Origin of the sequence: Stenotrophomonas geniculata (genome assembly GCF_034508895.1) — a bacterium.
Lineage (GTDB): Bacteria > Pseudomonadota > Gammaproteobacteria > Xanthomonadales > Xanthomonadaceae > Stenotrophomonas > Stenotrophomonas geniculata.
Genome location: NZ_CP140571.1, coordinates 445,764 through 1,358,931, shown reverse-complemented (window position 1 = coordinate 1,358,931; position 913,168 = coordinate 445,764). Strand labels below are relative to the sequence as shown.

Sequence of the window (913,168 nt, the reverse complement as noted above, 5' to 3'; positions counted from 1 at the left end):
TCGAAGTTCGATGGTCGCGGCGAAGTCTTCACCTTCCGTGGTGACGCGTTCACCGCCGGCGCCTCCAGCCTGTCCGGCGGGGCCCGCAACCAGGCCAAGGCGTTGGCCGAATACCTGAACATCGGCAAGAAGGGCCGCCTGCGCATCGAGGCCTACGACAACGCGAACGGCGTAGGCCAGAAGCGTGCCGAAGCGCTGCGCGATGCGCTGGTCGCGGCCGGTGTCGCCAGCAACCGGATCCAGCTCGCTGGCAAGAAGGCGGCCTCCACCCAGGCGCGTTCGGCCGAGGTCATCATCGCCCCGTAATTGCTTGATATTGTTTGTTTTTCGTTGCGATGAGCATTCAGCCTGAACCCCGCCCCGGCGGGGTTCGGTCTTTTTGCCGCAGGGGTCTTGTTCCCCGCCTTGAGCAGGCGTAGGGTCAATCGTCCGGGACGCAATGCCGCGGACCGGACGATGGGAGGGCCGGGCCGATGCAAACAGGGCGCGAACCGCAGCGAATCGACGTGCGCAGGCCAGTGCCGCAGGTCGTTGCAGGCGTCCAGGTGGCCATCGACCGGCGCTCCTCCATGAACAACGCCCCGTGCCTTGCGGCCGGGGCGTTCGTGTATCTGTCGAAGGAGGTCCATCATGTTTGAAGATCAGCCCCAGAGCGAGATCGACGCCCGTCGCGCGCGTGATCCGGAGTTCAGGGCACTCCATGACCAGCACCGCAAGTTGAACAAGAAGTGCATGGACGCGGAGTTGGGTGTGCTCCCGATCGATGATGTCACCCTGGGTCGCATGAAGCGCGAAAAGCTGCTGGCCAAGCAACGACTTCTGCGAATGTACGAAACACCGCTCCCAACGACGTCCCCCACGCTTTGACGCACCCCGTCACGCCCGGAACGGCGTGACCCGGCCATCGATGGCCCCGCCGGGCGCTTCTGCCCCGGCATCGCGGCACCGCCGATGAGGCGGCCGCGCCAAGGCACCACAAGCGGTGGTGCCTTGGCCTGCAGGCACGACTCACCGATGCGGGCGGTACCGGTCTCCTCGTCGATCCGGGGCCGTCCGCATCTCTTTTTTACGGCGGGCACGCCGCTGCCGCAGCGACCTGACTTTCATCGCCATCCGTCGGATAATCATCGGTCCGGCCCTGCGTGGCGCGAACCGAAAGTCCTCCGAATGCCCATCCATTCTTCCGTCCTCGAACTCATCGGCCAGACCCCGATCGTCAAGGCCCAGCGCCTGGACACCGGCGTCTGCGAGCTCTACCTGAAGCTGGAGAGCGCCAACCCGGGCGGATCGATCAAGGATCGCATCGGCCTGTCGATGATCGAAGCGGCGGAGAAGCGCGGCGACCTGAAGCCTGGCGCGACCCTGGTCGAGGGCACCGCTGGCAACACCGGCCTGGGCCTGGCCCTGGTGGCCCAGCAGAAGGGCTATAAGCTCATTCTGGTCGTTCCCGACAAGATGAGTCGGGAAAAGATCTTCAACCTGAAGGCGATGGGCGCTGAAGTGCGTCTGACCCGCTCGGACGTGGCCAAGGGCCACCCTGAGTACTATCAGGATCTGGCCAAGACCATTGCCGAGCAGACCCCGGGCGCGTACTTCATCAACCAGTTCGGCAACCCGGACAATCCGGCCGCGCATGAATTCGGTACCGGCCCGGAGATCCTCGAGCAGATGGGCGGCGACCTCGATGCCATCGTGTTCGGCTGTGGCAGCTCCGGCACCATGACCGGCCTGTCGCGCGCCTTCGCCAAGCTGTCGCCGAAGACCGAGCTGGTGCTGGCCGACCCGGTTGGCTCGATCCTGGCCGAGTACATCAACGACGGCAATCTGAACGACAAGTCGGGCAGCTGGCTGGTGGAGGGCATCGGCGAGGACTTCCTGCCGTCGATCTCCGACTTCAGCCGCGTCAAGAAGGCCTATGCCATCAGCGACGCCGAGAGCTTCCACACCGCGCGCGAACTGCTGGGCAAGGAAGGCATCCTGGGTGGCTCGTCCACCGGCACCCTGCTGGCCGCCGGCCTGAAGTACTGCAAGGAGCAGACCACGCCGAAGAAGGTGCTGGTGCTGGTGCCGGATACCGGCAACAAGTACCTGTCGAAGATGTACAACGACTACTGGATGCTGGACAACGGCTTCCTGCAGCGCCCGCAGCATGGCGACCTGCGCGACCTGATCCTGCGCCCGTACGGCCAGCGCGACACTGTCGTGATCGGACCGAACGACCTGCTGACCACCGCCTACCAGCGCATGAAGCTGTACGACGTGTCGCAGCTGCCGGTGATGGACGGCGACCAGTTGGTCGGCATCGTCGACGAAAGCGACGTGCTGCTGCATGTGTATGGCGATGAGGCACGTTTCCGTGACACCGTCGCCACCGCCATGGTCAGCAAGCTGGACCGGCTGGACGTGAAGTCGCCGATCGAGGCGCTGTTGCCGGTGTTCGACCGCGGCCAGGTGGCGATCGTGATGGACGGCGACACTTTCCTGGGCCTGATCACCCGTATCGACCTGCTGAACTATCTGCGCCGTCGCGTGCAGTAAGCCGCTGATCGCAGACGTTCGCTGCTGAATCCCGGTTTATCCGCGTCAAAGGTCGTTAAGGCCGCGCTGGTAGACTTCCGCACCTTCGATGGCGCCGCGTGTCGGCGCCCCTCAGGAAAGAACATGTCCAACGCTACTTCCCAGGATCGCGCCCTGGCCCTGGCCACGCTGGCCATCCACGGCGGTCAGTCGCCCGATCCCAGCACCGGCGCGGTGATGCCACCGATCTACGCCACCTCGACCTATGCCCAGTCCAGCCCGGGCGAGCATCAGGGCTTCGAGTACTCGCGTACCCACAACCCGACCCGCTTCGCCTATGAGCGGTGCGTGGCGTCCCTGGAAGGCGGCACCCGTGGTTTCGCCTTCGCTTCGGGCATGGCGGCCAGCTCGACCGTGATCGAACTGCTGGACGCCGGCAGCCACGTGGTGGCGATGGACGACATCTACGGCGGCAGCTTCCGCATGTTCGAGCGTGTGCGTCGCCGAACCGCCGGCCTGGACTTCAGCTTCGTCGACCTGACCGACTTGGCCGCGTTCGAGGCAGCCATCACGCCAAAGACGAAGATGGTCTGGATCGAGACCCCGACCAATCCGATGCTGAAGATCGTGGACATCGCTGCGGTGGCCGCCATCGCCAAGCGCCACGGCCTGATCGTGGTGGTCGACAACACCTTCGCCTCGCCGATGCTGCAGCGCCCGCTGGAGCTGGGCGCGGACCTGGTGCTGCACTCGGCCACCAAGTACCTCAATGGCCACTCGGACATGGTCGGTGGCATGGTCGTGGTCGGCGACAACGCCGAACTGGCCGAGCAGATGGCCTTCCTGCAGAACTCGGTGGGTGGCGTGCAGGGCCCGTTCGACAGCTTCCTGGCCCTGCGTGGCCTGAAGACCCTGCCGCTGCGCATGAAGGCGCACTGCGCCAACGCGCTGGCCCTGGCCCAGTGGCTGGAAAAGCATCCGGCGGTGGAAAAGGTGATCTACCCGGGCCTGCCGTCGCACCCGCAGCATGAGCTGGCGACCCGCCAGATGGGCGGCTACGGCGGCATCGTCTCGATCGTCCTCAAGGGCGGTTTCGAGGCGGCCAAGCGCTTCTGCGAGAAGACCGAGCTGTTCACCCTGGCCGAGTCGCTGGGTGGCGTGGAAAGCCTGGTCAACCACCCGGCGGTGATGACGCACGCCTCGATCCCGGTCGCGCGGCGGGAACAGCTGGGCATCAGCGATGCGCTGGTGCGGCTGAGCGTGGGCGTGGAGGAGCTGGGGGATCTGCAGGTGGATCTGGAACGGGCGCTGGGCGGGAACGTCTGAGAATGGGCATCCTTTCGGTCTTCGGCAAGCACCGATCGCTTGCCTTCGAGCTGACCCAGCGCGAGGTTCTTGGGCGCTACCGCGGGGCCAGCTTCGGTCTGCTGTGGTCGCTGATCAGCCCGTTCCTGATGCTGCTCGTCTATACCATGGCCTTCGGCTACATCATGAAAGGCCGCTGGCCCGGATCGACCGGATCGACCACCGACTTCGCCCTGATCCTGTTTGCCGGCCTGACCGTGCACGGCTTCTTTGCCGAGTGCTTCACCCGTGCACCGCAGCTGATCGTCAGCAACACCAGCTACGTCAAGCGCGTGGTGTTTCCACTGGACCTGCTGGTCTGGAGCATGGCGTTCTCGGCGCTGTTCCACCTGCTGATGAACATGGTCGTACTGCTGATCCTGCACTTGTGCGTGAAGGGCAGCGTCCCACCTACCGCGGTGCTGCTGCCGGTGGTGGTGTTGCCGCTGGTCATCCTCACCGTGGGCGTAGGTTGGATCGTTTCCGCGCTGGGTGTGTACCTGCGCGACATCGGCCAGATCGCCGGCGTCATTGCCACCGCCATGCTGTTCCTGTCCTCGGCCATCGTGCCGCTGGATTCGGTGCCGGCCAGCTACCGCATCGTGTTCGAGCTCAACCCGCTCACCTTCATCATCAACCAGGTGCGTGAAGTAGTGATCTGGGGACGCCTGCCGGACTGGACTGGCCTGGCCATCTACACCGTGATCGCTTGCGTGGTCGCCGTCATCGGCCACCGCCTGTTCAACAAGCTGCGCGTGGGGTTTGCCGATGTCCTCTGAAACTGCCCTGGCCGAGACCGTCATCCAGGTCAACGGTGTCGGCAAGTCGTATCACATGTACGAACGGCCCTCGCATCGCCTGTGGCAGGCCCTGGCTGGCAAGCGCAAATCCTTCTACAAGGATTTCTGGGCGCTGCGCGATGTGAGCTTCTCGGTCCGCCGCGGTCAGACGGTGGGCATCGTTGGCCGCAACGGATCGGGCAAGTCGACGCTGCTGCAGATGATCGCCGGCACCCTCAACCCTACCGAGGGCAGCATCCAGGTCAAGGGGCGCGTGGCGGCGCTGCTGGAACTGGGCAGCGGCTTCAATCCGGAGTTCACCGGCCGCGAGAACGTCTACCTCAATGCTACGATCCTGGGCCTGTCGCGAGCCCAGATCGACCAGCGATTGGAGAGCATCCTCGCCTTCGCCGACATCGGTGAGTTCATCGATCAGCCGGTACGCAGCTATTCCAGCGGCATGTCGGTGCGCTTGGCCTTCGCGGTGATCGCCCATGTCGACGCCGATATCCTGATCATCGATGAAGCGCTGGCCGTGGGTGATGCGTTCTTCTCGCAGAAGTGCATGCGCTTCCTGCGTGAGTTCCAGAAGAACGGCACGCTGCTGTTCGTCAGCCACGATGCCGCCGCCGTCACCAACCTGTGCGAGAACGCGGTGTGGCTGCAGAACGGCCGCATGCGCCTGTCGGGCACCTCGCAGGAGGTGGTCGAGGCGTACATGACCGAGCAGCACGTGGTCGGGCGACGTGAGGTGGGTGGCGAAACCATCGTGGTCGAGAAGAAGCAGCGCCGCAGCACCGCTGAATCTCCGGACTTCCGCCGCGAGCAGTTCCGCGACGAGGGCGTCGTCAACCGCATCGCGCTGTTTGAATTCGATCCGGACAATGTCGGGCAGGAGTTCGGCGCGCAGGGCGCGCGCATCGTTGACGTAGCCATCCGTGGCGATGACGGCAGTGCACTGACGCTGGTCGAGGGTGGCGAACTGGTCACCCTGCAGGTGGCGGTGAAGCTGGAGGAGACGCTGGGCAACCTGATCGTCGGCTTCTATGTGAAGGACCGGCTGGGACAGCGCCTGTTCGGCGACAACAGCTACTTTGCGTGCAAGGATGCCCCGGTTGGCGGAGTAGCTGGGCAGACGGTGCGGGCGACGTTCCAGTTCCGCATGCCCGTGATGCCCTCCGGGTCCTACATGATCGATGCTGCCGTCGCCTCCGGCGACCTGCATGACCACACGCAGCAGCACTGGATCCACGATGCCCTCGAATTCCGCGCGCTGGACGAAACCATGCGCTTTGGACTCATCGGCATCCCGATGCTGAATATCACCTTGCAGAACAACGATGTCTGAGCGGCCCCTGTGCGCGCTCGACCTGAGGGAAGTGGAAGATGGCAGACGAGTTGATCATTGAAGGTGCGGCGGATCCGACCGCAGCCATTTTTCGTCACGGTGCAATGTTCACCCGCCCGGAGTTTCTGGAGACATCGGGCTGGCTGGAGCATGTTCCGTTTGCATTCTGGGTGATCCAGGCGCATCGGCCGTGCTCGCTTGTCGAGCTCGGTTCCCACCGTGGCATCTCGTATTTCGCGTTCTGCCAGGCGGTCAAGGAGATGGGCTTGGACACGCGCTGCCATGCGGTCGACACCTGGGAAGGTGACTCGCAGGCCGGTTACTACGAAAACGATATCCATCGCAGCGTCGTCGAGCGCAACGAACGCAGCTACGCTGCGTTCTCGACCCTGCTGCGGATGACCTTCGACGACGCGCTGGACGAAGTGCCCGATGGCTCGGTCGACCTGCTGCATATCGACGGCCTGCACACCTTCGAGGCGGTCTCGCACGACTTCACTACATGGCTGCCGAAGATGTCCTCGCGCGGCGTGGTGCTGTTCCACGATACCAACGTGCATACTGAAGGCTTTGGCGTCCAGCGCTTCTTCGCGCCGTTGCGCGAGCGCTATCCGAGCTTCGAGTTCCTGCATGGCAATGGCCTGGGCGTCATCGCTGTGGGCGGCGACATTGGCGAGACCATGAGAGCACTGTTCGCCAGTGCTGGCGTGCCGGCCGCCGAGGCCTTGGTCCGTGGTGCGTTCTCACGCCTGGGCGCAGCCTGCACCGATCGCGTTTGTGCCGAGACTGCCGAGGCCGAAGCATCGCGGCTGGGCTCGGAGAAGGAATCGATCTACGCCTGGGCACTGTCGCTGGAGTCGGAGCTGGAAGGCTCCAAGCGCAACTACCAGCGCCTGGAAGGCGAGTTCGACGAGCGCACGCGCTGGGCGCTGGAGCTGGACCAGATCGTCCAGGCCAGCGGTGGCCACAACGCCATTGCTGAATTGCGTGAACGCAACGATGCGCTGGAGGCGCAGCTGGAACAGGTGCGGGGCGAGAAGGCGGACGTCGAAGCTGACCTGCGACGGCACCAGGAGGCATCGCAGCACGAAGCGGCCGAGCTGCGCCGATTGCTGCAGACGGCTCATGAGACCGCTGCCAGCCGTTCGGAAGTCAGCCGTGAGCTGCAGCGGCGCTCTGGTCTTGCCTTCCGGCCCGGTGCGGAAGGCACCTCCGAGCTGGAAGTGCAGCGCGTCATCCGCGAATACGACGAGCAGCTGGAGAGCCTGAACGATGCTTTCACAAAAGTGCTCGCTTCCAAGTCCTGGCGCATCACGCGCCCGATGCGCTTCGCTTCGCGCCTGCTGCGCGGGGATGTGCCCGCCATTATCGCGTCGCTGCGTGCAAGTGGCTTGGCGCGCTACCCGCTGCTGGCACCGCTCGCACGCCCGGTGCGGGGCTGGCTGCTGCGCCATGACAAGGGTCAGGTCGAGCCGCCTGCCGGCCTTGCACTGCCGTCAGTGGTGGAAGACCCGGACGAAGTGCTGAAGACCCTGTCCTTCCCGGAGCATGAATTGCCGGAAGTCAGCATCGTCATTCCCACCTACGGCAACCTGCCGCACACCCTGGCCTGCCTGCGCTCGATCGCTGCGCATCCGCCGGCAGTGAGCTATGAAGTCCTGGTGCTGGAGGATGCCTCTGGCGATCCCGAGATCGAGAAGCTTGTGCCTGTGCCGGGCCTGCGCTTCCATCACAACCCGCAGAACCTCGGCTTCCTGCTGTCCTGCAACCAGGCGCTGGAACTGGCCCGGGGCCGCTACACCTATTTCCTCAACAACGACACCGAAGTACGTCCGGGCTGGATGGACCAGATGCTGGACGTGTTCCAGCGCATGCCCGACTGCGGCATGGTTGGTTCCAAGCTGGTCTACCCCGACGGCCGCCTGCAGGAAGCCGGTGGCATCATCTGGCGGGACGGCTCGGCCTGGAACTACGGCCGCCTGGATAACCCGGCCGACAGCCAGTACAACTACCTGCGGCCGGTGGACTACTGCAGCGGCGCGAGCCTGCTCATTTCCAGCGCGCTGCTGCGTGAGCTGGGCGGCTTCGATCCCGAGTTCGTGCCGGCCTACTGCGAGGACTCGGATCTGGCGTTCCGCGTGCGCAAGGCGGGTTACCAGCTCTACTACTGCCCGACCTCGGAAGTCGTGCATTACGAGGGTATCTCTCATGGCACTGATACCGGCAGCGGCATCAAGGCCTACCAGATTGCCAATCAAAAGAAGCTGCGCGAGCGCTGGCAGGACGAGCTGGCACGGCACGAAGCCAATGGCGAGCACGTGGTGCTGGCCCGCGACCGTGCCTGGCAGAAGGAAACCGTGCTGATCGTCGATCACTACGTGCCGCAGCCCGATCAGGATGCCGGCTCGCGGACCATGATCGCCTTCATCGACGCTCTGCTCGCGCGTGGCTGCGTGGTCAAGTTCTGGGCTGACAACCTGTACTTCGATCCGATCTACACCCCGCCGCTGCAGGCGCGTGGCGTGGAAGTGATGTATGGCGGCCAGTGGGTGGGCGGCTTTGCGCGCTACCTGCAGGAAAACCCGCACGTGCGCACCGTGATGCTGTCGCGTCCGCATATCGCCGAGCATTACATCGATGCCGTTCGAAAGCAGCCGGGTGTGCGCAGCGTCTACTACGGCCACGACCTGCACTTCCGCCGCATGGACATGGAAGCCACCCGCAATGGTGGCAGCGATGGCGAGGCACGGTCGATGGAGCTGCTGGAACGGCGCATCTGGAAGGCCGTTGACCGCGTCCTCTACCCGTCGGCCGAAGAGGCACAGGATGTGCGCTCCCTGGAGCCGTCCGTCGATGTACGCGCGATCCTGCCGTACGCCTTTGACCACTTCAACGATGATGCTGTGCCCGAGCAGCGTGCCGGCATCCTGTTCGTCGCCGGCTTCGCCCACGGCCCCAATGTCGATGCCGCACAGTGGCTGGTCGAGTCGGTGATGCCGCAGGTCTGGGCGCGCCACCCCGGTGTGAAGTTGTCGCTGGTGGGATCCAACCCGACCGACGCCGTGCGCGCCCTGGCAGGCGATCACGTCGAGGTGACCGGTTTCGTCAGCGACGAGGAACTGGCCCAGCGCTACGGCGCCGCGCGCGTGGCCATCGTGCCGCTGCGGTTCGGCGCCGGCGTCAAGGGCAAGGTCGTCGAGGCCATGCAGCAGGGCCTGCCGCTGGTCACCACGGGTATCGGCGCCCAGGGCCTGGTCGGCCTGGAGGCCGTGGTTACTGTGGCCGACGAAGCCGATGGCCTTGCCGCTGGGCTGTTGTCGTTGCTGGAAGATGACGCACTGTGGCTGCAGCGTTCGCGCGCGGCAGCCAGCTACTGCCGCGGCCAGTTCTCGCGCGATTCACTGGGACGCGCGTTGGAATCGGCATTCGCAATGGAGAAGAAGGCATGATCGTTCGTTCGCGCGCGCCGCTGCGCCTGGGCCTGGCCGGCGGTGGTACTGATGTGTCGCCGTTCTGCGACCAGTTCGGTGGCTTTGTCATGAACGTGACCATCGACAAGTTCGCCTACGCGACCCTCGATGGCTCGCCGGATGGAATGGTCGAATTCCACGCACAGGATGCGGGCGCCTGCGAGCGCGTTGACCCGCAGGCCGTGGAGGCCGGCCCCGGCCCGCTGCAGTTGATGAAGGGTGTCTACCTGAGGGTCTGCAACGATTTCCTGCAGGGCGAGCGTCCAGCCATCCGCATCCGCGCGCATTCCGATGCGCCGCCTGGCTCCGGCCTGGGCTCGTCCTCGACGATGGTCGTCGCCCTGGTCACCGCCTTCGCCGAATACTTCGCGCTTCCGCTGGGCGAATACGAGATCGCGCAGTTGGCTTACCGTATCGAACGCGTTGACCTGCAGTTGTCCGGTGGCAAGCAGGACCAATATGCGGCGGCATTTGGCGGCTTCAATTTCATGGAGTTCTACGACGCCGACCGGGTGATCGTGAACCCGCTGCGCATCAAGGACTGGATCTGGTCCGAGCTTGAGGCAGGCCTGGTGCTGTACTTCACCGGCGTGTCGCGTGCATCGGCCAAGATCATCGACGAGCAGTCGCGCAACATCAAGGAAGGCAAGGCCAGTTCACTTGATGCAATGCATCGGCTGAAGGTCGAAGCCAGCCAGATGAAGGAAGCGTTGCTGCGCGGTGATTTCGAGCGGCTGGCGCAGGTGATGCAGTCCGGCTGGGAAGCCAAGAAGCTCAGCGCCAGCAGCATCTCCAACCCAATGATCGATGAGATCGAAGCGCTGGCGATGCACCACGGCGCGCGCGCGACCAAGGTCTCAGGCGCCGGTGGTGGTGGCTTCATGATGTTCCTCTGCGATCCGGCACATCGGGTCGACCTGGTGCGCGCGCTCGCGGGCGCTGGCGGCACCGTTTTTGATACACACTTCACCCACCAAGGTGCAACGGCATGGAAAATCGGATGAACGACTTCATCAAGGCCGAGTTCGGCAAGACGCTTGAAAACTTCCAACGCATGTCGGCGGATGTGGCGCTGGCGTCGCAGATAGAGCAGGCAGTGGCACTGTGCGTGGACGCGCTGAAGGCCGGTCGCAAGATCCTGTTCGCCGGTAACGGTGGCAGTGCTGCCGATGCGCAGCACTGGGCAGGCGAGCTGGTCAGCCGCTTCTACTACGACCGTCCGGGCCTGCCGGCGATCGCGCTGACCACCGACACCTCGATCCTGACCGCCATCGGCAACGACTACGGTTACGACTACACCTTCGCCCGCCAGATCGAAGCGCTTGGCCAGGAAGGCGATGTGTTCGTGGCAATCTCCACTTCGGGGCGTTCGAAGAACATCATGCGCGCACTGGAGGCCTGCGAAGCCAAGGGTGTGCGCGTGATCGGGTTCACTGGCGAGCACGGCGGCGACATGAAGGACCGCTGCGACATCTGTTTCCGCGTGCCTTCCAGCGAGACGCCGCGCATCCAGGAAGGCCATGAGTTCATCGGCCACCTGCTGTGTGCGCTGATCGAAAGCGAGATGTTCCCCCGCTGACATGGCTGCCGACGAGATCCTGATCCTGGCCGGCGGCTTCGGCACCCGGCTGCGCAGTGAAGTGCCCGACCTGCCCAAGCCGCTGGCTCCCGTGGCCGGGCGCCCGTTCCTGGCCTACCTGCTGGACCGCTACGCGGCCGCCGGCATGCGTCGTGCGATCCTGGCGACCGGCTATCTCGGTGATGTGGTGGAGCAGACCATCGGCGCCCGTTGGGCGGGCATGGACGTGGTGTACTCTCGCGAGGAGACCCCGCTTGGCACCGGCGGCGCGATCGCCGCCGCGGCACGGCTGGCGCAAGGTGAAGGGCTGCACGTCTGCAACGGCGACACTTACCTCGAGTACGCGCCGGGTGCGCTGGAAGCGGCTGCACAGGGCTTGCCGATGTCGATCGCGCTTGCGCGGGTGGACGATGTCTCGCGTTATGGCACGGTGGATGTCGAGCAGGGCAGGGTGCTGCGCTTCCATGAGAAACGCCCGGGTGGTGCCGGCCTGATCAATGCCGGCAGCTACTTCCTCAGCGCGCATGCGCTGGCCAGCCTGCCCGGCGAAGCTGCTTTCTCGTTCGAGAAGCAGGTGCTGGAGCCGGCTGTAGCCGCTGGGCAGGTTGGTGCGCTGGTGGAGACTGCCGCGTTCATCGACATCGGCGTGCCGGAGGATTTCCATCGCGCACAGACGTTGTTCGGAGCAGCCTGATGACGGTGCTGCCAAACGTGCCGGGCTTCGTTGCCGGGCCGATCGCGCGGCGGCCTGGCGCGCCAGTGCTGTTCCTCGATCGGGACGGTGTGATCAACGTCAACCACGGCTATGTGCATACCGCGGAGCGTACAGAGTGGGTCGCCGGTATCCTGCCGCTGCTGGCCGATGCTGCGCGCTTGGGCTACCAGGTTGTGGTGGTGACCAACCAAGCCGGCATCGCACGAGGCTTCTACAGCGTCGATGACTTCACCGACTATACGCACTGGCAGCACGAGCAGTTGCTGCAGGCCGGCGCGCCGCTGCTGGGCACGTGGTTCTGCCCGCATCATCCGCAGGCCGGCCAGGGTGAATTCAAGATTGACTGCCTGTGCCGAAAGCCCGAACCGGGCATGCTGCTGAAGGCGATCGAGGGGTTCTCGATTGATCCGGCACAGGCGGTATTCGTTGGCGACAAGATCTCGGATATGCAGGCGGGGGCGGCTGCAGGCATTGGGAAGCTGTTCCTGATCGCAGGCGACATCGGCAAGGGTGCTGCACCGCAGCAGGCCATCATGGTGCCTGACCTCGCCGCGGTGCAGCTTCAGCTGTAGCTGGTTCTCCACAAGGTCCGCCGGATGCCGTAGCCATCCGGTGCTGCTAGGATGCCCTTTCCATCCTTCCTGGAGAGGGTTGTGGCGCGCTTCAGATCTGTGTCGTCGACGGGTAACTGTCTGCTGTGCAATGAGCCGGCCACTGCCTTCAGGGTGGTTGATGGCGTGCAGTATCTTGAATGTGGCATCTGCGATTTCATATTCGCCGACCCGGTGCTGATAGCATCGGTTGATGCTGGCGAATCTGCCCGGGAGTACGACGAGGACTACTGGCGCTCCGAACTGCAGTCGGCACGTGACCGGTCTTTCGGGTCGTCGTTGGCAAGGTTGGGGGAAGCGTTGCTCTACTGCTCCATTCCCGTCCAGCGCTTCATCGATATCGGTACGGGCCCAGGGTTCCTGCTCGATGCGGTGCAGCGCTACCTGCCGAAGAATTCGCATTGCTTCTACGGCGTAGAGAAGTTTCCACCCGAGCCGGCGTATCGCTCCAGCCACGCGAATTACATGTGCGGCGATCTGGCCGACATCGGGATGACGTTCGAATGCGGTATCTGTGTGGAAGTCATTGAACATCTCACCCCGTCGATGGCGAGATCATTGGCGACCTCCCTGCGCAAGGTCGCCTCTCCGGGGGCCCTGTTTCTGTTCAACACCGGCCTGACCGAGTATGTGCGGACCGAGGATCCAGGCTACCTTGATCCATTCCACCGGGGGCACATCACCTGCTGGTCGGAAAGCGCTGCGCGCCGGCTGTTCGAGCCTCTGGGGTTCCGCGTGCTTCCGCTGCAGGGCAAGAGCTGGGCGTTCGTGGTCGAAGTCCTTTCCGACGATCCGCGGCAGCAGGTTCCGCTGGCTGATCGCATCTGGTCGGCGCCGCAGGCCAACGTCGATCTTTTGACCGATGAGGACATGGGAACGGTCATGCACATACTGGCCCGGGAGAGCGCCCGGGCCTACATCTAGTCCGTCCGGCCCTTTCTGCGGCGCTACCTCGAGGTCAGCCCCGGGGTGCGCGACCCACAGTGTGTCGCACTGTTACTATCTAGGTCCGGCTGCTGATGGCATCGCGGCGGAATGGCCATGTGATGGCATCGCGGCGGAATGGCCATGTACGTGCCTCCTGTTGCCCACGGATCCCGCCGGATCATGGGCCGCGTGGTCGCGGCATACAGGAAGCGGGGCCTTGCGGCGGTTTGAATCAATGGAGCAGTGTGTCGATGTTTAACAAGATCCTGGCTGTAAAGCCGGTGGTGCGCCTGGTGGACCTGGCGGCCATCGCAGCGATGACGTTTGCGCTGTCCATCTACTTCTATCATCCCTATTACTTCGGCGATGAGATGTTCTCCTTCAACTTCGGAGAGCACAGCGGCAACACCCTGATGGGGGTTTTTACCGGGCTGAACAGTTACAAGCCACGCATCGTCATGAACTTCATCTGGGCGGTCATCGTCTCCCAGGATCTTCCGCGCTGGATGACCATGCTGGTCAATTGTGCGGCATTGGCAGGATGTGCCGCGCTGGTCTACGGGATCGCGCGGGTGCATTTCAATGCTCGCCGAAGCGCTGCCCTGTTGGCTGCGGCGATGATGGTGGCGTGTCGTTTCAACATCATGCTGTACTTCGACTACGTATCGGGAACGGTCGAGGCGCTCAGTCTCCTGTTCCTGCTGGCCGGTGTTGCCGTGTCCATGCCCGGTCTGGTGTTCCTGCAGCACCAGCGCGCTTCCTGCCTGGCACTGGCGCTGCTGCTCTTCATCCTGGCGGTGTTCACCCATGAGCGCTACGCACTGGCGCTGCTGGGCCTGTCCGGCGTGGCGGTGCTGCGCTGGTGGCCCATGCGCAGGTCAGTCGGCGCCCGGCCCCTGGTATTCGCCCTGGTCACTGCTGTTGTTCCGCTCGGCCTGTACATCGTTGCCGTGAAAGTGCTGTCCAACCAGCCGGTGGCGATGGGTACCTCCGGACAGACTGTCAGCGTATCGCTGGACACAATGAAAGTGTCGACCACCTACCTGGTCAACCTTTTCCTGGGTGGCAATCACGGCCCACAGTATTTCGTTGGCATGTTCAACCATGCGGCGCCCCGCTACATGTATCTCTTTGTGCCGCTGGCCGCAGTCTCCCTGTTGGCCTGGTGCCTGCCGTGGCTGCGCCCGCAGTGGCGTTCGACGACCTACCTCATGCCGATGCTGGCCTTCCTGGCCGCCATTGTCGGCCTGGTTGCGATTGCGAGCCTGCCCGGTTCAGCGCGTCAGGAGGCCCGCTGGATGTACCCGGCCATGGCGTTCCTGCTGCTGTTTGTCTTTGCCGGCTATCGGCACCGGGCGCAGATCATCATCCTGTCGGTACTGGCCGTCACCCAGTTGTTCTACCTGTTCTTCGGCAGTATGTGGTCGATTGCCAGCATCACCGGCGCGCGTCTGGCCGTATCCATCAGCGATTCGCTGAGTACCCTGCGCCAGGCTGGAGACGGTGTGGTCGTAGCTGGGCCCGAGCCGGACATCAGCTGGGTGCTCGGTGAAGATGGCAAAGTCTATTGCCGCCTAAACCTGCCGAAGGGGCATTGCCTCTATCCGCGTGCCGAATTCAGCAAGGGTAATGTCAAGGAATTCAGCTATGGCCTTGTGGTGGGTGAGCCCAATCTGCGGGGCCGTCCGGGATTCAGCGTGATAACCGCTGAACAGGCCAAGCGTTTGATGGATCCTGCGGCGTTGCCAGCTCCGACCCATCAGCTGGGTGAGGGCAAGCAGTGGCCGGAATGGGTGGGCATTCCGGACGAACGGGTAAGCAGCGAGGGACTGGAACTACGCGGATTGTCGGAAATGACCCGTCGGCAGGCTGCTAAGGAACTTGATCGCCACATTGTCCTGTACACCGCCCAGTCTGCCGATGGGCAGCCCGGCAGGATGCGCCTGCAGATCAACTGGCATGGCGCGGACGGCGGGTTCATTTCGACCCAGATCGAAGTGGTGGATGTGGGTCTGGTGCCCCGTTCCTATCCCCTGCTGGCCGTTGCCCCCAGCGGCGCGACCCATGCCTATGTCTATGCGACGCTGCCTGACGACCACTCGGGTAGGGTGCTGCTGCGCAACATCGGCGTGGCCAATCCTTGATCGGCTCCCGAAGGGGGCTATGTTAAGATTACAAAGCCAATGCCCTGCGCCTTGGGGGCGCGACAACCGATCCGAGGCTTGGGAGCACAGGTGGTGTGGAACGTGGAGCGGGAGAAGATTGTTCGCCTCCTCAAATCCGAGAAGCTGCGATTCCTGATCGTGGGCGCGGGCAATACCGTGATCGGCTATGCCTGCTTCCTGCTGACGTTCGCAGTCATGGATCCCTGGGCAGGCCCGGTCGCCATTCTTGTCGCCGCCTATCTGGTTGCACTTCCCATTGCTTTCGTCAATCAGCGGGTGTTCGTGTTCCGTTCACGGGCGCCCTGGGTACGCGAGTTCGGCCGGTTCCTGCTGGCCAACTCCACGATCTTCGCAATCAATGTGGTAGCACTGCCGGTCTGCATAAGGCTCTCTGAAGGTGACCCGCGCGCCGTCCAAGGAGTGTTCGTGATGGTTTCGACTGTCGCGAGCTATTTTGCTCACAAGTATTTCTCTTTTTCCCGGTGACCCGATGCGTCGTATTCCGTTGTTGATTCCGAGGATGCCGTCTGCGGACAAGGTGTATCCGTATCTCCGAAAGATTGACCAGAATCGGATCTACACCAATTACGGCCCTTTGAACGCCGAGTTCGAGCAGCGCCTGGCCACCGAACTCGGCCAGGGGCTTGAGCCGGCCCATCTGACGACGGTCTCCAACTGCACCGTCGGCCTCGAGCTGGCCATCCAGGCGCTTGACTTGCGTGCGGGCGCGCGGGTCCTGTTGCCCTCGCTCACCTTCGTCGCCACGGCCACGGCGATTGTCAGAGTGGGGGCGACCCCGTTGTTCAGCGACATCGACCCTTCCGGCTGGTGCCTGACTCCGGCCATTGCCGAGGAGGCGCTGGCGCGGGGTGAGACCTTTGACCTGGTGATGCCGGTCAGTACATTCGGCAAGCAGCACGATGTCACCGCCTGGGACGATTTCAGCGCAAAGACCGGTATCCCGGTGCTGATCGACGCGGCAGGTGCATTCGGCAACCAGCCGATCGGCCGCACGACGGACGTTGTGTTCAGCTTCCACGCGACGAAGTCCATCGGCAGCGGTGAGGGCGGACTGATCGTGTCGTTCAATGCCGAGCGCATCCGGCGCATCCGCCAGTTGGCCAACTTCGGCATCGACGCCGCCCGCGGCGAGCTGATCGGACTGGGGACCAACGGCAAGCTCAGCGAGTATCACGCTGCAGTCGGGTTGGCGGCACTGGACGAGTGGCCCGACATCGTCGAGCAGCGGCGCGAGCTGCATGCCCGCTACCTGCGCACGCTGCAGCGGGCCTGTCCGAGCGTGGGGCTGCAGGATAAGGATCCCGATGGTATCTATCCGCTGCTTCCGGTGCTCCTGCCTGACGGTGTTGACGCACTGGCAATCGGTGGCGCATTGCGCGAGCAGGGTATCGATACCCGGCGGTGGTACTGCCCGCCGTTGCACGCGCATGGCGTGCTGGCCCATTTCGACCGCTCGGGCTCGCTGGATGTCACCGCTGCCATCGGCGATCGCATCCTCGGTCTGCCGTTCTTCGCCGGTATCACTGACGAGGAGATCGGCACCGTGGTGGATTCGCTCGCACGGGCGATTTCCACCGAGACCGCCGGAGTCGCCCAGTGAGCACGATCAGCTACGTCATTCCGGTTTATCACAATGAAGGTTCAATCGAGCTGACCTGGGCTGCGATCCGTGACCTGTTCGCCACCAGCCTGCCCGAACACGACTACGAGATCGTGTTCGTGAATGATGGCTCCAAGGATGGCTCCCATGCGGAGATGCTGCGTGTCAGTGCGCAGGATCCGCGCGTGCGATCGATCTCCTTCACCCGTAACTTCGGCCAGCTGTCGGCTACGTTGGCCGGCTTCGACGCCGCCAGCGGCGACGCGGTCATCAACATGTCCGCAGACATGCAGGATCCGGTCGAGCTGACCGCCGAGATGATCCGCAAGTGGGAACAGGGCAATGAAGTGGTCATCGCGCATCGTGCAGACCGCGAGGACAACTTCACTTCCTCGATGTTTTCCCGCATTGTCTACGGCATCCTGCGCATGTCCAACCCGAACATGCCGGCGGGCGGGTTCGATTTCACCCTGATGAGCCGCCGTGCACTGACGCTCTTCATGAGCATGAAGGGGCGCCATCGTTTCTTCCAGGGTGACGTGCTCTGGGCCGGCTTCCCGACCGCCTACATTCCGTACGTGCGGCGCAAGCGCGAGATCGGCAAGTCGCAGTACAACTTCAGCAAGAAGCTGAAACTGGCCTTCGATTTCATCATCGACGGTTCCTATCTTCCGATCCGTCTCATGTCCTTGTCCGGCACCGTACTGGCCATGTTGGGGCTTTGCTATGCCGTCGTGATCGCGGTTTCGCGCCTGTTCGACCTGACGCCGTTCTCGGGCTGGGCGCCGATCATGGTGGCGATCCTGGTGGTGGGCGGCATGATCATGTTGATGCTGGGTGTCATCGGCGAATACCTGTGGCGGATTCTCGACGAGATCCGTGCCAAGCCGATGTATATCGTCCGAGAAGATACAGCTGAAAAGGCTGCCATTTCCAAGAATGAGCTGGAGCAATACTGATGAGTAACAACGACGAGCGACTGGTATCGGTCTATTCGGCCGCCCTGAACATCGACGCTTCCCGCGTGGTCGATGGCCTGCTTTACAACAGCATTCCGGAATGGGATTCGATTGCCCACATGCTGCTGGTTTCGCAGCTTGAGAATGAGTTCGATGTCATGTTCGACACTGATGACATCATCGATATGAGCTCGGTCGCCAAGGCCAAGGAAATCCTGGCGAAGCACGGCGTCGAGTTCTGATATGGCCGGTTTGCTGGAAGGAAAGGTTGCCCTTATCACGGGGGCATCCCGCGGCATCGGAGAGGCAACGGTTCGTGCCTACCTTCAGCAGGGCGCACACGTTGTGGCGACTGCCCGGGACACCGCCGCTCTGCAGCCGCTACTCGACAGCGTGCGCACGAGCATGCCTGAGGCACGGCTGGAGGCGGTTCCGCTTGACGTGACCGATCCGGTTTCCGTGCGTGATGCCTTCCAGTCCGTGTTCAAGCAGCACCGCCGGCTGGACGTGCTCGTTTCGAACGCGGGCGTCCTGCAGGATGCCCTTATCGGCATGGTCACGCCTGAGCAGATCCAGCAGGTATTCTCGGTCAACACCTATGGCGTCCTGTACTGTGCCCAGTATGCGAGCCGACTGATGGCACGCAACGGTGGTGGCTCGATCATCAATCTTGCATCCATCATCGGCGTGAACGGCAACGTTGGCCAGGCGGTCTACGGTGGCAGCAAAGCGGCCGTGGTCGGTATCACCCTGTCGCTCTCCAAGGAGCTCGCGTCGAACAACATCCGCGTCAATGCGATCGCGCCAGGATTCATCGACACGGACATGGCGCGCTCCATCGGTTCGGAGAAATATGCCGAACGCGTTGCGTCAATCGCCATGGACCGGGTGGGTGCGCCGGCAGAGGTGGCCAACGTGGCAGTCTTCCTCGGATCGGATCTGGCGTCCTACGTGACCGGTCAGGTGATCGGGGTCGACGGTGGGATGCTGATCTGATGTTCGCCCGCGTACTAGAGCAGCACGGCGACCAGATTGCCGTGATCCTTCCCGGCGGAGAGTCACTGGCATACCGCGAACTGGCCGCGCGCGCGGACGTTGCGTGGGCTGCTGTCGATCCGGCCTGGGGCGTCATCGCCCTCGAATGCGCCAATACGCTGGACAACCTGCTGGCCTATTTGGGCGCCCTGCGTGCAGGGCAGCCCGTACTGCTGCTGGATGCCTCGTTGAACGACACACTGCGCGAGCAGGTGATTGATCATTACAGCATCAGCCACGTGCGCCGTCCTGATGGCCAGTGGCGTGCAACTGGCAGGCGCGCGGCCGCCGCTTCTGCTGAACTGGCAGTCCTGCTACCGACATCGGGTAGCACGGGATCGTCAAAGCTGGTGCGTCTTTCTGCAGGAAACCTGCAGGCCAACGCCCAGTCGATCCAGGATTACCTGGGGATCGACAGCGCACAGCGGGCAATCACCTCGCTGCCCATGCATTACTCCTACGGTCTGTCGGTGATCAACAGTCACCTGCTGGCCGGTGCGACGTTGCTGCTGACCGCCGAGTCCGTGGTTTCCAGGTCCTTCTGGGACTTTTTCCGGCAACACGAAGCGACGAGTCTCTCCGGTGTTCCGACCCATTACGAGATGCTGAAGCAGTTCCGCTTCGAGCGCATGTCGCTGCCTTCACTGCAGACCCTGACGCAGGCCGGAGGCCGCTTGGCCGAGTCGACCATCGAGTGGTTCCGCAATCTGGCCGAGCAGCGCGGCCAGCGCTTCTTCGTGATGTACGGCCAGACCGAGGCCACAGCCCGGATTTCCTATGTCCCCCATGACATGTTGGCCAGCAAGATCGGGTCGGTTGGTGTTGCCATTCCCGGCGGAATGCTATCGTTGGCGGACGAGCAGGGGCAGGCCATCGAGCAGGCCGGTGAGGTGGGCGAGCTGCGCTATCGCGGCGCGAATGTGATGCTGGGGTACGCCGAGGGTCCTGAGGATCTGGCGTTGGGCGACATCCAGCAGGGTGTGCTCAGTACAGGTGACTTGGCGCGTTTTGACGACGACGGGTACTACTACGTGGTTGGCCGCTTGAAGCGGATGATCAAGGTATTCGGCAACCGCTTCGGCCTGGACGAGATGGAGTCCAAGCTGCGAGCCGATGGCTGGGATGTGGTCATGACCGGACGCGACGACCTTGTTGTCGCGATCCTTGTCCGGCCTGAGGATGATGCCTGCGAGCGTCTAAGGCGGGATATCGCGGTGCGCTACAAGCTGAATCCAATCGCGGTGAGGGTGCTGCCGGTCGACGCCATTCCGCTGTCCTCGTCGGGCAAGATTCTGTATGCAGATCTCCTTCAACAGGCTGAGGCAGGCCAAGGGGCAGCCCGTGCAACGTGATTACTTTGACCTGCCTGTCTATGGCGTCGGGGCTGCCGAGAAGGAAGTCCTGCTCAAGCAGCTGCTGAGCAGCTTGACCGTGCATCATGCCGAGCACTGCACGCCCTATGCGCGCGTGCTGCAGGCCCACGGGCATACGCCCGGCTCGGAACAAAGCGTCGACCAGATTCCTTTCCTGCCCGTACGCCTGTTCAAGGAGTTCGAGCTGAGCTCGACACCGGCCGATCAGCGCTTCAAGGTCCTCACCTCATCGGGCACGACGTCTCAGACGGTCTCCAGGATCATCCTTGATCGCGATACGGCAGCTGCGCAAACGCGCGCGCTGGTGCTGATCATGCAGCAGTTCCTCGGCAAGGCGCGCCTGCCGATGCTCATCATCGATCATCCCAGTGTGGTGAAGGATCGCGCCAATTTTTCCGCGCGTGGTGCTGGCATTCTTGGCCTGTCCAACTTTGGGCGTGACCATACCTACGCATTGAACGACGATATGTCGATCAATCTCGAGGCAGTGGATGCGTTCCTGGAGCGACATACCGGCCAGCGCGTGTTCCTGTTCGGCTTCACCTTCATGGTCTGGAAGTACTTTGTCCAGGCGTTGAAGGGGCGCAGTGATCTGCCGCGGTTCAGTGATGCCGTACTCATCCACAGTGGTGGCTGGAAGAAGCTGCAGGATGAGGCGGTAAGCAATGAAGAGTTCAAGCGGTCGCTGGCCGAGTGTTTCAATATCGGCGCTGTGCACAATTTCTACGGCATGGTCGAACAGGTTGGCTCGATCTTCGTCGAGTGCGAGCACGGTCGCCTGCACTGTCCTGCCTTTGCTGATGTGAAGATCCGTGCGCCGAGCACGTGGGAGCCTCTGCCGGCGAACGTGCCAGGCCTTATCCAGGTGCTGTCGGTGTTGCCTACGAGTTACCCGGGCCATAGCCTGCTGACCGAGGACATCGGCGAGTGGACCGGCGTGGACGATTGTCCGTGTGGCCGCCTGGGCCGCACGTTCCGCGTGCATGGCCGGGTGGCGCGCGCGGAACTGCGTGGTTGCAGCGATACCCATGCTGCCGATGCAGCAACCGCCCCCCTTTGATGCACGCCCATGAGTAATTACGAGTCCCTTATCGCGACGGCCCCTGACCTGGAGGTCCTGGCTGAGGCCCCTCCGCTTCCCGCGTTCGCCGAGCCCTCGGTGGCATTCGTCGATGCTCTGTCTGCAGAACTGTTCCGCATGCCGGAGGCACGCAGTTATCCCGAGCTGAGCGCGCTGGCATTCTGGATGCGGCGCTCGAGCATCGTGCGGCTGAAGGAAGCTCATGGTCGCCGTCACGACGGTCATCTGTCAGTGGCACGCGGAACGGTTCTGCATTTCGCGCCTTCCAACGTGGACACGATCTTTGTCTACTCGTGGTTCATTTCGCTCCTGTGTGGTAACCGCAACATCGTCAGGTTGTCGACGAAGGCATCGGTGCAGACCGACCTGTTGGTTGCTGCCATCGGCCGGGTAAGCACGCGTCCCGAGCATGCCGAGATTGCCAGGCGCAGCCTGGTGGTGCGCTACGCGGCTGACGCCCGCACCACTGCATTGTTGTCCGCTCACTGCGATACCCGTGTTATCTGGGGCGGCGATGCGACAGTTGCGACAATCCGTCAGGTGCCGCTGCCAGCGACAGCGACCGAGATTGCATTTGCGAACAAGTTCTCACTTGGTCTCTTCGATGCAGCAGGCTGGGTCTCCGCCTCGCCCGAGCAGAAGACGCGCTGGATCGATGGCTTCTTCAACGATGCCTACTGGTTCGATCAGATGGCCTGTTCGTCGCCGCGGCTGATTCTCTGGATTGGCAGCCCGGCTCAGGTGGAGCAGGCGAGAGACAGCTTCTGGCTCGCACTGGAACAAAAGGTGCGGGAAAAGGGCGTTTCCTTCGGTGACGTCGATTATGTGAACAAGCGTATCGCGCAGGATGCGCTTTCCATCCAGGCCGATGTCAGCATCCCGGCAGCAAACGGCAACGATGTTGCGCGCCTGTGGCTTGAAGTGCCTGCGCTGCATGCCGATGCACACTGCGGCGCCGGACTCTTCTTCGAGTCCCGGATTGCGCATCTGAACGAGCTTCGTCCACTGCTTTCCCGCAAGGTCCAGACCGTTTCCTACCTTGGCATGCAGCCGGATCAGCTGCGTGCATTCGTGCGCGAGGCCCCGCTGGCTGGTGTTGACAGGTTCGTCCCCGTGGGAAGTGCACTTGATTTCAGCAACGTCTGGGATGGCTTCGATCTGATGACTGTGTTCACCCGCGAAATCACGATTGCCTGATCGGAATTGCACTTCCCAAACGGAGAACAGTGATGCCTTTGCTGAATGATCGCGCCATCGATTCGGTGGTGATTGCCGGTGCCGGCGGCTTCGGTATGGAAGTCTTTGACTATCTCATCGCTGAATCCCACAAGGGTGGGCCGAGGGTTGCTGGCTTCATCGACGATGGCGTCGGCAATCCGATTCCCGGTGAATTGGGGACTGAGCACCTCGGCGCAATCGCGGACTACCGCGCCGTGCAGGGGCAGGCCGTCGTGGTCGCCGTGGGTTCGGTAAGGGGGCGTCGGCATATCCTCGGGATGCTCGCGGAAGCCGGTGTCTACAGTCCGCCCTTTGTGGCTGGTAGCACGGTGTTGTCTCCGAACGCGCAGCTGGCCGATGGCGTGCTGGTCTGCCCATTCAGCGTGGTCAACCGGAATGCTGTGCTGGCGCGGGGCGTGGCAGTCAATGTGCACTGCAGCGTCGGACACGGGGCACGGGTGGGTGAGTTCAGCATCCTCTCGCCGTACGCCGCCCTCAATGGTGACGCCTCGATCGGCGATGGCTGCTTTCTCGGGACACGCGCGACGATCTATCCCAGGACCCAGCTGGGCGCCGGCTGTATCGTGGACAGCCACACTGGCGTACGCGCCAGCGCCGGCGATCGCCAGATGATTTCTTCGCGGGGTACCTACCAGGTGGTCGCGCTCCGGACCTGACGAACCGGAGCGCGAACCGGGGCGTTGCTCAGCCCAGCGCTGCTTCCAGCTCCGGCAGGAGCGCAAACAGATCCCCCACCAGGCCGATATCGGCGATCTCGAAGATCGGCGCGTCGCCGTCCTTGTTGATCGCGACAATCGTGCCCGCATCCTTGATGCCGGTCAGGTGCTGGATGGCACCGCTGATACCCACGGCCACGTACAGCTCCGGCGCGATGATCTTGCCGGTCTGGCCGACCTGCAGGTCGCTGGGCACGTAGCCGGCGTCGACCGCGGCACGCGAGGCACCCACGGCGGCACCGAGCTTGTCGGCCAGCTGGAAGATGACCTTGAAGTTCTCTTCCGAACCGACACCACGGCCGCCGGAGACCACGCGCTTGGCGCTCTGGAGGTCCGGGCGGTCGCTGGCACCGGCGGCCAGGCCGACGAAGCGGGTATGGGTCGGCAGGGCAGCGTCAACGCTGGCTGCTTCGATGGCGGCGCTGCCGCCCTGGGCAGCTTCCGGCCAGGACGCGGCGCGCACGGTGGCGACTACGATCTGGTCGGCCGGTGCTTCCACGGTGATGATCGCGTTGCCGGCATAGATCGGGCGCTTGAAGGTGTGGCTGCCTTCGACGCTCATCAGGTCGGAGACCTGGTTGACGCCGAGCAGGGCGGCCACGCACGGCATGAGGTCCTTGCCGAAGGTGGTCGACGGGCCGAACACATGGGTATAGCCCTTGGCCAGCTGCGCGATCTGCGGTGCCAGTACCTGGGCGATGGCCTGCGCGTTGGCGGCATTGGCCACGGTCAGGACCTTGGCGACGCCAGCGATCTTCGCGGCTTCGGCGGCGACGGCGGCCGGGTCGGCGGCCAGCACCAGCACGTCGATGCTGGCACCGCTGATGGCGGCGGCGGCACTGACGGTCTTGGCGGTGGCGGCGTTGAGCTTGCCGTCGTGGTGCTCGGCGATGACGAGAATCTTGCTCATTACAGCAGCCCCTTCTGCTTGAGTGCGGCAACCAGTTCGGCCGCGTCCTTGACCATCACACCCTTGCTGCGCTTGGACGGCGCGGCGTACTGGGTGGTCTTGAAGGTGTCGGCGGCTTCAACGCCGAGGTCGGCCAGCTGCAGGGTTTCCAGCGGCTTGGCCTTGGCCTTCATGATGTCCGGCAGCTTGATGAAGCGCGGCTCGTTCAGGCGCAGGTCGGTGGTGACCACGGCCGGCAGATCCACTTCCAGTGTTTCCAGGCCGGCGTCGACTTCACGGGTCACCGTGGCCTTGCCGTCGGCAATCTCCAGCTTGCTGGCGAAGGTCGCTTGCGGGCGGCCCCACAGCGTGGCCAGCATCTGGCCGGTCTGGTTGGCGTCGTCGTCAATGGCCTGCTTGCCGAGGATCACCAGGTCCGGCTGTTCCTTCTCGATCAGCTTGAGCAGGGTGCGCGACGCGGTCAGCGGCTGGATGGCCTGGTCGGTGACGACATGGATGGCGCGGTTGGCGCCCATGGCCAGGCCGTTGCGCAGGTGCGCCTGGGCGTCGGCCGGGGCGATGGTGGCAACCACGACTTCGCTGGCGATGCCCTTGTCGCGCAGGCGCAAGGCTTCTTCCAGGGCGATTTCATCGAAGGGGTTGGGGGACAGCTTGACGCCGTCAGTGACCACGCCGGAACCGTCCGGCTTGACCTGAATGCGGACGTTGTAGTCCACCACGCGCTTGTACGCGACGAGGATTTTCATCTGGTACGGGGTCCTTCAGTAACAGGGAGAACGTCCGGTCCTGGAACAGCAACCGGTTCGGGGGTGGGACCCCGATTCTAGCTGGCTTGGGGTGACCATGCGAATGCGTATGGTTATGTTGCGGCGCGGCAAAAATGCACTCCGCGAGCGCGTGTTCACGTCACGCAGGCGGTCGTGAAGGCCATCGGGATGTATCCTGTCACGCTGCGCTGGGGCGCCCGTGGGCGCTCCTTGGATGAATTTCGATCAGGAGAACAGGTAGTGCCCACATGGCTTGTCACCGGCGGCGCCGGATTCATTGGCGGTAACTTCGTTCTCGAGGCCGTCGCGCGCGGCGTCAAGGTCATCAACCTCGATGTGCTGACCTACGCCGGCAACCTGAAGACCCTGTCCAGCCTGGACGGCAACCCCAACCACCTGTTCGTGCAGGGCGATATCGGCGACCAGGCCCTGGTCGCGAACCTGCTGGCCGAACACCGGCCGGATGCCGTGGTGAACTTCGCCGCCGAAAGCCACGTTGACCGCTCCATCGACGGTCCCGGTGCCTTCATCCAGACCAATGTGGTGGGCACCCTGGGCCTGCTGGAAGCGGTCCGTGACTATTGGAAGGCGCTGCCGGCCGAGCAGGGAGCGGCCTTCCGCTTCCTGCACGTGTCCACCGACGAGGTGTACGGCACCCTGGGCGAGACCGGCAAGTTCAGCGAAACCACCCCGTACGCCCCGAATTCGCCGTACTCGGCGTCGAAGGCCGCTTCGGACCACCTGGTCCGTGCCTTCCACCACACCTACGGGCTGCCGGTGCTGACCACCAACTGCTCCAACAACTACGGCCCGTACCACTTCCCCGAGAAGCTGATCCCGCTGGTGATCGCCAAGGCGCTGGCCGGCGAGCCGCTGCCGGTGTACGGCGATGGCAAGCAGGTGCGCGACTGGCTGTTCGTGTCCGACCACTGCGAAGCGATCCGCACGGTGCTGGCCAAGGGCCAGGTCGGCGAGACCTACAACGTCGGCGGGAATTCGGAAAAGCAGAACATCGAAGTGGTGCAGGCCATCTGTGCGCTGCTGGACCAGCGCCGCCCGCGCGCGGATGGACAGCCGCGCAGCAGCCAGATCACCTACGTCACCGACCGCCCCGGCCATGACCGCCGCTATGCGATCGATGCCTCCAAGCTGAAGAACGACCTGGGCTGGGAACCGGCCTACACCTTCGAGCAGGGCATCACGTTCACCGTCGACTGGTACCTGGACAACCAGGAATGGGTCAACGGCGTGCTGGATGGCAGCTACCGCCTGCAGCGCATCGGCACTGCCGCCTGAGGCCGGGAGATAACATGACGCAACGCAAGGGCATCATCCTGGCCGGCGGTTCCGGCACCCGGCTGTATCCGATCACCAAGGGCGTCAGCAAGCAGCTGTTGCCGGTGTACGACAAGCCGATGATCTACTACCCGCTCAGCGTGCTGATGCTGGCGGGCATCCGCGAAGTGTTGATCATCAATACTCCGCACGAACAGGCGCTGTTCCAGCAGCTGCTGGGCGACGGTTCGCAATGGGGCATGGACATCCAGTACGCGGTGCAGCCGAGTCCGGATGGCCTGGCCCAGGCCTACCTGATCGGCCGCGACTTCGTCGCCGGCAAGCCGAGCTGCCTGGTGCTGGGCGACAACATCTTCCACGGCCACGGCCTGCGCGAGGTGCTCAAGCGTGCAGACGAACGCGTGCACGGCTCGACCGTGTTCGGCTACTGGGTGAATGATCCGGAGCGCTACGGCGTGGCCGAGTTCGACCAGAGCGGCAAGGTGATCGATCTGGTGGAGAAGCCGGAGAAACCGCGCTCCAACTATGCGGTGACCGGCCTGTACTTCTATGACGGCAAGGCCAGCGATTACGCGGCCGAACTGAAGCCGTCGCCGCGTGGTGAGCTGGAGATCACCGATCTCAACAAGCGCTACCTGGAAGAAGGCAATCTTCACCTGGAAGCGCTCGGCCGTGGCTATGCGTGGCTGGATACCGGCACTCACCAGTCGCTGCTGGAAGCCTCCAACTTCATCGAGACCATCCAGACCCGCCAGGGCCTGCAGGTCTGCTGCCCGGAAGAAATCGCGTTCGGCCGAGGCTGGATCAATGCCGAGCAGCTGGAGGCGCTGGCTGCGCCGTTGATCAAGAATGGCTACGGCCAGTACCTGCACACGCTCGCCCAGCGTGGAGTCGTTCCGTGAAAGTGATTGAAACCAAGTTGCCCGGCTGCGTGGTGATCGAGCCGGCCGTGTTCGGCGATGCCCGCGGTTACTTCTTTGAAACCTGGAATGCCGAGCGTTTCGCCGCGCTGGGCCTGCCGGATCGTTTCGTGCAGAGCAATGTGTCCACCTCGGCGCAGGGCGTGCTGCGTGGCCTGCATTACCAGTGGCCGCGCCCGCAGGGCAAGCTGGTCAGCGTGCTGGAAGGCGAGGTCTATGACGTGGCCGTGGACATCCGCCGCGGCTCGCCGACCTTCGGCCAGTGGGAAGCGGTGGTGCTGAGCGCTGAAAACAGGAAGCAGTTCTGGATTCCGGAAGGCTTCGCGCACGGGTTTGCCGTGCTCTCCGAACGTGCACTGTTCAGCTATCTGTGCACGGACGTCTACGTCAAGGAAGCGGATGCAGGTATCCGCTGGAATGACGCCGATATTGCGGTGGACTGGCCGGTGAGTGCACCGACCCTGTCGGCCAAGGACGAGACCGCGCCCTTCCTGAAGGACATTGCCGAAGACCGCCTGCCGGTCTACGTGCCATGACCGTTCTGGTGTTCGGCGGCAATGGCCAGGTCGGCCAGGAACTGCTGCGCGCGCTGGCGCCACTGGGCAAAGTAATCGCGACCACCCGCAGCGGGCAACTGCCCGACGGAAGTGCCTGCGAGATGGCTGATTTCGGCCAGCCCGACAGCCTGCCGGCGCTGCTGGATCGCCTGCAGCCATCGGTGGTGGTCAACGCGGCCGCCTACACGGCGGTGGACCGTGCCGAGCAGGAGGTCGATGCGGCCTTCGCCGCCAACGCGCAGGCGCCGGGCGTGATCGCGCGCTGGTGCGCGGCCCATGGCGTGCCCTTGGTGCATTACTCCACCGACTACGTGTTCGACGGCCAGGGCCGTGCGCCCTACCGCGAAGACGAGCCGACCGCGCCGTTGGGCGTCTATGGCACCAGCAAGCGCGATGGTGAGGATGCAGTGCGTCTGGCCGGTGGCCGCCACCTGATCTTCCGCACGGCGTGGGTCTATGCCTCACATGGCGCCAATTTCCTGCGCACCATGCTGCGGGTGGGATCAGAACGCGAACAGTTGCGGGTAGTGGCCGACCAGATCGGTACGCCCACTTCGGCTGCGCTGATCGCCGATGTCACCGCGCAGGCGCTGCAGCATCCGGGCCACTTGTCCGGAACCTGGCATCTGACGGCCAGTGGCCAGACCAGCTGGCATGGGTTTGCCGAGGCGATCTTCGCCGAAGCGCTGGCTACCGGGGTGTTGGCGAAGGTGCCGGCCGTCGAGGCGATTCCCAGTTCCGAGTATCCGACGCCGGCCAAGCGCCCGGCCTGGTCGGTGCTGGACAACCGCAAACTGCAGCAGGATTTCAACATCGTCCTGCCGGCATGGCAGGACGGGTTGAAGCGGGTGATGGCTGAAATTGCCTGACCCGGCAGGGACGTGCCGACCAACGGTCGGCACCCACCCCGACCAACGGTCGGCACTCGCTGCAGGGCGTCGGCTCAACTGCGCCCGTACGTGTCCTCGAACCGCACGATGTCATCCTCGCCCAGGTAGCTGCCCGACTGTACTTCGATCAGTTCCAGCGGCAGTTTTCCGGGGTTGCGCAGGCGGTGGGTCACGCCCAGCGGGATGTAGGTGCTCTGGTTCTCGCTGAGCAGGATCACTTCGTCGCCGCGGGTCACTTCTGCGGTGCCGCTGACCACGATCCAGTGTTCGGCGCGATGGTGATGCATCTGCAGGCTGAGCGTGCCGCCGGGCTTGACCGTGATGCGCTTGACCTGGAAACGCTCGCCGTTATCGATTGAATCGTAGGCGCCCCACGGGCGGTAGACCTTGCGATGCCAGGCGGCCTCGCTGCGGCCTTCGGCCTTCAGTTGGGCGACAACGGTCTTGACCTCCTGCATGCGGTCGGCCTTGCCGACCAGCACTGCATCGTCGGTCTCGACCACGATCACATCGTCCAGGCCGACCAGCGCTACCAGACGCTGTGCATAGGCATAGGTGTTGCGGCAGTCGATGGCGATCACATCGCCCTGGTGGGCGTTGCCGTCGCCGTCCTGCTGCGAGACATCGCGCAGCGCCGTCCACGAGCCGACATCGTTCCAGCCGGCGTCCAGCGGAATCACCACGGCGTCTGCGGTTTTTTCCATCACCGCGTAGTCGATGGAGTCGGAAGGAACCGCAGCGAAGGCGTCCTTGTCCAGACGGGTGAAATCCGAATCGCGACGGGCCTGCTGCCAGGCCTGGCGGCTGCCGGCCAGCATGTCGGGCTGGAAGTGCTCAAGTTCCTGCAGGTAGCGCGAGGCCTTGAACAGGAACATGCCGCTGTTCCAGTAATACTGGCCGCTGCTGACGTAATCGGTGGCGGTCTCAAGGTCGGGCTTTTCGACAAAGCGCTCGACCGCACGCAGGCCCTGTCCATCGGCGGCCTTGATATAGCCGTAGCCGGTTTCCGGACCGGTCGGCACGATGCCGAAGGTCACCAGCTTGCCGGCCTCGGCAGCGCCGGCTGCAGCCTGCACGACTGCGCGGAACGCGGCCTCATCGGTGATCACATGGTCCGAGGGCAGCACCAGCAGCAGCGCATCGGCGCCGTCGCGGGTGGCTTCCAGCGCTGCGACCGCGATCGCCGGTGCGGTGTTGCGGCCAACTGGTTCCAGGATAATGGCAGCCGGCTCGGCGCCGACCTGCTGCAGCTGCTCGGCAGCGACGAAGCGGTGCTCTTCGTTGGCGATCACCAACGGGCCGTGCGTGGCGATGGCGGCGACGCGCTGCCAGGTGGCCTGCAGCATCGTCTGTTCGCCTGCCAGCGGCAGGAACTGCTTCGGATACGCCTCGCGCGACAGTGGCCAAAGGCGGGTGCCGGAACCACCGGACAGGATGACGGGCTGGATATTGCTCATGATCTTCCTTGATTACTGCTGGATGAGGCGGGAAATCTCGTCGGTACGCGCCTGCATCAGCGATGCATCGCCGCGCGATTCGACATTCAGGCGCAGCAGCGGCTCGGTGTTGGAGCTGCGCAGGTTGAAGCGCCAGTCGCCGAAGTCGGCACTGATGCCGTCGGTGTGATCCAGTACCGGTGCTTGCGCCGCGAAGTGCGCCATGACGCGGGCCACAGCGGCCTTGGCATCGGCCACCTTGAAGTTGATCTCGCCACTGCACGGATAGGCCGCCATGCGGTCTTCGACCCAGTCGGCCAGCGAGCGGCCGCTTTCGGAAATCAGCTGGGCGATCAGCAGCCACGGGATCATGCCGGAGTCGGCATAGGCGAATTCGCGGAAGTAGTGGTGGGCGCTCATCTCACCGCCATACACCGCATCCTCGGCGCGCATCTTTTCCTTGATGAAGGCATGGCCGCTCTTGCACAGCACCGGTACGCCGCCCGCCTGCTCCACCATCTCCACGGTGTTCCAGACCAGGCGAGGGTCATGCACGACCTTGCCACCGGGATTGCGCGCGAGGATAGCCTTGGCCAGCAGGCCGACCAGGTAATAGCCCTCGATGAAGCGGCCGGTGTGATCGAAGAAGAAGCAGCGATCAAAGTCGCCGTCCCAGGCGATGCCGAAGTCAGCACCATGCTCGCGCACGGCGTCGGCAGTGGCGGCACGGTTTTCCGGCAGCAGCGGGTTGGGAATGCCGTTGGGGAAGTTGCCGTCGGGTTCGTGGCAGATGCGGATGAACTCGAACGGCAGGTGCGGGGCCAGCAGGTCGACGATGGCGCCCGCGCCGCCATTGCCGGCATTCACCACCAGCTTCAGCGGCGTGAGCTTGCTGGCATCGACATAGCTGAGCAGGTGCTGGATGTAGGCGCTCTTGTCATGCTGGGCGGTCTGCCCGGCACGCGGCGGCTGGGCCTCGGACATATCGACGGCGACCGCATCGGAGATCGCGAACAGGCCGGTATCGGAGCTGATCGGACGGGCATTCTCCTTGACCAGCTTCATGCCGTTGTAATCCATCGGGTTGTGGCTGGCGGTCACCATCACGCCGCCGGCCGCGCCGAGGTGATCGGTCTGGAAGTAGACCTCTTCGGTACCGCACAGGCCGATGTCGATCACCTCGCGGCCGGTACCACGCAGGCCTGCGGCCAGCGCATCCTGCAGCGCCGGGCTGGTCAGGCGCACATCGTGGCCGAGGACCACCGGACCGGGAGCGAGCTGTGCGGCCAGGGCGACGCCGATGCGGCGGGCCAGGTCTTCGTTCAGTTCTTCCGGCACACGGCCGCGGATATCGTAGGCCTTGAAGGCGGGCAGGGGCATCGATCAGATCCTTTGTGAGCTCAGCCCCCAATTGTAGTCCCAGTCCCGTATGGGAATCGTTTCCATCGGGGAACGCCACCTGACTGGCGTTCGGGGGTCAGGCTCGCGTCGACCGATTGCCCGCCTTACGGGAACGTTTGCCGGGCAGGCCCGGCAACGGCGCCAGCAGCGCCTGCACGTCTTCCTCGCTGAAGCGTGGCCCCGTAGCACCGCCGCCTTCGAGAATCGAGTCGGCCAGCGTGGCCTTGCGTTCCTGCAGCTCGGCGATCCGTTCTTCAATGCTGCCTGCGGCGATCAGCCGGTAAACGAACACCGGCTGCTGCTGGCCGATGCGATGGGCGCGGTCACTGGCCTGGTTTTCGGCCGCCGGGTTCCACCAGGGGTCGAAGTGGATGACGGTGTCGGCGGCGGTCAGGTTCAACCCGACGCCACCTGCCTTCAGGCTGATCAGGAACACCGGCACCTCGCCCTGCATGAAGCGCTGCACCGGCGTAGCCCGGTCCTGGGTGTCGCCGGTCAGGGTCACATAGGCCAGCCCGAGCTCCTCCAGCGCCTGCGCGATCAGTGCCAGCATGCCGGTGAACTGCGAGAACACCAGGACCCGCCGGCCTTCCTCGACCATCGACGGCAGCATGTCGCGCAGCAGCTCCAGCTTGGCCGAGCCGGCATTGCGTGCCGGGGCGTCGCCCGGCAGCAGGCGCGGATCGCAGCAGACCTGGCGCAGCTTCAGCAGGGCATCCAGCACCACGATATGGCTGCGCGCCAGCCCGCTGCCGCTGATGGCCTCGCGCACCTGCTTTTCCATCGCTGCACGCACGGTTTCATAGAGATCACGCTGGCCGCCCTCCATGTCCACCGCACGGGTAATGAGGGTCTTGGGCGGAAGCTCTGACGCGACCTGGTCCTTGCGCCGGCGCAGGATGAAGGGACGCAGGCGCTGCGCCAGCAACGTGGCGCGACGGTGGTCGCTGCCACGTTCGATCGGATGGCGCCAATGCTGGTTGAACTGCTTCTCGCTGCCGAGCAGGCCGGGCAGCAGGAAGTCGAACTGCGTCCACAGCTCGCCCAGATGGTTCTCCAGTGGCGTGCCGGTCAGGCACAGGCGATGGCGGGCCTGCAGCGTGCGCAGGGTGATGGCCGCGCGTGACTTCGGATTCTTCACCTGCTGGGCTTCATCCAGAATCAGCAGATGGTAGGCATGTGCCTGCAGCGCCTGCTCGTCGCGCCACAGCAGGGGATACGTGGTCAGCACAAGATCATGCTCGGGAATCGCCTCGAACAGTGCTTCGCGCGTCGGTCCGTGCAGGGTCAGCACCCGCAGGCCAGGGGTGAAGCGTGCGGCTTCGCTCTGCCAGTTGTGCAGCAGCGAGGTCGGCACCACCAGCAGCGCCGGCTGGTCCAGGCGGCCACTTTCCTTTTCGACCAGCAGATGCGCCAGCGTCTGCAGGGTCTTGCCCAGCCCCATGTCATCGGCCAGCACGCCGCCCAGACCCTGCTGGCGCAGGTACTGCAGCCACGACAGGCCTTCACGCTGATAGGGACGCAGCGTCGCCACCAGTCCCGCCGGTGGCGGCACTTCACCCAGTGCGGGTGCCTGCATCAGGCGCTGCACCAGCGCCTGGGTGTCCTTGCGCCCCCGGAACTGCAGGCGCGCCGTATCCCGCAGCGCCTGCAGGCGGCCACGGTCAAGCGCTGACAAGCGCAGCGGCGCGCCACGCTGGGCGAACAGGTCCGCCAACAGCGCCATGATCGGTTTCAATCGAGCGGCCCGCAGTGCCAGGCGGGTGCTGTCGCCTGCCATCAACAGGATGTTCTCGTCATCGCCGATGGCGTCCAGCTGGCCACGCATCCAGCGGGGATCGGACTGCAGCACCTGCTGCAGCAGCGGAACCATCGACACGTTGCGGCCTTCCACCTGGATGTCCAGGCCCAGGTTGAACCAGCCCGCATCCGCCGGGTCGGCCTGGATGTCCAGGCCGATCTCATCCACCCGGGTGATGCGATGGCGGAAATCGTCGTCCGTCTCCACCTTCCAGCCCAGGGCTTCCAGGCGCGGCACGTCGTCCAGCAGGAACCGTGTCCAGTCATGGGTGCGCAGCTGGAACTGCGGGCCAGCGCCGTCCAATGGCGCCCGCGGCTCCGTGTCGCGATGCAGTCCCACCGTGCGCAGCTCGGCCTCACGCCGTGATTCCTCAGCCAGGTCGCGGGGCAGCAGGGCAAGCTGGCCCTCCGGATCGTGTGCGAACAGGCTCGAATCATCCAGGAACCGCACGTGCTCGTCGTATTCGAAGGCCACGGTCGCGATATCGGCCCATTGCGAAGGGTCGCGTGGGCCGAGCCACGGCGGACGGAACTCGACCGTGTGCAGGCGCAGGACGGGCGTCATCGAACGGATCAGCAGCGTTGGCAGCGTGCTGCTGTCGTCGGGCATGGGGGGCGTATGGTCGATCTGCTGCAGCATCTGCGCCAGCACGGCCGCCACGTGCATGCAGTCGTGGCCGAGCGGGCAGGAACACCGGTTGCGCAGCAGGCTGCGCGGATGGCGAAGGCTGGCGGCCAGGTCGATCTCCACCCGGTAGGAGTACTTGGCCGGGATCTTTACCTCAGCGACCAGAATGTCACCGAACAGACGCATGCTGTGGACTTCCGACAGGCCATGGTCGCTCATTTCCAGCGTCCGGCCTTCCATCCAGCGGAGCAGGTCTTCTTCGGTGTAGGTATGGGCCATCAACGAGGGTGGGGCGGGCACGGGGCCGGCCATTGGCAGGGGAACCCGGCATTCTACGGAACCCTGTGCGATGCCCGTGCAATGCTGCGGCGCATCCAGGCCCTTCGCCGCCCTCCAGCTAGAATGCGGTCATCCTCAACGTGCAGGGTAGTACAGCAATGCAGCAATCGACTTCCACCGGCAAGCGCAGCAAGCGCTTCGCCAGTGCGGCGGAGGCCCTGCAAGGGGTGGTCGCCGATGGCCAGACGCTGGCCGTGGGCGGCTTCGGCCTGTGTGGCATTCCCGAGGCACTGATCGCCGCGCTGCGCGACAGCGGCGCCAAGGGCCTGACCGTGATCTCCAACAATGCCGGCGTTGATGGTTTCGGCCTGGGCCAGCTGCTGGAAACCCGGCAGATCAGGAAGATGATTTCGTCCTATGTGGGCGAGAACAAGGAATTCGAGCGCCAGTTCCTGGCCGGCGAGCTCGAGCTGGAATTCAACCCGCAGGGCACCCTGGCCGAGCGCCTGCGTGCCGGCGGTGCAGGCATTCCGGCGTTCTTCACCGCCACAGGCTATGGCACCGTGGTGGCTGAAGGAAAGGAAACCCGCGAGTTCGACGGCAAGCACTACGTGATGGAAACCGCGCTGCGCGCCGACGTGGCGCTGGTCAAGGCGTGGAAGGCCGACGAAGCGGGCAACCTGGTGTTCCGCAAGACCGCGCGCAACTTCAATCCGGCTTGCGCGATGGCCGGCAAGGTCTGCATCGTGGAAGTGGAGGAGGTGGTGCCGGTGGGTGCCATCGACCCGGACCAGGTGCACCTGCCGGGCATCTATGTACACCGCATCGTGCACAACGCGCATCCTGAAAAGCGTATCGAACAGCGCACCATCCGCGCGGAGGGCAACTGACATGGCGTGGACCCGCGATGAGATGGCGGCACGTGCCGCCCGCGAACTGACCGATGGTGCGTACGTGAACCTGGGCATCGGCCTGCCGACCCTGGTTGCCAACCACATCCCCGAAGGGGTGGACGTGTGGCTGCAGTCGGAAAACGGCCTGCTCGGCATCGGTCCGTTCCCGACCGACGCCGAAGTGGACGCCGACCTGATCAATGCCGGCAAGCAGACCGTCACCGCGCGTGCCGGTGCCAGCTATTTCGGCAGCCACGACAGCTTCGCGATGATCCGCGGTGGCCATGTGAACCTGGCTATCCTCGGCGCCATGCAGGTCACCGACAAGGGTGACCTGGCCAACTGGATGGTGCCGGGCAAGATGGTCAAGGGCATGGGCGGTGCGATGGACCTGGTGGCCGGCGTGCAGCGCGTGGTGGTGCTGATGGAGCACACCGCCAAGAACGGCGAGCACAAGATCCTGACCGAATGCACGCTGCCGTTGACCGGTGTCGGCGTGGTCGACCGCATCATCACCGACCTGGCCGTGTTCGATGTCACCGACAAGGGGTTGCTGCTGGTGGAAGCCGCACCTGGTGTCAACGATGACGAGTTGAAGGAAAAGACCGGCGTTGCGTTCCAGCGCGCTTGATGTCCCGGGGCGGCTGCAGGCCGCCCCTTTCCGGAAGGCACGCGATGCTGTTCCCCGACGATCTTCCTGATGCTGACGTCCAGCACCTGCCCGGCTGGCTGGCCACGACCGATGCAGACCGGCTCCTGTCCGTGCTGCAGGCCGAAGTCCCCTGGGAAGTCCACCGCATCCGCATGTTCGGCAACTGGGTGGATTCGCCGCGGCTGAGCTGCTGGATCGGCGATCCGCAGGCGCGCTACCGCTATTCCGGGGCTGAATTCGTGCCGCACCCCTGGCCACCCGCGTTGCAGGCCATGCGTGATCGCCTGCAGGCAGAAGGCTTCGGCCACTTCAACAGCGTACTGCTGAACCGCTATCGCGGCGGCGGCGACTACATGGGCTGGCACAGCGATGACGAGCCAGAGCTGGGGCCGACCCCGGTGATTGCTTCGCTGAGCCTGGGCGCGGCGCGCCGCTTCCTGCTGCGCCGGCACGATGACCCGGCGCGGAAGGCCGAGTACCTGCTCGGCCATGGCGATCTGCTGGTGATGGCGGGGCAGACACAAAGGTTCTACCAGCACGCGCTGCCGAAGATGGCACGGGTGCAGGGTGAACGGATCAACCTGACGTTCCGCTGGATTACGCCACGCTGACCGGTCAGCGCGCGACGGTCGGCTGGTCGGCCTGCCCGCTTGTCAGCGTCCAGCCCACCATCTCCTGTGCCAGCTGCTGCAGGCCGCGCTCGAACGCGGCGGCAACCGCCGGCACGTCGGTACTGCCGACCGGCTGCGCCTGGCGGAAGGTACGGTCGGCGACCACGCGCTGGTCGGCCACATGGATCAGCTTGGCGTTGACCTCGATCACCACGGTCGGCGTGGCCTGGCCCAGGTAGTCCGATTCAAAGCGGCGCACGTCGGTGGACAGCTTGTAGTCGGCACGGATGCCGGCACTGCTGCGCGCCACGCCACGGATGCGGCCGGAGTCCTCAAAGCCACGCAGCAAGGTGTCCTCGATCATGTCGGTGGCCGGCTGTGCCCAGCTGGCCCCCTTGTAGATCTCCATCTGCGACGGCGTCGGCCGCACGTTGATACGCGGGCTGTCGACCATGCGCGCGGCGCTGGGCTTGGCCAGCACCAGCTGCCAGCCCACCTGTGGCCACGCCGGGTCTGCCTTCACCTGCACGGACGGCGAGTACAGCGTCACTGCGGTTTTCTCGCTGCTGCCAAGGATGGAGCAGCCGCCCAGCAGGGTGACCATCGAAGCGGCCAGCAGCAGGCGCGGAAGGGCGGTCGGGCTCATTTGGGTTCGAACTCCTTCGGTGCGTCGCGGCCCAGCAGGTAGCGCGCGGGGTTGTTCTCGAGGCGGTCGCTGACCCGGCGCAGATCGCGGATCAGGCCGCGCAGTTCGGTCAGCGTCGGGCCGAGCTGGCCGAGGCCATCGTTGGCGAAGCTGTTGATCGCGGCACGGTTCTCGCCAAGGATCGAGTCGGCGTTGCCAGCGGCCGAATCAAGCTTGGCCAGGGTGGCGTCGAGCTTGTCGATGATGCCCGGCAGCTGCTGCACCAGGTTCTTGTCCAGGCGCTCGATGGTGCCATTGGTGGTCTTCAGCGTGGTGTCCAGGCTGCGGGCGGCATCGCGCGCGCTGAGCAGCAGCGCCCGCGTGCCCTGATCACGGTCGGCCAGGCCGCCGCTGATCGTTTCCAGGTTGGCCAGCGTCGCGTTGATCGAGGCCACGTTGCGGTCGCTGAGGATCTGGTCCATGCGCTCGACGATGCGGTTGGCAACGTCAGTGATGTTCTGCAGCGCCGACGGCGTGGTTGGAATGATCGGCGCCGGATCCTTGTTGACCGTGGTCAGTGCCGGCGACTGCGGCGTACCACCGCTGAGCTGGATGATCGACGGGCCGGTCAGGCTGGTGATCGCCAGCTTTGCACGGGTATCGGTCTTGACCGGGGTGGTCGAGTTCAGGCGGATGCGTGCGACCACCTGGCGCGGGTCGTCCGGAACCAGGTTCAGTTCGATGATCGAACCCACCGCGATGCCGTTGTACTGCACCGGGCTGCCCACCGACAGGCCGGTTACTGCCTCGCGGAACACCACGCGGTATTCCTGCCAGGTACGGTCGGAGGAGTACTTGGCCGCCCACAGGCCGAAGGCCAGCAGGGCCAGGCCGGTGATCAGGGTGAACGCGCCGATCAGCACGTAGTTGGCTTTGGTTTCCATGGCTCAGGCACTCTCGATCTGTTCGCCGCGCGCGGCACGCGCACGCGGTCCGTGGAAGTATTCCTGGATCCACGGATGATCCAGTTTCTCGATGTCCGGCAGTGGCGCGTTGGCCACCACTTTGCGGTCGGCGATCACTGCCACCCGGTCGCAGATCGCATACAGCGTGTCCAGGTCGTGGGTGATCAGGAACACGGTCAACCCCAGTGCTTCCTGCAGGGTCTTGATCAGGCGGTCGAAGGCGGCCGCGCCGATCGGGTCGAGTCCGGCGGTCGGTTCATCCAGGAACAGCAGCGGCGGGTCCAGTGCCAACGCGCGGGCCAGCCCGGCGCGCTTGCGCATCCCGCCGGACAGCTGCGAGGGCAGTTTGTTGATCGCATCGGCGGGTAGGCCGGCCAGCTTCACCTTCAGCAGCGCCAGTTCGTAGTGCCAGCGCTCGGGCAGTTCGCGGTGGTGCTCCTTCAACGGTACCTGCACGTTCTCGCCTACGGTCAGCGACGAGAACAACGCACCGTCCTGGAACAGCACGCCGGTGTTGCGCTCGATGTGCAGGCGGCTCTCGGCATCGTCGGCACGCGCGTCGCGGCCCAGCACCTCGATCCGGCCTTCGTCGGGCGTGCGCAGGCCGAGGATCGAGCGCATCAGCACCGACTTGCCGGTACCGGAGCCGCCCACCACGCCGAGAATTTCGCCGCGGCGCACGTCCAGGTCCAGGTCCTCGTGCACGGTCTGGCTGCCGAAGCGGTTGACCAGCCCGCGCACGCGGATGGCCAGGTCGTGGCCATCGTCGTCCTGCATGGGAATGTCGTCGGGCGTCGGATGCGTGCTCATGTCACCAGTCCATGTGCATGAACCACAACGCCGCGAAGGCGTCGATGATGATCACCAGCGAGATGGTCTGCACCACGCTGGAGGTGGTGCGTTCGCCCACCGACTGCGCCGTGCCTTCCACCTTCAGGCCTTCCAGGCAGCCGATCAGGCCGATCACCAGCGCGAACACCGGCGCCTTCGACAGGCCGACCAGCATGTGCCGCACTTCCATCGTCTCGTGCATGCGCGCGATGTACATCTGCGGCGGGATGTCGAGGTCGAACGCACCGACGGTGATGCCGCCAGCCAGGCCGGCCACCATCGCAATGAAGGTCAGCAGCGGCAGGGTGACCAGCAGCGCCAGCAGCCGTGGCAGCACCAGCAGGTCGATCGGATCCAGGCCCAGGGTGCGCATCGCATCGATTTCCTCGCGCGCTTTCATCGCACCGATCTGTGCGGTGAAGGCGCTGGCGGTGCGGCCGGCCAGCACGATGGCGGTCAGCAGCACCGCGAACTCGCGCAGGAAGGCGATGTTGACCAGCTCGACCACGTAGATCTCGGCGCCGAAGTCGCGAAGGATGGTCGAGCCGAGGAAGGCGATCACCGCGCCCACCAGGTAGGACAGCAGCGCCACCAGCGGTACCGCGTCCAGCCCGACCTGCTCCATCTGGTGCACGGTGGCGGTCAGGCGGAAGCGACGGGGTTCCTTGACCAGGCGAGCTCCCTTGACCAGGTTCTCGCCGAGGAAACTGCACAGCGCCTTGATGTTGTGGCCGGTGGCATGGACGCTGACACCCAGCCGTTCCAGCGCCGCCAGCACGCCGAAGTCGCGCTTGGGCTTGGGCCGGTCGTCGGCCACTTCCTCGATGGTGCACACCAGCGCCTGGTGATCCGGGCGGAACTTCAGTGCGTCCTCGCCGAGGTCGGCGCGATGGGCTACGCGCAGCACCTGCAGCACGCCGGCCGAATCCATTTTCTCGATGGCGGTGGCATCGATGCCGGTCAGCGTGTCGGGAACGCCGCGCAGGACTTCGGCCGCGGCCAGCGCGGTCTTCAAGGTCCAGGTGCCGGACAGGCGGATCACGCCCGGGTCATGGGCATCCTGTTCGAGCTGGGGGGCGTGGTTCGGGGTCACTTGGGCCATTCGGGTCGCAGCATAACCGTTCTGTATTGGGCTTCGCGTCGAACTCGGATGAATTTCTCCGGTAAGGCCCAGCCTAGGTAATACTACGGCGCATGTCCGCAGACGCTCACACGATCCCCACGCCCCAGGCCAGCTACGCACAGCGCGTGGCCTTCGTTTCCGAGATCGCCGGACGCCTGCACAGCTATGGCACAACGGCCCAGCGCCTGGAAACAGCGGTGGTGGCACTGGCCCGCCAGCTCGATCTGGATTGTGAACCGTGGTCGAATCCCACCGGTATCATCCTCAGCTTCAGCGACCCGGCGCAGGCGATCGGCTCCAGTGACATCACCCGCGTGATCCGCTTGGCGCCCGGCGAGAACGACCTGCACAAGCTCAGCGTCGCCGACCATATCGCCGAGGAAGTGGCCAATGGGCGGATGAGCATCGCCCAGGGCCACACCGCATTGCGCCAGCTGGACAAGGATCCGGGCCGGCGCGGCAAGCTGCGCACCATCCTTTCGTTCACCCTCGGCGCGGCCGGCGTGGCCGGCATGTGGAAGCTGCCGTGGCTGGACATCGCCACCGCCGGTGTCATCGGCCTGATGATCGGCCTGCTCGGCATGGTCACCGACCGTCGCCCGGCCACCCGCGAAGCCGCCGAGGCACTGGCCGCGCTGCTGGCCGGCCTGGTCGCCACGCTGGTCGCGTCCTTCATCGGCGCGCTCAACCTCAACACCGTGATCATCGCCTCGCTGGTGGTGCTGCTGCCGGGCATGTCGCTGACCAATGCGGTCAATGAACTGGCCAGCCAGCACTGGGTGTCGGGGACTGCGCGCTTCGCCGGTGCGCTGACCACCATCATGAAACTCAGTGTGGGCGCGATGATCGCGGTGACCCTGGCCGACGTGCTCGGCCTCGACCCGGTGATCCGCGCGGCGCGGCCGCAGGGGCCCTGGGTGGAGTGGGGCTCGCTGCTGACCGCGGCGTTCGCCTTCGCGATGCTGTTCAAGGCCAACCGCCGCGATTACCCGTGGGTGATCGCCGCCTCGGTGGCCGGCTATGCGATCTCCAAGTTCGGTGGCCACGCCTGGGGCGCGCCGGCCGGCATCTTCCTGTCGGCGATGCTGCTGACCGCCGGTGGCAATCTGTTCGGCCGTCTCGTTGGCCGCCCGGGTGCGATCATCCGCCTGCCTGGCATCATCATGATGGTGCCAGGCAGCACCAGCCTGCGCGGCGTGCTGACCCTGGTCCAGCAGCAGGACGTGGGTGCCGGCCAGAGCGTGTTCCTCACCGTGCTCAACGTGGTGATGGCCCTGGTCGCCGGCCTGCTGTTCGGCAACCTGCTGATGCCCGCTCGCAAAACCCTGTAATGATGTCGGTGGGTGTGGACCGTTGGTCCACACGCCGGGAGGGCTGCTTGCTGTGGGTGTGGACCTCGGTCCACACACCGAAGAATAAAAAACGCCGGCTTTCGCCGGCGTTTTTCATCGCATTCCAATCCGGCCTCAGGCCTTCTTGATCAGGAAATCTTCCGGCTTCTTGTTGCCCTTGGCGGTCAGCTCGGCCATCCAGCGCGGCTGCTTGCCACGACCGGTCCAGGTTTCCTTGGGGTTGGCCGGGTTGCGGTACTTCGGAGCAACCTTGCCCAGCTTGCGGCCAGCGGTCTTCGACGGTGCCTTGGCGGCCTTGGCCACCTTGCGCGCGCGCGGGGCCGGGGCGTCGCCGAACAGTTCCTCGATGGTGTAACCCTCGGTCTTGGCCAGCTTGGTCAGCTGTGCCCGGACCTTGGTGATCGGCCGGCGCTTGGCGACGATGGTCTGCTGTTTCTTGGCGGTACGGATCAGGGCGCCCAGCTCGCGTGCCGACAGGCCGGTCAGGTCAATGCTCATTTACGGTTACTCCGGAAACTAATAAGTGGACGGGACGAGCCAGTCCATGGCGTCGCGGGACAGAATAAAGATGAATTAATCCCAGCACAAATGCAGGCGGGTCATGGCCTGGCAGCATCCCGGCTGCATTGCGTCTATTTTGACCGGATTATGTCCGCTGCAATATTGCTCAAATGGGCGTCAGCTAGTAAAAGACCGGGGCATGCCCCGGTCTTTTCCTGATCAGTCCTGCAGACGCTGCAGCAGGGTGGCCTTGTCCAGGCTTTCCGCTTCGCTGGCGCGGCGCGAGCGGTACTCGTAGGTACCGGCGGCCAGGCCACGTTCGCTGACCACCACGCGGTGCGGGATGCCGATCAGTTCCATGTCGGCGAACATCGCGCCCGGGCGCAGGCCACGGTCGTCCAGCGCGGCATCGAGGCCGGCGTCGCGAAGTTCCTGCAGCAGGTTGGACGCTGCATCGGCGACGGCAGCGTCGCCCTTCGGGTTGATCACGCACACCACCACCTGCCACGGCGCCATCGCGTCCGGCCAGATGATGCCGGCATCGTCATGGTTCTGTTCGATCGCGGCAGCCACCACGCGCGAGATGCCGATGCCATAGCAGCCCATCGCCATCACCGCCGCCTTGCCGTTCTCGTCCAGCACCGTGGCATCCAGCGCTTCGGCGTACTTGCGGCCCAGCTGGAACACGTGGCCGACTTCGATGCCACGGGCGATCTTCAGTTCGCCGCCGTCCAGCGCGCGGTCACCGGCACGCACGTTGCGGATGTCGGCCACTTCCGGTTCCGGCAGGTCGCGGCCCCAGTTGACGCCGGCCAGGTGGAAACCGGCTTCGTTGGCGCCGACGACGAAGTCGGACATCGCCGCCACTTCGCGATCAGCCACCACCCGGATGGCCTTGGCCGGGGCGACCGGGCCGAGGAAGCCCGGCACGGCGCCCAGATGGTCGGCGATTTCCGCTTCGCTGGCGAAGCGCTGTTCGTCCAGGCCGGCAACCTTGGCCAGCTTGATCTCGTTGACCTCATGGTCGCCGCGGACCAGCACCAGCACGAACTGCTGTGCCTTGCCTTCGCCAGCGATCAGCGCCACCGACTTCACCGTGCGCTGCAGGGCGATGCCGAGCAGGGCCGCGACGTCCTCGCAGGTCTTCTGGGTGGGGGTGTCGACCTTACGCATGGCTTCGCTGGCGGCGGCACGCGGTGCCGGATCGGCGGCAATCGCCGCTTCCATGTTGGCCGCGTAGTCCGAACCGGTGGAGAACACCAGCGCGTCCTCGCCGGAATCGGCGATCACGTGGAATTCCTGCGACGCATCGCCGCCGATCGCACCGGAGTCGGCCTGCACCATGCGGAAGTCCAGGCCGAGGCGGGTGAAGATGCGGCTATAGGCCGACTTCATGTTCTCGTATTCGCGCACCAGGCACTCATCGTGCAGGTGGAACGAATAGGCGTCCTTCATCAGGAACTCGCGCGAACGCATCACGCCGAAGCGCGGACGGATCTCGTCGCGGAACTTGGTCTGCACCTGGTAGAAATTGACCGGCAGCTGCTTGTAGCTGGACAGCTCGCTGCGCGCGAAGTCGCAGGCGGCTTCTTCGGCGGTCGGGCTGTAGCAGAACACCTGGTCCTTGCGGTCCTTGATCTTCAGCAGCTGCGGGCCGAACTTCTGCCAGCGGCCGGTCTGCTCCCATAGTTCCTTCGGCTGGATGGTCGGGATCTGGAATTCCACGGCACCGGCGCGGTCCATTTCCTCGCGCACGATGCGCTCGACCTTGCGCAGCACGCGCAGGCCCAGCGGCGACCAGGTGTACAGGCCCGATGCCAGCTTGCGGATCATGCCCGCGCGCAGCATCAGCCGGTGGCTGGTGAGCTCGGCGTCGCTGGGGGTTTCCTTGGTGGTGTGCAGGTGGAACTGGGAGAGGCGCATCGTCGGCTTCGGATAACGGCAGAGACGCCTATTCTGCCAGCCCGGCCGGGGGGAGGGGTATCGGCAGGGCTGCGCCCTGCACCCGCCTCAAGCAACGTCAACTGCAACAGCAACAGCAACAGCGGGCTTCCTGTGGGATGGCGGGGTGGATCCGGTGGCAGGGGACGCCGTAAACCCGTCCATGGGGGCTTGGTCGCGGCATCCATGCCGCTCACACCCCTGCCACCGGACCCACCCCGCCTTCGACAGTTTCCTGCGATCTGCCTGCATCTCTGCAGCCGAGCCATGCTCGGCTGCTGTTCGGTCAACTCCCGAAATATTCGATTTCAATGGAGATTCATCCACGCATGGCGTGGATCTACGGACCACCAGGAATCTGTCGGGGGTGGGGCGGTGTCGGATTGCGGGGTGTCAGCCGCATGGATGCGGCTGCCAAGCCTACATGGACGTACTTGCGGCGTCCCCGCAATCCGACACCGCCCCGCCATTCCACGGAATGCCCGCTTTTGACGTTGCCCTTGCTATTGCCTCTGCGGGTGCAGGGCTGCAAGCCCTGCCGATACCCTCACTCTGCCGGGCAGTAAGCCTTGATGGCGGCCTCCGCCAACCCCTTCTGCGCACTGCGTTGTTCCGGAGCCAACGGGGTATCGGCCTTGCCATCGCCATCGGTGTCCTGCATCACCTGGCCGCCACCGTCCAGCAGGGCCAGGTTAGCCCGGGCTGTGCTGCACTGCTCGGGCACCGGTGCGGCCGGGGTCTCGGCGCTGGCCGCAGCCTGTGGGCTGCGCGCCTGCGCACGGGTCTCGAATTTCCTGCCCGCCGGAGGGGTCTCCGAATACTGGGTCACGCCATTGGCGTCCTTCCATTTATAGACCGGGCCGGCCACGACGTTGGCACTGGCCAACAGCAGCAGGCATCCAAGGCAGGACAGGGCACGCATGGCAAACTCCACGGAATGGGCGTAGAACGCCGATTGCAGCATTGGCGCCGAGCACTGGCAAGTCGATTAAACTGGATTCCATGGACCCGATCACACCGCCGCCGCGTTCGCGCACGATTTACCTGCTGCCCAACCTGTTCACCACCGCCGGCCTGTTTGCCGGCTTCTACGCGATCATCGCCGCGGCCAACGGGGACTTCGTCAACGCCAGCATCGCCGTGTTCGTGGCAGCGGTGATGGATGGCCTGGATGGGCGCGTGGCGCGCCTGACCGGTACCAGCAGCGAATTCGGCGTGCAGTACGACTCGCTGGCCGATCTGGTCAGCTTCGGCATGGCCCCGGCACTGGTGATGTACCACTGGTCGCTGTCGTGGCTGAAGTTCGATGATCCGCTGCTCGGCCGCGTCGGCTGGGCCGTGGCCTTCCTGTATGCGGCCTGCGCGGCACTGCGCCTGGCCCGCTTCAACACCCAGGTGGCGGTGGTCGACAAGCGCTGGTTCGTTGGCCTGGCCAGCCCGGCCGCAGCGGGCCTGATGATGTCCTTCGTCTGGGCGTTTGCCGATGGCAACCTGGGCTGGGACGGCAACCAGCTGCGCTACGTGGCGCTGGCGGTGACGATCATCGCTGCGCTGCTGATGGTCAGCCGTATCCGCTTCTGGAGCTTCAAGGGCGGCGCTGCCAAGGGCACCCGTTCGGATCGCGTGCCGTTCCTGGTGCTCGCCCTGGTGCCGGTGGCCATCGCCATCGCGGTGATCGACCTGCCGCGCGTGCTGTTCGCGGTGGGCATCCTGTACGCCTTGTCCGGCCCGGTGATGTGGGCCGTGCAGCGCCTGCGCAAGAAGCCCGAGGCCGCGTGAGCCAGGACCTGCCCGTGCTGTGGTCACCGGCCCAGCAGGCCTGGCTGCAGGCCATGGGCTACACCGTCTATCACGACGGTCAGCTGGCCGCCGAGCTGGATGCCGCGCTGCAGCTGAGCGTGGCCGAAGCCGAGACGGCTGCCGCGCCAGCGGCGGAGCAGGCGCGGGCATCCACCGCACCCGCGCGTGAGCCTCTGGCTGCGGCCACACCCGTTTCCCGCCAGGAGCGTCCGGCACCCCCGCGTCGCGAGACCCCGGTCAGCGCACCGGACACCGCGCCCGCCGCTGCCCGCCCGCTGCCCGGCGGCAATGCCCGGCAGCCGGTGGTGCGGCTGCCGGATCGCCTGCAGATCGCCTTGCTGCGCGCGTCCGGCTGCAACCCCAACGATCCGGCCACGCAGGCGCTGATGGACAGCTGGCCGCTGGACCAGTTGCGCCAGGACCCGGCCGCCAAGCGCGCGCTGTGGCCGCAGCTGCGCACCCTGCGCAAGCGGGGCACGCCATGAGTGCGGTCAGCCAGCCCGGTCCGGTCAGCCTGCGTGCGCTGCGCGAGAGCGACCTCAACGCGGTGATGGCGATTGAAGTACGCGGCTATCCGTTTCCCTGGACCCGCGGCATCTTCGTTGACTGCCTGCGTGCCGGTTATCCCGGCCTGGCGATGGAGCGCGATGGCCAGCTGATCGGCTACGGCGTGCTCAGCATCGCCGCCGACGAGGCCCATGTGCTGAACATCTGCATCGATCCGTTCACGCAGTCGCGTGGCCTCGGGCGGCAACTGCTGCGGGCGCTGGTGCAGCTGGCCGGCGACCGTGGCGCGCAGCGGGTGTTCCTGGAAGTGCGTCCGTCCAACGCGCCGGCGCTGGCGCTGTACCACAGCGAAGGCTTCAACGAGATCGGCCGCCGCCCGCGTTACTACCCGGCCGCACAGGGCCGAGAGGACGCGGTGGTGATGGCGATCGAACTGGTCGACGGCGACCTGCAGGCGATGCCGCCGCTGTAACCGGGAAGGGTTGCCGGCCAGCGGCCGGCACTACCGATGGATCTCCGCTGTCATCGACACATCACCTGCCGTGGTAGGTGCCAACCTTGGTTGGCACGCATTGCTCACGCCAACCGCAGTGCCAATACACCGCCTACGATGAGCGCCGCCGCCAGCCAGCGTGCGCGCGGTATGCGCTCGCGCAGCAGGAACACCGAGATCAGCAGCGCGAACAGGATCGAAGACTCACGCAGCGCGGAGACCATCGCCACCGGCGCCTGGGTCATCGCCCACAACGCCATTGCATAGGACGCCGTGGTGCCGACGCCGCCGGCCAGACCGAGAGGCCAATGCTGCCGCGCATAGTCCAGCACCGCGCCGCGCCGGGTGTACAGCGCCCACAATGGCAGGGGAATGCCCGACAGCAGGAACAACCACAGCGTGTAGCTGAGCGCGCTGCCGGACTGGCGCGCACCCTGCGCGTCGACCAGGGTGTAGGTGGCGATCATCGCTGCGGTCAGCAGTGGCAAGCGCAGTTGGCCGCCACGCGCACCCAGTGCCATGCACAGGATGCCGGTGCTCACCAGCACCACGCCCAGCCAAGCGGCAGCTGGCAATGGTTCGCCCAGCAGGGTGCCGGCCAGCGCAACCAGGATCGGCGCGCTGCCACGCATCAGGGGATAGGCCAGGCTCATGTCGACCTGCTGGTAGCAGCGTGCGACCAGGCTGTAGTACGTCACCTGCAACAGCACCGACGCGCCCAGCCACGGCAAGCAGTGCGCGGCCGGGAACGGCAGGAAGGGCAGGGCGGCCGCCGACAGCAGTGCGGCGCTGCCCGTGACCAGCACGGTGCCGAGGAATTTGTCTGGTCCGCGCTTGACGATCGCATTCCAGCTGGCATGCAGGGCCGCGGCCGCGAGGACCAGCAGGAAAATGGGCAGAGGCATCGGGCGATGATGCCATGTCGGGAAAATGTTCCGGGTTTGGTGGGTGCCAACCCTGGTTGGCACATCGCTCGGTGCGGACCAAGGTCCGCACCCACCAGAGCGAGGCAGGGTAGGTGCCAACCTTGGTTGGCACATCGCTCAGTGCGGACCGAGGTCCGCACCCACCAGCATGGTGCTTACAGCTTCGCGCGCTGCTCGCGCAGGCCGGCCAGCTGGGTGTTCCAGTCGACCAGGCGCACGCGTTCCTGCTCGACCACCGCCGGTGGCACCTTGTCGGTGAACCTGGCCAGCTTGGTCTCGCTCTTTTCCTTTTCGGCTTCGACGCGGGCGATTTCCTTGTCCAGGCGCACGCGCTCGGCGTCGAGATCGACCAGGCCTTCCAGCGGCACCAGCAGCTTCAGCTCGCCCACGATCGCAGCGGCAGCCGGCGGTGCGCTTTCGCCTTCGGCCAGCCACTGGATGCTGTCCAGCTTCAGCAGGAACGACAGCGAGGCGCTGAAGCGTTCGATGCGCACGCGGTCCAGTTCGAGGCCGGCCTGCAGGCGCAGCGGCACCAGCTTGGACGGGGCCACGTTCAGTTCACTGCGCACGCGGCGCACGGCAGTGATCACGGCCTTCAGCCATTCCACGTCGGCCTCGGCCTGGGCAAAATCGCCCTCGAACTCGGCCGCGGTCGGGTACGGGCGCAGCGACAGCGTGGTTTCGGCCAGGCCCAGGCGCGGGGCCAGCTGCTGCCACAGCTGTTCGGTGATGAACGGCGTGAGCGGGTGCAGCAGGCGCAGCAGCGCTTCCAGCACGTACAGCAGGGTGTGGCGGGTGCTTTCGGCATCGGCGCCGTCGGCACCGTTCAGGGCCGGCTTGCTCAGTTCCAGGAACCAGTCGCAGAACGCGTTCCAGGCGAACTCGTACAGGCACTGTGCCAGCAGATCGAAGCGGTAGGCGGCGAAATGGCCCTGCGCTTCGGCAGTGGTGGCGGCCAGGCGCGCGAGGATCCAGCGCTCGGCATCGGTGCGCGGCTTCGGCACGCCGGTGAACGCGGCACCTTCAGTGTTCATCAGCGCGAAGCGGCTGGCGTTCCACAGCTTGTTGCAGAAGTTCTTGTAGCCCTCGGCGCGGTTCATGTCGAACTTGATGTCGCGGCCGTGGGTGGCCAGCGCGGCGATGGTGAAGCGCAGCGCATCGGCACCGTGGGCAGCAATGCCGTCCGGGAATTCCTTGCGGGTGGCCTTTTCGATCTTCTCCACCATCTTCGGCTGCATCAGGCCGCCGGTACGCTTGGCGACCAGGTCGTCGATGGTGATGCCGTCGATGATGTCCAGCGGGTCGAGCACGTTGCCCTTGCTCTTGGACATCTTCTGGCCCTGGCCGTCGCGGATCAGGCCAGTGAAGTAGACGTCCTTGAACGGGATCTTCCCGACCAGGTTGTCGGTGGCCATGATCATGCGCGCCACCCAGAAGAAGATGATGTCGAAGCCGGTGATCAGCACCGACGACGGCAGGTAGCGGTCGAAGCCGCGCTCGGCCATCGCCTGTTCGTTCGGCCAGCCCAGGGTGGAGAATGGCCACAGCTGCGAGGAGAACCAGGTCTCCAGCACGTCGCTTTCCTGGTTCAGCACCACGTCGCTGCCGAGGTTGTTCTTCGCGCGCACTTCGTCTTCGCTGCGACCGACGTAGCAGTTGCCGGTGGCGGCGTCGAACCACGCCGGAATGCGGTGGCCCCACCACAGCTGGCGGCTGATGCACCAGTCCTGGATGTTGTTCATCCAGTGGCGGTAAGTGTTGATCCAGTTCGGCGGAACGAAGGCGATGCTTCCGTCCTCGACCAGTTCCAGGCCACGCTTGGCCAGGTCGTCCATCTTCACGAACCACTGGTCGGTCAGGTACGGCTCGATCACCTGGCCGGTGCGATCACCGCGCGGCACCTGCAGCTTGTGCGCCTTGGTCTCGACCAGGATGCCCAGGTCTTCCAGCTCGGCCAGCACGGCCTTGCGCGCGGCGTAGCGGTCCAGGCCCTGGAAGCGTTCGGGTGCGTTTTCATTCAGCGCCGCCACCGGGGTGAACAGGTTGATCATCGGCAGGCTGTGGCGCACGCCCACTTCATAGTCGTTGAAATCGTGCGCCGGGGTGACCTTGACCACGCCGGTGCCGAACGCACGGTCCACGTAATCGTCGGCGATCACCGGCACGCGGCGGCCGGTCAACGGCAGCACCACCTGCTTGCCGATCAGGTGCGCATAGCGCTCGTCTTCCGGATGCACCATCACCGCCGTATCACCCAGCAGGGTTTCCGGGCGCGTGGTGGCGACCACCAGGTAGTCGCGGGTCTCGCGCAGGGTTTCCACGCCGTCGGCATCGCGCTCGACGTGTTCGTAGCTCAGGCCGTCATCGAGCGTGTAGGCGATCGACCACAGGAAGCCGTCTTCCTCGGCGCTCTCCACTTCCAGGTCGGAAATGGCGGTCTTCAGCACCGGGTCCCAGTTGACCAGGCGCTGGCCACGGTAGATCAGGCCCTGCTCGTACCAGCGCACGAAGGCTTCGTTGACGGCGGCCGACGGCTGCGGGTCCATGGTGAAGGTGCTGCGCGACCAGTCGGCGGAGGTGCCGAGGCGGCGCATCTGGCGCTCGATGGTGTCGCCGGACTGCTGCTTCCACTCCCAGACCTTGCCGATGAAGCCCTCGCGGCCCAGCGAATCGCGGGTCTCGCCCTTGCCTTCCAGCGCCAGGTTGCGGCTGACCACCATTTCGGTGGCAATGCCGGCATGGTCGGTACCGACCTGCCACAGCGTGTCGTAGCCACGCATGCGGTGGTAGCGCACCAGCGCATCCATCAGGGTCTGCTGGAACGCGTGGCCCATGTGCAGGGTGCCGGTTACGTTCGGCGGCGGCAGCAGGATGGTGTACGGCTCGCCCGTGCCGGACGGCTTGAAGTGGCCGGCCTTCTCCCAGGCCTCGTAGAGGTCGGTCTCGAAGGACTTCGGGTCGTAGCTGGAGGCGAGTTGGGTCATGCGGGGGAACCAGGAGGTAATCGTTGAAGGATCAGGGCGCGGCGGCGGCCCATCAAGGGGGCCGGGGCGCGCTTACATGTCGTGCTTGTTCAGGTCGTAACCGGCGGCCTTGTACTGGCGCCAGCGTTCGCGCAGCGGTTCGCGCGCTTCCGGGTCGGCCGGAACCACTTCCAGCACGCGCTCGCACTCGCCCAGCCAGGGTTCATCACGCAGGTTGATCACCAGCGGACGCGCCGGTGCCCCGGTGCCGGGTACGGCGATCAGCACCAGCGCTTCTTCCTCGTCCATGTCCTCGCCGGCGATCTGGTGCGGGATGTAAGCGTCGTTGTCGAACGCCCACAGCAGTTCGTCCAGCTCCTCGGCCTGGGCCTGGTCGCGGGCCAGCACCAGGGTGAACAGCCCGGCGTCGTTGGCCTTGCGTGCCAGCTCGCAGACCAGGCGCAACGGCTCGGTCAGGAAGCGGGGCTTGGCGATCAGGTAGAAGTCGGCGCGGGGCATGGCAGGGTCCGGGTCAGGCAGGGTTCCGGCGGTGCCGGGCGAGGCCCCGGCCGGCGGGCGCCGGCCAGGGTCGGGTACGGCATCAGGCGCGGGCGGCCTGGTCCAGCAGCCACTGGCTCAGCAGGCCGACCGGGCGGCCGGTGGCCATGCCACGCTTGCCTTCATCGCTGGCCACGCCGGCGATGTCCAGGTGGGCCCAGCGCTGGCCTTCGGTGAAGCGCGACAGGAAGCAGCCAGCGGTGATCGCACCGGCCCAGCGGCCGCCGATGTTGTAGACGTCGGCGAAGGTCGAATCCAGCATCGGCTGGTACTCGTCCCACAGCGGCAGGCGCCAGGCGCGGTCGAACACGTGCTCGCCGGCCGCCAGCAGCTCGTTGGCCAGGTCGTCGTGCTTGCTCATCAGGCCGGCGGTCTGGTGGCCCAGGGCGACCATGCAGGCACCGGTCAGGGTGGCGACGTCGACCAGCGCGGCCGGCTCGAAGCGCTGCGCGTAAGTCAGCGCGTCGCACAGGATCAGGCGGCCTTCGGCGTCGGTGTTGCCCACTTCGATGGTCTTGCCCGACATCGAGGTGATCACGTCGGACGGACGGTAGGCGTTGCCGTCGATGGCGTTTTCCACCGCCGGCACCACCACCACCAGGTTCAGCGGCAGCTTGGCCTTGACCGCAGCGACGAAGGTGCCGATGACGTTGGCGCCACCGCACATGTCGTACTTCATTTCTTCGATGCCGCCCTGGGTCTTCAGGTTGACGCCACCGGTATCGAAGGTGATGCCCTTGCCGACCAGTACATAGGGCTTGGCGTCGCCAGCACCGGTCCACTTCAGCACCACCAGGCGCGGGCGGTTGGCCGAACCACGGGCCACGGCCAGCAGCGAACCCATGCCCAGCGCTTCCATCTGGTGCTCGTCGAGGATCTCGGCTTCGGCACCGTCATGCTCGCCGGCGAACTTCACGCCCACCTCGGCCAGATAGGCCGGGGTGCAGTAGTTCGGCGGCAGGTTGCCCAGCTCGCGGGCGAACTCGACACCGGCGGCGATGGCCTGGCCCTGGGCCAGGGCCTGCGCGTCGTCACCGGCGATGGCCAGCTGGGCCAGGCCGGCGTCGTCGGCCTTCTTCTTGCCCAGGGTGGCGGTGTAGCGGTAGGCGGCGTGATCGGCGGCGATCACCGCCTGGCGGATCGCCCAGGCCGCGTCGCGGTCCTTGATGGCTACTTCGGACAGGGTGAACAGTGCGTTGCGGGCAGCACCGGCCTTCAGCGCGCGCACGGCGTCGCCGACGGCCTTCAGGTACTGCGGCACGCCGAAACGGGCGACTTCGCCGAGGCCGACCACCAGCACGCGCGGGGCGGTCACGCCCGGCAGGTCATGCAGCAGGGTGGTGGCGCCGGTCTTGCCGGACAGGTCGCCGCGCTGGGCCAGGGCGGCCAGGCGGCCACCGCTGGCGGCGTCCAGGGCCTGTGCGGCCGGGGTCAGGGTATGGTCGGCATAGGCGCCGACCACCAGGCAATCAACGGCGGCGGCGGCCGGAGCAACGTGGTTCAGGGTGAATTCGAGGGCCATTGAGCAGATTCCATTGGCGAGTCCGTACAATCGCAGGCCGTTTACGCCCAGACAGTAGACTGGGCGGCACCGCGAACGAACCCCAGAGTTTAAACCACCGCCCCATGCTGAAGCTCGACCGATACCTGCTGGGCGATTTCGTCCAGAGTTTCCTGGCTACCCTGATCGTCCTGCTGGTGGTCAGCGTGGGCGGCGTGCTGGTGGACATCCTCGGCAACATCGCCGACGGGCGGCTGCCGGCCAAGCTGCTGTTCTCGCAGCTGGGCCTGCAGTTCATCGCCTACCTGCCGCTGATCCTGCCGCTGGCACTGATGCTGGGCCTGCTGCTGGCCATCGCCCGCCTGTACCGCGATTCGGAAATGGCGGTCATCACCGCCATTGGCGTGGGCCCCAAGCGCCTGCTGCGGCCGCTGTTGATGCTGGTGGTGCCGGTGGTGGTGCTGGTCGGCACCTGCTCGCTGTGGCTGGGCCCCTGGGCCGGCCGGGTGGCCGAGCAGATGATCATCGAGGCCAACCGCAGCGTGCTGATGGCCGGCCTGGAGCCGGGCCGCTTCACCCCGCTGCCCAATGGCGGCGTGGTCTACCTGTCCTCGATCTCGCCCGATGGCACCCAGCTGGGCAACGTGTTTCTGCAGCGCCAGAAGGATGACCGCCTGGAGGTGGTGTCGGCCAATGGCGGTCGCATGTTCTTCGAGGGTACCCGCCAGCGCTTCCTGGAGCTGGATGACGGCCACCAGGTGGAAGGGCCTGTAGCCGGTGCGCTGGACTACCGCCTGGCGACCTTCGCCCGCAATGACGTGGCCCTGCCCGATGGCGCGCAGACCCGCACCGAGGATGACCCGGAACTGATGCCGACCCTGCAGCTGATCGGCGATGAGCGTCCGCAGGCGCAGGCGCAGCTGCACCGCCGCCTGGCCCCGCCGCTGATCGCGCTGGCGTTCGCCCTGATGACCGTGCCGCTGGGCCGCAGCTCGCCGCGCCAGCAGCGCTACGGCCGCATGATGCTGGCGCTGATGGCCTACATGGTCGGCACCAACCTGATGTTCATCGGCAGCGGCTGGATCGCCAACGGCAAGATCCCCGCTGCGCTCGGCCTGTGGTGGTTGACCCTGCCGCTGCTGGCGCTGGCCATCTGGATGTATGCACGTGATGGCCGCCTGGGCCGCCCGAAGGGAGCCCGCGCATGAGGCTGCGCCCGATGCGTTTCGACCTGTACCTGGGCCGGTCGGTGTTCACCACCGTGTTGCTGACGTGGGCCGTACTGGTCGGCCTGGACGTGGTGATGGCGTTCTCCGGCGAGTTCAAGGACATCGGCAAGAACGGCTACACCCTGGGCCATGCCGCCGCCTGGGTGCTGTATACGGTGCCACGCCGCGCTTACACCATGTTCCCCACCGCCGCGGTGATCGGCGCACTGATGGGCCTGGGCCAGCTGGCGGCGACCTCGGAGCTGACCGCGCTGCGTGCACTGGGGCTGTCGCGCAAGCGCCTGAGCGTTTCAGTGGCGATCGCGCTGTCGCTGCTGACCGCGGTGATGGTGCTCAGCGCCGAGACCCTGGGCCCCTGGGGCCAAGACCGTGCCGATGCGTTGAAGTCCAGTGCCAAGTGGGGGCGGGATATCGCCACCAGCCGTTATTCGGGCCTGTGGGCACGCGAGGGCGATACCTTCCTCAATGCGCAGAGTGGCGAGGAGCAGCTGGTTGGCGACAAGGGCACGCGCCTGATCCTGCGCGACGTGCGCCTGTATCACATCGCTGAAGACGGCCGGATCGCCTCGCTGACCCATGCTGCCACCGTCGAGCATGACAAGGATGGCTGGGTATTGACGGGCGTGCGCCGGGACACCTTTGGTGAACGCTCGGCCACGCGTGAGGAAGTGGCGCGCGAAGCGTGGAATTCTTCGCTGGATCCGGCGGCGCTGGCCACCGGCATCGCCAAGCCGCGCAACCTCAGCGTGGCCGAACTGAGCACCAGCATCGCCTATCGCCAGCGCAACGGGCTGGATGCGCGCGACTTCGAGGATGTGTACTGGAGCCGCTGGTTCTACCCGGTGAACGTGCTGGCGCTATGCCTGGCGGCGGTGCCGTTCGCGTTCGGTTCGCTGCGCAGCGGCGGCATGGGCAAGCGCCTGTTCCTGGGCATCCTGTTCGCGCTGGGCTTCTGGCTGCTGCAGCTGTTCTTCGGGCGCATGGCCGGCGCGTTGAAGTTCGATTACCGCATTGCCTATGCGCTGCCGCCGATCGTGATGCTGGCGGTGTCAGGACTGCTGTTCCGGCGCAAGTCGGGCTGATTCTGGTTGTTGTAGAGCCGAGCCTGTGCTCGGCTGTCACGTACAGTGCGGAAAGCAGCCGAGCACGGGCTCGGCTCTACAGACAGCGCCTTACCGTTTCGGCATCCGCACCAGGCGGGTACCGCTGGCGCGGTCATGCCAGGTCAGGCGTTCGCGATCGACCCACGCCCACCAGAATCCCAGTCCACCCAGCAGCAGGGACAGCGTGCCCACGGCGAAGCGCAGCCACAGCTGGCTGCGCCGCAGCGGCGCGCCATCGCTGGCGTGCAGTTTCAGCCGCCACGGCCGCATGCCCAGCGTCTGCCCGCCGCGGCGCCAGCTTGCCGTCGCGTACCACCCCGTGATCGCCCAGCACACCGCCCACAGCAGCCACTGCCAGGCACTGAACGGCGCGATGTTCTCGCGCTGGTCATGGCCGCTGAAGGTGTAGGCAAGGGTGAACAGGGTGCCGGCCAGCATCCACAGCGCCAGCACCGGCAGCGCGTCGTAGACCATCGCCAGCGCGCGCCACAGCAGCAATGCGCGCGGGCGGGGCAGCTCTGTAGCGGCCGCAGGGGCCGTATCAATGACGGGGCGGGACATGCGCCGAGCATACGCAATGCTGGCCGCATCCGCAGTGGCCCTCGTATCCTGCACGCATGGCCTCTGTTTCCACCCCCGCCGAACGCCGCCAGCTGGTGCAGCAACTGCCCGAGCTGCGCGCCGATGACAGCGTGCGCATCCAGCGCTTCCTCGATGCGATCTGGGCCGAGAACGGCCTGGCCCGCGCCACCCTCGACAGCTACCGGCGCGACCTGGAAGGGCTGGCACGCTGGATGGACGGGCGCGATGGTGGCCTGGCCGGCATCGAGCGTCCCGGCCTGTTCGACTATCTGGCTTGGCGTACCCGCCACGGCTGGTCACCGCGCAGCAATGCGCGGTTGCTGTCGGCGCTGCGGGCGTTCTTCGCCGATGGCGTGCGCCGCGGCGAACGCAGCGAGGATCCCAGCGCGCTGCTGGATCCGCCCAAGCTGCCACGATTGCTGCCCAAGGCGCTGGCCGAGAGCCAGATCGACGCGCTGTTGGCAGCACCGGATGTCGACAGCCCGCTGGGCCTGCGCGATCGGGCCATGCTGGAGCTGATGTATGCCGCCGGCCTGCGCGTGAGCGAGCTGGTGCTGCTGCCCGCCACCGCGGTCAACCTGCGCCAGGGCGTGCTGCGGGTGACCGGCAAGGGCAGCAAGGAACGGCTGGTGCCGCTGGGTGAGGAGTCGCAGCACTGGCTGGAGCGTTACCTGCAGCAGTCGCGCCCGCTGCTGGTCGGCAAGGGCAAGGTGCACGCGTTGGCAGACGGGCAGACACCGTTGTTCGTCGAGCCGACGCTGCATGCGCTGACCCGCCAGGCGTTCTGGCATCTGGTCAAGCGCCACGCCCAGGTGGCCGGCATCGATCCGGCGCGGATCAGCCCGCATGGCCTGCGGCACAGCTTTGCCACGCATCTGCTCAACCGCGGTGCCGACCTGCGCGCGCTGCAGATGCTGCTCGGCCACAGCTCGCTGTCGACCACCCAGATCTACACCCTGGTGGCCCGCGAACACCTGCAGAAGCTGCACGCACGCCACCATCCGCGCGGCTGAGCGCAGGCCTGAACCCCGGCCTCAAGCGTCGGGCGGTGTCGCGGCCCGGTCGCGGCAGCTGTGTCAGAATCCGGGGTCTTCTTCTGCCGCGGACCGCTCCATGCTCCGATTTGCCATCGCCGCCGTGTTCGGTGCGCTCAGCCTGACCGCCTGCGCCCAGCCGGCCCCGCCAGCTGCCAAGGCACCCGCCACCGCTGCGGCCAAGGCCAGCCCGGCCGCCAACGCGTCGGCCGATCAGGCCGTGCGCGCCGCGCTGACCGCGCTGAACCCCGGTTTCCAGGTGGACTACATCGGTGCTGCACCGTTCCCCGGCTTCCGTGAGGTCGTCGTGTCCGGCCAGCTGCTGTACGTGTCCGATGATGGCCGCTACCTGTTCCAGTCGCAGCCCTACGACACCCGCGCCAAGGGCCCGGCCAACAGCGAAGGCCTGCTCGGCTACCGCCGCGATCTGCTGGCCAAGGCCAACCATGGCGACCGCATCGTGTTCGCCGCGCCGAATGCCAAGTACACCATCAGCGTGTTCACCGACATCGAGTGTGGCTACTGCCGCAAGCTGCACCAGGACATCGCCGAGCTCAACCGCAACGGCATCACCGTCGAGTACCTGGCGTTCCCGCGCATGGGGCTGGGCAGCAAGGACTACACCGACATGATCTCGGTCTGGTGTGCAGCGGATCGCCGCCAGGCGCTGACCAATGCCAAGCGCGGTGGCAATGTGCCGGCCAAGAACTGCACCAACCCGGTGGCGATGCAGTACGCACTGGGCCAGCAGCTGGGCGTGAACGGGACGCCGGCGATCTTCGCGCCGGACGGTACCCAGCTGGGCGGTTACCTGCCGCCGGCGCAGCTGCGCGCGGCGCTGGAAAAGCTGTCGGCCAAGCGCTGATCGCCGCCGACCTTGTTTCTGTAGAGCCGAGCCCATGCTCGGCTGATGTTTCCGCAGCCGAGCATGGGCTCGGCTCTACAGGTAGGAAGCCGGGGGCGCGCAGCACCCCCGGCTTTTTTCTTACTTCAGGCCATCACTGACCGCCTTGGTCAGCGTGCCCTGTGCATCGTCACCACTGAACTCCCAGACGAACGCGCCGCCCAGGCCCTGGGTCTTCACGTAGCCCATCTTGCGGGTGATGTTGGCCGGGGTATCGAAGCTCCACAGCGTGCTGCCGTTGTAGATCCAGGTGGCACCGGCGGTGTTGTCGGTGTAGCCCGGCCACGCCAGGTTCTTCAGCACCTTCCAGTCTTCGATGCCGGCCTCGTAGGTACCCGGCGCGGCGCCGGTGGCGGTCTGGTACAGGCCGTTGTTGGCGTTGGCCACACCGGTCCAGCCGCGCCCGTAGTAGCCGATGCCCAGGTTGAGCTTGGCGGCGGGCACGCCTCGGCTGATGAAGGCCTCGATGGCGTCGTTGCTGTTGTACAGCTTCTGGTCGCCGGTGGACGGATCATTCGGCGAATCAAACAGCGCCGACTGGTGATTGGTCTTCGCATCCCACGCACCGTGGAAGTCGTAGGTCATCACGTTGATGTAGTCCAGGTACGGGTGGTACGCGGCCGGATCGGTGACGCGGATCTTGTCGATGCCGGCGCCCACCGCCACCGTCAGCAACAGGCCCGGACGCACCGCATCGAGCTGGCGGCGGAACTCGGCCATCAGTGCGGTGAAGTTGGCGTTGTCTTCCGGCTTGCCGCATTCGATGCCGCAGGCCACCGGGTATTCCCAGTCGATGTCGATGCCGTCGAACACGCCCAGCGCGGCACCGGCGCCACCGGCACCGTCGGTCACCGGCAGGTTGCCCTTGATGTAGGCGTCGATGCACGAGGCGACAAAGGCCTGGCGGTTTTCCGGGCGCGCCGCGCTGGAGAAGCCGCGCGACCAGGTCCAGCCACCCAGCGAGATCAGCACCTTCATGCCCGGGTACTTGGCCTTGAGCTGCTTGAGCTGGTTCCAGTTGCCGCGCAGCGGCTGGTCCCAGGTATCGGCGCTGCCGCTGACACTCTCGGCGGCACTGAAGGCCTTGGTGTAGTCGGCGAAGGCGTCGCCACCGGCACCGCTGTTCGGATCCGACGGCTGGGTGATGCCCACTTCGCAGCGGTTGTTGCGCACGTTGCCGAACGCGTAGTTGATGTGGGTCAGGCGTGCGGCCGAGCCGCTGCTGTCGATGTTCTTGACCCGGTAGTTGCGGCCGTAGATGCCCCACTGGGTGAAGTAGCCGATGACCCGCTTGCCGGTGGTGCCACCGTCACCGGCCAGCGTGGTGGCGCTGATCTCGGTGCCCTGTGCCGACGCATTGCCGGCGTTGTCGCGGGCGCGCACGCGGTAGCGGTAGGTGGTGGAGGCAGTCAGCCCGCCGTCGACATAGCTGGCACTGGACGGTGAACCGACCAGGCTGCCGTTGCGGTACACGTCGTAGCCGGCCACGCCGCTGCCGCCGGTGTTGTCGGTGGACGGGTTCCAGCTGAGTGCGATGCTGTTGGCGGTGCGCGTACCGACCGCCAGCCCGCCCGGCACGCTCGGTGCGGTGGTATCGCCACCGGCGGCGTTGACGGTGATGGTGATGGTCGCGGTGCTGCTGGTGGCGTTGTTGTTATCAGTGGCCACCGCGCGCAGGGTGTGGCTGCCGGCGCTGGCATTGGCCCAGCTGGCCGCGTACGGCGCACTGGTGGCCACGCCCAGCGTGCTGCCATCGCGGAAGAACTCGACCTTGGCGACGCTGCCGTCCGGATCACTGGCGTTGGCAGTCACGTTGACCGTGCTGCCGGCACTGAAGGTGGCGCCGTTGGCCGGCGAGGTCAGGCTGACCACCGGCGGCTGGTTGGCGCCGCTGCCATCGCAGGCGCCGAGGTTGGTGTAGTAGGGCGCACCGGCCGGATGGTCCGGCGGCGCGTTCCAGATGTCCTGGTTCGCCCGATAGAGGACGCCTCCTTTCTGCAGGGTATCGCCGGCCCGGTAGATCCTGGCCTGGTCCCATTGGGCCACCCCGGCACAGCTGGCGGCCTGCGCCAGGCCGGGCAGGGCGGCGGCACCGGCGGCCAGGGCAAGCAGCCAGGCCAGGCGGTGGGGACGACAGCTTCGGGTCGAACGTTCGGCACTGCGCACAATCGGGTCGTACATGGGTAAGTCTCCGATCAAAGGGCGCGCGGGCCCCGATGGCGCCGCGCGTGACGCAGGTCCGGGCATCGCCCGGGAAGGCGACGGAGGGGCCGGACGGAGGTACCTGGGAGGCCGGGGAGAGAGTCCGGCGCCAGGTAGGGACAACGTTGTCATCAATCGTGTGGTCAATCCGTGAGCAAGCGCATGGTTCGGGGAATCGGGCGGAGAGCGCGCTGCGCGCGGTCGGCGGCCATCGGCGGAGCCCCTCGTGGCTGGGGCTTTCCGCGAACAGCGGGCTTCTGGAGGTTGGCCGGGTGGGTGGGCTGCGCAGGGGACGCCGTGAATACGTCCCTGTAGGCTCGGGCGCGCCATCCATGGCGCTTACGCCCCTGCGCAGCCCACCCACCCGGCCACGGACAGGTTCCTGCGCGGCCAGCCACGGAAGACAGAACAAAAAATCAAAAGCAAACGCCGGTCGCTTCGCTCTTCAATGCCTGATTTCTGAAATTTTCCTGGTTGCCGGCCAGCGGCCGGCACTACCGGGGAGCATCCACGCATGGCGTGGATCTACCCCAGATCGCGGAAATCTGTCGAAGGCGGGGCGGTGGGGGCCAGCAGGACCGTTGGCGCCATGGATGGCGCCATCGAGCCCCCATGGAGGGGTTTACGGCGTGTCCTGCTGGCCCCCACCGCCCCGCCAGCCCACAGCAACCCAGCTTTTGCTCTGGCCGTTGCCGTTGCCCTGGCCTCGGCGGGTGCCGGGCGCCGCCCGGCAGAGCCCTTCCCCCGCTTCCGGTACAATGTCGGGCCCGTTTCCCAACTACGGTTCCCCGGACATGATGGTCCTCGAGGGCGCGCCCGCCCTGTCGCCGTTCCGCCGCGAACGTCTTGAATCCCGCCTGCAGTCCATCGCTCCCTCCCTGCGCATCAGCGGTGCCTGGCACGTCTACTTCGTGCAGCCCGAAGGCAGCGCCGCCCCCGACCTCGCCACGCTGTGCCGCATCCTCGAAGCTGCGCCGCAGGCCGAGGCCCTGGCCGAAGGCGCGGTCAGCCGCATCGTGGTGCCGCGCCTGGGCACGCTGTCGCCGTGGTCGAGCAAGGCCACCGAGCTGGTCCGCGGTGCCGGGCAGCCGGTGAGCCGGGTCGAGCGTGGCCTGCGCATCGACGTGCAGGGCTGGCCGGCCGATGCCGCCGCCCAGCAGGCGCTGGTCAAGGCACTGCACGACCCGATGACGCAGTCGGTGCTGGAGACCGTGGAGCAGGGCCAGGCGCTGTTCTCGGCGCCGGCCCGTGGCGAACTGGAACGCGTGCCGGTGGACCAGCTGGAGGCCGCCAACCAGCGCCTCGGCCTGGCCATGGCCCAGGACGAGATCGACTACCTGCGCGAACGCTTCACCGCGCTGGGCCGCGCGCCGTCCGATGTCGAACTGATGATGTTCGCGCAGGCCAATTCCGAGCACTGCCGGCACAAGATCTTCAACGCCAGCTGGACCATCGACGGTCAGGAGCAGGACCGCTCGCTGTTCCGGATGATCAAGAACACCCACCAGCAGACCCCGCAGCACACGCTCAGCGCGTACAGCGACAATGCCGCGGTGATCGAAGGCCATCCGGCGTCGCGCTACCGCCCCGATCCGGCCAGCGGCGAGTACCGCCGCGAAGCACAGGTGCCCAGCGCGTTCCAGATCAAGGTGGAAACGCACAACCACCCGACCGCGATCGCGCCGTTCCCGGGCGCATCGACCGGCAACGGTGGCGAGATCCGCGACGAAGGCGCGACCGGCCGTGGTGGCAAGCCGAAGGCGGGCCTGTCCGGTTTCTCGGTCTCGCACCTGCGCATTCCGGAACTGCCGCAGCCGTGGGAAGCGCCGCGCGCGCTGAACCCGCGGATGGCACCGGCACTGGAAATCATGACCGACGGCCCGCTGGGCGGCGCTGCGTTCAACAACGAATTCGGCCGCCCGAACCTGCTCGGCTACTTCCGCAGCTTCGAGCTGTCGGAAGGCGCCGATCTGGTCCGCGCCTACGACAAGCCGATCATGCTGGCCGGTGGCCTCGGCGCGATCGATCGCGTACAGGTTGACAAGATCCCGCTGCAGGCCGGTGATGCGGTCATCGTGCTCGGTGGCCCGGCGATGCTGATCGGCCTGGGCGGCGGCGCCGCCAGTTCGGTGGCCTCCGGTGAAAGCGCCGAGGACCTGGACTTCGCCAGCGTGCAGCGCGACAACCCGGAAATGGAGCGTCGCTGCCAGGAGGTCATCGACCGCTGCGTGGCAATGGGTGCCAACAACCCGATCAAGTTCTTCCATGACGTCGGTGCAGGTGGCCTGTCCAATGCCATCCCCGAACTGCTGCACGACTCGAACGTCGGTGGTGTCATCGACCTGGGCAAGGTGCCCACCGATGACCCGTCGCTGTCGCCGATGCAGCTGTGGTGCAACGAATCGCAGGAACGCTACGTGCTCGGCGTGGCCCAGGAGCGCCTGGCCGAGTTCGCCGCGCTGTGCGCGCGCGAGCGCTGCCCGTTCGCTGCCGTTGGCGTGGCCACCGCTGAAGAGCACCTGGTGGTCGCCTACGGCGCCGTGCCGGGCCACACCCCGGCCGATGCGCCGATCGACCTGCCGATGGACGTGCTGTTCGGCAAGCCGCCGAAGATGCACCGCGACACCGCGCACCCGCCGGCACCGCGCTGGCCGGCGCTGAAGACCGGCGGCCTGGACCTGCAGGACGCCGGCCTGCGCGTGCTCGCGCACCCGACGGTCGCTTCGAAGAACTTCCTGGTCACCATCGGTGACCGCAGCGTCGGTGGCCTGACCGCGCGCGAACAGATGGTCGGCCCGTGGCAGCTGCCGGTGGCCGACGTGGCGATCACCCTGGCCGACTTCGACGGCGTGGCCGGCGAAGCGATGTCGATCGGCGAGCGCACCCCGCTGGCCCTGCTCGATGCGGCTGCTTCGGCACGCATGGCGGTGGGCGAAGCGCTGACCAACCTGTGCGCGGCCCCGGTCGATGCGCTGGATGAGATCAAGCTGTCGGCGAACTGGATGGCCGCGGCCGGCCACCCCGGCGAAGACGCGCTGCTGTACGACGCGGTGAAGGCGGTGGGCATGGAACTGTGCCCGCAACTGGACATCAGCATCCCGGTCGGCAAGGACTCGCTGTCGATGCAGGCGCAGTGGCACGACCAGGGCGAAGCGCACAAGAGCGTGTCGCCGGTGTCGCTGGTGATCTCGGCGTTCGCGCCGGTGGCCGACGTGCGCCAGCAGCTGACCCCGCTGCTCGACCGTGATGTGGACAGCGAGCTGTGGTTGATCGGCCTCGGCGCCGGCAAGCAGCGCCTGGGCGGTTCGATCCTGGCGCAGGTGCATGCCGACCACGGCGACCTGCCGGCCTTCGCCGGCGCCGCACCGGACCTGGATGACCCGCAGCGCCTGCGTGGCTTCTTCGAGCTGATCCGCGATGCGCGCCAGGCCGGCCTGCTGCTGGCTTACCACGACCGCAGCGACGGCGGCGCCTTCGCCGCGCTGTGCGAAATGGCCTTCACCTCGCGGCTGGGCCTGGACATCACCCTCGATGCCTGGGGCGACGATCCGTTCCGCAGCCTGTTCAATGAAGAGCTGGGCGCGGTGGTGCAGATCGCCCGCGAAGACCGCGCCGCCTTTGCCGACCTGGTCGAGCGCCATGCACTGATCGAGTGTGCACAGCGCATCGCCAAGCCGACCACCGCACCGGTGGTGCGCGTGTCGCTGGCCGGCGAGAACCTGGCCGAATGGCGCTGGGAAGCGCTGTTCGACGCCTGGTGGTCGGTCACCCACGCGATGCAGAAGCGCCGCGACAACCCGGCCAATGCCGATGCCGAGCGCGAGATCGCCCGTGCCTTCACTGCGCCGGGCCTGAAGCCCAAGCTCAGCTTCGACCTCAATGAAGATGTGGCCGCCCCGTTCATCAGCACCGGCGCGCGTCCGCGCGTGGCGGTACTGCGCGAGCAGGGCGTCAACGGCCAGATCGAAATGGCCAACGCCTTCGAACGTGCCGGCTTCCGCGCCTTCGACGTGCATATGAGCGACCTGATCGAAGGCCGCGTGGCATTGCAGGACTTCACCGGCCTGGTCGCCTGCGGTGGCTTCAGCTACGGCGACGTGCTGGGTGCCGGCCGCGGCTGGGCCACCTCGATCCTGGAGCGCAGTGCGCTGCGTGATGCCTTTGCCGCGTTCTTCGCGCGCGAGGACAGCTTCGCGCTGGGCGTGTGCAACGGTTGCCAGATGATGAGCCAGCTCAAGGGCATCATTCCGGGGGCCGAACACTGGCCGCAGTTCCGCCGCAACGCCAGTGAGCAGTTCGAAGCCCGTACCGCGCTGCTGGAAGTGGTGGAGTCGCCGTCGATCCTGCTGCGTGGCATGGCTGGTTCGCGCCTGCAGGTGGCGGTGGCGCATGGTGAAGGCCAGGCCGTGTTCGACAATGCCGTCGACCAGGCAGCCGCTCGCGTTTCGCTGCGCTACATCGATGGCAACGGCAACGTGGCCAGCCAGTACCCGCTGAACCCGAACGGTTCGCCGGACGGCATCACCGGGCTGACCAGCAGCGACGGCCGCGTCACCATCATGATGCCGCACCCGGAACGCACGCCGCGCGCGCTCAACATGAGCTGGGCGCCGGCCGAGTGGCAGGGTGACTCGCCGTGGATGCGCATGTTCCGCAACGCGCGGGTATGGTGCGGCTGATCGCAGCGTTCTGCGCAGGCCGCAATGCCGCTGCGTACGGAAAAACCCGCCGTTGATCGGCGGGTTTTTCTATGCGCGCGTGAAACTCCTGTCCCGACCGCTAGTTACATCGATTTTCATGCGGCGGAACTTCGTCACGCTTGCCTAACAAAACACTTTCATAAACAGGTGAAAGGGTGAACTGCTTCACGGCAATAGGATTTGTCGTGTCAAAGTCTTGACGATTTGGAAAGTTGCCGTTAACACTTGAACCCCGTTTCAGAATCATTCATTTCGCAGTAACCGGTTGGCGCACGCGCTCGGTTTTCTGTCGCTGCGCGCCGTTCGGCAATACCCCGCAGTAAATCACGCGAATAAACGCCCCCAGGGGACGTTGGGCCGGAAAGCCCAGCGGTGGCGTTGCTTTGCCCAAAACCAGTCCAATCAGGAGCCGTACCGATGAATCGGATTTATCGCAAGGTCTGGAACAAAGCATTGGGTCAGTTGGTGGTGGCCTCGGAACTGGCTTCCTCCGACAGCAGCAGTGGCGGGGTCGTCGACCAGCGCCGCGATGCGACGCAGGCCACGCCCGCACTGCTGGCGGTGGCACTGGGCCTGGTATTGGGGTTGGGCGTGAGCGGCACCGCCGCAGCACAGTCGGTGCAGATCGGCGGCAGCGCCACCTGCGTGGCATTCAGCGGCAAGCTGCTCGAAAAGTGCCTGATCGAAGGCTCGGCCAGCGCTAAGGGCAGCAACGCGGTGGCGATCGGCAGCAACAGCAGCGCCACTGCCGCCAACAGCGTAGCGCTGGGCGCCGGCTCCAAGGCCACGCGGGCCAACACGGTGTCCGTGGGTGATACCGGCAAGGAACGCCAGATCACCAATGTTGCCGCAGGCACCCAGGCCACCGATGCGGTAAACAAGTCACAGCTGGATGCGCAGGCGCGCGCCACGCAGGCCGCGCTGGCCGATGTCGCCGCAGATGGAAACCGCTATTTCAAGGCCGACGGCGCAGGTGATGACAGCGACGCGGCGAAGATCGACGGACAGGGCGCGGTTGCGGCGGGTGCGGGTGCACAGTCGCTGGCCAACGCCACCACCGCCATCGGTACCCAGGCCATTGCCGCGGGCCTGGGCGCAAGCGCGTTCGGCCAGGGCGCATTGGCGATCGGTGATGCCAGCGTAGTGGTCGGGCAGAGCGCTGCCGCGTTCGGTCTTGGTGACACCGCCGTCGGCGCCAGTGCCTATGCCGCAAGCGAGAATGGCGCGGCCACCGCACTGGGTGCCTTGTCCGAAGCCACCGCCGATGGCGCGACCGCTGTCGGCGGCGGTGCCGTGGCGATGGGCCCGGGCAGCACCGCATTGGGCCGCGGCGCCACCGCCGCCAACGAAGCGTCGATCGCAGTCGGTGCGTTCAGCACTGCTGTCGGTGAATACAGCACCGCGCTGGGTTCGAATTCCGCTGCGGTTGCCACCGGCAGCGTGGCGCTGGGCGCGGGTTCGCTGGCCGACCGCGTCGATACCGTGTCAGTCGGTGCCGCCGAATACGGCCTGACCCGGCAGATCACCAGCGTTGCCGCAGGCACCGAAGACAACGATGCAGTCAATGTCGGCCAGCTGAAGGACGTGGCCGCCGTGGCCGATGCCACCGCCAAGCGCTTCCAGGCCACCGGCAGCAGCAACAGCGATGCCGGTGCACTGGCCGAAGGTGACGATGCACTGGCGGCCGGCGAGGCCGCCAATGCCCTCGGCAACGGCACCACGGCCGTCGGTGCCGGGGCAACGGCGGTCGCGCAGAACGCGACCGCCGTGGGCAACAACGCACTGGCCTCGGGCCAGAACAGTGCCGCGTTCGGCAACAACGCGCAGGCCAACGGTCCAGGCAGCGTTGCCGTGGGTGGTGCTGCGGTGGATGCCGATGGCAACCCGCTGATCACCAGTGGCGGCGTACCGGTGGAAACCGGCGCGACCAGCGCAGGCGTCGGTGGCACCGCGGTGGGCGCCAGTGCCGAAGCCAGCGGATTTGCGGCGTCGTCCTACGGTGTGGGTGCCTATGCGGCCGGCGCGCAGGCATCCGCGTTCGGTGCGGTGGCCAATGCCATCGGCGACTATTCCACCGCACTGGGTACCCAGAGCAATGCGACCGGCACCAGCAGTGTCGCCATCGGTGGCCCGGCCGACCTGATTCCCGGCCTGGGCTTCTTCGTGCAGACCCAGGCCAGCGGCGAAGCCGCGACCGCCGTTGGTGCCGGCGCCATCGCCAGTGGTGATCGTGCGGTGGCCAACGGCAGCCTGAGCGAAGCCTCCGGTGCTGAAGCCTCCGCTGTTGGCTACTTCGCCTATGCACCGGGTGAGAACGCCAGTGCGCTGGGCGCGCAGACCTGGGCCAGCGGTGCGCAGAGCACTGCAGTGGGTTACTACGCCACCGCACGCGGCACCAACAGCGTCGCGCTTGGCGCGAACTCCGAAGCAGTGCGTGCCAACAGCGTGGCCGTTGGCAGTGCAGGCAACGAGCGGCAGATCACCAGCGTTGCTGCGGGCAGCGAAGCCACCGATGCCGTGAACAAGGCGCAGCTCGATGCCGTGGCCAGCACCGCCGACAGCACCGCGCGCTTCTTCCAGGCACAGCCGGAAGCCGACAGCGATGCCGGCGCGCTGGCCGAGGGCAAGGGCGCCGTCGCCGCCGGTTCGTCGAGCAATGCGATCGGCGCCGGCGCAGTAGCCCATGGCGCGGCTGCGTCGGCCATCGGCGATGACAGCGTGGCCGTGGGCCGCAACAGCGCAGCCACCGGCAATGGCGGTGTCGCCATCGGTGGCCTCGGCCAGGCCTACGACGAGTTCAACCAGCCGATCATCGGTGCCGATGGCACGGCACAGCAGGTGGGCACCACTGCCGTCGCCGATGCCACGGCGGTGGGCAGTGGCGCGCAGGCCACCGGGGCTGCCAGCAGCGCCTTCGGCAACGCGGCCAAGGCCAGTGGTGACAACAGCTTCGCCGCCGGCGGCAAGTCGCGCGCTACCGGCAGCTATGCGGTCGCGGTCGGCGACAGCGCCTTCGCCAGCAGCGATGACAGCACCGCAGTAGGCGGCTACAGCTGGGCCACTGCCAGTGGTGCAGCAGCATTCGGTTCGGGTGCATGGGCCACCGCCACCAATGCCTCGGCGTTCGGTAATGCGGCGTGGGCCAGTGGCAGCGGCGCCACGTCCATCGGTTACAACAGCTGGGCCAACGGCGCCAGTTCCACGGCGGTCGGCCGCGGTGCCTTCGGCTATGGCGACAACAGCGTGGCACTGGGCTTCCAGGCGCTGGGCAACAGCATCAACAGCATCGCCATCGGCACCAATACAGTGGCCGGTGGTGAAAGCGCGATCGCGCTTGGCGCCGGCAGTAACGCCAGCGCCAGCAACGCTGTCGCGCTCGGTGCCGGTTCGGTTGCCAGTCGTGCACGTACGGTATCGGTGGGTAGCAGCGGCAACGAACGCCAGGTCACCAACGTCGCCGCGGGCACCCAGGCCACCGACGCAGTGAACAAGGCACAGCTGGATGCGGTTGCGACCACCGCCACCACCACCAGCCGCTTCTTCCAGGCCAGCGGCAACGGCGACGACGTAGCCGGTGCACTGGTGGAGGGTGACAACGCACTGGCGGCCGGTGATGCCGCCAACGCCATCGGCAATGGCGCCACCGCACTGGGCAGCGGCGCCAACGCGCTGGCCAGCAACGCACAGGCGCTGGGTTTCAATGCACTTGCAACCGCGGCCAACGCCAGCGCTGTCGGTGCCAACGCACAGGCCACGGGCGAGTACGCCACCGCGCAGGGTGCGGAAAGCGAAGCCAGCGGCGAGCAGAGCGCGGCGTTCGGTGCGGCCAGCATCGCCAGCGGCGTCGGTAGCACTGCCAATGGCGTGCTGTCCGAAGCGTCCGGCGAAGAAGCCGTGGCCGTGGGCTACTTCAGCAATGCCAGCGGCGACGCGGCCACCGCTGTCGGCAGCGAGAGCGTGGCCAGTGGTACGGCGTCGGCGGCCTTCGGTATCGGTGCCGAAGCCAGCGGCGGTTACAGCACTGCCATCGGTGGTTATGCACAGGCCTCGGCCTTCAATGCCACCGCGTTCGGCAACTTCGCCAATGCCTCCGGTTCCAACAGTGTGGCGATGGGTGGCGATTCGGAAGCCTCCGGCGCCTACAGCACCGCCACCGGCCAGGGCAGCCTGGCGACCGGCACCAACAGCGTCGCCGTCGGTGGTTCGTTGTTCGGCGTGCTGGCCACCGAGGCCTCGGGCAACTACTCCACCGCGGTGGGTGGTGGTGCCTGGTCGGGCGGCATCAACAGCACCGCGCTGGGCAATGCCGCCGAATCGCGCGGTGCCAACAGCGTGGCGCTGGGTGCCGATTCGATCGCCGATCGCGACAACACCGTGTCGGTGGGCGGCGGTGGCAACACCCGCCAGATCACCAATGTGGCCGATGGCACGCAGGGCAATGATGCGGTCAACAAGAACCAGCTCGACGCCGTCGCCGCGGCAGCGGAAAAGACCCGCCGGCAGTTCCAGGCCAGTGGCAACGCCGACGGTGAAACCGGCGCGCTGGTGGAGGGTGACAACGCGCTGGCGGCCGGTGATGCGGCCAACGCGATCGGCAACGGTGCCACCGCGCTCGGCAGCGGTGCCAATGCGCTGGCCGCCAACGCCACCGCGGTGGGCATCGATGCGCTGGCCACCGGCAGCAACGCGGCTGCCCTGGGCAGCACGGCACAGGCCACCGGCGAGGACAGCCTGGCCCTGGGCAGCGATGCCGGCGCCAGCGAGGTTGGTGCAAGCGCGGTGGGTGCGCGTGCACAGGCCAGCGGCGCCTACAGCACAGCCACAGGTACAGAAGCCAATGCCAGCGGCGGGCAGGCGCTCGCCAGCGGTTTCCGCAGCGCGGCTTCGGCTGATGGCACCACCGCGGTGGGTGGCTACGCCGAAGCCAGCGGTCGCCTCGGCACCGCCCTGGGCTATGGCTCGGCGGCCAGCGCTGCCAACACCACTGCAGTCGGCTTCGGTGCCGCGGCGGCCGGTACCGGTGCCGTTGCCGTGGGTCAGTCCAGCGAAGCCAGTGGCGAGGAGAGCGTGGCCATCGGCGGCAGCACCTTCTTCGGCCTGATCCCGTCGCGTGCCAGTGGGACCGGTGCGGCGGCGTTCGGCGCCGGTGCATGGGCCACCGAGGACTACGCGACCGCGATTGGCTGGAACTCGTGGGCGGCAGGCAGCAGCGCCACCGCGCTGGGGGCCAACGCCACCGCCAATGGCAGCAACAGCGTCGCGCTCGGTGCTGGCTCCAAGGCTGACCGTGACAACACCGTAGCCGTCGGCAAGGCCGGCGGTGAGCGCCAGGTGACCCACGTCGCGGCGGGCATCGAAGCCACCGATGCGGTGAACAAGGGCCAGCTGGATGCGGTCGCCAGCGTCGCCGACAAGACCAACCGGCAGTTCCAGGCCAGCGGCAATGCCGATGGCGAAGCCGGTGCACTGGTCGACGGCGACAACGCACTGGCTGCCGGCAATGCGGCCAATGCCATCGGCAACGGCGCCACCGCGCTGGGCAGCGGCGCCAATGCCATGGCCGCCAATGCCACTGCCGTGGGCTTCGATGCGCTGGCCACCGGCAACAATGCGGCGGCGCTCGGCAACGCGGCGCAGGCCGGAGGTGTCGACAGCGTAGCCGTGGGCAGTGGCGCCAGCGCCAGCGAACTCGGCGCCAGTGCTACCGGCGCCGGTGCCCAGGCCAAGGGTGCCTACAGTACCGCCAGCGGTGCGCAGGCCACGGCCAGCGGCACCCAGTCGCAGGCCAGTGGTTTCCGCGCCAATGCCTCGGCCGATGGTGCGTCTGCGCTGGGCAGCTATGCCGAGGCCAGCGGTCGCCTGGGTACCGCGGCCGGCTACGGCAGCAAGGCAACCGGCGCCAATGCCACGGCGGTAGGTGTGAGTGCCACCGCCAGTGCCGCAGGCAGCGTGGCGTTGGGCGCGGGCTCGGTCGCCGACCGTGCCAACACTGTGTCGGTCGGCAGCGCGAGCAGTGATCGTCAGATCACCCGTGTCGCTGCCGGTACCGAGCGCACCGATGCGGTCAATCGTGGCCAGCTCGATGCGGTCGCGGCGACCGCCGATGGCACGGCCCGCTACGTCAAGGCCACCGGCGCAGGTACCGCCAGTGCCAACGGCAGCGATGCCGCCGCGATCGGTTCGGCAGCCACTGCCAGCGGCGCACGCAGCAATGCCCTGGGTGCCAATGCGATGGCCATCGGCAACGGTGCCCTGGCACTGGGCACCAGCGCCGGCGCATCGGGCGCGAACTCGGTGGCGCTGGGTGCCGGTTCGCGTGCACTCGATGCCAACGTGGTGTCGGTCGGCGGTGGCAATGGCACCGATGGTCCGGCCACGCGCCGCATCGTCAATGTGGCCGATGGCCGCATCGCCGCCGGCAGCAGCGATGCCATCACCGGTTCGCAGCTCAACGTCACCAACCAGCGGGTGGGCGCGGTGGAAACCCGCGTCGGTGATTTCGATTCGCGCATCGCCACCGTGGAAACCACGGCGGCCAGCGCAGTCGGCTATGACGACGCCAGCCGTGACCGCCTGACCCTGTCCGGTTTCCAGGGCACCACCATCGACAACGTCGGTGCCGGCAGCATCGCTGCGGGCAGTCGCCAGGCGATCAACGGCGGCCAGCTGTTCCAGTCGCTCAGTGATGCCGCCAGCTTCCTCGGCGGTGGTGCCAGCGTTGGCATGCAGGGTGTGTTCGTGGCGCCGAACTATGTGATCCAGGGCGCCACCTACAGCAATGTCGGCGATGCGCTCGGCGCGCTGGACCGCAAGGTCAGCGAGATCGACCGCCGCACCGCCGGTGGCACGCGTGCCGGGACTGCCAGCCTGCGCGCAATGAGTACCCCGCTGGATGACAGCCCGCTGGCCAGCGCCGCTGATGCACCTGCAACGGCCGACGCGGCACCGGCCGGCACCGCGCGCGTGCAGGGCACGCCGACCGCCGCCGCCGCCGGTGCCGGGATTCCGGTCGGCACCCCGGCGACGGGCTTCAATGCCGTCGCCATGGGCGAGGGCGCCGTTGCCAGTGGCGCTTCGTCCACCGCCATCGGCCAGGGCGCCAATGCCAGCGCGGCAAACGCGGTGGCACTGGGGCAGGGCTCGGTTGCCGATCGTGCCAACACGGTCTCGGTGGGCAGCGAAGGCAACGAGCGCCAGGTCACCAACGTGGCGGCCGGTACCACGGCCACCGATGCGGTCAACAAGGGCCAGCTCGACCGTGGCATGGCCACGGCCAACAGCTACACCGACAGCCGCGTCCAGGCCGTCGCCGACAGCTTCGATGTGTTCAAGGGCGAAATCGACGGACGCCTGCGCCACATGGATCGTCGCATCGACCGCCAGGGGGCGATGAGCGCGGCGATGCTCAACATGGCCACCAGTGCCGCCGGTATCCGCACCCAAAACCGGGTCGGCGTCGGCATTGGCTTCCAGGGCGGCGAGTCGGCGTTGTCGCTGGGCTACCAGCGTGCGATCAGCGATCGCGCCACGGTGACCTTCGGTGGTGCCTTCAGCAGCGACGACAGCTCGGTTGGCGTCGGTGCCGGCTTCGGCTGGTAAGCCACTCCATCGCGCCGACGGCCACCCACGCCGGCGCAGCACCTGCAGTGAGGGCCTGGGGGGAGGTCACGGCAATCCCGGCTGGGCCGGCCGGGAGTCGTCAAGGAATGATGGCCGCAGTGTTGGTTCGATCCATGACCCAGAAGAGGAATTCGACGTGATCAAGAAGCAGAACCTTCGCATCAATGTGCTTGCCGCCGCCGTGCTGTCGATGACGGCTGTCGGTGCCGTCCACGCCGCTGGACTGCCGACCCGTGAACCGGTGCGCCAGGCCAGCACCGCCCAGCCGGGAACCGAGCGCATCATCGTCAAGTACCGGGCCGGTGCTGCTGCCGCCACTGACCGCTCGGCGAAGCTGTCCACCGTGCAGTCCGCACTGACCCGTGCCAGCCTCTCCGGCGGCACATCCCGCGCCAGCACGCTCGGCCCGCAGGTGGTCCGCAAGCTGTCTACCGGGGCGGACCTCATCCGTGTGCAGGGCCGCCTGGCCCCGGCCGAACTGCAGCGCGTACTGAAGGAGCTGAAGGCCGACCCGTCGGTGCAGTACGCCGAAGCCGACGTGAAGCTGCGCCGCACCGAACTGCGTGCCGGCAACGTACAGCCGGCGCTGGTGCCGAACGATCCCTTCTACCAGCAGAACCAGTGGCATCTGCATAATGCGGTCGGCGGCATCAACGCACCGGCGGCATGGGATGTCTCGCAGGGCGAGGGCATCGTGGTGGCGGTGATCGATACCGGCATCCTGCCGCAGCATCCGGACCTGGTCGGCAACCTGCTGGAGGGTTACGACTTCATCAGCGATGCGGAGACCTCGCGGCGCCCGACCAACGATCGCGTGCCGGGTGCGCAGGACTACGGTGATTGGGTCGAGAATGACAACGAGTGCTATGACGGTTCGCTGGCCGAGGACAGTTCCTGGCACGGCACCCACGTCGCCGGCACCGTGGCCGAGCAGACCAACAACGGCGTCGGCATGGCCGGTGTCGCCTACAAGGCCAAGGTACTGCCGGTGCGCGTGCTCGGTAAGTGCGGTGGCTACCTGTCCGACATCGCCGATGCGGTGGTCTGGGCATCGGGTGGCACGGTGGCCGGCATTCCGGCCAACACCAATCCGGCCGAGATCATCAACATGAGCCTGGGGGGCGGTGGCGCCTGCGCCAGCACCTACCAGGACGCGATCAACGGCGCGATCTCGCGCGGTACCACCGTGGTGGTGGCGGCCGGCAATGAAGCCGACAACGCGTCCAAGTACCAGCCGGCCAGCTGCGAAGGCGTGGTGACCGTGGGTGCCACCCGCATCACCGGTGGCATCACCTACTACTCCAACTACGGCACCCGCGTGGACCTGTCCGGTCCGGGTGGCGGTGGCAGTGTGGACGGCAACCCGGGCGGCTACATCTGGCAGACCGGCTCCAATGCGGCCACCACGCCGGAATCGGGCACGCCGGGCTACATGGGCATGGGCGGTACCTCGATGGCCTCGCCGCATGTGGCCGCCGTTGCCGCGCTGGTGCAGAGCGCGCTGATCGCCAAGGGCAAGGATCCGTTGACCCCGGCCGCGATGCGTACCCTGTTGAAGGAAACCGCACGTCCGTTCCCGGTCACCATTCCGGCGGCGACCCCGATCGGTACCGGTATTCTCGATGCCAAGGCCGCGCTGGCCAAGGCACTGGAAGAACCGTGCACCGAGAACTGCGGGCCGGTGGCCACGCCGCTGACCAACAAGGCCGCCGTCGGTGGCCTGAACGGTGCCGCCGCCAGCAGCCGCCTGTACAGCTTCGAAGCCGTCGCCGGCAAGCAGCTCAGCGTGATCACCTACGGTGGCACCGGCAATGTCTCGGTCTACATCGCGCAGGGGCGTGAACCGAGCGCCAGCGACAACGACGCCAAGTCGACCCGTCCGGGCACGTCCGAGACGGTGCGGGTGAACAAGCCGGTGGCCGGTACCTACTACATCAAGGTAGTCGGCGAAGCGGCCTACAACGGCGTGAGCATCCTTGCCACGCAGTAAGCTGGAACTGTCGTAATTGAATGGCCGAAGCCCGTCATCCCGTGTGACGGGCTTCGTCTTTTTACGAAAGGTGGTGGAGGGGCGGCGGAAATCATGGCTTAACTGTTAAAGTCGAGCCGATTGACAGGAGAGTCATGTGAACGCGCTTGCTGCTACCGCCGCTGCCGACAACGCTGAAGGCCGCATCCTGGATGCGCTGCAGGCGCGCGGCCGGCTGAAGGAAGGCGATCTGGCACGTGCGCGGCCGCTGCACGCAGAGGCCGGCGGCAGCCTGCTGGGCCTGCTGGTGCGGCTGGGGCTGGTGTCCGAGCGTGACCAGGCACAGGCCAGCGCCGAAGTGCTGGGCCTGCCGCTGCTGGAAGGCAAGCAGCTGCCGGAAGCACCGCCACAAGGGCTGGCGGAAGGCCTGCCGTTGTCACTGCGCTTCCTCAAGCAGTTCCACGTCTGCCCGCTGGCCCTGGATGAACAGGGCGTACGGCTGTGGCTGGCCGACGCCCATGATCCCTACCCGCAGCAGGCGGTGCAGCTGGCACTGGGCGTGCCGGTGACGCCGGTGCTGGGCATGCGTGCGGAGATCGATGACCTGGTTGAGCGCTGGTTCGGCCAGGGCCGCAGCGCGATGGGCGCGATCGTCGAAACCGCCGATGGCGAGGGCGGTGCGGTCGATGACATCGAGCACCTGCGCGACCTCGCCTCGGAAGCGCCGGTGATCCGCCTGGTCAACCTGGTGATCCAGCGTGCAGTGGAGCTGCGCGCGTCGGACATCCATGTCGAACCATTCGAGAGCCGGCTGAAGGTGCGCTACCGCGTCGACGGTGTACTGGTGGAGGGCGAAAGCCCGCCGGCCAACCTCACCGCGGCGGTGATCAGCCGCATCAAGATCATGGCCCGGCTCAACATCGCAGAGCGCCGCCTGCCGCAGGATGGCCGCATCATGCTGCGCGTGCAGGGCAAGGAGCTGGACCTGCGCGTGAGCACGGTCCCGACCGCGCATGGCGAAAGCGTGGTGATGCGATTGCTGGACCGCGAAACGGTGGTGTTCGATTTCCACCGCCTCGGCTTCACCGATGCGTTCCTGCCGCAGTTCCGCAAGGTGCTGGAGCAGCCGCATGGCATCCTGCTGGTGACCGGCCCCACCGGCTCGGGCAAGACCACCACGCTGTATACCGCGCTGAGCCAGCTCAATACCGCCGACGTCAAGATCATCACGGTCGAAGACCCGGTGGAATACCAGATCGAGGGCATCAACCAGATCCAGGCCAAGCCGCAGATCGGCCTGGACTTCGCCAACGCCCTGCGCAGCATCGTGCGCCAGGATCCGGACATCATCATGATCGGCGAAATGCGCGACCTGGAAACCGCGCGCATTGCGATCCAGTCGGCGTTGACCGGCCACCTGGTGCTGTCCACCCTGCATACCAACAACGCAGCGGGTGGCATCACCCGCCTGCTCGACATGGGCGTGGAAGACTACCTGCTCACGTCCACCATCAACGGCATCCTCGCCCAGCGCCTGGTGCGCCGGCTGGAACCGACCCACGCCGAGCGCTATGAGGCCTCGCCGGAGGAAATCGAACGATTCGAACTGCACCGCCTGCAGCCGGAAGGGCCGATCCACCTGTATCGCCCGAAGCCCTCCGCGCTGGCGCCGACCGGTTATCTCGGCCGCACCACCATCATGGAATTCCTGGTGATGAACGATGCGCTGCGGCGCGCGGTGATGCGCCGCGATGGCATGGGCGAGATCGAACGCATCGCCCGCGAAGCGGGCATGCGCACGATGTACGAAGATGGCCTGTCCAAGGCCCTCAGTGGCCAGACGACCATCGAGGAAGTCCTGCGTGTCACCGAGGAAAGCTGATGCGCGCAGGACGCCGGGGCTGACATGCCGACCTACCGTTACAAGGCACTGAATCCGCACGGCGAGATCTTCGACGGGCAGATGGAAGCGGCCAGCGAGGCCGAACTGGTCGCGCGCCTGCAGGACCAGGGTCATCTGCCGATGGAAACGCAGCTGGCCGATGGCGGTGCGATCGGCGGCAGTACCTGGCGCAACCTGTTCCGCCAACGGCCGCTGCAGGGCGCGGCATTGCTGCAGTTCACCCAGCAGCTGGCGACACTGCTCGGTGCAGGCCAGCCGCTGGATCGCGCGCTGTCAATCCTGCTCGGCCTGCCGGAAGACGAACGCTCGCGCCGTGCGATCACCGACATCCGCGATGTGGTGCGCGGTGGTGCGCCGCTGTCGACCGCACTGGAGCGCCAGCATGGGTTGTTCTCGCGCCTGTACGTGAACATGGTGCGTGCCGGTGAGGCCGGCGGCAGCCTGCACGAAACCCTGCAGCGCCTGGCCGACTACCTCGAACGCAGCCGGGCCCTGCAGGGCAAGGTGATCAACGCGCTGGTGTACCCGGCCATCCTGCTGGTGGTGGTGGGCGGTGCGCTGCTGTTCCTGCTCGGCTACGTGGTGCCGCAGTTCGCGCAGATGTACGAGAGCCTGGATGTTGCGCTGCCGTGGTTCACCAACGCGGTATTGCAGCTGGGCCTGTTCGTGCGTGACTGGTGGGTGTTGCTGCTGGTGGTGCCGGCAGTACTTGCGCTGTTCTTCGAACGCAAGGCACGGCAACCGGCCTTCCGGCTGGCGCTGGATGGCTGGCTGCTGCAGCGTCGCAGCATCGGCCGCCTGCTGGGTGAACTGGAAACCGCGCGGCTGGCCCGCACGCTGGGCACCCTGCTGCGCAATGGGGTGCCGCTGCTGGGTGCCCTGGGCATCGCCCGCAACGTACTGGGCAACCGCGCGCTGGCCGCCGATGTGGAAGCTGCCGCGGATGAAGTGAAGAATGGTATCGGCCTGTCGCTGGCACTGTCGCGCGGCAAGCGTTTCCCGCGCCTGGCACTGCAGATGATCCAGGTCGGCGAGGAATCCGGTGCACTCGATACCATGCTGCTGAAAGCGGCCGATACCTTCGAACAGGACAGCGCCCGGCGCATCGACCGCCTGCTGGCGGCGATGGTGCCGGCGATCACCCTCGTACTGGCCTCGGTGGTCGGCGCGGTGATCGTCGCCGTGCTGGTGCCGCTGTACGACCTGACCAATGCCATCGGTTGACGATGGATCCCTACGCAACCCCGACACTCCGCAACTGAAAGGACCGACCATGATTGCTTCCCGTCGACCGATCCGCCTTTCCTTCACCGCCGCGCGCAACCAGTCGGGCATGAGCCTGCTGGAGATCATCATCGTCATCGTGCTGATCGGCGCAGTGCTGACCCTGGTCGCCAGCCGCGTGCTGGGTGGCGCCGACCGCGGCAAGGCCAACATCGCCAAGGCACAGGTGCAGACCGTCGCATCCAAGGTCGACAACTACCAGATCGATACCGGCAAGCTGCCCGGCTCACTCAATGATCTGGTGACTGCACCGGCTGGCGTCGGTGGCTGGTTGGGCCCGTATGCCAAGCCGGCCGATCTGAACGATCCGTGGGGCCATGCGCTGGAATACCGCACGCCGGGCGAAGGCCAGCCGTATGAGCTGATCAGCCTGGGCAAGGACGGCAAGGCCGGCGGCAGCAGCGTCGACGCTGACATCCGCTACCAGCCGTAACCGGGCATGTCGCATTTCCTGCCGCGCCGGTTGCCACGCCCGCGCCTGCCCGGCAGGCGCGCAGCGGGCCTGTCGCTGCTGGAAATGCTGCTGGTGATCGCGCTGATCGCCGCGATCGGCCTGATCACCGCTGCCGGCCTGTCGCGCGGTTTTGCCGGCATGCAGCTGCGCAGCGCCGGCAAGGACATCGCCAACCAGCTGCGCGTGGTGCGCGCGCAGGCGATCGCCCGGGGCGAACCGCAGCGCTTTGTCATCGAGCCGGCCAAGCGGCGCTGGGAAGGCGCCAACCAGCGCCACGGCGACGTGCCGGCACAGCTGCAGGTCCAGTTCGAAGGCGCCGCGCAGCTGGCCACCGCGCCAGGGCAGGGCGTGATCGAGTTCCATCCCGACGGCGGCTCCAGCGGCGGTCGCATCCGGCTGCAGCGTGAAGATGCCGAATGGCGCATCGACGTGGGTTGGCTGACCGGTGAGGTCCGCTCCGGCCCCTGGCGGGCGCAATGAAGCGGCGCGCCCGCGGCTTCACCCTGCTGGAAGTGATCATCGCCTTTGCCCTGCTCGGGCTGGCGCTGACCCTGCTGCTGGGCAGCCTGTCAGGCGGCGCCAGGCAGGTGCGTGAGGCCGAACTGCGCACGCGCGCAATACTGCATGCGCAGTCGTTGCTGGCCGAAACCGGCGTCGCCACGCCGCTGCAGGTGGGCAGCCAGCAGGGCGACTGGGAGCAGGGACGCTACCACTGGGAACTGCAGGTGCAGCCGTGGGTGGAGCCACGTGCAGGCAGCGTCGTGCAGACACAGTCAGCCGGTGCCCCCTGGCTGGCCGAACTGCAGCTGCAGGTGCGTTGGGGTGACAGCGAACGCGAGCAGCTGCGCTGGCGCAGCCTGCGCCTGCTGCCGCCGGATCTGGAGCGTGCGCGATGACGCGCCGTGCTGCAGGTTTCACGCTGGTTGAAGTGATGCTGGCCACGGTGCTGTTGGCCGGTGGCCTGGCGCTGGCGTTCGCCAGCGTGCGCTCGGCGATGGCGGTCAGCCAGCGTGGCGAGCAGATTGCGGCCGAGAGTGAGCGCATGCGCGCGGTGCAGGCCCTGTTGCGGCGGCAGCTGGCCGGTGCGCTGCGCACGCCGCTGGAAGTCCCCGATCCCACCCGCGAACCGATCTTCTTCCAGGGCGAAGAACAGCGCATGATGTTCGCCGCTGATCTCCCGGGTTACCTCGGCCGTGGCGGAGCCTACCTGCACGCGCTGCAGGTGGACGGCCGCGATGGCCAGCAGCGCCTGCTGCTGGACCTGGTGCTGCTGCAGGAAGGCGAGCGCATCGCCGAAAATCCGCCGCGCCCACCGGAAGTGCTGGTGGAGAACCTGAAGTCGGTGCAGCTGCGCTATCGCGGCATCGATGCCAGTACCGGCCAGATGAGCGACTGGATGCCGCGCTGGGACGATACCCGTCGTCTGCCGATGCTGGTGGAGATCCAGATCGTGCCCGCCAAGGGGGCGCCCTGGCCCACGCTGGTGGTGGCACCGCGCGCTGGCGGCAGCGGAGGCGCGCGATGAACCGGCAACACGGTGCGGCACTGGTCCTGGTGCTGTGGTTGATCGCATTGATGACCGCGCTGGTCGGTGCGTTCGCGCTGAGCGCACGGGTCGAGCATCTGCAGCAGCGGGTGCTGGATGACGACGCACGCGGCCAGGAACGGGCGCGCGCCGGCCTGGAGTACGCGCTGCTGCGGCTGTCCGCCGATCCGCTGCGGGCGCCCTGGCGTGCCGATGGCCGCACCTACCGCTGGCAGTTCGATGACGCCAGCATCGAGATCAAGGTGCTGGACGAGAACGGCAAGATCAACCTGAACCTGGCCGACGTGACCCTGCTGACCGCGTTCCTCAAGGCGCTCGGCGAAGACGAAGGGGCGGCCCGGCAGATGGCCGGCGCCATTGTCGACTGGCGTGATGAAGACAGCCTGCTGCAACCGGGTGGTGGCGCCGAAGCGCCGGACTATGCGGCGGCCGGGTTGCCGTATGGCCCGCGCAACAAGCGTTTCGAGACGCTCGGCGAACTGCAGCGGGTACTGGGGATGCGCGGTCCGCTGTACAAGGCCATGCTGCCGCACCTGACCCTGTACAGCCGCCAGGCGCGCCCGGATCCCCAGTTCGCCAGCGCGCCGGTGCTGACCGCACTGGGCCTGGATGCGGATACCGTGCTGGCGCAGCGCGCGCAGCAGGAGCGTGACGCAGATACCGCTGGCGGTGCGACAACGCTTGCCAGCAGCAGCGGCACCTATAGTATCGAGTCTCGTGCAACCGATGGCAGTGGACGCCGGTCGGTGTTGCAGGCAGTGGTACGCAATGGCTCGGGCGGGGTTCCCGGGCGGTCCTACACAGTGCTTCGCTGGGAGCAGGGAATGACAGCAAGATGACGGCATGGCAGGACAGTGTGCGGCAGGTGCAGGGCCGGATCGGCCCTGGCGCCGGCCGTTTCCTGCGCTGGTGGCGGCAATCGCTGCTGGCCTGGGTGCCGGCGCGTTGGCAGTGGGCACTGGGCTGGGCGCAGGCGCGCCTGCTGCTGCAGCGCCAGGGTGACCAGCTGCAGGTCTGGCGAGAGGCCGGTGAGCGCCGCGAAGCGGTGGCCAGCGTGCCGTGGCCGCTGTCGCCGGCCGAACTGGACCGCGTGCTGGAACCGCGACTGCGCAGCCTGCCGCGGGCGTGGCTGCTGCCGGCCAGCGAAGTACTGCGTCGTCATCTGCGCCTGCCTGCGGCTGCGGCCGACCGCCTGCGCGCCGTGGTCGGTTTCGAGATCGACCGCCAGACGCCGTTCGAATCCAGCCAGGTCAGCTATGACGTGCGTGAACTCGGGAGCGCGGCCGAAGGCCAGCTGCAGGTCGAACTGGTTGCCTGGCCATTGCGCCAGCTTGAAGCGTGGCGCGCCAGCGTGGGCGAGTGGGCCGATGCGCTGGCCGGTGTCGATGCCATCGACGCCCACGGTGACCCCCTGCAGGTGAATCTGTTGCCGCCGGGGCAGCGCCAGCTGCGGGTGGATCCGACGCGGCGCTGGAATGTGCTGCTGGCCGTGGCCGCGCTGGTGATGCTGGTGCTGGCGGCCCTGCAGCTGCTCGACAACCGCCGTGCCGCCGCCGATGAGCTGCGTGCGCAGGTTGAACGCAGTGCGCGCAGTGCGCGTGGTGTCGCCAGCGAACGCGCGCAGCTGCAGGCACTGATCGATGGTGCCGCATTCCTGGAAAAGCAGCGCAGCCAGCGCGCCGGAACGGTGGAAATCTGGAATGAACTGACCCGGCGCCTGCCGGAGGGCACCTACCTGGAAAAGCTGGCCATCGAGAACAACAACCTGCAGCTGATCGGCCTGAGCCGCGAGGCCTCGCAGCTGGTGCAGCTGCTGCAGGATGCGCCGCAGTGGCGCAAGGTCAATCTGACCGGCGTACTGCAGGCCGATGGCGCCGCCAGTGGCCGTGACCGCTTCACCATGACCGCCGAACTGCAGCCGTTGCCGGCTGCGGCCCCGACCCGGGAGGCGGCCGATGCCGATGCCAAGCGCACGCCGTGACCGCTGGCTGGCACTGGCGCTGCTGCTGGCAGTGCTGGGCCTGGCCTACCTGCTGCTGGTGCACCCCTGGTTCACCCAGCCGCTGCGCGAAATCGATGCCGACGTGGCCGCCCTGCGCGAGCGCGAACAGCGCGTGCAGGCGCAGCTGCAGCAGCAGCCGCAGATCGAACAACGCCTGCGCGCCACCCGCGAGGCACTGCAGCAGCGGCCGGGCTTCCTGCGTGAAGCCACCGCCGAAGCTGCAGCCGCTGCGCTCGGCGCGAAGCTGCAGGATGCGGTGGCGATGGCCAGCCCGGGCAACCGCAGCTGCACCATCAGCAACCGCACGCCACTGACCGACAACCGTCGTGACGCCGAGTTCGTGCGCGTTGCCATGCAGGTGCGCCTGCGTTGCGGTGTGGCCGAACTGGCCACGGTGCTGCACAGCCTGGAAACCGGCAGCCCGCGCCTGTTCGTCGACAACCTCAACCTGATCGCGCAGCGCTTCCAGCAGTCGCCGAATGAATCCGGGCTGGGCCTGGACGTGTCGTTCGAACTGGCCGGCTACCTGCTGCCCGGTGCCGCTGCCGATGGCGCTGCGCCGGCACCTGCAGCCGAGCCGGGCGCGGCGCCGCAACCGCCTTCGGCTGCACCGGCACCCTCACCGGCTGTGCCGGAAGAGGGGCAGGAGGTGGCCGATGAAGCTTGAGCAGATCAGCCTGCGCACCGGTTTCCTGCTGGCACTGGCCGGCTGGGCGGCAGCGGTCTGGCTGGCCACCGGCTTCGGCCTGGGCAGCCAGCTGCCAGGTGCGGATGGCGATGCCGATGCAGTGCCTTCGTTGCCGGTGCTGCCGCCGTTGGCCGCAGAACGCATGGCCAGCGCCGACAGCTACAGTGCCATCGGCGAGCGACCGCTGTTCGCCGAGGACCGCAGGCCGAAGCCCTACCTGCTCGGTGGCAGCGAGCCTGCCGCCAGCGCCGCGCTGCGCCTGACCGGCGTGCTGCTGACCGGCGACTTCGGCATGGCCACCTTCACCACCGAACAGAACCGTTCGTTGCGCCTGCGCCTCAACGGTGAAGCCGTCGACGGCTGGCAGCTGGTGGCACTGCAGCCGCGCCAGGCCACCGTGATCGGCCCCGGTGGCAACCAGGTGCTGGAACTGGCGGTCTTCAACGGCCAGGGCGGTGAGCCGCCGACCGTGCTGCGCGGCCCCAACGGTGCGCCGTCGGCAGGTGCGATCGTTGTGCCGCCCCCGGCAGGTGCTCCGCCGACACCGCCGCCGGCTGCGGCAACCCCATCGCCGTCGCCTGCTGCCAGTACGCCCGCGCCCTCGGCTGCGGCGGCCGCCACACCGCCTGCCACCAACAACGGCCCCAGCGAAGCGCAGATGCAGGCCATCCGCGAACGCATCCAGGCCCGTCGCCGCCAGCTGCAGCAACAACAACAGCAGCAACAACCGTCGCCGCCCCCGGGCGATGGCACCAACCGATAGAGTGAATGCATGAGCCTGCGTTTCCTTCCCTGGTCCTTTGCCCTCGCGCTGCTGGTCGGCTGCAGCACCGTGTCCGCGCCGCATGTGCAGCGCAAGGGCAATCTGTCGCCCACTGCCGAGGCCGGCCAGGCGGCCAATGTCGCCGCGGATGCTGCCCGTGACGCGCAGGGCGCTCCGCAGGCAGTGATCCGCCGTGGCACCGGCACCATGATCAACCGCGAAGCAGCACGCGCACCGGCACCGGCACTGCATGGCGCCAGCACCGGTGAAGCAACCTTCAATTTCGAAGGCGAATCGGTGCATGCGGTGGTCAAGGCCATCCTCGGTGACATGCTGGGCCAGAACTACGTGATCGCACCGGGGGTGCAGGGCACGGTCACCCTGGCCACGCCCAAGCCGGTGTCGCCGGCGCAGGCGTTGAACCTGCTGGAGATGGTGCTGGGCTGGAACAACGCACGCATGGTCTACAGCGGTGGCCGCTACAACATCGTCGCCGCCGACCAGGCGCTGGCCGGTACGGTCGCGCCGAGCACGGCGCCCGCTGCCAGTGCGCGAGGCTTCGAGGTACGGGTCATCCCGCTGCAGTTCATCTCCGCCACCGAAATGAAGAAGGTACTGGAGCCGTATGCGCGGCCCAATGCCATCGTCAACGTCGACAGCGGCCGCAACGTGATCACCCTGGGTGGTACCCGCGCCGAGCTGGAAAACTACATGCGCACCGTCGAGATCTTCGACGTCGACTGGCTGTCGGGCATGTCGGTGGGCGTGTTCCCGATCCAGTCGGGCAAGGCCGAACAGGTGGCTGCCGACCTGGAGAAAGTGTTCGGCGAGGAGAGCAAGACGCCCAGCGCCGGCATGTTCCGCTTCCTGCCCCTGGAAAACGCCAACGCGGTGCTGGTGATCACCCCGCAGGTGCGCTACCTGGACCAGATCCAGCAGTGGCTGGACCGCATTGATACGGCCGGTGGCAGTGCCCGCCTGTTCTCCTACGAGTTGCGCTACATCAAGGCGCGTGACCTGGCCGAACGGCTCAGTGAAGCCTTCGCCAGCAGCGGCAACCGTGGCGGTTCCAGCCCGGCCTCGCTGGCCCCGGGTGCGATGCCGTCGCAGCTGGGCAGCGACGGCGACCGTGGCATGGACAGCAACAACAGCAGCAGTTTCGGCTCGACCCCGGGCAGCGGTTCCAGTGGTGCCGGCAACGGCAGCATGAACCTGCCGCAGCGCCAGTCCGGCAACGTCAGCGTCAGCCTGGAAGTGGAGGGCGATCGCGTGGGCGTGTCGGCGGTGGAGGAAACCAATACCCTGCTGGTGCGCTCGACCCCGCAGGCCTGGCGCTCGATCCGCGAGGTGATCGAGAAGCTGGACGTGATGCCGCTGCAGGTGCACATCGAAGCGCAGGTGGCCGAAGTCTCGCTGGACGGTGACCTGAAGTACGGCGTGAACTGGTTCTTCGACAACGCCGTGGCCGGGCGTGCACTGACGGGAGCCTTGGGCGGCGTGACCCTGCCGGCAGCAGCGGGTGGCTCCTGGAGCAGCTTCGCCGGTGCCGCGACCGGTGGCGAAGGCCTGGGCTGGGCGTTCACCGGTCACAATGGTGCGGCGGTGGTGAGTGCGCTGGACAAGGTCACCGATGTACGCCTGCTGCAGACCCCTTCGGTGTTCGTGCGCAACAACGCCGAGGCCACGCTCAACGTGGGCGACAAGGTGCCGATCAACACGACTACGGTGAACACCGGCATCGGCACCAGCAGCTACAGCTCGGTGCAGTACATCGACACCGGCGTGATCCTGAAGGTACGCCCGCGCGTGACCCGCGACGGCACGGTGTTCCTCGACATCGTGCAGGAAGTGAGCAGCGCCTCGAACGTACCGGAGAACTGCAACCCACAGGAGCGCAACTGCAACCCGCGCATTTCCACCAAGAAGCTGTCGACCGAAGCGGCGGTGCAGAGTGGCGACACCATCATGCTGGCCGGCCTGATCACCGATACGGCCACCGATGGCAGCAGCGGCATTCCCGGCCTGAGCCGGATTCCGGTGGTGGGCGCGCTGTTCGGGCAGAAGAGCCGCACCAGCCGTCGTTCGGAGGTGATCGTGCTGCTGACCCCGAGCATCGTGCGCAACAGCCAGGAAGCACGCAATCTGACCGACGAGTACAGCCAGCGCTTCCGCGCGATGGAACCGCTGAACCAGCCGCGCGCAAAGAAGTAAGGGGGTTGCGGCAGGGCTGCGCCCTGCACCCGCAGAGGCTGAAGCTGGAGCAACGGCAACGGCAACAGCAACAGCAACAGCAACAGCAACAGCAACAGCAACAGCGGGTTTACTGAGGGATGGCGGGGCATTGTGGGTTTGCGGGGACGCCGTAAACCCGTCCATGGGGGCTGGGTCGCCGCATCCATGCGGCTCACACCCCGCAAACCCACAGTGCCCCGCCTTCGACAGTTTCCTGCTGCTGTTGGTAGGTGTCGACCTTGGTCGACACGATCCACGCCATGCGTGGATGACTCTCCATCGAAATCGAATATTTCGATATATGTGAGATCTGAGCCGAGCATGGCTCGGCTCTACAGAAGAGCAAGCAGGTCGCGGAAATCTGTCGAAGGCGGGGTGGGTCCGGTTGCGGGGGCGTGAGCCGCATGGATGCGGCGACCGAGCTTACATGGACGTACTTGCAGCGTCCCCCGCAATCGGACCCACCCCGCCAACCCCCAGGAACCCAGCTTTTGCTTCGGCTGTTGCTGTTGCCCTGGCCTGAGGCGGGTGCCGGGTGCAACCCGGCCGATACCCTCCCAGTGCTAGGCTGTGGCTACCGACAACCACGGAGGCGGGATGGGGGCGATCGTGTTGTTGCCGCTGTGCGTGGACGATGCCGCGCTCGACCGCTGCCTGGCCGCACTGGATGCGGGCACCGCGCCGGGGACCGCGGTCTGGCTGGCCGACGACGCGCAGACCGGGCCGCGTGCGCAGGCGGTGGTGGAACACTGGTTGGCGCACACGCCACTGCTGGCTGAGTACACCCGGCGTGCACGGCCACTGGGTGAAGTCGCCCACCTGGACGAGATGCTGCGCGCCTGCGATGGCATGGACGTGGCGGTGCTGGCACCGGACAGCGTGCCCGCACCGGGCTGGCTGCAGCAGCTGCAGGACGCCTTCGCCCGCGATGCCGCCATCGCGACCGCAACCCCATGGTGCAATGCCGGCGAAACCGCTGCGTGGCCCCGGCTGGGCGAGATCAATCCGGAACCCGACGATGCCGCGCTGCTGGCGCAGACCTGTGCCGGCCTGCCAGCGCTGCACCCGGAGCTGCCGTCGGCGGTCACCCACGCGGTGCTGGTGCGGGGCAACGCGCGCCGGCGTGCCGGCGGCCTGGACGTGGACAGCTATGCCGGCTGGAACGCGGCGCTGGTGGACCTGAGCCTGCGCATGGCCGGCCTGGGATGGCGCAACGTGTTGTGCGAGACCGCCTTCGTCAGCCGGGCAGGGGAGGCGGTCAGCCGTGATGGCGATCTCGAGGCCCTGGCCGCGCGCTGGCCGGGCTGGGTGCCTCGGCTGGCTGACTTCCTGATGCATGATCCACTGCACGGGCTGCGTGCCGACCTGCAGCAGCGCATGCGGCAGGCGATAATGCCGAAGGAACAGGGGGACCTGTTCGTCCCGTCTTCCGCGCCGGAGCCTCCTGCTTGAATGTTGCCATTGCCGCCATCGTCGTCACCTACCAGAGTGGCAGCACCATCGATGCCTGCCTCTCGCGCCTGCGCCAGGCGCAGGACGTGGCCGAGATCCGGGTGATCGACAATGGCTCGATGGATGGCACGCTGGATATCGTGCAGCGCCATGCCAGCCACGACCCGCGCGTGCGTTTCGTCGGCAATCCGGACAATCCCGGCTTTGCCGCCGCCAACAACCAGGGCGTGGCCGATTCGCACAGCCCATGGCTGGCCTTCATCAACCCGGACCTGATGGTTGAACCGGAAACACTGGCCGCACTGCGCGCCCGTGCCGAAGCGTTGGGCGACTGCCTGCTCGGCGTCGAACAGGTCGACGAGCAGGGCCATGCCGACGAGGCCGTGCGCCGCCGCGATCCGGACTTCCTGATGATGCTGCGCTCGCCAGGCAAGGGCTCGAAGCTGGCGGTGCCGCGTGACCCGCAGCAGGTGCTGCAGCGGGTGCCGGCGTTGTCTGGCGCGCTGCTGATGATGCCGCGTGCATTGTTCGACTGCATCGGAGGCTGGGACGCGGGCTATCGTCTGCACGCCGAAGACCTGGACCTGTGTCGGCGCGCGCGCGAAGCCGGGGCGGTGGTGGCGATCGCCAATGACCTGCAGGTCACCCACGTTCGTGGCGTCTCCAGCCGCTCGCGGCCGTTCTTCGTTGAATGGCACAAGCACAAGGGCCTGTGGCGCTATTTCCAGAAGTTCGAGGCCAGGCAGCGTTCGCTGCCGGTACGGGTGGCGGTGTGGGGCGCGATCTGGGCGCACGCCCTGATGCTGGTGCCGCGCCTGCTGCGCAGGTCGTTGTAGAGCCGAGCCCACGCGCGGCTCAGGCAACAATCCAACCGGGCGTGGGCCCGGCTCTACGGAAGGCGGGCGCGCCCACGGTTCACTCCGCCGGGCGCATAATCCGCCCCATGCCTATCATCCAGTCCCTGCTCGACACCGATCTGTACAAGTTCACCATGATGCAGGCGGTGCTCCACCAGCACCCCGGTGCCCAGGTGCAGTACCGGTTCAAGTGCCGCACGCCCGGCATCGACCTGGCCCACTACATCGACCAGATCGACGAAGAGATCGACCACCTGTGCAGCCTGCGCTTCAGCGACGCGGAGCTGGACTACATGCGTGGCCTGCGCTTCGTGAAGCCGGATTTCGCCGATTTCCTCGGCCTGTTCCACCTCGACCGCAAGTACATCCAGCTACGCGCGTCGAAGACCGTGCCCGGTGAGATCGAACTGGACATCACCGGCCCGTGGCTGCACACCATCCTGTTCGAAGTGCCGCTGCTGGCGATCATCAACGAAGTCTGGTTCCGCAACACCACCACCGCCGACTTCGCCGAGGGTGAGCGCCGCCTGCAGGCCAAGGCCGCGCTGCTGCGCGATACCCCTGGCTTCGAGCAGTGCCGCATTGCCGACTACGGCAGCCGCCGCCGCTACTCGCGTGACTGGCACGCCCGTCTGCTGCCGCTGCTGCGCGACGCGCTCGGCCCGCAGCTGGTCGGCACCAGCAACGTGCACTTCGCCCGCCTGTACGGCATGACCCCGCACGGCACCATGGCGCATGAGTATCTGCAGGCCTTCCAGGCACTGGGCCCGCGCCTGCGCGACTCGCAGGTGGCGGCACTGGAATCGTGGGCACGCGAGTATCGCGGCGATCTGGGCATCGCGCTGTCCGACGTGGTCGGCCTGGATGCGTTCCTGCGCGACTTCGATATGTACTTCTGCAAGCTGTTCGACGGTGTCCGCCACGATTCGGGCGATCCGTTCGACTGGGGCGACCGCATGCTGGCGCACTTCCAGCAGCGCCGGGTGGATGCACGCAGCAAGGTGCTGGTGTTCAGCGATGGGCTCGACATCGCCAAGGTGATGCGCCTGTACGACTACTTCCGTGGTCGCTGCCAGGTCGCCTTCGGCGTCGGCACCCACCTGACCAATGATCTGGGGCCAACGCCGCTCAACATCGTCATCAAGATGGTCCGCTGCAACGGCCAGCCGGTGGCCAAGCTCAGCGATTCGCCGGGCAAGAGCATGTGCGACGACCCGGGCTACCTGGCCTATCTGCGCCAGGTCTTCGAGCTGCCGCCGGCGTAAACGCGTCGGCTTGCAGCACGCCGGCTTACAGGTAGTCGACCACCACCAGGTAGGCGCCCTGCAGCGGCTGCTGCTTCGAAGCCTGCACGCTGTAACGCTCGGAGAAGGCGATATCGCCGGCGCGCATCGCGCTGGCCGACACCGACAGCTTCTGGCCCTGGCGCTTGCCGTCGCGCAGCGTGGCGGCCTGGCCATCGGCAAGGGCCGTCACGGCAACCGTCGAGCCCTTGGCCGACGGCGGGCAGGCGGCCAGGCTCAGCTCACCCTGGGACAGGGCCGTCGTGCAGCCCGGCTCGGCGATGCGGCCGCTGAAACGGATGCTGCCGCTGCTGGCCTGGGCCAGTGCGCTGACGGACATCAGGGCCACGCACAGCAGAATGGAGTTCCTCATGACACGTTCTCTGGTTCGGTGTGTCCTAGTTAGCGACAGGTTCGATCCGTCTTTAATAGGACAAATCCGAATCTGCTAGGGCCATCACCAAGAAAGAGTGATGCGCATCAAATAAGGCGTTTTTCACTTGAAAAAAGCCTGTTTCCGCGCATGCCAAACGCGTCACCAGGAGCGTCATGCAGGGTCGTTTGTGACCTGATCCGGCCACCGTCACCTTCCCCCCGCCCCCTTAATCTCGATTTTGCCTATCACGTCACATTTAAAGCGTCAATGAATTGGCGTTCAGAAAAATAATGAGACTTTCATCACAGTTGTGCCTATACTTGCGTCACGGATTCAGGGGAAGGTATGTCCGAGTCCGGCCACAGGTGAGACGCAAGGATGGGTCTTGATAGCCCGGCAGTGCTCCTTGCTTCCTCCTCTACTTCTCATCTCTTCAGTAGGGTTAGGTAAAAGCGAATGCACAAGATCAATATCATCGCCGCTCTGATGCTGGCCGCCGCTCCGCTGGCCGCCAACGCCGCCGACGGCACCATCACCTTCAACGGCAAGGTGACCGACAAGACCTGCACCATCTCGACCCCGGGCGGCAAGGACTTCGCCGTCAACCTGCCGACCGTGTCCAAGAACACCCTGGCCACCGCCGGTGCCGTTGCGGGCCGTACCCCGTTCGCCATCAACCTGAGCAAGTGCAGCGCCGGCAACGTCGCCACCTACTTCGAGCCGGGTTCCACCGTTGACTTCAACAGCGGCCGCCTGGTCAACCAGGCTTCGGCCAACGCTGCCACCAACGTGCAGCTGCAGCTGCTGGGCTCGAACAACACGTTCCTGCCGATCAAGGCGGCTGGCACCGGTCTGGCCCAGGACAACTCGCAGTGGGTGACCGTGGCCGGCGACGGCACCGCCAACCTGAACTACTACGCTGAGTACTACGCCACTGCCGCCGCCACCCCGGGCGACGTCACCAGCAGCGTCAAGTACACGATCATCTACAACTGATCGTAGTCGTACCCGCACTGGCCGGCGTACGCGCCGGCCAGTGCATCGCGGCCCCAGGCCACATACCTCGAGCGTAGTACTTCCGATGAAAGCAATCTTTCCCCGGGCGCTGCTGCTGGCAGCGTTCACGCTGCCCTTCTGCCAGAACGCTCTGGCCGGCGTGGTGGTCAATGGCACGCGAGTGATCTATCCGGCGCAGGCGCGCGAAGTCACCGTGCAGGTCGACAACGTGGGCGATTCGCCGGCGCTGGTGCAGGCCTGGATCGACAGCGGCGACGCCAACCAGACCGCCGATACCAGCGATGCCCCGTTCGTGCTGACGCCGCCGATCGCGCGCGTCGAACCGGGCCGCAGCCAGGCGCTTCGCCTGATCTTCTCCGGCGCGCAGCTGCCGACCGACCGTGAGTCGGTGTTCTGGCTCAACGTGCTGGATGTTCCGCCGTCTCCGGACAACGCCGACAGCGGCGAACAGAATTACCTGCAGGTCGCGTTCCGTTCGCGCCTGAAGCTTTTCTACCGGCCGCAGGGCCTGAAGGGCGTCGCCAACGACGCGCCGGCAGCGCTGCGCTGGACCCGCACCGGCGACCGCCTGCGGGTGGAAAACCCGAGCCCCTTCCACGTCACTCTGGCCGAAGTACATGCCGTGACCGGCAGCAGTGAAAAGGCCGTCGAGGACAAGGGCGCGATGGTCGCGCCGAAGCAGAGCCTGGAGTTCGCCGCACCGGCGGGCACCGACCAGGTCCGCTTCATCACCATCAACGACTACGGCGGCCGGGTGGAACACACCATCCGCCTCGGCAGCACCGGGGGCTGAACGCGCCGCGCTGGCCCTTGGCCTGCGCATCCCGCCACCGCCGCTGTGCGGCGAATTGAAGGAATGTCAGTGTGATCGGAAACAGATTGACATTGTCGATCCATCAGGCGCTTTGCCTGCTGGTTGCTGGCGTGGCCTGCCCAGGATGGGCGCTGGCTGCCCCGGCCAATCTCGGCGAACAGGCGCTGATGGCGCAGAGTGGTGCGGCCAATGCGCGTGCACCGGAGTCGGCCCAGTTCAATTCCAGCTTCCTGTCTGGCCAGGCCAAGCAGGTCGACCTGGCGGCCTTCAGCAACGGCAACCCGATGGTGGCCGGCAACTATCGTGTCGACGTCTACGTCAACGGTGCCTGGCAGGGCCGTCGCGATCTGCAGTTCAAGGCCGATGCGCAGGGCCGTGTCGACGCCTGCCTGCCGCTGCCGATGCTGGAAGAAATGGGCGTGGACAGCGAAGCCGTGCTGCTGCAGCAGGATCCGTCCGTGCCGACCGACAAGACCAGCTGCGTGCCGGTCCAGCAGCGCATGGCCAATGCCTATGGTGTCTATGACAGCGGCAACCTGCGCTACGACCTGAGCATCCCGCAGGTGTTCCTGCGCCGTGAGGCACGCGGCTACGTCAACCCGGCGCTGTGGGACCGCGGCATCAATGCCGGCTTCGTCGGCTACAGCTTCAATGCCATCGACAGCGACAGCCGTGTCGAAGGTGGCCAGCGCAACCGCAGTGCCTACCTCGGCCTCAACGCCGGCATGAACCTGGGTGGCTGGCAGTTCCGCCACGATTCGAACCTGACCTGGTCCGAGGGCGATGGCCGCCATTGGCAGAGCATCGCCACCTATGCACAGCGCGGCATTCCGCAGGTGCGCGGCATGCTCACCATCGGTGAGGCCTACACCACCGGTGAACTGTTCGACTCGATCGGTTACCGCGGTGCCAGCCTGGCCAGCGACGACCGCATGCTGCCCGATTCGCTGCGCGGCTACGCGCCGGTCGTGCGCGGCATCGCCGAGACCAATGCACGCATCGAAGTGCGCCAGAACGAGCAGCTGATCTACTCCTCCACCGTGTCGCCGGGCAGCTTCGTCATCGACGACCTGTACCCGACCGGCTACGGCGGCGATCTGGAAGTGAGCGTGATCGAGGCCGATGGCCGCCGCCGCGAATTCAAGGTGCCGTTCGGTTCGGTGCCGCAGATGCTGCGCGAAGGCGTGTCGCGTTACTCGCTGACCGCCGGCCAGGTGCGCAACAAGCTGCTGGCCGATGAGCCGTGGCTGGTGCAGGGCACCTACCAGCGCGGTATCGGCAACCAGCTGACGCTGTACGGCGGCAGCGCACTGAGCGACGGCTACCTGTCGCTGCTGTACGGCGTCGGCCTGTCCACGCCGGTTGGCGCGTTCGCCGCCGACGTCACCCACGCACGTACGACGTTCGACCACTACGGCAACCACACCGGTGCCAGCGTGCGCTTGAGCTACAGCAACATGATCGGCGAGACCGGGACCAACCTGACCCTGGCCGCCTACCGCTATTCGACCGAAGGCTTCTACAGCCTGCAGGATGCGCTGTATGGCCGTGATTCGGACAAGCGCGGCATCGATCCGACCACCCGTGGCCGCCAGCGCAGCCAGTTCCAGGTGACCCTGAACCAGCCGTTGGGCCGTCGGGGCGGCGCGTTGTACGTGACCGGCTCGGTGCGCGACTTCTACGACCGTTCCGGCACCTCCAAGCAGTACCAGGTCGGCTACAACAACGCCTGGCGTTCGGTGAACTACGGCTTCTCGGCGCTGCGCACCGAAGAGGGCGTACTCGGCCGCTCGGATACCCAGTACCTGCTGTCGATGAGCGTGCCGCTGGGCCGTGGTACCCACCCTGTGTCGTTCAGTGCTGATCTTGGCGTGCGCGACCGCGGGGGCTACGACAACAGCCGCGTTGGCATCACCGGTTCGGCCGGTGTCGACAACAACTTCAGCTATGGCGCGGCCCTGTCCGATTCCCGCGAGGGCAGCACCACCGCGATCGGCAACGTCGAATACCGCAGCCGCTATTCCGCATTGAACGCCAGCTACAGCCACTCGCGTGACTTCCGTCAGGCTTCGGTGGGTGCCAATGGCAGCGTGGTCGTGCATCCGGGTGGTTTCACCTTCACCCCGCAGCGTGGCGACACCATGGTGCTGGTGGAAGCACCGGGCGCGCGCGATGCGATCGTCAGCAACGCCCCGGGCCTGCGCGTCGATGGCCGCGGCTACGCCGTGGTGCCGTACGTGTCGCCGTACCGCCTCAACACCGTCACCCTCGACCCGCAGGGCATGGCCCACGACGTCGAGCTGGAAAGCACCAGCCAGTCGATCGCGCCGTTCGCCGGTGCCATCAGCTACCTGCGCTTCGATACCCGCAAGGGCAACGCGCTGCTGATCCAGGTGCGCAACCCGGATGGCCGCACCATGCCGTTCGGTGCGCAGGTCAAGGACGAGCAGGGCCAGCCGGTGGGCATGGTCAGCCAGGGCGGCCGCCTGTACGTGCGCAGTGAAAAGAACCAGGGCCGCCTGCTGGTGGAATGGGGCGCAGGCGCCGACCAGCGCTGCACCGTCGATTACCAGGTTCCGGCGGGCGCCGATGCGTCCAAGACCGGCTTCATCCCGCTGGAGGCAGCATGCCGATGATTTCTTCCCGAGGCCGCAAGGCGCTGGCTGCCGTGGCCGTGCTCGGTGGTGTCGCCTTCGCCAGTCCGGCGTTCGCCAGTTGCTACATCACCCAATCCGGCTTCGTTGCGCAGGATGTTCAGATGGATATGGGGCAGATCGTGATCCTGCCCAATCTCGCTGTGGGTGGAGTGATCAAAGAGTTGATCGTGACCATCAATCAGCGGAACAGTATCGCCCGCTGTGATGGCTGGGGCGGCAATGCCAGTGGCCGCTTCGTCAATGCTGCACAACAGACGCCGGTTCCGGGGTTCAGCAACGTTTATGCCACCGATGTGGCCGGGGTGGGTATTCGCGTCTATCGCGATTCTGGGGATATCCAGACCTACTACCCACATACTCTCAATTTGCGCGGCCCTGCCAATATATCGCTCAGTGGCGGCCGCTTCCGTGTCGAGCTGATCAAGACCGCGGCGCAGACCGGCTCCGGCATCATTGCGCCCAATGGCCGGTTCACCACCTACTACTACGACGGCGATGGTGCTGGCCGCCCGGTATTGACCTCGACCTTCAAGGGCTCGGGCACCACCGTGGTCAGCCCGACCTGTGAAGTGCAGGCCGGCAGCCGCAACATCGCCGTCGATTTCGGCAGCGTGCCCAACACCACCTTTACCGGTGTCGGCTCCAAGGCCGTCGATCGCGATTTCGAGATCCGCCTGAACTGCCAGGGCAGCAATGTTGCCCAGTACCAGAGCAAGATCGGCATCCGCCTGGATGCCGACCAGGACAGCTCGAACATGCCGGGCGTGCTGAAGCTGAGCGCCGCCAGCAACAGCGCCACCCGCATCGGCATCCAGATGGTCCAGCGTGACGGCACCACCGAGCGCGAAGTCCGCTTCGGCCAGACCATCAACGTGGGCACCACCGCACCGGGGACCAGTGTCATGGCGCTGCCGCTGCGCGCCCGCTATGTGCAGACCCAGGCCGGCACGGTGGGTGCGGGTGTCGCGAACGGCCAAGCGACATTCACCATCCAGTACGAGTAAGGCGGCCCCAGGCTGCGGCCACTGCTGCGTTTCACTGCAACGTCGCCCGTTCCGCGGGCGGCGTTGACTGCGTCTTGATCTTCCAACGATGAAGATCAATGCCACGACGCGCGTATCATCATTCGAATGTGATGTACGTCGCGATTTTGGAGTTTCCTCATGAGGTGACCGTCTCCTGCCTGCGGGTGTTGGACGGGAACGCCGAAAGGATCCAGACGTGGCTACAGCTCCTGGCATTCCCTCGCGCCGTCCGTCCGGAGCGCTGCGGTGAAGGTCCTGTCGGTGTTCGGCACGCGACCGGAAGCGATCAAGATGGGGCCGCTGGTGCGTGCCCTGGGCGAGGCTGCGGATATCGAATCGGTGGTCTGCATCACCGGCCAGCACCGGGCAATGCTGGACCAGGTGATGTCGCTGTTCGAGATCACCGCCGACCATGACCTCGATGTCATGGTCCCCAACCAGACCCTCAATGGCTTGTGCGCGAAGCTGTTCGAGCGGCTTGACGCGCTGTACACGCAGGTCCGTCCGGACAGGGTGCTGGTGCACGGCGATACCACCACGGCGATGACCGCCGCGCTGGCCGCGTTCCACCACCGCATTCCGATCGGCCATGTCGAGGCCGGACTGCGCACCGGTGACATCAACCGGCCGTGGCCGGAGGAAATGAACCGGCGGGTGATCGATGTGGTCGGCCACCAGCTGTACGCGCCCACGCCCAGCTCGCGCGCCAACCTGGCCGGTGAACACCTGGGCGGGCAGATCCTGGTCACCGGCAACACCGTCATCGATGCCCTGCAGCAGACCGTGGAGCGCCTGGATGCCGACCCGGCGCTGCGTGCGCGGGCTGACGAACCCTTCCATATGCTTGATCCCGATCGTCGCCTGCTGCTGGTCACTGGCCACCGCCGTGAGAGCTTCGGCCAGGGCTTCGAGGACATCTGCCGCGCGCTGGCCGAGCTGGCCCGGCGACCGGACCTGCAGGTGCTGTACCCGGTGCATCTCAACCCGAACGTGCAGGGCCCGGTCAACGCCCACCTCGGCCATCTCGACAACGTGCATCTGGTGCCGCCGCAGGATTACCTGCGCTTCGTGCGCCTGATGCAGCGCGCCGACGTCATCCTCACCGACTCCGGTGGCGTGCAGGAAGAAGCGCCGGCGCTGGCCAAGCCCGTGCTGGTCATGCGCGACGTCACCGAACGCCCGGAGGCGGTCGAGGCCGGTGTGGTGACGCTGGTCGGCACCACGCCCTCGCGCATTGTCGAAGCGGTCAACGCGGCACTGGCACAACCACCGCACCCGACCCGCTTCGATCCCGACGCCAGCCCCTACGGCGATGGCCGTGCCAGCGCGCGCATCGTCGCCGCCCTGCGTGGCACGCCCCTTCCCGAATTCTCGCCCGGCCTCCGCAGCGGCGGTGCCGCCCACTCCCATCCACGCGAAGTGACGCCATGACCCAGACCGGCCGCTCTCCCCTGTTTGCATCCGCCGCCGCGTTCGTCCTGTCGGGCGTGGTTGGCAGTGCCCATGCCGCCGACAGCGTCGCCGGCCAGTTCGCCGAATGGAGCGGCGACAGCACGGTCAGCCGGCAGATGACCCTGCGCGAACTCGGTTTCCGCCAACCGCTGGTGCTCAGCGGGCAGGAGAGCCAGCGCGAGGTCTATCTGCCGGTGCCGGCTGGCGTTGCCACCCGCGATGCACAGCTGCAGCTCGATGGGCGCTATGTACGCGGGCACGCTGGGCGTACCTCGGGCTTGTGGTCGGTGGATGGCGATCCAATCGCCGCGCGCTCGATCACCGATGCCCAGGGCGATGCCAGCCAGCTGCTGGCCATCGATGGCGAACCCCGCCAGAACGGCTTCGTGCGGGTCGGCGTCGGCTGGTGGTCGATCGTGTCCGACTACCAATGTGCCGACCAGAGCGCGCCGGCCAACGTGCTGCGGCTGTCGCCGGACTCGCGTTTCAGCTACCGCTTCGACGGCCGCTCCGTGGACACCGTGGCCAAGGCGTGGGGCGCGCTGCCCCCGCAGGTGCGCCTGCTGGTGGATGGCAAGGCACTGCAGGCGCCCGCCTACGATGCGGCCTGGCGCATCGGTACCGCATTGCAGGCCGGTGGCAAGCAGGTGCAGGTGGTGGCGCTGCCCAAGGTTGGTGACAGTGTCGACCTGACCGGCATCAGCATCCCGGCCAGCCTGCAGGGCGTGCCGGCCTATGCCGCGCTGGCCGCGGGCGAGCGGGCATACGCGATCAAGGATCTGGCCGAAGTCGGTGCGCTGCTGTCGCTGCGGGACAGCGGGCCGTTGGCCGCCGATGTGATGATCGGCAGCGATGCGCTGCGGGCCGGTGTGCGCGCGGCACTGGATGCGCTGGCCGCACAGGTTGCCACCGCTGGCGCCGACGCGGGCACGGCGTTCGCCGCGTGGCGCGGTACCGACATGGGTGGCCTGGAAAGGCCCGCGACCAGCGCCTCGGTCAGCGTGGTGGCCGTTGCCGGCCGTCCGACGCTGGTGGTCGACCCGGCGGCGGCGGGCAAGGTCGCCGGGTTGTTCGCCGACCAGTGGCGCAGCTATGCGCTGGGCCGCAGCCTGCAGGTCAGCGCGGCGGGCACGCCGAAGCTGGACGGTGACCAGGTGCTGCTGAGCCGGCTCGGCAACATCGCCGGCACGATGGATGTCGTCACCCGCGCGGACCGCAGCGCCACCTTCGACCTCGGTGCGCTGTCGGCCGACGGGCGCCTGCCCGAGGAGGTGGTGATCGACGTCTCGGCGGCCCCCAACGCGGCCGGGCAGGGCGCGGTGGCCACCATCCATTTCAACGATTACCTGCTGGGGGGCAAGGTGTTGTCGGCCAACGGCCAGCCGCAGCGGCTGGTGGCCAAGGTGCCGGCCTATGCGCTGTCGGCGCGCAACGAGATCCGGGTCAGCTTCCTGCGCCAGCCGGCACGCCCCTATTGCCACGATCCGGCCACCGCCTATCCGGTATCGGTCCTGCCCAGCAGTCACCTGACCCTGGCCAAGCGTTCGCTGGGCAGTGATTTCGTCGGTGCCAGCAGCCAGCTGTCACGCGGCAACCAGGTGTTCGTGCCCGCCACGTGGCTGCAGGATGCGCCGGCATCGCTGCGCAAGGTGATCGCGGTGGCCAGTGCAGTGGGCGCCTCGCCGGAGGCGTCGGCGCTGAAGGTGGTCGATGCCGGTGCGGCGGTCAGCCCGGGTACGCCGTGGCTGGCCTTCGGTGTGGCGCCGTCGGGTGTTGATGTGGCCGGCCTGAAGGACGGCCACCTGCTGATCGGCGGGAAGCCGCAGCCGCTGCTGGATGTCGGCGGCCTGGATCGCGCTGCGGTGGTGCAGGTCGGCACCTCCGGCGGCCAGCTCGGGGTGCTGTACAGCGACCTGGGCGCACAGGCACCGTCGTTCGGCGCACCGTTCCGGCTGCTGCGCGGTGATCTTGCGGTGCTCGACGGCAGTGATGCCGTGCGCGAGTTCGATCGCCAGGATCCTTACGGAAGCCGCGTTGCCCAGGATGGCAATCCGCAATCGAAGTGGGAACGGCACATGGTCTGGTTGCTGCTGCTGGTCGGCGTGATCGTGTTCGCGCTGCTGGCCGCCCGCGTCACCCAGGTGCGCCGCCGCAAGTCCGCCAACACAGGGCACTGATCCACCGTGGACGGTCTGTTCTGGAACATCCAGCTGGCCAACTATTACGCCGCCCTGGAAACCACAGCGGCGGCGGTGGCCGTGCTGATCCTGATCTCCAGCCTCGATGACCTGTTCATCGATGTCTGGTACTGGGTTCGCGAGAGCTGGCGCGCGCTCACCATCAAGCGTCGCGAAGCCTACCGGCCGCTGACCCAGGAAGACCTGATGCAGCGGCCGCAACAGCCGCTGGCGATCATGGTGCCGGCGTGGATGGAATACGACGTCATCGCGCAGATGGTGGAGAACATGATCAACGTGCTCGACTACCGCGAGTACGTCGTGTTCGTCGGCACCTATCCCAACGACCAGCAGACCATCGACGAAGTGGAGCGCATGCGCCGCCGCTACAAGCGCCTGCGCCGCGTGGAGGTGCCGCACGACGGGCCGACCAGCAAGGCCGACTGCCTGAACTGGCTGATCCTGGCCATCTTCGATTACGAGAAGCGCCACGACATCGAATTCGCCGGGGTGATCCTGCACGACAGCGAGGACGTGCTGCACCCGATGGAACTGCGCTTCTACAACTACCTGCTGCCACGCAAGGACATGATCCAGTTGCCGGTGACCTCGCTGGACCGCGAGTGGTACGAACTGGTGGCCGGCGTCTACATGGACGAGTTCGCCGAATGGCACGCAAAGGATCTGGTGGTGCGCGAGAGCGTGTCCGGCATGGTGCCCTCCGCGGGCGTGGGTACCTGCTTCTCGCGGCGCGCGCTGCTGGCGCTGAGCGCACAGACCGACAACCAGCCCTTCAATACCGACAGCCTCACCGAGGATTACGACGTCGGTGCGCGGCTGGCGGCGATGGGCATGCAGTCGATCTTCGCCCGCTTCCCGGTGCAGTTCCGCGTGCGCCGTCCGTCATGGTTCGGCTGGGGGCCGGTGCGCGAGCGTACCCAGCAGATGGCGCTGTGCGTGCGCGAGTACTTCCCCGACAACTTCCGTGCCTCGTACCGGCAGAAGGCGCGGTGGGTGCTGGGCATCGGCCTGCAGAGCTGGGAGTCGCTGGGCTGGCGTGGATCACTGGCCACCAAGTACCTGCTGGCGCGCGACCGCAAGGGCATCATCACCTCGTTCGTCAGCATCATCGCCTACATCATCTTCCTGCAGCTGCTGCTGTTCTGGCTGTTGAAGATGACCGGGCTGTGGACGATGCAGTTCCCCAGCGTGTTCCAGGCCGGTACCTGGCAGATGAATGTCGCGCTGCTGACCACCGCAGCGCTGGCGACCCGGGTCGTGCAGCGCTTCTATTTCGTCAACCGGTTGTACGGCTGGGAGCATGCGTTGATGTCGATCCCGCGCATGGTGGTCGGCAACATGATCAATTTCATGGCCACCGCCCGAGCCTGGAAGGTGTTCCTGGCCTACCTGCTGTTCGGCAAGCGCATGGTCTGGGACAAGACCATGCACGACTTCCCCGATGCGGCGCAGCTGGTGCAGACCCGCAAGCAGCTGGGCGAGCTGTTGACCACTTGGCAGGCGGTGGAACCCGAACGCCTGCAGCAGGCGCTGGACCAGCAGCAGGCAGGCCGCCAGCAACCGCTGGGCCGCATCCTGCTCACCCAGGGCTGGCTGGATGACGAGACCCTGGCCGAGGCCATCGCCTTCCAGGGTGACCTGCCACGCGCGGTGATCGACGTGGATTACCTGCGTGCCTGCCAGTTCCCGGTCAGTGCCGATGCCTGCGTGCAATGGCGCATGCTGCCGCTGCCGCCGCGCCAGGAAGGCACCCTGCGGCTGGCCGTGGCCAGTCCGCTGCCCGAGGACGCCGTGGCATTGCTGAAGCAGGAAACGCGCAGCGAGCACATCGAACAGAGCATTGCCCGCGAAAGCGAGATCAACGCGGGCCTGCGCCTGATCGGTGGCGAACGGCAGTGGCACCTGGACAACGTGCCATTGCTGGGCGACCTGCTGGTGGAAATGCGCCTGATCGATCACGCACGCTTCGAGATCGCACTGGACGACTACATGCCGCAGCGCGACGGTCGCATCGGCGACTACCTGGTCAAGCAGGGCATCACCACCGAGGAGGCCGTGGCCCAGGCCATGCAGGAGCAGCGCCGGCGTGCGGCCACGCTGCAGTCGCCGCCGCCCGGAGCCTTGCCGGCATGAAGACCACGCTGCTGTCCACCGTCATTGCCGTGGCACTGGCCACGGCCGCCGCGCCGGTGATGGCGCAGGCCGAGGTGCCACTGCCGCTGTCCGGTGCGGCCTACCGCATCGCCGAGCAGGCGTTTGCTGCCTATGAACGTGGCGATTACCCCACGGCCTACCGGCAGTCCAGCGAAGCGATCCGGCTGCGCCCGGACGTGGTGCGGCTGCGCCTGCTGCAGATCTATGCGCTGCAGAAGCTTGGTCGTGGCGCAGAAGCGCAGCAGCAGGCGCGCCGTGCGCTGGACGCGGGGATGAAGGATCCAGCCTTGCCTGCGCTGGCCGCCGCGCCCAGGACGACCACAGGTGCAGCGCGTAGCACAGCGGTGCCGCGTGCACCCGCAACGGTGGCCGGCCACAACAACCGGCAGGCCTACATGCTGGCAACCGAAGCCTATGCGGCCTACGACGCCGGGCAGATGGGCATCGCCGCCAGCAAGGCCGAACAGGCGTTCCGGCAGCAGCCGGAACAGGGCGCATGGGCCCTGCTGTGGGTGGCGGCGCTGGAGGCACAGCAACAGCCCGAACAGGCCGACGCCGCCATCGGCACCGCGCTGCAGTTGGGTGCACCGAATGTCGAAGCGCTGCGCGCGCGGCGCGTGACACTGGGCCGCCAACGCGCGCTGCTGCAGGCACAGCAGGCCTATCAATTGCTGTCCGCAGGCGAGGATGCCGCCGCCATTGAGCAGGCGCACGCCGCCGTGGAACTGGCACCCGACGTTGCTTCATACCGGTTGCTGCTGATCACCGCGCAGCTGCAGGGCGATCAGCTGGCCGACGCTGAGCACAGTGCTGATCAGGCATTGCAGGTGGACGCCAACGATCTCAATGCCCGGGTGATGCGTGGCTACCTGCGCCAGCGCCAGGGCAGTACGCTGCGGGCCAATGAGGATTTCGATGCCGCGCTCGCCACGCCGGGATCAACCGCGCAGCAGCGCAACGTGCGGCTGCTGGCGGTGGATGCGGCGCTGGCCGCAGGTGATCGGGTACGCGCAGCTGCACTGCTGGCACCGTTGCAGGCGGCGCTACCGGCAGTTGAAGGCGATGCACGGACACGGCAGCTGCTGCAGCAGGGCATCGATCAGCGCAGCCGGGCGACCCGTGCCAGTCGCGAGCCTCCCCGCATCAGCGCCGAGGCCTACCCGGCACCGGTCCAGCACTGCCAGTCCGGTGACAGCGGCAACGTCTGCGAACTGGTGCCGGCCGATCTGCAGGGGGATGGCGGTGCCGCACAGCGTGCCTACGCTGCCTACGCGCGCCAGGATTACGCCGATGCCATCGGTGAGGCGCGGCAGGCCGTGCAACTCGCACCGGACGACGCGAACCTGCAAGGCCTGCTGACCACCACGCTGGCGGCGGGCAACCGTGCCCAGCAGGACGAAGCGCGGCAGCGCCTGGATACGGCACTGGCACAGCGTCCTGATGACGCGGGTGCACTGATGCAGCGCGGCTACCTCAACCAGAGGGCCCACGAACCGGCGCGCGCACTGGCCGACTTCCGTGCCGCCGAGGCCACCGGAAAGGCACCGAAAAGCGTAGTGCTCGACCAGGCCTACGCCAGCGCAGCCAACGGCGACCATGCGCAGGCGGTGACGCTGCTGCGCAGCGCCATTGTTCGCGCCGATGCCGGCGAGCTGTCACTGGATGCGCATCAGCGCTACAACGTGCGAAATGCCATCGCCAACTATTCGCGCGAGTGGGGCGTGATCGCCTCGGCGGGTTTCCGCGGTGCGCGCCAAGCGGCGACCAATGTGGGCGGTGCGGCGATCAGCACGCCCGGCGATTCGGTGTTCAGCACGCTGGAAGCGTTCTGGCGGCCCCCGGCCTTCAACGACCAGCATGGCACGCTGGAACTCTACGCGCGCCTGCTCAACACGCTGTACGACGAGGGTGGCACTTACGAATCGATCCGCGCGGTGGACCCGTGCACCGGCGAATCAACGCCGGATGCGCGTGCACGCGCGGAGCGCCTCAGCCACTCGCGTTCCACTACCGGCTGGCCCTCCACAATCGCGTCCTTCGGCATGCGCTACGCGTTTGGCCAGAGCGGTCTGAGTGCTGGCATCGAGCGCCGACAGTTCCTCGGCAGTGCAACCCGCCAGGGCGAGGTCTACCCCGAGTCGGCAGCGGTGCAGTGCCGCCTGCAGCTGGCCCTGAACCGGCCACTGGAAGCCAGCACGCTGGCGCGCTACCGGCTGGCCAGTGGTTCCGGTGGCTGGATGTCCTACCTGACCTATGGCTACTACCATGGCACCGATCTGCGCACCGATGTGAACCAGTGGTGGATGGTCAGTGGCTACGCGCAGGGGGGATACACCTGGGACGACAACGGTGCCACCTTCACCCTCGACGCGCTTGATGCCAACGGCACGCCGGTGCGGCGCCTGGGTGAGGCCAATGGGCGCCTGCATCGCGAACAGTGGTTCGCTGCCGGTGAACTGCGCGCCGGGCGCAGTTTCCGCTTCGGTGCAGGGCAGACGCATTGGGTGGTCACACCCTATGTCGTGGTGGGTGCCGATTGGCTGGACCAGCGCTCGCGCGTGCGCGACATCCGTTATCCGCCGTTCCCGGCGCAGTCGTTCGCGCTCAACGATACGCAGCGCAGCTGGTCACTTGGCGCAGGGCCGGGCGTGGGCGTGCGTTACGGGTTCCGCGAGGACCACTACAACACGCCGCGTTCCTACCTGGACCTGACCGTGCAGTACCGCTTCGCGATCGGTGGCGGTGATACACAGCGCGCCAAGGGCCTGTTCGCTACCGCCATCCTCTACTATTGACGCAGGCCCCAGCGTCGCCGCAGCGCTGCGGCCTGCGGCGTGTCCTGGGTCAGCCATGGCTCCAGTGCATAGACCAGCACGTGCTGTGCGCCGCTGTCGCGTGCCCATGCCAACTGCCGCTGGATACGTGCGGCATCGGCGGTTTCGCCCTTGAATCCGCTGCCGTCGGCAGGGCCGCCGGGCAGTTCGCGGAACAGTTCGACGATCGCATCGAAACCGATGCCGTGTGCATGGAAATGATCGAGCAACGGCTGGAGCTGCTGCACGTTGCCGGCACCGGCCACCCCCACGCCATCCTGCACCATCGGCCGTAGCGTGGCCTGTGCCAGCACCGCCTGCCACAGCGTGACCAGGTTGCCATCGGTCTGCAGGCGGCTGAAGTAACAGGAGATCGCACAGTCACCGCCGCGCGTGCTGGCGGCCTGCACCAGCCCGTGCAGCCACTGCGCCAGCCATTGCTGGCGGGCCGGATCGGCCCAGTGGTACTGCTCCAGTTCGTAGGGCAGGTACCAGCCCCCGAAGGCCGGCTGCTGCGCCCAGGGTGCCTGTGCCAACCAGCTGCGTGCGTACGCCAGGCTCTCGGCCAGGAAGGCCTTCAGCGTGGCGTCGTCCGCGGCGATGGCCTGCCACCAGCGTTGCTGGAAGGGCAGGCCGACGCGGATGCGGATGCCGTTCTCGCCGGCGGCGGTGAACAGCTGCTGCAGGCTGCCGTCGGGCAGTGACCAGTCGCCGTCGCTGCCACCGACGATGCCGGTCCATTGCAGCACCAGCTGACGGCAGCCCAGCGTATGCGCAAGCTTCAAGGATCGCTGCCAGTCGGCCAGGCCCCATTGCAGGTGGCTGCGCCACGGCTGCAGGAAGGTGCCATCGACCTGCACCGGCAGCGAGCAGCCGGGCAGGGTGGCGAGCGTAGCGGCCAACGGCGCCAGCACTGCCGCGCGCAGCAAGCGACGGCGCAACGGCGAAGAAGGATCCGCGGGAAGGTCGGGCCGAACCATGCCCGCATCATCCCAGAGCGCCGTGCGTGGCGGGTGAACCCTGCGTCCGGTAGTCCCGGTCGCGGGCCGAAGCGTGCTCTGGTAGCGCCGGCCGCTGGCCGGCATCGCCTACCGCTTATTCCAGCGCGTAGCGCAGGGTAAACAGCACCGCCACCAGCCACACAGCCGGATGCACTTCGCGCCAGCGCCCGGTACCGGCCTTCAGCGCGGCATAGGCAATGAAGCCGAACGCCAGGCCGTTGGCGATCGAGTAGGTGAACGGCATCGCCAGCGCACAGAGTGCGGCTGGCACCGATTCGGTCAGGTCGCTCCAGTCCACTTCCACCAGCTCACGCAGCATCAGGCCAGCCACGAACAGCAGTGCCGGCGCGGTGGCATAGCTGGGCACCATTGCCGCAAGCGGCGAGAACAGCAGCGCCGCCAGGAACAGCGCCGACACCACCAGCGCGGTCAGGCCGGTGCGGCCGCCCACCTGCACGCCCGAGGCGCTTTCGGCAAAGGCCGTGGTGCTGCTGGTGCCAAGCATCGAACCGGCCACGATCGCGGTGCTGTCGGCCAGCAGCGCACGGCCGAAACGCTTCTGCGCGCCCGGCAGCTTCAGCAGGCCGGCGCGACCGACCACGCCGTACAGCGTGCCGGTGGCATCGAACACTTCCACCAGCACGAACACCAGCACCACCTGCAGCAGCACTGCGATCGGTGCGCCGCCGTCATGGTGCAGCAGGCCCGGCAGGTCCAGCTGCAGGAAGGTGGGTGCGAGGCTCGGCGGCAGCGAGACCAGGCCCTGGTACTGCACGTCGCCCAACGCCCAGCCCGCGCCGGTCACCGCCAGGATGCCGATCAGGATCGCACCGCGGATGCGGCGTGCTTCCAGCACCGCGATCAGCAGGAAGCCGGCCAGTGCCAGCAGCGGCGGCGCCGTGTTCAACGGGCCCAGCGCCACCAGCGTGTCTTCATTGCCGACGATCACGCCGGACTTCTGCAGCGCGATGATCGCCAGGAACAGGCCGATGCCGGCCACGATGGCCGAGCGCAGCGACGAGGGGATGCCGGACACCAGCCATGCGCGCACGCCGGTCAGCGACAGCACCAGGAACACCAGGCCGGAGATGAACACCGCACCCAGCGCCTGCTGCCACGGCAGGCCAGCGGCACCGACCACGGTGAAGGCGAAGAACGCGTTCAGGCCCATGCCCGGTGCCATGCCCACCGGGAAGTTGGCGGCCAGCGCCATCACCGCCGAACCCAGCGCCGCAGCCAGGCAGGTGGCCACGAACACCGCGCCCGCGTCCATGCCGGTGGTGCCGAGGATCTCGGGGTTCACGAAGACGATGTAGGACATCGTCAGGAAGGTGGTGACACCGGCCAGCAGCTCGGTACGCACGGTGGTGCCGTGCTGCTGCAGCTGGAACAGGCGCTCGAACAGGGACATGGGGAATCTCGACCCGTTGGTGGTGGGTACCGACCGTTGGTCGGTACGCCTTGAAGCGTCACCACCAACGGTGGTGACCTACCGAAAGGAGAAAGGCCGCGCGAGCGCGGCCTTTCCGGTTGCCTTACTTCAGCGCCTTGAAGCGCAGGCGCTTCGGCGCCGCGTCGTCGCCCATGCGGCGGCGCTTGTCTTCTTCGTACTCGCGGTAGTTGCCCTGGAAGAACTCCACGTGCGAGTCGCCTTCGAACGCCAGGATGTGGGTCGCGATGCGATCCAGGAACCAGCGGTCATGCGAGATGACGAAGGTGTTGCCCGGGAACTCCAGCAGCGCATCTTCCAGCGCACGCAGGGTTTCGATGTCCAGGTCGTTGGACGGTTCGTCGAGCAGCAGCACGTTGCCACCCTGCAGCAGGGTCTTGGCCATGTGCAGGCGGCCACGCTCACCACCGGACAGCGAACCGACCATCTTCTGCTGGTCCTGGCCCTTGAAGTTGAAGCGGCCGATGTAGGCGCGCGACTGGATCTCGATGCCGTTGATGTTGAGGATGTCCAGGCCGCCCGCGATTTCCTGGAAGACGTTGTGGTTGCCTTCCAGTGCGTCGCGGCTCTGGTCCACGTAGGACAGCTTCACGGTCGGGCCGACCACGATCTCGCCGGTATCCGGCTTTTCCTGGCCGGTGATCATCTTGAACAGGGTCGACTTACCGGCACCGTTCGGGCCGATGATGCCGACGATGGCGCCGGCAGGCACCAGGAAGCTCAGGTTGTCGAACAGCAGGCGGTCGCCGAACTTCTTGGAGACGTTCTTGAACTCCATCACCGCATTGCCCAGGCGCTCGCCCGGCGGGATGAAGATTTCATTGGTCTCGTTGCGCTTCTGGTAATCGACCGACTGCAGTTCTTCCAGGCGGGCCAGACGGGCCTTGCCCTTGGTGCGGCCACCCTTGGCGTTCTGGCGCGACCACTCCAGTTCCTTCTGGATCGCCTTCTGGCGGGCCTTTTCCTGGTTGTCTTCCTGCTTCAGGCGCTCGTCCTTCTGGGTCAGCCAGTCGGTGTAGTTGCCCTTCCACGGAATGCCGCGGCCGCGGTCCAGTTCCAGGATCCATTCGGCGGCGTTGTCCAGGAAGTAGCGATCGTGGGTGACCGCCACCACGGTGCCGGTGTAGCGCGCCAGGAACTGTTCCAGCCATTCCACCGACTCGGCGTCGAGGTGGTTGGTCGGTTCGTCGAGCAGCAGCATGTCCGGCTTCTGCAGCAGCAGGCGGCACAGGGCCACGCGGCGCTTTTCACCACCGGACAGCTTGCCGACCACGGCATCCCACGGCGGCAGGCGCAGCGCATCGGCGGCCACGTCCAGCTGGTTTTCCAGGGTGTGTGCGTCGCCAGCGGCCAGGATCGCCTCCAGGCGCTCCTGTTCCTTGGCCAGCGCGTCGAAGTCGGCGCCTTCCTCGGCGTAGGCGGCGTACACCGCTTCCAGCGCGGCCTGGGCCTGCAGCACTTCGCCCACGCCTTCCTCCACCGCTTCACGCACGGTCTTGGTCGGGTCCAGCTCCGGTTCCTGCGCCAGGTAGCCGACCTTGATGCCCGGCTGCGGGCGGGCTTCGCCCTCGAAATCGGTGTCCACGCCGGCCATGATCTTCAGCACGGTGGACTTGCCGGCGCCGTTCAGGCCCAGCAGGCCGATCTTCGCGCCCGGGAAGAAGGACAGCGAGATGTCCTTGATGATCTGCCGCTTGGGCGGGACCACCTTGGACACGCGGTTCATGGTGTAGATGTATTGCGAGGACATGCGGTCTCCGTAGGCGCGGCCCTGCGCCCGGTCCGTCACGGGAAGATCCCGTTGCGGCAGCGGGCACAGACTGAAATGGAATACCGCCAATTATAGCCGGAACCGGTTCCGGGCCGCGCCCGGGAAGGGGGCGCCGGGCTGGCCGCCCCCTGAATACTGCGTCACAGTCCTGCAACGGGAAGCGTTTCCAGCCGGAAACGGTTCAGATCGGTTGCGCAATATGGGCTCACCACCCACCCGAGCAGAGGTCTGACATGCGCATCAATCGAGTAATGGCCAGTGCCGTGGCCTCTGTGCTGGCGCTGGGCGCCGTGGCCCCGGCGTTCGCCGACAACGACCATCGCCGCAACCACGACCGCCGCGAATGGCGCGAGGATCGCCGTGAGTGGCGCCACGACCGCCGTGACTGGGAGCGCGACCGCCGCGAGGCCCGGCGCGACTACCGCCAGGATCGCCGCGAGTGGCACCGTGATCATGACCGCTACTACCGCCCGGCACCGCCGCGTGTGGTGTACCGCCCGGCCTATGGCCCGGGCTATGGCTGGAAGGTCGGCCATCGCTACCGCGACTATTACCGCGGCCCGATCTATGTGGTGAACGACTACCCGCGCTATCACCTGCGTCGCCCGCCCTACGGGCACCACTGGATCCGCGATGACCGCGGGAACATGCTGCTGGTTGCCATCGCCACCGGTGTGATCGCCCAGTACGTGCTCAGCAACCGCTGAGGATCGTGGCCGGGGTCGGATCCCTTTCCAACGGAAAGGGCTCTGACCCCACATCAATCGAAACCATACGGGGCCGGATTCCTTCGGGGATGCCGGCCCCGTCCGTTTCGGCCCCAGCAGGCCGGTGCGGGGCTACAATCGGGGGCTGAGCCGTACCCCCTTTTCCCTGCCTGCTGGAGTACCCGATGTTCCCGCGTGACGTCCGCATCGAATCCTACGATCCCGAACTGGCCAAGGCCATCGCCGCTGAAACCCAGCGCCAGGAAGACCACGTCGAGCTGATCGCCAGCGAGAACTACACCAGCCCGGCGGTGATGGAAGCCCAGGGCAGCCAGCTGACCAACAAGTACGCCGAAGGCTACCCGGGCAAGCGCTACTACGGTGGCTGCGAATACGTGGACATCGCCGAGCAGCTGGCGATCGACCGCCTCAAGCAGCTGTTCGGCGCGGACTACGCCAACGTGCAGCCGCACAGCGGTTCGCAGGCCAACCAGGCCGTGTACTTCGCCCTGCTGCAGCCGGGTGACACCATCCTCGGCATGAGCCTGGCCCACGGCGGCCACCTCACCCACGGTGCCAAGGTGAATGCCTCGGGCAAGCTGTTCAACGCCGTGCAGTACGGCGTGAACGATCAGGGCCTGATCGATTACGACGAAGTCGAGCGCCTGGCCCTGGAGCACAAGCCGAAGATGGTCGTGGCCGGCTTCTCGGCCTACTCGCAGGTGATCGACTGGGCACGCTTCCGCGCCATCGCCGACAAGGTCGGTGCCTATCTGTTCGTCGACATGGCCCACGTTGCCGGCCTGGTCGCCGCAGGCGTGTACCCCAGCCCGCTGGAGCACGCCCACGTGGTCACCTCCACCACCCACAAGACCCTGCGCGGCCCGCGCGGCGGCATCATCGTCGCCAAGGGCGCCGACGAAGACCTGGTCAAGAAGCTGCAGTCGATCGTGTTCCCGGGCATCCAGGGTGGTCCGCTGATGCACGTCATCGCCGGCAAGGCCGTCGCCTTCAAGGAAGCGCTGGAACCGGGCTTCAGGGCCTACCAGCAGCAGGTGGTGAAGAACGCCCAGGCGATGGCCAACACGCTCATCGCGCGCGGCTACAAGATCGTCTCCGGTGGCACCCAGAACCACCTGATGCTGGTCGACATGATCGGCAAGGACGTGTCCGGCAAGGACGCGGAAGCGGCGCTGGGCAAGGCGCACATCACCGTCAACAAGAACTCGGTGCCGAACGACCCGCGTTCGCCGTTCGTGACCTCGGGCCTGCGCCTGGGTACCCCGGCGGTGACCACCCGTGGTTACGTTGAACAGGACTGCGTGGACCTGGCCAACTGGATCGCCGACGTGCTCGACGCGCCGAACGATGACGCCGTGATCGCCCGCGTGCGCGACGCCGTCAGCGCGCAGTGCCGCAAGTACCCGGTCTACGGCTGACCGGGGAGTGGGGTCGGATCCCTTCCCGCAGGGAAGGGCTCTGACCCCAGCATTGGAGTGACAGCGCATGGATGAGCGCCACCTCAAGTATCTGTACACCGCCCTGGCGGTGCTGCTTGGCCTGCCCAGCCTGGTGATGGGCGGCGCGGCAGCGACCATGCTGCTGCTGATGGGGCTGGGCCAGTTCGGTCACGGCACGCTGGCCTCGGTGACGGTGATGCCGCTGTGGGGCCTGGCCGGCATTGCCGGCTGCCTGGCCTGGTTGTGGCTCAGTGCGGGTTTTCTGATGCAGGGGCGTGCCGGGCTGCACGTGCACCGTCTCTGGTGGTGGATGCTGCTGGCGGGCGGTCTCGCCGCCTTGCCCCCGCTGGGGCTGGCGCTGTGGTGGGGCGTCACCGTGCACGCCGAAGGCATCACCCTGTTGCTGCTGGGCCCGTCGATGCTGGTGCCGGCTGCGATGCTGGTGTGGATCAAACGCTGCGCATGACGTGGCCCATGGAAGGAAATCGAACGCATGGATGAGCGTCTGCACAAACGCTGGATGGCGATCGCCGGCCTGCTGGCAGGCCTGCCCACCGTGGCGGCAGGCGGCACGGGTGCCGTGCTGGGGCTGATGGTCGTATGGGATGGCAAGTACCTGACAGGCGACGAGCACACACTGTTGCTGCTGTGGTCGACGGCTGGAATCATCGGCCTGCTGTCGTGGTTGTGGTTGAGCGGCCTGTTCCTGGGGCGTGGCCTTGTCGGCCTGCGCGATTCCCCGGTTGTCGCCTGGGTGGGGTTGGCGCTGGGGGGGCTGGCCGCATTGGCCGTGGTTGCCGCCACGCTGTACTTCACCTTCAAGCACGGGGAGATCTCGACATTGGCCTTCCTCGGCTTTGGCCCACCGTTGCTGGTGATGGCCGGGCACCTGGTGTGGCTGCGCTGGGCACGCGCAGCCTCGGTGCCGCCGGCACCCGGTTGAGCGCACAGCGCTGACCGCGCTGGAGGCTCTGTTCGGCCGAAATGCACGCACTTCCGCGCAGACAGCATTTGCTGCGGGACCCTTTCTCAGGTACCTTTGCGACGCTGCCATGACCGTGGCAATAGGTACTTCCCTGAGCCAGGCGTTCCATGCATTGCCCCTTCTGCCAACATGCCGATACCCGGGTCATCGACTCGCGCGTCTCCGAAGACGGCGCGACGATCCGTCGTCGGCGTGAATGCGAAGCCTGTGGCGAGCGCTTCAGCACCCTGGAAACGGTTGAGCTGAAGCTGCCGGCCATCGTCAAGAGCGATGGCACCCGCGAGGCGTTCGACCAGCGCAAGGTCCGCGCTGGCTTCGACCGCGCGCTGCAGAAGCGTGCGGTGGCCGAAGACAAGATCGAAGCGGCCGTGCGTGCGGTGGTTCACCAGCTGCGCATCAGCGGCGAGCGCGAAGTGCCTTCGATCAAGGTCGGCGAGTTCGTCATGAACGAACTGCGCAAGCTCGACCACGTCGGCTATGTGCGCTTCGCATCGGTCTACCGCAGCTTCGAGGACGTGGCCGATTTCCGCGAGGAGATCGAGAAGCTGGAACGCGACCTGCCGTCCAGCACCGAACAGCTGCAGCTGCTGGGCGACGTGATTGCCCTGACCAAGAAGAAGAAGGGCTGACCGCCTTTTCCCTGGTAGATGCCAACCTTGGTTGGCACTGATGGCGTGGATCTCCTTTGCTCTGGTGGGTGCCAACCTTGGTTGGCACTGATGGCATGGATGCACACCGGCGGCGTTACCATGGCCGCATGACCACCCCGTTCTCCGTCCTCGACCACCTGCACATGGCCAACGCACTGCGCCTGGCCGGGCGTGCCGCCTACACCACCCGCCCCAACCCGATGGTCGGCTGCGTGATCGCTCATGGCGAACGCGTGGTCGGGCAGGGCTGGCACCAGCGCGCCGGTGGCCCGCATGCTGAAGTGTTCGCGCTGCGCGAGGCCGGCAGCGACGCCCGTGGCGCCACCGCCTACGTCACCCTGGAACCCTGCGCGCACTACGGGCGCACGCCACCGTGTGCGCTGGCACTGATCGAAGCGGGCGTGTCGCGTGTGGTCGCGGCGATGCGCGATCCGTTCCCCAAGGTCGATGGCGGTGGCTTCGATCTGCTGCGCAATGCAGGCATCGACGTCGCCGAAGGGCTGATGGCGGCACAGGCGCGCGAGCTCAACAAGGGTTACCTGTCGCGCGTGGAGCGCAACCGCCCGTGGCTGCGGGTGAAGCTGGCCGCCAGCCTCGATGGCCGTACCGCGATGGCCGATGGCAGCTCCAAGTGGATTACCGGTCCGGCCGCGCGCGAAGACGTGCAGCACTGGCGCGCACGTGCGGGTGCGATCCTGACCGGCGCCGACACCGTGCTGGCCGACGACCCGATGCTGACCGTGCGCCTGGCCGATACCGAGGTGATGCCACCGCTGCGCGTGGTGCTCGATTCACGCCTGCGCTCGCTGGAATGCAGCCGTGTGCGCGAGGGTGGGGCGCCGACGTTGTACCTGCATGGCACAGCAGTAAGCGCACCGGATGCGGCCGACGCCGAATTTGCCAGCGTGCCCTGTGTTGATGGGCGGTTGGACCTGGGCGCGGTACTGGCGCTGCTGGCCGAACGTGGCATCAACGAAGTGCATACCGAAGCCGGCGCGACGCTGGCCGGTGCCTTGCTGCGCGGCGGCTGGGTGGACGAACTGCTGCTGTATCAGGCGCCCACGCTGCTGGGCGATAACGGTCGTCCGCTGCTGGCCGGCCTCGGCATCGAGGCGATGGACCAGCAGCGCCGATTGCGCGTGGTCGACCAGCGTCAGGTGGGCGAAGACATCAGGTTGCTGCTGCGGGCATAACGGGCCCAGGTAGTGCAAGGTTGAGCCCGACGGACTTCAAACGTCATCACACAGCTCATCCTCCTGCGGCAGCAGCGGTTCACCCAGCCACAACTCGATCGGCAGCAATCGCCACAGGATTGTCTGGTAGAGCTGATGCACACGCTCGGCATGGGCGAACGCATGGCGTGCCTGGTACCACCCGGTGACCCGGCTGCAATGTGGTACATCGGGTCCGTCGCGCAGCATCGCCGCCCAGCGCAGGAAAAGCGCATCGATGCGTGCCTGGCGCCCTGCTTCAGGCGCGGCCCGCAACGCCAGATACTCCTCCCGGAGGGGTTCCACGTCGGGATGCTGGCAGACCAGTGGGTACAGGCCGATCTCCGGCGATCCCGACGGCACGAACTCCCGGGCAGCGCAGCTGACCCTCGGCAGTCGCATTGCCAGTGCCTGTACAAAGGCTCGCGTGGCAGCCGGGGAAGGCGCAGTAGAACCCTGCCGCGCGAGTGCCGCAGGCACATCGTCCACAAGCAACTGCCACTCCAGGGCAACGGCAGGCTCGTATCCCTCTCCCTGCTCGCGCAGTATCTGCCGGGCCGCGGCATCGTCGTGCAGCAGCACCTGCGCCTGCAGGGTGTATTCGGCCTGCGGCGAAAGATCGCCTGGCGCGGAGGCTACCGCCCAGAGCGGTGCTCCCAGCAGCAGGATGAAGACGGGTTTCAGCATGGCGGCACACGGGCAATCCAGGAGGGCCCTGAGGATCAGGGGCGTTCCTTGCACGGATCCATGCAACTTGTCTGAAAATGTGCAGCGTTGCGGGCGTCGCCGGGCATGGCCCGGCGCTACCGCTTACCCCCTCACGCGCATTCGTCGGTCCACATCATCTCGGCGATCGGGCGCAGTGCCTTGCACTCCTGCGTCATCTCCTCGGCCGACAGCACCTGCGCCTTGGCCTTCAGTTCCTCGGCCATCGCATCCACGCCGCTGATCTGCTCCGGCGCGATCTTCGCCACGCAGGCGCGGTGCTGCTGCAGCAGCAGGTCGCAGCCCGGTACGCCGGTTACTTTCGGCGCGCTGGCGGCCTGTGCATCCTGCATCCAGTCCTCGAACGGCGCCAGCGCACCGGCTACGGTGCCCACCAGATCGTCGAAATTACCGCTGTACCAGTAGCGGTTGTCCTTGGCCGGGTACAGGGTGAAGGTGCCGCTGACCGGCACGCGCACGCCACTCTGCAGTGCCTGGGTGTAGGCATCGGTGAACTGCTTGCGCGCGGCCGGGCTGGCGTCAGACGCGAGACTGGCGGCAAACAGCGGGCGGACCTTGCCCAGGTCGGGCAGCTGGCAGCTGTAGGTGATCCGCGCCAGCTTCTGGTCTTCAACGTATTCGTTGTCTTCGACCACGCTCTTGGTCGCGCGGCACTTCGAATCACGCAGCGCCTTGGCATACAGCGCTTCGGTGGCCGCAGCGTCGGACTTGTCACCGGCGCTGGCCAGCACGGTCTGCCACGGCTCGGCCAATGCCTTGGCCAGCGCACCCGGGTTTGGGGTCACGGCGTCCTGGCCTTCGAACGCCGGCTTCAGTGCGTCGTTGAGCGTGCGCGTGGCGGCCGCGTCGTCTTCCAGCAGCACGCGTGCGTACAGGTCGAAGGCCTGCTCGGGCGTCAGCTGGGCCGGTGCAGCGCTGGCAATCAGCGGGGCGCACAGCAGCACGCTGGCCAGAAGGGTACGGGTGGGGGTCTTCATGACGGTGTTTTCCTGTTCCAGAGGCGCGCAAGCCTAGCGCATCCAGCGCTACTTTCGATGGCGGCCAGCGGTCACATGGCGGTGTACCCCGGCCAAAAAAACGGGCCCCTTGCGGGGCCCGTTCGATCGCACGACGAGGGACGATCGTTGGATCAGAAGCTGGCGCGCACGCCGGCCGAGTACTGGGTGACGTCACGGTAGCCGGAGATCTCGCCCACCAGACCCCAGGTCCTGGTGAAGTTGATCTGGCCGCCGACGGTGCCGACCCAGGTGCCCTTGAAGTTGTTGCCGCCGTCCATGTAGCCGGCCTTGGCCCAGGCTTCGGTCATGCGCGACGGCTTGCCGCGGATGCCCAGGGTGGCGCGGCCCAGGTTGGTGTGGTCCTTGTAGCGGTCGCTGTAGCCGTCGTAACGGTCGGTCAGTTCAGCGCTCTGGCGCACCCAGGCGATATCGGCGGTGAAGTCCAGGCGGTCGGTCCACGGCATGTGGTAGCCGATGCCCAGCTCCGGCTGGTTCAGTTCCAGCTTCAGCGAGCCGTCGCTGTAATGGTAGGTCTTGCTGGTGCGCGACCAGCCACCGAACACGTAGACCTGTTCGGCGATGGCCACAGAGCCACGCAGGTAGCCGCCGTCGACCTTCGGGTCGTCCAGTGCGTTGTCGTCAACCTTGACCTGCGTCCAACCGCCTTCGACGTAGGTGTAGCTCAGGGCGTCGGCCGAAGCCGAGAGCGGGGCGGCGGCCAGCAGGGCGGCCACGATCAGCATCTTGCGCATGGGAATTCCTGTGAATTTCAGTCCTTTGGCGGGCCTGCCCCAGCGGGCTGCCCGTGGCGACCTCATGTCGTCCGGGGTGGAATTTTAATGAAAGTTTTACAAATTGCGAGCGACGGCCGTCACAGCTGTGGCATCCGACCCCGTTCAGCCCGGGCTGGTACACTAGCCAGGCCGGTTCGCCGGTACACAAACGTCTTCAGGGCGGGGTGCAATTCCCCACCGGCGGTAGGTGCGCAAGCACGAGCCCGCGAGCGCCCCGGCCCACGGCCGGGGGTCAGCAGATCCGGTCCAATGCCGGAGCCGACGGTCATAGTCCGGATGAAAGAAGACGGTGCCACAGGGCTCATGCCCTGCGCGTGCCTGTTTGCCTTGCGGCGTTTTTCGCTCACTTTTCGCGGAGAACGTTTCTTGTTTACTGGAATCATCGAAGGCGTCGGCCGTCTGGCTGCACGCGAATCCATCGGCGGCGATGTCCGCTTCACCTTCAATGTCGGGAATCTGCCGTTCGACAACGTGCAGATGGGCGAGAGCATTGCCATCAACGGCGTCTGCCTCACCGTCATCGCATTCGACGCCAGCAGCTTCCAGGCCGATGCCTCCACCGAGACCCTGGGCCTGACCACGCTGGGCCAGCTGGGCGAAGGGGCGGTCATCAATCTCGAACGTGCCATGCGCCCGACCGACCGCCTTGGCGGCCATCTGGTCAGCGGACACGTCGACGGCCTCGGCCAGGTACTGTCCATCCACGAAGACGCGCGTGCCCAGCGTTGGCGTTTCGCCGCGCCGGCCTCGCTGCGCCGCTACATCGCCAAGAAGGGCTCGATCTGCGTGGATGGCGTCAGCCTCACGGTCAACGAAGTGGACGATGAAGGGTTTGACGTCGCCCTGATCCCGCACACGGTGGCCAACACTGCCTTCTCCGCCGCGGGCGTAGGCAGCGCGGTCAATCTTGAAATCGATCTGGTCGCCCGTTATGTGGAGCGCCTGATCAGTGTGCCGACCAACGGTCAGCACCCACAGGGAGATGCCGCATGAATTTCGCCCCGATTCCGGACATCCTGGAAGACATCCGTCTGGGCCGCATGGTCGTCATCGTCGATGACGAAGACCGCGAGAACGAAGGCGACCTGATCATGGCCGCCGAGCTGGTCAAGCCGTCGGACATCAACTTCATGGTCACCCACGGCCGTGGCCTGGTGTGCCTGCCACTGACCCGCACTCGCGCCGCCGACCTCGGCCTGGCGCCGATGGTGCAGGCCAATACCGCGCAGTTCCAGACCAACTTCACCGTCAGTATCGAGGCCGCCGAGGGCGTTACCACCGGCATCTCGGCCCACGACCGCGCCCACACCATCCGCACGGCGGTGAAACCCAACGCCAAGCCGTCGGACCTGCACCAGCCGGGCCACATCTTCCCGCTGATCGCCCAGCCGGGCGGCGTGCTGACCCGCGCTGGCCACACCGAAGCCGGCGTCGACCTGGCCATGCTGGCCGGGCTGGAGCCGGCCGGCGTGCTGGTGGAGATCCTGAACCCGGATGGCAGCATGGCGCGCCGCCCGGAGCTGGAAGTGTTCGCCCGCGAGCACGGGCTGAAGATGGGTTCCATCGCCGATCTGATCGCCTACCGCCTGGCCACCGAAAAGACCGTTGAACGCGTGGACGAGCGCGAGATCGAGACCGAATTCGGCCCCTTCAAGCTGGTCACCTACCGCGACCGCATCGCCCACGACCTGCATTTCGCCCTGGTCCGTGGCACGCCGGATGCCGACACCCCCACCCTGGTGCGGGTGCAGGTGGAAAACCCGCTGGCCGACCTGCTGCACTGGCGCCGCGACGATTTCGGCGTGGCCGCCACCGATGCCCTGCGTGCGATCGATGCTGAAGGCAGTGGCGTGATGGTGGTGCTGCAGGCCCCGCGTGATGGCGAGGCCCTGCTGGCCCGCCTGCGCCAGCAGCCGGCGCCGGTGGTGCCGGGCAAGGACAAGGACGTGAGCCAGTGGCGCCGCAACGGTGCCGGCGCGCAGATCCTGTCCGACCTGGGCCTGGGCAAGCTGCGCGTGCTGGGCACCCCGCGCCGCCAGATCGGCCTGGCCGGGTACGGCCTGGAAGTGGTGGAGACGGTGGCCCTGTAACCCCCTTGGTGTGCCGACCATGCCCTACCTGTGGTGGGTGCCGACCATGCCCTGCCCGTGGTGGGTGCCGACCGTTGGTCGGCACACCCTTCAGGCCCCGCCAGCCACGGCCGGGGCCCATCCACGCTAGAATTACCCCCTTATCGAGTCCCCCAAGCCGCATATGAGCCACTACGAAGGCGATCTTCGCACTCCCGAATCGGCGCGCTTCGCCATCCTGGCCAGCCGCTGGAACGCCCGCATCACCGATACGCTGGTCGCTGGCGCCCGCCAGAGCCTGGCCGGCAACGGCATCACCGAAGCCAACATCGACGTGATCCGCGTGCCGGGTGCCTGGGAGCTGCCGCTGGTGGCCGCGCGCCTGGCTGCCGCCCATGAACACGCCGCCATCCTCACCCTGGGCTGCGTGATCCGTGGCGATACGCGCCACTATGAACACGTGGCCGACCGCTGCGCCGAGGGCCTGATGCGCGTGCAGCTGGACTTCGGCGTGCCGGTGCTGAACGGCGTGCTGGCGGTGGAACGCGTTGAAGACGCCGAGGCCCGCGCAGGCGGCAGCCACGGCAACAAGGGCGAGGAAGTCGCACTCGCCGCATTGGAAATGGTCAATCTTCTGGAGCAGCTGCCATGAACAAGAACACCCAGGGCAAGCCCTCCGGTAAACCCGTCCGCCGCGATGGCGTCGATCCGGTGCTGCGCTCGCGCGCCCGCCGTCGTGCCGTGCAGGCCATCTACGCCTGGCAGATCTCCGGCGGCAACGCCCAGTCGCTGATCGCCCAGTTCGCCCACGAGCAGGCCCGCGAAATCGCCGACCTGGCGTACTTCGAGGCGCTGGTGCACGGCGTGCTCGACAACCGTCGCGACATCGACGAAGCGCTCGGCCCGTACCTGGACCGCGGCATCGAAGAAGTGGACGCGATCGAACGCGCGGTGCTGCGCCTGGCCGCCTACGAGCTGCGTTACCGCCTGGACGTGCCATACCGCGTGGTGATCAACGAAGCCATCGAATCGGCCAAGCGTTTCGGTTCCGAACACGGCCACACCTACGTCAACGGCGTGCTGGATCGTGCCGCCGTGGAATGGCGCAAGGTCGAATCGGGTCACTGACCCGGTTCTGCTCGTCCTGGACGGGCCGTGACCTGCTGGGTCGATACCGGCCCTGACTCCGCTTCTGGTGGGTGCCAACCCTGGTTGGCACCGATGCCCGATATCGCCGCCACCCCCACGGGAACGCCCCATGTCCCTGGCTGAATTCGCCCTCATCGACCGCATCCGCGCCCGCACCGTCGAGCGCGACGACATCGTGCTCGGTATTGGTGATGACGCTGCACTGCTGCAGCCGCGCCCGAACGAACAGCTGGTGGTCACTGCCGATACGCTCAACAGCGGCGTGCACTTCCCGGCCGAAACGCCGGCGTTCGATATCGGCTGGAAGACGCTGGCCGTGAATCTCTCCGACCTCGCCGCGATGGGCGCGCGCCCGGCCTGGTGCACGTTGGCGCTGTCATTGCCCGATGCGAGCGAGGATTGGATCGAAGCCTTCGCCGACGGTTTCTTCGCGCTGGCCGACCAGCACGACATCGCCCTGATTGGTGGCGACACCACGCGTGGCCCGCTGTCGCTGTCGGTCACCGCGATGGGTCAGGTCTCACGCGGCCAGGCGTTGCGTCGTGATCGCGCACAGATTGGCGATGACATCTGGGTCAGCGGCACCCTCGGCGACGCCGCCGGTGCACTGCGCCTGTGGCAGCAGGGTGCGCTGAACGTGGCCACCGCCACCCTGCTGGCCGACTACGAAAGCCTGCGCCTGCGCCTGCTGCGGCCGACCCCGCGCGTCACCCTAGGCCTGCGCCTGCGTGCGTTCGCGCACGCGGCGGTGGACGTGTCCGATGGCCTGCTGGCCGACCTGGGCCACATCGCCACGCGCAGTGCGGTGGCCGCGCATGTCGATGCCGATCTGTTGCCGATCTCGAATGCGCTGCGCGAGTTGCTTGGGCGCGAAACCGCCCGCGAATGCGCACTGCGGGGTGGCGACGACTACGAACTGTGCTTCACGGCAGCTGCCGACCAGCGCGACGCGCTGCATTACCTCGCCGAATCGCTGGATGTGCCGCTGACCCGTATCGGCCGCATTGCCGAAGGGCAGGGCGTGCACGTGGATGGCGAAGCCGCCGGCGGCGGCTACCAGCACTTCGCCGGTTGAGGGTGCGGGCTCAAGCCTGCTGCGCGACAACCTGACGTTCGATGCTCGCCGCGATCAACGCGATAGCCTCAATGACGATCGCCTTCGACGCCGCATCTGTCGCGCCGGTGCTGCGCAGGGCCTGTTCGGCCTGTTGGCAGCTGCGCGCTGCCTGGGCTTCTCCCAGAAATACCAGCGCGCCGGCGAAGCTGTGCAGCTGGTCGATCATGGCCGGTGCGTCGGCACTGTCCAGCGCCTGGGTCAACGCCGCGTAGTCGCGATGCGCGGTCTGCAGGAACGCCTCGCGCATCTGCCGCTGAACCGCCTCGCTCACCACCGGAGGTAAGGGTGCCTGTGCCGAGCGATCGAGGTCGAATCCATGCAGCGCGGCCTCCAGCGACGCCAGGTCGAGCGGCTTCAGCAGCAGCGTGGACATGCCGGCCTCGCGTACGCGCTGCGCGTCCTCGGGCATCGCATTGGCGGTGAGTGCGACGATGGGGATGGAGGGGTCATCCGCATGCAGTTTCCGGGCCAGCCCGTATCCGTCCAGGTACGGCATGTTCAGATCAGTCAGCACGATGTCGAACCGGCCCGCGCGCCAGCGTTGCCACGCCTCCTCGCCGTCGGCCGCGAGGGTGACCTGCCAACCCAGCGCATGCAGTTGCCCCAGCGTCACGTCACGGCTGATCACGCTGTCATCCACCAGCAAGGCGTGGCCACGCGGGGAATGCGCGCGCTCTACAGGCGCTGGCCGTGGCGGCGTGCCTGCCACGGCGGTGGTCCGGCGTGCCGGAATGTCCAGGCGGAAAACGCTGCCGGTGCCCGGGGTGCTGCGCACGCCGAGGGTGCCGCCGAGCAGTTCGGCGAAGCGTTGGCACAAGGCCAGCCCCAGGCCGCTGCCGCCGTGCTGCCGTGCCGAGCCGGCACCGACCTGCACGAACGGTTTGAACAACACGGCCTGTGCTTCGGCATCGATGCCCGGGCCGGTATCGCGCACCTCCACGTGCAGCCACTCGCTGCCATCGGGCTGCACCGAGGCATCAACGCTGACCGCCACCGTTCCCGATGCCGTGAACTTCACCGCGTTGCCCACCAGGTTGTTGATCACCTGCGCCACGCGGCCTGCGTCGGCCACGTAGGCCGGCCCCAGCGCATCGCCGGTGTGCAGCGCCAGGCGCAGGCCTTTTGCGCTGGCCTGTGGCTCGAACAGTGTCGCGGTCTGCTGCAGCAACGCACGCGGATCGAAAGGCGCCGGTTCCAGCGTCATCAGCCCGGCTTCGATACGGGAAAGATCCAGGGTGTCGTTCACCAGCCCCTGCAGCACATCGGCGGCGCTGCGCGCGCGCGTGACATGCGCGTGCGCCGCCGCCGGCATGGTCTGACGGGCAAGCAGTTCAAGGTGGCCGAGCACGCCGCTCAAGGGGGTGCGTATTTCATGGCTGATCATTGCCACGAAGGCGGTCTTGGCCTGGTCCGCAGCCTCGGCATCGTGCTGGGCCTGTTCGGCATGACGCCGTGCATCCAGCAGGCGCTGCTGGGTTTCGGTCTGTGCGGTCACATCGGTCACCGCGCAGACCCAGATCGCCCGCCGCTGGTAGCGCGCGGCGGCCACGATGGATTGCAGGTAGCGCGATGGACCGTGCTCATCCGCGGACGGCGCCTCGAACAGCTGCCCGTGTACCTGGCCGTCAACGCGTTGCACCAGGCGGCCGACCAGTGCGTCCAACAGGTTGCCGGTGGTGTCGCCGATCAGCTGCTGCAGTGCCTGGTTGTGCAGGATCAACTGCCCGCTCTGCTGGTCGAGCAGGCACAGGCCGACCGGCGACGTTTCGATCAAGGTGCGGCTCAACGCTTCGCTTTCATGCACCCGTGCGGCTTCTTCCAGCGCCGGCCGCAGCACGCGCCGGTCCACCAGCAGCAACAGCGTCCACAGCGCGGCCAGCAGGGCGGTCAGGGCCAGCCCGCCCCCGAGCAGATAGGTCTGCTGCGCCGTCCAGATGTCGGTCCAGCGGTAGAGCCGCAGCAGCGTCCAGTCGATGCCCTGCAAGGGTGCGGACATCACGAAGGCACGGCCAGCAGGCAGTGCCAACAGCGTAGGCCGGGGCGATGGCGCGGCGCGCAGCGCAGGCCCGGAAATCGCAGCGTCCGCAGCACTGCGCAGAACATCGTTTCCCTGCCGGTCCAGCACCACCCACATTCCCGGGCTGGCCTCCTCCAACCGCTCGCGCAGGCCTTGAAGCGGTTCAAACGTCAGCCGGTTGATGAAGGGGGTGCCATTGCTGCGCAGGCGCATCTGGGTGACCAGTGCATCCTCGCCGGTGAACGGATTGCGGCCGAAGTAGGCGCGCAGCCGGCCACTGTCCAGTTGAAGCTCGGAGTCCGCACCCGCTGACTGCCAGCCGGCATCGGCGGTCTGTGCCAGCGCGGCCAGTGCCTGTTCACGGGTAGGCACCTTCATGAGTTGCAGCAGCTGCGCTTCATCATGCAGCCCGGCGATCGCAAACAGGCGCCCTTCCGGTTCGAAGGCGAAGGAGATCAAGGAAGTGGGCGAATCCTGCGCCGCTACGGTGGCGGCCATGTACGCCGAATAGGTCTGCACCATGCCCAGGTACGCCGCCTCCGCCTGTGGCGGAAGACGGCCCTCGCGCGGGGACAGCGCCAGCCAGGGGACGGACAGGGCGCCGGGTGCCACCACGCCGGCCTGGCCATCCTGTGCTGAAAAGCGGGCAGCAACAGGCAGGCCACCGGCCACCAGTGCGGTTTGCTGGGTAGCCCACAGCATGGCGTTGGTGTTCAAGCTGGCCACGTAGGCCCGCCTGCGCTCGCCAATGTAGCGATCCACCGTCTGCTGGCCGCGCTGCAGCGCCTCGCGCTCGTTGAGGTGCACCGTTTCCAGCCGCAGCCACAGTGCGGCGCAGCCGGCGGCCAGGAGAAGCAGGGTCAAGATGGCACCGCCACCGAACAGCAGCCGGCGCTGCAAGCCTTGCAGGGTGGCAAGCACGGAGCCCAGGGGTGACGCCATGGTGCGAACCTGCGATGTGAGACTGTGGCCTGCAGCGTGACGCGTCTGCCACCCTCGGCGCAAGTCGTTGCCGGTGCACTGCGGAAGCCCGATCTACGCTTACCGATCAACGCGCGCCTCGGCCTCACGGGGCGTGCCGTAATCATCCAGCCATTTGAACGCCACCGTTGCGGGCATCGCTGCACCTTCCGGAAGCGCATAGTGCACCTGTGCCCCCGGCGCGATCATGTCCACCTCCACGCGGCGGCCATCGACCAGCGTCAATGAACTCAACGACACGTGGTACGCGCTCGGGTTGCGTACCTGCAGGGCATCACCATCGGCAGACCATTGCAGCGTGGCCGCCGCATCGCGTGCATTGCCCGGCAGCCCGGCGGGGCGATGGAACAGCTTCACCCGTGTACGCACCGCGAACTGCAGCAGGTTCCTGCCGCTGGCATCGCTGGGCTTGGGCGGAATATCCAGCAGATTGAAATAGAACACCGATTCGCGGTCGGTTGGCAGCGGTGCTTCCGACGGGCGCGGTGCGTAGGTGACGCGATATGCCTGGCCCTGCTTGGGCTGCAGCAGGCGTGGCTCGGCCGGTGTCAGCCGGAACGGCGTGCGTACGTTCTCCGGGCGCGACTGGCTGTCGCCGTCGTCGATCCAGACCTGGGTCATCGCCGGCAGTTCCCCCACGTTGCTCGCCCTGACTGTCACGTCGCGGCCCTTGCTGGCATCGTGCACGATGCGCGTGCCCTGCAGCGTCACCGCGGCCGATGCCGGCAGGGCTGCCGAAACAGACAGCAACGCGCATATCCACGTCATGGCGCGAAGTTTCATGGTCAACCTCGTTGAAAGGGGCAGGCCGTTGCTGCGTGGCGTCGGCCTGCCGGAAGCGCGTTACTTGTAGAGCACCACGAAATCGCCCGAGGCATTGGCGGTGCCAGCGGTCGCGTTGGTGGCCGGCGAGGCGTACCACGCGCTGTAGTCCAGCTGGCCGCTGCCACCGGCGGCGATGGTCACCCACACGGCCGGGTCCTCACCGATCTTCTGCTGATTGCCCGCAGCGTCGTACAGGGCAACGCCCACGTTGGTGGCGGTCGAAGCGGCGGTCAATGCGAGGTTGCCGGTGCTGCCATGGGGCGTGCCGCCGAAGCGCACGCCTACATCCTGTGATGCACCCGAACCCGAGCAGTCCAGGGCGATGGTGAAGTTCTTCTGGCCGGCACGGGTGCTGGCGTTGACCGAGGCCAGATCCACCTTGCCCATCGGCACGGTGATGGTGCCGCCGGTGGAGCCCACCGAGCAGGTGGAGGTCATCAGTTCGCCGGTGATTTCCAGCGTTTCGGCAGACACCGACGGCGCGGCGATGGCGAAGACGGAAAGGGACAGCAGGCGGAGCGTCAGGGACATGACAGTTCTCGGTTGTGGAATGAAGGCACGCAGTGGCCGCCCACGGCAGCCAGCGCGTCCAGTTTCGATGCGCGCGCCAGGCCACGGAATGCAACAAGTTGCAAAAGCGCGTTGACGTTCGCGAACTGCAATTAATCCGATAGGAAGTGGCAGTGCCGCTGCCTAGACTGCGCGGCCTCGATTGGTTGTCGGAGGAATCGCCGTGCGGTTTCCATTGCAGTTCCGCGCTCTTCTGTCTGTCTGCACGCATGTGCCGCGTGGTGTGGCGCGCGCGCGGGTGGGTGCGGTGGTCATCGCTTCCCTGTGCATTCTGGAGGCCGGGGCCAGCTGCGCGCGGCTTAGTCCGGGAGATCAAGATCTGAGCTACACCCTAAGGGGCCACAACCTGGATCGGCCGGATGAAAGACTGGGAACAAGCGCGGCGGGAACAGTCGCCCTGGGGTTCGAGTGCGCTGCCGGGCAAACAGCCTTCGTCGTGGATGCGCCACTGACCGGTGTCACCTACGAGCGCGATGTCACCTACGGTGGCGTCACCTACAAGGCCTATAGCTTCAGTTCGCGCTCACCACTCATCGGCTTTGGCTACAGTGTGAGAGAGGGGGCTCCCTCGAATTATGGTGGTCCCGCCTTGGCTGTAGGAGCGATCAATCGACACCCCGGCATACCGATTGCAACTGCTGGACCGGTTACCGTCGCGGTTTATGTGATTGTCTTCTTCCGTGGGGGAGCCATGGAGCCGGTGCCGATGAGCTACTTGGGTACCATCACATCTTGGCCCGAGGGTGATCCGAGCCAGAGGATGCAGCACCACCTGTCGGTGGAGATCTCCATGCCCCCCGTCACCTGCACGCTCGCCAACGCCTCCCACACCCTCGACGACGTTCTCGCCAACGAACTCGCCGCCAGCGGCAGCAACGCGAAGGAATCCAGCTTCGACGTCGCGATGAACTGCCCGATGGACAACATCGACGTGCAGCTGTCGTTGGCCGATGCCAATGATCCTGGCAGCAGCAACGGCCAGCTTGCGCCCGCGCCGGGTGCCACCGCTGGTGGCGTGCAGGTGCAGCTGCTGCGCGGTGGCCAGCCGGTGCAGTTCGGTCAGGCGTGGTCGCACGGCTGGTCCAGCAAGGGGCAACAGGCCATTCCGTTCAGTGCGCGCTATCTGCGTACGGCCGATCCGCTGGTGCCCGGCGACGTCAAAGGCGAGGCGGTGCTGACCGCCGACTACCGATGAACACCGTTGGTCGCACCCGTGCCACCACGCGCTCGCTCTGCGCCGCCATCGGTGGGGTGCTGTCGGCTGGATTCGCACTGGATGCCACGGCAGCCCCGGTCGAGTTCAGCGAAGGCTTCCTGATCGGCGGCGAAGCCATCGACATGGCGCGCTACGCCAACGGCAATCCGTTGCCGGCCGGCGACTACGCGGTGGACGTGCATGTGAACGGCGAGTTCCTGCGCAGCCAGGACATCCGTTTCGTCATCGAAGACGACCCGCAGATTGCGGTGCCGTGCCTGTCACCGGCGCTGGTACGTGGGCTGCCGTTGAAGCCTGCGTTCCTGGAGGCACTGCCCGCCGAAGACAGCACCTGCGTGAATCTGCCAGCGCTGGTGGAGGGCGCCAACAGCACCTTCGACAGTGGCGAGCTGCAGTTGTCCCTCAGCATTCCGCAGGCGGCACAGGCCATCGCCGCGCGTGGCTTCGTGGCACCGGAACTGCGCGACGACGGCATCACCGCTGCCTTCATCGATTACAGCGCCAACCACTACCGCAGCCAAGGCAGCGACAGCAGTTACCTTGGGTTGCGGGCAGGCGTGAACCTGGGCGCATGGCGGCTTCGCCACCGCGCATCGTTCACCCATGGCAGACAGGGCACCCGGCACGAGGTCATCAGCAGCCATCTGCAACGCGACATTCCACGCTGGAACAGCCAGCTGCTGCTGGGCCAGGGCAACACCGGTGGCGAGCTGTTCGAAAGCGTGCCGTTTACCGGCGTGCGCGTAGCCAGCGACGAGCGCATGCTGCCCGATTCGCTGCGTGGCTATGCGCCGGTGGTGCAGGGCATCGCCGAAGGCAATGCGGTGGTCACCATCCGCCAGAACGGCAGCATCATCCACGAAAGCAATGTGGCGCCGGGCCCCTTCACCATCGAGGATCTGTATCCCACCAACTTCGGCGGCGATCTGGACGTCAGCGTTACCGAAGCCGATGGCCGCGTGCAGCGTTTCAGCGTCAACTTCTCGGCCGTTCCGCAGGCGCTTCGCGCGGGTTCGTCGCGCTTCGCGGTCACTGCCGGTGAACTGCGCGACTCCGGCAACACGCTGCAGACGCTGCCCTTCACCGAAGGAACCTATGCCCGCGGCGTGAACAACCGGTTTACCGTGCTGGGTGGCGCCCAGCTGGGTGAGGGCTATCGCGCGTTGCTGGCCGGTGCTGCGGTCAACACCGCCATCGGTGCATTTGGTGCCGATGTCACCCATTCGCGCGCCTGGCACCGCGGCAGCGAAACCATTGCGGGCAACAGCTTCCGCCTGAACTACCAGCGCTATGTGGCGCGAACCGGTACCAATGTCGGCCTGGCTGCGTACCGCTACAGCACCCGTGGGTTTCTCAGCCTCAACGACGTGGCGCGGGAGCAGAACGACGATTGGGGGCTGGGACAGCGCGCCCGCCAGCGCTACCAGGTGAACCTCTCGCAGAGGGTGGGCCAGCGCAGCAACCTGTATCTCAGCGGCGGCCATGTGTCTTACTGGGACAGCGCCCGACGCCGCAACGATTTCCAGGTGGGTTTCCAGAGCACGCTGGGGCGGGTCAACTACGGTGTGTCCGCGCTGCGCTTCCGCGTGGGCGATGGCCGCCAGGACACGCGCTATGCGTTCACCCTCAGCGTGCCGCTGGGGCGTAGCGCCAATGCACCGCGTGCCAGCACCCAGCTCAGCCAGGCCGATAGTGGCAGGCAGTCGCAGCTGGGCATCACCGGCAGCCTGGGTGAGTCACGTGCGCTGAGCTACAGCCTGTCCAGCGCACAGGGCAATGGACAGAACAGCCATAGTGCTTATGCCGCGTGGCAAGGCAGCCGTGGCAATCTCAATGCCGGCTACAGCCGCAGTGGCGACTACCGCAGCCTGTCGCTTGGCGCATCGGGCAGCGTGGCGCTGCACAGCGGTGGCCTGAACCTGGGTGCTCCCGTGGGCGACGGCTTCGCGCTGGTGCAGGCGCCGGGTGCGCAGGGCGCACGCATCGGCAGCAGCACCGACCTGCGCGTGGCGCGCAACGGCTACGCGCTGCTGCCGCACATCAGCCCCTACCGCTGGAACACCATCGACCTGGATCCCTCCGGCCTGCCGATCGAGGTGGAGCTGCTGCAGACCTCGCAGCGTGTGGCACCCACCGCCGGTGGCATCGTGCGCGTGCCGTTCCAGGTGCGCCGCGAGCGCACGCTGTTCATCGACGCCACTGACGCGCTGGGCCAGCCGCTGCCGTTTGCGGCGGTGGTGCAGGGCGAAGACGGCGCGCCGGCCGGTGCAGTCGGGCAGGGTGGGGTGATCCAGCTGCGCGGTGCGCAGGACAGCGGCGCGTTGATCGTCGATCCCGATGGCAAGCGGCGCTGCCGCATCGATTACCGCATGCCCGATGCGCCGGATGCGTACGGGTTGTCGTGGAGCCAGGCCGTGTGCGTGCCGCAGCCGCTGCCGCCGGAGGGTCTGCAAGTACGTGCACCCGATCCATTGGACATCACTGCACCGTGATCCCTCGTTTCCTCAAATCAACCTGCAGGAGCAACGCCATGTTCCCTACCCGATTTCAACTGATTGCAGTGCCGATGCTGTGCCTGATCGCTTCAGCCGCGCATGCCCAGGCCACCCTCACCATCAGCGGCCGTGTGCTGCCGGGTACCTGCACGCTGGCGGCCCCGGCGATCGCGCTGGACCCGGTGAAGGCCGATGAGATGACGCCAGGTGCCGCCAGCAGCGTGAAGGCCGGTGCACTGAACTTCACTGGCTGCGTGGGCGTCAGCCGCGCGCGCCTGTCCTTCGATGGCACGGCCGCCGATGGCGATCCGGAGCGCTGGAAGAACACTGCCGCCACCACGCCAGCAACGGGTGTGACGGTCGCGCTGCTGGCCGGCGCGACCGGCAACACCTATCTGAAGAAGGGCGACACCGATATTCCGGTGGCTGTCTCTGGCGCGACGGCGTCCTATCCGCTGCGCGCGGGTTACTTCATTCCCAACACCAGTGGTATCAACGCCGGCAATATCTCCACCGAGATCGTGGTCACCGCCGCCTACGATTGAAAGCCGGTACGGCCCTGTAGCGCCGAGCCCACGCTCGGCTGCTCTTCGGTCAGGCTCCAGGCAAGCCGGGCGTGGGCTCGGCTCTACAGAAGCCGCTAAGCTGCGTGCAGCTGCACATCCACATACTCGGCCAACCCCCGGCACGCCAGCAGCAACCCCTCGCGCGCGTCATCGTCCACCTGCTGGCTGATCTCGCCATCCACGCGCACGCGCTCGGTGGCGTGCAGCAGTTCAAGTAGAAATGTCAGCCCGGCATTGGCGCGGTCGATGCGCGCCAGTGCCAGCCGCTGCCCCGGCGTGCGGCCTTTGCCCGGCCACGGCTGTCCATCGGCGGCGTCGCCCTGGCGGATGTGCTGCAGGCAGTGCAGCAGCGTGATGGTGCCGGGCGCTTCGCCCTCCTGCAGTGCGGCGAAGGTGCTTTCCAGCGTGCGCGCCAGATCGTCGGGCAGGCGCGTGGCGGCCTCGCCCAAGGTGGCAAACAGATGGGGATAGTGTGACGTGGTCATGGCGGCGTCCTTGTGTGCGAAGCAAGGGGCCACCCCGCTTAACAGCGAGGGTGGCGGACGGTGCGTGGTTGCAATACCGGAGGTTGATGTAAAAGCGCCAGCGGGCACGAGGCCCCCACGCACCGCCCGCCATGTAAACGCGGACGGAATGCCTGTCGACGTCGCCCGAGGGACGAGCGACGCCGACAGGCAAGCGTAACCAAACACATCAACCTAACGGGATTGCAAGCCCGTGCCACCCGTTGTCGGTGGCGGACACATGATGCGCACGAAGGTGCCGCTGTACCAATCAGAAAAGTTTCAAATTCAAAGTTGTTGCAATCTGCATGCGCGCGTTGCGTGGTCATGCAGAGTGAGGCGATTGCGTCAGAGTTCGCACGGCTTCACTGTAGAGCCGAGCCTATGCTCGGCTCGGCTCACCGCGCGAAGCGCGGCGTTCTTCGTGATCTGATCGGAGATCAGCCGAGCGTGGGCTCGGCTCTACAGAAAGCGCATCGTGCACAGTGGAACGGCGCCGGATTGTTTTGGCGCCGTTCTCTTTCCATTACCAGCTGTACGCCACCGACAGGTTGGCAGTCGCTTCGCGGTACCCGCTGTCACCGCGCATCACCCCGAACCCGCCCCACGCACTGAAACCGGAACGGAATTCCACCCGTGCACCTGCACTCAATTCATAACGGTTGCGCGGAATGCCGGCCTTCAGCACTTCGTCATCGAAGGCAATGCCATTGCCAGCGCCATCGCGGTACCAGTTGGCCGCCAGGTACGGGCTGACCGAGGCCCCCGCGGCCGAGCGCGATTCACCCTGCAGGCGCAGGCCGGCACGGCCGGACAAACCGCTGTTGCCCTGCGCTCGTACCACGGTGCCGTTGGTTTCGGTATGCACGTCGGTCTTCGCGTCGGTGTAGACCAGCTGCAGCTCCGGCTGCAGGCTCAGCGCGGTGCCGCCGATCTGGCCGATGCCGAAGCGGTAGCCGGCTTCCACCGACGACTGCCAGATATCCGAGTCGTAGCGTTCTTCGGCCAGGCCGTCGCCCTGCACGCGGTTGCGGAACTGGCCGCGCTGCACGCTGGCATCCACGTACATGGCGTCGTTGGCCCAGTTGCCGTACACGCCCAGCGCGCCACCTTCCACCTTGCCGCGTGCGCTGAAACCGGTCACGTCCGAACGCGAGGTGGCGGTGCTGCGTGCGGCGGTGCCCATCACGCCCACGCGGCCACGGCCGTCATCGAACACGCCGATGTCCGCACCCAGCTGCAGGCGCGAGCGGTCCACGCGCAGGTCGAGCTGGTCATCCACCGCTCCCAGCTTGCTCTGGGTGGCGTCCACGCGGGCCCAGCCACGGATGCCCTCCGCCGCCGCGGCGCCGCCCTGACGATCGCGGTAGCTGTGGCGCAGCATCTGGTCCAGCGCGAACTGGTTGGCCAGATAGGCGCCGGTCTCCGGGCGCAGGATCGGGATAGGCGTGATCGGGTCGATGGGATCAATCGGATCAATGATCGGCTTGCACTGCGGCAGGGTCGGGTCGGCCAGGCACGGGTCCGGCGTGGTCGCCAGTTCCGAGCGCAGGTACCAGTTGCCGTTGGCGTCCTTCACCAGGAAGTACTCGTACTGGCCGCCCACGGCGCGGCCGACCAGATCGAACTGCGCGTTGGAGGCGCCGCCGATATCGATCAGCTCGATGCCGCGATCGGTCTTGGCACCAGCACCGCCAGCATTGAGCACGCGCACGTTGGCCTGGCCGTTGGCATCGCCAGCGATCACCAGCTTGTCGGTCAGCGAGGTGTCGTCTCCCAGCTGGGTGTTGAACAACAGGGTGCCGCCGTTGCCGGTGAACTCGTCCAGGCTGAGCGTGTTGAAGGTGCTGCCATTGCCCAGCGCCACGGTACCGCCGGCGCCCAAGGTGAGGTGGCCGACGTTGCTGTCGCCGGTCATCAGCCAGGCGCTGTCGGTATCGATGGTGGCGCTGGTGACGTTGATGAAGCGGCCGTCGATCTGCGCCTTGTTGCGCAGGAAGACGTCCAGGCTGCCATCAACCGTTGCGGCATCGAAGCTGACATTGCCGATCAGGCGCGCGTCATCCACGTTGAAGCGCACATGGCTGGCCCCCGGCGTGCTGCTACCGGTAAGCGAGTCCACCTGCAGCAGATTGCCATTGCCCGCGATCAACCGTGCACCGTTTGCCACGGTGATCTCGAAGTCGGCAGCCTCGTCGGCGCCCACGCGGATCGCTGCGCCGCGCCCGGAGCGAATAGTGGAACCGTCAATGCCCAGACGTAGCGTGTCGGGCGTATGGATCGAGCCGTACATCAACACCCCCACGTTGTCGGCGTCGATTTCCGAGCCATTGACGATGTCTACCCGGCCGTTTTCCATGCGCACGCCCAGACCACTGGACATATCGCTACCGCTTGTCGTGTCCTCCACGCGCACATGGGTGGAATCCAGAATGGACCAGGCGCCAGGCAAGGGAATGCCGCCGGGGGTGCTGCCCAGCGTCAGGCCGATGCTGAGTGGATTGCTTGGCAACAGGCCGTCGGCAGCGGTGACAAGAATGCGGCTGCCGATCAGGTGCGCCGACGAGGAGCCCTGGACCAAGATGCCGCCGCCACGCAACGTGCTGCGTTCCGACTGCAGGCTCGCCGCGCCATCCAGCTCGACAGCACGCTGGTAGGAGCCGCTGCGGTTGATGGTGGCATCTGACATGTACACGAGTGAATCAACCGCACGGATGCTGTTGGTCTGCCCACCGACCACTGTCAACACCGCGTTGTTGCGCAGTGTCCACTCTTCAATCGGGTCGCCGTTGTTGACCAACCCAACGGTACCGTCCAGATCACCGGCCCAGGCGCCGGCCAGCGGCAGCATGCAGAGTGCGAGGACGATGCCACGCGCCAGCGGGCGTTGATGAGGATGAGCAGTGCGGGTGCGATGACGGTTCATGGTCCTGTCCTTTCTGGGAAAGAGTCGACACAGGGAGTCGTTCAGGTGCTCGTTCACGGATGTGGCCTTTTCGATCTGTTCGCGTGAAGCGCGCGTGATGAGCCTAACCAGGCAACCTGTGTCTTGATCGGCACGAATTCTGGCCGCGGGCACGGCTCCGGCCCATGCAATTAGTTGCAAAGCGCTGGCCGTCTGGACGATCGGGTCGGCCGATGTTCAGCACAGTGAATCCGGTCCGTACTTGGGCGCGACAGGACGACGCAGCGGCTGCGGTATGCAACCAATTCGATAGGCGCCATTGCGGCCGCTTCCTACGGTATGGGCCCTTCCATTGGAGCGTCCCCCGCATGCGTCGTGTACTTCCCCGCCCCCATCTGCTTGCCGTGGGGTTGTCCGCCGCCCTGGCGTCGTCGGCCGCCATGGCACAGCAGATCATCGCCGATGGCGACGAACAGAACCCGGCTGCGGGCGATTACCACACCACTGACCCGGTGGAGCCGGGCAATCCGGGTGGGCATGCGTTCCTTGCCATCAACGGTGGCAGCCTCATTCCAACGGGACCGGTCAATTTGATTACCGAAGGGCTGCGTGCTGCCGCTGCACGCGCCGAGGGTGCGGGAAGTCGTATCGAACTGCAGGCGGGTAGCGTCTTGACCTCCGGCTATGGTGCTGCCGGCCTTTCCGCCGCCAATAGCGGCCAGGTTCACGCCAGCGGAACGCATATCGAAACGCGCGGCACGGCAGCGTCGGGGGCGGAAGCGCTGTCCGGTGCGCTGTCACTGGACAACGTACGGATCACTACCCGTGGCGGGTTGGCCCATGGCGTCAGCGTGCAGCAGGGGCAGGCAGTAGTGCGCGACAGCGCGATCGAGATTCTTGGCGACCAGTCCAATGGGTTGGACGTGCGTGATGGAACACTGCTGGCCGAACGTCTGCAGATCGCTGTGGCGGGGGCAGGTCATGGGGTGTGGGCGCAGGGTGGCAGCGATGTCACCCTGCGCTCGGCGCGGATAGATGGCAGCGGCGCCGGTGCATCGGGCGTGCTGGTGGGGCTGGGCAGCAAGGTGGTGTTGGAAGATGTCGACATCGATCTGACCCACGAGCGCTCCGGAATGGGATTGTTCGTCGGCGGTGAGCTTGAGATGCGTGGAGGCAGCGTGCATGCACGTGGCGACAACGCCACCGCGGTCAGCTTCGCCACCGGTGGCGGCGGCGTGCTGCGCCTGGATGGGGTGGAGCTGTCCGGTCACTTCGGCATCCATATGACCGAAGGCGCGGACCTCACCCTGCACGGCAGCCGGCTCGACAGCGTGTCGATCGGCATCGACATGAACCAGCGCGATGTGGTTGCGCGTGTGACCGATTCGTTCATCACTACTCGCAATGGCGTTGGCATTCGAGTGACGAATGGCGATCTGGTAGTCGACGGATCGACCATTACGGCCAATGGCACCTATTGGCAGGCGATATCGGTGCTGGGAGGTACCGCGCAGGTTACCGGCAGCCGATTGCGGACCCTTGGCCAGAATGGTCATGGGTTATATGCCGAAGGCGGTGTATCTGCTGCACCACTAGCGAACGGCAACATGATCGATATTCTTACCGAAGGCGACGGCGCCATTGGTGCGATCGCCCGCCTTGGCGGCACCGTACACCTTGCCGACAGCGTGGTGCGCACCACCGGCATCAATTCATACGGTGTGTTGTCGGGGGGCAGGGGCGAAATGACGCTGGCCAACACCCATGTGCGCACTGAAGGCGAAGGTGCCTGGGCGGCGGTGATCAACGACAACGGCCGCATGGGCATCGATGGCGGCTCACTGGTGAGTGCGCAGCACGGTGGCATCTGGTTGCGCAGCAGCCGCGATCCAGTGCTGACGTTGAGTAACGGTGTGGTGGTGTCCGGTGGCAATGGCATCGGCCTGGCACTGGATGCTGCCGTGGCCGGACGCTTCGACGTGGCGCTGGACGGTGGCTCGCAACTGCACGGCGATATCGTCATCACGCCGGAGGACGAAGACGCCGGGCTGGTGCCGCAGTCCGAGGTGCATGTGCGTCTGGCGGATGGTGCGCTGTGGCAGGGGTCTTCCGATCTGGTGCAGACGCTTGCGCTTGAAAGCGGCAGCCAATGGACGTTGACCGGCGATGCGACCGTGGGCGAGTTGCAGGCGCGCGACAGCGTGGTGGCGTTGTCCGATGGCAGCGGCCGCTTCAATACGCTCACGGTGGAGGGTGACCTGCACAGCGAGGGCGCCACCTTCCTGTTCCAGGGCGCGCTGGCTGGCGATGATTCGGCCATCGACCGCCTGCACGTGCGCGGTGATACTTCTGGTGATGCCCTGATTGCGGTGAGGAACATCGGCGGTGTGGGGGCGCCCACTGTGGATGGCATCCAGCTGATCGAAGTGGACGGCGCATCGCTGGCCAGCTATGCGCTGACCGGGCGTGCGGTGGGTAGTTCGTACGAGTACTTCCTGTTCCAAGGCGGTCTGGCCGATCCCACCGATGGCCATTGGTACCTGCGCTCGCAGTGGTTTGATGTCTGCGAGGACGACCCGGCAGCGCCGGGCTGCGTGGTGAACCCAGGCCCGGGTCCGGATCCGGGTGAGGGCGGTGAAGGCGGGGGCGGCGGCGGAATCGTCGATCCGATCCGGCCGCTGCCGGTGCTGCGCCCGGAAGCCGGTGCCTATCTGGCGAACCAGTCCGCCGCAGTGAACATGTTCGCGCACCGGATGCATGATCGCACCGGCACCCTCACGGGTGAGCGCACTGCCTGGGCACGCGTAGGTCGTGGCAATGCGGACTTCACTGCGGTGGGTGGCCAGCTGTCGGTGGATGGCAATACGTCGGTGCTGCAGATCGGCAGTGACCTGCTGCGACATGGCAATGCCACGTTCGGTGTGATGCTGGGCAATGGCCGTGCTGACAATCGTGTCGCCTCGGATCTGACCGGCTACACCGCCACCGGCCGCGTGCGTGGTACCGCCGTGGGTGTGTACGGCACCTGGATGCAGGATGCGGAAGGCTCCGGCGGTGCCTATGTGGATGCGACCATGCAGTTCGGCCGCTTCGACAACCGTGTGCAGGGTATCGGCCTGGAGCCGGAGCACTATGATGCGCGTGTGGCCACTGCGTCACTGGAAGTGGGCCATACCTTCAATGTGTGGCTGGGGGCTGGCAGTGCACTTTACGTGCAGCCGCAGCTGCAGCTGACGTATGCAGGCTATCGCGCGGATCGCCACGTGGAGAGCAATGGCACGGTTGTCGACCATGCGGATGCAGGTGGCCTGAGCGGGCGCCTGGGCGTGCGCGTGTTCGGTCATGGCACTGCGGGTGGCAACACCGTGCAGCCGTACCTGGGCATGAACTGGCTGCGCGGCAGCGGTACCAGCAGGTTGCAGTTCAACGATGACACGCTGGGCGCGGATGTGCCGCGCAATCGTTATGAAGTGCAGGCCGGTGCCGAGTTGAAGCTGGGCCAGCGCTGGGGCGCATGGGGCGGGCTGAGCGTACAGCGCGGTGAGCACGGCTACCGCAACGTGGATGGTCAGGTGGGCGTGCGCATGGCCTGGTAAGCGGCAATGCCGGGGTCGGCACGCGGACCCCTGTAGAGCCGAGCCCACGCTCGGCTCACCGCGCGAAGCGCGGGTGCATCGTGATCTGAACGAAGAGCAGCCGAGCGTGGGCTCGGCTCTACAGGTGCACGCCTTGGTAGCGCCGGTTCATGCCCGGCCAGCATCACACCGGCGGCAGCACCTTGCCCGGGTTGAGAATTCCATCCGGGTCCAGCGCGGTCTTGATCGCGCGCATCGTCGCCAGCGTGGCCGGGCTGAACGCCTGCGCCATGAAATCGCGCTTGGCCAGACCAATGCCATGCTCACCGGACAACGTGCCGCCCAGGGACAGCGTCAGTTCGAAGATCTTCGGCAGCGCGGCATGCGCGCGTGCGTTCTCGTCGGCATCGTCCGGGTGGTAGAGAATGTTGACGTGCAGGTTGCCGTTGCCGGCATGACCGAAGGTGACGATGGTCAGCGTGTACTCGCGTGCCAATGCCTGCACGCCGGCCACCAGTTCCGGAATGCGCGACACCGGTACCACCACGTCTTCATTGATCTTGCCGGGCGCGACGGTCCGCAGTGCGGGTGACAGCGCCTTGCGTGCGGCCCATAACTGGTCGCGTGCGCGGCCTTCCATTGCCACGTCCAGTTCGATCATGCCGTCGCCTTCGGCGGCGCTGGCCAGTGCCTGCAACAGGTAGGGCAGGGTATCGTGGTCACCATCGGCTTCGACCAGCAGCATCGCGCCCGCCTCGGGCACCTCGGCACCATTGAGGCGCAGCAGCTCCAGGCTGCGGGCGTCCATGAATTCCAGGCGCGTGGGCACCATCGGCTGCGACATCAGGCGTGACACCGCAGCGGCCGCCGCATCGGCGTCGCGGTACAGCACGCGCAGGCCGGCCTGGCTGACCGGCAGTGGGGTCAGCTTGAGGGTGGCTTCCACGATCAGCGCCAGCGTGCCTTCGCTGCCCACCAGCAGGTGGGTGAGGTCGTAGCCTGTGGAGTCCTTGGTGTAGGCGCCACCGCAGCGGATCACCTCGCCGGTGCCGGTGACCGCGACCAGGCCCAGCACGTTGTCGCGGCTGGTGCCGTACTTCACCGCGCGCGGGCCACCGGCGTTGCAGGCCAGGTTGCCACCCACGCTGCAGATCTCCGCGCTGGATGGGTCCGGCGCCCAGAACAGGCCATGTGGCGCCAGCGCCTGCTGCAGCGTTCCATTGAGCATGCCGGGCTGCACCACGGCGCAGCGATCACCGGCACGGATCTCCACGATGCGGTCCATGCGGGTGAACGACAGCACGATGCTGCCCGGCAACGGCACGGCTGCACCGGTGGTGCCGGTGCCGGCGCCGCGCGCGACCAGCGCTACGCCATGCACGCGACAGGCACGCACCAGTGCCTGCACCTGTTCTACGCTGGCGGGCAACGCGACGGCAGCGGGGCGCTGGTGGCGCCACGAGTTGTCCTGCGCGTTCGCCTCCAGCGCGTTGTCATCCATGCGCCAGCCCTCCGCTCCCAGCAGGGCAGACAGTTCGGCAATCAATGCGGCGGGCAGGGCAGTACTCATGACAGATCTCGTGGGGCAGCAGGAGCGGGTTGGATCAGTTTCCAGGCAACAACGGCGCCGGCCAGCGGCAGCCAGACCCAGCGCAGTTCAGAGAGCAGGGTGGCGATGCCGCGCGCGCTGAAGAACTGCGGCGCAAACGGTGAAACGCGGATCGGCCGCCACGGGGCGAAGAAGCGCTGTTCGCTCCACGGCCAGGCGAGGGCAACGCCGAGGCCACCGGAGGTCATTGCGTCGAGCAGGGGATGGCTGGCGCAGATGAAGACGAACACCGCCGCCTGTACGGTGGACGCCAACGTTGGCCCTCGCTGGGTAGGTGCCAACCTTGGTTGGCACGAAACCGCCGACCAAGGTCGGCGACTACTGGAGCTGTGTGGTGCCGACCAAGGCCGGCCGCTACCGAAGAACGCCCACACCGCGGCCAACGCGGCCAGCACGCAGGCAAACAACAACGAATGGCTGGCACCGCGATGGCCGAACGCATCGGCATAGGGAATGTGCAGGGCAAAGGCCAGCACGTCGGCATCGGGCAGCATCGCCGCGACCACACCCGCAGCGAGCAACCACGCAGGAATGCGGCCACGATCCGCGGCGCACCACAGCGCCAGCGGTACAGCGGCATGGGTGATGATCGACGGCATCAGTCACGCACCATGGTCGTGCCGGCCAGGCTGCGCGCTGGTAGGTGCCAACCTTGGTTGGCACAGAAGCGCCGACCAAGGTCGGCCTCTACCAGAGCGGACGGTACACATCAGCAATCATCCAGCCGGAACGCATCGCGCAGCCAGTTCAACTGCGGCGGTTCACCCGTGGCTTCCACCACATCGAAACGGCAGGGCGCATCGGCAAGCGCGGGATGGTCCTGCAGGTACAACAACGCGGCATGCGCCAGGCGTCGACACTTGCGCACATCCACTGAGGCCGCGCCGCCACCGAAATCGGATCGCGCGCGGTAACGCACTTCCACGAACACCACGGTGCCGGCGTCGTCCATCACCAGGTCCAGTTCACCGCCGCGATAACGCACGTTGCGCGCACGCGGCTGCAGTCCGGCCTGTTGCAGATGCTGCTCGGCGGCGGCTTCCACCGCCGAGCCCCGTTGGCTGCGCTCAGCGACCACCGACGATCGGCATCGGCCGGCCGCCATTGAAGGTGGACCAGGCCGGCTGGCGCAGGATGTTGCCGTTGCTGTCCAGGAACAGGGTGCCGGTGGCGCCGTCCAGGCCGCCTTCGTTGGACAGCTTGTCCAGGTAGGCGGTGATCTTCCAGGCATCGGCGCCGAAGGCGAACAGGCGGCCGGCGGCACCGCGTGCGCTGGGCATGGTGCTGGCCACCTGGCTGGCCGAGGGCAGGCCGGACACGCTGCGCACGTTCCAGGCTTCGTTCGGGTAGACGATGCCGTCCAGCGCCACGTCTTCTTCCACCTTGCCGCTGCCGACGGTCAGCTGCGAGGTGCCCACGCGGGTGGCGCCACCGGCACCGGCCAGCGCCAGCTGCGGCGCCAGCAGGCGGGCCTGCGGCGCGCGCACGGCGAGAAACACGGCATCGACCTGGCCGGCATTGCGCACCTGCGCGCCGACATCGCCAACCGCGTCGCTGACGCCGACGGTGGCCACCACCTGGCCGCCACGCTGGGCGAAGCGCTGGGCGAAGGCGGCGGCGGCACGGCGGCCGGTATCGTCGGCGCTGTTGATCACCAATGCCTTGCCGCGCTCGCGGCCACGCAGGTATTCGGCAGCGACGATGCCGTCGTCTTCCGGTGCCAGCGAGAAGCCGGCGCTGCCGGCCGGCGGCGCGTCCTTGCCACGGTTCAGGGCCAGCACCGGAACCTGCAGCTGCTGGCGGCCATAGACCGCATCCACTTCGTCGCGGCCCAGCGGGCCGACCACGAAGTCGGCGCCGGAGGCGACGGCCTTGTCATAGGCGGCCAACGCACCGGCCGGGGTACCGGCGGTGTCGATGAAGTTGATGTCCGGGCGGCGGCGGGTCTCGCCGTAGTACGCGGCCAGCAGGCCATCACGCACCGGCTGCGCGGCGGTGGCCAGGCGGCCGCTGAGCGGCAGCAGCACGGCCAGCTTGGCCGGCGGACGGTAGCCGTCGCTCATGGCCGGCGGGCGCTTGCTGGTATCGAACTGGGCGGCGCCATCGCGGTCGAACGGGCGCGGCAGCGGCAGGCCACGCGCGATCAGTGCGCGGCCGGCGAAGTTGTACAGCGGGTCGTTGGCCGGCAGCGCGGCGGCACGGCTGCGCAGGGTGGCATCGTCAAGCGTACCGAGCAGACCGGCGATGGCGGCCTGGTTCTCGCTGCGTGCGCTGCCGGTCAGGCTGGCGTGGGCGCGGGCGCGCTCGGTGGCGGCACCGAAGGCATCGCCGGTGCCCTGCAGCGCGTTGGCGCGGGCTACGTGCCAGCGCGTGCGCAGCGCGGGGAAGACGTTGTCGCCCTGTTCCTTCAGCAGGGCCAAGGCCTGCGCCGGCTGCTTGTCGGCCAGTGCCAGCTCGGCGCCGGTCAGCTGGTAGCGCTGCAGGCTGGTGCCGGACAGCTGGCGGGCGGTGAGCTGGCCAAGCAGGCTGCGCGCGCGGGCACTGTCGCCGGCCAGGTGCCAGGCCCAGGCGGCATCGGCCAAGGCGTTGCTGCGGGCGCCACCTTTCAGGGTTGCGGCCAGCGCTTCCAGCTGCAGGGCGGCGTCGCGCGGTTTGCCTTGTTCGATCAGCGCCAGCGCCTGGCTCTGGGCCGGCGATTCGGGCGCGCTGGTCAGGCTGGTGGTGGCACAGCCGGCCAGCAGCATCAGCGACAGCGACAGGGCGGAGATCCGTGCGGCGGGCTTGTTCATGATCGGGTCCATGCGATGAGGGCAGCGGCCTTGGCCGGGTACACGCTACGATTCTACCCTTGCCCCGTGAGTACCGCTGAAATGAGCGTCCCAACCCTGTACGTCGTCGCCACCCCGATCGGCAACCTGGCCGATCTGAGCCCGCGCGCGCAGGAGGTGCTGCGTTCGGTGGCGGCCATCTGTGCCGAGGACACCCGCCGCAGCGGCCAGTTGCTGTCCCATTTCGGCATCCAGCAGCCGCTGGTGGCCCTGCATGAACACAATGAAGAGGCCCTGGCGCAGCGCTTGGTGTCGCGCCTGCAGGCCGGTGAGTCGCTGGCGCTGGTCAGCGATGCCGGCACCCCGCTGGTCAGTGACCCCGGTTTCCGCCTGGTGCGTGCCGCGCGCGCGGCCGGCATCAAGGTCAGCCCGATCCCGGGGGCCTGTGCCGCCATCGCCGCGCTGAGCGTGGCCGGCCTGCCCAGCGACCGCTTCAGCTTCGAAGGTTTCCTGCCGGCCAAGGCCAGCGGCCGCCGCGACCGGCTGCAGGCGCTGGCGGGTGAAGTGCGCACGATGGTGTTCTACGAATCCTCGCACCGCATCGCCGAGTCGCTGGCCGACATGGCCGCGATCTTCGGCGGCGAGCGCCCGGCGGTGCTGGCGCGCGAGCTGACCAAGCTGTTCGAGACCGTGCTCGATGGCGATCTGGCGGGGCTGCTGGCCAAAGTGGAAGCCGACGAGAACCAGCGCAAGGGCGAGTTCGTGGTGATGGTGCAGGGTGCCGGCGACGATGAGGAAGCGCAGTTGGCGCATGGCCGCCGTGTCTACGCCAAGCTGAGTGAGCATCTGCCGCCGTCGACCGCGGCGAAACTGGCTGCCGAGCTGACCGGCGCGCCGCGCAAGGCGTTGTACGGGAGTTGATGGATCGTGCGGACCAAGGTCCGCACCCATCAGAGCGGAGATGGCAATAGATCCACGCCATGCGTGGATGGATGAACCGGACGCCGCGATCAGCACGGCAGGAAGGATGTGCGTAGGCTAGAATGTGCGCTGGCGGAGCCGGCCAGACAGTCGCGTCATCCCTTCGGGGGTGCCGAGGAAAGTCCGGGCTCCATAGGGCAAGGTGCCAGGTAACGCCTGGGCGGCGCAAGCCGACGGAAAGTGCAACAGAAAGATACCGCCTACGTCTTCTTCGGAAGGCCGGTAAGGGTGAAATGGTGCGGTAAGAGCGCACCGCGAGTCTGGTAACAGACCGGCACGGCAAACCCCACCTGGAGCAAGACCAAATAGGGATCCTTTGGCGCGGCCCGCGTTGGATCCGGGTAGGTTGCTTGAGCGTTGCGGTGACGTAACGCCTAGAGGAATGACTGTCCACGACAGAACCCGGCTTATCGGCCGGCTCCGCCTCTTTCTTACGGTAGGCCGAGCATGGCTCGGCTCTACAGTAGAGCCGAGCCATGCTCGGCTGCTCTCCGCCCAGATGCTTGGGATGTTGTTCAACCCGGCGTGCGGTACTGCCCGGCGGAAATGAACTGCTCGAACCGTTCGCACCACACCACTACGGTGGTGTAATCGTCGACGTTGACGCTTTCAGGCACGTCCACCAGGAAACGGTTGAAGGTCTTCACCTCGCCGATGCGCTGGGACTGTGCCTTGATCTTCAGGAAATCGGCCTTGTTGTCGACGAAGTCGCGCACGAGGTAGACCTTGTAGTCCGGCCCCGGGCCCATCTTGCCGTCGAACGCGACCTGGCGCGGGCTGACGCTGACCTTGCCGTCGGCCCAGTGCACGGCGTCGCTGCCCTTGAGGTCGCGACGGAAGGTGGTGTGGTAACGGGCGTCGCCCATCGCCGCCTGTACCTGCGCGACCGGTGGGTCGTCGGGAGCGATCAGGATCGGCAGCAGGTAGATGCCCAGGCCGAAGCCCAGGCCGAGGGCGAGCAGGTGGGTGACGACAAGTACGAGAACACGGCGCATCGATGACTCCCTGTGGATCGGTGAGGCGCGCGGCAGAACCGCGCCGGGTCATCGTGTGGCGTGCGTGCAGACATTTATAGACACAGAAAACAGGTACAGGGTCAGAAATCGACCTGGCTCTGGCCGAGGGCGACACCCTGCGGGCCGAAGCGACGCTCGTGGATCTGCCCGTGCCCTTCGGCATCGATCAGCAGGACCGTGCTGGCGCGGGTGCCATAGTCGTCGCCGCGGATGAAGGCCGGGCTCAGCCAGCGCTCGCGTTCCAATCCGATGCCGGTGTCGGGCAGGTCGCTGTCGGCGGGGCGATGTTCGTCCGCCAGGGCGGCCCAGAGCGGGGTCAGGTCCTCATCGCCGGCCTCCAACCAGGCTTCAAGCGCAGCCATCAGCCGCCGGGTCTTCGGCCAGGGCGCGTCCAGCGCGCCGTTGGACATGCCATGCACGCCCGGGCCCAGGCGCTGGCGCTCGGCAGGGTGGTTGCCCAGGAACTCCAGGCTGTGGCCGTCGGCCAGCAGCAGGTTGAATGGGGCGTAGGCGCCGGCCACCGTTGCCAGTCGGTCGATATGCACGGCGGCGGGGTCGCGGCCGCGCAGGAAGTCGGCCACCAGCGCACCCCGTGAAGGACCGGTCTGGGCGGCCAGCGGGTCGCGGACATTGGTGACCACGGCCATGCGTCCACCGGCACCGACGCCGGCCCAGCCGCCGCCGGAGCGCAGGTCGCGCCCCCCGATGACGGAGGTCTCATCTTGCCAGGGGGCCAGCGCCGCTGTCGGGCGGGCGTGGAACTCATCACGGTTGCCGGTCATCACCAGCCGCCAGCGCGGGTGGTGCATCCAGCCAAGAGCGAGCAGGCACATGGCCTCATTGTGCACGGTTTGCGCAGTCTGGCGCCGCTTCCTGCCCGTCCCGGATGAATGCGCGAGCGATGTTTCACGCTCTGTCCACACCCCTGAACTTCCGTTCAATCTCAAAAATTGAGACGGATCAGCAACTTGTGGATAAGCCTTGAACAATTCTCTAAAGGTTGTTGCAAGCCATTGATGCGGCTGGCGATTTCCCCGCTGAAAAGTTGTTGACAACCCTTCGGCCGCTGCTAAGGTGGGCATCAGAGGGAAATCCGGGTGTTTTGTGGGTTTTCGTGGTTCAATGTTTCACCGGGCGAAGGATAGGTGCACGCGTCGTGTTCCAGGGCGAGACGGCCATCACAGTTGACGATAAAGGGCGCATGGCGGTTCCCACCGCTTACCGCGACCTCGTCGCGCGCGCCAGCAACAACCGTCTCGTGCTGACCTACAACCCGTTCGAAGCCGGCTGCCTGTGGCTGTATGCAGAGTCGGAATGGGAGCGGGTCCGCGACGACGTCATGTCCAAGCCCAACACCCAGCGCGTCGTGCGCCTGTTGCAGCAGAAGCTGGTCGGCTCGGCCGCCCATCTGGAGCTCGACGGCAACGGTCGCATCAGCATCCCCGCCAGCCACCGCGGTGCGGTGGGCATTGAGAAGAAGGCGGTATTGCTCGGTATGGGCGACAAGTTCGAATTGTGGAGCGAGCAGGCGCATCGGGCCCTGATCCAGCAGACGTTGTCTGACGAGGATCTGGGTGATGGGTTGCTCGACCTGAAGTTGTGAGCCGGGGTGCCCGGATGCGCCCAGAAGCGCAGGCCGGTCACCTTCCGGTGTCGCAGTCGCCGGCGGTGCACCTGCCGGTCCTGTACACCCAGGTCATCGAAGGCCTGAGGGTGATCGAAAACGGACGTTATCTGGATGGCACGTTCGGTCGTGGCGGTCATGCACGTGGCGTGCTCACCCAGCTTGGTCCCGAGGGGCGCCTGCTGGTCATGGACAAGGATCCGGAAGCCATTGCCGTTGCCGAGCGCGATTTCGCGCCGGACCCGCGCGTGTCCATCTTCCGTGGCAGCTTCGCCCAGCTGCTGCAGTGGGATGCGACGGCCGAAGGCCTGGACGGCGTGCTGTTCGACCTGGGCGTGTCGTCGCCGCAGCTGGACGTGGCCGAACGTGGCTTCAGCTTCGGCAAGGACGGCCCGCTGGACATGCGCATGGATCCGGACAGCGGCGAAAGCGCCGCGCAGTGGATCAACCGCGTCGAAGACCGCGAGATTGCCGACGTGCTGTGGACCTACGGCGAAGAGCGGCAGAGCCGCCGCATCGCCCGTGCCATCGTGGCCCGCCGCGAGAAGCAGCCGTTCACCCGCACCGCCGAACTGGCCGAGCTGATCGCCTCGGTGATGCCGCGGGGCAAGGACAAGATCCACCCGGCCACGCGCAGCTTCCAGGCCATCCGCATCCACATCAACCGCGAGCTGGCCGATCTGGAAGCCGGGCTCGATGCGGCGGTGGAACGGCTCAAGCCCGGTGGCCGCCTGGCGGTGATCAGCTTCCATTCGCTGGAAGACCGCATCGTCAAGCAGTACATGAACCGCCTGGCCAAGGCGCCGCCGGCCAACCGCCGCCTGCCCGAGGCGGTCGCGTTCGTGCCGACGCTGGACCTGATCGGCGGTGCCATCAAGGCCACCGACGAAGAGCTGGCCGCCAACCCGCGCGCCCGCAGCGCCGTGCTGCGCGTGGCCCAGAAGCGGGAGGCCGATGCATGAGCCGGCTGCTGCTGATCATCCTGCTGGCTTCCACCGTGGCCTCGGCGATCGGCGTCGTGTTCGTGCGTCACCGTCACCGGCAGACGTTCATCGAGTTGTCGCGCGCCGAGCGCAAGCGCGATGACATCAATCTGGAATTCGGCCGCCTGCAGCTGGAGCAGGCGACCCTGGCCGAAGCCAACCGTGTCGATCGCATCGCCCGCGAGAAGCTCGGCATGAAGTTCCCCGAGGCCGCCGACATCGTGGTGGTGCGGCCATGAGCAAGACCGGCCGCAACCGCCCGCGCAACGCCTTCAACCTGCGCCAGCGCCTGCGCTGGGTCGCGCTGGCGCTCGGCCTGTGCTCGGTGTCGCTGGTCGGTCGTGCCGCCTACGTGCAGATCGTCAACAGCGATTTCTACCAGCGCCAGGGCGAGGCCCGCTACCTGCGCGAACTGCCGATCAAGACCTCGCGCGGCATGATCACCGACCGCAATGGTGAGCCGCTGGCGGTATCCACGCCGGTCGCCTCGATCTGGGTCAACCCGCAGGACCTGCTGCGCTCGCCCGAGCGCATTCCGGAGCTGGCCCAGGCGGTCGGCATGTCGGTGGATGAGCTGAGCAGCCGCCTGTCGCAGAAGTCGGACAAGGAATTCATGTACCTGCGTCGCCGGATCAATCCGGACGAGGCAGAAAAGGTGGTCGCGCTGAAGATTCCGGGCGTGGCCGCGCAGCGCGAGTTCCGCCGCTTCTACCCGCAGGGCGAAGCGATGGCGCACGTGCTGGGCTTCACCAACATTGACGACCGCGGCCAGGAAGGCCTGGAGCTGGCGTTCGACGAATGGCTGCGCGGCAAGGCCGGTGCGAAGCGGGTCATCCGCAACCGCAAGGGCGAAACCGTCGAGAGCGATCTGCTGCGCGCTGCTGAACCGGGCAAGGACCTGACCCTCAGCATCGATCGCCGCATCCAGTACCTGGCGTTCAAGGAACTGCGCAACGCGCTGGTGGCCAACAAGGCGGCCGGCGGTTCGATGGTGATCATGGACGTGACCACCGGCGAGATCCTGGCCATGGTCAACCTGCCGACCTACAACCCGAATTCGCTGACCGGCGCGCTGCCCGATGCGCGCCGCAACCGTGCGGTGACCGATCTGGTCGAGCCGGGTTCGACGATGAAGCCGCTGACCATCGCGACCGCGCTGCAGGCCGGTGCGGTGACCAAGGACACCATCATCGATACCAACCCGGGTTACATGACCCTGGGTCGCTTCACCATCCGCGACGTGCCGCGCAACAACGGCGTGCTGAACGTGACCGGCGTGATCACCCGCAGTTCGAACGTGGGCGCGGCCAAGGTTGCGGCGAAGATGCCGGACCAGGTGTTCTACGACGGCGTGCGCCGCTTCGGCTATGGCTCGGTGCCGCATAGCGGTTTCCCCGGTGAATCCGGTGGCGTGGTGCTGCGCCCGGCGCGCTGGTCGGGCACCACCAAGACCACGATGTCCTACGGCTACGGCCTGAACGTCACCCCGCTGCAGATCGCTACGGCTTATTCGGCACTGGCGAACGGCGGTCGTCTGATCGCGCCGACCTTCGTCAAGGGCCAGCGCAATGAAGGTCAGCAGATCATCGACGAGAATGTCGCCAAGCAGGTGGTGGCGATGATGGAAACGGTGGTCACCCAGGGCGGCGCCAAGCAGGCGGCGGTGCTGGGCTACCGCGTGGCCGGCAAGACCGGTACCGCGCGAAAGGCCGGTCCGGGCGGCTATGAGCGCGGCCACTACAACGCGCTGTTCGCCGGCGTGGTGCCGGCCACCAACCCGCGCTTCGCCACCGTCATCGTCATCAACGACCCGCAGGCCGGCAAGTTCTACGGTGGCCTGGTGTCGGCGCCGGTCTACCACAACGTGATGGAAGGCACTCTGCGCCTGATGGACGTGCCGCTGGACGACCTGCAGTCGTGGCTGGCCGCACAGCAGTCCGGCAAGGTCGGCCACTCGGCCTCGATCCTGCCTGCGCCGCCCGCAGAGGCTGCGCTGCCGGTGGATGCCGCCGCTGAATTCGACGCTGCGCTGCCCAGCGCGCAAGCCCAGACGCCGCCCGCTACGGGAGGCACGCAATGAGTCCTTCGATGTTGCTTTCGCAGTTGCTTCCGGACGTGGCCCTGGCGGGCCATGATCCCGTTCTGACCGGCCTGGTGCTGGACAGCCGCGCCGTGCGCCCCGGCAATGCCTTCGTCGCCATCGCCGGTTTCGGCGCGCATGGCCTGGGCTTTGTCGAGCAGGCCCGCGCGGCGGGCGCCGGCGCCATCCTGTTCGAGCCGCCGGCCCCTGTCGAGTTGCCGGCCCCGGCCGATGCGATCGCGGTGCCGGGCCTGCGTGCGCGCATGGGGGCGATGGCCGACCAGTTCCATGGCGCACCGTCGCGGGCGATGGCGATGGTGGGCGTGACCGGCACCAACGGCAAGACCTCCACCGTGCAGCTGCTGGCCCAGGCCTGGCACCTGCTCGGCACGCCCAGTGGCAGTATCGGCACGCTGGGCGCCGGACTTTATGGTGCGGTTGAACCGACCGGTTTCACTACGCCGCTGGTGCTGCAGATGCACGCGCTGCTGGCGCAGCTGCGCGACGCCGGTGCGCGCGCGGTAGCGATGGAAGTCAGCTCGCACGCGCTGGACCAGGGCCGCGTCGATGCCGTGCATTACGACGTGGCGGTGTTCACCAACCTCACCCGCGATCATCTGGATTACCACGGCGACATGGCCAGCTACGGCGCGGCCAAGGCGCGGCTGTTCCATCGTCCGGGCCTGAAGGCTGCGGTGATCAATCTTGACGACGCCTTCGGCCGCCAGCTGTTTGCCGGCCTGCCGGCGGGCGTGCAGCCGATCGGACTGAGCTCGCGTGGTGCCAGCGATGCCAGCGTGCGCGCTGAAGCGCTGCAGCTGGATGGCCGAGGCATTGCGTTCGAACTGGTCATCGATGGCCAACGTGCTGCGGTGCAGTCGCCGCTGCTGGGCCGCTTCAACGTGGACAACCTGCTGGCCGTGGTCGGTACCCTGCATGCACAGGGCCAGCCGCTGCCGCGCATCGCTGAAGTGCTGTCGGCGCTGCAGCCGATCCGCGGCCGCATGAACCGCCTCGGCGGCGAAGACGGCCTGCCGACCGTGGTGGTCGATTACGCACATACCCCGGACGCGCTGGAACAGGCATTGGACAGCCTGCACGGCCACCTGCACGGCGCGCTGTTCTGCGTTTTTGGCTGCGGTGGCGAGCGCGATACCGGCAAGCGTCCTCAGATGGCCGCGATCGCCGAGCGCCTGGCCAACCAGGTCATCGTCACCGACGACAACCCGCGTGGCGAGGATGGTGACGTGATCGTGGCCGACATCCTGGCGGGCTTCCAGAATGCCGATGCCGTGACCGTGCAGCGCAGCCGCGCGCGTGCGATCGGCCTGGCGGTGAAGCGCGCCGGTGCCGGCGACATCATCCTGATTGCCGGCAAGGGCCACGAGCCATACCAGGAAGTAAATGGCGTACGCCATGACTTCGACGACACCGAAGTGGCCGCCGCTGCGTTGGCTGCCAAGGCCGGTGTTCTGAGCTCGCAGGCCGGGGAGGGCATCGCATGAAGCGCACCCTGCTTTCGCTGATCGCACACTGGGCCGGCGGCGAGATCCACGGCGACGACGTGGCCATCGATGCGGTCAGCCATGACACCCGCAGCCTCGGTCCGGGCAGCCTGTATGTGGCGCTGCGCGGCGAGCGTTTTGACGGCCATGATTTCGCCGCCGACGCACAGGCGCGCGGTGCCAGTGCGCTGCTGGTCGAGCGCCTGCTGCCGATCGAGCTGCCGCAGGTGCTGGTGGCCGACAGTGAACTGGCGCTGGCGAAGATCGCCACCGGCATGCAGCGTGACCGCGGCACCGAGGTGTTCGCGATCACCGGCAGCAACGGCAAGACCAGCGTGAAGAGCCTGCTGCTGTCGATCCTGCAGCAGGTGGCACAGCACGCGCACAAGGTGGTCTACGCCAACCCGGGCAACCGCAACAACGAGATCGGCCTGCCGCTGGCGGTGATCGATGCGCCGGAAGATGCCGACTACGCCGTCTACGAGATGGGCGCTGGCAAGCCGGGTGACATCGCCTACCTGACCGATATCGCCCGCCCGCGCTATGCGCTGGTCAACAACATCGCCCCGGCCCATCTGGAACGCATGGGCAGCCTGCTCGGCGTGGCAGTGACCAAGGGCGCGATCTATGCCGCATTGCCGGCCGATGGTGTGGCGGTGATCAACGCCGACGATGCCTACGGCCGCTGGTTCGAACAGCATTTCGTCGGCACTCCGCCGCGCTGCCGCGTGCTGCGCTATGGCCTGGAACATACCGCCGACGTGACCGCGCGCGACATCCGCGCCGGTGCCCAGGGCAGCCAGTTCACCCTGATTTCGCCGGCCGGCGAAGCGCGTGTGGTGCTCGGCCTGCCGGGTCGCCACAACGTCAGCAATGCGCTGGCCGCAGCCAGCCTGGCGCTGGCTGCCGGTGTCGATCTCGCGCTGATTGCCGCCGGCCTGGCCGAGGCACAGCCGGTGCCGGGTCGGCAGATCGCCCATCAGCTGCGCAACGGCGCGGTGCTGGTGGATGACAGCTACAACGCCAATCCCGGCTCGCTGGCTGCGGCCATCGATGCCCTGGCCGCCGCCCCGGAAGAGGGCTGGCTGGTGCTGGGCGACATGCGCGAGCTGGGGCCGGACGCTGAAGCGCTGCACGCGCAGGCGGGGCTCCGCGCGCGCGCTGCTGGCCTCAAGCGCCTGTATGCGCTGGGCCCGCTCAGCGCCGCTGCCGCCACCGCCTTCGGCGAAGGCGGCCGTCATTTCGCCACCCATGACGCGCTGTCGCAGGCGCTGAAGGACGAGCTGCACGCCGGCGTGCGCTGCCTGGTCAAGGGTTCCCGTGGCAGCGCCATGGACACGATTGTCAAAGCGCTGCTGGCGCAAGGAGAGGAATCCCCGCATGTTGTATGAACTGGCTCGATGGTTGCAGCAGTTGGAGAGCCTGTTCGGGCTATTCAACTACCAGACGTTCCGCGCCATCCTTGCCGCGCTGACGGCCCTGTTCCTGTCGCTGTGGCTCGGCCCGGCGATGATCCGCAAGCTTGCCCAGTTCAAGGGCGGCCAGCCGATCCGCAAGGACGGTCCGCAGACCCATTTCTCCAAGGCCGGCACACCGACCATGGGCGGTTCGCTGATCCTGCTCACCATCACACTGTCGGTGCTGATGTGGGCTGACCTGCGCAACCGCTACGTGTGGCTGGTGCTGGCGGTGATGCTGTGCTTCGGCGCCATCGGCTGGTATGACGACTGGATCAAGATCGTCCGCCGCGACCCGAATGGCCTGAAGTCGCGCTGGAAGTACCTGCTGCAGTCGATCTTCGGCCTGGCCGCGGGCCTGTTCCTGTTCTACACGGCCGACGTGCCGGCGGCGCTGACCTTCTACATCCCGATGTTCAAGTCGATCGCGCTGCCGCTGGCCGGCATCGGCTTCGTGGCCATCGCCTACTTCTGGATCGTCGGTTTCTCCAACGCGGTGAACCTGACCGACGGCCTGGACGGCCTGGCGATCATGCCGACCGTGCTGGTGGCCTGCGCGCTGGGTGTGTTCGCCTACGCCTCGGGCAACGTGGTGTTCGCCAACTACCTGCAGATCCCGCAGATCCCGGGCGCCGGCGAACTGGTCATCATCTGCGCGGCCATCGCCGGTGCGGGCCTCGGCTTCCTGTGGTTCAACACCTATCCGGCCATGGTGTTCATGGGCGACATCGGTGCACTGGCGCTGGGTGCGGTGCTGGGCACGATCGCGGTGATCACCCGCCAGGAACTGGTGCTGGTGATCATGGGCGGCGTGTTCGTCATCGAAACGCTGTCGGTGATGATCCAGGTCGCCTCGTTCAAGCTGACCGGCAAGCGCGTGTTCCGCATGGCGCCGATCCATCACCACTTCGAACTGAAGGGCTGGCCGGAGCCGCGCGTGATCGTGCGCTTCTGGATCATCTCCGTCGTGCTCGTGCTGATCGGCCTGGCCACGTTGAAGGTGCGCTGAGATGAACGACCTGTCCCGCCAGGCAACACGCCTTGAAGCCATCGAAGGCAGCTACGACAAGTGGCTGCTGGGCGCGATCATCGCGCTCACGGGCATTGGCGTGGTGATGGTGGCGTCCAGTTCGATCGCGCTGATGAGCAGCCCGTTCTACTACCTCAACCGCCACCTGATCTTCCTGGCGGTGGGCATCGTGCTGGCGGTCGTTGCCGCCCGCACTGAACTGAAGTCCATCGAGCAGTACAACCAGATGCTGCTGCTGGGCTGCTTCGTGCTGCTGCTGGCGGTGTTCGCACCGGGCCTGGGCAGCACGGTCAACGGCGCACGCCGCTGGATCAACCTGGGCATCTCCAAGTTCCAGACGGTGGAAGCGGTGAAGGTGCTCTACATCGTCTGGCTGTCCAGCTACCTGGTGCGCTTCCGCGACGAGGTCAACGCGACCTGGCCGGCGATGCTCAAGCCGTTGGGCGTGGCCGGTGCGCTGGTGCTGTTGCTGCTGCTGCAGCCGGACTTCGGTTCGTCCACCCTGCTGCTGGCGATCACCGCCGGCATGCTGGTGCTGGGCGGTGTGAACATGCCGCGCATGTCGATGCCGGTGATCATCGGCCTGGTCGGCATGAGCGCGCTGGCGATCATCGAGCCATACCGCATGCGCCGCATCACCTCCTTCCTGGACCCGTGGGCCGACCAGCAGGGCGACGGCTACCAGCTGTCCAACGCGCTGATGGCGGTGGGCCGTGGCGAGTGGACCGGCGTCGGCCTGGGCAACTCGGTGCAGAAGCTGTACTACCTGCCTGAAGCGCACACCGACTTCATCTTCTCGGTCACCGCCGAGGAATTCGGCTTCCTGGGCACCTGCGTGATCGTGGCGCTGTATGCGCTGCTGGTCGGCCGCACCTTCTGGCTGGGCATGCGCTGCGTGGAAATGAAGCGCCACTTCTCCGGCTATATCGCCTTTGGCATCGGCCTGTGGATCAGCATGCAGACCTTCGTCTCGATCGGCGTGAACCTGGGCATCCTGCCGACCAAGGGCCTGACCCTGCCGCTGATCTCCTCCGGCGGTTCGTCGGTGCTGATGACCTGCGTGGCGATGGGCCTGCTGCTGCGCGTGTCCTATGAGCTCAAGCGCGCCGAGCGCCGCCAGGCCGTGCGCATCGGCGGCGCCGAAGACGCCGCTGCCGAGCCGAGCGACGCGCCGGCCGCGCCGGTGGCTGCCAGCGTACCGATGAGCGCCGAGCCGGTGGCTGCCGCTGCGCCGAACGCTGCGCGTGGCACCAGCCGCCTGCAGTCGCGCATCGAACCGACCTTCGGGAGGCTGTCATGAACGCAGCTACCGACAACGTGCGCCCGGTGATGATCCTGGCCGGTGGCACCGGCGGTCACATCTTCCCCGGCCTGGCCGTGGCCCGCGTGCTGCGCCAGCGCGGCGTGCCGGTCACCTGGATGGGTGCCGACGGTGCGATGGAAACGCGCCTGGTGCCGCAGCACGACATTCCGATCGACACGCTGGCCATCACCGGCCTGCGCGGCAAGGGCAAGCTGGCCCTGCTGGGCGCGCCGTGGCGGCTGATGCGCGCGCTGCGCGCGGCCGGCATGATCATCCGCAAGCGCCAGCCGCGAGCGGTGGTCGCCTTCGGTGGCTTTGCCTCTGGCCCTGGTGGCATGGCCACCCGCCTGCACGGCCTGCCGCTGATCGTGCATGAGCAGAACCGCGCACCGGGCCTGACCAACCGCATCCTGTCGCGCTATGCGCGCCGGTTGCTGACCGGCTTCCCCGGTACCTTCGCCGCGCGCGAGGAGTTCGTCGGCAACCCGGTGCGTGCGGAGATCGCCGCCATCGCGCCGCCGGAACAGCGCTTCGCCGACCGTCACGGCCCGCTGCGCGTGCTGGTGGTCGGCGGCAGCCAGGGGGCGCGTGCGCTCAACACCGGCGTGCCGCAGGCGATTGCCGCGCTGGGCGCGGGTGTGCCGGTGCAGGTGCGCCACCAGAGTGGCGAGAAGCTGCATGCCGAAGCGGTCGAGGCGTATGCCAAGGCCGGCGTGCAGGCTGAGATCACGCCGTTCATCGCGGACATGGCCGAAGCCTTCGCCTGGGCCGACCTGGTCGTGTGCCGTGCAGGCGCGTCGACGCTGGCCGAGCTGTGTGCGGTCGGTGTCGGCAGCGTGCTGGTGCCATTCCCTGCCGCCGTCGACGATCACCAGACCCGCAATGCGGAGTACCTGGTCGAGCGTGGCGCGGCGGTGTTGCTGAAGCAGGACGGAACGCTGGCCGACGGCATTGCCGCACTGCTGCGCGATCTGTCCGAAAATCCCGCCCGCCGCATGCAGATGGCGCAAGCCGCGCGTGCCCTGGCCAAGGTCGATGCCGCCGAGCGCATCGCCGATATCATTCTTGAGGAAGCTGTATGAAGAAGGCATGCCACCGCGCCTGCCCTGCGCGAGGCCGCGCATGATCCGTCGCCTGCACGACACCAACGACCTGGTGCGCGCATTCCCGCGCGTGCATTTCGTCGGCATCGGCGGCACCGGCATGAGCGGTATCGCCGAAGTGATGCTGACGCTGGGCTATGAAGTGTCCGGCTCGGACAACGCCGACAACGTGGCGACCCGCCGCCTGGCCAGCCTGGGTGCGCGCATCATGCGCGGCCACTCCGCGGCCAACGTGCTGGGCACCGACTGCGTGGTGGTCTCCAGCGCCATCCGCGAAGACAACCCGGAACTGATGGAAGCACGCAGCCAGCGCATTCCGATCATGCCGCGCGCAGCGATGCTGGCCGAGCTGATGCGCTTCCGCCGCGGCATCGCCGTGGCCGGCACCCATGGCAAGACCACCACCACCAGCCTCACCGCTGCGGTGCTGAGCGAAGGTGGCCTGGACCCGACGTTCGTGATCGGTGGCCAGCTGCTGGCCGCCGGTGCCAACGCCAAGCTGGGCAGTGGGCAGTGGCTGGTGGCCGAGGCCGACGAAAGCGATGGCAGCTTCCTGCGCCTGAACCCTCTGATGTCGATCATCACCAACATCGATGCGGATCATCTGGAGAACTACGGCAACGATTTTGCCCGCGTGCAGGCGGCGTTCGCCGAGTTCCTGCAGCGCCTGCCGTTCTACGGCCTGGCGGTGCTGTGCATCGATGACCCGGAAGTGGCTGCACTGGCCGCCAAGACCCCGCGCCACGTGATGAGCTACGGCATGAGCCCGCAGGCCGACGTGCGCGCCGAGAACGTGGTGCAGGAAGGTTCGCGCATGCGCTTCACCCTGCGCCTGCCGCAGGGCACCAGCCAGGAAGTGGTGCTGGCGCTGCCGGGCAAGCACAACGTGCTGAACGCGCTGGCCGCGGCTGCAGTGGGCTGGCAGCTGGGCGTGGCGCCGGATGCGATCGCACGTGCACTGGAAAGCTTCGCCGGCGTTGGTCGTCGCTTCAACGACCTGGGCGAGGTGACCACCGCCAGCGGTGCCAAGGTCCGCATCATTGACGACTACGGTCATCACCCGAGCGAACTGGAAGCCGTGTTCGCCGCCGCCCGCGGTGGCTGGGCCGACAAGCGCCTGGTGGTGGCCTTCCAGCCGCACCGCTACAGCCGTACCCGCGACCAGTTCGACAAGTTTGCGGCCGTGCTGTCCAGCGTCGATGCGCTGGTGCTGAGCGAGGTCTACCCGGCCGGTGAGGAACCGATTGCCGGTGCCGATTCGCACGCGCTGGCCCGCGCCATCCGCGCGCGCGGCCGCAGCGAGCCGGTGGTGGTGGGCAAGGCTGGCGAACTGGCCAGCGTGCTGCCGGACGTGCTGCAGGACGGTGACCTGCTGCTGATGATGGGGGCCGGCGACATCGGCGCCGTGGCCACCCTCATCGCGGTGGAAGGCTTCAAGGGGGAGGGCGAGGCGTGAGCACGCTGACCTTCCCGCCGCTGCGCGTGACCGACCCGGCCCGCTTCGGCCGCGTCGCCGTGCTGCTCGGTGGCACCTCCAGCGAACGCGAGGTATCGCTGGATTCCGGCCGCAACGTGCTCGAAGCCCTGCAGTCACGCGGCGTCGATGCGTTTGCCGTGGACGGCATCCCGGCGCTGGCCAAGGCGCTGGCCGCGGGTGGCATCGATCGCGTGTTCAACATCCTGCATGGCCACAACGGTGGTGGTGAGGACGGCATCGTGCAGGGCTTGATGGACGCCTTCGGCGTGCCGTACACCGGCTCGGACGTGTTGGGTTCGGCGCTGAGCATGGACAAGATCCGCACCAAGCAGGTGTGGCTGTCGCTGGGCCTGCCGACGCCGCAGTACAGGAAGGTCGACGCGTCGAACGTACATGCGCTGGCGGCCGAACTGGGCCTGCCGGTGGTGGTGAAGCCGGCCAACGAAGGTTCCAGCGTGGGCATCAGCCGGGTGACCGATGATGCGGGCCTGGATGAGGCCGTGGCGCTGGCCGCGCGCTACGACGGCCAGCTGCTGATGGAGCAGATGGTGGTGGGCGACGAACTGACCGTGGCCATCCTGGGGGATGTCGCGCTGCCGTCGATCCGCATCGTGCCCAAGGGCCAGTGGTACGACTACAACGCCAAGTACATCGCCGAAGACACCCAGTATCTGTGCCCGGGCCTGGACGGTGACGACGAAGAAGAAATCCGGCGCATCGCGCTGGCCGCATTCCGTGCCGCCGGTTGCCGTGGCTGGGGCCGCGTGGATGTCATGCGTGATCGCAGCAGCGGCCGCTTCTTCCTGCTGGAAGTGAACACCGCGCCGGGCATGACCAGCCATTCGCTGGTGCCCAAGGCCGCGGGCCAGGCCGGCATCAGCTTCGAAGAGCTGGTGTGGCGCGTGCTGGAACAGACCCTGGAGGCCTCGCACGCATGAACGCGGTGCTGCGCATCTTCGTCTGGCTGTTGGCGCTGTCGGTGGTTGCACTGCCGGTGGTGGCCGTGGTCAATGGCTGGGTCGGCGCCGAGCGCTGGCCGCTGGCGAAGCTGCGCGTGCATGGTGAGTTCAAGCGGGTGCCGGCCGAACAGCTGCAGCAGGTGCTGCTGCCATACGCGCGCGCCGGCTTCTTCGCGGTCAAGCTGCAGGACGCGCAGGACGCGCTGGAACAGCTGCCGTGGGTGGAAAGCGCGCAGGTGCGCAAGCAGTGGCCGGACGTGCTGGAAGTGACCCTGGTCGAGCACAAGCCGTTCGCGCGCTGGGGCAGCGACCGCCTGGTTTCCGAGCAGGGCAAGTTGTTCCCCACGCCGAAGAAGCTGGCCGACCTGGCGCTGCCCGAACTGGATGGCCCGGACAGCCAGACAGAAGAAGTGATGAAGCTGTACAGCGACTCGCGTGCATTGTTCGCACCGGCCGGCGTCGACGTGCGCCGGGTGACGATGGATGCACGCGGCAGCTGGTCGCTGGTGCTGAGCAACGGCACCGAAGTGGTGGTGGGCCGTGACGACGCGCGCTCGCGCATGCAGCGCTTCGTCAAGGTGCTGCCGCAGCTGAACCGTCAGGACGCGCCGATCGAGCGCGCCGACCTCCGTTACACCAATGGTTTCACGCTGAGCTGGGGTACCCCGGCCACGCCGGCGAAAACGCCGGCGACCCCAGCCAGCAGGACGCAGGAAAGGACATGAATCGCAAGGGTGACAAATCGCTGATCGTTGGCCTGGACATCGGCACCTCCAAGGTGGTGGCGCTGGTGGGCGAGTATTCGCCGGGCAACCCGATCGAAGTGATCGGCATCGGCTCGCACGAGTCGCGCGGTTTGAAGCGCGGCGTGGTGGTGGACATCGAATCGACCGTGCAGTCGATCCAGCGCGCGGTGGAAGAAGCCGAGCTGATGGCCGGCTGCGAGATCCGCTCGGTGTACGCCTCGATCTCCGGCAACCACGTGCAGTGCAAGAATTCGCCGGGCATCGTGCCGATCCGTGACGGGGAAGTGACCTGGGGCGACCTGGATCGCGTGCTCGACGCGGCCAAGGCGGTGGCGATTCCGGCCGACCAGAAGATCCTGCACGCGATCCCGCGCGAGTACGTGCTGGACGACTCGCAGGAAGGCATCCGCAACCCGGTCGGCATGACCGGCGTGCGCCTGGAGGTGCACGCGCACCTGGTGGTGTGCGCGCAGTCGGCCGCGGCCAACATCAGCAAGTGCGTGCAGCGCTGCGGCCTGCAGGTGGATGACCTGGTGCTGTCCTCGCTGGCCTCCAGCGTGGCGGTGCTGACTGCTGACGAGCGCGAGCTGGGCGTGGTGCTGGTCGACATGGGCGCCGGCACCACCGACATCGCGGTGTTCGTGCAGGGCGCGATCTGCCACACCGCCTCGCTGCCGATCGCCGGCGACCACGTCACCAACGACATCGCGCACATGCTGCGCACGCCGACCCCGGAAGCCGAGCAGATCAAGGTGCGTTACGCCTGCGCCCTGGCCCAGCTGGCCACCGCCGAGGAGAGCATCCAGGTGCCGTCGGTGGGTGACCGCCCGCCGCGTCGCATGCCGCGCCACTCGCTGGCGCAGGCGGTGCAGGGTCGCTACGAGGAAATCTTCGAGATGGTGCAGGCCGAACTGCGCCGCTCCGGCTTCGAGGAACTGGTACGCGCCGGCATGGTGCTGACCGGTGGTGCGTCGAAGATGGAAGGCGTGGTCGAGCTGGCCGAGGAAATGCTGCAGATGCCGGTGCGCGTGGGCATCCCGCAGCACGTCACCGGGCTGGGCGAAGTGGTGGGCAACCCGGTGCACGCCACCGGCGTGGGCCTGCTGCTGATGGGCAGCCAGATCGAGCATCCGCGCCGGCCTTCGCTGCCGACCGGGCGCGCTGGAAGCATGTTCAAGAAACTCAAGACCTGGTTCCGCGGCGAGTTCTGACGCGGAATCCGCAAACCTGGGCATCGCCCAGGCGCAACACCCGCAGTACCCGCATCACAAGGCAACACCGGCAACACACAACCCACACAGCCGCAACGTCGGCATGCAGCAGGACGGCAGGACGCCCGAATGCCCATGCCAGCCAAAGCGGATACAACGAGGACACGGACATGGCGCATTTTGAACTGATCGAAAAGATGGCACCCAATGCGGTGATCAAGGTGGTTGGCGTGGGCGGCGGCGGCGGCAATGCCGTGGCGCACATGGTCAACTCGGCGGTGGATGGCGTGGAATTCATCACCGCCAACACCGACTCGCAGGCCATCAAGAATTGTGGTGCCAAGCTGCAGCTGCAGCTGGGTACCAACGTGACCAAGGGCCTGGGCGCAGGCGCGAATCCGGAAGTCGGCCGCCAGGCCGCGCTGGAAGACCGTGAGCGCATCATGGACGCGCTGCAGGGTGCGGACATGGTCTTCATCACCGCCGGCATGGGCGGTGGCACCGGCACCGGCGCGGCTCCGGTAGTGGCGCAGCTGGCCAAGGAAATGGGCATCCTGACCGTGGCCGTGGTCACCAAGCCGTTCCCGTTCGAAGGCCGTCGCCGCATGCAGGTGGCGCTGAAGGGCATCGAGGAACTGAGCCAGCACTGCGACTCGCTGATCACCATCCCGAACGAGAAGCTGATCACCGTGCTGGGCCGCAACGCGACCATGATCCAGGCCTTCCGTGCCGCCAACGACGTGCTGCAGGGCGCCGTGCAGGGCATCGCCGACCTGATCGTGCGTCCGGGCCTGATCAACGTCGACTTCGCCGACGTGCGCACCGTCATGTCCGAAATGGGCCTGGCGATGATGGGTACCGGCACCGCGCGTGGTGATGACCGCGCCCAGGCCGCCGCCGAAGCCGCGATCCAGAACCCGCTGCTGGACGATGTGAACCTGGCCGGTGCCAACGGCATCCTGGTCAACATCACCGCCGGTGCGGACTTCACCATGGCCGAGTTCGACGAGATCGGCCGCACCATCGATGGCTTCGCTTCCGAAGACGCCACCGTGGTGGTCGGTACCGTGCTGGATCCGGACATGCAGGACGAAGTGCGCGTGACCGTGGTCGCTACCGGCCTGAACCGCGTGTCGGCCAGCAAGACCCAGCGTCCGGGCGAGCGTGCGCCGATCAAGCTGGTCCGCAATGCCACCACCGGCCAGCCGGAATTCGGTGACTTCGACAACGGCGGCGACGCTGTGTCCAAGGCCGTCGGTGGCATGGGCCTGGGCCTGCGTCGTGCCAGCAGCGATACCGCGGCGGCTTCGGCCCCGTCGGCCCCGGCGGCTTCGGCACCGGCTGCGGCGGAACTGCCGAACGACTACCTGGACATCCCGGCGTTCCTGCGCCGCCAGGCGGACTAAGCGGGGCGGCCCGGGGTTGTCCTCCCCGGGTTGCGCCACCATGTCCTGAAAATGCGGGCGCCGGGCCAGGATGGGCCCGGCCGCCCTGCTTCATGTGCGTCCCATTGGCGCGCCGGTGCGTCCTGCCTGCTTTCAGCCGGGGTAGGGGACCGCGCGTGTTAATCTAATGTGTCACTTCCGGTCCATCCCCCATGATCCAGCAACGCACCCTCAAGAACACGATCCGCGCCACCGGCGTTGGCCTGCACAGCGGTGACAAGGTCTACATGACCCTGCGCCCGGCACCGGTCAATCATGGCATCGTGTTCCGCCGCGTGGACCTGGACCCGGTGGTGGAAGTGCCGGCCAAGGCCGAGCTGGTCACCGAAGTGACCCTGTGCACCGGCCTGACCTGCAACGACGCCAAGATCCAGACCGTCGAACACCTGATGTCGGCGCTGGCCGGCCTGGGTGTGGACAACATCATCGTCGAACTGTCCTCGGCCGAGCTGCCGATCATGGACGGTTCGGCCGGCCCGTTCGTGTTCCTGCTGCAGTCGGCGGGCATCGTGGAACAGGATGCGCCCAAGCGCTTCATCCGCGTGCTGAAGACCGTGGAAGTGACCGAGGGCGACAAGGTGGCCCGCTTCAGCCCGTACGAGGGCTACAAGCTGGGCTTCACCATCCAGTTCGACCACCCGATGATCCCGGCCAAGCAGTCGCGCCAGGAAATCGAGTTCTCGACGCTGGCCTACACCAAGGAAATCTCCCGCGCGCGCACCTTCGGCTTCATGCGCGACCTGGAATACATGCGCGAGCGCAACCTGGGCCTGGGCGGTTCTATGGACAACGCCATCGTGCTGGACGAGTTCCGCGTGCTCAACGAAGACGGCCTGCGCTACGCCGACGAATTCGTGCGCCACAAGATCCTCGACGCGATCGGCGACCTTTATCTGGCCGGTGGCCAGGTGCTGGGTGCCTACGAGGGCTTCAAGTCGGGTCACGCGCTCAACAACAAGCTGGTGCGCGCGCTGATGGCCGATGCCACCGCCTGGGAATGGGTCAGCTTCGACTCGCCGGCCACGCCGGATCCGGTCGAATATGCCACTCCGGCCTACGCCTGATTTCTGCAGGTTGTTGAATTGAAAGACAAAAACGCCGCCTTCCAGGGCGGCGTTGTCGTTTCAGGTATCTTCGTCGCATTCAGCATGCTTGACGCGCATCAAGGCCGGTTCGAGGTCACGGTTTTGTGAACCTGTTGGATCGGAAGCCTGAATTTAACGTAGTTTTAACAACAATCTAACGACAGGCCCCCGGATGGCAGCTAGGATGCGACCCGGCCCCCGAAATGTTTCACGCCGTGGTGACACGTGCGACGGGGAGCGGAGCCGGATGCTCCGTTGTCGTCAGGACCGCTTCTTCGGCTTCGAAGGAACGTCCTGCAGGCAAGCCAAGGCGTCGCGTAGCCCTTTGTGCGTGGCGGCTGAAACTGCGTGGGGTCCATTCCGGTTGTCGAGCGCTGGGGAGCGCGTGGGAGTGGGAGACGCAGTCTTGATGGTCACCTTGGTGGCCTTCAGCCCGATGGAACGGGCCGCGTCGAGCAACTGGGCTTCGGCAAGCCGCAACTTGGCATGCCAGACCGGGGACTCGACGAGAAAAACGAGGTGTTCCCCGTCCACATTGGCCAGCCGGCAACGGCTGCGCAGAGGTGGCGGCAACTGGGGGCGCAACTGACGGTCCAGCGCGTCGAGCCACAAGGCACGCCGCAGCGGGTTCCCGCTTTTGTCCGCCATCACCGCATCCAGCGCCGGCTTCGGCACTGACGCGGGGCGAACGCTGGATTTCGGCTCAGACATGAAAACTCACTGATGGCATTCAAAAAGATCGTAATCAAAACGCGTGAAGGACAGGCCAAATCGTCGCCCATCGCGCGTTTGCGGTTCTATTTCGAGGACCGCCCCCGCGCCCTGCTGGGCAGCGTGCTCGGGGTAGGCTGCATTATCGGCCTTGCCGGTGGCATTGGCGCCAGCGCGCTGAATGACTCCCGCCTGCAGGCCAAGGTCGAGCGCCAGGATGCGGAGCTGGCCAAGGTCAAGCGCGATGCGCAGACCCAGGTCAACGCGCTGGCGGCCCGCCTCGGCGAGCTGCAGGCCCAGGCCACCCGCCTCAACGCCCTCGGCGAACGGCTGACCCAGATGGGCAAGCTGGAAGATGGCGAGTTCGACTTCAACGAGACCCCCGGCCTCGGTGACGGTGACGCCGGCGGCCCGACCAGCGACATCCCGGTCAAGGACGTCAACGCCGACTTACAGGTGCTGGAGCAGCGCTTCGCTGCTTCAGGCCGCCAGTTGTCGGTGATGGAATCGCTGATGTTCGACCACCAGCTGCAGCAGAACGCCGTGCCCTCGCGCATGCCGATCCGCAACAGCTATGTGACCTCCGGTTTCGGCACCCGTGCCGACCCGTTCGGCCGCGGTGCCGCTACCCACAAGGGCATGGACTTCCACGCCAAGGTCGGTGACCCGGTGATGGCCGTGGCCGAAGGCGTGGTCAGCTTCGCCGGCGTCAAGGGCGGCTACGGCAACGTGGTCGACGTCGACCACGGTAACGGCTACGTCACCCGCTACGCGCACAATTCGCGCCTGGTGGTGAAGGTTGGCGACCTGGTCCGTGCCGGGCAGGAAGTAGCCAAGGCCGGTTCCACCGGTCGTTCGACCGGCGCCCACGTGCACTTCGAGGTGTGGGAGAACGGCAACGTGGTCAACCCGCGCAAGTTCCTTGGCGACGGCGGCAATACGCCGGTTGGCCGCATCAGCCGCGGTTGAACCCAACGCCGGGCATGGCCCGGCGCTACCGGCACGCCGTCGGATCCCGGCGGTAGCGCGGGGCCATGCCCCGCGAGCGCGAAGCGCGGCCGCCAGGACCCCGGTCCCGGCCGCCTGGACGACCGCAAAGGGTTGAAACCCCTCACGGCCGTCCCAAGCTACAATGGGTGTTGCCATCGACAGGGCGCCAGGCGCCCTGTTTCGTTTGCGGCGGACGGATCCCAAGGGGGAGGCCGGGCGTCGTGTCCATCCAACCCGGTTCCTTCAATGATCAACAGCCTGCTTACCCGCGTATTTGGCAGTCGTAACGAACGACAGCTGCGCCAGCTCAACCGCATCGTCGCCAAGATCAATGCGCTGGAACCGGAGATCGAGAAGCTTTCCGACGAGCAGCTTCAGGCCAAGACGCCGGAGTTCAAGCAGCGCATCGCCAATGGTGAAGCCCTGGACAAGGTGCTGCCGGAAGCGTTCGCGGTCTGCCGCGAGGCCGGCCGCCGCGTGCTGGGCATGCGCCACTACGACGTGCAGCTGATCGGCGGCATGGTGCTTCACCTGGGCAAGATCGCAGAAATGCGCACCGGTGAAGGCAAGACCCTGGTGGCGACCCTGCCGGTGTACCTCAACGCGCTGGAAGGCAAGGGCGTGCACGTGGTCACCGTGAACGACTACCTGGCGCGCCGTGACGCCGCGCAGATGGGCAAGCTGTACAACTGGCTGGGCCTGAGCGTGGGCGTGGTCTACCCGGGCATGCCGCACAGCGACAAGCGCGAAGCCTACGCCTCGGACATCACCTACGGCACCAACAACGAATTCGGTTTCGACTACCTGCGCGACAACATGGCGCTGTCCAAGGCCGACCGCTACCAGCGCGGCCTGCACTACGCCATCGTCGACGAAGTCGACTCCATCCTGATCGACGAAGCGCGTACCCCGCTGATCATCTCCGGCCCGGCCGATGATTCCCCGGAGCTGTACATCCGCGTCAACCGCGTCGTGCCGAACCTGGTCAAGCAGGAAGTGGAAGACGGCGAAGGCGACTTCTGGGTCGACGAGAAGGGCAAGCAGGTGCACCTGTCCGAAGCGGGCATGGAGCACGCCGAGCAGCTGCTGGTCGAGGCCGGCATCCTCGACGGCGAGACCGAAGGCCTGTACGCGCCGCAGAACCTGACCGTGGTCCACCACCTCAACGCCGCACTGCGCGCGCACGCGATCTACCAGCGTGACGTGGACTACATCGTGCGCGATGGCGAAGTGGTCATCGTCGATGAGTTCACCGGCCGCACCCTGTCCGGCCGTCGCTGGTCCGATGGCCTGCACCAGGCGGTGGAAGCGAAGGAAGGCGTGCCGGTCCAGCGCGAGAACCAGACGCTGGCGAGCATCACCTTCCAGAACCTGTTCCGCATGTACAAGAAGCTGTCCGGCATGACCGGTACGGCCGATACCGAAGCCTTCGAGTTCCAGAGCATCTACGGCCTGGAAGTGGTGGTGATTCCGACCAACCGCCCGACCATCCGCAAGGACAGCCCGGACCAGGTGTTCCTCAACCGCAAGGGCAAGTTCAATGCGGTGCTGGCCGACATCGAAGAGTGCGCCAAGCGCGGCCAGCCGGTGCTGGTGGGTACCACCTCGATCGAAACCTCGGAAATGCTGTCCGAGCACCTGCGCAAGGCGGGCGTGAAGCACGAAGTGCTAAACGCCAAGCAGCATGACCGCGAAGCGACCATCGTCGCCAATGCCGGCCGTCCGGCGGCCGTGACCATTGCCACCAACATGGCCGGCCGTGGTACCGACATCGTGCTGGGCGGTTCGCTGGAAGCGGAAATCCACGAGCTGGGCGAAGGTGCCACCGAGGAGCAGAAGGCCGCGGTCAAGGCCGAATGGCAGAAGCGCCACGAGGCCGTCAAGGCTGCCGGCGGCCTGCACATCGTCGGTACCGAACGCCATGAATCGCGCCGTATCGACAACCAGCTGCGTGGCCGTTCGGGCCGCCAGGGTGACCCGGGTTCGTCCCGCTTCTACCTGTCGCTGGAAGACAACCTGATGCGCATCTTCGCCTCCGACTGGGTGCAGAAGGCCATGCGCATGATGGGCATGAAGGAAGATGACGTCATCGAGGACCGACTGGTCAGCCGCCAGATCGAGAAGGCGCAGCGCAAGGTCGAGGCCCACAACTTCGACATCCGCAAGAACCTGCTGGACTTCGACGACGTCAACAACGACCAGCGCAAGGTGATCTACGCCCAGCGCGACGAGCTGCTGGACGCCGAGTCGGTGAAGGACAACGTCGACGGCATCCGCGACGACGTGATCTTCGACGTGGTGGCCCGCTTCGTGCCGCCGAACTCGATCGACGAGCAGTGGGACCTGCGTGGCCTGGAAGCGACCCTGGAGTCGGACTTCGGCCTGCAGATGTCGCTGACCGACCTGGTCAAGTCGCACGAAGAGCTGGACGCCGAAGCCATCGCTGCCAAGGTGCAGGAACGCGTCAACCAGCACTTCGCCGAGAAGGAAGCCGGCGTGGGCGAAGAGACCATGCGCGCGCTGGAGAAGCACGTGATGCTGACCGTGCTGGACCAGAGCTGGAAGGAGCACCTGGCCCGCATGGATTACCTGCGCCAGGGCATCTACCTGCGTGGTTACGCGCAGAAGCAGCCGAAGCAGGAGTACAAGAAGGAAGCCTTCGAACTGTTCTCGGACATGCTGGAGAACGTCAAGCGCGAAGTGGTGACCCTGCTGTCGCGCGTGCGCATCCGCAGCGACGAGGAAGTGCAGGCGCTGGAAGCGGCCGAACGCCAGCAGGCCGAAGCCCGCCTGAGCCAGTCGCAGTTCCAGCACCAGGACGTGGGCGGCTACAGCGCCGACGAGGAAGCTGCGCAGGTGCAGGCTGCCCAGCAGGGCAACGCACAGGTGCAGCGCGACGAGCCGAAGATCGGCCGCAACGATCCATGCCCGTGCGGCAGTGGCAAGAAGTACAAGCACTGCCACGGCCAGCTGAGCTGACCCCGAAGAGCCCCGCAAAAGCGGGGTTCTTCTTTTAGGGCGGCTGTTTCGCAGGGCTGATCCGGCCGGATCCGAGATTGCACGGGCCGCCCTGTTCTGGGCATGCTTCCTCCATGCCTTCCCCCACCCGATCGATCCACGTTGTGGCCGCCGTCATCACCGACGCCCGTGGCCGCGTGCTGCTCAACCGCCGTACCGAGAACCGCGACATGGCTGGCCTGTGGGAATTCCCCGGCGGCAAGCGCGAATCCGGCGAGACCTCCGAGCAGGCCCTGGTGCGCGAGCTGCGCGAGGAACTGGGCATCGAGGCCGATGTCGGCGAGTGGCTGATGGACGTGCCGCAGCGCTATCCGGACAAGCACCTGACCCTGGAAGTGCGCCACGTGCGCAGCTGGAAGGGAACCCCCCGCGGCCGTGAAGGGCAGGCGATCACCTGGGTGGCGCCGGACAAGCTGGGCCGCTATTCAATGCCGCCGGCAGACCTGCCGGTGGTGGCCGCCCTGCGCCAGCCCGACAGCTACCTGATCACCCCGGCGCCGGCCGATGATGAGGGCGGCATGCAGCATTGGCACGAACAGCTGCAGCGCGCGGTGGCCGCGGGCCAGCAGCGCATCCAGCTGCGCTTGCCGACGGCGCATCCGCAGCGCCAGGCGATGGTCGAGCAGGCCCTGCGCGCGCATCGTCGCAGCGGCGTGCAGTGGCTGCTCAACCGCGATATCGAGCTGGCACGCGCACTGGGCGTGGGCGTGCATCTGGGCAGCGAACAGCTGCTGGGGCTGTCGCAGCGTCCGCTGCCCGAAGGCCAGCTGGTGGCCGCGTCCTGCCATGACCTGCAGCAGCTGCAGGCCGCACAGCAGTTGGGCTGCGACTTCGCCGTGCTGGGTCCGGTGCAGGCCACGGCCAGCCATCCCGATGCCGTGCCGCTGGGCTGGGATGCCTTCGCCGAGCTGCGTGCGCAGGTGTCACTGCCGATCTACGCGCTGGGTGGCATGGGCAGTGGCCACATCAGTGAGGCGCGTCGCCATGGTGGGCAGGGCATCGCCGCCATTCGCGCGCTGTGGCCGGCGTGATGTCAGGGTCGGATCATCGCAACGCGCGGCTCTGACCCTCCCGATCACAACGTGATCCAGAAACACCCGTACTGCCGCCGCAACCCCAGCACCGTCGAAGCGCGCGACACGCTGCCGGGCAAGGTCTGTTCCAGGCGCAGGCCGATCGGATGCCGCGCCACGGAGGCCACAGAGTCGGATCCCTGCGCAGCAGGGCTCTGGCCCTCATCCTGCGATTGCGGCAGCGCCTGCGAGGGATACACCGGCACCACGTCCACCAATGGCCGCCGCGCCAACGATTCCAGCTGGCCGAGGATGCGCTGCGCACCCGCATCAGAGACCGCGCCCCACAGGTACAGCGAGGACAACCGGTTCACATCGTTGCTGAGGATGCCAGTACGCAGCGCATCCACCAGTTCGCTCAGTCGCCGCGGGCAGCGTGCCCCCAGGGTGTCGCGCTGCAGGGTGTTGCCGGCGGGCGCAGGCGGCGGCAGCCGCGACTGCGCACCCAGGCTGTCGCAGGGACGGTCGGTATACACGCTCTGGCCCTGGGCATCGGTACAGCGGTTCAGGCGCGTGGACTGCGCCTGGGCGACGCTCGACAGCACGCACAGCGGCAGCAGCAACAGCAGGAAGGAAAGCCGGATCATTCCTGCAGGGTAGCGCCGATCACGCTTGCGCGTCGTGCTCTCAGCCCTGCAGCAGCTTCAGCACCGAGGTGGTCGGCTTGGCCAGGTTCAGGGTGTAGAAGTGCAGGCCGGGTGCGCCGCCCTCGATCAGGCGCTGGCACAGCCGGGCCACCACTTCAGTGCCGAATGCACGCACTGACTCCGCGTCATCGCCATAGGCCTGCATCTTGCGGCTGATCCAACGCGGAATCTCCGCACCACATTGTTCGGAGAAGCGACGCAGCTGGCTGAAGTTGGCAATCGGCATGATGCCGGGGGTGATCGGTACCTGCACGCCCAGCCGCCGTACTTCGTCGACGAAATGGAAGTACGCGTCCGGGTTGAAGAAGTACTGGGTGATCGCCGCATCGGCACCGGCATCGATCTTGGCCTTGAAGTGCTTCAGGTCGGCCAGTGCGTCGGAGGCCTGCGGATGCGTTTCTGGGTACGCGCCTACTTCGATATGGAACGCATCGCCGTGCTCGGCGCGGATGAAGTCGATCAGTTCGGCGGCATAGCGCATGTCGCCGGGAAAGCCCATGCCCGACGGCAGGTCGCCGCGCAGCGCGACCAGGCGGCGACAGCCGATGGCGCGGTACAGCTTGAGCAGCTCGCGGATTTCCTGGCGGGTGCCACCCACGCACGACAGGTGCGGCGCGGCATCGAAACCGTGGTGCTGGTTGAGATGGCGCACGGTTTCGGAGGTGTAGCTCAGGGTCGAGCCACCAGCGCCGAAGGTACACGACACGTACTCGGGACCGTAGTCCTTCAGCTTGGCCGCGGCGCGGTCCAGCTGGCTGCGCTGTTCGTCGGTCTTGGGCGGATAGAACTCGAAGCTGATGGCAGTCATGGCACGGGCGGTGGCGGCGGGTGCGGGCCAGTATATCGCTTCATCAAGATGGATGTTTGACAGCTGCGTGAGGGCAGGCCATCCGTGGCACGCGACCGTTCGCCCAGGTGTCCGGCCGTTGCTCCGAAATCGTAACCGGGGGCACTGGCCCGGCGGCACGCTGTTCCCATCCCGGCACCACCCACCCGACGAAGGAGCAGACGATGAAGATCTTCCTGGCACTGTGGTACGCAATGAAGGCCTTGGCCCGGCTGGCGATGATCGGCATGGCGATGGCCGTGCTTGGCTCCGGTCCGGCCCATGCGGTGGCCGCCACAGGCACCGGCAAGGTGCAGGTCGAGGTGGTCGGCAAGGGCCGTCCGCTGCTGATGATCCCCGGTCTCAACAGCAGCGCCGAGGTCTGGCGCGAGACCTGCCTGGCGCTGAAGGACGTGCAGTGCCATCTGGTGCAGCTGCCCGGCTTTGCCGGCGCCGCAGCCGCCGATCCGCGCCCGGCCGACTTCCTGCCGGCCATGCGCGGGCAGCTGCTGGCCTACCTGCATGACCGGCACCTGGGCCCGGTGGTGGTGATCGGACACAGCCTGGGTGGCCTGCTGGGCCTGCAGATGGCGCAGGCCCAGCCGGCGGCGGTCAGCGCCCTGGTGGTGGTCGATGCACTGCCGTTCCTGCCAGCCGCGCGTGACCCTAAGGCCACCGCAGACAGCGTGCGGCCGATGGCCGACCAGCTGCGCAAGGGCATGCTCGCTGCCGACGCCGCGCAATGGCAGGCGCAGTTGAAGGCGGGCCTGCCGGGCATGACCCGTGATCCGCAGCGCCAGGCCGAGCTGGGTCGCTGGGGCGAAGGCAGTGACCGCCAGACCACCGCCGATGCCATGCATGCGGTGATGACCATCGACCTGCGCGACAGCATTGCCTCGATCAGCGCACCGACGTTGGTGCTGGGCAGCTGGGCCGGCTACCAGCCGATGGGCGGCACCGAGGACAGCACGCGCGCGGTGTTCCAGGCGCAGTACGCGAAGCTTCAGGGCGTGCAGATTGCGATGAGCGCACAGGGGTTCCACTTCCTGATGTGGGATGATCCGCGCTGGCTGCAGGAGCAGGTGCAGCGTTTCCTCGCCGCGCACCCCTGACCCTTGTCCTCGTCGAGAGCCCGCATGGACGCCACCACCTCATCCCGCCGCTTCTGGACGCTCAATGCACTGGCATGGGCGGGTTATGCGATGTACGGGCTGTGGGCGGGGATGCGGATCGGCGGCGGCGTGGTGTTCAGCGGCATCGTGTTGATCACCGTCAGCGTGGCCGCCTGCCTGTGGCTGTGCAGCGGCATGCTGCGCGCGGTGGCGCTGCGCCAGCGCTGGTGGGAGGGGAGCCTGGGCGGCCTGGTGTTGAAACTGGCCGCCGGTGTGGTGGCCGGTGCCAGCGTCGCACAGGCGATGACGGCGGCGCTGCTGCTGCCGGCGCTGGCACTGGGCTGGGTGCAGCTGCCCGGTGGCCACGCGGATTACCGATGGTCTTCGCTGCTGGTGTACTGGATGAACACCGCGCTGTTCCTGCTGATGTGGACCGGCCTGTGGGCCGGCCTGCACGGTCTGCGCCGGGCGCGCCACAGTGAACTGGCCCGGCTGCGAGCCGAAGCCGAACGCAGCGCACTGGAGCGCGATGCACTGCGCGCACGGCTCAACCCGCACTTCATGTTCAATGCGCTGAACAACCTGCGCGCGCTGATCCTGGAAGACCCCGAGCGCGCCCGCGACATGGTCACGCGCCTGTCGCGCACGCTGCGCCAGGCGCTGGCGCACAACCGCAGTGAGCAGGTCACGCTGGCCGAAGAACTGGCGGTGGTGGACGACTATCTGGCGATCGAGGCCATCCACTTCGAGCAGCGCCTGCAGGTAGCTCGGCGCATCGATGCTGACGCCCTGCAGGCGCAGTTGCCGGCGATGGCGCTGCAGCTGCTGGTGGAGAATGCGATCAAGCACGGCATTGCCAGCCGCCCCGGTGGTGGCGAGGTACAGATCCAGGCCACGCTGGACGGCGATGTATTGCGACTGCAGGTGGACAACCCGCCGGGCAGCGCCGGCGAGCCTGCCCATGGGCATGGCGTCGGCCTTGCCTACCTGCATGCGCAGCTCGGCACGCAGGGGCGTTTCACGCTGCAACCGGTCGGCGACCGCATGCAGGCCCTGCTGGAGATTCCACAATGAGTGCTACGCTGCGTGTGTTGATCGTTGATGATGCGCGGCTGGCGCGGCAGGAGCTGCGTACGCTGTTGTCGGCGCTGCCATGGGTGCAGTGCGTGGGTGAGGCCGACGATGTGCCTGCCGCGCGCGAGGCGATCGCCACGCTGGCGCCGGACCTGGTGCTGCTGGACGTGCAGATGCCTTCCGGCAGTGGTTTCGATGTGCTGGACGGCCTGGAGACGGTGCCTGCAGTGGTGTTCGTCACCGCCTACGACACCTACGCCGTGCGCGCGTTCCAGGCCAATGCGCTGGATTATCTGGTGAAGCCTGTCGAGGCGCCACGCTTGCTGGAGGCGCTGGAGCGGGCGCGCCAGCGCGAGGTGGTGGCGGGCGAAACGCGGGAGCCGCGCAGCACACTGGGCGCGCAGGACCAGGTGTTCGTGCGCGAGGGAGAACGCTGCTGGTTCGTGGCGGTCTCCGAGGTCCGCCGGCTGGTGGTGGATGGCAATTACACGCGGCTGTGGTTCCGCGACCAGAACGCCTTGCTGACCCGCAGCCTGAGCGCGTTGGAAGCACGCCTGCCGCAGGATCTGTTCTTCCGTGCCAACCGCAATACCCTGGTCAACCTGCGCCGCATCCGTGGCGTAACGCCCAGCATTGCCGATGGTTACGAGCTGACGCTGGATGATGGCAGTGAGGTGGACGTGTCGCGGCGGCAGGCACGTGAACTGCGCGAGCGGATGGCGTTGTAGCTGCCGCTACAGCTCGGCACTGACCGGGCTGGTGATGAAGCCCCACAGCAGGCGTGCCATTACGGCGGGTGAGCGTGCCTGCCTACGCGCATAGGCCAGCAGTGAATCCAACCGCGGGCGGTCATAGAGGTGGCCGGCCAGCAGCACCGCATGCACGCGACGGGTGTTTGCGGTGTCCTGCAGCGGGTTGCCATCAAGCAGCACCAGGTCTGCGGCTTTGCCGACTTCGACGCTGCCATGCGATGCCTGCAACTGCAGATGACGCGCGGCCTGCAGCGTGGCTGCGCGCAGCACGTCGGCCTGGCTCAGGCCGGCGTGCCGCAGCCACTGCAGTTCATCGTGGTAGCGGAAGCCGCCCAATCCGGTATCGGTGCCGACCAGCACGGTGACGCCGGCACGATGCGCCGCACCGGTCAGTGCCAACCCATGCTCGAAGTAGGTCTTCAGTGCGTCTTCGCCGCGTCGGCCGGGATAGCGCGCCACGGTGGCCTGCAGGTCATCACGCCACGCCCAGCGTGAGAGCGGGTCCAGATAGGCCAGGCGCGGATCGTTGACGAAGGCGGGGTCGCGTGCACGTGCATCTTCTTCGCGGGTGACATGCGTTGGCACGAATGCTGCAGCACTGGCCTGCATCAAACCGAACGCTTTGCTGCAGAGCGCGGGCTGATGGCTGGCCACCATGCGTTCGGCCAGTCCAGTCGGGTCTTCGCCGTCAAGCGCGCCACCGCGCCATGCCGCCGCGTTGTCGAAGCAGTGGCGCACGAACAGATGGGCGTGTTCGAAGCTTCGCTGGCCTGCCTGCACCGCGTCTTCCAGAGGCACAGCCCTGGGCAGGTGGCCGACCAGTGGACGGTGCAGCTGCCGTGCCTCGGTGGCCAGCCGCTGGTAGGTATCCGCACGCAGCTTGTTGTAGACCTTCAACGCGTCGACGCCACGGGCGCTATACGCGTGCGCCCGCAATGCGGCAGCCTCTGGCGAGAGTGATGGATCCTCGAAATAGAAGCTGGCGATCTGCACGAAGCGGGGTGTGACCTGTTGCCCTGTGATGGCCTGTGCAGTCCAGCGGCGCTTGTCAGCCACGCAGGCGATCAGCGGGTCGGTAGCCTGTGGGCAGTCCATCATGTCGCGGGTGCCGGTGATGCCGTTGGCCAGCATCAACGGGAACTGCAGCTGCGGTGACAGCTGCAGTGCATGGGTGTGCATGTCCCAGAAACCGGGCAGCAGCCACCGGCCATCGGCATCGAGCACAGGAAGCCGCGTGTCCTGCGGATCTTCACCAATGGCGGTGATGGTGCCGTTGCGCACCGTTACCGTGGTGGGTTCGCTGACCTGGCCGCGCGCCACGTCCACCACCCGCGCATTGACGATCACGCGGCTGTTGCCCGGCTCGGGCAACGGCGGTGCCGACAGCGGCCAGAACAGGGCGGCGGCGAACAGCAATGGCGGCGCCAGCAGGAGGGTGGCCAGGACGATCGACCATCGCCGACGGCCGGCGGAACGGGGCAACGCGCGTGCTGCATCCATGAGCCGGCAATCCTTGTAATAGGGCGCCCGCAGGGTGCTGCAATCCGGACACGGGCGCCAGTGACCATCGGCATCCGGCCCGGCCTGCCTCCGGGGCGGTTACCCTGTGCGGTGTAACCCCTGATCACGCCCTGCCATGTCCATCGTCCTCACCGATTTCGCCCGTCCCCGCCTGTTCCCGCGCGTGCCGCGCGGCAACACCATCCAGGACTGCACTGCCGAGCAGTTCGAGGCACACCTCAATGCGCACGCACCGCTGAAGGTGCTCGACGGCTACGCGCCGTTCTGCAAGTTGTTCGTCTACGAGAACTGGACCAGCACGCGCTGCCTGACGGTGCCGGTCACCGAGGCCAACCGCCATCTGCTGCGCAGCGGCTACGAAGCGCGCAACCGTGAGGAACTGCCGGTACTGGTGCGCTGGTTCGAGGGTGTGGAGTCCCCGCGCGCGAACTACCTGGTGGTGATCCTGTACAGCGCCGGGCAGCTGGCGAAGGAAGGTTCACCGATCGAGGCCGACTGGGGCATCGTCGGCTGCATCTACACCGCCGAACCGGAAGAGGTGCCGATGGCGCCGATCACGATGATGCGCAATGCGCTGGGCGTGGAGGAGGGCGGTTCCGGTGTACCGCTGGACCGGGAGGCCTACCGGCGCTCGGTGGCGTTCTGGGAGAACAACGCCAACTGGCGGCCCTGAGCTCACGCTGTGGCTGGACAGCCGGCATGTGAACAGGGTGACGGCAGTGGAGCGCTACCATGGCGGTGAATCAACGCAGGGAGCACAGGGATGGATGTTCGACGTTGGATGCCGTTTGCATGGGTCGCCGCAGGCCTGCTGGCCGCAAGTGAAAGCTCGGCAGCAAAGTACGATGCCGGCGCTGCCTGTGGGGCCCTGTCCGACGTGACGCAGATCCGCGACGCGGGCGTGGGTTCACTGCAGGCGCAGGCAACCTCGGGGCGTTGCACGTTTCATGTGGAAGCGGATGACGCAGCAGCGCTTTTGCGTCAGCAGTCATTGCTCCAGAGCGTGTCGGCGATTGCCTGTGGTGGGCCAGCCACCACCCGGCCTTCGCAAGGGGCTGCGGGCTTCGACCTGCAGATGCCTGCCCGTTGCCCGCTCTCTTCCAGCACGCCGTTGATTGCCCGGGAAGGAGGCTGGCACCAGCGGCGGCTCTCGTCGGTCCCGGCGTATCCTGCGGCCGCCATGCGCGAAGCCCAGCAGGGTGGCGTCGAGCTGATGCTGCTGCTGGATGCACAGGGCAAGACCCAGGCGATCATCCTGTCCCGGTCCAGTGGGTACCCACTGCTCGATGCGGCGGCGCTCAAGCACGCGCGTGACTGGCGTTATGAGCGTGAAGCGGTGGGCAAGGCGCCAGACATGAGCCTGATACGCGGAACGGTCACGTTCAAGCTCAACTAGGGCATCTGCAGGGCGGGCTCGGCCTTCCACTCCCACCAGCGGTAGTGGTACTCGCGCTCGGTCGCGCTCCATTGCCGCGCGCAGCAGGTGCACGTCAGCCGGTAGCATTCGCCCCAGCCGTCCTCTGATTCGCCCCGTGCACGCAGCTGCACGTGACCTTGTTCCAGCAGCGGCTCGGGGCTGAAGAACACATAGGAAGGGTAGAGCGCACACAGGCAGCCTTCGCGCGCCTGCCAGTAGCGCAGCCGTTGCAGGGCCGCCTTGAGGTGAGCCTGGTTGCTGATCAGCATGCCGCCAAGGGCGACGCCCTGGCAGCTGCGTTCAATCGTATCCACATGCGCGCTCAACGCCTCCAGGGATGCGGGAGTGAACAATCGGGCGACGGTGCGTGCGGCATCGGTGATGCGCGTTGCGTCGCGCGACAACAGGTCCTGCAGCAGCACGTCGGCCTGTGCATCGTCGAGCCGGGGAATCGGTGCTGCAGACCACGGCCAGCGCATCAGCGTGACTTGCCGATGGCAGCGTAGTGGCCGGCGGTGAGGCGCAGCAGGTCAGCCGGCGCCAGTTCCACTTCCAGGCCGCGGCGACCGGCGCTGACATGCAGCGCGGGCAATGCCTGCGCGCTGGCGTCCAGGAAGGTGCGCAGGCGCTTCTTCTGCCCGAGCGGGCTGATGCCACCGACCAGGTAACCCGTCGCGCGCTGTGCGGCGTCGGCGGCGGCCATCTCGCACTTCTTGCAGCCGGCCGCTTCGGCCAATGCCTTCAAGTCCAGCTGGCCGGCCACCGGCACGATCGCCACCAGCAGTTCGTGTGCCTCGGTGCTGGCCAGCAGGGTCTTGAACACCTGGGCCGGATCGAGACCGAGCTTGTCGACGGCTTCGCCGCCATAGGATTCGGCGTGGGCGTCGTGCACGTAGCTGCGCACGGTGTGGGCGATCTTCTCGCGCTTGAGCAGGTTGATGGCCGGGGTCATGGGGACATCGTAGCGTGGGGCGGGGGTGTTGCCTTGACCGAGGCTATTGCCTGGCGCTGGCGCTGGCGCTGGCGGATGCGGTGCCGGACAAGCCCGGCATCCACCAGAAGCCAGGATCGGTGGACCAACGCAGAACGGGCGCCCGAAGGCGCCCGTTCCGTGTGCATCCGTTGCTGGAGTCAGAGCCCTTTCCTGCGGAAAGGGATCCGACCCCGGCACGATCAGTAGCGGTAGTGGTCCGGCTTGAACGGGCCTTCCACCGGCACGCCGATGTAGTCAGCCTGTTCCTGGCTCAGGGTGGTCAGCTTCACGCCGATCTTTTCCAGGTGCAGGCGGGCCACTTCTTCGTCCAGCTTCTTCGGCAGCAGGTAGACCTTCTTCTCGTAGCTGTCCTTGTTCGCCCACAGGTCGATCTGTGCCAGGGTCTGGTTGGCGAAGCTGTTGGACATCACGAAGCTCGGGTGGCCGGTGGCGCAGCCCAGGTTCACCAGGCGGCCTTCGGCCAGCAGGAAGATCGCGTTGCCGTTCGGGAAGATGTACTTGTCCACCTGCGGCTTGATGTTGACGTGCTTGATGCCGGCGAACGACACCAGCGCATCGACCTGGATCTCGTTGTCGAAGTGGCCGATGTTGCAGACGATGGCCTGGTCCTTCATCGCGCTCAGGTGCTCGATGCGGATGATGTCCTTGTTGCCGGTGGTGGTGACGTACAGGTCGGCACGGCCCAGGGTCGATTCGATGGTGTTGACCTCATAGCCTTCCATCGCCGCCTGCAGGGCGCAGATCGGGTCGATCTCGGTGACGATCACGCGCGCGCCATAGGCACGCAGCGAGGCGGCGCAGCCCTTGCCCACGTCACCGTAGCCGCAGACCACGGCCACCTTGCCGGCCAGCATCACGTCCATCGCGCGCTTCAGGCCATCGGCCAGCGACTCGCGGCAGCCGTACAGGTTGTCGAACTTGCTCTTGGTGACCGAGTCGTTGACGTTGATCGCCGGAATCAGCAGGGTGCCGGCCTGGGCCAGCTGGTACAGGCGGTGCACGCCGGTAGTGGTCTCCTCGGAGACGCCCTTCCAGTCCTTGACCACGCGGCCCCAGTAACCCGGGCGCTCCTTGGCGACGCGCTTGAGCAGGTTCTTGATGACCTGTTCTTCGTGCGAGGACGAGGCGGTGTTGACCCAGTCGCTGCCGTTTTCCAGCTCGTAGCCCTTGTGGATCAGCAGGGTCACATCACCGCCGTCGTCCACCACCAGCTCCGGGCCGGTCAGGGTGCCGTCGGCCAGGGTGAAGGTCAGCGCGTCCAGGGTGCAGTCCCAGTACTCTTCCAGGGTCTCGCCCTTCCACGCGAACACCGGGGTGCCGGTGGCGGCGATGGCGGCGGCCGCGTGGTCCTGGGTCGAGAAGATGTTGCACGAGGCCCAGCGCACGTCGGCGCCGATGTCCTTCAGGGTCTCGATCAGCACCGCGGTCTGGATGGTCATGTGCAGCGAACCGGTCACGCGCACGCCCTTCAGCGGCAGGCTGGCGGCATGCTTGCGACGGATCGACATCAGGCCCGGCATTTCGTGCTCGGCGATGTCCAGTTCCTTGCGGCCCCAGTCGGCCAGCGTGATATCGCGGATCTTGTAATCACCTTCGGTGGAGAAGGTCTTGGCAACAGCGTTCATTCGTGTGCTCCGGTTGTGGACGAGCGGGTGCTCGCATCTAGCCGGGCGCCGTTGTTACAAAGCCACCTTACCGAGCCTGGCCGGGCCTCGTGGGATCCGGTCGCAGCGCCCCTCGGCAGGGGAGAACCCCCATTATATCGCGGCCCCGCCATGACATCGGAACGACCCAACCATCGGCAGATGGGATCGCGTGCACAGACTGTTAAGGTCGGTGTTTTCACGCATCACACAGGTGGAACGATGAGCATGCACGCGCGCCGCACACGGCGCTGGACCGGCCTGGTCCTGTCGATGGGACTGCTGGCGGTGGCCCCACTGGCCTGGGCGGCAGCGCCGCAGCCTGCGGCCGCACAGGCCCAGGGCGTCAACGGCTATGAACTGCCGTCGGCCGCGCTGCAGGCGGTGGTGGACGCGCCCCGTGCGCCCTCGTTGTACCTGTCGCCACGCCGCGACGTGGCCGCGATGATGCAGATGCCGTCGCTGCCTTCGATCCAGGTGGTGGCGCAGCCGGAACTGAAGCTGGCCGGCCTGCGCATCAACCCGCGTACGTTCTCCGACAGCCGCTTCAGCTTCGGCGAGAAGCTGTGGCTGATGAACGTGGCCGACGGCAAGGAACGGCAGATCAGCGGCCTGCCGGCCAAGCTGTCGATCGCCAGTGTGATGTGGTCGCCGGACCAGAAGTGGCTGGCCTTCAACCAGGTCGATGCCGCCAGTGGCGCCAATGAACTGTGGCTGGTGGACGTGGCCGGTGGCAGTGCCCGCCGTCTGGTTGCCGGCCTGAACACGGTGATCGGCAGCGGCTACCAGTGGCTGCCGGACAGCCGCGGCCTGGTGGTGTTCACCCGCCCTGCCAGCCTCGGTGCGGCCCCGGCCGCCGACGGCATTCCGACCGGCCCGGCCGTGCAGCAGACCCGCCAGGGCGGCGGCGTGGTGTCGATCCGTACCTACCAGGACCTGCTGAAGAACGAGGCCGACGCCCGCCAGTTCGATTACTACGCCACCACCCAGCCGATGGAAGTCAGCCTGGATGGCAGCACCCGCGCGATCGGCGCGGCCGGCATCTTCATGGGCTTTGCAGTGTCGCCGGATGGCCGCTTCGTGCTGCGCCAGCCGGTGCAGCGGCCGTACTCCTACGTGGTGCCGGTGAGCAGTTTCCCGCGCCGCATCGAAGTGATCGACCGTGCCAGCGGCAAGCTGGTGCACACCGTGGCCGTGCGTCCGCTGGTGGAAGGCCTGCCGACCGGCAACGACGCCGAAGTGACCGGCGTGCGCGACATCAGTTGGCGGGGTGATGCCGATGCCACCCTGGTCTGGGCCGAGGCACAGGACGGTGGTGATCCGAACCGGGAGGCCAAGGTGCGCGATGCGGTGCTGATGCAGGCCGCGCCGTTCGACAAGCCGCCGGTGACCCTGGCCCAGCTCGGCAGCCGTCTGGTGGGTATCAACTGGGGCCGTGGCGACCTGGCCCTGCTGACCGAGTCGTGGTGGAAGACGCGCAAGACCAGGACCTGGCTGATTGCCCCGGACAATGCAGGTGCCGAGCCGCGCCTGCTGTGGGATCGTGACGCGCAGGACCGCTATTCCGATCCGGGCCGTCCGCTGTTGTCCAGCGACGACCGCGGGCGCTCGCTGCTGCAGACCACCGCCGATGGCAGCAGCCTGTACCTGGCCGGTGCCGGTGCATCGCCGGAGGGCGACCGCCCGTTCGTGGACCGCTTCGACATCTCCACGGGCAAGGCCACCCGCCTGTTCCACTCGCAGGCGCCCAGCTACGCCGCGCCAGTGGCGCTGCTGGACGACCAGGGCAGCTCGCTGCTGCTGAGCCGTGAAAGCCCGGATGAGCCGGCCAACTTCTATGTGCAGTCGCTGGCCGATGCCGGTGCCGCACCGCGCGCGCTGACCCATTTCGCCCATCCGCTCCCGCAGCTCAAGGGCGTGCAGAAGGAGCAGATCCGCTACAAGCGCAAGGATGGCGTCGACCTGACCGCGACCCTGCTGCTGCCGCCGGGTTACGACCCGAAGCGCGATGGTCCGCGTCCGCTGCTGATGTGGGCCTACCCGGGTGAGTTCAAGAGCGCGGCGGCGGCCAGCCAGGTGACCGATTCGCCGTACCGCTTCAATGCGGTCAGCTACTGGGGCCCGCAGGCGTTCCTGGCCAAGGGCTATGTGGTGCTGGCCAGCCCGTCGATGCCGATCATCGGTGAGGGCGACAAGGAGCCGAACGACACCTACATCGAACAGCTGGTGGCCAACGCGCAGGCCGCGGTGGATGAGGTGGTGCGTCGTGGCGTGACCGATCGCGATCACATCGCCATCGGCGGCCATTCCTACGGCGCGTTCATGACCGCCAACCTGCTGGCGCACACCCGCCTGTTCAAGGCCGGCATCGCGCGCAGCGGTGCCTACAACCGCACGCTCACCCCGTTCGGTTTCCAGGCCGAGGAACGCAACTACTGGCAGGCGCAGGACGTCTACCAGAAGATGGCGCCGTTCAATTATGCCGACAAGATCAAGGATCCGATCCTGTTCATCCATGGCGTGGACGACAACAACTCCGGCACCTTCCCGATCCAGAGCGAGCGCATGTTCGCGGCGGTGAAGGGCCTGGGGGGTACCGCGCGGCTGGTGATGCTGCCGAACGAATCGCATGCCTACCGCGCACGCGAATCGATCATGACCATGCTGGCCGAGAGCGAGCGCTGGCTGGAGCAGACCATCGGCCCGGCCGAGCAGGGCAAGGCGAAGAAGAAGCGCTGACTAGTGTGGCGGCGGCCCCCGCAACGGGGCCGCCTGTGCGGCTGCGCCGCCGCCCGAGCATGGGCTCGGGCGCTACACGGTGTCACGCGCCACGACGCTTGTAGAGCCGAGCCCATGCTCGGCTGCGTCCGTCATGGATGCGTGCAGATGAAACCATTTTTGCATCGCAGCACGACGCCCGTTCTGGTTTAGGCTTGGGGCCTGGATCCGTTGACCGAGGCCTGTGCGTCGCCGATGAACGAGTACCGCAGCAGCATCGAGTTTGCTTCTCCCGATCTTCCGCTTCGCGATGACGTGCGCCGGCTCGGCGCGCTGGTCGGTGACCTGCTGGTTGAACAGGTGTCCGCCGCGTTTCTCGACGACGTCGAAGACGTGCGCACCCGCGCCATCGCCCGCCGCGAGAATCAAGCTCCATTGTCGGAGCTGGCCGATGGCCTGGCCGGGCGCACGCCGCAGCAGGCCGAAACCATGGTGCGTGCGTTCAGCACGTACTTCCAGGTGGTCAACATCGCCGAGCGCGTGCATCGCATCCGCCGTCGCCGTGACTATCAGCGCGCCGGTACCGCAGGTGCACAGCCTGATGGCCTGCAGGACGCGCTGCAGCACCTGAAGGCGCAGGGCGTGGGCCTGGACGAACTCGCGCAGTGGCTCCCGCGCATCGACATCGAACCGGTGTTCACCGCGCACCCGACCGAGGCGGTGCGCCGCGCGCTGCTGGAAAAAGAGCAGCTGATGGTGGCCAGCCTGGTCGACAACCTCGACGGCCAGCGCACGCCAGGTGAGGCCGCGGCCGACGCCGCGCGCTTCCGCATGGCGCTGACGGCCTCGTGGCAGACCACCGACTCCTCGCCGGTGCGGCCCACCGTGGATGACGAGCGCGAACATGTCGGCTTCTATCTGGTGCAGGTGTTGTACCGGGTGATTCCGGTGCTGTACGAATCGCTGCAGCAGGCACTGCGCGATACCTACGGCGAGGAGCTGCCGCTGCCGCGCCTGCTGCGTTTCGGCACGTGGGTAGGCGGCGACATGGATGGCAACCCGAACGTGGATGCGACCACCATCCGCAACACGCTGGATGCGCAGCGGCAGGCGGTGCTCGGGCGCTACCAGAAGGAACTGCTGCAGCTGGCCAGCCTGCTCAGCCAGTCTACCGAGCGGGTGGGTGTGAGTGATTCGCTGCAGGCACGCGTGGCGCAGTACCAGCAGCTGCTGCCGCAGGTGCAGTCGCGCCCGCGTCATGCCGACATGCCGTACCGCCTGCTCAATGACCGCATGCGCGCACGCCTGCAGGCGACGCTGGATGATGGCAGGGGCGCCTACGCCGGCCCCGCCGAACTGATCGACGACCTGCAGCTGATCCTCGACAGCCTGCGCGCCAATCGCGGCGAACATGCAGGCGGCTTCGCCGTGCAGCGCCTGCTGTGGCGGGTGAAGACCTTCGGCTTCCATCTGGCGCGGTTGGATGTGCGCCAGGAATCGAGCGTGCATGCGCGCGCACTGGCTGCGGTGCTGGGCGGCGAAGAAAGCTGGCAGGCGCTGGATGCGCTGGGCCGTGCGCGCCTGCTGGGCCCGCATGCCAGCGGGGAAGACACGCTGCCCAATGGCGATGACGAGGGCAACCAGCGGCTGGATGCGGTGTTCGCTGCACTGGCCGATGCGCGCGCGCGGCATGGCAGCGATGCACTGGGCAGCTACATCATCTCGATGGCACACGACCGCAGCGATGTGCTGGCGGTGCTGGCGCTGGCACGACGTGGCGGTTTGGTAGAGGAGGGCGGTGCGGTGCCGCTCGACATCGCGCCACTGTTCGAGACCGTGGATGACCTCAAGCGCGGCACCGCGACCCTGCGTGACCTGCTGGCCGACCCGGTCTACCGCGCCCATCTGCGTGCGCGCGACGACGTGCAGATGGTGATGCTGGGCTATTCGGACAGCAGCAAGGACGGTGGCATCGCCGCTTCGCGCTGGGGCCTGCAGCGTGCGCAGGTGGAACTGCTGGAGGTGGCGGCCGAGGCCGGCATCCGCCTGACCTTCTTCCATGGCCGTGGCGGTTCGATCAGCCGTGGCGGTGGCAAGACCACGCACGCGGTCGATGCGTCGCCGCGCGGCAGCATCGATGGCCGCCTGCGGGTGACCGAGCAGGGCGAGGTGATCCATCGCAAATACGGCATCCGGGCGCTGGCCCTGCGCTCGCTGGAACAGGCCACCGGTGCAGTGCTGCGCGCCAGCCTGCGCCCGCGTGCCGCCGAGCCGCGCGAGGATGAGTGGCGGCCGGTGATGGACGCGGTGGCCTCGGCCAGCAGCGAGGTGTATCGCGCGTTCGTTGGCCAGGCCGGCTTCATGGACTACTTCCGTACCGCCACACCCATCGACGTGATCGAGCGGATGACGCTGGGGTCGCGTCCTTCGCGTCGGCTCGGCCAGGACGCGGCACTGGGCAACCTGCGCGCGATTCCCTGGGTGTTCGCCTGGAGCCAGGCACGCGCGGTCATCCCCGGCTGGTACGGCGTGGGCAGTGGCCTGCAGGCGGCGGTCGATGCCGGCCACGAACAGACCCTGCGTGATATGGCGCGTGACTGGCCGTTCTTCCGCACCTTCCTGGACGACATCGCGATGGTGCTGTCCAAGGGCGATATCACCATCGCCGAGCAGTTCTCGCTGTTGTCGGGCGACCTGCATGGGCGTTTCTTCCCGCAGGTGCAGCGTGAACTGGAACTCACCCGGCACTGGCTACTGGCGTTGATGGACCAGCAGACGCTGCTGGACCACGATGCGCGGCTGGCGCTGTCGATCCGCCTGCGCAATCCCTACGTCGATCCGATCAGCGTGCTGCAGGTGGATCTGCTGCAGCGTTGGCGCGAAAGCGGGCGCGAGGACGATGACCTGCTGCGCGCGCTGGTGGCCTGCGTGAACGGTGTTTCGCAGGGCGTGCAGAACACCGGGTGATACGCATCCGCCGGGCATGGCCCGGCGCTACCTGCTTCGGTGGGTGCGGGGCGTGCCCCGCACGCCCTCACTCCTCCGGCGACGGCGGATTCGACGCCAGCAGTTCCAGGTGCCGCTGTTCCATTTCCTGGCGCAGCTGGCGGCGGATCTGTGCGGCGGCCTGGCGGCGCTTCTCGTCGGAGGTGGCCGGTTGCAGTGGCGGTACCGGCGTCGGCCGGCCTTCCTCGTCCACCGCCACCATCGTGAAGAAGCAGCTGTTGGCGTGGCGCACGCTGCGCTTGAGGATGTCCTCGGCCACCACCTTGATGCCGATCTCCATCGATGAGGTGCCGGTGTAGTTCACCGAGGCCAGGAAGGTGACCAGCTCGCCCACCGCGATGGGCTGGCGGAACATCACCTGGTCCACCGACAGGGTGACCACGTAGCTGCCGGCGTAGCGGCTGGCACAGGCATAGGCGACCTGGTCGAGCAGCCGCAGGATCGCGCCACCGTGGACCTTGCCGGAGAAATTGGCCATCTCCGGCGACATCAGCACGGTCATGGACAGCTGGTGGGTTTTCAGTTCGGTCGACATGGGGCGATTGTATCGGCGTGGCGTAGCTCTTGTAGAGCCGAGCCCATGCTCGGCTGCTCTTGTCGCAGGAAAAAGAAAGCCGAGCATGGGCTCGGCTCTACAGAAAGCAGAAGGGCCGCGTGAGCGGCCCTTCGTGTTTCTTACTTCAGCTTCGCATCGGCGCGCAGGGCGGCGGCGCGATCGGTCTTCTCCCAGGAGAAGGCCGTGGCGTTGACGGTCTCGCCTTCGCCGTTGAGGTAGCTGAACTCCTTCGGCTTGCGGCCGAAGTGACCATAGGCCGCGGTCTGCTGGTACATCGGGTGCACCAGGTCCAGCATCTTGATGATGCCGTACGGGCGCAGGTCGAAGTGCTTGCGGATCAGCTTCTCGATCTTGTCGTCGCTGATCTTGCCGGTGCCGAAGGTGGTGACCGAGATCGAGGTCGGCTCAGCCACGCCGATGGCGTAGGAGACCTGCACTTCGCAACGGTCGGCCAGGCCGGCGGCAACCACGTTCTTGGCGACGTAGCGGGCCGCGTAGGCTGCCGAACGGTCGACCTTGGACGGGTCCTTGCCGGAGAAGGCGCCACCACCGTGACGGGCCCAGCCGCCGTAGGTGTCGACGATGATCTTGCGGCCGGTCAGGCCGCAGTCGCCCACCGGGCCACCGATCTCGAACTTGCCGGTCGGGTTGATGTGGAACTTGGTGCCCTTGTGCAGCCACTTCGCCGGCAGCACCGGCTTGATGATTTCTTCGCGGACGGCCTCGATGAGGTCCTTCTGCTTGATGCCCGGGGCATGCTGGGTCGACAGGACCACGGCGTCGATGGCCGAGACCACGCCGTTTTCATAGCGCAGGGTGACCTGGCTCTTGGCGTCCGGGCGCAGCCACGACAGCGGCGAGTTCTTCTTCTTGCGGATCTTGGCCTGCTGCTCGACCAGGCGGTGCGACAGGTGGATCGCGGCCGGCATGTAGCTGTCGGTCTCGTTGGTGGCATAGCCGAACATCAGGCCCTGGTCGCCAGCGCCCATTTCTTCCGGCTTCTTGCGATCCACGCCCTGGGCGATGTGCGGCGACTGCTTGCCGATCAGGTTCAGCACGCCGCAGGTGGCGCCGTCGAAGCCGACGTCGGAGCTGTCGTAGCCGATGTCCGTGATGACCTTGCGGGTCAGTGCTTCCAGGTCGATCCAGGCGCTGGTGGTGATTTCACCGGCCACGATGGCAACACCGGTCTTGACCATGGTCTCGCAGGCCACGCGGGCGCGCTGGTCCTGGGTCAGGATCGCGTCCAGCACCGCATCGGAGATCTGGTCGGCAACCTTGTCCGGATGGCCTTCGGAGACCGACTCGGAGGTGAAGAGATAGCTGGACATCAGGCGTAATATCCCTTGATTCGGATGGAAAGATGGGCGCGAATGATACACGGGGTGCGCCGCCTGTGCATTGTGAACCGGTACCGGTTGCCGGTGGTTAAGCCCGCGTAGGCCTGGCAAGGGCCGTCGTGACGGGATTGGGCCCGGCCTCGAGGCCCAGTGTTCCACCAGCGTGACGACGGATGGGGCTGTCCAACCCCGGACCGCGCAGGCCGCGACCCTGCCAGGCCGGCCGTCATCGTTCTGCCCCGAAACCGCCATCTGGCTGCCGCCTGCCGGGCGCAGGCTGTCGGCCAATCCGGCCGCCGGGCATGAGTGGATCCGCCATGCAGGAACTCGAACAGCGTCTCCAGCAACGCTTCCCCGATTGGTTCCACGGCCGCCGGGGCCAACTGGCACGGCCGTTGCTGCGCAGTGTCGGCCGCTGGTCGCGCCTGGACCAGATCGAAGCGTTCCTGCAGCGCAGTGCGGGATTGCGCGGATTCGGCTTCGTCGCCGCCGCCCTGGAATTCATCGATGGCCAGTACCAGGTGGATCCGGCCGCGCTGGCGAAGATTCCCGCCACCGGCCGCTTGCTGATCGTCGCCAACCACCCCTCGGGGGCGCTGGACGCCCTCGCACTGCTGGACGCGGTCGGCCGCATCCGTCGTGACGTGCGGATCGTGGCCAACGATCTGTTGGGGGCCATCGCGCCACTGCAGGACCTGTTGTTGCCGGTGCGCATCCTTGGCGGCAAGGCCCAGCGCGGCAGTCTGCACGCGGTGGAGGAGGCGCTGGCCGCCGAGCAGTGCGTGATTGTGTTCCCGGCGGGTGAGGTCTCGCGCCTGTCGCTGCGCGGCATCCGCGATGGCCGCTGGCAGCGCGGGTTCGTCCGCTTTGCCCGTGCCGCCGGTGCGCCGGTGCTGCCGGTGCGCGTGGAAGCACGCAATTCGGCACTGTTCTACGGCGCCTCGACCCTGTTCAAGCCGGCTGGCACGGCGCTGCTGGCGCGCGAGATGTTTACCCGCCGTGGCCGCCCGCTGCGCCTGAGCATCGGCGAGCCAATGCAGCTGGGCAAAGGCGGCGACCCGGGCGCACAGCTGCTGGCGGTACGCCGCGCGCTCTATGCGCTGGGCCGCAATGGCACAGCCGGTATTGCCGCTGCCTGCGCAGGTCCGGAGCCGCTGGCTGCCCCGGTGCCGCCCTCGCAGGTCGCCGCAGGGATTGCCGCAGCGACCCAGCTGGGCCAGACCGCCGATGGCAAGCAGATCCTGCTGGCCACCTGTAGCGCCGATTCACCGCTGCTGCTTGAACTGGGCCGCCTGCGCGAACTGACGTTCCGCCAGGTGGGCGAGGGCACCGGGCGCAGCCGCGACCTGGACGACTATGACCCGCGGTACGAGCACATCGTGATCTGGGACGCGGCCGCGCAGCGCATCGCCGGCGCGTACCGGATCATGCGCGGCGCCCATGCGCTGGCCCGGCACGGACTGTCCGGGCTCTACAGCGCGTCGCTGTTCCGCTATTCCGACGATGCCATCACCCACATCGCCGAGGGCCTGGAACTGGGCCGCAGCTTCGTGGTGCCCGACTACTGGGGCAGCCGCAGCCTGGACTACCTGTGGCAGGGCATCGGCGCCTACCTGCAGTGCCGGCCGGGTATCCGCTACCTGTTCGGCGCGGTGTCGATCAGCGCGGCGCTGCCACGCGATGCGCGCGAGCAGCTGGTGGCCTACTACCAGCGCTACTACAGCGGTACCGCCGGGCTGGCCGAATCGAACCGGCCGTTCCAGTACTTCGCTGCACCGCCGAGTTTCGGCGAGCTGGATGCCGGTGCCGCGTTCGATGTGCTCAAGGCCAACCTGGCCGCACTCGGCACGGGGGTGCCGACGCTGTACCGCCAGTACACCGATCTGTGCGAACCCGGTGGTGCCCGCTTCCTCGCCTTCGGTGTCGACCCGGACTTCAGTGATTCGATCGACGGCCTGATCGAAGTGGACCTGTGTGCGATCCGGCCGAACAAGCGCAAACGCTACCTGCGCGACGCGGGGACGCCGGCATGAGCGCGCTGGCGAACCTGTCGCCGCACCGGCGCGCAGTGTTCGTCTCCGATGTGCATCTGGGTTCACGTCATTGCCATGCCACCGAGCTGGCACGGTTCCTCTCGCAGCTGCGTTGCGAACGGTTGTACCTGGTCGGCGACATCATCGACCTGTGGTGGATGGCGCATCGCCGCGCCAACTGGCGGCAGTCGCACAGCGAAGTCATCCAGGCCCTGCACGCGTTGCGCCGTGCCGGGACCGAGATCGTCTACATCCCCGGCAACCACGATGCTTCGCTGCGCCAGGTCTGCGGTTTGATGCTGCCGGCGATGCAGGTGCGCCGGCGCGCCATCCACGTGACCGCCGATGGCCGCCGGCTGCTGGTCGCGCATGGGGACGAGTACGACGGCGTGACCCACTTCGGCGGCCTGCAGGAAAAGTTCGGTGACTGGCTGTACTACCGCATCCTGACCGGCAACCAGGCGTTGAACGCGGTGCGGCGGCTGTTGGGAATGCGCTACTGGTCGTTGTCTGAATTCCTGAAGAAGCGCAGCGGTGCGGCCGAACGCTACATCGAGCGCTTCGTGCAGGCCGGCCTGGACGACGTGCGCCGTCGCGGACTGGATGGCATCGTCTGTGGCCACATCCACCGCGCTGCGTTGATTGAACGCGACGGCCTGGTCTATGCCAACGACGGCGACTGGGTGGAAAGCCTGACAGCACTGGCCGAAGACCACGATGGCGCGCTGCGCCTGCTGGACCACAACGGCCAGACGCTGGTGGAGCTGCCGGGCGCGCGCCTGTCGCAGGCGGCGTAACCCGCGATTGTCCCCTTGTAGAGCCGAGCCCATGCTCGGCTGCTCTTCATTGCGTGTAACGGCAGCCGAGCATGGGCTCGGCTCTACATGCACCGCCCGCAAGCCGCTAGCATCGGTCCATGGATTCCCTGACCCAGATCGTGCTCGGCGGCGCCGTCGCCGCTGCCATCGCTCCGCCCGGCCAGCGCCGCGCGGCCCTGTTGGCCGGTGCCGCGCTCGGCACCCTGCCGGACCTCGATGCCCTGTGGCTCGGCTTCACCGCCGCCGACCCGGTGGCGAACATGATCGAGCACCGCAGCTTCAGCCATTCGCTGCTGGTGCTGCCCTGGGTGGCAGCGCTGATCTGGTGGCTGTTCAAGCGCTTCGGCAACGGCCGCGTTGCGCAGTCACCGGTGCGCTGGTTCTGGGCGATCCAGTTGGCGCTGGTCACCCATCCGCTGTTGGATGCATTCACCGTTTACGGCACCCAGTTGTGGTGGCCGTTGCGGCCACACCCGACCATGGGCTCCAGCGTCTTCATCATCGATCCCGGCTACACGGTGTGGCTGCTGCTGGGCTGCGTGCTGGCCTGGTTTGGCCGCGCCCGCCCCTGGGCTGGCAAGGTGCTGGGTGTGGCGTTGCTGGCCAGCAGTGCCTACCTGGGCTGGGGCCTGATCGCCAAGGCCCAGGTCGACCGTGCTGCCCAGCAGAGCCTGGCGGCGATGGGCCTGGGCGATGCCCCGCGCTTCTCGGTGCCGATGCCGTTCAACACCCTGCTGTGGCGGGTGGTGGCGATGACGCCGAACGGCTACGTGGTGGGCGACCGCTCGCTGGTGGCCGACCATGGGCCGATGCAGTTCGAAGGCCACGCGTCCAACGTGCAGGTACTGCGCGAAGCAGGGGGCATCCCGGCGGTGCAGCAGCTGACCTGGTTCAACCGTGGCTTCATGCGTGCGCAGGTGATGGACGGCCGGCTGGTGCTGAGCGACCTGCGCATGGGCCTGGAACCGGACTACACCTTCAACTTCGCCGTGGCCGAGCAGGTCGACGGGCAGTGGCGGCCAATCACGCCCGAGCAGCTGCGGGCGGATTACAGCAGTCCCGCCGCGCGCGCTGATGCCGGGCGCCGGCTGGCGGCGATGTGGCAGCGGATCTGGCATGCGCCCGTAGTCGGCGCTGTCGAGTAGATCCACGCCATGCGTGGATGCGGGAGCATTGGTGCCGCGTCGGCTCAATACACCGTGGCGCGGCCCTGCACGAACGAATAGAAGAACACCGCATTCGGGTCGTTCTGCACCAGGCGGAACTCGCGACGCATGCCTTCCACGGTTTCCTCGTCCACCGAGCCGGCCTGCAGCAGTTGGTCGGCGGCCGACAGCAGCAGCTGCTCCCAGAACGCGATCATCGTCTTGCGCCGCGCCGGTTCGCGGTTGTCCAGGTGGATGGTCTTGATCTCGGTGTGCACGTCGCGGAAGCCGCCGGCCAGCAGCAGGTTGCCCAGCTTGGCGCCAACGAACGGGTCGCCCCCGTGGTCGTACTGGAAATCGTTGAACGCCATCCAGTAACGCCAGATGTGCGGCGAATACGGGTCGAGCAGGAACGAGGCATTCATCACCTCGGTGATGTAGACCGGCGAACCCGGTGCCAGCACCCGGCGCACCTCGCTCAGCACGCGCGCCGGTGACGGCACGTGCTCCAGTACCCAGCACAGGAACGCCGAGTCGAAGCTGCGTGCCTCGAACGGGAGCTCGCCGGCGTCAGCCTGCTGCAGGGTGTAGCGATCGCTGCACCACGGCGTGCGCGCCAGGTTCTCGCGCGCGGTGGCCAGCTGGGTCTCGCTCAGGTCCACACCGGTCACGTGCAGCTCGGGGAAGCGGCGCAGCAGGATCTCGGTCTGCGCACCCACGCCGCTGCCGACTTCCAGCAGGCGCCGCGCGCCGCTGTAGTCGATCTGGCCGAAGATGCTCGATTCCAGCAGGCGCGCCTGGGTCATCAGGCGCTGCTGCTCGGTGCCGGAGAACCCGTGCAGGTAGGTCGGGGAGGAGATCGGCGGGGTCATGGGGCGGGCTCTTGTAGCGTCGAGCAGGCTCGACTGTCCGGAAACGCAGGATTGGCGGCTCAGGCCGCCGAAGATAACGCCGGTTCCCCGGCGATCAGGCGGTCGAAGTACTCGGTGGTCAGCGCGACCTGGCTCTGCGGGTCTTCGGCGCGGTTGACCACGGCGCGGAAGGCCGCATTCTCCGGCCGGTCCTTGGCATACCAGCCCAGGTGCTTGCGCGCGATGCGCACGCCCTGCGGCTCGCCATAGAACGCATGCAGTGCGTGCAGGTGGCCGAGCAGGATGTCGCGCACTTCCGCCAGCGACGGCGGTGGCAGTTCCTCGCCGGTGGCCAGATAGTGCGCCACTTCGCGGAAGATCCACGGCCTGCCCTGTGCCGAGCGGCCGATCATCACCGCGTCTACGCCGGTTTCCTTCAGGACGTAGGCGGCCTTCTGCGGCGAATCGATATCGCCGTTGGCGATCACCGGAATGCGCAGCGCGGCCTTGATCTCGCCGATCGTGGCGTACTCGGCCTGGCCGGTGTAATGCTGGTCGCGGGTACGGCCGTGCACCGCCAGTGCCGCGATGCCGCTGTCCTCGGCGATGCGTGCGATCAACGGGCCGTTGCGGTGGTCGCAGTCCCAACCGGTGCGGATCTTCAGCGTGACCGGCACGTCCACCGCGTTGACCACGGCCTCGAGGATGCGCGCCACCAGCTGCTCGTCGCGCATCAGTGCCGAACCGGCCCAGGCGTTGCACACCTTCTTGGCCGGGCAGCCCATGTTGATGTCGATGATCTGCGCGCCGTGGTCGACGTTGTAGCGTGCGGCCTCGGCCAGCTGCTGCGGCTCGGTGCCGGCGATCTGCACGCTGATCGGGGCCGGCTCGCCATCATGATCCATGCGGTGGATCGACTTGCGCGTGTTCCAGAAACGCGGGTCACTGATGGTCATTTCCGAGGCGGCCAGCCCCGCGCCCAGCCGTTTGCACAGCAGGCGGAAGGGCTTGTCGGTGACGCCGGCCATGGGCGCCAGCACGACGTTGGGGGCAATGGTGTACGGGCCGATCTGCATGCGCCCATTGTAGGGCGCGGGCGGCGGTACGGCCGTGTCGGACGCGGTCCGGTTCAGGCCGATCCGCACCGAGCTCATGCCGTACCGGCATCAGCAGATGCTTGACGGTTGCTTCCGCCGCCCCCTAGGGCGGGCGATGGTAGGCGGCTACCCCAGGCTCTGCCAGGCCTGGCGGGTACCCAGCGCGAAGGCCAGCCCCAAGCTGAGGCACACCAGTGAACTGACCACCCAGAAGCGCCGGTCGTTGTCGCCGGGCCGGAGCAGGGCCAGCCCGAAGCCCATCGCTGCGCGCAGCAGCAACAGCAGGGCGATGCCCGACAGGACCAGACGGCTGGCCGGCAGCGGTGAATGCCAGCCCGCTGCGGCCAGTGCGTACAGGGTCCAGGCCACCAGCACGGCCGTAATGCCGGCGGTCATCAGCGGCGGCCACCAATGCCCGGCCTGTGCCAGCCGGACCATGCGCGGGCCAGCACCGAAGTACCTGTACCACGCGGCGCCGAAGGCAATACAGCCGATATGCAGCAGGGCCGCAATGGCACTACCGGCGGCGGCAACCAGCAACCAAGGGAATCCGTCCATGTCCTGCCCACGCTGAAACGCTGCGCGGATGGTGGGTGAGGGGCGGGATGCGGGCAATGCGACAGGCGGTCGCAGGGGCTGGGCAATGGGCGAAAGAAAGGCCCAGGTGCCTGTGCACCCGGGCCTTGTCATCCACGCATGGCGTGGAATTACTTTGCTTCGGCGTCGGCCGGGGTGAAACGCGGCATTGCCGCAGCGGCACCTTCCTTCTCGGTCGAACGACCGGCGAACTGGTTGGCGAAGCGCACGTGACGGGCGAACGGGGCGTCGGCCACCTGTGCCAGCGATGCGGCCAGCGCACCGTTGAAGGCGTCGCCGGCGCCGGTGGTGTCGATCGCCTGCACCTGTTCGGCACCCACGCGGTAGTACGGCTGGGTATCGCCGCGCAGGTTCTCGTCGGCATGCGACACGAACACGCCCACCGAACCCAGGGTCACCACCACCGTGCCGTTGCCGACCAGCTTGCGGCACAGCGCGTGCAGGCTGGCGCCATCCAGCGCGGCGACGTCGTTGGCATCCACGCGCTCACCGACATGACGGCCGAGCAGGGCGGCGAACTCGGTCTCGTTCGGGGTGATCACATCGGCCAGCTTGAGCAGGCCGATGGTGGAGGGGGCATCGGCCGGTGCGGTGTTGAGCACCGTGGTGACGCCGGCCTCGCGGGCCGTGGCCAGTGCCGCTTCGATGGTCTGCACCGGCGATTCCAGCTGCACCAGCACCACCTTGGCGCCGGTCAGCAGCGCCTGCTGCTGTTGCAGGAAGTCGGTGCTCAGCGCGGCGTTGGCACCCGGGCCGATCACGATGGTGTTGCGGCCGCGCGCGTCCACATAGATGCCGGCGGTGCCGGTCGGTTCGCTGCTGGCCTCGGCGATCAGACCGAAGCCGTCCTGCGCGGCCAGCTCACGGGCGGTGGCGCCACCGGCGTCGTCGCCCAGCGCGCACACGAAGTGGGTGTCGGCACCGGCGCGGCAGGCCGCCACGGCCTGGTTGAAGCCCTTGCCACCGGGGCCGGTGCTGTAACGGCCGGCAATGGTCGCACCCGGTGCCGGCAGCGACTCGCACCGCCACACGTGATCGACATTGAAGGAACCGACGACAACGACACTGCTGCTCATAGGGAATCTTTTCTCAACCAAGGGTTCAACTGAAGTGCGTCAGCACGCCGGCGATGGTCGCCGTCATGAAGGTGGCAATGGTACCGCCCAGCACGGCGCGCAGGCCGAACTTGGCCAGGTCGTGGCGACGTTCCGGGGCCAGCCCGCCGATGCCGCCGATCTGGATCGCGATCGAGCTGAAGTTGGCGAAGCCGCACAGCGCGTAGGTAGCGATCAGGCGACCTTCCTCGGACAGGCTCACGCCGGCGATCTGGCCGTTCACGATCTGCGACAGCTCGGTGTAGGCCACGAACTCGTTGATCACGACCTTCTGGCCGATCAGCGAACCGACGGTGGTGGCATCGGCCCACGGGGTGCCGATCACCCAGGCGATCGGGGCCAGTACGTAACCGAAGATGGTCGACAGGTTGGTCGGCTTGCCGATGGCAGCGGCCAGGCCGGTCACATCGCCAATCCAGGTAAGCGGTGCGTTCAACAGCGCGATCAGAGCGATGAAGGCCAGCAGCATCGCACCGATGTTCAGCGCCAGCTTCAGGCCGTCACCGGCGCCGGCAGCGGCCGCGTCGATGATGTTGCTGGAGGTCTTTTCGACTTCCATCTTCACCGTGCCGCGGGTCAGCGGGGTGCCGGTTTCCGGGATCAGCAGCTTGGCCACGACCAGGGTGGCCGGGGCCGCCATGATGCTGGCCGCCAGCAGGTGCTTGGCATAGAAGGCCTGCTGCGCCGGATCACCGCCGCCGAGCATGCCCACGTAGGCCGCCAGCACGCCACCGGCGATGTGTGCCATGCCGCCGATCATCATGGTCAGCAGCTCGGACTGGGTCATCCTGGCGATGTACGGGCGCACGGTCAGCGGCGCCTCGGTCTGGCCGATGAAGACGCTGGCGCAGACGCTGGTGGTTTCCGCGCCGGACACGCGCATCACCTTGGTGATCGACCACGCCATCACGCGCACAATCGCCTGCATGACGTTGAGGTGGTACATCACCCCCATCAGTGCAGAGAAGAAGATGATGGTCGGCAACACCTGGAAGGCAAAGATGAAGCCGTAATTCTTGGTGTCCATCAACGAGCCGAAGATGAAGCCCGAGCCCTCGTTGACGTAGCTGAGGATCTTGACGAAGCCCTTGCCCAGCGCGTCGAACACGTCGCGCCCGCCCGGCACCAGGATCACCAGCGCCGCAAAGGCGATCTGCAGGGTGATACCGGTGGCAACCAGCTTCCAGTCAACCGCGCGCTTGTTATTGGAAAACAACCAGGTGATGCCGATCAGCACCGCCAACCCGAACAGGCCGAAGCCGATCCTGCCCAAACCTTCGACCATGTGAGTGACTCCCCTGGGGCGTCGCGAAAAACGGGAAGCCTAGTGCAGGGCAGGGGCCGGGGCAAGAAAAAGCAGCGTGTGCGCGGCCATCGGTGCCGATCAGGCCAGCAACGGCAAGGGCTTGCGGCTGGCGGCGGCAGGTAGAATGGGGTTTGATCCCGGCCCGGATGCGGGCCCGCAGCAGGAGATTCGCATGCAATACCGTCGCCTGGGCTCCACCGGCCTGCCGATTTCCGCCTTGTCCTTCGGCGCCTGGGTGACCTTCGGCGATCAGGTTCCGCGCGATGAGGCCCGCAACCTGGTGGCCGCCGCCTGGGATCATGGCGTCAATTTCTTCGACAACGCCGAGGGCTATGCCAACGGCCGTGCCGAACAGGTCATGGGGGACGTGATCACCGACCTGCGCCTGCCGCGCGACGGCTTCTGCGTGTCCAGCAAGGTGTTCTTCGGCAGCGCCAAGGACCCGCGACCGACCCAGCGCGGACTGTCGCGCAAGCACGTGACCGACGCCTGCCACGCTGCACTCAAGCGCCTGCGGGTGGACTACCTGGACCTTTATTACTGCCACCGCCCGGATCCGGACGCGCCGATCGCCGAGACCGTGCACGCCATGGATACCCTGGTACGGCAGGGCAAGATCCTTTACTGGGGCACCTCGGAGTGGTCGGCGGCGCAGATCCAGCAGGCGCTGGACATCGCCGAGGCGCGCAACCTGCAGGGCCCGTCGATGGAGCAGCCGCAGTACAACCTGCTGCACCGCGAGCGGGTCGAGGTCGAGTACGCGCCGCTGTATGCCGGTGCCGGCCTGGGCACCACCATCTTCTCGCCGCTGGCCTCGGGCCTGCTCACCGGCAAGTACGACCAGGGCATCCCGGCCGATGCAAGGCTGGGGCGCGAAGGCATGGAGTGGTTGCAGGACCTGGTGCTGGGGGCCGACGCCGGGGCCCGCCTGGGTCAGGTGCGCCGTTTCAGCGAAGTCGCGCGCGCGCTGGGCCAGGCCCCGGCCACGCTGGCGATTGCCTGGTGCCTGCGCAACCCGAATGTCTCCAGCGTGATCCTCGGCGCCAGCCGGGTCAGCCAGCTGCTGCAGAACCTGCAGGCACTGGACGTGCTGGAGCAGGTCGACGCCGCCGGCTGGGCCCAGGTCGAAGCCGTCTTCGCCTGAGAGCCCTTTGCGGAGTCGAGCCATGCTCGACTCCGCGCGCAGCGCGGGCGTTTCCTGGCGACGGCGCCAAGAGCAGTCGAGCGTGGCTCGACTCTACAAAGGTGTCGCACCCAATCTTATGATTGATGATGTCTATCGAATTTCCGAATTCGATCATTAATCTCATCAATGAAATTGAGAATGGTTGTTGATTGTCAACTGAGAATCATTATCATTTAACTCGTCCCTCGCACGAGTCCAGATGCTCATGAATGCTCAACCTGTACTGCTGCGCCCCGAAACGCTGACGCTCCGCGATCGACCGGTCCGCGTCGTTCCGCCGGAAGAGGTCATCGACAGCGAAGCCCTGCTCAAGGGCCGTCGTGAAATCCTGATCCAGCACGGCGACCGCTTCTATCGCCTGCGGCACACCAGCAACGACAAGCTGATCCTGACCAAGTAATCGCGGCCTGGTCGCCCGCCTCCCTCCCTCCTGCCGGCAGCGCCGACAGGGTGGGCGACCCGTCCGCTCCTGCTCTCTCCCCCTCGGTCTACCGCGTGCACCTTCCGGGTGTGCCGGTAACCGGGGGTTCCCCTGCCTGACCAAACGAACCCGATGACCCGCCATTCCGCCCTTTGCCTTGCTGTCTGGATGGCGCTGCCGCTGTCCGCCCACGCTGCTGCCACTGCCGCACCCGATGCGCGCGAATTCGATCGGGTGCAGGTCACCGCCACCCGCACCGAGCGGGCCGTGAGCGACGTGGCGGCCACCGTGGACGTCATCGACCGTGAGCAGATGGACCGGCACCTGGTGCAGGACATCAAGGATCTGGTGCGCTACGAACCGGGCCTGTCGGTCACCCGCAGCGCGACCCGCTTCGGCCTGGATGGTTTCCGCATCCGTGGCCTGGACGGCAACCGCGTGCGCATCCAGACCGACGGCATCGTCATGCCGACCCGGTTCGACATCGGTTCGTTCGCCAGTTCCAACCGCAACTTCACCGACCTCGATACGCTCAAGCGCGTCGAGATCGTGCGTGGCCCGGCCAGCTCGCTGTACGGCTCCGATGCACTCGGCGGCGTGGTCGCGTTCGTGACCAAGGACCCGGCCGACTACCTCAAGGACGGCAAGAACAGCTACTTCGGCCTGAAGTTCGGCTACGACGGTGAGTGGAAGGGCCTGCTTGGCGGTGCCACGGCGGCCTTTGGTGGTGACCATTGGAGCGGCCTGGTCAACGTCAACCACCACCAGGGTCAGGAAACCGACAACAAGGGCACGGTGCGCAGCGACAACGACACCCGCACGGCGTCCAATCCGCAGGATCGCGACGGCCGCAGCCTGCTCAGCAAGCTGGTCTATGCACCGAGCGAGGACCAGCGCTTCCGCCTGACCGTGGAAGGCAACGAAGACACCACCGATACCAATGTGCTGTCGGCGATTGCCAGTGTTGCGCCGCGTCCCGGCGCGATGGCTGCCGCAACTGGCATGAAGTCCCACGACACCCAGAAGCGCAACCGCGTGTCCTTCGCCCACGAAATGGATGCGCTGGACCAGCCGTTCGCCGACAGCCTGCACTGGCAGGTGTACGCGCAGAACAGCGAAACCCGGCAGCAGACCGACGAAACGCGCACCGACGGCACCCGCCGCCACCGCGTGTTCTCCTTCGACCAGCATGCCTATGGCCTGCAGGCGCAGTTCAACAAGGCGTTCACCACCGGCAGCGTCGAGCACGCAGTGACCTACGGTTTCGAAGGCACCCGTACCGAGATCCGCCAGAAGCGCGACGGCTACCAGGTCAGCAAGGCGGGCGTGGTCAGCAACACGGTGTTGCCGGACACCTTCCCGGTGCGTGACTTCCCGATCAGCAAGACCACCGAGCTGGGCCTGTATGCACAGGATGAGATGCGCTTTGCCGATGGCAGGCTGTCGCTGGTGCCGGGCGTGCGCGTGGACCGCTACGAGCTGAAGCCGGAAGTGGACAGCATCTTCGCCGAAGACAACCCGACCACGGCCGTGGCGCAGCTGAAGAAGACCAGCGTGTCGCCGAAGCTGGGCATGGTCTGGCGCTTTACCGACCAGTGGTCGTTGTTCGCCGGTTATGCGCGTGGCTTCCGATCGCCGCCGTACAACGACGTCAACATCGGCCTGACCAATGTCGCCTTCCGCTATACCGCCATCGCCAATCCGGACCTGAAGCCCGAAACCAGCGACGGCTACGAACTGGGCCTGCGCTTCATCGCGCCGGCGGCGTACGTCAGCGTCAGCGGCTACTACAACGACTACAAGGATTTCATCCAGTCCAACGTCGATACCGGCCGCAACGCACAGGGTTTGACCGTGTTCCAGTCGCAGAACATCGCCGAAGCACGCATCTATGGCGCGGAAATGAAGGCCGGCATCGAGTTCGGCGAGCTCAGCCCGGCGCTGAAGGGCTGGGCGCTGCGCAGTGCGTTGGCATGGTCGCGTGGTGACAACCGGACCGATGACGAACCGCTGGCCTCGGTCGATCCGCTTCGCGGCACGCTGGGCCTGATGTACGACACCGATACCTGGGGCGTCGAACTGGCCGGCACCTTCGTACAGCGCAAGAAGCGCCTGCCGCCGCCTGCCGCGCAGACCAATCCGAACGCACCGGCGCCGTTCGTCTACCAGCCGGCCGGCTACGGCGTGCTCGACCTGATGGCGCACTGGAACTTCGCACCGGGTGCCACCTTCAATGTCGGCGTGTTCAACCTGGCCGACAAGCGCTACATCGAATGGTCGTCGATCACCCCGAGCCTGATCACCAATCGCGCACTGAGCGATCGTTTCAGCAGCCCGGGCCGCACCTTCTCCGCCAGCCTTGCCGTTTCCTGGTGACCTCATGAGCCGAGCACTGTCCGCACGCAGGAATGACTCCATCGCCGCGCCGCACAGCGCGGCCTGGCCGACCCCGGCACAGCTGGCCACGCTCGGCACCGTGTTGTGCCTGTACCACGCTGACGGCAACGAGCTGGGTGGCTGGCGCCAGGCCGTACGCGTGCACGCCTGCCAGGGCGTGGACAGCGAGGGCCTGCGCGAAAGCCTGTGCTTCCTCGATGGCCGCGGCCGCTGCGTGTGGCGTCTGTACCTGCTACCGGACAGCGATTTCCTGGCCTGGGACCGGCTGGTGGCCGCGTTGCCGCCGGGACCGGAACACGACAGCGATGGCAGCGTCGGCGAACGACTGTGGCGGCGCCTGGCCGGCCATCTCGGCGGCCAGCGCTGGCGCCTGTGCGCGCTGCGCCTGCACGCCGCCGACGACGGGCGCACCCTGGCGGCCAGCCTGTCGACCCTGTCCTCGCTGGGCGCGGCCACCGCCCGCCGCATCGCACGCCTGGAAGGTGCTGAAGGCGAACTGGTGATCGACGACTGTTGTTGTGCCGACGCCGCCCGGCGCCCGGCGCCACGGATTCCCGGCGACCTGCCGCTGATCCGCCTGTGACCATCTCCTGATGGAACGCCCGTTGGCCACGGATGGCCCCTCAATGAATCTGCACCCCCGAAGGAAGACCCCGATGAAGCTCCAGACAGCCAGCGCCATGCTGCTGCTCGCCGCCAGCGGCGTGGCCAGCGCGCAGCCCTCCGATATCGCCCGCGACCACGACAGCATCCTTGCCATGCAGGGTGAGTACACCGTGGACTTCGCGTTCGACGAGACCGTGCTGCTGAAGCCGGGCTACGAGCGTGCACCGGCGATGCGCAGCGGTGGCAACGAAGTGGTCATCGTGGTCGAGGACACGCCGAAGCGCATCGTGCTGCAGCACCTGCTGCTGGACGAGAAGAGCGGCCACATCACCAAGCACTGGCGCCAGGACTGGGTGTACGAGGCACCGAACCGTTTCGAGTTCAGTGCCGACCAGACCTGGAAGGTGCGCAGCATTCCGGCGGCGGTGAACCAGGGCGCGTGGACCCAGTGCGTGTACGAAGTGAGCGACGCACCGCGCTACTGCGGCACCGGCACCTGGACCTACACCAACAACGTGCCGAGCTGGACCAGCGACCTGAGCTGGCGCCCGCTGCCGCGCCGTGAGTACACCAAGCGCAGCGACTACAACGCGCTGGCCGTGATCAACCGCCACACGCTGACCCCGAACGGCTGGACCCACGAACAGTTCAACACCAAGGTGCAGCGCAACGCCGACGGCAGCCAGGTGGAGATCGCACGCGAGTTTGGCTTCAACGACTACGTGAAGACCACCGAGATCGACTTCACCCCGGCGCGCAACTACTGGAAGGCCACCGCTGGGTACTGGGCCAAGGTGCGCCAGCGCTGGGACGGCTTCCTCGGCCAGGCCCCGGGCGTGCACCTGAAGACCAGGATCGACGGCATGGCGATGATCATCCCGCTGTTCACCCAGGCCGAAGAGATCCAGGCCGGCAAGAAGGTGAAGGACACGCAGATCGACGACGTGTTCGCCAAGTACGTGGAAAAAGCCCAGTAGATCCACGCCATGCGTGGATGTGCTTGTTCCTCGAACACTGGCAACGCCGTCATGTGCTCTTGGTAGGTGCCGAGCTTGCTCGGCACGCGCCCCGGTCCGGCGCCGCCTCAGGCCTCGCGCAGGGCCAGTGCCGGTGGCGTATGCAGGATCGCCCGCGTACCCCACCAGCCGGCCAGCAGGCTCAACCCGATACCGGCCACGCCGCCGATCAGCAGGCCCGGCCACGGCGGCAGCAACGGCAGCTCGAACACCTTCTGCGAGACCGCCACACCGATGGCGGCCGCCGCCCCCACCGCCAGCAACGCGGCCAGGGTGCCCAGCGCGCCGAATTCCACCAGCACCGCGCCGCGCAGCTGCCGCCGGGTCGCGCCCAGCGTGCGCAGCACCGCGCTGTCGTAGCGACGCTCGCCCGCCGTGGCCTGCAGCGCGGCCAGCAGCACCAGTACGCCGGCCAGCAGGCTGAACACCATCACCAGCTGCACCGCCTGTGCCACCCGTTCCATCACATCGCGCACCTGCGAGATCACCGCATCCACGTCCAGCAGCGACAGGTTGGGCTGCGCGCGTACCAGCTCGCCCAGTCCGGCTGCCTTGCCGGCCGGCAGATGGAACGCCGACAGCAGGTTGTGCGGGGTGTCGCCCACCGCATTCGGGTTCAGCAGCACGAAGAAGTTCGGCCGGAAGGTGTTCCAGTCCGCCTTGCGCACGCTGGTGACGGTGAATTCGCGTTCCTGCTCGCCCACTGCAATGGTGATGCGGTCGCCGGGATACACGCCGTAGCGTTTGGCCCAGCCGATCTCCACCGAGGCTTCCGGCGCGGTGCTGTCGGCCTTCCAGAACGTGCCATTGACCAGCGTATTGGCCGGCGGGAAGGTGCTGCGCCAGCTGAAGTTCAACGGCCGGTTCTCGTCATCGTCATCGCGCTGGCCGCCCTGCGCCGGTTGCCCGTCCTGTCCGGGCTCGCGATCCACGCGCAGCGGCGGCTTGCCGTTGATCGCGATCAGGCGGCCGGTGGCCATCGGTTCGATGCTGGCGTCGTTGGCGCCCAGCCCGCGCAGCGCTGCCAGCACGCTGTCGCGTTGCTCGGGCTGGATGTTGATCAGGAAGTAGTTCGGTGTATCCGCAGGCAACCGCTCGCGCCACTGCTGCAGCAGGCCGGGACCGGTCACTGCCAGCAACAGCAGCGCGCACAGCGACAGTGACAAGCCCACCAGCTGCATCACCGCCAGCATCCGGCGCCGGGTCAGCGCCGCCAGGCCCAACCGCCAGTGGCCGTGCAGGCGATGCTGCAGGCCGCGCATCAACTGCAGCAGCACGAAACCGACCACGCCGGCCGCCACCGCCAGCCCGCCCAGGCCCCCCAGCACCCACAAGGCCAGCTTGAGGTCGCCGGTGACCTGCACCGCCAGCACCAGGCTGGCCCCCAGCGCGGCCACATAGGCCAGCAGCGAGGCCGGTGGCAGCGTGGCGAAGGAACGGTTGAGTACGCGCATTGGCGGCACCCCGCGCAGGCGCAGCAGCGGTGGCAGGCCGAAGCCGAACAGCAGCAACAGACCGATGCCGGCACCGGTCAGCGCCGGCATTGCCTCCGGCAGTGGCAGGCGCTGCGGCACCAGGCTGCCCAGCACCTGTACCAGCCCTTCCTGGGCGGCCATGCCCAGGCCGATGCCAAGCGCACAGGCCGGTACTGCCAGCATCAGCAGCTGCAGTGCCAGGCCGAGCAGGATGTCGCGCTGGCGCGCACCGAGGCAGCGCAGGATCGCCACCTGGTCGATGCGGCGCAGGGCGAAGCGGTTGGCCGCCAATGCGGTGGCCACGCCCGCCAGCAGCACCGCCAGCAGCGCGCTCAGGCCGAGGAAGCGGCCGGCCAGGTCGAAGGCCTGGCGCACGCCGCGCTGGGTGTCATCCACGCTCAGCAGGCGCAGGCCCTTCACCTGTGGCAGCAGCCACTCGCGCAGGGACGCGATCTGCCCCGCCGGTCCCGCAAACATCAGCCGGTAGTTGATGCGGCTGCCGGGGCCGAGCAGGCCGGTGCCTTCCACATCAGCACGGTTGACCAGCAGGGTGGGGGATAGGGTCAACAGGTCGCCACCGGCATCCGGCTCGGCCTCGATGATGCCGGCAATACGCAGCGTGCCGGCGCCGAATTCGAGGTCATCGCCGGTCTTCAGCCCCAGCCCCTGCAGCAGGCGCGGGTCGGCATAGGCCTGGCCCTTGGGGGGCATGCCGGCCTCGGCGATCAGGGCGCCGCCAGGTGTGGCACGCACCCGCAGCGTGCCGCGCAGTGGATAGCCCGCCTGCACCGCCTTGATGCTGGCCATTTGGCTGGCATCACCGTTGAACAGCACGCTGCCGAAGCTGGCGATGCGGGTGAAGGCCAGTCCACGCCGCTGCGCCTCGTCGGCGAACGCCTGCGGCGGGTCATCGCGCCCGGCAATGCCGAGGTCACCGCCGAGCATTTCCGCTGCGCTGCCGGTCAGCGCCAGGTTGACCCGGTTCACCAGCGTGCCGACTGCGGTCATCACTGCCACGCCCAGCACCAGTGCGGCGAACACGGTCAGCAGGTCGCCGGCCAGCGCCTCGCGGCGCAGCGCGCGCCACGCGTGCCGCAGCAGGTTCATGCCTGCGCCCCACGCTCGACCGGCAGCAGGCGGCCGTTGTCGATGCGGTGGATGTACTGGCAACGCTGGGCCAGACGCAGGTCGTGGGTGACCAGCACCAGCGTGGTGCCGCTGCTCGCGTTGAGTTCGAACAGCAGGTCGCTGATGTGCTGGCCGGTGGCGTGGTCCAGCGAGCCGGTCGGTTCGTCGGCGAACAGGATGCGTGGGCGGGTGACGAAGGCGCGCGCCAGTGCCACGCGCTGCTGCTCGCCGCCGGACAGCTGGCGCGGGTAGTGGCGAGCGCGATGGGCCAGGCCGACCTGGGCCAGCACTTCATCGACCCGTACGCGGTCCTCGCGCCCGGCCAGCTCCAGTGGCAGCGCCACGTTCTCGGCGGCGGTCAGCGCCGGCAGCAGGTGGAAGCTCTGGAAGACGAAACCGACCTCGCGTGCGCGCAGCTGGGCACGTGCTTCCTCATCCAGTGCCGCCAGATCCTGCCCGGCGAGGCCTATGCGGCCGCGGCTGGGCAGGTCCAGCCCGGCCAGCAGGCCGAGCAGGGTGGTCTTGCCGGAACCGGAGGCGCCGACGATGGCCGCGCTGGTGCCTTCATGGACGGTCAGGGTGATGTTGTCCAGTATGTGGACTTCACCCTCCGGGCCCTGCACGGATTTGCCGACCTGGTCGACGGCGATGGCAACGGACGCGCTGCGGGGGGACAGGCTGTCGATGAGGAGACTCCAATGCGCAAGACGGGATGGAGCCGGCGAGCCGGCGTGATGATGGTGCTGCTGCTAGGGTTCCTGCTGCTGCCCGGGCTGGCCTGTGCCAAAGGTCCGGCCGGCACCGTGCTGGTCCTGGGCGACAGCCTCAGTGCAGCCCACAATATCCCCGTCGACGCCGGCTGGGTCAGCCTGCTGCAGCAGCGGGTCAGGCAGCAGTCGAAAACCCCGGCACGCATCGTCAACGCCAGCATGAGCGGGGAAACCACCGCCGGCGCGCTGACCCGCCTGCCGGGCCTGCTGGCGAAGGAAAAACCGACCGTGGTGGTGATTGCCCTCGGCGGCAATGACGCGCTGCGCGGACTGACCCCGGCGCAGGTGCAGGGCAACCTGGAAAAGATGGTGCAGGCCAGCCAGAAGGGCGGTGCCAAGGTGCTGCTGCTGGGCATCGACGTGCCGCCCAACTACGGCCCGGCCTACCGCCAGCGCCTGGCCGCGGCCTACAAGGCGCTGGCCACGCAGTACAAGGTGCCGCTGCTGCCGTTCCTGCTGGAGGGCGTGGCCCTGCAGCCGGGCATGATGCAGGCCGATGGCCTGCACCCGACCGCACAGGCGCAGCCGAAGATGCTGGACAACGTCTGGCCGCTGCTGCGCCCTCTGCTCTGAACGATTTACTTCCCTCTTGACGGAACTTCACATCGCGTCCACCGTCGATCCGGCATGTTTCACAAAGCTGAAGTTAGAGGGAATCACATGCGTCAGACGAAGGAGACCTCCGGCTTGGTGCTGGTGGTCGAAGACAACCGCAACATCTCCGAGATGATCGGGGAATACCTGGAAGGTCGCGGCTTTGAAGTCGACTATGCACAGGACGGCCTGGATGGCTACCGCCTTGCGGCGGAAAACAGCTATGACGTCGTGGTGCTCGACTTGATGTTGCCGCGCCTGGATGGCATCGAAGTGTGCCGTCGCCTGCGCAACGATGCGCGCAAGTCCACCCCGGTGCTGATGCTCACGGCACGCGACACGCTGGACGACAAGCTCACCGGCCTCGGTTTCGGCGCCGATGACTACCTGACCAAGCCGTTCGCGATCCAGGAGCTGGAAGCCCGCCTGCGCGCGCTGATCCGCCGCGAACGTCGCCAGGTGGGGTCGGAAGTGCTGAAGGTCGCCGACCTGGTGCTCGATCCGGTCAGCATGCGTGCCACCCGTGCCGGTACCGAGCTGCAGCTGTCGCCGATCGGCCTGCGCCTGCTGACCATCCTGATGCGCGAATCGCCGCGCGTGGTCACCCGCCAGGAGATCGAACGCGAGATCTGGGGCAACGGCCTGCCGGATTCGGACACCCTGCGCAGCCATCTGTACAACCTGCGCAAGATCATCGACAAGCCGTTCGACCGTCCGCTGCTGCATACCGTGCAGAGTGCCGGCTACCGCATTGCCGACATCGCCCAGCCGATGGCCTGAGCAGGCCCGCGCCGGTGCAGCCGCAGGCCGGGCCGGGCTGCGGCCCGGCACAAGGGCAGGGGATGATCGTCCGGCAGTGCCGCCGGTCATCGCCCGTGCATCCCAACGGCGCGGTGCGCTGCCTATAATCGCAGCGCTCTGACCGGGACTCCGCAATGCCGCACGGCCTGCCGCGCAAGATCCGTATCGCTTTCATCCTGCAGGCAGTGCTGGCCAGCCTTGGCATCCTGCTCGGTGCGTGGCTGGTTTCGCTGGTGATCAAGCACAGCCTGGTCGGCGCCGCCCTGCGCGAGGAGGCGGCGTACTTCTGGACGCTGCACGAGGCCTCGCCGGTGCAGCCCCCGCCCAACACCCAGAACATCCGTGGCTACCTGCTGGAAAGCGGGCAGTCGGCCCTGTCGCTGCCGGCCAACCTGCGCAATCTGGAACCCGGCTTCCACGAACTGCCCAAGGACGACCAGCTGGTGCTGGTCGATGTGCGCCCGGCCGGCCGCCTGTACCTGGTGTTCCTGCGTTCGCGCGCGGAGATGCTGGCGTTCTGGTTCGGCATCGTGCCGGTGCTGCTGACCCTGCTGGCGGTGTATGGCGCCAGCTGGGTGACCTATCGGGCCTCCAAGCGCCTGGTGTCGCCGGTGAACTGGCTGGCGCGGCGCGTCTCACGCTGGGACCCGGGCCACCCGGAGGCAGCCGACCTGGAACCGAACAAGCTGCCGGCGGACATGCAGGGCGAGACCCGGCAGCTGGCGGCCGCACTGCATTCGCTGGCCAACCGGGTCAGCGCGCATGTGGCGCGCGAGCGCAATTTCACCCGCGACGCCAGCCATGAACTGCGCACACCGCTGACCGTCATCCGCGTCGCCAGCGACATGGCACTGGGCGATGACAGCCTGGAGCCGCGCCTGCGCCGCAGCCTGCAGCGCATCCAGCGTGCAGGCCGTGACATGGAGGCGGTGATCGATGCCTTCCTGATCCTGGCACGCGAGGCCGACGTCGAGCCCCAGGTCGAGCTGTTCGACGTCAACGACATCGTCCGCTATGAAGTGGACAACGCCAACGAACTGCTGGGTACGCGCCCGGTGTCGGTGCACCTGCACAGCGATGGCCCGGTGCAGCTGCATGCGCCGCCGCGGGTGCTGCAGGTGGTGGTCAGCAACCTGGTGCGCAACGCCTGCAGCTACACCGACGAAGGGCGCATCGACGTGCATGTGCACAACGACCGGGTAGTGGTGCGCGATACCGGCATCGGCATGTCGGCCGACGCGCTGTCGCGGGCCTTCGAGCCGTTCTACCGTGCCGAGCCGAGCCGTCCGCAGGGCACTGGCCTGGGCCTGTCGATCGTGCGCCGGCTGTGCGACCGCTTCGGCTGGAAGGTCAGCCTGGCCAGCGAGCCAGGCCAGGGCACCGAGGCCACGGTGATCTTCCGCTGAGGCGGCACCTGCTGCCTCGGTAGATGCCGACCTTGGTCGGCGCTTTCAACAGGAGTCACGCCGGTGCCCGATGCCAACCAAGGTTGGCATCGACCGGAAGGCGTGCGCGTGGCGCCTCTGCGGCGTCCGCAGTCCCTCAGTTGCAGTTGACCTTCGGCGCCAGTGCCTTGGTCCAGATGTCATAGCCGGCCGGTGTCATGTGCAGCATGTCCTCGCGGAACAGCGACGCATCCGGCTGGCCATCGGTGCCGAGCATGGGTGTGTAGACGTCGGTGAAACCGGTATCGGGCAGCTTGGCCAGGGCGGCCTTGATCAGCGCGTTGGCCTCGTTGATCGCCGGCAGCAGATGCGCACGCGACGGGCTCGGCTTGATCGACAGGTACTCGACCCTGGTCTTCGGCAGGTCGCGATGCACGCGCTGCACGAAGGCAACCACATCGTCACGCACCTGCACGGCGCTGCGGCCGCTGTTGAGGTCGTTGTCACCGGCGTAGAAGAACACCTTGCACGGCGCATACGGCACCACGATGCGGTCGGCATACCAGGTGCTGTCGCGCACTTCCGAACCGCCGAAGCCGCGGTTGAACACCGGCTGGCCGGGGAAGTCGGCTGCCAGGCCTTCCCACATGCGGATCGAGGAGCTGCCGATGAACTCGATGCCGCCCCGTGGCGGCGGGTTGGCCTGGTCGGCGCTGGCGAAGCGGGCCATGTCGTCGGCCCAGGCCACGTTGGAGACCTGCTCGGGCACGCGCGGCGGCTTGGCCGGGCTCAGCGCCTGGGCCAGGGGGGCGACGGTCAGCAGGCCCAGCATCAGCAGGCAGGTACGGCGACGGGACATCAGGCGCTCCAGCAGGGAAGGGGAAAGCCATCATAGAAGCTGGGGCGGGCCGGGGCTTGCCCTAGGCAGTCCATTCACCGGGCCGGTGCCGGGATGCGGCTGGCGGCCTTGTGGCAAAATGGCGGCCATCTGCCTATCCCTGTGCACCCATGATTCCCTGCCGTGCGTCTGAGCGGTCGCTGCGCCGCGCCCCTGTTACTGGATGTTCCACCCGTGGCTGATCAGTTTGGCCATCTGCCCCGCGGCCCGCGCCGCATCGTCCAGGCCGCCCGCTGGTCCTGGCAGGGCCTGCGCGCCGCCTGGCTGCACGAGTCCTCGTTCCGGCTGGAGGTCTACCTGCTGATCCTGCTGACCCCGGTCGCGATCTGGCTGGGCCAGACCCCGGTCGAGCGCGCGCTGCTGATCGGCTCGATGCTGCTGGTGCTGGCGATGGAACTGGCCAACTCGGCCATCGAAGCGGTGATCGAACGTTACGGCAGCGAGATCCATGAACTGGCCGGCCGCGCCAAGGACATGGGCTCGGCGGCGGTCTTCGTGCTGATGATGAACGTGCTTCTGTGCTGGGCGCTGGTCGTGGTCCCGCATGCAATGGCCGGCAATTACGGCTGATCCCCATTCCCCCACTGCCCTGAAGAGTTTCCATGTCCTTTGAGTTCCTCGCCGACCCCAATGCCTGGGTGACCCTGTTCACCCTGAGCGCACTGGAAATCGTGCTCGGCATCGACAACCTGGTGTTCATTTCCATCGCCGTCAGCAAGCTGCCCGAAGAGCGCCGCCCGTTCGCGCGCAAGCTCGGCATCGCGGTGGCCTGCATCACCCGTATTGGCCTGCTGGTGTCGCTGGCGTATCTGGCACATATGGCGGCCAACCTGTTCACGGTGGCCGGCATGGGCATCTCCATCCGTGACCTGGTGCTGATCGTCGGCGGCCTGTTCCTGATCATCAAGGGCTGCATGGAGATCAAGGAACTGATCAGCGGTGGCGAGGACGAAGACCCCAGCACCACCAAGGCCTCGGCCGTGTTCGGCTACGTGATCGCGCAGATCGCGGTGATCGACATCGTGTTCTCGCTGGACTCGGTGATCACCGCCGTCGGCATCGCCGACCACATCCCAGTGATGGTGGCCGCCATCCTGCTGTCGGTGCTGGTGATGCTGCTGGCCGCCAACCCGCTGGGCCGCTTCATCGATGCCAACCCGACCGTGAAGATGCTGGCCCTGGCCTTCATCCTGATGATCGGCGCGGTGCTGATCCTGGACGGCCTGGACGTGCACGTGCCCAAGCCCTACATCTACGCCGCGATGGGCTTCTCGGTGCTGGTCGAGTGGCTGAACCTGCTGATGCGCCGTCGCGCCCGCGAGCACAACGTGCCGGGTGCCGGTAACTGGTAACCGCGCCACTGGCGTGTGTGTCCCTCGGAACCCCCGGCATGCCGGGGGTTCTGCGTTGTGGGGGCTCGGCTTCACTATCGCGCTGCGTTTTTTGTACTTGTAGCGGGTTTCCGGGCCCCACTTGTGAACCTGGATCAACAGTGTTTTCCCGGGGCGAGGCTTAATCCGGCACAGCAAAGCGCGCAGGCTACGCACTCCCGAATCCCGCCCCCAGGACCCCCCATGAATTCCAGAGCCGCCTTGCTGGCGCTTGCCGTCGGCGCCTTCGCCATCGGAACCACCGAGTTTGCGCCGATGGGCCTGCTGCCGGTCATCGCCGACGGCGTGGGCGTCGGCATTCCCACTGCCGGCATGCTGATCACCGCCTATGCCGTCGGCGTGATGCTGGGTGCCCCGGTGATGACCCTGCTGATGGGCCGTTTCGGCAAGCGCACCGCGCTGATGTTGCTGATGTCGATCTTCGTGGTCGGCAATCTGCTCTCGGCACTGGCCCCGAACTACGGCCTGCTGTTGCTGTCGCGTCTGGTCACCAGCCTCAATCACGGTGCCTTCTTCGGCATCGGTGCAGTGGTCGCCGCCAGCCTGGTACCGAAGGAAAAGCAGGCTGCAGCCGTGGCCACCATGTTCATGGGCCTGACCATCGCCAACATTGGTGGTGTGCCGCTGGCAACCTGGGTGGGCCAGCAGCTGGGCTGGCGCCTGTCCTTCGCCGGGACTGCGGTGCTGGGCCTGGTCGCGATCACCGCGCTGGGCTTCGCGCTGCCGGCGTCCGCGCCGGGACCGCGCCCGGACGTGCGCCGTGAACTGAAGGCGATCCTGCAACCGCAGGTGCTGCTGGCGATGGCCACCACCGTGCTTGGCGCCGGTGCGATGTTCACCCTCTATACCTACGTCGCACCGGTACTGACCGAGTTGACCGGCGCCTCCAACGCCTTCATCGCGATGTCGCTGGCCCTGATCGGCATCGGCTTCACCTTCGGCAACGGCATCGGCGGGCGCATGGCTGACTGGTCGCTGGATGGCGCCACGCGCATCCTGCTGGCGGTCCTGGCCGTGCTGATGTTCGTGCTGCCGTTGGCCTTCATGCACCACGCCACCGCGGCGCTGGGTGTACTGCTGTTCGGTGCGGCGACGTTCGCCATCGTGCCGCCGCTGCAGATCCGGGTGATGCAGGCGGCCAGCGAGGCGCCGGGGCTGGCGTCATCGATCAACGTGGGCGCGTTCAACCTGGGCAATGCGCTGGGGGCTGCGCTGGGCGGGGCAGTGATCAGCCTGGGCCTGGGCTATGCGGCCATTCCGGTGGCCGGTGGCCTGCTGGCGGCCACGGGGTTGCTGCTGGCATGGCTGGGGCGTCCGCGCACTGCGGTGGCTGAGGCCTGCTGAGGGGTGTTGGATTCCGGCAGGGCTGCGCCCTGCACCCGCAGAGGCAACGTCAAAAGCTGGGCTACTGAGGGATGGCGGGGCGGGTCCGGTGGCGGGGGACGCCGTAAACCCGTCCCTGGGGGCTTGGCCGCGGCATCCATGCCGCGGACACCCCCGCCACCGGACCCACCCCGCCTTCGACAGTCTTCCGCGATCTGTCGGAATGCGTTCTGCGCTGCTGTTGGTAGGTGTCGATCTTGGTCGACACGGTAGATCCACGCCATGCGTGGATGGCAGACACCAGGAATGTCTGAAGGGTCGGCTTTTGCCTTTGGCTTTTCTTTTGATCTTCCCGCGGTGCGCAGAAAACTGTCCATGGCCGGGAGGGTGGGGCGGCTGGGGGCGTGAGCGCCATGGGCCCGAGGCATGCCACGGGCGGGTTGGGCAGGATGCCCAACCCCGGTCTTGCCGTGTGCGCAGGACAGCGCACACGAGCAAGCGGCGACCGAGCTTACATGGACGTACTTGCAGCGGCCCCCAGCCGACCCACCCTCCCGGCCCATCCCCGAGCTGGCTGGACCACACCGCGGAGGGGGCCGCGCCCGATGGCCGGTCTTTCACCCGAACCATGGCATGCTCGGTGCCCAGTCCACCCGGAACCTCCGCCATGCGCCTGTTCACCCGTGTCCTGCCCCTGATGCTGCTGGCCTCGATGCTCTCCGGCTGTGGCTACAACGCCATCCAGCAGAAGGATGAAGCGGTCAAGGCCAGCTGGTCGGAGGTCATCAACCAGTACAAGCGCCGCGCCGACCTGGTGCCCAACCTGGTGCAGACCGTGAAGGGCTTCGCCAGCCAGGAAGAGCGCGTGCTGACCGAAGTCACCAATGCCCGTTCGCGTGTCGGCCAGATCAACGTCAATGCCGACGACGAAGCCTCGCTCAAGCAGTTCCAACAGGCCCAGGGCGAACTCGGCAGCGCCCTGTCGCGGCTGCTGGTGGTGACCGAGAACTATCCGGAGCTGAAGTCCAACCAGAACTTCCGCGACCTGCAGGCGCAGCTGGAAGGTACCGAGAACCGGGTCACCGTCGCCCGCGGCCGTTACATCCAGCAGGTGCAGGACTACAACACCTACATCCGCTCGTTCCCGCAGGTGATCACCGCCAAGCTCTTCGGCTACAAGACCAAGCCGAACTTCACCGTGGACAACGAAGCGCAGATTTCCAACGCACCGACGGTCGATTTCGGCAACGCGCCGCAGCAGCCGGCGCCGCAGCCGGGCCACTGACCGATGCGCCTGGCCACTGCGCTGCTGGCCCTGCTGCTGTGGCTGCCGCTGGCCTCGCAGGCGCAGCAGCTGGCGCCGGTTCCTGCGCTGGATTCGCCGGTGGTCGATACCACCGGCACGCTGGATGCCGCGCAGAAGCAGGCACTGGTGCAGCAGGCGATGGAACTGCAGCAGCGCAAGGGCAGCCAGCTGCAGGTGCTGGTGGTGCCCACCACCCAGCCGGAAGACATCGCGCAGTACACCACGCGCGTCTTCGACCAGTGGCAGATTGGCCGCAAGGGCGTGGATGACGGCGTGTTGCTGGTAGTGGCCAAGGACGACAGGCGCGTGCGCATCGAGCCGGGCTACGGTCTGGAAGGTGCGATTCCCGATGCCATCGCCAACCGGGTCATCCAGGAATACCTGGTGCCGCGCTTCCGCAGCGGCGACTACGCCGGTGGCATCACCGATGCCACGGCGGTGCTGGTCAAGTTGATCGACGGCGAAACGCTGCCGGCACCGGTCAGCGGCCATCGCGGGCGTGAGCCCAGCGGTGGCGGTGATACCTGGTTCCTGGCGCTGTTCATCGGTGTGTTCGCCGGCAGCATCCTGCGCGGCGTGTTCTCGCGCGTGCCGCGTCCGCTGCGTGGCCTGCTCGGCGGTGCCGGTGCAGCCCTGGCGGCGTTCCTGTTCACGTCCACGCTGCTGGCCAGTGGCCTGGCGGGCATCGTAGGCCTGATCGTGGCCATGCTCTCAGGACACCCGGGCCGCTTTGCCGGTGGTGGTGGCTGGGGCGGTGGCAGCTGGGGCGGGGGCGGCGGCTTCGGTGGCGGTGGAGGATTTGGCGGTGGCGGCGGCTGGGGAGGCGGTGGTGGCCGCTCCGGTGGTGGCGGTGCTTCGGGGGGCTGGTGATGATCCAACGACTGTGTCGTCATGTGTTTTCGCCGTCGGTACGGCGCGCGTTCCCGCCGGCCACCCTGCAGGCGATCACCGAGGCCATCGCGGCCGGTGAGCAGCGCCACGGCGGGCAGGTGATGTTCGCGGTGGAAGCGGACCTGCCGCTGGCCGCGCTGTGGCACAGGGTCACCCCACGCCAGGCCGCCGAGCATGCCTTCGCGCGCCTGCGCACCTGGGATACCACCCACAACAATGGCGTGCTGATCTACCTGCTGCTGGCCGACCACGCCATCGAGATCGTCGCCGACCGTGGCCTGCACGGCCGGGTCAGCCCGGCGCAGTGGCAGCGGGTCTGCACCCATCTGCGCGAGGGCCTGCGTGGTTCCCATCCGGTGGAAGCGCTGCAGGATGCCATCGACGAGGTCTCCAGCCTGATCGAAGGGCACTTTCCGGCCTCGACGCGGTCGAACGATGACGCGTTGCCGAACTCGCCCCAGCTCCTTGGTTGAGCCGGGGCGGCACTGGCCCGAGAATAGGCGTTCAACCGCAAGGCACCTTCCATGATCTATTTCCACGACATCGACCCCATCGCCCTCTCGCTGGGGCCGATCAAGGTGCACTGGTACGGCATCATGTACCTGCTCGGCTTCACCGCGGCCTGGCTGCTGGGCCGCGAGCGCATCGCCGCCGGTCGCCTGCCGGGCGTCGATGCCAACGGCTTCTCCGACCTGCTGTTCTACGCCATGCTCGGCGTGGTGCTGGGCGGGCGCATCGGCTACATGCTGTTCTACGCGCTGGGCGATTTCCTGCACAACCCGCTGCTGCTGTTCAAGGTCTGGGATGGCGGCATGAGCTTCCACGGCGGCCTGCTCGGCGTACTCGGTGCCTGCTGGTGGTGGTCGCGCAAGCACGCGCTGCACTTCTTCGACACCATGGATTTCATGGCGCCGCTGGTGCCGCTGGGCCTGGGCTTCGGCCGCATCGGCAACTTCATCGGCGCCGAGCTGTGGGGCAAGTACACCGACGGCACGTGGGGCGTGGTGTTCCCGTCCGGCCTGCCGGCGCCGCTGAACCAGCTGGACCACGCGACCCTGCAGACGCAGTTCGCGACCGGTGCGCTGAACCAGTTCGCGCGTCATCCGTCGCAGCTGTATGAAGCGTTCCTGGAAGGCCTGGTGATGTTCGTGGTGCTGTGGGCCGTGTCGGCCAAACCGCGCCACCGTTACCTGGTCGGCGGCCTGTTCGCGCTGATGTACGGCCTGTTCCGCTTCGCCGTGGAGTTCGTGCGCATGCCCGACAACGGTGTCTACGTGGCCTTCGACTGGCTGACCCGCGGCCAGATCCTCAGCCTGCCGCTGATCGCCTTCGGCCTGGTGCTGCTGGTGATGTCGCGCCGCGCGCCGGTACTGCAGCCGCAGCTGCCGGTGGCTGCCGAGGGCAAGGCATGAAGGCTTACCTGGACCTGCTCTCGCACGTGCTCGAGCACGGCGCCGAGAAGAGCGACCGCACCGGCACCGGTACCCGCAGCGTGTTCGGCTGGCAGATGCGTTTCAACCTGGCCGACGGCTTCCCGCTGGTCACCACCAAGAAACTGCACCTGCGCTCGATCATCCATGAGCTGCTGTGGTTCCTGAAGGGCGACACCAACATCGGCTACCTGAAGGACAACCAGGTGCGGATCTGGGACGAGTGGGCCGACGAGAACGGCGACCTCGGCCCGGTCTATGGCAAGCAGTGGCGCAGCTGGGCCACCGCCGATGGTCGCGAGATCGACCAGATGCAGTGGCTGGTGGACGAGATCAAGCGCAACCCCGATTCGCGCCGGCTGGTGGTCAGCGCCTGGAACGTAGGCGAGCTATCGCAGATGGCGCTGATGCCGTGCCACAACCTGTTCCAGTTCTATGTGGTGGACGGCAAGCTCAGCTGCCAGCTCTACCAGCGCAGCGGCGACATCTTCCTCGGCGTGCCGTTCAACATCGCCAGCTACGCGCTGCTGACCCACATGGTGGCGCAGGCCACCGGCCTGGGCGTGGGTGATTTCGTGCATACGCTGGGCGATGCGCACCTGTATTCGAACCACTTCGAGCAGGCGCGCGAGCAGCTGTCGCGTGAACCGCGCGCGCTGCCGAAGCTGTGGTTGAACCCGGAGGTGACCGACCTGTTCGGCTTCCAGTTCGACGACATCCGCATCGACGGCTACGATCCGCACCCGGCGATCAAGGCGCCGGTGGCGGTATGAGTTCCCGATTGATTTCCAGCGGCCTGCTGGCGCTGTGCGGCATGTTGCCGCTGGCCATGGTGCAGGCCGGACCGGCCGATGCGCTGTCGTTGGCCCGGCAGGTCAATGAGCAGATCGTGCACAAGCACATGCGCGAGGAAGTGCAGGCGTTCGCTGGGGCGTTCAACGGCAGCACGATGATGCCCCAGGATGTGCCGGAAGGCTGCCGGGCGCAGATGCGTGAGGCGGTAACCGGCATGTACACGGCGATGACCGAGCACCTGAAGGCGGGTGTCGAGGATCCGGCCTATCAGCGCATGCTCGAGCAGCAGCTTGCCACCGTCTATTCCAGTGACCAGTTGCAGGCATTTCTGGCACGTCGTGCCAGCACCGACACTGCTGCGTTGTCGGCAGACATCCTGTCAGGACCGGGCCTGAAGGATATCGAAGAGGCGCAGAAGCAGAAGATCCTCGATGGCCTGGATGAGCAGTCCACATCCAGCCCCGAGCTGGCAGCGGCGCTGCAGGCTGCCAGTGCCGCCAACGCTGCCTGCGAACGCCTGCAGATCGACGCCAGCTGAGGAGGTGGTAGCAATGAAGCTGTCGATGATCGTGGCGCTGGATCGCAACCGTGGTATCGGCCAAGGCAATGCCATGCCCTGGCACCTGCCGGATGATTTCAAGCACTTCAAGGCGCTCACCCTGGGCAAGCCGATCCTGATGGGGCGCAAGACGGCCGAGTCGATCGGCCGCGTGCTGCCGGGGCGGACCAACCTGGTGCTGACCCGCAGCGGCCAGGTGCCGTTCGAGGGCATGCGCGCGGTAGCGTCGCTGGATGAGGCGAAGACGATTGCCGAACGCGAGGGCGCCAGCGAGCTGTGCATCATCGGCGGCGGCGAGATCTTCCACCAGCTGCTGGACCAGGCCAGTGACCTGTACCTGACCTGGGTGGATGCCGAAGTCCCCGCCGATACCCATTTCCCCGAGGTGGATGCGCAGGACTGGCGGGAAGTGAGCAGCGAGCCGCACCCGGCCGACGAACGCCATGCCCACGCGTTCCGCTTCGTGCACTACGTGCGCCGCTGAAGATGGTTTCCTGTAGAGCCGAGCCATGCTCGGCTGCTGTTGCCGGACACATCCCGTAGCCGAGCATGGCTCGGCTCTACAGGATTGCCTACGGCATCCGGTAATGCCCGATGATGGCGTGCTGGAACAGCAGATTCTCTTCGCGCGTGCCGCGCGCGATGTTGTGCAGCACCAGCGGCGTGCCGTTGGCCAGCCTGCGGTCGGAGACGATGCCCACGTGCAGCAGGCCGTTGCCGTTGAGCTTCCAGGCGACGATGTCGCCGGCCGCGTAGTCGGCGGCGAGGGCCGTGATCGGCTGCTGCCAGCCCTGCCGTTCGAACCAGCGCATCAGGTTCGGTACGCGGCGATGATCGATGTTGCGATCCGGTCGTGACAGGCCCCAGATCGCCGGATAGGCACTGAAGTTGCCGCGCATGTCCTCATGCACACGGGCCTGCAGGTCCACGTCCAGGCTGCGCAGCGCGCGCACCACCACGTCGGTGCACACGCCGCGATCAACCGGGACATCTCCACCGGGATAGGCCAGCACCTGATAGGCAGGGTCGTAGCGGGTGGTGACGCCGATCTGCGCGCGCGCTGCAGCCACCAGTGGCGGCGAAGGCGCCTGCGGTTGCGATGGCGTGTGGCCGACGTTTCCGCCGCCGGTGGGGGACGGGGCCGAAGTTGGCTGGCAGCCGCTGGCCAGGGCCAGCGTCAGCAGCACCATCCATGGTGCCCAGCCGCGCCGCGTCATGCCTGCGGCGGAGGACTGCTGTTGCCGGGGCCCGCGGAGCCACCACCACCGCCACCACGGCGACGACGACGGCGCGGGCCGCGATTGCCCGGGGTGGCGGCCGGAGCGTTACCGCCGCCCTGTTCCTTGCCCTGCGCCGACGCAGCCGGGCGCTCGTGCGCCGGGCGCGCGGGCGGGCGGGCGTTGGGCACGGGGGCGGGTACATCGCGGCCTGGCACCTGCACCACGCGCAGTTCATCGGTATCGAGCTGGATAGCGGTGAGCTTGCCGCCCCAGACCGCGCCGGTGTCGATGGCGTGCACGCCCTGGGTGATGGTCAGGCCCAGCGCCGACCAGTGGCCGCAGACCACCTTCAGGTCGCGCTCGACCCGGCCCGGCACTTCGAACCAGGGATACAGCCCCTGTTCCTGCGTGCCCGGCGTGCCCTTGTCCTCGATGCCGATGCGTCCGCGCGGGGTGCAGTAGCGCATGCGGGTGAGCACGTTGATGATCGCGCGCGAGCGGTCGTAGCCGGACAGGTTGGGGGCCCAGCTCGGCTTGTCGCCGTACATGTTGCGGAACAACTTGCGGTAGCCGGCGCCGTGCAACTGTGCCTCGACTTCAGCCGCATGCTTCTCGGCCATCTGCGTGGTCCACTTCGGCGCCAGGCCGGCGTGCACCATCATCCAGCCCAGTTCGCGGTCCACGTGCACCAGCTTCTGCAGGCGCAGCCAGTCCAGCAGTTCGTCGCGGTCCTCGGCCTGCACGATGCGCAGCAGGTCCGGGTTGACCTTGCGCTGTTCCTCTTCGGTGCGGGCACCGACGGCCAGCAGCGAAAGGTCATGGTTGCCCAGCACCACCACGCTGTGCTCGCGCAGCGAATGCACCAGCCGCAGCGTTTCCAGCGACTGGCCCCCCCGGTTCACCAGGTCGCCGCAGAACCACAGGGTGTCCTGCGCCGGGTCGAAACGGATCTTTTCCAGCAGTCGCTGGGTGACGTCATAGCAGCCCTGCAGGTCGCCGATCGCCCACACACTCATCGTTCGGCCTCCGTGTCAGTGCAGGGTACGCGGGATGGCCAGCACGAAAGGTGCGACCGGCGCGGCAAATTCGGTGCCGTCGTCGGCGACCATGTCGTAGTGGCCCTGCATGGTCCCGTGATCGGTCCCCAGCATGACACCGGACGTGTAATGGAAGTCTTCACCGGGACGCAGGCGCGGCTGCTCGCCGATCACCCCGTCGCCGTCGACATGCTCGACGCGGCCGTTGGCATCGGTGATGCGCCAGTGGCGTGCGACCAGGCGCGCGGCAACACGTCCCTGGTTGTGGATGCGGATCGTGTAGGCGAACGCATAGCGCCCGTCTTCCGGCGCGGATTGATCGTCGAGGAAGCGCGGTGCGACTTCGACGGAGATGGCATAAACGTCAGCGTCTTCCATACCGGCAGTGTAATCAGGAGGCATTGGCCAAGGCGATGAATTCGGCCACGTCCAGCTGTTCGGCGCGGGCATCGGGACGCACGCCGGCGGCAACGAACTGTTCGGCGGACACCACGTTGTTCAGGGCGTTGCGCAGGGTCTTGCGGCGCTGCCCGAAGGCGGCCTTGACCACCTCGGCGAAACGCTTGTGGTCGTTGATGTTGATTGTGGCCGGGTCACGCGGCACCAGCCGCACCACGGCCGAATCGACCTTCGGCGGCGGCCGGAACGCGCCCGGCGGCACCACGAACAGCGAGGTCACCTGGCAGTAGGCCTGCAGCATCACGCTGAGCCGGCCGTACACCTTGCTGCCGGGGCCGGCGGCCATGCGGTCGACCACTTCCTTCTGCAGCATGAAGTGCATGTCGCGGATCACCGCGGCATGTTCCAGTGCATGGAACAGGATCGGCGAGGAGATGTTGTAGGGCAGGTTGCCGACCAGGCGGATCGGCTGGCCGGCAGCCAGCTCGGTGAAGTCCACGCGCAGCACGTCGCGGTGGACGATGGTCAGCTCGCCCAGCGGCTCGGCGGCGGCGGTCAGCGGCGCGATCAGGTCGCGGTCGAACTCGATCACCGTCAGTTTCGGATGCACGCGCAGCAGCGGCAGGGTGATCGCGCCCTGGCCGGGACCGATCTCGACCAGGCGGTCACCGTCTTTCGGGTTGACCGCCATCACGATCTTGTCGATGTAGTGGCGGTCGGCCAGGAAATGCTGGCCAAGCTGCTTCTTGGCCGGGGCGGTGAACACCGGGCCGGAGGGGGAATGCGGGGAATTCATGCGCTCAGTGTACGTTGCCGCGCAAGCTGCGCACACAACGTCGTTGCCGCCTGCAGGCTGGAAGGATCGGCAATGCCGCGCCCGGCCATATCCAGTGCTGTGCCATGGTCTACCGCCACGCGCGGGTAGGGCAGGCCCAGGGTCAGGTTCACCGCCTGCTCGAAGCCCGAATACTTCAGCACCGGCAGGCCCTGGTCGTGGTACATCGCCAGCACGGTGTCGACGCCCGCCAGCTTGGCCGGCAGGAAGGCGGTATCGGCCGGCAGCGGCCCGATCAGGTCCATGCCCTCGGCGCGCAGGCGCTGCAGCAGCGGGATGATCAGGTCCAGCTCCTCACGACCCAGATGGCCGTCTTCGCCGGCGTGCGGATTCAGGCCGAGCACGGCGATGCGCGGCGCAGGCAGGCCGAACTCGCGGCGCAGGGCGGCATGCACGGTGCGCAGGATGTGTTCCAGGCGGGGCGCGGTGATCGCGTCGGCCACCTCGCGCAGTGGCAGGTGGGTAGTGGCCAGGGCCACGCGGACGATGTGGTTGGCCAGCATCATCACCACCTTCACCCCGGCCTGGTCGGCCAGCAGTTCGGTGGTCCCACTGTAGGCGATGCCGCCTTCGTTGATGACCGCCTTGTGCACCGGGCCGGTGACCACGCCGTGCAGTTCGCCGGACAGGCAGGCCTGGCCAGCACCGAGCAGGGCACCGATGACGGCGCCGGCATTGGCCGGGTTGGCCTGGCCGAAGTGGCTGGGCACGGTATTGGCCACAACGCGCACACGCAGATCGCCGGGGACGCGTGCTTCGGCGTCCTCGGGCAGCAGCTGCAGCGGCAGGTTCAGCGCGGCGGCGGCCGCGCGCAGGGTATCCGGGTCGGCGAAGGCCAGCAGCCGGCAATCTTCACGCGGCTGCTGGACGAGGCGGACACACAGCTCCGGGCCGATCCCGGCGGGCTCGCCCGGTACCAGAGCGAGCTCGGGACGCATCGGTCAGGACTGCGGCGGCGTGGCGGTGTTTTCCGCGCGGTCGCCGCTGCGGAAGCTGACGTAGGCTTCGCCACGCAGTTCCTGCAGGAAGCGGTTGTACTCGTCTTCCAGCTTGCGGCGGCCGATGGTCTCGCGGATCTGGGCGCGCTGGTTGTCGTTGGTCACGTCGGTCTGGCGGGTGGCCACGCGCTGCACGATGTGCCAACCGGCATCGGTGCGGAACGGCTGGCTGACGCCGCCGTCCTGAATGCCGGCCACCTGCTGGCCGAACGCCGGACCGAACGCGTCGACCGGGAACCAGCCCAGATCGCCGCCCTGGCCCTTGCTGTTGTTGTCCTCGGAGGATTCCTTGGCCACGGTCTCGAAGTCCGCGCCACCGGCGATGCGGGCGCGCAGGGTATCGATCTTGGCCTTGGCGGCAGCGTCGGTCTGGTGGTCATCCACGCGCACCAGGATGTGGCGGCCGTGGTATTCGGTGACCGTGTGCGCGCCACCGCTGGCGGCGCTGGCATCACGCACTTCCACCAGCTTCAGCAGCTGGAAGCCGCTGGGGCCGCGGATCGGGCCGACCACTTCGCCGGGCTTCATCTTTTCCATCATCTGCGCGAAGGCCTGCGGGATTTCATCCAGGCTGCGCCAGCCCAGGTCGCCGCCTTCCAGCGCGTTGGGGCTGTCCGAATAACGCACGGCGGCCGCGTTGAAGTCCAGCTCACCCTTGTCCAGCAGGGCCTTCACGCCCTCGGCCTTCTTCTGGCCGGTGGCGATCTGGTCGGCGTTGGAGCCGTCGGGCAGGGCGATCAGGATGTGTGCCAGGTGGTACTGGTTGCCCACCGTGGCCTGCTGCTTCAGCGCGGCGTCCACTTCACCCTCGCTGACGCTGATGCGGCTCTGCGCGAAGCTCTGGCGCAGGCGCTGCACGGTGATTTCATCGCGCACCGAAGCACGGAAATCGTTGAAATCGATGCCGTCGTGGGCCAGGCGCTGGCGCAGTGCATCCAGGTCCGAGCCGTTCTGCTGGGCGATGGCATTCATCGCCTGGTTCAGCTCCTGGTCGCTGACGCGGATGCCGCTGCCCTGGGCGCGGGCCACCTGCAGCTTGACCAGCACCAGGCGCTCGAGCACCTGGCGGCTGAGCACGTCTTCCGGCGGCAGCTGGTTTTCACGGCCGGCGTACTGCGCCTTGATGTTGGCGATCGCACGCTGGAGCTCGCTCTGCAGGATCACGTCCTCGTCGACGACGGCGGCGATGCGGTCCAACGGCTGCGCCTCCTGCGCGAGCACCTGCAGGGGGGCGGACACGCTGGACACCGCCAGCAGGGAGGCGAGAAGAACGGGGAAGCGCTTGGTCATGGGATCTGATTCGGATCGTAGTCATCCCGGGTCGCCCCGGTGTTGCTGGGCGGCACGAGATAGAGGTCGTCGCGGTTGTAGCCGAGGATAGCACGGCGCAGCGTACGGTCCGTGTCCTGGCCGATGGAGCTGAGGCCCTTGAGCACGAACTCCAGCTGGAAGGAGTTGTTCATGTCGCCTTCGCGGTTGCGCACGTAGCGGCGGGCCACCGCACGGACCGCCAGGCAGCAGCTGTCCCACTGCACGCCGGCGATGATCTCCAGCGGTTCCTTGTCCTGCAGCGAGTAGTAATACCGGCCCACCAGGCTCCAGCGCGCATTCAGCGGGTACAGGAACGACAGGTCGGCCTGCTCCAGCAGGGTCCGGTCATGCTTGTTGGCGGTCGCCGGGGCGCCGGCGTTGATGCGGTAGCGGTAGCTGAGGTTGATCACGCCATCGTTGGGCATCAGATAGCGGGCGCGGACGCTGGCCAGATCCTCGCGCTTGTACTTCGGGTCCCACTGGTAGGTGGCGCCCAGGGTCCAGCGGTCGTTGATCATGTAGTTGCCGTCGGCGATCCAGGCCGACTTGCCCTTCTCCACCGGTGCGCCGCCCGGCGTGGTGCTGACCCGCGATTCGTCGAAGTACTGGATCTGGCCGATCGCGGCCGAGAAGCGTTCCTTGCCGGTGGTCTGGTCGATGAAGCGGGTGCCCAGTGCCAGGGTCAGCTGGTTGGCATCGTTCTGGCGGTCGGCGCCGGTATAGCGCGAGTCGCGGAACAGCTGGCCCCAGCTGAAGGTGAAGTCACGGGTGTCGAAGATCGGCAGCTCGTCCTGGTTGCGATAGGGCGTGCGCAGGTAGAACAGGCGCGGCTCCAGGGTCTGCAGGAATGACTTGCCACCGATCGACGTCTCGCGATCGAAGAACAGGCCGGCATCAAGGCTGCCGATCGGCAGGCTGCGGCTGGGCGAGGTATTGCCGCGCAGTTGTTCCGGGGTGGCCGTGGCCGGGTCGATGCCCTGCGAGCGCAGGATCTGGGCCTGGATGCCGTTGACGCCGTCGACCAGGCCGCGGTCCAGCTGGTAGGCCGTATAGCGGTAGGCCAGGGTCGGGGTGATGTACCAGGCCGCGCCACTGATCGGGAACGACACGTACGGCTTCACGTCCAGGCGCGAGCCACCGCTGATGCCAAGACCGGATGTCTGCTGGATGCCGTTCCGCGTGTACTGCAGATCCGTGCCCCGGTCCGGTCCGTACTTGAAGTTGACGTCGTCGTGGGTGAAGCGCACCGCTTCGGTGTAGATGCCGGTTTCCAGCCACGGCAGCACCGGCTTGTTCCAGTTCAAGAACAGGCGTGGCTCGCGGTTGTAGGGCAGGGCGCGCTCGTCGAGGGTGTAGTCGGTCAGCTGCCAGCGGTCGGCCATGATGCCGGCCGTCCAGTTCTGGCCGGTGCCATACAGGCCGATGGTGCTCTGCAGGTTGGAGGCGGTCACGCCCACCAGGCGGTTGGCGAAGTCCTCGACATAGCGCTCGTCGCTCACCCAGGCCAGGTTGGCGCGGGCCTGCCAGTGGCTGTTCACGTTGTGGTAGCCGTCGAACATCACCCGGCCGCGGTCGCGGTCGCGCAGCTTGTCGCTGGGCATGTAGCTGGTCAGCACCTCGCCACGGCCGCCGTTGTAGAGGTAGCGGAACTCGTTGTCGAGCAGCAGGCCGCGCCGGCTCATGTAGCGCGGGGTCAGGGTGTCATCGTAGTTCGGCGCCAGATTGAAGTAGATCGGCTGCGCGTAGTCGAAACCGTTGCGGCCGGACATGCCCAGCTGCGGGAACAGCAGGCCGGTCTTGCGGCGGTCATCGATCGGGAACTTGAAGTAGGGCGCCCACAGCACCGGCACCTTGCCGATGCGCAGCACCGCGTTGCGGGCCGTGCCGAAGCCTTCGTCGTTGTCCACTTCGATCTGCGGCGCCGACAGCTTCCATACCGGCTGCGACGGGTCGCAGGTGGTGTAGGTGGAGCGGTGCATCTGGCCGACCGCGCCCTGCAGGTCGACCGACTCGGCATCGCCGTTGCCCCGGCGCGACACCAGCTGGTACTTGATGTCGGAGATCTTGTGGGTGTCGCTTTCCTGGTTGCCTTCGGCGCGCTTGGCGACCATCCGGATCGACCCGTCCTGGTAGCGGACATTGCCGTCGGCGATGTAGTTGCCGGTCTCGGTGTCGAAGCTGAGCTTGTCGGTACCGACGAACTGGTCACCGCGGCGCAGCGCCACGTTGCCCTCGTACTGCGGCACGGTGGTGGTGCCCAGCAGCTGGTCGCCTTCGATGTCGGTCGGCTGGTTCTCGCGGGCGGCCGCGGCGGCAGCCTTGTCCTGGGCCGGGACCGGGGTGGGGGCGTCTGTGAACGCGGGAATGACGTCGGTGGCCGGGCACAGGCCCCAGTTGAGCGGCTTATCATCGGCCATCGCCGGCAGGCTGATGGCGATGCTCAGAGGCAGGGGAAGCAGGCGGAGGGCTCGGCGCACGCGGTTCGGATTCGGGCGAAAACGGACGGTAGCTTGCCCCATCCCTTGCATAGGGGCAATGAAGGGCGCCGGAGCCTGCCGGTTTGGGTTCATCCGGCGGAGGCACCCGCAGAGGGGGTGATCAGGGCCTGGACATGGGCCACGCTGCACTCGGCCAGGGCCTGCAGGTCGTAGCCTCCCTCCAGCATCGAGACCACCCGGCCGGCCGCGTGCCGGCGTGCCAGCGCGTGCAGTTCACGGGTGATCCAGGCGAAATCGTCGGTCTCCAGCATCAGGTCCGCCTGCGGATCACGCAGGTGGGCGTCGAAGCCGGCCGAGATCAGCAGCAGCTGCGGGCGGAAGTCGTCGATGGCCGGCAGCATCTCGTCGGCCCAGACGTTGCGGAAGCGGAAGCCGCCGCTGCCCGGCGGCAGCAGGATGTTCATCAGGTTGCCGGCACCGCGGTCGCGGCGCAGGCCGGAATTGGGAAACAGCCCGGCCTGATGGGTGCTGTAGTACGAGACCCGGGCATCGTGCTGGAAGATGTCCTGGGTGCCATTGCCGTGGTGCACGTCGAAATCGACCACCGCGATCCGCTCCAGGCCATGGCGGTCGCGGGCATAGGCGGCGGCGATGGCGATGTTGTTCAACAGGCAGAAGCCCATCGCCGTGCCGCTGGTGGCGTGGTGGCCCGGCGGGCGCACCGCGCAGAAGGCCAGCGGGTCCTCGCCCAGCATCACCGCATCGACTGCGGCCACACCGGCACCGGCGGCGTGCACGGCGGCGCTGGCCGAGCCGGGCGAGGTCCAGGTGTCCATGTCCAGCTGGCGCAACGGCGCGGTCTGCGGCTGCAGCACGAAGTCGAGCAGGGCGCTGTCGTGGACCCGGGTCAGTTCGCCGAACTTGGCCGGCGGCGCTTCGCGCCAGTCCAGCTGGCCGGGGAAGGCCGCGTGCAGCGCGTCCAGCACATGCTGCAGGCGTTGCGGGCATTCGGGATGGCCGGGACCGGGGTCATGCAGCAGGCAGGACGGGTGGGTATAGACCAGCATCGTGCCGACTCAGCGCTGGCGCTGCTGCGGTTGCCACAGCGCTTCGCCCTGGCCATCGGCGCGGGCCAGCACCCGGGCCAGCACGAACAGCAGGTCCGACAGCCGGTTGAGGTACTGCAGCGCCTCGCTGCGCACGGCTTCGTGGCGGGCCAGGGTGACCGTTTCGCGCTCGGCGCGGCGGACGATGGTGCGGGCCAGATGGCAGCGCGCGGCGGCTTCGCCGCCGGCTGGCAGGATGAATTCCTTCAGCATCGGCAGGTCGGCGTTGTAATGGTCCAGCTGCTGTTCCAGGGCCGAAACGTCGGCGGCATGGATCGCAGCGTGGCCGGGGATGCACAGTTCGGCGCCCAGGTCGAACAGCTGGTGCTGCAGATGCACCACCAGCGCACGCACATCCTCGGGCAGGGGAGCGGCCAGCAGCAGGCCGAGCGCGGCGTTGGCCTCGTCGACGGTGCCGAAGGACGCCACGCGGGCGTCATCCTTGGCCACGCGCTGGCCGTCGCCAAGGCCGGTACTGCCGTCGTCGCCGGTGCGGGTGTAGATGCGCGAGAGGCGATGACCCATGGCGCGGCTCAGTGGCGGATGTCGCGGCGGGCCTGCTGGAGCTTCAACACCTGCTCCACGGCCAGCTGCAGGGCGGCGGCCAGCGCCACATAGATCGCGGTGGTGCGCAGGTAGGGCCCGAACCACTGCGCGTAGTTCTGTGCCCAGCCGGCCAGGGTCGGCTCGGCCACGTTGCGGCTGGACCAGTAGAAGCCGCCCTGTGCCAGCAGGTGGCAGACCGCCACCGAGGCGACCAGCAGGAGTGCGCCCTTGGCCAGTACCGGCCAGCGCGCGCTCTGGTAGTTGCGGCCCAGCAGCATGCCGCCGGCCCACAAAGAGAAGTAGGCCGGCAGCAGCAACCAGTAGCCCGGCGACACACAGTAGTGCTGCCAGAAATCCAGTCCGCTGCTGCGGATCACGATCCAGTCGACCAGCACGGCGAACACCATCAGCAGCGGGAACGCCCAGCGCGTCCAGCGGGCCAGGTAGAAGCCACCGATGAAGAACACGGCCCAGGAGGCATCCGGAATGGCCGCGAAGTGGTTGACCCGGGTCGCCGCCAGCAGCAGTACGAGTACGGACAGGACGAAGGCGCGGTTGGCGGTATCGGACATGGCGGGGGCCCGGAGCGGATTCAGGTTTCATTCTAGCCCGCCGCGCAGGTTGGCGCAGGTGCCGCCCGTTCGGCGTACAGTCGGGACGAGCGCGTATCATGAACACATGAGTGAACGACATGACGTGCTGATCGTCGGTGGTGGCCTGGTCGGTGCCAGCCTGGCCATTGCCCTGGACCGCCTGGGCCGCGACGTGGGCCTGCTCGAGGCCAGCCCGGCCGGCGAGCTGCCTGCGGTGTTCGACCAGCGCAATCTCAGTTTCGCCGCTGCCACCGTCAATGCGCTGACCGCGCTGGGGGTGATGCAGAAGCTGGCGATGGCACCGGGCCCGATCCGGCGCATCCATGTCAGTCGTGCCGGCGATTTTGGCCGTGTGCAGCTCGAAGCGGCCGATTACGACCGGCCGTGGTTCGGCCAGGTGGTGGTCGCGCGCGATTTCGGCCAGGCGCTGGAAGCGCGGCTTCAGGAGCTGCCGCGCCTGCGCCGTTATCGGCCGATGCGGTTCCTGGGGCTGGGCGAGGTGGTGGACGGCTACCGCCAGGTGCGGGTGGCTGACGAGGCGGGTGAACGCGTGCTGCTGGCACGTCTGGTGGTGGGGGCCGATGGCACCACCAGCGGCGTGCGTGGCGCGCTGGGCATCGAGGTCGACCGCCATGATTTCCAGCAGACCCTGTTCGTGGCCCGCGTGCGCAGCCAGCGCGCGCCGGACGGCACGGCCTGGGAGCGGTTCACCGATACCGGCCCGACTGCCCTGCTGCCGCGTGGCGATCGTCACTTCGGCACCGTGCATGGCGTAGCGCGCGACCACGCCGATGCGGTGATGGCGCTGGACGATGCGGCGTGGCTGCAACGCCTGCAGAACGCGATCGGCTGGCGTGCCGGCCGCCTGCTCGAATCCGGTCCACGCAGTGCTTATCCGCTCATCCAGGTACTGGCGCGCGCGCTGGCCGGTGAACGCACGGTACTGCTGGGCAATGCCGCGCAGACCATTCATCCGCTGGGTGCACAGGGCTTCAACCTGGGCCTGCGCGATGCGCTGACCCTGGCCGAGCTGCTGGAGGATGCGCATGAGGATGCCGGCAGTGATGCTCTGCTGCAGGCCTACGTCGCGCGCCGCGAGGAAGACCGCCGGCAGACGGTGGCGTTCTCCGGTGGGCTGGCACGCCTGACCAGCAACCCGGCGCCGCTGATGCGGCCACTGCGCAGCCTCGGCCTGGTGGCCGCGCAACGCGCGTCGGTGCAGTCGATGCTGGTCGGTGGCGCGATGGGCTTCCGTGGCGACGTGCCGCGCCTGTGCCGTGGAGAAGCCGCATGAGCCGGCGCACGCGTCTTGATGTGGCCATCGTCGGTGGTGGCGTGGTCGGTGCCGCGTGTGCGCTGGCGCTGGCCGATGCCGGCCTGTCGGTTGCGCTGGTGGAAGGCCGTGAACCCGCGCCGTGGCAGGCCGCACAGCCTGACCTGCGCGTGTTCGCCTTTGCCGCCGACAACGTGCAGCTGTTGAACCGCCTGGGCGTGTGGCCGGCGATCGCGCAGGCCCGCGCCTGGCCCTACCGGCGCATGCAGGTGTGGGACGCGGCCGGTGGCGAGGATCTGCTGTTCGACGCTGATCGTTTCGGCCGGCGCGAACTGGGCTACATCGTCGAGAACGGCCTGCTGCAGGACCGCCTGTGGGCGGCGCTGCCGGCGGCGGGCGTGCAGCTGCACTGCCCGGCACGGGTGGAAGCACTGGAGCAGGACGAGGATGGCGTGCGCCTGCGCCTGGATGACGGTCGCCGCCTGGAGGCGGCGTTGGCGGTGGCCGCCGACGGTGCCGAATCGACCCTGCGCCAGCTGGCCGGGATCGAGGTTGAAAAGCATGACTACCACCAGCGTGGCGTGGTGGCCTACGTGGACAGCGATCTTCCCAACCAGGCCACGGCCTGGCAGCGTTTCCTGCCGAGCGGTCCACTGGCGCTGCTGCCGGTGGCCGAGCGCCGCAGCTCCATCGTCTGGACCCTGCCCGAGGATGAAGCGGCTCGCGTGCTGGCGTTGGACGAGGACAGCTTCAACCGCGAACTGACCCGCGCCTTCGCTGCACGCCTGGGCGAACTGCGTCTGGCCTCGCCGCGTGCGGCGTTCCCGCTGCGCCGCCAGTTGGCCCGTCACTATGTGGCCGGCCGCGTGCTGGCGCTGGGCGATGCCGCACATGTGGTGCATCCGCTGGCCGGGCAGGGCGTGAACCTGGGGCTGCGCGATGTCGCCGCCCTGCAGCAGTGGCTGGCGCCGTCCGCCGAGCGCCGCGGGCAGCCGCGGCTGTCGCCGCAGCGCCTGCAGCGCTGGGCGCGCGAACGGCGCAGCGACAACCACATCGCCGCCTACAGCTTCGATGCGATCAACCGCCTGTTCTCCAATGACGAAATGCACCTGACCCTGGCCCGCGGTCGTGCGCTGGGCTGTGTCGGCAAATGGCCGCCGCTGGTGCAGGCGTTCTGGAAGCGCGCCGCTGGGGTGTAAGCGGAATACATGCCGCACGACGCTTCCGGCATCAGTGAACAAAAAAGGGGACGGAGGGGATCAAGTCGTTTGTGCCACAAACGACTTGATCCCCTCCGTCCCTTTTTTCAGTCGACCAGCCAACCGGCCAGGTCTGCACGATCCAGCTTGCCGCGACGCTTCACGTCCAATGCATTGAACTCATCGGCCAGTGCCGGATTTGCCTGCGCTTCCTCGCGGCTGATGAAACCATCGCCGTTCACATCCAGCGCGGCGAAGTGGATGCGGTACTGGCCAACCACGCTGCTGGGCTCCAGCGAACGCACCGTCACCTGTGCCTCGCCGGCCGGCTGTGCAATCTCGACGCTGCCGCTGACCCGACCGGCATCCAGTGGCTGCTGGCGGATCGCGCCGCCGGTGGGACCCAGCGGCTGGCTCTGCGCCGGGGTGTGCGGCAGGTGCTGGGCCATGGCCGGTGCGGCTGACAGCAAAGTGATCAGCAGGGTGAGCGAGTGGTAGCGCATGGTTCCGTTCCCCGATAGCGCCGGGCCATGCCCGGCGGGCATGTTCCTCAGCGCAGCGGCGAGGCCAATACCGTGATCTCCTCACGGTCGTGATAGAGCTGCTTGGCGCGTACCACCAGTGGCTTGCCGGCCTGGTCCTGGAACAAGTCCAGGCACAGCCGGGTCTCGTCCCAGCGCTTCTTCATCGGCAGCTTCAGGTTGAAGATCGCGTGCCGGCACCAGCCTTCGCGGAACCAGGTGGCCATGCGTTCGGCCACGCGCCGCGGCTGCTCGACCATGTCGCAGACCATCCAGTCCAGCGGCTGCTCCGGATGCCAGTGGAAGCCATCGGCGCGCAGGTGCTCGACCAGGCCGGTGTCCAGCACGTGCTGGCGCAGCGGACCGTTGTCGATGCTCAGTACGTGCATGTGCTGGCGGGTCAGCACCCAGGTCCAGCCGCCCGGTGCGGCGCCCAGGTCGGCCGCACGCATGCCGGGCTTGGCCAGCGCTTCGCGCTCTTCCGGCGTCAGCAGGGTCAGCAGCGCTTCGTCCAGCTTCAGCGCCGAACGCGAAGGCGCTTCGGGCAGCAGCTTCAGGCGCGGGATGCCCAGCGCCCACGGCGCGCTGTCGGCCGGGTCGGCCACGCAGACGAAGGCGTGGGTACCGTCGACGAACACCACGTGCAGGCGCGGCAGGCGCGTATTGGGCTTGTCGGTCAGCTTGCCGGCCTTGCGCAGCGCCGGGCGCAGCGCATTGCCGAAGGCACGGGCCAGACCGGACAGTGGCTTGCCGGCGTCCGAATCGGGGTGCTCCACCCACAGGTCGCCAAAGCGCGGCGCATCGGCCAGCACCTCCAGCATCGGGGTGATCCGGTCAGCCGGGTCCAGCTGCGGCAGCTCGGCCAGTACCACCAGCTTCTGCCGCGCGAAGATCAGCTCGCGCCAGCGCAGGCGCGGTGCCAGCGCAGCCGCCTCGTCGCACATGAACAGCACGTAGCCGTCATTGCGCTGGGTGCGCGCGTAGCCGGCGAAACCGGCTTCACCGGCGCGGAACTGCAGCTCGCCGGCCAGCTCGGGCTCGAAGCCCTGACGGCACAGGCACAGCAGGCCGATGCCGGTTTCAGTAGCGGGCGCCATCGCTTTCCCCATAGGCACGCAGCACGCTGCGCGCAGCGTCGCGGTTCAAGCCCTGCACGACTTCGATGCCGCGCTTGTTGAGTTCGCCCACCCAGTCGGCCGGCAGCGGGCCTTCGTCGAACGGGGTCAGTTCCTCGACGTCGGCCGAGTTGGCGCCGATCAGCAGGCGGTCGATGCCGGCCCATACGGTGGCGCCGTAGCACTGGCAGCACGGCTGCGAGCTGGTGGCCAGGGTGACAGGCGACAGCACCGCGTTCAGGCGCGGGGTCTGCAGGCGCTGCTGGGCCAGCATGTAGGCCATGTTCTCGGCGTGCGCCAGCGAGGTCGCATGCGGCATCACCCGGTTCACGCCGGCGGCGATGACCTTGTCATCCGGGCCGAACACCACGGCACCGAACGGGCCGCCACTGGCGTGTTCGACGTTCAGCCGCGACAGCTCGATCGCCAGCGCGACCTTGGCCTCAGCGCCCGGATATCGACGATCCAGGTCGATCTGGTCGTGGATCCAGGCGGGAAGGGTCAGGTGGACTTGCGCGTACAGCATCGCGGGGGTGCCTCGTAGTGGGATGGAGGAAAGTGCGGTTGCTTGGGAAACCGGCGCGCAGTGTAGCTGCACCGGCCTGTATCGGGTGTGGCGGCGGATCAGCCCGGTGAACCGGTACGGATCACCACGTACTGCTTGCGGAATTCCAGCCCGGCCTGCGGCCAGCTGGCCGCGTAGGCGCGCAGCAGGGGAAGGGCGCCGGCGAAGTCGTGGCCGTTGACCCGGCAATCGGCCTCGCACAGGCCATCGGCGTCGCGCGAGGCGAACAGGCGGATGGCAAGGAACTGGCGCGCCTTCAGCAGGTCGTCGAAGGCGTCCATGCTCTTGGTGAACAGACAGCAGGGGCAGGAACCGTGGTCGTCCTCGCTGCAGGTGGAGGCATCCACCTCCTGCGCGCGGTAGTGCGCCAACGGCCCCAGCACCACGGTGCGTTCGTGTTCCTCGCCGTCGTCGCTGGCCGGATAGGTCAGGCCCAGCATCGGCAGGCCCTGTGCATCTTCGGCGCCGATCGCGGTCTGCAGGGTCGCCAGGTCCACCCGCACCCAGGTCTGGAAGCCGGACAGCAGCGACGCCTGTTCATCGGCACCGTTGGCGTGCTGGTACTCGAACAGGCCATCGGCGAACAGCACGGGGTGCTCGATCTCGATGACCGTGGAGGTCTGCCAGCCGCCGTTGTCGCGCGCGTGTGCCGCCATCGCATGCGGTGTCAGGCGCAGGCCGCTGTCCAGCAGCAGCGCGCCGCCGTCGACGCGACTGGCGATGCCGGCGTCCTGCAGGACCTGCTGCAGCAGCGGGAGGAGGGCGGCGGAGGTCGTGGTCATGTCAGGCCTGTGGGTGGATGGGGTGAAACATCCAGGCAGGGCCTGGGGATCTAGCGGTCGAGCGCGTCGAGTTCGGCGCGATATCGCAGCGCGTCGGGCTGCTGCTGCGGATCGTTGCCGTGGTCGCGCAGCCAGGTTTCCAGCTCGCGGCGATAGTCCGCGCGGAAACCGGCATTGCCCGGGCTGAAGTGCAGCTTGCGTGCCGCCACCTCCACGCGCTCGCGCGCACTGGCACGGGCCTGGGCGATGCCGTGCGGGGATTCGTTGGTGAGGATGACGAAGTTGCGCGGGAAACCCGGCGTGTACTTCACCACGAATGGCTGGTCGGGCGCCGGGATGCGGATCGCGTTCTCCAGCGGCCACAGCGAGGCGGTGTTGGTGTGGAACACCACTTCCACATCGCGGCCTTCGGCAGTGCGCAGTACCGCTTCGTAGCGCCAGATGTACTGCTCGTTCATCGTCGAGCTGGTCCGCTCGGACTTCACGATCACCGCTTCACCGCGCTCGCCCACCACGTTGAGGAAGGCGGCGTTGAGAAAGTGGCCGAGGAAGATGTTGAGCATCGCCAGCGGGAACACCACGATGGCGTAGCCCGGAAAGCGCCGCCACCACGAGACCAGCCCGGCCAGCACCATCGCCGAAAAGAACGTCAGCAGCGGATGCTGCGAGATGAACCAGAGCAGGGCGGAAAGGGCGGTGATCATCGTAGGGTTCGTGCGGGCGCCTTCCCGGCGCCCGCGCAGGTCCTCAGGCCGACCAGGTGTCGCGCAGGGTCACGCTGCGGTTGAACACCGGCTTGGCCTCGGTGTGGTCGCGGCGGTCGGCCACGAAGTAGCCGGTACGCTCGAACTGGAACGACTGCTCCGGCGCGGCGCTGGCCGCGGCCGGCTCGACATAGCCGGTGACGGTGCGGCGCGATTCCGGGTTGAGGTAGTCGCGGTAGGTCTTGCCTTCCGATTCGTCGTCCGGATTGGCCACCGAGAACAGGCGGTCATACAGGCGGATCTCGGCCGGCACACCGTGCACGGCGCTGACCCAATGGATGGTGCCCTTGACCTTGCGGTTGGCGCCTTCCATGCCCGGACGCGATTCCGGATCCAGCCAGCCGCGCAGCTCGGTGATGGTGCCGTCGGCATCCTTGATCACTTCGTCGCAGCGGATGATGCCGGCGCCGCGCAGGCGCACTTCGCCACCCGGCACCAGGCGCTTCCAGCCCTTCGGCGGCACTTCGGCGAAGTCCTCGCGGTCGATCCACACTTCGCGTGCGAACGGTACTTCGCGGCTGCCGAAGCTCTCGTCCTTCGGGTGGTTGCTGAAGGTCAGCTGTTCTTCGTGGCCTTCCGGCAGGTTGGTCAGCACCAGCTTGACCGGATCGATCACCGCCATGCGGCGCGGCGCGGCACTGTCCAGGTCTTCGCGCAGCGCGCCTTCCAGCACGCTGAAGTCGATCAGCGAGTTCTGCTTGCTGATGCCCACGCGTTCGGCGAACAGGCGCATCGCCGCAGGGGTATAGCCACGGCGACGCAGGCCCTGCAGGGTCGGCATGCGCGGGTCTTCCCAGCCGTCCACCAGCTGTTCGGTGACCAGCGCCATCAGCTTGCGCTTGCTCATCACCGTGTAGTTGATGTTCAGGCGCGAGAACTCGATCTGGCGCGGCTTGGCTGCTTCGCGCGGCAGGCCGGCGTCGACCAGCGGTTGGGTCAGTGCATCGTCATGGGCGAAATCGACGTTGTCCACACACCAGTCGTACAGCGGGCGGTGGTCTTCGAATTCCAGCGTGCACAACGAGTGGGTGATGCCCTCGATCGAATCACCCAGCGCATGGGCGAAGTCGTACATCGGGTAGATCGGCCACGCGTTGCCGGTGTTCTGGTGCTCGACGTGCTTGATGCGGTACAGCGCCGGATCGCGCAGGTTGATGTTGCCGCTGGCCATGTCGATCTTGGCGCGCAGGGTACGCGCGCCATCCGGGAATTCACCGGCCCGCATGCGGCGGAACAGGTCGAGGTTTTCCTCGACGCTGCGGTCGCGCCACGGCGACGGGCGGCCCGGCTCGGTCAGGGTGCCGCGGTAAGCGCGCACTTCCTCGGCCGACAGGTCGCAGACATAGGCCTTGCCCTGTTCGATCAGCTTCTCGGCGGCCAGGTAATAAGTCTGGAAGTAGTCCGAGGCGTGGCGCAGCTCGTTCCAGCTGAAGCCCAGCCAGCGCACGTCGTCCTGGATCGCGGCCACGTATTCCGGATCTTCCTTGGCCGGGTTGGTGTCGTCGAAACGCAGGTTGCAGACGCCGCTGAATTCACCGGCGATGCCGAAGTTCAGGCAGATCGACTTGGCGTGGCCGATGTGCAGGTAGCCGTTCGGCTCCGGCGGGAAGCGGGTCTTGATCGCCTGGTGCTTTCCGCTGGCCAGGTCCTCGCGCACGATCTGGCGGATGAAATCGCGCTTTTCGTGGCTGTCGGCGGGGGTCTCGGGGCTGGCGGGGGTGTGCTCGGACATGAGTCGGCGAAAAGAAAGGCAGAAAGACCAACAGTCTAGCGCGTACGGGGCAGGGCTGCCCGGTAGGGCTGGCCGGCGGAATGGTCACGCGCCGTCACCACCACCATTCAGCCCCCGGGCGTATGCTGGACCCCATGTCCCATGGAGCCGCCGCATGCACATCGTGTACAAGGCCGACAACCTGTTCGACGCCCACCTGGTCAAGCACGCGCTGGAAGATGCCGGCATCCCGGCCTTCGTGTTCGGCGAGTCGCTGCTGGGTGGCATGGGCGAGCTGCCGCTGTTCGGCGTGCTGCGGGTGGGCATCCCCGACGCGGCGCGGCCGCAGGCCGAGGACATCGTGGCGGCGCTGGACTTGGGCCACGCACCGGACGCCCCCATCTCAGATGCAGACGACATAGCCGGACTTCCGGCGTAGGAGCGCATCATGTTGGGAATTGGCCAGGGCATCCTCGGCATCGGCGCCTTCAAGCAGCGCCTGCCGCGCCCGGAAGAAGCACTGCCGGGGCGTGACCAACCGCTGCCGCTGCACAGCAACCAGCACTTCGTGAACAGCCATCCGCTGAAGGACCGTTTCGCCGGCCTGCAGCAGATCCGTTTCGCGCTGGGCTGCTTCTGGGGCGCCGAGCGCAAGTTCTGGACCGAACCGGGCGTGTACAGCACCTCGGTCGGCTATGCCGGCGGCATTACCCCGAACCCGACCTATGAAGAGGTCTGCTCGGGCCTGACCGGCCACACCGAAGTGGTGCAGGTGGTGTTCGACCCGGCGGTGGTGAGCCTGGAGCGGCTGCTTCAGCTGTTCTGGGAGAGCCACGACCCGACCCAGGGCATGCGCCAGGGCAACGACACCGGCACCCAGTACCGCTCGGCGATCCACGCCACCGACGAGGCGCAGTACAAGGCAGCGCTGGTCAGCCGCGAGGTCTACCAGGCGCAGCTGGACGCGGCTGGCTACGGCCCGATCACCACCGAGATCGTGTATCCGGCGCCTGAGTATTACTACGCCGAGGATTACCACCAGCAGTACCTGGCGAAGAACCCGAACGGTTACTGCGGGATTGGTGGCACCGGCGTGAGCTGCCCGATCGGGTTGGATGTGGAGGCGCCGCGCTGACGCGCGGTGGTCCGCCTGCGGCGGGCAACGTCAAAATCAACGTCAACAGCCAAAGCGGCTCTGGGTTGCTGATGGTTGGGCGGGACGGGGGCGGCTGGCAGGACACGCCGTAAACCCGTCCATGGGGGCTCGATGGCGCCTTGCTCGTGTGCGCTGTCCTGCGCACACGGCAAGACCGGGGTTGGGCGTCCTGCCCAACCCGCCCGAGGCATGCCTCGGGCCCATGGCGCCAACGGTCCTGCCAGCCGCCCCCGTCCCACCTTCGACAGTTTCTCGGTGACGGTGGACGAGAGCATGGGTTACTGACGAACTTAAGAAAAACAAAAAGGACGCGGCCTTCGCCGCGTCCTTTTTGTTTGGTCCTGCATTGCCCTTGTAGAGCCGAGCCATGCTCGGCTCCGAGCAAGCGAAGCGCGCGACCCGCTTTTGCTCTTCTTTCTTTCTTCCGTGGCGGGCGGCAGCAGGAAATTGTCGAAGGCAGGGTGGGTAGGCCGTGCAGGGGCGTGAGCCGCATGGATGCGGCGACCGAGCTTACAGGGACGTACTTGCAGCGCCCCCTGCACGGCCTACCCACCCTGCCAACCACATGACCCGCTCTTCGCGACCAAGCCCCCCGCCACGAGGGGCTCAGCCGTTGGCCGGAATCCTCACAGTGCCGCGCGGATCCGCTCGCGCAGTGCTTCCAGATCCTTGGCAAACGCCTCGATGCCGGTCGCCAGCTTCTCGGTCGCCATCGGATCGGCCGCCAGATCCGCCGCGAACTTCGCCGCATCGATCGGGGTCACCGCCACGCCATCGGCGGCACCGGCCACCAGCTTGCGCGGCAGCTCGCCGTGGTCGGCGTCCAGCTTCTCCAGCAGGTCCGGCGAAATCGTCAGGCGGTCGCAGCCGGCCAGTGCTTCGATCTGCGCGGTCGAACGGAACGAGGCACCCATCACCACCGTCGACGAACCGCGACGCTTGAATTCGGCATACACGCCACGCACGAACTTCACGCCCGGGTCCTCGTCGATGCTGGCCGGGGTCTGGCCGTTGGCCACGTACCAATCGAGGATGCGGCCGACGAACGGCGAGATCAGGAACGCGCCGGCTTCGCTGCAGGCCAGCGCCTGGGTCGGGTTGAAGATCAGGGTCAGGTTGCAGTCGATACCCTCGGCCTGCAGGATGCGCGCGGCTTCCACGCCTTCCCAGGTCGCGGCGATCTTGATCAGGATCTTCTCGCGCGGCACGCCTGCATCAGCGTACATCTGGATGAACTGGCGGGCCTTGGCCACGGTGGCGGCGGTGTCGTAAGCCTGGTCGGCATCCACTTCGGTGGACACGCGGCCCGGCACCAGCGTGCTCAGCAGCGCGCCGACGCCGATGGTCAGGCGGTCGGCCACGGCATGCACCACGGCTTCGCGGTCGCCACTCTGCTGGCGGCCCCAGGCCAGTTCGCGTTCGATCAGCTCGGCGTAGACCGGCAGGTCCAGCGCCTTCTTCACCAGGGTCGGGTTGGTGGTGCAGTCCACCGGCTGCAGGCGCTTGATGGCGTCGTAGTCACCGGTATCGGCAACGACCACGGACAGTTCGCGCAGCTGGGACAGTTTGGACGGGGTACTCATTACGGCTCCTGGTGCAGGGGGATCGAATCGCGCGCGGTGCGCAGCGGTAATCAGGGGCGGTCGTTGTGGACCGCGGTCACGCGCAGGCGCAGCTTGCGGCCGCCGGGCGCGTTCCAGTCGATGCTCTGGCCGATCGAAAGGCCGAGCAGGGCACTGCCGACCGGGGCCAGCACGGAAACCTTGCCTTCATCGACGTTGGCTTCGCGGGGGAAGACCAGGGTCAGGACGTGCTTCTCGCCCGAGACTTCATCTTCGCACTCCACGCGCGAATGCATCATGACGATGCCTTCGGGAATCTGGTCCGGTGCCAGCACGGTGGCACGGTTGAGTTCTTCAGCAAGCGCGAGCGCGGCAGGCGTCTGGCTCAGCGCAGGGGATTCGAGCATGGCGTCCAGGCGGTCCATGTCGAAGGTGGAAACGGTGATCGACGGCGGCAGGCCGCTGGCGGTACTCATGGTGAAGCTCCTTGGTTGAAAGCCATGCAAAAGGCGGCACCTGCTGGCGCCGCCTGTCTGTATTGTGGGGACAAATGCGGCCGGAATCGACTCCTGCCGATTCCAGGCCGGTACTGCGGGGGCTCAGCCGTTCAGCGCGGGGCCGGGCAGGGCGGCAGTGTCGCCGGCGGTGTTGACCGCCTCCAGGGTGAACAGCGCCTGCGGCAGGCGCTTGAACTGGTCGGCCAGCTCCATCAGGAAGTCGTTCATGGCCGAGCTGCGGCGCCAGATCATGGCGATGCGGCGGCTGGGACGGCCTTCGCCGGTGAAATCGAGCAGGCGGATGTTGTTCGAGCGCGGGACCGGCGGTTGCACCGACAGGCTCGGCAGCAGAGTGATGCCGACGTCGGCGGCAACCATCTGCCGCAGCGTCTCCAGGCTGGTGGCGCGGAACTCGGACTTCTCGTTGGCACCGAACAGGCGGCAGACTTCCAGTGCCTGGTCGCGCAGGCAATGCCCGTCTTCCAGCAGCAGCAGCTTCTGCGTGGCCAGTTCCTGCACATCCAGGTGTTCGCGACGGGCCAGCGGGTGGCGCCCGGAAACAGCCAGCAGGAACGGTTCTTCGAACAGGAACTCGGCGTGCAGCTGGTCGTCGATCACCGGCAGGGCCAGCAGCGCAGCATCGAGTTTGCCTTCGCGCAGGCGGTCGAGCAGCACATCGCTCTTTTCCTCGACCAGCAGCAGTTCCAGCTCCGGGAAGCGATCGCGGATGCGCGGGATCACATGCGGCAGCAGGTACGGGCCCAGGGTCGGGAAGATCCCCAGGCGCACCGTACCGGCTTCCGGGTCGCGGCTGCGTCGCGCCGCTTCCTTCAGCTGTTCCACTTCGGACACGATCACCCGCGCCCGCGCGGCAGCCTCCTGGCCGGCCGGGGTCAGCATCACCTTGCGCGGTGCGCGTTCCACCAGCGGCAGGCCCAGCTCTTCTTCCAGCTTGCGGATCTGCGTGGACAGCGTTGGCTGGCTGACGAAGCAGGAGGCGGCAGCCCGGCCGAAATGCTTGTGGTCGGCCAGGGCTACCAGGTACTTCAGATCACGTAGGTTCATCCTTACACCCCAGGGGTAACGGACCGGCTGACGGCGTGGTTACCCGACAGGCAGACAATGTTCCCGGTGATCTGGGAACGGTGGATCAGGCCGCTTCAGCAACGGCACCGCTGCTGCTGCTCACCGACGAGCGGATCAGGTGGTCGAACGCGCTCAGTGCGGCGGTCGAACCGGCGCCCATGGCGATGATGATCTGCTTGTAGGGTACCGTCGTGCAATCGCCAGCAGCGAACACACCCGGCAGGTTGGTCTGGCCGCGGTCGTCGATGACGACCTCGCCACGCGGCGACAGCGCCACGGTGTCCTTCAGCCACTCGGTGTTGGGCAGCAGGCCGATCTGCACGAAGATGCCTTCCAGCTCGACGCGGTGGGCGTCGCCGCCGACGCGGTCCTTGTAGACCAGGCCGGTGACACGGCTGCCGTCGCCCAGCACCTCGGTGGTCTGCGCGCTGGTCAGCACGGTGACGTTGGCCAGGCTGCGCAGCTTCTTCTGCAGTACTTCATCGGCGCGCAGGCTGGAATCGAATTCCAGCAGGGTCACATGCGACACGATGCCGGCCAGGTCGATGGCCGCTTCCACGCCGGAGTTGCCGCCGCCGATCACCGCCACGCGCTTGCCCTTGAACAGCGGGCCATCGCAATGCGGGCAGTAGGCCACGCCCTTGTTGCGGTACTGGTCCTCGCCCGGCACGTTCATCTGCCGCCAGCGTGCGCCGGTGGACAGGATCACCGAACGCGACTTCAGCACCGCGCCGTTCTCCAGCTGCACCTGCACCAGGCCGTCTTCACCGGCCGGCACCAGCGCGCTGGCGCGCTGCAGGTTCATGATGTCCACCTCGTACTCGCGCACGTGCTGTTCCAGCGCCGTGGCCAGCTTCGGGCCTTCGGTCTCCTTCACCGAAATGAAGTTCTCGATCGCCATGGTGTCCAGCACCTGGCCACCGAAACGCTCGGCGGCGATGCCGGTGCGGATGCCCTTGCGTGCGGCGTAGATCGCTGCTGCCGCACCAGCCGGGCCTCCGCCCACCACCAGCACGTCGAAGGCGTCCTTGGCGGCGATCTTCTCGGCATCGCGCTTGCTGGCATTGGTGTCCAGCTTGGCCACGATCTGCTCGAGGGTCATGCGGCCCTGGTCGAACACTTCACCGTTGAGGTAAACGGTCGGCACCGACATGATCTCGCGCTTCTCGACTTCGTCCTGGAACAGGGCACCGTCGATGGCCACGTGCTGGATGCGCGGGTTGAGCACCGCCGCCAGGTTCAGCGCCTGCACCACGTCCGGGCAGTTCTGGCAGGACAGCGAGAAGTAGGTTTCGAACCGGTACTCGCCTTCCAGGTTCTGCACCTGCTCGATCAGCTCGGCGGTGGCCTTGGACGGGTGGCCGCCCACCTGCAGCAGGGCCAGCACCAGCGAGGTGAACTCGTGGCCCATCGGCAGGCCGGCGAAGGTCAGGTGGATATCCTGGCCCGGCGTGCCCAGGTCGAACGAGGGCACTCGGCCCTGGCCGTCACGCAGCACCTGCAGCGAGATCTTGTCCGACAGGCTTTCCAGGGTCTGCAGCAGTTCCAGCATTTCCTGCGACTTGGCGCCGTCGTCGGCGTGCGCGGTGATCTGGATCGGGCGGGTCACGCGCTCCAGATAGGTCTTCAGCTGCGACTGCAGGTTGGCGTCCAACATCGGGTCATCTCCTGGCTTCAGGCAAACAGGGGGCGTGGCACCGCTGTAGAAGGTAGCGGACCAGCAGGGGGTAGGGGTGAACCCAAGACAGCGACCGTGGAAGGGGCTGGCTGGCCAAGGCTGGCGCGCGTTGGCTGTCTTGGGTTCACCCCCACGCCGGCGGGGGGACCGGCACGGGGATGAAAGGCGCGCCGTGGCGTGGGGCCACGGCAGGCCGGTACTGCGTTAGATCTTGCCGACCAGGTCCAGCGACGGGGTCAGGGTCTTCTCGCCTTCCTTCCACTTGGCCGGGCAGACCTGGTTCGGGTTGGCGGCGGTGAACTGGGCAGCCTTCAGCTTGCGCAGGGTCTCGGACACGTCACGGGCGATCTCGTTGGAGTGGATCTCCAGGGTCTTGATCACGCCTTCCGGGTTGATGATGAAGGTGCCGCGCAGGGCCAGGCCTTCTTCCGGAATGTGCACGCCGAAGGCATTGGTCAGCTGGTGGGTCGGGTCGCCGACCAGCGGGAACTGGGCCTTGCCGACGGCCGGCGAGGTTTCGTGCCACACCTTGTGCGAGAAGTGGGTGTCGGTGGTGACGATGTAGACCTCGGCGCCGGCCTTCTTGAACTCGGCGTAATGGTCAGCCGCGTCCTCGATCTCGGTCGGGCAGTTGAAGGTGAAGGCGGCCGGCATGAAGATCAGGACGGACCACTGGCCCTTCAGGCTGGCGTCGGAAACCTTGATGAACTCGCCATTGTGGTAAGCGTTGGCTTCGAACGGCTGGATCTGGGTGTTGATCAGGGACATCGTTTTTCCTCTGGTGAAGGGGAGTGGGTGAATCGACAGGAGCTAGGTTACCGACTCGCTGGCGATAAGAACAATCCATTGATTGCATCTATTTGATAGATGGAGTCTATCAAAGGGCCATGAGCCAGCACTGAACCATGCCGCTCCCATCCTGCAACTGCCTGTATGACAAGGAAAATCTTTCCCGGCAGGTGAATGCGGCCGATAGCCCGTCCTTATTCCGTTCGCCAGAACCTGAACGGATTCCGCTGTTGTAGAGCCGAGCCTACGCTCGGTTGCGTATCTGTAGAGCCGAGCCCACGCTCGGCTGTCCCAGAAGCAGCCGAGCATGGGCTCGGCTCTACAATTGAGGCATGTCTTCCCAAACCGAACCCACCCTGCGCCAGATCGTGGCCGAGGCCAGCGCCCGCCTGGGCGGCATCGACGCCCGCCACGAGGCCGAACTGCTGCTGCTGCACGTACTGGAGCGCCCGCGCAGCTGGTTGTTCGCGCACGCCACCGACCCGCTGCCGTCCACCGATCAGGCCACCTTCGAAGCACTGCTGGCCCGCCGCGTGGCCGGTGAGCCGGTGGCCTACCTGACCGGCCGCCGCGGTTTCTGGACGCTGGACCTGGAGGTCGACCCGGCCACGCTGATTCCGCGCCCGGAAACCGAGCTGCTGGTGGAACTGGCGCTCGAGCGCCTGCCGGCCAATCGCGACCTGCAGGTGGCCGACCTCGGCACCGGCAGCGGTGCGATCGCCTTGGCGCTGGCCAGCGAGCGGCCGCAGGCGCAGGTGCTGGCCACCGATGCCAGCCCGGGCGCGCTGGCCGTGGCCAAGCGCAACGCCGCGCGCCATGAACTGCGCAACGTGCGCTTCGCCGAGGGCAGGCACGACTGGTATGCGCCGCTGCAGGGCGCGCGTTTCGACCTGATTGCCAGCAACCCACCGTACATCGCCAGCGACGACCCGCACCTGGAACAGGGTGACCTGCGCTTCGAACCGGCCACCGCGCTGGCCTCGGGTCCGGATGGCCTGGATGACATCCGCCGCATCGTCGACGGTGGCCAGGCCCACCTGCTGCCTGATGGTTGGCTGCTGATCGAGCACGGTTGGGACCAGGGCGAGGCGATCCGCGCGCTGTTCGACGCCGCGGGTTTTGTCGAGGTGCAGACCGTGCAGGACCTGGAGCAGCGCGACCGCATCACCCTGGGCCGGCGTCCGGCCTAGAATGGAGGTTCTCCTGCCCCGGCAGGGCATCACCCTGGAGCTGCACGCATGCGTACGCTGTACCCCGCCATCACCCCCTACGACGTCGGCACCCTGAAGGTCGACGATCGCCACACCCTGTACTTCGAACAGTGCGGCAACCCGGATGGCAAGCCGGTGGTGATGCTGCACGGTGGCCCGGGCGGCGGCTGCAGCGACAAGATGCGCCAGTTCCACGACCCGTCCAAGTACCGCATCATCCTGTTTGACCAGCGCGGTGCCGGCCGTTCCACCCCGCACGCGGACCTGGTGGACAACACCACCTGGGACCTCGTTGCCGATATCGAGAAGCTGCGCGAACACCTCAAGGTCGATCGCTGGCAGGTGTTCGGTGGCAGCTGGGGTTCGACCCTGGCCCTGGCCTATGCCGAAACCCACCCGCAGCGCGTGACCGAACTGGTCCTGCGCGGCATCTTCATGCTGCGCCGCTGGGAGCTGGAATGGTTCTACCAGGAAGGCGCCAACCGCCTGTTCCCGGATGCGTGGGAGCACTACCTCAAGCCGATCCCGTCGGTGGAGCGTCATGACCTGATCTCGGCCTTCCACCGCCGCCTGACCAGCGACGACGAAACCACCCGCCTGGAAGCGGCCAAGGCGTGGGCGGTGTGGGAAGGCGCGACCAGCTTCCTGCATGTCGATGACGACTTCATCAACAGCCACGAAGACCCGCATTTCGCCCTGGCGTTTGCCCGCATCGAGAACCACTACTTCGTCAACGGCGGCTTCTTCGAAGTGGAAGACCAGCTGCTGCGCGACGCGCACCGCATCGCCGATATTCCGGGCGTGATCGTGCACGGCCGCTACGACGTGGTCTGCCCGCTGGCCAACGCCTGGGACCTGACCAAGGTGTGGCCGAAGGCGAAGCTGGAAATCACCCCGGCCTCGGGCCACTCGGCGTTCGAGGCCGAGAACGTGGATGCGCTGGTACGCGCCACCGATAGCTTTGCCTGATCGGTAGTGCCGGCCGCTGGCCGGCAACCGGGAAAGGGTTGGATCGCGCAGACGCCGGCCAGCGGCCGGCGCTACCAATCCCCCGCCAGCAACGCGTCGGCCAGCACCTGCAGCTTCGGCGAATGCTGGCGCGACGGCGGGTAGATCAACGACAGTTCGCGGCTGCGGCCCTCGAAGGGCTGCAGCACGCGCTGCAGGCGGCCGTCGGCCAACGCATCGGCCACCGCGAAATCCATCACCTGCACGATGCCGATACCGGCGATGGCCGCTTCCACCAGCGGATCGCCGCTGTCGAACACCATCCGCGTCGGTGGTGTGACCTCACGCAGTTGCCCGTCCTGCAGGAACTGCCAGTCCACCAGCCGGCCACTGCGCAGGTTGCGCACCGCCAGGCAGGCGTGATCCTGCAGCGAGGCTACATCGCCCGGTGCGCCACAGCGGGCCAGATAGGCGGGGCTGGCCACTGTCACCCAGCGCAGCGGCCGCAAGGGCCGCGCGACGATGCGCTGGTCGGCGATGACGCCGGTGCGCAGCGCGGCATCGAAACCTTCTTCAACCAGATCGACCAGGCGGTCGCTGAGCACGGCTTCCACCTGCAGCTGCGGATGCTGTTGCAGCAACGGCGCCAGCATCGGCACCAGCACCTTGCGCCCGAACATCGACGGCGCACTGATCTTCAACGTGCCCGAGGGCGTGCACGGGCGGTCGGCCAGTTGCCGCTCGGCATCGTCCAGGCCGGCCAGCAGAGGGGCCACCTGTTCCACGAACTGGCGGCCATCCGGGGTCAGCGCCACGTTGCGGGTGTTCCGCTGCAGCAGCTTCACCCCCAGCGTGGCCTCCAGCCGGCCGATCGCGCGGGACAGGCCGGACTGGCTCAGGCCGAGCTGGCCGGCGGCCACCGTGAAGCTGCGTGCTTCGGCGACCTGCACCAGCATGCGCACCGCATTGAGGTCCATCGAGGCTGCATTCATGTTGAAAATCATGACAGATATGGGCGGCAGGGGGTTTATTGAGTTGCCCGCATCAATGAGACTGCGCTCCCCCCACCGCTCCAACCCGCCGATGCCTCCCCTCAAATACCCGCGCTGGGCGCTGACCCTGCTGGCCGCCGCGCAGCTGATCATCGCCCTGGACGCCACCATCATCTTCGTCGCCCTGCACGACATGGGCCGCGCGCTGCAGATCAATGCGCAGCAGCTGCAATGGGTGGTCAGTGCCTACACCGTCGCCTTCGGCGGCAGCCTGCTGCTGGGGGGCCGTGCCGCCGACCTGGTCGGCCGCCGCCGTTTCTACCGGCTGGGCATGCTGCTGTTCGCACTGGCCTCGCTGCTTGGTGCGCTGGCGCCGAATGCGACCCTGCTGATCATCGCGCGTGCCGCACAGGGCGTCGGTGCGGCGCTGCTGTTCCCGGCTACGCTGGCATTGATCAACACGCTGTACGCCGAAGGCCCGGTGCGCAACCGCGCGCTGGCGATCTGGAGCATGGCCAGCGCTGTCGGCCTGGCGCTGGGCACGCTTCTGGGGGGCGTATTGACCCAGGCATTCGGCTGGCCGGCGGTGCTGGCGGTGATCGTGCCGTTGGCCACCGCCTGCGCCGTCGCCGCCGGTGCGTGGCTGCCGGCCGATGGTCCACGCGTGCAGGGGCGTTCATTCGACCTGGCCGGCTGCCTCACCGTCACCGCCGGCGGCAGCCTGCTGGTTACCACCCTGGTGCAAGGGCCGGAGTGGGGCTGGACGGCGCCGGCCACGCTCATCTGCCTGCTGCTTTCAGCGGTACTGCTGACCGTGTTCGTGCAGATCGAGAAGCGCAGCCGTGATCCGCTGATGCAGTTTTCGCTGCTGCGCCTGCCCGGCCTGCGCGCGGCACTGGGCCTGACCTTTGCCTTCATGAGCAGCTACGGCGTGCAGTACTACTTCCTGGCGCTGTACTTCCAGGATGGCTATGGCTGGAGCCCGCTGCAGGCTGGCATGGCGTTCCTGCTGCCGACGCTGGTGTGCACCTTCGGCATCCGTATTGCCGAACGCATGCTGCGGCGCCGTTCGCCACGGCAGGTGCTGGCCCGGGGCTTCGCCGCCGGTGCCATCGGCATCGCCGCGGTGGCGCTGGCAATGCCGCATGGCGCCGGCTACTGGCCGCTGCTGCCGGGCATCGTGGTGCTCAGCATCGGCCAGGGCATGAGCTGGACGGCGATGTGGATCGTGGCCGGGCAGGGGGTGCCGGGACCGCAGCAAGGTGTCGCGTCCGGCATGGCGGCCACCGCCCAGCAGATCGGCGGCGCCTTGGGATTGGCGGTACTGGTGATGATCGCCAACGCCGCGCGCGGCACGCAGGCAGCAACCAGTCCCGATGCCCTGCAGGGCATGGTCAATGCACAGTACGGCGCCGCGCTGTTCGCCGCGCTCGGCGTGGTGATCGCGCTGGGCCTGCGCCCGGCGCCGGTAGACTCGGCAGCGACCGCCTGCCTGAGCACCGACGCATGATCGAACTGCTGGACCTGCGACAGACCCTGCATGCCTTCGCCGCCTGCAACGATGATGATGAGGTGTGGAACGCCTTCGGCTGGGTGATGGCCAGCGACGAGGACCTGCTGGCGGCACGGCTGTGGTTGCCGTCATCCAGTGATGAAGCGCTGGATGACGATGGCGAGCGATCGGCCGCTTCGGCAGCGATGGGGCTGTTCCCGTATCTGGAACCGGCGACGTTTGCCGACGTGCTGGATGTGCAGAAGCGGCAACGCCCGCTGTCGTCGCTGCAGGACTACGCACAGGCGCTGGCGTACTACGCCGAGTACGACGCGTTCCAGCAGGTCGAGGGTATCGACGAGGCCCTGGCCGAAGCGGAAGCTGCGGAACAGGTGGCTGCGCGCGCGGCGGGTGTGGGCACAGGCATCTTCGCGTCCTTCGATCTGACGCTGGGAGCGTGCCCGGAGGAGCAGATCAAAGCCGCAGCCCAGCGCGTGGCGCGCCTGCTGGAGATTCCGGTGGGCGAGGCGTTGGCGTGCTGCCGCGCGTTGCCGCTGGTGCTGGGTAAAGCGCTGGATCGTCGCCGCGCGCAGGCGTTCAAGGATGATTTCACCGCCGTCGGCGCAACGCTGCAGGTTCAGGGTTTCAAACCGTTCCCGTGGATGGACGCGCCTACGCTGCGGTAGCGCCGGGCCATGCCCGGCGGCATTCCGTTGCGCCGCCGCGATGCGGCTCGCCGGGCGTGGCCCGGCGCTACCGAGCTTCGGTCGGGTGGATGACGTTCAATCGAACGCCAGCAACTGCGGCTGCAACGCGTTGAAGATCCGCGCCAGCCGCTCCGCCCACGCCTGCTGCCCGGCCACATCGGCAATCAGGTCCTGGCGGATTTCCAGTTCCACGTGTACCAGCCCACGGCCTTCGCCATGCACCGGCACCGCGTAGTCGCTGGTACTGCTGACCGAATACGGTTCGTTGTCACCCACCACCAGGTCGCCTTCGTCGCGTAGTGCCTGCAGCAGGGCATGGGCAAAGCGCGTGTCCTGGTGGTACAGCACGCCAGCATGCCACGGCCGCTGCGCGCCGTTCATCGCCGGGGTGAAGCTGTGCATCATCACCAGCAGCGTGGGGCGGCCGGCATCACGGCGTGCATCAAGCTCGGCGTCGATGCGCGCATGGTAGGGCGCATGGATCGCATCGATACGCTGCTGCCGCTGCGCCGCCGACAACCCGGCATTGCCCGGCACCACGGTGTGGTCGCTCACTTCCGGAATCAGCGTCGGCGAGGCCAGCGGACGGTTGCAGTCGATCAGCAGGCGCGAATAGGTCTGTTCGATCGCCCAGGCGTCCAGCCGTTCGGCCAGTGCGCGGGTGGTGCCGGCAATGCCGATGTCCCAGCCGATATGGCGGTCCAGCTCGGCCTGCGCCAGGCCAAGGCCTTCCAATGCTCGCGGCACCTGCTGGCCGGCGTGGTCGGCCAGCAGCAGGTACGGTGAGGCGCCCTGCGGCCGGTGGAGGGTGTAGATCGCCGGGTCGTCGGCGCCCAGCAGCGCCGGCAGCGCATGCATGTCGGCGTCAGCCACGCGGGCGTCCGTCCAGGTGGTGCTCGATCATCCACAGCCCGGCCCAGAGCTTGGCATCCAGCTCGTAGCCTTCGCCCATCTTCTGTACCAGCCAGGCCGCAGCCTCACTGCGCGGAATCTCGTGCACGGTGATGTCCTCGCTGTCATCGCCACCGCCTTCGCCGATCCGGCGCAGGCCGGTAGCGCGCACGAAGGCGATCTTCTCGCTGCTGGCGCCAGAAGATGTCGGGCCGATCATCAGCACTTCGGCGTGGTCGGCGGTCCAGCCGGTTTCTTCTTCCAGCTCGCGAACGGCCGAAACTTCGATTGATTCGCCCGCGTGGATGTCGCCGACCAGGCCGGCCGGCATCTCGATGGTGGGGGCCTGCAGCGGCACGCGGAACTGCTCGACGAACAGCACGTTGTCCTCGGGGGTGACGGCGATGATGATCGCTGCCAGGCCGCCGGCATGGGTGCGTTCGCTGTACTCCCAGGTGCCTCGCACCAGCATGCGCTGGTACTTGCCTTCATAGACGACACGCGGGGCTTCGGTGTTGCGCTGGCTCATGCGGGCTCGCTGTGGGTGGGAAGAATGTCGGGTACGCCGGCGGCATCGAACAGCCGACGGCGGGTCATCGGGCCGAAGCGCAGGGCCTGGCACAGGCCACCGAGCAGCTCCGGGTCGGCCGCTTGGCGCAGCAGGCCGGGCTGGCTGCCTTCCAGAGGTGCGTCCAGCGCGATGGTGGTCAGCTGGCGCCAGAGCAGGGCGTGCTCGCGCTGCTCGCGCAGGCGCACGGCCATCTGCGCGGCACCGCGCAGGCGCAGGAACGGCACTTCGTCCAGGCGTTCGTACAGCGCATCCATGCTGCCGAAATGGGCCAGCAGCACGGCGGCGGACTTGCTGCCGACACCACTGACGCCGGGAATGTTGTCCACCGCATCGCCGCACAGTGCCAGGTAGTCGGCAATCTGGTGAGCGTGCACGCCGTGCCGTGCCTTCACCCCGGCCACGTCCCAGCGCTGGTTGCGTGCGTAGTCCCACTGCTCGTCGTGATCCAGCAGCAGCTGCGAGAGGTCCTTGTCGGCGGAAATGATCACCCCGCGGTGGCTGCCACGGTGGACGTGCAGCGCGCTGCCGATCAGGTCATCGGCCTCGTATTCGTGGTGGGCCAGCACTGCAAGGCCCAACGCCGCGCACAGCGCCTTGCAGTGCACGAACTGGCGCTTGAGCGCCTCCGGCGCCGGGTCGCGGTTGGCCTTGTAGGCCGGATACAGGCGGTGGCGGAAGCCACTGTCCAGTGCTTCGTCGAAGGCGATGGCGATGTGCCGCGGGCGCTCGCGCTCGAGCAGGTCCAGCAGGAAGCGGGCGAAGCCGTGCACCGCGTTGGTCGGCCAGCCCTGCGCGTCCTGGAACTGGTCCGGCAGCGAGTGCCAGGCGCGGAACACGTAGATGCTGGCGTCGACCAGGTACAGCGAGGGCGGCGCTGCCGGCAGGCTCATGCCGGCGGCGTCCAGTCACGCAGCAGGGCCGCCGGATCGGGGCGCTCGCGTTCGGGGACGGCGGCCTTCGGCGTGCCGATATGGATGAAACCGGCGATGCCTTCGCCCTCGGACAGCCCCAGATAGGCCTGCACGGCCGGATCGAAGGCCATCCATGCGGTCAGCCACTGCGCACCGAAGCCCAGCGCCTGCGCGGCCTGCAGCAGGGCGAAGCAGACGCAGCCGGCGGTCATCAGCTGTTCCTGTTCGGGCACTTTCGGGTCCGGACGCGGACTGGCCACCACCACGATCACCAGCGGCGCATGGCTGAAACGCTGGCGGTCCTTTTCGAATACCGCCTCACCGGCATGCGGGTCGCGCTGGCGGCTGCGCTCGGCCAGGAAGTCGCCCAGAGTGTGACGTGCATCGCCGGCGATTTTCAGGAAGCGGAACGGTACGCGCTTGCCGTGGTCGGGCACGCGCACGGCCGAGGCCAGCATGCGCTGCAGGGTGGCCGGATCCGGTCCGGGCTCGCCCAGTTGCCGCGAGGGCACCGAGCGGCGGGCATCCAGGGCAAGCAGGGCAGCGGGGTCGGGCATGGAATCTGAACCGGTCATCACGGGTGTTTGATTATAGTCGGGGTGGTCAATGACGCCGTCTGTGTCGCGTCTCGCCCCTGAATATCAAACTGTGATGAACATCATGCCACTGGCGGGAATGGGACGACCGCTTCCTCTCGCCTCGTGGGCCTCGCACGGCTTACGATATCTATCTTGCCGGGCCGCCGGTCATGAGGTTTGAAGTGAGGACTGTTTCACTGTCCGTGACGGGCTGGCCGGCCTACCATCGACGTACCGGTACATGGGGTGTACCGGTCGTCGCGATGTCCATGCTGTCTGTCGTATCAGAGAAGGTGGGGAGCCTTCCCGAATGATGAGCGCGCCCACACCGATGGGATCGCCGGGCCGTGACCCGGTCCAGCTTCAGCGTGCCCGGGACATGGTCCTGCCGGCGCTGTGCCAGGCTTTCGGGGCCGCACTGGCGCGTTTCGACGATGCACTGTTCGACCGGGCCGGCAATGCAGGCTCGTCGCAGCTGCTGTTCCTGGATGCGATGCGCGAGCTGCGCCGCCGCCGTGAGGACATCGCCGCCGCCTTTGCCGGCCACCTGCAGCGGGCCTGGGATGCACTGGCCAGTGGCGAGCCGCTGTCGGCCGAAGCCACCCTGTCCGGACCGGGCGAGGATGGCCTGAGCCTGCTGGCTGAACATGTACTGGAATCGCGGCTGGCGGTGCGCAATTTCGCCACCGTGCTGCTGCGCGACTTCAAGCCGGTGCTGGCGCGGCTGGACCGGCGCCTGGGCCGCTTGATCGGCGGCGCCGAGCTGGATGCCGACCACAATCCGGTCAGCCCCGAGCACCTGGGTGTGGCCATCCATGAGGCCTTTGCCGGCTGCGAGCTGGCGCCGGAAGTGCACCTGGTGCTGATCAAGCTGTGCGAACGCGACCTGCGCGCGCCGGTGGGCCGCATCTACGAGAAGCTGGACGAGCAGCTGGCCGCCGCTGGCGTGATGTCGCAGATGGGGGCGCCGCGGCGTCCGCTGTCGGCCGCGCCCGACCCGCGCATGGCGCCGGGGGCGGACGATCTGGTCGAGCCGCGCCTCGCGGCGGGCTTCGAATCCGAATTCAGCGATGATGAACAGGCCGCGCCGGCCTGGGCGCAGCGGTTCGCCGCGCGCTGGTCCGAGCGCCGTGGCCACATGCAGCAGCACCTCGGGGGCGAGGATGCCGGCAGCGGCGAGGCGTATGCCGGCCAGCAGGGGATGTTGCTGGAGGCCCTGCATGAGTTGCTGCAGCAGACCCGCCACGTTCGCGAGGACGCCACCTCGGCCGCGCAGGTCGCGGTTGGCCAGCACCGCCCGTTGAGCCAGCGCGAGATGATGTCGGTGCTGTCGCTGCTGCAGGCCACGCCCAGTGCGACGCTGCGTGCGGCCATCGGCGAGGACGGCGAATCGTTGGCGCAGCGATTGAAGAGTGAAGTGCTGTCCAGCGCCACCCGTCTTGGCGTCGACCCCGGCCAGACCCGGCTGGACCCGCAGGACGAGGATGCGATTGATCTGGTCGGCATGCTGTTCGACGTGATGCTGGACGAACGCGAGCTGGAAGGCCGCTCACGCGAGTTGATCGGCCGCCTGGTGGTGCCCTTCGTCAAGGTGGCGATGCTCGACCGCCGCATGTTCGTGCAGAAGACCCACCCGGCACGCAAGCTGCTCAACTCGCTGGCCGAAGCCTGCGAAGGCAATACCGGCGAAAGCCAGGCCGAGCGCATGCTGATGGCCAAGGTCGAGGAGATCATCGAACGGCTGGTGGCCGAGTTCAACGAGAACCTGGCGATCTTCCTGACCCTGGAAGAAGAATTCCGCGAGTTCCTCGTGCAGCATCGCCGCCGCGTGGAAATCGCCGAGCGTCGCGCCGCCGAAACGCAGCGCGGCCAGGAAAAGCTGGAAATGGCCCGCAGCCGTGCCGGTGCCGAACTGGACCGCCGCATCGGCGATGCCACCCTGCCGCCGGCCATCGCCGAGTTCCTGCGCCAGCCGTGGCAGCACCACCTGACCCTGGCGCTGCTGCGCGAGGGCGAGGAGGGCGCGTCGGTGGCCGAGGCACTGAGCCTGGCTGACGGCCTGCTGGAGGAAGTGGCCGAGGCCCGCCGCCAGATCGTCGGCAAGCCGTGGCTGCAGGCCTGGCAGCCGGTGCTGGCCAAGGTATTTGCCAGTGTCGGCGTGCACGGCGATGCCGCCACCGGTGCCATCGACGCCTTGCATGACACCCTGCAGGGCATTGCTGAATCGCGCCCGGAACTGCAGCGCGCGCTGCCGGAACTGCCGCAGGTTGCCTTGCCGGCGCCGCCGGTGGCTGAATCGCCCGCGGTCGAGCTGGGCGGGCAGATCGACGCCGACGATTTCGACAACGCCGACGCCGACCGCTTCCGCCGCATGGAAATCGGCAACTGGCTGGACTTCGTCGACAAGGACGGCAAGGTGCAGGCCGGCAAGCTGTCCTGGGTCAGCCCGATCTCCTCGCGCCTGCTGTTCGTCAACCGCCGCGGCGTGCGCTTCTGCGTGGCCTCGCCGGAGGAACTGGCGGTGATGGTGCGGCTGGGCCGGCTGCGCGCCCACGTCGACGATGGCGCCTTCGACAGCGCGATGCAGGGTGTGATCGATCGGCTGGACCCGGGCAGCGCCACCCTGCACTGAGCGGTGGCTGCCTGCTAGGATCGGGAAAACTCACCGATCAGCGGGGACCTGCATGGCCGTGGCGTTGCTGGGGATCAAGGAGACCGCGCCGGGCGAACGGCGCGTGGCGTTGACGCCGGAAACCGCGCGCAAGCTCGGTGCCCTCGGCATTACCGTCTGGTACGAGGCCGGCGCCGGCTTGGCCGCAGGCTTCACCGATGCGGCCTATGACGATGCCGGCGCACGTGTGTTCGACGCGGGCCGTTGGGGCGAGATCGATATCCTGCTGTGCGTGCAGGCGCCGCCGGCGTTGGTCCTGGAGCAGCTCAAGCCCGCTGCCAGCGTGGTTGGCCTGCTGGCCCCGGCCAGTGATCCGGCGCTTGCGGCATTGGCCGCTGGCGACCGCCTGCAGCTGTTCCCGCTGCAGCAGCTGCCGCGCACCACCCGCGCGCAGGCGATGGACGTGCTCAGTTCGCAGGCCGGCATGGCCGGCTACAAGGCGGCGCTGATCGCGGCCGAACGCGCGCCCCGTTTCTTCCCGATGCTGACCACTGCTGCCGGCACCGTGCGACCGGCCAAGGTGCTGGTGATCGGTGCGGGCGTGGCGGGCCTGCAGGCCATTGCCACTGCCCGGCGTCTTGGTGCGCAGGTGGAAGGCTTCGACGTGCGCCCGGAAACCCGCGAGCAGATCCAGTCGCTGGGCGCGCGCTTTCTCGACCTCGGGGTGAGCGCGGCGGGCGAGGGCGGTTACGCGCGCGCGTTGACCGATGAAGAGCGTGCCGAGCAGCAGCGCCGCCTGGCCGACCACCTGCGTGGTGTGGATGTGGTGATCTGCACCGCTGCGGTACCGGGGCGACCGGCGCCGACGATCGTGACTGCCGCAATGGTGGAAGGCATGGCCACCGGCAGCGTGATCGTGGACTTGGCGGCGGAGAGCGGCGGCAACTGCGCACTGACCCAGCCGGGGCAGTGCATTGAACACCAGGGCGTGACCGTCGATGGCCCGCTGGGCCTGGCCAGCCGCGGTGCAACACAGGCCAGCGAGATGTATGCGCGCAACCTGCTCAACTTCGTCGCGCTGTTCGTGCGCGAAGGCCAGCTCGGTTTCGACTGGGACGACGAGCTGCTGGCGAAGACGCGCTGGCAGGCGTGAGTCGGTAGCGCCGGGCCATGCCCGGCGAGCGCAGCGGTATGCGGAAATCCGCCGGGCATGGCCCGGCGCTACCGAAGCGGAGGCGTTACCGCGGCTTCGCCGGCGGCGGGTTCTCGCGCACCCAGTCCTTGCGTTGTTCCGGCGTCATCTGCGACCAGCGCTCGCGTAGTGCGTCGCGCTGCGCGGGCGGCAGATCCCGCATCTGGCCGAACAGGGCCCGGGCCTGCTCACGCTGTTCCGGGTTCATGTGCTCGAAGCGGCGCAGGCCACGCCGGGCCTTGTCGCGTTCCTCAGGGCTCATCGACTGCCAGCGCTGGCCATGCGAGAGCATGCGCTGGCGCTGGCCGGCATCGGCGCTGTTCCAGCGGTCGCGCAGCGGTGCCAGCAGGGATTCCCGCTGTGCTTCACTCAACTGTTCCCAAGCCGGCAGCGGCGCGGGGCGTGCGGCAGGGGCGGGCGCGGCGCTCTGCGCCAGTGCCGGGAGGGCCGGCAGCAGCAACAGGGTCATTAGCAGGGGCAGGGCGTGCAGTCGGGACATCATTCACTCCATCGCCAGGTCGGTATCGCCCAGCCACAGGTACAGATCGGGATTTTCGTCGTAGAGCGCGCTGTTGTCTTCCACCGAGGCAAGCACAGGTGCCGGCGCAGGGCCCGTCAGCGTGCCATGGCCAGTGAACTGCAGGCCGATGCCCAGCGCCACCACCAGCGAACAGGCACTGGCCAGCCACCAGCGCCAGCGCCCGCGATGGGTGGCCGTGGCGCCGTGGCGAGCCTGGCGCAGCCGGGCCAGCGTTGCCGGCGACAGCGCGCGCAGCGACTGCGCGTGCAGGCCGCGCAGGGAGTCATCGGAAGGCAGGGAGCGGTTCACGGGTGGATCTCCAGGTAATCCTGCAGCGCCTGGCGGGCGCGTGCCAGATGGGTTTTTACCGCGCCTTCGCTGCAGCCCATGGCGCGGGCGGTGGTGGCCCCGTCCAGATCCTGCAGCACGCGCAGGGTGAACGCCTCGCGCTGGCGGGCGGGCAGGCGGCGCAACGCGTCCACCAGCTGCTGGTACTGCTGGCGCTGTTCATGCGCCTGTGCCGGGTCCGGGCCGGGATCGGCCCAATCGATCTCGCTGCCTTCCGCGTCCTGGTTGTCGCGCCAGAACGGCAGGCGGAAGCGGCGCCGGCGCTGCACGTCGATCACGCGCCGGCGCAGGATGCTCCAGAACAGCGGCGCCCATTCGGCCGCCGGCTTGTCGGCGTAGTCCAGCATGCGCAGCAGCGCGTCCTGCACCGCGTCCATGGCGTCTTCGCGCTGGCGCAGGCCGGCCTCGGCGAAGCGGAACGCACGCGGGCCAACGCTGGCCAGGAACGCTTCCAGCGACGCCGGCAGGGCATCGGTCTCGGCGCTCGGGGGGACGGGGCTGCTCACCAGCACAGGGTACGGTTCCTCGCTCGGGGTCACCATCGACAACGCGTGAGCGCGGCTTCGGTTGACGCCGGGCGCGCACCGGGTTCAGCCCATGGTTATGATGGGACGACGAAGACAGAGCAGGAGCGTTGCCAGTGAGTGACGGGTTCGTAGCGCTGTACATCTTCATGCTGGCAGCCATCGCCGGCCACGTGATCATTTCGCGGGTGCCGGTGATCCTGCATACCCCGCTGATGTCGGGCTCCAACTTCATCCACGGCATCGTGCTGATCGGTGCGATGGTGGTGCTGGGGCATGCGCAGACACCGCTGGAGAAAGCGCTGGGCTTCCTCGCCGTGGTGCTCGGTGCCGGCAACGCCGCCGGTGGCTACGTGGTCACCGCGCGCATGCTGGAAATGTTCAAGCCGAGCGCGCCCAAGGGCGGCAAGGACGAGCCGAAGGAGCCGCAGGCTTGAACATCAGCACCGTCGAACTGCTCGATTGGCTGGTCAAGGCCAGCTACCTCGTCGCCGCCACGCTGTTCCTGCTGGGCCTGCAGCGCATGGCCTCGCCGCTGACTGCGCGCAGCGGCATCCGCTGGGCCGGGCTGGGCATGCTGCTGGCCACGGTGGCGACGTTCTTCCTGCCCGAACTGCACAACGTGCCGCTGATCCTGGTGGCGCTGCTGCTCGGCGCCGGCCTGGCCTGGTGGTCGGCCGGCAAGGTTGCCATCACCGACATGCCGCAGATGGTGGCGCTGTACAACGGCATGGGCGGTGGCTCGGCGGCGGCGATCGGTGCAGTGGAACTGCTGCGCTACGCCTTCCTGGCCAACCGCGATACCCGCCACTGGAGCGCGCAGGCGCTGGCCGACCTGGCCGCACGGCAGCCGTCGGGCATGGTGCTGCTGCTGGCGGTGGTCGGCGCGGCCATCGGTGCGGTGTCGCTGTCCGGCTCGGTGATCGCCTGGGCCAAGCTGGATGGGCGCCTGGACAAGCGCGTGACCTGGCCCGGCCAGCAGGTGATGAACCTGCTGGTGGCACTGGCGGTGGTGGTGCTGGCGATCATCGCCGCGAGCACGCTCCACACCTGGGCGATCGTCGCCTTCTTCGTGCTGGCACTGGCGCTGGGCGTGCTGATGACGCTGCCGATCGGCGGCGCCGACATGCCGGTGGTGATCTCGCTGTACAACGCCTTCACCGGCCTGGCGGTGTCGTTCGAAGGCTACGTGCTGGGCAATGAGGCATTGATCATCGCCGGCATGATGGTCGGCGCGGCGGGCATCCTGCTGACCCGGCTGATGGCCAAGGCGATGAACCGGCCGATCCGCAACGTGTTGTTCTCCAACTTCGGCGGCGGTGCCGCCGGGGAAGCGCAGGCGATCACGGGTGCGCAGAAGCCGATTGAAGCGTCGGATGTCGCGGCGATGATGGCCTACGCCGAGCGCGTGGTGATCGTGCCCGGCTACGGCATGGCGGTAGCGCAGGCGCAGCACAAGATCTGGGAACTGGCGCAGCGGCTTGGCCAGCGTGGGGTCAAGGTGAAGTTCGCGATCCATCCGGTGGCGGGGCGCATGCCCGGGCACATGAACGTACTGCTGGCCGAAGCGGGCGTGCCCTACGACCTGATCGCCGACATGGACGACATCAACCCGGAGTTCGCCAACACCGACGTGGTGCTGGTGATCGGTGCCAACGACGTGGTCAATCCGGTGGCGCGCACCGACCCGGCCAGCCCGATCTACGGCATGCCCGTGCTGGACGTGGTCAACGCGCGCAACGTGGTGGTGATCAAGCGTGGCAAGGGCACCGGCTTTGCCGGCATCGAGAATGCGCTGTTCTACGCCGACAACACCCGCATGCTGTACGGCGACGGTGCGGAAGCGGCAGCCTCGCTGGTGAGCGAACTGAAGGCGCTCGACGGCGGGCATTGAGGCCGTACCGGTAGCGCCGGGCCATGCCCGGCGGCGTTTCGTGCGGACCGCTGCGCTCGCCGGGCATGGCCCGGCGCTACCCTCATCCACGCGTGGCGTGAATCTGCGCGGTCAGCGCGCCAGCCAGGCGCCCACGGCCACGCCCAGGGCCAGCCACAGCCATTCCATTGCGCCATTGGCGAGGGTGATCAGGGTCCAGGCCAGGTGCGGGCCCATCCGCATCGTGGCGTCCCACAGATCCAGCCCGAACGAGCCGCCCATCCAGGCGCTGGCGATGGCCCAGTTGGCCACGGCGGCCACCAGCAGCGTGCCCAGTACGACCAGCGCGATGCGCAACCGGCCCGGGCCCAGCGTACCCATGCGCAGCATGAACACCAGTTCCAGGGCGGTCAGTACCGCCATCCAGCCGACCTGCCGGCCGGTCATCAGCGCCAGCACCATCCAGGCAAGGGGAGCAACAAGCAGGCCCAGCAACAACATGAGGGGCCAGAGCCAGGTGACGGTCCTGGCACGCGCGGCATTGGAGGACATCGAAGCTCCCTGAAGATCACCCACAGGATACTGTGGTTTGCCGCGGTGCACCGGCGGTGCCGGGGCGGCTGGGCTAGAATGCCGTCTTGCGTGGCCCCGGCCACGGCCCCATATCGGTCCCCATGTATTCCCGTAGCAGCGAACCTGTCCACTTCGAACGCGATTGCGAGGCCGTGATGGTCCCGCAGGGCGATACCGTGACCCTGCCCGCCGGCAGCTATGGGTACATCACCCAGGCGCTGGGCGGCAGCTATTCGGTGTTCGTCGAGGGCAACCTGTTCCGCATCGCCGGCAAGGACGGGGACGCCATCGGCAAGGAGGCACCGGCACCGCTGGAGCTGCCGGCCGATGCCACCGACGAACAGGTGGAACAGCTGGTGTGGCAGCAGCTGCGCACCTGCTTCGACCCGGAAATTCCGGTGAACATCGTCGAACTGGGCCTGGTCTACGAGGTCGAGATCAAGCACCTGGACGAAGGCCAGCGCGAGATCGACGTGAAGATGACCCTGACCGCACCGGGCTGCGGCATGGGTGACATCCTGGTCGACGACGTGCGCAGCAAGCTTGAAATGATCCCGACGGTGGCCGAGGCCGACGTCGACCTGGTGTTCGACCCGCCGTGGAACCAGCACATGATGTCCGAGGCGGCCCGGCTCGAGACCGGCATGCTTTGACCCAGGGCCCGCAGTGACGCGGGCCCGGCACTACCCGCAACCAGAACAGGAATCCTCCGGTGTCCCAGTCCATTCCCAGCTTCGCCGTCACCCGTTCGGACCACCCGCGCAGCGCTGAAGAGCGCGCCCAGATCCTGGAGAAGCCGGGCTTCGGCCTGCACTTCACCGACCACATGGTGGAAGTGCGCTGGGACAAGGACACCGGCTGGCACAACGCCAACGTGCGCGCCTACGGCCCGCTGCAGCTGGACCCGGCTGCAGCCGTGCTGCATTACGGCCAGGAAATCTTCGAAGGCATCAAGGCCTATCGTCATGCCGACGGTTCGATCTGGACCTTCCGCCCGGATGCCAACGGCCGTCGCCTGCAGCGTTCGGCGCAGCGCCTGGCGCTGCCGGAATTGCCGGTGGAGATCTTCGTCGAATCGCTGAAGCAGCTGATCGCCGTCGACAGCGCCTGGGTGCCGTCGGCCGATGAGTCGAGCCTGTACTTCCGTCCGTTCATGATCGGCGACGAAGCCTTCCTCGGCGTGCGTGGCGCGCACAAGGCCGGCTACTACGTCATCGCCAGCCCGGCCGGCCCGTACTTCGCCAAGGGCGTCGCCCCGGTGTCGATCTGGCTGTCGACCGAGTACGCACGTGCGGCCAAGGGCGGCACCGGCGCCGCCAAGTGCGGTGGCAACTACGCGGCTTCGCTGCTGCCGCAGCAGAAGGCGCAGGCACAGGGCTGCTCGCAGGTGCTGTTCCTCGATCCGGTGGAGGGCAAGTACCTGGAAGAACTGGGCGGCATGAACGTGTTCCTGGTCTACAAGGACGGCACGCTGGTCACCCCGCAGCTCTCGGGCAGCATCCTTGAGGGCATTACCCGCGAGAGCATCCTGCAGCTGGCCCGCGACCGCGGCATGAAGGTCGAAGAGCGCAAGGTCAGCATCGACGAGTGGAAGGACGGCGTTGCCTCCGGCGAGATCGCCGAAGTGTTCGCCTGCGGCACCGCGGCGGTGGTCACCCCGATCGGCCAGCTGAAGGGCGAGGGCTTCTCGGTGGGGGACATCAACGCCCCGGCCGGCGAAGTGACCATGTCGCTGCGCAAGGAACTGACCGACATCCAGTACGGCCGCCTGCCGGACCGCCACAACTGGCTGGTCAAGCTGGGCTGATCACCCACGCCGAACCGTAGCGTCGAGCCATGCTCGACTGCGCCTCTGGAAAGCCCGTCCCAGTGACGGGCTTTCTGCATTGTGGGCGCGCCCGCCAGACCGCAGCAGGTGATTACTTGACGCAAATATGTTTGCAATGCAAACTAAATTCAAGCGACCCCGATGGAGCGTGTCATGCAGCAGCCGTCCGTCATTGATCCTTCCTCGCGCCTGCAGGCGCTGACCCGTGAATACTCGCGGTATTCGCGAAGTGCCGGGGGCCTGTCGGCGATGGCAGGCGGCATCGCCTGCCTGGCCTCGTTTCTTGCCGGCGCTCTGTTGCCGACCACCCTGGCGCTGCGCATCGTGCTGATTGCCGTGCCGGTGCTGTGGATCGTCGGCAAGCAATGGATGGCACGCCGCTACTACCAGCGGCTGGGCCAGGTCGAAGAGCAGGTCACGCCTGTCGAACGCAATTTCCAGCGCTTCTTCATTGCCTTCACCGCGCTGGTAAGCGTGCTGGTGATCGGCAGCGTGCTGACCCGGCTGGTACCGATGGGCGAACGCGCCTGGGACCTGCGCGCCATTGGCTACCTGGTCGTGGTGGCACTGTTGCCCTGGGTGGTGTGGCGCTGGCTGCGGACACCGCTGGAATTCATCGTGGGCGTGTTCCTGCTGTGCCAAGCCGCGCTGGCCTTCACCGGGCAGGCGTACGGCTTCGGCCCGAGCACCGCGGTGTTCCCCTTGGCATCCATCGCACTGATCGTGGTCGGCTGGCGTGACCACCAGCGCTTCCAGCGGCTGCAGGTGGAGATGCGCGCGTTCATGGCGGCGCGGACGAACGTCGAATGACCCAGCTGCCTGATTCCAGAGCGCTGCTCCAGCTCGACCGCTTGATCCACGAGCCGGCGCGCCTGCTGATCCTGTCGATCCTGGCAGGTGCCGAATCCGCCGAGTTCGGATTTGTCGAGCATCTCAGCGGGTTGAGCAAGGGCAACCTCTCCAGCCATCTGAGCAAGCTTGAGGCGGCAGGTCTGGTCGGCATCGACAAGTCGTTCCGCGGCAAGCGCCCACTGACCACCTTGCAGTTGACGCCGAGGGGCCGCACTGCCCTGGCCGAGTACCGCACGCAGCTGGCGGCCATCGTTGCCGGCCTTCCCGATCCGGATCGAAAGGACCCCTGACATGACATTGCTTCTGCGCCTGTTTGCAGTTCTGGTTGTTTCCTTCTCTGCTCTCCCCAGTGCGGCTGCGGCCACAGATCCGCGCCAACAAGGCGCCACGCTGACCACGCAGTTCTACGAAGGGCACGTCGACGCACTGTGGGAACGGATGACGCCGCAGATGCAGGCGGGGCTGCAGTCCCCGCAGAGCCTGGTGGCGCTGCGCGAGCAGGTGCTGGCGGGCTGGGGCGCAGAAACCGAGCTGGTCAGTGAGAAGGTCGAGAAGGTTGATGGATTCGACACCTATCTGCGGCAGGCGCGCTTCGCCAGGAGCCCGGCCATCATCCAGGTGCTGTGGGCCATCGATGCCGAAGGGCGGATCGGCGGCTTCTACATCCGCCCGCTACAGACCACACCGCCGCAGGCAGCGGCGAGCGGGTTCCTCGACTATCAGACCCGCACACGGCTGCAACTGCCGTTCGACGATGAGTACTTCGTGTTCTGGGGCGGGCGTACTGTCGAACAGAACTACCATGCGGCCCATGCCGGCCAGCGCTTCGCGCTGGATCTGCTGGTGGTCCGCGATGGCCGCTCGCACCGCGGTGATGGGCTGCGCAACGATGACTACTACTGCTTCGGTCGCCCGATCCTCGCGCCAGCCGACGGCACGGTGGTGGAGGTGATCGAGGGTGTGGCCGACAACGTGCCGGGCCAGATGAATGCCGCCCAGCTCACCGGCAACCGCGTCATCCTCGACCACGGCAATGAGGAATACTCGGTGCTGGCGCACCTGCGCCAGGGCAGTGTGCGCGTCGCGCAGGGACAGGTTGTCCGCAGCGGCGCGCACCTCGGTGACTGTGGCAACAGCGGCAACTCCTCCGAGCCGCACCTGCACTACCAGCTGCAGGCCGGGCCCGTGTTCGGTGTCGGCGAAGCGTTGCCGGCACAGTTCTCCGGCTACGTGGCCGATGGCCAGCCGGTTGCACGCGGCGAGCCGGTCAAAGGGCAGCGCATCCGGCCGGCGCGCGTTCCGCAGGCAAAGTAGTCAGCGCGTCCGACGCGGCGGGCAGGCGCTCCGCGGTCGTTGGTGCCAGCAGTGGACGCCGATGTCGGCAAAGTCATCGCAGGACATGTGATGACCCAGTCAGGTGCGTGCAGGGCACGAGAAAGTTCCTTCACCTTCACAAACCCTCGACCCGGGAAGTCTCAGAACGAACATTTCATCTTGCTGAAAAGACGCTGAAAATCTTGTGGTGTCCGGTTTTGGTCTTTAGCGTCATCTGCACGGCGGATCGGAAGGGGGATCCGCTGGCTCGCCGGACTTCGAACCTCGCCAATGCAAGCCAGCCCAGGGTTCGGGCCGGTGCTTCTGCCGATTCCGGCATTCACACCACAAGAAAGGGAAATACGATGTCCCAGGTAACGCAACCGCGTGTGCGTCGAGTGTGGGTGGTCCTTGGTGCGTCCGTCCTGTCATCGCTGCTGCTGGCCACGCCTGCGCTGGCCGGTGATGTCCAGCTCAGCGGCCTGCAGTCCGCGCAGACCCACCAGCGTTTCATCGTGAAGTACCGCGACGGCAGCGCGCCGGTGGCCAACACCACCGCACTGGCCTCTTCACTGAAGAGTGCCGCCGCCGGCCTGGCCAGCAGCCAGGGCCGCGCGCTGGGCCTGCAGCAGGTCCGCAAGCTGGCCGTCGGCCCGACCCTGGTCAAGACCGATCGTCCGCTCGACCAGGCCGAATCCGAGCAGCTGATGCGCAAGCTGGCCGCCGACCCGAACGTGGAATACGTTGAAGTCGACCAGATCATGCGTGCCACGCTGACCCCGAACGACACCCGCTTCAGCGAGCAATGGGGCTTCGGCACCTCCAATGCCGGCATCAACATCCGGCCGGCCTGGGACAAGGCCACCGGCACCGGTGTGGTCGTGGCGGTGATCGACACCGGCATCACCAACCATGCCGACCTCAATGCCAACATCCTGCCGGGCTACGACTTCATCAGCGATGCGGCGATGGCGCGCGACGGCAACGGCCGCGACAACAACCCGAACGATGAGGGCGACTGGTACGGCGACAACGAGTGCCAGGCGGGCTACCCGGGCTCGAACTCCAGCTGGCACGGTACCCACGTGGCCGGTACGGTGGCGGCGGTGACCAACAACAGCACCGGCGTGGCAGGTACCGCATTCAACGCCAAGGTCGTGCCGGTGCGCGTGCTCGGCAAATGCGGCGGTTACACCTCTGACATTGCCGACGCGATTGTGTGGGCCTCCGGCGGCAGCGTCAGCGGCGTGCCGGCCAATGCCAATCCGGCCGAGGTCATCAACCTCTCGCTAGGCGGCGGTGGCAGCTGCTCGACCACCTACCAGAACGCGATCAATGGCGCTGTCGGCCGTGGCACCACCGTGGTGGTCGCCGCTGGCAACAGCAACACCAACGTGTCCTCGTCGGTGCCGGCCAACTGCCCGAACGTGATCGCAGTGGCGGCCACCACCTCGGCCGGTGCGCGTGCCAGCTTCTCCAACTATGGCAACGGCATCGATATCTCGGCACCGGGCCAGGGCATCCTGTCCACCCTCAACAGCGGCACCACTACCCCGGGCAGTGCCAGCTACGCTTCGTACAACGGCACCTCGATGGCGGCACCGCACGTGGCCGGCGTGGTCGCGCTGATGCAATCCGTAGCCCCGAGCCCGCTGAGCCCGGCGCAGGTGGAGAGCATCATCAAGAGCACCGCACGCCCGCTGCCGGGCGCCTGCTCGGGTGGCTGCGGCGCCGGCATCATCGACGCCGACGCGGCGGTCGCTGCAGCGATCAACGGCGGCGGCCCGAACCCGGGTGGCAACGTGCTGCAGAACAACGTTCCGGTGACCGGCCTGGGCGCTGCCAGCGGCGCTTCGCTGAGTTACACCGTGAACGTTCCGGCCGGCAGCACCCAGCTGCGCGTGGCGATCAGTGGCGGCAGCGGTGACGCCGACCTGTATCTGCGCCAGGGCAGTGCCCCGACCGACACGGTGTACACCTGCCGTCCGTACCTGAGCGGCAATGCTGAAACCTGCACCGTCAACAGCCCCGCCGCCGGCACCTGGTATGTGCGGGTGAAGGCGTACAGCACCTTCTCGGGCCTGACCCTCAACGCCCAGTACTGAGCCCAAGCCCCTCTCCATGGGCACGCCCCGGCTTAGGCCGGGGCGTTTTTGCATGGGGCCGCGCGGTGGTGCGTGCCGCCGCGCCGTGGTGGGTGCCGACCTTGGTCGGCACGCCGTTCCTCAAACCGATTCGAAGCGGTTCGCGGCCACGTTCTTGCGCACGTGCTGCGGGTCGAAAATCCGCCCGTTCATCGCGATGTACACGCCGCTCGGCAACGACTGCACCGCACCGATCGCGCAGCCGATGTTGAACTCCGCATCCGAACCGCGGAAACGCGCCGGGCTCAGCGCGCCGGTCATCACGATGGTCTTGTCCGGGATCGTCGCCAGCACCTTGCCGGTCTGCACCATCGAATCGGTGCCGTGGGTCACCAGCACGTGCCGGGTCGGCTGCGCGGCGATGGTGGCGCGGATCAGTTCGCGGTCTTCATCGTTGATGTGCAGCGAATCCTTGCGCAGGATCGGAATCACATTGAAGCGGAACGTCACGCCCAGCTCGCGCAGGATCATGCCGATCTGGGGGTCGCCGATCTGGTAGTCCGACTTGTCGTCGAAGTAGATCTTGTCGATCGTGCCACCGGTGGTGACGACCAGGAGCTCTTCCATCATGTGCATGCGCGAAACCAGGACAGGTACAGCGGCGCGGGGCCAGGAACACAGATGATACGGCCCGGCGGGCGCAGCGTCAGCGTCGCTTGCCGAAGCGGGCGCGCAGCCCTGGCAGGCTGGCGCTGAAGATCACCAGCAGGGCCAGCGCGATCTCGATCAGCGCCAGCCAGCGCGTCTCCGGGTGGCTCCAGGCGCTCATCACGCCGTGGCTGAACCAGCCCAGGGCCAGCACCGAGGCCCAGAAACCGGCCTTGCGCCAGCCCAGGCGCAGTGCGATGGCCAGTGCCAGTGGCGGCGCGGTGAACACCAGCTGGGTGGCCAGCCAGTGCTTGTCATTGATGAACCAGCCGGCGAACAGCGCGGCCAGCCCCATCAGGGCCAGCAGCAGGACCGTGCGCGGCGCGGCGCTCATCGGGCCAGCCGCTGCGCGATGTCGGCCACCCGGTGGCCCAGCGCGCGCGCCAGCACCGCCTCGTCGTCGGTCGGCTGCGGGTCGTCGGCGGCACCGGCGACGTGGCTGGCGCCATAGGGCGTGCCGCCACTGGTGGTGTGGCTCAGCGCCGGCTCGGTGAACGGGATGCCGACGATCACGCAGCCATGGTGCAGCAGCGGCACCTGCATCGACAGCAGGGTCGATTCCTGCCCGCCGTGCATCGAGGCGGTGGAGGTGAACACGCCGGCCGGCTTGCCCGACAGGGTGCCGTTGACCCATTCGGCGCCCAGCCCATCCAGGAAATGCTTCACCGGGGCGGCCATGTTGCCGAAGCGGGTCGGGCTGCCGAGCAGCAGGCCCTGGCATTCGACCAGGTCCTGCACGCTCACGTAGGGGGCGCCATCGTCGGGCACCGGCGGCTGTGCGGTCTGGGTCACCGCGGCCACCGGCGGCACCGTGCGCAGGCGCGCGGTCATGCCCGGCACTTCGCCGATGCCCCGCGCGATCTGGCGCGCCAGCCGTGCCACCGAACCGCCCCGGCTGTAGTACAGCACCAGAATCTCGCCCATCGTGCCCGCTCCTCCTCGTCGTGTGGCCACCAGTATGGCTATCCTGCGAGCATTCCGCATCGGGTACCCTTTCGCCGATGGAACCTTTGGATACGCTCAACCTGTGGATGGAGCGCGCGCGGGATCGCGCACGGGCCATCAGTTTCGGCCGCTTCCTGTGGCATCGCTTCCTCGACGACCGCCTGTTCCAGGCAGCGGCGGCGCTGGCGTACACCACGGTGTTCGCGCTGGTGCCGCTGGCCATCGTGGTGTTCGGCGTGCTCTCGGCCTTCCCTGTCTTCGACCGCTGGAGCGACCAGCTCAGCGATTACGTCTTCTCCAACTTCGTGCCCAACGCCGCGCGTGCGGCGGAGGGCTACCTGCGGCAGTTCTCGGCCAGTGCCGGCCAGCTCACCGCCGCCGGCTTCATCGCGCTGGTGGTCTCGCTGCTGATCACCCTCAACAGCGTTGAAGAGACCTTCAACCAGATCTGGCGGGTCGGTTCGACCCGGCCCAAGCTGACCCGCTTCCTGGTCTACTGGACCGTGCTGACGTTGGGCGCGATGCTCGCTGCCGCTTCGCTGGCGGTGTCGGCGCGTGTGTTCGCGATGCCATTGTTCGGGACCCAGGAAGGTCGTTGGCTGGCCGAGTTCGCGCTGCGGCTGGCGCCGATCCTGATCGAGTTCGTCTGCATCACGCTGATGTTCCGGGTGGTGCCGCACCACACCGTGAAATGGCGGCACGCGGTGCCCGGCGCGATTCTCGCGGCGGTGATCCTGGAACTGGTGAAGTGGGGCATCGGCGCCTATCTGGGCAGTTTCCAGTCCTACCAGAAGCTCTACGGCACGGTGGCGTTCGTGCCGATCCTGCTGCTGTGGATCTACCTGTGCTGGGTGGCGGTGCTGCTGGGCGCGTCGCTGTCCTCGTCGATGGCGGCCTTCCGCTACCAGCCGGTGGAACTGCGCCTGCCGCAGGGCTACGAGTTCTATGGCCTGCTGCGCCTGCTCGGCCGCTTCCACCATGCACGTGCCAAGGGCAAGGGCCTGGCCGACGATGAAATCCTGCGTCTGGAGCCGATGCTGACCGACTCGCTGCTGCAGGACCTGGCCTGCAACCTGCAGGAAATCGGCCTGTTGCGCCGCGATGAACGCGGCGAATGGCTGCTCTCGCGCGACCTGGACCAGGTGAGCCTGGCCGATCTGTACGAATGCACCCAGCTGCGCATCCCGGTAGCCGAGCAGCATCTGCCCTACCGCGACGACAGCCTGGGCCGTGCTGCGCTGGCAGCACTGGACGATCTGCGGCTGCCCCTGCGCGAACGCCTCAAGCGCAAGGTCAGCGATATCTACACCGATTCCGGAGACATGCCATGACCCGCAAGACCCCGTTGCTGCTCCCGCTGGCCCTGCTGCTGGCGCTGTCGGCCTGCAAGCCGGCCCAGGAGCCGACCCCCGCCAGCAGCCAGCCACCGGCACAGGCGCCGACGCCGACCACTCCGGCACCGGTCGATGAAACCCCGGCCGAGCGCACCACTGCCGAATTCCCGACGCTGAAGATGAAGGCAGTGGATGGCAGCGACTACGACCTGGCTGCGCATCGCGGCAAGTGGGTGGTGGTGAATTTCTGGGCGACCTGGTGTGCACCGTGCCGCAAGGAAATGCCGGAGCTGTCGGCGCTGCACGCGATGCGCAGCAACATCGAGGTGGTCGGCCTGGCCTATGAAGACATCGAGGTGCCGGAGATGCAGTCGTTCCTGACCAAGCATCCGGTGACCTATCCGATCGTGATCGTGGACCCGTTCGACCCGCCGGCGGATTTCGCCACGCCGCGTGGTTTGCCGTTGACGCACCTGCTGGACCCGCAGGGCAAGCTGGCGCACAGCTTCCTCGGCCCGGTGACGGCCGCCGACATCGAAAAGCAGATCGCTGCTGCCAAGTAGGTTGGGCATCGGCAGGGCTGCGCCCTGCACCCGCCGAAACTTTCAAGCAACGGCAACGGCAACAGCAACAGCAACTGCCAAAGTGCGATTTCCGTGTTGTGGCGGGGCGGTGTCGGAGTCCGGGGACGCCGCAAGTACGTCCATGTAGGCTTGGCAGCCGCATCCATGCGGCTGACACCCCGCACTCCGACACCGCCCCGCCTCTGACAGATTTCTGCGGCTGTTGGTGGGTGTCGACCTTGGTCGACACGTTAGATCCACGCCGTGCGTGGATGAATCTCCATTGAAATCGAATATTTCGACAATCGAATGAAGAGCATCCACGCATGTCGTCGATCTGCTGCAGGTCGCGAGAATCTGTCGAAGGCGGGGTGGGTCCGGTTGCGGGGGCGTGAGCCGCATGGATGCGGCGACCGAGCTTACATGGACGTACTTGCAGCGTCCCCCGCAACCGGACCCACCCCGCCTACCCACAGGTAACCCGCTTCTGCTTCGGCTGTTGCTTTTGCCTTGGTTCGTAGCAGGTGCAGGGCCGCAGGCCCTGCCGACCCACCCTATTCCTCGACCGGGAAATCCTCGATCGGCTTCAGCACATCGTAGTGCTCGCGATGCAGCTTGCCCTTCAGCTTCGGCAGCTCCGGCAACGGCGCATCCACCCGCGTATCCGGCAGCCGGTCCAGCAGGTTGCGCACCAGGGTCAGCCGGCCCAGCCGCTGGTCGTTGAAATCCACCAGCGTCCACGGCGCCGCCTCACGATGCGTCGCGCGCAGCATCGACTCGCGGGCCTCGGTGTAAGCGCTGTACTTGCTGCGCGATTTCAGGTCGACCGGGGAGAGCTTCCAGCCCTTAAGCGGATCGAGATGGCGTTCGGCGAAGCGCTTTTCCTGCTGCTCCTGGTCCACGCACAGCCAGTACTTGAACAGCAGGATGCCGTCGTCCACCAGCAGCTGTTCGAACACCGGCGCCTGATGCAGGAACTGCTGGTACTCGGTTTCGCTGCAATAGCCCATCACCCGCTCGACGCCTGCGCGGTTGTACCAGCTGCGGTCCATCAGCACGATCTCGCCGGCGGCCGGCAGGTGCGAGGCGTAGCGCTGGAAGTACCACTGCGTGGCTTCGCGGTCGGTGGGCTTGGGCAGCGCCACCACCCGGCATTGGCGCGGGTTGAGATGCTGGCTGATGGCCTGGATCGCGCCGCCTTTGCCTGCGGTATCACGTCCCTCGAACAGCACCAGCAGGCGTTGCCCGCTGTGCTGCACCCAGCGCGCCATCGCGGTCAGTTCCAGCTGCAAAGGCAGCAGCAGTTCGTCGTAGTCCTTGCGCTTGAGCTTGGCCATCGTCACACCACGCGGGGAGGAAGCCCGAGCGTAGCGCAGGGGTCGCTCAGGCGATGTCGAGGCCCTGCCAGCCCTGTTCGCCCGCCAGATGCTGCAGCAGCGCCGAAAGGTCGTGGGCAAATCCGGCCATGTCGAACAGGCCGCTGTCTTCGCGTGCCCGTGCCAGTTCAGCGCGCAACGCCGCCAGTGCTGCCGGATCGTTGCCCAGGGCGCTGGCGGTGGCGATGAACCCGGCATCGTCGGCGACATTCATCCGTGCCAGCCCCAGGTGGTGGTTGAGGCTGCCGGCCACGCGCGCGGCGAAGGTGTCGCCGGGGCAGGTCAGCACCGGGCAGCCGGCCCACAGTGCATCGGAGGCGGTGGTGTGGGCGTTGTACGGATGCGTGTCCAGGAACAGGTCGGCCAGCTGATAACGGGCCAGGTACTGAGGATGCGGCAGCTTGGCCATGAACACCAGGCGCGCCGGGTCCAGGCCTGCGGTCTGTGCGGCGGCACGCAGGCGCGCATCGGCCTGGCCGGGCCCGGACAGCAGCCACAGCACGCTGCCTGGCACCGCCTGCAGCACTGCGAAGGCACGGCCCATGCTGCGCGGGTTGAGCTTGTAGCTGTTGTTGAAGCAGCAGAACACCACGCCGTGTTCGGGCAGGCCGCACTCGGCGCGGGATGGTGCTGGCGCCAGGATGCGGGTGTTGTCCGAGGGCTGGAAGGCACGTGGCAGGCGCTGGACGCGTTCGCTGTAGTGCGGCTCCAGTGCGGGTGTCAGGGCGAAGGCATCGCCGATCACCGCATCCATCCACGGCGCGCCCGAGGTGCCCGGATAAGCCAGCCAGTTCAACTGCAGCGGGGCAGGGCGCATCGCCAGCACTTCCGGCGTGCCGCCGCCGCCCCAGCCGCGCAGGTCGAACAACAGGTCGATGCCCTGTGCGCGGATGCGTGCGGCAGTGTCTGCATGGCGCAGGCCAGCCACATCATGCAGCTGTGTGGCCGTCTGCAGGCGCTGGCGGATGCGGCTGCCGTCGTCGCGGTTCAACGCGAACAGATGCAGCTGCAACGCCGGGTCATGACGCAGCTGCTCGAACAGGGCCACGGTCAGCAGCCCGGTGGGATGGGCGCCGAAACCATTGGAAAGGAAACCGACGCGCAGGGGGCCGTGCGCGCGCACCTTCACGGCAGGAAGGGGACGTACCCCCGAAGCAACCACTGCGGCGCGTGCACGCGCGCAGGCCAGCTGTTCGGCCGCGCTGGCATCCTCGCTGAGGAACGCGAACGGTTCGACCACGCCTTGCCCGGTGGCCAGGGCGCCACGCACCTGTGTGGCCAGCGCATCCACGTCCTGCCAGTCGCAGAGGCGACGCTGCCAGGCCAGGCGCTGCGCGGCGATATAGGGTTCGTCCGGCATCAGCGCATGTGCACGGCGATAGGCCGCCGCCGCACCTTCTGCATCATCGGCATCTTCCAGCGCATGGCCCAGCCACAACGCGATGCCGGGGTGCTGCGGGGCCAGCGCCGAGGCCTGGCCGAGCAGCTTCGCCGCGTCGGCATGCGCGCCGGCCATCCAGGCCACGCGACCCAACCGTGCCAGTGCTTCAGGGTGATTCGGGCGCAGCTGCAGGGCACGTCGCGCGGCCTGTTCGCCGGCAGCGATGTCGCCGGCTTCCAGTTCCACATCGGCCAGCATGACCCAGGCGACGAAGTCGCCGGGCTGGCGTGCAATCGCCTGTTGCAGGTGCTGTCGCTGCTGCCAGGCCGTCATCGTGCTCAGCCCGCCGACAGCTGGGCCAGGGCGTCGACCTGGTGCTCGTGGCTGAGCCGCTGCAGCAGCGGATCGAGGTCGCCGGCCAGTACGTTGGGCAGGTCGTACAGCGTCAGGCCTTCCACACGGTGGTCGGTGATCCGGCCCTGCGGGAAGTTGTAGGTGCGGATGCGCTGGCTGCGGTCGCCGCTGCCGACCTGCAGGCGCCGCGATTCGGCCTGCGCCGCGTCCTGGCGCTGGCGCTCGGCGTCCAGTAGTTGTGCTTTCAGGCGTTTCATCGCCTTGTCGCGGTTGGCGTGCTGGCTGCGCTCGGTCTGGCATTCCACCACCACGCCGGTCGGCACGTGGGTGATGCGGATGGCCGATTCGGTCTTGTTCACGTGCTGGCCGCCGGCACCGGACGAGCGGAACGTATCCACCTTCAGGTCGGCCGGGTTGATGACGATGTCATCGACCTCATCGGCCTCGGGAATGATCGCTACGGTGGCCGCCGAGGTGTGGATGCGGCCCTGAGATTCGGTGGCCGGCACGCGCTGCACGCGATGCGTACCCGATTCGAACTTCAGGCGCGAGAACGCTCCACGGCCGACCACGCGCGCCACCACTTCCTTGTAGCCGCCGTGCTCGCCCGGACTGTCCGATTCGATCTCGACCTTCCAGCCCTGGCGTTCGGCGTAGCGGGCGTACATGCGGAACAGGTCGCCGGCAAAGATCGCTGCCTCGTCGCCGCCGGTACCCGCGCGCACTTCCAGGAACAGGTTGCCTTCGTCGCGCGGGTCGCGCGGCACCAGCAGCAGCGCCAGCTCCTGCTCCAGTTCCTGCAGGCGCGCCTGTGCAGCAGCGATTTCCTCGTCGGCCAGCTCGCGCAGGTCGGGGTCGGCGCGCATGCCTTCGGCGGCTGCCAGATCGGCCTTGGCACGGGCTTCATCAGCCAGGGCGATGGCGATCGGTTCAAGTTGGGCGAATTCGCGCGAAAGGTCGCGGAAACGAGTGTTGTCGGCGACCACATCGGGTTCGGCGAGCAGGCGTTCCAGTTCTTCGCGGCGCTCGGCCAGCGCTTCCAGCTTACGGCGCAGGGTCGGCGTCATCGGGTCTCACGGGTGGGTGGCGGTAACCCGGCGTGGCCGGGAACAGGCGCTCGGCGGCGCGGGTCAGGTCGGCATCGCCACTCAGCGCGGCCGCACGCAGGGCGGCGGTCGGCGGATGCAGCAGGCGGTTGGTCAGGCCGTGGGCAAGCAGCTCCAGCACTTCATCGGCCGGCTTGCCGTTGGCCAGTTGCTGGCGTGCGCGCTCCAGCAGCTCGGCGCGGGTGGCTTCGCCGAACGCGCGCAGCTGCCGCAGCGGCGCCTGGTGGGCGCTGGCCTGCTGGGTCTCGACGAAGCGCGACACCTGCAGGTCGATGATCGCCTCGGCTTCGGCGGCGGCCTCACGGCGGCCACGGCGGTTGTCTTCCACCGCACGCTCGAGATCGTCCACGGTGTAGAGGAAGGCATCGTTGAGCGTGCCGACCTCGGCCTCGATGTCGCGCGGTACGGCTAGGTCGAACAGCAGCATCGGCTTGTGCCGGCGCGCGCGCAGGGCCTTGGCCACCATCTCGCGATGGATCACCGGTTCGCGCGCAGCGGTGGCCGAGAACACCACGTCGGCCTCGCCCAGGTGGCGGTCCAGTTCGGTCAGCGGCAGGGCCACGCCGCCATGGCGGCTGGCAAGTTCCTGCGCGTGGGCGAGGGTGCGGTTGGCGATCAGCAGCCGGCGTACCTTGCCTTCGCTCAGGTGCCGTGCAGCCAGTTCGATGGTCTCGCCGGCACCGACCAGCAGCACGGTGGAATCGTCCAGCCGGGCGAACGCGTTCTGCGCCAGGCGCACTGCGGCCGACGCCACCGATACCGGGTTGGCGCCGACCTGGGTATCGGTGCGCGCACGCTTGGCCACCGAGAAGGTCTGCTGGAACAGGCGGTCCAGGCGCTGGCCGAGCAGGCCGTGGTCGCGCGCGGTCGACCAGGCATCCTTCACCTGGCCGAGGATCTGCGGTTCACCCAGCACCATCGAATCCAGGCCGGTGGCGACCCGGAACAGGTGGCGCACGGCTTCGGCATCGGCGTGCTGGTACAGGTAGCCCTGCAGGTCGCCGGCCTGGGTGTGCAGCCACTGGTCCAGCGCCTGTGCCGAATCGGCCACGGCATACAGCTCGGTGCGGTTGCAGGTGGACAGCAGCACCGCCTCGGCGATCTGCGGGGTATCGCGCAGCGAACCGAGCGCGCGCGGCAACGCCTCACCGGCGAAGGCCGCGCGCTCGCGCAGCTCCACCGGTGCGGTCTGGTGATTCAGTCCGAGCACCCACAGGGTCATTGTTCAGTTGCTTGCGATAAGCTGCTGGCCATTGGACGACATTTTAAGGCCCCGATGCCGACGATGCCCGCATTGATTCGCATCCCCAGTGTTCTGCTGCTGTCCCTGGCCTGCAGCCAGGCCCTGGCGGCGGTACCGGCCAAGGCCCCTGTAAGGGCCCCGGCCACTGAGGAACTGGCGCTGGAGCCGGTGATGGCCGGTGAGTTCGCCCTGCAGGCCGGCAAGCTGGCTGAGGCCGCGCGCTGGTACCTGCAGGCGGCCCAGCAGACCGACGGCGACGCCGGCCTGGCCGAGCGTGCGACCCGCATTTCCATGCTCGCCAACGATGATGCCAGCGCGGCCAAGGGCCTGGCCCTGTGGCAACAGCGGGCCCCGCGCTCATTGACCATGCGCAGTGCGGCCGGTGCGCTGGCCATGCGCCAGGGCGATGTGAAGGCCGCCCGCACCGAACTGCAGGGCCTGCTGGCCGACTCCGATGAGCGCGGTTGGAAGTTTGCCCTGGCCGCCCTGATCGGTGGGGGTCGCGATCCGGCGGTGCCCGCGCAGGTGCTGGGTGAGCTGGTCGACGCCAACGCCATTCCACCGAAGATCGAAGCCTGGCAGGAGTTCGGCCGCCTCGCCCTGCGCATGGACAAGCCCGAACTGGCGCGGCGCATGATCGATGAAGTGGTCAAGCGCTTCCCTGAAGAACCGCGTGTGGCGTTGCTGCGTGCCAGCCAGCTGCAGCAGGCCGGGGAGACCGGCAAGGCGCTGTCGCTGCTGCACGATGTGGAGCCTAGGACCCGCCAGGACCCGGAACTGCGCAATGCGGTGGCCATTGCCTACGACAGCCTCGGCCAGCCGTCCGCGGCCGAGCGCGTGCTGGCCTTTGGCCCGCAGGACGTGCAGACCTGGGGCATGCGCGCTTCGCTGCTGGCCAAGCAGGGCGACAAGGCGGCGCTGTCCAACCTCTACAACGAACTGTCGCGGCAGGCGGCCAAGCCGGACCCGGCGCAGCGCCTGCTGCTGGGCAAGATCGCCGAGTACCTGAAGCGTTATCCCGAGGCGGTGCAGTGGTATCACAGCGTGCCCGGCGGCGATGAGCTGAGCGAAGCGCGCCTGCGTGCGGCCAACGCCCAGGCCCTGGCCGGGCGTCTGCCGCTGGCACTGGATGAGGTGCACGCGATCCAGTCCGATGCGGTGGTTGACGACGACGTGCGCCGCGACGCCTACCTGCTGGAAGCGGAACTGCGCCAGCGCGCCGACGACAGCGCCGGTGAACTGGATGCGCTGGCCCGCGGCCTGGCCGCTTACCCGGATGACAACGGCCTGCTGTACGCCCGTGCGCTCACCTGGGAACGCCGCGATGACATTCCGCGCGCCGAGGCCGATCTGCGCAAGATCCTGGTGACCGACCCGGAGAACGTGCCGGCTTTGAACGCGCTGGGCTACACCCTGGCCGATCGCACCGGCCGCCTGCAGGAAGCACTGGAGCTGATCGACCGCGCCCGTGTGGCCGAACCGGACAACGCCGCCATCGTCGACAGCTATGGCTGGGTGTTGTATCGCCTGGGCCGCAAGGAAGAAGCACTGGTGCAGCTGCGCCGGGCCTGGACCCTGGCCAAGGACCCGGAGATCGCTTCCCACGTTGGCGAAGTGCTGTGGGTGCTGGGCAAGCATGACGAGGCCCGCCACTTCTTCGAAGAAGCGGCCAAGCTCGATCCTGAAAACCGCGCGCTGCTGCGCGCCCGCGAGAAATTCAATCCATGAGTGTTTCCCTGATCCGGCCGATGCTGTTGGTGGCCGTGACCCTGGCGGTGACCGCCTGTACCAGCGTGGGTACGCAGAAGACCGCGCCACCGGCGGTGGTCGAGACGGTTTCGGCCGAAGCGGCGCGGGCCGAGGCGGCGCGCGTGGCCGCGCTGCAGGCACAGTCGGACTGGGCCTTCCAGGGCCGGGTCGCGGTCAGCAAGGGCAAGGACGGCGGCAGCGGTCGCATCGACTGGAAGCAGGAGGGGCGCCGCTATGTGGTCGAGCTGAGCGCGCCGGTGACCCGGCAGAGCTGGAAGCTGACCGGCGATACCCATTCCGAAGCCGGTCGCCTTGAGGGACTGGCCGGCGGGCCGCGTGACGGCGAGGACGCCCAGCAGCTGCTGCTGGAGGCCACTGGCTGGGACATCCCGGTCAACCAGCTGCCGCAGTGGATCCGTGGCCTGGTGGCTGGCGATGCTGCCGGTCCGGAGAAGGTCGAGCGCGACGGTGAAGGCCGGCCGCGTCGTATGCAGCAGATGGGCTGGCAGGTGCAGTACCTGGACTGGTACCCGGCCGAGGCCGGGCGTCCGGCGCTGCCACGCCGGATCGAAGCCAGCCATGGTGACGCCAAGGTGCGCCTGCTGGTGGATCAGTGGGGGCAGGGCGCCCCATGAGTGCCGGGTGCGATGACGCGGGCTGGTCCTGGTGGCCGGCCCCGGCCAAGCTGAACCTGTTCCTGCATATCACCGGTCGCCGCGCCGATGGCTACCACGAGCTGCAGACCGTGTTCCGGCTGCTGGACTGGGGCGACCGCATTGGTCTGCGCCTGCGTGAAGACGGGCAGGTGCGTCGTGAGGGCGAGGGGCTGGTCGGCGTTGCCGAGGCGGATGATCTGGCGGTACGCGCCGCGCGAATTCTGAAAGACGCGGCCAATATCGCGAAAGGTGCCGACATCATCGTCGAAAAGCGCGTTTCTGCCGGCGGTGGCTTTGGCGGCGGTTCCTCCGATGCCGCCACCGTGCTGGTGGTGCTGAACCGGCTCTGGCGGGCCGGTCTGGATGAGGACGCGCTTGCTGCGTTGGGCCTGCGCCTGGGCGCGGACGTGCCGGTGTTCGTGCGCGGGCGCAATGCCTGGGCCGAAGGGGTGGGCGAACGCCTGCAGCCCATCGTGTTGGAGCCGGCCTGGTATGTGGTGGTTGAACCGGGCGTTCATGTTCCCACCCCGGCCCTGTTCGCAGACCCGGATTTGACGCGCGACAGCCCAGTGGCGAAAATAGAGGACTTCGCTTCCGGGACCCTGGTCGGGAACGCGTTCGAACCGGTGCTGCGCCGCCGTGAGCCTGCCGTCGAGGCAGCGTTCGCCGCGTTGAGCGATATCGGCACGGCGCGGCTGACCGGTTCGGGAAGTGGTTGTTTCGTCGAGTTCGCATCGCAGTCTGCCGCAGAGCAGGGACGGTCGAAGTTGCCGAAGGAGTTGCGGGCAAGGGTGGCAGCGGGCGTTGCGCGTTCGCCACTGCTGGATGCACTCGAGCAACACTGATTTATTAATGCAGGGGCGTCGCCAAGAGGCCCAAGGCACCAGGTTTTGATCCTGGCATTCGTAGGTTCGAATCCTACCGCCCCTGCCAATAGCGGCTGTGTCCGCGCCTTCCAGCGCATCGCCCGCGCGGGACGTGGAAACAACCGCGGTGTTGTCAGCAGCAAGGGTCCATCAGGGTCCTTGCCGACTCCGGATCCCCGCCACTCGTCCCCGCCCGAGACAATCATGATGCAAGAGTCCCCGAACCTGCTGGTCTTTTCCGGCAACGCCAACAAACGTCTGGCGCAGAATATCTGCAAGGAACTGGGGGTTCGCCCGGGCAAGGCGCTGGTCTCGCACTTCTCTGATGGCGAAGTGCAGGTGGAGATCGAAGAGAACGTCCGCAAGCAGGACGTGTTCGTGATCCAGCCGACCTGCGCGCCGAGCGCGGAAAACCTGATGGAACTGCTGGTGCTGATCGACGCGCTCAAGCGCGCATCGGTGGCCAGCGTGACCGCCGTGGTGCCGTACTTCGGCTACTCGCGCCAGGATCGCCGCATGCGTTCCTCGCGCGTGCCGATCACCGCCAAGCTGGCGGCGAAGATGTTCAGCACCGCTGGCGCTGATCGCGTGCTGACCGTCGACCTGCATGCTGACCAGATCCAGGGCTTCTTCGATATTCCGGTGGACAACGTGTATGCGTCCCCGCTGCTGCTGGCCGACATCTGGCGCGCCTACGGCACCGAGAACCTGATCGTTGTGTCGCCGGACGTGGGCGGCGTGGTCCGCGCCCGTGCGGTGGCCAAGCGCCTGGATGACGCCGACCTGGCGATCATCGACAAGCGCCGCCCGCGCGCCAACGTCTCCACCGTGATGAACATCATCGGTGACGTCGAAGGCAAGACCTGCGTGATGGTCGATGACATCGTCGACACCGCCGGCACCCTGTGCGCCGCTGCCGCTGCCCTGAAGGCGCGCGGTGCGCTCAAGGTCGCTGCCTACTGCACCCACGCGGTGCTGTCGGGCCCGGCAGTGGACAACATCACCAATTCCCAGCTCGACGAGCTGGTGGTGACCGACACCATCCCGCTGAAGGACGCCGCGCGGGTGTGCAGCAAGATCCGCCAGCTGAGCGTGGCGGAAATGCTGGCCGAAACGATGCGCCGCATCGCCTTCGGTGAGTCGGTCAGCTCGCTGTACGTCGACTGAGTTTTTCGTCCCTGCCGGCAACGGCAGGGACATACCCCGGGTGCTTCTGGTCGCGGAAGCATCTTCAACCGCCACGCCGCAGGGCGCGGCAACAACCTGAGTAGTCGAAAATGTCGAAGACCCATGAAATCAAGGTCACCAAGCGTGAACTGCAGCGTAAGGGTGCGAGCCGCCGCCTGCGTCACGCCGGTGTGATCCCGGCCATCGTGTACGGCGGCAACGCCGAGCCGGTCGCCATCAGCCTGGACCACAACGAAATCTGGCTGGCCCAGCAGAACGAGTGGTTCTATGCCTCGATCCTGGACCTGAACCTGGACGGCCAGGTGCAGAAGGTCCTGCTGCGTGACATGCAGCGCCACCCGTACAAGCAGCTGATCATGCACCTGGACTTCCAGCGCGTGAACGAGAACGAAGCCCTGACCGCTTCGGTCCCGCTGCACTTCGTCAACGAAGACACCTCGCCGGCCGGCAAGGCTGCCGACGTCGTGGTCACCCACGAACTGAAGGAAGTGACCATCACCTGCCTGCCGAAGGACCTGCCGGAGTCGATCGAAGTCGACCTGGGCGAGCTGAAGGCCGGTGACGTGGTGTACCTGTCCAACATCAAGCTGCCGAAGGGCGTGGAAATCCCGGCCCTGGCGCTGGGCAAGGACCACGACGACGCCATCGTCACCGCCAAGGCCGGCAAGGCCGACGAGGCTGACGAAGAAGCGGCTGCCGCCGAGTAATACCGTTACGGTGCCTGCCTCCGGGCAGGCACCGTACTGGAAGGAACCATGGCAGGACTGCGACTGATCGTCGGTCTGGGCAACCCCGGATCGGAACACGCCCGGACCCGGCACAATGCCGGGTTTCATTTCGTTGAGGCCCTGGCGGAAAAAGCCGGTGCGCGATGGAATGTGGACAGCAAGCTGTTCGGTGAGACCGCCAAGGTCGAGATCGCCGGGCAGACGGTGTGGCTGCTCAAGCCCGCCACCTTCATGAACCTCAGTGGCAAGTCGGTCACCGCCGCGCAGCGGTTCTGGAGGATCGAGCCGGAAGAGACCCTGCTGGCCCATGACGAACTGGATCTGGCGCCCGGCGTGGCGCGGCTGAAGTTCGACGGTGGCCACGGTGGCCAGAACGGCCTGCGTGACACCATCCGCCTGCTCGGTCACGGCAAGTTCCATCGCCTGCGCGTGGGCATCGGCCATCCCGGCCACAAGGACCGCGTGGTGGGTTGGGTGCTCGGCCGCCCGTCCAAGGACGACGACGTGCTGATCGCGCGCGCCATCGACGATGCGATCGACGTCATGCCGCTGGCGGTACAGGGCGATTTCAGCGAAGCGATGAAGCGCCTGCACACTCCGAAGTAACCCGCTTTGGGTAGGTGCCAACCTTCCCGATTCCGGTGCGTGCCAACCTTGGTTGGCACACAATGATCGACACCGAGATGGATTGGCCAAGCAGCGCGCGCGCTGTTTCACCAATCACTTTCACCCCAGAGAGCTGTCACCCATGGGTATCAAATGCGGCATCGTCGGCCTGCCCAACGTCGGCAAGTCGACCCTGTTCAATGCGCTGACCAAGGCGGGTATCGCCGCGGCGAACTTCCCGTTCTGCACCATCGAGCCGAACGTCGGCATCGTGCCGGTGCCGGATCCGCGCCTGAACGAGCTGGCAGCGATCATCAACCCGCAGAAGGTCATCCCGACCGCGGTCGAGTTCGTCGACATCGCCGGCCTGGTGGCCGGTGCCGCCAGCGGTGAGGGCCTGGGCAACAAGTTCCTGGCGCACATCCGCGAAGTCGATGCGATCACCCACGTGGTGCGCTGCTTCGAGCACGGCGACATCGTGCACGTGGCCGGCAAGGTCGATCCGATCTCGGACATCGAAACCATCGACACCGAGCTGGCGCTGGCCGACCTGGACAGCGTCGAGAAGGCACTGAACCGTGCCGAGCGTGCGGCCAAGGGCGGCGACAAGGATGCAGCGGCGCGCAAGCCGGTGCTGGCCAAGCTGCAGGCCGCGCTGTCGGACGGCAAGGCCGGTCGCTCGGTCGGCCTGGATGATGAAGAAAAGGCGCTGGTACGCGACCTGTTCCTGCTCACCCTGAAGCCGGTGATGTATATCGCCAACGTGCTGGAAGACGGTTTCGAGAACAACCCGCACCTGGACGCCGTGCGCGCGCATGCCGCCGCCGAAGGCGCGCAGGTGGTGCCGGTGTCGGCCGCGATCGAAGAAGAGCTGTCCCAGCTCGATGACGAGGACCGCGATACGTTCCTGGCCGACCTGGGCCTGAGCGAGCCGGGCCTGAACCGCGTGATCAACGCGGCCTACAGCCTGCTGGGCCTGCAGACCTACTTCACTGCGGGCGTGAAGGAAGTCCGTGCGTGGACCGTGCGCAAGGGAGCTACCGCCCCGCAGGCCGCCGCGGTCATCCACACCGACTTCGAGAAGGGCTTCATCCGCGCCGAGACCATCGCGTATGACGACTTCATCAAGTACAAGGGCGAAGCTGGCGCCAAGGAAGCCGGTCGCCTGCGCCTGGAAGGCAAGGAGTACCGCGTGCAGGAAGGCGACATCCTGCACTTCCGCTTCAACGTCTGATCCAGCGGCATCGGATCGACCCCGGACGCCCCGCCTTGTGCGGGGCGTTCGCGTTTCTGGAACCGCGCCGGTGGCTGGCGAAAAAATGACCGTGCTTTGAAACGCTTGCGCGGCAAGTCTCGCGCTCACTTGTCCACACCAAACCCCCACCACTTTCCACGCGCGGTGTGGAAAACCCGGTGTGCCGCTGTAGAGCCGAGCATGGGCTCGGCTCTGCAGGGCTTGTTCGCGGAGCGTGGACAAATATTCGCCACACGTCCAAACGCCTGCGCGGCAATGCTCGCGCCCACTTGTCCACACCAAGTTCCCATCGCTCTCCACGTCTGGTGTGGAAAACAATCAAAGGGCATGGATAAAAAATCACCACGCCCGGGAATGCCTGTGGGACAAGGATCGCGCCCACTTGTCCACACCAAGTTCCCATCGCTTTCCACGTGCGGTGTGGAAAACCCGCGTGGCCCGCTCTGGTAGTCGCCCACCTTGGTGGGCGCGTGGCATATCAGTGTCCACCAAGGTGGGCATCTACCAGAGCCAGGTTCCCAAACAACAAGGCCCGCCAATGGCGGGCCCCGTCGTCCACGTCCTGCGTAACCGCGCTTACAATGCGCTGCCACCGAACTTGTGGGTGTACTGCAGGTTGATGGTGCGGCCGACGCTGTCGAACCAGGACACGTCGTAATACGGATACGCGGTGTAGGTGGCGTCCTTCGGCGGCATCTTGTTGAAGACGTTCACCACCGACAGCGACAGGCGCGCGTGGTCGTCGAAGCGGTACTGCAGCGACGCGTTGTAGCGGTAGGTCGCCTTGATGTACGGGCTGTCACCGCTGTCCCACTCGAAGATCTGGTCGTAGCTGTCCGAGGTCGGCAGCTTGCCCAGGCGCGAGCCATAGACCGTGGCCGACCACGCCTCCTTCTCCCAGGTCACGCTCAGGCTGGTCTTGGTGCGCGGAATATCGAAACCGCTGTTGACCGCGAACTGATCTTCGACGGGATCACCGGGGTAGCGCTGGAAATCGTGACTCTTCACCCAGGTGTGGGTGCCGTTGAGGATGAAATCACCAATGCCGGTCTGCAGGCGGTAGCGCAGTCCGACGTCGATGCCGGAGGTCGACTCGCGGGCGACGTTGATCGGGGCGACGCGTACGCCGTACAGGCGGCCATCACTGGTGCGGGTGATGCGGTCGAGCGCATCCACGCAGGTCGGCGAGTTGATGTCGGCAGTACCCAGGCGGCAGTTCGCTTCACTGGCCAGTATCGTGCGCACGTCCATGTCCTGCACCTGCTTGCGCATGTCGATGTCGAACCAGTCCACCGACAGGTCCAGGCCGATCGCCGGCGACCAGACGAAGCCGGCGCTCCACGAGGTGCTGGTTTCCGGGTCGAGCTGACGGTTGCCGGTGCGGCTGCGGATCAGGTTGTGCTCGTAGTCGGAACAGTCGGCGGCATCGTCGGCGCGGCAGCTGTACAGGTCCACGGCGCTGGTCTCGTCGTTGCCCGGGCCGGCGAACACGTAGTGCAGGTCCGGCGCGCGGAACGCGGTGCCATACGAACCACGTACCAGCAGGGTGTCGATCGGGCGCCATTCCAGGCCGCCGCTCCAGGTCGCCTTGCCGATGGTGTGGCCGGAATAGCGATACTGGTCGTAGCGGCCGGCCACGCTCAGGTTGACCGTCTCGTGCAGCGGCATGCGCAGCTCGGCCGCCGTGGCCCAGCGGTTGCGCGAACCGTTGCCGTCCGAATCCTTCCAGCTGTAGTAGTAGTACTGGGTCGCCAGCGGATCGGGATTCAGCGAGTACGCCTGCTGGCCCACTTCCACGGTCGCGGCGAAGCCAGCGTCACCGCCTGGCAGGCCGAACAGCGCGGAATTGGTCAGCGTGAACGCAGCGGTCTCGGTGCGCGACTTCGGGGTGTAGGTGGTACGCGCCGCGATCGAGTCGTACTCGGCGCGGGTCAGTGGCCGGTACAGGCGTGACGGATCGGCGTTGTAGATCGGGTAGCCGTCGTCGTCCACGCCCAGTTGCGGACCCAGGAACAGGTCATTGGCCTTGGCGGCGATGATCTTCGCCCAGCTGATCCGTGACTGGTACTGCGAGTGGCTCAGCGCAGCCTCGTAGTCCCAGTTGCCGGTCAGGTTGCCCTTGAAACCGGTGGTCACGCTGAAGGTCTTCTGCGTGCTGCGCACCATGCCGTTGCGCAGGCCGCCCATCTCCTCGGGCGAAAACTGGCGGCTCCAGGATTCGATCTGTTGATCAGGGTCTCCGATGGCCATGTTCCTGAAGTAGCCCGCCTCATTGCCGTCGGCGCCCATGTGGCCCCAGTTGGTGACGTCGCGCATCAGCGACATCGTGTGATAGCCCAGCTGCACATCGGCAAACCACTGCTGGCCGTTGTCGAAGTCGTAGCTGAGCGAAGCGTACCCGTTGGCGCCACGGCGCTTGCTGAGGATGGTGCCGTAGCCGATCGACGTGTCACTGCCGCAGTACCAGCCTGAGCGTGGACGGTAGGCGTGATAGGTGCTGCCCTGGTTCTGCCCGGCCAGCGCTTCACAGGTGGCCGTTCCCGGATCCAGGTAGGCGTCGTCACCGTCCGTACGCAGATAGGCGCGACGAGCGGCACGCGCACGCTCAGTCGGCGCATCCTGGGTCGAATCCTGGATGTCGCGCTCGTACGCCCACAGCGGGCTCTGTGACTGCAGCTCGACGCTGTACACCGCGTTGAAATTGCCGCGGCTGAAACCGCTGGCCAGGCTCATGTCGAACGAGTCGCCACCGCCTTCGCTGGTGGTGCCCATGCGCATGTCGATCGTGGTGCCGTCGGCCTTCTTCTTCAGGATGAAGTTGACCACGCCGGCGATCGCGTCCGAGCCGTAGATGGCCGAGGCGCTGCCGGTCAGCACTTCGATGCGCTCGATCATCCCCAACGGGATGTTGGAGACATCGGTGAAGTTGCTGCGGCCCTTGAACGGCATCGGGAAGTCGGCGATGCGGCGGCCATTGACCAGCACCAGCGTGTGATTCGGGCCCAGGCCGCGCAGGTCCACCTGCTGGGCGCCCGGCGAGAAGTCAGCGCCACTGGAGGACTGCTGGCTCTGGGTCTCCCCCCCGTTCTGGGTCATCGCGCGCAGCACGTCCGGCACGGTGGTAAAGCCGCTGGAGCGGATCTGCTCGGCGCTGATCACCGTGATCGGGGCGGGGCCTTCGACCTGGGCGCGCGGAATGCGCGAACCGGTGACCTGCACCGCGTCCAGTTGTTGAACCGAAGAGGAAGCCGGTGCCTGGGCCGCCGCGGAAGCAGCCACGCCCATCAACGCCAGCTGGATCGACCACGCCATCGCCTTTCTACGCATGAGGAATTCTCGGAAATGAAGCCGGCCCGCAGAGGAGGGGCCCTGTCCCCCATTCAGATTTCCGGAATGGGCGCGCGCATTTAACGCCTTTTTCATGCCCTTGACTACTGGATCCCTATCTGGCAAAGAGTGAAAACGCTTGCAAGTCGATTTTGTTCAGGGAGATCAAGATGCGACGCCTCCATCGGACCCTGCGTGCCCCCTTCGCCTGGCTGGCGCTGCTGGTGTTGGCCGTGCCGTTGGCCGCCCTTGCGCAGGACCTGCAGGGCCCGGGCTTCGCCTACTACGAAGCCGGGGATCTCGACGCCCCCCGGCCCGGTCCGCGCGCGCCGGCCATGATGCTGATGGGCGGTGGCGAATGGGTGCCGGAAGCCTTCCATTGGTGGCTGAAGCAGGCTGGCAATGGCCGCGTGCTGATCCTGCGCGCTTCTGGCAGTGACGAACTGCAGGACCGCCTGTATCGCGAGATCGGCGGGGCCACCGCAGTGCAGACGCTGGTGTTCGACAATCGCCGTGGTGCCGATGATCCCGCGGTGCTGCGCGTGGTGGCTGCAGCCGATGCCATCTTCATCGCCGGCGGCGACCAGTCCCGCTACATCCGCTTCTGGAAGGGCACCGCGCTCAACCGCGCGCTCAACGCCCATGTGCGCGCCGGAAAGCCGATTGCCGGTACCAGCGCTGGGCTCGCCATCCTCGGTGGCTATGCCTACGGCGCGATGGACGGCGGCAGCATCACCTCCGCCGGTGCGCTGGCCGACCCGATGGGCAGTGCGGTGACCATGGACAGTGGCTTCCTGCAGATGCCCTACCTGCAGCGCGTGGTCACCGACACCCACTTCGACAAGCGCGATCGGCTTGGCCGCCTGATCGTGTTCGTGGCGCGCGCTGCCCAGGACAGTGGCAACCCCGACATCGTCGGCATCGGCGTCGACGAAGACACTGCCCTGTGCGTGGAGCCCGATGGCCAGGCACAGGTCTACAGTGCTGACGGCGAGGGCAAGGTCTGGGTGGTCAGCCCCGGCCGCGATGCCGACCGCCTGGTCGAAGGCGAGCCGCTGCGCTTCCACGCGGTGCCGGTAACGGTGGTCGCCAGCGGCAGCCGCATGCGCCTGGATGACTTCCAGGCCGAGGCCGACTACCAGGCCGTGGCCGACGTCAGCGACGGCGAGATCGAAGTCATCCGCCAGTGACCCGGCGATCCTGTGACCACGCATGGGATGCTGTAGAGCCGAGCCCGCGCTCGGCTGCCTTTCAATCGAGGCATCAGCCGAGCATGGGCTCGGCTCTACGATGATGCCTCCCTTGCCCGCCTGCTGGAGACGTACCCGATGAAACTGCGCCTGGCGCTGTCCGCACTGTTGTCCCTGCCCACGCTTGTCCAGGCTGCACCGGCGGCTTCGCCGCTGCTGGTCATCCACGGCGGCGCTGGCGTCGAGCGCAAGGACCTGTCGCCGGCCGAGGAGAAGGCCGCACGTGACGCGCTGCGGGCGGCCCTGTTGAAGGGGCATGCGGAGCTGGCAGCGGGTCGCCCCGCGCTGGCCGCCGTCACCGCCGCGATCACCGTGCTGGAGGACGATCCCACCTTCAACGCCGGCAAGGGCGCGGTGTTCACCCACGACGGCCACAACGAGCTGGATGCGGCCGTCATGGACGGCGCGAGCCAGGCGGCGGGCGCGGTGGCGGGCGTGCAGAGGGTGCGCAACCCGATCCTGCTGGCGCAGACCGTGATGCAGAAGTCCAGGCATGTGATGATGGTCGGGCAGGGCGCCGAAGCCTTCGCGGTCGAGCAGGGCATTTCTCTGGTCGATCCCTCCTACTTCCGTACGGAAAAGCGCTGGCAGCAGCTGCAGCGTGCACTGAAGGAAGAGGCCGGCGGCCAGGCGCATGCCGATCTGGAGACCGCAAAGCACTTCGGGACCGTCGGTGCAGTCGCATTGGATGCACAGGGGCACCTGGCCGCTGGTACTTCCACTGGCGGCATGACCAACAAGCGCTATGGGCGCGTGGGTGATTCGCCGATCATCGGCGCCGGTACCTGGGCTGACGCGCGATGTGCGGTGTCTGGCACCGGCTGGGGCGAGTACTACATCCGTACTGCCGCCGCGCACGAGATCTGCGCGCGCATGCGTTACCAGGGGCAGAGCCCGGAGCAGGCCGGCAAGGGCGTGATCAACGAGACGATTCCGCAGATGGGCGGCGATGGCGGTGCGATCGTGCTCGGCGCAGATGGAAAAATGGCCACGCCGTTCAACACCCAGGGCATGTATCGGGGCTGGATTGGCGGCGACGGTGTCCCTCATGTCGCAATTTTCGCCAGCGAGACCCTGCCGCTCCCCGGGCAATAACCTTGCGTATCAATGGGTTTGCGACAGCGTGTGAAAAAAGTGGAAAAAAGCGTTGACAGCCCCCCGTCCCATCAGCAGAATAAGCGGCTCACCACCACACACCGCAACGCTTCGGCGGCAACGGAATGGGGTGGTAAGGAGGGATACCCAAGCGGCCAACGGGGGCAGACTGTAAATCTGCTGGCTTACGCCTTCGGTGGTTCGAATCCACCTCCCTCCACCAGTTTCACGTTGTGACATTCCCGGTGCGGGAGTAGTTCAATGGTAGAACCTCAGCCTTCCAAGCTGATGGTGCGGGTTCGATTCCCGTCTCCCGCTCCATTGAATGAACTTTGAATATTATCGAGTTCATGTCATAATGCAAAACTCGGCTCACGTAGCTCAGTCGGTAGAGCACTTCCTTGGTAAGGAAGAGGTCGAAGGTTCGATTCCTTTCGTGAGCACCATCTTAAGCATCACCTCTCAGACGAATTCGAGATAAGCAGCCATGGCCAAGGGTAAGTTCGAGCGCACCAAGCCGCACGTCAATGTCGGCACCATCGGTCACGTCGACCACGGCAAGACCACGCTGACCGCCGCACTGACCAAGATCGGTGCCGAGCGCTTCGGTGGCGAGTTCAAGGACTACTCCTCGATCGACGCCGCGCCGGAAGAAAAGGCTCGTGGTATCACGATCTCGACCGCGCACGTCGAATACGAATCCCCGATCCGTCACTACGCCCACGTTGACTGCCCGGGCCACGCTGACTACGTCAAGAACATGATCACCGGTGCCGCCCAGATGGATGGCGCGATCCTGGTGTGCTCGGCCGCTGACGGCCCGATGCCGCAGACCCGCGAGCACATCCTGCTGTCGCGTCAGGTCGGCGTGCCGTACATCGTCGTGTTCCTGAACAAGGCCGACATGGTTGACGACGCCGAGCTGCTCGAGCTGGTCGAGATGGAAGTGCGTGAACTGCTGAGCAAGTACGAGTTCCCGGGCGACGACACCCCGATCATCGCCGGTTCGGCCCGCCTGGCGCTGGAAGGCGACCAGAGCGACATCGGCGTGCCGGCCATCCTGAAGCTGGTCGATGCCCTGGACAGCTGGATTCCGGAGCCGGAGCGTGCGATCGACAAGCCGTTCCTGATGCCGGTGGAAGACGTGTTCTCGATCTCGGGCCGCGGCACCGTGGTGACCGGCCGTATCGAGCGCGGCGTGATCAAGGTTGGCGACGAAATCGAAATCGTCGGCATCCGTCCGGTGCAGAAGACCACCGTGACCGGCGTTGAAATGTTCCGCAAGCTGCTGGACCAGGGTCAGGCAGGCGACAACGCTGGCCTGCTGCTGCGCGGCACCAAGCGTGACGACGTCGAGCGTGGCCAGGTCCTGGCCAAGCCGGGCACGATCAAGCCGCACACCAAGTTCGAAGGCGAAGTCTACGTCCTGTCGAAGGACGAAGGTGGCCGTCACACCCCGTTCTTCAACGGCTACCGTCCGCAGTTCTACTTCCGCACCACCGACATCACCGGCGCAGCTGCACTGCCGGAAGGCGTCGAAATGGTGATGCCGGGTGACAACGTCAAGATGGTCGTCACCCTGATCAACCCGGTGGCAATGGACGAAGGCCTGCGCTTCGCCATCCGCGAAGGCGGCCGTACCGTCGGCGCCGGCGTGGTCTCGAAGATCATCGAGTAAGCCTGCAGTACCGGTGGTTGCATAGCGCCGCCGGTTACGCGAATGGCGGGCCGGGAACCTCGGTCCGCCTTCGCCGTCTAAGGGAAGGCAAGTTTCAATACGTACGCCAGTAGCTCAATTGGCAGAGCAGCGGTCTCCAAAACCGCAGGTTGGGGGTTCGAGTCCCTCCTGGCGTGCCATCTGCCCACCTTATCCAGCGGCCTGGGCCGCTAAAGCAGACACAGCCGGATGAATAGCAAGATCGAACACTCCAAGGACAACTCCGCCAATGGCGGGGATATCGTCAAGTACGTCGCCGCATCGCTGCTGGTGCTGGCTGGTCTGTTCGTCTGGTTCTGGTTCTCCGCCGACTCCGGTCGCGCCACTCAGCTGGGTGCGTGGGCGGGTCAGCTGCGTGCGTTGGCGGTTGTAGTCGGTCTGGTTGGCGGTATCGGCGTATTCATGCTGACCGGCAAGGGGCGCGACACCCGCGAATTCCTCTCCGAGTCGCGCTTCGAACTGCGCAAGGTGGTCTGGCCGACGCGCCAGGAAGCCATCCGCATGACCTGGGTCGTGATGGTGGTGGTAACCATTCTCAGCCTGCTGCTGGGTGGGTTCGATTACGTCATTCAGTGGCTGATTCAGCTGTTCCTGAGCCGCTAAGGAGAATTGCATGAAGCGTTGGTACGTCGTTCACGCCTATTCGGGCTTCGAGAAGTCGGTGGCGCAGGCTCTGCGCGATCGCATCGTCCGTGACGGCATGGAGGAGCGCTTCGGCGATGTCCTGGTCCCGACCGAAGAAGTGGTCGAGATGCGCGCTGGCCAGAAGCGCCGCTCCGAGCGCAAGTTCTTCCCGGGTTACGTGCTGGTCCAGATCGAGACCCATGAAGAAGCCGGTATTCCGCGCATCGACAACGAAAGCTGGCACCTGGTCAAGGAAACCCCGCGCGTCATGGGCTTCATCGGCGGCACGGCCGACCGTCCGCTGCCGATCGCCGATTCCGAGGCCGAAGCCATCCTGAACCGCGTTCAGGAAGGCGTCGAGAAGCCGCGTCCGAAGGTGCTGTTCGAGCCGGGCCAGATGGTCCGCGTCACCGACGGCCCGTTCAACGATTTCAATGGCGTCGTCGAAGAGGTCAACTACGAGAAGAGCCGTCTGCGCGTCTCGGTGCTGATCTTCGGCCGTGCCACTCCGGTCGAACTCGAGTTCGGCCAGGTCGAAAAGGCCGTCTGATCCCGTTGTAGAGTCGAGCCATGCTCGACTCCGGACAAGAAACCGGGCTTGGCCCGGTTTCTCTCGTTTACGTGCCGCTTCAGGCATGTGAAGAAAAAACCTGATATAGTGCGCGGCTCCCCGCTGGGAAGCCAGCAGGACGAGGCCGCCGCAAGGTGGCCTTCAGCATGATTTCAAAACGCGATGCCGGGACGCGTGATTCCCGGTCCGATGGGGAGCCTGTTGTCGAAAGGCGCTAGCACCCGGAGAGTACTCACATGGCAAAGAAAGTTGTCGGTTACATCAAGCTGCAGGTGAAGGCCGGTCAGGCCAACCCCTCGCCGCCGGTCGGTCCTGCGCTGGGTCAGCGCGGTCTGAACATCATGGAATTCTGCAAGGCGTTCAACGCTGCCACGCAGAAGCTCGAGCCGGGCCTGCCGGTTCCGGTGATCATCACGGCCTACTCGGACCGTACGTTCACCTTCATCACCAAGAGCACCCCGGCCACCACCCTGCTGAAGAAGGCCGCTGGCATCTCGTCGGGCTCCAAGCGCCCGAACACCGAGAAGGTCGGCAAGGTCACCCGTAAGCAGCTGGAAGAGATCGCCAAGGCGAAGGAACCGGATCTGACTGCCGCCGATCTGGACGCCGCCGTGCGTACCATCGCTGGCTCTGCCCGTTCCATGGGCCTCGTGGTGGAGGGTTAATAAGATGGCACAGACCAAGCGTGAGAAGGCCATCAAGGCCGCCGTCGTTCCGGGTAAGGCATACGCCTTCGAGGACGCGATCAACATCCTGAAGAGCGCCACCAAGGCCAAGTTCGTCGAGTCGATCGACGTCGCTGTGCGCCTGGGCGTCGATGCGAAGAAGTCCGACCAGCAGGTCCGTGGCTCCACCGTGCTGCCGGCCGGTACCGGCAAGTCGGTCCGCGTCGCCGTGTTCGCTCCGGCCGGTGCCAAGGCTGACGAAGCCCTGGCCGCTGGCGCCGAAGCCGTCGGTATGGATGACCTGGCCGAGAAGATGCAGGCCGGCGATCTGAACTACGACGTCGTCATCGCGACCCCGGACGCCATGCGCGTCGTCGGTAAGCTGGGCACCGTGCTGGGCCCGCGCGGCCTGATGCCGAACCCGAAGGTCGGCACCGTTTCCCCGAACCCGGGTGAAGCCGTGAAGAACGCCAAGTCGGGTCAGGTCCGTTACCGCACCGACAAGGCCGGCATCATCCACTGCACCATCGGCAAGGCCGACTTCGCCGAAGACGCGCTGAAGTCGAACCTGACCGCGCTGCTGCTGGACCTGATCAAGGCCAAGCCGGCCACCTCGAAGGGCACCTACCTGCAGAAGGTTTCGGTCAGCTCGACGATGGGCCCGGGCGTCACCGTCGACCAGTCGTCGCTGACCCTGAAGTAATTGTTTCAAGCGGTCACGGTACCTTCGGTGCCGTGACCGTGACATTTGAAGGCATCGCTGGCAGTGCATCGCCCGCGGTAGCCGTCAAAGACCGCAGGCGCGGTCGTGGCAATACCGGCGACGGGCACGGAAGCTCGATCTGGCAAGGAGTCGCCGCCGGAGCAGTCATGAGCGCTTAATCGATTCCCCGGAATCACCCTGCGTAGATGGTGCCCTTCTGGAGTTTTTCTGGTTCACGCACGTCTGGGTTTCCCAGGTTGGCCCACTCCAGGTCTAGAACGGCCCACCCCCGGAACATCATCCCGATGTTCCCGGCGTCCAGGACGGATGCCGCACAGGACCGCACACGGCAGGAGCCGTAAGCGGAGTTCAATAGGAGGAGTGCAATGGCTCTCAATCTGTCCCAGAAGCAAGAAGTAGTCGCCGAGCTGGCAGACGTCGCCGCCAAGGCCCACTCCTTGATCGCAGCCGAATACGCTGGCACCACGGTCGCCCAGATGACCGCGATGCGCAAGCAGGCTCGTGAAACCGGTGTTTTCTTGAAGGTTGTCAAGAACACCCTGGCTTCGCGCGCCGTTGAAGGCACCGAGTTCGCAGTCGCCCAGGACCAGATGGTTGGTCCGCTGCTGTACGCGTTCTCGCTCGAGGAGCCCGGCGCTGCCGGTCGCCTGATCAAGGAAGCCGCCAAGGGCAACGACAAGCTGAAGGCTAAGGTCGTCGCCATCGGTGGCGAAGTGTTCCCGGCAAGCCACGTCGAAGTGCTGGCCTCGCTGCCGACCCGCGACCAGGCCCTGGCCATGCTGGCCCGCGTCCTGACCGAGCCGGTCACGATGTTTGCCCGCGCCATCAAGGCCGTTGGCGAGAAGCAGGGTGGTGGCGACGTCGCCGCCGACGCTGCCGAGCCGGCCGCCGAGACCGCCTGAGTTTCGACTTACCGTGGTTCCTGACGGAACCTCAACCCAGAAAATCATCCAAAGGTATTAATCATGTCCCTTACCAACGAACAGATCGTCGACGCCATCGCCGAGAAGTCCCTGATGGAAGTGATGGAGCTGGTCAAGGCCATCGAAGAGAAGTTCGGCGTCTCCGCCGCTGCTCCGGTTGCCGTGGCTGCTGCCGCTGGCCCGGCTGCTGCTGTTGAAGAGCAGACCGAGTTCACCGTCACCCTGAAGTCGGCCGGCGACAAGAAGGTCGAAGTCATCAAGGCCGTCCGCGCCATCACCGGCCTGGGCCTGAAGGAAGCGAAGGACCTGGCCGAAGCCGGTGGCGTCCTGAAGGAAGGCGCTTCGAAGGACGACGCCGAGAAGATGAAGAAGGACCTGGAAGCTGCTGGCGCGACTGTCGAAGTCAAGTAAGCAGTTACCTTGCATCGTCACCGATTCACGGCGATGCAGCCAAGGCTGGGGGCGTAAGCCCCCGGCCTTTGGTCGTTGTTGCAGTGTTGTAGATCCACGCTGTGCGTGGATGTGAAAAACAGCAGGAAAAAGCCCAACACGGGCTGCGGTCAGACCCCGGCCGGCCAGCGCAGCGCGCGGCAGCGGGGGAGTGGATGCAGACGAGTTGGCAGTTGGAAGTAGCGGGAGAAGGCGTGCTGGTGCCGGCAATACCAGCGACTTCCAACTGACAATTTCAAGTTCCCTTCGGATCGTGGGCGCACGATCCGCACAACAAGGTGGAAGACCTCATGACGTCCTATTCGTTCACCGAAAAAAAGCGTATCCGCAAGGATTTCGGCAAGCAGCGCTCGATTCTCGAAGTGCCGTTCCTGCTCGCCATCCAGGTGGATTCCTATCGTGAATTCCTGCAGGAAAACGTCGATCCGGCCAAGCGCACGGACCACGGCCTGCACGCTGCGCTGAAGTCGGTCTTCCCGATCGCCAGCTACAGCGGTAATGCCGCCCTGGAATACGTCGGCTACAAGCTGGGCGAACCGGTCTTCGACGAGCGTGAGTGCCGCCAGCGTGGCATGAGCTACGGCGCCCCGCTGCGCGTGACCGTGCGCCTGGTGATCTACGACCGTGAGTCGTCGACCAAGGCCATCAAGTACGTGAAGGAGCAGGAGGTCTATCTGGGCGAAATCCCGCTGATGACCGAGAACGGCACCTTCATCGTCAACGGCACCGAGCGCGTCATCGTCTCGCAGCTGCACCGCTCGCCGGGTGTGTTCTTCGACCACGACCGTGGCAAGACCCACAGCTCGGGCAAGCTGCTGTACAGCGCCCGCATCATTCCTTACCGCGGTTCCTGGCTGGACTTCGAGTTCGACCCGAAGGACGCGCTGTTCACCCGTATCGACCGCCGCCGCAAGCTGCCGGTGTCGATCCTGCTGCGCGCGCTTGGCTACAGCAACGAAGAGATGCTGGCCGAGTTCTTCGAGATCAACACCTTCCACATCAACCCGGATGAAGGCGTCCAGCTGGAGCTGGTGCCGGAGCGCCTGCGTGGCGAAACCCTGGGCTTTGACCTCGCCGACGGCGACAAGGTCATCGTGGAAGCCGGCAAGCGCATCACCGCGCGCCACATCAAGCAGCTGGAAGCCTCGGGCATCGCCGCCCTGGCCGTGCCGGACGACTACATCGTCGGCCGCATCCTGTCGCACGACGTGGTCGACGCCTCGACCGGCGAACTGCTGGCCCAGGCCAATGACGAGATCACCGACGAGCAGCTGCAGGCCTTCCGCAAGGCTGGCGTGGATGCCGTGGGCACCCTGTGGGTGAACGATCTGGATCGTGGCCCGTACCTGTCCAACACCCTGCGCATCGACCCGACCAAGACCCAGCTGGAAGCCCTGGTCGAGATCTACCGCATGATGCGTCCGGGCGAGCCGCCGACCAAGGATGCCGCGCAGAACCTGTTCCACAACCTGTTCTTCACCTTCGAGCGCTACGACCTGTCCGCGGTCGGCCGCATGAAGTTCAACCGTCGCGTGGGCCGCAAGGAAACCACCGGCGAAGCCGTGCTGTACGACCGCAAGTACTACGGTGAGCGCAACGACGAAGAGTCCAAGCGCCTGGTCGCCGCCCATGGCGACAGCTCCGACATCCTGGACGTGATCAAGGTCCTGACCGAGATCCGCAACGGTCGCGGCGTGGTCGACGACATCGACCACCTGGGCAACCGTCGCGTGCGTTCGGTCGGTGAAATGGCCGAGAACGTGTTCCGCGTGGGCCTGGTCCGCGTCGAGCGCGCGGTCAAGGAGCGCCTGTCGATGGCCGAGTCGGAAGGCCTGACCCCGCAGGAGCTGATCAATGCCAAGCCGGTCGCCGCTGCCATCAAGGAGTTCTTCGGCTCCTCGCAGCTGTCGCAGTTCATGGACCAGAACAACCCGCTGTCGGAAGTGACCCACAAGCGTCGCGTCTCGGCCCTGGGCCCGGGCGGTCTGACCCGTGAGCGCGCCGGCTTCGAAGTGCGCGACGTGCACCCGACCCATTACGGCCGCGTCTGCACCATCGAAACCCCGGAAGGCCCGAACATCGGCCTGATCAACTCGCTGGCCGTGTACGCCCGCACCAACCAGTACGGTTTCCTTGAGACCCCGTACCGCAAGGTCGTGGACGGCAAGGTCTATGACGAAGTCGAGTTCCTGTCGGCGATCGAAGAAAACGAGTACGTCATTGCGCAGGCCAACGCCCTGACCAATGCCGACAGCATGCTGACCGAGCAGTTCGTTCCGTGCCGCTTCCAGGGCGAATCGCTGCTGAAGCCGCCGGCGGAAGTCCACTTCATGGACGTCTCGCCGATGCAGACCGTGTCGATCGCGGCCGCGCTGGTTCCGTTCCTGGAGCACGATGACGCGAACCGCGCACTGATGGGCGCCAACATGCAGCGTCAGGCCGTGCCGACCCTGCGTGCGCAGAAGCCGCTGGTCGGTACCGGCATCGAGCGCGCCGTGGCCCGTGACTCCGGTGTGACCGTGAACGCCCGTCGTGGTGGCGAGATCGTGCAGATCGACGCCGCCCGCATCGTGGTCAAGGTCAACGAGGAAGAGATCGTTGGCGCCACCGACGCAGGCGTGGACATCTACAACCTGGTCAAGTACACCCGTTCGAACCAGAACACCTGCATCAACCAGCGTCCGCTGGTCCAGGTGGGTGACGTCATCGCCCGCGGCGACGTGCTGGCCGACGGTCCGTCCACCGACATCGGCGAACTGGCCCTGGGCCAGAACATGCTGATCGCGTTCATGCCGTGGAACGGCTACAACTTCGAAGACTCCATCCTGCTCTCCGAGCGCGTGGTGGAAGAGGATCGTTACACCACGATCCACATCGAAGAGCTGACCTGCGTTGCGCGTGACACCAAGCTGGGGCCGGAGGAAATCTCCGCCGACATCCCGAACGTCTCCGAGCAGGCGCTGAACCGCCTGGACGAGAGCGGCGTGGTGTACATCGGTGCCGAAGTCCGCGCCGGCGACATCATGGTCGGCAAGGTCACCCCGAAGGGCGAAAGCCAGCTGACCCCGGAAGAGAAGCTGCTGCGCGCGATCTTCGGCGAGAAGGCTTCGGACGTTAAGGACAGCTCGCTGCGCGTTCCGCCGGGCATGGACGGCACCGTCATTGACGTGCAGGTCTTTACCCGCGACGGCATCGAGAAGGACAAGCGTGCCCGCCAGATCGAAGAGTCTGAAATCAAGCGCGTCAAGAAGGACTTCGACGACCAGTTCCGCATCCTGGAAGCCGCCATCTACATGCGTCTGCGTTCGCAGATCGTGGGCAAGGTGGTCAACGGTGGCGCTGGCCTGAAGAAGGGTGACGTGATCAGCGACGCCTTCCTGGACGGCCTGAAGAAGGCTGACTGGTTCGCCCTGCGCATGAAGGACGAGGACGCTTCGGAAGCCATCGAGCGCGCGCAGAAGCAGATCCAGGCGCACGAGAAGGAATTCGAGCGTCGCTTCGCCGACAAGCGCGGCAAGATCACCGCCGGTGACGACCTCGCCCCGGGCGTGCTGAAGATGGTCAAGGTATTCCTGGCCGTGAAGCGCCGCATCCAGCCGGGCGACAAGATGGCAGGCCGCCACGGCAACAAGGGTGTGGTCTCCAACGTGGTGCCGGTCGAGGACATGCCGTACATGGCCTCGGGCGAAACCGTGGACATCGTGCTGAACCCGCTGGGCGTGCCGTCGCGTATGAACATCGGCCAGATCCTTGAAGTGCACCTGGGCTGGGCCGCCAAGGGCCTGGGCCGCAAGATCCAGGCGATGATGGAGGCCCAGGCCGCCGTTGCCGACCTGCGCAAGTTCCTGGACGACATCTACAACCACGACGACACCAACGTGGCCAACCGTGTCGACCTGTCGCAGTTCAGCGACGAGGAACTGCTGCGTCTGGCCCGCAACCTGACCGACGGCGTGCCGATGGCCACTCCGGTGTTCGACGGCGCCACCGAAGCGGAAATCAAGCGCATGCTGGAACTGGCCGACCTGCCGAGCAGTGGCCAGACCCAGCTGTACGACGGCCGCACCGGTGAAGCGTTCGATCGCCACACCACCGTGGGTTACATGCACTACCTGAAGCTGAACCACCTGGTCGACGACAAGATGCACGCCCGTTCGACCGGTCCGTACTCGCTCGTCACCCAGCAGCCGCTGGGCGGCAAGGCGCAGTTCGGCGGCCAGCGCTTCGGTGAAATGGAAGTCTGGGCGCTGGAAGCCTACGGCGCGGCCTACACCCTGCAGGAAATGCTGACGGTGAAGTCCGATGACGTGCAGGGCCGCAACCAGATGTACAAGAACATCGTCGACGGTGAGCACGAGATGGTCGCGGGCATGCCGGAATCCTTCAACGTGCTCGTGAAGGAAATCCGCTCGCTGGCCATCAACATGGAACTGGAAGACAACTGATCCATGCCGGCGCGGCGGTCCGCCGCCGCGCCGCTGGCAGTGAACTGAAAGCCCATCGACACAGCATTCCTCCTTCTGGAGAACACCATGAAAGACCTGCTCAACCTCTTCAACCAGCAGCGCCAGACGCTGGACTTCGACGCGATCAAGATCGCGCTGGCCTCGCCGGACCTGATCCGTTCGTGGTCCTTCGGCGAAGTGAAGAAGCCGGAAACCATCAACTACCGTACCTTCAAGCCGGAACGCGACGGCCTGTTCTGCGCCGCCATCTTCGGCCCGGTGAAGGACTACGAGTGCCTGTGCGGCAAGTACAAGCGCATGAAGCACCGCGGCGTGGTCTGCGAAAAGTGCGGCACCGAAGTGACCCTGGCCAAGGTGCGTCGCGAGCGCATGGGCCACATCGACCTGGCCTCGCCGGTCGCGCACATCTGGTTCCTGAAGTCGCTGCCGTCGCGCATCGGCCTGATGCTGGACATGACCCTGCGCGACATCGAGCGCGTGCTGTACTTCGAAGCCTACGTGGTGACCGAGCCGGGCCTGACCGCCCTGGAACGCCGCCAGCTGCTGACCGAAGAACAGTACCTGCAGGCCCGCCAGGAGCACGGTGACGACTTCGACGCCGCCATGGGCGCCGAGGCCGTGTACGAACTGCTGCGCACCATCGACCTGCAGTCGGAAATGACCCGCCTGCGCGAGGAAATCGCCGCTACCGGTTCGGAAACCAAGCTCAAGCGCCTCACCAAGCGCATCAAGCTGATCGAAGCCTTCCTGGAATCGGGCAACCGTCCGGAATGGATGGTCATGACCGTGCTGCCGGTGCTGCCGCCGGACCTGCGTCCGCTGGTCCCGCTGGATGGCGGCCGCTTCGCGACCTCCGACCTGAACGACCTGTACCGCCGCGTCATCAACCGCAACAACCGCCTGCGCCGCCTGCTCGAACTGAGCGCGCCGGACATCATCGTGCGCAATGAAAAGCGCATGCTGCAGGAATCGGTCGATGCGCTGCTGGACAACGGCCGTCGTGGCCGTGCCATCACCGGCACCAACAAGCGCCCGCTGAAGTCGCTGGCCGACATGATCAAGGGCAAGCAGGGTCGCTTCCGCCAGAACCTGCTCGGCAAGCGCGTCGACTACTCGGGCCGTTCGGTCATCGTGGTCGGTCCGTACCTGCGCCTGCACCAGTGCGGCCTGCCGAAGAAGATGGCGCTCGAGCTGTTCAAGCCGTTCGTCTTCGCCAAGCTGCAGCGTCGTGGCCTGGCCACCACCATCAAGGCTGCCAAGAAGCTGGTCGAGCGCGAAGAAGCCGAAGTCTGGGACATCCTGGAAGAGGTCATCCGCGAGCATCCGGTGATGCTGAACCGTGCGCCGACCCTGCACCGTCTGGGCATCCAGGCGTTCGAGCCGGTGCTGATCGAAGGCAAGGCCATCCAGCTGCATCCGCTGGTCTGCACCGCGTTCAACGCCGACTTCGACGGTGACCAGATGGCCGTCCACGTGCCGCTCTCGCTGGAAGCCCAGCTGGAAGCGCGTGCGCTGATGATGTCCACCAACAACATCCTGTCGCCGGCCAACGGCGAGCCGATCATCGTGCCGTCGCAGGACGTCGTGCTGGGTCTGTACTACATGACCCGCTCGCTGGAAAACAAGAAGGGCGAGGGCATGGCCTTCGCCAACATCGCCGAAGTCAAGCGTGCCTATGACAACCGCGTGGTGGAACTGCACGCCAAGGTCAAGGTCCGCATCACCGAGGTGGTGACCGACGAAGACGGCAACAAGCAGAACAAGACCTCGATCGTGGACACCACGATCGGTCGCGCCCTGCTGGCTGAAATCCTGCCGGAAGGCCTGCCGTTCGCGCTGGCCAATGTCGAGCTGACCAAGAAGAACATCAGCCGCCTGATCAACTCCAGCTACCGCCAGCTGGGCCTGAAGGACACGGTCGTGTTCGCCGACAAGCTGATGTACACCGGCTTCGCGTACGCGACCCGCGCCGGCGTCTCCATTGGCATCGACGACATGCTGATCCCGGACGAGAAGAAGGGCATCCTCACCGAGGCCGAAGCCGAAGTGCTGGAAATCCAGGAGCAGTACCAGTCTGGCCTGGTCACCGCCGGCGAGCGCTACAACAAGGTGGTCGACATCTGGTCGCGCACCAACGAGCGCATCGCCAAGGCGATGATGGACACCATCGGTACCGAGAAGGTGGTCAACGCCAAGGGTGAGACCATCGACCAGAAGTCGATGAACTCGCTGTACATCATGGCCGACTCCGGTGCGCGTGGTTCGCAGGCGCAGATCCGTCAGCTGGCCGGCATGCGCGGCCTGATGGCCCGTCCGGACGGCTCGATCATCGAGACGCCCATCAAGGCGAACTTCCGCGAAGGCCTGAACGTGCAGGAGTACTTCAACTCCACCCACGGTGCCCGTAAGGGTCTGGCCGATACCGCGCTGAAGACCGCGAACTCGGGTTACCTGACCCGTCGTCTGGTCGACGTCGCGCAGGACGTGGTGATCACCGAGGTGGATTGCGGTACCACCGAAGGCCTGATCATGACCCCGATCGTGGAAGGCGGCGACGTGGTCGAGCCGCTGAAGGACCGCGTGCTGGGTCGCGTGGTGGCCGAGGACGTGTTCCTGCCGGGCAACGACGAAGATCCGATCGTCACCCGCAACACCCTGCTGGACGAAGCCTGGGTTGCCAAGCTGGAAGATGCCGGCGTGCAGACCATCAAGGTCCGCTCGACCATCTCCTGCGAATCGGCCTTCGGTGTCTGCTCGCGCTGCTACGGCCGCGATCTGGCCCGTGGTCACCTGGTCAACATCGGTGAAGCGGTCGGCGTCATCGCCGCCCAGTCCATCGGTGAGCCGGGTACCCAGCTGACCATGCGTACGTTCCACATCGGTGGTGCGGCGTCGCGAGCTGCTGCGGTCGACAACATCACCGTCAAGACCACCGGCTCGGTCAAGTTCAGCAACCTCAAGTCCGTCGAGCATGCCAACGGCTCGCTGGTGGCAGTGTCGCGCTCGGGCGAAATCTCGGTGCTCGATGCCCACGGCCGTGAGCGTGAGCGTTACAAGCTGCCGTACGGTGCGACCATCACGTCCAAGGACGGTGATGCGATCAAGGCGGGCCAGACCGTGGCCAACTGGGATCCGCATAACCACCCGATCGTGTCGGAAGTGGCCGGCTTCATCCGCTTCATCGACTTCGTCGACGGCATCACCGTCATCGAGAAGACCGACGAGCTGACCGGCCTTGCTTCGCGCGAAATCACCGATCCGAAGCGTCGTGGTACCCAAGCCAAGGATCTGCGCCCGATCGTGCGCATCGTCGACGCCAAGGGCAACGACCTGTCGATTCCGGGCACCGACCTGCCGGCGCAGTACCTGCTGCCGCCGCGCTCGATCGTCAACCTGCAGGACGGCGCTGCCGTCGGCGTGGGTGACGTGGTCGCCAAGATTCCGCAGGAAGCGTCGAAGACCCGCGACATCACCGGTGGTCTGCCGCGCGTGGCCGATCTGTTCGAAGCGCGCAAGCCGAAGGATCCGGCGGTGCTGGCCGAGCGTTCGGGCATCATCAGCTTCGGCAAGGACACCAAGGGCAAGCAGCGCCTGATCATCAAGGACACCGATGGTTCGGAGCACGAAGAGCTGATTCCGAAGTACCGCCAGGTCATCGTGTTCGAAGGCGAGCATGTCACCAAGGGTGAAACCATCGTGGACGGCGAGCCGAGCCCGCAGGACATCCTGCGCCTGCTGGGTGTCGAACCGTTGGCGGCCTACCTGGTGAAGGAAATCCAGGACGTGTACCGCCTGCAGGGCGTGAAGATCAACGACAAGCACATCGAGGTGATCACCCGCCAGATGCTGCGCAAGGTCGAGATCACCGACCAGGGCAGCAGCAAGTTCCTGAACGGCGAGCAGGTGGAGCGTCAGCGCGTTATCGAGGAGAATGCGCGCCTGTCGACCCGCAACGAGCTGCCGGCGCACTTCGATCCGGTCCTGCTGGGTATCACCAAGGCCTCGCTGGCGACCGAATCGTTCATCTCGGCCGCGTCGTTCCAGGAAACCACCCGCGTGCTGACCGAAGCGGCCGTCCGCGGTACCAAGGACAACCTGCGCGGTCTGAAGGAAAACGTGATCGTGGGCCGCCTGATCCCGGCCGGTACCGGTCTGTCGTACCACAGCAGCCGCCGCCGCGGCGCTTCGGGTCTGACCGACTCGGAGATGCAGGCCCTGACCGGCACCCCGGCTGCAGTCGAGGCTCCGGCCGTTGAAGCTGAAGCTGAACAGGCGTCCGGCGAAGAATGAGGTATCCGGTCCGGCCGCAAGGCCGGACCACCCCGTCGGTTCATCGACGGGTAGGGAAAGGGCAGGGGAGATCGTCCGCGATCGCCCCGGCCAACCTGAACGGGGTACATGGAGGCCCCCCAGTAACGTTCCAGGATCAGGAACGGGCTTGACAGGAGGCGTTTGACTGCTTTCCTGACGGGTTGCTACAATCGTCTGTCTCAGCAGGCCAGAATTTTGGCCTGCTTTAACATTTCCGCATCTCTGGTCGGATTTTCCGGCCACCAATCAGAAGAACCTACTGATGGCGACGATCAACCAGCTGGTCCGCAAGCCGCGGCAAGCGACCACCTACAAGAGTGCCTCGCCGGCGCTCGACAAGTGCCCGCAGCGCCGTGGCGTCTGCACCCGTGTCTACACCACCACTCCGAAGAAGCCGAACTCGGCTCTGCGCAAGGTTGCCAAGGTCCGCCTGACCAACCAGGAAGAAGTGATTTCCTACATCGGTGGTGAAGGCCACAACCTGCAGGAGCACTCCGTGGTCCTGATCCGCGGCGGTCGCGTCAAGGACCTGCCGGGTGTGCGTTACCACACCGTTCGTGGCTCGCTCGACGCCGCCGGCGTTGCCAAGCGTCGCCAGGCCCGTTCCAAGTACGGCGCCAAGCGTCCGAAGGCATAAGGAGAGAGCACTATGTCGCGTAAGGGTAATACTCCGCAGCGTTCCGTCCTGCCCGATCCGAAGCACGGAAGCGAAACCATCGCCCGCTTCATCAACATGGTCATGCAGAGCGGCAAGAAGTCCGTCGCCGAAAAGATCGTGTACGGCGCCATGGACGTGATCACCGAGAAGAACAGCAGCGCCAACGCCATTGAGCTGGTGCAGAAGGCTCTGGACAACGTCGCTCCGGCGGTCGAAGTCAAGTCGCGCCGCGTCGGTGGTGCCACCTACCAGGTGCCGGTCGAAGTGCGTTCGTCGCGCAAGATGGCTCTGGCCATGCGCTGGCTGATCGACTCCGCGCGCAAGCGTGGTGAGAACACCATGCCGAAGAAGCTGGCTGCTGAACTGATCGACGCCTCGGAAAACCGTGGCGGCGCCATCAAGAAGCGCGAAGAAACCCACCGCATGGCCGAAGCCAACAAGGCATTCGCCCACTACCGCTGGTGAGTTTGACGGCCTTGTAAAACAGGCAGGGCAGCACCACTTCGGTGCGTGCTGCCTCGCGGTCCCAGAAGGGCTGCGCCAATCCGAAGGCCGCCGAAAGGCGGCGTTCGGCCATCCGAAATCCAAGAAATCTGAGAGGCTCCCGTGGCCCGTTCCACTCCCATCGAGCGTTACCGTAACTTCGGCATCATGGCTCACATCGATGCCGGCAAGACCACCACGTCCGAGCGCATCCTGTTCTACACCGGCAAGAGCCACAAGATCGGTGAAGTGCACGACGGCGCCGCCACCATGGACTGGATGGAGCAGGAGCAGGAGCGTGGCATCACGATCCAGTCCGCTGCCACCACCGCGTTCTGGAAGGGCATGGACAAGTCCCTGCCGGAGCACCGCTTCAACATCATCGACACCCCCGGGCACGTCGACTTCACCATCGAAGTGGAGCGCTCGCTGCGCGTGCTCGACGGTGCCGTCTTCGTCCTGTGCGCCGTCGGTGGCGTGCAGCCGCAGTCGGAAACCGTGTGGCGCCAGGCCAACAAGTACCACGTGCCGCGCATCGCGTTCGTCAACAAGATGGACCGCACCGGTGCCAACTTCCAGAAGGTCGTCGGCCAGCTGAAGGCCAAGCTGGGCGCGGTTGCCGTGCCGATGCAGCTGCCGATCGGCGCTGAAGACAACTTCAAGGGCGTTGTCGACCTGCTGAAGATGAAGGCCATCCATTGGGATGAGGCTTCGCAGGGCATGAAGTTCGAGTACGTTGAAATCCCGGCCGAACTGCAGGGCCCGGCTGAAGAGGCTCGCCAGTTCATGGTCGAGACCGCTGCCGAAGCCAGCGAAGAGCTGATGGAAAAGTACCTGGGCGGCGAAGAGCTGGCCGAGGCTGAAATCATCAATGCGCTGCGTACCCGCACCCTGGCCACTGAAATCGTGCCGATGTACTGCGGCTCGGCCTTCAAGAACAAGGGCGTGCAGGCCATGCTGGACGGCGTGATCCAGCTGCTGCCGTCGCCGGTCGACGTGCCGGACGTGAAGGGCGTGGACGTTGACGACGACACCGTCGAAATGACCCGCAAGTCGGACGACAAGGCTCCGTTCTCGTCGCTGGCCTTCAAGATCATCACCGACCCGTTCGTCGGCGCGCTGACCTTCTTCCGTGTCTACTCGGGCACCCTGAACGGTGGCGACACCGTGCTGAACTCGGTGAAGGGCAAGAAGGAGCGCATCGGCCGCATCCTGCAGATGCACTCGAACAACCGCGAGGAAATCAAGGAAGTTCTGGCCGGTGACATCGCCGCTGCCGTGGGCCTGAAGGACACGACCACCGGTGACACCCTGTGCGCCGTGGACGCCCCGATCATCCTGGAGCGCATGACGTTCCCGGAGCCGGTGATCTCGATGGCCGTCGAGCCGAAGACCAAGTCGGACCAGGAAAAGATGGGTCTGGCCCTGGGCCGTCTGGCGCAGGAAGATCCGTCGTTCCGCGTCAAGACCGACGAAGAATCCGGCCAGACCATCATCTCGGGCATGGGCGAGCTGCACCTGGACATCATCGTCGACCGCCTGAAGCGCGAGTTCAACGTTGAAGCCAACGTCGGCGCGCCGCAGGTGGCCTACCGCGAAACCATCACCCTGGCCGACGTCAAGTCGGACTACAAGCACGCCAAGCAGTCCGGTGGTAAGGGTCAGTACGGTCACGTCGTGATCGAGCTGTCGCCGATCACCGCTGAAGATCGTGCCGATCCGAAGATCGCTCCGATGATCAAGGACGACTTCCTGTTCATCAACGACATCACCGGCGGCGTGATCCCGAAGGAATTCATTCCGTCGGTTGAAAAGGGCTTGCGCGAAACCATCACCAGCGGCCCGCTGGCTGGCTTCCCGGTCGTGGACGTCAAGGTGAAGCTGGTGTTCGGTTCGTACCACGACGTCGACTCCTCGGAAATGGCGTTCAAGCTGGCTTCGTCGATGGCCTTCAAGCAGGGCTTCGCCAAGGCCAAGCCGGTGCTGCTGGAGCCGATCATGAAGGTCGAGATCGTGACCCCGGAGGATTACCAGGGTGACGTGATGGGCGACGTCAGCCGTCGTCGCGGCGTGCTGCAGGGTTCCGACACCACCGGTGACGGTTCGGCCAGCATCATCAACGCGATGATCCCGCTGGGTGAAATGTTCGGCTACGCCACTGCGCTGCGTTCGCAGACCCAGGGCCGCGCCACCTTCACCATGGAATTCGATCACTACGAGCCGGCGCCGACCAACATCGCCGAAGCCGTCATGAAGAAGGGCTGAGCCTCGCTCAGCCTCTCTTGAAACCACTTACGAACAATCAAGGTATAGAACAATGGCAAAGGGTAAGTTCGAGCGCACCAAGCCGCACGTCAACGTCGGCACCATCGGTCACGTCGATCACGGCAAGACCACGCTGACCGCCGCACTGACCAAGATCGGTGCCGAGCGCTTCGGTGGCGAGTTCAAGGATTACTCCTCGATCGACGCCGCTCCGGAAGAAAAGGCGCGTGGTATCACGATCTCGACCGCGCACGTCGAATACGAATCCCCGATCCGTCACTACGCCCACGTCGATTGCCCGGGCCACGCTGACTACGTCAAGAACATGATCACCGGTGCCGCCCAGATGGACGGCGCGATCCTGGTGTGCTCGGCCGCTGACGGCCCGATGCCGCAGACCCGCGAGCACATCCTGCTGTCGCGTCAGGTCGGCGTGCCGTACATCGTCGTGTTCCTGAACAAGGCCGACATGGTTGACGACGCCGAGCTGCTCGAGCTGGTCGAGATGGAAGTGCGTGAACTGCTGAGCAAGTACGAGTTCCCGGGCGACGACACCCCGATCATCGCCGGTTCGGCCCGCCTGGCGCTGGAAGGCGACCAGAGCGACATCGGCGTGCCGGCCATCCTGAAGCTGGTCGACGCCCTGGACAGCTGGATCCCGGAGCCGGAGCGCGCGATCGACAAGCCGTTCCTGATGCCGGTGGAAGACGTGTTCTCGATCTCGGGCCGCGGCACCGTGGTGACCGGTCGTATCGAGCGCGGCGTGATCAAGGTTGGCGACGAAATCGAAATCGTCGGCATCCGTCCGGTACAGAAGACCACCGTGACCGGCGTTGAAATGTTCCGCAAGCTGCTGGACCAGGGTCAGGCAGGCGACAACGCTGGCCTGCTGCTGCGCGGCACCAAGCGTGACGACGTCGAGCGTGGCCAGGTCCTGGCCAAGCCGGGCACGATCAAGCCGCACACCAAGTTCGAAGGCGAAGTCTACGTCCTGTCGAAGGACGAAGGTGGCCGTCACACCCCGTTCTTCAACGGCTACCGTCCGCAGTTCTACTTCCGCACCACCGACATCACCGGCGCAGCTGCACTGCCGGAAGGCGTCGAAATGGTGATGCCGGGTGACAACGTCAAGATGGTCGTCACCCTGATCAACCCGGTGGCAATGGACGAAGGCCTGCGCTTCGCCATCCGCGAAGGCGGCCGTACCGTCGGCGCCGGCGTGGTCTCGAAGATCATCGAGTAATCTGGTAGTATCTGCGCCCCGATGTTGCCTGGGTAGGGCATCGGGGCGTATCAAATGGGAAAGCAGGTACAGGATGTGCCTTGTGTTCCCCGGACCAGGAAGGGTCAATGCCATTCAGGCGGCGTCAACAGGCGACTGTTGACAGCTGCCTTGCGTGCCATTATGCTTCTACGTCTGGGCAGGCCTGGGAACGGGTCTGCCTACGTTTTTGAGGTCTATGGAGTGACCTTGTCGGCCTGCAGGAGTGTGGGCCGTCCGTATTCAGGAATTTCATGGGACAAAGCAACCCAGAGGCTTTGTCTGTCGCTCTTTTAACGAAGGAACCTACCGCCATGGCGGACCAAAAGATCCGGATCCGGCTGAAAGCGTTCGATCATCGTCTGATCGACCGTTCGGCCAGCGAGATCGTTGAAACGGCAAAGCGGACCGGCGCGCAAGTGCGTGGCCCGATCCCGCTGCCGACCAAGATCGAGCGTTACACCGTTCTCGTTTCCCCGCACGTCGACAAGGACGCGCGTGACCAGTACGAGACCCGCACGCACAAGCGCGTGCTCGATATCGTTGACCCGAATGACAAGACCGTGGACGCGCTGATGAAGCTCGAACTGGCTGCCGGCGTCGACGTTCAGATCAAGCTGACCTGAGGACTACGACCATGACGAAGAAGTATTCGTTGGGCTTCGTGGGCCGCAAGGCTGGCATGAGCCGCGTGTTCACTGAAGATGGCCGCTCCATCCCGGTGACCCTGATCGAAGCAACCCCGAACCGCATCGCGCAGATCAAGACCGTCGAAACCGACGGCTACAGCGCCGTGCAGGTGACCGTCGGCGCGCGTCGCGCTGCCCTGGTCAACAAGCCGGAAGCCGGCCACTTCGCCAAGGCGAAGGTGGAAGCGGGTCGTGGCCTGTGGGAATTCCGCGTTGAAGACGCGCAGCTCGGCGATTTCGCCGTTGGCGGCGAAGTCAAGGCGGACATCTTCGAAGTCGGCCAGATCGTCGACGTCCAGGGTGTCACCAAGGGTAAGGGCTTCCAGGGCACCATCAAGCGCCACAACTTCCGTATGGGCGATGCAACCCACGGTAACTCGCTGTCGCATCGCGCGCCGGGTTCGCTGGGTCAGCGCCAGACCCCGGGTCGCGTTTTCCCGGGCAAGAAGATGTCGGGCCACATGGGCGCGGTGCAGCAGAGCACCCAGAACCTGGAAGTGGTCAAGGTCGACGTCGAGCGCGGTCTGATCGCCGTTCGCGGCGCCGTTCCGGGCGCGGCGGGTGGCGACGTGATCGTCCGTCCGGCGAGCAAGGCATAAGGAGAGATGACGATGGAACTCGTTATCACGGGTAGCAACAACAAGGTCTCGGTCTCCGACGCCGTGTTCGGTCGCGATTTCAGCGAAGATCTGGTCCACCAGGTCGTCGTTGCCTACCGCAACGCCGGTCGCGCCGGCACCAAGGCACAGAAGACTCGCTCCGAAGTGGCTGGTACCACCAAGAAGTCGAAGAAGCAGAAGGGCGGCGGCGCGCGTCATGGCGCACTGACAGCTCCGATCTTCGTCGGCGGCGGTGTCACCTTCGCGGCCAAGCCGCGCAGCTTCGAGCAGAAGGTCAATCGTAAGCAGTACCGTGCCGCCATGTGCGCGATCCTGTCCGAGCTGAACCGTCAGGGCCGTCTGACCATCGTGGAGTCCTTCGACGTCGAAGTGACCAACACGAAGGGCCTGATCGCCAAGCTGGCCGGCCTGGAAGTGGGCAAGCGCCCGCTGATCGTCACCGAAGAAGCGTCCGAGCACCTGTACCTGTCCGCCCGCAATCTGCCGTACGTGCAGGTGCGTGACGTCCAGGGTCTGGATCCGGTCTCGCTGGTGGGTGCCGACACGGTCGTCATCACCGCTGACGCGGTCAAGAAGGTCGAGGAGTGGCTGGCATGAACAGCAACGAAAAAATCTTCAGCGTGCTGCGTGCCCCGCGTGTCTCCGAAAAGACCGCGCGCCTGCAGGAACTCTCCAACCAGTATGTCTTCGAAGTTTCGAACGAAGCCACCAAGGCCGATGTAAAGGCCGCGGTTGAGCAGCTGTTCGACGTCAAGGTCGAAGCCGTCAACGTGGTCAACGTCAAGGGCAAGAACAAGTCCTTCCGTAACCGTGCTGGCCGCCGCGGCGATTGGCGCAAGGCGTACGTTCGCCTGGCCGATGGCCAGTCGATCGATGTAACGGCCAAGGCCTGAGGTACATCCCATGCCATTGATGAAATTCAAGCCCACTTCCCCCGGCCGCCGTTCGGCCGTGCGCGTGGTCACTCCCGACCTGCACAAGGGTGCTCCGCACGCTGCGCTGGTCGAGTCGCAGAGCCGCTCGGGTGGTCGTAACCACCATGGCCGCATCACCGTGCGTCACGTCGGTGGTGGTGCCAAGCAGCACTACCGCATCATCGACTTCAAGCGCAACAAGCTGGGCATCCCGGCGCGCGTGGAACGCATCGAATACGATCCGAACCGCACCGCCCACATCGCTCTGCTGTGCTACGTCGACGGTGAGCGTCGCTACATCATCGCCCCGAAGGGCCTGAAGGCTGGTGATCAGGTGATCGCCGGTTCGGATGCCCCGATCAAGGCTGGCAACACCCTGCCGCTGCGCAACATCCCGGTCGGCACCACCATCCACTGCATCGAACTGAAGCCGGGCAAGGGCGCTCAGATCGCTCGCGCCGCGGGTGCGGCCGTGCAGCTGGTGGCTCGCGAAGGCATCTACGCCACCCTGCGCCTGCGCTCGGGTGAAATGCGCAAGGTTCCGGTCGAGTGCTGCGCCACCATCGGCGAAGTCGGCAACGACGAGCACAGCCTGGAAAAGCTGGGCAAGGCCGGTGCCAAGCGTTGGCGCGGCGTCCGCCCGACCGTTCGTGGTGCTGCCATGAACCCGGTTGACCACCCGCACGGTGGTGGTGAGGCGAAGGCCGGCCAGGGTAATCCGCATCCGGTCACCCCGTGGGGTGTCCCGACCAAGGGTTACAAGACGCGCCATAACAAGCGCACTCAGCAGTTCATCGTCCGCGATCGTAGGGGCTAATCGACCATGGCACGTTCACTCAAGAAGGGCCCGTTCGTCGATCACCACCTCGTCAAGAAGGTGGAGGCCGCTGCGGGCAGCAAGAAGCCGATCAAGACCTGGTCGCGCCGTTCGATGATCCTGCCTGACATGGTAGGCGTCACCATTGCCGTGCATAACGGCAAGAACCACATCCCGGTTCTCGTCAACGAGAACATGGTCGGCCACAAGCTCGGCGAATTTGCCATCACCCGGACCTTCAAGGGTCACGGTGGTGACAAGAAGTCGGGCAAATAAGGAGAGATGACAATGGAAGCGAAAGCCATCCTGCGCACTGCGCGCATCTCCCCGCAGAAGGCTCGTCTGGTCGCTGACCAGGTGCGCGGTCTGCCGGCCGAGCGTGCGGTCAACCTGCTGAAGTTCTCGGACAAGAAGGCTGCCCACCTGATCAAGAAGGTGGTGGAGTCGGCTATTGCAAATGCCGAAAACAACCAGGGCGCCGACGTCGACGAGCTGAAGGTTCAGACCATCATGGTTGATGAAGGTCCGACCCTGAAGCGTTTCATGGCGCGGGCGAAAGGCCGCGGTACCCGCATCCTCAAGCGCACCAGCCACATCACTGTGGTTGTGGGCGCCGCCAAGTAAGCGGATAAGGAAAAGACCATGGGTCATAAAGTTCATCCGATTGGTATCCGCCTCGGCATTTCCAAGGACTGGAACTCCAAGTGGTACGCCAACAAGGCCGAGTTCGCTGGTTACCTGGCAGCCGACCTGAAAGTGCGCGACATGCTGCGCAAGAAGCTGGCTCAGGCCGGCATCAGCAAGATCCTGATCGAGCGTCCGGCCAAGACCGCTCGCGTGACGATCCACACCGCCCGTCCGGGCGTGGTGATCGGCAAGCGCGGTGAGGACATCGAGAAGCTGCGCAAGGAAGTGAGCGAAATGATGGGCGTCCCGGCGCACATCAACGTCACCGAAGTGCGCAAGCCGGAACTGGACGCGCAGCTCGTTGCCGAGTCGATCGCCCAGCAGCTGGAGCGTCGCATCATGTTCCGCCGTGCAATGAAGCGCTCGGTCGGCAACGCGATGCGCCTGGGTGCCCTGGGCATCAAGGTCAACGTCGGTGGCCGCCTCAACGGTGCAGAAATCGCCCGTTCGGAGTGGTACCGCGAAGGCCGCGTGCCGCTGCACACCCTGCGTGCCGACATCGACTATGGCTTCGCTGAAGCCAAGACGACCTACGGCATCATCGGCATCAAGGTCTGGATCTACAAGGGCGAGGTCTTCGATTTCTCCCAGGTTGGCCAGGAAAAGCAGGACGACACCCCGTCGCGCAACGATCGTCACGATCGCGGCGACCGTGGTGACCGTCAGCGCCCGGCCCGTGAAGCGAGGTAACGACAATGTTGCAACCCAAGCGAACCAAGTACCGCAAGGTACACAAGGGCCGTAACGATGGCCTGAGCTGGAGCGCCAACGCTGTCAGCTTCGGCGAATACGGCCTGAAGGCAACCGCACACGGTCAGCTGACCGCGCGTCAGATCGAAGCGGCCCGCCGCTCGATCAGCCGCTACGTCAAGCGCGGCGGCAAGATGTGGATCCGCGTGTTCCCCGACAAGCCCATCACCAAGAAGCCCATCGAAGTCCGAATGGGTTCTGGTAAGGGTAACGTGGAATACTGGGTGGCCCAGATCCAGCCCGGCCGCATGATCTATGAAATCGAGGGTGTTTCCGAGGAAGTGGCTCGCGAGGCGTTCCGCCTGGCCGCCGCCAAGCTCTCGGTCACCACCACTTTCGTGACCCGTACGGTGCGCTGATGGATATCAAAACTCTCCGTGAAAAGTCGGCTGACGAACTCAAGGCCCACCTGATCGACCTGCGTAAGGAACAGTTCTCTGTCCGTATGCAGCAGGTCACCGGCCAGCTGCCGAAGACCCACGACATTCGCCGGGTCCGTCGCGAGATTGCTCGCGTCAAGACCCTGCTCGGCAGCACGAAGTAAGGATGGCCGCTATGAGCGACAATACTGAAAAGAAGACGCTGCGCACGGTCGAAGGCCGTGTCGTCAGCAACAAGATGGACAAGACGGTTACCGTCCTGGTTGAGCGTCAGGTCAAGCACGCGCTGTACGGCAAGTACATCAAGCGCTCGACGAAGCTGCACGCCCACGATGCCGACAACGCCTGCAAGGAAGGCGATGTCGTCCGCGTGACCGAGATTGCTCCGATGTCCAAGACCAAGAACTGGCGCGTGGTGGAAGTCATCACGCGTGCGGCTGAATAAGGAGTCTGAATCATGATCCAGATGCAGAGCTACCTTGACGTCGCGGACAATTCGGGTGCCAAGCAGGTGATGTGCTTCAAGGTGCTGGGTGGTTCCAAGCGCCGTTACGCCGGCATCGGCGACATCATCAAGGTCACCGTAAAGGATGCGATTCCGCGCGGCAAGGTCAAGAAGGGTGAAGTGTATGACGCCGTCGTGGTGCGTACCCGCAAGGGTGTGCGTCGCGCCGACGGCTCGCTGATCCGCTTCGACGGCAACGCGGCCGTCCTGCTGAACAACAAGCAGGAGCCGATCGGTACCCGTATCTTCGGGCCGGTGACCCGTGAACTTCGTTCGGAGAAGTTCATGAAGATCGTCTCGCTCGCTCCCGAAGTGCTGTGAGCGACAGGAGATAATCATGGCTAACCGTATCAAGAAGGGCGACCAGGTTGTCGTCAACGCTGGCAAGGACAAGGGCAAGCAGGGCGAAGTCGTCCGCGTCGACGGCGACCGTGTGGTCGTCGCCAACGTGAACATCGTCAAGCGCCACACCAAGCCGAACCCGCAGGCAGGTGTTGCCGGCGGCGTGGTCGAGCGCGAAGCTTCGATCCATATCTCCAACGTGAATGTTCTGAACCCGGCTTCGGGCAAGGGCGAACGCGTTGGCTTCAAGGTGCTGGAGGATGGACGCAAACTGCGTGTGTTCCGCTCCAGCGGTGAGGCGCTCGACGCCTGAGGAATGAGAAGATGAGTTCCCGTCTCGAAAAGTTCTACAAGGACGAAGTGGTGCCGGCGCTGATGAAGCAGTTCGGCTACACCAATCCGATGGAAGTGCCGAAGCTGGTCAAGGTCACCCTGAACATGGGTGTCGGCGAAGCGGCCACCAACAAGAAGATCCTGGAAAACGCCGTCGGCGACATGACCAAGATTTCCGGCCAGAAGCCGGTTGTCACCAAGTCGCGTGTGTCGGTTGCGTCGTTCAAGATCCGCGATGGTTGGCCGATCGGCTGCAAGACCACGCTGCGTCGCCACAAGATGTACGAGTTCCTGGATCGCCTGATCAACATCTCGCTGCCGCGCGTGCGCGACTTCCGTGGTGTTTCCGGTCGTTCCTTCGACGGCCGCGGCAACTTCAACATGGGTGTGAAGGAGCAGATCATCTTCCCGGAAATCGACTTCGACGCCGTCGACGCGATCCGCGGTATGGATATCGCCATCACCACCACTGCGAAGACCGACGCGGAAGCGAAGGCGCTGCTGGCAGCGTTCAAGTTCCCGTTCCGTAACTGATCTGTCGAGGAAACCGAAATGGCAAAGACCTCCATGGTCAACCGCGACATCAAGCGGGAAAAGCTGGCAAAGAAGTACGCTGAAAAGCGTGCGGCTCTGAAGAAGATCGTGTCCTCCGTGGACGCGACCTACGAAGAGAAGATCGACGCCGCAACCAAGCTGGCCAAGCTGCCGCGCGATTCGTCGCCGAGCCGCCAGCGCAACCGTTGCGAGCTGTCGGGTCGTCCGCGTGGCGTCTACAGCAAGTTCGGCCTGGGCCGTAACAAGCTGCGTGAAGCCACCATGCGTGGCGACGTCCCGGGTCTGCGCAAGGCCAGCTGGTAATCCCAGCCGGCCCTGCGATCAGGAGCCCCTCCGGGGGTTCCTGAACCGGGCAGGGGAGGCGTTCAGCCTTCCCGACGTAAAAAAACCGAAGAGCCCGGCGCAAGCCGGGCTCTTTTGGCGTATACTCCCGCGTCTTGCCCTGCGCAAACGGGGTCGTAGGAGTGGGCTTCCGGCCCGCTGCATCAAGGGACCTGGCCCGTTTCCAGGAGACAACAGATTTTCGCGAAAGCGGATATCGGTGCACTCAAAGGTACTCATATGAGCATGACTGATCCCATCGCCGACCTGCTGGTCCGCATCAAGAATGCGGCCGCGGTTGGCAAGCAGACGGTGAAAGCCCCGTCGTCCAAGATCAAGGTTGCGATCGCCCAGGTCCTGAAGGACGAGGGTTACATCACTGACCTGCGCGTGACCCAGCTGGAGAACAACAAGTCCGAGCTGGAAATCGTGCTGAAGTATTTCGAAGGCAAGCCGGTCATCGCGACCCTGAAGCGCTTCTCGCGTTCGGGCCTGCGCCAGTACCGCGGCAAGAGCGAGCTGCCGAAGGTCATGAACGGCCTGGGTATCTCCATCATTTCCACCTCCAAGGGCATCATGACTGATGCGCAGGCGCGCCAGCTGGGCGTCGGCGGCGAAGTCCTGTGCTTCGTGGCCTAAGGCGAAAGGAGTAGAACTATGTCCCGCGTAGCCAAGAAGCCGATCGACCTGGGTAAGGTTGAACTGAACGTCCAGTCGGACAGCGTCACCGCCAAGGGCCCGAAGGGCTCCCTGTCGCTGGCCAAGCCGGCCGGTATTGCCATCAACGTCGACAACGGCGTTGCCACCCTGAGCACCGAGAACGCCGAGCTGGTCGCACTGACCGGTACCGTGCGTGCGATCCTGGCCAACATGGTCAAGGGCGTGTCCGAAGGCTTCGAGCGCAAGCTGGAGCTGGTCGGCGTGGGTTACCGTGCTGCCATGCAGGGCAAGGACCTGAGCCTGTCCCTGGGCTTCTCGCACCCGGTCGTGTTCGTGGCGCCGGAAGGCATCACCATCACCACCCCGACCCAGACCGAGATCCTGGTCCAGGGCGCTGACAAGCAGGTCGTCGGTGAAGTTGCCGCCAAGATCCGTGCGTTCCGCAAGCCGGAGCCGTACAAGGGCAAGGGCGTGAAGTACTCCGACGAAGTCATCATCCGTAAGGAAGCCAAGAAGGCCTAATTAGGCGCTTCCGCTTTCAAAGGAAAAACATCATGAACAAGAACATCGCCCGCCTGCGTCGCGCCAAGTCGACCCGCGCCCACATCCGTGAGCTCGGCGTCGCCCGCCTGTCGGTGCTGCGCACCGGCCAGCACCTGTACGCCCAGGTCTTCACCGCCGACGGTTCCAAGGTGCTGGCTGCCGCCAACACCACCCAGACCGACGTCAAGGAAGGCCTGAAGAACGGCAAGAACGCCGATGCCGCCGCCAAGGTTGGCCGCATCGTTGCCGAGCGCGCCAAGGCCGCCGGCATCGAGAAGGTTGCCTTCGATCGTTCGGGCTACCGCTACCACGGCCGCATCAAGGCCCTGGCAGAAGCCGCCCGCGAAGCCGGCCTGCAGTTCTAAGGGATAAGGGCAGGGGACCTGTGGTCTCCTGCCCGCCTGCTCGCCCGCCTGAGTGAGGCGGGACGGCGCCACTCTTCTGCAGTGGTCCACCGGAACAACGCGACATTCCACAACCATAAGCGGCCTCGAGCCGTACATACCCAAACAACCAAGGAATCAACATGGCAGAAGAGCGTCAGCAGCGGGGTCGCGATCGCGACCGTAACCGCGAAGAGAAGATCGACGACGGCATGATCGAAAAGCTGGTCGCGGTCAACCGCGTCAGCAAGACCGTCAAGGGTGGCCGCCAGTTCACCTTCACCGCCCTGACCGTGGTCGGCGACGGCGAAGGCAAGGTCGGTTTCGGTTATGGCAAGGCCCGCGAAGTGCCGGTCGCCATCCAGAAGTCGATGGAGCAGGCCCGCAAGAACCTGGTCAGCGTTGACCTGAACAACGGCACCCTGTGGCACACCATCAAGGATGGTCACGGCGCAGCCCGCGTGTTCATGCAGCCGGCTTCGGAAGGTACCGGCGTCATCGCCGGCGGTGCCATGCGCGCCGTGCTGGAAGCCGTTGGCGTGAAGAACGTGCTGGCCAAGGCCACCGGTTCGCGCAACCCGATCAACCTGGTGCGTGCCACCGTGAAGGGCCTGTCTGCTGCGCAGTCGCCGGCCCGCATCGCGGCCAAGCGCGGCAAGAAGGTGGAGGAACTCAACCATGGCTAATGAGTCCAACAAGACTGTCAAGGTCCGCCTGGTGCGTGGCCTGCGTGGCACCCAGTCGCGTCACCGCCTGTCGGTGCGTGCCCTGGGCCTGAACAAGCTCAACGATGTGCGTGAACTGAAGGACAGCCCGCAGGTGCGCGGCCTGATCAACAAGGTTCAGTACCTCGTCCAGGTTGAGGAGTAATCGACCATGACTCTGCGTCTCAATGAACTGAGCCCGGCACCGGGCGCCCGCACCGAGCGCACCCGCGTCGGTCGCGGTATCGGCTCGGGCCTGGGCAAGACTGCCGGCCGCGGCCACAAGGGTTCGTTCGCCCGTAAGGGTGGCGGCAAGATCAAGGCTGGCTTCGAAGGCGGCCAGACCCCCATGCAGCGTCGTCTGCCGAAGATCGGCTTCCGTTCGCCGATCGCCAAGGACACCGCTGAAGTGCTGCTGTACGCGCTGGACAAGCTGCCGGCCGGTGAGATCGACTTCGCCGCCCTGCGTGCTGCCAAGCTGGTCCCGAGCACTGCGAAGAAGGCCAAGGTCGTCGTCAAGGGCGAAGTGACCAAGGCGTTCACCCTGAAGGGTATCGCTGCCACGGCGGGTGCCAAGGCCGCGATCGAAGCTGCCGGCGGCAGCGTAACGGAGTAAGAAAATCATGGCGCAAGCTGGCATCGGTAACCTCGCGGGCGGAATGGGCAAGTTCACTGAACTTCGCCAACGTTTGCTGTTCGTCGTCGGGGCTTTGATCGTCTATCGCATCGGCTGCTACGTGCCGGTGCCGGGCGTCAATCCCGATGCCATGCTTGCCATGATGCAACAGCAGGGCGGCGGCATCGTGGACATGTTCAACATGTTCTCGGGCGGCGCCCTGCACCGTTTCAGCATCTTCGCGCTGAACGTGATGCCGTACATCTCGGCATCGATCGTGATGCAGCTCGCCGTGCACATCTTCCCCGCCCTGAAGGCGATGCAGAAGGAAGGTGAGTCCGGCCGCCGCAAGATCACCCAGTATTCGCGCATCGGCGCCGTGCTGCTGGCAGTGGTGCAGGGCGGTTCGATCGCGCTGGCCCTGCAGGGCCAGGTCTCGCCGTCGGGCGCTCCGGTCGTGTACGCGCCGGGCATGGGCTTTGTGCTCACCGCCGTGGTCGCGCTGACCGCCGGCACCATGTTCCTGATGTGGGTTGGTGAGCAGGTCACCGAGCGCGGCATCGGCAACGGTGTGTCGCTGATCATCTTCGCCGGTATCGTCGCTGGCCTGCCGGGTGCGATCATCCACACCTTCGACGCCTACCGCGACGGCAACATCCAGTTCATCCAGCTGCTGCTGATCGCCATCGTCGTGCTCGCCTTCACCTTCTTCGTGGTGTTCGTCGAGCGTGGCCAGCGCCGGATCACGGTCAACTACGCGCGCCGCCAGGGCGGTCGCAATGCGTACATGAACCAGACCTCGTTCCTGCCGCTGAAGCTCAACATGGCCGGCGTCATCCCGGCGATCTTCGCCTCGAGCCTGCTGGCCTTCCCGGCCACCCTGGCCATGTGGTCCGGCCAGGCCGCCAACCAGAGCAGCTTCGGCCAGGTCCTGCAGAAGGTCGCCAACGCGCTGGGCCCGGGCGAGCCGCTGCACATGATCGTCTTCGCCGCGCTGATCACCGGTTTCGCGTTCTTCTACACCGCGCTGGTGTTCAACTCGCAGGAAACCGCCGACAACCTGAAGAAGTCGGGCGCGCTGATTCCGGGCATCCGTCCGGGCAAGGCCACTGCCGACTACATCGACGGCGTGCTGACCCGCCTGACCGCGGCCGGCTCGGCCTACCTGGTGATCGTCTGCCTGCTGCCGGAACTGATGCGCACGCAGCTGAACGCCTCGTTCTACTTCGGCGGTACTTCGCTGCTGATCGTGGTGGTGGTGGTGATGGACTTCATCGCCCAGGTGCAGGCGCACCTGATGTCCCACCAGTACGAGAGCCTGCTGAAGAAGGCCAACCTGAAGGGCGGCAACCGCGGCGGTTTTGCCCGCGGCTGATTGGCCTGTTATACTTTCGTCTTCCTGACGTGATGGTCCCTCCGCTTCGCGGACTCCGGCCACACAAACGAAGGGCGGCCCCCGCAGCGGTTCCGGGTGGGGGTGTGATGAGGTGGTCCCGCGCTGGAGTAGCGCGGGCGGCTCCGGGGGAAACCCCAGGTCCAACCCCATCCGGCGCCGGAGCCTGGGCACACTCCCCAGGCCGGGTTCATGAAACCAATGGTTTCACGGGCTTCCATGTAAACCGGAACCTTGTTAGTATCGCTAGTTCACTTTTTTGATCCATCCTGCCGGATTGGCGTGCCCGAGGCGCGCTGTCGGCCATCACTCAGCTGGAGAACCGCGTCATGGCGCGTATTGCAGGCGTCAACCTGCCAGCCCAGAAGCACGTCTGGGTCGGGTTGCAAAGCATTTACGGCATCGGCCGTACCCGTTCGAAGAAGGTCTGCGAAGTCGCAGGCGTTGCTTCGACCACCAAGATCCGCGATCTGTCGGAGCCGGAAATCGAGCGCCTGCGCGCCGAAGTCGGCAAGTACATCGTGGAAGGCGATCTGCGCCGTGAGATCGGCATCGCGATCAAGCGCCTGATGGACCTGGGCTGCTACCGCGGCCTGCGTCACCGTCGTGGCCTCCCGCTGCGTGGCCAGCGCACCCGTACCAACGCCCGCACCCGCAAGGGTCCGCGCAAGGCGATCAAGAAGTAAGGGACTGAGAAATGGCTAAGCCCGCTGCTAAGACCAAGAAGAAGATCAAGCGCGTCGTCACCGACGGCGTTGCCCACGTCCACGCTTCGTTCAACAACACCATCGTCACCATCACCGACCGCCAGGGCAACGCTCTGTCGTGGGCGACCTCCGGTGGCGCTGGCTTCCGCGGTTCGCGCAAGTCGACCCCGTTCGCTGCCCAGGTGGCTGCTGAAAAGGCCGGTCGTGCTGCGCTGGACTACGGCGTGAAGTCGCTGGAAGTCCGCATCAAGGGCCCGGGTCCGGGCCGTGAGTCGGCCGTGCGTTCGTTGAACAACGTCGGCTACAAGATCACCAACATCATCGACGTGACGCCTATCCCGCACAACGGGTGCCGTCCGCCGAAGAAGCGTCGCGTCTAAAGGGAGCGATAAGAAATGGCTCGTTATATCGGTCCTACCTGTAAGCTCGCCCGTCGCGAAGGCGCCGACCTGTCCCTGAAGAGCCCGGCGCGTGCGCTGGACTCGAAGTGCAAGCTGGAGCAGAAGCCCGGCCAGCACGGCGCCACTGCCCGCAAGGGCAAGCTGTCCGACTACGCCACCCAGCTGCGTGAAAAGCAGAAGGTCAAGCGTATCTACGGCCTGCTGGAGCGTCAGTTCCGCAACTACTACAAGAAGGCCTCGACCAAGAAGGGCAACACCGGCGAGAACCTGCTGCAGCTGCTGGAAACCCGCCTGGACAACGTCGTCTACCGCATGGGCTTCGCCGTGACCCGTCCGGCTGCCCGTCAGCTGGTGTCGCACCGCGGCGTCACCGTGAATGGCAAGTCGGTCAACCTGGCTTCGTACCAGGTCAAGGCTGGCGACGCCATCGCCCTGTCTGAAAAGGCTGCCAAGCAGCTGCGCGTCCAGGAAGCCCTGACCGTCGCCGCCCAGCATGACCTGAGCCCGTCGTGGGTTGAAGTGGATTCCGGCAAGTTCACCGGCATCTTCAAGGCTGTTCCGGATCGTTCGGATCTGCCTGCGGACATCAACGAAGCGCTGATCGTCGAGCTGTATTCGAAGTAATTCACATTGGAGAGCCCCCGGCGACGGCCGGGGGTTCACTAGGAGAACCCGCAACATGACGGTTACCGCCAACCAGGTTCTGCGTCCTCGCGGTCCGCAGATCGAACGCCTTACCGACACCCGTGCAAAGGTCGTTATCGAACCTTTGGAGCGGGGTTACGGGCATACGCTGGGTAATGCCCTGCGTCGCGTGCTGCTGTCGTCCATCCCGGGCTTCGCCATCACGGAAGTCGAAATCGACGGCGTGTTGCATGAGTACACCACGGTCGAAGGTCTGCAGGAGGACGTGCTCGAAGTCCTGCTGAACCTGAAGGACGTGGCCATCCGTATGCACTCCGGCGACAGCGCCACCCTGTCCCTGTCCAAGCAGGGCCCGGGCGTTGTCACCGCTGCCGATATCAAGGTCGACCACAATGTGGAGATCCTGAACGGCGAACACGTGATCTGCCACCTGACCAAGGATACGGCGATCAACATGCGTCTGAAGATCGAACGTGGTTTCGGCTACCAGCCGGCTGCCGCGCGTCGTCGTCCGGACGAAGAAACCCGTGCCATCGGCCGCCTGGTCCTGGATGCCTCGTTCTCGCCGGTCCGCCGCGTCGCCTATGCCGTTGAAGCGGCCCGCGTCGAACAGCGTACCGACCTGGACAAGCTGGTCATCGATATCGAGACCAACGGCACCATCGACGCCGAGGAAGCCGTGCGCACCGCCGCCGACATCCTCAGCGACCAGCTGTCGGTGTTCGGTGACTTCACCCACCGCGACCGCGGTGCGGCGAAGCCGGCCAACAACGGCGTGGATCCGGTGCTGCTGCGCCCGATCGACGATCTGGAGCTGACCGTGCGTTCGGCCAACTGCCTGAAGGCTGAAAGCATCTACTACATCGGCGATCTGATCCAGAAGACCGAAGTGGAGCTGCTGAAGACCCCGAACCTGGGCAAGAAGTCGCTCACCGAGATCAAGGAAGTGCTGGCTCAGCGCGGCCTGTCGCTCGGCATGAAGCTGGAGAACTGGCCGCCGGCCGGTGTCGCCAGCCACGGCATGCTGGGCTGATATCGGTAATGCCTGAAGGCTCCACCGTTCGCGGTGGGGCCTTCAACGCAACACAACATGCCACGACGAACCGCAGGTTCGCGGGGCAGGTCGTCCAGGACGGGCGGCCAGGACCAACCGCAGTCCGCGCAGCAACGCCAGGAAGGCGACAACGATCCGCACAGCCTCATCATTAACCAAGGAATATCACCATGCGTCACCAGAAGTCTGGCCGTAAGTTCAGCCGCACCAGCGCCCACCGCGAAGCGATGTTCAAGAACATGGCTGCCTCGCTGTTCAAGCACGAGCTGATCAAGACCACCCTGCCGAAGGCCAAGGAACTGCGCCGCGTTGCCGAGCCGCTGATCACCCTGGCCAAGGTCGACTCCGTCGCCAACCGCCGTCTGGCCTTCGCCCGCCTGCGCGACAACGAAGCCGTGGGCAACCTGTTCACCATCCTGGGCCCGCGCTACGCGAACCGTCCGGGCGGCTACCTGCGTCTGCTGAAGTGCGGTTTCCGCGCCGGCGACAACGCGCCGATGGCCTACGTCGAGCTGGTCGACCGTCCGGTCGTGGCCGAGGAAGTGGCCGAGTAATCGGACTGCTCCAACGCGACACAGCGAAAGCCCGGCATCTGCCGGGCTTTTGCGTTTGAGGGGCCGGATTCCGTTTCTGCGGAACGGGCTCTGACCCACACCGTTCCGACAGGCGTCACCTGTGGTGGTTCAGACGGCGCGCACTCTCGGTTACGCTTGGCGCCTGATCCATTCGAGCGTTGACGATGAATCCACTGCGCTGGCCCTTCCGCGCCCAGTTCTTCCTGGGCTTCCTGATCTGCGCGGGCCTGCTCGGCTACGCGATCTTCCTGCAGCTGAAGATGGGCCTGGAGCCGTGTCCGCTGTGCATCTTCCAGCGCCTGGCATTTGCCGCGCTGGGGCTGCTGTTCCTGATCGGTGCACTGCACGGGCCTTCCAACCGTCCCGGCCGCGCGACCTATGGCGTGCTGGCCTTCATTGCCGCCGCAGTGGGTGTCGGCATCGCCGCGCGCCACGTCTACGTGCAGATGCTGCCGCCGGAAATGGGTTCCACCTGTGGCCCGCCGCTGGCCTTCCTGAGCGAGACCATGGGCCCGCTGGAAGTGTTCCGCACCGTGCTGACCGGTACCGGCAACTGCGGCAACATCGACTGGACGTTCCTGGGCCTGACCATGCCGATGTGGTCGGCCGTGTGGTTCGTGCTGCTGGCGCTGTGGGCGCTGGTGGTGTCGCTGCGCAAGGTCAAGCGCTGAAGCAGGGCAGTGCCGGCCGCTGGCCGGCACTACCTCAGAAGTCCTGCTGCAGGCTCAGGTAGGCGCCACGGCGCGGCCCCCACTGCGGGGCGAACACGCCGACACCGCCGCCATCGCGCAGCTGGTAGCTGCAGTCCAGTGCGTTGATCACGGCCAGCTGCACATGCAGCGGATGACCGCTGTCGGCGTTGAAATCGTGTCCGGCGCTGAGATTCACCTGCAGGTAGGACGGCAGCTCGCCACCATTGGGCACGCCCTCGATGTCCGAACGCAGGCCGCTGCCGAACACGTAGTTGGCCCCGATCCGGTTGTGCCCGGCGAAGGCGTAACTGAGGCCACCGGACGACGTCAGCTTCTGGTCGTGGTCGAGGTGGATCCAGTGGTTGGCCACATAGGCCAGCGCGTCCGGATCGAGGTTGTACTGGCCGGTGATGACGTCGGTACCGATGGCCTTGTTCAGCGCGGCGTTGAAGTAGGCGCTGAACGGACCGTTGCTGTAGTCGGCACTGAACTCCAGGCCGCGGATATGGCCACGGCGATAGTTGAAGGTCGAATAGATGTAGGCGGCGCCGAACTGGCCTTCGTCCTGCAGGCGGGCGACGCGTCGGTCATACGCATCCAGGCCCAGGGTCAGGTGCTCGCCCAGTTGCTGCGAGACGCCGATGTCGTAGTAGTCGCTGCGCTCGGCCAGCGGCGTGTTGTTGCCGCCGCTGGGCTGCTGGTTGGTGGTGCCGTCGTATAGCGCGATGTCGCTGCTGGCGATCAGTTCGCTGGCCGGTGGCGTGAAGTAGCGTGAATAGCCGGCGTGCACGGTGGTGCTGTCGCTGGCATTCCAGACCACGCCCATGCGCGGGCTGAGCTGGCCCTCGGTGTGGCCGAAGGCTTTGTAGCGGTCGCCACGCAGGCCGTAGTTCACGGTCCAGTCGTCGCCGAGCTTCCATTCGTCCTGCACGTACAACGCCAGCGTGCTGGCATGGAACGCGCTGCGGTCAGGTATCAGCAGCGGTGTGGTGCTGGACTGCTGGCCGGCATCATCAACCGGGAATACCCAGCTGTTGTTGCTGGCCCGCGCGTTCTCGTAGTTGCCGTACAGGCCGTAGCGCAATGTGTGGTCGTTGCCCAGTGGGGTGGAGAAGTCGGCCTGCAGGGTGTTGGCGCGGTTGCTGCGCTGGACCTGCGAGGCGACGCCGCTGAACACCAGGTCGCCGACCACATCGGGATTGAAGCCGACATCGCTGTATCGCTGCCCGGCCGAGACCTGGTAGGCGGTGTCGCCCAGTGTGCCCTGCAGCACCAGCATGCCGAAGCGCGTGGTCTCGCGCTGGGTCTCATCCAGCTGGCTGGAATCGAAGGTGGTGGTGTCCAGGTAGCCGAACTGCGGCGTCTGGCCGGGGTTGACCGGAATCTGGAAGCGGTTGTTGGCGAAGCCGGCGAACACGCTCAGGCGGGTGGTGTCGTTGACCAGATAGGTCAGGTCGGCGAACGCCTTGCCTTGGTGGGTATCGTCATGCTCCGGCTTGCGCGAACGGGTCGGGTTCTCCAGGCCGACTTCGTTCTGGTCGTAGTTGCCGGTCAGGAACCAGCTCCAGCGCCCCTGCGAGCCCCACCATGAGGCATTCGGATTGACCTTGCCGAACGAGCCGGTGGTGATGCCGACGCTGCCGCCATTGCCGAGCTCGGCGCCACTGCGGGTGGTGATGTCGACCACCGCGGCGGTGCGCTCGCCGAACTGTGCTGGCAATGCCCCGTCCATCAGCCGGATGCTCTTGATCGTGCGCGCATCCAGGGTCTGGCCGAAGCCGGAGATCGATTCGGGCAACAGCACGCCGTTGATGCGGTACTGCAGATTGGCGTGGTCGCCGCGCACGTGCACGCCGCCATAGGAATCCTGGACCACGCCCGGCGCCTGCAGCAGCACCTGGCTGAGCGGCGCGGAGGCGCCCAGCGGCTGCTTCTGGATGTCCTCGGCGGTGATCTGGTACTGGCTGCTGCCGATGTCCGGCGACAGTGCGTTGCGGGCCTGGTCGAGCTGGGCGCTGACGGTGACCGTGTCGAGGTCCTTCACGGGAGCGGCGGCATCGGCGGCCACAGCGAGGGAAGGCAGGCTGGCCAGGGTCAGGGCGAAGGTGATGCCGGTAGCGAGCAGGGAGGGCTTCATGGCGGATACGCTGTGGAAGGGGCCAATGGGGATTGAGTGTTACTTCGTAACAGTGCGTGGCGAATCATGCGCCTGTCCGGCTGGCCGTGAGCATGCCGCTTCTGGCCGATCGCGATGCCCTTTCCCCGGCGTTCAGTCATGTGCAGACGCCGTTCGACCCTTTGCGACAGCGGTCGGCTCTGCGACCATGAACGTCTCCCACCTCCGGAAGCCTGCAATGAGCCTGTCCGCCGTTTCGCCTGTCCCCGATCCCGTCGCAGCGGCCACCGGCGCTGCCTGGTCGCCGGAGAGCTGGCGTGGCAAGACCGCGCTGCAGATGCCGACCTACCCGGACCCTGTGGCGCTGGACGCTGCCCTGCACGAGCTGAAGCGGCTGCCGCCGCTGGTCACCTCGTGGGAGATCCTGGCGCTGAAGCAGCAGCTGGCCGAGGCCCAGGAGGGCAAGCGCTTCCTGCTGCAGGGTGGCGACTGCGCCGAGAATTTCAGCGACTGCGAATCGGGCACCATCTCCAACCGCCTGAAGGTGCTGCTGCAGATGAGCCTGGTGCTGGTTCACGGCCTGCGCCAGCCGGTGATCCGCGTCGGTCGTTTCGCCGGCCAGTACGCCAAGCCGCGTTCGGCCGATACCGAGACCCGCGACGGTGTGACGCTGCCGAGCTACCGCGGCGATGTGATCAACGCGCCGGCCTTCACCGAGGCGGCGCGCCTGCCGGACCCGAAGCGGATGCTGCAGGCCCACGCGCACTCCGCGATGACGATGAACTTCGTGCGGGCGCTGATCGATGGTGGCTTCGCCGACCTGCACCACCCCGAGTACTGGAACCTGGAGTGGGTAAGCCACTCGCCGCTGGCCGCCGAGTACCAGAAGATGGTGGCCTCGATCGGTGATGCGGTGCACTTCATGGAGACTCTGGCTGGGGCCCGCGTGCACAACCTCAACCGCATCGATTTCTACACCTCGCACGAGGCGTTGCTGCTGCCCTACGAGCAGGCGCTGACCCGGCAGGTGCCGCGCCAGCAGGGCTGGTTGAACCTGAGCACGCATTACCCGTGGATCGGCATGCGCACCGCTGCGCTCGATGGCGCACACGTGGAATACCTGCGTGGCGTGCGCAATCCGATCGCGATCAAGGTCGGCCCATCGGTGACGCCGGACCAGCTGCTGCGCCTGATCGACGTGCTCAACCCGCATGACGAACCGGGCCGCCTGAGTTTCATCCACCGCATGGGTGCGGCGCAGATCGCCGAGAAGCTGCCGCCGCTGCTGGATGCGGTCAAGCGCGATGGCCGTCGCGTGCTGTGGGTGTGCGATGCGATGCATGGCAACACCGAAAGCACCGCCAACGGTTTCAAGACACGTCGCTTCGACAATGTGCGTGGCGAAGTGGAGATGTCGTTCGATCTGCATGCGGCCGCAGGCACGCGCCTGGGGGGTGTGCACCTGGAGCTGACCGGCGAAGACGTGACCGAGTGCACCGGTGGCGCGCGCGAACTGACCGAGCGTGACCTGGAGCGCGCGTATCGTTCAACGGTGGACCCGCGGTTGAATTACGAGCAGTCGCTGGAGATCGCGATGGCGATCGTCCGCAAGCAGGAGCAAGTGCGGTAAGGGTTTTTCGGCAGGGCTTGCAGCCCTGCACCTGCCCAGAATCCGAAGCAACAGCAAAAGCAACAGCAGAAGCGGCATTCCGTGGGATGGCGGGGCGGTGTGGGTGGTCAGGACACGCCGTAAACCCGTCCATGGGGGCTCGATGGCGCCATCCATGGCGCCAACGGTCCTGTCCACCCACACCGCCCCGCCTCTGACAGATCCCTGTGGTCTGTTGGTAACTGCGGCCGTTGTTCAGCGCGGTTGTTGGTGGGTGTCGACCTTGGTCGACACGATTTTTCTTGCATATATCGAATGAGTCATCCACGCACGGCGTGGATCTACCGTGTCGACCAAGGTCGACACCCACCAGGGCAATACGCCGTTCCGACAGGTCGCAAGAATCTGTCGAAGGCGGGGTGGGTCCGGTTGCGGGGGCGTGAGCCGCATGGATGCGGCGACCGAGCCTCCATGGATGGATCCACGGCGTCCCCCGCAACCGGACCCACCCCGCCATCCCACAGGAAACCCGCTTCTGCTTCGGCTGTTGCTGTTGCTCCAGCTCGCAGCAGGTGCAGGGCTGCAAGCCCTGCCCACCAACACCCTGCTTACGAACGACTGACGTGACGCTCATGCCCCATGCGCGAGGCTGTCTGCTTGGCTGTTCGAGTGGAGGTGGCAACAGTGCACTGGCAAAGCGCACAGGCCTACGCATGGCCGTTGGGATTGGCAGCAGTAGTGGGTGGCATCGGCGCGTGGCTGATCCTGTGGATCTATCACCGGCTGAAAGGGCGTGATCGCCGGCGTGCGCGCATCGGTCGTGTGCTCGGGCTGCCGATGGCCACTGCATGGCCGCTGCTGCTGTTGATTCCCGCGTTGCAGGCCACACCGCTGCAGGATCCGTTGCTGGGCAATCTGCAGCATGTGCTGCACATCGCGCTGACCGCGTGCTTCATCTGGTTGCTTGTACGCGCGGTGGCGGCCGGTGAGCGCGCGATCCTGCGCAGCCATCCCATCGATGTCTCCGACAACCTCGAAGCGCGCCGCATCCAGACCCAGACGCGCGTGCTCAGCCGTGTGCTGATGGGTGGCATCGTCGTGCTGGGCGCGTCGTTGGTGCTGCTGACCTTCCCGATGGTGCAGAAGATCGGTACCGCGCTGCTGGCCTCGGCGGGCCTGATCGGTCTGGTGGCCGGTATCGCGGCCAAGCCGGTGTTCGGCAACCTGATCGCTGGCCTGCAGATTGCAGTGACGCAGCCGATCCGCCTGGATGACGTGGTGATCGTCGAAGGCGAATGGGGCCGCATCGAGGAGATCGGCAGCAGTTACGTGGTGGTGCGCATCTGGGATGAGCGGCGGATGGTGGTGCCGTTGACCTGGTTCATCGAGAACCCGTTCCAGAACTGGACGCGGCGCAGTGCCGATCTGCTCGGCACTGCGTTTCTGTGGCTGGACTACCGGGCGCCGATCGCGGCGATCCGCGCCGAACTGGAGCGCATCTGTCGTGGCGAAGCGCTGTGGGATGGCCGGGTCTGCGTGACCCAGGTGACCGAGACCAGCGAGCGTGCGATCCAGGTGCGACTGCTGGTCAGCGCGCGCAGCTCCGGTGATGCCTTCGACCTGCGTTGCCTGGTGCGCGAGCGCATGCTCGACTTCCTCGCGCGTGAGCATCCGCAGTCGCTGCCGCAGGTGCGTGCGCGGCTGCAACACGAAGACGAGCTGGATATGCCGCGCGGCCCACGTGCGCGCACCGCGGATGTGCGTTCGCCTGGCGCGGAGGATGGTGAAGCCGCGATCGTGCCGGCGGAGCCTGACCAGCCTCTGTAGAGCCGGGCCATGCTCGGCCGCTTTCGATTTTCCCGGTGAAGCCGAGCGTGGGCTCGGCTCTACAGAAACACGATCACGGCTCGCCGGCGTCGATCAATGCATCGGTATCGAAGTGCGGCGGGCGCCGTGCGCGGGTGCGCTGCTCGTAGGCGTAGGCCATTTCGATCAGCTTCGGTTCGCTCCAGGCGGTGCCCATGAACAGCAGGCCGACCGGCAGGCCATCGATCTGGCCCATCGGCACGGTCAGGCTGGGGTAACCAGCGACGGCGGCCGCGCTGTAGCTCTCGCCGGGGAAGTCGTCGCCTTCGCTGCGGATCGGCCATGCCACACCGGTGGTGGGTGCGACCAGCGCGTCGAGCTGGTGGGCGGCGAGGGCGGCGTCGATGCCTTCCGGGCCGGCCAAGCGGCGCGCATCGCTGCGCGCGCGGATGTAGGCGGGGTCGGCCAGGCCAGCAGTGGCATCGGCCTCCACCAGCAGCTCCTGGCCGAACAGGCCCAGTTCCTGCTTGCTGTGCGCCTGGTTGAAGGCAATCAGGTCGGCCAGGCTGCGCAACGGCGCGTGGTGGGTGCTGAAGTAGCGCTCCAGCCCGGCCTTGAATTCGTACAGCAGCAGCGTGCGCTCGGCTTCGGCCCAGGCGCCCTGGTTGGGCAACTCGACGGGGACCACGACGGCACCAGCGCGACGCAGCTCGGTCGCTGCCTGATCGATCAGCGGCGGCATGCCGCGGTACTTCAGCAGCGGCGTCTGCAGCAGGCCGATGCGTTTGCCGCGCAGGCCCTGCGGGTCCAGGCGTGCGGTGTAGTCGTAGACCGCGCGGCCGGGCATGGTCGCGGTGGCCGGGTCGGCATCATCGCGGCCGGCGATCGCGGTCAGCACGGCGGCAGCGTCGGCGACGCTGCGTGCCATCGGCCCGGCAGTGTCCTGGCTGAAGGAGATCGGGATGATGCCGTCGCGGCTGACCAGGCCGACGGTTGGCTTCAGGCCGACCACGCCGTTGATCGCCGCCGGGCAGACGATGCTGCCATCGGTCTCGGTACCGATCGCCACGCTGGCGAGGTTGGCGGCCACGGCCACCGCGCTGCCGCTGCTGGAGCCACAGGGCGAATGACTCAGCCGATAGGGATTGCGGGTCTGGCCACCGCGCGCGCTCCAGCCGGAGATGGAATCATTGCCGCGGAAATTGGCCCATTCGCTCAGATTGGTCTTGCCCAGCACCACCGCACCGGCTTCGCGCAGCCGGCGCACCAGGTAGGCATCGTCCGGACGGAAGCCCTGCAGGGCCAGGGAGCCGGCGCTGGTGGCCATCGGCGCGGCGTTGATGTTGTCCTTCAGCAGCAGCGGGATGCCATGCAGCGGGCCGCGCAGGCGTCCTTCGCGGCGCTCGCGGTCGCGCGCGGCGGCTTCCTTCAGGGCATCGGGGTTGAGCTCGATCACTGCGCGCAGGCGCGGCCCGGTGCGGTCCAGGGCGGCGATGCGCTGCAGGTAGGCCTGGGTCAGGGTGGTGCTGTCCAGTTCACCGGCGGACATCCGCGCCTGCAGGTCGGCAACATCGGTTTCGGCGTACGGGAACGGCACGTTGCGGCTCGCAGGTTCGGCCGCATGCGCGCTGGGCGTGGCCGGGCTGCAGCCAGCCGAAAGCAGCGCCGGCAGCGCGGCGAGCAGGCAGGTCAGCAGAGGCGGCAAGGACGGGCGCATGGGGCGGCTTGGTCGGCTCCAATCCCCAGTGTAGCGGGTGCTCAGCGGTGACGCTTGCGCAGGTCGCGGGCGAGGACGTAGACCACGATCAGGTTGATCGCCAGGATCGTCCACGACGGCCAGCCGGGATGGCGGATGATCGCGAAGATGTCGAACGGCAGGTACAGGGCGGCGGTCAGGCAGCCCAGCCAGGAAGCCCAGGCCTTGGCCCGCCACAGGCCCCAGGCCTCGACCAGGTGCAGCAGGCCGTAGCCGATCATCCCCGCCGCGGCCAGGTGGACCGCGTCGGGGCTGATCATGTGCAGCAGCGAGGGCAGGGTGCCATGGTCCGGATCCAGGCTGAAACGCCGGATCAGGGCCATGATGCCGTGCCGTAGCGGCTGCGGTCCGAGCACTTCCAGCCCGGTGGCGGCCAACAGCGCCAGCATCGCCTTGCTCGCTTCGAGCAGGGCGATGACATGGAGACCCGGATGCCGGTGTGGATCCGGGTTGTAGCCGCTCTGGTTCACGGGGTGCTGGCTCAGCCGCCGCGCGAAGCCTTCTTGCGGTCGCTTTCGGTCAGGAACTTCTTGCGCAGACGGATCTCCTTCGGGGTGATCTCGACCAGCTCGTCGTCTTCGATGAAGTCCAGGGCCTGTTCCAGCGAGTACTTGATCGCCGGGGTCAGCTGGATCGCATCGTCCTTGCCCGAAGCGCGCATGTTGGTCAGCGGCTTGGTCTTGATCGCGTTGACGGTCAGGTCGTTGTCCTTGGAGTGGATGCCGACCAGCTGACCTTCATACACGTTGTCGCCTTCAGCTGCGAACAGCTTGCCGCGTTCCTGCAGCGGGCCCAGCGAGTAGGCCGGCGTGGTGCCCGGCGCATTGGCGATCATCACGCCGTTGATGCGCTTGGCAATCGCGCCCTGTTCCTTCGGACCGTAGTGGTCGAACACGTGGAACAGCAGGCCCGAACCCTGGGTCAGGGTCTTGAACTCGTTCTGGAAGCCGATCAGGCCACGGGCCGGGATCGAGTATTCCAGGCGCACGCGGCCCTTGCCGTCCGATTCCATGTTCTTCAGCTGGCCCTTGCGGGTGCCCAGCTTTTCCATCACGCCGCCCTGGTGGATTTCTTCGATGTCCACCACCAGCTGCTCGATCGGCTCCATCATCTGGCCGTCGATTTCCTTGATGATCACTTCCGGGCGCGACACGGCCAGCTCGTAGCCTTCGCGACGCATGTTCTCGATCAGCACCGACAGGTGCAGTTCGCCACGGCCGGAGACCAGGAACTTGTCAGCGTCTTCCAGCTGCTCGACCTTCAGGGCCACGTTGTGGACCTTTTCACGGTCCAGGCGGTCCTTGATCTGGCGGCTGGTCAGGAACTTGCCACCGGACAGGTCCTTGTTGCCGGCGAACGGCGAGTTGTTGACCTGGAAGGTCATCGAGATAGTCGGCTCGTCGACGGTCAGCGCCGGCAGGGCTTCCGGGAAGTCCGGCGCGCAGATGGTGTCGGAGATGGTCAGCTCCTGGATGCCGGAGATGGCCACGATGTCGCCGGCCTCGGCCGAATCCTGCTCGATGCGCTCCAGGCCCATGAAGCCCAGCACCTGCAGCACCTTGCCGTTGCGCTTCTTGCCTTCACGGTCGATGACCGCGACCTGCATGTTCTTCTTCAGGGTGCCGCGCTGGATGCGGCCGATGCCGATCACACCCACGAAGTTGTTGTAGTCCAGCTGGCTGATGCGCATCTGGAACGGGCCTTCCGGGTCCACTTCCGGACGCGGCGCGTGCTGCATGATCGCTTCGTACAGCGGGGTCATGTCGCCGTCGCGCACGGTGTCTTCCAGGCCGGCGTAGCCGTTCAGGCCCGAGGCGTAGACGATCGGGAAGTCCAGCTGCTCGTTGGTCGCGCCGAGCTTGTCGAACAGGTCGAAGACCTGGTCGATCACCCATTCCGGACGGGCGCCCGGACGGTCGACCTTGTTGACCACGACGATCGGCTTGAAGCCCATCGCGAAGGCCTTCTGGGTCACGAAGCGGGTCTGCGGCATCGGGCCGTCCATCGCATCGACCAGGATCAGCACGGTGTCGACCATCGACAGCACGCGCTCGACCTCACCACCGAAGTCGGCGTGGCCGGGGGTGTCGACGATGTTGATCCGGTTCTTGATGCCGGTCTTCTTGTCTTCCCAGGTGATGGCGGTGTTCTTGGCCAGGATGGTGATGCCGCGTTCCTTTTCCTGGTCGTTGCTGTCCATCACGCGCTCGGCGAGGACGGTGCGCTCGGACAGGGTGCCGGACTGCTTCAGCAGCTGGTCGACCAGGGTGGTCTTGCCATGGTCGACGTGGGCGACGATGGCGATGTTGCGAAGATTTTCGATGGACATACGAAAGGGGGCCAGTCGGCGCCGGATTTGGAAAAAGAAGTCCAACATTATACGTCGAACTTGACGATTCGCGAAAAGGTGGATTTCACGCCGGTCATGGGGCCCATTCAGCTGGCTGTCCGCAGCGGCGGCCGAGGCCGCCAGGACCGTTGTGTGGCGCTCCCCCGCCGGCGGCTGAAGCCCGGATCTGCGCCCATGGTCGAAGCCGCCGCCGCCACGAGGCAGGTGTAAACTAGGTGGCTAGACGCGTTCCCCTCTGCATCAAGGATCTTCATGTCCCTCATCGCCACTTTCGACACCACCCAGGGCCCGATCAAGGTCGAGCTGTTCGCCGACAAGGCGCCGCTGACCGTGGCCAACTTCGTGAACCTGGTCAAGCACGGTTTCTATGACGGCCTGATCTTCCACCGCGTGATCGCCGACTTCATGATCCAGGGCGGCTGCCCGCAGGGTCGTGGCACCGGCGGCCCGGGCTACAAGTTCGAAGACGAGAAGAATGGCGTGAAGCACGAGGTCGGCTCGCTGTCGATGGCCAACGCCGGCCCGAACACCAACGGCAGCCAGTTCTTCATCACCCACATCAAGACCGACTGGCTGGACGGCCGCCACACCGTCTTCGGCAAGGTCCTGGAAGGCCAGGCCATCGTCGATTCGGTCAAGCAGGGCGACGTGATCCATTCGATCACCCTGGAAGGCGACGTCGACGCCGTGCTGGCCGCCCAGGCCGAGCGCGTCGCGGAGTGGAACAAGCACCTCGCCGCCTGACCCCCCTTCGAGACGGCCACCCACGGGTGGCCGTTTCCCTGTTCCCCGCCGCCCGCCAGGCCAGCGTGGCCACGCCCGCGGCGTCCCATCAAACGCTTGCAAGCAAGAGGAAACCCCCATGAAAGCACCCGTTCGTGTTGCCGTGACCGGCGCCGCCGGCCAGATCGGTTATGCCCTGCTGTTCCGCATCGCCTCCGGCGAAATGCTGGGCAAGGACCAGCCGGTCATCCTGCAGCTGCTGGAACTGCCGGTCGACAAGGCCCAGGCCGCCCTGAAGGGCGTGATGATGGAGCTGGAAGACTGCGCCTTCCCGCTGCTGGCCGGCATGGTCGGCACCGATGACGCCGAAGTCGCGTTCAAGGACGCCGACATCGCCCTGCTGGTCGGCGCACGTCCGCGTGGCCCGGGCATGGAGCGCAAGGACCTGCTGCTGGAAAACGCCAAGATCTTCACCGCCCAGGGCGCAGCGCTGAACAAGGTCGCCAGCCGTGACGTGAAGGTGCTGGTGGTCGGCAACCCGGCCAACACCAACGCCTACATCGCCATGAAGTCGGCGCCGGACCTGAAGCCGGAAAACTTCACCGCCATGCTGCGCCTGGACCACAACCGCGCGCTGAGCCAGCTGTCGACCAAGCTGGGCAAGCCGGTCGGTGGCATGGAGAAGCTGGTCGTGTGGGGCAACCACAGCCCGACCATGTACCCGGATTACCGTTTCGCCACCGCCGATGGCGCATCGATCGCCGATGCGATCAACGACCAGGAGTGGAACGCCAACACCTTCATCCCGACCGTGGGCAAGCGCGGCGCGGCGATCATCGAAGCCCGTGGCTCGTCCTCGGCTGCTTCGGCCGCCAACGCTGCCATCGACCATGTGCGTGACTGGGTGCTGGGCAGCAACGGCAAGTGGGTCACCATGGGCGTGCCGTCCGACGGTTCCTACGGCATTCCGGAAGGCGTGATCTTCGGCTTCGCAGTGACCACCGAGAACGGCAAGTACACCCTGGTCAAGGATCTGCCGATCGACGACTTCAGCCAGAAGTACATCGACAAGACCCTGGCCGAGCTGGAAGAAGAGCGCGCCGGCGTCGCCCACCTGCTGGGTTGATGCAGGCGGTACCGGCTCCGGCCGGTACCTCTTCCATCAAGGCGGGTATCGACCGTTGGTCGGTACGCAGAAAGCGGGGAGGCTTCGGCTTCCCCGTTTTCGTTTGGAATTCCTGGAACCGCATGATCCACCTGCATTACATCGATGACGCGCTGTTGGTGGCCGAGAAGCCGGCCGGCCTGCTGTCCGTGCCTGGCCGCAGCGCCGAGAACCAGGACTGCGTGGTCGGGCGCCTGCAGGCGCTGTACCCGGATTCGTTGACCGTGCACCGCTTGGATCAGGTGACCTCCGGGCTGCTGCTGCATGCGCGTGGCAAGGACATGCAGGCGGCGCTGTCGATGCAGTTCGAGCGGCGCCAGGTCGGCAAGCGGTATGAAGCGGTGGTGCAGGGGCTGCTCGAGGGTGATGCCGGCGAAGTGGACCTGCCATTGATCGTGGACTGGCCGAACCGGCCGAAGCAGATGGTCGACCATGAGCGCGGCAAGCCGGCGCTGACGCGTTGGCGCGTGTTGGCTCGTGATGTTGAAGCGCAGCGCACGCGCGTGGAACTGGAACCGATCACCGGCCGCAGCCATCAGCTGCGCCTGCACATGGCCAGCCTTGGCCATCCGATCCTCGGCGATGTGCTGTATGACGCGGCACCGGCGCAACGCGTGCATCTGCATGCGCGCAGCCTGCAGTTTACGCATCCGCTGACGGGCGAGGCGCTCGCGTTCGAGTCCGCGGCTCCGTTCTAGGGGCCGGCAGGGCTTGCAGCCCTGCACCTGCCGAAGCTTTCAGGCAACAGCAACAGCAACGTCAAAAACTAAAGCGGCATTCCGCGGGATGGCGGGGCACTGTGGGTGTGCGGGGACGCCGTGAACCCATCCATGGGGGCTTGGTCGCGGCATCCATGCCGCTCACACCCCGCACACCCACAGTGCCCCGCCTTCGACAGATTTCCGTGGTCGTTGGTAGGTGTCGACCTTGGTCGACACATCTGTCAGAAATCGAATCGAATGGAATTCATCCGCGCATGGCGTGGATCGAGCGTGTCGACCAAGGTCGACACCCACCAAGAGCAGGCAATGCCAGCCCGAAAGATTGCGGGGAACTGTCGAAGGCGGGGTGGGTCCGGTTGCGGGGGCGTGAGCCGCATGGATGCGGCGACCGAGCCTTATCTGATGGAAATCTGGCAGCGTAGGTGCCGAGAGCCGGCGTGGGTCGCCGTGTAAGCCTGGATCTCGACGATCGCCTTGGAGCTTGGCGCCCACGCCGGAATCTCCCTTGATCCGCCCGAACAGTTGCTGGAGCTGACACTCGCAGTGATAAGACTGGGCAAGCGGGGGAGCTCTCGACCCTTCCAGACTATACGGAGTCCGGTGATGAACGGGATCGGGATTGATGTCAGCAAGCGCCAACTGGATGTCGGCACGACGGACGGAGAGACCCTGCAGGTCTGCAATAACCGCTCCGGCTTTTCTGAATTGGATGTTTGGCTGAAGAAGCGTCCGGTCAGCCAGATCGTGCTGGAAGCCACCGGCGGCTACGAACGACCGGTGCTGGATTTTCTGCACGCAGTGGGCCATCCGGTGGTCCGCGCCAATGCCCTGCGGGCCCGCAGGCTGGCTCAGGGGATGGGGCAGATGGCCAAGACCGACCGGTTGGATGCCTATGCATTGGCGCAGATGGCGGCCTTGGTGAAACTTCCGGCCTACCAACCGCTGGAGCCTTGGCAGCAGAAAATGCGGGAATTCGTGCGGGCACGTCGACAGGCGATGCACGCGCTGACCATCGCGCGGCAGCAGCTGGAAATGGTCGGTGATCGTGAATTGCGCCGGCTACTGCAGGCCAACATCACCCGCTTGCAGACGCTGGTTGAACGTCTGGGAAAGCAAATTGCCGAGCAGGTTACCCAGCAGCCTCAACTGGCTGTCCTGAAGTCGATGAAGGGCGTTGGCCCTGGCCTGCAGGCGGTATTGGCAAGCCATCTTCCCGAGTTGGGAAAGATCAGCGGCAAGGCCATCGCCAGCCTCGTCGGTGTGGCTCCGATGTCCCACGACAGCGGAACCATGCGAGGGAAACGCAGCATCCATGGCGGCAGAGCCGAGATCCGCCAGGTGCTCTACATGGCCAGCATGTCGGCCATGCGGCATGAACCTCAACTGCGCGATTTCTACCAGTCGCTGCGAGCCCGAGGCAAAGAAGGAAAAGTAGCCATCGTGGCGGTGATGCGGAAGATGCTGGTGATCCTCAACGCCCGGGTGCGCGACGCTGAAAACGGGTTGGTCCCAGCCTAAGGCCAGGCAGGGCGCAAGACCAAAGGCTGCCGGCCAGCGGCCGGCACTACCGTGCCCGTCTCATGGAGGGGCCAAGCTCCTCCATCAACACAGTTGCTCCATGGACGGATTCACGGCGTCCCCCGCAACCGGACCCGCCCCGCCATCCCCGGTAAGCCAGCTTCTGCTGTTGCTTCGGCTTCTGCAGGTGCAGGGCTGCAAGCCCTGCAGAACAAACCCCACCCCCTACCAAGGTAGGGCGGCCCGCTCGCCAGCGCCGGACTATCCTCGAACCCATGACTTTGTCTGGGAGGGCTGCGTCATGAACTACGAGGAAACCTACCGTCGCTCGATCGACGAGCCGGAGGCCTTCTGGGGCGAGGAAGCCAAGCGCATCCATTGGCACAAACCGCCGCAGCAGGTGCTCGACTACAGCAACCCGCCGTTCCGGCGCTGGTTCGTCGGTGGTGAAACCAATCTCTGCTACAACGCCGTGGATCGCCACCTGGCCGAGCGCGCCGACCAGCTCGCGCTGGTCGCTATCTCCACCGAAACCAACAGCACGCGTGAGATCACCTATCGCCAGCTGTATCGCGAAGTGAACGACTTCGCCGCCGTGCTCAAGCACCTCGGCGTCGGTCACGGTGACCGCGTGGTGATCTACATGCCGAACATGGCCGAAGCCGTGTTCGCGATGCTGGCCTGCGCGCGCATCGGTGCGGTGCACTCGGTGGTGTTTGGTGGCTTCGCCGCGCACAACCTGGCGCTGCGCATCGACGATGCGAAGCCCAGGCTGCTTATCGCCGCCGATGCCGGCATGCGCGGTGGCAAGCTGATTCCGTACAAGCCGATGGTCGACGCCGCCTGCGCCGAAGCGGCTTCGCCGCCACCGCATGTGCTGATCGTGTCGCGTGGACTGGATGCAGCCGAACCACGCGTGCCGGGCCGTGATGTGGAGTACGCCACGCTGCGTGCGCAGATCGGGGAAGTCGATGTGCCGGTGCAATGGCTGGAAGCAAGCGAACCGAGCTACCTGCTGTACACCTCCGGCACCACCGGCAAGCCGAAGGGCGTGCAGCGTGATGTCGGTGGCTATGCCGTGGCGATGGCGCAGTCGATGGAGACGGTATTCGACTGCAAGCCTGGCCAGGTGATGTTTTCCACCTCTGATGTCGGCTGGGCTGTCGGTCATTCCTACAATGTGTACGGCCCGCTGATCGGTGGTTGCACCTCGCTGCTGTACGAAGGGCTGCCGACCAATCCGGACCCGGGCATCTGGTGGGCACTGTGCGAGCAGTACAACGTGCGAACGATGTTCTCTTCGCCCACCGCCATCCGCGTGCTGAAGAAGCACGACGCAGACTTCATCCATCGCCACGACCTGCGCGCGCTGAAGTACCTGTTCCTGGCCGGTGAGCCGCTGGATGAACCGACCGCGCACTGGATCAGCGAAGCGCTCGGCAAGCCGATCATCGACAACTACTGGCAGACCGAAACCGGCTGGCCGGCACTGACCCTGCTGCCGGGCCTGGAGATGAAGCCGGTGCGCTTCGGTTCGCCGGGTTTCCCCAATCTCGGCTATCGGATGAAGGTGATCGACGAGAACACCGGTGAGGAAGTCGCACCGGGGCAGAAAGGCGTGCTGGTGGTGTCGCCGCCGTTGCCGCCGGGCTGCATGAGCACGGTGTGGAATGATGACAGTCGCTTTCTGCAGAGCTACTTCAGCCACTTCAAGGAACTGCTGTACAGCTCGCTGGACTGGGCGATCCGCGACGACGATGGCTACACCTTCATCCTCGGCCGCACCGACGATGTGATCAACGTGGCCGGGCACCGCCTGGGCACGCGCGAGATCGAGGAGGCCATTTCCAGCCATCCGCGCGTGGCCGAGGCTGCCGTGATCGGGGTCAAGGACGAACTGAAGGGGCAGGTGCCGCTGGTGTTCGTCACCCTCAAGCAGGGGCTTGATGGCGAGGATCCGGCGCCGGTGGTGGCCGAGATGATGGCGACGGTGACGACTTCGCTTGGTGCGGTAGCGCGCCCAGCGCATGTGCACGTGGTCAATGCACTGCCCAAGACCCGTTCGGGCAAGCTGCTGCGGCGCTCGTTGCAAGCGTTGGCCGAACAGCGCGACCCGGGTGACCTGTCGACGCTGGATGATCCCAGCGCGCTGGAGGAAATCCGTCGCGCGCTGGGCCGCTGACCTGCTTCTGTAGAGCCGAGCCGATGCTCGGCTCCGCATGCCTTGCCAAAGCAGCCGAGCATGGGCTCGGCTCTACAGGGGAGGCCGTTGCTGCACCGCAGCTTCCTCCCTGCAACCGGTGCGCTAAGCTCGGTTGCAGGGGAGCGTGCCCGCCAGGGCGCGCCGGCATTGCGCATCGAGGGAGGGGGAGGCAATGGCATTGCTGCACGCCAAGACGGCGGCTGGCCGTCAGGAAATCGAAGACCGTGGCCGGCGCCTGCCGGCGGCATTGCGTTCGATCCTGCTGATGGTCGACGGCCATCGCGATGACACTGAATTGCGCGGCCTGTTCGAAGGCCTGCGTGCGCCGCCCGACGCACTGGAGCAATTGTCAGCGCAGGGCCTGATCGAAGTGATCGGCGGAAGTGCCGAGGTGACACCGCTGCGCGGCATCAGCACCGGGCGCGAACAGGACCCGGCGCTGTACCAGCAGCTGTACGACGCGATGAGCGAGGCGGTACGCCGCCACCTGGGCCTGAAGGGCTACTTCATGCAGTTGAAGATCGAACGCTGCACCGATGCGCTGGCGCTGGAACGCCTGTGCCCGGAACTGCTGGCGGCGGTGGGCAAGGCGCGCAGTCCGGCGCTGGCGCAGCGCTGGTGGCAGGAAACCCAGGCTGCCGTGGTCAATGGTGGTGGCGAGGTCGTGCAGGCCTGAGCCACCGCGTAAAGTGATCGGTTCACTTCCCCCCACAAGGAGTCCCGCGTGCAGGACGACCACGACGACACCGACACCCCTGGCTGGGACGCGATCAATGCGGCGCTGGCGCCCCTGTATGCCGGGCAGGAGCCGCGTCACTTCGGCACCGCGCTGCCGTACACGCTCGGTGGCCAGGATCCTCTCGATGGCATCAGCGTGTACTGGGCGGATGCGCCTGTACCCCACTGGCACTACATCACTTACGGCTTCTCCGAGCTGTATGCCAAGGAGAGCAGTGATGCCGCCACCAGCGGCTATGGTTTCGAGCTGACCTTCCGCCTCGCTGCCGACGCCGGTGAGAACGCCGGCAGCACCCCGCCGGTGTGGCCGATGAACCTGCTGCAGAACCTGGCGCGCTATGTGTTCGGCAGTGGCAACGTGTTCGAGGACGGTCACCATCTCAATGCCAACGGCCCGATCGCGCTGGAGACCGGCACGCGCTTGTGCCATCTGGCCTTCGTCGCGGATCCGCAGTTGCCCGCACGCGACACCGCCAATGGCCACCTGCAGTTCCTGCAGCTGGTCGGGCTGACCGATGAGGAGATGGAAGCGGTCAAGCGCTGGTCGACGCGCGGCGTGCTGCAGGCGCTGCAACCGGCGATGCCGCTGTGGATCAGCGACCTGCATCGCGGCAACCTGCTGGAGGAACCGGCGCTGGCCGCACAGGTGCAGGCCGGCAGCGAGCGCGAGGGCTCCAGTACCGGCATGTTGTTCATCGAGACACTGGATTGGCGGCAGGAGGCGGGCGTCACCACCCTGGTGCTGGGGGCCGGCCAGGTCGCCAGCGTGTGCGAGCTGCTGCCGCTGCGCCTGCGCCACGGCAGATCGCTGGAACTGGTCAGCCGCGAGCGGCAGTGGGAGTTCGTTCCGGCCAGGGGCGGTGAAGTGGGCGACGTCTCCGCCGACAACGCGCGCTGGGCACTGGACGAGGCGGGATTGCAGGCTCTGGCGGGCGTGCGTGCCGAGCGCGGTATCTACCCGGTGGTGGAGGCGCTGCGCATCGAAGTGGTGCCGACCTACCTGCGCGATGCCAAGGGCGAAGTGATCCGCCAGATCGGCTGATCACGCTGCTGGAACCGAGGGGGTCAGAGCCGCCTGCTGCGCAGACGGATCCGACCCCAGGTCAAGATCAGGCCAGGCCTTCAGCCTTCAGCGCGGCCTGCACGCCGGCGTCGGCATCCATGCGCGCCTTGTAGGCGGCCAGGTTGTCCAGGCCGGACAGGTCGACCTTGGTGCCGGCGGCCCAGCGCAGGGTGATGTAGAAGTACGGATCGGCGAAGCTGCGGAAGCCGGCCAGCCACGGCTTGTCGGCCAGCTGCTTGTCGGCGGTCTCGAACAGGCCACGCAGGCGCTTGTGCGCGGCGGCGCGGATCGCATCGAACTGGCTCTCGTCGGCGATGAACTTGCCCGGCGCGAACAGCGGCGAGAAGGCCGGATGCACATCGGAATTGACGAAGGCCAGCCAGCGGGTGGCTTCGGCGCGCTGGCGCGGGCTGCCATCGCCGCCGAGGCCGGCCTGCGGGTAGGTGTCGGCGATATAGCCCATGATCGCGGCGTTCTGCAGCAGCACGAAGTCGCCGTCGACCAGTGCGGGGACGGCACCGGCCGGATTGATCTTGAGGAATTCCGGCCCCTTCAGAGTGTCCTTGTTCAGCAGTTCAACCTCGAACGGCTGGCCGGTCCACTGCAGGGCGATGTGGTCGGCGGTGGAACAGGCACCGGGCTTGCTGTACAGCTTCATGGGAACTCCAGGTGATGCGGGCGGGAAACGCCCACTATCCCAGAGCCTGCCGGCGGGCGGCAACGCTGCCGCCAGCACGGATCGTTACGACTGCCGCGGCTTGAGGTTCTGCACCTTGTAGAAGGTGTGATCGCCGATGGTGGCCACCTGGTACGCATTGCGCCAGTTCGGGCTGGCGATGGACAGCGCGGCGAAGTGGCTGGCACCGGGCACGATCTCGCGGCGCTCGCCGGCCGGCAGCGCCCAGTTGCGCTCGGCGTCGAAGGCCACGTTCATCGCCTCGCTCCAGGCGGCGTCGTTGCCCAGCTGGGTACCGGGGGAGACGATGGTCGGTGCGAACTGCTTGCGCGCGGTGACCACCTGGCACATCGAGTCGCCCCACAGGCCACTGTCGAGACGGCGCAGGGCGACCTCGGCGACGGCCTGCTGGCCCCGCAGGGTCTGGTCGCGGGCTTCCAGGTAAACGGTGGTGCTCAAACACAATGAATCAGCGGCCGGCTGCGGCAACAACTGCGACAGCCAGAGAATCCAGGCCAGTTTCATATAACTCCTTGCTCCGTGTGGGCCGCACCCTCCGGTTCCGGCCGCGGGGGCGACAGGAGGCGGGGTACGACTTGGCGTCATGGGGAGGCGGCCATCGGGGCCGCCCCGTGGGCAGCCCCAAAAGAAACGATCAGTACCGATCGAGGGGGCTGCGCCGGCTCACCGGAAACTGGCTGGTGAGCGGAAAGATGGCGCAAGGTAGGGGGGGATAGCCGAACGCATCGTGAACCGTGCGGCTTGACATTCAGGTTCGGCAGGGGTGACGGAAATCACATTCCGCCCCCCATTCAGGCCCTCATCAGAGCGCAGCGGCGACCCGGCTGCCCTGGTCGATCGCCCGCTTCGCATCCAGTTCGGCGGCCACATCGGCGCCGCCGATCAGCTGCGCGTTGATGCCGGCGGCCTGCAGTTCGGCCTGCAATGCGCGGTTCGGTTCCTGCCCGGCGCAGATCACCACATGGTCGACCGGCAGCAGCTGTTCGCTGCCTTCCACGCGGATGCGCAGGCCCTCGTCGTCCACGCCCAAGTACTCGACGCCGCCGAGCATGCGCACGCCCTTGGCCTTCAGCGTGGCGCGATGGATCCAGCCGGTGGTCTTGCCCAGTCGCGCGCCGGGCTTGCCCGGGCTGCGCTGCAGCAGCCACAGCCGGCGCGGCGAGGCTTCTGCCTGCGGCTTGGCCAGCGAGCCGCGGGCCTCGAACGTGCTGTCCACGCCCCATTCGGCCATCCAGCGCTGCGGGTCCAGCGAGGGCGACTCACCGGCGTGGCTGAGGAATTCGCCGACATCGAAGCCGATGCCGCCTGCGCCGATGATCGCCGCATTGGCGCCCACTTCGACCCGCCCCAGCAGCACGTCCAGATAGCTGACCACCTTGGCGTGGTCGGCGCCGGGGAAATCGACCTTGCGCGGGGTGATGCCGGTGGCCAGCACCACCTCGTCGAAGCCGGCCAGGTTGGCGGCATCAGCACGGGTGCCGAGGCGCAGCTGCACGCCGGTCTCCTGCAGCGTGTGGCGGAAGTAGCGCAGGGTCTCGTAGAACTCTTCCTTGCCGGGGATGCGCTTGGCCACGTTGAACTGCCCGCCGATCTCCTCGTTGGCATCGAACAGGGTGACCTGGTGGCCGCGCTGGGCAGCGACGGTGGCACAGGCCAGGCCGGCGGGGCCTGCACCGACCACGGCAACCTTCTTCGGCGTAGTGGTGGGGCGGTAGACCAGCTCGGTCTCGTGGGCGGCGCGCGGGTTGACCAGGCAACTGGCCAGCTTGTTCTCGAACACGTGGTCCAGGCAGGCCTGGTTGCAGGCGATGCAGGTGTTGATCGCCTCGGCGCGGCCGGCACGGGCCTTGTTCGGCCACTGCGGGTCGGCCAGCAGCGGCCGCGCCAGCGACACCATGTCGGCGCCGCCATCGGCGAGGATGCGCTCGGCGACGTCGGGCATGTTGATGCGGTTGGTCGCCACCAGCGGCACTTTCACATGTGGCTTGAGCTTGGCGGTGACCCCGGCGAAGGCAGCGCGCGGCACCGAGGTGGCGATGGTCGGGATGCGCGCTTCGTGCCAGCCGATGCCGGAATTGATGATCGTTGCGCCGGCCGCCTCGATGGCCTGCGCCTGCTGCACGATCTCGTCCCAGTTGCTGCCGTCGTCCACCAGATCCACCAGCGACAGGCGGTAGATGATGATGAAGTCCGGGCCGCAGGCCTCGCGGATACGGCGCACGATCTCCACCGCGAAGCGCATGCGCTGGCGCGCGTCGCCACCCCAGGCATCGGTGCGCTTGTTGGTGCGCGGGGCGATGAACTCGTTGATGAGGTAGCCCTCCGAGCCCATCACTTCCACGCCGTCGTAGCCGGCCTCGCGGGCCAGCTTCGCGCTGCGTGCGTAGTCGGCGATATGGCGCTCGACGCCGCTGGCCGAGAGCGCGCGCGGGGTGAACGGGTTGATCGGTGCCTTCAGCTTCGACGGCGCCACCGACAAAGGGTGGTAGGCATAGCGGCCGGCATGCAGCAGCTGCAGGCAGATCTTCGCGCCGTGCTGGTGCGCGGCGGCGGTGAGCTGGCGGTGCGGGCGTACTTCCCACGGCCAGGACAGCTTGCCGCCGAACGGCTTCAACCAGCCCACTACATTCGGCGCGAAGCCACCGGTGACGATCAGGCCGACGCCGCCCTCGGCGCGTTCGGCGAAATAGGCCGCCAGCCGCGGGAAGTCGCGGGCGCGATCCTCCAGGCCGGTGTGCATCGAGCCCATCAATACGCGGTTGCGCAGCTGGGTGAAGCCCAGGTCCAGCGGGGCGAACAGGTGGGGATAGGCGCTTTCGTTGGCTGGCGACATGGTCGATACGCTTGCGTACGGAAGCGCGAAGCGTGCCGCGAAACGGCGGCCGGAGCAAGGGCTGGCGAATCGGTAGCGCCGGGCCATGCCCGGGGACGCGGCTACCCGTGGCCGCGCTGTGCGCTCGCCGGGCGCGGTCCGGGCATCGGCCGGCCAATCCCGAACCAGCCCAGCGTCATTCCGCACAGCGGCCCGATCAGCAGGGCGAAGGCCAGCGTGCCGAGGCCGACATTGCCGCCCAGCCACCAGCCCAGCAGCAGCACGCTGCCCTCGATCAGGCTGCGCACTTTCCAGATCGGCCAGCCGGTACGGGCGTGCAGGCCGGTCATCAGGCCGTCGCGCGGGCCAGGGCCCAGCTTGGCGCCGATGTACAGGCCGGTGGCCAGCGCGACCAGCAGCATGCCGGCGCAGAACATCGCCAGCTGCCAGCCCAGGCCGACCGCCGGCGGCAGCAGCCACAGCCCGAACTGCGCGGACGGGCCGATCAGCATCACGTTGAGCACAGTACCAACGCCCGGCTTCTGCCGCAGCGGCCACCACAGCAGCAGCACCAGCGCACCGATCACATTGGTGGCCAGCCCGAACGAGAGCGGCGTCTGCGCGGCGATGCCCTGCGACAGCACGTCCCAGGGCGCCACGCCGATGGCGGCACGGATCATCAGCGATGCGCCGAAGCCGTACAGGAACAGGCCGGTGATCAGTTGCAGCATGCGCAGGGGCAGGGCGGTGGGCATGGCGGTCTCGGGGGAGGGGGATCTGTTCCCACCGTAATCCCGATCCAGTCACTTCAATAGATACAGATACCGACCAATCCGCCGCTACAGGCGGAATCTGTAGCGCCGAGCCCATGCCCGGCTGCTTTGCCTGGCACCACCAGCCGAGCATGGGCTCGGCGCTACATGACGCGTCAGTCGCCCCAGCCTGCCAGCGCCAGCTTGCCCACCGTGCGTCCGCCGGCCAGGCGCTGATGCGCGATGTCCAGATTTGTCGCATTGATCGGGCCCAGCGTCTCGCTGAGGGTGCCGCGCAGCTGGCCGGCATCGATCATGCTGGCCGTGCGGCTGAGGATGCGGTGCTGCTCGATGCAGTCGGCAGTGGCAAAGCGCGAGCGCGCGAACATGAACTCCCAGTGGATGCCGATGCACTTGGCCTTGTAGGGATCGCCGATGCGCAGCGGCCCACGTGGCTCGACGATCAGGCCGACGTGTCCCTGCGGCGCCAGCAACAGGCCCAGTTCGTCCCAGTAGTGATCGGTGTCGGCCAGGTTGAGTGCGACCTGCACCGCGTCGATGCCCAGCGCCTGCAGCTGGGCCTGAAGCGGTTGCCGGTGGTCGATCACGTGCCGGGCACCCATCTGCCGGCACCAGTCGGCCGAGGCCTCGCGCGACGCCGTGGCGATCACCTCGAAACCCGCATGGCGGGCCAGCTGGATCGCCATCGAGCCGACCCCGCCCGCACCGCCGATCACCAGCAGATGCTGGCCGGCGTGGCGGCGATCGTCCAGGCGCAGGGGCATGCGCTCGAACAGCAGCTCCCAGGCGGTGAGCGTGGTCAGCGGCAGCGCTGCGGCCTCAGCGAAATCCAGCGTGGTGGGTTTGCGCGCGACCAGGCGTTCGTCCACCCACTGGTACTGCGCATTGCAGCCGGGGCGGGTGACATCACCGGCGTAATAGACCTCGTCACCAGAGGCGAACAGGCTGGCCTCGTCGCCGATCGCCTCGACCACGCCGGCGGCGTCCCAACCCAGCACGCGGGGCGCCTGGAGCGTGGCCGGATCCGTGCTGGCACGCTGCTTGCCATCGACGGGGTTGACCGAAACCGCCTCGACCCGGACCAGCAGGTCACGCCCCCGGGGAGGCAGCGGCGGGGGCAGGTGGATATCGCACAGGGCAGGGGCGGATTCACGACTCAGGGCGACGGCTTTCATCACGGCTCCGGCTGGGTTCGTGGCTCCATCATAAGGTTCCTCACCTTTCCGCAAACACGCTGAACCGTGTGATGCAGTGCGTTGCGCAATATGTCGTTTTCCCCGCCTAAACCCCGTCAAACCCTTGCAGTGTGAGAGTCTTGCGGATTTTCATCATCCTGTATAGGGTTTCAACGTCGGACCGGTGGACGGTCGGGCGCAACACTTCACATGTTACGGGACTGTTAACATGGCCTTCACCCGCCTGAGCATAATGTTCGCGGCGGTGGCGTGCTGAATCGGCTGTCGTACATCGACGCACTTGTGCTGGCCCATGCCTCTACCGGTTTCATACCCCCGAAATAGGAGCTGTACTCAATGAACAAGAAGATCCTTACTGCCGCGCTGCTGGGCGGCCTGGCTTTTGCCCAGGCAGCTTCGGCGCAGGAGTTCGATGACCGCTGGTACCTGACCGGTTCGGCCGGCTTCAACTTCCAGGACAGCGACCGTCTGACCAATGACGCTCCGTTCGTGACCCTGGGCCTGGGCAAGTTCATCAGCCCGAACTGGTCGCTGGACGGTGAGCTGAACTATCAGAACCCGAACTTCGATTCGAACAAGGACCTGAACTGGTCGCAGTACGGCGTCTCGCTGGACCTGCGTCGCCACTTCATCAAGGAAGGCCGCGGCTGGAACCCGTACATCGTCGGTGGCCTGGGCTACCAGAAGTCGGAAGAAGAGTACCCGGCGCTGAATGCCAATGGTCCGCGCCAGCGTAAGGACGGCAACGTTGCCGCCAAGCTGGGCGTCGGCCTGCAGACCACCTTCGAAAAGCGCGTTGCTGTCCGCGCCGAAGTGGCCTACCGCGCCGACTTCGACGACCAGAGCGTTGCCGCTCCGAAGGAAGACTGGTTCGGCGACGTGCTGGCTTCGGTCGGCGTCGTGATCCCGCTGGGCCCGGCTCCGGTCGCGGCTGCTCCGGCTCCGGCTCCGGTTGCCCCGAGCTGCGCCGACCTGGACGACGACGGTGACGGCGTCAACAACTGCGACGACAAGTGCCCGAACTCGCAGCCGGGTCAGACCATCGGTCCGGACGGTTGCCCGGTGCCGGTCTCCATCGACCTGAAGGGCGTCAACTTCGACTTCGACAAGTCGAACCTGCGTCCGGACGCCGTGGCGATCCTGAGCGAAGCCACCGAGATCCTGAAGCGTTACCCGGATCTGCGCGTTGAAGTTGCCGGTCACACCGACTCGAAGGGTACCGACGCTTACAACCAGAAGCTGTCGGAGCGTCGTGCTACCGCCGTGTACAACTACCTGACCAAGAACGGCGTTGACGCCGGTCGCCTGGTCGGCCCGATCGGCTACGGCGAGAGCCGTCCGATTGCTCCGAACACCAACCCGGATGGTTCGGACAACCCGGAAGGTCGCGCCAAGAACCGTCGTACCGAGCTGAACGTCCAGAACTAAGTTCTGACGCTCTGCCTGTAGGACACAGCAGGACCCGGCTTCGGCCGGGTCTTGTTGTTTCTGCGGCCCGGAATCCGGGTATCTACTGCTACGCAGGCAACCGTTCGTCGGGTTTTTGTTCGTAAAACCAATGAGTTGCCGTATTCATTGAAAGTGGCGCTTGAAAGCTGTCGCGGCATTGCTAAACTCGCCGCGTCACTTCCTTTCCTGGATGCCCTTCATGCTGCGCTCTGCATCGGCCGCCTTCCTGGCGCTGGCCCTGGTTCCCGCCGCCCACGCTGCGGTCGATTGCTCGGTCAACACCAGCGCCTCGCCGCTGCCGTTGCCGGCCACGACCATTGCGCCGGTGGCCGACGAGCTCTACATCCGTGGCAACCAGCTGGGCATGCCGGCCGGTGTGCTGAGCAGCAACTACGATCCGTCGCAGTCGCTGGACCAGGTGCTTCAGCGCCTGCGCATCGACGGCTGCCAGAACATCGCCAAGGCCATTCCGAGCGCACCGGCGGTGAAGCCGAACGATCCGGCGGCCTACAAGCCGCAGACCGAATTCGACAACACGCCCTGGCGCTTCGACATGAGCCAGAACGGCAAGCGCATGACCGCTGAAGAGTTCGATGCCTGGATGAAGGCGCGTGGCGTGCGTGTGGTCAAGGCACGTCCGGCTCCGGCCGCCACCCCGGCTCCAGCCGAAGCACCGGCTGAGACCAAGCCGGTCGACAAGAAGTAAGCGCCGCGGGGAGCAGAGGCTTGCGCACGCGCCGCCCACCTGCCGCCCCCGCCGCCCGCTCCCACGCACCGCGTGGGCGTGCGATTCCCGCTGCCACAGCCGCCGGTGTCCGTCATGGCCTGGCGCGCGTGCTGTCCAAGGCCGGCGTCTGCTCGCGCAGCGAGGCCGCGCGCTGGATCGCCGAGGGCCGCGTACGCGTGTCCGGCCGCATCGTGCGGGATCCCGAGTTCCCGATTGGCCAGCCGGCGCCGCCGATCGAGGTCGATGGCCAGCCGATGGGTGCGCCGCAGCGCCTGTACCTGATGCTCAACAAGCCGCGCGGGGTGGTGACCACCGCGCAGGACGAGCGTGGCCGCGACACCGTCTACCGTTGTTTCGATGGCGCCGGGCTGCCGTGGATCGCACCGGTCGGGCGGTTGGACAAGGCCAGCGAGGGGCTGTTGCTGTTCAGCAACGATCCGCAGTGGGCCGCGCATCTGACCGATCCGGAAACCGGCCCGCAGAAGACCTACCACGTGCAGGTGGACCGCCTGCCCGACGAGGACACCCTGGCTGCGCTGCGCGCCGGTGTCGAGGACGAAGGCGAGTTCCTCCTCGCCCAGGCCGTGCGCGTGCTGCGCAGCGGCGACAAGACCGCGTGGCTGGAGGTGGTCCTCGACGAGGGCCGCAACCGCCACATCCGCCGCCTGTTGGCGGCCTTCGACCTGCAGGTACTGCGCCTGGTCCGGGTTGCGATCGGCGGGCTGCTGCTCGGCGATCTCGGCAAGGGGCAATGGCGGCTACTTGAGGTCAGTGACCAGCAGCGGCTGGGGGCCGCTGCACCGGGCTGATCATCGCCCGCGGCCGGCGGTTGCCGGCCACCGTTCCAGGCGTAGGGGGCGCTTGGTTGCTGAATTTCCCGAACGGAGCCTGCCCATGTACCACCCGACCCTCAACCAAACCCTGCGCTGCGCAGGCCTGCTGCTGCCGATGGTGCTGCTGACCGCCTGTGGTGGCCACAAGAAGGTGGCCAAGGCGGAAACGCCGGCTGAAACACCGGTGGTGGAAGTGAAGACCCCGGAGCTGGATGGCCGCGGCAGCTACCGCTTCCTGATGAGCAACGGCGACAAGAAGATGACCGCCGATGAGTTCGATGCCTGGATGAAGGCCAACGGCATCCGCGTTGCCAAGGGCAACGGCCAGGATGCTGCCGCCAAGCCGGTGGTGGTGGCCAGCAAGGACGAGCCGAAGGGCAAGAAGAAAAAGAAATGACGCGCGTCGCGCGTCATTTCGGTAGCGCCGGGCCGTGCCCGGCGAGCGCATAGCGCGGCTATCGGGAAACCGCCGGGCATGGCCCGGCGCTACCCGTGGGGATCCGACCCCGGGGCGATCAGCCCTTGATCACGCCCAGCTCGACACCGATGCGGGTGAACGCATCGATCGCGCGGTCCAGATGCTCACGGCTGTGCGCGGCGCTGATCTGGGTGCGGATGCGCGCCTGGCCCTTGGGCACCACCGGGAAGAAGAAACCGATCGCGTAGATGCCTTCTTCGAGCAGGCGCTCGGCGAACTTCTGCGCCAGCGGTGCGTCGTACAGCATCACCGGGCTGATCGGGTGCACGCCCGGCTTCACGTCGAAACCGGCGGCGACCATCTTTTCGCGGAAGTAGCGGGTGTTCTCCACCAGGGTGTCGCGCAGGTCGTCAGCGGCGGCCAGCATCTCGAACGCCTTGATGCCGGCGGCAACCACATGCGGCGGCAGCGAGTTGGAGAACAGGTAGGGCCGCGAACGCTGGCGCAGCAGCTCGATCACCTCGGCGCTGGCGCAGGTGAAGCCGCCCAGTGCGCCGCCCATGGCCTTGCCCAGGGTGCCGGTGATGATGTCGATCTTCTCCAGCACGCCCTTGACCTCGGCCGAACCGCGGCCGGTGGCACCGAGGAAGCCGGTGGCGTGGCACTCATCGATGTGCACGAGCGCGTTGTACTTCTTCGCCAGCGCGGTGATTTCGTCCAGCGGCGCGATGAAGCCGTCCATCGAGAACACGCCGTCGGTGGTGATCAGCTTGGTCTTGCAGCCGGCGGCATCGGCGGCCTGCAGTTGCGCTTCCAGGTCGGCCATGTCGCAGTTGGCGTAGCGGAAGCGCTTGGCCTTGCACAGGCGCACGCCGTCGATGATCGAAGCATGGTTCAGCGCATCGGAAATGATCGCGTCGTTCTCGCCGAGCAGCGGTTCGAACAGGCCGCCGTTGGCGTCGAAGCAGGCCGCATACAGGATGGTGTCCTGCTTGCCGAAGAAGTCGGCGATCTGCTTCTCCAGCTGCTTGTGCAGGTCCTGGGTACCGCAGATGAAGCGCACCGAGGCCATGCCGAAGCCGTGGGTATCCAGCGCATCCTTGGCGGCCTGGATCAGGTCCGGATGGTCGGCCAGGCCGAGGTAGTTGTTCGCACAGAAGTTCAGCATCTTGCGGCCGTCCTCGAGGGTGATCTCGGCCGACTGCGGGCTGGTGATGATCCGTTCGGACTTGAACAGGCCCTGGGCGCGGATGGCGTCCAGTTCCTCGGCGTAGTGGCGGGTCAGGGCGGAGGAAGCGTCGGTCATGGCGTGGGCACGGCTCTGAACGGGGAAACCGCTGATTCTACCGGGCATCGCCGCGTGCCGACCGGCCCGGCTGGGGCATCGCCACGGCCGGCACATGTTGCATCGCAATAGCAAACTGGTTAAAAATTCGTGAACCGGAGCTGTCCCGCTCCGGCCGCTACGCCTGCTCCCCGCCTTCCACGCCACCGCCCCCACCGGAGACGCTCATGAAGCACGCCCGTGCCTGCCTCGCCATTGCCGCTGCCCTGACCCTGGCCGCCCCGTTCGCCGCCAGCGCCCAGGAAAACGAATCGCCGTACAGCTGGAACGTCACCGCCGTTTCCGATTACCTGTTCCGTGGTGTGTCGCAGACCGACGAGGATCCGACCCTGCAGGCCGGTTTCACCTACACCAGCCCGGTTGGCCTGTATGCCGGCGTGTGGGGCTCGGGTGTGGACTTTGGTGCGGGTGACCCGAAGACCGAGGTCGATTACCTGATCGGCTACGGCGTGGATGTCACCGAGCGCGTGAACGTCGATGTGCTGTTGAACCGCTACACCTACCTGAAGTCCAGCCACCAGAACTACAACGAGCTGATCACCACCACCACGCTGGATGACACCTACAAGCTGACGGTGGCCTACACCAACGATGTCTGGAACAGCAGTACCGATGGCTGGTACTTCGGCCTGGGCGGCAGCTGGGGCCTGCCGAAGGATTTCACCCTGAATGCCAACGTCGGTCGCAGCACCTTCGAGGACGGCATCGCCAAGGACTACACCGACTGGAACGTCGGCGTCGCGCGCCAGTTCGGCCTGTTCAACGTCGGCCTGGGTTACTACGGCACCGACGGTAACGGCCGCGACAATTCGGGCAAGCTGGCGCACAGCCGCGTCATGCTGAGCGTGGCCGTCGGCAAGTAACGCCGCAGGCGTTACGGTAGGTGCCAGGCTTGCCTGGCACGCATTGCGAAAAAGGCGCCCATCGGGCGCCTTTTTCAATTTCAAGGTGTGCCGAGCAAGCTTGGCACCCGCCCATCGCCTGCGGCGATGGATCAATTCCAGCTGAGCACGACCTTGCCGGCCTTGCCTTCTTCCATCAGGTCGAAGCCCTTCTGGAAATCGTCGATCGGCAGCTGGTGGGTCATCACCTTGCCGAGCGGGAAACCGGACAGCACCAGCTGGGTCATCTTGTACCAGGTCTCGTACATCTTGCGGCCGTAGATGCCCTGCACGGTCAGGCCCTTGAAGATGATCTTGTCCCAGTCGCAGCCGGCGCCCTTGGGCATGATGCCGAGCATGGCGATCTTGCCGCCGTGGTACATGCAGTCGAGCATGTCGTTGAACGCACGCGGGTTGCCGCTCATTTCCAGGCCCACGTCGAAGCCCTCCATGTGCAGTTCCTTCATCACGTCCTTCAGCGACTGGTTGGCCACGTTGACCACGCGGGTGGCGCCCATGTCGGCGGCCAGCTTCAGGCGGAAATCATTGACGTCGGTCACCACCACATTGCGTGCACCGATGTGCTTGCAGATGCCGGCGGCGATGATCCCGATCGGGCCGGCACCGGTGATCAGCACGTCCTCGCCGATCACGTTGAACTCCAGCGCACAGTGCGCGGCGTTGCCGTACGGGTCGAAGAACGCAGCCAGCTCCGACGGGATCTGGTCCGGGATCGGCCACAGGTTGCTGGCCGGCATCACCATGTATTCGGCGAAGGCGCCGTTGACGTTGACGCCGATGCCGACGGTGTTGGGGCACAGGTGCGGGCGGCCGCCACGGCAGTTGCGGCAGTGGCCGCAGACGATGTGGCCTTCGGCCGAGACGCGCTGGCCGATTTCATAGCCGGTCACGGCCGAGCCGAGTGCGGCGACGCGACCGACGAATTCGTGGCCGATGGTCAGGCCCGGCTTGATGGTGCGCTGGCTCCACTCGTCCCACAGGTAGATGTGCAGGTCGGTGCCGCAGATCGCGGTCTTCTCCAGCTTGATCAGGACCTCGTTCGGGCCCGGGGTCGGAACCGGAACTTCTTCCAGCCAGATGCCCTTGGCCGCTTCGCGCTTGACCAGGGCCTTCATCGTTTGCTGCGCCATCGAGGTGGAACTCATCAGGGGGAAAGCGCGGATTATAGGGTGCCGCACGGATTTCCCATGTTGCGCTGCGGGTGCAGTGGTGGAACGAAAGGCGTGCGCCGGCGGGCGTTTCGAACGTGGCCGCTGCACTCGCCGGGCATGGCCCGGCGCTACCGTCCGAGGCCAGGCAATTGTCGGGAGACGGGAGGCCAGGCCGATGCAGGACCGTGAGCGCCATGGATGGCGCGATCGAGCCCCCATGGATGGGTTTACGGCGTGTCCTGCATCGGCCTGGCCTCCCGCCTCCGTCCGATCGCAGTGGAGACGCTGAACGATGGAAGCATCCGATTGCATGACTTCCGGGGTTCGGGCCGGGGCAGGGCGGCGGGCTACAATCGAAGGTTCCACTACCAGGGGCCGCTCCATGCGCTCGAACCTGCTTGCATTCTCCATCGTCGCCAGCCTCGGGCTGGCCCAGGTCGCCCATGCCGCTGAAGGCATGTGGGTGCCGCAGCAGCTGCCGGAAATCGCCGGCCCGCTGCAGAAGGCCGGCCTGAAGCTGTCCCCGGAACAGCTGGCCAACCTGACCGGCGACCCGATGGGTGCGGTCGTCGCCCTCGGCGGCTGCACCGCCAGCTTTGTCTCGCCGCAGGGCCTGGTGGTCACCAACCACCACTGCGCTTATGGCGCCATCCAGCTGAATTCGACCGCGCAGAAGAACCTGATCAAGGACGGCTTCAACGCGCCGACCCTGAAGGACGAACTGAGCGCCGGCCCGAACGCCCGCGTGTTCGTGCTCGACCAGATCACCGACGTCACCACCCAGGCCAAGGCCGCCATCGCTGCCGCCGGCAACGACCCGCTGGCCCGCAGTCGCGCGCTGGACGCCTTCGACAAGGCCCAGGTCGCGGCCTGTGAAGCCGATGCCGGCTTCCGATGCCGCCTGTACAGCTTCTCCGGCGGCAACACCTACCGCCTGTTCCGCAACATGGAAATCAAGGACGTGCGCCTGGTCTACGCGCCCCCGGGCAGCGTCGGCAAGTTCGGCGGCGACGTCGACAACTGGATGTGGCCGCGCCACACCGGCGATTTCTCGTTCTACCGCGCCTACGTGGGCAAGGACGGCAAGCCGGCCGCCTTCGCCGCCGACAACGTGCCGTACCAGCCCAAGCACTTCCTGAAGTTCGCCGACCAGCCGCTGGGCGCCGACGACTTCGTGATGGTGGCTGGCTACCCGGGCCGTACCAACCGCTATGCACTGGCCGGTGAGTTCAACGAAACCGCCAGCTTCACCTACCCGACCATCGCCAAGCACTACAACGCGGTGCTGAAGATGATCGCCGACGCCGGCAAGGCCGACGCCGACGTCAAGGTGAAGTACGCCGCCACCGCCGCCAGCATGAACAACGTGGCCAAGAACTACCTGGGCCAGCTGGAAGGCTTCAAGCGCATCGACGCCGCTGGTCAGAAGCAGGCTGAAGAAGCCGCCGTGCTGGCGTGGCTGAAGAAGCAGGGCGCTGCCGGCAAGCCGGCGCTGGCCGCACACGCGCAGCTGCTCAAGCATCTGGATACCAGCAAGTCGACCCGCGAACGCGACCTGTTCGTCGGTCAGTTCAACAACACCTCGGCCGTTGGCGCAGCGATCACCCTGTACCGCCTGTCGATCGAGCGCAGCAAGCCGGATGCCGAGCGCGAAGCCGGTTACCAGGAACGCGACCTGACCACCATCGAAGGTGGCCTCAAGCAGATGGACCGCCGCTACGTGGCGAAGATGGACCAGCAGCTGCAGGCCTACTGGCTGGAGCAGTACGTGGCCCTGCCCGCTGCGCAGCGCGACAATGAAGTGCTGAACAAGTGGCTGGCCGGCAGCGATGCCGCTGCGGTGAAGTCGCTGGTGGCCAAGCTGGGCGGCACCGAGCTGGGCAGCCTGGACACCCGCCTGAAGTGGTTCATGGCCGACCGTGCCGCATTTGAAGCCAGCAGCGATCCGGCCATCCAGTACGCCGTGGCTGTGATGCCGGCACTGCTGAAGCAGGAAGAGCAGAAGAAGATCCGCGAAGGCGAATCGCTGACCGCCCGCCCGCTGTACCTGCAGGCCGTGGCCGACTACAAGAAGAGCCAGGGTGAGTTCGTCTACCCGGACGCCAACCTGTCGCTGCGCATCACCTTCGGCAACGTCATGGGCTATGGCAAGGACGGCGTGAAGTACACCCCGTTCACCACCCTGGAAGGCGTGGCGGCGAAGGAAACCGGCGAAGATCCGTTCGATTCGCCGAAGGCGCTGCTCGATGCGGTCAAGGCCAAGCGTTACGGTGGCCTGGAAGACAAGCGCATTGGTTCGGTGCCGGTGAACTTCCTGTCCAACCTGGACATCACCGGTGGCAACTCGGGTTCGCCGGTGCTGGACGCCAACGGCAAGCTGGTCGGCCTGGCATTCGACGGCAACTGGGAATCGGTCAGCTCCAACTGGGTGTTCGATCCGGTGATGACCCGCATGATCGCCGTCGACAGCCGCTACATGCAGTGGATCATGCAGGAAGTGGCGCCGGCGCCGCAGCTGCTGAAGGAACTGAACCTGGTCAAGTAAGGTTCGCGGTCCCTGGCGGTGCATCCACGCATGGCGTGGATCTACTGCAATCCTGAAACCCCGCGACGTCTGTCGCGGGGTTTTTTGTCAGCAGCCCTAAGCGGTTTCCCAGGGAACCGGGCGCCCCATTCCCGACACATCGCTGCCCGCTCCGAGCACCCGACAGTGATTCCAGTAGTCATCTTCCGAGCCCTCAAGGCCGTCGAGATGCAGGCGGACGGATGGGATAGGCCAGCTGTGTTCCATTGCAGCCAGCGCGATCAGCTGTTCGCAAACGTCTTCGTCCGGTGCATCCAATCCGGACAACAAGCGCTCGAACGCTTCATAGAAATCTTCCTCGGGATCGTTCAGGGCGGCAATTTCGTCCATTTCGATTGAAATGAACTCATACGGTGCGTCTTCAATCACCCGTTCGAGCATGTTCACGTACGGAGCAAGATCACCGATACCCTTGAATGCCTGGACGACGCCTGTGCGGCGGCGCCGAAGGGTTTCGAGCACTTTCTGTTTGGGTGCCGAAGGTGCCTGTCCGATCACAACTTCGCCATCGACTTCGAAATCAGCCCGCTGGAAATCCTCGGGTGTGAAAAGCGCCGGCCACAGCAGCGGTATGCAGTAGACATCGTTTGCCAGTGTCTGCACGTCGGAATCGTAGTCGACGGAGAAGCTGGGATAGATGCCCGGCAGGGGGCTGCAGCACAGATAGGATCGATTGGACATTGATCGGCCCGCAAAGGCTCCAAGCGTGGACGTCCGGTGCCAGCAATACCATCAGATTAGTTGCATATTGCAAAGTGAACGTGGCTGTCCGCTTCGACGTCGTTGGTTGCACTCCATCCCTAGCTGCCCGGCCCGGTGCGCCGAACAGGTATCATCCCTGTTCCGCGCACTTCACAGGATGTGAACGAAACGCGGAAACCTCCTCCCCCCAGGACCCCTTGCACGCATGCGCATCCTGCTTGCCCGCCACGGCGAAACGCCGTGGAACGCCGAAGGCCGCTACCAGGGCCAGATCGATATTCCGCTTTCGCCGATCGGCGAAGCCCAGGCCCAGGCGCTTGGCGCCCGCTTGGCCTCGGTGGACATCACCCGTGCCGTTGCCTCGCCGCTGTCGCGCGCGCAGCGCACCGCGCAGCTGGCGCTTGGCGCCGCCCGCGCCGACATGCTGCTGACCGAGCCGGAGCTGCAGGAAATCGCCCACGGCGAATGGGAAGGCCTGCTGGCCAGCGAAATCAACGAAAAGGATCCATCGCGCCTGCAGGCCTGGCGCGAGGAACCGGATACCGTGCTGATGCCCGGCGGCGAATCGCTGCGCCTGGTGCTGGAACGCAGCTGGCGTGGCCTGGCCCGTGCCACCGAAGGCCTCGGCGAGCACGACACCCTGCTGGTGGTCGCGCATGACGCGGTCAACCGCGTGATTCTGTGCAAGGTGCTGGGCTTGCCGATCTCCCGCCTGTGGACCTTCCGCCAGGCACCGACCACGCTCAACCTGCTCGAGGGCGCCGACCTGGACAGCCTGGAAGTGGTGCGCCTGAACGACTGCGCCCACCACACGCCGTTCTTCGGCGAAGCCAAGCACCGCGCACTCTGACCCGCCACACCGAACCACCTGTACCTGCTGGAAGCACTGCCGTGACGAACACCCCGACCACCCTGGCCGATTGGCTGGATTACATTGAACGCCAGCACCCGGCGACCATCGACATGGGCCTGGAGCGCGTGCGCACCGTGGCCACGGCGATGGGGCTTGGCGCGCCGGCCGGGCGCACCATCGTGGTCGGTGGCACCAACGGCAAGGGCTCCACCGTGGCCTTCATCGAGGCCATCGGCCGTGCTGCTGGTTGGAAGGTCGGTGCCTACACGTCACCGCATCTGCTGCGCTACAACGAGCGTGTGCGCATCGACGGGCAGGATGTGGACGATGCAGCGCTGGTCGCTGCGTTCAACGCCATCGAGGCCGCGCGGGGCGAGACCACGCTGACCTATTTCGAGTACGGCACGCTGGCCGCGCTGCAGTTGTTCACCGACGCCGGGCTGGATCTGGCGGTACTGGAAGTGGGTCTGGGTGGCCGCCTTGATGCGGTCAACATCGTCGATGCCGACGTGGCGGTGATCACCACCGTGGACATCGACCATGCCGAGTGGCTGGGCGAGGACCGCGAAGCGATCGGCACAGAGAAGGCCGGCATCATCCGTGGCTGGAAGCCGGTGATTCTGGGCGAGACCGATCCGCCGTCCAGCGTGCTCGCACGTGCCTATCTGGTGGGTGCCAACGCGATCCGCGGCGGCAGCGATTATTTCTACGAACCGATCGATGCACAGCGCTGGCGCTGGCGTGATGTCGGCCTGCGCATGGAGCTGCCGACGCCGGCGCTGGCCGGCCCGATCCAGCTGGCCAATGCGGGTGCCGCCATCGCCGCCCTGCGCGCGCTGGACAAGCCGGTGCCGCGTGCGGCGTGGGCCGCCGGTATCGCGGCGGCGCGTATTTCCGGCCGCATGCAGGCATTCGAGCGGGATGGCGTGCAGATCCGTGTGGACGTGGGCCACAACCCACAGGCAGCGGGCCAGCTGGCGCGTGCGCTGAAGGCCGAGGTCTCGGCCGGGCGCACCCTGGCGGTGTACGCCGCGCTGCAGGACAAGGACGCGGTGGGCGTGGTGCAGGCGCTGCAGGATGTGGTGGGCGAGTGGACCCTGGCCGGGCTGGATGGCCCGCGTGGGCAGAGCGCCACCCAGCTGCAGGAGCGCCTGGCCGGCACGGCTGCGGCCAAGGCGCCGCTGGCCGACAGCGTCGAACAGGCACTGGCGCAGGTGCTGGCCCAGGCCGAGCGCGGCGACCGCGTGCTGGTGTTCGGCTCCTTCCATACCGCCGCGGCTGCCCTGCAGATGCTGCAGGGCGATGCCTGATCCGCGTTCAGCCAACGCCGACGCCGTCCGGTCCGGCACCCGTATAATCGACGGCAACCTCCGGACAGTTGCCTGCCTCACGTGGATACGCCTCTGAAACAGCGTCTGATTGGTGCCATCGTGCTGGTGGCGCTGGCCGTGATTTTCCTGCCGATGCTGGTCAAGGGACCGGCACCGGACAGCGGTGTGGCCAATGTGCCGATCGCCGCGCCGGATGCACCGGCCGATGGCCAGTTCGAAACCCGTGAGCTGCCCTTGGTCGCCCCGGCCGGTGGCGCCACGGGCCTGCAGACCGGACAGGCCAAGCCGCTGCAGGATGCCGCCACGCCGGCCACGCCGCCGACCGTGGACACGTCGCCGACGGTTGCCGCCGGCAACTATGCGGTCACCTTCGGTGCCTACGGCAGCAAGGCCGATGCCGATGCCGTGATCGCCTACCTGAAGCGCTCGCAGCTGCCGGGCTTCACTGAAACCGCCACCATCGGCGGCCGTCAGGCATGGCGTGTGCGGGTCGGGCCGTATGCCGACCGCGCCCAGGCCGAGGCGGCCCGCCTGCAGGCGGTGAAGATCCGCGCGGATGTGAAGGCCGAAGTGATCACTCTGGACGCGGCGGCCGGCAGCAGTGCCCCGGTCGCGGCCACTCCGGCATCGGCTACGCCGAGCGCCAGCACTCCGTCCGCAGCCACTGCGCCGTCGGCCAGCAGCAACCCGGTCCGCAGCGAAAGCCTTCCGCCGAGTACGCCGACCGCAACGACCACCCCGGCCGCCAGGCCGGAACCGCCGAAGCCGGCGCCGAAGCCCGAGCCGAAGCCGGAGGCCACCGCAAGCAAGCCGGCGACGGCGCCGACCACGCCGGCGGCACCGGCTGCCAGCGGCGTCGGCTTTGCCGTGCAGCTGGGCGCGTTCGGTCAGGCCAACGATGCCAATGCCCTGCGCGACAAGGTCCGCGCCGCCGGTTTCAGCGCGTTCGTTGAACAGGTGCGCACGGACAAGGGCACCCTGCATCGCGTCCGCGTCGGGCCGGTGGCCAACCGCGCCGATGCCGAGCAGCTGAAGGCGCAGGTCGCCGCCAAGGTCGGCGTGGCCGGCATGGTGCGACCGCACCCATGACCCACGCGCAGCCCCGTTGCCAGCGCCGCCGAAGGAGCGGGGCGCCATGATCGACGTTGTGCTGCTGATCGTGATCGCCGCCTCCACCCTGCTGGGGATGCTGCGCGGCTTTGTGGGAATCGTCATCGGCACCCTGTCGTGGCTGCTGGCCGCGTGGGCGGCCTTCGCCTTCGGCAATGATGCCGCCCATTGGTGGGCCGCCCCGGCGGCCCCCGGTGGCGAACACTTCGTCGGTGGCTACCTGGGGGTCGGCATCGGCGTGATGATCGTGGTCGCGGTGATCGGCATGGTCATCAAGGCCCTGGTCCACCGCAGCATGCTGACCAGCCTGGACCGCCTGCTGGGCGGGGTGCTGGGCGCGGTGCGGGGCGGCCTGATCGCCGCGATCCTGCTGCTGCTGGGCAGTTTCACCCCGCTGACCGCCGAGCCTTCCTGGCAGCGTTCGGCGGTGCGCCCACTGCTGAACCCCACCGTTGCCTGGATGAACAGCAAGCTGCCGCACTGGGAGGTTCCCGGCGCCGATCTGCTGCCCAAGGGCTTGCCCACCGACGCCCTGTCCCCATCTGCATTGATGGAGTTGGGGAAGAACGCAGGCGCCGGGTTGGGAAAGCCGGGCGCGGCAGGCGATAATGGCATCCTCAACCAGGTAGTGGCAGGCAGCGGATGGCTGCGGCCTGCGAAAGCGGAACAGGGCGATTCCTACGATCCGGCCGAAGTGCGTCCGGACGCCCCAGCACTGCCGGACAGTATCGAGCCGGGCGATCCGGCCAATGTCGACCGCGCGCGCGGCGACCACCGCGGCCAGGTACGGCCACCTTCCTTGTAACTGGGCAAAGCCCAGCGGAGACCTCGCACCATGTGTGGCATCGTCGGAATCGTCGGCAACCAGAACGTCGCCGGGCAGTTGTATGACGGCTTGACCGTCCTCCAGCATCGCGGCCAGGACGCAGCAGGCATCGCCACCGTCAATGGCAGCCGCCTGCGGGTGCAGAAGGCCACCGGCCTGGTCCGCGATGTGTTCGATGCCCGCACCATGTCCACCCTGGAAGGCAGCGTCGGCATCGCTCATGTGCGCTACCCGACCGCCGGTTCGGAAGGCATGGACGAGGCACAGCCGTTCTACGTCAACTCGCCGTACGGCATCGCGCTGGCCCACAACGGCAACCTGATCAACACCGAGGCGCTGCGCCAGCAGGTGTTCGAACAGGACCGGCGCAACGTCAACACCGATTCGGACAGCGAAGTGCTGTTGAACGTGTTCGCCTACGAACTGGAGCAGCAGCGCCAGCTCAGCCCGGAAGCGGCCATCCGTGCCGTGGCTGGGGTGCACCGCCGCTGCAAGGGCGGCTATGCGGTGGTCAGCGTGGTGCTGGGCCTGGGCCTGGTCGCCTTCCGTGACCCGCATGGTATCCGCCCGCTGGTGCTGGGCAAGCGCAGTCACGCCGAGGGTGATGAGTACATCGTGGCGTCCGAATCGGCCGCGCTGGACGTGCTGGGCTTCCAGCGCGTGCGTGACGTGCAGCCGGGCGAAGCGCTGGTGATCACCGCGCGTGGCGAGCTGTTCTCGGAGATCTGCGCCGAGCCGGCCGAGCACACCCCGTGCATCTTCGAGTACGTGTACTTCGCACGCCCGGATTCGATGATCGACAACGTGTCGGTGCACAAGGCGCGCATGCGCATGGGCATCAAGCTGGGCGAGAAGATCCTGCGCCTGCGCCCGGACCACGACATCGACACCATCATCCCGATCCCGGACACCTCGCGCGACGCCGCGCTGGAGATCTCCAACGTACTCGGGGTGAAGTACCGCGAAGGCTTCATCAAGAACCGCTACATCGGCCGCACCTTCATCATGCCGGGGCAGGGCGAGCGCGTGAAGTCGGTGCGCCGCAAGCTCAATCCGATCCACCTGGAATTCCGCAACCGCGTGGTGCTGCTGGTGGACGACTCGATCGTGCGCGGCACCACCAGCCAGCAGATCGTGCAGATGGCCCGTGATGCAGGCGCACGCAAGGTCTACCTGGCCAGCGCGGCGCCGCCGGTGCGCTACCCGAACATCTACGGCATCGACATGCCGGCTGCGGAAGAGCTGGTCGCGCACAACCGCAGCGTGGAAGAGATCGAAGCCCACCTGGGCTGCGACTGGCTGATCTACCAGGATCTGGAAGACATGGAAGCGGCAGTGAGCGAGGGCAACCCGGCGCTGCGCAACTTCGATTCGTCCTGCTTCAACGGCCACTACCCGACCGGTATCGAGCCGGGCTACTTCGAGCGCATCCAGCAGCTGCGTTCGGACGATGCCAAGCACAAGCGCCGCGCCTGAGGTCCAGGCGTGGTTGACGTGCCCGACGTTGGTGGTGATCTGCTGCGTGCGGCGCAGCAGTGCCTGGCCGAAGCCGACCCGCTGCGCAAGGTCGCGCTGACCCAGGCGTACGCCGCCGCGTTCCGTGCCGGTCGCCTGAGAGTGGCCGCCGATGCGCCGCCGCCGGAACCGATCCGCATGCCCGGCCGGCCGTCGCAACTGGTGCTGGTGCATCCGCGCGAGGTACCGCGGCGCGGACTGGGCGGCGTGGAAGGGCGGGCCGCCTTCATCCACGCCATCGCCCATATCGAACTCAACGCGATCGACCTGGCCTGGGATGCGGTGTACCGCTTCCGCGGCCTGCCGCCGGCGTTCCATGCCGACTGGGTCAGCTGTGCCGACGACGAATCGCGGCACTTCATGTTGCTGCGCGAACGCCTGCAGGTGCATGGCCACGACTATGCCGATTTCCCCGCGCACAACGGCCTGTGGGAAATGTGCGAAAAGACCGCGCATGACGGCTTGGCACGCATGGCGCTGGTGCCGCGCGTGCTGGAAGCGCGCGGCCTGGACGTCACCCCGGGCATGATCGAGAAGTTGCGCAGCGTCGGTGATGGCGAAACCGCCGACGTGCTGGAAGTGATCCTGCGCGAGGAAGTGGCGCATGTTGCCGCCGGTTCGCGCTGGTACCGCTGGTACTGCGACCGCGCCGGTGTCGAGCCGCGCGCACGTTTCAAGGAACTGCTGGTGGAGTACGCCGGCGGCTACCTGCACGGGCCGTTCAACATCGAAGCGCGCCTGCTGGCTGGTTTTGATGCGGATGAGCTCGCCAACCTGGTCGAGCAGGCGGGTTGAGAAGAGGGGGACGGAGGGGATCAAGGCGTTAATGCCACAAACGACTTGATCCCCTCCGTCCCCTTTTTCTTATGCATTCGGCAACACCACGCGCTTGCCGTCCACGGTCGGCCGGTTGATGTAGAACAGGCCGGGACCCGGCCGGTACGGCAGTTCGCTGACGCCGGCATCGGCGGCGTAGGTCAGTGCGGTGTCGCCCAGTGCATCGAAGTTCCAGTGCGCTGACTGCATCAGGTAGCGCCGCCGCAGCAGCGCCTCCTGTGTCTGCGTCAGCGGCTGTCCGGCCACCAGGCGGCGTGCGATCGGCTGCAGGGCGGATGGCAGCTCCCAGCCGGGAACTCCGGCCGCATTGGCGGTCCATTGCACGCCGGCATCGATGGCCTGCTGCTGCATCACCAGCAGTGCGATCAGTTGATAACGCCAGTCGATGCGCCGACGCAGCACCACCGCGGCCGTCACATACAGCACCGGTGACAGCAGCACGCTGCGGCTGCCGGCGCGACGCTGCTGCTGCCACTGGTGCCAGACATCCACCCAGATCTCTTTTTCCCCAACGCCCAGCTGCTGCCGCCAGCGTTCGGCATCGGCCTGTGTTTCAGCGTAGGCCGTGGTGGCCTGCAGCAACGCCAATGGTGGGACCTGGTAGTCGGCAACCGCTGGGCGGCGCAACTGTTGCCGGCGCGGTCGGCTGAGCAGCTTGGGGCCTTCCTCCAGCTGGTTGTAGCCACCACCGATGTTGGCATGCACACCGGGCAGGACGATCTCGGCGAATGGCGGCGCCACGCTGGTCAGCGGATAGTGCTGGCGATGTTCATCGCGTGCAGTGAGCTGCACGACGCGACCGGCGATGCCGCTGTGCAGGGCCAGCTGCGGCTGCTCATCGGCGCGGCCGCCATTGACTGCGACCACGGTGTCGAACAGTCCGATGAAGCGCAGCACCGGTGTGGCGGGGGCGAAGTCCGCAGTGCAGGACAGGCCGGCGCCCTGCAGCAGCTGGCGCCAGCGCACGCTGTCCCAGCCCTGCAGCTGGTTGGCGATATCACGTGCCGCGGCAGCGCCGCGCGAATAGCCGAACAGATCCAGCTGCACGCCACGCAACGGTCGCTGCCAGCGCGCGGACAGCTCGGCCAGTGCCGCCGGCAGCAGCACCTGCAGCGCGCGCTGCGCTTTCGCACGAACGCCACTGGCACCGATACCGAAGGCCAGTCCGATCAGATCATCATCGGCATCATCGCGGGTGCCCACGCCCTCCACATAGATCGACAACGAAGGTGCGCCCATCGCATTGCGGCGGCTGTCCGGATACAGCTGCTGCAGGCGCGCGATGTTGGTCAGGCCGTTGTCGTAGCTGCTGGTCAGCCGGCTCTGGTAGGTCGAATCATCATCCGCGCGCAGCTGCGCCGGACGTGGCTGCGGAACCTGTGGGCGACCGCGTGCCAGGTTGTGTGCGTTGTTGCGGGTGCCATCGAAGAACAGGCCAATCCGCAGCATGCCGACATCTTCATCCGTGTCCTGCGATGGTGCCATGTGCATGTCCCGTCGTGACTGCGTCACGGTAGCGCGAAAGCGGTGTATTGACGAAGTGTAGTGGCGCTTTTGACCTTACTTAACGCAGATGCGGTCGATCACAGTTCCTGATTTTCATTCCCATCTTCTATTGAATTCACACGACCCGCGCAGGCCATATGGCCAGACCCGGCAAACCCGGGCGTGCTGCATCAACGCTGTTCACATCATTCAAGGAGCGACGCAATGTTGTCCAGATCGATTGGCAAAGCGGCAGGTGGCCTGGTGTTGGGTTTGTCGGTGGCAGCGGCCGCGCATGCGGCACCGTTGTTCGAGCCGGTGACGGTCATCAGCCGGGCATCGGCAAACAGTGAGCCCGCGCTGGGCAAGCTGCTGGCCACCCCGTCTACCGCGACGGTACAGGAAGTGCGTGTCGACGCTGCTGCCACCGCGCAGCCGCAACTGGAGTTCGAACTGCTTGGCCAGCGCGTGCAGGCGGTGCGCAGCAAGGTGGAAGCCCTGCCCGATGGCGGCAGCATCTGGTACGGCCAGTTGCGTTCGCCGTCCGATCGGCTGACTGCCGCCACTTCGAACGGTCAGGATGATCCTGGCAATTCAGTGATCCTGGTGCGTTCGGGCAACACCCTCACCGGCTCGATCCGCAAGGACGGCAAGCTTTACCGGCTGCGTCCGCTGGGCAACCGCCATGTACTGGTGGAAGTGGATGAATCGCGGATGCCGGCCGATCATCCGGCCGACTACAACCAGCTGCCGAAAATCCCGATGGGCAACAATGACCGCATCGGCATCGCGCAGGCCTCGTCCGGCACCCCGGCCACCATCCGCGTGCTGGTGGTGGCGACCAATGCAGCGGTAACGGCCTATGGCGGCAACATGCAGTCGCTGGTGCAGCTGGCGGTGGCCGAATCCAACCAGGGTTACGTCAACAGCAACGTTGGCATCACCCTGCAGCTGGCCGGCTATGAAACCACCAACTACACCGAGTCCGGCAACTTCACCACCGACCTGACCCGCTTCCGCAACACCAGCGACGGCTACATGGACAGCATCCACACCAGCCGCAACAACACCGCGGCCGATGTCGGCGTCCTGCTGATCAACAACACGAGCTACTGCGGGTTGGCCTCGGGCATCGGCTCGACGGCATCGACGGCCTTCGCGGCGGTGTACTGGGATTGCGCGACCGGCTACTACTCCTTCGCGCATGAGATCGGCCATCTGCAGAGTGCGCGGCACGATATCGCCAGTGATCCCAGCACGTCGCCCTATGCCTATGGGCACGGCTATCGCTACGAGCCGTCCTCCGGTTCGCGCTGGCGCACGATCATGGCCTATGACTGCTCGGCCGGTTGCCCGCGCCTGAACTACTGGTCCAACCCGAACATCAGCTACAACGGCATCCCGATGGGCAATGCCAGTACCGCCGACAACCAGCGCGTGCTGGTCAATACCAAGGCCACCATCGCGGCCTTCCGCTGAAGCCAGTCGCCGACCGGGGTCGGCGTCTACCCGGGTGCGTGCACCTGCCCTGGTAGATGCCAACCTTGGTTGGCACCCTGCGATCCATCATTCGCGCGCGAGCGTATCCAGCGACCAGCCGCCGGCATCCACGCGCAGTACCGATCCCTGTTCGTACCAGTCGCCCAGCACGATGCGGTTGCAGGTGCGGCCACCGGCCTGCAGCGTGTGCACCGCCGGACGATGGGTGTGGCCGTGGATCATGGTGTCCACGCCATGGCGCACGAGGGTGGCGTCGACTTCGGCCGGAGCCACATCGGTCACGGTCTCGAACTGCGCACGATCGCCCTGCTTCATTTCCGACTGGCGGGCCTGGCTGGCGTCGCGTGCCTTCTGCGCGAAGGCGATGCGTGCAGCCAGCGGCTGTGACAGGAACTGCGCCTGGAATGCCGGGTCGCGCGTCTGTGCACGGAACTGCTGGTAGGGGATGTCGTCCGTGCACAGCAGGTCACCGTGCTGCAGCAGCACCGGGCGACCGTACAGCTCGATCACGCACGGGTCGGGCAGGATGCGCAGGCCGGCACGGCGCGCATAGTCTTCGCCGAGCAGGAAGTCGCGGTTGCCGCGGATGAAGTACACCGGCACGCCGCTGTCGGAGAGCACCTTCAGCGCGTCGGCCACTGCATCGGCGGCGGGCGAGGGCGTGTCGTCGCCGATCCAGGCTTCGAACAGGTCGCCGAGGATGTACAGCGCATCGGCGCCGGGCGCCTGATCGCGCAGGAAGCGCAGGAACAGGTCGGTGATCTCCGGACGGCTGGGGTCCAGGTGCAGGTCGGAAATGAACAGCGTGGTCATGCCTGCATTCTAGGCCATCAACGATGACGGTAGCGCCGGGCCATGCGCGGCCGGCGCGGCGGCCATCACACCGGCAGCGGCAACCAGGCCAGGCTGGCCGATGCCAGCAGGATGGCAATGCCGGTGGCGGCCAGTACATCGGACGGGTAGTGCAGGCCCAGCACCACCCGCGACAGCGCGACGCCGAAGGTGAACGGGACCAGCAGCGGTGCCAGCCACGGGTAGTAGGCCAACGCGACGATGGTGAACGACACCGCGTGCAGGGTGTGCCCGGAGGGGAAGCTGAACTCGTCCAGCGGTGCCACCCAGGCACGGATGCGCAGATCGGCCGCATACGGGCGGGGACGCCGGGTCCAGCGCTTGAGGCCTTTGTAGAGCAGCAGCGCGGCCAGCCCGGTGGCTGCCATGTGCACGGAGGCGCGCAGTCCGTCGAAGCCGTCGAGCAGCACCAGCGCGCCCATCAGCACGTACCAGAACACGCCATCGCCGAGACGGCTGATGACCGAGAACAGGCGACGCACGCGGCGACGCCGGCAGTAGTGGTTGGCCCGGCGGCAGAGCCGCGCCTCGCGGCCGGCCAACAGCTCAAGCGGCGTGGTGCGCATGGCCGCTCCTCCGCGACTGGGCCAGCTCGGACAGCAGCGCATCGAACTCGGCAACCACCTGCTGTGGATGCAGGCGCTTCATCGCACGCGCGGCGCTGCTGCCGAATTCGCGGCGCCGTGCATCATCGGCGGCCAGCTGCACGGCTGCCTCGATGAACTGCTCATCGTTTTCCACGGCCGCGCCGTTCTCGCCATTACGCAGGTATTCGCGGGCCGCACCGTAGTCGAATGCGACGGTGGCCAGGCCGCTGGCCATGCTTTCCAGGGTCACGTTGCCAAAGGTCTCGCTGCGGCTGGGGAACAGGAACAGGTCACCGCTGGCGAAATGCCGCGCCAGGGCCTCGCCGCGCTGGATGCCGCAGAAGATGAAATCCGGGTTTTCATGTGCCAGTTTTTCGCGGGCCGGACCATCACCTACCCAGACGAAGCGGGCTTTGGGCCGGATCTGCTGCAGGCGCCGGAAGGCTTTCACCGCCAGGCCAAGGTTCTTTTCCGCGGCGATGCGGCCGACATGGATCGCGACCAGGCCATTGCCGTCCACGCCCCATTCCTCGCGCAGCCCCGGGTCGCGCCGGCCCGGATCGAACTGCTGGCTGTCGACCGCACGTGCCAGCAGGCGTACACGTTCGAAACCCTGTTCGCCGAGGAACTGCTGCAGTTCGCGGGTGGGTACCAGCGTTGCGTCGGCCTGGTTGTGGAACCGGCGCATCCAGCGCATCGCAGCGGCCTGCAGCCAAGCGACGCCGTAGTCGGGCAGGTACTCGTCGAAGCGGGTGTGGAAACCACTGGCGACTGGAATGCCAAGGCGGCGCGCGGTGCGCAGCGCCGACCAGCCCAGCGGGCCTTCGGTGGCGATGTAGACCGCATCGGGACGCTGCTGCTGCCAGTGGCGGTTGAGCCGGATCGGTGCAGGCAGGCCGAAGCGCAGGCCGGGGTAGCGTGGCAATGCGGCACCCGGAACCAGCAGCGTGCCTGGCGCCGAGTCCAGCGCTTCGCTGGCCTGGCGTGGCCGGATCAGGTCGATGTCATGGCCGGAAGTGCGCAGTCCCTGCTCCAGGCCCTGCACGGTCAGGGCAACGCCGTTCACTTCCGGCGGGTAGGTCTCGGTGACGATGGCATAGCGCATGGCGGGCCTCCGGGTTTCCGGCATGCTCGGGCCTGGCGATGTAGCGGATATGACCGCTTTGCGACCACGGGATGACGGCGGTCCGGTTCCCATGGAGCCACGGCCCCGAAGGGCCGTGGCGGTGGTGCAGGGAGCGCGGTGGATCAGAAGCGCTGCTGGTATTTCATGTAGATGAAACGACCGATGTCGAAGCCACCGTAGTAGGAGAAGTTGGCGCTCGGCTGGCTGTACATGATCGGCCCCTGGCGGCCGAATACATTGTTGGCACCGATCGAGACGGTCGCATCCCATGGCAGGTTGTAGCGTGCCTGCACGTCGTGGAAGGTGACCGATCCGCGACGGTTGTAGTCACGGCTGCCACTGAACCACGGTGCGCGCTGCCCAGGGTGCGAACACTCACCCGGGTACGTGGCCGCATCCAGGCAACGTTCCTTGACCGCGGAGAAATAGCGCAGGCCCCAACCCAGGCCGAGGTTGCCACGTTCCCAGCCCAATGATGCGTTGGAGCGCACACGGAAGCCGATGCCGCCGTTGGTGGCAATGCCATTGCTGGGGATGGGGGGGGCATCCACCTCGTTAGTGGTCCGTTCTTCCGCAGCCACCACATAGGTCGTCTTCCAGTCGGCGCTCAGCGTGCCCCAGGACGTTTCGAACTTGTGACCGATCTCCAGGTCATAGCCTTCGGCCTGGCGGAAACCGCTGTTGCGGCTGCCATAGCTGAGCGTGTTGACGATGCCCAGTTCCGGGTCGCGGGTGAAGCTGCCGCAGCGCTCGGCGATGCCCAGTTCGTAGCAGTCGCGGAGGATGTCATTGGGATGGTCGGCAACGATGGTGTTGTCGATGCGGACCTTCCACCAGTCCAGCGCGATGTTCAGTCCTTCAGCAAACGTCGGGCTCCAGACCAGGCCCAGCGTGCGGCTGGTCGAGGTTTCCGGCTTCAGGTCGGGATTGGAGCCGTTGGTGAAGGGCAGGGGCGTCTGCCCGCTGCTGCCGGTGATCGGCTCGTTGCCCTGGCCTAGCTGGCGGTAGCTGTCTGCGTTGGCGATGTCGGCGGCGCAGCGTGCACGTACCTCCGGGCTGCTGGCGGCCGCGCCATGGACGGTATCGCAGGGATCACGGAAGCCGGTGGTGAAGGTCTGCGAGCCGCCACCGTACAGATTCGAGATGGTCGGCGCACGGAAGCCCTGGGCCCAGGTGCCACGGACCAGCAACTGGTCAATCGGCTTCCAGGAGACGCCGAACTTGCTGTTGAGGGTTCGGCCGAAGGTGGTGTAGTCGGAGTAGCGCGTCGCCGTGTCGAGGGTCAGCTGGCGTGCACCGGGCAGGTCGTGCAGCAACGGCACGCTCAGCTCCAGATAGGCCTCGTCGACACGGTAACCACCGCCGGTGGGGCCCGCCGCCAGGTTGGTGGTGGCACCGGTCTGGGCCAGCGCGTCGGGAATGAAGCGACCCTCCTCGCGGCGGCTCTCCACGCCCAGGGCGAAGCCCAGTTCCCCGGCGGGCAGCGTGGCAAGGCCGCCACTGAGGCTGGCGAACAGGTTGCGGGTGGTGTTTCGGCCACGGGTGAGTTCCTCGGGGAACAGCCAGTCCTGCAGTTCGCCGTTGCCGGTCAGGCCGTACGGGTCATCCTGGCCATACGGCACCAGCGGATTCCAGGGCTTGCAGCCGGCAATCGGCGCGTCCGGTGTGCCGCATTCCACCTTGCCGGTGGCCGGGTTGTAGAACGAAGGACCGGTGGAATCGGCGACGCGCTGCTTGTGCAGGTTGCCGGTGGCTCGCTGCTCCAGCTCGCTGCGGTTGTACTGGTAGCCGGCTTCCCAATCGAACTCGCGACCGACGAACTGGAAGCTGCCTTCAAACGCTGCGACACCCTGCCAGGTGGTCAGTTCGCTGATGCTGACGCGCGGAATTTCCCAGCTGCGGCGGTTCCAGTGCACATCGCTTGGGCGTTCATAGCCGTGGTGGCTGCCGAACGGGTTGAACCAGCTGTCGGCGGACATCGGCGTGATGCCGGCTGCACCGGACTGGAACGGATAGCCGGCAACCTGGCGCGTGGTGGTGCGTCGGTTGTAGGCCAACTGGGTGTTGAAGCGGATCTGGTCGTTCAGATCCATGCGTGCGTCGACGAAGAGCGAATCGCGCTTGATCGGCGTCTGCACGTGCATCTGTTCGTTGCTGTTGCTGACGTCACCGGTGAACGGTGTGTTGTCACTGAGGTGGAAACTGTCCGGCCCGCCCGGCTGGCTGCCGCGATCGAGTGAATAGCTGCAGCCACGGGCGCTGCTGCAGCCCGGGCCCTTGAAGCCGACGATGCGCCCCCACTGCCCGACCGTGGTCCAGCCATCGTCCGGATGACGATCGGTATAGGTGTAGGCGCTGAAGCCGCGGTCCTTCGCCCATACGCCCTTCTCTTCGACATGCTCGGCGGCGACGCTGATCAAGGCGCGGTCATTCGACCAGCCGGCAACCACATCGTACTGGGTGCGGGCACCGTCGCCTTCGCTGAACTGCCCATGGTAGACGTTGGCAGTCACACCCTGGACGTTGCGCCGGGTGATGATGTTGACCACGCCGGCCATCGCGTCGGAACCGTAGATGGCCGAAGCGCCGTCCTTCAGTACTTCCATGCGCTCCACGGCAGCGGCGGGAATGCTGGAAATGTCCTGGTAACCCGAAGTGGTCATGCCCAGGCGCTTGCCATTGACCAGCACCAGCGTGCGCTGCGCCCCCAGCCCGCGCATGTCCACGTAGCTGCCGCCGGAGGCTTCGCCGCTGCTGAGTGGGCTGGCGCGGCTGAGCGCGGGGCTGCCGGTCGCGGTCAGGTTCTGCAGGATGTCCGCGACGGAATTGAAGCCCTGCCGCTCGATGTCGGCGCGGCTGATGGTCAGCACCGGCTGTGCGGTTTCCAGGTCGACCTGGCGGATGCGCGAACCGGTGATCTCGATACGGTCCAGCGTGGTGGCTTCCGGTGCATGCTGGGCGAATGCGGGGGCGGCCAGTGCGGTGGTGGCCGTCATCGTCAGTGCACGACGGATCGCCAACCCCAGTTCGGGAATACGGATGGTCATGGGTCTCTCTCTCGGTCTTCGAAGTCTTCGGAACACAGCCAAGCGGGGCTGCGTAAATGCCACCGCGGTGGTGGACGTTCGAACCTAGTGAAGACTGGCGTGGAGACGTATGGGCAAACGACGAAAGCACCGTAGACAGTCGTGACGCTTCTGCACAAAGCAGAAGTAAATCAATCGATTGCTGCAAACAGTGGCCGTGCGGCGCAAGCAGATCAGAGGACCGTGCCCCTGATTGAACGCATCAAGGTCAATGTGGAAAGCGACAGTCTGCGCGGAGGCAGAAAAAAACCACGGCCCCGAAGGGCCGTGGTCGTCGAGCTTCAACAGCGTGGATGGATCAGAAGCGCTGCTGGTACTTCATGTACATGAAACGACCGATGTCGTAGCCACCGTAGTAGGAGAACGACGAGTTCGGCTTGCTGTACATCACCGGAGCTTCCTTGCCGAACACATTGTTCGCGCCCACCGAAACGGTGGCATCCCACGGCAGGTTGTAGCGGAACTGCACGTCGTGGAAGGTCACCGCGCCGCGCTCGTTGTAAGCGGTCGGCGACTTCAGCCACGGAGCCAGGAAGGTCGGATCGGAGCATTCGTCCGCATACCGCGAGGCGTTGAGGCAGCGCTCCTTCACACCGGAGTAGTAGCGTGCCGTCCAGCTGACGCCGAAGTCACCCACATCCCAGCCCAGCACCAGGTTCGAGCGCACGCGGAACGCAAGGCTGGTGGCGGTGCCGATGGTGTTTGCAACGCCGTTGATCGGCGTGATCGCATCACGGACATCGTTGGTGGAGCGGTAGACGTTCTTGCTCACATAGGTGCTGGTCCAGCCTGCGCTCAGCTTGCCGTAGCTGGTGTCGACGCGGTAGCTGACATCCAGGTCATAACCTTCAGTCTCCGCGAAACCGGCATTGCGGTTGCCGAACTTCAGGCCGGTGACGATGCCGTTGGACGGGTCGCGGGTGAAGCGGCTGCAGCGCGATTCGATGCCCTGCTCATAGCAGTCCTTCAGGATCTGGTTCGGGCTGTCACCGACGATGGTGTTGTCGATGCGGATCTTCCACCAGTCCAGCGCCACGTTGAGGTTGCTGACGAAGGTCGGGCTCCACACCAGGCCCAGCGTCTTGCTGGTCGAGGTTTCCGGAACCAGCAGTGGGTTGGAACCGGACACGAACGGCGTCGGGGTCGCATCCTGTGCCGTGGTTACCGGCGTGTTGCCCTGCTTCAGCTGGCGGAAGTTGGCGGCATCGGCGATGTCACGTGCGCAGCGCGAGCGGACTTCAGCACTGCCCTTGGCCGAGCCGAACACGGTGTCGCACGGGTCGCTGAACTGCGCGAAGGTTTCCGAACCGCCACCGTACAGATCGTTGATGGTCGGTGCGCGGAAGCCCTCGGCCCAGGTACCACGGACCAGCAGCTGGTCGATCGGCTTCCACTTGAAACCGAACTTGCTGTTGAGCGTGTTGCCGAAGGTGTTGTACTTGGAGTAGCGGGTGGCGGCACTGAAGCTCAGCTCACGCGCACCGGGCAGGTCGGCCAGCACCGGCACGCTGAGCTCCAGATAGGCTTCCTTCACGTTGTAGCTGCCACCGGTCGGGCCTGCGGCCAGGTTGGTGGTAGCGCCGGTCTGGGCCAGGGCATCGGGGGTGTAGCGGCCATCTTCCTTGCGGCTTTCCACGCCGAAAGCGAAGCCGAGGTCGCCGGCCGGCAGGGTCATGATGCTGCCGGACAGGTTGGCGAACGCGTTCTTGGTGGTGGTCCGGCCGGTGGTGTGCTCCGCCGGGAACAACCAGGCCATCAGTTCTTCATTGCCGGTCAGTCCGTTCGGATCGTTCTTGCCGTAGGGCACCAGCGGGTTCCACGGCGTGCAGCCGCTGATCACCGCGCCCGGACGGCCACACATCACCTTGCCGGTGGCCGGATCCAGGAACGACGGACCCACGGCGTCACGCACGCGCTTCTTGTGCAGGTTGCCGGTGGCGGTAGCGGTCAGCTCGTTGCGGTTGTACTGGTAGCCCACGTCCCAGTCGAAGTAGCGCTGGCCGATCTCGAAGCTGCCATCCAGCGACACTACCGCACGGTAGGTCTTCAGTTCGCTGGTGCTCACACGCGGGATTTCCCAGGTGCGGCGGTTCCAGGCCACGTCGGTTGGCTTGGCATAGCCGTGCTGGTTGCCGAACGGATTGAAGTAGCTGTCCTTGGACATCAAGCCGGTAGCGGTCGGGTCGCCCGAGATGGACACCGAGCTGGATTGCAGGGGGTAGCCTGCAATCTGGCGCTCGGCCGAACGCTTGTTGTAGCCGAATTCGGTGCGCAGGTTGACCTGGTCGGTGATCTTGAAGCGACCGTCGAAGTACACCGAGTCACGCTTGAGCGGATACATGACGTGCATCTGCTCGTTGGCGTTGCTGACATCGCCGGTGAACGGGGTCGCGTCGGTCAGGTGGTAGTTGGCCGGGTTGGTCGGATCAGCGCCGCGGTTGAGCGAGTAGCCGCAGCCGTCCTTGGTGTTGGTGCAGCCCGGGCCACCCTTGAGACCGGTGACCTGGCCCCACTGGCTCAGCGTGGTCCAGTTGGAGGCATCGTTCGGGTGGCGGTCGCTCACGCCGTACTTGCTGAACCAGCGGTCCTTGGCCCAGACGCTCTTTTCTTCGGAGTGCTCCAGTGCCAGGGTCAGCGACACGCGGTCATTGCTCCAGCCGCCGACCACGTCGAAGCGGTCACGCGCACCGTCGCCTTCGCTGTACTGGCCGTGGTAGACGTTGGCGGTCACGCCGTTGACGTTGGAACGGGTGATGATGTTGACCACGCCGGCCATCGCATCGGAACCGTAGATGGCCGAAGCGCCATCCTTCAGTACTTCAATGCGCTCCACCGCCGACACCGGCAGCGAGGACACGTCCTGCAGGCCCGAGGTGCTGATGCCCAGGCGCTTGCCGTTGACCAGCACCAGGGTGCGCTGCGCGCCCAGGTTGCGCATGTCGATGTAGGTGCCGCCGGTGTTTTCGCCCGAGCTCAGTGCGTTTGCGCGGCTGATCGCCGGGCTGCCCATCGCGGTGACGTTCTGCAGGATGTCGGCCACCGAGCTGAAGCCCTGGCGCTCGATGTCCAGCCGGCTCAGTGCCAAGACCGGCTGTGCGGTCTCCACGTCCACCTGGCGGATGCGCGAGCCAGTGATCTCGATGCGATCCAGGGTGGTCGGCGCGGCAGTGCTGCCACTCTGGGCGAACGCAGGCAGCGCGGCCAGCGTCGCAGTGGTTGCCAGGGCGTAGCGGATGGCCTGCCCCAGGGGGGTGGTGCGTGAAGTCATGACGAGCTCTCTCTCTCTCAGGTCGTGCAGGGACGCCAAAAGGGGCGTCGAAGAAATCGGCCGCCGATAAGCGGACCGATGACCCGATAGTAGTCTCGTTGGTTAATGCCATGTAAAGAGGGCGTGTCGATTTGTACCAAGCTTCATCGTCAGATTTCACGAAAGCTCAACAAAAGCAGTCGCTTAGCTGTAGCCCTGAATGCGCTCCCCCGACATGATCTGCTGCATCGCAGCAGGTCAACGGGGGGCGCATGCGCGAATCGTAACGGTGTGTGACCTTCTTCCCCTCGTGGGAAAGCGTGAGCCTCAGGCCACGAACGGCCGGAACTGGATGCCCAGCCCGGCGATGCCGTCGGTCTCGCCGATCAGATCGGCGCGCAGCAGCGGCCGGGCATCGATGAAGGCCTGCGGCACGATCAGCGACAGGCGGTTGTCGTCGGCGGTCAGTTCCAGCGCGGGCAGTGGATCGTCCTCATGGGCACGATTGAGCAGCACCGCCAGGCGCAGCAGGGCGGCCAGCCGGCGAGCGGTCAGCAACAGGCGCTCGGGCAGGGCGTCGAAGGCGGTCTTGGTTACGCTGCGGCGATGGCTGCGCACCAGCGCGGCCAGCATCTGCTGTTCCTGCCGCGAGAAGCCGGCGATATCCGAGTGTTCCAGTACGTAACTGCCATGCACGTGATAGCCGCTGTGCGCGATCATCAGGCCCAGCTCGTGCAGGCGTGCGGCCCAGCCGAGCATCCGCGCGTCGTCGGCATCGAGCCGCCAGCGTTCCTGCACCTGTTCCAGCAGTGACAGCGCGGTGTCCTGCACGCGATCGGCCTGCACGGTATCGATGCCGTAGCGCTGGCTGAGTGCGGACACCGATTCATCGCGCAGGTCGTTTTCGCCAGCGCGGCCGACGATGTCGTACAGGATGCCTTCGCGCATCGCCGCTTTGCTGACCAGCAGCTTCTGCAGGCCCAGTGCCTGGAAGGCGGCTTCCAGCACCAGGATTCCGCCGGCGATGATCGGGCGGCGGTCGCTGGACAGGCCCGGCAACTGGATGTCGTCGATCTTCTTGGCCTTCAGCAGTTCGTCGCGCAGCTGGGGCAGGGCCTCGGCGGTGATCGCGCCCTTGCTCAGCTTCATCGTGGCGCAGATCTCGCTGATCGCCTTGTGCGTGCCGGACGAGCCCAAGGCTTCCTGCCAGCCCAGCGCGCGGTACTTGCTGGCGAAGGGCTGGAACTCGCGGCCGATCTCGGCCAGCGCGTCCTTCCAGCGCTTCTTGCTCAGCTTGCCGCCGGGGAAGAAGCGCCGGGTGCTGGCGATGCAGCCGGCCTGCAGGCTTTCGCGCTCCAGGGTCTGCATGCCCATGCCGATGATGAATTCGGTGGAGCCGCCGCCGATGTCGATCACCAGCCGGCGCTGGCCGGGCTTGGGCGGTTGCGCGTGGGCCACGCCCAGGTAGATCAGTCGCGCTTCTTCGCGGCCGCTGACCACTTCGATGGCATGCCCGAGCGCGGTTTCGGCGGGAACCAGGAACGACTGCGGCGAGCGCAGCTGGCGCACGGTGTTGGTGGCCAGTGCACGTACCCGGTGCGGCGGCACGTTGCGGATGCGCTGGCCGAAGCGGGCCAGGCATTCCAGTGCGCGCTGCCGCGCAGCGGAGGAGAGCCCACCTTTGCCATCCAGGCCATCGGCCATGCGCACGGTCTCGCGCAGGCGGTCGATCACCCGCAGCTGGCCGAGCGTGTAGCGCGCGATGACCATGTGGAAACTATTGGAGCCAAGGTCGATGGCGGCCAGCAGGTCGCCATCCTGCAATGCGGGCGGAGTCGTGGTGGTATGCGGCATGGACGAATGTTAGCCGAAGGGGCGGTGTGCTCGTCACCGCGCGGCCTTCACATTTTGGAAGAGGGGAGTGCGGCAGGGCTGCGCCCTGCACCCGCAGAGGCAACGTCAACGTCAAAAGCGGGGTATCCGTGGGATGGCGGGGTGGGTGCGGTTGCGGGGGACGCCGTGAACCCATCCTTGGGGGCTTGGCCGCGGCATCCATGCCGCGGACACCCCCGCAACCGGACCCACCCCGCCTTCGACAGTTCCCTGCGATCTGCCGGGACAGCGTGCTGTGCGGCTGTTGGTGGGTGTCGACCTTGGTCGACACGGTAGATCCACGCCATGCGTGGATGAGTCCAAACGCGCCGACCTTGGTCGACACGTACCGGATCAGAGGCCCTGCATCAATGCCATCTGAGCAGAATGCGGGGCTTCGTCGTGCGCCGGGGCACGCTTGTGGTAGATGCCGTCGGCGTCCAGCTCCCAGGCGTTGAGGTTGTCGTCCAGGTAGTTCTGCAGGACTTCGCGGTAGACCCGCTTGGCCAGCTCCGGGTCGAGGATCGGGAAGCACGTCTCGACACGGCGTAGCAGGTTGCGTTCCAGCCAGTCGGCGCTGGCGCAGTACATCTCCGGTGCGCCGTCGTTGCCGAACCAGTAGACGCGGCTGTGCTCCAGGAAGCGGCCGACGATCGAGCGCACGCGGATGTTGTCCGAGATGCCCGGTACGCCCGGGCGCAGGGTGCAGGCGCCGCGGATGATCAGGTCGATCTGCACGCCGGCCTGCGAGGCGGCGTACAGCGCGCGCACCACCTGCGGTTCGTTCAGTGCGTTCATCTTGGCGATGATCCGCGCCGGGCGGCCGGCGGCGGCGATGCGCGTTTCGCGCTCGATGCGGCCGAGGATGCCGGTGTGCAGGGTGAAGGGCGACTGCAGCAGGCGCTTGAGCTTCATCTTCGAGGCCAGCCCGGACAGCTGCTGGAACAGCAGGTGCACGTCGTTGCCGATGTCCGCATCGGCAGTGATCAGGCTGATGTCGGTGTACGCGCGGGCGGTGCCGCTGTGGTAGTTGCCGGTGCCCAGGTGCACGTAGCGGCGCAGTTTGCGGCCCTCGCGGCGCACGATCAGCAGCATCTTTGCGTGGGTCTTGTAGCCGACCACGCCGTACACCACCTGCACGCCGGCTTCCTGCAGGCGATCGGCCAGGCCCAGGTTGGCCTCTTCGTCGAAACGTGCGCGCAGTTCAACCACCACGGTCACGTCCTTGCCGTTGCGCGCGGCCTGGATCAGCGCGTCGACGATCAGCGAATCCTTGCCGGTGCGGTACAGGGTCTGCTTGATCGCCAGTACGTTGGGGTCGATCGCCGCCTGCCGGATCAGGTCCAGCACTGCGGTGAAGGCATCGAACGGGTGGTGCAGCAGCAGGTCCTGGCGCGCCGCCGTCTCGAAGATGCCGTCGCTGTCGCGCAGCGTGCGCGGGGTCATCGGCGGGTACTTCAGGTCCGGCTGCGCGATCAGGTCGTACAGCTGGATGATGCGGTTGAGGTTGACCGGGCCGTCGATGCGGTACACCGCGTTCTCGGTCAGGCCGAAATTCTGCAGCAGGGTGCGCACGATGTCGCGTGGCATGTCCTGCGCGATTTCCAGGCGCACCGCCGGCCGGTAGCCGCGGTCGACCAGTTCGTCGCGCAGTGCCAGCGCCAGGTTCTCCACTTCCTCCTCGTCCACCACCAGCTCGGAGTTGCGGGTAACGCGGAACTGGTAGGCCCCCTGCACTTCCATGCCGGGGAACAGCTCATCGACGAAGGTGGACAGCACCGACGACAGGAACACGAAGTTCTGCGATCCGCCGAGCTTCTCCGGCAGCTGGATGATGCGCGGCAGCGAGCGCGGCGCACGCACGATGGCCAGATGGCCGGCGCGGCCGAACGCGTCGGTGCCCTTCAGCACCACCACGATGTTCAGCGACTTGTTGAGGATCTTCGGGAACGGATGCACCGGGTCCAGGCCCAGCGGCGACAGCACCGGCATGATCTCGTTGCGGAAGTAGGCGCGCAGCCAGCGCTTCTGGCGGTCGGTCCAGGAATGGCGGCCGAGCACGCCGATGCCGGCCTCCATCAGCGCCGGGCGCAGCGTCTCGTTCCAGCAGCGGTACTGCTGGTCCACCAGTTCCGCGGCGCGGTCGTGGATGGCATTGAGGATGGCCTGCGGGCTCATCCCGTCCGGCGCCGGCGGCAGGCCGAATTCCTGCGCGTGGCGCACGGCGGCGGCGCGGATCTCGAAGAACTCGTCCAGGTTGGTGCAGGAGATGCACATGAAGCGCAGCCGCTCCAGCAGCGGCACCTGCGGGTCCATCGCCTGGGCCAGCACGCGGAAATTGAAATCCAGCTGCGACAGTTCGCGGTTGATGTAGAGCGCCGGGTCACGCAGCGGATCGTTGTCCGGGCTCACGGGGAGGGGGAGGGATCCGAGGCTGCTCATGGCGTCATTCTTCGATGGAAGTCAGGGGGGCGGACTCGCGCGGGCGCACGTGGTCGGCATCGAAATGGCAGGAAAACACCGAGCCCTTGCCAACCTCGCTTTCAATCTCCAGCCGCGCATGGTGCAGGCCGAGGATGTGCTTGACGATGGACAGGCCCAGGCCGGTACCACCGCTTTCGCGGGAGCGGCTGCTGGAGACACGGTAGAAACGTTCGGTCAGGCGCGGCAGGTGGGTGGCCGGGATGCCGTAGCCGGAATCGCGCACTGCCAGCACGGCGCCGTCGCCTTCGCGGCGGAATTCCACGGCGATGCGGCCACCGGCCGGCGTATAGCGCACCGCGTTGGTGACCAGGTTGGAGAAGGCGCTGTGCAGTTCCTTGGTCGAGCCCTGCAGGTCAACGCCAGCCAGGTCGTCGATGCTGATCTGGTGGCGGCCCTGGCTGTGCGCTTCGGCTTCGCGGCGCAGGGTGGCCAGCATCGGCTGCATGGCCACGGTCTCTTCCTCGCTGTGTTCCTGCGACTCGAGGCGCGACAGCGTCAGCAGGTCTTCCACCAGCTGGGCCATGCGCTGGCTCTGCTTGCGCATTTCTTCCAGCATCGGACCGGTTCCCGGGAAATCCTCCGGGTCCATCATGTCCAGATAGCCGTGGACCACGGTGAGCGGCGTGCGCAGCTCGTGTGAAACGTTGGCGACGAAGTCGCGGCGCACCTGCTCCAGGCGCAGCAGCTTGCTGACATCGCGGGCGATCAGCAGCCAGTAATCGGAGGAATAGGGAATCAGGCGCAGGTTCAGGCGGATCGCCGGGTCGACCGGCGAGGGCACGTCGAGGATCGGCTCGGCATTGCGGCCACCAGCCAGCCAGTGCGCCAGCGGCATCGGTTGCAGGCGTTCGACCAGGGCCTCGCCGAGGTCACCCGGATGATGCAGGCCCAGCAGGGCGGTGGCCGCTTCGTTGAACCACTGCACACGCTGGCTGTTGCGGTCCAGCACCACCACGGCATCGGGCAGCGCGGCGGCGGCAGCGCGGTAGCTGCGCAGCATGTCCAGCAGGCGGCGCTTGCGCACGCGCATTTCCACCTGGTTGCGGTACAGCAGGCGGTCCAGCTCGTTCCAGACGCCGGTGCCTTCCTCGGCGGTGTCCCAGCGCTGGCGCGCGGTCAGCCGGCGCAGCACGCTGCGCAGGCGCCAGTAATGCCATGCCAGCGTGGCCAGTGCGCCCAGTGCGATGCACAACCACAGATGGCCCGTGAACCACCCCACCAATCCGGCGAACAGCAGTACCGCGGCAACGGTGGCCAGGGTCTTCAACCAGGCAGAGCGGATGTGGCGAGGCATTGCGATCTCGTCGTTGAGGTGCGGCGGTTCACTGGGGTGAACCGAGGGTTATAGCAGAGTTGCCGGCGCCGGCACCCGCGGGTGCGCGGCGCCGGCACGACGAGACTCAGGTAGCAGTGGAGAAGCGGTAGCCGGCGCCGCGCACGGTCTGCACCATGTTTTCGGCGTTGAACGGTTCCAGCGTCTTGCGCAGGCGGCGGATGTGCACGTCGATGGTGCGCTCCTCCACGTACACGCTGCCGCCCCAGACATGGTCCAGCAGCTGGGCGCGGGTGTAGACGCGCTCGGGGTGGGTCATGAAGAAGTGCAGCAGGCGGTATTCGGTGGGGCCGATCGGCACCGGCTGGTCGTTGGCGAACACGCGATGGGCGGCACCGTCGATGCGGATCGGGCCGACGGCCACGCTGCCGTCCTCGTCATCTTCGCGGGCGCGGCGCATCACCGCACGGATGCGGGCCAGCAGTTCGCGCGCCGAGAACGGCTTGACCACATAGTCGTCGACGCCAGCTTCAAGGCCACCGACGCGATCGTTCTCTTCGCCGCGGGCGGTCAGCATGATGATCGGCACTTCGCGGGTCAGGGTTTCCTTGCGCCAGCGACGGGCCAGGTCCAGGCCGCTGGTGCCGGGCAGCATCCAGTCCAGCAGGATCAGGTCGGGGACGCGATCGGCGATGGCGGTCTGGGCCTCACGGGCGTCGCCGGCGTGGACCGGTTCGTAATCGCCCTTGCGCAGGGCGAAGGCGACCATTTCACGGATCGCGGGCTCGTCATCGACGATCAGGATGCGTTTCTGCACGAGGACACCGTAGGGCTCGGTTACTGGAGTGGTGCCAGTAGACTACGGTTTGATGACATGTTTGTGACTGCCTGGCCGGAACCGGCCTGGATTGCCATCGGCCGGTCATGCAGCGCTCAGCGGCGGTCCAGATCCGGGTCCTGCACGCCCTGGCGGCGCAGCTCCAGCACGGTGGGGGTGATCGCCTCGATACGCGCATCCACCCGTGCCCGGCCGACATAGTCCAGCGCCGGATTGCGCTTGAGCGCCTGTAGCTGCATCAGCGACTGTTCCGGCCGGCCGCTGAGGAAGGCCGCCTCGGCGTAGGCCTCGCTGGCACGCACGCTGTCGCCGGCCAGTTCGCTGGCGCGGGCGTACCGCTGCTGGAAGACCGGATCGTTACCGCTTTGCGACAGCAGGGGCCGCAGCATGGCCTGCGCGCGCTGGCCGGCCTCGCGGCTGCCCTGTTCGTTCAGGATCTCGGCATAGGTCAGCGCCACCGGACGGCTGTTGGGGTGCTGGCGCAGCAGCTGCTCGAAGCGGCTGTTGGCCTGGGCGGTCTGGCCCGCACGCGATTCGGCCTCGCCCAGCCCCAGTGCCAGCCACAGATTGTCCGGGCGGGTCTGCAGCAGGCCTGCCAGGGTCTGCCGGGCCTGGGCGGCGCCGGCGCGACCGCTGCGCATCACCGCCAGCGCCTGGCCATAGCGCTGGGCATCGTTGAGGCCGTCCTTCTGGCGCTTGGCCAGATCGGCGTACTCGCGTTCCAGCTCGGGGGTGGAGTCCGCGCTGAGCACGCGCAGGCGCTCGCGCGCCCAGTCGAAGTCGCCACTGGCGCCGCGGCTGAGCTGGCCCATCGGGATGCGCAGCACGCTGCTGGGCAGCAGCGGGTTGTTTCCGCGCAACAGGGGTTCGGCCAGGCTGGGATCGGTCGGGTCCACGCGCTCCCTGCGCTCGCCACTGGGGGTGGTGGTGGTCAGCAGCACCGTGTCCTTCTTCATCTGCTCGGCGCGGGCCTTGGCCTCGCTGATGCGGGTGATGTTGACCGGGTGAGTGCGCAGGAATTCGGGCACGCTGTAGCCGCCCTCGTTGCCGCGCATCGCCGATGCCATCCGCTCGAAGAAGCCGGCCATGGCATCCACGTCGTAGCCACTGCGCGACAGGGTGCGGATGCCGAGGCGGTCGGCCTCGGACTCGTTGGAGCGGGTGTAGTTGATCTGCCGCTGCTGCATCAGGCCCATGCCGGAACTGATCGCGGCCATCGTCGCGTTGCCGGAGGAGGTGCTGTTGCTGGCCTGCGCGGCCACCACCGCCGCCAGCATGCCGAGCAGGATCGGGATCTGGTCGCGCTGGGCGCGCTCGACTCCGCGCAGCACGTGCTGCTGGGTGACGTGGGCGATTTCGTGCGACAGCACCGCGGCCACCTCGTCCTCGCGCTCGGCGGTCAGCACCAGGCCGGCATTGACCCCGATGTAGCCGCCCAGCGTGGCGAAGGCGTTGATCTGGCGGTCCTTCATCACGAAGAACGTGTACGGCTGGCGCGGCTGGTCGCTGTTGGAGCCGAGGCGGGTGCCCATGGTCTGCAGCCAGTCGTTGACCAGCGGGTCGTCCAGCAGGTAGCCGTAGTTGCGCAGCTCGCGCAGCATCATCGCGCCGTACTCGGCCTGGCGGGCCGGGGTCAGCAGCTCGCCGGCCGACGAGCCGATGTCGGGCAGCTTCTCCTGGGCCAGGGCCAGCGGCGTGGCCAGGGCCAGGGTGACGGCGGTAGTCAGCAGCAGGGCTCGCAAGCAGGAGGTCCTCGGGCGGGGCGCGCCCAGCGTGGCAGGGCAGGGGGCAACCATTCGTTAATCCACAGTGTTGCGGCCGTGGCGTGGAATTTCCAGCGCACCGGTACCATATGTAGACCGTCGATCCATCGTGGAGTTTCCCGTGACAGCCCAGACCGCCGGCGGTGCCCCCGCCATCACCATCTATTCCACCGCCGTCTGCCCGTACTGCGTGGCCGCCAAGAACTTCCTGAAGAGCAAGGGCCAGCAGTGGACCGAGGTCCGCATCGACCTGGACCCGGTCGAGCGCGAGAAGATGATGGCCAAGACCCGCCGTACCAGCGTGCCGCAGATCTTCGTCGGCGACGTCCATGTGGGCGGCTACGACGACATGATGGCCCTGCACCGTGAAGGCAAGCTCGAGCCGCTGCTGGCCGGGCAGGGCCAGGCATGAGCGCGGCCGACGACGGCAGCAAGGACCGCATCGCCGAGTTCACCGAGTTCCGCAAGCGCATGAACGAGCGCATCCTGGGCGAGCCGAACCAGGTGGTGCGGCGCTTCTTCGCGCTGGACACGCAGACCTACCAGGCCGGTGCGCTGGACGTGAAGACCAAGGAACTGCTGGGCCTGGTGGCCTCGATGGTGCTGCGCTGCGACGACTGCATCAGCTACCACGTGGCCCAGTGCAAGGACGCCGGGGTGACCCGTGAAGAGTTCTTCGAGACCTTCTCGGTCGGCCTGGTGGTGGGCGGCTCGATCGTGATCCCGCACCTGCGCCGCGCGGTCGACTTCCTCGACCAGCTCGAAGGCGGCGCCGCCGCCCCGGCAGCGCACGAGCACTGAGTGCTCCGGAAGTGCCGGCCGCTGGCCGGCATTTCCTGAACCCCACATGGCCGAGGTTGCCGGCCTGCGGCCGGCACTACCGGACCTGCAAGGGGGCCTTCCCCGCAATCCAACAGTCCAGGAGCCCCCTTGTTGTTCAAGGGGGCGCGCCGACAGGCGCGGGGATAAGGTGGAATGCGCGGGCAATTCTGCCTGAGCCGGGCACTGGGACCATGGTCTATTTGGGACCTCGGCCCCGGCTCAGGCATAATTGCCGGTGAAACTTCCTTTGCGCCGGCGTTTCCGGGCACGTCCGGACGGCGTTTTTCCCCCTGTTCGGAACATCGATCAATGACGCAGAAAATTACGGTCATCCGCGGCGACGGCATTGGCCCGGAAATTATGGACGCCACCCTGTTCGTGCTCGACCAGCTCAAGACTGGCCTGGAGTACGAAGACGCCGACGCCGGCCTGGTGGCCCTGGAAAAGCACGGCGACCTGATGCCGGCGGTGACCCTGGAATCGATCGCGCGCAACAAGGTCGCGCTGAAGAGCCCGCTGACCACCCCGGTCGGTGGTGGCTTCACCTCGATCAACGTCAGCCTGCGCCGTCACTTCGACCTGTACGCCAACGTGCGTCCGGCCCACACCTTCCCGAACACCAAGTCGCGTTTCGACAACGTCGACCTGATCACCGTTCGTGAGAACACCGAAGGTGCGTACCTGGCCGAAGGCCAGGAAGTGTCGGCCGACGGCGAGACCGCCTTCTCCGGCACCCGCATCACCCGCAAGGGCTCCGAGCGCATCGTGCGCTATGCCTTCGAGCTGGCCAAGAGCACCGGCCGCAAGAAGGTCACCGCCGTGCACAAGGCCAACATCATCAAGTCGACCTCGGGCCTGTTCCTGAATGTCGCCCGTGAAGTGGCCGCGCAGTACCCGGACATCGAATTCCAGGAAATGATCGTCGACAACTGCTGCATGCAGCTGGTGATGCGTCCGGAACAGTTCGACGTGATCGTCACCACCAACCTGTTCGGCGACATCATCTCCGACCTGTGCGCCGGCCTCGTCGGCGGCCTGGGCCTGGCCCCGGGTGCCAACATCGGCAAGGACGCGGCGATCTTCGAAGCCGTGCACGGCACCGCGCCGGACATCGCTGGCCAGGGCAAGGCCAATCCGTGTGCGCTGCTGCTGGCAGCCGCGCAGATGCTGGACCACGTCGGCCAGCCGGAAAACGCCGCGCGCCTGCGCAAGGCCATTGTGGCGACCATGGAAGCCAAGGACTCGCTGACCGGCGACCTGGGCGGCACCGGCACCACCATGAGCTTCGCCAAGGCCATTGCCAGCCGCCTGTAAGCGGCCGGTCGGCCTCGGTTGGATCCCCCAGCGGGGCGCCTTCGGGCGCCCCGTTGCGTTTTCCGGTAGATCCACGCCATGCGTGGATGACGGAATGATCGGTTGTGCGGTTTTCGCACAGATCATGTGCCCCCGCACGGCTGGTTCGTGCGCCAATCGCTCCGCATCCTGTGCCCCACACCCGCCGCACAGGAGCCCTCCCATGAACCTCACCGCCTTCGGCCTGGCCAGCCTGATCGGCATGGCCGCCACCGCCCCGGTCGCTGCCGCCGAACCGTCCCATCCCACCATCCGCCACATGGCCGGCGCGCCGGTCGCGGCCTCGCTGGATGCAGCGAAGACCGCCGTGCTGGTGATCGACTTCCAGAACGAATACTTCGATGCCAGCGCCGCGCCCGGCTTTGCTGGTGGCCGCATGGTCATTCCCGATGGCGTGGCCGCACTGCGCCAGGCGAGGCGGGTGGTCGAGTTCGCCGATACTCACGGCATCCGCGTGATCCACGTGCAGCATGTGTTGCCGGCCGGTGCACCGCTGTTCGCGCAGGGCAGCGTCAATGCCGCCTTCCATCGCGACCTGCAGCCGCGCAAGGGTGAGATCGTGGTGCAGAAGGACAATGTCAGCGTGTTCGCTGGCAACTCGGCCGCGATGCTCGACACGGTGCTGAAGGATGCCGGCATCGACACCCTGATCGTCACCGGCCTGCAGACCCATGCCTGTGTGGCCGGTGCTGCGCGCGACGCGGCGGCGGCACCGCGCGGCTACCGGGTGATCGTATCGTCCGATGCCAGCGCCAGCCGCGACCTGGACCTGGCCAGTGGCCAGCGCATCGATCATCGCGCGCTGCATGACGCCTCGCTGGCGCAGATCGAAGACGCCTTCGGTGATGTCATGAACACCGACGCGATCCTGGCGCTGCCGGTGCGCAAGGCCGGCGACGGCGCTTGATAAGCTGGTGGGGCCCGCATGCCGTGGGCCCCGTCACCTGGAGTTGCTCGCCGATGGATCACTTCGCCGCCCTGCGTGCGCTGCGCGCCATCGTCGACGCAGGCAGCTTCACTGCTGCTGCCGAGCGCCTGGGGACCACCCACTCGGCGATGTCACGGCAACTGCGGCAGCTGGAAGAGCATCTGCAGGTGCGACTGCTCGATCGCAACAGCCGCCGGCTGTCACTGACCGAAGCCGGTCGCGACTACTACCGCGAGGCGGCAGCGCTGCTGGATCGCCTGCAGGAAGCGGATGATCGCGTGCGTGCCGGGCAAGCGCAGCCCGGTGGCATCGTACGCATCAGCGTGCCGCAGGTCGTGGCCAGCCAGGAGTTGCCGCATTGGCTGCCGTCGTTCCTGCAGCGCTACCCGCAGGTCTCGCTGGACCTGTCGGCCGATGATCAACTGGTCGACGTGGTGGGGGGCGGTTTCGACCTGGCTCTTCGCATCGCGCCCTCGTTGCCGGACAGCCAGCTGGTCGCGCGCGAACTGGCCAGGTGCCCGCGCATCCTGGTCGCTGCACCGCCCTATCTGGCGCATCATGGTCTGCCGCGTCAGGCATCGGATCTGGCGCAGCACACGCTGCTGGGCTTCAGTCCCACGCCGTCAATGCCGCCCTGGCAGTTGCAGGGGCCGCGCGGTGCCAGCGTGAGCATCGAGGCCGGGCAACGCCTGCGCGTGGATGCCACGCCCGCGCTGTATGCCGCGGCGTTGGCCGGAATGGGCATCAGCCTGTTCACCGCACTGACCGTACAGGAGGACCTGCGCGCCGGTCGTCTGATCCGCGTGTTGCCGGCCTGGCATGCCGGGCAGCGCCGCTACTTCGCGCTGTATCCGCATGCACGTGCGCTGGCGCCGAAAGTGCGTGCGCTGGTCGAGCACCTTGCGGCGCACTACGCTGCGCAGGTGGGCGCGGCAGGGTAGTCGCGCGGCTGCAACCGAGGTGGTGATGGAGTCGGTGTATCTGCTGGTCGCGCTGGGCGCGATCGTCGCCGGATTCGTGCAGGGCCTGTCCGGCTTCGCCTTTGGCATGGTGGCGATGTCGTTCTGGGCATGGGGACTGGAGCCGCGGCTAGCGGCGACGCTGTCGGTGTTTGGTGCGCTGGTCGGTCAGCTGGTGGCTGTGTTCACCGTGCGCCGTGGCTTCAACCTGCGCCTGTTGCTGCCCTTCGTCTTGGGCGGGCTGGCCGGCATTCCGCTGGGCGTGATGGTGCTGCCGCAGCTGGACATGGACTGGTTCAAGGCGCTGCTGGGCGGCTTCCTGGCGCTGTGGTGCCCGGTGATGCTGATGGCGCGCTCGTTGCCTCCGGTCCGCGTCGGCGGCCGTATCGGTGATGCGATTGCTGGCATGGCCGGTGGCGTGCTCAGTGGCATTGGCGGCTTTGCCGGGCCGGTGCCGACGTTGTGGAGCACCCTGCGAGGCTTCGGCAAGGACGAACAGCGCGCGGTCATCCAGAACTTCAACCTGGCGATGCTGGCGGTGACCATGGCCACCTATGTCGGCAGCGGCCTGGTCAGCCGGCAGATGCTGCCGTATTTCGCCATCGTGGCACCGGCCATACTGGTGCCGACCCTGCTGGGTGCAAGGGTCTACATCGGCATCAGCGAGGCGCGCTTCCGGCAGCTCGTGCTGGGCCTGCTGACCGCGTCAGGCATCGCGTTGCTGGCATCGTCGCTGCCGGTGCTGCTGGCGCGCTGAGGGAGGAACGACAAAGGGCGCCACGAAGGGCGCCCTTTGTCGTCTATTGCATGTTGCGGCTCAGCGCTGCTGGATTTTCGACAGCAGGCGCAGGAATTCAACGTACAGCCAGACCAGGGTCACCATCAGGCCGAATGCGCCATACCACTCCATGTACTTCGGTGCACGCTGGGCGACACCGGTCTCGATGAAGTCGAAGTCCAGCACCAGATTCAGCGCGGCCACGACCACCACGAACAGGCTGAAGGCGATGCCCAGCCAGCTGGAGTCATGGATCACCGGCACGTTGATGTTGAAGAAGCCGAGCACGAACGATGCCAGGTAGAGCAGGGCGATGCCGCCAGTGGCCGCGACCACGCCCATCTTGAAGTTCTCGGTGGCCTTGATCAGGCCGCTGCGGTACGCGAACAGCAGCGCGAACAGAGTGCCGAAGGTCAGCAGCACGGCCTGGAACACGATGCCCGGGAACTTGGCGTTGAACACGGCCGAGATGGCGCCGAGGAACAGGCCTTCCACCAGCGCGTACATCGGCGCGGTGACCGGCGACCATTCCTTCTTGAAGACGGTGATCAGCGCCAGCACCAGGCCGCCGATGGCGCCGCCCATGGCATACAGCCTGGCACCGGGCAAAACCTGACCGTAGTCGTCGATGGTCTGGTTCCAGGCGAAAGCGGCCGTCAGCACGGTCAACAGCAGCAGGAAACCGGTCTTGTTGACGGTGCCGTTGAGGGTCATTGCCTGGTCGGGGCTGGTCACCACCGAGCCGCTGGCGAGGTCGAGGAAGGTGGACTCGGAAAGAGCCGGGTTGCCGCTGCGCATGCGCGTTCTCCGTGCGAATGAGGGTCTGGACGGCCATCCGGCCGATGGGCGTGAGCATAGCCGATGACTGCTTTCGGCGTTGTGGCAGGCGCCGGATCTGCACATCCTGCGTTGACAGTTCCCAATGCGCTTGGCGACAATGACCAGCTCCCCGGGCATGGCCCGAGGGGATTGCAAGACCGGGGTATAGCGCAGTCTGGTAGCGCGCCTGCTTTGGGAGCAGGATGTCGGGGGTTCGAATCCCTCTACCCCGACCAATCCCACATCACGTCGGATTGGACACCGTTCCGGTTCGGGCGCCCGTAGCTCAACTGGATAGAGCACCGGCCTTCTAAGCCGGCGGTTACAGGTTCGATTCCTGTCGGGCGCGCCATTGGAATCAATGGTTTATGAACTCACGCCCGCGAACATCGGTTCCCATTCGATGGCTGGGCAATCCTGGGTGGCGAGCATCCCACCTTCCTCTTTTCCGATGAAAGATGCCCTTTGCCTGGGGGGCAGTCGCACGGCGTGATGCCAGGCGGGTTGCGGTGAACCTGCGTCTGGCGATGATCGGCTCACTCCGCAGGTGCTTGAGCAGCGCCGCCTGGGTTGGGGCAATGTGCCCGGCAACGAAAAAAAGCCAGCGCTATGCGCTGGCCTTTCCCAAGTCGCGATGGTCGCGATGGACGCACTCTGGTCGAGTGCGCCCTGGATGGATCACATCTGTTCCAGTTCGCCCACCCGGACCTTGCCGCCACCGCAGTTGCCGTGGCAGCCGCCGCTGATCGGGCCGCTGCCACCGCCGCCGCCGCCACCACCACCGCCGCCACCACCACCGCCCCGGGAGTTGGGCGGGAGGACGGTCGAAATCACTTCGCCGGAGTCGAAACCTGCACCTCGCCACGTGTAGTTGACGCAGGAAATACCGTTGCAGACGGTCAGGACATCGCCGGTCTGGACTCGCGTCTGGGCTGTCCAGACGGTGGTCCGGCCGTCATTGAGCTTCTGGACCTCTTGGGAAAGCTGCTGGTTGGTCACCGGATCGGGATACGGGGTTGTCAGCGTGCATCCGGCGGTGCAGTTGATGACGCCAGGAAGCTTTTTCGCTTGAAGGCTCCCGGCTGCCATGAACAGCAGCACGCCTGCAATGGCGGGAATGGAGTTTCTACCAAGCGAAGGGATAATCCCAATCAGTCTAGCTTTCACAATAGGTCCTTATCGTGGGATGCAACAGTTCTTGAAGATTTCGTTCGATGAAATGCGGGCTTTCTCTTTCTCTTGGCTGCTCAGGTTTTTCTCATGGTTGGCAATGTCAGTGGTGGTGGCAAAACGTGGGTCCAGCCGGTTGAGGACGCGGGTGTACGCCAGGGCGGCAACGGGATCCGCAGGAACGATGCCGCCATACGTGTAGGCCATCGCCATGTCGCTGATGACATTGACGTTCCCTTGTGATTCCAGTTCGCGCAGATATCCGGTGGCGGTGTCCTTCCACGCCTCGAGCGCCGCGGGATCACGGATTGCGTCATCAAGCGAACCGATGACTTTCTCCGGCGATCGCGAGTAAGCGCGCATCGCTTCCTGCGAGCCCATGGCGGCGGCCTTCGAAAGCCAATCGGCGTGATAGATGTCCTGATCCAGAGCCAGCGACTCGCACTCTTTGAGGATTCGTTCCGATCGCTCCAGGAACCAGTTGCCGGACCCGACCGTGGTGGCTGAATCCGCCAGCTTGTCAGCGCGATCCGAGATGAAGGTCTGGCACTGCTCGATGGTTCGATAGATTTCGTAGGTTGCCGTGGCATCTCCGGATTCGGAGCGCAGCATCAGTTGCTTGACGTGGGCGAGCGCGTCACCGGGAGGCCGGAACTCATTGCCTCTTACGATCTCGTAGGCTTTGGGGCCCACTGCCTTGTACGAGCCCGGCGGGATCTTGTTGTCCCGCTCCAGCCTCTGCGCGGCCGCCGCACCTGACGCCGGAAGCTGCCTTCCCTGGTCGGGCCTTTCATCAAGGCTGCCACTGTTCCCGGATTCCTCTGCCGTGGCATCGGCAGCTGGCTGCTGCCGGTAGCCGTACATTGCAACGGCTGCCACTGCCAGCACCGCTGCCAGCGTGACGAATCCGATTAGCCGCTTGCTCATCTATTGATCTCACCTTCATTGCAGGAACCGGCATGGTTGCAAACGTGCGCCTCGCGTTCCATGTCCTGCAGCTAACGTTGTATGAATGGATCTCCCCCATTCCCGTTTGAGATTCATTCACGATTCGTTCACCAATCGTTCACGCCGTCGGGAGTGCGTCCGACCATGGCGAGCTGTTTGCCTGCGCCTGACCTTCGGCGCAGGCGGCACGCACCTTCTGGCGCTCGGCATGAGATGCAGTTTGGAAAGGCGCGGGAGAGGTAGAGCAGGTGCTGGCCGAAGTGCATCGTCTGCGCAGTTGCCAACGGCGGCTTGCCCTGTACTGCGGCGGTGTCACCTCGCTGGCGTTGACTGGCCTGCTGACGGGGGCGACGGACCAACGCAGTGCGTCGATCGACGTGATCGAAACGATGTTGCCGATGGACAGCGGCGGCCGATGTTCTCGGCCGAAGATGAGCGCTTGCACGCGCAGGTGTGCAAGCCATTACCCGTCGTGTGTTTCCTGGCAGGACGCAGTCGCACAATGCGATGTTTCAGCTGCTCGACGGAGCGGGCCAGCCGCGCCAGCAGTTGCAGGTCACGCCGAAGGGGGAGGCCACGCTGTCATTCCTGGACGAGCATGGGGACGCCGTGCGTGTGATCTCGGCGGAGCAGCTCTGATCTCCTGTTCCGGCCCCTGCACATCAATGTGAAGAAGTGCTTGCAATTCCTTCGCGACTCCCGGAAAATGCCGGACTCGCTTCGGGGGACGGACTTCTGGTTCCGCCCGGTAGCAAAGCATCAAGTTCCAACGTCAGCCTCATCGGCGGTGGAGCGAAAGTTTCAGTGGTGGCTGTAGCTCAGTTGGTTAGAGTACCGGATTGTGATTCCGGTGGTCGGGGGTTCGAATCCCCTCAGCCACCCCACTGATTCAACCGCATCGGCGCAGCCGAAACGGTATTGCAATAAACAGAAAGCACGCTACAATGTGCGTCTGAGTTTCACGGGCCGTTAGCTCAGTTGGTAGAGCAGTTGACTCTTAATCAATAGGTCCAAGGTTCGAATCCTTGACGGCCCACCAAGACAGAAGCCACCTGGTACCCCAGGTGGCTTTTTTCTTTAGGTGTGACTCCCATCGTTTCGATGGGGCACGCGTTGCAGAACCCGCTCGGCGCGGATCTGCAGCAGCAGCGGGACCGCAGTGCTGGTTTCAACCACGTTGAAAAAAGTGCTTGCACCCACCGAGCGGATCGGGTCATAATTCGCGCCCCGATTTCGGGCTGTTAGCTCAGTTGGTAGAGCAGTTGACTCTTAATCAATAGGTCCAAGGTTCGAATCCTTGACAGCCCACCAGACGAAAGCCACTTGGTTCGCCAAGTGGCTTTTTTCTTGCCTGTTCGTGGCGTCTGCAGATACCAGCGGTGCTGGCTGGAGTGGAGCCCCCTTGAGTCAAGGGGGCGCGGCGAAGCCGCGGGGATGTGGGGGCTGGTGAAGTGGGGCCCGCACTTTGCCATGCAAAGCGTGGGGCTGCGGCGCGAATGCGCAGCAGCTTCCCCTTGGTTCGCCAAGTGGCTTTTTTCTTGCCTGTTCGCCGGGTGGCGTTTCATCCGCGCATGGCGTGGATCTACTGAAGCGATGCTGAAATCAGGGGCATACGCGTCATCAGTGTTTTCAATGCTGTGCGCTGCTTCTCACCGCGCTGCGCCCTTCATCGCACCCAATGGATCTTCCGCGCCGAGAGCGCATGCATGTACGAAGGAAGATCCTGATGGCCGATATGAAACGACTGCGCCGGGGGCTGTGGGTTTCATTTGCGTTGCTGGTGTTGGTGGCCTGCGCGCCGGAACGTGATCCGGCGCAGACCATGGAGCGCGATGCAGGTACAGGGGCGGTTCCGGCGCGCCCGGTCGGTGACACCATGCAGATGCAGCCGGCGCAGCCGGTGGAGGGTGAGGCTGCGCCGGAGGCGATGGGGCTGCGTCGCACCGACAAGGGTGGCGTGGACATCCGCAAGGTGGATGTGGCGGCCGGGCAGGGCGCTGACGCACCTGCGTCCCCTGCCGAGGCGAAGCACTGAGTCGCCGCCGTCCCGAACGGTCGCACGACCTTCGGGGCGGCCTTTGGCGCGGGCAATGAGCACAGGGCTGTCATGTTCAGTTTTGTGCAGGCCTTCCGATTCCCGCCGTCGCCTGCGACAATGAATGCCTGAGCCGGCCACGCGAAAGTGGCGGAATTGGTAGACGCCCTGGATTTAGGTTCCAGTGCCGCAAGGCGTGGGGGTTCGAGTCCCCCCTTTCGCACCAGTGCCGGCCTGTCCCCGCCCTGATCGGGCCATCTGCGCCCCCCTTGACCGGCATGCGCTGGCAGTGCAGGCCGAATTGGGCGAAACTAAAGGGCTGCGGCAAGCAGGCGCGTCCCAGACGTCGTGTCCTTACAACCGTTTCATCCCAATCATCGAGCCGGGGGCGTGGGCCACCGGTGGCAGGAGTCAACATGCAAGCTTCGATCGAATCCACCGGCAACCTGGAACGCCGCCTGAGCTTCTCGCTGCCGGAAGAGCGTCTGCAGAGCCACATCGTCGGCCGCCTGGGCGAAATCGCCCGTACCACCCGCATCAAGGGTTTCCGTCCGGGCAAGGTGCCGGCCAAGGTGATCGAGCAGCGCTTCGGCGCGCAGGTCCGTGGTGAGGCGCTGGACGGCCTGCTGCGCGAAACCTTCGACGCGGCCGTGCGCGAGCACGACCTGCGCATCGTCGGCAGCCCGCGCATCGACAAGGGCGACGAGGGTGAGTTCTCCTTCGTGGCCACCGTGGAAGTGGTGCCGGACTTCGGCGACATCGACGTCAGCAAGCTGACCGTCGTGCGCCATACCGCCGAGATCACCGACGCCGACATCGACCAGATGATCGAGAACCTGCAGAACCAGCGTCGTACCTGGGCCCCGGTCAGCCGTGGCGCGCAGGACGGTGACCTGGTCGCGGTGGAAACCTGGTCGCAGGCCGGCGAAGAGCGCCTGCCGGCCGAAGGCACCGAGAAGGGTTCGATCGTGCTCGGCCAGGGCATGATGTTCGAGACCATCGAAAAGGGCCTGGTCGGCCTGGCCAAGGGTGAAGAGAAGACCCTGGACGTCGAGTTCCCGGCTGACTGGCGCGTGCCGGTGCTGGCCGGCAAGACCGTGCAGGTCACCGTCAAGGTTGCCGAAGTCTCCGAGCCGGTCGTGCCGGCGGTCGACGAAGCCTTCATCAAGAGCTTCGGCGTGAAGGGCGGCGACGTGGAGCAGTTCCGCAGCGACATCCGCGCCAACCTGGAGCGCGAGCTGAAGGGTGCCCTGATGAACCGCCTGCGCCGCGAGGTCGGCGAGCAGCTGATCGCCGCCTATTCCTCGGTGGAAATGCCGCCGCGCCTGGTCGAGAACGAAGCCCGCGCCATGCTGGCCCAGCAGGTCGAGCAGATCCGCCGCAACGGCCAGAACGTTGGCGAGATCCCGGCCGATGCCCACGAAGGCTTCAAGGAAGCGGCCGCCAAGCGCGTGCTGGTCGGCCTGCTGGTCGGTGAAGTGGCCCGCATCAACGACCTGCGCCTGGAAGCCAAGCGCCTGAACGAAACGATGCGTCTGATCGCTTCGACCTACGAAGAGCCGGAGCAGGTCATTGAGATGTACCGCAATGACCCCCAGCTGATGTCTGGCCTGCAGAACCGTGTGATGGAAGAGCAGGTGATCGACTGGATCGCCGAGCGTGCCCAGCACACCGAAGAGAAGCTGTCGTTCCAGGACGCGATCCGCCAGTAAGCCCGGGCGGATCACCGGATGCCCCGCGCCTTTGCCGGCGCGGGGTTGTTGCCCCCCCAAGATAGGTACCTCACGTAATGGACAACCGAACCAAAGCCCTGAACCTGGTTCCGATGGTGGTCGAGCAGACCAGCCGCGGCGAGCGTGCCTACGACATCTATTCGCGCCTGTTGAAGGAGCGCCTGATCTTCCTCGTGGGCCCGATCGACGATCACATGGCCAACGTGGTGGTGGCGCAGTTGCTGTTCCTGGAATCGGAGAACCCGGAAAAGGACATCAACATCTACATCAACTCGCCGGGTGGCGTGGTCACCGCCGGCATGGCGATCTACGACACCATGCAGTACATCAAGCCGAATGTGAGCACCACCTGCATCGGCCAGGCTGCCTCGATGGGCGCCCTGCTGCTGGCCGCGGGCGAAGCCGGCAAGCGCTATGCGCTGCCGAACTCGCGTGTGATGATCCACCAGCCGCTGGGCGGCTACCAGGGCCAGGCCACGGACATCGACATCCACGCACGTGAGATCCTCACCCTGCGTTCGCGCCTGAACGAGGTGCTGGCCAAGCACACCGGCCAGTCGCTGGAGACGATCGCGCGTGACACCGAGCGCGACAACTTCAAGAGCGCCTTCGAGGCGCAGGCCTACGGTCTGGTCGACCAGGTCCTGGAGCGTCGTCCGGATGAGTCGATCCAGGCCGGCTGACCGGCCTTCACGGGGCCATGGAGGCCCCGTTCCTGCAGGGTCGGGCGGGACTGGTGTCCCCTCGGCCCTGTGCTATTCTCGAATCGAACCCCCGTTCAGCGGGTGGGGTAACTGGGTAAGCGAAGCATGAGCGAAGACCGCCAAGGTCGTTCCACGGACACCGGCAAGATCCTCTACTGCTCTTTCTGCGGCAAGAGCCAGCATGAAGTGCGCAAGCTGATTGCGGGTCCGAGCGTGTTCATCTGTGATGAATGCGTGGAGCTGTGCAACGACATCATCCGCGAGGAACTTGAGGAAAAGGCGCAGTCGGCGCGCAGTTCGCTGCCGAAGCCGCGCGAGATCCTCGAGGTGCTCGACCAGTACGTGATCGGCCAGAACCGCGCCAAGCGCACCCTGGCCGTGGCCGTGTACAACCACTACAAGCGCATCGAGAGCCGGCAGAAGAACGACGACGTCGAACTGGCGAAGTCGAACATCCTGCTGGTCGGCCCGACCGGTTCGGGCAAGACGCTGCTGGCCGAGACCCTGGCCCGCCTGCTCAACGTGCCGTTCACCATGGCCGACGCCACCACGCTGACCGAAGCCGGTTACGTGGGCGAGGACGTGGAGAACATCATCCAGAAGCTGCTGCAGAAGTGCGACTACGACGTCGAGAAGGCGCAGCAGGGCATCGTCTACATCGATGAAATCGACAAGATCTCGCGCAAGAGCGAGAACCCGTCGATCACCCGCGATGTGTCCGGCGAAGGCGTGCAGCAGGCCCTGCTGAAGCTGATCGAAGGTACCGTGGCCAGCGTTCCGCCGCAGGGCGGCCGCAAGCATCCGCAGCAGGAATTCCTGCAGGTGGACACCAAGAACATCCTGTTCATCTGCGGCGGCGCGTTCGCCGGGCTGGACAAGGTGATCCAGGCCCGTTCCACCGACGTCGGCAGCATCGGCTTCGGCGCCAAGGTGAAGAGCAGCGAGCGCAAGCAGGAAGTGGGCAAGGTGCTGGCCGAAGTCGAGCCGGAAGACCTGATCAAGTTCGGCCTGATCCCCGAGTTCGTCGGCCGCCTGCCGGTGGTGGCGACCCTGGAGGAGCTGGACGAGCCGGCCCTGATCAGGATCCTGACCGAGCCTAAGAACGCCATCACCAAGCAGTTCAAGAAGCTGTTCGAGATGGAGAACGTCGAACTGGAGTTCCGTCCGGACGCGTTGTCGGCCATCGCCCGCAAGGCGCTCAAGCGCAAGACCGGCGCCCGTGGCCTGCGCACCATCGTCGAATCGGTCCTGCTGGACACCATGTACGACCTGCCGTCGCAGGAAAACGTCAGCAAGGTGGTGGTGGACGAATCGGTGATCGAGCACAAGTCCGAGCCGTACCTGATCTACCAGACCCCGGCGGCCCCTGAACAGAAGGCCGCAGGCGCTGAGTGATCCTTCCAGGTTGTTGATTGGAAAGGATTTTCAAGGAATGCCTTGCATCTGAAAGCCGATGGCCCCATAACGGGGCCATCGGCTTTTTTTGTCTCCGGAAGATGCCCTCCCGGAGGCGGTTTTCCCCTTCCCTGGAGCCCCCATGGCCCGTTCCCCAAGTGAAACCCTCGACCTGCCGGTCCTGCCGCTGCGCGACGTAGTGGTGTTCCCGCACATGGTCATCCCGCTGTTCGTCGGCCGTGACAAGTCCATGCACGCGCTCGAACAGGCAATGGAGGCGGACAAGCGCATCCTGCTGCTGGCGCAGAAGTCGGCCGAGACCGATGACCCGCATGCGGCCGATCTCTACCAGGTCGGTACGCTGGCGCAGGTGCTGCAACTGCTGAAGCTGCCCGACGGCACCATCAAGGTGCTGGTCGAAGGCCTGTCGCGCGTGCAGGTCACCCACGTCGACGAGCGCAACGGCTCGCTGCATGGGCAGGCGGTGGAAATCGACGCCACCGACGAGCGCGAAGCGCGCGAGGTCGAGGCGATCGCCCGCTCGCTGATGTCGCTGTTCGAGCAGTACGTCAAGACCAACCGCAAGCTGCCGCCGGAACTGCTGCAGACGCTGTCGGGCATCGATGAGCCGGCGCGCCTGGCCGACACCATCGCCGCGCACATCAGCGTGCGCCTGGCCGACAAGCAGCGCCTGCTGGAAACGCTGGCCGTCGGCGATCGCCTGGAGATGCTGGTCGGCCTGGTCGATGGCGAGATCGACGTGCAGCAGATGGAAAAGCGCATCCGCGGCCGCGTGAAGTCGCAGATGGAGAAGAGCCAGCGCGAGTACTACCTCAACGAACAGATGAAGGCCATCCAGAAGGAACTGGGTGACCTGGACGACGCGCCGGGCGAGCTGGAAGAGCTGGCCCGCAAGATCGCCGAAGCCGGCATGCCGAAGGCCGTTGAAGCCAAGGCGCGCAACGAACTGAACAAGCTCAAGCAGATGTCGCCGATGTCGGCCGAAGCCGCGGTCGTGCGCAACTACCTGGAGTGGCTGCTGGGCGTGCCGTGGAAGAAGCGCAGCAAGGTGCGCAAGGACCTGAAGGTGGCGCAGGACACCCTCGATGCCGATCACTACGGCCTGGAGAAGGTCAAGGAGCGCATCCTTGAGTACCTGGCGGTGCAGTCGCGCGTGAAGCAGATGAAGGGCCCGATCCTGTGCCTGGTCGGGCCGCCGGGCGTGGGCAAGACCTCGCTGGGCCAGTCCATCGCCAAGGCCACCAACCGCAAGTTCGTGCGCATGTCGCTGGGCGGCGTGCGTGACGAGGCCGAGATCCGTGGCCACCGTCGTACCTACGTCGGTTCGATGCCGGGCCGCATCGTGCAGAACCTCAACAAGGTCGGCAGCAAGAACCCGTTGTTCGTGCTCGACGAGATCGACAAGATGTCGATGGACTTCCGTGGCGATCCGTCTTCGGCGCTGCTGGAAGTGCTCGACCCGGAGCAGAACAACGCGTTCAACGACCACTATCTGGAAGTGGACCTGGACCTGTCCGAAGTGATGTTCGTGGCCACCTCGAACTCGCTCAATATTCCGGGCCCGTTGCTGGACCGCATGGAAGTGATCCGCATCCCCGGCTACACCGAGGATGAGAAGCTCAACATCGCCACCCGCTACCTGGTGCCCAAGCAGATCAAGGCCAACGGCCTGCAGCCGGAAGAGCTGGAGATCGGCAGTGATGCCATCCAGGACATCGTGCGCTACTACACGCGCGAATCGGGCGTGCGCAACCTGGAACGCGAGATCGCCAAGATCTGCCGAAAGGTAGTGAAGGAGATAGCACTGGCCGGCCCGCAGCCGGCGGCGAAGGCGAAGAAGGGTGCGAAGAAGTCCAAGGCGCTGGTGAGCGTGTCCAGCAAGAACCTGGACAAGTACCTGGGCGTGCGTCGCTTCGACTTCGGCCGTGCCGAGGAAGAAAACGAGATCGGCCTGGTTACCGGCCTGGCGTGGACCGAAGTCGGTGGCGATCTGCTGCAGATCGAATCGACGCTGGTGCCGGGCAAGGGCCAGCTGATCCTGACCGGCCAGCTTGGCAACGTGATGAAGGAATCGGCGTCGGCGGCGTTGTCGGTGGTGCGTTCGCGCGCGGTCGGCTTCGGCATCGACAGCGACTTCCTGCAGAAGCACGACGTGCACCTGCACGTGCCCGATGGCGCCACGCCGAAGGACGGCCCGAGCGCCGGCGCGGCGATGGTCACCTCGCTGGTGTCGATGCTGACCAAGGTGCCGGTGCGTGCCGACGTGGCGATGACCGGCGAGATCACCCTGCGGGGTCGCGTCACTGCCATCGGTGGCTTGAAGGAGAAGCTGCTGGCCGCACTGCGTGGCGGCATCCGCACGGTCATCATCCCGGAAGAGAACCGCAAGGACCTTGCAGACATTCCGGCCAACGTCACCCGCGATCTGGAGATCGTGCCGGTGAAGTACATCGAAGAAGTCCTGGACCTGGCGCTGGAGCGTCCGCTGGCACCGAAGAAGGCGCGCAAGAGTGCGCAACGTGTCACGGTGCGCAGCAAGGCCAAACCGAGTGGAAGCGCGCGCGTCAAGCATTGACGCGCGCTGTCCAATGGCCCGAAACCCGCGTCGTTGCTGGCTTTCCAGCTTGCGTGGGGGTAGGGCCACTGGTATAAAAGCAGCACTCGCGAATGAGTGATCGCTGTCAGCGATGACTGAATCGGCGAACCGTTTCCACATGGCGGCCGCATGCAGAAGGCATGCGGTTGCTTCCCTGTCGAATAAGCGGAACCCACCGCCAAAGGAGTTGTAGAGAATGAACAAGACCGAATTGATCGATGCCGTTGCTGAAGCTGCCGACCTGACCAAGGCCGAGTCCAGCCGCGCTGTCGATGCCGTCGTTGCTGCCGTCACCAAGGCGCTGAAGGACGGCGATGCGGTCACCCTGGTTGGCTTCGGTACCTTCCAGGTCCGCGACCGTGCTGCCCGCACCGGCCGCAACCCGAAGACCGGCGACACCATCAAGATCGCTGCTTCGAAGAATCCGTCGTTCAAGGCTGGTAAGGCCCTGAAGGATGCTGTAAACTAAGCGGCTCGCTGGGGTGCTTAGCTCAGCGGTAGAGCGTCTCCTTTACACGGAGAGGGTCGGGGGTTCGAAACCCTCAGCACCCACCACAGCACCGCGGTAAAAGTTTGAGTGTGGAGCGGTAGTTCAGCTGGTTAGAATGCTGGCCTGTCACGCCGGAGGTCGCGGGTTCGAGTCCCGTCCGCTCCGCCATTCAACGAGGCCTCCGGCCAAAAGCTGGAGGCTTTGTTTTCTCCCCGGTCCAGGCCAGTGGGAAAACAAAAAAGCAACAATGCGGAGCGGTAGTTCAGCTGGTTAGAATGCTGGCCTGTCACGCCGGAGGTCGCGGGTTCGAGTCCCGTCCGCTCCGCCACTACATCGAGGCCCCCGGCCTGAAGCCGGGGGCCTTGTCTTCTCACCGACAGGTTCGGGAAGAAGGCGAAAAGGTTTTTGCAAGAACGGAGCGGTAGTTCAGCTGGTTAGAATGCTGGCCTGTCACGCCGGAGGTCGCGGGTTCGAGTCCCGTCCGCTCCGCCATTGCAGAATTCTTAAGTCCCTGTGAAAAAACTTTGAAAAAAGTGTTCATCGGGCTGGGTTTCCAGGGAGTCTTCGGATATACTGGGCGCCTGCAAAGTTTCAGCGCGGAGCGGTAGTTCAGCTGGTTAGAATGCTGGCCTGTCACGCCGGAGGTCGCGGGTTCGAGTCCCGTCCGCTCCGCCAACTTTAAAAGCCCTCGGCGCAAGCCGGGGGCTTTTTCTTTGGGCCGTGCCGCAGGCCTGCCGATGTGCTGATGGTGCAGGTCCACGAAGATCGGCGCAGGCCGCGCCGGCGCTGCTTTTGGTCCCTGCGGCGAAGCGGGTTACACTGCCGGGCTCGCCAATCAGGCCTTGTGATTCTCACCATGCTGCAGAAACTCCGCGACAAGACCTCAGGCTGGATCGTCACCGTGATCCTGGGGCTGCTGATGATTCCGTTCCTGTTCGTGATCGACAACAGCTACCTCGGTGGCGTTGGCGCACAGAACGTGGCCAAGGTTTCCGCGCCGCCGACCTGGTGGCGTTCGGCGCCGTCGTGGTGGCCGGTGCGCATGCTGTGGCAGCACCACGAGATCAGTGCGCAGGATTTCCGCACCCGCTTCGAGCAGGAGCGCATGCGCGAGCGCCAGCAGCAGGGTGAGAACTTCGACCCGCGCGCGTTCGAAAGCACTGAAAACAAGATGGCCGTGCTCGATCAGCTGATCGACGAGCAGGTCGTGCGCCTGGTGGGCGAGCAGGCCGGTGTCGTGGTGGGCGACGGTGCGGTGCGCGAGTACATCGCCACCATCCCGGCCTTCCTCGATTCGAACGGCAAGTTCAACGAGAACAACTATCGCCTGGCCCTGGCCGGTGGCAATCCGCCGCGTACGCCCACGCAGTTCCAGGAGCTGGTGCGCGAGAGCCTGCAGCAGTCGGTGATTCCGTCGGGCCTGCAGAATTCGGGCTTCGTCACCCAGGCCGAGACCGAGCGCCTGCTGAAGCTGCTGGGTGAAACCCGCGACGTCGAGCTGGCCGCGCTGCCGGAAGTACCGGCCGATACCGCGCCGGTCACCGACGAACAGATCAAGCAGTGGTATGACAGCCACGGCAAGGATTTCCGCCAGGCCGAAAGCGTGTCGCTGGAATACGTCGAGATCAACGGCGCGAACCTGCCGGCACCGACCGCGGCCGACGAAGCGACCCTTCGCAAGCGCTATGAAGACGAGAAGGCGAAGTTCACCTCGCCGGAACAGCGCCAGGCCGCGCACATCCTGATCACCGGTGACGGCGCCGAAGCCAAGGCGAACAAGATCGCTGCCGAAGCCAAGGCGGCCGGTGCCGACTTCGCTGCACTGGCCAAGGCCAATTCGGAAGACCCGGGTTCAAAGGACCAGGGCGGTGACCTGGGTTGGGTCGAGCGCGGTGCGATGGTCAAGCCGTTCGAAGATGCACTGTTCGCTGCCAAGGCGGGTGACGTGATCGGTCCGGTCAAGACCGACTTCGGCTACCACATCATCAAGGTCGCCGCGGTGCGCGGTGGCGAAGGCAAGTCCTTCGAGGAAGTGCGTGACACGCTGGCTGCCGAGCAGTTGAAGGCCGACGGCGAGCGCGGCTTCAACGAACTGGCCGGCAAGCTGGTCGACGCCATCAACAAGAGCCCGAGCGATCTGGCTGCTGCGGCCAAGGAAGTGAACCTGCCGCTGCAGACCCTGGGCCCGATCACCCGTGCCACTGCCAGTGGCATCGCCGCTGACCCGGCCGTGCTGCGTGCCGCGTTCTCCGACGTGCTGGTGCAGGACGGGACCGCCAGCGACCCGATCGCCCTGGGCGGCGCGACCAACCACAGTGTGGTCATCCGCGTGGCCGCGCACACTCCGGAACAGGCCATGCCGCTGGACAAGGCGCGCGAACAGGTGATCGCCGCAATCCGCGCCGACCGCCAGCGCCAGGCCAGCGACAAGGCCGCCGACGCCGTGCTGGCCAAGCTGAAGGCCGGTGCCACCCTGCAGTCGCTGGCTGCCAGCGAGAAGCTGCAGCTGAGCCCGATGCCAGGCCTGCCGCGCAGCCAGCCGGTGCCGACTCCGGAAATCAACCGCGCGATCTTCAGCGCGCCGGTGCCGGCCGAGGGCAAGCCGAGCTATGGCAAGGTGGATGTCAACGGCCACGCGCTGCTGTTCGCGGTGAACAAGGTCAACCCGGGCGACATCAAGGAAGTGACTGCCGAGCAGCAGAAGCAGCTCAAGGACCAGCTCAGCCAGATCGATGGCATGGCCGCAGCCAAGGCCTACGTCGAGGCGATGCGCAAGAAGTTCGTGATCCAGACCACCGAAGAGAACCTGTAAGCCTCGCGGCGGGCAGGACGAGAAAGGCCCGGCAATGCCGGGCCTTTTTTATTGGGAGCGATGCTGGAAATTGAACTGTAGAGCCGAGCCCATGCTCGGCCTGTCATGAACCCCGGGAGGGCGCGAACATGAAAAAGCCGAGCATGGGCTCGGCTCTACAGGAAGCAGGGCAGGGCGCGGCCGGAACCGCGCCTGCTTCAATCCTCGACGCGCAGTACCGCGCCCGGCTTCAGCACGCTGCTGCCGCTCAGGCCGTTCAGTGACAGCAGCGCCTTCACCGGCATGCCGTAGCGACGGGCGATGGTCCATGCCGACTCGCCATCACGCACGGTGTGGCGGCGGCTGCGCGGGCGGTCGGCGATCGCGGCGACGGTCTTGGCCACCTGCGGCGTCGGCGTGGTCGTTGCAACCGGTGCGGTGCTGGCCACCAGTGTGGTCGCGGTTTCCGTCACAGTCGCATTGGCAGCCGAGACCGGGGCCAGCACCCGGGTGGTTCCAGAGGCGCGGTTGCCGGCGGCCAGGGCCGGGTTGAGGCGGGCGATCCTGGCAGGGTCCAGCGCGCGCTGTGCGGCCCACTGCTGGACGCTGGTGCCGGCCGGCAGGGTGTGGTCCTTCAGCACCGGCACGGTGCGGTCCAGCGAGGCCATCACGCCCGGCTGGTCTTCCACGTCTTCCAGCACGCAGGCCAGGGCATGCAGCTTCTCGACATAGGCATGGGTGACCGGCGACAGGCCCGGCAGGGCTGCCGGCTTGGCGTTCTGCGCGTTCATGCCAGCCTTGCGCATGGACTGCAGTACCCGGTACTCGCCGGCGTTGTAGGCCATGGTGGCCAGGCGCCAGTCGCCGCCGAACATGCCGTGCAGGGTCTTCAGGTAGCGCACCGCGGCCTGGGTGGAATCCACCGCCGACAGGCGGCCGTCATAGCCGTTGGCCATCGGCACGCGGTGGTTGCGCGCGGTGGTGGCGATGAACTGCCACAGGCCGGTCGGGCCGCTGCCGTTGCGGGCATTGGGCCGATAGCCGCTTTCCACGAACGGAATCAGCGCGAATTCGGTGGGCAGGTTGGCCTTGCGCAGCTCTTCGACCACATAGCCGAACAGCACCAGCGCATCGTCATCCTGGTTGGCCAGGCGCGAGGGGGCGTGGGCGAACTGCTTCTGCCAGCGCGGGCTGGTGGCCTCGGCATCGCAGCTGGGCTCGGCCAGGCCGTCGCGGAAGCTGGTGAAGATCTCCTGGCCGTTGCGCACCGAAGCGGCGGGCAGCGCTGAAGCGTCCAGCGGCAGGGCCGCGGCAGCGGTCAGGTTCTGGCTGATGCCGGCACCCAGCGACTGCGCGCCCGCGTTCCCGGCCAACCCCAGGGCAAGCCCCAGGGCCAGCGTCAGACTTCGGCGCATCATGCGCGGAAGCCGTCTTTCCAGTGCCGGAGACCGGCCATCACGTCGACGTCGTCCACGACGTCACGGCCCAGGTGTGCCGATACCGACGCACGGATCGGTGCAGCGTGCACACGCAGGAAGGGATTGCAGTCGAATTCGTCGGCCAGGGTTACCGGCAGGGTGGAACGGTCATCGCGGCGCATGGCCAAAGCCTCCTCTTGGCGCTGCCACAAGGCAGCGTTGGCGGGGTCGACATGCCGCGCGAAGACGGCATTTGACACGGTGTACTCATGAGCGCAACAAAGCAGCAGTTGCGCGGGCAGGGCACCCAGCTTGCGCATCGACGCCAGCAGCTGGGACGGCGTACCTTCGAACAGGCGTCCACAGCCCAGGCTGAACAACGAATCTCCGCTGAAAAGATGTTCAGCAGTGTGAAACGCGATGTGGCTGCGGGTATGCCCGGGCACGGATAGTACGTGGAACGTCCGGCCCAATGCCTGAACGCGTTCACCTTCACCGACCCGCTCGGTCGCCGTGGGAATGCGCTCCTCGGCCGGCGCGACGACCCGCACGCCGGGGAATCGCGCCTGCAATGCCGGCACGCCACCGATGTGATCGTCGTGGTGATGGGTGAGCAGGATCGTGTCCAAGCGCATGCCCTGATCGGCCAGCGCGAGCACGGGCGCGGCATCACCGGGGTCGACGACCACGGCAGCGCCCTCGTCGTCGATCAGCGTCCAGATGTAGTTATCCGCAAATGCGGGCAGGGCAGTCAGTCGCATAGAATTGGACCATGCCCGCGCTGCAGAGTACCCGTCAAGCGAGCCAGACCCCGTGGTTCGACAGTGAACCGGCGGAGGCCTTGCGCGTGCTGGAGCGACAGTTGCTGCTGCCGCAGCTGTCGGTGCTGCCGGCGCAGCCCTGGCTGTGGATCGCGCCGAGTGCGGCCTGGCTGGAGGATGCGCAGCTGGGTGGGCGCGGCCTGCGCCTGTATCGACAGGGGCCGGGCTATGCCGGCGACACCCGCTGCGCGCTGCCGTTGCCGCTGGCCAATGAAAGCGTCAATGCGATCGTGCTGCAGCATGTCACCGCGGCCGACGCTGATCGGCTGCTCGACGAGTGCGAGCGCGTGCTGATGCCGGGCGGCCACCTGTGGCTGAGCAGCCTCAATCCGTTCAGCCCGTACCGCACGCGCTGGCGCCAGCATGGGCTGGTGGTGCGCACGCCGCAGCGGATCCGCCTGCTGCTCGGCCGTCATGGGCTGGAGTGCGACGATATGCGTTACCTGGGCCCGCTCTGGCGCGGTGCGGGCAGCCGTCGTCCCGGAGGTTGGGCACCGCTGCGTGCGGCCTGCCTGTTCCATGCGGAAAAACGCACGCTGGCCCTGCCCGGGCCGAAACCGCTGCCGGTGCGCTGGCACGGCACCGTAGCTACCTGATTCTGGAGTTGTATTGAAAACCATCGAAATCCACACCGACGGTTCCTGCCTTGGCAATCCCGGCCCCGGCGGCTGGGCTGCGCTGCTGCGCTACAAGGGCCACGAGCGTGAGCTGAGCGGTGGCGAGGCGCACACCACCAACAACCGGATGGAGCTGATGGCGGCCATTTCCGGGCTGGAGTCGCTGACCGAGCCGTGCAGCATCGTGCTCTATACCGATTCGCAGTACGTGAGGCAGGGCCTGACCCAGTGGATGCCGGGCTGGATCCGCAAGAACTGGAAGACCGCCGGTGGCGATCCGGTGAAAAACCGCGAGCTGTGGGAGCGCCTGCAGGCGGCCACGCTGCGGCATCAGATCGACTGGCGGTGGGTGAAGGGGCACTCCGGCGACCCCGACAATGAGCGGGTGGATACCCTGGCCCGCAACGCGGCGATCCAGATCCGCGACGCCAGCCCGGTAAACTGAGCCCATGCGTCAGATCATCCTCGATACCGAAACTACCGGCCTGGAGTGGAAGAAGGGCAACCGCATTGTCGAAATCGGCTGCGTGGAGCTGTTCAAGCGCCGCCCGACCGGCAACAACTACCACCAGTACATCAAGCCGGACTGTGAGTTCGAACAGGGCGCGCAGGAAGTCACCGGCCTGACCCTGGAGTTCCTCGATGACAAGCCGGACTTCGCGCAGATCGCCGACGAGTTCCTGGCCTTCATCGATGGCGCCGAACTGATCATCCATAACGCCGCGTTCGACCTCGGCTTCCTCGACAACGAGCTGTCGCTGCTGGGGCCGCAGTACGGGAAGATCACCGACCGCTGCACCGTGATCGATACCCTGGTGATGGCGCGCGAGCGCTTCCCGGGCCAGCGCAATTCGCTGGATGCGCTGTGCAAGCGGCTGGGCGTGGACAACTCGCACCGTGCACTGCACGGCGGCCTGCTCGATGCGCAGATCCTGGGCGACGTCTACATCGCGCTGACCTCGGGCCAGGAGGAAATCGGCTTCGGCCTGGGCGATGACGATGGCGGTGGTGCCGGTGCGGCGCTGCAGGCCTTCGACACCAGCAAGCTGCTGCCGCGCCCGCGCGTGGTGGCCACGCCGTCGGAACTGGAAGCGCATGCCGCGCGACTGGAGCGGCTGCGCAAGAAGGCTGGCCACGCGCTGTGGGATGGCCCGAAGGTGGAAGAGCCCGCCAGCGCATAAACATCCACGCATGGCGTGGATCTACTGTAGAGCCGAGCCCATGCTCGGCTCATGCACCAGGTTCAGTGGCAGCGCACCAGGATGACGCTGATGTTGTCGCGGCCACCGCCGTCGAGCGCGGCCGCGACCAGCGTATCCACGCACTCCTGCGCGCTGGCATCGTCGAAGGCGAGGGTGCGGGCGATGCCGCGGTCGTCCACTTCCTCGGTCAGTCCGTCACTGCACAGCAGCAGCTGCATGCCCGGGCGCAGTTCACCGCTGGTGGTGGCCACGTTCAGATGCGCCGGATCGGTCACGCCCAGCGCCTGGGTGACCACGTTGCGATGCGGATGTGCGCGCGCCTGTTCGGCGGTCAGGTTGCCCTGCGCGACCAGTTCCTGCACCACGCTGTGGTCCTGGCTGAGCTGCGCAAGTTGGCCGTCGCGCCACAGGTAGGCGCGGCTGTCGCCGACCCATGCCACTTCATAGCGATTGCCCTGCACGCGCGCGGCAACCACGGTGGTGCCCATCGGCAGCGTGTCGTTGCGTCGGCGCGAGGCGCGGATGATCTCTTCGTCGGCGGTGCGGATGGCCTGCGCCAGCGGCGCGCCGCGGCGGATCTCGCGCACGATGGTCTCGCGTGCCAGCGCGCTTGCCACTTCGCCGCAGGCGGGTCCGCCCATGCCGTCGGCCACCAGCCACAAGGCCAGCTCGCTGTCACCGTAGTAGGTGTCCTCGTTGAGCTCGCGGCGCATGCCGGGGTGGGTGAGGTGTCCGAATTCGATCATGGGGGGCTGGGGCGGGGTGTTGCTGGGGAGACAGGCATCATCGGGTGACGGCACGCATCCGGCAAGGCATGCGCTCAGGAAATTTTCACTTCGTTGGCCGGAATGACTTGTCGTCGGCCTCACTTCCTCGTATGATGCGCGTCCCCGGTCCGCCGGGGACCACCCGGAGAGGTGGCAGAGTGGTTGAATGTACCTGACTCGAAATCAGGCAGGCGTTTATAGCGCCTCGGGGGTTCGAATCCCCCCCTCTCCGCCAGATAAAGAGAAAAGCCGCCCAGTGGGCGGCTTTTTTCTTGGCCAACGTTCGGGAGATGCAGGCGGTTGTTGTAGTGATCGACACCTCTGATGCGGGGGGATGAGAACCCCCGACGGGGTTCGACGGTTCTGCAGGAGCAGAACCGGACAGCCGTAGGCTGGCCCTGGAGCGCGTAGCGCGGAAGGGTCGGGTGCATGGATGCACCCGACAATCCCCCCCTCTCCGCCAGATAAAAGAAAAAGGGCTGCCGAAAGGCAGCCCTTTTTCTTTTATCTGGCGCGGGACGACGCGCGTTGCGCGTCGCCCCACGGGTTGCTGTGCAACGCGTGGGCCCCTGTCGGGGCAGCCCCTCAACAGAGGGGCTTGTTCCTCCAGATGGATCTACCTGTCCCATCGCGAGCTGCGGGTTAAACTGCACGCATCACCTGCTGGAGCTTTTCCCCATGACCGCTGAAATCCTCGTCCCCGTTTCTTTCGGCGAGCTGCTGGACAAGATCTCGATCCTGCAGATCAAGTCCGAGCGCATCAGCGACGAGGGCAAGCTGGCCAATGTGCGCAAGGAGCTGTCGGCGCTGGAGCAGACCTGGATGGCACACCCGGCGGCGGTGAAGGACATCGCCAGGCTGCGTGCCGAGCTGAAGACGGTCAACGAGCAGCTGTGGGACATCGAGGACGACATCCGCCTGAAGGAGAAGGCGCAGGCGTTCGATCAGGGCTTCATCGACCTGGCGCGCAGTGTCTACCTGCGCAACGACGAACGCGCGCGCATCAAGAAGGCGATCAACCTGGCGCTGGGTTCGGCGTACGTGGAAGAGAAGTCCTACCAGGATTACGCGCAGCGCGCGTAATCCCCGGCAGCCTGCCGCTCACCCCAGGTGGTCGGCGACGTAGCGTTCGAACGCAGCGATACCGTCTTCGACAGTGATCAGTTCCATCACATCGTCGAACTCGATCTTGGTGCCCCACTTCAGATCCGCGGCCTGCTTGGCCAGGTACTTGCGCGCGGCATCATCGTAGCGGTCCACGCAGTAGCGGCGGTCGGAATAGGGACCGCTGCGGTTCGGGTTGCTGGCCGCATGCAGGCCCAGTACCTTGGCGCCCATCGCGTTGGCGATGTGCATCGGGCCCGAGTCCGGGGTCATCACCAGATTGGCGCGGGCCAGCAGTGCCGGCAGCTGCTTCAAGGTGTCCTTGCCGACCAGGTCCAGTGCCGGCGTGTGCAGCTGGGCCTGGATGGCATCGGCCATGCTGCGCTCCAGCTCGCTGCGGCCACCACACAGCACCACCCGCCAACCGCGCTGTGCGGCATGGTTGGCCACGGCTGCATAGCGGTCTGCATACCAGTTGCGGCGCACGTGGCTGGAACAGGGCGAGATCATCAGTACCGGTCGGCCATCGTCCTGCCATTGCGCGGCGGCCCACTCATACGCGGACTGCGGCACCGCCAGGTCCCAGCTGACCTCGGCCTGGCGCAGGCCAAGGGGTTCACAGAAGCTGCCGATGGCGTCCAGCACATGGATGCCGGGGCGGTCGGGGATGCGCTCGTTGATGAAGAGACCGTGCAGATCCTTCGATCGGCTGCGGTCGTAGCCGATGCGACGCTCTGCGGGAATGAAGGCCGACAGCAGGTTGGCGCGGAACGCCACCTGCATCTGCAGCAGCGCTTCAAAGCGCCCCGGTGGCAGCTGCCTGCGCAGTTCCTTGACCCCGGCCATGCCGCTTTTCTTGTCGTAGGCATGGAAGGTGACGCCGGGCAGGCCGTCGAGCAGCTTGTGGCCGGCCTTGTCGATGATCCAGTGGATCGGCGTGTCCGGACGCGCAGCCTGCAGGGTGCGCACCAGGGGCACCACGTGGGTGACATCGCCGAGTGCGGACAGGCGCAGGAGGCACAAGGAGGAGGACGCTGATGCCATGTGTTGTTAGACTCAATGAAATGGTCGCATTCGACGCCAATGAAGCGCTGACGCCATGCCGCGAGGGTCGCGGCATCGGGGCCATTCTGTTCGACCGCGAGCGGCTGCGGCAAGCCGAGATCGGCCTGTTCTCGCCCCAGCACTGGGGAAGCAGGGCCCGGCCGGTGGGTGAGGGCGGCCGTGGCAGCGCCTGGTTGGTCGATGCGCCGTTCGGCCCCAGCGTGCTGCGCCACTACCTGCGCGGTGGCCTGGCGGCGAAGATCAGCCATGACCAGTACTTCTGGCGCGGCGCGGACCGCACCCGCAGTTTCGCCGAATTCCGGCTGATGCGCGCGCTGCGCGAGAAGAAGCTGCCGGTGCCACGGCCGATCGCCGCGTTCTACATGCGCGAGGGCCTGCGCTACCGGGCCGCGATCCTGATGGAGCGGATCGAGGGTGTCCGTTCGCTGGCCGACCGTGCGCTGGTCGCTGGCCGGGGCGCACCGTGGGAGGAAACCGGGCGGCTGATCGCGCGCTTCCACCGTGCCGGCCTGGACCATGCCGACCTCAATGCGCACAACATCCTGTTCGACGGCAATGGCCATGGCTGGCTGATCGACTTCGACCGCGGGGTGATCCGCATCCCGGCGACCGCCTGGCGCGAACGCAATCTCAAGCGCCTGCTGCGCTCGCTGATCAAGCTGCGCGGCGAGCGCAGCATGGAAGACGTGCAGAAGGACTTCGCGCGGCTGCGCCGCGCCTATGACATGGCCTGGAACCGGGGCACCTGATGGACTGGTCGTTGCGTTTCCTCGGCGTCGGCAATGCGTCGGCGGTCGAGCTGGGGTCGCCGATGTCGGTGATCGAGCGGGACGGGCGTCCGTGGCTGACCATCGACTGCGGCGGTGAAGGCCTGACCGCGTTCAAGGCGCACTACGGCCACATGCCGCAGGCGTTGTTCGTCACCCATGTGCACCTGGACCACGTGGCGGGCTTCGAGCGCCTGTTCGTCGATACCTTCTTCAATGCGCACCGGCGCGGCAAGGTGCGCCTGTATGTGCCTGCCACGGTGGTGCCGCTGCTGCACAAGCGCATCGGGGACTACCCGAACGTGCTGGCCGAGGGCGGCGCCAACTTCTGGGATGCGTTCCAGCTGATCGTGGTGGGTGAGGCGTTCTGGCATGAAGGCGTGCGCCTGGAGGTGTTCCCGGTGCGCCACCATTGGCCGGAGACGGCCTATGGCTTGCGTCTGCAGGGCGCGCTGACCTGGAGCGGCGATACCCGGCCGATTCCGGAGATGCTGGCCCGTTTCGCCAACGACAACGAACTGATCGCGCACGACTGCGGCCTGCACGGCAACCCGTCGCATACCGGTGTGGACGACCTGGAGCGCGAGTACAGCGCCGAGCTGCAGTCCCGGATGATGCTCTACCACTACGCCAGCGTGGCTGACGGTGCGGCGCTGGCCGCGCGCGGTCACCGCGTCGCCCAGCCGGGGCAGTGCGTGCGGTTGGCGAGCCCGACGGCGCCGCACGTGCTGGCGCAGGATCCGCCGTGAGCGGTGTTGGCCAGCCCGCCGACGCGGCGCTGGCGGCCGAACTGGAGGCGCTGGAACGCGCGCTGCATGCGCCGCAGGTGCGGGGGGATCGCGAGTCCCTTGCGGCCCTGCTGGACGAGGATTTCAGCGAGATCGGCAGTTCCGGCCGCTGTTACGACCGTGCAGCTGCGCTGGCGGAGATCCCGCTGGAACGGGCGCAGGTGCGGATCGAATCGGAGCAGTACGCGGTCTCGCTGCTGACGCAAGACCTGGCCCAGGTGCGTTATCGCAGCCGCTACTACCTGGATGGCCAGCCGCAGGGCTGGGTACTGCGCAGTTCGCTGTGGCGCCGGCATGGGGACGGATGGCGCATGGTGTTCCACCAGGGCACGCCGGAAGCGCAGTAGCGCGGGGCCATGCCCGGCAAAGGGCGCCAACCAAGGTTGGCATCTACCAGAGGCGGGCGTCGCCGGAAAAGGCGATGGCCCCGCCGGCTGACCTCGGCGCCCGCGTCGATCGATACCGTTGCTGCCTTCCGGCCCTGGCGGGATTTTCGACCTAGCGTCGCGAGGGGCCGACGGGGCCACCATAGAGACGTTGGCCGCCCAGTGGGCGGCCGGTTCACCGATCAGGGGAAGCAGCGCGCGATGCGCCGGAGACCACAGCCGGACTGCACATCGGCTGGCCGATGGCAGAACGCAACTATAGCGCAGGCAGGTACATCGACGCCAGCTTCGTGCACTGAATCGGCTGTAACCCGCGTCTGCTGGCAACGCCCCGGCGCGACCGGCGTTGCTAGAATGCCGGCCAGGAGGAACGACCTCCCCCACATCGGGAATCAATGACCAGGACGGCCTGGCCCTACCAAGAGGAGGGCTGTCATGGCCTGGATCTATCTGTTGTTCGCCGGCCTGCTGGAAATCGTCTGGGCCGTGTCCATGAAGCAGTCCGAAGGCTTCACCAAGCTCACCCCCACCGTGGTCACGATCATCGGCATGATCGCCAGCTTCTGGCTGCTGGCGGTGGCCATGCGCAGCCTGCCATTGGGTACCGCCTATACGATCTGGACCGGCATCGGTGCGGTAGGCGCGTTCGTGGTCGGCATCGTGTTCCTCGGTGAGCAGGTCAGCCCGATGCGGATCGGTGCAGCGGTCTTGATCGTGTCCGGGCTGGTGCTGATGAAACTCTCCAGCAGCTGAATGCATTTAGTTGAGCGGGGAATGGATTCCCCGCGTCCTGCAGGTATATGCATTTTCGGCAAAGCCATTTTGTCCGCTCGTTTTATTTGACGCACGTCATGAAAATAACGAGCGTGATTCACATGCCGCTGGCGCCATCGGACGCACAGTGCCGCCATTCGTCATGCGAAACCGGGGAGTTTTCGCCTTGACGGACACGCCGGCGCACCTTTTCCAGGGGGCGTCGCGTGAAGATGTGAAGATTTTCAGGAGTTAATGCCGCCAGGCCTTGTTCCCGTATCGGGAGCCGGGATGGGCCGCATCGTCTTCAAAAAACCTGCCCGCAGTGCCATCCGGTCTTTTCATGGAGATTTACCGATGAACCGCATTTACCGTCTGGTTTTCAATCGTGCCCTCGGCGTAATGCAGGTTGCCTCGGAGGTCGCCCAGAATCCCGGCGGAAGTGCGATTACCGCGAAGCGGCCACCGCGATTGCGGGCGCATCAGCTGGCGGTCGCACTGGCAGCCACGCTGGCCAGTGGATCGGCATTCGCGGCCTGCACTACCGCAGGTACGACGGTTACCTGCGCCACCGGCTCCAATACCAATTCTCTGGCCAACAGCATCAATGGCGTGACGCTGGATATCCAGACCGGCGCCGAGCTCAGCGTGCCGCCGATCGTTGGCGGAAGTGCAGTGAATTTGAGTGGTAACGGCATCACCGTGAACAACCAGGGCACGGTCGATCCCACCATCAACGGTGGCCTGAGCCTGGCGGCGTCGGGCATGGTGCTGGGCAACAACACCGTTGGTGGAAACACCATCAGCGTCAACAATCAGGCAGGCGGGGCGATCAAAGGCCTGGTCAACATCGGTTCCATCTTCGGTTTCGGCGGACAGGCGCTGGTGGTGCAGAATGCTTCCGGCGGTGTCAGCAACATCGTCAACGCCGGTAGTGTGGACATGTCGATCTTTGGTGTAGGCCTGTTGACCACGGCTGATGCGGCATCGATCGTCAGCTACGGTGGTGCGCAGACCACTCTCGACAACACCGGCACCATTACCGGCCGCATAGGGTTCCAGGGTTCGGCCACGGCGGGGGCCGGCAATACCTTCCTCAACGCAGGAACCATCAACGGCAGTGTGAACCTGGGCAGTTCGGTCACCGGCAACACCTTCACCGCCGTGTCTGGTTCCAGCGTCAATACCGCCGGTATCGGCGTGGCCGGGCAGGTCGGCGCGCTTGCGGTGAATCTGGCCGCGGCCGGCATCGTCGACGGTGGTTCGGCGTCCAACAACAGCCTGGTGCTGCAGAACAGCGCCACCGGCCCGGGCAGCGGTACCGGTGGGGCGGTGACCACGCTGGGCTGGAACCAGTACATCAACTTTCAGAGGCTCACCGTCAACAGCGGTACCTGGAACCTGCAGGGGGCGTGGGCTGGTGCAGGCACGACCACGCTCAATGATGGCCTAGTCAATTTCAATAATGCCGGTTCCTTCGGCACAGGGCTGTTCACCGCCAACGGCGGTGCCATCGCCTCCTCCACGGCCGGTCTGAATCTGGCCAACGCTTTCAGCCTTGGTGGCAATCTGTCACTGGCGGGGACCAATGCGTTCAGCCTGGGGGGCGTGCTGTCCGGTACTGGCGGGCTGACGGTCAACAACACCGGCATCGTTACTCTCGGCGGCGCAAACCTGTTCTCCGGCGGCGTCAACCTCAATGCCGGCGGCCTGGTACTGGGGAATGCCGGTGCACTGGGCAGCGGCAACCTGACCGTGGGTGGCAGCGCTTCACTGGATACGACGGCGGGCTTCACCCTGGGCAACAATCTGGTGATCAATGGCGGGGGCTCGCTGAACCTGCTGGGCAGCAATGCGTTGTCATTGAACGGTTCGATCTCCGGTGCCGGCAACCTGACCAAGAACGGCGCCGGCACTCTCACCTTGAACGGCGCCAATGCGCTGACCGGCAGTTTCAACCTGGCCGGAGGCGCGTTGGCGCTGGGCGCGGGCGGCAGCCTGTCACCCACCGGTGCGATGACGCTGAGCGTTGGCACCACGCTGGACCTGACGGCAGCGGCCAACCAGACCATCGGCTCGTTGGCCGGCCTCGGCGGCTCGGTCAACCTGGGCAGCCACACGCTCACCCTCGCTGGGCTGGGCAATACCAGCTACAGCGGTACGTTCGGCGCCGGCACGGGTGGCCTCATCAAGCAGGGCATCGGTGTGCAGACTCTGTCCGGCGTCAACAACCTCAGCGGCGGCGTTGCACTCAACGCCGGCGGACTGCTGCTGGGCAACGTGGCAGCGTTGGGCAGCGGCTCGCTGTCTGTTGGCGGCAATGCCACGCTGGATGGCACGACCGGGTTGGCGTTGACCAATGCCGTCGACCTCGGTACCGGGGCCAACCTCAATCTGCTTGGCGGCCAGGCGCTGACGTTCAACGGGGTGATCAGCGGCGCGGGTGGCCTGATCAAGGATGGCGCATCGTCACTGACCCTCAACGGCGCCAATACGTTCGGCGGCGGACTGGCGCTCAACGCGGGCAGCCTGGTGCTGGGCAACGGCGGTGCACTGGGAGCAGGGGCACTGAACGTCGGCGGTGCGGTATCGCTCGACGCCAGCACCGGGCTTACCGTGGGCAATGGCATCACACTGGGCGCCAGTGGTTCGCTCAATGTGCTGGGCTCGAACGCGCTGACGCTGGGGGGTGTCATTGGCGGGGCCGGCAGCCTGGTCAAGAACGGCGCTGCCACGCTGACGCTGGGCGGCGCGAACACGTTCACCGGTGGGCTGGCGGTGAATGCCGGAACGGTGTCATTGACCAGTGGTGGCAGCCTGGCGGCGACCGGCGCGGTCAGCCTGGCCGGCGCGGGCAGCACACTGGATATCTCGCTGGGGGGCAACCAGACCATCGGCGCACTGTCCGGCATCGCTGGCAGCACGGTGACGTTGGGCAGCAGCACGCTGACCTTCGGTGATGCCACCAACCAGACCTTCGCCGGCGTGATCGGCGGCACCGGTGGCCTGATCAAGCAGGGCAGCGGCGTGCAGACGCTGACCGGCGCCAACACCTTCAGTGGTGGGCTGAATCTTGCGGCCGGCGGCCTGGTGCTGGGCAACGCCGGCGCGCTGGGAAGCGGTGCGCTGACGGTCAGTGGCAACGGTTCGCTGGACACCACTGCAGCACTCAACCTGGGCAATGCGATCAACCTTGGCGCGGCATTGACCCTGCCGGGCAGCCAGAACCTGACCCTGGCCGGCAACATCACCGGCACCGGCAGCCTGGTCAAGAACGGTGCGTCGCTGCTGACGTTGAACGGCAACAACACGTTCAGTGGTGGACTGAGCGCAAACGCCGGAAGTCTGCTGCTGGGCAACAACGGTGCGCTGGGTACCGGGGCGCTCAGCGTCGGCGGGAGTGTTTCGCTGGACGGCAGTGCCCCGCTGAGCCTGGTCAATGATGTCGCGCTCGGCGGTGGTGCGCTGCTGACGCTGCCGGGCACACAGGCGATTACTCTGGGCGGCGTGGTTTCCGGCGCAGGTGGCCTGGTGAAGAACGGTGCCAGCTTATTGACCCTCAACGGCGCAAATACCTTCAATGGTGGGCTGACGCTCAACGGTGGTGGCCTGCTGCTGGGCAATGCCGGTGCACTCGGCACGGGCGCACTGAATGTCGGCGCAAGCGCGACGCTGGACAGCAGTGTGGCGCTCAGCCTGGGCAATGCGGTGAATCTGGGCGGAGGCACGGTACTGAACCTGCTTGGCACGGAGAATGTAACGCTGGGCGGTGTCATCGCCGGAACCGGCGAACTGGTCAAGAACGGCGCTTCGACGCTGACCTTGAATGGTCCCAACACCTTCTCCGGTGGTGTCGGCCTCAATGCCGGTGTGCTGCGGCTGGGCAATGCCGGCGCACTGGGCACCGGCGCACTGGATGTGGGTGGCAACGCGTCGCTGGATGCCAGCGCCGCACTGAACCTGGGCAACAGCATCGGCCTGGCCGCAGGTGCCAATCTGACCGTGCTGGGCAGCAACGACCTGACGCTGGGTGGGCCGGTGTTCGGCGCCGGTGGATTGATCAAGGACGGTGCGGCACGGTTGACCCTGAGCGGTGCCAACCTCTATGCCGGCGGCACCACCATCAACAACGGCACGCTGGCGCTGGGGGCCGGTGGCAGCCTGGCGGCGGGCGGCGATGTGACGCTCGGCAATGCCGGCGCGGGCTTTGACATTTCCGCGGCCGGTGGCAACCAGACCATCGCTGCGTTGAACGGCGTGGCCGGAACCGCGCTGACACTGGGCGGCAATTCGCTGACCTTCGGCAGCAATGCCAACGCCACCTTTGATGGCGTGATCAGCGGCACTGGCGGCCTGGTCAAAACCGGTACTGGCATCCAGACGCTGTCTGGTGCCAACACCTTCAGCGGTGGCCTGGCGCTCAATGGCGGTGGGCTGGTGCTGGGCAACGCCGGTGCGCTGGGGACCGGCGCGCTCGGTGTGGGTGGCACCGTCAGCCTCGACAACACGGTGGCACTGAACCTTGCCAACGCGGTGAACTTCGGCGCCGGCACGCAGCTGACTCTGGGCGGCGGCAGTGACCTCACCCTGGGCGGCGTGCTTAGCGGCAATGGCAGCCTGATCAAGAACGGTGCAGGCCTGCTGACGCTCAACAACACCAATACATTCGGTGGCGGCCTGACTTTGAATGGCGGCGGCCTGGTGGTTGGCGCGAATGATGCGCTGGGAACCGGCACGCTGGCGGTGAATGCCAGCACCACCCTGGATGCGGGCGCTGCGGTGACGCTGGGCAACGCCGTGAACCTGGGATCGGGCGTGGCACTGACCCTGCCGGGCAGCAACGCGCTGACCCTGGGCGGCATCGTGGCCGGCAATGGCAGCCTGATCAAGAACGGCGCCACCACGCTGACGCTGTCCGGTGCCAATACCTACTCCGGCGGTACCACCATCAACGCCGGTACGCTGGCGCTGGGCATGGGCGGCAGTCTTGCCGCAGCGGGTGATATCACGCTGGGCGCAGGTGCTGGCTTCGATATCTCCGGTGCCGGCAGCAGCCAGACCATCGGCGCGCTCAACGGTGCGGGCGGAAGCACGCTGACACTGGGCGGCAATTCGTTGACCTTCGGCACGACCGGCAATGCCGCGTTCGACGGCGTGATCAGTGGCGGTGGCGGTCTGATCAAGGTGGGCGCGGGCGTACAGACGTTGTCCGGCGCCAACACCTTTAGCGGCGGCGTGACACTCAACGCAGGCGGGCTGGTCCTGGGCAATGACGCGGCGCTGGGTACCGGTGCATTGACCGTCGGCGGTGCCGCCACGCTGGATACAACCGGCTTGGCAACGCTGGCCAACAACATCGCGCTCAATGCCGGGTTGACCGTGCTCGGCAGCAATGCGCTGACGCTCAACGGTGTTCTTTCCGGGGCCGGCAGCCTGACCAAGAATGGCGGCGCAACGCTGACCTTGAATGGCATCAACACGTATACCGGTGGTACCAACATCAACGCCGGCACGCTGGCGCTGGGGGCCGGTGCAAGCCTGTCAGCGAGCGGTACTGTGAACCTCGCCACCGGCGCCACGCTGGATCTGTCTGCCGGCAGCGGCACGCAGCAGTTCGGCACGCTGGTCGGCAACGGCACGGTGAACCTCGGCGCCAACTCGATCGAAGTTGGCGGTGCCACCAATGGCACCTTCAGTGGTTCGATCGCAGGCACGGGTGGGCTGACCAAGGTGGGGGCAGGCATCGAGACGTTGACTGGTGCCAACACCTACACCGGCGGCACCTTCATCAACGCCGGCACGCTGGCGATTGGTCCGGGCGGCAGCCTGGCCGCCAGCGGCGCTGTGACGCTGAGCGCTGCAGGCACCGGCTTCGATATCTCCACCGCAGGGGCCAGCCAGACCATCGGGTCGTTGAATGGCGTGGCGGGCTCGACGGTGAGCCTGGGGGCACAGACGCTGACACTCGGTGGTGTGGGCAACAGCCTCTTCGATGGCGCGATTTCCGGCACCGGTGGCCTGGTCAAGAATGGCGCCGGCATCCTCACGCTGGGCGGCGCCAATCTGTTCAGTGGTGGCGTTGCACTCAACGGCGGTGGACTGGTGGTCGGCAACAACGCTGCGCTCGGCAGCGGTGCGTTGACGGTCGGAAGCAACGCGACACTGGATGCATCGACCGGCGTCAACCTGGCCAACAACATCAACCTCGCTTCGGGTGCCAATCTCGACCTGCTCGGCAGCCAGGCGCTGACACTGGGCGGTGTGATTTCCGGCACGGGCGGGCTGATCAAGGACGGTGCGGCCACCGTAACCCTGAGCGGTGCCAACACCTACACCGGGGGTACCACCATCAACAGTGGCACGCTGGCGATCGGTGCCGGTGGCAGCCTCGCCGCAACCGGCGCGGTGAACCTGGCCGGCACCGGCACGCTCGACATCTCGGCGGGCAACCAGGCCATCGGTTCGCTGGCCGGCGTGGCCGGCAGCACGGTGGCACTGGGCGGCAGCACGCTGACCCTGGGTGGTACCGTGGACAGCACTTTCAACGGTGCGATCAGCGGCAATGGCGGCCTGATCAAGAACGGCGCAGGCGTGCAGACGCTCAATGGCGCCAGCACCTTCAGCGGTGGCGTGGCGCTCAACGCCGGTGGCCTGGTGGTCGGCAACAACGCTGCGCTGGGCACCGGTGCGGTGACGGTTGGAGGCGCGGCTACGCTCGATTCGAACTCCGCGGTGACGCTGGCCAACAACTTCATCCTCAACAACGGATTGACCGTACTCGGCAGCAACAACCTCACCCTCAACGGCAACCTGAGTGGTACCGGCAGCCTGACCAAGGAGGGAGCAGCGACGCTGACCTTGAACGGCACCAATACCTATACCGGTGGCACCAACATCAACGCCGGTACGTTGGCACTGGGCGCCGGCGCGAGCCTGCACGCCAGTGGCATCGTCAACCTGGCCTCGGGTGCGACCTTCGATCTGTCGGCGGGTAGCGGTACGCAGCAGTTCGGTACCCTGATCGGCAGCGGTACGGTGAATCTGGGCGCGAACACGCTTACGATCGGAGGCGCTACCAATGGCACCTTCAGTGGTTCGGTGGCGGGCACCGGCGGCCTGGTCAAGGAAGGTTCGGGCACCCAGACGTTGACCGGCACCAATACCTTCACCGGTGGCACCACCATCAACGCTGGTACGCTGGCGATCGGCGCCGGTGGCAGCCTGGCTGCCACGGGTGCGGTGAATCTGGCCAACGCCGGTACCGCCTTTGACATCAGCGCGGGTGGCCCGCAGGCCATCGGCTCGCTGGCAGGCGTGGCCGGCAGCACCGTGGCGCTGGGTGGCAGCACGCTGACACTCAATGGCGTGGGCAACACTACGTTTGCTGGTGACATCACCGGCACCGGCGGCCTGGTGAAGAACGGCGCTGGGATCCAGGGCCTGACCGGCAGCAATACCTTCAGTGGCGGCGTGGCACTCAACGCCGGTGGCCTTGCGTTGGGCAACAACGGTGCACTGGGAACCGGCACGCTGACCGTGGGCGGCAATGCCAGCCTGGACGGCACCACCGCGCTGACCCTGGCCAACACCGTGCAGCTGGCCAGCGGCACGCTGACCCTGGCCGGCAGCAACGCGCTGACCTTGAACGGCCCGATCAGCGGTGCTGGCGGCCTGCTGAAGGATGGCGCAGCAACGGTCACCCTGGGCGGTGCCAGCACATATACCGGCACCACCACCATCAACAGCGGCACGCTGGCGGTGGCGGCCGGTGGCAGCCTGTCCGGTGCCAGCACGGTGAACCTGGCCGGCGCCGGCACGTTGGACATCAGTGCCGGTGGCAGCCAGAGCATCGGAGGCCTGGCCGGCGTAGCCGGATCCGGCGTGGTGCTGGGCGGTGCGACCCTGACCACCGGCGGCAACAACGGCAGCACCACCTTCGGCGGTGTGCTCAGTGGCACCGGCGGTCTGGTGCAGAGCGGTACCGGCATGCTGACCCTGAGCGGCGACAACGTCTATACCGGTGGCACCACCATCAACGGTGGTAGCACGCTGCAGATCGGCAACGGTGGCAGCACCGGTTCGGTGCTGGGCGACATCACCAACAATGGCAGCCTGGTCTACAACCTCGGTACCACGGCAACCGTGGGCGGCGTGGTCAGCGGCAGCGGCGGCCTCACCCAGGCTGGCAGCGGCACACTGGTGTTGACCGGCAACAACACCTACACCGGCGGTACCACCATCAATGCCGGTGGCACGCTGCAGGTCGGCAATGGCGGTGCGACCGGTGCGATCGTCGGTGACATCACCAACAACGGTGTGCTGGTGTCCAACGTGGCCGGCAACACCACGCTGGGCGGCACCATCAGCGGTACCGGTGGCCTGACCCAGGCCGGTGCCGGCACGCTGACCCTGACCGGCAACAACACCTATACCGGCGGCACCACCATCAATGCCGGTGGCACGCTGCAGGTGGGCAATGGCGGTGCGACCGGCGCGATCACCGGCAACGTCGCCAACAACGGCAGCCTGGTGTTCAATGTCGGTGGCAACACCACGGTCGGCGGTGCGATCAGTGGCACTGGCGCGCTGACCCAGGCCGGTGCTGGCGTGCTGACCCTGGTCGGCAACAACAGCTACACCGGCGGCACCACCATCAATGCGGGTGGCACGCTGCAGGTCGGCAACGGCGGCGCCACAGGTTCGATTGCCGGTGACATCACCAACAATGGTGCGTTGATTTCCAACGTGGCCGGCAATACCGCGCTGGGCGGCACCATCAGCGGTACGGGTGGCCTGACCCAAGCGGGCAGTGGGTCGCTGGTGCTGACCGGCACCAACACCTACACCGGCGGTACCACTATCAATGCTGGTGGCACGCTGCAGCTTGGCAACGGCGGTGCGACCGGCTCGATCGTGGGCGACGTCACCAACAACGGCACGCTGGTGTCCAACGTGGCGGGCAACACCACGCTGGGCGGCACCATCAGCGGCAGCGGCGGCCTGACCCAGGCCGGCAGCGGCACGCTGACCGTGACCGGCAACAACACCTATACCGGCCCGACCACCATCACTGCCGGTGGCACCCTGCAGGTGGGCAATGGCGGCGCGACCGGTGCGATTGGCGGCAGCGTCACCAACAACGGCAGCCTGGTGTTCAACGTGGGTGGCAACACCACCGTCGGCGGCGCCATCAGCGGCAGCGGTGGCCTGACCCAGGCCGGCAGCGGCACGTTGATCCTGGGCGGCAACAACACCTATACCGGTGGCACCACCATCAACACCGGTGGCACGCTGCAGGTTGGCAACGGCGGCGCGAGCGGTGCCATCGCCGGCAACGTCAGCAACAACGGCAGCCTGGTGTTCAACATCGGTGGCAACACCACCGTTGGCGGCACCATCAGTGGCAGCGGTGGCCTGACCCAGGCCGGCAACGGCACCATCACGCTGACCGGCAACAACACTTACACCGGCGGCACCACCATCAATGCAGGTGGCACGGTGCAGGTCGGCAACGGCGGGGCCAGCGGTTCGGTCACCGGCAACATCACCAACAATGGTGGCCTGATCATCAACACCGGTGGCACCACCACGCTGGGCGGCACCATCAGTGGTGGTGGCAGCATCGTGCAGGCCGGCCCGGGGGGCCTGAACCTGGGCGGCAACAGCGGTGGCTTCAGCGGTACCGGCCAGGTCACCGGCGGTGGCCTGAATGTCACCGGCAACATCGGCGGCCAGTGGACCATCGGCAGCGGCACCACGCTGTCCGGCACCGGCACCATCGGTGGCGCCGGCGGTGGCGTGACTGTATCCAGCGGCGGCGTGCTGTCGCCGGGCAATGGTCCGGGCAACGGCAGCGGTGCGGGCAATGGCACCGGCACGATCACGGTGGGGGGCAACCTGACCCTGTCGCCGGGCAGCACGCTGGGCATCGATCTGGGTGCCACCGGCAGCGACACGGTGCAGGTGGGCGGCAGTGCCAACGTGGCTGGGAGCACCGTGCAGGTGAACACCATCTCGCCGAGCACCAGCTACCAGCAGGGCCAGCAGTACACCGTGGTCAACGCGGGCGGTGGGGTGAGCGGGCAGTTCGCCTCGGCGACCACGCCGTCGGCCTTCCTGACCATCACCCCGGTCTACACCGCGAACACGGCCAATCTGCAGATCGACGTGGCGCAGACCGCGGCATTCACCACGGCGGCGAAGACGCGCAACCAGTACAACACCGCCGCAGCGCTGGACAGCCTGCCGCAGAGTGGTTCGGCACTGGGCCTGTACAACACGCTGCTGATGTATGACGCGGGTACCGCGCGCGCTGCCTTCGACCAGCTGTCCGGTGAAGTGCATGCGGCCAGCCGCGCGGTGCTGCTGTACGACAATTACCTGGAAGAGGGTATCCGCCAGCGCCTGGGCAGTGAGCTGCCGACCGTGCGTGGTGAGCGTGCTTCGGCGTGGCTGGCCGGCAGTGGCAAGGTGTTCCGCCAGGACGGTGACGGCAACGGAGATGACATCCGCTCCAACCGCAATGCGCTGATGGCGGGCTTGGACTGGCAGCTGGGCGAGCACGTGGTGCTGGGTGCGGCCGCAGGCAACGAGCGGCTGGATACGCGCCTGTACGATCGCAGTTCGCGGGCCCGCCTGCGTGGCAACACGTTCGGCCTGTATGCACAGGGCCAGTGGAACAACGGCTTCGCGGTGGGGGGCAGCGTATCGCGCGGTGACTACCGTACGCGCACCACGCGTGAGGTGCCGCTGCTGGGCCAGACCTTGTACAGCCGCCAGGACTCGGACGTGACCATCGCGCAGGTGGAGGGCAGCTGGACCTGGACCCATGGCAGGACCCAGCTGCAGCCGTACGTGCAGTTCACCAAGCACTGGGTCGACAGCGATCGCGCAGTAGAGCAGGGTGGCACTGCTGCACTGGAGCTGGAAGGCGGCAAGGACACGCTCAATGTCAGCACCGTGGGCGTGCGTGGACGTTGGGATGTGGGCAGCGGCGAGCGCTTCCCGGCACAGCTGACGGTCGGCCTCGGCTGGCAGCACGCCTCGGGTGACACCGATGTGGCCAGCCGCAACCGCTTCGCCGTCGGTGGCAACGCGTTCGACGTCTACAGCGCGGTGATGGCACGCAATGCGCTGGTCAGTCAGGTGGGCGTGGCGGTTGGGCTCGGCCGCAACAGCCAGCTGTCGATGTTCGTGCAGGGCCAGCACGGCGATGGCCGCCGTGATGTTGGCGGGCAGATCAACCTGCGCGTAGGCTTCTGAGGGGAGCGGGCCAGCGGTAGATCCACGCACTGCGTGGATGGGGCCGGGGCGGGAGCGCTAGAGCTCCCGCTCCATTTCCACGGCGTCGATCCCGGCGCCGTGGCCATCGGGCACGATCCGCGTCACCTGGAAGCCCAGCCCGGCATAGAAGCCCTGGGTGTGCTGGCTGGTACTGAGCGCGATGCGCTTGATCGAGGGATCCGCTTCAGCCTGGCGCAGGCGTGCCAGTGCCAGTTCGCGGCCCAGTCCATGCCGGTGCAGCGCGCGCTGGACCATCCCCCAGCAGAAACCGGCACTGCCGTCGCCGCGTCGCGACAGGCCGCCACAGGCCACGATGCTGCCATCGCGCTCGATGACCTGGAATGCACAGTCCGTGGCTTGTTCGCGCAGGAAGCGTTCAAAGTCGCTGCGCTCTTCGGGCGCGAAGTAGGTGGGTACGTTGCTGTCGAAAATCGACAGGCAGGCGCTGGCATCTGTGGGGTAGTAGAGGCGGAGGTTCATGGGCCCACGATAGACGATCGCCAGTAGATCCACGCCATGCGTGGATTCATGGGCGTGATGCCGTGCGTGTATCCCTCAGGCCGAGATTCCCGCCAGCACCGCATACATCACCACGAAGCTCACCAGGAACAGGTAGACGCCGCCGATGGCCAGGTAGCGCAGTACGGTCAGCGCCTTGTTGCCGCCGTACACGCGTTGCTGCATCCACAGCAGATAGACCGGTACTGCCAGCCACAACAGTGCATACAGCCATTGGCTGACGGCGCCGAATGCGGGTGATGCGAGCGCGCTGCTGCTGCCGGCGATGAGGAAGGTTGCCAGCAGCACCATCATCAGCCAGCAATGGCTGTACAGCGCCACCACCAGGTGTTCCAGATAACCCATCGCCCGCGGAATGTAGGCGACGCGCAGTACCAGTGCGAACACCGGCATCAGGAAGAACAGGGCACCGGGCAATGCGGTCAGGATCGCCTGCATGTACAGATCGGTCTTGCCCCCCATGCGCTGGATGTTGGCGTTGCCGTTGTGCAGGCGCTTGTTGAGCCAGTTGTTGGCGAACCGGGGCCAGCCGGCCATCATGATGGGGTTGGTGTCAGCGTCCCACGGTTTGCCGTTGACGGTGTGGTTGAAGAACGTGCCGTTTTCCGTCGTGGCGGCCTCCTTGCCGGCACCGGTGAGCTCGGCTTTGCGCTGCGCGGCTGCGGCATTCACTGCAGCCCTGGCCATGGCGAAGCCGGCGTTGCCGGTGCCGGGTGAGTTGGCCTGTTGTTGGTCGATCAACGCCAGCTGCGCCGCGCGGGCGGCTTCGACCTGCTCCACTGTCGTGGTCTTGGCGTACACAGAGTTGGTGCCACCGCCGATGCTGAAATCGTCGACGTGCACGAAGAGCTTGCCGACGAAGAACGTAAACAGGGTGAGGATGACGAACAGCCGCAGGGGCTGCACGTATCCGACCCGGCGGCCCTTGAGGTAGTTCAGCGCGATGCGGCCCGGCACCCAGAGATCGCGCAGCGTGCGGAAGATACGCCCATCGAGATGCCAGAAGGATTCGAACACTTCTTCGATGGCATGACCCACATGCTTGAGCGGGTTGTGCGCCGATTGCCCGCAGCGATGGCAGTAGTGGCCGTGCAGGGCGGTGTCGCAGTTTTCGCAGGCGGCGTGAGCGCTGTCGATCGAGCTCATGGGCAATGGGCCAAGCGTCGGTTGAAGGCGCCTACGATAGCGAATTTTCAGGATTCGTTCAGTTTTGTTTTGGGGTGCTATCGAGCGTGCGTAAGGCGATCAAACGCATCCACGCATGGCGTGGATCTACCGACGTCTCTGGAGGAACAAGCCCCTCTGTTGAGGGGCTGCCCCGACAGGGGCGGGGAGAAGGCAGGCAAAGGGAGGGGCCCAAACGTTGCGCAGCAACGATTGGGGCGAAGCGCGCGCAGCGCACTTCGCGTCCCGCGCCAGCTTGTTTGAGGAGCATGTGGGGAAGCAGGGGGGGGGGCGCGCGAAGAGCATCCACGCATGGCGTGGATCTACCGACGTCTCTGGAGGAACAAGCCCCTCTGTTGAGGGGCTGCCCCGGCAGGGGCAGGGAGAGGCAGGCAAAGGGAGGGGCCCAAACGTTGCGCAGCAACGATTGGGGCGAAGCGCGCGCAGCGCACTTCGCGTCCCGCGCCAGATAACTGAAAAAGGCTGCCCTTTCAGGCAGCCTTTTTCAGTTATCTGGCGGAGAGAGGGGGATTCGAACCCCCGAAGCGCGGTTTAGACGCTTACACACTTTCCAGGCGTGCTCCTTCAACCACTCGGACACCTCTCCGGGTCCCTGTCATCGGCAAACGCCTCAGCAGGGGCGCAGATTCTAGCGGGCTGCGCGGCACTTCACAAGCACCCCAGCCAGGAACCTGCGAAGGACGTGCCGGAGGCGAGGGGGCTGGACAGGCATGGCACAATGGAACATCCGATGGAAAACGGTGGCCTGATGTCCTACCTCGTCCTTGCCCGCAAGTGGCGTCCGAAGCGTTTTGCCGAGCTGGTGGGCCAGGAACACGTGGTCCGTGCGCTCAGCAACGCGCTGGACAGCGGCCGGGTCCACCATGCGTTCCTGTTCACCGGCACCCGCGGCGTGGGCAAAACCACCATCGCACGCATCTTCGCCAAGTCGCTGAACTGCGAGCAGGGCACCAGCGCCGACCCCTGCGGCCAGTGCGCGGCCTGCCTGGACATCGACGCCGGGCGCTACATCGACCTGCTGGAAATCGACGCCGCGTCCAACACCGGTGTGGATGACGTGCGTGAGGTGATCGAGAACGCGCAGTACATGCCCTCGCGTGGCAAGTACAAGGTCTACCTGATCGACGAAGTGCACATGCTGTCCAAGGCGGCGTTCAACGCGCTGCTGAAGACGCTGGAAGAACCGCCGGAGCACGTGAAGTTCCTGCTGGCCACCACCGACCCGCAGAAGCTGCCGGTCACCGTGCTGAGCCGCTGCCTGCAATTCAACCTCAAGCGCCTGGACGAGGATCAGATCCAGGGCCAGATGACGCGCATCCTGGCGGCAGAAGAGATCGAGGCCGACCGCAGTGCCATCGTACAGCTGGCCAAGGCCGCTGACGGTAGCCTGCGCGACGGCCTGTCGCTGCTTGATCAGGCGATCGCCTATGCCGGCGGCGCGCTGCGCGAGGACGTGGTGCGCACCATGCTGGGCACGGTCGACCGCACCCAGGTGGCGGCGATGCTCGATGCGCTGGCCGAGGGCGATGGTCCGCGCCTGCTGCAGGTGGTGGCTGCGCTGGCCGAATTCTCGCCGGACTGGAGTGGCGTGCTGGAAGCATTGGCCGAAGGCCTGCATCGCATCCAGGTGCAGCAGCTGGTACCGGGTGCCGCAGCGGCCGCTGAAGGCCTGGACGCGACGGTGTTCGCCGAACGCCTGCGCCCGGAAGTGGTGCAGCTCTGGTACCAGATGGCCTTGAACGGCCGTCGTGACCTGCCGCTGGCGCCGAGCCCGCGCGCGGGATTTGAAATGGCCGTGCTTCGCATGCTGGCGTTCCGACCGGCCGCAGCGGTACCGCCGGTGCCGAAGGCCGTCGACGGTGCGGTGGGTGGCACGCCGGGCGGTAAAGCCGCCGGTGGTGGCACCGGTGCCGGTAGCCACGAAGCGACGCCGGCCGCTGCCGCCGCTTCGGCCAGCCCGGCCGTGGTGGCGCAGGTGGCCGCTCCGGCGCAGGCCGCGCCGCGCGAACCTGAACCCGAACCGGAGCCGGTCCCGCAACTCGACCCTGAGCCGACGCCGGAGCCCGAGCCGGTTCCGGTGGAGGAGCCGGTGTCACCGCCGCCGGTGAAGGCCGAAGCCGTGGCGCCTCCGTCTGTTGAAGCAGAAGCGGGCGACGACCTGCCGCCGTGGGCCACCGACGAAGCCGAGGCGCGTGACGAGGCGCTGGCGGCCGAGATGGCTGGGCCGGACGCCGCCATGGTGGCGCCCTGGCATGAACCGCCGGCTCCCGTCGCGGCTCCCGGCGAGCCTGCGCCGTCCGAGCGCCCGTTCCGCACTGAAGGCATTGCCATCGCGCCGGCCGAGCCCGCGCCAGTGCAGGGGACCGCGCCGCTGGAAGGTGTCAGCGACCTGGCCAGCGCCGAGGACTGGCTGGATCTGGTTGCCAACAGTGGCCTGAGCGGCCCGTCGCGGCAGCTGGCGGCCAACGCTGCCTTCATCAGTTGCCAGCACGGGACCTTGAAACTGGGCCTTTCGCCCGGATTTGAGTACCTGCGCTCGGAGCGTGCGCTGGCGGCCCTGGGCGAGATGCTGGAGAAAGCCCTTGGCCAGGCCCCGAAGATCGTGGTCGAGACCGTGGAAATCGAGCACGTTCCGGCCGAGACCCTGCATCAGCGTGCCGACCGCCAGCGTAGTGAGCGGCAGCAGGTGGCAGAGGCTGTTTTCATGGACGATCCGGAAGTGCAGGTGCTGATCCAACAGCACGGCGCCCGGGTTGTTTCCGATTCCATCCGTTCTTTTGACGAGTAGAGACTATGCGCGGCAACATCGCCCAACTGATGCAGCAGGCCCAGAAGATGCAGGAAAACCTGCAGAAGGCCCAGGAAGAAATCGCCAGGATCGAAGTGACCGGCAGCGCCGGTGGCGGCATGGTCAGCGTGACCCTGACCGGTGCCAAGGAATGCCGCAAGGTGCGCATCGACCCGTCGCTGACCAGCGACCCGGAGATGCTGGAAGACCTGATCGCCGCCGCCTTCAACGATGCCTCGAACAAGATCGATGCCGAGTCGAAGTCGAAGATGGGGTCGGCCACCGCTGGCATGCAGCTGCCGCCGGGCATGAAGCTGCCGTTCTGATTTTCAGCGTGGCACCCGTGTAACCGGGTGCCACGGACCCTGTCGCCGTCGAGCCTGCTCGACGCAATGAAAGCCTGTCGCCGTGTCCGCACCCCTGCTTGAACAATTGATCGACGCGTTGCGGGTGCTGCCGGGCGTCGGCCAGAAGACTGCGCAGCGCATGGCCTACCACCTGCTCGAGCGTGAGCGCGAAGGTGGCCGGCGCTTGGCCGAAACCCTGGCGCTGGCGGTGGAACGCATCGGTCACTGCGTGCAGTGCCGCGATTTCAGCGAAACCGAGCTGTGCCCGACCTGTGCCAACAGCAGCCGCGAGCGCAGCCAGCTGTGTGTGGTCGAATCGCCGGCCGACCGCCTAGCCATCGAAAACGCCACCGGCTTCCGCGGTGTCTACTTCGTGCTGCAGGGCCGCCTATCGCCGCTTGATGGCATCGGCCCGCGCGAGCTGGGCCTGGAGCAGCTGGAGCGACGGCTGGCCGAAGGCGAGGTGCAGGAGCTGATCATCGCCACCAGCGCCACTGTCGAGGGCGAGGCCACCGCGCATTACCTGGCGCAGTTGGCGCGCGCACGCAAGGTGCAGCCCAGCCGTCTGGCGCAGGGCCTGCCGCTGGGCGGCGAACTGGAATACGTCGATCGTGGCACGCTGTCGCACGCGTTCGGGACGCGCAGCGAATTCCGCGATTGAGCAACGGCCGGCATGGCCGGACGTGAGCGGCCTACAATGCGGGAGACATCTCCGCCGAGGCCGACCATGAGCAACGAAACCCTCTTCAGCAAGATCATCCGTCGCGAGATCCCGGCCACCATCGTCTACGAGGATGACGAGGTGCTGGGCTTCAAGGACATCGCACCGCAGGCGCCGGTGCACGTGCTGTTCATTCCGAAGAACGAGATCATTCCGACCCTGGATGACCTGCAGCCGTCGCAGGCGCACCTGATCGGGAAGCTGGCGCTGGCTGCCGCCGAGTACGCGCGCCGCGAAGGCTTCGCACAGGACGGCTACCGCATCGTGATGAATTGCCGCGAGGATGCCGGCCAGACCGTGTTCCATATCCACATGCACCTGCTGGCCGGTGCGCCGCTGGGGCACTTCGGTACCCCGGGACGTTGAGCGCCCGGTATCCACGCCATGCGTGGATGAAAAAGGCCGCCCGAGGGCGGCCTTTTCCGTCATGCGTGTGTGGCGACGATCACCACCAGCCCCAGCGACCATAGCCGCCCCAGTACGGGCCATACGGGCCCGGGCCCCACGGGCCATAGGGGTAGGGCACCACGTCGACCTGGCGCTGTTCCGGCCACAGGTAGATCACATCGGCCGACAGCTTCGGCAGGCGGTAGTCGTACTCGCCGATGCGGGTGTTCTGGTAGCCGTCGATCTTGCCGATGAAGGTCACGTCACGACCGGCTTCGAACACCGCCGGGTCGTAGAAGCCGGCACGGCAGGCAATGAAGCGGCCGTCGCTGGCGTCGGACGAGGTGGTGTTCGGGCGGCCACTGCCATTGAGCGGGCGCGAGATGATCTGGAAGCAGGTCTCGCCCTGGCCGGGCTTGGTTTCGATGATGCGACCGCCCCAACGGACCGGCGTGCCGACCTGCTGGGTAGCGACCGAGTCGCGAGGGGAGACCAGGCTGAACTGTCCCTGCAGCGGCTTGGGGGCCGTGGCGCAGGCCGACAGGGCCAGCGTGGCCACAGCGGTGAGAAGGAACTTGGTGTTCATGGGGAGGCTCCGGAAGTCGGGCGATGCCTGCGCAGGTCCCGCAATAATGAAGCGAGGTCGGTGCAAGTTCCAGCGTAGCGCGCGTCGGCGAAACGCTGGCTGAGTGCGAGCAGGGCCGGGTCGGGGCGCTGCCGGTGTACCCGCTGTGCCCAGTCCTGTGCGGTTTCGTGCGGTTCACGGGCCAGGCCGAGGCGGGCGTAGCGCCGTCCGAGCCGGTGCCAGGCGCGCAGCAGCGGCTCGCGTTCGCGCTCGCCACGGGCCAGCAGCCAGGCCATCCACGCCAGCGCCAGCAGTGCGGCTACCACGAAGCCAGCGACCAGCTGCCCGGGGCCCAGATCGTCCAGCCCGAACGGCTTGAGCAGCTGCTGCTGGCGGCGCGCATCGAAGGACAGCACCAGATCGTTCCAGCCGCGGCGCAGCCAGTCGCCCATCTGGCCCAGCTGCAGCCAACGCTGCTGCAGTGGTGTGTCCGTGCCGGCCTGCAGGCGGTCATCCAGGGTGTCCAGGATGCGTTCCGGTGCCACGGCTGCGGTCGGGTCAACCCGGACCCAGCCGCGCTGCGGCAGCCATACCTCGGCCCAGGCGTGGGCATCCATCCGCCGCACCACCCAGTAGTCGCCGATGCGGTTGCGGGTGCCACCAGCGAAACCGGTCACCACCCGCGCCGGGACGCCGGCGTTGCGCATCAGCACCACGAAGGCCGAGCTGAAGTGTTCACAGAAGCCGGCCTTGTAGCCGAACAGGAACTCGTCGATCGGGTCGCGCCCTGCCGCAGGGGTATCCAGCGTGTACGAGAAATCGGTGGTGATCCACTGCAGCGCGCGGCGCACGATGGCCTCGTCATCGCTGCCAGCGTCCTGCCGCCATTGCTGCGCCAGCGTGGCGGTGCGCGGGTTGAAGCCGGCCGGCAGCTGCAACGTCGCGCGGCGCAGATAGGGCGACAGCGTGCTGTCGAAGCGCAGTGGCGGGGCCGAATGCAACCGCCAGCGGCTGAGCGAGGCCAGCGGGCGTTCGCTGCTCAGGCTCATGTCCGCATCCAGCACGCTGCCCGCAGGTGCGCGGCTGGGCAGGTCCAGCGCCACCAGCTGGCGGCGGTCGGTGGGCTCGTAATCGATCTGGTAGTCCCAGCCCTGTGTACCCGCTGCAACCACTGCAGCAGGTCGCCGCGCGCTGGCACGGTCGCGTGTCCAGCGCCGTCCATCGAAGGCGGTCAGTACAGGGCCGCGCCAGTAGCGCTGCGCCGGCTCGGGCGGAGCGCCGAAGAACTGCACGCGCAGCGCCGGGGTGTCGTCGGCCATCAGGTCCAGCCACTGGCCGGGTTCCATGCTGTCGGACAGCCCCGGTGTACCCACGGCGCGTTCGGGAATACCCCACAGTGGCGTGGCCAGTCGGGGGAAGAGCCAGAAGCAGGCCAGTGCCAGCGGCAGGCCGATCGCCAGCAGGCGGCCGACACCACGCAGCTGTCCACGCAGTGGCTGGCGGCCAGCATGGCCTTCATCCTGCGCCAGGCGTTGCAGTGCGATCAGTGCGCTGCCCCCGGCCAGCGTGGCCAGCGCTGTTGTCAGCGGCCCCTGGTCGAGCAGGAATGCTGCAAAGGGCGAGAACAGCGCGAAGCCGAGCAGGCTGCGGGCATCACGCAGGCTGCGCAGCTCGCTGGACTTGATCGCCAGCATCGCGGCCAGCAGCGCGCAACCGGTATCGCGTCCTGGGCGCACCACGCCCATCTGCCAGACGATGGCGCCGAGCATGCCCAGCACCAGCAGCAGGCGTACCGGCATCGGCAACACTGTCCGCCACGACAGGGCGGCAGTGATGATCGCCGCCAGCGCGATCACGCCCGCCAGCAGTGGTGGCAGCTGCAGCAGCAACGGCAACAGTGCCAGCGCCGCGCTGGCCAGGGTCCAGTTGCGGGCATTGCGGTCGAGCAGGGCCGGGGTCTCAGTCATGCGGCATCAGCGCCAGCGCGCGCAGGCACAGGTGATGATGGCTGGCGCCCTGGCCGGGCCCGAACGGTGGATGCGCAGGCAGCAGCAGGGTGTAGCGGCGGCCCTCGCGCTCGGCCACATCCACCCAGCGCGCCAATCGAGCGATGCGTGCTTCATGGCCCAGCGGCGCCAATGAGCGCCAGTCGAGGATCACTTCGATGCCGACCGGCTTTTCGTACTCGCGCACCAGCAGGCTGTCGCGGCGTGCCGAGTGCTTCCAGGAAATGCTGCGCGGCGCATCGCCCGCCCGGTAGGGGCGCAGCTGATGCAGCTCCTCGCCGCTGGCATGGGCACGGGTATGCAGCGGATCGCTGCCGCTCTCCGGCAGTGCAGGCGCCACGGCCTCGGCCAGCGGGTAGACCAGCAGCGGCTGTTCCGGCCACACCCACGACCATGCCCGCACCAGGCCCAGCGGCTGGGTGGTGGACAGGCGGATACGCGGCAGTTCCAGCCAGCCACGGCGTTCGCTGGGAACGTCCAGTTCCACTTCGCCACGGCCGTGCGCAGGCAGCGAGGTCCAGGCGTTGCTGTCACCCAGCTGCAGATGAAGGCCGTGCCGCGCACGCGGATCACGCAGTGAGAGGTCTACGCGCAGGCGCAACGGTTGCCCGGCCGGTACCGGCTCGGCCGAGATCGCATCGATCTGCACGCCGGACAACTGGAGATGCGCGGCAATGGCACTGGCGGTGGCCGCTGCGGCAAGCAGCAGGGCCAGCAGCAGCGCCGGATTGTTGTTGTAGTTCAGCGCGCCCAACAGCATGGCCACCAGCAGGGTGGCAACGAACAGGCCGAAGCGGGTGGGCAGCACATAGATGCGATGGCGGTCCAGCCGCTTCGGCAAGGCTTCGGGCCTGCGTGGCCGTGCCAGCAGCTGCATGCGTGCCCAGCGTGTGGCCACGCTCAATCCACCGCGACGGTCTGCAGGATCGCGCGCGCCAGTGCCGGTCCCGAACTGGATTCGGCTTCCGCCACCAGCCGGTGACCAGCCACTGCGACGAACAGCGTCTGCACGTCCTCGGGCACGACATGCCCGCGACCCAGCAGCAGGGCATGTGCCCTGGCCGCACGCAGCAATGCCAGGCCGGCGCGTGGTGACAGGCCGACGCGCACGCCGGCGTGCTGGCGGCTGCGGGTCAGCAGGGCCTGCACATAGTCGATCAGCGCGTCGCTGGCATGCACCTGGTTCACCGCGTCGCGCAGCGCGCGCACCTGGGTGTCATCCAGTTTCGGTACGGCGCGCGCGATCAGGTCGCGGCGGTCGCTGCCACGCAGCAGTTCGCGTTCGGCCTGGGCACTGGGGTAGCCCATCGCCAGCCGCAGCAGGAAACGATCCAGCTGCGAATCCGGCAGCGGGAAGGTGCCGGACAGGTCCACCGGGTTCTGCGTGGCGATCACGAAGAACGGGTCGGGCAGCGGATGCGTCTGTCCGTCCAGGGTGACCTGTTGTTCGGCCATCGCTTCCAGCAACGCGCTCTGCGTGCGTGGTGGTGCACGGTTGATCTCGTCGGCCAGCAGTACGTGGGTGAACACCGGGCCTGGGTGGAACTGGAACTGGCGGCTGCCGGCTTCATACACCGACACGCCCAGCACATCGGCCGGCAACAGGTCGGAGGTGAACTGCACGCGCTGGAAGCTGAGGCCGAGGCTGCTGGCCAGCGCATGCGCCAGCGTGGTCTTGCCCAGGCCGGGCAGATCTTCGATCAGCAGGTGGCCGCCGGACAGCAATGCGACGAACGCCAGCCTGACTTCCGGCACCTTGCCCAGTACCAGTGCGTTCACCTGATCCTGTGCCTCCCGCAGGGCCTGACGCAATTGATCGGTTAGCATGCTGGGATTGGGGGACGAAGCTGGCATGATCGTCTCAGATCTGGAATCCACTCGATTATCCATAGAGCAATGCAAGGCGAACAGCGCGCACGGACGATATTTCTCTGGTTATGGACGCTGGTCACAGCGGCCAAGCTGATCGTTGCCGCGCGCCTGCCGCTGTTCGTCGACGAAGCGTTCTATTGGCAGGAAGGCCAGCATCTGGCCGCGGCCTATTCGGATCTGCCCGGGCTGACCGCCTGGCTGGCCCGCCTGGGCGTGGAGATCGGCGGGCATCACGTGCTCGCGCTGCGCCTGCCATTCCTGGCCATCGGTGCGCTGCTGCCGCTGCTGGTGGTGCGCACGGCCACGCGCTGGTTCGGCAATGTGGCCGGTTGGCAGGCGGGCAGCCTCACGCTGTTGATGCCGTTGTCGGCGACGCTGGGCCTGCTGGCGGTACCGGACGTGCCGATGGCGCTGGCGGCAGTGATCTGCCTGCACGCCGGTGCGCGCCTGCTGCACAACGTGGATGCCTCCTCGGCGATGAAGCTGGCGCTGGGCCTGCTGATCGGTGCACTCAGCCACTACCGTTTCATCGGTGTCATCGGCGTCGGTTTCATCGCGTTGCTGGCATTGCCGCAGGGGCGGCGCATGCTGGCCGATCCGCGCGTGTGGGTGGCATTGGCGGTGGGCGTGCTGGCATGGCTGCCACTGCTGGCGTGGAATGCGGACAACCACGATGCCGGCCTGAAATTCCAGGTGATCGAGCGTCATCCCTGGGCGTTTGAATGGGGCGGGCTGTGGTTCCTGGTGATCCAGCCGATGCTGGTCACGCCGATCCTGTGCATGGCGATGTGGAAGGTGGCGCTGGCAGGAACCCGGAGCGGTGGCGGTGCGCGCGTGCAGTGGCGCTATTTCGGCCTGGTGGGCGGCGTATCCACGCTGGGCATTTTCGTGCTCGGCTTCTTCACTGACGTCGAGCGGATCAGCTTCCACTGGCCGCTGCCGGGCTACCTCGCATTGCTGGTGGCGGTGCCGGTGGTGCTCAACGGCTGGCCGCGCTGGCTGCGCCGCACCGGCTGGTGGCTGGCCGGCGCGGGCATGGTGCTGGCCTTCGGCTACTACCTGATGGCATCCACGCCGGCACTGCGCGAGCAGATGGCCGGCAGCAAGTACTATCCGCGCAATTTCGCCGGCTGGCAGCCACTGGCAGTTGCGGTCCATGAAGAGCTGCGGCAGATGCCGGAAGGAACGCGCGTGCTGGCCGGCAACTTCAAGGTTGGCGCCGAGCTGGGTTTCCAGCTGGGCAATGGCAACATCGAGGTACTGCCGCATCCGCTCAATGACAAGCATGGCCGCACCGCGCAGCTGGCGCAGTGGGGCCTGCTGCATGAGGGCGAGCGCACGGTGCCGATGCTGCTGGTGCTGTCACCCAGCGACCAGCGCTATCGCGAACTGCTGGAGCGCTATCACGCCATCTGCAATCAGGTGGGGCCGATGCCTGCGCCACGCGTGGTCAGCAGTGATCACGGGTTCCAGCGCTTCCTGCTGTTCCGGCTGCCGGTGCAGCGCGCAGAGGGGCCGTGCGTGACGCCGGCGATGGCGTGGCTGGATGCGCCGTCCAATGGCGAGAAGGTGTCCGGCACGCTCGCAATCAAGGGCTGGGCGTTCAAGGATGGTGTCGGCCTGGCGCGCGTCGAAGTGCTGGTCGATGGTCGCTCGATCGGTGACGCCCGCTATGGGCGTGTGTTCGACGTGCGCCACACCTGGCCGGACAGTACCGATCCGCAGCATCCGGCGGTGGGCTTCGACGCATCGTTGGATACCACCACGCTGGCTCCGGGCAAGCACTGGCTCGGGCTGCGCCTGCATGGCCGCGATGGCAGTGTGGAGGCGTGGCAGGAGCAGCCGTTCGAGGTTCGTTGAGGTCCTCTGGTCCTGTAGAGCCGAGCCGATGCTCGGCTGCTTCTGCTTCAGATGCAGGCAGCCTCGAAAAAAGCAACCGAGCATGGGCTCGGCTCTACAGTTCAGGGCACCGCGAAACCGGCCCTGCGCAGCAAACCGCATACCGCGATCAGCGGCAGGCCGACCAGCGCGGTCGGGTCGCGGTTGTCGATGGCGTCGAACAGGCTGATGCCCAGGCCCTCGCATTTGAAGCTGCCGGCGCAGTCCAGCGGTTGCTCGATGGACACGTAGCGGGCGATTTCGTCTGGCTCCAGTGCGCGGAAGCAGACTTCGGTCAGATCGACGGCCGTGAATGATTCTCCGTCACGGCTGAGACAGACGGCGGTGTGGAAGCGGACGGTCTGCCCCGACATCGCTGCCAGCTGCGCACAGGCGGCCTCGACCGTACCCGGTTTGCCCAGTGGCTGGCCGTTCAGGTCTGCGACCTGGTCCGAACCGATCACCCACGCGCCGGGGTGGCGGGACGCCACCTCGGCCGCTTTGGCGGCGGCCAGGCGGGTGGCCAGGGCCAGCGGAGCCTCCCCGTTCATGGGAGTCTCATCCACCTCCGGACGTGCGCAGTCGAAGGGCAGGCCCAGCCGTTCCAGCAGCTCGCGACGGTAGCGGGAGGTGGAGGCCAGGACCAGTGACATGCGAGAATACCGGGGCAGGGCATGGCAGTCTGGCGTGTCCGCAGCGCCAGCAGCAAGTCCTGTATGGCGGGCATTTGACAGTCGCCGCCCGGATCCTTAGTATTCAGCGGCTTATGTCCGCGAACGTGCCCGAAACGCTGGATGCCTGGCGGATGGTTGTAGCGCGAAGGCGCTTCGACGGTCAGGTGTCCCTGGCTGAATTGACCCGCCTGCAGGGGTTGGTCGCAGATACCGACGGTGAGTGCAATTACTCGCTTGAATTCGGTCGCGACGACGTCTTGCGGGTATCCTATGTGGAATTGATCATCGACACCGCGCTGCCGCTGACCTGTCAGCGCAGCATGCAGCGATTCCTGTTGCCGGTGAAGGTGACCCAGAGGCTTGGCCTGATCCGCGACGAGGACGAGGAATCGTCCCTGCCGGAGGAATACGAGGCGTTGCTGGTGCCGGAAGATGGCCAGCTGAAGCCGCTGGATCTGGTCGAGGACGAACTGGTGCTGGCGGTGCCGGTGGTACCGCTGTCGCCCGACGGTGAAGCAGTCGACAAGGACTGGGCGCCGAGCGAAGAAGAAACGAAGAAGGCCAACCCGTTTGCGGCGTTGGCGGTATTGAAGAAACAATAGCAGCCGGTTGTCGTCGGCGGCTGCGGCGAAAGCGAAAAGTGTGCTGGGCGCTGGCGTCCTGTGCGACGAAACGACGAAGCAAAACGAACCGAGTTTGGAGCAATCCCATGGCTGTCCAGAAATCCCGTGTTACCCCGTCCCGCCGCGGCCAGCGCCGTTCGCATGACGCCCTGAGCGCCAAGCAGCTGTCGACCGACCCGACCACCGGCGAAGTGCACCTGCGTCACCACATCACTGCCGATGGTTTCTACCGCGGCAAGAAGGTCATCCAGACCAAGACCTCGGCCGTCGAAGAAGATTGATGTGCCGGGAAGGCCGCTGCCTCCGGGCAGCGGCCTTTGCCTTCTTCCCCGGGTGTGCCGGTGATCGGCGGCCCGCGCAACAGGAAACATGATGAGCAAGCGGATCTACTCGAGGATCGCGGGCACCGGTAGCTATTTGCCGGAAAAAGTCCTGACCAACGCCGACCTGGAAAAAATGGTCGAAACCTCGGATGAGTGGATCCAGTCGCGCACCGGAATTCGTGAACGGCACATCGCGGCCGAAGGCGAAACCACCAGCGACCTCGGCTACAACGCCGCCCTGCGCGCGCTTGAAGCCGCAGGCATCGATGCCTCGCAGCTCGACATGATCGTGGTCGGCACGACCACCCCTGATCTCATTTTCCCGTCCACCGCGTGCCTGATCCAGGCCAAGCTCGGTGTTGCGGGGTGCCCTGCCTTTGACGTTAACGCAGCCTGCTCGGGCTTCGTGTTCGCGCTGGGCGTGGCCGACAAATTCATCCGTTCCGGTGACTGCAAGCATGTGCTGGTGATCGGCACCGAAACGCTGACCCGCATGGTCGACTGGAACGATCGCACCACCTGCGTGCTGTTCGGCGATGGCGCCGGCGCCGTCGTGCTCAAGGCCGATGAAGAGACCGGCATCCTCAGTACCCACCTGCATGCCGATGGCAGCAAGAAGGAGCTGTTGTGGAACCCGGTCGGTGTCTCGACCGGCTTCAAGGACGGCGCCAATGGCGGCGGCACCATCAACATGAAGGGCAATGACGTGTTCAAGTACGCCGTCAAGGCGCTGGACTCGGTCGTGGACGAGACCCTGGCCGCCAACGGCCTGGACAAGTCCGACCTGGATTGGCTGATTCCGCACCAGGCCAACCTGCGCATCATCGAAGCCACCGCCAAGCGCCTGGACATGTCGATGGACCAGGTCGTGGTGACCGTCGACAAGCACGGCAATACCTCGTCCGGCTCGGTGCCGCTGGCGCTGGACGCCGCCGTGCGTTCGGGCAGGGTCGAACGTGGCCAGCTGCTGCTGCTGGAAGCCTTCGGCGGCGGCTTCACGTGGGGTTCGGCTCTGCTGCGCTATTGATAGTGCAAGTTACGACAACGTGAAGCTTTGTCGTTGCGGCCCCTCTGGGGCCGTAACGCGTTTAAGGAGGACCTGTCATGGTTGAGCCCATCGTCATCGAAGGGCAACGTGCCTGGCTGAAGCAGTACGGCAAGGGAAGCCGGGCGCTGGCCCTTGGCCTGCTCAATTTTGTTGCCCGTCGTTTTCATCTGGACGCCCTGCGTCCGCCGCCGCACCGTGGAGGCGACGCCGCACGCGAAACCGAAGCCCGTCGCCTTGCAGAACTGCAGGCGCAGGGCGTGAACGTGCCCGACGTGCTGGGCACCGGCCATGCCGCGCTGGTGATCGGCGACAACGGCAGTTCGTTCAATACCTGCCTGCGCGAAGCCGACGACGCAGGTCGCGACCGACTGGTGATGGCGGCGATGCTGGCCATTGCCGCAGCGCATGCGCGCGGCGCCTATTTCGGCCAGCCGTTGCCGCGCAATCTCACCTGGGATGGCGAGAACGTCGGTTTCATCGACTTCGAGGAAGATCCGCTGGAAGTGATGGATCTGTCCGAAGCGCAGGCCCGCGACTGGCTGATGTTCGGCTATGGCGTGGCCAAGTACTACGCCGACCGCCCCGAGCACCTGCAGGCGATGATGGCCGAGGCGATGGGCGATGCCCAGGCGCCGGTGCGCGAGCACGTGCACGCGGTCAGCGGCCGCCTGCGCAGCCTGGCCCGGGTCTGCATGAAGCTGGGCCGCTCAGCGCGCGCGCTGGCCCACTCCATTTTCATCGCCCATGGCGCCAGCACCGCTGGCGTGCTGATGCTGGTGGGCCTGTGCGTGGATTTCCTCGCCGACGGCGACCTGGACGTCCTGCAGCTGTTCTGCTGATCAGCGGCTGGGGCCGGATCCCTTTTTTCCATGGAGAGGCATCCGGCCCCGGATCTCCAGCGTGTTGCGACAGCCATTCACCATACGCGTGCATACGCGCACGTACAGACGACACGGCATGTTCCCCCTTATCATGGCCCGCTTCGATTGCAACAAGCGGATGACCGCGTGACCCTATCCACCCTCGCTTTTGTCTTCCCCGGCCAGGGCTCGCAGTCTGTGGGCATGGTGGCCGAGCTGGCCGAACTGCACCCGCAGGTGCGTGACGCCTTCACCGAGGCGTCCGATGGTGCCGGCGTCGACCTGTGGGCGCTGTCCCAGGGCGGCCCGGAGGAAATGCTCAACCGCACCGAATACACCCAGCCGGCCCTGCTGGCTGCAAGCATCGGCGTGTGGCGCGCCTGGAACGCCGTGGGCGGTCCGCGCCCGTCGGTGCTGGCCGGTCACAGCCTGGGCGAGTACACCGCCCTGGTTGCCGCTGGCGCGCTGAGCCTGCATGACGGTGCGCACCTGGTGCGCCTGCGCGGCCAGCTGATGCAGGAAGCCGCGCCGGCCGGTGTCGGCGCCATGGCCGCCGTGCTCGGCGCCGAAGACCAGCTGGTGCTGGAGGTCTGCGCTGAAGCGGCAGGCAGCCAGGTGGTGGTGCCGGCCAACTTCAATTCGCCGGGCCAGATCGTGATTGGTGGCGACGCCGAGGCGGTCGACCGCGCGCTGGCGCTGCTGGCCGAGAAGGGCGTGCGCAAGGCGGTCAAGCTGGCCGTGAGCGTGCCCTCGCACACCCCGCTGATGCGCGAAGCCGCCAACCGCCTGGCCGAAGTGATGGCCGGCCTGGCCTGGCAGGCGCCGCAGCTGCCGGTGGTGCAGAACGTCGACGCCAAGGTGCATGACGGCATCGACGCGATCCGTACCGCGCTGGTCCAGCAGCTGTACCAGCCGGTGCAGTGGACCGGCTGCGTGCAGGCGCTGGCTGGCCGTGGCGTCACCCAGATCGCCGAGTGCGGCCCGGGCAAGGTGCTGACCGGCCTGGTCAAGCGCATCGACAAGGCCATCGACGGCCGTTCGCTGGCCACGCCGGGCGACTTCGAAGCTGCCCGCGAGGCATGGTCGGCCTGATCCCCCTGTTCCTGCCGACCGTACGAGTGGCCGCTGCACGCGGCACGGGTGCGGCGGCCGCCCCAGCCTGAGGAAAACATCATGAGCAAGCCCCTGCAGGGTGAAATCGCACTGGTCACCGGCGCCAGCCGTGGCATTGGTGCCGCCATCGCCGATCTGCTGGCCGCCCAGGGCGCCACCGTCATCGGCACCGCCACCACCGAATCCGGCGCTGCCGCGATCGGTGAGCGCCTGGCCGCCCACGGTGGTCATGGCCGCGCGCTGAATGTCACCGACGCGGCTGCGCTGGACAGCGTGCTGGACGGCATCGCCAAGGAATTCGGCCCGATCTCGATCCTGGTCAACAATGCCGGCATCACCCGCGACAACCTGCTGATGCGCATGAAGGACGAGGACTGGGCGTCGATCATCGACACCAACCTGACCAGCGTGTTCCGCACCAGCAAGGCCGTCATGCGCGGCATGATGAAGGCGCGCAAGGGCCGCATCATCAACATCGCATCGGTGGTGGGCGTGACCGGCAACGCCGGCCAGGCCAACTACGCTGCCGCCAAGGCCGGCATCATCGGCTTCAGCAAGTCGCTGGCCAAGGAAATCGGTTCGCGCGGTGTCACCGTCAATGTTGTCGCACCTGGCTTCATCGACACCGACATGACCAAGGCGTTGCCGGAAGAAGCGCGTACCGCGCTGATCAACGATATCGCCCTCGAACGCCTGGGTTCGCCGGAAGACATCGCCCATGCGGTGGCCTTCCTGGCCAGCCCGGCTGCCGGTTACATCACCGGCGAAACCCTCCATGTGAACGGTGGCATGTACATGCCGTAAGCAAGGGGCGCAGGGATTGCGCCGCAAGTGATTGATCTGCTGAGGTTTTTGCTGCGATGCAAGGCCGCGCCGGTTTCCACTACACTATCCCACGGCCATCGCCTTTGATGGCGACCACTTTTGAACCACAACTCCATCTGGAGCGAGATCCCATGAGCACCATCGAAGAACGCGTCAAGAAAATCGTCGTCGAACAGCTTGGCGTCAAGGAAGAAGAAGTCACCAACAGCGCATCGTTCGTCGATGACCTGGGCGCTGACTCGCTGGACACCGTCGAGCTGGTGATGGCCCTGGAAGAAGAATTCGAGTGCGAGATCCCGGACGAAGAAGCCGAGAAGATCAGCACCGTGCAGGCCGCCATCGACTACATCAAGGCCCACGTCAAGGCCTGATGTCAGACGGCAGTGCGCGCGCGGGTTCACGCTCGCCGCGCACCGCACCCCATGGGGCCGCTGTTGCGGCCCCGTGTGTTTGAGCATCACACCGAAGCAAACCGAGTTGCCCGTTGAAACCATCCGGGCCAGGAGAATCAGCAATGAAGCGTCGCGTCGTCGTAACCGGCCTGGGTATCGTCTCGCCGTTGGGCAATGATCTGGCCAGCAGCTGGGAAGGCATCACCCATGGTCGTTCGGGCATCGGTCCGCTGACCAACGTTTCTGATGCCTATCTGGATCGGTTCACCACCAAGATTGCAGGTGAGGTCAAGGGATTCGACATCACCGCCGACAATGAACTGTTCGGCAAATTCCGGGTCAGCGGCAAGGATGCCAAGAAGATGGACCCGTTCATCCATTACGGCCTCGGTGCCTCGTTCATGGCCCTGCACGACTCGGGCCTGGAGATCACCGACGCCAATGCCGAACGCATCGGCGCCATCGTCGGCGCCGGCATCGGCGGCCTGCTCGGCATCGAAGAGCAGACCATCGAGTTCCACGAGGGCAAGAAGATCTCGCCCTTCTACGTGCCCAAGACCATCATCAACATGCTGCCGGGCCAGCTGAGCATCATCACCGGCCTGAAGGGCCCGTCGTTCTCGGCGGTGTCGGCGTGCGCGACCTCGAACCACTCGATCGGCACCGCGATGCGCATGATCCAGTACGGCGATGCCGACGTGATGGTGGTCGGTGGTGCCGAGCGTGGCTCGTCGCCGACCGCGCTGGGCGGCTTCTGCGCGATGAAGGCCATGAGCACCCGCAACGATGCCCCGGAACAGGCCTCGCGCCCGTGGGACAAGGACCGTGACGGCTTCGTGCTGGGCGACGGCGCCGGCATCCTGATCCTGGAAGAGTACGAGCACGCCAAGGCGCGTGGCGCGAAGATCTACTGCGAGCTGGCCGGTTTCGGCGCCAGCTCCGATGCGTACCACATGACCGCACCGAGCGAGAACGGCGAAGGTGCCGCCCGCTGCATGGCCATGGCCATGAAGGACGCCGGCGTGACCCCGGAGCAGGTCGGCTACCTCAACGCGCACGGCACCTCCACGCCACTGGGCGACCTGGGCGAGACCATGGCAATGAAGACCGCCTTCGGCGACCACGCCTACAAGATGATGGTCAGCTCCACCAAGTCGATGACCGGCCATCTGCTGGGCGCTGCCGGCGGCGTGGAAGCGATCTTCTCGGTGATGGCGCTGCAGGACAACGTCATTCCGCCGACCATCAACCTGCAGCAGCCGGGCGAAGGCTGCGACCTGGACTACGTGCCCAACGAAGCACGCCAGGCCAAGGTGGACGTGGTGATGTCGAATGGTTTTGGCTTCGGCGGCACCAACGGCACGCTGGTCTTCAAGCGCGTCTGACCGAGTTGTAGCGTCGAGCCATGCTCGACTCCGCGTTCCATGGAGCCGCCGCAAGGCGGCTTCCGTGCATCTGATACCCCGAACTGGCTGCCATGACCCACGCACCGCTGATTCACCCGTTGCCGCATCCGATCGATCTGCTGGCGCTGCAGCAGCACGACCCGGCGCGCTTCCCGCTGCTGATGGAATCCACCGCCTCGGGCACCGCCCAGGGCCGCTGGAGCCTGCTGCTGGCCGCGCAGGGCGAGGGCCTGCGGCTGGACGCCGATGGCCAGGTGCGCGATCTGCACGACGTGGTGCAGCCCGGCACGTTCCTGCAGGCACTGGACCGTGCCTGGCAGCATGAGCGCCTGTCGCACGACGGCAGCCACAGCCTGCCGTTCCGTGGCGGCTGGGCGCTGATGCTGGATTACGAAGTGGCCAGCCAGATCGAACCGGTTCTGCCGGCGCGTGCGCGCGAGGACGGCCGCCCGACCGCGCTGGCACTGCGCTGCCCGGCTGCGGTGCTGCACGACCATCACAACGATGCCAGCTTCGTCATCGCCGAAGCCGGCGAGCAGGCGCTGCTGGACGCGCTGGTGGCACTGGCTTCGGCCGCGATGCCCGAAGCCGGGCAAGGCTGGCAGCCGCCGCAGTCGGTGGCCGAGGATGCGCCGCAGCGCTTCACCGACGGCGTGCGCCGGGTGATCGACTACCTGCGCGCCGGCGATGTGTTCCAGGTGAACCTGTCGCGGCGCTGGAGCGCCCGGTTCGCCGCGCCGGTCAGCCCGCAGGCGCTGTACGCGCAGTTGCGCCGTGCCAACCCGGCACCGTTCGCCGGCCTGTTCAGCGCGCACGGCCGCCACGTGGTCAGTTCCTCGCCGGAGCGGCTGGTGTCGGTGCATGCCGGCCATGCGCAGACCCGTCCGATTGCCGGCACGCGTCCGCGCTTCGAAGGCGACGATGATGCCGCGCGCATCCAGGAGCTGGTCGGCCACCCCAAGGAGCGCGCCGAGCACGTGATGCTGATCGACCTGGAACGCAACGACCTGGGCCGCATCTGCCTGCCCGGCACCGTGGTGGTCGACGAGCTGATGACCGTGGAGAGCTACGCCCATGTGCACCACATCGTCAGCAACGTCAGTGGCCATCTGCGCCCGGAGGTCACGCCCGGCGAGGTGATCGCCGCCACGTTCCCGGGCGGCACCATCACCGGCTGCCCCAAGGTGCGCTGCATGCAGATCATCAGCGAACTGGAGCAGGTGCCGCGCGGTGCCTATACCGGCGCCTTCGGCTGGCTGAACCGGGATGGCGACCTGGACCTGAACATCCTGATCCGCACCGCCGAAGTGGATGGCCACGAGGTGAGCTTCCGCACCGGCGCCGGCATCGTGGTGGATTCGGACCCGGACAAGGAACTGGACGAGACCCGCGCCAAGGCCCGCGGCCTGCTGCGGGCGCTCGGTCAGCAAGGCTGACGGCCGCCGGTTCGGCTTCGGTGGGTGCCGACCTTGGTCGGCACGGGTGTGTGGCCCCGGTCATGACCCCACACCAGCGGCACGGTATCCTGCACGACGGAATCGAGTTCAGAGGTAGTCCATGGCGGGAGCCAAGCGCGGGTGTCTGTTCGTGGTAACGCTGGTGGTGGTGCTGGCCGCTGTCGTGGCCGGCGCGGGCGCGTGGTTCTTCTACCAGCAGACCCGCTTCGCCGATGCCCCGATCACTCCCACCGCCGAAAGTGTGGTCATCGCCAGCGGCGATGGCATGAACAGCGTGCTGCGCAAGCTGCGCGATGCCGGCGTGGACGAGGGCCAGGACACCCAGTGGCAGTTGCTGGCGCGCCAGCTCGATGCCGCCGGCAAGCTGAAGGTGGGCGAGTACGCGCTCAGCGGCGACCTGACCCCGCGCGAGCTGCTGTTGCGCATGCGTGCCGGCAGGGTGCTGCAGCACCGTGTCACCATCATCGAAGGCTGGAACATCCGCCAGCTGCGTGCCGCGCTCAAGCGCGCCGAGCCGCTGCTGCACACCACCGACAATCTTGATGACGCCGCGCTGATGCAGCGCCTCGGCTTCGGTGGACAGCATCCGGAAGGCCGCTTCCTGCCGGAGACCTACGTCTACCAGCGCGGCGACAGTGATCTGGACGTGCTCAAGCGCGCCCACGCCGCGATGGAAAAGGCGCTGGATGAAGCCTGGGAAAGCCGCGCGCCGGACCTGCCGATCAACACGCCCTACGAACTGCTGACGATGGCCTCGATCATCGAGAAGGAAACCGCATTGGCCAGCGAGCGCCCGCAGATTGCCGGCGTGTTCATGCGTCGCCTGAAGATCGGCATGCGCCTGCAGACCGACCCGACCGTGATCTACGGCATCGGTGCCGCGTATGACGGCAACATCCGCCGCCGCGACCTGACCACCGATACGCCCTACAACACCTATACGCGTGCGGGCCTGACCCCGACCCCGATCGCCATGCCCAGCCGCGATGCACTGATGGCCGCCGCGCAACCCGCAGCGGGCGACGCGCTGTATTTCGTCGCCGTGGGCGATGGCAGTGGCGCGCACGTGTTCTCGCCCAGCCTGGACCAGCACAACGCCGCAGTCGCCCGCTACCTGCAGCAGCTGCGCCAGCAACGTACCCAGGAGACCTCGGCGCAATGAGTCCCGCGCTGCTTCGCCACCCGCGTTTCGTCAGCCTGGAAGGCGGCGAGGGCGCAGGCAAGACCACCGCCATCAACGCCATCCGTGACTGCCTGCGCAGCCACGGCCACGAGGTGGTGCTGACCCGCGAGCCGGGCGGCACGCCCCTGGCCGAGCGCATCCGCGGCCTGGTGCTGAAGCCCGATGCCGAGATCGCCGCCGAACCGCTCAGCGCCGAAGCCGAGCTGCTGCTGGTGTTCGCCGCACGCGCGCAGCACGTGCGCCAGGTGATCCAGCCGGCGCTGCAGCGCGGCGCCTATGTGCTGAGCGATCGCTTCACCGATTCCAGCTATGCCTACCAGGGCGGTGGTCGCGGCCTCGATCCGCAGTGGATTGCCGATCTGGAACGACGCGCGGTGGGCCTGCTGCCGGGCCTGACCCTGCTGCTGGACGTGGACGTGGCGGTGGGCCGCGCACGCGCCAATGGCCGCGACCTGTGGCCGGACCGCATCGAGAGCGAGCAGGACGATTTCTTCCAGCGCGTGCGCGAAGTGTTCCGCAGCCGCGCACAGCAGGATCCGCAGCGCTTCGCGCTGGTCGACGCTGGCCAGGTGCAGGAACGCGTGGCGGCCGACGTGGTCGCGCGTGTCGAGCGCTGGCTGCGGGACGGGGAGGGCGTATGAGCACGTTTTCGCCGTGGCAGCAGCGCGCGTTCGATCAGACGGTTGCTGCGCTCGATGCAGACCGGCTCGGTCATGGCCTGCTGATCTGCGGCCCGGCCGGGTTGGGCAAGCGCGAGGTGGCACTGGCGCTGGCCGACCACGTGCTGGCGCGCGGCGATGCCGCGCATGCCACGCGCACGCGCCAGCTGATCGCCGCGGGTACCCACCCGGACCTGCAGCTGGTCAGCTTCATTCCGAACAAGAGCGGCGACAAGCTGCGCACCGAGATCGTCATCGAGCAGGTGCGTGAGATCACCGACACGCTGGCGCTGACCCCGCAGTACGGCGTGGCACAGGTGGTGATCGTCGACCCGGCCGATGCGATCAACCGCTCGGCCGCCAATGCACTGCTGAAGACCCTGGAAGAGCCGCAGCCCGGCCGTTACCTGTGGCTGATCAGCAGCGACCCGGCGCGGCTGCCGCAGACCATCCGCAGCCGTTGCCAGCGCCTGGAATTCAAGCTGCCGCCGCAGCACGAAGCACTGGCCTGGCTGCAGCAGCAGGGACACAGCGAGGCGTCGGCGCGCGAAGCGCTGGAGGCTGCACGCGGCCATCCCGGCCAGGCCGACAACTGGCTGCGCGAAGATGGCCTGAGCCTGCGCCGCGAGGTTGGCCGCGAGCTGGAACAGCTGGCCGCCGGCAAGACCGGTGCGGTGGAGCTGGCGCAGAAGTGGTGCGGCGACGACAACGCAGCGCTGCGCCTGCGCTTTGCCGCCGACCTGGCGCTGGCCCAGGCCAGCACCGATGCCTTGACCACGCCGGAGCGATTGCACAAGCTTGCAGCCTGGTTCGATGCGGCCAACCGCACCCGCGACCTGCTGCGCACCACGGTGCGCGCAGACCTTGCGGTGGTCGAGTTGCTGCTGGCCTGGAACAAGGTGAACGAGCGGCCTGCCGCAAGGGGAAATCGATGAGTGCCAGCAACGCCCGCCAGGGCATCCTGTCCCTGGCCGTGAAGGACAAAGCCGCGCTGTACAGCGCGTACATGCCGTTCGTGAAGAACGGCGGCATCTTCGTGCCCACGCCCAAGCGCTACTTCCTGGGCGACGAGGTGTTCCTGCTGCTGACCCTGCCCGATTCCAGCGAGCGCCTGCCGGTGGCTGGCAAGGTGATCTGGGTGACCCCGGCCGGCGCGCAGGGCAACCGCACCGCCGGTATCGGCGTGCAGCTGGCCGACGGTGCCGAAGGCGAGGGCGTGCGCCACAAGATCGAGACCCTGCTGGCCGGACTTACCGGCTCGGACAAGCCGACCCACACGATGTGAGGTAGCACCGGGGCCTTTCTGTAGAGCTGAGCCATGCTCGGCTGCGGACCCCGGAAACACCCGTGAACACGAATGTGAAAAACTGTTGACGGCCTCTGAAAAGCCCCTATAATGAGCGGCTCAGCAACACACCGGGCGGTTAGCTCAGCGGTAGAGCATTGCCTTCACACGGCAAGGGTCACAGGTTCGATCCCTGTACCGCCCACCATGTTGCAGAACGAAAGAAGCCTCCAGCAATGGGGGCTTTTTTGTTGCCTGCGATTCTGCTGGGCCGACGGGCAGCGGACCCTGTCTCAGCCGTGTTCGTCCAACAGCGCGCGCGCGATCAGTGCCGTTGCATCCAGCAGGTCGTGGCCGCTGCCGGCCTGCACCACCACTGCAAGCAGACCACGGCCCACCTCGGCATTGCCGCTGGTCAGTTCCATCTCGCCTTCAAAGCACAGATCGGCCAACCATTCGTGGACCTGTTGCAGCCCGCGCTTGCGGGCGCGGCGGAACTCCGCGAGCAGCTTCGCCTGGCCGGCCTCACGCTCGCCATCGGCAAGCAGGCCGATGGCTCCGCCGTGCGCTGCGCGCCAGAGGGCTGGCAGCGGGCGACCGTTCGCGTCCACCACGTCTGCCGCGAACTCCGCGCAGTACATTTCGTAGCGCTTGCCCGCTGTGCTGCGAGGCACGATGTCGGCCTGGGCGAGCAAGCGTTCGGCTTCATCCAGTTTGCTGAACTTCAAGCGCAGCAGTGCAGGGCGGCTCAGTTGTTGTGCCAGCGCCTGCTGGTTGGCGGCGAACCATACGTTCCAGCCTACGCTTGCGCGGCCCTCCAGAGCGGCCTTGAAATACTCCAGGTGTTCGGCGTCCATTGCGGCCTCCCGCGTTCCCTGCGCGATTGTAGCGGGAGCGCATCCGGGCCGGTCAGGTGTGGCCCTCGGCGAGGCAGTGATGCGCCTCGCGCACCAGTTGTCGTGCCGCCACGATCAGTCCGTCGGTATGGAAGGCGCCCAGCTGTTCCTCCGGGCCGGCCTCGGCACGCGCCCGGTCGGCGGCCTGCAGCAGATCGAGCACTGCGCTGAGCCCGGACATCGAGCGGCGCAGCGAAGCGTGATTGCTGGCGCCGAGGGTGAGGCCGCCACACGGTTGCCCGTCATCGGCGTCGGCGTTGCTGATCGCATTGAGGCAGGCGAAGAACGTGGGCGACTGCACGGGCAGGTTCTGTTCCTGCAAGGCGCACTCGATCTCGTGCGCGAGCTCTTCAGGCACGTCGGCGGCGATGTTGCCGATCAGGGCGTGCAGGCGGGCACGGTCGGCGGTGCGATTGGTCATGGCGAAACCCTCACTGGCGTAGAGCCACCTTCCGGAGTGAAGGTGGCGGACGGTGCGGGTTGGCGTACCAAGGCAAACGAACTCCCATCGAGAAGAAGGCCTGGCGGATCTGTCGATCCCCACGCACCGGCCGCCATTGAAGGCAATCGGTGCATTCTCTCTGCTGCGGCGTAAATCGCAGCGATGGGTGTTCATTCGTTTATTCGAGACGCCAATCCCGGCCCAGGCAATCTGCCTCGGCGCGGTGATCATGGGATCGCGCAATCACGGTGGTCTGTAAGGAAAGTTCTCAACTCCACGCAGGCACACCAAGCGTTTCCGGTTCTGTGCCCTCCAGCATCCGCCGACTGTGTCGCCCATCACTGATGGCGCAGAGCGCCCTTCTGCCGACCGTGCACGTGACGACTCCAGAGCGGCGCCGCCATGGCAATTCCGTCACCCGGCGCGCGCAGGCGGGAATGTGTCATGCATGGAGCCAGAGGGTTCCATCCCTGCGCTGTCCCACCGCCCCGGGCAGGCGTAGTCTCATGCTGTCGCCTTACCCATCCACGCTGGAGTGCCACCATGCCGCTCGCCCGCATCGATCTTCGCAAAGGTAAATCCGCCGACTACCTGCAACGTGTCGGCGAAGCCATCTACCAGGCCATGCGCGCGGTGGGCGTGCCGGAGAACGACCGCTTCCAGATCTTCCAGCAGCACGACGCCGGCACGTTGATCTACGACCCCGGCTACCTGGGCGTGGACCGCACCGACGACTTCATCTGCATCCAGATCACCTGGAACGAAGGGCGCACGCTGGAGCAGAAGAAGGCGCTGTATGCCGGCATCGCTGATGGCCTGCACGCGGCGGTGGGCATCCGCCGCGAGGATGTGTTCATCAACCTGGTGGAAGTGAAAAAGGAGAACTGGTCGTTCGGCAACGGGGTGGCGCAGTACGTGAGTTGATGCGGGAAGCGCATCCACGCATGGCGTGGATCTACACCTCGCTGCCGACCTGCTCGCCTTCGGTGGCCGCGGCACTGCGGGCCGCCTTCACTGCGTCGGCGCTGTTGGGTTGTTCGCACTCGATGCTGGTCACGTAGCCGTCGTGGCTGATGTTGTGCTCGGCGCGCTTGACCAGCCACTGCCCATCCACGCCATCGCGGAAGCCCTGCATCACCACCGTGGCTTCGGCCATCAGCGTCTCGCGGCCGGGCAGGGTGTAGCTCAGCGTACGCGTCTGCCGGGCCTGTTCCTGGTGCTTGGCGCGCGCTGCGGCTTCGGCGGCTTCGCGGTCGGCGTACGCCATGCGCAGGCGCACGATCGGTTCACCGCTGCCCAGCTTTACTTCCTGGCGCTTGGCACCGCGTACATCGCGATAGTAGGCAATGGTGGTGCCGGTCTTCTCGCGTGAGACGATGCTCACTTTGTAGCCACTGCCATCGGCCGGGGTCAGGGTGACGTCGGGAATGCGCTCACCGCTGGCACTGGTGGATTCGCCGCGCTTGACGAACATCAGGCGGCCGCCGCCCGGCTTGGCGATGGCATCATGCTGCTTGGCCAGGCGCAGCAGCAGATTCATGTCCGACTCCTGCGACTGCACTGTCAGCGGCAGTGCGATCGACGCCAGCGATCCGCTCACGGCCGCGCTGAGTCCGTGCTCGCCGGCCATGCGCTGGACCATGCCGCCGATCGTCGTGCCCTTCTTCCAGGTGCGCGTCTTCTGCGTCTGCAGATCGTTCTTGCCGCCCTTGCTGGCCTCGAACGGTGCGGCGCGCGCGCGCAGGGTCATGCTGCCCGGGTAGCCGGAAATCTCCACCTCATCGCAGATGTACAGGCCCATGCGCCGCACTTCGCCGTCATAGCCGATGAAGGCTTCCAGCTCCGCGCCTGCCGGCGGCAGCTGGATCGGATCGGACGGATCATGGTCGGCCAGCTGCAGCTCCAGCATGTCCGAGTTGTTGTCGGTCTCGTCGGTGATGCGCAGTGATTTGAAGCGCGACATGATCTTGTCGGTGATGTCCTGGCTGTTGGCCACCACGCGGAATGCCGGTGTGATGTTCAGTCCCACAGTGCGATCCCCTTGCGTTCGCCGGCGGGGCGCTGCACGTCTGGCAGAGTGATCGCGATGCCCGCAGGCAGTACCGCGCCGCGGGCGGCCAGGCCCGGGTTGGCGTCGAGTATCGCGCGCAGAATGGCCGGTGATTGTTCGCCATAGTGCGCATGCGCGATGCGGTCAACGACGTCGCCGTCGCGGGTGTTATACGTTCGTGCCATCGCTGTGCTTCCGCAGGGAGAGGGTGAATTCGTGCCGCTGGATTCCCGCATCGACGGTGAAGCCGGAGGCGGTGGCGTCGATCTTGTCGATGACCCACAGCCCCAGGTTTCCGCCCTTGCCGGTCAGCAGCCGCTGTGGCTTGCCCTGTGCCGCCAGCCTGCGCAGCTGCGAGAGCTCATTGCCGGCGCCCCGGAACGCATAGTGGATGACGCCCGGCAAGGTCATGCTGGCCTTGCCGGGGCCGGTGTACTGCAGGGCGGCCATCTGCCCGATGCGTTCCTGCGCAGCCCAGCCATATTCGTTGCTCTGCTGGATCTCCTGGAACACGGCGGTGTTGAGGCTGAACTTGAAGCCGCCCAGCATCAGCAGCACCGGGGCGTTGCCGGAGTCGTTGCTCTGGAAACTGGACAACAGCTTGTCGATGGATGCGGTTACGAACTCACGCTTCATGCTTAGTTCCTGTCTGCCAGGCCACCACGGGCAGCAACCGCGTTGCGACGCTGCAGTTCGTCGGCCGTGCGACGCGCCACCGATTCGCTGGATTCACCCGGTTGCTGGTGGATGGTGATGTTGTTGGTCTGTTGCTGCTGCACGGTGGTGACGCCGCGCGTAGTGGGTGATGGCATGTCGGGTGCGGTGCGACCGCGAGCGGCCTCGCTGATGCCGCCCCAACGCTTGCGCGCGCCCGGCGCGTCCAACGTGGCGACGTCGCCGACCAGGCCCACGGCGTCATCCAGGCCGCCTCTGCCGCCGGCCCGCATGTTGGTGTACCCCACCATGCCGTTGCCGATCGCTTCCGCTCCACCGGCAAGCACCTCCTTGCCGAAGTCCAGGCCTTTGCCGACCAGCGCACTGACCTTGCCAATGCCCCCTTCGACGAACCCCATCAGCTTCTCGACGTAGGGCATGAGGAAATCCAGCTTCGGGATGAGCCAGTCGAACAGGGATTCGGCACCGGACTTGATCGCCGTCCACATCTTGCTCATTTCGATTCCGATCCCGCTGGCGACGGTCGTGTACACGTTGCCCATCCAGGCGACGTACTGCACCAGGCCGCTGATGAGCTGGATGTTCATTCTCAGGCCTTCCATCAGAACGGTACCGAGGAAGCTGCCGATCTGGGCAACGCGCGACAGTTCGTTGCCGGTGTACTGTGCAGGTGCAAGCATCTTCGACAGCCAGTCCCAGGCCTGGCCGATCAACCCGCTCATGACTTCCCAGGCGGGGCGCAGCGGTTCAACCGCACGCATCAGTTCACCCATCGCTGCGGTGCCTGCACCGCTCAGGCCCTCCCAGACGCCGCCCAGGAATGCCTTGATCGGCTCCCAGTACTTGCGCACCAGGATGGCGCCTGCGGTGATTGCCGCGATGGCGATCGTGATCGGACCACCACCGATGGCGGCCACGGCAGTGGCGACGATGCGGAAGCCCGATGCCAGGCGCATGGCCATCGGCCCGAAGCGCCCCATCTGTGCCAGCAGGCTGCCACCACGGAACAGCTGGAAGGCCTTCTGCACGCCCAGGATCGGGCCCTGCAGGAAGGTCCAGGCGTAGCGAGCGCCGAGCACCGCCGTGCGCATGCCCAGCATGCCGACCACGATCTGCGTGGTGTTGGCGATCAGCTTCGGGTTTTCCTGCACGAACGAGGTAACCCCGTTCAACAGCTCGGTCAGCTTGACCGCGGCCTCGCCCACCGCGGGCAGCAGTGCCGCACCGAAGGCCTTGGACAGGTTGTCCACGGCGATCTTGGCACCTTCGATCTTCTGCGGATCGGTCTGCATCGCATCGGCATAGGCCGCATCGGTGGTACCCGCCGATCCATTCAAGGCCTTGTCGCGGACACGGATGTAGGTATCCCAGTTCTCGATCATCGGCTGGACGAAGTTCTTCGCCTGTGCATCGCTGAACAGGGTGCCGATCTTCTTCTGGTCGCCCGCGGTCGCCTGGATGATTCCCTGCATCGCAGCGTCGAAGGGATTGCCGCCGCTGGTCTGTGCATCGCCGATGATCTTGCGCAGATCCAGGTTCAGGCTCTTCTTGGCCTTCTCCTGAATGTCCGGCGAGAGCACCTCGGACATGAAGCTCTTCATGTTGCTGGCGGCCTTGTCGGCGCCGCCGGCCGAGTCCAGCGTGGCCTGCAGGGCCGCGCCGAGGGTGGCGGCCGCCGAGGTGCCCTGCAGCTTCATCGCTTCGAACGACGAACCCAGGGTAGGCAGCACTGCGGCCATGTCCTTCAGGCCCAGGCCGCCCTGCCGGCTGTTGACCACCAGCACATCCAGCGCGTTCTGCATGCGCGAGGGATCGATATCGAACGACTGCTGCAGGGCGGCCGCAGCCTGGGCCACATCATCGATGCTGGCACCGGTGACGGTGGTGGTCCGCCCGACAGCACCGAGGCTGGCCTGGGCCGACTGCGCATCCATGCCGGCGTCGACCATCAGCCTGATCGAGCGCTGCAGCGCGTCGGCGCCCTGGTTGGTTGCACGCGACTGTTCCAGGATGGCCTGCCCCAGTGCGCTGACCTGGGCGCGGCTGAGGTTGGCTGCCACGCCGATCTGCTGGTTCTGGCGGGCGAAGCCGGAGGCGTTCTCGACCGGCTTGGCCAGCGCGGTGACGGCCGTGCCAAGCGTGCCGCGTGCCTCGCCAAATGCCGAGCCGAGCTTCCCGCGCTTCTCCAGGTTGGCGTCGCGCTTTGCTTCGATGCTCTCCAGCGCCACCTGCGAGGCACGCAGAGCATCGACCTGGGTACGCATGCGGGCGTACTCCTTGCTGGTCGTACTCATGCGCGCGAGCCTGCGGTCCAGCAGGGTCACCTCGGTGCCGAGGCGCTTGATACCGTCGTTGGCAAAGGAGAAGGCGTCCTTCAGTGACTTGGACACCTCGCCGCCGATCGTGATCGTTGTCGTTTGAACGTTACTGGCCATGTACCGGCAATCCCTGAATCCACCAGATGAACTTCGACACCCGCAGTGTCATGATCTCGCGCAGGCCCCAGCCGGTATGACCGGCCAGGGCGAGCACTCCCTGCCTGATCTGAGGCAGGGTCAGGTGGTAAAAAGCGCGACGCCTGCCTGCAGTCGTGCGTAGTCGCGCAGCGGCATCTTGCGCACGTCTTCCGGCGAGACCTCGCACAGGTTGGCGATCATCCGCACCTCGCGCTGTGCGTCGCTGCCCTTGTCATCCTGGTAGCGCTCCATGTCTTCCACGGTCGGTTCACGCATGCGCAGCACGGCGGTTTCCATGCCGTTGACCTGGCGCGGGCGGGTGAGGGTGATCTCGGCGAAGCCATCGCGCTCGATGACGGTTTCGGTGGGGGTCTTGGTCTTGCTGGACATGGATGCGTTCCTGGAATGCGATGTGGTGCGATGGATGCGGGGGCGCGAGGCGCCCCCGGGTTCAGTGCGGCGAGGGTTCAGATGCCCAGTGCGCCGCGGATGCCGGCCAGCACGTCCACGCCACCCTGGCGGGCGATCATGTTGACTACGTCGATCTCCTGCACGACCTGGGCACCATGGGTCAGCTTGTAGTAGCTCAGCGCCAGGTTGACCTTGATCGTGCCCTTCTCGCCGACCTTGGTTTCGCCGCGGTCCAGCAGCTTCACCTTGCCGCGCATGTTGTGCACGACCTGGGTCACTTCGCCGTCATCGCCTTCCAGCGCTTCGCGGGCGGTGAAGCCGTATTCCTTGCTTTCGATGACGTGGAACTTGCTCATGATCTCCGCGTCGTCGGAGGCGAACTCGACATCGGCGGTCAGCTTGTCATGGCCGAGCACGATCTCGGTCGGGGCCAGCATGCCGCCGGCCTGGAAGTCCTCGGTCTTCAGCGACAGCTTGGGGGCGGTGAAGGACATCACGCTGCCGGCATAGCCCTTGCCGTCGACGTAGAAGTTGAAGTTTTTGCGGATCTTGCGCGCCATGCTTAGAAGATCTCCGAGACGTAGTTGTTGTTCATGTGCATGCGGAAGGTCAGCTGCTCACCCGGGTAGGTCGGGGTGAAGTCGAAGTCCCAGTAGAAGCGGCCCTGGGCCACGCTGTCCGCTGCGTTCAGGTCGGGGTCGATCCAGCAGTTGCCGCCGAGGATCGCGCCCTGGGTCTTCAGGCCGCGCAGGAAGGCATTGACACCCTCACGCACGTCGTCGACGTAGGTCTTGCTGATGCCGCGGTCGACGGCCCACAGGTGGGCGGCTTCCAGGCTGTCGGCGATGATGTCGGCAGTGCGCACCACGCACAGGAACTGCCACTTCTGGTCGCTGCTGGCGGTACGGTTGCCCCACAGGCGGAAGCCACCTTCGCGGATGATGGTCGCCACGTTCGACTGGTTCAGCAGGTTGGCGCGGCTGGTCGCGTCGGACAGGCCGAAGTCGATCGCACGTGCGGTACCGACCACGCCGTTGAGCTCCAGGTTGGACGGCGATGCCCACCAGCCGCGTTCGTTGTCGCTGCGGGCAATGGCACCGGCCACGGCACCGGAGGCGTAGCGGGTGACGATGGCATCACCGGACTGCACCAGCAGCGCCGGGTCGACCACGTAGACGCGCTTGGAACCGGTCAGAGCGGTGGTGCTCTTGGCGGCGTCGTCGTTGCTGTTCGGGCCATCCTTGATGATCACCGCGCGCAGCTTGTCGGCAATGCCGAGCAGTTCGGCCACGACCGGGTTGGCCAGCAGTTCGGTATCGCGCTTTTCGTGGGTGTGGGTGAAGCCCGGTACCGCCAGGATGCGGGGCTTGATGCCCACCACCGACTTTGCCGCCAGCAGTGCATGCACGCCGGTGTAGGCACCGGTCTGCGCGTTCACGCCGCCCAGCACGTTGGCCAGGGTGTCGTTCTCGGTGGCGCCCTTCTCGACGCGGATGACGACCACAACCGCGTTGGACTGGTCGAAGATGGCGTCGAGCTGGCCCGGGAGGGTGCCCTCATCGACTTCGGTTGCGGCGTTGGCGAGCAGCTTGGCTGCCTGCGAACGCGAGGTCACCAGGACCGGAGTGTTGTAGGGGAAGGCGATCTTGTCGGCGCGGGGCGCGGTGCCCACGATGCCGATGACGCTGGTCGAGGCAACAGCGATCGAGCGGGAACCACCATCGATGTTGACGACCTGCACGCCATGCAGAAATTCGGCCATGCGTTGTTTTTTCCTTGGTTGGGTGGGTGCTGCGGTCGCGATCTGCGCCGCATGGGTACATGTTCGTATCTGGCCGCGGCTGGATTAATTGCAGCGGTGGCCCGAAATCACGGTTGCGGTTGCGGTTGCGGTTGCGGTTGCGCGGCCGGGTCGGGTTCGGGGGCAGTGACCATCACCCAGGCAGCACGGGCTTCATCGAAGGTGACCGGGTAGCTGCGATCTGCAGGCGGTGCCAGATCGGTGACCGATGGCGGCAGTGCGACCCCACGGGAAACGGGAGTCGCGAAGCTGGCATCGTGCTTGTTCCACAGCGGTCGCGAGCTGTAGTCCGGCAGCAGCGTCCATTCGCAGCGGCTGGCATTCCACGCGTTGTATTGCGCGGTGGTGCCATCCAGCTTGAATGGTTCGGACAGGGTCACGTCCTTGGGCAACGGCTCGCCCAGCGCGAGGCGATTGGGTACCGCCATCGCGGTGCGTGTGTCCCACAGCATGCAGTTGCGGAAATCGGCCACCAGTTCCCAGCGTGAGCGATCCTCGGCCAGGCGCAGTGCCTGGTATTCGCCGGCAGGTTGGCGAGGCGCGACGTCCACGGTGAAGTCGGGCAGGTTCCAGGCACCGTCCGGCGAAGGCTGCAGGCGGACCTTGCCCATGTAGGCGCGGGTATCGGGATCGTAGGAGTGCGCGAAGCGCGGTTCGGTAGGCAAGTTCATGTCCTCAGTACGCGATGCAATAGATCATCCGCAGGCCAGCCGGCAGGTTGCGGTCGCCACCGGCGTTCTCCACCACAACGGTGTGGGTGTGCGCACCGGCATCGGCGGCCGACGCGGCGTGGCCGTGGTCACCCACCTGGGCGATGGAAATGGTGTGCGAGTGGCCGCCGGCGCCGTTCATGCCGATGTTGTGACCGTGCGCGCCTGCGCCGTCGGTGGTGAAACTGTGTGCGTGGCCGCCGGCCGGGCTGGTGTACGGCCAAGGGTTGTCGTAGTCCAGGTTGCCGCGCGAACCCACGTGATTGTTGTAGTCGGCGCCCCACGGGTAGGTGGTGCCGGATTCGGCGAATGCGGTGAGATGCTGGTGATCGCCGATCCACGAGGTGCCGCCGGTATGGGCGTGGTGGCCCTGCGAGTCGGTCCACGCACCATGCGCGTGGTCGCCGACGGCACTGGCGCTGGCACCGTGGGAGTGTGCGCCGCCTGCGCCCACGGAGATGGCATGGCTGTGGCTGCCTGCTGTTGCCGTGCTTGCGCTGTGGGCATGGCGGATCACCTCACCCTGGGTGAAGCTGCCGACCGCTTCCGGGTTCAGCGTGTGCGTGACCACCGTGCCTTCCTGCATTGCCGGCAGGTTGAAGGTGGTTGCGCCGTCACCGGCGCCGTAGCGGGTACCGATGGCGGCGAACAGGGCCGGGTAGCTGGCACGCGGAACAGCGGCGCCATTGCACAGCAGCATGCCGTTGGGCGCGGTGGCACCGGCGAACAGAATCACCTGTCCGGGCACGTGCACGCTGGATGGCACGCCGGTCATGTTGCGCCAGTCCAGGTAGTGGGTGCCGTGGCGGCCATCGAGCAGGTCGGCATCCAGGCCCTTGTCGGCGCCCTCGTCCTTCAACGCGGCCGATTTCAGCCCCAGGGCGGAACGGAACGCGGCATCGGTGGCGATCGACAATAGCGTGCGGACGAACTGGGTGGGGGCGCTGGCGCCAAAGCGCTTGTCGATGAAGGCACGCAGCCCGCGCGGTGTCACCGCACGCTGGGCATCTGCACCCTCTTCGGTCTCGGTCGTCGTGGCCAGTTCGACCACGCCCTGCACCTCGGTGGTGGAGGGCGGATAGATGAATTCGGCATTGCCGAACTCGATCAGCGCGGTATCGACTTCACTGAAGCGGGTATCGGTGGAGAGCAGCAGCATCGAGGCTGCGGTCTTCTCCATGATCGGATCGGTCTGGCCGAAGGTTGCAAACAGCGTACCGTCGCCCAGGTACAGGCCGAAGCCGCGCAGGCTGTAGGCGGTAGCGCTGTCGTCACGGATCGTGACGTGCAGCGTGTCGTCGCCCACGGCCTTGCCGCCGAACGTCGAGACCCGCTTGATCTCGCCGGGCAGGGCGGTCAGCCCTGCCGTCGGCGTGAATGCCGTGGACGTCAGGCCGATCTCGGTGATCAGCACGGCACTGGTGCCGGTGTTGGGTGGATTGACCAGCCTGGCGAAGCCGGCGTCGGTGATTTTCAAGCGCATGCGGGTTTTACTCTCCGATCAGTTGGATGCGGCGGAAGGTGGTGCCATGGGCGCCGGCAAGTGCACCGATACCGGCGCTGGCCTGCATGCCCTGGGTGAACGTGAAGTGCGAGCGCACCGGCTTGGTGCGGCTGATCTCGCCGATCACGTCGTCGACGAACTTGGCGGTGGCGGTCTCGCCGCCCTGGTTGGCGATGGTCATCACCGCTTCGAAGGTGTGCGGTGCACCTCGCGGCTGCATTTCCCACCATTCGCGGATCAGGATCGAACCGCCGAACGCAGCCACCACATCGCGGACGCTGCCCCAGGTGCCTTTGCGGCGCTGGATCGCGATCGCGGCGCGCACGCGGGCACGCTTTACCGTTTCCGGCCAGTAGGCCTTCCATTCGTCGACGGACAAGGCCCAGGCCAGCCAGGGCAGCAACGCGGCCGGGCAGCGGTCCGCATCCCACAGCGCGGTGATGTCCACCGGCAGTGGGCGGGTCACCGCAGCACGGGCCAGCGCCCGTTCCGCGCGGGTGGCGTTGGGCGGCAGCAGGGTGGTTGCCGTCGGCACCCTGATCAGCGCGTCGGCGTCGATGATCGAACCGGGAGCGGGAGGGCGGCTGAGCGTGATCACATTGTTGAGCACGCTGTAATCGATCACGCCCACTGGCTCGGGCATGGTGCGGATGTAGCTGGTCGCCTCGCGGCCTTCCTCCACCTGCACGCCCCAAAGGTGGATGCGGCTGTCCGGCTTCAGGCCGGCGTTCCCGCCCGCCCGCCGATCCAGCACGATGCTCACGCCCCGGGGGGCGTCATCCGCGGTTGCGGCATAGGTGTAGCTGTAGCGCTTCCACTCGGTGCCCACCTGCAGACGGGTCCTGCCTGCGCCGGTGGCGCGCATGCCGAAGTCGATCGCACAGGGTTCGGTTGCACGCAGCCAGATGCTGATGGTGCGCACGGCACCATTGGGAAACGCGCTTCCATCCTCGTCCACCACGCCGGCGAAGTTCTGCTCCGGGCCCCCGATCGCATCGGAGACCGGGAAGGACCAGGCACTGGAGCTGCCATCCGGAGCGGGATGACTGGACGACAGGTTGGCCGGCTTCACGTAGAAGCCTTTCCATCGTGGATGGTCGAAGGATGCCGAGAAACGCTGCAGGTTGCGCCGCATCGTATCCGACAGCTTCAAACGCCCCTGCCAATCGGTGCGGTACACCGCCTGCAGGGTGGCCAGTGCGCCACCTGGATGGCGGAACTGCAGGTTGTGCCCATCGATCGCGCCACGCAGGCGTGCATTGATCAGGCGTGCGGTGGAATCATTCATCGTTGCCGCCATGGGTCAGGGTCACCGCGGTGCAGTAGGTGGCCTGGGTCCGGTCCACCACCACGTCAGCCGCCGGGCTGGAAATCTCCACGCGCTGCACGCCCTCGGCATGCAATGCGGCGAACAGGCCGGAGCGGGTGACATCGCGGCCGAGCCGATGCGACTCGGCGATGTAGCGATCCAGGCGCGAGCGTGCTTCGGCCAGCACCACCTGCGAATCCGGGCCGGCGTAGGTGTAGAGCGTGGCGGTGACCGCGTAGTTGATGATTGCCGCCGTGCGTACCAGCACGTGGTCCGTCAGCGGACGCACGTCGGCCGCACTCAGCTTCGCTTCCACTGCGTCGAGCAGCGCCTGGGTGGCCGTGCCATCGGCTTCACGCGACAGCACCGAGACCACCACTTCACCCGGCGACGGACTGGTCGCGCTGGCGTCGAGCACCCGCGGATCGGCACTCAGCGCGTGGAAGATGTAGGCGCCTTCCGGCCCGGCCACGCTGAAGCCTTCCGGACCCAGCTGGATGCGCCGACGGAAATCTTCATCGCTCTCGTAGCGTGGCGGAATGCCTTCCTGCGGCTTGCCCGGGTCCAGCATCTGGCGGCCGATGCCGAAGATCGCGGCCAACTGGTCCAGGTCGCTGCCGACCGCGTAGGCCAGCATCACGCCACGCGCCGCATCGTTGACGCGCTGTCGGTCGAGCAGGCGCAGGTAGGTGCAGACCTCCAGGATCTTGAAGGCCGGGTCCGACGGCAGCAGCGCGTCGAAGGTGGGGTCGAGCGCCTGCAGTGCGGTCAACGATTCATCGAACAGCGTCTCGAAATCGAGCACTTCGATGACCGCCGGTGCAGGCAGCTGGGAGAGATTGACACTGGTGAACGAGCCGGATGCCACGGTTAGCGAACCTCGATTCCTTCGATGGTGATGGCCTCGCCGTCCGGCAGGTGGATTCCGGTCACTGCCAGGATCATCACGCCGGGGGCGGGGAGGGAGACGTCGACGTTCTCGACGTGAAGCCGCGGTTCCCATCGCGCGAGTGCGTCGACGGTGGCCGCGATCAGGTCCATGCGCAGCGAGCGGTTGGTCGGCGCATCGATCAGTTCGAACACGCGCGAACCGTATTCACGGCGCAGTACCCGGGAGCCAAGGGGCGTGGTGAGAACGTCACGCACGGACTGGTGCAGATGGGCGAGCCCATCCAGTGATTTGCCGGTGTTGGCGTCGATTCCTCGCATGGCCTCTATCGTCGTGGAGTGCGGGTTTTCAGGGCATTGCACGCGTGGCCGTTCAGGGCTGCGCGGGCGTGGTGGGTGCGGTCGGACCCTGTGCGGTGTGCTTGTGTGCCTTCAGGCCGATGGCGCCAGCCTTGACCTCGCCGGATGTGCTGATGTCCTTGCCGGCACTGATCGCACCGGTGACGTCCAGGTCGCCAGTCGCCTTGACCGACGGCGTATCGAGCACGATCGATTCGCTGGCGATCACCTGTGCACTTGCACAGGTGACGATGGCCTTGCCGCTGCCGACATCGACGTTGAGCGTTGCGGTTTCCTGGTCGTACTCGACAACGCTGCCGTCGGCGAACTCGGTGCGGTGCCGCAGCCGAGAGTCGGCGGGCGCCGGGAACCGGTCCTGGTACAGGCTGCCGAGAACGAGTGCCTGGCCCGGGTCGCCATAGGGGCACGCCAGCAGCACCTGCTCGCCGGGTTCGGGTGCACACCAGCTGCGCACGCCCGGGCCAGCACGGCGCTCCAGCCAGGGAATCCAGTCGGTCAGCATGCCGTCTGCATCCACCCGCACGCGGCCGCCCGCTTCGTCCAGCTCGCGCACGACGCCGATCATCAGCAGGTTGCCGATCAGGCGCGCGTGTTCGGCACTCATGGTGCTGCTCCTTCAATGGGCTGGTAGCGTGCTTCGTGATCACGACCGATCTCCGGTACGAAGCTGTAGAAGGCCTGGGAAACTGCGCCTCCGGTCTCCTCCCAGGCGTTGCTGCCCAAGGCGACCGGCAATGACCACTCCACCAGCCAGGTGCGAAGGCCTGGCTGCGCCGCCGCCGTGTCTTCGGGCAGTGCGGCGATCACATCGATCGCGCCGCTGGCCGCGCCGGGGAACCGGCCGAGCTGGTGCAGCCAGCCGGCGAGCGCGACGGCGGCCTTGCGCAGCTGCAGTGCCGCGTCGATAGCGGCGGCAGTGACGACGACGCGTGCCTCGAAGCGCAGCAATGCCTGCATCTGCCCGCTGCCATCGTCCTTGTCCTTGCTGCGATCGCAGCGGGTCATTGCCAGCAGGCAGGCGGGTGTGGCCAGGCCTTCAGCACCGGGTTCGCGATAGAACTCGACGGTTGCGAAGTCCGGGAAGCGGGCGCGGATCGCGGCTTCGATGGCGGGGTGCAGTGCGTCGAGAATGGAAGAGGAGGAGTTGGTCGCCATGTCAGCTCGTGCGTTGAATGGGAGGACGCGCCTGGTTGGGGACGCGCGCTGTCTGCATCCAGTGTTGCCATCACCCGCCGCATGGGACATTGCAGGCGTGGCCGCGGGGATCAGCGCTGTTGTCGCGCGGTGGCCGTGCCGGTGGCTGTGCACTCTGCAGGCGCCATTGGCGCTGTACCGTTGAGGGTGATCCCCTGCTGGCTGCCGAGGCTGCACAGCAGGGCACGCAGCTGGTCGGCCAGTGCGTGGTACTGCCGCGCGACGGCAACGTGATTGCGTAGCAGCGCATCGTCGTTGGCCGCCTGCAGGTCCGGCAGCTCGTCCGGCGCACGCAGCTGCGCCGGGGCGATGCTGAGATCAACGCGACAGGGCGCGACCGGCGTTGGCTTCGCGCCAGATGCGCACGAACTCAGCATCAGCATCGCCGCGGTCACGGCCAGGAGTCTTGGCATGGGTCTCGATGTCCTGTTGCAGGGTTTGGAACTGCCGGGTGCGTTCGGCCTGCGTGGCCAGGCGCTGCGATTCGGCCTGCGCACCTGCGCGGGCGTTGCCGAGGTCCCGCTGATGTGCGGCCTGCGCCGCATCAGCGCGCGATGCCTGCTGTGCGGTCTGGACGGTGGCGATGGCAAGGTCCGCGCTGCGGTCGCGCAGCGTCCACCCCAGCCAGGCACAGCATGCATGGGTACCGGCGAGGACCAGCAGGCCCATGCGGAACCGCAGGGCGACGGGCGTCACTGCAGGCCTCCGCCGGCGGCGCGGTAGGCCACGCGCAGTGTTTCCAGCGCATGCTCCTTCTGCCCGTAGCCGGCGCCCGGCAGTGACGCCCAGATACGTCGTGCGGCGTTGATGCCGGCATCGAAGTGACCGAGGCGGATCAATTCGTAGGCACCGCATTGCTTGAGCAGCGCCACGGCCGCGCGGTCCTGTGAAACCGGGCCGAAGTCGGGCAGGCCCAGCCGCGCGCGCAGGTCATCCCAGGTACTGCGCAGGAACTGGTAGCGACCGGCGGCACTGGACTTGATGCCATAGCGTGGCAGCGACACCAGCACGCGGGGATGGTCGCGGTAGTCGTTGAACAACTGGCCACCCACGATCACGTCGTAGCCGCGGTCACGCGAGCGCTGGCTGGGGATGTCGGTGCCTTCGGATACCGCCAGCATGTCCAGGAATGCGGCGACGTTGGCCCCACCGAGGGCGCTGGCTGCAGCGGCGGTCATGCGGCGGCCCCCGGCTGCTTGCGCACCAGGTTCAACAGCGCGTCTATCTGCACGCTCTGCTGGGCGATCTGCGCGCGCAGGGCATTGACCTCGCCGCGCAGCTGGCCGATCTCCTGGGCCATTGCTTCGCGCTCGTGCATCAGGCCGTCGGCGCGGGTACGCTCGGCTGCGAGCTGCTCCTGCAGGGTGCGCAGGGTGTTGCTGGTGGCCTCGTCTGCGGTGCGGTCGACCTTGGCCGACGACAACCACTGGCGCAGCCACAGCGACACCGCGATCAGTACACCCGAGGTTCCCCCCAGATATTTGGCCCAGTCAGGAACACCCGCCAGCAGGTCGCTCTCGTTCATGCGCGTGCGTACCCCTTGAGCAGGGCCGGATGGACCGCAGGCGGTGGCGCGGAACGGGCACCACGCAGGGCGCGCTTGATGGTGGTCTGCGAGACACCGAACTCGCGCGCGACGTGCTCGCGAGGCATGCCACAGGCGACCGCTCGTGCGATCTGCTCGCGGCGCTCATGGGCATTGGCCGCAAAGCACGAGGCCAGGAACAACAGCTCGCCACCGAAGTGGGTGACCAGCCGTTGGGCAACGTCGCGGCCGAGGATGTCGATCAGGCGATGCTGGTCGGGCAGGGTGGAGGGAACGTAGACGATGACGCGATGACGGCCGGTGGTGCTGGAGGTGGTCGGCGGCCACGCACGCACCAGCGTGAGGGCTGCGGATTCGCCGATGACCTCGGCCAGGGTCTGGATGCTGTCGGGCAGGGCGTTCATTGAGGATGTCTTCAGTGGCATTGATCTCCACTGTTGCCGTCCCTTGCCGCCAGTCAACACCTTTCGTCTACTTTCGAGTGTGCGTGCTGAAGGTATTCATCGGTGCCCCGAGGACGGGTGAGGAGGGCTGCTCGGCAGCGTATGACGCCCTGCGGCCGCTGGCTGTTGCTGCTGATGTTTGCTCCTTCCTTCGTACTCGCAGTCCTCACAGAGAGGAGGGAAAGGCAGATCAAGGGGATGTGGCAGGTATGGGGTGAGGATGGCGTCCCGTTGGTCGTCCTCCCTCACACCGGTGAGCAGGCCCTGAAACGAAAAAGCCCCGGACGATGCCGGGGCTTCAGGACTGCAGGTGGTGCTGGATCAAAGGTCGAATACCAGGTTGCCGCCGGTCTTGCGCGGAATGTAGCCGGCATCACGCAGCCAGCGCGCTGCATTGACCTGGTCCATGCGCTTGACCGGGAAGCGGTTGGCGAACATCAGGAACCGCGCCACGGTGATCGATTCGCCCTTGCCCTTCAGGGCGGCCAGGGTCTCGGTGAACCACGGCGCGGGAGGTTGCTGGCTGCCAGGACGAGCCGCAGTGCGTTCCTGCCGGGTGGTGCCGGTCTCGGCCCGGGCGTTGGCCAGCGAGCACAGCGAGATGAAGATCGCGTCCAGGCTCACGATGTCCTTGCCACCCTTGGGCTGCGACTTGAACAATTCGATGGCCTTCTGGCGCGTCGACGTGAACTGTTCGACCTCCATGACAATTCCTCTTTGCGAAATGGTTGGGGATGCAGGGTGACGACAGGTGCCGTCGGTGATGGGGGACGACCTTACATCATTTTCGCCGATGATGGGCCGGAACCTGCGGTTGGGTCAGAAAGATGCAGGGCAGCGCGGCCCTGCTCCAGGCTCAGATCACGCCGCGCGACAGCAGCTGGTCCAGCGTCCTGCGTACCAGATCGGCCCGGCTGCCGTCGTTGCTTACCTCGATGTCGACCAGCTCATCGGGCAGTGGCTGCTCGCTGGCGTGGGTGTCATGGCCTCCATGGCCCGGGCGGCTGACGCGGATCACGACACCACCGCGGCGACGGATCGCGCAGGCCTCATTGCTGAAGCGGACGTCGGGCACCAGGCCTCCCGCAGGCAGGCGCGCGAACAGCGAGCGTACCCACAGCTCGGGATGGACGCGGTCGCGGCCCCATTCGGTACCCGCGGTCTGCATCAGGTGGCGAGGAGTGAGTTCGGCCAGCCAGTCGATGGTGTCCTCCTTGCGGCTGTCCAGTTCACGCAGGGAGAGCCCGAGGAGGGACGCGACGAACTGCCGCAGCGGTGCGGCGAAGCTGTCGCAGGGCAGTGCCAGTGCCGACGCCAGCCCGCTGGCGAGGGTGTCCTTGCCCGCGCGCTTGGCGCCGGCGATGCCGATGTAGAGCGGCGGACCCGCCTGCGGGCGTGCGCGGAGCGCAGTGCTGGCCAGGGCAGGCCCGGCACGGAACGCAGCCAGCGTGTCGGCGATCATGCGATGGCCGCTGTCGAGGGACGCGGGAATCATGGGGAATCTACTCCTTGAAGGACGTGGCCGCTGCCGGTGGATCAGGAATCACGTCCGGCGGTGCTGCGGGCGCGCAGGATGCGCTGGGTGATGCGGCCACCGCGCGCTGCCGCCGCGATCGGGTCAAAGCACAACATGGCGGTACGCGTACGACGGCCGGCAGCAAGGTGATCGCGGATGGTCCGCTCGGACAGTACCGGTACCCGTTGGTGGATCTGTCGCACGGTGAGCTGCTCACCTTCGAAGGCATGCAGTCGGGGTCGAGGCATGGCGGAAGCGCTCCTGGAAGGTGGCGTGGCCGATACAGTCATCTTGCCTCTGTGGACCGCTCCAGTCAACACCTTTCATCTACTTGCATCCTCGGCGGGCTGGGAGGGGGGATTGGCGATCCATTGCCGTACCGCCAGTGACGCCAATCGCTCGCGCTCCACAGGACCCCGGGTGGCCTGTACGCGCGCCAGGTACTGCTGGCGATGCCGGCGCGGGCTGATCGTTCTGCACCGCCCTTGAGCGTCGATGCAGCGGTAGCCCGCCAGTTGCAGCAGGCGCCGTGCCTCGCAGTCGAGGCGCCACTCGGCGCTGTCGCTGCCGACTTCGCGGCCATCATGGGTGCGTGGCATCAGAACGGTCCTGCGATGTGTTCGGACAGGCTGCGGCTGCGCGGTGGCATCAGCCATACCTTTGCCCGTTCCTTGCCCACCACGCGGGTGCGCACGCCATGCCGCTTCACCACGTAGGCGGCGGCCTCGTTGACCTCGCGCCGGTTCGGTCTGTCGATGCCCACCGCGATGACGATCTCGGTGGCACGGTAGTGCGTGCTCCAATGCTCGGCGGGGAGGGACCAGTCGAAGTGGCGATCGATCAGCTCGGCGATAGGCGAGATGGGTTCGTGCTCGCTGTTGGTGGCATTGAGCGCATCCAGCTCTTCGCCGGACAGGTGCCAGGTCTCGCCATTGCGGTACAGCGCGTGGGCTTCGGCCCACACCTGCTGCATGTCGATCCGCGCCGGTTCACCCAACGCCACGGCATGCACGGTCCACCAGCGGCTGTTGCCGGTCGCGTCACGCAGGAAGCGCTCGTCGTTGACACTGGCGAACAGGATGGTGCGCCGCGCATAGCGCGATTCGGTGCGTGCGTAAGGCCGGCGGATTTCATCGTGGCTGCGCGAGATGAATGATTTCAGCGCGGCGATATCAGTGCGGCGGAAGGTGGCGTCGACCTCACCCAGTTCCACGATCCACTTGGAGATGACCTGCTTGATGCTGTCCTTGTTGGTGGGGTCGAGTACCACGCCATCGGCGATCAGCTGCAGTTCGGCCGGCGCCAACTGCCGTGCCCAGCGCGTCTTGCCCAGATTCTGCCTGGAGACGAAGGTCAGTACACCACGTGCGACCACGCCATCCGGTTCAAAGGCGGCCGCCACGCCGGAGATCAGCCAGCGCCGCATCAGCACCTCCTTCAGGATGCGGCCATCGGCCATGCGCGTGGGCTGGGCTTCCTGCACGGTGTCGAAGAACGCCTGGAGGCGGGAGTGGCCATCCCAGGGCTGCGAAGTGATCCAGCTGGCAACGGGATTGTAGGGATTGGCTTCGGCCACCTGGCACAGGTTGGTCTCGAAGCTGGCGGTGGCCATGCCGGCACGGTGCATGCAGTCCATCACTTCGCCGGCGGCAACCTCCTTGGCATTGTCGATCGTGGACTGGAGGTCCGGCACCAGGATCTCCAGGTCCTTGCGGATGACGTTGTAACGCACCGTAATGCCGGTGCGGCGGCACAGCTCGGCGAGATTGCGCGCGGTCGGCAACGGGCGGCCGCGTGCGTTGCTGTCCGGGAACGGAGTGAAGGTATCGAAGGCGGAGAGGTTGCCGGGAACCTGGTAGCTCGCGGCGGCCGGGGAGCGTGTGCCGCTCTCGGCGGGGACTTCGCCCGGCGCGCACGGTCGGTCGGCAAGCAACTGCGCGCGCAGTGCTTCCAGGCCTTCACGCCGATGTAGGTCGTTGAAGTCGGTGGGGCGATCATCGTCGCCGTGCACGATGGCGAATTCCGGCCAGACCACCCGAGCACCGATGTCTACCGCAGCCTGCGTGGCCTGGCTGACACCAGGGTTCTCCAGTGGTTGCCGCGTCCATTGGTCGTTATCCGCGCAGAGCACGAACGAGGCATCGGGTACGGCGTTGCGCCAGGCACGGGCCACGGCCGTCAGGTTGCCCGCATCCCACGCGACCACGACGCACCAGCCGGTGGCCTGATGGATCGATGCCGCGGTGGCATAGCCCTCGGCAATGGCGATGGGATGCCCGGGCAATGGCTTGCCGATGACATGGAAGCAGCCCTGCTTGCGGCCACCGGCCAGGAAGTCCTTGTCGCGCCCCAGTGCCGGGTCGGTACGGGGAAGGATCGCCTGCAGGGAGACGATGCGCCCGGCAGTGTTCACCACCGGCACCAACAGCGCATTCTCGATGTGGCGGAACACCAGCCCGTCGCTGTTGCGTACCGGCCACGCTGCCACGCGCAGGCCATGAGCGTGCACGCCCTTCCGGGCAAGATAGGGGTGGCTGTCGTCGGCGGGCATGGCCCGCTGCCACAGTACGTTGGCGGCCTTGGCTGCGGCATCCTCGCGCTCGCGTTGTTGCCGCTCCCGTTCGGTCCGGGCCGATTCCTGGCGCTGCCGGATCGCGCGCTGCTCGGTGGGACTCAGCGTGGCCGGTGATTGCGCGCACCAGGCGTGACGGGTACCGGTACGCCAGCTGCCGAACTCGCCGGCGGGCACGTTGTCGCCGAACAGGACCGCCCAGCCATTGCGGGTGCCACGACGGTCACCCTCCACGTGGAAGCGCACCAGCGTGCCGTCGGCGTTGAGTGCATCGCGTCCGCGTGCGTCCGGCACGATGCCGTGTGCATGCATGGCCTGCAGGAACGCCGGGACGACGTCCTGCGTTGGGTGCGGTGTGTACATTCGGCGGGACCCCCTTGGAACGTTGTTCGATGCACAGCGACCGTGTATGGCAATGGTGCTGTGCGATGCCTGCGCTGTGCAGGCCATGCGGCGGCGGCCCGACGCGAAGTGGTCAGTAGGTGATGGGAGGTGTTGATGTGGTCATGGTGTCCGATGGATCCGCCATTTGCAACACCTTTGGATACCTGCTGTCCCTGGATCCGCCAAAGGCGCTCCACGCGGTTGAACATGCGACTGCGATCGCAGATCCGCATCATCGCCGTCTTGTGTCGCAATCGGCGAGAACCGGTTTCCGGATGATGGCCGGGCCGTTCGACGCGGCCCTTCACTCTCTCTCGAACGCCCGCCAGGGCGCCCATGCACAAGGAGCCTGCATGACTGAAGCCGACCTCAATGAAATGCCCCGGCCTGACGCCACATGCGCGCCGCAGGCCGCGGCCGCGACGTTCTCAATCAGTGCGACGACCCCTCGATAAAATACAACCCGCATGACGGACACCATCGACGAAGCGCAGGAACTGGACGCGCGCCATCTGCAACGAGCACTGGCCCAGCACGCAACGCGGGCCCGCAGCGTTGCCCCACTCACGCCCATTGGGGAATGCCACAACCCGGACTGCAGCGAAGACTTCGACAACGATCCGGCCAGGCTGTTCTGTGGGCCTGCCTGTGCCGAGCGTTTCGAAGCCATCCATCAACACCGCAACGCATAGGAACAGGGGACATGTCTCTGAACAGCAACGACGCTGGCTTCACCGAACGCATCGCCGGATTGTCGGCCGAGCTCGCCGTGCTGGTGAGCCTGGTGGAGAACCACATCCATCTGCAGTTGGCCGACCTGGCCGAATCGGGTGATGTGGATGCACAGGAGCGATTTGCGGTGGCCGATCCGGAGCGCTGGTTGGAGAACGCCCGCAACAGCCTGCAGGCGGGCGTCATGTTCCTGGAACGTGCGGTGCAGCAGCCCGCGCGGTTCTAGCAATGCGATGTGGGGACGGAAGGGGCTGTAAGGCCGCCTTCCGTCCCCCTTTGGGGCCGTGGAGAGCGTCTGCGTCCGCGGCTGCGTCATAACGTCGCACCACCTTTCTGGAAACCCTGAACGTGGTCCAAGGCTGGATGCAGCCCCGTAGAATGGTGGCGTGCGTCGTTCTGTCCTCCACCGCCGGTTCCAGGTCCTGGCATGGCTTGCCATGCTGCTGGTGCTGCTCGCCCCGCTGGTGAGCCGCTGGCTGGTACATGGCCATGTTGCGGCCACCGCACCGGTGGCAGCCATGAATCACGCGACGCACGCAGAGCATGCGCAGCACGCGATGGAGGGGCACCACGACCATCACGCGATGGCAATGCAGTTGGGCGAGGTCGTGAAGAAGCCGCCTGCCGATCCACACGCCGACCATGAGATGGGCGTGGACTGCGATTACTGCCTGATCGCGGCACGGTTGATCACCCTGCTGGTGGCGGCAGTGCTGCTGTTGGCGCCGATGGCGCCGGTATGCCGCGCGCTGCGCGGTGCGGTGCAGACGTTGCCGCAACGGATCAGCGGCACATTGGGAGCGCGTGGGCCGCCGGCACTGATGGCCGCCTGAGCCCTGCGCGCGCGCCTTTGGATTGATTTTTCCGAGCTGACAGGCATGGCCTGGCAATGCTGCGTGCGCGTTCTCCGAATTCCCTGAGCTGCCCTGCCACTGCGGGGTGGCGCTGCATGCCGTGAACAAATGAAAACCAACCCCAACTCCGCGCGCCTGCGCAGGGCGACACTGCCTGCGCTGTGCATGTCCCTGTTGTACGCCGTGCCCGCCCTTGCCGCCGATGCGCCACCTCCGACCACGCTGGATACCGTGCGCGTGGTCGACACCCGCAGCGGTGAACTGTCTTCCACCGCCAGCGCCGGGTCTGCGCTGGGCCTGAGCGTGCTGCAGACACCGGCCAGCCTGACCGTGATCTCGCGCGAACAACTGGAACAGCGGGGCGACACCAACCTCAACGATGCGATCAGCCGAGCGGGTGCGATCAGTGCGATGCCGCATCCGGGCAATGGCCTGAGTGCGCTGTCCAGCCGTGGCTTCACCGATGGCGCCTCGGTGATGCGCCTGTACGACGGGCTTCGCCAGTACGGCGGCGTGGGCATCACCTTCCCGTTCGATACCTGGTCGATCGAACGCATCGAAGTACTGCGCGGCCCGGCGTCGGTCATCCATGGTGATGGCGCCATTGGCGGGGTCATCAACATCGTGCCCAAGAAGCCCTCGCGTAGCGCCATCGAGAACGAGATCAGCGTGACCGTCGGCAGCGAGGATACTGCGCGCCTGGGCTTCGGCAGCGGCGGTGCGTTGACCCCGGACCTGGCCTATCGGCTGGACGTGAGTGGCAACTACAGCGGTGGATGGGTCGATCGCGGGCGCAACAAGGACGCGACCTTCTCCGGTGCCTTGCTGTGGCAGCCGCGCACGGATCTGCAGCTGACGCTCACCCATGCGCAGGGCCACCAGAAACCGATGCGCTACTTCGGCACGCCGCTGGTGGATGGCCACCAGCTGGAAGCACTTCGCCATCGCAACTACAACGTGGAAGACAGCGACATCCGTTATCGCGACCGCTGGACCCAACTTGATGCGCTGTGGATGCCGACCTCGAACGTGGAATGGCGCACCCGCGTCTACCAGATCGACAGCCAGCGCGACTGGCGCAATGCCGAGGCCTATGTCTACAACCGCGCCACCGGCTTGATCGATCGCTCCGGCAACACCGAGATCACCCACAACCAGGACCAGACCGGGTTGACCTCGACACTGCGGGTACAAGGAAACATCGCGGGCCTGGCCAACCGCTTTGCCGTGGGCCTCGATGCCAATCGTGCGCACTTCAAGCACACCAACAACACCTATGCCGGCAGCTCGGGCCCGGTCTATCCGTTCGATCCGGTGCCAGGCCGGTTCGCCAGCGACGCGCCCAACCTGCCGCGCTATCGCAACCGCGCCGAGCAGTACGCGCTGTTCGTGGAGGACCGGCTGGCGTTGAGCGAACGCTGGTCGGTACTGGGTGGACTGCGCCACGACCGCGCGCGCATCGATCGCACCGATCTGATCAGTGGCCAGAACGCGTTCTCGAAGACCTACAGCAGCACCGGCTGGCGTGCAGGTACCGTATTCGCGCTGCAGCCGACGCTGAGCCTCTACGCGCAGTACTCACAGGCGGCGGACCCGGTCAGTGGACTGCTGATGATCAGCCCAGCCAACGGTGCCTTCGATCTGGCCAAGGGCCGGCAGATCGAGGTGGGCCTGAAGCAGGCCTTCGATGGCGGCGAGTGGACGCTGGCGGCGTATCGCATCCGCAAGACCGGTCTGCTCAGCCGTGATCCGCTGGTGCCGGATCGCCGGGTGCAGGTGGGTGCGCAGACCTCGCGCGGTATTGAAGCGTCCTTGAACTGGAACTTCGCGCCGCACTGGTCGCTCGATGCCAACGCGACGGTGCTGAAGGCCGAGTTCGAGGACTTCCTGGAAACCACGGGTTCGCCGGCGGTGCTGGTGTCGCGTGATGGCAACGTACCGCCGAACGTGGCCGAGCGCTTGGCCAACGCATGGTTGAGCTGGCAGTTCCTGCCGGACTGGAGCGCAGCGGCGGGTGTTCGCTATGTCGGCAAGCGCTACGCCGACAATGCCAACGCGTTGGAACTTCCCGGCTACAGCACCACCGACCTGGCGCTGACCTGGCAGGCGGCACCGCGCACGCGGCTGTCCGCGCGGTTGTTCAACGTGTTCGACAAGGCGTACTACGCCACCGCGTACTACACCAGCACGCAATGGCTGCTGGGTGCGGACCGGCGCGTCGAACTCACCGTCGACCATCGCTTCTGAGGAGGCCGGCCATGACGCTGCGATCCACCGCCAGGCGCTGGACCTATCTGGTGCACCGCTGGCTGGGCATTGGTGGGTGCCTGTTGATGCTGCTGTGGTTCGTGAGTGGCATGGTGATGCTGTTCATCGGCTACCCGAAGCTGACGCCGGGTGAGCGGCTGGCGGCGTTGCCGGTGCTGGGGGATGCCCGCGGCTGGCAGGGGCTGTCGGCATTGCCGGCCGCCGTGCAGGCCGAGCCGGAGGCCGTGGCACTGACGACGCTGCGCGGCGAGCCAGCGTATGTGGTGCGAAGCGGCGGCAACGTGGGCGCCTGGTCTGCGCGCACCGGCCAGGTGCTGCTGCCGGTGTCGGCACAGCGTGCCGAAGCATCCGCTGCGCAGTTTGCTGGCGGCCAGGCGTTCGTCGGCGCGATGCGCGTGGATGAGGATCGCTGGACGCACTCGCGCGCGCTGGACGCGCACCGGCCGCTGTACCGGGTGGAGGTAGGGGGCGCGCAGCCGGGTGACCTGTATGTGTCCTCGCACACCGGCGAAGTGGTGCTGGACGCACCGCATGTGCAGCAGCGTTGGAACTATGTGGGTGCCTGGCTGCACTGGCTGTACTTCCTGCGCATGCAGTCGGTGGACCCGGTGTGGACGTGGGTGGTGATCGTGTTGTCCGCGCTGTGCACGGTGGCCGCAGTCAGCGGCATCGTGGTCGGTGTGTGGCGCTGGCGTTTCCGTGGACACTACCGTTCGGGTGCAAAGACGCCATACGTCGAACCATGGATGCGCTGGCACCATCTGATCGGGCTGGTGGCTGCAGCGTTCGTGTTCACCTGGATCTTCAGCGGGCTGATGTCGATGAACCCGTGGGGCGTCTTGAGCAGCACGCGCGAGGCGATCGACAGCGGACGTTATCGTGGTGGTCCGGTGGTGGTGGATGGCGCACTGGGCGAACCAGCGGCGCTGCTGACGGCCGTCGAGGCCGAGCGGTTCAAGCCCGTGGAGATCCAGTGGCGACGCATCGGTGGCGAGCTGTTCGCGGTGCTGCTGGACGGACAGGGCGAGACCCGTATCGTGTCCGGCAGCAATGGGCATCTGCAGGTTGCGCGGTGGCTGCCGGCCGGGTGGCTGCAGCAGAAGGTGCGGGCGCTGTCGGATGCGCCCATGCAGGGGTACTGGGTCCAGCATGCAGCGGATGCGTACTTCTACCCACGTGCACCGGAAGCCATGAACGGCGCAGCGGTGCGCCGCTTCCCGGTGGCGGTGGTGGACTTCGGCGATGCCGAGGCGACGCGCGTCTACCTAGACCTGGCCACCGGCGATCCATTGCTGACGATGGGGTATCGCGAGCGGGTGGGGCGCTGGCTGTTCTACTTCCTGCACAGCTGGGACCTGCCTGCGATGCTGCGCTTCGACACCGCCCGGTTGGCTGTTCTGCTGCTGTTGAGCGTTGCGGGCACTGCGTTGTGTGCAACGGCCACGGTGATCGGCTACCGCCGGTTGCGGATGAAGCTGCGGCGCAGGCGGCGCTGATGCACTGGGCTACACCCGCAGCCAACGCGTGGACACGGCCACCAGCAGCAAGGCCGTGGCCACGCCGATGAACGCGGTGATCAGGCCGAAATGGTTGGCGGCGAAGCCGATCAGCGCCGGTCCGGCAAGGATGCCGGCGAAGCCCAGCGTGGATACCGCGGTGATCGCCAAGGCTCCGGGCATACGGGTCTGGTGGCCGGCCAGCGAGAACAGCGCCGGTGCGATGTTGGCGCAGCCAAGGCCGACCAGCACATAGCCCGCCAGCGACGCCTGCCATGGCGTGACCAGGGTCAGCAACAGCACGCCAGCGGCAGCAAGCAGAGCGCCGAGAACGATCGCGCGCTGGCGGCCCACGCGCGCCACCAGTGCATCGCCGAACAGGCGGGCGATGGTCATGGTCAGGGTGAAGGTCACATAGCCGATACCGGCGAGGCTGGCATCGACGCGACGCACATCGCTGAGGAACACCGCGCTCCAATCCAGCATCGCGCCTTCACCGAGGAAGGCGACGAACGCCAGCACGCCGATGAACAACACGATGCCATGCGGCATGGCCAGCATCGGGGTGTCATGCGGCATGCGTTCGCTGTGCCAGTACGCTGCCGACAACAGCATCACCAGGAGCATGGCGCCAACGCCGATCAGCACCGATGCCAAGGGGGGCAGCTGTGCGGACAGCAGCACGGTCATGGTGGCCGCGCCGAGGAAGCCGCCGATGCTGAAGAAGGCATGGAAGCCGGACATCATCACGCGCCGTGCTTCGCGCTCGACGATGACGGCCTGTACGTTCATCGTGCAGTCCATCGCGCCCACGGCGGCACCGAACACGAACAGCACCAGTCCCAGCGTCCAGGCCGAACCGGCCAGTGCCAGGCCGGGCACCGTCAGGCAGATCAGCAGGCTGCTGGCCACCATCACCCGGCGGCAGCCGAGGCGCGCGGCCAGCACGCCGGACAAGGGCATCGCCAGCAGCGAACCGGCACCGAGGCAGAGCAGTACCAGGCCCAGCGTCGCGTCATTGATCCCGGTACGTGCCTTGGCGAAGGGCACCAGCGTGGCCCACAGCGCGGTGGCGAAGCCGGGAATGAAGAATGCAGCGCGGGTCGCGTGCTGTTCGGCACGCGCGCGGTTGGCGAGGGACATGAGCGGTACGGTCAGGGAGGAGTGGGGTGCACCGCAATACCGGCGGCGCGGAAGCGAGCTGCCAGTGCGGGCGGTGCGGTGGTGGTCAGCACCAGATCGTCGATCTCGTCGAGGCCGGCGATCTGCCAGTGGCCGCGGGCGCCGAGCTTTTCCGTGGTGGTGGCGACGATGATGCGACTGCTGCAGGCCACCATCGCGCGCTTGAGCGTGGCTTCCTCGGCATCCATCGCCCACACGCCGGTGTCGCCGTCCACCGCGCAGGGGCCGGGCAGGTACACGTCGGCACGCAGGCGTTGCACCTGGGCCAACGCTTCGGCACCGACCGCACCGCCGCCGCTGGCCAGGCGGCCGCCGATCAGCTGCACCAGGGTGCCTTCAAGCATGCTGGCGGCGGTGGCGATCTGCGGGGCATTGGTGATCACCGTCAGCCCGAGAGCGGCCGGCAGTTGCTGGGCGATCGCCAGGTTGGTCGAACCGGCATCAAGCAGTACGACCTGGCCGGGTTGCAGCAGCGCGCAGACGCGGGCGGCCAGCTCGGCCTTGTCGCTGCGGTCGCGGGTGAGCCGCTCGCGCAGCGGGCGTTCCTTCGGCGGTGGCAGCACGGCGCCGCCGTAGACACGCTGGCACAGGCCCTGTGCGGCCAGCTCGCGCAGGTCTCGGCGGATCGAGTCTTCGGAGACGGCATAGCGGCGCGCCAGTTCGGCGGCGACCACGCGGCCCTGCTGGCGCAGTTCCTCGAGGATCTGCCGGGTGCGCTGGGCGGGGAGGGGGCTGGGAACGGAGCTCATGACACAATTCTGCACATTCGTGCATTAACGTGCAACAACGTGCAATGGATGGAAGTGGGCACAGGGTGGCTGGACTGCCGGTGAACCCGCCGGCGCCCGGGGTCTATGGATCGCCCTCGCGGCCCGGCATCATGGCGGGGCACTTGGCATGGAATCCCTGATGTCCCCCACCGTTCACCGCGAGCTGCGCATCGGCGCAGACCAGTACACCGGCCAGAAAGTGGTCGACCAGCAGTTCCACAAGTGCGATTTCTCCGGCGCGGACCTGACCGGCACCGAGTTCATCAACTGCAGTTTCTACGATGCCGACAGCCGTGCCGGCTGTCGCTTCAACGGCGCCACGCTGAAGGAAGCCAGCTTCCGCAGCTGCGACATCAGCATGTGCCACTTCAACTTCATCAAGGCACTGGGCCTGGAGATCAGCGAGTGCCGCGCGCAGGGCGCGGATTTCAGCAACGCCAGCTTCATGAACCAGATCACCACGCGGAGCTGGTTCTGCAGTGCCTTCATCAAGAAGTCGAACCTGCGCTACGCGAACTTCTCGCGGGTGACGCTGGAGAAGTGCGAGCTATGGGAAAACCGTTGGGACGGTGCGAACGTGAGTGGCGCCAGCTTCTCCGGCTCGGACCTGTCCGGCGGCCAGTTCGAGGGCATCGACTGGAACAGCGCCAACTTCACCGACTGCGACCTGACCAACTCCGAGCTGGGCGAGCTGGACCTGCGCAGGACCAACCTGCGCGGCGCCACGCTGGACGTGCAGCAGGTGGCGCTGTTGATGCAGCGCATCGGCATCACCGTGGTGCCGTAGGCATCACCTGGCGTACGCCACCCAGCCCTTGAAGCTGAAGCCGGCATAGAACAGCTCCACGTCGTCGAAGCCGGCCTCCTGCAGCAGGGCGACCTCCTGCTCGGGCGCCAGCAGCGGCAGCCGCTCGGCAATGGCCTCGATCGCGCGCTGCGCATCGGCGCGGGCAACCCCCGAGGCTTCGGCGAACGCCGCGTAGCGCTGCAACCAGCGCAGCTTGCCGGCCGGATCCTGCGGCACGCTGTGGTGCGCCACCACCAGCGGCGCGCCGGGCTGCAGGCGCCGGTGCAGCTCGCGCAACGTGTGCAGGCGCTGCGCGGCGTCGAGGAAGTGCAGGGTCAACAGGCAGGTGGCACCGTCGAAGCGCAGATCGGGCGCATCGTCGATGTAGCCTTCCAGCAGCTGCACGCGCGACTTCAGCGGACCCAGTGTCTGTTCGGCCAGGGCCAGCATCGGTGCGGCCGGATCCACGCCGAGCAACTGCCAGCCCGGCTGTGCCTCGGCGAAGGCCTTCAGCTCAAGCCCGCCACCGGCACCGAGTATCAGCACGCGGCCCTGTGCGGGAACGCGTTCGGCCAGCAGCAGGCGGCTCATCTGCTGCAACGCGAGGAAACCGGGCACCTGGCGCAGCGGTGCTTCGGCATAGCGGGCCACCGCCTGCGGGTCGGAGAACGTGGACATGTGCGGATTCCTTCGACGGGGACAGACCACTGTAGCGCGGCGCGCAAGAGGCATTGCGCGCCGCTGCCGCAGAGACAGCACAGGGCTCAGGCCGCTGCGGCCTCAAGCACGTCTTCCAGCCTCACCTCGCCGAGGAAGCCACCACTGCTGGTTGCCGGCTGCTGCGCTTCGATGGCGTGGGCGAACTGCACGCCCGCGTCGTCCTGCAGGCGTTCGAACAGCTGCTGCACCCTGGGGAACTCGCGGCGGTCGACGACCTGGTGATAGTCGTTCCAGCGCGCGATGCCGGCGAAGTAGGCATCGGCGAAGCTGCGCTGTTCGCCCAGCAGCCACGGGCCCGTACCGATCATCTGCTCCAGCGCCTGGTGGGCGTGGCGCACCTTGGTCGTGCCATAGGCACCCAGCACCTCGGCTTCATCACCTTCCGCATGCTCCAGTGCGTGCCAGAGCGGCGCGTAGGCACCGAAGAAGCTGGTGTTGAGATAGGCCAGCCGGTGGTTGAGGCGATCGAAGCCAGCCGTGCCCTGTGCGAAGCCCAGCCCCTGCGCGATGCCCTTCGCGGCCAGGTGGTTGAGGATGGCCAGGCTCTCGCTGAGCAGCTCGCCCTGCGGGGTTCGCAGGGTCGGGGTTTCGCCCAGTGGATTGAGGCGGCGGTAGTCTTCGCCCTGCACCTGGCCGGGCATGTCGATGCGGCACAGCTGGTAAGGCTGGCGCAGCCACTCCAGTGCAACGATGGAGCCGAACGAGCAGCCCGAGGGCACGCCGTAGAAGAGGATCGGGGTCATGGCAGATTTCCGGTTCGAGCCGCGATGCGGCGGGTGAGGAAAGCGTGCCAGCATGGACATTGCCGCTGAAGCCGTCCGAATGGCATCCTGAAGTCCACACGTGTGGACGTTGCGCATGCTCAACCTCAATGATCTGGCCCTGTTCGTGACCGCAGTGGAGCAGGGTGGTTTCGCCGCAGGTGGGCGCCATCTGGGCCTGCCGCGCTCGACCCTTAGCAAGCGCGTGGCGCTGCTGGAAGAACACCTCGAGGTGCGGCTGCTGCAACGCAGTTCGCGCCGCTTCGCGCTGACCGAGGTCGGCCAGGCGTTCTTCGAACGCGCACGCGCAGCGTTGTCGGAGGTAGAGGCTGCCGAGGCCATTGTCCGCGACCGCCAGGCCGAACCCAGCGGCACCGTGCGCATCAGCGCTTCGATTCCGGTGGTGCAGGGCGAGCTCGCCGCGTGCCTGCCCGCGTTGGCCCGCCGCTATCCGCGGCTGCGCATCGAAGTTGAAGTGAGTGATCGTTTCATCGATCTGGCGCAGGAGGGCATCGACATCGCCCTGCGCAGCCACTTCGGTCCGCTGCCGGATTCCGGGTTGGTGCAGCGAATGCTCGGTAGCGAACGCATCGTGCTGGTGGCGTCCCCTGGTTATCTGGCAGCCGCGCCGGCAGTGGACACGCCCGAGCAGCTACGCGCGCATGGCGGCCTGCTGACCGCGCGCCATGCAACGCGCTGGACGCTGCACAGCGCCGACGCCGGCACCGTTCAGGTGGAGCCGCAGGTGGCGCTGGTCGGCAATGAATCGCAGCTGCTGATCGCGGCGGCAGAATCGGGTCTTGGCATCACCGTGCTGCCCTACAGCCTGTGTGCGGCGGCCATCGCTGCTGGCCGCCTGCAGCAGGTCCTGCCGGCGTGGCATGCCGGCGAAGTCACCACCAGCGTGCTGCTGCCGCATCGTCGCGGCCAGCTGCCGGGCGTGCGCGTGGTGGTGGATGCGCTGGTCGCGCATTACCAGCTCAACGCAGCGCGCGTGCCAGTACCTGCCAGATCCTCGGGTCCTGGCACTGCGAGACGTTGAAACGCACATAGTCGGCCGCGCGCTGCGATTGGCTGAACGCGTTGCCCGGGGCCAGCACGATGCCTTCGCGCAGGCACTGCCGTGCCAGCGCAGCAGCATCGCGGCCATCGGGAAGCTGGCACCAGAGGAACAGGCCGGCTTCCGGTTGCAGCCACGGCGTGATGCCCAGCGTGTGCAGTTTCCGCAGTGTGTGCCGGCGCGCATCGGCCAGGCGCGAGCGCACCGATTGCATGTGGCGGCGATAGCCACTGTCGGTCAGCGCGATGTGCATCAACTGCATCGCCAGATGGCCGCCGCCGAAGCTGGTGGCCAGCTTCAGGTCGGTCAGCGCTTCGATCCAGTCGTGGCGTGCAGCGATGTAGCCACAGCGCGAAGCGGCTGACAGGGTCTTGGAGAAGCTGCCGACGTGGATCACCCGCGACAGCCCATCCAGCGCAGCAAGGCGCGGTGCCGGCTGCAGTTCGAAGTCGGCGAAGATGTCGTCCTCGACGATGATCAGTTCGCTGCGTTCGGCCAGCCCCAGCAGCCGATGCGCGGTGCTGGCCGAGAGCACCGCGCCGGTCGGGTTGTGCAGGCCCGAGTTGGTGATGTACAGCCGTGGCGAATGCGCCTGAAGTGCCTGCGCGAACGCCTCCAGGTCCGGGCCGCTGTGCGTGTACGGCACGCCGATGGCCTGCACCTGGTGCGCCTTCAGCAGCGCGTGGTAGTTGAAGTAGCTCGGATCATCCACCAGCACGCAGTCGCCGGGTTTGAGCAGGAAACGGCAGAGCAGATCGACCGCGTGCGTACCGGATTCGGTCAGCAGGATCTGCTCAATCGGTGCATCAATGCCCAGCGCCGCGCAGCGCCGTTGCAGCAGCTGGCGCAATGCGGGCAGCCCGAGCGGACCGGCGTAGTCGACCAGCTGCATGGCATCGGCACGCGCCAGTCGGCGCAGGCCGCGGCGCACGCCGTCGTGATACAGCCAATCACTGGGCATCCAGCCGCAGCCCGGCTTGAGGTGGCCCGCCGGCGTTTCCAGCGATTGCCGCGACACCCACAGCGGGTCCACCGCGCGGTCCAGGCGTGGTTCCATTTCGGCCAGGGCGAGCGGTGCGGCCGGTCCACTGACATAGAAGCCGGAACCGGCACGCGCGCTGATCAGCCCTTCGGCGGCGAGGCGCTCGTAGGCCTCGACCACGGTGGAGACCGACACGCCCATCGCCGCCGCCTGCGCACGCACCGAGGGCAGGCGTGAGCCGGGGCCATCCACCCGCGTGCCGATACGGGTACGGACGGCCTGGATGACCGATTCGATGCGGGTAAGCGGGCGCGTCATGGCGAAAGTGTGCTGTAAGTGTGGGCAGTACAGTTATTTGAAACTGTACTGGATTGTAGCTGGGGGGCGCGGGCCGCAGGTGCTTCCATGGAGATCCCGCCGGGCACCGCCCGGCACCCCGGGAGTACAGACGTGGAACGGTCGGCGAGTGGTTGGATCAATGGCTTCATCGGTGTGGTGATCTTTGCCGGCTCGTTGCCAGCCACCCGCCTGGCAGTGCTGCAGCTGGACGCCGGGTTCGTTACCGCCGCGCGCGCCACCATCGCCGCCATACTCGGCCTGGGCCTGTTGCTGCTGTTGCGCCAACCCTTTCCGCGACGCAGCGACCTGCCCGGACTGGCGGTGGTCAGCCTCGGCGTTGTGGTCGGTTTTCCGCTGCTGACCGCGCTTGCGCTGCGCCATGCGTCATCGGCACACACCATCGTGTTCCTCGGCCTGCTGCCGCTGAGTACGGCCGTGTTCGGCGTGCTGCGCGGTGGCGAACGGCCGCGCCCGGCGTTCTGGTTGTTTTCGTTGCTGGGCAGCGCCTGCGTAGTGGGCTATGCAGTGCGCAACGGCATCGAGGCGTCATTGCAAGCTGACCTGCTGATGCTGGCAGCCATCGTGGTGTGCGGGCTGGGCTACGCCGAAGGCGGCCGGCTGGCCCGTCATCTGGGCGGCTGGCAGGTGATCAGCTGGGCGTTGCTGCTGGCCTTGCCGGTGATGCTGCCGCTGACGGTGCTGATGCGTCCGGCCTCGTTCACTGCGGTCGGTGCCTCGGCGTGGTGGGCGCTGGGCTACGTGGCGGTGTTCAGCATGCTGCTCGGGTTCCTGTTCTGGTATCGCGGGCTGGCCCAGGGTGGAATCGCCGCGGTCGGCCAGCTACAGCTGCTGCAACCGTTCTTCGGCCTGGCGCTGGCTGCGCTGTTGCTGCATGAAGCGGTCAGCCTCAGCATGGTGCTGGTGACCGTGGTCGCGGTGATCTGCGTGGCCGGCGCGCGCCGCTTCAGTCGCTGAACAGAAAAGGGGACGGAGGGGATTAAGTCGTTTCAGGCACAGCAGGGCCAGTTACGACTTAATCCCCTCCGTCCCCTTTTTCCGGTGATAGCGAGGGCGTATCGTGGGCGGTGGTCAACGGTATTGGCCGGGGCGGTGCGCTTGGCCCAAGCTGTGCGCATGAAGCCGATGTCGCGTATTTCCTTCGAGGGTCAGGTGGGCCTGGTGACCGGTGCCGCGGGTGGGTTGGGCCTGGCCTACAGCCGCGTGCTGGCCGAGCGCGGTGCGCAGGTGGTGATGCATGACGTCGGTGCCGGTACCGATGGCCGAGGCGCCGATCCGCAGCGCATCCTGTGCAGCGTCGAAGCGCTGCAGGGGCAGGGTCTGCCGGTGCAGGCCGCAAGCGGTCCCATCGACCATCGCTCGGGTTGCCACGCGCTGGTGCAGGATCTGTTGCAGCAACATGGCCGCATCGATTTCCTGATCCACAACGCGGGCTGGGTCGAGTACCAGCCGCTGGAAGCGATCGAGGACGAGGCGCTGGATCAGACGCTGTGCCTGGCGGCGAAGACGCCGCTGTGGCTGGCGCAGGCGGCGTGGCCCGCGATGCGCGAGGCGGGTGGTGGCCGCATCGTCATCACCACCTCCGATCGCGCGCTGTATCCGCAGTACGCACAGCGCGGACTTTCTGCCTATGCGATGGGCAAGCTGGCCGCGCTTGGCCTGGTCAATGTGCTGGCCCTGGAAGGCGCCGAGCACGGCATCGTGGTCAATGCGGTTTCGCCGGTAGCGAAGACGCGCATGTGGGGCATCGAAGGCGAACCCGACGAACTGCATCCGGAGGCGGTCGCGCAGGGCGTAGCCTATCTGGCATCCACGCGCTGCCACGAGGGCGGATGGACGCTGCGCGCCAGCAACGGGCAGTTCCATGCACTGCGCCTGCAGGAGGCCGAGCACGTGGCGTATCCACGCGATCTGCGTGCGGTCAGTGCAGACAGCATCGAGTCGGTGGCATTGCAGTGGCCGGCCATTGCCCGCGCCAGCGTGGACGCGCGTAGCTGAGGGCGTACCCTAGGCAGGTTTCGACTGCCTGCTCCCAGATGATCGACCTGCGCCTGCTTCGCCAGTTCGTGGCCGTGGCCGAAGAACTGCATTTCCACCGCGCCGCGGCCCGCCTGCACATGTCGCAACCACCACTGACGGCAGCGATACGTCGGCTGGAAGACGTGCTCGGATGTGAACTGATCGTGCGCGGCAACCGCACCCTGGGCCTGACCGTGGCCGGGCAGACGTTGCTGGTGGAGGCACGTGCGACGCTGCAGCAGGCTGAGCAGGCGTTGCAGCGCACGCGCGAGGCGGCGAGCGGACAGTCTGGCTGCCTGCGCGTAGGCTATGTCGGCAGTGCGCTGTATGGCCGCCTGCCAGGTTTGATCCGCCGCTTCCGCCAGCAGTACCCGCAGGTGCAGTTGCACCTGCAGGAAGCCACGTCGCACCAGCAGCAGTTGTGGCTGCGTGAGCAGCGCATCGACGTCGGCGTGTTGATTCCACCGATTGCCGCAGCTGAGCTGGTGCTGCACGACTTCGACCACGACCGTTTGGCGATTGCGCTGCCACGTGCACATGCATTGGCCGACGCGCCGGAGGTCAGTGTGGCGATGCTGGCTGACGAGCCGTTCGTTTCATGGCCAGCGGGCGAGGGCATCGGCTTCCACGCGCAGGTGCTGGGCCTGTGCACCGCAGCGGGCTTCACTCCGCGCGTGGTGCAGGAAGCGCAGGGCATGCACGCGGTGTTGTCACTGGTGGCGGTGGACGCCGGCGTGGCGATCGTGCCGGCCAGCATGGCCAGCTTCCGCCCGCAGGAGATCGTCTATCGCGTGCTGGAGGGCGAAGCCGCCGGTTTCGCTCTGCAGTTCTGCATGCGCCCGGAACCACCGTCACCGGTGCTTGGCAATTTTCTGGACGTGGCGAAGCTGACTGCCCGCGGCTGAGCCGCCGGTACACCTGCTGAATCGGCGGTCAGCGTGATCCTCGGTCAGAACCGATAACTGATGGTCCCGGTGACCACGCGCGGGTAGCCGGCGAAGCAGTCGCCAAACGTGCGGCACGGGGCGTAGTAGCGCTTGTCGGTGAGGTTGGTGATGTTCAATGCCATCGTCCAGTCGGTCACCTGCACTTCCACCAATGCATCGGCCAGCGTGTAGCTGGGCGTGATGATGCGCCCGCCATTGCCCAGCGACGCCGTATTGCCGACATGGCGCACGCCCAGCCCCAGGCGCAGGCGTGCGGCATCGTCCAGCTGGAAGCCCTTCGAGACCCAGGCCGAGGCCAGGTCCTGCGGGGTGTCGTTGAGGCGCTGGCCCACTTCCAGCGCGAAGTTGCTGCGGCTGACTTCGGCCTCGTTGCGGGCCACCGCGGCGGTGATCGTCAGGTCGTTGGCGAACTGGAACTGGCCTTCCAGCTCGAGGCCCTTGGAGCGGATCTGCCCGGTCTGCACCACGTTCAGCACGTTGTCCGGATCGTTGGTCTGCCGGTTGGTTTCGGTGATGCGGTACGCCGCCATCGTCAGCAGCAGATTGCGTGCCGGTTGCCACTTGATGCCGGCCTCGCTCTGGCGGCCACGCATTGGTTTGAAGGCCTGGCCGAACAGGTCCTGGCCAGTGACCGGCAGGAACGATTCGCTGTAGCTCAGGTAGGGCGATACTCCGGCGCCGAGGTCACCGATCAGGCCGGCGCGGTAGGTGGTGGCGTTGTCGGTCTGGCTGGGTTGGCCTTCGGTCTTCGAGCGCGCATGGTCGCGGCGCGCGCCCAGCACCAGCGAGACGCGGTCGGCCCAGCGGATCTGGTCCTGCACATAGACACCCAGCTGGGTGGAGGTCTGGTCCGGCTGACGATCCCAGCCACGCACGACCGGTGCGGCCGACACCGGGGCGTAGATGTCGATCGGCGTGCCGGTGGCATCCAGCCGCTGCAGCTTCTCCTTGTGCTGGCTGTAGTCCAGCCCGGCCAGCAGCAGGTGCTGGAAGGCACCGGTGGCGAAGTCGAACTGCAGCGCATTGTCGGCGCTGAAGATCTGCACGTCGGGGCGGGTGCCGTAGGCGGTGCGGTTGACCACGCGGCGGTCGGCATCGATGTAGGGATCTGCCGGATTGCTGTAGCTGTCCACGTACATCTGCTGCAGGGTGGTCCTGCCATCGATGTAGCGCACCGCCGAGCGCAGGCTGAGCACGTCATTGAAGCTGTGGTCGAACAGCGCGGTCAGGCTGTAGACGCGCGAATCGATGCGATCAAAGCCGGGGTGGCCGATGAAGGTGGAAGTGTCCAGGCGGCGGCCCGGCGGTGCCAGCAGGGTCGCGACCAGCGGCAGGAACTGCTGGCTGGAGCCGGTCCTGTCGTGCTGGTAGCTGGCCAGCAGGGTCAGCGTGCTGCGGTCGCCGCGCCAGCTGATCGAGGGCGCCAGGTAGATGCGGTCATCGTTGAGTACATCGGTCTGCATGTTGGATTCACGCATCAGCCCGACGAAGCGGCCGGCAAGCGTACCGGCATCGTTCAAGGCGCCGCCAATGTCACCCTGAAGCTGCCTGCGGTCGAAGCTGCCGAACTGCACGCCGACCTCGCCCGTGAGGGCGCCGAAGGTCGGGCGCTTGCTCATCGCATTGATGATGCCGCCGGTGGCGCCGGCACCGTACAGTACCGAGGATGGGCCGCGCAGCACTTCCACCCGCTCCAGGCCATAGATTTCCGGGCGGGCGAGGGGGCTGAAACCGTAGCTGCGGCGCAGGCCATCCTGGTACTGCACGGGGTCCAGCCCGCGCACCGAGGTCGCGTCGTTGCGGGTATCCAGGCCCCAGGCATCGGCAGTGACGCCGGCGCTGTAGCGCAGCACTTCCTGCAGGTTGTGCGCGCCGCGATCGGTGAACAGCTGCTGGGTGACCACGCTGATCGCCTGCGGCGTCTCGGTCAGGGCGGTGTCGGTCTTGGTCGCGGTGCTGGCCCGCTCGGCCACCACGGTCACCTTGTCCAGGGTGCGTGCCGCCGGGCCGTCCTGGGCCTGGGCGATGGCCGAGACCAGCAGGGTGGGCAGGACGAGCGTGTACAGCAGCGGGCGGCGCGGCGACAGAGCGGGCATCGTCAGGAATCCGGGAAGGCGGTGACGGCGGATTATCCGGATGCCCGACTGCAAATACAAATGATTCCCAAATGCGATTGAGTCACTCGGGACAGGCGTCAGGGCAGGCCTTCCTAGGCGCCGCGGATGCTCAGCCAGGCACCGCCGCCCGGGGCGCTGCCCACACGCAGCCGGAAGCCGTGCAGGCCGGCAATGGCGGCCACGATCGACAGGCCCAGGCCGAATCCAGGTCCCTGGCTGGCGCTGCTGCCACGGAAGAAGCGCTGGTAGATCAGCGTGCGGTCCTGCGGCGGGATGCCCGGCCCGTTGTCGATCACATCGATCCTCGGCGCGCCGTGATCGTCGACCGCACGCAGCAGGATGCGGCCGTGCGCAGGGGTGAACTGCAGGGCGTTGGACAGCAGGTTCGCCACCGCTTCGAACAACAGCTCACGGTCGCCGCGCAGCAGGCCGGCCTGTGGATCCACCTGCAGCTCCAGCAACTGCTGCTTCTCTTCGGCCAGTGGCAGGTAGAACTGGTGCAGTTCCTGCAGCAGCTCGGCAAGGTCGACCTCGTCGAAGGCCGAACGCCGCTGGTGGCTTTCCAGTTCGGATACGCGCAGCAGCGCGGTGAAACGCGCCATCAGCATGTCCGTTTCAGCCAATGCCTTGTCCAGCGGGTCGGCATGCGGATCCTGTTCGTCCAGACCGACGCGCATGCGGTACAGATGCGCCCGCAGGCGGGTGAGCGGGGTGCGCAGATCATGGGCGATGCTGTCGCACACGCCTTTGACCTCGGTCATCAGCTGCTCGATGCGTTCGAGCATGGCATTGACGATGCTCGACAGCCGATCGATCTCGTCGCGACGGTTGGATACCGGCAGGCGCTGGCCGAGGTCGCCGGCGACGATGCGGCTGGTGGCCGCTTCGATCTGCTGGATCCGCTTCAACGGGCGCCGGCGCAGCAGATGCCATCCGACCAGGCCAGGGATGACGGTCAGCGACACGCCCCACAGCAGTGCATCGAGAATGATGCTGTTGACCGCCATGAGCTTGCCGTTCTGGCGCACGAACACCAGCGTCCGCCCGTCCCGGGTCGCTACGCCAAGTGCGCTGCCGCCGCTCTCGTGCTTTCCATCGACCAATGTCCAGCCTTCCACCGGATGCGAGCTGCCATCCAGCGGCAGTCCCGCTGGGATGGCGGTCAGCGGTCCAGCCAATGGCGCGCCGTCGCCGCTGAACAATCCGTAGGTGTAGACCTGGTGCAGGTCGAAGCGCTGGCTGTCGCGCAACGCATCGTCCAGTGCCTGGCCGTCGAATGCCATGAACAGATGGGCACGCTGCTGCAGCCCGGATTCGGTCAGGTCATTGAGATAGTCCGAGATGCGCCAGTACATCACCCCCAGCAGCAGGCTCGACCAGGCCACGAACAGGATGCAGTACAACCCGAGCAGGCGGCTGCTGGACGAGCGCCACTGGTCAGGATTGCGCATCGAAGACATAGCCGGTTCCACGGACGGTGGTGATAGGTTGCGGGCGGCCCGGCTGCTCGATGCGCTTGCGCACGCGGCCGATGTGGACATCGATCAGGTTGGTGCCGGGGTCGAAGTGATAGCCCCAGACTTCCTGGAACAGCATGCTGCGGGTGACCACCTGGCCGGCATTGCGGACCAGGAATTCGAGCAGCTTGAACTCGGTCGGCAGCAGGCTGATCTCCTGCCCGCCACGCCGGGCCGAACGGGTCATCAGATCCAGTTCGAGGTCGCCGGCATGCAGGACACTGTCGGCAGGGCCGGCCTGGCTCTGGCGACGGATCAATACCTCCACGCGGGCCGCCATCTCATCGGAGGCGAACGGCTTGGTCAGGTAATCGTCGCCGCCTGCACGCAGGCCACGCACGCGCTCGTCCACGTCCGACAGCGCGCTGATCATCAGTACGGGGGTGACGATTCCTTCGCGCCGCAGCGCAGTGACCAGCGCCAGGCCATCGATGCCGGGCAGCATGCGGTCCAGGGTGATCACCGCGTAGTCGCCCGCACGCGCCAATGCGAGGCCGGCAGTGCCATCAACGGCAACGTCGACCTCGAAGCCATGGCTGCGCAGCTCGGTTGCGATTTCCTCCGCAGTGACAAGGTCGTCCTCGATGGTGAGTACGCGCGGCATGGGCCATTGTGCAGGTTGGATGGCTGCCATCCTCGCAACCGCTCGCGGTGACTGCAAATGAAAAATGTTTCATGCGCGATTCGCCGGATTCCGCGCACAGGTCTTCTATATTCGGCGCCGAGCGTCTCCCCACGACGCGCGGAACCCCGGCACCCGATGAACCTCCTGCACATGCCCTTGCCATGCCATGCCCGGCCACTGCGGCTCCGGCGGCCTCTGCTGCTTGCGCTCGTTCTGCTCGGCCTGCTGTCGGCCTGCGGCAAGGATGCGCCCACGCCGGCCGGCAGGCTTCACGAGGTGGAGGTGCTGACCCTGCAGGAAAGGCCGCTGGCGATGGAACAGGAGCTGCCGGGGCGGACCATCGCATCGCAGGAGTCGGATGTGCGCCCGCAGGTGGATGGCGTGCTGGTGAAACGCCTGTTCGAGGAGGGCGAAACCGTGCGTGCCGGGCAGCCTTTGTTCCAGATCGAACCGGCCCTGTACCAGGCGGCGTTGAATCAAGCTCAGGCCAACCTGAAAACCGCCGAAGCGGCGGCAGTGACCGCACGCCTGCGCGCGCAACGGATGCAGGCGCTGGGCGGCGAGCAGCTGGCCGCGCGCCAGGACGTGGATGACGCCATCGCCAGTGGGCAGCAGGCCGCAGCCGCGGTGCAGGCGGCACAGGCGAGCCTGGATACCGCTCGTACGCGGCTTGGTTTTGCCACGGTGACCGCGCCGATTGCCGGGCGCATCGGTCGTGCGCTGTTCACACCGGGGGCGCTGGTTACCTCGGGCCAGGCCAACCCGCTGGCGCGGATCCAGCAGGTCGACCCGATGAACGTGGACATCACCCAGTCCAGCAACGAGTACCTGGCCCTGCGCCGCGCCATCGCCGACGGTGGCGTGCAGGCCACCACCGCTGCGGTGCGGCTGCGCCTGTCCGATGGCAGCGCGTATCCGTTGCCCGGCACTCTGGAATTTGCCGATATAGACGTGCAGCAGGAAACCGGCAGCATCACCCTGCGTGCACGTTTTCCCAATCCCGCCGGGCAGCTGCTGCCAGGCATGTACGTGCGCGCGCTGGTGGGGCAGGGCACCCGCCAGCAGGCGCTGCTGGTGCCACAGGCTGCGGTCGACCGCAGTCCGAAGGGCGAGGCGCAGGTGTGGGTGGTGGATGAGGGGGGCAAGGCGAAGCTGCGCCTGTTCCGTACCGCGCGTGCGGTGGGCGACCAGTGGCTGGTGCTGGATGGCATTGCTGCAGGTGAACGGGTGGTCGTGGCCGGCGCACAGGGGCTCTCCGATGGCATGCCGGTGCAGGTGAAGCCCGCAGCGGCAGTCACGCCGGCACCGGCCGGGAAGGACTGAGCAGATGCTGCCGCGCTTCTTCATCCATCGCCCGGTGTTCGCCTGGGTGCTGGCGATCTGCATCATGGCGTTTGGCGCGATTGCCGTCAGCCAGCTGCCGGTCGAACAGTACCCGGACATCGCACCGCCACAGGTCAACATCACCGCGAACTACACCGGCGCCTCGGCGCAGACGGTGGAAGACAGCGTCACCCAGGTGATCGAACAGCAGATCAAAGGCATCGATCACCTGTTGTATTTCTCGTCGACCAGTTCGTCATCGGGGCAGGCGCGCATCACGGTCACATTCGACCAGAGCGCCAACCCGGACATTGCCCAGGTCCAGGTGCAGAACAGCGTCAACCAGGCCATCAACCGGCTGCCGCAGGAAGTGCAGCAGCAGGGCGTGACGGTCGCCAAGTCGCAGGGCGACTCGCTGATGGTGGTCTCGCTGTATGACACCAGCCGGCGCATGGAACGGGTGGATGTTTCCGACTTCCTGGTCAGCAACGTGCAGGATCCGATCAGCCGCATTCCGGGTGTCGGCGAGATCAATGTGTTCGGCTCGGCGTATGCGATGCGCGTGTGGCTGGACCCGCACAAGCTGCGCGCCTACGACCTGATGCCGGCCGACGTGCGCACGGCCATCCAGGCCCAGAACACCCAGGTCACGGCCGGCGAACTGGGCGCATTGCCATCCAGCGCAACGCAGAGCCTGAATGCCACCGTCACTGCCCAGTCGCGGCTGCAGACGCCCGAACAGTTCCGCGCGATCATCCTGCGCACGCTTCCCAGCGGCGCTGCAGTGCACCTGGGCGACGTGGCACGGGTGGAGATCGGTGCCGAGAACTACCAGACCAGCAGCTATCTCAATGGCTATCCGGCGGCGGGTTTCTCGGTCACGCTGGCCTCCGGGGCCAACGCGCTGGCCACCGCGGATGCGGTCCGTGAGGAGATCGAACGCCTGCGACCAACGTTCCCGCCCGGGCTGCAGGTCGCCTATCCGCGCGACAGCACACCGTTCGTGCGGGTCTCGATCGAGGGTGTCATCCATACCCTCATCGAGGCCATCGTGCTGGTGGTCGTGGTGATGTTCCTGTTCCTGCAGAACCTGCGTGCTACGTTGATCCCCGCGATCACGGTGCCGGTGGTGCTGCTGGGCACGTTCGGCGTGCTGGCGGTCGCCGGATTCACGATCAACACGCTCACCTTGTTTGCGATGGTGCTGGCGATCGGCCTGCTGGTCGACGACGCGATCGTGGTGGTGGAGAACGTGGAGCGCATCATCCACGACGAGCACCTGCCGCCACGCGAGGCCACCGAAAAATCGATGGGCGAGATCACCGGCGCGCTGATCGGCATCACCGTGGTGCTGGGCGCGGTGTTCCTGCCGATGGCCCTGTTCGGTGGTTCCACCGGCATCATCTACCGCCAGTTCTCGATCACCATTGCATCTGCGATGGCGCTGTCGGCGCTGGTCGCGCTGACGCTGACCCCGGCGCTGTGCGCGACCCTGCTCAAGCCATCTTCGGCGCAGAAACCGCAGGGGCGCTTCTTCAGGGCCTTCAACCGGGGTGTCGAGCGCAGCCAGTTGGCCTATCAGGGAAAGCTCGGTGGCGTGGTCGCCCGGCCGCGGCGCTGGATGGCGTTCTACCTGCTGGTGGTGGTCGCCATGATTGCGCTGTACGCGCGCATGCCCACCGGCTTCCTGCCGGTGGAAGACCAGGGCCAGGTGACCTTCCAGTTCTCCACGCCGGAGGGCACGCCGATGGCGCGTACCGAAGCGCTGGGCGAGCAGATCAGCCGCTACTTCATGGAGCACGAGAAGCAGAACCTGGACGTGGTGTTCGTGGTGGTTGGCCGCAACAATGCCGGCACCGGCCAGAACGCCGGACAGGGCTTCCTCGCACTGAAGCCCTGGGATGAGCGTACCGGCGACAACACCGCTGCGGCGATCATCACGCGTGCCAATGCCTACTTCCGCGGGTTGCCCGATGCCAGGGTCAATGTGCTGGCACCGCCGGCGGTGCGTGGACTGGGTCAGTCCAGCGGCTTCGAACTGTGGTTGCAGGACACCAGCGCCGCCGGGCGCGTGGCCCTGCAGGCGGCGCAGGAACAGGTGGTGCGTGCGGCCGGCGAAGACGATGGGCTCACCTCGGTGCGCCTGAACGGCCTGGGCGACAAGGCCGAGCTGCGGCTGGACATCGACCATGCGCAGGCCAGCGCGCTGGGGCTGTCCCAGGCTGACATCAATTCCACCCTGTCGGCGGCCTGGGGCGGCAGCTACATCAACGATTTCCTCGATCGCGGTCGGGTCAAGCGGGTCTACATGCAGGGTGACCAGCCCTACCGCAGCGTGCCCGACGACATCGGCCAGTGGTATGTGCGCGGTGGCAACGGCCAGATGGCGTCGTTCGCCAGCTTCGCCAGCAGCCACTGGGCGCGCGGACCCCAGCTGCAGCAGCGCTTCAACGGTCTGCCGGCGATGCAGATCCAGGGCAGTGCCGCCGAAGGACGCAGTTCGGGCGAGGCGATGCAGCGCATGCAGGCGCTGATTGCGGACCAGGCGGGATTCGACCTGCAGTGGAGTGGCCTGTCCTACCAGGAGCGGTTGGCCAGCAACCAGACGCTGTGGCTTTACCTGGCCTCGATTGCCTTCATCTTCCTGTGCCTGGCTGCGCTCTATGAAAGCTGGACGGTGCCGGTGGCCGTGGTACTGGTGATTCCCTTGGGCGTGATCGGTACCGTGCTGGCGACCACCGCGGCGGGCTTCGTCAACGACATCTACTTCCAGGTCGGGCTGCTGACCACCATCGGCCTGTCAGCCAAGAATGCGATCCTGATCGTGGAGTTCGCCGAGGCCCGCTATCGCGCGGGCAGTTCAGCGGTGGAGGCCGCGCTGCAGGGCGCACGCCTGCGCCTGCGGCCGATCGTGATGACGTCGTTGGCCTTTGTGGCCGGCGTGATTCCGTTGGCGTTGGCCACCGGTGCCGGTGCGGTCAGCCGTCGTGAGATCGGCATGAGCGTGATCGGCGGCATGGTCTCCGGCACGGTGCTGGCGGTGGTGCTGGTGCCATTGTTCTTCGTGCTGGTGCGCCGCCTGGGCCGGTCACGGCGGCAGGAGTGAGGGGGGGGCGCGGCTGTCATCTGGCTGCCGCAGCGCCATCACCCGTCCTTTGCCCAGCTGTCGCTAGCGTAGGTCGTCCCCGTCCCCCACGGAGACCCGCCATGTGGCTGCTCGATCATCTCTGGCCCGGCCGCAGACCTGTCCCTCCCCCGGTCGCTGCCGAACCACAGGCGACGCCCCGTCGGCCCTGGCTGAAACGCCCGGTGCGGGCCGGCCGCAGTGGCATGGCGCCGTGGCAGAAGGTCGCCGCACCTCCACGGCGGACGCGCCACTAGGCTAGTCGCCGCGGTCGGCCGGGTGGTTGACCCCGTCGTTGACCGGAATGATGCCCAGTGCGAACGGGTCGATGCCCTCCAGGCAGGCCACGTTGTAGCCGTACTGGTCCGGGTTGGAACGACGCCGGTGGTGGGTGTAGATGCCGCACACGCCGCAGAAATAGTGCTCGGCCACATGCGTGTTGAACTGGTACAGCTGCAGGTGGTTCTGCCCGCGCACCACCTGCAGGCCCGCGCGTGCGACGCTGGCGGCGATGGCGCCACGGCGGCGGCACATCGAGCAGTCACAGCGGCGCGGGTCGACGATGCCATCAGGCAGGTCCAGCAGCAGTTCGACCGTGCCGCAGTGGCAGGTGGCGCGATGCCGGGGTTGGACCGGAACGCCGGCCACGGAAGTGATGCCCATCGTTGCTCCTGTGAGGTGAATCTGGCCGCAGAGGCCGCCGCCGACGGTGCGCCGGCCTGCCTGAACGGGCCGTAGATGCCACGGTGAACCCGCTTGTGGCTAACTATGCGGCTTCAAGACCGCGACAGGATGCCAGTGAACGCCGCAGGACGTTGGATGACAGGAAGTGCCATGGCGCTGCTGGCGCTGTGGGTGACCGGGCTGCTGGCCTATCAGTTGCCTGGGCCGGGCTGGCTGGCCGCCGGCGTCGCCGGGCTGTGGCTGCTGGTTGCGCTGTGGGCGTCGTGGCGGGTCGCGCGGGGCCGTGCCTCGCGCCGCCTGGGTCTGGCGTTCGGGGCATCGCTGGCACTGGCCGGCCTGTGGTGGCTGCTGCTGACCCCGCGCCAGGACCGGTTGTGGGCCGATGACGTGGCGCAGCGCCTGCACGTGGTGTCCTTCGATGGCCGCCACGTCGTGCTGGACAATGTGCGTGACTTCAGTTGGCGCACTGAAACCGACTATGACGCACACTGGGTGCGCCGCGAGTACGACCTGGACCAGCTGCGCTCGGCCGACCTGGTGCTGTCGTACTGGATGGGCCGGGCCATCGCCCACACCTTGATCTCGTTCGGCTTCGAGGACGGTCGCCACGTGGTGTTCTCGCTGGAGATCCGCAAGGAGCGCGGTGAGTCGTTCTCGGCGCTGGGCGGCTTCTTCCGCAAGTTCGAGATGACCCTGGTGGCGTCGGAGGAGACCGACATCATCCGCACACGCACCAACGCGCGTGGCGAGGATGTCTACCTGTACCGCCTGCATGGCATGGACCGCACGCAGCTGAAGGAACTGTTCGCTGCGTACATCGCGCAGGCCCGCGAACTGGATGCGAAGCCCGGCTTCTACAACACGTTGACCAGCAACTGCACCACCATCGTCTTCGACCTGGCCCGCCACATCGCACCGCGCCTGCCGCTGGATTACCGCCTGCTGCTGTCCGGTTACCTGGCCGAGTACGCGCAGGAGGTCGGTGCGCTCACTCCGGGGGTGCCGTACACCGAGCTGCATGCCAAGGGCCGCATCACCCGGCGTGCGCTGGACCTGGGCGATGGCCCGCACTTCTCCACCGTGATCCGCCAGGGCGTGCCCGGCACCGAGCAGGACCCGCAGTAATGACCCAACTCTTTCTGACCCGCTGGCAGCGCATGCTGCCGGCGCTGCTTGCCGCCTTCCTGCTGCTGGGCAGCAGCGGCTGTGCGATGGTGACCGTCAAGCAGGTCAAATCCAGCGATTCGCTGGTCAACAAGCGCGCGGATGTGCTCAACACCGGCAAGCTCAGCCCAGCCGCGCGCGAGACGCTCAGCGCGGCGGGCCTGGACGAGTCGCAGTGCGAGAAGGACTTTCTGGTCTGCCGCAGCACGCTGCTGATGACCGATGACCTCAATGTCGAGCAGCGGCTGTCGGCGCTGTCCGAATTGTGGGTGAAGGCCGCGCTGGCGCTGACGCCGAAGAAGACCGCAGCGGGTGATCCGCCGATGAGCGATGCGGCACTGGATGCCTGGCTGGAAGCGGCGCGTTACGCGTATGCGTATCTGTTCTACAGCGGCAGGTCCCCATCCGACCGTGCCTTCGAGGACCGGCAGACGCAGGTGCGCGACTACTACAACTACGCGGCCGAGAAGGCGGCGGTGGTGCTGTTCGTGCGCGCGCGTGCCGCTGCATTGGCCGGCGAGGACTATACGAAGCCGATTTCGGTCGGCAGCTGGTCGCTGGCCTCCAACTACCAGCAGCTGAACCTGAAGAGCATTCCCGCGCAGCTGGTGCCGGCGGGTACGGTCAGCTTCGTCGGCCTGCGCAGCACCTATCGCCGCGATGGCTTCGGTGCCGAGCTGGTGATGGTGATGGACCCGCCGAAGCTGGTCGCGCCGGTGATCGCAGCCGATGGCCCCAAGGCCGAGGCGCCGCAGGAGGATGAGGACGACGCACGCCGTGGCCGCCGCCATCGCCATGACGACTCGGTGCCTGAGTTCAGCGAGATGTCCTCGATCAACGTCACCGCACTGCTGCGTTTCGAGGGCAGCAGCCTGGAAGACGTGATGCGCACGCGCCGGGTCGAGCTGGATGCCTATTCGCCGGAAGCCACCGAGCGCATCACCCTGCACGGTGAGCAGGTACCGCTGGCCGGCAATTTCACCGCGGCCTATGGCCTGTGGCTGGCGCAGAGCGGTTTCGCCCGGCAGTCGCTGCGCACCCTGTTCGGCATGAGCGAGGGCATCGGCGAGCCGCACATCTACCTGATGCAGCCGTGGGACCCCAACCGCCGCATCATCTTCATGTTGCACGGCCTGGCCAGCAGCCCGGAAGCCTGGGTGAACCTGGCCAATGAGATCATGGGCGATCCCGAGCTGCGCCAGCAGTTCCAGGTCTGGCAGGTCTATTACCCGACCAATGCACCGATCGCACTGAACCGCTACGAGATCGCCAATGCGTTCAACGACACGCTGAAGCATTTCGACCCCAACGGCAGTACGCGTGCATCGAAGGACATGGTCTACATCGGGCACAGCATGGGCGGCGTGCTGGCGCGCCTGCTGGTCAGCGATTCGGGCGACGTGCTGTGGAATGACCTGCTGGCCAACTACGACCTGAAGGGTGAGCGCCTGAAGCGGGTGCAGAACAAGCTGGGGCCGTTGCTGCACTTCAAGGCGCAGCCGAACGTGGAACGCGCGATCTTCATCGCCGCACCGCACCAGGGTACCGACATCGCCGGCAACAAGGTCGGCCGCCTGATCGGTCGCCTGGTGCGACTGCCGCTGACCATTCTCGGCAAGTTCGAGGACGTGTTCATGGCACTGGCGCAGGCCGAGCAGCAGGTCGATGGCACCGCCAAGCCGAAGATCCCGAACAGCATCGACAACCTCAAGGCCAGCGATCCGTTCGTGAAGGCCGCCGCACAGCTGCCGATCGAAGCGGGCCTGAAGTACCACTCGATCATCGCCCAGCGCAAACCGGAACTGCCGGTGGAGAAGTCCGATGACGGGCTGGTGCCGTACTGGAGCGCACACCTGCCGGGCGCATTGTCGGAGAAGGTAATCATTTCCGGCCACAGCGTGCAGGAGACCCCGCAGGCGGTGCTGGAGGTGCGGCGCATCCTGCACCGGGATATTGATGACATGGGGACTGGCACCCGGTAGTGCCGGCCGCTGGCCGGCAATCCCGCAATGCGGCGGCGTTACACCCGCCGCGCGATCACCGTGGCCAGCAGCGCCAGGCCGAAGGTGATCGCCAGGCACAGCACGTAACCGGTGTGGGGTGCGCTTTGCACGAACAGCGCGAACAGCGCGCCGGAAACCGCCAGCGCGGTGGTCACCGACAGGGCCTCGCTCAGCTGCAGTGCCGACGTGTTGGCACCCTGCTCCTGCGGCGCCGACAACGACAGCGTCAGCACCGACAGGCTTGCGTAGATCATGCCCATGCCGAAGCCGGTCACGGCCCAGCCGAGCAGCGACACCGGCAGTGGCACCACGTTGAACAGCACCGCCAGCGTTGCGGCGATGCCGACCGTCATCATCGTCGTGCCGGCGCGCAGCAGCTGCTGGCGTGACCAGCCACGCTGCTGGTGGCCCTGCAGCCACGAGCCGGCGAACCAGCCCAGCGCACCGAGACTGAGCACGGCACCGGCCCAGCTGGGCGAAAGGCCACGTTCGCGCTGCAGCAGCAGCGGCAGGTAGGCCTCGCAGGCGAAGAAGGCGGCCGCCGCGACGCCGCGCAGCGCGATCACGCTGGGCAGGCCACGGCGCAGGATCAGCGTTCCGGGCGGAAGCAGTCGATGCACGCAGAACAGCAGCGCCAGCATCGCCACGCCGATGCAGAGCAAGGCAGGCAGGCCCTGTTGCTGACCGCCGAAGTACAGCAGCAACGCGGCCAGCGAGGCACCACTGGCCCAGCGCACCACGTTGCCGCCTCCATCATCGGCGCTGCCGGCAGGACTGGGCTGCATGCGTGCCAGCGCGGGGCGCAGCAGCAGGGCCGCCGGAACCGCCAGCAATGGCACCGCCAGGAACACCCAGCGCCAGCCCAGGTGCTGCACGATCAGGCCGCTCAACGCCGGGCCGACCATCGATGGCACCACCCAACCGGCCGAGAAGGCGGCGAATACCTTTGGCCGCAGATGCTCGGGGTAGCTGCGGCCGACCATCACATACAGCGAAACCGAGATCGCGCCCGCGCCCAGGCCCTGCAGCAGCCGTCCTGCCACCAGCATGCCCATGCGCATGGCAAAGCCGGCCAGCAGCAGGCCTAGGACGAAGCAGGCCAACCCGTACCAGAGCGGCCGTGCCGGCCCGTGGCAGTCGGCCCAGCGTCCGGCCAGGGTCATGCCGATCACGCTGGTGGCCAGGGTGCCGCCGAAGGCCAGCGCATACAGGCGCAGGCCATCGAGGGCCTCGGCCACGGTCGGCATGGCGGCCGCCACCGCCAAGGCCTCGAAGGCGTGCAGCGCGACCAGCGCCACCATGCCAAGGGTGGTGGCGCGGTAGCGCGGGGACAGGATCGACGTATCCGCCGGTGCACGGGCGTCGGCGGGTGAAAGAGTGGGGGACATACGAGTCAGATGCGGGCCGCGCTTGTCAACTGGCGGCGAAGATAGCAGCATGACACCTCAACTGCAGTTGAGGTCAAGCAATGGTGTCCCAGGAACTGAGCGTTGGCGAAGTCTCCCAGCGCAGTGGCGTGGCGGTTTCGGCGCTGCATTTCTACGAGCGCAAGGGGCTGATCAGCAGCCTGCGCACCTCGGGCAACCAGCGTCGCTACAGCCGTGACGTGCTGCGACGGTTGGCCGTGATCCGTGTCGCGCAACGGGTGGGCATGCCACTGGAAGCCGTCGGCCGTGCCTTCGAAAGCCTGCCCGAGGGCCGCGCACCGACCAAGGCCGACTGGGCCAAGCTGTCCGCGCGCTGGCGCACCGAGTTGGAGGAGCGCATCCACATGCTGGAATTGCTGCGCGACGAACTGACCGGCTGCATCGGCTGTGGCTGCCTGTCGCTGCAGCGCTGCCGCCTGGCCAACCCCGGTGACGTCCTCGGCGAACGCGGCGACGGCCCGATGCGCTGGGAGTGACCCACGAAAACGGGACGGAGGGGATTATGTCGTTTGTGCATTAACGACTTAATCCCCTCCGTCCCCTTTTTTCTTACCAGACCGTGATCGTCTCGCCGCTCTGGATGCCTTCCACTGCACGCTGGAAGGCCAGCGCCGCGCGCTGCGCGCTCACGGCTTCGAAGCCCGGGAAGTAGGGGCCGTACGCCGCCATCGATTCGATCAGCACGTTCGGGCTGACCACGTTGATGCGCAGGCCGCGCGGCAGCAGTTCCAGTGCTGCCGCACGCACGAAGCCTTCCAGTGCGGCGTTCACGGCGGTGGCGTTGACGCCATCGCGGATCGGTTGGGCGCTGATGATGCCGCTGGTCAGGGTGATCGAACCGCCGGCGTTGAGGTGGTGCTGGGCGGCCAGTGCCAGCCGCACCTGCCCCAGCAGCTTGTCCTGCAGCCCGATGTTGAACTGTGCTGGCGTCATCTGCTGCAACGGGCCGAAGTGCACCGAGCCGGTGGTGGAGATCACCGCATCGACCGGGCCGGTACGCGCGAACAGTTCGGCGACGCTGGCGTCATCGGTCAGGTCCACGCGCAGTTCGCCGCTGCTGCGGCCGGCGGCGAGAATCTGATGCTGTTGGCCGAGCTGGCGGGCGACTGCCTGGCCGAGGGTGCCGCTGGCACCGACGAGGAGGATCTTCATGGCCGTTCCTTGCGTGAGGGAGTGAGCGCAGTCTGCGCCGTCACGGCGGGGTTGGGTAAGCGGCGTATGCTTCGCAGATTCCTAACTCTGGATTAGCAATGGATACCCTTCGCTGCATGCAGGCCTTTGTTGCCGTGGCCGAGCGCGGGAGCTTCGCAGGGGCTGCCGAACAGCTGCAGGTGTCGGCGGTGATGGTCGGCAAGTACATCCAGCAGCTGGAGGCGCACCTGGGCACCGCGTTGCTGCAACGGAACACCCGCCGCCAGCGCCTGACCGAAGCCGGCAGCGCCTACCTCGCTGGGTGCCGGCAGGTGCTGGAGCAGGTGCAGCAGGCCGAGGCCGACGTGGCCGGACTGCAGATACAGCCACGCGGGCTGCTGCGGGTCAGCGCACCCACCACCTGGGGCAGCTGCGTGCTGGCGCCACAACTGGCCGGCCTGCTGCGCGCGCAGCCGCAGTTGAACATCGAACTGGATCTGAGCAACCGCCGTGTGGATCTGATCGAGGACGGCTTCGACGTAGCGATCCGGGTCGGGCCACTGCCGTCGCAGGAAGTGGTGGCGCGGCCGCTGCCACCGTATGCGATGAGCCTGTGTGCGGCACCGTCCTACCTGCGCCGGCGCGGCACGCCGCGTACGCCCGCGGATCTGCAGGGGCATGATTGCCTGAGCCACCTGGCCTGGCGCGGTGGCCACGGCTGGCAGTTGGCCAATGGCGAACAGGTGGATTGGGAGGCGCGTCTGACCTGCAATGATGGGTTTGCGTTGCGCGAAGCGGCGGTCGCCGGCGCGGGGCTGGTGCTGCAGCCGACCGCATTGCTGGCCGGTGAGATCGCGGCAGGGCGGTTGAAGCCGCTGCTGCGCGACTACCTGCCCGAACCACGGCCGATGCACCTGATCTACCTGCCCGACCGCAGGCCGCGTCCGCGGTTGCAGTGCTTCGTCGATTTCGTCATGACCACATTGGGGCAATGAGCATCCACGCCAGGCGTGGATGACGGTGGGTGCCGACCGTTGGTCGGCACGCATCGGGATCAATCATTCGCCGCAGACAGTTCCTGCCCACGCACCTGTGCGGCACGCAGTGCGGTGTCCACCAGGGCCTCGAAGCCACCGGCCTGGAAGCTCTCGATCGCGGCCTGGGTGGTGCCATTCGGCGAGGTCACGCGGCGGCGAAGCTCGGCCGGGCTCTCACCGGCTTCATCAAGCATGCGCGAGGCACCCAGCAGGGTCTGCACCACCAGCGTGCGCGTGGCGTCGGCTGGCAGGCCCTGGGCAATACCCGCCGCTTCCATCGCTTCGGCCAGCAGGAACACATAGGCCGGGCCACTGCCGGATACAGCAGTCACTGAATCCATCAGCGCCTCGCTGTCGATCCACACGGTGCGGCCTGCGCTGGCCAGCACCTTCTCGGCCTGTGCGTGCTGCTGCGTGTCCACCGACGGGGTGGCGAACAGGCCGGTCACACCGGCGCCGAGCAGGGCCGGGGTGTTGGGCATCGCGCGCACTACCGGGAGGTTGCCGCCCAGCCAGCGTTCCAGCTGCGCGCTGGTGATACCGGCGGCAATCGACACCACCAACGGCTGGTTTGCCTGGGCCAGCGCCTGCAGCGACTGGCAGACCTCACGCAGCACCTGCGGCTTCACCGCCAGCAGCCAGGTGCTGCCCTGCGCAGCGGCATCAATCGCGTTGTCATGCACCTGCACACCGAAGTCGGCGGCCAGCGCCTGGCGCAGTTCGGCCACCGGTTCGGCGACGTGGATGTGCGCGGCGGGTGTGCCCTGGCGGATCAGGCCGGCGATCAGGCTGCGCGCCATGTTGCCGCCGCCGATGAAAGTGATGGAATCAGCTGCCATGGAAAGCTCCTTGGAAAGTCAGGCTGGGCGCGGGCGCGCGCCGAACAGTGCGGTACCGATCCGCACCAGGGTGGCACCCTCGGCGATGGCTTCGGCGTAGTCGCTGCTCATGCCCATCGACAGCGTGTCGATCTGCGTGTGCTGGGCAGCCAGCGACTGGAAAAGTGTGCGCATGCGCACGAATGCATCCCGACGGCGCTCGGCCTCGGGCCATGGCGCGGGAATCGCCATCAGTCCGCGCAGGCGCAGGGTGGGTTCGGCGGCAATTGCCACGGCCAGTGCATCCACTTCCTCCGGTGCACAGCCATGCTTGCTGGATTCGTCGTCGATGTTGACCTGGATCAGTACGTTCAGCGGGCCGCGCGCGGCCGGGCGATGGCGCGCAAGCGCCGTTACCAGCTTGGGCCGGTCCACGCTCTGTACCCAGTCGAAGTGGGTGGCCACGGCATCGGCCTTGTTCGACTGCAGGTGGCCGATCAGGTGCCACTCCAGCGCCAGGTGCTGCAGCGCCTGCATCTTGGCCAGCGCTTCCTGCACATAGTTTTCGCCGAAGGCATGCTGGCCCTGTGCGGCCAGCGCGGCCACGGCCTCGGCCGGCTGGGTCTTGGACACCGCCAGCAGGCGTGGATCGGGCCTGCCCGCGGCCTCGGCGGCGGCATGCAGGTTGCTCAGGATCTGGGGCAGGGGAGTGGCCACGTAACGCGTTCCGTTGAATCAGGAGGCTATACTGCCGCCCGGGGAAAGATCCTTCCAGTCGAAGCCGTTATTGGGGAGTAGCCGCTCATGGATATCGCCGAGCTGTTGGCGTTTTCCGTAAAGAACAAAGCGTCCGACCTGCACCTGTCCGCAGGCCTGCCGCCGATGATCCGCGTGGACGGCGACGTTCGCCGGATCAACATCCCAGCCCTGGACCACAAGCAGGTCCATGCGCTGGTGTACGACATCATGTCCGACAAGCAGCGCCGCGATTACGAGGAATTCCTCGAAGTGGACTTCTCCTTCGAGATTCCGTCGCTGGCGCGCTTCCGTGTGAACGCGTTCAACCAGAACCGCGGTGCCGGTGCGGTGTTCCGTACCATTCCGTCCGAGGTGCTCACCCTTGAGGACCTGGCCTGCCCGCCGTTGTTCCGCGAAGTGATCCAGCAGCCGCAGGGCCTGATCCTGGTGACCGGTCCGACCGGCTCGGGCAAGTCGACCACGCTGGCGGCGATGATCGACTACATCAACAAGAACGAATACGGCCACATCCTCACCGTCGAGGATCCGATCGAATTCGTGCATACCTCGCAGAAGTGCCTGATCAACCAGCGCGAAGTGCACCGCGATACGCATGGTTTCAACGAAGCACTGCGCTCGGCACTGCGTGAGGACCCGGACATCATCCTGGTCGGCGAACTTCGTGACCTGGAAACCATCCGCCTGGCACTGACCGCCGCGGAAACCGGCCACCTGGTGTTCGGCACCCTGCATACCAGCTCAGCGGCCAAGACCATCGATCGCATCATCGACGTGTTCCCGGCCGGCGAAAAGCCGATGGTGCGCTCGATGCTGTCCGAATCGCTGCGTGCCGTGATCTCGCAGGCGCTGCTGAAGAAGGTTGGTGGCGGTCGTACCGCTGCGTGGGAAATCATGGTCGGCACCCCGGCCATCCGCAACCTGATCCGTGAGGACAAGGTGGCGCAGATGTATTCGGCCATCCAGACCGGCCAGCAGTACGGCATGATGACCCTGGACCAGCACCTGCAGGACCTGGTCAAGCGCAGCCTGATCACCCGCAACCAGGCCCGCGACTACGCCAAGGACAAGCGCCTGTTCGAGTAAGGCGGGGCAGCCACGGGCGGCGCGTGCAATGGCACGGCCGCTCCGTGTTGTTTCCTCCACCGACCGTTACTTGGTAAACCGCTTTTCCGGGAGCCTGCCGTGAACACCACCGCGACCACCATCGATTTCACTTCGTTCCTCAAGCTGATGGCGCACCAGCGCGCCTCGGACCTGTTCATCACTGCGGGCATGCCGCCGGCGATGAAGGTCAACGGCAAGATCTCGCCGATCACGCAGACCCCGCTCACGCCGCAGCAGAGCCGCGACCTGGTCCTCAACGTGATGACCCCGGCGCAGCGCGAGGAATTCGAGAAGACCCACGAATGCAACTTCGCCATCGGCCTGTCCGGTGTCGGTCGTTTCCGCGTGAGCTGCTTCTACCAGCGCAACCAGGTGGGCATGGTGCTGCGTCGCATCGAGACGCGCATTCCGACCGTGGAAGAGTTGAGCCTGCCGCCGATCATCAAGACGCTGGCGATGACCAAGCGCGGCATCATCCTGTTCGTCGGTGCCACCGGCACCGGCAAGTCAACGTCGCTGGCGGCGATGATCGGTTACCGCAACCAGAACTCGACCGGCCACATCATCACCATCGAAGACCCGATCGAATTCGTGCACAAGCACGAGGGCTGCATCATCACCCAGCGTGAAGTCGGCATCGATACCGACAGCTGGGAAGCGGCGCTGAAGAACACCCTGCGCCAGGCGCCGGACGTGATCATGATCGGCGAAGTGCGTACCCGCGAAGGCATGGACCATGCCATCGCGTTCGCCGAAACCGGCCACCTGGTGCTGTGCACCCTGCATGCCAACAACGCCAACCAGGCGATGGACCGCATCGTCAACTTCTTCCCGGAAGACCGCCGCAACCAGCTGCTGATGGACCTGTCGCTGAATCTCAAAGGCGTGGTCGCTCAGCAGCTGATTCCTTCGCCCGATGGCCGCTCGCGCAAGGTGGCGATGGAGATCCTGCTGGGCACGCCGCTGGTGCAGGACTACATCCGCGATGGCGAGATCCACAAGCTGAAGGAAGTGATGAAGGACTCGGTCCAGCTGGGCATGAAGACCTTCGACCAGAGCCTGTTCGAGCTGTACCAGGCCGGTGAGATCAGCTACGAGGACGCACTGCGCTACGCCGATTCGCAGAACGAGGTGCGCCTGCGCATCAAGCTCAGCCAGGGCGGTGACGCGCGCACCCTGTCGCAGGGGCTGGATGGCGTGGAGATCTCCGAGATCCGGTGACCTGGCTGGCTTCGGTCGCGACCGGATTGATGAATTCCAGTCATGACCGACTGCCATGCAGTCGGTTCAATCCAGCGCCCCTGCAGGCGTATCGTCAGCGCTCCCCTCTCTGGAGCACGACGATGCAGACACGTGAACTCGGTCGCAGCGGCCTGAAGGTTTCTGCCCTGGGCCTGGGCTGCATGGGCCTGACCCATGCCTACGGCCAACCGGTCGAAACGGGCCAGGGCATTACCCTGCTGCACGCCGCCGTCGAGCGCGGCGTGACCTTCTTCGACACCGCCGAGGTGTACGGCCCGTACACCAACGAAGACCTGCTCGGCCAGGCCCTGGCACCCTACCGCGACAGGCTGGTGATCGCCACCAAGTTCGGCTTCAAGGATGCGCGCACCGATGCCGGCCTGGACAGCCGCCCGGAGAACATCCGTGCCGTGGCCGAAGCCAGCCTCAAGCGCCTGCGTACCGACCATATCGACCTGTTCTACCAGCACCGCGTCGACCCGAACGTGCCGATCGAGGACGTGGCCGGTACCGTGCGCGACCTGATCGCCGAGGGCAAGGTCGGCCACTTCGGGCTGTCCGAGGCCAGTGCCGCCACCGTGCGTCGCGCGCATGCAGTGCAGCCGGTCACCGCCGTGCAGAGCGAGTACTCGCTGTGGTGGCGGGAACCGGAGCGCGAGCTGCTGCCGACCCTGCAGGAACTGGGCATCGGCTTCGTGCCGTTCAGTCCGCTGGGCCGCGGCTTCCTGACCGGTGCGATCAACGCCGATACCACCTTCGACGCCAACGATTTCCGCAACACCGTGCCGCGTTTCGAAGTGGAAGCACGCCGCGCCAACCAGGCGCTGGTGGACCGCATCAGCACGATCGCGGCGGCGCGGGGAGCGACCCCGGCGCAGGTGGCCCTGGCCTGGCTGCTGGCGCAGGCACCGTGGATCGTGCCGATCCCGGGCACTACCAAGGTTCACCGCCTGGAAGAAAACTTGGGCGCGGCCAACCTGCAGCTGGCGCCGGAGGAATTGCAGCGCATCGCACAGGCGCTGGATGAAGTGTCGATCGTCGGCGAGCGCTACAACGCGCAGCGTGCGGCGCAGGCCAAGGGCTGACCACCCGGCGGGTGCGGACCGTTGGTCCGCACTCCTTGACCCTCACCCCATCGGCCCACGCAGCGCATCAAGCACCGTGCGCATCGCCACGGTGACGTGGCGGCGCGACGGGTAGTACGCGTAGTAGCCATCGAAGTGGGGGCACCAGTCGTCCAGCACCGACTGCAGCCGGCCATCGTCCAGCATCGGCTGCACCTGGTCTTCCGGCAGCCAGGCCAATCCGCTGCCGGCCAGCGCAGCGGCGCGGGTCATGCCCATGGTGTTGAAGGTCCACTGGCCGGTGACGCGCACGCTCAGTTCGTTGCCATCCTGGCCGAAATCCCACGGCATGAGCCCGCCATGCGTGGGCAGGCGCAGGGTCACGCAGTTGTGGCCTGCAAGCTCGTCCGGATGCCGTGGCACCACATGCTGGCGGAAGTAGCTGGGCGCGCCGACCACGCGCATGCGCAGCGGCGGGCTGATCGGCACAGCGACCATGTCGCGCGCCAGCCGCTCGCCGAGGCGGATGCCGATGTCGTAGCGCTCGGCCACGATGTCGGCCAGCCCGTAGTCGGCGGCCAGTTCCACCTTCAAATCCGGATACTGCTGCAGCAGCGGCGCCAGCCGTGGCCATGCGATGTACTCGGCGGCGTGGCCGGTGGCATTGATGCGGATGGTGCCGGCCGGGCGTTCGCGGTACTCGGCCAGCGCGGCCAACCCATCCTCGATCTCGGCCAGGCGCGGGCCCAGGGTATCGAGCAGGCGGGCCCCGGCTTCGGTGGTGGAGACGCTGCGGGTGGTGCGGGTCAGCAGGCGCACGCCGAGGCGCTGTTCCAGGCCGCGCATGGCATGGCTGAGCGCGGACTGGGATATGCCCAGCTGGGCGGCGGCCTTGGTGAAGCTGCCCTCGCGGGCAACGTGGACGAAGGCCTGCAGGTCGTTGAGATTTTCGCGGGGCATGACGGGATGATACGGCTCCCGGATTGAACGGATCCGTCGATTTCCGGCTCCCCGGTTCGTCGTACCGGTACATCCAATGCAAGGAGCTTCCGCATGAGCACTGACACCAAGCCCGAAGGCCCTGCCTCGTACTTCCCCTCCATCGAGAAGACCTACGGGCGGCCGGTGGCGCACTGGTTCGGCCTGCTGTCGAAAAAGAAGGGCCTCAAGCACATGGAACTGGTCAGCTTCCTGAAGAGCGAACACGGCCTGGGCCATGGGCACGCCAACGCGCTGGTGGCGCACCATCTGGCCGGCAAGGGGTGACCGGCGGCCGGCGGAGGGCGGGCTGGGGCGCATTCAGCTGAACGATTTCATCTGCAACTGTCATGCAGATCGTGTCTAATACCGCTCCCCACCTGCTGTTCCCCATCCGTATGTCCCTTCCCTCCCATGGCCCCGCGCCGTGCGACGACGCTGACGGCCACCTGGTCACCGCCGGTCCGCTGACCCCGCCGCCCGACAGCGCCGGTACCACCGCCGACGAAAAAGCGCTGCGCCACTCGATCGCCGAGGATGTGCAGGGCATGGTGCTGGCCACGATGGTGGCCTCGCTGGGCCTGGCCATCTTCGCCAAGAGTGGGCTGATGATCGGCGGCATGGCCGGCATGGCCTTCCTGCTGCATTACGCGCTGGACTGGAACTTCGGCGTGGTGTTCGTGCTGGTCAATCTGCCGTTCTACTGGGTGGCGGTGCGGCGCATGGGCTGGGAATTCACCCTGAAGACCTTCGCCGCGGTCACCGCCTGTGGCGTGCTGACCGACCTGCTGCCGCGCTGGATCGACTTCTCGCACATCCACCCGCTGTATTCGGCGATCGTCGGTGGCGCATTGTCCGGCCTGGGCATCCTGTTCTTCATCCGTCACCGTGCCAGCCTCGGCGGTATCGGCATACTGGCGGTGTACCTGCAGCGCACCCGTGGCTGGAGCGCGGGCAAGGTGCAGATGTCCTACGACGCCTGCCTGATGGTGGCCGCGTTCTTCGTGCTGTCGCCGTCGAAGGTGCTGTACTCGGCCATCGGCGCGGTGGTGCTCAGCCTGGTGCTGATGTTCAACCACCGCCCCGGCCGCTACATGGGCGTGTGATCGCGCTCTCCGCGTTCGCCGGGCATGGCCCGGCGCTACTACGTGGCGGTTCCGGTAGCGCCGGGCCATGCCCGGCGGCCGTCCTTCAACGTACGGCGGCCTGCAGCCACGGCGGCGACAGCGTCAGCAGCCGCGCATGCACCGGGCAATCCTCGGCGTGCGCGCCGGGCAGGTAGCCCAGGCTCATCAGGAATTCGCCGGTGATCTCGCCGCCGGTGAAGCGGAACGTCTTCTTGAACAGCTTCACCCAGTCGGCCTTGCTGAGCGGGTGATGCGCATCCAGCCACGCCGCGAAGCTGCCATGGCTGGCCCGCAGCTGCTGGATCACCTGCGCGTTGTGGATCGCCGCCAGCACCTTCAGCCGGTTGCGGATGATGCCCGCGTCCGATAGCAGGCGTTCGATGTCCTGCTCGGCATACGCTGCCACGCGGTCCACATCGAAGCTGTCATAGGCCGCGCGGAAACCCTCGCGCTTCTTCAGGATCGTTTCCCAGCTCAGCCCGGCCTGGTTGATCTCCAGTACCAGCCGCTCGAACAGTTCGCGCTCGTCACGCTGCGGGAAGCCGTATTCGTTGGCGTGGTAGTAGTCGTGCACCGGATGGCCCGGGGCGATGAGGCAGTAGCCGCTCATGGGGAAGACTCGTTGGATTCGGGTTCGGGATCGATGGCCAGCGCAGGGCGCCCGCCGATGGACAGCATCGGCCAGCGCGGCGGTTCGAGAGTGAGTTCGCCATCGCGCAGGGCCTGGTTGATCGCCTCGGCCTGGCCGCTGACGGTGCCGAACAGCGAACCGGCCCGGCGCCACCGGACATCCCTGCCACGTGCGTACAGCACGCAGTCGGGGCCACGGTGGGTGTACAGCTCGCACAGCAGCACTTCGCCGGTGCCATCGCCGTCCAGGTCGCGATGCACGATCAGGCAGTCGCGCTCGCTCTGGGCGCAGGATTCACCATTGATCGCGCGCGTGGCCAGTGCCTGCCACCAATCGTCCGGTGGCGAGCTGGATCCCTTGGCCAGCTTCAGCGCGCGCTGCAGGGCGACGACGTCCTGCGGCCCCTTGTCGAGGCGCTGTCCGTCGTCCCAGCGTGACGTGCGTGCCAGCGCTGCCGCGATCACCTGTGGCGCGTTGGCATCGGCGGTGATGGCCGGATCACGCTGCAGCTCGCGCAGCGCCTGCACGCCACGGCGCCCAAGATCGAAGCGCAGCACGTTGACGTCGCTGCTGGTGATCGCCGGCGGGTCCGCGCGCAGCCGCGCCAGCTGGCTGGACAGGGTCAGCCGCACCGGGTCCAGCAGCGGCGAGTTGCCCAGCAATGCCAGTGCCAGCACCGCCCAGCACATCCAGCGGTTGACCGGCTCCACCATCTGCAACCAGCGCCCCTGCCGGCGCAGCACCGCCAGCGCGTAGCCCACGGCATAACCGGCCACGGCCAACGCGACGAGTACTGCCCAGAACCGGTCCACGGTCCAGCCGTACTGCACCACGCGCAGGCCCAGCGCGTACAGTGCCAGCGCCGCGTAGACCGGCAGCGCCAGCAGGCTGGCTTCAACAAGGCGTCGCAGCAGCAGGGGGTAGGGGGCGCTGTCTTCCCCCTGCTGGTAGACCGCATTGGTGAACGTCACCAGCAACAGCGACAGCACAAGCAGCAGGCTGGCGGCCGAGCGGGTCTTCCACAGCGGCTCGAGCCCGGTGAGCGGCAGGCTCAGCACGAACAGCACCGCGATGAACGACAGCAGCGGCAGCAGCCCGCGGCAGATCGCGAACAGCACCTGGCGGGTGATCTGGATCGCGCGGTGCTGGGTGCGCCCGATCAGCACGCCGAACCCGGCCAGGCTGCCGGTGGCTAGCGCAATGAACGCGTCCTGCCGGAACAGGTCGCGGAAGAACGTCACCTCCAGCAGCTGGAACAGCGCCGCCCACAACCACAGCAGCAGCCAGGTCAGCCCGGTGAACAGCGCCGCCAGGGCCAGGGTCAGACCGTTCTGCCAGGCGCGCTCGAACAGCTCCGGATAGCTGGCGCGCCAATGCCCGTGCTGCAACTGGAACTGCCACCAGGGCAGGGCCACGAACACCGCCACCGCCATGCCCAGGGTCAGCGGGAACTGCAGCGCGCCCGACTCCAGCGCGGTCTCGCCGTTGAGGTTCCAGCCGATCCAGGCGGCCAACGCCAGCACCACCACCGAGCCGAGCACCGCCTGCAGCCACAGGCGGCGCTGGCCCAGCTCGACCAGGCTCAATGCCACTGCGCTGGGGATGGCCAGCACCCAGGCGTACCAGCAGTAGCGCCAGCCGATATCGCGGAACGGCCAGGCATCGGACAGTTCCTGCGCGGCATACAGCATCAGACCCTGCAGCAGGGCGATCAGGACGATGGCGCTGCGTGCCGGCAGGGTCAGGGGCGATGAAGACTGCATCGATGACCTTCCATGGCAAAGCACCATCCTAGCCCATCGCGGTTCGGCGCCATCGCGCGACCATCCCGCCCCCAGCAGGTAGAATGGGCCCATGCCTGTAACGCCGACCTCCCTTGCCGATCACCTGCTCGTCGCGCTGCCGTCGCTGCTCGACGCGACCTTTGCCCGCAGCGTCGCGCTGATCTGCCAGCACGACGAGAACGGCGCAATGGGCGTGCTGGTCAACCAGCCTTCCGAGTACACGCTGGGTGAAGTGCTTGCACAGATGGACATCACCACCGGTGATGGCGACCTGCAGGCGCGCATGGTGCTTAACGGCGGCCCGGTGCATCCGGAGCGCGGCTTCGTCATCCATGACGACGCGCGGGCGTGGGATTCCAGCCTGACCGTGGGCGACGGCCTGTACCTGACCACCTCGCGCGACATCCTCGAAGCGATGGCGCGCGGCGAAGGCCCGGCCAATGCCGTGGTCACCCTTGGCTGTGCCGGTTGGGGCGCAGGGCAGCTGGAAAGCGAGCTGTCCGAGAACAGCTGGCTGACGGTGCCGGCCGATGCCGAACTGGTGTTCCAGCTGCCGCTGGAGCAGCGCTGGCAGGGTGCGGCCTCGCGTATCGGCGTGGACCTGTTCCGGCTGACGGATTACAGCGGCCATGTCTGAGCCGGTCGCGCCCGCACCGGTTCCTGCCCCGGCGATCCGCCGTGATGGCACCGTTCTGGGTTTCGATGTCGGCTCGCGACGGATCGGCGTGGCTATCGGCAGTGCCTTCGCCGCGCATGCGCGCGCGGTGGCCGTGGTCGATGTGCACGGCAACGGCCCGGACTGGACCGCGATCGAGCGCCTGCTCAAGGAATGGAAGCCCGATGGCCTGGTGGTCGGCGACCCGCTGACCCTGGACGGCCAGGACCAGCCCAACCGCAAGCGTGCGCAGGGCTTCGCCCGCCAGCTGCGGGAACGTTTCAAGCTGCCGGTGGTGATGATCGACGAGCGTTCCAGCTCGCTCGAGGCCGCCCGCCGCTTCGCCGTCGAGCGCGCCGAAGGGCGCAAGCGCCGCCGCGATGCGGCCGCCCTCGATGCCGTGGCCGCGGCGGTGATCATCGACCGCTGGCTGTCGTCCCCCGACGACGCCACCCCCATTCCCTGACTGCCCGACACCGCCATGACCGCCCAGCAAATCGATGCCTCCGGACGCCTGCGCCACCTGCTGACCCTGGAGGGCCTGCCGCGCGAGACCTTGCTGCAGCTGCTCGACCGGGCAGGGCAGATCCGCGATGCCGCGGTCGGTCGCGTCGGCAACAAGCGCCACGTGCTGGCCGGTTCTGCGGTGTGCACGCTGTTCTTCGAACCGTCCACGCGCACCCGCAGCTCGTTCCAGCTGGCCGCGCAGCGCCTGGGCGCCGATGTGCTCAATTTCGATGCCTCGACCTCGTCCACGCGCAAGGGCGAAACCGCCTGCGACACGCTGCGCAACCTGGAAGCGATGGGCGTGCGCGGCTTCGTGGTGCGGCACCCCGATGATGGCGCCGTGGCCGCACTGGCCGAGGCGGCGGGCGAGGGCACTGCACTGATCAACGCCGGTGACGGCCGCAGTTCGCACCCGACCCAGGGCCTGCTGGACATGCTGACCCTGCGCCAGGCCAAGGGCCCGGATTTCTCGAAGTTGAAGGTGGTGATCGTCGGCGACGTGAAGCACTCGCGTGTGGCCCGCACCGACCTGCATGCGCTGCGCACGCTGGGCGTAGGCGAGATCCGCGTCTGCGGCCCGCAGTCGCTGCTGCCGGACGACGAGACCCTGAAGGGCTGCGTGGTCGGCGATGATTTCGACGCGATGCTGGAAGGCGTCGACGCGCTGATGATGCTGCGCCTGCAGCGCGAGCGCATGGAAGAAGGCCTGGTGCCGTCGCTGGAGCAGTATCACACGCAGTACGGCCTGACCACCGAGCGCCTGGCCCGCGCCGGCAAGGATGCGGCGGTGCTGCACCCGGGCCCGATCAACCGCGGCGTGGAAGTGACCGACGAAGTGGCCGACGGCCCGCAGTCGTGGGTACTGCGCCAGGTCGCCAACGGGGTCGCCGTGCGCATGGCCGTGCTGGAAACCCTGCTGGGCTGATCCCCGCTTGGTAGGCGCCAACCTTGGTTGGCGCTGTTGTTCTGGTGGGTGCCAACCTTGGTTGGCACTGCCCTACCCGGGCGAAGGTGATTTCCCGATATTCAGGGAACATGCGCCCGCCCATGCTCTTCTGCATGAACAGCGCCCGCCTCCTGCTAGGCCGTCACTCCACTATTGGCCAGAGCTACATCCTCACAACGAACGTGCATGGCCGGGCGGCACTGTTCGCCAACGACGACGTTGCGGATACCGCCATGCAGGAGTTCCGGCGTCTGGATCTGGAAGGTCTGACCCATTCGATTGCCTACGTGGTCATGCCGGATCACATCCACTGGTTGATGCAACTGCGCGCGGCATCGCTCGACGTTGTCATGAAGCGCTTCAAGTCGCGTACGGCCGTGCACGCAAACAGGGTACTGGGCAGGGGGGGGCGCTTCTGGCAGTCCTGCTATCACGATCATGCAATCCGCTCTGATGAATCGCTGTTCCGGCACGCGATGTATGTGATGGCGAATCCGATCAGGGTGGGGCTGGCAACGCAACTTGGCCAGTACCCGCATGCGTGGTGTCAGTGAGAACTCGAAGGTTCTGCCAAGGCGGAGTTCATGGGGGCGGACAGATAGTGCCAACCAAGGTTGGCACCCACCGAAACCAGGATCCAACCAGGATAGACAGCCACTGGAGCCAGGATCCAACCCTGGTGGGCAGCTACCGGAAGCTGTGGCTCAGCGCTTCTGCGCGAACAGCCACGCCCACATTGCCGGGTCCGCATAGGTGGCATCCCAGGCGTTGTGGTTGCCGTCGGGGTACTCGGTATAGCGCACGTCACGTGCAGCGGCGCTCTGGAAGGCGGCGTGCAGCCTGCGGTCGTCGTCCGGCGGCACGACGTCGTCCAGCGCGCCGTGGAAGATCCAGATCGGCGTGTGCCGCAGGCGCTGCGCGATCACGGCATACGGATCGGTTTCCTGGGCGACCTGCTCGACGAACAGGGTTGGGCGCTTCGCGCGTGGTGCAAGTACCGCGCCGCACACGGGGACGATCGCGGCAAAGCGGCGCGGGTCGTCCAGCGCGATGTTCCAGCTGCCGTAGCCGCCCATCGACATGCCAGTCAGGTACTGCCGTGCCGGGTCGGCGCCGAATTCGGCGATCGTGGCGTCCAGTGCGGCCACTGCCGCACGGTTGTTGCGGCCGCTCCATTCCTCATGGCCCGGTACCTGTGGGAACACCACCAGGGCGGGGAAGTCGGGATGCTCGCGCAGGTAAGGCCCCAGCCCGGCGTAGGTCTGCTTGACGCCATCGGCACCGCGCTCGCCGGAGCCGTGCAGGAACAGGATGACCGGGAGGTGGGTGGAAGCGGCGGCCTGCACGCCGGTCGGAATGAACACCTGATAGTAGACGGTCTCCCCCTCCACCTTCACCGCACGTGCCTCGAAGCGACCACGCGCGCTGTCCGGCAGCGAAGTGCAACCGCTCATCACCAGAAGGGCCAGCAGTGGCAGCCAGCGCGACATCGAACGGACCATGGGAATTCCCGAAGCGGCAGGTATGGCCGCATCGTAGTCCGCCGCACGTCAATGAGGCATCGTGCGCCGCGTCACTGCGGACGCGGGAAACTGGCGATGATGTCCAACTGCTCCTGTGCCTCGGCGTTGCCTTCGGCGGCAGCTGCCTGCACCTGTGCCATGTCCGGATGCAGCACCACCAGCAGCGGATTCTCGCAGACCGGGCAGTCGTACTCGGTGGCGTCCTCGTCCAGCTCCATCTCCATGGCACGCGAGCTGCCCTTCCATTCGCAGGCCGGGCAGGTGTGCTGCTGGTCGCGCCAGCCGGGCTGGAAATAGTTTTCGATCGTTGTTGCCATGGGTGTTCCCGTTGGGTGGGGTCAGCGCCCCGCGTGGCGGGGCCCGATCCTTGATGCGGTCAGTGCAGCAGCACCAGGGTGGCCAGGCCGAGGAAAGTGAAGAAGCCCATCGAGTCGGTCACGGCGGTCAGGAAGATGCCACTGGCCAGCGCCGGATCGAAGCCGAAGCGCTTCAGTGTGAGCGGCACCAGCACGCCGGCCAGCGCTGCGAACAGCAGGTTGCAGGTCAGCGCGATGGCGATCACCGCAGACAGACCGGGTGAATGGAACCAGGCCAATACGATCAGGCCCAGCACCGAGCCGAGCATCACACCGTTCAACAGCGCAACCCGGACCTCCTTCCACAACAGGGTGCGCGCGTTGGAGGCGCCCACCTGGCCCAGCGCCAGGCCGCGCACCATCAGCGCCAGCACCTGGGTACCGGCGTTGCCACCGAGGCCGGCAACGATCGGCATCAGCACCGCCAGCGCCACCAGCTTGTCGATGGTGCCCTCGAAGTGGCCGACCACGCTGGAGGCCAGGAACGCCGTGCACAGGTTGACCGACAGCCACATCAAGCGGCGGCGCATGGCGCGCCAGACCGGGCTGAACAGATCTTCGTCCTCGTCCAGGCCGGCGGCGCCCAGCGCCTGGTGCTCGGCCTGTCCACGGATGATGTCGACCACGTCATCGATGGTGATGCGGCCGACCAGGATGTTGTTGTCGTCCACCACCGGCGCCGAGATCCAGTCATGGTCGGAGAACTGGCGGGCGACCTCCTGGTCGCTTTCGCCGACATCGATCGCCGGCTGCTCGTCGTCGATCAGGCGGTTGATCGGGGTGGTGTCCTCGTGGGTCACCAGTGCCGCCAGCGACACCCGGCCGAGGTATTGATGGCGCCGGCTGACCACGAACAGGTGGTCGGTGTGGTCGGGCAGTTCGCCTCGCAGGCGCAGGTAGCGCAGCACCACGTCGACGTTGACGTCGGCGCGCACGGTCACCACGTCCGGGTTCATCAGGCGCCCGGCACTGTCCTCGGGGTAGGACAGCACCTGCTCCAGGCGCTCGCGGTTCTCGCGGTCCATCGACTTGAGGACTTCGTCGATGACCGTGTCCGGCAGGTCTTCGACCAGGTCGGCCAGGTCGTCGATGTCCAGGTCTTCGACCGCGGCGATGATTTCGTCCGGGTCCATGTCCGCGAGCAGGCTCTCGCGCACGTCGTCGCCGACGTGGACCAGCACCTCGCCGTCATCTTCCGGATCGACCAGGCCCCACACCACCTCGCGCTTGCCCGGCGGCAACGATTCGAGCAGGTTGCCGATCTCGGCCGGGGCCAGGGTGTTGACCAGGCGGCGCACCGGGCCCAGCCGACCGCTGTCCAGTGCGTCGGACAGCATCCGCAGTTGGCGTGCAGTCTTGTCGTGGCGTACAGCTTCAGCCATCGCAGCTCCCGCGGGATAAGAAAAGCCGCGATCCCGGCAAGGATGCGGCAACAGGGGTGTTCAGCGCGTCATTATCGCAAGGGGATGTTTCAACGCATAGCCGCCACGCATGGCGGCCGATGGTAGTGCCGGCCGCTGGCCGGCAACCTCACGGACCTCGATGGCGGCGATTGCCGGCCAGCGGCCGGCACTGCCCTTGGCGCTCAGGCCGTTTCGGCCACCAGCGCCAGCCAGCGCTCGATGGCGCGGCGGTCGCGTGCGGCCAGCAGCTTCGGTGCGCGCGCACGCAGCGTGGCCAGGTCGGCCTCGCGGATCGCGCGGCGCACCTCCAGCAGTGTGCCGGGGTGCAGGCTGAACTCGCTCAGGCCCAGCGCCAGCAGCAGCGGCGTCATCCGCGCATCACCGGCCATCTCACCGCAGACCGCCACCGGGATGCGATGCCGCGCACCGGTCTCGATCACCATCTGCAGCAGCCGCAGCACGGCCGGATGCAGTGGCGAATACAGCTCGCCCAGTGCCTCGTTGTTGCGGTCGGCGGCCAGCAGGTACTGCACCAGGTCGTTGGTGCCGATCGACAGGAAGTCGACCAGGTCGATGAAGCTCTCCAGTGCCAACGCCGCAGCGGGCACCTCGATCATCGCCCCCAGTGGCACATGGTCGGACACCATGTGACCTTCGCCACGCAGCTGTTCGGTCAGCTTGAGCATGCGCCGGCGCACCGCCAGCAGTTCCTCGCGGGTGCTGACCATCGGCACCAGCACGCGCAGCTTGCCGTAGGCCGAGGCCCGCAGGATCGCGCGCAGCTGGGTGTCGGCCACCTTCGGCCGTGCCAGCGACAGGCGCACGCCGCGCAGTCCCAAGGCCGGGTTCTCTTCATTGCTCAGGGTCAGGCCGGTACGGTCGGCCTTGTCCGCGCCCAGATCGAGCGTGCGGATGGTGACCGGTCGCCCGCTCATGCCCAATGCGGCATCGCGGTAGGTCTGGAACTGTTCTTCTTCGTCCGGCAGCTCGTTGCGCTGCAGGAACAGGAATTCGGTGCGGTACAGGCCCAGTCCCTGCGCGCCCAGCGCATGTGCCTGGGTGACGTCCTCCAGCGATTCGGCATTGGCCAGCAGCGCGATGTCGACCTGGTCGCGGGTACGGCTGGGCTTGCTGCGCAGGCGGCCGAGCTCGCGCTGCTCGCGCGCATGCTCTTTCAGGCGCGCGCGGTAGTCGCGCAGGTTGTCGGCCTGCGGGTTGGCGGTGATGCTGCCGTCGGCGCCATCGATGATCAGCACGTCGCCATCGGCGATGCGGCTGAGCAGCTGCGGCACGTTGACGATCAGGGGCAGGTGCAGGCTGCGCGCCAAGATGGCGCTGTGCGACAGCGCGCTGCCGGCGGCGGTGACGATGCCGACCACGCCCTGCGCCTGCAGTTGCGCCAGCTCGGACGGGGCGATGTTGTCGCAGACCAGGATCTCCCCGGCCAGGCCCTTCATCACCGGCGGCCGTTCGGGCTGCAGGAATGCGTGGATGCGGCCGATCACATGGTCCAGGTCGTCCATGCGGCTCTTCAGATAGGCATCGTCCATGCCATCGAAGACCTTGGCCAGGCGGTCACGCTGCAGGCGCAGTGCATAGCCGGCGCTGTAGGGGCCGCTGCGGATCAGTTCGTCCAGCCCGAACAACAGCTCGGGATCGTCCAGCAGCAGGGCATGCAGGTCGAGGAACTCGCCCACTTCCTGGTTCAAGGCGCCATGCAGGCGCTGGCGCAGCTCGTGCATTTCCGTGCGCGCGGCATCCACCGCCCGGTGCAGGCGGGCCAGTTCGGCCTCGATCTGATGGGCGGCGATGCGCTGCTCGGCCACTTCCAGCGCATGCGGCAGGCGCACCCGTGCCCGGCCCATCGCCGCGCCACGGGCAGCACCGTGCCCGGCCAGCAGCTGTACCGGCCGCTGGCTGGAAGGGACCTGGGCGGCACGCGCGCGCGGCACGCTCAGCTGTCCTCGTCGAAGCGGCGTTCGAACAGGCCGACCACCGCTTCCATCGCGGCGGCTTCGTCCTCGCCGTTGATGCGCACCGTGACCGGGGTGCCCTGGCCGGCGGCCAGCAGCATCACGCCCATGATGCTCTTGGCGTTGATCTCACGGCCCTTGGCGGCCATGGTCACGTTGCAGCGGAACGGCGCCAGGGTCTGCACCAGTTTGGCGGTGGCCCGGGCATGCAGGCCCAGGCGGTTGCTCACGGTGAGTTCTCGTTCAAGCATCGTCGACTATCGCTCCATTACGGGTACCCGCCGCGGCTGTGGCGGGCAGTTGATCCAGTCCCTGTTCCGGATAATTCATCACCCGCAGCAACATCGGCAGGCTCAGCGCCGACACCCGGCGAACCGGGGTCCCCAGACGGGCCAGCTGCCCGGCAAGGTTGGCGGGGCTGGCGCCGTACAGGTCGGTCAGGATCAGCACACCTTCACCGCCATCGACCCGCCGCAGAGCGGCCGAGGCAAGCGGGAGAAGAGCATCCAGGTCTGCGTCGAACGGTACTTCGAAAGCTTCGGTTTTCAGCGGCAACTGCCGCAGGAGCCGGGTCGCCACGTCAAGCAGGGCGGTCCCGACCCCGGGATGTGTTACGAGGAGAATGCCACAGGTCATTACTGCACGTTAACAGGTCAAGGTGAATTGGCGATAGCAGCAGGAGAGGGGCACTGTGTCCCGTATTCAGTGTTGCCAGGGTCAGAGCCCTTTTCCCCTGGAAAAGGGATCCGACCCCATGCGTTTTTCGATGCCTGACCGGGACTCATCCACGCATGGCGTGGATCTACCGTGTCGACCAAGGTCGACACCCACCAACAGCACACGGAATCTGTCAGAGGCGGGGCGGTGTGGGCAGGCAGGACCGTTGGCGCCATGGATGGCGCCATCGAGCCCCCAGGGGTGAGGGCGCTTTGCTTGCGAAGCACTGCTTCGCAAGCGCCCGAACGCCCAGCCGCCAGCGGCTGGGCCGGACCGCGGAGCGGGGTTCACGGCGTGTCCTGCCTGCCCACATCGCCCCGCCATCCCACGGAATGCCGCTTTTGCTTTTGCTTTTGCTGTTGCCGGCCAGCGGCCGGCACTACCGGCGGGTGCCGGGCGCAGCCCGGCCGACCCCCTCAATCCTGTTCGCGGTGGTACGTCGCCACGTCTTCCCAGCCCATCTCGCGGGCATGCCGGGCCAGGCGCTCGGCCAGGAACACCGACCGGTGCTTGCCGCCGGTGCAGCCGAACGCCACGGTCACGTAGCTGCGGGTGCCATCCCCCAGCTTCGGCAGCCAGGTATCGAGGAAATCCATCAGCTGGGCCAGGTAGCGCTGCACGTCCGGCTGCGCTTCCAGGTAGTCACGCACGCCAGGCTCACGGCCGCTGAGCGCGCGCAGGTCCGGGTCCCAGTGTGGATTGGGCAGCACCCGCGCGTCGAACACGAAGTCCGCTTCGGCCGGCACGCCGCGCTTGTAGGCAAACGATTCGAACAGCAGCGACAGGCCGGTGGCATGGTCCATCGTGAACTCGGTGATGATCCGCCGCCGCAGCTGATGCACGTTGAGGTTGCTGGTATCGATCACCGCATCGGCCTCGCGGCGCAGCGGTGCGGTCAGCTCGCGCTCGCGGGCGATCGCTTCGGGCAGCGACAGGCCCAGCTGGCTCAGCGGATGGCGACGGCGGGTGTCGGCATAGCGCTTGAGCACCGTTTCATCGCTGGCCTCGAAGAACAGCACCTTCACTTCCACGCCGGCGTCGGTGGCCAGCTGCCGCCAGTCGCCCAGCTGGCTCAGGTCGGCCTGGCCGCGCACGTCGATGCCCACCGCCAGCCGACGCGGCGCGCTGCCGTCGTGGTTGGCCAGCAGGCTGCGCACGAAGTCAGGCAGCAGGTGGATCGGCAGGTTGTCCGAGCAGTAGTAGTCCTGGTCCTCGAAGGTCTTCAGGGCGACGGATTTACCCGAGCCGGACAGGCCGCTGACGATGATCAGGGTCGGGGCGGAGGGGGTTGCGGTGCTCATGGACAGGCTCTTCGAAGGGCAGGGGAATCAGGGCGTTCGCCGTTCCAGCAGGTTGCTGTGGCGGGCGATGAACATCGCCGCCGGGTCGATGCCCTTGGTACGCAGGATATGCAGGCGGGTGGCGGCTTCGGTCAGCACGGCCAGGTTACGGCCAGGCATCACCGGCAGGGTGATCAGCGGAACATCCAGGTCCAGCACATGGCGGGTGCCTGAGTCGCCGGTCAGGCGCTCGTAGCCATGCGGGGTGGGTTCGGTCATCGGCTTGGTCAGGTGGACGATCAGCCGAAGGTACTTGTTCTTCTTTACAGCTGTGTCGCCGAACATCTCGCGCACGTTCAGTACGCCCAGGCCGCGCACTTCCAGCAGGTCCTGCAGCAGCTCGGGGCAGGTGCCGTCGAGTACGTCGGGCGCGATCTGGGTGAATTCGGGGGCATCGTCGGCGACCAGGCGATGGCCACGGCTGAGCAGTTCCAGCGCCAGCTCGCTCTTGCCCGATCCGGCCTCGCCGGTGATCAGCACGCCGATCGAGTAGATCTCCATGAACACGCCATGCAGGATCACCCGCGGCGCCAGCGTACGCGCCAGGTGGTAGGACAGGTGGTTGAGCAGTTCGTGGCCGCGCTTGGGCGACAGCCACAGCGGCGTGCCGGATTCATCCGCGGCGGCACGCAGGTCTTCCGGGCACGCCTGGTTGCGGGTCAGCACCAGCGCCAGCGGGTGCGACTGCATGATCTTTTCGATGGTCTCCCAACGCTGGCGCGGTTCCAGCGCATCCAGCCAGGACAGTTCCTCGGTGCCCAGGATCTGCACCTTGTTGGGATAGATGGCGTTGAGGTAGCCGGCCAGCGAGGGGCGCCGCGAGACCGTGTTGCCGGCCTCCAGCTCGCGCTTCTCGCCGGACTTGCCGGCAGCCCAGCGCAGCCCCAGCCGCTCGCGCTGCTGTTCGAACAGTTCACGGGCGGTGATGCTGGTATTCATGCGGCGCTCGCAGGTGGGGTCATGTCCAGCGCCTCGCGCAGGGCCCGGGCATCGCCCGCTTCGCGCAGGGCCTGGCGGATGTCCGGCGCGGAGAACAGCTCGGCCAGCTCGGACAGCAGCATCAGGTGCTGGTGGGTGTAGTGGGCGGGGACGGCCATGGCGAACACCAGGTCCACCGGCTCGTCGCCGCCGAAGTCGACCGGGGTGGCCAACCGCAGCAGGGCGCCGCGGGGGCGGTCCAGGGTTGGCGCGCGGCCGTGGGGAATGGCGATGCCGTGACCGATCACGGTGCTGCCCAGCGCTTCGCGCTGGCACAGGTTCAGATAGATCTGTTCGGCGTTGGCCTGGCGGCAGGCCAGCAACCCGGCGGCGGCCTGCAGGACGCTGTCGCGGTCGGTGGCCGTGCAGAGCTGGGTCTGCACGGCCGCCAGGAGGTCAGTCAGGGGCATGTCTGCGGGGAACGGTGGCGATCAGCCACCATTGTCGCCCACCGGCAGCGGCGCGTGCTGCTGTTTTTTCTCCTTGTGCTTGATCACCAGGCGGTCAAGCTTGTCCGCAAGCAGGTCGATCGCGGCATACATGGTCTGGGCATTGGCCTCGGCGTGCAGGGTCTGGCCGGGAATGTTGAGGCTGGCGTCGACGTGGTGTTCGGTCTTCTGCAGCTTGAGGGTCACCCGCGCTTCGCAGTGCTGGTCGAAGTGTTTGCCGATCCGGGCCAGCTTCTCCTCTACATAGGACTGCAGGGCCGGGGTGACTTCGACATCTTTGCCAAACGTTTCGATGCGCATCGGGTTTCTCCTGTGTTCGGATGTGCCAATGAACCTCTCCGCCGGGCGCGGCGGCGCGTCAAGCGATTCTGACCCTTTCGTGCGAGGCGGAAATGTTCATGGCTTCACGATACTTCGCCACGGTGCGCCGCGCTACTGGAATTCCCGATGATTTGAGCAGGTCAGCCAGCTTGGCGTCAGAAAGCGGCTTGCGCGGGTTCTCGTCGTCGATCAGGCGCCGGATCATCGCCTGGATGGCGGTGCTGGACGCCTCGCCGCCGCCCTCGGTATCGATGCCGGAGGCAAAGAAGGCGCGCAGCGGCAGGGTGCCTCGCGGGGTACGCACGTGCTTGCGGGCGATCGCGCGCGAGACCGTGGATTCGTGCAGGCCGAGCTCGGCGGCGATCTCGCGCAGGGTCAGTGGACGCAGCGCCTGCTCACCGAATTCAAGGAAGCCGGCCTGCTGCAGGATCAGGCTGCGCACGACGCGCAGCAGGGTTTCGCCACGCTGCTGCAGCCCTTTCAGCAGCCAGCGCGCTTCCTGCAGCTGGGCACGCAGGTAGCCGGCATCGGCGTCGCCACAGCGTCGGATCAGCTGTTCGTAGCCGCGGTGGATCACCACCTTCGGCCCGGCATGCGCGGCCAGCGCCGCGCGCCACACGCCGTTCTGCCGCCACACCACCACGTCCGGCACCACATAGGTGTCCTGCGACAGCGGTGCGATCTGCGTGCCCGGGCGCGGGTCCAGCGAGCGCAGCAGCGCCACGGCAGTCTCGACCTCGTCCAGCGGCTGCTTCAACTCATGGGCAAGCCCGGCGACGCCGCTGCGCGGCAACCGTTCCAAGGGGCCTGCGGCAATCTGCCGCGCCAGGATCAGGCCGGGCGTGTCGCCGGCCAGCACATCCAGCTGCAGCAGCAGGCATTCGCCCAGCGTGCGTGCAGCCACACCCACCGGATCGAAGCGCTGGATGCGATGCAGCACGGCGAGGATCTCGTCCTCGTCGGCGTGGATCGCCGGCAACAGGGTTTCAGCGATGGTGGCCAGCGGCTCGCGCAGGTACCCGTCGTCGTCCAATGCATCGATCAGTGCCGCGCCGATGCTGCGATCACGCGAGGACAGATGCGACAGATGCAGCTGCCACAGCAGATGGTCGGCCAGTGTTTCGGTTTCGGCTACGCGCTCGGCAGCGCTGCCGTTGTCGTCGTCATCGTCGAAGCTGCCACCGCTGCCGGCCGCGCTCCAGTCCAGTTCGGCCGGCGCCCAATCGTCACCGGCATCGGTGCGTTCTGCGGGGGCATCACTGTCGTTGCCATCGCCGGCTTCGTTGGCGGTACTGCTGCTGTCACTACTGTCGGCCCAGTCCAGCAGTGGATTGCTTTCCACCGCCTGCGCGATTTCCAGCTCCAGCTCGGTGGTGGACATCTGCAGCAGCTTGATCGCCTGCTGCAACTGGGGCGTGAGCACCAGTTGCTGTCCCAACGATGTCTGCAGCCGAGTCTTCATGCCTGTGCCGAAAGGAAGGGAAGGAACCCGGCGACTGCTTCACAGCTTGAAGGAATCCCCGAGGTAGACGCGACGCACGTCGGCGTTGTCCAGGATCGCTTCCGGCGAACCCTGGGCCAGCACGCTGCCCTCGGCGAGGATATACGCGCGGTCGCAGATACCCAAGGTCTCGCGCACGTTGTGGTCGGTGATCAGCACGCCGATGCCACGCTGCTTGAGATGGGTGACGATGCGCTGGATCTCGCCGACCGAAATCGGGTCGACACCGGCGAACGGTTCGTCGAGCAGGATCAGGCGCGGCTGCGCGGCCAGTGCGCGGGCGATCTCGCAGCGGCGACGTTCGCCACCGGACAGGCTGGCACCGAGCTGGTCGGCGACGTGGCCCAGCTGCAGTTCATCGAGCAGGCTGTTCAATTCGCGTTCGCGGCCCTTCGAATCGAGGTCCTCGCGCAGTTCCAGCACCAGGCGGATGTTGTCGGCCACGGTCAGCTTGCGGAACACCGACGGTTCCTGCGGCAGATAGCCCACGCCCTGCTTGGCGCGGGTGTACATCGGGTCACCGGTGATGTCCTTGCCATCGAGCACGATGCTGCCAGCGTCAGCCGCAACCAGGCCGACGATCATGTAGAAACAGGTGGTCTTGCCGGCGCCGTTGGGGCCGAGCAGGCCGACCACTTCACCGGCGTCGAGGGTCAACCCGAAGTCCTTGACCACTTCGCGCTGCTTGTACTTCTTGCGCAGGCCCTTGGCGACGAGCATTACTTCCTGCTCCCGGCCGGCTGCGCCGGCGTGGTGGCCTTGGGCTGTGCCGCAGGCGCGGCCGGGGTCTTGTTCTTCGGCGGGATGACGGTGCGCACGCGGCTGCCGTCGCCACCGGAGTTCATCTCGCCGGTGCGGGTGTTGTAGACCATGCGCTGGCCGGCATTGGTGCCGCGCGCGCTGGTGACCTTGTAGTTGCCGGTCAGGGTGATGATCTCGGTCTTGATGTCGTAATCGATGCGATCAGCCAGCGCGTCCATCCAGGTGCCGTCATCGAGCTGCTGCTTCATCTTGGCCTGCTTGCCGGTGAACACCACGCGCACGGCCTCGCCGTCCTTGAGGTAGATCTCGGCCTCGGACGAGCGCAGGTCCAGCGTGCCCTGGGTGATGATCACGCCCTGCGACAGCACGGTCTTGCCGTCGCCGGTGAGCATGCCCGACTGGGCGCCGGAATCGATGTGCATGTCTTCGTTGCGGTCGGTGGACTTGGCGAAGGCGGCGCTGGGGACAAGAAGACCAAGCGCGAGTACGGCGGCAAAGGGAATCTTCATCGGGGTCCGTTCTACCGGTGAGGGCCTCCCGGGCGGGCCGGGGGCGGGCGGATGGGGCTGCCGGCCCTGCGCCTGTCCGGAGACGTCGCAGGCTGGCGGCGGAATCAGTGCTTGGGCGTGTAGCGGCCCTTGGACTGGCTGAGGAAATGATACGTGTTGTTCTTCGAATCCACTTCGAAGCCGACGCCGGACTGTTCCATGCCCGGGCGGGTCATGGTCACCAGGGCGTCGGTGCGGGCGCGGTTTTCCTTCGGGAACACGTCCAGATGATCGGTGCGGAAGGTGGTCGGCACCGTGCCCGGGCCGGCCGGGCTGTCGCCGGCGACATTGCCGCGCAGCTTCATCTCGTCGCCCTTGGCACTGAGCCAGCCGGTCTCGGCACGCAGGGTCCAGTGCTTGCCATCCTTGTCCGGCATCTCGAACAGCGGCGTGGCGATGTTGATGGTCTGGTCACCGCGCTGGCGCTCCAGCAGCGGCGCACGCAGGGTGGTCGATTCCTTGCCGTGCTCATCCAGGGCGACGATCTGGAAGTCATGCAGGATGTAATCCACGCCGACTTCCTGGCCACCCTTGGCTGGCCCCTTGTCGCGGTTGCGCAGCGCCGCCCAACTGCTCAGCAGGGCGGCCAGCAGCAGGCCGATGCCGAGCACGGTGCGCCAGTTCAGGGTGGGCAGGTTCATGCGCCGAACCTCGCCAGCACGGCGTCCACGTGGCCCTGGGCGGCCAGCAGGATGTCGCACAGCTCACGTGCGGCGCCCAGCCCGCCCTCGGCACGGGTCTGCCAGTGCACGCGCTCGGCGATCCACGGATGGGCGTTGGCCGGGGCCACCGCCAGGCCGACCGCACCCAGTGGCGCCAGGTCGGGCAGGTCATCGCCCATGAACGCCACCTGTTCCAGGCCGATGCCGTGCTGCGCGCACAGCGCCTGCACGCTGGCCAGCTTGTCGCCCACGGCGATCTGGGTGTCGATGCCGAGGTCGGCGCCGCGCTTGAGCGCGGACTGGCTGTTGCGCGCGGTGATCAGCACGGGGTGGATACCGTGCTGCTGCAGCAGTTTCAGGCCCAGGCCATCCTGCACGAAGTACGCCTTGCTCTCGTTGCCGTCCTTGTCGTAGTACAGCCGACCGTCGGTGAGGGTGCCGTCCACGTCGAAGCAGGCCAGGCGGATACGGGCCGCGGCGGCATGCAGGTGGGCGGGGAAGGCGGGCAGGGGGGACCAGGGCATCAGGGCGGCAGGCTCGTTGGGGGCAGGTGCGGCGTTACAGACTGAATGGGGTTGATGGACTGTCGGTTAAACCACCCGGGCCCGCAACAGGTCATGAATGTTCAGGGCGCCGACCGCGCGGCCCTGGCCATCGACCACGATCAGGCCATTGATTTTCTGGGTTTCCATCTGCCGGGCCGCCTCGACCGCGAGCTGGTCAGCACCGATGGTGCGCGGGTTACGGGTCATCACATCGGCGATCTTTGCGGTGCGCACGTCCAGCGCGCTGTCCAGCGCACGGCGCAGGTCACCGTCGGTGAACAGGCCGATCAGCACGCCGTCGGCATCGACCACGGCGGTCATGCCCAACCGTTTGCGGCTCATTTCCATCAGCGCTTCGCTGAGGCTGGCGTCGGCGCCCACGCTGGGCAGGTCCTCGCCGGCGTGCATCACGTCGGTGATGTGCAGCAACAGGCGGCGGCCGAGGCTGCCGGCCGGGTGCGAGCGGGCGAAGTCATCGGCGGTGAAGCCGCGTGCGTCGAGCAGGGCCACAGCCAGCGCATCGCCCATCGCCAGCGAGGCGGTGGTACTGGAGGTCGGCGCCAGCGCCAGCGGGCAGGCCTCGGCCGGCACACTCACATCCAGATGGATGTCGGCGGCGGTGGCGAGGCTGGACTGCGGGCGGCCGGTCATGGAAATCAGCACGTTGCCCTGGCGCTTGAGTACCGGCAGCAGCATCAGCACCTCGTCGGACTCGCCCGAATAGGACAGGGCCAGCACCACGTCGTCTTCGGTGATCATGCCCAGGTCGCCATGGCCGGCTTCGCCCGGGTGCACGTAGAACGCGGGCGTACCCGTGGAGGCCAGGGTGGCGGCGATCTTGCGGGCGATATGCCCGGATTTGCCCATGCCGGTGGCGACCACCCGCCCGCGGCTGGCCAGGATCGCCTGGCAGGCCTGCTGGAAGGCCTCGCCAAGGCGGTCGGCCACGGCATCCAGCGCCTGCCGCTCGATCTCGAAGACGCGGCGGCCGCTGGCGACCAGGCCGGCAGGGTCGACGGAACGGGGGGGCAACAGGGATTCGGCCATGCGGACGCCACGCAGCGGAAGTAGAATGGACGCACATTTTATTAGGAAAGCCCGTTGGACGCCGACACCATCCGCAATCTGATCGAAACCGGCCTGCCTGGCGCCCGCGCCGACGTGCAGGGCGACGATGGCGTGCATTTCGAAGCGACCGTGATCTGCGAGGCCTTCGCCGGCAAGATGCCGCTGGCCCGCCACCGCATGGTGTATGCCACGCTGGGCGACCTGATGGGCGGCGCGATCCACGCGCTGGCGCTGAAAACCGTGACCCCGGCCGAAGCCGGCTGAACCGCAGAAGATCCCGAATACATGGCCAAGATCGTTGTGACCGGCGGCGCTGCGCTGCACGGTGAAGTGAGCATCTCCGGCGCCAAGAACGCCGTCCTCCCCATTCTCTGCGCGACCCTGCTGGCCGATGCGCCGGTGGAGATCACCAACGTGCCGCACCTGCACGACGTGGTCACCACGGTGAAGCTGCTGGGCGAGCTGGGCGCCAAGGTCACCATCGACCAGGGCACGCTGTCGCGCGGCAGCGCGATCGTGGTCGACCCGCGCTCGGTCAACCAGCACGTGGCACCCTACGAGCTGGTCAAGACCATGCGCGCTTCGATCCTGGTGCTGGGCCCGCTGCTGGCCCGCTTCGGCGCGGCCGAAGTGTCGCTGCCCGGCGGCTGCGCGATCGGTTCGCGTCCGGTTGACCAGCACATCAAGGGCCTGCAGGCGCTGGGTGCCGAGATCGTGGTCGAGAACGGCTTCATCAAGGCCACCGCCAAGCGCCTCAAGGGCGGCCATTTCACCTTCGACATGGTCAGCGTCACCGGCACCGAGAACGTGCTGATGGGTGCGGTGCTGGCTGAAGGCACCACCATCCTCGACAACTGCGCGATGGAACCGGAAGTGACCGATCTGGCGCACTGCCTGATCGCGCTGGGCGCGAAGATCGAAGGCCTGGGCACCGCCCGCCTGGTGATCGAAGGCATCGAGCGCCTGTCCGGTGGCCGCCATGAAGTGCTGCCCGACCGCATCGAGACCGGCACCTTCCTGGTCGCCGCAGCGATGACCGGTGGCAAGGTCACGGTCAACCGTGCGCGCCCGAACACCATGGACGCGGTGCTGTCCAAGCTGGTCGAGGCCGGTGCGAAGATCGAGACCACCGACGACACCATCACCCTGGACATGCAGGGCAAGCGGCCGAAGGCGGTCAACCTGACCACCGCGCCGTACCCGGCATTCCCGACCGACATGCAGGCGCAGTTCATGGCGCTCAACTGCGTGGCCGACGGCGTGGGCGTGATCAACGAAACGATCTTCGAGAACCGTTTCATGCACGTCAACGAACTGCTGCGCCTGGGTGCGGACATCCAGGTCGAAGGGCATACCGCCATCGTGCGTGGCAGCGAGCACCTGAGCGGTGCACCGGTGATGGCCACCGACCTGCGTGCGTCGGCGTCGCTGATCCTGGCCGGCCTGATGGCCAGCGGCGACACCACCATTGACCGCATCTACCACCTTGACCGTGGCTACGAGAACATCGAAGAGAAGCTGTCTTCGCTCGGTGCCACCATCCGGCGCGTGCCATGATCCTGCGCGGCAAGTTCAGCCCGCGTCGCAAGGCGCTGCTGGCCCTGGTGCTGATCGTGCTGGCGTGGCTGGGCTATGCCTGGTACGCCAACATCGCCATCACCCGGGGCATCGAGCAGAAGGACATGGACTGGAACGGCGATGGCACGGTCTCGCGTGATGAAATCATCGAGTCGTTCTATGCGGTTGCGGTGAACGACAGCCAGGACGGCAACCGCCATTGCCGCACTTTCGTCTGGCGCAGCACCGGTGAGCAGATCCGCGTGGACTGCCGCACCGAGTTCAAGGCGGCCGAAGACAAACCGGCCGAAGCGAAGAAATAAGAAAACGCCCGCGAAAGCGGGCGTTTCTTTTTGGGATACACCCATCCGCGCCATGCGTGGATGACGTGGATCTCCGGTCAGTTCATCGCCTTGATGGTCAGGTCCAGCGCATCGCGGCCGCTCTCACGCTGCAGCATGCGCGCCGGCACCGGAAACTCCGGCACGATCCACGCGATCAGCTCCTTGTTGCCGTCGGCGCGCGAGACCTTGGTGGCCTCGTAGCTCTTGCCGCCCACGGTGATCGACTCCTTGCCGATCACGCGGTACGTCATGTTCTTGATGCGGCCTTCGTCGACCATGCGATAGGTCAGCGGCTTGCCGGCGGCCAGGTCACGGGCGATCGCCAGGTTGATCAGCAGCGCGTCCATGTCGCCCGCCTTCAGCGCGATGGGGCCCGCACGGTCCGGCTTGATGTCGCCGGTCCAGGTGGCCTGGTTGCTGGTCCAGTTGTAGTTGGCCTGCACGTTGCGCTTCTTCACCAGCAGCGCCGAACGGTCCTGGCTGCTGAGCGGGCGCAGCTGGCCACGGACTTCCTCGAACACCGTGCTCTGGCTGAGGTCGGCCAGCTGGTTCTTCACCTGCAGGCTGTAGCGCCACTTGTTGCTGCCTTCGCTGGCCAGGGTCATGGTGCCGTTGGCCTGCATGCCCATGTAGCTGGCCAGGTAATCCGCCTTGAACGGTTCCAGGGCCATGGCCGGCAGGCTGGCCACGGTCAGGGCAGCGGCTGCGATCCAGGTGAGGGGGCGGGTCAGGGTGTTCATGCTCAGACTCCTTGGTATTCGATCAGGCGCAGATCGACGCGATCTTCGCCGTCTTCGCGTTGCAGGATGCGCACCGGGGTGGGGACACCGTTGGCGATCCAGAGAATGGTTTCGTTTCTGCCGCCGTTGGTCCGGTAGACCCGCAGCGCGTTGTAGGACAGGTCGCCGACCTCGACGTTCTCGGTCTGCGGCGCGGCCTGGTAGTCGTGTTCGCGGACCTTGCCCATGTCCACGTAGCGGTAGTGCATGGCGGCGCCCGGGCGGGCATCGCGCATGATCGCCAGATTGATCAGCAGCGCGCTCTGGTCGCCCGCCTGCAGCGGGATCGGCTGCGCGCGTTCCTTCTTGACGTCACCGGTCCATTGCGCGGTGCCGGCCTGCCAGTTGTAGGTACCGACCGCCTTCTTGCCCAGGAACAGGCCCTTGCGCACCGTGCTCTGGCTGAGCGGCGCATACACGCCGCTGCGCTCCTCGAACACTGTGCTCTGTTCGATGTTCAGGCCCAGCACGCTGGCAAAGCCGCGGCGGCCGACCACCTGCATGTCCACCCGCCACTGGCTGCCGCCGGTGTGGGTGACCTGCATGCTGGCATCGCCCGCTTCCTTGCCCTTGTAGAAGGCCTGGTAGGTGGCGCTGAACGGCTGCAGCGGCGGTGGCTCCCAGGCCAGTGCCGGTGGCATCGGTACGGCCGGCGCCTCGGCAGGCGGCTGCGCTGCGGGCACCGGTGCCGGCGGGGTGGCAGGCGCCGGTGCCTGTCCCCAGCCCACGCCGGGGAACACGGCAAGCGACAGCAGCAATGAAGTGGACAGCAGGGTCGTGGTCTTCATGGAGGACAGGGACCGCAGGAGGGGGCAGGATGCCAGCCCCGCAGTCAGCGGGGCGTGTGCAAGGGCGTTACCGGTTCAGGTTTCCGGCGGAATCTAGGGCCAAGGGGCTAAACAGGGGGTGACCGTCCAGCCAGGGCTGACCCTCCCGTTCAGCCAGGCGGCCCTCGCACAACAGCTGCAGGGTGGCGATCAGCAGCGGATGCTCCACCGCCAGCACCCGCTCGGCCAGGCTGTGCGCGTCATCACCTGGCTGCACCGGTACACGTACCTGCGCCAGCACGGCTCCGGCATCCAGCTCCGGCACCACCAGGTGCACGCTGGCGCCGTGCTCGGCATCGCCGGCCTGCAGCGCCCGGGCATGGGTGTCCAGGCCCTTGTGCAGCGGTAGCAGCGACGGATGGATATTGACCAGCCGGCCATCGAAGCGCTGTACGAAGGCCGCGCCGAGGATGCGCATGTAGCCTGCACAGACGATCCAGTCCGGCTGTACCGCGGCAAGCGCATCGCCCAGTGCCTGCTCGTAGCTGGCGCGGTCACTGAAGGACTTCGGTGCGTGTGCCCAGCGCAGGTTCGGTGCGACGCGCTGCAGGGCCTCCGCGGCGGGGCGGTCGGAAAACACGCCGACCACCTCGGCCGGCAGGCGGCCGCTGCCGATCGCGTCGAGGATGGCCTGCAGGTTGCTGCCGCGGCCCGAGGCGAGCACGGCGATGCGGGTTGGGGCGGTCATTGCAGGGAACTCCGGCGGATCAGTGGCCACGTCAGCAGGCTGCCGACGGTCGCCATCAGCATGTCGGCATGCGCATCCCACATGTCACCCTGCTGGCCGTTGTAGGCCTCGGCGGCATCCGGCGACAGCGCCAGCGCGATGGCCCATTCGAACCATTCGTAGACCAGGCTGGCGCACATCACCGTCATCACTGCCAGAGTGAAGGCCTGGCCCAGGCGCAGCGCGGGCCACGCATGGCGCGCCAGCTGCAGCAGCGCGGGAGTGAAGCAGACGCCGAACAGGAAGTGGATGAGGCGGTCGAAGTGATTGCGCTGCCAGCCGAAGGCCGCGTTCGGCGACCAGCCGGTCAGCGCCTGCGCCCAAGCGTCGTAGGGCACGTTGGAATACAGCCAGCGCGCCGCCACGCAGTGCAGCGCGATGAAGCCACAGATGGCGATGAAGGCGCCGTTGCCCAGCCAGCCGCCGCGACGGTCGACCCACAGCAGCGCGGCCAGCCCGATCACGGTCAGGGTGCTGTGCAGGGCCTGTTCGGTAGGCCACAGCGGGTGGACCCAGCTGATGGCGAACACCGCCAGTACGGTGGCAAAGGCCAGCTTCTTGGGCCCCGAGAAGCGGTGGGTGGTGGGCGAAGTGGACGTCGGGAGGGCAGGCGCGGACATGGGAAATCGATCAGGACAGGACGGGGCGTCTGCCGGCAGGTTCAGACACTGAGGTGGTCGCCGCGGTCGAACAGCGCGGCCATTTCAGGCTTGGACAGGAACACCCAGGCATAGGCGGCCAAGGCCATGCCCAGCGGGCCTGCCAGTACGCCCAGCCAGGCTGCGCGCTGGCACCAGGCCAGCCCGGTGCGATGTGACAGCTGGCGCGCGGTGTGCAGCTGCACGAACCCCAGCACGGCGGCCAGCCCGGCGATCGACGCATAGACCGTGGTCAGCATCCAGGCATCGTCCAGCCCGCGTGACTGGGCCACCCAGCCGCTGAGGCCGAGGAACGCCACTGTGGCGACCCAATGGAAGCCGGCCAACGCGTAGAACAGCACTTTCAGCGTCTGCAGATGGCTGGTCAGCTGCAGCTGCGCCAGGGTCTGATGCGGCAGCGGCGGCGGATTGCCAGAGGCAGTCATGCGGTCGTGGCGGGAAGGTCGAAGGCGGCCTTGACCTGCGGGCGCAGCAGGGTGATCAGGCTGAACACCCCCAGTGCGGTGCCGATCGGCGTGAACAGGCAGGCCAAGCCGGCCACGATCAGGCACAGCAGGTAGCGGCGGCGACGGGTCAGGCAGCGGCCGGCGTAGGCCACGAACGCGCCCAGGGTCACGCCACCGAACACGATGACGCAGCCGACGATGGTGAACATCCAGCCGAACAGGCGTTCCTCGGCCGGCGATGACGGCTGGCCGCCGGAATTCATCGGCAGGTTGCCGGTGAGCGCGGTGATGCCCAGCACGATGTGGATGATGAAGATCAGCGAGAACAGCGCGATCAGGGCGCCGACCACGTAGTGCGCGATGGCCAGCATGCGCAGGTGATCGGCATCCTGCGCGCTGAACACCGGTACCGTCGCCAGCGGCGGCGGCACGGGGGCGGGCGACAAGGGGGGCGTTGCGTCCATGCGGGCTCCTGGGTTGCCGGGATCAGCCGATGTGGACGCGCTCGGCGCCTTCGGCGGTGACCACCTGGCCGATGGTCCAGTGCTCCAGGCCCTGCGCCTTGACCGCGTCGGACACTGCAGCCACCTGGTCCGGCGCCACGATCAGCACGAAGCCGATGCCGCAGTTGAAGGTGCGCCACATTTCACTGTCGGCCACCGCGCCTTCCTTCTGCAGCCACTGGAACACCGGCGGCAGGGTCCACGACGAGGCCTGGATGTCCAGGCCCAGGCCTTCGGGCACCACACGGATGATGTTCTCGGTCAGGCCGCCACCGGTGATGTGGGCCATGCCATGGATGGCCTCGCCGTGCGACTTCAGCAGCGACAGGATCGGCTTGACGTACAGGCGGGTCGGCGCCATCAGCGCATCGACCAGCTTCACGCCGCCTTCCAGCTCCAGATCGGCCGGGCGACCGGCGCGGTCGTAGATGCGGCGCACCAGTGAGTAACCGTTGGAGTGCGGGCCGGACGAGGCGATGCCGATCAGCACGTCGCCGGCGGCCACGCTGGCGCCGTCCTTCAGCTCGCTCTTCTCGACCGCAGCGACCGTGAAGCCGGCCAGGTCGTACTCGCCCGGGGCATACATGTCGGGCATTTCAGCGGTTTCGCCGCCGATCAGCGCGCAGCCGGCCTCGGTGCAGCCGTTGGCGATGCCGCCCACGACCGCCGCGGCGGTGTCGATGTCCAGCTTGCCGGTAGCGAAGTAGTCCAGGAAGAACAGCGGTTCGGCACCCTGCACCAGCACGTCGTTCACGCACATGGCGACCAGGTCGATGCCGATCGTATCGTGGCGGTTCAGCTGGTGGGCCAGCTTCAGCTTGGTGCCCACGCCGTCGGTACCGGACACCAGCACCGGCTCGCGGTACTTGTTGGACAGGTCGAACAGGGCGCCGAAGCCACCCAGGCCACCCATCACTTCCGGGCGGAAGCTGCGCTTGACCAGGGGCTTGATCCGCTCGACCAGCGCGTTGCCGGCGTCGATGTCGACACCCGCGTCACGATAGGTGAGGGGGGAGGGGGCGGAAGACGGGGTGTTGGTCACGGGCGTCGGCGCTGGCAGGGGTTGAACGGGCGATTTTAACAGGCCGCATTGGCGCAAAGGCCGTATTCGGGCAACAATTCCCCCGGATACGTCGAGCCAATGGATGTCCTGATGCGCCGCAGCCTGATTCTGACCCTGCTCCTTGCGCTGAGCCTGCCGGTGGCCACGATGGCCCAGAGCGGCCTGCGCACCGAGGGTGATGTTGCCACCGCCACTGGCGCGTACGAGGCCGAAGTGCCCGTCAACAGCCAAGCCGAAGCCGACCGCAACGGCGCCCTGGCCCGCGCCTTGAGCGTTGTACTGGGCAAATTGTCCGGCGATCGCAGCGTGATGTCGCGCCCTGGCGTGGCGCAGGCGCTGCGCAATGCCAAGGATTACGTGGCCAGCTACGACTACAAGCAGGACCAGAGCGTGAGCGCCAGTGGCGCCCCCAGCTTCCGTACCCTGCTGGTGGCCCGCTTCCGCGAGGACGATGTCGATTCGCTGGTGTCTGCGCTGGGCCTGCCGCTGTGGCCGCAGCCGCGCCCGAAGCCGGTGCTGTGGCTGGCCGTCGACGACGGCAGTGGTCCGCGCCTGGTCAGCGTGCAGCAGGCCAACGCCGCCCGCCCGTTGCTGAACCGCGCCATCGAGCGCGGCTACAAGCTGGGCCTGCCCAGCGGTGGTGCCGCCGAACAGGCACTGGCCGGTGCCATCTGGCGTCAGGACAGCGCCGCCGTGGCCCGCGCCTCTTCGCGCTACTCGCCGCCGATGCAGCTGATCGGCAAGCTCTACCGCGCCAACGGTGGCTGGCAGGCGGACTGGGTGTTCGTCGACAACGGCCGTGAGCTGAACAAGTGGACCAGCAAGGACGCCAACGCCATGCGTGCGATGGCCGCCGGTGCCGATGGTGCCGCCGATGCGCTGGTCAAGCGTTATGCCAAGGCCGGCGCCGCCGTCGGCCAGGCCGGCAGCTACCGGGTGGTGGTCACCGGCATCAACAGCGCCGACGACTACCTGCGCCTGGCTGCCGGCCTGCGCGAGGTACCGGTGGTGCGCAACGTCACCCCGCTGCACGCTTCGGCCGGCCAGCTGGAGCTGAGCCTGGAGATGACCACCGGCCTGGCCGGCTTCAACCGCATGCTGGGCGACAACGGCGTGCTGGTGCCGAGCGCACCGCTGCCGGCCCTGCCGACGCCGATCGATGACACCACCGGTACTCCGGTGGCCGCCCCGGTCAGCAACGAGTACCGCCTGCGATGACTCTGACCCCGGAAGCGGAAATCGCGCAGTTCCTGCGCCGCCTGAAGTACATCCTGTTCGCCGGCCTGGTCGGCTGGGTGGTGTGGCTGCTGGCGCCGATCCTGACTCCCTTCGTGCTGGCGCTGGCGCTGGCCTGGCTGGGCGATCCGCTGGTGGACCGCATCGAGGCTACCGGCCGCTCGCGCATGACCGGCGTGGTGCTGGTGTTCGCCGCGATGGTGCTGGTGATCGTGGCGCTGCTGCTGGTGCTGGTGCCGATGATCGAGCGCCAGATCACCACCCTGATCGCGGTCGCGCCGCAGGCACAGGCGTGGTTGATGGAAAAGGGCATTCCCTGGTTCGAGCAGAAGACCGGCCTGGAAGTGATGCAGTGGCTGGACCCGGACCGCCTGATCGAATGGGTGCGCAGCCACTGGCAGCAGGCGGGCGGCTTCGCCACCACGTTCATGGGCTACGTCTCGCGCTCGGGCTTCGCGATGGTGACCTGGGTGGTCAACATCCTGCTGCTGCCGATCCTGGCGTTCTACTTCCTGCGTGACTGGGACAAGCTGGTCGAGCGGGTCGCGTCGGTGATTCCGCGCAACCAGATCGGCACCATCAGCGCGCTGGCGCGCGAATCCAACGAGGTGCTGGGCGCGTTCATCCGCGGCCAGTTCCTGGTGATGCTGGCGCTGGGCGTGATCTATGCCGGTGGCCTGTCGCTGGTTGGCCTGAAGCTGGGCCTGCTGATCGGCCTGATTGCCGGCCTCATCAGCTTCATCCCTTACCTGGGCGCGACCACCGGCATCCTGATGGCGATCATCGCCGCACTGGTGCAGGCGCAGGGCTTCGACCTGAAGCTGCTGATCCTGGTCGGCGTGGTGTTCACCGTGGGCCAGCTGCTGGAAAGCTACGTGCTGACCCCGCGCATCGTCGGCGACAAGATCGGCCTGCACCCGGTAGCGGTGATCTTCGCGGTGATGGCCGGCGGCCAGCTGTTCGGCTTCCTCGGCATGCTGCTGGCGCTGCCGGTGGCGGCGGTGACCAACGTGCTGCTGCGCTACGCGCACCAGCGCTACCGCCAGAGCGAGCTGTACGTGGGCGAGAAGCCGGCGATCGTGCTTGATGGCGTGGTCGATGCCCCCCATATCATCATTCCGAACGACAAGGGCCCCGACCTGACGTGATGGGTGTGCCGCAACTGCCGCTGGCCCTGCATTACCCGCGGGACCAGCGCCTGGAGACCTTCATCGGCGCGCCGGATGGCGCGCTGGCGCAGCTGCGCGCGATCGCGGTGGGCGCCAGCCACGACTGGGTCTACCTGGAAGGGGCGGCGGGCACCGGCAAGACCCATCAGGCGCTGGCGATGTGTTCCAGCGCCGAGCAGGCCGGCCGCCTGCCGACCTACGTGCCGCTGGCCAGCGCCGCCGGTCGCGTGCGCGCGGCGCTGGATGGGCTGGAGGTGCGCGAACTGGTGGCGCTGGATGGCCTGGACGAGGTTGCCGGCAACCGCGAGGACGAGATCGCGCTGTTCGATTTCCACAACCGCGCGCGCGCTGCGGGTGTCACCGTGTTGTACACGGCGCAGAAGGCGCCGGAAGAACTGGGGCTGGTACTGCCCGACCTGCGTTCGCGCCTGGGCCAGTGCGTGCGCGTGCTGCTGCAGCCGTTGGATGAGGAAGGTCGCGCGGCGGTGCTGCGTGAGCGTGCACTGCGGCGTGGGTTGGCGATCGACGAGGCGGCCATCGAGTGGCTGCTGTCGCACACCGGGCGCGAGCTGGGTGGATTGATCACGCTGCTGGACTGGCTGGACCGCGAGTCGCTGGCGGCGAAGCGGCGGATCACCGTGCCGTTCCTGCGCCAGGTGCTGGAAGAAGGCCGGCCTCGTTACTGAGGGTGGGGTTTGTTTGCAGGGCTGCGCCCTGCACCCGCCGAAGCCGAAGCAACATCAACGTCAACGTCAAAAGCGGGCTATCCGTGGGATGGCGGGGCGCTGTGGGTTTGCGGGGACGCCGTGAACCCATCCATGGGGGCTTGGTCGCCGCTTGCTCGTGTGCGCAATCCTGCGCACACGGCAAGACCGGGGTTGGGCGTCCTGCCCAACCCGCCCGAGGCATGCCTCGGGCCCATGCGGCTCACACCCCGCAAACCCACAGCGCCCCGCCTTCGACAGGTTCCCGCGATCTGCCGGGACTGCGTACTGCACTGCTGACTGCTGTTGGTGGGTGACGACCGTTGGCCGTCACCAGAGCGAGCGCAGCGAAGCGATCCGCTTTTGATTTTCTTTTTCTTTTCCGTGGCTGGACGCGCACGGAAACTGTCAGAGGCCGGTCGGGGTGGGCTGCGCAGGGGCGTGAGCCGCATGGATGCGGCGACCGAGCTTACATGGACGTACTTGCAGCGTCCCCTGCGCAGCCCACCCCGACCGGCCAAGCACGGCTTCTGCTTTCAATGAGTCCAGCCACGAGGGGCTCAGCCGTTCGCCGCCAACTCAACATCCAGCGCGCGCAGGCGATCCACGGTACCCACATCGGTCCAACGCCCGCGATGGTGCTGCCCCGTCATCAACCCCTGTGCCATGAAATGCTTCTGCAGCGGCACCACCGAGAACTTTGGCGGAACACGCTCGCTACCCGGCGCATCGCCGATCACCGTGCGCCAGCCGGCCACGATGGAGGGGCGATACACGCCGATGCCCGCGTAGGTCAGGCACGGCCCTTGGCGGTCGTGGTGCAGCAGGCCCTGCGCGTCCAGCCGGTAGTCGCCGTCTGGGTGCTGCGCGGGATTGTCGACCAGCACCAGGTGCGCCTGGCCCTGTGGTTCGCGCGGCAGCGTGGCGAAATCGAAATCAGTCCAGATGTCGCCGTTCACGACCAGGAACGGGGCGTCGCCCAGCACCGGCAGCGCGTTGAGGATGCCGCCGCCGGTTTCCAGCGGGGTCTGCCCTTCGTAAAGGAAATGCAGGCGCAGGCCCCATTGGCTGCCATCGCCCAGCATCGTCGGGAACTGCTCGGCCAGCCACGCGGTGTTGACCACTACCTCGCGCACACCGAGCGCCGCCAGGCGCTCCAGGTGCCAGACGATCAGTGGCTTGCCGGCTACTTCCAGCAGCGGCTTGGGCGTGTGCAGGGTCAGCGGGCGCATGCGCTCGCCGAGGCCGGCGGCAAAGACCAGCGCCTTCATCGGGCCACGCGCATCGGTGCGGCCAGTTCGGCAAGCGCCGGTTTGATGCGGTCGTCCAGCAGCTGCTGCAGCGGTGCCAGTTCGCGGTAACGCGGCAGCACTTCATCCAGGTAGTTGATGAAGCGCGGTGCGTCGTCCAGGTAATGGCCCTTGTTGTCGCGGTAGCGCAGGCGGCAGAACAGGCCGAGGATCTTCACGTGGCGCTGGATGCCCATCCAGTCGGCATCGCGCAGGAAGGTGGCGCGGTCGGGCACTGGCAGGCCGGCGTCGTGCGCGCGCTCGTGGTACTGCGCCAGCCACTCGTCCACGCGCTGCAGCGGCCAGCTCAGGAAGGCGTCCTTGAACAGGCTCACCGCGTCGTAGGCGATCGGGCCGCGCACCAGGTCCTGGAAATCCAGCACGGCGGGGCCGCCGTCGACTGGCATCAGGTTGCGTGGCATGTAGTCGCGGTGGGTCATCAACTGGGCCTGGCCCAGCGCGTTGTCCATCAACCGGCGATGCACCAGCTGCAGCCCTTCAATCTCGCCGCAGTCCAGTTCCAGGTTCAGGTGGCGCTGCAGGAACCATTCGTCGAACAGGCCGGCATCACGCTGCAGCAACGCTTCGCCGAACTGGCCGAAGTCGGCCGGCACCGGAATCGCCTGCAGGCGCAGCAGCTGTTCGATCGAACGGCCGAACCATTCGTCAGCGTTGCGCTCGTCGAGGATCTTCGCCAGGGTCGGGCCGCCGAGGTCTTCCAGCAGCAGGAAGCCGGCCTCCAGATCCTGTGCCAGCAGCGCGGGCACACGCAGGCCGTTGTCGTGCAGCAGGCCGCGCATGCGCAGCCACGGCCGCGGATCTTCCAGCCCCGGCGGGGCATCCATCACGATGTGGCTGCCACCGGTGCTGGTGGTGCGCCAGTAGCTGCGCATGCCGGCATCGACCGAGGCGCGTTCGACCACCGCGCTGGCATCATCGAGCTGGGTACGGGCCCACCGCAGGCGCTGCGCGCTGCGCTGGGGATCGGAGGCGGGTTCGGTCATGCAGGCATATCCGGGCGCGCCGGGCGCGCCAACGTCGGGAACAGGAAGGGAAGGGGATGCGGGCTCAGCGGCGGCCGCTGAACAGGCGCAGGACGGCCAGCACGGCCACCGCGCCCACCACCGCACCGAGGAAACCGGCCGGCTCACCGGGGGCGTACCAGCCCATGTACTGGCCAAACCAGCCGGCCAGCAGCGCACCTAGGATGCCCAGCACGATGGTCAGCAGGCAGCCCATGCGGTTGTTGCCGGGCATGAAGAAACGCCCGAGCAGGCCGACGAAGAAGCCGACCAGGATGATGTAGAGCCAGCTGCTGCTGCCGAACAGACCATTCATGCGCGCGATTTCCAGCAAGGGTGGACGCAGCCTAGCAAGGCCAGACTGCGTCCGTCACGGTGTGGCGTAATCAGCAGCAGCCGTGGTCGCCGTGGCGGGTGCCGCTGTCGGCAGCCACCGGCGAACCGCTGGTCTCGCCGCGCAGGCTGGCAGCGTAGTGCTCGCTGATCACCTTGGACACGCAGGCGGTGACCTTCTTGCCCATCGGGATGTGCAGGAACTCGTTCGGGCCGTGCGCGTTGGAGTGCGGGCCAAGCACGCCGGTGATCATGAACTGGGCGCCCGGGAACTTCTCACCCAGCATGCCCATGAACGGGATCGAGCCGCCTTCGCCCATGTACATCGCCGGCTTGCCGAAGAAGGCCTGGCTGGCGTCGTCGATGGCCTGGGTCAGCCACGGCGCCATGGCCGGGGCGTTCCAGCCGGTGGAGGCCTTTTCCAGATCCAGGGTGACCTGCGCGCCGTTCGGCGGATCACGCAGCAGCGCTTCCTTCAGCAGCTCACCGCAGGTCTTGCCATCGGCGGTCGGCGGCAGGCGCAGCGACAGCTTCACCGAGGTCTGCGGGCGCAGCACGTTGCCGGCCGATTCCAATGCCGGCATGCCACCGACGCCGGTGACCGACAGCGCCGGGCGCCAGGTGCGGTTGAGCACCAGCTCGGTCAGGTCCTCGTTCATCGGACGCAGGCCGTCGACCATCGGGAACTTCTCGAAGATTTCGGTATCGACCACTTCGGCGGCGCGCTTGGCCTGTTCCTGGCGCTCGGTCGGAATTTCAACGTTCATGCCGTCGATCAGGATGCGGCCAGTGTCCTGGTCCTCGATGCGCGACAGCAGCTGGCGCAGCAGGCGGAAGCTGGACGGCACCACGCCGGAGGCATCGCCGGAATGCACGCCTTCGTTGAGCACCTTCACGGTGAAGTTGCCGCCGGTCAGGCCGCGCAGCGAGGTGGTGCACCACAGCTGGTCGTAGTTGGCGCAGCCCGAATCCAGGCAGACCACCAGCGACGGCTTGCCGATGCGGTCGGCCAGGTGGTCGACGTAGGCTGGCAGGTCGTAGCTGCCCGATTCTTCACAGGCTTCGATCAGCACCACGCAGCGGGCGTGCGGCAGGCCCTGGGCCTGCAGCGCCAGTACGGCGGCCAGCGAGCCGAAGATGGCGTAACCGTCGTCGGCGCCGCCGCGGCCATACAGCTTGTCGCCGCGCAGGACCGGGGTCCACGGGCCGAGGTCGTCGTCCCAGCCGGTCATTTCCGGCTGCTTGTCCAGGTGGCCGTAGAGCAGGATGGTGTCGTCGCCGGTTTCGGCGCCGGTAGCCGGAATTTCCAGGAAGATCAGCGGGGTACGGCCTTCCAGGCGCACCACTTCAACCTTCAGGCCGGGCAGCTGCTGGGCCTTGGCCCAGTTCTCCATCAGCGTGACCGCCTGTTCCATGTAGCCGTTCTGCACCCAATTGGCGTCGAACATCGGCGACTTGTTGGGAATGCGGATGTAGTCGACCAACTGCGGGACGATCTCGCTGTCCCACTTGTCATTGACGAATTGGCCGAGCTTGGCGCTGTCCATCTGAAACTCCGATTGCATGGGCTGTGATCGCGACATTCTACGCCTGTGCCGTGGGTAGGGTTTTTCCTACATCACGTCGGGTATTTGGCTGGCTTTTAGAAATCCAGGAAACCGATAGGCTGTGTGCATGTGGTGACGGACACTGTTCCTACCGACGGGATTGCCGGTCGGGACGGTCAGAACCACAAGGAGATACACGTCGTGCCTTGGAGTGTCGTGTTGAGGGCACTGGTGCTGGTCGTGTGGATCGCTGGGGCGCATGCCGCCGAACCGATCGACATCAACCGCGCCGATGCCCAGGCGCTGCAGCAGGGATTGACGATGGTCGGAGCCGCCAAGGCCGAGGCGATCGTCGAGCACCGGCGCAGACACGGCCCGTTTCATCGCGTCGAGGACCTGGCGCAGGTGAAGGGGATAGGGAAAGCAATCGTCGAACGGAATCGACAGCGGATCACCGTAGGCAACAGGTTGTTGCCGGCGGATCCGGTACCCGGATCGGTACCGGTGCGAACCGTACCGAGGCGCTGACAGCAGGAATCGTCGGAACCGGCAGGAGGCTGGTTCACCGGTCACGGACAGGAAGGCCGTGACCACCGACCGCCGCAGGACGCGGCACCACTCACCAGGATGGTGGCATCACAGACCTGTGGAAGGGGCTGAGATACAAACAGGACAGACGCGGCCGCGTGCAGGATGCAACGCTACCCCCACAGCGCAGGATGCGAGGGGGCGGCAGCAGGCCGACAAGGACGTAACGATTGCCCGGTACGACACATGGCTGTGTCGCCGGGCAGTTTCATTTCCGGCGCCTGGTTTTGCCGCGGCCACCACGGGCCGATGGTGTACGGTGGCCGCTCCGCATGGAAAGGACCCCCGCTGGATGCTTCCGCACCGCCCCACGACCCTGATGCTCGCCCTTGCACTGGCCCTGCCGCTGCTGGCCCATGCCGCTGCGCCTACGCCGGCCGCCAAGCCTGCAGCTGCCGCTGCGGCCACCGCCGAGGTACGCGGACCGACCGACCTCAAGCCGGGCGAATACCTGTGGCATCCGGAAATCTCGCCGACCGGCCCGATCGTGCTGGTGGTCAGCCTTGATGAGCAGCGCGCCTATGTCTACCGCAACGGTATCGCCATCGGCCTGACCACGATCAGCTCGGGCAAGGCCGGGCACGAGACGCCGACCGGTGTGTTCACCATCCTGCAGAAGGACAAGGACCACAAGTCCAACCTCTACAACAGCGCGCCGATGCCGTACATGCAGCGGCTGACCTGGGACGGCATCGCCCTGCATGGCGGCAGCCTGCCCGGGCATCCGGCCTCGCACGGCTGCGTGCGCCTGCCGCAGGCCTTCGCGCAGAAGCTGTTCAGTGAAACCCAGCGCGGCGATACCGTGGTCGTGGCCGATGCCAAGAGCTCGCCGATGACCCTGGCCTATCCGTCGGTGCTGGCGCCGGTGAACGCGCGCGGCCAGGCCCTGCCGGAGACCGAGGGCGGAGCCCCGGCACAGGCCTGGTGGGACGACGCCGCGGCGCCGGCCGGGCAGGTCGGCATCCTGGTCAGCCTGCACGACCAGCGCCTGTACGTGCTGCGCGACGGCGTGATGATTGGCGAGTCGCCGCTGAAGGCCGACGCCCTGCCGGCCTTCCAGGGCACCACGCTGTTCGTGATGGGGCAGGGTTACAGCGACACCCCCAGCCCGCTGGACGTGAACCAGCGGCTGCACCAGTGGACGGCCTATCCGTTGCTGGGCCAGGACCGTGCCCAGGCCACGCCGGACCTGCTGGCCACGCCCTCGCTGCCGATGGCGCTGCCGACCGATTTCGCTCGCCAGCTGTACCAGGTGCTGGTGCCGGGCACGACCCTGCTGGTCACCTCGCTGCCGGCGGTCCGCCCAAGCCCGGCTGAATCCGGAATGCAGCCGGTCTTGGAATCCGAGCCGCCAGGGTCCACCCTCAAGGGCAACTGAGTCCCCTCGTTGTGCCCATGACTGCATCCCGCCTGTGCCGGCTGGCCGCGTTCGGCCTGCTGGCGACCTCGGCCAGCGCCCCGGCGCTGGCACAGACGCCCGCCCTCGCCACCTCTGCCGATGATCTGGCTGCCCTGCTGTCGCGCAGTGCGCCCAAGGCCGACCGCCACGTGCTGCAGCTGGCGGCGCACGCCATGCGCTGTGCGTTGCAGCGGCCGGAACTGGGCATCAATGGTGATCGCCTCAGCGTGATCGATTACTCGCGCCCGTCCACCGAGCCGCGGCTGTGGGTGTTCGACCTGGCCCATCAGCGCCTGTTGTTCGAGGAATGGGTGGCGCATGGCCGCAACAGCGGCGAGAACCGCACCGAGCACTTCTCCAACCGCGACGGCAGTTTCATGTCCAGTCTCGGCGCGTTCACCGCGCAGGAGACCTACATGGGCGGCAATGGATATTCGCTGCGCCTGGCCGGCCTGGAACCGGGCTTCAATGACCGCGCGCGTGACCGAGCGATCGTCATCCATGGTGCGCCGTACGTGAACCCGGCTACCGCGCAGCTGCAGGGGCGGCTGGGACGCAGCCTGGGTTGCCCGGCGGTGCGGCTGTCGGTGGCCAAGCCGCTGATCGATGCGTTGCGTGGTGGCACGATGGTGTTTGCTTACTACCCCGACCAGGATTGGCTGAAGCACTCGCAGCTGCTGGCCGGCGGGTGCGGTGGCCAGGGCACGCTCGCCACGCGGTGATGCACGACGGCGCGCGGCATGATGCAATTGCGCGGATGAACATCGACTCCCTGCTGCACACTCCGAGCCAGGTGATCTCCCGCCTGGACTACCGCCGCGAACGCTGGCGGAATGGACTTGGCTGGACCCGCGAGATCCTGCGCCTGCCTCCGCAGGGGGATGACTGGGCGCTGCGCCTGTCGGTGGCCGAGATCGAACAGGACGCCGCGTTCTCCGCCTTCCCCGGCGTGGAGCGCGAACTGGTACTGCTGCAGGGCAATGGCGTGCGCCTGCGCTTCGACGATGGCCGTGTGGCCGAGGTGCTGCCGCCGCATGGACGGGTGCGCTTTGCCGGCGAGGAAACCCTGCACGGTGAACTGGTCGATGGCACCACCCACGACTTCAACCTGATGTGGAAGCGCGAGTTGCTGCAGGCCGAACTGCTGCACCGGCCGCTGGTGGGCGCGATGTTCTTCTTCTGCGAACCGGGCGTGGCCTGGGCGCTGCATCTGCTGTCCGGTCAGGCAGAGTTCGGTGCCGACAGCGGCCTGCCCGCGCTACGGGCCGGCGATACCGCGTGGTTGGCGGCCGGCGAACGTCAGCGGCACGCGTTGCAGGGCGGTGGCGAGTTGTTGGCGATACGGGTCTGTGCAGCGGCGGGATGATTCCTGGGCGCCGGTGGCTCAATCCACGCATGGCGTGGATCTACTGGGGTGTAGTTGCCATGCCTGGACACGCCGCGCAGTAGATCCACGCCATGCGTGGATGCGGCCGCCAATGCTGCGTCATGGTGCGAACCAAGGTTCGCACCCACCAGAGGCGGTTCGCAGGCGTCGGTGCGTTCAGTAGATCCACGCCATGCGTGGATGCGGCAACCTCAATACACATCGCGCCGGTAACGACCGGCCAGCAACAGCGCTTCCTTGCCCGCAACACCCAGCACCTGTTCGATCACCGCATCCACCGCCGGGGCCATGCCCTGCAGGCTGCCGCAGACCAGGATCGTGGCGCCTTCATCCACCCACTGCCGCAGCGTTGCCGCTTCGGCCAGCAGCCGGTCCTGCACATAGCGATGCGCGCCGCCGTCGCGGCTGAACACGGCATCCAACCGTGCCAGTGAGCCGTCGGCCAGCATTGCCTGCAGTTCTTCACCGAAGTGGAAGTCGTGGGCGGCGGTGCGCTCACCGAACAGCAGCCAGGTACGGCGTGCGCCACGCTGGGCACGTTCGTGCAGATGCGCGCGCAGGCCGGCGATGCCGGTGCCGTTGCCGATCAGCAGCAGCGGTACATCGGCGGGCACGCCATGGAAATTGTCGTTGCGGCGCAGGCGCAGCTGCACCGGTTCGCCGATGGCCGCGTGGTCGCACAGCCAGCCGCTGCCGATGCCAGGCGTGCCGTCCGCGCGCAGCTGGCGACGCAGCAGCAGCTCGACCGCACCGTCGGCCATCACCGAGGCGATCGAGTACTCGCGATGGGGCAGCGGTTGCAGGGTCGCCAGCAATGCGGGCAGATCACCCGGGGGAACCAATGAGGGCAGGTGCGAGCGCGCGACGCGTGCCAGCAACGTCTGCCCGTCATCCAGCACGGTATCCGCATCGAAGCGTTGTGCGTCCAGCCAGGCACGCACGGTGTGCGGTGCGTGCTGCGGGCCGATCTCGGCGATGTCACCGGCCTGCCACTGCGCATCTGCATCGGCCGGGGGCTGCAGGCGCAGCCAATACACGGGGCCGCCGGGGCTGCCCGGGTTCAGATGCTCACGTTGCAGCAGCGTCCACGGCTGGTACTCGGCCGGGCTCCAGTCGGGCAGTTCGCTGGCGCCGCCGCCGAGCTGGCCCAGCAACTGCTGCCAATGGCGCAGCGCGGCCGGATCGGCGTTGTCGACGTCGATCGCATCGAACAGCGGATGCGCACCGTGCTGGCGCAGCCACTGGTCGAGCTGGTGGCCGAATCCGCAGAAGTTGCCGTAACTGCGGTCGCCCAGTGCGAGCACGCCGTACTGCAGGTGCTGCAGCGCAGGCGGTGAGGTCATCACGCCGCGCAGGAACGGCAGCGCATGATCGGGTGGGTCGCCTTCGCCAGTGGTGCTGGCGATGAACAATGCACGCTGGCTGTCGGCCAGCAGCGTGGCGTCGACCTCATGCAGGCCGCGCACACGCACCGGCACGCCGGCACCGCGCAATGCCTCGGCACTGCGTTCGGCCAGTTCGCGGGCAAAACCGGTCTGGCTGGACCACACCATCAGGATCGGTGCGACGTCGCCAGAGGCAGCATCGTCGCGCGGTCGCCCACGCCACCACAGTGCGGCGCAGGCCAGCGCATACAGCGCGGTGGCGATGATCGCAATCTGCGTTTGCCGTGCCGGCGGCGCGCCCTGCCACCAGGCTTCGCCGAGATGCAGTCGCAGCAGCGCCCAGGCGATCAGCGCCAGCAGGAGCAGGGCCAGTGCGTTGCCGAGCCACGCGCGCGATGGACGTGCGCTCATGCGTCCTGCTCGTCGAGCAGGCGCTGGAAGCCGCTGCTGAGAAATTCCCGGGGGCCGTCTGCTGCACGCTGCAGGTAGCGTGCAGCCAGGCCTTCGCGTTCGGCCAGCGCCATGCCCTGTTCGTGGCCGAGCACGGTCAGTGCGGTGGCCCAGGCATCGGCGTGCATGGCATCGTCGGCGACCACGGTGACCGCTGCGGCGACCTGGCGTACCGGCATACCGGTGCGCGGGTCGAGACTATGGCTGAAGGCCTGGCCATCGGCCTGGTACTGGTGCCAGCGATCACCGGAGGTGGCCACCGCCTTGTCCTCCAGTGCCAGCACCCGCGGTGGTGTTTCGGTGTGCGCGTCTTCTTCCGGTGCGGACTCCACCAGCACGCGCCACGGCTGGCCGTCCGGTTTTCGGCCGTAGCCGGCCAGTTCGCCACCGACCTCGATCAGTGCAGCGGCGATGCCCTGATCGCGTAGCCAGGCGGCCACGTGATCGACGCCGAACCCCTTGGCGATCGCCGACAGATCCAGTTCCAGTCCGCCCGGTTGCAGCAGCGCATCGCTGCGCCATTGCAGGCGCTGCCAACCGCAGCGCTCGCGCGTGGCCTGCACGGTGGCGGCATCGGGTTGGCGGCGTTCGCCGGCATGTGCACCGAAACCCCACAGTGCCACCAACGGGCCGACGGTGGGATCGAATGCACCATCGCTGGCGGCGGCGATGGCCTGTGCGCAGGCCAGCACCTGGCGGGTCTCAGCCGGCAGCGCGCACCATTGGCCAGCGTTGGCGCGGTTGTAGCGGCTCAGGTCCGAGCCGGGCTCCCAGGTGCTCATCTGCGCGACCACCTCGTCCAGCCGCGCCTGGATGCCGGCATGCAGCGGGTGCAGGTCGCGCTGGCGCGGCGCGACCAGCGACACGCTCCAGGTGGTGCCCATGGTGGTGCCACCGAGGCGGGCGATGTCGAGCAGGGGATCGGTCATGGTGGTGTGCTGCAGATGCGATGCCGGGGCTGCCCGGCATCGCGGTCCACGTCATTACTGCGGCAGCACTTCCAGCGTGGCCACGTAGCTCAGGCGGCGCTTGGCGGCCTGCTTCACCGAGGTCTTGTTGTCCTCGGTGCCGGTTTCCAGCCAGTACATGCCAGCTTCCGGCCAGGTCACCTTGATCTCGCCCTTGGCATCGCTGGTGACCTTCAGTTCGTCCTGCGCGTTGCGGTAGCGGGTGGCGCCACGCACGATCTCGAATTCCAGGCCGGTGGCCGGCTTGCCGTCGACCAGCACGCGGAAGGTGGCTTCCTCGCCGGCGAACAGGTCGTTCGGGTGGCCGACGGCGACCAGCTCGATGCCATGGTTGGTGGGCTTCAGCGCGGTGTCGTTCGGCGCACCGTTGGTGACGAAGGTCTCCACGCGGCCGACCGACTGGCTCACTTCCAGCTTCTTTGCGTCCTTGGGCAGTTCGCCGAAGGTGGCGACGCTGCCGCGCCAGCGCTTGCGCTCGCCGTTCTGCTCGTAGGTGGCGAACAGGCCGTCGTTGACCGAGGCGATGCGGTAGGTGCCCGGCTGCTTCAGTTCGATGTCGAACACGCTGCGGTACTTGCCGGTGGAGGCGTTCTGCGGCTGCACGGTGCTGCCGTCCGGCGCGGTGATCACCAGCGATTCCAGGCGCAGCGGCACGTGGTTGAAATAGAACAGGTCGTTGGAGACCGCACCGTCGACAGTGATCCACGGCGCGTTGCCGGCGATCACGGTCTGCGAGGGCAGCAGCCAGGCCTTGTGGGCCAGGGCGGAGAAGGGAAGGGCAGCGGCCAGGGCGGCGGCGAGGACGAGCGTGCGCTTCATGCGGAGGACTCCAGTGGATGCGGGTGATGCGGAAAGGAAGAGGGGGCTGCGACGTGATCCCCTCCGTCCCCTCTCAGGGTTTGACGGCGAGGGTGACCTGGCCCAGTTCGGTGGCGCCCTGCGCCTTGCCGTTCTGTGCGGCGGTGGCCGGCCAGGTGAAGGGAATCTTCAGCAGTTCACGGCCGCCGACTTCGCGCACCGCTTCCACCACCAGGGTGTAGTTGCCCGGGGCCAGCTGCTTCAGTGCCGGCTGCTTGTCGTTGAACGACAGCGCGTGCTTGCCGGCCGGGCGGGTCGGGCCGGTCACGCCGTCCACCGGCACCTGCAGGGTGCGGCCGCTCTTGCGCCACCACTGGCGCAGGTCGGGCAGCCACTTGGTGCCATGGCCTTCGCTGTTGCTGGTCTGCTGGTACCAGACCGACAGGTTGGCCGCGACCTTCTGGTCGGCGCCTTCCAGCCACACCGCCACGTACGGGCGGTGGTACTCGGCCACGTTGAGCTTGGGCACTTCGACGTTGATGTCGAGCGTGGTGGCATAGGCCGGCGAAGTGGCCAGCAGGCCGCTGAGGGCGATGGTCAGGGTGACGCGCATGGGGCGGCTCCAGGAACGAAGGAAAGTCAGTGGATCAGCAGCAGGGCGATCAGCAGCGGGATCATCAGGCCGAGGCCGACCAGCGGCCAGGTCATGCGCCGCTGCCGCGCATGCAGGTGCAGCAGGAACAGGCCGGTGATGCAGAACACCAGGCAGGCCACGGCGAACAGGTCCAGAAACCAGCCCCACGCCGGGCCGGCATTGCGGCCCTTGTGCAGGTCGTTGAGGTAGGACACCGCGCCGCGCGAGGTTGATTCGTATTCCACCGCGCCGGTCTGGCGATCGATGCTCAGCCAGGCATCGCCACCGGGGCGCGGCAGCGACAGGTAGATCTCTTCGGCCGACCATTCGGCCGGGCGGCCGCCAATGGCGATGCCCAGCTGCGTATCCAGCCATTGCCGCGCCGGGCGCGGGATCGGCGCGTTGCCGTCTTCGCGGGTGCCCAGTTGGCCCAGCAGTTCGGCCGGCAGCTCCAGATGCTGGTTCTGCACCTCGGGCTTGGCCTCGATCTTCGCGGCATGGTTGAGGGTCAGGCCGGTCACCGCGAACAGCAGCATGCCGATCAGGCACACCGCCGAGCTGATCCAGTGCCACTGGTGCAGCGTCCGCAGCCAGAAGCCACGGTTCTGTTGCTGCTGCACGGTGGAAGAGGCAGGACGGCTCACGGCACGGTTCGGGGCGGACGGGGACTGCCCATTACATCATTGATGAGAATAGCTCGCAATTGCGTGTCGTTCTGTATCCCGGAGGGGGCTTTAGCGGTTGCCGGCCAGCGGCCGGCACTACCGCAGGATTGGTAGATCCACGCCATGCGTGGATGAAGCGGTGCCGACCAAGGTTGGCACCCACCAGAGCAGGGCGGTGCCGACCAAGGTTGGCACCCACCAAGGCGGTGCGCGGCGATCAGAACTTCGCGTTGAGCGAGATCCAGTAGCTGCGGCGCTGGTCCTTGGTCGCATAGTCGTCCACGCAGTTGAATTCGCTCTGGCTGATCAACAGGCACGACTGCGAGACGAAATCCTTATCGAGCAGGTTGTTGACCCGTGCGTTCACCGTCAGCCAGGGCGTGGCCTTCCAGCTGCCACCGAGATGGAAGATCGTGTAGTCCTCGTAGTAGCGGGTGTGGCTGGCGCCGCTGGCATCCAGCAGCGTGTCGCGGTAGCGGTCGTAGCGGCCCTCACCGATCAGCGACAGGCTGACCGCTTCATTGATCTGCCAGTTGAGGCTGGCGTTGGCCATGTGTTTTGCCGGCATGGTGCCGCTGATCGGCAGCCCCTTCTGTGCGCCACTGGTCTGCTCACTCTTCGTCCAGGTGTAGTTGCCGCGCAGCTGCAGGGTGTCGAGCAGGTCGACATGACCGGCCAGCTCGGCACCGCGGGTCTCGGCCTTGTCGATGTTCACGCTCTGGGTGAAGGTGCTGTAGCCCAGTGCTGCCCAGCCTGGGCCGATGTCCACGCAGTAGCCGCTGCCGGCGCGGGCCACTTCGCAGTTGGGGAAGGTGCCGCCGCTGGCGATCTTGTCCTCGAATTTGTTGAAGAAGCCGGTCACGTTGAAGCCCCAGCGCTGGCCCTCGTAGTAGGCGGCAAGCTCGTAGTTGGTGCTGGTTTCAGGCTTCAGGTTCGGCGAACCCACCAGCGGCAGCACGCCTTGGCCACCGAAGCCGGTGATGCCCGGGAACAGCTGGTCCGGACGCGGGGTCTTGTAGCCGGTGCTGACGCCGCCCTTGAAGGTCCACGCGTCGCTGGCGTTCCACACCAGGTAGCCGCGCGGGCTGACGTGGCTGCCGAACACGTTGTGGTCGTCGTAGCGCAGGCCGAAGGTGGCGGTGAGGGTATCGGTCAGCGCCCAGTTGTCCTCGGCGAACAGGGCCCACATGCGGTGCTTCTGCTTGGTGTTGCTGCGGTAACCGGCGCCATCCATGCCGAACACGCCATCGATCATGTCGGTGTCGTTGTACTGGCCGCCAACGGTCAGCTTGTGCGCGCCGAAGTCGAGGTCGAGCATCGTGTCGAGCACGTAGCCTTCCAGTTCCATCGTGCGCAGCGGGCGCGGCAGGAACGCCTGCAGGCGCGCCATCTCGCTGGGATTGAGTGCGGTCAGCGCATTGCCGCGGCCGGCCGCACAGTTGTTGGCGGCACCGGTGCGACGGCAGACGTCATTCCACAGCGTCTGCAGGTTGGCGCGCTCGTCCAGGGTCAGCGGCAGCGAGCGGCCGAGGTTGCTGCTCTTGCTGTGGGTCAGCGAGGTCTGCCAGGTGCCGAAGCTGTAACGGCCCTGGTGGGTCAACGACAGCTGGTCGCGCTCGTAGCGCTGGTAGGCGGTGTAGCCCACGCGCGGTTGCACCACGCGGCGGGTGACGGTGCCGCTGCCGTTCGGGTTGGGGATGACCGCGTTGCCGACGCGCCAGAGGCTGGCCAAGCTGTCCAGCGTGCCGGTCTGTCCTTCGCTGTTGTCGTACTTCTGCCGCGACACGTCGTAGTCCAGCCACAGTTCGTGATCGTCGTTGACGCGGAAATCCAGGCGTACGCCAGTGTTCCAGTTGGTGTTGGCCACCGACTTGCCACCGCCGCCGAAGCCGATGCTGCGCTCCCACAGGCTGCCGTCGGGCAGGGTCAGTGCATCCCACTCCGGATTGGAGGCCTTGGCGTCGTAGTAGCTGCCGCGCACCGCCAGGCTGAGGCGGTCCTTCAGCAGCGGGCCGCTGAGGTACAGGTCGGTGGTGCGTGCATCACCGAACTGGTCATCCTGCTGCACGGTGAAGCCCTGGGTCACGGCGCCGTGCCAGCTGTCCTGGTTGCGTCGGGTGATGATGTTGATGACGCCACCCATCGCGTCCGAGCCATACAGCGTGGACATCGGGCCGCGCACCACTTCGATGCGTTCGATCGCGTCCAGCGGCGGCAGGTAGGCGAACTGGCCGCCACCGAAGTTGTTCGGATACAGCTGGCCGACATTGCTCTGGCGGCGGCCGTCGATCAGCACCAGGGTGTACTCGGACGGCAGGCCGCGCATGGAGATGGTGGCGCGGCCGTTCTTGTCGCTGGCCTCCAGGCCGACATCGATGCCTTCGACGTCGCGCAGCGCGTCGACCAGGTTGGTGTAGGGGCGCTTGCTGAGTTCTTCGCGACTGACCACGCTGATGCTGGCCGGTGCATCGACCACCTTCTGCTCGAAGCCGGAGGCGGTGACCACCACCTTGTCCAGCGTCTGCGGCGCGCCGGAAGCGTCACCGTGGGCGAAGGCAGGGGCGGCCATGGCCGCCAGCACGGCGCTGGTCAGCAGGGTACGGGGCAGGGACGAACGGACACGATGGCGCTGGGCCATGGCAGTAACCTCGAAGGATGCAGGGTGGTGCAATGCCAGGCGCGAGTGGCGCGGCATGCACGGGGAGGCCCGGTCAGGGGCGGCAGGGATGAAGCAGGCAGCGGCGCGCTGACGCGACCGCGCAGGCGGTCACGCGGGGCCGTGAATCAGGCGAGCGGCGGCGCCTGGCCGCGTTGCTGGCGGCGCCCGGGCGCGTCGGCCCAGGGCGTGTCCGGAGCGGCCAGCGGCCAGTCCGGGCGCACACCGGGCATGGCCGGCGTGGCGGGTACGAGTTCACGTTCGGTACGAAGCCACTGGCTGGCCAGCAGCAGCGGCGGGTGTGCCTTCTCGGCTGATTTCACCGGCGCGGCAGCACAGCGACGCAGCTTGGCCGGGGCTTCTTCCTGCAGCGGGGCTTCGCCGCCACGCTCTTCCAGCGGCGGCTGCACTGCCTGCGCGGCGTTGCCGGCGTGGGCCTGTGGGAGCAGCGGCAGAGTACCCATCAGCAGTACCAGCATCGCCACCCACGCCAGCAGGCTGGCCAGCGCAGGACGCTGGCCGCGCATGGCGGTGCCCATCTTGCGATGGATGAGTGGGCGAGGGCGAAGCGGGCGCAGCAAGCAGGGGTCCCCAGGGGTCTGCCGGCAGCGGCCGGCATCAACGGGGCGTGATTGTAATGAGAGCCGTTAGCTGTTGCAAATGAGAATGATTGCCAAAATGTCGCGGGCTGGCCAGATGGGGCTCAGACTTCGCTCCAGCGCCGCAGCAGGTTGTGGTACACGCCGGTCAGCTGCAGCACCGCCTCGGCGTCGCCGCCGGTCTGCCGCAGGCGCTCGATCGAGCCGTCCATTTCCCATAGCAGGCGGCGCTGCACATCGTCGCGGATCATGCTCTGCACCCAGAAGAACGAAGCCACGCGCGTACCTCGGGTGACCGGCCGCACCTGGTGCAGGCTGCTGGACGGATACACGATCAGGTCGCCCGCCGGCAGCTTCACTTCATGCTCGCCGTAGGTGTCGCTGATGATCAGTTCGCCGCCCTCATACTCGTCCGGCGCCGAGAGGAACAGGGTGCAGGAGATGTCCGAACGCAGCTGTTCGCCGTTGGCCAGGTTCATCACCGCGCCGTCGACGTGGAAACCATAGGTGCCGCCGCCGCTGTAGCGGTTGAAGCGCGGTGGCAGGTACTTCAGTGGCAGCGCGGCGCTGAAGAACAGCGGGTGCCGGGCCAGTGCGACGAGGATGATCTCGCCCAGTTCGCGGCGCAGCGGTGAGGCCTCGGGCAGCTGCTGGTTGTGCTTGGCCTGTGCGCCCAGATGGCCGACGGTCTCGCGACCATCGGTCCAGTCGGCGGCATCCAGCCGGCGGCGGAAGTCGGCCACTTGGTCGGCGCTGAGAATGTCGGGGATGTGCAGCAGCATGCGGGACTCCTCAGAGGGACGGCGGTGCGACCAGGGCGCGCACCTGTGGATGCGGCGATGCGGCCAGTTCCGGCACGAGGTGCGCCATGAACGCCGGGCTGCCGTGGGCCAGTGCAAGCCGCAGCCAGTGCACGGCCTGCTCGATCTGGCCGGCCTGCAGCAGGATCGAGGCGTAGTTGGCCTGGCCGCGGAAATCACCGGCCTCGGCCGCGCGCTGGTACCAGTCCAGCGCCGCCTGCGGATCGCGCTCGATCTCCAGTCCGTCTTCGAGGTGGCGGGCCAGCAGGTTCATCGATTTGGCGTGGCCCAGGTGCGCGGCGCGCGTGTACAGCGCCAGCGCCTGCGCGCGGTCCAGCGGCACGCCGCGGCCGGTGGCCAGCAGGTTGGCCAGATTGTACAGGCCCCAGTCCAGCCCGGTGTCGGCCGCGCGGCGGTACCACACTGCGGCCAGCGCCGGGTCGGGGGCGGTGCCCTGGCCCAGTTCGTGGCAGCGGCCAAGCATGTTCATCGCCATCGGCGCGCCGTTGTTGGCGGCGGTTTCGTACCAGAGCAGTGCCGCCGAGGCGTCCTGTGCGGTGCCTTTGCCTTCCATGTGCATCTGCGCGAGCAGCAGTTGTGCCTCGACCTGCCCGGCCTGCGCAGCGTCGCGCACGCGTGCGAACGCGGCTGCCGGGTCGTGCTGCAGCAGTTCGGCCAGGGCGTCGCTGTCGATGGGGGTAAGGGTCGCCATGGGGTGAGTATCGCCGGAAACAAAAACGGCGGCAGGAGAGCCTGCCGCCGTGGTGGAGCGAAGTTACATCAGAACTTCACGTTCAGTGCCAGGGTGGCCGAGCGACCCGGGGCGATGCTCGCGTAGTGCGAGGCATAGGCCTTGGTGAAGTAGGTCTTGTCGGTCAGGTTCTGCACGTTGAGCTGCACGCTGATGTTGTCCTGGATCGCGTAGCTGGCCATCGCGTCGAAGCGGGTGTAGCTGGCAATCCACTTGGTGTTGGCAACGTCACCGTACTGCTTGTCCGAGTAGAACGCACCAGCGCCGACGGTCAGGCCGATCGGGAAGCGGTAGGTGGTCCACAGGTTGGCGCTGTGCTTGGCGGTGTTCGGGAACACGTTGCCGTTGTTCGGCGACGGCACGTAGACGTTGGACGGGCAGGTGCGGCCCACCGGTGCGCCACAGACAAAGCCATTGTCCTTCAGTTCCGAGTCCAGGTAGGTGTAGCCGCCGTACAGGCTCCAGGCATCGGTCAGCTGGCCATTGAAGCCCAGCTCGAAGCCGTTGATCTCCTTTTTGCCGGCGTTCTGGCTGGTGCCGTTGTCGATGGTCACACGTGCGTTGTTCATCACGGTGTGGAAGATCGCGGCGGTCAGGTTCAGGCGGTTGTCGAGCAGGTCCCACTTGGTGCCGAGTTCGAGGTTCCTGGTGTCCTGCGGCTTGAGGTCGGCCACCAGCCCGGTCAGGCCGTCGGAGCCATCGCCACCGTCCATGCCCGGCGGGGTCGAGGAGGTGCCCCAGGACAGGTAGATGCTGCCGTTGGCCACCGGCTTGAACACTACGCCGGCCTGGTAGTTCACGAAGTCGTTGTCGTTGCGCAGGCGGGTCGGCGCCGCGTTGAGCACCGGCGTGGTCAGCGTGGTGCTGTAGTCGTCATAACGCAGGCCAACGTTGAAGCTCCACTGTGCATTGAGCTCGATGGTGTCGAACAGATAGGCGGACTTGGTCTTGGTGCGCTGTTCAACGTCCAGCGCCTTGTTGCTGCGGTAGACGATCTGACCGGCCGCCCACGGATCGTTCGGGTTCGGATTGTTGAAGTCGGTGCAGTTGTAATTGGTGGCAGCGCCGGACACCGTGCATCGCGAACTGTTGGCAGCGAGGGGTTCCAGCGGATTGGCGGTGCCCGGCGTCATCTGATAGCTGCCGCGGGTCATCTTCTCGTCGCTGTATTCCACGCCGGCGCTGTAGCTGTGCTTGAGCGCGCCGGTCTGGAAGGCGCCGGTCAGGCCCAGCTGATCGGCGAAGCTCTTGACGTCGACGGCGCGGCTGTTGGTACGGCGCCACAAGGTGCCGTAATTGTTCGGGTTGCCCTTGCTGTCGTCCGGCTGCGTCCACAGGTAGTCGTTGCTGGTGTTGCCCAGGCGCGCGATGTTGCGCAGCTTGTGGCCGCCGAAATCGTAGCTGGCGTCCAGGGTGCTGATATCGGCGCGGGTACGCTGGAAATCACGGTCGACCAGGCCGTAGTAGTTGTTGCGGTCCGGCACCATCGGGCGGCCGTCGCCGTTCTTGGCCACGTTCGGGCCGCTGGTGAACGGGTTGTTGTACGGGAAACCACCCGCGTCCGGCAGGTCATCGCTCTGCATGTGGTAGTGGCTGGCGATCAGCTGCGCCGGGCCGTTCAGGCCGAACGCGATCGACGGCGCGATGCCCCAACGGCTGACGTTGGCGGCGTCGCGGCCGGCGATGTCCGATTCGTGCTTCATCAGGTTCAGGCGGGCGGCGATGCCATCGCCCAGCACGTAGTTGGCGTCCACGGTGCCGCGTGCGTAGCTGTCGGTACCGATGCCCATGCTGGCGCTGGTCTCGTTCTTCAGCTTCGGCGTCTTGCTCACCAGGTTCAGGCTGCCACCACCGGAGTCACGGCCGCCGTAGGCCGAGCTCGGGCCCTTGACCACTTCCACCTGCTCCAGGTCGAAGATCTCGCGGGTCTGCGAGCCGACGTCGCGCAGGCCGTCGACGAACACGTTGCTCTGCGAATCGAAGCCACGGATGAAGGGGCGGTCACCGGTCGGGTTGCCGCCTTCGCCGGCACCGAAGGTGATACCCGGGACCATGCGCAGCGCATCCTGCAGATTGGTCGCACCGGTTTCGGCGATCAGCTTTTCCGACACGATCGACACCGACTTCGGGGTGTCCAGCAGCTCGGCGGTGAACTTCGGCGAGGACGGATTGAACCAGCTGCCGCGCACCTGCACCTTGTCCAGGTCGGTGGCGTTGCGGGAGCTGGCATCGGCGCTGTCGGCGGCCTGTGCGGCCAGCGGTGCGAAGCCGGCGGCCAGGGTGGCGGTAGCGAGCAGGGAAACGCGCGGGGCGTGCTTGCGGGACGTGATGTGGGTCATGGTCTGGGTGGCGGTGGCTTGGATCAGAAAAGGGCGCGGGCCGAAGCGCAGGCAGCGCGACGGCATGTAGAAGGCGGTATCTGTAGAGCCGAGCCGACGCTCGGCTGGCAGGAAACGTAAACAGGCGCACGGCAACAGCCGCAGGGCGCCTCAGCTGGCGTGCGGTGCGGGCGGTGCGTGGCCGGGGTTCAACCGCAGTGCGGGATCGTGCAGCTGCCAGCGCAGGGCGTTGGAGCGCCACAGCGGAACATGCGCGACCAGGGCGGCGCGCGGGGGAGCCAGTCCGGTACAGGGCGTGGTGCCCTCGCCATCCAGCGGCGGCTCCGGTGCTGGCGCGGCATGGTGCGGGCACTCGTCCGCCGGCGGGGCCGGCATCGGCATGACCTGCTGCAGATCATCAGCGTGTGCCTGCCAGCCGTGGGCAGCCGGGTTGTTGCCGCGCCCTTCGTGCAATGCCGACCAGCCCAGCAGCAGCGTCAGCAGCACGACCACAAGCAGCGGCCACCCTTGACGGGCAAGCTGGCACAGCGTGGCGGTGGGCGCGGGCGAAGCCATGGCGCGGGGGCAGAGTCGTTACGAAGATGTTACGTAGAATAACATCAACGATAATGATTCGCATGTGCGGGGCGTGGCGGCCTCCCGAGGCGCCACGGGGCGCCCTGGAAGGGGCCTCATGGCCTTCCGGTAGATCCACCCCATGGGTTGATGCTCTCTGGCGGGGCGCCCCGTGGATGATCTCTCCGGGCGGAGCGCCGCCTCAATCCCGGTCGTCGCGGGTCCAGACAGCGTCGTGCTCGCGCTTCACCGGAAACTTGGGCACAGGGCTGTAGGCCGGCGCGCACAGAGCGCGCCCGTCACGCACGTCGAAGCGCGCGCCGTGCAGCACGCACTCCACGCTGCCTTCGGTCGTGTTGAACTCGCCGGAGGACAGTTCGAACTCTTCATGCGTGCACTGGTCTTCCAGTGCGTACAGCTCGCCGTCGAGGTTGAACACCACGATCGGCGTGCCGGTCACCTCGTCGAACACACTCTTCATTTCGCCCGGCAACAGCTCGTTGCCGGCACAGACGAAGGTCCAGGTATCGCTCACGCGACGGCTCCGGCCAGCGGCTTTTCCAGGATCTCGAAGCGCAGGTCGTCGCGCTTGGGGATACCGAAACGCTCGTCGCCATACGGGAACGGCTTCTTGATGCCGGTGCGGCTGTAGCCGCGACGCTCGTAGAAGGCGATCAGTTCGTCGCGCACGTCGATCACCGTCATCTGCATCACCGGCACGTTCCATTCGCGTGCAGCGTGCGCTTCGGCAGCGTCCATCAGCTGCTTGCCAACGCCGCCACCCTGCAGGGCCGGGTCGACCGAGAACATGCCGAAGTAGCCCTTGCCGTCGACATCGGCGACATGGGCGCAGGCCACCAGCTGATCCCCGCGCTCGGCCAGCAGAATGGTGGAGCGCGGGCGGTCCAGGTCGGCCTGGATGCCTTCGGCGTCGATGCGGGCGCCGTCCAGCAGGTCGGCTTCGGTGGTCCAGCCGACGCGGCTGGCATCGCCGCGGTAGGCCGAGGTGACGAGGGCAATGAGGGCGGGGATGTCGGCCGACGTGGCGGCGCGGAAGGTCAGGGTGCTCATGGGGACATTCTAGGTGGAGCGGGGAAGGGCGCGGGAGGCTGCTGGTTGACCTGACTTTGCCGAGTGTGGTCAATACGTGGACTTGACGCCATCTTCATTATTCGTTCATATCTGTGACCAGCACCCGCCCACCGTGAAGCAACGCGTGGCTGTCTGCCGGCGTGGGTGCCGCCTGGTCGAAGGTCAACCGCCGTTCGGCGCGGGTGGGGCACACAGGGACGTCGATCCAGGGAGGATCTGCATGCAGTCTGGCCTCATTTCTCATCCGCGCGCCGCAACGGCTGCCAAGGGTCTGTTTCTCGGTTTCATTGCCCTGTGTGTGCTGGCACCGGTCAGCGTTTCCGCCCAGATCGTTCCCACCTGGCGCCAGGAGTACGACAAGCGACTGAAGTACGGGGACCTTGTCGAACCGCTGAAGGGCGAGATCTTCGGCGAGCAGGTCAACCTCTATGACGGTTCGATCAGCTTCAAGGCCACGGATGTTTCGATTCCGGGCAATGGTGGGCTCGCGGTTTCGCTCAGCCGCAGCTACGGGGATGTCGGCGGCAGTGCAAATGACAAGGAATATGGAAACTGGGATCTCGACATTCCTTCGCTTTCAGGTACTTACGGAGACCAGCCGGAAACTGCGATCGCCGGGCATTGGACGCCAAGCGCCCGTTGCTCGACAGTTTCCGCACCTCCGTCGCTTGATGTCTGGAACTACAAGCATACCCAGACCATCAATTTTTCTCCCCACACCTATTGGGATGGGGTGAGGCTTTCATTGCCGGGCGGAGGCGGTGAAACCGTCCTGGCTGGCAGCGGGGACGCGCGCCAGCCAACGCCCCAGGTCGGCACGCCAACGCCCTGGAACACAAAAGGGGGATGGTTCTTCTCCTGCCTCAGTGCGCTCAAGAGCGGCCAGCCGGGCGAAGGATTCCTGGGCCACGCGCCAGATGGAACCAAGTACTACTTCGACTGGATGGTGGCGCGCGAGAACGAGTCTGCCGTTCTCCAGCCCTACGACACCATCACCCATGCCACGCTGAAACGGAAAAAGGTCTTCCTCTATCCATCCCAGGTTGTCGATCGTTTCGGTAACTGGGTCCGCTACGAATGGAGTGGCGGGCGGCTGGATCGAATCGTTGCCAACGATGGGCGCAGCATCAGCCTTGCCTATGACTCCCAGGGCCGCATTGCAACGGCAACGGCAGCGGGCCGCACCTGGACCTATGGCTACACCCCGGCCGGTGTGTTGCAGTCGGTGACGCTGCCGGATGGCACCGCCTGGCAGTACGACCTGCCTCCGGTCAACGTGACGAAGAAGTACCCCGAATATACCGGGCAGGACCCCTCAGCCTACATGGACTACCCTGGGCTGTGCGCGAAGACGAACAAGATCGTGCAGACCGAGGTGACAGCCTCCATCACGCATCCATCAGGTGCGGTGGGAACCTTTGTATTCCGACCTTTCCGGCACGGGCGCAAGAATGTTCCGTTCAACTGCCAGACCTCCGGCGACGAACAGTTGCTGGCCGACGGATGGAATCTCACGCCCCTCTATCGGGACGCGATGTCTTTGGTAGCAAAGCGGATAAGCGGCCCGGGGATGCCCACCGCGCAGTGGAGCTATCAGTACACCAATCTGGGGTGGCAGTACGACAGGAGAGTCGACCAGGCTGGGTGGCCGATGATCCCGGTGGGGCAGGCAGAACCCAAGATTACAATTGAAACTCTGCCGGACGGGGTCATTCGGACCTACGAATTCGGGAAGGAAGTCGGCTACAACGACGGTCGATTGTTGTCCACGACCACCAGCTCGGGTGGCGCGGTGGTTCGCACCGAGCGCAGCAACTACTACCCGGACGCGCAGCTTGCCAGCGCACCGTTCCCGGGCGAGGCGGGCCGGAATCTCAAGTACGGGGCCAGGGAACTGGGAGAGCATTTGAATCGCCCAGTGCAGAGCACAGTCGTGAATCAGGATGGCGTGCAGTTCACCCGCACCGTGCAGGCCTTTGATGCATTTGCGCGCGAAGTCACCGTTGTCGAAGCGAATTCCGCCGGCCAGAGTCGCACCAGCAGCACCAGCTACTACGACAATCCCGCGCTGTGGGTGAACGGCCAGGCGGCGCGCAGTGTGCTCAATGGCATCGAGCAGTCCCGCACCGAATTCGATACGGCCAAAGCACTACCGTTACGCGCCTATGCATTCGGCCGTCTGGCGCAGCAGGTGACCTACGCAGCCGACGGCACGGTTGCCTCGGTGGCCGATGGCCGCGGCAATACCAGCCATCTGTCGGGATGGAAGCGTGGTGTTCCGCAGCAGCTGCGCATGCCGGCCACGCCCGAAGCGCCCAATGGCGCGGTGCGCACGGTTGTCGTCGACGACAACGGTTGGATCACCTCGCTGACCGACGAAACCGGCGCAACCACCAGCTTCAGCTACGACAGCATGGGCAGGCTGCGCAGCCAGCAGTTCCCTGGCGGCGACAGCGTGAACTGGAATGGCGTAACCATGGACCTGCAGCGGCTGGGTGGCGCGCAGCTGGGGGTGCCCGCCGGTGCGTGGAAGCACTCCCGCACGCAGGGCGGGCGGCGCACGGATACCTACCTGGATGCGATGTTCCGCCCGGTGCTGGTGACCGAAAACGCCAACAACGTCCTGGACAGCGCCGTGGTGACCCGTTACGACACCAGCGGCAAGACCGTGTTTGCCTCGTATCCCACGCGGCAGTTCTCCGATATCAATGCCACCCTGACCGGCACCACGACGCAGTACGACGCGTTGGGCCGCCCCACCGTGGTCAGTCAATCGTCCGAGCTTGGGGCACTGGTTACCCGCACCGAGTACGTGGGCAACCTGTCGGTGAAGGTGACCAACCCCCGCGGGCAGGCTACGACGACCCGTCATCTTGCCTACGACCAGCCCAGCTATGAGATGCCGCTGACGCTGCAGCACCCGGAAGGCGTAGTGACCGAGATCCAGCGAGACACGTTGGGCAAGCCGCTGGCGATCACCCGCCGCAGTGCAGACGGCAGCCAGTCGCTGACCCGCCGCTACGTCTATGACGGCTACCAGCAGCTGTGCAAGACCATCGAACCGGAAACCGGCGCGACCGTGCAGGACTACGACGCGGCAGGCAACGTGCTGTGGTCGGCGGCCGGCACGGGTTTGACCAGCACCACCGACTGCAACCGCAGTGAAGCCCTGGCCAGTGGACGTGCGGTGAAGCGCAGTTACGATGCTGCCAACCGCTTGTCGACCCTGATCTTCCCGGATGGGCGCGGAAATCAGAACTGGTCCTACGCGCCTGATGGTCTGCCTGCCGAGATCAGCACGCAGAACGATCCGGCCCGGCCGATGGTCGTCAACCGCTACCAGTACAACCGCCGCCGCCTGCTCAGCGGCGAAACCCTGCAGCATCCGGATCTGGGAAGCCTGAGCCTGGCCTATGGCTACGATGCCAACGGCACACTGGCCAGCAATACCTACCCGGGGGGGCGTGTCGTCAGCTATGCGCCGGATGCACTGGGTCGGGCGACGACGGTCGGCGGCTATGCAAAGGAGGCCAGTTACTTTGCCAATGGCGCGTTGGCCCGCTTTGTCTATGGCAACGGGATCGTGCACACGTTGACCCAGAATGCCCGCGGACTGCCTGACCGCAGCCGCGATGCCACTGCAGCGGCCGCAGTGCTGGATGACAGCTACGACTACGATGCCGGCGGCAATGTGATGGCCATTTCCGATGGCCTGCCCGGGGCGCCCGGTAACCGGGACATGACCTATGACGGCCTGGACCGGTTGCGGACGGTCACTGCACCGGGCTTCGGCAACGCCTTGTATGAGTATGACGCGCTGGACAACCTGCGCCGTGCGAAGGTCGGCAGCCGCGATCGTACGCACTATTTCGATCCGACCAATCGGTTGGTCAACGTGATCGAAACCGGAACCGGGGCAACCGTGACCGGTCTTGGCTATGACGTGCAGGGCAATCTTTCGGTGCGCAATGGCCAGGCTTTCGCGTTTGACTACGGCAACCGGCTGCGTGCGGCGGGTACAGCAGAGAGCTACGAGTATGACGCCCACGGGCGCCGGGTGAAGGCTGCTGCCAGTGGCAAGGGGGCAATCTACTCGTTCTACGACAACGGCGGTGTGCTGCGATTCCAGCGCAACGAACGTACCGGCAAGCAGACCGACTATCTCTACCTGTCAGGCAGTTTGGTTTCACAGGTGCATGGCGAAGCCGCACCCAGCGTTCCCGCGCTGAGTGCGCCGGGCTACATCACCCAGGGCAGCGTGAACCTGACCTGGAGCCAGGCCGGTGGTGCCAACCGCTATGAGCTGCAGCGGGCCCTTGCGGGCACCTGGAGCACGGTCTTTGATGGCGCGGCGCAATCGTTCACCAGCACCGGCCTGGTCACGGGAACCTATCAGTTCCGCGTGCGCGGCTGCCGGGCGGTGTGCGGCGGATGGAGCAATGTCGCATCAGTGGCCGTGGCATTGGCGCCATCCACTGTGCCGACCTTGAACCTGCCTGCCACGGCCTTCAACGGCAGCTACAACGTGGCTTGGTCTGCGGCTTCCGGTGCCGAGCGCTATGAGCTGGAGGAAAGCGCCAATGGTGGCGCATGGGCCCAGGTGCACAACGCCATCAGTCAGTCCAAGGCCTTCAGTGGCAAGGCAGCGGGAAGCTACAACTACCGGGTTCGCGCATGTAACCCGGTGGGGTGCACGGGATACAGCGCCACGGCTGCGGTGACGGTGGTGTATCCGCCTGCCACTGCGCCAGGTCTTTCTGCGCCGGCACGCGCTGCGCCGGGCAGTATCGGCATTGGCTGGAACGGGGTGGCTGGTGCCACGCGCTACACCCTGCAGGAAAGCAGCAATGGTGGCGGATGGGTCACGCTGTTCGACGGCAACGCGGGTTCCTATGCCACCGCTGCGCGCGGGGTCGGCAGCTATGGCTATCGGGTTGCCGCCTGCAATGGCGCAGGCTGCGGACCGTGGTCGGCCACGTCGACGGTAGCGGTGATCGGGCCGCCGACGATCGAGCCGGTGATCAGCGCACCGGGCCTGGTGAACGTGCCGCAGTACAGCCTGAGCTGGTCGGTGCCGGCCAACAGCGAGAGCTTCGTGCTGGAGGAGAGTGCCAACGGTGGTGGCTGGACGGTGGTGCATAACGGCGGCGGGAACAGCTTTGGTGCCAGCCGTGGCAATGGCAGCTACGCCTATCGCGTGAGGGCATGCAATTTCGCGGGGTGCAGCCCCTACTCGGGCATCGCCAGTGTCTCCGTGGTGCTTCCTCCCGCGGCCACTCAGATCTACGTGGCCGAGTGGCTCAGCACGCGCAAGGCGCCCTATCAGGTGCAATGCAGCGTCGGCTGGCGCGCGGTTCCGGGGGCAACGGAGTATCAGCTTGAGCCTTCCGGAGCTGGACGGCGCCTGTACACCGGCCCCAATACCTACGTGCAGTCGAGCGGCGGGACCTACTGCGCCAGTCTCTACATTGTCAGGGCCTGCAACGCCGGTGGCTGTTCGGCATGGTCCGCAGACTTCCCCGTCACCCGCGGCGTATTGAGCTGGGACTAAGCCATGAATGGACTCTCTTTGCTGTTGATTCGGGCGGTGCTCGCGGTGGTAGCGCTGGCGGCCTGTGTGGCTCCGGCGGCCGCACAGGAAGTGGTCGAGTACATCCACACTGATGCACTCGGTTCACCGGTGGCGATCACCGATGCCAGCGGAAACGTCATCGAGCGTACGGTGTATGAGCCGTATGGGGCGGTGGTGAATCGGCCGTTGAAGGATGGGCCGGGATATACGGGGCATGTGACGGACTCGGGCACGGGTCTGAGCTACATGCAGCAGCGATATATGGACCCTCAGTTGGGCCGGTTCCTGTCAGCAGACCCCGTGACGGCGTATCAGCAGCCCGTTTCAAACTTCAATAGCTATGTCTATGCGCTGAACAATCCTTACAAGTTCACCGACCCAGATGGAAGGGATGTCACTTGCAATCAAAGCTCTTGCACGATCGAAAGTCGTTCACTCGGCGAAGCGATCGTGGACTATGGGACCGTTGGTATCATTTACGCTCGGCGACTACTCGAAAATGCAATTGCAGAGTCCCAGAAAAACGAGTCCCAAGGCCCAACCCCAGAGCCAGGAACCGCTAACAGTGATGAAGGTTGCATTTATTGTGTAAGTGGCGAGAACACGAGCTCAGGCAAAGACTACATTGGCTCGACGGACGACCTCGATAGTCGTGCTCGCGATAGATCAGATGGTCGCGACCGAAGGGGGGCTGAGAAGGTCGACTCTTACAAGAAGGGAGATCGCACCGACAGGCAGAATAAGGAACAGAAAGTGATGAATGATCGTGGCGGCAAAGATGGCTTGGATAATAAACGTAATGAAGTGGCGCCAAAAAGATGGCAGGAGCGCGGAATTGATCCCCCAACGGCAAAGTGAGGTTTCGCAATGAACGAGCGCCCGATTCCTAAAGCAGCTTTGGAAGACGAGAACTCTGTTGAGATGCTACGAGTGTGGATTGCGAAAAGAAGACTCCACTGTTCAATGAAGGTTGGTATGTATCGGGAGACAACCAATATCTCCGAAGAGAAAGCGTGGGGTGTCATCCTTGCGGATGCTGCCCGAAACATTGCTGACGCGCTTCATTCAGGATATGGAGTTGACGCGAAAACCGCCCTGCATCTTATACGAGAGAATTTTCATGCTGAATTGGATGATCCGACATCTAGTGCAAAGGGTGGATTCGTGAATAGCAATGATGCCTGATGCCTGATGCGAAAGTGAAAATTTCCAAGCCGATCCTGAAGGGTGTCACCGCCTATTACGCGAAAGCTATTATTTTTGTGATCGCAAGCTATGGGTTGCTGCGTTTCGTGTACGGGCATACAGGTATTTCATTCATTGAATGGGCGCTCATACTTCTGGCGGCATTCACGGTGGGTTACATACCTCTTTTCGTTGGCTTGCTACGCGGGAAGAGTTCGTAGGAGCTTTGTGCAGACGCGATATGTCCGCAGAATGGGGCCTCTTCTTTAGCGCGGCTATCTGGCAGGCTGCTGAAGCGCCAGCTGCAACGGGAGACGGCGTCATCGGAATTTTTTCGCCGCAAGACCTACGTGCAGTCGAGTGGCGGCAATAAAAAACGCCGCAGTTCCCTGCGGCGTTCTCGTACTTCCCTGATTCTGGCGAATCCTCAGCCCAGCAGCTTCCGCACCTTGGTTAGTGCGGTCATGAACCGCTCGATCTCGGCATGCGTGTTATAGAACGCCAGCGAGGCGCGGCAGGTAGCCGCGACGCCGAAGTACTGCAGCAGCGGGTGTGCGCAGTGCTGGCCCGAGCGCACGGCCACGCCTTCCAGATCCAGAAGGGTGGCCAGATCGTGCGCATGCGCGCCATCGATCAGGAACGAGACCACCGCAGCCTTCTCCGGCGCTTCGCCGATGATGCGCAGGCCGTCGACGCGGCGCAGCTCTTCGGTGAAGTGCGCCAGCAGTTCGGCTTCGCGGGCTTCCACGTTCTCCTGCCCAAGCTGCTGCAGGTAGTCGGCAGCCACACCCAGGCCGATGAAACCGGCGATGTTCGGGGTGCCGGCTTCGAACTTGTGCGGGGCATCGTTGAACACGGTGCCGTCGAAGCTGACTTCCTTGATCATTTCGCCGCCACCGAGGAACGGCGGCATCGCGTCCAGGTGCTCGCGGCGCGCCCACAGTGCGCCGGTGCCGGTCGGGCCGCACATCTTGTGGCCGGTGATGGCGTAGAAATCGCAGCCGATCGCGGCGACATCGACCTTGCGGTGCGGCACGGCCTGCGAGCCATCGACCACGGTGATGATGCCGCGCTTGCGCGCTTCGCGGCAGATCTCGCGCACCGGATTGACCGTGCCCAGCACGTTGGAGACGTGGGTGACGGCCAGCAGCTTGACCTCCGGGGTCATCGCCGCGCGCAGCGCATCCAGATCGAGTGCGCCGTCAGGCGTGATCTCGGCCACGCGGATGGTGGCGCCGGTACGCTGCGCGACCAGCTGCCACGGCACGATGTTGGCGTGGTGCTCCATGCGCGTGATCAGGATCACGTCACCGGTCTTCAGCCGCGGCAGCGCCCACGAATAGGCCACCAGGTTGATGGCGAAGGTGGTGCCACTGCACAGCACCAGGTCGCTGGGCCGCACGTTGAGGAAGCGCGCCAGCGTGTTGCGTGCGCCTTCGTAGGCGTCGGTGGCTTCGCTGCCCAGTGCATGCACCGCGCGGCTGACGTTGGCGTTGTAGCGGCGGTAGAACTCGTCCACTGCGCCGATCACCTGCACCGGCTTCTGGCCGGTATTGGCATTGTCGAAATAGACCAGCGGCTTGCCGTGCACTTCACGCATCAGCAGCGGGAAGTCGAGGCGGACGCGGTCCCAGTCGGGGGCGCCGGTGCGTTCTTCGATCGGGCGCGGCGTGGACAGGTTCATGCCACACCTGCCTCGGCCAGCGCCTTGTCCAGGCGGCGTGCCAGCTGCGCACGCAGTGCGTCCGGCAGGATCTTCAACGGCTCGTGGCAGAACGCGGCGCTCAGCAGTGCCTGCGCCTGTGCCTGCGGCAGGCCGCGCGAGCGCAGGTAGAACAGCGCATTGGCGTCGAGCTGGCCGACGGTCGCGCCATGCGCGGCCTTCACTTCATCGGCGTCGATCACCAGCGTCGGCTGGGTGTCGATCTCGGCATCGGCCGACAGCAGCAGGTTCTTGTTGGACAGGTTCGCGTCGGTGCCATCGGCGCCTTCGCGGATCTGGATGCCACCATGGAACACCACGCGGCTGCGGTTGGCGGCGACGCCGCGCCACAGCAGTTCGCAGCTGGTATCGCGTGCGATGTGGTCGATGCCCAGGCGGGTTTCGACGTGGCGGCGGCCATTGCCAAGCATCACGCCGTTGGCGGTCAGCTGGGCATTGTCGCCTTCCAGGCGCACGTTCAGTTCATGGCGGCTGAGCGCGGCGCCCAGTTCGAGGTCCACGCGGTGGTACTGCGCGTCGCGGGCCAGCACCGCGTCGGTGCGCAGGAAGCTGGTCTGGCGCGCGCTGCCGGCCTGCACGCGGGCGTGCTTGAGCACGGCATCGCGGGCGACATGGGCATGCAGCACGGTGTTGTCCAGGTGGGCGGAGTCGCCCACGCTGAAGCGATGCTCGACCACGCCCAGGCTGGCGCCGGCACGCAGTTCGATCAGGTGGCGGTGATGCCAGGCCAGGTCGGTGTCACCGGCGACGCTGGCGAACACCAGCTGCAGCGGCGTTTCGACCTGCACGCCTTCATCCACGCGCAGCACCACGCCTTCATCGGCCAGCGCGGCATTCAGGCGGGCGAAGATCTCCTCGCTGCGCTCGTAGCGGCGGCCAAGGAAACGCACGGCGTCTTCGCCGGCGGCCAGTGCGGCCGACAGCGGCTGCAGCTGCACGCCGGCCGGCAAGGCCTGCACGTCGCTCAGCGCGGCATCCAGACGGCCGTTGACGAACACCAGGCGCGGCGCCGGGATGTCGTCCAGCAGGGCGGCGTCCAGCGCCGGGCCCTGCAGCGGTGCCGCAGTGAACGCACGGCGTTCCAGCTGGCGCAGCGAGGTGTACTTCCAGGCTTCGTTGCGGGCGGCCGGCAGGCCGTCACGCAGGGCCGCATCCAGCACTTCGCGGCGCGCATCGCTGCCGCAGAAGGCCTGGGCCATCGAATCAAGCAGGGCGCTCATCAGACCGCCGCCTCGGGCACGACCCGGTCCTTCAGGAAATCATAGCCGTGCGCTTCCAGTTCCAGCGCCAGCTCCGGGCCACCACTCTTGACGATGCGGCCATCGGCCAGCACGTGCACCACGTCCGGCTTGATGTAGTCCAGCAGGCGCTGGTAGTGGGTGATGACCAGGAACGAGCGGTCGGCGGCGCGCAGTGCGTTGACGCCATCGGCCACGCTCTTCAGTGCATCGATGTCCAGGCCCGAATCGGTTTCGTCCAGGATCGCCAGCTTCGGTTCCAGCACGGCCAACTGGAAGATCTCGTTGCGCTTCTTCTCGCCACCGGAGAAGCCTTCGTTGACGCCACGGTGCAGCAGTTCGTCCTTCAGGTGCAGCACGGCCAGCTTCTGGCGCACCAGCTTGAGGAACTGCATGGAATCGAGTTCTTCCTCGCCGCGTGCCTTGCGCTGGGCGTTCAATGCCGCGCGCAGGAAGTAGGTGTTGTTCACGCCCGGGATCTCCACCGGGTACTGGAACGCCAGGAACAGGCCGGCAGCGGCGCGCGCTTCCGGTTCCTGCTCCAGCAGGTCGACGCCGTCGAACTGCACGCTGCCTTCGGTCACTTCGTAGCCGTCGCGGCCGGCCAGGACATTGCCCAGGGTGGACTTGCCGGCGCCGTTCGGGCCCATGATGGCGTGCACCTGGCCCGGCTGGACGTCCAGCGACAGGCCCTTGAGGATTTCCTTGTCGCCGATGCGGGCGTGGAGGTTTTCGATCTTCAGCATGGTGGGGGTTTCCGTGGGGCGGGCCGCGGCCCGCCGGTAAAGAGAATGCGTTTGCGAGGGGCAGGGGCGGGCGGTCAGCCCACCGAACCTTCCAGCGAGACTTCCAGCAGCTTCTTGGCTTCCACCGCGAACTCCATCGGCAGTTCGCGGAACACCTGCTTGCAGAAGCCGTCGACGATCATCGACACCGCGTCTTCCTGGCTGATGCCACGGGCGCGGCAATAGAACAGCTGGTCGTCGGAGATCTTGGAGGTGGTGGCCTCGTGCTCGACGGTGGCGCCCGGGTTCTTCACCTCGATGTAAGGGAAGGTGTGGGCGCCGCACTGCTTGCCGATCAGCAGCGAATCGCACTGGGTGTAGTTGCGCGCGCCATCGGCGTTGCGGTCCACCCGCACCAGGCCGCGGTAGGTGTTCTGGCCGCGGCCGGCGCTGATGCCCTTGCTGACGATCTTGCTCTTGGTGCGCTTGCCAACGTGGATCATCTTGGTGCCGGTGTCGGCCTGCTGGCGGTGATGGGTCAGCGCCACGGAGTGGAACTCACCCACCGAGTCGTCGCCCAGCAGCACGCAGGACGGGTACTTCCAGGTGATCGCCGAGCCGGTTTCGACCTGGGTCCAGGTGACCTTGCTGCGCGCGCCACGGCATTCGGCACGCTTGGTGACGAAGTTGTAGATGCCGCCGACGCCGTTCTCGTCGCCCGGGTACCAGTTCTGCACGGTGGAATACTTGATCTCCGCATCTTCCAGCGCGACCAGCTCGACCACGGCGGCGTGCAGCTGGTTCTCGTCGCGCATCGGCGCGGTGCAGCCTTCCAGGTAGGACACGTAGGCCTTGTCCTCGCACACGATCAGGGTGCGCTCGAACTGGCCGGTGTGGCCGGCGTTGATGCGGAAGTAGGTGCTCAGTTCCATCGGGCAGCGCACGCCCTTGGGGATGAACACGAAGCTGCCATCGGAGAACACCGCCGAGTTGAGCGCGGCGAAGTAGTTGTCGCCGACCGGCACCACGGTGCCCAGGTACTGGCGCACCAGCTCCGGGTGTTCCTTGATGGCCTCGGACATCGAGCAGAAGATGATGCCCTTCTCGGCCAGTTCCTTGCGGAAGGTGGTACCGACCGACACCGAGTCGAACACCGCGTCCACCGCCACGCCGGCCAGCTTGGCGCGCTCGTGCAGCGGCACGCCCAGCTTGTCGTAGGTGTCCAGAAGCTCCTTGGGCACGTCATCCAGCGAGGCGTACTTCGGGCCCTTCGGCGCGGAGTAGTAGCTGAGCGCCTGCAGGTCGATCGGGGCGATCTCCAGCTTGGCCCAGTCCGGCATCGGCATGGTCAGGAAGTGGCGGTAGGCGTCCAGGCGCCACTGCGTCATCCACTCCGGCTCTTCCTTCTTGGCCGACAGGGCACGGATGGTGTCCTCGTCCAGGCCCGGCGGCAGGGAGTCCGACTCGATCTCGGTGATGAAGCCGGCCGAATACTTGCGGCCGAGCTGCTCGTGGATCTCGCGGTTGGGGGTGTCGTCGTGGGCGACGTTTTCGATGGTTTCGGTGGCCATGGGGGGCTGCCTACGGATCAGGAGACGACGTCGACAGCGATGGTGCGGCGCTGTTCGTCATCGGCAAGGGGGAGAGGGGGCAGGATCTGGGCGAGGGTGACATCGCGCAGGGCCTCGGAGACCACGTCGTTGATCAGCCGCCAGCTGCTGCGCGCGCCGCACTTGGGCGCCATGCCGCACTGGTGGTGGTCGTGGCTGCATTCGGTCAGGGCCAGCGGCCCTTCCATCGCTTCGACCACTTCGAACAGCGAGATCTCGATGGCCGGGCGGGTCAGGCGGTAGCCGCCACGCACGCCGCGCAGGCCTTCAACCAGGCCGGCCTGGGCCAGCGGCTTGAGTACCTTGCTGACGGTGGGCGGCTCCAGACCGGTGAATTCGGCCAGCTCGGTGGCACTGAGCACCTCGCCCGGACGGGCGGCGAGCACGGTCAGTACGACGGTGGCGTAATCGGTGAGTTTGGTGACGCGCAACATGGGGATGCGAGTGGTTCTTAAAGCGGACTGAAATTGTACGCTTTTCTTCGCCGCCATCCAACCCGGGCATTCAGCCGGCGCTGGCGCCGGGACGGGAGAACACACCGGGGCCGTTGCCAGGGCGCAATGCTGCGCCAACGGGGTGATTTTCGCAATCACCCGGAATGGGCGAGAATCAACGTTCCTTTCGCTGCAGACTTCCCTTGCCGATGCCCAAGAAGATCCAAGCCCGCAAGTCCGCCATCCACGGCAACGGTGTGTTTTCCGTGGCCCCGATCAAGCAGGGCGAGCGCGTGATCCAGTACAAGGGCCTGCTGCGCAGCCACGGCGACGTTGATGCCGATGACAGCGGCGACGTTGAAAGTGGCCATACCTTCCTGTTCACCCTCAATGACGACTGGGTGATCGATGCCAACTACAAGGGCAACGACGCGCGCTGGATCAACCACAGCTGCGACCCGAACTGCGAGGCAGTGATCGAGGAAGACGAGGACGGCGACAGCCGTGGCGACAAGGTGTTCATCGAGGCGCTGCGCGATATCAAGGCCGGTGAGGAACTGACCTACAACTACGGCATCACCCTGGCCGAGCGTCATACCGCCAAGCTGAAGAAGATCTGGGAGTGCCGCTGCGGCTCGCCCAAGTGCACCGGCACCATGCTGCAGCCCAAGCGCTGACCGGTACCGGGGACTGCCGGCCACTGGCCGGCACTACCCGGAGGCTCTCCACCTGCCGTGCACGGCAGGGTCACCGCCGTGCAAGGGCCGTTCTTCCATTCTGTCGGCTCCCCCAACCGGAGTGCACCCATGGCAGAGCGATTGAAGGGCAAGCAGATTGCCATCCTGGCCACCCACGGCTTCGAACAGTCCGAATTGACCGAACCCAAGCGGCTGCTGGAAGCCGAGGGCGCGCGCGTCAGCGTGGTGTCGCCCGCAAAGGAGGCGACGATCAAGGGCTGGAAGGAGAAGAACTGGGGCGACGCCGTCGCGGTGGACATTCCGCTGGATGAAGCGGATCCGGCACGCTTCGATGCCTTGGTCCTGCCCGGAGGCGTCATCAATCCGGACACGCTGCGTACCGACGAGGTTGTACTCGGCTTCATCCGGGCAGTGGATGAAGCCGGCAAGCCTGTGGCGGCCATCTGCCACGGCCCGTGGTTGCTGATCAACAGCGGCCTTGCCGAGGGGCGCGACGTGACGTCCTGGCCGTCCCTGCAGCAGGATCTGGTCAACGCAGGTGCGAAATGGCGCGATACCGCGGTTGTGATCGATGGAAACCTGATCACCAGCCGCAAGCCGGACGACATTCCCGCCTTCAGTGAGGCGGTGGTCAAGGCACTTGCCGCCTGATGCGCTACGGGTAGTGCCGGCCAGCGGCCGGCACTACCTCACTTACCCAGCACGCCTGCCGGCACCAGGTTGCCCAGGTTCTGGTTGAAGGTGACCACCAGCTTGCCGTTCTTCACCTGTGCCGACTGCACCTGCAGTGCGCCGAGCAGGCCGGCCACGGCCGGGTCCAGCTTGTAGATCGGTTCGCGCTGGGCGTAGTCGCTCAGCCAGGCATTGAGCAGGCCGCGGGTGCGCGAATCGAGGCGACCGCCCTGGTTGGCCGGGGTGAAGTCATCCACGCTCGGCTGCTGCAGGTGGAAGCCCTGGGTCTGCGCGTCGTAGCGCAGGCCGCTGCTGAGCTTCACCGTTCCCAGCTTGGACGGGTTGCCACCGGCGGTGGCCAGTGCGACGTCCATGCCCAGGTTCAACCGTTCGCCGGCCGGAAGGCTCAGCTGCGGATGGCTCATGGTCAGGGCGATCAGGCCCCCCAGGGCGTCCTGGGTGCGCGGGAAGCTGCCATCGAGGTACTGCTGCACGTCGCTGGCACCGACCGACAGTTCGCGGCCGGAAATGGAAGGGGCGGCCTGGGCGCCGATCGCAGCAGCGATCAGCACGGTGGAGGCCGCGAGGCGGGTCATCAGGGAACGCAGGCGCATGGCGGTGACCGGTGAATGCGGAATGGATGGACCAAAGAGTAGCCTTGCCGGCTGAATCGCGCGTGCATGCCGCTGCAACGGTTCAGTCCAGCGATGGCCGCAGTTGCGCCGACTGGATCTGCCAGGCGCGGCCATCGCTGCTGGGCTGCACGCGGTACCAGCCGCCGAAGCGGAAAGTGCCCTCAGCGGTCACCGCGCGGATCTGCACCGGAACCTCCAGCAGCTGCGGTGGCTGGTGACCGTCGCGCGCGACCGGCAGTTCGCTGGTCAGGCGCAGGCTGCGCACGTCCGTGAGCTGGCGCAATGCGGCATCGTCGGCGCGTCGTGCATCGCTGGGCGGGAAGGTCCATGCGGCGTCGATGGCCTTGCGGTCGCGATTGAGCAGGGCCATGACATAGGCATTGAGCATTCCCGCCGGCAGCTCGGCCTCGGCCGCGACGGCGGCAAACAGGGGATCGACATCGATGGCCTGCACGGCCGCTGCATCGCCTTCTGCGGCGGCCTGTGGCTTCGCGCGGGCAGCCGCCTCGGTCGTGGCCGGCGGAGCGGCATCCGCAGGATGAGGTTGCGATGGCGGCCGGGAACAGGCCAGCAGCACCAGCGGTGCGATCAGTATCAGGAACCTGCGCATGTCTGCCTCCTCCCCGAGGCGAACGGAAGGAGGCAGTGTATCGGCTGTGCCGCGATCAGCGGGAGGAGGGCAGCTGTTCCAGTGCATCCAGCGCCGGCAGCACCTGCGCGGCGATGGCGGCCAGGGCATGGCCTTCGGTTTCGGCGTGGCGCTGCACGATGTCGCGCAGCAGCTGGGTGGCGATCACCAGGGTCGCGCGCTCGTCGCCGCTGATGCCTGCGGTGCGCGGCGCCGCTTCCAGCAGGCGCATCAGGTCGCGGCTGGCGCGATGTTCCAGTTCGATGGTGCAGCGCCCGGTGCACTGCAACCCGTCCTTTTCGATGGGGGTCACCGAGATCCGGTAGCGGGTGGAGGGGCTGGCCATGAGGGGACGCTCGCCGTAGCTGTGGAGGATGTGCCCACCTTAGGCAAGGCCGTGCCCGGCGGCGATGGCCGGGGCTGCACGCAGTGTTCCACCCGGTACGTTCCGGGGCCGCAACGCACCACGCCCAGCCAATGGCGACGGGCCTGTACGCGCATTCCCGGGGATGCGGCAACGCTGTGTTGCGGGCTGTGGTTGGTACAAAAAAAACGGGACGGCCAGAGCCGTCCCGTCGGAATCCGCGTTGGGGCGCGCGCTTACAGCGCGGCGTCCTTCAGCTTCTTCAGCGGACGCACCTTCAGCTTGGTGGTGGCCGGCTTGGCAGCGAACCACTGCTCTTCCTTGGTGAACGGGTTGATGCCCTTGCGCTTCGGCTTGGCCGGCACATTGACGGTGGTGATCTTCAGCAGGCCCGGCAGGGTGAACGAGCCAGCGCCCTTCTTGTGCACCGAGGAGGCGACGGCGCTTTCCAGCGAGGCCAGCACAGCGCGGACGTCCTTGGCGATGACGCCGGAGGCTTCAGCGATGTGTGCAACCAGGCCGGACTTGGTCAGCACTTCCTTGATCGGCTTCGGAGCGGCCGGCTTGGCGGCTGCCTTCGTCGCGACTTTCTTCACTGCCTTCTTCGGGGCAGCCTTCTTAGCGGTCTTTGCCATGGTTTCCTGTTCCGTGAACGGTTGGTTGTTTGGTCGGCGCCGAACCCCGTCGGCAAGCGCAATGTAGGGCAACTCTCGGGCGCCGCCAATAGCCCGAAGCGCGGAAAGTGCATGTTTTTTCATATCCAGGCCGATTCAGTACATGGCCGGCAGTGGGGGATGGGGGTGTGGCAGCGCACGCGATGGCCGGCGCCCGCCCATCGTCGGAATGCGCGAAACCACTGAAAACAAGAGGGAAATGCGTTTCCGGTTGGCGAGGAAGTGTCCACGCGCCGGGTTCGGAAGACGACCTCCAGCGTGCGGCGGAGCGACGCAGGGCTAACGCCTCCCGTGCGAGGGTGACCGTTCATCACCGTCACGCAGGAGCTGCACATGGGAATCTCGCGACACGCCACCGCGCACTGGGAAGGCGATCTGAAGTCGGGCAAGGGGCAGTTGAGCACGCCGCAGAGTGGCCTGCTGGACAAGACCCGCTACGGCTTCAACAGCCGTTTCGGCGACGAAAAGGGCACCAATCCGGAAGAGCTGATCGCTGCCGCGCACGCCGGTTGTTTCACCATGGCGCTGTCGGCCAAGCTCGGCGAAGCCGGTTTTACCCCGACCTCGCTGGATACCGAAGCCAAGGTTGATCTGTCGCTGGAAGGCGGCCCGCAGCTGTCGCAGATCCGGCTGAAGGTGAAGGCGGTGGTGCCGGGCATCGACGCGACGCAGTTCCGTGCGATTGCCGATGACGCCAAGCAGAACTGCCCGGTGTCCAAGGCACTGAGCGCCGTGCCGATCAGCCTGGAAGCCGAGCTGGGCTGAGCCGGCGCATCTGTAGAGCCGAGCCCATGCTCGGCTTCTGCAGCTCCCGTGATCTGGCCGAAGAGCAGCCGAGCATGGGCTCGGCTCTACAGTGTCCCTTTACCAATCGAGGGTGCCGGTGATGACGGTCTGCACCTGGCCGCCCGACCAGACCTCGCCGTCCTCGTCGACCAGCAGCGTCAGGCGCGCATCGTGGCCGACTTCGCGGCCCTGGCTGACTTCGAATGGGGCACGGCCACGGGGCAGCGCATCGCGCAGGTCCAGCCACGCGGCCAGCACGGCGTTGGCCGCGCCGGAGGCGGCGTCCTCGAAGCGGCGTCCATTACCGACGAAGGCACGTACCGCCAGGTCGAAGCCCTCGCTGCCATCGCTGAAGGCATAGGCGAACACGCCCATGCTGTCGGTGGTCTCGGCCAGTGCGGCCACCGCATCCCAGTCCGGCTGCAGCGCGCGCAATGCGGCCTCATCGGCCACCTGCACCACCCACCAGCTCCGCCCGCCCTGCATGCGTGCCGGCGGCAGCGTGCCCAGCGGCCAGCCCTTCAGTGCGGCCTGCAGGCGAGGATCGGTGGCCTCGGTCGTTTCGGCCAGCTGCGCGCGCGGGGTGCGGATGGCGATGCGCTGCTGCGCGCCTTCACCGTTGACGCGCAGCGGCAGGGCGCCGGCAATGCCGTCCTGTACCAGCACGCCATCGATCGGTGTGGCCAGGCCTGCCTGCAGCACCGCATGCGCCGTGCCGACGCTGGGGTGGCCGGCGAACGGCACTTCCTTCTGCGGGCTGAACATGCGCAGCCGGTAGCTGGCACCGGGTGCCTGCGGTGGAAACACGAAGGTGGTTTCGGGCAGCCGCGTCCAGCGGGCGATGGCCTGCATGCTGGCATCGTCCAGGCCCTCGGCATCGAGTACCACGGCCAGCGGGTTACCGGCGCCGGCGCGCGGGGAGAACACATCCAGCTGCAGGAAACGGCGGGTGGTCATAGGGGGCAAACTCCGTAGAACGAGAGGGGTACGGTAGCGCCGGGCCATGCCCGGCGTCCGTGTGCGGCGTTCGCCGGGCGTGGCCCGACGCTACCAATGGATGCTGCCGTCGATCACGCACTGCACCTGGCCGCCGATCCACACCGTGCCCTGCGCGTCGACCTGCACCTGCACGCGGCCATCGCGGCCCACTTCGCGGCCCTGGCTGGCCACGTAGCGGCCTTCGCGGCCGGGCAGGGCATCGCGCTGCCGCAGCCAGGCGCCGATCAGCGCATTGGCGCTGCCGGTCACCGGGTCTTCGGGTACGGCGGCCGCGTCAGCGGGGCAGAAGGCGCGCACCACGCGGGCGTGGTCGTCGCCGGGCTCGTCGGCAAACACGGCCAGGCCAGTAGCGTCGGTGGCCAGGCTCCAGTCGCGCAGGGCCGCCATGTCTGGCGCCAGTCCGCGCACGGCGGCGGCGTCGCGCAGCGGCAGCAGCCACCAGCGTGCACCGTTGTCCCACAGTTCGGGCACGTGCCCGTTGGCCGCCAGCGCCAGCAGCGTCTCCGGCGCGGCGTCCACCCTCGTGTCCAGTTGCCGTGCCGGTGGGCTGGCCAGCTGGATCTGCAGTGCCTCGGCCGGACCGCTCACCCGTACCGGCAGCAACCCCGCCGCGCATTGCTGCAGCAGGGCGCCGTCGCGCGGTTGCGCCAAGCCACAGCTCACCGCGGCCCAGGCGGCGCCGACGCTGGGGTGGCCAGCAAATGCCAGCTCGCGGGTCGGGGTGAAGATGCGGATGTGGTAGTCGGCACCCGGCGCGCTGGGGCGCAGGAAGAACACCGTCTCGGACAGATTCAGCCAGGCGGCCAGGGCCTGCATCTGGCGGCTGGAGAGCCCGTCGGCGTCCAGGATGACGCCCAGTGGGTTGCCGGTGCCGGGGCGGGGGGCGAAGACATCGAGCTGCAGGTAACGGAGGACGGCCATCTACGGGGATATTGCGCTTAGAATCAAAGGTTCCGCCCCCGAGGGCGGCTTCCCCACATTCTACATAGCCAATCCATGTCAGCTTCCCCCCTTGTCGATCGTTGGATCGTACTGAAGTTCGGCGGCACCTCGGTGTCGCGTCGTCATCGCTGGGACACGATCGGGAAGCTGGCGAAAAAACGTGCGGAAGAGACCGGCTCGCGCGTGCTGGTAGTGGTGTCGGCGCTGTCCGGGGTCACCAACGAACTGACCGCGATCGCCGATGGCGCGCCGGACAGCCGTGATCGCGTGGCCGCGCTGGTCGAGCGCCACGAGGGCTTCCTGGTTGAACTGGGCTTGGGCCGCGAAGTACTGGCCGAGCGCCTGGCGGCGCTGCAGGGCCTGCTCGACGACGCGCGTGCGGCCACCCGTCCACTGGACTGGCAGGCCGACGTGCTGGGCCAGGGCGAGCTGTTGTCCTCCACCCTGGGCGCGGCCTACCTGCACGCCTCAGGCCTGGACATGGGCTGGATGGATGCCCGGCAGTGGCTGGATGCGATGCCGCCGCAGCCGAACCAGAGCGACTGGTCGCAGCGCCTGTCGGTGAACTGCCAGTGGCGTGCCGATGCGGACTGGATGCAGCGCTTCCGCGTGCAGCCGACCCGCCTGCTGATCACCCAGGGCTTCATCTCGCGGCATGCCGATGGCGGCACCGCCATCCTCGGCCGTGGTGGCTCGGATACCTCGGCGGCGTACTTCGGTGCGCTGCTCGGCGCCAGCCGCGTGGAGATCTGGACCGACGTGCCGGGCATGTTCAGCGCCAACCCGAAGGACGTGCCGGACGCGCGCCTGCTGACCCGCCTGGACTATTACGAAGCACAGGAAATCGCCACCACCGGCGCCAAGGTGCTGCACCCGCGCTCGATCAAGCCGTGCCGCGATGCCGGCGTGCCGATGGCCATCCTCGACACCGAGCGCCCGGAACTGCCGGGCACCAGCATCGACGGCAGCGCCGCGCCGGTGCCGGGGGTGAAGGCGATCAGCCGCCGCAACGGCATCGTGCTGGTGTCGATGGAAGGCATTGGCATGTGGCAGCAGGTCGGCTTCCTGGCTGATGTGTTCAACCTGTTCAAGAAGCACGGGCTTTCGGTGGACCTGATCGGTTCGGCCGAAACCAACGTCACGGTGTCGCTGGACCCGTCCGAGAACCTGGTCAACACCGATGTGCTGGCCGCGCTGTCGGCCGACCTGTCGCAGATCTGCAAGGTGAAGGTGATCGTGCCGTGCGCGGCCATCACCCTGGTTGGCCGTGGCATGCGCTCGCTGCTGCACAAGCTGTCGGACGTGTGGGCCACCTTCGGCCGCGAGCGCGTGCACATGATCTCGCAGTCATCCAACGACCTGAACCTGACCTTCGTCATCGACGAAGCCGATGCCGATGGCCTGCTGCCCGTGCTGCACGCCGAGCTGATCGACAGCGGTGCGATGCCGGTGGAAGAGACCGAGGTGTTCGGCCCGCGCTGGCGCGAAATCGCCGGCACTGTGCGCCCGCGTGGCACGCCGTGGTGGCGGGGTCAGCGTGCGCACCTGCTGCAGCTGGCCGATGCCGGTACGCCGCGCTACGTCTACCACCTGCCGACCGTGCGCGCCCGCGCCCGCGCGCTGGCCGCGATCAAGCCGATCGACCAGCGTTACTACGCGATCAAGGCCAACAGCCACCCGGCCATCCTGCAGCTGCTGGAAGCCGAAGGTTTCGGCCTGGAATGCGTGTCGCACGGCGAGCTGAAGCATGTGTTCCAGCACCTGCCGGAACTGTCGCCCAAGCGCGTGCTGTTCACCCCCAGCTTCTGCCCGCGCAGCGAGTACGAGGCGGCGTTCGCGCTCGGTGTGACCGTGACCGTCGACAACGTCGAAGCACTGCAGCGCTGGCCGGACCTGTTCCGCAACCGCGAGCTGTGGCTGCGTGTCGACCTGGGCCGTGGCGAAGGCCACCATGCCAAGGTCCGTACCGGCGGCAAGGACTCCAAGTTCGGCCTGCCGATCGCCCGCGTCGACGAATTCGTGCGCGCGGCCACCGACCTGGGCAGCCGCGTGGTCGGCCTGCACGCGCACCTTGGCAGCGGCGTGGAGACTGCCCAGCACTGGCGCCTGATGTGCGATGAGCTGGCCGGTTTCGCCCGCCGCATCGGCAGCGTGCAGACCATTGACATCGGTGGCGGACTGCCGATTCCGTATTCCGCCGAGGACGAGCCGTTCGACCTGGATGCCTGGGCCGCTGGCCTGGCCGAGGTCAAGGCGCTGCATCCGGCGTTCCGCCTGGCGATCGAGCCGGGCCGCTACCTGGTGGCCGAGTCCGGTGTGCTGCTGACCCACGTCACCCAGGTGGTGGAAAAGGAGGGCGTGCGTCGCGTCGGCCTGGATGCCGGCATGAATGCACTGATGCGCCCCGCCCTGTACGACGCATGGCACGACATCGAGAACCTCAGCCGTCAGGGTGGTTATGCCGAGGCGGCGTTCGATGTGGTCGGCCCGATCTGCGAATCCAGCGATGTGTTCGGCAAGCGCCGCAAGCTGCCGGTGTCGACCGCGCCGGATGACGTGATGCTGATCGCCGATGCCGGCGCCTACGGCTATTCGATGGCCAACACCTACAACCAGCGGATGCTGCCGCGCGAAGACGTGATCGAATGATCGCAGCGCGCGCCCTGCACCCGCCCACCGACACGTCCCGCGCCCTTGCGCGGGTCCGTGCCTGACCGGATACACCATGACTGCTTTCGACAAACACCAGGTTTCCCGCTTCCGCTTCGTCCGCTGCGAATTCGCTGCGGAGACCGGCGTGGCCAAGCTGGTCTACGCCTTCGATGACGGCCCGGAGATGGTGGAAACCATCACCGTGCCAGGCGCCCCGTTCGTGCTGGACGAGGCGCGTGCCGCCGCCGTGCAGCGTGCGCTGCAGCTGCTGCACCTGATTGCCGGTGTCAGCTACTACAAGGCCGGCGTGCCGGAGACGGTCAGCATCGACAGCTATGCCATCGATGCCGATACCGCGGCGCTGGTGGAGACGGTCTACCTCAATGGCCTGGGCGAGTTCGCCTACCGCAACGGCCTGAACCTGCGCGGGCGTTTCCGCCTGCCGGTGCAGGGCGAAGCGGTGCAGGCACCGGTGCTGGGCCTGCAGCCGCACGCACTGGTGGCGATCGGCGGCGGCAAGGATTCGCTGGTCAGCATCGAAGCGCTGCGCCGTGCCGGCGTGGACGAAACGGTGACCTGGATCGGTGGTTCGCAACTGATCCGTGCCTGCGCCGAGCGCACCGGCCTGCCGATCCTGAACCTGGGCCGCGCGCTGGCGCCGGAACTGTTCGAGCTCAACCGCCAGGGCGCGTGGAACGGGCATATCCCGGTCACTGCGGTGAACTCGGCGATCATGGTGCTGTCCGCGCTGTTGCAGGGCGTGGACCAGGTGGTGTTCTCCAACGAGCGTTCGGCCAGCTACGGCAGCCAGATTCCGGGCACCGGCGAAGTGAATCACCAGTGGTCCAAGGGCTGGGCGTTCGAGCAGGCGTTCGGCAGCCATGTGCAGGCGCACGTCGCGGCGGACCTGCAGTACTACTCGCTGCTGCGCCCGATGTCGGAGCTGGCGGTGGCCCGCCAGTTCGCCAAGACCGACTTCTACGACGCGCATTTCTCCAGCTGCAACCGCAATTTCCACATCCTCGGCGAGCGCCCGGTGAACCGCTGGTGCGGCGTCTGCCCGAAGTGCCACTTCGTGTTCCTGGCGCTGGCCCCGTTCATGCCGAAGACGCGCCTGGTGCGCATCTTCGGCCGCAATCTGCTGGACGATGCCGAACAGGCCGGTGGCTTCGACGCGCTGCTGGAATTCCAGGACCACAAGCCGTTCGAGTGCGTGGGCGAGGGCCGCGAATCGCGTGCAGCGATGGCGACCCTGGCGCAGCGCCCGGAGTGGAAGGAAGATGTGCTGGTGAAGCGCTTCTGCAACGAGATCCAGCCGCAGCTGGATGCCGCCGAACTGGAACTGGCGCCGCTGCTGCAGCTGCAGGGCGAGCACCGCGTTCCGGCTGCGCTGTGGGAACGGGTCCGTGAAGATTTCGAAGCTTGAGGGAAAGCACGTTGCGCTGTGGGGCTGGGGCCGTGAGGGCCGCGCCGCGTTTGCGGTGCTGCGTGAGCGCCTGCCAACGCTTGGCCTGAGCCTGTTCTGCCCGGCCGCTGAAGCCGAAGCCGCGCGTGCGGAAACGCAGGGCGCGCTGGACGTGCGTGGCGAACCCTCGGCCGATGCGCTGGCCGCGTTCGATGTGGTGATCAAGTCGCCCGGCATCAGCCCTTACCAGCCGATCGCGCTGGCGGCGGCAGAGCAGGGCACCACCTTCATCGGCGGCACCGCGCTGTGGTTTGCCGAACACGCGGCCGACGACGGCATCGTGCACGACACCGTGTGCGTGACCGGTACCAAGGGCAAGAGCACCACCACCGCCTTGGTCGCGCACCTGCTGCGTGCCGCCGGTCATCGTACCGGCCTGGTCGGCAACATCGGCCTGCCGCTGCTGGAAGTGCTGGATCCGCAGCCGGCACCCGAGTATTGGGCGGTGGAACTGTCCAGTTACCAGACCGGTGAAGTGGCGCGCAGTGGCGCTCATCCGCAGGTGGCGGTGGTACTGAACCTGTTCCCCGAACACCTGGACTGGCACGGCAGCGAACAACGTTACATCGAAGACAAGCTGCGGCTGGTGACTGAAGCTGCGCCGCGCATCGCCGTGCTCAATGCCGCCGATCCGCATCTGGCCGCGCTGTCGTTGCCCGACAGTGAGGTGGTCTGGTTCAACCAGCCGCAGGGGTGGCACATGCGCGCTGACATCGTGCATCGCGGCGAGCAGCCCGTATTCGATACCCGCAACACGCCGCTGCCGGGCCGCCACAACCGCGGCAACCTGTGCGCGGTGCTGGCTGCACTGGAAGCGCTGGGCCTGGACGCGGTGGCGCTGGCACCGGCGGTGCAGGATTTCCGCCCGCTGCCGAATCGCCTGCAGCGCATTGGCGTGGCCGATGGCCTGACCTACGTCAACGATTCGATCAGCACCACGCCGCATGCCAGCCTGGCCGCGCTGGAGTGCTTCGCCGGGCAGCGCATCGCGCTGCTGGTGGGCGGGCACGACCGTGGCCTGGACTGGACCGACTTCATGCAGCACATGGCGCACGATGTGCCGCCGGTGGAGATCGTGACCATGGGCAGCAACGGCCCGCGCATCCACGCGATGCTGCAGCCGCTGGCCGACGCCGGCCGCTTCGGCCTGCACGCTGCGGGCGATCTTGCCGAGGCGATGGCGTTGGCGCGCACGGCGCTGGGCGCGCAGGGCGGGGTGGTGCTGCTGTCGCCGGGCGCGCCCAGTTTTGGTGCCTACCGCGATTACGTGGCGCGTGGTCGCCATTTCGCCGAACTGGCCGGATTCGACCCGGACAGCATCAGCGCGATTCCGGGGTTGGGCATCGCCTGAGGGTAGTGCCGGCCGCTGGCCGGCAACCCAGCGGGGAATTCATCCACACATGGCGTGGATCTACTGGTCTTCGTCGATGAACGCGTAATCGCCATCGATCAGCTGCTGCAGGTACGCATCGAAGCTCGGTGCGATCACCGCGTAGCTGTCCGGATCGTGCAGGTAGCGCACCACCTGGCCGACGGTGCCGCCCGGTGCCGGAGCGAAATCCAGATACAGCATCGAGGTGCCACCGTTGTTCATGCAGTGCGAGAAACACAGCCGGCGGCTCATCGGCAGATCCGCATCGATGCCCTCGCCGAGAATCTCCGGCTCGTCATCCAGCCACTCTTCGTAGATGGAACGGATGCTGTCGTCCCACCGCTGCTGGTCCTCGAAGATCTGCGCGACCGATTGCAGGTAGTACGGATAGCCGCCGTCCTCGACATCCGAGCCGAGCATCAGCACGCAGACCTTGCCCGCGGGGTACTCCCGGTAGTGGGTGCCATCCACGCGCGACAGCAGCTCCACCAGGCTGCCCGGCACCTGCGGCCACTGCACACGCAGGCGCTGCAGGTCTTCGGCGCTGGCGCCCTGGACATGTGCCCACTGCGGGGCATCCTCGGCAGGCAAACGCGGGATCAGGCCAGACAGAAAGCGATCAACAAGATTCATGCGAAAAAAGGGGACGGAGGGGATTAAGTCGTATCCAACCACACCTGCGTCACGCCGCCAATGCAGAATGCGACGCGGGAGGGGCTATTACGGCTTAATCCCCTCCGTCCCCTTTTTCTTGCGGAGCAGGCGCATGAATCGTTGGCGATGCGGTGTGGCGGTGATCCTGGGGCTGGCGGCGATGCCGGCGTGGGCGGCGATGAAGACGCAGCCGGTGGAATGGAAACACCAGGGCACGACCTTCAGTGGCGTGCTGGTCTATGACGACGGCGAGCATGACAAGCGCCCTGGCCTGGTGATGGTGCCGAACTGGAAGGGCGTGAACGAATCGGCCATCGAGAAGGCCAAGCAGCTGGCCGGTGACGACTACGTGGTGCTGGTGGCCGATGTCTACGGCAAGGGTGTGCGGCCGAAGACCGATGCCGAGGCCGGGCCGGTGGCGACCAAGCTGCGCAACGACCGGCCGTTGCTGCGTGCCCGCGCGCTGGAGGCGGTGAACGTGCTCAAGGCGCAGGCCGGCAAGGTGCCGCTGGATGCCAGCCGGATCGGCGCGGTGGGCTTCTGTTTTGGCGGCACCACGGTGCTGGAGCTGGCCCGGGCCGGTGCGCCGCTGGCCGGTGTGGTGAGCCTGCACGGTGGATTGGGCTCGCCGTTGCCGGCGCAGGCCGGTGGCAGCCATCCGTCGGTGCTGGTGCTCAATGGCGCCGACGACAAGAGCGTGACCGCCGAGGACATCGCCGGTTTCCAGAAGGAAATGAACGCGGCCAAGGTCGATTGGGAGTTCACCAACTACAGTGGTGCGGTGCACTGCTTTGCCGAGCGCGATGCCAACAGTCCGCCGGGCTGCCAGTACAACGAACGGGCGGCCAAGCGCGCATGGAAGGCGCTGGATGAGTTCTTCGAGGAGCGGTTCCGGTAAACAAAGGCGTGCCGACCAAGGTTGGCACCCACCGATGTTCCAGTGCCGACCAAGGTTGGCACCCACCGATGTTCCAGTGCCGACCAAGGTTGGCACCCACCCATGTTCCAGTGCCGACCAATGGTCGGCATCCACCCACAGCCGCGGTAGGTGCCGACCGTTGGTCGGCACACCTCAATCGATCAATGCGAGCGCTGCACCGCGTAGCGGGCCAGGCCGCGCAGGGCGGCGACCGCGTCGTTGTCGCCCAGGCCATCGAGCGCGCGCTCGGCGGCTTCGGCGTATTCCTCCGCACGCGCGCGGCTGTACTCCAGGCCGCCGGTGGCGCGGATCGCGGCCAGCACTTCCGGCATCGCCGAGGCATCGCCGTCCTGCACGATGGTGCGCAGGCGCTCACGGGTGGCGTCGTCGGAATGGGCCATCGCGTGGATCAGCGGCAGCGTCGCCTTGCCTTCGGCCAGATCATCGCCCAGGTTCTTGCCCAGCTCGTCGGCGTTGGCCGAGTAGTCCAGCACGTCGTCGGCGATCTGGAACGCGTAGCCCAGGTGCATGCCGTAGTCGAACAGGGCCTGTTGCTTGGCTTCGTCCACGCCACTGGCCAGCGCGCCCAGGCGGGTGCCGGCGGCGAACAGCACCGCGGTCTTGCGCTCGATCACGCGGAGGTACGCGGCTTCGTCGGTATCGGGGTTGTGCACGTGCAGCAGCTGCAACACCTCACCCTCAGCGATGCGGTTGGTGGCATCGGCCAGGATCTGCATCACCGACATGCGCTCCAGTTCGACCATCAGCTGGAAGCTGCGCGAGTACAGGAAGTCGCCGACCAGCACGCTCGGTGCATTGCCCCACAGCGCGTTGGCGGTGCTGCGGCCACGGCGCAGGCTGGATTCGTCCACCACGTCGTCATGCAGCAGGGTGGAGGTGTGGATGAACTCGATGATTGCCGCCAGCTGGTGGTGATCCGGGCCGGCCTGGCCGACCGCATGGCCGGCCAGCATGACCAGCATCGGGCGCAGGCGCTTGCCGCCGGCGGAAATGATGTGATCGGCGATCTGGTTGATCAGCACGACGTCCGAGGACAGCCGGCGCCGGATCAGGGCGTCGACGGCGGCCATGTCGGCCGCAGCAAGCGACTGGATCTGGGGCAGGCCCAGGGCGGGACGGGTGTCTTCGGTGATGGTCATGCGATCAGGCTTTCAGGCTCGCCGTTGATTATAGGCGTTGCCCGTGAACTCCGGGCGCAAACCGGACTGGCACGCCGCTGCGGCGTGGTCACGCCAGCGGCCAGCGTGAATACGTATGCAGGCTGCGCCATGCCCCGGAGGCCACCGCTAAGCTTGCCGGAACAGGATTTCGGCCCGCTTCCGGTGGGCCCTGCATGCCCGGAGGGGGGCTGTCGATGTCGCACTATCCATGGTGGCGCGGAGCCGTCATCTACCAGATCTACCCGCGCAGCTACCTCGATGCCAACGGCGACGGGGTGGGTGACCTGCCGGGCATCATCGAGCGGCTGGACCACATCGCCGCACTGGGCGTGGACGCGATCTGGATTTCGCCGTTCTTCAAGTCCCCCATGGCCGACTTCGGCTACGACATCGCCGACTACCGCGACGTCGACCCGCTGTTCGGCAGCCTGGACGACTTCGACCGGCTGCTGGCCAAGGCCCACGGCCTGGGCCTGAAGGTGATGATCGACCAGGTGCTGAGCCATACCTCGATCGAGCACGCCTGGTTCCGCGAGAGCCGCCAGGACCGCAGCAATCCGAAGGCGGACTGGTACGTCTGGGCCGACCCGCGCGAGGACGGCACCCCGCCCAACAACTGGCTGTCGCTGTTCGGCGGCGGCGCCTGGCAGTGGGAGCCGCGCCGTGAGCAGTACTACCTGCACAACTTCCTGGTCGACCAGCCGGACCTGAACTTCCACCACCCGGACGTGCAGCAGGCCACCCTGGACAACGTGCGCTTCTGGCTGGACCGCGGCGTGGACGGCTTCCGCCTGGACGCCATCAATTTCTGCTTCCACGACGCGCAGCTGCGCGACAACCCGCCAAAGCCCGCCGACAAGCGCGTGGGCCGCGGCTTCAGCCCGGACAACCCGTACGCGTACCAGTACCACTACTACAACAACACCCAGCCGGAGAACCTGTCCTTCCTGGAGCGCCTGCGCGCGCTGCTGGACGAGTACCCGGGCGCGGTGAGCCTGGGCGAGATCTCCTCGGAGGACTCGCTGGCCACCACCGCCGAGTACACCCGGGACGGCCGCCTGCACATGGGCTACAGCTTCGAGCTGCTCGTGGACGACTACAGCGCGGCCTATATCCGCGACACGGTCTCCCGCCTGGAAGCGGCGATGACCGAAGGCTGGCCGTGCTGGGCGGTTTCGAATCACGACGTGGAGCGGGCGGTCAGCCGCTGGGGCGGCCACCCGGCCGACCCGCGCCTGGCGCGGATGCTGGTGGCGCTGCTGTGCTCGCTGCGCGGCTCGGTCTGCCTGTACCAGGGCGAGGAGCTGGGCCTGGCCGAGGCCGAGGTGCCGTTCGAGGCCCTGCAGGACCCCTACGGCATCACCTTCTGGCCGAACTTCAAGGGCCGTGATGGCTGCCGCACGCCGATGCCGTGGACCGATGCGCCGCTGGCCGGTTTCACGTCCGGCCAGCCGTGGCTGCCGATCCCGGCCGAGCACCGCGCCGCGGCCGTGGCGGTGCAGGAGCGCGACCCGGACTCGGTCCTGGCCGCGTTCCGGGGGTTCCTGGCCTGGCGGCATAGCCAGCCGGCGCTCCTGCATGGCAGCATCCGATTCATCGACAGTGCCGAGCCAGTGCTGCTGTTCGAGCGTATGCTTGCAGATGAAACCCTCCTGCTGGCCTTCAACCTGTCGGCCGAGGCGGTGAGCCATCCGCTGCCGCCGGGCAACTGGCAGCAGGTGGCGGTACCGGGCCCGGATGCGAGCACGGTGCAGGGCAATGAACTCCAGCTGCCGCCGCGCGCGGTGTATTGCGCCCGACGCAGCTGACCGTTTTCTCCGGTGGCGGTACTTGCGGGGACGGGGCCGAAGCGCCCCGTCCCTTTTTTGTGGGTGGGCCTGGCCGACCAACGGCCGGCATCCGCGCAAAGGAAAACCCGCTGCCTGCGCAGCGGGTTTCCGGTCCTGCTACCCATGGGTTGCCGGCCAGCGGCCGGCACTACCCGGTCGTGATCAGAACTTGTAGTTCACGCCCAGCATGTAGGTGCGGCCCCACTCGATGTACTCCAGCGGGCGATCCTTGCTGCCGGCGTAGGTGCGGTACGGCTCGTTGGTCAGGTTGCTGCCCTGCAGCAGCAGGGTCAGCCCACGCAGGCTGCTGCTGTCGCTGAAGGTGTAGCTGACCTGTGCATCGGTCACGTTCTCGCCCACCACGTAACGCAGCGTGCGGTTGCCGTTGAAGTTGCCGATCTCACCAATGAAGTCCGAGCGGCGGCGCTGGCTCACGCGTGCTTCAAAGCCACTGCGCTCGTAGTAGGCGGTGAAGTTGTAGACACGCTTGGACAGGCCGGGAAGGCTGATCGGGTCACTGCCCACGCTGGAGGCGCTTTCCGGATCCAGGATGGTGATGTCGCTCTTGTTGAAGGTCGCGCTGGCCTGCACGCCGAAGCCACGCAGGCTGTCGGTCAGCATCTCCAGCGGGAACGACCCGGTCAGTTCCAGCCCCTTCAACGTGCCGCCCTTGCCGTTCTGCGGCGTGGAGAAGGTGCCGGTGGTCAGCACCGGTGCGGTCATGCCCGGTGGCGGCACGTAGTTGCCCAGCAGGCCGCTGAAGTCGTAGTTGTCCACCGACTGCGTGTAGACGTAGCTTTTCAGGTCCTTGTAGAAGATCGCCGCTGCGACGTAGGCCTTCTCGCCGAAGTACTTCTCATAGGACAGATCCAGCGCGGTCGCGCGCCACGGATCCAGCAGCGGATTGCCGCCGCTGCCACCGGGGCGGCCGTTGTTGGTATCCACACCGAATTCCAGGCCGGCACGCATCTGGTCCACGCGCGGGCGCGCGACCTGCTTGGCGGCGGCGAAGCGCAGCGTCTGCTGGTGCGGGAACATGAACACCAGGTTCAAGCTCGGCAGCCAATCCTTGTAGGTCTTGCCGGCAGAGAAGGGCTGGATGTTGCTGCCCACCGGCTGCGAGCTGTCCCAGTAGCGCGAATCCGAGCTCTGGTCGGTGTGCTGCATCTGCACGCCGATATTGCCGCGCACGCCGACCACGCCGATGTCGGTGTTGATGTTCAGGCGTGCCCACGCGGTGGTGATCTTCTCCTCGACCGTCCACGACTTGGGAATCAGGTAGTCCAGGTTGTCGACCGGGTTGAAGGTCATGTAGCGACCCACCGCCGCCGGCACGTTCCACGAGGGGATGTAGCCGATGCCGGCGAAACCGAGGTTGACCGGGCGGTACTGCAGGTCCGGGGCGATGGTGGATTCACCCTGAGCACCGAGCAGGATGCTGCCTTCGGCCTGGGCCTTCTGCTTACGGCGGTCGGCATAGTTCACGCCCACGTCCACATCCGAGAACCAGCTGGACATGGCTTCAGGAACCGGCAGCGTCGCCGCCAGCTTGGCGCCCTTCAAGCGGTCTTCAACTTCCGGCACCTTGCCGTAGCCGGAACCATAGATCGTATTGGTCAGGAAGAGGCTGTCCGGATTGGAATAGTCGCGCCCCGGCGTGATCTGCGAGAAGCTGTTGTTGTTCACCACCAGGCCGATCGTATCGAACTGCGGGCGCGGCACCAGCTGCAGGTTGTTTTCCAGGTTGATCTCGCGGCGGGTCGCCTTCGAGTAGTTCAGGTCGGCGACCAGTTTCACGCCGCCGACGTTGAACTCGTTGTTCCAGCCGAACGCGTCGATCTTGTCCTTGCGCTTGTTGTACATGCCGCGGACCAGCGGGTACGCATTGCTGATCGTGCCACCGGTGAAGCTGCCATCGGCATTGCGGCCGACATTGCTGAACACCGGCAGGATCGCGTTGGGATTGTTGCTGTCCTCGCCATTGCCACTGAGGCTCAGCTCGAACTGGTTGGCGGTGTCGATCTGCTCGGCTTCGGTGTGGAAGGCGTCGAAGGTGCTGGTCCAGCTGTTGCTCGGGCGGAACTGGATCGTCGCCATCACGCCGTCGCGCTTGTTGTTGCCGGTACGGCGCAGCGCCTTGATGCCATCGGTGAAGTAGGTGCCTGGCGCGATTCCGCGACGCTCGCCCTTGTCGGTGTGCTCGGTGGTCCAGGGCTCGTAGAGGCCGACCTGGTTCTCCTGGATCGGCATGTCGCTGTGCGCGTAACCGATGGCGATGCCCAGGGTGTTGTCGAAGAACTGGTCGATGTAGCTGGCACTGAAACGATTGCCGTACGGATCGATGTTGGCGGCGCGGCCCAGGGAGCTCTTCTGGTAGCGGCCGCTGACCGCGATCACGCGCTCGCCGAAGCTGAGCGGGCGTGCGGTCTGCATGTCGATGGTGCCCGACAGGCCCTGGCCGACCAAGGCCGCGTCCGGGGTCTTGTAGACGGTCACGCCGTTGACCAGCTCGGACGGGTACTGGTCGAACTCGACACCGCGGTTGTCGCCGGTGCTGACCACTTCACGGCCATTGAGCAGGGTGGTGGCGAAGTCGGGTGACAGGCCGCGCACGCTGATCACCTGCGCACGGCCGGCAACGCGCTGGGCGGCCAGGCCGGGAAGGCGCGAGATGGATTCGGCGATGCTGACGTCGGGCAGCTTGCCGATGTCTTCGGCGGAAATCGCCTCGACCACCGAGGTGGCGTCCTGCTTGATCGCGATCGCGTTTTCGATGCCGCGGCGGATGCCGGTGACCTGCACCGTATCCAGGTTGGTGGCGGCGGTGGCGGCCGGCGTGGTGGTGCTCTGCGTGGACTGTGCAGACGCCAGCGTCGGCGCCAGGACAACGGCCAGCGCGATGCTCAGCGCGCTGCGCTTGTGGTTCAACATTTTCCCCTCCCAGGCAATGTTGCAGATCGATTCGTGAACGTCCCGGAGTGACCGTGGACGTGCGACGCGGTGGCCGCTGTCGTCGCCGCTATGGTAGGCAGCGCGTTCTTCGCGGGAATCACCCTGCATACGTATTCAATGCCGTTTGCAGGGGTGTAATCGCTTTCAGGTGCATCGTTCTGTAGAGCCGAGCCCATGCTCGGCTGCGTTCCGGTGCTGCGCACCGCCGCCCGAGCGTGGTCTCGGGCGCTACAGCGGCGCGCAGGCAGGAAGACGTTCAACGGATAGGCGTGAAGCGAATGGCCTGCCCACCGCCCGGTGCCAGTACCAGCGTCACTGCATCGGCGCTGGTCACCTCGCGGGTTTCGCGTGCGAACGCGAACGGGTTGCTGCGGAAATCAGCGCCCTCGCCATCGCGGTAGATCTCGGCGCGATAGCGCACGCCGGGTTCCAGGAAGCCCAGCGACACCGGCAGCACGCGGCCGTGTTCATCGGTGATGCTGCCGAGGAACCAGTCGCGGCTGTTGCGGTCGCGGCGCACGATCGTCACGTAGTCGCCCACCTCGCCATCGAGCACGCGGCTCTGCTCCCAGTCCACCGCCACGTCTTCGATGAAGCGGAACGCCTCGCGATGCTGCAGGTAGTGCTTGGGCAGGTCGGCGGCCATCTGGATCGGGCTGTACAGCACCACGTACAGCGCCAGCTGGCGCGCCAGCGTGCTGGGAATGGCCTGGCCGTGGCGGCCCTTCAGGCTGAGGATGCCGGGGGTGTAATCCATCGGCCCGGCCAGCATCCGGGTGAACACCAGGTTGACCTCGTGCTCCGGCGGGTTCGGCGGCTGGCCCCAGGCGTTGTACTCCATGCCGCGTGCGCCTTCGCGCGAGATCCAGTTGGGGTAGGTGCGGCGCAGGCCGGTGTCCTTGATCGGCTCATGCGGGTTCACCGACAGGTGCCGGCGCGCGGCCTCCTGCACCACCTTCAGGTGATGGCGGGCCATGAACTGCCCGTCGTGCCACTCGCGCCAGAGCGAGCCGCCAGCCGGATTTCGCCGGTCGACCTGGCCATCGTCGCAGACGTAGCCGGTCTTGAACTGGTCCACCCCCAGCCGTGCGTACAGGTCCAGCGCGGCGCCCAACTGATCCTCGTAGTGCTCGATGGCACAGCCGGTTTCGTGGTGGCCGATCAGGTGCACGCCCTTTTTCAGGCCATACGCCGACAGCGCTTCGATATCGAAATCGGGCGTGGCGCGGGTGAAATCAAAGTTGTAGCCATTACCCACCCACATGCCGTCCCAGCCCGGATTCCAGCCTTCCACCAGCACGCCGCGGAAGCCGTGCGCAGCAGCGAAGTCGATCACCTTCTTCGTCTTGGCGATGGTGGCCGCATGCTTCGGCCCGGTCGCCCAGCTCTCGTTGTCCAGGTGCATCGACCACCACACCCCGAGGTACTTGGCGGGCTTCACCCAGCTCACGTCGCCCAGCGCATTGGATTCGTTGAGGTTGAGGATCAGGTCCGATTCGATCAGGCCACCCGCGCGGTCAGCAACCTGCAGCGTGCGCCAGGGTGTGGCGAAGGGGAGGGCACGGCGCACCTTCCAGCCTTCGGCCGAGGGCGAGAGCTGCGCGCGCAGGCGCTGGCCCTCGGTGCGGCGCAGCCACATGCCGGCGTAGTCCACCAGCGCAGCCTCGTGGATCGCCACGTGCAGGCCATCGCGGCTGCGCAGGGTCATCGGCGTATGCACCTGCGGCACTTCGCGCAGCGGGGTACGCTGGTACAGGTACTCGTAATGGATCGGTTCGCCGGCGGGAATCCACCAGGCGGTGGAATCCTGTGCGATGGCAAACTCGGTCAGCTCGTCATCGATGATCGCTTCGCGCAGGTTCGGCTGCTCGGGGAACACGTAGCGGAAGCCGAGGCCGTCGTCGTAGACGCGGAACACCACATCCAGCCGCCGCTTGCTGCCCGTGGTCTCGGCCAGCTGCACGGTCAGCTCGTTGAAGTGGTTGCGGGTGACCCGGCGCTCGCCCCACGGCTGCTCCCAACTGTCGTCGACGCTGCGCCGCTGCTGGCCGAGCAGGGCGAAATCGCGGTCCAGGCGGCCATCGCGCAGGGCGAAGCCGAGCTTCGAATCCTCCACCACGGGCTCGCCGAAACGCTCGACGCGGTAGCGGGCGGTGCCGCCGTCCAGCACCAGGCTGACCTTCAGCACCTTGCCGGGTGATTCGACGCTGGCGACCTGTGGCGCGGCCTGTGCCAGCGTGGCCCAGGCCAACAGGGCCAGGCCGAGCAGGTGCGCGATTGCCGCGCGTACAGCAGTGGGTGACATCGGCAGTTCCCCTCCCAAGGCGCCGTTGGCAGACCCGGACCATAAGCCAGCACAGCAGGCGCGCTACCGCGTGGCGCCATGAATACGTATGCAGCTGGACGCAGCCGACAGCCCCGCGTCTACCATGGGGCCAAGGCACCTTGAGGGAGGGGCCGTGCCCGCCCGCCGGCAACGACGGTGCGGACCTACAACGCGTGCAGAGAGGGAGGGAGGCCGACGGGCGCAAGCCGGTCCGCCGCTTCGATGCTGAAGATCATTTGCCTGACCGCTGCCCTGGGGGCAGCGCTGGGATCGACCGCGCAGGCGGCCGACCTGCAATTCGACGGCCGCCATGCGCGTGCCGAAGCCGCTGCCAACGGCAGCTTCATACTTCATGCGCCGAAAGGTGAGGTGCGTATCGCGCCCATGCCGATGCGCAGCCAGACCGGCAGCGTGATGTTCGACGCGCTGTTCGCGCTGGCCCAGCAGGAAATGGACCAGGACCGTGTGGACGCGATTCGCGATCCTGCGTTCGACGAAGGCCGGCCGGTGCCGTGCGAGTGCTTCCAGACCGGCGCGCGCTGGCCCTATGTGTGGACCCGCGATGTCAGCTTCGCCGCCGATCTGGCGTTGGCGCGGCTGGACCCGCAGCGCACCCGGCAGTCGCTGCAGTTCAAGCTGTCGGCGGCGCGCGACGGGCACACGCCCGGCCTGTTCGTGGCGCAGGACACCGGGTCCGGCGGCAGCTGGCCGATCAGCAGCGACCGCGTGGTGTGGTTCCTGGCCGCGCGCCACCTGCTGGATGATCCGGCGTTTGCCGATCAGGTCTGGCAGGCGCTGCAGGGCACGCTGGCCCAGGACCGCGCGATGGTGTTCGACGCGCAGGTGGGCCTGTACCGCGGCGAGACCTCGTTCCTGGACTGGCGCGAGCAGACCTATCCGGACTGGACCCGCGAGGACGTGCGCTTCATCGGTGATTCCTACGCGCTGTCCACCAACGTACTGCACTACCAGGCGCTGCGCCTGGCCGAACGCCTGGCCGGCCAGCGCGGCGATGCCCGCGCGGACGAGTACAAGGCGTGGGCCGATGCGTTGGCGCAGCAGATCGATGCGCGCTTCTGGCGGGAGGACATGGGCCAGTACATGAGCTACATCGGCGAAGCGGCGCACCCGGTGCCGTACGCCAAGGTCGATCTGCTGGGCCTGTCGCTGGGTATCCTGGCCGACGTGCTGCCGACCGGGCGTGCGCGCCGTGCGCTGGCGGCGTACCCGATCGGGCCGGCCGGCAGTCCGGTGGTCTGGCCGCAGGAAGGGCAGCAGCCGATCTATCACAACCGCGCCATCTGGCCGTTCGTCAGCGCCTATTCGCTGCGCGCGGCGCGCCAGCTGGATGATGTCCCGCGCATTGCCGCCGAGATCCGTTCGCTGATGCGCGGCGCCGCGCTGGCCGGTTCCAACATGGAAAACTACGAGCTTGTCAGTCAGGCCGTGCATGTGGACGAAGGCGCGCTGAGCGGGCCGGTGGTCAATTCCGAGCGCCAGCTGTGGTCGGTGGCCGGCTATCTGGCCATGGTCACCGAAGGCGTGTTCGGCGTGCAGGACGATGGCCGCGTGCAGCCCAAGCTGCCGGCCGCGCTGGTGCCGGAACTGTTCGGCACACATTCCCGTATCACGTTGGAAGCCAACGGCAAGCGCTATGTGCTGGAGCGCCCGCAGAATGTGGGCGATGGCCTGCTGGTGGCCGGCAGAACTACCACGCGTGGCAGCACCACGACAGTGCAGCTGGTCGCCGCCCCGGCAGCAACCGGTTTCGCTGCCACGACTGCGGATGCCAACGTGCGTGCGCCGGCCACGCCGGTTGCGCCGCAGGCCCCGCGCAAGGGCACGGGCTGGAACGTTCCGGTGGCAGCCGATCAGGTGCTGTGGAAGGACGGCAAGGCGGTCACCGCCAGCAACGGCGTGGCGCGCATCAACGACGATGGCCTGCAGCATTGCCTCAGCCTGACCCGGCGCGAAGGCACGTTGGAATCGCTGCACAGCCCGATGCTCTGCGTCGGTCCGCAGCAGGTGCTGAAGGGTGAGGAACGCTGGCAGTTCACCTCGGCCAAGGCCGGGCAGGTGCGCCTGCGCCTGCAGTACCGCAACCCGAACGGGCCGATCAACACCGGCGTCACGGCTGCAGTCAAGCAGCTGGTGCTGCAGTGCCCGGGCCAGCCTTTGCAGCGGCATACGGTTGCGATGCCGCACAGCGTGGCCGTGCAGGACTCGACCTCGGCAACGTTCGCCGTGCCCAAGGGGCCGTGCACGGTCGCGCTTGAAGAAGGCTTCAACATGAGCGCGCTGCAGCATTTCGCGCACTACACCGGCGGAAAGGGCGGGCGCGACGGCGTGCTCAACCAGGCGCAGGTGCAGGCGTTGAAGGTGACGCAGGTGGCGGCGGAAGAGGACGCACGATGAATCGTCCCGCCAAGCCACAACTGTCGTTCTGGCAGATCTGGAACATATGTTTCGGCTTCCTCGGCATCCAGTTCGGATTCGCCCTGCAGAACGCCAACGCCAGCCGCATCTTCGAGACGCTGGGCGCGGACATCGACGCGGTACCTGGATTGTGGATCGCCGCGCCGCTGACCGGCCTGCTGGTGCAGCCGGTGATCGGTTACCTGTCCGACCGCACCTGGACCCGCTGGGGGCGCCGTCGCCCATACTTCATGATCGGTGCGGTGCTGACCACGCTGGCCCTGCTGGTGATGCCGAATTCGCCAACGCTGTGGATCGCTGCCGGTACGCTGTGGGTGCTGGATGCCTCGATCAACGTATCGATGGAGCCGTTCCGCGCCTTCGTCGGCGACCAGCTGGCGCCACGCCAGCGCCCCACCGGCTATGCCATGCAGAGCTTCTTCATCGGCGTGGGCGCCATCGTCGCCAGCTTCCTGCCGTTCATCCTGGCCCACTTCGGCGTCGCCAATACGGCCGCCGCAGGTGAAGTGCCGGACACCGTGCGCTATGCGTTCTACTTCGGCGCGGTGGTGCTGCTGGCGGCGATCACCTGGACGGTGGTCAGCACCCGCGAATATTCACCGGCGGAGCTGGCCGGGTTCGATGATGCCGAGCCGCCGGCACATTACGCGGCGGCGACGATCAGCGGTCCGGCGCCCTGGACGCAGGTGGCCGTATGGCTGGGGCTGGGCGTGCTGCTGGCGCTGCTGATCGCGTGGCGGCAGGGCGACCGGATGCTGTACGTGCTGGCCGGCCTGTGTGCCGGCTACGGCCTGCTGCTGGCCGTGGCCCGCGCGTTGCCTGGCACGCATATGCTGGCCGCCATCGTGGGCGACCTGCGGGCGATGCCGGTCACGATGCGGCGGCTGGCCTGGGTGCAGTTCTTCTCGTGGTTCGCGCTGTTCGCCATGTGGATCTACACCACTGCCGCAGTGGCCGGTGTCCACTTCGGTTCGGACGACCCGAAGACGGCGGCCTACAACGAGGGCGCCAACTGGGTGGGCGTACTGTTCGGCGCCTACAACGGCTTCGCTGCGCTGGCCGCGGTACTGATTCCACCGATGGTGCGTGCCATCGGCCTGCGCTGGAGCCACCTGCTCAACCTGTGGTTGGGTGGCGCCGGTCTGGTCTCGCTGATGTTCATCCGCGACCCGCACTGGCTGCTGCTGTCGATGGTCGGCGTCGGCTTCGCCTGGGCGTCGATCCTCTCACTGCCCTACGCACTGCTGTCCGACAGCGTGCCGGCGTCGAAGATGGGCGTGTACATGGGCATCTTCAATTTCTTCATCGTGATCCCGCAGCTGGTCGCGGCCAGCGCGCTCGGTTTTGCCCTGCGCGCCTGGCTGGGTGGTCAACCGATGCATGTGCTGGTGCTGGGCGGCTGCAGCCTGTTCGTCGCCGGCCTGTGCGTGCTGCGGGTTCCGTCCCGTCCGGAGGTGGTGTGATGCGTGGTGTGCTGTCTGTTGCGCTGTCTGTTGCTGTTTCCCTGGTGCTGGCTGGTCAGGCGGTGGCCGCGCCGCGTCCGGACTACGTCGGTACCACCGAACCGTTCGCCAGTGATGCGGTGTATTTCGTGGTCACCGACCGCTTCGTCAACGGCGATCCGTCCAACGATCACCGCGACCAGGGCGGCAAGCACCGCACCTTCGATATCCCGGTGCCGTGCCCGGACAAGGTGGACGGTAACATCGGTTACCTCGGTGGTGATTTCCGCGGCGTGCTCGACAATGCGCAGTACATCCGCAATCTGGGGTTCGGCGCGGTGTGGATCACGCCGATCGTGGACAACCCGGACGAAGCCTTTACCGGCAGCAAGCCGATCAGCTGCACCAGCACGCTGACCGACCGTGGCAAGACCGGCTACCACGGCTACTGGGGCATCAACTTCTACAAACTCGATGAACACCTGCCCAGCAAGGACCTGGACTTTGCCGGATTGACCAAGGGGCTGCACGGTGCTGGCTTGAAGGTGGTGCTGGATATCGTGGGCAACCACGGTTCGCCGGCCTGGACCATGCCGACGCGGCAGCCACAGTTCGGCCAGATCTTCGACAGGGATGGAAAACTGATTGCCGACCACCAGAACCTGCCCCCGCAGAAGCTGGATCCGAAGCACAACCCGCTGCACGCGTTCTACAACAACGTTGGTCCGGTCGACAGCAAGGATGGCTCGATCTTCGATGGCAACCTGGCCGAGCTGTCCGACTTCAACCAGGACAATCCGGCGGTGATGGAGTACCTGGTCGGCGCCTACCTGCAGTGGACCGCGCAGGGCGTGGACGCGTTGCGCATCGACACCATCGGCTGGCTGCCGCACCCGTGGTGGCATGAATTCGTCAAGCGCATCCGCGCCGAGCATCCGGGCATGTTCATGTTTGGCGAAGCCTTCGACTACAACGCGGCGACCATTGCCGAGCACACCTGGCCGGCCAACGCCAATGTCAGCGTGCTCGACTTCCCGCTGCGCGGTGCACTGGAGCAGACCTTCGGCACCGCCGGCAAGGGCTTTGAAACGCTGGCCGAGCCGCTGCACCTGAGCGGGGGGCCGTACGCCAACCCGTACGAGCTGATGAGCTTCTACGACAACCACGACATGCCGCGCCTGCAGGCCAGCGACAGCGGTTTCATCGATGCGCACAACTGGCTGTTCACCGCGCGCGGCATTCCGGTGGTCTATTACGGCTCGGAGACCGGTTTCATGCGTGGCCGCGCCGAGCACGCCGGCAACCGCGCCTACTTCGGCCAGCCGCGTGTGGATGCGGCGCCGAAGAGCCCCATCTTCGCGCCGCTGCAGCGTATCGCGCGACTGCGTGAAGCCACCCCGGCGCTGCAGCGCGGCCTGCAGGTGAACGAGCGCCTGCAGGGTGATGAGGCGGTGTTCTTCCGTGTGCTGCAGCAGGGCGAGGTGGCGCAGACCGCGCTGGTGCTGCTGAACAAGGGCGACCAGGCCAGGAGCTTCACCGTGGCGCGTTACGTCCAGGCGGGCCGCTGGCGTGATGCGCTGGACGGCGGTTCGTTGCAGGTGGATGCCTCCCTGAAGGCCGAAGTGCCCGCGCATGGCGTGAAGGTGTACGTGCTGGATGCCGCCGTGCAGCAGCCAGCGCTGCAGGCCGAGCTGGACAAGGCGATGACCGACCAGAAGGCTCGGGACCAGCGTCTGGGACGATGAGGGCGCCGCCGGGCATGGCCCGGCGCTACCGCTCTGGTGGGTGCCAACCTCGGTTGGCACGCTCTTCGAGCAGTCGAGCAGGCTCGACCCTACAATAGGCCCCCCTCACGCCCTGCCGTACCGCCATGACCGACCTCGCCCCGCAGACCCCGATCGAAACCCTGCTGAAGGCGGCGATGGACGGGGCGGTGCCGATCCGCGCCTTCATGGAGGCCTTCGTCGCTTCCGAGGTAGTGCTGCTGACCGGCAGCCTGGTCACGCCCGACGGCAGCGGCTTCGACCCGCTGCTGTTCGACAAGCAGGGCATCCTGCACGTGGCCGTGTTCACCGATCCATCGCGGGTGGGCATCTACAGCCAGCAGGCCCAACACCAGATCCGCTGGTTGATGCTGGACGTTCTGCGCCGCGTGCCGGGGGGCTACGGCGTGGTGATCAACCCAGGCACTCCGCTGGGCTTCGAGATCTCGCCCAGCGGCGTCGGCGAGATCCTGAAGGACTTCGCCCAAGGCTGATTGTCCTGTAGAGCCGAGCCCATGCTCGGCTGCCGTTCGCGCAATGCCGGATCAGTCGAGCACGGCCCGACCCTACAGAACGCTTCCCTTCGGGTGCCGTACGTGATCCCCTTTGGTTGACACCAGGATCGAGGCTCTGCCATGGAATTGAGGGAACTACCTGCCGGCTCACCAGCACGATCACGCCATTCCCGCTCCGCACTGATCTTCCTGATCTCAGCGATCGCTGCCGCGCTGGTGTCCATGCCCCTGCTGCGCGCGGTGGGCATGGTGCTGTGGCCGGTGTTCGTCATTGCCTGGCTGATCAACCTGGGCGCGGCCTGGCATCTGGCCCAGTGGGCACGCCAGCAGGGCCGTTCGGCGTGGGCGTTCGGGTTGCCGGCAGCGTTCGGCACCGTCGCCTCGATCGTGGTCTATGTGCTGCTGGCATTGCTGGGGCCGAAGGCCACGGTGCACTGAATTTTCGCGGCTGCTGTAGACAATGTGCCGAGCATGGCTCGGCACTACAGGAGGGCCAAGCCAAACATCAAGGCCGAGCCAAGCCCACACGTGTTGCGTGGAACGCCGGCGCACAGGCCGGCGCCACGTTGCCTCACATCGTCACCTTGCGCCGGTTGTCGTCGCTCACCCGGTCGATCAGCTTGTTATACGGATCGAAGCCCGCTTCATCCGGCTTTTCATCCACGGTCACCGTGATCTTCGGATCGGCGCTGGTGATGTGATGACGCTGCAGGTACAGCACTCTCTGGTCGCGTTCCTTGCCTGAAGGCCCGTTGGCGAACACGCCGATCTCGATCCAGTCATCCATCTTCCCGTCGCTTTCCTGGCCCTTGCCGTCGGCATATTGCTTGGCAGCATGCAGGTCCAGGGTCACGTCGTAGCGGCCGTCATCGCGCTTGCGGGCGCTGGCGACCATCACCCGGTTGTCGTAGAAACTGATCTTCTCGAACAGGTCGGTAACCAGCGGCTGGCGGTCGGCCGGAGTCTCGGCGCGGATGTAGGCCAGCAGTTCGCGCGAGGTGGTGTAGGGTGGTTGCTGGTAACCCTTGTCCTGCAGGAAACGCTTCAATGCCCGGTTAAGCGCCTGCTCGCCGATCTCCTCGCGCAGCCGGTAGAACACCAGCGAACCCTTCTGGTAGTGGATGTACTGCTGGTTCTCCACACGTTCCAGCGGCTGTTCCTCGATGGCCTCGCCACCACGCCCGGACAGGTAGCCGTCCAGTTCGCGCTTGAGGAACTGGCGCATGTGCTGGCGGCCGTACTCCTGCTCCATCACCATCAGTGCCGAATACTGCGACAGCGATTCGGACAGCACCGTCGCGCCTTGCACGTTGGCACCAATCACCTGGTGCGCCCACCACTGGTGTGCGATCTCGTGCGCGGTCACATAGAACACGTAGTCCACCTTGTCCGGGTCACGCAGGTCGGCGATGAAACCGATGGCCTCGGAGTAGGGGATGGTGTTGGCGAACGACTGCGCGAAGCGCGCATAGCCCGGGAACTCGATGATGCGCACCTGGCGATGCTGGTACGGGGTGAAGTTCGCCTCGTAGTAGGCCAGCGATTTCTGCACCGCTTCGATCATCCGGTCCACGTTGTAGCCGTGCGCCGGGTCGAAGTAGACCTCGATCGGGATGTCCTTGTACTTTGCCTTGCGCACCTCCCAGCGCGCCGACAGATAGGCGTAGAAGTTCAGCATCGGCCGGTCCATGGCATAGCTGAAGCAGCGCCGGCCGTTGACCGTGGTCTCATGCTGGAGGTACCCCGGGGCCAGCGCCACCTGGTCCGGTGCCGTGCAGACCGTGGTGCGGAAGTCGAGCCAGTCGGCATCGTTGGAGATGTAGGTGTTGGCGCGTGCGGCTTCGTCTTCCAGCTTGGGCATGCGCCGCGGCTCGCCCAGGTCGCGCTTGCGGCGTTCGTTGCGGTCGCTGATCTCGGCGCCTTCGTTGTAGCCGAAGGAAGGCAGCACGCGGCTGTTGAAGAAGGTGCCGTTGTCGACGATGTTGCTTGGTGCCTGGCCGGCGGTGATGCCGTTGGGCTTCTGCACCACCCGGAAATGCACGCTGCGGGTTTCACCCGGTTGCAGCGGTTTCTGCAGGCGGTAGATGCGGTAGCCGAGATCGGCGTCATGCATCGAAAGTGTCTGCCCACCCAGGTCGACCGCGATCAGCTGCTTGTCATCGCCCATCGAGACGTGCACGTCCTGGATCGGCGTGGCGTGGGTGTTGCGTACCGTCCAGTTCGCATCGATCACCATCGACTGCGATTCCGGGAACAGGTCCACGCGGTTGTCCACGGCGACAATGCGTGGTTGCGGCAGGTTGCGGTATTTCGACAGCTCGCGCTCGTAGCGGGCCTGCAGATCCAGCTGCTGGTCCGGAGAAAGGAACTCGTTGCGGATGTTGGTGCTCCAGTACAGCCAGCTCCCCACGCCAACGAACGCCAGCGCGGCCACCGCGGCGAAGGCGCCGGTCGGACCACGCAGGCGGCGGCCGGCCAGGGCCAGGCGCTGGCGCAGGCCCTGGCTGACACCCCGTACCCAGAAGGCCGACGCCAGGCACATCAAGGTCAGCAGGAACAGGGCCCAGTAGCCCTGGAATGCCAGCTGCCCGGTCAGGAAGTGGCCGTAGCCGTTCATGTCCGAATAGGGTGCGTTGGGCCAGCTGCCGAAGTTGTACAGGTTCTGCGTGTAGTCGAGCATGCCCAGCACACCCTGACCGATCATCACCACGATCAGCAGCGCGTAACCGACGAACTTGTTGTTGGTGAGCACCTGCAGCACCAGTGCCAGGCCCCCCATCAGGATGTAGACCACCGAATCCAGCGCCAGGCTGCGCAGGTACAGCAGCGGCTCCAGATGCGTGTAGCCCTTGGCCAGCTGCACGGCCATCGCGGCCAGCGCGCCGGCGGCCTGGAAACAGACGATCACGGCCAGCAGTGCGGTGAACTTGGCCAGCAGCGGCACCCAGTTCGGCACCGGCATGGCATCGGTCACTTCATTGATGCGCGCACTGCGTTCCTTCCAGACCAGCTCACCGGCGAAGAACAGCACGATGATCACCAGCAGCCAGCTGAAGGCGCCCTGCAGCCCCATGATCATCTGCGAGGTGACCGGCCAGATCGAGGTGCCGTACAGGGTCTGCCGGAACAGCGCGCTGGGCAGGAAGTTGGCCAGGCCCAGTACCAGCAGCACGATGAACGGCACGCTGCGCAGGACGCCGCGTGTATCGAAGCGGACCTGGCGCAGGAACTGCTGCCTCGCGGTGGTGGCAGTGAACGCCGGTACCACGCGCGGCAGTGTCGCGCGGCTGGGGCGGATGCCGGCGGCATCGGCAACCGGCTGCGCCGGCCTGCGGCCCCAGCGCCGACGGCCACTGCCGCTGCGTTCGGTGCGGAACAGCGCGAAGGTGGCGGTGAACAGTACGGCAGCCACACCCAACCACAGGGCGCGGTTGGCCAGCAGGTAACCGGCCAGCTCGGGAATCCCGTTGTTGCGCTCGGCGGTGGACCAGTAGCGGATCGTGCGGCCCAGTGCGCGCATGCCCAGCGGTTCGCTCAGCACCGCGATCCACGTGTTGTCGATGTCGCGCAGCAGGGCCGCGCTGGCGCCATACAGCACCAGGTAGGCCACCAGGCCGATGTAGACCCACAGGATCGAGCGGGTCAGCGCCGCCAGCAGCGACAGCAGCGCGGTGGTGAACAACAGGTTGGGAATGACGATGACTGCGAACGTCCACGCATAGCCATGCCAGCTGATCGGGCCCATGCGTTCGGGATCGACCCACGGCATGAATGGTGCCAGCCATAGGCCGAACGCGATCAGCACGTAGACCAGCAGGCCTGCCGCCAGGGCGGCGGCGATGCGCCCGGCCAGGTAGTCGCGGCGTTTCACCGGGCTGGCGAAGATCAGCTCGGCGGTGCCCAGTTCGAAGTCACGCAACAGCGCGTTGCTGACGAACAGCGCGGTGACCAGCATGCCGAGCAGGGTGAAGATGCCCAGCATCTGTGCGATCACGGTGGGCGCGTTGCTGTGCACGTTGCCGGCGCCACCGCCGATCTGCACCGCGTCGCTGGACGCGGCGGCGAAGGCAAGCAGGGCGAACAGCCCGGCCAGCAGCCACAGCAGCGGGGAGCGCAGCTGCTCGCGCAGCTCGAAGCGGAAGAAGTTGAGGATCATGGCGTGCTCCGCTCAGGCTGCCGCGCGGGCACGGGCCTGCAGGCGCAGGCGCTGGAAGTACACGTCCTCGAGGTCGGGGGCTACGGCGGCGAAGCCGTCGCCGGGGTCATTGGCGCTGTGTACGTGAATCACCGGGCGACCACCGACCAGGCGGGTGGACAGCACCACGTAGCGTGCCTCGTGGTCGGCCAGTTCCAAAGGATCGACCTGCTTGCGCCAGACCTGGTGCTGCAGGGCGTCGATCGCTTCGCTGGGGCGGCCGGTCAGCAGCACCTGGCCCTTGTTCATGATCGCCATCGTCGGGCACAGATCGGTCACGTCCTCGACGATATGGGTGGACAGGATGACTGCCACGTTCTCGCCGATGGCCGCCAGCAGGTTGAGGAAGCGGTTGCGTTCTTCCGGGTCGAGGCCGGCGGTGGGTTCATCGACGATCACCAGCCGCGGGTCACCCAGCAGCGCCTGGGCGATGCCGAAGCGCTGGCGCATACCGCCGGAGTAGGTGCCGAGCTTGCGCTTGCGCGCGTCCCACAGGTTCACCTGCTGCAGCAGTCCATCGACCACCTCGCGGCGCTGCGCGCGTTGGGTCAGGCCCTTGAGCACCGCGAAATGTTCCAGCAGGTCCAGCGCGCTGACTTTCGGGTACACGCCGAAATCCTGCGGCAGGTAGCCCAGCCGACGGCGCACCGCGTCCTTGTCGCGCAGTACGTCGATCGGCGCCTCGCCTGGAATGGTGAGGGTGGCCGTGCCGCTGTCGGCTTCCTGCAGGGTGGACAGCGTGCGCATCAGCGACGACTTGCCGGCGCCGTTCGGACCGAGCAGGCCGAACATGCCGCGCGGGATGTCCAGGGTGACGTTGTTGAGGGCATGCACGCCGTTGGCGTACGTCTTGGACAGCGAATCGATCTTCAGCATGCGACGTACACCTTTCCATGGGCGATGTCTGCGCGTTATCCGCGCATCGGCTTCCGTGCGCATCCGCCGTTGGTCATGGGGGGAGAATTCCGCCGTCGCACGTTGAGGCGTGGCGGGAGGTCTGGTGGCGCTTACCGGCGCAGCGACGATTCCCGCACCACCAGCTTCACCGGGATGCTCTGGCCCTCCACCGGTTGCCGGCCGATCAGCGTCAGCAGGCGCTCCACCAGCAGCTGGCCGGCCTGCTTGGTGTCCTGCTGGACCGTGGTCAGCGCCGGAGACACCGAGGCCGCCAGCGGGATGTCGTCGAAGCCGGTCACCGCCACGTCCTGCGGCACCCGTAGCCCGGCCTCGCGCAGGGCGCGCATCGCACCGATGGCGATCAGGTCGCTGGCGGCGCAGATCGCATCGATCGGTTCGCCGCGCGCCAGCAGCGCCTGGCAGGCCTCCTGGCCGGAAGCCTCGGTGGTGATCGCATCGTGCTGCAGCGCCGGTTCGGCGGCCAGGCCGTGGTCCTGCAGGGCCGCGACATGGCCGCGGTAGCGCTCCTGGAATTCGGGGTAATGGCTGGAGGCATGGCCGAGGAAGGCGATGCGGCGGCAGCCCTGCTGCAGCAGGTGGGTGGTGATGTCATGCCCGCCCTGGAAGTTGTCGCTGCCGATCGAGACACCGGGCTGGCCGGGCAGGGCGGCGCCCCAGCGCACGAAGTGCGTGCCCTGTTCGACCAGCCGCTGCAGGCGGTCGCGCGATTCGTGGTAGTCGCCGTAGCCGAGCAGGATGATGCCGTCGGCCTTGTTGCTGTCCTCGTAATCGGCCTGCCAGTCGGTGGACAGTTGCTGGAACGAGACCAGCAGGTCCTGCCCGTGCAGCGCGCAGGCGCGGGTGATCGAGCCCAGCATCGAATGGAAGAACGGGTTGATCAGCGAGTCGTCGTTGGTCGGGTCCTCGAAGAACAGCAGGGCCAGGGTGCCGGCGTTGCGCAGGCGCAGGCTGGAGGCGTTCTTGTCGACCTTGTAGTTCAGCTCGCGGGCGATGCGCAGGATGCGCTCGCGGGTCTCGGCATTGACCATCGGGCTGCCCCGCAGGGCCCGCGACACGGTGGGCTGGGAGACCCCGGCCAGGTGGGCGATGTCCAGGGAGGTGGCTTTGCCTTTGATCGTCATGGGCGCGCGGAAGGGGCTGGGGGAAAGGTGCCTAGGCATGATGCCATGGGGTGGCTGCAGGCAGTCCCGCCCGATGCTGCTTGTGGTCAAGGTCGCAGGCATGCGACGGTCAGTGCCACAGCCTGATGGAGCCAAGCGGTGTCTTTTCGCCTGTACCCGAATGTTCCAGATGATTTCGAGGCGCGGATCCGTATCCTCGCGCCGGAGGAGGGCGGGCGACGCAGCCCGGCCCGAAACGGTATCCGCTGGGACTTCGCCTACGCCGATGACGCCGGGGCGCCAGAGCTGTTCATGATCTGGCCTGACTTCCGGCACGCCGAGGGCGACAGCTGGGCGACCGAGCTTCCTCTGCCGGTGGGCGAGCCCCTGTTGGCCGGCCTGACCGTGGTCAATGAGGTGCTCAGGGCGGGGCTGCACCGGGAGCGTATCCGGCCCGGCGTGCGCTTCCACTGCCATGAAGGGCCCAGGGTGGTGGCGGTGGGGGAGGTCACACGGGTCACCGGCCTGCTGCTGGATCGCCCCCTGCTTCGTTGAGGTCGGTTCCGACCCGGATCGGCCGGATTCCCGACGGGCCGGGGGCGAAGGGAATGGTAAGATGCATCGTTCCGATATCCCCCATTCGCAACCGTGGGAGGTCCAGCGTATCGGCACCCCGTCGGGTGTGCTATCACTGGTCCAGCCCCGGACAACGGAAGAATCCATCTATGGCGCGCGGCATCAACAAAGTCATCCTGGTCGGCAACCTCGGCAACGACCCGGACGTGAAGTACACCCAGAGCGGCATGGCGATCACCCGCATCAGCCTGGCCACCACCAGCGTCCGCAAGGACAAGGATGGCAACCAGCAGGAACGTACCGAATGGCACCGCGTGGTGTTCTTCGGCAAGCTCGGCGAGATCGCCGGTGAGTACCTGCGCAAGGGCAGCTCGGTCTACGTCGAAGGCAGCCTGCGCTACGACAAGTACACCGGCCAGGACGGCGTGGAGAAGTACTCCACCGACATCGTTGCCGATGAAATGCAGATGCTGGGCGGCCGTGGTGAAGGCGGCGGTGGCGGCGGTGGTGGCAACTACGGCGGCGATCGCCCGCAGCGCCAGCAGGCTCCGCGCCAGGAGTACGGCGGCGGTGGCGGTGGCCAGCGTGGCGGCCAGGGTGGTGGCTATGCCAACCAGGGTGGCAACCAGGGCGGCGGTTACGGCAACCAGGGTGGCAACCAGCGCCCGCAGCCGCAGCAGGCGCCGCCGATGGACGACTTCGCTGACGACGATATTCCGTTCTGAAGAAACACCTAGTTGAGAGTGTTGATAAAAAGTCTTACAAAGCCCCGCTTTTGCGGGGCTTTTAGTTTATAACCCCGTCATGCGTAGTTGAAGAATACTGCTATATGACGGTGCCGGATGCGAAGCGGCTCAACGATCTGGACGTGGAACACCCGGCTGAAGAAATTGCTGGCTGAGCAATTGTAAGGGTTGTAACACATGGGTACAGCGATAGCGAAAGTATCCAATGACACAGCCTGATTCTAACCCAGCTCCCGTCGATGATTTTCGCTACAAATAGAGCTACCCATCCTTTCATCGAACTCGCCATTCCGGCTCTGGTTAGGCTGATGAGTAGGCTATAGTTGCTCGCATGCAACGCCGCACAGCCTTGATTTCGAGGCCTCCAAGGACAGAAGTCTCCTGCATGAAATCCGTTAACTTTGAATTTCTTCGCCCCGGGAACGAGCTGCTGGCCAATCTGGCCGGTCTTGCAGAGGGGGTCCTGCATGTCGATGCGGGCAGTGCACTGACGCGCCTACGCGGCTTCGCCGAGGAGCTAACCAAGACCATTTACAGCGAAGAGCGCCTGCCGCGTTTGCCGCAGTCCACGTTCTATAACTTGGTGAAGAGTTCGGTATTCACTGCGTGCACAAGCAGCTCACTGGTCCACCAGATCAACTTCCTGCGTATCCAGGGCAATGAAACGGCTCATGGTGGCGAGGGGGATGTGGGTATAGCCAAGTCGGCACTGAAGACGGCGCACGAGCTGGCTAAATACATGGCGGTGAAGTACTACGGGTTGGCCCATTCGAACTTGCCGGATTTTGTCGAGGTCAAGGAACCCACCACTGCGCTTAATGCGCTGCAGAAGTCGGTTGCCAGCTACGAGAAGGAGCTATCCAAGCAACAGGAAGAGCTGCGGCGTGTTGTGGAGCAACTGGAGCAGCAGCGGGCACGTGATATTGAAAAGCTGCAAATGCCCGCTCCGGCAGACCAGAAGCAGCGCCAGGAAAGGAGCGAGCAGGTTGCCGGCAGCCTGCAATGGAGCGAGGCCAAGACCCGCAAGCTGTTGATCGACGCCATGCTGCTTCAGGCCGGCTGGGATGTGGGCAACCCCGCACAGGTCGGGCTCGAGGTGGAAGTCGATTTTCCAGGCAACGCTAGCGGCAAGGGCTATGCGGATTATGTGCTGTGGGGAGACAACGGCCAGCCTCTGGCGGTGGTAGAAGCCAAAAAATCAGGCAACGTCAGCCTGCAGGCCGGGCGCGAACAGGCCCGCATGTATGCCGATGGCTTTGAACGCATGGGCATGCAACGCCCGGTGATCTTCTACAGCAACGGCTATGAGACCTTCATCTGGGATGACAAACAGTACAACAGCTATCGCCAGGTGTATGGCTTCTACGGCAAGGACAGCCTGGAATACCTGACCTACCAGCGTCAGTACCGCATTGCCGAGCCGGAAAAATACAACCCAGAATTAAGCATTGCCGACAGACCGTATCAGATCGAGGCGATCAAGACCGTTGTCGCGCATTTCCAGAAGCAGCGCCGCAAGGCACTGATCATCCAGGCCACCGGCACCGGGAAGACCCGTGTGGCCATTGCACTGGCCGAACTGCTGCTGCGCACCGGCTGGGTCAAGCGCGTGCTGTTCCTGTGCGACCGCAAGGAACTGCGTGTCCAGGCCGATGATGCCTTCAAGCAGAACCTGCCCAGCGAACCGCGCTGCGTCATCGGCGAGACCAACAAGGTTGACCAAACCGCGCGCATCTACATCGCCACCTACCCGGGGATGATGAATCGCTTTGCGCAGCTGGATGTCGGCTTTTTTGATCTGATTGTTGCCGACGAAAGCCACCGCAGCATCTACAACAAATTCCGAGACCTGTTCGATTACTTCGACGCCCTGCAGGTCGGGCTGACCGCCACGCCGGTGAGGTTCATCAGCCGCAATACCTTCGACATGTTCGATTGCGAAACCACCGACCCAACCTTCGAGTTCGGTCTGGACGCGGCCATCAACAACGACCCGCCGTATCTGGTGCCGTTCCGCGTCAAAGACCTCACCACCGATTTCCTGCGCGATGGCATCCACTACAACGATCTGAGCGACGAGCAGAAGCGTCAGCTGGAGGAGGACCTGGGCGCGGAAGAAGCCAAGCGCACCACCATTGCCGGCAAGGACATCGGCCGCCGGATCTTCAGCGAGTCCACCGACCGCATCATTCTGGAAAACCTGATCAACAATGGCATCAAGGATGACACCGGCTCGCTGGTGGGCAAGACCATTGTCTTTGCCCAGCGCCAGGACCACGCCGAGCACCTGGAAAAGATCTTCACCCAGCTCTACCCGCAGTACGGCACACGGGTGTGCAAGGTCATCCACAACGACATCCCGCATGTGGAAACCCTGATCAAGGAGTTCAAGAAGCCGGACAGCGACTTCCGCATCGCCATTTCGGTGGACATGCTCGATACCGGCATCGACGTGCCGGAGGTGGTGAACCTGGTGTTCGCCAAGCCGGTCAAATCATGGGTGAAGTTCTGGCAGATGATCGGCCGCGGTACGCGTCTTCGCCCGCATCTGTTCGGTCCGGGCAAGCACAAGATCGAATTTTTGATCTTTGACCACTACGGAAATTTTGAATTCTTCGAGCAGGAATACCAGGAGCCGGATGACACCGGCGGGAACTCACTGCTGCAGACCACCTTCGCCGCGCGTGTCGAGCTGGCCCAGGTGGCGCTGAAGAAAAGCCACGCCGAGGCCTTTGACCTGGCCGTACGCCTGATGCGCGATGATATCAACGACCTGCCGGACAACAGCGTGGCCGTGCGCCGGCAACTGCGGCTGGTGCACCAATTGCAGCAGACCGACCAGCTGCAGACTTTCGACAGCCGCACTCAGCATCTGGTCAGCGAGACCATTGCGCCGCTTATGTCAGCCCGCGTTCTACGCAACAAACATGCCGCCGCACTGGACAAGCTCATGGCGAACATCCAACGTTGTCTGGTGGAAGGAGCCAGCTGCTTCGAGGATGGCAAGACCGAACTGCTGGCTGCTCTGGACAAGCTGGCCGTCAACATCCAGGCCGTCCGTCAGAAGGATGCAGTGATTGCCCAGGTGCGCAGCGCCGCGTTCTGGCAGCAGGCCAGCATTGCCAGCCTCGAACATGCCCGCAAGGAGCTGCGCGGCATCATGAAGTACCGGCGAGTGGAGTCCGGGCCGGGCTATGACGTGCCTACTACCGGCACCACTGATGGCGGGATTAGTGAGGGCGAGCGGGATCTGTACATAGGGAATGCCAGCGAAATGCTGATCTACCGGCGCCGGCTCAAGGGCATCCTGGATGACATGCTGACCGCCAATCCCAGCCTGCAGAAGATCCACCAGGGCCAGCCGATTGCCGAGCATGAGCTCAAGACGCTTACCTCCACTATTCTCACCAGCCATCCAGGTGTCAGCCTGGAGGTGCTCAACGAGTTCTACGGCCGAACCGCCAATGAATTGCACCTCACCGTGCGTGAGATAATTGGCCTGGATGCACAGGCCATCGAAGAACACTTCAAGGGCTTCCTGCACGCCCACCCCGGCCTGACCGCGCAACAGGTGCGCTTCATGAACCTGTTGAAGAACTACATCGCCACCCACGGCAGCATCGTCATTGAGAAGCTCTACGAGCCACCATTTGACAGCATCTCCCACGAAGGCATCGATGGTGTTTTCACCCCGGACGATGTCGGTGAGCTGGTGGCCGTACTCAAACCCTTCATCAAACAAACCGACCCCTCGGACCTGTCCGTCTGAAGCTGGCGTCACCGCAAGATAGAGAAAACGCAATGTTGACCGGCAATATCCGCAACGATATCGACAAGCTTTGGGAGAAGTTCTGGACCGGCGGTATCACCAACCCGCTGACTGTGATCGAGCAGATCAGCTACCTGATGTTTGCCCGCATGCTGGACATGCAGGAGGACGTGGCCGAACGCAAGGCCAAGCGCACCGGGAAGCCGGTCGAGCGCCTGTTCCCCGATACTCGAGAAGGTCAGTTGCTGCGCTGGAAGAACTTCCGCAACCTCAACGGCAAGGAACTGCACAAGCACCTGAAGAAGAGCGTTTATCCGTTCTTTGCCACGCTGGGCACTGCCAGTACCAAGGGCGGGGTGGGGGCAGCGCTGGGGCATATCGGCGAGTACATGCAGGATGCCGACTTGGAGATCAAGAACGAATCGGTGCTGGTGGCTGCCGTGGAGATGGTCAACGAACTGCCGTTGACCCAGACCGACGTCAAGGGCGACATCTACGAATACCTGCTCAGCAAGCTGACCACCGCCGGCATCAATGGCCAGTTCCGTACCCCGCGCCACATCATCGATGCGATGGTGGAAATGATGGCACCGCAGCCGTATGAGGTGGTCTGCGACCCCTCCTGCGGCACGGCCGGCTTCCTAGCTCGCACCATGGAATACCTCAACCGCACCCATTCCAGCGGAGCGGGTATCCTCGCCGGCGAGGACGGCAACCTCAGCTACACCGGTGACTTGCTGGACGCCTACCGCAAGCACATCAACAGCCAGATGTTCTGGGGTTTCGATTTCGATACCACGATGCTGCGCGTGTCCAGCATGAACATGATGCTGCACGGGGTGAGCGGGGCGAACATCCGCTATCAGGACACGTTGAACAAATCCATTAAGGAATACTTCCCTCGTCAGGAAGAGAACTTCTTTGACGTGGTTTTGGCAAATCCACCGTTCAAGGGCAGCCTGGATGAGACCAACGTCAACCCGGATGTGCTGGCCCTGGTCAAGACCAAGAAGACCGAGCTGTTGTTTGTGGCCCACATTCTGCGCTCGCTCAAGCTGGGCGGCCGCGCAGCGGTGATCGTGCCCGATGGCGTGCTGTTCGGCTCAAGCAAGGCCCATCAGCAACTGCGGCAGGAACTGCTGGAGAACAACCAGCTGGAAGGTGTCATCAGCCTGCCCAGTGGCGTGTTCAAACCCTATGCCGGCGTGAGCACGGCCATCCTGCTGTTCACCAAGGGCGGTGAAACAGAGCGGGTATGGTTCTACGACTTGCAGGCTGATGGCTATTCGCTGGATGACAAGCGCACCCCGCTGAAGGGCCAAGGCAGCAATGATCTGCCCGATTCGATTGCCCAGTGGTCGGCGTATCGCAAGCTGGTCGAGCGCAATGCACGCGAACAGACCATCAGCAAGCAGTTCGGTGACCGCAAGCAGAAGGCTTTTGTGGTGCCGGCCGAAGACATTGCCGCCAACAAGTACGACCTGTCCATCAACCGTTACAAGGAAGTGGAGCACCGGCAGGCTCAGTACGAGGACCCGAAGCTGATTCTGCAGCGGCTGCGTGCGCTAGAGCGGGAGATCCTGGCGGATCTGGATGTGCTGGAGGGGATGCTGTGAGTTGGCCAGTATCTAAGCTGAGAGAGGTTATTTGCTTTGTTAGAGGCGTTACCTTCGCGCCTGAGGATCGAGTCGAGCCATTTTCTGATGGCTCTACAGTTGTAATGCGGACAAAAAATGTTCAGATTGAAGGCTTGGATCAGTCCGATCTGATTGCAGTGCCATCTAGATTTGTGAAGAGGGCTGAGCAGGAGCTACAAGAGGGCGATACTCTAATTTCTTCAGCGAACAGCTGGAATCTTGTCGGTAAGGCTTGCTACGTTCCAACGCTCGGCTATGCTGCTGCAGCTGGTGGTTTCATTTCAATATTGAGGCCTAAATGTAATATTGTTGATCCAAAATATTTATACTATTGGATTGCCAGCCCTGAAGTTCAGAATAAAATCAGGGGTTGCGGGCGAAAGACTACAAATATTTCAAATTTGGATGTCGATAGATTTTTGGAGTTGGAGGTTCCGATCCCCCCTCTAGTCGAACAAAAGCGCATTGCCGCCATCCTCGACAAGGTCGACGCCATCCGCCTTAAGCGCCAGCAAGCCATCCAGCTTGCTGATGACTTCCTGCGCGCTGTTTTTCTGGACATGTTCGGCGACCCGGTGACCAATCCGAACGGATGGGATTTGGTCAAGCTCGGAACATTGATAGTGCTTGGTCCAAACAACGGGCTATATAAGCCTTCAAATTATTATGGTGTGGGCACGAGGATCTTGAGGATCGATGGATTTTATTTTGGAGAGGTTATTTCCGAATCTAATCTAAAAAGGGTTCGTGTGAGTGAGGATGAAAGGGCAAGGTTTTCCCTGAGTGTTGGTGATGTGGTGATCAATCGCGTTAATAGTCGGGAATATCTTGGTAAGACAGCCTTGATACGGTCTCTTGAAGAGGTTGTTCTGTATGAATCAAATATGATGAGGTTTGCTATAGATGCGAGGAAGATTGATCCCGAGTATTTTATTTTCCTCATGCAACAGCCTTTTATGAGGTCGCAAATACTTGCCTCGGCTAAAGATGCGGTTAATCAATCGAGCATAAATCAGCAGGATGTAAAATCGCTCGAAATACTCTTGCCTCCGATTGCGTTGCAGAAGAAGTACCGTAACTTGACTTCCACGGTGCGGAACTGCAAGGAGAAGCTAGTTAGTCACAGTCAGATTAATCATGGGCTGCTCGGATCTCTCGTCCAAAAAGCCTTCCAGGGCGAAGTGTGATAGGGCCCTAAAGCCTTCATCCCATCCTCGAACCGGCCACTTCAATCGTCTCGCGTAACTGTAAAAGAGCCAAAAACTCGCGCCGTTTTGATGCATGCCCAACTAAAACTCGATTGGCGGTCGAAATAGATCTCGATGCGGACGCTGGAATGGTATATTGATCAACAAGTTAGGATTGCGGTTCGTCCGTGGGGTAGGAGGCGATGTGTGCACAACCCTTCTGATCGAACGCCCGTTCGCAGCAGAAAAGAAAGCCCCGCTCATGCGGGGCTTTTCTTTTTGTTCGGCGTCATCTGCGTTGTGCCCCGCAGCATTGATTTTTCGTGCACCGCGACTTGCAAACAGACAATTTCCTCCCCTATGGTGCAATCGATTGCATTGCTGTGAATCGTTGCGTTTGATACCGGTTGGGAGGCCGGAAGGTGGATGTCCATCCATTCGATCAGACCGGCCCCGGCGACGGGGTTCACGCGGCGCGATGCGCTGCGCATGGCGGTTGCCGGGAGCGTCGCCCTGGGCACCGCAGGGACGTTGCCCGCATTCGCCGCCACGGCGCCACTCAAGGGCAACCTGAAACACTCCGTCGCACGCTGGACCTTCCCGCAGCTGTCCGTCGCCCAGCTCTCCGCGACGGTGAAGGACATCGGCTTCGCCGCGATCGACCTGGTCGGCCCGGAAGACTGGCCCACGCTGAAGGCGAATGGCGTGTACAGCTCGATGTGCAACGGCGCGGAGCTGGGCCTGACCAAGGGCTTTGCCGGCCGTGAGTTCCACGATGAACTGGTGGCGCGCTACACGCGGCACATCGACCTGGTCGCCGATGCCGGTTACCGCAATCTCATCTGCTTCTCCGGCAACCGCAACGGCATGGATCCCCATGACGGAATGGCCAATGCCGAGGCCGGCCTCAAGCGCATCCTCGGGCATGCCGAGAAGCGCGGCGTGGTGCTGGTGATGGAGCTGCTCAACTCCAGGGTCGATCACCACGACTACCTGTGCGATCACTCCGCATGGGGCGTGGAGCTGTGCCAGCGGCTGGGCTCGGACAATTTCGGCCTGCTCTACGACATCTACCACATGCAGATCATGGAGGGCGACATCATCGCCACCATTGGAAAACACCACGCCTGCTTCAAGCATTACCACACCGCAGGCGTGCCAGGCCGGAACGAGATCGGAGACCAGCAGGAGCTCCACTATCCGGCCATCTGTCGCGCGATTCGCGACACCGGTTTCAAGGGGTATCTGGCGCAGGAGTTCACGCCTGCAGCGCCCGATCCCGTTGCCTCATTGCGCGAGGCGATCCGCCTCTGCGACGTCTGAAACGATATCCACCCAGGTGAGAAACCCATGGCAGATAATCACTACGACGCCATTGTTGTTGGCTCGGGAATCAGTGGCGGTTGGGCGGCGAAGGAGCTGACCGAAAAGGGCTTGAAGGTCCTGATGCTGGAACGTGGCCGTAACATCGAGCACGTCAAGGACTACGTCAACGCGATGAAGGAGGCGTGGGACTTCCCGCACCGCAATCGGCCAACGCAGGCGATGAAGGCCGACTTCCCGGTGCTGATGCGCGATTACGGCCTGGCCGAAAATCTGGAAGGAATGTGGGCCAACGAACAGGACTCACCCTACATCGAGACCAAACGGTTCGACTGGTTCCGTGGCTACCACGTCGGCGGCCGCTCGTTGCTGTGGGGGCGGCAGAGTTATCGCTTCTCCGATCTGGATTTCGAGGCGAACCTCAAGGACGGCCTCGCGACCGACTGGCCGATCCGCTACGCCGACATCGCGCCGTGGTACGACTACGTGGAGAAGTTCGCCGGCATCGCCGGCACGCGCGAAGGACTGGACGTGCTGCCAGACGGCGAGTTCCTTCCGCCGGTTCCCTTGAACATCGTCGAGAAGGATGTGGCCGCGCGTATCAAGAAGGCCTTCGGCGGAACGCGCCATATGATCCACTCGCGCACCGCCAACATCACCAAACCGATGCCCGAGCAGGGCCGCGTCAACTGCCAGTATCGCAACAAGTGCATTCTGGGCTGTCCCTTCGGCGCCTACTTCTCCACCCAGGCGGCGACATTGCCGGCGGCGATGAAGACCGGCAACCTGACCCTGCGGCCGTTCTCGATCGTCAAGGAAGTGCTCTACGACAAGGACCGCAAGCGTGCGCGCGGGGTGGAGGTGATCGACGCCGAGACCGGGCAGACCTACCAGTACACCGCCAAGGTCATCTTCCTCAACGCATCGTCGTTCAACTCGACCTGGCTGCTGATGAACTCGGCCACCGATGTGTGGGAAGGCGGGCTGGGCTCCTCGTCGGGCGAGCTGGGGCACAACGTGATGGACCATCACTTCGGTGCGGGCGCCTCGGGCCGGGTCGAGGGCTACGAAGACAAGTACTACTTCGGCCGCCGTCCCTGCGGTTTCTACATTCCACGCTTCCGCAACGTCGCAGCCGACAAGCGTGGCTACCTGCGCGGGTTCGGCTACCAGGGCGGTGCCAGCCGAAACGGCTGGTCGCGCGAGATCGCCGAGCTGAACATCGGCGCCGACCTGAAGGAAGCGCTGACCGTGCCGGGTGACTGGCGCATCGGCATGACCGGGTTCGGTGAAATGCTGCCGCACCACGACAATACAATCCGCCTGGACCACGACCGCAAGGACAAGTGGGGGCTGCCGGTGCTGGCGATGGACGTTGCCATGCGTGCCAACGAACTGGCGATGCGCAAGGACATGGCCGCCGATGCTGCCGAGATGCTGGAGGCGGCCGGCGTCAAGGACGTGAAGATGCACGACAACGACTATGCCCCGGGCAAGGGCATCCACGAGATGGGGACCGCGCGCATGGGACGTGATCGCAGGAGCTCGGTACTGAACCAGCACAACCAGGTCTGGGATGCCCCCAACGTCTATGTGACCGACGGTGCCTGCATGACCTCCAGCGCCTGCGTGAATCCCTCGCTGACCTACATGGCGCTGACCGCGCGCGCGGCCGACCACGCGGTACGCGAACTGAAAGCGGGGAACCTCTGATGGATCGTCGCGAACTGCTGAAGATGATCGTCGCCGCCACCGGCGCGGCCATGGTTGGATTGCCTGCGCTTGTGCAGGGGCAGGCACCGGCGGGCGCCACAAAGATCCATTTCTCCGATGCCGATGTCGGCACGCTGGACGGGATCGCCGAGACCATCCTGCCGCGGACCCGGACACCTGGCGCGAAGGACGCCGGTGCCGGGTTGTTCATGGCGACATTCGTCAGCGATTGCTACACCGCCCGGCAGCAGGCGGCGTTCCGCGCTGGTCTGGCCGACATCGACAAACGCGCCGGTGGCCGCTTCGTATCGCTCACACCGGAAGCCCGCACCGAACTGCTGCGTGCTCTGGATGCGGAGGCCAAGGTACGCAAGGCCGATGTGACCGAGACCGGTACGCCTGAAGAGGGTGAGGCGATGCCGCACTACTTCACGATGCTCAAGCAGTTGGCCATCTTCGGCTTCTTCACCTCCAAGGTCGGCGCGACCGGGGTGCTGCAGTACGTCGCGGTGCCGGGTCGTTACGACGGCGACCTTGCCTATGTTCCCGGCACGCCGGCGTGGGGGACCAGTTGATGGACACCACCCTGATGATCCGTCCTGCGTTGATCACCGCCAGCCTGCTGGCCGCTGCAACTGCATTTGCCCAGGACAGTGCCGACGCTGCGCGTGACCCGAAGAAGACCGAGGTGTGGACGCCGGTGCCAGCAGTCGTGGCAACGCCCGCGGGCAAGGCGCCGTCCGACGCCATCGTGCTGTTCGATGGCAAGGATGCCTCGGCGTGGGAGGCAGAGCAGGGCGGGCGCGTGCCCTGGACCGTCGCCGATGGCGCGATGACCGTGGTGCCGGGCAGCAAGGGCATCCGCACCCGGCAACGCTTCTGCGATGTCCAGCTGCATGTCGAATGGCGTACTCCCACCGAGACGAAGGGCTTCGACGGCCAGAACCGGGGCAACAGCGGCATCTTCCTGCAGGAACTGTATGAGCTGCAGGTGCTCGACAGTTACAACAACCCGACGTATGCCAACGGCCAGGCGGGTTCGATCTACAAGCAGGCCATGCCACGGGTGAACGCCTCGCGCGCACCGGGCCAGTGGCAGGTCTACGACATCATCTGGAAGGCCCCGCGTTTCTCGCAGGGCGGCGGCCTGACCTCGCCCGCGCGCATCACCGTGCTGCACAACGGCGTGCTCGTGCAGGACGACACCGTGCTGGCAGGCAAGACCGAGTACATCGGTGCGCCTTCGTACGCGCCCCATGCGTGCGCGCCGCTCTATCTGCAGGAGCACGACGCCAAGGTCAGCTACCGCAACATCTGGGTGCGCGAACTGTAGCGCCCACCCGCTATTTCGCCAGGTAGCTGGCGATGTCATCGATTTCCTGTTGCGACAGCTGCGCGAAGGGCGGCATCAATCCGCCGCCCTTTCTGATCTTGTCCTTGATCTGCGCGGGCTGCAGCCGCTTGCTGATGTCGGTGAGCGCAGGAAACGCGCCCGGCATGCCAGCGCGATCGGCACCGTGGCAGGCCGTGCAGTTTGCGCTGTAGAGCTTTGCACCGGCCGCAGGGTCGTTCTTGCACCAGGCCGTGGTCGCAAGCATCGCGCCGCACAGGACCGCGGTCAGGGTGAAGCTCAATTTCAGGCGAGTGTTCAAGCGAGGCTCCTTCGCATCAGCGCGGTGCGCGAGCAGGTTGGTCGATGGCCAGGTGTTCACGCAGGTAGTCCGCGCCGGTCTGGATCGCCTTGGCCGGGTTGCGCGGCTGGTCGTGCTCGATGATGTACCAGTGCACGCCCGCGGCGGCCGCGGCTGGCAGGATCGCGTTCCAGTCCAGTACGCCCTGGCCGACGGCGGCGAATCCGCCTTCGTCTTCAGCCTGGCCCTTGGGCGCATTGTCCTTGGCGTGCACCGCGAACACGCGGCCGCGGAATTTTCCCAGCATCACGGCCGGGTCCAGGCCCGCACGTGCGACCCAGGCCAGGTCCAGCTCGGTCTGCAGGTCGGGGCCGGCCGCTGCGAACAGCAGCTCCAGTCCGGTGCTGCCATCGAAGTCGGCCAGCTCGAAGTCGTGGTTGTGATAGGCCAGGCGCATGCCCTTGCCGCGCACATGCTTTGCGATCCGGCACAGTTCCTGGCCCAACGCAGTCCAGCCCGCGGCATCGGTTGGGCGATCCTTCTTGTCCAGGTACGGCACCACCAGCGTGGTGTTGCCGATAGACCGGTTGAACGTCACCACGCCGTCCAGATCATTGCGCAGCTCGGCCAGCGGCACGTGCGACGAAACCGCCTTGATCGAATACCGGTCCAGCAGCCGCTTGAGCTCTGCAGCGCTGGTGTTCTGCGTACCGACTGTTTCCACCGCGTGCACACCGGCGTCGTGGACGATCTTCAGCTGCTGGTCGAGCGACCCGGCGTTGCGCAGGGTATACATCTGCACCGCGATCGGTTTCTGCGTGCTGGCGGCTTCGTCCGCGAAAGCGGGCAGGGCAGCGAACAGCAGGATGAGGCTTGCACTTCTACGGAAAAGGGCTTTCATCAACAGATCCTCCCGGGTTTCAACCGATGACGGTCCAGGCGCGTGACCTGGCTGATGCAATGACACGGTCAACGATCTGCGCCGAGCGCAGGCCGTCTTCGAAGGTGGGCAGGCCCTGCGGCCGCTCGCCTTCAATGGCGCGATAGGTGTCGGCGACAAATGCTTCGAAACATTGGGCGTAGCCCTGTGCATGCCCGGACGGAAGCACGGAAAGGCGGCGTTGATCGGCACTGCCGGCACCGGGGCCGCGTACGAAGATCTCCTCGCGCTGGTCGGGCAGGCCGATCCACAGTCGTTCGGCATCCTCCTGGTTGAAGGCCACACTGGCCTTGGCGCCATCGATCTCGAACCAGAGGCGGTTGTGGCGTCCGGCCGAGACCTGGCTGACCGTCAATGACGCCAGCGTGCCGGCGCCGGTCCTGAACATCGCCGCGGCCACGTCCTCGCTCGTGACGGCCTGCATCGCGCTGGCGGCCGTTGGCGTGCTGAAGCTCTGCCCGCTGACGGCGCCGCGCTCGGCGATTACCGTGGAGAATGCCGCGCTGACCTCGGTGAAGCGTTCGCCGCTGATCCATTCCACCAGGTCGCACCAGTGCGAACCAATGTCGGCGAACACGCGCGAAGTGCCCCCCAACGCGGGGTCCACGCGCCAGTTGTTGCTGGCCGGGTCCAGCAGCCAGTCCTGCAGGTAGCTGCCGTGGATCAGGTGCAACGGCCCCAGATCGCCCTGGGCGATGCGTGCGCGCGCCTCGCGGACCACGGGGTGGTAGCGGTAGACGAAGGGTACCGTGGCCACAAGGCCGCGCGAGGCCGCCAGCGCAGCCAACGCCTGTGCATCTTCCAGCGAGGTGGCCAGCGGCTTCTCGCAGATCACGTGCTTGCCGGCTTCCAGCGCAGCCTGGGCCATCGCGCGGTGCAGGTGATTGGGCGTGCAGACGTGCACGACCTGCACCTGCGGGTCGGTGATCACCTCGTCGATATCCCGATAGGCACGCGCGACATTCCAGGACTGCGCTGCCTCATGTGAACGCTGCGGTGACGAGGCGGCCACGCCGCGTACCTCGGCACCCGCCAGCAGTGCCGCGCGACGATGCACTGCGCCGATCATGCCGGCGCCGACGATGGCGATTCCAAGCTTGGGCATCGACTGGGATCCTCAGGGCGTGGAGGGCGCGGCCGTGGCCGCCGGCCGGTCGCGGAACAGCAGCAGGAAGGCGACCAGCACCACCAGTGCAACGCCTGCCGGGAACAGCCAGATCTGCTGCCAGTCGGGGCCGGCCGCAGTGGTGAAGTGCTCCACCACCGCGCCGGACAGGAAGGTGCCGATCAGCATGCCCACGCCGTAGGTGGCCAGGGTGATGAACCCCTGCGCGCTGCTGCGCGCGGCGGGACCGGCATGTGCATCGGTGTAGATCTGGCCGGTGACGAAGAAGAAGTCGTAGCAGATGCCGTGCAGCACGATGCCGATCACCAGCAGGGAAAAACCGCTGCCCGCATCGCCGAAGGCGAACATCGCGTAGCGCACCACCCAAGCGGCCATGCCGACCGCCAGCATGGTCTTTACCCCCAGCCGCACGAACAGGAACGGCATGGCCAGCATCAGCAGCACTTCGGAGACCTGGCCCAGCGACTGCAGGCCCGCGGCGCCGCGCACGCCCAGGTCGTTGAGGTACGGGTTGGTGAAGTTGTAATAGAACGACAGTGGGATGCAGATGGCGATGGAGGCCAGGAAGAACACCAGATAGGCGCGCGACTTCAGCAGCCGCAGCGAATCCAGCCCCAGGATCTGCCCGAGGCCGGCATCGCGCTGCTGCGCCAGCGGCGGCGTGTGCGGCAGGGTGAAGGCATACAGGCCCAGCAGCAGTGATGCCAGCGCCGCCATCCGGAACGTCAGTTCAAGCCGATGCGCCTGTTCCCAGCCCAGCCAGCCGATCAGCACACCGGCCACGATCCAGCCGACGCTGCCGGCCACGCGCACCAGCGGGAACTGCTTCTCCGGCGACTGCATGTGCCGCATCGCCACGCTGTTGGCCAGTGCCAGCGTCGGCATGAACAGCAGCATGTAGCCCATCACGCAGGCGGAGAACGTGCTGAAGCTGTCTGCTGTGGAGGCCAGCCACAGCAGCACCGCACCGGCCAGGTGCAGCACCGCCAGGATGCGCTGCGCGGCGAAGTAGCGATCCGCGATCAGGCCGACCAGGAACGGCGCGACGATGGCGCCGATGGACTGGCTGAGGAATGCCGTTGCCACCTGGCTCGCGCTGGCCTGCAGCGGGCCCTGCACCAGATAGGTACCCAGGGTGACGAACCACGCCCCCCAGATGAAGAACTGCAGAAACATCATCGCGCCCAAGCGCGACATGGCGTGCGTCATGGCTTGCCCTCCCGGGGCGGTGTCGGCTCAGATTCCCAGCATGCGGTGCAGCGATCCGGCGTCCGTGCCGCTGTCGGCAAAGTCGTCGAAGGCGCGCTCGGTCACGCGGATGATGTGGTCGCGGATGAAGGCGGCGCCCTCGCGTGCGCCGTCTTCCGGGTGCTTCAGGCAGCACTCCCATTCCAGTACCGCCCATCCGGGGAAGTCGTACTGGGCGAACTTGGAGAAGATCGCCTTGAAGTCGATCTGGCCGTCGCCGAGTGAACGGAACCGGCCCGGGCGATCGATCCAGTCCTGGTAGCCGCCATACACGCCACTGCAGGCGCTGGCGCGGTACTCCGCGTCCTTGACGTGGAAGATGCCGATGCGCGCGTGGTAGCGATCGATGAACCCCAGATAGTCCATCTGCTGCAGCAGCAGGTGGCTGGGGTCGTACAGGATCTTCGCGCGCGGGTGGTGATCGACCACGTCGAGGAAGCGTTCGAAGGTCGCACCGTCGTGCAGGTCCTCCCCCGGGTGGATCTCGAAGCACAGGTCCACGCCGCAGGCGTCATACGCATCGAGGATGGGACGCCAGCGGCGGCCGAGTTCGGCGAAGGCTTCTTCCACCAGGCCGGGCGGGCGCTGCGGCCAGGGATAGAAGTAGGGCCAGGCCAGTGCGCCGGAGAAGGTGGCGTGTGCGGTCAGTCCCAGCCGCTGGCTGGCCTTGGCTGCCAGCAGCAGCTGCTCCACTGCCCAGGCCTGGCGCGCGGACGGGTCGCCGCGCTTTTCCGGCGGTGCGAATCCGTCGAACAGGCTGTCATAGGCGGGATGGACGGCGACCAGCTGCCCCTGCAGGTGGGTGGACAGTTCGGTGATCTGTACGCCATGCCCGGCCAGCATGCCGGCAAGGTCGTCGCAGTACGCCTGGCTGCGTGCGGCCTCGGCCAGGTCGAACAGGTGGGGCGCGCTGGTCGGCACTTGTACGCCAGAATAGCCCAGGCCTGCGGCCCAGCCGGCCAGCGTGTCCAGCCGATCAAAAGGAGCTGTGTCGCCGATGAACTGCGCCAGGAACAGCGCTGGACCCTTGAGCGTCTTCAACGTGATTCGCCCTCGATGCAATCGATTGCATTATCCTAGCAGGGGCTCACGCAGGACCTGTTGTGCAGTGCACAGCGGGCAGGAGATCTAACGCCATGGCCACCATCTACGACATCGCAAAGCACGTCGGCGTCTCCGCAGGCACAGTGTCGCGGGCGCTTTCGCGGCCGGACAAAGTCCTGCCGGCGACCCGCGCGCGTATCGAGCAGGCTGCCGCCGCGCTGGGCTATGTGCCCAACACGGTGGCCCGCACGCTCAAGACCCAGCGCAGCGGCAAGATCCTGGTCACCGTCCCGGACATCGCCAATCCGTTCTTCGCCCAGATCCTGCAGGGTGCGGAGGACGCCGCGCAGGCCGTTGGCTACGCGGTCCTGCTGGGGGACACCCAGCATCAACCGGATCGCGAGGAGCGCTATGCGCAGATGCTCCGGCGCAACGAGGCCGACGGCATGATCGTGCTGGGGCATCGCCTGCCACCGACGGCGCGTGACATCGTCGAACAGCGGGGTGCCGCCGCGCCGGTGGTCAACGGCTGCGAGTTCGATCCTTCGCTGGGCATCCCCAGCATCCACATCGACAATGCCGCCGCCGCGCGCGCGGTGATGGAACACCTGTATGGGCTGGGACACGAACGCATTGCGGTGGTCGGTGGCCCCCCCGACAATCCGCTGCACCAGCAACGGCTGGAAGGGGTGCGGGCGGCCGGCAAGGCGCGTGGACGCCTGCGCCAGCTGAACATCGTGCCGGGTGACTTTTCGGTGGAGTCCGGCCATGCCGCCGCGATGGCGATGTTGGCCGCCGCGCCTGTACCGACTGCGGTCTTCTGTTTCAGCGACCAGATGGCGCTGGGCACCCTGGCGGCCTGTCGGGAGCTGGGCCTCCGAGTGCCGGAGGATCTGTCCATCGTCGGCTTTGACGACCTGGCCTCCTCGCGCTACCTCACGCCGCCACTGACGACGATCAGACAGCCGATGCGGGAGATTGGTGAGCGCGCGGTCAACCTGCTGCTTGCCATCATCGAACACGTGGATGTGCCGCTGCAGCAGACGCTGGATTTCAGCCTGATGCTGCGGGGCTCGACGGCCGCACCCAGGGCCGGGTGAGGGCAGGACAGAGCGCGCTGCCTCACTGATTGTCGCCAGATGGCTTCTGCAACCTTGATCCCGAATTGACGCAGAGCTGTCAGACTCACCGCAGGCAGCCCGGCAAGGGCCTTGGTGGCAGCTGCGATCGCTCAAGGGGGTCGGCAATGCCGTTCTTGACGGACTCGACCGAGGTCTCGGTCGAAGGCATCGGCGCGGCACGGCGCATCGGCTGGATGCGTTTCGTGGGCAACGGGTTGGGGGCGATCCCCATTGCTTCGATCATGCTCGAACGCCAGGACGGTGCGCTGGCGTGGAGCCTGCTGCTGCTCAATGCGCTGGCCTGGCCGGCGCTCGCCCTCGTGCTGACCCATCGCTCACGGCAGCCCGCGGTGGTCCAGTTCCGCTGCATGGTGATCGATTCCTTCTTTGGCGGTGGCTGGATCGCCTTCATGGGGCTCAGCGTGGTGCCCAGTGCGTTGTTCGCCGCGCTGCTGGTCGCCGACAAGATCGCCGCCGGCGGGGTGAAGCTGGCGGTACGGGCCACACTGGCGCTGGCAGTTGGGTTCGCGCTCACCTGGTGGGTACTCGGGTTTCCCTATCAGCCGGTGTCATCGCAGCGCACGATCGTACTCAGTGTGCCGTTCCTGTTCGTCTACGGCATCGGCCTCAGCATCCTCAGCTGGCAGCTGGCGCGGCGGGTGAAATCGCAGAACCGCCAGTTGAAGCGGCTGAGCCGGATGGACCCGCTGGTGGAGCTGGCCAACCGCGGCTTCCTGATCGTCCGCGCGCAGCAGGCCCTGGACAAGGCGCAGGGGCAGGGTGGTTTCGCCTGTCTGCTGATGCTTGATGTGGATGACTTCAAGCGCATCAATGACTCGCATGGTCATCGTGCCGGGGACGAAGTGCTGCGCCATATCGCCTCCACCTTGCGCGCCTTCGCCCGGCCCGGCGATACCCCTGCGCGGCTGGGAGGCGACGAGTTCGTCGTGCTGCTGCAGGACTGTGCGCCCATCGATGCGATGCATGTGGCAGAGCGGGTTCGTCTGCAACTTCTGGAAGCAGCACGGCAGGCAACGCCGGGCATCGAGTTCAGCGTCAGCATCGGCATTGCTGCCACGCCGCGGGGCGGCAGCGTCGAGGACTGGCTGGCATTGGCCGACCGCGCGCTCTACCACGCCAAGCGCCAGGGCAAGAACAACGCCAGCTATGGCGAATGAGGTGTTGTCACGTCTCTGGCGCAGGCCAGCAGCTGGGCGGCCGTCGCGGGAGGATCGCAGCGCACTGCCAACTGCAGCGTGGTGGTCGGCATGCCCAGCTCCAGTGCAACAAAGGCCAAGCCGCTCCGGTGCATGCTCTGCATCGACGCCGGCACGATGGCGATACCCAGGCCGGCGGCGGCAAGGTTGATCGCTGAAGCCACCTGCGGCGCTTCCTGCTGGATGGCCGGAGTGAACCCCTGGGTGCGGCAGGCGGCGACTACGTCTGCACTCAGGCCCTGCCCCGATTTCCGAGAGAACAGGATGAAACGCTCATCGCGCAGCTCGGCCAGCGCGATGCTCGTCCGGCATGCCAGCGGGTGATCGGCTGGCAGCACTGCCACCAGTGGCTCGGCACTGAGTTGCTGTGTCACCCGCTCACCGGTGCCGGAAAATGGCGGGCGCACGATCACTGCGTCGAGCTCGCCATCATCCAGGCGCCGGACCAGGGATTCACTGCCATCTTCGACCAGCTGCACCTGCACTGCTGGATGCGCCCGCTGGAAGCTGCGCATCAGCGCGGTGACCGCTTCGTTATAGGTCGCCGATTCGGTCAACCCCAACGTCAACGTGCCGACCTCGCCGCGCGCGGCGCGCAACGCCTCTTCCTTGGCCTGGTCGACGCGCGCGAGGATGTCCTCCGCCGCTTTCCAGAACACCCGCCCGGCATCGCTGAGCACGATGCCGCGTCCCTGGCGATGGAACAACGGTGTTCCGATCTCTTCCTCCAGTGCGCGGATCTGCTGCCCCAGCGGCGGCTGGGCAATGTGCAGGGCCTCGGCGGCCCTGGTGAAGCTCTGCAGCTGGGCGGTCATGACGAAGTAGCGCAGGTGGCGCAGTTCCATTGGAACCTCAGACGTTCTGATGCTGTACGAACACGGTATTGGACGGTCGCCGGTGGCGACCACATCATCGGTATCCCACGCCAAAAGTCCATCTGCAAGGGAGACCACATGAAGAAGACACGCCAGCTGCGCGACCTGCTCGGACACGGCCGCAGCGTGATCGCACCGGGGGTCTTCGACGGCCTGTCGGCCCGCCTGGTGGAGCTGGCCGGGTTCGAGGTGGTGTATGCCAGTGGCGGTGCCATCGCGCGTTCGGCCGGCGTGCCCGACATCGGGCTGCTCGGATTCACCGAAGTACTGGCGCAGATCGAGCGGATCGTCGATGCCTGCGACCTGCCGGTGGTCTCCGACGCCGATACCGGCTTCGGCGGAACCGCCAACGTGGAGCGTACGGTGCGTGCATTCGAGCGGGCAGGTGTCGCCGCGCTGCATATCGAGGACCAGGCGTTCCCCAAACGCTGCGGGCACCTGGATGACAAGACGCTGGTCGACGCAGGCGAGATGTGCACGAAGATCCGGGTTGCCTGCCAGGCGCGGCACGATCCGGAGCTGATGATCATTGCGCGCACCGATGCCATCGCCTGCGAGGGCCTGGACGCGGCCATCGAACGGGCGCAGGCCTATGTGGACGCGGGCGCGGACATGATCTTCATGGAGGCACCGGAAACCCTGGAACAGATCGAGGCGATCTCGCAACGGGTGCCCGGGCCGAAGCTGATCAACATGTTTCACAGTGGCAGGACGCCGCTGGTGCCAGTGGAACGGCTGGCCGAACTCGACTACCGGTTGGTGATCATCCCTTCGGACCTGCAACGGGCCGCAATCCGGGCCATGCAGCGCACGCTGCAGGAGATCGCCGCGAGCGGGGACAGCGGACGTATTGCCGGCGAGCTGGTCAGCTTCGGCGAACGCGAGGCGATCGTGCGCACGGCGCGGTATCTGGCGCTGGACCGGGCGTGATTCCGGAGGCGCCGATGGGCGGGTGAGGGGCGCCGGAATCCTCGCCTGATGCCCGTTCATCCTGCACCCGGAATCGTCGTCGCCAATCCTCTACCATGGGCCACCCCGCCCGGACGCGCCGCCCATGCAAGACGCCCTCGTTGCCCAGCCCAAGCCCCCCGTTCCGAGGATCGCGGCCTGGCTGATGATGCTGCTGGGCATGTGGCTGGCGTTGAAGCTGGGCCTGGTGGTGACCCTGCTGTCGGGGCTGCTGGTGTTCCAGCTGACCCACGTGCTGGCGTCGACCGTGGAAGGCAGGCTGCCGCCGGGAAGGGCGCGGGCAATCGCGGTGATCGTGCTGTCGGCGATCATCATCAGCGGACTGGTGCTGGCCGGCATTGGCGTGGCGTCGTTCTTCCGCAACGAGACCGGCGGGCCGGACGCGCTGCTGGCGCGGCTGATGGACATCCTCAATTCGTCGCGCCACCAGGTACCGGCGCTGCTGCAGCCGTATATCCCCGAAGACATGCCGGCGCTGCGTGCGGCGCTGAATGACTGGGCCGCCGAACACCAGCGCCAGCTGGGCGTGGCCGGCACGTCGGTGGTGCAGGTGGGCGTGCGCGTACTGATCGGCATGGTGCTGGGGGCGATGATCGCGCTGTACGACGAACTTCCGCTGCCGAAGATGGGGCCTCTGGCGCAGGAACTGATCGGGCGCACCAGCCGCCTGGCCACCGCGTTCCGCCAGGTGGTGTTCGCGCAGCTGAAGATCTCGCTGCTCAACACCGTGTTCACCGCGATCTTCCTGCTGGGCGTGCTGCCGCTGTTCGGCGTGCATCTGCCGCTGTCCAAGACGCTGGTACTGATCACCTTCATCGCCGGCCTGCTGCCAGTGGTGGGCAACATCATCTCCAACACGATCATCACCATCGTCGCGCTGTCAGTCTCGTTCTACGTGGCCGTGGCCGCGCTGCTGTACCTGATCGTGATCCACAAACTGGAATACTTCCTCAACGCGCGTATCGTCGGCGGTGAAATCCAGGCCCGCGCATGGGAGCTGCTGCTGGCCATGCTGGTGATGGAAGCGGCGTTCGGCCTGCCCGGGCTGGTGGCGGCACCGGTGTTCTACGCTTACGTGAAACGCGAACTGGTCGACCAGCGCTGGATCTGACCCGGCGTGACCTGTCGCATCTGACCGGCTGGACGGGGGGCGCCGGCGTTGTCGGCGCGTTCGCGCGCGCTGCGCTATATCCACCCCGGCGGATCGTACGGCGCTGGCTTGGCGCCGCCGGAGCCGCTCGCTACAGTGAGCCGCACTTCAGGGGAATTCTGCATGGCCGGCAAGGCATCGCCCATCAGGTTGCGGACCTGGGTCTGGATCCTGGCTGGGCTGTTCGTGGTGTGCACGCTGCCGTTGATGGCCATCGCCCTGGTCCAGGGCACGCTGCGCTACACCGGCGCCGAAGACAACCTGGCCAGCCTGCGCCAGCTGCGGCAGACCTTCGATCTCGCCAACCTGGCTTCGGCCGAGCGCGGTCCGGCCAACAGCCTGCTGGGGGCTGACCCGGCCGACGCCGCCGAACAGGCGCGGCTGGCCGCGCAGCTGGCGGCCGCGCGCAAGCGGGTCGACACCGCCATGCTGCAGCTGGAGACCGTGTTCAAGAACGACCCGGGCGTGCTGGATGAGCGTGGCCTGCTGGCCGACGCGCAACGTCGCCTGCAGTCGGCGCGGGCTGCGGTGGACCGGGTGGTGGCGCAACCGCACGATGCGCGCCGGGTGGAGGCGGTGGAGCGCGCGATCAGTGGCATGTTCGCCGTGGTTGATCGCCTGCACCTGCTGACCTCGGCACAGATCAACGTGCTGGTCAGCGCCGACCGTGAAGCGGCGATTCCGGCGATGCAGGGCCAGGTGCTGATCGATCTTCGCGAACATGGCGGCCGCCTGGCCTCGAACGTGATGGCGCCGGTCGCGGTGCCGGGGGCATGGCGCGAGGAGCAGGTACGCGCTGCACTGCAGACCGAGGGCCGCCTGCTGGAGCTGTGGCGGTTGGCGGGCAGCCATGAGTCGGTGTTCCGCAGCGACCCGGAACTGTCATGGCACTGGGACATGGCACGACGGCAGTTCTTCGGCGAATCGCTGCCGATGATCGAGCAGTTGATCGAGGATGGCCGCCGTGGTGTACCACCGCCGTGGACCGCTGCCGAGTTCACCACGCGCTACGTGCCTACCCTGCAGTCGCTGGAAGCCCTGCGTGATGGCTACCTGAGCGTGTCCATCGCCCGCTACGAACGCACCAGCAACCGCGAGGCCATGCGCCTGGCTGTGCTGGTGGCGACCGCGCTGGGCACGCTGGTGGTGCTGGGCGTGGCCCTGCGCATCGCCCACCTGCAGATCCTGCAGCCACTGCTGCAGGCGCAGAAGCAGGTGATCCAGCTCGCCACGGATGCACCTGGCCCGGAGCAGCATGTCACCCATCCGCTGGCCGAGATGCAGCGCCTGTTCGACGCCATCGAAGTACTGCGTGAGAAATCGCGCGAGCGCTCGGCACTGACCAGCGAGCTGCGCCAGCTCGCCGGCACCGACGAGCTGACCGGACTGTTGAACCGGCGCGCGCTGGATGAGGTGGTGCAGCAGAGGCACGCCGGAGGCGATGCAAGCGCCGTGGTGATCCTGCTGGATGTGGATCGCTTCAAGGCGATCAACGATGGCCATGGCCATGAAGCTGGCGACGAAGTGCTGGTGCAGGTGGCGCAGTTGCTGCAGCGCCACCTGCGCCGCAGCGACAGCATCGCCCGCTATGGTGGTGAGGAGTTCCTGGTGCTGCTGGCCGACGGTGATCTGGCCGGTGGCCGCCAGCTGGCCGAGTCATTGCGATTGGCCCTGCAGCAGATGGACATCACGCTGGCCGGCGGCACCGTGCTGCGGGTGACCGCCAGCTTCGGCGTGGCCGAGGGCGGCACCGACGCGCTGGGCTGGCGCACCCTGCTGCGTGCCGCCGATGCGGCCATGTACCGGGCCAAGGCGCAGGGGCGCGATCGGGTACGGGTGGCGGGGGGCGGTCGCATCACGCGCTGATGGCACGCGTCAGCCAATGCGTGCATGCACCCGTCGCAGCGTCTGCAGGATCGCCCGGCGCGCGATGGGGCGTGCAGCTGCTGCAAACGCAGGTGGGGTGGTGAGCAGCGCGTCACGCACGCGCCACGCGCCCTATCTCGCTTTCTGTGAAGAAGCCGACATTGACCTTCCACGCTTCGGTCACCACTCTGCGCAGACGCTGGGATTCCACTTGATGAAGGACGACACCATGACCCAGCTCACACTGCCCGAACTGGCCAAGAAGATGGCCGACATCGATTTCACCATGCTGCAGACCCGCGCCGGCGGAGAAATTGCCGGTCGTCCGATGAGCAACAACGGTGACGTGGACTACGACGGTGACAGCTGGTTCTTCACCACAGAAGACACCGACATGGTGCACGAGATTGAGGCTGACCCCGCCGTTGCGCTGGGTTTTTCCGGCAGCAGGTCACTGCTGGGCAAGCCGCCGTTGTTCGTGCACGTGCAGGGAAGGGCGGCGCTGGTGCGCGATCGCGCTGTGATGCGCGAGCACTGGGTGAAGGATCTTGAGCGCTGGTTCGAGCAGGGCGTGGATACACCGGGGCTGGTACTGATTCACGTGCGCGCCAGCCGCATCCACTATTGGGATGGCGAGGACCAGGGCGAAATGGCAGTCTGACCCGGCAGCGGGAGGCTGGTGGCCATCGCGGCCATTGCGCGGCGCGCCCGGGCTTTGCCATCCTCCCTGCTGTTTTCCGTAGCGTGGAGTCCCGATGCGTCCTGCGTTCTGGCTGGCTTTGGCCCTGCTGCCCACCCTGGCGGTGGCGCAACCCGCGCGTACGCCCAAGGCCAAGGCCCCGGCGCAGGATCCCTTCAGCGAGCTGTTCGACACCGCCTGCATGCAGCACATCGGTGCCCCGGCGCGGTTGCAGTCGCTGATGGAATCCAATGGGCTGTCGCCGCTGCAGCCCGCCGAAGCCGCCACGCTGTTGCAGGGGCAATCGGGCGTGGCGTGGATGGTGCCTCTGGCCAGTGGCCGCTATGCGGTGAGCTGGGCTGACGATGGCACGTGTACGGTCTACGCCGAAAAGGCCGACGCGGCGGTCGTGCAGAAGGGATTCGCCCGGTTGGTGCAGGCCGCACCCAGGCCGTTGCAGGTGCGATCGCTGCCAGGGCGTGGGCCACTGTCGGCCGATCAGGTGGCCATCCAGTACGGCTGGGCCACGCCGGGGCAGGGCAAGCTGCAGGTGCGCTTCCGCCTGGTCACGCGGCAGGCGGCCGATGCAGGGGTGCAGGCGATGGCCTCGGCGGCCCCGGGCGAAGCGATGCTGGAGCAGGGCGCGCCTGGGCCCTGACAGGGGCCACGCGCGCGATTCAGCCTTTCACGCGGCGTGTGGTATATCGTTTATCGATAAATCCACTCCGGGGCGGCGAGGCCACCCCAATGCCGGAGGCCGCTTGACCGCTCGTCCCGCCCGCGCCAGTCCCGCGCGAGGCCTGTTCACCCTGGCCCAGGCCGCCGTACAGGCCGTCCGGGCGATGTGCTGGCTGGGCATCCTGGCCGCACTGCTGGCCGTGCCGCTGGTCGCCCATGACCGCCGCTGGCTACTCGACAGCGTCCATGATGCCGGTGCTGTTGCCGCGCACGGCAACGACCTGTTCCTGCACTTCTGCCTCGGCCTGGGCGCGATCGTCGCGCTGCTGGTGCTGTGCCTGCTGTTCCTGCGCCATCTGCTGCGGCTGCTGAAGTCGGCGGCGCGCGAGCGGCCGTTCACCCACGCCAACGCGCAGCGCCTGCAACGCATGGCGTGGTTGATGCTGGCGATGGAGCTGCTGTCGATCCTGATCGGCGCTTACGCGGCCTGGATGGGGCCCGACTTCACCTGGATGGAGGTGGGCGGCGGCATGTCGATCACCGGCCTGGTGGCGGTGCTGATGCTGTTCGTGCTGGCGCGCGTGTTCGCCGTGGGCGCAGCGATGCGCGATGACCTCGATGGTGTCATCTGATGGCGATTGTCATCACCCTGGACCGCATGCTGCAGGAACGGGGCATGACCCTGTCCGAGCTGGCCGGGCGCATCGACATCACCCTGGCCAACCTGTCGATCCTGAAAACCGGCAAGGCGCGTGCCATCCGCTTTTCCACCCTGGATGCGATCTGCCGTGAGCTGCAGTGCACGCCCGGTGATCTGCTCGGGCATGACCCGACGCAGGCGCAGGACGCTGACTGAGTGCTTTCCCTTTTTCCCTCCCTACTGACGAAACGGACCTGAAATGGAATGGTTGGCTGACCCCTCGATATGGATGGGCCTTGCAACCCTGGTCGTGCTGGAGATCGTTCTCGGCATCGACAACCTGGTGTTCATCGCGATCCTTGCCGACAAGCTTCCGCCGCACCAGCGTGACCGCGCGCGGGTGATCGGCCTGGCGCTGGCCCTGCTGATGCGGCTGGTGCTGCTGGCCGCGCTGGCCTGGATCATGAAGCTGACCGAGCCGCTGTTGACGCTGTTCGACCACAGTTTCTCCGGACGCGACCTGATCCTGCTGGGTGGCGGCCTGTTCCTGCTGTTCAAGGGCACCATGGAACTGCATGAGCGGCTGGAAGGCCGCCAGCACGAGGACAATGGCAAGAAGGTCTACGCCAGCTTCGCGATGGTCGTGGCACAGATCGTGGTACTCGACGCGGTGTTCTCGCTGGACTCGGTGATCACTGCGGTCGGCATGGTCGACAACCTGGGCGTGATGTACGCCGCGGTGACCATCGCGATGGCATTGATGCTGGTGGCCAGCAAGCCGCTGACCCGCTTCGTCAACAAGCATCCCACGGTGGTGGTGCTGTGCCTGGGCTTCCTGCTGATGATCGGTTTCAGCCTGGTGGCCGAGGGCCTGGGCTACAAGATCCCGAAGGGCTACCTGTACGCGGCTATCGCCTTCTCGATCCTGGTCGAGGCATTCAACCAGTGGGTACGTTTCAACCGCGAGCGCAACGAGCGCCGCCAGCCGTTCCGCCAACGTACTGCGGATGCGGTGCTGCGCATGCTGGGCGCGCGCCCGACCAATGGCCACGACGACGAAAGTGCTGACGAACACGTCGATGCCGAAGAGCGCCTGCAGCCGGCCGAGCACGAGATGATCCGCAGCGTGCTGGGGCTGGCGGATCGCCCGGTGTCGAGCGTGATGACTGTGCGCGCCGACGTGCAGTGGATCGACCTGGCGCGTGGACAGGACGACGTGGTGGCACGCCTGGTGGCATCGCCGCACACCCGCCTGCTGGTCGGCGATGGTGATCTGGACAGCCTGTGCGGTGTGGTGCAGAGCCGCGACCTGCTGGCCGACCTGCTGCAGGGCAAGCCGCTGCAGCTGGAAGGCAACCTGCGTGAGCCGCAGTACGTGCTGTCCAGCGCCAGTGCGCTGCAGGCGCTGGAACTGATCCGCCAGCACCCGGTGCCGCTGGCGGTGGCGGTGGACGAGTACGGCAGCGTGGAAGGCCTGGTGACCGCCAACGACCTGTTGGCGGCCATTGCCGGTGACCTGGTCGACACCCAGGACGAGCGCTATGGCGTGGTCATGCAGGGGGAAGGCCAGTGGGAGGCCGACGGTGCGCTGACCCTGGACGATCTGCAGCGCCTGGCGGGCGTATCGCTGCCGCGCAGTGCCGACTACATGACCATCTCCGGCCTGGTGCTGGAGCGCCTGGGACGCCTGCCGGACATCGGTGACGCAGTGGAGATCGCGGATGTACGCATCACCGTACTGGCGATGGAGAAGCGTCGCATTGCCCGCCTGCGCGTGCAGCGCCTCGACGGAATGGCCTAACCCACCTGTTGCTGTACAGCCGAGCCCATGCTCGGCTGCATGTTGAGAAGCCGAGCATGGGCTCGGCTCTACACAACACGGCCCGCAACCGTCACCATGGCGGGCCCGCTTTCCTTCCCGGATGGTTGCAGTGCTGAGTACGATCGGTTTGTTGATGGGCCTGTATGTGGCCTGGCGCCTGTTCTGGCCGCTGCGCATGCCCATCTGGATGAAAGTCGTGCTGTCACTGCTGTTGGTGGGCGTTGCCGTGCAGCTGCGCATCGTCGCCATGTTCTGGGGCACGATGGCCTCGCCCGAGATTCCGAAACTGGCCATCGCCACGCTGGCCACCGGCTCCACGGCGGTGTTGCTGCTGGCGTTGCTGATGCTGGCGCTGGACGTGAGCCTGCTTGCTTCCCGCCTGCTGCGCTGGCCACGCGCGGTAGCCGCATTGCGCACGCGGAGTCTGCGACCGGCGGCCGGCATGCTGGCCCTGCTGGTCAGTGGCTACGGCGTCAGCCAGGGCATGGCGGTACCCAAGCCCCGGCAGATCGAGGTGAGCATCGCCGGATTGCCGGCTGCGTTCGACGGCTATCGCGTGCTGCAGTTGACCGACATCCATGCCAGCCGCCTGCTGACCGGTGACTGGGTGCGCAGGGTGGTGGACCAGAGCAACGCACTGACGCCGGACCTGATCGTGATCACCGGCGACCTGATCGACGGCAGTGTCGAGGCCCGCCGTGACGACGCGCGTCCACTCGTGGACCTGCGGGCGCCGGACGGCGTCGTCGCCATCACCGGCAACCACGAGTATTACGCGCAGTACCAGGCGTGGATGCAGGCGTTTCGCGCGCTGCACATGCAGGTGCTGGAGAACAGCCACATGCAGGTGCGGCGTGGCGATGCGGCGCTGACCATCGCCGGTGTCACCGACCCGGTGGCGGCACGCTACGGCCTGCCGCTGCCGGATATGGACGCTGCATTGGCTGGCGCCGATCCCTCCGCGCCGGTGATCCTGCTCGATCATCGCCCACGCAATGCGCGTGAGGCCGCTGCGCGCGGTGTGAAGCTGCAGTTGTCCGGGCATACCCACGGCGGCCAGATCATCGGCATGGACCAGCTGGTGAAGCGGGCCAACGGTGGCTATGTCTCCGGGCGTTACGAGGTGGACGGGATGACACTGTACGTGAGCAATGGCGCTGGCCTGTGGGCCGGATTCCCCGCGCGCATCGGTGTGCCGTCGGAGATCACCCTGATCACCCTGCGCCGCGCCCCGTGACCTGAAGTGGGGTCAGATCCCTTTCCGCAGGGAATTCGCTGCCTTTCGTGCTGTGATCCCTCTGTAGAGCCGAGCCCATGCTCGGCTGAACCAGAGGCAGCCGAGCATGGGCTCGGCTCCAAAGGTAACCGCCTCCTCAAGAACTCCGCAGCGGCGGCCGCGCATGCGCATCGCGCCGCAGCGACTGCGCCCGCTTGGCGATCGCACGCACCACGACGGCGGTGAAGAGCAACGCGGAGGGCACCGCGTACCAGAAGTTGCCGGGCACGCGCTTGAAGTACGAATAGGTGAACACTGCGGCGATGATCCACATGCCGGTCACGTGCAGGCGACGCCACACAGTGGGACCCATGCGGCGGGCGATGCCACGATGTGAGGTGATGGCCAGGGCGAGGATGGCTACATAGCCGATCGTGCCCGGCAGGTTGGCCAGGGCTGAGCGCGCCGGCCAGAACGCGGGGTTGAGGATGCCGAAGGCGGTGATCGCCACCGCATGCAGCAGGTGCGAGAACGCGAACGACAGGCCGACGATGCGACGCTCGCGCAGCAGGAAGCGGGTGAACGGGCCGGGCAGCAGGCTGGCGAACGAGGATGCGGTGAAGGCGACCAGGAACAGCAGGAACGATGTGCGTGCCGTCACCCGGATCGCCGCGCGGCTGCCCTCGACCACGTCGGGCTGCAGGGTGAACGCCGCCAGTGCGAAGGCGATCAGGACCACGGCGATGGCCACGAACAGGCGCCAGCCGTGCAGGGAGGACGTATTGGAAACAGCCATGATCAAACCTCGAATCAGGAAATGGGTGGCACCGGCCTCTGGCCGGCCAAGGAATGGGGAGTGCCGGCCGCTGGCCGGCGCCTTCAACAGTCGTTCGGCACAACCAGCACGCCGGCCGCGCACAGCTCGCCCAGTAGCGGAATGTAGGCTGTGCGTAGTTCGTCGGCGGCCACGCCATGCAGATCGGCCAGTACCTGCAGCGCGTCTTCCGCACGGGCGCCGTCATCGCCGAACGCCGACAGCAGCGCATATGCCAGCGGTGAAAGTTCCTGCACCTGCAGGCTGAAGTCACCCAGGCGTCGCAGCAGCAGCAACGTCGGCATCGCGGTAGGCGCACCGTTCTGGCCGGCGTCCTCATGCACAGGCCACTGGTAGCCCAGCACCCTCACCAGTGGAGACAGCGCCAGCACGCTGCCTGCCTGTGGCGCATGCAATGGCTGCTGGCCGGTGTCCCGCGCTTCAATGTGCAGTGCCTGCTGCGTGCTTTCGTAATGCGCCAGTTCCGCCACCCAGCCCGGCAGCGCGAGGTCTGCCTGCACGCCCAGCCACGCGGCGAATTCGCCGGCGATCTGCGGGAACAGTGGGGTATGGCAGGCATGCCGCGCGTAGTAGTGCTCCACGGTGTCGCGCCAGCAGGCATCACCCAGTTGCGCCTGCAGGCGCGGCAGGCTGCCTGCCAGCAGGCTGTCCAGGCTGTCGATGCAGAGGCGGCGGTAGACCGCCATCCGCCGTGCATCGATGCCCTCAGGCGCGGGCATCGATGGGTCGCGTACATGGTCGGCCCAGCGCTGCTGCAGGGTGGCCAGCGGCTCAGCCATGGGCCACCTCGGGCAGCAGCACATCGGCCTGCGCGTGGCGGATCTGCTCCACCTCGGCCAGCAGCTCGGCCAAAGGCGGGAAGTTGAAATCGCGCTCCAGCAGGGTGGGGCGCACGCCGACACGCGCATAGGCTTCCCCCAGCAGCGCCCAGACCACGCCCTTCACCGGCGCGCCGTGGGTGTCGATCTTGAAGCCATCGTCTTCGTCGAAGTGGCCGGCCACGTGCAGCGAGGCGACGCGATGCGCCGGCACGCGTGCCAGGAAATCGAAGGCGTCGTAGCCGTTGTTGCAGGCGTTGACGAAGACATTGTTGACGTCCAGCAGCAGGTCGCAGTCGGCCTCGGCCAGCACTGCAGTGATGAAGTCGATCTCGCTCATGTCCGCGCCTGGCACGGCGTAGTAGGAGATGTTCTCCACGGCGATGCGCCGGCCCAGTGTGTCCTGCACCTGGCGGATGCGACCGGCAACGTGATGCACGGCCTCGGTGGTGAACGGCAGCGGCAGCAGGTCATAGACATGGCCGCCGGCGGCGCAGTAGCTCAGGTGTTCGCTGTACAGCTGCACCTGGTGCAGGTCGAGGAACGCGCGGGTCTGCGTCAGCAGGGTGCGGTCCAGCGGGTCCGGCCCTCCCAGCGACAGCGACAGGCCGTGGCAGGTCAGGCGATGGCGCTCACTCAGCTGGCGCAGCGCGGCGCCGTGGGCACCGCCAACTCCGATCCAGTTGTCCGGCGACACTTCGAGGAAGTCGATGGCATCGGCCGGCATCGCCAGCAGTTCATCGATCAGGCCACGGCGCAGGCCGAGACCGGCACTGGCGGAAGGCAGGGGCAAGCGCATGCGACGGTACTCCAGGGCAGTGGCGCCGCCGTGGCGGCGGCGCCGGGGGGACGATCAGTCGTTGACGCGGGAGAACAGGCCCTTCGGCATCGGTTTGCCGTTGGCGGTGTAGACACTGCGCAGGTAGTCGTGCGCCTCCTGTTCGCTGATGTAGCCGTCGTGGTCGGTGTCGATGCGGTCGAATTCAGCGGCGCGCTTGGCCGCCACGGCGTTGAACTCGGCACGCGAGACCCGGCCGTCGTGGTCACGGTCGGTGCGGGCAAACGAAGCGTCGCCGCACTTGCCTTCGCCACACTGGCCTTCGGCCACCTTGGCCTTGGCGGCAGGCTTGCCAGTGGCGGCCTTGTTGGCGCCGCACTTGCCTTCACCGCACTTGCCTTCGGCGGCGGCGCTCATGGCCACGGCACCGATGGCCAGTGGCTGGATCGCGGCCGCCTGGCCGGCCAGCAGCAGGCCACCGGCCAGGGCGATGCCGATGGCGCCGATGCGCGGCAGACGGGAAGCAGCGGTGTTCTTGGTCGAGACGGACATGGTGATGACTCCTTGGATGGGCACGCAGGGCGTGCGGGATGGACGCCGCTTGAAGGCGACGGAAACGAAGGGAAGAAGCGCGGGAAGGGGTGAAGCGGATCAGGCGTTGCGGCGACGGCGCAGTCGGTAACCCAGCAGCAGGGCGCCGCCGAGTAGTGCGCCACCGAAACCGATACCGGGCAGCAGCGCGGCGACCGGCAGCAGCAGGGCGATCAGGCTCACGCCCCAGCCGAGGCCGTCGTTGCCCGCCGCGGCGCGCTGCGGGCCGGCCAGCAGGCGGTCCAGGCTGAGTGCACCGCCGCCGTTGAGGATCAGCGGCAGCAGCATGGCCAGGAACAGCAGCGGCAGCTTGAAGTTGCCGTAGCCCTGGTCGGTGATTGCGTAGCCCTGCCACAGCTCACCCAGGCTGTTCCATTGGTCCGGCCAGTGCACGGCAGCGATGGCAACAAGGGTCAGCACCCAGAAGATGTAGGCCACCGAGCGCGTGGCCAGGCCCAGCAGCAGCATCACCGCGCCCACCAGTTCCAGCCAGGTGGCCAGCTGCCAGTTGAGTGATGCAGGCAGGGTGGAGAACGGGAACGGGAAACGCCCTTCCAGGTCGGCGAACCAGTTCTGTCCGGCCAGCTTCTCGCGGCCCGATTCAAAGAACTCCCAGGCCAGCAGGGCGCGTAGCGCCAATGGCGAGAGCCAGCGGCCGACGGCGTCCAGGCGGGGTGTATACACGGAAGAAGCGGAGCTGATCATGGGAGTGTCCTGCGGGCCAGTGGTCGATGGAGGCCATTCCGAGCCACGCAGGTATCGGCAACGTGTGCTGTTGCCCGGGGTTTTGTCAGCGACTGTGGCTGTGTCAGGGGTTCGTACAGTCAGATACAAAGACGCCGCGTCGGGCGTTCGCCGGGCCATGCCCAGCGGCCGAATGTATCCAACTGTAGAAATCCGCCGCCGCCCTACAGTCCGGTACAACTCTGCCTCGCAGCGAAACAGCGCCGATACACCCCCAGGCGGAAATGGCCACTCCCAACACCGGAGTGCCACCCATGATCCGCACCACCCTGCTCGCCGCTGCCCTCGCCCTTGCCGGCGTCGCGACGCCGGCATTCGCCGCCGAGGCCGATGCCGGCGCCACGCCCACCGTCATCCTGGTCCACGGTGCCTTCGCCGATGGCTCCAGCTGGAACAAGGTCATCACCACCCTGCATGACTGGAAACTGCCTGCGGTGGCCGTGCAGAACCCGCTCACCTCGCTGGCCGACGATGTGGCCGCCACCCGTCGCGCGATTGCCGCCGCACCGGGCAAGGTCGTGCTGGTCGGCCACAGCTGGGGCGGCACGGTCATCACCGAAGCGGGCAACGATCCCAAGGTGCAGGCGCTGGTGTACGTGGCCGCATTCGCACCGGATGCCGGGCAGTCATCGGCACAGCAGGGCGAGGGCTATCCGGTCGGCCCGGGCCTGACGCGCCTGCAGGAGAAGGACGGCTACCTGACCCTGCCAGCCGACGCCATCGCCCAGGACTTCGCACCGGATGTGATGAAGAAGACCGCTGCACTGTTGTACAGCACGCAGGTGCCATTGAAGGCCAGCGCGCTGGGTGAGTCCGTCACTGTGGCCGCGTGGCGCAGCAAGCCGAGCTGGTACGTGCTCAGCCGTGACGACCGCATGTTGTCGCCGCAACTGCAGGCGGCCACCGCAAAGCGCATTCGCGCGCAGCTGCGATCGGTCGGCAGCAGCCATGTGTCGCTGCTCTCGCACCCGGCTCAGGTGGCTGACAGCATTCTGGAAGCCGCAGGCGTGAAGCCGGCCGAACTGCCGCTGGCCGAGCAGGGAGGCTGAACGATGGGCGCGCTGCGTGTGTATGTACTGCCGTTGCTGCTGGGCCTGCTGGGTGGGGCGGCGCTGCTGATGGCCTGGCCCAGCCCGGAGGCCGGTGCGCATCCGGCGCAGGCCGCTCCTGCTGCCGGGTTCGATGGCGGCGGGCCCTGGCACAACAGCCCACCGCTCGCGTTGAATCAACTGCGTGGGCAGGTGGTGCTGGTCGAGTTCTGGACCTACGCCTGCAGCAACTGCCTCACCGTGGCACCGCATGTGCACCAGTGGCATGCACGTTACGCGCGGCAGGGGCTGCAGGTGATCGGCGTGCATACTCCGGAGTTCGCCTACGAAGGCCTGCCCGGCAATGTGCGCAAGGCCATCGCGCGGCTGGATATCACCTGGCCGGTGGTGCAGGACAACCAGTACCGGATCTGGAACGCCTGGGGCAACCGCTTCTGGCCGGCGCTTTACCTGGTCGACCGGCAGGGCAGGGTGGTCTACCGCCACTACGGTGAAGGCGATTACGCACGTACCGAAAGCGAGATCCAGCGCCTGCTGGCCAGCCCCTGAGCCGCGCTACCATGGCCGCGCCGCGCGGCCTTGACCTCCGTCTTCATCGAGAACGCAATGAACCACGTACCGCACATCCTTGTCGTCGACGATGACAGCGAGATCCGCCAGATGCTGGCCGACTACCTGCAGCGCAACGGCCTGCGCGTCAGCCAGGCCGATGGCGGCCGTGCGATGCGCGCGCTGATGGACACCCACGCGGTGGACCTGGTGGTGCTGGACGTGATGATGCCCGGCGAGGACGGGTTGAGCCTGTGCCGCAACCTGCGTGCCGGCAAGCATCGCGCGGTGCCGGTGGTGCTGCTGACCGCCCGCGACGACGAAACCGACCGCATCATCGGCCTTGAAATGGGCGCCGATGACTACGTGACCAAGCCGTTCTCCTCACGCGAACTGCTGGCGCGCATCAATGCGGTGATCCGGCGCACGCAGATGCTGCCGCCGAACCTGCAGGTGAGTGAAGCCGGCCGCCAGTTGGCCTTCGGCGACTGGCGCCTGGATACCACTGCCCGCCATCTGCTGGATGCGCAGGACACCGCCTATCCGCTCAGCGGTGCGGAATTCCGCCTGCTGCGCGTGTTTCTCGACCACGCCAACCGTGTGCTCAGCCGCGACCAGCTGCTCAGCCTTACCCAGGGCCGTGATGCAGAACTGTTCGATCGTTCCATCGATCTCCTGGTCAGCCGCGTGCGCCAGCGCCTGGGCGATGACGCGCGTGAGCCCACCTACATCAAGACCGTGCGCAGCGAAGGCTACGTGTTCAGCGTGCCGGTGCAGCTGCTGGGGCCGGAGGAATGAACGCCCGCGCGCGCCGCCTGCCGTGGCTGCGCACGCTGTCGGCGCGCCTGCTGCTGGTGCTGCTGGGCGGTTTGATCCTGGCCCATGCGCTGTCCTTCGGCCTGTTGTTCTACGAACGCTACCAGTCCACCCGCAGCATGATGCTGCGCAACCTGGACGAGGATGCAGCAGTGAGCGTGGCCCTGCTGGAACACCTGCCGGCCGACCAGCGCCAGGCCTGGGTGCCGCGGTTGGAGCGGCGCACGTACCGTTACCTGTTGCGCCCGGCACAGGCCGGCCCGGCGTTGGAAACCGATCGTGCGCGCCAGGTCACCGCCATCATCGATGACAGTCTGGAACACCGCTATCCGCTGCAGGCGCGGCAGGTGGCACGGCTGCCGGAACGTTTTGAAGTGGAGCTGCGCCTGCACGACGGTTCACCGTTGACCATCGAAGTCACACCGTCGGGCCTGCCCCTGGCGCGCTGGCTGCCGGCCGTGCTGCTGGTGCAGCTGGCCCTGCTGCTGGTATGCGCCTGGCTGGCGGTGCGGCTGGCATTGCGCCCGCTGCGGCAGCTCTCGCACGCCGTCGAGCAACTGCAGCCTGGCAAGGACGCACCGATGCTGCCCGAAGACGGCCCCGCCGAAGTGGGCACGGCCGCAGCCGCGCTCAATGCACTGCAGGCGCGGATCCGTGGCCATGTCAGCGAGCGGCTGCAGATTCTGGCGGCCATCTCGCACGATCTGCAGACGCCGATCACGCGCATGAAGCTGCGCGTGGAAACCCTGCCCGAAGATGCCACCCAGCAGCGCCTGCTGGATGACCTGGACCACCTGGGGCAACTGGTGCGCGAAGGCGTGGCCTACGCGCGCAGCAGCCACGTGGCCAGTGGCGCGCCAGTGGCGATGGATCTTGGCGCGTTCCTGGCCAGCGTGGTGGGCGACTATGAAGACATGGGCAAGGCGGTCAGTGGTGGCGCACCCACAGGCCTGACCGTGCAGACCTGGCCGCAGCCGCTGCGGCGGGTGGTCGGCAACCTGGTCGACAACGCGTTGCGCTACGCCGGTAGTGCCGAGATCGAGGCGGGGCGCGATGCAGCAGGCCGGCCGTGGATCAGCGTGTCCGACCGCGGCCCCGGCATCCCGGAGGACCAGCTGCAGGCGGTGCTGGCACCGTTCCATCGGCTGGAAAGCTCACGCAACCGCGATACCGGCGGCACCGGGCTGGGTCTGGCCATCGCCGTGCAGCTGGCGCAGTCGCTGGGCGGCTCGCTGCGGCTGCACAACCGTGAGGGCGGTGGCCTGCGGGCCGAATTGCAGCTGCCGGGGTAACTGGCGGGGTCAATGCATCCACGCACCTGCATGGCCTCGGGATCGGCGATCATCTAGCGGGTGTCGAAACCAGGAAACACGCAATGCAGGGAACGCAGCATTCAATCCAGCGTGCGCGCCACGTCGCGCTGCGGGTCGGTCTACTCGTGCTGGCCGCATGTCAGCGCACACCGGATGCGCTGACCGGGACACCCGCAGCGGGCACATCGCTTGCCGCCCCGGCCACGGCAACAGACCTCTCTCCGCTCCTCGATGCCTTGCCGACCTGCGCGCTGGACGGCTGGTACATCGATCATCAGACTGGGCGTCCGGCCCATCCCTGGCTGGCCGAGAACGCGTCGACACCCTGCAAGGTGGATGAGGAAAACGAGATCGCCACGTTCTGCGTGCGGGCGCAATGGAAAGGATTGCCGGCGGAGGAGGTGATCCTTCCGACGATGACGTTCGTTTCATTCCGTGGTGCGAAGATCGGCCTGCCGCTGGAGAGGGCACGCTCGATTGTCCGCCATCAGTTCGGGCAGGATTTCCCGGGTGGTGCGGCCTACGAGGCGGGACGCGAGCCGAAATTGATGGCCGATCCCGAGGATGCACAGCGCTCGTGGCTGCTGTGCAGCACGCCGGAACCAGGAGACGACCTGGGCGACCAGGCAGGCGTGAGCTATTCCGGCATGAACCTGCCCTACGACCACGACGGATGCAGCTATCGCTACAGCCCGATCGATTTCTGCGATGCGCAGCACGTGGCGCGCATCGAGGAAGCCTTCAGGAACGAAAAGCCCAACTTCAACCAGCACTACCTGCTGGTGCAGGTCGATGATCGCCCCGGGTTCTTCCAGCGCTCGGTGGTGCTGGTCGACACCCGCACCGGACGCGCCACGCCATTGCCGATCGATGCCTTCACCGGGCCAGCGGAGAAGGGCGGAGACGCCATCCGCTACGGAACCCTGGAAACGGGCGTAGACCGGCAGCAGTTCTGCCTGGATGGCGCGTTGCTTGTCTATCGCGCGTTCGAGGAAGGGCGGTTCTGCTTTGGCTTTGACGGTGAGCGCTTCACCGGGCACGAGACGCAGTACATGCAGCCGATGGATGGCCGATGACCGGCATTTCACCCGGGTCGTGACACCCTGCCAGGAACCTGCACCCACGGGAACGAGGCTGTTGAAGGCGAACAAGCAATGACCGCGGCGCGGCAGCGCTCGATGTGGGTGGCCGGCCTGTCCACGGTGGTGGAGTGGTACGACTTCACCCTGTACCTGTACTTCGCCACGGTGTTGTCGCGGGTGTTCTTCGGTGGTGGCGAGCAGGCGCTGCTCGTCACGCTTGCCGGCTTCGCGGTGTCCTACCTGATGCGTCCACTGGGCGCGCTGTGCTTCGGCCACCTGGGCGACCGCCTGGGCCGGCGCTGGATGCTGCTGGCTTCGATGGCGTTGATGGCGGCGGCAATGCTGGCCACTGCGCTGCTGCCAACCGCGGCCACCGCAGGCACCACGGCGGGCGTGCTGCTGCTGGTACTGCGCTGCGTGATGGCGTTTTCGGTGGGCGGCGAATACACCGGCGTGGTGGCCTACCTGCTGGAAAGCGCACCCGTGCGGCGACGAGGCCTGGTGACCTCGCTGGCGTCGGCAGCCAGCGAAGTGGGGGCGCTGCTGGCGGTGGCGATTTCCGCGCTCACGGTCGCGCTGCTGCCCATCGCGCAGCTGGACAGCTGGGGCTGGCGCATTCCGTTCTTCTTCGGTGCCGCGCTGGCACTGGTGATCCTGGTTGCGCGGTCGGGCATGCGTGAATCGCCTGAGTTCGAGCGCCAGCAGCGCGAGGGCAGCATTCCCGCCACGCCGCTGCGGCATGTGCTCCGCAACCATCCCGCAGCAGTGGCGCGCACCTTCGCGATCTCGGCGCTGGGCTCGATCACCTACTACGTGGGCATCACCTACGTGCCGTCGTTCCTGCATGCGCAGGGTCATGACGAAGCCGATGCGCTGTGGCTGTCGACGATTGCGGCAGTGGCGGTGATCGCGATCACGCCACTGTGCGGCGCATTGTCCGACCGCGTCGGACGACGGCCGGTGCTGCTGGGCCTGACCGTGCTGGCAGCGCTGCTGCCGCTGTCCCTGTTCGCGTGGATGGCGCAGGCGACGGCGCTGGGCATCACACTGGCCGCCGTGCTGCTGGCCTGCGTGGCCGGTGGTGTCAGTGCGGTCGCGGCCCCGGCCACGGCCGAGCAGTTCCCGGGCGAAGGCCGGGTCAGCGGGTTGGCACTGGGTGTGACCATGGCCACTGCGGTGTTCGGCGGCGCGACGCCGTGGCTGGCGCAATGGTGGGTGGAACGCAGCGGCTGGGCGGCGGCACCGGGCGCGATGATCGCGCTGGTGGCAGTGCTGGTGCTGCCGGTGCTGTGGACCCTGCCCGAGACCGTCCCAGGCAGGGCCAGACGCTAGCCGATCAGACCTTCAGGGTCTGCTCGATGTCGGCCAGTACCGCGGCCGCATCCACGCCGATGGCGACGGACTGCAGCACGTGGCCATCCCACACGCTGGGGCCGAAGCCCATGCCTTCCGGCTTCGGAATGGTCATGCCACGGGCAACGCCGTCGGTGGCCACGCGCACGCTGGCACGCTCGAACTGGAACAGCTCCGGACGGGTCAGGGCAATGCAGGCGCAGCAGTCGTGCACGACCATGCCCTTGTGGCCGGCCTGCAGGTAGAAGTCCACGTAGTCCTGCGACAGTGCACGGACCAGCTCGGCGTCGGCGCCGCCGAGTGCGGCCAGCTTATCCAGGCCATCACGGTCCATTTCCACGCGGGTGGTCACGTCCAGGCCGATCGCGGTGACCGGCCAATCGGTGGTGAACACCACGTCGGCCGCTTCGGCGTCACCCCAGATGTTGGCCTCGGCGGCCGGGGTGATGTTGCCGTTGACGTGGAAGGCGCCGCCCATCAGCACCACGCCGCGCACCAGGCTGGCGATGTCCGGAGCCTGCTGCAGGGCCAGGGCCAGGTTGGTCATGCGGCCGACCGCGACCAGGGTCACCTCGCCCGGATGGGCGCGGACCAGGTCGATGATCAGCTGGTGGGCGGGGCGCGCGTCGGCGGTCACGTCCAGTTCGGCCGGCACCGGGTGGTTGCCCAGGCCGTTGTGGCCATGGATGTGCACCGGCCAGGCCTCCGGGGTGGCTTCCGGCTGCAGCGGGCCACCGGCACCGCGCGCGACCGGTGCGGCAAAGCCCCAGGCCTGCTTCAGGTACAGCGCATTGTGCGTGGTCGACTCCACCGAGGCATTGCCGAAGGTGGTGGTGACGCCGATCAGGTCGATCTGGGCGTGCTTGTGCAGGTACAGCAGGGCCAGGGCGTCGTCGACGCCCGGGTCGGTATCGAAAATGACTTTCAGCATGTTGTTGTTCTTCTTCTTCCGTGTGGTGCGGGGGGCGCCGGCGGCCCGGAGACAGGCCGGCGCGCCCTACATTGTCCCATCTTCATGACAGGCAGGGCCATTGCCGGGGTGGCAGGCCATAATGCCCCCAGTCCAGGCACGGAGTCGCCGCATGCTGATCGTTGCCCTTCTGCTGGTCCTGCTGGTGCTGGGCCTGAACGTGGTGGCTACCGTGGTGATCGTCAGGCGTGATGGCCTGTCGGCGGGCGGCCGGACGGTGCAGCTGCTGCTGATCTGGCTGCTGCCCCTGGTCGGCGCGATCCTGTGCATGGCGGTGGCCACCGCCGATGGCTCGGGAAGCCGGGGGGACAACGGTCTCGGCGGTGCCTACGATCATTCGGGCGGGCATTCCGGCGACAACCACAGCCAGCACAACCACAGCAGCTCCGACTGTGGAAGCGACGGCGGCAGCAGTGACGGTGGTGGTGGCAGCAGCAGCGACTGAGATCTCTGTAGAGTCGAGCCATGCTCGACTGCACTTCGCTCCAACGCCGCGGTGCTTGATTGAACAGCAGTCGAGCATGGCTCGACTCCACAAATGCGACGACGGCCTGCTCAGCCGCCGCCTTCGGTCGGCAGCGGCGCCGGCACATTCAACAACCCGCCTGCCGCGACATAGGCGGCCAACGCCTGACCCTGGCTGAGCAGGTGGCGCTCCATGGTGCGTTCGGCGGCAGCGGCGTCACGCTTGCGGAAGCACTCCATCAGTTCGCGGTGCTCTGCCAGCGACTGCGCGGTGCGGCCCGGGGTCAGCAACTGGCGGCCACGGTGCATCTTCAGGATGCGGTGCAGGTCGTGGGTGATCCGGATCAGCCACGGGTTGCCGGCATAGTGCTGCACGGTTTCGTGGATGAGGTAGTTGTTGCGGTAGTACTCGGCGATGTTGCCCTCGGCCGCAGCGGTTTCCATCGCCGCATGCAGGTCTTCCAGCCGTTGCACCCCAGCATCATCGATATGCCGGACCGCCTCGTGCGCGCAGCGGCCTTCCAGCATCGCCATCACCGGGAACAGCTGGTTGAGGTCTTCCAGCGTCAGTCGCGTGACCCTGCTGCCACGACCCGCATCGATCTGCACCAGGCCTTCGGCAGCAAGCAGCTTCAGCGCCTCGCGCAGCGGCGTGCGGCTGATGCCCAGTTCTTCGCACAGCGCGGGCTCGTCGATCCACTCACCCGGCGGCAGCCGGTAGTCGTAGATGCGCTCGCGCACGTGTTCGGCCACCTCTTCGTACAGAGGTGCGCGCTTCTTCGGTGACTGCGGGGCAGGGGCAATGGCCATGCGCAGAGTGTAACGCCAGGTCGCGCCGGGCAGCGGCCGGCACGACCCGATGGCGGTTACATCCAGCCCGGCACCACGAACACCAGCCAGGCCAGCAGCGGCCCCAGCGCGACCACCAGCCCGCTGTAGACCAGGAAGCGGCGGAACAGGGTCTCGCGTTCTTCCTTCGCGGCCGAGGCCACCACCAGTGCGCCATTGGTCGAGAACGGGCTGACATCGACGATGGTGGACGACACCGCCAGCGCGCAGATCACGCCGGCGGCGCTGAGGTGGCCCTGCAGCAGGAACGGCACCGCCAGCGGAATCGTGGCGCCCAGTACCGCCGCCGAGGAAGCGAATGCGGAGACGATGCCGCCGACGTAGCAGACCAGCAGCGCGCCCAGCAGCGGAATGCCGATGTCGGACACGCCGTTGCCGATGAAGTCCACCGCGCCGGCATGTTCCAGCACGCCGATGTAGGTCACCACGCCGCAGATCAGCAGCACGGTGGACCAGCTGATGCCATCGACCGCACCCTTCTGGCTTTGTGGCGACAACAGCGCCAGCGCCACCGCCACGGTGATCGAGACCAGGCCGACGTTGAGGTTGTAGATCAACGCGGCCACGCCCAGGCCGAGCAGGCCGATCAGGGTGAACAACCGCTCGCGGGTCAGGCCCACCGCGTCCAGTGCCGCCGGATCATTGCTGAGCGTGCCGCCGCCTGCTGCGACCAGCGCGCCATGGCCTTCGATCGCGAACTGGCGCGACGACGCCTGCGGGCCACCGGCCATCGCCAGTTCGGCAGTGCCGATCGTTCCTGCTGTGGTGATCGAGCCACGCCGCAGCAGGGCGACGCCACCGAAAGCGAAGAAGCAGATCGTGGCCATCATGAAGTTGAAGCCCAGGCTGGTCAGGAACACCGCCATCTCGGTCACTTCCAGCCCGGCCTTCTGCACCACGCCGTTGGTGATGCTGCCGTACACGCTGATGGGCGAGAAGCCGCCGGCCTGCGCACCGTGGATGACCAGCAGGCCCATCATCAGCGGGTTGATGTTGTATTGCTTGGCAAAGCGCAGCGCGACCGGCCCGATGATCGCCACCGCGGCGGGGCCGAGTGCGCCGAAGGCGGTGAGGACCGCGGTGATGACGAACATCACCCACGGAATGGCCACGATATGGCCGCGTACCGCTTTCACCGCCCAGTGCACCAGCAGGTCGATGGTACCGTTCTTCTGCGCGATGGCGAACAGGTAGGTGATGCCAACCAGGGTCAGGAACAGATCGCCGGGAAAGCCGGCCAGGACCTCCTTGCCGCCCATGTCCACCCACAGCCCACCGATGATGAAGGCCAGCGCGAAGGCGACGGCACCCATGTTGATCGGTAGAGCGGTGGCGATGATGAACATGATCACCAGGCCGATGATCGTTGCGATTTGTGGACTCATGCGCCCTCCCAGACACGTGACTCACGTACAGCGCGGATGGAGACCCGCCATCCCGGGGTAAGGCGACGTACTGCGTGTTGCGTACTGCTCGAACCCGTTACTGCAGCCGCTCCAGCGCGTTGCGGACCCAGCCCGCCGCGCCGTCGAGGCTCTGGAATTCCTCCACCGCGCGCACCTCGCAGCACGGATAATCGGACGCGACCATGCGGGCCAAGGCATTGCCCGGGCCCAGCTGCAGGAACACCCGCGCACCGCGCTCGTAGGCCTGGCGCATCACCTGCGACCACTCAATGGTCTGCGCCAGTTGCAACGACAGCGTGTGGACCGCCGTTGCGCGATCCCGCACCGGACGCGCATCGATGCCGGCCAGCAGCGGCAGGCGTGGGCCCTGCAGCGCCGAGGCATCGAGTGCGGCGGCGAACGCTGCGACAGCAGAGCGGAGCAGCGGCGTATGCGCGGGCACATGCACCGGCAGCGGGCGGATCTCCGCACCCTGCGCGCGAGCGTCATCGGCCAGCGCCTGCAGAGCGGCCTGCGTGCCGCCGACGATGAAGTGATCGCGGCCGTTGGCGATGGCCACATGTGCGCCGTGTGCATCACACAGCGGCTGCAGGGTATGGCGCTCCAGCCCCAGCACGGCCTGCATGCCTGCATCGGCAGGGCTGGCGGCATCCATCAGCCGCGCGCGCTGCGCGGCCAGGCTCAGGCAGGTGCTCGCATCAACGCTGCCGGCAACCACATGCGCCGCCAGTTCACCGATGCTGTAGCCGGCCACCAGCACCGGTGCTGGCACTGCTTCGCGAAGTCCCTGCCAGTGCGCGAGGCTGGCTGCACACAGCAGGGGCTGCGCGAGTGCATTGCCGAAGCGCGATTCGTCAGCGGCCGCCGCGAACACATCGCGTCCAAGCACTGCGCTGGCAGCCTCCAGTACGTTGTGCGCGGCAGGCAGATCGCGCACGCGCTCGAACATCGCGGCGTGCTGCGCACCTTGCCCGGGGCAGAGCAGGGCAAGGCTCATGCGCCCTCCTGCTGCAGCAGGAACCAGCTGCAGGCCAGCAGGTCGGCGCTGCCACCCGGGCTCAGGCGGCGCGCGACGAAGCCCTCGCCGATGTCGTGCAGGTGTGCCTGCCAGCCGGGTACGAAGGTACCGCCCGCCTCGATGAAGCGGCGCGCCTGCTGCTGCGCCCAGGCCAGGCCCTCTGCGCCGCCACGGTGCAGCAGGTTGAGATCGTCCACCTGCGCGACCAGCTGCATCAGGGTCTGGCACATCGCGGCCTCGCGTGGCAGGCCGCTGGCCAGTGCGTGGCGCAGGGTAGGCAGTGCCACGTCGCGCAGCAGCGGGTAGCCGGTGGCCGCTTGTTCGCGCACACCTTGCACGCCGTGCCGCGCGCGCGCGCGCTGGCCAGGGCTGTTCGCATCCAGAGGTGCGCCGGCGAGCTCGGCAGCCCAACGGCGCACTTCCTGGCAGACTTGCTCACCCGTGGCGGAATGGCCCAGGTGGGAGCGACAGGCCGCGGCGGCCGCCACCAGCAGGCCGAGACTGAAGACCGCGCCACGGTGGGTATTGATGCCGGCGGTCGCGCGCAGCATCGCGGTTTCGGCGGCGATGCCACACCGGCGCAAGGCGTCGAAGTCCGCCCCGGCTGCACCGAGGTATGCCACGGCGGTGAAATAGTGGCGCAGCGCGAACAGGCTGCGCAGGAACGTGCCGGCGTCCATGTCGTGATGGCTGCCGGTGTCGAAGGGTGTGACCAGTCCGGGCTTGGGCGCCAGCGCCAGCTCCGCATGCAGGCTGGCGACGGCGAGGCGCCCCAGACGCGCGGTGTCCACGGCAGCTGCCGGCCTGACCGCCGGTTGCACGACGGCGTTCATGCGCTCACCCCGGCGGAGGCGAACAATGCCTCGCGTGGTTCCAGTGCGGCACCATCGAGGCGCTTGACCAGTACCTCGCGGCTGCGTCCGGCGTACTCGCGCCAGTTCACGGCGGCGTCGCCGCCCAGGCACAGCTCGCCATCGACCCGCCGCTCGTGTTCGGCTTCCCATGCCTGTAGCCGTGCAGCCAGGGCATCGGCCTGCGCGGTGGTGTCGATCGGCCACAGCAGATCGACGTCCGAGCGCGCGTGCACATAGCGCAGGCCAGTGAGGTGCTGCCACGCGAAGGCACCGATTACGCGCGCCCCAGCGATGTTCTGCAGCACTTCAAGGGGCCGCTGCCAGTCCTGTGGAACGTCGCCTTCCAGCACCGTCTGAAGTGTCGGCGGCGGCGCGGTGCGCAGCACATCGTGTGCTGGTACGCGCAGGGCCAGGCGCAGTTTGCCCTCGACGGGCGGTAGCGGCACGCCCAGACGCAGGCGGGGGTCCGCATCATCGGCGGCACGTCGCGCGACGATGGCCGGCCGGCCCTGCGCAAACCAATCGGCCAAGCGCGACTCATGCGCGGCAATGTCCGCCTGCCAGCCGGCGTGCGCTGACAGCCAGACCAGCGTATGGCGGGGCAGCCGCTCAGGCATCGCCCTGGCTCACGGCAGCAGCCACGCGTGCGGCCAGCATGCGCCCGCCACGTTCGGCTCCGCGCACGGCGCGGCGGTCGCCATCGGCGGGCGTGCGCAGTGCCTGCAGCAGGTGGGCGGCCAGGTTGCCGTTCCAGATCGAGTCCACCGCACCCATCGCTACGTAGTTTTCCACGCCCGGTGCGAACACCGGTGAGGTCTGGCTGAGCGACTGCAGCTTCTCCAGCGGCTGCTTGGTCACCCGTGCCATCGCGCGCAGGTCCATCACCCGCACCTGTGCATCGGGCAGGGCGTGGATGTGGTCGGCCATCAGACCGAATGAGAGGAAGCCGCCACTGACGGACTCACCGTAGACCAGCGTGACCAGTTGCGCACCACGGCGGCGTGCCAGATCGAGCGTCTGCGCGAGATGCGCAAAGTAACCATTGATGCCAAGCAGTTCGTCGCGCCGCGCCAGGCGCTGGCCGGCGGTATCCACCAGCATCACGATCGGCCGCTGAGGATGTGCGCGGGTGCTGGCCAGCACCATCCCGGCCAGTGCCAGTGCGTGGTCCACGCCGACTTCGAGTTTGTCGGCGGTACCGATCACGGTCACCTCGCCGTCCTCGGTGGTAGCGCTGCCGGTCAGCACCGAATCGTTCACCACAATCGCATGCCCCTGCGGGAACAGGGCATCGAGCAGGCTCTGCAGTTGCATGCTCATGGCAGGCTCCGATCGGCGGTGGCGATGAGGAACTCATCGGTGTCGAGCAGTGGCAGGCGTTCGGGGTGGGGAATGCCCAGCCGCGCCCAGATCTCCAGGCCATCGCGGCAATCGCTCCAGGCCTGCACGCGCGCCTTCAATGCCACATGGCGTTCCTGCAGCGCGGCCAGTGCAGTCACTGGATCGATGCTGCGGGTATCGGGCTGCAGCGCATCGAATGCCGCGTGCGCGAAGGCCTCGATGGCATCGGGTACCAGCACCTGTGCCTGGTCGATCAGGTAGCGGTGCTTGCCACCGGTCACGCGCCAGACCAGTGCGCGGTCGCGGGAATCGAACTCTTCCACGCCACGCACGGTCTCGATCACTTCCGGCCCGGACAGCGACAGGCGTCCTTCTTCGGACATGATGACCGTGCTGCAGCAGCGGGCCACGATGCCCATGCCGCCGAAGGCGCCGTTACCGCTGCCGATCAGCGCGATCACCGGCACGCCCGCTGCACGCGCGGCCAGGGTGGCGCGCATGATCTCGGAAATGGCGATGAGCCCTGCATTGGCTTCGTGCAGGCGCACGCCGCCGGTGTCGAGCAGGAGCAGCACACCGTCAGGGCGGGTTGCCGCCGCACGGCGCAGCAGCCCGGTCAACTTGGCGCCATGCACCTCGCCCACGCCGCCGCCCATGAATTCACCCTGCTGTGCGGCCAGCAGCACGCGTCTTCCCTGCAGCGTGGCTTCGCCGACGACGATGCCATCGTCGAAGGCAGCCGGCTGGTCGAGCTGGGCCAGGTGCGAGCTCATCACGCGCCGTGCGGGGCCGAGGAATTCGCGGAACGAACCGGCATCGACCAGGCCGGCGATGCGTTCGCGTGCATCGGCTTCGTAATAGCTGTGGCGTTGCACGTGGCTCATGGCGTGCCTCCGGCCAGCAGGGTTTCCACGGCCTGGTCCAGTCGCAGGCTGACCACCGCCGGAGTTGCACCCGCATCGTTGATCGAGATGCGTACATCGCGCAGCGGATGACGCTGTGCGAAGTCGCTGATCACCGCTTGCCACACGGTCCCGAAGCCCTGTGCGGCGGTGATGATGCGTACCGTCATCGCGCCGTCCTGCGCCGCCGGCTCCAGCAGGATTTCCAGGTTGCCCGAGGCCAGTACGCCGACCAGCACCGCATCGCGCGGAAACTGCACCGCAGTGTGTCCTTCGAATCGATAGTCGAGGGTTTCCATGCTCAGCCCTTTACCAGTTGCGGAAGCGCTTGGGCGGGTCGTACAGTCCGCCGGACCAGCGCACCAGGTCCTTCACCGAACGCGCCGCCAGCAGGTCACGGCTGGCATCGCGCACAGAGATGCCCAGGTCATCGGGACGGCGGATCACCCCGCGGTCGCGCAGGTTTTCCACCATCGCGCGGTCGCGGCCGAGGCCGACGGCGGTGTAGCCGGCCACGCCGCGGATCGCCTGCTCGCGTTCTTCCGGCGTGCGGCACAGCAGCAGGTTGGCGATGCCTTCCTCGGTCAGCACGTGGCTGACGTCGTCACCATAGATCATCACCGGCGGCAGCGGCATGTCCGCGCGCTCGGCCAGTTCCCAGGCATCAAGACGTTCAACGAAGGCCGGCGCCATGTGCTCGCGGAAGGTCTCCACCATCTGCACCACCAGCTTGCGCCCGCGCGGCATCTCGCCCGGGCGCGCGGCCTGCTGGCCGGCCTTGATCCAGGCGTCGCTGGCATGGCGGCGCCCACGTGCATCCGAGCCCATGTTCGGTGCACCGCCGAAGCCGGCGATGCGGTCGCGGGTGGCGGTGGAGCTGTTGCCCTGCAGGTCTATCTGCAGTGTGGAACCGATGAACATGTCGCAGGCATACAGGCCGGCGGTCTGCGAGAACGCGCGGTTGGAACGCATCGAGCCATCGGCGCCGGTGAAGAACACATCGCCTCGCGCCGCGATGTATTTCTCCATGCCCAGTTCCGAACCGAATGAGTGCACCGACTTCACGAAGCCCGATTCAATGGCCGGAATCAGCGCCGGATGCGGGTTCAGTGCCCAGTGCTGGCAGATCTTTTCCTTCAGGCCGAGCGATTCGGCGTAGGTGGGGAGCAGCAGTTCGATGGCCGCCGTGTCGAAGCCGATGCCATGGTTGAGGCGGTTGACGCCGTACTCGGCGTAGATGCCCTTGATGGCCATCATCGCCATCAGCACCTGGATCTCGGAGATCTGCGCTGGGTCGCGGGTGAACAGCGGTTCGATGTGGTTCGGGCGCGGCGCCTGCACCACGAAGTTGACCCAGTCAGCGGGGATATCGACGCGGGGGAGGGTGTCGACGATTTCGTTGACCTGGGCGATGACAATGCCGCCACCGAAGGCGGTGGCCTCGACGATCACCGGGGTGTCTTCTGTGTTCGGGCCGGTATAGAGGTTGCCGTGGCGGTCGGCGGCCTGCGCGGCGACCAGCGCCACGCGCGGGGTGAGGTCGATGAAGTAGCGCCCGAAAAGTTCCAGATAGGTGTGGATGGCACCGATCTGGATGCGCCCTTCGGCCACCAGGTTGGCCAGCCGCACCGACTGCGGGCCGGAAAACGAGAAATCCAGCTTCGAAGCGATGCCGCGCTCGAACACATCCAGGTGCGAGGGCAGGGACAGCACCGACTGCACCATGTGCAGGTCGTGCACGCGGGCGGGGGCCAGGTCGGCCAGGGCCTGGGCGAGGAAGTCGGCCTGCTTCTGGTTGTTGCCCTCCAGGCAGACCTTGTCGCCTGGCTCCAGCAGTGCGTGCAGCAGCTCGCCCACATCGGTGGCGGCGACCTCGCGTCCCCGGGCCCACGGCGCGGCACGTTCCAGGCGGGCCTGGCGGCTGTGTTCCAACGTATCCCAGCTCGGGTTCATCGACCGGCTTCCGATTGGTGTCGATGTAATTACGGCATAATTATGAAGAGGGGTGCAACCTGCAGTGCAGCAAAAAGAAGGGCCCGCACGAAGGCGGGCCCATTCAGGATTGCGGTGTGCCGACCAACGGTCAGCACCCACCGGTTTGCGGGTGGCTCAGAACTTCCAGCGCAGGCTGGCCGACACGAAGCGTGGTTCGCCGTAGTTGTTGTAGTCCAGGTTGGCCCAGTAGGTCTTGTCCAGTGCGTTGCGCACGCTCAGCGTTGCGGTCCAGCTGTCGCTGATGCGGTAGTTGGCATTGAACTGCACCAGCATGTAGGCCGGCTGGTTCACCGTGACCGTGCCGCCCAGCGGGTAGGCGATGTTGTAGCCCTGCACCTTGCTCTGCCACTGCAGGCCGCCGCCAACGCTCAGGCGTTCCAGCGCGCCGCGCAGCTGCAGCTGGGTGTTGAGCTGCAACAGATCCTTCGGCGGATTGGCGTACAGCAGGTCGGTAGCCGCTCGGGTGACCTTGACGTGGGTGTAGCCGGCATTGACCGTCCAGCCCGGCAGGATCTCGCCGTTGACGTCCATCTCCCAGCCGCGCGCCTTGGTGCCGTTGACGCCGACGTAGGCGGAGGTGCCATCGCTGAGCGAACCTTCCGGCACGCCCATGTCGCGCACCGCGTAGTTGTCCTGCTTGGCCTCGAACACGGCGGCATTGGCGGTCAGGCGGCCATCCAGCCACTGGGTCTTGATGCCTGCTTCCAGGTTCGAACCCTGCACCGGTGCCAGCAGGTTCTCGTTGCGGTCCTTGAAGTTCTGCGGGTTGAAGATCTCGGTGTAGCTGGCATAGGCCGACACGTTCGGGGTGATGTCGTAGACCAGGCCCACGTAGGGAGTAACTTCATCGCTCACCTTGTACGCACCGCTGGTGCCGGTGTAGGCGCCTGCGGCGTTGTACGAGCGGCTGAGGGTTTCCCAGCGGCTCAGGCGCGCGCCTGCAATCAGCGACAGCGGATCGGCCAGGCGCAGACGGGTGGCCAGATAGACGCCACTCTGCGTGGTCTTGGCCACGCGGCGCGCGCCGGTGCGGCGGTAGGTCACCTCGGAGATGTCGCCGTTCCAGTTGTACACGTTGGGAATGTAGTAGCAGCGCTCGCCGCCGCAGCGTGCCCAGTCGTTCGGGAAGTTCAGTGCAAGCGTGTTGGTGGTGCCTTCCAGGTCCGACCACTGTGCGCCAACGGTGAGGTCGTGCTCGCGGCCGAACAGGTCGAAGCTGCCGGACAGGTAGGCATCGACATTGCGGCGGGTGTCCTTGGAATCACCGGCGGCGGCACGCAGGTAGATGCCCGAGCCGGTCACCGGGTCCGGGTTGCCGGTGCCGTACAGGCGCACGTTCTGCACGTTGCCACGGGTGTAGGCGGTGTTGATCTTCAGCAGCCAGTTGTCACCGAAGCGCTGTTCCAGGTTGGCGAACGCGGTGTTGCTCTCGCGCTTCCAGTAGCTCCACTTCGGCGACAGGTTGGTCGAACGCGGCAGGTGGGCGAAGTTGCCCTGGTTGTCGAAGAACGGCACGGTGCCCCAGGTTGAACCGGTGGGGTTGTTGTCCTGGCTCTGGTAACCGAGGGTGATCGTGGTGCTGTCAGTGACGTCGCCTTCCAGCACCGCCATGCCGGCCATCTTGTTCTCGTCGTAGCGGTCGTAATACAGGCCCCGATCGGTGTAGGCGGCGACCACGCGGCTGCGGAAACGGCCGTCGGCGGTCAGCGGTGCGGTCACGTCGGCTTCCATTCGGCGGTAGTCCCAACTGCCGGCACTGACCGAGAACGATGCGTCGAATTCCTTGCCCGGACGCTTGCGCAGCAGGTTGACCGTGGCCGACGGCACGCCGGCGCCGCTGAGCAGGCCGTTGGCGCCGCGGATCACTTCGATGCGGTCGTAGAAGGCGGTGTCGTATTCCTGGTTGGTGGAGCCGCTGTAGGTGGGAATGCCATCGACCTGGAAGTCGGTGATGGCAAAGCCGCGCGCGTAGTACAGCGGGCGCTGGGTGTCATAGAAGGACACGCTGACGCCGGTGACGTTGCGCATCACATCGTTGATGCTGAACAGCGATTCGTCCTGCAGGCGCTTGAGGCTGATCGCAGTGGCCGACTGCGGGGTTTCCTGCAGCGTGATCGGCAGGCGGGTGGTGCTGGATGGCGGAGCGGACTGCTCGGCACGCACACTGACCCGGTCCAGGGTCTTGGCATCGGCGGCGCCATCGGCGGCGGCGAACGCGCTGGGCGCGGCCAGCAGGGACAGCGACGAAAGCAGGGCAGCCGGCAGCAGCGCGCGGCGGGGCAGGCGGTTACGCAGGGTCAGGGACATGGTGGGCTCGAGGCTTGGAAGCGGGGAAGGGCGGCAGCAGTCGTCCAGTACCCGGGGCGGCGGCTTCGGGCACATCAGGTCCATCTGGGAGGGGCGCGGTCACTGCGTAGGACGCAAATGTAAATAATTCTTAACAACATTACAATTCGCGTCATCGTGCATCGGCTTTCCGGCACCAGGCATCGCCTTCTGTAGAGCCGAGCCCATGCTCGGCTGCTTTTGGCTGGAGCCGAGCATGGGCTCGGCTCTACAGCAGGGAGCCGCCCCAAAAACGAACGGCCACCCAAAGGTGGCCGTCCGTGTGCGTCGAAAGGAAACGGCGGGCTTACAGCGCCTGCAGTTCCTCGTTGGCGTTGCGCTTTTCCTTGACCGGAGCCGGAATTGCGGCCGGTGCAGGTGCTGCCGCGTTGGCATCCACCGGCACTTCCAGGTAGGGAAGGTGCAGGGTCTGGCTGGTCAGCGTGCGGATCTCGTTGACCAGCGCGGCACTGTCGTTGAGCTTGCGCCCGTACGACGGCACGATCTCGCGCAGGCGGGTTTCCCAGCCGGCCTTCATCTGGTCCGGGAAGGCCTTGGCCATCAGGTCCAGCATGATCGGCGGCGAGGTCGACGCACCCGGCGAGGCGCCGAGCAGGGCCGCGAGGGTGTGGTCCTTGTCGGTCACGATCTCGGTACCGAACTGCAGCACCGGGCCCTTCAGCGGATCACGCTTGATGATCTGCACGCGCTGGCCGGCGGTGACCAGCTTCCAGTCACCCGGCTTGGCGTTGGGGAAGTACTTGACCAGCTCGGCCTGGCGGTCGGCATCGTTCAGGCGTGCCTGGCCCATCAGGTACTGCACCAGGTCCAGGTTGTCCTTGCCCACTTCCAGCATCGGGCCGACGTTGTTGTGGGTGACCGAGGAATACAGGTCCCACCACGAGCCGTGCTTGAGGAACTTGGTGCTGTACAGCGCGAACGGCCCGAACAGCACCACCGGCTTGCCGTCCAGCTTGCGCGCATCCAGGTGCGGCACCGACATCGGCGGCGAACCGGTCTCGGCCATGCCGTAGGCCTTCACGCCATGGCGCGAGGTCACGTCCTGGCCCTGGAAGGCGAGGAACTGGCCACCGACCGGGAAACCGGCGTAGTCCTTCGATTCCGGAATGCCCGACATCTGCAGCAGCTTGAGCGCGGCGCCACCGGCACCGATGAACACGAAGCGGGCGTGGGTGGTGGATTCGGTGCCGGCCTTGAGGTCTTTCACCGTCACGTTCCAGCTCTTGTCGGCGTTCTGCCGCAGCGCGCTCACTTCGTGGTTGAGGTGCAGGCTGAAGTTCGGGCTGCGCTGCAGGCCGGTGGTCAGCTGGCGGGTGATCACGCCGAAGTTGACGTCGGTGCCCAGCGGCATCCAGGTCGCGGCAACCTTCTGCTTCGGGTCACGGCCTTCCATCAGCAGCGGTGCCCATTGCTTGATCTGGGCCGGATCCTCGGAGTACTGCATGCCGTAGAACAGCGGGTTCTTCACCAGGGCCTGCTGGCGCTTGTGCAGGTAGGCGATGTTGTCATCGCCCCAGACGAAGCTCATGTGCGGGGTCGGGTTGATGAAGTCGCTGGGCTGGCTCAGCCGGCCTTGCTTGACCTGGTGCGACCAGAACTGGCGCGAGACCTCGAACGATTCGGCGATGCCGACCGCGCGCTTGGTCTCGATGCTGCCGTCGGGCAGTTCCGGGGTGTAGTTCAGTTCGGCGAAGGCCGAGTGGCCGGTGCCGGCGTTGTTCCAGCCGTCGGAGCTTTCACCGGCGACGCCGTCGAGGCGTTCGTAGACCTGGATGTTCCAGTCCGGCTGCAGTTCCTGCAGGTAGGTGGCCAGGGTGATGCTCATGATGCCGGCGCCGACCAGCACAACGTCGACGGGCTTGTCGTTGCTGGCGGCGGGCACCGAGCGCTGGGTCAGCGGCCAGTACAGGAACAGCGCGGCGGCCAGCAACAGCAGCACGAGCAGGGCGAGCAGGGCCTTGCCAAATTTCTTCATGGGGGCGGGATCGTTGGCGGAGGGGAGGAGGTCAGGATGCGCATGAAGCAGGGAAAGGGCGTGAAGAAACAACGCCTTGCAGCATCCAGGTGCGATTCTAACCGGATCCGGTCCTTTTTTGATGCAACGCAGCATCCGGCCTTTCGCGGCCCCGTCACCCATAGCGCCAGGTCATGCCTGGCGACGCCTTCAATCAGACCAGCTCCAGAATCTCGTCTCCGGCGTCGTCGATCTCGCCGGTCGGGCGCCAGCCCAGGCGGCGGTAGAAGCCGTGCGAGCGCGATCGCGGGTCGGCCGAGCAGGCCAGGAACAGCCGCCGGTGGCCGGCATCGCGGGTCAGGCTCACCACGTCCTGCAGCAGTTGGCGGCCGATGCCGCGGCCTTCGTAGTCCGGCAGCAGGGCCAGCACCAGCACCTCGCCGCTGTCGCGGTCGGCGAAGCAGTAACCGGCCATGCGCTCGCCCTCCCAGGCGACGCGGCCGATCGAATCGCCTTGGGCGATGCCGGCGGCCCAGCTGTCCTCGGTGATGCCCAGTTCCGCCAGTTGGGCGGCACTGAAGGCGTTCTCGCGGGTGCGCCCGCGCAGGTCGATGCAGGCGGCGGCATCTTCGGGGCGCGCATCGCGGACGAATACAGGCATGCAGGGCATCCTTGCAGTGATCGGCCGACCAGTATCCGCATCACGCATGGACCCGGTGTGGAGGTTGCGTGGAGATTGGATGGAGCAAAAAGGGGACGGAGGGGATTAAGTCGTCTTTGCCCGATATGTCGTTTGGGTCTTGAACGACTTAATCCCCTCCGTCCCCTTTTCAGCGCTTGCGCCGGATCAGCGCGGAGGAGGCATCCAGCACCGCGCGGGTCAGCAGGGCCATGGTCTGCACGTCGCCCTTCCAATGCTGCCAGTACAGCGGCACGTCTTCCCACGCGCGCTGGCGCACGTAGACCAGTCGCCCGGCGTCCAGATGCCGCTTGACCAAGGGCAGGGGGTTCATGGTCCAGCCCATGCCGCCCAGGTTGGCCTGCACGAAGGCGCGGGTGGACGGAATCCACCAGGTCGGCGCGGTGCTGGGCAGGTCGTCGCCCGCCATGCGCCGGGCGAAGCGCGACTGCATTTCGTCCTTGCGGTTGAATACCAGCACCGGGGCCTGCGCTAGCGCCTGCGCGGTTACGCCCTTGGCGAAATGGCGCTCGCGGAACTCGGGGGTACAGGTCGCCGCGTAGCGGATGCTGCCCAGCGCGTGGATCTGGCAGCCCTGCACCGGCTCATCCAGGGTGGTCACCGCGCCCAGCACCGTGCCCTGGCGCAGCAGTTCGACGGTGTGGTCCTGGTCTTCCACGCGCAGGTCCAGCGTGGTGCCGGTGCTCTGCGCGAACTGCGAGGCGGCCTGCGGGAACCAGGTCTCCAGGCTGTCGTGGTTCACCGCCACCGGGATGCTTGCCTGGGGCAGGTCCTCGTCGGCCAGGCCCATACGGTGCAGGGCATCGTGTTCGAGCAGGGCGGTCTGCTCGGCCAGCTGCACCAGCACCTGGCCCTCGGCGGTGGCGGTGGCCGGAGTGCCGCGCTTGACCAGCAGGCGGCCGACCCGGTCCTCCAGCGCCTTGACCCGCTGCGAGATGGCCGAGGGCGTGACATTCAACGACTGTGCGGCGCGGTCGAAGCTGCCTTCGCGGATCACCGCGGCCAGGGCGCGCAGCTGGGCATGGTCGATACGCATCGAATTAAGTTCCGCTAATGTTGGTTTAGGAAGTTTAGCTCGTCTTTTTCATGTTGCGGCGCGACAATGGCGCCCGTTCCGGTGCTGTCCGCCTTCGCGAGGCACCGTCCCCCCAAGCAAGTAAAGGCAGTGAATCCCATGTTCTCGGTCATCTCCGCCAGCACCGGCCTCGGTGCCTGGTTCTCTGGTGCAGCTACCGGCATCGGCCTGTTCGCCGTGGTCGGGGCCCAGAGCGCCTTCATTCTGCGCCAGGGCATCCTGCGCAAGCACATCGTGCCGGTGGTTGCCACCTGTGCGGCCATCGATGCGATCTTCATCTTCGCCAGCGTGGCCGGCCTGCGCACGCTCACCTCGGCACTGCCGTGGCTGACCACCGCCGTGCTGTGGACGGGTGTCGCGTTCCTGGCCTGGTACGCAATGAAGTCGGCACGCCGTGCGATCGCCGGTGGCGGTGGCATGGGCGAGGCCGACAGTGACGACGGCAGCCGCCGCGCGGTGCTGATGGCCGCGGTCGGCTTCTCGCTGATCAACCCGCACTTCTGGCTGGACATGATGGTGATCGGTTCGATCGCCGAGAACTTCGGCAACGCCCGCATGGCCTTCGCCGCTGGCGTGGTCACCGCCAGCTGCCTGTGGTTGACCGCGCAGGGCCTGGGTGCACGCCTGCTGGCGCCGCTGTTCACCAAGCCCAGTACCTGGCGCGTGCTTGACGGCACCATTGCCGTGATCCTCAGCATCCTGGCCCTCACGTTGGCGGTGCGCGGGGTCCACTGACCCGGCGCACGCCCCCCGAACCCACGTCCTGACTCTCTCTCCAAGGTAGTGGTAACGACGGCACCGGCAACGGTGCCGTCGTTTTTTCTGCCGATGTGGCGCGGCAATCGGTCACGTGCCTAGAATCGTGCATCCGGACAGGGTGTCCGGTTTTCCATGGGGGAAGGATGCGCAGGATTGTGCTGGCTGTACTGTTGGGAGCGGTTGTGGGTGGGGCATCGGCCGCAGCGCTGGACCTGGATCGCTATCTGCGGCAGGAGTCGTTTACCGACATCAAGATTTCGCCGGGGGGCGAGTACATCGCCGCGACGGTTCCGCTGGAGGCGGGAACCGCCTTGGCGATCTATCGCATTGCCGACATGAAGATGGTCGGCAGCTTCCGCCCGCCCCGCAACGATCACGCCCACACCTTCGACTGGGTCAGCAACGAGCGGCTGCTGGTGGGCATGGCACAGAAGTTCGGCGTGCTGGACCGGCCGACGCCGACCGGCGAACTGTTCGGTATCAATGCCAACGGCAAGGGCGGCGAGCTGCTGGTGGGTTACCGGGTTGCCGACCAGAGCCTGGGCACCAACATCAAGGTCAAGCCGGCAGGCCTGGTGGCCGCGTACCTCAGCGACGAACTCAAGGATGACGATCGCAACGCACTGGTGACGGTGATCCCGCTGGTCGGCAGTTCGCATGCCCAGGTCGAGCGCATGGATGTGATCACCGGTCGCCGCAACGCGGTGGCACGGGCTCCCATCCCCGATGCGGACTTCACGATCGATGAGCAGGGTGAGGTGCGTTTCGCGCGCGCTGTCGTTACCGATGGCACGCAGAAGCTCTACTACCGCACAGGCAGCAACAGCGACTGGATCCTGCTCAACGATGAATCCCTGAGCAAGCGCATCGAGCTGCCCCTCGGCTTCTCGGCCGACGGTCGCCTGGCGTACCTGCAGGTCGAGCAGGCAGACGGACCCGATGCCATTGTCAGCTGGGACCCCCAGAGCAATGAACGACGCACCGTGCTGCGCGATGAGAGCGCCGACCCGGCGCGCATCATCCGGCGCCCCGGCAGCCGCGTGCCGGTCGGGGCACTGTTCCTTGGCAGTGCGCCGCGAACGGCATTCTTCGATGACGCCTCGAACGAAGCCCGCCTTTACCGCAGCCTCGAAGCGGGCCTGGGCGGAGCGGCCTACATCACCTCCAGCACGCGCGATGGCAGGACGGTGCTGGTGGAAACCTGGTCAGGCAGCAATCCGGGCGATTTCTATCTCTATGACACGGTTGGCAAGAGTGCACGGCACCTGATCAGCCGCAGCGACTGGATCGACCCCGCGCTGGCGGCGGAGGTGCGTCCGATCAGCCTGAAGGCGCGCGATGGGCGTCCGCTGCATGGCTTCCTTACCGTCCCGCACGGCCGCGAGGCCCGTGCGCTGCCGATGGTGGTGGTGCCGCACGGAGGTCCGATCGGTGTTGCCGACGACGGCGCCTATGACGCCGAGGCGCAGATGCTGGCGGCGGCAGGTTACGCGGTATTGCAGGTGAATTTCCGCGGCTCTTCCGGTTATGGCCGGGCCCACATGCAGGCCGCGCGCAAGCAATGGGGACTGTCGATGCAGGATGACGTCACCGATGCCACGCGCTGGGCGATCGAACAGGGCGTGGCCGACAAGAACCGCATCTGCATCTACGGGGCAAGTTACGGTGCCTATGCGGCCATGATGGGGGCGGTGCGCGAGCCGGGCCTCTACCAGTGCGCGGCAGGCTACGTCGGCATCTACGACCTGCCGTTGATGTACGCCCGTGGAGACATCCAGAGTGATGAGTCAGGCCTGGCCTATCTGCGCAACTGGCTGGGATCGCCCAAGGATCTGGCAGAGCGTTCCCCGGTGAATCTGGCCGCGCAGGTGCGGGTGCCGGTATTCCTGGCCGCGGGAGGGCAGGACCAGCGTGCGCCGATCGTGCACAGTGAACGCATGGAAGCTGCGTTGAAGAAGGCCGGCTCGCCGGTGGAAACCCTGTTCGTCAAGAACGAAGGGCATGGTTTCTATTCTCCTGCCAATCAACGCACGTACTACAGCAGGTTGCTGGCCTTCCTCTCGCGCAGCCTGGGGGGACAGGTGGCCGCGCAGGCCACGCCTGCGGAAAAGAGCAGCGCGCCCTGAACAATCCGGGGGCGGCGGATGATCGATCCGCCGCCCCGGATTTCGCCTGCAGCGGGCTTACTTGACCCCGTGCATCATCTTCTTCAGCAGCGGCGCGGCAATGAAGGCGGCCAGCGCACAGCCCAGGCCGATCCACATCAGCAGCCAGAACAGGTGCGCATAGGCGCCGGCGGCGGCCACCATGTCCAGCGATTCGCCTTCCGGCACCTCGATCGCGGCCAGCTTGCCGAACAGCGCGGCCAGCGTCTCCGAGAATGCGGTGGCCAGGAACCAGGTGCCCATCATCAGGCTCATCACCCGCGGCACGGCCAACTGGGTGACCGCCGACAGGCCGACCGGCGACAGGCACATCTCGCCACTGGCCAGCAGGAAGTAGGCCAGCACCAGCCACCACACACTGGCCATCTCGCCGGTAGCGCCGACCTGCTGTGCGGCCAGTGCCAGCGGCACGAACGACAGCGCGCCGACCACCAGACCCCAGGCCGATTTGACCGGCTTGCCCGGTTCCCAGCCGCGGCGGTCCATCCACGTCCACAGTGCGGCGAAGGCCGGTGCCAGCAGCACCAGGAACAGGCCACCCAGGTAGGTCAGCGAGCCTGCGGTCTGCGGGATCACCAGGCAGTCGCGCACCAGCAGCACCAGCATCAGCACGACGATGGCGGCGAAGAACGTGCGCGGCGCAGCCGAACCCGGGCGCCGTTCGGACAGGCGCGCGCTGACCACGAAGCCCAGCGGTGCCAGCAGCAGCGAGATGATCGACCACGGCAGCGGCGTACCGCCGGTGATCACCAGCGAGGGCACGATGTCCTTGGTCAGCAGGCGGTCGGTGAAGGTCACCCACGAGCCGTAGGACTGCTCGTACATCGTGAAGAACACCAGCGCCATGAAGATCAGCACCATCAGCGCGATCATCTGCTGGCGCTGCACCGGCGTGCACCTGCTGCCGGTGAACCAGGCGAACCAGACCAGCACGCCGCCCAGCACCACCAGCATCAGCATCAGCGCCAGGCTGATTTCACCGCCCAGCGCGAATGCGCCATTGCCGGCGGCCCACATCAGCCACGCCACCGGCAGCACACCGAGCACCGCGCACAGATAGATGAGCCATTCGCGCGGCAGGCCCAGCACCTTCTGCTTCAGTGCCGCCGGTTGCGGCGGTTCGGCATGGCCCTGCAGGTACTTCTGGCCCCACAGGAACATCGCCAGGCCGGCCAGCATGCCGATACCGGCTGCTCCGAAACCGTACTTCCAGCCATAGGCCTCGCCGAGGAAGCCGCACACCAGCGAGGAGAACAGCGCGCCGAGGTTGATGCCGGCGTAGAACAGCGAGAAGCCCGAATCGCGGCGCGGATCGTCCTTGGCGTACAGCTTGCCGACGATGGTGGAGATGTTCGGCTTGAGGAAGCCGACGCCCATGATGATCAGTGCCAGCGACAGGTAGGTCACCGCCAGTGCCGAGGTGTCGCGCACCACTTCGCCGTTCACCCGGTACGCGGCGTGGCCTTCGAAGGCCATGCCAAGGTGGCCGAGCACCAGCAGGATACCGCCGAACAGCACCGCCCGGCGCATGCCCAGCCAGCGGTCGGCCAGCATGCCGCCGAATACCGGGATGCAGTACACCAGGCCGCCGTAGGCACCGAGCAGGTCCAGGCCGGCCTTGTCGCCGAACAGGTGGTATTTGGTCAGGTACAGCAGCAGCAGCGCCTTCATGCCGTAGAAGGAGAAGCGCTCCCACATTTCAGTGAAGAAGCAGACGTAGACGCCCTTGGGGTGGCCCAGGAAATCGTCGGAAGCGATAGCGGTGGAATTCATCGCGGAATTATAGGCCTGTGGCCCGATCCGCTTTCAGTGGATCCACGCCATGCGTGGATTGCCGGACTGGTCTGGGCGATCACAGGTACCGCAACCACGCCAGGTCACGCCTTCGCGCCTTGAACCGCGCGAAGGCCCGCGTCGGCGGGTACAGCACCACCGCCAGCGCACAGGCCACCAGCAGCAGGCCGGCCACCGAATCCAGGGCGTACAGGTCACCGTGCGTCGGTCCCCCGATCGCCAGCGCGGCCAGGTACAGCCCCTTCAGCACATACAGGTGCAGCAGGTAGAAGAACATCGGCGCGGCGCCGATATCGGCCAGCGGGCGCAGTGCGCGCGCCAGTGGCGGCCATTCGTACAGGCGCAGCAGCAACAGCCCCACGCCCAGGGTCAACAGCAGGAACTGCAGCGACGGCGGGTACTTGGTGATGTTGAACACGCTCATCCATGTGCGCAGCGTGCTGCTTTGGTACTGCCACGGTGCATCCCCGTACTGGTTGGCGAATCGCAGCAGTGCGAACAGGGCCAGTGCGCCGATGCCTGCCCACAGCAGCCATCGCTGGCGCTGCTCTGGCGCGCGCTCGCGACCGAACCACGGCCCCATCAGGTAGCCCAGCGCAATCACCCCGATCCAGGGCAGCAGCGGATAGGACGTGCGCAGGCGCAGCGCACCGGCCTCGATCCAGTCGCGCTGATGCAGCACTTTCCACAGCACCGGCAGCGGCCCGTTGCCTTCCGTCCGCACACCATCCAACACGTTGTGCCCGGCCACCACCGCGACCGCGGCCACCAGCAGGACGGGACGGGGCAGCCACAACAGGCCGCCCAGCGCGATCATGCTCAGGCCGATGGCCCAGATCACCTGCAGGTACAGCGTGTCCGGTGGCAGCTGGAAGGTCCAGGCGAAGTTCACCAGGGTCAGTTCCAGCACGACCAGGAACAGGCCGCGCTTGAGCAGGAAGGCGGACGTGGCCCGGCGCGGATCCGCCTGGCGCTGGCCGTACAGCCAGGCCGAAAGACCGGTCAACAGGACGAACACGGGCGCACACAGGTGGGCCAGCAGACGGCAGGCGAACAGCGCAGGGGAGACCGTCGCCGCGTCCATCGGGTCGCTCACCTGGTGCTGCAGGAAGAAGGTCTCGCGCACGTGGTCCAGCAGCATCAGCAGCATCACGTTGCCGCGCAGCTGGTCGATGGAGGCCAGGCGGAGGGAAGGGGAAGAGGCCACGGGGGATGCTCGACCGGCGTGACAGGATATAACATAACATTATGCGGTGCAGCCGTTCAGGATTGGCAGGCGTCCGCGCTCCAGCCCTTCTGTGCGTCGTGGCGGACGGGGATTACCCGAGTCGATCCGTCAGGCGCAGCTTTCAGGCAGAACTTCGCCGTGTAGCCCCTGATTGGGCCATTGGTGGGAGCGTTGAGGTAGACCTCATACAAGGTTGCAGGAATCAATGGCTGTGGAGAAGTGCGCAGCGTGGCCGAGGCTGGCAGATCGCCGTAGACGATGCACTGGCCCGGCGCCAAAGGCTTTGCGGGAGTCAGGTCGTACATGAACGACCATGCCTTCACCGTGTCGTGGTGATACACGATCACCGCTTGCAGGATACGGGGCGACCGAGCCCATTCCAGTGCCCGCGGCGGCAGGCCGAAACAAGGTAGTCCTTCCCGATCCTCGACCACCGCAGTGCCGAACCCGCTGTAGGCGTTGACGTTGCCTATACCCAGCAGCAGGCACAGCATCGCGCCCACTGCAACGAGGAGGCCTCGCATCATCGTGATAAATGGTGCGTCTGCCATCCGGTCTCCTTGCTGACGCGTGTTGGTGGCAGTGCACGGTGTTGGATTCCGGGAATCGACTCAAGCAGGCGCTGAGCCGCAAACCCCATCGCCTGGCACGCATCGTCCGGTGGGCCGCGGGCGTCGGGGGATTGTGGTCAAGGCCCCCCCGCTCGGACGAACCGGTGCACTGTGCACAACTTGGTCAAACACGACACATCTGAAGGGGCAAAGGGCCTGCTGGGGCGCAGTGCCGGGCGAGGGCTTGCCAGCCGGTACCAACCGCACTGGACTTGCCGTCCCCTGAACGCTAGCGTGGCAGGGATTTTTTGCCAGCAGGGGCTTCCATGAACCACGACGCTGCGCCCAAGCAGCTCACCTTCCGCGCAGTGGCCCTGGCCATCGTGCTGGCGGTGGTGCTGTCGGCCGCAAACGCCTACCTCGGTCTGTTCGCAGGCCTGACCATCGCCACCGCCATTCCCGCCGCGGTGATTTCCATGGGCGTGCTGCGCCTGCTGGGCGGTGGCTCCATCCTCGAAAACAACATCGTGCAGACCGGCGCCTCGGCCGGTTCGTCGATCGCCGCCGGTGTGATCTTCACCATTCCGGCGCTGGTGATCATGGGCTACTGGCCGGACTTCAAGTACTGGTGGGTGCTGGGCATCGCCGGCCTGGGTGGCCTGCTGGGCGTGCTGTTCTCGGTGCCGCTGCGCCGTTCGATGATCGTCGAAGACCCGCTTCCGTTCCCGGAAGGCAAGGCTGCGGCCGAAGTGCTCAAGGCCGGTGAGAACCCGGGCCCGGGCCTGAAGATCCTCGGCCTGTCGGCGGTGATCGGTGCCTTCGTCAAGCTGGCCGCGGAAAGCGGCATGCGCCTGATTCCCGATGCCTGGGCCACTTCGGCCTACGTCGGCAGCTCCAAGGTCACCGCCTTCATCGGCACCAACCTGTCGCCGGCACTGCTGGGCGTGGGCTACATCGTCGGCCTCAACGTCGGCATCGTGGTGGTGTCCGGCTCGATCCTGACCTGGCACATCGCCATTCCGATCTACCAGGCGTTCTTCATGAACACCGATCCGGCACTGGCCGCGTCGGTCGCCACCGCTTCGTCCACCGAAGCCGCGTTTGCCATCTGGGGTGCGAAGATGCGCTACCTGGGTGTCGGCGCGATGCTGATCGGTGGTATCTGGACCCTGATCTCGCTGCGCAAGTCGCTGCTCAACGGCGTCAAGAGCGGCTTTGCCGCCGCCCGCAAGAGCGGCGGCCCGGTGCTGGCGCACACCGAGCGCGACCTGCCGATGAAGTGGATGCTGGTGGCCCTGGTGGTCTTCGTGCTGCCGCTGCTGGCCCTGTACCAGGCCATCGTCGGCCAGTGGCACGTGTCGATCCCGATGACCCTCATCATGATCGTCGCCGGCTTCCTGTTCGTGTCGGTCTCGGCCTACCTGGCCGGCCTGATCGGTTCGTCCAACAACCCGGTCTCGGGCATCACCATCTCCACCATCCTGTTCGCCTCGGCCGTGCTGGTGGTGCTGCTGGGCGCCGATGGCCTCAAGCCGGTCGGTGCCGGCGGTGCGCCGCTGGGTGCGGTGGCTGCGATCATGATCGGCGCGGTGGTGTGCTGCGCTGCGGCGGTCGGCGGTGACAACCTGCAGGACCTCAAGGCCGGCTACATCGTCGGCGCCACCCCGTGGAAGCAGCAGTTGATGCTGGGCATCGGTGCGTTCTCGTGCGCACTGATCATGGCCCCGGTGCTGAACCTGCTGGCAACCGCCTACGGCATCGGCGTGAAGTCCGAGCTGCACCCGAACGCGCTGGCTGCACCGCAGGCCAACCTGATGGCCTCGGTGGCCAAGGGCCTGTTCGGTGGCGAACTGCCGTGGACCTTCATCGGCATCGGTGCCGTGGTCGGCGCCGCCATCATCGCCTTCGACAGCTGGCTGAAGTCGCGCAACGCACGCTTCCGCGTGCCGGTGCTGGCCGCCGCCATCGGTATCTACCTGCCGCTGGAACTGATGGTGCCGATCTTCCTCGGTGGCCTGATTGCCCACCTGGTGGAGCGCTTCCACAAGGTGCGCGCCGATGACGAAGAAGGCCGCGACCGCGTGCACAAGCCGGGCGTGCTGTTCGCTGCCGGCCTGATCACCGGCGAGGCGCTGATGGGCATCGCCATCGCGATTCCGATCGTGGTCAGCAGCCGCGCAGACGTGCTGGCCGTGCCGTTCCACCTGCCGGGCGCACAGTGGATCGGCCTGGCCGTGCTGTTCCTGGTCGGCTGGCTGATCTACCGCACTGGCAAGTACGCCAAGGCGTAATGCAGGGGGTCGGATCCCTTCCCGGAGGGAAGGGCTCTGACCCCACGCTGACAGCGTCTGGGGTCAGAGCCGATTCCGCCGGAATCGGATCCGCCCCCCGTGTCCCCACAAACCGCGCTACGGCGCGGTTTGCTGTTTCTGGCGATTGCCCGCCCGCAGGCATGACCGATGGCCTTGGCAGCCCCGGCCGCACGGGCCTAACATCGGTTTTTTGCCGTCCTGCGGAGACCCCGATGAAACTGCGTCATGCCCTGCTGCCACTGAGCCTGCTGGCCGCCCTGCCCAGCGTTGCCGCTGCCCGTGGCCTGGAAGTCCGCGACATGGTGGCCATGGACCGCGTCTCCGCGCCGGTACTGACCGCTGACGGCGGCACCGTGGTGTTCGCCAAGCGCAGCGTCGACGCCAACCTGAAGGCCTCCACCGCGCTGTTCGCACGCAACCTGCGCACCCGCGATGCGGCGCCGCCGAAGCAGATCACCCCGGCTGGCTGGAGTGTCAATTCCGCTTCACTGTCGGCCGATGGCCAGACCGTGTACTTCCTCAGCGCCAAGAACGGCAGCCAGCAGCTGTACGCGCAGCCGATCAGCGGCGGTGCTCCGCGCCAGCTGACCGACTTCCCGGTGGACGTGGACAGCTACCACGTGTCGCCGCAGGACGACCGCGTGTTGTTCAGCGCCGGCGTGTTCCAGGCCTGCGCCTCGGATCTGGCGTGCACCGAGAAGAAGCTGAAGGACGTGGCCGGCGCCAAGGCCAGCGGCAAGGTCTTCGATTCGCTGTTCGTGCGCCACTGGGATACCTGGAACGACGGCCGCCGCAATACCCTGTTCGTGGCGCCGCTGCCGTCGGCCAAGGCCGGCGCGGTCAAGGGCGCTTCTGCACTGAGCGCGACCATCGATGGCGACGCGCCGTCCAAGCCGTTCGGTGGCAACGATGATTTCGCGTGGTCGCCGGATGGTGCCAGCGTGGTGGCCAGCATCCGTGTGGCCGGCAAGCAGGAGCCATGGTCGACCAACTTCGACCTGTACCGCTTCGACGCCGCAGGCAAGCAGGCACCGGTCAACCTGACCGCGTCCAACCCGGCCTGGGATGCCGGCCCGGTGTTCAGCGCCGACGGCAAAACCCTGTTCTACCGTGCGATGAAGCGCCCGGGCTTCGAAGCCGATCGCTTTGGCCTGATGGCAATGGACGTTGCCAGCGGCAAGACGCGCGAGATCGCCCCGCAGTGGGATCGTTCGGCTGGCGGCATCGCCCTGTCCGCCGACGGTGCCAGCATCTACACCACTGCCGATGACCTCGGCGAACACCCGCTGTTCCAGATCGACGTGGCCAGCGGCAAGGCCACCAAGCTGATTGGCGATGGCAGCGTTACTGCTGTCGACGTGGCCGGCAACAGCGTGGCCATCACCCGCAACAGCCTGAAGAGCAACGACCAGGTACTGGTCGGCCTGCTGCCGGCCGCGGGCGAAGCCATCGGCGAACTGCGCGCGCTGACCCCGGCTGCTGGCGACGTACTGAAGGACGTGACCTTCGGTGACTACGAACAGTTCGAGTTCAAGGGCTGGAACAACGACACCGTGCACGGCTACGTGGTCAAGCCGCACAACTACCAGGAAGGCAAGTCGTACCCGGTCGCGTTCCTGATCCACGGCGGTCCGCAGGGCAGCTTCGGCAACGGCTGGAGCTACCGCTGGAACCCGCAGACCTACGCGGGCCAGGGCTACGCGGTGGTGATGATCGATTTCCACGGTTCCACCGGCTATGGCCAGGCCTTCACCGATGCGATCAGCCAGCACTGGGGCGACCGCCCGCTGGAAGACCTGCAGAAGGGCTGGGACGCGGCGCTGAAGAAGTATTCCTTCCTCAACGGTGACAAGGCCTGTGCGCTGGGCGCGAGCTACGGTGGCTTCATGGTCAACTGGATCGCCGGCAACTGGAACAGCCCGTTCAAGTGCCTGGTCAACCATGACGGTGTGTTCGACCAGCGCATGATGGGCTACGCCACCGAAGAGCTGTGGTTCACCGAGTGGGAGCAGGGCGGTACCCCGTACCAGAAGGCCGCGAACTACGAGAAGTTCAACCCGGTCAACCACGTGGCGGACTGGAAGAAGCCGATCCTGGTCATCCACGGCCAGCAGGACTTCCGCATTCCGGTCGAGCAGGGCCTGGCTGCGTTCACCGCTGCACAGCGCCAGGGCATCGAATCGAAATTCCTGTACTTCCCGGACGAGAACCACTGGGTGTTGAAGCCGAACAACAGTATCCTGTGGCATGACACCGTCAATGCCTGGCTGAAGCAGCACATCGGCAACTGATGACTGCAGCGCCGCCCTTCGGGGCGGCGCTTTTGTTTTCGACGGTGGGTGCCGATGTTCCCGCCGGTGGGTGCCGACCGTTGGTCGGCACACCTTCGCCAACAGCAGCCGAGCATGGCTCGGCTCTACAAGAGCCCCTGCATGATCCAGAACGACATCGTCGTCTTCGGCTTGATCGCCGCCACCCTCGGCGCCGTGTTCTGGACCGCCTCGCGCGAGCAGGGCCTGTGGAAGCGCTTCTACACGTTCGTGCCAGCGCTGCTGCTGTGCTATCTGATTCCCGGCATCTACAACACCGTCGGCCTCATCGATGGCCAGAACACCAAGCTCTACAACCCGATCGCACGCGACATCCTGCTGCCGGCGGCGCTGATCCTGCTGACGCTGGCGGTGGACATCAAGGGCATCCTGCGGCTGGGCCCGAAGCTGGTGCTGATGTACCTGGGCGCGTCGGCCAGCATCATGCTCGGCGCGGTGGTGGCGTTCCTGTTGATGCGCGCGGTGCATCCGGAAACCGTGGCCGGTGACACCTGGGCCGGCATGGCCGCCCTGGCGGGCAGCTGGATCGGCGGCGGTGCCAACATGCTGGCGATGCGCGAAGTATTCGACGTCAACGCCACCACGTTCGGCCAGTTCGCGGTGGTCGACGTGGGTGTCGGCTACGTGTGGATGGCCGCGCTGATCTTCCTGGCCGGGCGTGCCGCGAAGATCGATGCACGCAGTGGCGCCGATACCTCGGCCATCGATGAACTGAAGGAGCGCATCGCGCGCTTCCAGGCCGAGCACGAGCGCATTCCCAGCCTCACCGACCTGATGCTGATCGTGGCGGTGGCCTTCGGTGGCGTGGGCCTGTCGCACGCCATCGGCGCGCCGCTGGCGGCGTGGTTCAAGGCCAACGTCAGCTGGGCTTCGCAGTTCAGCCTGGATGCGCCGTTCGTGTGGGTGGTGGTGCTGTCGACCTCGCTGGGCCTGAGCCTGAGCTTCACCCGTGCACGTACCCTGGAAGGGGCGGGCGCCTCGCGGCTGGGCTCGCTGCTGCTGTATTTCCTGATCGCCTGCATCGGCATGCAGATGGATCTGCTGGCGCTGCTGGATCGCCCGTGGCTGTTCCTGCTCGGCCTGATCTGGATTTCCGTGCACATCGTGCTGCTGTGGTGCCTGGGCAAGCTGCTGAAGGTGCCGTTCTTCTATTTCGCGATCGGTTCGCAATCGAACATCGGTGGCCCGGCCTCGGCGCCGGTAGTGGCGGCCGCGTTCCATCCGGCGCTGGCGCCGGTGGGCGTGCTGCTGGGCACGATGGGCTATGCGACCGGCACGTACCTGGCCTACATCGTCGGCATTACCCTGCGCGCGCTGGCCGGGCAGGGTTGATCCTGTAGAGCCGAGCCCATGCTCGGCTGCTTCTGGCTTTGCATTCGCGCTCGTGACAGCGAAGAGCAGCCGAGCATGGGCTCGGCTCTGCAGTAGATCCACGCCATGCGTGGATGGCGGTTACGCCGCCTGCAGCAACCCGCGTTCGATCAACCACGCCCGCGCATCCTCGGCGTCCTGTTCAAACCACGCCTTGGTGGATCCCAGCCGATACGTATACCCCCAGGCATCCATGTCGGCCATCAGCCGCGCAGTGCCAACACCCGGCAGCTGCCCGGCCAGCACGATCTGCAGGTAGCAGGTGGCATCTTCCTCGGCCACCGAGTCGGTGGCGTCGGTATGCACCTGCGCACGCCGCTCCGGCGGCAGCACGATCAGGTGGCAGGCTTCGTGCAGCATCGAATGTACGGGAGTGTCGTCGCGCACATACACGTTGCTGGCGATGATGCCGGCCTCGGGCTCGCCCCAGTAGCTGCCGGGAATCGGTTCACCGGCCGCGACGTGGTGCAGCCGCAGGCCATGCGCGGCGAGCAGGCGCTGCGCATCGGCGAAGGCGATGTCGCCCACGCAGGTGATGTCCACGGCGGTTGTCGTATCGGTCATGCGGTTCGGGCAGCCCCGCCCATGCAGGCACGGGCGGGGTAGGAGATCAGGGTTTGTCCGGGCCTTCAGGCAGCGCCACGGAGATGTCCAGCACGTCGTGCTGGCCATCCTTCACCAGGTCGACCTTCACCGCATCGACGTCGATGTTCACGTACTTCTTGATCACTTCCAGCAGCTCACGCTGCAGCAGCGGCAGGTAATCGGGGCCGCCACGGTTGCTGCGTTCCTGCGCGATGATGATCTGCAGGCGGTTCTTGGCGGTTTCGGCGGTGGTCTTCTTCGCTTTGAGGAAATCAAACAGGCCCATGCTTACCCTCCGAACAGCTTGCTGAAGAAGCCCTTCTTCTCGACGTTGGTGAAGCGCATCGGGCGTTCTTCGCCGAGGATGCGCGCGACGGCGTCGTCGTAGGCCTGGCCGGCAGCGGACTCGACATCCAGGATGACCGGCTCGCCCTTGTTGGAGGCGTTGAGCACGTCACCCGACTCGGGGATCACGCCAATCGCCTTCAGGCCGAGCACTTCCTCGACGTCGGCGATGCTGAGCATCTCGCCACTTTCCACGCGCAGCGGGGTGTAGCGGGTCAGCAGCAGGAAGGCCGGCACGTCCTGGCCGGACTCGGCCTTGTGGGTCTTCGAATCGAGCAGGCCGATGATGCGGTCCGAGTCGCGCACCGACGACACTTCCGGGTTTACCACCACCACGGCGCGGTCGGCGAAGTACATCGCCAGGAAGGCGCCCTTCTCGATGCCGGCCGGGGAATCGCAGATGATGTAATCGAAACCGTCGGCGGCCAGGTCCTTCAGGACCTTGCCCACGCCTTCCTGGGTCAGTGCGTCCTTGTCGCGGGTCTGCGAGGCGGCCAGCACGTACAGGTTCTCGAAGCGCTTGTCCTTGATCAGGGCCTGCTTGAGGGTCGCTTCGCCGTGCACGACGTTGACGAAGTCGTACACCACGCGGCGTTCGCAGCCCATGATCAGGTCGAGGTTGCGCAGGCCGACGTCGAAGTCGATCACCGCCACCTTCTTGCCGCGCCGTGCCAGGCCGCAGGCCAGGCTCGCGCTGGAAGTGGTCTTGCCGACGCCGCCCTTGCCGGAGGTGACTACGATGATTTCAGCCAAAGGACTTCTCCTGGTTCTGCATGAGTTTGGAGCTGCGTCAGTCCAGCGCAGCGATCTTGATCTGGTCCTGTTCCAGCCACACCTGCACGGCTTTGCCGCGCAGGTTGTCCGGGACATCGTCCAGTACCTTGTAGTGGCCTGCAATGGCCACCAGTTCCGCATGGAAATCACGGCAGAAAATGCGTGCCGCGGTGTTGCCCTGGGCCCCTGCCAGCGCGCGGCCGCGCAGGGTGCCGTAGATATGGATGCTGCCGTCGGCGATGACTTCGGCGCCGGCACCGACGGTGGCCATCACGGTCAGGTCGCAGTTCTCAGCGTACAGCTGCTGGCCCGAACGCACGTTGCCCAGCTGCATGCGGCCGGGTTGCGGTGCGGCGGCGTCGGCGACCTTGGCCACCGGCGTGGCCGGCGCCGGCTTCGGTTCGGCACGGGCCGCGCGACGCGGTTCAGGCGCGGACGGCGGCGGAGCCGGCTCGGCCTCGGCACGCTCGTACTGGGCGCGGAATTTGGCCAGCAGGGGCAGCCCGAGCTGCTGCGAGAGCAGGTCGACCGCGCTGGTGCCATAGGCCAACGCCACCGGCAGCACGCCGGCACTGCGCAGGCCATCGACCAGCGCCTGCGCGGTAGCCACGTCCGGCACCTGGCTCAGGCCGCCGAAGTCGAGGATCACCGCCGCGCGGCCGAACAGTTTCGGCGCACGGGTGACGCGTTCACGCATTTCCTGCACAAGGCGCTCGACATCAAGGGTGCGGATGCGCAGGTTGGCGACGCCCACCTGGCCGATCTTCAGTTCACCGGCCTGTTCGTAATCGAAATTCACCGCCACGCTCAGGTCCCCGTCGGCCGCTGTGCCTGTGCCGGCAGCTGCCGGGCACGTGTCCATGCCACATCCGGCAGCTTGCCGCCGTAGGTCTCCTGGACCCACGGGTAGCTGCACAGTTCCTTGGCCAGCATGCTGGCGCGCACATCGACCTGCGGCATGGTGTTCTGGCCCAGCTCGCGGAAGCCGAAGCTGCCGTGGAAGAGCAGGGCGGCATCGGCGCCATGGTCGAGGAAGACTTCGCAGGTCATCTGCGGGTAGCGCAGCTCGGCGAAGCTCTGCGCGTCGGCATAGAACGCACGGCCGACGCCACCCCCACGACGGCGGCTGGCGACCACGATGCGGTCGATATAGAAGAACGGGGTGTCCAGCTGCTGCTTGAACCAGGCGAAGTTGCTGCTGTCGTGCTGGCTGTCGCTGCCGAAGCCGATCAGGAAACCGGCCAGGTTGCCGTCGCGCTCGGCGACGCGGAAATACTCAGCGGTTTCGTAGAACAGGCGCAGGCGGGCCGCATCCAGGGGAAGGATGGCCAGGCCAGCGTTGTTGTTCAAAGCCAGGACGGAATCGAGCTCGTGCTCGCGCACGTCGCGGATGACAATCGACATTGTGACTCCGTGGGGTAACGCGGTTGGTCCGTCAAATTGGACCCTGCGCACGATTATTGCATGCCCGGGGTGGGCTGCGGCATGAACAGGGGCCGCAGATGCATGACTTCCGTGGGAGTGCGCGACGCAGGCCGGGCCCGTAGAGTGCTGGCATGTTGGGAGTCCTCAGCCATACCCGCGTCCTCCGTCTGGCCGGCCTGTTTACCTGGGTCATGGTCGGCCTGCCACTGGCGTACTCGCAGTTCGAGAACCTGCACAGCCGCAGCGATATGGGCAGCTGGGCGATCCTGCTGTTCGTCGCCTACCTGTCCTTCGGCGCCGCGTACTACTGGCTGACCCGCCTCCTGCGCAGCGACAGCGACAGTCACACCACCTGGCTGGACCGCGGCCTGCTGCTGCTGCTGACGGTTTCGGCGCTGGGCGTCAGCTACCTCAGTGGTTCCGGCCTTGGCAGCATCCTGATGATGGTGGCTGCCGGCGTCATTCCCTGGATGCTGTCGGCGCGCCTGTGCGTGCTGTGGCTGCTGGTCAGCCAGCTGGCGGTGGCCCCGGTCTATTACATGCTGCTGCACTTCCCGCTGTTCGAAGCCGTGATGCAATCGCTGCTGTATGGCGGCTTTTCCATGTTCATCTTCGTGACCAGCCTTGTCGCGCGACAGCAGACCCAGGCCCGCGACGAGCAGCGAAGGCTCAATTCGGAGCTGCGCGCCACCCGCGCCCTGCTGGCCGAAAGCGCCCGGGTCAATGAGCGAACCCGCATTTCGCGTGAGCTGCACGATCTTCTGGGGCATCAGCTGACTGCGCTGACCCTGAACCTGGAAGTGGCCGGCCACCTGGCCGAGGGCCAGGCGCTGGACCATGTGAAGCGCTCGCACGCCCTGGCCAAGCTGTTGCTGGGCAACGTGCGCGAGGTGGTCAGCCAGCTGCGTGAGACCGGCGCCATCGATCTGGCCGCGGCACTGCGCCCGCTGACCGAGAATGTGCCTTCGCTGGACATCCAGCTGGACATCGAGGATCCGCTGAACGTGGAGGACCCGCAGAGGGCCCACGTGCTGCTGCGCTGCACCCAGGAGATCATCACCAACGCGGTGCGCCACGCCGGCGCCCGCCACCTGTGGATCAAGGTGTACCGTGAAGCCCCCGACCGGGTGGTGGTGGAGGCCCGCGACGACGGTGTCGGCGCGGATATGGTCAATGTGGGCAATGGCTTGCGCGGCATGCGCGAGCGCCTGCAACAATGTGGTGGCCAGCTGCAGGTCGAAACCCGGCCCGGTGAAGGCTTCCGGTTGCGGGCGACGGTGCCGGCAACGGTGCTGGTGGCCGCCCTTACCAAGGTTCCTGAAGGAGTGCGTTGATGATTCGCGTCTGCCTGGTCGACGACCAAACCCTGGTGCGGCAGGGAATCCGCTCCCTGCTGGCGCTCGACGACGGTATCGAGGTGGTGGCCGAGGCCGGCGATGGCCGGCAGGCGGTCGAGCTGATACCGCAGGTGCGTCCCGACGTGGTGCTGATGGACATGCGCATGCCGGTGATGTCCGGGCTGGAGGCGCTGCAGGTGCTGTCGCGCCAGGAGCAGCTGCCGCCGACCATCATCCTCACCACCTTCGACGACGACCAGCTGGTGCTGGCCGGGCTCAAGGCCGGTGCCAAGGGCTACCTGCTCAAGGACGTGACCCTGGCGCAGCTGGTCGGTGCCATCCGCACCGTGGCCGAAGGCGGTTCGCTGGTGCAGCCGGCCGTGACCCAGCGCCTGCTGTCCGGCCTGGAGCACATGCGCAACGAGTTCGTCAGCCTGGACCGGCCGGACCCGTTGACCGACCGCGAGACCGAGATCCTGCGCCTGATGGCCAGTGGCTTCTCCAACAAGGAGATCGCCAATTCGCTGGGTGTGGCCGAAGGCACCATCAAGAACCACGTGTCCAACATCCTGTCCAAGCTGGGCGTGCGCGACCGTACGCGTGCCGTACTGAAGGCGTTCGAGCTTCAGCTGGTCTGAGGAAAACCTTTTCAGGACAATGACTTGAGGCCCAGGCATGGCCCTCGGGTGGGGTTGCCCCCTACTTCACGGGTATCGGTATGCGGTACCCTTCGAATTCTTTGTCCATACAAATACGCAGCCGGCAGGGAAACCGGTGCGCCAATCCCGATAAACAATGCCCGCGAAGCCTGCTAGGATTGGCGCTTCGCTTCAATCAACCCGGCCGTGGGATCGGCCCCGGAGACTCTCTGAATGACCCGTATTATCGAGTTCCTGATCGCCTTGGGGATCGTGGCTGGCCTGTTCGTCATCATTGGCGTATGTCTGCCGGGCGAGCGTCACATCACCGAAAGCATCGAGACCAACCGCAAGATGACGATCGTGTACGACACGGTCAGCAGCCTGCGCCGCTTCAAGGACTGGAACCCGCTGGTACTGCGCGATCCCGCCGTTGAACTGAAGCTGTCCGGCCCGGCCTCCGGCGTCGGTGCCACTCTCGACTTCACCTCCAAGGACCTGGGCACCGGTTCCTGGAAGATCACCGAAGCCGAAGAGAACAAGCGTGTTGCGATCGCCATCGATGACGCCACCAAGGGTCACGACAAGATCACCACCTTCACGCTGGAGCCGACCGGCAAGGGTGGCCGCAACGTCAAGATCACCCAGGACTACTCGGTGAAGTACGGCTTTGACCTGTTCGGCCGTTATGCAGGCCTGTATGTCAGCCGCCAGATCGGCGACGACATCAAGATGGGTCTGTCGCGCATGGCCAACATGCTGGCCACCGTCCCGAACGTGGACTACCGCACCCCGGAAGCCCCGCTGACCGATCTGGGCATCGTCGACGTGCCGGCTGAAGACCTGCTGGTCGTCAACGCCGGTAACGTGGACCGTGGTCAGGACACGATCACCAAGTCCATCAAGGACAACCAGGAGTGGATCAAGCGCGTGATGGAGGCCAATGGCCTTGAAGCCGCCGGTCCGTTCCGCATCATCACCACCGACTTCGGTCAGGAAAAGTACGCCTTCGACATCGCCCAGCCGGTGAAGAAGAAGGGTGCTGAAGGTGCCACCGCTGAAGAGCTGACCGTCAAGATCGACGGTGGCGCTCCGGTCAAGTACGTGCATGTGGCTCCGCACCGTTCGGCGCATGCCGCCTACACCGGCCACATGGCGGGTCTGGACGTGGCCCGCAACGGTCTGCGTGCCTGGGCCGTGACTTCCGGCAACGAAGTGATCGACCGTCCGTACGAAACCTGGAAGGACGGCATCGACAAGTCGTTCACCCCGGAAGGTACCTACGACATCTACTGGGCCGTCAAGTAAGCTTCGGCTGACCCATGTAGTGTTGGACACGAAAACGCGCCGCTCATTGCGGCGCGTTTTTTTTCATCTGGCGCCCGGCAAGGGCGCTGCGCAAGGAGCCCACATGTTCAATCTCGAACGTCGCGCACGTAAGCCTTCGCTGCTGGCCTGCCTGGGTGCGCTGCTGGCCGCCGCCTCGATCGGCCTGTCGGCCTACGCCTCGCACGGTGTGGCCGACCCGCTGGCGCAGCAGCATCTGAACATGGCGGCGCTGTATGCGTTCGCGCATGGTGCGGTACTGGTGGCGCTCGGACCGCGCGCGCAGGGAGCGATCGCGCACCTGGCGCTGTACGTGCTGCTGCTGGGTGTGCTGCTGTTTTCCGGCAGCCTGGTGGGCGGCGCGTTGTGGCAGTGGCCGACGCGGATGGCACCGATTGGGGGCACCAGCATGATGGCCGGATGGGTGTTGCTGGGGATCAATGCGTTGAGGCGGTGACGGCAGCGGAGATCGGCCAAGCACGACACCGCTGCGCCGTCAGCTTCTGTAGAGCCGAGCCATGCTCGGCTTCGAGCGAAGCGACCCGCTTTTGTCTTTGCTCTCTTGTTCCATCCTGCGGCCATGCACTGATTGCCCCAGGCTTTCGCCACGAGGGGCTCAGCCGTTGGCCGGCTTCCAGCACCAGTGCCACGGTTCGTAGACGATTCCGTGCGGGTTGTCGCGGGGGTAGCTCAGATGGAAGCCGTGTTCACCGGCATGGGCCTGCAGCCACGCGAACGCGTCGGTGGCTTCGAACGATTCTTCGGCCGGCGCGTCGCCCGGCGTGCCGATGTCCAGCGCGTGGCCGCTGTGGTGTTCGCTGAACCCCGGTGCGGCATTCACCTTCAGGATCTCTGCCACGCTCAAGCCGCGCGCCAGCTTCCGTTCGAAGATGCCCAGCTGGTAGGCATGGCTGCGGAAGCCGGAGATCGCGTCCAGCGCAATTCCGTCCTGTGCCGCGTGCAGTTGCATCCGCCGCCAGCCCTGCGCGGCGCCACGGCGCAGCCACAATGGGCGGGCGAAGCGGTCGCGACCGGCGAAGTGCAGCAGGCACGGTTCGGATTCCAGCGGCAAGCCGCTGCCGTCCGCGTAGCGCTGTGCATCCAGGCCAAGCTGCTGCAGGCGCTGCTGCAACCCGGCCAGTGGCAGCCATTGTTCTTCCAGCCCGGCGGCGAAGGGCCGCGCTGCCGCGGCATCCAGCAGCGCCAGTGCTTCCTCGACCCCGGGCTCGCGTGGCAGGCGCGGCACCATGGCGTGCACACCCTGCGCCAGTACCGCCGCCAGGTAGCGGCCATCGCGCTTGCGCCGCAGCACCCAGTGCGCCTGCGACAGCAGGCGTGCATCCAGGTTGCGGCGTGCACGCAGCAGGTGGGCGGGCCACAGCTCGATGGCCTCGGTATTGATCAGCAGGGGGGCGCGTCGTTGCATCGCCGCAGCTTACTGCCGTGGCGCCGACGCGGCCACCTTGCGCAGTGCATCGAGTAGGGCCTGCGGCCGGTCCACGCTGAGCAGCAGCGTGCTGCCATCACTGACCGGCAGGGCGAGGACGCGCGCACGGTCGGTGACCAGGGCGAAGCCCTTGCCGCCGCCCTGCAGGCGGAAGTGGCCCGAGTAGAAGCCTGGCATTGAATAGCCATTGGTTTTGACACGGATGCCGTAGCGGCGGTCACGCTGCAGGTCGACCACCTCGGCCTGGTCCAGCCGCAGCTGCGCCACCGGCACGCGCCGCCGATACATCGTCGAGCGCACGTCCAGCACGTTGCCGGCCAGCGCCACGCGGCGGCGGAAGAATGCGGCTCCCAGCCCGACAGCGAGTACAGCGATGACGATCAGGCTCCATGCCGCACTGCCGCCCATCCGGAACCAGGGCGGCGACAGCGTCACTTCGATCCAGGGGGCGCCTGCCGGTGCCTTGTACAGCTGTGCGTACAGGCAGGCCACGAAGGCAGCCAGCAGCGGCAGCACGATCCAGAGCACGCGCAGCGGCGAGCTCTCGGCCACGTCAAAGGGTTTGGGGTCGCTGCCGCCCATGGTTCAGGCCTCCTTCTTGAACACCAGCATCGCCGGGCGCATCGGGGCCGGGATGATGACGTTGACCAGTTCCCAGCCAAGCTGGCCCTGGCGGGTCAGTTCACTCTGGATGTCCTCGGCCCTCAGGGTGCCCATCATCGTGGTCTTCACTTCGATGGTCTGGTAACTCCAGCGCGTGCTCATTCCTTGTCCTCCGGCGATGGCGTGGGTTTCGGCAGGCGTCCTGCCCTGCGCAGGGCGTCGCGCAGCACGTATTCGATCTGCGCGTTGAGGCTGCGCAGCTCGTCGTCGGCCCAGCGCTGCGCCGCGGCCAGGACCTCGGCGTTGATGCGCAGCGGATAGGCTTTCTTCTCACTCATGGGGGCTCCTGGCGGGGCGGTGGGGCGCCCCGTTGCGAGTGTGGCTCAATACAGCGAACCGGCATTGACGATCGGCTGGGTGCCGCGGTCCGAGCACAGCACGGTCAGCAGGTTGCTGACCATGTGCGCCTTGCGCTCCTCGTCCAGTTCAACCACGCCGTTCTTCTGCAGTTCGGCCAGGGCCATCTCGACCATGCCCACTGCACCGGCCACGATGCGCGTGCGTGCGGCGATCACCGCGTTGGCCTGCTGGCGCTGCAGCATGGCCTGGGCAATTTCAGCGGCGTAGGCCAGGTGGCTGATGCGCGCGTCGATCACTTGCACACCCGCATCGGCCAGGCGCTCGGCCAGCTCGTTCTTCAGGTGCTGGGAGATCTCGCTGGCGTGGCTTCGCAGGGCCAGCTGGCCGTCCTCGTGCTGGTCGTAGGGATAGCTGGTGGCCATCGCACGCAGCGCGGATTCGGACTGGATGTGCACGAAGCTCTCGTAGTCGTCCACGTTGTAGACCGCTTCGGAGGCGTCGACCACCTGCCAGACGATCACTGCGGCGATCTCGATCGGGCTGCCGTCCAGCTCGTTGACCTTCAGCTTGCCGCTCTCGAAGTTGCGCACGCGCTGGCTGACCCGGCGCTTGGCGTAGAAGGGGTTGTTCCAGCGCAGGCCGTTGTCCTTGACGGTACCGACGTACTTGCCGAACAGGCTCAGCACGGCCGCCTGGTTGGGCTGGATGGTGTACAGGCCGGCCAGGATGAAGACCGCGGCAGCGACCACCAGCACGCCGGCCAGCATCAGCAGCAGGTTGGGCGAGCCGGTGCTGGACTTGGCCGCCACCCCCAGCACGAACAGCGCGCCGCCGGCCAGCGCGGCCAGCAGGGATCCGGCCAGGGTGCCGAGGCCGTTGAGGGAGGCAAGCGACTTCTCTTTCATGGCGGTACGTCCTTGAGGGTTCAAGGTGAAGATATCAAAGTGATATCACTTGTCGACTACCGTTCGTCGGATGCCATGGCCCGGGTGCCCGGCCAGCTAGAATGCCCACCCGCCTTCACATCGCTGCTGGAACCGCCATGGCCAAGCTTGGAACTCCGTTGTCTCCCTCCGCCACCCGCGTGCTGCTGCTGGGCTCGGGCGAACTCGGCAAGGAGGTGGCCATCGAGCTGCAGCGGCTGGGTGTGGAGGTGATCGCCGCTGACCGTTACGCCGACGCCCCGGCGATGCAGGTCGCGCACCGCTCGCATGTGATCGACATGCTGGACGCGATGGCCCTGCGCGCGCTGATCGCCCAGGAGCAGCCGCACCTGGTAGTGCCGGAGATCGAGGCCATCCACACCGAAACCCTGGTCCAGCTGGAACAGGAGCAGGGCCTGCGGGTGATCCCGACCGCGCGTGCTGCACGCCTGACCATGGACCGCGAGGGCATCCGCCGCCTGGCCGCCGAAACCCTGGGCCTGCCGACCTCGCCGTACCGCTTCGTCGATACCGAGGCCGAGTACCGTGCTGCCGTGGCCGCCATCGGCCTGCCGTGCGTGGTCAAGCCGGTGATGTCGTCCTCGGGCAAGGGCCAGAGCACCCTGCGCAGCGAGGCGGACATCGCCCCGGCGTGGGACTACGCGCAGACCGGTGGCCGCGCCGGTGCGGGCCGCTGCATCGTCGAAGGTTTCATCGATTTCGATTACGAGATCACCCTGCTGACCGTGCGCCACGCCGGCGGCACCTCGTTCTGCGCACCGATCGGCCACCTGCAGAAGGACGGCGACTATCGCGAAAGCTGGCAGCCGCAGCCGATGTCGAGCGCGGCACTGGCGCGCGCGGAAGAAATCTCGCGCGCGATCACCGACGACCTCGGTGGCTGGGGCCTGTTCGGTGTCGAGCTGTTCGTGAAGGGTGATGAGGTGTGGTTCAGCGAAGTGTCGCCGCGCCCGCACGACACCGGCCTGGTGACGCTGGTATCGCAGGAGTTGAGCGAGTTCGCGCTGCATGCGCGCGCCATCCTCGGCCTGCCGATCCCGGTGATCCGCCAGAGCGGCCCGTCGGCGTCGTGCGCGCTGTTGGCACACGGCGAGGGCGTGCCGTACTTCAACAACGTCGCCGCCGCCCTGCAGGTGCCGGACACCGCCGTGCGCCTGTTCGGCAAGCCGAGCGTGCACGGTCATCGCCGCGTGGGCGTGACCCTGGCGCGCGCTGAAACGATCGACGAAGCACGCGCCATCGCGCGTGATGCCGCCGACGCCATCGGCGTCGAACTGCGCCCGTAAGAAAGGAGCGACGACCAACGGTCGTCGCCTACCGAAACCCGGTGGGTACCGACCGTTGGTCGGTACAGATTTCTGTGCAGTCGACTAACAGTCGACTCTACCGCACGTCCACCCACACCAGGTGGTGGTCGCTGCCGTCGGCGATCTTCGCTTCCGGGCTTTCATTGGCCGGCCAGAAGATGCCGCTGCCCACGTATTCGAAACCGGTCGAGGGCAGTACGTAGTCCAGGCGCATGGTGCCGGACTTCGGGCCGAAGTCGCCGGTGGCGTGGAACGGTGCGCCCTTGCGCTCGATGCCCTTGGCCGCATAGGCCAGGCTGGTCTGCTCACCGCCGACGCTGCGCGGGGTGGGGTAGCGCAGCACGCGGGCGTTCTCGATCAGCTCGACGATCGCCTCATGGCGGCCATCGCCGTCGACCGGGTCGTTGTTGAGGTCGCCCAGGATCACGAAGCGTGCGTCCTGCGCCAGGCCACCGCACTGGCCCTTGTCGTCACACAGCCACGGCTTGTCACCCTTGGAAAGGTACTCCTGCCACAGGCGCAGCTCGTCGTGGTTGCGCGCCGCGTTGCGCTTCTCCGGGCCGTCGAACACCGGCGGGGTCGGGTGCGAGACCAGCGCATGCACCACGCCGGCCGGGGTCTTCACCGGCACGTCCCAATGCGACTTCGACGACAGGCGCAGCTGCGACCACACCTGGTCGTTGTAGAAGCTCTGGCCGGTACGCGGATCGACCGGGCGGATGGCACCCGGCATCGCGCTCCACTTCAGTAGCTGGAAGCTGCGCACCCTGGCTTCGTCGATCGGGTAGCGCGACAGCACCAGCATGCCGTACTGGCCCGGGTGCAGGCCGTAGCCCCAGGCATCGTTGCCGCGGCTGCGGCCTTCGCCACCGACCACGCCGTTGTTGTCCAGGTCCAGGCCGCTGGGCACGCCGGTGTTGACCGGTGCCAGATAGCGGTAGGCGAAGTGCAGCGGTTTGCCGCCACCGGGCTGGGCGACCTCCAGGTAGCGCTTCTGGAACAGGTCGGCGGCGCGATGGGCGTCGTCGAAATCGAATTCGTTCAGCAGCACCAGATCCGGGCGCACCTGCTGCAGTACCGCGGCGATCTTGCGTGCGTGCTCGCTGTCGCCTTCCAGCTCCTTGATCAGGCCACCGGCGTCATCGGAGTACAGCGAGGTGTTGTAGGTGGCCAGGCGCAGCGCAGCGGACGGCTTTTCGGTCATCGCAGGGGACGTGGCGAAGGCAGGGGCGGTGGCGCCGCAGAGCAGGGCCAGGGCGAGGATCAGGGGATGGCGGCGGGTCATGTTCATGGGCCGTATTGTGCACCCGGCCCGGTGTCAGCGGTTTGTCAACGCCCGTCCAGATCCTTGTCGAAATCGTGCCAGCGGCGGCCATCGTAGGCTTCCAGCGGATGGAAGCGGCGCTTGTAGTCCATCTTCTGGTGGCCGCGGATCCAGTAGCCCAGATACACGTGCGGCAGGCCCTCGCGGCGCGCCCACTCGATCTGCTGCAGGATCGCGAAGGTGCCCAGCCCGCGCGCGGCGTGGTCCGGGTCGAAGAAGGTGTAGACCGCCGACAGGCCGTGCTCGGTGACGTCGGTCACCGCTACCCCCAACAGCTGGCTGGGCTGGCCGTCGTGGCCGGGCAGGCGCATCTCCATGAAGCGGGTGTGCGACCAGCTGCCGATCAGGAACTGCTCGAACTCGTGCGGGCCATGGTCGTCCATGCCGCCGTTGGCGTGGCGGTGGGTGAGATAACGGTGGTACAGCGCGAACAGGTCGTCACGGGCGGTGGCGGCGGTGATCCGCACCTCCAGGTCGTCATTGCGGGCGGCACAACGGCGCTGGCTGCGGTCCGGAGCGAAGCGCGCCACCGGGATCCGCACCGCCACGCAGGCCTGGCAGTGCGCGCAGTGCGGCCGGTAGACCAGGTCGCCGCTGCGGCGGAAGCCCCAGCTCAGTGCCAGCGGATAGAGGGCGCCGAGGCGGCGGTCGTTCGGGTCCAGCACCAGGTCGCGTGCCACCCGGTCCGACCAGTACCCGCAGGGGTGCTCGCCGGTCTGGAAAAGTCGCAGTTCGTCGTCTCTGTCGCCATGCATCGCCATGGGCACAGCATAGCCCCAGGTTGTCGCAGTGGCGGCGACTGTCCGCCGGATGAATGGCACCGGCAGCGGCGTCAACCGATGTCGCGCCCGGGCGTTGTTGTCCCCCGAGGGTGAAGTGATCACCCCGACGCTGTTCCCATCCCCAGGAGTGACCTCATGATCCGTACCCCCCTGCTGCTGGCCCTGCTGCTCGGCACCTCCGCTTCCGGTATCGCGCTCGCTGCCGACACCCCGGCCACGCCCGCGCAGCGTCCGGCCAAACTGGACACCAACGGCGACGGCGTCATCGACCGCGGCGAAGCCGCTGCCAACCCGCGCCTGGCCGCGAAGTTCGACGAGCTGGACAAGAACAAGGACGGCAAGCTCTCGCGCGATGAGCTGCCGCGCTGGAAGCATGGCCGCCGTGGCCACGGCGGTGAGCGTTGGGCCAAGCTGGACGTCAACAAGGACGGCCGCATCAGCCGCGAGGAAGCCAGGGCCGATCCGCGCCTGGCCGCGCGCTTCGACCAGCTCGATCTGAACAAGGACGGCTATCTGGACAAGGCCGACCGCGAGCTGCGCATGAAGCAGCATCGTGATGCCTGGTTCGCTGCCGCCGACACCAACAAGGACGGCCAGCTGAGCAAGGCCGAGTTCGACGCCGCCAAGGGCCCGATGCACGGTGGCCCGCGCCATGGCGGTCCGCGCGACGGTGGCGCACCGGCGCCGCAGCGCTGAGGGTCGACGCAGTGAATGACGACAACGCCGGCAGACTGCCGGCGTTGTCCGTTATACGTTTCCGCTGCGCATCAGCGCATACACCACCAGGGCGATCACGAAGACGTTCGCGCCGATGATGCCGGTGCGCCCGTAGACAGATTCGTATTGCCAGTTGGTTCCGCTGCGGCCGCGCCGCGCCGAATCACGCGCGATCATGGGGGCCATCACGCGCTGCAGCGGCACCAGGCACTGGTAGTTCACCGTACCCAGGCCGATGACGAGAATGGCAAGTTGCAGCCACAGCGGCACCTGCAGCATCAGCGAAACCAACAGGCTGGTGCAGACGACCATCGCAGTGAACGTATTGAGGTGCACGAACCGTCGCACGGCCGCCCGTTCCTGCGGGGTGTCTGCGAAGCGCAGCAGGAAGCGGCCCCCCAGATAGCTGCCGATGATGCCACCGACGACGCCCCCGGCAACGGCGGCCCAGTTGCTGGCGGGTATCAGGTGCAGCTGGCTGGCGGCGGCCGTCAGTGAACCCATGGCTGCGCCGCCTGCGGCACTGACGCCGCCCAGGCCCAGCTTGCTGCCGCCCACGCCGACGCCGGTGCTGAGCAGGATCGCGGCACTGGCGGTGCCGGGTGCGGCCACCAGGACCATCGACACCACGGCGGTGGCGAATGCAGCGCTCGGCGCGCTGCTGCGTGCGAACTCACCGAAGCGCTGCAGCAGGCCGTCGCGCACCAGGGTGCGGGCGCGCGACAGGCGCTTGCGCACCGCCGCGTCGCTGAGACCGAGCAGGTCGGCCACCTGCTGCGAGCGCTGGCCTTCGCGGTAGTACAGCAACAGCACTTCGCGGCTGTCGGCGGGTAGGGTGGAGATGATGTCCTCGGCGGCGATTTCTTCCTCCACCCGCTGCAGGCGATCGGCGGCGCCCGGCGACGGATCTGCGGCCATCCCCATCGCCACCTCGGCCGCCTCGCCGGTCAGTGGACGGCCACGCTGGGCGCGCAGCCAGTCGCGGGCCAGGTTGCGGGTTATCTGCCGCAGCCACGGCAGGAAGCTGGTCGCGCTGCGCAGCTGGTGCAGCTGCTGCCAGCCCTTCACAAAGGCTTCCTGGGCAATGTCCTCGCTGGCCTGGCGGTCGCGGGTGATGGCCAGCGCGATGGCGGTGACCGTGTTCTGGCAGGCCAGCACGATGCGGCCGTAGGCGTGCTGGCAACCGCTGGCGGCAGCGGGCAGTTCGCGTTCCAAGGTCTGGTCGATCGATGCGGCGAACGTCGTCATGGCGGCGGCTCTCCTGCTGGGATTGTGTCCCATGACGTAGCTGCGCGCCCAATGTGACCGCAGATGCTGATGCATCTGCGGTCCGCGCATTCCACCTCATCCCCGCGCCGTTGGCGCGCCCCCTTGAACAACAAGGGGGCTCCAATCCTGACGGGTTACGGTGAAGTCGCGACCCTGCTGCCAGGCCGCTGTGCTCGCCGGGCATGGCCCGGCGCTACCGCCTCTTACTTGGAGGGCTGGATACGGACCCGGATTTCTTCCTCTTCCGGCGCGGCCTGAGGGGCCGGTTGCGCCTGCTGCGGCTGGGCCTGCGGGGCAGGGGCCGGTGCGGCAGGTGCCGGGGCGCCGCGATGGCGCAGGCCGATCACCAGCGCCACGCCGGCGATCACCACCAGCAGGGCGATGCGGATGCGCCAGGCCCAGCCGCGGCCGCTGCCGCTCGTATCGGCGGTGTCGCGGAAGGCGAACTCGGCGGTTGGGTGGTCGCGGCGGGTGGTGTCGAGCAGGCGGGCCTCGCGCAGGATTTCGCGTGCGCGCGGCTGATCGTCGGCGCGCACGATCCAGACTGCCGGGTAGGCGTTGGCGTTGCCCAGGTCGGTATAGCTGAACTGACCGCGGCGGCGGGTCTTGTACGAGCGCCCGTTGGTCACCTTGACGTCGATGCCGTGCTCGCGCAGCAGGTCGGCTACGCCTTCGACGGTTTCCACGCGCTGGCTGCTGAAGATCTGGCGCATCGGTTTACTCCTTGGCCGGCACGGCGGCGGCCGCGGCCTGGTCGGGAACCACGCGGATCAGGCCCTCCTGCGCGGTACTGGCCACCAGCACGCCGTTGCGGGTGAAGAACTGGCCGCGGGCCAGGCCGCGCGAATCCTGCGCGCTGGGGCTGTCCAGGGAGTACAGCAGCCAGTCGTCGGCGCGGAACGGGCGATGGAACCAGATCGCGTGGTCGAGCGAGGCCATCTGCACGTGCGGGTGGTAATAGCTGATGCCGTGCGGGAAGGTTGCCGTTCCCAGCAGGTGGAAATCGGAGGCATAGGCCAGCAGCGCCTGGTGCAGTTCCGGGGCGTCGCCGACCGGCTCGCTCAGGCGCAGCCACACCTGGTGGTAGGGAGGGCGCTTGGGCGGGTTCAGTTCGTCACGCGGGTAGACATGGCGGAACTCGAACGGGCCGCCGCGCGACAGCCAGCGCTGCACCTTGATCGGCAGCCGCTCCAGCACTTCGGCCGGCAGCGGACGGTTCGGTTCGATGTCTTCCGGCTGCGGCACTTCGGGCATCTTGTGCTGGTGCTCGGCGCCGGTCTCGGCCTGCTGGAACGAGGCCGCGCAGAAGAAGATCACCTTGCCGTGCTGGATCGCAGTGACCCGGCGTACCGAGAAGCTGCCGCCGTCGCGGGTGCGGTCCACGTCGTAGACGATCGGGTGGTCGATGTTGCCGGCGCGCAGGAAGTAGGCGTGCAGTGAGTGCACGTGGCGGCCGTTGTCGACCGTGGCCTGGGCCGCGGCCAGCGCCTGGCCCAGCACCTGCCCGCCGAACACGTACTTGGTGCCGATGTCGCGGCTCTGCCCGCGGAACAGGTTGTCCTCCAGCCGCTCCAGGGTGAGCAGGTCGATCAGCTCGGAGACGACGGGTTCGGGCGTGTCGTTCAAGGGGGCGGCCACGGCAGTGAAAGAGGGCCTGATTATACCGGTCAGGGGTCAGTTCCCTTTCGCCCGGCGAAAGGGATCTGACCCCGGGCGAGGCAACCGCTATTTGCCGAGGCGGGCCACGAGCGCCTGCAGGGCGTTCTGTGCGTCCGGCGCAAACCAGGCCTCGACGAAGCGGTCGAGCTGGATCAGGTCCGGCTGCAGCGCCACGTGCAGGTCCGCGCGGGCGATGGCGCGGGTCAGCAGCATCGGCTGGCGCGGCTGCTTGAGCAGGTTCTGCAGCCAGGCCACGGCACGCGCGACCACCAGGTCACCTTCGGCCAGTTCGTCGACCAGGCCGATCTGCAGCGCCTGTTCGGCCGGCACCAGCGAACCGGTGGTCAGCAGGACACCGGCGCGGTGCACGCCCACCGCACGGCGCAGCAGGCGCTGGATGCCCTCCGGTGCGATCAGGCCGACCTGCACTTCGTTCAGGCCGATGGCATATGGTCGCGACGGATCGGCGCTGCGCGCCATGACGCGGTAGTCGCAGCACAGGGCCAGCACGCAGCCACCCGCCGGGGCGTGGCCGGTGATCGCCGCGACCACCGGAATGCGGCTCTCGGCCAGCGTGCGCACGGCGCCAAAGAAGGCGTTCCAGGTGTCCAGCAACTTATGCTTGTCATCGCCGTGCGAGAGCAGGTGCGGCACGTCCATGCCGCCGGTGAAGATGCGCTCGCTGCCCGACAGCACGATGCCGTGCGCGTCTTCGGCCATGGCCAGCTCGATGGCATGGATCAACTGCCGGCACAGTTCGGTGTCCAGTGCGTTGACCGGCGGCCGCGCCAGGCGCAGTTCGCGGATGGGGCCATGGTTGATCACCTCGATGAGCGTCGTCATGCTGCGGTCTCGTTGCGAAGAAGGAACCTGGACGATGATAACCAAACCATGCGTTGGCGTACTGTTGGTTCTGTGTGCGGCCGCAGCATCGGTTTCGGCGGCGGAACCGGCCTGCGTCACGGTGGAGCAGGGCTGGGCGCGGTTGCCACCGAATCCGGCGATGCCGATGACCGCCGGCTACGGCGTGATCCACAACGGCTGCAGCAAGGCGATGGTGATCACCGGCGCAAGCAGTGCGGTGTTTGGCGATGTGTCGCTGCACGAAACCACCATCGTCGATGGGGTCAGCCGGATGCGCGCGATCGAGCGCCTGCCATTGGCACCGGGCGCGCGTGCCGAGCTCAAGCCCGGTGGCCTGCACCTGATGCTGATGCAGGGCAAGGGCCCGTTGAAGGAAGGCCAGGCGCTGCCGCTGCGGCTGCAGCTGGAAGGCGGTGGCGAAGCGAGTGCGGCGCTGACCGTGCGCAAGGCTGCGCCGTAGCGGGATGGTAGTGCCGGCCGCTGGCCGGCAGCACAGGAAATGCCGGCCAGCAGCCGGCACTACTGCGGGAGCTTACGTCCAGTCGTACGAGAACAGCACCGTGCGGCTTTCCGGCTCGTACAGCATTACGATCGCATCGGCACCGGTGGCGCACCAGTTGTAGCCGGCCACGTCGGCAACGGCGAAGAACGTGTTGCCATTGCGGGTGATGATCACCGTTTCAGCATCGTCCGCAGCGTTGGGGTCATCGGCAGCGTCGGTGAAGCCCAGTTCGAATGCCGCGGGAATCTCCGCGGTCTCGGTCCAGTTGCCGAAGCCTATCGGTCCCCCCAGCGTATCCAGGTAATCGCGCTCGCTGGCCTCACCGTTGCCGTAGCGCGAGTAGCAGGCGAGACGGCCGTGCGCGGCATGGTAGTCGCGGGCCTTGGCGTAGCTCTCGCGCATCTGTGCGATGTGTTCCTGCGCGTGCTTGTCCTGCACTGCGTCGCCGATGAAATAGCCCTCGTTGCCGAGAAAGCGCATCTCGTTGCCGGCGGTCAATTCGAAGGCGATCCAGTTGGTGCCGGTGAAATCGTTGTGGTGTTCTTCGGTGGTCTCGCCGATGCAGCCGTCATACGGATCGATCGGGCACAGCATCGTTGCCACCTGGCCGGCCAGTTCCGGGCGCAGCACGCCCAGGTCGATCTTCAGCAGCGGCAGCAGATGCTGGGCGAGCCACGCCTGGTCAGCGGGGAAGACGTCGGTGGGGAAGGGGACCATGCCGGGCAGCAGGTCGCTCAGTTCAGTCTGGTGGATCATGTCAATCCTTTGAATTGCAACGGTAGCGCCGGGCCATGCCCGGCGGACCAGACGCCGACCAAGGTCGGCATCTACCAGAAGCGGATCAGCTCGACGCGCTGCGGATCGCCTCCGGCAGCGGTGCGCTCCTGCCGGTCTGCGTATCCATCCAGACCACCACCACGTTACCGTCGGAATACAGCTTCGAATCGTCCTGCTGGTCGACGATGCGGTGGCCGATGGTCACGCTGCTGTTGCCCAGGCGCTCGACGAACAGCTCGACCAGGATGTCGTTGGGCCACACGATCGGCAGCCGGTAGTTGACGTTGGTCGCGGCCACCACCGGTGCGATGCGGTCGGTCATCGACACGCCTTCAACGCCCAGCATCCAGCGCACGCGGGCTTCTTCCAGATAGGAAATGTACTTGGCGTTGTTGACGTGGCCCATGCTGTCCATGTCGCGCCACCGCACGCTGATCGGGATGCGGGCCAGGATCTTGTGTTCGCTGCTCATCAGGCGTCCTTCTTCTTGCGGGTCGTCGCGGTCTTGCTGGTCTTGCCGGTGCTCTTGGCAGCCACCGCCTTCTTCGCCGGCTTCTCAGGCTTCACCTTGCGTGGCGGACGGGCGTCGGGCTTGTTGGCCACCGCAGCCGGTTGCTCCGGGCGCGCGCTGGTGGAGGGCAGCATGCGGGCCAGGAACTGGCCGGTGTACGACTGCGGGCAGGCCGCCACGTCCTCCGGCGTGCCGGTGACCAGGATGGTGCCACCGCGATGGCCGCCTTCCGGTCCCAGATCCACAATCCAGTCGGCGGTCTTGATCACGTCCAGGTTGTGCTCGATCACCACCACCGTGTTGCCTTCGTCGCGCAGCTTGTGCAGCACGCCCAACAGCGCTTCGATGTCGTGGAAGTGCAGGCCGGTGGTCGGCTCGTCGAGGATGTACAGGGTGCGGCCTGTATCGCGGCGTGACAGTTCCTTGGACAGCTTCACGCGCTGCGCTTCACCACCGGACAATGTGGTCGCGCTCTGGCCCAGCTTGATGTAGCTCAGGCCGACGTCGACCAGCGTTTCCAGCTTGCGCGCGATCGACGGCACCGGCTCGAACAGCTTCAGCGCATCCTCGACGGTCATTTCCAGCACGTCGTTGATGTTGAAGCCCTTGTACAGGATCTCCAGCGTCTCGCGGTTGTAGCGCTTGCCATGGCAGACATCGCACGGCACGTACACGTCCGGCAGGAAGTGCATTTCGACCTTGATCAGGCCATCACCCTGGCAGGCTTCGCAGCGGCCGCCGCGCACGTTGAAGCTGAAGCGGCCCGGCGAATAGCCACGCGCACGCGCTTCGGGCACCTGTGCGAACAGTTCGCGCAGGGGAGTGAACAGGCCGGTGTAGGTGGCCGGGTTCGAACGCGGGGTGCGGCCGATCGGCGACTGGTCGATGTCCACCACCTTGTCGAACAGGTCCAGGCCATCGATCTCCTTGTAGGGAGCGATCGGATGCGAGGCGCCGTTGATCTCGTTGGCGGCCAGCGAGAACAGGGTGTCGTTGATCAGGGTCGACTTGCCCGAGCCGGACACGCCGGTCACGCAGGTCAGCAGCCCCGACGGAATCGCCAGGTCCACGCCCTTCAGGTTGTTGCCGGTCGCCCCGCGCAGATGCAGGGTCATTTTCGGGTTCGGGGTGTGCCGGCGCGCCGGGATCTCGATCGCGCGCTTGCCCGAAAGGTACTGGCCGGTCAGCGAGCGTGGTGCCTCCAGGATGTCCTGCAGGGTGCCCTGGCCGACGATCTCGCCGCCGTGCACGCCCGCGCCCGGGCCGATGTCCAGCACATAGTCGGCCAGCCGGATCGCATCCTCGTCATGCTCGACCACGATCACCGTGTTGCCCAGGTCACGCAGGCGGGTGAGGGTGCCGAGCAGGCGTTCGTTGTCGCGCTGGTGCAGGCCGATCGACGGCTCGTCGAGCACGTACATCACGCCGACCAGGCCGGCGCCGATCTGGCTGGCCAGGCGGATGCGCTGCGCCTCGCCTCCGGACAAGGTGTCGGCCTTGCGCTCCAGGGTCAGGTAATCCAGGCCGACATCGACCAGGAAGCCGAGGCGTTCGCCGATCTCCTTGACGATCTTCGCGGCGATCTCGCCGCGCCAGCCCGGCAGGCTCAGTTCGCTGAAGAACTTCAGTGCCTCGTCGATCGGCAGCACCACCAGCTCCGGTAGCGGACGATCGGCCACGAACACGTTGCGTGCCGCCTTGTTCAGGCGCGCGCCGTTGCATTCCGGGCACGGCTGTTCGCTGATGTACTTGGACAGCTCCTCGCGCACCGCCGGCGATTCGGTTTCCTTGTAGCGGCGTTCGAGGTTGGGAATGATGCCCTCGAAGCGATGCTTGCGCTGGGTGCGGCCACCGGCTTCGGTGAAGTAGGTGAAGGTGATCGTTTCGTCGCCGCTGCCGTACAGCACGGCCTGCTGGATCTTGGCCGACAGCGAGTTCCACGCGGCGTCCACGTCGAACTTGTAGTGCTTGGCCAGCGAGGCGATCAGCTGGAAGTAGTAGGCGTTGCGACGGTCCCAGCCACGCACCGCGCCAGCGGCCAGCGACAGCTCCGGGTGCACGACCACGCGCGAAGGGTCGAAGAACTCGGCGATGCCCAGGCCATCGCAGCCGGGACAGGCACCCATCGGTGCGTTGAATGAGAACAGACGCGGTTCCAGCTCCGGCAGCGAGTAGTCGCAGACCGGGCAGGAGTACTTGGAGGAGAACAGTGCCGGCGTGGCGTCGGCGGTGTCCAGGCTCTGCACCGAGGCCATGCCATCGCCGAGCTTCAGCGCGGTCTCGAAGCTCTCGGCCAGCCGCTGCTTGATGTCCTCGCGCGGGCGGAAGCGGTCGATCACCGCCTCGATGGTGTGCTTCTGGCGCAGCGCCAGCGGCGGCACCGCATCGATTTCATGCAGCTCGCCGTCCACGCGCACACGCACGAAGCCCTGCGCGCGCAGCTGGTCGAACACCTGGGCGTGTTCGCCCTTGCGGTCGCGGATGACCGGGGCCAGCAGCATGTAGCGCTGTTCCGGGTCCAGGGTCAGTACCTGATCGACCATCTGGCTGACCGTCTGCGCTTCCAGCGGATAGCCGTGGTCCGGGCAGCGCGGAGTGCCGACGCGGGCGTACAGCAGGCGCAGGTAGTCGTAGATCTCGGTGATGGTGCCGACCGTCGAACGCGGGTTGTGCGAGGTCGACTTCTGCTCGATCGAGATGGCCGGAGACAGGCCTTCGATGTGGTCCAGGTCCGGCTTTTCCATCACGCTCAGGAACTGGCGCGCATAGGCCGACAGCGATTCGACGTAGCGGCGCTGGCCTTCTGCATAGATGGTGTCGAACGCCAGCGAGGACTTGCCCGAACCGGACAGGCCGGTGATCACGATCAGCTTGTCGCGGGGCAGGTCGAGGTCGAGGTTCTTCAGATTGTGCGTCCGCGCGCCGCGGATGCGGATGAAATCCATCGCCATGGGGGATCCGGTTGTGGGGGCGTTGGCTGGGTGCCGGGCCAGCAGGGAACGGCAATCGGTCAGCCTACCGAGGTGACCAGATGGGGGCAATGGGCGACAATGCCAGCCCGATGTCTCACCTAATGAGACAGGCCGACAGCTTTGTGTAGAGCCGGACCATGCCCGGCTGCCTGGGCCCCGGACCGTTCAGCCTGGCATGGCTCGACCCTACAGGGCCGGCCCCCGGGCTGCGCAGGGGTTGACTTGACCCGCGCCCGCTGATCTGCGTACAATTCCGCTCCTGTCCGCCCTCGATGGCGGCAGCTCAGACCACAATAACTACAGAGGAAGGCCTGGTCATGTACGCAGTACTGGTCACCGGCGGTAAGCAATACCGCGTGGCGCAGGGCGAAAAGCTCCGCATTGAAAAGCTCGAAGTCGAAGTCGGCAGCGAGATCAAGTTTGACAACATCCTGATGCTGGGTGACAGCGACGGCGTGAAGCTGGGCGATGCGCTGAAGGGCGCTGCCGTCACCGCCAAGGTCCTGTCCCAGGGTCGTGCTGACAAGGTCCGGATCATCAAGTTCCGTCGCCGCAAGCACCACATGAAGCGTCAGGGTCACCGTCAGTACTACACCGAAATCGAGATCACCGGCATCGCCGGCTAAGCATCAGGAGAAGCAGTCATGGCACATAAAAAGGGCGTAGGCTCCTCGCGCAACGGTCGCGACTCCAACCCGAAGTACCTGGGCGTCAAGATCTTCGGCGGCCAGGCCATCGAAGCCGGCAACATCATCGTGCGTCAGCGCGGCACCCAGTTCCACCCGGGTTCGGGCGTTGGCCTGGGCCGTGACCACACCCTGTTCGCCCTCGTGGACGGCAAGGTGGAGTTCTCGGTCAAGGGCGCCAAGAAGCGTCGTACCGTCAGCATCGTCTCGGCCGACGCCTGATCCAGGCATCGCCGGCACCCATGCCCCGGCATGGCTGTGCTGGATGAAGAGCACGTTGCATGGAGAGCCCCGCTTCGGCGGGGCTTTTCGTTAGAGTGAACGCAAGACCGGCCATGCCGGGTTGTCGGCCCGCGGCCGGCATGACATTCAAGGCGACGGCAGTCAGGCCGCGCCCATCGCAGGCATCGAAACAATGAAACTGGTAGACGAAGCAGAAATCGAAGTGTTCGCCGGCAACGGCGGCAACGGCTGCATTGGCTTCCGTCGCGAGAAGTTCATTCCGCTCGGCGGCCCGGACGGCGGCGACGGCGGTGCGGGCGGCAGCGTGTACATCCGCGCCGACGAAAACCTGAACACCCTGGTCGACTTCCGCCATGAGCGCATCTTCAAGGCGCAGCGCGGCGAGAACGGCATGGGCCGCCAGGCCTATGGCAAGGGCGGCGAAGACCTGACCATCACCGTGCCGGTCGGCACCGTGGTGATCAACGTTGCCACCGATGAAGTCATCGGCGACCTGACCCAGCACGGCGACCGCCTGCTGGTGGCCAAGGGTGGCCGTGGTGGCCTGGGCAACATGCATTTCAAGAGTTCGACCAACCGCTCGCCGCGCCAGGCGCTGCCGGGCGAGCCGGGCGAAGAGCGCACGCTGAAGCTGGAGTTGAAGCTGCTGGCCGATGTCGGCCTGCTGGGCTTCCCCAACGCGGGCAAGAGCACGCTGATCCGTGCCGTTTCGGCGGCAACGCCGAAGGTGGCCGATTACCCGTTCACCACGCTGTACCCGAACCTGGGTGTGGTGAAGGTGGAGAACCACCGCAGCTTCGTGATTGCCGATATTCCGGGCCTGATCGAAGGCGCGGCGGATGGTGCCGGCCTGGGCGCGCAGTTCCTGCGCCACCTGCAGCGCACCCGCCTGCTGCTGCACCTGGTGGACATCTCGCCGATGGAAGGTGGGGTGGAAGGCATTTCCCCGGTCGAGCAGGTGCGTGCGATCGAGCGCGAACTGGAAAAGCACGATCCGGAGCTGCTGCAGAAGCCGCGCTGGCTGGTGCTGAACAAGGCTGACCTGATGTTCGAAGACGAAGCGAAGGCCGCGGCCGAGCAGATCGTCGCCGAGCTGGGCTGGAAGGAGCCGTGGTTCCTGGTCTCGGCGCTGGGCCGCGAAGGCACCTTCCCGATCATGAGCCGGATCATGGCGTTCTTCGATCGCCAGAAGGAAGACGAGCTGGAAGCCCGCAACGCGCAGTGATGCCGTTGTGGTTCCGTGCAAAAACCCGGCTTCGGCCGGGTTTTTTGTTGGGACTGCTTTTGCTGTAGAGCCGAGCCATGCTCGGCTTTCCGCGCAGACGGCAGCCGAGCGTGGGCTCGACTCTACATAAGCTGGATCGCAGGCAACAAAAAACCCGGCCGAGGCCGGGCTTTTGTCTGCAGCCCAAACCCCGAAGGGCAGGGCGGCAACGCCGGATCAGGCGGCCTTGAGGGCCTTGATGCGGTCGTTCAGGCGGCTCTTATGGCGGGCAGCCTTGTTCTTGTGGATCAGGCCACGCGCGCTGAAGCGATCCAGGATCGGCTGGGCAACGGCGAAGGCGGCTTCGGCGCCGGCGGCATCGTTGGCGTCCAGCGCCTTGATCACTTTCTTGACAGCGGTGCGCAGCATCGAGCGCTGAGCCACGTTGCGCGCGTTGCGCACGACGGTCTGCTTGGCGCGCTTCTTGGCGGACTTGATATTGGCCACGGTGGTGGTTTCCTGAAAAAATCGGTGTTATGGGAACAGCAAGCTAGCTAGTATGATGGCCCGAGAAATGCACGTCAAGTCGATTGTCAAGAGGGACGCTGAGTGAGTTCACCGAAGATGTTGCGAGGCCTGCTGTCGTTCAGCAGCATGACCATGGTCTCGCGGGTGCTCGGACTTGTCCGGGACCAGGTGATCACCACCACGTTCGGCACCAATGCGGTCACCGATGCGTTCTGGGTTGCCTTCAGGGTACCCAATTTCCTGCGGCGTTTGTTCGCCGAAGGCTCGTTCGCCACCGCTTTCGTGCCGGTGTTCACGGAAGTGAAGGAAACCCGCAGCCACGCCGAACTGCGTGAGTTGATGGCCCGCACCGCCGGTACCCTAGGGGGGGTGCTGATGCTGGTCACCGCCGTGGCGCTGATCTTCGCACCGCAGCTGGCCTCGGTCTTCTCAAGCGGCGTTGATACCGACCCGGTGAAGCAGGGCCTGCTGATCGACCTGTTCCGCCTGACCTTCCCGTTCCTGTTGTTCGTCTCGCTCACCGCGCTGGCCGGCGGCGCGCTGAACAGCTTCCAGCGCTTCGCCATGCCGGCGCTCACCCCGGTCATCCTCAACCTGTGCATGATCGCCGGTGCGCTGTGGCTGGCCCCGCGGCTGGGCGGCACTCCAGAGAAGCAGATCCTGGCACTGGGCTGGGCGGTACTGGCCGCCGGTATCCTGCAGCTGCTGTTCCAGCTGCCCTCGCTGAAGGGCATCAACCTGCTGACCCTGCCGCGCTGGGGCTGGAGCCACCCGGGCGTGCGCAAGGTGATGACGCTGATGGTGCCGACCCTGTTCGGCTCGTCGGTGGCGCAGATCAACTTGCTGCTGGACACCGTCATCGCGGCCAAGCTGACCGATGGCTCGCAGTCCTGGCTGTCGCTGGCCGACCGCTTCCTGGAGCTGCCGCTGGGCGTGTTCGGCGTGGCGCTGGGCACGGTGATCCTGCCGGCGCTGGCCCGCCACCACGTGAGTACTGACCGCGAGGGCTTCTCGCGCTCGCTGGACTGGGGCCTGCGCATGACCCTGCTGATCTCGGTGCCGGCCATGCTGGGCCTGCTGCTGCTGGCCGAGCCGCTGATCGCAACCATCTTCCAGCACGGCCAGTTCAGCGCCTTCGATACCCGCATGACCGCGCTGTCGGTGTACGGCCTGAGCTTCGGCCTGCCGGCGTTCGCCCTGTTGAAAGTGGTGCTGCCGGCGTTCTACGCCCGCCAGGACACCAAGACTCCGGTACGCGCCGGTGTGGCCGCGCTGGTGGCCAACATGGTGTTCAACTTCGCGCTGCTGGCCGTGCTGTACCAGGTGATGGTGCCCGATGAGCTGAAAGCGCAGGGCGTAATGGCGGCCATCGGCAAGCAGCCGGGCCTGCACCTGGCGCTGGGCATTGCCAGCGCACTGTCCAGTTACCTGAACCTCGGCCTGTTGTGGTACTGGCTGGGCAAGACCGACGTCTACCAGCGCCGGCCGGGCTGGGGCGGCTATCTGCTGCGCCTGCTGCTGGCCTGTGCGGCCATGGTTGGTGTGCTGCTGGCCCTGTTGCACTGGCTGCCAGCGTTCTCCGCGATGGGTGTCTGGGAGCGGATCGGCAGCCTGTCGCTGCTGGTCGGCGGTGGCGGTGCGACCTACGCGGTGGCCATGCTGGCGATGGGCTTCCGCCCGCGCGACCTGCGTGGGCATTGATCGCGGCCCGTGGCGGCTATACTTCAGGGTTACACCATTGAAACGGCGGCCCCGGTCGGGCCGGAACGAGAGTTGATGAGCAGGCTGTTCAGAAGCGTCGAGGGCGGGGAGCTGTTCCCGAACGGAAGCGTGGTCTGTATCGGTGCATTCGACGGCCTCCACCTGGGTCATCGTGCGCTGGTCCGCCACGCGGTTGCCCGCGCGCGCGCCTTGGGCGTGGCCGCGGTGGCCGTGGCGTTCGAGCCGCTGCCGCGTGAATTCTTCGCCCAGGGCACGCCGCCGCCGCGGCTGACCCTGGCCCGCAGCAAGGTCGAGATCCTGCGCGAGCTCGGTGTCGATGCGATCGGCCTGCTGCGTTTCGACGCGGCAATGGCGGCGATGCCGGCCGAGACCTTCGTGCACCAGCTGCTTGTCAATCGCCTGAGTGCGCGTGAGGTCTGGATCGGGCCGGAGTTCTGCTTCGGCAACCGCCGTCGCGGCGACCTGGCCCTGCTGCAGAAGATGGGCGCCGAACTGGGCTTCACCGCGGGTGAAATCGAAGCGGTCGACCTGCATGGCGAGCGCATCTCCAGCACCCGCATCCGCCAGCTGCTGCAGGAGGGCGACTTCGCCCGCGCAAACGATCTGCTGGGCCGACCGTACGCGATCAGCGGCCGGGTGGTGCGCGGGCGCCAGCTCGGCCGTACGCTGGGCTTCCCCACCGCCAACCTGCGTTTCCCGAAGACCCCTGCGCTGTCGGGCATCTACGCGACCTGGGTGCACGGCGTGTTCGACCAGCCGTGGCCGTCGGTGTCCAGCTTCGGCACGCGGCCGACGGTGGAGGGCGTGGAGCCGCTGCTGGAAGCCCACCTGTTCGATTTCCAGGGCGACCTGTACGGTCGACACATCGAAGTGGAATTCGTCGCCAAGCTGCGCGACGAAGAGAAATTCAATGATCTGGCGGCCCTGACCGACCAGATGCACCGCGACGCCGAACAGGCGCGCGCCATCCTTTCCGAACATAGATTGCGAGCCACTGCGTGAGCCAGGACTACAAGACCACCCTGAACCTGCCAGCCACCGAATTCCCGATGCGCGGCGACCTGCCCAAGCGCGAGCCGGGCATTCTGGCGCAGTGGGAAGCGCAGGGGCTCTACCAGCAGCTGCGCGACAACGCCGCCGGCCGCCCGCTGTTCGTGCTGCACGATGGCCCGCCGTACGCCAACGGCCGCATCCACCTCGGCCACGCGGTCAACAAGATCCTGAAGGACATCATCGTCAAGTCGCGCTACCTGGCCGGCTTCGATGCGCCCTACGTGCCGGGCTGGGACTGCCATGGCCTGCCGATCGAGATCGCGGTCGAAAAGAAGTGGGGCAAGGTCGGCACCAAGCTCGACGCCGTCGAATTCCGCCAGAAGTGCCGCGAGTTCGCCGAAGAGCAGATCAACATCCAGCGCGTGGACTTCAAGCGCCTGGGCGTGACCGGTGACTGGGACAACCCGTACAAGACTCTGAGCTTCGACTTCGAAGCCAACGAGATCCGTGCGCTGGCCAAGGTCGTGGCCAATGGCCACCTGGTCCGCGGCGCCAAGCCGGTGTACTGGTGCTTCGACTGTGGCTCGGCGCTGGCCGAGGCCGAGATCGAGTACCAGGAAAAGGAATCGCCGGCGATCGACGTGGCCTACGCCGCGCGTGATGCGCAGGCCATCGGCCAGGCGTTCGGCGTGAGCGTGCCGGCCGACGTCGAAGTGGCGGTGCCGATCTGGACCACCACCCCGTGGACGCTGCCGGCCTCGCTGGCGGTATCGCTCGGTGCGGAAATCAACTACGTCCTGGCCGAAGGCCCGGCGCACAACGGCAAGCGCCGTTGGCTGGTGCTGGCTGCCGCGCTGGCCGAGCGCGCGCTGCAGCGCTACGGCGTGGACGAAGTGGTGCTGCACGGTGAAACCAACGGCGCGGCGCTGGAAAACCAGCTCCTGGCGCATCCGTTCTACCCGGAACGCGGGATCCTGGTGCTCAACGGCGACCATGTGTCCGACGAGGACGGTACTGGTGCGGTGCATACCGCCCCCGGCCATGGCCAGGAAGACTTCGTGGTCAGCCAGAAGTACGGCCTGCTGGACAAGTACAACGCCGGCCAGGTGACCCCGATCGACGGCCGTGGCGTGTACCTGGAATCGACCCCGCCGGCCGGTGACGTGGTGCTGGCTGGCCAGCACCTGTGGAAGGCGCAGGAGGCCATCGTCGGCGTGCTGCGCGACAACGGTTCGCTGCTGGCGTTCCATCCGATCCGCCACAGCTACCCGCACTGCTGGCGCCACAAGACGCCGGTGGTGTTCCGCGCCACTCCGCAGTGGTTCATCTCGATGGACAAGGCCAACCTGCGCAACGATGCGCTGGCCGCCATCGACACCGTCGGCTGGTTCCCGACCTGGGGCAAGGCGCGCATCCAGAGCATGGTCGACGGTCGTCCGGACTGGACCATCTCGCGCCAGCGCACCTGGGGTGTGCCGATCGCACTGTTCACTCATCGCCAGACCGGCGAGATCCACCCGCGTTCGGTGGAACTGATGCAGCAGGTCGCCGACCGCGTCGAAGCCGAGGGCATCGACGTCTGGTATTCGCTGGATGCTGCCGAACTGCTGGGTGCCGAAGCGGCCGACTACGAGAAGGTCACCGACATCCTCGACGTCTGGTTCGATTCGGGCGTGACTCATGAGGGCGTGCTCGCCGCGCGTGGCTTCGGCAAGCCGGCCGATCTGTACCTGGAAGGTTCCGACCAACACCGTGGCTGGTTCCAGTCCTCGCTGCTGACCGGCGTGGCGATCGACAAGCGCGCCCCGTACAAGCAGTGCCTGACCCACGGCTTCACCGTGGACGAGCACGGCCGCAAGATGTCCAAGTCGCTGGGCAACGGCATCGAGCCGCAGGACATCATGAACAAGCTGGGCGCGGACATCCTGCGTCTGTGGATCGCCTCGGCCGACTACAGCAACGAGATGTCGCTGTCGCAGGAGATCCTCAAGCGCAATGCCGACGCCTACCGTCGCCTGCGCAACACCGCACGCTTCCTGCTCGGCAACCTGGACGGTTTCGATCCGGCCCAGCACCTGCAGCCGCTGGATCAGATGGTCGCGCTGGACCGTTGGATCGTGCATCGCGCGTGGGAGCTGCAGGAGAAGATCAAGGCGGCCTACGACGGCTACAACATGGCCGAGATCGTGCAGCTGCTGCTGAACTTCTGCAGCGTGGACCTGGGCTCGCTGTACCTGGATGTGACCAAGGACCGCCTGTACACGATGCCGACCGATTCGCACGGTCGCCGTTCGGCGCAGAGCGCGATGTACCACATCGCCGAAGCGTTCACCCGCTGGGTCGCACCGATCCTGACCTTCACCGCCGACGAGCTGTGGGGCTACCTGCCGGGCGAGCACGCCGGCCACGTGCTGTTCACCACCTGGTACGACGGCCTGGCGCCGCTGCCGGCCGATGCGCAGCTCAACGCCGCCGATTTCGACCAGCTGCTGGCTGTGCGCGAGCAGGTGGCCAAGGTGCTGGAACCGATGCGCGCCAACGGTGCCATCGGTGCCGCGCTGGAAGCGGAAATCACCATCGCCGCCAGCGAAGAGCAGGCCGCGCGCTGGCAGCCGCTGGCCGATGAACTGCGTTTCCTGTTCATCAGTGGTGACGTGCAGGTGCGTCCGGCGACCACCGACGAGGTGTTCGTCAGCGCCCAGCCGACCACCAAGGCCAAGTGCGTGCGTTGCTGGCACCACCGCGCCGACGTCGGCAGCAATGCCGATCATCCGGAGCTGTGCGGTCGCTGCGTGAGCAACATCACCGGTGCCGGTGAAGTGCGGAGCTGGTTCTGATGGCCGCGCCCCGTCCACATCCGAACGCCCTGGTCTGGCTGCTGCTGTCGGCGGCCATCATCGGCCTGGACCAGTGGTCCAAGGCCTGGGTCCTGTCGAGCCTGCCGGAGTTCCAGCCGGTGGTGGTCATCGACGGCTTCTGGAACTGGTACCGCACCTACAACACCGGTGCGGCGTTCAGTTTCCTGAGCGACGCCGGTGGCTGGCAGAAGCACTTCTTCACCGTGCTGGCGATCGTCATCAGCGGCCTGATGGCCTGGTGGCTGCGCGGCACCGCCCGTGGCAACTGGAAGGCGGCCGTGCCGTATGCGCTGATCATCGGCGGCGCGATCGGCAACGTGATCGACCGCCAGGTGCATGGTCATGTGGTCGATTTCATCCAGTGGTACGTGGGCAGCTACACCTGGCCCTCGTTCAACATCGCCGATTCGGCCATCGTGGTGGGTGCCATCGGCATCGCCCTGTTTGGCCTGTTCGACGGCAAGTCCGCCAAAAAGGCGGATAATGCCAATCCGAAACCGTAAGCCGGCCGCTGCCGGGAGATTGAACTGATGGATGTGCTGCTCGCCAACCCGCGTGGTTTCTGTGCCGGTGTCGATCGTGCGATCGAGATCGTCAAGCGCGCGATCGAAACGCTGGGCGCGCCCATCTACGTCCGCCATGAAGTGGTGCACAACCGCTTCGTGGTCGACGACCTGAAGCAGCGCGGCGCGATCTTCGTCGAAGAACTCGATGAAGTGCCGGACAACAACACAGTCATTTTCAGCGCCCATGGCGTGTCCCAGGCCGTGCGCCAGGAAGCCGATCGTCGTGGCCTGAAGGTGTTCGACGCCACCTGCCCGCTGGTGACCAAGGTGCACTTCGAGGTCGCCCGCCACTGCCGTGCCGGCCGTGACGTGGTGCTGATCGGCCACGCCGGTCACCCGGAAGTGGAAGGCACCATGGGCCAGTGGAACCGCGAAGCCGGCACCGGCCAGATCTACCTGGTGGAGGACGTGGAGCAGGTTGCCACGCTGCACATCAACCAGCCGGAAAACTTCGCCTACACCACCCAGACCACGCTGTCGGTGGACGACACGCGCGGCATCATCGATGCATTGCGCGAGCGGTTCCCGGCGATGCAGGGCCCGAAGAACGACGACATCTGCTACGCCACGCAGAACCGCCAGGACGCCGTGCGCGACCTGGCCAAGCGCTGCGACCTGGTGCTGGTGGTCGGTTCGCCGAACAGCTCCAACTCCAACCGTCTGAGCGAGCTGGCCCGCCGTGAGGGCGTGGAGTCGTACCTGATCGACGGCGCGCACGAGATCGATCCGGCGTGGGTGGCAGGCAAGCAGCACATCGGCGTGACCGCAGGTGCCTCGGCGCCGCAGGTGCTGGTCGACGGCGTGCTCGCGCGCCTGGCCGAGCTGGGCGCCAGCGGCGTGGGCGAACTGGACGGCGAACCGGAATCGATGGTGTTCGCGCTGCCGAAGGAACTGCGGTTGCGGTTGGTCGACTGACCGCGGAAGCGCCTCATCCACGCATGGCGTGGATCTACTGAAACTGCTCTGGCGGGTGCGAACCTGGGTTCGCACGCTTTTTCGCATGCAAGGATGGGCGGCCTGCCCATGACCTTTGGCCATGGGGCGGGGCACGCTACAGGCCTAGCATCGGAAGATTCTCCGTTGTTGGAAGCTGCCTGATGAAGACCCGAGCCCTGGCACTGTCGTTGCTGTTCGCGCTGGCGGCCACGCCCGCGCTGGCGCAGGCCTCGCCGCCGGGGGATGCCGCAGCTGCCGGCCTGCTGCGCATCGAGGTCGACGCACGCGATCTGGCCCGTCGCATCTTCAAGGTGACCGCCACGGTGCCGGCCAAACCCGGCCCGATGACCCTGCTGTACCCGCAGTGGATTCCCGGCAACCATTCGCCCACCGGCCCGATCGATAAATTGGCCGGCCTGCGCGTGACCGCCAACGGCAAGCCGCTGGCCTGGCAGCGCGATCAGTACAACGTCTATGCGTTCAAGGTGAACGTGCCGGAGGGCGCCAGCGAGATCGTCGCCCACTTCGATTTCCTGTCGTCGCAGGGTGGCAGCCAGGGGCGGGTGGTGATGACTCCGGAGATGCTCAACCTGCAGTGGAATGCCAATTCGCTGTATCCGGCCGGCGTCGATGCGCGCCAGCTGCAGGCGCAGGCCAGCGTGACCCTGCCCAAGGGCTGGTCATTCGCCACTGCGCTGGAAACCGCGCGCCGCGACGGCGACACCGTGGTGTTCAAGCCGATCTCCTACGACCACCTGGTCGATTCGCCGCTGTTTGCCGGCGAGCACTATCAGCGCATTGATCTCGATCCGGGCGCGAAGGTACCGGTGCACCTCAATGTGTTTGCCGACGACGCCAAGTCGCTGAAGCCGAGCGAGGCGCAGATCACGATGCACCGCGCGCTGGTGCAGCAGGCCGACAAGCTCTACGGTGCGCGCCACTACAACCACTATGAGTTCCTGCTGGCATTGACCGACCGCCTCGGTGGCATCGGCCTGGAGCATCACCGTTCCAGCGAGAACAGTGCCGATCCGGGCTACTTCAGCGAGTGGGACAGCAACGCGTGGATGCGTGACCTGCTGCCGCACGAGTACACCCATTCCTGGAACGGCAAGTACCGTCGCGGCGCCGACCTGGCCACCGCCAACTTCAACGTGCCCATGGGCGACAGCCTGCTGTGGGTGTACGAAGGGCAGACCCAGTTCTGGGGGCAGGTGCTGGCAGCACGCTCGGGGTTGTGGTCGGCTGCGCAGGCGCGCGACATGCTGGCCAATGTGGCCGCGACCTATGACCGTGGCCGCCCGGGCCTGGCCTGGCGTCCGCTGCAGGACACCACCAATGACCCGACCATCGCCCAGCGTCGCACGCTGCCGTATCGCAACTACCAGATGAGCGAGGACTACTACTCCGGCGGCCAGATGCTGTGGCTGGAAGTGGAGGGCAAGCTGCGTGAACTGAGCGGCAACCGCCGCAGCCTGGACGACTTCGCGCGCGCCTTTTTCGGCGTCGGCAATGGCGACTGGGACGTCAATCCGTACACCTTCAATGACGTGGTCGCGACCTTGAACGGCATCGCGCCGTACGACTGGGCCACGTTCCTGCGCGGGCGCCTGGACGGCCACGGTTCGTTGACTGGCGGCCTGGAGCTGGCGGGTTGGAAGCTGGTCTACCGCGATACCCCGAACGATGCCTACAAGGCGCAGGAGAAGCGCGCGAAGGCGGCGCTGCTGGCGTACTCGCTGGGTGCGACCGTGCTCGACAACGGCACGGTCGGTGATGTGATCTGGGACAGCCCGGCCTTCAACGCCGGTCTTGCACCTGGCATGAAGGTGATCGCGGTGGGCGGGCGCGAGTACAGCAGCCAGCGCTTGAAGGACGCGGTGGCTGCGGCAGCGAAGGACAAGGCGCCGATCATGTTGCTGGTGAAGCAGTTCGACCGCATTGAAACCATGAGCATCGCTTACCACGGTGGCCTGCAGTACCCGGTGCTGGAGCGCATCACCGGCAAGCCCGACCGCCTTGCAGATCTGTGGAAGGCGCGATGAAGTCGCGCGCCCGCGATGGCGCGGTCCTGTTGATGGCGATCCTCGCCATCGTCGGCGCGTTCCTGCACGGCGATGGGCGATGGCTGCACTGGCTGGCCAAGCCCGCGACCACGCTGCTGATCGCGGCCATCGCCTGGCGTGTGCATGATCCGGCGCAGCCGTTCTACCGCCGTGCGGTGCTGGCCGGCATGCTGCTTTCGTGCGTGGGCGACATCGCGCTGATGCTGCCGATGGATGCGTTCGTGCCGGGACTGGTCGCGTTCCTGCTGGCGCATGTCTGCTACATCGTCGCCTTCCGCGATGGCCTGCGTGCCGGGCGTGGGCTGTTCGGCGCCGCTGTGCTGCTGGGTGCATTTGCCGTGCTCAACGTGATGGGCCTGTGGCCGCACCTGCCGGTGCCGATGCGTGTGCCGGTGCTGGCCTACGTGGTGGTGCTGGCGTCGATGGCGGTGCTGGCCCTGGCACGGCAGTGGCGCAGCCCGCAGCCCGGTGCCGTGGACGCCCGAAGCGCCCGCTGGGCCGCGGCAGGTGCATTGCTGTTCGTGGCCAGCGATTCCCTGCTGGCCTGGGACCGCTTCGCCGGTGGCCTGCCGTTGGCCAGCCTGCTGGTGTTGTCCACCTACTACGGCGCGCAGTACGCCATCGCCCGCTCGGTGAAATAGAAAAAAGGGGACGGAGGGGATTAAGTCGCAAACCGCACCAAGGCAAATACGACTTAATCCCCTCCGTCCCCTTTTTGTGTGGCTTATCGGCGGTGCACGCCGCGCAGAGTGCCCTGCGCATCGAACTGCAGGCGCACGGATTCGCGGTCACCGGCCACTTCGTCCGGCAGCCACACCAGCTTGCCGCCCTTGCGCACGATCACATACACGTGGCCGACTTCGGATGCGGGGTTCTGCAGGGCATTGCGTTGTTCCTGCAATGCCTGCGCCACGCGCGGCACGGCCTCGAAATCGATGCTGGCCAGGGATGTGCTGCTGCGCTGCAGGCTGATGGTCGGCGCGAACTGCTGCGGGTTCACCGGATTGCCCTTGCGCCACTGGCCACGTTCAAAGTGATAGCTGTCGACGTGGCCCGGCTGTTGCGGATCGACCAGATCCAGGTTGATGCGGCCATCGTCGTAGAAGTGGATGCTGTGGAAGACCGTCAGCCGCTGGCCGGCCAGTGCCGGCAGCTGCTCCAGTGCCTGACGGGCAGCCAGCAGGTAGTCCGCATCGAACAGGCGATTGTTGCGCTCGGGCGCCGCAGCGGTACTCGCCGCGGGGAAGGGCGCCGGGGACGGCACAAGCGATACGGGTTGTTCGCGCTGTGACTGAGACGGGACGGAGTGGGGCAACCGGTCCGGCTGTACCGAATGCCCCAGCGTTTCGCTGATGGTCTGCACTGCGCCGCCGGCAATGGCCGCGCCCGCCAGAACCAGCAGCAGTACCAGGAACACCGTGCGGGTGGAGGGAGGCTGTTTCATATTCCCTCCAGCCGCACGTTGCTGCGGTCATCCGGGTCGTACAGCAGCGTCACGTGCTCGCGCGGGATGTTGGCCAGTTCAATCAGCGGGATGAAGCGGCGCACGCGGGCCTGCTGCACGTTGCCTTCGCGGTCGATGTATTCCAGCTGGAACTCCACCTGTGGTTGTTCGTTGAGGTAGGTGCCGGTCTGACGGACCTTCAATACCCGGGCCTCCACGCCGATGCCGCGATACTTCAGCGCATCACCGCGGGCATCGGCGTGCAGCAGGCGGCCGAGCAGGCGCAGCCCCAGCGCATAGCCACACAGCACCAGCGGGCATACCAGCAGCGGGTGACCGAACGACAGGAAGGTCCAGCCCAGCCCCTCGTTCTGCAGCCGGTAGGCCAACACATAGGCAGCGGCAACGGCTGCGATGCCGAGTGCTGCACCGATGCCACGCCGCCACAGGCTGGCAACATTCAGTTCGGGCTGGGCGCCGTCCAGCACGATGTTGGGGAATGCCCCGGGCGTCCGGCCCAGGCGCGCATCGATGTGCCTGCCCACCTCGAAGCGATGCAGCTGGGGTTTGCTGTCGATCACCAGCATCTGTTCGCGGATCGGCGTACCTGACAGGTTCTTGAAGGACAACTGCAGTTTCCACTGCGCGAAGCCGCGCACCTGCACGCCGGTCTGTTCGGCCTGTTCGATTAGTGCACTGCGCGGTTCACCGTCGGCCAGGATCGACTGCACCCGGTGCAGTGCGCGCGGTGGCCCCAGCAACAGGTAGTGCAGGAAGGCGAACAGCAGCGTCAGCCACAAGGCCATCGACAGTGCGAGCAGCAACAGTGCCGGCCACGGCGCGCTGCGGTCGACCAACGCCACCGGCCACGAGGTGCCGAAATAGAGAATGCAGGGAAAAGGCAACGCGAAGAACAGCAGGAACGCGCCCCAGAACCAGAGATAGGCTTTCATGGGGGAAGGGGACCGCGGTGGAACAGGGCGCGTAGATTACTACGCTTCAGCGGAACTGCAGGGTAAGCAGGTAGTAGCGGCCGAGCGGATCGTCCAGGCCGGGCATCTGTCCGCCATTGCCGACCAGATAGTTCACCGGTTGCGCATCGACTACGTTGTGCACATCCAGCGCTGCAACGAGGCGCGGCCCCAGCCGACGTGCGAGGTGCAGGTTCCAGCGCAGCTGGCGTGGATTCATGCACTGGTTCCGATCGACCTGATCCTGCGGGCACTCGGCCCCGGGCAGCCAGGCACGGGTGCGCCCGACCTGGTTGCCACGCAGGGCGATGTCCCAGTTGCTGTTCTGCCATTGCACGTTCAACACCGCAGCCAGCTCGGGTGTCACGTGGCCGCGCAGGTCCACGGCGGCCTCGTGGTCACGGCGGCGGCGCAGCTCCTGCTGTTTCAGCGCATCGAGCGAAAACAACCACTGGCCGTTGCTGCCGCTGTCGATGCGGTATTCGCCACGCAGCACCCAGTTGCGGGAGGTGGTGCGGCCGATGTTGTCGAACGACAGGCGCAGGCTGCTCAGGTGGCCGTCTTCATCCAGTTCCCAGGTACTGCGATTCCACACCGCATCGCTGGGCTGCAGGGCGAGGATCTCGTTGCGCAGTTCCACGATGTTGTGGGTCAGCGACAGCGAGAACGTGTCGTTGGGTGTCCACGTGGCTGCCAGCGAATGGCTGCGCGATCGCTCGGCCTTCAGTGCATCGTTCTCTACGACGTTGGCCGTGACGCTGCAGCCGCCACCGCGGGTGGCGATTGCACATTCCGGAAGGGCATTGGACACCGGAAGCGTGATCGAGCCGAAGTAGCCGGGAGGCCGACGTTGCTCGAACAGGCTCGGTGCACGGTAACCGCGCCCGCTGGCCAGCAGGAACGACCAGTGCGGCGTCGGGCTCCAGCGCAGCCCGGCACGAGGCGAGAACGCCATGAAGCCGCCGTCGCGGTCCCAGCGTGCAGCCAGGTCCGCGCGCAGCGTGGATGCCAGCGGCAGGCCCAGCTCGGTATAGACGCCACTGCTTTGTCGCGACAGGCGGCGTTGCTGCTGCGGCAGGCCCAGCGCAAGGTCGCCCTGGCTCAGCAGCGCATCCGGACGCGAGACCCAGCGTTCATGGCGCAGGTCGATGCCGGTGGCCAGCTGCGCATTGCCCCCGGGCATTGCCATCAGTTCACGCTGCACACCCCACCAGCCCTGCCATTGTGCGGTGCTGCCGCGGTTGCGGATGGACGGAAACAGCGTGTCCGCCTCGGCCGCCGGCGGCGCGTCGAAACCGGGGGTGAACCTGCGCGCCTGCGTTGCTTCAAGCAGGCGCGTCGTGCGCACGGTGCCGGCAGTGGACAAGGTGACTTCGCTGCGCTGCGCGCTGATGCCCACCTCCCAGCTGCGCCGGCCCTGGTCACGGCCGATGCCGACGGTGACGTCCGCATCGGTGGCGCGGACGCTGGGGCGCACGTTGCCGGCCTCGCGCAGCACACTGTTGAAGGTGATTCCGCGCGAGACTACGGCAACGGCAGTCGGGCCCAGGTCGAAGCGCTGACGGTTGTGACTGGCCCGTGCCTCGACATAGGCATAGCGTCCCTCGCCACGTTCATGCCGGTAGTGCAGGTAGGCCGACGCGGTATCCGAGGCGGGCTGCAGCGAACGCGGGCGCGCGCTGTCAAACCAGCAGCCATCCTCGCGCCGCTTCAGGGGCGGCTCGCAGCGTCGGGCGGGCACGTACCAGTTGCCGAAGATCGCGCCGATCGGATACAGCGAGGTTTCCGCATGCCAGTCACGCTGGTCACCGGCGACATGCTCGACACGGTGCAGATCCAGGCCGGCAAACCAGCGGTCCCCATTGCCACGCGCGCCGCCCGTGGCGGCCTGCAGGCGGTACTGGCCCGCATCGCCGCGGCTGCTGAGTCCGGTCTGCAGCATGGCTTCGGGCCCATCGGCCTGGTCGCGCAGGATGATGTTGACCACGCCGGACATGGCATCGGCCCCATAGATGGCCGAGGCACCGCCGCGTACCAGTTCGATGCGGTCGACGAAGCTCAGCGGAATGCCGCCGAGGTCGGTGAGCCCACCCTGTTCCAGCGACACCATGGGATAGCGCGGCAGGCGCCGGCCGTTGACCAGGAACAGCGTCGCCCGCGGGCCCATGCCGTCCAGGCTGGTGGTGGCCGCTGCACCCACCGGCAGGTACTGCGAATCGCCGCCGCGCGAGGTACTCATGGCGGGATGGCCGTTCATGCCGGGCAGGTGCCGCAGCAGGTCGAACAGATTGCCGTAGCCACTGCGCAGGATGTCGTCGCGATCGATGGTGGTGACCGGCAGTGTGGTCTGCACCGAAGAGCGCGGCAGCCGGCTGCCGGTGACGTGGATGGGTGCCAGTTCCACCTGGTGTGGCGTGTCGGCGGACCTGGGAGCCGGGTGCGGCAGGCGCGGGGCTGCGACCGCTTTCGGTGGCGTGGCAGGTGGCTCAGGATGGACACGTCGCACGACAAAGGCACCCGAGGACGTGCGCAGGATGTTCACCGGCAGGCCGGCGACCAGCAGCTTCAGGGAGGCCCCCGTATCGCGTTGGCCACGTGTGCCAGTGGTGCGCAGATCATCCAGTTCACGTGCGTCGAACAGCAGGGCGGTGCCACTCTGCCGGGCCCATTGCTGCAGTGCCGGCACCAGTGGGCCCGCACCCACGTCGATCTCCAGCGTGCCGGCGGGCTCGCCAGCATCGGCCATCGGTAGTGCGGCAACACCCAGTGCAAGGCATAGCAGGGCGCGGAGCAGCCCCCACTGCAGCGCACCCGGACCTGCCGTCACTGCCGGTCTCCTCAGTAGGTGCGGCGCAGTTCCAGCGCGCCATCCGGACGCGTCTGGCCAGCCACGGACCAACCCAGTTCCAGCGCCGACAGCAGCTCCTGTGCATCACCGGCGCGGAAGGTGCCGCTTACAGCCAGGTCGGTGATCTCCGGATCGACGATCACCAGCGGCGTGCGGCCATAACGGTTCATGCGCTCGACCACGATCGACAGGGGCGTGGCATCGAACACCAGTTGCCCCCGCAGCCAGCCTTCAGCGGCTGCGTTGGACGAGAGGGCAGGGCCCGGCTGGATGCGGCCGGAGGGCAGTACCTGCAGCTGTTGGCCAGGCGCCAGCGTGTGCTGCGCTGCGCCGTTGCTGACTTCCACGGCACCTTCCAGCAGCGCGACCTCGACCAGGCCGTCGCGCAGGCGTTCCACCTGGAAGGTCGTGCCGATGTCGCGGATCGTACTGTCGCCGGCGTGCAGTTTCAGCGCCTTGTTCGACGGTGCGACCTGCAGTTGCAGCCGGCCCCGCTCCAGCACCAGATCACGATGGCGCCAGCCGAAGCGGGCGTGGAGGGTGGTGCCGGCATCCAACATGGCGACGCTGCCGTCGGCCAGCGTCTGCTGCTGTGGCTGGTGCGAATCATTGGCGTAGACCTGCGGCGTCGGGTTGCCGTCGACGGCAACCATCCAGCCGATGCCGATCGCCATGCAGACACCGGCGGCAGCGGCCACGCCCGGCAGCCAGCGCCGGCGCGGCGGACGCGCCGCCCGTGCCGCGGCGGTGCGCAGCCAAGGGTCAGCCGCAAGCGCCGCACCCTGCTGGAACAGGGCTTCGGCCTGCACCCACGCTTTGACGTGGGCCGGATCTTCGGCCAGCCAGTCCTCGAACGCCTCGCGTTCGACCGACGTGCAGTCCGGGGCTTCCAGGCGGGCTACCCAGGCGCTGGCGCGTTCAAACAGCTGTGCATCATCCCTGTGCGGGGTGCCACTCATTGGCCGTCCCTGTCGTTGTGCAGCGGATCCGATCCCAACTCCTGACGCAGGCCCTGCAGGGCCCGGGCGATATGTTTTTCCACGGTCTTGGCAGTAATTCCACAATGCCGCGCGATCTGCGTGTAGCTCATGCCGGTGATGCGGTTGAGCAGATAGACCTCGCGTGCGCGTTCGGGCAGCTTGAACAGGGCCTGCCGCAGCAGGGACAGCATCTGCCCTGACTCGGCCTGGCGCAATGGATCGGGCGAGGAACTGGACGGTTCGTCGCTGCCATCGTGTTCGGCCAGCGGCAGATGCGGCCGCGACTGCGGCGAGCGGCCGCGGTCTGCCAGGCGGTTGCGGGCGATACGATACAGCAGCAGGCGCAGTTCGTCCGGGCCCTGTGCGCGGTAGCGGATCAGCCGCTCCATGCAGTCCTGCGCGATATCCTCCGCATCCTCAGGCCCGACCCCCCGCGTGCGCAGGAACGCGCACAGCGGTGCGCGCTCTTCGCGTACGAACGCGATGAAGGCATCCGCAGGTGCGGGTAGCTCCGGCGCGCGATGGATCAGGGGAGACGGGGTGGACAGGGCTGGCCTCGACTGTCGGTGGCGAATGCGTCATCGAGTTTTACGCGACGATGACCGGATGGGGAAGAGTGTGCATCGATCGGATTCTCATTGTGAATGTATTCATTTTTCAGGATCCGTTCCACTGGGGGAGATCACCCCGCTGTGGCGTTGATCGTTCTACCCGCGTGTTGCGGGTGGAGAGAGAACACATGAAGTATTCGAAGTTGAGCCTGGCCCTGGCCGGGCTGATGGGCGTTGCCGCCATATCCGTGGTGGATGACGTCATGGCAATGAATTATCACGTGCAGGGCGATCGCATCTTCCTGAGTGGCGATGTGACCTACGCCGACGTGGTGTCCCTGCCGGCACTGCTGGCCAAGGCGCAGGCCGAAGGCCGGCCGGTCCGTGAGGTGGTGCTGCGCACGTCCAATGGTGGTGCGTTGATCGCCGGCGAGTGGCTGCAGGGCATCATCCGCACCTCCGGACTGAACACCATCGTGTCCGGCAATTGCATCTCGTCCTGCTCGATCATGCAGTCTGGCGGCGTCGAACGCTATCTGGCCGGCGATCTGCCGCTCATCGACTCGGTGCAGATCCACGCGGCCAGCAGCGGCGGCAAGGTGATCTACACGCCGTCGCCGCGCATGACCCAGATCTACACCGGCAACTACGGTGGTGGCATGGATGCCGGGCTGCTGCACAAGGCCATGTACGAAGTGGTGAAGCCGAACGGCCTGCTGGTGTTCCGCGATCCGGCACGCAGCACCGGTTCCTCGGTCACCTTCGACCCCGATGGCAGTGGCAGCAAGCTGGAGTCGTTCCCCGGCCAGGACATCTACAGCAACAGGATCATCACCGCGAACGGGTACCGCGATCCGGGCGACACCTTGAATGTCACCGCCAACGTGACCGGCGACATCAACCCCGGCTACCTGCGTACCGGACGCCAGTTGCAGGCGTTCGTCGATGATGATTTCGCGCGCTGGAATACCGACTGGCGATCCACCTACATCAATCTCGCGCAGAGCATCTACAACGCATCCAGCAAGGGTCCGCAGGGCATCGGTGCGCTGTCGGTGCAGGGTTACCTCAGTGACCCGGACATCCAGGACCTGTTGCTGTCCAAGCTGCGGCTGGCTGATCTGGATGTCTCCACGCTGGACAACGCCATGGGCGTGATCCGGGTGACCAACGGCGCCACCTGGCGCACGTCCGCGACGACGGGTGCGGATTTCATGCTGGTCGACAATGGCACCATCGCGCTGGAAGGCGGTGCCCTGCGCGCATCGGAAGTGCGCGTGCTCGGCGCAGGCATGCTGGTCGGCCATGGCGATGTGGCGGGTACGGCGATGGACCGCGCTGCATTGCTGGACGGCACCGGCCCGTCGTACCGCGAAGACGGTTTCAACCGCCTGCGCGTGTTCGGCACGCTGATGCCGCGCGGTGGCGACCTGGTCACCCATGGCTACGTCAACATCATGCCGGGCGGCAAGGTGCTGTTCGACGTTACAGAGAATGGCGGCACCGCTGCAGGCCGCCTGCGCGTGGGTACCTTCTTCGATGACGAGCAGACCGAGGGGGCACTGGTGATCTCCAAGGGGGCCTTCCTCGAACTGAACGTGGCGCAGGGCTACTACGGCCAGGATTTCCGTCGTGATCTGGTTGAGGGCCCGATCTACCAGGGTGGCTTCGAAGAGGCCGTGCGCCTGGGTGACACCGGCTACAGTGCCAGCATCAGCGGTGATGTGTTCCGTCCCCGCCACAATTCGCTGTTGAGCTTCAACGTGAAGCAGACGGCCGATGGCCTGTGGCTGACCGCCAACCCCGGCTTTGACCAGCTGGGCCTGTTCGCCAACGGTACGTCCGGCGACGGCCTGGGCCGTGCGCTGGCGACGGCCTCCGATCGCCAGGACAAGGGGCTTAGATCGCTGCTGGGCGCACTGCAGTTCGCCGACCGCGATGTGATCGCACAACAGGCCGGTGCCCTGCGCGGTGATGCGCACGCCAGCCTGCGCCTGGCAGACACCGCACTGGTGGGCAGCATCGGCAACGTCGTGCAGCAGCACCAGTCGGCCATGCGCAGCGGCGGCGATGCCGATGGCCTGGCCTCGCAGGTGGCGCACTCGGTCTCCTCCCAGCCGGGCATGCGACATGGCAGCCTGTTCAACCAGCTGGCGATGCACCTGGTCGAACCGGCGCCGGGCAGCGTTGCGGGTAGCGGTGACGCCGGACGCAGCCATGGCATCTGGGCACGTGGTTTCGCCAGCCATGGCCGCATCGATGCCGACGGTGGCGTGGCCGGCCTGAGCCACAGCATCGGTGGCATCGTGGTCGGTGCCGACACCCGCGTGGCCGATGACCGTGTAACCCTGGGCGTCAGCGTGGCCGCGGCGGACATGTCGACCAAGGCCAGCGATGGCTCTGGTTTCACCGGTGATGTGCGCGCGCTGGACGTGGGCGGTTACCTCGATGCGACGTACGCGCGCGGCTATCTGTCGGCGGCCGTGCGCTACACCGATCTGCGGCATGACACCCGTCGCAGCATCGGCGGTATCGATGGCCTGCAGCAGCCCCTGCGCGCGAAGTACAGCAACGATGCGATCTCCGCACGTGTTGAACATGCGTTCTCGTTCACCACCGGCAAGGGCCTGGTGATCCAGCCGTTGCTGCCGGTGGTGGACTACGCGCGCACGTCGGCCACCCGCTTCAACGAAGGGCAGGGCGCCGGTGCGCTGGTTGGCCGCAGTGGCAGCCTGGAGAGCATCCGCGTGGGTGCGGGCCTGCAGCTGTTCAAGACCTTCGAAGGCAACAACGGTGAGCGCATCACCCCGCGCGCCCGGGTGGTCTGGCAGAAGGAGCTGGGCGATTCGCAGGCCCGCTACAGCACCGGCTTCGCCGCAGCTCCGGATCTGGTGTTCGGCGCCAGCAGCCAGGCGGTGGGCGAGCAGGTGCTGGCCTGGAACCTGGGTGTGACCAGCCGTGCCAGCGAGCGGCTGTCGATCATGGCCGATTACGTGGGCGAGCGCCGCGACGGGCAGATCCAGAACGGCGTGATGCTGGGCCTGGGCTACAGGTTCTAAGTGGCACCCGGCACCGGCGATGATGGCATCGCCGGTGCCATCCCAACGCGGGCGCTGCTGCGGTATGGTCGGTATGGCATTCCACCCAGGCCCATCCATGCAGATCGCCGTCTTCAGTGCCCGTCCCTACGACCGCCGCTTCCTTGATGAGGCGAACCAGCGCGATGCGGCTGGGGACGGCTTTGCGTTCGTGTACTTCGATGTGGCGCTGGACGTGCACACGGCGGCGCTGGCGCAGGATTGCGCAGCCGTCTGCGTGTTCGTCAACGACCGCCTGGATGGGCCGGTACTGCACGCCCTGCATGCGGTGGGGGTGCGGGCCGTGCTGCTGCGATGCGCAGGTTTCAACAACGTGGATCTGGCGGTTGCAAAAGCGCTGGATCTGTTCGTCGCACGCGTACCGGCCTATTCGCCGGAGGCGGTGGCCGAGCATGCGCTGGCGCTGGTGATGACCCTCAACCGGCAGACCCATCGCGCCTACAACCGGGTGCGCGAAGGCAACTTCATGCTCGATGGCCTGCTCGGGCGCACCCTGCATGGCCGCACCGTGGGCATCATCGGTACCGGCAAGATCGGCCTGGCCACTGCGCGCATCTTCAGGGGCATGGGCTGCATCGTGCTGGGGCACGACCCGTATCCGTCGGCTGCGTTCGGCGGAATCGGCGATAGGGTCGGACTGGATGAACTGCTGGCACGCGCCGACATCGTGTCGCTGCATTGCCCGCTGACGCCCGAGACCCACCACCTGATCAATGATGCGTCGCTGGCGCGGATGAAGCCGGGCGCGATGCTGGTCAATACCTCGCGCGGCGCACTGGTCGATACCCATGGGGTGATCCGCGCGCTGAAGGCGCGCCGGCTGGGTCATCTGGCCATCGACGTCTACGAGCAGGAAAGCGCGCTGTTCTTCCAGGACCTGTCCGGCGAGATCATCGATGATGAGGCATTCCAGCGCCTGATGACCTTCCCCAATGTGCTGGTGACCGGCCACCAGGGCTTCTTCACCGTGGAGGCGCTGCAGGAAATCTCGGCGATCACGCTGGGGAACCTGCAGGATTTCGCGGCCGGGCGGGTGTGCGCCAATTTGGTGAGGACTGGCTGATCCGGCGACATCGTGACTGCGGCGCCTGTTGTGTCGCGCACCACATGTCCAGATTCACACGAACGCGAAGTGCAGCCGGAGGTGGCGCTGGGTGCGCTGGTGCTGGTGGCGGACGGCGATGCCGGCTTCAATGATGGCTTCAACGGCGTCCGGAACGAATGCGATGGCGTCGAGCGGTCGTGCTGTGGCGCAACGCGACAGGTTGGGATGTGATGCGTACCATCAAGGCGGCCAAGGGGGCCGCCGACGATTCCTGTACCTATGAGTAAAACGACGTTCCGAGCCACCATGAAGTGGGTCAACCTCGCGGCGGCGGCTTCAATTGACCTGCTGACCGGCACCCTCTAGAATTGCCTGCTAAGCCGGAATAGCTCAGTTGGTAGAGCGGCGCATTCGTAATGCGTAGGTCGCAGGTTCGACTCCTGTTTCCGGCACCAGTTGCATGAAAAGCCCCGGCCTTGGCCGGGGCTTTTTGTTTGGGCGGATGTGGGAAATCATGGGCGCGAACCCCTATCAGGTTCAAGCGCCCGCACCGGCTGCCGCAGCACGGTCTTCAACCGCGCAGCGTCGGTCCTGCGCGGGTCGCCCAGGTAGATCTCGTGATGGGGGCCGGCGAAGGTGTAGCCCAGCGAAGGCATCAGTTCGTCGTGCAGATGGGCCAGGGCCGGACCCTCGTCATCGTAGGCGCCTACATGCAGGGTCTGCAGGCAGATGCCCTCCTCAATCACCTGATGGCGAAGACTGGCCGGTGCGTCGCCCAGTTTTTTCGCCGCCTTGGCGATGGCAGCCTCCAGCTGCTCTGGACGGATCCCGTCCGGCGTACGGATCATCACCGTCCACCTCCACTCATCCTTGCGGCGTTCCACAAAGCTCGACGGATCCTCTGCGGTCCAAAGCGCTTCCAGCGGTGGCACCACGTAGTCCCGGCCCTTGGCCTTCAGCGCGAACTTCAGTGCATAGCTGACCGAGTAGAGCCACTGCACCGCCTGCACATACGCGGGGGCGGTATTCGGATCCCCGTGGCCGTCGACCATCAGGTAGGGCAGGGGCGGTACGTCCACCGTCACGAACCGGCCCACCGGGGGCTGGTACAGCGCGCGATCGCGCTTCTTGAAGTCGATCTTGTCCATGGGCTTCCTCCAGCGCCGAGCATCCCATGCCGGGCACCCGTCAGCACACCTGAACAGGTTCAGATGACTTTGCCGAACGAGGGCGGACCGCCGGCCAGCACCCGATGCTAGGATGCCGCCCTCGGGTGTTCTGCCCGCCGCGCCCGTGCGGTGCGACAACGTGTCGCAGCCAGAAACGAGCGTTTCCTGCGCTCGATCATTGTCAATGCCTTTCTTAAATGGTGGGTGACGGCCTAAAATTGAAAGGCTGACTCGACCCCACCTCCCTACCTGTCTTCCGGACCGGTGGGACCGGCTTTGGCCGGAACAGGCAGGACGGGGAACGGCATTCCCTCGCAATTGGATCGACCGATGATTCCGTTGAAAACCCTTGGGCGCTGGTTGCGCCCGGGCCTGCTGCTGTCGTTGCTGGTGATGCTCACCGGCTGCGATGCCGTGGCCATCCTCAGTCCGAAGGGCCAGATCGGCCAGGATGAGAAGACCCTGCTGATCACGGCCACCGTGCTCATGCTGCTGGTCGTCATCCCGGTCATCATCATGACCCTGACCTTCGCGTGGAAGTATCGCGCCTCCAACACCAAGGCCCGTTACGAGCCGAAGTGGTCCCACTCGACGGCGATCGAGGTGGTGGTGTGGTCCATTCCCTGCATGATCGTGCTGGTGCTGGCGGTCCTGACCTGGCGTTCGTCGCACGCGCTGGACCCGTACAAGCCGCTGGATTCGGACGTCAAGCCGGTCACCATCGAGGCGATCTCGCTGGACTGGAAGTGGCTGTTCATCTATCCGGAAGAGAAGGTGGCGGTCGTCAACGAAATCAAGTTCCCGGTCAACACGCCGCTGAACTTCAAGATCACGTCCGATTCGGTGATGAATGCCTTCTTCATCCCGCACCTGGGCAGCATGATCTACTCGATGGCTGCGATGGAGACCAAGCTCCATCTGATCGCCAACGAGACCGGTGAATTCCCGGGCATGTCCTCGCACTACAGCGGCGCGGGCTTCGCCAAGATGCACTTCACCGCCTACTCGGTCACCGATGCCGAATACCGCCAGTGGCTGGACCAGGTCCGTGCCGGCGAGCAGACCCTGGACAAGACCTCGTTCAAGGCGCTGGGTGAAGCACGCAACGCCGAGTGGTACCCGGTCACCTACTTCGGCAAGACCGAAGAAGGCCTGTTCGACTGGGTCATCGCCAAGCACATGGGCGACAACAAGCACTACGGCATGAAGCACTCGCACGCTGGTGCCGCCGCTGCCGATGCCGCCAGCCATGAAGCGCACGAGGGCCACGCCCCCAGTGACGCACATGATTCCAAGGAATCGGGTGAAAACCTGGATGCCAACGAACACGAACACGCGGGCCATGCCGGCCACGCGGGTTCGGGAGAATGAACATGTTGGGAAAACTCTCTCTTGAGTCGATCCCCCACGATCCAATCGTGCTGACCACCCTGGTCGGCGCGGTGCTGGGTGGCCTGGGCGTCATGGCCCTGATCACCAAGTTCAAGCTGTGGGGCTATCTGTGGAAGGAGTGGTTCACCTCGGTGGATCACAAGAAGATCGGCGTGATGTACCTCATCGTCGCCTTCGTCATGCTGCTGCGCGGCTTCTCCGACGCCATCATGATGCGTACCCAGCAGGCGCTCGCCGTCGGCGGGTCCGAGGGTTACCTGCCGCCGCACCACTACGACCAGATCTTCACCGCCCACGGCGTGATCATGATCTTCTTCGTGGCGATGCCGCTGATCACCGGCCTGATGAACCTGGCCGTGCCGCTGCAGATCGGTGCGCGCGACGTCGCGTTCCCGTTCGTCAACTCGCTCAGCTTCTGGCTGTTCGTGTCGGGCGCTGTGCTGATCATGCTGTCGCTGTGGATCGGTGAGTTCGCTGCCACCGGCTGGCTGGCGTTCCCGCCGTTGTCGGGCATCGAATACAGTCCAAGCGTCGGCATGGACTACTACATCTGGGGTCTACAGGTCGCAGGCCTGGGTACCACGCTGAGCGGTATCAACTTCTTCATCACCATCCTGAAGATGCGTACCCCCAGCATGAAGCTGATGCAGATGCCGGTGTTCACCTGGACCGCCCTGGTGACCAACGTGCTGATCGTGGCCGCCTTCCCGGTGCTGACCATCACCCTGGTGCTGCTGACCCTGGATCGTTACCTGGGTACGCACTTCTTCACCAATGACGGTGGCGGCAACGCCATGCTGTACATCAACCTGATCTGGATCTGGGGTCACCCGGAGGTGTACATCCTGGTCCTGCCGGCGTTCGGTGTGTTCTCCGAAGTCATCGCGACCTTCTCGCGCAAGGCGCTGTTCGGCTACAAGGGCATGGTCTACGCCACCGCCTGCATCGGCGTGCTGTCGTTCATCGTGTGGCTGCACCACTTCTTCACCATGGGCTCGGGTGCCAACGTCAATGCCTTCTTCGGCATCACGACGATGATCATCTCGATCCCGACCGGCGTGAAGATCTTCAACTGGCTGTTCACCATGTTCCGCGGCCGTGTGCACTTCACCACTCCGGTGCTGTGGACCATCGGCTTCATGGTCACCTTCGTCATCGGCGGCATGACCGGCGTGATGCTGGCGATCCCGGCCATCGACTTCGTGCTGCACAACAGCCTGTTCCTGATTGCCCACTTCCACAACGTCATCATCGGCGGCGTGGTGTTCGGCATGTTCGCCGGCATCACCTACTGGTGGCCGAAGATGTTCGGCTTCCGCCTGAACGAGTTCTGGGGCAAGTGCGCTTTCTGGTGCTGGTTCATCGGCTTCTACGTGACCTTCATGCCGATGTACGTGCTGGGCTTCATGGGCATGACCCGTCGCCTGCAGAGCACCGTCAACCCGGCCTACGAGCCGCTGCTGCTGATCGCCGCCGCAGGTGCCTTCATCGTTGGCGCCGGCATCCTGTGCCAGATCATCCAGGTGGCCGTGTCGATCCGCGACCGCAAGAAGACCGTCGACCTGACCGGCGACCCGTGGGATGCCCGTACGCTGGAGTGGGAAACCTCTTCGCCGCCGGCCTTCTACAACTTCGGCACGCTGCCGGAAGTCACCGAACTGGACGATTTCTGGGAGCGCAAGCAGCGTGGTGAAGCCTGGCCGAAGCCGGCCAAGTACACCGACATCCACATGCCGCGCAACACCGGCACGGGCGTTGTCATCGGTGCCTTCAGCCTGGTGTTCGGCTTCGCGATGATCTGGCACATCTGGTGGCTGGCCATCGTCGGCTTCATCGGCATGATCGCCACGTTCATCTACCGCACCTTCGACCAGGACGTGGACTACTGGGTCCCGGCCGCCGAGGTGGAACGCATCGAGAACGAACACCGCAAGCACCTGGAAGCCCAGGGCCTGGTGAAGTCGGAGCTGAAGGCATGAGCACCAATACCTCGACCCTGAGCCACGGGCACGCCGCGCACGCGGCGGCCCATGGCCATGACGACCACGAGCACCACGACACCGGCGGCAATACCGTCTTCGGTTTCTGGGTGTACCTGATGAGCGACTGCCTCATCTTCGCCTCGCTGTTCGCCACCTACGTGGTGCTGGCAGGCGGCACCGATGGTGGCCCCACCGCGAAGGACCTGTTCGAACTGCCGTTCGTGGCATGGGAAACCGCGCTGCTGCTGACCTCGTCGCTGACCTTCGGCCTGGGCATGATCGCCATGCACCGCAAGCAGATGGGCCAGATGTACCTGTGGCTGGGCATCACCTGGCTGCTGGGCTTCGGCTTCATGTGCATGGAAGTGTGGGAGTTCCAGCACCTGATCCACCAGGGCTACGGTCCGGACCGCAGTGCCTTCCTGTCGGCGTTCTTCGCCCTGGTTGGTACCCACGGCCTGCACGTCAGCGCCGGCCTGCTGTGGCTGCTGGTGATGTTCGTGCAGCTGAAGAAGTACGGCCTGACCCCGACCAACAAGACCCGCATGGCGTGCCTGAGCCTGTTCTGGCACTTCCTGGACCTGATCTGGATTGGTGTGTTCTCCGTCGTCTACCTCAATGGAGCCCTGTAATGGCACATGACAACCATGCACACGACCACGGCACCGGCGGCGAAAGCCATGGCACCGTGAAGTCGTACCTGATCGGCTTCGTGCTGGCGGTGGTGCTGACCGTCATCCCGTTCTGGATGGTGATGTCGGGTGATTTCTCGCGCACCGTCAACGGTGTGGTGATCGCGATCACCGCGGTGCTGCAGATGCTGGTTCACCTGGTGTTCTTCCTGCACCTGGACCGCTCTTCGGAAAGCCGCTGGAACGTCAACGCTGCGGCCTTCACCGTGGTGGTGATCGGCATCATCGTGGTCGGCACCCTGTGGGTCATGCACAACATGAACGTGCACATGATGCACTGACGTCTTCGCGACGTTGCCACGCAGAAAGGCCGCCCTCGGGCGGCCTTTCTGTTTGCCGTGGGAGGGGCGGCGAGGAACATCCACGCACGGCGTGGATCTACTGATGAGGTGGGTGCGGAGCTTGCTCCGCACATCGGCTCAGCCCACCCGGCGCAGAAATTCCTCGGCGTCCATCGGTCGGCCCAGGTGGTAGCCCTGCAACTGGTCGCAGCCCAGTTCGCTCAGGTACTCGCGCTGCGCCTGCGTCTCCACGCCTTCGGCCACCACCTGCAGCTGCAGGGTGCGTCCCAGCGCGATGATCGACGAGACGATGGCGGCGTCCTCTTCATTGCATTCCAGGTCATGCACGAACGCGCGGTCGATCTTCAGTTCGGTGGCCGGCATGCGTTTCAGGTACAGCAGGCTGGAATAGCCCGTGCCGAAGTCGTCGATGGCAATGTGCACGCCCATCGCGGTCAGGTCGTTGAGGATCGCCAGGCTGGCGTCGACGTCCTTCATCGCGGTGGTCTCGGTGATCTCCAGGGTCAGCCGCGCCGGCTCGATGTGGTGCCGTTCGAGCACCCCGCGCACGCTGTCCAGAAGGGCCGGGGAGGAGAACTGCAAGGGCGACAGGTTCACTGCCATCGACCATTCGGCATGTCCGGCATCGTGCCACGCACGCAACTGCGCACAGGCGCGGTCCAGCACCCAGTCGCCGATCGGCAGGATCAGGCCACTGCGTTCGGCAATGGGGATGAACACGTCCGGCGCCAGCAGGCCCAGCTCCGGATGCTGCCAGCGCAGCAGCGCCTCGGCGCCGGTGGCTGGCGCGCCCGCGGCCGGGAACTTGGGCTGGTAATGCAGGATCAGTTCATTGCGCATCACGGCCTTGCGCAGGTCCTGCAGCAGGCGCAGCTGACGGTTGGCGCTGAGCTGCATCGAGGGGGTGAAGAACGTATAGCCGTTCCGCCCGGTTTCCTTGGTGTGGTACATCGCAGCGTCGGCGTGTGCCATCAGCTCGCGCTCGTTGCCGGCGTCATCCGGGTACAGGGCGATGCCCAGGCTGGCGCTGACCTGCAGCTCGGCTGCATCCAGCAGGAACGGTTCGCCAGCCGCCGCGATGATCCGCTCGGCCACCACCACCGCATCGTCGGGAATATCGATGGCCAGCACGATCACGAACTCGTCGCCGCCGAGGCGGGCGAAGGTGTCCTGCGGACGCAGCAGGCCGCCGATACGCTGCGCCACCGCCACCAGCAGGCGGTCGCCCAGCTGGTGCCCGTAGGCATCGTTGACCGCCTTGAAGCCGTCCAGGTCGCAGAACATCACCGCCACCGCATGGTTGCGGCGCCGCGCCTTCTCGATGGCCTGCTCGATGCGGTCCTGCAGCAGCATGCGGTTGGGCAGCTGGGTCAACGGGTCGTGCAGGGCGGCCTGAATCAGCTTGTTGTTGGCATGCGCCAGCGAATCGGCCAGCAGGCCAGTGCGCACGCGCATCTGCCGGTCGAACAGCGAGGCGACCAGGGCGATACCCAGCGTGGCCACGGTGGTGACGATCACCAGCACCGCCAGCCAGCGCGTGTCGATGCCACCGCTGCCGACCGCGCCGCAGATGCTGCCCTCCGGGAAGCGCGCCGCGGCCATGCCGGTGTAGTGCATGCCGACGATGGCCAGGCCCATCACCAGCGAGGCCAGTGCGCGCAGGCGCATGGTGTTGCGCTGCTCGGCACGCAGGCGGAATGCGATCCACAGCGCAGCACCGGCGGCGCCGATGGCCACCGCAATGGAGGCGGCGAACCAGCCCGGGTGATAGTCGATGCCCGGCTGCATGCGCATCGCGGCCATGCCGAGGTAGTGCATCGTGGCAATGCCCAGGCCCATCAGCACGGCGCCGGCCAGCAGCCGTCGCCAGGGCAGGCTGGGCCGCGACACCAGCCACAGCGCATAGGCAGAGGCGCCGATCGACACGGCCAGCGAGTAGAGGGTGATGCCGAGGTCGTAGCCGACCGGGATCGGCAGGTCGAAGGCCAGCATGCCGATGAAATGCATCGACCAGATACCCAGGCCCATCGCCGCTGCACCGCCGGCCAGCCACCAGCGGGCCACGCGGCCCTCGGCCGTGGCCAGGCGGCCGGCCATGTCCAGCGCCGTGTACGAAGCAAGAATGGCCACCAGCAGGGAGATGGCGACCAGGCTCTGACTGTAACTGCCAGTCATGTTGAATCCAGAGGGGGAGGGAGGGGGCGCCCGCAAGGCGCACGCCCGCGACAGCTATCGGCGCGGGGGGGCGGGACTTGAGCGGTCGCAGCACCTGCGACCCGGCTCGGCTATCCTGCCACGCCTGTTCCCGTTGCTGGAAATCATCCAATGGCAAAAGCCCGCACCGCCTACGTCTGCAATGAATGCGGCGCCGAATTCAGCAAGTGGCAGGGCCAGTGCACCGAGTGCAACGCCTGGAACTCGCTGTCGGAAATCGTGCTGGAGAGCGCGGCGGCGGCCAAGGCGCCAACGTCGCGCCGGGCCGGCTGGGCGGGCAAGATCGACCCGCCGAAGATCACCGCGCTGAAGGACGTGGAGCAGACCGAGCACCGCCGGGTCAGCACCGGCATCGGCGAGTTCGACCGCGTGCTCGGCGGCGGTCTGGTCGAAGGCGCGGTGGTGCTGGTCGGTGGCGACCCCGGCATCGGCAAGTCGACCCTGCTGCTGCAGGCGGTGGCGAAGATGGCGGCTGAATTGCCGGTGTTGTACGTCACCGGCGAGGAGTCGCTGGCGCAGGTGGCTGGCCGCGCGCATCGCCTGGAGCTGCCGCTGGATGGCGTCAATGCGCTGGCCGAGACCGGCGTCGAGTCGATCCTGCAGCATGCGTCCAAGGCCGGCCCGCGGCTGATTGTGGCCGACTCCGTGCAGACCCTGTGGACCGAGAGCCTGACCGCCGCGCCGGGCTCGGTCAGCCAGGTACGCGAGAGTGCTGCGCGGCTGGTGCGCTTCGCCAAGGAAACCGGCACCGCCGTGTTCCTGGTCGGTCACGTGACCAAGGAGGGCGGCATCGCCGGCCCGCGCGTGCTCGAACACATGGTCGATGCGGTGCTGTATTTCGAAGGCGAGAGCGGCAGCCGCTTCCGCCTGCTGCGCGCCTTCAAGAACCGCTTCGGTGCAGTCAACGAGCTGGGCGTGTTCGCGATGGGCGACAAGGGCCTGAAGGAGGTCTCCAACCCATCGGCGATCTTCCTGTCCGGTGGCAGCACCCATCAACCGGGCAGTTGCGTGATGGTCACCCGCGAGGGCACCCGGCCGCTGCTGGTGGAGGTGCAGGCGCTGGTTGATGCGTCGCCGCTGTCGAACCCGCGCCGTGTCGCGGTTGGCCTGGAGCAGAACCGGCTGGCCATGCTGCTGGCGGTGCTGCATCGCCACGGCGGTGTGCTGGTCGGCGATCAGGATGTGTTCGTCAATGTGGTCGGTGGCATTCGCGTGCAGGAGACCGCGGCCGACCTGCCGGTGCTGCTGGCGGTGCTGTCCTCGCTGCAGGATCGGCCGCTGGCGGAGAAGACCATTGCCTTCGGCGAAGTCGGTCTGTCCGGCGAGATCCGGCCGGTGCCCAATGGCGAAGACCGCCTGCGTGAGGCGGCCACCCATGGCTTCAAGCGCGCCATCGTGCCCAAGGCCAATGCGCCGAAGGGCGGTTCGGTGAAAGGCATGGAAGTGATCGCGGTGGAGCGCCTGTCCGAGGCCATCGACGCGGCGTGATGCCAGCACTGTAGAGCCGAGCCCACGCCCGGCTGCTTTCTGTAGCGTCGAGCCATGGTCGACGGGTGGTCGAACAGCAGCCGAGCATGGCTCGACGCTACAAAGAGCGAACAGCAGCCGAGCATCGGCTCGGCGCTACACATGTCCAATGCAGCAACGGTCAGCTTCCCTGTGCTAGTTTTTCCCGCTCGACGAAGACGCCCTCTGGCGTCTTTCCGTGCCCAGGAGTAAACGATTACATGCAGGACACCGCGCTCACCGCCCCCAACGCCGAAATCCGTCGCGCCGGGGTCGATCTCAATGGACTGATGACGGTGCTGGGCAAGCACCTGTATTCCACCCCGGTGGTGGCGCTGCGTGAGCTGGTGCAGAACGCGCACGATTCGATCATCCGTCGCCGCATCGAACAGCCCGGCATCGAAGTGCCTTCGCGCATTTCGGTGCAGGTCGATGCCGCCGCTGGCGTACTGCGCATCACCGACACCGGTGCCGGCCTGACCCGCCAGGAAATCCACGATTACCTGGCCACCGTCGGCGTCGGCTACACCCGTGGCCTGCGCCAGGGCGGCGAGGACGATGAAGGCCTGATCGGCATGTTCGGCCTCGGTTTCCTGTCGGCCTTCGTGCTGGCGCGCCGGGTCAGCGTGCGTACCACCTCGTACCAGACGCCGGAACTGGGTCACCTGTACGTGTCCAGCAATGCCGAGCAGTACACCGTCAGTGAGGTGCCGGCACGTGCGATCGGTACCGAGGTGGAACTGGAGCTGCATCCGGATTTCCTGCCGCTGGCCAACGAAGCGCGCCTGCACGAGGTGCTGGGCCGTTACTGTGCGCTGCTGTCCGAGCCGATCTTCATCGGCGCTGCCGGCGAGGCGCTCAATCCCGAGCCGCCGCCGTGGCGTGGGCAGGGGGATGTTGCTCTGCATCCGGTGCAGGCGCGCCGCCAGGCGCTGCAGTTCGCTGCGCGCTTCGAGCACGATTTCGAGCCGATCGTCACCGTGCCGTTGCGTGCCGATGGCAACAGCGATGCCACCGGCCTGCTGTGGGTGCAGGACGGCGCTACCTACGGCACCAGCGACAACCGCAACCTGTCGGTGTTCGTGCGCGGCATGCTGTTGGATGACGATGCGCGCGACCTGCTGCCGCCCTGGGCTGGGTTCATTGGCGGGGTGATCGAATCCTCGCGGCTGACGCCTACCGCCAGCCGCGAAGATCTGCAGCGCGACGACCAGTACCGCGCCGTGCAGCATGCGCTGCTGGAAGCGCTGATTGATGGCCTGGCCGACGTCGCGCGGCAGCAGCCGGAGGCCTGGCGACGCGTTCTCACGCGCCACAATGAGGCCTTGCTGGGCGCAGCGCTGTGCGATGATCGCCTGTTCGACCTGTTGCTGGAACACGTGCGCGTGCCGACCTCGCAGGGCGACCTGCCGGCCAGTGCGCTGCCCGCACGTGGCGCCGTGCACGTGATCCTCGACAACGGCGGCGGCTTCGAGGAAATGCTGTTCCGCGCGATGGGCGTGCCGGTCGCGCACGGCCATCGCTATGCGGTGGTGCCGTTCCTGCGCCGTTGGGCCCAGGCCAAGGGCCTGCGCTTGGTTGAATTGGGGACCGAACAGGGCAACCGTGCACTGTTCCGCAGCGATGACAGCCTCGACGAGGCGCAGCTGGCATGGCTGCGCGAGCAGCTCGGTGACGGCGAACAGCTGCTGCCGGCACGCTTCAGCCCCGAGTCGCTGCCGGTGGTGGTGGTGCCCGACCGCGAAGCCGAGCTGAAGCAGCGCCTGGAAGACGACGAGAACGACAAGCGCGTTTCGATGGCCGCGCTGCGCCTGGCCCGGCAGTTCACCGCGCGCATCGAATCGCGCGCACCGTCGCGGCTGTACCTCAACCTCGACAACCCGGCCGTGCAGGCGCTGTTGCGCGCCCAGCGCGAGGGGCATCCACAGGCCGAAGCCGCAGCCCGCCTGCTGCGCTCACTGAAGATCATCGTCGCCGCGCAGGGCCGCCCGCTGGCACGCGCGAACACTACGCCCGGCCCGGATCTCAACGGCGCCTTTACCGATATCGCCGGTGCCCTGCAGCAGATGCTGCACTGAGCACCGTACCTTCTCATCCAGCCTTCGCTAGACAGGAGCACTTACCCCATGGACATCTGGAACTGGGTCGAAAAACTGCAGGGTGACCTGCGCCAGGCGGGCCAGGCGCAGAACGCGCACCTGCTGAACCGTCTCGCCGACGAGGTGAGCGAACTGCGTGTCGACCGCGTCGACGCGCTGCTGCCTGAAGCGCGTGCGCTGGGCAAGGCGCTGGACAACCCGTGGGTCGACGTCTACGTCGGCCACTGGGCGCTGCGCAATCGCGTCGGCAACCGCGTCGAAGGCGAAAGCGCGCTGGGCGAAGCCGTGGCGCTGTTCGAGCGTGCGCATCGTGAGGACACGATGGAGTGCCCGCAGTCGATCTGCGTGACCCAGGATCTGGCTGCCTGCTACGGCAACATCGATGGCCCGGGCTGGGTTCCCGAACGTGTCGAGGTGTGCGATGAAACGCTTGCACGCATCGATCCAAGCTGGGCCTGCTTCCAGTGCCTGAGCTGCGAAAAGGCCGATGCGCTGCTGGATGATGGCCGCGGCCAGGATGCGCTGGATTACCTGCAGGTGCAGTCGGATGCGATCGAGGCCTGCGGCAAGGAAGTGTTCGACAGCTTCCCGGAAATGCAGATCAAGATCCTGCTGGGCATGGGTCGCGCCGAAGAAGCGCTGTTGCTGATCGAGAAGCGAGAGGCCGAAGTGGCCGCGTCGGGCGAGTACGAGCCGGCCAACTGCACGGTGCCGCGCCGCCTGTCCAAGGCATGGGCGCTGGCCCAGCTGGGCCGCGACGAAGAGGCCGTGCAGCAGCTGGTGCCGTGGAGCGAACTGACGCCTACCTACTGGCGACTGTGGGCGAACACGGCCGCAGCGCTGTGCCGGCGCAATCCTGCACGCAATACCTGGGATCTGGGCACGCGCTTCAACACCATCATCGAACACTTTGCCGAGGTTGGCTCGCACCGCCTGCTGATCGAAGTCGCTGCGCTGAGCCTTGAACTGGCGCTGCAGCGAGGTGCACGCTGGGTGGCGCTGCGCCAGCTGGAACTGGCGCGTACCCATCTGGCGCAGCTGCGCCAGGACCGTGGTGCGGCAGCATTGGTGGCCGACCTGGCCGCGCGTATCGATGCATTGCCTGACGTTGCGCCGCTGCCGGTGCCGGCCAGCGAACTGCTGGCCTGGCTGAACGAGCAGGGGGAGCAGAACCAGTCGCGCGATCCGGAGCGCGAGGCCCAGTGGCTGCTGCAGGCACAGGCGCAGCTGCCCGATGACGAGGCGCTGGCTGAGATGGCTGCCTCGGCATTGAGCGCCTGTGGTGCGCAGGCGGAAGCGCGCGCATTGCTGTGGCGATTCGTGCGCGCACACGATCAGGATGATGGCCCGGCCGCCTACACGCTGATGCGCTGGCTGACCGAGCAGGGCGACGACGAGGGCCTGCGTCAGCTGGCCGGGATCTACCGTGGCAGCGTGCCGGTGTTCGCGCACTGGTGCGAGGTGCAGCGTGCACGTCGCGTGTCCGATTGGCCGGCGCTGGAGCAGGCCGCGCAGGCGCTGCTGGCCGCCTCGCCGGGTTCGCACGGCGCGCGGGGCACGCTGGCGCGCATGTACATGGAAACCGGCCGTTTCCGTGAAGCACAGGCCTGCTATGCGCAGCTGGTGGAGCTGCTGGAGGAACCCAACGCCGCGCACTGGGACCACATGAGTGCGGCCAGCGCGGCACGCGACTGGGATGCGGTGCGCCGCTCGGCGGCGGCGATCGGCATGGAGTTGTCCAGCCAGGATGGCGTGGTCGAGGAGCCGTGGGGCTGGGTGATCATCCGCAGTGAAGAGAATGGCGAGCCGATGGAGTACTACGCCCGTCGCAATGGCCCGGTGACCGCACGCATCGTCGAGAACGCACCGGCCAACCGTGCCCAGCAGGTCGGCGACTGGGTGGTGTTTGATGCCGCGCTGGTGCACCCGGCACCGGAGGAAGAAGAGGCCCGCGAGCACTTCATTCCGACCTATGCGCAGGTCCATGTGCTGGAACGCGGTGGTTTTGCCCGCAGCTGGCTGGTCGATGGCGCGCACCCGGGCGAAGAAGCCTGGAACGCCTTCGTCGAGGCGGCCGAAGCACAGGGTTGGAAGGTGTGGTCGCACAGCCGCGCGGACTACACCGTGACCGACCCCGACATGGAGGGAGGCACCCTGCCGGGCGTGCTGTTCACCGTTGCGCAGCCGCAGGACCACGCACCGCTGGCGCTGCACCGCTTCCTGCAGCAGGAGACCGCGAAGTGGCCGCACCCACACTGCTGGCTGCGGCTGGCCGAAGCCTGCGACCAGGACCGCCAGCCGCATCTGGATGTGATCGAGCGTTACGGGTTGTAAGTAGAGCCGAGCCTGCGCTCGGCTTATGCTGGAACGCAGCCGAGCATGGGCTCGGCTCTACAACAGATCGCCATCACGACCAAAGGGATTGGACATGCGAAAGACAGGGATGTTGATGATTGCCGGCCTGCTGCTGGCGCCAGCAGCACAGGCCGCGCCCGCCTGCCAGGAACCGGCAGCTGTGGCCCGCGCGTTCTACGAAGCGACGACGGGCGATGGCGACCTGCTGGAACCGCCGCCCGCGCTGGTCAGCCCCGGCTTCGGCAAGGCCCTGCGCGGCGAGCGCGCCTGCCAGCAGCGCGAAGAGGGCATCTGCACGATCGATTCCGATCCGTGGCTGGATGCGCAGGACGGCGACATCGAAACCCCTGTGCGTTACAGCTGGAAAGAGGCGTCGGCCACCGCCGGCGAGGTTGAGATGCGCTATTCGGTTTGGAAGAAGGCCTACGTGACCCGTCTATCGATGGTGCGCCAGGGGCAGGGCTGCTGGCAGGTCGATGACATCCTCACCAACAGCGGCCGTTCGGTGCGGAAGATCCTGGCCCAGCCTTGACGTTAGCGCCGGTGGCTGCCGACCGTTGGTCGGCACACCGCCTATCGCGAATGCCCGAACACCAGCTCGATCACGAACTGGCTGCCGAAGAACGCCAGCAGCAGCAACAGCATCGCCGCCAGCGTCCAGTGCACCGCCTTCATGCCGCGCCAGCCGTAGCGGCGGCGGCCGATCAGCAGCACGCCGAACACGATCCACGACAGCACGCTCAGCACGGTCTTGTGTACCAGCTTCTGTGCCAGCAGGTCGTCGACGAACAGCACGCCGGTGACCAGGGTCAGGGTCAGCAGCGCGAAGCCGACGGTGATCACCCGGAACAACAGCGATTCCAGGTCGGCCAGCGGCGGCAGCGCCCGCAGCCACGGGCGGAACTCGCGGCGGCGCAGTGCGCGCTCCTGCAGCCACAGCATGATCGCCAGCAGCGCGGCGATGCTCAGCGTGGCGTAGGCCAGCAGCGCCAGCCAGGCGTGGCTGGCCAGGCGCCAGCCCAGCACCTTGCTCGGTTCGTGGCCGTAGCCGTGGTAGGCCAGCAGCAGCACCGCGGCCAACGGGAACACCACCACGCCCAGTGCCGACATCCGCCCACGCGCGCCGACCAGCGAGGTCAGCCACGCCATGCCCAGGCCGACCAGCGACAGCGCGGCGAAGAAGTGCATGTCCGGCCCGCCGTTGGTGCGCATCGCCACCATCACGTGGTAGCCGCCATGCAGCAGCATCGCCGGCAGGGCGGGCCACAGCCAGGTGGGGGAACCGGTGCTTTCATCGCGGCCGAGCGCGCGCACCAGCAGGGCACTGGCAGCCAGGTAGAGCAGGACGGCGATGAGAACGATTGTCATCGTTGCAGTTTCGCATACCCCTGCGATAGTGGCGACGGCCCCGTGGTCGCAGTCCGGGGAGGGGAGCGGACCCGTTATACTGTCTGCCTTATTGTCCCCCGCTTTCAGACAGGTTGCGTCGCATGTTCGAGTCCCTGACCCAGCGCCTTTCCGGCACCATCGAGCGCCTGCGTGGCCGCGGCCGCCTGACCGAGGAGAACATCCGCGAGGCGACCCGCGAAGTGCGCATCGCGCTGCTTGAAGCCGACGTTGCGCTGCCGGTGGTGCAGGCGCTGATCGAGCGCATCAAGGTGCGCGCGGTCGGTCAGGAAGTGCTGAAGTCGCTGACCCCGGGCCAGGCCCTGATCAAGGTCGTGCGCGACGAGCTGACCGCAGTGATGGGTGCTGAAGCCAGCGACCTGAACCTGAATGTCCCGGCCCCGGCCATCATTCTGATGGCAGGCCTGCAGGGTGCCGGCAAGACCACCACGGTGGGCAAGCTGGCCAAGCACCTGAAGGAAAAGCGCAAGAAGAAGGTGATGGTGGTGTCGGCCGACGTTTATCGTCCGGCCGCGATCGAGCAGCTGAAGACCCTGGCCGAGCAGGTCGGCGTGCTGTTCTTCCCGTCCAGCGCCGACCAGAAGCCGGAAGCCATCGTGCGCGCCGCCATCGACGATGCACGCAAGTCGTTCGTCGACGTACTGCTGGTCGATACCGCCGGCCGCCTGGCCATCGACGAAGCGATGATGGCCGAGATCAAGGCCCTGCACGCGGCGGTGAACCCGGCCGAAACCCTGTTCGTGGTCGACGCGATGACCGGCCAGGACGCAGCCAACACCGCGAAGGCCTTCGGCGATGCGCTGCCGCTGACCGGCGTGGTGCTGACCAAGACCGACGGCGACGCCCGCGGCGGTGCCGCGCTGAGCGTGCGCTACATCACCGGCAAGCCGATCAAGTTCGTCGGTGTCAGCGAAAAGCCGGAAGGCCTGGACGTGTTCCACCCGGACCGCATCGCCAGCCGCATCCTCGACATGGGCGATGTGCTGTCGCTGGTCGAGCAGGTCGAACAGCAGGTCGACAAGGACAAGGCCGCCAAGCTGGCCGAGAAGGTCGCCAAGGGCAAGAAGTTCGACCTGAACGACATGCGTGACCAGCTCGAGCAGATGCAGAACATGGGCGGCATCGGCGGCCTGATGGACAAGCTGCCGGGCCTGGGCAACATCCCCGACCATCTGAAGCAGCAGGTCAGCCAGGGCAAGGAAGTGCCGCGCATGATCGCCATCATCAACTCGATGACCAAGAAGGAACGGCGCAATCCGAACCTGCTCAACGGCTCGCGCCGCGCGCGCATCGCCAAGGGCTCGGGCGTGACCCCGGCCGACGTCAACAAGCTGATGAAGCAGTACATGCAGATGGAAAAGATGATGAGCAAGATGGCTGGCGGCGGCATGAAGGGCATGTTGCGCAGCATGAAGGGCATGATGGGCGCCATGGGCGGCCGCGGCATGCCGTTCCGTTGATGACGGCCCGGTCGCAGTCTGATGTAGCGCCCGAGCCTGTGCTCGGGCGGCGGCGCGCAGGCGACGCAACAAGCCGCCGGGCAGGCTCGACTCTACCCCCGCCCTGCGCGCACCATGGGGGCCTGTCCGAAACGATGGGCCGTCATGCAGAGTTCCGCTGTATCTTCCCGCGTCGAGGCGTTCTGCCGGCGCTTTGACGTTTCCGTTCCGATCCTGCTGGCACCGATGGCCGGCGCCTGTCCGGTGCCGTTGTCGGCCGCGTTGGCCAATGCCGGCAGCATGGGTGCGATGGGCGCGGTGCTGTCGTCATCTGCCGATATCGGTCGCTGGATGGAGGACTTCCGCGCGACCTCCACCGGCCCGGCACAGGTGAACCTGTGGGTGCCTGACCCCGTGCCGACCCGTGATGTTGCCGCCGAGGCCGCCAGCCGCGCCTTCCTCGCCCAATGGGGCCCGGACGTGCCGGCCAGCGCCGCCGATGCCACGCCCGCCGACTTCGAAGAACAGTTCGCCGCGCTGCTGGCGGCGCGTCCGGCGGTGGCCTCGACCATCATGGGTGTGCTGCTGCCGCGCCACGTGCAGCAGCTGAAGGACGCCGGCGTCGCCTGGATCGCGTGCGCGACCACGTTGTCTGAAGCACGCGCCGCCCAGGATGCCGGTGCCGATGCCGTGGTGGCGCAGGGCGTGGAAGCGGGTGGGCATCGTGGTTCATTCGATCCGGCGATGGCCGAGCGCCAGCTGGTCGGCCTGTTCGCGCTGCTGCCACGGCTGGCCGATCACCTGCACATCCCGGTGATTGCCGCCGGCGGCATCGCCGATGGCCGTGGTATCGCCGCCGCACTCACCTTGGGCGCCAGCGCCGTGCAGATCGGCACCGCGTTCCTGCGCACGCCGGAAGCGGCGATCGCCTCGGCGTGGGCCGATGGGCTGGCCGCCAGCGAACCGGAAGACACCTGGCCGACCCGTGCCTTCAGCGGTCGTCTGGGCCGTGGTCTGGCGACACCCTACGTGCGCGCCGCCGCCGCAGAAGGCGCCCCGGCGCCGCGTCCGTACCCGGTGCAGCGCGGCCTGACCGCGCCGATGCGCAAGCAGGCCGTGCAGGAAAACCGCCTGGCCGCGATGCAGGCCTGGGCCGGGCAGTCGGCATGGATGGCGCCGGCACAGCCGGCCGCAGACGTGCTGCGCGGCATGTGGAGCCAGGCGCAGGCACTGCTGCGATGACGCTGACCTGCAACGGCCAGCCGGCGCAGGTGGAGGATCTGCTGCCGGCGCTCGTCAACTACGGCCACTTCACCTCGCTGCAGGTGCGCGACCACGCGGTGCAGGGACTGGACCTGCATCTGGCGCGGCTGTCGCATGCCACGCGCGAGCTGTTCGGTAGCGAGCTGGATATGGCGCAGGTGCGGGCTTGGATGGTGCAGGCGCTGCGGCAAGCGGGGCAGGGCGATGCCTCGTTGCGGGTGACGGTGTATTCGCGCCACTTCGATTTCCGCAATCCGCTGGCGGCGGTGCCCGTGGACGTGCTGGTGGCGGCGTCCGCGCCGGTGACGCTGACCGCCTCCAAGCGTGTGCGCAGCGTGGCCTGGCAGCGTGAACTGCCGCAGATCAAGCACGTCGGCACGTTTGGCCTGTTCGCCGAGCGCCGTGCGGCGATGGCGGAAGGATTCGACGATGTGCTGTTCGTGACCGTCGATGGCGAAATGAGTGAAGGCAGCACCTGGAACCTGGCCGTGCACGATGGTGAACGGCTGCTCTGGCCGCAGGCGCCGGCCCTGCGCGGGACCGCCGAGGCGCTGCTGAAGCAGCATTGGCCGGGGGCGCAGGCCACGCAGCCATTGCGGCTGGCGGATATGGCCGGCGTGAAAGCCGCTTTTGCCTGCAACGCCAGCGGTCTGTGGGCGCTGGAGGCCATCGACGGGCATGTCCTGCCCGGCTCGCAGGCACTGGCTGAACAGGGCAGAGCGGTGCTTGCGGCGGTGGCTTGGGACGGTTTGGGGTGAAAAGCCCGCCGGGCATGGCCCAGCACTACCGTGAAGGCTGGTCACCCATGGGGTTGGCTCGGCCGGGCTCTGCCGCTATAATCGCCCGCTTACCTCGCCATCCTGGCGACTGGGCAATAGGAAAAACACCATGGTCAAGATTCGACTGACCCGCGGCGGCGCCAAGAAGCGTCCGTTCTACCACATCATCGTCACCGACGTGCGCAGCGCGCGCGACGGCCGCAACATCGAGCGCGTTGGCTTCTACAACCCGGTCGCCCAGGGCGCCGAGAAGCGCATCGAGCTGGACCTGGCCCGCGTTGACCATTGGGTCAAGAACGGCGCCCAGCCGACCGACAAGGTCCGCAACCTGATCAAGGAAGCGACCAAGTCCCAGGCCGCTGCGGCCTGATCCTGACGGGCCACGCTTCGGCGTGGCCCTCTTGGTTGAAGCAGATGAAAGATATCGAGCGCCGCATCCTGCTGGGCAGGGTTGTCGGCGCTTTTGGTGTGCGCGGCGAGATCAAGCTCGAGTCCTGGACCGAGCCACGTTCCGCCATTTTCCGTTACCAGCCGTGGATCGTGCGCAGCCCGTCCGGCGTGGAAACCACGATTGAAGGTGTACGCGGCCGCGACAGCGGCAAGCACCTGGTCGCCCGTTTCCCCGGCGTCGAGGACCGCGATACCGTCGAAGCGATGCACGGCACCGAGATCTACGTGGCCCGCAGTGCATTGCCGCCGCCGAAGCCGGACGAGTACTACTGGGTGGACCTGGAAGGCCTGGATGTGAAGACCACCGAGGGCGTTGCCCTGGGCCAGGTCTCGCATCTGTTCAGCACCGGCGCCAACGACGTGGTGGTGGTCCGGGGTGACCGCGAGCGGATGATTCCGTTCGTGCAGCCGGACTTCGTCAAATCGGTCGACTTCGAGGCCAACCTGGTCGTGGTCGACTGGGATCCCGAGTTCTGAGTGTGAGCATGCGTTTCGACGTCATCACCCTGTTCCCCGAGTTCCTCGCCCAGTCCGCTGGACTGGGCGTGGTCGGGCGCGCGCAGGAGAAGGGGTTGTTCAGCCTGCATGGCTGGAACCCCCGTGATTACGCCGAAGGCAACTACCGCCGGGTGGACGACCGTCCGTTCGGCGGCGGCCCGGGCATGGTGATGCTGATCGAGCCGTTGCAGGCCTGCCTGCAGGCGATCCGCGATGCTGATCCGACCCCGGCGCGGGTGATCTACCTCAGCCCGCAGGGGGCGCCGTTGACCCAGGCCAAGGTGCGGGAACTGGCGGCGCTGCCGCGCATGGTCCTGCTCTGCGGCCGCTATGAGGGCATTGATGAGCGTTTCCTGGAGGCTAATGTCGACGAGGAGATTTCCCTCGGCGACTACGTGCTGTCCGGTGGCGAACTGGGCGCGGCGGTGATCATCGACGCCGTGGCCCGGCTGCAGGACGGGGCCCTGAACGACGCTGAATCGGCGGCCCAGGACAGCTTCGAAGGTGACCTGGGCCTGCTCGACTGCCCGCACTACAGCCAGCCGGCCCAGCACCCGCTGGGGGATGTGCCGGACGTGCTGCGTTCGGGTAACCACGCGGCCATCGCCGCCTGGCGCCGCCAGCAGTCGCTGGTCCGTACCGCCCAGCGACGCCCGGACCTGCTGGATGAACAGGCGCTGGGCAAGGCCGACCGCAAGCTGCTGGACCAGGCCCGCCATGCCCGGAAACACAAGGCCAGCCCCTAGCGCAGGGCTGGCTTTATCGGCTATCATGGCCAATTCCCGCCGGCCCCGGCCGGCGTGCGCAGTACCCAAAACAAACGTGCAGCACAGTCCGGTGACTGCATGAGCCTACGTTGTCGATACGACACGCCCACCCGAACAAGAATCGGTGTAACCCATGAGCAAGCTGAACAAGTCCATCGTCGCGGAATTCGAATCCGCCCAGATCACCCGTGAACTGCCGAAGTTCAGCCAGGGCGACACCGTTGTCGTCAACGTGAAGGTGAAGGAAGGCAGCCGCGAGCGCGTGCAGGCCTACGAAGGCGTCGTCATCGCCACCAAGAATGCTGGCCTGAACTCCTCGTTCACCGTCCGCAAGATCTCGCACGGCTACGGCGTCGAGCGCGTGTTCCAGACCCACAGCGCCATCATCGACTCGGTCGAAGTGAAGCGTCGTGGTAAGGTCCGCGCCGGCAAGCTGTACTACCTGCGTGGCCTGGAAGGCAAGGCTGCCCGCATCAAGGAAGACCTGGCTGCCGCTGCTGCCGCCAAGGCTGCCCGTCTGGCCGACAAGGCCTGATAAACAACTTCGGTTGTTGCCGCAACGGCCACCTTCGGGTGGCCGTTTGCGTTTCCGGCATCGCATCGGCCACGATCAGCTGATGAACGACATCAATCCGCGCTATCCCGCCGTGATCCAGTCGGCGTTGCGCTTCCTCGACGGCAAGGGGATGGCGCGCGTGCAGTCGGCACCGCTGCTGCATCGTCTGCTGTGGCGCATGGGCATCGCACTGCCGCCGCCGATCCTGGCCGGCTTCGGCACGAACGCGCTGGTGCAGGGCCTGCTGTTCGGGCTGTTCTGGACCGCGCTGATGTGGCTGATGCTGTGGCAGGGCAGCGAGCGCCCGCTGGCGCTGTTGCTGGTGGCCGGGCTGTTGGCCGGTGCGCTGTTCGGCGTGGTGATGGCGGCCCTGATGCGCTCGCTGCGCCGCCACCGCAAGCTGCCGGACTGGCGGCAGTTCCGCGCGCGGCAGGCGGACTGAGCCGATGGCGCACTGCGCCGTGACCGCCAGGTAAGAGTCGCGCTAGGCTGCGGTTCCATCCCGATGGACGTGCCGTGCGATGCCTGCCAAGCGAACCGCACCTTCCGCCGCGCCCACGCTGTTGTCCGGCGGCAATCCGCAGATCGCCAAGGGCGAGGGCAATGCCCCGGTGCAGGCGTATATCGCGGCGATGCCGGACTGGAAGCGTCTGATCGGCGAACAGCTGGATGCGCTGATTGAACAAGCCGTACCCGGGGTGCACAAGGCGGTGAAGTGGAACTCGCCGATGTATGCGGTGGCCGCGGGCGAAGGCTGGTTTCTCAGCTTCCATTGCTTCACCCGCTACATCAAGGTGGCGTTCTTCCGCGGCGCTGCACTGACGCCCGTGCCGCCGGAGCCGTCCAAGAGTGCCGATACGCGCTACCTGCACATCCCGCAGGATGGCGCGCTGGATGAAGCGCAGTTCCTCGACTGGGTGCGCCAGGCCGCCGCGCTGCCCGGTGAGCGCATGTAACCCCGACGTTCTGGTTTCCTTCCCGACGAGAGCTGCTGATGGCCACGCATGCACCGAACCCTACCGATGCCGGAACCCCGGCAACTGAACTGATCGATGCGCGCATCGCCGAACTGGGCGACTGGCGTGGCGAAGTGCTGGCACGCGTGCGTGCGTTGATCCATGAAGCGCTGCCGGACGTGCAGGAAACCTGGAAGTGGCGCGGTACACCGGTGTGGGAGCACAACGGCATCCTGTGCACCGGCGAGACCTACAAGCAGGCGGTGAAGCTGACCTTCGCCAACGGGGCGGCGCTGGCCGATCCGAAAGGCCTGTTCAACGCCAGCCTGGGGGGCAACACGCGGCGCGCGATCGACATCCATGAAGGTGCGATGCCGAATGCCGCTGCGTTGAAGGCGTTGCTGCGCGCGGCGGCGGCGTTCAACGCGGCGAAGAAGAAACGCTGACCGCCTCCTGTAGCGCCGAGCCCATGCCCGGCTTGGAGGGCCGCGCCTGTGCGGACCAACGGTCCGCACCCACCTCAGCGCGGCGGAGTGGCATCCAGCGCGGCATCCGGGTCGGCCACCGGCGACGGTGGGCAGGCCGGAATTTCCGACGGCGTGGCCAGTTCTTCGGCGTGCGAAGGCTTGCCCATCATCTTCGCCTTGCGCCAGCCACCCCAGCGGTAATACGCCAGCGACAGCAGCATCGACACCAGCGAACTGACCGGGAAGCTCCACCAGATCGCATCGGCGCCCCAGTACGGCTGCAGCAGCTCGGCGAACGGCACGCGCACGCCCCACAGCGAACCGGCCAGGATCAGCAGCGGCGGAATCACCGCGCCGGTGGAGCGCACCACGCCGGAGATCACGAAGCTGACGCCGAAGAACAGGAACGAGCCGATCACCACGTGGTTGAGGTGGCGGGCGATGTCCAGCGCCTGGCTGGCCGGCGGCAGGAACAGGGCCAGCAGCTGGCGATCGAACACCACCAGCGGCAGGATCAGCGCGCCGGTCAGCAGGAAATTGAACAGCACGCCCTGGCGCGCGGTGCCGCGCACGCGGTCCCAGCGCTGCGCACCGACGTTCTGCGCGGCCATCGACGAGCACGCGGCGCCGATCGCCATCGCCGGCATCTGCAGGTAGTTCCACAGCTGCAGCGCGGCGCCGTAGCCCGCGCCGGTGTCGGTACCGTACTGGTTGACCATGGTCATCAGCAGGATCACCGACAGCGAGATCAGCACCATCTGCAGGCCCATCGGTACGCCCTTGACCACCAGCGCCTTGAGGATGGCCAGGTCGAGCTTGAACAGGCGCATGTCGGCACGGCCCAGCCACAGCGTGTGGCGCTTGTGCCGCATGTACAGCAGCAGGCCGGCCAGCGACAGCGTCTGCGCGACCAGCGTGGCCCAGGCCGAGCCGGCAATGCCCAGCGCCGGGAACGGGCCCATGCCGAAGATCAGTACCGGGTTCAGCACGATGTCCAGCGCCACCGAGACCATCAGGAAGCGGAACGGCGTGCGCGAATCGCCCGCACCGCGCAGCGCGGCGGTGAGGAAGGCGAACGCATACAGCGTCGGCATCGCCAGGAAGATGATCTGCAGGTAGGCCTCGGCCAGCGGCAGCGAGGCGGCCGGCGTGCCCATCGCCGCCAGCAGCGGATGGGCCATGAACCAGCCGGCGATGGCGATGATCACCGACAGGCCGATGAAGAAGGTGGCGCTGGTGCCAACCACGCGCCGCGCCTGCGCGATGTCGCGCGCGCCGATGGCCTGGCCGATCAGGATGGTCGAGGCCATGCCGAAGCCGAACACCGAGCCGATGAGGAAGAACATGATGTTGTTGGCGTTCGCGGTGGCGGTCAGTGCCGCCTCGCCGAGGAAGCGCCCGACCCAGACCGCATTCACCGAACCGTTCAGCGACTGCGCGATGTTGCCTGCCAGGATCGGCAGGGAAAACAGCAGGAGATTGCGGCCGATCGGGCCGGAGGTCAGGTCAATCGGCGCTTTGGCCATGGAGTGGTGATCGAATCCCGGGAGGCGCACACTAGCACCAAGCCGGTTTGCAGGATGTGGCAATGCATCAACGACTGCAGATGAAGCGGAGCGTGGCGCTGGCCTTGATCGGCGCCGCACTGGCCGCATGTTCGACAGGTGACCGGCTGGGCGATACCCAGGTGCGGCCAACCGACCGCCCCGAGTGCCTGGTCGGCAGCCAGCGCCAGGATCTTTCCGCCGGCGTACCTACCCTGATCGGGGGCAGCGGCTGCCGCACCGATCCCGACAACCCGCGTCCCCTGAACAAGCGAACGGAGTAGTCCCTGCCGATGACCGAGCTTTCCCCGCTGTCGCCCAGTGTCCGCCTGGACATCTGGTTGTGGGCGGCCCGCTTCTTCAAGACCCGCAGCCTCGCCAAGCAGGCCATCGAAACCGGCAAGGTCAGCGTCGCGGGCCAGCGTCCGAAATCCTCGCGCGCGGTGCGTGTGGGTGAGCAGCTGCAGGTGGATCGCGGCGAGGAGCATTTCGAGATCCGGGTGCTCGGCCTGAGCGACCAGCGCGGGCCCGCACCGGCGGCGCAGCAGCTGTATGCCGAGAGCGAGGCCTCCAAGGCCCGTCGTGCCGAACAGCGTGCGCTGCGCATCGCCGCACGCGATGGGTTCCAACCGCCAGAGCACAAACCGGACAAGCGCGCGCGGCGGTTGATCCGCGCGTTGGGCGATATCGACGCGCTCTGACCGAACGGCGATTCCGGTGCATGGTTCCTATCGCGGCGCGAAAGCAGGCGTGAGTCACGGTGCATTCGGAAAGGGCGGGGCAGGCTGGAAGTCCACTTTCTGGAAGCCTGCCCATGCATCGCATGCTGTTATGCCTGTCCCTGCTTGCCGCCGCGCCATTGCACGCGGCCGACATCACGTTCTGGGACACTCCGCAGCGCGGGGGCAACAGCATGAACATGTCGCCTCCGGACCGGAGCTACTTCGAGGCCCTGCGCGCGACCGGTGCGACCTGGGTACGGCTGGTACCGGACAAGTGGAAGGGGCAGGGCGGGCGTGACTTCCTGATTGGCAACGCCGACGACTACCGTAGCCTGGTTCCGGCCGACCTGGCCACGCTGCGGCGGGTGCTGGATGATGCCGACGCGGCTGGGCTGAAAGTGGTGCTGACTCCTTTGTCGTTGCCGTTGCTGCGCTGGAAGCAGCACAACGGCGACAAGGTCGATCCGCGCCTGTGGCAGTCCTTCGACAATCACGCGCCGGCCCGGCGCTTCTGGAGCGACCTCGCCACGGCATTGAAGGGCCATCCCGCACTGGCCGCCTACAACCTGATCAACGAGCCGGTTCCCGAGTATGGTGCTGGCCTGGCCGAGCATGCCTCGGCCGCGGCCATGCAGCAGTGGTACGCCGGTGTGGAAGACGGTCCACGCGATCTGCGCCGCTTCTATTCGGAACTGATCGCCAGCATCCGTGCGGTCGATGCGGACATGCCGTTGATGCTGGATGCCGGCTGGTACGCCGCTGCCGACGGTTTCAACTACTGGCCGGCGCCGCTGGCAGATTCGAAACTGCTGTACAGCGTGCACATGTATGAGCCGTATGCCGCAACCAGCGCGCCTAACCAGAAGCGCACCACGCCGTATCGCTACCCAGGCGTGGTGCCGTTTGGCGAACACAGCGAACGCTGGGATGCCGCGCGGGTCCGCAGTTACCTGCAGCAGCCGATGGACTGGGCGAAGACGCACGGCGTGAGGGCCAACCGCATGGTGGTCGGCGAATTCGGCTGCATGCGGCGCTGGCCCGACTGCGGCCGCTACCTGCAGGACGTGCTGCAGGTGCTGGAGCAGGACAAGGTGCACTGGGCCTTCTACGCGTTCCGCGAGGACGGCTGGGATGGCATGGACTACGAGCTGGGCGACAGTCCGCTGCCGTGGTCGTACTGGCAGGCGCAGGAGAAGGGGAAGACCGTGGCGCCGCCGCGTTCGATGAAGGCACCGGTGTTTGCGCCGATCCTGGAGCGGTTGAAGGCGGGCAACCGGTAAGACGCCGGGCATTGCCCGGCGCGTCCCATGGAGATGCCGATCACGCCGGGCCACGCCCGGCGGCGGCATCGTTCAGCGCTTGCCACCCAGCAGGCTGCCGCCGATCTTGAGCAGATCGCCCACGCCGAGCTGGCCGTCACCGTCCTGGTCCAGCAGGCTGCCGAGCAGGCCACCGGCAAGACCGCCCTGTTGCTGCACCTGCTGCTTTTCCTGGCCCAGGGCCTGGCTGAGCGAGCCGGCATCGGCCTGGCCGCCACCGAGGCGCTGGGCAAGGAAGGCCATCACGATCGGCGCGAGGATCTGCAGCAGCTGGCTGGTGCGGCCGCTGTCGAGCTGGGTGGCCTGGGCCAGGCCGGTTTCCACCTTCTGCTGGCTGCCGCCGAAGATGTGGCCGAGGATGCCGGCGCCATCGCTGGCGGCACCGCCGCCGCCGCCACCCAGCACCGAGCCGAGCACGCTGCCCAGGTCCAGGCCACTGTGGTTGTTCTGCAAGGCGCCGAGCAGTGCCTGCGCGCCCTGCGGCTGCGAGGCGTTGTTGCCCAGCGCGCCCATCAGCACCGGCAGCGCGGCACTGATCGCGCCGGAAGCCTGGGTATCGCTGATGCCGAGCTGCTGCGACACCTGCTGCAGCGGGGCGCCCTGCAACTTGGCGAGAAGTTCATCGGTCAGGCTCATCTGCGGGATCCTTGATTGGGGTTGGGCGTGCAGAAGGTACGACGCGGACCGTTAAAACGGCGACGCCGCCTCGCAGGGAGGCGGCGTGCCGTTCACGGGGGAGGGCGATCAGAGCTCGATGTCTTCGGCGCCCGGGGTGGCGGTGGGGAACTCCGCTTCCGGCTGGGCCGGCTTGAACGGATCCGACGGCTGGCTGGCCAGCGCCTTCAGCGCCGCGGCCACACCGGCACCGTAGGCCGGGTCGGCCTTGCTGCAGTTGTCGATGTGGCGCTGCTTGATGAAGTCCGGCGCATCGCCCAGGGCACGGGCGGTGTTGGCGAACAGGCGGTCCTTCTGTGCCTGGTTGTAGCTACGGAACAGCGCACCGGGCTGGCTGAAGTAGTCGGCGTCGTCCTCACGGAAGTTCCAGAAGTCGGCGTCGCCGCGGATCTTCATCGGCGGCTCGCGGTACTCCGGCTGCTCCTGCCACTGGCCGTAGCTGTTCGGCTCGTAGTGCGGCAGGCCGCCGTAGTTGCCGTCCACGCGCATCGCACCGTCGCGGTGGTTGCTGTGCACCGGGCAGCGCGCTGCGTTCACCGGAATCTGGTGGTGGTTCACGCCCAGGCGGTAGCGCTGCGCATCGGAGTAGGCGAACAGGCGCGCCTGCAGCATCTTGTCCGGCGACGGGCCGATGCCCGGCACCAGGTTGCTCGGTGCGAACGCTGACTGCTCCACGTCCTGGTACCAGTTGACCGGGTTGCGGTTCAGTTCGAACTGGCCCACTTCGATCAGCGGGTAGTCGCTCTTCGGCCACACCTTGGTCAGGTCGAACGGGTGCACGCGGTAGGTTTCCGCATCCAGTTCCGGCATGACCTGGATGAACAGCTTCCACTTCGGGAAGTCACCCTTCTCGATCGCGGCGAACAGGTCGCGGCCGTGGCTTTCGCGGTCATGGCCGACCAGGATCTGCGCCTGCGCGTCGGTCAGCGATTCGATGCCCTGCTGGCTGACGAAGTGGAACTTGACCCAGAAGCGCTCACTGTCGGCGTTGGTGAAGCTGTAGGTGTGCGAGCCGAAGCCGTGCATGTGGCGGAAGCTGCGCGGGATGCCGCGATCACTCATCACCACGGTCACCTGCAGCAGGGCTTCGGGCAGCAGCGTCCAGAAATCCCAGTTGTTGCGCGCACTGCGCAGGTTGGTGTGCGGGTCGCGCTTCACGGCCTTGTTGAGGTCGGCGAACTTGCGCGGGTCGCGCAGGAAGAACACCGGCGTGTTGTTGCCGACCAGGTCCCAGTTGCCTTCTTCGGTGTAGAACTTCAGCGCGAAGCCGCGGATGTCACGCTCGGCATCGGCGGCGCCACGTTCGCCGGCCACCGTGGTGAAGCGGGCGAACATCTCGGTCTGCTTGCCGACCTTCTCGAACAGCTTGGCGCGGGTGTACTTGCTGATGTCGTGGGTGACGGTGAAGGTACCGAACGCGCCCGAGCCCTTGGCGTGCATGCGACGCTCGGGAATGATCTCGCGGTTGAGGTTGGCCAGCTTTTCCAGCAGCCAGACGTCTTCCATCAGCAGCGGGCCGCGTGGGCCGGCGGTCTTGCTGTTCTGGTTGTCCACCACCGGCGCGCCGAAGGCCGTGGTCATCGGGGTCACCGGATCATCGCCCTGCTTCTGTTTCGGCGTGGTGCTCAGCTCGCGCTGCTGCTGGGCGCCTTCCGCAGGCGACGGCGCGGCGTGATACGGGCATTTGGGGCTGTTGTTATCGGACTGGCTCATGGCTGGCTCCTGCGGGTGAAGACGGGGTGGAACATCTTCACTCGACTTTAGCTAGCGCCAGATGAAATGAATAATCGAATGATTCGTTCAGGTTGATAGATTCTGTCAATTGAAACTCAGAATCAGATCTGCGAAATCTTTCGATGGGCCTCCTGCGAGGCAGGAGGCCAAGCGCTTGCGCTGCGGCTACAGCAGCGCTTTCAAGCGATACAACGCTTCCAGCGCCTGCTTCGGCGTCAGTTCGTCCGGATCGATGGCGGCCAGTGCTTCCTGTGCCTTGTTCGATGGCGCCGCGAACAGGCCGAACTGCTGCGGTGCATCCAATGCCTGTGGTGCCAGCTCGGCGGCATGGCTTTCACCACCGCGCTGTTCCAGCTCGGCCAGGCGACGGCGCGCCTGCGCTACGGTGGCGCGCGGCAGGCCTGCCAGGGCCGCCACCTGCAGGCCGAAGCTGCGGTTGGCCGGGCCGTCCTTCACCGCGTGCATGAACACCAGCGCCTCACCATGCTCGACCGCGTCCAGGTGCACATTGGCAATACCGCTGCGGCCGCCTTCGTGCTGCTCATCGGCCAGCGCGGTCAGCTCGAAGTAGTGGGTGGCGAACAGCGTGTAGCAGCGGTTCTGGTAGGCCAGGTGGCGGGCCACCGCGTCGGCCAGCGCCAGGCCATCGTAGGTGGACGTGCCGCGGCCGATCTCATCCATCAGCACCAGCGAATGCGCGGTGGCGTGGTGCAGGATGTAGCTGGTCTCGGCCATTTCGACCATGAAGGTGGACTGCCCGCGGGCCAGGTCATCGCCGGCGCCGATGCGGGTCAGGATGCGGTCGATCGGGCCGATCAATGCGCGGCTGGCCGGCACGAAGCTGCCGATGTGGGCCAGCAGCACGATCAGCGCGTTCTGCCGCATGTAGGTCGATTTACCGCCCATGTTCGGGCCGGTGATGACCAGCATCCGGCGGTCCGGATGCAGGTCCAGGTCGTTCGGTTCGAACGGCTGCTCGCGTACCGCCTCGACCACCGGGTGGCGGCCGCGTTCGATCTTCAGGCACGGCTCGGCCTGCAGTTCCGGCCGGGCCCAGTCCAGCGCCTGCGCGCGTTCGGCGAAGGCGGCCAGCACGTCCAGCTCGCTGAGTGCGGCGGCGCACTGCTTCAGCGGCTCCAGCTGCCCGCCGAGGGTATCCAGCAGCTGCTCGTACAGGTACTTCTCGCGCGACAGCGAACGGTCGCGCGCGGACAGCACCTTGTCCTCGAACGCCTTCAGTTCTTCGGTGATGTAGCGCTCGGCATTGGTCAGCGTCTGGCGGCGGGTGTAGTGCACCGGCGCGCGGTCGGACTGGCCCTTGCTGATTTCGATGTAGTAGCCATGCACACGGTTGTAGCCCACCTTCAGGGTGGCAATGCCGCTGCTTTCGCGCTCGCGCTGTTCCAGGTCGACCAGGAACTGGTCGGCGTGGGTGGACAGGCGGCGCAGTTCGTCCAGCTCTTCATCGAAGCCATCGGCCAGCACGCCGCCGTCGCTCAACTTCAGCGGCGGCATCTCGGCGATGGCGCTGGCCAGCAGCTGCGCGCACTCGTCGTGCTCGCCCAGCGCCGCATGCAGGGCCTGCAGGCGTGGTGAGTCCAGCGGGGCCAACACGTCGCGCACCGCCGGCAGCAGGCCCAGGCCGTCGCGCAGGGTGGAGAAATCGCGCGGGCGCGCCGAGCGCAGCGCCACGCGGGTGAGGATGCGTTCCAGGTCGCCAAGGCGGCGGAACTGCTCGCGGATGTCAGCGTCGCTGCCGCGATCGATCAGGGTTTCCACCGCATGGTGGCGCTGTACCAGCACCTCGCGCAGGCGCAGCGGACGATGCAGCCAGCGCCGCAGCAGGCGGCCGCCCATCGGCGTCACCGTGCTGTCGAGCACGCCCAGCAGCGTATTGCGGGTGTCGCCATCAACACGCGTATCCAGTTCCAGATGGCGGCGGGTGGCGGCGTTCATCGCGATCGCCTCGCCGGCAGTCTCCATCGCGATGGAGGTCAGGTGCGGCAGGCGCTGCTTCTGGGTTTCCTCGACATAGCCGAGCAGGGCGCCGGCGGCAGCGGTCGCGCGCGGCTTGTCATCGATGCCGAAGCCGCTCAGGTCATGCAGTTTGAAGAAGTTCAGCAGCTGGCGGCGGCCACTGTCGGCATCGAACAGCCACGGCGCGCGGCGACGCACGCCGGTGCGCTGGCGCAGGAACTCCGGCCAGTTTTCTTCGTCGGGCACCAGCAGCTCGGCCGGCTCCAGCCGTGCCAGCTCGGCTTCCAGGGCGTCGTCGGTTTCCACTTCGTTGACCAGGAAGCGGCCGCCAGCCAGGTCGGCCCACGCCAGGCCGTAGCCCTGCTTGCTGCGCGACAGGGCCATCAGCAGGGTGTCGCGGCGTTCATCCAGCAGCGCCTCGTCGGTGACCGTGCCGGGGGTGACGATGCGCACTACCTTGCGCTCGACCAGGCCCTTGGCCAGCGCCGGGTCGCCGATCTGTTCGCAGATCGCCACCGACTCGCCCAGTGCCACCAACCGCGCCAGGTAGCCTTCATAGGCATGTACCGGCACGCCGGCCATCGGGATCGGTGCGCCCCCGGAGCTGCCGCGCTGGGTCAGGGTGATGTCGAGCAGGCGCGCCGCCTTGCGGGCGTCGTCATAGAACAGTTCGTAGAAGTCACCCATGCGGAAGAACAGCAGCAGGTCCGGGTAATCGGACTTGGCCGCGAAGAACTGCTTCATCAGCGGGGTGTGGTCCTTGGACGCCTTGGCGTTGCTGGTGTTGTCTTTTGTATCAGTCACTTGGGGCGTTTCGCGTCTTGGCAGGGCGTCGGGGGCGTGGCCACGCGCAGGCATGGCCGGAGAGATCGTTAGTGTAGCGACCTGGGGCGGTCGATGATCCCGACCGGAAGCCCAGAGACAAGGGCGGTTGCCCGCGACTGTCCGTACGCCAACGCAGGCCCCCGTACACCTGCGGTTTGGTTGATTTCCACGGGGCCCCACGGTAGTGTCAGCCCCGGCGATTTCCGCCAAGCGGCCTCCATGGAAACCGGGGCGACTCATCCCGGGCGGGCGTTGATGGAAAGAACAAGCATGACTGCAGCCTGCATGGCCGCCGAACCTCGTTACACCTGGCGTACCGTCCTGCTGAGCATCCTGGTCGCCATCGTTCCGCTTGCCGGCTCCGCACCCTACACCTTGCTGAAGGCGGTGCTGCTGCTGGCCCTGCTGGTCACCGGCGTGGTTCTGATCCGCCGCCAGCCCGATGTCCGCCTGCGCTACCGCATCGCCCGGTTCATCGTGATCGTCTGCTTCCTGCGCCTGGCCTATGCCTTCTACAGCATCCTCTGGCACGGGCTGCGCTGGAACGAACTGGACCTTCCGGCACAGACACTGCTCTACCTGGGCACCGCTGCGGTGTTCGCCACTGCGCTGGACTGGCGCCTGATCTGGAAGATCTTCGCCCTGTCCACCCTGGTCTTCGGCGGGTCGTGCATCGTGCAGCACCACGTGATGGGCCTTGAACGCGCGCACGGTTTCAGTGGCGGCGAATGGACCGCCATCGAGTTCACCATGGTGACGCTGTGCATGGCGCTGTTCTCGGTCATCCGGTTGATCCAGCCCAATGTCCATCCGGCCGAACGCTGGCTGCACGGCGTGGCCATCGCCGTCGGCGTCTATGGTTCGATCCTGGCGCAGAGCCGCGGGCCGATCCTGGCGTTCATTCCCGCCATGCTGATGGTGATTGCGGTGCACGTCCGGCGCACCCGGCGCTGGCGGGGGGCACTGGCCTTCGTCGGTGCCCTGGTCATTGGCGTGGTCGGCGCCACCTCGGTGCTGAACCATGAGGTGATCCAGCGCTTCGGTGAGGTCAGTGGCGAGATCTCCGGGTTCAACCAGGAAAACGAGGTCGGCTCGGTCCGCGAGCGCATCGCCATGTGGGGCGTGGCCGTCGACGCCTTCGCCGAGCATCCCGTGGCGGGGGTGGGCCTGAACCAGTTCGGTACCTATGCACGTGAGGGCATCGCCCGCGGCGAGGTGTCCGAGTCGATCTTCCGCTACAACCACCCACACAACGAGTACCTGGAAGCGGCGGTGACCGGTGGCGTGCCGTTGCTGCTGATCATGCTGCTGGTCTTCATCCTGCCCGGCATCCATTTCGTGCGACGTCTCGGCCACGCCGACGACATCACCGCGATGATCGCCACCGCCGGACTTGCCGTGGTCATCGTCTATGCGCTTTCGGCGTTCACGGACAACGTGTTCTACCGGGCGATGCCGCATTCGTTCTATTTCTACCTGGTGCTGGGTTTCATGCTGGCGACCGCCTTGCCGGCGCGTGACCTGATCCGGCCAGGGAGTCCCTCCTGATGGCGCATATCCATCTGCTGGCCGCCGACAACCAGCGTGGCCTGTCCCATGACATCCAGGTGATCGAGCGCTCGTTGCAGCAGCTCGGGCACACGGTGACGGTCAGCCGCCTGGACGCGGTGCGCAATGGTGGCGCCTGGAAACTCCGCGGAATGCGCCTGCGCAGGCTGCTGGCCTCGTGGCTGAGCCTGGGGCGCACGCCCGCCCGGTTCGACGTCAACATCTCGCTGGAACATGTCCGGCCGGCGAGCTTCGGACTGGCCAACGTCAATCTGTTGATCCCGAATCCGGAATGGGTGTCCGCACGCAGCCTGCGGATCCTGCCGCGGTTCGATGCGTTGCTGACCAAGACCGAAGAAGCCACGCGCATCTTCAACGCGCTGGGCATGCGCGCGCTGGAAGTCGGTTTCTGCAGCCGTGACCGCTACGACCCGGCAGTGCCGCGCAGGCCGCGCAGCTTCCTGCATGCGGCCGGTACCAGCCGTATGAAGGGAACGGCTGCACTCGTCAATGTCTGGAAACGGCACCCCGAATGGCCCTTGCTGACCATCCTGCGCGGCGGCCCTTCGGACGAAGATGAGGGCGGTGCCGCGAACCTGAGAATCGTCCGCGAGCGGCTGCCCGACCAAGAGGTGCAGCGCCTGCAGAACGAACATGCGTTCCACCTGTGCCTGTCGCAGACCGAAGGCTGGGGCCACTATCTGGTGGAAGCGATGAGCTGCGGGGCGGTGGTGATCACCTGTGACGGCGCGCCGATGAATCAGATGATCGACGACAGCCGCGGCATCTTGGTTGCCGCGCACGAGGGCGAGCCCTGCCATCTGTCCAGGACCTGGCATGTGGATGAGAAGGCGCTGGAACAGGCCGTCGAGCGCGCGCTGGCGATGGATGAGGCCGAGTGGACCCGGCTGGGCGCCAATGCACGCGCATGGCACCTGGCCAGCGAGGTGGCGTTCCCGCGCCGTCTGGGCGATGCCCTGGCCAAGCTCTGAGCTGATGTGGGGCTGGTCGCTGCAGCCCGCTCAGCCAGGCACCAGGGTGATCTGCGGATGGCTGCCGAAGATCTCCATGACGATCTCGAAGTAGGTCTGTCCCTGGCCAAGCGCCAGTGCCGTCAACTGAGCGTGGATGGCCGCACCGTTGAACCTGCCGCCCTGAGCGAGTTTCGATTGCAGCCAGGCGCGCGTGGTCTCGCGGCCCAGTGCATCGCGGCTGTGGGCGATGTCACGCCACACCACCGTGGCGATGGCATGGCCTGCGAGAGCGCCGTAGCCGCCGTGAAGCAGGTCATCAAGCGCATCCAGGCTTGCGCCCAGTTGCCAGTCTTCGTCGGCCATGAACACGCGATTGATTTCCACGTAGAGGCTGGCGATGTCGTTGATGGACGCGCCTTCGATGTGCAGGATCCGTGTCATCTGCAGACTGTAGCCCTCCCGGGCGGCGGTTGTGTCCGGCGCAGATAATCCAGGGCCGCTTCGGATGGAGCTGGCATGATTATGGCGTTAAGCCTGCGTGATTTTCATCGGGCGCTGGCGTGTCAGCGGTATTCGATAATGATATGGCGCCATTATCCGCCGCCTTGTTTTCTGACTGCCTGCACAGTTCCATATATTTGGATCGGTCCATATATAAAGTCCCGTAAAGTTTCCCTTCGCTGCGCCGCCATCGAACGTACGGCCACGATCAAGGGAATTGAGATGCTTGCCTTACGTAATCTCCGTGTGGGATCCCGGCTTGGCGCCGGCTTCGGTCTGCTGCTGCTGTTCATCATGGCCATCGTTGGCCTGGTGCTGTATGGGAATCAGCTGAAATCCGCCCAGTTCGAGAAAGTGGTGGACGTCAACATGGTCAAGATGCGTTTGTTGAATGACATGCTTGATACCAACAACGCGGTGCTGATGCATCGCCGCCTGATGGTGATCAAGCGGGGTGATGAGTTCGACAGGGATTACCAGCGTGCCCAGGAGTTGTCGCGGACCTATGACGGTATCTGGGCCAAGTACATCAAGATTCCGCGTGACGCCACCGGCGATACCCTGGTCGCGCGCATCGAGGCGGCACGAAAGGCCACCGATGCATCAACCCAGCAACTGCATGAGCGCATGAAGGTGGGGGATTTTGATGGGGCAGCGAAGGAGCTGCTGGCCGAGCACGGTCTGGCAACGGCCTGGAATGAATCCATCTCGGCCCTGCTGCGCCACCAGGAAACACTGACCGAACGCAGCCGCGAAGAGTACCGCGCAACCGAATCGTGGACCGGCACGCTGTCGATCGCGTTCGGGGCACTGAGCCTGCTGCTGGGCACGTTGGCGGCCTGGGCGATCACCCGCAGCCTGACCCGTCCGCTGGAAGGCGCGGTGAAGCTGGCCGACGGCATCGCCAGTGGCCGCCTGGACAGCAGCATCGACGCCACCGGCAACGACGAGGTGACCCAGCTGCTGAAGTCGATGCAGCGCATGCAGGCACAGCTGCAGTCGGTGATGGCGGCGCAGGGCGAGCTGGCACGCCAGCACGATGCCGGCAGCCTCAGCTACCGCATGGACGAGAGCGCATTCCCCGGCGACTACGGGCGCATGGTGCATGAGACCAATGCGCTGGTTGGATCGCACGTGCAGGTACAGAACCGGCTGATCGAGGTGATGAAGCACTACGCACGCGGCGATCTGTCGGTGGACATGGACCCGCTGCCCGGCGAGAAGGCGGCGATCACCCAGGCGATGGACGAAACCAAGTCCAGCCTGTCGGCGATCAACAGCGAGATCCGCCGGCTGGCGACAGCGGCCGCGGCAGGCGACTTCAGCCTGCGCGGTGATGAAGATCGCTTCGCCTACGATTTCCGCGACATGGTGGCAGGGCTCAATCGCCTGATGCAGACCACCGACGAGAACCTGGTGCAGGTCTCGACCCTGCTGCAGGCCATCTCGCGCGGCGACCTGACCGTGCGCATGCAGGGGGATTTCCACGGCGTGTTCGCGCGCATGCGTGATGACTGCAACGCCACCGTCGATCAGCTCAAGCAGATCGTGGGCCGTATCCAGGCCAGTGCTTCCAGCATCAACCTGGCAGCGGGCGAGATCGCCTCGGGCAACACCGACCTGTCGCGGCGTACCGAACAGCAGGCGGCGAACCTGGAAGAAACGGCAGCGTCGATGGAGGAACTGACCTCTACCGTGAAGCAGAACGCCGAGCATGCACGCCAGGCCAACCAGCTGGCCATCGGCGCGCATGGTGTTGCCTCGCAGGGCGGTGAAGTGGTCGGGCAGGTGGTCACCACGATGTCGGCCATCGAAGCCGCGTCGAAGAAGATCGCCGAGATCATCTCGGTCATCGATGGCATCGCCTTCCAGACCAATATCCTCGCGTTGAACGCGGCGGTCGAAGCTGCGCGTGCTGGCGAGCAGGGCAGAGGCTTTGCAGTGGTGGCCAGCGAAGTGCGTACGCTGGCGCAGCGCTCGGCGGGCGCGGCCAAGGAGATCAAGGGCCTGATCGAGGATTCGGTCGGCAAGGTCGCAGACGGCTCGGCGCTGGTCCGCCAGGCCGGCACCACGATGGGCGAGATCGTGGCCTCGGTGCAGCGCGTGACCAACATCATGGCCGATATCTCTGCTGCCTCCCAGGAGCAGAGCTCGGGCATCGAACAGGTCAACCAGGCGGTGGTGCAGATGGATGAGACCACCCAGCAGAATGCCGCGCTGGTCGAAGAAGCCAGTGCCGCAGCGCGCTCGATGGAGGAGCAGGCGAACCTGCTGGCCGAAGCCGTGTCGGTGTTCCGCACGGGGGCGGTGACCGCCGCCGCCGCAGTACGCCCGGCGCTGGCAGCCGTGGCGGCATCGGTTGCGCCGGTACGCCGGCCTGCGGTGCTGTCGCCGCGGCTTGAGCCGACGCTGGCCGCCAATGCGGGTGGTTGGGAAGAGTTCTAGCAGAGGGCAATGTCGGCAGGGAGACGGCGCCCATCGCGACGGCTGGTCGCGATGGGCGCGGATTTTCTTCCTGAACGTGCGATGGCCGATGAAGTGGCGGACACGCGCATTTCACTCCCGGTTGCCAACCGCGGGAGGACACTGGTGCCATACCGGAACTCAGGAGATGGCCATGAAGACCTCGACCCGATTGCTTGTGCTGGGCACCCTGCTGGCGGCTTCGTCGGTGGCCGGCGCGCAGACCTATGGGCCGCGCGATGAGGGACGCAAGTTCAATGACGGCAGCCGCGTGGTCTGCAAGAACGTGGAAGTGCAGCGTAATTCGCGCGATCCCAACCGCATCGCCGGTACCGCCACTGGCGCTGTGATTGGTGGCCTGCTGGGCAACCAGGTGGGCGGTGGCAACGGCAAGAAGCTGGCCACCGTGGCCGGTGCCGTAGCGGGCGGCGCTGCCGGCCGCCAGATCCAGGGCAACAGCCAGCAGAAGAACGGCGACCGCGTGGTCGAACGCCGCTGCGAACGCGTTTACCGCTGACCGATGATGCCAACAGCGTAATCCCCCTTCCGCAACGCAGTTCCTCGAACGCCGGCCCCGTGCCGGCGTTCCTCGTTGTGGGGCCCCGTATCGCCGGCCGCTGTGTCGCGCCTATACTGCGCCGATCTCCAAGGATGAATGCCCTGTGAACGAATTGCCCGTCGCAGAGTCGCACGTGCCGGTTGCCGAGCCCGGACCCGAGGCGAGCACGCGCTTCGGTCGGCTGCGTGAGCGTACCGATGAGTTGGAACTGTTCATTTCCGGCCTGCTGGCGTTCGCACTGTTGGCGGTGCCTGGCTACCTGTTCGATGCGTGGGCGCGCAGCAGCCTGCACACGGAAGGCATGTACTTCCAGGTGCTGTGGTTTGGTTTCAGCATCAGCGTGGGCATGTGTTACGTGCTGGCGGTAGCGCTGATCGCGCACCTGACCGTGCGCGGGTACTGGATAGGCCTGATCGGGCTGAAATCGCACTTTCCCAAGGGCATCGACTGGGAACGGCTGCCGCAGATGGGCCCGGTATCGCGCGCTTTCCTCAAGGCGCGCGACAGTGGCCTGGACGGCAGCATCGAACGCGCTGATCGTTTGGCCACCATGCTCTTCTCCACCACGCTGCTGGCGGTACAGACGCTGGCCGGCACCCTGGTGATGGCCGTGCTGACGTTGTGCGTGGCGATGGCGATCAGTGCGCTTGCCGGCGGTTCCGATCGTGTGGCCATGATCGTGGTCGGTACCGTGCTGGTCAGCCTGCTTGTACTCGCACTGGTTCCTGCACTGCTGGAGCGTGTCATTGCGCGCCGGCAGCGGCGCGACCAGCCCTATGACGGCCTGCAGCGGTGGCTGCAGCGCTTCCTGGCGGGCCTGCAACGGATTCCCCTGCTGCGCCTGATGCAGACCATGCAGTTGACCCTGCAGAGCAACCTGCGCTCGCGTTCGTTCACGGCGGTCTATCTGCTGGCGGTGATGGTGGCCATGGTGCTGGGCGGGGTGCAGGTGCTGGGTTCGGTGAAGTTCTCGCTGTTCAACCGCTACCAGGTGATGACCGACGAGGCCGTCGAACACGGCATGTTGAGCGCGCATTACGAATCGATGCGTTCGGCGCACGATCAGCTGCTGCCGTACCCGATGATCCCGTCGGACACTATCAGTGGTTCACGCCTGCGTGTGTTCATTCCACACCGCCCCCAGCGCGACAACCCGCTGGCGCGCCAGCACTGCACCGCCTTGCCCGCCGCACGCAATGAAGCGACTGGCGCAAAGGCTGCCAGCGCAGCGGTGGAGTGCCTGTCCCGGTTGTGGCGGGTGCAGCTGGATGGCACGCCGGTTGACCTGCACGCCTTCATACCGATGGAGCGCCGCGATCTCGACATGCGTGGCCTGGTGGGCTATCTGCCCATGGCGACGCTGGCACCGGGTCGCCATGACCTGAGCCTGGTCTGGAATGCCGAAGGGGGCGAGCGCGGCCCGGAGCGACGCCGCGAGTACCGCATCCCGTTCTGGTACGCGCCCGACCCCTGAAAAGGGGGCGGAGGGGATTGAGCCGCATCCCCCGACCTTGCCGTTTACCACTCAATCCCCTTCGTCCCCTTTTTTTCGAGGAGGCGCCAGGCGGCGAGGCTGCCGTAGAGCAGCAGCAGGACGGTGAGAGTGATCAGTTCGTGGCCGACTTCAGCCGGGCGGGCGTCCATCTGGTTCAGGCGCACCATCAGGTTGATGCCCGAGGTGGTCGGCAGCAGCTGCGCCAGCCAGACCAGCGGTTGCGGCGTCATCACCGCCGGCCACGACAGGTTGGCCAGGAAAAACAGTGGGATCGAGGTGGCGATGATGTACTGGAAGGCGCGTTCGCGGGTGCGGAAGAAGCTGCCGACGAACAGGCCGAACGCCACCGTGGCGGCGATGAACAGCGTGCCGCCCAACAACTGGCCCAGTGGATTGCCGCCGCGCGGATAGTCCTGCACCCACGCGGTGAAGCCGGCGTACCAGAACAGACCGAACAGGCCGATCAGGCTGAAGCCCAATGCCATGCCCGCCAGCGTTGGCAGGTCGAAGCGCAGGCGCCGGCCCAGCGCGAGTCGGCGGCCACCGAGCAGCACGCCGATGCCCATCAACAGGGTCTGGTGAACGATCAGCTCGGCCACGCCGGGCACGATGGCGCTGCCATAGCCTTCCTGCGTGTTGTACAGCGGGCGCTGCACCAGGGTGACCGGCGGTGCCTGCGGTGCGCCCATGAAGGCCGCCTGGCCGACTACCGCCTCACGCCCGAACGCGCCCAGTGCATCGGCCACGCTGCCCAGCACCCAGCTGGCACGGCCCAGGTAGGCGCCGTTGCCGAGCAGCACCAGCTTGGCCGGATGGCCGCGCAGGATGTCGCGCTCCAGGTTGGCCGGGATCAGTACGATGCCCTCGGCGTGGCCGGCTTCCAGCTGCTGGCGTGCACTGTCGATGTCGGCCGGTTGCCCGACCACGCGTGCAACGCGGAGTGCATCGAGCTTTCGCAGCAGCGCGCGGCTGGTCGCGCTGTGGTCTTCGTCCACCACCAGCACCGGCAGGTTGCCGGCCACCTGGTGGCGGTACGCGGCCGGGTAGAAGAACGAATACAAGATCACCGCGCCGACCATCACCACGATCGCGTAGCGGTCGCACAGGACCGCCATCAGGGTCTGCCGCAGGCTGCGCCACAGTGCGCTCATGCGTCGCCCCCCGCCGGCTGTGCGGCTTCTGGGGTACGCGCGAAGGCGATCAGGCGCAGGCCGCCGATGCCGCCAGCCACCACTAACATCAACAACAGCGTGGTCAGCGGCCATATCGAAACCTGCAGCGGCGAACCGATGAACTGCTGCTGGGTCTGCAGCTTGATGTAGGCGCTGAGTGGCAGCAACTGGTGCCAGATACGGGTGAACAGGGGGCCATCCAGCACCGGGAAGGTGGCGCTGGAGAATGCCAGTGCGGTGCCGATGCTGAGGCCGACCGCGGACAGCGCGGTACCCATGTCGCGGGTGACGCCGACGAAGAACAACGCGTAGGCGGCCGTGGCCAGGTAGAACAGTGGCTGTGCGAGCAGCAGCACGAGCACGCTGCCGGCCACACCATCGCCGCGCAGCCAGGCCAGGTACCCAATGCCGAGCGCGCCATACAACGAGAACAGCAGAGTGTACGGCGCGACCTTGCCGGCAATCGCCGACCACGGCGTGCGACCCAGCCAGGCGGGCAGGGTGCCGTCGCGGATCTCGCGGCCAAGGCTGCCGGCCACGGCAAGTGCCAGTACCAGTGACAGCACCGCCGGGAAGATCAGTGGCAGCAGGAACAGTTCGTAGCTGCGTGCCGGGTTGTAGAGGATGTCCGACTGCACCGCGATCGGCGCCGCGCGCAGCTTGCCCGGGCCGACCTGCAGGCCGATGCGCTCGCGCAGCAGGCGTGCGTTCCACGCGGAAACCGCGTCGCCGATGTCGCGCGACGCCGACTGGCCGGTGGTCATGTAGGTGGCGTTGTAATAGGCGAACACCGTGCCCTGGCGCCCGCGCAGCGCCTGCCGGGTGACATCGCGCGGCACCAGTACGATGGCGAACACATCCAGGCGGCGCAGCTGCAAACGGGCGTCTTCCATGTCCACGGGCTGGCTGGCGATGCGCACGCCCGGGCTGGCATCGAGCATGCGCAGCAGCAGGCGGCTGTCACTGCTGTGGTCGAGGTCGACCACAGCAATGGGGATATCGCGCATCACCGACGGCGTGAACATCCACGCCATCACTGCCAGCATCAGCAGGGGCAGCAGGGTCACCAGCAGCAGGTCGGCACGGTTGCCGCGCAGCGACTGCAGCTCGCGCCGCCACGAAGCGGCGAAGCCGTTGCGGTCGGGGCTCAGTGCTGGGGCCATGCGAACAGCACGCTCATGCCGGGGCGGAAGCCCTCGATGCGGCGTACCGGGCGCACCCGCACCTCGAAGCTGCGGACATCGTAGCCGGACGACTGGCGGGTGGTGCGCCAGGTTGCATAGTCGCCGGCCGGGTTGATGAAGTAGACCTCGAACTCACCGTCCTGGCCGAGTGCCGGCACGCTGCCCTGCAGCTTGCTGCCGACCTTCAGGCCCTGCATCTGCGATTCGCGCAGGTTCATCGCCACCCACATGCGGTCGATGTCGACCAGGGTGAACACCGGGTAGCCGGCCGGCACCAGTTCGCCGGGGTCGGCCATGCGCTTGTTGATCTCGCCGGCCACCGGCGCGCGCCCTTCGACTTCGACACGCGCAGCGTTGACTTCGGCCACCGCGCCCTGTGCCTGCTGCACCTGGCCCTGCGCGGCGCGCTTGTCCTGCTCGCGTGCGCCGGCCAGCGCCATGTCGTACTGCGCACGGGCGGCACGGGCCAGTTCACGCGAACTGGTGGCCTGGGCATGCGCTTCATCGCGCTTCTGCCGGGTCATCACCCCTTCGTTGAACAGGTTCTGCACGCGCTGGTAAGTGGCTTCAGCCAGCGTCGCACCGGCTTCGGCGCGCTTCCAGTTGGCTTCGGCGGCGCGGATGTCCTCGCTGCGCGCGCCTTCGTCGGCCTTGTCGGCCACCGCCTGCGCGGCGGCCAATGCGCCATGCGCCTGCTGTTCCTTGGCGGCCACTTCGGGGCTGTCGAGCAGGAACAGCACCTGGCCGGGCTGTACACGGTCGCCCTCGCGCACCTTCAGTTCGGCCACGCGCGCGGTGATCTTGGCGGCCACGTTGATGGTGTCCGCATCGGCCATGCCCTGGATCTGGTCGGCCGGGCTGCGCCAGGCCAGCCACAGGCCGAGCACCACCACGATCAGCAGCACCACTATCAGGATCGGGCCCAAGCGGCGCTTGCCGGGGGGCGTTTTCGCTTCGTCGTGCAGCACATCACTCATGGTCGATCACCTCGTCCGCACGCCGCCGGAACTCTTCGAAACGGTCCATCTGTCCACTGACCTCCAGCAACTGTGCCAGCGCAATATCGTATTGGTAGGCGGCCTGCGCACGCTCGACACGGGCACCGCCCAGGCCGAGCCGCGCGTCGATTACATCAAGCGAAGTCGCCTGGCCTTCGCGGAACGCCAGCTCCTGCAGGCGCAGGTTTTCCTGTGCCTGGGCGATGCTGCTGTCGAGCAGTACGAACTGCTGCCGCGCGGTTTCCAGTTCGTTCCAGGCCTTGCGCACGCCCAGTGCGACCTGGTTTTCGGCCTCGCGCAGGCCGGCTTCGGCCTGCTCCTGCTGCGCACGTGCGGCGCTGATCTGCGCCGGCCGCGAGTTCGGCGACAGGAAGGTGTACTTCAGGCCGATGCCGAACGCCCAGTCCGGGTCGGTCAGCATTTCGTCGCGGCGACGGAAGTCGTACTGGCCGAAGGCGAAGATCTGTGGCTTCAGCTTGGCCTGCTGCACGCGCACGCCCTGTTCGGCCTGCGCCACCATCGCCCGCAGGCGTGCGATCTGCGGCTGGCGCGCCTGCGCGGTGCGCTCGAAGCTGGCCACCGGCTCCAGCGGTACGCGCTGCACGAACAACGGCGACACCGGCTGTACCTCGCCGCCACTGCGCAGGAGCGTGGACAGCGCGGCCTTCAGCGTGGCCAGATCGTTCACCGTCTTCTGGTACTCGCGTTCGGCCTTGTCGCGGGCCACGGTGGCCTGCAGGCGCTGCGCGCGGGTGGCGAAGCCCTCGCGTTCCAGCTTTTCCGCATCCGACAGGTGGCGGTTGAGGCCATCACGCACATCGCGGCGCACGTCCACCGCCTGCTCGGCCAGACGCTGGCCGAAATAGGCCTGGGCCAGCTGCACGGTCAGCGACTGGCGCTGTGCTTCGCGCTCGGCGCTGGCCTGTTCGTGGGCGGCGCTGGCGGCACGTTGCGCGGCCGGAATCACGCCGCCGGTGTACAACGGCAGCACCGCAGTGACCACGGGCCGGGTACGCCAGTCGCGTTCGGTGAATGACAGCGGCGAATCGATGCCATAGGCCTCAGCGACAGGCGCCAGCGAGCCCAGTGGCAGGGTGAGGGTCTTCTGGAACTGCAGGCGGCGCACTTCGCCGGTGATCTCCGGCAGGCGCAGCAGGCGGGTGGCGTCCTGCAGGTCCTGCTTGTTGCGTACCGCTGCATCAGCGGCCGCCAGTGCATCGGAGACCTGCTCCAGGCGTTGCCGCGCCTGTTCCCAGTCCAAGGCAGGTGCGTCGGTGTTGTTCTGCGCGGACGCAGCGAATGGCAGGCAGGTCGCCAGCGCCAGCGCCAGCGCCAGCGCGGCCTTCGCGCGGTGCATCCTTGTACGTCGGCCGATCACGCCCATGCCGTCCCAGTGGTAAAGAAGTGCGCAAACGGTAGTGCGCGCGGCGTGAAGCCCGGGTCTGCGGTCATCGGATTGTCCTCAACGAAGGGTGCCGCTGGCCGCAGTGCGCAGCGCCTGGGTGATGTGCTGCAGCGTGCTTGAACGCACGGCGGCATGCTGCCAGTACAGCGGCACATCGAGCCAGCGGCGGGGTTCCAGTACCACCACGCGGCCGGCGCGCACGGCGGGTGCGACCAGCGTTTCCGGGGCCATGCCCCAGCCGAGTCCGCACGCGGCGGCTTCGACGAAACCGGTGGAGGAGGGCAGGTAGTGTAGCGGTGGCTGCAGCCGCGCGCGGGTCAGGCGTCGCACGAAGCGCCATTGCAGTTCATCCTTGCGGTTGAACACCAACATGGGGGCGTGCGCCAGGGCCGCGGCCTGCATGCCGTCACTGAAGTACTGGCGGGCGAAGCCGGGCGAGGCGATCGCGTGGTAGCGCATCGCGCCGAGCGGGTGTACGTTGCAGCCCTTCACCGGCTGGCCTTCGGCGGTCACTGCACCCAGCACACTGCCGTCGCGCAGCAGCTGCAGGGTGTGGTCCTGGTCGTCCATGCGCAGGTCGAACAGGTAGCCATGGCGTTGGTGCAGGTCGGCGATGGCCGGCACGAACCAGGTATCGAGCGAGTCGTCGTTGACCGCCAAGGGGATCGGCGTACGTGCGGCGTCGCTGCCGCGTTCGGGCAGCAGTTCGGCCACTGCCTCGGCCTCCAGCGCCTGCATCGGCCGTACCCGGCGCAGCAGTGCCTCACCGGCGGCGGTGGGCCGGCACGGTGCCTGGCGCACCACCAGCACCTGGCCAAGCCGGTCCTCCAGGGCCTTGATCCGCTGCGACAGTGCCGATGGACTGATCGACAGCCGGCGCGCCGCAGCCTCGAAGCTGCCTTCTTCCAGCACTGCGGCAAATGCGGACAGTTGCGGATGTACCAGGTCCACCAGCACCTCTTCAGTATTTCTGCACAGGATAAAGAATAATCAGTTTGTCTTAACGTGTCCGTTGGCCGCACCCTGCGCGTCCCCCCGCTGCCTGGCCTGTCCTGATGTGGATCGCCGCTACCGCCGCCGGCCTGTTCGCAGGTGCCGGCCTGATCATCGCCATCGGCGCGCAGAACGCCTTCGTGCTGCGCCAGGGTCTGCAGCAGCGTCATGTGGGGAGGGTGGTGCTGGCCTGCGCCGGTGCGGACATCGCGCTGATACTGGCCGGTGTCGGCGGCATGGGGGCGCTGGTGCTGCAGTGGCCGCTGCTGCTGCAGGTGCTGCGTTTCGGTGGTGCGGCCTTCCTGCTCTGGTATGGCCTGCAGGCGGGATTGCGCGCGTGGCGCGGGGGCAGTGCGCTGGCCGCCGCCGAGGCGCAGGGCGGCAGTGGGCGCCAGGTGCTGCTGACCTGCCTGGCCTTCACCCTGCTCAACCCGCACGTCTATCTGGATACGGTGGTACTGCTGGGCAGTCTGTCCACGCGCTACCCGGGCGATCTGCGCTGGGCCTTTGCCGCCGGTGCGTGCGTCGCCAGCGTGGCCTGGTTCTGTTCTCTTGGTTATGGCGCGCGCCTGTTGCAGCCGGTGTTCCGCAGACCGGGCGCCTGGCGGATGCTGGACGCCGGCGTGGCGGTTTTCATGTTCTGCCTGGCCACGCTGCTGCTGTTGCGTCCTTTATCGCCATGAGTGCGTGACGCACGCCGGTGTTGCGTATGTGTTCCACCGATACGGTTCACGTGGCCGGATACAGCGCGGATAATGCGCGCCTGGTCGCGACCCCGCCGCGCATGCCGTTGTTCGGCAGCCCCCCGGTCGCCTGTGTTCTCGTTGTACGACCGCCACGGTGCGGCATCGGTGTTGCATGAAAGACAATCTACAGCTGCTCCTGTCCCACCTGGGGCGCACCTCCCTGTTCGGCCTGATGATGGCGCTTCCGCCTGCGTTGGCCTGGCTCGACATCCATTGGCTGGGCAATGCCGTCGGCGAGTGGTCGCTGGTCGAACTGACCCAGGAAGGCTTCCTGGTCGCCAGCGTGGCTGCCTTCGTCCGGCTTGCGTTGCGGCGTGCCGATGATCGGGCCTTTGCCGTGCTGGCGGCAGCGCTGTTCGCCTGCATGCTCCTGCGTGAGATGGATGAGGCGCTGGACCTGATCGCACACGGTTTCTGGAAGTATCCGGTGGGTGTGCTGATCATCGGCTCACTGGCCTGGGCCAGCCGCGACTGGCGCCGGGCCATGCAGGCGCTGGTGCGTTTTCTCGTATCCCGGCCGGGTACCGTGATGACGATTGGTCTGGTCCTGCTGCTGTTCTATTCGCGCCTGATCGGCATGACGTCGTTGTGGACCGGACTGTTGGGTGATCAGTACATCCGTGTGTTCAAGAACACCATCGAGGAGACCACCGAGCTCCTTGGTTACACCTTCATTCTCGCAGCCAGCGTCGGCTATGTGGCACATCGGGTGCGCGAGCCGCTGACGGCGCGCAAGCGCACCGTGCACGAGGACGCCGGAATGCAGCAACGGCCACTCTAGGCGCCATCCACCGCGCATAACGGCGTCTCGCCGGGGCGCAGGGTCAGTACGCGCACGCCGCTGCGGGTGACTGCCACGGTGTGTTCGAACTGCGCCGACAGCTTGCCGTCGCGCGTGTAGACCGGCCATGCGTCCGGCTGCTGGCGGATGGCCGGCTTGCCCTGATTGAGCATCGGCTCGATGGTGAACACCATGCCTTCTTCCAGCACCATGCCGGTGTGGGGATGGCCGTAGTGCAGGATCTGCGGTTCCTCGTGCATTTCCTGGCCGATGCCATGGCCGCAGTATTCCTTCACTACGCTGTAGCCGTGGCTGCGCGCGTGGCGGGCGATGGCGTGGCCGATGTCGCCCAGGCGTGCGCCGGGGCGCACCGCGGCGATGCCTTTCCACATCGCCTGGTAGGTGGTCTGCACCAGCCGGCGCGCGGCGTAGTCGACCTCACCGACCAGGTAGGTGGTGCTGGAGTCGGCGATGTAGCCGTTCTTCTCCAGGGTGATGTCGAGGTTGACGATCTGACCGTTGTGCAGCACGTCGGTGGTGCTGGGCACGCCGTGGCAGATGACGTTGTCGATCGAGGTATTGAGCACGTACGGGAAGCCGTACTGGCCCTTGCTGGCCGGCCGCGCCTGCAGCTCATCGACGATCATGCGTTCGACGAAATCGTTGATCTCCATCGTGCTGCGGCCCTGCAGCGGCAGCTGGTCGAGTGCGGCGAACACCTGCGCCAGCAGGCGACCCGATTCGGCCATCAGCGCGATCTCGTCGGGGCGCTTGATGATGCCCATCGGCTCAGACCTGGCCCGGGGGCAGCAACGGTGGCTGCACGCCGGCCGCGCGCAGCTCGCTGGCGACGATGTCCTGGAAACTCAGCGTAGGGTTCAGCTCGCACAGCATGCCGACCCGGATCCAGAAGTTGGCCTGGGCGTTGATCGAACGGCTGGAGACGGTGCAGGCACGGCGCAGCTGGTCGTGCAGGGTGTCATCGATGTTGACGATGCCCATGGGCGGTCCTGGAGGGTTCAATATACGAAGCGTATATGTTTCGTATATTCATCTCAACCCGGCGTCGTTCAGTCCACGCGTGTGGCGAAGCGCAACCGGTTGTCGTCCGGGTCGCGCAGCAGCATTTCGCGGCTGCCCCATTCGGTGTCATGCGGGGGCTGCTCGATCGGCACGTTGGCCGCGCTGAAGGCGCGGTGCAGGCTGTCAACATCGTCGACGATGAAGTACACCGCGCCGCCGACCTCGCAGTCGCCGCTGTGTTCGGTGAGGAAGATCGTCTGGCCGTCGCGGGTGAGCTGGGCGAACAGCGGGAAGCCGGGTTCGAAGCGATGTTCCCAGTCGACCACGAAACCCAGCCCCTGCACGTAGAACGGCAGGGTGGTGTCGGCATGGCGCATGCGCAGTTGCGGGATGACGGTCTGGGGCATGGCGAGGGCTCCGAGGTGGGAACCCAGTGTAGAGCCGAGCCATGCTCGGCTGCTGTTCGCGGTGCCCGCAGTCGAGCATGGCTTGACTCTACAGAAGGCGCCAGCCGAGCGTGGGCTCGGCTCTACCCGGCTCTGGTAGTTGCCAACCTTGGTTGGCATTGCCGGACAGTGGTCAGCAGGCCGTCGGCACGGCGGCCATTGCCGCCAGCAGTTCGCGGTTCACCTGCTGGTGCCGGGCCTGCCAGGCAGGAAGATCATCGGCGCTGACGTCCGGCTGGCCATCCAGCGACGACAGCCAGCGCTTGAAGCGGCTCTGGTAGTTGGCCAACGACACTTCGCCGGTGATGTCACTGCCGACCAGGCCGCCGGCGCGCAGTGCTTCGATCACCACCAGCGCGTGTTCCAGCTGGAAGCGGCCCTGGTCCCAGTTGCTGCGGGCCACGTCTCCGGCGAACACGTCCTTGTCGATCGACAGATAGGTCGGCTGCGGCGACTTGGCCTGCTCGGCGGCGAACGTGGCGACCAGGGCCTCGGGATGCTCGAAACGGCGGAAGGCGTGGCCCATGCCGAGGCGATGGCCCCAGCCGACATCCACGTCCATGCACCAGTAGGTCAGGCGACCGCCCATCAGCGGACGCCAGTGGTTCTCCCAGGCATGGCCGAGGCCGATGTCGCTGGAGGTGATGCCGAGCACGTGGATGTGCGAGATCTGCGGCAGCTTGCTGGCGGCGTTGACCCACGACCCGCAATGCATGCCGAACGGGAATCGCATGTTGTCCGGATGGTTGTCCAGCACCACCAGCTGGAACGGCGCCTGCGCGCGCATGCGGCGCAGCAGCGGCAGGCTGAGGTGATGGAAGTCACCACTGCCGAGCATCACTGTGCCGAGCAGGGCCGGCAGCGGCGCAAGCACCTCGGTGCTGAAGCGATCCAGGGTGCCGTTGCTGCAGGCGAATCGCAGCGTGTCGTGCCACTGCGGCAGGGACAGGGTCTGCGCCTGGGGCAGTGGCAGCACGCCACCGTCCAGGTCCAGGATCAGCGGGGAACGCACCAGCATCGCTCAGCCGCCTCCATCAGGTTCGCCCTGCAGGTACGGGGCCAGCCGGCGCAGGGCGGTACGCAGCAGCGGGGAACGGGCATGGATCGCGTGCCGGGTGGAGGTGAAGCGCGCACCCAGCTCGGCCTTGATCCGCGAGTCGGTCCAGCCGGCCACGTAGTGGCTCAGGCCGTGCTGCAGGGCGTACTCGAGGTTGTGCATCCAGCTGACCGCGTACAGGTTGTGCTCGCGCGACTGCGGGTAAGCCAGGCCGATGTACTTGTCCACCAGCTTGCCGGCATGCACGTAGCACAGGTTCCAGCCGATCAGCTGGCCCTGGTGGCGGTACAGGAACATCCGTCCCTGGCCCTGGCTGTCGGCCAGCAGATGCTGGAAGTAGGGCAGGCCGAGCTGGTCGAAGTGCACCGCGCTCTGCGCATACACACCCAGGTACAGCGCATGCAGTTCGGCCTGCAGCCGTGGGTCGGCCAGGGCCGGATCACCGGTGGCGATACAGTCGATCTGCAGGTCATCACGCGAGCGCAGCTTGCGCCGGATGTTCTTGCGGCGCGAGGACGACAGGCGGCCGAGATAGCCGTCGAGCGAATCGAAATCGATCGCCACCCAGGCCAGCGGCATGCCTTCAAGTTCAACGAAGCCGCGCGCCAGCAATGCCTGCAGGAAGGCAGCACTGTGCGCGTTGGCCGCATCGTCCAGCAGTGGTGAATCGATCGCCAGGTCCTTGACCACCAGCAGCCGGGTATCGCCGATCGCGTGACGCGTCACGTCCTCGGCCAGCGCCTCCGGCGCGACGTGTGCCGGCAGCGGGGTGTACTCGGTGCTGGTGGCGCCAACGAAGCGGGTCTGCCAGGTGATCCACGGCCGCCACAGGCGCGACAGCGGGAGGCCGAGCAGCCTGCCGCGCAGTTCGTCGTCCATCGTCGTGGTCAGGTCCAGCGGTGCACGGAAGGACGGCAGGCCGCTGGGAAGGCGGCCTGCCTCGAATCCGAGCGGCGGGTGGGCCAGGAAGCCCTCCAGCAGCGCGGCCGGTTCCAGCGCGGTGCTGGATGCGCGTGACGTCATCTCCATCGGCACGGGAACCGGCAGCGCATCGACCTCAGCCCTTGGCCTTGGTCAGCGCCTGGTCGAGCAGGGTGATCGCCAGGTCGATTTCTTCGTAGCTGATGTCCAGAGACGGCGCAAAGGTGATCACGTTCTTGTACCAGCCACCCACGTCGAGCACGAGGCCCATGCGCTTGCCGTCGTGCAGCAGGTCACCGGCCAGGCCGATGTCGACCATGCGGTCCAGCAGTTCCTTGTTCGGGGTGTAGCCGTCGGTCTGGCAGATTTCCGCGCGCAGGGCCAGGCCCAGGCCGTCGACGTCGCCGATTTCCGGATGGCGCTTCTGCAGGCCACGCAGGCCGTCGAGGAAGTACGCGCCCTTCTCCGGCACGGTGCGCTCGTAGTCCATTTCCTTGCCCAGCTTCAGCACTTCCAGGCCCAGGCGGGTGCCCAGCGGGTTGGAGTTGAAGGTGGAATGGGTGGAGCCCGGCGGGAACACGGTCGGGTTGATCAGCTCTTCGCGAGCCCACAGGCCCGACAGCGGGTTCAGGCCGTTGGTCAGCGCCTTGCCGAACACCAGCACGTCCGGGGTGACACCGAAGTGCTCGATCGACCACAGCTTGCCGGTGCGCCAGAAGCCCATCTGGATTTCATCGACGACCATCAGGATGCCGTACTTGTCCAGCACGCGCTTGAGGCCGGTGAAGAAGTTGCGCGGCGGAATGACGTAGCCGCCGGTGCCCTGGATCGGCTCAACGTAGAACGCGGCGTACTCGGCCTGGCCGACCTTGGGATCCCACACGCCGTTGTACTCGCTTTCGAACAGGCGCTCGAACTGCCACACGCAGTGGTCGGAATACTCGTCCGGGGTCATGCCCTTCGGGCGACGGAAGGGGTACGGGAACGGGATGAACATCGCACGCTCGCCGAAGTGGCCGTAGCGGCGGCGGTAGCGGTAGCTGGAGGTGATCGAAGACGCACCCAGGGTGCGGCCGTGGTAGCCGCCTTCGAAGGCGAACATCAGGCTCTTGCCGCCGCGCGCGTTGCGCACGATCTTCAGCGAGTCTTCAATGGCCTGCGCGCCGCCGACGTTGAAGTGCACGCGGCCGTCGAGGCCGAACTTCTCGTGCATGTCCACGGCAATGGTCTTGGCCAGCTGCACGCGGGTCGGGTGCAGGTACTGGCTGGCGACCTGCGGCAGGGTGTCGATCTGGTCCTTCAGCGCGTCGTTCAGGCGCTTGTTGCTGTAGCCGAAGTTGCAGGCCGAGTACCACATCTGCAGGTCGAGGTAGGGCACGCCCGCACCGTCGAACATGTAGCTGCCTTCGCCGCGCTGGAAGATCTTCGGCGGGTCGACGTAGTGGACGGTGTCGCCGAAGGAGCTGTAGCGGGCTTCGTCGGCCAGCAGCTGCGCGTCGGAGGCAGCGGCGTCGGCGTTCTTGTCAAAAATGTTCATGCAGTTCGGTTCCGTGAAGGACGTTCGAAAGAGGTGGCGGGGGCGTGCTCAGGCGGTGGCCAGCAGCAGGGGCAGTGCGGTGGGCTGCGGGCTGGCGTCGATGCGGCGTGGCTGCAGCAGGCTGCCATCGAGCAGGCGCGGCAACAGCGCGATTGCATCGTGGAAGGTAGCGATGGCGGCATGCCCGATGCCGGCATTGGCGCAATGGGTGATCAGGCGGCGCTTGGCGAACACGAAGTCGGCATCTTCGGATACGCAGAAATCCGAGCTGCCGTCACCGATCATCAGCACGCGCGGTGCTTCGTTGGCGCGCGCCTGCGCGGCGCAGGTGCATTTGCAGGTGCCACTGCGGCAGCCTTCGGCCTGGTAGGGCGATTCCAGTTCCCAGTGGTCCCCGCACCAGCGCAGGTGGTTGGCCACCACCGGCAGTCGCGACAGGCCATGGTTGGCGAGGATGCGGTGGATCGCATAATCCAGGCCGTCGCTGACGATGCGCAGCGGCACGCCCAGCTGCTCGGCGCGGGCGACGAAGGCGACGAAGCCCGGATCGATCTGCACCTGGTCCAGGTGCGCATCGAGCGTGGCCGGGTCCAGCTTCAGCAGCCGCACCTGGCCCTGCATGCATTCACGCGAGCCGATCTTTCCAGCCTTCCATTGGTCTTCCAGTTTCTGCCAGCCCGGCTGGCCGTACTTTTCCAGCAGCGAGTCGATGACATCTTCGAGGCTGATGGTGCCATCGAAGTCACACAGGATGCTCCAGTGCATGGGCAGGTCCGTCGATGAAAGAAGCGCCCGGCCCGATGCCGGGGCAGACTCAATGTAGGCAGGCCGCCTTTCTCGTTCCTTTCCTGTTGAAAGGCTTCATTGACGGGCTGGGAAAGCGTTCAGGAAGGTGCATGGATGAATGCGTGAGGTGCAGTCCATCCGTGCGTCTTGAAGTCACGCGCGGGCCAGCACCTGCAGTATTTCGGCCGTCTCTTCACGGGTCTGCCAGGCACTGTTGCCAAGGGTCAGCATGCGTGCGGCGAAGTCGCGTGCGTTGGGCATGTCGTCCTGCGGCACGATGCCGCGCAGGTACGCGTAGTCGGGCAGGGCATGGATGAACATGCGGCTGGCGCCGAGCCCGCGTGGCCACAGGTCTTTCATTACGGCATCGCGGGCGCGCTGGCTGGGCAGCAGCAGCATCAGCATCGGCCAGGTGCCACCGCTACCGGCAAGGCCGTCGACCACCTCAACGGCTGGCAGCTGTGCCAGCTGCACGCGCAGCTGCAATGCACGCAGGCGCCCTGCCTGCAGGAAGGCCGGCAGGCGCCGCGCGGCATGGGCACCGATGTTCTGCCGCCACTGGCTGACCCGGTGCTGCGGAATCTGCAGCGGGAAAATGTCACCGACCGCTTCTTCCAGGTCGCCACGCTGCAACGCACTGCGCAGCGGATTGCCGTACACCAACGACAGCAGCGATGGCCGATAGCAAGCGGCCAGGCCAAGCAGCTGCAGACTGCGCAGCAGTTCCCAGCGCAGGCTGGAACGCACCTGTTCGGCGGCATGTCCGGCCAGCGCGGCACGCAGCTCGTCATCGCGGCTGACCAGCAGGCCGCCTTCGTGCAGGCTCAGGCCCTTGCCGGCGGCCAGGCTGAAGAATCCGATATCGCCACGCAGGCCGACACTGCTGCTGCCGACCCGTGCACCGAGCGCCTGCGCGGCATCCTCGATCACCCAGGCGCCAGCGCCGCGCGCAACCTCGCAGGCCAGCTCGACATCGGCGATGCGCCCGCCCAGGTGGGTGGGCAGGATTGCCAGCGTGCGTGCGTCGGCCAGGCGCTTGAGCTGGCCGGGGTCGAAGTCGAAATGGCCGTGGCGGGTATCGCACAGCTGCACGCGCAGGCCCAGGCTGTGCACCGCGATCGGCACCAGCGGGCAGGTATAGGCCGGCAGGATCACGGTGTCGCGCTTGGGCGCACGCTTGCGCAGCGTACGCAGTGCGATCAGCAGCGCGTGTGTGCCGGAACAGGTCAACTGCAGCGGCGGTGTGCCGAGCTGGCTGGCCAGGATCGCGCGCAGGTCGCCACCACCGGGCAGGAAATCGCTGGCCTGCATCGGCAGGCCAGCCGTCGGTGGCAGTTCGCGCGCGAACAGGCTCATCGCAGGGTGCTCACGCGGCGCTTTCGGCGGGGCTGTGCGGGTCGTCGGCTTCCGCGCGGCCGAGGCAGACGATGCCGGCCACGATCAACACCGCACCGAGCAGATGGTGCAGCGTCAGCGGCTCGTTCAACAGCCACGCCGACAGCAGCAGCACGCTGATCACTTCCAGGTGCGAGGCGGCGAATGCGGGGCCGATCGGCGCATGCCGCAGCAGGCTCATCCAGGTGAAGAACGCACCCACGTAGCCGAGGATGGCGCCGTACACCCACGGCTGCGACAGCACGCGCAGCAGCCACGCAGTGTTGGCCTCGACCGGCAGCGCGGCATCGCCAGCGTACTTGAAGCACAGCTGGGCCAGCGTGTCGAAGGCCATCAGCAGCGGGAAGCCGATGACATACAGGCGCCTCATGAGCCGGCCCCCACCACCGCCACGCCCGCCGTGACCAGCAACATGCCGGTCACCCGCAGCGGCGTGAGTTTCTCGCGGAACAGGAAACGGCCGGCGATCATCAGCGCGACGATGTTGATCGAGCCCAACAGCACGCCCTTGGACAACGGCACCAGCGACAGGAATGCGATCCAGGCGACAAACTCAAGCACGTAGCAGGCGATGCCGATCCACAGCCAGGGGCGGCTGAGCATGTGTTTCCAGCGTTGCAGTCCTTCGCCTTCCTGCGGATCGCTGGCGGCGGCCTTGAAGGCGAGCTGGCCACCGGTATCGAGTACCACATTGGCCAGCCACAGCAGCGTGGCAAGTGCCCCCATTTCAGGCCACCGCCTTGAGCACGCCCGTGCGTTCACCGATCTCGGTGAAAAAGCGCGCGCTGCGGCGGATCACGTCGCGGCGTTCGCGGTCGATGGTGATCATGTGGTAGCTGTCTTCCAGCACCACCAGTTCCTTCGGACCGCTGACCCGCGACATCACCAGCTCGGCGTTGCCCATGCTGGCCACGTCGTCTTCGCGGGCGTGCATCACCAGGCACGGTGCGGTGACCTGGTGCAGATGGCGTCGGGTCCAGTTGCTCAACGCACGCATCTCGGCCAGCGCATGCCAGGGGTTGCCCGGTAGGCCGGCGGCGGCGCTGTCGCCGGACAGCATGGCGGCGCTCACCTGCGCACGCAGGCGCTCGTCACGCAGGCCGTACGGCGGTTCTTCCATGAACATGCGGTCGCGGCCGATGTTGAAGCGCTTGAACCACGGCAGCAGGAACGAGAAGCGGGCTACGGCGGGAATGTTCCAGCCGTCGTAACGGAACGTGGCGCCGTACACGCCGACCCCGGACACCCATTCCGGGCGCCGGGCAGCCAGGGCCAGCGACAGCACCGCGCCCATCGACAGGCCGCCGACGAACAGCTGGTCAACCTTGCCGCGCAGGGTTGCCGCCGCATCTTCCACGCCCTGGTACCACTGTTCCCAGGTGGTCGCCAGCAGGTCATCCACGCTGCCGCAGTGGCCGGGCAGCTGCACGCCGTGCACGGTGAAACCGGCGTTGTTCAGCCCTTTGCCCAGCATGCGCATTTCCGCCGGGGTGCCGGTCAGGCCATGGACCAGCAGCACGCCCTGTGGGCCACCGGGGAGGAAGAAGTCGTGCGATTCGGTCACCTGGCGGCTCCGGGACGGCAGTGGGGATGGCAGGATCGCAAGCGCGATTTTCGCCAGCCTTTCAGCGCCCCGGGCCGGGTCAGGGCGCCTTCAGCAGCGGCAGCGTGATGGCGACCTTCAATCCGCCACCGGGGCGGTTCAGGAAGCTCAGGCGGCCGCCGAAGTGCTCCACCGCCTCATGCGCGATGGCCAGGCCGAGGCCGGTGCCGCTGGCAGCGGTGCCCGGCGCCCGGAAGAAGCGCTCGCCCAGCCGTGGCATCACGTCGTCGGGCACGCCGGGACCGTTGTCTTCCACATACAGTTCGACATCATTGTCGTCCAACGCATGCACGCCCACCGTGACCGTCGCATTGCGGCCGGCATAACGAAGGGCGTTGTCGATCAGGTTGTCCAGCGCCTCCTGCAGCATGGCGCCGTTGCCGAGTACACGCAGCGGATGGGGGCTGCCGCGGTAGCCCAGATCGATGCCATCACGGATTGCTTCCGGTACCCGCATGCCGACCCACTGCGGTACCAGAACGCCCAGATCCAATGCCTCGACCGTTTCCGGCTCGGTCTGTGCCCGGCTCAGCGCCAGCAGCTGGGTGCTGACCCGTGCCGTGCGCTGGTTGAGCCGGCGGATGTGCTGCAGTGCCTCGCGCACCGTGTCCGGGTCGCCGTGCGCCAGCGCCTGGTCCACGTGCAGTGCCATGCCCGCCAATGGGGAGCGCAGCTGGTGCGCGGCATCAGCGATGAAGCGGTTCTGCAGGGTGATCATTTCCGCCTGGCGCGCGAATAGATCGTCGATGGTGCTGATCAGCGGCTGGATCTCTTCCGGTACGTCGGCATCGGAGATCGGCGCCAGTTCGCCGCGGCGCTGCGCCAGGCGGGTCCTCAGCGGGGTCAGGATGCGCAGGCCGTACGTCACGCCGAACCAGACCAGCGCCGCGGTACCCAGCGCCAGCATGGTCATCAGCGGGATGATGATCATCAGGATCTCGCGCGCACGCTGCCGGCGGTCGGCCATGCTCTCGGCCACGGTCACCGCCAGCTGGTCCTGCGGATCGTTCATCGCCTGCGTGCAGACGGTGGCCATGCGCACCTGCTGGCCATTGAGGTTGCCGTCGTACAGCGCCGGATGCACGCCGGTGCAGTCCTGCGAAGGGGCATACGGGCTGAAGTCTGCATTGCCGCTGAGCGTACCCATGCGGCTGCTGTCGACGTTGAAATAGCGATGGCCGTCGGGGTCGTACTCGATCAGGAAGCGCGCTTGCGGAGACAGGTCGCTGGTCACCGGCATGGTGCTCAGCATCTGTGCGAACGAATGCGTGTCGTCGATCAGGTTGCGGTCGTGGATGCGGTTGGAGTAGTCCAGCGCAACGTAATAGGCCAGGATCGTGTTGAAGGTGAGCAGGCCCAGCATCGGCAACGCCAGGAAGGCGAGCAGGCGCCGGCGCAGGCTGGGCGGTCCACTGATCACGGGGTGCCGTCGTCCTGCGCGTCTTCCAGCATGTAGCCCAGCCCGCGCACGGTGCGGATGCCCATGCCGCCGGGCTGCAACTTCCGGCGCAGGCGGTGCAGGGCGATGTCCAGGCCGTTGTCGGTGAGGTCCTGGCCCCAGTCGCACAGCGCTTCCACCAGTTGCGCGCGCGACACGATGCGCTCGGCGCGTACCGCCAGTGCCGACAGCAGGCCGAACTCGCGCGCGGTCAGTTCCAGCGACTGGTCGTCGATCCACACCCGATGCCCGGCCAGGTCGATGCGCAGGCGGCCGATGCGCAGGTCCGGGTTGCCATTGCTGGTGACCCGGCGCAGCTGCGCACGCACGCGCGCTTCGAATTCGTCCAGTGCGAACGGCTTGACCAGGTAGTCATCGGCGCCAAGGTCGAGCACGCGCACGCGCTCGGCCAGGCCATCGCGGGCGGTCACCACCAGCACCGCCAGACCATCGCCGCGCTGGCGCAGGCGTTGCAGAACGTCGCGGCCATCCAGCTGCGGCAGGCCCAGGTCCAGCACCAGCAGCGCGTACTGGGTCGAGCCCAGCGCGGCGTCGGCGTGCGCGCCATTGTCGACGTGGTCGACCACATGGCCCTGCCGGCGCAGCGAGGCGCACAGGCCGGAGGCGATATCCGGGTCGTCTTCAGCAATCAGAACGCGCATGCGCGGGGGCTCCTGTAACGGTCTGGCCCGCCGGATGGACGGGGTGGGCCTCTCTCGGCTGCCGAGGGTAGCCGCAAACCGGGTGAAGGTGGAGCGCGCCGGCGCCGTCGGTCGCGCTCGCGCTTTCCGGCCATTCAGTCCTGCAGGCCCGGCTCGCCCTGCGCCAGCGGCACCCGCGAACCGTCAAGCAGGCCACGGCTGAGTTTGCCATCTTCGATGAACAGCAGTTCGCCGTTCTCGCCGTTCTTGATGCTGCTGTCGATGGCGATCACGCGGTCGCCATGGAAGCTGCTGACGTGCGGCATCGAAGTGTGGCCGACCACGATGCGCGCGAGCTGCAGGCGGTCGAGCACCTTCTGCACCCCTGCGGTGTCGAGGCGGCCATCGAAGTAGCCGCGGTACCAGATCGGGCTGGTCTTGCCGTCATACAGCGGTGCGGTGTCCGGGTCGGCCTTCACTTCGTCCTTGGGCAGGCCGAGCGAGGCCTGGTAGGCCGCATTGGTGCGCGCCGGGTCCAGCGCCAGCTGTACTGCTTCGGGCGAAATTCCGCCGTGCAGGAACAGGGTGTCGCCGATCTTCAGCAGCACCGGGCGGGTGCGCAGCCACTGGCCGATCACCGAGTCGGCGCCATACAGCTGCGGGTAGCTGCGCCCCAGCAGCTGGGCACTGCGCAGGTACTTCGGGTTGACGTAGCGCAGGTCGTCGTACAGCACCATGGTCTCGTGGTTGCCAAGCACGAAGTGCACCGCGCCACCGGCGGCAGCCGCCTGTTGCTGCAGGCCGTAAAGCAGCCAGAACGCTTCGGTCACCTGTGGGCCACGGTCGAACACATCGCCGGCGATGACCAGGGTGTCCTTGCCCAGCGCCCAGCTGTCCTGTGCGTCGATCACCTTATTGGCGCGCAGCAGGCGCACCAGCAGCCCGTACTGGCCGTGGATGTCGGACAGCGCAACGATGCGCGGCACGGCCGGCAACACGGAGATCGAAGGCGCATTGGGTGCAGCCACGTGCACGCTGTGTTCGTAGCCGCAACGCGGGGCGATGTCGGTGCCTGAGGCCTGCGTGGCAAGCGTGTGCGACTCGACCTTGTCGTCGCAGATCCATCTGGCCTGCAGCTGGTTGCCCTGGCGGAACACATAGGGGCCATCGGCCTGCACGTGGTCGGCGGGCGCGGCAACCTCGCGGGCCTGCATGGTTGCTGTGGCGCAGGCCAGCAGGGGCAACAGCAGGGCGGTCAGCAGGGAAGGGCGATAGCGCGACATCGGCGGCATCCAGCGGCGGAAAAAACCGATGCTAACCGGCGCGGGCGTTCGTCGGTGTGCGCGAATGGGCGGGTCAGGTGTCGCGCCCGTCGTCCTTGAGTTTGCGTACGCGGGTGGCGGCGGGCTGAAGCGGCTGGCCGTCGCGCCCGCGTGGCTGCATGTAGGGCAGCGGCCGCCGCGTCGCCAATTCGACCAGCTGTGAATGGGCTTCGCCCATACCGAAGCGATGGCGCTCTCCCCACTGGCGCAGCGCGACCAGCAGCGGGAACAGTTCCTGGCCGGCGGCGGTGAGCACGTACTCCTGGTAGACCGATCCATCGGAGGCCGGCTGCAGCTGCAGGATGCCGGCCTCGACCAGCCGGCGCAGGCGGTCGCTGAGGATGTTGCGCGCCGCGCCGAGGCTGCGCTGGAAATCACCGAAGCGGGTGATGCCGTCGAACGCGTCTCGGATCACCAGCAATGCCCAGCGGTCACCGAGCAGGTCGGCACTGCGGGCTACAGGACAGGGACTGTCGGCGTGCATGGTGGACCTCTCTGATGTAGTTGCAGTTTAAAACCAATGGAAGTAGCCTGCATCAAGTTTCAAATTGCAACCACATCATGAGTGCCACATCGCTTCCTCGCCCGCTGCTGGTCCTGCTTGCGGTTGCCGCCGGCGCCAGCGTCGCCAACGTCTACTACGCGCAGCCGCTGCTGGATCAGCTTGCACGCGCCTTTGCGCTGGACCGGGCCGTGACCGGCGCGGTGCTGGCTGCTACCCAGGCCGGTAGCGTGCTGGCGCTGCTTGGCCTGCTGCCGCTGGCGGACCGCAGCGACCGGCGACGCCTGCTGCGGCTGCAGCTGATTGCACTGGTGCTGACCCTGTTGTGGCTGGCGGCGTCACGCACGGCGAGCTGGCTGTTGTCTGGCATGCTGCTGGCCGGATTGCTGGGCACGGCGCTGACCCAGGGCCTGATCGCCTACACCGCCACGCTCGCACCGCCCGAGCAGCGCGGTCGCATGGTTGGCGTGGTGCAGGGCGGAGTGTTCATCGGCCTGCTGCTGGCGCGCGTGGTGTCGGGTACGGTGGCGGCGGCCTTTGGCTGGCAGAGGGTCTACCTGCTGTCTGCGGTGGTGATGGCGGCATTGGCGGCGCTGCTGTGGCAGCGCTTGCCCGCAGTACCGGTGCCGTCGGTCCCTCCACGCTGGCATGAGCTGCTGGGCTCGATGCTGGGCATGCTGCGCCGGAATCGAATGCTGTGCGAGCGTGGGCCGCTGGCGTTGCTGTTGTTTGCCGGCCTCAACGTGTTCTGGGCGGCGGCACCCTTGCCGCTGTCGGCACCGCCGCTGCACTGGTCGACCGCAGCCATCGGCGCGCTCGGCCTGGCCGGCGTGGTCGGTGCGTTGATGGCGGCGCGGGTCGGGCACTGGATGGACTGCGGTTTCGCACATCGGGTCAGCCTCGGCGCGCTGATGTTGATGCTGGTCGCGTGGTGGCCGCTGCTGGGCCTGCCGCAATCGCTGTGGTTGCTGCTGCTCGGTGTGATCGTGCTTGATCTGGGTGGGCAGGCGCTGCATGTATCGAACCAGGCGCTGCTGCTGCGCGCGCCGGGTGAGCAGCATGGACGTCTGGTGGCCTTGTATATGCTGTTCTATGCCGTGGGTAGCGGTGCCGGCGCGGCGGCCGGACCCTTGGTGCAGGCCCGGCATGGCTGGCCTGCCGTGTGCCTGCTGGGGGCAGGCATCGCGTTGCTGGCGCTGCTGTGGTGGGCAGCATGGCGGGTGGTGGCGTTCAATGCATCGGCTGGCGCGCGAACCGGTAGAGTCGACTGTTAGTCGACTGCTCCTCGCTCCGACGGCGAAAGGCTCCGCGCTGCGCGCGGTAGTCGACTAACAGTCGACTCTACCCGCCACCGGGATTTTTCATTTCCGCCAGTTCAGCGCTGCAACGCACGCCGGCCCGGCGCCTCCTGCAATGCCTCGCTGGCCACCACAACGCGGTTGCGGCCGCTGCGCTTGGCCTCGTACATCGCGGCGTCGGCACGTGCCATCAGCCGCTCGTAATCCGGATGACCATCGTGACCGGCCACGCCGATGCTGGCGCTCAGTTCCAGCACCTGGCCATTGGCCAGCGCTACCGGCGACTGTGCGATCTGCCGGCGCAGGCTCTCGGCGATCACGGTCGCCTGCGATTCGCTGGCGGCCACCAGCACCACCACGAATTCTTCGCCGCCATAGCGGAACAGGTAGTCGCTGCCACGCGTGAGCTGGCCGAGCAGGCCGGCCACATGCTGCAACGCGCGGTCGCCGGCATCGTGGCCATGGCCGTCGTTGATTGCCTTGAAATGATCCAGGTCGAGCAGCAGCAGCGAGAACGGTGTGCGGTTGCGCGTGGCCAGCTCGATTTCCCGGCGCAGCACGGTGGGCAGGAAGCGACGGTTGAGCAGATTGGTCAGCGCATCGCTGCCGGCATCCAGTTCACCGATGCGCTCGAACAGCAGCGTCATCAGGGTGCGGATGGCGGCCAGGTCCTCGCGGATGGCCGGCAGCACCGCCAGTCGCTGTGCCGGGGCATCGCCGCTGGCCCGCCGCAGGTGGCCGTCAATGCGGGCCATCAACTGGCCCACCTGCTGCGTTTCGCTGCTTTCGCCGAAGCTGGGGATGCCCTTGTGGGTGAACCACAGGCCGAACTCCGAGGTGGCCAGGCTGGCGTTGTCGCTGGCCTGCACATGACCGGCGAGTGCGTAGAGCAGGGCGTTCTCCCAGTCCAGCAGCAGTGCGCGCTGGCGCTCGCGTTCGGTGCCGACGTTCTGCACCAGCGAGAACAGCCGGTACGCAGCATCGGCACGGGTGGAGCGCTCGCGTGCATGGGTGTAGGCCAGGGTCATGCCTTCCATGGCGATATCCATGATCGCGCTGAGGCAGTCGATGGCGGCGAACGCGGTGGCGCTGTCGGGCGCGTCGTCGCGCAGGCGCACGAACAGTTCGTGCTTGAGCACGCGCGCGCCGCGGGTGACCAGATCGACCGGAATGCCGACCCGGGCATGCACATCGCCGATCACGCGCTGTGAGGCAACGGTGCTGGCAATACCGTCGGCATCGGTGGTCAGCAGCTGCACCAGCCAGCGCTGCATGGCCGGCTGCAGGCGCTGTTTGACCTGGTCGTGGGACAGGAAGCGGCGGGCACGCCCGTCCTGCAACAGTACTTCGTAGAAGCGTTGGGCGAGCGCCGGCGGGGCATCGGCGGCGGCGGCGTGCAGCAGCGCGGTGGCGGCAGGGCCGGCCTGTTGCAGGCAGTGCTGCCAGGCCTCGGCCAGCGGCTGGCTGGCATCGTCCAGTTGGGGTGGTTCCACGTCGATCTCTGACTGCGTACGGCAAACCACGGGTATCGGCCGCGGTGGCGTACGGTTGATGGCAGGTTGGCCGGCCAGTTTACGCGCGATGCAGGGTTGCACGGTGGGCAAAGCACAACGGTGCCGCTGCGGCAATGAGTGAACGCATTTGAGAATCACTCGCATTGATGGGAGAATACGCGCACGGATCGGGCCGCAGGCGACTGCAGCGACGCTCCGCCTCCCCCTCGTCGTTGCCTCAAGCCCTTTGCCAGAGGCCCCGTTGCCCTGCCAGAAGGTCCAGATCATGTCTCCTGCCGTTGTCCTTTCGCCGCGCCCGCTGGCGCTTGCCGTTGCCGCCCTGCTGGCGGGCAGCGCCCTGACCGCCAAGGCTGAAACCGACGCCACCGATATCGACACGGTGCATGTCACCGCCTCGCAGATTGCCCGCCAGGCGTTGGGCACTTCGACCATCACCGCTGAGGACATCGCCAGGCGCCCGCCGGCCAACGACATCGCCGAACTGCTGCGCACCATGCCGGGCGTCAACCTCACCGGCAACAGCGCCTCGGGCCAGTACGGCAACAACCGCCAGATCGACCTGCGTGGCATGGGCCCGGAAAACACCCTGATCCTGGTCGACGGCAAGCGCATCGGTGCGCGTGATGCCGTGCGCATGGGCCGCAGCGGCGAGCGCAATACCCGCGGTGACACCAACTGGGTGCCAGCGGAAATGATCGAGCGCATCGAAGTGCTGCGCGGCCCGGCGGCGGCACGTTATGGCTCCGGTGCGTCCGGCGGTGTGGTCAACATCATCACCAAGCGCCCGACCGGCGACCTGACCGGTGCGGTCGACCTGTACGGGCTGGTGCCCGAGCACAGCGCCGAAGGTGGCAGCGAGCGTGTCGGCCTGCAGCTGAGTGGGCCGATGACCGACACCCTGTCGTTCCGCCTGTACGGCAATCTCAACAAGACCGACGCCGACTCGCTGGACCTCAACCGCCAGTACGCCACCAACCCGAACGCAGTGCCGCCGGCTGGCCGCGAGGGCGTCAAGAACCGCGATGTCAACGCGCTGCTGCGCTGGGACGTGACCGCCAACCAGGTGGTCGAGTTCGAAGCCGGCACCAGCCGCCAGGGCAACATCTATGCGGGTGACCGCGCGGTCAGCACCACCGGCACTTCGACCGGCATCGATCTGGCCGCCCTGGCCGAGGACAAGGCGGAAACCAACCGCATGTACCGCAACACCGGCGCGATCACCCATCGTGGCCGCTGGGGCGATGTCACCTCGCGGGTGACGGCCGCGGTGGAAGCGGTGAACAACTCGCGCATCAACGAAGGCCTGGCCGGTGGCCCGGAGGGCAGCTTCAACGGCACCGACTGGTCGACCTCGCGCCTGCGCAACTACCAGCTGGATGGCGAAGTGAGTTTCCCGACCACGCTGGGCGGTGCCGAGAACATCTGGACGCTGGGCTTCGAGTACCTGGACAGCCGCCTGACCGACCCGTATTCGATGAGCCAGTCCAGCAGCAGTGGCGGCGGACTCCCGGGATTGTCGGCCGATCGCGCGCGCGGCAAGTCCGACGCGCAGACCACCGCCGTGTTCGTGGAAGACAACATCTACCTGGGTGAGCGCTGGATCGTCACCCCGGGCCTGCGCTTCGATCATCACAGCCAGTTCGGCAACAACACCAGCCCCAGCCTCAATGCGCAGTTCCGCATCAACAGCGACTGGGTGGTGAAGGGGGGTATCGCCCGTGCATTCAAGGCACCGAACCTGTACCAGTCGAATCCGGACTATCTGTATTACACCCGTGGCAATGGCTGCCCGAATGCACTGCCGAGCCTGGGCGCCGGCTGCTACATGCGCGGCAACGCGGACCTGAAGGCGGAAACCAGCCTGAACAAGGAACTGGGCATCGAGTGGGCACCGCAGAGCGGCTGGCAGGCGTCGTTGACCTACTTCCACAACGACTACAAGGACAAGATCCAGGCCGGCTACACCCAGATCGGCCTGACTGCCGACACCAGGGGCCGCATCTTCCGCTGGGAGAACGCGCCCAAGGCGATCGTGCAGGGGCTTGAAGGCAACCTGGTGATCCCGCTGCTGGGTGAGCAGGGCAACCGCCTGAAGTGGAGCAACAACTTCACCTACATGGTGGAAAACGAGAACAAGAGCACCGGCCAGCCGCTGTCGGTGATTCCGAAGTACACCGTCAACACGATGCTGGACTGGCAGGCCACCGACAAGCTGTCTCTGCTGCTGACCGGCACGTTCTACGGCAAGCAGAAGCCGGCCACCACCAACATCAACAACGACCCGCGCTGCACCGGCACGTGCGATCCGTCGGTGGCGCTGCAGGATCGCGGCGCCTACAACATCTGGGGCGTGAGCGCGCGCTACAAGGTGACCGACACGGTCAGCTTCGGTTTCGGTGTGAACAACCTGGCTGACAAGCGCCTGTTCCGCGAGGCCAACAGCAGTGATGCTGGTGCGGCGACCTATAACGAGCCGGGCCGCGCGTACTGGGCCAGCCTGCGCTTCGGGTTCTGAACCAGGCCGGCGTCGTTCCACGGGGCTCGCCAGGCATGCCTGGCGGCTCCGGACCGGTACGCCTGCAATGTTATAAACACCGTAATAGTCTCCCTCGCCAGCACGGCGTAGCCTGCACCGCATCGCAAAGGAGCTGTTGCCATGGGCCACGACCACGATCACCTGCCATCCGAGATCCGCCACGAGAAACCCTTGTGGTGGGCGCTCGGCCTGACCTCCACCTTCCTCGTCGTCGAGGTGGTGGGCGCGTTCTGGACCAACAGCCTGGCGCTGCTGTCCGACGCGGCGCACATGGCCACCGATGCGCTGGCGCTGATGATCGCGCTGGTCGCGGTACGGCTGAGCCGTCGCCCGCCCGACGCGCGCCGCACCTACGGCTATGCGCGCCTGGAAGCGCTGGGCGCGATGATCAACGGTGCGATGCTGTTCGTGGTCGCTGGCTACATCCTGTGGGAGGCCATTGGGCGTTTCCGCGAGCCGCAGGAGATTGCCTCGTCGGGCATGCTGGTGATTGCCGCAGCGGGCCTGGTCATCAACCTGATCTCGATGCGCCTGCTGCAGGCCGGCAGCGGCGAGAGCCTCAACGTGAAGGGCGCCTACCTGGAAGTGTGGGCAGACATGCTTGGCTCGGTGGCGGTGATCGCCGGCGCGTTGTTGATCAAGTGGACCGGCTGGAAGCCGATCGATCCCATCCTGGCGGTGCTGATCGGCCTGTGGGTGCTGCCGCGCACCTATGTGTTGATGCGTGAGGCGATCAACGTGCTGCTGGAAGGCGTACCCAAGGGCATGGACGTGGCCAGGGTGCGTGACAGCCTGTCCGGTCACGCTGCGGTGCTGGACGTGCATGACCTGCATGTGTGGGCGCTTGCTTCCAGCACGCCGGCGCTGACCGCGCACATTGTGATGCGCGACGGCACCGATGCCGATGCGCTGCGCCGTGAACTGGGCGGGCGCCTGCACGATGACTTCGGCATCGAGCACGTGACACTGCAGATCGAAGCGGACCACTGCGGCGAAGCCTGTGGTGAGCCGGTGCCGGCCAAGGGCGGCGAGCACGAGGGCCATGAAGGCCATGACCACGGCGAGGACGCGCAGGGCCATCGCGGTCACGTGCATCGCTGATCGAAGATAACGCGCGTGCCGGGAGAGGAGATGCCCGGCGCAGCTATTCGTCCCGTCGCGAGGCGAGCCGATCCGCCAGCCGGGTCGGCTCCGGCAGCCGGTAACCGCGCAGGGTGCGCTGCACCCAGGCCAGCGCGGTATCGGCACTGACCCGATGGCCGCCGGCCACGAACAGCGGCTTGCAGCGCACCTTGCTGCGCAGCACCCAGCCCAGTTGTTCATCGCCCTCCAGCAGCGGCGTATGTGCACCGGCCTCGGCGCCCGGCTCGACGAACCGGCCCACCAGCTTCGACTTGGCGACACCGATGCTCGGCAGGTCGGTGACCACGCCCAGATGCGCGGCCACGCCCAGCCGACGCGGATGGCTGATGCCGTGGCCATCGACGAACACCAGATCCGGCGCCTGCGGCAGCAGCGCCAGTGCCGCCAGCAGCGCCGGCAGCTCGCGGAAACTGAGCAGGCCGGGGATGTAGGGCATCACCGTAGGAATCCGCGCGATCTCCTGCGCCACGGGCTGCAGCGTCTTCGCATCCAGCAGCACCGCCGCGGCGCGGGTGATGGCGCCGTTGTCTTCAAAGCCGACATCCAGCCCGGCCAGCCAGCGCGCGTCGCGGGGCAAGCGGTCCTGGCGCTCCACGCGGCCGGCCAGCTGGATCTGCTGCGCGCGGGCAGTGGCGACGCTGCCTTCCCAGCGTCCGGGGTCAATCACCGTATTCATTGGCCGCAGCATCGCATGCGCGGCGCCACGGCCCGGTGAGTGGCGCCCGGGGCTACAATGGCGGCCTGCCTTTCCTCGCGTTGGAGACCCTGCAGTGACCCGTAAACTCGTACTGTTGCGCCATGGCCAGAGCCAGTGGAACCTGGACAACCGCTTCACCGGCTGGGTCGATGTCGACCTGACCGAGCAGGGGCGCCGGGAAGCGGCTGCCGCCGGTCGCCTGATGCGCGAGGAAGGCCTGCAGTTCGACGTCGCCCACACTTCCGTGCTCAAGCGCGCCATCCACACCCTGCAGGGTGCGCTGGCCGAGCTGGAGCAGGACTGGCTGCCGGTGAACAAGTCCTGGCGGCTCAACGAGCGCCACTACGGCGGCCTGCAGGGCCTGGACAAGGCAGAGACCGCTGCCAAGCACGGCGAAGACCAGGTCAAGGTGTGGCGTCGTTCGTACGACATCCCGCCGCCGGCCATGGACCTGGAAGATCCGGGCCACCCGATCCACGACCGCCGCTACGCCGGCCTGGACCGCAACGCGCTGCCGGGCACCGAATCGCTGGCCACGACCCTGGACCGCGTGCTGCCGTACTGGCATGACGCCATCGCGCCGCAGCTGAAGGACGGCAAGACCGTGCTGGTCACCGCCCACGGCAACTCGCTGCGCGCGCTGTACAAGTACCTCAACAATGTCTCGCGCGAGGAAATCCTCGAGCTGAACATCCCGACCGGCATCCCGCTGCTGTTCGAACTGAATGATGATCTGACCGTGCAGTCGTTCCGCTATCTGGGCGACCCGGAAGCGGCGCGGAAGGCCGCCGAAGCCGTGGCCAACCAGGGCAAGGCGAAGTAAGCAGCAGAAGGCCGGCGCAAGCCGGCCTTCGCTTTTTGTAGAGTCGAGCCATGCTCGACTGCTCTCCGTTGCGGGTTCATGCCCCCTGCGGCAGGAGGCCAACCGCAGTCGAGCACGGCTCGACTCTACAGGAAGCTCGCCCCTGTGACCTTTGGCCGGTCCCTGTCGTGGGCGTACCCGGCTACCCTGTGAAATTACCCGCAGGAGAGCCACATGAACGTCCGCAACCTGGTCCCGCTGGGCCTGACCATCGCCATTGCTGCCTCGCTGGCGGCCTGTGGCAAGAATGAAACCGCACCGGCGGCCAGTGCCGACGCCAAGCCGGCCTTCGACCAGTCGCAGATCAAGACGCCGCTGATCTCGCTCAACAGCGCCGATCTGGACCCGTCGATCTCGGCCTGTACCGACCTCAATGGCTTCGTCAACAGCAAGTGGCTGAAGGCCAACCCGGTGCCGGGCGATCAGACCACCTGGGGTAGCTTCGAGATCCTGCGCGAGCGCTCGCTGGAAGTGCAGCACGCGCTGGTCCAGCAGGCCGCCGCCAGCCAGGCCAAGGCCGGTTCGGTGGAAGCCAAGATCGGTGATATCTGGCAGACCGGCAACGACGAAGCCAAGATCGAAGCCGCCGGCCTGGCGCCGCTGCAGCCGCAGCTGGACAAGATCACTGCACTGAACGACACCGCTGCCATCACCCAGTACCTGCGCGACAGCCAGGCCGAGGGCAAGGGCGTGCTGTTCTCGCTGTTCGCCAATGCCGACTACAAGGATTCGGCCAACGTCATCGCCTACGTCGGCCAGGGCGGCCTGGGCCTGCCGGAGAAGGGCTACTACTTCGACGACGCGCAGGCCAAGATCCGCGACGCCTACGTGGCCTACATCGCACAGGTGCTGACCCTGTCCGGTGTGGACGCGGCGCAGGCCGCCGAGCAGGCCAAGGCCGTGATGGCCTTCGAAACCCGCCTGGCCAAGGCCTCGATGTCGCGCATCGAAATGCGTGACCCGGCCAAGCGCTACAACCCGCTCAGCGCCGCAGATGCCGACAAGCTGACCCCGAACTTCAGCTGGACCGCGCTGTTCGAGACCCTGAAGGTGCCGGCCGCACAGAAGTTCTCGCTGGCGCAGCCGGCCTTCTTCGGTGAAATGGACAAGATGCTCGCCGATGTGCCGGCCAGCACCTGGCAGGCCTACCTGCGCTTCCACACCATCGACGATGCCTCGCCGTACCTGAGCAGCCAGTTCGAGAAGGCCAACTTCGATTTCTACGGCACCACCCTGCGTGGCCAGAAGGAAATGCAGCCGCGCTGGAAGCGCGTGCTGGAGTCGGTCAACGGCGGCATGGGTGAAGCGCTGGGCCAGCTGTACGTCGACGCCGTGTTCCCGGCCGAGTCGAAGGTCGCCATGCAGCATCTGGTGGAAAACCTGTCGCAGGCACTGAAGGCGCGCCTGGAACAGCTGCCGTGGATGGGCGAAGAAACCAGGAAGAAGGCACTGGAGAAGTGGGCCAGCTTCACCCCGAAGATCGGCTACCCGGACAAGTGGCGTGACTGGGCGGGCCTGCAGACCAACGGCGACAGCTACCTGGGCAACATGCAGGCGGCGCGTGCGTTCAACTACCGCTACATGCTGGACAAGATCGGCAAGCCGGTGGACAAGACCGAGTGGGGCATGACCCCGCAGACCGTCAACGCGTACTACAACGCCACCAAGAACGAGATCGTGTTCCCGGCGGCGATCCTGCAGGCGCCGTTCTTCGACGCCAAGGCCGATCCGGCGCTGAACTACGGCGGCATCGGTGCGGTCATCGGCCACGAAATGATGCACGGCTACGATGACTCGGGCAGCCAGTTCGCCGCCAACGGCAATTTCGACAACTGGTGGACCGAAGCCGACCGCAAGGCCTTCACCGAGCGTACCGACCAGCTGGTCGCGCAGTTCGACGGCTATGAATCGGTGCCGGGCGTGTTCGTGAAGGGCAAGCTGACCCTGGGCGAAAACATCGGCGACCTGGGCGGCCTGACCGTGGCCTACGACGCGCTGCAGATGGCGCTGAAGGAAGATCCGAAGGCGAATGTCGAGGTTGATGGCCACAGCCAGGACCAGCGCTTCTTCATGAACTGGGCTACCGTGTGGCGCCGCAACTTCACCGATGGTGAGCTGCGCGTCCGCCTGAACACCGACCCGCATGCGCCGGCCAACTTCCGTGCCAACGGTGCGCCGTCGAACATGCCGTCCTATGCCGCTGCATTCCAGTGCAAGGCCGGTGATGCGATGGTGCGTGCCGACGACAAGCGCGTGGTGATCTGGTAATCGATCATCCGTGATGCATGATGCGAAAGGCCCGGCGAATGCCGGGCCTTTTGTTTTGCGCGGCCGGTAGTGCCGGGCCATGCCTGGTGGGCATCTCAGGCCAGCTCGGGCTCCCGCGCCAGCATGCGATGGAAGCGCTGCAGCACGTAGGGATCCACCAGCCCTCCAGACTGCGAATCGATGATCCGCAATGCGGTTTCGTGCTCCATCGCATCGCGATACGGGCGCGCGCTGGTCATCGCATCGTAGGCATCGGCGATGGTGACGATGCGCGCGCCCAGCGGGATGGATTCACCGCGCAGGCCGTCGGGATAGCCGCTGCCATCAAACGCCTCGTGATGGGCGCGGATCAGCCGCGCCACAGGCATGGCGTCGCTGCGGCCGGTGGCCAGGAAGATGTGTTCGCCGCGTACCGGATGCTCGCGCATGATCGCGCGCTCCTCATCTGTATGCCGGCGCGGTGCCAGGAGCACATCGTCGGGAATGCCGATCTTGCCGACGTCGTGGAAGCGCGCGGCCAGGCCGATCTGCGCACAGGCATCGTCGTCGAGATCGCAGTGCGTGGCCAGGCGCTGCGCGAGCAGGCCAACGCGGTCGCAGTGGTGGCGGGTGTAGGCGTCGCGCATCTGCAGCGACATCGAGAGGGCATCGATCAGGCAGGCCTGCGCGTGCAGCAGGTCGGGGGCGGGTACGGCGTCAGGGAACATGGTCATCCGCCCGCACCGGGTGGGGACCGGTGCGGGGTGTTCGGGGGGGCGATCAACCCGGGGCGAGGGTGGTCAGAAGGGCACGGGCCGCATTGAAGCGGTCTTCCGGCAACGGCAGCGGGTGCTTGATGCGCAGCTTGTCGGGCCCTTCCATGGCGTAGAGGTTCGGTTGTTTCTGGATCAGCTGGATCACCGCCATCGGATCGATGTTCGGCTTGGACTCGAACACGATGCGGCCACCGTTCTCGCCCAGGTCCAGCTTGCGGATGCCCAGCGTGTTGGCTTTCAGCTTCAGCTCGGCGATGGCGAACAGGTGCTTGGCCGCATCCGGCAGCAGGCCGAAGCGGTCGATCATCTCCACCTGCAGTTCGCGCAGCGCATCACTTTCGCGCGCGCTGGAAATGCGCTTGTACAGGGTCAGGCGGGTGTGCACGTCCGGCAGGTAGTCTTCCGGAATCAGCGCCGGCACATGCAGCTCGACTTCGGCGCCGCGCACTTCCTCGCCGGCATCCAGGTCGGGCAGCTTGCCCTGCTTGATGCTGCGCACCGCGCGCTCCAGCAGTTCGGTGTACAGGCTGAAGCCGACCTCGGCCATCTGTCCGCTCTGGTCCTCGCCGAGCAGTTCACCGGCACCACGGATCTCCAGATCGTGCGTGGCCAGGGTGAAGCCGGCGCCCAGTTCGTCCATCGACGCGATCGCTTCCAGGCGCTTCTCCGCATCCGGGGTGATCGATCGGCGGTCCGGCGCCACCAGGTACGCATAGGCGCGATGGTGCGAACGACCGACGCGGCCGCGCAGCTGGTGCAGCTGGGCCAGGCCGAAGCGGTCGGCACGGTTGATGATGATGGTGTTGGCGTTGGGAATGTCGATGCCCGATTCGATGATCGTGGTCGACAGCAGCACGTTGAAGCGCTGCTTCTGGAAATCCAGCATCACCTTTTCCAGCTCGCGCTCCGGCATCTGCCCATGGGCGATGCCGATGCGCGCCTCCGGCACCAGCTCGGACAGCTCGCGCTGCATGCGGCCGATGCTTTCCACGTCGTTGTGCAGGAAGTACAGCTGGCCACCGCGCGCGAGCTCGCGCTGGAAGGCCTCACGCAGCAGCGCGTTGTCCCACTGGGTGATGAAGGTCTGCACCGCCAGCCGGTTCGGCGGCGGCGTGGCGATGATCGACAGGTCGCGCAGGCCGGCCATGGCCATGTTGAGCGTGCGCGGAATCGGCGTGGCGGTCAGGGTCAGCAGGTGCACGTTGGCGCGCAGCGCCTTCAGCGCTTCCTTCTGGCGTACGCCAAAACGCTGTTCCTCGTCGACGATGACCATGCCCAGGTCCTTGAACTTCACGTCCGGCTGCAGCAGGCGATGGGTACCGACGATCACGTCGATGGTGCCGGCGGCGACCTTTTCCAGCTCGGCCTTGATCTCCTTGGTGCTCTTGAAGCGCGACAGCACTTCGACCTTCAGCGGGTAATCGGCGAAACGGTCGCGGAAGTTGCGGTAGTGCTGCTCGGCCAGCAGCGTGGTCGGCACCAGTACGGCCACCTGCTTGCCGGCACTGGCGGCGGCGAACGCCGCGCGCACGGCGACCTCGGTCTTGCCGAAGCCGACGTCGCCGCAGACCACGCGGTCCATCGGCTGGCTGCTGGCCAGGTCGCGCAGGGTGGCATCGATCGCGGCCAACTGGTCCGGGGTTTCCTCGAACGGGAAGCCGGCCGCGAACGGTTCGTACATCGCGCGGTCCACCTGCAGTGCCAAACCCGCACGCGCCTGGCGGCGGGCCTGGATCTCCAGCAGCTCGGCAGCGACGTCGCGCACCTTCTCGGCGGCCTTGCGCTTGGCCTTGCTCCACTGCTCGCCACCCAGCGAATGCAGCGGCGCGGTTTCCGCCGAGGCGCCCGAGTAGCGGCTGATCAGGTGCAGCTGGGCGACCGGCACGTACAGGCGGTCACCCTTGGCATATTCGATTTCGAGGAATTCGCCGGGCATGCCGCCGACGTCCATCGCGATCAGGCCCCGGTAGCGGCCGACGCCATGGTCCTCATGCACGATCGGTGCGCCCTCGGTCAGTTCGCCGAGGTCGCGGATGATCGCTTCCGGCTCGCGGCCGGCACGGCGCGTGCGGCGGGTGCTGCCGGCGCGCTCGGGGAACAGCTGGCGCTCGGTCAGCACCGCGATGCGCGGGTCGTCCAGCGCGAAGCCATCTTCCAGCGGCGCCACCGCGATCGCGAAGCGCGCGTCGTCGGCGAGGAAGCTGGGCAGGTCGGCCACCACCGGCGGTCTCAGCTCGGCAGCCTGCAGCACTTCCAGCAGGGCTTCACGACGCCCGGGCGAATCGGCGGCAATCAGTACCCGGCCTGGATAGTGGCCGAGGAAGGATTTCAGCGCGTCGCCTGCGGGGGCCTCGCGTGCGGCCACCGGCAGCGGCGGCAGCGGCTGGTCACCCAGCGCATGGGCATCGGCGATGCGCGCGTGGTCAGCCGACCACACCTCGATGCGCGGGGCATCGTTCAGGCGCTCGCGCAGCAGCTCCGGCGACAGGTACAGCGCCGACGGCGGCAGCAGCGGCCGTTCGACGTCGTGGCGGCGTTGTTCGTAGCGCTCACCGGTCTGCGCCCAGAACGCGACGGACGCTTCATACGCACCGGCGCAGACCACCGGCAGGCTGCCGTCGGGCAGGTAGTCGAACAGGGTGGCGGTGCGTTCGAAGAACAGTGGCAGGTAGTACTCGACGCCGGCCGGGGCCAGCCCGGACTTCAGATCCTGGTACAGCGAACTGCGCCGGGTATCCACATCGAAACGCTCGCGCAGCGCGGCCAGTACGCGGGCGATGCTGGCCTCGTCCATCGGCACTTCGCGGCCAGGCAGCATGTGCACGGACTCGACCTTGTCCAGCGAACGCTGGCTTTCCGGATCGAACGCACGGATCGAATCGATGTCCTCGTCCAGCAGTTCCACCCGCAGTGGCTCGTCGGAACCCATCGGGAACACGTCGAGCAGGCCGCCGCGCACGGCGAAGTCGCCGGGGTCCATCACCTGCGGCACGTTGCGATAGCCGGCACTTTCCAGGCGGCGCTTCTCGGCCTCCAGATCCAGGCGCTGGCCGACCTTCAGGTCGAAGCTGCCACCGATCACATAGCTGCGCGGGGCCAGCTGCTGCAGCAGGGTCTGCACCGGCACGATCACCAGGCCGCGCTTCAGCGTGGGCAGGCGATGCAGGGCGGACAAACGCTGCGAGATGATGTCCGGATGCGGGCTGAAGCGGTCGTAGGGCAGGGTTTCCCAGTCCGGGAAGGCGACCACCGGCAGGGCCGGGTCGCCGCCGAGCAGGGTCTGCAGGTCGGCTTCGAGCTGGTTGGCACCGTGGTTGTCACGGGCGATCACCAGCAGCGGCGCGTCGTGCGCGCGCGCGGCCTGGGCCAGGTACCAGGCCAGGGCGGTCGGCGAGGCGGGGGCGCGCCACCAGGCGCGGAGCTGGCCGGCGCGCGGCAGCGGCGGGGCGGAGTATGAGGTACGCGACATGGACCCCGGATTTTAGCAGAAGCCTGATCCAGGCCCGGTGGGTCGGGCTCGCCGGTTGCCGACAGCCTCATGTGCCGTTGGGGGAACGCAATGCCGGCCAGCGGCCGGCACTACCGGGAGACGTGGCCGGGCAGGGCCCGGCGTATCCGTCAGTTGTCCAGCTCCAGCACCATCCGGACCAGGCCTTCGGCTCCGGTCGGGTGCGGCACCGGCTTGAAGCCCAGCGACGCGGCCAGCTGCTTCATCGGTTCGTTCTCGGCGGCAACGTCGCCGTACAGGCGGTCCAGGTACTTGCCACGGCCCCACTTCACCAGCTTGCGCATCAGCTGCCGTCCCAGGCCTTGGCCGATCAGGAAGCGGCTGATCAGGATCGCGTACTCGGCTTCACGGGTGCCGGGGATGATCGAGGCCCGGGCGACCGCGCCGACCACCGCTTCGCCCGCGGGCAGGGACTCGGCTGCGACCAGGGTGATCTCGGTCTTGGGGTTGGGGTGGGTCAGACGCTGGGTGGTTTCCGGCGACAGCTCGGTCACCGCCTGCAGGAAACGATCACGGATTTCTTCCGGCCCGAACAGGCTGAATGCCGCTTGCAGCGGTGCGCCATCTTCCGGGCGGATGGGGCGGATCAGCAGCTCGTGGCCGCTGGGAGCCTTGAAGATCTCATGCCAGGGCGGCATGCGGTTGCGAGTGGCCATACCGGGTGATTCCTTGGTGGTCCATCGATTGTGGCATCACCGGGGCTGCATTCCGTGAACGAAAGGCTCACGGCGGTACAGCCTCGTGAAGGCCGTTATTCGGGTGCTTTGAGCCAATCCAGGCGGGTGCTGGCCCCCGGTTCGCCCAGGTGCTGGCGCAGCGCCGGCAGGGCCGGGCCGACCACCCGGTCGAACTGCCAGGGCGGGTTGAGCAGCAGCATGCCACTGCCGTTGAGGCGCAGCGGCGAGTCGTCCGGGCGCACCAGGAACTCGATCGTCATCGCCGATTTCACCGGCAGGGCGGTGGCCTTGCGCAGGAAATGCAGGATGGTGCGGCGCTGCTTGATCGGGAACCAGACCGCGCAGGTGGCCTGCGGCCAGCGCGCCAGGGTTTCGGCCAGGGCGGCCAGCACCGCTTGGTACTCGGCATCCTGGGCTTCGTAGGGCGGGTCGATCAGGACCAGGCCACGGCCGATCTTGCTGCCGTTGAACTTCGGCGGCAGCAGCGAGCGCAGCAGCGCATAGCCGTCGCCAGAGCGCACATCGACGCGGCTGTCATGGGCGAACAGGGCCTTCAACGTGGCCGTTTCGGCTTCCTGCAGCTCACAGACCGCCATGCGGTCCTGCGCACGCATCGCCTGTGCGCTCAGCAGCGGCGAACCCGGATAATTGGTCAGCGCGCCGACCGGATTGTCGGCCTGTACCGCCTTCAGGTAGCGCTCGACCACCTCCGGCAGCTTGGGCTGGGCCATCAGCCGCATGATCCCGGATTCGGCCTCCAGGGTCTTGCGGCTCTCTTCGCTGGCCAGCAGGTAGCGGCCGGCACCGCCGTGGGTGTCGAGCACGAAGAACGGGCTGTCCTTGCGCTTGAAGCTGTCGATCAGGGCCAGCTGCACGATGTGTTTGAGCACGTCGGCATGGTTGCCGGCATGGAAGGCGTGGCGATAGTTCATGGGCGGCAGTGTACGGGGCGGCGGCCGCAGCGGCTATGCTGCGCGCCATGACAGCTCCTGTTGCCCATGTCCTGGTGGTCGAGGACGAAGCCGCCATCGCCGAAACCGTGCTCTATGCGCTGCGCAGCGAGGGCTATGCCGCCAGCCACTGCCTGCTGGGCGGCGAGGCCCTGCAACGGCTGCAGGCCGGGGATATCGACGTGGTGGTGCTGGACGTGGGCCTGCCCGACCTGGGCGGCTTCGAGGTCTGCAGGCGACTGCGCGCGCAGCCCGGGCCGTCGGCGCAGCTGCCGGTGATCTTCCTGACCGCCCGCAACGACGAAGTGGACCGGGTGCTCGGCCTGGAGCTGGGCGCCGACGACTACATGACCAAGCCGTTCTCGCCGCGCGAGCTGGTGGCACGGGTGCGTGCGCGCCTGCGCCGCGCGGCACCGGTCGTGGCAGCACCCGGCGCCGATGCGGGCTGGCAGGAACATGGCGCCTTTGCCATCGACCGCGAAGGCCGGCGCATCCGCTTCCGTGGCCAGGCACTGGACCTGACCCGCTACGAGTACGCGCTGCTGGAAGCACTGCTGCAGCGCCCGGGCGCCATCCTCAGCCGTGCCCAGCTGATGGACCGTGGCTGGGACAGCAGCGCCGACAGCGCCGACCGCACCGTTGATACGCATGTAAAGACGCTGCGCGCCAAGCTGCGCGCGGCCGGTGCCAGCGACGACCCGATCCGTACCCACCGTGGCCTTGGCTACGCGCTGGAAGTCTAGCCGATGCGCCTGGTACTGAAGCTGTTCCTGGGCTTCTTCCTGATCACCGGCATCGCGGCGTTCTTCGTGATGCGCGTGTTCGTCAACGAAGTGAAGCCCGGTGTGCGCCAGGCGATGGAATCGACCCTGGTCGATGCGGCCAACGTGCTGGCCGAAATGGCCGCCGCCGACGTCAAGGCCGGCACCATCCGCAGCGGCAGTTTCACCCGCAACCTCGCCAAGGCACGCCAGCGCGACCTGAAGGCGATGGTCTGGCGCTTCCCGAAGCGCTCGCTGGATTACCGGGTGACCATCACCGATGCCAAGGGCATCGTCATCTACGACTCGCTGGGCCGCGACCTGGGGCGCGACAACTCGCGCTGGAATGATGTCTATCGCACCCTGCGAGGTGAGTACGGCGCGCGTTCCAGTCCCGAGATTGCCGGCGAAGAGGGCGACACGGTGATGCATGTGGCGGCGCCCGTATATGACCCGGCCGATGGGCGCACCCTCATCGGCGTGCTCAGCCTGGCGCAGCCCAACCGCAGCATCGATCCGTTCATCGCCGCCAGCCAGCGCGCCATCATCGAGCGCGGGGCCTGGCTGATCGGCTTGTCGGCGCTGGTCGGTGTGCTGGTGACGATGTGGCTGACCACCGGCCTGGGCCAGCTCAGCCGCTATGCGCGTGCGGTCAGCGCCGGCGAACCGGTGCCGCCGCCGCGCCGCCGCCGCGACGAGATCGGCGATCTCGGCCAGGCGCTGGAAACAATGCGCCGCAAGCTGGAAGGCAAGGCCTACGTCGAGCAGTACGTGCAGTCGCTGACGCATGAGATGAAGAGCCCGCTGGCGGCCATCCGCGGTGCCGCCGAGCTGCTGCAGGAGCCGCTGCCCGAAGCCGATCGCGTGCATTTCGCGCGCAGCATTGTCGACCAGCAGGAGCGGCTGACCGAGACCATCGACAAGCTGCTGGCACTGGCTGAAGTGGAACAGCACGGCTGGCTGCAGACCCGCGACCGGATCGCGCTGCCGGCATTGCTGGCCGATGCGGCCGCTGCCGCGCAGGTGCGCGCACAGGCGGCAGGCGTGCAGGTCCGCATCGGCAGCGTGCCCGACCTGCAGGTGCAGGGCGACGGCTACCTGCTGCGACAGGCACTGCACAACCTGATCGACAACGCGATTGCCTTCTCGCCGGCTGGCGCGGAGATCGCGCTGCAGGCCGAGGTGGACGGGCAGGGCGTGCGCCTGCAGGTGGCCGACCGTGGCGCCGGCATTCCCGACTACGCGCGTGAGCGGGTGTTCGAACGTTTCTATTCGCTGGCGCGCCCCGGCAGCGGGCGGCGCAGTTCCGGCCTGGGCCTGCCGTTCGTGCGGGAAGTCGCGCGCCTGCACGATGGGCGCGCCAGTGTCGATGCACGCGACGGCGGCGGTACCGTAGCCAGCCTGTGGTTGCCGCTGGGTACACCGGGCCAGCGCCCGCGCCGCTGACTTCACACTCGCTTCAAATTCGCCACAAACCCTGCTCACTGCAGCGGTCCATCCTGCAGTCCTCTCCAACGAGGATGGACCATGAAATCCCTGAAGATGCTGCTGCGGTTCGCCATTGTCGGCGGGCTGATCCTGCTGCTGCTGATCCCGCTGACGATGATCCGCGGGGTCATCAACGAACGCAGTGCGTACCGCGATGAGGCCTTCTCGCGGGTGGCCGACAGCCGCGCCGGTGCGCAGCAGCTGGTCGGGCCGGTGCGGGTGGTGCCGTGGGTGGAGCGCAAGCAGGTTGAACTGGTCGATCCGCTGGGCGTCAAGAAGACCGAGGTGCAGGTCACCGAGGGGCACTGGTTGCAGATGCCGGCGTCGCTGGAGGTGGGCGGTGAGATGCTGCCGAGCCAGCGTGAGGTCGGGCTGTTCAAGGTGCCAGTCTACAGCTGGAACGGCCAGATGAAGGCGACGTTCGCCGAAGACGACTATCCGGTGAAGGCCGGCCGCAGTTACGGCCAGCCGTATGTAGCCGTGGGCATTTCCGATGTGCGTGGCCTGGTCGGTACGCCGAATCTGCGCGTGGATGGCAAGCAGCTGCGGCTGCTGCCCGGCGTGGGCGCGGCCAGCGAAGTAGGGCGAGGCCTGCATGCACCGGTGGCCGGTTTCGCTGCGGATCAGGGCGGCACGCTGGCTGCCAGCACCGTTGAACTGGAGCTGCGCCTGGACGGCAGCCGCATGCTGTCGGTGGTGCCGGTAGGCGACGATACGCATATCGCGCTGCGTTCGAGCTGGCCGCACCCGTCGTTCAGCGGGGCGTTCCTGCCCAATGAGCGACGCGTTGATGCACAGGGTTTCGATGCGCGCTGGGCCGTGTCCTCGCTGGCCTCCGACGCACAGCGACAGCTGCGCAATGACGGTTCGGTCGATTCGCAGGCGGTGACGGTATCGCTGGTCGATCCAGTCGATGCTTACACCCAGGCCGATCGCGCCTCGAAGTACGGCGTGCTGTTCGTGCTGCTCACCTTCGTCGGCTTCATCCTGTTCGAACTGATCAAGTCGCTGCGCATCCACCCGCTGCAGTACCTGATGGTGGGCCTGGCGTTGGCGATCTTCTTCCTGTTGCTGATCAGCCTGTCCGAGCACATCGCGTTCTGGAAGGCCTACCTGGTATCGGCGGTGGCCTGTATCGGCCTGCAGGCGGTGTACCTGGCCAACGTGCTGGGCCATTGGAAGCGCGGTCTCGGCTTCGCTGCGCTGCTGACCGTGCTGTACGGCGCGCTGTATGGCCTGCTGGTGTCGGAGAACAACGCGCTGCTGATGGGTTCGCTGCTGCTGTTCGTGATCCTGGCGCTGGCGATGTGGGTGACGCGCCGGGTCGACTGGTACGCGCTTGGCGCGGAACTGAAGTAAGGAGTACGTCATGGGCTGGCGCCAGGGATTGCGGCAACGGGCACGGCAGGGCATTCCGGCCCTGCTGGAAGTGGATGCACTGCTGCAGGCACATGGCGTGCTGGCGGCCCTGCCGGGGGCACGGATCGCCCCCGGCCTGGTCCGCTTCCAGCTGGCTGCGGTGACCTGCGAGGGATTGCAGGGGCAGGGACTGCGCTGGCTGCAGGACGCGCGGCAGGGACGCGGCGCGGTGGCCGGCCGGGTGCCGCGCTACCGGCCATGGAAGGCCGGGGCGGAGGCGCTGGCCGAGATCGGCATCGGCGGCCTGCCGGATGACTGGCCGGCACACGCGTCGGTGTATGGCTGCAGCAGCATCGATCGGCGGCATTGGTTGTTGTTGCTGCCGGAGCGGGCGCAGTTGTGGTTGGGGTGGAGTGGGTGATCGGGTTGTTCATCCACGCATGGCGTGGATCTACTGGCGGGAACCCAGCCCTCTGGTGGGTGCGAGCTGACCGGTCACCTGTGGGTGCGAACCTTGGTTCGCACGCTCCTGCCCATGACCGATGGGACGGTATCGGCGCGCCCCTGCTGGCTAGACTCGATGGGTTGATGATCGAGCCGAAGGGCAGGGGTGCGATGTGTTGAAGTGGGGCGTGCTGGCCGTAGCGCTGGCGATGGGTGGCAATGCAATGGCGCAGCAGCGCGAGTCGGTGGACCTGGACATGGTCAGCCGCATCCGCCAGGAGGCCTTCCACCGTTCGCAGGTGATGGATACCTTCAGCTACCTCACCGAACGCATCGGCCCGCGCCTGACCAATTCGCCGGCGATGGGCCGCGCCAACGCGTGGACCCGCGGCAAGTTCAGCGAATGGAAGCTGGACAACGTGCACGACGAAGCCTTCGATGACTTCGGCCGTGGCTGGGAGTTCACCTCGGCCAGCGTGGAAATGCTGGGTGACCGCGTGCAGCCGCTGCATGCGCTGCCCAAGGCCTGGACGCCAGGCACCAAGGGACCGGTTGAGGGCGAGCTGGTGCACGTGGAGATCAAGAAGCCCGAGGACATCGAAAAGTATCGCGGCAAGCTGCGCGGCAAGATCCTGCTGCTGGGCGAGGCGCGCGAGTACAAGCGCGGCACCGAGCCGGACTCGCACCGGCATGACGCCACCTCGCTGGAGGGCCTGCAGGAATTCACCCTGCCCAAGGACGTCGCCGCCGAGCGGGCCAAGCGGGTGAAGGAATACAAGGAACGCCAGGAGCTGGCCGCCAAGGTCAACGCCTTCTTCGTCGAAGAGGGCGCGCTGGCCGCGATCAGCATCAGCAGCTGGGACAACGGCATCATCCGCGTCGCCGGCGGCGGTTCGCGCAAGGCCGGCGAATCGGTGGGCATCCCGGAACTGGCGATGATCGCCGAGCACTTCAATCCGCTGGTGCGCGCGCTGGATGCCAAGCAGCCGGTACGCCTGCGCGTGGATGTAGCCGCGCGCTTCACCGACGAGGCTGACCAGCCCGGCTACAACACGCTGGCCGAGATCCGCGGCAGCAGCAGGCCCGACGAAGTGGTGATGATCGGCGCTCACCTGGATTCCTGGCACAGCGGCACCGGCGCGGCTGACAACGCGGCCGGCGTGGCGGTGATGATGGAGGCGATGCGCATCCTCAAGGCCACCGGCGCCAAGCCGAAGCGCACCATCCGCGTGGCGTTGTGGAGCGGTGAGGAGCAGGGCCTGATCGGCTCGCAGGCCTATGTGGCCAAGCACTTCGGTCGTTTCCCGGAACCCACCGACCCGGCCCAGAAGGCGCTGCCGGCCTCGCTGCGCGAGCCGACCGGTGCATTGCAGAAGACCCGCGACTACAGCAAGTTCCAGGTCTACTTCAACATGGACAACGGCTCGGGCCGCTTCCGGGGCATCTACGCGCAGGAAAACCTGGCGGCGATGCCGATCTTCGAAGCCTGGCTGGCGCCGTTCCATGACGTGGGCGCCACCACCGTGGCCACCCGCAACACCGGCAGTACCGACCACATCAGCTTCGACCGCATCGGCCTTCCGGGCTTCCAGTTCATCCAGGACCGGCTGGACTACTTCACCAACGTCCACCACAGCCACCTGGATACCTGGGACCACGCCGAACCGGAAGACCTGAAGCAGGCCGCGGCCATCGTCGCCTCGTTCGCCTACAACGCGGCGATGCGCGAGCAGTCGTTCCCGCGCAAGGCTGAACCGCAGCCCTGAAAAACCTGGCGGGAGGGGCGGGATGCGTCCGCCCCTCCTTGCCTTTCCGGGGCTGGTGGTAAAATCGGGGGATTCCCGTTCCTCGAGCCGTCCATGACCTGCCGCACCCGCTTCGCCCCCAGTCCCACCGGCTACCTGCACATCGGTGGTGCCCGCACTGCGCTGTACTGCTGGCTGGAGGCCCGCCACCGTGGCGGCGAGTTCGTGCTGCGCATCGAGGACACCGATCGTGAACGCAGCACCCAGGGCGCGATCGACGCCATCCTGGAGGCGATGGAGTGGCTGGGCCTGGACTACGACGAGGGCCCGATCTACCAGACCGACCGCGTCGCCCGCTATCTGGAAGTGGCCGAGCAGCTGGTGGCCAACGGCAAGGCGTACTACGCCTACGAGACCCGCGAAGAGCTGGATGCGATGCGCGAGGCCGCCATGGCCAGGCAGGAAAAGCCGCGTTACAACGGCGCTGCACGCGAACTGGGCCTGCCGTACAGGGACGACCCGAACCGCGTCATCCGCTTCAAGAACCCGCTGGAAGGTACGGTGGTGTTCGACGACCTGATCAAGGGCCGCATCGAGATCGCCAACAGCGAGCTGGATGACATGGTCATCTTCCGCCCGGACGGCTACCCCACCTACAACTTCGCAGTGGTGGTGGACGACTGGGACATGGGCATCACCGAGGTCATCCGCGGCGACGACCACATCAACAACACCCCGCGCCAGATCAACCTGTACGAAGGCATCGGTGCGCCGGTGCCCAAGTTCGGCCACATGCCGATGATCCTGGACGAGCAGGGGGCCAAGCTGTCCAAGCGCACCGGCGCGGCCGACGTGATGCAGTACAAGGACGCCGGCTACCTGCCCGATGCGCTGCTGAGCTACCTGGCCCGCCTGGGCTGGTCGCACGGTGACCAGGAGCTGTTCAGCCGCCAGGAACTGATCGACCTGTTCGACGTGAAGGATTGCAATTCCAAAGCCTCGCGCCTGGACATGGCCAAGCTGGGCTGGGTCAACCAGCACTTCCTGAAGGCCGAGGACGTGGCCGCCATCGTGCCGCACCTGGTCTACCAGCTGCAGAAGCTGGGCCTGGACGTGGCCGCCGGCCCGGCCCCGGAGGACGTGGTGATCGCCCTGCGTGAGCGCGTGCAGACCCTGAAGGAAATGGCCGAAAAGGCCGTGATCTGGTACCAGCCGCTGACCGAGTACGACGAAGCGGCGGTGGCCAAGCACTTCAAGGCCGGTGCCGAGGTGGCGCTGGGCAAGGCCCGCGAGCTGCTGGCAGCCCTGCCGGAATGGACCGCCGAGTCTGTGGGCGTGGCCCTGCACAACGTCGCCGCCGCGCTGGAGATCGGCATGGGCAAGGTCGCCCAGCCGCTGCGCGTGGCCATCACCGGCACCCAGGTCAGCCCTGACATTTCCCATACCGTGTACCTGGCCGGCCGCGAGCAGGCCTTGAAACGCATTGATGTGGCCATCACCAAGGTAGCAACGGCCTGAGGCATCCTTGCCAGGCCCGAACCGGAGAACACGCATGCCCGCCAAGACCGCCACTGCCTGTACGGCCCCGCACCACCACGTCCACGATGCATCGGATTTTGTGGCGGTGGTCGAGCGCGTCTCGCGCGAACGCGGGCTGCGCCTGACCCCGATCCGCGCCAATGTGCTGAAGCTGATCGCCGAGGCCGGCAAGCCGGTCAAGGCCTACGAGCTGCTGGAATGGGTGCGCAACGGCAAGGGCGTGGGCGCTGATGCCCCGCCCACTGTGTACCGCGCGCTGGATTTCCTGATGGCCAATGGCTTCGTGCACAAGCTGGAGTCGGTCAATGCCTTCGTGGCCTGCCACCATCCCAGCAGCGCCGCGCATTCGGTGCCGTTCCTGATCTGCAACAGCTGCCACAGCGCGGTGGAGCTGGAAGACCGCGAAATCGTCACCCAGCTGGAGAAGCGCGCCAAGGAGCTGGGTTTCCAGCCGCAGGCGCAGACTCTGGAAGTGCACGGCCTCTGCGCGCGCTGCGCGGGCTGAGCAATGGGTCCTGGGGTCAGATCCCTTTTGCCTTGGCAAAAGGGATCTGACCCCCGTTTCATGACAAACGCTAGTCCATCGGCTTGCTTGCGGTATCCACCCGCACGATCACCGACATGCCGGGCCGCAGTTGTGCCGCCAGCTTCTGGCCCTCGTTGATCGAAATCCGTACCGGCAGCCGCTGCACCACCTTGGTGAAGTTGCCGCTGGCATTGTCCGGGCGCAGCACGCTGAATTCCGAGCCGGTAGCCGGCGCGATCTCCTGCACGCGGCCCCGCAGCACCTGCCCCTGGAACGCGTCCACCGAGAACGTGGCCGGCTGGCCGATCGCCATGCCCCAGGTCTGGCCTTCCTTGTAGTTGGCCACCACCCACAACGTGTCAGGTACCAGGAACAGCAGCTGCGAACCGGCAGCGACGTACTGGCCCACGCGCACGCTGGCCTCGCTGATCTGGCCGTCGCGCGGTGCGTGGATCACCGTGTTGGCCAGATCGATGCGGGCCAGTTCCAGCTGCGCCTGCGCGCTCTCCACCTGCGCTTCCAGGCTCTTGCGCGCCACCTGGGTCGATACCAGGGTTTCCTCGGCAATGCGGATCTGCGCCTGTGACTGCTGGACGCTGGCCTGTGCCGACGCCTGGGTGGTGCGGAACTTGTCGCGGTCGTTGACTGACACCAGTTGCTGCGCGGCCAGCTCCTCGTAGCGCTTCAGCTCGTTGCGTGAGCGTTGCAGCTCCGCCTGGCCGGCCGACAACGTGGCGTGTGCGGAGGCGATCTGCGCACGGTTCTGCGCCTGCGACTGGTCCGAGTTGGCCAACGCCGCGCGTGCGCTGTCCAGCGTCGCCTGCGCTTGGGCGACGCGCTGCGCGTAGATGCGGTCATCGATGCGCAGCAGCGGCTCGCCCTGCTTCACGTGCTGGAAGTCCTTCACCAGCACTTCGGTCACGTAGCCGTTCACCTGCGGCGCCATCACCGTGATCTGCCCGCGTACATAGGCGTTGTCGGTCACCATCACGCTGCTGGTGAATGGCCACAGGTGCCAGGCGCGCAGGATCAGCGCAATGCCCAGCAGGGCGACCACCACCATCACCACTACGCTGCGCGCGCTGGGCTTGAGGTACTTCGGCGCGACCGCCGGCTCAACGGGCGTGGGCGCAGGTGCCGCGTCGGTCGGCGGCGGAGGGGTCACGTTGTCGTCGGGTCGGGGCGGGACGGGAGGCATGGCGGAGGACTCAGCGGGGCGCGGCCGGCGTGGCCGCAGCGGGGGAAGTGGGGTGGCGCTTGCGCCATTGCTTGAGCACCGCGGTGCGCAGCGACAGCAGCAGCAACCAGCACAGGAAGCCGATGGCCAGCCAACCGCTCAATGTGAACACATCATTGAATCCACGCACGTTGGCTTCGCGGCGAGTGGTCTGCGCCAGCTGCGCGCTGCCCTGCGCACTGCGCAGCACCGGGTCGGTGATCTGTGCGCTGTACACCTGCTGCTGGATGCGCAGGCGTTGTGCCACCACCGGGTCGGCCGGGTCGAGCTGGCTGGTCAATGCGCTGGAGTACAACTGCTCGCGATGCAGCTGGAAGGTGCCCAGCACCGCCGAGCCGGCCAAGCCACCCAGCGTCTGGGTGATCGACAGCGTCACCAGGAAGGTGATCATGTGATCCACGCCCTGTTTCAACGCGGCAGAGATGCCGAGCATGATCAGCGGGCCCATGAACATACCGGCACCGACCGAGGCCAGGAACTGGCTGGCGTAGAAATCGTGTGGCCGGTCCAGGCTGGTGCGGTGCTGGTCGAAGAACGCGGCGGCGCCCAGCAGCAGGATCGCCATCAGCAGCTGGGGGATCAGCCGCTTCGGGCCGAAGGTCAGCGATGCACCGGCGATGCCGGTGACCACGCCCGCCAGGATCACCACGAACAGCGGGCGCATCTGGTCAGGCCCCATGCCCAGCGTGCGCATCAGGTTGATCACGCCGTAGGACTGCTCGGTGGTGAGGAATCGGATCAGGAACGCACCGACGATGAAGTGCAGTACCGGCAGCTTCGACAGCCAGCGGATCTGCAGCAGCGGATTGCGCCGGTAGTGCTCGATGATGAAGGCGGTGGTGGACAGCGCGATCGAGGCGACCAGAGCCCAGCCCAGCCATGGCGTGTTGAGCCACCAGCGGGTGTAGCCCTGCGCCAGCACGATCACCAGCAGGGCGACGGCCGGTGCGAGCAGGGCGAACGTGAGGAAGTCCAGCGGCTCGAACGCCTTCACCTGGATGCCGGGCGGCAGCTTCAGCACCACCACCGCCGCGAACGCGCACAGTGCCAGCCCGGCCTCAAACGAGTAGAGCTGGTGCCACTGGCCGGTATCGACCAGGCCCGGCGACACGATCCAGGCGATCGGCACCGCCAGCTGCGAGAGGCCGACACCGACGACCAGCAGATTGCCGGTGAAGCGACGCGGCAGCGCCTGCAGCATGTACAGCGTGCCCAGTGTCGAACAGGCCGCACCCGCGAAGCCGCTGGCGGCGCGGGTCAGCATCGTGGTCTCGAAGCTGCCGACGAACAGGTGCAGTACCGCCAGCGCCGCATACAGGCCCAGCCCGATCTCGGCGAACAGGCGGATGCCGTACTGCTGGCGGAACTTGAAGGCCAGCAGGTTGGCGGTGACATTCACCATGGCATAGGCGGCCACCAGCCAGCTGCCCTGGGTCGGGGTCAGTGCCAGTTGGCCCTGCAGGAACGGCAGGTTGGCGGTGACCAGCGCATTGCCGAGGCCGCCGGTGATCGCCACCAGCAGCGATACCAGTGCATAGGCCAACCGACGGTACGGTGGGTGCCAGGGCATCGAAGCCGAACCGGGCATGGTCGGCTTCTCGTGCTCCTCCCAATCCGGAACCGGCTTCAGATACGGCTGGACCATCAGCGGGCCTCGCTGGTTGCTCCCTGGAGACCCCCGCGCAGCAGCTGCAGGGCGCGCCCGGCCAGGTGGGCGCGCTCGTCGCGGGTCTTGCCGCGCAGGGCCGCGCCCAGCATGCCCGAGATGAGTGAAATGTCCGTCTTCTCCAGGTCGGCACGGCACAGGCCGGCGGCCTTGGCACGGGCGATCGGTGCTTCCAGCAGATCGCGCACGGTCTCGCGCGCGGTGCGCATGGCCGGCACGTCCGAATCCACTGCGCGCCAGTAGTCGGCCAAGGCAGGTGAATCGATGATGCGCTGGGCCATGCCCTCGAACACCTCGAACAGGGCATCGTCGCGGTCGCCGAGCTGTTCGACCTGGCGCCGGATGCGGTCGACCGTACGCTGCAGCAGTGCCTGGATCAGCGCGGTGCGGTCGGGAAAGTTGCGGTACAGGGTGGCGCGGCCCACCTGGGCGCGTTCGACCACCAGGTCCAGCGGGGCGGTGACACCGTGTTGGCCGAACACATGATCGGCGGCGTCGAGGATGAGGGCACGGCGGGCAGCAGCATCGGCACGTTGGGCAGTCATGGAATTATGTTCGGACAAAAATGTCCGATTGGCGAGACTTTGAGTGACGGGATTGTCCGCTTGTTGTGGTACGCACATCTTTGTGACGAATGTGTGATGGTGCGGATCGAAATGAAAACGGGGGCCCGAAGGCCCCCGTGGGATCCGACCCCGCCTTACGCGATCAGAAGAACGCGCGGATGCCGAATGCGACACCACGGCCCGGCAGCGGCGAGTAGTCGCGCAGCAGCGAGGTATGCGGACGCACTTCGCGGTTGGTCAGGTTGCTGCCATCCAGGAAGACTTCGTAGCTGTTGCTGGCGTTGCGATCCCAGCGGTAGGCCAGGTGCGCATCGACCAGGGTGTAGCCGTCGCTCGGTGCTTCGTTCTGCGCGACGTCCTTCTGGCGGCTGTAGCGCACCGCACCGACCGAGGCGCGCCAGCCGTCCTTCGACCAGCGCAGGTCGGCACCGACGCGGGCCGGGGCGATACGCGGCAGGTAGCCGGTGTTGGCCAGTTCCACCTTGTAATTGTGGTTGTGGTCGCCGTGCGGCACGGCGATGTCGAGGTTGCGGCTGCCGCTGCCATCCAGCTTGGCCTTCACGTAGTCACCGAACAGGCGCAGATCCCAGTCACCGGCGCCACCCTCGAACAGGTGCACCAGCGCTTCGGCCTCGGCGCCGCGGAACACCGCGTCCTGCTGGGTCCAGGCGCGGACCGGCAGGCCTTCGGTAACACCGGTGTCGGCCAGGTAGATGAAGTCCTTGAACCTGGTCTGGTAGACCGACGCGGAGAAGTCCAGGCGCTCGCTGTGGGTGTGGATGCCCAGTTCCACGCGCTGGCCGCGCTCGGTCTTCAGGTTGGCGTCGCCGATTTCCAGCGAGCGGGTGGCGATGTGTGCGCCGGCGGCATACAGCTCTTCGTTGGTCGGTGCACGCTCGGAGCTGTCCACGCCGATGCGCAGGTCAACGGCGTCGTTGAGCTTCCAGATACCGGCGGCAGACAGGTTGGTGGCACCGAACGTACGGCGGCGGTAGTCACCGGTCGGGTCCAGCTTGACCTGGTCGTGGCGGCCGCCCAGTTCCAGCTTGAACGGGCCGAACTGCTTTTCCTGCAGTACGAACAGGCCGATGTTCTTCGTGCCGGTATCCGGCACGAACGCCTCTTCGCCCTTGGCGCCGAAATCACTGTTGCCAAACTGCAGGCCGAAGGCACCGTCCCAGCCACCGATCTGCTGCTGTACGGCTTCCAGACGCGCTTCGATGCCACGGTTGGTGAAGCGGGTGGACGGCGTGCCGGCTTCCAGCTCCACGTGTTCGTAGTCGGTGTAGGCCACGCGTGCGTTGATGTTCTTCAGGAACGAGACCGGGTCGTAGATGCCGGCCTTGGTCTCGAAGCGGTTCTGCACCATGTCGATGCGCACGTCGTGCTCGTCGCCGCCTTCTTCTTCATCGCCATGGTCGTGACCGTGGTCATGGCCATGATCATCACCATCGGCGTGCACGTGCGCGCCATTGGGAATGCCGTAGTTGGTGCGGTAGGTGCTGGCCGATACGCCGAAGTAGCCGCCGTCGCCCAGCCACGTTGCGCCGACGCCACCGGCGCGGGTGCGGATCGAGCTGTTGTCCAGGCGGCCGCGACGCGGCTCTTCACCCTCGGCCGCGTCATGGTCGTGATCGTGGTCATGATGATCTTCAAGGCTGTCGATCACTGCATAACCGGGGATGCGGTAGTCGTCGCCATTGCGGACCAGGCCATCCACGTGCAGCACGACATTGCCGCTGACGCCATCGAGGCGGAACATGCCGCTGCGTTCGTTGTTCACCGAATTGCCGCGCAGTTCTGCGCGGCCGCTCAGAGGGCGCTCCGGCAGTTCGCGCGCGATGCGGCCATCGACCACATTGACCGCACCACCGATGGCGCCGCTGCCGAACAGCAGCGTGGCCGGACCCTTCAGCACTTCGATCTGGTCGGCCAGGAACGGCTCGATGCTGGTGGCATGGTCGGCGCTGACGGTGGATGCATCCATGTTGCCCATGCCGTTGGACAGCACGGCCACGCGCGGGCCTTCCTGGCCGCGGATGATCGGGCGGCCGACGCCGGGACCGAAGAAGGTGCTCTGTACGCCGGGCAGCTTGGCCACGGTATCGCCGAGGGTGCCGGCCTTCTGCTCGTCCAGGCGTTCACCGGCCAGAACCTCCACCGGGCGTGCCAGCGATTCTGCGTCGCCCTGCAGCGGCGACGCGGTGACCTGCACCGACGACAGTTCAGTCAGGTGGCGGTCACGATGGGAATCGTCTTCGCTGGCGGCGAAGGCAACGGTCGGAAGCAGGGCGGTCAGGGCCAGGGCGAGGGAATGCGGCTTCAACCGCGGGGTACGGGCGGGCATCGGTGGGTCCTTTGTTACACTGTATCAATCGCTGGGCGCACGCATCCCGTCAGCGGGACAGGGGGAGGGGAACCGTGCGGGTCGGGAAGGGATGTTATATTATTCCATAACGATTCGCCGACCCTGCTGGAAGTCATGTCCCTGTCCTCACGCCTGCGCCACCTGCTCGACCGTTTCGGCGCCACTGGTTCGATGCTGTGCGCGGTGCATTGCGCGGTGATTCCGGTGCTGCTGGCCGCAGCGCCCTCGCTGGGCCTGTCGTTCTGGCTGAGCGACGGCGTGGAACAGGCGCTGGTGGTGTTCGTGACCCTGCTGGGGCTGTTCAGCCTGGTCTGGGGCTACCGTCGCCACGGTGCGCTGCGTGCGCTGGGCTTCCTGATTCCCGGCCTGGTGGCGTTGTGGGCCGGCGTGCTGTACGACCCGTTGCACCACAATGCGGTGCCGCACGCGGTGGTGATGACCGTCGGCGGCCTGCTGGTGGGTGTGGCCCATCTGGTCAACCTGCGCCTCAACCACGGTCACGTGCACGACGCCAGCTGCGCGCACTAGGCGCTCCATGGTAGGATTTTCGATCGTGCGCGGGGGCGCCCAGCAAGGCGGCCCCGCCGAACCCGTGTCAGTACGGGGTAACCAGATTTCACATTTGAGGAGTTGAAGACATGGGTAAGGGTGACCGCAAGACCGCCAAGGGCAAGCGCTACAACGCCAGCTACGGCAACGCCCGTTCGCACACCGCGAGCAAGGTCGCCGTAGGCGCCGCCGCTCCGGTTGCCAAGAAGACCGTGGCCAAGGCTCCGGCGAAGAAGGCTGTGGCGAAGAAGACCGTCGCCAAGGCCTGATCCGGCCCAGACCGGTTCAACGAAAAACGCGGCGCCTGGCGCCGCGTTTTTTATGCACGTTTTTGTAGAGCCGAGCCCATGCTCGGCTGGCGCAATGCAGCCGAGCAGGGGCTCGGCTCTACAACCGGATCAGCGCAGGGTGTTCTTCAGCGTTTCCGGATTGCCGTCGTTCGGCGCGGCCGGCACCTGCAGCAGGTGCGCCAGCAGCGGGTAGACGTCGACATTGTCGAAGCCATCGATCACCAGGCCCTGGCGGAACGACGGACCGCTGGCCACGAACACCGCGCGCATGGAGGGCAGGGCGTTGTCGTAGCCATGCGAGCCTCGATCCTGCCTGGCGCGCTTGGCGATCTTCTCTTGGTGAAGGGCGTCCCAGCCTTCATCCATGGCACAGACGATGGCCGGAACCCGCGGATGCGTGCCGTAGTGCCAGCGCGCCGGCAGGTTCTCCTTCTTCCAGCACTCGTAGTGCGTATGGCGGCCGAGCAGGGCGCGTTCCGCTTCCGCTTCGCGGCCCGCGACCGGCGCAAAACCTACCGACTGGCCCTGGCTGACATTGCGCGCGATGGTCGGATCGGCCATTGATTCGGTGGCGATCACGTGGCCGTCGGCGACACTGGCCATGCCGTGGTCAGAGACGACGATGATGTTGGTGGTCGCGACCAGGCCGCGCTGTTGCAGTCCATCGAGCACCTGGCCGACGATCTGGTCGGCGCGCACGATGGCGTCGGCGTACTGTTTCGACTCGGGGCCGTAGTTGTGGCCTGCCTTGTCCACGTGTTCCATGTACAGCGTGGTCAGGCGCGGTGCATCGGCATCGGTCTGCGCCAGCCAGTCGAGCACGATGCCGGCGCGCTGCTCCAGTGGTTCCTTGCCATCGTAGACGCGCCACTGGCTGGGGCGCACGCCACGGATTTCCGACTCGCTGCCCGGCCACGAGGTGGTGGCGGTGCGCACGCCGACGTTCTCGGCGCCGACCCAGATCGGTTCGCCACCCCACCAGCCGCTGGTAGTGACCGCGTCGCGGTTGCTCAGTTCGAAACGGCCCAGGGTTGCATCGTCCATGCTGTTGTTGACGATGCCGTGGTGGTCCGGGCGCAGGCCGGTGACGATGGTGTAGTGGTTGGGGAAGGTCAACGACGGGTACGAAGGCGTCATCCAGCGCGCGCGTACCCCGCCGTCGATCAGTCGCTGCAGATTCGGTGTCAGGCCGCGATCCAGCGCATCGGCGCGCAGGCCGTCGATCGAGATCAGCAGCAGCTTCGGCGGTGCAGCCGTTGCAACAGTGGTGGGAACAGAGGCGGAAGGGGCGGGCGCGGTGGTGCAGGCGGCCAATGGCAGCAGCAGCGCCAGCGCGCAGGTCAGGCGTACGGAAATCATCCGTCCATCATAGTGCGAGGTAATGACGCGCCCAAGACACGGCGCACTATCGCGCGCCGTGTCCGCGCATTTTTCCTTATCCCCGCGCCTGTCGGCGCGCCCCCTTCAACAAGAAGGGGGCTTTTCTCCAGACAGTTTACAGACGCTTCCATCCACGCATGGCGTGGATCTACCGCGTCGACCAAGGTCGACACCTACCCACCGCCGCGGGAATCTGTCGAAGGTGGGGCGGTGTGGGTGGGCAGGACCGTTGGCGCCATGGATGGCGCCATCGAGCCCCCATGGATGGGTTTACGGCGTGTCCTGCCCACCCATACCGCCCCATCCAACGCGTAGAAAATCGGAGCTGTATTGGCTCTTGACCTTGCCGTTGCCTCTGCGGGTGCCGGGCGCAGCCCGGCCAGCCCTCTCAGGCGAACAGCGGTGCCTGGCGTTGTTCCAGCCGCAACAGCGCGGCCTTGGTTTGCAGTCCGCCGCCGAAACCGGTCAGTGCACCGTTGCTGCCGATCACGCGATGGCAGGGCAGGATGATCGGCAGCGGGTTGCGGCCGTTGGCAGCGCCGACCGCACGGGTCGCACTGGGCTGGCCGAGGTGCTGCGCCAGCTGCAGGTAGCTCCAGGTCTGGCCGAACGGAATCAACGCCAGCGCCTGCCATACACGCAGCTGGAACGGCGTGCCACGTGGTGCCAGCACGAGGTCGAAGCTGTTGCGCTCGCCGTGAAGGAACTGCAGCAGCTGATCGCGTGCTTCCGGCAGTGCATCCGGGGCGTAGTGCCAGTCTTCGCGGCCGCGTGCCGGATGGCGGTTTTCCGGGAACAGCACATGCGACAGGCCACGCTCGTCACCGGCGATGGTCAACACGCCGATCGGGCTGTCGAAACGATCGAACAACAGGGTCATGTCGGTTCTCCAACGAAGGTGCCGGACAGGTGCCACAGATGCAGCACGGCATAGGCGCGCCACGGGCGCCACGGTTGCGAGCGGGCTTCGGTCGCACGCTCGCTCAGGCGCTGGCCTTGGGCGTGGCCGAGGACCTGCTGCAGCACCAGGTCACCGGCGGGGAAGGCATCGGGCTGGCCAAGTCCGCGCAGCGCGATGTACTGCGCGGTCCACGGGCCGATGCCGGGCAGTGCCACGCAGCGCGCAACGAATTCCTCCAATGCCTGACCGGGCCCGAAGTCGAGCTGGCCGCTGGCGCAGGCAGCGGCCAGCGCACGCACGGTGGCGGCGCGGGTGCGCGGCAGGCCGATCGATTCCAGCGGCGCCTCAGCCAGTACCTCGGGCGCGGGGAACTGGCGATCGAATTCCGATGGCATGCCCTGCAGGTGTGCGCCATAGGCATCGACCAGGCGCCGCGCGAAGGTGGTGGCCGCGGCCACGCTGACCTGCTGTCCGAGCACGGCGCGTACGCCCACCTCGAAGCCATCCCAGCCACCGGGCACGCGCAGACCGGGACGTTCGGCGATGCCTCGCGCCAGCAGCGGTTCCTCGCCCAGCGCGGCGTGCACCTGCTGCAGGTCGGCATCCAGATCGAACACGCGACGCACGCGGCGCACGATGTCGGGGATCAGGCGCGGATCGACCGCGCCCAGCTGCAGGCGCAGTTCCGGGCGTTTCGGGTCGGCGGTGACGCGCAGCAGGGTGGGGCGCTCGGGTGTGCCGAGCACGCGCTGGTAGCTGTCTTCGCCGATCAGTTCGATGCCGGGCAGGCTGCGCTTGCGCAGGAAGGCCAGCATGCGCGGGAAATCCAGCGGTGGACGGTACACCAGGCGCAGTACCAGGCAGCCGTCATCGGCGGCCGGCGGCTGATGCTGGCGACGCAGTGCCGTCGGTGCCATGCCGCAGCCCTGCAGGAAGGCGGTATTGAAGCGGCGCAGGCTGTTGTAGCCGGCGGCCAGCGCAACATCGGTCACCGGCAGCGTGGTCTCGGTCAGCAGCTGCTTGGCCAGCAGCAGGCGATGGGTGGCGTGGATCTGCCCCGGCGTCGCGCCCAGGTGTTCAACGAACAGGCGCTGCAGCTGGCGCGCGCTAAGGCCGATCTTCTGCGCGAGGTCGGCAACGGGCTGCTCCTGCAGGAAACCGCCATGGATCAGGGCGAGGGCGCGCTGCACGGTCTGCCCAGCCAATGCCTGCTGTGCCTGCGGCGCCAGTTCGGGACGACAGCGCAGGCACGGGCGGTAGCCGGCGGCGGCGGCCGCAGCGGCGGTCGGGTAGTAGGTGATGTTGCGCGGCTTCGGGGGCGGTGCCGGGCACACCGGGCGGCAGTAGATGCCGGTGCTGCGCACGGCGGTGAAGAACACGCCGTCGAAGCGTGCGTCGCGGGCCAGACGGGCGCGGTCGCAGGCGGCGGTGTCGAGGGCGAGGGCGGTGTCCATGGCGCCAGTCTAGGCGTGTGCGGGTGGAGATACTCGCCACATTCGGACATGGATGCTGAAGGGGGATCTGGCAGGGCTGCGCCCTGCACCCGCAGAATCAACGGCAACAGCTGAAGCAACAGCAGAAGCAACAGCAGAAGCGGGATTCCTGTGGGATGGCGTGGTGGGACCGGTGGCAGGGGACGCCGTGAACCTGTGGTGGTCAAGTATTTTTGGACACTCCCAAAGGGAGTTCAGGCCACCTGCTCTTCACAAAGCGCAGGTGGCACAAGGCCGTTGGCACTGTGCGGCCGACGGTGGTTGTACCAGTCCACGAATTGCTCGATGTCTGCTGCAGCCTCCTGTCGAGTGGGGTATTTTGAGTAAAGCCATTCCCCTTTGAGGGTGGCGAAAACCCGTTCCACCACCGCGTTGTCCCAGCAGTTGCCCTTCCTGCTCATGCTTTGGGTGATGCCGTTGTCACGCAGAATTTCGGCCATGGCATGGCTGGTGTACTGCCGACCTTGATCCGAGTGGAAAAGTAGTCGCCCGTTGGGACGACGCTGTTTCAGAGCCCCACGCAGGGCTCTGACGGCCAGCCAGGCATCCCCTTCGTGAGAGTGGGCCCAGCCCACGATCCGTCGGGCAAACAGATCCACCACGATGGCCAGATAGAGCCAGCCTTGCTGGGTCGGGATGTAGGTGATATCCCCTGCCCAGACTTGGTCGGGTGCCTCCGGGTTGAATTGGCGTTCCAACACGTTGGGCGCGGTCAGTGCCTGCGGCCCCAGACTGTGGTACTTGTGCCGCCGGTGCTGCCGCGCCCTGACGCCGGCCCGGCGCATCAGCGTCCGGGCGCGGTAGCGACCCACTGGCAGGCCGCGATTGGTCAGCTCCCTGGCCATCTTGCGAGAGCCACAGCTCCCCCGGTGGGACTGATGAATGCGACGAACCAGATCAACCTGGGCCAGCAGTTCCCGGTCAATCCGGGGCTCCCGGTGCAGCCAGGCGTAGTAGCTGCTACGGGGATAGTCCATCAACTGACACACCAACCGGATCGGAGCGACCTTCCCCAATTCCTGGATCACCTGTTCCGGTGATCGCTGTCCCGAATGAAGAAGGCGATGGATTTTTTTAGTAGGTCGCGCTCCTCCTTGAGCCTGCGATTCTGGGCCTCCAGCTCGGCGATTCTGACCTGGGCATCTACGGGCGGTGCCTCGGCCTGCGGGTCATGTTTTCGACGCCATTGCTCGATCCAGCGCCTCAGCGCCGTCGGGCCGACATCCATCAGCTGGCAGACGTCCCTGACTGTCTGCCCCTCCACAACCACAAGGCGAACCGCCTCGTCCCTCATGCCCTGAGTGATCTGCTTTGCCATGGGTCTACCTCGATGCTTGAAATTGATCCTATCGAGTGTCCAAGTTGATTAGACCACCACAACCCGTCCATGGGGGCTTGGTCGCGGCATCCATGCCGCTCACACCCCTGCCACCGGACCCACCCCGCCTTCGACAGGTTCCTGAGGCTGTTGGTGGGTGTCGACCTTGGTCGACACGCTTTCCCAAGGGTCAGAAGGGGTTCAGTACCACGCGCTGAATGCGCGCCCCGGACGGGTAGACTGTGGCCCTTGCTCCCTTGAAATCCGGTTGCCCGATGTCCGCCAAACTCCGCTGGTTGCCCCTGTTGTGCCTGGCCCTGGCGGGCTGCAGTCAGCTGGAGAATCCGGGCAATGTGACCGCTGCCGACAAGGCGGCGCGGGCTCCCGCCAGCGATGGCGAGAACATGGTGTCGATCAACGCCGCCGATGCGCCACCGCCGCCGGCGCCGCCGCGCAGCCGGGCGGATCGGCCGTGGCCGCAGGCGCAGCTGGAGAACGGGCGTGCGTGGGTCAGCTGCAGCACCGAATATGCCGGTGACGCGGGCGACGGTGTCGAGCTGGAAGGCCTGCAGCGCGAGCAGATCAGCCAGGCGCTGGCGCCTTGCGCCGAACGTGGCCTGATGCGCGTGCGCTACGCCGGCAAGATCAACCCGGGCTTCGCCGAGATGATGTGGCGGTTGGCCGTGGTTGCCGACCAGCAGAAGATCCACAAGCGCATCCTCGACCTGGATTCCAGCGGGGGCCAGGTGGAATCGGCGATCGTCGCCGGTGACAGTATCGGTGAATCCGGCTGGACCATCTGGGTGCGCGAAGGCTCGATCTGCCACAGTGCCTGCGTGTTCGTGCTGGCCGCCGGTGACAACCGCCTGCTGTCAGGCAAGGTCGGCATCCACCGCATGATGCGCATCAGCTCCAAGGCCACCTCGCGCGCAGAACTCAACCGCGAGCTGCACGAGGTCTACGACAACGTAAAGGACTACCTGCAGCGCAACGGCGTGGCGGTGGGCGTGGCTGATCTGATGATGACCGTGCCCAACCGCAGCCTGCGCCTGCTGACCGCGGACGAGCTGCGCCAGTATGGCCTGGATGGCACCAACGCGGTGCAGGACGATCTGGAACGGATCAAGCAGATGCGGGCCTGCGGCGATGATTTCGTGCAGCGCAAGGACGCGTTCCTGATCGCCTTCGACCAGCAGTGCAAGCGCGAAGGCGCCGACATGGAATCGATCAACAGCTGCGGCCAGGCACTGAAGCAGCGCTTCGGTTTCCCGGATGCAGTGTGCCCGGAAGAAAGCCCGCTGTCGGAGATCGACGTGGCAACGCTGCCGCCGGCACCGTCGGAGCCGCCGCCGGTGGCCGAACAGGCGCCGGCAGACTCCGGCACGCCTGCCGCGCAGGCCGATGCCGCTACGGTGGAAGGCAGCGCCAACGCGCGCTGACGTACAGCTCACCGCGCTGGCGTAGACTGCGGTTCTTTCCCGAGAACCGGCGGTGTCCATGAAGCGCGTGCTCCTGCTGCTGTCCCTGCTGCCCCTGACCGCATTGGCGCAGGCACCTGCGCCGGCCACGCCCGCCCCGGCACCCGCGCGCCCGGCACCGGCCTCGCCAGCGGCTGCAAAACCGGCTACCGCCGGCGCTCCGGTGTTGACCGCCGCGCAGCAGGCGCAGGTGCAGAAACAGGACGCGGAAATGGGTGCGGCCGCAGTGAAGGCGGCGCAGCTGGTGGATGCCAACCGCGCAGGCGAATTGTGGGACGGCGCTTCGGCCGTCGCGCGTCGTGCGGTACCGAAGGCCGCCTTCGTCAGCCAGTTGACCAGCGAGCGCACGCGCCTGGGTGCGTTGGCCGGCCGCGGCCAGCCGACCATTACCCGGGTCAAGTACAGCGCCGGCGCTGCGGTGCCGGAAGGGTTGTACATCAACGTCAGCTTCCCGACCCGTTTCGCCAACAGCGTGCAGCCGGTGCGCGAGCTGGTCTCGTTCCGTTTCGACGAGGACCAGGTGTGGCGCCTGGCCGGTTACAGCCTGCGTGCGTCGGCACCCTGAGGAGATGCATGATGGCAACTGAACTGACGATGCTGGCCTGGTCGGTGCTGCTGGGCTTTGTCTACATTTTCGCCACCTCCACCGTGGTCACCCGCGAGCGCGGGATGAAGTGGAATGCCTCGGCACGCGATGGCGATGCAAAGCCGCTCAGCCCGCTGGCCGGCCGCCTGCAGCGTGCGCAGGCCAACTTCCTGGAAACCTTCCCGTTCTTCGCCGCCGCCGCGATCGCAGTGGTCGTGGCCGGGCGCGGCAACGACACCACCGCGCTGGCCGCGCAGGCCTACTTCTGGGCGCGCGTGGCCTACTTGCCGCTGTATGCCGCAGGCGTGCCCTACGTGCGCAGCCTGGTGTGGCTGGTGTCGCTGCTGTCGATCCTGGCGCTGGTGTTCGCGTTGTTGTGACCCGGGCCTGATCCAGATCAAGGCCGGTCAGGTGTGTGGCGCTATGCTGGCCCGGACTGAATCAACGGCAGGAGGCGCGCATGCGCAGGATGGACGTGGTGGTGGTCGGCGCCGGACCGGCAGGCCTGTGCTTCGCGCGCGCGCTGGCCGGCAGCGGGCTGCAGGTCGGGCTGGTCGAAGTGCAGCCGCGCCAAGCCTTGGCCGAAGCCGCCTTCGATGGCCGCGAGATCGCGCTGACCCATGCCTCGCGGCAGAGCATGGAGCAGCTGGGGTTATGGCAGCGCCTGCCGCATGCCGAAGTCGCTGAACTGCGCGATGCCAAGGTGATGAATGGTGGCTCGCCGTTCGCGCTGACCTTCGCCAGCAGCCAGGTCGACGGCCAGCCGCTGGGCTGGCTGGTGCCCAATCATCTGATCCGCCGTGCTGCATGGGATGCCGTGCAGGGCCAGGACGGCCTGGAGCTGTTCGACGGGCGCAAGGTGCAGGGCGTGCAGGCCGATGCACAGGGCCATGTGGTCAAACTCGATGACGGCAGCCAATTGCATGCGCGGCTGCTGGTGGCCGCTGACAGCCGCTTCTCCGCCACCCGCCGCATGCTCGGCATCGGTGCGCAGATGCGCGACTTCGGCAAGTCGATGCTGGTGTGCCGCATGCAGGTCGAGCGCGACCATCACCACACTGCCTGGGAATGGTTCGGCTACGGCCGCACGATGGCGCTGCTGCCGCTCAACGAGGGCCAGGCGTCGGCGGTGATCACGCTGCCGCCGCGGCAGATTGAAGAACTGCTGGCAATGGATGAGGTGGCCTTCGGTGAGGCCATCAGCGGTTGCTTCGAACATCGCCTGGGCCGCATGCAGCCGGTGGCCACGCCGCAGGCGTATCCGCTGGTAGGTGTGTACGCGCACCGCTTTGTCGGCGGGCGTTCGGCACTGATCGGCGATGCCGCAGTCGGCATGCACCCGGTCACCGCGCATGGCTTCAACCTGGGACTGGCCAGCGCACAGCGGCTGGCGCAGGGCATCGTCAACCAGCAGCGTCGCGGTGCCGACATGGCCGCGGCCGGCATGCTGGCCAGCTACCAGCGCGGTCACCGGCTGGCGTCGCGGCCGCTGTACGAGGCCACCAATGCGATCGCCAGCCTGTACACCGACGATCGCCGTCCGGCGCGCCTGCTGCGGGCGGCCGGCCTGCGCCTGGCGCAGGGCGTAGCACCGTTCAGGCAGCTGATCGCCTCGCACCTGATCCAGCGCGTGGCCTGAACAGCTTCAGATCAGCCGGCAGCCAGCACCCGGATCTGGCTGTCGGCGAATTCGACTACCTGGCCTGCGCGGATCTTGCAGGCCTTGCGCAGTTCGACTTCGCCATCGACCCGCACCTGGCCGTCACCGATGACCATCTTGGCTTCGCCGCCGCTGGTGACCAGGTCGGCCAGCTTCAGCAACTGCTTGAGTTCGACGTAGTCACCGTCGAGGTCGAATTCGAGAATCTGCATGGAGCGGGTTTCCTGGGAAGGGGCGCGGGCCAGCGGCCGGGCCGGGGAAGAGGGCGCGTATTGTGCGCCAGCACGGGGCATGACGACACGCGCACGGCAAGCTGTACGCCTTGTTCAGGATCAATGCGGTATGATTCCGCTCTGAGCGAGTGAAATCTCCTCCAACCGAGCAGCGCCAGGGCACGCGATAAGAAGGGCGCCCAAAGCGCGGACCATCACCCTTTTTATCGCACTGCCAGGAAGACGGCAGTGCCTTCGGAGTTCCCCATGTCCCAAGATTCCCAAGCGCCGCTGCAGTTCGCGCAGCTCGGCCTGTCCGAGCCCGTGATGCAGGCGGTCACCGCTATCGGCTACGAAACCCCGTCGCCGATCCAGGCCGCTACCATCCCGGCGATGCTGGAAGGCCGCGACGTGCTGGGCCAGGCCCAGACCGGTACCGGCAAGACCGCTGCGTTCGCACTGCCGGTACTGTCCAACATCGACCTGCAGCAGATCAAGCCCCAGGCCCTGATCCTGGCGCCGACCCGCGAACTGGCCATCCAGGTTGCCGAGGCGTTCCAGTCCTATTCGTCGAAGATCCCGGGCTTCCGCGTGCTGCCGGTGTACGGCGGCCAGCCCTACGGCCAGCAGCTGTCGGCGCTGCGCCGTGGCGTGCATATCGTGGTCGGTACCCCCGGCCGCGTGATCGATCACCTGGACCGCAGCACCCTGGACCTGTCCGAGCTGAAGACCCTGGTGCTGGACGAAGCCGATGAAATGCTGCGCATGGGCTTCATCGACGATGTCGAAGCGGTGCTGAAGAAGCTGCCGGAGCAGCGCCAGGTGGCCCTGTTCTCGGCCACCATGCCGCCGCAGATCCGCCGCATCGCGCAGACCTACCTGCAGGACCCGGTGGAAGTGACCATCGCGGCCAAGACCACCACCTCGGCCAACATCCGCCAGCGCTACTGGTGGGTGAGCGGCATGCACAAGCTGGACGCGCTGACCCGCATCCTGGAAGTCGAGCCGTTCGACGCGATGATCATCTTCGCGCGCACCAAGGCCGGCACCGAAGAACTGGCCAGCAAGCTGCAGGCGCGTGGCCTGGCCGCTGCCGCCATCAACGGTGACATGCAGCAGGCCCAGCGCGAGCGGACCATTGCCATGCTGAAGGAAGGCAAGCTGGACATCCTGGTCGCCACCGACGTGGCCGCCCGCGGCCTGGACGTGGAGCGCATCAGCCACGTGCTGAACTACGACATCCCGTACGACACCGAGAGCTACGTGCACCGCATCGGCCGTACCGGCCGTGCCGGCCGCAGCGGCGAGGCGATCCTGTTCGCCACTCCGCGCGAGAAGGGCATGCTGCGCCAGATCGAGCGTGCCACCCGCCAGCCGATCGAAGAGATGCAGCTGCCGAGCGTGGAAGCGGTCAACGACACCCGCATCAACAAGTTCACCTCGCGCATCAGCGAAACGCTCGGCGCCGGCGGCCTGGACTTCTACCGCCAGCTGCTGGAGCGCTTCGAGAACGAGCAGAACGTGCCGGCCATCGAGATCGCCGCCGCGCTGGCCAGGATGCTGCAGGGCGATACCCCGTTCCTGCTGCAGCCGCCGGTGCGTGCCCCGCGTGAAGAGCGCGCGCCGCGCGAGCGCTTCGACCGTGGCGACCGCCCGGAGCGTGGCGATCGCTTCGACCGCAACGAACGGGGGCCGCGCTTCGAGCGTGGCCCGCGTCGCGACGACGCCGAAGGTGGTTTCGAGCCGCGTCCGCGCCGCGAGGTTCCGCCGCGTGGTGCGCCGGAGCAGGGCATGGAGACCTACCGCATTTCGGTGGGCCACCAGCACGGCGTGAAGCCGGCCAACATCGTCGGCGCCATCGCCAACGAAGCCGGCCTGGAAAGCCGCTTCATCGGCCGCATCGACATCCACGACGACTTCTCGCTGCTGGACCTGCCGGCACAGATGCCGCCGGACGTGCTGTCGCACCTGCAGAAGGTGTGGGTGTCCGGCCAGCAGTTGCAGATGCGTCCGCTGGCGGCCGGTGAAGAGATCAATCCGGCCCCGCGTCCGTTCAAGCCGCGCTTCGACAAGCGTGGTCCGGGCGGCCCGGGTGGCCCGCGTCGTGGCGGCCCGGGTGGTCCGGGTGGCCATGGTGGCGACCGCGGCGGTGACCGCGACAGCCGCCCGCCGCGTCGTGACGGCTTCAAGCCGCGCGGCCCGCGCAGCTTCTAAGCCGCACCCGCAGCCGTCCTGATCAACGCCAGCCTCCGGGCTGGCGTACAGGAAAAGGGGACGGAGGGGATTAAGTCGTAAATGGCAGGCCGCGCGCTTATGCCGAAAACGACTTAATCCCCTCCGTCCCCTTTTTCGCATGGCCCACACATTGCCGGTCATAGGCTGGGTCGGTTCCAAGGGAGGTTGTCACCGCAGCACATTCGGGGGGATCCGGGATGGGTAGAAGTGGCACGGACCAGCAGAGCCGGCGGGTGCCGATGACCCGTGGCCTGGGATTGCGCTTTGCGTTGTTGACGGGCATGGCGATCGGGTTGGTCGCGCTGTCCGCCTTGATCCAGGAGCTGCAGGCGGCCTCCACCGCATGGATCGCCGGCCAGGGCTACTGGTCGCGTGGTCAGCAGGATGCGACCGCCGCACTCAGCCGCTATCTGGCGCGCGGTGATGCCCAGGACCTGGACGACGCGCGCCAGGCGCTGCGGATTCCGTTGGGGGATCTGCAGGCCCGGCTGGCGCTGGAACAGGCGGTACCGGACGAGGAGAAGGCCAGGCAGGGCTTCCTGCAGGGCGGCAACGCGCGCGCCGATATTCCGCGCCTGGTGTTCTCGTTCCGCTATGCACGCGACATCGGTGCATTCCGGGAAGCAAGCACGCTGTGGCGACAGACCGATGATGACCTGTTGGCCGTGCAGCGGCTGGTCGCCGAGCTGCAGTCGGGGCATGCCCAGGGGGCGCTGCCAGTGGCGGACCGCGACCGGTACCTGCAGCAGCTGCGTGATCTGGACCGGCGGTTGCAGGTGCAGGCACAGGCATTTTCCCAGGCGTTGCTGCGCATGGCCACGATGGTGCGGATCGCCACGCTTGTGGTCGGTGGGCTGTCGGTGCTGGCGATCAGCCTGATGGCTGTCGCGCTGGCGCGCCGCGTCGGCAAGGACCTGACCGAGCACGAAAGCCGCTTCCGTGCGGCCTTCTACCAAGCCAATGTCGGCATGCTCAAGCTCGACACCGACGGCAAGGTGATCGAAGCCAACCAGGCGATGGCCGATATCCTCGACTACCGACGCGACGTGCTGCTGCAGATGTCGCTCGGTGATCTGCTGATGGAAGGCGAACTGGTCATCGATGGCGTCGGCCGCATTGACTGGGACCGGCAGCTGCGGCCGAGTGAGCTGCGCTTCTGCCGCCGCGATGGCAGCCTGGTGTGGGGGCGCTGGAGTGGCACCGGCGTGCGCAGCGCGGGAGGTGGCCTGTCGGTGTTTGCGATCATCGAGGATGTCAGCCAGAACCATGCCCTGGCGCGCGAGATCGAACACCACGCCAGCCACGATCCGCTGACCGGCCTGATCAACCGGCGCGAGATCGAGCGGCTGCTGGAACGTTCGCTGCTGCAGGTGCGCAGCGACGGCGGCACGCATGCGCTGTGCTACATCAACCTGGACCACTTCAAGCTGGTCAACGACAGCTTCGGCCACGCCGCCGGTGACCAGATGCTGCGCAGTTTCGCCGACTATCTGGTGGCTGCAGTGCGTGACGGTGACTGGGTCGGCCGTCTGGGCGCCGACGAGTTCGCCGTGTTCCTCGCCCATGCCGGGCAGGACGAGGCCAAGCGGGTGCTGCAGCGGGTGATCCGCAACCTGGGCCAGGCCACGTTCCCGATCAGCGAGGGCAGCCCGCAGCTGAGCTGCAGCATCGGTGTGGTTGAAGTCAGCGCCGACGCCCCCGATGCGAACTGGCTCATGAGTGCTGCCGACAGCGCCTGCTATGCCGCCAAGCAGGCCGGTCGCAACCGGGTGCACTGTTTCAATGAGAACCGCATGGCGCTGGAGGAGCGCCGCCGGGAAGCCGAGCGGTTGCAGGGCGTCAGCCTGGCGATGGCCGAGAACCGCATGCTGCTGTATGCGCAACGCATCGCCCGCGTGGGCGATCCGACCTACCTGCACTACGAAGTGCTGGTGCGCATGCGCGGTACCGACGGCAGCCTGCACCTGCCCGGACAGTTCATGCCGGCAGTGGAGCGCTATGGCATGGCGGTGGCGCTGGATCGTCACGTGCTCGGGCTGCTGTTCCGCCACCTGCAGGTGTGCCCGGCACACGTGCGCCAGCTGGGCCTGTGCAACGTCAACGTCTCGGCGCAGTCGATCGCCGAGCCCGGCTTCCTCGCCTTCGTCTGCGACCTGCTCGAGCGCAACCGCGCGCTGGCCTCCAAGCTGTGCTTCGAGATCACCGAGACTGCGGCGATCAGCAACCTCACCCAGGCCCGTGCATTCATCGATGCGGTCAAGGCGCGGGGCTGCCGGATGGCACTGGATGACTTCGGCTCCGGCCTGTCTTCTTTCGGCTATCTGCGCCAGTTGCCTGCGGACATCCTGAAGATCGACGGCGCCTTCGTGCGGGACATGGATACTGATCCAGTCAGCCACGCCACAGTTCGCGCGATCAGCGAGCTCGGGCGCGAGCTGCAGATGGAAGTGGTGGCCGAGTGGGTGGAGACCGCCGAGGTTGCCGGTGCGCTGACCCGGCTTGGCGTGCAGGGCCTGCAGGGCTATGCCATCGAACGCCCGCAGCCGCTGGAGCGGCTGACCCTGGCCGATCTGCGCCCGGTGCGGCTGGTCGCGGTGAAGGGGCCGCCGGGGGCTGGCTGAACGGCGTGGCGGCGACTTTGGTCTACACGTGCGGCGTACGTCCGGCTGCGATAATGCCGGCCAGGGGCGACGCGCAGTGGGCGCGGGCGTAAGCAACAACAGGATGTGGCGTGGGCGGCAGGCAGTGGCAGTACGGAACGGGAGCGGTGCTGGTCGTACTGCTGGCGTGGTTGGCGACGCCGTGGCCGCTGCAGGCCGCAGCGGTGGAATCGGGGCGCGATTACCTGCTGGTCGGTGGCGCCACCGATGAGCCCACCCCGCATCGTGCGTGCACGCCGCACATGCTGTCGGGCCCGCGCCAGCAGGTGCTGGTGACGGCTCCGCAGGAAGGCTGGTCGGGCCAGCCACAGGCGCTGGACGTGTTCAATGTCTTTGCCGGCGAAGTGCGGGTACAGCACGGTGACCGCGAAATCTGCGGCAACATGCACGACGCCCGCACCCGTGATTCGCGCTTCCGTGCAGGCATCGGCCTGGTGGCCGTACCGCCGGCCGGCAGCCATGAGCCGTTCCTGGTTTCCTGGCAGACACCGCTGAAGACACGTTGGGTACCGACCCTGCGGCTGGGCGCGCCCAGCCCGGTGCAGCAGAACGACACCGCCCGCCTGCTGATGCGTGCTGCCTGCATCGCCGTGGCGATCGCACTGGCGCTGTCGGCGCTGATGGCCTTCCTGACCACGCGCGATCGCAGCTTCCTGGTTTACGTCGCCGGCACCACGGTACTGGTGCTGTGGCAGGCGATCCTCGGTGGCCTCAGCGGCTACCCGGAACCGTGGCTGCCGGTGGGGGAGCGTGGGGCCTGGTGGCTGCTCTCGCTGACCGCCGCCACGCAGGCGCTGGTACTGCCGGCACTGTGGCGGCTGAACGGCGGTGACCGCGTATGGCCACGGTCGCGGCCGCTGCAGGCGACCGTGCTGTGGGGCCTGGTGGCGCTGGCCGTCCTGGTGCCGTGGCTGCGCTGGGAACAGCTGGCCTGGGTCGCGCAGGGCCTGCAGGTGACCTATCTGCTGGGGTGTGGCCTGGCGTTGCTGATGGGCGTATGGGCACGTTGGCGTGGCGACCGTTGGTCGCAGGCAGGACTGGCCGCATTGGCACCCATGCTGGTCCTGATCATCGCCGATGCCTGCCGTGCGGAATGGTTGTTGGAGTACCGGGTCGAAGCACTGCAGCTGGCGGTGACCTGGCTGCTGATGATGGCGGCCTATGCCATGAACCAGCGGCTGGGCCGACTGCGCCAGCAGCGCGATGAACTGCGTCAGCTGGCCGAAACCGACGGCCTGACCGGACTGCCGAATCGCCGCGCCGGCCTGCAGCAGCTGGCCCGTCACCTGGCACAGGTCGACCGTGAGCGTGGCCCGCTGGTGATCGGCTTCCTCGACATCGACCTGTTCAAGGACATCAACGACCGCCACGGCCATGCCGTGGGCGACCAGGTACTGGTGGCGGTGGCACGCGCGCTGCGCACTGCGGTGCGCAGCCAGGACGAAGTGGTGCGGATGGGCGGCGAGGAGTTCCTGCTGCTGATGCCCGGCATGCCGCGCGAGGCGGCGTCGGCGCGGCTGGACCGCCTGCGCCAGCGCATCACCGAGGCCGGGCAGGCCCTGCAGGTGCCGGGGCTGGAAGTGACCGCCAGCATCGGCCTGGCGCAGTGGCGGCCGGGCGAGGACGATCTGGCCGGGCTGTTGCGGCGGGCCGACCATGCCATGTACGTGGCCAAGCGCGCCGGCCGCAACCGGGTGTTCGACGGTGAAGAGCTCGATCCGCCCGGCCTGGCATGAAGCGCTGCGAGCAGCGATGCCGGATAATAGGGCGATGACCACCCGACTCAACAAACATATCGCCGACACCGGCTTCTGCTCCCGCCGCGAGGCCGATCGCCTGATCGCCGCCCGCCGGGTCACCGTCAACGGCCATCCGGCCGGCACTGGCGCGGTGGTGGGCGACGAAGACCAGGTGCTGGTCGACGGCCAGCCACTGCGCGCGCGCGTGGCCCGCAAGCCCGGCGCACGCCGCCATGTCTACATCGCGCTGAACAAGCCGGTGGGTGTCACCTGCACGACCGAAACCTCGGTCAAGGGCAACATCGTCGATTTCGTCGGCCACGAGCAGCGCATCTTCCCGATCGGGCGCCTGGACAAGGAATCCGAAGGCCTGATCCTGATGACCAGCAACGGCGACATCGTCAACCAGATCCTGCGTGCCGAGAACGGCCACCAGAAGGAGTACCTGGTGGCGGTGAACAAGCCGGTTACCGATGAGTTCCTGCGCGGCATGGCGCGCGGTGTGCGCATCCACGACCAGATGACGTTGCCGTGCAAGACCTCGCGCATCGCCAAGTTCGGTTTCCGCATCACCCTGCAGCAGGGCCTGAACCGGCAGATCCGCCTGATGGCCGCCGAATTCGGCTATCGCGTGACCCAGCTGCGCCGCGTGCGCATCGACAACATCAAGATCGGCGCGTTGAAGCCGGGCCAGTGGCGCAACCTGACCGAGCAGGAGCTGCAGGGCCTGTTGCCGAAGCAGCTGGACTGGTAAACGGCCTCTGTAGAGCCGAGCCTTGCTCGGCTGCCCTTTTGTCCGGGGGCAGCCGAGCAAGGCTCGGCTCTACATCGGCTAGACTCCGCAGTGACCTGCCGGAATGTGACGCTGCATGATCAAGCCCGACAAGCCTGCCAACGAAGCGCTTCGGCTCGAGGCGCTGTACCGCTACCGGATCCTTGATTCGCAGCGCGAGAAGTCATTCGACGACCTGGTGGCGATCGCCAAGGCGGTCTGCGGTACCTCGATGGCGGCGGTGACCCTGATCGATGTCGAGCGGCAGTGGTTCAAGTCGATCCAGGGCATCGACGCGGCGGAGAACCTGCGCAGCGAATCGATGTGTGGCCATGCCATCCTGCAGCCGCAGGAAATCATGGTGGTCGAGGACGCGTTGCAGGACATCCGCTTCCACGACAACCCGGTGGTGACCGGTGACCCGCACATCCGCTTCTACGCCGGTGCGCCACTGATCAGTTCCGATGGCCTGCCACTGGGTACGTTGTGCGTGTTCGATGCACATCCGCAGCACCTGCCCAGCGACAAGGCCGAGGCACTGGCCGCTCTGTCACGGCAGGTGATGCTGGTGATGGAGCTGCGCCGTTTCGCGCTCGACATCCAGAAGCACATGCTGGAACGCGATGACTACGAGCGCCTGCTGTCGGAGTACCAGGACGTGCTGCTGGCGCAGAATGCCGACCTGGCCGAGCAGAGCCGCACCGATGCGTTGACCGGACTGCCGAACCGCCGCGCGATGGCGGCGGCACTGGAAGAGGCGGTGGCGGAGATCGATGGGCAGCCGGGACTGGCCTGCGTGGCCTTGCTGGACATCGATCACTTCAAGCACATCAACGATTTCCAGGGCCACGCCACCGGCGACCGGGTGCTGGCCGAGCTGGGCGTGCTGCTGCGCTCGCACTTTGCCGGCCGTGGCATGGCCGCGCGCTATGGCGGCGAGGAGTTCGTGGCGGTGATGCCGGGCACCGATCTGCACACGGCCGAACTGCAATGCGAGTTCCTGCGCCTGGCCGTGGCAGACCTTCCGCTGGGTTTCCCGGTCACGATCAGCATCGGCGTTGCCCAGCACCAGGCAGGTGAAAGCGTGGATGACATGCTGGCGCGCGCCGACAAGGCGCTGTACCGGGCCAAGGGCAACGGTCGCAACCGGGTGGAACGGGCGGGCTGAGCCCTGCATGCAGTAGGTCCACGCCATGCGTGGATGATTTTGCCGATGGGATAACGCCGTGTCGCGGCCTGTGCGATTGTGCCCGGCGAATATGCCGTTCCTGTTCCCACGGACGCCGACCATGCTGCAGACCCTGGCCATCGCCCACTATCGTTCGCTGCACGGGCTGGTCCTGCCGCTGCAGCAGTTGAACGTGGTGACCGGTGACAACGGCAGTGGCAAGTCCAGCCTGTACCGCGCGCTGCGCCTGCTGGCGGAGACCGCACAGGGCGGCGTTGCAGCGGTGCTGGCCCGCGAAGGGGGGGCTGGGTTCGGCGCTGTGGGCCGGCCCCGAATCCATCGATCGCCGGGTCGCGGCCGGCGAGATCCCGCTGCAGGGTGGCCCTCGGCAGGCATCGGTGGGATTGAAGCTCGGCTTCACCACCGACGAATTCGGCTATGCCATCGACCTGGGCTACCCGCCGCCCAGCCATTCGGCGTTTGCGCTGGATCCGCAGATCAAGGTGGAGGCGATCTGGGCCGGGCCGTTCCTGCGCAGCGCCAACCTGCTGGTTGATCGCCGTGGGGCAATGGTGCGGCAACGTCATGCGCGCGGCTGGGATCTCGTGGATGACCGGTTGTCGCTGTTCGACAGCCTGTTCACCCAGGTCGGCGATCCGCAGCGCATGCCGGAAACCATCGCCTTGCGTGAGTACATCCGTCGCTGGCGCTTCTACGACCATTTCCGCAGCGATGCCGATGCCCCGGCGCGACAACCGGCGATGGCCACGCGCACGCCGGTGCTGCATCACGACGGCCGGGATCTGGCGGCAGCCTGGGTGACCATTCTCGAAATCGGAGATCCGGTCGCGTTGGCACGCAGCGTCGACGATGCGTTCCCCGGCGCCACGGTCGGCTTCGAAGAGCTGGACGGTCGACTGGCCCTGCGCTTCCACCAGCCGGGGTTGCTGCGGCCGTTGTCGATGGCCGAACTGTCCGACGGTACGCTGCGCTTCCTGCTGCTGGCTGCTGCGCTACACACGCCACGCCCGCCGCCGCTGCTGGTGCTCAACGAGCCGGAGACCAGCCTGCATCCGGACCTGCTGCCGGCGCTGGCGCGGCTGATCATCGCGGCCAGTGCGCGCAGCCAGGTGTGGGTGGTGTCACACGCCAGCCGGTTGATCGCAGCACTGGAGCAAGCGCCCGGCTGTCATTCGCTGCACCTGCACAAGGAACAGGGCCGCACGCTGCTGAGCGGGCAGGGCCTGCTGGATGCGCCGGCATGGCACTGGCCGCAGCGTTGATACGGCCATCCACGCCCTGCGTGGACGCGCTCAATCGGCGATGTTGCGTGCCTCGGCCGTGCCAAGGATTTCCGGATGCTGCACCGGCTTGCGGCGGTTCAGCAGCGGATGCAGGAACACCGCGCCGACGATGATCGCCACGCCCAGGTAGAACCACGGGGTGACCTCGTGCTGCTCGCGCAGCAGCACCACCGCCAGCACCACCGCATAGACCGGTTCCAGGTTCGTCACCAGCTGCACCGTGTAGGCGCTCAGGTGGCGCAGCGCGACCAGGGCCAGGGCGAACGGCAGCAGCGTGCAGAACCCCGCCAGTACCAGCAGCAGGATGCCGTCGTGCAGGTCCGGAACCACCCACAGCGGGCTGGCCAACTCCGGCAGCAGGTAGGGCATCAGCGGTGCCAGCAGGGTCAGGGTGAGGGTGCCCGCGCCCAGCTCCAGTGCGGTGACAGTCAGGGGATCGGCGTGGCTGACCATGCGCTTGTTGAGCGAGCCGAACACTGCCACCAGCAGCGCCGAGATCGCGCCGATCAACACACCGAGGCGCATGCCATCGGGCACGCCGCCGACCACCAGTGCAACACCCGGCAGCACCGCCAGGCCGAACGCCAGTTCACGCAGCTGGAACGGCCGCTTGGCCACCCATGGCTCGATGATCGAGGTGAACACCGGCGCCAGCGCGATGCAGGTGGCGGCCACCGAGGCATTGGCCAGCTTCACCGCACCGTAGAACGTCAGCCAGTGCAGGGCGACCAGCGCGCCGATGCCGGCGTAGCCGGCCACCAGCCGCAGGGGCAGGGTACGCAGCCCGCGCCACACCCGTGGCAGCAGGGCCAGCATCGCCGTCACCAGCAGCATGCGCCACCATACCAGCGGCAGTGCGGGCAGGGTGATCAGTTTGCCGAGGATGGCGGTGATGCCCCACAGCAGGACACAGAAATGGATCTGCCACAGCGCTTTGCGGGTGTCGGGTCTGCTCATCCGCCTATTGTGAGGCAAGCCGATGACCGCAGCGCTATCCGCGTGAGGGATTGCTGGAAGTGTCCACCCGCCGCTGCAGGGCCATCGCCGCCGCCGGGTTGCGCGCCTTGCCCGCGCCGATGCACAGCAGGTAGACCTCGCGCGGGCTTTCAGGGGCGGGCCCTGCCAGGCAGGGCAGGTCGTCCACCGGCTCGCCGCGCGACCAGCGCCTGGCCCGTTCGGCCCAGCGCTGCTGCATGGGCGCCAGCAGGCCCTCCTTCAAGCGGGCCTGGCTGCGCTTGATCCGCGCATAGACGAAGCCGGCACTGACATCGCCATGCAATGGCGCCTCGTCACTGTCTTCGATCACCAGCGCCACGCCGTGGCGACGCGCGGCGTCGACCAGTGCCGGGCCATGTGTCTCGGCGTTGCGGACCTCGAGCGCATGCTGCAGCGTCACCCCGTCCAATTGCTTCGGCAGCTGCGCCATCAGGGCACCCAATGCATCGGCGTCGGCCGGATGGCGCGGATCGAACTGCCACAGCAACGGGCCAAGCCGGTCACCGAGCGCGAGTGCTGCCTGCAGGAACGGTGTGGCTGCTTCCACGGTGCTGGACAAGTCGCGGCGCTGCACCAGGTAGCGTGGTGCCTTCATCGCAAAGCGGAAGCCTTCCGGCGTCTGCGCGGCCCACTGCGCGCACTGTGCTGCGGTGGGCGTGCGGTAGAAGGTGCCGTTGATTTCAATGCAGCGCAGGGCACGGCTGGCATGAGCCAGTTCTTCACGCTGCGGCAGGCCCACGGGGTAGAAAACGCCGCCGCGCCATTCGGGAAACACCCAGCCGCCGATGCCGCAGCGGATCGCTGCGGCGGTCACTGGTCGTGGTCCGCGCGCCACGGATCGTAGCTGCCGAACCACCACAGGTAGCCTTCCGGATCGGCGCAGGCATAGCCACGGCCGCCGTAGTCCTGGTCGGCGATGTCGATGACGATGCGGGCGCCTGCGGCCTTGGCCCGGGCGTAATGGGCGTCGGCATCGGTGACGATCACGCAGGCACTCTGGGTCTGGCGGCCGCCCACCTCGTCCGGCATCGCGGCATGCTGGCTCCAGGCGCTTTCCCTGTCGGCCGAGCCGAGCATGATCATGCCACTGCCGAAGGTCAGCTGCGCATGGAACACCGTATCGCCATCGGCGTAGACAGCCTGGGCATGGAAGCCGAAGGCGCGCTGCAGCCAGTCGATGGCGGCCTGCGCGTCGCGATAGCGCAGGCACGGAATGATGGTGGAGCCGTTGCTCGGTTGGCCGTTCCCGCCCATGACACCCCTCCTATGGCACAGGGCAGGGTGCGCCGCAGAACGTTACCATCCCGCGAAACCCCGGTGACGGCCTGCACATGGCCGCCACCCCTGTTCGGAGATCGTGCTGGATGAAACCCTGGATTGGAGGAGCCGTGCTGCTGGCGTGCACGACCATGGCGAGTGCTGCCACCCCGGCGCAGCTGCAGGACCTGGATGCGACCGTCGAGCGCGTGCGCGCGCAGTTCGACGTGCCCGGCATTGCCGTGGCGGTGGTCAAGGATGGCGAGGTGGTGCTGGAGCGCGGCTGGGGCGTGCGCGAGCAGGGCAAGCCGGAACCGGTGCAGGCCGATACGCTGTTCGCCATTGCTTCCAACACCAAGGCGTTCACCGCCACCTCGCTGAACCTGTTGGCCGAGGACGGCAAGCTGAAGATGGACGACAAGGTGATCGACCACCTGCCGTCGTTCCGCATGTCCGACCCGTTCGTGACCGGGCAGATGACGATCCGTGACCTGCTGTCCCACCGCAGTGGCCTGAGCCTGGGCGCTGGTGACCTGCTGTTCTGGCCGACCACGTCCTACAGCAATGCCGAAGTGGTGGAGCGGTTGGGCAGAGTGCCGCTGAAGGGCGGTTTCCGCGAAAGCTATGCCTACGACAACATCCTGTACGCGGTCGCCCAGCAGGTGATCGAGCATGTCTCTGGCATGAGTTACCAGCAGTTCCTGCAGACCCGCATCTTCGACAAGGTGGGCATGGCCGGCACGCGCTACAACGCCGATCACCTGAAGCCCGGCGACAAGGCCGCGGTCGGCCACGCCAAGTACGATTTCAAGGACCTGCGCACCGTTGCGCCGCTGACCTGGTCGAACAACGCCGGCGCCGGTGGCATCTATTCCAGCGCGCATGACATGGCGCGCTGGATGAAGGTGCAGCTGGCCGAAGGCAAACTGGCCGATGGCACGCCGCTGTTCAGTGAAAAGAGCCAGCAGCAGATGTGGCGGATGATCACCCCGCAGTCGATCCCGGCGCCGAGCGTGCCGGAGCTGGCACCGGCGCGAGCCAATTTCGCCGGCTATGGCGAAGGCTGGAGCCTGAGCGATTACCGTGGGCAGAAGCTGGTCTGGCACACCGGTGGCTGGCCGGGCATGGTCTCGCGGCTGACCCTGGTGCCGGGCGAGAAGCTGGGCGTGGTGGTGCTGACCAACCAGGAAGTGGGCGCGGCGTTCAATGCGATCACCCTGAGCGTGCTCGATGCCTATCTGGGCGGCGGGAAGCACGACTGGGTGGACGCCTATGCCAAGGCCGTGGCCAAGGGCCAAGACAAGGCCGACGAAGCCTGGGCCAAGCACCAGAGCGCGCGCGACAAGGGCAGCAAGCCGTCGCTGGCACTGGCCGGCTACACCGGCACCTTCCGTGACCGCTGGTATGGCGACATGCAGATCAGTGCCGAGGGCAAGGGTCTGCGCCTGCGCTTCATGAAGACCGCGCAGCTGAGCGGGCGCCTGGAGCACTGGCAGCACGACACCTTCATCGTGCGCTGGGACGACCGTTCGCTCAACGCCGACGCGTTCGTGAACTTCAGCCTGGACCCGGACGGCAAGGTACGCGAGGTGCGCATGCAGTCGATCTCCGACCTGACCGATTTCAGCTTCGATTTCCAGGACCTGCTGTTCACCCCGGCAACGTAACCCGATGCGGCCCACATGATCGGTAGCGCCGGGCCATGCCCGGCGAGCGCGCAGCGCGGTTGCAGGGGGAATCGCCGGGCATGGCCCGGCGCTACCAGAACCGGGGCATCATCGGCTGGCGTACACATCCGGCGTGGGATACTTCGCCGCTTGCAAGAGGCGAGGGAATGCAATGTTCCGTTGGTTTGAATCCCTGATTCCGGTGTTCCCGCCCGTGGACGGGCGCATGCCGCCGCGCAAGGTGCTGCCGTTCTACCTGCACTACCTGCGCCCGGTGTGGCCAGTGCTGCTGGCGACCCTGATCGCCGGCCTGCTGCTGGCGCTGGTGGAAGTGGCGATGTTCGATTACCTGGGCCGCATCGTCGACATGGTCGCCGAGCAGCCGGGTGCCGGCTTCTTCAAGCGCCACGCCAATGAACTGGGCTGGATGCTGTTCATCACGGTCATCGCGCGGCCGATCCTGGTCGGCCTGCACAACCTGCTGGTGAACCAGGCGATCGTGCCCGGCCTGAGCAACCGCTCGCGCTGGCTGATGCACAACTACGTGGTGCGGCAGAGCCTGAGCTTCTTCCAGAACGACTTCGCCGGCAGCGTCGCCAACCGGGTGATGCAGACCGGTACCTCGCTGCGCGAGTCGGCGGTGCAGATGGTCGACTCGCTCTGGTACATCGTGGTCTATACCGGCACAGCGCTGTACCTGTTCGCGCAGGCCGACTGGCGGCTGATGGTGCCGCTGATCCTGTGGCTGCTGGCCTACGTGGTGATCATGGTCTACTTCGTGCCGCGCGCGAAGGAGCGGGCCTGGATCGCCTCGGAAGCACGTTCGAAGGCAATGGGCCGCATCGTCGATGGCTACACCAACATTCCCACGCTGAAACTGTTCGCCCATGGCGGGCGCGAGCAGGCCTACGTGGCCGAGTCGATCCAGGAGCTGGCAGTCAAGCACCGCGCGCAGACCCGGGTGACCACCGGCATGGACCTGACCATCGCCATCGTCAACGGTTTCCTGATCGCCGGTACCTGTGGGCTGGCGCTGTGGCTGTGGAATGGCGGCCACATCACCGTCGGTGCGATCACCCTGGCGACCGGCCTGGTGATCCGCATCCACAACATGTCCGGCTGGATCATGTGGACCATCAACGGCATCTTCGAGGACATCGGCACGGTGCAGGACGGCATCACCACCATCGCCCAGCCGCTGACCGTGCAGGACCGCGAGGATGCGGTGCCGCTGCAGGTGACCCGAGGCGGCGTGCATTTCCAGGACATCCATTTCCATTACGGTAAAAAGGGCGGTGTGATTGCCGGCCTGGACCTGGTGGTGAAGCCGGGCGAGAAGATCGGCCTGGTCGGTCCGTCCGGCGCCGGCAAGTCGACCCTGGTCAACGTACTGCTGCGCCTGTACGACCTGGAAAGCGGCCGCATCCTGATCGACGATCAGGACATTGCCTACGTTACGCAGGAAAGCCTGCGCCAGCAGATCGGCGTGGTCACCCAGGACACCTCGCTGCTGCACCGCTCGATCCGCGACAACCTGCTGTACGGCCGCCCGGATGCGACTGATGAGCAGCTGCGTGCAGCCGTAGCCAAGGCACGTGCCGAAGCCTTCATCGATACGCTGGTGGACGGGCAGGGGCGTCGTGGCTACGACGCGCATGTGGGCGAGCGTGGCGTGAAGCTGTCCGGTGGCCAGCGCCAGCGCATCGCCATTGCCCGCGTGCTGCTGAAGGATGCACCGATCCTGGTGCTGGACGAAGCGACTTCGGCGCTGGATTCGGAAGTGGAAGCAGCGATCCAGGACAGCCTGGACCAGTTGATGGGAGGCAAGACGGTGATCGCCATCGCGCACCGGCTGTCGACCATCGCGCGCATGGACCGGCTGGTGGTGATGGACCAGGGCCGCATCGTCGAGACCGGCACCCATGCCGAGCTGATTGCTGCCGGTGGCCTGTATGCGCGCTTGTGGGCGCGGCAGACCGGTGGCTTTGTGGCTGCCGATCAGTGATCGTTCTGCTGCTGGCCCTCAGCCTGGCAACCACGGCCGCAGCCACCGCACCGGCACCCGTGGAAGGCGACCAGCTTGAGCAGGTCATCCTGCTCAGCCGCCACAACCTGCGCGCGCCGGTGGTGGCGTCGGGCGCGCTGGCCAATGCCACTCCGGAGCGCTGGCCAGGCTGGGACGTGGGCGCAGGCGAGCTCACTACCAAAGGCGGCGTGCTGGAGGTCTACATGGGCCGTTACATGGGCCAGTGGCTGCGTCAGGCGCAGCTGTTGCCGGCTTCGGGTTGCCCGCAGCTGGCTGACTTCCACGCCCATGCCAACAGCCTTCAGCGCACCCAGGCCACCGCGCAGTTCTTCGTTGCCGGTGCCTTCCCGGGCTGTCATGTCGCAGTCGAGCAGCGCATGGCGCTGGGCACGATGGATCCGTTGTTCAATCCGGTGATCCACAACAGAGACACGGTCTTCCGCGAGCGCGCACTGTCGGCAATGCAGCGAGCGCTGGCCGCATCGGAACTGGCACCGGCACTGTCCGTGGTGGAGCAGATCACCCGCTACCCGCAGTCGGCGGCCTGTGCGGGGCACAGCGAGTGCCATCTGATGCTGGCCGACACGATCTTCAATGCGGAACCGGGCAAGGAACCACGCGCGTCCGGTTCGCTGGCCTTGGCCAGCGGGTTGGTCGATGCCTTGTTGATGGAGCACTACCAGGGCAGTGGCATCCCCCGCGAAGGCTGGGGCCGGTTGACCACCGAGGCGCAATGGCAGGCGCTGGCGCAGATCCGCAACCGCTACCAGGACATCCTGTTCGGAACGCCCGAGGTGGCGCGCGATGTGGCCGCTCCGCTGCTGGCAAGAGTGAATGCGTTGTTCGAGGACCCGGCATCGCCAAAGGTGAGCCTGCTGGTCGGCCACGATTCCAACATCGGTTCGGTGCTGGTGGCGTTGGGAGTCACGGACTACAGCCTGCCGGGGCAGTACGAGAAGACGCCGATCGGCGGCCTGCTGCAGTTCGAGCGCTGGCGTGATCGTGGGGCCGGTGAAGTGCGTTACCGGTTGGTGTATGTCTATCCCACGCGCGAGCAGCTACGTGGTGCGATCCCGTTGACCGACGCACAGCCGCCGGGCCGGGTGGAGCTGGTGCTGCCGGGCTGCGCGCAGTCGGGTTGCAGTGAAGCGCAGTTCAACAACCTGTTGCATTCACCTTGAATCCGGGATGGATGGCGGCGTCGCAGTGTGATGAGACGGAAGCTGCTTCGCGCCCCTTATGCTCGGATTCAGGTAGTCTCCAGCAATCAACCAAGCGATCCCGGTGAATCATGAACATCACGGACTTTCTTGTAATGGACGGCGATGGAGATGAAATATGGGCCGACCCCCATGGCAGCAACATTGCCTTTACGTGTTTTGATTGTGGATATCCGGTGGTGGCTGATGCCTCGGAGAACCAACGTGGGAGCGATGAGGATTGTCCCGCTGCCTGCCGCGGGTGTGGTGTGGAGTACTTCCTCGATTTGAGACTGGACTCGAGGAAGCTGTATATCCACATCGTCTGATTGAGTGGCGGCAGAAGCGGTGCGAACCAAGGTTCGCACCCACCAGGATGGCAGTTCGCAACCGCCAGAACAGAAAACGGCCCGGGTTTTTCCCCGGGCCGTTATCATTCAGCTCACACCGGCGCGATCACTCGATCGGCTGGTCCAGCATCAGCTGGCGGGCGAAACGCACCGGCGGCGCGCCGTAGGACAGCATCTGGTCGTGGTAGGCCTTGAGGTTGAACTTGTCGCCCAGCTTGTCCTGCATCGCCTTGCGGGTGTCGAAGTGTTCCTGCGCACCGACAAAGTAGGTCGGTAGCTGCGCCGAGGTCAGCTGTGCACGCACCCACTTGCCCGCTGCCTCGCTCTCCTGCTGGAACGCATCGTGGGTCATCAGGTGCATCGCCTTCTCGCGATCCCAGTTGTCCACGTGCACGCCCTGGTCGAGGATCGCGTTGGAGATCGTGCGCAGGTAGAACTTCAGCTGCACCAGGTGGAACAGCGGGTCGTTGTTGAGGTAGCCCTGCTCCTGCATCATGCGCTCGGTGTAGACCGCCCAGCCCTCGGCGAACAGGCCTGAACGCAGTACCGCACGCAGGGTGGAGGGGAACTTGGCCGAATGCCAGCCTTCCAGGTAATGGCCCGGGGTGCCTTCGTGGATGCTCAGCAGGTGGATCATGCGCGAGTTGTACTCACGCAGGAACGAGTCGACCTGCTTGTCGTTCCAGTCGTCCGGAATCGGCGACACGGCGTAGAAGGTCTTCAGATTCTTGTCCAGCGGGCCCGGTGAATCGCAGTAGGCCACGGCCACGCCGCGCTGGAATTCCGGCATCAGGATGATGTCCACCGGCGCATCGGGCAGCGTCATCAGGTCGTGCTCGCGCACGAACGCGGTGGACTGCTCCAGTGCGGCCTTGGCATCGTCGACCACCTTGTCGCGTGCCGGCTTGTCGGCGTAGGCCAGTTCCAGCGCGGCCTCGATCGCCTTCTGCTGCTGCTCGTCGGTCGGCTGCGCCGGCATTTCCGGCGCACCCGGCTTGTCCTTCAGCACGGTCTGCGCGATGCCGTACATATCTTCGCGCACGCGCTTGAGTTCGGCACGTGCACGCTCACCGATCTCCTGGCGCGACAGCGACGAGCTCAGCGCGAACTTCAGCTTCTGGTCGTACTTTTCCGCACCGATGCGGAAATCGCCCTTTGCGTTCGGCACCAGGGTCTTGTCCAGCCAGGTCTGCTGCTCGTCCACCGCCTTCTTCAGGCCGTCGATGGCCGCCTGCAGTCGCTGCTGGTCGGCCTGCGGCAGTTCACCGATGTGCGGCGTGATGAAGGTATCGACGATGCTGAGGATGCCCTTGTTCTGCTTGGCCACGGTCTCGGCATGGATCTTCGGCACGCGGGCCGGATCCAGGTTCTCGCGGGCCTGGGCGAAGATCGCCGGCAGCTTTTCCATGCGCGCGGTGGCCGACTTCAGGCGCTCCGGCAGCGGCGCGAACTCGCGGGCCATCAGGCCGTAGATCGCGCTGCCGGCGATGCCGTTGTACAGCTGCGGGTCCCACTTGCCGGACTGCAGCACTTCGGCGTTCCAGATTTCCGACTGCAGCTGGTTGCGCAGGATCGCCGCGTCCACCTGGTTCTCGCGGCCCAGCTTGGCTACCTCGATCTTGTCCAGTTCGCCCAGCAGCGCCTTGTATGCCGCCACGGTCTTCTGCTGGCCGGCGGCGCTCAGGTCGTCCAGTTCGCTGTCGTAGCGGTGGTCGCCGATCTGGGTGGCGCTGACCGGCGACAGCTGCATCCAGGTGTCAAGGGCGCGCTTGGACAGATCGGCGAAGGCGGCATCGACCGCCGCGTCACCGGCCTGCTGGCTGGTGGACGGGGTGGAAGCGTTGGTCGGGGCGTCGGCCGGCTGGCAACCGGCGAGGGCGGCGACCAGGGCGAGGGCAAGAAGATGCGGGCGCATCGGCGTTCCTGTACAGGGTCAAACCCCGAGCATAGGGCCCCGGGGCTGCTTTGTCCCCGTGCCATAGGATTACCATGGGCGCAGACACGGACCCTCCAGCGGAGCGCAGGACATGGAATACCAGGGAAGCTGCCATTGCGGCAGGATCGCATTCACCGTACAGGCCGAGGCGCCGATCAGCGACGTCATCGACTGCAACTGCTCGATGTGCCGCCGCCGCGGCAGCCTGCTGTGGTTTGCCCCGCGCGAGGCGTTCCAGCTGACCACCGATCCGGCGGACGTGGCCACCTATCATTTCAACAAGGCCCACATCGACCATCACCATTGCCGTGAGTGCGGTGTCGCGCCCTACAGCGAAGCGGTCGACCCGCGCACCGGCACGCCGATGGTGGCGGTGAACGTGCGCTGCGTGCCGCAGGTGGATCTGGCCGGTCTTTCGGTGACTTCCTATGACGGAGCTGCACTGTGAGGCCGGTGCGCGCGTGGACGCGCGTGGCGGCGATGCCGGTGCTGCTGCTTGCATTGGCAGCCTGCGCCAAACACGGCGATGCAGCGGCCGATGCGGGCGCCAGTGCCGCCGAAGCTGCCGTCGCTTCACCGGAAGGCGCATTCCTCGCCTACGAACACGACGTGCAGGTGCAGCTGGAAGCGGCGCAGATCGCACCCCGCATCCAGCAGGTGGCGCAGGCCTGCCAGAGCGCGAAGTTCGGCGATTGTGCGGTGCTGCAGGTCGACCAGCGCAGTGGCGAGCAGCCCAGCGGCGAGGTCAAGGTACGCATCGCGCCGAAGGGCACTGAGCCCTTGATCGCGTTGGCCGGTGAGGGGGGCACGCTGCAGTCGCGCAACACGCGCGCCGAGGACCTCGCGCAGGAAGTAGCGGACACCGCGCTGACCAAGTCCCGGCTGGAGAAGGAACACGCGCGGCTGCTGTCCTACCAGGACCGCAAGGACCTGAAGATTGAAGACCTGATGGCGATCACCACGCGCCTGTCCGAGATCGAAGCGGGTGTCGAGCAGGCCAACAAGGATGCCGCGCAGCAGCGCCGGCGCATCGATACGCAGCTGGTGACGATCCATTTCGACACCACCTCGGGCCAACGCAGCCGCAGCGAAATCGGTGAGGCGCTGAGCGAGTCGGGCAGCATCCTCAGCACCAGCGTGGCGTTCCTGATCCGCGCGGTTGCCGCGCTGCTGCCGGTGGCGGTGCTGGCCTTGATCGCGGCCTGGGGTGTGCGGGCGTGGTGGCGTCGCCGTCGTCGCAAGCTACCCCCCAACCTCTGAGGTGAAGGCTGATGCCGGTAGCCTGCCGGCATCAGCCCTCGTCGGTCTCGTACTCGACGAACACATCCAGTTCCAGGGCCAGCTCCTGCACCGCATCGCGCACCTTCTGCGCGGTGCTTTCATTGCCGACTTCCACTTCCAGCTCGTGGATGCCCGGGCCGATGTCATCGGACAGCCCGGCCGAACTGGAATCGTCGTCGTCCATGTGCGGCATCAGGTCGTCGGTTTCCTCGACATGTTCGATGCCGTCCAGGCCGAGCAGCAGGTCGCTGATGGCGCGGGCGTCGTCTTCGGTTCCGGTGATGCGCAGTCGCAGCATGGCCATGGCATAGGTACGTTGTGGGTTCGCCAGCAGCCTAGCCAGCGTGAAGCAAAGAGCGGGTGAGGGCGCAGTCAGGCGCGTGTGGCCGGGCGCCCGAGCAGGCTGTCCGGCAATGCCGGAATGGGCGTGCGTTCGTCCTGCGCCTGCTCCAGCAACCAGTCGATGAACAGGCGCGCGGTGGGGCTGGGTGGTTGTCCTTCGGCATGCACCACGTGATACGCATAGCGCGCCTTGAGCGCCGGGCCGGGCAGGCGCACCACCTCGTAGCGCTGCAGGTAGGGTTGAGCGATGTGGGTGCGCGCCAGCACCGCACCCATGCCGTATACCGCTGCACGCATCGCATCGGTGCTGTCGGCGAAGGTGTGCATCGGCGGCAGCGGCGACGGTGGGCGCACGCCGGCGTGACGGAACCAGTCGCGCCAACCCTGCGGTGACAGGTCGGTCAGCAGTGGCAGCTCGGCGATGCGGGCCGGATCGTCCAGCGTTTCGACCCCGGCCAGCGCGGGTGAGGCCACCGGGAACAGGTAGTCGTCCATCAGATGCTGCGCACGCAGGCCCGGCCATTGGCCCAGGCCGTAGCGGATGCCGACCTCGGGCCCATTGTCGTCGTAGCGATCCAGGCCGCTGCCGGTGTGCAGCTCGATGCGGATGTGCGGATAGGCCTGGGTGAAGCGTGGCAGTCGAGGCAGCAGCCAGCAGTAGGAAAGCGAGCGCAGCGTGGTGATCCGCAGCGGCACGCTGTCGGCATCCGGCTGCAGATGATGGGCGACCGCCGCGACATCCGTGAAGGCGGCGCTGGCGGCGTCGGCCAACTGCCGGCCCTCCGCGGTCAGGCGCACGCCGCGGGCATGGCGCAGGAACAGCCGGGTCTCCAGTACCTCTTCCAGGCGCCGCACATGGTGGCTGACCGCGCTGGCCGTCAGGTGCAGTTCCTGCGCGGCCTGGGCGAAGTTCTGATGGCGCGCCGCGACCGCGAAGACGGCCAGTGCGGGGAGCAGGGAAGGGCGTAGCTGCATGGCGAGCCTCAAACCATATTTGTGGCTGGCAGCGATACTACGCGCTTGTGCGGCGGGCGTCTGCACCCGATCCTGTCTGCCTTGGCGAGAAACAGACGATGGACGGAGGCAGGGTATGAATGCGGTCCCACAGGCGGTCGAGCGCGACTGGCGCACACCGCTGGAATTGACCCTGCTGGGCGCCATCTGGGGCTGCTCGTTCCTGTTCATGCGGGTGGCGGTGCCGTCGTTCGGCCCGTTCGCGCTGGTCGAGGTGCGGCTGGTGCTGGGCGCGCTGGTGCTGCTGCCGTTCCTGTGGCGCGCCCGCGCGCAGTTCCCGCCGCGTCGTTGGCTGTGGCTGGCACCGATCGGCCTGATCAATTCGGCGCTGCCGTTCGTGCTGTTCGCCTATGCTGCCGAGCAGGCGCCGGCGGCGATCGGCGCGATCTGCAATGCGATGACCGTGCTGTTCGCCGCGCTGATCGCCTTCCTGTTCTTCGGCGAGAAGATAGGCATGCGCCGCGCCGGCGCCTTGCTGGTTGGTTTCGCCGGCGTGGTGGTGCTGGCCACCGCCAAGGTGTCCGGCCTGAGTATTGGTACCGCAGTGATCGCCGGCGCTGCGGCGTCGTTGCTGTACGGGCTGGGCGTGAACCTGGTGAAGCGGCACATGACCGGCCTGCCATCGGCTGCGGCGGCGGCAGCCACGCTGTCGTGTGCCTCGCTGTGGATGCTGCCGATGGCGGTGACGCACTGGCCACAGGCCGCCATTCCGCTGAAGGCCTGGGGGGCAGCGATCGCCTTGGGCGTGGCCTGCACCGGCCTGGCATTCCTGATGTTCTATCGCCTGATTGGCCGCATCGGCCCGTCACGCGCGTCGACGGTGACGTACCTGATTCCGCTGTTCGGCGCGGCGTTTGCGTGGTTGTTCCTGGGCGAGGCGGTGACGGTGCAGATGCTGATTGCCGGTGCGTTGATTCTGGGTAGTGTGGCGGTGAGTCAGAAGGGCTGAGGCGTTGGCGTTTTGCGCGTGGCGCGTGCTGAAGGTGCTTCATTGTTCATGGGCGTCACTTTTCTTCTCGCGCGAAAAGAAAAGTAACCAAAAGAAACGCGCCGCCAGGTCGCGAGCCGCCGTGCTTCGCACGTCGGTCCCCTGCGCTTCTCGGTGAATCAGGGGACGGTGCCGAACTCGCTGCGCTCAGACATCGGCACCTCTTCGCCCCTGATTCCCCTGCGATGCTCGGCTCACTCAAGGCGGACCCAAGGTCAAGAGCCACAGCTGCACGACGATGCTTGGTAGTGCCGGGCCGGGCCCGGCGAGCGAAGCGAGCGCTTCTGCCTTTGATCTTGGATCCGCCTTGAGCGAGCCGAGCACCGCAGGTCCGGCGAGGGCGAAGAGGCGCCACGCACTTTTGTAGAGCCGAGCCATGCTCGGCTGCTCTCCGCGCCGTCCCTCGACGGGCCGAGGAGCGCAGGGTACCGGCGCGCAGCGCCGGCTCGCGACCGGCGGAACGTTTCTTTTGGTTACTTTTCTTTGCGTACAAAGAAAAGTAACGCCCATGAACAGTGACGTACCTTCAGCACTCGCAACGCGCAGCAAGCCAGGCTCCTACCGCACCGGCACCGGAATATTGCAGAGATCGATATGCCCCGCCGGGCGCTTGTAGAAATCATCCACGCGATTGCGTCGCGCCTCTACCGTATCGGCGAAGGTCTTCGAATCGGTGCGCAGCACCTGGATCGGCGTGCGCTCGGCCACCGGCACGTCGCTGGCACGGCGGATCGACACGATCGGCGTACGCAGCTTCGGGTCGGTGTAGAAGCCCATCGGCGCCGGGCCGCGCGGCGTCGCGCTGAGCAGTTCCATGCCCTTCAGCACGCGGCCGACCAGGGTGATGTTGCGGTCCAGCTGGCGCGGTGACTGGCCGGTCACCACATAGAGTTCGGCGCCGATGCTGCTGTCTTCCTCGTTGCTGCGGCCGGCACCGAGCATCCCGTAGCAGTGCGCCAGCCAGGCCTTGCCGGCCTGCGGATCCTGGCCGACCGGGAAGCCGTCGACGAAACCGGTCTGCGCGGCCCAGCCATCGCGGTCCGGCAGCACGCTGACCTTCAGGCCGGCGCTGGCGCGCTCGAACTCGGCCGGCAGCTTGCGCGCGGCACTGCCGAACGGCTTGGCCTTGGCTGCGTCATCGGCGTCGGCATCGCCGAACTGCACCACGAAGTTGTCCTGCGAGCGGTAGATGCTGGTGCCGTCCCAGAAGTGCTCATGCGCGAAGGTCTGGATGTTGGCCACGTGCCGCGGGGCGAACTGCGGCGCCAGCTCGATGATCACCCGCCCGGCGGGCAGGTCCATGTACACCAGGTTGGCCGGGTCCGGCGTGCGCCAGTCGCTGGCCGCCGAGGCATCGAGGATCTGCTGCGGGCTACGGTACGGGGCGGCAGCGCTGGCCAGCGAGGGCAGCAGGCAGGCCAGGGCGAGGGCGGTCAGTGCAAGGCGACGGCGGTGCGGCATGGGAACCCCGGAACATGAACGAGGGTTCGATTCTGCGTGAGCCGCGCAGCCGCGCCAACCGGCACGATGACTAACGACACATTCGCTATACCGAACTTCGCACTACTGTGGACTTCAACGTAGTGGAGGGCAGGTCATGGTCGAAGACGATGTCCACCTGAAGAAGTTCCAGAAGGAGCTCAGCGCCGGAACGGTGTCGCTGGCCCTGCTGGCGGTGCTGGCCCGGGCCGGGGAGCCGCTGTACGGCTACCTCATTGCCAAGGAGCTGGAGCGGGTGGGCGAGGGCGTGCTGAGCGGCAAGCAGAGCGCGCTGTACCCGGTGCTGCGCAACCTGGAGGGCGCCGGGCTGCTGGAAAGCCATGTGGAGCCATCCAGCAGTGGTCCGCCCCGGCGCTACTACCGCATCAATGAACGTGGCCGCGGCGTGCTGGCGCAGTGGCGCCAGGCCTGGCAGGCCACCCGTGATTCCGTCGATTCCGTGTTGGAGGGGGTACCGCAATGAACGACCCGAGCCTGGCAGGCCGCGCCCTGCCGACCACCATCCCGCAGTATCTGGCGCAGCTGCGCGCGGCGCTGGAAGGTGCCGATCCGGCGATGGTGCAGGACGCGTTGTACGACGCCGAGGAATACCTGCGCTCGGAGCTGGCGGCGCAGCCCGGCCGCAGCGAGGCCGAGGTCATCGCCGACGTGGCCGGCAGCTACGGTGCGCCGGACGAAGTGGCCGACATCTACCGCGAGACCGAAGTGACAGTGAACCGCGCGCTGCGCACGCCGCGTGCGGATACCGCGCCGGTGCTGCGTGCGGCGGCGGAAGCCAGTGGCGTCGAGCCGGCCTCACCGCCGCCGGCACCGGTGCAGCGTTCGCTGCTGGCGCGCTTCTTCGGCGTGGTGACCGATCCGCACACCTACGGTGCGCTGTTCTACATGCTGCTGTCGCTGGCCACCGGCATCTTCTTCTTCACCTGGGTGGTGACCGGCCTGTCATTGTCGCTGGGCCTGCTGATCCTGATCATCGGTATTCCGCTGACCGTGCTGTTCTTCGGCTCGGTGCGCGGGCTGGCGCTGCTGGAAGGACGGCTGGTGGAAGCGCTGCTGGGAGAACGCATGCCGCGCCGTCCGCGCTACACCGACCGCAGCCGCACGTGGCTGCAGCGCATCGGCGACATGTTCACCGATGGCCGTACCTGGCTGACCCTGCTGTACTTCGTGCTGATGCTGCCGTTGGGCGTGGTCTACTTCACCATCGCGGTGACGCTGCTGTCGCTGTCACTGGGGTTCATCTGGGCGCCGGTGGCCGCGCTGTTCAGCGGTGACATTCCAGGTGTCTACGTCGATGGCGTGAACGTGCTGCCGATGGCCGCCTCGCCGCTGGTGGGCATCGTGATCGCAGCCGTGGGCGTGCTGCTGCTGCTGTTGACGATGCACTTGGCACGGGGCATCGGCAAGCTGCACGGGCTGATTGCCAAGAACCTGCTGGTGCGGTTGTAACGGGCCAGGGGTCGGATCCCTGTTCGCAGAACAGGGCTCTGACCCCGGATCCCATCATGCTGGTCAGAGCCCTTTCCGTTGGAAAGGGATCCGACCCCACGGCGGCGAGTTACCCCGCCTTTCGCCGCAGCGGGGTGACGTTGCTCTTCTTCTTCGCGGCCTTCTCCGCCGGTGCTTCGGCATGGGCGGCGAAGAAGTCACGCACCTTCGGGTACACCACCTCGCGCCAGCGACGACCGCTGAAAATGCCGTAGTGGCCGGCACCTTCGACGATGAAATGCTCACGGCGGTCCGCAGTGATGCCGGTGCACAGCGCCTGCGCGGCTTCGGTCTGGCCGAGACCGGCGATATCGTCCAGCTCGCCTTCGATGCTCAGCAGCGCGGTATCACGGATCGCTGACGGATCGACCTTCTCGCCGTTGACCACCCACTCGCCACGCGGCAGCAGGAAGTCCTGGAACACCACGGAAATCGTATCCAGGTAGTACTTGGCCGGCATGTCCAGCACGGCGTTGTACTCGTCGTAGAAACGACGGTGCGCGTCGGCGTCTTCCAGGTCGCCCTTGACCAGGTCGGTGTAGAAATCCCAGTGCGAACTGAAGTGGCGGCTGGGGTTCATCGACAGGAAGCCGGCGTGCTGCAGGAAGCCAGGATACACGCGGCGGCCGGCGCCGGGATAGCTGGCCGGCACGGTGTGGATGACGTTGTTCTCGAACCACGACAGCGGGTTCTGCGTGGCCAGGTTGTTCACCGCGGTCGGGCTGCAGCGCGCATCGATCGGGCCGCCCATCATCACCAGCGTGCGCGGCGTCGGCTCGCCACGGCTGGCCATCAGTGAAACCGCGGCCAGCACCGGCACTGTGGGCTGGCACACGCTGACCACGTGCAGGCGCTCGACACCAAGGTGGCGGATGAACTCCTGGATATAGGCGATGTAGTCGTCCAGGCCGAACTCGCCTTCGCTGGACGGCACCATGCGCGCGTCGACCCAGTCGGTGACGTACACGCGGTGGTCGCGCAGCAGCGTGCGCACGGTGTCGCGCAGCAGGGTGGCGTGGTGGCCGGACAACGGCGCAACGACCAGCACGAATGGCTGGTTGAGCATGGTATGCAGCTGGTCGGCTTCATTGCTGTGGCGCTTGAAGCGCAGCAGTTTGCAGAACGGCTTGCTCACTTCCTCGTGCACCACGATCGGCACGCGCTCGCCGTCGACCTCGATTTCGTTGATGCCCCATTCGGGCTTCTCGTAATCCTTGCCGATGCGATGGAAGAGTTCATTGACCGCCGCCAGGCGATCGGCGCCCGGCATCTGCGACCACCAGTGACCCTGGTTGGCGAAGAATCTGGCGTTGGCCTGGGCCTGATGCACCCAGGGGGCGAGCAGGTTGCGGGTCAGTTCGTGCAGTTGATAGAGCATGACGACCGAATATGTATGGTCATATGTTGCCGCGCAGCATATCCCATCCCGGTGTCCCGCAGGTTAAGTCGGCTGAAAATAATGAATCCGGATTCACATCCGTTCCAGCGCGGCCGCATCGCCTGCCAGGGCGGGGCCGAGCCAGCAGTGCGACCCAACCGGCAGCAGGCCGTGCCGGGCCAGCGTGCGGCGGTACCAGCGCGCCGGGCGGGCCTGGAAGCCCTCGTGGTCGCCTTCGAACGCGTCCTCGGCGGCGAAGGTCTCCAGGAAGGCCACGCCGCCGGTCAGCTCGGCCACGCCGGCCAGGCCGGCGCGCAGCTCGCGGTCGGGCACATAGTGCATCACGTCCGAACACACCAGCAGGTCGACCGGGGCGCAGGGCCGCAGCCAGGCGAAGTCGCCGAAGGCGGCCAGGTTCAGGTTGCGGGTGCGGCCGTAGCGGCGCACAGCGTACTCGCTGCTGTCGAAGCCCAGGTATTCGACCTTCGGACGGAGCTTCAACAGCGGTGCGCGCCAGGCGCCTTCGCCGCAGCCGATGTCCAGCACGCTGCGGATCGGTCGTTCCAGGTAGTACTCGGCGCTGGCCACGGCCAGGGCGACCTTGCGCGCCAGGCGGGCGCTGCCACCGATGTCGGCACGGCGGTACCAGCGTTGGAAGTAGGCGGCGTCGTAGGTCTTGTCCATGGGGCGGTGCGCGATCGGGGAAAACGGCGCCTATCGTACGGTGTTGCGGCGCGCCATGCGTCGATGTGTCGCGGCGGCGGTGCGTGGGGCGCGGTGGTCACCGCGTGCGAGAATGGCCGCCCATCTACGCCAGCCGCTGGAGCGAGCGCATGCAGAGCTACTACTGGGTGAAGACCTTCCACATCGTGTTCGTGGTGGCGTGGATGGCCACGGTGTTCTACCTGCCGCGCATCCTGGTGAACCTGGCCGAGACCGCAGGCCAGCAGGCCGTGACCGAGCGCCTGCAGCTGATGGGCCTGCGCCTGTACCGCTTCGGCCACTCGATGTTCGGGCTGGCGTTCCTGCTCGGCCTGGTGCTGTGGCTGGGCTACAAGGTGATCCCCGATTTCCCGACCATGGTCGCGCCCGGTGGCGCCGGTTGGCTGCATGCCAAGCTGGGGCTGGTGGTGGTGCTGCTGGTGTACTTCAGCTGGATCGGCCGCCTGTTGAAGGGCGTGGCCAAGGGCAGGGCGTTGCCGTCGTCGCGCGCGCTGCGCTGGATCAACGAGATCCCGCTGCTGGCCTTCATTCCGATCGTGTGGCTGGTGCTGGCCAAGCCGTTCTGACAGTCTGTTATCCGTAGAGCCATGCTTGGCTCTACGGGTTCGCGTGATTCTTCGCCAAAGCAGAGGCATCCACGCATGGCGTGGATCTACTGGGTGCAGCTGTGGCTTTTGATGTTCAGGTCCGCCGTGAGCGAGCCGAGCATCGCAGGTGAAACAGGGGCGAAGAGGCGCCGATGTCTGAGCGCAGCGAGTTCGGCGCCGCCCCCTGATTCACCGAGAAGCGCAGGGAACCGGTGCATAGCACCGGCTCGCGTTCGGCGGCGTGTTCTTTGGTTACTTTCTTGCACGAGCAAGAAAGTAACAAGCCGATGAATCAGGCCGCTTCGTACGTGCCGTAGCTGCGCAGGCGGGTGTAGCGCTGTTCCAGCAGCTGTTCGGTGGACAGCTTGTCCAGTTCGTTCAGTTCGTTCAGCAGCACGGCCTTCAGGCGCTTGGCCATCTGGGTCGGGTTGCGGTGGGCGCCGCCGGTGGGCTCGCGCACGACCTTGTCGACCAGGCCCAGGCTCTTCAGGCGCGGCGCGGTCAGGCCCAGCTGCTCGGCGGCTTCCTTGGCCTTGCCGGCGTCCTTCCACAGGATCGAGGCGCAGCCTTCCGGCGTGATGGTCGAGTACACCGCGTATTCCAGCATCACGGTGCGGTCGCCCACGCCCAGCGCCAGCGCGCCGCCGGAGCCGCCTTCACCGATCACGGTGCAGATGATCGGCACCTTCAGTTCGGCCATCTCGATCAGGTTGCGTGCGATCGCTTCGGACTGGCCGCGCGATTCGGCGTCGATGCCCGGCCAGGCGCCGGCGGTGTCGATCAGGGTCAGCACCGGCAGGCCGAAGCGCTCGGCCATCTTCATCAGGCGCAGGGCCTTGCGGTAGCCCTCCGGCTTGGGCATGCCGAAGTTGCGCTTGATCTTTTCCTTGGTGTCGCGGCCCTTCTGGTGGCCGATCACCATCACGGAACGGCCATTGATGCGGGCCAGGCCGCCCATGATGGCCTTGTCGTCGGCGAAGGCGCGGTCACCGGCCAGCTCCTGGAACTCATCGAACATGACGCGGATGTAGTCGGCGGTATACGGGCGCGACGGGTGGCGGGCCAGCTGCAGCACCTGCCACGAGGTCAGGTTGCGGAAGATCTGCGCGGTGCGCATGCGCAGCTTGTCCTGCAGCGCGTGCACTTCCGCCTCGACATTGACCGCCGGCCCGGCACTGGCGTTGCGCAGTTCCTGGATCTTGGCTTCCAGGTCGGCGATGGGTTGCTCGAAGTCGAGGTAGTTCGGATTCATCGGAAGCCGTCGTGTAAAGAAGAGGGGAATTCTAGCCGAATGCGTGCAAACCACCCGTACGCCTTCGTCTGGAAGGCGACGGTAGCGCAGCCGGGCAGGGCGCGCCAGTCAGCTCAGGGCACCACCAGCGCGCTGCGGCCCATCAGCTGGCTGCGCTGGGAAACGAAGTCGTTGTAGGCCTCGTTGGCTCCCCGGCCCAAGCCGCTGCCCAGGGTGGCGGTGGCCGAGGTGAAGGCCATCTGCGCGTCGAAGTCCTGCTTGCGCAGGGCCTTCTGTTCATCGGCGGTGGTGGCCTTCAGCCAGCGCGCATAGACCTCGCGCAGCGGCGCGGCGTGCGCCTCGAAGGCGGGGGCCAGCGCCGGCAGGCTGGCCGGGGCCGGTTCCAGGCTGAATGCCGGGGCCACGTAGCCGGCCGGCTGTTCGCGCTTGAATGCACCGGGTTCGCCCATGCCTTCCTCGACGTAGGCGATGAAATCCGGGGCCGTGAATACCTTGGCCACGATCTGGCCGCCGCTGGAATCGACGTGGGCCACCACCTTTTCCTTCGGGAAGGGCTCGCGCACGCCGTAGGTCCAGGTCTTGTCGATGAACAGTTCGTGGTGCTTCTCGAACGGACCTTCGAAGTCGACGCCGCCCAGCTCGATGCCGGCCTTGCCGGTGCCGAAGTTCTTCAGCTTGCTCTCGTCGGTGACGTAGATCTCGCGGGCGACCACGTACTCGCTCAGGGTCGGGTTGATCAGTCCGCCGCGGCCATCGACGTAGACGATGAAGCGCACGTCGCCCAGTTTGTCGGTGTGCAGGCGGTGCTCACCGACGGCGAGCGAGATCGGGCGCGAACCCTGTGCGGCCACCGGCAGGTCCTTGCCATCGATGCTCAGCGCCAGCGGCGTGTCGGTCGGGTTGTCGATCTGGAACTCGATCTTCGACGGCGAGCAGGCGGCCAGGGCCAGAGCGGCGGCAAACGGGAACAGCAGGGTCTTCATCGGCAATCGTCCTTGATACTTGGAACGGGGAAACAGGGGGGACAGGAAAACCAGGGAGCCAGCCTCAGCTGGCCCACGGTGGGCTGTAGCGCACTTTCAGCGTGCGCACGGCCGGGTCGGCGCGCAGCGCCTCCATCAGCTTGGAATCAATGCGTACCGCGCTTTGCCCGGACACATCAAGCATGCCCGCGATGCCACCCTGCGGACCCTTCAGCAGCAGGTCCAGGCGCAGTGGCGTGCGCCCCGGGCGATGGCGGTCGAGCAGGGCATCGATGCGCTCCCAGACCGGGCGCTGCTGGCGCAGGTCCAGGCGCAGCGACAACCGCGTGGCGTAGTTGGCGCAGACCTCGTCGAAGTCCCAGCACTGGCGGATGCGCAGCGCGTAGCCGCCGTTGAACTCGTCCTCGCGCAGGCCGCCCTTGACCACCAGGATGCGGTCCTTGGTCATCAGGTGCCCGAACTCGGCCATGGCGTCGGAGAACGCGCTGCACTCGACGCGCCCGCGCCCATCTTCCAGCTGGATGAAGATCTGGCTCTCGCCCTTGCGACGCACACCGACCACCTGGCCGGCCAGCACGGTCTGTACTTCCGGGCGCCAGCGCTTCTCGCCGCCACCACCGCCACCGCTGTTGGCGCTCCAGATCTTCTCCACCGAACCCAGGTCGTTGCCTACCAGATCGCGCACATCGTCGCGCCAGGGATCGAACGGGTGGCCGCTGAGGTAGAAACCGAGCGTGTCGCGCTCGCCGTTGAGGCGCTGAAGCAGCGGCCATTCTTCGGCTTCGGGCAGGTCCAGCTGGATCGACACGGTGCTCGGGTCGGGCCCGCCAAACAGCGAGTTCTGCCCGGACGCACGCTCGCGCGCCATCTGATCAGTGGCCTTGATCACTTCCGGCAGCTGCAGCATCAGCGAGGCGCGGTTGCGGCCGAGCTCGTCCAGGGCACCACAGTTGATCATCGCTTCCAGCGTGCGCCGGTTGAGCTTGGCCGAGCCGACGCGGGTGCAGAAGTCGAGCAGGTCCTTGAACGGGCCGCCCTTCAGCCGCTCCTCGACCACCGCCTCGCAGGCACCCTGGCCGACGCCCTTGATCGCACCGAGGCCGTACTGGATGGTGTCCGGGGTGACCGCTTCGAACATGAAGGCCGATTGGTTCACCTTGGGCGGCAGCACGGTCAGGCCAAGGTTGCGCACCTCGTCGAGGAAGCCGACCACTTTGTCAGTGTTGTCCAGGTCGGACGACAGCGTGGCCGCCATGAACTCGGCCGGGTAATGGCGCTTCAGCCACGCGGTCTGGTAGCTGACCAGCGCGTAGGCGGCGGCGTGCGACTTGTTGAAGCCGTAGCCGGCGAACTTCTCCATCAGGTCGAAGATCGCATCGGCCTTGGCTTCGTCCACGCCGTCCTTGGCCGCACCTTCGCGGAAGATCTCGCGGTGCTTGGCCATTTCCGCCGGCACCTTCTTGCCCATCGCGCGTCGCAGCAGGTCAGCGCCGCCCAGCGAGTAGCCGCCGACGATCTGCGCCATCTGCATCACCTGCTCCTGGTACACCATGATGCCGTAGGTGTCCTTCAGAATCGCTTCGGTGCGCGGATCGGGATAGATGATCTCTTCCTGGCCGTGCTTGCGCGCGTTGAAGGAGGGAATCAGGTCCATCGGGCCGGGGCGATACAGCGACACCAGCGCGATCAGGTCTTCGAAACGGTCGGGGCGCGCGTCCTTCAGCAGACGGCGCATGCCCGAGGATTCGAACTGGAACACCGCGCCGGTGTTGCCGTTGGCGAAGATGTCCTTGTAGGTGGGCGTGTCGTCCAGCGGGATCGCGGCGATGTCCACCGGCGGAATGCCGGCGCGCTCGTGGCGCTTGTTGATCGCCTTCACCGCCCAGTCGATGATGGTCAGCGTGCGCAGGCCGAGGAAGTCGAACTTCACCAGGCCCACTTCTTCCACGTCGTTCTTGTCGAACTGGGTGACCGGGTTCTTGCCCAGCCCGTTCTCGTCGTGTTCGGCATACAGCGGGCAGAACTCGCTCAGCGGCTCGGGCCCGATCACCACGCCACCGGCATGCTTGCCGGCGTTGCGGGTCAGGTCTTCCAGCTGCAGCGCCAGGTCGATCAGGTCGCGGACATCGTCCTCGGTCTCGTAGCGCTGGATCAGTTCCGGCGAGGCCATTTCCGAGCTGGGGCCTTCCTTGCCCTTGCCCAGTGCATCCTTCAGGTGGATGCCCAGGATGTTCGGGATCAGCTTGGAAACGCCGTCGACCAGGCCGTACGGGAAGCCGAGCACGCGACCGGAGTCGCGCACCACCGCCTTGGCGGCCATGGTGCCGTAGGTGATGATCTGGCTGACGCGCTCGCGCCCGTACTTGCGTGCGACGTAGTCGATCACCTCGTCGCGGCGGTCCATGCAGAAGTCGATGTCGAAGTCGGGCATCGACACGCGTTCCGGGTTCAGGAAGCGCTCGAACAGCAGGTTGTACGGCAACGGGTCCAGATCGGTGATCTTCAGCGCCCACGCCACCAGCGAACCGGCACCGGAACCACGGCCCGGGCCGATCGGGATGCCCTGGTTCTTGCCCCACTGGATGAAGTCGGCCACGATCAGGAAGTAGCCCGGGAAGCCCATCTTGATGATGGTGTTGAGCTCGAACTCCAGGCGCTCGAAATACTCTTCGCGGGTCTTGCCTGGCGCCAGCGGATTCTTCTCCAGGCGCTCTTCCAGGCCGTCGCGCGACATCTTCTGGATCCAGGTGTCCAGGGTCTCGTCGTCGGGCACCGGGTAGTTGGGCAGGAAGTAGGTGCCCAGCCGCATCTCGATGTTGCAGCGCTCGGCCAGCGCCAGCGTGTTGTCGATCGCATCGGGGATGTCGGCGAACAGCGCGCACATCTCCTCGGCCGACTTCAGGTACTGCTGGTCGCTGTACTCGCGCGGGCGCTTGGGATCGTCCAGCACGCGGCCGGTGGAAATGCACACGCGCGCTTCGTGCGCGCTGAAATCGGTGGGCGACAGGAAGCGCACATCATTGCTGGCCACCACCGGCAGGCCACGCTGGCCGGCCGCCATCAGCGCGAACTGGTTGAAGGTTTCCTCGCCCTCGCGGCCGGTACGGGTAAGTTCCAGGTGCAGGCCGTCGCCGAACACGCGCTGCCAGTCGGCCAGCTGCTGCTCGGCCAGCTCATGCTTGCCGTCCAGCGCCAGGCGCCCGGCCAGGCTCTGCCGGCCGGCCAGCGCGAACAGGTTGGCGTTGCCGGCCTTCAGCCAGTCCGGATGGATGGCCACACCGCCTTCCGGGCGATGGCCTTCCATCCAGGCGCGGGTCAGCAGCCGCGACAGGCTCAGGTAGCCCTCGCGATCGCGGCACAGCAGGGTCATTCGCCACGGGTCCTGGCCTTCCTCGGCGATCAGCACGTCGGCACCGGCGATCGGCTTGATGCCCACGCCTTCGGCGGCCTTGTAGAACTTGACCAGCGCGAACAGGTTGTTGAGGTCGGTCACTGCCAGCGCGGGCAGGCCGAGCTCGACCGAGCGCGACAGCAGGTTGGCCTGCTTGGCCTTCTTCGGGTCCGCCTGGTCCGGTTTGGCCGGCACACGGATGGTGGAGTCCGCCAGCGAGAACTCGGTGTGGACGTGGAGATGTACGAAGCGGGAGTTGGACATGCCGGACCAGGTTGGAGCGCGCGGGCCCCGGGTGCTGACGGGGGAATCGTCGCCGGGGTCGGGAAGCGCTGGAGTGCCCGGTCAGGGTAACGAGGGCGGAGAGGCGCGACAAGCTCTTGACAGGCCCCGGAGGTCGACCGGGTTCAGGCGTGCGGGAGCCCGTTTCCTGTAGAGCCGAGCCCACGCTCGGCTGCTGCGGAAAGCCGAGCATGGGCTCGGCTCTACAAGGTCAACCGAGGCACTCACGTACCGGGGCGAAGCTGCGCCGGTGCTCCATGCAGGGGCCGTGCTCGCGCAGGGCGGCCAGGTGGGCCGGGGTGCCATAGCCCTTGTGTTGCTCGAAGCCGTACTGCGGGTGGCGGGCGTGCACGTCCTGCATGTAGCGATCGCGCGAGACCTTGGCCAGGATCGATGCGGCCATGATCGCGCGGTCGATGCCATCGCCGCCGATCAGCGCCTGCGCCGGCAGTACCAGGCCCTTGGGCACCACGTTGCCGTCGATGCGCGCGAAGCCGGCCACGTGGGCGACCGCGGCGACGACATCGCGCATGCCCTGCAGGGTGGCCTGGTAGATGTTCAGGCGGTCGATGGTGTCCACGTCCACCAGCACCACGTGCCAGGCAAGGGCGCGCTCGATGATGCGGTCATGCAGCTGCTCGCGGCGCGCCGCGGTGAGCTGCTTGGAATCGTCCAGGCCGTTGATGCGTGGCCGTGCCGGGTCGAACACCACCGCCGCCACCGCCACCGGCCCGGCGAGCGGACCACGGCCGGCCTCATCGACGCCGGCAACCAGGCGTTCCGGCTCGATTACCGCGCTGCCATCGAACAGGGCCAGGCTGGCCGCTGCGGCGTGGCGGCGGCTCATGCCTGGGCCTGGTCGCGCATCAGCAGCTCGCCGACGGCGTCGGCGGCACGTGCCGAAGCATTGCGGCGCAGGCGCTCATGCAGGCGTGCATAGGTGTCCTGCAGGTCGGTTACCCGTTGTGGGTGGTCGAACCACTGCTGGATGGCCGCGGCCAGCTTGTCCGGCGTGCAGTCGTGCTGCATCAGTTCCGGTGCCAGGTCCTGCCCGGCCAGGATGTTGGGCAGGGCGAAGCGGTCGACCTTGATCAGGCCGAATGCCTTGACCAGACGGTAGGTCAGTTCGTTGACACGGTAGCCGACCACCATCGGCCGCTTCACCAGCATCGCCTCCAGGGTCGCGGTACCGGACGCCAGCACCACCACGTCGGCGGCGATCATGGCGTTGCGGGCCTGGCCGTCGAGCACATGCGAGTACGCGACCGGCAGCGCCGAGCGTGACAGCTGCTCTTCGATCAGGCGCTTGCAGGCGGGGTTGGCGGCAGGCACCACCACGTGCAGGCCCGGGATGCGTTCGGAGACCTGCCAGGCAGCCTCGAAGAAGGGTTCGCCGAGGCGCGAGATTTCGCCCAGGCGGCTGCCCGGCAGCACCGCCAGCACCTTGGCCGAAGTCGGCAGGCCAAGCGCGGCGCGCGCTTCCTCGCGGTTGCCCTGCAGCGGAATGTCGTCGGCCATCGGATGGCCGACGAAGCGCGCGTCGATGCCGTGCTTGGCATAGATGGGCGGCTCCATCGGGAACAGGCACAGCACCAGGTCGGCGCTGCTGCCGATCTTCTCGGCACGCTTCTCACGCCAGGCCCAGACCGAGGGGCTGACGTAGTGCACGGTGCGCACGCCACGCTGCTTCAGCCAGCGCTCGATGCCCAGGTTGAAGTCGGGGGCGTCGATGCCGATGAACACGTCCGGCTGCCAGTCCAGCGCACGCTGGCGGAACGCCGAGCGCAGCTTCAGCAGGCGCGGCAGATGGCGCAGTACTTCGGTCAGGCCCATCACCGCCAGTTCGCTGGCATCGTGCCAGGTCTGGCAGCCGGCGCTGCGCATGGCGTCGCCACCGATGCCGGCGAATTCGGCATGCGGGAAGCGCGCTTTCAGTTCGCGAACCAGGCCCGCACCGAGCAGATCGCCGGAGGCCTCACCGGCGACCAGGGCGATCCGCAACGGGCGCTCGCTGAGCACCCGTTGCGCGGGGACGCTGCCGGTCATCGAGGCCAGCGGAATCACAGCGGCGCCGGCCGGCGCCTGGCCGGTCGTGCTGCTCATCGCAGCAAGGGCCTCTCGGCGTGCTCGATGAAGTCCAGCATGGCCTTCACGTCATCGCTGTCACGCGCCTGTTCGGTCAGCTGCACCTTGGCTTCGGCCAGCGGCAGGCCCGCCACGTACAGGGTGCGGTAGGCACGCTTGATGGCAGAAATGCGCTCGGCATCGAAACCGCGGCGCTTCAGTCCTTCGCTGTTGATGCCGCGCGGGCGGCCCAGCGAATCGGTGCCGACCATGGTGAACGGCGGAACGTCGCCATTGGTCAGCGCCCCCATGCCGAGGAAGGCATGCGCGCCGATCCGGCAGAACTGGTGGGCACCGGCGAAGCCGCTGATGATCACGTAGTCGCCCACGGTCACGTGGCCGGCCAGGGTGGTGTTGTTGGAGAACACGCAGAAGTTGCCGACATGGCAGTCATGCGCCACGTGCGTGTAGGCCAGCATCCAGTTGTCGTCGCCGATGCTGGTGATGCCGCCGCCGCCGCCGGTGCCACGGTTCAGCGTGACGAACTCGCGGAACACGTTGCGGTCGCCGATCACCAGCTCGGTGCGCTCCCCTGCATACTTCTTGTCCTGCGGTTCGCCACCGACCGCTGCGTGGCCGATGAAGCGGTTGTCGCGGCCGATCTTCGTCGGGCCGTGGATGCTGCAATGGGGGCCGATCACCGTGCCGGCACCGATTTCCACATCGGCACCGATCAGGGTGAACGCGCCCACCTGGACGTCATCGGCCAGGCGCGCGGCCGGGTCGATGACGGCGGTCGGGTGGATCCGTGGTGCGTTGTCAGTCATTCCTGCCTCCAGTGGATCAGCCCTTGGCGCCGGCACACATGACTTCGGCCGAGGCAACGACTTCACCGTTGACCTTGGCTTCGCCGTAGTACCAGCCCATGTTGCGGATCAGGCGCTTCATCTGCACATCCAGCATCAGCACGTCGCCGGGCACGACCTGCTTGTTGAAGCGGGCGTTTTCCACCTTGACCATGTAGAACAGCTTGGACTGCGAGTCACGGCCGAGCGTGAGCTGGGTCATCACGCCACCGGCCTGCGCCAGCGCTTCGATGATCAGCACGCCAGGCATGATCGGGCGGCCCGGGAAGTGACCCTGGAAGAACGGCTCGTTGATGCTGACGTTCTTCTGCGCAAGGATGCGCTTGGCCTCGATGTCGAGCTCAAGCACCCGGTCCACCAGCAGGAACGGGTAGCGGTGCGGGAGCAGTTCCTGAATCTGGCAGACGTCGATCGGAAGCTGCAGCGTGTCGTTCATTCTTTCTCCTTGCCAGCAGCCAGGACGCGGCGAGCCAATGCGTCCAGCTGCTTGAAGCGCGCGGCGTTCTTGCGCCACGTGCGGTTGTCGGTCAACGGGGTGCCGGACGAGTACTCGCCCGGCTCATGGATGGAATTGCGGACCACCGACTTGCCGGTGATCACGACTTTGTCGCAGATCTCGAGGTGGCCGACCACGCCGACGTGGCCGCCGAGCAGGCAGTAGCGGCCGATCCTGGCACTGCCGGCGATGCCGGTGCAGCCGGCGATGGCCGAGTGCGCCCCGATCTGCACGTTGTGCGCGATCTGCACCAGGTTGTCCAGGCGCACGTCTTCGTCCAGCACGGTGTCTTCCAGCGCGCCACGGTCGACGCAGGTGTTGGCGCCGATTTCGCAATCGTCGCCGATGCGCACGCCGCCGAGCTGCGGCACCTTGATCCACTTGCCGGCGTCCATGGCCAGGCCGAAGCCATCGGCGCCGAGTACGGCGCCGGGATGCACGCGAACGCGCTTGCCGAGCTTGACCCGGGTGACCAGGGTGACCCGCGCGATCAGCTCGCAGCCGTTGTCCAGGCTGCAGTCTTCGCCGATCACGCTGCCAGTGCCGATGATGCAGTTCTCACCGACCACGCTGCGCGCGCCGATGGAGACGAAGGGACCGATATGGGCGCTGGCGGCGACCTGGGCGCTGGGATCGATGACGGCGCTGGGGTGGATGCCCGGCGGGCGCGTTGGCGCGATATCGAACAGCGCGGCGATCTTGGCGAAGGTGGTGTACGGGTCCTTGGCCACGAGCGCGGCGCCGGGGGCGGCCTCGGCGTCGTCGGCACGCAGGACCACCAGCGAGGCCTGGCTGTCGGCCAGCTGGGCGCGGTAGCGTGGATTGGCGAGGAAGGTCAGCTGGCCAGGACCGGCATGGGCGAGGGTAGCCACGCCATGGATGGCGGTGGCGGGGTCGCCATGGACCTGCAGGCCGAACTGCTCGGCGAGTTGCTGGGCGGTGTAGGTGGGAGTATTCACGGCGGGAGTTTAACGTGTGACGCCATTGCGGTCATGCGGGGTCAAAAGCGGCGGCTGCCTGATGTCCCGGGGGTGATGGCGCAGGGGGCTGCCCAGGACACGCCGTAAACCCATCCCTGGGGGCTCGATGGCGCCTTGCTCGTGTGCGCTGTCCTGCGCACACGGCAAGACCGGGGTTGGGCGTCCTGCCCAACCCGCCCGAGGCATGCCTCGGGCCCATGGCGCCAACGGTCCTGGTCAGTCCCCTGCGCCATCACCAGATGATTTCACGCGAGCGCGAGAAGTAATGGCGGCGAGCAAGTAAAACGGAAACGCCGGGCAATGCCCGGCGCTTCGCACCCCGTCTGGTGGAGAGCCCCCCTTCTGTTAAGGGGGGCGCGCCAACGGCGCGGGGGATAGGAGGTAGGTCGGGACCCGCTGCTTGCGCAGCAAGCCGCGGCGCACCTTCGGTGGTCAGTTCTTAGAACTGACCGCCGAAGGTAAATTGCAGCCGTTCGATCTTGTCGCCGTCTTCCTTCTTCAGCGGGAACGCGTAGCTGATCGAGATCGGGCCGACCGGGGCGCGCCACAGCAAGGCCACACCGGTGGAGACACGCAGCTCGTTGGCCTTGAAGTTGTCCACGCCGGTATAGACGTTACCGAAGTCGACGAAGGCCGACACGCGTGCCGACGGGCTGTCAAACAGGCGCGGGAAGTAGGCTTCGACCGAACCGACGGTCTTCAGCGATCCACCCAGCGGCTGGCCTTCTGGATAGCCACGGGTGACTTCGCGCGGGCCGAGGGTGTTGTCCTCGAAGCCTCGCACGGAGTTGGTGCCACCGGCATAGAAGTTCTCGTAGAACGGCAGCCCCTTGGCGGTGACTGAGCGCAGGTTGCCGTTCTCGTCCGGCACCATTGCGGTTTGGTCCTTGCCGTAGCTGTCGCCGTAGCCGATTTCGGCGCGGGTGTTGATGACCAGTGACGGCATGATCGGCCAGTACTTGCTGATCTGGTAATTCAGCTTGTAGTACTCGATGGTCGAGCCCGGCAGGGTGGTTTCCAGGCCAACACGCTGGTAGGTACCGCGGGTCGGCATGAAGTAGTCGTTGCGCGAGTCGCGTGCCCAGCCCAGCTCCGTACGCCACGCGTGGAAGGTCTTGCTGCCCAGCACGTTGATGTAGTCGATGATCGACTGCGGGGTGGAGCCCTGGTAGGTGGTGATCTGGTTGCTGTCGATGCCGAACATCAGCGAGACGGTATCGGTCTCGGTGATCGGCACGCCGAACACCACCTGCGCCGAACCATTGGTGCTGTTGTACTGCGCGGTGTTGAAGTCGGAGTAGTCCAGCTCGCGCCAGGACAGGTTGTAGCCCAGCGACACGCCGTCATCGGTGAAGTACGGGTTGGTGTAGCTGAAGCCGTAGCGCTGCAGGTAGCTGCTGCGCGAGGCTTCGACCGACACGCGGTTGCCGCCGCCGAGGAAGTTGTTCTGCGACAGCTGCACCGACGTGGTCATGCCGTAGGACTGCGAGTAGCCCAGGCCGAACACGAAGCTGCCGGACGTGGTTTCCTTGACGTTGTAGATGACGTCAACCTGGTCGTTGCTGCCGCTGACGGCCGGGGTTTCCACGTCCACCGACTCGAAGTAGCCCAGGCGCTGCAGGCGGATCTTGGAGCGGTCGATCGCGGCCTGCGAGTACCAGCTGTTCTCGAACTGGCGCATTTCGCGACGCATCACTTCGTCGGACGTACGTGTGTTGCCACGGAACAGGATGCGACGCACCGACACGCGAGGGCCGGGCACGACCTGCATGTTGATCGCCACGGTCTGCTCGGGGCGGTTGGTGGTCGGGATCGGGTTCACCTTGGCGAACGCATAGCCGATGTTGGACAGCGAGTTGGTGATGGTGTCCGAGCTGAACTCCAGCAGCGCACGCGAGAACGTGTCGCCGGACTTCTGGATCACCATGCGCTCGACGTCCTCCTGCGGGAGGATCGTGTCGCCGCTGACCTTGATCTCGGAGATCTTGTACTGCGCACCTTCGGTCACGCCGGCGGTGAGGAACATGTCGCGCTTGTCGGGGCTGATCGACACCTGGGTCGAATCAATGCTGAAGTCGACATAGCCGCGGTCGAGGTACCAGGAATTGAGTTTTTCCAGGTCGCCGGACAGCTTTTCCTTGGAGTACTGGTCGTCACGGCGGTACCACGACGCCCAGTTGTGCTCCTTGGACTCCCAGGTCTCCAGGATGTCCTTGCTCTCGAACTTCTCGGTGCCGACCAGGTTGACGTGACGGATCTTGGCCGCCTTGCCTTCCTTGATCGCGATCGCGATGTCCACGCGGTTGCGGTCCAGCGGGCTCACCGTCGGGGTGATCTCGACGTTGTACTTGCCGCGGTCGTTGTACTGGCGGCGCAGTTCCTGGGTCACGCGGTCCAGGCTCAGGCGATCGAAGGTGCCGCCCTCGGTCAGGCCGATGTCGGACAGGCCCTTGAGCAGCTGTTCGGACTTGATGTCCTTGTTGCCGGTCACGGTCAGCTTGTTGATCGCCGGGCGTTCCTTGACGGTCACCACCAGGATGCTGCCCTGGCGGTCCAGCTGCACGTCTTCGAAGAAGCCGGTCTTGTACAGGGCGCGGATGGTCTCGCCGACCTTGTTGTCGGTGACCGTCTCGCCACGCTCCACCGGCAGGTAGGTGAATACCGTGCCCGAGCTGATGCGCTGCAGGCCATCCACGCGGATGTCGCTGACAGTGAAGGGCTCGGCTGCCTGGGCCAGGGCGGGAGCGCCGGTGACGGCGGCGAGGGCGAGGGCCAGCAGGCGGCGATTGGGGAGTCGCGTCATGTCACGTCCGGTAGGAAGGTCGATTTCGTTGGTGCGGGATGCCGACGCTGTAGACGGCAACAACATGGAAAAGTTCATCGCGGGACCAGGCCGAGGATGTCGTTGTAGAACGCCAACCCCATCAACCCGGCCAGCAACGCCAAGCCGATGTACTGGCCGGCGGCGATGGCACGCTCGCTCAGCGGGCTGCCCTTGACCAACTCGATAAGGTAATACAGCAGGTGGCCGCCGTCCAAGATCGGGATCGGCAACAGGTTGATGATGCACAGGCTGAGTGACAGCAGGGCAAGGAACTGCAGGAACCAGTCCAGGCCGCGTTTGGCTGAAACATTGGCCACGCGGGCGATGGTCACTGGTCCGGAAACGTTCTGCAGCGAGGCTTTGCCGGTGACGATGCGGCCCATCATGCCCAGCGAATCGGCCGCCAGGCGGCCTGTTTCGCGCACGGCCACGGTGACCGCGTCGAGCGGGCCATAGCGCAGCAGGGTGTCATAGGGCGGGCTGAACGAGGTCGGGAACTGCACGCCGATCTGCCAGATCGGCTCGCCCCTGGAATCCTTGCCCTGGCGCGGGGTGACTTCCAGCGCCAGGCGTTCGCCGCCCCGCAGGACCTCGATCATGCCCGGGCCGCCAGCGCGGCCCAGCGTCTGGATCTCGCCGATGACCTGGTCGGCACCGTCGATGCGCTGGCCGTCGATCGCCACGATCAGATCGCCCGGCTGCAGCTGCCCGGCCACCACGGAGTCCGCGGTGAGCGAATCGACCCGTGCCGGTTGCAGCCACGACTGCCAGTAAAGGCCAGCCAGGATCGGCACGCGTCGTTCATCGAAACCGGGGGGCAGCTGCGACAGCGGCAGGGTGCGCACGCGCACCTGATCGGCCGGGTCCAGCACTTCCAGCGTCACGTCGCGGCGGTCCATCGCTGCGGCGGTCAGCGCCATGCTGGCCTCGCCGAGGGTGACCACCGGGCGCTCGTCCACGCGCAGAACGCGGTCGCCGCTGGTCAGGCCGGCGCTGGCGGCGATGCCGCTGACACGGCCGATGGTCGGCGAATAATCCTGCTTGCCGATCACGAACATCGCCCACAGCAGCAGGATGCACAGCAGCAGGTTGGCGATTGGTCCGGCGGCGACGATGGCGATGCGCTGCCAGACGGTCTTGTGGTTGAAGGCCTGGCCGCGCTCGTGCGGGTGGACTTCGACTTCGCGTTCGTCGAGGAATTTCACATAACCGCCCAGCGGGATGGCGGCGATGGCGAACTCGGTACCGTGCTTGTCCCGGCGCGACCACAGCGGCCGGCCGAAGCCGACCGAGAAGCGCAGGATCTTGACCCCGCACAGGCGCCCGACCCAGTAATGCCCGAACTCGTGGAACGTGACCAGCAGCCCGAGGCTGACGATCATCCACCAGACCGATCCGATGAAGTCAGTCATGCAGGCTCACAGTGGCGGGCAGGGGCGGCGTCGTCATGCGTGTGCGAGGCGGTCGTTCAGGCGGCGTCGATGGCGTTCAGGGTGAGCTGGCGTGCCCGCTGGTCGGCGGACAACAGGACCTCCAGTGTATCGGCTGGCTGGGTCGGCAGTGTTGAAAGAGCGTTAGCAACCAGTTCCGGGATGGTCAGGAAACCGATCCGGCCCTGAAGAAACGCTGAAACGGCCTCTTCATTGGCAGCGTTCAGCACCGCCGGCGCGGTGCCACCGGCCTGCATTGCCTGCCAGGCGAGGGCCAGGCAGGGGAAGGCGTCGGTGTCGGGGGCCTCGAAATCCAGACGGCCCTGGGCCAGCAGGTCCAGCCCCGCCACGCCCGATTCGATGCGTTGTGGCCAGCCCAGGCCAACGGCCAGGGTGGTGCGCATGTCCGGCAGGCCCATCTGCGCCAGGGTCGAACCGTCCACGAACTCGACCAGCGAGTGGACCAGGCTCTGCGGATGCACCAGCACGTCGATGCGCTCACCGGGGATGCCGAACAGGTGGTGGGCCTCGATCACTTCCAGGCCCTTGTTCATCAACGTCGCCGAATCGACCGAGATCTTCGGGCCCATCGACCATTTCGGGTGGGCCACGGCCTGGGCCGGGGTGACCTGGGCCAGCGCGGCCCGGCTGCGGCCGCGGAACGGGCCACCGGAGGCGGTCAGCAGGATGCGGCGCACACCGGCACCGTCAATGCTGGCGTCGCGCGAGCGCAGGCACTGGAAGATCGCGCTGTGTTCGCTGTCGATCGGGATGATTTCGGCGCCGGCACGTTCGGCAGTGCGGGTCAGCAGCTCACCGGCCAGCACCAGCGATTCCTTGTTGGCCAGCAGGATGCGCTTGCCCGCGGCGGCCGCGGCCAGGGTGGAAGACAGCCCGGCCGCACCGACGATGGCGGCGACCACGGTGTCGCAGGCATCGCTGGCGGCCAGCTGGTCCAGCGCGGCATGGCCGGCATGCGCCTCGGTGGCCAGTCCGGCATCGCGCAGGCCGTCGCGCAGCTCGGCGAACAGTGATGCGTCGGCGATCACCGCGTGCGCGGGCTTGTGCTGGCGGCACAGCGCCAGCAGCGCCTGCACCTGGCGGCCGGCGGCCAGCACGGTGGCCTGATAGCGCTGCGGGTGGCGGGCGATCACGTCCAGCGTGGAGGCACCGATCGAGCCGGTGGCGCCGAACACGGCGACCCGGCGCAGGTCTGCGACAGCATTCATGGTCAGAACCCGAAGATTTCCTTGCCGAGTGCGAACACCGGCACCGCAGCCAGGACGCCGTCGACACGGTCGAGCACGCCGCCATGGCCCGGAATCAGGTGGCCCGAGTCCTTGGCGCCGGCGTGACGCTTGATCAGGCTTTCAAACAGATCACCCAGTACCGAGGCGAACACGGCCACCACCGAGGTGATCAGCAGGCCCGGCAGATGTGCGGTATCGATGCCGGCCAGCCAGCCCAGGCCGACGGCCACGGCGACACCGGCCAGCAGGCCGCCGAACAGGCCTTCCCATGTCTTGTTGGGGCTGATGCGCGGGGCCAGCTTGTGCTTGCCGAAGTGACGGCCAGCGAAATAGGCGCCCGAATCGGCCGCCCAGACCAGTGCCAGGGCAGCCAGCAGCCACAGGTGGCCCTGCTTGCCCGGCGGATCGCCGCCAGCATGGATCAGCACCAGCGCGGCCCAGGCCGGAACGATGGCCAGCGTACCGGCCAGCATCTTCACGATGCGCGAGGGTGCCGACGGTTGCGCGCCGAAATTGAAGAAGCGAAGCCAGACCAGCGCCGCCAACCACCAGGCGACGCCGGCCAGGGTGGTTATCTGGAACAGCACCAGCGTGCTGCCATCGGCCCAGACCAGCAGCACCATCAGCAGCAGGTTCAGCACCAGCAGCACGGTGCGTGCCAGGGTGTCTTCGATGCCGGCCAGCTTCAGCCACTCCCACAGGCCGATCAGCAGCACCGCCGCCGCCGCCGCTGCCAACCATTGGGTCGGCAGCAGCAGGATCGCGGCAATGGCGACCGGCGCCATGATCAGCGCGGCAAGGACTCGGGTCTTGGTCATGGGCTGGAAGTCTCGGTGGCCAGTGCGGCGATCTGGGCGCTGGTCAGGCCGAAACGACGCTCACGGCTGCCATAGGCGTCCAGCGCCTGCTGCAGCAGAGCGGGATCGAAGTCCGGCCACAGCGCCTCGGTGAACCACAGCTCGGTGTACGCCAGCTGCCACAGCAGGAAGTTGCTGATGCGGGTGTCGCCACCGGTGCGGATGAACAGGTCCGGTGGCGGCAGGTCGGCCAGGGCGACCTGGCTGCCCAGCAGCGATTCGTCGATCTGTTCGGGCAGCAGGCGGCCGGCGGCGACCTCGGCGGCCAGTGTGCGCGCGGCGCGGGTGATGTCCTGGCGGCCACCGTAGCTGGCGGCGATCGACAGGGTCAGGGTGGTGTTGTCCGCGGTGCGCTGCTCGGCCAGCTGCATGCGGCTGACCAGCCCGGCGCCGAAGCGTTCGCGCTCGCCGATGAAGCGCACGCGCACGCCACGCCGATGCAACTCGTCCACTTCGCGGTCGAGCGCGCCGAGGAACAGCTTCATCAACGCATCGACTTCTTCCTGCGGCCGGCCCCAGTTTTCGCTGGAGAACGCGAACAGGGTCAGCGCCGGAATACCCAGCTCAAGGCAGCGCTCGATGGTGCGGTTGACCGCACGCGCGCCGGCCCGGTGGCCGATCACGCGCGGACGACGGCGCTGCTGTGCCCAGCGCCCATTGCCATCCATGATGATGGCAATGTGGCGGGGCAGGGCGGCCGGCAACGGAGGCGGGACTGAAGGCATCGACTTCAGACCGACAGCAGTTCTTTTTCCTTGTCGGCAACGACCTTGTCGACGTCCTTGATGTGGGTGTCGGTCAACTTCTGGATGTCGTCTTCACCGCGCTTCTTCTCGTCTTCGCTGATCGCCTTGTCCTTGACCAGCTTGGCGATTTCCTTGTTCGCGTCCTGACGGATGTTGCGGATCGCGATCTTGGCGCCTTCCCCTTCCTTCTGCACCTGCTTGACCAGCTCCTTGCGGCGCTCTTCGGTCGGCGGCGGCATGTTGATGCGGATCGCGGTGCCCAGCGTGTTCGGGGTGAACTCGGCGTTGTAGAGACCCTTTTCGATCTCCTTGATCATGCTCTTGTCGAACGGCGTGACGAGCAGCGAGTGGGCGTCGGCGTTGGAGATCGATGCGACCTGGTTCAGCGGGGTGCTGGCGTTGCCATAGGCGCTGACCGTGACGCGGTCCAGCAGGGCCGGGGTGGCGCGGCCGGTGCGGATCGAGGTGAGGGTGTGCTTCAGAGCGTCGATGCTCTTGGCCATGCGCGTCTGCGCGTTGTTCTTGATGTCGTTGAGCATCGCCCGGTCCTGGGTGTAACTGGAATCGGGCGATTATAGGCGAATACGGGACGCTGCCGGGCCTGAATCGGCCCGGAGCTCGCCTGGCACTCAGGCTCAGGCCGGGTCGCGGCCCTGGACCAGGGTGCCGATGTTCTCGCCGCTGAGGATCTTCAGCAGCTCGCCCGGCTGGCCCATGTCGAACACGCGCATCGGCAGGTCGCTGTCGCGGGCCAGTGCGAAGGCGGCGGTATCCATCACTTCCAGGCCACGGCGGATCACTTCGTCGTAGCTCAGGCTGTCGAAGCGGACCGCGTCGCTATGCTTGTTCGGGTCCTTGTCGTACACGCCGTCAACCTTGGTCGCCTTCAGCAGCAGGTCGGCGCCGATCTCGATCGCGCGCAGGGCGGCACCGGAGTCGGTGGTGAAGAACGGGCTGCCGACGCCGGCGGCGAAGATCACCAGGCGGCCCTTTTCCAGGTGGCGGATGGCGCGGCGCCGGATGTAGTCCTCGCACACGTCGTTGATCTTGATCGCGCTCATCACCCGGGCCTTGGCGCCCAGCTTTTCCAAGGCGTCCTGCATGGCCAGAGCGTTGATGACCGTGGCCAGCATGCCCATCTGGTCGCCGGTGACCCGGTCCATGCCGCCAGCGGCCAGGCCGGCGCCGCGGAAGATGTTGCCGCCGCCGATCACCAGCGCAACTTCGGCGCCTGCCTGCTGGGCTTCGATGACCTCACGGGCCAGGCGGTTGATGATCTTCGGGTCGATGCCGTAGTCCTCATCTCCCATCAGCGCCTCCCCGGACAGTTTCAGAAGGATGCGGCGATAGGCGAGCTTGGACATAGGGACCTCGGGTGCGTGGAAATCGCGGGCGATTCTACGCGCATGCGGCGTCGGGCCAAAGTGTTTTGTGCACTGCGGCGCAAAATCCTGCCATCCGCCCGGGTCACGCGGGGCGTCCCGTTCAGCCCAGCTCGGCGCCGGCGGTGGCTGAAAGCTTGTCGTGGCCGAGGGCGCCTGGGGAGCGGGCGATCACCCGGTTGCGGCCCAGGTTCTTCGATCGGTACAGCACATCGTCGGCGGCACGCAGCAGGTCCTGCACGTCGGCAAAACGCTCGTAGCCGCCCTGGGTGGCCACGCCGGCGGAGAAGGTGACGAACAACGGACCTCCCTCCAGCTCGGCCATCGGCGTGGCGACGATGTTGGCCAGTACCCGGCGGATCACGTCCAGGGCCACGCTTTCGCTGGTATTGGGCAGCAGCGCGACGAATTCCTCGCCGCCGAAGCGGGCCACGGTGTCGCTGTTGCGCAGCTGGCCCTGCAGCTTGCCGGCAAAGGCGCGCAGCACCTCGTCGCCGGTCAGGTGGCCGTGGGCATCGTTGATCTTCTTGAAGTCGTCCAGGTCGATGAAGGCCACCGACAGCGGCCAGCCCTGGCGCCCGGCGCGCAGGAACTCCTGCTCCAGCACCGCCTCCAGCTGGCGGCGGTTGAGCACGCCGGTCAGGGCGTCGCGGTGGGCCTGGTCGGCCAGGCGCTTGGCCCGCGCCTCGAATTCGTCGGCGCGGCGGCGCGCCTGGTCGGCATCCTGCAGCTCGCGCAGGTTGCGCAGGGTGGCCAGCTCCTGCGCGTGGTCGATCAGCTCACGGACCCGCGAGGGCGAGTTCAGCCCGGCCTCGAACAGGCTGGCGATGTCCGGCAGGGCCTCGCTGATGCGGGTCAGCACCTGGTCGAAACGGGCGCTGTCGAGTTCCAGCCGGTCATGTACCTGGTGCAGGGCGCGCTCGCGGGCGGCATCGGCATCTTCGTCCAGCCAGATGTCGGCGACAGCACCGGACAGCTGCACGCAGGCCTGGAACGGCGAATCGGCAGCGTCGTCGTCCTCGCTGTGGCTGATGCTCTCCACCAGATAGCGCGGCAGGCCCCATTGCTCGGCCACCCAGGCGCCGACATCGGCGTGGCTGCAGCCGAGCGCGTCGCGCTCGCGGGCAACCAGGTCCGTGTTGTCACGGGCTTCGCGCAGCAGCGGCAGGTAGCGCTCTGATTCGGCCTGGGCCAGGCACAGCACGCCCAGGTCCTGCAGCAGCCCGGCCAGCATCAGTTCCTCCAGGCGGCGCAGGCCGCGGGCCTGGCCCAGCTGGCTGGCGGCCAGTGCGCTGAGAATGCTGCGCTTCCACGCGCGCTGGCGCAGGTCGTGGTCGGCACCGGCGCCGCCGGTCAGGCCCTGGGTGACGGTGAAGCCCAGGGCAAGGCTGATCGTGGCATTCAGGCCGAGCATGGTCAGTGCCTGGCCGAGGTTCTCGATGCGGCGACGACTGGCGTACAGCGGCGAATTGGCGATGCGCAGCATGCGAGCGCTCAGCGCCATGTCGATGGCGATGATGTCGGCGGCGGTGGCGATGTCCGCTTCCGGGTCCTGTGCCAGTTCGATGATGCGCAGGGCAATACCGGGTGGCGAAGGCAGGTTGCGGCAGAGCGCCAGGGCAGCTGTCAGCTCGGGAGGCATGTCGGGTCGTTCAATTCCATTGGGACAAGAATACCTAGGAATGCATCACAGTCCGCGATTTTCGTTCCTGCTATGTGACTGTGGATTCCCTGCGCCGAGTATCGGCTTGATTCGCGCGCAACGCAAAGGTGCCGGTGTGCGCGGCGTCGGTGTGCGCAACAACAGTTGGAGCATGAGCCTCCCATTGTCCCGGGCATAAAAAAAGAGCCGCGGATTCCCGCGGCTCCTTCTGGTCGCTTCGCAGCCGGAAGGCTGGAATCAGACCTGCATCGCCTTGGCAACTTCAGCGGCGTAGTCTTCCACGACCTTCTCGATGCCTTCGCCGACGATCAGCAGCTTGAAGCCAGCCACGTCGGCGCCAGCGGCCTTGACCACCTGCTCGACGGTGGTGTCGCCCAGCACGTAGGTCTGGCCGTACAGGGTCACGTCGCTGACGATCTTGTTGATCTTGCCGCTGATGATCTTTTCCAGGATCTCGGCCGGCTTGGCCTTGTCCTTTTCGGACATCTTGGCCAGCTCGATTTCCTTTTCCTTTTCGACGAAGTCGGCCGGAACGTCCGACGCCTTGTTGTGCGGCGGCTTCAGGGCAGCCACGTGCATCGCCAGGCCACGGGCCAGCTCGACGTCGCCACCGATCAGGTCGACCAGTACGCCAACCTTGCCGTTGGTGTGGACGTAGGCACCGATGTTGCCGGTGGTGTCGACCTTGACCATGCGGCGGATCTGGATGTTCTCACCCAGGGTCTGCACGGCGGTGGCGCGGGCCTCTTCAACGGTGCGGCCATCGGCCAGCTTGGCAGCCTTCACGGCTTCGACGTCGGTGGCGCCCGATGCCAGGGCGGCAGCGGCGACGGCATTGACGAAGGACTTGAAGTTGTCATCGTTGGCGACGAAGTCGGTTTCCGAGTTGACTTCGACCAGCACGGCCTTGCCGCCATCCTGGGCCAGGCCCAGGCGGCCTTCGGCGGCCACGCGGTCGGCCTTCTTGTCGGCCTTGGCGGCGCCGGACTTGCGCATGGCTTCAGCAGCAGCGTCGATGTCGCCGTTGGCTTCGGTGAGAGCCTTCTTGCATTCCATCATGCCGGCGCCGGTGCGCTCGCGCAGTTCCTTGACCAGGGAAGCAGTGATTTCCACGGGATTACCTCACGAAAGAAAGGGGTTGGGCCGGCATGGTGGCCGGCCCGTGTGACACGGTCCTGTCACGCGCCAAAGGCTGCGTGCAGGGAGGGTGGATGCCGGGCGTCCACCCCGGGGCCTGGATCAGGCCTGGGCGTCGTCGCCCTTCTTGGCAGCCTTCTTGGCCGGAGCGCGGCGGGCCGGCTTCTCTTCGCCTTCAGCAGCGGCTTCAGCGAACTCTTCCTCACGCACCGAAGCAGCGTGCGGAGCAGCAGCCTTGCCTTCCAGCACGGCGTCGGCAGCGGCGCGGGCGTACAGCTGCACAGCGCGGATGGCGTCGTCGTTGCCCGGGATGGCGTAGTCCACCAGTTCCGGGTTGTAGTTGGTGTCGACCACGGCAATGACCGGGATGCCCAGCTTCTTGGCTTCCTTGATCGCGATGTCTTCGTGGCCGATGTCGATCACGAAGATGGCGTCCGGCAGACGGTTCATGTCCTTGATGCCGCCCAGCGAGGCTTCCAGCTTGTCGCGCTCGCGACGCAGGCCCAGCACTTCGTGCTTGACCAGCTTCTCGAAGGTGCCGTCGGTTTCACCGGCTTCCAGTTCCTTCAGGCGGGCAACCGACTGCTTGACGGTACGGAAGTTGGTCAGGGTGCCGCCCAGCCAGCGCTGGTTCATGAACGGCATGCCGCAACGCTCGGCTTCTTCCTTGATGGTTTCGCGGGCGCTGCGCTTGGTGCCCAGGAACAGGACGGTGCCGCGCTTCTGGGCAACCGACGAGATGAAGTTCATCGCGTCGTTGAACAGCGGGACGGTCTTTTCCAGGTTGATGATGTGGATCTTGCCGCGGGCGCCGAAGATGTACGGAGCCATCTTCGGGTTCCAGTAGCGGGTCTGGTGGCCGAAGTGGACGCCGGCTTCCAGCATCTGACGCATGGTGACCTGGGGCATTGCAATACTCCTGATATGGAACCAGCGATTCCGCCCGCGGGGATAGGTATGCGGGACGCGTGGAAGCGCGATCGGTTCCGGGGTTGGGCTTCCCTGTTGCCTCCGTGGCCGAACTCCTTGCGGAGCACCCCGGCACGGATGGGGGCAGCAGGTGTGGATTCACCGGTGACGTCCGGTGTGGACGGTCTCCCGCGCACGCAGGCGGCAGGAATCCGGTCGATTATAGCCCGCTCGGTGCGCTCGCTGCAATTGCCGGGTCCGGCACGGTCAGATCGACCACGCGGCCGTCCTGCAGCCGGGCCTGGAAATGGCCACGGGCATAGCCGTCGGCATGGGCGGGGAGGGCCCAGCGACGCTCCCGGCCCGCCAGCAGGTAGCCGGCCAGTCCCGGCAGCAGCAGGGTGCGGCGGCCATCGTCGGCGACGAACGCAAGATCGTGCAGGCGGGCGTGTACGGTACCTGCGTTGCTCAATCGCAGAAAGGGATGTGACGTACCGGGTTCGATCCCGGCATGCAGCTCCGGCCGCGCCAGGGGCATGGCGTGGCCCCTGAACAAGGGCAGCGAGTACCGTGGCAGGTCCGGTTCAGTGGGCGCCAGAAGCACCCGGTAGGCCTGCTCGACGGCAATGGGCGACCTGTCCCGGGGCAGCAGCCAGATGCGTTGGCGGGTGCCGGGCGGGAGGTCGAGCCGGGCAGGGCTGGCCAGGATCTGGTCGCTGGGCCGCAGCTTTTCCGCGTCGGCCTGCTGTTCCCAGGCCAGGATCCGAACCTCGCCCTGCCAGCGGCCGGGACCGGGGTTGTACAGCCACAGCTCGCTGTGTCCCCCTTCGGCTGGCAGCTGCAGGGTGGTCGGCACCAGGTCCAGCGCCGACGCGGGCAGCGCCAGCAGCAGTACCAGCAGGCTCAGCAGGGTACGCATCAGTAGATGACGGTCACGGCGGGCGCCGCGTCGTCGCTGTCGGCCGGCGGCGCGAGATCGCGGATCTGTTGCGGAAGCTCGGGCGCGTCGCTGCGCTTGTGCGGTGCCGCGCATCGGGTGTTGCCGGCATCACCGCTGCAGCCCTCGACCACGGTCAGCCGGATCTGCAGGGGTGTGCTGCCGGGATCGGCCCACGCGGGCGTACTGGCGACCAGCATCGCCCCGATCAGAAGTGCGCGAACCACCTGCCATCCACCGTGCTGTAGGACCCGTTGCGCGGTATCGGCAGGTTGCGCCGGAACTGTAGAGCCGAGCCCATGCTCGGCTTGCCGGATGCCAGAAAATGAAGCCGAGCATGGGCTCGGCTCTACAGGGGACTCAATAGGTGATCGTCACCTGCACCAGATCGTTGTAGGTACCGGCCGCGGGCTGGCCGGTGACCGGCGGCACCCGGCCATAGATGGTCAGCTGCTGCGCGCTGCCACTTCCGGTGCCGCCAACGGTATCGACGTTGAGGGTACTACCCCAGCGCAGGCTGCGCGCGGCATCGCGGTACAGCTCATAGGGGAGGTAGTAGGTGCCGCTGCCAATGGTGGTGGCCATGCGCCGGGTGGTGGAGGCGCCGGGGTTGTTCTGGCCATTGTTGAGGCTGATCTGGTAGGCAGTGTTCTTCAGGCAGGTCAGCGTGAGCGTGGCGGTCCGGTCGATGTTGGCGGGAATGCTGCCGGTGACGTTGCCGAAGTCCATGCTGGTGGTGACGTAGCTGCCGCATTGCGGCAGCACGTTGGCAGTGGCGGTGAAGCTGAAAGCCCCACTGGCGCTGTTGGTGCCGGTCGCGCCGCCGTTGCAGGTGGCCGGTACGGTGGCGGTGCCGAGCAGGACTTCGTTCCAGGCCCAGGTAAGTACCACGTTGGCGCCGCTGAAGGTGCTGCTGTAGGCACCCGAAGCGAGGATCTGGTTGGCAGGGATCTGCGCGAACAATTGCACGGACTGCGCACCGCTGCCGCCGGTCAGCAGCGGCACGCTGTAGCTCATGGTCAGTTCCTGCGCGGGTGGCGTGCCGCGCGGCACCAGGCCCGTGGCCTGGCTGTAGCTGGCGGTGTTGTACAACTGGAAGTTCATGGTGTCGCTGGTGGAGGTGGACATCGTACGGAAGGTGGAGCTGCTGCCGCCGCCACTGCCGGCGCCGATACCCACGCAGACGCGGACGCCGGTGGTGGCCAGCAGGCTCAGTGCGGCGGTGGTGCAGGTCACCGTGATGTTCAGCGTTGCCGCTGTAGGGCCGGGAGCGTTGCTGTTGATGTTGCCGAATGGCAGGGTCGGGTTCGCGATTGCCGTGCAGACCGCTGTCGCCCGGGCCGGCAGTGCCGCGAGCAGGCCGGCGACCAGCAGCACGCCGAGCAGCAGCACCCTCACGGCGCGACCTCCGGAATGCACTGCAGCGGTGCCGGCTTCGGCCGGGCGCCAGACGCCACCACCTTGGGCGGGTCGGGTACCTTCACCCGGCACTGGCCGCGGCTGGTGGTGATGTACAGCACGCTGCCGGCAGCGATGTCTTCCAGATACAGCAGGCCGTCATAGCCCACCGTGGCCTGGCGTCCATCGGGCAGCTGCACTTCGCTGCCCACTTCCAGTGGCTGCCCGTCCATGCTCTGAAGCGTCAGGCTCAGAGAGGGACGGGAGCGCAACTGGAACGTCACGTGGGTACCGGCGCGCTGGCGCGGCGTCACCCAGTCCTCGATGCGGTCGGCACGCATGTCCTCGGGCAGGTCCAGGGTGTCGATCGAGACCCGGTTGCGCTGCCAGGACAGCAGCGGGCTGACCAGCAACAGGCCACGATCATCGGTGACGCCGATCAGGCGGTTCTCCAGACGCACCGGCACGCCGCCGACGCCGTTGGTGCTGATTACCGCGAACGCGTCCGAGACCTCGCGGGTGGCGAACGCGTGCCCGCTCATCCAGACCAGGCTGCCACTGGCGCTGCCGTAGGCATAGTTGAGCCCGCCCTGGCGCGAGGCGCCGAACGAGTAGCGGCCGATGTCATTGAGGATGCCGACTTCGGCCAGGCCGCCGTTGCCGTCTTCGCCGTGGCGCACCTGCGCGCGCCAGCCGATGCCGCCTGCACTGCCATCGCCGGGCACCGGCTGGGTGACGTCGGCCACCCAGGTCTGGCTGTCGCCGTTGCGCTGGCTGGACAGGCTGGCCTGGCGGTTGTTGCCCAGGCTGGCGGTCACCGACAGATAGATGCTGCGGTCATCACTCTGGTCCAGGTTCTGGTTCACCGACAGGTAGGCCGACCAGCGCTGGCTCCAGGTGCGCGACCAGAACAGGCTGGCATAGCGGTTGTCTTCGCCATCGGGGTAGCGCAGGCGCAGGTAGCTGGCGCTGAGCGTGCCCAGCCGCAGCAGATCGAGCCCGACCGTGGCCTGTTCGCTGATGCTCGGCGGCAGGTTGCCCTGCAGCGCGCCGAGGTCACGGTAGTCGCCGTGGCTGCGCACGCTGCGCAGGTTGACGTTGAGACGGCGGTTGTTCCAGCTGTAACCCAGTGCCCACTGCCCGCCCTGCAGGCCGTGATGGTTGCTGTGCGCGTAGGCCGCGTTGAACACGCCGGCGCCGCCCAGCAGCCACCAGCCGCCGATGCCGGCCTGGGCCAGGCCACCTCCGCCCTCGGCATGCGCTTCACCGGTGAAGGTATCGCTGATGCCGCCGCGCCAGCTGGCACTGGCCACGGTGCGATCGTCGTAGGCGAAGGAGCGCTGGCCGAAGTCCTGGCGCAGGTGGCCGACGCCGACCGACCAGTCGGACAGTCCCTTGGCCAGCAGTTGCTGGGTGCCATAGAAACTGAAATCCAGTGTCTGCATGCGGCCGAATGCGTCGGTGACCACCACCTGCGCGTTGCCGGTGCCGCTGATGCCTGGCTGCGCGGCCAGCTGGAACGGGCCGACCGGGACCTGGCCGCTGTACTGGCGCAGGCCGTCGACATACAGCTCGACGGTGGAGGGCACCACGGCCTGGCCGAGGAAGCTGGGCGTAGGAGTGAGCACGCGATACGGCTGCAGGCCGTAGTTGCGGCCGATCTGCAGGCCGCCCAGGCGCACCGGGCGGGTCCAGTCGACGAAGCCGCTGTAGAAATCGCCGACCTCCAGCGTCATCGCCTTGTCGGGGAAATCCAGGCTCCAGCGCGTATCCAGGCGCACGCTCTCACCGCGCCAGCGACGATCGCCGGGCTGCTGGTAGCGTCGGCTGACCGCGGTGTTTTCGAAGGTACCGTTGCCGACGCCGAACAGGCGCAGTTCCGAGCTCAGGCTGAGGTTGCCGAGCGTATCCACCCGGCTGCCATACACGTCATAGTTGAGCAGCAGTCCGGGTGAGGCACTGCCTGCAGGGGCGCGCGTCTGCGGGCGGCTGAGCACGGTAGTCGGCAGGGTCAGCTGGTCCAGCGGCACGTCCAGCGCCAGGGTCTGCAGGCGTGCGTCATAGCGCACCACCGCGCCGCTGATCTGGTCCAGGTACACCGGTGCATCGCCGTTGGCGTTGAAGCCGAGCTGGCGCAGCACGTCGGGGCTGGCCTGCAGGCGGCCACGGTTCTCGATGAAAGGCATCAGGCCGCGTGGGGTGCTGTTGAGCGCCACGTCCAGGTACAGCGTCTGGTTGGCGGTCAATGGTGTGGGCGGTGGCAGGATCGCATCGGCGGAGATGCCTGATACATCGGCGGCGGTGGTGGCCGCTGCACCGGACACATCGGCGGCTTGGATCGCCGCAGGAGCCAGGGCAGCAAGCAGCGCACCCATCAACGCCTCAGCGAGCCGATGGAGGCGACAGCGGCGTCTGTTCCGACTCGCCATTGAGCTTGGCCGTGATCTGGTCGTTGTCGCGGTCGATCGCCGTGCGCTCGATCGGCCAGCGCATCACCTGCCCGGGCAGCACGTATCCCAGCAGTCCGGGATGCACGATGCGCGGGCGCGTGGCACTACCCAGCGCGAGATCGGCGATCTGCGCATAGCTGTTGCCCGCGTTGGCCACCTCGACGCCGTTGCGGCCATCGGGCAACTGCACCAGGCGGGCCTGCAGCTGCGGCGCAAGCTTGCCGGCGGCGGGCTGCACGAACACCGGTATCGAATAGCGCAGCACGAACTGCATCCCTTCGGCACGGGTGGCCAGATCGGGCACCTCGTCGACGATCAATCGGTAATGCTGCTGTGCAGGCGGTGGCGTCCTGTCCGGACGCATCACCCGGACCAGCTGCTGCTGTCCGGCAGCCAGTTCCTGCATCGGCGGGGTGACCACCAGCCCATCGGTGGGCAACAGTTGTTCCTGCCCGTCCTGCTGCACCCAGCGGAACACCCGCACCTGCAGCTTCACCGGCGAGGTGCCGCTGTTGGTCAGCCAAAGCTCGCCGGCGCGCTGGCGCGCTTCCAGCTGCAGGCTGGTCGGGGCGACCTGCAGGCTGGTGGCTTCGACCGGGGCGGCGAGTACCAGGCTCAGGACGAGCAGCGCCACGCCGGTGGCGCGCCACGGGCGGGGTCGGGCCATGCGGGCGTGCTCCATCAATAGGTGATCGTGGCGGTAACCGTATCCAGGTAGTTACCGGTCGCCGGGTTGTTCGTACTGAGGTTCAGGATCTGGCCGTAGACGATGTAGGGCACGGCCAGCCCGGTGCCGATGCCAGCCTGGGTGTTGGTGCCGGAGGTGGCACCCCAGACCAGGGTGTGTGCGGCGTCCTGGTAGAGCTGGTAGCCGACGTAGTTGTTGGCGGTCACCGCGGCGTTGGTGTTCTTCATCCGGCGGGTGGTGACGTCATTGGCGGTGCTGGCGTTGGCACCTGCATTCAGTGAAATCGTGTACGGGGTCAGTGCCGAGCACTGGGCGGTGACCGTGCCTTGGCCCAGGGTGGGGGTCGCCGTGGTCGAGGCGGCGGTGCCGAAGTCGACGTTGGTGGCCGCCGCCGCGGTGATGGTGCAGGCCTTGGTGACCACCAGGGTGACATTGAAGGTGGTGGTGTCTGCGGCCAGGGCCGGGCTGGACAGCAGAACCCCGGTCAAAGCCCAGGCAAGCGGGGAACGAAGCGCGGATCGCATGGACAACCTCCCTGACCCGAAGGTCCGTTGAACAAGGCGAAGGCGGCACGTTCGGCACCGCTTCGGCGACGGTGACCCCAGCTTAGGTGGCGTAAGTGTCTGTATTCCGTGATAAATGAGGAGGCGAAAGGGTGGCGGGGGTCACGCTTTCACTTTCCTTGCCGGAACCGTGCATGGCCCGGATCGCCAGTTGGGTGGCGTTCGTTCAGATTGTGGCCGGATCGGCGATAATGGCGGCCATGAGCGTGAATCTGAAAACCCCGCAGGAAATCGAGATGATGCGAATCGCTGGCCGCCTGGCCAGCGAAGTGCTCGACATCGTCACCCCCCACGTCAAGCCCGGTGTCACCACCGAGGAACTGGACCGCATCTGCCACGACCACATCGTGAACGTGCAGGGCGCCATTCCGGCCAACGTCGGCTACCGCGGCTTCCCGAAGACCGTATGCACCTCGGTCAACAACGTCATCTGCCATGGCATCCCCAGCGAAGGGAAGGTGCTCAAGGATGGCGACATCATCAACATCGACGTCACCGTCATCAAGGATGGCTGGCACGGCGACACCAGCCGCATGTACTTCGTCGGCACGCCGTCGGTGATGGCCCGCCGCCTGGTGGAAACCACCTACGAAGCCATGTGGCGCGGCATCCGCGCGGTACGCCCGGGTGCCACGCTGGGCGACATCGGCCATGCCATCCAGAGCTATGCCGAAGGCGAGCGTTTCAGCGTGGTGCGCGAGTACTGCGGCCACGGCATCGGCAAGGTCTACCACGATGAGCCGCAGGTGGTGCATTACGGCCGCCCGGGACAGGGCCTGGTGCTGCAGCCGGGCATGACCTTCACCATCGAGCCGATGATCAACGAGGGCACCCGCTACAACAAGGTGCTGCCGGATGGCTGGACCGTGGTGACCAAGGACCGCAAGCTGTCGGCACAGTGGGAGCACATGATCGCGGTCACCGAGACCGGCGTGGACGTGCTGACCCTGTCGCCGGGCGAGTCGCAGGTCTCCTGAGGATGCTGCCGGCGAGTTCGCTGCTGGACACGCCGGCCGCGTCGCTCAACGACCCGGACTGGGCTGCTGCCGCGCGCCAGGCGCTGCAGCAGGCCGACGCGCGCCTGTACCGCCGCTTCGACCAGGGCGACAACATCGAGCGCCTGCTGGCGCTGCGCGCGCGTGCCGCCGACCATCTGATCCGCCTGGCGTGGCAGCGTTGCCTGGCGGCCGATAGCGGGCTGTCGTTGTTCGCGGTGGGGGGCTATGGCCGCGGTGAACTGTTCCCGCGATCGGACATCGACCTGCTGGTGTTCGGTGATCCGCCGGCACAGTTGGCGCATGAATCCGCACTGGCACGCCTGTTCGCACTGCTGTGGGACTGCGGGCTCGCAGTCAGCCATGCGGTGCGTTCGGCGCCGCAGTGCCGTGAGGCGGCGGCGGACCAGACCGTGCTGACTGCACTGATCGAGGCGCGCCCGATCCTGGCCGATGATGCGGCACGCCGCGCGCTGCGCGAGGCCATCGACGATCGGGAACTGTGGCCGGCACGCGCGTTTTTCCTGGCCAAGCTGGAAGAGCTGCGCAACCGCCACCAGCGTTTTGGCGACACCGCCGACAACCTGGAGCCGGACCTGAAGGATGGCCCCGGTGGCCTGCGCGATCTCAACACGCTGGGCTGGATGGCACTGCGTGCCTTCGGCGTGCGTGACCTGGAGGCGCTGGTCGGGCTCGGCCATCTGGGCGCCGACGAAGCGGCAGCACTGAAGCGCGAACGTGCGGTGCTGGCGCGGCTGCGTTTCGGCCTGCACCTGGTGGCGCGACGCCCCGAAGAGCGGTTGCGCTTCGATTACCAGAAGACCCTGGCTGCACGCCTGGGCTTTGAAGACGATGCCGAGAATCTCGGTGTCGAGAAGATGATGCAGGGCTTCTACCGCGCCGCGCTGGTGGTGCGCCGGATCAGCGACCGCCTGCTGCAGCGCTTCGAGGAGCAGTTCGACGGCGAGGCGCAGCCGGAGCCGTTGACCGTGGGCTTTTCCCTGCGCCGTGGCTACCTGGCGGCCAACGAAGCCGACTGGCCGCGCGGCGATATCGGCCAGGTGTTCGCACTGTTTGCCAGCTGGGCCAACAATCCGCAGGTGCGCGGCCTGCATTCGCTGACCGCGCGGGCGCTGGCTGAAGCGCTGCCGCTGTTGCCGGCCTACGACCAGGCCGACGCCGATGCGCGCGAGCAGTTCCTGGCGTTGCTGCGCGGCCAGCGCCCGGTCGATACGCTCTCGCGCATGGCACGGCTGGGCGTGCTTGGCCAGTGGATTCCCGCCTTCGCCCAGGTCAGTGGGCGTATGCAGTTCGACCTGTTCCATGTCTACACCGTCGACCAGCACACGCTGATGGTCCTGCGCAACATCGGCCTGTTCGCCAGCAGCCGTGCCGACGAGCGCTTCTCGATCGCGCATGAAGTGTGGCCACGCCTGCGCAAGCCGGAGCTGCTGCTGCTGGCCGGCCTGTTCCATGACATCGCCAAGGGCCGTGGCGGCGACCATTCGGAGCTGGGCGCGGTCGATGCGCGCGCGTTCTGCCAGGCGCATGCGCTGAGCATGTCCGACACCGAACTGGTGGCGTGGCTGGTCGAGCAGCACCTGCGCATGTCGGTGACCGCGCAGAAGCAGGACATCGCCGACCCGGAGGTGATCCATCGCTTCGCCACCCTGGTCGGCAGCCGCGACCGCCTGGACTACCTGTACCTGCTGACCTGCGCCGACATCGCCGGCACCAGCCCGAAGCTGTGGAATGCCTGGAAGGACCGCCTGCTGGCCGACCTGTACTTCGCCACCCGGCGCGCGCTGCGCGAGGGGCTGGAACACCCGGTGCCGGCAGCCGAGCGCGTGGCCGAGGCGCGTGACAGCGTGCGCGCGCTGGTGCGCGAGCGGGGTTACGACGATGCCACCATCGACCGCCAGTTCGCGGTGATGCCGGATGAGGGCTTCATCCGCCTGCGCCCGGAGCAGCTGGCCTGGCAGGCCGCCGCGCTGGTGCCGGTGAAGCAGGGCCAGGCGCTGGTGAAGGTACGCCGGATCAGCGTCGACGACCCCGCGCTGGAAGTATTCGTGCATTCGCCGGACCGCGACGGCCTGTTTGCCGCCATCGTGATGACGCTGGACCGCAAGGGCTACGGCATCCACCGCGCACGCGTGCTGGACGGCCCGGCCGATACCATCTTCGATACCTTCGAAGTGAACCCGGCCGATACCTTCGCCGATGGCAGCAGTGCCAATCTGGAAGCGGCGCTGCGCGACGCACTCAGTGGTGACCTGTCGCGCCTGCGGCCGTCACGCCGGGTGGTGCCACGGCAGCTGCGGCACTTCCGCTTTGCCCCGCGCATCGAATTCCGCGATGAGCCGGGTGCAACCCGTTTCGCCCTGGTCGCTCCCGACCGCCCCGGCCTGCTGGCCGATGTGGCGTTCGTGCTGCGCAACCAGGGCCTGCGCGTGCATGATGCGCGCATTGCCACGTTCGGCGAACGCGCCGAAGACACCTTCGTGATCAGTGACGAACACGACCTCCCCCTGACTGAACCTGCCCGGCAGCAGCTGCATGACGCGATGCTGGCCTGCCTGGACCCTGATCGAAACGCCGGAGACCCCGCCTGATGGCCACCAAGCCCGCCAAGAAGACCGCCGCGACCCCCAAGAGCGCAGCGGCCCGGAAACCTGCTGCCGCCGCACCGGCCGCGAAGAAGACCACTGCGCCGAAGAAGGCCGCTGCGGTGAAGGCCCCGGCGAAGAAAGCGGCTGCAGCGAAGAAGGCACCGGCCAGGAGCGCCGAAGCCGTCCGCGCCGAAACCATCGCCCGCAAGTCGCTGCGCAAGCCGTCGGCACCGGGTGTGGAAGAGCTGAAGTTTGGTATCGAGAGTGCCTTCGAGCGCCGTGCCACCTTGACCCTGCACGAGCTGGAAGGCTCGACCAAGCCGCTGGTCAACCGCGTGATCGACGGCCTGGAGAGCGGTGAGTTCCGCGTCGCCGAGCCGGATGGCCAGGGTGGCTGGAAGGTCAACGAGTGGCTGAAGAAGGCCGTGCTGCTGTATTTCCGCGTCAACGACATGGCGGTGGTCGATGCGCGCCCGGCGCCGTTCTGGGACAAGGTCGAATCGCGCTTCGCCGGTTATGACGAAGCGAAGTTCCGCCGCGGCGGCGTGCGCGTGGTGCCGGGCGCGATCGCCCGCCGCGGTACCTACTTCGGCAAGGACGTGGTGCTGATGCCGAGCTTCACCAACATCGGCGCCTACGTCGGCGAAGGCACCATGGTCGACACCTGGGCCACCGTCGGTTCGTGCGCGCAGATCGGCCAGCACTGCCACCTGTCCGGTGGTGCCGGCATCGGCGGCGTGCTGGAGCCGCTGCAGGCCAGCCCGACCATCATCGAGGACCACTGCTTCATCGGTGCCCGTTCGGAGGTGGTGGAAGGCGTGGTGGTCGGTCACCACAGCGTGATCGGCATGGGCGTGTTCCTCAGCCAGAGCACCCGCATCTACAACCGTGCCACCGGCGAAATCACCTACGGCTACATCCCGCCGTACAGCGTGGTGGTGTCCGGCTCGCTGCCGAGCAAGGACGGTACCCATTCGCTGTACTGCGCGGTGATCGTCAAGCAGGTTGATGCCAAGACCCGCAGCAAGACCAGCGTCAACGACCTGCTGCGCGGCCTGGCCGACTGAAGGTGGCTGCGCCGGAGGATCTGGCGCAGTCCGCGATCTACCGGCATCCGTCCGACAGCCTGTTCGGGCGGATGCTGCCGCGCCTGCTGCACGCCCCGCGCTGGACCCGGCTGCGCCGCGCACTGTCGCGGCGCTGGCCGATGCCGGCGATGGTCAGCGATGTGCGCGATGTGGTCTACGTGAGCTGGTGGGTCGATGTGCGCTACGCACCATCGCCACCGCCGGGCCATCATTACGTGGTCCATGCCGGACGTACGCCTTACACCATCCTCAGTTACCGTCACGGCCACTTCGGGCCGGCGTTAGCCGGACCGCTGCGCTCCCTGATGCCGTCTCCAAGGCAGAGCAACTGGCGCTGGTACCTGCGTCGTGACGACGCTCCGGACGGGACACCGGTGGTGCTGTTCGACCGCAACGTGATGGACCAGCTGCCCTTCGTCGCCGGCGCGCGTGCCTTCAGCGATGCCATGCAGCCGCATCTTTCCACCCGCTTCGAACATGCGGTGCGCACTGATGGCCGTGGGAATACCCGGATCGAAGGCGGGCAGGGCAGTGCGCCGGAGCTGTACCTGCAGTGGCAGGCTGCTGCGGGCTGGGAGGACGCGGCATGGACGGCGGCTTTCGGTGGCCATCAGGCCCTCCTGCGTTTCCTCACCTGCCAGGACGAGGCCATCGCCCGTACCTGCGACTGTCGCTGGGCCAGCACCCGTATCGCGCTGCCGGTCGAGATCGACCGCCTGCAGCCGCTGCAGCTTGAAGGCGAGCTGCAGTGCCCGCGCCTGCAGGCGCTGGGTGTGAACCTGACCGAGGGGCTGGCCTTCCTGCTGCCACGGGTGCCGTTCCGGGTCGTGTCCGAGCGCCTGTTGTGAGATTCTGGCCCTCTGTTTTCCAGCATCACAGATGGCCATGAGCACCACTGTCTACGGTTTGAAGAACTGCGATACCTGCAAGAAGGCGACCAAGTGGCTGGACCGCTTCGGCGTGCCGTACACCTTCGTCGACTACCGCGACAACAAACCCAGTCCGGAAACCCTGCTGGCGTGGGCAGCGCAGCTGGGTGGCCTGGCGGCGATGGTGAACAAATCGTCCACCACCTGGCGGCAGTTGCCGGACAACCGCAAGGCCGCCGATTCCGAGGCCGAATGGAAGCTGCTGCTGCGCGAGTACCCGCAGCTGATCAAGCGCCCGCTGGTGGTCACCGCCGACGGCACGGTCAGCCAGGGTTTCAGTGACAACGGCTTCAAGGCTCGCTTCGGCGTGGGTGACGCATGAGCGCGGTCCTCGACCTGACCTGCGAACTGATCGCACGACCCTCGGTGACGCCGGATGATGCTGGCTGCCAGGCACTGCTGGCGGCACGCCTGAAGCAGGCCGGGTTCCAGTGCGATCACCTGCGCCTGGGCGAGGTCGACAACCTGTGGGCGACCCACGGCCAGGGCGCGCCGGTACTGGTACTGCTGGGCCATACCGACGTGGTGCCGACGGGTCCGCGCGAGGCCTGGACCAGCGACCCGTTCACGCCGCAGATCCGCGATGGCGTGCTGTATGGCCGTGGCGCCGCCGACATGAAGGGCAGCGTGGCCGCGTTCGTGGTCGCCGCCGAGCAGTTCGTCGCCGCGCATCCCGATCACCCCGGTACGCTGGCGGTGCTGCTGACCAGCGACGAGGAGGGCGACGCCATCGATGGCGTGCGCCACGTCGCACGGTTGTTCGCCGAACGCGGCCAGCGCATCGACTGGTGCGTCACCGGTGAGCCGTCATCAACCGCGATCCTGGGCGACCTGCTGCGCGTGGGGCGTCGTGGCAGCCTGTCGGCCAAGCTGCGCGTGCAGGGCGTGCAGGGCCACGTGGCGTATCCGGAAAAGGCACGCAACCCGATTCACCAGGCGGCTCCGGCCCTGGCCGAACTGAGTGCACGGCGCTGGGACGAAGGCTACGAGAGCTTTCCGCCGACCAGCCTGCAGATCTCCAACATCCACGCCGGCACCGGTGCCAACAACGTGATTCCCGGCGAGCTCGAAGTGGATTTCAACATCCGCTACAACCCGCACTGGGATGCGCCGAAGCTGGAGGCGGAGATCACCGCACTGCTGGACCGGCATGGCCTGCAGTACAGGCTGAAGTGGCACCGCAGCGGTGAGCCGTTCTACACCCCGGAAGGCACGCTGCGCGCCACCGCCCGTGCAGTGCTGGCCGAGCACATCGGCCGTGCCCCGGAAGAAAGCACCGGCGGCGGCACGTCCGATGCTCGCTTCATCGCGCCGCTGGGTGCGCAGTGCATCGAAGTGGGGCCGGTGAACGCCAGCATCCATCAGGTGGACGAGAACGTGCGCGTGGACGAACTGGAAGCACTGCCCGGACTGTACCAGCGGCTGGTGGAACGGCTGCTGGTGTGAGCCTGCGACGGTGGGTGCCGACCGTTGGTCGGCACGCCCCCCGCCGGAGCTACATCTCTGTAGAGCCGAGCCATGCTCGGCTGATGTCTACCGGCAGAAGCAGCCGAGCATGGCTCGGCTCCACTATTCCGAAAAGAGGAAGAACGGCGGCTCGACCGCTTTCTTCCAGTAACTCGGCGCCGCCATGTAGAAGCGCTGCGCCTCGGCCTTGGCAAACCAGCGCGCCGCCGCCTCGGTGTCCTTCTCCACCCCCGGCGCGCTGCGGCCCAGCAGCAGCCCGGCGAAGTACTGGCCGAACACATTGCCCTTCTCGCCAGCGCGCTGGTACAGCTGCAGCGCACGCGCCGGATCGCGCGGCAGTCCCATGCCCCCCTCCAGCAGCGCGCCCAGGTCTACCTGCGCTTCGGCATCGCCACGCTCGGCACAGCGCTGGATCTGCGCAACCCGCGGATGCACGGTGTCATCCTGTGCGGCCACCGCATCCGGCAGTCGCGACGACGAACTCGGGTATCGCTTGTAGATCATTTCGCGCAGGTCCCAGCGCAGCGCCTGTTGCGCGTCGCCACGCTGACGATAGGCCTTGGCGAGTTCGTAGAACGCATAGGGATTGCCGTGGTAGGCCGCCGCCAGATAGGCGCGTTCGCCACGTCGCCAGGATGCGCGCAGCACCGGTGCCGGGTTGATGTGGGGGCTGTCGGCATGGCGCAGCGTGCCGGAGATCCAGATCCGGCCCAGTGCTTCTTCCGCCTTGGTGTTGTGGAAGGTCCAGGGGGCGACCGCTGCGGCACGCTCGTAGTAGGCGATGGCGCGCGGATCGTTGAAGCGCTCGAAGGTTTGCGCGGTATCGAAGGCACCCTCGAAGCTGCCGTCGGTTCCGCGTTGTTCCAATGCCTGCCGCTGGGATTGCGGCAGCGTAGAAGGCGGGGGCAGGGTCTGGCAGGCCGCCAGGCCCAGGCAGAGCAGGGCGGCCAGTGCCCCGATGCGTCCATTGCAGTGTTGCATTCCTGTTACACCGGTTCAGGGCGCGCCATTATGCGCCTCAGGCGTGGTTGCCGACGCAACTGTTGCGCCGCGCCGGAAACCGGGGTAGGGTCGATGCCATGCCGATCCGCCTGGCCACCGCCGTCAATAACAACAACCGCAATAATCTGCGCGCGAATAATCGTGCGCGGCCGATGCGGGACTGCGCCCTGGGTAGATAGACAGCAACACACGCCCGGACACCAGAAAACCCGCATCAGCCGATGCGGGTTTTTTTGTGCCCGGGCGCCGCCCACCCGGGCCTGGATGGCCGGTCGAACACCTTCCCACCCGTGAAATTCCCCAACAGGAGCTCCCCCATGTGTTCGATCTTCGGAATCTTCGGCCTGCAGGCCGGTGACGATCTTCCGGCCCTGCGCCGCCATGCGCTGGAACTGTCGCAGCGCCAGCGCCACCGTGGCCCGGACTGGAGCGGCGTGTACCTCGACGAAGGCGCGCTGCTGGTCCACGAGCGGTTGGCCATCGTCGACCCGGCCGGTGGTTCGCAGCCGCTGCTGTCGGCCGATGGCCAGCTGGCGCTGGCGGTCAACGGCGAAATCTACAACCACCAGCAACTGAAGGCCGCACTGACTACCGCCTACGACTTCCAGACCGGTTCGGACTGTGAAGTGATCAACGCGCTGTACCGCCAGGGCGGATCGCCGGCGCAGTGGCTGGAGCAGCTCAACGGCATCTTCGCCTTCGCCCTGTGGGATCGTGCTGCCGGACGCGTGCTGGTGGCGCGGGATCCGGTTGGCGTGGTGCCGTTGTACTGGGGCCACGATGCCCAGGGGCGCCTGCGCGTGGCCTCGGAAATGAAGGCGCTGGTCGATACCTGTGCCGACGTCGCGCAGTTCCCGCCGGGCCACTATTTCGACAGTGCCCGTGGTGAGCTGGTGCGCTACTACCAGCAACCGTGGCGCGACTATGCCGACGTGCAGGGCCGCCAGGCCGATCTGGCCGAACTGCGCCAGGCGTTCGAGCATGCGGTGGAACGCCAGCTGATGAGCGATGTGCCGTATGGCGTGCTGCTGTCCGGTGGCCTGGATTCGTCGCTGGTGGCGGCAGTTGCCGCACGCTACGCGCGTCGCCGCATCGAGGATGGTGGGCAGACCGAAGCCTGGTGGCCGCGGCTGCATTCGTTCGCGATCGGTTTGAAGGGCTCGCCTGATCTGGCCGCCGCCGCGATCGCCGCCGAGGCACTCGGCACCGTGCATCACGGCTTCGAATACACCTTCGAGGAAGGCCTGGATGCACTGCCGGAAGTGATCCGCCACATCGAAACCTACGACGTCACCACCATCCGTGCATCGACGCCGATGTTCCTGCTGGCACGACGGATCAAGGCGATGGGGGTGAAGATGGTGCTGTCCGGCGAGGGCAGTGACGAGATCTTCGGTGGCTACCTGTACTTCCACAAGGCACCGGATGCGCGCGAATTCCACGACGAACTGGTGCGCAAGCTCGATGCCCTGCACAACTACGATTGCCTGCGTGCCAACAAGTCGATGATGGCCTGGGGCGTGGAGCCGCGCGTGCCGTTCCTGGATCGTGAGTTCCTCGACGTGGCGATGCGCTTCGATGCCGCGCACAAGATGGTCGGTGCCGGCTTTGGCGGCCGCCGCATCGAGAAGGCAGTGCTGCGCGAGGCGTTCGATGGCTACCTGCCGGACAGCATCCTGTGGCGCCAGAAGGAGCAGTTCAGCGATGGCGTCGGCTACGGCTGGATCGACGGGCTGAAGGCGCATGCCGAAGCGCAGGTGAGCGACCGTGTGCTGGCGGCCGCCGACAAGCGCTTCCCGCACAACCCGCCGCAGACCAAGGAGGCGTACTACTACCGCCACCTGTTCGAGCAGTTCTTCCCGAGCCGCGCGGCCGCCGAGACTGTGCCGGGCGGCAAGTCGATTGCCTGCTCGTCGCCGGCGGCCATTGCCTGGGACGCCAGCTTTGCGGCGGCGGCCGACCCTTCCGGCCGCGCGATCGCCGGCGTGCACGAACAAGCCCTGGCGTAATGCTTCCGCCGGGCACGGCGCGGCGCTACCGAGCGATGGTAGCGCCGGGCCACGCCCGGCGAGCACAAGGAGGACTTAATCTCCTCCGTCCCCTTTTTGCGACGTATCATCGGCGCCCTGCACATTGGGGAATGTTCATGGACGTACCGCGCGGCAGCCAACGGCCGCCGATGAAGTGGGGATGGCGCTATCTGGCGTGGGCCGCGCTGCCCTTGCTTGCCGGTGTACTGCTGGCACGCTTCGCTGGCCCTGCTGCACCCGCTGCGGTTGCCCGCGCTACGGCTGTGGCCGAGGGCGGCTGGGCGCAGCATCTGGCCTCGCCGCTGGGCCTGTTCCTGCTGCAGCTGCTGGTGCTGTTGCTGGTAGCCAAGGGCGCCGGTGCGCTGCTGAAGCGGCTGGGCCAGCCGGCGGTGATCGGCGAGATGGCGGCCGGCCTGATGATGGGCCCGCTGGTGCTCGGCAGCCTGTTGCCGCAGCTGCATGGTGCCCTGTTCCCGGTCAGTTCGCTGGGCCCGCTGGGCATGCTCAGCCAGCTGGGTGTGCTGATGTTCCTGCTGGTGGCCGGTGCCGAGCTGGACCTGGCGGCGCTGCGCGGGCGCCGGTGTTTCGCCTTCACGGTCAGTCATGCCGGCATCGCGGTGCCGTTCGTGCTCGGCGTCGCCCTCGCAATCTGGCTGTATCCGCAGCACGGCCCGCAGGGCGTGGGCTTCACTGCATTCGCACTTTTCGTTGGTATTTCGATGAGCATCACGGCCTTCCCCGTGCTGCTGCGCATCCTTGCCGACCGCGGTATCACGCAGACGCCGCTGGGGCACACCGCCATCGCCTGCGCGGCATTGGGCGATGCCACCGCATGGTGCCTGCTGGCGCTGATCGTGGCGGCTGCACAGGCCAGCGGATGGCTGCCGGCCAGCCTCAACCTGCTGTGCGTGGTCGCCTTCGTGGCGCTGATGCTGGGGCTGGTGAAGCCGTGGTTCGCTCGCCAGCAGATTGCGCCGGGCCGTGAGGGGCGCTGGCTGCTCGGCATCCTGCTGCTGTCGCTGGCCAGTGCCCTGGTCACCGAGATGCTCGGCATCCATGCGCTGTTCGGTGCCTTCGCTGCGGGCGTGGCGGTGTCGTCCAACGTGCAGCTGCGCGAGCTGCTGATGGCCCGCGTCGAACCGTTCGCAGTGACGCTGCTGCTGCCGCTGTTCTTCGCCATGACCGGCCTGCGCATGCGCGCCGATGCGCTGCAGGCCAGCGACATCGTGCTGTGCGCGGTGGTGATCGCGGTAGCCACGGCCGGCAAGCTGCTGGGCACCTTCAGTGCCGCACGCAGTGCGGGCATGCCCACGCGCGAGGCGTGGCGGTTGGGCGCGCTGATGAACACCCGGGGCCTGATGGAGCTGATCGTGCTCAACCTGGGCTACGAGCTGGGCCTGCTCGGCGACCGCCTGTTTGCAGTGCTGGTGATCATGGCGCTGGTGACCACGGCGATGACCGGGCCGCTGCTGAACCTGATCGAGCGGCGCAGGGGCTGACCCGGTAGCGCCGCGCCGACATTCTGTGGAGCCGAGCCCATGCTCGGCTCCGCGCCAGAAGCAGCCGAGCATGGGCTTGGCTCTACAGCGTGCAGCGCACCCTTGGGCATGTGGGTGCCGCCGTCAGCGCGCTGGCACCAGCGTCATCGTGTGCTGCGCCTTGCCGGGCAGGAACGGCGTCGGCCGCCCATGCACCCAGTCTTCGTGGCCGGCGCCCCAGTACGGCGACAGCGGGTGCCCGCTCTGGCCGCCGGGCATGTGCACGATGCCGTCGGCCTCGTGGCCGGGCGAGACCACCATGCGCTCGGAGGCGCCGAAGTTCGGCGTCTGCACCCGCGGCATATCACGGTCGCCGGGCAGCTGGTCGGCGGGCATGCACAGCCAGCGCTTGGCAACCTCGGGCAACGCCCGTGCGATCGGGTGGCAGAGCGCCGCGGTGTTGCGTTCGCCCCAGGTGCGCTTGGCCAGCGGGCCCTGCTTGGCCAGCTCGCTCTCGGTGCGGCGTGCGGCATCAAGCAGCAGCGTGTCCCAGCTGTCGTAGGCCGGTGGCAACAGGTTGGCGGGGCGTTGCTGCAGCATCGGCCAGGCCACACCTTCCAGCTGCGCCAGGCGCGGATCCAGATAGTCATCGCCCAGCTGCGCGTTGGCCGGGGCCAGCAGTGCATCGGACAAGGTATCCATCACCTGCGTGCGGAACGCGCGCACCACCCGGTAGCTGACCGAGCTGGCCGAGGCCCGGCCGCCCCACTGGTGGCTGACGGACTTCAACCGCTTCAGCGCAGGATCGCCACTGCCTTCGATGACGTCATGCAGCAGTGCCCACCAGCGCTGCAGGAACACGGCGCGGTCGTCGAGCTGGATCGCCAGCAGGTCGTGTTCGTCGAAGCGCTCCTGGATCGCCAGCAGGTCGCGGATCTGCCGCGCGCGCGCGCCAAGGTCATAGCCAGCGTTGCCGACGGTAGCCAGCGCCTCGCCGTCGAGGACGCGACCGTTGGCGGTCCACAGGCGATGGTTGGGGGGATCGATCAATGCCGGTGAGGCATCGCTGCGGATTGGCCATGGCGCGCAGTCCTGGTTGCTGGCGGCGGTGAAGCCGGCCGGTGCACAGCCCGGACCACGATCCGGTCGGGCGCCGATCAGCCGCCAGGCGATGCGTCCGCTGCGGTCGCCGACCACCAGGTTCTGCGCGGGGATGCCGGCGTGGTCGGCGAACTGCAGGGCACCGTCCAGGTCACCGGCACGGGCCAGGTCACCGAAGTCCAGGCGCACCGCGCCGGGCAGGTGGGCGACCCAGCGCAGCGCATCGCCACTGCCATCGGCATGGGTATGCAGGATCGGGCCCCAGGCGGTTTCGCGCACCGGGAACAGCACGTCGGCCTGGCCAGCCACGGCGATGCGTTCTTCATGCACGGTCACGGCGGCGTTGGCCGGTTCAGTGCGGTAATCGGCGGTATCGATGTAACTGTTGGTGAAGCCCCAGGCCACGTGCCCGTTGCTGCCGACGATCACCGCCGGCAGGCCGGGCAGCGAGAAGCCGGTGACGTCGACCTGGCCGCCCGCGGCCTGCGGGTCGGGATAGCGCAGGCGCACACGGAACCACAGGCCGGGCGCGCGCAGGCCCAGGTGCATGTCGTCGGCGACGATCGCGCGACCGTCGGCGGTGAGTGCACCGGCCACCGCGAAGTTGTTGCTGCCGATGACATCGGCCTCTTCCTGCCCGGTGCCTGGCGTCCCCTTCAACGTGCGCAGATCCAGCTGGCTGGCATCGGGGAGCGTGGCGTTGCCGGTCGGTTCGCCGAACAGCGGTGCATCCCATTCGGTGCCGTCGTGGGCGATCAGCGCGTACAGCGCGGGCGGCACCACTGCGCGGATGCGGCTGAGCGCAAGCTCGGTCTGGTTGTTCGGATCCTGCAGGTCGGCGTACATGGCCAGACCGGTCAGCACGCTGTCGCTGGCCTGCCAGGGTTGTGGCGACTGCCGCAGCAGCAGGTACGCCCACGGCCGCACGGAAAGGCCGGCCAGCCCTTCGTTGACACCGTCGACGTAGGCACGCACGGCCGCGCCGTTGTCGCCCAGCGCGGCCTGCAGGTTCGCCTCGGTGCGCGCGCGCAGGCGATGCACGCGCATGCGTTTGTCGGCGTCGATGGCCTTCGGTCCGAACAGTGCCGACAGCTCACCGGCGGCGCTGCGGCGCATCAGGTCCATCTCGAAGTAACGTTCCTGCGCATGCACGCGGCCCAATGCGCGCATCGCGTCGGCCTGGCTGCCCGCAGTGATGGTGACCACGCCCAGCGCATCGCGCTCGATGGTGACCGGCTTGGCCAGCCCCGGCAGCGCATGCTCGCCGTCCAGATCGGCCAGGCTGCCGCGCAGCAGCAGCCACAGGACCAGTGCGGTGACCAGCACGATGGCGATCAACACGCCCAGCACCCAACGCCATGTACGTCGCATTGCACGTCCTTTCCGAACTCGTGGGCCGATTGTAGCCGCAGGCGCAACTGCGACTGATTCCGATTAGATCACCGTATTTTGAAATGCGGCACCCTATGTCACATCGATTCACAGGAGCCCCCCATGAAAGGCAACCCGGACGTCATCGCCTGCCTGAAGGAACTGCTGCGCGGCGAGCTTGCAGCCCGCGACCAGTACTTCATCCATTCCCGCCGCTACGAGGACCAGGGCCTGTTCGCGCTGTACGAACGCCTGAACCACGAGATGGAAGAGGAAACCCAGCACGCCGATGCGCTGCTGCGCCGGATCCTGTTCCTCGGCGGCGACCCGGACATGCGCCCGCATGCCACCGAGCCGGGCAAGACCGTGGAAGAGATGCTGCAGAAGGATCTCGACACTGAATACGCGGTTCGGAACAATCTCGCCGCCGGCATGAAGCTGTGCGAAGAGAACGGCGACTACGTGAGCCGCGACATCCTGCTGGCGCAGCTGAAGGACACTGAGGAAGACCACGCCTGGTGGCTGGAGCAGCAGCTGGGCCTGATCAAGCGCATCGGCCTGGAGCTGTACCAGCTGAGCAAGATCGACGGCAACGGCGCCCCGGCGCACTGAGCCGACGTCGCTCTCTGTAGAGCCGAGCCATGCTCGGCTGCTGTTGGATCCGAGTCGAGCATGGCTCGACCCTACAAAGTTCTGTCGCCCGCCAGCACCGGAGCACCGCCAGCCAGCTTTCGCCAGCCAGCTGCTCCACCGCCCGCCAGCCGACAACGAAAAAGCCGGGGAATGCACCGGCTTTTTCGTGTCCGGGGTCGGATCCGTTTTCAACGAAAACGGCTCTGACCCCATTGGGATGGAAAACGCCAACCGAGGTTGGCGTCTACCGGGGTAATGCGTGTCAACCAAGGTTGACACCCACCAGGGTAGGGCCCCAGCCCTCACTCCACCGACAACCCTTCCACCTTCTGCCAGCCGCGCGGCAGCAGGTGGCCGCGGGTGGCGCGGGCGCCGAGGTAGGCATCCAGCTCGTTGAACTTCAGGCCCATGGTGCGCTGGCCGCTGCGCACCTGCAGGGTCTGCCCCGGGCTGATCGCCACGATGGCGACCACGCGTTCGGTGGCGAGCTTGGCCTTCGGGATCTCGATGATCTTGTTGCCCTTGCCCTTGTCCAGTTCCGGAAGGTCGTTGGCGGCGATCGCCAGCAGGTTGCCGGAGCTGGTCACTGCCACGATGCGATCGGTGGCGACATTGGCGACCACCGACGGGGTCAGCACCGACGAACCTGCGGACAGGTTCAGCATCGCCTTGCCGGCCTTGTTGCGACCGATCAGGTTCTCGAAGCGGGTGACGAAGCCATAGCCATGACTGGAGGCCAGCACGAAGCGGGTGTCCGGCTCGGCACTGGCCAGGGTCACGAAGCTGGTACCCGCTGCCGGCGAGAAGCGGCCAGTCAGCGGTTCGCCATTGCCACGTGCGGAGGGCAGGGTGTGCACCGGCGTCGAGTAGGCGCGGCCTTCGCTGTCGAGGAACGCGACCTGCTGCGTGCTGCGCGCACGCACCGCGCCCTGCAGCCCGTCGCCGTCGCGGTAGGAGAGGGCGGACGCATCGACGTCGTGGCCCTTGGCGGCACGGATCCAGCCCTTCTCCGACAGCACCACGGTCATCGGCTCGCTCGGCACCAGCTCGGTCTCGTCGATGGCCTGTGCGGCCTGGCGCTGCACCAGCGGCGAACGGCGTGCGTCGCCGAACTTCTTGGCGTCGGCGGTCAGTTCATCGCGGATCAGCTTCTTCAGCTTGGCCTTGCTGTCGAGGATGCCGAGGATCTTCTCGCGCTCCTTGGCCAGTTCATCCTGCTCGCCGCGGATTTTCATTTCCTCCAGGCGGGCCAGCTGCTTCAACTTGGTTTCCAGGATGTACTCGGCCTGTTCCTCGGACAGGCCGAAGCGCGCGATCAGCGCCGCCTTCGGCTCGTCTTCGGTACGGATGATGTGGATCACCTCGTCCAGGTTGAGGAAGGCGACCAGCAGGCCTTCCAGCAGGTGCAGGCGGCGCTCGACCTTCTGCAGGCGGTGCTGCAGGCGGCGGGTGACGGTGTTGCTGCGGAAGGTCAGCCATTCGCTGAGCAGCATCTTCAGGTTCTTCACCTGCGGACGGCCGTCCAACCCGATCACGTTGAGGTTGACGCGGTAGCTGCGCTCCAGGTCCGTGGTGGCGAACAGGTGGCCCATCAGCTGCTCGGCGTCGACGCGGTTGGAACGCGGCACCAGCACCACGCGCACCGGGTTGGCGTGGTCGGATTCATCGCGGATGTCTTCCAGCCACGGCAGCTTCTTGGCGCGCATCTGGGCGGCGATCTGCTCGATCACCTTCGACGGCGACACCTGGAACGGCAGCGCGGTGACCACGATGTTGTGCGCTTCCTTGGTGAAGGTCGCACGTGCGCGCACGCTGCCGTTGCCGGTCTCGTAGATGTTGCGCAGGTCATTGGCCGCGGTGATGATCTCGGCGCTGGACGGATAGTCCGGGCCCTGCACGTGCTCGCACAGGTCGCGCACGCTGGCATCGGGGTTGTCCAGCAGGTGCAGCAGCGCGCTGACGATCTCGTTGAGATTGTGCGGCGGCACGTCGGTGGCCATGCCCACGGCGATGCCGGTGGTGCCGTTCAGCAGCAGGTGCGGCAGCCGCGCCGGCATCCAGGTCGGTTCCTGCAGGGTGCCGTCGAAGTTCGGTGCCCAGTCGGTGGTGCCCTGGCCCAGTTCGCCCAGCAGCACTTCGGCGATCGGGGTCAGCTTGGATTCGGTGTAACGCATCGCCGCAAACGACTTCGGGTCGTCGCTGGAGCCGAAGTTGCCCTGGCCCTCGATCAGTGGGTAGCGGTACGAGAACGGCTGGGCCATCAGCACCAGCGCCTCGTAGCACGCGCTGTCGCCGTGCGGGTGGTACTTGCCGATGACGTCACCGACGGTGCGCGCGGACTTCTTCGGCTTGGACGCGGCGTTCAGGCCCAGCTCGCTCATCGAATAGATGATGCGGCGCTGCACCGGCTTCAGGCCGTCGCCGATGAACGGGAGGGCGCGGTCCAAGACCACGTACATCGAGTAGTCGAGGTAGGCGCGTTCGGCGTACTCGCGCAGCGGCAGTTGTTCGAATCCGTGGAACACGGGGCGGGCAAGTTCGGTCATGCGGCGTTGTTACCTGTTGTCAGGAGGCGGCGACGGCGTCGCCGCTCGCAATCCTGTGATTATCCGGATGCGGCGGGGGATGCCAAGCCGCGTGCAGGGTCCAGCCCGGTTTCCAGGCCGTGGCCGGCCCGTGCCAGGTAGCGCCCCGGCGGCAGCCCGAAGTGGCGGCGGAACACGGTGACGAAGGCGCTGGCGCTGCTGAAGCCCAGCGCGTGGGCGATGTCGGCCACGCTGCGGCCGTCGGTCAGCTGGCGCAGGGCCTCGGACAAGCGGGCCTGCTGCCGCCACTGGGCGAAGCTGAGCGTGGTCTCGTCGCGGAAGTGACGGGTCAGGCTGCGCGGCGACAGGCCGGCCCAATGCGCCCATTCGGCAAGGCTGCGCTCGTCGGAGGGGTCGGCCAGCAGCTGCGAGGCGATCTTCAGCAGGCGCCGGTCGTGCGGCATCGGTAGATGCATGCGCTGGCGCGGCGCGGTGCGGATCTCGTCCAGCAACACCTCGATGATGTGCTGGCGCTCGGGCGTGGTGTCATAGCCCAGCGGCCATTCGCAGATGCGGTCGGCCAGCGCCTGCGCCAGCTTGGACAGGCCCAGCACGCAGGGATCGGCAGGCAGGGTGGCGCAGGCCGGCGCGGCCAGTGCCATGCCCCAGCCGCGCAGCGGGCCGTCGAGGGTGACCGTATGCGGCTCCAGCGGCGGCATCCAGCCGGCCGAGCCCGGCGCCAGTGACCATGTCCCGTGCGAGGTCCGGGTGGTCAACAGGCCGCGCTCCACGCAGATCAGCTGCGCGCGCTGGTGATGATGCCAATCCACTTCTCGGACCAATCCCTGCGGGCTGTCGAAGCGGAAGGCGACAGCCGGTGGCCCGTCATTGCGCTCGAACCAGTCCAGTGCGTCATCCCTGAGCAGGCGCTTGGAAGGGGGAATTTCTGCCTTGTTCATCATATCCGCTGGCTGAAATGTGTCATCCATTGGCTGAATTGTACTACCGGGCCACCTGACCAGATCATTAAGGTAGGCGCCTTCATTGATCCAGCCCACTGCTGCAACACAGCATTCGATGCCAGATCGAATATTTCCATTGAGAAATATTTTTTTTGGAAGAGAATGCTCCCCCATGATCTGTCCTGCAACCACTCCCCCCAGCTTCGGCCTGCTGCTGCGCCAGGTGCGCGACGGCCTGGTCCGTCAACTCGACGCATCCATGGCTGAAGAAGACCTGGGTATCGGTTTCACCCACTACATCGGGTTGAAGGTGCTTTCCAACATGGCCCCGTGCACGGCCAACGAGCTGGCCCAGGCCATCGACCAGGTGCCCAGTGCGGTGACCCGCCTGTTGGACAAGCTGGAGGCGCTGGGCTGCGTCCGCCGCGAGCCGCATGCGCAGGATCGGCGGGCGCTGCAGATCGTACTGACCGATGAAGGCCGCGCGCTGTGGGCGCGGCTGAAGCTGCGTGGCGACGCGGTGATGGATTACGCCCTGCGTGATCTTTCCGCCGACGAGCGCACGCTGCTGCTGTCCCTCCTTACCCGAATCCGCGATTCCCTGACGACCCCATGAACCCGATCCCGCATTCCACTCTCCGCCGGTCCGGGCGCGCGCTGCTGGTGTCAGCGCTGGCCCTGGCCCTGGCCGCCTGCGCCAGCAGTCGTGGCCTCAACCCGCAGGGCCACGTGCTTGACGTGGACAGTCTGCACAGCGAACGCACCTTGGCCGACACCGACCTGAGCGCCACCGGCTTCCCGGCGCAGGACTGGTGGAAGGCGCTGGGCGATGCGCAGCTGGACGCGCTGGTCGCCGAGGGCCTGGCCGGCCACCCGAGCCTGGACGCCGCCGACGCGCGTCTGCGCCAGGCCCAGGCCCAGGTCGGCACCGCACGTGCCGATGAACTGCCCAGCCTGTCGGTGTCCGGTGGCTACACCGGCCTGCGCCTGCCCGAGTCGATGGTCGGCAGCGAGATGGGCGGCCGCTACGGCGGCAGCAGCCAGGTCGCCTTCGACTTCAGCTACGGCGTGGACCTGTGGGGCGGCAAGCGCGCTGCCTGGGAAGCCGCCGTGGACGGTGCGCATGCCGCCACCGTCGAGGCGCAGGCCGCACGCCTGAGCCTGTCCACCGGCATCACCCAGGCTTATGCCGATCTCGCCTATGCGTGGCAGCTCAATGATGTGGCCGAAGAAGAACTGGCCCGCTCGCAGAAATCGCTGGAGCTGACCCGCCAGCGCCGCAGCGCCGGCATCGACAGCGACCTGCAGGTGCGCCAGGCCGAGGCCCGGGTACCGGCCGCGCAGCAGCAGGTGCAGGCCGCACAGCAGCGCATCGACGCGGCCCGCACCGCACTGGCCGCGCTGGTTGGCAAGGGCCCGGACCGTGGCCTGTCGATCCAGCGCCCGCAGCCGCTGAACCCGGTGGCGCTGCAGCTGCCGGGCGTGCTGCCTAGCGAACTGCTCGGCCGTCGCCCCGACATCGTCGCCGCGCGCTGGCGCGTGGAAGCGGCCGACAAGCAGATCAAGGTGGCAAAGACCAAGTTCTACCCGAGCTTCAACCTGACCGCGCTGGCCGGCGTGGTCGCCCCGAACGTGGGTGACCTGCTGAAGAGCAGTTCCACCTTCGCCTACATCGGCCCGGCGCTGAGCCTGCCGATCTTCGAAGGCGGCAAGCTGCGCGCCAACCTGGCCAACACCGATGCGCAGTACGACCTGGCGGTGGCCAACTACAACCAGACCGTGCTCGATGCGCTGCGCGACGTGGCCGACCAGGTCAACGCGGTGCGCTCGCTGGCGCAGCAGGCGCATTCGCAGCAGCAGGCCGTGGACACCGCACGCTCGGCCTTCGACCTGGCCCAGCAGCGCTACCGCGCCGGCATCGGCAGCTACCTGGACGTGCTGACCGCGCAGTCCACGCTGTTGCAGTCGCAGCAGCAGCTGGCCGGCCTGCAGTCGCAGCAGGTGCAGACCTCGGTGCGCCTGAGCAAGGCGCTGGGCGGTGGTTTCCAGCCCGCTGACGCCGACCGCGCACCGATCGCCTCCCATTCCGATTCCTCGCATTCCTGAAGACTTCCGCCATGAGCCAGACCCAAGACACCGCGGCCCCGGCCGCCTCCAACCGCCGCGGCAACCTGCTGCGCGGCCTGTTCGTGATCGTCGTGCTGCTGCTTGCCGCACTGGCGCTGTGGTACTTCATGTTCGGCCGTTGGTTCGAAGAGACCGACGACGCCTACGTGCAGGGCAACCAGGTACAGATCACCCCGCTGGTGGCCGGTACCGTGGTCGCCATCAACGCCGATGACGGCATGCGCGTGGAGCGCGGCCAGCTGCTGGTGCAGCTGGACCCGTCCGACACGTCGGTGGCGCTGCAGCAGGCCGAAGCCAACCTGGCCAAGACCGTGCGCCAGACCCGTGGCCTGTACCGCAGCGTGGAAGGTGCGCAGGCGGACCTGAACGCGCGCCAGGTGACCCTGAAGCGCGTGCGCGAAGATTTCGCTCGCCGCAAGGATCTGGCCGCCACCGGCGCAATTTCCGATGAAGAACTGGCCCATGCGCGTGACGAGCTGGCCGCTGCCGAAGCCGCCGTGGCCGGTTCGCGCGAGACCGTCGAGCGCAACCGCGCGCTGGTCGACGACACCGTGATCGCCACCCAGCCAGACGTGCAGGCGGCCGCCGCGCAGCTGCGCCAGGCCTTCCTCAACAACGCCCGCGCCGGCATCGTCGCGCCGGTCACCGGCTACGTTGCCCGTCGTTCGGTGCAGGTCGGCCAGCGCGTGCAGCCGGGCAACGCGCTGATGGCGGTAGTGCCGACCGAGCAGATGTGGGTCGAGGCCAACTTCAAGGAAACCCAGCTGCGCCACATGCGCCTGGGCCAGGAAGTGGAGCTGAAGTCGGACCTGTACGCCGGTGACGTGAAGTACAAGGGTCGCGTCCAGAGCCTGGGCCTGGGCACCGGCTCGGCGTTCTCGCTGCTGCCGGCGCAGAACGCCAGCGGCAACTGGATCAAGATCGTGCAGCGCGTGCCGGTACGCATCGCCATCGATGCCAAGCAGCTGGCCGAACACCCGCTGCGCATCGGCCTGTCGATGAAGGCTGAAGTGAGCCTGCGCGACCAGAAGGGCGAAGTGCTGCCGAGCACTGCGGCCAAGGGCACGGTGTTCGACACCGACGTGTATGCCAAGCAGCTGCATGATGCCGACGAGGTGATCCATACGATCATCCAGGGCAACCTGCCGCAGCAGCAGGCGAAGGTGGGCTGAGGTCGCCATGTCCGCACAAGCTCCAGCCGCGCCCGGCGCTCCGGGTGCACCGGCGGCGCCGGGTGCGGCCTCCGGGTTCCTGCCGCCCAGCGTCGCCCTGTGTACCGTCGGCCTGGCGATGGCCTCGTTCATGCAGGTGCTCGATACCACCATCGCCAACGTCTCGCTGCCGACCATCGCCGGCAATCTCGGTGCCAGTTCGCAGCAGGCGACCTGGGTCATCACCTCGTTTGCGGTCAGCACGGCCATCGCGCTGCCGCTGACCGGCTGGCTCAGCCGCCGTTTCGGCGAACGCAAGCTGTTCGTCTGGGCCACGCTGGCCTTTGTCATCACCTCGCTGCTGTGCGGCCTGGCGCAGAGCATGGGCATGCTGGTGGTGTCGCGTGCGTTGCAGGGCTTCGTGGCCGGCCCGATGTATCCGATCACGCAGTCGCTGCTGGTCTCGATCTACCCGCGTGAGAAACGTGGGCAGGCATTGGCGCTGCTGGCGATGATCACGGTGGTTGCGCCGATCTGCGGCCCCATCCTCGGTGGCTGGATCACCGACAACTACAGCTGGGAATGGATCTTCCTGATCAATGTGCCGCTGGGCATCTTTGCCGCGCTGGTGGTGGGCAACCAGTTGAAGGGGCGCCCGGAGCACATCGAGAAGCCGAAGATGGACTATGTCGGCCTGGTCACCTTGGTGATCGGTGTCGGTGCGCTGCAGCTGGTGCTCGACCTGGGTAATGACGAGGACTGGTTCTCGTCGATGAAGATCGTGGTGCTGGCGTGTGTGGCTGTGGTCACGCTGACGGTGTTCCTGATCTGGGAACTGACCGACAAGGATCCGATCGTCGACCTGAAGCTGTTCCGGCATCGCAACTTCCGCGCCGGTACGCTGGCGATGGTGGTGGCGTACGCGGCGTTCTTCAGCGTGGCCCTGCTGATTCCGCAGTGGCTGCAGCGTGACATGGGTTACACCGCGATCTGGGCGGGCCTGGCGACGGCGCCGATCGGCATCCTGCCGGTGATCATGACCCCGTTCGTGGGCAAGTACGCATCGCGCTTCGACATGCGCATGCTGGCCACGGTCGCGTTCATCGTGTTGTCGATGACCAGTTTCCTGCGTTCGAACTTCAACCTGCAGGTGGACTACACCCACGTGGCCGGCGTGCAGTTGATCATGGGCATCGGCGTCGCGCTGTTCTTCATGCCGGTGCTGCAGATCCTGCTGTCGGACCTGGATGGGCGCGAGATCGCGGCGGGCTCCGGCCTGGCCACCTTCCTGCGTACGCTGGGCGGCAGTTTCGCGGCGTCGCTGACGACGTGGCTGTGGGCGCGGCGCACCCAGGTGCACCATGCTGACCTGACCGAGCACATCTCGGTCTATCAGCCGGGCATGCAGGACCAGGTGACGGCGATGGGGCAGGGCGACCTGCAACATGGTGCCGCGGTACTGAACAACATGATCAACCACCAGGCATCGCAGATGGGCTTCAACGACATCTTCTTCCTGCTGGGCTGGATCTTCCTGGCGATCATCGCGTTCCTGTGGCTGGCCAAACCGCCGTTCGGTGCAGGCGCAGGTGCGGCCGCCGGCGGCGGGCACTGAAAACTCCCTGGAAACACGTGCTGTATTTTGACCCCGCCGCAAGGCGGGGTTTTTGTTTGTGCAACGCGGGTCGCACGGGCCCTGCCGTTGGGGGAGTGCAGCGGCGCAGGTTCAGCGCGTGCGATAGATGCGCTTGAACACCACCCGATCACGGAACAATCGGGAAATGGCCCACATTCCCGCCACAAGTACGGCGCCGCACGTGATCCAGCCGGCAGTGGCCTGCAATCGGCTGCCGACCAGTGCGCCGCAGATGATGGCGGCGACAAAGACGAACATTACGGCCTCCTTCGATGCGCCGTAGTGGACCTCGGCCTGGCATCCCACGCATACGCGTACGCCGTGGTTCGAGCCGGTGTGGCAGTGAGGGCAGATGATGCTGCGCTGCATTGGGGCGTCCTTTGGGGAAAGGGGGGGGCGCTGGTCAGGTCGTGGCGATAGACCTGCAACCGGCTCCCGTAAATCTGCCTTCCACCGAAAAGGAATCGGGTAGATCTCCGACTAGGAAAATTACGAATTGAACGCGCAATGTGAAATGCGACCCAGAAGAAAGCCGTTCAGGGTTTGGTGACGACGCGCCGGGAGGACGTATGCACCAGCGGGTGACGCCTGGGTGGTGCGAGATACGACAGTTCGAGCGGTAGATGCGATGCCACGCTCGCCAAACCCCGGAAACGAAAAAACCCGCTTTCGCGGGTTTGATCATCTTGAGTCGTGGTGCCCAGGAGAGGACTCGAACCTCCACGGTTTTACCCGCTAGTACCTGAAACTAGTGCGTCTACCAATTCCGCCACCTGGGCGACTCAGGAGACGAATTGTGCGGTACGGCAGAGGATGTGTCAACAACATTTCACAGCTTTTTCTGCGGCTGCACGCCCAGGTGAAGCAGCAGGCTGCGCATTGCCGATGACAACTGCGCCCACTCGGCAAAACAGGCGCACAGGCGGCGCTGTGCCCACGCATCGGCGAGCGGTACGGCGACGGTATGCGTGCTGCGCCGATGCTGGCGGGCGATGGTCCGCGGCACGATGCCGATACCAATGTCGTGGCCGACCATGATGCACACCCCTTCGAAGGTCTTCATGCGGATGCGCACATCCAGGCGCCGCCCGATGTCGCGTGCCTGGTCCTCGATGTAGGTCTGCAGTGCATTGCCATCGGCCAGGGCGACGAAAGTCTCGCCGGCAACATCGGCGAAGGCCAGGCTGCGCCGCGATGCGAGGCGATGGTCTGCGGGCAGCAGCATCACCAGTGGATCTTCGGCCACCACATGCTGCTGCAGGCCGGCAGCGTCGACCGCATCGCTGATGATGCCGGCCTCGGCCTGGCCAGCGCTGATCGCACGCACGACTTCGGGGCTGGTGCGCTCCAGCAGTTCCACATGCAGGCGTGGGCGTTCGGCCAGCCACGGTGCCAGCCGCGAGGGCAGGTAGTTGGTCAGCGCAGCGGTATTGGCATACAGATGCAGGGTACCGCGCGCGCCATGGGCGAATGCCTGCAGTTCGCCGCGCAGCTGCGCCTGCTGCTGCAGGATCAGGCGTGCATGGTGGGCGAGGGCGGCGCCGGCTTCAGTCAGGCTGACGCCACGCGGATGGCGGTTCAGCAGCACGGTGCCGGCATCGGCTTCGATCGTGCGCAGGCGTTCGCTGGCCGAGGCCAGGGCCAGGTTCGCCTGCGCCGCGCCGGCCGTGATGCTGCCCGCCTCGGCAATCGCCAGGAACAGGCGCAGGTCGGCGATATCCATCCGCATGTCATGCCCTCATCGCAACGCCCGAGCCTTCGGATCAGCCGAAGGGTGGGCCGGGAAGACCGCATTGTGCGCCGGGCGACGGCCCGATCCAATGAAGGCATGAATGAATCGATGTACTTCTACGCGCTGCTGGTGGTGGTGTTCGTGCTGGCTGGCGTGGTCAAGGGCGTGACCGGCATGGGGTTGCCGACGGTGGCGATGGGGCTGCTCGGTGGCGCGTTGTCGCCGGTGGCGGCGGCATCGATGCTGTTCATCCCCACCTTTGTCACCAACGCGTGGCAGCTGTTGTCCGGGCCGTCGCTGGGCCCCATCGTGCGGCGCCTGTGGCCGATGATGCTGGCGGTGGTGGCGGTGACACTGGGTTCGGCGGCGCTGCTGGTGCGGGTCGATCGCACCTGGTCGCGCGTTGCGCTGGGAGTGGCGCTGGTGGTCTATGCCGTCTATGCCCTGCTTGCACCGGTGTTTCGCGTGCCGCAGCGGCGCGAGCGTTGGCTGGGGCCGCTGGTGGGGGCATTGTCGGGCGTGGTGACCGGCGCCACCGGCGTGTTCGTGATGCCGGCGGTACCGTATCTGCAGTCGCTGGGATTGCAGCGCGAGGAGCTGGTGCAGGCGTTGGGGCTGGCCTTCACTGTGTCGACGATTTCGCTGACCACCGGCCTGGTGCTGCATGGCGCATTCGGCATCCAGCAGCTGGGGCTGAGTGCGTTGGCGGTGTTGCCGGCACTGCTGGGCATGTGGCTGGGGCAGGTGATCCGGCAGCGCATCAGTGCACGGGTGTTCCGGGCCTGCTTCCTGGGTTTCCTGCTGCTGCTCGGGCTGGAGCTGGTGCTGCGACCGTTGTTGTGATGCCGGCCGTCGATCGCGGCGATGCCGAATCACGGGCATGAAAAAACCCGCTTTCGCGGGTTTTTCTCATTCTCGACGTGGTGCCCAGGAGAGGACTCGAACCTCCACGGTTTTACCCGCTAGTACCTGAAACTAGTGCGTCTACCAATTCCGCCACCTGGGCGTCGAGGAGCGAGATTATGGGGTGCTGTGACGGGGGTGTCAACACCCTTGTGAAGATCATTGCGATTACCGGTCGGAGTTCCTTCCTGGAGGAATCAGGGGCGAGCCTCAGGGCCGGATTACAGGCAAAAAAAATCCCCGCCGAAGCGAGGAGTTTTTTTCGTTGGTGCCCAGGAGAGGACTCGAACCTCCACGGTTTTACCCGCTAGTACCTGAAACTAGTGCGTCTACCAATTCCGCCACCTGGGCGTTCCAGAGGCGCAATTGTGAAGATGAATCCGCAGGCTGTCAACGACTTCCTGAATATTTTTCACGCAAGGCCTTCAAGACGGCCACTGACCCGTTCTGCACGCCGTCAACGGCTACCATGTAGGGCGATGACTACCAAAAAACCAAGCAAGGGCGGGAGCACCTCCCGCAGCCAGGGCCCGAAGAAGGGCGCCAAGGCGGGCACGGCCCGCACCACCAAGCCGGGCAAGCCGTTGCCGGGCTGGTTCCCCGAATTGAATGAAGGCGGCGCACCACCGCGTGGCCGCAAGGTCCGCAATACCGACGCGCCAGGCCCGGCCCCGGGCCGCAAGCTGCCGCCGACCGGCAAGGTGATTGACGATCCCTATGCCGCGCGTGAAGCGGAGAAATACGAACAGCCCATCGCCAGCCGCGAGGCCATTCTGGCCCTGCTGGAGCGTTGCGACGGGCCGCAGACCGCCGAAGAACTGGGCGCGCGCCTGGGCCTGACCGCACCTGACCGGGCCGAGGCGCTGTCGCGCCGGCTTGGTGCCATGGTCCGTGATGGCCAGTTGGTGCAGAACCGTCGTGGCGGCTTCGCCCCGATCCAGACCCTGAACCTGGTCACCGGCGTGGTGATCGCCAACCCGGAAGGATTTGGCTTCCTGCGCCCGGTCGAGGGTGGCGACGACCTGTTCTTGCCGCCGTATGAAATGCGCAAGGTGATGCACGGTGACAAGGTGCTGGCCCGTGTGACCGGCATCGACCATCGTGGCCGGCGCGAAGGCAGCATCGCCCGCGTGCTTGAGCGCGGCATGACCCGCCTGATCGGTCGCTTCAGCATCGAGATGGGCATCAACTACGTGGTGCCAGACGACAAGCGCGTGCAGCGCAACGTACAGGTGCCGCCGGACCAGACCGGTGGCGCGCGCGACGGCCAACTGGTGGTCTGCGAGCTGACCCAGGCGCCGGACAGCCGCCGTCCGCCGATCGGCCGCATCATCGCCGTGCTCGGCGACAAGCTGACCGCATCGCTGGTGGTGGAGACCGCCATCCACGGCCACGAGCTGCCGTTCGAGTTCCCGCAGGAGGTGCTGGACGAAGCCGCCTCGGTGCCGCTGGTGGTTGAACCGGCGATGATCGGCGACCGTGTCGATCTGCGCAGCACGCCGCTGGTCACCATCGACGGTGAAGATGCCAAGGACTTCGACGACGCGGTGTACTGCGAGCCGAATGCCGACGGTTTCCGCCTGGTGGTGGCGATTGCCGATGTTTCGAACTACGTCCGCCCCGGCACGCCGCTGGACGAGGAAGCGCAGAAGCGTGCGACTTCGGTCTACTTCCCCGGCTTCGTGGTGCCGATGCTGCCGGAGACGCTCTCCAACGGCATCTGTTCGTTGATGCCGAAGGTCGACCGCATGTGCTTCGTCTGCGACATGCAGATCGACCGCGACGGCCTGGTCACGCATTCGCGCTTCTACGAGGCGGTGATGAACTCGCACGCGCGCCTGACCTACACCCAGGTGTGGAAGGCGGTGGGCGAGGACGATGCCGATACCAAGGCCTGGATGGGCGATCTGTTGCCGCAGGTGCAGCGCCTGCACCAGCTGTACAAGGTGCTGTCCAAGGCACGCGCCAAGCGCGGTGCCATCGAGTTCGAAAGCAGTGAAGTACGCTTCGTGCTGGACAACCGCGGTGAAGTGACCCAGGCCGGCATGCTGGTGCGCAACGACGCGCACAAGCTGATCGAGGAATGCATGATCGCGGCCAACGTCGAGGCGGCGAAGTACCTGCTGTCGCGCCACGTGCCGGCCCCGTACCGCATCCACGAGAAGCCGCCGGAAACCAAGTACGCCGACCTGCTGGAATTCCTCAAGGAGTTCAAGCTGAGCCTGCCGCCGTGGTCCAAGGTGCGCCCGGGTGACTACACCAAGCTGCTGAAGAAGATCCGCGACCGCCCCGATGCCACGCTGCTGGAATCGGTGCTGCTGCGCAGCCAGAGCCTGGCGATCTACAGCCCGGAGAACCACGGCCACTTCGGCCTGGCGCTGGAGGCGTACGCGCACTTCACCTCGCCGATCCGTCGCTATCCCGACCTGCTGGTGCACCGCGCGATCAAGCACGCGCTGTCCGGCAAGCCGTTGGACAAGTTCACCTACAACGCGCGCGAAATGGCTGCGCTGGCGCTGCAGTGCTCCGAGCGTGAGCGCCGTGCCGATGAAGCGGAGCGTGAGGTCGACGAGCGTTACCGCGCGGCGTGGATGGAAAAGCACGTGGGTGGCCAGTTCGATGGCGTGATCAGCGGCGTGACCAGCTTCGGCCTGTTCGTCGAGCTGGATGAGTCGAAAGTGCAGGGCCTGGTCCACGTGACCCAGCTGCCGCAGGACTATTACAAGTTCGACGCCACCCGCAAGACGCTGACCGGCGAGCGCCGTGGCGCCAGCTACCGGCTGGGTGACCGCGTGCGGATCCTGGTGCTGAAGGCCAGCATGGAGGAGCGCAAGATCGACTTCCGCCTGGTCGAACACAAGGACGAAGGCGATGGCCTGCCGCCGCTGCCGGAGCGTGGAAAGCCGGCCAAGCGGACGAAGAAGCAGTATTGAAAGGTGTGCCGACCAACGGTCGGCACCTGCCTCACCCGGTAGGTGCCAGCCGTTGGTTGGCACATCCCTCACCCGGTAGGTGCCAACCTTGGTTGGCACGACGTTACGGAGGACCGCAGATGCAGGGCCAACCCGAGTACAGCGGCGGCTGCCAGTGCGGCGCGATCCGCTTCCAGGCGCGTGGCGCGCTCACCGACAGCTCGATCTGCCATTGCCGGATGTGCCAGAAGGCCTTCGGTGCCTACTACGCGCCGCTGGTGTCGGTGCGCGGCGTGCAGTTCAGCTGGACCCGCGGCCAGCCGCGCTATTTCCAGTCGTCCAACGTGGTGCGGCGGGGCTTCTGCGCCGACTGCGGTACGCCGCTGACCTACGAGGCGCCGGACGGCGTGGCGGTGGCGGCCGGTGCCTTTGACGAACCCGAGCGCCTGCCGCCGACGATCCAGTACGGGGTCGAGCGCAAGCTGCCGTTCGTCGATACGTCGGCCAGCCTGCCGGCCCGTCGTACCGAGGAAGACATCGCCGCGCTGGATTTCCTGGCCACGATCGTGTCCCACCAGCATCCCGACCACGACACCCCACACTGGCCGCCGCGCAGCCGGTAACGCACCTGTAGAGCCGAGCCCACGCTCGGCTGGCGGGTCGCCGCAGCCTGAACCCAAGGCCGCCGGGTGCAGGCTCGGCTCTACAGGCGGGCCCGCCGCAGCGCCCGGCCCGCCGATGCTCTACCATAGCCACCCCCTTTCCGGTCCCCGCCCGCATGAGCAAGAACAGCCAGTGGATTGTCGGCGTCAACGCCGTCGCCTCCTCCATCGAGAACGACGCCGAGAACGTCCGCGAAGTGCTGGTCGAGGCCGGTGCGAAGAACCCGCGCCTGACCGAGATCGAGGAAAACGCCCGCCGCAAGGGCATCGACGTGCGCAAGGTGAACAGCCAGGCGCTGGATGGCGTGGGTGGTTCGGTGCGCCACCAGGGCGTGGCCGCGCGCTATGCCGCCGCTCGTACCTACAGCGAGAACGAGCTGGAAGGCCTGGTCACTGCAGCCGAAGGCAAGGCCCTGCTGCTGGTGCTGGACGAGGTGCAGGACCCGCACAACCTCGGCGCCTGCCTGCGCTCGGCCGCTGCGGCCGGCGCGACTGCAGTAATCATCCCCAAGGACAAGTCGGCCACGGTGAACGCGACCGTGCGCAAGACCTCGGCCGGTGCCGCCGATTTGATCCCGGTAGTGGCGGTGACCAACCTGTCGCGCTGCCTGAAGGACCTGCAGAAGCAGGGCGTGTGGATCTATGGTCTGGCCGGCGAAGCCACCGCTTCGCTGTACCAGCTGGACCTGAAGGGCAACATCGCCCTGGTGCTGGGTGGCGAGGCCGATGGCCTGCGCCGCCTGACCCGCGAGAACTGCGATGGCCTGGTCAAGATTCCGATGCCGGGCGAGATCGAGAGCCTGAACGTCTCCGTCGCCGCCGGCGTCAGCCTGTTCGAGGCCGTGCGCCAGCGCGGTTGATCTGTAGAGCCGAGCCCACGCTCGGCTATCGCATACCCGATCAAGAAGGCAGCCGAGCATGGGCTCGGCTCTACAGAAGTAGCGTGTCGACCAAGGTCGACACCTGCCGGTAGTCGCCAACCTTGGTTGGCGGCTCTTGCCGCCTCAGCCCGCGCTGCCGCCCAGCGCCTTGAACAGGGTCACGTCGTTGTTCAGCTGGCTCTGGCGCACGCGCGCCAACGACAGCTCGGCATCACGCCGGGTCTGCTGCGCTTCCAGCCAGGTGCGCAGGTCGGTGGCACCCACGCGGTAGCGCACTTCCTGCGCGCGCTCCACTTCCACCGCTTCGTCATACGAAGCCTGCGAGGCCGCCACCTGGCGCGCCAGCTGCTCGCGTGCCGACAGTGCGTTGTCCACTTCCGAGAGCGCGGTGTACAGCGTCTTGCGGAAATTGGTCGCGGCGATCTGGTAGCCGGTGCCGGCGATGTCGGTATCCAGCTGCGCGCGCTGCAGATTGAGGAACGGCAATGACAGGCCCGCACCCAGGGTGGCCACCGGGTTGCGCAGCACATCACCCAGCGAGGTCGCACTGGAACCGAGGCTGCCGGTCAGGCTCAGCGCCGGGTAGTACTGGGTGGCGGTCACCTTGATGGTCTTCAGGCTGTTGCGCAGGCGCAGTTCGGCTGCGCGCAGATCGGGACGGCGGCCGAGCAGGTCGGTCGGCAGGCCTTCGTTGATCCCGGGGCTGCGTGCGGCCAGCAGGTCCTGCGGCTCGTCCTGCTGTGGCCACGGCGTGCCGTCCAGCAGCACGGTCAGCGCATTGCGCACTTCCACCCGCTGCTGTTCCAGCGCGCTCTGCGAGGAGCGCTGCGACTGCAGGTTCTGCAGTGCCTGGCGTACTTCCAGGCGCGATACCGCACCGGCGTCGAAGCGAGCCTGGACCAGTTCGCGGGTACGTTCCAGCCGCTCCAGGTTGGCCTGGCCGGTGGCGATCGACTGGTTGAGATAGGCCAGGTTCCAGTACTGGGTGATGGTGTCGCCGATCACCAGCAGCGCGGTGTTCTGCCGGTCTTCCTCGCTGGCCTCGGCTTCCCAGCGGGCGATGTCGCGCTGGGTGCGCAGGCGGCCCCACAGATCGACCTCCCAGCCCAGCGAAACGCCGGTGGAATAGCTGCGGCGCCAGTCATCAGCCTGGTCGGTGGCGCGGCTGGCGCTGCCACTGACCCCGGAGGACGAAGGCTGCGGCCACAGCGCGTTGCTGGTCAGGCCAGCCTGCAGGCGCGAACGCTGCACGGCCAGGCCGGCGGCGGCCAGATCGCTGTTGGCGGCCAGCGCCTGCGCCACCAGGCGGTCCAGTCGTTCATCGCCGAAGCCGGTCCACCAGGTGTCCTGGCGGATGTCGCGGCCGGGTGTATCCAGGCTGCTGCGCGGGTCGTCGGCGGGTGCATTGAGGGTGGCGTCGCCACGCCCGTAGCTGGCCGCCACGTCGGGGGCCTGCACCGGGTAGCGGCCCACCGATGCACAGCCTGAGAAGGCGAGCAGAACAGCGCCCACCAGCAGCAGGCGCGAGGGAGCAGGGAAGGGCAGTCGGGTCATCATCTTCATTCGCGGGCCAGGGCCTCCACCGGGTCGAGCTGCGCGGCATTGCGCGCGGGCAGGAAGCCGAACGCCACGCCGATCAGGGTCGAGCAGGCGAAGGCGGCGACAATCGAGGCGGTGGAGAACAGCACCTGGAAGTCGCTGGCGAAGCGGCCGATCATCGAGCCCAGCAGCAGGGCCAGGCCGATGCCGAGCACGCCGCCGAGCAGGCACACCAGCACCGCTTCGATCAGGAACTGTTGGCGGATATCACTCTGCCGCGCACCCACGGCCATGCGCACGCCGATCTCACGCGTACGCTCGGTGACCGACACCAGCATGATGTTCATCACGCCGATGCCACCGACCAGCAGCGCGATGGCGGCGATCGCGCCGATCAGCAGCGTCATCGTGCGCGTGGTCTGTTCGATGGTCTGGCGGATCTCGGCGCTGTTGCTGAGGAAGAAATCCTCGGTGCCATGGCGCATCGTCAGCAAGCGGGTGATCGCTTCCTGTGCCGCATCCATCGGCGTGTCGTCGTCCACGCGCACGGTGATGCTGGAGACGTGGCTCTGGCCGAGCATGCGCGACATCACCGTGGTGTACGGCACCCACACGCTGAGGCTGGTGCTGCCGCCGAAACCGAAACTCTGGCGCTTGGCCACGCCGACCACGCGTGCTGGCACGTTGCCGAGCAGGATCACCTGGCCGACCGGGTCGACATCGGGGAAGAACTGGGTCTGGGTGTTCTCGTCGATCACCGCCACCTGGCCGAGGCCCTTCACTGCATCACTGTCGAAGAAGCTGCCACTGAGCAGGGTCACGCCCTTGACCCGGAAGAACTGTTCACCGACGCCGCTGACCTGGGCGGTGGACGACTGGTTGCGGTAACGCGCGGTGACCGAGGTCGACACGCTGGGCGTGGCGCTGTCCACGTAGCTCTGCTTTGCCAGTGCATCGGCATCGCTGGCCTTGAGCGTCTGTACCCGCGCCGACCGCATGTCGCCGAATCCACGGCCTGGATAGACGTCGATGGTGTTGGTGCCGAGCGCGCTGATGTTCTGCAGGATCTGCTGCTGCGAGCCATTGCCCAGCGCCACCACCGAGACCACCGAGGCGATGCCGATGATGATGCCGAGCATGGTCAGGAAGGTGCGCAGCCGATGCGCGTTCATCGCCAGCAGTGCCATGCGGAACGCTTCGGTGAAGCGGTCGCGGGCCGCCCGCCAGCTGTTGCCGCGGGCGACGCCGGTGCTGGCCTCGCGCTGCGCACGGTAGGTCGGTGCATTCGGGTTGGCGCGGTCGGCGATGATCTCGCCGTCGCGGATCTCGATGATGCGCTGTGCGTGTTCGGCCACGCTCATGTCGTGGGTGACGATGATGATGGTGTGGCCTTCGGCGTGTAGCTCGCCGAGGATCGCCATCACTTCCTCGCCGGATTTCGTGTCGAGCGCGCCGGTGGGTTCGTCGGCCAGGATCACCTCGCCGCCGTTCATCAGGGCACGTGCGATCGACACGCGCTGCTGTTGGCCACCGGACAGCTGCCCCGGCTTGTGGTGCATGCGGTCGCTCAGGCCCAGCCGTTGCAGCAGCTGCTCGGCCCGTGCGTTGCGCACTGCGCCGGGGCTGCCGGCATACACCGCCGGTACTTCCACGTTGCCACGCGCGTCCAGGTCGCCCAGCAGGTGATAGCGCTGGAAGATGAAACCGAAATGTTCGCGGCGCAGTTCGGCCAGCTCGTCCGGTTCCATCTTCCCGGTTTCGCGGCCGGCCACCTGGTAGCTGCCACGGGTGGGGCGATCGAGGCAGCCGAGGATGTTCATCAGCGTCGACTTGCCCGAGCCGGACTGGCCGACGATGGCCACCATCTCACCGGCGTGGATGTCCAGGTTGACGTCGCGCAGCACGGCGATCACATCGTCGCCGGCCGGGAATTCGCGTCGCAGGTCGCGCAGGCGCAGCAGCGGCGCCGTCGTGCTCATCGGCGCCCCATGCCCGGGCCGCCGACCCGCATCTGCATGCCGCCGCGGTTGCCGCCGCCGGTGCTGGCACCGGCCGCACCGGCTTCGCCGACCACCACGCGCTCGCCTTCCTTCAGCCCGGACAGGATCTCGGCCGAGGCGCCGTTGTTGATGCCCACGCTGACCTTGCGCGGCTGCGGCTGGCCCTTGTCGTCCAGCACCCGCACCATGCGCTCGTCGCCACGGCGCTTCGGCCCCAGTGCCACCGCCGGCACCATCAGCACATTCTTGGCCTGCTTGAGCAGCACGGAGACCTGGGCGGTCATGTCGATGCGCAGCGTGCCGTCCGGGTTCTCCACATCGAACAGCGCGTTGTAGTAGACCGCGCTGCTGGAACTGGAGCTGGACGAACTGCTGGAGCTGGACGAATTCTCGTTGGCGATCGAGGCCGGTGCCGGATTGATCTGGCGCAGGGTGGCGTGGTACTTGCGGTCCGGGTCGCCCAGCGTGGTGAAGTACACCGGCATGCCGGCCTTGATCTTGACCACGTCGGCCTCGGAGATCTCGGCGTTGACGGTGACCACGTCCAGCCGCGCCAGCATGACGATGGTCGGCGCGGTCTGGTTGGCGTTCACGGTGCGGCCTTCCTCGGCCACCACCGCCACCACGGTGCCGTCCATCGGCGCGGTGATGCGGGTGTAGGCCAGGTTGGCACGGGCGGTGCCCAGCTCGGTTTCGCGGCCCTTGATCTGTGCCTCGTAGGACTGCAGCTGGGCGCGGGCGGTCTTCAGCTGTGCCTCGGCGGCATCGTATTCCTGGCGCGAGGTGGCTTCGGCGGCCAGCATCTGCTGCTGGCGCGCGAACTCCAGTTCGGCCTGGCGCAGGGTAGCCTGCTGCACGGCGCGCTGGGCGGTGACCTGGTCCAGCGAGGCCTGCGCGTTGAGCACCTGGTTCTGCTGGGTGGTGGCGTCGATCTCGGCGATCAGGTCGCCTTCCTTCACCGTGTCGCCCAGCTGCACCTTCAGCGACTTGATCTGGCCCGAGGCCTGGGCACCCACGCTGACCAGCTTGTAGGCGTCGATCACACCGGTGGCCTCCACCGTCTGCTCGATGTCGCCGCGGCTGACCGGGGTGGTCGCTACGGCCGGGGCGGCGGGCTTGCGCAGCAGCCACCAGGCGGCTGCGGCGACGGCAAGGGCAAGCAGGGCGATCAGTATCAGGCGACCCCGGCGGGTCGCGGGCAGCAGGCGGAACGTCACGTCGTGGCTTCACTCTCGGGGCCGCGGCGGCGGCGTTGGTGGGCATTGTGAAGACCGGGCGATGGGCGGCTCAATCCTCGGGGTATGTCTCTATGTAACACTGTCGGTGAATACGCGTAACCACAGGTATCCCGCCCACGGGTGGATACACTGGTACGCATTGCCCCGGATGCGGTTCAGCTGCCGACACGGGATGATCGCGACATGGAGACTGAAAACACGATGCACCGACTGCTGATCGTCGACGACGACAACGACATCCGCACCCTGCTGGCCGAACAGCTCGGCCGTGCCGGCTACCAGGTGAGCACGGCTGCCGACGGCACCGCCATGCGCCAGTTGCTGGACCGCGAGCACGTGGACCTGATCGTGCTCGACCTCAACCTGCCGCGTGAGGATGGCCTGACCCTGTGCCGCGACCTGCGCGCACGCTCGAACACGCCGGTGATCATGCTGACCGCACGCGCCGAGCCGATCGATCGCGTGCTGGGCCTGGAAATGGGCGCCGACGACTATCTGGCCAAGCCGTTCGAACCGCGCGAGCTGCTGGCGCGCATCCGCAACGTGCTGCGCCGGACCGAGGCGCTGCCAGCCAACCTGGAGCCGCTGGCGGTGCGCCGTGCGCGCTTCTCGCGGTGGGTGTTCGATCTGGAGCATCGCCACCTGGTGGACCCGGACGATCGCGTGGTGGTGCTGTCCGGCGCCGAGTTCCGCCTGCTGCGGGTGTTCATCGCCCATGCCAACAAGGTGCTGTCGCGCGAGCAGCTGGTCGCGCTCAGCAGTGGCCGCAACTACGAGGCACAGGATCGCGCGATCGACCTGCAGGTCAGCCGCCTGCGCAACAAGCTGGGCGACGATGGTGGCCCGGACGGGCTGATCAAGACCGTACGCAACGAAGGCTATGTACTGGCCTCCTCGGTGAACCTGGAATAAGCCGCGATGAAGCGCCTGCGCCATTTCCTGTCCTCGATGGTCGGGCGGTTGTTCGTGATCCTGCTGCTGGGCATGAGCGTGGCCGCGATCGGCGCGACCATGCTGGCCACCTCCAAGCGCCAGCAGGAGTTCGAGCGGCAGAACCTGAACCGCATCGCCGACCGCCTGCAGGGCTACGTCAACCTGCTCGACGGCAATCCCGAGCTGCGTGAGCGCCTGCTCGAAATCGGTGGGCCGAGCGTCCGCGCGCTGCAACCCGGCGCGCGCCTGGGGCGGGCCGACACGGCGTTGATGGAAGTGCTGGATGACCGGCCCGGCCCGGTCGCTCGCGCGCATGTGCACTTCGCTTCGTTCCGCTCCTGCATTCCCAAGCTGCAGGACCTGTTGCCGCCGCCGCCGCCCGGGCATCGCAAGCACCCGCGCGAGCGTGATCCGGCATTCATCCCGCCCAAGTGCCGTGCGGTCGACGTGACCCTCAACGACGGCACGTTGCTGAAGCTGGCGCTGGATTCGCCGGCGGTGGCGCACAACGGCATCCTCGCCGTTGATCCGTGGTTCCTGACGCTGCTGGTGCTGGCGATCGCGGTGCTGGCCTACATCGTCGCGCGCATCGCCAGCGCGCCGTTGCAGGAGCTGGCGGCCGCCGCCGAAGACTTGGGCGACGACCTGCAGCGCGATCCCCTGCCGCTGCGCGGGCCGCGCGAGGTGCAGCGTGCTGCCGAAGCCTTCAATGCCATGCAGCATCGCCTGCAGCGGCACCTGGCTGAGCGCACGCAGATGCTGGCGGCGATCACCCATGACCTGCAGACCCCGCTGACCCGCCTGCGCCTGCGCCTGGAGAACGTCAGCGACGAGGTACTGCGCGAGCGCCTGATCGGCGATCTGGCCGCGATGCAGGCGTTGGTGCGCGAAGGCCTGGAGCTGGCGCGCAGCGCTGAGAGCGCCGAGCAGCGTGCCGCACTGGACCTGGATTCGCTGCTGGAGAGCATCGTTGAAGACACCGCCGAGGGCGGCGGTGATGTCGTCTTCGAAGGGGGCAGCGGTGCGGTGTTGATGTTGCGTCCGCTGGCCATGCACCGCCTGTTTTCCAACCTGGTGGACAACGCGGTGATGTACGCCTACCGGGTGAGGGTACGGGTCGAGCGCAGTGGCGGCGCGATCACCGTGGTGGTGGCCGACGACGGCCCCGGCCTGGCCGAAGATCAACTGGAAGCCGTGTTCGACCCGTTCGTGCGGGTGGAGACCTCGCGTTCGCGCGAAACCGGCGGCGCCGGTCTGGGCTTGACCATCGCCCGCGCTCTGGCCGAGAAGGATGGCGCGAGGCTGTGGCTGCGGAACCGCGCCGAAGGCGGGCTGGAGGCGGTAGTGCAGTGGCCGGCCAGTGCACAGGTAACGCCGCCGGGGCGCGCGGGCTGAGTCTTCGCGGCTGGCGATGGTGACGCCGTGGGCCGGGTTTGGCCTATCATCTGCGCATCTTCCCAGTTTCCCCCCGATGAGCCAGCCCGTTCCCGCCGGCATGCCGTTCAGCGCTGCCTGGCAGTTCCCGCATGCTGCCAGGCCTGGCAGCCCTGCCTGGCCGCCGCCGCTGCACTGATGGCCGGACAGGGGGACATCGGGCGCTGGGCGGAGCGCTGCGGATCAGGTATCGGTCGATGGCTGCGACAGGGCCTGCTGTGGCTGCTGCTGGCCCTGTCACTGCCGGTGGCTGCGCAGGAGGGGGCACCGCCGCTGCGCGATTACGCCATCGATGTATGGACGTCGCGCAACGGCCTGCCACACAACTCGCTGCGCGACATCGCGCAGACCCCCGAAGGCCACCTGTGGTTCGCCACCTGGGAAGGCCTGGTGCGATACAACGGCCTCGATTTCACCGTGTTCGACCGCAGCACCCGCCCGGGCCTGCGCGACAACGGCATCGGTGCGCTGTTCGTCGACCGTCAGGGCGGGCTGTGGATCAGTGATTCGCGCGGCAACGTCAGCCACCGCGGTAACGATGGCCAGTGGCGGGTCTGGGAGCACCAGGCCGATACCCCGCAGGTACTGATCCAGTCCATGCAGATGGACAGCCAGGGCCGCCTGTGGCTGCTCTATGAAGGCAAGGGCATCGGCTATCTGACGCCGGATACCGGCATCGTCTACGAGGCGCCAGCCGCCGACCTGCCGATGGCGATGAGCTTCACCAAGCTGGTGGTCGATGCGCAGGACCGGGTCTGGGCCGGCACGTTGGATGGGCTGGTGCTGCGCGACAACGACGGCGTGCTCAAGCGGGCGCCCGCGGCGTGGGGGCTGGGCGCCGGCAGCGGCCTGTCGTGGCCGTACCGCGCTCCGGACGGCGCGCTGTGGATCGTCGCCGGCGAGCGCCTGTACCGCGTGGAAGATGATCAGCTGGTGCTGATGCACCGCCTGCCGGGCCAGCTGCACCTGACCTCGATGCTGCAGGATCGCCATGGAGATTTGTGGCTGGGCACCGAGAACCAGGGCCTGCTACGGATCTCCTCGCATGGACTGGAGCGGCTGCCGGCGGGCCTGAACCTGCCGGGTGGACGCGTGGTCAGCCTGCGCGAGGATGCCGAGGGCAGCATCTGGGTCGGTGCCAACGGCGGCCTGTACCGCCTGCGCGAAACGCTGTTCAGCAGCTACACCGAGCGCGATGGCCTCAGTGGTGATTATGTGCGCACCGTGTTCGAGGACCGCGACCGCCAGCTGTGGGTCGGCAGTGCCAGCGGCCTCGATCTGCAGACCGCCGATGGCCGCTTCCGTGCGATGCCGCTGCACAACCGCGGCGGCAAGGCACCTTCGGTGCTCAGCCTGGCGCAGGGCCCGGACGGTGACCTGTGGGTCGGAACGTTCGGCGATGGCGTCTACCGTCTTGGTCGTGACGGCCGGCTGCGGCACAACTATGCCGCCGCCGATGGCATGCCGGGTGGCAACATCCGCGCGATCAGCGTGGACCCGCAGGGTGTGGTCTGGGCCGGCACGCAGAAGGGCGTGGTCCGCATCGACGGTGACCGTGTGCAGGTATCGAACGTCCCGGGCATGCCCTGCGGCCTGATCACCGCACTTGAGCACGATCATCAGGGCAACCTGTGGATCGGCACCATCGAGGGAATCCGCGTGCTGCGCGGCGACCACGTGCAGTCGATCGACCTGGCGCCGCTGGGCGGTGGCCGCAGCGTGTTCGGCTTCCATCAGTTGGGCGACGCGATGTGGATCAGCAGCGACCGCGGCCTGTACCGCTGGCGGAACGGCACGCTGGCGCGGGTGGGGCTGGAGCAGGGCATGCCGGTAGATGCGGTGTTCCAGCTGGTGCCGGATCGCCTTGGCAATGTGTGGATCAGCAGCAACCGCGGTGTACTGCGCACCGACATGGCCACCCTCAACGCCGTGGCCGATGGCCGCGCACCCCGGGTGATGGTGGAGCGCTACAACGAGATCGACGGCATGGCCAATGCGCAGGCCAACGGCAGCTCCGGACCCTCGGCGATCCTGCGCCAGGACGGCACGTTCTGGGTGGTCACCGCCGGAGGCCTGAGCACCGTTGACCCGCAACGCCTGCAGCGCTTCCGCGAGCGCCTTTCACCGCCGGCAGCGATTGAAAGCGTGCAGGTGGATGGCGCACCGGTGCATTGGGAAGGCCCGGACCGCAACTACATTCCCGGCGGCCGTCGCTTGACGGTGAGCTATGTCGGCCTGAGCTACCTGATGTCGGACCGGATCCGCTACCGCACGCGGCTGGATGGCCTGGATGCGGGGTGGGTCGAACGCGGCCCGCAGCGCAGCGTGGAGTTCGTCGGCCTGCCGCCGGGCGATTACACTCTGCACGTGGCCGCGGCCCATCCGAGTGGCAGCTGGGGCCAGCAGGAAGCGGTATGGAGCTTCACCGTGGAGCCGTTCTGGTGGCAGCGACGCAGCGTGCAGGGGTTGGGTGGACTGTTGCTGCTGGCCGGGCTGGTGGCGCTGTACCGCCTGCTGCTGCAGCAGCTGAAGGCCAGCAACCTGCGCCTGGCGCGGCGGGTGGACGAGGCCACCTTCGACCTGCAGGCGAAGACCGTGCACCTGCAGGCGCTGAACCAGGAAAAGACCGAACTGGCCGAGCGCCTGGCACGCCAGGCCGAGGCCTTCGAACGGCAGGCCCGCGAAGATGCGCTGACCGGCCTGGCCAACCGCCGTGCCTTCGATGAAACGCTGGCCCGCGACTTTGCGCGTTCGCAGCGCAGTGGTCATCCGCTGTGCCTGGTGGTGCTGGATATCGACCACTTCAAGGACGTCAACGACCGCCACAGCCACAGCATCGGCGATGCCGTGCTGGTGCAGGTGGCGCGGCTGATCGCCGCCGCCAGCCGCGACTCGGACCTGCCCGCGCGGACTGGTGGCGAAGAGTTCGCGCTGCTGCTCAACGACACCCGCCTGGAGGAAGCCGCACAGCTGTGCGCACGCCTGCGCGGCCTGTTCCATGACCACCCCGACTGGGCCGGTGTGGACGGCCTGCGCGTGACCTTCAGTGCGGGGCTGGTGGAGCTGGACGCCGACGACCGCACCCCGGCGCTGCTGTACCAGCGCGCAGACCGCGCGCTGTACCGCGCCAAGAGCGACGGCCGCGACCGCACGAGCATCGGTTGATCACATCCACGCGTGGCGTGGACATGCCTCTATCGATCGGTAGAGTCGAGCCATGCTCGACTACAGCGCGACAGCGCAGAAAAAGGCGCAGCCGAGCATGGCTCGGCTCTACAGAAAGCGCTGCCTTAGCGTGGCCAGGCGTTGGCGATGGTGCAGAACAACCGCGCGGTCTGCTCGGTGTCATACACCGCGCTGTGCGCCTCATTGGCATCCCACCCCAGCCCGGCGGCCGTGGCCGCACGTGCCAGCACGGTCTGCCCGTAGGCGATGCCGGCCAGGGTCACTGTGTCGAACACGCTGAACGGATGGAACGGATTGCGCTTGTGACCGGTCCGGGCCACCGCCGCATTGACGAAACCGAGATCGAAATGGGCGTTGTGGCCGACCAGGATCGCGCGCTGGCAGCCGTATTTCTTCATCGCCGCACGCACCGGGGTGAAGATGTGGTCCAGCGCGGCCTTCTCTTCCTTGGCCAGCCGGAACGGGTGGTCGAGGATGATGCCGGTCACTTCCAGCGACTTCGGGTCGATCTCCAGGCCTTCGGCCGGCACCACGTGGGCGCTGGCGGTCTGGCCGGGGTAGAGCAGGCCGTTCTCGTCCATCTCGATCGGCACCGCAGCGATCTCCAGCAGCGCATTGCGCTGGCTGTCGAAGCCGCCGGTTTCCACGTCCACCACCACCGGCAGGAAGCCGCGGAAGCGTTGTGACATCGCGCGCTGCGCCTGGGGTACTGCGGAATCGGGAGCGGCGGCAGGTGCGGGGGAGGGGGCAGTCATGCGTGAATTCTAGCAGAGCGACCCTGAGCGCCCGGCCACGCAGCCCATGCCAGCCACCGTGGTGGCACCCGGTAGGTGCCAACCTTGGTTGGCACACGACGCGCCTACCAGGGTCGGTATCTACCGAACCGCTGGCCGCGCAGGTGTGGCCGAGGGAGACCACCGCGCCAACCACGCATCCACGCTCAGCCTGCCGGCGCCAGTGAAGATCAGCGGCAGCAGCATCGCCATGAACAGCACCGGCAGCTTGAAGTTGCCGAAGCCCTGGTCAGTGATCGCGTAGCCCATGGCGAGGTCAGACAGCGAGTTCCACTCCATCGGCCAATGCACCGCATAGGTGGCCACAACGGTCAGCACCAGCAGGCTGGCCGCGGCAAACCGGGTGCCGAAGCCAACCAGCAGGCAGGCCGCGCCGATCAGTTCGAACCAGGTGGCCAGTTGCCAGTTCAGGGTGGCCGGCAGCTGGTCGAACGGGAACGGGAAGGCATCCTGCAGGTCGGCGAACCAGTTCTGGCCGTGCAGTTTTTCGCGGCCGGATTCGAAGTATTCCCAGGCCAGCAGCAGGCGCAGGCCGAGCGGGGCCAACCAGGGGGCGAGACGGTCCAGCTGGCCACGCGCGGTGGCCAGGGTCGGGAGGTTCATCGGCGGTTCTCCGGGGAAAGGGGCGTCAGCCTGGGACTGCGAGCGGGCCGATCACGCCGGCCTGCAGGAACTGCTGCAGCAGCGCGGCACCGGGTCCGGCCAGCGCGTCCTCGGCCAGGCCGTGCGTGGCGGCCAGGTGCCGCAGGTAGCCATGGCCATCGAGGCCGGGATGTTCCCCGATGCTGGACAGCAGGTACACCGCCAGCGGGCTGAGTACGGCAAAGCGCACCTCGCCATCGGCCTCGCGACGAACCAGCAGGCCGGTCGGTTCGGCTGGCGGTTGTGACGGTGCGTCCTCGGCACCGAGCCGGTGCACGGGCCACTGATACAGCAGTGGCCATGCCAGCGGCGAGCGCTGCAGCGGAACCCGCAGTGGGTCGATGTCACCCGGCGCAGGCAGAGGCTCGGCAGGAAGCTGGTACAGCGCGGTTTCCACCCACTCGTAATGAGCAAGTTCGGCCAACGCCGGATGCGGCAGCTGTGGCTGGGCTTGCAGCCACTGCACGAATTCGGCGGCCAGTTCGGTGAACAGCGGCGTCTGGCAGCGATGGGTCGCGAAGTACTGGCGCACCAGTCCGCTCCAGGCCGGTTCACCGAGCAGGCGCACGCAGACCGGGAAACCGTTGCTCAACAGGCCGAGCAGGTTGTTGAACAGCAGCCGTTGGTACACCGCCACCCGGCGTGGCTCCAGACCGGCCGGTGCGGGCACCGCCTGTGGATCGCGCAGGTGGGCGGTGAACGCGTGTTGCTGAGAGCGCAGGGTGTCGGCGGAATCAGCCATGTGCAGCCCCGGCGTGCGCGGCCTGCAGGCGGCGGATGGTCTGCAGTTCGCCCTGCAATTCCGCATAGGGCGGGAAATTGAAATCGCGTTCGAGCAGGGTGGGGCGCGGGCCGATGCGTGCGTAGGTGCGTGCCAGCAGCTCCCAGACCGGATCGATCACTGCGCTGCCATGGGTATCGATCTTCAGGTCGGGTGCCTCGTCCAGGTGCCCGGCCACGTGCAGGCAGACGATGCGCTGTGCAGGCAGGCCGGCGATGAAGGCATCGGCGTCGTAACCATGGTTGCAGGCGTTGACATAGACGTTGTTGACGTCCAGCAGCAGGTCGCAGTCGGCCTCGGCGAGCACGGCCTTGGTGAAGGCCAGTTCGTCCATTGCCGGCTCCGGTGCCAGGTAGTAGGACACGTTTTCCACCGCGATGCGGCGACCCAGCAGGTCCTGCACGCGGGCGATGCGTGCGGCGGTATGGCGCACCGCTTCGTCGGTGAACGGAATTGGCAGCAGGTCGTACAGGTGGCCGTCGTCGCTGCAGTAGCTCAGATGTTCGCTGTACAGCGGCACGCGGTGCATTTCCAGGAATTGGCCGACCTGTTCGAGCAGCTGCGTATCCAACGGCGCACTGCCGCCCAGTGACAACGACAGACCGTGGCAGCTCAACGGATGGCGCTGCGCCAGCTCGGCCAGCGCATCCCCAGCGGGACCACCGACATGGATCCAGTTCTCCGGCGCGCATTCGAGAAAATCGAAATCGCCCGCCGGTGCATCGCGCAGATCCTGCAGCAGCGCCCTGCGCAGCCCCAACCCGGCGGCCGCCGCATGAAGCGGCGGCCGCAGGTGGACGGCGCTGGCGCGGACGTCAGTGCTTGGCACCGCACTTGCCTTCGCCGCACTTGCCCTCGGCCGATTTCTTGTCGCCGGTCTTGGCCTTGGCGCCTGCCGCAGCACCGGCGGCCTTGCCCTTGTCGGCACCGCACTTGCCTTCGGCACTCTTGCCGTCGGCACCACATTTGCCTTCGGCGTGCTTGGTCGCGTCGGCGGCCATCCTGGTATCTGCTGCCTTGGCATCGGTGCTGGCCTTGGCTGCCTGGCCGGCCACCAGATAGCCCTGGGCCAGGTCGCTCATGCTCAGCGCCGAGGCACTGGCGGTCATGCCCAGGCCGGCGGCCAGGGCGGTAGCAGTCAGCAGGGACAGGGTCTTGTTGGAACTGCTCATCGGTCGTGCTCCTGGGTGGTGTGGGCGGGTGCCCGGGTGGCCGGCAGGGATGCCGGTGGAAACGATGGTGCAGCGATCCTACTCAACGAATCCTCGCCAAGACCTCAAATTTTCGTGAGGTTTGTTACAGAAGCATCCGGAAGGTTCGCACCGGGCAGGCCCGGCGCCCACAACGCGGGTGGAACGCCCAGAAACAAGAAGGCCGCTGTCACGAGGACAGCGGCCACCTTGGAGTCGACTCCGGTGTTGCAGTGCAGCGTCAGGGCTGGCCGGTGCTGGAGGTTTCGTCGCGCTTCTCGCGCGGCGGCAGCGGCTGCTCGCCGTGCACCAGGAACCACACGTTCTCGGCGATGTTGGTGGCGTGGTCACCCACGCGCTCCAGGTTCTTGGCCATGAACAACAGGTGCGTGCACGGGGTGATGTTGCGTGGGTCTTCCATCATGTAGGTCAGCAGCTCGCGGAACAGCGCGGTGTACTGCGCGTCCAGGCGGGCATCGTCCTCGCGCAGTGCCAGTGCGGCGTCGGCGTCGTTGTCGCGGTAGGCGGCAATGGCGCGGCGCACCTGCTGCGCGGCCAGGCGGCCCAGTGCGCGCAGGCCCTGGATCTGCGGCAGCGGCGGCACCTTGCCCAGTGCGATCGAGCGCTTGGCGACGTTGGCCGCATAGTCGCCGATGCGTTCGATGTCGGCGGGGATGCGCAGGCCGGCGAGGATCTCGCGCAGGTCACGCGCCATCGGGCCACGCAGCGCCAGGCGCATCACGTCGTGGCTGATCTGCTGCTCAAGCGCATCGATCGCTTCGTCGTTGGCGATGATGCGATGGGCGGCGTTCTCGTCGCGCTTCTCGATCACGTCCATCGCCGCTTCGAGCTGGGCGACGGCCATCTCGCCCATGCGCACGATTTCGGCCACCAGGCGCTGCTGCTCTTCGTCGTAGCTCTTGACGATGTGGTCGTTGGGAAGATTCATGGTTGTTCCACTCTGTAGAGTCGAGCCATGCTCGACTGCCGTTGTCTGTAGAGCCGAGCCACGCTCGACTGCCGTTTCAGCCGAAGCGACCGGTGATGTAGTCCTCGGTCTGCCGCTGCGACGGCTGCGAGAAGATCACTTCGGTGCGGTCGTGCTCGATCAGGTCGCCCAGGTACATGAAGGCGGTGTAGTCGGACACGCGCGCGGCCTGCTGCATGTTGTGGGTGACGATCACGATCGTGTACTCGTGCTTGAGCTCTTCCACCAGCTGCTCGATGCGGCTGGTCGAGATCGGATCCAGCGCCGAGGTCGGCTCGTCCAGCAGCAGCACCGACGGGCGCAGGGCCACGGCACGGGCGATGCACAGACGCTGCTGCTGGCCACCGGACAGGCCCAGCGCGCTCTGCCCCAGCTTGTCCTTCACTTCGTCCCACAGCGCGCCCTGGCGCAGCGCCTGCTCGACACGGTCGGCCATGTCGGCCTTGCTCAGCTTCTCGTGGTGGCGGATGCCGTAGGCCACGTTCTCGAAGATGGTCATCGGGAACGGCACCGGCTTCTGGAACACCATGCCGACCTTGCTGCGCAGGCGGTTCATCGGGTACTTCGGCGACAGGATGTTCTCGCCGTCCAGCAGTACTTCACCGCGCGCTTCCAGCTTCGGGTACAGCGCGTAGATGCGGTTGAAGATGCGCAGCAGGGTCGACTTGCCGCAACCGGAGGGACCGATCAGCGCGGTTACGCGCTTTTCCGGAATCTCCAGGTTGATGCCCTTCAGGGCGTGGAACTTGTCGTAGTAGAAGTCCAGGCCACGCGCAGCCAGCTTCACCGGCGACGGCGTGTGCAGGCTCTCGTGCGAGGACGGCACGGCGATGCGCTGCATCGGCACGGCGTTGGAAAGGTCGTTCATGGCGTTATCCACGGAAAGGTCAGTCATGGGAGATACGGTTGCGCAGCAGGATGCCGCGGGCGGCAAGGCTGACCAGCAACACGAAGACAGTCAGCACCAGGGCACCGGCCCAGGCCAGCACCTGCCAGGATTCATACGGGCTGCCGGCGAACTGGTTCATCACCACCGGCACCGAGGCCATCGGCTGGAAGATGTTGTTGTTCCAGTACTGGTTGCCGAAGGCGGTGAACAGCAGCGGCGCGGTCTCGCCGGAAATGCGGGCCAGCGCCAGCAGGATGCCGGTGATGATGCCGGCCGATGCACTGCGGTACAGCACCTGCACGATCACCTTCCACTGCGGGATACCCAGCGACAGGGCCGCCTCACGCATCTGCGAGGGCACCAGGCGCAGCATCTCGTCGGTGGTACGCACCACCACCGGCAGCACGATGAAGGCCAGTGACAGGGCACCGGCGAACGCCGAGAAGTTGCCGCCGGTCTGCATCACGTACAGGGTGTAGACGAACAGGCCGAGCACGATCGATGGCGCCGACAGCAGGATGTCGTTGACGAAGCGGACCACGGTGCCGGCCTTGCGGGCGTTGCCGTACTCGGCCAGCCAGGTGCCGGCCAGCACGCCCAGCGGGGTGCCGATGCCGATCGCCAGCGCGCACATCACCGCGCTGCCGAAGAAGGCGTTGGCGAGGCCGCCTTCCTGCATCGGCGGCGGCGTCATCCTGGTGAACAGATCCCAGTTGATGCCAGCCATGCCCTTGGAGGCCAGGGTGAACAGGATCCAGCCCAGGAAGAACAGGCCGAACAGGGCGGTGGCGCAGGAGGCAGTGATCGCAACGACGTTGCCGATGCGACGGCGCAGGTACAGCGAATCAGCGGTGGTGGACATCAGTTGCCCTCCTTGCGGGACAGGCGCATCAGCATCAGTCGGGCAATGGCCAGCACCACGAAGGTGACGATGAAGAGGACGAAGCCGAGCAGCAGCAGGGCCGAGCGGTAGGTTTCAGTGGCTTCGCCGAAATCGTTGGCGATCAGCGCGGCGATGGTGGTGCCCGGTTCCAGCAGCGACGGCGACAGGCGCACGCTGTTGCCGATCACGAAGGCCACCGCCATCGTCTCGCCCAGGGCGCGGCCGAGGCCGAGGAAGATGCCGCCGATCACCGCCGAGCGGGTGTAGGGCAGGACGATGTCCCAGCTCACTTCCCACTTGGTGGAACCCAGCGCGTAGGCCGATTCCTTCAGGCGGGTCGGCACGGTCAGGAACACTTCGCGCATCACCGAGGAGATGAACGGAATGACCATGATGGCCAGCACGAAACCGGCGGTAAGCATGCCGATGCCCAGCGGCGGGCCCTGGAACATCGGGCCGATGATCGGCCATTCGCCCAGGGTTTCGTTGAGGAACGGGGTGACGTACTCGGTCATCACCGGCACCAGTACGAACAGGCCCCACATGCCGTAGATGATCGAGGGGATGCCGGCCAGCAGTTCGATGGCGGTACCGACCGGGCCGCGCAGCCAGCGCGGCGCGACTTCGGTGAGGAAGAAGGCGATGCCGAAGCTGACCGGCACGGCGATGACCATCGCGATGAGCGCGGTGACCAGGGTGCCGTAGATCGGGGCGAGGGCACCGAACTTGTTTTCAACCGGATTCCAGTCGGCGGAGAAGAAGAAGCTCAGGCCCTGCATCTGCAGGGCGTGACGGCCGCCCCACAGCATCGACAGCGCGGCGCAGGCCAGGGCGATCAGGACGAAGATGACGGTGCCGACCAGCACCCATCGGAACAGTTTGTCGTTGCGGGCATCACGCGCATCACGCGTGGACGGGGCGGCTACAGGCTGGGCGATGGCATTCATGGGGACGGCAGGGCCAGGAAGGGGCGGGGCGGCACGGCGTGGAAGAGGCGGTGCCCGCGCGGGGCGGGCACCGTCGTGTCCATCACTTCAGGTCGGTCGCCCAGTAGGCCTCGATCTGCTTGACCAGTTCGGCCGGCAGCGGCACGTAGTGCAGCTCGTTGGCCTGGGTCTGGCCGTTCTCGAAGGCCCACTTGAAGAAGGCCAGGGTGTCCTGGTTGCGCTTGGCATCCTTCGGCGTCTTCTGCATCAGCATGAAGTTGGTGGCGGTGATCGGCCACGCCTGCTCGCCCGGGGCGTTGGTGATGACCAGGTTGAAGTCCTTGGCGCTGGCCCAGTCGGCGCTGGCGGCCGCAGCGGCGAAGGTTTCCGCGCTGGGCTCGACCCAGTTTCCGGCCGCGTTCTGCATGGCGGTGTACGGCATGCCGTTCTGCAGCGCGTAGGCCAGTTCGACGTAGCCGATCGAGCCCTTGATCTGCTTCACGTAGGAAGCAACGCCTTCGTTGCCCTTGCCACCGACGCCGTCCGGCCACTGCACCGAGGTGCCCTCGCCAACCTTGCTCTTCCACTCCGGGCTGACCTTGGACAGGTAGTTGGAGAAGTTGAAGGTGGTACCCGAACCGTCCGAACGGTGGACCAGGGTGATCTTGCCGTCCGGCAGCTTCACGCCCGGGTTGGCGGCGACGATGGCCGGGTCGTTCCAGGTCTTGACCTTGCCCAGGAAGATGTCGGCAAGCAGGGCGCCGCTCAGGCGCAGCTTGCCGGCTTCCAGGCCTTCGATGTTGACCACCGGCACCACGCCGCCGATGGCGGACGGGAACTGCGCCAGGCCGGCCTGGGCCAGCTCTTCGCTGCTCAGCGGCTTGTCGGAGGAACCGAAGTCGACGGTGCCGGCCTTGATCTGGGCGATACCGCCGCCCGAGCCGATCGACTGGTAGTTGATCTTGGCACCGGTGCTGGCGTTGTAGTCAGCCGACCACTTGGAGACCAGCGGGAAGATGAAGGATGCGCCGGCACCGGACACTTCGGCGGTCACCTTGGCACCGGCAGCGGCCGGGGCCGCGGCACCGTCGGCAGCCGGCTGCTGCGCGGCCTGCTTGTCGCCACCGCAGGCCGACAGGCCCAGGGCGATGGCCAGGGAAAGGGCGGCAAGGCCGGCCGAGTGCAGTTTCATGGTCACTCCATAGCGGGGTAGAGCCGACGGTGTCGGCGGATGCGGCTATGAAATGATGTTTTTGTTACAGCCGTATTACGACCATGACAGAGGTGTCCTGGATCACGTTCTGACAAGGGTTTCACGGGGTTGGCCGGCCCCTGGCAGGAGCCCTGAGACCCCGGATCTGCGCATCGATATGACGGCCTGGGCGCTGGGTAGAGTCGAGCCATACTCGACTGCTCCCTGTCCTCGGCAGCTGCGGACCGTTGGTCTGCACGCTCCAGCACCCAGCCGAGCATGGGCTCGGCTCTACAGGGCCTGGTGCACCCCAAAAACAAGAAGAGCGCGAGATCTCGAGGATCTCGCGCCCGGGTTGGGATCGGCGGGGGAGAGAGGACCCGCCGATCCCGTTCCTGCGGGGGAACGCGATTGCTTACTTCAGGTTCTGCGACCAGTAGGTCTCGATCTGGCGGACCAGACTGTCCGGCAGCGGTACGTAGTCCAGCTGGCGGGCCTGGGCGTCGCCGCTCTTGTAGACCCAGCGGAAGAACTCCTGGGTGGCCTTGCCGTTGGCAGCATTCTTCGGCTTCTTGTGCACCAGGATGAAGTTGGT

The 913,168-nt window shown here is 66.6% G+C and carries 816 protein-coding genes, 23 tRNA genes, 2 other RNA genes, 4 pseudogenes and 2 riboswitches (2 of these 847 only partly in view); of the genes and pseudogenes, 462 read left to right on the top strand and 383 right to left on the bottom strand.

What is annotated here, in order from left to right; all coding sequences use genetic code 11:
• The 22 genes from RI032_RS06420 to RI032_RS06315 all read left to right on the top strand — a co-directional run.
• On the top strand, positions 1–306 hold the end of the coding sequence (locus RI032_RS06420) for an OmpA family protein (RefSeq protein WP_109814926.1). Its footprint begins 579 nt before the window's first position; 306 of the gene's 885 nt are visible here — the last part of the coding sequence; the start codon falls outside the window, past its left edge; the stop codon is at positions 304–306.
• A 324-nt stretch (positions 307–630) separates the two neighbouring features.
• Positions 631–867: an HP1242/YdcH family protein gene (locus RI032_RS06415; protein WP_005407964.1), complete on the top strand. Its 237-nt coding sequence runs from the start codon at positions 631–633 to the stop codon at positions 865–867.
• Positions 868–1,167: 300 nt separating this feature from the next.
• On the top strand, positions 1,168–2,538 hold the full coding sequence (locus RI032_RS06410; RefSeq protein ID WP_134958492.1) for a pyridoxal-phosphate dependent enzyme: 1,371 nt from the start codon (positions 1,168–1,170) through the stop codon (positions 2,536–2,538).
• Between the two features lie 123 nt (positions 2,539–2,661).
• Positions 2,662–3,843, top strand: coding sequence for a cystathionine gamma-synthase (locus RI032_RS06405; RefSeq protein WP_322548018.1), 1,182 nt, complete (start codon positions 2,662–2,664; stop codon positions 3,841–3,843).
• Positions 3,844–3,845: 2 nt separating this feature from the next.
• Entirely contained in the window at positions 3,846–4,640 is a 795-nt protein-coding gene (locus RI032_RS06400; RefSeq protein ID WP_019338011.1) for an ABC transporter permease, read from the top strand.
• Positions 4,630–5,988: an ABC transporter ATP-binding protein gene (locus tag RI032_RS06395; RefSeq protein WP_322548017.1), complete on the top strand. Its 1,359-nt coding sequence runs from the start codon at positions 4,630–4,632 to the stop codon at positions 5,986–5,988. Before RI032_RS06400 ends, RI032_RS06395 begins: the two co-directional genes overlap by 11 nt.
• 38 nt (positions 5,989–6,026) lie before the next feature.
• A complete protein-coding gene (locus RI032_RS06390; RefSeq protein WP_322548016.1) occupies positions 6,027–9,437 on the top strand; it encodes a class I SAM-dependent methyltransferase in 3,411 nt (1,136 codons plus the stop codon).
• Positions 9,434–10,462 (top strand): GHMP family kinase ATP-binding protein, encoded by a 1,029-nt coding sequence (locus tag RI032_RS06385; protein WP_019338014.1) that lies wholly within the window; start codon positions 9,434–9,436, stop codon positions 10,460–10,462. Before RI032_RS06390 ends, RI032_RS06385 begins: the two co-directional genes overlap by 4 nt.
• Entirely contained in the window at positions 10,459–11,037 is a 579-nt protein-coding gene (locus RI032_RS06380; protein ID WP_322548015.1) for a D-sedoheptulose-7-phosphate isomerase, read from the top strand. Before RI032_RS06385 ends, RI032_RS06380 begins: the two co-directional genes overlap by 4 nt.
• A 1-nt stretch (position 11,038) precedes the next feature.
• A complete protein-coding gene (locus RI032_RS06375) occupies positions 11,039–11,731 on the top strand; it encodes a sugar phosphate nucleotidyltransferase (RefSeq protein ID WP_322548014.1) in 693 nt (230 codons plus the stop codon).
• Positions 11,732–11,748: 17 nt separating this feature from the next.
• Positions 11,749–12,324: a D-glycero-alpha-D-manno-heptose-1,7-bisphosphate 7-phosphatase gene (locus RI032_RS06370; RefSeq protein ID WP_322548013.1), complete on the top strand. Its 576-nt coding sequence runs from the start codon at positions 11,749–11,751 to the stop codon at positions 12,322–12,324.
• 51 nt (positions 12,325–12,375) lie between these two features.
• On the top strand, positions 12,376–13,287 hold the full coding sequence (locus RI032_RS06365; RefSeq protein WP_322548012.1) for a methyltransferase domain-containing protein: 912 nt from the start codon (positions 12,376–12,378) through the stop codon (positions 13,285–13,287).
• A 254-nt stretch (positions 13,288–13,541) separates the two neighbouring features.
• The gene (locus RI032_RS06360) at positions 13,542–15,434 is read left to right on the top strand and encodes a hypothetical protein (protein WP_043398776.1); all 1,893 of its coding nucleotides are present in this window, start codon (positions 13,542–13,544) and stop codon (positions 15,432–15,434) included.
• Between the two features lie 90 nt (positions 15,435–15,524).
• Entirely contained in the window at positions 15,525–15,941 is a 417-nt protein-coding gene (locus RI032_RS06355) for a GtrA family protein (RefSeq protein WP_161785170.1), read from the top strand.
• A 4-nt stretch (positions 15,942–15,945) separates the two neighbouring features.
• The gene (locus RI032_RS06350; protein WP_043398771.1) at positions 15,946–17,076 is read left to right on the top strand and encodes a DegT/DnrJ/EryC1/StrS family aminotransferase; all 1,131 of its coding nucleotides are present in this window, start codon (positions 15,946–15,948) and stop codon (positions 17,074–17,076) included.
• A complete protein-coding gene (locus RI032_RS06345; RefSeq protein ID WP_052148802.1) occupies positions 17,073–18,035 on the top strand; it encodes a glycosyltransferase family 2 protein in 963 nt (320 codons plus the stop codon). Before RI032_RS06350 ends, RI032_RS06345 begins: the two co-directional genes overlap by 4 nt.
• Positions 18,035–18,277, top strand: coding sequence for an acyl carrier protein (locus tag RI032_RS06340; protein ID WP_043398768.1), 243 nt, complete (start codon positions 18,035–18,037; stop codon positions 18,275–18,277). Before RI032_RS06345 ends, RI032_RS06340 begins: the two co-directional genes overlap by 1 nt.
• 1 nt (position 18,278) lies before the next feature.
• Positions 18,279–19,031 carry an SDR family NAD(P)-dependent oxidoreductase gene (locus RI032_RS06335; protein ID WP_043398767.1) on the top strand — a complete coding sequence of 251 codons (753 nt, stop codon included), beginning with the start codon at positions 18,279–18,281 and terminating at the stop codon, positions 19,029–19,031.
• On the top strand, positions 19,031–20,422 hold the full coding sequence (locus tag RI032_RS06330; protein WP_322548011.1) for an AMP-binding protein: 1,392 nt from the start codon (positions 19,031–19,033) through the stop codon (positions 20,420–20,422). The genes RI032_RS06335 and RI032_RS06330 overlap by 1 nt, the downstream gene beginning before the upstream one ends.
• On the top strand, positions 20,367–21,503 hold the full coding sequence (locus tag RI032_RS06325) for a LuxE/PaaK family acyltransferase (RefSeq protein WP_322548010.1): 1,137 nt from the start codon (positions 20,367–20,369) through the stop codon (positions 21,501–21,503). The genes RI032_RS06330 and RI032_RS06325 overlap by 56 nt, the downstream gene beginning before the upstream one ends.
• 9 nt (positions 21,504–21,512) lie before the next feature.
• On the top strand, positions 21,513–22,721 hold the full coding sequence (locus RI032_RS06320; protein ID WP_322548009.1) for an acyl-CoA reductase: 1,209 nt from the start codon (positions 21,513–21,515) through the stop codon (positions 22,719–22,721).
• A gap of 32 nt (positions 22,722–22,753) precedes the next feature.
• A complete protein-coding gene (locus tag RI032_RS06315; RefSeq protein ID WP_322548008.1) occupies positions 22,754–23,419 on the top strand; it encodes a PglD-related sugar-binding protein in 666 nt (221 codons plus the stop codon).
• Positions 23,420–23,447: 28 nt separating this feature from the next.
• Here RI032_RS06315 and RI032_RS06310 read toward each other — a convergent pair whose 3' ends face one another.
• Both RI032_RS06310 and RI032_RS06305 read right to left on the bottom strand, forming a co-directional pair.
• Positions 23,448–24,389, bottom strand: a complete 942-nt coding sequence (locus tag RI032_RS06310) for an electron transfer flavoprotein subunit alpha/FixB family protein (RefSeq protein WP_322548007.1) — start codon at positions 24,387–24,389, stop codon at positions 23,448–23,450.
• The gene (locus RI032_RS06305; protein ID WP_012509979.1) at positions 24,389–25,135 is read right to left on the bottom strand and encodes an electron transfer flavoprotein subunit beta/FixA family protein; all 747 of its coding nucleotides are present in this window, start codon (positions 25,133–25,135) and stop codon (positions 24,389–24,391) included. Before RI032_RS06305 ends, RI032_RS06310 begins: the two co-directional genes overlap by 1 nt.
• A gap of 261 nt (positions 25,136–25,396) precedes the next feature.
• Here RI032_RS06305 and rfbB point away from each other — a divergent pair, with 261 nt between their 5' ends.
• From rfbB to rfbD, 4 genes are read left to right on the top strand one after another with little or no spacing between them, the layout of a single operon-like run.
• Positions 25,397–26,452 (top strand): dTDP-glucose 4,6-dehydratase, encoded by a 1,056-nt coding sequence (gene rfbB / locus RI032_RS06300; RefSeq protein ID WP_010480669.1) that lies wholly within the window; start codon positions 25,397–25,399, stop codon positions 26,450–26,452.
• A 14-nt stretch (positions 26,453–26,466) separates the two neighbouring features.
• Positions 26,467–27,354 carry a glucose-1-phosphate thymidylyltransferase RfbA gene (gene rfbA / locus RI032_RS06295; RefSeq protein WP_010480671.1) on the top strand — a complete coding sequence of 296 codons (888 nt, stop codon included), beginning with the start codon at positions 26,467–26,469 and terminating at the stop codon, positions 27,352–27,354.
• Positions 27,351–27,908 carry a dTDP-4-dehydrorhamnose 3,5-epimerase gene (rfbC, locus tag RI032_RS06290; protein ID WP_010480673.1) on the top strand — a complete coding sequence of 186 codons (558 nt, stop codon included), beginning with the start codon at positions 27,351–27,353 and terminating at the stop codon, positions 27,906–27,908. Before rfbA ends, rfbC begins: the two co-directional genes overlap by 4 nt.
• Entirely contained in the window at positions 27,905–28,798 is an 894-nt protein-coding gene (rfbD, locus tag RI032_RS06285) for a dTDP-4-dehydrorhamnose reductase (RefSeq protein ID WP_322548006.1), read from the top strand. Before rfbC ends, rfbD begins: the two co-directional genes overlap by 4 nt.
• 74 nt (positions 28,799–28,872) lie before the next feature.
• Here the strand turns inward: rfbD and RI032_RS06280 are convergent, their stop codons facing one another.
• The 3 genes from RI032_RS06280 to RI032_RS06270 all read right to left on the bottom strand — a co-directional run bounded on the left by RI032_RS06280 (position 28,873) and on the right by RI032_RS06270 (position 34,363).
• Positions 28,873–30,276: a mannose-1-phosphate guanylyltransferase/mannose-6-phosphate isomerase gene (locus RI032_RS06280; protein ID WP_322548005.1), complete on the bottom strand. Its 1,404-nt coding sequence runs from the start codon at positions 30,274–30,276 to the stop codon at positions 28,873–28,875.
• 12 nt (positions 30,277–30,288) lie between these two features.
• The gene (locus RI032_RS06275) at positions 30,289–31,635 is read right to left on the bottom strand and encodes a phosphohexomutase domain-containing protein (RefSeq protein WP_109814910.1); all 1,347 of its coding nucleotides are present in this window, start codon (positions 31,633–31,635) and stop codon (positions 30,289–30,291) included.
• Between the two features lie 97 nt (positions 31,636–31,732).
• Positions 31,733–34,363, bottom strand: a complete 2,631-nt coding sequence (locus RI032_RS06270) for a DEAD/DEAH box helicase (protein ID WP_322548262.1) — start codon at positions 34,361–34,363, stop codon at positions 31,733–31,735.
• Positions 34,364–34,521: 158 nt separating this feature from the next.
• Here RI032_RS06270 and RI032_RS06265 point away from each other — a divergent pair, with 158 nt between their 5' ends.
• The 3 genes from RI032_RS06265 to RI032_RS06255 are packed head-to-tail and all read left to right on the top strand — an operon-like array spanning position 34,522 to position 36,519.
• Positions 34,522–35,253, top strand: a complete 732-nt coding sequence (locus RI032_RS06265) for a CoA transferase subunit A (RefSeq protein ID WP_049455359.1) — start codon at positions 34,522–34,524, stop codon at positions 35,251–35,253.
• Between the two features lies 1 nt (position 35,254).
• A complete protein-coding gene (locus tag RI032_RS06260; protein ID WP_010480686.1) occupies positions 35,255–35,887 on the top strand; it encodes a CoA transferase subunit B in 633 nt (210 codons plus the stop codon).
• A gap of 44 nt (positions 35,888–35,931) precedes the next feature.
• Positions 35,932–36,519 (top strand): alpha-ketoglutarate-dependent dioxygenase AlkB family protein, encoded by a 588-nt coding sequence (locus RI032_RS06255; protein ID WP_322548004.1) that lies wholly within the window; start codon positions 35,932–35,934, stop codon positions 36,517–36,519.
• Positions 36,520–36,523: 4 nt separating this feature from the next.
• Here the strand turns inward: RI032_RS06255 and RI032_RS06250 are convergent, their stop codons facing one another.
• The 4 genes from RI032_RS06250 to RI032_RS06235 are packed head-to-tail and all read right to left on the bottom strand — an operon-like array spanning position 36,524 to position 40,042.
• Complete coding sequence (locus tag RI032_RS06250; RefSeq protein WP_049455356.1) at positions 36,524–37,165, bottom strand: ABC-type transport auxiliary lipoprotein family protein; 642 nt, start codon at positions 37,163–37,165, stop codon at positions 36,524–36,526.
• Complete coding sequence (locus RI032_RS06245; RefSeq protein WP_322548003.1) at positions 37,162–38,088, bottom strand: MlaD family protein; 927 nt, start codon at positions 38,086–38,088, stop codon at positions 37,162–37,164. The genes RI032_RS06250 and RI032_RS06245 overlap by 4 nt, the downstream gene beginning before the upstream one ends.
• Before the next feature lie 3 nt (positions 38,089–38,091).
• Positions 38,092–38,919 (bottom strand): ABC transporter ATP-binding protein, encoded by an 828-nt coding sequence (locus RI032_RS06240; RefSeq protein ID WP_010480693.1) that lies wholly within the window; start codon positions 38,917–38,919, stop codon positions 38,092–38,094.
• Between the two features lies 1 nt (position 38,920).
• A complete protein-coding gene (locus RI032_RS06235) occupies positions 38,921–40,042 on the bottom strand; it encodes an ABC transporter permease (protein WP_010480695.1) in 1,122 nt (373 codons plus the stop codon).
• Between the two features lie 92 nt (positions 40,043–40,134).
• Between RI032_RS06235 and RI032_RS06230 the strand changes: the two genes are divergently transcribed.
• Complete coding sequence (locus RI032_RS06230) at positions 40,135–41,394, top strand: threonine/serine exporter family protein (protein ID WP_010480697.1); 1,260 nt, start codon at positions 40,135–40,137, stop codon at positions 41,392–41,394.
• A gap of 135 nt (positions 41,395–41,529) precedes the next feature.
• On the opposite strand, the gene RI032_RS06225 is transcribed toward RI032_RS06230, so the two are convergent.
• From RI032_RS06225 to RI032_RS06215, 3 genes are all read right to left on the bottom strand, one after another.
• Entirely contained in the window at positions 41,530–41,913 is a 384-nt protein-coding gene (locus RI032_RS06225) for an H-NS histone family protein (protein WP_049398421.1), read from the bottom strand.
• A gap of 222 nt (positions 41,914–42,135) precedes the next feature.
• Entirely contained in the window at positions 42,136–43,839 is a 1,704-nt protein-coding gene (locus tag RI032_RS06220; RefSeq protein ID WP_197576562.1) for a proline--tRNA ligase, read from the bottom strand.
• A gap of 565 nt (positions 43,840–44,404) precedes the next feature.
• Positions 44,405–44,779, bottom strand: a complete 375-nt coding sequence (locus tag RI032_RS06215; RefSeq protein WP_029379706.1) for a DUF4124 domain-containing protein — start codon at positions 44,777–44,779, stop codon at positions 44,405–44,407.
• Positions 44,780–44,859: 80 nt separating this feature from the next.
• On the opposite strand from RI032_RS06215, the gene pssA reads away from it, so the two are divergent.
• The 3 genes from pssA to rimI are packed head-to-tail and all read left to right on the top strand — an operon-like array spanning position 44,860 to position 46,636.
• Positions 44,860–45,636 carry a CDP-diacylglycerol--serine O-phosphatidyltransferase gene (pssA, locus tag RI032_RS06210; protein ID WP_005415206.1) on the top strand — a complete coding sequence of 259 codons (777 nt, stop codon included), beginning with the start codon at positions 44,860–44,862 and terminating at the stop codon, positions 45,634–45,636.
• A complete protein-coding gene (locus RI032_RS06205; RefSeq protein ID WP_049482122.1) occupies positions 45,633–46,142 on the top strand; it encodes a hypothetical protein in 510 nt (169 codons plus the stop codon). Before pssA ends, RI032_RS06205 begins: the two co-directional genes overlap by 4 nt.
• Positions 46,139–46,636: a ribosomal protein S18-alanine N-acetyltransferase gene (gene rimI, locus RI032_RS06200; protein WP_049410561.1), complete on the top strand. Its 498-nt coding sequence runs from the start codon at positions 46,139–46,141 to the stop codon at positions 46,634–46,636. Before RI032_RS06205 ends, rimI begins: the two co-directional genes overlap by 4 nt.
• Before the next feature lie 104 nt (positions 46,637–46,740).
• On the opposite strand, the gene RI032_RS06195 is transcribed toward rimI, so the two are convergent.
• The 4 genes from RI032_RS06195 to RI032_RS06180 all read right to left on the bottom strand — a co-directional run bounded on the left by RI032_RS06195 (position 46,741) and on the right by RI032_RS06180 (position 52,626).
• Positions 46,741–47,562 (bottom strand): EamA family transporter, encoded by an 822-nt coding sequence (locus RI032_RS06195; RefSeq protein WP_197645242.1) that lies wholly within the window; start codon positions 47,560–47,562, stop codon positions 46,741–46,743.
• Positions 47,563–47,738: 176 nt separating this feature from the next.
• Positions 47,739–50,567 (bottom strand): valine--tRNA ligase, encoded by a 2,829-nt coding sequence (locus RI032_RS06190; protein WP_322548002.1) that lies wholly within the window; start codon positions 50,565–50,567, stop codon positions 47,739–47,741.
• 72 nt (positions 50,568–50,639) lie between these two features.
• Positions 50,640–51,065: a DNA polymerase III subunit chi gene (locus tag RI032_RS06185; RefSeq protein ID WP_010480719.1), complete on the bottom strand. Its 426-nt coding sequence runs from the start codon at positions 51,063–51,065 to the stop codon at positions 50,640–50,642.
• An 82-nt stretch (positions 51,066–51,147) separates the two neighbouring features.
• Positions 51,148–52,626 (bottom strand): leucyl aminopeptidase, encoded by a 1,479-nt coding sequence (locus RI032_RS06180; protein ID WP_322548001.1) that lies wholly within the window; start codon positions 52,624–52,626, stop codon positions 51,148–51,150.
• A 104-nt stretch (positions 52,627–52,730) separates the two neighbouring features.
• Here RI032_RS06180 and lptF point away from each other — a divergent pair, with 104 nt between their 5' ends.
• A complete protein-coding gene (gene lptF / locus RI032_RS06175) occupies positions 52,731–53,813 on the top strand; it encodes an LPS export ABC transporter permease LptF (RefSeq protein WP_322548000.1) in 1,083 nt (360 codons plus the stop codon).
• Positions 53,810–54,916, top strand: coding sequence for an LPS export ABC transporter permease LptG (lptG, locus tag RI032_RS06170; RefSeq protein WP_043403322.1), 1,107 nt, complete (start codon positions 53,810–53,812; stop codon positions 54,914–54,916). The genes lptF and lptG overlap by 4 nt, the downstream gene beginning before the upstream one ends.
• Before the next feature lie 90 nt (positions 54,917–55,006).
• Here lptG and RI032_RS06165 read toward each other — a convergent pair whose 3' ends face one another.
• Entirely contained in the window at positions 55,007–55,498 is a 492-nt protein-coding gene (locus tag RI032_RS06165) for an RDD family protein (protein ID WP_322547999.1), read from the bottom strand.
• Between the two features lie 56 nt (positions 55,499–55,554).
• On the opposite strand from RI032_RS06165, the gene xerD reads away from it, so the two are divergent.
• Entirely contained in the window at positions 55,555–56,532 is a 978-nt protein-coding gene (gene xerD, locus RI032_RS06160) for a site-specific tyrosine recombinase XerD (protein ID WP_010480724.1), read from the top strand.
• 100 nt (positions 56,533–56,632) lie between these two features.
• The gene (locus RI032_RS06155; RefSeq protein ID WP_010480725.1) at positions 56,633–57,418 is read left to right on the top strand and encodes a thioredoxin fold domain-containing protein; all 786 of its coding nucleotides are present in this window, start codon (positions 56,633–56,635) and stop codon (positions 57,416–57,418) included.
• 120 nt (positions 57,419–57,538) lie between these two features.
• Here RI032_RS06155 and RI032_RS06150 read toward each other — a convergent pair whose 3' ends face one another.
• Positions 57,539–59,638, bottom strand: coding sequence for a glycosyl hydrolase family 18 protein (locus tag RI032_RS06150; protein ID WP_322547998.1), 2,100 nt, complete (start codon positions 59,636–59,638; stop codon positions 57,539–57,541).
• 815 nt (positions 59,639–60,453) lie between these two features.
• Between RI032_RS06150 and purL the strand changes: the two genes are divergently transcribed.
• From purL to pncB, 17 genes are all read left to right on the top strand, one after another.
• Complete coding sequence (gene purL / locus RI032_RS06145) at positions 60,454–64,338, top strand: phosphoribosylformylglycinamidine synthase (protein ID WP_322547997.1); 3,885 nt, start codon at positions 60,454–60,456, stop codon at positions 64,336–64,338.
• A 438-nt stretch (positions 64,339–64,776) separates the two neighbouring features.
• Positions 64,777–71,958: an ESPR-type extended signal peptide-containing protein gene (locus tag RI032_RS06140; protein WP_322547996.1), complete on the top strand. Its 7,182-nt coding sequence runs from the start codon at positions 64,777–64,779 to the stop codon at positions 71,956–71,958.
• A gap of 157 nt (positions 71,959–72,115) precedes the next feature.
• Positions 72,116–73,969 carry a S8 family peptidase gene (locus RI032_RS06135; protein ID WP_019338022.1) on the top strand — a complete coding sequence of 618 codons (1,854 nt, stop codon included), beginning with the start codon at positions 72,116–72,118 and terminating at the stop codon, positions 73,967–73,969.
• Positions 73,970–74,105: 136 nt separating this feature from the next.
• On the top strand, positions 74,106–75,830 hold the full coding sequence (gspE, locus tag RI032_RS06130) for a type II secretion system ATPase GspE (protein WP_322547995.1): 1,725 nt from the start codon (positions 74,106–74,108) through the stop codon (positions 75,828–75,830).
• A 24-nt stretch (positions 75,831–75,854) separates the two neighbouring features.
• Positions 75,855–77,075, top strand: coding sequence for a type II secretion system protein XpsF (gene xpsF, locus RI032_RS06125; protein ID WP_322547994.1), 1,221 nt, complete (start codon positions 75,855–75,857; stop codon positions 77,073–77,075).
• A gap of 49 nt (positions 77,076–77,124) precedes the next feature.
• Positions 77,125–77,568: a type II secretion system major pseudopilin GspG gene (gspG, locus tag RI032_RS06120; RefSeq protein WP_010482031.1), complete on the top strand. Its 444-nt coding sequence runs from the start codon at positions 77,125–77,127 to the stop codon at positions 77,566–77,568.
• A 6-nt stretch (positions 77,569–77,574) separates the two neighbouring features.
• Complete coding sequence (gene xpsH, locus RI032_RS06115) at positions 77,575–78,069, top strand: type II secretion system protein XpsH (protein ID WP_322547993.1); 495 nt, start codon at positions 77,575–77,577, stop codon at positions 78,067–78,069.
• The gene (gene xpsI, locus RI032_RS06110; RefSeq protein ID WP_010482027.1) at positions 78,066–78,485 is read left to right on the top strand and encodes a type II secretion system protein XpsI; all 420 of its coding nucleotides are present in this window, start codon (positions 78,066–78,068) and stop codon (positions 78,483–78,485) included. Before xpsH ends, xpsI begins: the two co-directional genes overlap by 4 nt.
• Positions 78,482–79,114 carry a type II secretion system protein J gene (locus RI032_RS06105; protein WP_010482024.1) on the top strand — a complete coding sequence of 211 codons (633 nt, stop codon included), beginning with the start codon at positions 78,482–78,484 and terminating at the stop codon, positions 79,112–79,114. The genes xpsI and RI032_RS06105 overlap by 4 nt, the downstream gene beginning before the upstream one ends.
• Positions 79,111–79,974 (top strand): type II secretion system minor pseudopilin, encoded by an 864-nt coding sequence (locus tag RI032_RS06100; RefSeq protein WP_010482023.1) that lies wholly within the window; start codon positions 79,111–79,113, stop codon positions 79,972–79,974. The genes RI032_RS06105 and RI032_RS06100 overlap by 4 nt, the downstream gene beginning before the upstream one ends.
• On the top strand, positions 79,971–81,116 hold the full coding sequence (locus RI032_RS06095; protein WP_019338027.1) for a PilN domain-containing protein: 1,146 nt from the start codon (positions 79,971–79,973) through the stop codon (positions 81,114–81,116). The genes RI032_RS06100 and RI032_RS06095 overlap by 4 nt, the downstream gene beginning before the upstream one ends.
• Entirely contained in the window at positions 81,091–81,804 is a 714-nt protein-coding gene (gspM, locus tag RI032_RS06090) for a type II secretion system protein GspM (RefSeq protein WP_010482015.1), read from the top strand. The genes RI032_RS06095 and gspM overlap by 26 nt, the downstream gene beginning before the upstream one ends.
• Entirely contained in the window at positions 81,794–82,588 is a 795-nt protein-coding gene (locus tag RI032_RS06085; RefSeq protein ID WP_322547992.1) for a hypothetical protein, read from the top strand. The genes gspM and RI032_RS06085 overlap by 11 nt, the downstream gene beginning before the upstream one ends.
• 9 nt (positions 82,589–82,597) lie before the next feature.
• Positions 82,598–84,799: a type II secretion system secretin GspD gene (gspD, locus tag RI032_RS06080; protein ID WP_057504186.1), complete on the top strand. Its 2,202-nt coding sequence runs from the start codon at positions 82,598–82,600 to the stop codon at positions 84,797–84,799.
• 618 nt (positions 84,800–85,417) lie between these two features.
• Positions 85,418–86,272, top strand: coding sequence for a glycosyltransferase (locus RI032_RS06075; protein WP_197656649.1), 855 nt, complete (start codon positions 85,418–85,420; stop codon positions 86,270–86,272).
• On the top strand, positions 86,269–87,108 hold the full coding sequence (locus tag RI032_RS06070) for a glycosyltransferase family 2 protein (RefSeq protein WP_010482011.1): 840 nt from the start codon (positions 86,269–86,271) through the stop codon (positions 87,106–87,108). The genes RI032_RS06075 and RI032_RS06070 overlap by 4 nt, the downstream gene beginning before the upstream one ends.
• Before the next feature lie 107 nt (positions 87,109–87,215).
• A complete protein-coding gene (gene pncB / locus RI032_RS06065) occupies positions 87,216–88,394 on the top strand; it encodes a nicotinate phosphoribosyltransferase (RefSeq protein WP_010482009.1) in 1,179 nt (392 codons plus the stop codon).
• A 25-nt stretch (positions 88,395–88,419) separates the two neighbouring features.
• Here pncB and RI032_RS06060 read toward each other — a convergent pair whose 3' ends face one another.
• The gene (locus tag RI032_RS06060; RefSeq protein ID WP_010482007.1) at positions 88,420–88,785 is read right to left on the bottom strand and encodes a hypothetical protein; all 366 of its coding nucleotides are present in this window, start codon (positions 88,783–88,785) and stop codon (positions 88,420–88,422) included.
• Positions 88,786–89,244: 459 nt separating this feature from the next.
• Between RI032_RS06060 and RI032_RS06055 the strand changes: the two genes are divergently transcribed.
• From RI032_RS06055 to RI032_RS06020, 8 genes are all read left to right on the top strand, one after another.
• The gene (locus RI032_RS06055) at positions 89,245–89,784 is read left to right on the top strand and encodes a fimbrial protein (RefSeq protein WP_010482005.1); all 540 of its coding nucleotides are present in this window, start codon (positions 89,245–89,247) and stop codon (positions 89,782–89,784) included.
• Positions 89,785–89,869: 85 nt separating this feature from the next.
• Positions 89,870–90,598 (top strand): fimbrial biogenesis chaperone, encoded by a 729-nt coding sequence (locus RI032_RS06050; protein WP_049411192.1) that lies wholly within the window; start codon positions 89,870–89,872, stop codon positions 90,596–90,598.
• Between the two features lie 92 nt (positions 90,599–90,690).
• Positions 90,691–93,255, top strand: coding sequence for a fimbria/pilus outer membrane usher protein (locus RI032_RS06045; RefSeq protein WP_010482000.1), 2,565 nt, complete (start codon positions 90,691–90,693; stop codon positions 93,253–93,255).
• Complete coding sequence (locus RI032_RS06040) at positions 93,246–94,280, top strand: fimbrial protein (RefSeq protein WP_260364038.1); 1,035 nt, start codon at positions 93,246–93,248, stop codon at positions 94,278–94,280. The genes RI032_RS06045 and RI032_RS06040 overlap by 10 nt, the downstream gene beginning before the upstream one ends.
• 267 nt (positions 94,281–94,547) lie before the next feature.
• A complete protein-coding gene (wecB, locus tag RI032_RS06035; protein WP_197598084.1) occupies positions 94,548–95,732 on the top strand; it encodes a non-hydrolyzing UDP-N-acetylglucosamine 2-epimerase in 1,185 nt (394 codons plus the stop codon).
• Entirely contained in the window at positions 95,729–97,930 is a 2,202-nt protein-coding gene (locus RI032_RS06030) for a hypothetical protein (protein WP_322547991.1), read from the top strand. The genes wecB and RI032_RS06030 overlap by 4 nt, the downstream gene beginning before the upstream one ends.
• Positions 97,931–97,936: 6 nt before the next feature.
• Positions 97,937–100,084 (top strand): glycosyl transferase family protein, encoded by a 2,148-nt coding sequence (locus RI032_RS06025; RefSeq protein WP_010481996.1) that lies wholly within the window; start codon positions 97,937–97,939, stop codon positions 100,082–100,084.
• A complete protein-coding gene (locus RI032_RS06020; protein WP_322547990.1) occupies positions 100,081–102,900 on the top strand; it encodes an NfrA family protein in 2,820 nt (939 codons plus the stop codon). The genes RI032_RS06025 and RI032_RS06020 overlap by 4 nt, the downstream gene beginning before the upstream one ends.
• Here the strand turns inward: RI032_RS06020 and RI032_RS06015 are convergent.
• From RI032_RS06015 to ettA, 3 genes are all read right to left on the bottom strand, one after another.
• Positions 102,894–103,859, bottom strand: coding sequence for a DUF4434 domain-containing protein (locus RI032_RS06015; protein ID WP_425603834.1), 966 nt, complete (start codon positions 103,857–103,859; stop codon positions 102,894–102,896). The two genes, RI032_RS06020 and RI032_RS06015, sit on opposite strands and share 7 nt — an antisense overlap.
• Before the next feature lie 154 nt (positions 103,860–104,013).
• A complete protein-coding gene (locus tag RI032_RS06010; RefSeq protein WP_005408048.1) occupies positions 104,014–105,330 on the bottom strand; it encodes an NCS2 family permease in 1,317 nt (438 codons plus the stop codon).
• A 124-nt stretch (positions 105,331–105,454) separates the two neighbouring features.
• A complete protein-coding gene (gene ettA, locus RI032_RS06005; protein WP_010481992.1) occupies positions 105,455–107,119 on the bottom strand; it encodes an energy-dependent translational throttle protein EttA in 1,665 nt (554 codons plus the stop codon).
• A gap of 254 nt (positions 107,120–107,373) precedes the next feature.
• On the opposite strand from ettA, the gene RI032_RS06000 reads away from it, so the two are divergent.
• The 6 genes from RI032_RS06000 to ribD all read left to right on the top strand — a co-directional run bounded on the left by RI032_RS06000 (position 107,374) and on the right by ribD (position 112,135).
• Entirely contained in the window at positions 107,374–107,847 is a 474-nt protein-coding gene (locus tag RI032_RS06000) for an RcnB family protein (RefSeq protein WP_019338039.1), read from the top strand.
• Positions 107,848–108,032: 185 nt separating this feature from the next.
• A complete protein-coding gene (gene glyA, locus RI032_RS05995; protein WP_322547989.1) occupies positions 108,033–109,286 on the top strand; it encodes a serine hydroxymethyltransferase in 1,254 nt (417 codons plus the stop codon).
• A gap of 67 nt (positions 109,287–109,353) precedes the next feature.
• On the top strand, positions 109,354–109,773 hold the full coding sequence (locus tag RI032_RS05990) for a hypothetical protein (protein ID WP_061478417.1): 420 nt from the start codon (positions 109,354–109,356) through the stop codon (positions 109,771–109,773).
• 27 nt (positions 109,774–109,800) lie between these two features.
• Positions 109,801–110,250, top strand: a complete 450-nt coding sequence (locus tag RI032_RS05985; protein ID WP_049482087.1) for a hypothetical protein — start codon at positions 109,801–109,803, stop codon at positions 110,248–110,250.
• Between the two features lie 149 nt (positions 110,251–110,399).
• Positions 110,400–110,921, top strand: a complete 522-nt coding sequence (gene nrdR / locus RI032_RS05980; RefSeq protein ID WP_010481984.1) for a transcriptional regulator NrdR — start codon at positions 110,400–110,402, stop codon at positions 110,919–110,921.
• A 128-nt stretch (positions 110,922–111,049) separates the two neighbouring features.
• Positions 111,050–112,135 carry a bifunctional diaminohydroxyphosphoribosylaminopyrimidine deaminase/5-amino-6-(5-phosphoribosylamino)uracil reductase RibD gene (gene ribD / locus RI032_RS05975; protein ID WP_134958458.1) on the top strand — a complete coding sequence of 362 codons (1,086 nt, stop codon included), beginning with the start codon at positions 111,050–111,052 and terminating at the stop codon, positions 112,133–112,135.
• A 36-nt stretch (positions 112,136–112,171) separates the two neighbouring features.
• On the opposite strand, the gene RI032_RS05970 is transcribed toward ribD, so the two are convergent.
• The 3 genes from RI032_RS05970 to RI032_RS05960 form a co-directional block, all read right to left on the bottom strand.
• A complete protein-coding gene (locus tag RI032_RS05970) occupies positions 112,172–112,840 on the bottom strand; it encodes a hypothetical protein (protein ID WP_322547988.1) in 669 nt (222 codons plus the stop codon).
• A gap of 131 nt (positions 112,841–112,971) precedes the next feature.
• A complete protein-coding gene (locus RI032_RS05965) occupies positions 112,972–113,856 on the bottom strand; it encodes a hypothetical protein (RefSeq protein ID WP_322547987.1) in 885 nt (294 codons plus the stop codon).
• A gap of 152 nt (positions 113,857–114,008) precedes the next feature.
• Positions 114,009–114,629 (bottom strand): hypothetical protein, encoded by a 621-nt coding sequence (locus RI032_RS05960; RefSeq protein WP_010481980.1) that lies wholly within the window; start codon positions 114,627–114,629, stop codon positions 114,009–114,011.
• A 188-nt stretch (positions 114,630–114,817) separates the two neighbouring features.
• A riboswitch (FMN riboswitch) is annotated at positions 114,818–114,963 on the top strand.
• Between the two features lie 74 nt (positions 114,964–115,037).
• Here RI032_RS05960 and RI032_RS05955 point away from each other — a divergent pair.
• From RI032_RS05955 to thiL, 5 genes are all read left to right on the top strand, one after another.
• Positions 115,038–115,664, top strand: a complete 627-nt coding sequence (locus tag RI032_RS05955; RefSeq protein WP_049482085.1) for a riboflavin synthase — start codon at positions 115,038–115,040, stop codon at positions 115,662–115,664.
• Positions 115,661–116,761, top strand: a complete 1,101-nt coding sequence (gene ribB, locus RI032_RS05950) for a 3,4-dihydroxy-2-butanone-4-phosphate synthase (RefSeq protein WP_134958450.1) — start codon at positions 115,661–115,663, stop codon at positions 116,759–116,761. The genes RI032_RS05955 and ribB overlap by 4 nt, the downstream gene beginning before the upstream one ends.
• A gap of 163 nt (positions 116,762–116,924) precedes the next feature.
• On the top strand, positions 116,925–117,392 hold the full coding sequence (gene ribH, locus RI032_RS05945; RefSeq protein WP_010481977.1) for a 6,7-dimethyl-8-ribityllumazine synthase: 468 nt from the start codon (positions 116,925–116,927) through the stop codon (positions 117,390–117,392).
• Entirely contained in the window at positions 117,389–117,868 is a 480-nt protein-coding gene (nusB, locus tag RI032_RS05940; RefSeq protein WP_005415268.1) for a transcription antitermination factor NusB, read from the top strand. Before ribH ends, nusB begins: the two co-directional genes overlap by 4 nt.
• 130 nt (positions 117,869–117,998) lie before the next feature.
• Entirely contained in the window at positions 117,999–118,964 is a 966-nt protein-coding gene (thiL, locus tag RI032_RS05935) for a thiamine-phosphate kinase (RefSeq protein ID WP_164192201.1), read from the top strand.
• Between the two features lie 10 nt (positions 118,965–118,974).
• Here thiL and RI032_RS05930 read toward each other — a convergent pair whose 3' ends face one another.
• The 3 genes from RI032_RS05930 to RI032_RS05920 all read right to left on the bottom strand — a co-directional run bounded on the left by RI032_RS05930 (position 118,975) and on the right by RI032_RS05920 (position 123,360).
• The gene (locus RI032_RS05930; RefSeq protein WP_322547986.1) at positions 118,975–121,887 is read right to left on the bottom strand and encodes an ATP-binding protein; all 2,913 of its coding nucleotides are present in this window, start codon (positions 121,885–121,887) and stop codon (positions 118,975–118,977) included.
• 177 nt (positions 121,888–122,064) lie between these two features.
• Entirely contained in the window at positions 122,065–122,787 is a 723-nt protein-coding gene (locus RI032_RS05925; RefSeq protein ID WP_322547985.1) for a fimbrial biogenesis chaperone, read from the bottom strand.
• Between the two features lie 60 nt (positions 122,788–122,847).
• The gene (locus tag RI032_RS05920) at positions 122,848–123,360 is read right to left on the bottom strand and encodes a fimbrial protein (protein WP_322547984.1); all 513 of its coding nucleotides are present in this window, start codon (positions 123,358–123,360) and stop codon (positions 122,848–122,850) included.
• Positions 123,361–123,646: 286 nt separating this feature from the next.
• Between RI032_RS05920 and RI032_RS05915 the strand changes: the two genes are divergently transcribed.
• The 3 genes from RI032_RS05915 to RI032_RS05905 are packed head-to-tail and all read left to right on the top strand — an operon-like array spanning position 123,647 to position 127,655.
• Positions 123,647–124,594: a fimbrial protein gene (locus tag RI032_RS05915; protein ID WP_322547983.1), complete on the top strand. Its 948-nt coding sequence runs from the start codon at positions 123,647–123,649 to the stop codon at positions 124,592–124,594.
• Positions 124,591–127,107, top strand: coding sequence for a fimbria/pilus outer membrane usher protein (locus RI032_RS05910; protein WP_322547982.1), 2,517 nt, complete (start codon positions 124,591–124,593; stop codon positions 127,105–127,107). The genes RI032_RS05915 and RI032_RS05910 overlap by 4 nt, the downstream gene beginning before the upstream one ends.
• A 38-nt stretch (positions 127,108–127,145) precedes the next feature.
• On the top strand, positions 127,146–127,655 hold the full coding sequence (locus RI032_RS05905; protein WP_322547981.1) for a fimbrial protein: 510 nt from the start codon (positions 127,146–127,148) through the stop codon (positions 127,653–127,655).
• Between the two features lie 95 nt (positions 127,656–127,750).
• Here the strand turns inward: RI032_RS05905 and RI032_RS05900 are convergent, their stop codons facing one another.
• The gene (locus tag RI032_RS05900; protein WP_171953843.1) at positions 127,751–128,161 is read right to left on the bottom strand and encodes a hypothetical protein; all 411 of its coding nucleotides are present in this window, start codon (positions 128,159–128,161) and stop codon (positions 127,751–127,753) included.
• 544 nt (positions 128,162–128,705) lie between these two features.
• Entirely contained in the window at positions 128,706–131,105 is a 2,400-nt protein-coding gene (locus RI032_RS05895) for an autotransporter family protein (RefSeq protein WP_322547980.1), read from the bottom strand.
• A gap of 347 nt (positions 131,106–131,452) precedes the next feature.
• Here RI032_RS05895 and RI032_RS05890 point away from each other — a divergent pair, with 347 nt between their 5' ends.
• Positions 131,453–134,680, top strand: coding sequence for an autotransporter family protein (locus RI032_RS05890; protein ID WP_322547979.1), 3,228 nt, complete (start codon positions 131,453–131,455; stop codon positions 134,678–134,680).
• A 163-nt stretch (positions 134,681–134,843) separates the two neighbouring features.
• On the opposite strand, the gene RI032_RS05885 is transcribed toward RI032_RS05890, so the two are convergent.
• The 4 genes from RI032_RS05885 to RI032_RS05870 all read right to left on the bottom strand — a co-directional run bounded on the left by RI032_RS05885 (position 134,844) and on the right by RI032_RS05870 (position 139,057).
• A complete protein-coding gene (locus tag RI032_RS05885; protein ID WP_322547978.1) occupies positions 134,844–136,229 on the bottom strand; it encodes an FAD-binding oxidoreductase in 1,386 nt (461 codons plus the stop codon).
• Positions 136,226–136,867 carry a metal-dependent hydrolase gene (locus RI032_RS05880; protein ID WP_322547977.1) on the bottom strand — a complete coding sequence of 214 codons (642 nt, stop codon included), beginning with the start codon at positions 136,865–136,867 and terminating at the stop codon, positions 136,226–136,228. Before RI032_RS05880 ends, RI032_RS05885 begins: the two co-directional genes overlap by 4 nt.
• Positions 136,868–136,977: 110 nt before the next feature.
• Positions 136,978–137,346 (bottom strand): YraN family protein, encoded by a 369-nt coding sequence (locus RI032_RS05875; RefSeq protein ID WP_029379788.1) that lies wholly within the window; start codon positions 137,344–137,346, stop codon positions 136,978–136,980.
• A complete protein-coding gene (locus RI032_RS05870) occupies positions 137,336–139,057 on the bottom strand; it encodes a penicillin-binding protein activator (RefSeq protein ID WP_322547976.1) in 1,722 nt (573 codons plus the stop codon). Before RI032_RS05870 ends, RI032_RS05875 begins: the two co-directional genes overlap by 11 nt.
• A gap of 81 nt (positions 139,058–139,138) precedes the next feature.
• Here RI032_RS05870 and rsmI point away from each other — a divergent pair, with 81 nt between their 5' ends.
• The gene (gene rsmI / locus RI032_RS05865) at positions 139,139–139,957 is read left to right on the top strand and encodes a 16S rRNA (cytidine(1402)-2'-O)-methyltransferase (protein WP_005412235.1); all 819 of its coding nucleotides are present in this window, start codon (positions 139,139–139,141) and stop codon (positions 139,955–139,957) included.
• Positions 139,958–140,091: 134 nt separating this feature from the next.
• Positions 140,092–140,443: RNase P RNA component class A (gene rnpB / locus RI032_RS05860), an RNA gene on the top strand.
• 89 nt (positions 140,444–140,532) lie between these two features.
• Here rnpB and RI032_RS05855 read toward each other — a convergent pair.
• Entirely contained in the window at positions 140,533–141,012 is a 480-nt protein-coding gene (locus tag RI032_RS05855; RefSeq protein WP_134959357.1) for a DM13 domain-containing protein, read from the bottom strand.
• 101 nt (positions 141,013–141,113) lie between these two features.
• On the bottom strand, positions 141,114–141,866 hold the full coding sequence (locus RI032_RS05850) for an NRDE family protein (protein WP_248854312.1): 753 nt from the start codon (positions 141,864–141,866) through the stop codon (positions 141,114–141,116).
• A 368-nt stretch (positions 141,867–142,234) separates the two neighbouring features.
• Here RI032_RS05850 and RI032_RS05845 point away from each other — a divergent pair, with 368 nt between their 5' ends.
• The 15 genes and pseudogenes from RI032_RS05845 to lpxC all read left to right on the top strand — a co-directional run bounded on the left by RI032_RS05845 (position 142,235) and on the right by lpxC (position 159,020).
• Positions 142,235–142,636: a division/cell wall cluster transcriptional repressor MraZ gene (locus tag RI032_RS05845; RefSeq protein ID WP_008266948.1), complete on the top strand. Its 402-nt coding sequence runs from the start codon at positions 142,235–142,237 to the stop codon at positions 142,634–142,636.
• Positions 142,637–142,650: 14 nt separating this feature from the next.
• The gene (rsmH, locus tag RI032_RS05840; RefSeq protein ID WP_010481940.1) at positions 142,651–143,619 is read left to right on the top strand and encodes a 16S rRNA (cytosine(1402)-N(4))-methyltransferase RsmH; all 969 of its coding nucleotides are present in this window, start codon (positions 142,651–142,653) and stop codon (positions 143,617–143,619) included.
• Complete coding sequence (gene ftsL / locus RI032_RS05835; protein ID WP_005412242.1) at positions 143,616–143,879, top strand: cell division protein FtsL; 264 nt, start codon at positions 143,616–143,618, stop codon at positions 143,877–143,879. Before rsmH ends, ftsL begins: the two co-directional genes overlap by 4 nt.
• Positions 143,876–145,720, top strand: coding sequence for a peptidoglycan D,D-transpeptidase FtsI family protein (locus tag RI032_RS05830; RefSeq protein WP_043397940.1), 1,845 nt, complete (start codon positions 143,876–143,878; stop codon positions 145,718–145,720). Before ftsL ends, RI032_RS05830 begins: the two co-directional genes overlap by 4 nt.
• Positions 145,717–147,225 (top strand): UDP-N-acetylmuramoyl-L-alanyl-D-glutamate--2,6-diaminopimelate ligase, encoded by a 1,509-nt coding sequence (locus tag RI032_RS05825; RefSeq protein ID WP_322547975.1) that lies wholly within the window; start codon positions 145,717–145,719, stop codon positions 147,223–147,225. Before RI032_RS05830 ends, RI032_RS05825 begins: the two co-directional genes overlap by 4 nt.
• Entirely contained in the window at positions 147,222–148,616 is a 1,395-nt protein-coding gene (locus RI032_RS05820) for a UDP-N-acetylmuramoyl-tripeptide--D-alanyl-D-alanine ligase (RefSeq protein WP_322547974.1), read from the top strand. The genes RI032_RS05825 and RI032_RS05820 overlap by 4 nt, the downstream gene beginning before the upstream one ends.
• On the top strand, positions 148,606–149,691 hold the full coding sequence (gene mraY, locus RI032_RS05815; RefSeq protein ID WP_010481929.1) for a phospho-N-acetylmuramoyl-pentapeptide-transferase: 1,086 nt from the start codon (positions 148,606–148,608) through the stop codon (positions 149,689–149,691). Before RI032_RS05820 ends, mraY begins: the two co-directional genes overlap by 11 nt.
• 1 nt (position 149,692) lies before the next feature.
• The gene (gene ftsW / locus RI032_RS05810) at positions 149,693–151,012 is read left to right on the top strand and encodes a putative lipid II flippase FtsW (RefSeq protein WP_197657078.1); all 1,320 of its coding nucleotides are present in this window, start codon (positions 149,693–149,695) and stop codon (positions 151,010–151,012) included.
• Positions 151,009–152,097, top strand: a complete 1,089-nt coding sequence (murG, locus tag RI032_RS05805; protein ID WP_322547973.1) for an undecaprenyldiphospho-muramoylpentapeptide beta-N-acetylglucosaminyltransferase — start codon at positions 151,009–151,011, stop codon at positions 152,095–152,097. The genes ftsW and murG overlap by 4 nt, the downstream gene beginning before the upstream one ends.
• Before the next feature lie 40 nt (positions 152,098–152,137).
• Complete coding sequence (gene murC, locus RI032_RS05800; protein WP_057504232.1) at positions 152,138–153,574, top strand: UDP-N-acetylmuramate--L-alanine ligase; 1,437 nt, start codon at positions 152,138–152,140, stop codon at positions 153,572–153,574.
• On the top strand, positions 153,571–154,533 hold the full coding sequence (locus tag RI032_RS05795) for a D-alanine--D-alanine ligase (RefSeq protein ID WP_057504233.1): 963 nt from the start codon (positions 153,571–153,573) through the stop codon (positions 154,531–154,533). The genes murC and RI032_RS05795 overlap by 4 nt, the downstream gene beginning before the upstream one ends.
• Positions 154,530–155,207, top strand: a pseudogene (locus RI032_RS05790) (cell division protein FtsQ/DivIB); the annotation flags it as partial. The gene RI032_RS05795 and the pseudogene RI032_RS05790, both read left to right, overlap by 4 nt.
• Positions 155,208–155,275: 68 nt before the next feature.
• Entirely contained in the window at positions 155,276–156,511 is a 1,236-nt protein-coding gene (ftsA, locus tag RI032_RS05785; protein WP_005408083.1) for a cell division protein FtsA, read from the top strand.
• Between the two features lie 170 nt (positions 156,512–156,681).
• On the top strand, positions 156,682–157,917 hold the full coding sequence (gene ftsZ / locus RI032_RS05780) for a cell division protein FtsZ (protein WP_043397963.1): 1,236 nt from the start codon (positions 156,682–156,684) through the stop codon (positions 157,915–157,917).
• 191 nt (positions 157,918–158,108) lie between these two features.
• Positions 158,109–159,020, top strand: a complete 912-nt coding sequence (gene lpxC / locus RI032_RS05775) for a UDP-3-O-acyl-N-acetylglucosamine deacetylase (RefSeq protein WP_005408085.1) — start codon at positions 158,109–158,111, stop codon at positions 159,018–159,020.
• Positions 159,021–159,302: 282 nt separating this feature from the next.
• On the opposite strand, the gene RI032_RS05770 is transcribed toward lpxC, so the two are convergent.
• Positions 159,303–159,752: a DciA family protein gene (locus RI032_RS05770; protein WP_029379786.1), complete on the bottom strand. Its 450-nt coding sequence runs from the start codon at positions 159,750–159,752 to the stop codon at positions 159,303–159,305.
• A gap of 12 nt (positions 159,753–159,764) precedes the next feature.
• Between RI032_RS05770 and RI032_RS05765 the strand changes: the two genes are divergently transcribed.
• From RI032_RS05765 to RI032_RS05755, 3 genes are all read left to right on the top strand, one after another.
• A complete protein-coding gene (locus RI032_RS05765; protein ID WP_010481918.1) occupies positions 159,765–160,721 on the top strand; it encodes a M23 family metallopeptidase in 957 nt (318 codons plus the stop codon).
• A 267-nt stretch (positions 160,722–160,988) separates the two neighbouring features.
• Entirely contained in the window at positions 160,989–163,721 is a 2,733-nt protein-coding gene (gene secA / locus RI032_RS05760; RefSeq protein WP_057504234.1) for a preprotein translocase subunit SecA, read from the top strand.
• A gap of 113 nt (positions 163,722–163,834) precedes the next feature.
• Complete coding sequence (locus RI032_RS05755) at positions 163,835–164,791, top strand: Nudix family hydrolase (RefSeq protein ID WP_057504235.1); 957 nt, start codon at positions 163,835–163,837, stop codon at positions 164,789–164,791.
• 44 nt (positions 164,792–164,835) lie between these two features.
• Here RI032_RS05755 and RI032_RS05750 read toward each other — a convergent pair whose 3' ends face one another.
• Together RI032_RS05750 and metF are read right to left on the bottom strand one after the other, a co-directional pair.
• A complete protein-coding gene (locus tag RI032_RS05750) occupies positions 164,836–165,420 on the bottom strand; it encodes a DUF4124 domain-containing protein (RefSeq protein WP_019338075.1) in 585 nt (194 codons plus the stop codon).
• 40 nt (positions 165,421–165,460) lie between these two features.
• Complete coding sequence (gene metF, locus RI032_RS05745; RefSeq protein WP_004143823.1) at positions 165,461–166,288, bottom strand: methylenetetrahydrofolate reductase [NAD(P)H]; 828 nt, start codon at positions 166,286–166,288, stop codon at positions 165,461–165,463.
• Positions 166,289–166,491: 203 nt separating this feature from the next.
• Here metF and RI032_RS05740 point away from each other — a divergent pair, with 203 nt between their 5' ends.
• The 3 genes from RI032_RS05740 to RI032_RS05730 are packed head-to-tail and all read left to right on the top strand — an operon-like array spanning position 166,492 to position 169,220.
• Positions 166,492–167,418 carry an alpha/beta fold hydrolase gene (locus RI032_RS05740; RefSeq protein WP_057504237.1) on the top strand — a complete coding sequence of 309 codons (927 nt, stop codon included), beginning with the start codon at positions 166,492–166,494 and terminating at the stop codon, positions 167,416–167,418.
• Between the two features lie 24 nt (positions 167,419–167,442).
• Positions 167,443–168,492: a sensor histidine kinase gene (locus RI032_RS05735; RefSeq protein WP_109815027.1), complete on the top strand. Its 1,050-nt coding sequence runs from the start codon at positions 167,443–167,445 to the stop codon at positions 168,490–168,492.
• On the top strand, positions 168,489–169,220 hold the full coding sequence (locus RI032_RS05730) for a LytR/AlgR family response regulator transcription factor (protein ID WP_322547972.1): 732 nt from the start codon (positions 168,489–168,491) through the stop codon (positions 169,218–169,220). Before RI032_RS05735 ends, RI032_RS05730 begins: the two co-directional genes overlap by 4 nt.
• 6 nt (positions 169,221–169,226) lie before the next feature.
• On the opposite strand, the gene RI032_RS05725 is transcribed toward RI032_RS05730, so the two are convergent.
• Positions 169,227–170,744: an amidohydrolase family protein gene (locus RI032_RS05725; protein WP_322547971.1), complete on the bottom strand. Its 1,518-nt coding sequence runs from the start codon at positions 170,742–170,744 to the stop codon at positions 169,227–169,229.
• 136 nt (positions 170,745–170,880) lie between these two features.
• Between RI032_RS05725 and RI032_RS05720 the strand changes: the two genes are divergently transcribed.
• Both RI032_RS05720 and RI032_RS05715 read left to right on the top strand, forming a co-directional pair.
• Positions 170,881–171,438 carry a DUF3228 family protein gene (locus RI032_RS05720; protein ID WP_099560060.1) on the top strand — a complete coding sequence of 186 codons (558 nt, stop codon included), beginning with the start codon at positions 170,881–170,883 and terminating at the stop codon, positions 171,436–171,438.
• A 90-nt stretch (positions 171,439–171,528) separates the two neighbouring features.
• Positions 171,529–172,161, top strand: coding sequence for an energy transducer TonB (locus RI032_RS05715; RefSeq protein ID WP_322547970.1), 633 nt, complete (start codon positions 171,529–171,531; stop codon positions 172,159–172,161).
• Here RI032_RS05715 and RI032_RS05710 read toward each other — a convergent pair.
• From RI032_RS05710 to ahcY, 3 genes are all read right to left on the bottom strand, one after another.
• Positions 172,158–172,661 (bottom strand): hypothetical protein, encoded by a 504-nt coding sequence (locus tag RI032_RS05710; protein WP_322547969.1) that lies wholly within the window; start codon positions 172,659–172,661, stop codon positions 172,158–172,160. The genes RI032_RS05715 and RI032_RS05710 overlap by 4 nt on opposite strands.
• Positions 172,661–173,134: a Cys-tRNA(Pro) deacylase gene (gene ybaK, locus RI032_RS05705; RefSeq protein WP_019338083.1), complete on the bottom strand. Its 474-nt coding sequence runs from the start codon at positions 173,132–173,134 to the stop codon at positions 172,661–172,663. The genes RI032_RS05710 and ybaK overlap by 1 nt, the downstream gene beginning before the upstream one ends.
• Positions 173,135–173,355: 221 nt before the next feature.
• Entirely contained in the window at positions 173,356–174,801 is a 1,446-nt protein-coding gene (ahcY, locus tag RI032_RS05700) for an adenosylhomocysteinase (protein ID WP_049451423.1), read from the bottom strand.
• Positions 174,802–174,837: 36 nt separating this feature from the next.
• Positions 174,838–174,921: riboswitch (S-adenosyl-L-homocysteine riboswitch) on the bottom strand.
• Positions 174,922–175,041: 120 nt separating this feature from the next.
• On the opposite strand from ahcY, the gene RI032_RS05695 reads away from it, so the two are divergent.
• Together RI032_RS05695 and ppc are read left to right on the top strand one after the other, a co-directional pair.
• Positions 175,042–177,558, top strand: coding sequence for a S9 family peptidase (locus RI032_RS05695; protein WP_032952310.1), 2,517 nt, complete (start codon positions 175,042–175,044; stop codon positions 177,556–177,558).
• Positions 177,559–177,792: 234 nt separating this feature from the next.
• Positions 177,793–180,504 (top strand): phosphoenolpyruvate carboxylase, encoded by a 2,712-nt coding sequence (gene ppc, locus RI032_RS05690; RefSeq protein ID WP_322547968.1) that lies wholly within the window; start codon positions 177,793–177,795, stop codon positions 180,502–180,504.
• A gap of 67 nt (positions 180,505–180,571) precedes the next feature.
• Here the strand turns inward: ppc and RI032_RS05685 are convergent, their stop codons facing one another.
• Entirely contained in the window at positions 180,572–181,078 is a 507-nt protein-coding gene (locus RI032_RS05685) for an acyl-CoA thioesterase (RefSeq protein ID WP_005415314.1), read from the bottom strand.
• Positions 181,079–181,218: 140 nt separating this feature from the next.
• Positions 181,219–182,430 (bottom strand): methionine adenosyltransferase, encoded by a 1,212-nt coding sequence (gene metK, locus RI032_RS05680; protein ID WP_010481882.1) that lies wholly within the window; start codon positions 182,428–182,430, stop codon positions 181,219–181,221.
• A 326-nt stretch (positions 182,431–182,756) separates the two neighbouring features.
• Between metK and olsF the strand changes: the two genes are divergently transcribed.
• From olsF to RI032_RS05665, 3 genes are all read left to right on the top strand, one after another.
• Entirely contained in the window at positions 182,757–184,472 is a 1,716-nt protein-coding gene (gene olsF, locus RI032_RS05675) for a bifunctional ornithine lipid synthase OlsF (RefSeq protein ID WP_322547967.1), read from the top strand.
• On the top strand, positions 184,469–185,269 hold the full coding sequence (locus tag RI032_RS05670) for a UDP-2,3-diacylglucosamine diphosphatase (RefSeq protein ID WP_010481879.1): 801 nt from the start codon (positions 184,469–184,471) through the stop codon (positions 185,267–185,269). Before olsF ends, RI032_RS05670 begins: the two co-directional genes overlap by 4 nt.
• A gap of 119 nt (positions 185,270–185,388) precedes the next feature.
• The gene (locus RI032_RS05665) at positions 185,389–186,435 is read left to right on the top strand and encodes a metal-dependent hydrolase (protein WP_057504243.1); all 1,047 of its coding nucleotides are present in this window, start codon (positions 185,389–185,391) and stop codon (positions 186,433–186,435) included.
• A gap of 44 nt (positions 186,436–186,479) precedes the next feature.
• Here RI032_RS05665 and RI032_RS05660 read toward each other — a convergent pair whose 3' ends face one another.
• From RI032_RS05660 to RI032_RS05640, 5 genes are all read right to left on the bottom strand, one after another.
• Positions 186,480–187,307: a class I SAM-dependent methyltransferase gene (locus tag RI032_RS05660; protein WP_005415318.1), complete on the bottom strand. Its 828-nt coding sequence runs from the start codon at positions 187,305–187,307 to the stop codon at positions 186,480–186,482.
• Between the two features lie 59 nt (positions 187,308–187,366).
• Entirely contained in the window at positions 187,367–188,362 is a 996-nt protein-coding gene (dusB, locus tag RI032_RS05655) for a tRNA dihydrouridine synthase DusB (RefSeq protein WP_125437498.1), read from the bottom strand.
• Between the two features lie 147 nt (positions 188,363–188,509).
• Positions 188,510–188,941: a hypothetical protein gene (locus RI032_RS05650; RefSeq protein WP_322547966.1), complete on the bottom strand. Its 432-nt coding sequence runs from the start codon at positions 188,939–188,941 to the stop codon at positions 188,510–188,512.
• 149 nt (positions 188,942–189,090) lie between these two features.
• Entirely contained in the window at positions 189,091–190,056 is a 966-nt protein-coding gene (locus RI032_RS05645; protein WP_010481872.1) for a ribokinase, read from the bottom strand.
• 25 nt (positions 190,057–190,081) lie between these two features.
• Positions 190,082–191,380: a NupC/NupG family nucleoside CNT transporter gene (locus RI032_RS05640; RefSeq protein ID WP_049453452.1), complete on the bottom strand. Its 1,299-nt coding sequence runs from the start codon at positions 191,378–191,380 to the stop codon at positions 190,082–190,084.
• Positions 191,381–191,573: 193 nt separating this feature from the next.
• Here RI032_RS05640 and RI032_RS05635 point away from each other — a divergent pair, with 193 nt between their 5' ends.
• The 5 genes from RI032_RS05635 (at position 191,574) to RI032_RS05615 (ending at position 196,988) form a co-directional block, all read left to right on the top strand.
• A complete protein-coding gene (locus tag RI032_RS05635; protein ID WP_010481868.1) occupies positions 191,574–192,545 on the top strand; it encodes an aldo/keto reductase in 972 nt (323 codons plus the stop codon).
• 247 nt (positions 192,546–192,792) lie between these two features.
• Complete coding sequence (hemP, locus tag RI032_RS05630; protein WP_005412278.1) at positions 192,793–192,987, top strand: hemin uptake protein HemP; 195 nt, start codon at positions 192,793–192,795, stop codon at positions 192,985–192,987.
• 153 nt (positions 192,988–193,140) lie between these two features.
• Complete coding sequence (locus RI032_RS05625; protein ID WP_425541450.1) at positions 193,141–195,384, top strand: TonB-dependent hemoglobin/transferrin/lactoferrin family receptor; 2,244 nt, start codon at positions 193,141–193,143, stop codon at positions 195,382–195,384.
• A gap of 4 nt (positions 195,385–195,388) precedes the next feature.
• Positions 195,389–195,988, top strand: coding sequence for a Hemin transport protein (locus RI032_RS05620; protein ID WP_322547965.1), 600 nt, complete (start codon positions 195,389–195,391; stop codon positions 195,986–195,988).
• Positions 195,989–196,061: 73 nt separating this feature from the next.
• Positions 196,062–196,988: a DUF6607 family protein gene (locus RI032_RS05615; RefSeq protein ID WP_322547964.1), complete on the top strand. Its 927-nt coding sequence runs from the start codon at positions 196,062–196,064 to the stop codon at positions 196,986–196,988.
• Between the two features lie 107 nt (positions 196,989–197,095).
• Here the strand turns inward: RI032_RS05615 and RI032_RS05610 are convergent, their stop codons facing one another.
• Together RI032_RS05610 and RI032_RS05605 are read right to left on the bottom strand one after the other, a co-directional pair.
• A complete protein-coding gene (locus tag RI032_RS05610; RefSeq protein WP_241888607.1) occupies positions 197,096–199,609 on the bottom strand; it encodes an ABC transporter permease in 2,514 nt (837 codons plus the stop codon).
• On the bottom strand, positions 199,606–200,253 hold the full coding sequence (locus RI032_RS05605; RefSeq protein WP_010481858.1) for an ABC transporter ATP-binding protein: 648 nt from the start codon (positions 200,251–200,253) through the stop codon (positions 199,606–199,608). The genes RI032_RS05610 and RI032_RS05605 overlap by 4 nt, the downstream gene beginning before the upstream one ends.
• Before the next feature lie 75 nt (positions 200,254–200,328).
• On the opposite strand from RI032_RS05605, the gene RI032_RS05600 reads away from it, so the two are divergent.
• The 3 genes from RI032_RS05600 (at position 200,329) to RI032_RS05590 (ending at position 203,201) form a co-directional block, all read left to right on the top strand.
• Entirely contained in the window at positions 200,329–200,973 is a 645-nt protein-coding gene (locus RI032_RS05600) for an arylesterase (protein WP_322547963.1), read from the top strand.
• An 87-nt stretch (positions 200,974–201,060) separates the two neighbouring features.
• Positions 201,061–201,774, top strand: coding sequence for a response regulator transcription factor (locus RI032_RS05595; protein ID WP_002811889.1), 714 nt, complete (start codon positions 201,061–201,063; stop codon positions 201,772–201,774).
• A 155-nt stretch (positions 201,775–201,929) separates the two neighbouring features.
• Entirely contained in the window at positions 201,930–203,201 is a 1,272-nt protein-coding gene (locus RI032_RS05590; RefSeq protein WP_032129926.1) for a sensor histidine kinase, read from the top strand.
• A gap of 136 nt (positions 203,202–203,337) precedes the next feature.
• Here the strand turns inward: RI032_RS05590 and RI032_RS05585 are convergent, their stop codons facing one another.
• Positions 203,338–204,039 (bottom strand): SGNH/GDSL hydrolase family protein, encoded by a 702-nt coding sequence (locus RI032_RS05585; protein WP_322547962.1) that lies wholly within the window; start codon positions 204,037–204,039, stop codon positions 203,338–203,340.
• A gap of 213 nt (positions 204,040–204,252) precedes the next feature.
• On the opposite strand from RI032_RS05585, the gene RI032_RS05580 reads away from it, so the two are divergent.
• From RI032_RS05580 to RI032_RS05535, 10 genes are all read left to right on the top strand, one after another.
• Positions 204,253–204,648: a diacylglycerol kinase gene (locus RI032_RS05580; protein ID WP_010481854.1), complete on the top strand. Its 396-nt coding sequence runs from the start codon at positions 204,253–204,255 to the stop codon at positions 204,646–204,648.
• Between the two features lie 32 nt (positions 204,649–204,680).
• Positions 204,681–205,430, top strand: coding sequence for a TerC family protein (locus tag RI032_RS05575; protein WP_005408127.1), 750 nt, complete (start codon positions 204,681–204,683; stop codon positions 205,428–205,430).
• A gap of 222 nt (positions 205,431–205,652) precedes the next feature.
• On the top strand, positions 205,653–206,813 hold the full coding sequence (locus tag RI032_RS05570; protein WP_322547961.1) for an MFS transporter: 1,161 nt from the start codon (positions 205,653–205,655) through the stop codon (positions 206,811–206,813).
• A 646-nt stretch (positions 206,814–207,459) separates the two neighbouring features.
• Positions 207,460–208,077, top strand: coding sequence for a LemA family protein (locus tag RI032_RS05565; protein WP_322547960.1), 618 nt, complete (start codon positions 207,460–207,462; stop codon positions 208,075–208,077).
• A gap of 3 nt (positions 208,078–208,080) precedes the next feature.
• Positions 208,081–208,968 carry a TPM domain-containing protein gene (locus RI032_RS05560; RefSeq protein WP_322547959.1) on the top strand — a complete coding sequence of 296 codons (888 nt, stop codon included), beginning with the start codon at positions 208,081–208,083 and terminating at the stop codon, positions 208,966–208,968.
• Positions 208,968–209,462 (top strand): TPM domain-containing protein, encoded by a 495-nt coding sequence (locus RI032_RS05555; RefSeq protein ID WP_012479191.1) that lies wholly within the window; start codon positions 208,968–208,970, stop codon positions 209,460–209,462. Before RI032_RS05560 ends, RI032_RS05555 begins: the two co-directional genes overlap by 1 nt.
• Before the next feature lie 51 nt (positions 209,463–209,513).
• On the top strand, positions 209,514–210,401 hold the full coding sequence (gene lgt, locus RI032_RS05550) for a prolipoprotein diacylglyceryl transferase (protein WP_322547958.1): 888 nt from the start codon (positions 209,514–209,516) through the stop codon (positions 210,399–210,401).
• Positions 210,398–211,192, top strand: coding sequence for a thymidylate synthase (locus RI032_RS05545; protein WP_012479193.1), 795 nt, complete (start codon positions 210,398–210,400; stop codon positions 211,190–211,192). The genes lgt and RI032_RS05545 overlap by 4 nt, the downstream gene beginning before the upstream one ends.
• Positions 211,189–211,752 (top strand): hypothetical protein, encoded by a 564-nt coding sequence (locus RI032_RS05540; RefSeq protein WP_224328990.1) that lies wholly within the window; start codon positions 211,189–211,191, stop codon positions 211,750–211,752. The genes RI032_RS05545 and RI032_RS05540 overlap by 4 nt, the downstream gene beginning before the upstream one ends.
• Positions 211,753–211,765: 13 nt before the next feature.
• Positions 211,766–212,257: a dihydrofolate reductase gene (locus tag RI032_RS05535; RefSeq protein ID WP_043398081.1), complete on the top strand. Its 492-nt coding sequence runs from the start codon at positions 211,766–211,768 to the stop codon at positions 212,255–212,257.
• Positions 212,258–212,345: 88 nt separating this feature from the next.
• Here RI032_RS05535 and RI032_RS05530 read toward each other — a convergent pair whose 3' ends face one another.
• The 10 genes and pseudogenes from RI032_RS05530 to RI032_RS05485 all read right to left on the bottom strand — a co-directional run bounded on the left by RI032_RS05530 (position 212,346) and on the right by RI032_RS05485 (position 222,235).
• The gene (locus RI032_RS05530; RefSeq protein ID WP_313310837.1) at positions 212,346–212,990 is read right to left on the bottom strand and encodes a DUF1287 domain-containing protein; all 645 of its coding nucleotides are present in this window, start codon (positions 212,988–212,990) and stop codon (positions 212,346–212,348) included.
• A complete protein-coding gene (locus RI032_RS05525; RefSeq protein WP_197576556.1) occupies positions 212,987–214,009 on the bottom strand; it encodes a symmetrical bis(5'-nucleosyl)-tetraphosphatase in 1,023 nt (340 codons plus the stop codon). The genes RI032_RS05530 and RI032_RS05525 overlap by 4 nt, the downstream gene beginning before the upstream one ends.
• Positions 214,010–214,024: 15 nt before the next feature.
• Positions 214,025–214,408: a Co2+/Mg2+ efflux protein ApaG gene (gene apaG / locus RI032_RS05520; protein WP_005412297.1), complete on the bottom strand. Its 384-nt coding sequence runs from the start codon at positions 214,406–214,408 to the stop codon at positions 214,025–214,027.
• Between the two features lie 13 nt (positions 214,409–214,421).
• Complete coding sequence (rsmA, locus tag RI032_RS05515) at positions 214,422–215,225, bottom strand: 16S rRNA (adenine(1518)-N(6)/adenine(1519)-N(6))-dimethyltransferase RsmA (protein WP_005408139.1); 804 nt, start codon at positions 215,223–215,225, stop codon at positions 214,422–214,424.
• Positions 215,222–216,202: a 4-hydroxythreonine-4-phosphate dehydrogenase PdxA gene (gene pdxA, locus RI032_RS05510; protein WP_164194263.1), complete on the bottom strand. Its 981-nt coding sequence runs from the start codon at positions 216,200–216,202 to the stop codon at positions 215,222–215,224. The genes rsmA and pdxA overlap by 4 nt, the downstream gene beginning before the upstream one ends.
• An 18-nt stretch (positions 216,203–216,220) precedes the next feature.
• A pseudogene (locus RI032_RS05505) lies at positions 216,221–217,552 on the bottom strand (peptidylprolyl isomerase); the annotation flags it as partial.
• Entirely contained in the window at positions 217,549–220,050 is a 2,502-nt protein-coding gene (gene lptD / locus RI032_RS05500; protein ID WP_082587878.1) for an LPS-assembly protein LptD, read from the bottom strand. The pseudogene RI032_RS05505 and the gene lptD, both read right to left, overlap by 4 nt.
• 89 nt (positions 220,051–220,139) lie before the next feature.
• A complete protein-coding gene (locus RI032_RS05495) occupies positions 220,140–221,078 on the bottom strand; it encodes a histone deacetylase family protein (RefSeq protein WP_322547957.1) in 939 nt (312 codons plus the stop codon).
• 9 nt (positions 221,079–221,087) lie between these two features.
• The gene (locus RI032_RS05490; RefSeq protein WP_043398096.1) at positions 221,088–221,642 is read right to left on the bottom strand and encodes a cob(I)yrinic acid a,c-diamide adenosyltransferase; all 555 of its coding nucleotides are present in this window, start codon (positions 221,640–221,642) and stop codon (positions 221,088–221,090) included.
• An 8-nt stretch (positions 221,643–221,650) separates the two neighbouring features.
• Positions 221,651–222,235 (bottom strand): hypothetical protein, encoded by a 585-nt coding sequence (locus RI032_RS05485; protein ID WP_019338105.1) that lies wholly within the window; start codon positions 222,233–222,235, stop codon positions 221,651–221,653.
• Positions 222,236–222,341: 106 nt separating this feature from the next.
• Here RI032_RS05485 and ubiH point away from each other — a divergent pair, with 106 nt between their 5' ends.
• A complete protein-coding gene (gene ubiH, locus RI032_RS05480) occupies positions 222,342–223,550 on the top strand; it encodes a 2-octaprenyl-6-methoxyphenyl hydroxylase (protein WP_019338106.1) in 1,209 nt (402 codons plus the stop codon).
• Positions 223,547–224,728, top strand: coding sequence for a UbiH/UbiF family hydroxylase (locus tag RI032_RS05475; RefSeq protein WP_043398105.1), 1,182 nt, complete (start codon positions 223,547–223,549; stop codon positions 224,726–224,728). Before ubiH ends, RI032_RS05475 begins: the two co-directional genes overlap by 4 nt.
• A gap of 107 nt (positions 224,729–224,835) precedes the next feature.
• Here the strand turns inward: RI032_RS05475 and RI032_RS05470 are convergent, their stop codons facing one another.
• The 6 genes from RI032_RS05470 to RI032_RS05445 all read right to left on the bottom strand — a co-directional run bounded on the left by RI032_RS05470 (position 224,836) and on the right by RI032_RS05445 (position 230,207).
• Positions 224,836–225,231, bottom strand: coding sequence for an EF-hand domain-containing protein (locus tag RI032_RS05470; RefSeq protein WP_019337027.1), 396 nt, complete (start codon positions 225,229–225,231; stop codon positions 224,836–224,838).
• 47 nt (positions 225,232–225,278) lie between these two features.
• Positions 225,279–226,346, bottom strand: a complete 1,068-nt coding sequence (rlmM, locus tag RI032_RS05465) for a 23S rRNA (cytidine(2498)-2'-O)-methyltransferase RlmM (RefSeq protein ID WP_197657308.1) — start codon at positions 226,344–226,346, stop codon at positions 225,279–225,281.
• On the bottom strand, positions 226,330–226,890 hold the full coding sequence (locus tag RI032_RS05460) for a nucleoside deaminase (protein WP_322547956.1): 561 nt from the start codon (positions 226,888–226,890) through the stop codon (positions 226,330–226,332). Before RI032_RS05460 ends, rlmM begins: the two co-directional genes overlap by 17 nt.
• Before the next feature lie 98 nt (positions 226,891–226,988).
• Positions 226,989–227,711, bottom strand: coding sequence for a DUF6348 family protein (locus RI032_RS05455; RefSeq protein WP_010481815.1), 723 nt, complete (start codon positions 227,709–227,711; stop codon positions 226,989–226,991).
• Between the two features lie 50 nt (positions 227,712–227,761).
• Positions 227,762–228,415: a membrane protein gene (locus RI032_RS05450; RefSeq protein ID WP_049453809.1), complete on the bottom strand. Its 654-nt coding sequence runs from the start codon at positions 228,413–228,415 to the stop codon at positions 227,762–227,764.
• Between the two features lie 43 nt (positions 228,416–228,458).
• Positions 228,459–230,207 (bottom strand): glutamine--tRNA ligase/YqeY domain fusion protein, encoded by a 1,749-nt coding sequence (locus RI032_RS05445; protein WP_019337032.1) that lies wholly within the window; start codon positions 230,205–230,207, stop codon positions 228,459–228,461.
• Between the two features lie 154 nt (positions 230,208–230,361).
• Between RI032_RS05445 and RI032_RS05440 the strand changes: the two genes are divergently transcribed.
• Positions 230,362–230,625 (top strand): putative signal transducing protein, encoded by a 264-nt coding sequence (locus RI032_RS05440; RefSeq protein ID WP_010481810.1) that lies wholly within the window; start codon positions 230,362–230,364, stop codon positions 230,623–230,625.
• A 30-nt stretch (positions 230,626–230,655) separates the two neighbouring features.
• A complete protein-coding gene (gene msrA / locus RI032_RS05435; RefSeq protein WP_322548261.1) occupies positions 230,656–231,321 on the top strand; it encodes a peptide-methionine (S)-S-oxide reductase MsrA in 666 nt (221 codons plus the stop codon).
• A gap of 647 nt (positions 231,322–231,968) precedes the next feature.
• Here msrA and RI032_RS05430 read toward each other — a convergent pair.
• The 5 genes from RI032_RS05430 to ahpC form a co-directional block, all read right to left on the bottom strand.
• Positions 231,969–232,925 (bottom strand): transaldolase, encoded by a 957-nt coding sequence (locus tag RI032_RS05430; protein WP_010481808.1) that lies wholly within the window; start codon positions 232,923–232,925, stop codon positions 231,969–231,971.
• A 50-nt stretch (positions 232,926–232,975) separates the two neighbouring features.
• Positions 232,976–233,380 carry a nucleoside diphosphate kinase regulator gene (rnk, locus tag RI032_RS05425; RefSeq protein ID WP_005408156.1) on the bottom strand — a complete coding sequence of 135 codons (405 nt, stop codon included), beginning with the start codon at positions 233,378–233,380 and terminating at the stop codon, positions 232,976–232,978.
• 123 nt (positions 233,381–233,503) lie between these two features.
• A complete protein-coding gene (locus RI032_RS05420; protein WP_010481807.1) occupies positions 233,504–234,466 on the bottom strand; it encodes a LysR substrate-binding domain-containing protein in 963 nt (320 codons plus the stop codon).
• Between the two features lie 85 nt (positions 234,467–234,551).
• Positions 234,552–236,144, bottom strand: coding sequence for an alkyl hydroperoxide reductase subunit F (ahpF, locus tag RI032_RS05415; protein WP_043398119.1), 1,593 nt, complete (start codon positions 236,142–236,144; stop codon positions 234,552–234,554).
• Between the two features lie 225 nt (positions 236,145–236,369).
• Complete coding sequence (gene ahpC, locus RI032_RS05410) at positions 236,370–236,933, bottom strand: alkyl hydroperoxide reductase subunit C (protein ID WP_005408159.1); 564 nt, start codon at positions 236,931–236,933, stop codon at positions 236,370–236,372.
• Positions 236,934–237,286: 353 nt separating this feature from the next.
• Between ahpC and prmC the strand changes: the two genes are divergently transcribed.
• The gene (gene prmC, locus RI032_RS05405) at positions 237,287–238,144 is read left to right on the top strand and encodes a peptide chain release factor N(5)-glutamine methyltransferase (protein WP_322547955.1); all 858 of its coding nucleotides are present in this window, start codon (positions 237,287–237,289) and stop codon (positions 238,142–238,144) included.
• Positions 238,145–238,192: 48 nt separating this feature from the next.
• The gene (pip, locus tag RI032_RS05400) at positions 238,193–239,134 is read left to right on the top strand and encodes a prolyl aminopeptidase (RefSeq protein WP_014646006.1); all 942 of its coding nucleotides are present in this window, start codon (positions 238,193–238,195) and stop codon (positions 239,132–239,134) included.
• Positions 239,135–239,205: 71 nt separating this feature from the next.
• Here pip and RI032_RS05395 read toward each other — a convergent pair whose 3' ends face one another.
• Entirely contained in the window at positions 239,206–240,090 is an 885-nt protein-coding gene (locus RI032_RS05395) for a LysR family transcriptional regulator (RefSeq protein WP_019337039.1), read from the bottom strand.
• A gap of 106 nt (positions 240,091–240,196) precedes the next feature.
• On the opposite strand from RI032_RS05395, the gene RI032_RS05390 reads away from it, so the two are divergent.
• Together RI032_RS05390 and RI032_RS05385 are read left to right on the top strand one after the other, a co-directional pair.
• A complete protein-coding gene (locus RI032_RS05390) occupies positions 240,197–241,615 on the top strand; it encodes an MFS transporter (RefSeq protein ID WP_057503659.1) in 1,419 nt (472 codons plus the stop codon).
• Positions 241,612–242,283 (top strand): DUF7716 domain-containing protein, encoded by a 672-nt coding sequence (locus RI032_RS05385; RefSeq protein WP_322547954.1) that lies wholly within the window; start codon positions 241,612–241,614, stop codon positions 242,281–242,283. Before RI032_RS05390 ends, RI032_RS05385 begins: the two co-directional genes overlap by 4 nt.
• A 96-nt stretch (positions 242,284–242,379) precedes the next feature.
• On the opposite strand, the gene RI032_RS05380 is transcribed toward RI032_RS05385, so the two are convergent.
• Genes RI032_RS05380 through RI032_RS05365 form a run of 4 tightly spaced genes read right to left on the bottom strand, consistent with a single transcriptional unit; the run spans position 242,380 to position 245,234 of the window.
• Positions 242,380–243,177 (bottom strand): N-formylglutamate amidohydrolase, encoded by a 798-nt coding sequence (locus RI032_RS05380; RefSeq protein ID WP_322547953.1) that lies wholly within the window; start codon positions 243,175–243,177, stop codon positions 242,380–242,382.
• Positions 243,170–243,724 carry an NUDIX hydrolase gene (locus RI032_RS05375; RefSeq protein ID WP_057503657.1) on the bottom strand — a complete coding sequence of 185 codons (555 nt, stop codon included), beginning with the start codon at positions 243,722–243,724 and terminating at the stop codon, positions 243,170–243,172. The genes RI032_RS05380 and RI032_RS05375 overlap by 8 nt, the downstream gene beginning before the upstream one ends.
• Positions 243,721–244,656 carry a 5'-3' exonuclease gene (locus RI032_RS05370; protein ID WP_019338109.1) on the bottom strand — a complete coding sequence of 312 codons (936 nt, stop codon included), beginning with the start codon at positions 244,654–244,656 and terminating at the stop codon, positions 243,721–243,723. Before RI032_RS05370 ends, RI032_RS05375 begins: the two co-directional genes overlap by 4 nt.
• Positions 244,653–245,234, bottom strand: coding sequence for a nitroreductase family protein (locus RI032_RS05365; protein WP_010481787.1), 582 nt, complete (start codon positions 245,232–245,234; stop codon positions 244,653–244,655). Before RI032_RS05365 ends, RI032_RS05370 begins: the two co-directional genes overlap by 4 nt.
• A 331-nt stretch (positions 245,235–245,565) precedes the next feature.
• On the opposite strand from RI032_RS05365, the gene RI032_RS05360 reads away from it, so the two are divergent.
• Both RI032_RS05360 and RI032_RS05355 read left to right on the top strand, forming a co-directional pair.
• Entirely contained in the window at positions 245,566–247,887 is a 2,322-nt protein-coding gene (locus RI032_RS05360) for a DUF1631 domain-containing protein (protein WP_322547952.1), read from the top strand.
• A gap of 52 nt (positions 247,888–247,939) precedes the next feature.
• Positions 247,940–249,019, top strand: a complete 1,080-nt coding sequence (locus RI032_RS05355) for an NAD(P) transhydrogenase subunit alpha (protein WP_257472110.1) — start codon at positions 247,940–247,942, stop codon at positions 249,017–249,019.
• Between the two features lie 85 nt (positions 249,020–249,104).
• On the opposite strand, the gene RI032_RS05350 is transcribed toward RI032_RS05355, so the two are convergent.
• From RI032_RS05350 to RI032_RS05340, 3 genes are read right to left on the bottom strand one after another with little or no spacing between them, the layout of a single operon-like run.
• Positions 249,105–249,557, bottom strand: a complete 453-nt coding sequence (locus RI032_RS05350; RefSeq protein WP_057503671.1) for a DUF3106 domain-containing protein — start codon at positions 249,555–249,557, stop codon at positions 249,105–249,107.
• A gap of 3 nt (positions 249,558–249,560) precedes the next feature.
• Complete coding sequence (locus RI032_RS05345) at positions 249,561–249,887, bottom strand: hypothetical protein (RefSeq protein WP_049447330.1); 327 nt, start codon at positions 249,885–249,887, stop codon at positions 249,561–249,563.
• The gene (locus RI032_RS05340; protein ID WP_029379779.1) at positions 249,884–250,468 is read right to left on the bottom strand and encodes an RNA polymerase sigma factor; all 585 of its coding nucleotides are present in this window, start codon (positions 250,466–250,468) and stop codon (positions 249,884–249,886) included. The genes RI032_RS05345 and RI032_RS05340 overlap by 4 nt, the downstream gene beginning before the upstream one ends.
• 98 nt (positions 250,469–250,566) lie before the next feature.
• Between RI032_RS05340 and RI032_RS05335 the strand changes: the two genes are divergently transcribed.
• Together RI032_RS05335 and RI032_RS05330 are read left to right on the top strand one after the other, a co-directional pair.
• On the top strand, positions 250,567–250,887 hold the full coding sequence (locus RI032_RS05335; RefSeq protein ID WP_005408173.1) for an NAD(P) transhydrogenase subunit alpha part 2: 321 nt from the start codon (positions 250,567–250,569) through the stop codon (positions 250,885–250,887).
• Positions 250,884–252,344 (top strand): NAD(P)(+) transhydrogenase (Re/Si-specific) subunit beta, encoded by a 1,461-nt coding sequence (locus RI032_RS05330; RefSeq protein WP_322547951.1) that lies wholly within the window; start codon positions 250,884–250,886, stop codon positions 252,342–252,344. Before RI032_RS05335 ends, RI032_RS05330 begins: the two co-directional genes overlap by 4 nt.
• A 111-nt stretch (positions 252,345–252,455) precedes the next feature.
• Here RI032_RS05330 and RI032_RS05325 read toward each other — a convergent pair whose 3' ends face one another.
• Complete coding sequence (locus tag RI032_RS05325) at positions 252,456–252,875, bottom strand: hypothetical protein (protein WP_322547950.1); 420 nt, start codon at positions 252,873–252,875, stop codon at positions 252,456–252,458.
• 122 nt (positions 252,876–252,997) lie between these two features.
• Here RI032_RS05325 and sufT point away from each other — a divergent pair, with 122 nt between their 5' ends.
• The 6 genes from sufT to RI032_RS05295 all read left to right on the top strand — a co-directional run bounded on the left by sufT (position 252,998) and on the right by RI032_RS05295 (position 258,995).
• Positions 252,998–253,549 (top strand): putative Fe-S cluster assembly protein SufT, encoded by a 552-nt coding sequence (gene sufT / locus RI032_RS05320; RefSeq protein WP_012479222.1) that lies wholly within the window; start codon positions 252,998–253,000, stop codon positions 253,547–253,549.
• A gap of 59 nt (positions 253,550–253,608) precedes the next feature.
• Positions 253,609–254,703: a branched-chain amino acid aminotransferase gene (locus RI032_RS05315; protein WP_010481775.1), complete on the top strand. Its 1,095-nt coding sequence runs from the start codon at positions 253,609–253,611 to the stop codon at positions 254,701–254,703.
• 174 nt (positions 254,704–254,877) lie between these two features.
• Positions 254,878–255,534 carry a hypothetical protein gene (locus tag RI032_RS05310; RefSeq protein ID WP_043398163.1) on the top strand — a complete coding sequence of 219 codons (657 nt, stop codon included), beginning with the start codon at positions 254,878–254,880 and terminating at the stop codon, positions 255,532–255,534.
• Positions 255,531–255,866, top strand: coding sequence for a transcriptional regulator (locus RI032_RS05305; protein WP_322547949.1), 336 nt, complete (start codon positions 255,531–255,533; stop codon positions 255,864–255,866). Before RI032_RS05310 ends, RI032_RS05305 begins: the two co-directional genes overlap by 4 nt.
• A gap of 1 nt (position 255,867) precedes the next feature.
• Positions 255,868–256,890 carry a M23 family metallopeptidase gene (locus RI032_RS05300; protein WP_322547948.1) on the top strand — a complete coding sequence of 341 codons (1,023 nt, stop codon included), beginning with the start codon at positions 255,868–255,870 and terminating at the stop codon, positions 256,888–256,890.
• A gap of 365 nt (positions 256,891–257,255) precedes the next feature.
• Complete coding sequence (locus RI032_RS05295; RefSeq protein WP_029379778.1) at positions 257,256–258,995, top strand: S8 family peptidase; 1,740 nt, start codon at positions 257,256–257,258, stop codon at positions 258,993–258,995.
• Between the two features lie 120 nt (positions 258,996–259,115).
• Here RI032_RS05295 and RI032_RS05290 read toward each other — a convergent pair whose 3' ends face one another.
• From RI032_RS05290 to wrbA, 3 genes are all read right to left on the bottom strand, one after another.
• Positions 259,116–259,601: an asparaginase domain-containing protein gene (locus tag RI032_RS05290; protein WP_010481766.1), complete on the bottom strand. Its 486-nt coding sequence runs from the start codon at positions 259,599–259,601 to the stop codon at positions 259,116–259,118.
• 79 nt (positions 259,602–259,680) lie between these two features.
• Positions 259,681–260,016, bottom strand: a complete 336-nt coding sequence (locus RI032_RS05285; RefSeq protein WP_049408967.1) for a DUF2069 domain-containing protein — start codon at positions 260,014–260,016, stop codon at positions 259,681–259,683.
• Positions 260,013–260,606 carry an NAD(P)H:quinone oxidoreductase gene (gene wrbA, locus RI032_RS05280; RefSeq protein WP_010481764.1) on the bottom strand — a complete coding sequence of 198 codons (594 nt, stop codon included), beginning with the start codon at positions 260,604–260,606 and terminating at the stop codon, positions 260,013–260,015. Before wrbA ends, RI032_RS05285 begins: the two co-directional genes overlap by 4 nt.
• Before the next feature lie 77 nt (positions 260,607–260,683).
• On the opposite strand from wrbA, the gene RI032_RS05275 reads away from it, so the two are divergent.
• The gene (locus RI032_RS05275; protein ID WP_019338135.1) at positions 260,684–261,958 is read left to right on the top strand and encodes a YihY family inner membrane protein; all 1,275 of its coding nucleotides are present in this window, start codon (positions 260,684–260,686) and stop codon (positions 261,956–261,958) included.
• Positions 261,955–262,524 carry a TlpA family protein disulfide reductase gene (locus RI032_RS05270; protein WP_019338136.1) on the top strand — a complete coding sequence of 190 codons (570 nt, stop codon included), beginning with the start codon at positions 261,955–261,957 and terminating at the stop codon, positions 262,522–262,524. The genes RI032_RS05275 and RI032_RS05270 overlap by 4 nt, the downstream gene beginning before the upstream one ends.
• A 554-nt stretch (positions 262,525–263,078) precedes the next feature.
• On the opposite strand, the gene ppk2 is transcribed toward RI032_RS05270, so the two are convergent.
• Genes ppk2 through hemA form a run of 4 tightly spaced genes read right to left on the bottom strand, consistent with a single transcriptional unit; the run spans position 263,079 to position 267,963 of the window.
• Positions 263,079–263,861: a polyphosphate kinase 2 gene (ppk2, locus tag RI032_RS05265; RefSeq protein ID WP_134959242.1), complete on the bottom strand. Its 783-nt coding sequence runs from the start codon at positions 263,859–263,861 to the stop codon at positions 263,079–263,081.
• Positions 263,862–263,907: 46 nt separating this feature from the next.
• Positions 263,908–265,614, bottom strand: a complete 1,707-nt coding sequence (locus tag RI032_RS05260; protein WP_322547947.1) for an O-linked N-acetylglucosamine transferase, SPINDLY family protein — start codon at positions 265,612–265,614, stop codon at positions 263,908–263,910.
• 5 nt (positions 265,615–265,619) lie between these two features.
• The gene (gene prfA, locus RI032_RS05255) at positions 265,620–266,702 is read right to left on the bottom strand and encodes a peptide chain release factor 1 (protein ID WP_010481754.1); all 1,083 of its coding nucleotides are present in this window, start codon (positions 266,700–266,702) and stop codon (positions 265,620–265,622) included.
• Positions 266,680–267,963, bottom strand: coding sequence for a glutamyl-tRNA reductase (hemA, locus tag RI032_RS05250; protein WP_010481752.1), 1,284 nt, complete (start codon positions 267,961–267,963; stop codon positions 266,680–266,682). Before hemA ends, prfA begins: the two co-directional genes overlap by 23 nt.
• A 63-nt stretch (positions 267,964–268,026) precedes the next feature.
• Here hemA and RI032_RS05245 point away from each other — a divergent pair, with 63 nt between their 5' ends.
• From RI032_RS05245 to ychF, 8 genes are all read left to right on the top strand, one after another.
• Positions 268,027–269,712, top strand: a complete 1,686-nt coding sequence (locus RI032_RS05245) for a tetratricopeptide repeat protein (protein WP_181299201.1) — start codon at positions 268,027–268,029, stop codon at positions 269,710–269,712.
• Entirely contained in the window at positions 269,709–270,368 is a 660-nt protein-coding gene (lolB, locus tag RI032_RS05240; protein ID WP_019338140.1) for a lipoprotein insertase outer membrane protein LolB, read from the top strand. Before RI032_RS05245 ends, lolB begins: the two co-directional genes overlap by 4 nt.
• On the top strand, positions 270,365–271,234 hold the full coding sequence (ispE, locus tag RI032_RS05235; RefSeq protein ID WP_322547946.1) for a 4-(cytidine 5'-diphospho)-2-C-methyl-D-erythritol kinase: 870 nt from the start codon (positions 270,365–270,367) through the stop codon (positions 271,232–271,234). The genes lolB and ispE overlap by 4 nt, the downstream gene beginning before the upstream one ends.
• A gap of 11 nt (positions 271,235–271,245) precedes the next feature.
• Positions 271,246–271,322 (top strand) — tRNA-Gln (locus RI032_RS05230).
• Between the two features lie 140 nt (positions 271,323–271,462).
• The gene (locus RI032_RS05225) at positions 271,463–272,422 is read left to right on the top strand and encodes a ribose-phosphate diphosphokinase (RefSeq protein WP_005415400.1); all 960 of its coding nucleotides are present in this window, start codon (positions 271,463–271,465) and stop codon (positions 272,420–272,422) included.
• Between the two features lie 110 nt (positions 272,423–272,532).
• A complete protein-coding gene (locus tag RI032_RS05220) occupies positions 272,533–273,150 on the top strand; it encodes a 50S ribosomal protein L25/general stress protein Ctc (RefSeq protein WP_010481743.1) in 618 nt (205 codons plus the stop codon).
• Between the two features lie 48 nt (positions 273,151–273,198).
• Positions 273,199–273,777, top strand: a complete 579-nt coding sequence (gene pth / locus RI032_RS05215) for an aminoacyl-tRNA hydrolase (protein ID WP_322547945.1) — start codon at positions 273,199–273,201, stop codon at positions 273,775–273,777.
• A 142-nt stretch (positions 273,778–273,919) separates the two neighbouring features.
• Complete coding sequence (gene ychF / locus RI032_RS05210; RefSeq protein ID WP_099560338.1) at positions 273,920–275,011, top strand: redox-regulated ATPase YchF; 1,092 nt, start codon at positions 273,920–273,922, stop codon at positions 275,009–275,011.
• A 597-nt stretch (positions 275,012–275,608) separates the two neighbouring features.
• On the opposite strand, the gene RI032_RS05205 is transcribed toward ychF, so the two are convergent.
• Complete coding sequence (locus tag RI032_RS05205; RefSeq protein WP_322547944.1) at positions 275,609–278,359, bottom strand: TonB-dependent receptor plug domain-containing protein; 2,751 nt, start codon at positions 278,357–278,359, stop codon at positions 275,609–275,611.
• Between the two features lie 170 nt (positions 278,360–278,529).
• Here RI032_RS05205 and RI032_RS05200 point away from each other — a divergent pair, with 170 nt between their 5' ends.
• The 47 genes from RI032_RS05200 to RI032_RS04970 all read left to right on the top strand — a co-directional run bounded on the left by RI032_RS05200 (position 278,530) and on the right by RI032_RS04970 (position 315,087).
• On the top strand, positions 278,530–279,549 hold the full coding sequence (locus RI032_RS05200; RefSeq protein WP_100448534.1) for a cyanophycinase: 1,020 nt from the start codon (positions 278,530–278,532) through the stop codon (positions 279,547–279,549).
• A 138-nt stretch (positions 279,550–279,687) separates the two neighbouring features.
• Entirely contained in the window at positions 279,688–280,704 is a 1,017-nt protein-coding gene (locus tag RI032_RS05195; RefSeq protein WP_010481736.1) for an isoaspartyl peptidase/L-asparaginase family protein, read from the top strand.
• A 137-nt stretch (positions 280,705–280,841) separates the two neighbouring features.
• A tRNA-Tyr gene (locus RI032_RS05190) sits at positions 280,842–280,927 on the top strand.
• Positions 280,928–280,951: 24 nt separating this feature from the next.
• Positions 280,952–281,025, top strand: a tRNA-Gly gene (locus RI032_RS05185).
• Positions 281,026–281,074: 49 nt separating this feature from the next.
• Positions 281,075–281,150: transfer RNA gene (locus RI032_RS05180), tRNA-Thr, on the top strand.
• Between the two features lie 41 nt (positions 281,151–281,191).
• Positions 281,192–282,382, top strand: coding sequence for an elongation factor Tu (tuf, locus tag RI032_RS05175; protein ID WP_014036096.1), 1,191 nt, complete (start codon positions 281,192–281,194; stop codon positions 282,380–282,382).
• A gap of 103 nt (positions 282,383–282,485) precedes the next feature.
• Positions 282,486–282,561 (top strand) — tRNA-Trp (locus tag RI032_RS05170).
• A gap of 49 nt (positions 282,562–282,610) precedes the next feature.
• Positions 282,611–283,024, top strand: a complete 414-nt coding sequence (secE, locus tag RI032_RS05165; protein WP_010480389.1) for a preprotein translocase subunit SecE — start codon at positions 282,611–282,613, stop codon at positions 283,022–283,024.
• Between the two features lie 10 nt (positions 283,025–283,034).
• Positions 283,035–283,595 carry a transcription termination/antitermination protein NusG gene (gene nusG / locus RI032_RS05160; protein ID WP_004154362.1) on the top strand — a complete coding sequence of 187 codons (561 nt, stop codon included), beginning with the start codon at positions 283,035–283,037 and terminating at the stop codon, positions 283,593–283,595.
• 257 nt (positions 283,596–283,852) lie between these two features.
• A complete protein-coding gene (gene rplK / locus RI032_RS05155) occupies positions 283,853–284,281 on the top strand; it encodes a 50S ribosomal protein L11 (protein ID WP_004145248.1) in 429 nt (142 codons plus the stop codon).
• A gap of 4 nt (positions 284,282–284,285) precedes the next feature.
• Positions 284,286–284,984 (top strand): 50S ribosomal protein L1, encoded by a 699-nt coding sequence (rplA, locus tag RI032_RS05150; RefSeq protein ID WP_004154350.1) that lies wholly within the window; start codon positions 284,286–284,288, stop codon positions 284,982–284,984.
• A 386-nt stretch (positions 284,985–285,370) separates the two neighbouring features.
• On the top strand, positions 285,371–285,907 hold the full coding sequence (gene rplJ / locus RI032_RS05145; protein WP_010480377.1) for a 50S ribosomal protein L10: 537 nt from the start codon (positions 285,371–285,373) through the stop codon (positions 285,905–285,907).
• Positions 285,908–285,970: 63 nt separating this feature from the next.
• On the top strand, positions 285,971–286,339 hold the full coding sequence (rplL, locus tag RI032_RS05140) for a 50S ribosomal protein L7/L12 (RefSeq protein ID WP_010480374.1): 369 nt from the start codon (positions 285,971–285,973) through the stop codon (positions 286,337–286,339).
• 329 nt (positions 286,340–286,668) lie between these two features.
• The gene (rpoB, locus tag RI032_RS05135; protein ID WP_010480373.1) at positions 286,669–290,823 is read left to right on the top strand and encodes a DNA-directed RNA polymerase subunit beta; all 4,155 of its coding nucleotides are present in this window, start codon (positions 286,669–286,671) and stop codon (positions 290,821–290,823) included.
• A gap of 87 nt (positions 290,824–290,910) precedes the next feature.
• Positions 290,911–295,134, top strand: coding sequence for a DNA-directed RNA polymerase subunit beta' (gene rpoC, locus RI032_RS05130; RefSeq protein WP_010480372.1), 4,224 nt, complete (start codon positions 290,911–290,913; stop codon positions 295,132–295,134).
• Between the two features lie 283 nt (positions 295,135–295,417).
• The gene (rpsL, locus tag RI032_RS05125) at positions 295,418–295,792 is read left to right on the top strand and encodes a 30S ribosomal protein S12 (RefSeq protein ID WP_004145320.1); all 375 of its coding nucleotides are present in this window, start codon (positions 295,418–295,420) and stop codon (positions 295,790–295,792) included.
• A 12-nt stretch (positions 295,793–295,804) separates the two neighbouring features.
• Positions 295,805–296,278 (top strand): 30S ribosomal protein S7, encoded by a 474-nt coding sequence (gene rpsG / locus RI032_RS05120; protein ID WP_004145321.1) that lies wholly within the window; start codon positions 295,805–295,807, stop codon positions 296,276–296,278.
• A gap of 141 nt (positions 296,279–296,419) precedes the next feature.
• Complete coding sequence (fusA, locus tag RI032_RS05115) at positions 296,420–298,561, top strand: elongation factor G (protein WP_057502603.1); 2,142 nt, start codon at positions 296,420–296,422, stop codon at positions 298,559–298,561.
• 52 nt (positions 298,562–298,613) lie between these two features.
• Positions 298,614–299,804 carry an elongation factor Tu gene (gene tuf / locus RI032_RS05110; protein WP_014036096.1) on the top strand — a complete coding sequence of 397 codons (1,191 nt, stop codon included), beginning with the start codon at positions 298,614–298,616 and terminating at the stop codon, positions 299,802–299,804.
• Positions 299,805–300,136: 332 nt separating this feature from the next.
• Complete coding sequence (gene rpsJ, locus RI032_RS05105) at positions 300,137–300,448, top strand: 30S ribosomal protein S10 (RefSeq protein WP_005408208.1); 312 nt, start codon at positions 300,137–300,139, stop codon at positions 300,446–300,448.
• A gap of 11 nt (positions 300,449–300,459) precedes the next feature.
• A complete protein-coding gene (gene rplC / locus RI032_RS05100; protein ID WP_004145336.1) occupies positions 300,460–301,110 on the top strand; it encodes a 50S ribosomal protein L3 in 651 nt (216 codons plus the stop codon).
• Positions 301,111–301,122: 12 nt separating this feature from the next.
• Entirely contained in the window at positions 301,123–301,728 is a 606-nt protein-coding gene (gene rplD, locus RI032_RS05095; RefSeq protein WP_004145337.1) for a 50S ribosomal protein L4, read from the top strand.
• Positions 301,725–302,024, top strand: a complete 300-nt coding sequence (rplW, locus tag RI032_RS05090) for a 50S ribosomal protein L23 (protein WP_004145338.1) — start codon at positions 301,725–301,727, stop codon at positions 302,022–302,024. The genes rplD and rplW overlap by 4 nt, the downstream gene beginning before the upstream one ends.
• Positions 302,025–302,034: 10 nt before the next feature.
• Positions 302,035–302,862, top strand: a complete 828-nt coding sequence (gene rplB / locus RI032_RS05085) for a 50S ribosomal protein L2 (protein WP_004145339.1) — start codon at positions 302,035–302,037, stop codon at positions 302,860–302,862.
• 6 nt (positions 302,863–302,868) lie between these two features.
• Positions 302,869–303,138, top strand: coding sequence for a 30S ribosomal protein S19 (gene rpsS / locus RI032_RS05080; RefSeq protein WP_004154485.1), 270 nt, complete (start codon positions 302,869–302,871; stop codon positions 303,136–303,138).
• Between the two features lie 12 nt (positions 303,139–303,150).
• Positions 303,151–303,486 (top strand): 50S ribosomal protein L22, encoded by a 336-nt coding sequence (gene rplV, locus RI032_RS05075; protein ID WP_004145348.1) that lies wholly within the window; start codon positions 303,151–303,153, stop codon positions 303,484–303,486.
• A gap of 18 nt (positions 303,487–303,504) precedes the next feature.
• The gene (rpsC, locus tag RI032_RS05070) at positions 303,505–304,239 is read left to right on the top strand and encodes a 30S ribosomal protein S3 (protein ID WP_005415414.1); all 735 of its coding nucleotides are present in this window, start codon (positions 303,505–303,507) and stop codon (positions 304,237–304,239) included.
• A gap of 5 nt (positions 304,240–304,244) precedes the next feature.
• Positions 304,245–304,658 carry a 50S ribosomal protein L16 gene (rplP, locus tag RI032_RS05065; protein ID WP_004154486.1) on the top strand — a complete coding sequence of 138 codons (414 nt, stop codon included), beginning with the start codon at positions 304,245–304,247 and terminating at the stop codon, positions 304,656–304,658.
• Positions 304,658–304,843 (top strand): 50S ribosomal protein L29, encoded by a 186-nt coding sequence (gene rpmC, locus RI032_RS05060; protein ID WP_004154487.1) that lies wholly within the window; start codon positions 304,658–304,660, stop codon positions 304,841–304,843. The genes rplP and rpmC overlap by 1 nt, the downstream gene beginning before the upstream one ends.
• Positions 304,844–304,854: 11 nt before the next feature.
• Positions 304,855–305,124 carry a 30S ribosomal protein S17 gene (gene rpsQ / locus RI032_RS05055; RefSeq protein WP_004154489.1) on the top strand — a complete coding sequence of 90 codons (270 nt, stop codon included), beginning with the start codon at positions 304,855–304,857 and terminating at the stop codon, positions 305,122–305,124.
• 12 nt (positions 305,125–305,136) lie between these two features.
• Positions 305,137–305,505: a 50S ribosomal protein L14 gene (gene rplN / locus RI032_RS05050; protein ID WP_010483978.1), complete on the top strand. Its 369-nt coding sequence runs from the start codon at positions 305,137–305,139 to the stop codon at positions 305,503–305,505.
• 16 nt (positions 305,506–305,521) lie between these two features.
• Positions 305,522–305,839 carry a 50S ribosomal protein L24 gene (gene rplX, locus RI032_RS05045; protein WP_004154490.1) on the top strand — a complete coding sequence of 106 codons (318 nt, stop codon included), beginning with the start codon at positions 305,522–305,524 and terminating at the stop codon, positions 305,837–305,839.
• A gap of 11 nt (positions 305,840–305,850) precedes the next feature.
• On the top strand, positions 305,851–306,393 hold the full coding sequence (gene rplE, locus RI032_RS05040) for a 50S ribosomal protein L5 (protein ID WP_004154491.1): 543 nt from the start codon (positions 305,851–305,853) through the stop codon (positions 306,391–306,393).
• Between the two features lie 18 nt (positions 306,394–306,411).
• Entirely contained in the window at positions 306,412–306,717 is a 306-nt protein-coding gene (rpsN, locus tag RI032_RS05035) for a 30S ribosomal protein S14 (protein WP_005408209.1), read from the top strand.
• Between the two features lie 258 nt (positions 306,718–306,975).
• Complete coding sequence (gene rpsH, locus RI032_RS05030; RefSeq protein WP_005408210.1) at positions 306,976–307,374, top strand: 30S ribosomal protein S8; 399 nt, start codon at positions 306,976–306,978, stop codon at positions 307,372–307,374.
• Between the two features lie 18 nt (positions 307,375–307,392).
• Positions 307,393–307,917, top strand: a complete 525-nt coding sequence (rplF, locus tag RI032_RS05025) for a 50S ribosomal protein L6 (protein ID WP_010483977.1) — start codon at positions 307,393–307,395, stop codon at positions 307,915–307,917.
• Between the two features lie 32 nt (positions 307,918–307,949).
• Positions 307,950–308,303: a 50S ribosomal protein L18 gene (gene rplR / locus RI032_RS05020; protein ID WP_004154495.1), complete on the top strand. Its 354-nt coding sequence runs from the start codon at positions 307,950–307,952 to the stop codon at positions 308,301–308,303.
• 161 nt (positions 308,304–308,464) lie between these two features.
• Positions 308,465–309,007, top strand: a complete 543-nt coding sequence (gene rpsE, locus RI032_RS05015; protein ID WP_005408213.1) for a 30S ribosomal protein S5 — start codon at positions 308,465–308,467, stop codon at positions 309,005–309,007.
• A complete protein-coding gene (gene rpmD, locus RI032_RS05010) occupies positions 309,000–309,191 on the top strand; it encodes a 50S ribosomal protein L30 (protein ID WP_005408214.1) in 192 nt (63 codons plus the stop codon). The genes rpsE and rpmD overlap by 8 nt, the downstream gene beginning before the upstream one ends.
• Positions 309,192–309,197: 6 nt before the next feature.
• Complete coding sequence (gene rplO / locus RI032_RS05005; RefSeq protein ID WP_004154498.1) at positions 309,198–309,641, top strand: 50S ribosomal protein L15; 444 nt, start codon at positions 309,198–309,200, stop codon at positions 309,639–309,641.
• 7 nt (positions 309,642–309,648) lie between these two features.
• Positions 309,649–311,016, top strand: a complete 1,368-nt coding sequence (secY, locus tag RI032_RS05000; RefSeq protein ID WP_005408215.1) for a preprotein translocase subunit SecY — start codon at positions 309,649–309,651, stop codon at positions 311,014–311,016.
• Between the two features lie 347 nt (positions 311,017–311,363).
• Positions 311,364–311,720, top strand: coding sequence for a 30S ribosomal protein S13 (gene rpsM, locus RI032_RS04995; protein ID WP_004154500.1), 357 nt, complete (start codon positions 311,364–311,366; stop codon positions 311,718–311,720).
• Positions 311,721–311,731: 11 nt separating this feature from the next.
• Positions 311,732–312,121, top strand: coding sequence for a 30S ribosomal protein S11 (gene rpsK / locus RI032_RS04990; RefSeq protein ID WP_004145443.1), 390 nt, complete (start codon positions 311,732–311,734; stop codon positions 312,119–312,121).
• 15 nt (positions 312,122–312,136) lie between these two features.
• Positions 312,137–312,766: a 30S ribosomal protein S4 gene (gene rpsD, locus RI032_RS04985; RefSeq protein ID WP_004145446.1), complete on the top strand. Its 630-nt coding sequence runs from the start codon at positions 312,137–312,139 to the stop codon at positions 312,764–312,766.
• A gap of 55 nt (positions 312,767–312,821) precedes the next feature.
• On the top strand, positions 312,822–313,820 hold the full coding sequence (locus RI032_RS04980) for a DNA-directed RNA polymerase subunit alpha (protein WP_010483975.1): 999 nt from the start codon (positions 312,822–312,824) through the stop codon (positions 313,818–313,820).
• 191 nt (positions 313,821–314,011) lie between these two features.
• The gene (rplQ, locus tag RI032_RS04975; RefSeq protein ID WP_005408217.1) at positions 314,012–314,395 is read left to right on the top strand and encodes a 50S ribosomal protein L17; all 384 of its coding nucleotides are present in this window, start codon (positions 314,012–314,014) and stop codon (positions 314,393–314,395) included.
• A gap of 185 nt (positions 314,396–314,580) precedes the next feature.
• Positions 314,581–315,087 carry a disulfide bond formation protein B gene (locus tag RI032_RS04970; protein WP_043401431.1) on the top strand — a complete coding sequence of 169 codons (507 nt, stop codon included), beginning with the start codon at positions 314,581–314,583 and terminating at the stop codon, positions 315,085–315,087.
• Positions 315,088–315,121: 34 nt separating this feature from the next.
• On the opposite strand, the gene RI032_RS04965 is transcribed toward RI032_RS04970, so the two are convergent.
• Positions 315,122–317,245: a TonB-dependent receptor gene (locus RI032_RS04965; protein WP_322547943.1), complete on the bottom strand. Its 2,124-nt coding sequence runs from the start codon at positions 317,243–317,245 to the stop codon at positions 315,122–315,124.
• Between the two features lie 217 nt (positions 317,246–317,462).
• Between RI032_RS04965 and RI032_RS04960 the strand changes: the two genes are divergently transcribed.
• The gene (locus RI032_RS04960; RefSeq protein ID WP_010483972.1) at positions 317,463–318,854 is read left to right on the top strand and encodes a class II 3-deoxy-7-phosphoheptulonate synthase; all 1,392 of its coding nucleotides are present in this window, start codon (positions 317,463–317,465) and stop codon (positions 318,852–318,854) included.
• 618 nt (positions 318,855–319,472) lie between these two features.
• Complete coding sequence (locus tag RI032_RS04955; RefSeq protein WP_265330694.1) at positions 319,473–320,660, top strand: mechanosensitive ion channel family protein; 1,188 nt, start codon at positions 319,473–319,475, stop codon at positions 320,658–320,660.
• 73 nt (positions 320,661–320,733) lie between these two features.
• On the opposite strand, the gene RI032_RS04950 is transcribed toward RI032_RS04955, so the two are convergent.
• The 3 genes from RI032_RS04950 to typA are packed head-to-tail and all read right to left on the bottom strand — an operon-like array spanning position 320,734 to position 324,724.
• A complete protein-coding gene (locus RI032_RS04950) occupies positions 320,734–322,356 on the bottom strand; it encodes an amidase (RefSeq protein WP_260364101.1) in 1,623 nt (540 codons plus the stop codon).
• A gap of 41 nt (positions 322,357–322,397) precedes the next feature.
• A complete protein-coding gene (locus RI032_RS04945; protein ID WP_005408223.1) occupies positions 322,398–322,865 on the bottom strand; it encodes a DUF2127 domain-containing protein in 468 nt (155 codons plus the stop codon).
• 11 nt (positions 322,866–322,876) lie between these two features.
• Positions 322,877–324,724: a translational GTPase TypA gene (typA, locus tag RI032_RS04940; RefSeq protein ID WP_010483969.1), complete on the bottom strand. Its 1,848-nt coding sequence runs from the start codon at positions 324,722–324,724 to the stop codon at positions 322,877–322,879.
• Positions 324,725–324,997: 273 nt separating this feature from the next.
• Here typA and RI032_RS04935 point away from each other — a divergent pair, with 273 nt between their 5' ends.
• From RI032_RS04935 to RI032_RS04905, 7 genes are all read left to right on the top strand, one after another.
• Positions 324,998–325,489, top strand: a complete 492-nt coding sequence (locus RI032_RS04935; protein ID WP_004153629.1) for a peptidylprolyl isomerase — start codon at positions 324,998–325,000, stop codon at positions 325,487–325,489.
• Between the two features lie 118 nt (positions 325,490–325,607).
• Complete coding sequence (locus RI032_RS04930) at positions 325,608–326,594, top strand: malate dehydrogenase (RefSeq protein ID WP_004153634.1); 987 nt, start codon at positions 325,608–325,610, stop codon at positions 326,592–326,594.
• 122 nt (positions 326,595–326,716) lie between these two features.
• Complete coding sequence (locus RI032_RS04925; protein WP_322547942.1) at positions 326,717–327,331, top strand: RluA family pseudouridine synthase; 615 nt, start codon at positions 326,717–326,719, stop codon at positions 327,329–327,331.
• A 627-nt stretch (positions 327,332–327,958) separates the two neighbouring features.
• Entirely contained in the window at positions 327,959–328,873 is a 915-nt protein-coding gene (locus RI032_RS04920) for an IS110 family RNA-guided transposase (RefSeq protein ID WP_322547941.1), read from the top strand.
• Positions 328,874–329,174: 301 nt separating this feature from the next.
• Complete coding sequence (gene prpE, locus RI032_RS04915; RefSeq protein WP_010483967.1) at positions 329,175–331,055, top strand: propionate--CoA ligase; 1,881 nt, start codon at positions 329,175–329,177, stop codon at positions 331,053–331,055.
• Positions 331,056–331,248: 193 nt separating this feature from the next.
• Positions 331,249–331,752, top strand: coding sequence for a hypothetical protein (locus RI032_RS04910; protein WP_010483966.1), 504 nt, complete (start codon positions 331,249–331,251; stop codon positions 331,750–331,752).
• 48 nt (positions 331,753–331,800) lie between these two features.
• On the top strand, positions 331,801–332,856 hold the full coding sequence (locus RI032_RS04905) for a suppressor of fused domain protein (protein ID WP_057502356.1): 1,056 nt from the start codon (positions 331,801–331,803) through the stop codon (positions 332,854–332,856).
• Between the two features lie 67 nt (positions 332,857–332,923).
• Here RI032_RS04905 and RI032_RS04900 read toward each other — a convergent pair whose 3' ends face one another.
• The 5 genes from RI032_RS04900 to RI032_RS04880 form a co-directional block, all read right to left on the bottom strand.
• The gene (locus tag RI032_RS04900) at positions 332,924–333,535 is read right to left on the bottom strand and encodes a glutathione S-transferase N-terminal domain-containing protein (protein WP_010483964.1); all 612 of its coding nucleotides are present in this window, start codon (positions 333,533–333,535) and stop codon (positions 332,924–332,926) included.
• A gap of 84 nt (positions 333,536–333,619) precedes the next feature.
• Positions 333,620–334,078 (bottom strand): cell wall hydrolase, encoded by a 459-nt coding sequence (locus RI032_RS04895; RefSeq protein ID WP_004154513.1) that lies wholly within the window; start codon positions 334,076–334,078, stop codon positions 333,620–333,622.
• Between the two features lie 298 nt (positions 334,079–334,376).
• Complete coding sequence (locus RI032_RS04890) at positions 334,377–336,407, bottom strand: NADPH-dependent 2,4-dienoyl-CoA reductase (protein ID WP_057502355.1); 2,031 nt, start codon at positions 336,405–336,407, stop codon at positions 334,377–334,379.
• Between the two features lie 101 nt (positions 336,408–336,508).
• Positions 336,509–337,141, bottom strand: a complete 633-nt coding sequence (gene yczE, locus RI032_RS04885; protein ID WP_010483962.1) for a membrane protein YczE — start codon at positions 337,139–337,141, stop codon at positions 336,509–336,511.
• 173 nt (positions 337,142–337,314) lie between these two features.
• Positions 337,315–338,334: a zinc-binding alcohol dehydrogenase family protein gene (locus RI032_RS04880; protein WP_043401399.1), complete on the bottom strand. Its 1,020-nt coding sequence runs from the start codon at positions 338,332–338,334 to the stop codon at positions 337,315–337,317.
• Positions 338,335–338,691: 357 nt separating this feature from the next.
• Here RI032_RS04880 and RI032_RS04875 point away from each other — a divergent pair, with 357 nt between their 5' ends.
• The 4 genes from RI032_RS04875 to RI032_RS04860 all read left to right on the top strand — a co-directional run bounded on the left by RI032_RS04875 (position 338,692) and on the right by RI032_RS04860 (position 341,761).
• Positions 338,692–339,783, top strand: coding sequence for an OmpA family protein (locus RI032_RS04875; protein ID WP_010483958.1), 1,092 nt, complete (start codon positions 338,692–338,694; stop codon positions 339,781–339,783).
• A 220-nt stretch (positions 339,784–340,003) separates the two neighbouring features.
• Positions 340,004–340,510, top strand: a complete 507-nt coding sequence (locus RI032_RS04870; RefSeq protein ID WP_010483956.1) for a hypothetical protein — start codon at positions 340,004–340,006, stop codon at positions 340,508–340,510.
• A gap of 20 nt (positions 340,511–340,530) precedes the next feature.
• Positions 340,531–341,340, top strand: a complete 810-nt coding sequence (locus RI032_RS04865) for a pseudouridine synthase (protein WP_425603830.1) — start codon at positions 340,531–340,533, stop codon at positions 341,338–341,340.
• An 85-nt stretch (positions 341,341–341,425) separates the two neighbouring features.
• On the top strand, positions 341,426–341,761 hold the full coding sequence (locus RI032_RS04860; protein WP_005412356.1) for a hypothetical protein: 336 nt from the start codon (positions 341,426–341,428) through the stop codon (positions 341,759–341,761).
• Positions 341,762–341,879: 118 nt separating this feature from the next.
• Here RI032_RS04860 and kbl read toward each other — a convergent pair whose 3' ends face one another.
• The gene (kbl, locus tag RI032_RS04855) at positions 341,880–343,088 is read right to left on the bottom strand and encodes a glycine C-acetyltransferase (protein WP_322547940.1); all 1,209 of its coding nucleotides are present in this window, start codon (positions 343,086–343,088) and stop codon (positions 341,880–341,882) included.
• Positions 343,089–343,294: 206 nt separating this feature from the next.
• On the opposite strand from kbl, the gene RI032_RS04850 reads away from it, so the two are divergent.
• The gene (locus RI032_RS04850) at positions 343,295–343,990 is read left to right on the top strand and encodes a TorF family putative porin (protein WP_010483951.1); all 696 of its coding nucleotides are present in this window, start codon (positions 343,295–343,297) and stop codon (positions 343,988–343,990) included.
• A gap of 131 nt (positions 343,991–344,121) precedes the next feature.
• Here RI032_RS04850 and tdh read toward each other — a convergent pair whose 3' ends face one another.
• Complete coding sequence (tdh, locus tag RI032_RS04845; RefSeq protein WP_010483949.1) at positions 344,122–345,144, bottom strand: L-threonine 3-dehydrogenase; 1,023 nt, start codon at positions 345,142–345,144, stop codon at positions 344,122–344,124.
• A gap of 418 nt (positions 345,145–345,562) precedes the next feature.
• On the opposite strand from tdh, the gene RI032_RS04840 reads away from it, so the two are divergent.
• Positions 345,563–347,725, top strand: a complete 2,163-nt coding sequence (locus RI032_RS04840; protein ID WP_322547939.1) for a S46 family peptidase — start codon at positions 345,563–345,565, stop codon at positions 347,723–347,725.
• A gap of 96 nt (positions 347,726–347,821) precedes the next feature.
• Here the strand turns inward: RI032_RS04840 and RI032_RS04835 are convergent, their stop codons facing one another.
• The gene (locus tag RI032_RS04835; protein WP_111104139.1) at positions 347,822–348,445 is read right to left on the bottom strand and encodes a hypothetical protein; all 624 of its coding nucleotides are present in this window, start codon (positions 348,443–348,445) and stop codon (positions 347,822–347,824) included.
• 226 nt (positions 348,446–348,671) lie between these two features.
• On the opposite strand from RI032_RS04835, the gene RI032_RS04830 reads away from it, so the two are divergent.
• The 6 genes from RI032_RS04830 to RI032_RS04805 all read left to right on the top strand — a co-directional run bounded on the left by RI032_RS04830 (position 348,672) and on the right by RI032_RS04805 (position 354,896).
• Positions 348,672–349,316, top strand: a complete 645-nt coding sequence (locus RI032_RS04830; RefSeq protein ID WP_010483945.1) for a histidine phosphatase family protein — start codon at positions 348,672–348,674, stop codon at positions 349,314–349,316.
• Positions 349,317–349,357: 41 nt separating this feature from the next.
• Entirely contained in the window at positions 349,358–350,629 is a 1,272-nt protein-coding gene (gene folC, locus RI032_RS04825) for a bifunctional tetrahydrofolate synthase/dihydrofolate synthase (protein WP_010483943.1), read from the top strand.
• A gap of 81 nt (positions 350,630–350,710) precedes the next feature.
• The gene (locus RI032_RS04820) at positions 350,711–351,739 is read left to right on the top strand and encodes an SPOR domain-containing protein (RefSeq protein WP_010483942.1); all 1,029 of its coding nucleotides are present in this window, start codon (positions 350,711–350,713) and stop codon (positions 351,737–351,739) included.
• Between the two features lie 46 nt (positions 351,740–351,785).
• Positions 351,786–352,565: a CvpA family protein gene (locus tag RI032_RS04815; protein ID WP_019336370.1), complete on the top strand. Its 780-nt coding sequence runs from the start codon at positions 351,786–351,788 to the stop codon at positions 352,563–352,565.
• Positions 352,566–352,595: 30 nt separating this feature from the next.
• Positions 352,596–354,062, top strand: coding sequence for an amidophosphoribosyltransferase (gene purF, locus RI032_RS04810; RefSeq protein ID WP_010483938.1), 1,467 nt, complete (start codon positions 352,596–352,598; stop codon positions 354,060–354,062).
• Between the two features lie 9 nt (positions 354,063–354,071).
• On the top strand, positions 354,072–354,896 hold the full coding sequence (locus RI032_RS04805; RefSeq protein WP_322547938.1) for a ferritin-like domain-containing protein: 825 nt from the start codon (positions 354,072–354,074) through the stop codon (positions 354,894–354,896).
• A 69-nt stretch (positions 354,897–354,965) separates the two neighbouring features.
• On the opposite strand, the gene RI032_RS04800 is transcribed toward RI032_RS04805, so the two are convergent.
• Positions 354,966–356,423 (bottom strand): DUF2235 domain-containing protein, encoded by a 1,458-nt coding sequence (locus tag RI032_RS04800; protein WP_322547937.1) that lies wholly within the window; start codon positions 356,421–356,423, stop codon positions 354,966–354,968.
• A 225-nt stretch (positions 356,424–356,648) separates the two neighbouring features.
• On the opposite strand from RI032_RS04800, the gene RI032_RS04795 reads away from it, so the two are divergent.
• Positions 356,649–357,902 carry a zinc-dependent metalloprotease gene (locus tag RI032_RS04795; protein ID WP_010483932.1) on the top strand — a complete coding sequence of 418 codons (1,254 nt, stop codon included), beginning with the start codon at positions 356,649–356,651 and terminating at the stop codon, positions 357,900–357,902.
• An 87-nt stretch (positions 357,903–357,989) separates the two neighbouring features.
• On the opposite strand, the gene lpxH is transcribed toward RI032_RS04795, so the two are convergent.
• The 10 genes from lpxH to RI032_RS04745 form a co-directional block, all read right to left on the bottom strand.
• Positions 357,990–358,736, bottom strand: coding sequence for a UDP-2,3-diacylglucosamine diphosphatase (gene lpxH, locus RI032_RS04790; RefSeq protein ID WP_322547936.1), 747 nt, complete (start codon positions 358,734–358,736; stop codon positions 357,990–357,992).
• A gap of 65 nt (positions 358,737–358,801) precedes the next feature.
• Entirely contained in the window at positions 358,802–359,341 is a 540-nt protein-coding gene (locus tag RI032_RS04785) for a phosphatase PAP2 family protein (protein ID WP_010483928.1), read from the bottom strand.
• On the bottom strand, positions 359,322–360,467 hold the full coding sequence (locus RI032_RS04780) for a glycosyltransferase family 4 protein (protein WP_322547935.1): 1,146 nt from the start codon (positions 360,465–360,467) through the stop codon (positions 359,322–359,324). The genes RI032_RS04785 and RI032_RS04780 overlap by 20 nt, the downstream gene beginning before the upstream one ends.
• A 143-nt stretch (positions 360,468–360,610) precedes the next feature.
• On the bottom strand, positions 360,611–363,535 hold the full coding sequence (locus RI032_RS04775; protein ID WP_322547934.1) for a TonB-dependent receptor domain-containing protein: 2,925 nt from the start codon (positions 363,533–363,535) through the stop codon (positions 360,611–360,613).
• A gap of 337 nt (positions 363,536–363,872) precedes the next feature.
• The gene (locus RI032_RS04770) at positions 363,873–366,842 is read right to left on the bottom strand and encodes a TonB-dependent receptor domain-containing protein (RefSeq protein ID WP_043401353.1); all 2,970 of its coding nucleotides are present in this window, start codon (positions 366,840–366,842) and stop codon (positions 363,873–363,875) included.
• Between the two features lie 306 nt (positions 366,843–367,148).
• Positions 367,149–368,675, bottom strand: a complete 1,527-nt coding sequence (gene ppx, locus RI032_RS04765) for an exopolyphosphatase (protein WP_010483920.1) — start codon at positions 368,673–368,675, stop codon at positions 367,149–367,151.
• Positions 368,676–369,047: 372 nt separating this feature from the next.
• Positions 369,048–371,135: a polyphosphate kinase 1 gene (gene ppk1, locus RI032_RS04760; RefSeq protein WP_019337026.1), complete on the bottom strand. Its 2,088-nt coding sequence runs from the start codon at positions 371,133–371,135 to the stop codon at positions 369,048–369,050.
• A 4-nt stretch (positions 371,136–371,139) separates the two neighbouring features.
• Complete coding sequence (phoR, locus tag RI032_RS04755) at positions 371,140–372,471, bottom strand: phosphate regulon sensor histidine kinase PhoR (RefSeq protein WP_005415460.1); 1,332 nt, start codon at positions 372,469–372,471, stop codon at positions 371,140–371,142.
• 106 nt (positions 372,472–372,577) lie between these two features.
• Positions 372,578–373,267, bottom strand: coding sequence for a phosphate regulon transcriptional regulator PhoB (phoB, locus tag RI032_RS04750; RefSeq protein WP_005408258.1), 690 nt, complete (start codon positions 373,265–373,267; stop codon positions 372,578–372,580).
• Positions 373,268–373,383: 116 nt separating this feature from the next.
• Positions 373,384–375,030 (bottom strand): M48 family metalloprotease, encoded by a 1,647-nt coding sequence (locus RI032_RS04745; protein ID WP_486679300.1) that lies wholly within the window; start codon positions 375,028–375,030, stop codon positions 373,384–373,386.
• A 142-nt stretch (positions 375,031–375,172) separates the two neighbouring features.
• Between RI032_RS04745 and grxC the strand changes: the two genes are divergently transcribed.
• From grxC to RI032_RS04715, 6 genes are all read left to right on the top strand, one after another.
• On the top strand, positions 375,173–375,463 hold the full coding sequence (grxC, locus tag RI032_RS04740) for a glutaredoxin 3 (protein ID WP_010483913.1): 291 nt from the start codon (positions 375,173–375,175) through the stop codon (positions 375,461–375,463).
• A complete protein-coding gene (locus RI032_RS04735; RefSeq protein ID WP_004154542.1) occupies positions 375,460–375,852 on the top strand; it encodes a carboxymuconolactone decarboxylase family protein in 393 nt (130 codons plus the stop codon). Before grxC ends, RI032_RS04735 begins: the two co-directional genes overlap by 4 nt.
• A gap of 330 nt (positions 375,853–376,182) precedes the next feature.
• Positions 376,183–377,187, top strand: coding sequence for an isocitrate dehydrogenase (locus tag RI032_RS04730; protein WP_049412684.1), 1,005 nt, complete (start codon positions 376,183–376,185; stop codon positions 377,185–377,187).
• A gap of 202 nt (positions 377,188–377,389) precedes the next feature.
• Positions 377,390–378,133, top strand: coding sequence for a cysteine hydrolase family protein (locus tag RI032_RS04725; RefSeq protein ID WP_057503722.1), 744 nt, complete (start codon positions 377,390–377,392; stop codon positions 378,131–378,133).
• A 53-nt stretch (positions 378,134–378,186) separates the two neighbouring features.
• Entirely contained in the window at positions 378,187–379,095 is a 909-nt protein-coding gene (locus RI032_RS04720) for a LysR family transcriptional regulator (protein WP_322547932.1), read from the top strand.
• Between the two features lie 25 nt (positions 379,096–379,120).
• On the top strand, positions 379,121–379,870 hold the full coding sequence (locus tag RI032_RS04715) for a sulfite exporter TauE/SafE family protein (RefSeq protein ID WP_322547931.1): 750 nt from the start codon (positions 379,121–379,123) through the stop codon (positions 379,868–379,870).
• Positions 379,871–379,930: 60 nt separating this feature from the next.
• On the opposite strand, the gene RI032_RS04710 is transcribed toward RI032_RS04715, so the two are convergent.
• A complete protein-coding gene (locus RI032_RS04710) occupies positions 379,931–380,689 on the bottom strand; it encodes a Bax inhibitor-1/YccA family protein (RefSeq protein ID WP_019336559.1) in 759 nt (252 codons plus the stop codon).
• 180 nt (positions 380,690–380,869) lie between these two features.
• Between RI032_RS04710 and RI032_RS04705 the strand changes: the two genes are divergently transcribed.
• Both RI032_RS04705 and RI032_RS04700 read left to right on the top strand, forming a co-directional pair.
• Positions 380,870–380,946: transfer RNA gene (locus RI032_RS04705), tRNA-Pro, on the top strand.
• A gap of 39 nt (positions 380,947–380,985) precedes the next feature.
• Positions 380,986–381,062 (top strand) — tRNA-Arg (locus tag RI032_RS04700).
• Between the two features lie 326 nt (positions 381,063–381,388).
• On the opposite strand, the gene RI032_RS04695 is transcribed toward RI032_RS04700, so the two are convergent.
• Together RI032_RS04695 and RI032_RS04690 are read right to left on the bottom strand one after the other, a co-directional pair.
• Positions 381,389–381,811 (bottom strand): hypothetical protein, encoded by a 423-nt coding sequence (locus RI032_RS04695; RefSeq protein WP_065427980.1) that lies wholly within the window; start codon positions 381,809–381,811, stop codon positions 381,389–381,391.
• 75 nt (positions 381,812–381,886) lie between these two features.
• A complete protein-coding gene (locus RI032_RS04690) occupies positions 381,887–382,807 on the bottom strand; it encodes a hypothetical protein (protein ID WP_049454898.1) in 921 nt (306 codons plus the stop codon).
• A 528-nt stretch (positions 382,808–383,335) separates the two neighbouring features.
• Here RI032_RS04690 and RI032_RS04685 point away from each other — a divergent pair.
• From RI032_RS04685 to RI032_RS04605, 17 genes are all read left to right on the top strand, one after another.
• Positions 383,336–383,467, top strand: a complete 132-nt coding sequence (locus tag RI032_RS04685; protein ID WP_019336556.1) for a hypothetical protein — start codon at positions 383,336–383,338, stop codon at positions 383,465–383,467.
• A 168-nt stretch (positions 383,468–383,635) separates the two neighbouring features.
• Positions 383,636–383,712, top strand: a tRNA-His gene (locus RI032_RS04680).
• Between the two features lie 79 nt (positions 383,713–383,791).
• Positions 383,792–383,867 (top strand) — tRNA-Lys (locus tag RI032_RS04675).
• A 196-nt stretch (positions 383,868–384,063) separates the two neighbouring features.
• A tRNA-Lys gene (locus tag RI032_RS04670) sits at positions 384,064–384,139 on the top strand.
• Between the two features lie 415 nt (positions 384,140–384,554).
• Positions 384,555–384,863: a hypothetical protein gene (locus tag RI032_RS04665; RefSeq protein WP_010483896.1), complete on the top strand. Its 309-nt coding sequence runs from the start codon at positions 384,555–384,557 to the stop codon at positions 384,861–384,863.
• Between the two features lie 141 nt (positions 384,864–385,004).
• A tRNA-Leu gene (locus RI032_RS04660) sits at positions 385,005–385,089 on the top strand.
• A gap of 190 nt (positions 385,090–385,279) precedes the next feature.
• Positions 385,280–386,575, top strand: a complete 1,296-nt coding sequence (gene tig / locus RI032_RS04655) for a trigger factor (protein WP_010483893.1) — start codon at positions 385,280–385,282, stop codon at positions 386,573–386,575.
• Positions 386,576–386,652: 77 nt separating this feature from the next.
• Positions 386,653–387,279: an ATP-dependent Clp endopeptidase proteolytic subunit ClpP gene (clpP, locus tag RI032_RS04650; RefSeq protein WP_004146318.1), complete on the top strand. Its 627-nt coding sequence runs from the start codon at positions 386,653–386,655 to the stop codon at positions 387,277–387,279.
• A gap of 126 nt (positions 387,280–387,405) precedes the next feature.
• A complete protein-coding gene (gene clpX / locus RI032_RS04645; RefSeq protein ID WP_032129320.1) occupies positions 387,406–388,695 on the top strand; it encodes an ATP-dependent Clp protease ATP-binding subunit ClpX in 1,290 nt (429 codons plus the stop codon).
• 142 nt (positions 388,696–388,837) lie between these two features.
• Complete coding sequence (gene lon / locus RI032_RS04640) at positions 388,838–391,291, top strand: endopeptidase La (protein WP_010483888.1); 2,454 nt, start codon at positions 388,838–388,840, stop codon at positions 391,289–391,291.
• A 217-nt stretch (positions 391,292–391,508) separates the two neighbouring features.
• A complete protein-coding gene (locus tag RI032_RS04635; RefSeq protein ID WP_004146343.1) occupies positions 391,509–391,781 on the top strand; it encodes an HU family DNA-binding protein in 273 nt (90 codons plus the stop codon).
• Positions 391,782–391,792: 11 nt separating this feature from the next.
• Positions 391,793–391,867 (top strand) — tRNA-Val (locus RI032_RS04630).
• 26 nt (positions 391,868–391,893) lie between these two features.
• A tRNA-Asp gene (locus tag RI032_RS04625) sits at positions 391,894–391,970 on the top strand.
• 83 nt (positions 391,971–392,053) lie between these two features.
• A tRNA-Asp gene (locus tag RI032_RS04620) sits at positions 392,054–392,130 on the top strand.
• An 87-nt stretch (positions 392,131–392,217) separates the two neighbouring features.
• Positions 392,218–392,294, top strand: a tRNA-Asp gene (locus tag RI032_RS04615).
• 106 nt (positions 392,295–392,400) lie between these two features.
• Positions 392,401–392,477 (top strand) — tRNA-Asp (locus RI032_RS04610).
• Positions 392,478–392,658: 181 nt separating this feature from the next.
• Positions 392,659–394,614, top strand: a complete 1,956-nt coding sequence (locus RI032_RS04605) for a peptidyl-prolyl cis-trans isomerase (RefSeq protein WP_019336553.1) — start codon at positions 392,659–392,661, stop codon at positions 394,612–394,614.
• Positions 394,615–394,811: 197 nt separating this feature from the next.
• On the opposite strand, the gene RI032_RS04600 is transcribed toward RI032_RS04605, so the two are convergent.
• Together RI032_RS04600 and gloB are read right to left on the bottom strand one after the other, a co-directional pair.
• A complete protein-coding gene (locus RI032_RS04600; protein WP_164191837.1) occupies positions 394,812–396,011 on the bottom strand; it encodes a lytic transglycosylase domain-containing protein in 1,200 nt (399 codons plus the stop codon).
• Positions 396,008–396,772: a hydroxyacylglutathione hydrolase gene (gene gloB, locus RI032_RS04595; RefSeq protein WP_322547930.1), complete on the bottom strand. Its 765-nt coding sequence runs from the start codon at positions 396,770–396,772 to the stop codon at positions 396,008–396,010. Before gloB ends, RI032_RS04600 begins: the two co-directional genes overlap by 4 nt.
• Positions 396,773–396,783: 11 nt before the next feature.
• On the opposite strand from gloB, the gene RI032_RS04590 reads away from it, so the two are divergent.
• The 3 genes from RI032_RS04590 to dnaQ are packed head-to-tail and all read left to right on the top strand — an operon-like array spanning position 396,784 to position 398,630.
• On the top strand, positions 396,784–397,428 hold the full coding sequence (locus tag RI032_RS04590) for a methyltransferase domain-containing protein (RefSeq protein WP_010483877.1): 645 nt from the start codon (positions 396,784–396,786) through the stop codon (positions 397,426–397,428).
• A gap of 13 nt (positions 397,429–397,441) precedes the next feature.
• Entirely contained in the window at positions 397,442–397,894 is a 453-nt protein-coding gene (gene rnhA / locus RI032_RS04585; protein ID WP_010483875.1) for a ribonuclease HI, read from the top strand.
• A gap of 4 nt (positions 397,895–397,898) precedes the next feature.
• A complete protein-coding gene (gene dnaQ, locus RI032_RS04580; RefSeq protein ID WP_010483873.1) occupies positions 397,899–398,630 on the top strand; it encodes a DNA polymerase III subunit epsilon in 732 nt (243 codons plus the stop codon).
• Positions 398,631–398,692: 62 nt separating this feature from the next.
• Here the strand turns inward: dnaQ and RI032_RS04575 are convergent, their stop codons facing one another.
• A complete protein-coding gene (locus tag RI032_RS04575; protein WP_010483871.1) occupies positions 398,693–399,397 on the bottom strand; it encodes a PP2C family protein-serine/threonine phosphatase in 705 nt (234 codons plus the stop codon).
• A 165-nt stretch (positions 399,398–399,562) separates the two neighbouring features.
• Here RI032_RS04575 and RI032_RS04570 point away from each other — a divergent pair.
• Positions 399,563–399,653 (top strand) — tRNA-Ser (locus tag RI032_RS04570).
• A gap of 443 nt (positions 399,654–400,096) precedes the next feature.
• Positions 400,097–400,501: a DUF6165 family protein gene (locus RI032_RS04565; protein WP_012510201.1), complete on the top strand. Its 405-nt coding sequence runs from the start codon at positions 400,097–400,099 to the stop codon at positions 400,499–400,501.
• A gap of 18 nt (positions 400,502–400,519) precedes the next feature.
• Here RI032_RS04565 and RI032_RS04560 read toward each other — a convergent pair whose 3' ends face one another.
• Positions 400,520–401,566: a glycosyltransferase family 9 protein gene (locus RI032_RS04560; protein WP_010483867.1), complete on the bottom strand. Its 1,047-nt coding sequence runs from the start codon at positions 401,564–401,566 to the stop codon at positions 400,520–400,522.
• A 20-nt stretch (positions 401,567–401,586) separates the two neighbouring features.
• Between RI032_RS04560 and RI032_RS04555 the strand changes: the two genes are divergently transcribed.
• From RI032_RS04555 to RI032_RS04545, 3 genes are read left to right on the top strand one after another with little or no spacing between them, the layout of a single operon-like run.
• The gene (locus RI032_RS04555; RefSeq protein WP_010483865.1) at positions 401,587–402,336 is read left to right on the top strand and encodes a 3-deoxy-D-manno-octulosonic acid kinase; all 750 of its coding nucleotides are present in this window, start codon (positions 401,587–401,589) and stop codon (positions 402,334–402,336) included.
• Positions 402,336–403,103, top strand: coding sequence for an MBL fold metallo-hydrolase (locus tag RI032_RS04550; protein ID WP_010483863.1), 768 nt, complete (start codon positions 402,336–402,338; stop codon positions 403,101–403,103). The genes RI032_RS04555 and RI032_RS04550 overlap by 1 nt, the downstream gene beginning before the upstream one ends.
• The gene (locus RI032_RS04545; RefSeq protein ID WP_010483861.1) at positions 403,100–403,489 is read left to right on the top strand and encodes a nuclear transport factor 2 family protein; all 390 of its coding nucleotides are present in this window, start codon (positions 403,100–403,102) and stop codon (positions 403,487–403,489) included. Before RI032_RS04550 ends, RI032_RS04545 begins: the two co-directional genes overlap by 4 nt.
• Before the next feature lie 77 nt (positions 403,490–403,566).
• On the opposite strand, the gene ffs is transcribed toward RI032_RS04545, so the two are convergent.
• An RNA gene (gene ffs, locus RI032_RS04540) (signal recognition particle sRNA small type) lies at positions 403,567–403,663 on the bottom strand.
• A 300-nt stretch (positions 403,664–403,963) separates the two neighbouring features.
• Between ffs and RI032_RS04535 the strand changes: the two genes are divergently transcribed.
• Both RI032_RS04535 and RI032_RS04530 read left to right on the top strand, forming a co-directional pair.
• Entirely contained in the window at positions 403,964–404,281 is a 318-nt protein-coding gene (locus RI032_RS04535; protein ID WP_010483859.1) for a DMT family transporter, read from the top strand.
• A 357-nt stretch (positions 404,282–404,638) separates the two neighbouring features.
• On the top strand, positions 404,639–415,543 hold the full coding sequence (locus RI032_RS04530; protein WP_322547929.1) for an autotransporter-associated beta strand repeat-containing protein: 10,905 nt from the start codon (positions 404,639–404,641) through the stop codon (positions 415,541–415,543).
• A 57-nt stretch (positions 415,544–415,600) separates the two neighbouring features.
• Here RI032_RS04530 and RI032_RS04525 read toward each other — a convergent pair whose 3' ends face one another.
• The 3 genes from RI032_RS04525 to RI032_RS04515 all read right to left on the bottom strand — a co-directional run bounded on the left by RI032_RS04525 (position 415,601) and on the right by RI032_RS04515 (position 417,854).
• Entirely contained in the window at positions 415,601–416,044 is a 444-nt protein-coding gene (locus RI032_RS04525; protein WP_164191859.1) for a GNAT family N-acetyltransferase, read from the bottom strand.
• A 75-nt stretch (positions 416,045–416,119) separates the two neighbouring features.
• Positions 416,120–417,229, bottom strand: coding sequence for a DUF3667 domain-containing protein (locus RI032_RS04520; RefSeq protein ID WP_322547928.1), 1,110 nt, complete (start codon positions 417,227–417,229; stop codon positions 416,120–416,122).
• A 532-nt stretch (positions 417,230–417,761) separates the two neighbouring features.
• A tRNA-Ser gene (locus RI032_RS04515) sits at positions 417,762–417,854 on the bottom strand.
• 144 nt (positions 417,855–417,998) lie between these two features.
• Between RI032_RS04515 and dnaX the strand changes: the two genes are divergently transcribed.
• The 4 genes from dnaX (at position 417,999) to RI032_RS04495 (ending at position 421,490) form a co-directional block, all read left to right on the top strand.
• Positions 417,999–420,056 carry a DNA polymerase III subunit gamma/tau gene (dnaX, locus tag RI032_RS04510; RefSeq protein ID WP_322547927.1) on the top strand — a complete coding sequence of 686 codons (2,058 nt, stop codon included), beginning with the start codon at positions 417,999–418,001 and terminating at the stop codon, positions 420,054–420,056.
• Positions 420,057–420,061: 5 nt separating this feature from the next.
• On the top strand, positions 420,062–420,382 hold the full coding sequence (locus RI032_RS04505; RefSeq protein ID WP_019659509.1) for a YbaB/EbfC family nucleoid-associated protein: 321 nt from the start codon (positions 420,062–420,064) through the stop codon (positions 420,380–420,382).
• A gap of 82 nt (positions 420,383–420,464) precedes the next feature.
• Positions 420,465–421,064 carry a recombination mediator RecR gene (gene recR / locus RI032_RS04500; RefSeq protein ID WP_100447841.1) on the top strand — a complete coding sequence of 200 codons (600 nt, stop codon included), beginning with the start codon at positions 420,465–420,467 and terminating at the stop codon, positions 421,062–421,064.
• Positions 421,065–421,130: 66 nt separating this feature from the next.
• Positions 421,131–421,490, top strand: coding sequence for a histidine triad nucleotide-binding protein (locus RI032_RS04495; RefSeq protein ID WP_014646179.1), 360 nt, complete (start codon positions 421,131–421,133; stop codon positions 421,488–421,490).
• 79 nt (positions 421,491–421,569) lie between these two features.
• Here the strand turns inward: RI032_RS04495 and RI032_RS04490 are convergent, their stop codons facing one another.
• Genes RI032_RS04490 through RI032_RS04475 form a run of 4 tightly spaced genes read right to left on the bottom strand, consistent with a single transcriptional unit; the run spans position 421,570 to position 425,936 of the window.
• Positions 421,570–422,097 carry a Slp family lipoprotein gene (locus tag RI032_RS04490; RefSeq protein ID WP_005408301.1) on the bottom strand — a complete coding sequence of 176 codons (528 nt, stop codon included), beginning with the start codon at positions 422,095–422,097 and terminating at the stop codon, positions 421,570–421,572.
• Positions 422,094–424,043, bottom strand: a complete 1,950-nt coding sequence (locus RI032_RS04485; protein ID WP_143994353.1) for a transglutaminase TgpA family protein — start codon at positions 424,041–424,043, stop codon at positions 422,094–422,096. Before RI032_RS04485 ends, RI032_RS04490 begins: the two co-directional genes overlap by 4 nt.
• The gene (locus RI032_RS04480) at positions 424,036–424,959 is read right to left on the bottom strand and encodes a DUF58 domain-containing protein (RefSeq protein ID WP_322548260.1); all 924 of its coding nucleotides are present in this window, start codon (positions 424,957–424,959) and stop codon (positions 424,036–424,038) included. The genes RI032_RS04485 and RI032_RS04480 overlap by 8 nt, the downstream gene beginning before the upstream one ends.
• A 23-nt stretch (positions 424,960–424,982) precedes the next feature.
• Complete coding sequence (locus RI032_RS04475; RefSeq protein ID WP_043398214.1) at positions 424,983–425,936, bottom strand: AAA family ATPase; 954 nt, start codon at positions 425,934–425,936, stop codon at positions 424,983–424,985.
• A 42-nt stretch (positions 425,937–425,978) separates the two neighbouring features.
• Here RI032_RS04475 and RI032_RS04470 point away from each other — a divergent pair, with 42 nt between their 5' ends.
• Positions 425,979–427,814 carry a glycosyltransferase family 39 protein gene (locus RI032_RS04470; RefSeq protein ID WP_043398217.1) on the top strand — a complete coding sequence of 612 codons (1,836 nt, stop codon included), beginning with the start codon at positions 425,979–425,981 and terminating at the stop codon, positions 427,812–427,814.
• A 101-nt stretch (positions 427,815–427,915) separates the two neighbouring features.
• On the opposite strand, the gene RI032_RS04465 is transcribed toward RI032_RS04470, so the two are convergent.
• Entirely contained in the window at positions 427,916–428,485 is a 570-nt protein-coding gene (locus RI032_RS04465) for a Maf family protein (RefSeq protein ID WP_143994350.1), read from the bottom strand.
• A 113-nt stretch (positions 428,486–428,598) separates the two neighbouring features.
• Here RI032_RS04465 and RI032_RS04460 point away from each other — a divergent pair, with 113 nt between their 5' ends.
• The 14 genes from RI032_RS04460 (at position 428,599) to RI032_RS04395 (ending at position 439,888) form a co-directional block, all read left to right on the top strand.
• Complete coding sequence (locus RI032_RS04460) at positions 428,599–429,108, top strand: YceD family protein (RefSeq protein ID WP_322547926.1); 510 nt, start codon at positions 428,599–428,601, stop codon at positions 429,106–429,108.
• Positions 429,109–429,215: 107 nt separating this feature from the next.
• Positions 429,216–429,410, top strand: coding sequence for a 50S ribosomal protein L32 (rpmF, locus tag RI032_RS04455; RefSeq protein WP_005408308.1), 195 nt, complete (start codon positions 429,216–429,218; stop codon positions 429,408–429,410).
• A 91-nt stretch (positions 429,411–429,501) separates the two neighbouring features.
• Positions 429,502–430,479, top strand: coding sequence for a beta-ketoacyl-ACP synthase III (locus tag RI032_RS04450; RefSeq protein ID WP_005415505.1), 978 nt, complete (start codon positions 429,502–429,504; stop codon positions 430,477–430,479).
• A 77-nt stretch (positions 430,480–430,556) separates the two neighbouring features.
• The gene (locus RI032_RS04445) at positions 430,557–431,339 is read left to right on the top strand and encodes a BUD32 family EKC/KEOPS complex subunit (RefSeq protein ID WP_010483824.1); all 783 of its coding nucleotides are present in this window, start codon (positions 430,557–430,559) and stop codon (positions 431,337–431,339) included.
• Between the two features lie 168 nt (positions 431,340–431,507).
• Positions 431,508–432,452: an ACP S-malonyltransferase gene (fabD, locus tag RI032_RS04440; RefSeq protein ID WP_322547925.1), complete on the top strand. Its 945-nt coding sequence runs from the start codon at positions 431,508–431,510 to the stop codon at positions 432,450–432,452.
• An 81-nt stretch (positions 432,453–432,533) separates the two neighbouring features.
• Positions 432,534–433,277, top strand: a complete 744-nt coding sequence (gene fabG, locus RI032_RS04435) for a 3-oxoacyl-ACP reductase FabG (RefSeq protein ID WP_005408312.1) — start codon at positions 432,534–432,536, stop codon at positions 433,275–433,277.
• A 152-nt stretch (positions 433,278–433,429) separates the two neighbouring features.
• Positions 433,430–433,669, top strand: a complete 240-nt coding sequence (gene acpP, locus RI032_RS04430) for an acyl carrier protein (RefSeq protein WP_005415509.1) — start codon at positions 433,430–433,432, stop codon at positions 433,667–433,669.
• 143 nt (positions 433,670–433,812) lie between these two features.
• The gene (gene fabF, locus RI032_RS04425) at positions 433,813–435,075 is read left to right on the top strand and encodes a beta-ketoacyl-ACP synthase II (RefSeq protein ID WP_010483818.1); all 1,263 of its coding nucleotides are present in this window, start codon (positions 433,813–433,815) and stop codon (positions 435,073–435,075) included.
• Positions 435,076–435,167: 92 nt separating this feature from the next.
• On the top strand, positions 435,168–436,532 hold the full coding sequence (locus RI032_RS04420; protein ID WP_010483816.1) for an aminodeoxychorismate synthase component I: 1,365 nt from the start codon (positions 435,168–435,170) through the stop codon (positions 436,530–436,532).
• 121 nt (positions 436,533–436,653) lie between these two features.
• A complete protein-coding gene (gene mltG, locus RI032_RS04415) occupies positions 436,654–437,715 on the top strand; it encodes an endolytic transglycosylase MltG (protein WP_049410175.1) in 1,062 nt (353 codons plus the stop codon).
• Positions 437,712–438,377: a dTMP kinase gene (gene tmk, locus RI032_RS04410; RefSeq protein ID WP_019336901.1), complete on the top strand. Its 666-nt coding sequence runs from the start codon at positions 437,712–437,714 to the stop codon at positions 438,375–438,377. The genes mltG and tmk overlap by 4 nt, the downstream gene beginning before the upstream one ends.
• A complete protein-coding gene (locus RI032_RS04405) occupies positions 438,374–439,330 on the top strand; it encodes a DNA polymerase III subunit delta' (protein WP_134958057.1) in 957 nt (318 codons plus the stop codon). The genes tmk and RI032_RS04405 overlap by 4 nt, the downstream gene beginning before the upstream one ends.
• Complete coding sequence (locus tag RI032_RS04400; RefSeq protein ID WP_005412452.1) at positions 439,327–439,680, top strand: PilZ domain-containing protein; 354 nt, start codon at positions 439,327–439,329, stop codon at positions 439,678–439,680. The genes RI032_RS04405 and RI032_RS04400 overlap by 4 nt, the downstream gene beginning before the upstream one ends.
• Before the next feature lie 133 nt (positions 439,681–439,813).
• A tRNA-Val gene (locus tag RI032_RS04395) sits at positions 439,814–439,888 on the top strand.
• Between the two features lie 85 nt (positions 439,889–439,973).
• Here RI032_RS04395 and RI032_RS04390 read toward each other — a convergent pair.
• Together RI032_RS04390 and RI032_RS04385 are read right to left on the bottom strand one after the other, a co-directional pair.
• Positions 439,974–440,537 carry a hypothetical protein gene (locus tag RI032_RS04390; RefSeq protein ID WP_049453542.1) on the bottom strand — a complete coding sequence of 188 codons (564 nt, stop codon included), beginning with the start codon at positions 440,535–440,537 and terminating at the stop codon, positions 439,974–439,976.
• 52 nt (positions 440,538–440,589) lie between these two features.
• The gene (locus RI032_RS04385) at positions 440,590–440,997 is read right to left on the bottom strand and encodes a hypothetical protein (RefSeq protein ID WP_322547924.1); all 408 of its coding nucleotides are present in this window, start codon (positions 440,995–440,997) and stop codon (positions 440,590–440,592) included.
• 564 nt (positions 440,998–441,561) lie between these two features.
• Here RI032_RS04385 and RI032_RS04380 point away from each other — a divergent pair.
• Entirely contained in the window at positions 441,562–441,942 is a 381-nt protein-coding gene (locus tag RI032_RS04380; protein ID WP_005408320.1) for a tautomerase family protein, read from the top strand.
• Positions 441,943–441,973: 31 nt separating this feature from the next.
• Here RI032_RS04380 and RI032_RS04375 read toward each other — a convergent pair whose 3' ends face one another.
• The 24 genes from RI032_RS04375 to RI032_RS04260 form a co-directional block, all read right to left on the bottom strand.
• Positions 441,974–443,047, bottom strand: coding sequence for a phage late control D family protein (locus RI032_RS04375; RefSeq protein ID WP_049410183.1), 1,074 nt, complete (start codon positions 443,045–443,047; stop codon positions 441,974–441,976).
• On the bottom strand, positions 443,038–443,253 hold the full coding sequence (locus tag RI032_RS04370; RefSeq protein ID WP_010483798.1) for a tail protein X: 216 nt from the start codon (positions 443,251–443,253) through the stop codon (positions 443,038–443,040). The genes RI032_RS04375 and RI032_RS04370 overlap by 10 nt, the downstream gene beginning before the upstream one ends.
• A complete protein-coding gene (locus RI032_RS04365) occupies positions 443,237–443,704 on the bottom strand; it encodes a phage tail protein (RefSeq protein ID WP_049410185.1) in 468 nt (155 codons plus the stop codon). Before RI032_RS04365 ends, RI032_RS04370 begins: the two co-directional genes overlap by 17 nt.
• A 2-nt stretch (positions 443,705–443,706) precedes the next feature.
• Positions 443,707–446,178 (bottom strand): phage tail tape measure protein, encoded by a 2,472-nt coding sequence (locus RI032_RS04360; protein WP_322547923.1) that lies wholly within the window; start codon positions 446,176–446,178, stop codon positions 443,707–443,709.
• A gap of 120 nt (positions 446,179–446,298) precedes the next feature.
• Entirely contained in the window at positions 446,299–446,589 is a 291-nt protein-coding gene (locus RI032_RS04355; RefSeq protein WP_322547922.1) for a phage tail assembly protein, read from the bottom strand.
• A gap of 77 nt (positions 446,590–446,666) precedes the next feature.
• Positions 446,667–447,170, bottom strand: a complete 504-nt coding sequence (locus RI032_RS04350; RefSeq protein ID WP_010483789.1) for a phage major tail tube protein — start codon at positions 447,168–447,170, stop codon at positions 446,667–446,669.
• 2 nt (positions 447,171–447,172) lie between these two features.
• Complete coding sequence (locus RI032_RS04345; protein WP_010483787.1) at positions 447,173–448,372, bottom strand: phage tail sheath C-terminal domain-containing protein; 1,200 nt, start codon at positions 448,370–448,372, stop codon at positions 447,173–447,175.
• 107 nt (positions 448,373–448,479) lie between these two features.
• Positions 448,480–449,082, bottom strand: coding sequence for a hypothetical protein (locus tag RI032_RS04340; RefSeq protein ID WP_322547921.1), 603 nt, complete (start codon positions 449,080–449,082; stop codon positions 448,480–448,482).
• Between the two features lie 4 nt (positions 449,083–449,086).
• The gene (locus tag RI032_RS04335; RefSeq protein WP_322547920.1) at positions 449,087–450,604 is read right to left on the bottom strand and encodes a phage tail protein; all 1,518 of its coding nucleotides are present in this window, start codon (positions 450,602–450,604) and stop codon (positions 449,087–449,089) included.
• 7 nt (positions 450,605–450,611) lie between these two features.
• Complete coding sequence (locus RI032_RS04330; protein WP_019336910.1) at positions 450,612–451,913, bottom strand: phage tail protein I; 1,302 nt, start codon at positions 451,911–451,913, stop codon at positions 450,612–450,614.
• Positions 451,906–452,802, bottom strand: a complete 897-nt coding sequence (locus tag RI032_RS04325; RefSeq protein WP_010483779.1) for a baseplate assembly protein — start codon at positions 452,800–452,802, stop codon at positions 451,906–451,908. The genes RI032_RS04330 and RI032_RS04325 overlap by 8 nt, the downstream gene beginning before the upstream one ends.
• 2 nt (positions 452,803–452,804) lie before the next feature.
• Positions 452,805–453,143, bottom strand: a complete 339-nt coding sequence (locus tag RI032_RS04320) for a GPW/gp25 family protein (RefSeq protein WP_010483777.1) — start codon at positions 453,141–453,143, stop codon at positions 452,805–452,807.
• 52 nt (positions 453,144–453,195) lie between these two features.
• Entirely contained in the window at positions 453,196–453,786 is a 591-nt protein-coding gene (locus tag RI032_RS04315) for a phage baseplate assembly protein V (RefSeq protein ID WP_322547919.1), read from the bottom strand.
• Positions 453,783–454,337: a hypothetical protein gene (locus RI032_RS04310; RefSeq protein ID WP_322547918.1), complete on the bottom strand. Its 555-nt coding sequence runs from the start codon at positions 454,335–454,337 to the stop codon at positions 453,783–453,785. The genes RI032_RS04315 and RI032_RS04310 overlap by 4 nt, the downstream gene beginning before the upstream one ends.
• Positions 454,338–454,447: 110 nt before the next feature.
• Entirely contained in the window at positions 454,448–454,753 is a 306-nt protein-coding gene (locus RI032_RS04305) for a hypothetical protein (protein ID WP_158003730.1), read from the bottom strand.
• Complete coding sequence (locus RI032_RS04300) at positions 454,695–455,072, bottom strand: hypothetical protein (RefSeq protein ID WP_029550698.1); 378 nt, start codon at positions 455,070–455,072, stop codon at positions 454,695–454,697. The genes RI032_RS04305 and RI032_RS04300 overlap by 59 nt, the downstream gene beginning before the upstream one ends.
• Positions 455,069–455,554, bottom strand: coding sequence for a glycoside hydrolase family 24 protein (locus RI032_RS04295; protein WP_322547917.1), 486 nt, complete (start codon positions 455,552–455,554; stop codon positions 455,069–455,071). The genes RI032_RS04300 and RI032_RS04295 overlap by 4 nt, the downstream gene beginning before the upstream one ends.
• On the bottom strand, positions 455,551–455,901 hold the full coding sequence (locus RI032_RS04290) for a hypothetical protein (RefSeq protein ID WP_010483765.1): 351 nt from the start codon (positions 455,899–455,901) through the stop codon (positions 455,551–455,553). Before RI032_RS04290 ends, RI032_RS04295 begins: the two co-directional genes overlap by 4 nt.
• Complete coding sequence (locus RI032_RS04285; RefSeq protein ID WP_019336914.1) at positions 455,898–456,326, bottom strand: Mor transcription activator family protein; 429 nt, start codon at positions 456,324–456,326, stop codon at positions 455,898–455,900. Before RI032_RS04285 ends, RI032_RS04290 begins: the two co-directional genes overlap by 4 nt.
• A gap of 360 nt (positions 456,327–456,686) precedes the next feature.
• Entirely contained in the window at positions 456,687–457,070 is a 384-nt protein-coding gene (locus tag RI032_RS04280) for a hypothetical protein (RefSeq protein ID WP_019336915.1), read from the bottom strand.
• 151 nt (positions 457,071–457,221) lie between these two features.
• Positions 457,222–457,860 carry a deoxynucleotide monophosphate kinase family protein gene (locus tag RI032_RS04275; RefSeq protein WP_049410199.1) on the bottom strand — a complete coding sequence of 213 codons (639 nt, stop codon included), beginning with the start codon at positions 457,858–457,860 and terminating at the stop codon, positions 457,222–457,224.
• Between the two features lie 41 nt (positions 457,861–457,901).
• The gene (locus RI032_RS04270; RefSeq protein ID WP_322547916.1) at positions 457,902–458,129 is read right to left on the bottom strand and encodes a hypothetical protein; all 228 of its coding nucleotides are present in this window, start codon (positions 458,127–458,129) and stop codon (positions 457,902–457,904) included.
• A 75-nt stretch (positions 458,130–458,204) separates the two neighbouring features.
• The gene (locus tag RI032_RS04265; protein ID WP_049410201.1) at positions 458,205–458,480 is read right to left on the bottom strand and encodes a hypothetical protein; all 276 of its coding nucleotides are present in this window, start codon (positions 458,478–458,480) and stop codon (positions 458,205–458,207) included.
• Complete coding sequence (locus tag RI032_RS04260) at positions 458,480–460,816, bottom strand: VapE domain-containing protein (protein WP_322547915.1); 2,337 nt, start codon at positions 460,814–460,816, stop codon at positions 458,480–458,482. The genes RI032_RS04265 and RI032_RS04260 overlap by 1 nt, the downstream gene beginning before the upstream one ends.
• Before the next feature lie 488 nt (positions 460,817–461,304).
• On the opposite strand from RI032_RS04260, the gene RI032_RS04255 reads away from it, so the two are divergent.
• From RI032_RS04255 to RI032_RS04235, 5 genes are all read left to right on the top strand, one after another.
• Entirely contained in the window at positions 461,305–461,529 is a 225-nt protein-coding gene (locus RI032_RS04255; RefSeq protein WP_054171133.1) for a hypothetical protein, read from the top strand.
• Between the two features lie 11 nt (positions 461,530–461,540).
• Positions 461,541–461,795 carry a hypothetical protein gene (locus tag RI032_RS04250; RefSeq protein ID WP_322547914.1) on the top strand — a complete coding sequence of 85 codons (255 nt, stop codon included), beginning with the start codon at positions 461,541–461,543 and terminating at the stop codon, positions 461,793–461,795.
• Between the two features lie 211 nt (positions 461,796–462,006).
• Complete coding sequence (locus RI032_RS04245) at positions 462,007–462,402, top strand: DUF2946 family protein (protein WP_322548259.1); 396 nt, start codon at positions 462,007–462,009, stop codon at positions 462,400–462,402.
• Positions 462,403–462,531: 129 nt separating this feature from the next.
• The gene (locus tag RI032_RS04240; protein WP_322547913.1) at positions 462,532–464,670 is read left to right on the top strand and encodes a TonB-dependent receptor; all 2,139 of its coding nucleotides are present in this window, start codon (positions 462,532–462,534) and stop codon (positions 464,668–464,670) included.
• A gap of 11 nt (positions 464,671–464,681) precedes the next feature.
• The gene (locus RI032_RS04235; protein ID WP_057503283.1) at positions 464,682–466,187 is read left to right on the top strand and encodes a PepSY domain-containing protein; all 1,506 of its coding nucleotides are present in this window, start codon (positions 464,682–464,684) and stop codon (positions 466,185–466,187) included.
• A 9-nt stretch (positions 466,188–466,196) separates the two neighbouring features.
• Here the strand turns inward: RI032_RS04235 and RI032_RS04230 are convergent, their stop codons facing one another.
• Together RI032_RS04230 and RI032_RS04225 are read right to left on the bottom strand one after the other, a co-directional pair.
• Complete coding sequence (locus RI032_RS04230) at positions 466,197–467,330, bottom strand: MFS transporter (protein ID WP_322547912.1); 1,134 nt, start codon at positions 467,328–467,330, stop codon at positions 466,197–466,199.
• Positions 467,331–467,341: 11 nt separating this feature from the next.
• On the bottom strand, positions 467,342–468,118 hold the full coding sequence (locus tag RI032_RS04225) for a DeoR/GlpR family DNA-binding transcription regulator (protein WP_322547911.1): 777 nt from the start codon (positions 468,116–468,118) through the stop codon (positions 467,342–467,344).
• A gap of 160 nt (positions 468,119–468,278) precedes the next feature.
• On the opposite strand from RI032_RS04225, the gene smqnr reads away from it, so the two are divergent.
• Complete coding sequence (smqnr, locus tag RI032_RS04220) at positions 468,279–468,926, top strand: SmQnr family pentapeptide repeat protein (protein ID WP_322547910.1); 648 nt, start codon at positions 468,279–468,281, stop codon at positions 468,924–468,926.
• A gap of 3 nt (positions 468,927–468,929) precedes the next feature.
• On the opposite strand, the gene RI032_RS04215 is transcribed toward smqnr, so the two are convergent.
• Together RI032_RS04215 and RI032_RS04210 are read right to left on the bottom strand one after the other, a co-directional pair.
• Positions 468,930–469,604 carry a class I SAM-dependent methyltransferase gene (locus RI032_RS04215; protein ID WP_322547909.1) on the bottom strand — a complete coding sequence of 225 codons (675 nt, stop codon included), beginning with the start codon at positions 469,602–469,604 and terminating at the stop codon, positions 468,930–468,932.
• 86 nt (positions 469,605–469,690) lie between these two features.
• Entirely contained in the window at positions 469,691–470,389 is a 699-nt protein-coding gene (locus RI032_RS04210; RefSeq protein WP_010483737.1) for a glutathione S-transferase family protein, read from the bottom strand.
• A gap of 115 nt (positions 470,390–470,504) precedes the next feature.
• Between RI032_RS04210 and RI032_RS04205 the strand changes: the two genes are divergently transcribed.
• Positions 470,505–471,449, top strand: coding sequence for a LysR substrate-binding domain-containing protein (locus tag RI032_RS04205; protein ID WP_322547908.1), 945 nt, complete (start codon positions 470,505–470,507; stop codon positions 471,447–471,449).
• Here the strand turns inward: RI032_RS04205 and RI032_RS04200 are convergent.
• Positions 471,388–472,767, bottom strand: a complete 1,380-nt coding sequence (locus RI032_RS04200) for an aminotransferase-like domain-containing protein (protein WP_322547907.1) — start codon at positions 472,765–472,767, stop codon at positions 471,388–471,390. The two genes, RI032_RS04205 and RI032_RS04200, sit on opposite strands and share 62 nt — an antisense overlap.
• 132 nt (positions 472,768–472,899) lie before the next feature.
• On the opposite strand from RI032_RS04200, the gene RI032_RS04195 reads away from it, so the two are divergent.
• From RI032_RS04195 to RI032_RS04185, 3 genes are all read left to right on the top strand, one after another.
• The gene (locus RI032_RS04195; protein ID WP_322547906.1) at positions 472,900–473,763 is read left to right on the top strand and encodes a DMT family transporter; all 864 of its coding nucleotides are present in this window, start codon (positions 472,900–472,902) and stop codon (positions 473,761–473,763) included.
• 168 nt (positions 473,764–473,931) lie between these two features.
• On the top strand, positions 473,932–474,804 hold the full coding sequence (locus RI032_RS04190; RefSeq protein WP_322547905.1) for an SDR family NAD(P)-dependent oxidoreductase: 873 nt from the start codon (positions 473,932–473,934) through the stop codon (positions 474,802–474,804).
• Positions 474,805–474,842: 38 nt separating this feature from the next.
• Positions 474,843–475,730, top strand: a complete 888-nt coding sequence (locus RI032_RS04185; RefSeq protein ID WP_322547904.1) for a LysR family transcriptional regulator — start codon at positions 474,843–474,845, stop codon at positions 475,728–475,730.
• Between the two features lie 44 nt (positions 475,731–475,774).
• Here RI032_RS04185 and RI032_RS04180 read toward each other — a convergent pair whose 3' ends face one another.
• The 3 genes from RI032_RS04180 to RI032_RS04170 form a co-directional block, all read right to left on the bottom strand.
• Positions 475,775–477,868, bottom strand: coding sequence for a TonB-dependent siderophore receptor (locus RI032_RS04180; protein WP_322547903.1), 2,094 nt, complete (start codon positions 477,866–477,868; stop codon positions 475,775–475,777).
• A 113-nt stretch (positions 477,869–477,981) separates the two neighbouring features.
• Complete coding sequence (locus RI032_RS04175) at positions 477,982–479,340, bottom strand: sensor histidine kinase (RefSeq protein WP_322547902.1); 1,359 nt, start codon at positions 479,338–479,340, stop codon at positions 477,982–477,984.
• Positions 479,327–480,010: a response regulator transcription factor gene (locus RI032_RS04170; protein ID WP_010483717.1), complete on the bottom strand. Its 684-nt coding sequence runs from the start codon at positions 480,008–480,010 to the stop codon at positions 479,327–479,329. Before RI032_RS04170 ends, RI032_RS04175 begins: the two co-directional genes overlap by 14 nt.
• A 156-nt stretch (positions 480,011–480,166) precedes the next feature.
• Between RI032_RS04170 and RI032_RS04165 the strand changes: the two genes are divergently transcribed.
• Together RI032_RS04165 and RI032_RS04160 are read left to right on the top strand one after the other, a co-directional pair.
• Positions 480,167–481,354: an efflux RND transporter periplasmic adaptor subunit gene (locus tag RI032_RS04165; protein ID WP_224329071.1), complete on the top strand. Its 1,188-nt coding sequence runs from the start codon at positions 480,167–480,169 to the stop codon at positions 481,352–481,354.
• 4 nt (positions 481,355–481,358) lie between these two features.
• The gene (locus tag RI032_RS04160; protein ID WP_322547901.1) at positions 481,359–484,460 is read left to right on the top strand and encodes an efflux RND transporter permease subunit; all 3,102 of its coding nucleotides are present in this window, start codon (positions 481,359–481,361) and stop codon (positions 484,458–484,460) included.
• 276 nt (positions 484,461–484,736) lie between these two features.
• On the opposite strand, the gene RI032_RS04155 is transcribed toward RI032_RS04160, so the two are convergent.
• A complete protein-coding gene (locus tag RI032_RS04155) occupies positions 484,737–485,141 on the bottom strand; it encodes a GFA family protein (protein ID WP_019336934.1) in 405 nt (134 codons plus the stop codon).
• Between the two features lie 171 nt (positions 485,142–485,312).
• Between RI032_RS04155 and RI032_RS04150 the strand changes: the two genes are divergently transcribed.
• Entirely contained in the window at positions 485,313–486,287 is a 975-nt protein-coding gene (locus tag RI032_RS04150) for an Lnb N-terminal periplasmic domain-containing protein (protein ID WP_322548258.1), read from the top strand.
• Complete coding sequence (locus RI032_RS04145; protein WP_049410240.1) at positions 486,287–488,308, top strand: esterase/lipase family protein; 2,022 nt, start codon at positions 486,287–486,289, stop codon at positions 488,306–488,308. The genes RI032_RS04150 and RI032_RS04145 overlap by 1 nt, the downstream gene beginning before the upstream one ends.
• A gap of 38 nt (positions 488,309–488,346) precedes the next feature.
• Here RI032_RS04145 and RI032_RS04140 read toward each other — a convergent pair whose 3' ends face one another.
• Positions 488,347–489,768, bottom strand: coding sequence for an MFS transporter (locus RI032_RS04140; RefSeq protein WP_322547900.1), 1,422 nt, complete (start codon positions 489,766–489,768; stop codon positions 488,347–488,349).
• Between the two features lie 29 nt (positions 489,769–489,797).
• On the opposite strand from RI032_RS04140, the gene soxR reads away from it, so the two are divergent.
• The gene (soxR, locus tag RI032_RS04135) at positions 489,798–490,232 is read left to right on the top strand and encodes a redox-sensitive transcriptional activator SoxR (protein ID WP_019336938.1); all 435 of its coding nucleotides are present in this window, start codon (positions 489,798–489,800) and stop codon (positions 490,230–490,232) included.
• Positions 490,233–490,305: 73 nt separating this feature from the next.
• On the opposite strand, the gene RI032_RS04130 is transcribed toward soxR, so the two are convergent.
• Complete coding sequence (locus RI032_RS04130) at positions 490,306–490,908, bottom strand: short chain dehydrogenase (RefSeq protein WP_010483701.1); 603 nt, start codon at positions 490,906–490,908, stop codon at positions 490,306–490,308.
• Between the two features lie 98 nt (positions 490,909–491,006).
• Between RI032_RS04130 and RI032_RS04125 the strand changes: the two genes are divergently transcribed.
• On the top strand, positions 491,007–491,882 hold the full coding sequence (locus tag RI032_RS04125) for a LysR family transcriptional regulator (RefSeq protein WP_057503301.1): 876 nt from the start codon (positions 491,007–491,009) through the stop codon (positions 491,880–491,882).
• 59 nt (positions 491,883–491,941) lie between these two features.
• Here RI032_RS04125 and proC read toward each other — a convergent pair whose 3' ends face one another.
• Both proC and RI032_RS04115 read right to left on the bottom strand, forming a co-directional pair.
• Positions 491,942–492,763: a pyrroline-5-carboxylate reductase gene (proC, locus tag RI032_RS04120; protein WP_322547899.1), complete on the bottom strand. Its 822-nt coding sequence runs from the start codon at positions 492,761–492,763 to the stop codon at positions 491,942–491,944.
• Positions 492,764–492,781: 18 nt separating this feature from the next.
• Positions 492,782–493,459: a YggS family pyridoxal phosphate-dependent enzyme gene (locus tag RI032_RS04115; RefSeq protein ID WP_228355123.1), complete on the bottom strand. Its 678-nt coding sequence runs from the start codon at positions 493,457–493,459 to the stop codon at positions 492,782–492,784.
• 87 nt (positions 493,460–493,546) lie between these two features.
• Between RI032_RS04115 and RI032_RS04110 the strand changes: the two genes are divergently transcribed.
• The 3 genes from RI032_RS04110 to RI032_RS04100 all read left to right on the top strand — a co-directional run bounded on the left by RI032_RS04110 (position 493,547) and on the right by RI032_RS04100 (position 496,932).
• Entirely contained in the window at positions 493,547–494,584 is a 1,038-nt protein-coding gene (locus tag RI032_RS04110; protein WP_006422551.1) for a type IV pilus twitching motility protein PilT, read from the top strand.
• 147 nt (positions 494,585–494,731) lie between these two features.
• Complete coding sequence (locus RI032_RS04105) at positions 494,732–495,826, top strand: PilT/PilU family type 4a pilus ATPase (protein WP_049410297.1); 1,095 nt, start codon at positions 494,732–494,734, stop codon at positions 495,824–495,826.
• Between the two features lie 122 nt (positions 495,827–495,948).
• Positions 495,949–496,932, top strand: coding sequence for an aldo/keto reductase (locus RI032_RS04100; protein ID WP_164191942.1), 984 nt, complete (start codon positions 495,949–495,951; stop codon positions 496,930–496,932).
• 42 nt (positions 496,933–496,974) lie between these two features.
• Here the strand turns inward: RI032_RS04100 and RI032_RS04095 are convergent, their stop codons facing one another.
• On the bottom strand, positions 496,975–497,871 hold the full coding sequence (locus RI032_RS04095; RefSeq protein WP_043398312.1) for a LysR family transcriptional regulator: 897 nt from the start codon (positions 497,869–497,871) through the stop codon (positions 496,975–496,977).
• A 93-nt stretch (positions 497,872–497,964) separates the two neighbouring features.
• Here RI032_RS04095 and RI032_RS04090 point away from each other — a divergent pair, with 93 nt between their 5' ends.
• A complete protein-coding gene (locus tag RI032_RS04090) occupies positions 497,965–498,177 on the top strand; it encodes a DUF4287 domain-containing protein (RefSeq protein WP_049410257.1) in 213 nt (70 codons plus the stop codon).
• Positions 498,178–498,287: 110 nt separating this feature from the next.
• Positions 498,288–498,995 carry a YitT family protein gene (locus RI032_RS04085; protein ID WP_029379885.1) on the top strand — a complete coding sequence of 236 codons (708 nt, stop codon included), beginning with the start codon at positions 498,288–498,290 and terminating at the stop codon, positions 498,993–498,995.
• Positions 498,996–499,080: 85 nt separating this feature from the next.
• On the opposite strand, the gene RI032_RS04080 is transcribed toward RI032_RS04085, so the two are convergent.
• Positions 499,081–499,626, bottom strand: coding sequence for a DNA-3-methyladenine glycosylase I (locus tag RI032_RS04080; RefSeq protein WP_071306280.1), 546 nt, complete (start codon positions 499,624–499,626; stop codon positions 499,081–499,083).
• On the bottom strand, positions 499,623–501,410 hold the full coding sequence (locus RI032_RS04075; RefSeq protein WP_322547898.1) for a DUF4153 domain-containing protein: 1,788 nt from the start codon (positions 501,408–501,410) through the stop codon (positions 499,623–499,625). The genes RI032_RS04080 and RI032_RS04075 overlap by 4 nt, the downstream gene beginning before the upstream one ends.
• A gap of 91 nt (positions 501,411–501,501) precedes the next feature.
• On the opposite strand from RI032_RS04075, the gene RI032_RS04070 reads away from it, so the two are divergent.
• From RI032_RS04070 to RI032_RS04055, 4 genes are all read left to right on the top strand, one after another.
• Positions 501,502–502,068 carry a YqgE/AlgH family protein gene (locus tag RI032_RS04070; protein WP_005408377.1) on the top strand — a complete coding sequence of 189 codons (567 nt, stop codon included), beginning with the start codon at positions 501,502–501,504 and terminating at the stop codon, positions 502,066–502,068.
• Complete coding sequence (gene ruvX / locus RI032_RS04065; RefSeq protein WP_322547897.1) at positions 502,061–502,552, top strand: Holliday junction resolvase RuvX; 492 nt, start codon at positions 502,061–502,063, stop codon at positions 502,550–502,552. Before RI032_RS04070 ends, ruvX begins: the two co-directional genes overlap by 8 nt.
• A gap of 15 nt (positions 502,553–502,567) precedes the next feature.
• Positions 502,568–503,518, top strand: coding sequence for an aspartate carbamoyltransferase catalytic subunit (locus RI032_RS04060; protein ID WP_019337122.1), 951 nt, complete (start codon positions 502,568–502,570; stop codon positions 503,516–503,518).
• A gap of 134 nt (positions 503,519–503,652) precedes the next feature.
• On the top strand, positions 503,653–504,093 hold the full coding sequence (locus RI032_RS04055; RefSeq protein ID WP_134958875.1) for an REP-associated tyrosine transposase: 441 nt from the start codon (positions 503,653–503,655) through the stop codon (positions 504,091–504,093).
• A gap of 150 nt (positions 504,094–504,243) precedes the next feature.
• Here RI032_RS04055 and RI032_RS04050 read toward each other — a convergent pair whose 3' ends face one another.
• The 16 genes from RI032_RS04050 to RI032_RS03975 form a co-directional block, all read right to left on the bottom strand.
• Entirely contained in the window at positions 504,244–505,041 is a 798-nt protein-coding gene (locus RI032_RS04050; protein ID WP_322547896.1) for a carboxylesterase family protein, read from the bottom strand.
• 71 nt (positions 505,042–505,112) lie between these two features.
• Positions 505,113–505,379, bottom strand: a complete 267-nt coding sequence (locus tag RI032_RS04045; RefSeq protein ID WP_010483664.1) for a hypothetical protein — start codon at positions 505,377–505,379, stop codon at positions 505,113–505,115.
• 59 nt (positions 505,380–505,438) lie between these two features.
• Positions 505,439–506,800: a magnesium transporter gene (gene mgtE, locus RI032_RS04040; RefSeq protein WP_010483662.1), complete on the bottom strand. Its 1,362-nt coding sequence runs from the start codon at positions 506,798–506,800 to the stop codon at positions 505,439–505,441.
• A 203-nt stretch (positions 506,801–507,003) separates the two neighbouring features.
• Positions 507,004–508,773: a phosphoenolpyruvate--protein phosphotransferase gene (gene ptsP / locus RI032_RS04035; RefSeq protein ID WP_010483659.1), complete on the bottom strand. Its 1,770-nt coding sequence runs from the start codon at positions 508,771–508,773 to the stop codon at positions 507,004–507,006.
• 2 nt (positions 508,774–508,775) lie between these two features.
• Positions 508,776–509,045 (bottom strand): HPr family phosphocarrier protein, encoded by a 270-nt coding sequence (locus RI032_RS04030; RefSeq protein WP_005408385.1) that lies wholly within the window; start codon positions 509,043–509,045, stop codon positions 508,776–508,778.
• Positions 509,038–509,430, bottom strand: a complete 393-nt coding sequence (locus RI032_RS04025) for a PTS sugar transporter subunit IIA (RefSeq protein ID WP_010483657.1) — start codon at positions 509,428–509,430, stop codon at positions 509,038–509,040. Before RI032_RS04025 ends, RI032_RS04030 begins: the two co-directional genes overlap by 8 nt.
• A gap of 497 nt (positions 509,431–509,927) precedes the next feature.
• Positions 509,928–510,812: an RNase adapter RapZ gene (gene rapZ, locus RI032_RS04020; RefSeq protein WP_010483655.1), complete on the bottom strand. Its 885-nt coding sequence runs from the start codon at positions 510,810–510,812 to the stop codon at positions 509,928–509,930.
• 27 nt (positions 510,813–510,839) lie between these two features.
• On the bottom strand, positions 510,840–511,790 hold the full coding sequence (gene hprK, locus RI032_RS04015) for an HPr(Ser) kinase/phosphatase (protein ID WP_005408388.1): 951 nt from the start codon (positions 511,788–511,790) through the stop codon (positions 510,840–510,842).
• Complete coding sequence (locus RI032_RS04010) at positions 511,787–512,239, bottom strand: PTS sugar transporter subunit IIA (RefSeq protein WP_010483653.1); 453 nt, start codon at positions 512,237–512,239, stop codon at positions 511,787–511,789. The genes hprK and RI032_RS04010 overlap by 4 nt, the downstream gene beginning before the upstream one ends.
• A 21-nt stretch (positions 512,240–512,260) precedes the next feature.
• Positions 512,261–512,578 carry a ribosome hibernation-promoting factor, HPF/YfiA family gene (gene hpf, locus RI032_RS04005; protein ID WP_004147311.1) on the bottom strand — a complete coding sequence of 106 codons (318 nt, stop codon included), beginning with the start codon at positions 512,576–512,578 and terminating at the stop codon, positions 512,261–512,263.
• A 58-nt stretch (positions 512,579–512,636) separates the two neighbouring features.
• Positions 512,637–514,061, bottom strand: a complete 1,425-nt coding sequence (locus RI032_RS04000; protein ID WP_134958584.1) for an RNA polymerase factor sigma-54 — start codon at positions 514,059–514,061, stop codon at positions 512,637–512,639.
• A 39-nt stretch (positions 514,062–514,100) separates the two neighbouring features.
• Positions 514,101–514,820 (bottom strand): LPS export ABC transporter ATP-binding protein, encoded by a 720-nt coding sequence (gene lptB, locus RI032_RS03995; RefSeq protein ID WP_010483646.1) that lies wholly within the window; start codon positions 514,818–514,820, stop codon positions 514,101–514,103.
• Positions 514,820–515,371: a lipopolysaccharide transport periplasmic protein LptA gene (lptA, locus tag RI032_RS03990; protein ID WP_005408392.1), complete on the bottom strand. Its 552-nt coding sequence runs from the start codon at positions 515,369–515,371 to the stop codon at positions 514,820–514,822. The genes lptB and lptA overlap by 1 nt, the downstream gene beginning before the upstream one ends.
• Before the next feature lie 104 nt (positions 515,372–515,475).
• The gene (gene lptC / locus RI032_RS03985) at positions 515,476–516,051 is read right to left on the bottom strand and encodes an LPS export ABC transporter periplasmic protein LptC (RefSeq protein WP_049410270.1); all 576 of its coding nucleotides are present in this window, start codon (positions 516,049–516,051) and stop codon (positions 515,476–515,478) included.
• Positions 516,048–516,596 carry a KdsC family phosphatase gene (locus tag RI032_RS03980; RefSeq protein ID WP_010483642.1) on the bottom strand — a complete coding sequence of 183 codons (549 nt, stop codon included), beginning with the start codon at positions 516,594–516,596 and terminating at the stop codon, positions 516,048–516,050. The genes lptC and RI032_RS03980 overlap by 4 nt, the downstream gene beginning before the upstream one ends.
• Before the next feature lie 66 nt (positions 516,597–516,662).
• Positions 516,663–517,664: a KpsF/GutQ family sugar-phosphate isomerase gene (locus tag RI032_RS03975; RefSeq protein ID WP_197653868.1), complete on the bottom strand. Its 1,002-nt coding sequence runs from the start codon at positions 517,662–517,664 to the stop codon at positions 516,663–516,665.
• Between the two features lie 54 nt (positions 517,665–517,718).
• On the opposite strand from RI032_RS03975, the gene RI032_RS03970 reads away from it, so the two are divergent.
• From RI032_RS03970 to RI032_RS03960, 3 genes are read left to right on the top strand one after another with little or no spacing between them, the layout of a single operon-like run.
• Positions 517,719–517,949: a BolA family protein gene (locus RI032_RS03970; RefSeq protein ID WP_322547895.1), complete on the top strand. Its 231-nt coding sequence runs from the start codon at positions 517,719–517,721 to the stop codon at positions 517,947–517,949.
• 21 nt (positions 517,950–517,970) lie between these two features.
• Positions 517,971–519,242, top strand: a complete 1,272-nt coding sequence (murA, locus tag RI032_RS03965; RefSeq protein ID WP_322547894.1) for a UDP-N-acetylglucosamine 1-carboxyvinyltransferase — start codon at positions 517,971–517,973, stop codon at positions 519,240–519,242.
• Entirely contained in the window at positions 519,239–519,565 is a 327-nt protein-coding gene (locus RI032_RS03960; protein ID WP_010483634.1) for a hypothetical protein, read from the top strand. Before murA ends, RI032_RS03960 begins: the two co-directional genes overlap by 4 nt.
• Before the next feature lie 77 nt (positions 519,566–519,642).
• On the opposite strand, the gene RI032_RS03955 is transcribed toward RI032_RS03960, so the two are convergent.
• From RI032_RS03955 to purM, 7 genes are all read right to left on the bottom strand, one after another.
• On the bottom strand, positions 519,643–520,326 hold the full coding sequence (locus RI032_RS03955; RefSeq protein ID WP_010483632.1) for a DUF3108 domain-containing protein: 684 nt from the start codon (positions 520,324–520,326) through the stop codon (positions 519,643–519,645).
• A 2-nt stretch (positions 520,327–520,328) separates the two neighbouring features.
• On the bottom strand, positions 520,329–521,153 hold the full coding sequence (locus RI032_RS03950) for a DUF3108 domain-containing protein (RefSeq protein ID WP_100447916.1): 825 nt from the start codon (positions 521,151–521,153) through the stop codon (positions 520,329–520,331).
• Between the two features lie 67 nt (positions 521,154–521,220).
• On the bottom strand, positions 521,221–521,880 hold the full coding sequence (gene purN, locus RI032_RS03945; protein WP_019336868.1) for a phosphoribosylglycinamide formyltransferase: 660 nt from the start codon (positions 521,878–521,880) through the stop codon (positions 521,221–521,223).
• Positions 521,877–522,539 carry a DUF2238 domain-containing protein gene (locus RI032_RS03940; protein WP_010483625.1) on the bottom strand — a complete coding sequence of 221 codons (663 nt, stop codon included), beginning with the start codon at positions 522,537–522,539 and terminating at the stop codon, positions 521,877–521,879. Before RI032_RS03940 ends, purN begins: the two co-directional genes overlap by 4 nt.
• Before the next feature lie 41 nt (positions 522,540–522,580).
• A complete protein-coding gene (locus tag RI032_RS03935; protein WP_054171161.1) occupies positions 522,581–523,003 on the bottom strand; it encodes a hypothetical protein in 423 nt (140 codons plus the stop codon).
• Complete coding sequence (locus tag RI032_RS03930; RefSeq protein WP_019336866.1) at positions 523,000–523,488, bottom strand: hypothetical protein; 489 nt, start codon at positions 523,486–523,488, stop codon at positions 523,000–523,002. The genes RI032_RS03935 and RI032_RS03930 overlap by 4 nt, the downstream gene beginning before the upstream one ends.
• A gap of 22 nt (positions 523,489–523,510) precedes the next feature.
• Positions 523,511–524,569, bottom strand: a complete 1,059-nt coding sequence (gene purM / locus RI032_RS03925; protein ID WP_049434457.1) for a phosphoribosylformylglycinamidine cyclo-ligase — start codon at positions 524,567–524,569, stop codon at positions 523,511–523,513.
• 99 nt (positions 524,570–524,668) lie between these two features.
• Between purM and RI032_RS03920 the strand changes: the two genes are divergently transcribed.
• From RI032_RS03920 to hda, 3 genes are read left to right on the top strand one after another with little or no spacing between them, the layout of a single operon-like run.
• A complete protein-coding gene (locus RI032_RS03920; protein WP_134958579.1) occupies positions 524,669–525,808 on the top strand; it encodes a DUF2066 domain-containing protein in 1,140 nt (379 codons plus the stop codon).
• Positions 525,805–526,974 (top strand): AI-2E family transporter, encoded by a 1,170-nt coding sequence (locus RI032_RS03915; protein ID WP_109814065.1) that lies wholly within the window; start codon positions 525,805–525,807, stop codon positions 526,972–526,974. Before RI032_RS03920 ends, RI032_RS03915 begins: the two co-directional genes overlap by 4 nt.
• On the top strand, positions 526,974–527,681 hold the full coding sequence (gene hda, locus RI032_RS03910; protein WP_010483615.1) for a DnaA regulatory inactivator Hda: 708 nt from the start codon (positions 526,974–526,976) through the stop codon (positions 527,679–527,681). Before RI032_RS03915 ends, hda begins: the two co-directional genes overlap by 1 nt.
• 578 nt (positions 527,682–528,259) lie before the next feature.
• On the opposite strand, the gene murU is transcribed toward hda, so the two are convergent.
• From murU to RI032_RS03890, 4 genes are all read right to left on the bottom strand, one after another.
• Complete coding sequence (murU, locus tag RI032_RS03905; RefSeq protein WP_322547893.1) at positions 528,260–528,970, bottom strand: N-acetylmuramate alpha-1-phosphate uridylyltransferase MurU; 711 nt, start codon at positions 528,968–528,970, stop codon at positions 528,260–528,262.
• Positions 528,967–529,992 (bottom strand): aminoglycoside phosphotransferase family protein, encoded by a 1,026-nt coding sequence (locus tag RI032_RS03900; RefSeq protein ID WP_322547892.1) that lies wholly within the window; start codon positions 529,990–529,992, stop codon positions 528,967–528,969. Before RI032_RS03900 ends, murU begins: the two co-directional genes overlap by 4 nt.
• 64 nt (positions 529,993–530,056) lie before the next feature.
• The gene (locus tag RI032_RS03895) at positions 530,057–530,326 is read right to left on the bottom strand and encodes a GlsB/YeaQ/YmgE family stress response membrane protein (RefSeq protein WP_010483608.1); all 270 of its coding nucleotides are present in this window, start codon (positions 530,324–530,326) and stop codon (positions 530,057–530,059) included.
• Positions 530,327–530,396: 70 nt separating this feature from the next.
• Positions 530,397–531,890 carry a M20 family metallopeptidase gene (locus tag RI032_RS03890; RefSeq protein WP_322547891.1) on the bottom strand — a complete coding sequence of 498 codons (1,494 nt, stop codon included), beginning with the start codon at positions 531,888–531,890 and terminating at the stop codon, positions 530,397–530,399.
• A gap of 216 nt (positions 531,891–532,106) precedes the next feature.
• On the opposite strand from RI032_RS03890, the gene RI032_RS03885 reads away from it, so the two are divergent.
• The 4 genes from RI032_RS03885 to RI032_RS03870 all read left to right on the top strand — a co-directional run bounded on the left by RI032_RS03885 (position 532,107) and on the right by RI032_RS03870 (position 535,243).
• Positions 532,107–532,418: a ComEA family DNA-binding protein gene (locus RI032_RS03885; protein ID WP_224329378.1), complete on the top strand. Its 312-nt coding sequence runs from the start codon at positions 532,107–532,109 to the stop codon at positions 532,416–532,418.
• Positions 532,419–532,770: 352 nt separating this feature from the next.
• Positions 532,771–533,856, top strand: a complete 1,086-nt coding sequence (locus tag RI032_RS03880) for a L,D-transpeptidase (protein WP_019337110.1) — start codon at positions 532,771–532,773, stop codon at positions 533,854–533,856.
• A gap of 17 nt (positions 533,857–533,873) precedes the next feature.
• Positions 533,874–534,599, top strand: a complete 726-nt coding sequence (locus RI032_RS03875; protein ID WP_010483599.1) for a murein L,D-transpeptidase catalytic domain family protein — start codon at positions 533,874–533,876, stop codon at positions 534,597–534,599.
• A 35-nt stretch (positions 534,600–534,634) separates the two neighbouring features.
• Positions 534,635–535,243 (top strand): HutD/Ves family protein, encoded by a 609-nt coding sequence (locus tag RI032_RS03870; RefSeq protein WP_322547890.1) that lies wholly within the window; start codon positions 534,635–534,637, stop codon positions 535,241–535,243.
• A 212-nt stretch (positions 535,244–535,455) separates the two neighbouring features.
• On the opposite strand, the gene RI032_RS03865 is transcribed toward RI032_RS03870, so the two are convergent.
• The 13 genes from RI032_RS03865 to RI032_RS03805 form a co-directional block, all read right to left on the bottom strand.
• The gene (locus RI032_RS03865) at positions 535,456–537,060 is read right to left on the bottom strand and encodes a sulfite reductase subunit alpha (protein WP_322547889.1); all 1,605 of its coding nucleotides are present in this window, start codon (positions 537,058–537,060) and stop codon (positions 535,456–535,458) included.
• Positions 537,057–538,028, bottom strand: a complete 972-nt coding sequence (locus RI032_RS03860; RefSeq protein WP_322547888.1) for an FAD:protein FMN transferase — start codon at positions 538,026–538,028, stop codon at positions 537,057–537,059. Before RI032_RS03860 ends, RI032_RS03865 begins: the two co-directional genes overlap by 4 nt.
• Positions 538,029–538,082: 54 nt before the next feature.
• The gene (locus RI032_RS03855; protein WP_322547887.1) at positions 538,083–538,886 is read right to left on the bottom strand and encodes a DUF4198 domain-containing protein; all 804 of its coding nucleotides are present in this window, start codon (positions 538,884–538,886) and stop codon (positions 538,083–538,085) included.
• Positions 538,887–538,959: 73 nt separating this feature from the next.
• Complete coding sequence (locus RI032_RS03850) at positions 538,960–539,478, bottom strand: DUF2271 domain-containing protein (protein ID WP_004147429.1); 519 nt, start codon at positions 539,476–539,478, stop codon at positions 538,960–538,962.
• A gap of 26 nt (positions 539,479–539,504) precedes the next feature.
• Positions 539,505–540,143 carry a PepSY-associated TM helix domain-containing protein gene (locus RI032_RS03845; RefSeq protein ID WP_010483588.1) on the bottom strand — a complete coding sequence of 213 codons (639 nt, stop codon included), beginning with the start codon at positions 540,141–540,143 and terminating at the stop codon, positions 539,505–539,507.
• Positions 540,144–540,381: 238 nt separating this feature from the next.
• Positions 540,382–542,802: a TonB-dependent receptor domain-containing protein gene (locus tag RI032_RS03840; protein WP_134958576.1), complete on the bottom strand. Its 2,421-nt coding sequence runs from the start codon at positions 542,800–542,802 to the stop codon at positions 540,382–540,384.
• Between the two features lie 146 nt (positions 542,803–542,948).
• Complete coding sequence (locus RI032_RS03835; protein WP_057502959.1) at positions 542,949–543,359, bottom strand: hypothetical protein; 411 nt, start codon at positions 543,357–543,359, stop codon at positions 542,949–542,951.
• A gap of 164 nt (positions 543,360–543,523) precedes the next feature.
• The gene (locus tag RI032_RS03830) at positions 543,524–544,201 is read right to left on the bottom strand and encodes a Fe2+-dependent dioxygenase (protein ID WP_322547886.1); all 678 of its coding nucleotides are present in this window, start codon (positions 544,199–544,201) and stop codon (positions 543,524–543,526) included.
• A 10-nt stretch (positions 544,202–544,211) separates the two neighbouring features.
• Positions 544,212–544,931 carry a tetratricopeptide repeat protein gene (locus RI032_RS03825; RefSeq protein WP_322547885.1) on the bottom strand — a complete coding sequence of 240 codons (720 nt, stop codon included), beginning with the start codon at positions 544,929–544,931 and terminating at the stop codon, positions 544,212–544,214.
• Between the two features lie 68 nt (positions 544,932–544,999).
• Positions 545,000–547,309, bottom strand: a complete 2,310-nt coding sequence (locus RI032_RS03820; RefSeq protein ID WP_322547884.1) for a TonB-dependent receptor — start codon at positions 547,307–547,309, stop codon at positions 545,000–545,002.
• 150 nt (positions 547,310–547,459) lie between these two features.
• Positions 547,460–547,864 (bottom strand): hypothetical protein, encoded by a 405-nt coding sequence (locus RI032_RS03815; protein ID WP_071305625.1) that lies wholly within the window; start codon positions 547,862–547,864, stop codon positions 547,460–547,462.
• Positions 547,865–548,066: 202 nt separating this feature from the next.
• Entirely contained in the window at positions 548,067–548,399 is a 333-nt protein-coding gene (locus tag RI032_RS03810; protein WP_049455557.1) for a non-heme iron oxygenase ferredoxin subunit, read from the bottom strand.
• Positions 548,396–548,935 carry a GNAT family N-acetyltransferase gene (locus tag RI032_RS03805; protein WP_322547883.1) on the bottom strand — a complete coding sequence of 180 codons (540 nt, stop codon included), beginning with the start codon at positions 548,933–548,935 and terminating at the stop codon, positions 548,396–548,398. The genes RI032_RS03810 and RI032_RS03805 overlap by 4 nt, the downstream gene beginning before the upstream one ends.
• A gap of 241 nt (positions 548,936–549,176) precedes the next feature.
• On the opposite strand from RI032_RS03805, the gene RI032_RS03800 reads away from it, so the two are divergent.
• Genes RI032_RS03800 through RI032_RS03785 form a run of 4 tightly spaced genes read left to right on the top strand, consistent with a single transcriptional unit; the run spans position 549,177 to position 555,934 of the window.
• Positions 549,177–554,507 (top strand): wall-associated protein, encoded by a 5,331-nt coding sequence (locus RI032_RS03800; RefSeq protein ID WP_322547882.1) that lies wholly within the window; start codon positions 549,177–549,179, stop codon positions 554,505–554,507.
• Positions 554,508–554,510: 3 nt separating this feature from the next.
• Positions 554,511–555,386: an RHS repeat domain-containing protein gene (locus tag RI032_RS03795; RefSeq protein ID WP_322547881.1), complete on the top strand. Its 876-nt coding sequence runs from the start codon at positions 554,511–554,513 to the stop codon at positions 555,384–555,386.
• Positions 555,387–555,395: 9 nt separating this feature from the next.
• Positions 555,396–555,713 (top strand): DUF5076 domain-containing protein, encoded by a 318-nt coding sequence (locus RI032_RS03790; protein WP_100050536.1) that lies wholly within the window; start codon positions 555,396–555,398, stop codon positions 555,711–555,713.
• The gene (locus RI032_RS03785) at positions 555,713–555,934 is read left to right on the top strand and encodes a hypothetical protein (protein ID WP_238582448.1); all 222 of its coding nucleotides are present in this window, start codon (positions 555,713–555,715) and stop codon (positions 555,932–555,934) included. Before RI032_RS03790 ends, RI032_RS03785 begins: the two co-directional genes overlap by 1 nt.
• Positions 555,935–556,140: 206 nt before the next feature.
• Here the strand turns inward: RI032_RS03785 and RI032_RS03780 are convergent, their stop codons facing one another.
• The 5 genes from RI032_RS03780 to RI032_RS03760 form a co-directional block, all read right to left on the bottom strand.
• Entirely contained in the window at positions 556,141–557,397 is a 1,257-nt protein-coding gene (locus tag RI032_RS03780) for a cysteine desulfurase (protein ID WP_322547880.1), read from the bottom strand.
• Positions 557,394–558,656: a Fe-S cluster assembly protein SufD gene (sufD, locus tag RI032_RS03775; RefSeq protein WP_322547879.1), complete on the bottom strand. Its 1,263-nt coding sequence runs from the start codon at positions 558,654–558,656 to the stop codon at positions 557,394–557,396. The genes RI032_RS03780 and sufD overlap by 4 nt, the downstream gene beginning before the upstream one ends.
• On the bottom strand, positions 558,656–559,420 hold the full coding sequence (gene sufC / locus RI032_RS03770; RefSeq protein WP_260364185.1) for a Fe-S cluster assembly ATPase SufC: 765 nt from the start codon (positions 559,418–559,420) through the stop codon (positions 558,656–558,658). The genes sufD and sufC overlap by 1 nt, the downstream gene beginning before the upstream one ends.
• A 74-nt stretch (positions 559,421–559,494) precedes the next feature.
• Positions 559,495–560,970 carry a Fe-S cluster assembly protein SufB gene (sufB, locus tag RI032_RS03765; protein WP_043396952.1) on the bottom strand — a complete coding sequence of 492 codons (1,476 nt, stop codon included), beginning with the start codon at positions 560,968–560,970 and terminating at the stop codon, positions 559,495–559,497.
• 17 nt (positions 560,971–560,987) lie between these two features.
• Complete coding sequence (locus RI032_RS03760; protein ID WP_005408436.1) at positions 560,988–561,443, bottom strand: SUF system Fe-S cluster assembly regulator; 456 nt, start codon at positions 561,441–561,443, stop codon at positions 560,988–560,990.
• A 209-nt stretch (positions 561,444–561,652) separates the two neighbouring features.
• Here RI032_RS03760 and RI032_RS03755 point away from each other — a divergent pair, with 209 nt between their 5' ends.
• The gene (locus RI032_RS03755; RefSeq protein ID WP_010483549.1) at positions 561,653–562,120 is read left to right on the top strand and encodes an SET domain-containing protein; all 468 of its coding nucleotides are present in this window, start codon (positions 561,653–561,655) and stop codon (positions 562,118–562,120) included.
• 129 nt (positions 562,121–562,249) lie between these two features.
• Positions 562,250–562,792, top strand: coding sequence for a type 1 glutamine amidotransferase domain-containing protein (locus tag RI032_RS03750; protein ID WP_010483547.1), 543 nt, complete (start codon positions 562,250–562,252; stop codon positions 562,790–562,792).
• 38 nt (positions 562,793–562,830) lie between these two features.
• Here the strand turns inward: RI032_RS03750 and RI032_RS03745 are convergent, their stop codons facing one another.
• From RI032_RS03745 to RI032_RS03730, 4 genes are all read right to left on the bottom strand, one after another.
• The gene (locus RI032_RS03745; RefSeq protein WP_049413438.1) at positions 562,831–563,427 is read right to left on the bottom strand and encodes a YceB family lipoprotein; all 597 of its coding nucleotides are present in this window, start codon (positions 563,425–563,427) and stop codon (positions 562,831–562,833) included.
• A gap of 82 nt (positions 563,428–563,509) precedes the next feature.
• The gene (locus RI032_RS03740) at positions 563,510–564,058 is read right to left on the bottom strand and encodes a hypothetical protein (protein ID WP_049434503.1); all 549 of its coding nucleotides are present in this window, start codon (positions 564,056–564,058) and stop codon (positions 563,510–563,512) included.
• A 55-nt stretch (positions 564,059–564,113) separates the two neighbouring features.
• Positions 564,114–564,422 carry a DUF3861 family protein gene (locus tag RI032_RS03735; RefSeq protein WP_010483541.1) on the bottom strand — a complete coding sequence of 103 codons (309 nt, stop codon included), beginning with the start codon at positions 564,420–564,422 and terminating at the stop codon, positions 564,114–564,116.
• Positions 564,423–564,676: 254 nt separating this feature from the next.
• A complete protein-coding gene (locus tag RI032_RS03730) occupies positions 564,677–565,075 on the bottom strand; it encodes an HU family DNA-binding protein (protein WP_010483539.1) in 399 nt (132 codons plus the stop codon).
• A 372-nt stretch (positions 565,076–565,447) separates the two neighbouring features.
• Here RI032_RS03730 and RI032_RS03725 point away from each other — a divergent pair, with 372 nt between their 5' ends.
• The gene (locus RI032_RS03725; RefSeq protein ID WP_005408443.1) at positions 565,448–565,879 is read left to right on the top strand and encodes an OsmC family protein; all 432 of its coding nucleotides are present in this window, start codon (positions 565,448–565,450) and stop codon (positions 565,877–565,879) included.
• 99 nt (positions 565,880–565,978) lie between these two features.
• Here the strand turns inward: RI032_RS03725 and RI032_RS03720 are convergent, their stop codons facing one another.
• Positions 565,979–566,857: a PhzF family phenazine biosynthesis protein gene (locus RI032_RS03720; RefSeq protein ID WP_109814048.1), complete on the bottom strand. Its 879-nt coding sequence runs from the start codon at positions 566,855–566,857 to the stop codon at positions 565,979–565,981.
• Positions 566,858–566,947: 90 nt separating this feature from the next.
• Positions 566,948–567,820: a PhzF family phenazine biosynthesis protein gene (locus RI032_RS03715; protein ID WP_043396944.1), complete on the bottom strand. Its 873-nt coding sequence runs from the start codon at positions 567,818–567,820 to the stop codon at positions 566,948–566,950.
• A gap of 75 nt (positions 567,821–567,895) precedes the next feature.
• Here RI032_RS03715 and RI032_RS03710 point away from each other — a divergent pair, with 75 nt between their 5' ends.
• From RI032_RS03710 to murD, 3 genes are all read left to right on the top strand, one after another.
• Positions 567,896–570,490, top strand: a complete 2,595-nt coding sequence (locus tag RI032_RS03710; RefSeq protein ID WP_322547878.1) for a bifunctional aspartate kinase/diaminopimelate decarboxylase — start codon at positions 567,896–567,898, stop codon at positions 570,488–570,490.
• 76 nt (positions 570,491–570,566) lie between these two features.
• The gene (gene murL / locus RI032_RS03705; protein ID WP_049455567.1) at positions 570,567–571,919 is read left to right on the top strand and encodes a UDP-N-acetyl-alpha-D-muramoyl-L-alanyl-L-glutamate epimerase; all 1,353 of its coding nucleotides are present in this window, start codon (positions 570,567–570,569) and stop codon (positions 571,917–571,919) included.
• Positions 571,900–573,309 carry a UDP-N-acetylmuramoyl-L-alanine--D-glutamate ligase gene (murD, locus tag RI032_RS03700; protein WP_322547877.1) on the top strand — a complete coding sequence of 470 codons (1,410 nt, stop codon included), beginning with the start codon at positions 571,900–571,902 and terminating at the stop codon, positions 573,307–573,309. The genes murL and murD overlap by 20 nt, the downstream gene beginning before the upstream one ends.
• 60 nt (positions 573,310–573,369) lie before the next feature.
• On the opposite strand, the gene RI032_RS03695 is transcribed toward murD, so the two are convergent.
• Positions 573,370–573,963, bottom strand: a complete 594-nt coding sequence (locus RI032_RS03695; protein WP_322547876.1) for an SMI1/KNR4 family protein — start codon at positions 573,961–573,963, stop codon at positions 573,370–573,372.
• A 133-nt stretch (positions 573,964–574,096) separates the two neighbouring features.
• Here RI032_RS03695 and RI032_RS03690 point away from each other — a divergent pair, with 133 nt between their 5' ends.
• A complete protein-coding gene (locus tag RI032_RS03690; RefSeq protein WP_049434513.1) occupies positions 574,097–574,882 on the top strand; it encodes a dienelactone hydrolase family protein in 786 nt (261 codons plus the stop codon).
• Positions 574,883–575,064: 182 nt separating this feature from the next.
• Here RI032_RS03690 and RI032_RS03685 read toward each other — a convergent pair whose 3' ends face one another.
• Positions 575,065–576,063, bottom strand: coding sequence for a polyprenyl synthetase family protein (locus tag RI032_RS03685; protein ID WP_010483521.1), 999 nt, complete (start codon positions 576,061–576,063; stop codon positions 575,065–575,067).
• A 215-nt stretch (positions 576,064–576,278) separates the two neighbouring features.
• On the opposite strand from RI032_RS03685, the gene RI032_RS03680 reads away from it, so the two are divergent.
• Positions 576,279–577,892, top strand: coding sequence for an alpha-glucosidase family protein (locus tag RI032_RS03680; RefSeq protein ID WP_322547875.1), 1,614 nt, complete (start codon positions 576,279–576,281; stop codon positions 577,890–577,892).
• Positions 577,893–578,075: 183 nt separating this feature from the next.
• Here RI032_RS03680 and RI032_RS03675 read toward each other — a convergent pair whose 3' ends face one another.
• Together RI032_RS03675 and RI032_RS03670 are read right to left on the bottom strand one after the other, a co-directional pair.
• On the bottom strand, positions 578,076–580,844 hold the full coding sequence (locus RI032_RS03675) for a TonB-dependent receptor (protein WP_322547874.1): 2,769 nt from the start codon (positions 580,842–580,844) through the stop codon (positions 578,076–578,078).
• 277 nt (positions 580,845–581,121) lie between these two features.
• Positions 581,122–583,176: a glycoside hydrolase family 97 protein gene (locus tag RI032_RS03670; RefSeq protein WP_322548257.1), complete on the bottom strand. Its 2,055-nt coding sequence runs from the start codon at positions 583,174–583,176 to the stop codon at positions 581,122–581,124.
• Positions 583,177–583,413: 237 nt separating this feature from the next.
• On the opposite strand from RI032_RS03670, the gene RI032_RS03665 reads away from it, so the two are divergent.
• The 5 genes from RI032_RS03665 to RI032_RS03645 all read left to right on the top strand — a co-directional run bounded on the left by RI032_RS03665 (position 583,414) and on the right by RI032_RS03645 (position 589,785).
• The gene (locus tag RI032_RS03665; protein ID WP_260364192.1) at positions 583,414–585,606 is read left to right on the top strand and encodes a glucosidase family protein; all 2,193 of its coding nucleotides are present in this window, start codon (positions 583,414–583,416) and stop codon (positions 585,604–585,606) included.
• The gene (locus tag RI032_RS03660) at positions 585,603–587,090 is read left to right on the top strand and encodes an MFS transporter (RefSeq protein ID WP_322547873.1); all 1,488 of its coding nucleotides are present in this window, start codon (positions 585,603–585,605) and stop codon (positions 587,088–587,090) included. Before RI032_RS03665 ends, RI032_RS03660 begins: the two co-directional genes overlap by 4 nt.
• Positions 587,090–588,814 carry an alpha-amylase family glycosyl hydrolase gene (locus tag RI032_RS03655; RefSeq protein ID WP_322547872.1) on the top strand — a complete coding sequence of 575 codons (1,725 nt, stop codon included), beginning with the start codon at positions 587,090–587,092 and terminating at the stop codon, positions 588,812–588,814. Before RI032_RS03660 ends, RI032_RS03655 begins: the two co-directional genes overlap by 1 nt.
• 125 nt (positions 588,815–588,939) lie before the next feature.
• The gene (locus RI032_RS03650; RefSeq protein WP_010483507.1) at positions 588,940–589,326 is read left to right on the top strand and encodes an SseB family protein; all 387 of its coding nucleotides are present in this window, start codon (positions 588,940–588,942) and stop codon (positions 589,324–589,326) included.
• A gap of 141 nt (positions 589,327–589,467) precedes the next feature.
• Positions 589,468–589,785 carry a hypothetical protein gene (locus RI032_RS03645; protein WP_322547871.1) on the top strand — a complete coding sequence of 106 codons (318 nt, stop codon included), beginning with the start codon at positions 589,468–589,470 and terminating at the stop codon, positions 589,783–589,785.
• Between the two features lie 133 nt (positions 589,786–589,918).
• Here the strand turns inward: RI032_RS03645 and RI032_RS03640 are convergent, their stop codons facing one another.
• From RI032_RS03640 to RI032_RS03630, 3 genes are all read right to left on the bottom strand, one after another.
• Positions 589,919–593,503: an ABC transporter permease/M1 family aminopeptidase gene (locus RI032_RS03640; RefSeq protein ID WP_322547870.1), complete on the bottom strand. Its 3,585-nt coding sequence runs from the start codon at positions 593,501–593,503 to the stop codon at positions 589,919–589,921.
• A 12-nt stretch (positions 593,504–593,515) separates the two neighbouring features.
• Entirely contained in the window at positions 593,516–594,418 is a 903-nt protein-coding gene (locus RI032_RS03635; RefSeq protein WP_134957963.1) for an ABC transporter ATP-binding protein, read from the bottom strand.
• A gap of 131 nt (positions 594,419–594,549) precedes the next feature.
• Positions 594,550–595,581: a LacI family DNA-binding transcriptional regulator gene (locus RI032_RS03630; protein ID WP_010483499.1), complete on the bottom strand. Its 1,032-nt coding sequence runs from the start codon at positions 595,579–595,581 to the stop codon at positions 594,550–594,552.
• Between the two features lie 138 nt (positions 595,582–595,719).
• On the opposite strand from RI032_RS03630, the gene RI032_RS03625 reads away from it, so the two are divergent.
• From RI032_RS03625 to RI032_RS03585, 9 genes are all read left to right on the top strand, one after another.
• Positions 595,720–596,115, top strand: coding sequence for a hypothetical protein (locus tag RI032_RS03625; protein ID WP_197579141.1), 396 nt, complete (start codon positions 595,720–595,722; stop codon positions 596,113–596,115).
• Between the two features lie 170 nt (positions 596,116–596,285).
• Positions 596,286–596,861, top strand: coding sequence for a single-stranded DNA-binding protein (locus RI032_RS03620; RefSeq protein ID WP_322547869.1), 576 nt, complete (start codon positions 596,286–596,288; stop codon positions 596,859–596,861).
• Positions 596,862–597,267: 406 nt separating this feature from the next.
• Complete coding sequence (locus RI032_RS03615) at positions 597,268–600,651, top strand: type I restriction endonuclease subunit R (protein ID WP_322547868.1); 3,384 nt, start codon at positions 597,268–597,270, stop codon at positions 600,649–600,651.
• 32 nt (positions 600,652–600,683) lie between these two features.
• The gene (locus RI032_RS03610) at positions 600,684–602,267 is read left to right on the top strand and encodes a type I restriction-modification system subunit M (protein ID WP_312250189.1); all 1,584 of its coding nucleotides are present in this window, start codon (positions 600,684–600,686) and stop codon (positions 602,265–602,267) included.
• Positions 602,264–603,475, top strand: coding sequence for a restriction endonuclease subunit S (locus RI032_RS03605; RefSeq protein WP_322547867.1), 1,212 nt, complete (start codon positions 602,264–602,266; stop codon positions 603,473–603,475). Before RI032_RS03610 ends, RI032_RS03605 begins: the two co-directional genes overlap by 4 nt.
• 426 nt (positions 603,476–603,901) lie before the next feature.
• Entirely contained in the window at positions 603,902–604,798 is an 897-nt protein-coding gene (locus RI032_RS03600; protein ID WP_322547866.1) for a hydroxypyruvate isomerase family protein, read from the top strand.
• Between the two features lie 27 nt (positions 604,799–604,825).
• Positions 604,826–606,511: a GMC family oxidoreductase gene (locus RI032_RS03595; protein ID WP_322547865.1), complete on the top strand. Its 1,686-nt coding sequence runs from the start codon at positions 604,826–604,828 to the stop codon at positions 606,509–606,511.
• Entirely contained in the window at positions 606,511–607,086 is a 576-nt protein-coding gene (locus RI032_RS03590; protein ID WP_322547864.1) for a gluconate 2-dehydrogenase subunit 3 family protein, read from the top strand. The genes RI032_RS03595 and RI032_RS03590 overlap by 1 nt, the downstream gene beginning before the upstream one ends.
• A complete protein-coding gene (locus RI032_RS03585) occupies positions 607,086–607,844 on the top strand; it encodes a 3-keto-disaccharide hydrolase (protein ID WP_322547863.1) in 759 nt (252 codons plus the stop codon). The genes RI032_RS03590 and RI032_RS03585 overlap by 1 nt, the downstream gene beginning before the upstream one ends.
• 10 nt (positions 607,845–607,854) lie before the next feature.
• On the opposite strand, the gene RI032_RS03580 is transcribed toward RI032_RS03585, so the two are convergent.
• From RI032_RS03580 to RI032_RS03560, 5 genes are all read right to left on the bottom strand, one after another.
• The gene (locus tag RI032_RS03580; RefSeq protein WP_322548256.1) at positions 607,855–608,109 is read right to left on the bottom strand and encodes a c-type cytochrome; all 255 of its coding nucleotides are present in this window, start codon (positions 608,107–608,109) and stop codon (positions 607,855–607,857) included.
• 70 nt (positions 608,110–608,179) lie between these two features.
• Positions 608,180–609,043, bottom strand: a complete 864-nt coding sequence (locus RI032_RS03575) for a sugar phosphate isomerase/epimerase family protein (protein WP_322547862.1) — start codon at positions 609,041–609,043, stop codon at positions 608,180–608,182.
• A gap of 19 nt (positions 609,044–609,062) precedes the next feature.
• A complete protein-coding gene (locus RI032_RS03570; RefSeq protein ID WP_322547861.1) occupies positions 609,063–610,187 on the bottom strand; it encodes a Gfo/Idh/MocA family protein in 1,125 nt (374 codons plus the stop codon).
• Positions 610,188–610,199: 12 nt separating this feature from the next.
• Entirely contained in the window at positions 610,200–611,417 is a 1,218-nt protein-coding gene (locus RI032_RS03565; RefSeq protein ID WP_241885503.1) for an MFS transporter, read from the bottom strand.
• A gap of 27 nt (positions 611,418–611,444) precedes the next feature.
• Positions 611,445–612,497, bottom strand: coding sequence for a sugar phosphate isomerase/epimerase family protein (locus tag RI032_RS03560; RefSeq protein ID WP_010483474.1), 1,053 nt, complete (start codon positions 612,495–612,497; stop codon positions 611,445–611,447).
• 95 nt (positions 612,498–612,592) lie between these two features.
• Between RI032_RS03560 and RI032_RS03555 the strand changes: the two genes are divergently transcribed.
• Both RI032_RS03555 and RI032_RS03550 read left to right on the top strand, forming a co-directional pair.
• Positions 612,593–613,600 (top strand): LacI family DNA-binding transcriptional regulator, encoded by a 1,008-nt coding sequence (locus tag RI032_RS03555; RefSeq protein WP_019337059.1) that lies wholly within the window; start codon positions 612,593–612,595, stop codon positions 613,598–613,600.
• A 146-nt stretch (positions 613,601–613,746) separates the two neighbouring features.
• Positions 613,747–614,799, top strand: a complete 1,053-nt coding sequence (locus RI032_RS03550; protein WP_099560407.1) for a sensor domain-containing diguanylate cyclase — start codon at positions 613,747–613,749, stop codon at positions 614,797–614,799.
• On the opposite strand, the gene RI032_RS03545 is transcribed toward RI032_RS03550, so the two are convergent.
• Positions 614,787–615,683 carry a LysR substrate-binding domain-containing protein gene (locus tag RI032_RS03545; protein ID WP_164190745.1) on the bottom strand — a complete coding sequence of 299 codons (897 nt, stop codon included), beginning with the start codon at positions 615,681–615,683 and terminating at the stop codon, positions 614,787–614,789. The genes RI032_RS03550 and RI032_RS03545 overlap by 13 nt on opposite strands.
• Here RI032_RS03545 and RI032_RS03540 point away from each other — a divergent pair.
• From RI032_RS03540 to RI032_RS03500, 9 genes are all read left to right on the top strand, one after another.
• Positions 615,669–616,643, top strand: coding sequence for an isocitrate lyase/PEP mutase family protein (locus tag RI032_RS03540; protein WP_322547860.1), 975 nt, complete (start codon positions 615,669–615,671; stop codon positions 616,641–616,643). The genes RI032_RS03545 and RI032_RS03540 overlap by 15 nt on opposite strands.
• Positions 616,644–616,767: 124 nt before the next feature.
• Entirely contained in the window at positions 616,768–617,793 is a 1,026-nt protein-coding gene (locus RI032_RS03535) for an AI-2E family transporter (protein WP_322547859.1), read from the top strand.
• 162 nt (positions 617,794–617,955) lie between these two features.
• Positions 617,956–619,698 (top strand): GGDEF domain-containing protein, encoded by a 1,743-nt coding sequence (locus RI032_RS03530; protein ID WP_322547858.1) that lies wholly within the window; start codon positions 617,956–617,958, stop codon positions 619,696–619,698.
• A 229-nt stretch (positions 619,699–619,927) separates the two neighbouring features.
• Positions 619,928–620,359, top strand: coding sequence for a pyridoxamine 5'-phosphate oxidase family protein (locus tag RI032_RS03525; protein WP_029379872.1), 432 nt, complete (start codon positions 619,928–619,930; stop codon positions 620,357–620,359).
• Positions 620,360–620,453: 94 nt separating this feature from the next.
• A complete protein-coding gene (locus RI032_RS03520) occupies positions 620,454–621,035 on the top strand; it encodes an NMCC_0638 family (lipo)protein (protein ID WP_164190747.1) in 582 nt (193 codons plus the stop codon).
• A gap of 184 nt (positions 621,036–621,219) precedes the next feature.
• Positions 621,220–621,687 (top strand): DUF2975 domain-containing protein, encoded by a 468-nt coding sequence (locus tag RI032_RS03515; RefSeq protein ID WP_010483460.1) that lies wholly within the window; start codon positions 621,220–621,222, stop codon positions 621,685–621,687.
• Complete coding sequence (locus RI032_RS03510; RefSeq protein ID WP_010483459.1) at positions 621,687–621,911, top strand: helix-turn-helix domain-containing protein; 225 nt, start codon at positions 621,687–621,689, stop codon at positions 621,909–621,911. The genes RI032_RS03515 and RI032_RS03510 overlap by 1 nt, the downstream gene beginning before the upstream one ends.
• Before the next feature lie 43 nt (positions 621,912–621,954).
• Positions 621,955–623,496, top strand: coding sequence for a TerC family protein (locus tag RI032_RS03505; RefSeq protein ID WP_049455585.1), 1,542 nt, complete (start codon positions 621,955–621,957; stop codon positions 623,494–623,496).
• A 121-nt stretch (positions 623,497–623,617) separates the two neighbouring features.
• On the top strand, positions 623,618–624,754 hold the full coding sequence (locus RI032_RS03500; protein ID WP_057502668.1) for a metallophosphoesterase: 1,137 nt from the start codon (positions 623,618–623,620) through the stop codon (positions 624,752–624,754).
• A gap of 136 nt (positions 624,755–624,890) precedes the next feature.
• On the opposite strand, the gene RI032_RS03495 is transcribed toward RI032_RS03500, so the two are convergent.
• The 5 genes from RI032_RS03495 to RI032_RS03475 all read right to left on the bottom strand — a co-directional run bounded on the left by RI032_RS03495 (position 624,891) and on the right by RI032_RS03475 (position 628,460).
• Positions 624,891–625,529: a ferric reductase-like transmembrane domain-containing protein gene (locus RI032_RS03495; RefSeq protein ID WP_057502708.1), complete on the bottom strand. Its 639-nt coding sequence runs from the start codon at positions 625,527–625,529 to the stop codon at positions 624,891–624,893.
• Positions 625,530–625,612: 83 nt separating this feature from the next.
• Positions 625,613–626,347, bottom strand: a complete 735-nt coding sequence (locus RI032_RS03490; RefSeq protein ID WP_322547857.1) for an HvfC family RiPP maturation protein — start codon at positions 626,345–626,347, stop codon at positions 625,613–625,615.
• On the bottom strand, positions 626,340–627,185 hold the full coding sequence (locus tag RI032_RS03485) for an HvfB family MNIO-type RiPP peptide maturase (protein WP_049413507.1): 846 nt from the start codon (positions 627,183–627,185) through the stop codon (positions 626,340–626,342). The genes RI032_RS03490 and RI032_RS03485 overlap by 8 nt, the downstream gene beginning before the upstream one ends.
• Positions 627,186–627,239: 54 nt before the next feature.
• The gene (locus RI032_RS03480; protein WP_010483445.1) at positions 627,240–627,716 is read right to left on the bottom strand and encodes an HvfA family oxazolone/thioamide-modified RiPP metallophore; all 477 of its coding nucleotides are present in this window, start codon (positions 627,714–627,716) and stop codon (positions 627,240–627,242) included.
• A gap of 99 nt (positions 627,717–627,815) precedes the next feature.
• Positions 627,816–628,460: an HvfX family Cu-binding RiPP maturation protein gene (locus RI032_RS03475; RefSeq protein WP_057502671.1), complete on the bottom strand. Its 645-nt coding sequence runs from the start codon at positions 628,458–628,460 to the stop codon at positions 627,816–627,818.
• Between the two features lie 293 nt (positions 628,461–628,753).
• Between RI032_RS03475 and RI032_RS03470 the strand changes: the two genes are divergently transcribed.
• From RI032_RS03470 to RI032_RS03445, 6 genes are all read left to right on the top strand, one after another.
• Positions 628,754–629,548: an alpha/beta fold hydrolase gene (locus RI032_RS03470; protein ID WP_322547856.1), complete on the top strand. Its 795-nt coding sequence runs from the start codon at positions 628,754–628,756 to the stop codon at positions 629,546–629,548.
• A 3-nt stretch (positions 629,549–629,551) separates the two neighbouring features.
• Complete coding sequence (locus RI032_RS03465; protein WP_049455590.1) at positions 629,552–630,097, top strand: redoxin domain-containing protein; 546 nt, start codon at positions 629,552–629,554, stop codon at positions 630,095–630,097.
• A gap of 57 nt (positions 630,098–630,154) precedes the next feature.
• Positions 630,155–630,895 carry a response regulator gene (locus tag RI032_RS03460; protein WP_010483437.1) on the top strand — a complete coding sequence of 247 codons (741 nt, stop codon included), beginning with the start codon at positions 630,155–630,157 and terminating at the stop codon, positions 630,893–630,895.
• Positions 630,892–632,205 carry an ATP-binding protein gene (locus RI032_RS03455; RefSeq protein WP_322547855.1) on the top strand — a complete coding sequence of 438 codons (1,314 nt, stop codon included), beginning with the start codon at positions 630,892–630,894 and terminating at the stop codon, positions 632,203–632,205. Before RI032_RS03460 ends, RI032_RS03455 begins: the two co-directional genes overlap by 4 nt.
• A gap of 83 nt (positions 632,206–632,288) precedes the next feature.
• A complete protein-coding gene (locus tag RI032_RS03450) occupies positions 632,289–633,302 on the top strand; it encodes a hypothetical protein (protein WP_322547854.1) in 1,014 nt (337 codons plus the stop codon).
• A 78-nt stretch (positions 633,303–633,380) separates the two neighbouring features.
• Complete coding sequence (locus tag RI032_RS03445; RefSeq protein ID WP_322547853.1) at positions 633,381–634,640, top strand: MFS transporter; 1,260 nt, start codon at positions 633,381–633,383, stop codon at positions 634,638–634,640.
• A 4-nt stretch (positions 634,641–634,644) separates the two neighbouring features.
• Here the strand turns inward: RI032_RS03445 and RI032_RS03440 are convergent, their stop codons facing one another.
• Positions 634,645–635,592: a nucleoside hydrolase gene (locus RI032_RS03440; RefSeq protein ID WP_010483429.1), complete on the bottom strand. Its 948-nt coding sequence runs from the start codon at positions 635,590–635,592 to the stop codon at positions 634,645–634,647.
• Positions 635,593–635,743: 151 nt separating this feature from the next.
• On the opposite strand from RI032_RS03440, the gene RI032_RS03435 reads away from it, so the two are divergent.
• Positions 635,744–636,076, top strand: a complete 333-nt coding sequence (locus RI032_RS03435) for a hypothetical protein (protein WP_010483427.1) — start codon at positions 635,744–635,746, stop codon at positions 636,074–636,076.
• A gap of 110 nt (positions 636,077–636,186) precedes the next feature.
• Here the strand turns inward: RI032_RS03435 and RI032_RS03430 are convergent, their stop codons facing one another.
• The 13 genes from RI032_RS03430 to RI032_RS03370 all read right to left on the bottom strand — a co-directional run bounded on the left by RI032_RS03430 (position 636,187) and on the right by RI032_RS03370 (position 650,497).
• Positions 636,187–636,906, bottom strand: a complete 720-nt coding sequence (locus RI032_RS03430) for a GntR family transcriptional regulator (protein WP_057502677.1) — start codon at positions 636,904–636,906, stop codon at positions 636,187–636,189.
• 56 nt (positions 636,907–636,962) lie between these two features.
• A complete protein-coding gene (locus tag RI032_RS03425; RefSeq protein ID WP_322547852.1) occupies positions 636,963–638,330 on the bottom strand; it encodes an SLC13 family permease in 1,368 nt (455 codons plus the stop codon).
• 97 nt (positions 638,331–638,427) lie between these two features.
• Positions 638,428–639,348, bottom strand: a complete 921-nt coding sequence (gene mdcH, locus RI032_RS03420) for a malonate decarboxylase subunit epsilon (RefSeq protein WP_134957996.1) — start codon at positions 639,346–639,348, stop codon at positions 638,428–638,430.
• Complete coding sequence (gene mdcB / locus RI032_RS03415) at positions 639,345–640,202, bottom strand: triphosphoribosyl-dephospho-CoA synthase MdcB (protein ID WP_322547851.1); 858 nt, start codon at positions 640,200–640,202, stop codon at positions 639,345–639,347. The genes mdcH and mdcB overlap by 4 nt, the downstream gene beginning before the upstream one ends.
• Positions 640,199–640,840 (bottom strand): malonate decarboxylase holo-[acyl-carrier-protein] synthase, encoded by a 642-nt coding sequence (mdcG, locus tag RI032_RS03410; RefSeq protein ID WP_134958000.1) that lies wholly within the window; start codon positions 640,838–640,840, stop codon positions 640,199–640,201. The genes mdcB and mdcG overlap by 4 nt, the downstream gene beginning before the upstream one ends.
• The gene (gene mdcE / locus RI032_RS03405) at positions 640,833–641,537 is read right to left on the bottom strand and encodes a biotin-independent malonate decarboxylase subunit gamma (protein WP_322548255.1); all 705 of its coding nucleotides are present in this window, start codon (positions 641,535–641,537) and stop codon (positions 640,833–640,835) included. The genes mdcG and mdcE overlap by 8 nt, the downstream gene beginning before the upstream one ends.
• 2 nt (positions 641,538–641,539) lie before the next feature.
• The gene (locus RI032_RS03400) at positions 641,540–642,448 is read right to left on the bottom strand and encodes a biotin-independent malonate decarboxylase subunit beta (protein WP_322547850.1); all 909 of its coding nucleotides are present in this window, start codon (positions 642,446–642,448) and stop codon (positions 641,540–641,542) included.
• The gene (gene mdcC, locus RI032_RS03395) at positions 642,445–642,765 is read right to left on the bottom strand and encodes a malonate decarboxylase acyl carrier protein (RefSeq protein WP_134958517.1); all 321 of its coding nucleotides are present in this window, start codon (positions 642,763–642,765) and stop codon (positions 642,445–642,447) included. Before mdcC ends, RI032_RS03400 begins: the two co-directional genes overlap by 4 nt.
• Before the next feature lie 10 nt (positions 642,766–642,775).
• Positions 642,776–644,419, bottom strand: coding sequence for a malonate decarboxylase subunit alpha (gene mdcA, locus RI032_RS03390; RefSeq protein WP_322547849.1), 1,644 nt, complete (start codon positions 644,417–644,419; stop codon positions 642,776–642,778).
• Between the two features lie 156 nt (positions 644,420–644,575).
• On the bottom strand, positions 644,576–646,768 hold the full coding sequence (locus tag RI032_RS03385) for a TonB-dependent siderophore receptor (RefSeq protein ID WP_312250197.1): 2,193 nt from the start codon (positions 646,766–646,768) through the stop codon (positions 644,576–644,578).
• A gap of 325 nt (positions 646,769–647,093) precedes the next feature.
• Positions 647,094–648,782, bottom strand: coding sequence for a malate dehydrogenase (quinone) (mqo, locus tag RI032_RS03380; protein ID WP_322547848.1), 1,689 nt, complete (start codon positions 648,780–648,782; stop codon positions 647,094–647,096).
• A gap of 193 nt (positions 648,783–648,975) precedes the next feature.
• On the bottom strand, positions 648,976–649,422 hold the full coding sequence (locus tag RI032_RS03375) for a GNAT family N-acetyltransferase (protein ID WP_019336987.1): 447 nt from the start codon (positions 649,420–649,422) through the stop codon (positions 648,976–648,978).
• 169 nt (positions 649,423–649,591) lie between these two features.
• Positions 649,592–650,497, bottom strand: coding sequence for a LysR family transcriptional regulator ArgP (locus tag RI032_RS03370; RefSeq protein ID WP_006424060.1), 906 nt, complete (start codon positions 650,495–650,497; stop codon positions 649,592–649,594).
• Positions 650,498–650,635: 138 nt separating this feature from the next.
• On the opposite strand from RI032_RS03370, the gene RI032_RS03365 reads away from it, so the two are divergent.
• Positions 650,636–651,271 carry a LysE/ArgO family amino acid transporter gene (locus RI032_RS03365; protein WP_005408523.1) on the top strand — a complete coding sequence of 212 codons (636 nt, stop codon included), beginning with the start codon at positions 650,636–650,638 and terminating at the stop codon, positions 651,269–651,271.
• Positions 651,272–651,438: 167 nt separating this feature from the next.
• Positions 651,439–653,421, top strand: a complete 1,983-nt coding sequence (locus RI032_RS03360; protein ID WP_019336989.1) for an alpha/beta hydrolase family protein — start codon at positions 651,439–651,441, stop codon at positions 653,419–653,421.
• Positions 653,422–653,478: 57 nt separating this feature from the next.
• Here RI032_RS03360 and RI032_RS03355 read toward each other — a convergent pair whose 3' ends face one another.
• The 3 genes from RI032_RS03355 to RI032_RS03345 form a co-directional block, all read right to left on the bottom strand.
• Positions 653,479–655,233, bottom strand: coding sequence for a peptide MFS transporter (locus RI032_RS03355; protein WP_322547847.1), 1,755 nt, complete (start codon positions 655,231–655,233; stop codon positions 653,479–653,481).
• A 79-nt stretch (positions 655,234–655,312) separates the two neighbouring features.
• Complete coding sequence (locus tag RI032_RS03350) at positions 655,313–656,461, bottom strand: acetyltransferase domain-containing protein (protein ID WP_322547846.1); 1,149 nt, start codon at positions 656,459–656,461, stop codon at positions 655,313–655,315.
• Between the two features lie 56 nt (positions 656,462–656,517).
• Positions 656,518–657,033: a hypothetical protein gene (locus RI032_RS03345; protein WP_322547845.1), complete on the bottom strand. Its 516-nt coding sequence runs from the start codon at positions 657,031–657,033 to the stop codon at positions 656,518–656,520.
• Between the two features lie 326 nt (positions 657,034–657,359).
• On the opposite strand from RI032_RS03345, the gene RI032_RS03340 reads away from it, so the two are divergent.
• From RI032_RS03340 to RI032_RS03330, 3 genes are all read left to right on the top strand, one after another.
• Positions 657,360–659,324, top strand: coding sequence for an OPT family oligopeptide transporter (locus RI032_RS03340; protein ID WP_010483387.1), 1,965 nt, complete (start codon positions 657,360–657,362; stop codon positions 659,322–659,324).
• A 233-nt stretch (positions 659,325–659,557) separates the two neighbouring features.
• Positions 659,558–661,636 (top strand): alpha/beta hydrolase family protein, encoded by a 2,079-nt coding sequence (locus RI032_RS03335; protein ID WP_010483385.1) that lies wholly within the window; start codon positions 659,558–659,560, stop codon positions 661,634–661,636.
• 141 nt (positions 661,637–661,777) lie between these two features.
• Positions 661,778–663,007, top strand: coding sequence for a DUF819 family protein (locus tag RI032_RS03330; protein ID WP_322547844.1), 1,230 nt, complete (start codon positions 661,778–661,780; stop codon positions 663,005–663,007).
• A gap of 120 nt (positions 663,008–663,127) precedes the next feature.
• Here the strand turns inward: RI032_RS03330 and RI032_RS03325 are convergent, their stop codons facing one another.
• Genes RI032_RS03325 through RI032_RS03305 form a run of 5 tightly spaced genes read right to left on the bottom strand, consistent with a single transcriptional unit; the run spans position 663,128 to position 666,154 of the window.
• The gene (locus RI032_RS03325) at positions 663,128–663,610 is read right to left on the bottom strand and encodes a hypothetical protein (protein ID WP_010483381.1); all 483 of its coding nucleotides are present in this window, start codon (positions 663,608–663,610) and stop codon (positions 663,128–663,130) included.
• A 46-nt stretch (positions 663,611–663,656) separates the two neighbouring features.
• Positions 663,657–663,917: a cell division topological specificity factor MinE gene (minE, locus tag RI032_RS03320; RefSeq protein WP_004148073.1), complete on the bottom strand. Its 261-nt coding sequence runs from the start codon at positions 663,915–663,917 to the stop codon at positions 663,657–663,659.
• Between the two features lie 2 nt (positions 663,918–663,919).
• Positions 663,920–664,729 carry a septum site-determining protein MinD gene (gene minD / locus RI032_RS03315; RefSeq protein WP_010483375.1) on the bottom strand — a complete coding sequence of 270 codons (810 nt, stop codon included), beginning with the start codon at positions 664,727–664,729 and terminating at the stop codon, positions 663,920–663,922.
• 37 nt (positions 664,730–664,766) lie between these two features.
• A complete protein-coding gene (minC, locus tag RI032_RS03310; protein WP_049455603.1) occupies positions 664,767–665,612 on the bottom strand; it encodes a septum site-determining protein MinC in 846 nt (281 codons plus the stop codon).
• On the bottom strand, positions 665,558–666,154 hold the full coding sequence (locus tag RI032_RS03305; RefSeq protein ID WP_010483371.1) for a GNAT family N-acetyltransferase: 597 nt from the start codon (positions 666,152–666,154) through the stop codon (positions 665,558–665,560). Before RI032_RS03305 ends, minC begins: the two co-directional genes overlap by 55 nt.
• A gap of 152 nt (positions 666,155–666,306) precedes the next feature.
• Between RI032_RS03305 and RI032_RS03300 the strand changes: the two genes are divergently transcribed.
• The 4 genes from RI032_RS03300 to RI032_RS03285 all read left to right on the top strand — a co-directional run bounded on the left by RI032_RS03300 (position 666,307) and on the right by RI032_RS03285 (position 669,933).
• The gene (locus RI032_RS03300) at positions 666,307–667,509 is read left to right on the top strand and encodes a sensor histidine kinase (RefSeq protein WP_043396763.1); all 1,203 of its coding nucleotides are present in this window, start codon (positions 666,307–666,309) and stop codon (positions 667,507–667,509) included.
• Positions 667,509–668,150, top strand: a complete 642-nt coding sequence (locus tag RI032_RS03295; protein ID WP_005408537.1) for a response regulator — start codon at positions 667,509–667,511, stop codon at positions 668,148–668,150. The genes RI032_RS03300 and RI032_RS03295 overlap by 1 nt, the downstream gene beginning before the upstream one ends.
• A gap of 234 nt (positions 668,151–668,384) precedes the next feature.
• Positions 668,385–669,458, top strand: a complete 1,074-nt coding sequence (locus RI032_RS03290) for a polyketide cyclase (protein WP_021203110.1) — start codon at positions 668,385–668,387, stop codon at positions 669,456–669,458.
• A gap of 103 nt (positions 669,459–669,561) precedes the next feature.
• Positions 669,562–669,933: a DUF423 domain-containing protein gene (locus RI032_RS03285; RefSeq protein WP_010483366.1), complete on the top strand. Its 372-nt coding sequence runs from the start codon at positions 669,562–669,564 to the stop codon at positions 669,931–669,933.
• Between the two features lie 159 nt (positions 669,934–670,092).
• Here RI032_RS03285 and RI032_RS03280 read toward each other — a convergent pair whose 3' ends face one another.
• Genes RI032_RS03280 through RI032_RS03260 form a run of 5 tightly spaced genes read right to left on the bottom strand, consistent with a single transcriptional unit; the run spans position 670,093 to position 672,791 of the window.
• Positions 670,093–670,902 (bottom strand): M15 family metallopeptidase, encoded by an 810-nt coding sequence (locus RI032_RS03280; protein WP_071305662.1) that lies wholly within the window; start codon positions 670,900–670,902, stop codon positions 670,093–670,095.
• Between the two features lie 9 nt (positions 670,903–670,911).
• Positions 670,912–671,505, bottom strand: coding sequence for a PH domain-containing protein (locus RI032_RS03275; protein ID WP_071305663.1), 594 nt, complete (start codon positions 671,503–671,505; stop codon positions 670,912–670,914).
• 3 nt (positions 671,506–671,508) lie between these two features.
• Entirely contained in the window at positions 671,509–671,688 is a 180-nt protein-coding gene (locus RI032_RS03270; protein ID WP_322547843.1) for a DUF4177 domain-containing protein, read from the bottom strand.
• Positions 671,685–671,864, bottom strand: coding sequence for a type II toxin-antitoxin system antitoxin (locus RI032_RS03265; protein ID WP_010483358.1), 180 nt, complete (start codon positions 671,862–671,864; stop codon positions 671,685–671,687). Before RI032_RS03265 ends, RI032_RS03270 begins: the two co-directional genes overlap by 4 nt.
• A 45-nt stretch (positions 671,865–671,909) precedes the next feature.
• Positions 671,910–672,791, bottom strand: coding sequence for an SPFH domain-containing protein (locus RI032_RS03260; protein WP_134958509.1), 882 nt, complete (start codon positions 672,789–672,791; stop codon positions 671,910–671,912).
• Positions 672,792–672,928: 137 nt separating this feature from the next.
• On the opposite strand from RI032_RS03260, the gene purT reads away from it, so the two are divergent.
• Positions 672,929–674,116 carry a formate-dependent phosphoribosylglycinamide formyltransferase gene (gene purT, locus RI032_RS03255; protein ID WP_014646362.1) on the top strand — a complete coding sequence of 396 codons (1,188 nt, stop codon included), beginning with the start codon at positions 672,929–672,931 and terminating at the stop codon, positions 674,114–674,116.
• A 97-nt stretch (positions 674,117–674,213) separates the two neighbouring features.
• On the opposite strand, the gene RI032_RS03250 is transcribed toward purT, so the two are convergent.
• On the bottom strand, positions 674,214–675,428 hold the full coding sequence (locus RI032_RS03250) for an endonuclease/exonuclease/phosphatase family protein (protein ID WP_322547842.1): 1,215 nt from the start codon (positions 675,426–675,428) through the stop codon (positions 674,214–674,216).
• Between the two features lie 38 nt (positions 675,429–675,466).
• On the bottom strand, positions 675,467–676,222 hold the full coding sequence (locus RI032_RS03245) for an arginyltransferase (protein ID WP_322547841.1): 756 nt from the start codon (positions 676,220–676,222) through the stop codon (positions 675,467–675,469).
• A gap of 156 nt (positions 676,223–676,378) precedes the next feature.
• Here RI032_RS03245 and RI032_RS03240 point away from each other — a divergent pair, with 156 nt between their 5' ends.
• Positions 676,379–676,939, top strand: coding sequence for an EF-hand domain-containing protein (locus tag RI032_RS03240; RefSeq protein WP_322547840.1), 561 nt, complete (start codon positions 676,379–676,381; stop codon positions 676,937–676,939).
• A 51-nt stretch (positions 676,940–676,990) separates the two neighbouring features.
• On the opposite strand, the gene RI032_RS03235 is transcribed toward RI032_RS03240, so the two are convergent.
• The 4 genes from RI032_RS03235 to RI032_RS03220 form a co-directional block, all read right to left on the bottom strand.
• Entirely contained in the window at positions 676,991–678,208 is a 1,218-nt protein-coding gene (locus RI032_RS03235; RefSeq protein ID WP_043396739.1) for an RNA polymerase sigma factor, read from the bottom strand.
• A gap of 224 nt (positions 678,209–678,432) precedes the next feature.
• The gene (locus RI032_RS03230; RefSeq protein WP_322547839.1) at positions 678,433–678,942 is read right to left on the bottom strand and encodes a pathogenicity-like protein; all 510 of its coding nucleotides are present in this window, start codon (positions 678,940–678,942) and stop codon (positions 678,433–678,435) included.
• Positions 678,943–678,946: 4 nt separating this feature from the next.
• Positions 678,947–679,867 (bottom strand): acyl-CoA thioesterase II, encoded by a 921-nt coding sequence (gene tesB, locus RI032_RS03225; RefSeq protein WP_005408551.1) that lies wholly within the window; start codon positions 679,865–679,867, stop codon positions 678,947–678,949.
• Positions 679,868–679,954: 87 nt separating this feature from the next.
• The gene (locus RI032_RS03220; RefSeq protein WP_010483336.1) at positions 679,955–680,731 is read right to left on the bottom strand and encodes an enoyl-CoA hydratase/isomerase family protein; all 777 of its coding nucleotides are present in this window, start codon (positions 680,729–680,731) and stop codon (positions 679,955–679,957) included.
• Positions 680,732–680,765: 34 nt separating this feature from the next.
• Here RI032_RS03220 and RI032_RS03215 point away from each other — a divergent pair, with 34 nt between their 5' ends.
• Positions 680,766–681,212 carry a copper chaperone PCu(A)C gene (locus tag RI032_RS03215; protein WP_322547838.1) on the top strand — a complete coding sequence of 149 codons (447 nt, stop codon included), beginning with the start codon at positions 680,766–680,768 and terminating at the stop codon, positions 681,210–681,212.
• Positions 681,213–681,284: 72 nt separating this feature from the next.
• On the opposite strand, the gene RI032_RS03210 is transcribed toward RI032_RS03215, so the two are convergent.
• From RI032_RS03210 to uvrA, 3 genes are all read right to left on the bottom strand, one after another.
• Complete coding sequence (locus tag RI032_RS03210; protein ID WP_322547837.1) at positions 681,285–682,010, bottom strand: enolase; 726 nt, start codon at positions 682,008–682,010, stop codon at positions 681,285–681,287.
• A gap of 85 nt (positions 682,011–682,095) precedes the next feature.
• Entirely contained in the window at positions 682,096–682,503 is a 408-nt protein-coding gene (locus tag RI032_RS03205; RefSeq protein WP_010483330.1) for an acyl-CoA thioesterase, read from the bottom strand.
• Positions 682,503–685,493: an excinuclease ABC subunit UvrA gene (gene uvrA, locus RI032_RS03200; protein ID WP_043396729.1), complete on the bottom strand. Its 2,991-nt coding sequence runs from the start codon at positions 685,491–685,493 to the stop codon at positions 682,503–682,505. The genes RI032_RS03205 and uvrA overlap by 1 nt, the downstream gene beginning before the upstream one ends.
• 338 nt (positions 685,494–685,831) lie before the next feature.
• Between uvrA and rplU the strand changes: the two genes are divergently transcribed.
• The 3 genes from rplU (at position 685,832) to cgtA (ending at position 687,668) form a co-directional block, all read left to right on the top strand.
• On the top strand, positions 685,832–686,140 hold the full coding sequence (gene rplU, locus RI032_RS03195; RefSeq protein WP_005408557.1) for a 50S ribosomal protein L21: 309 nt from the start codon (positions 685,832–685,834) through the stop codon (positions 686,138–686,140).
• A gap of 18 nt (positions 686,141–686,158) precedes the next feature.
• Entirely contained in the window at positions 686,159–686,422 is a 264-nt protein-coding gene (gene rpmA / locus RI032_RS03190; protein ID WP_005415704.1) for a 50S ribosomal protein L27, read from the top strand.
• A 193-nt stretch (positions 686,423–686,615) separates the two neighbouring features.
• Positions 686,616–687,668, top strand: a complete 1,053-nt coding sequence (gene cgtA, locus RI032_RS03185; protein WP_134958411.1) for an Obg family GTPase CgtA — start codon at positions 686,616–686,618, stop codon at positions 687,666–687,668.
• 216 nt (positions 687,669–687,884) lie between these two features.
• Here cgtA and rpsT read toward each other — a convergent pair whose 3' ends face one another.
• Positions 687,885–688,154 (bottom strand): 30S ribosomal protein S20, encoded by a 270-nt coding sequence (gene rpsT / locus RI032_RS03180; protein ID WP_005408560.1) that lies wholly within the window; start codon positions 688,152–688,154, stop codon positions 687,885–687,887.
• A gap of 117 nt (positions 688,155–688,271) precedes the next feature.
• Here rpsT and murJ point away from each other — a divergent pair, with 117 nt between their 5' ends.
• From murJ to RI032_RS03145, 7 genes are all read left to right on the top strand, one after another.
• Positions 688,272–689,876 carry a murein biosynthesis integral membrane protein MurJ gene (gene murJ / locus RI032_RS03175; RefSeq protein ID WP_029379866.1) on the top strand — a complete coding sequence of 535 codons (1,605 nt, stop codon included), beginning with the start codon at positions 688,272–688,274 and terminating at the stop codon, positions 689,874–689,876.
• Between the two features lie 75 nt (positions 689,877–689,951).
• On the top strand, positions 689,952–690,899 hold the full coding sequence (locus tag RI032_RS03170; RefSeq protein WP_010483316.1) for a bifunctional riboflavin kinase/FAD synthetase: 948 nt from the start codon (positions 689,952–689,954) through the stop codon (positions 690,897–690,899).
• Positions 690,896–693,727, top strand: a complete 2,832-nt coding sequence (gene ileS / locus RI032_RS03165; protein WP_322547836.1) for an isoleucine--tRNA ligase — start codon at positions 690,896–690,898, stop codon at positions 693,725–693,727. The genes RI032_RS03170 and ileS overlap by 4 nt, the downstream gene beginning before the upstream one ends.
• A complete protein-coding gene (gene lspA, locus RI032_RS03160; RefSeq protein ID WP_010483311.1) occupies positions 693,727–694,251 on the top strand; it encodes a signal peptidase II in 525 nt (174 codons plus the stop codon). The genes ileS and lspA overlap by 1 nt, the downstream gene beginning before the upstream one ends.
• A 27-nt stretch (positions 694,252–694,278) precedes the next feature.
• On the top strand, positions 694,279–695,229 hold the full coding sequence (ispH, locus tag RI032_RS03155) for a 4-hydroxy-3-methylbut-2-enyl diphosphate reductase (RefSeq protein WP_010483308.1): 951 nt from the start codon (positions 694,279–694,281) through the stop codon (positions 695,227–695,229).
• Between the two features lie 182 nt (positions 695,230–695,411).
• Positions 695,412–697,295 (top strand): M61 family metallopeptidase, encoded by a 1,884-nt coding sequence (locus RI032_RS03150; RefSeq protein ID WP_322547835.1) that lies wholly within the window; start codon positions 695,412–695,414, stop codon positions 697,293–697,295.
• Positions 697,292–697,957 carry a lysoplasmalogenase gene (locus tag RI032_RS03145; RefSeq protein WP_322547834.1) on the top strand — a complete coding sequence of 222 codons (666 nt, stop codon included), beginning with the start codon at positions 697,292–697,294 and terminating at the stop codon, positions 697,955–697,957. The genes RI032_RS03150 and RI032_RS03145 overlap by 4 nt, the downstream gene beginning before the upstream one ends.
• Positions 697,958–698,040: 83 nt before the next feature.
• Here the strand turns inward: RI032_RS03145 and RI032_RS03140 are convergent, their stop codons facing one another.
• Genes RI032_RS03140 through RI032_RS03120 form a run of 5 tightly spaced genes read right to left on the bottom strand, consistent with a single transcriptional unit; the run spans position 698,041 to position 704,014 of the window.
• Positions 698,041–698,760, bottom strand: a complete 720-nt coding sequence (locus tag RI032_RS03140; protein WP_322547833.1) for a hypothetical protein — start codon at positions 698,758–698,760, stop codon at positions 698,041–698,043.
• Complete coding sequence (locus RI032_RS03135) at positions 698,757–699,713, bottom strand: hypothetical protein (RefSeq protein WP_322547832.1); 957 nt, start codon at positions 699,711–699,713, stop codon at positions 698,757–698,759. Before RI032_RS03135 ends, RI032_RS03140 begins: the two co-directional genes overlap by 4 nt.
• A 46-nt stretch (positions 699,714–699,759) precedes the next feature.
• Entirely contained in the window at positions 699,760–702,558 is a 2,799-nt protein-coding gene (locus RI032_RS03130; protein ID WP_322547831.1) for a TonB-dependent receptor plug domain-containing protein, read from the bottom strand.
• Positions 702,559–702,569: 11 nt separating this feature from the next.
• Positions 702,570–703,538 (bottom strand): FecR family protein, encoded by a 969-nt coding sequence (locus RI032_RS03125; protein WP_010483297.1) that lies wholly within the window; start codon positions 703,536–703,538, stop codon positions 702,570–702,572.
• Positions 703,535–704,014 carry an RNA polymerase sigma factor gene (locus RI032_RS03120; RefSeq protein WP_229301228.1) on the bottom strand — a complete coding sequence of 160 codons (480 nt, stop codon included), beginning with the start codon at positions 704,012–704,014 and terminating at the stop codon, positions 703,535–703,537. The genes RI032_RS03125 and RI032_RS03120 overlap by 4 nt, the downstream gene beginning before the upstream one ends.
• 284 nt (positions 704,015–704,298) lie before the next feature.
• Between RI032_RS03120 and RI032_RS03115 the strand changes: the two genes are divergently transcribed.
• The 3 genes from RI032_RS03115 to RI032_RS03105 all read left to right on the top strand — a co-directional run bounded on the left by RI032_RS03115 (position 704,299) and on the right by RI032_RS03105 (position 708,708).
• The gene (locus RI032_RS03115; RefSeq protein ID WP_322547830.1) at positions 704,299–707,169 is read left to right on the top strand and encodes an autotransporter family protein; all 2,871 of its coding nucleotides are present in this window, start codon (positions 704,299–704,301) and stop codon (positions 707,167–707,169) included.
• Positions 707,170–707,266: 97 nt separating this feature from the next.
• Positions 707,267–708,271 carry a 2-hydroxyacid dehydrogenase gene (locus RI032_RS03110; protein WP_322547829.1) on the top strand — a complete coding sequence of 335 codons (1,005 nt, stop codon included), beginning with the start codon at positions 707,267–707,269 and terminating at the stop codon, positions 708,269–708,271.
• A gap of 361 nt (positions 708,272–708,632) precedes the next feature.
• Positions 708,633–708,708: transfer RNA gene (locus RI032_RS03105), tRNA-Thr, on the top strand.
• Positions 708,709–708,765: 57 nt separating this feature from the next.
• On the opposite strand, the gene RI032_RS03100 is transcribed toward RI032_RS03105, so the two are convergent.
• Positions 708,766–709,401, bottom strand: a complete 636-nt coding sequence (locus RI032_RS03100) for a GyrI-like domain-containing protein (protein ID WP_010483289.1) — start codon at positions 709,399–709,401, stop codon at positions 708,766–708,768.
• 351 nt (positions 709,402–709,752) lie between these two features.
• Here RI032_RS03100 and cyoA point away from each other — a divergent pair, with 351 nt between their 5' ends.
• The 4 genes from cyoA to cyoD are packed head-to-tail and all read left to right on the top strand — an operon-like array spanning position 709,753 to position 713,769.
• The gene (gene cyoA, locus RI032_RS03095; RefSeq protein WP_010483288.1) at positions 709,753–710,793 is read left to right on the top strand and encodes a ubiquinol oxidase subunit II; all 1,041 of its coding nucleotides are present in this window, start codon (positions 709,753–709,755) and stop codon (positions 710,791–710,793) included.
• A gap of 2 nt (positions 710,794–710,795) precedes the next feature.
• Complete coding sequence (cyoB, locus tag RI032_RS03090) at positions 710,796–712,793, top strand: cytochrome o ubiquinol oxidase subunit I (protein ID WP_109814353.1); 1,998 nt, start codon at positions 710,796–710,798, stop codon at positions 712,791–712,793.
• Positions 712,790–713,428, top strand: coding sequence for a cytochrome o ubiquinol oxidase subunit III (gene cyoC / locus RI032_RS03085; protein ID WP_005408583.1), 639 nt, complete (start codon positions 712,790–712,792; stop codon positions 713,426–713,428). Before cyoB ends, cyoC begins: the two co-directional genes overlap by 4 nt.
• Positions 713,428–713,769 carry a cytochrome o ubiquinol oxidase subunit IV gene (cyoD, locus tag RI032_RS03080; protein ID WP_005408584.1) on the top strand — a complete coding sequence of 114 codons (342 nt, stop codon included), beginning with the start codon at positions 713,428–713,430 and terminating at the stop codon, positions 713,767–713,769. The genes cyoC and cyoD overlap by 1 nt, the downstream gene beginning before the upstream one ends.
• Before the next feature lie 138 nt (positions 713,770–713,907).
• On the opposite strand, the gene RI032_RS03075 is transcribed toward cyoD, so the two are convergent.
• Complete coding sequence (locus RI032_RS03075; RefSeq protein ID WP_010483277.1) at positions 713,908–715,965, bottom strand: putative bifunctional diguanylate cyclase/phosphodiesterase; 2,058 nt, start codon at positions 715,963–715,965, stop codon at positions 713,908–713,910.
• Positions 715,966–716,115: 150 nt separating this feature from the next.
• On the opposite strand from RI032_RS03075, the gene radA reads away from it, so the two are divergent.
• The 4 genes from radA to RI032_RS03055 all read left to right on the top strand — a co-directional run bounded on the left by radA (position 716,116) and on the right by RI032_RS03055 (position 722,496).
• Complete coding sequence (gene radA / locus RI032_RS03070) at positions 716,116–717,492, top strand: DNA repair protein RadA (RefSeq protein WP_071305678.1); 1,377 nt, start codon at positions 716,116–716,118, stop codon at positions 717,490–717,492.
• Positions 717,493–717,731: 239 nt separating this feature from the next.
• The gene (locus tag RI032_RS03065; protein ID WP_134959110.1) at positions 717,732–719,588 is read left to right on the top strand and encodes an ATP-binding protein; all 1,857 of its coding nucleotides are present in this window, start codon (positions 717,732–717,734) and stop codon (positions 719,586–719,588) included.
• Between the two features lie 48 nt (positions 719,589–719,636).
• Positions 719,637–721,943, top strand: a complete 2,307-nt coding sequence (locus RI032_RS03060) for a tetratricopeptide repeat protein (protein WP_322547828.1) — start codon at positions 719,637–719,639, stop codon at positions 721,941–721,943.
• A gap of 94 nt (positions 721,944–722,037) precedes the next feature.
• Positions 722,038–722,496: a YqhG/Tai3 family protein gene (locus tag RI032_RS03055; protein WP_049411349.1), complete on the top strand. Its 459-nt coding sequence runs from the start codon at positions 722,038–722,040 to the stop codon at positions 722,494–722,496.
• A 41-nt stretch (positions 722,497–722,537) separates the two neighbouring features.
• Here the strand turns inward: RI032_RS03055 and RI032_RS03050 are convergent, their stop codons facing one another.
• Positions 722,538–723,332 (bottom strand): cytochrome C assembly family protein, encoded by a 795-nt coding sequence (locus RI032_RS03050; RefSeq protein WP_010483269.1) that lies wholly within the window; start codon positions 723,330–723,332, stop codon positions 722,538–722,540.
• A gap of 122 nt (positions 723,333–723,454) precedes the next feature.
• On the opposite strand from RI032_RS03050, the gene ffh reads away from it, so the two are divergent.
• The 10 genes from ffh (at position 723,455) to RI032_RS03000 (ending at position 730,525) form a co-directional block, all read left to right on the top strand.
• Positions 723,455–724,831 carry a signal recognition particle protein gene (gene ffh / locus RI032_RS03045; protein WP_010483267.1) on the top strand — a complete coding sequence of 459 codons (1,377 nt, stop codon included), beginning with the start codon at positions 723,455–723,457 and terminating at the stop codon, positions 724,829–724,831.
• Positions 724,832–724,975: 144 nt separating this feature from the next.
• Complete coding sequence (locus tag RI032_RS03040) at positions 724,976–726,052, top strand: NAD(P)H-dependent flavin oxidoreductase (protein ID WP_057502589.1); 1,077 nt, start codon at positions 724,976–724,978, stop codon at positions 726,050–726,052.
• The gene (locus RI032_RS03035) at positions 726,049–726,831 is read left to right on the top strand and encodes an aminotransferase class IV family protein (protein ID WP_057502588.1); all 783 of its coding nucleotides are present in this window, start codon (positions 726,049–726,051) and stop codon (positions 726,829–726,831) included. Before RI032_RS03040 ends, RI032_RS03035 begins: the two co-directional genes overlap by 4 nt.
• Positions 726,832–726,961: 130 nt before the next feature.
• Positions 726,962–727,222: a 30S ribosomal protein S16 gene (gene rpsP, locus RI032_RS03030; protein ID WP_005415733.1), complete on the top strand. Its 261-nt coding sequence runs from the start codon at positions 726,962–726,964 to the stop codon at positions 727,220–727,222.
• A 44-nt stretch (positions 727,223–727,266) separates the two neighbouring features.
• The gene (gene rimM / locus RI032_RS03025; RefSeq protein ID WP_010483256.1) at positions 727,267–727,779 is read left to right on the top strand and encodes a ribosome maturation factor RimM; all 513 of its coding nucleotides are present in this window, start codon (positions 727,267–727,269) and stop codon (positions 727,777–727,779) included.
• An 8-nt stretch (positions 727,780–727,787) separates the two neighbouring features.
• On the top strand, positions 727,788–728,546 hold the full coding sequence (trmD, locus tag RI032_RS03020; protein ID WP_134958233.1) for a tRNA (guanosine(37)-N1)-methyltransferase TrmD: 759 nt from the start codon (positions 727,788–727,790) through the stop codon (positions 728,544–728,546).
• Between the two features lie 154 nt (positions 728,547–728,700).
• Positions 728,701–729,102 (top strand): 50S ribosomal protein L19, encoded by a 402-nt coding sequence (rplS, locus tag RI032_RS03015; protein ID WP_005415736.1) that lies wholly within the window; start codon positions 728,701–728,703, stop codon positions 729,100–729,102.
• An 82-nt stretch (positions 729,103–729,184) separates the two neighbouring features.
• Positions 729,185–729,565 carry a DUF6404 family protein gene (locus RI032_RS03010; RefSeq protein ID WP_099560464.1) on the top strand — a complete coding sequence of 127 codons (381 nt, stop codon included), beginning with the start codon at positions 729,185–729,187 and terminating at the stop codon, positions 729,563–729,565.
• 79 nt (positions 729,566–729,644) lie between these two features.
• Positions 729,645–730,079: a DUF1801 domain-containing protein gene (locus tag RI032_RS03005; protein WP_043396661.1), complete on the top strand. Its 435-nt coding sequence runs from the start codon at positions 729,645–729,647 to the stop codon at positions 730,077–730,079.
• A gap of 38 nt (positions 730,080–730,117) precedes the next feature.
• Positions 730,118–730,525 carry a DUF1801 domain-containing protein gene (locus RI032_RS03000; RefSeq protein WP_134958234.1) on the top strand — a complete coding sequence of 136 codons (408 nt, stop codon included), beginning with the start codon at positions 730,118–730,120 and terminating at the stop codon, positions 730,523–730,525.
• Positions 730,526–730,599: 74 nt separating this feature from the next.
• On the opposite strand, the gene RI032_RS02995 is transcribed toward RI032_RS03000, so the two are convergent.
• Positions 730,600–732,072 (bottom strand): MATE family efflux transporter, encoded by a 1,473-nt coding sequence (locus RI032_RS02995; protein ID WP_043396657.1) that lies wholly within the window; start codon positions 732,070–732,072, stop codon positions 730,600–730,602.
• A gap of 62 nt (positions 732,073–732,134) precedes the next feature.
• Here RI032_RS02995 and RI032_RS02990 point away from each other — a divergent pair, with 62 nt between their 5' ends.
• The 3 genes from RI032_RS02990 to RI032_RS02980 all read left to right on the top strand — a co-directional run bounded on the left by RI032_RS02990 (position 732,135) and on the right by RI032_RS02980 (position 734,092).
• Positions 732,135–732,374 (top strand): hypothetical protein, encoded by a 240-nt coding sequence (locus tag RI032_RS02990; protein WP_010483240.1) that lies wholly within the window; start codon positions 732,135–732,137, stop codon positions 732,372–732,374.
• Positions 732,375–732,383: 9 nt separating this feature from the next.
• A complete protein-coding gene (locus RI032_RS02985) occupies positions 732,384–732,791 on the top strand; it encodes an RNA-binding S4 domain-containing protein (protein ID WP_010483238.1) in 408 nt (135 codons plus the stop codon).
• A gap of 113 nt (positions 732,792–732,904) precedes the next feature.
• Complete coding sequence (locus RI032_RS02980; RefSeq protein WP_071305687.1) at positions 732,905–734,092, top strand: glycoside hydrolase family 5 protein; 1,188 nt, start codon at positions 732,905–732,907, stop codon at positions 734,090–734,092.
• Positions 734,093–734,164: 72 nt separating this feature from the next.
• Here RI032_RS02980 and RI032_RS02975 read toward each other — a convergent pair whose 3' ends face one another.
• The 3 genes from RI032_RS02975 to mutS all read right to left on the bottom strand — a co-directional run bounded on the left by RI032_RS02975 (position 734,165) and on the right by mutS (position 739,375).
• Positions 734,165–734,767: a DUF937 domain-containing protein gene (locus RI032_RS02975; protein WP_010483234.1), complete on the bottom strand. Its 603-nt coding sequence runs from the start codon at positions 734,765–734,767 to the stop codon at positions 734,165–734,167.
• Between the two features lie 108 nt (positions 734,768–734,875).
• A complete protein-coding gene (locus RI032_RS02970; RefSeq protein WP_057502581.1) occupies positions 734,876–736,519 on the bottom strand; it encodes a catalase in 1,644 nt (547 codons plus the stop codon).
• Between the two features lie 186 nt (positions 736,520–736,705).
• The gene (gene mutS, locus RI032_RS02965; protein ID WP_425603827.1) at positions 736,706–739,375 is read right to left on the bottom strand and encodes a DNA mismatch repair protein MutS; all 2,670 of its coding nucleotides are present in this window, start codon (positions 739,373–739,375) and stop codon (positions 736,706–736,708) included.
• 237 nt (positions 739,376–739,612) lie between these two features.
• On the opposite strand from mutS, the gene RI032_RS02960 reads away from it, so the two are divergent.
• Together RI032_RS02960 and RI032_RS02955 are read left to right on the top strand one after the other, a co-directional pair.
• Positions 739,613–740,890, top strand: coding sequence for an O-antigen ligase family protein (locus RI032_RS02960; protein ID WP_322547827.1), 1,278 nt, complete (start codon positions 739,613–739,615; stop codon positions 740,888–740,890).
• Complete coding sequence (locus tag RI032_RS02955) at positions 740,890–741,882, top strand: glycosyltransferase (protein WP_010483226.1); 993 nt, start codon at positions 740,890–740,892, stop codon at positions 741,880–741,882. Before RI032_RS02960 ends, RI032_RS02955 begins: the two co-directional genes overlap by 1 nt.
• A gap of 30 nt (positions 741,883–741,912) precedes the next feature.
• Here RI032_RS02955 and RI032_RS02950 read toward each other — a convergent pair whose 3' ends face one another.
• Complete coding sequence (locus RI032_RS02950) at positions 741,913–742,305, bottom strand: barstar family protein (protein ID WP_049451902.1); 393 nt, start codon at positions 742,303–742,305, stop codon at positions 741,913–741,915.
• 282 nt (positions 742,306–742,587) lie between these two features.
• Between RI032_RS02950 and RI032_RS02945 the strand changes: the two genes are divergently transcribed.
• The 3 genes from RI032_RS02945 to RI032_RS02935 all read left to right on the top strand — a co-directional run bounded on the left by RI032_RS02945 (position 742,588) and on the right by RI032_RS02935 (position 746,861).
• Positions 742,588–744,810, top strand: a complete 2,223-nt coding sequence (locus tag RI032_RS02945; protein WP_322547826.1) for a methyl-accepting chemotaxis protein — start codon at positions 742,588–742,590, stop codon at positions 744,808–744,810.
• Between the two features lie 166 nt (positions 744,811–744,976).
• On the top strand, positions 744,977–745,345 hold the full coding sequence (locus tag RI032_RS02940; RefSeq protein WP_005415760.1) for a glycine zipper 2TM domain-containing protein: 369 nt from the start codon (positions 744,977–744,979) through the stop codon (positions 745,343–745,345).
• A gap of 145 nt (positions 745,346–745,490) precedes the next feature.
• The gene (locus tag RI032_RS02935) at positions 745,491–746,861 is read left to right on the top strand and encodes a hypothetical protein (RefSeq protein WP_322547825.1); all 1,371 of its coding nucleotides are present in this window, start codon (positions 745,491–745,493) and stop codon (positions 746,859–746,861) included.
• Positions 746,862–746,905: 44 nt separating this feature from the next.
• Here RI032_RS02935 and RI032_RS02930 read toward each other — a convergent pair whose 3' ends face one another.
• From RI032_RS02930 to RI032_RS02910, 5 genes are all read right to left on the bottom strand, one after another.
• Complete coding sequence (locus RI032_RS02930) at positions 746,906–748,033, bottom strand: ABC transporter permease (protein WP_322547824.1); 1,128 nt, start codon at positions 748,031–748,033, stop codon at positions 746,906–746,908.
• Complete coding sequence (locus tag RI032_RS02925) at positions 748,030–749,217, bottom strand: ABC transporter permease (protein WP_322547823.1); 1,188 nt, start codon at positions 749,215–749,217, stop codon at positions 748,030–748,032. Before RI032_RS02925 ends, RI032_RS02930 begins: the two co-directional genes overlap by 4 nt.
• The gene (locus RI032_RS02920; RefSeq protein WP_100448077.1) at positions 749,202–750,215 is read right to left on the bottom strand and encodes an HlyD family secretion protein; all 1,014 of its coding nucleotides are present in this window, start codon (positions 750,213–750,215) and stop codon (positions 749,202–749,204) included. The genes RI032_RS02925 and RI032_RS02920 overlap by 16 nt, the downstream gene beginning before the upstream one ends.
• The gene (locus tag RI032_RS02915) at positions 750,208–751,620 is read right to left on the bottom strand and encodes a TolC family protein (RefSeq protein WP_313310759.1); all 1,413 of its coding nucleotides are present in this window, start codon (positions 751,618–751,620) and stop codon (positions 750,208–750,210) included. Before RI032_RS02915 ends, RI032_RS02920 begins: the two co-directional genes overlap by 8 nt.
• 78 nt (positions 751,621–751,698) lie before the next feature.
• Positions 751,699–752,592 (bottom strand): LysR family transcriptional regulator ArgP, encoded by an 894-nt coding sequence (locus RI032_RS02910; RefSeq protein WP_010483208.1) that lies wholly within the window; start codon positions 752,590–752,592, stop codon positions 751,699–751,701.
• Between the two features lie 104 nt (positions 752,593–752,696).
• On the opposite strand from RI032_RS02910, the gene RI032_RS02905 reads away from it, so the two are divergent.
• A complete protein-coding gene (locus RI032_RS02905; RefSeq protein WP_019337575.1) occupies positions 752,697–753,317 on the top strand; it encodes a LysE/ArgO family amino acid transporter in 621 nt (206 codons plus the stop codon).
• Positions 753,318–753,492: 175 nt separating this feature from the next.
• Positions 753,493–754,161: a hypothetical protein gene (locus tag RI032_RS02900; RefSeq protein WP_010483204.1), complete on the top strand. Its 669-nt coding sequence runs from the start codon at positions 753,493–753,495 to the stop codon at positions 754,159–754,161.
• Here the strand turns inward: RI032_RS02900 and map (RI032_RS02895) are convergent.
• The 15 genes from map (RI032_RS02895) to RI032_RS02825 all read right to left on the bottom strand — a co-directional run bounded on the left by map (RI032_RS02895) (position 754,158) and on the right by RI032_RS02825 (position 766,814).
• Positions 754,158–754,940, bottom strand: a complete 783-nt coding sequence (map, locus tag RI032_RS02895) for a type I methionyl aminopeptidase (RefSeq protein ID WP_029550766.1) — start codon at positions 754,938–754,940, stop codon at positions 754,158–754,160. The genes RI032_RS02900 and map (RI032_RS02895) overlap by 4 nt on opposite strands.
• Before the next feature lie 10 nt (positions 754,941–754,950).
• Positions 754,951–755,163, bottom strand: coding sequence for a ParD-like family protein (locus RI032_RS02890; RefSeq protein ID WP_005412680.1), 213 nt, complete (start codon positions 755,161–755,163; stop codon positions 754,951–754,953).
• A gap of 68 nt (positions 755,164–755,231) precedes the next feature.
• Positions 755,232–755,591: a bleomycin resistance protein gene (locus RI032_RS02885; RefSeq protein ID WP_010483197.1), complete on the bottom strand. Its 360-nt coding sequence runs from the start codon at positions 755,589–755,591 to the stop codon at positions 755,232–755,234.
• Between the two features lie 172 nt (positions 755,592–755,763).
• A complete protein-coding gene (locus RI032_RS02880; protein ID WP_010483195.1) occupies positions 755,764–756,648 on the bottom strand; it encodes an arginase family protein in 885 nt (294 codons plus the stop codon).
• A 3-nt stretch (positions 756,649–756,651) separates the two neighbouring features.
• Positions 756,652–757,716 (bottom strand): GNAT family N-acetyltransferase, encoded by a 1,065-nt coding sequence (locus tag RI032_RS02875; RefSeq protein ID WP_322547822.1) that lies wholly within the window; start codon positions 757,714–757,716, stop codon positions 756,652–756,654.
• Between the two features lie 28 nt (positions 757,717–757,744).
• Positions 757,745–759,145, bottom strand: coding sequence for an aspartate aminotransferase family protein (locus RI032_RS02870; RefSeq protein WP_006425764.1), 1,401 nt, complete (start codon positions 759,143–759,145; stop codon positions 757,745–757,747).
• A gap of 48 nt (positions 759,146–759,193) precedes the next feature.
• Positions 759,194–759,910, bottom strand: a complete 717-nt coding sequence (locus RI032_RS02865; protein WP_322547821.1) for an MtnX-like HAD-IB family phosphatase — start codon at positions 759,908–759,910, stop codon at positions 759,194–759,196.
• A gap of 174 nt (positions 759,911–760,084) precedes the next feature.
• Positions 760,085–761,287 carry a DegT/DnrJ/EryC1/StrS family aminotransferase gene (locus tag RI032_RS02860; protein ID WP_322547820.1) on the bottom strand — a complete coding sequence of 401 codons (1,203 nt, stop codon included), beginning with the start codon at positions 761,285–761,287 and terminating at the stop codon, positions 760,085–760,087.
• A 10-nt stretch (positions 761,288–761,297) separates the two neighbouring features.
• Entirely contained in the window at positions 761,298–761,696 is a 399-nt protein-coding gene (locus RI032_RS02855) for a DMT family transporter (protein ID WP_019337581.1), read from the bottom strand.
• Positions 761,693–762,052, bottom strand: coding sequence for an EamA family transporter (locus tag RI032_RS02850; RefSeq protein WP_012479558.1), 360 nt, complete (start codon positions 762,050–762,052; stop codon positions 761,693–761,695). The genes RI032_RS02855 and RI032_RS02850 overlap by 4 nt, the downstream gene beginning before the upstream one ends.
• Position 762,053: 1 nt before the next feature.
• Entirely contained in the window at positions 762,054–762,890 is an 837-nt protein-coding gene (locus tag RI032_RS02845) for an alpha/beta hydrolase (RefSeq protein ID WP_010483180.1), read from the bottom strand.
• Positions 762,891–762,969: 79 nt separating this feature from the next.
• Positions 762,970–764,349 carry a sensor histidine kinase gene (locus RI032_RS02840; RefSeq protein ID WP_322547819.1) on the bottom strand — a complete coding sequence of 460 codons (1,380 nt, stop codon included), beginning with the start codon at positions 764,347–764,349 and terminating at the stop codon, positions 762,970–762,972.
• Positions 764,346–765,029 carry a response regulator gene (locus RI032_RS02835; protein WP_019337583.1) on the bottom strand — a complete coding sequence of 228 codons (684 nt, stop codon included), beginning with the start codon at positions 765,027–765,029 and terminating at the stop codon, positions 764,346–764,348. Before RI032_RS02835 ends, RI032_RS02840 begins: the two co-directional genes overlap by 4 nt.
• Before the next feature lie 134 nt (positions 765,030–765,163).
• Positions 765,164–766,291, bottom strand: a complete 1,128-nt coding sequence (locus RI032_RS02830) for a metallophosphoesterase (protein WP_322547818.1) — start codon at positions 766,289–766,291, stop codon at positions 765,164–765,166.
• A gap of 73 nt (positions 766,292–766,364) precedes the next feature.
• Positions 766,365–766,814, bottom strand: coding sequence for a winged helix-turn-helix transcriptional regulator (locus tag RI032_RS02825; RefSeq protein ID WP_322547817.1), 450 nt, complete (start codon positions 766,812–766,814; stop codon positions 766,365–766,367).
• A gap of 77 nt (positions 766,815–766,891) precedes the next feature.
• On the opposite strand from RI032_RS02825, the gene RI032_RS02820 reads away from it, so the two are divergent.
• Entirely contained in the window at positions 766,892–768,106 is a 1,215-nt protein-coding gene (locus tag RI032_RS02820; RefSeq protein WP_322547816.1) for an MFS transporter, read from the top strand.
• A gap of 101 nt (positions 768,107–768,207) precedes the next feature.
• Here the strand turns inward: RI032_RS02820 and RI032_RS02815 are convergent, their stop codons facing one another.
• Complete coding sequence (locus RI032_RS02815; protein WP_322547815.1) at positions 768,208–769,623, bottom strand: GGDEF domain-containing protein; 1,416 nt, start codon at positions 769,621–769,623, stop codon at positions 768,208–768,210.
• Positions 769,624–769,909: 286 nt separating this feature from the next.
• On the opposite strand from RI032_RS02815, the gene RI032_RS02810 reads away from it, so the two are divergent.
• A complete protein-coding gene (locus RI032_RS02810; RefSeq protein WP_010483166.1) occupies positions 769,910–772,159 on the top strand; it encodes a TonB-dependent siderophore receptor in 2,250 nt (749 codons plus the stop codon).
• Between the two features lie 141 nt (positions 772,160–772,300).
• Positions 772,301–773,281: a cation diffusion facilitator family transporter gene (locus RI032_RS02805; protein ID WP_010483164.1), complete on the top strand. Its 981-nt coding sequence runs from the start codon at positions 772,301–772,303 to the stop codon at positions 773,279–773,281.
• Positions 773,282–773,324: 43 nt separating this feature from the next.
• On the opposite strand, the gene nfi is transcribed toward RI032_RS02805, so the two are convergent.
• The gene (gene nfi / locus RI032_RS02800) at positions 773,325–773,999 is read right to left on the bottom strand and encodes a deoxyribonuclease V (RefSeq protein ID WP_322547814.1); all 675 of its coding nucleotides are present in this window, start codon (positions 773,997–773,999) and stop codon (positions 773,325–773,327) included.
• A 94-nt stretch (positions 774,000–774,093) separates the two neighbouring features.
• Between nfi and gpmA the strand changes: the two genes are divergently transcribed.
• Positions 774,094–774,843, top strand: coding sequence for a 2,3-diphosphoglycerate-dependent phosphoglycerate mutase (gpmA, locus tag RI032_RS02795; protein ID WP_019337589.1), 750 nt, complete (start codon positions 774,094–774,096; stop codon positions 774,841–774,843).
• Positions 774,844–775,056: 213 nt separating this feature from the next.
• Entirely contained in the window at positions 775,057–777,150 is a 2,094-nt protein-coding gene (locus tag RI032_RS02790; protein ID WP_322547813.1) for a M13 family metallopeptidase, read from the top strand.
• Positions 777,151–777,245: 95 nt separating this feature from the next.
• Here RI032_RS02790 and RI032_RS02785 read toward each other — a convergent pair whose 3' ends face one another.
• The 4 genes from RI032_RS02785 to RI032_RS02770 form a co-directional block, all read right to left on the bottom strand.
• Entirely contained in the window at positions 777,246–777,863 is a 618-nt protein-coding gene (locus RI032_RS02785; RefSeq protein WP_134959363.1) for an HD-GYP domain-containing protein, read from the bottom strand.
• Positions 777,864–777,909: 46 nt separating this feature from the next.
• Complete coding sequence (gene mfd / locus RI032_RS02780) at positions 777,910–781,374, bottom strand: transcription-repair coupling factor (protein WP_322547812.1); 3,465 nt, start codon at positions 781,372–781,374, stop codon at positions 777,910–777,912.
• A 149-nt stretch (positions 781,375–781,523) separates the two neighbouring features.
• Positions 781,524–782,069, bottom strand: a complete 546-nt coding sequence (locus tag RI032_RS02775) for a GNAT family N-acetyltransferase (RefSeq protein WP_004150340.1) — start codon at positions 782,067–782,069, stop codon at positions 781,524–781,526.
• Between the two features lie 95 nt (positions 782,070–782,164).
• Complete coding sequence (locus tag RI032_RS02770) at positions 782,165–783,022, bottom strand: 23S rRNA (adenine(2030)-N(6))-methyltransferase RlmJ (RefSeq protein ID WP_019338445.1); 858 nt, start codon at positions 783,020–783,022, stop codon at positions 782,165–782,167.
• 35 nt (positions 783,023–783,057) lie between these two features.
• Between RI032_RS02770 and creB the strand changes: the two genes are divergently transcribed.
• The 7 genes from creB to RI032_RS02735 all read left to right on the top strand — a co-directional run bounded on the left by creB (position 783,058) and on the right by RI032_RS02735 (position 790,881).
• On the top strand, positions 783,058–783,783 hold the full coding sequence (creB, locus tag RI032_RS02765; RefSeq protein WP_134959383.1) for a two-component system response regulator CreB: 726 nt from the start codon (positions 783,058–783,060) through the stop codon (positions 783,781–783,783).
• Positions 783,784–783,786: 3 nt separating this feature from the next.
• Positions 783,787–785,247 carry a two-component system sensor histidine kinase CreC gene (gene creC, locus RI032_RS02760; RefSeq protein ID WP_019338443.1) on the top strand — a complete coding sequence of 487 codons (1,461 nt, stop codon included), beginning with the start codon at positions 783,787–783,789 and terminating at the stop codon, positions 785,245–785,247.
• A gap of 81 nt (positions 785,248–785,328) precedes the next feature.
• A complete protein-coding gene (gene creD, locus RI032_RS02755; RefSeq protein WP_043396579.1) occupies positions 785,329–786,648 on the top strand; it encodes a cell envelope integrity protein CreD in 1,320 nt (439 codons plus the stop codon).
• A gap of 10 nt (positions 786,649–786,658) precedes the next feature.
• Positions 786,659–787,069 (top strand): hypothetical protein, encoded by a 411-nt coding sequence (locus tag RI032_RS02750; protein ID WP_049482784.1) that lies wholly within the window; start codon positions 786,659–786,661, stop codon positions 787,067–787,069.
• 196 nt (positions 787,070–787,265) lie between these two features.
• On the top strand, positions 787,266–788,858 hold the full coding sequence (locus RI032_RS02745) for a M28 family metallopeptidase (protein WP_111189515.1): 1,593 nt from the start codon (positions 787,266–787,268) through the stop codon (positions 788,856–788,858).
• 93 nt (positions 788,859–788,951) lie between these two features.
• Positions 788,952–790,355, top strand: coding sequence for a glutamate--tRNA ligase (gene gltX, locus RI032_RS02740; RefSeq protein WP_322547811.1), 1,404 nt, complete (start codon positions 788,952–788,954; stop codon positions 790,353–790,355).
• Between the two features lie 34 nt (positions 790,356–790,389).
• Positions 790,390–790,881 carry a Fur family transcriptional regulator gene (locus RI032_RS02735; RefSeq protein WP_004150412.1) on the top strand — a complete coding sequence of 164 codons (492 nt, stop codon included), beginning with the start codon at positions 790,390–790,392 and terminating at the stop codon, positions 790,879–790,881.
• A 70-nt stretch (positions 790,882–790,951) separates the two neighbouring features.
• Here RI032_RS02735 and RI032_RS02730 read toward each other — a convergent pair whose 3' ends face one another.
• From RI032_RS02730 to RI032_RS02715, 4 genes are all read right to left on the bottom strand, one after another.
• The gene (locus RI032_RS02730; RefSeq protein ID WP_019659169.1) at positions 790,952–792,100 is read right to left on the bottom strand and encodes an HlyD family secretion protein; all 1,149 of its coding nucleotides are present in this window, start codon (positions 792,098–792,100) and stop codon (positions 790,952–790,954) included.
• 10 nt (positions 792,101–792,110) lie between these two features.
• Entirely contained in the window at positions 792,111–793,784 is a 1,674-nt protein-coding gene (locus RI032_RS02725; protein ID WP_260364267.1) for an MFS transporter, read from the bottom strand.
• The gene (locus RI032_RS02720) at positions 793,784–794,350 is read right to left on the bottom strand and encodes a TetR/AcrR family transcriptional regulator (protein WP_010483118.1); all 567 of its coding nucleotides are present in this window, start codon (positions 794,348–794,350) and stop codon (positions 793,784–793,786) included. The genes RI032_RS02725 and RI032_RS02720 overlap by 1 nt, the downstream gene beginning before the upstream one ends.
• A gap of 163 nt (positions 794,351–794,513) precedes the next feature.
• Positions 794,514–796,718, bottom strand: a complete 2,205-nt coding sequence (locus RI032_RS02715) for a TonB-dependent receptor (RefSeq protein ID WP_322547810.1) — start codon at positions 796,716–796,718, stop codon at positions 794,514–794,516.
• 135 nt (positions 796,719–796,853) lie between these two features.
• On the opposite strand from RI032_RS02715, the gene RI032_RS02710 reads away from it, so the two are divergent.
• Positions 796,854–797,267, top strand: coding sequence for a MerC domain-containing protein (locus RI032_RS02710; RefSeq protein ID WP_019338435.1), 414 nt, complete (start codon positions 796,854–796,856; stop codon positions 797,265–797,267).
• A gap of 110 nt (positions 797,268–797,377) precedes the next feature.
• The gene (locus tag RI032_RS02705; RefSeq protein ID WP_010483110.1) at positions 797,378–797,557 is read left to right on the top strand and encodes a 30S ribosomal protein THX; all 180 of its coding nucleotides are present in this window, start codon (positions 797,378–797,380) and stop codon (positions 797,555–797,557) included.
• Positions 797,558–797,686: 129 nt separating this feature from the next.
• Here RI032_RS02705 and RI032_RS02700 read toward each other — a convergent pair whose 3' ends face one another.
• From RI032_RS02700 to RI032_RS20645, 5 genes are all read right to left on the bottom strand, one after another.
• Complete coding sequence (locus RI032_RS02700; RefSeq protein ID WP_322547809.1) at positions 797,687–798,937, bottom strand: alkaline phosphatase family protein; 1,251 nt, start codon at positions 798,935–798,937, stop codon at positions 797,687–797,689.
• Positions 798,938–799,346: 409 nt separating this feature from the next.
• On the bottom strand, positions 799,347–799,838 hold the full coding sequence (locus RI032_RS02695) for a methylated-DNA--[protein]-cysteine S-methyltransferase (RefSeq protein ID WP_010483106.1): 492 nt from the start codon (positions 799,836–799,838) through the stop codon (positions 799,347–799,349).
• Complete coding sequence (locus RI032_RS02690; RefSeq protein ID WP_322547808.1) at positions 799,835–801,313, bottom strand: AlkA N-terminal domain-containing protein; 1,479 nt, start codon at positions 801,311–801,313, stop codon at positions 799,835–799,837. The genes RI032_RS02695 and RI032_RS02690 overlap by 4 nt, the downstream gene beginning before the upstream one ends.
• Positions 801,314–801,546: 233 nt before the next feature.
• Complete coding sequence (locus RI032_RS02685; protein WP_043397638.1) at positions 801,547–802,380, bottom strand: IS3 family transposase; 834 nt, start codon at positions 802,378–802,380, stop codon at positions 801,547–801,549.
• Positions 802,377–802,670 carry a transposase gene (locus RI032_RS20645; protein WP_019338990.1) on the bottom strand — a complete coding sequence of 98 codons (294 nt, stop codon included), beginning with the start codon at positions 802,668–802,670 and terminating at the stop codon, positions 802,377–802,379. The genes RI032_RS02685 and RI032_RS20645 overlap by 4 nt, the downstream gene beginning before the upstream one ends.
• Before the next feature lie 275 nt (positions 802,671–802,945).
• Here RI032_RS20645 and RI032_RS02680 point away from each other — a divergent pair, with 275 nt between their 5' ends.
• The 4 genes from RI032_RS02680 to ubiM all read left to right on the top strand — a co-directional run bounded on the left by RI032_RS02680 (position 802,946) and on the right by ubiM (position 806,373).
• Positions 802,946–804,109, top strand: a complete 1,164-nt coding sequence (locus RI032_RS02680; protein WP_010486407.1) for a COG3904 family protein — start codon at positions 802,946–802,948, stop codon at positions 804,107–804,109.
• A gap of 58 nt (positions 804,110–804,167) precedes the next feature.
• A complete protein-coding gene (locus RI032_RS02675) occupies positions 804,168–804,713 on the top strand; it encodes a DUF4019 domain-containing protein (protein ID WP_126559952.1) in 546 nt (181 codons plus the stop codon).
• 11 nt (positions 804,714–804,724) lie between these two features.
• Positions 804,725–805,114 carry an MAPEG family protein gene (locus RI032_RS02670; RefSeq protein WP_126559950.1) on the top strand — a complete coding sequence of 130 codons (390 nt, stop codon included), beginning with the start codon at positions 804,725–804,727 and terminating at the stop codon, positions 805,112–805,114.
• A gap of 80 nt (positions 805,115–805,194) precedes the next feature.
• Positions 805,195–806,373: a 5-demethoxyubiquinol-8 5-hydroxylase UbiM gene (gene ubiM, locus RI032_RS02665; RefSeq protein ID WP_322547807.1), complete on the top strand. Its 1,179-nt coding sequence runs from the start codon at positions 805,195–805,197 to the stop codon at positions 806,371–806,373.
• Between the two features lie 11 nt (positions 806,374–806,384).
• On the opposite strand, the gene RI032_RS02660 is transcribed toward ubiM, so the two are convergent.
• Complete coding sequence (locus RI032_RS02660) at positions 806,385–806,606, bottom strand: RNA-binding S4 domain-containing protein (RefSeq protein ID WP_010486399.1); 222 nt, start codon at positions 806,604–806,606, stop codon at positions 806,385–806,387.
• Between the two features lie 267 nt (positions 806,607–806,873).
• Between RI032_RS02660 and RI032_RS02655 the strand changes: the two genes are divergently transcribed.
• From RI032_RS02655 to RI032_RS02630, 6 genes and pseudogenes are all read left to right on the top strand, one after another.
• Entirely contained in the window at positions 806,874–808,820 is a 1,947-nt protein-coding gene (locus RI032_RS02655; protein ID WP_053497041.1) for a DEAD/DEAH box helicase, read from the top strand.
• A 218-nt stretch (positions 808,821–809,038) separates the two neighbouring features.
• Positions 809,039–811,462, top strand: a complete 2,424-nt coding sequence (locus RI032_RS02650; RefSeq protein ID WP_019337606.1) for a putative bifunctional diguanylate cyclase/phosphodiesterase — start codon at positions 809,039–809,041, stop codon at positions 811,460–811,462.
• 110 nt (positions 811,463–811,572) lie between these two features.
• Complete coding sequence (locus RI032_RS02645) at positions 811,573–813,237, top strand: diguanylate cyclase (protein ID WP_099560103.1); 1,665 nt, start codon at positions 811,573–811,575, stop codon at positions 813,235–813,237.
• A 34-nt stretch (positions 813,238–813,271) separates the two neighbouring features.
• On the top strand, positions 813,272–813,994 hold the full coding sequence (locus RI032_RS02640) for a pseudouridine synthase (RefSeq protein WP_010486389.1): 723 nt from the start codon (positions 813,272–813,274) through the stop codon (positions 813,992–813,994).
• A 115-nt stretch (positions 813,995–814,109) separates the two neighbouring features.
• A complete protein-coding gene (locus tag RI032_RS02635; protein ID WP_010486387.1) occupies positions 814,110–815,180 on the top strand; it encodes a GGDEF domain-containing protein in 1,071 nt (356 codons plus the stop codon).
• 121 nt (positions 815,181–815,301) lie between these two features.
• Positions 815,302–816,463: pseudogene (locus RI032_RS02630) on the top strand (AAA family ATPase).
• A gap of 30 nt (positions 816,464–816,493) precedes the next feature.
• Here the strand turns inward: RI032_RS02630 and RI032_RS02625 are convergent.
• The 3 genes from RI032_RS02625 to RI032_RS02615 are packed head-to-tail and all read right to left on the bottom strand — an operon-like array spanning position 816,494 to position 818,734.
• Positions 816,494–817,441 carry a DMT family transporter gene (locus RI032_RS02625; protein ID WP_322547806.1) on the bottom strand — a complete coding sequence of 316 codons (948 nt, stop codon included), beginning with the start codon at positions 817,439–817,441 and terminating at the stop codon, positions 816,494–816,496.
• A 34-nt stretch (positions 817,442–817,475) separates the two neighbouring features.
• A complete protein-coding gene (locus RI032_RS02620) occupies positions 817,476–818,294 on the bottom strand; it encodes a DUF72 domain-containing protein (RefSeq protein WP_312250716.1) in 819 nt (272 codons plus the stop codon).
• A complete protein-coding gene (locus RI032_RS02615) occupies positions 818,291–818,734 on the bottom strand; it encodes a VOC family protein (protein ID WP_019337612.1) in 444 nt (147 codons plus the stop codon). Before RI032_RS02615 ends, RI032_RS02620 begins: the two co-directional genes overlap by 4 nt.
• Positions 818,735–818,844: 110 nt before the next feature.
• Between RI032_RS02615 and RI032_RS02610 the strand changes: the two genes are divergently transcribed.
• From RI032_RS02610 to agp, 3 genes are all read left to right on the top strand, one after another.
• A complete protein-coding gene (locus RI032_RS02610; RefSeq protein ID WP_057503243.1) occupies positions 818,845–820,404 on the top strand; it encodes a serine hydrolase in 1,560 nt (519 codons plus the stop codon).
• Positions 820,405–820,576: 172 nt separating this feature from the next.
• The gene (gene smrA, locus RI032_RS02605) at positions 820,577–822,409 is read left to right on the top strand and encodes a multidrug efflux ABC transporter SmrA (RefSeq protein WP_109814390.1); all 1,833 of its coding nucleotides are present in this window, start codon (positions 820,577–820,579) and stop codon (positions 822,407–822,409) included.
• On the top strand, positions 822,406–823,611 hold the full coding sequence (gene agp / locus RI032_RS02600; protein WP_322547805.1) for a bifunctional glucose-1-phosphatase/inositol phosphatase: 1,206 nt from the start codon (positions 822,406–822,408) through the stop codon (positions 823,609–823,611). Before smrA ends, agp begins: the two co-directional genes overlap by 4 nt.
• 474 nt (positions 823,612–824,085) lie before the next feature.
• Here agp and RI032_RS02595 read toward each other — a convergent pair whose 3' ends face one another.
• Entirely contained in the window at positions 824,086–825,894 is a 1,809-nt protein-coding gene (locus RI032_RS02595) for a DUF885 domain-containing protein (protein ID WP_049455662.1), read from the bottom strand.
• Positions 825,895–826,006: 112 nt separating this feature from the next.
• On the opposite strand from RI032_RS02595, the gene RI032_RS02590 reads away from it, so the two are divergent.
• Positions 826,007–826,363 carry a GFA family protein gene (locus tag RI032_RS02590; RefSeq protein WP_134958808.1) on the top strand — a complete coding sequence of 119 codons (357 nt, stop codon included), beginning with the start codon at positions 826,007–826,009 and terminating at the stop codon, positions 826,361–826,363.
• A gap of 32 nt (positions 826,364–826,395) precedes the next feature.
• On the top strand, positions 826,396–827,175 hold the full coding sequence (locus tag RI032_RS02585) for a DUF4349 domain-containing protein (protein ID WP_181299185.1): 780 nt from the start codon (positions 826,396–826,398) through the stop codon (positions 827,173–827,175).
• Between the two features lie 31 nt (positions 827,176–827,206).
• Here the strand turns inward: RI032_RS02585 and RI032_RS02580 are convergent, their stop codons facing one another.
• Positions 827,207–827,500, bottom strand: coding sequence for a hypothetical protein (locus RI032_RS02580; RefSeq protein WP_005415831.1), 294 nt, complete (start codon positions 827,498–827,500; stop codon positions 827,207–827,209).
• Between the two features lie 68 nt (positions 827,501–827,568).
• Entirely contained in the window at positions 827,569–828,513 is a 945-nt protein-coding gene (locus tag RI032_RS02575; protein ID WP_010486365.1) for a LysR substrate-binding domain-containing protein, read from the bottom strand.
• A 115-nt stretch (positions 828,514–828,628) separates the two neighbouring features.
• Here RI032_RS02575 and RI032_RS02570 point away from each other — a divergent pair, with 115 nt between their 5' ends.
• Positions 828,629–829,501, top strand: a complete 873-nt coding sequence (locus tag RI032_RS02570; RefSeq protein ID WP_043396501.1) for a DMT family transporter — start codon at positions 828,629–828,631, stop codon at positions 829,499–829,501.
• Positions 829,502–830,098: 597 nt separating this feature from the next.
• On the opposite strand, the gene RI032_RS02565 is transcribed toward RI032_RS02570, so the two are convergent.
• Positions 830,099–831,001, bottom strand: a complete 903-nt coding sequence (locus RI032_RS02565; protein ID WP_134958809.1) for a peptidylprolyl isomerase — start codon at positions 830,999–831,001, stop codon at positions 830,099–830,101.
• A gap of 136 nt (positions 831,002–831,137) precedes the next feature.
• Here RI032_RS02565 and RI032_RS02560 point away from each other — a divergent pair, with 136 nt between their 5' ends.
• Positions 831,138–831,503 (top strand): PadR family transcriptional regulator, encoded by a 366-nt coding sequence (locus tag RI032_RS02560; RefSeq protein WP_043396488.1) that lies wholly within the window; start codon positions 831,138–831,140, stop codon positions 831,501–831,503.
• Complete coding sequence (locus RI032_RS02555) at positions 831,500–832,489, top strand: sensor domain-containing protein (protein WP_197657207.1); 990 nt, start codon at positions 831,500–831,502, stop codon at positions 832,487–832,489. The genes RI032_RS02560 and RI032_RS02555 overlap by 4 nt, the downstream gene beginning before the upstream one ends.
• Positions 832,490–832,598: 109 nt before the next feature.
• Here the strand turns inward: RI032_RS02555 and RI032_RS02550 are convergent, their stop codons facing one another.
• Positions 832,599–833,906: a polyhydroxyalkanoate depolymerase gene (locus RI032_RS02550; RefSeq protein WP_322547804.1), complete on the bottom strand. Its 1,308-nt coding sequence runs from the start codon at positions 833,904–833,906 to the stop codon at positions 832,599–832,601.
• Positions 833,907–833,999: 93 nt separating this feature from the next.
• Complete coding sequence (locus tag RI032_RS02545; RefSeq protein WP_071305495.1) at positions 834,000–834,590, bottom strand: class I SAM-dependent DNA methyltransferase; 591 nt, start codon at positions 834,588–834,590, stop codon at positions 834,000–834,002.
• Positions 834,591–834,739: 149 nt separating this feature from the next.
• Here RI032_RS02545 and RI032_RS02540 point away from each other — a divergent pair, with 149 nt between their 5' ends.
• Positions 834,740–835,195 carry a CopD family protein gene (locus RI032_RS02540; protein ID WP_019337631.1) on the top strand — a complete coding sequence of 152 codons (456 nt, stop codon included), beginning with the start codon at positions 834,740–834,742 and terminating at the stop codon, positions 835,193–835,195.
• Between the two features lie 313 nt (positions 835,196–835,508).
• Here the strand turns inward: RI032_RS02540 and RI032_RS02535 are convergent, their stop codons facing one another.
• From RI032_RS02535 to RI032_RS02420, 24 genes are all read right to left on the bottom strand, one after another.
• The gene (locus RI032_RS02535) at positions 835,509–836,468 is read right to left on the bottom strand and encodes an acetyl-CoA carboxylase carboxyltransferase subunit alpha (protein ID WP_010486352.1); all 960 of its coding nucleotides are present in this window, start codon (positions 836,466–836,468) and stop codon (positions 835,509–835,511) included.
• Between the two features lie 113 nt (positions 836,469–836,581).
• Complete coding sequence (locus tag RI032_RS02530) at positions 836,582–837,451, bottom strand: hypothetical protein (RefSeq protein WP_164192339.1); 870 nt, start codon at positions 837,449–837,451, stop codon at positions 836,582–836,584.
• 64 nt (positions 837,452–837,515) lie between these two features.
• On the bottom strand, positions 837,516–841,106 hold the full coding sequence (gene dnaE / locus RI032_RS02525) for a DNA polymerase III subunit alpha (RefSeq protein ID WP_049455668.1): 3,591 nt from the start codon (positions 841,104–841,106) through the stop codon (positions 837,516–837,518).
• A gap of 229 nt (positions 841,107–841,335) precedes the next feature.
• Positions 841,336–841,971, bottom strand: a complete 636-nt coding sequence (locus RI032_RS02520; protein ID WP_043396472.1) for a ribonuclease HII — start codon at positions 841,969–841,971, stop codon at positions 841,336–841,338.
• Complete coding sequence (gene lpxB, locus RI032_RS02515; protein ID WP_049482825.1) at positions 841,968–843,227, bottom strand: lipid-A-disaccharide synthase; 1,260 nt, start codon at positions 843,225–843,227, stop codon at positions 841,968–841,970. Before lpxB ends, RI032_RS02520 begins: the two co-directional genes overlap by 4 nt.
• Complete coding sequence (lpxA, locus tag RI032_RS02510) at positions 843,224–844,015, bottom strand: acyl-ACP--UDP-N-acetylglucosamine O-acyltransferase (protein ID WP_010486342.1); 792 nt, start codon at positions 844,013–844,015, stop codon at positions 843,224–843,226. The genes lpxB and lpxA overlap by 4 nt, the downstream gene beginning before the upstream one ends.
• A 16-nt stretch (positions 844,016–844,031) precedes the next feature.
• Positions 844,032–844,490, bottom strand: coding sequence for a 3-hydroxyacyl-ACP dehydratase FabZ (gene fabZ / locus RI032_RS02505; RefSeq protein ID WP_008265823.1), 459 nt, complete (start codon positions 844,488–844,490; stop codon positions 844,032–844,034).
• Positions 844,487–845,509, bottom strand: a complete 1,023-nt coding sequence (lpxD, locus tag RI032_RS02500; protein WP_088025400.1) for a UDP-3-O-(3-hydroxymyristoyl)glucosamine N-acyltransferase — start codon at positions 845,507–845,509, stop codon at positions 844,487–844,489. The genes fabZ and lpxD overlap by 4 nt, the downstream gene beginning before the upstream one ends.
• Positions 845,510–845,969: 460 nt before the next feature.
• Positions 845,970–848,333, bottom strand: coding sequence for an outer membrane protein assembly factor BamA (gene bamA, locus RI032_RS02495; RefSeq protein WP_322547803.1), 2,364 nt, complete (start codon positions 848,331–848,333; stop codon positions 845,970–845,972).
• A gap of 74 nt (positions 848,334–848,407) precedes the next feature.
• Positions 848,408–849,766: an RIP metalloprotease RseP gene (gene rseP, locus RI032_RS02490; protein WP_043396457.1), complete on the bottom strand. Its 1,359-nt coding sequence runs from the start codon at positions 849,764–849,766 to the stop codon at positions 848,408–848,410.
• Between the two features lie 56 nt (positions 849,767–849,822).
• Positions 849,823–851,013, bottom strand: a complete 1,191-nt coding sequence (locus RI032_RS02485; RefSeq protein WP_010486332.1) for a 1-deoxy-D-xylulose-5-phosphate reductoisomerase — start codon at positions 851,011–851,013, stop codon at positions 849,823–849,825.
• Between the two features lie 2 nt (positions 851,014–851,015).
• Entirely contained in the window at positions 851,016–851,852 is an 837-nt protein-coding gene (locus tag RI032_RS02480) for a phosphatidate cytidylyltransferase (RefSeq protein ID WP_010486331.1), read from the bottom strand.
• Positions 851,849–852,616 carry a polyprenyl diphosphate synthase gene (gene uppS, locus RI032_RS02475; RefSeq protein WP_191863014.1) on the bottom strand — a complete coding sequence of 256 codons (768 nt, stop codon included), beginning with the start codon at positions 852,614–852,616 and terminating at the stop codon, positions 851,849–851,851. Before uppS ends, RI032_RS02480 begins: the two co-directional genes overlap by 4 nt.
• Positions 852,617–852,621: 5 nt before the next feature.
• On the bottom strand, positions 852,622–853,176 hold the full coding sequence (frr, locus tag RI032_RS02470; RefSeq protein ID WP_010486327.1) for a ribosome recycling factor: 555 nt from the start codon (positions 853,174–853,176) through the stop codon (positions 852,622–852,624).
• 96 nt (positions 853,177–853,272) lie between these two features.
• Positions 853,273–854,001, bottom strand: a complete 729-nt coding sequence (gene pyrH, locus RI032_RS02465; RefSeq protein WP_010486325.1) for a UMP kinase — start codon at positions 853,999–854,001, stop codon at positions 853,273–853,275.
• A gap of 121 nt (positions 854,002–854,122) precedes the next feature.
• The gene (locus tag RI032_RS02460; protein ID WP_010486323.1) at positions 854,123–855,661 is read right to left on the bottom strand and encodes a GGDEF domain-containing protein; all 1,539 of its coding nucleotides are present in this window, start codon (positions 855,659–855,661) and stop codon (positions 854,123–854,125) included.
• Between the two features lie 258 nt (positions 855,662–855,919).
• The gene (gene tsf, locus RI032_RS02455; RefSeq protein WP_010486320.1) at positions 855,920–856,795 is read right to left on the bottom strand and encodes a translation elongation factor Ts; all 876 of its coding nucleotides are present in this window, start codon (positions 856,793–856,795) and stop codon (positions 855,920–855,922) included.
• A 126-nt stretch (positions 856,796–856,921) separates the two neighbouring features.
• Positions 856,922–857,728 carry a 30S ribosomal protein S2 gene (gene rpsB, locus RI032_RS02450; RefSeq protein WP_005408748.1) on the bottom strand — a complete coding sequence of 269 codons (807 nt, stop codon included), beginning with the start codon at positions 857,726–857,728 and terminating at the stop codon, positions 856,922–856,924.
• Between the two features lie 220 nt (positions 857,729–857,948).
• A complete protein-coding gene (locus tag RI032_RS02445; RefSeq protein WP_322547802.1) occupies positions 857,949–858,647 on the bottom strand; it encodes a fimbrial biogenesis chaperone in 699 nt (232 codons plus the stop codon).
• Positions 858,647–858,892, bottom strand: a complete 246-nt coding sequence (locus RI032_RS02440; protein ID WP_392421799.1) for a hypothetical protein — start codon at positions 858,890–858,892, stop codon at positions 858,647–858,649. The genes RI032_RS02445 and RI032_RS02440 overlap by 1 nt, the downstream gene beginning before the upstream one ends.
• A gap of 133 nt (positions 858,893–859,025) precedes the next feature.
• The gene (locus RI032_RS02435; RefSeq protein WP_010486313.1) at positions 859,026–860,063 is read right to left on the bottom strand and encodes a Csu type fimbrial protein; all 1,038 of its coding nucleotides are present in this window, start codon (positions 860,061–860,063) and stop codon (positions 859,026–859,028) included.
• The gene (locus RI032_RS02430; protein ID WP_322547801.1) at positions 860,060–862,438 is read right to left on the bottom strand and encodes a fimbria/pilus outer membrane usher protein; all 2,379 of its coding nucleotides are present in this window, start codon (positions 862,436–862,438) and stop codon (positions 860,060–860,062) included. The genes RI032_RS02435 and RI032_RS02430 overlap by 4 nt, the downstream gene beginning before the upstream one ends.
• Before the next feature lie 7 nt (positions 862,439–862,445).
• On the bottom strand, positions 862,446–863,195 hold the full coding sequence (locus RI032_RS02425) for a fimbrial biogenesis chaperone (protein ID WP_019336945.1): 750 nt from the start codon (positions 863,193–863,195) through the stop codon (positions 862,446–862,448).
• Positions 863,195–863,725 (bottom strand): Csu type fimbrial protein, encoded by a 531-nt coding sequence (locus RI032_RS02420; protein ID WP_010486309.1) that lies wholly within the window; start codon positions 863,723–863,725, stop codon positions 863,195–863,197. Before RI032_RS02420 ends, RI032_RS02425 begins: the two co-directional genes overlap by 1 nt.
• Positions 863,726–863,898: 173 nt before the next feature.
• Here RI032_RS02420 and map (RI032_RS02415) point away from each other — a divergent pair, with 173 nt between their 5' ends.
• From map (RI032_RS02415) to dapE, 6 genes are read left to right on the top strand one after another with little or no spacing between them, the layout of a single operon-like run.
• A complete protein-coding gene (gene map, locus RI032_RS02415; protein WP_019336946.1) occupies positions 863,899–864,741 on the top strand; it encodes a type I methionyl aminopeptidase in 843 nt (280 codons plus the stop codon).
• Positions 864,742–864,761: 20 nt separating this feature from the next.
• Positions 864,762–867,371 carry a [protein-PII] uridylyltransferase gene (locus tag RI032_RS02410; RefSeq protein WP_462458786.1) on the top strand — a complete coding sequence of 870 codons (2,610 nt, stop codon included), beginning with the start codon at positions 864,762–864,764 and terminating at the stop codon, positions 867,369–867,371.
• Complete coding sequence (gene dapD / locus RI032_RS02405; protein WP_019336948.1) at positions 867,371–868,435, top strand: 2,3,4,5-tetrahydropyridine-2,6-dicarboxylate N-succinyltransferase; 1,065 nt, start codon at positions 867,371–867,373, stop codon at positions 868,433–868,435. The genes RI032_RS02410 and dapD overlap by 1 nt, the downstream gene beginning before the upstream one ends.
• Positions 868,436–868,437: 2 nt before the next feature.
• A complete protein-coding gene (locus tag RI032_RS02400; RefSeq protein ID WP_322547800.1) occupies positions 868,438–869,304 on the top strand; it encodes a hypothetical protein in 867 nt (288 codons plus the stop codon).
• Positions 869,305–869,335: 31 nt separating this feature from the next.
• The gene (locus RI032_RS02395) at positions 869,336–869,707 is read left to right on the top strand and encodes an arsenate reductase (protein WP_012510522.1); all 372 of its coding nucleotides are present in this window, start codon (positions 869,336–869,338) and stop codon (positions 869,705–869,707) included.
• Complete coding sequence (dapE, locus tag RI032_RS02390; protein WP_228355178.1) at positions 869,704–870,831, top strand: succinyl-diaminopimelate desuccinylase; 1,128 nt, start codon at positions 869,704–869,706, stop codon at positions 870,829–870,831. The genes RI032_RS02395 and dapE overlap by 4 nt, the downstream gene beginning before the upstream one ends.
• Before the next feature lie 123 nt (positions 870,832–870,954).
• On the opposite strand, the gene RI032_RS02385 is transcribed toward dapE, so the two are convergent.
• Positions 870,955–871,833, bottom strand: coding sequence for a tetratricopeptide repeat protein (locus RI032_RS02385; protein WP_322547799.1), 879 nt, complete (start codon positions 871,831–871,833; stop codon positions 870,955–870,957).
• A gap of 338 nt (positions 871,834–872,171) precedes the next feature.
• Here RI032_RS02385 and asnB point away from each other — a divergent pair, with 338 nt between their 5' ends.
• Positions 872,172–873,863 (top strand): asparagine synthase B, encoded by a 1,692-nt coding sequence (gene asnB / locus RI032_RS02380; protein ID WP_010486284.1) that lies wholly within the window; start codon positions 872,172–872,174, stop codon positions 873,861–873,863.
• Between the two features lie 131 nt (positions 873,864–873,994).
• Positions 873,995–875,383 carry a cation:proton antiporter domain-containing protein gene (locus RI032_RS02375; protein ID WP_322547798.1) on the top strand — a complete coding sequence of 463 codons (1,389 nt, stop codon included), beginning with the start codon at positions 873,995–873,997 and terminating at the stop codon, positions 875,381–875,383.
• Between the two features lie 123 nt (positions 875,384–875,506).
• Here the strand turns inward: RI032_RS02375 and RI032_RS02370 are convergent, their stop codons facing one another.
• Complete coding sequence (locus tag RI032_RS02370; protein WP_134958354.1) at positions 875,507–877,834, bottom strand: penicillin acylase family protein; 2,328 nt, start codon at positions 877,832–877,834, stop codon at positions 875,507–875,509.
• 123 nt (positions 877,835–877,957) lie between these two features.
• On the opposite strand from RI032_RS02370, the gene bfr reads away from it, so the two are divergent.
• Entirely contained in the window at positions 877,958–878,446 is a 489-nt protein-coding gene (bfr, locus tag RI032_RS02365; protein ID WP_010486279.1) for a bacterioferritin, read from the top strand.
• A 323-nt stretch (positions 878,447–878,769) separates the two neighbouring features.
• Here bfr and parC read toward each other — a convergent pair whose 3' ends face one another.
• Together parC and RI032_RS02355 are read right to left on the bottom strand one after the other, a co-directional pair.
• Complete coding sequence (gene parC / locus RI032_RS02360; RefSeq protein ID WP_057502320.1) at positions 878,770–881,013, bottom strand: DNA topoisomerase IV subunit A; 2,244 nt, start codon at positions 881,011–881,013, stop codon at positions 878,770–878,772.
• A gap of 59 nt (positions 881,014–881,072) precedes the next feature.
• Entirely contained in the window at positions 881,073–881,954 is an 882-nt protein-coding gene (locus RI032_RS02355; RefSeq protein WP_010486276.1) for a helix-turn-helix domain-containing protein, read from the bottom strand.
• Between the two features lie 172 nt (positions 881,955–882,126).
• Between RI032_RS02355 and emrR the strand changes: the two genes are divergently transcribed.
• The 4 genes from emrR to emrB are packed head-to-tail and all read left to right on the top strand — an operon-like array spanning position 882,127 to position 886,847.
• Positions 882,127–882,570: a multidrug efflux system transcriptional regulator EmrR gene (emrR, locus tag RI032_RS02350; RefSeq protein ID WP_005415875.1), complete on the top strand. Its 444-nt coding sequence runs from the start codon at positions 882,127–882,129 to the stop codon at positions 882,568–882,570.
• Positions 882,567–884,060, top strand: coding sequence for a multidrug efflux transporter outer membrane subunit EmrC (gene emrC, locus RI032_RS02345; RefSeq protein ID WP_053442751.1), 1,494 nt, complete (start codon positions 882,567–882,569; stop codon positions 884,058–884,060). Before emrR ends, emrC begins: the two co-directional genes overlap by 4 nt.
• Positions 884,061–884,071: 11 nt before the next feature.
• Positions 884,072–885,253, top strand: coding sequence for a multidrug efflux MFS transporter periplasmic adaptor subunit EmrA (emrA, locus tag RI032_RS02340; RefSeq protein ID WP_322547797.1), 1,182 nt, complete (start codon positions 884,072–884,074; stop codon positions 885,251–885,253).
• Between the two features lie 7 nt (positions 885,254–885,260).
• Positions 885,261–886,847, top strand: coding sequence for a multidrug efflux MFS transporter permease subunit EmrB (emrB, locus tag RI032_RS02335; RefSeq protein ID WP_019336959.1), 1,587 nt, complete (start codon positions 885,261–885,263; stop codon positions 886,845–886,847).
• A gap of 111 nt (positions 886,848–886,958) precedes the next feature.
• On the opposite strand, the gene RI032_RS02330 is transcribed toward emrB, so the two are convergent.
• The 3 genes from RI032_RS02330 to RI032_RS02320 form a co-directional block, all read right to left on the bottom strand.
• Positions 886,959–887,237 (bottom strand): hypothetical protein, encoded by a 279-nt coding sequence (locus RI032_RS02330; protein ID WP_010486261.1) that lies wholly within the window; start codon positions 887,235–887,237, stop codon positions 886,959–886,961.
• 325 nt (positions 887,238–887,562) lie between these two features.
• A tRNA-Leu gene (locus RI032_RS02325) sits at positions 887,563–887,647 on the bottom strand.
• 50 nt (positions 887,648–887,697) lie between these two features.
• Positions 887,698–888,597 carry a LysR family transcriptional regulator gene (locus RI032_RS02320; RefSeq protein WP_029380078.1) on the bottom strand — a complete coding sequence of 300 codons (900 nt, stop codon included), beginning with the start codon at positions 888,595–888,597 and terminating at the stop codon, positions 887,698–887,700.
• 99 nt (positions 888,598–888,696) lie between these two features.
• On the opposite strand from RI032_RS02320, the gene RI032_RS02315 reads away from it, so the two are divergent.
• Entirely contained in the window at positions 888,697–889,443 is a 747-nt protein-coding gene (locus RI032_RS02315) for a sulfite exporter TauE/SafE family protein (RefSeq protein WP_010486252.1), read from the top strand.
• A gap of 78 nt (positions 889,444–889,521) precedes the next feature.
• On the opposite strand, the gene RI032_RS02310 is transcribed toward RI032_RS02315, so the two are convergent.
• Both RI032_RS02310 and RI032_RS02305 read right to left on the bottom strand, forming a co-directional pair.
• Positions 889,522–889,606, bottom strand: a tRNA-Leu gene (locus RI032_RS02310).
• Between the two features lie 163 nt (positions 889,607–889,769).
• Positions 889,770–889,854 (bottom strand) — tRNA-Leu (locus RI032_RS02305).
• A 359-nt stretch (positions 889,855–890,213) separates the two neighbouring features.
• Here RI032_RS02305 and rnr point away from each other — a divergent pair.
• The 3 genes and pseudogenes from rnr to rlmB all read left to right on the top strand — a co-directional run.
• Positions 890,214–892,436: pseudogene (rnr, locus tag RI032_RS02300) on the top strand (ribonuclease R); the annotation flags it as partial.
• A 119-nt stretch (positions 892,437–892,555) separates the two neighbouring features.
• Positions 892,556–893,038: a GFA family protein gene (locus RI032_RS02295; protein ID WP_322547795.1), complete on the top strand. Its 483-nt coding sequence runs from the start codon at positions 892,556–892,558 to the stop codon at positions 893,036–893,038.
• A gap of 155 nt (positions 893,039–893,193) precedes the next feature.
• Positions 893,194–893,937 carry a 23S rRNA (guanosine(2251)-2'-O)-methyltransferase RlmB gene (gene rlmB / locus RI032_RS02290; RefSeq protein ID WP_005408775.1) on the top strand — a complete coding sequence of 248 codons (744 nt, stop codon included), beginning with the start codon at positions 893,194–893,196 and terminating at the stop codon, positions 893,935–893,937.
• A gap of 144 nt (positions 893,938–894,081) precedes the next feature.
• On the opposite strand, the gene RI032_RS02285 is transcribed toward rlmB, so the two are convergent.
• Genes RI032_RS02285 through RI032_RS02275 form a run of 3 tightly spaced genes read right to left on the bottom strand, consistent with a single transcriptional unit; the run spans position 894,082 to position 898,714 of the window.
• Complete coding sequence (locus RI032_RS02285) at positions 894,082–895,521, bottom strand: TolC family protein (protein WP_322547794.1); 1,440 nt, start codon at positions 895,519–895,521, stop codon at positions 894,082–894,084.
• Positions 895,518–897,476, bottom strand: a complete 1,959-nt coding sequence (locus RI032_RS02280) for a MacB family efflux pump subunit (protein ID WP_010486241.1) — start codon at positions 897,474–897,476, stop codon at positions 895,518–895,520. Before RI032_RS02280 ends, RI032_RS02285 begins: the two co-directional genes overlap by 4 nt.
• Positions 897,473–898,714, bottom strand: a complete 1,242-nt coding sequence (locus RI032_RS02275) for an efflux RND transporter periplasmic adaptor subunit (RefSeq protein WP_322547793.1) — start codon at positions 898,712–898,714, stop codon at positions 897,473–897,475. The genes RI032_RS02280 and RI032_RS02275 overlap by 4 nt, the downstream gene beginning before the upstream one ends.
• 204 nt (positions 898,715–898,918) lie before the next feature.
• On the opposite strand from RI032_RS02275, the gene RI032_RS02270 reads away from it, so the two are divergent.
• The 3 genes from RI032_RS02270 to RI032_RS02260 all read left to right on the top strand — a co-directional run bounded on the left by RI032_RS02270 (position 898,919) and on the right by RI032_RS02260 (position 904,267).
• Complete coding sequence (locus tag RI032_RS02270) at positions 898,919–899,647, top strand: response regulator (RefSeq protein ID WP_005408779.1); 729 nt, start codon at positions 898,919–898,921, stop codon at positions 899,645–899,647.
• A gap of 6 nt (positions 899,648–899,653) precedes the next feature.
• A complete protein-coding gene (locus RI032_RS02265; protein WP_010486233.1) occupies positions 899,654–901,063 on the top strand; it encodes an ATP-binding protein in 1,410 nt (469 codons plus the stop codon).
• A 177-nt stretch (positions 901,064–901,240) separates the two neighbouring features.
• Entirely contained in the window at positions 901,241–904,267 is a 3,027-nt protein-coding gene (locus RI032_RS02260; RefSeq protein WP_322547792.1) for a two-component regulator propeller domain-containing protein, read from the top strand.
• A gap of 125 nt (positions 904,268–904,392) precedes the next feature.
• Here the strand turns inward: RI032_RS02260 and rnt are convergent, their stop codons facing one another.
• The 11 genes from rnt to pstS (RI032_RS02205) form a co-directional block, all read right to left on the bottom strand.
• Positions 904,393–904,977: a ribonuclease T gene (gene rnt / locus RI032_RS02255; protein WP_005408782.1), complete on the bottom strand. Its 585-nt coding sequence runs from the start codon at positions 904,975–904,977 to the stop codon at positions 904,393–904,395.
• Between the two features lie 186 nt (positions 904,978–905,163).
• Positions 905,164–905,685, bottom strand: coding sequence for an HvfX family Cu-binding RiPP maturation protein (locus RI032_RS02250; protein WP_312250476.1), 522 nt, complete (start codon positions 905,683–905,685; stop codon positions 905,164–905,166).
• Positions 905,686–905,710: 25 nt separating this feature from the next.
• Complete coding sequence (locus RI032_RS02245) at positions 905,711–906,466, bottom strand: HvfC family RiPP maturation protein (protein ID WP_322547791.1); 756 nt, start codon at positions 906,464–906,466, stop codon at positions 905,711–905,713.
• On the bottom strand, positions 906,459–907,334 hold the full coding sequence (locus tag RI032_RS02240) for an HvfB family MNIO-type RiPP peptide maturase (RefSeq protein WP_322547790.1): 876 nt from the start codon (positions 907,332–907,334) through the stop codon (positions 906,459–906,461). The genes RI032_RS02245 and RI032_RS02240 overlap by 8 nt, the downstream gene beginning before the upstream one ends.
• Positions 907,321–907,677, bottom strand: a complete 357-nt coding sequence (locus RI032_RS02235) for a hypothetical protein (protein WP_010486221.1) — start codon at positions 907,675–907,677, stop codon at positions 907,321–907,323. Before RI032_RS02235 ends, RI032_RS02240 begins: the two co-directional genes overlap by 14 nt.
• A gap of 259 nt (positions 907,678–907,936) precedes the next feature.
• Positions 907,937–908,644, bottom strand: coding sequence for a phosphate signaling complex protein PhoU (gene phoU, locus RI032_RS02230; RefSeq protein ID WP_008265615.1), 708 nt, complete (start codon positions 908,642–908,644; stop codon positions 907,937–907,939).
• Between the two features lie 76 nt (positions 908,645–908,720).
• Positions 908,721–909,551, bottom strand: a complete 831-nt coding sequence (pstB, locus tag RI032_RS02225; RefSeq protein ID WP_005408788.1) for a phosphate ABC transporter ATP-binding protein PstB — start codon at positions 909,549–909,551, stop codon at positions 908,721–908,723.
• Between the two features lie 19 nt (positions 909,552–909,570).
• Positions 909,571–910,434 (bottom strand): phosphate ABC transporter permease PstA, encoded by an 864-nt coding sequence (pstA, locus tag RI032_RS02220; protein ID WP_197657408.1) that lies wholly within the window; start codon positions 910,432–910,434, stop codon positions 909,571–909,573.
• Positions 910,434–911,402: a phosphate ABC transporter permease subunit PstC gene (gene pstC, locus RI032_RS02215; protein ID WP_008267250.1), complete on the bottom strand. Its 969-nt coding sequence runs from the start codon at positions 911,400–911,402 to the stop codon at positions 910,434–910,436. The genes pstA and pstC overlap by 1 nt, the downstream gene beginning before the upstream one ends.
• An 82-nt stretch (positions 911,403–911,484) precedes the next feature.
• Positions 911,485–912,573 carry a phosphate ABC transporter substrate-binding protein PstS gene (gene pstS / locus RI032_RS02210; protein WP_228355184.1) on the bottom strand — a complete coding sequence of 363 codons (1,089 nt, stop codon included), beginning with the start codon at positions 912,571–912,573 and terminating at the stop codon, positions 911,485–911,487.
• A 415-nt stretch (positions 912,574–912,988) separates the two neighbouring features.
• A protein-coding gene (gene pstS, locus RI032_RS02205; RefSeq protein ID WP_057504342.1) for a phosphate ABC transporter substrate-binding protein PstS crosses the window boundary here: on the bottom strand, positions 912,989–913,168 show its 3' end. 837 nt of this gene lie beyond the right edge of the window; the window shows 180 of its 1,017 coding nt (coding positions 838–1,017); its start codon lies beyond the right edge, outside the window; the stop codon is at positions 912,989–912,991.

Excerpts from the sequence above, each read along its gene's own strand:
- RI032_RS02570 (WP_043396501.1), top strand. The coding sequence starts at position 828,629 with ATGAATGCGGTCCCACAGGCGGTCGAGCGCGACTGGCGCACACCGCTG.
- rpsE (WP_005408213.1), top strand. The coding sequence starts at position 308,465 with ATGGCAGAAGAGCGTCAGCAGCGGGGTCGCGATCGCGACCGTAACCGC.
- rplV (WP_004145348.1), top strand. The coding sequence starts at position 303,151 with ATGGAAGCGAAAGCCATCCTGCGCACTGCGCGCATCTCCCCGCAGAAG.
- gspG (WP_010482031.1), top strand. The coding sequence starts at position 77,125 with ATGATTGCTTCCCGTCGACCGATCCGCCTTTCCTTCACCGCCGCGCGC.
- RI032_RS03335 (WP_010483385.1), top strand. The coding sequence starts at position 659,558 with ATGAAACTGCGTCATGCCCTGCTGCCACTGAGCCTGCTGGCCGCCCTG.
- RI032_RS03520 (WP_164190747.1), top strand. The coding sequence starts at position 620,454 with ATGCGTCCTGCGTTCTGGCTGGCTTTGGCCCTGCTGCCCACCCTGGCG.
- RI032_RS05395 (WP_019337039.1), bottom strand. The coding sequence starts at position 240,090 with ATGGACCTCAATGCGGTGCGCATGCTGGTGCAGGTCGCCGAAGCACGC.
- RI032_RS05450 (WP_049453809.1), bottom strand. The coding sequence starts at position 228,415 with ATGATCACCGCCCTTTCCGCCCTGCTCTGGTTCATCTCGCAGCATCCG.
- rpsD (WP_004145446.1), top strand. The coding sequence starts at position 312,137 with ATGGCTCGTTATATCGGTCCTACCTGTAAGCTCGCCCGTCGCGAAGGC.
- ftsW (WP_197657078.1), top strand. The coding sequence starts at position 149,693 with ATGAACGACCTGTCCCGCCAGGCAACACGCCTTGAAGCCATCGAAGGC.
- RI032_RS02700 (WP_322547809.1), bottom strand. The coding sequence starts at position 798,937 with ATGATTTCCGTACGCCTGACCTGCGCGCTGGCGCTGCTGCTGCCATTG.
- RI032_RS04715 (WP_322547931.1), top strand. The coding sequence starts at position 379,121 with ATGGAGTCGGTGTATCTGCTGGTCGCGCTGGGCGCGATCGTCGCCGGA.
- RI032_RS02990 (WP_010483240.1), top strand. The coding sequence starts at position 732,135 with ATGCATCAACGACTGCAGATGAAGCGGAGCGTGGCGCTGGCCTTGATC.
- RI032_RS04920 (WP_322547941.1), top strand. The coding sequence starts at position 327,959 with ATGAACGGGATCGGGATTGATGTCAGCAAGCGCCAACTGGATGTCGGC.
- gloB (WP_322547930.1), bottom strand. The coding sequence starts at position 396,772 with ATGCGACTGACTGCCCTGCCCGCATTTGCGGATAACTACATCTGGACG.
- murJ (WP_029379866.1), top strand. The coding sequence starts at position 688,272 with ATGTTGCGAGGCCTGCTGTCGTTCAGCAGCATGACCATGGTCTCGCGG.
- RI032_RS04445 (WP_010483824.1), top strand. The coding sequence starts at position 430,557 with ATGGTTGAGCCCATCGTCATCGAAGGGCAACGTGCCTGGCTGAAGCAG.
- RI032_RS04070 (WP_005408377.1), top strand. The coding sequence starts at position 501,502 with ATGCCTGTAACGCCGACCTCCCTTGCCGATCACCTGCTCGTCGCGCTG.
- RI032_RS05770 (WP_029379786.1), bottom strand. The coding sequence starts at position 159,752 with ATGTCTGAGCCGAAATCCAGCGTTCGCCCCGCGTCAGTGCCGAAGCCG.
- RI032_RS03780 (WP_322547880.1), bottom strand. The coding sequence starts at position 557,397 with ATGAACCTGTCCACGCCGCGCCCGATCGAAGAACGCACCGGCGCCCCC.
- pdxA (WP_164194263.1), bottom strand. The coding sequence starts at position 216,202 with ATGCGTCCCGAGCTCGCTCTGGTACCGGGCGAGCCCGCCGGGATCGGC.
- rplK (WP_004145248.1), top strand. The coding sequence starts at position 283,853 with ATGGCAAAGAAAGTTGTCGGTTACATCAAGCTGCAGGTGAAGGCCGGT.
- RI032_RS02950 (WP_049451902.1), bottom strand. The coding sequence starts at position 742,305 with ATGACACGGATCCTGCACATCGAAGGCGCGTCCATCAACGACATCGCC.
- RI032_RS02560 (WP_043396488.1), top strand. The coding sequence starts at position 831,138 with ATGGTCGAAGACGATGTCCACCTGAAGAAGTTCCAGAAGGAGCTCAGC.
- parC (WP_057502320.1), bottom strand. The coding sequence starts at position 881,013 with ATGACCGAACTTGCCCGCCCCGTGTTCCACGGATTCGAACAACTGCCG.
- RI032_RS04925 (WP_322547942.1), top strand. The coding sequence starts at position 326,717 with ATGATCCACCTGCATTACATCGATGACGCGCTGTTGGTGGCCGAGAAG.
- rpsN (WP_005408209.1), top strand. The coding sequence starts at position 306,412 with ATGGCAAAGACCTCCATGGTCAACCGCGACATCAAGCGGGAAAAGCTG.
- prmC (WP_322547955.1), top strand. The coding sequence starts at position 237,287 with ATGTCTTCCCAAACCGAACCCACCCTGCGCCAGATCGTGGCCGAGGCC.
- RI032_RS04155 (WP_019336934.1), bottom strand. The coding sequence starts at position 485,141 with ATGGGCATCACTTCCGTGGCCGGCGTTCCGGTCCAACCCCGGCATCGC.
- RI032_RS06270 (WP_322548262.1), bottom strand. The coding sequence starts at position 34,363 with ATGGCCCATACCTACACCGAAGAAGACCTGCTCCGCTGGATGGAAGGC.
- RI032_RS02940 (WP_005415760.1), top strand. The coding sequence starts at position 744,977 with ATGGCCATGAAGACCTCGACCCGATTGCTTGTGCTGGGCACCCTGCTG.
- RI032_RS03170 (WP_010483316.1), top strand. The coding sequence starts at position 689,952 with ATGAGCAGGCTGTTCAGAAGCGTCGAGGGCGGGGAGCTGTTCCCGAAC.
- RI032_RS04260 (WP_322547915.1), bottom strand. The coding sequence starts at position 460,816 with ATGTACACACCGCACCCAACGCAGGACGTCGTCCCGGCGTTCCTGCAG.
- rplE (WP_004154491.1), top strand. The coding sequence starts at position 305,851 with ATGAGTTCCCGTCTCGAAAAGTTCTACAAGGACGAAGTGGTGCCGGCG.
- RI032_RS04665 (WP_010483896.1), top strand. The coding sequence starts at position 384,555 with ATGGCCGATATGAAACGACTGCGCCGGGGGCTGTGGGTTTCATTTGCG.
- RI032_RS03075 (WP_010483277.1), bottom strand. The coding sequence starts at position 715,965 with ATGACTGGCAGTTACAGTCAGAGCCTGGTCGCCATCTCCCTGCTGGTG.
- sufC (WP_260364185.1), bottom strand. The coding sequence starts at position 559,420 with ATGCTGAAGATCGAAAACCTCCACGCCCGCATCGGCGACAAGGAAATC.
- RI032_RS04270 (WP_322547916.1), bottom strand. The coding sequence starts at position 458,129 with ATGCCTCGACCCCGACTGCATGCCTTCGAAGGTGAGCAGCTCACCGTG.
- RI032_RS04480 (WP_322548260.1), bottom strand. The coding sequence starts at position 424,959 with ATGCAGCTGCTGGCACGGCCACGCAGGCCCGAAGCCTTGCCGAAGCGG.
- phoR (WP_005415460.1), bottom strand. The coding sequence starts at position 372,471 with ATGCCTCGCCACATCCGCTCTGCCTGGTTGAAGACCCTGGCCACCGTT.
- RI032_RS03305 (WP_010483371.1), bottom strand. The coding sequence starts at position 666,154 with ATGTCGATTGTCATCCGCGACGTGCGCGAGCACGAGCTCGATTCCGTC.
- RI032_RS02810 (WP_010483166.1), top strand. The coding sequence starts at position 769,910 with ATGTCTCCTGCCGTTGTCCTTTCGCCGCGCCCGCTGGCGCTTGCCGTT.
- RI032_RS02615 (WP_019337612.1), bottom strand. The coding sequence starts at position 818,734 with ATGGGCGGGAACGGCCAACCGAGCAACGGCTCCACCATCATTCCGTGC.
- RI032_RS03300 (WP_043396763.1), top strand. The coding sequence starts at position 666,307 with ATGTTGGGAGTCCTCAGCCATACCCGCGTCCTCCGTCTGGCCGGCCTG.
- ahpC (WP_005408159.1), bottom strand. The coding sequence starts at position 236,933 with ATGTCCCTGATCAACACCCAGATCCAGCCGTTCGAAGCCAACGCTTAC.
- RI032_RS03470 (WP_322547856.1), top strand. The coding sequence starts at position 628,754 with ATGATCCGCACCACCCTGCTCGCCGCTGCCCTCGCCCTTGCCGGCGTC.
- ubiH (WP_019338106.1), top strand. The coding sequence starts at position 222,342 with ATGAGTGAACGACATGACGTGCTGATCGTCGGTGGTGGCCTGGTCGGT.
- RI032_RS04165 (WP_224329071.1), top strand. The coding sequence starts at position 480,167 with ATGAACCTCCTGCACATGCCCTTGCCATGCCATGCCCGGCCACTGCGG.
- RI032_RS02575 (WP_010486365.1), bottom strand. The coding sequence starts at position 828,513 with ATGCAGCTACGCCCTTCCCTGCTCCCCGCACTGGCCGTCTTCGCGGTC.
- RI032_RS03345 (WP_322547845.1), bottom strand. The coding sequence starts at position 657,033 with ATGGCAGACGCACCATTTATCACGATGATGCGAGGCCTCCTCGTTGCA.
- RI032_RS05385 (WP_322547954.1), top strand. The coding sequence starts at position 241,612 with ATGATCGAACTGCTGGACCTGCGACAGACCCTGCATGCCTTCGCCGCC.
- RI032_RS02985 (WP_010483238.1), top strand. The coding sequence starts at position 732,384 with ATGACCGAGCTTTCCCCGCTGTCGCCCAGTGTCCGCCTGGACATCTGG.
- tdh (WP_010483949.1), bottom strand. The coding sequence starts at position 345,144 with ATGAAGGCCCTGGTCAAGCGCGAAGCGGCCAAGGGCATCTGGCTGGAA.
- ffh (WP_010483267.1), top strand. The coding sequence starts at position 723,455 with ATGTTCGAGTCCCTGACCCAGCGCCTTTCCGGCACCATCGAGCGCCTG.
- RI032_RS03835 (WP_057502959.1), bottom strand. The coding sequence starts at position 543,359 with ATGGGCACCGCCATGCGCGGCCAGCGTCCTGCGCTGGCCAGCCTGCTG.
- creB (WP_134959383.1), top strand. The coding sequence starts at position 783,058 with ATGCTGCGCGCCATGACAGCTCCTGTTGCCCATGTCCTGGTGGTCGAG.
- RI032_RS04290 (WP_010483765.1), bottom strand. The coding sequence starts at position 455,901 with ATGAACGAGAGCGACCTGCTGGCGGGTGTTCCTGACTGGGCCAAATAT.
- RI032_RS03375 (WP_019336987.1), bottom strand. The coding sequence starts at position 649,422 with ATGCCTGTATTCGTCCGCGATGCGCGCCCCGAAGATGCCGCCGCCTGC.
- RI032_RS05200 (WP_100448534.1), top strand. The coding sequence starts at position 278,530 with ATGCGACGCCTCCATCGGACCCTGCGTGCCCCCTTCGCCTGGCTGGCG.
- RI032_RS03140 (WP_322547833.1), bottom strand. The coding sequence starts at position 698,760 with ATGAAACAGCCTCCCTCCACCCGCACGGTGTTCCTGGTACTGCTGCTG.
- RI032_RS04055 (WP_134958875.1), top strand. The coding sequence starts at position 503,653 with ATGAACAGCGCCCGCCTCCTGCTAGGCCGTCACTCCACTATTGGCCAG.
- RI032_RS04460 (WP_322547926.1), top strand. The coding sequence starts at position 428,599 with ATGTCCGCGAACGTGCCCGAAACGCTGGATGCCTGGCGGATGGTTGTA.
- RI032_RS05625 (WP_425541450.1), top strand. The coding sequence starts at position 193,141 with ATGACCCGCCATTCCGCCCTTTGCCTTGCTGTCTGGATGGCGCTGCCG.
- RI032_RS03740 (WP_049434503.1), bottom strand. The coding sequence starts at position 564,058 with ATGCGCAGGTTCCTGATACTGATCGCACCGCTGGTGCTGCTGGCCTGT.
- RI032_RS03235 (WP_043396739.1), bottom strand. The coding sequence starts at position 678,208 with ATGACGACGTTCGCCGCATCGATCGACCAGACCTTGGAACGCGAACTG.
- RI032_RS05755 (WP_057504235.1), top strand. The coding sequence starts at position 163,835 with ATGCCTTCCCCCACCCGATCGATCCACGTTGTGGCCGCCGTCATCACC.
- hda (WP_010483615.1), top strand. The coding sequence starts at position 526,974 with ATGGGTGTGCCGCAACTGCCGCTGGCCCTGCATTACCCGCGGGACCAG.
- uvrA (WP_043396729.1), bottom strand. The coding sequence starts at position 685,493 with ATGGCGATGGATTTCATCCGCATCCGCGGCGCGCGGACGCACAATCTG.
- RI032_RS04400 (WP_005412452.1), top strand. The coding sequence starts at position 439,327 with ATGAGTGCCAGCAACGCCCGCCAGGGCATCCTGTCCCTGGCCGTGAAG.
- RI032_RS05615 (WP_322547964.1), top strand. The coding sequence starts at position 196,062 with ATGAAGCTCCAGACAGCCAGCGCCATGCTGCTGCTCGCCGCCAGCGGC.
- RI032_RS06380 (WP_322548015.1), top strand. The coding sequence starts at position 10,459 with ATGAACGACTTCATCAAGGCCGAGTTCGGCAAGACGCTTGAAAACTTC.
- RI032_RS04520 (WP_322547928.1), bottom strand. The coding sequence starts at position 417,229 with ATGAGCTCGATCGACAGCGCTCACGCCGCCTGCGAAAACTGCGACACC.
- RI032_RS02715 (WP_322547810.1), bottom strand. The coding sequence starts at position 796,718 with ATGCCCGCCCGTACCCCGCGGTTGAAGCCGCATTCCCTCGCCCTGGCC.
- RI032_RS03480 (WP_010483445.1), bottom strand. The coding sequence starts at position 627,716 with ATGTCCGTCTCGACCAAGAACACCGCTGCTTCCCGTCTGCCGCGCATC.
- RI032_RS04405 (WP_134958057.1), top strand. The coding sequence starts at position 438,374 with ATGAGCACGTTTTCGCCGTGGCAGCAGCGCGCGTTCGATCAGACGGTT.
- RI032_RS04000 (WP_134958584.1), bottom strand. The coding sequence starts at position 514,061 with ATGAAGACTCGGCTGCAGACATCGTTGGGACAGCAACTGGTGCTCACG.
- RI032_RS05195 (WP_010481736.1), top strand. The coding sequence starts at position 279,688 with ATGAAACTGCGCCTGGCGCTGTCCGCACTGTTGTCCCTGCCCACGCTT.
- olsF (WP_322547967.1), top strand. The coding sequence starts at position 182,757 with ATGCAGGAACTCGAACAGCGTCTCCAGCAACGCTTCCCCGATTGGTTC.
- RI032_RS04840 (WP_322547939.1), top strand. The coding sequence starts at position 345,563 with ATGCGCTCGAACCTGCTTGCATTCTCCATCGTCGCCAGCCTCGGGCTG.
- RI032_RS04450 (WP_005415505.1), top strand. The coding sequence starts at position 429,502 with ATGAGCAAGCGGATCTACTCGAGGATCGCGGGCACCGGTAGCTATTTG.
- RI032_RS04490 (WP_005408301.1), bottom strand. The coding sequence starts at position 422,097 with ATGAACACCAAGTTCCTTCTCACCGCTGTGGCCACGCTGGCCCTGTCG.
- RI032_RS05350 (WP_057503671.1), bottom strand. The coding sequence starts at position 249,557 with ATGTCCCGACTGCACGCCCTGCCCCTGCTAATGACCCTGTTGCTGCTG.
- RI032_RS02375 (WP_322547798.1), top strand. The coding sequence starts at position 873,995 with ATGTTCATGGACGTACCGCGCGGCAGCCAACGGCCGCCGATGAAGTGG.
- RI032_RS06230 (WP_010480697.1), top strand. The coding sequence starts at position 40,135 with ATGTCCGCAGACGCTCACACGATCCCCACGCCCCAGGCCAGCTACGCA.
- xpsH (WP_322547993.1), top strand. The coding sequence starts at position 77,575 with ATGTCGCATTTCCTGCCGCGCCGGTTGCCACGCCCGCGCCTGCCCGGC.
- RI032_RS02260 (WP_322547792.1), top strand. The coding sequence starts at position 901,241 with ATGGCCGGACAGGGGGACATCGGGCGCTGGGCGGAGCGCTGCGGATCA.
- RI032_RS05595 (WP_002811889.1), top strand. The coding sequence starts at position 201,061 with ATGCGTCAGACGAAGGAGACCTCCGGCTTGGTGCTGGTGGTCGAAGAC.
- rpmD (WP_005408214.1), top strand. The coding sequence starts at position 309,000 with ATGGCTAATGAGTCCAACAAGACTGTCAAGGTCCGCCTGGTGCGTGGC.
- RI032_RS05635 (WP_010481868.1), top strand. The coding sequence starts at position 191,574 with ATGCAATACCGTCGCCTGGGCTCCACCGGCCTGCCGATTTCCGCCTTG.
- RI032_RS03065 (WP_134959110.1), top strand. The coding sequence starts at position 717,732 with ATGCAGGACACCGCGCTCACCGCCCCCAACGCCGAAATCCGTCGCGCC.
- RI032_RS03555 (WP_019337059.1), top strand. The coding sequence starts at position 612,593 with ATGGCCACCATCTACGACATCGCAAAGCACGTCGGCGTCTCCGCAGGC.
- RI032_RS03340 (WP_010483387.1), top strand. The coding sequence starts at position 657,360 with ATGAACCACGACGCTGCGCCCAAGCAGCTCACCTTCCGCGCAGTGGCC.
- RI032_RS05430 (WP_010481808.1), bottom strand. The coding sequence starts at position 232,925 with ATGAGTACCCCGTCCAAACTGTCCCAGCTGCGCGAACTGTCCGTGGTC.
- RI032_RS06190 (WP_322548002.1), bottom strand. The coding sequence starts at position 50,567 with ATGACCCAACTCGCCTCCAGCTACGACCCGAAGTCCTTCGAGACCGAC.
- rplS (WP_005415736.1), top strand. The coding sequence starts at position 728,701 with ATGAGCAAGCTGAACAAGTCCATCGTCGCGGAATTCGAATCCGCCCAG.
- RI032_RS03865 (WP_322547889.1), bottom strand. The coding sequence starts at position 537,060 with ATGAGCGCACGTCCATCGCGCGCGTGGCTCGGCAACGCACTGGCCCTG.
- RI032_RS04420 (WP_010483816.1), top strand. The coding sequence starts at position 435,168 with ATGACCCACGCACCGCTGATTCACCCGTTGCCGCATCCGATCGATCTG.
- RI032_RS06240 (WP_010480693.1), bottom strand. The coding sequence starts at position 38,919 with ATGAGCACGCATCCGACGCCCGACGACATTCCCATGCAGGACGACGAT.
- RI032_RS02315 (WP_010486252.1), top strand. The coding sequence starts at position 888,697 with ATGAATGAATCGATGTACTTCTACGCGCTGCTGGTGGTGGTGTTCGTG.
- RI032_RS06010 (WP_005408048.1), bottom strand. The coding sequence starts at position 105,330 with ATGTCCCTGTTCGAGCGCCTGTTCCAGCTGCAGCAGCACGGCACCACC.
- bamA (WP_322547803.1), bottom strand. The coding sequence starts at position 848,333 with ATGACGCGACTCCCCAATCGCCGCCTGCTGGCCCTCGCCCTCGCCGCC.
- mfd (WP_322547812.1), bottom strand. The coding sequence starts at position 781,374 with ATGTCGCGTACCTCATACTCCGCCCCGCCGCTGCCGCGCGCCGGCCAG.
- RI032_RS02270 (WP_005408779.1), top strand. The coding sequence starts at position 898,919 with ATGGAGACTGAAAACACGATGCACCGACTGCTGATCGTCGACGACGAC.
- RI032_RS06060 (WP_010482007.1), bottom strand. The coding sequence starts at position 88,785 with ATGAGGAACTCCATTCTGCTGTGCGTGGCCCTGATGTCCGTCAGCGCA.
- RI032_RS03720 (WP_109814048.1), bottom strand. The coding sequence starts at position 566,857 with ATGACCACCCGCCGTTTCCTGCAGCTGGATGTGTTCTCCCCGCGCGCC.
- RI032_RS02355 (WP_010486276.1), bottom strand. The coding sequence starts at position 881,954 with ATGATGAACAAGGCAGAAATTCCCCCTTCCAAGCGCCTGCTCAGGGAT.
- RI032_RS04970 (WP_043401431.1), top strand. The coding sequence starts at position 314,581 with ATGAATCCACTGCGCTGGCCCTTCCGCGCCCAGTTCTTCCTGGGCTTC.
- RI032_RS04235 (WP_057503283.1), top strand. The coding sequence starts at position 464,682 with ATGACGCTGCGATCCACCGCCAGGCGCTGGACCTATCTGGTGCACCGC.
- rseP (WP_043396457.1), bottom strand. The coding sequence starts at position 849,766 with ATGACTGACTTCATCGGATCGGTCTGGTGGATGATCGTCAGCCTCGGG.
- phoU (WP_008265615.1), bottom strand. The coding sequence starts at position 908,644 with ATGAATCTTCCCAACGACCACATCGTCAAGAGCTACGACGAAGAGCAG.
- RI032_RS03955 (WP_010483632.1), bottom strand. The coding sequence starts at position 520,326 with ATGAACACCCTGACCCGCCCCCTCACCTGGATCGCAGCCGCTGCCCTG.
- RI032_RS02320 (WP_029380078.1), bottom strand. The coding sequence starts at position 888,597 with ATGCGGATGGATATCGCCGACCTGCGCCTGTTCCTGGCGATTGCCGAG.
- RI032_RS02890 (WP_005412680.1), bottom strand. The coding sequence starts at position 755,163 with ATGGGCATCGTCAACATCGATGACACCCTGCACGACCAGCTGCGCCGT.
- RI032_RS04050 (WP_322547896.1), bottom strand. The coding sequence starts at position 505,041 with ATGGTCCGTTCGATGTCGCGCTGGCTGCCACTGCTGGCCCTTCTGGTG.
- RI032_RS04815 (WP_019336370.1), top strand. The coding sequence starts at position 351,786 with ATGATCGACGTTGTGCTGCTGATCGTGATCGCCGCCTCCACCCTGCTG.
- RI032_RS04350 (WP_010483789.1), bottom strand. The coding sequence starts at position 447,170 with ATGGCGCGCAAGATCCGCAAAAACTTCAACTTCTACGTCGACGGCAAG.
- RI032_RS02690 (WP_322547808.1), bottom strand. The coding sequence starts at position 801,313 with ATGGACACCGCCCTCGCCCTCGACACCGCCGCCTGCGACCGCGCCCGT.
- RI032_RS02385 (WP_322547799.1), bottom strand. The coding sequence starts at position 871,833 with ATGCAACACTGCAATGGACGCATCGGGGCACTGGCCGCCCTGCTCTGC.
- RI032_RS05325 (WP_322547950.1), bottom strand. The coding sequence starts at position 252,875 with ATGTCCTCCAATGCCGCGCGTGCCAGGACCGTCACCTGGCTCTGGCCC.
- RI032_RS05525 (WP_197576556.1), bottom strand. The coding sequence starts at position 214,009 with ATGAGTGTGTGGGCGATCGGCGACCTGCAGGGCTGCTATGACGTCACC.
- rpsM (WP_004154500.1), top strand. The coding sequence starts at position 311,364 with ATGGCGCGTATTGCAGGCGTCAACCTGCCAGCCCAGAAGCACGTCTGG.
- RI032_RS02820 (WP_322547816.1), top strand. The coding sequence starts at position 766,892 with ATGAGTGCCACATCGCTTCCTCGCCCGCTGCTGGTCCTGCTTGCGGTT.
- nusB (WP_005415268.1), top strand. The coding sequence starts at position 117,389 with ATGAACAAGAACACCCAGGGCAAGCCCTCCGGTAAACCCGTCCGCCGC.
- RI032_RS02835 (WP_019337583.1), bottom strand. The coding sequence starts at position 765,029 with ATGCGCGTTCTGATTGCTGAAGACGACCCGGATATCGCCTCCGGCCTG.
- RI032_RS04045 (WP_010483664.1), bottom strand. The coding sequence starts at position 505,379 with ATGGCAACAACGATCGAAAACTATTTCCAGCCCGGCTGGCGCGACCAG.
- RI032_RS04600 (WP_164191837.1), bottom strand. The coding sequence starts at position 396,011 with ATGATGCGCCGAAGTCTGACGCTGGCCCTGGGGCTTGCCCTGGGGTTG.
- RI032_RS05920 (WP_322547984.1), bottom strand. The coding sequence starts at position 123,360 with ATGTCCCTGACGCTCCGCCTGCTGTCCCTTTCCGTCTTCGCCATCGCC.
- RI032_RS03725 (WP_005408443.1), top strand. The coding sequence starts at position 565,448 with ATGGGAATCTCGCGACACGCCACCGCGCACTGGGAAGGCGATCTGAAG.
- RI032_RS05495 (WP_322547957.1), bottom strand. The coding sequence starts at position 221,078 with ATGCTGGTCTATACCCACCCGTCCTGCCTGCTGCATGACCCCGGTCCC.
- RI032_RS02590 (WP_134958808.1), top strand. The coding sequence starts at position 826,007 with ATGGAATACCAGGGAAGCTGCCATTGCGGCAGGATCGCATTCACCGTA.
- secY (WP_005408215.1), top strand. The coding sequence starts at position 309,649 with ATGGCGCAAGCTGGCATCGGTAACCTCGCGGGCGGAATGGGCAAGTTC.
- RI032_RS03005 (WP_043396661.1), top strand. The coding sequence starts at position 729,645 with ATGCCTGCCAAGCGAACCGCACCTTCCGCCGCGCCCACGCTGTTGTCC.
- RI032_RS04955 (WP_265330694.1), top strand. The coding sequence starts at position 319,473 with ATGCGCGAGGCTGTCTGCTTGGCTGTTCGAGTGGAGGTGGCAACAGTG.
- RI032_RS03270 (WP_322547843.1), bottom strand. The coding sequence starts at position 671,688 with ATGAGCACGCGCTGGAGTTACCAGACCATCGAAGTGAAGACCACGATG.
- xpsF (WP_322547994.1), top strand. The coding sequence starts at position 75,855 with ATGCCGACCTACCGTTACAAGGCACTGAATCCGCACGGCGAGATCTTC.
- clpX (WP_032129320.1), top strand. The coding sequence starts at position 387,406 with ATGAGCGAAGACCGCCAAGGTCGTTCCACGGACACCGGCAAGATCCTC.
- RI032_RS02860 (WP_322547820.1), bottom strand. The coding sequence starts at position 761,287 with ATGAGCCTGTTCGCGCGCGAACTGCCACCGACGGCTGGCCTGCCGATG.
- RI032_RS05855 (WP_134959357.1), bottom strand. The coding sequence starts at position 141,012 with ATGCGCCGTGTTCTCGTACTTGTCGTCACCCACCTGCTCGCCCTCGGC.
- rpsS (WP_004154485.1), top strand. The coding sequence starts at position 302,869 with ATGGCACGTTCACTCAAGAAGGGCCCGTTCGTCGATCACCACCTCGTC.
- mgtE (WP_010483662.1), bottom strand. The coding sequence starts at position 506,800 with ATGGCTGAAGCTGTACGCCACGACAAGACTGCACGCCAACTGCGGATG.
- RI032_RS04205 (WP_322547908.1), top strand. The coding sequence starts at position 470,505 with ATGCTCAACCTCAATGATCTGGCCCTGTTCGTGACCGCAGTGGAGCAG.
- RI032_RS02425 (WP_019336945.1), bottom strand. The coding sequence starts at position 863,195 with ATGGAGCACGCCCGCATGGCCCGACCCCGCCCGTGGCGCGCCACCGGC.
- RI032_RS03730 (WP_010483539.1), bottom strand. The coding sequence starts at position 565,075 with ATGGCAAAGACCGCTAAGAAGGCTGCCCCGAAGAAGGCAGTGAAGAAA.
- RI032_RS04245 (WP_322548259.1), top strand. The coding sequence starts at position 462,007 with ATGCTGCTGGTGCTGCTCGCCCCGCTGGTGAGCCGCTGGCTGGTACAT.
- rplN (WP_010483978.1), top strand. The coding sequence starts at position 305,137 with ATGATCCAGATGCAGAGCTACCTTGACGTCGCGGACAATTCGGGTGCC.
- RI032_RS02725 (WP_260364267.1), bottom strand. The coding sequence starts at position 793,784 with ATGGTCCAGCCGTATCTGAAGCCGGTTCCGGATTGGGAGGAGCACGAG.
- RI032_RS03570 (WP_322547861.1), bottom strand. The coding sequence starts at position 610,187 with ATGCCCAAGCTTGGAATCGCCATCGTCGGCGCCGGCATGATCGGCGCA.
- RI032_RS03790 (WP_100050536.1), top strand. The coding sequence starts at position 555,396 with ATGAACGAGCGCCCGATTCCTAAAGCAGCTTTGGAAGACGAGAACTCT.
- RI032_RS04800 (WP_322547937.1), bottom strand. The coding sequence starts at position 356,423 with ATGGCACCATCGCAGGACACGGATGAAGATGTCGGCATGCTGCGGATT.
- RI032_RS03590 (WP_322547864.1), top strand. The coding sequence starts at position 606,511 with ATGGATCGTCGCGAACTGCTGAAGATGATCGTCGCCGCCACCGGCGCG.
- RI032_RS02540 (WP_019337631.1), top strand. The coding sequence starts at position 834,740 with ATGCAGAGCTACTACTGGGTGAAGACCTTCCACATCGTGTTCGTGGTG.
- RI032_RS02830 (WP_322547818.1), bottom strand. The coding sequence starts at position 766,291 with ATGTCGCGCTATCGCCCTTCCCTGCTGACCGCCCTGCTGTTGCCCCTG.
- lptG (WP_043403322.1), top strand. The coding sequence starts at position 53,810 with ATGAGGCTGCGCCCGATGCGTTTCGACCTGTACCTGGGCCGGTCGGTG.
- RI032_RS02770 (WP_019338445.1), bottom strand. The coding sequence starts at position 783,022 with ATGAACTATCGCCACGCCTTCCATGCCGGCAACCATGCCGACGTGCTC.
- RI032_RS06085 (WP_322547992.1), top strand. The coding sequence starts at position 81,794 with ATGAAGCTTGAGCAGATCAGCCTGCGCACCGGTTTCCTGCTGGCACTG.
- cgtA (WP_134958411.1), top strand. The coding sequence starts at position 686,616 with ATGAAACTGGTAGACGAAGCAGAAATCGAAGTGTTCGCCGGCAACGGC.
- rimM (WP_010483256.1), top strand. The coding sequence starts at position 727,267 with ATGAAAGATATCGAGCGCCGCATCCTGCTGGGCAGGGTTGTCGGCGCT.
- RI032_RS02530 (WP_164192339.1), bottom strand. The coding sequence starts at position 837,451 with ATGAAGACCCTGCTGTTCCCGTTTGCCGCCGCTCTGGCCCTGGCCGCC.
- ahpF (WP_043398119.1), bottom strand. The coding sequence starts at position 236,144 with ATGTTGGACGCCAACCTGCAGTCGCAGCTGAAGACCTATCTGGAGCGC.
- RI032_RS04160 (WP_322547901.1), top strand. The coding sequence starts at position 481,359 with ATGCTGCCGCGCTTCTTCATCCATCGCCCGGTGTTCGCCTGGGTGCTG.
- RI032_RS04735 (WP_004154542.1), top strand. The coding sequence starts at position 375,460 with ATGAGCGCGGCCGACGACGGCAGCAAGGACCGCATCGCCGAGTTCACC.
- RI032_RS04720 (WP_322547932.1), top strand. The coding sequence starts at position 378,187 with ATGGATCACTTCGCCGCCCTGCGTGCGCTGCGCGCCATCGTCGACGCA.
- rsmH (WP_010481940.1), top strand. The coding sequence starts at position 142,651 with ATGCGCCCAGAAGCGCAGGCCGGTCACCTTCCGGTGTCGCAGTCGCCG.
- RI032_RS04910 (WP_010483966.1), top strand. The coding sequence starts at position 331,249 with ATGGCATTGCTGCACGCCAAGACGGCGGCTGGCCGTCAGGAAATCGAA.
- RI032_RS03735 (WP_010483541.1), bottom strand. The coding sequence starts at position 564,422 with ATGGCCAGCCCCTCCACCCGCTACCGGATCTCGGTGACCCCCATCGAA.
- rplA (WP_004154350.1), top strand. The coding sequence starts at position 284,286 with ATGGCACAGACCAAGCGTGAGAAGGCCATCAAGGCCGCCGTCGTTCCG.
- RI032_RS03445 (WP_322547853.1), top strand. The coding sequence starts at position 633,381 with ATGACCGCGGCGCGGCAGCGCTCGATGTGGGTGGCCGGCCTGTCCACG.
- RI032_RS02695 (WP_010483106.1), bottom strand. The coding sequence starts at position 799,838 with ATGACCCTGTTGTTCGATCGTTTCGACAGCCCGATCGGCGTGTTGACC.
- RI032_RS03935 (WP_054171161.1), bottom strand. The coding sequence starts at position 523,003 with ATGACTGCCTCTGGCAATCCGCCGCCGCTGCCGCATCAGACCCTGGCG.
- RI032_RS06100 (WP_010482023.1), top strand. The coding sequence starts at position 79,111 with ATGAACCGGCAACACGGTGCGGCACTGGTCCTGGTGCTGTGGTTGATC.
- lptB (WP_010483646.1), bottom strand. The coding sequence starts at position 514,820 with ATGCTCGTCGCCAAGGGCCTGCGCAAGAAGTACAAGCAGCGCGAAGTG.
- rplO (WP_004154498.1), top strand. The coding sequence starts at position 309,198 with ATGACTCTGCGTCTCAATGAACTGAGCCCGGCACCGGGCGCCCGCACC.
- RI032_RS05565 (WP_322547960.1), top strand. The coding sequence starts at position 207,460 with ATGCGCCTGTTCACCCGTGTCCTGCCCCTGATGCTGCTGGCCTCGATG.
- RI032_RS02870 (WP_006425764.1), bottom strand. The coding sequence starts at position 759,145 with ATGAACATTTTTGACAAGAACGCCGACGCCGCTGCCTCCGACGCGCAG.
- RI032_RS04470 (WP_043398217.1), top strand. The coding sequence starts at position 425,979 with ATGCAAGGCGAACAGCGCGCACGGACGATATTTCTCTGGTTATGGACG.
- ftsA (WP_005408083.1), top strand. The coding sequence starts at position 155,276 with ATGAATCGCAAGGGTGACAAATCGCTGATCGTTGGCCTGGACATCGGC.
- RI032_RS06000 (WP_019338039.1), top strand. The coding sequence starts at position 107,374 with ATGCGCATCAATCGAGTAATGGCCAGTGCCGTGGCCTCTGTGCTGGCG.
- RI032_RS04555 (WP_010483865.1), top strand. The coding sequence starts at position 401,587 with ATGGTCGCATTCGACGCCAATGAAGCGCTGACGCCATGCCGCGAGGGT.
- RI032_RS02580 (WP_005415831.1), bottom strand. The coding sequence starts at position 827,500 with ATGGCCATGCTGCGACTGCGCATCACCGGAACCGAAGACGACGCCCGC.
- lpxH (WP_322547936.1), bottom strand. The coding sequence starts at position 358,736 with ATGACCACGCTGTTCATTTCCGACCTGCACCTGGACCCCAGCCGTCCG.
- RI032_RS02855 (WP_019337581.1), bottom strand. The coding sequence starts at position 761,696 with ATGAGGCGCCTGTATGTCATCGGCTTCCCGCTGCTGATGGCCTTCGAC.
- fabF (WP_010483818.1), top strand. The coding sequence starts at position 433,813 with ATGAAGCGTCGCGTCGTCGTAACCGGCCTGGGTATCGTCTCGCCGTTG.
- ybaK (WP_019338083.1), bottom strand. The coding sequence starts at position 173,134 with ATGACCCCGGCCATCAACCTGCTCAAGCGCGAGAAGATCGCCCACACC.
- RI032_RS03825 (WP_322547885.1), bottom strand. The coding sequence starts at position 544,931 with ATGGCGACCCTTACCCCCATCGACAGCGACGCCCTGGCCGAACTGCTG.
- RI032_RS05965 (WP_322547987.1), bottom strand. The coding sequence starts at position 113,856 with ATGAAGACCCCCACCCGTACCCTTCTGGCCAGCGTGCTGCTGTGCGCC.
- RI032_RS03840 (WP_134958576.1), bottom strand. The coding sequence starts at position 542,802 with ATGGCCCAGCGCCATCGTGTCCGTTCGTCCCTGCCCCGTACCCTGCTG.
- RI032_RS06265 (WP_049455359.1), top strand. The coding sequence starts at position 34,522 with ATGCAGCAATCGACTTCCACCGGCAAGCGCAGCAAGCGCTTCGCCAGT.
- RI032_RS03260 (WP_134958509.1), bottom strand. The coding sequence starts at position 672,791 with ATGAAAGAGAAGTCGCTTGCCTCCCTCAACGGCCTCGGCACCCTGGCC.
- ettA (WP_010481992.1), bottom strand. The coding sequence starts at position 107,119 with ATGTCCTCGCAATACATCTACACCATGAACCGCGTGTCCAAGGTGGTC.
- RI032_RS06055 (WP_010482005.1), top strand. The coding sequence starts at position 89,245 with ATGCACAAGATCAATATCATCGCCGCTCTGATGCTGGCCGCCGCTCCG.
- RI032_RS02720 (WP_010483118.1), bottom strand. The coding sequence starts at position 794,350 with ATGACTGCCCAACGTGCCGATGCTGCTGCCCGCCGTGCCCTCATCCTC.
- RI032_RS03690 (WP_049434513.1), top strand. The coding sequence starts at position 574,097 with ATGAATCGTTGGCGATGCGGTGTGGCGGTGATCCTGGGGCTGGCGGCG.
- RI032_RS05600 (WP_322547963.1), top strand. The coding sequence starts at position 200,329 with ATGCGCAAGACGGGATGGAGCCGGCGAGCCGGCGTGATGATGGTGCTG.
- RI032_RS05735 (WP_109815027.1), top strand. The coding sequence starts at position 167,443 with ATGGACGCCACCACCTCATCCCGCCGCTTCTGGACGCTCAATGCACTG.
- RI032_RS03465 (WP_049455590.1), top strand. The coding sequence starts at position 629,552 with ATGGGCGCGCTGCGTGTGTATGTACTGCCGTTGCTGCTGGGCCTGCTG.
- RI032_RS05910 (WP_322547982.1), top strand. The coding sequence starts at position 124,591 with ATGAACACCGTTGGTCGCACCCGTGCCACCACGCGCTCGCTCTGCGCC.
- rpsQ (WP_004154489.1), top strand. The coding sequence starts at position 304,855 with ATGAGCGACAATACTGAAAAGAAGACGCTGCGCACGGTCGAAGGCCGT.
- RI032_RS04130 (WP_010483701.1), bottom strand. The coding sequence starts at position 490,908 with ATGAAGATCCTCCTCGTCGGTGCCAGCGGCACCCTCGGCCAGGCAGTC.
- nfi (WP_322547814.1), bottom strand. The coding sequence starts at position 773,999 with ATGAATACGGTGATTGACCCCGGACGCTGGGAAGGCAGCGTCGCCACT.
- RI032_RS03295 (WP_005408537.1), top strand. The coding sequence starts at position 667,509 with ATGATTCGCGTCTGCCTGGTCGACGACCAAACCCTGGTGCGGCAGGGA.
- RI032_RS05560 (WP_322547959.1), top strand. The coding sequence starts at position 208,081 with ATGCGCCTGGCCACTGCGCTGCTGGCCCTGCTGCTGTGGCTGCCGCTG.
- RI032_RS05535 (WP_043398081.1), top strand. The coding sequence starts at position 211,766 with ATGAAGCTGTCGATGATCGTGGCGCTGGATCGCAACCGTGGTATCGGC.
- RI032_RS02905 (WP_019337575.1), top strand. The coding sequence starts at position 752,697 with ATGTGGATCGCCGCTACCGCCGCCGGCCTGTTCGCAGGTGCCGGCCTG.
- rplB (WP_004145339.1), top strand. The coding sequence starts at position 302,035 with ATGCCATTGATGAAATTCAAGCCCACTTCCCCCGGCCGCCGTTCGGCC.
- RI032_RS04110 (WP_006422551.1), top strand. The coding sequence starts at position 493,547 with ATGGATATCGCCGAGCTGTTGGCGTTTTCCGTAAAGAACAAAGCGTCC.
- ribD (WP_134958458.1), top strand. The coding sequence starts at position 111,050 with ATGACCACCCCGTTCTCCGTCCTCGACCACCTGCACATGGCCAACGCA.
- dnaE (WP_049455668.1), bottom strand. The coding sequence starts at position 841,106 with ATGTCCAACTCCCGCTTCGTACATCTCCACGTCCACACCGAGTTCTCG.
- RI032_RS02565 (WP_134958809.1), bottom strand. The coding sequence starts at position 831,001 with ATGCCGCACCGCCGTCGCCTTGCACTGACCGCCCTCGCCCTGGCCTGC.
- tuf (WP_014036096.1), top strand. The coding sequence starts at position 281,192 with ATGGCCAAGGGTAAGTTCGAGCGCACCAAGCCGCACGTCAATGTCGGC.
- RI032_RS02550 (WP_322547804.1), bottom strand. The coding sequence starts at position 833,906 with ATGCTCTATCAACTGCACGAACTGACCCGCAACCTGCTCGCCCCCTGG.
- RI032_RS03675 (WP_322547874.1), bottom strand. The coding sequence starts at position 580,844 with ATGTTGAACCACAAGCGCAGCGCGCTGAGCATCGCGCTGGCCGTTGTC.
- gspM (WP_010482015.1), top strand. The coding sequence starts at position 81,091 with ATGCCGATGCCAAGCGCACGCCGTGACCGCTGGCTGGCACTGGCGCTG.
- asnB (WP_010486284.1), top strand. The coding sequence starts at position 872,172 with ATGTGTTCGATCTTCGGAATCTTCGGCCTGCAGGCCGGTGACGATCTT.
- RI032_RS03660 (WP_322547873.1), top strand. The coding sequence starts at position 585,603 with ATGAATCGTCCCGCCAAGCCACAACTGTCGTTCTGGCAGATCTGGAAC.
- RI032_RS05360 (WP_322547952.1), top strand. The coding sequence starts at position 245,566 with ATGATGAGCGCGCCCACACCGATGGGATCGCCGGGCCGTGACCCGGTC.
- prpE (WP_010483967.1), top strand. The coding sequence starts at position 329,175 with ATGAACTACGAGGAAACCTACCGTCGCTCGATCGACGAGCCGGAGGCC.
- RI032_RS06375 (WP_322548014.1), top strand. The coding sequence starts at position 11,039 with ATGGCTGCCGACGAGATCCTGATCCTGGCCGGCGGCTTCGGCACCCGG.
- RI032_RS02595 (WP_049455662.1), bottom strand. The coding sequence starts at position 825,894 with ATGCGCCCGCATCTTCTTGCCCTCGCCCTGGTCGCCGCCCTCGCCGGT.
- RI032_RS06325 (WP_322548010.1), top strand. The coding sequence starts at position 20,367 with ATGCAGATCTCCTTCAACAGGCTGAGGCAGGCCAAGGGGCAGCCCGTG.
- RI032_RS04280 (WP_019336915.1), bottom strand. The coding sequence starts at position 457,070 with ATGGAGGTCGAACAGTTCACGTCGACGCGCCAGAAGGCCATCGAATTG.
- RI032_RS05880 (WP_322547977.1), bottom strand. The coding sequence starts at position 136,867 with ATGCCGTCGATCATCACCCATGCCGCTGTACCGCTGGCGCTGTGGTGC.
- RI032_RS03245 (WP_322547841.1), bottom strand. The coding sequence starts at position 676,222 with ATGGCGATGCATGGCGACAGAGACGACGAACTGCGACTTTTCCAGACC.
- RI032_RS04890 (WP_057502355.1), bottom strand. The coding sequence starts at position 336,407 with ATGTCGCCAGCCAACGAAAGCGCCTATCCCCACCTGTTCGCCCCGCTG.
- RI032_RS03855 (WP_322547887.1), bottom strand. The coding sequence starts at position 538,886 with ATGAAGCGCACGCTCGTCCTCGCCGCCGCCCTGGCCGCTGCCCTTCCC.
- RI032_RS03930 (WP_019336866.1), bottom strand. The coding sequence starts at position 523,488 with ATGGACGCAACGCCCCCCTTGTCGCCCGCCCCCGTGCCGCCGCCGCTG.
- RI032_RS02680 (WP_010486407.1), top strand. The coding sequence starts at position 802,946 with ATGTCCGCCAAACTCCGCTGGTTGCCCCTGTTGTGCCTGGCCCTGGCG.
- RI032_RS05670 (WP_010481879.1), top strand. The coding sequence starts at position 184,469 with ATGAGCGCGCTGGCGAACCTGTCGCCGCACCGGCGCGCAGTGTTCGTC.
- rpmA (WP_005415704.1), top strand. The coding sequence starts at position 686,159 with ATGGCACATAAAAAGGGCGTAGGCTCCTCGCGCAACGGTCGCGACTCC.
- rpoC (WP_010480372.1), top strand. The coding sequence starts at position 290,911 with ATGAAAGACCTGCTCAACCTCTTCAACCAGCAGCGCCAGACGCTGGAC.
- rfbD (WP_322548006.1), top strand. The coding sequence starts at position 27,905 with ATGACCGTTCTGGTGTTCGGCGGCAATGGCCAGGTCGGCCAGGAACTG.
- mraY (WP_010481929.1), top strand. The coding sequence starts at position 148,606 with ATGTTGTATGAACTGGCTCGATGGTTGCAGCAGTTGGAGAGCCTGTTC.
- RI032_RS05420 (WP_010481807.1), bottom strand. The coding sequence starts at position 234,466 with ATGAACCTACGTGATCTGAAGTACCTGGTAGCCCTGGCCGACCACAAG.
- RI032_RS02750 (WP_049482784.1), top strand. The coding sequence starts at position 786,659 with ATGGGCTGGCGCCAGGGATTGCGGCAACGGGCACGGCAGGGCATTCCG.
- RI032_RS05990 (WP_061478417.1), top strand. The coding sequence starts at position 109,354 with ATGGATGAGCGCCACCTCAAGTATCTGTACACCGCCCTGGCGGTGCTG.
- mutS (WP_425603827.1), bottom strand. The coding sequence starts at position 739,375 with ATGCCTGCGCGTGGCCACGCCCCCGACGCCCTGCCAAGACGCGAAACG.
- RI032_RS06235 (WP_010480695.1), bottom strand. The coding sequence starts at position 40,042 with ATGGCCCAAGTGACCCCGAACCACGCCCCCCAGCTCGAACAGGATGCC.
- RI032_RS05820 (WP_322547974.1), top strand. The coding sequence starts at position 147,222 with ATGAAGCGCACCCTGCTTTCGCTGATCGCACACTGGGCCGGCGGCGAG.
- RI032_RS02955 (WP_010483226.1), top strand. The coding sequence starts at position 740,890 with ATGGCGCATATCCATCTGCTGGCCGCCGACAACCAGCGTGGCCTGTCC.
- RI032_RS02555 (WP_197657207.1), top strand. The coding sequence starts at position 831,500 with ATGAACGACCCGAGCCTGGCAGGCCGCGCCCTGCCGACCACCATCCCG.
- RI032_RS04870 (WP_010483956.1), top strand. The coding sequence starts at position 340,004 with ATGCTGCGCTCTGCATCGGCCGCCTTCCTGGCGCTGGCCCTGGTTCCC.
- RI032_RS03685 (WP_010483521.1), bottom strand. The coding sequence starts at position 576,063 with ATGACCATCACCGAAGACACCCGTCCCGCCCTGGGCCTGCCCCAGATC.
- RI032_RS05455 (WP_010481815.1), bottom strand. The coding sequence starts at position 227,711 with ATGACCACGACCTCCGCCGCCCTCCTCCCGCTGCTGCAGCAGGTCCTG.
- RI032_RS05900 (WP_171953843.1), bottom strand. The coding sequence starts at position 128,161 with ATGACCACGTCACACTATCCCCATCTGTTTGCCACCTTGGGCGAGGCC.
- RI032_RS04225 (WP_322547911.1), bottom strand. The coding sequence starts at position 468,118 with ATGAGCTCCGTTCCCAGCCCCCTCCCCGCCCAGCGCACCCGGCAGATC.
- RI032_RS06310 (WP_322548007.1), bottom strand. The coding sequence starts at position 24,389 with ATGAGCAAGATTCTCGTCATCGCCGAGCACCACGACGGCAAGCTCAAC.
- ispH (WP_010483308.1), top strand. The coding sequence starts at position 694,279 with ATGGATGTGCTGCTCGCCAACCCGCGTGGTTTCTGTGCCGGTGTCGAT.
- RI032_RS03455 (WP_322547855.1), top strand. The coding sequence starts at position 630,892 with ATGAACGCCCGCGCGCGCCGCCTGCCGTGGCTGCGCACGCTGTCGGCG.
- RI032_RS03710 (WP_322547878.1), top strand. The coding sequence starts at position 567,896 with ATGTCAGCTTCCCCCCTTGTCGATCGTTGGATCGTACTGAAGTTCGGC.
- RI032_RS02675 (WP_126559952.1), top strand. The coding sequence starts at position 804,168 with ATGAAGCGCGTGCTCCTGCTGCTGTCCCTGCTGCCCCTGACCGCATTG.
- bfr (WP_010486279.1), top strand. The coding sequence starts at position 877,958 with ATGAAAGGCAACCCGGACGTCATCGCCTGCCTGAAGGAACTGCTGCGC.
- RI032_RS02925 (WP_322547823.1), bottom strand. The coding sequence starts at position 749,217 with ATGGCCCCAGCACTGAGCCCCGACCGCAACGGCTTCGCCGCTTCGTGG.
- ftsZ (WP_043397963.1), top strand. The coding sequence starts at position 156,682 with ATGGCGCATTTTGAACTGATCGAAAAGATGGCACCCAATGCGGTGATC.
- RI032_RS06030 (WP_322547991.1), top strand. The coding sequence starts at position 95,729 with ATGACCCAGACCGGCCGCTCTCCCCTGTTTGCATCCGCCGCCGCGTTC.
- dnaX (WP_322547927.1), top strand. The coding sequence starts at position 417,999 with ATGGAAAACGGTGGCCTGATGTCCTACCTCGTCCTTGCCCGCAAGTGG.
- map (WP_019336946.1), top strand. The coding sequence starts at position 863,899 with ATGGCCCGGATCGCCAGTTGGGTGGCGTTCGTTCAGATTGTGGCCGGA.
- pssA (WP_005415206.1), top strand. The coding sequence starts at position 44,860 with ATGGACCCGATCACACCGCCGCCGCGTTCGCGCACGATTTACCTGCTG.
- RI032_RS04095 (WP_043398312.1), bottom strand. The coding sequence starts at position 497,871 with ATGCCCCGCGAAAATCTCAACGACCTGCAGGCCTTCGTCCACGTTGCC.
- dapE (WP_228355178.1), top strand. The coding sequence starts at position 869,704 with ATGAGCGCGGTCCTCGACCTGACCTGCGAACTGATCGCACGACCCTCG.
- RI032_RS04125 (WP_057503301.1), top strand. The coding sequence starts at position 491,007 with ATGGATACCCTTCGCTGCATGCAGGCCTTTGTTGCCGTGGCCGAGCGC.
- RI032_RS02535 (WP_010486352.1), bottom strand. The coding sequence starts at position 836,468 with ATGAATCCGAACTACCTCGACTTCGAGCAACCCATCGCCGACCTGGAA.
- cyoD (WP_005408584.1), top strand. The coding sequence starts at position 713,428 with ATGGCACATGACAACCATGCACACGACCACGGCACCGGCGGCGAAAGC.
- RI032_RS04190 (WP_322547905.1), top strand. The coding sequence starts at position 473,932 with ATGTCGCGTATTTCCTTCGAGGGTCAGGTGGGCCTGGTGACCGGTGCC.
- RI032_RS03900 (WP_322547892.1), bottom strand. The coding sequence starts at position 529,992 with ATGACCGAACCCGCCTCCGATCCCCAGCGCAGCGCGCAGCGCCTGCGG.
- ispE (WP_322547946.1), top strand. The coding sequence starts at position 270,365 with ATGAGTGCCGGGTGCGATGACGCGGGCTGGTCCTGGTGGCCGGCCCCG.
- RI032_RS05885 (WP_322547978.1), bottom strand. The coding sequence starts at position 136,229 with ATGAGTACTGCCCTGCCCGCCGCATTGATTGCCGAACTGTCTGCCCTG.
- ribB (WP_134958450.1), top strand. The coding sequence starts at position 115,661 with ATGAATTTCGCCCCGATTCCGGACATCCTGGAAGACATCCGTCTGGGC.
- RI032_RS03650 (WP_010483507.1), top strand. The coding sequence starts at position 588,940 with ATGACCGACCTCGCCCCGCAGACCCCGATCGAAACCCTGCTGAAGGCG.
- RI032_RS04935 (WP_004153629.1), top strand. The coding sequence starts at position 324,998 with ATGTCCCTCATCGCCACTTTCGACACCACCCAGGGCCCGATCAAGGTC.
- RI032_RS06195 (WP_197645242.1), bottom strand. The coding sequence starts at position 47,562 with ATGCCTCTGCCCATTTTCCTGCTGGTCCTCGCGGCCGCGGCCCTGCAT.
- RI032_RS02610 (WP_057503243.1), top strand. The coding sequence starts at position 818,845 with ATGAAACCCTGGATTGGAGGAGCCGTGCTGCTGGCGTGCACGACCATG.
- RI032_RS04170 (WP_010483717.1), bottom strand. The coding sequence starts at position 480,010 with ATGCCGCGCGTACTCACCATCGAGGACGACCTTGTCACTGCGGAGGAA.
- murA (WP_322547894.1), top strand. The coding sequence starts at position 517,971 with ATGGCCAAGATCGTTGTGACCGGCGGCGCTGCGCTGCACGGTGAAGTG.
- RI032_RS04370 (WP_010483798.1), bottom strand. The coding sequence starts at position 443,253 with ATGGCACGAACGTATAACACCCGCGACGGCGACGTCGTTGACCGCATC.
- RI032_RS03750 (WP_010483547.1), top strand. The coding sequence starts at position 562,250 with ATGGCAGAGCGATTGAAGGGCAAGCAGATTGCCATCCTGGCCACCCAC.
- RI032_RS04255 (WP_054171133.1), top strand. The coding sequence starts at position 461,305 with ATGACGGACACCATCGACGAAGCGCAGGAACTGGACGCGCGCCATCTG.
- RI032_RS02245 (WP_322547791.1), bottom strand. The coding sequence starts at position 906,466 with ATGGCTGATTCCGCCGACACCCTGCGCTCTCAGCAACACGCGTTCACC.
- xerD (WP_010480724.1), top strand. The coding sequence starts at position 55,555 with ATGGCCTCTGTTTCCACCCCCGCCGAACGCCGCCAGCTGGTGCAGCAA.
- RI032_RS05645 (WP_010481872.1), bottom strand. The coding sequence starts at position 190,056 with ATGAGCAGCAGTGTCGTTGTCGTCGGTTCCTTCAATGTCGATCACGTG.
- RI032_RS02545 (WP_071305495.1), bottom strand. The coding sequence starts at position 834,590 with ATGGACAAGACCTACGACGCCGCCTACTTCCAACGCTGGTACCGCCGT.
- mdcB (WP_322547851.1), bottom strand. The coding sequence starts at position 640,202 with ATGAACGCCGTCGTGCAACCGGCGGTCAGGCCGGCAGCTGCCGTGGAC.
- gspD (WP_057504186.1), top strand. The coding sequence starts at position 82,598 with ATGAGCCTGCGTTTCCTTCCCTGGTCCTTTGCCCTCGCGCTGCTGGTC.
- RI032_RS06180 (WP_322548001.1), bottom strand. The coding sequence starts at position 52,626 with ATGGCCCTCGAATTCACCCTGAACCACGTTGCTCCGGCCGCCGCCGCC.
- RI032_RS04250 (WP_322547914.1), top strand. The coding sequence starts at position 461,541 with ATGTCTCTGAACAGCAACGACGCTGGCTTCACCGAACGCATCGCCGGA.
- creD (WP_043396579.1), top strand. The coding sequence starts at position 785,329 with ATGAAATCCCTGAAGATGCTGCTGCGGTTCGCCATTGTCGGCGGGCTG.
- RI032_RS03645 (WP_322547871.1), top strand. The coding sequence starts at position 589,468 with ATGGAATTGAGGGAACTACCTGCCGGCTCACCAGCACGATCACGCCAT.
- RI032_RS03360 (WP_019336989.1), top strand. The coding sequence starts at position 651,439 with ATGCGCAGGATTGTGCTGGCTGTACTGTTGGGAGCGGTTGTGGGTGGG.
- pth (WP_322547945.1), top strand. The coding sequence starts at position 273,199 with ATGGCAGGACTGCGACTGATCGTCGGTCTGGGCAACCCCGGATCGGAA.
- RI032_RS04315 (WP_322547919.1), bottom strand. The coding sequence starts at position 453,786 with ATGAGTGCCGAACACGCGCGCCTGATCGGCAACCTGCTGATGATCGGC.
- rpsG (WP_004145321.1), top strand. The coding sequence starts at position 295,805 with ATGTCGCGTAAGGGTAATACTCCGCAGCGTTCCGTCCTGCCCGATCCG.
- RI032_RS03630 (WP_010483499.1), bottom strand. The coding sequence starts at position 595,581 with ATGACGATCAAAGGCAAAGCCACCTCCCTGGACATCGCCCACCTGGCC.
- RI032_RS03240 (WP_322547840.1), top strand. The coding sequence starts at position 676,379 with ATGATCCGTACCCCCCTGCTGCTGGCCCTGCTGCTCGGCACCTCCGCT.
- rplP (WP_004154486.1), top strand. The coding sequence starts at position 304,245 with ATGTTGCAACCCAAGCGAACCAAGTACCGCAAGGTACACAAGGGCCGT.
- RI032_RS03600 (WP_322547866.1), top strand. The coding sequence starts at position 603,902 with ATGTCCATCCATTCGATCAGACCGGCCCCGGCGACGGGGTTCACGCGG.
- RI032_RS04140 (WP_322547900.1), bottom strand. The coding sequence starts at position 489,768 with ATGCTGCTATCTTCGCCGCCAGTTGACAAGCGCGGCCCGCATCTGACT.
- fabZ (WP_008265823.1), bottom strand. The coding sequence starts at position 844,490 with ATGAACGACACGCTGCAGCTTCCGATCGACGTCTGCCAGATTCAGGAA.
- RI032_RS03150 (WP_322547835.1), top strand. The coding sequence starts at position 695,412 with ATGAAGACCCGAGCCCTGGCACTGTCGTTGCTGTTCGCGCTGGCGGCC.
- RI032_RS06340 (WP_043398768.1), top strand. The coding sequence starts at position 18,035 with ATGAGTAACAACGACGAGCGACTGGTATCGGTCTATTCGGCCGCCCTG.
- RI032_RS05750 (WP_019338075.1), bottom strand. The coding sequence starts at position 165,420 with ATGATCCGGCTTTCCTTCCTGCTGTTGCTGCTGCCGCTGTGCGTGCTG.
- lptF (WP_322548000.1), top strand. The coding sequence starts at position 52,731 with ATGCTGAAGCTCGACCGATACCTGCTGGGCGATTTCGTCCAGAGTTTC.
- RI032_RS05960 (WP_010481980.1), bottom strand. The coding sequence starts at position 114,629 with ATGCGCAAGATGCTGATCGTGGCCGCCCTGCTGGCCGCCGCCCCGCTC.
- RI032_RS02850 (WP_012479558.1), bottom strand. The coding sequence starts at position 762,052 with ATGGGGGCACTTGCCACGCTGCTGTGGCTGGCCAATGTGGTACTCGAT.
- RI032_RS04505 (WP_019659509.1), top strand. The coding sequence starts at position 420,062 with ATGCGCGGCAACATCGCCCAACTGATGCAGCAGGCCCAGAAGATGCAG.
- RI032_RS04210 (WP_010483737.1), bottom strand. The coding sequence starts at position 470,389 with ATGACCCCGATCCTCTTCTACGGCGTGCCCTCGGGCTGCTCGTTCGGC.
- pyrH (WP_010486325.1), bottom strand. The coding sequence starts at position 854,001 with ATGTCCAAGCTCGCCTATCGCCGCATCCTTCTGAAACTGTCCGGGGAG.
- RI032_RS05220 (WP_010481743.1), top strand. The coding sequence starts at position 272,533 with ATGTCGAAGACCCATGAAATCAAGGTCACCAAGCGTGAACTGCAGCGT.
- RI032_RS04685 (WP_019336556.1), top strand. The coding sequence starts at position 383,336 with ATGTTTCAGCTGCTCGACGGAGCGGGCCAGCCGCGCCAGCAGTTGCAG.
- RI032_RS03565 (WP_241885503.1), bottom strand. The coding sequence starts at position 611,417 with ATGACGCACGCCATGTCGCGCTTGGGCGCGATGATGTTTCTGCAGTTC.
- RI032_RS06150 (WP_322547998.1), bottom strand. The coding sequence starts at position 59,638 with ATGTACGACCCGATTGTGCGCAGTGCCGAACGTTCGACCCGAAGCTGT.
- RI032_RS06315 (WP_322548008.1), top strand. The coding sequence starts at position 22,754 with ATGCCTTTGCTGAATGATCGCGCCATCGATTCGGTGGTGATTGCCGGT.
- secA (WP_057504234.1), top strand. The coding sequence starts at position 160,989 with ATGATCAACAGCCTGCTTACCCGCGTATTTGGCAGTCGTAACGAACGA.
- rpsB (WP_005408748.1), bottom strand. The coding sequence starts at position 857,728 with ATGCCCCAGGTCACCATGCGTCAGATGCTGGAAGCCGGCGTCCACTTC.
- RI032_RS05540 (WP_224328990.1), top strand. The coding sequence starts at position 211,189 with ATGAGTTCCCGATTGATTTCCAGCGGCCTGCTGGCGCTGTGCGGCATG.
- pstA (WP_197657408.1), bottom strand. The coding sequence starts at position 910,434 with ATGTCCACCACCGCTGATTCGCTGTACCTGCGCCGTCGCATCGGCAAC.
- mltG (WP_049410175.1), top strand. The coding sequence starts at position 436,654 with ATGGCGGGAGCCAAGCGCGGGTGTCTGTTCGTGGTAACGCTGGTGGTG.
- RI032_RS04330 (WP_019336910.1), bottom strand. The coding sequence starts at position 451,913 with ATGAATGATTCCACCGCACGCCTGATCAATGCACGCCTGCGTGGCGCG.
- RI032_RS05390 (WP_057503659.1), top strand. The coding sequence starts at position 240,197 with ATGCCTCCCCTCAAATACCCGCGCTGGGCGCTGACCCTGCTGGCCGCC.
- RI032_RS05660 (WP_005415318.1), bottom strand. The coding sequence starts at position 187,307 with ATGACCCCGCCGATCTCCTCCCCGACCTACCTGCACGGGTTCTCCGGC.
- RI032_RS04180 (WP_322547903.1), bottom strand. The coding sequence starts at position 477,868 with ATGCCCGCTCTGTCGCCGCGCCGCCCGCTGCTGTACACGCTCGTCCTG.
- RI032_RS03805 (WP_322547883.1), bottom strand. The coding sequence starts at position 548,935 with ATGAGCACCCTGACCTTCCGCGCCGCCACGTCGGCCGACATCCCCGCC.
- RI032_RS05715 (WP_322547970.1), top strand. The coding sequence starts at position 171,529 with ATGGATGTTCGACGTTGGATGCCGTTTGCATGGGTCGCCGCAGGCCTG.
- rpmC (WP_004154487.1), top strand. The coding sequence starts at position 304,658 with ATGGATATCAAAACTCTCCGTGAAAAGTCGGCTGACGAACTCAAGGCC.
- RI032_RS03010 (WP_099560464.1), top strand. The coding sequence starts at position 729,185 with ATGAACGACATCAATCCGCGCTATCCCGCCGTGATCCAGTCGGCGTTG.
- purF (WP_010483938.1), top strand. The coding sequence starts at position 352,596 with ATGTGTGGCATCGTCGGAATCGTCGGCAACCAGAACGTCGCCGGGCAG.
- cyoC (WP_005408583.1), top strand. The coding sequence starts at position 712,790 with ATGAGCACCAATACCTCGACCCTGAGCCACGGGCACGCCGCGCACGCG.
- rnk (WP_005408156.1), bottom strand. The coding sequence starts at position 233,380 with ATGAGTACCGCCAGCGGCCTGCCGCCGTCGATCACCGTTTCCACCTTC.
- RI032_RS03940 (WP_010483625.1), bottom strand. The coding sequence starts at position 522,539 with ATGTCCGCGCCTGCCCTCCCGACGTCCACTTCGCCCACCACCCACCGC.
- ahcY (WP_049451423.1), bottom strand. The coding sequence starts at position 174,801 with ATGAACGCTGTTGCCAAGACCTTCTCCACCGAAGGTGATTACAAGATC.
- murU (WP_322547893.1), bottom strand. The coding sequence starts at position 528,970 with ATGAAGGCGCTGGTCTTTGCCGCCGGCCTCGGCGAGCGCATGCGCCCG.
- RI032_RS04710 (WP_019336559.1), bottom strand. The coding sequence starts at position 380,689 with ATGCGCAGCGGCAACCCGGCTCTTTCCGAGTCCACCTTCCTCGACCTC.
- RI032_RS04860 (WP_005412356.1), top strand. The coding sequence starts at position 341,426 with ATGTACCACCCGACCCTCAACCAAACCCTGCGCTGCGCAGGCCTGCTG.
- RI032_RS05205 (WP_322547944.1), bottom strand. The coding sequence starts at position 278,359 with ATGCGTAGAAAGGCGATGGCGTGGTCGATCCAGCTGGCGTTGATGGGC.
- RI032_RS02880 (WP_010483195.1), bottom strand. The coding sequence starts at position 756,648 with ATGCTGGTGCGTTCCCCGCTGATCCTGGACCTGGACGGTGGCGTGCTG.
- RI032_RS02635 (WP_010486387.1), top strand. The coding sequence starts at position 814,110 with ATGATCAAGCCCGACAAGCCTGCCAACGAAGCGCTTCGGCTCGAGGCG.
- RI032_RS05890 (WP_322547979.1), top strand. The coding sequence starts at position 131,453 with ATGCGTCGTGTACTTCCCCGCCCCCATCTGCTTGCCGTGGGGTTGTCC.
- ychF (WP_099560338.1), top strand. The coding sequence starts at position 273,920 with ATGGGTATCAAATGCGGCATCGTCGGCCTGCCCAACGTCGGCAAGTCG.
- RI032_RS04535 (WP_010483859.1), top strand. The coding sequence starts at position 403,964 with ATGGCCTGGATCTATCTGTTGTTCGCCGGCCTGCTGGAAATCGTCTGG.
- RI032_RS04565 (WP_012510201.1), top strand. The coding sequence starts at position 400,097 with ATGACCGCTGAAATCCTCGTCCCCGTTTCTTTCGGCGAGCTGCTGGAC.
- RI032_RS06215 (WP_029379706.1), bottom strand. The coding sequence starts at position 44,779 with ATGCGTGCCCTGTCCTGCCTTGGATGCCTGCTGCTGTTGGCCAGTGCC.
- RI032_RS04475 (WP_043398214.1), bottom strand. The coding sequence starts at position 425,936 with ATGCCAGCTTCGTCCCCCAATCCCAGCATGCTAACCGATCAATTGCGT.
- RI032_RS04030 (WP_005408385.1), bottom strand. The coding sequence starts at position 509,045 with ATGCTTGAACGAGAACTCACCGTGAGCAACCGCCTGGGCCTGCATGCC.
- RI032_RS05905 (WP_322547981.1), top strand. The coding sequence starts at position 127,146 with ATGTTCCCTACCCGATTTCAACTGATTGCAGTGCCGATGCTGTGCCTG.
- RI032_RS02670 (WP_126559950.1), top strand. The coding sequence starts at position 804,725 with ATGGCAACTGAACTGACGATGCTGGCCTGGTCGGTGCTGCTGGGCTTT.
- rpsP (WP_005415733.1), top strand. The coding sequence starts at position 726,962 with ATGGTCAAGATTCGACTGACCCGCGGCGGCGCCAAGAAGCGTCCGTTC.
- RI032_RS05275 (WP_019338135.1), top strand. The coding sequence starts at position 260,684 with ATGGAACCTTTGGATACGCTCAACCTGTGGATGGAGCGCGCGCGGGAT.
- RI032_RS06390 (WP_322548016.1), top strand. The coding sequence starts at position 6,027 with ATGGCAGACGAGTTGATCATTGAAGGTGCGGCGGATCCGACCGCAGCC.
- RI032_RS06275 (WP_109814910.1), bottom strand. The coding sequence starts at position 31,635 with ATGCCCCTGCCCGCCTTCAAGGCCTACGATATCCGCGGCCGTGTGCCG.
- RI032_RS06155 (WP_010480725.1), top strand. The coding sequence starts at position 56,633 with ATGCTCCGATTTGCCATCGCCGCCGTGTTCGGTGCGCTCAGCCTGACC.
- RI032_RS05925 (WP_322547985.1), bottom strand. The coding sequence starts at position 122,787 with ATGAAACTTCGCGCCATGACGTGGATATGCGCGTTGCTGTCTGTTTCG.
- RI032_RS05830 (WP_043397940.1), top strand. The coding sequence starts at position 143,876 with ATGAGCAAGACCGGCCGCAACCGCCCGCGCAACGCCTTCAACCTGCGC.
- mdcC (WP_134958517.1), bottom strand. The coding sequence starts at position 642,765 with ATGGAAACCCTCGACTATCGATTCGAAGGACACACTGCGGTGCAGTTT.
- RI032_RS03680 (WP_322547875.1), top strand. The coding sequence starts at position 576,279 with ATGTCGCACTATCCATGGTGGCGCGGAGCCGTCATCTACCAGATCTAC.
- RI032_RS05985 (WP_049482087.1), top strand. The coding sequence starts at position 109,801 with ATGGATGAGCGTCTGCACAAACGCTGGATGGCGATCGCCGGCCTGCTG.
- RI032_RS06335 (WP_043398767.1), top strand. The coding sequence starts at position 18,279 with ATGGCCGGTTTGCTGGAAGGAAAGGTTGCCCTTATCACGGGGGCATCC.
- RI032_RS04900 (WP_010483964.1), bottom strand. The coding sequence starts at position 333,535 with ATGAAGCTGTACAGCAAGCCCGGTGCCTGTTCCACCGCCGACCACATC.
- RI032_RS05530 (WP_313310837.1), bottom strand. The coding sequence starts at position 212,990 with ATGACGCGGCGCGGCTGGGCACCATGGATGGTGCTGCTGACGCTGGCC.
- RI032_RS04880 (WP_043401399.1), bottom strand. The coding sequence starts at position 338,334 with ATGAAAGCCGTCGCCCTGAGTCGTGAATCCGCCCCTGCCCTGTGCGAT.
- RI032_RS04770 (WP_043401353.1), bottom strand. The coding sequence starts at position 366,842 with ATGACTTCACGCACCACCCCCCTGGGGCAGGCCATCCGCTACGCCCTG.
- RI032_RS04930 (WP_004153634.1), top strand. The coding sequence starts at position 325,608 with ATGAAAGCACCCGTTCGTGTTGCCGTGACCGGCGCCGCCGGCCAGATC.
- rpmF (WP_005408308.1), top strand. The coding sequence starts at position 429,216 with ATGGCTGTCCAGAAATCCCGTGTTACCCCGTCCCGCCGCGGCCAGCGC.
- RI032_RS04960 (WP_010483972.1), top strand. The coding sequence starts at position 317,463 with ATGAGCCTGTCCGCCGTTTCGCCTGTCCCCGATCCCGTCGCAGCGGCC.
- RI032_RS03490 (WP_322547857.1), bottom strand. The coding sequence starts at position 626,347 with ATGGCTGAGCCGCTGGCCACCCTGCAGCAGCGCTGGGCCGACCATGTA.
- RI032_RS06385 (WP_019338014.1), top strand. The coding sequence starts at position 9,434 with ATGATCGTTCGTTCGCGCGCGCCGCTGCGCCTGGGCCTGGCCGGCGGT.
- cyoB (WP_109814353.1), top strand. The coding sequence starts at position 710,796 with ATGTTGGGAAAACTCTCTCTTGAGTCGATCCCCCACGATCCAATCGTG.
- RI032_RS03575 (WP_322547862.1), bottom strand. The coding sequence starts at position 609,043 with ATGAAAGCCCTTTTCCGTAGAAGTGCAAGCCTCATCCTGCTGTTCGCT.
- RI032_RS03580 (WP_322548256.1), bottom strand. The coding sequence starts at position 608,109 with ATGCTTGCGACCACGGCCTGGTGCAAGAACGACCCTGCGGCCGGTGCA.
- RI032_RS04230 (WP_322547912.1), bottom strand. The coding sequence starts at position 467,330 with ATGTCCCTCGCCAACCGCGCGCGTGCCGAACAGCACGCGACCCGCGCT.
- RI032_RS03920 (WP_134958579.1), top strand. The coding sequence starts at position 524,669 with ATGGATGTCCTGATGCGCCGCAGCCTGATTCTGACCCTGCTCCTTGCG.
- lon (WP_010483888.1), top strand. The coding sequence starts at position 388,838 with ATGGCCCGTTCCCCAAGTGAAACCCTCGACCTGCCGGTCCTGCCGCTG.
- RI032_RS05725 (WP_322547971.1), bottom strand. The coding sequence starts at position 170,744 with ATGGATGCAGCACGCGCGTTGCCCCGTTCCGCCGGCCGTCGGCGATGG.
- RI032_RS05270 (WP_019338136.1), top strand. The coding sequence starts at position 261,955 with ATGACCCGCAAGACCCCGTTGCTGCTCCCGCTGGCCCTGCTGCTGGCG.
- RI032_RS03205 (WP_010483330.1), bottom strand. The coding sequence starts at position 682,503 with ATGAGCAGCGAACACAAGATCCTGGCCCGCATCCCGATCAGCGTGCGG.
- RI032_RS03640 (WP_322547870.1), bottom strand. The coding sequence starts at position 593,503 with ATGATCCTCAACTTCTTCCGCTTCGAGCTGCGCGAGCAGCTGCGCTCC.
- RI032_RS04105 (WP_049410297.1), top strand. The coding sequence starts at position 494,732 with ATGGCGCACCAGCGCGCCTCGGACCTGTTCATCACTGCGGGCATGCCG.
- RI032_RS04145 (WP_049410240.1), top strand. The coding sequence starts at position 486,287 with ATGACCCAACTCTTTCTGACCCGCTGGCAGCGCATGCTGCCGGCGCTG.
- RI032_RS05970 (WP_322547988.1), bottom strand. The coding sequence starts at position 112,840 with ATGCTGAAACCCGTCTTCATCCTGCTGCTGGGAGCACCGCTCTGGGCG.
- sufD (WP_322547879.1), bottom strand. The coding sequence starts at position 558,656 with ATGAGCGCCCTGCTTGATTCGATGGCCCAGGCCTTCTGCGGCAGCGAT.
- RI032_RS06320 (WP_322548009.1), top strand. The coding sequence starts at position 21,513 with ATGAGTAATTACGAGTCCCTTATCGCGACGGCCCCTGACCTGGAGGTC.
- RI032_RS03040 (WP_057502589.1), top strand. The coding sequence starts at position 724,976 with ATGCAGAGTTCCGCTGTATCTTCCCGCGTCGAGGCGTTCTGCCGGCGC.
- hemP (WP_005412278.1), top strand. The coding sequence starts at position 192,793 with ATGAATGCTCAACCTGTACTGCTGCGCCCCGAAACGCTGACGCTCCGC.
- RI032_RS04950 (WP_260364101.1), bottom strand. The coding sequence starts at position 322,356 with ATGCGCCCGTCCTTGCCGCCTCTGCTGACCTGCCTGCTCGCCGCGCTG.
- RI032_RS03875 (WP_010483599.1), top strand. The coding sequence starts at position 533,874 with ATGACTGCATCCCGCCTGTGCCGGCTGGCCGCGTTCGGCCTGCTGGCG.
- RI032_RS03115 (WP_322547830.1), top strand. The coding sequence starts at position 704,299 with ATGAAGTATTCGAAGTTGAGCCTGGCCCTGGCCGGGCTGATGGGCGTT.
- RI032_RS04310 (WP_322547918.1), bottom strand. The coding sequence starts at position 454,337 with ATGGCGACCAACTCCTCCTCTTCCATTCTCGACGCACTGCACCCCGCC.
- RI032_RS02945 (WP_322547826.1), top strand. The coding sequence starts at position 742,588 with ATGCTTGCCTTACGTAATCTCCGTGTGGGATCCCGGCTTGGCGCCGGC.
- RI032_RS05620 (WP_322547965.1), top strand. The coding sequence starts at position 195,389 with ATGAGCCGAGCACTGTCCGCACGCAGGAATGACTCCATCGCCGCGCCG.
- pip (WP_014646006.1), top strand. The coding sequence starts at position 238,193 with ATGCGTACGCTGTACCCCGCCATCACCCCCTACGACGTCGGCACCCTG.
- RI032_RS03055 (WP_049411349.1), top strand. The coding sequence starts at position 722,038 with ATGCGAAAGACAGGGATGTTGATGATTGCCGGCCTGCTGCTGGCGCCA.
- rplC (WP_004145336.1), top strand. The coding sequence starts at position 300,460 with ATGACGAAGAAGTATTCGTTGGGCTTCGTGGGCCGCAAGGCTGGCATG.
- RI032_RS02930 (WP_322547824.1), bottom strand. The coding sequence starts at position 748,033 with ATGAGCGCACTGTGGCGCAGCCTGCGGCAGACCCTGATGGCGGTCCTG.
- RI032_RS04795 (WP_010483932.1), top strand. The coding sequence starts at position 356,649 with ATGTTGTCCAGATCGATTGGCAAAGCGGCAGGTGGCCTGGTGTTGGGT.
- RI032_RS03960 (WP_010483634.1), top strand. The coding sequence starts at position 519,239 with ATGATCCTGCGCGGCAAGTTCAGCCCGCGTCGCAAGGCGCTGCTGGCC.
- ubiM (WP_322547807.1), top strand. The coding sequence starts at position 805,195 with ATGCGCAGGATGGACGTGGTGGTGGTCGGCGCCGGACCGGCAGGCCTG.
- RI032_RS04875 (WP_010483958.1), top strand. The coding sequence starts at position 338,692 with ATGAACAAGAAGATCCTTACTGCCGCGCTGCTGGGCGGCCTGGCTTTT.
- RI032_RS02520 (WP_043396472.1), bottom strand. The coding sequence starts at position 841,971 with ATGAGCCGCCGCCACGCCGCAGCGGCCAGCCTGGCCCTGTTCGATGGC.
- RI032_RS04285 (WP_019336914.1), bottom strand. The coding sequence starts at position 456,326 with ATGAACGCCCTGCCCGACAGCATCCAGACCCTGGCCGAGGTCATCGGC.
- RI032_RS04385 (WP_322547924.1), bottom strand. The coding sequence starts at position 440,997 with ATGACCAATCGCACCGCCGACCGTGCCCGCCTGCACGCCCTGATCGGC.
- RI032_RS05475 (WP_043398105.1), top strand. The coding sequence starts at position 223,547 with ATGAGCCGGCGCACGCGTCTTGATGTGGCCATCGTCGGTGGTGGCGTG.
- rplU (WP_005408557.1), top strand. The coding sequence starts at position 685,832 with ATGTACGCAGTACTGGTCACCGGCGGTAAGCAATACCGCGTGGCGCAG.
- RI032_RS02825 (WP_322547817.1), bottom strand. The coding sequence starts at position 766,814 with ATGCACGCCGACAGTCCCTGTCCTGTAGCCCGCAGTGCCGACCTGCTC.
- RI032_RS02280 (WP_010486241.1), bottom strand. The coding sequence starts at position 897,476 with ATGAGCACGACGGCGCCGCTGCTGCGCCTGCGCGACCTGCGACGCGAA.
- RI032_RS03330 (WP_322547844.1), top strand. The coding sequence starts at position 661,778 with ATGATCCAGAACGACATCGTCGTCTTCGGCTTGATCGCCGCCACCCTC.
- RI032_RS05555 (WP_012479191.1), top strand. The coding sequence starts at position 208,968 with ATGATCCAACGACTGTGTCGTCATGTGTTTTCGCCGTCGGTACGGCGC.
- gltX (WP_322547811.1), top strand. The coding sequence starts at position 788,952 with ATGACCTGCCGCACCCGCTTCGCCCCCAGTCCCACCGGCTACCTGCAC.
- RI032_RS03435 (WP_010483427.1), top strand. The coding sequence starts at position 635,744 with ATGCTGATCGTTGCCCTTCTGCTGGTCCTGCTGGTGCTGGGCCTGAAC.
- RI032_RS03915 (WP_109814065.1), top strand. The coding sequence starts at position 525,805 with ATGACTCTGACCCCGGAAGCGGAAATCGCGCAGTTCCTGCGCCGCCTG.
- lptC (WP_049410270.1), bottom strand. The coding sequence starts at position 516,051 with ATGAACCTGCCCACCCTGAACTGGCGCACCGTGCTCGGCATCGGCCTG.
- cyoA (WP_010483288.1), top strand. The coding sequence starts at position 709,753 with ATGATTCCGTTGAAAACCCTTGGGCGCTGGTTGCGCCCGGGCCTGCTG.
- RI032_RS03425 (WP_322547852.1), bottom strand. The coding sequence starts at position 638,330 with ATGAGTCCACAAATCGCAACGATCATCGGCCTGGTGATCATGTTCATC.
- RI032_RS03275 (WP_071305663.1), bottom strand. The coding sequence starts at position 671,505 with ATGGGCGGCAGCGACCCCAAACCCTTTGACGTGGCCGAGAGCTCGCCG.
- RI032_RS05575 (WP_005408127.1), top strand. The coding sequence starts at position 204,681 with ATGTCCTTTGAGTTCCTCGCCGACCCCAATGCCTGGGTGACCCTGTTC.
- RI032_RS04275 (WP_049410199.1), bottom strand. The coding sequence starts at position 457,860 with ATGATTCCCGCGTCCCTCGACAGCGGCCATCGCATGATCGCCGACACG.
- RI032_RS02485 (WP_010486332.1), bottom strand. The coding sequence starts at position 851,013 with ATGAATGCTGTCGCAGACCTGCGCCGGGTCGCCGTGTTCGGCGCCACC.
- RI032_RS04265 (WP_049410201.1), bottom strand. The coding sequence starts at position 458,480 with ATGCCACGCACCCATGATGGCCGCGAAGTCGGCAGCGACAGCGCCGAG.
- lpxA (WP_010486342.1), bottom strand. The coding sequence starts at position 844,015 with ATGACTGACAACGCACCACGGATCCACCCGACCGCCGTCATCGACCCG.
- hemA (WP_010481752.1), bottom strand. The coding sequence starts at position 267,963 with ATGACCCTGTGGGTGCTCGGACTGAATCACCAGACCGCACCGGTGGAG.
- RI032_RS05440 (WP_010481810.1), top strand. The coding sequence starts at position 230,362 with ATGCACATCGTGTACAAGGCCGACAACCTGTTCGACGCCCACCTGGTC.
- RI032_RS04355 (WP_322547922.1), bottom strand. The coding sequence starts at position 446,589 with ATGTCCAGCAAGACCAAGACCCCCACCGAAACCGTCATCGAGCGCGAT.
- RI032_RS05570 (WP_322547961.1), top strand. The coding sequence starts at position 205,653 with ATGAATTCCAGAGCCGCCTTGCTGGCGCTTGCCGTCGGCGCCTTCGCC.
- RI032_RS03800 (WP_322547882.1), top strand. The coding sequence starts at position 549,177 with ATGCAGTCTGGCCTCATTTCTCATCCGCGCGCCGCAACGGCTGCCAAG.
- RI032_RS05370 (WP_019338109.1), bottom strand. The coding sequence starts at position 244,656 with ATGAGCCTGCCGGCAGCGCCGCCCTCGCTGTACCTGGTCGACGCCAGC.
- rplX (WP_004154490.1), top strand. The coding sequence starts at position 305,522 with ATGGCTAACCGTATCAAGAAGGGCGACCAGGTTGTCGTCAACGCTGGC.
- rnt (WP_005408782.1), bottom strand. The coding sequence starts at position 904,977 with ATGTCACAACGCTTCCGCGGCTTCCTGCCGGTGGTGGTGGACGTGGAA.
- murC (WP_057504232.1), top strand. The coding sequence starts at position 152,138 with ATGATCCGTCGCCTGCACGACACCAACGACCTGGTGCGCGCATTCCCG.
- nrdR (WP_010481984.1), top strand. The coding sequence starts at position 110,400 with ATGCATTGCCCCTTCTGCCAACATGCCGATACCCGGGTCATCGACTCG.
- creC (WP_019338443.1), top strand. The coding sequence starts at position 783,787 with ATGCGCCTGGTACTGAAGCTGTTCCTGGGCTTCTTCCTGATCACCGGC.
- RI032_RS03745 (WP_049413438.1), bottom strand. The coding sequence starts at position 563,427 with ATGCGCCTGCGTTCCCTGATGACCCGCCTCGCGGCCTCCACCGTGCTG.
- sufB (WP_043396952.1), bottom strand. The coding sequence starts at position 560,970 with ATGGCCACCGAAACCATCGAAAACGTCGCCCACGACGACACCCCCAAC.
- RI032_RS05305 (WP_322547949.1), top strand. The coding sequence starts at position 255,531 with ATGACCCAGCTGCCTGATTCCAGAGCGCTGCTCCAGCTCGACCGCTTG.
- RI032_RS02975 (WP_010483234.1), bottom strand. The coding sequence starts at position 734,767 with ATGAGCCTGACCGATGAACTTCTCGCCAAGTTGCAGGGCGCCCCGCTG.
- RI032_RS03870 (WP_322547890.1), top strand. The coding sequence starts at position 534,635 with ATGAACATCGACTCCCTGCTGCACACTCCGAGCCAGGTGATCTCCCGC.
- RI032_RS06225 (WP_049398421.1), bottom strand. The coding sequence starts at position 41,913 with ATGAGCATTGACCTGACCGGCCTGTCGGCACGCGAGCTGGGCGCCCTG.
- kbl (WP_322547940.1), bottom strand. The coding sequence starts at position 343,088 with ATGACCGACGCTTCCTCCGCCCTGACCCGCCACTACGCCGAGGAACTG.
- RI032_RS06250 (WP_049455356.1), bottom strand. The coding sequence starts at position 37,165 with ATGAGCCCGACCGCCCTTCCGCGCCTGCTGCTGGCCGCTTCGATGGTC.
- RI032_RS06400 (WP_019338011.1), top strand. The coding sequence starts at position 3,846 with ATGGGCATCCTTTCGGTCTTCGGCAAGCACCGATCGCTTGCCTTCGAG.
- RI032_RS05470 (WP_019337027.1), bottom strand. The coding sequence starts at position 225,231 with ATGCGCTACCACTCGCTCACCCTGCTGATCACTTTGCTGTCAGCCGCA.
- RI032_RS03230 (WP_322547839.1), bottom strand. The coding sequence starts at position 678,942 with ATGCGCCAGATCTTCAGCAGCCAGCGCGTGGAAACCGTCGAAGGCGTA.
- RI032_RS03850 (WP_004147429.1), bottom strand. The coding sequence starts at position 539,478 with ATGCGCGTCACCCTGACCATCGCCCTCAGCGGCCTGCTGGCCACTTCG.
- RI032_RS03595 (WP_322547865.1), top strand. The coding sequence starts at position 604,826 with ATGGCAGATAATCACTACGACGCCATTGTTGTTGGCTCGGGAATCAGT.
- frr (WP_010486327.1), bottom strand. The coding sequence starts at position 853,176 with ATGCTCAACGACATCAAGAACAACGCGCAGACGCGCATGGCCAAGAGC.
- RI032_RS03355 (WP_322547847.1), bottom strand. The coding sequence starts at position 655,233 with ATGAATTCCACCGCTATCGCTTCCGACGATTTCCTGGGCCACCCCAAG.
- rpsH (WP_005408210.1), top strand. The coding sequence starts at position 306,976 with ATGAGCATGACTGATCCCATCGCCGACCTGCTGGTCCGCATCAAGAAT.
- RI032_RS05740 (WP_057504237.1), top strand. The coding sequence starts at position 166,492 with ATGAAGATCTTCCTGGCACTGTGGTACGCAATGAAGGCCTTGGCCCGG.
- RI032_RS04380 (WP_005408320.1), top strand. The coding sequence starts at position 441,562 with ATGCCGCTCGCCCGCATCGATCTTCGCAAAGGTAAATCCGCCGACTAC.
- RI032_RS03210 (WP_322547837.1), bottom strand. The coding sequence starts at position 682,010 with ATGATCCACCAGACTGAACTGAGCGACCTGCTGCCCGGCATGGTCCCC.
- pncB (WP_010482009.1), top strand. The coding sequence starts at position 87,216 with ATGCCTATCATCCAGTCCCTGCTCGACACCGATCTGTACAAGTTCACC.
- RI032_RS03695 (WP_322547876.1), bottom strand. The coding sequence starts at position 573,963 with ATGAATCTTGTTGATCGCTTTCTGTCTGGCCTGATCCCGCGTTTGCCT.
- RI032_RS05825 (WP_322547975.1), top strand. The coding sequence starts at position 145,717 with ATGAGTCCTTCGATGTTGCTTTCGCAGTTGCTTCCGGACGTGGCCCTG.
- lpxB (WP_049482825.1), bottom strand. The coding sequence starts at position 843,227 with ATGAGCAGCACGACCGGCCAGGCGCCGGCCGGCGCCGCTGTGATTCCG.
- RI032_RS03620 (WP_322547869.1), top strand. The coding sequence starts at position 596,286 with ATGGCGCGCGGCATCAACAAAGTCATCCTGGTCGGCAACCTCGGCAAC.
- RI032_RS02330 (WP_010486261.1), bottom strand. The coding sequence starts at position 887,237 with ATGCAGCGCAGCATCATCTGCCCTCACTGCCACACCGGCTCGAACCAC.
- RI032_RS04390 (WP_049453542.1), bottom strand. The coding sequence starts at position 440,537 with ATGGACGCCGAACACCTGGAGTATTTCAAGGCCGCTCTGGAGGGCCGC.
- RI032_RS03535 (WP_322547859.1), top strand. The coding sequence starts at position 616,768 with ATGCAAGACGCCCTCGTTGCCCAGCCCAAGCCCCCCGTTCCGAGGATC.
- RI032_RS06280 (WP_322548005.1), bottom strand. The coding sequence starts at position 30,276 with ATGAGCAATATCCAGCCCGTCATCCTGTCCGGTGGTTCCGGCACCCGC.
- RI032_RS04850 (WP_010483951.1), top strand. The coding sequence starts at position 343,295 with ATGAAGCACGCCCGTGCCTGCCTCGCCATTGCCGCTGCCCTGACCCTG.
- RI032_RS02445 (WP_322547802.1), bottom strand. The coding sequence starts at position 858,647 with ATGCGTACCCTGCTGAGCCTGCTGGTACTGCTGCTGGCGCTGCCCGCG.
- mqo (WP_322547848.1), bottom strand. The coding sequence starts at position 648,782 with ATGAAGAAATTTGGCAAGGCCCTGCTCGCCCTGCTCGTGCTGCTGTTG.
- emrA (WP_322547797.1), top strand. The coding sequence starts at position 884,072 with ATGAGCCAGACCCAAGACACCGCGGCCCCGGCCGCCTCCAACCGCCGC.
- RI032_RS04895 (WP_004154513.1), bottom strand. The coding sequence starts at position 334,078 with ATGAAACTGGCCTGGATTCTCTGGCTGTCGCAGTTGTTGCCGCAGCCG.
- acpP (WP_005415509.1), top strand. The coding sequence starts at position 433,430 with ATGAGCACCATCGAAGAACGCGTCAAGAAAATCGTCGTCGAACAGCTT.
- RI032_RS02625 (WP_322547806.1), bottom strand. The coding sequence starts at position 817,441 with ATGAGCAGACCCGACACCCGCAAAGCGCTGTGGCAGATCCATTTCTGT.
- ppc (WP_322547968.1), top strand. The coding sequence starts at position 177,793 with ATGAACGAGTACCGCAGCAGCATCGAGTTTGCTTCTCCCGATCTTCCG.
- RI032_RS04360 (WP_322547923.1), bottom strand. The coding sequence starts at position 446,178 with ATGGCCAGTAACGTTCAAACGACAACGATCACGATCGGCGGCGAGGTG.
- RI032_RS03880 (WP_019337110.1), top strand. The coding sequence starts at position 532,771 with ATGCTTCCGCACCGCCCCACGACCCTGATGCTCGCCCTTGCACTGGCC.
- sufT (WP_012479222.1), top strand. The coding sequence starts at position 252,998 with ATGTATTCCCGTAGCAGCGAACCTGTCCACTTCGAACGCGATTGCGAG.
- ruvX (WP_322547897.1), top strand. The coding sequence starts at position 502,061 with ATGTCTGAGCCGGTCGCGCCCGCACCGGTTCCTGCCCCGGCGATCCGC.
- lptA (WP_005408392.1), bottom strand. The coding sequence starts at position 515,371 with ATGAAGATTCCCTTTGCCGCCGTACTCGCGCTTGGTCTTCTTGTCCCC.
- murL (WP_049455567.1), top strand. The coding sequence starts at position 570,567 with ATGACTGCTTTCGACAAACACCAGGTTTCCCGCTTCCGCTTCGTCCGC.
- metK (WP_010481882.1), bottom strand. The coding sequence starts at position 182,430 with ATGTCCAGCTATCTCTTCACCTCCGAGTCGGTCTCCGAAGGCCATCCG.
- glyA (WP_322547989.1), top strand. The coding sequence starts at position 108,033 with ATGTTCCCGCGTGACGTCCGCATCGAATCCTACGATCCCGAACTGGCC.
- RI032_RS04345 (WP_010483787.1), bottom strand. The coding sequence starts at position 448,372 with ATGGCCGAATTTCTGCATGGCGTGCAGGTCGTCAACATCGATGGTGGT.
- RI032_RS02235 (WP_010486221.1), bottom strand. The coding sequence starts at position 907,677 with ATGAGCAGTTCCAACAAGACCCTGTCCCTGCTGACTGCTACCGCCCTG.
- RI032_RS03715 (WP_043396944.1), bottom strand. The coding sequence starts at position 567,820 with ATGGCCGTCCTCCGTTACCTGCAGCTCGATGTCTTCGCCCCCCGCCCC.
- RI032_RS03280 (WP_071305662.1), bottom strand. The coding sequence starts at position 670,902 with ATGCAACGACGCGCCCCCCTGCTGATCAATACCGAGGCCATCGAGCTG.
- RI032_RS02460 (WP_010486323.1), bottom strand. The coding sequence starts at position 855,661 with ATGCCTCCCGAGCTGACAGCTGCCCTGGCGCTCTGCCGCAACCTGCCT.
- fabG (WP_005408312.1), top strand. The coding sequence starts at position 432,534 with ATGAGCAAGCCCCTGCAGGGTGAAATCGCACTGGTCACCGGCGCCAGC.
- RI032_RS05710 (WP_322547969.1), bottom strand. The coding sequence starts at position 172,661 with ATGCGCTGGCCGTGGTCTGCAGCACCGATTCCCCGGCTCGACGATGCA.
- ppx (WP_010483920.1), bottom strand. The coding sequence starts at position 368,675 with ATGCCGCATACCACCACGACTCCGCCCGCATTGCAGGATGGCGACCTG.
- rplQ (WP_005408217.1), top strand. The coding sequence starts at position 314,012 with ATGCGTCACCAGAAGTCTGGCCGTAAGTTCAGCCGCACCAGCGCCCAC.
- RI032_RS05585 (WP_322547962.1), bottom strand. The coding sequence starts at position 204,039 with ATGTCCCGTCGCCGTACCTGCCTGCTGATGCTGGGCCTGCTGACCGTC.
- RI032_RS06395 (WP_322548017.1), top strand. The coding sequence starts at position 4,630 with ATGTCCTCTGAAACTGCCCTGGCCGAGACCGTCATCCAGGTCAACGGT.
- RI032_RS04080 (WP_071306280.1), bottom strand. The coding sequence starts at position 499,626 with ATGAGCGGCTACTGCCTCATCGCCCCGGGCCATCCGGTGCACGACTAC.
- RI032_RS04100 (WP_164191942.1), top strand. The coding sequence starts at position 495,949 with ATGCAGACACGTGAACTCGGTCGCAGCGGCCTGAAGGTTTCTGCCCTG.
- murG (WP_322547973.1), top strand. The coding sequence starts at position 151,009 with ATGAACGCAGCTACCGACAACGTGCGCCCGGTGATGATCCTGGCCGGT.
- RI032_RS02650 (WP_019337606.1), top strand. The coding sequence starts at position 809,039 with ATGGGTAGAAGTGGCACGGACCAGCAGAGCCGGCGGGTGCCGATGACC.
- RI032_RS04240 (WP_322547913.1), top strand. The coding sequence starts at position 462,532 with ATGAAAACCAACCCCAACTCCGCGCGCCTGCGCAGGGCGACACTGCCT.
- RI032_RS04725 (WP_057503722.1), top strand. The coding sequence starts at position 377,390 with ATGAACCTCACCGCCTTCGGCCTGGCCAGCCTGATCGGCATGGCCGCC.
- RI032_RS04525 (WP_164191859.1), bottom strand. The coding sequence starts at position 416,044 with ATGAACCTCCGCCTCTACTACCCCACAGATGCCAGCGCCTGCCTGTCG.
- RI032_RS06050 (WP_049411192.1), top strand. The coding sequence starts at position 89,870 with ATGAAAGCAATCTTTCCCCGGGCGCTGCTGCTGGCAGCGTTCACGCTG.
- RI032_RS02705 (WP_010483110.1), top strand. The coding sequence starts at position 797,378 with ATGGGTAAGGGTGACCGCAAGACCGCCAAGGGCAAGCGCTACAACGCC.
- RI032_RS05300 (WP_322547948.1), top strand. The coding sequence starts at position 255,868 with ATGACATTGCTTCTGCGCCTGTTTGCAGTTCTGGTTGTTTCCTTCTCT.
- rplL (WP_010480374.1), top strand. The coding sequence starts at position 285,971 with ATGTCCCTTACCAACGAACAGATCGTCGACGCCATCGCCGAGAAGTCC.
- rpoB (WP_010480373.1), top strand. The coding sequence starts at position 286,669 with ATGACGTCCTATTCGTTCACCGAAAAAAAGCGTATCCGCAAGGATTTC.
- dusB (WP_125437498.1), bottom strand. The coding sequence starts at position 188,362 with ATGCAGATCGGCCCGTACACCATTGCCCCCAACGTCGTGCTGGCGCCC.
- RI032_RS02480 (WP_010486331.1), bottom strand. The coding sequence starts at position 851,852 with ATGACCAAGACCCGAGTCCTTGCCGCGCTGATCATGGCGCCGGTCGCC.
- RI032_RS05285 (WP_049408967.1), bottom strand. The coding sequence starts at position 260,016 with ATGAGCGCCGCGCCGCGCACGGTCCTGCTGCTGGCCCTGATGGGGCTG.
- RI032_RS03525 (WP_029379872.1), top strand. The coding sequence starts at position 619,928 with ATGACCCAGCTCACACTGCCCGAACTGGCCAAGAAGATGGCCGACATC.
- rsmA (WP_005408139.1), bottom strand. The coding sequence starts at position 215,225 with ATGAATTCCCCGCATTCCCCCTCCGGCCCGGTGTTCACCGCCCCGGCC.
- RI032_RS02295 (WP_322547795.1), top strand. The coding sequence starts at position 892,556 with ATGCAGGGCCAACCCGAGTACAGCGGCGGCTGCCAGTGCGGCGCGATC.
- RI032_RS05610 (WP_241888607.1), bottom strand. The coding sequence starts at position 199,609 with ATGAACCTGCTGCGGCACGCGTGGCGCGCGCTGCGCCGCGAGGCGCTG.
- RI032_RS03755 (WP_010483549.1), top strand. The coding sequence starts at position 561,653 with ATGCCCAAGAAGATCCAAGCCCGCAAGTCCGCCATCCACGGCAACGGT.
- RI032_RS03530 (WP_322547858.1), top strand. The coding sequence starts at position 617,956 with ATGGCCGGCAAGGCATCGCCCATCAGGTTGCGGACCTGGGTCTGGATC.
- RI032_RS03475 (WP_057502671.1), bottom strand. The coding sequence starts at position 628,460 with ATGATCAGCTCCGCTTCTTCCGTGTATACACCCCGCCTGGACGCCGTC.
- RI032_RS05665 (WP_057504243.1), top strand. The coding sequence starts at position 185,389 with ATGGATTCCCTGACCCAGATCGTGCTCGGCGGCGCCGTCGCCGCTGCC.
- emrB (WP_019336959.1), top strand. The coding sequence starts at position 885,261 with ATGTCCGCACAAGCTCCAGCCGCGCCCGGCGCTCCGGGTGCACCGGCG.
- RI032_RS04590 (WP_010483877.1), top strand. The coding sequence starts at position 396,784 with ATGCCCGCGCTGCAGAGTACCCGTCAAGCGAGCCAGACCCCGTGGTTC.
- RI032_RS02970 (WP_057502581.1), bottom strand. The coding sequence starts at position 736,519 with ATGAGCCAGTCCGATAACAACAGCCCCAAATGCCCGTATCACGCCGCG.
- RI032_RS03545 (WP_164190745.1), bottom strand. The coding sequence starts at position 615,683 with ATGGAACTGCGCCACCTGCGCTACTTCGTCATGACCGCCCAGCTGCAG.
- RI032_RS04175 (WP_322547902.1), bottom strand. The coding sequence starts at position 479,340 with ATGCGCAATCCTGACCAGTGGCGCTCGTCCAGCAGCCGCCTGCTCGGG.
- RI032_RS04075 (WP_322547898.1), bottom strand. The coding sequence starts at position 501,410 with ATGCAGTCTTCATCGCCCCTGACCCTGCCGGCACGCAGCGCCATCGTC.
- RI032_RS04215 (WP_322547909.1), bottom strand. The coding sequence starts at position 469,604 with ATGTCCACGTTCTCCGACCCGCAGGCGGTGGCCCGCTATGCCGAAGCA.
- RI032_RS04530 (WP_322547929.1), top strand. The coding sequence starts at position 404,639 with ATGAACCGCATTTACCGTCTGGTTTTCAATCGTGCCCTCGGCGTAATG.
- RI032_RS03515 (WP_010483460.1), top strand. The coding sequence starts at position 621,220 with ATGTGCTGGCTGGGCATCCTGGCCGCACTGCTGGCCGTGCCGCTGGTC.
- RI032_RS04085 (WP_029379885.1), top strand. The coding sequence starts at position 498,288 with ATGTCCCTTCCCTCCCATGGCCCCGCGCCGTGCGACGACGCTGACGGC.
- RI032_RS05545 (WP_012479193.1), top strand. The coding sequence starts at position 210,398 with ATGAAGGCTTACCTGGACCTGCTCTCGCACGTGCTCGAGCACGGCGCC.
- RI032_RS05460 (WP_322547956.1), bottom strand. The coding sequence starts at position 226,890 with ATGCTGTACGCGCAAGTCCACCTGACCCTTCCCGCCTGGATCCACGAC.
- RI032_RS03815 (WP_071305625.1), bottom strand. The coding sequence starts at position 547,864 with ATGGCTTCGCCCGCGCCCACCGCCACGCTGTGCCAGCTTGCCCGTCAA.
- rpsJ (WP_005408208.1), top strand. The coding sequence starts at position 300,137 with ATGGCGGACCAAAAGATCCGGATCCGGCTGAAAGCGTTCGATCATCGT.
- RI032_RS04340 (WP_322547921.1), bottom strand. The coding sequence starts at position 449,082 with ATGAACTTGCCTACCGAACCGCGCTTCGCGCACTCCTACGATCCCGAT.
- lspA (WP_010483311.1), top strand. The coding sequence starts at position 693,727 with ATGGCCGCGCCCCGTCCACATCCGAACGCCCTGGTCTGGCTGCTGCTG.
- RI032_RS05445 (WP_019337032.1), bottom strand. The coding sequence starts at position 230,207 with ATGTCCGAGCACACCCCCGCCAGCCCCGAGACCCCCGCCGACAGCCAC.
- RI032_RS02915 (WP_313310759.1), bottom strand. The coding sequence starts at position 751,620 with ATGGGCGTGATCGGCCGACGTACAAGGATGCACCGCGCGAAGGCCGCG.
- hpf (WP_004147311.1), bottom strand. The coding sequence starts at position 512,578 with ATGCGCATCGAAACGTTTGGCAAAGATGTCGAAGTCACCCCGGCCCTG.
- RI032_RS03980 (WP_010483642.1), bottom strand. The coding sequence starts at position 516,596 with ATGCCCTGGTCCCCCCTGCCCGCCTTCCCCGCCCACCTGCATGCCGCC.
- mdcA (WP_322547849.1), bottom strand. The coding sequence starts at position 644,419 with ATGAACCCGAGCTGGGATACGTTGGAACACAGCCGCCAGGCCCGCCTG.
- lolB (WP_019338140.1), top strand. The coding sequence starts at position 269,709 with ATGAGTGTTTCCCTGATCCGGCCGATGCTGTTGGTGGCCGTGACCCTG.
- RI032_RS05375 (WP_057503657.1), bottom strand. The coding sequence starts at position 243,724 with ATGAGCCAGCGCAACACCGAAGCCCCGCGTGTCGTCTATGAAGGCAAG.
- RI032_RS06360 (WP_043398776.1), top strand. The coding sequence starts at position 13,542 with ATGTTTAACAAGATCCTGGCTGTAAAGCCGGTGGTGCGCCTGGTGGAC.
- RI032_RS05845 (WP_008266948.1), top strand. The coding sequence starts at position 142,235 with ATGGCGGTTCCCACCGCTTACCGCGACCTCGTCGCGCGCGCCAGCAAC.
- rplW (WP_004145338.1), top strand. The coding sequence starts at position 301,725 with ATGAACAGCAACGAAAAAATCTTCAGCGTGCTGCGTGCCCCGCGTGTC.
- RI032_RS02655 (WP_053497041.1), top strand. The coding sequence starts at position 806,874 with ATGTCCCAAGATTCCCAAGCGCCGCTGCAGTTCGCGCAGCTCGGCCTG.
- RI032_RS04785 (WP_010483928.1), bottom strand. The coding sequence starts at position 359,341 with ATGCGCACCACGCCGCTTGAGCTGTTGGCCGGCCGCGAGGCGCGGCTC.
- ftsL (WP_005412242.1), top strand. The coding sequence starts at position 143,616 with ATGAGCCGGCTGCTGCTGATCATCCTGCTGGCTTCCACCGTGGCCTCG.
- trmD (WP_134958233.1), top strand. The coding sequence starts at position 727,788 with ATGCGTTTCGACGTCATCACCCTGTTCCCCGAGTTCCTCGCCCAGTCC.
- clpP (WP_004146318.1), top strand. The coding sequence starts at position 386,653 with ATGGACAACCGAACCAAAGCCCTGAACCTGGTTCCGATGGTGGTCGAG.
- RI032_RS02875 (WP_322547822.1), bottom strand. The coding sequence starts at position 757,716 with ATGGAGATGACGTCACGCGCATCCAGCACCGCGCTGGAACCGGCCGCG.
- RI032_RS03950 (WP_100447916.1), bottom strand. The coding sequence starts at position 521,153 with ATGAAGACCACGACCCTGCTGTCCACTTCATTGCTGCTGTCGCTTGCC.
- RI032_RS05290 (WP_010481766.1), bottom strand. The coding sequence starts at position 259,601 with ATGGAAGAGCTCCTGGTCGTCACCACCGGTGGCACGATCGACAAGATC.
- RI032_RS04780 (WP_322547935.1), bottom strand. The coding sequence starts at position 360,467 with ATGCGCTATGCCATCGTCACCGAGACCTACCCGCCGGAAGTGAACGGC.
- RI032_RS03665 (WP_260364192.1), top strand. The coding sequence starts at position 583,414 with ATGCTGAAGATCATTTGCCTGACCGCTGCCCTGGGGGCAGCGCTGGGA.
- rapZ (WP_010483655.1), bottom strand. The coding sequence starts at position 510,812 with ATGAGCACCGCAACCCCCTCCGCCCCGACCCTGATCATCGTCAGCGGC.
- RI032_RS02960 (WP_322547827.1), top strand. The coding sequence starts at position 739,613 with ATGACTGCAGCCTGCATGGCCGCCGAACCTCGTTACACCTGGCGTACC.
- RI032_RS03325 (WP_010483381.1), bottom strand. The coding sequence starts at position 663,610 with ATGACCGATACGACAACCGCCGTGGACATCACCTGCGTGGGCGACATC.
- smqnr (WP_322547910.1), top strand. The coding sequence starts at position 468,279 with ATGTCCCCCACCGTTCACCGCGAGCTGCGCATCGGCGCAGACCAGTAC.
- typA (WP_010483969.1), bottom strand. The coding sequence starts at position 324,724 with ATGTCCATCGAAAATCTTCGCAACATCGCCATCGTCGCCCACGTCGAC.
- RI032_RS05850 (WP_248854312.1), bottom strand. The coding sequence starts at position 141,866 with ATGTGCCTGCTCGCTCTTGGCTGGATGCACCACCCGCGCTGGCGGCTG.
- prfA (WP_010481754.1), bottom strand. The coding sequence starts at position 266,702 with ATGACGCCGACCCTGCGCCGTAAGCTGGAAGCGCTGGCCGAGCGCCGC.
- RI032_RS05485 (WP_019338105.1), bottom strand. The coding sequence starts at position 222,235 with ATGTCCGATACCGCCAACCGCGCCTTCGTCCTGTCCGTACTCGTACTG.
- rsmI (WP_005412235.1), top strand. The coding sequence starts at position 139,139 with ATGAGCGTCCCAACCCTGTACGTCGTCGCCACCCCGATCGGCAACCTG.
- RI032_RS06245 (WP_322548003.1), bottom strand. The coding sequence starts at position 38,088 with ATGGAAACCAAAGCCAACTACGTGCTGATCGGCGCGTTCACCCTGATC.
- RI032_RS03365 (WP_005408523.1), top strand. The coding sequence starts at position 650,636 with ATGTTCTCGGTCATCTCCGCCAGCACCGGCCTCGGTGCCTGGTTCTCT.
- minC (WP_049455603.1), bottom strand. The coding sequence starts at position 665,612 with ATGGACACGTGCCCGGCAGCTGCCGGCACAGGCACAGCGGCCGACGGG.
- RI032_RS03500 (WP_057502668.1), top strand. The coding sequence starts at position 623,618 with ATGGTTGCAGTGCTGAGTACGATCGGTTTGTTGATGGGCCTGTATGTG.
- RI032_RS03285 (WP_010483366.1), top strand. The coding sequence starts at position 669,562 with ATGTTCAATCTCGAACGTCGCGCACGTAAGCCTTCGCTGCTGGCCTGC.
- smrA (WP_109814390.1), top strand. The coding sequence starts at position 820,577 with ATGTTCCGTTGGTTTGAATCCCTGATTCCGGTGTTCCCGCCCGTGGAC.
- RI032_RS03265 (WP_010483358.1), bottom strand. The coding sequence starts at position 671,864 with ATGAGTGAGAAGAAAGCCTATCCGCTGCGCATCAACGCCGAGGTCCTG.
- RI032_RS04365 (WP_049410185.1), bottom strand. The coding sequence starts at position 443,704 with ATGAAGCGTGAGTTCGTAACCGCATCCATCGACAAGCTGTTGTCCAGT.
- RI032_RS05640 (WP_049453452.1), bottom strand. The coding sequence starts at position 191,380 with ATGGTCGAAGGTTTGGGCAGGATCGGCTTCGGCCTGTTCGGGTTGGCG.
- RI032_RS02710 (WP_019338435.1), top strand. The coding sequence starts at position 796,854 with ATGTCCCTGTCCTCACGCCTGCGCCACCTGCTCGACCGTTTCGGCGCC.
- RI032_RS02790 (WP_322547813.1), top strand. The coding sequence starts at position 775,057 with ATGAACGTCCGCAACCTGGTCCCGCTGGGCCTGACCATCGCCATTGCT.
- RI032_RS02900 (WP_010483204.1), top strand. The coding sequence starts at position 753,493 with ATGAAAGACAATCTACAGCTGCTCCTGTCCCACCTGGGGCGCACCTCC.
- RI032_RS06165 (WP_322547999.1), bottom strand. The coding sequence starts at position 55,498 with ATGTCCCGCCCCGTCATTGATACGGCCCCTGCGGCCGCTACAGAGCTG.
- RI032_RS03975 (WP_197653868.1), bottom strand. The coding sequence starts at position 517,664 with ATGGCCGAATCCCTGTTGCCCCCCCGTTCCGTCGACCCTGCCGGCCTG.
- RI032_RS04980 (WP_010483975.1), top strand. The coding sequence starts at position 312,822 with ATGACGGTTACCGCCAACCAGGTTCTGCGTCCTCGCGGTCCGCAGATC.
- RI032_RS03110 (WP_322547829.1), top strand. The coding sequence starts at position 707,267 with ATGCAGATCGCCGTCTTCAGTGCCCGTCCCTACGACCGCCGCTTCCTT.
- RI032_RS03460 (WP_010483437.1), top strand. The coding sequence starts at position 630,155 with ATGAACCACGTACCGCACATCCTTGTCGTCGACGATGACAGCGAGATC.
- rplD (WP_004145337.1), top strand. The coding sequence starts at position 301,123 with ATGGAACTCGTTATCACGGGTAGCAACAACAAGGTCTCGGTCTCCGAC.
- metF (WP_004143823.1), bottom strand. The coding sequence starts at position 166,288 with ATGACTGCCATCAGCTTCGAGTTCTATCCGCCCAAGACCGACGAACAG.
- RI032_RS06255 (WP_322548004.1), top strand. The coding sequence starts at position 35,932 with ATGCTGTTCCCCGACGATCTTCCTGATGCTGACGTCCAGCACCTGCCC.
- pstB (WP_005408788.1), bottom strand. The coding sequence starts at position 909,551 with ATGAACGACCTTTCCAACGCCGTGCCGATGCAGCGCATCGCCGTGCCG.
- RI032_RS03895 (WP_010483608.1), bottom strand. The coding sequence starts at position 530,326 with ATGAATGGTCTGTTCGGCAGCAGCAGCTGGCTCTACATCATCCTGGTC.
- RI032_RS06105 (WP_010482024.1), top strand. The coding sequence starts at position 78,482 with ATGACGCGCCGTGCTGCAGGTTTCACGCTGGTTGAAGTGATGCTGGCC.
- RI032_RS03250 (WP_322547842.1), bottom strand. The coding sequence starts at position 675,428 with ATGAACATGACCCGCCGCCATCCCCTGATCCTCGCCCTGGCCCTGCTC.
- RI032_RS02585 (WP_181299185.1), top strand. The coding sequence starts at position 826,396 with ATGCCGGTGCTGCTGCTTGCATTGGCAGCCTGCGCCAAACACGGCGAT.
- RI032_RS04185 (WP_322547904.1), top strand. The coding sequence starts at position 474,843 with ATGATCGACCTGCGCCTGCTTCGCCAGTTCGTGGCCGTGGCCGAAGAA.
- purL (WP_322547997.1), top strand. The coding sequence starts at position 60,454 with ATGATGGTCCTCGAGGGCGCGCCCGCCCTGTCGCCGTTCCGCCGCGAA.
- RI032_RS03510 (WP_010483459.1), top strand. The coding sequence starts at position 621,687 with ATGGCGATTGTCATCACCCTGGACCGCATGCTGCAGGAACGGGGCATG.
- RI032_RS03370 (WP_006424060.1), bottom strand. The coding sequence starts at position 650,497 with ATGCGTATCGACCATGCCCAGCTGCGCGCCCTGGCCGCGGTGATCCGC.
- RI032_RS03830 (WP_322547886.1), bottom strand. The coding sequence starts at position 544,201 with ATGCTGCTGCACATCCCCGACATTCTCAGCGCCGACCAAGTGGCCGAC.
- RI032_RS04295 (WP_322547917.1), bottom strand. The coding sequence starts at position 455,554 with ATGACCGCCGCTGCAGCCAGCGCCCTCGGTGGGGCCAACGTCGCCGCA.
- RI032_RS02980 (WP_071305687.1), top strand. The coding sequence starts at position 732,905 with ATGCATCGCATGCTGTTATGCCTGTCCCTGCTTGCCGCCGCGCCATTG.
- dnaQ (WP_010483873.1), top strand. The coding sequence starts at position 397,899 with ATGCGTCAGATCATCCTCGATACCGAAACTACCGGCCTGGAGTGGAAG.
- RI032_RS03100 (WP_010483289.1), bottom strand. The coding sequence starts at position 709,401 with ATGGACAAGATCGACTTCAAGAAGCGCGATCGCGCGCTGTACCAGCCC.
- RI032_RS06095 (WP_019338027.1), top strand. The coding sequence starts at position 79,971 with ATGACGGCATGGCAGGACAGTGTGCGGCAGGTGCAGGGCCGGATCGGC.
- RI032_RS06140 (WP_322547996.1), top strand. The coding sequence starts at position 64,777 with ATGAATCGGATTTATCGCAAGGTCTGGAACAAAGCATTGGGTCAGTTG.
- soxR (WP_019336938.1), top strand. The coding sequence starts at position 489,798 with ATGGTGTCCCAGGAACTGAGCGTTGGCGAAGTCTCCCAGCGCAGTGGC.
- RI032_RS03290 (WP_021203110.1), top strand. The coding sequence starts at position 668,385 with ATGACCCGTATTATCGAGTTCCTGATCGCCTTGGGGATCGTGGCTGGC.
- nusG (WP_004154362.1), top strand. The coding sequence starts at position 283,035 with ATGAAGCGTTGGTACGTCGTTCACGCCTATTCGGGCTTCGAGAAGTCG.
- RI032_RS04060 (WP_019337122.1), top strand. The coding sequence starts at position 502,568 with ATGACCGCCCAGCAAATCGATGCCTCCGGACGCCTGCGCCACCTGCTG.
- RI032_RS03795 (WP_322547881.1), top strand. The coding sequence starts at position 554,511 with ATGAATGGACTCTCTTTGCTGTTGATTCGGGCGGTGCTCGCGGTGGTA.
- rplJ (WP_010480377.1), top strand. The coding sequence starts at position 285,371 with ATGGCTCTCAATCTGTCCCAGAAGCAAGAAGTAGTCGCCGAGCTGGCA.
- mdcE (WP_322548255.1), bottom strand. The coding sequence starts at position 641,537 with ATGCAACTGCAGAGCCTGCTCGATGCCCTGTTCCCGCAGGGGCATGCG.
- RI032_RS04025 (WP_010483657.1), bottom strand. The coding sequence starts at position 509,430 with ATGACCTGTGGCATTCTCCTCGTAACACATCCCGGGGTCGGGACCGCC.
- RI032_RS04560 (WP_010483867.1), bottom strand. The coding sequence starts at position 401,566 with ATGGCATCAGCGTCCTCCTCCTTGTGCCTCCTGCGCCTGTCCGCACTC.
- RI032_RS03505 (WP_049455585.1), top strand. The coding sequence starts at position 621,955 with ATGGAATGGTTGGCTGACCCCTCGATATGGATGGGCCTTGCAACCCTG.
- RI032_RS03430 (WP_057502677.1), bottom strand. The coding sequence starts at position 636,906 with ATGGCCATTGCCCCTGCCCCGCAGTCACCGAAGAAGCGCGCACCTCTG.
- RI032_RS05310 (WP_043398163.1), top strand. The coding sequence starts at position 254,878 with ATGCAGCAGCCGTCCGTCATTGATCCTTCCTCGCGCCTGCAGGCGCTG.
- RI032_RS02285 (WP_322547794.1), bottom strand. The coding sequence starts at position 895,521 with ATGAAGATGATGACCCGACTGCCCTTCCCTGCTCCCTCGCGCCTGCTG.
- RI032_RS05295 (WP_029379778.1), top strand. The coding sequence starts at position 257,256 with ATGTCCCAGGTAACGCAACCGCGTGTGCGTCGAGTGTGGGTGGTCCTT.
- RI032_RS04495 (WP_014646179.1), top strand. The coding sequence starts at position 421,131 with ATGAGCAACGAAACCCTCTTCAGCAAGATCATCCGTCGCGAGATCCCG.
- RI032_RS02660 (WP_010486399.1), bottom strand. The coding sequence starts at position 806,606 with ATGCAGATTCTCGAATTCGACCTCGACGGTGACTACGTCGAACTCAAG.
- RI032_RS04605 (WP_019336553.1), top strand. The coding sequence starts at position 392,659 with ATGCTGCAGAAACTCCGCGACAAGACCTCAGGCTGGATCGTCACCGTG.
- RI032_RS06260 (WP_010480686.1), top strand. The coding sequence starts at position 35,255 with ATGGCGTGGACCCGCGATGAGATGGCGGCACGTGCCGCCCGCGAACTG.
- RI032_RS02885 (WP_010483197.1), bottom strand. The coding sequence starts at position 755,591 with ATGCCCCAGACCGTCATCCCGCAACTGCGCATGCGCCATGCCGACACC.
- RI032_RS04730 (WP_049412684.1), top strand. The coding sequence starts at position 376,183 with ATGACGCAGAAAATTACGGTCATCCGCGGCGACGGCATTGGCCCGGAA.
- RI032_RS06405 (WP_322548018.1), top strand. The coding sequence starts at position 2,662 with ATGTCCAACGCTACTTCCCAGGATCGCGCCCTGGCCCTGGCCACGCTG.
- ppk1 (WP_019337026.1), bottom strand. The coding sequence starts at position 371,135 with ATGAGCAGCCTCGGATCCCTCCCCCTCCCCGTGAGCCCGGACAACGAT.
- RI032_RS02805 (WP_010483164.1), top strand. The coding sequence starts at position 772,301 with ATGGGCCACGACCACGATCACCTGCCATCCGAGATCCGCCACGAGAAA.
- rlmM (WP_197657308.1), bottom strand. The coding sequence starts at position 226,346 with ATGGCGCCCGCTACTGAAACCGGCATCGGCCTGCTGTGCCTGTGCCGT.
- RI032_RS05490 (WP_043398096.1), bottom strand. The coding sequence starts at position 221,642 with ATGGGTCATCGCCTCTCGCGCATCTACACCCGCACCGGCGACGACGGC.
- RI032_RS03035 (WP_057502588.1), top strand. The coding sequence starts at position 726,049 with ATGACGCTGACCTGCAACGGCCAGCCGGCGCAGGTGGAGGATCTGCTG.
- RI032_RS03220 (WP_010483336.1), bottom strand. The coding sequence starts at position 680,731 with ATGACGACGCTCATCGAGGTGATCAACCATGGCCCCATCCGCGAACTG.
- rpsL (WP_004145320.1), top strand. The coding sequence starts at position 295,418 with ATGGCGACGATCAACCAGCTGGTCCGCAAGCCGCGGCAAGCGACCACC.
- RI032_RS06365 (WP_322548012.1), top strand. The coding sequence starts at position 12,376 with ATGCCCTTTCCATCCTTCCTGGAGAGGGTTGTGGCGCGCTTCAGATCT.
- apaG (WP_005412297.1), bottom strand. The coding sequence starts at position 214,408 with ATGGAAGACGCTGACGTTTATGCCATCTCCGTCGAAGTCGCACCGCGC.
- RI032_RS06350 (WP_043398771.1), top strand. The coding sequence starts at position 15,946 with ATGCGTCGTATTCCGTTGTTGATTCCGAGGATGCCGTCTGCGGACAAG.
- xpsI (WP_010482027.1), top strand. The coding sequence starts at position 78,066 with ATGAAGCGGCGCGCCCGCGGCTTCACCCTGCTGGAAGTGATCATCGCC.
- RI032_RS02920 (WP_100448077.1), bottom strand. The coding sequence starts at position 750,215 with ATGAGTGATGTGCTGCACGACGAAGCGAAAACGCCCCCCGGCAAGCGC.
- RI032_RS03060 (WP_322547828.1), top strand. The coding sequence starts at position 719,637 with ATGGACATCTGGAACTGGGTCGAAAAACTGCAGGGTGACCTGCGCCAG.
- RI032_RS02785 (WP_134959363.1), bottom strand. The coding sequence starts at position 777,863 with ATGACCATGTTCCCTGACGCCGTACCCGCCCCCGACCTGCTGCACGCG.
- RI032_RS03635 (WP_134957963.1), bottom strand. The coding sequence starts at position 594,418 with ATGCTGAAGATCGATTCGCTGTCCAAGACGTACGCCAACGGCGTGCAT.
- RI032_RS05365 (WP_010481787.1), bottom strand. The coding sequence starts at position 245,234 with ATGCCCGACCCCGCTGCCCTGCTTGCCCTGGATGCCCGCCGCTCGGTG.
- rlmB (WP_005408775.1), top strand. The coding sequence starts at position 893,194 with ATGAGCAAGAACAGCCAGTGGATTGTCGGCGTCAACGCCGTCGCCTCC.
- purN (WP_019336868.1), bottom strand. The coding sequence starts at position 521,880 with ATGACCGCCCCAACCCGCATCGCCGTGCTCGCCTCGGGCCGCGGCAGC.
- RI032_RS04305 (WP_158003730.1), bottom strand. The coding sequence starts at position 454,753 with ATGCTGAGTTCGTGCGCATCTGGCGCGAAGCCAACGCCGGTCGCGCCC.
- proC (WP_322547899.1), bottom strand. The coding sequence starts at position 492,763 with ATGGCAGCTGATTCCATCACTTTCATCGGCGGCGGCAACATGGCGCGC.
- RI032_RS04830 (WP_010483945.1), top strand. The coding sequence starts at position 348,672 with ATGCGCATCCTGCTTGCCCGCCACGGCGAAACGCCGTGGAACGCCGAA.
- uppS (WP_191863014.1), bottom strand. The coding sequence starts at position 852,616 with ATGCCTTCAGTCCCGCCTCCGTTGCCGGCCGCCCTGCCCCGCCACATT.
- RI032_RS03125 (WP_010483297.1), bottom strand. The coding sequence starts at position 703,538 with ATGAGTGGCACCCCGCACAGGGATGATGCACAGCTGTTTGAACGCGCC.
- RI032_RS03050 (WP_010483269.1), bottom strand. The coding sequence starts at position 723,332 with ATGACAATCGTTCTCATCGCCGTCCTGCTCTACCTGGCTGCCAGTGCC.
- RI032_RS05695 (WP_032952310.1), top strand. The coding sequence starts at position 175,042 with ATGAGCATGCACGCGCGCCGCACACGGCGCTGGACCGGCCTGGTCCTG.
- RI032_RS04690 (WP_049454898.1), bottom strand. The coding sequence starts at position 382,807 with ATGAGCAAGCGGCTAATCGGATTCGTCACGCTGGCAGCGGTGCTGGCA.
- thiL (WP_164192201.1), top strand. The coding sequence starts at position 117,999 with ATGTCCCTGGCTGAATTCGCCCTCATCGACCGCATCCGCGCCCGCACC.
- secE (WP_010480389.1), top strand. The coding sequence starts at position 282,611 with ATGAATAGCAAGATCGAACACTCCAAGGACAACTCCGCCAATGGCGGG.
- pstC (WP_008267250.1), bottom strand. The coding sequence starts at position 911,402 with ATGAATGCCATCGCCCAGCCTGTAGCCGCCCCGTCCACGCGTGATGCG.
- RI032_RS03215 (WP_322547838.1), top strand. The coding sequence starts at position 680,766 with ATGATAACCAAACCATGCGTTGGCGTACTGTTGGTTCTGTGTGCGGCC.
- tmk (WP_019336901.1), top strand. The coding sequence starts at position 437,712 with ATGAGTCCCGCGCTGCTTCGCCACCCGCGTTTCGTCAGCCTGGAAGGC.
- purT (WP_014646362.1), top strand. The coding sequence starts at position 672,929 with ATGGCCAAGCTTGGAACTCCGTTGTCTCCCTCCGCCACCCGCGTGCTG.
- lpxC (WP_005408085.1), top strand. The coding sequence starts at position 158,109 with ATGATCCAGCAACGCACCCTCAAGAACACGATCCGCGCCACCGGCGTT.
- RI032_RS20645 (WP_019338990.1), bottom strand. The coding sequence starts at position 802,670 with ATGGCAAAGCAGATCACTCAGGGCATGAGGGACGAGGCGGTTCGCCTT.
- tig (WP_010483893.1), top strand. The coding sequence starts at position 385,280 with ATGCAAGCTTCGATCGAATCCACCGGCAACCTGGAACGCCGCCTGAGC.
- RI032_RS02370 (WP_134958354.1), bottom strand. The coding sequence starts at position 877,834 with ATGCGACGTACATGGCGTTGGGTGCTGGGCGTGTTGATCGCCATCGTG.
- RI032_RS03890 (WP_322547891.1), bottom strand. The coding sequence starts at position 531,890 with ATGGACAGCGCCAAGCTCGGCCAATTCGTCAATGACAAGTGGGACAGC.
- RI032_RS05650 (WP_322547966.1), bottom strand. The coding sequence starts at position 188,941 with ATGGACGGATTCCCTTGGTTGCTGGTTGCCGCCGCCGGTAGTGCCATT.
- RI032_RS04200 (WP_322547907.1), bottom strand. The coding sequence starts at position 472,767 with ATGACGCGCCCGCTTACCCGCATCGAATCGGTCATCCAGGCCGTCCGT.
- RI032_RS04320 (WP_010483777.1), bottom strand. The coding sequence starts at position 453,143 with ATGCGAGGAATCGACGCCAACACCGGCAAATCACTGGATGGGCTCGCC.
- RI032_RS03400 (WP_322547850.1), bottom strand. The coding sequence starts at position 642,448 with ATGAGCCACGTGCAACGCCACAGCTATTACGAAGCCGATGCACGCGAA.
- RI032_RS05355 (WP_257472110.1), top strand. The coding sequence starts at position 247,940 with ATGGCCGTGGCGTTGCTGGGGATCAAGGAGACCGCGCCGGGCGAACGG.
- RI032_RS03000 (WP_134958234.1), top strand. The coding sequence starts at position 730,118 with ATGGCCACGCATGCACCGAACCCTACCGATGCCGGAACCCCGGCAACT.
- RI032_RS06020 (WP_322547990.1), top strand. The coding sequence starts at position 100,081 with ATGAAGACCACGCTGCTGTCCACCGTCATTGCCGTGGCACTGGCCACG.
- RI032_RS02730 (WP_019659169.1), bottom strand. The coding sequence starts at position 792,100 with ATGCCTCCCGTCCCGCCCCGACCCGACGACAACGTGACCCCTCCGCCG.
- wrbA (WP_010481764.1), bottom strand. The coding sequence starts at position 260,606 with ATGGGCGAGATTCTGGTGCTGTACTACAGCCGGGGCGGTTCGGTGGCA.
- RI032_RS04965 (WP_322547943.1), bottom strand. The coding sequence starts at position 317,245 with ATGAAGCCCTCCCTGCTCGCTACCGGCATCACCTTCGCCCTGACCCTG.
- RI032_RS06220 (WP_197576562.1), bottom strand. The coding sequence starts at position 43,839 with ATGCGCCTCTCCCAGTTCCACCTGCACACCACCAAGGAAACCCCCAGC.
- RI032_RS05870 (WP_322547976.1), bottom strand. The coding sequence starts at position 139,057 with ATGAACAAGCCCGCCGCACGGATCTCCGCCCTGTCGCTGTCGCTGATG.
- rimI (WP_049410561.1), top strand. The coding sequence starts at position 46,139 with ATGAGTGCGGTCAGCCAGCCCGGTCCGGTCAGCCTGCGTGCGCTGCGC.
- RI032_RS02775 (WP_004150340.1), bottom strand. The coding sequence starts at position 782,069 with ATGGCCACTCGCAACCGCATGCCGCCCTGGCATGAGATCTTCAAGGCT.
- RI032_RS02640 (WP_010486389.1), top strand. The coding sequence starts at position 813,272 with ATGACCACCCGACTCAACAAACATATCGCCGACACCGGCTTCTGCTCC.
- radA (WP_071305678.1), top strand. The coding sequence starts at position 716,116 with ATGGCAAAAGCCCGCACCGCCTACGTCTGCAATGAATGCGGCGCCGAA.
- RI032_RS02865 (WP_322547821.1), bottom strand. The coding sequence starts at position 759,910 with ATGCACTGGAGCATCCTGTGTGACTTCGATGGCACCATCAGCCTCGAA.
- RI032_RS03610 (WP_312250189.1), top strand. The coding sequence starts at position 600,684 with ATGTTGACCGGCAATATCCGCAACGATATCGACAAGCTTTGGGAGAAG.
- yczE (WP_010483962.1), bottom strand. The coding sequence starts at position 337,141 with ATGCCCACCGCCCTGCCCCTGCGCATGCTGCAACTGATCACCGGCCTG.
- RI032_RS06415 (WP_005407964.1), top strand. The coding sequence starts at position 631 with ATGTTTGAAGATCAGCCCCAGAGCGAGATCGACGCCCGTCGCGCGCGT.
- RI032_RS05340 (WP_029379779.1), bottom strand. The coding sequence starts at position 250,468 with ATGGTGACCCCGAGCGAGGAACCGTACCCTGTGCTGGTGAGCAGCCCC.
- RI032_RS05730 (WP_322547972.1), top strand. The coding sequence starts at position 168,489 with ATGAGTGCTACGCTGCGTGTGTTGATCGTTGATGATGCGCGGCTGGCG.
- RI032_RS03860 (WP_322547888.1), bottom strand. The coding sequence starts at position 538,028 with ATGACCGATCCCCTGCTCGACATCGCCCGCCTCGGTGGCACCACCATG.
- rplR (WP_004154495.1), top strand. The coding sequence starts at position 307,950 with ATGAACAAGAACATCGCCCGCCTGCGTCGCGCCAAGTCGACCCGCGCC.
- RI032_RS02265 (WP_010486233.1), top strand. The coding sequence starts at position 899,654 with ATGAAGCGCCTGCGCCATTTCCTGTCCTCGATGGTCGGGCGGTTGTTC.
- RI032_RS04150 (WP_322548258.1), top strand. The coding sequence starts at position 485,313 with ATGGCGCTGCTGGCGCTGTGGGTGACCGGGCTGCTGGCCTATCAGTTG.
- RI032_RS03615 (WP_322547868.1), top strand. The coding sequence starts at position 597,268 with ATGAAATCCGTTAACTTTGAATTTCTTCGCCCCGGGAACGAGCTGCTG.
- RI032_RS05685 (WP_005415314.1), bottom strand. The coding sequence starts at position 181,078 with ATGTCGACCGAACTGAAAACCCACCAGCTGTCCATGACCGTGCTGATG.
- RI032_RS02430 (WP_322547801.1), bottom strand. The coding sequence starts at position 862,438 with ATGGGTGCGCTGCTTGCTGCCCTGGCTCCTGCGGCGATCCAAGCCGCC.
- hprK (WP_005408388.1), bottom strand. The coding sequence starts at position 511,790 with ATGAATACCAGCATCACCGCCCGTGAACTGTTCGAACAGCAGCGCGAG.
- ppk2 (WP_134959242.1), bottom strand. The coding sequence starts at position 263,861 with ATGGCCAAGCTCAAGCGCAAGGACTACGACGAACTGCTGCTGCCTTTG.
- RI032_RS05245 (WP_181299201.1), top strand. The coding sequence starts at position 268,027 with ATGCCCGCATTGATTCGCATCCCCAGTGTTCTGCTGCTGTCCCTGGCC.
- emrR (WP_005415875.1), top strand. The coding sequence starts at position 882,127 with ATGATCTGTCCTGCAACCACTCCCCCCAGCTTCGGCCTGCTGCTGCGC.
- RI032_RS06185 (WP_010480719.1), bottom strand. The coding sequence starts at position 51,065 with ATGCCCCGCGCCGACTTCTACCTGATCGCCAAGCCCCGCTTCCTGACC.
- RI032_RS06040 (WP_260364038.1), top strand. The coding sequence starts at position 93,246 with ATGCCGATGATTTCTTCCCGAGGCCGCAAGGCGCTGGCTGCCGTGGCC.
- RI032_RS04575 (WP_010483871.1), bottom strand. The coding sequence starts at position 399,397 with ATGATCGAATTCGGACACCTCACCCACCCCGGCATGCGCCGCGAGCTC.
- RI032_RS03385 (WP_312250197.1), bottom strand. The coding sequence starts at position 646,768 with ATGTCCCTGACCCTGCGTAACCGCCTGCCCCGCCGCGCGCTGCTGCCG.
- rfbA (WP_010480671.1), top strand. The coding sequence starts at position 26,467 with ATGACGCAACGCAAGGGCATCATCCTGGCCGGCGGTTCCGGCACCCGG.
- RI032_RS03440 (WP_010483429.1), bottom strand. The coding sequence starts at position 635,592 with ATGCTGAAAGTCATTTTCGATACCGACCCGGGCGTCGACGACGCCCTG.
- RI032_RS03485 (WP_049413507.1), bottom strand. The coding sequence starts at position 627,185 with ATGCGCTTGCCCCTGCCTTCCGCCAGTGCCGGTCTCGGCCTGCGCCGT.
- rplF (WP_010483977.1), top strand. The coding sequence starts at position 307,393 with ATGTCCCGCGTAGCCAAGAAGCCGATCGACCTGGGTAAGGTTGAACTG.
- RI032_RS04090 (WP_049410257.1), top strand. The coding sequence starts at position 497,965 with ATGAGCACTGACACCAAGCCCGAAGGCCCTGCCTCGTACTTCCCCTCC.
- RI032_RS05225 (WP_005415400.1), top strand. The coding sequence starts at position 271,463 with ATGCAAGAGTCCCCGAACCTGCTGGTCTTTTCCGGCAACGCCAACAAA.
- RI032_RS06410 (WP_134958492.1), top strand. The coding sequence starts at position 1,168 with ATGCCCATCCATTCTTCCGTCCTCGAACTCATCGGCCAGACCCCGATC.
- tuf (WP_014036096.1), top strand. The coding sequence starts at position 298,614 with ATGGCAAAGGGTAAGTTCGAGCGCACCAAGCCGCACGTCAACGTCGGC.
- dapD (WP_019336948.1), top strand. The coding sequence starts at position 867,371 with ATGGCCACCAAGCCCGCCAAGAAGACCGCCGCGACCCCCAAGAGCGCA.
- RI032_RS02395 (WP_012510522.1), top strand. The coding sequence starts at position 869,336 with ATGGCCATGAGCACCACTGTCTACGGTTTGAAGAACTGCGATACCTGC.
- rpsK (WP_004145443.1), top strand. The coding sequence starts at position 311,732 with ATGGCTAAGCCCGCTGCTAAGACCAAGAAGAAGATCAAGCGCGTCGTC.
- RI032_RS04010 (WP_010483653.1), bottom strand. The coding sequence starts at position 512,239 with ATGCCCCTGACTGACCTCCTGGCGGCCGTGCAGACCCAGCTCTGCACG.
- RI032_RS03550 (WP_099560407.1), top strand. The coding sequence starts at position 613,747 with ATGCCGTTCTTGACGGACTCGACCGAGGTCTCGGTCGAAGGCATCGGC.
- RI032_RS05720 (WP_099560060.1), top strand. The coding sequence starts at position 170,881 with ATGTCCATCGTCCTCACCGATTTCGCCCGTCCCCGCCTGTTCCCGCGC.
- emrC (WP_053442751.1), top strand. The coding sequence starts at position 882,567 with ATGAACCCGATCCCGCATTCCACTCTCCGCCGGTCCGGGCGCGCGCTG.
- RI032_RS04485 (WP_143994353.1), bottom strand. The coding sequence starts at position 424,043 with ATGACTGAGACCCCGGCCCTGCTCGACCGCAATGCCCGCAACTGGACC.
- RI032_RS03145 (WP_322547834.1), top strand. The coding sequence starts at position 697,292 with ATGAAGTCGCGCGCCCGCGATGGCGCGGTCCTGTTGATGGCGATCCTC.
- RI032_RS04635 (WP_004146343.1), top strand. The coding sequence starts at position 391,509 with ATGAACAAGACCGAATTGATCGATGCCGTTGCTGAAGCTGCCGACCTG.
- RI032_RS03785 (WP_238582448.1), top strand. The coding sequence starts at position 555,713 with ATGCCTGATGCGAAAGTGAAAATTTCCAAGCCGATCCTGAAGGGTGTC.
- RI032_RS03820 (WP_322547884.1), bottom strand. The coding sequence starts at position 547,309 with ATGACCCACATCACGTCCCGCAAGCACGCCCCGCGCGTTTCCCTGCTC.
- RI032_RS06330 (WP_322548011.1), top strand. The coding sequence starts at position 19,031 with ATGTTCGCCCGCGTACTAGAGCAGCACGGCGACCAGATTGCCGTGATC.
- RI032_RS02420 (WP_010486309.1), bottom strand. The coding sequence starts at position 863,725 with ATGCGATCCGCGCTTCGTTCCCCGCTTGCCTGGGCTTTGACCGGGGTT.
- RI032_RS04465 (WP_143994350.1), bottom strand. The coding sequence starts at position 428,485 with ATGTCACTGGTCCTGGCCTCCACCTCCCGCTACCGTCGCGAGCTGCTG.
- RI032_RS04775 (WP_322547934.1), bottom strand. The coding sequence starts at position 363,535 with ATGACCATCCGTATTCCCGAACTGGGGTTGGCGATCCGTCGTGCACTG.
- RI032_RS04835 (WP_111104139.1), bottom strand. The coding sequence starts at position 348,445 with ATGTCCAATCGATCCTATCTGTGCTGCAGCCCCCTGCCGGGCATCTAT.
- RI032_RS03655 (WP_322547872.1), top strand. The coding sequence starts at position 587,090 with ATGCGTGGTGTGCTGTCTGTTGCGCTGTCTGTTGCTGTTTCCCTGGTG.
- RI032_RS04550 (WP_010483863.1), top strand. The coding sequence starts at position 402,336 with ATGGACTGGTCGTTGCGTTTCCTCGGCGTCGGCAATGCGTCGGCGGTC.
- lgt (WP_322547958.1), top strand. The coding sequence starts at position 209,514 with ATGATCTATTTCCACGACATCGACCCCATCGCCCTCTCGCTGGGGCCG.
- mdcH (WP_134957996.1), bottom strand. The coding sequence starts at position 639,348 with ATGAGCCTTGCCCTGCTCTGCCCCGGGCAAGGTGCGCAGCACGCCGCG.
- mdcG (WP_134958000.1), bottom strand. The coding sequence starts at position 640,840 with ATGCCTGAGCGGCTGCCCCGCCATACGCTGGTCTGGCTGTCAGCGCAC.
- RI032_RS05895 (WP_322547980.1), bottom strand. The coding sequence starts at position 131,105 with ATGAACCGTCATCGCACCCGCACTGCTCATCCTCATCAACGCCCGCTG.
- RI032_RS03135 (WP_322547832.1), bottom strand. The coding sequence starts at position 699,713 with ATGAAAGCCTATCTCTGGTTCTGGGGCGCGTTCCTGCTGTTCTTCGCG.
- RI032_RS06305 (WP_012509979.1), bottom strand. The coding sequence starts at position 25,135 with ATGAAAATCCTCGTCGCGTACAAGCGCGTGGTGGACTACAACGTCCGC.
- ribH (WP_010481977.1), top strand. The coding sequence starts at position 116,925 with ATGAGCCACTACGAAGGCGATCTTCGCACTCCCGAATCGGCGCGCTTC.
- RI032_RS05260 (WP_322547947.1), bottom strand. The coding sequence starts at position 265,614 with ATGACGGCCTGGCAGCAGCGACAGCACCTGCAACAGGCGATTGCACGC.
- RI032_RS02250 (WP_312250476.1), bottom strand. The coding sequence starts at position 905,685 with ATGAACCTCCCGACCCTGGCCACCGCGCGTGGCCAGCTGGACCGTCTC.
- RI032_RS05590 (WP_032129926.1), top strand. The coding sequence starts at position 201,930 with ATGCCGCACGGCCTGCCGCGCAAGATCCGTATCGCTTTCATCCTGCAG.
- RI032_RS03585 (WP_322547863.1), top strand. The coding sequence starts at position 607,086 with ATGGACACCACCCTGATGATCCGTCCTGCGTTGATCACCGCCAGCCTG.
- RI032_RS03495 (WP_057502708.1), bottom strand. The coding sequence starts at position 625,529 with ATGGCTGTTTCCAATACGTCCTCCCTGCACGGCTGGCGCCTGTTCGTG.
- RI032_RS04335 (WP_322547920.1), bottom strand. The coding sequence starts at position 450,604 with ATGCGCTTGAAAATCACCGACGCCGGCTTCGCCAGGCTGGTCAATCCA.
- pstS (WP_228355184.1), bottom strand. The coding sequence starts at position 912,573 with ATGAAACTGCACTCGGCCGGCCTTGCCGCCCTTTCCCTGGCCATCGCC.
- RI032_RS05765 (WP_010481918.1), top strand. The coding sequence starts at position 159,765 with ATGGCATTCAAAAAGATCGTAATCAAAACGCGTGAAGGACAGGCCAAA.
- RI032_RS03450 (WP_322547854.1), top strand. The coding sequence starts at position 632,289 with ATGCAGGGAACGCAGCATTCAATCCAGCGTGCGCGCCACGTCGCGCTG.
- rpsC (WP_005415414.1), top strand. The coding sequence starts at position 303,505 with ATGGGTCATAAAGTTCATCCGATTGGTATCCGCCTCGGCATTTCCAAG.
- RI032_RS02995 (WP_043396657.1), bottom strand. The coding sequence starts at position 732,072 with ATGGCCAAAGCGCCGATTGACCTGACCTCCGGCCCGATCGGCCGCAAT.
- minE (WP_004148073.1), bottom strand. The coding sequence starts at position 663,917 with ATGGGCCTGTTTGATTTCCTCAAAGCGAAGAAGACCACCGCCGAAACC.
- RI032_RS03760 (WP_005408436.1), bottom strand. The coding sequence starts at position 561,443 with ATGTTGCGCGTCACCAAACTCACCGATTACGCCACCGTCGTACTGACC.
- RI032_RS02735 (WP_004150412.1), top strand. The coding sequence starts at position 790,390 with ATGCCCGCCAAGACCGCCACTGCCTGTACGGCCCCGCACCACCACGTC.
- RI032_RS06075 (WP_197656649.1), top strand. The coding sequence starts at position 85,418 with ATGGGGGCGATCGTGTTGTTGCCGCTGTGCGTGGACGATGCCGCGCTC.